This is a genomic window from Enterococcus sp. DIV0840 (assembly GCF_050527835.1).
Lineage (GTDB): Bacteria > Bacillota > Bacilli > Lactobacillales > Enterococcaceae > Enterococcus_L > Enterococcus_L ureasiticus.
Genome location: NZ_CP172876.1, coordinates 1,095,759 through 2,018,504, shown reverse-complemented (window position 1 = coordinate 2,018,504; position 922,746 = coordinate 1,095,759). Strand labels below are relative to the sequence as shown.

856 protein-coding genes, 15 tRNA genes, 3 rRNA genes, 3 other RNA genes, 12 pseudogenes, 5 riboswitches and 4 other annotated features (1 of these 898 cut by a window edge) are annotated in these 922,746 nt (G+C 35.6%); of the genes and pseudogenes, 234 read left to right on the top strand and 655 right to left on the bottom strand.

Translation table 11 applies throughout. From position 1 onward, the window contains the following. Positions 1 to 181: 181 nt before the first annotated feature. Positions 182 to 1,228 carry a phenylalanine--tRNA ligase subunit alpha gene (gene pheS / locus IGL98_RS09630; protein WP_206845058.1) on the top strand — a complete coding sequence of 349 codons (1,047 nt, stop codon included), beginning with the start codon at positions 182 to 184 and terminating at the stop codon, positions 1,226 to 1,228. Positions 1,229 to 1,234: 6 nt separating this feature from the next. Then, positions 1,235 to 3,658, top strand: coding sequence for a phenylalanine--tRNA ligase subunit beta (gene pheT, locus IGL98_RS09625; RefSeq protein WP_206845055.1), 2,424 nt, complete (start codon positions 1,235 to 1,237; stop codon positions 3,656 to 3,658). Positions 3,659 to 3,707: 49 nt separating this feature from the next. Here the strand turns inward: pheT and IGL98_RS09620 are convergent, their stop codons facing one another. The 4 genes from IGL98_RS09620 to IGL98_RS09605 are packed head-to-tail and all read right to left on the bottom strand — an operon-like array spanning position 3,708 to position 6,700. Then, positions 3,708 to 4,346: an amino acid ABC transporter permease gene (locus IGL98_RS09620; protein ID WP_206845110.1), complete on the bottom strand. Its 639-nt coding sequence runs from the start codon at positions 4,344 to 4,346 to the stop codon at positions 3,708 to 3,710. 30 nt (positions 4,347 to 4,376) lie between these two features. Beyond that, positions 4,377 to 5,075 carry an amino acid ABC transporter permease gene (locus IGL98_RS09615; protein ID WP_069644798.1) on the bottom strand — a complete coding sequence of 233 codons (699 nt, stop codon included), beginning with the start codon at positions 5,073 to 5,075 and terminating at the stop codon, positions 4,377 to 4,379. A gap of 46 nt (positions 5,076 to 5,121) precedes the next feature. After that, a complete protein-coding gene (locus IGL98_RS09610) occupies positions 5,122 to 5,940 on the bottom strand; it encodes a transporter substrate-binding domain-containing protein (protein ID WP_206845040.1) in 819 nt (272 codons plus the stop codon). A gap of 31 nt (positions 5,941 to 5,971) precedes the next feature. Beyond that, positions 5,972 to 6,700 carry an amino acid ABC transporter ATP-binding protein gene (locus IGL98_RS09605; RefSeq protein ID WP_206845037.1) on the bottom strand — a complete coding sequence of 243 codons (729 nt, stop codon included), beginning with the start codon at positions 6,698 to 6,700 and terminating at the stop codon, positions 5,972 to 5,974. 463 nt (positions 6,701 to 7,163) lie between these two features. On the opposite strand from IGL98_RS09605, the gene racE reads away from it, so the two are divergent. The 8 genes from racE (at position 7,164) to IGL98_RS09565 (ending at position 14,668) form a co-directional block, all read left to right on the top strand. Continuing rightward, positions 7,164 to 8,003, top strand: a complete 840-nt coding sequence (gene racE / locus IGL98_RS09600) for a glutamate racemase (protein WP_206845108.1) — start codon at positions 7,164 to 7,166, stop codon at positions 8,001 to 8,003. Then, the gene (rph, locus tag IGL98_RS09595; RefSeq protein ID WP_242590096.1) at positions 7,990 to 9,339 is read left to right on the top strand and encodes a ribonuclease PH; all 1,350 of its coding nucleotides are present in this window, start codon (positions 7,990 to 7,992) and stop codon (positions 9,337 to 9,339) included. Before racE ends, rph begins: the two co-directional genes overlap by 14 nt. 10 nt (positions 9,340 to 9,349) lie before the next feature. Then, positions 9,350 to 9,865, top strand: a complete 516-nt coding sequence (locus IGL98_RS09590; protein WP_206845034.1) for a metallophosphoesterase — start codon at positions 9,350 to 9,352, stop codon at positions 9,863 to 9,865. A gap of 191 nt (positions 9,866 to 10,056) precedes the next feature. Beyond that, a complete protein-coding gene (gene cbpB, locus IGL98_RS09585; RefSeq protein WP_206845031.1) occupies positions 10,057 to 10,554 on the top strand; it encodes a cyclic-di-AMP-binding protein CbpB in 498 nt (165 codons plus the stop codon). 199 nt (positions 10,555 to 10,753) lie between these two features. Then, positions 10,754 to 11,455: a 2,3,4,5-tetrahydropyridine-2,6-dicarboxylate N-acetyltransferase gene (gene dapD / locus IGL98_RS09580; RefSeq protein WP_069644792.1), complete on the top strand. Its 702-nt coding sequence runs from the start codon at positions 10,754 to 10,756 to the stop codon at positions 11,453 to 11,455. 186 nt (positions 11,456 to 11,641) lie between these two features. Beyond that, complete coding sequence (locus tag IGL98_RS09575) at positions 11,642 to 12,793, top strand: efflux RND transporter periplasmic adaptor subunit (protein ID WP_206845020.1); 1,152 nt, start codon at positions 11,642 to 11,644, stop codon at positions 12,791 to 12,793. Then, positions 12,786 to 13,466: an ABC transporter ATP-binding protein gene (locus tag IGL98_RS09570; protein WP_206845018.1), complete on the top strand. Its 681-nt coding sequence runs from the start codon at positions 12,786 to 12,788 to the stop codon at positions 13,464 to 13,466. The genes IGL98_RS09575 and IGL98_RS09570 overlap by 8 nt, the downstream gene beginning before the upstream one ends. Then, positions 13,463 to 14,668, top strand: coding sequence for an ABC transporter permease (locus IGL98_RS09565; RefSeq protein ID WP_206845014.1), 1,206 nt, complete (start codon positions 13,463 to 13,465; stop codon positions 14,666 to 14,668). Before IGL98_RS09570 ends, IGL98_RS09565 begins: the two co-directional genes overlap by 4 nt. Before the next feature lie 44 nt (positions 14,669 to 14,712). On the opposite strand, the gene IGL98_RS09560 is transcribed toward IGL98_RS09565, so the two are convergent. Beyond that, on the bottom strand, positions 14,713 to 15,177 hold the full coding sequence (locus IGL98_RS09560) for a MarR family winged helix-turn-helix transcriptional regulator (RefSeq protein WP_206845005.1): 465 nt from the start codon (positions 15,175 to 15,177) through the stop codon (positions 14,713 to 14,715). Between the two features lie 133 nt (positions 15,178 to 15,310). Here IGL98_RS09560 and IGL98_RS09555 point away from each other — a divergent pair, with 133 nt between their 5' ends. Together IGL98_RS09555 and IGL98_RS09550 are read left to right on the top strand one after the other, a co-directional pair. Next, on the top strand, positions 15,311 to 15,751 hold the full coding sequence (locus IGL98_RS09555; protein ID WP_206845000.1) for a flavodoxin domain-containing protein: 441 nt from the start codon (positions 15,311 to 15,313) through the stop codon (positions 15,749 to 15,751). Between the two features lie 118 nt (positions 15,752 to 15,869). After that, the gene (locus IGL98_RS09550) at positions 15,870 to 16,997 is read left to right on the top strand and encodes an amidohydrolase (RefSeq protein ID WP_206844997.1); all 1,128 of its coding nucleotides are present in this window, start codon (positions 15,870 to 15,872) and stop codon (positions 16,995 to 16,997) included. Between the two features lie 39 nt (positions 16,998 to 17,036). On the opposite strand, the gene IGL98_RS09545 is transcribed toward IGL98_RS09550, so the two are convergent. Further along, on the bottom strand, positions 17,037 to 17,969 hold the full coding sequence (locus IGL98_RS09545) for a mechanosensitive ion channel family protein (protein WP_206844994.1): 933 nt from the start codon (positions 17,967 to 17,969) through the stop codon (positions 17,037 to 17,039). Positions 17,970 to 18,110: 141 nt separating this feature from the next. Between IGL98_RS09545 and IGL98_RS09540 the strand changes: the two genes are divergently transcribed. The 3 genes from IGL98_RS09540 to IGL98_RS09530 all read left to right on the top strand — a co-directional run bounded on the left by IGL98_RS09540 (position 18,111) and on the right by IGL98_RS09530 (position 21,675). Continuing rightward, positions 18,111 to 19,127 (top strand): branched-chain amino acid aminotransferase, encoded by a 1,017-nt coding sequence (locus IGL98_RS09540; protein ID WP_206911641.1) that lies wholly within the window; start codon positions 18,111 to 18,113, stop codon positions 19,125 to 19,127. A 155-nt stretch (positions 19,128 to 19,282) separates the two neighbouring features. Further along, a complete protein-coding gene (locus tag IGL98_RS09535; RefSeq protein ID WP_242590095.1) occupies positions 19,283 to 20,311 on the top strand; it encodes a glucosaminidase domain-containing protein in 1,029 nt (342 codons plus the stop codon). Positions 20,312 to 20,439: 128 nt separating this feature from the next. After that, positions 20,440 to 21,675, top strand: a complete 1,236-nt coding sequence (locus tag IGL98_RS09530; protein WP_206844987.1) for a hypothetical protein — start codon at positions 20,440 to 20,442, stop codon at positions 21,673 to 21,675. Here the strand turns inward: IGL98_RS09530 and IGL98_RS09525 are convergent. Beyond that, positions 21,650 to 24,025: a tetratricopeptide repeat protein gene (locus IGL98_RS09525; RefSeq protein ID WP_206911639.1), complete on the bottom strand. Its 2,376-nt coding sequence runs from the start codon at positions 24,023 to 24,025 to the stop codon at positions 21,650 to 21,652. The genes IGL98_RS09530 and IGL98_RS09525 overlap by 26 nt on opposite strands. 27 nt (positions 24,026 to 24,052) lie before the next feature. Beyond that, on the bottom strand, positions 24,053 to 24,952 hold the full coding sequence (locus IGL98_RS09520) for a tyrosine-type recombinase/integrase (protein WP_206842560.1): 900 nt from the start codon (positions 24,950 to 24,952) through the stop codon (positions 24,053 to 24,055). Between the two features lie 210 nt (positions 24,953 to 25,162). On the opposite strand from IGL98_RS09520, the gene IGL98_RS09515 reads away from it, so the two are divergent. After that, positions 25,163 to 25,987: an aldo/keto reductase gene (locus IGL98_RS09515; protein WP_206842559.1), complete on the top strand. Its 825-nt coding sequence runs from the start codon at positions 25,163 to 25,165 to the stop codon at positions 25,985 to 25,987. A 63-nt stretch (positions 25,988 to 26,050) separates the two neighbouring features. Here IGL98_RS09515 and IGL98_RS09510 read toward each other — a convergent pair whose 3' ends face one another. Both IGL98_RS09510 and gloA read right to left on the bottom strand, forming a co-directional pair. Further along, positions 26,051 to 26,770, bottom strand: a complete 720-nt coding sequence (locus IGL98_RS09510; protein ID WP_206842556.1) for a gamma-glutamyl-gamma-aminobutyrate hydrolase family protein — start codon at positions 26,768 to 26,770, stop codon at positions 26,051 to 26,053. Positions 26,771 to 26,944: 174 nt separating this feature from the next. After that, positions 26,945 to 27,319: a lactoylglutathione lyase gene (gene gloA / locus IGL98_RS09505; protein WP_069644781.1), complete on the bottom strand. Its 375-nt coding sequence runs from the start codon at positions 27,317 to 27,319 to the stop codon at positions 26,945 to 26,947. Positions 27,320 to 27,493: 174 nt separating this feature from the next. Here gloA and IGL98_RS09500 point away from each other — a divergent pair, with 174 nt between their 5' ends. After that, positions 27,494 to 27,937: an NUDIX hydrolase gene (locus tag IGL98_RS09500; protein WP_069644780.1), complete on the top strand. Its 444-nt coding sequence runs from the start codon at positions 27,494 to 27,496 to the stop codon at positions 27,935 to 27,937. Positions 27,938 to 28,057: 120 nt separating this feature from the next. Here IGL98_RS09500 and yidA read toward each other — a convergent pair whose 3' ends face one another. The 4 genes from yidA to IGL98_RS09480 all read right to left on the bottom strand — a co-directional run bounded on the left by yidA (position 28,058) and on the right by IGL98_RS09480 (position 31,555). Continuing rightward, on the bottom strand, positions 28,058 to 28,864 hold the full coding sequence (gene yidA, locus IGL98_RS09495) for a sugar-phosphatase (RefSeq protein WP_206911638.1): 807 nt from the start codon (positions 28,862 to 28,864) through the stop codon (positions 28,058 to 28,060). A gap of 24 nt (positions 28,865 to 28,888) precedes the next feature. Further along, positions 28,889 to 30,259, bottom strand: coding sequence for an HD domain-containing protein (locus IGL98_RS09490; RefSeq protein ID WP_206842552.1), 1,371 nt, complete (start codon positions 30,257 to 30,259; stop codon positions 28,889 to 28,891). Between the two features lie 95 nt (positions 30,260 to 30,354). After that, positions 30,355 to 31,203, bottom strand: coding sequence for a lipoate--protein ligase family protein (locus tag IGL98_RS09485; protein WP_206842551.1), 849 nt, complete (start codon positions 31,201 to 31,203; stop codon positions 30,355 to 30,357). Position 31,204: 1 nt separating this feature from the next. Continuing rightward, positions 31,205 to 31,555, bottom strand: coding sequence for a hypothetical protein (locus IGL98_RS09480; protein WP_206842550.1), 351 nt, complete (start codon positions 31,553 to 31,555; stop codon positions 31,205 to 31,207). 192 nt (positions 31,556 to 31,747) lie between these two features. Between IGL98_RS09480 and IGL98_RS09475 the strand changes: the two genes are divergently transcribed. The 12 genes from IGL98_RS09475 (at position 31,748) to IGL98_RS09420 (ending at position 43,277) form a co-directional block, all read left to right on the top strand. After that, on the top strand, positions 31,748 to 32,746 hold the full coding sequence (locus IGL98_RS09475) for a thiamine pyrophosphate-dependent dehydrogenase E1 component subunit alpha (RefSeq protein ID WP_206842549.1): 999 nt from the start codon (positions 31,748 to 31,750) through the stop codon (positions 32,744 to 32,746). Further along, complete coding sequence (locus IGL98_RS09470; RefSeq protein ID WP_206911637.1) at positions 32,743 to 33,732, top strand: alpha-ketoacid dehydrogenase subunit beta; 990 nt, start codon at positions 32,743 to 32,745, stop codon at positions 33,730 to 33,732. The genes IGL98_RS09475 and IGL98_RS09470 overlap by 4 nt, the downstream gene beginning before the upstream one ends. A gap of 2 nt (positions 33,733 to 33,734) precedes the next feature. Next, complete coding sequence (locus IGL98_RS09465) at positions 33,735 to 34,676, top strand: sugar-binding transcriptional regulator (protein WP_206842547.1); 942 nt, start codon at positions 33,735 to 33,737, stop codon at positions 34,674 to 34,676. 77 nt (positions 34,677 to 34,753) lie between these two features. Beyond that, on the top strand, positions 34,754 to 35,188 hold the full coding sequence (locus IGL98_RS09460; protein ID WP_206842546.1) for a DUF1934 domain-containing protein: 435 nt from the start codon (positions 34,754 to 34,756) through the stop codon (positions 35,186 to 35,188). Positions 35,189 to 35,263: 75 nt separating this feature from the next. Beyond that, complete coding sequence (gene rpoE / locus IGL98_RS09455) at positions 35,264 to 35,896, top strand: DNA-directed RNA polymerase subunit delta (protein ID WP_206842544.1); 633 nt, start codon at positions 35,264 to 35,266, stop codon at positions 35,894 to 35,896. Between the two features lie 306 nt (positions 35,897 to 36,202). Then, entirely contained in the window at positions 36,203 to 37,036 is an 834-nt protein-coding gene (locus IGL98_RS09450) for a PRD domain-containing protein (protein WP_206842542.1), read from the top strand. Between the two features lie 21 nt (positions 37,037 to 37,057). Beyond that, positions 37,058 to 39,040 (top strand): N-acetylglucosamine-specific PTS transporter subunit IIBC, encoded by a 1,983-nt coding sequence (nagE, locus tag IGL98_RS09445; RefSeq protein ID WP_206842540.1) that lies wholly within the window; start codon positions 37,058 to 37,060, stop codon positions 39,038 to 39,040. Positions 39,041 to 39,297: 257 nt separating this feature from the next. Then, positions 39,298 to 39,654 (top strand): hypothetical protein, encoded by a 357-nt coding sequence (locus IGL98_RS09440; RefSeq protein WP_206842539.1) that lies wholly within the window; start codon positions 39,298 to 39,300, stop codon positions 39,652 to 39,654. Beyond that, positions 39,644 to 39,829, top strand: coding sequence for a hypothetical protein (locus IGL98_RS09435; RefSeq protein ID WP_206911645.1), 186 nt, complete (start codon positions 39,644 to 39,646; stop codon positions 39,827 to 39,829). Before IGL98_RS09440 ends, IGL98_RS09435 begins: the two co-directional genes overlap by 11 nt. Positions 39,830 to 40,037: 208 nt before the next feature. After that, the gene (tuf, locus tag IGL98_RS09430) at positions 40,038 to 41,225 is read left to right on the top strand and encodes an elongation factor Tu (protein WP_206842538.1); all 1,188 of its coding nucleotides are present in this window, start codon (positions 40,038 to 40,040) and stop codon (positions 41,223 to 41,225) included. A 141-nt stretch (positions 41,226 to 41,366) separates the two neighbouring features. Then, positions 41,367 to 42,326 carry an IS30 family transposase gene (locus IGL98_RS09425; RefSeq protein ID WP_206912045.1) on the top strand — a complete coding sequence of 320 codons (960 nt, stop codon included), beginning with the start codon at positions 41,367 to 41,369 and terminating at the stop codon, positions 42,324 to 42,326. A 78-nt stretch (positions 42,327 to 42,404) separates the two neighbouring features. Beyond that, positions 42,405 to 43,277 (top strand): PhzF family phenazine biosynthesis protein, encoded by an 873-nt coding sequence (locus tag IGL98_RS09420; RefSeq protein ID WP_206842537.1) that lies wholly within the window; start codon positions 42,405 to 42,407, stop codon positions 43,275 to 43,277. 39 nt (positions 43,278 to 43,316) lie between these two features. Here IGL98_RS09420 and mprF read toward each other — a convergent pair whose 3' ends face one another. After that, positions 43,317 to 45,905, bottom strand: a complete 2,589-nt coding sequence (gene mprF, locus IGL98_RS09415; RefSeq protein WP_206912548.1) for a bifunctional lysylphosphatidylglycerol flippase/synthetase MprF — start codon at positions 45,903 to 45,905, stop codon at positions 43,317 to 43,319. Positions 45,906 to 45,916: 11 nt separating this feature from the next. Continuing rightward, positions 45,917 to 46,636: an alpha/beta fold hydrolase gene (locus IGL98_RS09410; protein WP_206912550.1), complete on the bottom strand. Its 720-nt coding sequence runs from the start codon at positions 46,634 to 46,636 to the stop codon at positions 45,917 to 45,919. Between the two features lie 174 nt (positions 46,637 to 46,810). Between IGL98_RS09410 and IGL98_RS09405 the strand changes: the two genes are divergently transcribed. Then, entirely contained in the window at positions 46,811 to 47,428 is a 618-nt protein-coding gene (locus IGL98_RS09405) for a lysozyme family protein (protein ID WP_206842534.1), read from the top strand. Positions 47,429 to 47,511: 83 nt separating this feature from the next. Here the strand turns inward: IGL98_RS09405 and IGL98_RS09400 are convergent, their stop codons facing one another. After that, positions 47,512 to 47,760, bottom strand: a complete 249-nt coding sequence (locus IGL98_RS09400; protein ID WP_206842533.1) for a hypothetical protein — start codon at positions 47,758 to 47,760, stop codon at positions 47,512 to 47,514. A gap of 21 nt (positions 47,761 to 47,781) precedes the next feature. Continuing rightward, positions 47,782 to 48,441, bottom strand: a complete 660-nt coding sequence (locus tag IGL98_RS09395) for a hypothetical protein (protein WP_340689534.1) — start codon at positions 48,439 to 48,441, stop codon at positions 47,782 to 47,784. 92 nt (positions 48,442 to 48,533) lie between these two features. Here IGL98_RS09395 and IGL98_RS09390 point away from each other — a divergent pair, with 92 nt between their 5' ends. The 13 genes and pseudogenes from IGL98_RS09390 (at position 48,534) to IGL98_RS09330 (ending at position 63,393) form a co-directional block, all read left to right on the top strand. After that, on the top strand, positions 48,534 to 48,692 hold the full coding sequence (locus IGL98_RS09390) for a hypothetical protein (protein ID WP_206842530.1): 159 nt from the start codon (positions 48,534 to 48,536) through the stop codon (positions 48,690 to 48,692). Positions 48,693 to 48,837: 145 nt separating this feature from the next. Next, a pseudogene (locus IGL98_RS09385) lies at positions 48,838 to 50,006 on the top strand (nucleotide sugar dehydrogenase). Positions 50,007 to 50,207: 201 nt separating this feature from the next. Then, a complete protein-coding gene (locus tag IGL98_RS09380; RefSeq protein ID WP_206842529.1) occupies positions 50,208 to 52,544 on the top strand; it encodes a cation-translocating P-type ATPase in 2,337 nt (778 codons plus the stop codon). Between the two features lie 40 nt (positions 52,545 to 52,584). Continuing rightward, complete coding sequence (locus tag IGL98_RS09375) at positions 52,585 to 52,818, top strand: hypothetical protein (protein ID WP_084013189.1); 234 nt, start codon at positions 52,585 to 52,587, stop codon at positions 52,816 to 52,818. Positions 52,819 to 52,870: 52 nt separating this feature from the next. Continuing rightward, positions 52,871 to 53,758 (top strand): SPFH domain-containing protein, encoded by an 888-nt coding sequence (locus tag IGL98_RS09370; RefSeq protein ID WP_420809819.1) that lies wholly within the window; start codon positions 52,871 to 52,873, stop codon positions 53,756 to 53,758. Between the two features lie 295 nt (positions 53,759 to 54,053). Further along, entirely contained in the window at positions 54,054 to 55,964 is a 1,911-nt protein-coding gene (gene dnaG, locus IGL98_RS09365; RefSeq protein ID WP_206842527.1) for a DNA primase, read from the top strand. 75 nt (positions 55,965 to 56,039) lie between these two features. Next, positions 56,040 to 57,146 carry an RNA polymerase sigma factor RpoD gene (rpoD, locus tag IGL98_RS09360; RefSeq protein ID WP_069644758.1) on the top strand — a complete coding sequence of 369 codons (1,107 nt, stop codon included), beginning with the start codon at positions 56,040 to 56,042 and terminating at the stop codon, positions 57,144 to 57,146. A 158-nt stretch (positions 57,147 to 57,304) separates the two neighbouring features. After that, positions 57,305 to 59,260 (top strand): cell division site-positioning protein MapZ family protein, encoded by a 1,956-nt coding sequence (locus tag IGL98_RS09355; RefSeq protein ID WP_206912552.1) that lies wholly within the window; start codon positions 57,305 to 57,307, stop codon positions 59,258 to 59,260. A gap of 159 nt (positions 59,261 to 59,419) precedes the next feature. Beyond that, positions 59,420 to 60,124 carry an AzlC family ABC transporter permease gene (locus IGL98_RS09350; protein ID WP_206842525.1) on the top strand — a complete coding sequence of 235 codons (705 nt, stop codon included), beginning with the start codon at positions 59,420 to 59,422 and terminating at the stop codon, positions 60,122 to 60,124. Then, on the top strand, positions 60,117 to 60,443 hold the full coding sequence (locus tag IGL98_RS09345; RefSeq protein ID WP_206912554.1) for an AzlD domain-containing protein: 327 nt from the start codon (positions 60,117 to 60,119) through the stop codon (positions 60,441 to 60,443). Before IGL98_RS09350 ends, IGL98_RS09345 begins: the two co-directional genes overlap by 8 nt. Positions 60,444 to 60,462: 19 nt before the next feature. Next, a complete protein-coding gene (locus IGL98_RS09340) occupies positions 60,463 to 61,332 on the top strand; it encodes a CvfB family protein (protein WP_206842523.1) in 870 nt (289 codons plus the stop codon). A 123-nt stretch (positions 61,333 to 61,455) separates the two neighbouring features. Then, positions 61,456 to 61,953, top strand: coding sequence for a Fur family transcriptional regulator (locus tag IGL98_RS09335; protein WP_206842521.1), 498 nt, complete (start codon positions 61,456 to 61,458; stop codon positions 61,951 to 61,953). 103 nt (positions 61,954 to 62,056) lie between these two features. Then, positions 62,057 to 62,299, top strand: a binding site (T-box leader). A 65-nt stretch (positions 62,300 to 62,364) separates the two neighbouring features. Further along, positions 62,365 to 63,393, top strand: coding sequence for a 3-deoxy-7-phosphoheptulonate synthase (locus IGL98_RS09330; protein ID WP_206842519.1), 1,029 nt, complete (start codon positions 62,365 to 62,367; stop codon positions 63,391 to 63,393). 81 nt (positions 63,394 to 63,474) lie between these two features. Here the strand turns inward: IGL98_RS09330 and gap are convergent, their stop codons facing one another. Next, positions 63,475 to 64,485, bottom strand: coding sequence for a type I glyceraldehyde-3-phosphate dehydrogenase (gene gap / locus IGL98_RS09325; RefSeq protein ID WP_069644751.1), 1,011 nt, complete (start codon positions 64,483 to 64,485; stop codon positions 63,475 to 63,477). 223 nt (positions 64,486 to 64,708) lie between these two features. Here gap and IGL98_RS09320 point away from each other — a divergent pair, with 223 nt between their 5' ends. The 13 genes from IGL98_RS09320 (at position 64,709) to IGL98_RS09260 (ending at position 78,785) form a co-directional block, all read left to right on the top strand. Beyond that, the gene (locus IGL98_RS09320) at positions 64,709 to 65,698 is read left to right on the top strand and encodes a DUF4003 family protein (RefSeq protein WP_206842517.1); all 990 of its coding nucleotides are present in this window, start codon (positions 64,709 to 64,711) and stop codon (positions 65,696 to 65,698) included. 202 nt (positions 65,699 to 65,900) lie between these two features. Further along, positions 65,901 to 67,214, top strand: a complete 1,314-nt coding sequence (gene obgE / locus IGL98_RS09315) for a GTPase ObgE (protein WP_277989061.1) — start codon at positions 65,901 to 65,903, stop codon at positions 67,212 to 67,214. A 245-nt stretch (positions 67,215 to 67,459) separates the two neighbouring features. Further along, positions 67,460 to 68,188, top strand: a complete 729-nt coding sequence (locus tag IGL98_RS09310) for a polyphosphate polymerase domain-containing protein (protein ID WP_206842515.1) — start codon at positions 67,460 to 67,462, stop codon at positions 68,186 to 68,188. Beyond that, entirely contained in the window at positions 68,178 to 68,855 is a 678-nt protein-coding gene (locus IGL98_RS09305) for a DUF4956 domain-containing protein (protein ID WP_206842512.1), read from the top strand. The genes IGL98_RS09310 and IGL98_RS09305 overlap by 11 nt, the downstream gene beginning before the upstream one ends. A gap of 9 nt (positions 68,856 to 68,864) precedes the next feature. Beyond that, the gene (locus IGL98_RS09300) at positions 68,865 to 70,739 is read left to right on the top strand and encodes a carbohydrate-binding domain-containing protein (RefSeq protein WP_206842511.1); all 1,875 of its coding nucleotides are present in this window, start codon (positions 68,865 to 68,867) and stop codon (positions 70,737 to 70,739) included. Positions 70,740 to 70,808: 69 nt separating this feature from the next. Then, on the top strand, positions 70,809 to 71,381 hold the full coding sequence (locus IGL98_RS09295) for a DUF1269 domain-containing protein (RefSeq protein ID WP_206842510.1): 573 nt from the start codon (positions 70,809 to 70,811) through the stop codon (positions 71,379 to 71,381). 102 nt (positions 71,382 to 71,483) lie between these two features. After that, positions 71,484 to 72,173, top strand: coding sequence for a response regulator transcription factor (locus tag IGL98_RS09290; protein ID WP_206842508.1), 690 nt, complete (start codon positions 71,484 to 71,486; stop codon positions 72,171 to 72,173). Further along, positions 72,170 to 73,465 (top strand): sensor histidine kinase, encoded by a 1,296-nt coding sequence (locus tag IGL98_RS09285; RefSeq protein WP_206842507.1) that lies wholly within the window; start codon positions 72,170 to 72,172, stop codon positions 73,463 to 73,465. Before IGL98_RS09290 ends, IGL98_RS09285 begins: the two co-directional genes overlap by 4 nt. 68 nt (positions 73,466 to 73,533) lie before the next feature. Next, positions 73,534 to 74,463 (top strand): ribonuclease Z, encoded by a 930-nt coding sequence (rnz, locus tag IGL98_RS09280; RefSeq protein WP_206842506.1) that lies wholly within the window; start codon positions 73,534 to 73,536, stop codon positions 74,461 to 74,463. Positions 74,464 to 74,475: 12 nt separating this feature from the next. Continuing rightward, positions 74,476 to 75,276, top strand: coding sequence for an SDR family NAD(P)-dependent oxidoreductase (locus tag IGL98_RS09275; RefSeq protein ID WP_206842505.1), 801 nt, complete (start codon positions 74,476 to 74,478; stop codon positions 75,274 to 75,276). 116 nt (positions 75,277 to 75,392) lie between these two features. After that, positions 75,393 to 75,833, top strand: coding sequence for a LapA family protein (locus tag IGL98_RS09270; protein WP_206842504.1), 441 nt, complete (start codon positions 75,393 to 75,395; stop codon positions 75,831 to 75,833). A 123-nt stretch (positions 75,834 to 75,956) separates the two neighbouring features. Next, positions 75,957 to 78,269 carry a single-stranded-DNA-specific exonuclease RecJ gene (gene recJ / locus IGL98_RS09265; protein WP_206912162.1) on the top strand — a complete coding sequence of 771 codons (2,313 nt, stop codon included), beginning with the start codon at positions 75,957 to 75,959 and terminating at the stop codon, positions 78,267 to 78,269. A gap of 3 nt (positions 78,270 to 78,272) precedes the next feature. Continuing rightward, on the top strand, positions 78,273 to 78,785 hold the full coding sequence (locus tag IGL98_RS09260) for an adenine phosphoribosyltransferase (RefSeq protein ID WP_069644738.1): 513 nt from the start codon (positions 78,273 to 78,275) through the stop codon (positions 78,783 to 78,785). Positions 78,786 to 78,865: 80 nt separating this feature from the next. Here the strand turns inward: IGL98_RS09260 and IGL98_RS09255 are convergent, their stop codons facing one another. Together IGL98_RS09255 and trhA are read right to left on the bottom strand one after the other, a co-directional pair. Next, positions 78,866 to 79,066, bottom strand: a complete 201-nt coding sequence (locus IGL98_RS09255; RefSeq protein ID WP_206842502.1) for a hypothetical protein — start codon at positions 79,064 to 79,066, stop codon at positions 78,866 to 78,868. 162 nt (positions 79,067 to 79,228) lie between these two features. Further along, complete coding sequence (trhA, locus tag IGL98_RS09250) at positions 79,229 to 79,882, bottom strand: PAQR family membrane homeostasis protein TrhA (protein ID WP_206912161.1); 654 nt, start codon at positions 79,880 to 79,882, stop codon at positions 79,229 to 79,231. A 130-nt stretch (positions 79,883 to 80,012) separates the two neighbouring features. Here trhA and IGL98_RS09245 point away from each other — a divergent pair, with 130 nt between their 5' ends. The 17 genes from IGL98_RS09245 to IGL98_RS09165 all read left to right on the top strand — a co-directional run bounded on the left by IGL98_RS09245 (position 80,013) and on the right by IGL98_RS09165 (position 96,920). Beyond that, the gene (locus IGL98_RS09245) at positions 80,013 to 80,855 is read left to right on the top strand and encodes a DegV family protein (protein WP_206842500.1); all 843 of its coding nucleotides are present in this window, start codon (positions 80,013 to 80,015) and stop codon (positions 80,853 to 80,855) included. 171 nt (positions 80,856 to 81,026) lie between these two features. Then, complete coding sequence (locus tag IGL98_RS09240; RefSeq protein WP_206912160.1) at positions 81,027 to 81,923, top strand: SGNH/GDSL hydrolase family protein; 897 nt, start codon at positions 81,027 to 81,029, stop codon at positions 81,921 to 81,923. Positions 81,924 to 81,928: 5 nt separating this feature from the next. Continuing rightward, a complete protein-coding gene (locus IGL98_RS09235) occupies positions 81,929 to 82,627 on the top strand; it encodes a YpmS family protein (protein ID WP_242590211.1) in 699 nt (232 codons plus the stop codon). Next, complete coding sequence (gene msrA / locus IGL98_RS09230) at positions 82,624 to 83,133, top strand: peptide-methionine (S)-S-oxide reductase MsrA (RefSeq protein WP_206842496.1); 510 nt, start codon at positions 82,624 to 82,626, stop codon at positions 83,131 to 83,133. The genes IGL98_RS09235 and msrA overlap by 4 nt, the downstream gene beginning before the upstream one ends. Positions 83,134 to 83,137: 4 nt before the next feature. Beyond that, positions 83,138 to 83,356, top strand: coding sequence for a YozE family protein (locus IGL98_RS09225; protein WP_010761347.1), 219 nt, complete (start codon positions 83,138 to 83,140; stop codon positions 83,354 to 83,356). 94 nt (positions 83,357 to 83,450) lie between these two features. Further along, the gene (locus IGL98_RS09220; RefSeq protein WP_206912159.1) at positions 83,451 to 84,896 is read left to right on the top strand and encodes a S41 family peptidase; all 1,446 of its coding nucleotides are present in this window, start codon (positions 83,451 to 83,453) and stop codon (positions 84,894 to 84,896) included. A gap of 161 nt (positions 84,897 to 85,057) precedes the next feature. After that, complete coding sequence (lepB, locus tag IGL98_RS09215; RefSeq protein WP_422851609.1) at positions 85,058 to 85,612, top strand: signal peptidase I; 555 nt, start codon at positions 85,058 to 85,060, stop codon at positions 85,610 to 85,612. An 8-nt stretch (positions 85,613 to 85,620) separates the two neighbouring features. Next, positions 85,621 to 86,484, top strand: coding sequence for a ribosome biogenesis GTPase YlqF (gene ylqF / locus IGL98_RS09210; protein ID WP_206912158.1), 864 nt, complete (start codon positions 85,621 to 85,623; stop codon positions 86,482 to 86,484). Continuing rightward, on the top strand, positions 86,474 to 87,241 hold the full coding sequence (locus tag IGL98_RS09205) for a ribonuclease HII (protein WP_206842491.1): 768 nt from the start codon (positions 86,474 to 86,476) through the stop codon (positions 87,239 to 87,241). Before ylqF ends, IGL98_RS09205 begins: the two co-directional genes overlap by 11 nt. 67 nt (positions 87,242 to 87,308) lie before the next feature. After that, positions 87,309 to 88,190, top strand: a complete 882-nt coding sequence (gene dprA, locus IGL98_RS09200) for a DNA-processing protein DprA (RefSeq protein WP_206842490.1) — start codon at positions 87,309 to 87,311, stop codon at positions 88,188 to 88,190. Positions 88,191 to 88,309: 119 nt separating this feature from the next. Further along, positions 88,310 to 90,388: a type I DNA topoisomerase gene (gene topA, locus IGL98_RS09195; protein WP_069644728.1), complete on the top strand. Its 2,079-nt coding sequence runs from the start codon at positions 88,310 to 88,312 to the stop codon at positions 90,386 to 90,388. 74 nt (positions 90,389 to 90,462) lie between these two features. Next, a complete protein-coding gene (gene trmFO, locus IGL98_RS09190; protein ID WP_206842485.1) occupies positions 90,463 to 91,788 on the top strand; it encodes an FADH(2)-oxidizing methylenetetrahydrofolate--tRNA-(uracil(54)-C(5))-methyltransferase TrmFO in 1,326 nt (441 codons plus the stop codon). Between the two features lie 220 nt (positions 91,789 to 92,008). Continuing rightward, a complete protein-coding gene (xerC, locus tag IGL98_RS09185; RefSeq protein WP_206842484.1) occupies positions 92,009 to 92,908 on the top strand; it encodes a tyrosine recombinase XerC in 900 nt (299 codons plus the stop codon). Positions 92,909 to 93,046: 138 nt separating this feature from the next. After that, positions 93,047 to 93,595 carry an HslVU peptidase proteolytic subunit gene (gene hslV, locus IGL98_RS09180; RefSeq protein ID WP_069644725.1) on the top strand — a complete coding sequence of 183 codons (549 nt, stop codon included), beginning with the start codon at positions 93,047 to 93,049 and terminating at the stop codon, positions 93,593 to 93,595. Positions 93,596 to 93,611: 16 nt separating this feature from the next. Then, positions 93,612 to 95,015: an ATP-dependent protease ATPase subunit HslU gene (gene hslU / locus IGL98_RS09175; RefSeq protein WP_206842482.1), complete on the top strand. Its 1,404-nt coding sequence runs from the start codon at positions 93,612 to 93,614 to the stop codon at positions 95,013 to 95,015. 225 nt (positions 95,016 to 95,240) lie between these two features. Continuing rightward, positions 95,241 to 96,032, top strand: coding sequence for a GTP-sensing pleiotropic transcriptional regulator CodY (codY, locus tag IGL98_RS09170; protein WP_206842480.1), 792 nt, complete (start codon positions 95,241 to 95,243; stop codon positions 96,030 to 96,032). 12 nt (positions 96,033 to 96,044) lie between these two features. Then, positions 96,045 to 96,920, top strand: coding sequence for an aldose 1-epimerase family protein (locus IGL98_RS09165; protein WP_206912157.1), 876 nt, complete (start codon positions 96,045 to 96,047; stop codon positions 96,918 to 96,920). Positions 96,921 to 96,973: 53 nt separating this feature from the next. On the opposite strand, the gene plsY is transcribed toward IGL98_RS09165, so the two are convergent. Further along, on the bottom strand, positions 96,974 to 97,618 hold the full coding sequence (gene plsY, locus IGL98_RS09160) for a glycerol-3-phosphate 1-O-acyltransferase PlsY (protein WP_206842475.1): 645 nt from the start codon (positions 97,616 to 97,618) through the stop codon (positions 96,974 to 96,976). A 117-nt stretch (positions 97,619 to 97,735) separates the two neighbouring features. Between plsY and IGL98_RS09155 the strand changes: the two genes are divergently transcribed. From IGL98_RS09155 to IGL98_RS09125, 7 genes are all read left to right on the top strand, one after another. Continuing rightward, the gene (locus IGL98_RS09155; RefSeq protein WP_206912156.1) at positions 97,736 to 98,161 is read left to right on the top strand and encodes a CoA-binding protein; all 426 of its coding nucleotides are present in this window, start codon (positions 97,736 to 97,738) and stop codon (positions 98,159 to 98,161) included. 122 nt (positions 98,162 to 98,283) lie between these two features. Next, complete coding sequence (parE, locus tag IGL98_RS09150) at positions 98,284 to 100,362, top strand: DNA topoisomerase IV subunit B (RefSeq protein WP_069644719.1); 2,079 nt, start codon at positions 98,284 to 98,286, stop codon at positions 100,360 to 100,362. 12 nt (positions 100,363 to 100,374) lie between these two features. Continuing rightward, the gene (gene parC / locus IGL98_RS09145) at positions 100,375 to 102,846 is read left to right on the top strand and encodes a DNA topoisomerase IV subunit A (RefSeq protein ID WP_069644718.1); all 2,472 of its coding nucleotides are present in this window, start codon (positions 100,375 to 100,377) and stop codon (positions 102,844 to 102,846) included. A gap of 288 nt (positions 102,847 to 103,134) precedes the next feature. Continuing rightward, positions 103,135 to 105,381 carry a formate C-acetyltransferase gene (gene pflB, locus IGL98_RS09140; RefSeq protein ID WP_206912155.1) on the top strand — a complete coding sequence of 749 codons (2,247 nt, stop codon included), beginning with the start codon at positions 103,135 to 103,137 and terminating at the stop codon, positions 105,379 to 105,381. Positions 105,382 to 105,444: 63 nt separating this feature from the next. Continuing rightward, a complete protein-coding gene (gene pflA / locus IGL98_RS09135; protein WP_206842470.1) occupies positions 105,445 to 106,209 on the top strand; it encodes a pyruvate formate-lyase-activating protein in 765 nt (254 codons plus the stop codon). A gap of 95 nt (positions 106,210 to 106,304) precedes the next feature. Then, positions 106,305 to 107,231, top strand: coding sequence for a manganese-dependent inorganic pyrophosphatase (locus IGL98_RS09130; RefSeq protein WP_206842469.1), 927 nt, complete (start codon positions 106,305 to 106,307; stop codon positions 107,229 to 107,231). Between the two features lie 110 nt (positions 107,232 to 107,341). After that, a complete protein-coding gene (locus tag IGL98_RS09125) occupies positions 107,342 to 108,280 on the top strand; it encodes a DUF1803 domain-containing protein (RefSeq protein WP_206842468.1) in 939 nt (312 codons plus the stop codon). 88 nt (positions 108,281 to 108,368) lie between these two features. Here IGL98_RS09125 and IGL98_RS09120 read toward each other — a convergent pair whose 3' ends face one another. Next, complete coding sequence (locus tag IGL98_RS09120) at positions 108,369 to 108,902, bottom strand: DUF2179 domain-containing protein (RefSeq protein ID WP_206842467.1); 534 nt, start codon at positions 108,900 to 108,902, stop codon at positions 108,369 to 108,371. 212 nt (positions 108,903 to 109,114) lie between these two features. Between IGL98_RS09120 and cls the strand changes: the two genes are divergently transcribed. Continuing rightward, complete coding sequence (cls, locus tag IGL98_RS09115) at positions 109,115 to 110,575, top strand: cardiolipin synthase (protein WP_206842466.1); 1,461 nt, start codon at positions 109,115 to 109,117, stop codon at positions 110,573 to 110,575. Between the two features lie 688 nt (positions 110,576 to 111,263). On the opposite strand, the gene IGL98_RS09110 is transcribed toward cls, so the two are convergent. The 16 genes and pseudogenes from IGL98_RS09110 to cysK form a co-directional block, all read right to left on the bottom strand. Further along, the gene (locus IGL98_RS09110; RefSeq protein WP_206912154.1) at positions 111,264 to 113,789 is read right to left on the bottom strand and encodes a cation-translocating P-type ATPase; all 2,526 of its coding nucleotides are present in this window, start codon (positions 113,787 to 113,789) and stop codon (positions 111,264 to 111,266) included. A 393-nt stretch (positions 113,790 to 114,182) separates the two neighbouring features. After that, the gene (locus IGL98_RS09105) at positions 114,183 to 114,635 is read right to left on the bottom strand and encodes a nucleoside deaminase (protein ID WP_242590210.1); all 453 of its coding nucleotides are present in this window, start codon (positions 114,633 to 114,635) and stop codon (positions 114,183 to 114,185) included. A 35-nt stretch (positions 114,636 to 114,670) separates the two neighbouring features. After that, positions 114,671 to 115,147, bottom strand: a complete 477-nt coding sequence (locus tag IGL98_RS09100; protein WP_206842464.1) for a GNAT family N-acetyltransferase — start codon at positions 115,145 to 115,147, stop codon at positions 114,671 to 114,673. 108 nt (positions 115,148 to 115,255) lie between these two features. Continuing rightward, a complete protein-coding gene (locus IGL98_RS09095; protein WP_206842462.1) occupies positions 115,256 to 116,599 on the bottom strand; it encodes an FAD-dependent oxidoreductase in 1,344 nt (447 codons plus the stop codon). Positions 116,600 to 116,910: 311 nt separating this feature from the next. Beyond that, entirely contained in the window at positions 116,911 to 118,134 is a 1,224-nt protein-coding gene (locus IGL98_RS09090) for an amidohydrolase family protein (RefSeq protein WP_206912153.1), read from the bottom strand. Between the two features lie 24 nt (positions 118,135 to 118,158). After that, positions 118,159 to 119,514 carry a citrate transporter gene (locus IGL98_RS09085; protein WP_206912152.1) on the bottom strand — a complete coding sequence of 452 codons (1,356 nt, stop codon included), beginning with the start codon at positions 119,512 to 119,514 and terminating at the stop codon, positions 118,159 to 118,161. Between the two features lie 445 nt (positions 119,515 to 119,959). Continuing rightward, the gene (gene metA / locus IGL98_RS09080) at positions 119,960 to 120,889 is read right to left on the bottom strand and encodes a homoserine O-acetyltransferase MetA (protein ID WP_206842455.1); all 930 of its coding nucleotides are present in this window, start codon (positions 120,887 to 120,889) and stop codon (positions 119,960 to 119,962) included. 197 nt (positions 120,890 to 121,086) lie between these two features. Beyond that, positions 121,087 to 123,300 (bottom strand): Ig-like domain-containing protein, encoded by a 2,214-nt coding sequence (locus IGL98_RS09075; RefSeq protein WP_242590209.1) that lies wholly within the window; start codon positions 123,298 to 123,300, stop codon positions 121,087 to 121,089. Further along, positions 123,301 to 123,399: pseudogene (locus IGL98_RS09070) on the bottom strand (hypothetical protein); the annotation flags it as partial. A gap of 32 nt (positions 123,400 to 123,431) precedes the next feature. Next, positions 123,432 to 123,770, bottom strand: coding sequence for an Ig-like domain-containing protein (locus tag IGL98_RS09065; RefSeq protein ID WP_242590208.1), 339 nt, complete (start codon positions 123,768 to 123,770; stop codon positions 123,432 to 123,434). Then, positions 123,655 to 124,394: pseudogene (locus IGL98_RS09060) on the bottom strand (adhesive domain-containing protein). The gene IGL98_RS09065 and the pseudogene IGL98_RS09060 overlap by 116 nt, the downstream one beginning before the upstream one ends. Before the next feature lie 462 nt (positions 124,395 to 124,856). Beyond that, the gene (locus IGL98_RS09055) at positions 124,857 to 125,507 is read right to left on the bottom strand and encodes a YczE/YyaS/YitT family protein (RefSeq protein ID WP_206842453.1); all 651 of its coding nucleotides are present in this window, start codon (positions 125,505 to 125,507) and stop codon (positions 124,857 to 124,859) included. 122 nt (positions 125,508 to 125,629) lie between these two features. Next, complete coding sequence (locus IGL98_RS09050) at positions 125,630 to 126,979, bottom strand: FAD-dependent oxidoreductase (protein ID WP_206842452.1); 1,350 nt, start codon at positions 126,977 to 126,979, stop codon at positions 125,630 to 125,632. Between the two features lie 254 nt (positions 126,980 to 127,233). Further along, the gene (locus IGL98_RS09045; RefSeq protein ID WP_206842450.1) at positions 127,234 to 127,614 is read right to left on the bottom strand and encodes a RidA family protein; all 381 of its coding nucleotides are present in this window, start codon (positions 127,612 to 127,614) and stop codon (positions 127,234 to 127,236) included. 13 nt (positions 127,615 to 127,627) lie between these two features. Continuing rightward, entirely contained in the window at positions 127,628 to 128,065 is a 438-nt protein-coding gene (perR, locus tag IGL98_RS09040; protein ID WP_069644701.1) for a peroxide-responsive transcriptional repressor PerR, read from the bottom strand. A 197-nt stretch (positions 128,066 to 128,262) separates the two neighbouring features. Continuing rightward, positions 128,263 to 129,192, bottom strand: coding sequence for a cysteine synthase A (cysK, locus tag IGL98_RS09035; protein WP_206912151.1), 930 nt, complete (start codon positions 129,190 to 129,192; stop codon positions 128,263 to 128,265). A 188-nt stretch (positions 129,193 to 129,380) separates the two neighbouring features. Between cysK and IGL98_RS09030 the strand changes: the two genes are divergently transcribed. Continuing rightward, entirely contained in the window at positions 129,381 to 130,376 is a 996-nt protein-coding gene (locus IGL98_RS09030; protein ID WP_206912150.1) for a 4-hydroxy-3-methylbut-2-enyl diphosphate reductase, read from the top strand. Positions 130,377 to 130,433: 57 nt separating this feature from the next. Here IGL98_RS09030 and IGL98_RS09025 read toward each other — a convergent pair whose 3' ends face one another. From IGL98_RS09025 to IGL98_RS09015, 3 genes are all read right to left on the bottom strand, one after another. Beyond that, the gene (locus tag IGL98_RS09025) at positions 130,434 to 131,291 is read right to left on the bottom strand and encodes a glucosaminidase domain-containing protein (protein WP_206842446.1); all 858 of its coding nucleotides are present in this window, start codon (positions 131,289 to 131,291) and stop codon (positions 130,434 to 130,436) included. Between the two features lie 391 nt (positions 131,292 to 131,682). Beyond that, on the bottom strand, positions 131,683 to 133,677 hold the full coding sequence (tkt, locus tag IGL98_RS09020; RefSeq protein ID WP_206842444.1) for a transketolase: 1,995 nt from the start codon (positions 133,675 to 133,677) through the stop codon (positions 131,683 to 131,685). 98 nt (positions 133,678 to 133,775) lie between these two features. Then, on the bottom strand, positions 133,776 to 134,018 hold the full coding sequence (locus tag IGL98_RS09015) for a DUF896 family protein (protein ID WP_069654912.1): 243 nt from the start codon (positions 134,016 to 134,018) through the stop codon (positions 133,776 to 133,778). A gap of 306 nt (positions 134,019 to 134,324) precedes the next feature. Here IGL98_RS09015 and lexA point away from each other — a divergent pair, with 306 nt between their 5' ends. Beyond that, positions 134,325 to 134,945 carry a transcriptional repressor LexA gene (gene lexA, locus IGL98_RS09010; protein WP_206842443.1) on the top strand — a complete coding sequence of 207 codons (621 nt, stop codon included), beginning with the start codon at positions 134,325 to 134,327 and terminating at the stop codon, positions 134,943 to 134,945. Positions 134,946 to 135,015: 70 nt separating this feature from the next. On the opposite strand, the gene IGL98_RS09005 is transcribed toward lexA, so the two are convergent. From IGL98_RS09005 to IGL98_RS08890, 24 genes are all read right to left on the bottom strand, one after another. Next, positions 135,016 to 135,516, bottom strand: coding sequence for a dihydrofolate reductase (locus IGL98_RS09005; protein WP_206842441.1), 501 nt, complete (start codon positions 135,514 to 135,516; stop codon positions 135,016 to 135,018). An 18-nt stretch (positions 135,517 to 135,534) separates the two neighbouring features. Further along, a complete protein-coding gene (locus IGL98_RS09000) occupies positions 135,535 to 136,482 on the bottom strand; it encodes a thymidylate synthase (RefSeq protein WP_206842440.1) in 948 nt (315 codons plus the stop codon). A gap of 12 nt (positions 136,483 to 136,494) precedes the next feature. Next, on the bottom strand, positions 136,495 to 138,381 hold the full coding sequence (locus IGL98_RS08995; RefSeq protein WP_206842439.1) for an ABC-F family ATP-binding cassette domain-containing protein: 1,887 nt from the start codon (positions 138,379 to 138,381) through the stop codon (positions 136,495 to 136,497). A 56-nt stretch (positions 138,382 to 138,437) separates the two neighbouring features. Then, entirely contained in the window at positions 138,438 to 140,501 is a 2,064-nt protein-coding gene (locus IGL98_RS08990) for a cation:proton antiporter (RefSeq protein WP_206842438.1), read from the bottom strand. Positions 140,502 to 140,520: 19 nt separating this feature from the next. Next, positions 140,521 to 140,799: a hypothetical protein gene (locus IGL98_RS08985; RefSeq protein WP_206842437.1), complete on the bottom strand. Its 279-nt coding sequence runs from the start codon at positions 140,797 to 140,799 to the stop codon at positions 140,521 to 140,523. 163 nt (positions 140,800 to 140,962) lie between these two features. Next, positions 140,963 to 141,445, bottom strand: coding sequence for a hypothetical protein (locus IGL98_RS08980; RefSeq protein WP_206912149.1), 483 nt, complete (start codon positions 141,443 to 141,445; stop codon positions 140,963 to 140,965). A gap of 28 nt (positions 141,446 to 141,473) precedes the next feature. Beyond that, positions 141,474 to 141,665: a hypothetical protein gene (locus tag IGL98_RS08975; protein WP_069644689.1), complete on the bottom strand. Its 192-nt coding sequence runs from the start codon at positions 141,663 to 141,665 to the stop codon at positions 141,474 to 141,476. 269 nt (positions 141,666 to 141,934) lie between these two features. Beyond that, positions 141,935 to 142,783: a DegV family protein gene (locus IGL98_RS08970; protein ID WP_206842436.1), complete on the bottom strand. Its 849-nt coding sequence runs from the start codon at positions 142,781 to 142,783 to the stop codon at positions 141,935 to 141,937. 75 nt (positions 142,784 to 142,858) lie between these two features. Next, on the bottom strand, positions 142,859 to 143,986 hold the full coding sequence (locus IGL98_RS08965; protein ID WP_206842434.1) for an LCP family protein: 1,128 nt from the start codon (positions 143,984 to 143,986) through the stop codon (positions 142,859 to 142,861). Positions 143,987 to 144,095: 109 nt separating this feature from the next. Next, positions 144,096 to 144,944: a prephenate dehydratase gene (gene pheA, locus IGL98_RS08960; protein ID WP_206842433.1), complete on the bottom strand. Its 849-nt coding sequence runs from the start codon at positions 144,942 to 144,944 to the stop codon at positions 144,096 to 144,098. Between the two features lie 12 nt (positions 144,945 to 144,956). After that, positions 144,957 to 145,457 carry a shikimate kinase gene (locus IGL98_RS08955; protein ID WP_206842431.1) on the bottom strand — a complete coding sequence of 167 codons (501 nt, stop codon included), beginning with the start codon at positions 145,455 to 145,457 and terminating at the stop codon, positions 144,957 to 144,959. Between the two features lie 14 nt (positions 145,458 to 145,471). Further along, positions 145,472 to 146,719: a 3-phosphoshikimate 1-carboxyvinyltransferase gene (aroA, locus tag IGL98_RS08950; protein WP_206842571.1), complete on the bottom strand. Its 1,248-nt coding sequence runs from the start codon at positions 146,717 to 146,719 to the stop codon at positions 145,472 to 145,474. An 89-nt stretch (positions 146,720 to 146,808) separates the two neighbouring features. Beyond that, positions 146,809 to 147,906, bottom strand: coding sequence for a prephenate dehydrogenase (locus IGL98_RS08945; protein ID WP_206842429.1), 1,098 nt, complete (start codon positions 147,904 to 147,906; stop codon positions 146,809 to 146,811). A gap of 30 nt (positions 147,907 to 147,936) precedes the next feature. Beyond that, the gene (gene aroC / locus IGL98_RS08940; protein WP_069644682.1) at positions 147,937 to 149,103 is read right to left on the bottom strand and encodes a chorismate synthase; all 1,167 of its coding nucleotides are present in this window, start codon (positions 149,101 to 149,103) and stop codon (positions 147,937 to 147,939) included. A 192-nt stretch (positions 149,104 to 149,295) separates the two neighbouring features. Further along, a complete protein-coding gene (gene aroB / locus IGL98_RS08935) occupies positions 149,296 to 150,357 on the bottom strand; it encodes a 3-dehydroquinate synthase (RefSeq protein ID WP_206912148.1) in 1,062 nt (353 codons plus the stop codon). Between the two features lie 60 nt (positions 150,358 to 150,417). Continuing rightward, positions 150,418 to 151,440: a 3-deoxy-7-phosphoheptulonate synthase gene (gene aroF, locus IGL98_RS08930; protein WP_069644680.1), complete on the bottom strand. Its 1,023-nt coding sequence runs from the start codon at positions 151,438 to 151,440 to the stop codon at positions 150,418 to 150,420. A 28-nt stretch (positions 151,441 to 151,468) separates the two neighbouring features. Then, on the bottom strand, positions 151,469 to 152,338 hold the full coding sequence (gene aroE / locus IGL98_RS08925; RefSeq protein WP_206842426.1) for a shikimate dehydrogenase: 870 nt from the start codon (positions 152,336 to 152,338) through the stop codon (positions 151,469 to 151,471). A gap of 401 nt (positions 152,339 to 152,739) precedes the next feature. After that, entirely contained in the window at positions 152,740 to 153,078 is a 339-nt protein-coding gene (locus IGL98_RS08920; RefSeq protein ID WP_206842425.1) for a nitrous oxide-stimulated promoter family protein, read from the bottom strand. A 16-nt stretch (positions 153,079 to 153,094) separates the two neighbouring features. Continuing rightward, complete coding sequence (locus tag IGL98_RS08915) at positions 153,095 to 154,075, bottom strand: NAD(P)H-quinone oxidoreductase (RefSeq protein ID WP_206842424.1); 981 nt, start codon at positions 154,073 to 154,075, stop codon at positions 153,095 to 153,097. 76 nt (positions 154,076 to 154,151) lie between these two features. Then, the gene (locus IGL98_RS08910) at positions 154,152 to 154,604 is read right to left on the bottom strand and encodes a hypothetical protein (RefSeq protein ID WP_010772458.1); all 453 of its coding nucleotides are present in this window, start codon (positions 154,602 to 154,604) and stop codon (positions 154,152 to 154,154) included. A gap of 86 nt (positions 154,605 to 154,690) precedes the next feature. Further along, entirely contained in the window at positions 154,691 to 155,056 is a 366-nt protein-coding gene (locus IGL98_RS08905; RefSeq protein ID WP_339099587.1) for a thioesterase family protein, read from the bottom strand. A gap of 5 nt (positions 155,057 to 155,061) precedes the next feature. Further along, on the bottom strand, positions 155,062 to 156,273 hold the full coding sequence (locus IGL98_RS08900) for a CCA tRNA nucleotidyltransferase (protein ID WP_206842423.1): 1,212 nt from the start codon (positions 156,271 to 156,273) through the stop codon (positions 155,062 to 155,064). Continuing rightward, positions 156,270 to 157,058, bottom strand: coding sequence for a 4-hydroxy-tetrahydrodipicolinate reductase (gene dapB / locus IGL98_RS08895; protein ID WP_206912147.1), 789 nt, complete (start codon positions 157,056 to 157,058; stop codon positions 156,270 to 156,272). Before dapB ends, IGL98_RS08900 begins: the two co-directional genes overlap by 4 nt. Next, a complete protein-coding gene (locus IGL98_RS08890; RefSeq protein ID WP_069644675.1) occupies positions 157,051 to 157,398 on the bottom strand; it encodes a nucleotide pyrophosphohydrolase in 348 nt (115 codons plus the stop codon). The genes dapB and IGL98_RS08890 overlap by 8 nt, the downstream gene beginning before the upstream one ends. 159 nt (positions 157,399 to 157,557) lie before the next feature. Between IGL98_RS08890 and IGL98_RS08885 the strand changes: the two genes are divergently transcribed. Continuing rightward, entirely contained in the window at positions 157,558 to 158,451 is an 894-nt protein-coding gene (locus IGL98_RS08885; RefSeq protein WP_242590205.1) for a YitT family protein, read from the top strand. 52 nt (positions 158,452 to 158,503) lie between these two features. Here the strand turns inward: IGL98_RS08885 and IGL98_RS08880 are convergent, their stop codons facing one another. From IGL98_RS08880 to IGL98_RS08855, 6 genes are all read right to left on the bottom strand, one after another. Further along, positions 158,504 to 159,040, bottom strand: a complete 537-nt coding sequence (locus tag IGL98_RS08880; RefSeq protein WP_206842421.1) for a ReoY family proteolytic degradation factor — start codon at positions 159,038 to 159,040, stop codon at positions 158,504 to 158,506. An 8-nt stretch (positions 159,041 to 159,048) separates the two neighbouring features. Then, positions 159,049 to 160,308, bottom strand: a complete 1,260-nt coding sequence (locus IGL98_RS08875; RefSeq protein ID WP_206842420.1) for a tetratricopeptide repeat protein — start codon at positions 160,306 to 160,308, stop codon at positions 159,049 to 159,051. Positions 160,309 to 160,311: 3 nt separating this feature from the next. Further along, complete coding sequence (locus tag IGL98_RS08870; RefSeq protein WP_206912146.1) at positions 160,312 to 161,358, bottom strand: hypothetical protein; 1,047 nt, start codon at positions 161,356 to 161,358, stop codon at positions 160,312 to 160,314. Between the two features lie 884 nt (positions 161,359 to 162,242). After that, positions 162,243 to 162,518, bottom strand: coding sequence for an HU family DNA-binding protein (locus IGL98_RS08865; RefSeq protein ID WP_010761417.1), 276 nt, complete (start codon positions 162,516 to 162,518; stop codon positions 162,243 to 162,245). Positions 162,519 to 162,765: 247 nt separating this feature from the next. Then, the gene (gene der, locus IGL98_RS08860) at positions 162,766 to 164,076 is read right to left on the bottom strand and encodes a ribosome biogenesis GTPase Der (protein ID WP_206842418.1); all 1,311 of its coding nucleotides are present in this window, start codon (positions 164,074 to 164,076) and stop codon (positions 162,766 to 162,768) included. A 178-nt stretch (positions 164,077 to 164,254) separates the two neighbouring features. Further along, positions 164,255 to 165,595, bottom strand: a complete 1,341-nt coding sequence (locus IGL98_RS08855; protein WP_206912145.1) for an acetaldehyde dehydrogenase (acetylating) — start codon at positions 165,593 to 165,595, stop codon at positions 164,255 to 164,257. A gap of 228 nt (positions 165,596 to 165,823) precedes the next feature. Between IGL98_RS08855 and IGL98_RS08850 the strand changes: the two genes are divergently transcribed. Next, on the top strand, positions 165,824 to 166,600 hold the full coding sequence (locus IGL98_RS08850) for a helix-turn-helix domain-containing protein (protein WP_206842416.1): 777 nt from the start codon (positions 165,824 to 165,826) through the stop codon (positions 166,598 to 166,600). 119 nt (positions 166,601 to 166,719) lie between these two features. Here the strand turns inward: IGL98_RS08850 and rpsA are convergent, their stop codons facing one another. The 5 genes from rpsA to IGL98_RS08825 form a co-directional block, all read right to left on the bottom strand. Beyond that, on the bottom strand, positions 166,720 to 167,931 hold the full coding sequence (rpsA, locus tag IGL98_RS08845) for a 30S ribosomal protein S1 (protein WP_206842415.1): 1,212 nt from the start codon (positions 167,929 to 167,931) through the stop codon (positions 166,720 to 166,722). A 212-nt stretch (positions 167,932 to 168,143) separates the two neighbouring features. Then, complete coding sequence (cmk, locus tag IGL98_RS08840; RefSeq protein WP_206912144.1) at positions 168,144 to 168,812, bottom strand: (d)CMP kinase; 669 nt, start codon at positions 168,810 to 168,812, stop codon at positions 168,144 to 168,146. Between the two features lie 124 nt (positions 168,813 to 168,936). After that, a complete protein-coding gene (locus IGL98_RS08835; RefSeq protein WP_206842413.1) occupies positions 168,937 to 169,476 on the bottom strand; it encodes an SAG1386/EF1546 family surface-associated protein in 540 nt (179 codons plus the stop codon). Positions 169,477 to 169,555: 79 nt separating this feature from the next. Further along, the gene (locus IGL98_RS08830) at positions 169,556 to 170,998 is read right to left on the bottom strand and encodes a RecQ family ATP-dependent DNA helicase (RefSeq protein WP_206912143.1); all 1,443 of its coding nucleotides are present in this window, start codon (positions 170,996 to 170,998) and stop codon (positions 169,556 to 169,558) included. Then, positions 170,995 to 172,026: a helix-turn-helix domain-containing protein gene (locus tag IGL98_RS08825; protein ID WP_206912142.1), complete on the bottom strand. Its 1,032-nt coding sequence runs from the start codon at positions 172,024 to 172,026 to the stop codon at positions 170,995 to 170,997. Before IGL98_RS08825 ends, IGL98_RS08830 begins: the two co-directional genes overlap by 4 nt. A 39-nt stretch (positions 172,027 to 172,065) precedes the next feature. Between IGL98_RS08825 and IGL98_RS08820 the strand changes: the two genes are divergently transcribed. Further along, positions 172,066 to 172,281 carry a ferredoxin gene (locus IGL98_RS08820; RefSeq protein ID WP_206842410.1) on the top strand — a complete coding sequence of 72 codons (216 nt, stop codon included), beginning with the start codon at positions 172,066 to 172,068 and terminating at the stop codon, positions 172,279 to 172,281. A gap of 76 nt (positions 172,282 to 172,357) precedes the next feature. Here IGL98_RS08820 and IGL98_RS08815 read toward each other — a convergent pair. From IGL98_RS08815 to IGL98_RS08775, 9 genes and pseudogenes are all read right to left on the bottom strand, one after another. Beyond that, positions 172,358 to 173,080: pseudogene (locus IGL98_RS08815) on the bottom strand (alpha/beta hydrolase). Between the two features lie 138 nt (positions 173,081 to 173,218). Further along, the gene (locus IGL98_RS08810) at positions 173,219 to 173,827 is read right to left on the bottom strand and encodes an ECF transporter S component (RefSeq protein ID WP_206842409.1); all 609 of its coding nucleotides are present in this window, start codon (positions 173,825 to 173,827) and stop codon (positions 173,219 to 173,221) included. A gap of 615 nt (positions 173,828 to 174,442) precedes the next feature. Next, positions 174,443 to 174,567, bottom strand: a riboswitch (FMN riboswitch). Positions 174,568 to 174,706: 139 nt separating this feature from the next. Next, on the bottom strand, positions 174,707 to 175,423 hold the full coding sequence (locus tag IGL98_RS08805) for a pseudouridine synthase (RefSeq protein ID WP_206842408.1): 717 nt from the start codon (positions 175,421 to 175,423) through the stop codon (positions 174,707 to 174,709). Further along, positions 175,424 to 176,041, bottom strand: a complete 618-nt coding sequence (gene scpB, locus IGL98_RS08800; RefSeq protein WP_206912141.1) for an SMC-Scp complex subunit ScpB — start codon at positions 176,039 to 176,041, stop codon at positions 175,424 to 175,426. Continuing rightward, on the bottom strand, positions 176,038 to 176,817 hold the full coding sequence (locus IGL98_RS08795) for a segregation/condensation protein A (RefSeq protein WP_206842566.1): 780 nt from the start codon (positions 176,815 to 176,817) through the stop codon (positions 176,038 to 176,040). Before IGL98_RS08795 ends, scpB begins: the two co-directional genes overlap by 4 nt. Positions 176,818 to 176,861: 44 nt before the next feature. Further along, the gene (locus IGL98_RS08790) at positions 176,862 to 177,224 is read right to left on the bottom strand and encodes a GNAT family N-acetyltransferase (RefSeq protein WP_206912140.1); all 363 of its coding nucleotides are present in this window, start codon (positions 177,222 to 177,224) and stop codon (positions 176,862 to 176,864) included. A gap of 27 nt (positions 177,225 to 177,251) precedes the next feature. After that, complete coding sequence (gene xerD / locus IGL98_RS08785) at positions 177,252 to 178,142, bottom strand: site-specific tyrosine recombinase XerD (protein ID WP_206842403.1); 891 nt, start codon at positions 178,140 to 178,142, stop codon at positions 177,252 to 177,254. 162 nt (positions 178,143 to 178,304) lie between these two features. Next, the gene (locus IGL98_RS08780; protein ID WP_206912139.1) at positions 178,305 to 179,237 is read right to left on the bottom strand and encodes an alpha/beta hydrolase; all 933 of its coding nucleotides are present in this window, start codon (positions 179,235 to 179,237) and stop codon (positions 178,305 to 178,307) included. 211 nt (positions 179,238 to 179,448) lie between these two features. Next, positions 179,449 to 180,543, bottom strand: coding sequence for a DUF871 domain-containing protein (locus tag IGL98_RS08775; RefSeq protein ID WP_206912138.1), 1,095 nt, complete (start codon positions 180,541 to 180,543; stop codon positions 179,449 to 179,451). Between the two features lie 177 nt (positions 180,544 to 180,720). Between IGL98_RS08775 and IGL98_RS08770 the strand changes: the two genes are divergently transcribed. The 3 genes from IGL98_RS08770 (at position 180,721) to IGL98_RS08760 (ending at position 182,362) form a co-directional block, all read left to right on the top strand. Continuing rightward, positions 180,721 to 181,479 (top strand): peptidylprolyl isomerase, encoded by a 759-nt coding sequence (locus IGL98_RS08770; protein ID WP_206912137.1) that lies wholly within the window; start codon positions 180,721 to 180,723, stop codon positions 181,477 to 181,479. Between the two features lie 59 nt (positions 181,480 to 181,538). Continuing rightward, entirely contained in the window at positions 181,539 to 182,045 is a 507-nt protein-coding gene (locus IGL98_RS08765; protein WP_206912136.1) for a hypothetical protein, read from the top strand. A gap of 101 nt (positions 182,046 to 182,146) precedes the next feature. After that, complete coding sequence (locus IGL98_RS08760) at positions 182,147 to 182,362, top strand: hypothetical protein (RefSeq protein WP_069644651.1); 216 nt, start codon at positions 182,147 to 182,149, stop codon at positions 182,360 to 182,362. A 125-nt stretch (positions 182,363 to 182,487) separates the two neighbouring features. On the opposite strand, the gene IGL98_RS08755 is transcribed toward IGL98_RS08760, so the two are convergent. Then, complete coding sequence (locus tag IGL98_RS08755) at positions 182,488 to 182,862, bottom strand: YxeA family protein (protein WP_206842398.1); 375 nt, start codon at positions 182,860 to 182,862, stop codon at positions 182,488 to 182,490. Positions 182,863 to 183,047: 185 nt separating this feature from the next. Then, a complete protein-coding gene (locus tag IGL98_RS08750) occupies positions 183,048 to 183,596 on the bottom strand; it encodes a TetR/AcrR family transcriptional regulator (protein WP_206912135.1) in 549 nt (182 codons plus the stop codon). Positions 183,597 to 183,999: 403 nt separating this feature from the next. Here IGL98_RS08750 and IGL98_RS08745 point away from each other — a divergent pair, with 403 nt between their 5' ends. Further along, positions 184,000 to 185,328: a DUF1576 domain-containing protein gene (locus IGL98_RS08745; protein ID WP_206842396.1), complete on the top strand. Its 1,329-nt coding sequence runs from the start codon at positions 184,000 to 184,002 to the stop codon at positions 185,326 to 185,328. Further along, on the top strand, positions 185,306 to 185,644 hold the full coding sequence (locus IGL98_RS08740; RefSeq protein ID WP_206842395.1) for a hypothetical protein: 339 nt from the start codon (positions 185,306 to 185,308) through the stop codon (positions 185,642 to 185,644). Before IGL98_RS08745 ends, IGL98_RS08740 begins: the two co-directional genes overlap by 23 nt. A 134-nt stretch (positions 185,645 to 185,778) precedes the next feature. Here the strand turns inward: IGL98_RS08740 and IGL98_RS08735 are convergent, their stop codons facing one another. The 3 genes from IGL98_RS08735 to IGL98_RS08725 all read right to left on the bottom strand — a co-directional run bounded on the left by IGL98_RS08735 (position 185,779) and on the right by IGL98_RS08725 (position 188,456). Next, on the bottom strand, positions 185,779 to 186,024 hold the full coding sequence (locus IGL98_RS08735; RefSeq protein ID WP_069644646.1) for a KH domain-containing protein: 246 nt from the start codon (positions 186,022 to 186,024) through the stop codon (positions 185,779 to 185,781). Between the two features lie 11 nt (positions 186,025 to 186,035). Next, complete coding sequence (rpsP, locus tag IGL98_RS08730; protein WP_010761445.1) at positions 186,036 to 186,311, bottom strand: 30S ribosomal protein S16; 276 nt, start codon at positions 186,309 to 186,311, stop codon at positions 186,036 to 186,038. 330 nt (positions 186,312 to 186,641) lie between these two features. Further along, on the bottom strand, positions 186,642 to 188,456 hold the full coding sequence (locus IGL98_RS08725) for an Ig-like domain-containing protein (protein WP_206912134.1): 1,815 nt from the start codon (positions 188,454 to 188,456) through the stop codon (positions 186,642 to 186,644). Positions 188,457 to 188,640: 184 nt separating this feature from the next. Between IGL98_RS08725 and IGL98_RS08720 the strand changes: the two genes are divergently transcribed. After that, positions 188,641 to 189,192, top strand: coding sequence for an NADPH-dependent FMN reductase (locus tag IGL98_RS08720; RefSeq protein WP_206842391.1), 552 nt, complete (start codon positions 188,641 to 188,643; stop codon positions 189,190 to 189,192). Between the two features lie 55 nt (positions 189,193 to 189,247). On the opposite strand, the gene IGL98_RS08715 is transcribed toward IGL98_RS08720, so the two are convergent. From IGL98_RS08715 to IGL98_RS08700, 4 genes are all read right to left on the bottom strand, one after another. Continuing rightward, complete coding sequence (locus tag IGL98_RS08715; protein WP_206842389.1) at positions 189,248 to 189,811, bottom strand: DNA-3-methyladenine glycosylase I; 564 nt, start codon at positions 189,809 to 189,811, stop codon at positions 189,248 to 189,250. A 180-nt stretch (positions 189,812 to 189,991) separates the two neighbouring features. Then, the gene (gene ffh / locus IGL98_RS08710; RefSeq protein WP_206842387.1) at positions 189,992 to 191,410 is read right to left on the bottom strand and encodes a signal recognition particle protein; all 1,419 of its coding nucleotides are present in this window, start codon (positions 191,408 to 191,410) and stop codon (positions 189,992 to 189,994) included. A gap of 4 nt (positions 191,411 to 191,414) precedes the next feature. Then, on the bottom strand, positions 191,415 to 191,753 hold the full coding sequence (locus IGL98_RS08705) for a putative DNA-binding protein (protein ID WP_069644642.1): 339 nt from the start codon (positions 191,751 to 191,753) through the stop codon (positions 191,415 to 191,417). Between the two features lie 165 nt (positions 191,754 to 191,918). Next, a complete protein-coding gene (locus IGL98_RS08700; RefSeq protein ID WP_206842385.1) occupies positions 191,919 to 192,386 on the bottom strand; it encodes a DUF523 domain-containing protein in 468 nt (155 codons plus the stop codon). A gap of 145 nt (positions 192,387 to 192,531) precedes the next feature. Here IGL98_RS08700 and IGL98_RS08695 point away from each other — a divergent pair, with 145 nt between their 5' ends. Beyond that, positions 192,532 to 193,245: a response regulator transcription factor gene (locus IGL98_RS08695; protein WP_206842384.1), complete on the top strand. Its 714-nt coding sequence runs from the start codon at positions 192,532 to 192,534 to the stop codon at positions 193,243 to 193,245. Then, on the top strand, positions 193,242 to 194,999 hold the full coding sequence (locus IGL98_RS08690; protein ID WP_206842383.1) for a sensor histidine kinase: 1,758 nt from the start codon (positions 193,242 to 193,244) through the stop codon (positions 194,997 to 194,999). Before IGL98_RS08695 ends, IGL98_RS08690 begins: the two co-directional genes overlap by 4 nt. A 66-nt stretch (positions 195,000 to 195,065) precedes the next feature. On the opposite strand, the gene IGL98_RS08685 is transcribed toward IGL98_RS08690, so the two are convergent. Next, positions 195,066 to 195,974 carry a phosphate ABC transporter substrate-binding protein PstS family protein gene (locus IGL98_RS08685; RefSeq protein WP_206842382.1) on the bottom strand — a complete coding sequence of 303 codons (909 nt, stop codon included), beginning with the start codon at positions 195,972 to 195,974 and terminating at the stop codon, positions 195,066 to 195,068. Between the two features lie 137 nt (positions 195,975 to 196,111). After that, positions 196,112 to 197,281, bottom strand: coding sequence for a pyridoxal phosphate-dependent aminotransferase (locus IGL98_RS08680; protein WP_206842381.1), 1,170 nt, complete (start codon positions 197,279 to 197,281; stop codon positions 196,112 to 196,114). Positions 197,282 to 197,519: 238 nt separating this feature from the next. Here IGL98_RS08680 and hisC point away from each other — a divergent pair, with 238 nt between their 5' ends. After that, complete coding sequence (hisC, locus tag IGL98_RS08675) at positions 197,520 to 198,578, top strand: histidinol-phosphate transaminase (protein ID WP_206842380.1); 1,059 nt, start codon at positions 197,520 to 197,522, stop codon at positions 198,576 to 198,578. Positions 198,579 to 198,691: 113 nt separating this feature from the next. Here hisC and IGL98_RS08670 read toward each other — a convergent pair whose 3' ends face one another. The 16 genes from IGL98_RS08670 to IGL98_RS08595 all read right to left on the bottom strand — a co-directional run bounded on the left by IGL98_RS08670 (position 198,692) and on the right by IGL98_RS08595 (position 214,968). Further along, the gene (locus IGL98_RS08670) at positions 198,692 to 199,582 is read right to left on the bottom strand and encodes a LysR family transcriptional regulator (protein ID WP_206842379.1); all 891 of its coding nucleotides are present in this window, start codon (positions 199,580 to 199,582) and stop codon (positions 198,692 to 198,694) included. 14 nt (positions 199,583 to 199,596) lie between these two features. After that, positions 199,597 to 200,298 (bottom strand): carbonic anhydrase family protein, encoded by a 702-nt coding sequence (locus tag IGL98_RS08665; RefSeq protein WP_206842378.1) that lies wholly within the window; start codon positions 200,296 to 200,298, stop codon positions 199,597 to 199,599. Between the two features lie 186 nt (positions 200,299 to 200,484). Further along, on the bottom strand, positions 200,485 to 201,120 hold the full coding sequence (pyrE, locus tag IGL98_RS08660; protein ID WP_206842377.1) for an orotate phosphoribosyltransferase: 636 nt from the start codon (positions 201,118 to 201,120) through the stop codon (positions 200,485 to 200,487). After that, positions 201,117 to 201,836 (bottom strand): orotidine-5'-phosphate decarboxylase, encoded by a 720-nt coding sequence (pyrF, locus tag IGL98_RS08655; protein ID WP_206842376.1) that lies wholly within the window; start codon positions 201,834 to 201,836, stop codon positions 201,117 to 201,119. The genes pyrE and pyrF overlap by 4 nt, the downstream gene beginning before the upstream one ends. Further along, positions 201,833 to 202,762: a dihydroorotate dehydrogenase gene (locus IGL98_RS08650; protein WP_206842374.1), complete on the bottom strand. Its 930-nt coding sequence runs from the start codon at positions 202,760 to 202,762 to the stop codon at positions 201,833 to 201,835. The genes pyrF and IGL98_RS08650 overlap by 4 nt, the downstream gene beginning before the upstream one ends. Beyond that, positions 202,759 to 203,541 carry a dihydroorotate dehydrogenase electron transfer subunit gene (locus IGL98_RS08645; RefSeq protein WP_206842370.1) on the bottom strand — a complete coding sequence of 261 codons (783 nt, stop codon included), beginning with the start codon at positions 203,539 to 203,541 and terminating at the stop codon, positions 202,759 to 202,761. Before IGL98_RS08645 ends, IGL98_RS08650 begins: the two co-directional genes overlap by 4 nt. 83 nt (positions 203,542 to 203,624) lie before the next feature. Then, a complete protein-coding gene (gene carB, locus IGL98_RS08640) occupies positions 203,625 to 206,804 on the bottom strand; it encodes a carbamoyl-phosphate synthase large subunit (protein ID WP_206912133.1) in 3,180 nt (1,059 codons plus the stop codon). After that, positions 206,804 to 207,883 carry a carbamoyl phosphate synthase small subunit gene (locus IGL98_RS08635; RefSeq protein WP_206842365.1) on the bottom strand — a complete coding sequence of 360 codons (1,080 nt, stop codon included), beginning with the start codon at positions 207,881 to 207,883 and terminating at the stop codon, positions 206,804 to 206,806. The genes carB and IGL98_RS08635 overlap by 1 nt, the downstream gene beginning before the upstream one ends. Before the next feature lie 2 nt (positions 207,884 to 207,885). Next, positions 207,886 to 209,169 (bottom strand): dihydroorotase, encoded by a 1,284-nt coding sequence (locus tag IGL98_RS08630; RefSeq protein WP_206912170.1) that lies wholly within the window; start codon positions 209,167 to 209,169, stop codon positions 207,886 to 207,888. Positions 209,170 to 209,178: 9 nt separating this feature from the next. Next, entirely contained in the window at positions 209,179 to 210,105 is a 927-nt protein-coding gene (locus IGL98_RS08625) for an aspartate carbamoyltransferase catalytic subunit (RefSeq protein WP_206842363.1), read from the bottom strand. A gap of 147 nt (positions 210,106 to 210,252) precedes the next feature. Then, positions 210,253 to 211,539 (bottom strand): solute carrier family 23 protein, encoded by a 1,287-nt coding sequence (locus IGL98_RS08620; protein WP_206912132.1) that lies wholly within the window; start codon positions 211,537 to 211,539, stop codon positions 210,253 to 210,255. A 33-nt stretch (positions 211,540 to 211,572) separates the two neighbouring features. Then, positions 211,573 to 212,130, bottom strand: a complete 558-nt coding sequence (pyrR, locus tag IGL98_RS08615) for a bifunctional pyr operon transcriptional regulator/uracil phosphoribosyltransferase PyrR (RefSeq protein WP_206912131.1) — start codon at positions 212,128 to 212,130, stop codon at positions 211,573 to 211,575. 378 nt (positions 212,131 to 212,508) lie between these two features. Beyond that, positions 212,509 to 213,414 carry an RluA family pseudouridine synthase gene (locus IGL98_RS08610; protein WP_206842358.1) on the bottom strand — a complete coding sequence of 302 codons (906 nt, stop codon included), beginning with the start codon at positions 213,412 to 213,414 and terminating at the stop codon, positions 212,509 to 212,511. Continuing rightward, positions 213,401 to 213,877: a signal peptidase II gene (gene lspA / locus IGL98_RS08605; RefSeq protein WP_206912130.1), complete on the bottom strand. Its 477-nt coding sequence runs from the start codon at positions 213,875 to 213,877 to the stop codon at positions 213,401 to 213,403. The genes IGL98_RS08610 and lspA overlap by 14 nt, the downstream gene beginning before the upstream one ends. A gap of 6 nt (positions 213,878 to 213,883) precedes the next feature. Next, positions 213,884 to 214,585, bottom strand: a complete 702-nt coding sequence (locus tag IGL98_RS08600; RefSeq protein WP_206842356.1) for a CBS domain-containing protein — start codon at positions 214,583 to 214,585, stop codon at positions 213,884 to 213,886. Continuing rightward, positions 214,585 to 214,968 carry a hypothetical protein gene (locus IGL98_RS08595; RefSeq protein ID WP_206912129.1) on the bottom strand — a complete coding sequence of 128 codons (384 nt, stop codon included), beginning with the start codon at positions 214,966 to 214,968 and terminating at the stop codon, positions 214,585 to 214,587. The genes IGL98_RS08600 and IGL98_RS08595 overlap by 1 nt, the downstream gene beginning before the upstream one ends. A 228-nt stretch (positions 214,969 to 215,196) precedes the next feature. Between IGL98_RS08595 and IGL98_RS08590 the strand changes: the two genes are divergently transcribed. Continuing rightward, the gene (locus tag IGL98_RS08590; RefSeq protein WP_206842354.1) at positions 215,197 to 215,382 is read left to right on the top strand and encodes a hypothetical protein; all 186 of its coding nucleotides are present in this window, start codon (positions 215,197 to 215,199) and stop codon (positions 215,380 to 215,382) included. Positions 215,383 to 215,409: 27 nt separating this feature from the next. Here the strand turns inward: IGL98_RS08590 and IGL98_RS08585 are convergent, their stop codons facing one another. Next, positions 215,410 to 215,808 carry a formate--tetrahydrofolate ligase gene (locus tag IGL98_RS08585; RefSeq protein WP_277989060.1) on the bottom strand — a complete coding sequence of 133 codons (399 nt, stop codon included), beginning with the start codon at positions 215,806 to 215,808 and terminating at the stop codon, positions 215,410 to 215,412. Positions 215,809 to 215,990: 182 nt separating this feature from the next. On the opposite strand from IGL98_RS08585, the gene IGL98_RS08580 reads away from it, so the two are divergent. Continuing rightward, positions 215,991 to 216,191: a cold-shock protein gene (locus IGL98_RS08580; RefSeq protein ID WP_025869040.1), complete on the top strand. Its 201-nt coding sequence runs from the start codon at positions 215,991 to 215,993 to the stop codon at positions 216,189 to 216,191. A gap of 35 nt (positions 216,192 to 216,226) precedes the next feature. Here the strand turns inward: IGL98_RS08580 and IGL98_RS08575 are convergent, their stop codons facing one another. After that, positions 216,227 to 216,670 carry an EbsA family protein gene (locus tag IGL98_RS08575; protein WP_069644618.1) on the bottom strand — a complete coding sequence of 148 codons (444 nt, stop codon included), beginning with the start codon at positions 216,668 to 216,670 and terminating at the stop codon, positions 216,227 to 216,229. Positions 216,671 to 216,754: 84 nt separating this feature from the next. On the opposite strand from IGL98_RS08575, the gene IGL98_RS08570 reads away from it, so the two are divergent. Then, on the top strand, positions 216,755 to 217,150 hold the full coding sequence (locus IGL98_RS08570) for a ribonuclease HI family protein (RefSeq protein WP_206912128.1): 396 nt from the start codon (positions 216,755 to 216,757) through the stop codon (positions 217,148 to 217,150). A 28-nt stretch (positions 217,151 to 217,178) separates the two neighbouring features. Here IGL98_RS08570 and ybaK read toward each other — a convergent pair whose 3' ends face one another. From ybaK to IGL98_RS08545, 5 genes are all read right to left on the bottom strand, one after another. Next, positions 217,179 to 217,631, bottom strand: coding sequence for a Cys-tRNA(Pro) deacylase (ybaK, locus tag IGL98_RS08565; RefSeq protein WP_206912168.1), 453 nt, complete (start codon positions 217,629 to 217,631; stop codon positions 217,179 to 217,181). A gap of 136 nt (positions 217,632 to 217,767) precedes the next feature. Beyond that, a complete protein-coding gene (gene aroD, locus IGL98_RS08560) occupies positions 217,768 to 218,523 on the bottom strand; it encodes a type I 3-dehydroquinate dehydratase (RefSeq protein ID WP_206912127.1) in 756 nt (251 codons plus the stop codon). Between the two features lie 14 nt (positions 218,524 to 218,537). After that, positions 218,538 to 219,740, bottom strand: coding sequence for an MFS transporter (locus IGL98_RS08555; protein ID WP_206912126.1), 1,203 nt, complete (start codon positions 219,738 to 219,740; stop codon positions 218,538 to 218,540). Positions 219,741 to 219,756: 16 nt separating this feature from the next. Continuing rightward, a complete protein-coding gene (locus IGL98_RS08550; RefSeq protein WP_206842348.1) occupies positions 219,757 to 220,635 on the bottom strand; it encodes a shikimate dehydrogenase in 879 nt (292 codons plus the stop codon). Between the two features lie 16 nt (positions 220,636 to 220,651). Then, positions 220,652 to 222,709: an FAD-dependent oxidoreductase gene (locus IGL98_RS08545; RefSeq protein WP_206842347.1), complete on the bottom strand. Its 2,058-nt coding sequence runs from the start codon at positions 222,707 to 222,709 to the stop codon at positions 220,652 to 220,654. Positions 222,710 to 223,262: 553 nt separating this feature from the next. Between IGL98_RS08545 and IGL98_RS08540 the strand changes: the two genes are divergently transcribed. Further along, the gene (locus tag IGL98_RS08540) at positions 223,263 to 224,159 is read left to right on the top strand and encodes a LysR family transcriptional regulator (RefSeq protein ID WP_206912125.1); all 897 of its coding nucleotides are present in this window, start codon (positions 223,263 to 223,265) and stop codon (positions 224,157 to 224,159) included. Positions 224,160 to 224,213: 54 nt separating this feature from the next. On the opposite strand, the gene IGL98_RS08535 is transcribed toward IGL98_RS08540, so the two are convergent. Next, the gene (locus IGL98_RS08535) at positions 224,214 to 225,386 is read right to left on the bottom strand and encodes a class I SAM-dependent rRNA methyltransferase (RefSeq protein WP_206842345.1); all 1,173 of its coding nucleotides are present in this window, start codon (positions 225,384 to 225,386) and stop codon (positions 224,214 to 224,216) included. 305 nt (positions 225,387 to 225,691) lie between these two features. Here IGL98_RS08535 and IGL98_RS08530 point away from each other — a divergent pair, with 305 nt between their 5' ends. From IGL98_RS08530 to IGL98_RS08520, 3 genes are all read left to right on the top strand, one after another. Beyond that, positions 225,692 to 227,800, top strand: coding sequence for an LTA synthase family protein (locus tag IGL98_RS08530; protein ID WP_339099625.1), 2,109 nt, complete (start codon positions 225,692 to 225,694; stop codon positions 227,798 to 227,800). 107 nt (positions 227,801 to 227,907) lie between these two features. Then, positions 227,908 to 228,618 (top strand): FtsX-like permease family protein, encoded by a 711-nt coding sequence (locus tag IGL98_RS08525; RefSeq protein ID WP_206842344.1) that lies wholly within the window; start codon positions 227,908 to 227,910, stop codon positions 228,616 to 228,618. A gap of 4 nt (positions 228,619 to 228,622) precedes the next feature. Beyond that, positions 228,623 to 229,174: a hypothetical protein gene (locus IGL98_RS08520; protein ID WP_206842343.1), complete on the top strand. Its 552-nt coding sequence runs from the start codon at positions 228,623 to 228,625 to the stop codon at positions 229,172 to 229,174. Between the two features lie 40 nt (positions 229,175 to 229,214). Here IGL98_RS08520 and IGL98_RS08515 read toward each other — a convergent pair whose 3' ends face one another. Continuing rightward, positions 229,215 to 230,684, bottom strand: a complete 1,470-nt coding sequence (locus tag IGL98_RS08515) for a sensor histidine kinase (protein WP_206842342.1) — start codon at positions 230,682 to 230,684, stop codon at positions 229,215 to 229,217. Then, the gene (locus IGL98_RS08510; RefSeq protein ID WP_206912124.1) at positions 230,685 to 231,404 is read right to left on the bottom strand and encodes a response regulator transcription factor; all 720 of its coding nucleotides are present in this window, start codon (positions 231,402 to 231,404) and stop codon (positions 230,685 to 230,687) included. It abuts the gene before it with no gap. Between the two features lie 150 nt (positions 231,405 to 231,554). On the opposite strand from IGL98_RS08510, the gene IGL98_RS08505 reads away from it, so the two are divergent. After that, entirely contained in the window at positions 231,555 to 232,328 is a 774-nt protein-coding gene (locus IGL98_RS08505; protein WP_206842340.1) for a Cof-type HAD-IIB family hydrolase, read from the top strand. Positions 232,329 to 232,367: 39 nt separating this feature from the next. Here IGL98_RS08505 and IGL98_RS08500 read toward each other — a convergent pair whose 3' ends face one another. Next, a complete protein-coding gene (locus IGL98_RS08500; RefSeq protein ID WP_025869055.1) occupies positions 232,368 to 232,556 on the bottom strand; it encodes a hypothetical protein in 189 nt (62 codons plus the stop codon). A 241-nt stretch (positions 232,557 to 232,797) separates the two neighbouring features. Here IGL98_RS08500 and IGL98_RS08495 point away from each other — a divergent pair, with 241 nt between their 5' ends. After that, complete coding sequence (locus IGL98_RS08495) at positions 232,798 to 233,559, top strand: threonine/serine exporter family protein (protein ID WP_206842339.1); 762 nt, start codon at positions 232,798 to 232,800, stop codon at positions 233,557 to 233,559. A 12-nt stretch (positions 233,560 to 233,571) separates the two neighbouring features. Beyond that, on the top strand, positions 233,572 to 234,033 hold the full coding sequence (locus IGL98_RS08490; RefSeq protein ID WP_206842338.1) for a threonine/serine exporter family protein: 462 nt from the start codon (positions 233,572 to 233,574) through the stop codon (positions 234,031 to 234,033). Between the two features lie 44 nt (positions 234,034 to 234,077). Here the strand turns inward: IGL98_RS08490 and IGL98_RS08485 are convergent, their stop codons facing one another. From IGL98_RS08485 to IGL98_RS08465, 5 genes are all read right to left on the bottom strand, one after another. Then, the gene (locus tag IGL98_RS08485) at positions 234,078 to 234,863 is read right to left on the bottom strand and encodes an ABC transporter ATP-binding protein (RefSeq protein WP_206842337.1); all 786 of its coding nucleotides are present in this window, start codon (positions 234,861 to 234,863) and stop codon (positions 234,078 to 234,080) included. Then, entirely contained in the window at positions 234,860 to 235,747 is an 888-nt protein-coding gene (locus IGL98_RS08480; protein WP_206912123.1) for an ABC transporter permease, read from the bottom strand. Before IGL98_RS08480 ends, IGL98_RS08485 begins: the two co-directional genes overlap by 4 nt. A gap of 18 nt (positions 235,748 to 235,765) precedes the next feature. Continuing rightward, positions 235,766 to 236,755 carry a tryptophan ABC transporter substrate-binding protein gene (trpX, locus tag IGL98_RS08475; protein WP_069644601.1) on the bottom strand — a complete coding sequence of 330 codons (990 nt, stop codon included), beginning with the start codon at positions 236,753 to 236,755 and terminating at the stop codon, positions 235,766 to 235,768. 367 nt (positions 236,756 to 237,122) lie between these two features. Continuing rightward, on the bottom strand, positions 237,123 to 237,698 hold the full coding sequence (locus IGL98_RS08470; protein WP_206842334.1) for a GNAT family N-acetyltransferase: 576 nt from the start codon (positions 237,696 to 237,698) through the stop codon (positions 237,123 to 237,125). Between the two features lie 102 nt (positions 237,699 to 237,800). Beyond that, positions 237,801 to 238,484, bottom strand: a complete 684-nt coding sequence (locus IGL98_RS08465) for a hypothetical protein (RefSeq protein ID WP_206842332.1) — start codon at positions 238,482 to 238,484, stop codon at positions 237,801 to 237,803. A gap of 505 nt (positions 238,485 to 238,989) precedes the next feature. Between IGL98_RS08465 and IGL98_RS08460 the strand changes: the two genes are divergently transcribed. After that, complete coding sequence (locus IGL98_RS08460) at positions 238,990 to 240,108, top strand: 5-methyltetrahydropteroyltriglutamate--homocysteine S-methyltransferase (RefSeq protein WP_206912122.1); 1,119 nt, start codon at positions 238,990 to 238,992, stop codon at positions 240,106 to 240,108. A 20-nt stretch (positions 240,109 to 240,128) separates the two neighbouring features. Then, entirely contained in the window at positions 240,129 to 241,250 is a 1,122-nt protein-coding gene (locus IGL98_RS08455) for a 5-methyltetrahydropteroyltriglutamate--homocysteine S-methyltransferase (protein ID WP_206842330.1), read from the top strand. A 44-nt stretch (positions 241,251 to 241,294) separates the two neighbouring features. On the opposite strand, the gene IGL98_RS08450 is transcribed toward IGL98_RS08455, so the two are convergent. Next, positions 241,295 to 242,239, bottom strand: a complete 945-nt coding sequence (locus IGL98_RS08450; RefSeq protein ID WP_206842329.1) for a haloacid dehalogenase-like hydrolase — start codon at positions 242,237 to 242,239, stop codon at positions 241,295 to 241,297. A gap of 180 nt (positions 242,240 to 242,419) precedes the next feature. Here IGL98_RS08450 and efbA point away from each other — a divergent pair, with 180 nt between their 5' ends. Next, the gene (efbA, locus tag IGL98_RS08445) at positions 242,420 to 244,126 is read left to right on the top strand and encodes a fibronectin-binding protein EfbA (protein WP_206912121.1); all 1,707 of its coding nucleotides are present in this window, start codon (positions 242,420 to 242,422) and stop codon (positions 244,124 to 244,126) included. Positions 244,127 to 244,144: 18 nt separating this feature from the next. On the opposite strand, the gene IGL98_RS08440 is transcribed toward efbA, so the two are convergent. Both IGL98_RS08440 and IGL98_RS08435 read right to left on the bottom strand, forming a co-directional pair. Continuing rightward, the gene (locus IGL98_RS08440; protein ID WP_206842327.1) at positions 244,145 to 245,959 is read right to left on the bottom strand and encodes a penicillin-binding transpeptidase domain-containing protein; all 1,815 of its coding nucleotides are present in this window, start codon (positions 245,957 to 245,959) and stop codon (positions 244,145 to 244,147) included. A gap of 167 nt (positions 245,960 to 246,126) precedes the next feature. Further along, the gene (locus tag IGL98_RS08435) at positions 246,127 to 246,522 is read right to left on the bottom strand and encodes a MerR family transcriptional regulator (RefSeq protein WP_206912120.1); all 396 of its coding nucleotides are present in this window, start codon (positions 246,520 to 246,522) and stop codon (positions 246,127 to 246,129) included. Between the two features lie 172 nt (positions 246,523 to 246,694). On the opposite strand from IGL98_RS08435, the pseudogene IGL98_RS08430 reads away from it, so the two are divergent. Continuing rightward, positions 246,695 to 247,477, top strand: a pseudogene (locus tag IGL98_RS08430) (oxidoreductase); the annotation flags it as partial. Between the two features lie 69 nt (positions 247,478 to 247,546). Here IGL98_RS08430 and IGL98_RS08425 read toward each other — a convergent pair. Continuing rightward, positions 247,547 to 248,995: a DEAD/DEAH box helicase gene (locus tag IGL98_RS08425; protein WP_206842324.1), complete on the bottom strand. Its 1,449-nt coding sequence runs from the start codon at positions 248,993 to 248,995 to the stop codon at positions 247,547 to 247,549. A gap of 275 nt (positions 248,996 to 249,270) precedes the next feature. Here IGL98_RS08425 and IGL98_RS08420 point away from each other — a divergent pair, with 275 nt between their 5' ends. Further along, positions 249,271 to 249,909, top strand: a complete 639-nt coding sequence (locus tag IGL98_RS08420; protein ID WP_206842321.1) for a DUF998 domain-containing protein — start codon at positions 249,271 to 249,273, stop codon at positions 249,907 to 249,909. A gap of 173 nt (positions 249,910 to 250,082) precedes the next feature. Here IGL98_RS08420 and IGL98_RS08415 read toward each other — a convergent pair whose 3' ends face one another. From IGL98_RS08415 to IGL98_RS08280, 28 genes are all read right to left on the bottom strand, one after another. Further along, positions 250,083 to 252,311 carry an ATP-binding cassette domain-containing protein gene (locus IGL98_RS08415; RefSeq protein WP_206842562.1) on the bottom strand — a complete coding sequence of 743 codons (2,229 nt, stop codon included), beginning with the start codon at positions 252,309 to 252,311 and terminating at the stop codon, positions 250,083 to 250,085. 345 nt (positions 252,312 to 252,656) lie between these two features. Beyond that, positions 252,657 to 253,640 carry an aldo/keto reductase gene (locus tag IGL98_RS08410; protein WP_206842318.1) on the bottom strand — a complete coding sequence of 328 codons (984 nt, stop codon included), beginning with the start codon at positions 253,638 to 253,640 and terminating at the stop codon, positions 252,657 to 252,659. Between the two features lie 179 nt (positions 253,641 to 253,819). Continuing rightward, entirely contained in the window at positions 253,820 to 254,335 is a 516-nt protein-coding gene (locus tag IGL98_RS08405; RefSeq protein ID WP_206842316.1) for a YjbQ family protein, read from the bottom strand. A 6-nt stretch (positions 254,336 to 254,341) separates the two neighbouring features. Continuing rightward, positions 254,342 to 255,040 carry a triose-phosphate isomerase gene (locus IGL98_RS08400; RefSeq protein ID WP_206912119.1) on the bottom strand — a complete coding sequence of 233 codons (699 nt, stop codon included), beginning with the start codon at positions 255,038 to 255,040 and terminating at the stop codon, positions 254,342 to 254,344. A 14-nt stretch (positions 255,041 to 255,054) separates the two neighbouring features. Continuing rightward, positions 255,055 to 255,882 carry a class II fructose-bisphosphate aldolase gene (locus IGL98_RS08395; RefSeq protein WP_206912118.1) on the bottom strand — a complete coding sequence of 276 codons (828 nt, stop codon included), beginning with the start codon at positions 255,880 to 255,882 and terminating at the stop codon, positions 255,055 to 255,057. Between the two features lie 11 nt (positions 255,883 to 255,893). Continuing rightward, positions 255,894 to 256,178, bottom strand: coding sequence for a PTS sugar transporter subunit IIB (locus IGL98_RS08390; RefSeq protein ID WP_206842310.1), 285 nt, complete (start codon positions 256,176 to 256,178; stop codon positions 255,894 to 255,896). Between the two features lie 19 nt (positions 256,179 to 256,197). Then, entirely contained in the window at positions 256,198 to 257,541 is a 1,344-nt protein-coding gene (locus IGL98_RS08385; RefSeq protein ID WP_069644583.1) for a PTS galactitol transporter subunit IIC, read from the bottom strand. Between the two features lie 18 nt (positions 257,542 to 257,559). Further along, a complete protein-coding gene (locus IGL98_RS08380) occupies positions 257,560 to 258,015 on the bottom strand; it encodes a PTS sugar transporter subunit IIA (protein WP_206842307.1) in 456 nt (151 codons plus the stop codon). A gap of 2 nt (positions 258,016 to 258,017) precedes the next feature. Then, positions 258,018 to 259,991 (bottom strand): BglG family transcription antiterminator, encoded by a 1,974-nt coding sequence (locus tag IGL98_RS08375; protein ID WP_206912117.1) that lies wholly within the window; start codon positions 259,989 to 259,991, stop codon positions 258,018 to 258,020. A 263-nt stretch (positions 259,992 to 260,254) separates the two neighbouring features. After that, positions 260,255 to 261,160, bottom strand: a complete 906-nt coding sequence (locus IGL98_RS08370) for a magnesium transporter CorA family protein (RefSeq protein WP_206842299.1) — start codon at positions 261,158 to 261,160, stop codon at positions 260,255 to 260,257. Between the two features lie 69 nt (positions 261,161 to 261,229). Beyond that, entirely contained in the window at positions 261,230 to 261,658 is a 429-nt protein-coding gene (locus IGL98_RS08365) for a MarR family winged helix-turn-helix transcriptional regulator (RefSeq protein WP_206842297.1), read from the bottom strand. Positions 261,659 to 261,874: 216 nt separating this feature from the next. Further along, the gene (locus IGL98_RS08360; protein WP_206842295.1) at positions 261,875 to 262,846 is read right to left on the bottom strand and encodes a LacI family DNA-binding transcriptional regulator; all 972 of its coding nucleotides are present in this window, start codon (positions 262,844 to 262,846) and stop codon (positions 261,875 to 261,877) included. A gap of 13 nt (positions 262,847 to 262,859) precedes the next feature. Beyond that, positions 262,860 to 266,165, bottom strand: a complete 3,306-nt coding sequence (locus tag IGL98_RS08355; RefSeq protein WP_206842293.1) for a GH36-type glycosyl hydrolase domain-containing protein — start codon at positions 266,163 to 266,165, stop codon at positions 262,860 to 262,862. A 14-nt stretch (positions 266,166 to 266,179) separates the two neighbouring features. Next, positions 266,180 to 268,330, bottom strand: coding sequence for a glycoside hydrolase family 3 N-terminal domain-containing protein (locus IGL98_RS08350; protein ID WP_206842291.1), 2,151 nt, complete (start codon positions 268,328 to 268,330; stop codon positions 266,180 to 266,182). A 23-nt stretch (positions 268,331 to 268,353) separates the two neighbouring features. Beyond that, positions 268,354 to 269,184 (bottom strand): carbohydrate ABC transporter permease, encoded by an 831-nt coding sequence (locus IGL98_RS08345; protein WP_069644576.1) that lies wholly within the window; start codon positions 269,182 to 269,184, stop codon positions 268,354 to 268,356. 14 nt (positions 269,185 to 269,198) lie between these two features. Then, positions 269,199 to 270,083, bottom strand: a complete 885-nt coding sequence (locus IGL98_RS08340; RefSeq protein ID WP_206842289.1) for a carbohydrate ABC transporter permease — start codon at positions 270,081 to 270,083, stop codon at positions 269,199 to 269,201. A 117-nt stretch (positions 270,084 to 270,200) separates the two neighbouring features. Then, positions 270,201 to 271,442: a sugar ABC transporter substrate-binding protein gene (locus IGL98_RS08335; protein WP_206842286.1), complete on the bottom strand. Its 1,242-nt coding sequence runs from the start codon at positions 271,440 to 271,442 to the stop codon at positions 270,201 to 270,203. A 287-nt stretch (positions 271,443 to 271,729) separates the two neighbouring features. Next, the gene (locus tag IGL98_RS08330) at positions 271,730 to 272,419 is read right to left on the bottom strand and encodes an alpha/beta hydrolase (RefSeq protein ID WP_206842281.1); all 690 of its coding nucleotides are present in this window, start codon (positions 272,417 to 272,419) and stop codon (positions 271,730 to 271,732) included. Between the two features lie 199 nt (positions 272,420 to 272,618). Next, positions 272,619 to 273,356, bottom strand: a complete 738-nt coding sequence (locus IGL98_RS08325) for an SDR family oxidoreductase (protein ID WP_206912116.1) — start codon at positions 273,354 to 273,356, stop codon at positions 272,619 to 272,621. A 23-nt stretch (positions 273,357 to 273,379) separates the two neighbouring features. Then, positions 273,380 to 273,544, bottom strand: coding sequence for a hypothetical protein (locus IGL98_RS08320; RefSeq protein WP_339099589.1), 165 nt, complete (start codon positions 273,542 to 273,544; stop codon positions 273,380 to 273,382). A 4-nt stretch (positions 273,545 to 273,548) separates the two neighbouring features. Next, positions 273,549 to 273,989, bottom strand: coding sequence for a hypothetical protein (locus tag IGL98_RS08315; RefSeq protein WP_242590201.1), 441 nt, complete (start codon positions 273,987 to 273,989; stop codon positions 273,549 to 273,551). Positions 273,990 to 273,994: 5 nt separating this feature from the next. Next, the gene (locus IGL98_RS08310; RefSeq protein ID WP_206912115.1) at positions 273,995 to 275,155 is read right to left on the bottom strand and encodes an MFS transporter; all 1,161 of its coding nucleotides are present in this window, start codon (positions 275,153 to 275,155) and stop codon (positions 273,995 to 273,997) included. Between the two features lie 43 nt (positions 275,156 to 275,198). Further along, positions 275,199 to 275,513, bottom strand: coding sequence for a carboxymuconolactone decarboxylase family protein (locus IGL98_RS08305; RefSeq protein WP_206842273.1), 315 nt, complete (start codon positions 275,511 to 275,513; stop codon positions 275,199 to 275,201). Between the two features lie 28 nt (positions 275,514 to 275,541). Continuing rightward, complete coding sequence (locus tag IGL98_RS08300) at positions 275,542 to 275,949, bottom strand: cupin domain-containing protein (RefSeq protein WP_206912114.1); 408 nt, start codon at positions 275,947 to 275,949, stop codon at positions 275,542 to 275,544. Positions 275,950 to 275,989: 40 nt separating this feature from the next. Then, positions 275,990 to 276,973, bottom strand: a complete 984-nt coding sequence (locus IGL98_RS08295; protein ID WP_206912113.1) for an aldo/keto reductase — start codon at positions 276,971 to 276,973, stop codon at positions 275,990 to 275,992. Between the two features lie 156 nt (positions 276,974 to 277,129). After that, complete coding sequence (locus IGL98_RS08290) at positions 277,130 to 277,309, bottom strand: hypothetical protein (RefSeq protein WP_206912112.1); 180 nt, start codon at positions 277,307 to 277,309, stop codon at positions 277,130 to 277,132. 115 nt (positions 277,310 to 277,424) lie between these two features. After that, positions 277,425 to 277,553 carry a hypothetical protein gene (locus IGL98_RS08285; protein ID WP_277989059.1) on the bottom strand — a complete coding sequence of 43 codons (129 nt, stop codon included), beginning with the start codon at positions 277,551 to 277,553 and terminating at the stop codon, positions 277,425 to 277,427. A 399-nt stretch (positions 277,554 to 277,952) separates the two neighbouring features. Next, positions 277,953 to 279,104: a hydroxymethylglutaryl-CoA synthase gene (locus IGL98_RS08280; RefSeq protein ID WP_206842264.1), complete on the bottom strand. Its 1,152-nt coding sequence runs from the start codon at positions 279,102 to 279,104 to the stop codon at positions 277,953 to 277,955. A gap of 184 nt (positions 279,105 to 279,288) precedes the next feature. Between IGL98_RS08280 and IGL98_RS08275 the strand changes: the two genes are divergently transcribed. Further along, on the top strand, positions 279,289 to 281,706 hold the full coding sequence (locus tag IGL98_RS08275) for a hydroxymethylglutaryl-CoA reductase, degradative (protein ID WP_206912111.1): 2,418 nt from the start codon (positions 279,289 to 279,291) through the stop codon (positions 281,704 to 281,706). A gap of 496 nt (positions 281,707 to 282,202) precedes the next feature. Here IGL98_RS08275 and rplS read toward each other — a convergent pair whose 3' ends face one another. From rplS to IGL98_RS08255, 4 genes are all read right to left on the bottom strand, one after another. Further along, complete coding sequence (gene rplS / locus IGL98_RS08270) at positions 282,203 to 282,550, bottom strand: 50S ribosomal protein L19 (RefSeq protein ID WP_069644564.1); 348 nt, start codon at positions 282,548 to 282,550, stop codon at positions 282,203 to 282,205. 144 nt (positions 282,551 to 282,694) lie between these two features. Further along, the gene (trmD, locus tag IGL98_RS08265; protein ID WP_069644563.1) at positions 282,695 to 283,444 is read right to left on the bottom strand and encodes a tRNA (guanosine(37)-N1)-methyltransferase TrmD; all 750 of its coding nucleotides are present in this window, start codon (positions 283,442 to 283,444) and stop codon (positions 282,695 to 282,697) included. Beyond that, positions 283,434 to 283,958: a ribosome maturation factor RimM gene (gene rimM, locus IGL98_RS08260; protein WP_206912110.1), complete on the bottom strand. Its 525-nt coding sequence runs from the start codon at positions 283,956 to 283,958 to the stop codon at positions 283,434 to 283,436. Before rimM ends, trmD begins: the two co-directional genes overlap by 11 nt. Positions 283,959 to 284,076: 118 nt before the next feature. Next, positions 284,077 to 285,444: an Nramp family divalent metal transporter gene (locus IGL98_RS08255; protein WP_069644561.1), complete on the bottom strand. Its 1,368-nt coding sequence runs from the start codon at positions 285,442 to 285,444 to the stop codon at positions 284,077 to 284,079. Between the two features lie 287 nt (positions 285,445 to 285,731). Here IGL98_RS08255 and IGL98_RS08250 point away from each other — a divergent pair, with 287 nt between their 5' ends. Both IGL98_RS08250 and IGL98_RS08245 read left to right on the top strand, forming a co-directional pair. After that, a complete protein-coding gene (locus IGL98_RS08250; RefSeq protein WP_206842255.1) occupies positions 285,732 to 286,331 on the top strand; it encodes a TVP38/TMEM64 family protein in 600 nt (199 codons plus the stop codon). A 92-nt stretch (positions 286,332 to 286,423) separates the two neighbouring features. Next, the gene (locus IGL98_RS08245) at positions 286,424 to 288,226 is read left to right on the top strand and encodes a glycerophosphoryl diester phosphodiesterase membrane domain-containing protein (RefSeq protein WP_206912109.1); all 1,803 of its coding nucleotides are present in this window, start codon (positions 286,424 to 286,426) and stop codon (positions 288,224 to 288,226) included. Between the two features lie 57 nt (positions 288,227 to 288,283). Here IGL98_RS08245 and nth read toward each other — a convergent pair whose 3' ends face one another. From nth to IGL98_RS08210, 7 genes are all read right to left on the bottom strand, one after another. After that, a complete protein-coding gene (gene nth / locus IGL98_RS08240) occupies positions 288,284 to 288,931 on the bottom strand; it encodes an endonuclease III (RefSeq protein WP_206842251.1) in 648 nt (215 codons plus the stop codon). Positions 288,932 to 288,942: 11 nt separating this feature from the next. Then, on the bottom strand, positions 288,943 to 289,659 hold the full coding sequence (locus IGL98_RS08235; protein WP_206842249.1) for a DnaD domain protein: 717 nt from the start codon (positions 289,657 to 289,659) through the stop codon (positions 288,943 to 288,945). Between the two features lie 35 nt (positions 289,660 to 289,694). Continuing rightward, positions 289,695 to 291,194 carry a carboxypeptidase M32 gene (locus IGL98_RS08230; RefSeq protein WP_206912108.1) on the bottom strand — a complete coding sequence of 500 codons (1,500 nt, stop codon included), beginning with the start codon at positions 291,192 to 291,194 and terminating at the stop codon, positions 289,695 to 289,697. A gap of 9 nt (positions 291,195 to 291,203) precedes the next feature. Beyond that, entirely contained in the window at positions 291,204 to 292,367 is a 1,164-nt protein-coding gene (locus tag IGL98_RS08225; protein ID WP_206842244.1) for a THUMP domain-containing class I SAM-dependent RNA methyltransferase, read from the bottom strand. Positions 292,368 to 292,497: 130 nt separating this feature from the next. Next, positions 292,498 to 292,912, bottom strand: an RNA gene (rnpB, locus tag IGL98_RS08220) — RNase P RNA component class B. Between the two features lie 23 nt (positions 292,913 to 292,935). After that, positions 292,936 to 293,367, bottom strand: coding sequence for a cell division regulator GpsB (gpsB, locus tag IGL98_RS08215; protein WP_206842242.1), 432 nt, complete (start codon positions 293,365 to 293,367; stop codon positions 292,936 to 292,938). A gap of 96 nt (positions 293,368 to 293,463) precedes the next feature. Further along, positions 293,464 to 294,003 (bottom strand): DUF1273 domain-containing protein, encoded by a 540-nt coding sequence (locus IGL98_RS08210; RefSeq protein ID WP_206842239.1) that lies wholly within the window; start codon positions 294,001 to 294,003, stop codon positions 293,464 to 293,466. Between the two features lie 61 nt (positions 294,004 to 294,064). Here IGL98_RS08210 and recU point away from each other — a divergent pair, with 61 nt between their 5' ends. Further along, the gene (gene recU / locus IGL98_RS08205; protein ID WP_206842236.1) at positions 294,065 to 294,706 is read left to right on the top strand and encodes a Holliday junction resolvase RecU; all 642 of its coding nucleotides are present in this window, start codon (positions 294,065 to 294,067) and stop codon (positions 294,704 to 294,706) included. Next, positions 294,696 to 297,026: a PBP1A family penicillin-binding protein gene (locus IGL98_RS08200; protein WP_206912107.1), complete on the top strand. Its 2,331-nt coding sequence runs from the start codon at positions 294,696 to 294,698 to the stop codon at positions 297,024 to 297,026. Before recU ends, IGL98_RS08200 begins: the two co-directional genes overlap by 11 nt. Positions 297,027 to 297,079: 53 nt before the next feature. Here the strand turns inward: IGL98_RS08200 and IGL98_RS08195 are convergent, their stop codons facing one another. From IGL98_RS08195 to IGL98_RS08180, 4 genes are all read right to left on the bottom strand, one after another. Continuing rightward, positions 297,080 to 298,681: a CTP synthase gene (locus IGL98_RS08195; protein ID WP_206842231.1), complete on the bottom strand. Its 1,602-nt coding sequence runs from the start codon at positions 298,679 to 298,681 to the stop codon at positions 297,080 to 297,082. A gap of 244 nt (positions 298,682 to 298,925) precedes the next feature. Beyond that, positions 298,926 to 300,596, bottom strand: coding sequence for a peptide ABC transporter substrate-binding protein (locus IGL98_RS08190; RefSeq protein ID WP_206842229.1), 1,671 nt, complete (start codon positions 300,594 to 300,596; stop codon positions 298,926 to 298,928). A 33-nt stretch (positions 300,597 to 300,629) separates the two neighbouring features. After that, positions 300,630 to 302,000, bottom strand: coding sequence for a transglutaminase-like domain-containing protein (locus IGL98_RS08185; RefSeq protein ID WP_206912106.1), 1,371 nt, complete (start codon positions 301,998 to 302,000; stop codon positions 300,630 to 300,632). A gap of 16 nt (positions 302,001 to 302,016) precedes the next feature. After that, positions 302,017 to 303,081, bottom strand: coding sequence for a dipeptide epimerase (locus IGL98_RS08180; protein WP_206842225.1), 1,065 nt, complete (start codon positions 303,079 to 303,081; stop codon positions 302,017 to 302,019). 303 nt (positions 303,082 to 303,384) lie between these two features. On the opposite strand from IGL98_RS08180, the gene IGL98_RS08175 reads away from it, so the two are divergent. Both IGL98_RS08175 and IGL98_RS08170 read left to right on the top strand, forming a co-directional pair. Beyond that, positions 303,385 to 303,951: a helix-turn-helix domain-containing protein gene (locus IGL98_RS08175; RefSeq protein ID WP_206842223.1), complete on the top strand. Its 567-nt coding sequence runs from the start codon at positions 303,385 to 303,387 to the stop codon at positions 303,949 to 303,951. 185 nt (positions 303,952 to 304,136) lie between these two features. Next, positions 304,137 to 304,478 (top strand): metal-sulfur cluster assembly factor, encoded by a 342-nt coding sequence (locus IGL98_RS08170; protein ID WP_069644547.1) that lies wholly within the window; start codon positions 304,137 to 304,139, stop codon positions 304,476 to 304,478. 320 nt (positions 304,479 to 304,798) lie between these two features. Here the strand turns inward: IGL98_RS08170 and IGL98_RS08165 are convergent, their stop codons facing one another. The 7 genes from IGL98_RS08165 to ppdK form a co-directional block, all read right to left on the bottom strand. Next, complete coding sequence (locus IGL98_RS08165; RefSeq protein WP_206912105.1) at positions 304,799 to 305,236, bottom strand: hypothetical protein; 438 nt, start codon at positions 305,234 to 305,236, stop codon at positions 304,799 to 304,801. A 436-nt stretch (positions 305,237 to 305,672) separates the two neighbouring features. After that, positions 305,673 to 306,020, bottom strand: coding sequence for an EamA family transporter (locus IGL98_RS08160; RefSeq protein ID WP_206912104.1), 348 nt, complete (start codon positions 306,018 to 306,020; stop codon positions 305,673 to 305,675). Continuing rightward, positions 306,017 to 306,385, bottom strand: coding sequence for an EamA family transporter (locus IGL98_RS08155; protein WP_206912103.1), 369 nt, complete (start codon positions 306,383 to 306,385; stop codon positions 306,017 to 306,019). The genes IGL98_RS08160 and IGL98_RS08155 overlap by 4 nt, the downstream gene beginning before the upstream one ends. A 15-nt stretch (positions 306,386 to 306,400) precedes the next feature. Continuing rightward, positions 306,401 to 307,369, bottom strand: a complete 969-nt coding sequence (locus tag IGL98_RS08150; RefSeq protein ID WP_206842216.1) for an alpha/beta fold hydrolase — start codon at positions 307,367 to 307,369, stop codon at positions 306,401 to 306,403. A 190-nt stretch (positions 307,370 to 307,559) separates the two neighbouring features. Further along, positions 307,560 to 308,861 (bottom strand): diaminopimelate decarboxylase, encoded by a 1,302-nt coding sequence (lysA, locus tag IGL98_RS08145; RefSeq protein WP_206842214.1) that lies wholly within the window; start codon positions 308,859 to 308,861, stop codon positions 307,560 to 307,562. Between the two features lie 91 nt (positions 308,862 to 308,952). Continuing rightward, the gene (locus tag IGL98_RS08140; RefSeq protein WP_206842210.1) at positions 308,953 to 310,059 is read right to left on the bottom strand and encodes a serine hydrolase domain-containing protein; all 1,107 of its coding nucleotides are present in this window, start codon (positions 310,057 to 310,059) and stop codon (positions 308,953 to 308,955) included. Positions 310,060 to 310,198: 139 nt separating this feature from the next. Next, positions 310,199 to 312,829, bottom strand: a complete 2,631-nt coding sequence (gene ppdK / locus IGL98_RS08135) for a pyruvate, phosphate dikinase (protein ID WP_206912102.1) — start codon at positions 312,827 to 312,829, stop codon at positions 310,199 to 310,201. Positions 312,830 to 312,983: 154 nt separating this feature from the next. Here ppdK and IGL98_RS08130 point away from each other — a divergent pair, with 154 nt between their 5' ends. The 3 genes from IGL98_RS08130 to IGL98_RS08120 are packed head-to-tail and all read left to right on the top strand — an operon-like array spanning position 312,984 to position 316,401. Beyond that, on the top strand, positions 312,984 to 313,619 hold the full coding sequence (locus IGL98_RS08130) for a helix-turn-helix transcriptional regulator (RefSeq protein ID WP_069644539.1): 636 nt from the start codon (positions 312,984 to 312,986) through the stop codon (positions 313,617 to 313,619). A 59-nt stretch (positions 313,620 to 313,678) separates the two neighbouring features. After that, positions 313,679 to 314,488 (top strand): pyruvate, water dikinase regulatory protein, encoded by an 810-nt coding sequence (locus IGL98_RS08125; RefSeq protein ID WP_206842204.1) that lies wholly within the window; start codon positions 313,679 to 313,681, stop codon positions 314,486 to 314,488. 17 nt (positions 314,489 to 314,505) lie between these two features. Further along, on the top strand, positions 314,506 to 316,401 hold the full coding sequence (locus tag IGL98_RS08120) for a fructose-1,6-bisphosphatase (protein ID WP_206912101.1): 1,896 nt from the start codon (positions 314,506 to 314,508) through the stop codon (positions 316,399 to 316,401). A 48-nt stretch (positions 316,402 to 316,449) separates the two neighbouring features. On the opposite strand, the gene IGL98_RS08115 is transcribed toward IGL98_RS08120, so the two are convergent. Continuing rightward, the gene (locus tag IGL98_RS08115) at positions 316,450 to 317,109 is read right to left on the bottom strand and encodes an ABC transporter ATP-binding protein (protein WP_206842200.1); all 660 of its coding nucleotides are present in this window, start codon (positions 317,107 to 317,109) and stop codon (positions 316,450 to 316,452) included. 15 nt (positions 317,110 to 317,124) lie between these two features. Next, positions 317,125 to 318,660 (bottom strand): ABC transporter permease, encoded by a 1,536-nt coding sequence (locus IGL98_RS08110; protein ID WP_206912100.1) that lies wholly within the window; start codon positions 318,658 to 318,660, stop codon positions 317,125 to 317,127. A gap of 306 nt (positions 318,661 to 318,966) precedes the next feature. Here IGL98_RS08110 and IGL98_RS08105 point away from each other — a divergent pair, with 306 nt between their 5' ends. Then, positions 318,967 to 319,908, top strand: coding sequence for a serine hydrolase (locus IGL98_RS08105; protein ID WP_206842561.1), 942 nt, complete (start codon positions 318,967 to 318,969; stop codon positions 319,906 to 319,908). A gap of 47 nt (positions 319,909 to 319,955) precedes the next feature. Here the strand turns inward: IGL98_RS08105 and IGL98_RS08100 are convergent, their stop codons facing one another. From IGL98_RS08100 to IGL98_RS08055, 10 genes are all read right to left on the bottom strand, one after another. After that, positions 319,956 to 320,591: a V-type ATP synthase subunit D gene (locus IGL98_RS08100; RefSeq protein WP_069644534.1), complete on the bottom strand. Its 636-nt coding sequence runs from the start codon at positions 320,589 to 320,591 to the stop codon at positions 319,956 to 319,958. A 6-nt stretch (positions 320,592 to 320,597) separates the two neighbouring features. Beyond that, positions 320,598 to 321,974 carry a V-type ATP synthase subunit B gene (locus IGL98_RS08095; protein ID WP_206842196.1) on the bottom strand — a complete coding sequence of 459 codons (1,377 nt, stop codon included), beginning with the start codon at positions 321,972 to 321,974 and terminating at the stop codon, positions 320,598 to 320,600. Next, positions 321,967 to 323,748, bottom strand: coding sequence for a V-type ATP synthase subunit A (locus IGL98_RS08090; RefSeq protein ID WP_206912099.1), 1,782 nt, complete (start codon positions 323,746 to 323,748; stop codon positions 321,967 to 321,969). Before IGL98_RS08090 ends, IGL98_RS08095 begins: the two co-directional genes overlap by 8 nt. A gap of 151 nt (positions 323,749 to 323,899) precedes the next feature. Then, the gene (locus tag IGL98_RS08085; RefSeq protein WP_069644531.1) at positions 323,900 to 324,211 is read right to left on the bottom strand and encodes a V-type ATP synthase subunit F; all 312 of its coding nucleotides are present in this window, start codon (positions 324,209 to 324,211) and stop codon (positions 323,900 to 323,902) included. Further along, the gene (locus IGL98_RS08080) at positions 324,201 to 325,202 is read right to left on the bottom strand and encodes a V-type ATPase subunit (protein WP_206912098.1); all 1,002 of its coding nucleotides are present in this window, start codon (positions 325,200 to 325,202) and stop codon (positions 324,201 to 324,203) included. The genes IGL98_RS08085 and IGL98_RS08080 overlap by 11 nt, the downstream gene beginning before the upstream one ends. A 143-nt stretch (positions 325,203 to 325,345) precedes the next feature. Next, on the bottom strand, positions 325,346 to 325,927 hold the full coding sequence (locus IGL98_RS08075; RefSeq protein WP_206912097.1) for a hypothetical protein: 582 nt from the start codon (positions 325,925 to 325,927) through the stop codon (positions 325,346 to 325,348). A gap of 13 nt (positions 325,928 to 325,940) precedes the next feature. Beyond that, positions 325,941 to 326,414 (bottom strand): V-type ATP synthase subunit K, encoded by a 474-nt coding sequence (locus IGL98_RS08070; RefSeq protein WP_010760283.1) that lies wholly within the window; start codon positions 326,412 to 326,414, stop codon positions 325,941 to 325,943. Between the two features lie 2 nt (positions 326,415 to 326,416). Continuing rightward, positions 326,417 to 328,432: a V-type ATP synthase subunit I gene (locus IGL98_RS08065; protein ID WP_206912096.1), complete on the bottom strand. Its 2,016-nt coding sequence runs from the start codon at positions 328,430 to 328,432 to the stop codon at positions 326,417 to 326,419. Next, complete coding sequence (locus IGL98_RS08060) at positions 328,419 to 328,745, bottom strand: hypothetical protein (RefSeq protein WP_206842186.1); 327 nt, start codon at positions 328,743 to 328,745, stop codon at positions 328,419 to 328,421. The genes IGL98_RS08065 and IGL98_RS08060 overlap by 14 nt, the downstream gene beginning before the upstream one ends. Before the next feature lie 170 nt (positions 328,746 to 328,915). Next, positions 328,916 to 328,963, bottom strand: a sequence feature (sodium ion sensor (DUF1646 type); this cis-regulatory element may regulate processes involved in with the transportation of sodium ions). A 229-nt stretch (positions 328,964 to 329,192) separates the two neighbouring features. After that, positions 329,193 to 329,510: a hypothetical protein gene (locus tag IGL98_RS08055; RefSeq protein ID WP_206842184.1), complete on the bottom strand. Its 318-nt coding sequence runs from the start codon at positions 329,508 to 329,510 to the stop codon at positions 329,193 to 329,195. A gap of 234 nt (positions 329,511 to 329,744) precedes the next feature. On the opposite strand from IGL98_RS08055, the gene IGL98_RS08050 reads away from it, so the two are divergent. The 4 genes from IGL98_RS08050 to IGL98_RS08035 all read left to right on the top strand — a co-directional run bounded on the left by IGL98_RS08050 (position 329,745) and on the right by IGL98_RS08035 (position 333,878). Then, positions 329,745 to 330,086, top strand: a complete 342-nt coding sequence (locus IGL98_RS08050; protein WP_206842628.1) for a hypothetical protein — start codon at positions 329,745 to 329,747, stop codon at positions 330,084 to 330,086. 452 nt (positions 330,087 to 330,538) lie between these two features. Continuing rightward, positions 330,539 to 331,453: a helix-turn-helix domain-containing protein gene (locus IGL98_RS08045; RefSeq protein WP_206842627.1), complete on the top strand. Its 915-nt coding sequence runs from the start codon at positions 330,539 to 330,541 to the stop codon at positions 331,451 to 331,453. Between the two features lie 584 nt (positions 331,454 to 332,037). After that, positions 332,038 to 333,489, top strand: a complete 1,452-nt coding sequence (locus IGL98_RS08040) for a YfhO family protein (protein ID WP_242590199.1) — start codon at positions 332,038 to 332,040, stop codon at positions 333,487 to 333,489. Positions 333,490 to 333,617: 128 nt separating this feature from the next. Beyond that, on the top strand, positions 333,618 to 333,878 hold the full coding sequence (locus tag IGL98_RS08035; protein WP_242590198.1) for a bacteriocin immunity protein: 261 nt from the start codon (positions 333,618 to 333,620) through the stop codon (positions 333,876 to 333,878). Between the two features lie 508 nt (positions 333,879 to 334,386). Here IGL98_RS08035 and ssrA read toward each other — a convergent pair. From ssrA to IGL98_RS07910, 25 genes are all read right to left on the bottom strand, one after another. Next, positions 334,387 to 334,754, bottom strand: a transfer-messenger RNA (tmRNA) gene (ssrA, locus tag IGL98_RS08030). A 135-nt stretch (positions 334,755 to 334,889) separates the two neighbouring features. After that, on the bottom strand, positions 334,890 to 335,213 hold the full coding sequence (locus IGL98_RS08025) for a DMT family transporter (protein ID WP_069645518.1): 324 nt from the start codon (positions 335,211 to 335,213) through the stop codon (positions 334,890 to 334,892). A 161-nt stretch (positions 335,214 to 335,374) separates the two neighbouring features. Continuing rightward, positions 335,375 to 335,806, bottom strand: coding sequence for a VOC family protein (locus IGL98_RS08020; RefSeq protein WP_206842625.1), 432 nt, complete (start codon positions 335,804 to 335,806; stop codon positions 335,375 to 335,377). A gap of 69 nt (positions 335,807 to 335,875) precedes the next feature. Next, positions 335,876 to 336,352, bottom strand: a complete 477-nt coding sequence (locus tag IGL98_RS08015; RefSeq protein WP_206912094.1) for a GAF domain-containing protein — start codon at positions 336,350 to 336,352, stop codon at positions 335,876 to 335,878. Between the two features lie 127 nt (positions 336,353 to 336,479). Continuing rightward, on the bottom strand, positions 336,480 to 336,644 hold the full coding sequence (locus IGL98_RS08010) for a helix-turn-helix domain-containing protein (RefSeq protein ID WP_242590196.1): 165 nt from the start codon (positions 336,642 to 336,644) through the stop codon (positions 336,480 to 336,482). 17 nt (positions 336,645 to 336,661) lie between these two features. Continuing rightward, the gene (locus tag IGL98_RS08005) at positions 336,662 to 337,201 is read right to left on the bottom strand and encodes a response regulator transcription factor (RefSeq protein ID WP_206912093.1); all 540 of its coding nucleotides are present in this window, start codon (positions 337,199 to 337,201) and stop codon (positions 336,662 to 336,664) included. After that, a complete protein-coding gene (locus tag IGL98_RS08000; RefSeq protein WP_206912092.1) occupies positions 337,170 to 338,375 on the bottom strand; it encodes a histidine kinase in 1,206 nt (401 codons plus the stop codon). Before IGL98_RS08000 ends, IGL98_RS08005 begins: the two co-directional genes overlap by 32 nt. Positions 338,376 to 338,539: 164 nt before the next feature. Further along, the gene (gene cutD / locus IGL98_RS07995) at positions 338,540 to 339,490 is read right to left on the bottom strand and encodes a choline TMA-lyase-activating enzyme (RefSeq protein WP_206842629.1); all 951 of its coding nucleotides are present in this window, start codon (positions 339,488 to 339,490) and stop codon (positions 338,540 to 338,542) included. Positions 339,491 to 339,508: 18 nt separating this feature from the next. Then, positions 339,509 to 339,787, bottom strand: a complete 279-nt coding sequence (locus IGL98_RS07990) for a hypothetical protein (RefSeq protein WP_069644493.1) — start codon at positions 339,785 to 339,787, stop codon at positions 339,509 to 339,511. Then, positions 339,787 to 340,803, bottom strand: a complete 1,017-nt coding sequence (locus IGL98_RS07985; protein WP_206912091.1) for a DMT family transporter — start codon at positions 340,801 to 340,803, stop codon at positions 339,787 to 339,789. The genes IGL98_RS07990 and IGL98_RS07985 overlap by 1 nt, the downstream gene beginning before the upstream one ends. A gap of 135 nt (positions 340,804 to 340,938) precedes the next feature. Then, the gene (cutC, locus tag IGL98_RS07980; RefSeq protein ID WP_206912090.1) at positions 340,939 to 343,479 is read right to left on the bottom strand and encodes a choline trimethylamine-lyase; all 2,541 of its coding nucleotides are present in this window, start codon (positions 343,477 to 343,479) and stop codon (positions 340,939 to 340,941) included. A gap of 698 nt (positions 343,480 to 344,177) precedes the next feature. Beyond that, positions 344,178 to 344,975, bottom strand: a complete 798-nt coding sequence (locus IGL98_RS07975; RefSeq protein WP_206842617.1) for a MurR/RpiR family transcriptional regulator — start codon at positions 344,973 to 344,975, stop codon at positions 344,178 to 344,180. Positions 344,976 to 344,986: 11 nt separating this feature from the next. Continuing rightward, positions 344,987 to 346,084: an agmatine deiminase gene (gene aguA, locus IGL98_RS07970; RefSeq protein WP_206912089.1), complete on the bottom strand. Its 1,098-nt coding sequence runs from the start codon at positions 346,082 to 346,084 to the stop codon at positions 344,987 to 344,989. A 100-nt stretch (positions 346,085 to 346,184) separates the two neighbouring features. Beyond that, a complete protein-coding gene (gene arcC / locus IGL98_RS07965) occupies positions 346,185 to 347,123 on the bottom strand; it encodes a carbamate kinase (protein ID WP_206842614.1) in 939 nt (312 codons plus the stop codon). Positions 347,124 to 347,133: 10 nt separating this feature from the next. Continuing rightward, on the bottom strand, positions 347,134 to 348,225 hold the full coding sequence (gene aguA / locus IGL98_RS07960; RefSeq protein ID WP_206842613.1) for an agmatine deiminase: 1,092 nt from the start codon (positions 348,223 to 348,225) through the stop codon (positions 347,134 to 347,136). Then, positions 348,212 to 349,618, bottom strand: a complete 1,407-nt coding sequence (locus IGL98_RS07955) for an APC family permease (protein WP_206912088.1) — start codon at positions 349,616 to 349,618, stop codon at positions 348,212 to 348,214. The genes aguA (IGL98_RS07960) and IGL98_RS07955 overlap by 14 nt, the downstream gene beginning before the upstream one ends. Positions 349,619 to 349,712: 94 nt before the next feature. Beyond that, positions 349,713 to 350,738 carry a putrescine carbamoyltransferase gene (gene ptcA, locus IGL98_RS07950; protein ID WP_206912087.1) on the bottom strand — a complete coding sequence of 342 codons (1,026 nt, stop codon included), beginning with the start codon at positions 350,736 to 350,738 and terminating at the stop codon, positions 349,713 to 349,715. A gap of 248 nt (positions 350,739 to 350,986) precedes the next feature. Then, entirely contained in the window at positions 350,987 to 352,417 is a 1,431-nt protein-coding gene (locus IGL98_RS07945) for a 6-phospho-beta-glucosidase (protein WP_339099590.1), read from the bottom strand. Between the two features lie 40 nt (positions 352,418 to 352,457). After that, a complete protein-coding gene (locus tag IGL98_RS07940) occupies positions 352,458 to 354,341 on the bottom strand; it encodes a beta-glucoside-specific PTS transporter subunit IIABC (protein WP_206911762.1) in 1,884 nt (627 codons plus the stop codon). Positions 354,342 to 354,470: 129 nt separating this feature from the next. Next, positions 354,471 to 355,307, bottom strand: a complete 837-nt coding sequence (gene licT, locus IGL98_RS07935; protein WP_069645575.1) for a BglG family transcription antiterminator LicT — start codon at positions 355,305 to 355,307, stop codon at positions 354,471 to 354,473. A 263-nt stretch (positions 355,308 to 355,570) separates the two neighbouring features. Further along, the gene (locus IGL98_RS07930; RefSeq protein WP_242590121.1) at positions 355,571 to 356,614 is read right to left on the bottom strand and encodes a tyrosine-protein phosphatase; all 1,044 of its coding nucleotides are present in this window, start codon (positions 356,612 to 356,614) and stop codon (positions 355,571 to 355,573) included. A 12-nt stretch (positions 356,615 to 356,626) separates the two neighbouring features. Then, on the bottom strand, positions 356,627 to 357,634 hold the full coding sequence (locus tag IGL98_RS07925; protein WP_339099591.1) for a PTS sugar transporter subunit IIC: 1,008 nt from the start codon (positions 357,632 to 357,634) through the stop codon (positions 356,627 to 356,629). Continuing rightward, complete coding sequence (locus tag IGL98_RS07920) at positions 357,543 to 357,884, bottom strand: hypothetical protein (RefSeq protein ID WP_242590123.1); 342 nt, start codon at positions 357,882 to 357,884, stop codon at positions 357,543 to 357,545. The genes IGL98_RS07925 and IGL98_RS07920 overlap by 92 nt, the downstream gene beginning before the upstream one ends. Before the next feature lie 23 nt (positions 357,885 to 357,907). After that, positions 357,908 to 358,210: a PTS sugar transporter subunit IIB gene (locus tag IGL98_RS07915; protein WP_206911763.1), complete on the bottom strand. Its 303-nt coding sequence runs from the start codon at positions 358,208 to 358,210 to the stop codon at positions 357,908 to 357,910. 25 nt (positions 358,211 to 358,235) lie between these two features. Beyond that, positions 358,236 to 358,571, bottom strand: a complete 336-nt coding sequence (locus IGL98_RS07910) for a PTS lactose/cellobiose transporter subunit IIA (protein WP_206911764.1) — start codon at positions 358,569 to 358,571, stop codon at positions 358,236 to 358,238. 254 nt (positions 358,572 to 358,825) lie between these two features. Here IGL98_RS07910 and IGL98_RS07905 point away from each other — a divergent pair, with 254 nt between their 5' ends. Both IGL98_RS07905 and IGL98_RS07900 read left to right on the top strand, forming a co-directional pair. Beyond that, positions 358,826 to 359,023 (top strand): HTH domain-containing protein, encoded by a 198-nt coding sequence (locus IGL98_RS07905; protein ID WP_242590124.1) that lies wholly within the window; start codon positions 358,826 to 358,828, stop codon positions 359,021 to 359,023. 83 nt (positions 359,024 to 359,106) lie between these two features. Beyond that, complete coding sequence (locus tag IGL98_RS07900; RefSeq protein ID WP_242590125.1) at positions 359,107 to 361,485, top strand: sigma 54-interacting transcriptional regulator; 2,379 nt, start codon at positions 359,107 to 359,109, stop codon at positions 361,483 to 361,485. Between the two features lie 153 nt (positions 361,486 to 361,638). Here the strand turns inward: IGL98_RS07900 and IGL98_RS07895 are convergent, their stop codons facing one another. Then, complete coding sequence (locus IGL98_RS07895) at positions 361,639 to 362,034, bottom strand: MFS transporter (RefSeq protein WP_430605063.1); 396 nt, start codon at positions 362,032 to 362,034, stop codon at positions 361,639 to 361,641. After that, complete coding sequence (locus tag IGL98_RS07890) at positions 361,949 to 362,848, bottom strand: MFS transporter (RefSeq protein WP_339099592.1); 900 nt, start codon at positions 362,846 to 362,848, stop codon at positions 361,949 to 361,951. The genes IGL98_RS07895 and IGL98_RS07890 overlap by 86 nt, the downstream gene beginning before the upstream one ends. Positions 362,849 to 362,989: 141 nt before the next feature. On the opposite strand from IGL98_RS07890, the gene IGL98_RS07885 reads away from it, so the two are divergent. Further along, entirely contained in the window at positions 362,990 to 363,535 is a 546-nt protein-coding gene (locus IGL98_RS07885; RefSeq protein WP_206847269.1) for a PadR family transcriptional regulator, read from the top strand. A 426-nt stretch (positions 363,536 to 363,961) separates the two neighbouring features. Here the strand turns inward: IGL98_RS07885 and IGL98_RS07880 are convergent. The 22 genes from IGL98_RS07880 to IGL98_RS07775 all read right to left on the bottom strand — a co-directional run bounded on the left by IGL98_RS07880 (position 363,962) and on the right by IGL98_RS07775 (position 375,651). After that, a tRNA-Leu gene (locus IGL98_RS07880) sits at positions 363,962 to 364,045 on the bottom strand. Between the two features lie 15 nt (positions 364,046 to 364,060). Beyond that, positions 364,061 to 364,131, bottom strand: a tRNA-Cys gene (locus IGL98_RS07875). A gap of 34 nt (positions 364,132 to 364,165) precedes the next feature. Then, positions 364,166 to 364,237, bottom strand: a tRNA-Gln gene (locus IGL98_RS07870). Positions 364,238 to 364,258: 21 nt separating this feature from the next. Next, positions 364,259 to 364,331, bottom strand: a tRNA-His gene (locus tag IGL98_RS07865). 30 nt (positions 364,332 to 364,361) lie between these two features. Then, positions 364,362 to 364,434, bottom strand: a tRNA-His gene (locus tag IGL98_RS07860). Between the two features lie 17 nt (positions 364,435 to 364,451). Continuing rightward, positions 364,452 to 364,522: transfer RNA gene (locus IGL98_RS07855), tRNA-Trp, on the bottom strand. 9 nt (positions 364,523 to 364,531) lie between these two features. Beyond that, positions 364,532 to 364,612 (bottom strand) — tRNA-Tyr (locus tag IGL98_RS07850). Between the two features lie 3 nt (positions 364,613 to 364,615). Further along, positions 364,616 to 364,688: transfer RNA gene (locus IGL98_RS07845), tRNA-Phe, on the bottom strand. Positions 364,689 to 364,702: 14 nt separating this feature from the next. Beyond that, a tRNA-Asp gene (locus IGL98_RS07840) sits at positions 364,703 to 364,776 on the bottom strand. Between the two features lie 9 nt (positions 364,777 to 364,785). Beyond that, positions 364,786 to 364,858, bottom strand: a tRNA-Val gene (locus IGL98_RS07835). A 12-nt stretch (positions 364,859 to 364,870) separates the two neighbouring features. After that, positions 364,871 to 364,942 (bottom strand) — tRNA-Glu (locus IGL98_RS07830). 15 nt (positions 364,943 to 364,957) lie between these two features. Further along, positions 364,958 to 365,046, bottom strand: a tRNA-Ser gene (locus IGL98_RS07825). Positions 365,047 to 365,093: 47 nt separating this feature from the next. After that, positions 365,094 to 365,167: transfer RNA gene (locus tag IGL98_RS07820), tRNA-Asn, on the bottom strand. A 7-nt stretch (positions 365,168 to 365,174) separates the two neighbouring features. Further along, a 5S ribosomal RNA gene (rrf, locus tag IGL98_RS07815) occupies positions 365,175 to 365,290 on the bottom strand. Positions 365,291 to 365,386: 96 nt separating this feature from the next. Then, positions 365,387 to 368,298, bottom strand: a 23S ribosomal RNA gene (locus IGL98_RS07810). A 186-nt stretch (positions 368,299 to 368,484) separates the two neighbouring features. Then, positions 368,485 to 368,557, bottom strand: a tRNA-Ala gene (locus IGL98_RS07805). Between the two features lie 82 nt (positions 368,558 to 368,639). Then, positions 368,640 to 370,200 (bottom strand): 16S ribosomal RNA (locus IGL98_RS07800). The 16S, 23S and 5S rRNA genes sit together here with 14 tRNA genes alongside, the layout of an rRNA operon. A 628-nt stretch (positions 370,201 to 370,828) precedes the next feature. Continuing rightward, positions 370,829 to 372,331 (bottom strand): HAMP domain-containing sensor histidine kinase, encoded by a 1,503-nt coding sequence (locus IGL98_RS07795; RefSeq protein WP_206843056.1) that lies wholly within the window; start codon positions 372,329 to 372,331, stop codon positions 370,829 to 370,831. Positions 372,332 to 372,342: 11 nt separating this feature from the next. Further along, positions 372,343 to 373,029, bottom strand: a complete 687-nt coding sequence (locus IGL98_RS07790; protein ID WP_010765234.1) for a response regulator transcription factor — start codon at positions 373,027 to 373,029, stop codon at positions 372,343 to 372,345. 150 nt (positions 373,030 to 373,179) lie between these two features. Then, the gene (gene gndA / locus IGL98_RS07785; RefSeq protein WP_206843055.1) at positions 373,180 to 374,601 is read right to left on the bottom strand and encodes an NADP-dependent phosphogluconate dehydrogenase; all 1,422 of its coding nucleotides are present in this window, start codon (positions 374,599 to 374,601) and stop codon (positions 373,180 to 373,182) included. A gap of 244 nt (positions 374,602 to 374,845) precedes the next feature. Then, a complete protein-coding gene (gene rpmF / locus IGL98_RS07780) occupies positions 374,846 to 375,025 on the bottom strand; it encodes a 50S ribosomal protein L32 (RefSeq protein ID WP_010763436.1) in 180 nt (59 codons plus the stop codon). A 56-nt stretch (positions 375,026 to 375,081) separates the two neighbouring features. After that, positions 375,082 to 375,651 carry a YceD family protein gene (locus IGL98_RS07775; protein WP_069646485.1) on the bottom strand — a complete coding sequence of 190 codons (570 nt, stop codon included), beginning with the start codon at positions 375,649 to 375,651 and terminating at the stop codon, positions 375,082 to 375,084. Positions 375,652 to 375,809: 158 nt separating this feature from the next. Between IGL98_RS07775 and IGL98_RS07770 the strand changes: the two genes are divergently transcribed. Continuing rightward, the gene (locus tag IGL98_RS07770; RefSeq protein WP_206911766.1) at positions 375,810 to 376,589 is read left to right on the top strand and encodes an ABC transporter ATP-binding protein; all 780 of its coding nucleotides are present in this window, start codon (positions 375,810 to 375,812) and stop codon (positions 376,587 to 376,589) included. 68 nt (positions 376,590 to 376,657) lie between these two features. Here IGL98_RS07770 and recQ read toward each other — a convergent pair whose 3' ends face one another. The 5 genes from recQ to IGL98_RS07745 all read right to left on the bottom strand — a co-directional run bounded on the left by recQ (position 376,658) and on the right by IGL98_RS07745 (position 383,128). After that, the gene (gene recQ / locus IGL98_RS07765) at positions 376,658 to 378,445 is read right to left on the bottom strand and encodes a DNA helicase RecQ (protein ID WP_206843053.1); all 1,788 of its coding nucleotides are present in this window, start codon (positions 378,443 to 378,445) and stop codon (positions 376,658 to 376,660) included. Positions 378,446 to 378,719: 274 nt separating this feature from the next. Continuing rightward, complete coding sequence (typA, locus tag IGL98_RS07760; protein ID WP_069646488.1) at positions 378,720 to 380,546, bottom strand: translational GTPase TypA; 1,827 nt, start codon at positions 380,544 to 380,546, stop codon at positions 378,720 to 378,722. A gap of 222 nt (positions 380,547 to 380,768) precedes the next feature. Further along, complete coding sequence (locus tag IGL98_RS07755) at positions 380,769 to 381,527, bottom strand: inositol monophosphatase family protein (RefSeq protein ID WP_206911780.1); 759 nt, start codon at positions 381,525 to 381,527, stop codon at positions 380,769 to 380,771. A 16-nt stretch (positions 381,528 to 381,543) separates the two neighbouring features. Continuing rightward, complete coding sequence (locus tag IGL98_RS07750; protein ID WP_206843052.1) at positions 381,544 to 381,822, bottom strand: UPF0223 family protein; 279 nt, start codon at positions 381,820 to 381,822, stop codon at positions 381,544 to 381,546. Between the two features lie 55 nt (positions 381,823 to 381,877). After that, positions 381,878 to 383,128 (bottom strand): voltage-gated chloride channel family protein, encoded by a 1,251-nt coding sequence (locus tag IGL98_RS07745; RefSeq protein ID WP_242590127.1) that lies wholly within the window; start codon positions 383,126 to 383,128, stop codon positions 381,878 to 381,880. Between the two features lie 341 nt (positions 383,129 to 383,469). Between IGL98_RS07745 and IGL98_RS07740 the strand changes: the two genes are divergently transcribed. Beyond that, positions 383,470 to 384,825 carry an MATE family efflux transporter gene (locus IGL98_RS07740; protein WP_206843049.1) on the top strand — a complete coding sequence of 452 codons (1,356 nt, stop codon included), beginning with the start codon at positions 383,470 to 383,472 and terminating at the stop codon, positions 384,823 to 384,825. 70 nt (positions 384,826 to 384,895) lie between these two features. Here the strand turns inward: IGL98_RS07740 and IGL98_RS07735 are convergent, their stop codons facing one another. Both IGL98_RS07735 and IGL98_RS07730 read right to left on the bottom strand, forming a co-directional pair. Beyond that, the gene (locus IGL98_RS07735) at positions 384,896 to 385,399 is read right to left on the bottom strand and encodes an HD domain-containing protein (RefSeq protein ID WP_010771925.1); all 504 of its coding nucleotides are present in this window, start codon (positions 385,397 to 385,399) and stop codon (positions 384,896 to 384,898) included. Positions 385,400 to 385,538: 139 nt separating this feature from the next. Then, the gene (locus IGL98_RS07730; RefSeq protein ID WP_206843048.1) at positions 385,539 to 386,498 is read right to left on the bottom strand and encodes an aromatic acid exporter family protein; all 960 of its coding nucleotides are present in this window, start codon (positions 386,496 to 386,498) and stop codon (positions 385,539 to 385,541) included. Positions 386,499 to 386,614: 116 nt separating this feature from the next. Between IGL98_RS07730 and IGL98_RS07725 the strand changes: the two genes are divergently transcribed. Continuing rightward, entirely contained in the window at positions 386,615 to 387,226 is a 612-nt protein-coding gene (locus IGL98_RS07725) for an FUSC family protein (protein ID WP_206843046.1), read from the top strand. A 52-nt stretch (positions 387,227 to 387,278) separates the two neighbouring features. Here the strand turns inward: IGL98_RS07725 and IGL98_RS07720 are convergent, their stop codons facing one another. The 4 genes from IGL98_RS07720 to IGL98_RS07705 form a co-directional block, all read right to left on the bottom strand. Continuing rightward, positions 387,279 to 388,757: a flotillin family protein gene (locus IGL98_RS07720; protein WP_069646494.1), complete on the bottom strand. Its 1,479-nt coding sequence runs from the start codon at positions 388,755 to 388,757 to the stop codon at positions 387,279 to 387,281. Positions 388,758 to 388,777: 20 nt separating this feature from the next. Further along, on the bottom strand, positions 388,778 to 389,302 hold the full coding sequence (locus tag IGL98_RS07715) for a hypothetical protein (RefSeq protein WP_206843043.1): 525 nt from the start codon (positions 389,300 to 389,302) through the stop codon (positions 388,778 to 388,780). Positions 389,303 to 389,504: 202 nt separating this feature from the next. Continuing rightward, the gene (locus IGL98_RS07710; RefSeq protein ID WP_206911768.1) at positions 389,505 to 392,933 is read right to left on the bottom strand and encodes an FtsX-like permease family protein; all 3,429 of its coding nucleotides are present in this window, start codon (positions 392,931 to 392,933) and stop codon (positions 389,505 to 389,507) included. 6 nt (positions 392,934 to 392,939) lie between these two features. Then, positions 392,940 to 393,641, bottom strand: coding sequence for an ABC transporter ATP-binding protein (locus IGL98_RS07705; protein ID WP_206843039.1), 702 nt, complete (start codon positions 393,639 to 393,641; stop codon positions 392,940 to 392,942). Positions 393,642 to 393,840: 199 nt separating this feature from the next. On the opposite strand from IGL98_RS07705, the gene IGL98_RS07700 reads away from it, so the two are divergent. Further along, positions 393,841 to 394,509, top strand: a complete 669-nt coding sequence (locus tag IGL98_RS07700) for a DNA/RNA non-specific endonuclease (protein WP_069646498.1) — start codon at positions 393,841 to 393,843, stop codon at positions 394,507 to 394,509. Between the two features lie 135 nt (positions 394,510 to 394,644). Then, the gene (locus IGL98_RS07695; RefSeq protein WP_206843037.1) at positions 394,645 to 395,034 is read left to right on the top strand and encodes a hypothetical protein; all 390 of its coding nucleotides are present in this window, start codon (positions 394,645 to 394,647) and stop codon (positions 395,032 to 395,034) included. A gap of 87 nt (positions 395,035 to 395,121) precedes the next feature. Here the strand turns inward: IGL98_RS07695 and purD are convergent, their stop codons facing one another. Genes purD through purC form a run of 9 tightly spaced genes read right to left on the bottom strand, consistent with a single transcriptional unit; the run spans position 395,122 to position 404,936 of the window. Then, positions 395,122 to 396,387 (bottom strand): phosphoribosylamine--glycine ligase, encoded by a 1,266-nt coding sequence (gene purD / locus IGL98_RS07690; RefSeq protein WP_206843036.1) that lies wholly within the window; start codon positions 396,385 to 396,387, stop codon positions 395,122 to 395,124. A 12-nt stretch (positions 396,388 to 396,399) separates the two neighbouring features. Further along, positions 396,400 to 397,941 (bottom strand): bifunctional phosphoribosylaminoimidazolecarboxamide formyltransferase/IMP cyclohydrolase, encoded by a 1,542-nt coding sequence (purH, locus tag IGL98_RS07685; protein WP_206843034.1) that lies wholly within the window; start codon positions 397,939 to 397,941, stop codon positions 396,400 to 396,402. After that, entirely contained in the window at positions 397,938 to 398,522 is a 585-nt protein-coding gene (purN, locus tag IGL98_RS07680) for a phosphoribosylglycinamide formyltransferase (RefSeq protein ID WP_206843033.1), read from the bottom strand. The genes purH and purN overlap by 4 nt, the downstream gene beginning before the upstream one ends. Positions 398,523 to 398,524: 2 nt before the next feature. Next, complete coding sequence (gene purM, locus IGL98_RS07675; protein WP_206843032.1) at positions 398,525 to 399,565, bottom strand: phosphoribosylformylglycinamidine cyclo-ligase; 1,041 nt, start codon at positions 399,563 to 399,565, stop codon at positions 398,525 to 398,527. A gap of 52 nt (positions 399,566 to 399,617) precedes the next feature. Further along, on the bottom strand, positions 399,618 to 401,060 hold the full coding sequence (purF, locus tag IGL98_RS07670; protein WP_206911769.1) for an amidophosphoribosyltransferase: 1,443 nt from the start codon (positions 401,058 to 401,060) through the stop codon (positions 399,618 to 399,620). Beyond that, complete coding sequence (gene purL / locus IGL98_RS07665; protein ID WP_206911770.1) at positions 401,045 to 403,267, bottom strand: phosphoribosylformylglycinamidine synthase subunit PurL; 2,223 nt, start codon at positions 403,265 to 403,267, stop codon at positions 401,045 to 401,047. The genes purF and purL overlap by 16 nt, the downstream gene beginning before the upstream one ends. Then, positions 403,264 to 403,947, bottom strand: a complete 684-nt coding sequence (purQ, locus tag IGL98_RS07660; RefSeq protein ID WP_206843029.1) for a phosphoribosylformylglycinamidine synthase subunit PurQ — start codon at positions 403,945 to 403,947, stop codon at positions 403,264 to 403,266. Before purQ ends, purL begins: the two co-directional genes overlap by 4 nt. Before the next feature lies 1 nt (position 403,948). Further along, positions 403,949 to 404,197 carry a phosphoribosylformylglycinamidine synthase subunit PurS gene (purS, locus tag IGL98_RS07655; RefSeq protein WP_069644964.1) on the bottom strand — a complete coding sequence of 83 codons (249 nt, stop codon included), beginning with the start codon at positions 404,195 to 404,197 and terminating at the stop codon, positions 403,949 to 403,951. A gap of 22 nt (positions 404,198 to 404,219) precedes the next feature. Beyond that, positions 404,220 to 404,936 carry a phosphoribosylaminoimidazolesuccinocarboxamide synthase gene (gene purC, locus IGL98_RS07650; protein ID WP_206843027.1) on the bottom strand — a complete coding sequence of 239 codons (717 nt, stop codon included), beginning with the start codon at positions 404,934 to 404,936 and terminating at the stop codon, positions 404,220 to 404,222. Between the two features lie 297 nt (positions 404,937 to 405,233). Between purC and IGL98_RS07645 the strand changes: the two genes are divergently transcribed. Next, a complete protein-coding gene (locus IGL98_RS07645) occupies positions 405,234 to 405,620 on the top strand; it encodes a hypothetical protein (RefSeq protein WP_206911771.1) in 387 nt (128 codons plus the stop codon). A 72-nt stretch (positions 405,621 to 405,692) separates the two neighbouring features. Then, positions 405,693 to 406,016: an inorganic pyrophosphatase gene (locus tag IGL98_RS07640; RefSeq protein WP_206843025.1), complete on the top strand. Its 324-nt coding sequence runs from the start codon at positions 405,693 to 405,695 to the stop codon at positions 406,014 to 406,016. Positions 406,017 to 406,071: 55 nt separating this feature from the next. Here the strand turns inward: IGL98_RS07640 and purB are convergent, their stop codons facing one another. From purB to IGL98_RS07595, 9 genes are all read right to left on the bottom strand, one after another. Further along, on the bottom strand, positions 406,072 to 407,367 hold the full coding sequence (gene purB / locus IGL98_RS07635) for an adenylosuccinate lyase (RefSeq protein WP_206843024.1): 1,296 nt from the start codon (positions 407,365 to 407,367) through the stop codon (positions 406,072 to 406,074). A gap of 18 nt (positions 407,368 to 407,385) precedes the next feature. Then, complete coding sequence (purK, locus tag IGL98_RS07630) at positions 407,386 to 408,507, bottom strand: 5-(carboxyamino)imidazole ribonucleotide synthase (protein WP_206911781.1); 1,122 nt, start codon at positions 408,505 to 408,507, stop codon at positions 407,386 to 407,388. Then, on the bottom strand, positions 408,500 to 408,988 hold the full coding sequence (purE, locus tag IGL98_RS07625) for a 5-(carboxyamino)imidazole ribonucleotide mutase (RefSeq protein WP_206843023.1): 489 nt from the start codon (positions 408,986 to 408,988) through the stop codon (positions 408,500 to 408,502). The genes purK and purE overlap by 8 nt, the downstream gene beginning before the upstream one ends. Positions 408,989 to 409,143: 155 nt before the next feature. Then, complete coding sequence (locus IGL98_RS07620) at positions 409,144 to 410,472, bottom strand: nucleobase:cation symporter-2 family protein (protein WP_206911772.1); 1,329 nt, start codon at positions 410,470 to 410,472, stop codon at positions 409,144 to 409,146. Between the two features lie 2 nt (positions 410,473 to 410,474). After that, positions 410,475 to 411,056 (bottom strand): xanthine phosphoribosyltransferase, encoded by a 582-nt coding sequence (locus tag IGL98_RS07615; RefSeq protein ID WP_206843017.1) that lies wholly within the window; start codon positions 411,054 to 411,056, stop codon positions 410,475 to 410,477. Positions 411,057 to 411,139: 83 nt separating this feature from the next. Beyond that, a riboswitch (purine riboswitch) is annotated at positions 411,140 to 411,237 on the bottom strand. A 147-nt stretch (positions 411,238 to 411,384) separates the two neighbouring features. Next, the gene (locus tag IGL98_RS07610) at positions 411,385 to 412,068 is read right to left on the bottom strand and encodes a hydrolase (RefSeq protein ID WP_206843016.1); all 684 of its coding nucleotides are present in this window, start codon (positions 412,066 to 412,068) and stop codon (positions 411,385 to 411,387) included. A 27-nt stretch (positions 412,069 to 412,095) separates the two neighbouring features. Further along, a complete protein-coding gene (locus tag IGL98_RS07605; protein WP_206843015.1) occupies positions 412,096 to 412,719 on the bottom strand; it encodes a glycoside hydrolase family 73 protein in 624 nt (207 codons plus the stop codon). Between the two features lie 91 nt (positions 412,720 to 412,810). After that, complete coding sequence (locus IGL98_RS07600; protein WP_206843014.1) at positions 412,811 to 413,014, bottom strand: hypothetical protein; 204 nt, start codon at positions 413,012 to 413,014, stop codon at positions 412,811 to 412,813. Positions 413,015 to 413,034: 20 nt separating this feature from the next. Then, positions 413,035 to 413,556 carry a hypothetical protein gene (locus IGL98_RS07595; protein WP_069644977.1) on the bottom strand — a complete coding sequence of 174 codons (522 nt, stop codon included), beginning with the start codon at positions 413,554 to 413,556 and terminating at the stop codon, positions 413,035 to 413,037. A 158-nt stretch (positions 413,557 to 413,714) separates the two neighbouring features. Between IGL98_RS07595 and IGL98_RS07590 the strand changes: the two genes are divergently transcribed. Further along, positions 413,715 to 414,710 carry a Gfo/Idh/MocA family protein gene (locus tag IGL98_RS07590; protein WP_277989048.1) on the top strand — a complete coding sequence of 332 codons (996 nt, stop codon included), beginning with the start codon at positions 413,715 to 413,717 and terminating at the stop codon, positions 414,708 to 414,710. An 86-nt stretch (positions 414,711 to 414,796) separates the two neighbouring features. Here IGL98_RS07590 and argS read toward each other — a convergent pair whose 3' ends face one another. From argS to IGL98_RS07560, 6 genes are all read right to left on the bottom strand, one after another. Next, positions 414,797 to 416,488, bottom strand: coding sequence for an arginine--tRNA ligase (argS, locus tag IGL98_RS07585; protein ID WP_206843012.1), 1,692 nt, complete (start codon positions 416,486 to 416,488; stop codon positions 414,797 to 414,799). A 248-nt stretch (positions 416,489 to 416,736) separates the two neighbouring features. Continuing rightward, positions 416,737 to 416,943 (bottom strand) — a binding site (T-box leader). A 66-nt stretch (positions 416,944 to 417,009) separates the two neighbouring features. Next, positions 417,010 to 418,044: a tRNA (adenosine(37)-N6)-threonylcarbamoyltransferase complex transferase subunit TsaD gene (gene tsaD, locus IGL98_RS07580; RefSeq protein ID WP_206843011.1), complete on the bottom strand. Its 1,035-nt coding sequence runs from the start codon at positions 418,042 to 418,044 to the stop codon at positions 417,010 to 417,012. Continuing rightward, the gene (gene rimI, locus IGL98_RS07575) at positions 418,041 to 418,505 is read right to left on the bottom strand and encodes a ribosomal protein S18-alanine N-acetyltransferase (RefSeq protein ID WP_206843010.1); all 465 of its coding nucleotides are present in this window, start codon (positions 418,503 to 418,505) and stop codon (positions 418,041 to 418,043) included. Before rimI (IGL98_RS07575) ends, tsaD begins: the two co-directional genes overlap by 4 nt. A 4-nt stretch (positions 418,506 to 418,509) precedes the next feature. After that, positions 418,510 to 419,058, bottom strand: a complete 549-nt coding sequence (gene rimI / locus IGL98_RS07570) for a ribosomal protein S18-alanine N-acetyltransferase (protein ID WP_206843009.1) — start codon at positions 419,056 to 419,058, stop codon at positions 418,510 to 418,512. Beyond that, positions 419,042 to 419,761 (bottom strand): tRNA (adenosine(37)-N6)-threonylcarbamoyltransferase complex dimerization subunit type 1 TsaB, encoded by a 720-nt coding sequence (gene tsaB, locus IGL98_RS07565; RefSeq protein ID WP_206843008.1) that lies wholly within the window; start codon positions 419,759 to 419,761, stop codon positions 419,042 to 419,044. The genes rimI (IGL98_RS07570) and tsaB overlap by 17 nt, the downstream gene beginning before the upstream one ends. A 127-nt stretch (positions 419,762 to 419,888) precedes the next feature. Then, positions 419,889 to 421,925, bottom strand: a complete 2,037-nt coding sequence (locus tag IGL98_RS07560; protein ID WP_206911773.1) for a penicillin-binding transpeptidase domain-containing protein — start codon at positions 421,923 to 421,925, stop codon at positions 419,889 to 419,891. Positions 421,926 to 422,206: 281 nt separating this feature from the next. Between IGL98_RS07560 and IGL98_RS07555 the strand changes: the two genes are divergently transcribed. The 3 genes from IGL98_RS07555 (at position 422,207) to IGL98_RS07545 (ending at position 425,530) form a co-directional block, all read left to right on the top strand. Next, a complete protein-coding gene (locus IGL98_RS07555) occupies positions 422,207 to 423,439 on the top strand; it encodes an SPFH domain-containing protein (protein WP_206911774.1) in 1,233 nt (410 codons plus the stop codon). 115 nt (positions 423,440 to 423,554) lie between these two features. Beyond that, a complete protein-coding gene (locus IGL98_RS07550; protein ID WP_206911775.1) occupies positions 423,555 to 424,727 on the top strand; it encodes a TFIIB-type zinc ribbon-containing protein in 1,173 nt (390 codons plus the stop codon). After that, entirely contained in the window at positions 424,724 to 425,530 is an 807-nt protein-coding gene (locus IGL98_RS07545; protein WP_206842999.1) for a TPM domain-containing protein, read from the top strand. The genes IGL98_RS07550 and IGL98_RS07545 overlap by 4 nt, the downstream gene beginning before the upstream one ends. Before the next feature lie 77 nt (positions 425,531 to 425,607). Here the strand turns inward: IGL98_RS07545 and IGL98_RS07540 are convergent, their stop codons facing one another. After that, positions 425,608 to 425,928 carry a DUF6506 family protein gene (locus IGL98_RS07540; RefSeq protein WP_206842997.1) on the bottom strand — a complete coding sequence of 107 codons (321 nt, stop codon included), beginning with the start codon at positions 425,926 to 425,928 and terminating at the stop codon, positions 425,608 to 425,610. Between the two features lie 490 nt (positions 425,929 to 426,418). Between IGL98_RS07540 and IGL98_RS07535 the strand changes: the two genes are divergently transcribed. Further along, positions 426,419 to 426,805: a DUF5067 domain-containing protein gene (locus IGL98_RS07535; protein WP_339099627.1), complete on the top strand. Its 387-nt coding sequence runs from the start codon at positions 426,419 to 426,421 to the stop codon at positions 426,803 to 426,805. A gap of 220 nt (positions 426,806 to 427,025) precedes the next feature. Here IGL98_RS07535 and ffs read toward each other — a convergent pair. Both ffs and tadA read right to left on the bottom strand, forming a co-directional pair. Further along, an RNA gene (ffs, locus tag IGL98_RS07530) (signal recognition particle sRNA small type) lies at positions 427,026 to 427,110 on the bottom strand. 40 nt (positions 427,111 to 427,150) lie between these two features. Further along, entirely contained in the window at positions 427,151 to 427,663 is a 513-nt protein-coding gene (gene tadA / locus IGL98_RS07525) for a tRNA adenosine(34) deaminase TadA (RefSeq protein WP_206842996.1), read from the bottom strand. A gap of 69 nt (positions 427,664 to 427,732) precedes the next feature. Between tadA and IGL98_RS07520 the strand changes: the two genes are divergently transcribed. Continuing rightward, entirely contained in the window at positions 427,733 to 428,587 is an 855-nt protein-coding gene (locus IGL98_RS07520; protein WP_206911776.1) for a helix-turn-helix domain-containing protein, read from the top strand. A 53-nt stretch (positions 428,588 to 428,640) separates the two neighbouring features. Here IGL98_RS07520 and IGL98_RS07515 read toward each other — a convergent pair whose 3' ends face one another. Continuing rightward, positions 428,641 to 428,976 (bottom strand): hypothetical protein, encoded by a 336-nt coding sequence (locus IGL98_RS07515; protein WP_206842992.1) that lies wholly within the window; start codon positions 428,974 to 428,976, stop codon positions 428,641 to 428,643. An 84-nt stretch (positions 428,977 to 429,060) separates the two neighbouring features. Beyond that, positions 429,061 to 429,765: a zinc metallopeptidase gene (locus IGL98_RS07510; protein ID WP_206842990.1), complete on the bottom strand. Its 705-nt coding sequence runs from the start codon at positions 429,763 to 429,765 to the stop codon at positions 429,061 to 429,063. Between the two features lie 183 nt (positions 429,766 to 429,948). On the opposite strand from IGL98_RS07510, the gene IGL98_RS07505 reads away from it, so the two are divergent. Beyond that, complete coding sequence (locus IGL98_RS07505; protein ID WP_206842989.1) at positions 429,949 to 430,305, top strand: YxeA family protein; 357 nt, start codon at positions 429,949 to 429,951, stop codon at positions 430,303 to 430,305. 51 nt (positions 430,306 to 430,356) lie between these two features. Here IGL98_RS07505 and IGL98_RS07500 read toward each other — a convergent pair whose 3' ends face one another. Together IGL98_RS07500 and treP are read right to left on the bottom strand one after the other, a co-directional pair. Beyond that, positions 430,357 to 431,361 (bottom strand): nucleoid-associated protein, encoded by a 1,005-nt coding sequence (locus IGL98_RS07500; RefSeq protein WP_010761098.1) that lies wholly within the window; start codon positions 431,359 to 431,361, stop codon positions 430,357 to 430,359. A 247-nt stretch (positions 431,362 to 431,608) separates the two neighbouring features. After that, positions 431,609 to 433,075, bottom strand: coding sequence for a PTS system trehalose-specific EIIBC component (gene treP, locus IGL98_RS07495; RefSeq protein WP_206911777.1), 1,467 nt, complete (start codon positions 433,073 to 433,075; stop codon positions 431,609 to 431,611). 271 nt (positions 433,076 to 433,346) lie between these two features. Between treP and IGL98_RS07490 the strand changes: the two genes are divergently transcribed. Further along, a complete protein-coding gene (locus tag IGL98_RS07490) occupies positions 433,347 to 434,711 on the top strand; it encodes a TrkH family potassium uptake protein (RefSeq protein ID WP_206842979.1) in 1,365 nt (454 codons plus the stop codon). A 601-nt stretch (positions 434,712 to 435,312) separates the two neighbouring features. Here IGL98_RS07490 and IGL98_RS07485 read toward each other — a convergent pair. The 9 genes from IGL98_RS07485 to IGL98_RS07445 form a co-directional block, all read right to left on the bottom strand. After that, the gene (locus IGL98_RS07485; RefSeq protein ID WP_010772775.1) at positions 435,313 to 435,513 is read right to left on the bottom strand and encodes a cold-shock protein; all 201 of its coding nucleotides are present in this window, start codon (positions 435,511 to 435,513) and stop codon (positions 435,313 to 435,315) included. Between the two features lie 428 nt (positions 435,514 to 435,941). After that, the gene (locus IGL98_RS07480) at positions 435,942 to 436,922 is read right to left on the bottom strand and encodes a DUF3829 domain-containing protein (RefSeq protein WP_206911778.1); all 981 of its coding nucleotides are present in this window, start codon (positions 436,920 to 436,922) and stop codon (positions 435,942 to 435,944) included. 52 nt (positions 436,923 to 436,974) lie between these two features. Then, the gene (locus tag IGL98_RS07475) at positions 436,975 to 437,334 is read right to left on the bottom strand and encodes a hypothetical protein (protein WP_206842975.1); all 360 of its coding nucleotides are present in this window, start codon (positions 437,332 to 437,334) and stop codon (positions 436,975 to 436,977) included. An 11-nt stretch (positions 437,335 to 437,345) separates the two neighbouring features. Continuing rightward, positions 437,346 to 437,774 carry a Crp/Fnr family transcriptional regulator gene (locus IGL98_RS07470; protein ID WP_242590133.1) on the bottom strand — a complete coding sequence of 143 codons (429 nt, stop codon included), beginning with the start codon at positions 437,772 to 437,774 and terminating at the stop codon, positions 437,346 to 437,348. A 64-nt stretch (positions 437,775 to 437,838) separates the two neighbouring features. Further along, positions 437,839 to 438,768, bottom strand: coding sequence for a carbamate kinase (gene arcC / locus IGL98_RS07465; protein WP_206911779.1), 930 nt, complete (start codon positions 438,766 to 438,768; stop codon positions 437,839 to 437,841). A gap of 37 nt (positions 438,769 to 438,805) precedes the next feature. Continuing rightward, positions 438,806 to 439,828 carry an ornithine carbamoyltransferase gene (gene argF / locus IGL98_RS07460; protein WP_206842971.1) on the bottom strand — a complete coding sequence of 341 codons (1,023 nt, stop codon included), beginning with the start codon at positions 439,826 to 439,828 and terminating at the stop codon, positions 438,806 to 438,808. A gap of 264 nt (positions 439,829 to 440,092) precedes the next feature. Next, complete coding sequence (gene arcA, locus IGL98_RS07455; protein WP_206842969.1) at positions 440,093 to 441,316, bottom strand: arginine deiminase; 1,224 nt, start codon at positions 441,314 to 441,316, stop codon at positions 440,093 to 440,095. Positions 441,317 to 441,812: 496 nt separating this feature from the next. Further along, positions 441,813 to 443,648 (bottom strand): translation elongation factor 4, encoded by a 1,836-nt coding sequence (gene lepA, locus IGL98_RS07450; RefSeq protein ID WP_010761081.1) that lies wholly within the window; start codon positions 443,646 to 443,648, stop codon positions 441,813 to 441,815. Between the two features lie 177 nt (positions 443,649 to 443,825). Then, positions 443,826 to 444,440: a histidine phosphatase family protein gene (locus tag IGL98_RS07445; RefSeq protein ID WP_206842687.1), complete on the bottom strand. Its 615-nt coding sequence runs from the start codon at positions 444,438 to 444,440 to the stop codon at positions 443,826 to 443,828. 138 nt (positions 444,441 to 444,578) lie between these two features. Between IGL98_RS07445 and IGL98_RS07440 the strand changes: the two genes are divergently transcribed. Genes IGL98_RS07440 through IGL98_RS07425 form a run of 4 tightly spaced genes read left to right on the top strand, consistent with a single transcriptional unit; the run spans position 444,579 to position 447,280 of the window. After that, entirely contained in the window at positions 444,579 to 445,799 is a 1,221-nt protein-coding gene (locus IGL98_RS07440) for a GNAT family N-acetyltransferase (RefSeq protein ID WP_206842686.1), read from the top strand. A 38-nt stretch (positions 445,800 to 445,837) separates the two neighbouring features. Beyond that, positions 445,838 to 446,074 (top strand): DUF7662 domain-containing protein, encoded by a 237-nt coding sequence (locus IGL98_RS07435; RefSeq protein ID WP_206842685.1) that lies wholly within the window; start codon positions 445,838 to 445,840, stop codon positions 446,072 to 446,074. 29 nt (positions 446,075 to 446,103) lie between these two features. Continuing rightward, positions 446,104 to 446,583, top strand: a complete 480-nt coding sequence (locus IGL98_RS07430; RefSeq protein ID WP_206842684.1) for a nucleoside 2-deoxyribosyltransferase — start codon at positions 446,104 to 446,106, stop codon at positions 446,581 to 446,583. Positions 446,584 to 446,602: 19 nt separating this feature from the next. Continuing rightward, the gene (locus IGL98_RS07425) at positions 446,603 to 447,280 is read left to right on the top strand and encodes a hypothetical protein (protein ID WP_206842683.1); all 678 of its coding nucleotides are present in this window, start codon (positions 446,603 to 446,605) and stop codon (positions 447,278 to 447,280) included. Positions 447,281 to 447,323: 43 nt separating this feature from the next. On the opposite strand, the gene IGL98_RS07420 is transcribed toward IGL98_RS07425, so the two are convergent. The 22 genes from IGL98_RS07420 to IGL98_RS07315 form a co-directional block, all read right to left on the bottom strand. After that, a complete protein-coding gene (locus tag IGL98_RS07420; RefSeq protein WP_206842682.1) occupies positions 447,324 to 447,728 on the bottom strand; it encodes an organic hydroperoxide resistance protein in 405 nt (134 codons plus the stop codon). A gap of 150 nt (positions 447,729 to 447,878) precedes the next feature. Then, on the bottom strand, positions 447,879 to 448,319 hold the full coding sequence (locus IGL98_RS07415; RefSeq protein WP_206842681.1) for a MarR family transcriptional regulator: 441 nt from the start codon (positions 448,317 to 448,319) through the stop codon (positions 447,879 to 447,881). A 124-nt stretch (positions 448,320 to 448,443) separates the two neighbouring features. Beyond that, on the bottom strand, positions 448,444 to 451,047 hold the full coding sequence (clpB, locus tag IGL98_RS07410) for an ATP-dependent chaperone ClpB (RefSeq protein ID WP_206842680.1): 2,604 nt from the start codon (positions 451,045 to 451,047) through the stop codon (positions 448,444 to 448,446). Between the two features lie 643 nt (positions 451,048 to 451,690). Next, on the bottom strand, positions 451,691 to 454,351 hold the full coding sequence (mgtA, locus tag IGL98_RS07405) for a magnesium-translocating P-type ATPase (RefSeq protein WP_206842679.1): 2,661 nt from the start codon (positions 454,349 to 454,351) through the stop codon (positions 451,691 to 451,693). Between the two features lie 228 nt (positions 454,352 to 454,579). Beyond that, complete coding sequence (locus tag IGL98_RS07400) at positions 454,580 to 455,077, bottom strand: GNAT family N-acetyltransferase (protein ID WP_206842678.1); 498 nt, start codon at positions 455,075 to 455,077, stop codon at positions 454,580 to 454,582. A 32-nt stretch (positions 455,078 to 455,109) separates the two neighbouring features. Then, positions 455,110 to 455,916, bottom strand: coding sequence for an MgtC/SapB family protein (locus tag IGL98_RS07395; RefSeq protein WP_242590155.1), 807 nt, complete (start codon positions 455,914 to 455,916; stop codon positions 455,110 to 455,112). A 56-nt stretch (positions 455,917 to 455,972) separates the two neighbouring features. Further along, a riboswitch (M-box (ykoK) riboswitch) is annotated at positions 455,973 to 456,143 on the bottom strand. A gap of 165 nt (positions 456,144 to 456,308) precedes the next feature. Continuing rightward, a complete protein-coding gene (locus IGL98_RS07390; protein ID WP_206842677.1) occupies positions 456,309 to 456,779 on the bottom strand; it encodes a hypothetical protein in 471 nt (156 codons plus the stop codon). 139 nt (positions 456,780 to 456,918) lie between these two features. Then, positions 456,919 to 457,848: a primosomal protein DnaI gene (gene dnaI / locus IGL98_RS07385; RefSeq protein ID WP_206842676.1), complete on the bottom strand. Its 930-nt coding sequence runs from the start codon at positions 457,846 to 457,848 to the stop codon at positions 456,919 to 456,921. 2 nt (positions 457,849 to 457,850) lie between these two features. Beyond that, on the bottom strand, positions 457,851 to 459,254 hold the full coding sequence (locus IGL98_RS07380) for a replication initiation and membrane attachment family protein (protein ID WP_206842675.1): 1,404 nt from the start codon (positions 459,252 to 459,254) through the stop codon (positions 457,851 to 457,853). 12 nt (positions 459,255 to 459,266) lie between these two features. Further along, a complete protein-coding gene (nrdR, locus tag IGL98_RS07375; protein WP_010761066.1) occupies positions 459,267 to 459,752 on the bottom strand; it encodes a transcriptional regulator NrdR in 486 nt (161 codons plus the stop codon). 228 nt (positions 459,753 to 459,980) lie between these two features. Continuing rightward, positions 459,981 to 461,273 (bottom strand): glycosyltransferase, encoded by a 1,293-nt coding sequence (locus IGL98_RS07370; protein WP_206842674.1) that lies wholly within the window; start codon positions 461,271 to 461,273, stop codon positions 459,981 to 459,983. Beyond that, positions 461,267 to 461,608: a hypothetical protein gene (locus IGL98_RS07365; protein WP_206911917.1), complete on the bottom strand. Its 342-nt coding sequence runs from the start codon at positions 461,606 to 461,608 to the stop codon at positions 461,267 to 461,269. The genes IGL98_RS07370 and IGL98_RS07365 overlap by 7 nt, the downstream gene beginning before the upstream one ends. Before the next feature lie 51 nt (positions 461,609 to 461,659). Beyond that, the gene (locus IGL98_RS07360; protein ID WP_206911916.1) at positions 461,660 to 462,220 is read right to left on the bottom strand and encodes a pectate lyase-like adhesive domain-containing protein; all 561 of its coding nucleotides are present in this window, start codon (positions 462,218 to 462,220) and stop codon (positions 461,660 to 461,662) included. A 46-nt stretch (positions 462,221 to 462,266) separates the two neighbouring features. Further along, a complete protein-coding gene (locus IGL98_RS07355) occupies positions 462,267 to 462,398 on the bottom strand; it encodes a hypothetical protein (protein ID WP_277989052.1) in 132 nt (43 codons plus the stop codon). Continuing rightward, positions 462,364 to 463,497 carry a nucleotide sugar dehydrogenase gene (locus IGL98_RS07350; RefSeq protein ID WP_206911915.1) on the bottom strand — a complete coding sequence of 378 codons (1,134 nt, stop codon included), beginning with the start codon at positions 463,495 to 463,497 and terminating at the stop codon, positions 462,364 to 462,366. Before IGL98_RS07350 ends, IGL98_RS07355 begins: the two co-directional genes overlap by 35 nt. Before the next feature lie 256 nt (positions 463,498 to 463,753). Further along, complete coding sequence (gene coaE, locus IGL98_RS07345; protein WP_206842669.1) at positions 463,754 to 464,350, bottom strand: dephospho-CoA kinase; 597 nt, start codon at positions 464,348 to 464,350, stop codon at positions 463,754 to 463,756. A 3-nt stretch (positions 464,351 to 464,353) separates the two neighbouring features. After that, entirely contained in the window at positions 464,354 to 465,190 is an 837-nt protein-coding gene (gene mutM / locus IGL98_RS07340) for a DNA-formamidopyrimidine glycosylase (protein WP_206911914.1), read from the bottom strand. Between the two features lie 98 nt (positions 465,191 to 465,288). Then, on the bottom strand, positions 465,289 to 467,934 hold the full coding sequence (gene polA, locus IGL98_RS07335) for a DNA polymerase I (protein WP_206842667.1): 2,646 nt from the start codon (positions 467,932 to 467,934) through the stop codon (positions 465,289 to 465,291). A gap of 514 nt (positions 467,935 to 468,448) precedes the next feature. Then, on the bottom strand, positions 468,449 to 469,360 hold the full coding sequence (locus tag IGL98_RS07330) for an aldo/keto reductase (RefSeq protein ID WP_206911913.1): 912 nt from the start codon (positions 469,358 to 469,360) through the stop codon (positions 468,449 to 468,451). Between the two features lie 60 nt (positions 469,361 to 469,420). Further along, on the bottom strand, positions 469,421 to 470,899 hold the full coding sequence (locus tag IGL98_RS07325) for a helix-turn-helix domain-containing protein (protein WP_206842665.1): 1,479 nt from the start codon (positions 470,897 to 470,899) through the stop codon (positions 469,421 to 469,423). Positions 470,900 to 471,008: 109 nt separating this feature from the next. After that, entirely contained in the window at positions 471,009 to 473,096 is a 2,088-nt protein-coding gene (locus IGL98_RS07320; RefSeq protein ID WP_206911912.1) for a heavy metal translocating P-type ATPase, read from the bottom strand. A 183-nt stretch (positions 473,097 to 473,279) separates the two neighbouring features. Next, positions 473,280 to 473,843 carry a hypothetical protein gene (locus tag IGL98_RS07315; RefSeq protein WP_206842663.1) on the bottom strand — a complete coding sequence of 188 codons (564 nt, stop codon included), beginning with the start codon at positions 473,841 to 473,843 and terminating at the stop codon, positions 473,280 to 473,282. Between the two features lie 465 nt (positions 473,844 to 474,308). Between IGL98_RS07315 and IGL98_RS07310 the strand changes: the two genes are divergently transcribed. The 3 genes from IGL98_RS07310 to IGL98_RS07300 all read left to right on the top strand — a co-directional run bounded on the left by IGL98_RS07310 (position 474,309) and on the right by IGL98_RS07300 (position 477,276). Next, positions 474,309 to 475,127, top strand: a complete 819-nt coding sequence (locus tag IGL98_RS07310) for a helix-turn-helix domain-containing protein (protein ID WP_206842662.1) — start codon at positions 474,309 to 474,311, stop codon at positions 475,125 to 475,127. Positions 475,128 to 475,390: 263 nt separating this feature from the next. Further along, the gene (locus IGL98_RS07305) at positions 475,391 to 476,689 is read left to right on the top strand and encodes a murein hydrolase activator EnvC family protein (RefSeq protein WP_206911911.1); all 1,299 of its coding nucleotides are present in this window, start codon (positions 475,391 to 475,393) and stop codon (positions 476,687 to 476,689) included. A gap of 152 nt (positions 476,690 to 476,841) precedes the next feature. Beyond that, the gene (locus tag IGL98_RS07300) at positions 476,842 to 477,276 is read left to right on the top strand and encodes a universal stress protein (RefSeq protein WP_206842661.1); all 435 of its coding nucleotides are present in this window, start codon (positions 476,842 to 476,844) and stop codon (positions 477,274 to 477,276) included. A gap of 71 nt (positions 477,277 to 477,347) precedes the next feature. Here IGL98_RS07300 and IGL98_RS07295 read toward each other — a convergent pair whose 3' ends face one another. The 24 genes from IGL98_RS07295 to IGL98_RS07180 all read right to left on the bottom strand — a co-directional run bounded on the left by IGL98_RS07295 (position 477,348) and on the right by IGL98_RS07180 (position 500,569). Then, complete coding sequence (locus IGL98_RS07295; protein ID WP_206911910.1) at positions 477,348 to 478,106, bottom strand: class I SAM-dependent methyltransferase; 759 nt, start codon at positions 478,104 to 478,106, stop codon at positions 477,348 to 477,350. A gap of 197 nt (positions 478,107 to 478,303) precedes the next feature. After that, complete coding sequence (locus IGL98_RS07290; protein WP_206911909.1) at positions 478,304 to 478,624, bottom strand: hypothetical protein; 321 nt, start codon at positions 478,622 to 478,624, stop codon at positions 478,304 to 478,306. 52 nt (positions 478,625 to 478,676) lie between these two features. Continuing rightward, positions 478,677 to 479,954, bottom strand: a complete 1,278-nt coding sequence (locus IGL98_RS07285; protein ID WP_206911908.1) for a glycoside hydrolase family 125 protein — start codon at positions 479,952 to 479,954, stop codon at positions 478,677 to 478,679. Positions 479,955 to 479,968: 14 nt separating this feature from the next. After that, entirely contained in the window at positions 479,969 to 480,766 is a 798-nt protein-coding gene (locus IGL98_RS07280) for a MurR/RpiR family transcriptional regulator (protein ID WP_206842654.1), read from the bottom strand. Positions 480,767 to 480,920: 154 nt separating this feature from the next. Beyond that, positions 480,921 to 482,243, bottom strand: a complete 1,323-nt coding sequence (locus IGL98_RS07275) for a PTS sugar transporter subunit IIC (RefSeq protein ID WP_069645028.1) — start codon at positions 482,241 to 482,243, stop codon at positions 480,921 to 480,923. Between the two features lie 21 nt (positions 482,244 to 482,264). Next, complete coding sequence (locus IGL98_RS07270; RefSeq protein ID WP_206911907.1) at positions 482,265 to 484,892, bottom strand: glycoside hydrolase family 38 C-terminal domain-containing protein; 2,628 nt, start codon at positions 484,890 to 484,892, stop codon at positions 482,265 to 482,267. A 245-nt stretch (positions 484,893 to 485,137) separates the two neighbouring features. Beyond that, entirely contained in the window at positions 485,138 to 485,743 is a 606-nt protein-coding gene (locus IGL98_RS07265; RefSeq protein WP_339099593.1) for a site-specific integrase, read from the bottom strand. A 2-nt stretch (positions 485,744 to 485,745) separates the two neighbouring features. Continuing rightward, positions 485,746 to 486,273, bottom strand: coding sequence for a phage integrase SAM-like domain-containing protein (locus IGL98_RS07260; protein ID WP_339099594.1), 528 nt, complete (start codon positions 486,271 to 486,273; stop codon positions 485,746 to 485,748). Positions 486,274 to 486,578: 305 nt separating this feature from the next. Then, positions 486,579 to 486,929: a hypothetical protein gene (locus IGL98_RS07255; RefSeq protein ID WP_206911906.1), complete on the bottom strand. Its 351-nt coding sequence runs from the start codon at positions 486,927 to 486,929 to the stop codon at positions 486,579 to 486,581. Between the two features lie 234 nt (positions 486,930 to 487,163). Then, positions 487,164 to 487,889 carry a signal peptidase I gene (lepB, locus tag IGL98_RS07250; RefSeq protein WP_242590154.1) on the bottom strand — a complete coding sequence of 242 codons (726 nt, stop codon included), beginning with the start codon at positions 487,887 to 487,889 and terminating at the stop codon, positions 487,164 to 487,166. 6 nt (positions 487,890 to 487,895) lie between these two features. After that, on the bottom strand, positions 487,896 to 488,576 hold the full coding sequence (locus tag IGL98_RS07245; protein ID WP_206842649.1) for a hypothetical protein: 681 nt from the start codon (positions 488,574 to 488,576) through the stop codon (positions 487,896 to 487,898). A 23-nt stretch (positions 488,577 to 488,599) separates the two neighbouring features. Then, positions 488,600 to 489,667, bottom strand: a complete 1,068-nt coding sequence (locus IGL98_RS07240; RefSeq protein WP_206911905.1) for a DUF916 and DUF3324 domain-containing protein — start codon at positions 489,665 to 489,667, stop codon at positions 488,600 to 488,602. Between the two features lie 101 nt (positions 489,668 to 489,768). Continuing rightward, positions 489,769 to 490,587 carry a WxL domain-containing protein gene (locus IGL98_RS07235; RefSeq protein WP_206911904.1) on the bottom strand — a complete coding sequence of 273 codons (819 nt, stop codon included), beginning with the start codon at positions 490,585 to 490,587 and terminating at the stop codon, positions 489,769 to 489,771. 31 nt (positions 490,588 to 490,618) lie between these two features. Beyond that, entirely contained in the window at positions 490,619 to 490,963 is a 345-nt protein-coding gene (locus IGL98_RS07230; protein WP_206911903.1) for a WxL domain-containing protein, read from the bottom strand. Positions 490,964 to 491,034: 71 nt separating this feature from the next. Then, positions 491,035 to 491,409, bottom strand: coding sequence for a WxL domain-containing protein (locus tag IGL98_RS07225; RefSeq protein WP_339099595.1), 375 nt, complete (start codon positions 491,407 to 491,409; stop codon positions 491,035 to 491,037). Next, complete coding sequence (locus IGL98_RS07220) at positions 491,406 to 491,759, bottom strand: LPXTG cell wall anchor domain-containing protein (RefSeq protein ID WP_069645038.1); 354 nt, start codon at positions 491,757 to 491,759, stop codon at positions 491,406 to 491,408. Before IGL98_RS07220 ends, IGL98_RS07225 begins: the two co-directional genes overlap by 4 nt. 13 nt (positions 491,760 to 491,772) lie before the next feature. After that, positions 491,773 to 494,193 carry a WxL domain-containing protein gene (locus tag IGL98_RS07215; protein WP_206911901.1) on the bottom strand — a complete coding sequence of 807 codons (2,421 nt, stop codon included), beginning with the start codon at positions 494,191 to 494,193 and terminating at the stop codon, positions 491,773 to 491,775. Positions 494,194 to 494,273: 80 nt separating this feature from the next. Then, positions 494,274 to 495,011: a winged helix-turn-helix domain-containing protein gene (locus IGL98_RS07210; RefSeq protein WP_206842641.1), complete on the bottom strand. Its 738-nt coding sequence runs from the start codon at positions 495,009 to 495,011 to the stop codon at positions 494,274 to 494,276. A 371-nt stretch (positions 495,012 to 495,382) separates the two neighbouring features. Continuing rightward, complete coding sequence (locus IGL98_RS07205; protein ID WP_206842640.1) at positions 495,383 to 496,465, bottom strand: tyrosine-type recombinase/integrase; 1,083 nt, start codon at positions 496,463 to 496,465, stop codon at positions 495,383 to 495,385. Between the two features lie 387 nt (positions 496,466 to 496,852). After that, a complete protein-coding gene (locus IGL98_RS07200; protein WP_206842639.1) occupies positions 496,853 to 497,191 on the bottom strand; it encodes an antibiotic biosynthesis monooxygenase in 339 nt (112 codons plus the stop codon). Between the two features lie 13 nt (positions 497,192 to 497,204). After that, the gene (locus tag IGL98_RS07195; RefSeq protein ID WP_206911900.1) at positions 497,205 to 498,632 is read right to left on the bottom strand and encodes an ABC transporter ATP-binding protein; all 1,428 of its coding nucleotides are present in this window, start codon (positions 498,630 to 498,632) and stop codon (positions 497,205 to 497,207) included. Further along, positions 498,632 to 499,327, bottom strand: coding sequence for an energy-coupling factor transporter transmembrane component T (locus tag IGL98_RS07190; protein ID WP_206842637.1), 696 nt, complete (start codon positions 499,325 to 499,327; stop codon positions 498,632 to 498,634). The genes IGL98_RS07195 and IGL98_RS07190 overlap by 1 nt, the downstream gene beginning before the upstream one ends. Continuing rightward, on the bottom strand, positions 499,302 to 499,919 hold the full coding sequence (locus tag IGL98_RS07185) for an MptD family putative ECF transporter S component (protein ID WP_206842636.1): 618 nt from the start codon (positions 499,917 to 499,919) through the stop codon (positions 499,302 to 499,304). The genes IGL98_RS07190 and IGL98_RS07185 overlap by 26 nt, the downstream gene beginning before the upstream one ends. Before the next feature lie 8 nt (positions 499,920 to 499,927). Next, positions 499,928 to 500,569: a hypothetical protein gene (locus IGL98_RS07180; RefSeq protein WP_339099596.1), complete on the bottom strand. Its 642-nt coding sequence runs from the start codon at positions 500,567 to 500,569 to the stop codon at positions 499,928 to 499,930. On the opposite strand from IGL98_RS07180, the gene IGL98_RS07175 reads away from it, so the two are divergent. Further along, on the top strand, positions 500,555 to 501,808 hold the full coding sequence (locus tag IGL98_RS07175; protein WP_339099597.1) for a transposase: 1,254 nt from the start codon (positions 500,555 to 500,557) through the stop codon (positions 501,806 to 501,808). The genes IGL98_RS07180 and IGL98_RS07175 overlap by 15 nt on opposite strands. A 49-nt stretch (positions 501,809 to 501,857) precedes the next feature. Here IGL98_RS07175 and IGL98_RS07170 read toward each other — a convergent pair whose 3' ends face one another. From IGL98_RS07170 to IGL98_RS07135, 8 genes are all read right to left on the bottom strand, one after another. Further along, positions 501,858 to 502,535: a hypothetical protein gene (locus IGL98_RS07170; RefSeq protein WP_242590191.1), complete on the bottom strand. Its 678-nt coding sequence runs from the start codon at positions 502,533 to 502,535 to the stop codon at positions 501,858 to 501,860. A gap of 173 nt (positions 502,536 to 502,708) precedes the next feature. After that, positions 502,709 to 503,353 (bottom strand): pyroglutamyl-peptidase I, encoded by a 645-nt coding sequence (gene pcp / locus IGL98_RS07165; RefSeq protein WP_206842634.1) that lies wholly within the window; start codon positions 503,351 to 503,353, stop codon positions 502,709 to 502,711. Between the two features lie 84 nt (positions 503,354 to 503,437). Further along, complete coding sequence (locus IGL98_RS07160; RefSeq protein ID WP_206842633.1) at positions 503,438 to 504,382, bottom strand: DUF979 domain-containing protein; 945 nt, start codon at positions 504,380 to 504,382, stop codon at positions 503,438 to 503,440. Beyond that, positions 504,379 to 505,080: a 5-oxoproline transporter, DUF969 family subunit gene (locus tag IGL98_RS07155; protein WP_206912085.1), complete on the bottom strand. Its 702-nt coding sequence runs from the start codon at positions 505,078 to 505,080 to the stop codon at positions 504,379 to 504,381. The genes IGL98_RS07160 and IGL98_RS07155 overlap by 4 nt, the downstream gene beginning before the upstream one ends. A gap of 202 nt (positions 505,081 to 505,282) precedes the next feature. Then, positions 505,283 to 507,304, bottom strand: a complete 2,022-nt coding sequence (locus IGL98_RS07150; protein WP_206912084.1) for a hypothetical protein — start codon at positions 507,302 to 507,304, stop codon at positions 505,283 to 505,285. 171 nt (positions 507,305 to 507,475) lie between these two features. Beyond that, on the bottom strand, positions 507,476 to 508,429 hold the full coding sequence (locus IGL98_RS07145) for an alpha/beta fold hydrolase (protein WP_206912083.1): 954 nt from the start codon (positions 508,427 to 508,429) through the stop codon (positions 507,476 to 507,478). A 1-nt stretch (position 508,430) separates the two neighbouring features. After that, complete coding sequence (locus IGL98_RS07140) at positions 508,431 to 508,814, bottom strand: hypothetical protein (protein WP_242590190.1); 384 nt, start codon at positions 508,812 to 508,814, stop codon at positions 508,431 to 508,433. A 375-nt stretch (positions 508,815 to 509,189) separates the two neighbouring features. After that, the gene (locus IGL98_RS07135) at positions 509,190 to 510,692 is read right to left on the bottom strand and encodes an Lsa family ABC-F type ribosomal protection protein (protein WP_206912082.1); all 1,503 of its coding nucleotides are present in this window, start codon (positions 510,690 to 510,692) and stop codon (positions 509,190 to 509,192) included. A 524-nt stretch (positions 510,693 to 511,216) separates the two neighbouring features. Here IGL98_RS07135 and IGL98_RS07130 point away from each other — a divergent pair. The 3 genes from IGL98_RS07130 (at position 511,217) to IGL98_RS07120 (ending at position 513,427) form a co-directional block, all read left to right on the top strand. After that, positions 511,217 to 511,600, top strand: coding sequence for a VOC family protein (locus IGL98_RS07130; RefSeq protein WP_206845419.1), 384 nt, complete (start codon positions 511,217 to 511,219; stop codon positions 511,598 to 511,600). Between the two features lie 26 nt (positions 511,601 to 511,626). Continuing rightward, positions 511,627 to 512,466 (top strand): Cof-type HAD-IIB family hydrolase, encoded by an 840-nt coding sequence (locus tag IGL98_RS07125; protein ID WP_206845421.1) that lies wholly within the window; start codon positions 511,627 to 511,629, stop codon positions 512,464 to 512,466. Positions 512,467 to 512,575: 109 nt separating this feature from the next. Beyond that, positions 512,576 to 513,427, top strand: coding sequence for a MurR/RpiR family transcriptional regulator (locus tag IGL98_RS07120; protein WP_206912081.1), 852 nt, complete (start codon positions 512,576 to 512,578; stop codon positions 513,425 to 513,427). 58 nt (positions 513,428 to 513,485) lie between these two features. Here IGL98_RS07120 and IGL98_RS07115 read toward each other — a convergent pair whose 3' ends face one another. Then, positions 513,486 to 514,682, bottom strand: a complete 1,197-nt coding sequence (locus IGL98_RS07115; protein ID WP_206912086.1) for a glycoside hydrolase family 3 N-terminal domain-containing protein — start codon at positions 514,680 to 514,682, stop codon at positions 513,486 to 513,488. Between the two features lie 194 nt (positions 514,683 to 514,876). Between IGL98_RS07115 and IGL98_RS07110 the strand changes: the two genes are divergently transcribed. Next, entirely contained in the window at positions 514,877 to 515,275 is a 399-nt protein-coding gene (locus tag IGL98_RS07110; protein WP_069645057.1) for a VOC family protein, read from the top strand. Positions 515,276 to 515,657: 382 nt separating this feature from the next. Here IGL98_RS07110 and IGL98_RS07105 read toward each other — a convergent pair whose 3' ends face one another. The 3 genes from IGL98_RS07105 to thiT form a co-directional block, all read right to left on the bottom strand. Further along, entirely contained in the window at positions 515,658 to 516,572 is a 915-nt protein-coding gene (locus IGL98_RS07105) for a hypothetical protein (RefSeq protein ID WP_206845426.1), read from the bottom strand. Continuing rightward, on the bottom strand, positions 516,565 to 517,104 hold the full coding sequence (locus IGL98_RS07100; protein WP_206845428.1) for a sigma-70 family RNA polymerase sigma factor: 540 nt from the start codon (positions 517,102 to 517,104) through the stop codon (positions 516,565 to 516,567). Before IGL98_RS07100 ends, IGL98_RS07105 begins: the two co-directional genes overlap by 8 nt. A gap of 134 nt (positions 517,105 to 517,238) precedes the next feature. Beyond that, on the bottom strand, positions 517,239 to 517,841 hold the full coding sequence (gene thiT, locus IGL98_RS07095; RefSeq protein WP_206912080.1) for an energy-coupled thiamine transporter ThiT: 603 nt from the start codon (positions 517,839 to 517,841) through the stop codon (positions 517,239 to 517,241). A gap of 53 nt (positions 517,842 to 517,894) precedes the next feature. Further along, positions 517,895 to 517,992: riboswitch (TPP riboswitch) on the bottom strand. 230 nt (positions 517,993 to 518,222) lie between these two features. Here thiT and IGL98_RS07090 point away from each other — a divergent pair. After that, on the top strand, positions 518,223 to 519,731 hold the full coding sequence (locus IGL98_RS07090) for a helix-turn-helix domain-containing protein (protein ID WP_206845460.1): 1,509 nt from the start codon (positions 518,223 to 518,225) through the stop codon (positions 519,729 to 519,731). 62 nt (positions 519,732 to 519,793) lie between these two features. On the opposite strand, the gene IGL98_RS07085 is transcribed toward IGL98_RS07090, so the two are convergent. From IGL98_RS07085 to IGL98_RS07050, 8 genes and pseudogenes are all read right to left on the bottom strand, one after another. After that, on the bottom strand, positions 519,794 to 520,843 hold the full coding sequence (locus IGL98_RS07085) for a glucosaminidase domain-containing protein (RefSeq protein WP_242590189.1): 1,050 nt from the start codon (positions 520,841 to 520,843) through the stop codon (positions 519,794 to 519,796). Between the two features lie 152 nt (positions 520,844 to 520,995). Next, complete coding sequence (locus tag IGL98_RS07080) at positions 520,996 to 521,247, bottom strand: hypothetical protein (RefSeq protein ID WP_069645062.1); 252 nt, start codon at positions 521,245 to 521,247, stop codon at positions 520,996 to 520,998. A 29-nt stretch (positions 521,248 to 521,276) separates the two neighbouring features. Next, on the bottom strand, positions 521,277 to 522,659 hold the full coding sequence (locus IGL98_RS07075; RefSeq protein ID WP_206845463.1) for a glutamate decarboxylase: 1,383 nt from the start codon (positions 522,657 to 522,659) through the stop codon (positions 521,277 to 521,279). A 141-nt stretch (positions 522,660 to 522,800) separates the two neighbouring features. After that, a complete protein-coding gene (locus tag IGL98_RS07070; protein WP_206845466.1) occupies positions 522,801 to 523,790 on the bottom strand; it encodes a choloylglycine hydrolase family protein in 990 nt (329 codons plus the stop codon). Between the two features lie 143 nt (positions 523,791 to 523,933). Then, positions 523,934 to 526,354, bottom strand: a complete 2,421-nt coding sequence (locus IGL98_RS07065; RefSeq protein ID WP_206845472.1) for a YhgE/Pip domain-containing protein — start codon at positions 526,352 to 526,354, stop codon at positions 523,934 to 523,936. Then, positions 526,326 to 527,792 carry an amino acid permease gene (locus tag IGL98_RS07060; protein ID WP_206912079.1) on the bottom strand — a complete coding sequence of 489 codons (1,467 nt, stop codon included), beginning with the start codon at positions 527,790 to 527,792 and terminating at the stop codon, positions 526,326 to 526,328. The genes IGL98_RS07065 and IGL98_RS07060 overlap by 29 nt, the downstream gene beginning before the upstream one ends. A gap of 94 nt (positions 527,793 to 527,886) precedes the next feature. Further along, positions 527,887 to 528,408, bottom strand: coding sequence for a DUF308 domain-containing protein (locus IGL98_RS07055; RefSeq protein ID WP_206845476.1), 522 nt, complete (start codon positions 528,406 to 528,408; stop codon positions 527,887 to 527,889). Positions 528,409 to 528,906: 498 nt separating this feature from the next. Continuing rightward, a pseudogene (locus IGL98_RS07050) lies at positions 528,907 to 529,369 on the bottom strand (phage tail protein). A 184-nt stretch (positions 529,370 to 529,553) separates the two neighbouring features. On the opposite strand from IGL98_RS07050, the gene nrdI reads away from it, so the two are divergent. Both nrdI and IGL98_RS07040 read left to right on the top strand, forming a co-directional pair. Then, positions 529,554 to 529,997, top strand: a complete 444-nt coding sequence (gene nrdI, locus IGL98_RS07045; RefSeq protein ID WP_206845480.1) for a class Ib ribonucleoside-diphosphate reductase assembly flavoprotein NrdI — start codon at positions 529,554 to 529,556, stop codon at positions 529,995 to 529,997. Between the two features lie 238 nt (positions 529,998 to 530,235). Continuing rightward, a complete protein-coding gene (locus IGL98_RS07040; protein ID WP_069645070.1) occupies positions 530,236 to 530,445 on the top strand; it encodes a DUF378 domain-containing protein in 210 nt (69 codons plus the stop codon). Positions 530,446 to 530,565: 120 nt separating this feature from the next. Here IGL98_RS07040 and IGL98_RS07035 read toward each other — a convergent pair. From IGL98_RS07035 to IGL98_RS07010, 6 genes and pseudogenes are all read right to left on the bottom strand, one after another. Further along, a pseudogene (locus IGL98_RS07035) lies at positions 530,566 to 531,536 on the bottom strand (diaminopimelate dehydrogenase). A gap of 99 nt (positions 531,537 to 531,635) precedes the next feature. Next, positions 531,636 to 533,216: a phosphatase PAP2/LCP family protein gene (locus tag IGL98_RS07030; RefSeq protein WP_206912078.1), complete on the bottom strand. Its 1,581-nt coding sequence runs from the start codon at positions 533,214 to 533,216 to the stop codon at positions 531,636 to 531,638. Between the two features lie 260 nt (positions 533,217 to 533,476). After that, a riboswitch (M-box (ykoK) riboswitch) is annotated at positions 533,477 to 533,644 on the bottom strand. A 166-nt stretch (positions 533,645 to 533,810) separates the two neighbouring features. Next, positions 533,811 to 535,652 carry an ABC transporter ATP-binding protein gene (locus IGL98_RS07025; protein ID WP_206912077.1) on the bottom strand — a complete coding sequence of 614 codons (1,842 nt, stop codon included), beginning with the start codon at positions 535,650 to 535,652 and terminating at the stop codon, positions 533,811 to 533,813. Between the two features lie 15 nt (positions 535,653 to 535,667). Continuing rightward, positions 535,668 to 538,049 (bottom strand): ATP-binding cassette domain-containing protein, encoded by a 2,382-nt coding sequence (locus IGL98_RS07020; protein ID WP_206912076.1) that lies wholly within the window; start codon positions 538,047 to 538,049, stop codon positions 535,668 to 535,670. After that, positions 538,049 to 538,495 carry a MarR family winged helix-turn-helix transcriptional regulator gene (locus IGL98_RS07015; RefSeq protein ID WP_206845490.1) on the bottom strand — a complete coding sequence of 149 codons (447 nt, stop codon included), beginning with the start codon at positions 538,493 to 538,495 and terminating at the stop codon, positions 538,049 to 538,051. The genes IGL98_RS07020 and IGL98_RS07015 overlap by 1 nt, the downstream gene beginning before the upstream one ends. Before the next feature lie 250 nt (positions 538,496 to 538,745). After that, entirely contained in the window at positions 538,746 to 539,141 is a 396-nt protein-coding gene (locus tag IGL98_RS07010) for an Lrp/AsnC family transcriptional regulator (RefSeq protein WP_206845494.1), read from the bottom strand. Between the two features lie 116 nt (positions 539,142 to 539,257). Between IGL98_RS07010 and IGL98_RS07005 the strand changes: the two genes are divergently transcribed. After that, on the top strand, positions 539,258 to 539,524 hold the full coding sequence (locus IGL98_RS07005) for a bacteriocin immunity protein (protein ID WP_206845498.1): 267 nt from the start codon (positions 539,258 to 539,260) through the stop codon (positions 539,522 to 539,524). A gap of 181 nt (positions 539,525 to 539,705) precedes the next feature. On the opposite strand, the gene IGL98_RS07000 is transcribed toward IGL98_RS07005, so the two are convergent. The 17 genes from IGL98_RS07000 to IGL98_RS06920 form a co-directional block, all read right to left on the bottom strand. Next, positions 539,706 to 540,557, bottom strand: coding sequence for a PRD domain-containing protein (locus IGL98_RS07000; protein WP_206845507.1), 852 nt, complete (start codon positions 540,555 to 540,557; stop codon positions 539,706 to 539,708). A gap of 20 nt (positions 540,558 to 540,577) precedes the next feature. Beyond that, positions 540,578 to 542,044 (bottom strand): glycoside hydrolase family 1 protein, encoded by a 1,467-nt coding sequence (locus IGL98_RS06995; protein ID WP_206845510.1) that lies wholly within the window; start codon positions 542,042 to 542,044, stop codon positions 540,578 to 540,580. 55 nt (positions 542,045 to 542,099) lie between these two features. Further along, the gene (locus IGL98_RS06990; RefSeq protein WP_206912075.1) at positions 542,100 to 543,938 is read right to left on the bottom strand and encodes a beta-glucoside-specific PTS transporter subunit IIABC; all 1,839 of its coding nucleotides are present in this window, start codon (positions 543,936 to 543,938) and stop codon (positions 542,100 to 542,102) included. 355 nt (positions 543,939 to 544,293) lie between these two features. After that, positions 544,294 to 545,505, bottom strand: coding sequence for an RbtT/DalT/CsbX family MFS transporter (locus IGL98_RS06985; protein WP_206912074.1), 1,212 nt, complete (start codon positions 545,503 to 545,505; stop codon positions 544,294 to 544,296). A gap of 83 nt (positions 545,506 to 545,588) precedes the next feature. Next, positions 545,589 to 548,189, bottom strand: coding sequence for an alpha-mannosidase (locus IGL98_RS06980; protein WP_206912073.1), 2,601 nt, complete (start codon positions 548,187 to 548,189; stop codon positions 545,589 to 545,591). Further along, entirely contained in the window at positions 548,189 to 549,304 is a 1,116-nt protein-coding gene (locus IGL98_RS06975) for a PTS fructose transporter subunit IIC (protein ID WP_206845523.1), read from the bottom strand. The genes IGL98_RS06980 and IGL98_RS06975 overlap by 1 nt, the downstream gene beginning before the upstream one ends. A gap of 17 nt (positions 549,305 to 549,321) precedes the next feature. Next, positions 549,322 to 549,645, bottom strand: a complete 324-nt coding sequence (locus IGL98_RS06970) for a PTS fructose transporter subunit IIB (RefSeq protein WP_206845525.1) — start codon at positions 549,643 to 549,645, stop codon at positions 549,322 to 549,324. Between the two features lie 15 nt (positions 549,646 to 549,660). After that, complete coding sequence (locus tag IGL98_RS06965; RefSeq protein ID WP_206845527.1) at positions 549,661 to 550,107, bottom strand: PTS sugar transporter subunit IIA; 447 nt, start codon at positions 550,105 to 550,107, stop codon at positions 549,661 to 549,663. Continuing rightward, complete coding sequence (locus tag IGL98_RS06960) at positions 550,108 to 552,015, bottom strand: BglG family transcription antiterminator (protein WP_206845528.1); 1,908 nt, start codon at positions 552,013 to 552,015, stop codon at positions 550,108 to 550,110. 616 nt (positions 552,016 to 552,631) lie between these two features. Next, positions 552,632 to 553,273, bottom strand: a complete 642-nt coding sequence (locus IGL98_RS06955; protein WP_339099598.1) for an alpha/beta fold hydrolase — start codon at positions 553,271 to 553,273, stop codon at positions 552,632 to 552,634. Continuing rightward, on the bottom strand, positions 553,249 to 553,563 hold the full coding sequence (locus IGL98_RS06950) for a hypothetical protein (protein WP_206845533.1): 315 nt from the start codon (positions 553,561 to 553,563) through the stop codon (positions 553,249 to 553,251). Before IGL98_RS06950 ends, IGL98_RS06955 begins: the two co-directional genes overlap by 25 nt. Positions 553,564 to 553,581: 18 nt before the next feature. Beyond that, positions 553,582 to 554,538: an alpha/beta fold hydrolase gene (locus IGL98_RS06945; protein WP_206845536.1), complete on the bottom strand. Its 957-nt coding sequence runs from the start codon at positions 554,536 to 554,538 to the stop codon at positions 553,582 to 553,584. Further along, positions 554,516 to 555,184, bottom strand: coding sequence for a TetR/AcrR family transcriptional regulator (locus IGL98_RS06940; RefSeq protein ID WP_206845539.1), 669 nt, complete (start codon positions 555,182 to 555,184; stop codon positions 554,516 to 554,518). The genes IGL98_RS06945 and IGL98_RS06940 overlap by 23 nt, the downstream gene beginning before the upstream one ends. A 324-nt stretch (positions 555,185 to 555,508) precedes the next feature. After that, positions 555,509 to 556,360 (bottom strand): DUF6287 domain-containing protein, encoded by an 852-nt coding sequence (locus IGL98_RS06935; RefSeq protein WP_206912072.1) that lies wholly within the window; start codon positions 556,358 to 556,360, stop codon positions 555,509 to 555,511. Positions 556,361 to 556,435: 75 nt separating this feature from the next. Further along, positions 556,436 to 558,565: a DEAD/DEAH box helicase gene (locus IGL98_RS06930; RefSeq protein ID WP_206912071.1), complete on the bottom strand. Its 2,130-nt coding sequence runs from the start codon at positions 558,563 to 558,565 to the stop codon at positions 556,436 to 556,438. 6 nt (positions 558,566 to 558,571) lie between these two features. Continuing rightward, positions 558,572 to 559,882 carry an ATP-binding protein gene (locus IGL98_RS06925; RefSeq protein ID WP_206912070.1) on the bottom strand — a complete coding sequence of 437 codons (1,311 nt, stop codon included), beginning with the start codon at positions 559,880 to 559,882 and terminating at the stop codon, positions 558,572 to 558,574. Then, a complete protein-coding gene (locus IGL98_RS06920) occupies positions 559,879 to 561,963 on the bottom strand; it encodes a TerB N-terminal domain-containing protein (RefSeq protein ID WP_206912069.1) in 2,085 nt (694 codons plus the stop codon). The genes IGL98_RS06925 and IGL98_RS06920 overlap by 4 nt, the downstream gene beginning before the upstream one ends. A gap of 172 nt (positions 561,964 to 562,135) precedes the next feature. Between IGL98_RS06920 and IGL98_RS06915 the strand changes: the two genes are divergently transcribed. Continuing rightward, positions 562,136 to 563,062, top strand: coding sequence for an exonuclease domain-containing protein (locus tag IGL98_RS06915; protein ID WP_206912068.1), 927 nt, complete (start codon positions 562,136 to 562,138; stop codon positions 563,060 to 563,062). A 106-nt stretch (positions 563,063 to 563,168) separates the two neighbouring features. On the opposite strand, the gene IGL98_RS06910 is transcribed toward IGL98_RS06915, so the two are convergent. The 3 genes from IGL98_RS06910 to IGL98_RS06900 form a co-directional block, all read right to left on the bottom strand. Next, positions 563,169 to 563,441 carry a type II toxin-antitoxin system RelE/ParE family toxin gene (locus IGL98_RS06910; RefSeq protein WP_206913506.1) on the bottom strand — a complete coding sequence of 91 codons (273 nt, stop codon included), beginning with the start codon at positions 563,439 to 563,441 and terminating at the stop codon, positions 563,169 to 563,171. Beyond that, positions 563,434 to 563,700 carry a type II toxin-antitoxin system RelB/DinJ family antitoxin gene (locus IGL98_RS06905; RefSeq protein WP_206913508.1) on the bottom strand — a complete coding sequence of 89 codons (267 nt, stop codon included), beginning with the start codon at positions 563,698 to 563,700 and terminating at the stop codon, positions 563,434 to 563,436. The genes IGL98_RS06910 and IGL98_RS06905 overlap by 8 nt, the downstream gene beginning before the upstream one ends. 213 nt (positions 563,701 to 563,913) lie before the next feature. Continuing rightward, positions 563,914 to 564,186 carry a hypothetical protein gene (locus tag IGL98_RS06900; protein WP_206913510.1) on the bottom strand — a complete coding sequence of 91 codons (273 nt, stop codon included), beginning with the start codon at positions 564,184 to 564,186 and terminating at the stop codon, positions 563,914 to 563,916. 318 nt (positions 564,187 to 564,504) lie between these two features. On the opposite strand from IGL98_RS06900, the gene IGL98_RS06895 reads away from it, so the two are divergent. Then, complete coding sequence (locus IGL98_RS06895; protein ID WP_206842795.1) at positions 564,505 to 565,689, top strand: IS110 family transposase; 1,185 nt, start codon at positions 564,505 to 564,507, stop codon at positions 565,687 to 565,689. Positions 565,690 to 565,971: 282 nt separating this feature from the next. Here the strand turns inward: IGL98_RS06895 and IGL98_RS06890 are convergent, their stop codons facing one another. Next, positions 565,972 to 569,358 carry an AAA domain-containing protein gene (locus IGL98_RS06890; protein WP_206913414.1) on the bottom strand — a complete coding sequence of 1,129 codons (3,387 nt, stop codon included), beginning with the start codon at positions 569,356 to 569,358 and terminating at the stop codon, positions 565,972 to 565,974. 887 nt (positions 569,359 to 570,245) lie between these two features. On the opposite strand from IGL98_RS06890, the gene IGL98_RS06885 reads away from it, so the two are divergent. After that, positions 570,246 to 570,512 (top strand): hypothetical protein, encoded by a 267-nt coding sequence (locus IGL98_RS06885; RefSeq protein WP_206913412.1) that lies wholly within the window; start codon positions 570,246 to 570,248, stop codon positions 570,510 to 570,512. Between the two features lie 271 nt (positions 570,513 to 570,783). Beyond that, positions 570,784 to 571,689, top strand: coding sequence for a beta family protein (locus IGL98_RS06880; RefSeq protein ID WP_206913410.1), 906 nt, complete (start codon positions 570,784 to 570,786; stop codon positions 571,687 to 571,689). Positions 571,690 to 571,749: 60 nt separating this feature from the next. Here the strand turns inward: IGL98_RS06880 and IGL98_RS06875 are convergent, their stop codons facing one another. The 10 genes from IGL98_RS06875 to IGL98_RS06830 form a co-directional block, all read right to left on the bottom strand. Further along, positions 571,750 to 572,334: a sce7726 family protein gene (locus IGL98_RS06875; protein WP_206913402.1), complete on the bottom strand. Its 585-nt coding sequence runs from the start codon at positions 572,332 to 572,334 to the stop codon at positions 571,750 to 571,752. A 387-nt stretch (positions 572,335 to 572,721) separates the two neighbouring features. Beyond that, on the bottom strand, positions 572,722 to 573,150 hold the full coding sequence (locus IGL98_RS06870; protein WP_206913400.1) for a hypothetical protein: 429 nt from the start codon (positions 573,148 to 573,150) through the stop codon (positions 572,722 to 572,724). 27 nt (positions 573,151 to 573,177) lie between these two features. After that, the gene (locus tag IGL98_RS06865; RefSeq protein ID WP_206913391.1) at positions 573,178 to 573,897 is read right to left on the bottom strand and encodes a helix-turn-helix domain-containing protein; all 720 of its coding nucleotides are present in this window, start codon (positions 573,895 to 573,897) and stop codon (positions 573,178 to 573,180) included. Then, positions 573,882 to 574,541: a hypothetical protein gene (locus IGL98_RS06860; protein ID WP_206913383.1), complete on the bottom strand. Its 660-nt coding sequence runs from the start codon at positions 574,539 to 574,541 to the stop codon at positions 573,882 to 573,884. Before IGL98_RS06860 ends, IGL98_RS06865 begins: the two co-directional genes overlap by 16 nt. A gap of 522 nt (positions 574,542 to 575,063) precedes the next feature. Then, entirely contained in the window at positions 575,064 to 575,768 is a 705-nt protein-coding gene (locus IGL98_RS06855) for an HNH endonuclease (protein ID WP_206913380.1), read from the bottom strand. 57 nt (positions 575,769 to 575,825) lie between these two features. Then, on the bottom strand, positions 575,826 to 577,232 hold the full coding sequence (locus tag IGL98_RS06850; RefSeq protein WP_206913372.1) for a hypothetical protein: 1,407 nt from the start codon (positions 577,230 to 577,232) through the stop codon (positions 575,826 to 575,828). A 799-nt stretch (positions 577,233 to 578,031) separates the two neighbouring features. Further along, positions 578,032 to 578,385: a hypothetical protein gene (locus IGL98_RS06845; protein ID WP_206913371.1), complete on the bottom strand. Its 354-nt coding sequence runs from the start codon at positions 578,383 to 578,385 to the stop codon at positions 578,032 to 578,034. Positions 578,386 to 578,409: 24 nt separating this feature from the next. Continuing rightward, on the bottom strand, positions 578,410 to 579,987 hold the full coding sequence (locus IGL98_RS06840) for a DNA/RNA non-specific endonuclease (protein WP_339099601.1): 1,578 nt from the start codon (positions 579,985 to 579,987) through the stop codon (positions 578,410 to 578,412). Then, positions 579,981 to 580,325 carry a hypothetical protein gene (locus tag IGL98_RS06835; protein WP_206911549.1) on the bottom strand — a complete coding sequence of 115 codons (345 nt, stop codon included), beginning with the start codon at positions 580,323 to 580,325 and terminating at the stop codon, positions 579,981 to 579,983. The genes IGL98_RS06840 and IGL98_RS06835 overlap by 7 nt, the downstream gene beginning before the upstream one ends. Positions 580,326 to 580,342: 17 nt before the next feature. Next, positions 580,343 to 580,621 (bottom strand): hypothetical protein, encoded by a 279-nt coding sequence (locus IGL98_RS06830; RefSeq protein ID WP_206911548.1) that lies wholly within the window; start codon positions 580,619 to 580,621, stop codon positions 580,343 to 580,345. 977 nt (positions 580,622 to 581,598) lie between these two features. Here IGL98_RS06830 and IGL98_RS06825 point away from each other — a divergent pair. Next, the gene (locus tag IGL98_RS06825; protein WP_206911547.1) at positions 581,599 to 581,865 is read left to right on the top strand and encodes a hypothetical protein; all 267 of its coding nucleotides are present in this window, start codon (positions 581,599 to 581,601) and stop codon (positions 581,863 to 581,865) included. Between the two features lie 402 nt (positions 581,866 to 582,267). Here IGL98_RS06825 and IGL98_RS06820 read toward each other — a convergent pair whose 3' ends face one another. The 8 genes from IGL98_RS06820 to IGL98_RS06785 form a co-directional block, all read right to left on the bottom strand. Beyond that, a complete protein-coding gene (locus IGL98_RS06820; protein ID WP_206911546.1) occupies positions 582,268 to 583,272 on the bottom strand; it encodes an NADP-dependent oxidoreductase in 1,005 nt (334 codons plus the stop codon). A gap of 67 nt (positions 583,273 to 583,339) precedes the next feature. Beyond that, positions 583,340 to 584,080 (bottom strand): SDR family NAD(P)-dependent oxidoreductase, encoded by a 741-nt coding sequence (locus tag IGL98_RS06815; RefSeq protein ID WP_206911545.1) that lies wholly within the window; start codon positions 584,078 to 584,080, stop codon positions 583,340 to 583,342. Between the two features lie 19 nt (positions 584,081 to 584,099). Further along, complete coding sequence (locus IGL98_RS06810; protein WP_206911544.1) at positions 584,100 to 584,672, bottom strand: TetR/AcrR family transcriptional regulator; 573 nt, start codon at positions 584,670 to 584,672, stop codon at positions 584,100 to 584,102. Between the two features lie 387 nt (positions 584,673 to 585,059). Then, positions 585,060 to 587,741 carry an AAA family ATPase gene (locus IGL98_RS06805; RefSeq protein WP_339099602.1) on the bottom strand — a complete coding sequence of 894 codons (2,682 nt, stop codon included), beginning with the start codon at positions 587,739 to 587,741 and terminating at the stop codon, positions 585,060 to 585,062. Further along, entirely contained in the window at positions 587,738 to 588,301 is a 564-nt protein-coding gene (locus IGL98_RS06800; RefSeq protein ID WP_206913447.1) for an ABC-three component system middle component 1, read from the bottom strand. The genes IGL98_RS06805 and IGL98_RS06800 overlap by 4 nt, the downstream gene beginning before the upstream one ends. Continuing rightward, positions 588,298 to 589,047: a hypothetical protein gene (locus IGL98_RS06795; RefSeq protein ID WP_206913445.1), complete on the bottom strand. Its 750-nt coding sequence runs from the start codon at positions 589,045 to 589,047 to the stop codon at positions 588,298 to 588,300. Before IGL98_RS06795 ends, IGL98_RS06800 begins: the two co-directional genes overlap by 4 nt. Beyond that, entirely contained in the window at positions 589,041 to 589,970 is a 930-nt protein-coding gene (locus tag IGL98_RS06790; RefSeq protein WP_206913436.1) for a dsDNA nuclease domain-containing protein, read from the bottom strand. The genes IGL98_RS06795 and IGL98_RS06790 overlap by 7 nt, the downstream gene beginning before the upstream one ends. Positions 589,971 to 589,985: 15 nt before the next feature. Further along, positions 589,986 to 590,246: a helix-turn-helix domain-containing protein gene (locus tag IGL98_RS06785; RefSeq protein ID WP_206913427.1), complete on the bottom strand. Its 261-nt coding sequence runs from the start codon at positions 590,244 to 590,246 to the stop codon at positions 589,986 to 589,988. Between the two features lie 320 nt (positions 590,247 to 590,566). Between IGL98_RS06785 and IGL98_RS06780 the strand changes: the two are divergent. Next, positions 590,567 to 591,523 (top strand): annotated as a pseudogene (locus IGL98_RS06780) (IS3 family transposase). Between the two features lie 41 nt (positions 591,524 to 591,564). Here IGL98_RS06780 and IGL98_RS06775 read toward each other — a convergent pair. The 28 genes from IGL98_RS06775 to IGL98_RS06640 all read right to left on the bottom strand — a co-directional run bounded on the left by IGL98_RS06775 (position 591,565) and on the right by IGL98_RS06640 (position 615,935). Continuing rightward, the gene (locus tag IGL98_RS06775; RefSeq protein ID WP_206913425.1) at positions 591,565 to 592,005 is read right to left on the bottom strand and encodes a hypothetical protein; all 441 of its coding nucleotides are present in this window, start codon (positions 592,003 to 592,005) and stop codon (positions 591,565 to 591,567) included. Then, positions 591,995 to 593,437 carry a hypothetical protein gene (locus tag IGL98_RS06770; protein ID WP_339099603.1) on the bottom strand — a complete coding sequence of 481 codons (1,443 nt, stop codon included), beginning with the start codon at positions 593,435 to 593,437 and terminating at the stop codon, positions 591,995 to 591,997. Before IGL98_RS06770 ends, IGL98_RS06775 begins: the two co-directional genes overlap by 11 nt. Beyond that, entirely contained in the window at positions 593,431 to 593,796 is a 366-nt protein-coding gene (locus IGL98_RS06765) for a hypothetical protein (protein ID WP_206912063.1), read from the bottom strand. The genes IGL98_RS06770 and IGL98_RS06765 overlap by 7 nt, the downstream gene beginning before the upstream one ends. Continuing rightward, entirely contained in the window at positions 593,793 to 594,071 is a 279-nt protein-coding gene (locus tag IGL98_RS06760) for a hypothetical protein (RefSeq protein WP_206912064.1), read from the bottom strand. The genes IGL98_RS06765 and IGL98_RS06760 overlap by 4 nt, the downstream gene beginning before the upstream one ends. A gap of 645 nt (positions 594,072 to 594,716) precedes the next feature. Further along, the gene (locus IGL98_RS06755; protein WP_069645109.1) at positions 594,717 to 595,400 is read right to left on the bottom strand and encodes a hypothetical protein; all 684 of its coding nucleotides are present in this window, start codon (positions 595,398 to 595,400) and stop codon (positions 594,717 to 594,719) included. Between the two features lie 437 nt (positions 595,401 to 595,837). Then, on the bottom strand, positions 595,838 to 597,232 hold the full coding sequence (sufB, locus tag IGL98_RS06750) for a Fe-S cluster assembly protein SufB (protein WP_010772886.1): 1,395 nt from the start codon (positions 597,230 to 597,232) through the stop codon (positions 595,838 to 595,840). A 150-nt stretch (positions 597,233 to 597,382) separates the two neighbouring features. After that, positions 597,383 to 597,847, bottom strand: coding sequence for a Fe-S cluster assembly sulfur transfer protein SufU (gene sufU, locus IGL98_RS06745; RefSeq protein WP_206912065.1), 465 nt, complete (start codon positions 597,845 to 597,847; stop codon positions 597,383 to 597,385). Then, the gene (locus IGL98_RS06740) at positions 597,834 to 599,069 is read right to left on the bottom strand and encodes a cysteine desulfurase (protein WP_206912066.1); all 1,236 of its coding nucleotides are present in this window, start codon (positions 599,067 to 599,069) and stop codon (positions 597,834 to 597,836) included. Before IGL98_RS06740 ends, sufU begins: the two co-directional genes overlap by 14 nt. Continuing rightward, positions 599,066 to 600,352: a Fe-S cluster assembly protein SufD gene (gene sufD / locus IGL98_RS06735; protein ID WP_206912067.1), complete on the bottom strand. Its 1,287-nt coding sequence runs from the start codon at positions 600,350 to 600,352 to the stop codon at positions 599,066 to 599,068. The genes IGL98_RS06740 and sufD overlap by 4 nt, the downstream gene beginning before the upstream one ends. 14 nt (positions 600,353 to 600,366) lie before the next feature. Further along, positions 600,367 to 601,137: a Fe-S cluster assembly ATPase SufC gene (sufC, locus tag IGL98_RS06730; protein WP_010763366.1), complete on the bottom strand. Its 771-nt coding sequence runs from the start codon at positions 601,135 to 601,137 to the stop codon at positions 600,367 to 600,369. A 175-nt stretch (positions 601,138 to 601,312) separates the two neighbouring features. Continuing rightward, positions 601,313 to 601,795, bottom strand: coding sequence for a hypothetical protein (locus tag IGL98_RS06725; protein WP_206845713.1), 483 nt, complete (start codon positions 601,793 to 601,795; stop codon positions 601,313 to 601,315). A gap of 174 nt (positions 601,796 to 601,969) precedes the next feature. Continuing rightward, the gene (locus IGL98_RS06720; protein WP_206845715.1) at positions 601,970 to 602,821 is read right to left on the bottom strand and encodes a MetQ/NlpA family ABC transporter substrate-binding protein; all 852 of its coding nucleotides are present in this window, start codon (positions 602,819 to 602,821) and stop codon (positions 601,970 to 601,972) included. A 35-nt stretch (positions 602,822 to 602,856) separates the two neighbouring features. Then, on the bottom strand, positions 602,857 to 603,486 hold the full coding sequence (locus IGL98_RS06715) for a methionine ABC transporter permease (protein ID WP_069645552.1): 630 nt from the start codon (positions 603,484 to 603,486) through the stop codon (positions 602,857 to 602,859). 49 nt (positions 603,487 to 603,535) lie between these two features. After that, positions 603,536 to 604,573 carry a methionine ABC transporter ATP-binding protein gene (locus IGL98_RS06710; RefSeq protein ID WP_069645116.1) on the bottom strand — a complete coding sequence of 346 codons (1,038 nt, stop codon included), beginning with the start codon at positions 604,571 to 604,573 and terminating at the stop codon, positions 603,536 to 603,538. A 166-nt stretch (positions 604,574 to 604,739) separates the two neighbouring features. Beyond that, positions 604,740 to 604,984 (bottom strand) — a binding site (T-box leader). A 47-nt stretch (positions 604,985 to 605,031) separates the two neighbouring features. Continuing rightward, positions 605,032 to 605,367: a glycine cleavage system protein H gene (locus tag IGL98_RS06705; RefSeq protein WP_206845719.1), complete on the bottom strand. Its 336-nt coding sequence runs from the start codon at positions 605,365 to 605,367 to the stop codon at positions 605,032 to 605,034. Beyond that, complete coding sequence (locus tag IGL98_RS06700) at positions 605,367 to 605,723, bottom strand: arsenate reductase family protein (protein WP_069645553.1); 357 nt, start codon at positions 605,721 to 605,723, stop codon at positions 605,367 to 605,369. Before IGL98_RS06700 ends, IGL98_RS06705 begins: the two co-directional genes overlap by 1 nt. Before the next feature lie 18 nt (positions 605,724 to 605,741). After that, positions 605,742 to 606,926 (bottom strand): FtsW/RodA/SpoVE family cell cycle protein, encoded by a 1,185-nt coding sequence (locus tag IGL98_RS06695; protein ID WP_206845720.1) that lies wholly within the window; start codon positions 606,924 to 606,926, stop codon positions 605,742 to 605,744. Positions 606,927 to 607,089: 163 nt separating this feature from the next. Beyond that, positions 607,090 to 607,560: a hypothetical protein gene (locus IGL98_RS06690; protein ID WP_206845723.1), complete on the bottom strand. Its 471-nt coding sequence runs from the start codon at positions 607,558 to 607,560 to the stop codon at positions 607,090 to 607,092. A gap of 15 nt (positions 607,561 to 607,575) precedes the next feature. Beyond that, positions 607,576 to 608,307, bottom strand: coding sequence for a hypothetical protein (locus IGL98_RS06685; protein WP_206845726.1), 732 nt, complete (start codon positions 608,305 to 608,307; stop codon positions 607,576 to 607,578). An 11-nt stretch (positions 608,308 to 608,318) separates the two neighbouring features. Beyond that, the gene (locus tag IGL98_RS06680; RefSeq protein ID WP_206912173.1) at positions 608,319 to 609,731 is read right to left on the bottom strand and encodes a phage tail protein; all 1,413 of its coding nucleotides are present in this window, start codon (positions 609,729 to 609,731) and stop codon (positions 608,319 to 608,321) included. Beyond that, a complete protein-coding gene (locus tag IGL98_RS06675; protein ID WP_206912174.1) occupies positions 609,731 to 610,450 on the bottom strand; it encodes a hypothetical protein in 720 nt (239 codons plus the stop codon). The genes IGL98_RS06680 and IGL98_RS06675 overlap by 1 nt, the downstream gene beginning before the upstream one ends. Then, a complete protein-coding gene (locus tag IGL98_RS06670; protein ID WP_206912175.1) occupies positions 610,450 to 613,377 on the bottom strand; it encodes a hypothetical protein in 2,928 nt (975 codons plus the stop codon). Before IGL98_RS06670 ends, IGL98_RS06675 begins: the two co-directional genes overlap by 1 nt. After that, on the bottom strand, positions 613,377 to 613,682 hold the full coding sequence (locus tag IGL98_RS06665) for a hypothetical protein (RefSeq protein WP_206845739.1): 306 nt from the start codon (positions 613,680 to 613,682) through the stop codon (positions 613,377 to 613,379). The genes IGL98_RS06670 and IGL98_RS06665 overlap by 1 nt, the downstream gene beginning before the upstream one ends. A gap of 53 nt (positions 613,683 to 613,735) precedes the next feature. Then, positions 613,736 to 614,143: a tail assembly chaperone gene (locus IGL98_RS06660; protein ID WP_242590223.1), complete on the bottom strand. Its 408-nt coding sequence runs from the start codon at positions 614,141 to 614,143 to the stop codon at positions 613,736 to 613,738. A 91-nt stretch (positions 614,144 to 614,234) separates the two neighbouring features. Then, a complete protein-coding gene (locus tag IGL98_RS06655; protein ID WP_430605062.1) occupies positions 614,235 to 614,744 on the bottom strand; it encodes a phage major tail protein, TP901-1 family in 510 nt (169 codons plus the stop codon). A 260-nt stretch (positions 614,745 to 615,004) separates the two neighbouring features. Then, positions 615,005 to 615,376, bottom strand: coding sequence for a hypothetical protein (locus tag IGL98_RS06650; RefSeq protein ID WP_206845751.1), 372 nt, complete (start codon positions 615,374 to 615,376; stop codon positions 615,005 to 615,007). Positions 615,377 to 615,522: 146 nt separating this feature from the next. Next, on the bottom strand, positions 615,523 to 615,708 hold the full coding sequence (locus IGL98_RS06645; RefSeq protein WP_206845755.1) for a hypothetical protein: 186 nt from the start codon (positions 615,706 to 615,708) through the stop codon (positions 615,523 to 615,525). Positions 615,709 to 615,862: 154 nt separating this feature from the next. Continuing rightward, positions 615,863 to 615,935, bottom strand: a tRNA-Thr gene (locus IGL98_RS06640). Between the two features lie 134 nt (positions 615,936 to 616,069). On the opposite strand from IGL98_RS06640, the gene IGL98_RS06635 reads away from it, so the two are divergent. Further along, positions 616,070 to 616,306, top strand: a complete 237-nt coding sequence (locus IGL98_RS06635; RefSeq protein ID WP_010763354.1) for a hypothetical protein — start codon at positions 616,070 to 616,072, stop codon at positions 616,304 to 616,306. Between the two features lie 92 nt (positions 616,307 to 616,398). Here IGL98_RS06635 and upp read toward each other — a convergent pair whose 3' ends face one another. From upp to IGL98_RS06580, 11 genes are all read right to left on the bottom strand, one after another. Continuing rightward, positions 616,399 to 617,028 carry a uracil phosphoribosyltransferase gene (upp, locus tag IGL98_RS06630; protein WP_206845757.1) on the bottom strand — a complete coding sequence of 210 codons (630 nt, stop codon included), beginning with the start codon at positions 617,026 to 617,028 and terminating at the stop codon, positions 616,399 to 616,401. Between the two features lie 79 nt (positions 617,029 to 617,107). Continuing rightward, positions 617,108 to 618,346, bottom strand: coding sequence for a serine hydroxymethyltransferase (gene glyA, locus IGL98_RS06625; RefSeq protein ID WP_069645131.1), 1,239 nt, complete (start codon positions 618,344 to 618,346; stop codon positions 617,108 to 617,110). A 55-nt stretch (positions 618,347 to 618,401) separates the two neighbouring features. Beyond that, a complete protein-coding gene (locus IGL98_RS06620) occupies positions 618,402 to 619,439 on the bottom strand; it encodes an L-threonylcarbamoyladenylate synthase (protein ID WP_206845775.1) in 1,038 nt (345 codons plus the stop codon). Positions 619,440 to 619,443: 4 nt separating this feature from the next. Then, positions 619,444 to 620,295, bottom strand: a complete 852-nt coding sequence (gene prmC, locus IGL98_RS06615) for a peptide chain release factor N(5)-glutamine methyltransferase (protein ID WP_206912177.1) — start codon at positions 620,293 to 620,295, stop codon at positions 619,444 to 619,446. Continuing rightward, entirely contained in the window at positions 620,288 to 621,361 is a 1,074-nt protein-coding gene (prfA, locus tag IGL98_RS06610; RefSeq protein WP_206845785.1) for a peptide chain release factor 1, read from the bottom strand. Before prfA ends, prmC begins: the two co-directional genes overlap by 8 nt. A 56-nt stretch (positions 621,362 to 621,417) precedes the next feature. Further along, complete coding sequence (locus IGL98_RS06605; RefSeq protein WP_069645135.1) at positions 621,418 to 622,011, bottom strand: thymidine kinase; 594 nt, start codon at positions 622,009 to 622,011, stop codon at positions 621,418 to 621,420. Between the two features lie 237 nt (positions 622,012 to 622,248). Further along, positions 622,249 to 622,533, bottom strand: coding sequence for a hypothetical protein (locus IGL98_RS06600; RefSeq protein ID WP_206912179.1), 285 nt, complete (start codon positions 622,531 to 622,533; stop codon positions 622,249 to 622,251). Continuing rightward, a complete protein-coding gene (locus IGL98_RS06595; RefSeq protein WP_206912181.1) occupies positions 622,526 to 622,897 on the bottom strand; it encodes a hypothetical protein in 372 nt (123 codons plus the stop codon). Before IGL98_RS06595 ends, IGL98_RS06600 begins: the two co-directional genes overlap by 8 nt. 6 nt (positions 622,898 to 622,903) lie before the next feature. Further along, on the bottom strand, positions 622,904 to 624,157 hold the full coding sequence (locus tag IGL98_RS06590; RefSeq protein WP_206912183.1) for a hypothetical protein: 1,254 nt from the start codon (positions 624,155 to 624,157) through the stop codon (positions 622,904 to 622,906). Next, positions 624,150 to 624,911 (bottom strand): tandem-type lipoprotein, encoded by a 762-nt coding sequence (locus IGL98_RS06585; protein ID WP_206912192.1) that lies wholly within the window; start codon positions 624,909 to 624,911, stop codon positions 624,150 to 624,152. Before IGL98_RS06585 ends, IGL98_RS06590 begins: the two co-directional genes overlap by 8 nt. A 298-nt stretch (positions 624,912 to 625,209) precedes the next feature. After that, positions 625,210 to 626,727, bottom strand: a complete 1,518-nt coding sequence (locus tag IGL98_RS06580) for a flavocytochrome c (protein ID WP_206845787.1) — start codon at positions 626,725 to 626,727, stop codon at positions 625,210 to 625,212. Between the two features lie 331 nt (positions 626,728 to 627,058). On the opposite strand from IGL98_RS06580, the gene IGL98_RS06575 reads away from it, so the two are divergent. Then, on the top strand, positions 627,059 to 628,459 hold the full coding sequence (locus tag IGL98_RS06575) for a TrkH family potassium uptake protein (protein ID WP_206845789.1): 1,401 nt from the start codon (positions 627,059 to 627,061) through the stop codon (positions 628,457 to 628,459). A gap of 130 nt (positions 628,460 to 628,589) precedes the next feature. Here IGL98_RS06575 and IGL98_RS06570 read toward each other — a convergent pair whose 3' ends face one another. Next, positions 628,590 to 629,864, bottom strand: a complete 1,275-nt coding sequence (locus tag IGL98_RS06570; protein WP_206912194.1) for an NCS2 family permease — start codon at positions 629,862 to 629,864, stop codon at positions 628,590 to 628,592. A gap of 626 nt (positions 629,865 to 630,490) precedes the next feature. On the opposite strand from IGL98_RS06570, the gene IGL98_RS06565 reads away from it, so the two are divergent. Both IGL98_RS06565 and IGL98_RS06560 read left to right on the top strand, forming a co-directional pair. Further along, positions 630,491 to 631,828: a Mur ligase family protein gene (locus tag IGL98_RS06565; RefSeq protein ID WP_206845803.1), complete on the top strand. Its 1,338-nt coding sequence runs from the start codon at positions 630,491 to 630,493 to the stop codon at positions 631,826 to 631,828. A gap of 40 nt (positions 631,829 to 631,868) precedes the next feature. After that, positions 631,869 to 632,564 (top strand): type 1 glutamine amidotransferase, encoded by a 696-nt coding sequence (locus IGL98_RS06560; protein WP_206845806.1) that lies wholly within the window; start codon positions 631,869 to 631,871, stop codon positions 632,562 to 632,564. Positions 632,565 to 632,613: 49 nt separating this feature from the next. On the opposite strand, the gene manA is transcribed toward IGL98_RS06560, so the two are convergent. From manA to IGL98_RS06535, 5 genes are all read right to left on the bottom strand, one after another. Further along, the gene (gene manA, locus IGL98_RS06555; RefSeq protein WP_206845809.1) at positions 632,614 to 633,588 is read right to left on the bottom strand and encodes a mannose-6-phosphate isomerase, class I; all 975 of its coding nucleotides are present in this window, start codon (positions 633,586 to 633,588) and stop codon (positions 632,614 to 632,616) included. A 42-nt stretch (positions 633,589 to 633,630) separates the two neighbouring features. Next, entirely contained in the window at positions 633,631 to 634,668 is a 1,038-nt protein-coding gene (locus tag IGL98_RS06550; RefSeq protein WP_206845812.1) for a serine hydrolase domain-containing protein, read from the bottom strand. A gap of 36 nt (positions 634,669 to 634,704) precedes the next feature. Next, complete coding sequence (locus IGL98_RS06545) at positions 634,705 to 635,532, bottom strand: VOC family protein (protein WP_206845823.1); 828 nt, start codon at positions 635,530 to 635,532, stop codon at positions 634,705 to 634,707. A gap of 355 nt (positions 635,533 to 635,887) precedes the next feature. Then, positions 635,888 to 636,535 (bottom strand): TetR/AcrR family transcriptional regulator, encoded by a 648-nt coding sequence (locus IGL98_RS06540; protein WP_206845826.1) that lies wholly within the window; start codon positions 636,533 to 636,535, stop codon positions 635,888 to 635,890. Between the two features lie 151 nt (positions 636,536 to 636,686). Next, positions 636,687 to 637,274, bottom strand: coding sequence for a guanylate kinase (locus IGL98_RS06535; RefSeq protein WP_206845829.1), 588 nt, complete (start codon positions 637,272 to 637,274; stop codon positions 636,687 to 636,689). A gap of 713 nt (positions 637,275 to 637,987) precedes the next feature. Here IGL98_RS06535 and IGL98_RS06530 point away from each other — a divergent pair. Next, positions 637,988 to 638,896 (top strand): helix-turn-helix domain-containing protein, encoded by a 909-nt coding sequence (locus tag IGL98_RS06530; protein WP_206912196.1) that lies wholly within the window; start codon positions 637,988 to 637,990, stop codon positions 638,894 to 638,896. A gap of 87 nt (positions 638,897 to 638,983) precedes the next feature. Here IGL98_RS06530 and IGL98_RS06525 read toward each other — a convergent pair whose 3' ends face one another. The 3 genes from IGL98_RS06525 to licT (IGL98_RS06515) all read right to left on the bottom strand — a co-directional run bounded on the left by IGL98_RS06525 (position 638,984) and on the right by licT (IGL98_RS06515) (position 643,409). Then, complete coding sequence (locus IGL98_RS06525) at positions 638,984 to 640,432, bottom strand: glycoside hydrolase family 1 protein (protein ID WP_206845835.1); 1,449 nt, start codon at positions 640,430 to 640,432, stop codon at positions 638,984 to 638,986. A 68-nt stretch (positions 640,433 to 640,500) separates the two neighbouring features. Then, positions 640,501 to 642,381 carry a beta-glucoside-specific PTS transporter subunit IIABC gene (locus tag IGL98_RS06520; RefSeq protein ID WP_206845837.1) on the bottom strand — a complete coding sequence of 627 codons (1,881 nt, stop codon included), beginning with the start codon at positions 642,379 to 642,381 and terminating at the stop codon, positions 640,501 to 640,503. Between the two features lie 185 nt (positions 642,382 to 642,566). After that, on the bottom strand, positions 642,567 to 643,409 hold the full coding sequence (gene licT / locus IGL98_RS06515) for a BglG family transcription antiterminator LicT (RefSeq protein WP_206912210.1): 843 nt from the start codon (positions 643,407 to 643,409) through the stop codon (positions 642,567 to 642,569). 282 nt (positions 643,410 to 643,691) lie between these two features. On the opposite strand from licT (IGL98_RS06515), the gene IGL98_RS06510 reads away from it, so the two are divergent. Together IGL98_RS06510 and IGL98_RS06505 are read left to right on the top strand one after the other, a co-directional pair. After that, positions 643,692 to 643,985, top strand: a complete 294-nt coding sequence (locus IGL98_RS06510) for a rhodanese-like domain-containing protein (RefSeq protein WP_206845851.1) — start codon at positions 643,692 to 643,694, stop codon at positions 643,983 to 643,985. 139 nt (positions 643,986 to 644,124) lie between these two features. Further along, positions 644,125 to 644,745: an FMN-dependent NADH-azoreductase gene (locus IGL98_RS06505; protein WP_206846499.1), complete on the top strand. Its 621-nt coding sequence runs from the start codon at positions 644,125 to 644,127 to the stop codon at positions 644,743 to 644,745. Positions 644,746 to 644,790: 45 nt separating this feature from the next. Here IGL98_RS06505 and IGL98_RS06500 read toward each other — a convergent pair whose 3' ends face one another. The 27 genes from IGL98_RS06500 to IGL98_RS06370 all read right to left on the bottom strand — a co-directional run bounded on the left by IGL98_RS06500 (position 644,791) and on the right by IGL98_RS06370 (position 671,817). After that, entirely contained in the window at positions 644,791 to 645,957 is a 1,167-nt protein-coding gene (locus IGL98_RS06500; protein ID WP_206912212.1) for an AI-2E family transporter, read from the bottom strand. A 4-nt stretch (positions 645,958 to 645,961) separates the two neighbouring features. After that, positions 645,962 to 646,324, bottom strand: coding sequence for a PTS glucitol/sorbitol transporter subunit IIA (locus tag IGL98_RS06495; RefSeq protein ID WP_206846494.1), 363 nt, complete (start codon positions 646,322 to 646,324; stop codon positions 645,962 to 645,964). 170 nt (positions 646,325 to 646,494) lie between these two features. Continuing rightward, positions 646,495 to 647,130 (bottom strand): 3D domain-containing protein, encoded by a 636-nt coding sequence (locus IGL98_RS06490; protein ID WP_206912220.1) that lies wholly within the window; start codon positions 647,128 to 647,130, stop codon positions 646,495 to 646,497. 407 nt (positions 647,131 to 647,537) lie between these two features. Next, positions 647,538 to 647,714, bottom strand: coding sequence for a DNA-directed RNA polymerase subunit beta (locus IGL98_RS06485; protein ID WP_010763298.1), 177 nt, complete (start codon positions 647,712 to 647,714; stop codon positions 647,538 to 647,540). A 14-nt stretch (positions 647,715 to 647,728) separates the two neighbouring features. Beyond that, positions 647,729 to 649,027 carry a UDP-N-acetylglucosamine 1-carboxyvinyltransferase gene (gene murA / locus IGL98_RS06480; RefSeq protein ID WP_206846490.1) on the bottom strand — a complete coding sequence of 433 codons (1,299 nt, stop codon included), beginning with the start codon at positions 649,025 to 649,027 and terminating at the stop codon, positions 647,729 to 647,731. A 106-nt stretch (positions 649,028 to 649,133) separates the two neighbouring features. Next, on the bottom strand, positions 649,134 to 649,370 hold the full coding sequence (locus IGL98_RS06475) for a DUF1146 family protein (protein WP_069645162.1): 237 nt from the start codon (positions 649,368 to 649,370) through the stop codon (positions 649,134 to 649,136). 305 nt (positions 649,371 to 649,675) lie between these two features. Next, the gene (locus IGL98_RS06470) at positions 649,676 to 650,095 is read right to left on the bottom strand and encodes a F0F1 ATP synthase subunit epsilon (protein ID WP_206846486.1); all 420 of its coding nucleotides are present in this window, start codon (positions 650,093 to 650,095) and stop codon (positions 649,676 to 649,678) included. A gap of 18 nt (positions 650,096 to 650,113) precedes the next feature. Next, positions 650,114 to 651,520, bottom strand: a complete 1,407-nt coding sequence (gene atpD / locus IGL98_RS06465) for a F0F1 ATP synthase subunit beta (protein ID WP_206846485.1) — start codon at positions 651,518 to 651,520, stop codon at positions 650,114 to 650,116. A gap of 142 nt (positions 651,521 to 651,662) precedes the next feature. Next, the gene (locus IGL98_RS06460; RefSeq protein WP_069645165.1) at positions 651,663 to 652,583 is read right to left on the bottom strand and encodes a F0F1 ATP synthase subunit gamma; all 921 of its coding nucleotides are present in this window, start codon (positions 652,581 to 652,583) and stop codon (positions 651,663 to 651,665) included. 15 nt (positions 652,584 to 652,598) lie between these two features. Beyond that, complete coding sequence (gene atpA, locus IGL98_RS06455; protein ID WP_206846484.1) at positions 652,599 to 654,155, bottom strand: F0F1 ATP synthase subunit alpha; 1,557 nt, start codon at positions 654,153 to 654,155, stop codon at positions 652,599 to 652,601. 28 nt (positions 654,156 to 654,183) lie between these two features. Continuing rightward, complete coding sequence (gene atpH, locus IGL98_RS06450; RefSeq protein ID WP_206912222.1) at positions 654,184 to 654,726, bottom strand: ATP synthase F1 subunit delta; 543 nt, start codon at positions 654,724 to 654,726, stop codon at positions 654,184 to 654,186. Further along, positions 654,713 to 655,240 carry a F0F1 ATP synthase subunit B gene (gene atpF, locus IGL98_RS06445; RefSeq protein ID WP_206846480.1) on the bottom strand — a complete coding sequence of 176 codons (528 nt, stop codon included), beginning with the start codon at positions 655,238 to 655,240 and terminating at the stop codon, positions 654,713 to 654,715. Before atpF ends, atpH begins: the two co-directional genes overlap by 14 nt. A gap of 482 nt (positions 655,241 to 655,722) precedes the next feature. After that, positions 655,723 to 655,935, bottom strand: coding sequence for a F0F1 ATP synthase subunit C (gene atpE / locus IGL98_RS06440; RefSeq protein WP_069645169.1), 213 nt, complete (start codon positions 655,933 to 655,935; stop codon positions 655,723 to 655,725). Positions 655,936 to 655,977: 42 nt separating this feature from the next. Continuing rightward, positions 655,978 to 656,694 (bottom strand): F0F1 ATP synthase subunit A, encoded by a 717-nt coding sequence (atpB, locus tag IGL98_RS06435; RefSeq protein ID WP_206912224.1) that lies wholly within the window; start codon positions 656,692 to 656,694, stop codon positions 655,978 to 655,980. A gap of 337 nt (positions 656,695 to 657,031) precedes the next feature. Next, positions 657,032 to 657,496: an SsrA-binding protein SmpB gene (gene smpB / locus IGL98_RS06430; protein WP_069639814.1), complete on the bottom strand. Its 465-nt coding sequence runs from the start codon at positions 657,494 to 657,496 to the stop codon at positions 657,032 to 657,034. A 17-nt stretch (positions 657,497 to 657,513) separates the two neighbouring features. Next, the gene (rnr, locus tag IGL98_RS06425; protein ID WP_206846477.1) at positions 657,514 to 659,862 is read right to left on the bottom strand and encodes a ribonuclease R; all 2,349 of its coding nucleotides are present in this window, start codon (positions 659,860 to 659,862) and stop codon (positions 657,514 to 657,516) included. Further along, on the bottom strand, positions 659,859 to 660,626 hold the full coding sequence (locus IGL98_RS06420; RefSeq protein WP_422851623.1) for an alpha/beta hydrolase: 768 nt from the start codon (positions 660,624 to 660,626) through the stop codon (positions 659,859 to 659,861). Before IGL98_RS06420 ends, rnr begins: the two co-directional genes overlap by 4 nt. 141 nt (positions 660,627 to 660,767) lie before the next feature. Beyond that, entirely contained in the window at positions 660,768 to 661,004 is a 237-nt protein-coding gene (gene secG / locus IGL98_RS06415) for a preprotein translocase subunit SecG (RefSeq protein WP_069645173.1), read from the bottom strand. A 156-nt stretch (positions 661,005 to 661,160) separates the two neighbouring features. Then, complete coding sequence (locus IGL98_RS06410) at positions 661,161 to 661,436, bottom strand: GNAT family N-acetyltransferase (RefSeq protein WP_206846474.1); 276 nt, start codon at positions 661,434 to 661,436, stop codon at positions 661,161 to 661,163. 2 nt (positions 661,437 to 661,438) lie between these two features. Next, positions 661,439 to 661,711 carry a (4Fe-4S)-binding protein gene (locus IGL98_RS06405; protein ID WP_206846473.1) on the bottom strand — a complete coding sequence of 91 codons (273 nt, stop codon included), beginning with the start codon at positions 661,709 to 661,711 and terminating at the stop codon, positions 661,439 to 661,441. A gap of 163 nt (positions 661,712 to 661,874) precedes the next feature. Then, positions 661,875 to 663,665, bottom strand: coding sequence for a heavy metal translocating P-type ATPase (locus tag IGL98_RS06400; RefSeq protein WP_206846472.1), 1,791 nt, complete (start codon positions 663,663 to 663,665; stop codon positions 661,875 to 661,877). A 163-nt stretch (positions 663,666 to 663,828) separates the two neighbouring features. Further along, the gene (locus IGL98_RS06395; protein ID WP_206912226.1) at positions 663,829 to 666,297 is read right to left on the bottom strand and encodes an HAD-IC family P-type ATPase; all 2,469 of its coding nucleotides are present in this window, start codon (positions 666,295 to 666,297) and stop codon (positions 663,829 to 663,831) included. A gap of 747 nt (positions 666,298 to 667,044) precedes the next feature. Next, the gene (gene nadE, locus IGL98_RS06390) at positions 667,045 to 667,872 is read right to left on the bottom strand and encodes an ammonia-dependent NAD(+) synthetase (protein ID WP_206846469.1); all 828 of its coding nucleotides are present in this window, start codon (positions 667,870 to 667,872) and stop codon (positions 667,045 to 667,047) included. Between the two features lie 128 nt (positions 667,873 to 668,000). Further along, positions 668,001 to 669,473, bottom strand: a complete 1,473-nt coding sequence (locus IGL98_RS06385; protein WP_206846464.1) for a nicotinate phosphoribosyltransferase — start codon at positions 669,471 to 669,473, stop codon at positions 668,001 to 668,003. 80 nt (positions 669,474 to 669,553) lie between these two features. Then, positions 669,554 to 669,964 carry a GtrA family protein gene (locus IGL98_RS06380; protein ID WP_206846502.1) on the bottom strand — a complete coding sequence of 137 codons (411 nt, stop codon included), beginning with the start codon at positions 669,962 to 669,964 and terminating at the stop codon, positions 669,554 to 669,556. A 115-nt stretch (positions 669,965 to 670,079) separates the two neighbouring features. Continuing rightward, positions 670,080 to 670,712, bottom strand: a complete 633-nt coding sequence (locus IGL98_RS06375) for a response regulator (RefSeq protein ID WP_206846462.1) — start codon at positions 670,710 to 670,712, stop codon at positions 670,080 to 670,082. Between the two features lie 172 nt (positions 670,713 to 670,884). Continuing rightward, complete coding sequence (locus IGL98_RS06370) at positions 670,885 to 671,817, bottom strand: sensor histidine kinase (protein WP_206912228.1); 933 nt, start codon at positions 671,815 to 671,817, stop codon at positions 670,885 to 670,887. Between the two features lie 121 nt (positions 671,818 to 671,938). Between IGL98_RS06370 and IGL98_RS06365 the strand changes: the two genes are divergently transcribed. From IGL98_RS06365 to IGL98_RS06355, 3 genes are read left to right on the top strand one after another with little or no spacing between them, the layout of a single operon-like run. Beyond that, positions 671,939 to 672,871 (top strand): ABC transporter ATP-binding protein, encoded by a 933-nt coding sequence (locus tag IGL98_RS06365; protein ID WP_206912229.1) that lies wholly within the window; start codon positions 671,939 to 671,941, stop codon positions 672,869 to 672,871. A 14-nt stretch (positions 672,872 to 672,885) separates the two neighbouring features. Next, positions 672,886 to 674,034, top strand: a complete 1,149-nt coding sequence (locus IGL98_RS06360; protein WP_206912238.1) for an ABC transporter permease — start codon at positions 672,886 to 672,888, stop codon at positions 674,032 to 674,034. Then, positions 674,021 to 675,208, top strand: a complete 1,188-nt coding sequence (locus tag IGL98_RS06355) for an ABC transporter permease (protein ID WP_206912247.1) — start codon at positions 674,021 to 674,023, stop codon at positions 675,206 to 675,208. Before IGL98_RS06360 ends, IGL98_RS06355 begins: the two co-directional genes overlap by 14 nt. Before the next feature lie 54 nt (positions 675,209 to 675,262). Here the strand turns inward: IGL98_RS06355 and IGL98_RS06350 are convergent, their stop codons facing one another. After that, the gene (locus IGL98_RS06350) at positions 675,263 to 675,619 is read right to left on the bottom strand and encodes a DUF1827 family protein (protein WP_206846454.1); all 357 of its coding nucleotides are present in this window, start codon (positions 675,617 to 675,619) and stop codon (positions 675,263 to 675,265) included. Positions 675,620 to 675,803: 184 nt separating this feature from the next. Here IGL98_RS06350 and IGL98_RS06345 point away from each other — a divergent pair, with 184 nt between their 5' ends. Continuing rightward, positions 675,804 to 676,562: a MerR family transcriptional regulator gene (locus IGL98_RS06345; RefSeq protein WP_206912254.1), complete on the top strand. Its 759-nt coding sequence runs from the start codon at positions 675,804 to 675,806 to the stop codon at positions 676,560 to 676,562. A 122-nt stretch (positions 676,563 to 676,684) separates the two neighbouring features. Here IGL98_RS06345 and IGL98_RS06340 read toward each other — a convergent pair whose 3' ends face one another. After that, positions 676,685 to 677,320: a hypothetical protein gene (locus tag IGL98_RS06340; RefSeq protein ID WP_206846452.1), complete on the bottom strand. Its 636-nt coding sequence runs from the start codon at positions 677,318 to 677,320 to the stop codon at positions 676,685 to 676,687. 74 nt (positions 677,321 to 677,394) lie between these two features. Continuing rightward, positions 677,395 to 678,249, bottom strand: coding sequence for an HAD-IIB family hydrolase (locus IGL98_RS06335; RefSeq protein WP_206912260.1), 855 nt, complete (start codon positions 678,247 to 678,249; stop codon positions 677,395 to 677,397). A 309-nt stretch (positions 678,250 to 678,558) separates the two neighbouring features. Between IGL98_RS06335 and IGL98_RS06330 the strand changes: the two genes are divergently transcribed. Then, on the top strand, positions 678,559 to 679,302 hold the full coding sequence (locus IGL98_RS06330) for a TraX family protein (protein ID WP_206912261.1): 744 nt from the start codon (positions 678,559 to 678,561) through the stop codon (positions 679,300 to 679,302). Positions 679,303 to 679,379: 77 nt separating this feature from the next. Here IGL98_RS06330 and groL read toward each other — a convergent pair whose 3' ends face one another. Beyond that, complete coding sequence (gene groL, locus IGL98_RS06325; RefSeq protein ID WP_069645199.1) at positions 679,380 to 681,008, bottom strand: chaperonin GroEL; 1,629 nt, start codon at positions 681,006 to 681,008, stop codon at positions 679,380 to 679,382. A gap of 63 nt (positions 681,009 to 681,071) precedes the next feature. After that, the gene (gene groES / locus IGL98_RS06320) at positions 681,072 to 681,356 is read right to left on the bottom strand and encodes a co-chaperone GroES (protein ID WP_010763256.1); all 285 of its coding nucleotides are present in this window, start codon (positions 681,354 to 681,356) and stop codon (positions 681,072 to 681,074) included. Between the two features lie 223 nt (positions 681,357 to 681,579). On the opposite strand from groES, the gene IGL98_RS06315 reads away from it, so the two are divergent. Both IGL98_RS06315 and IGL98_RS06310 read left to right on the top strand, forming a co-directional pair. Continuing rightward, positions 681,580 to 681,762, top strand: coding sequence for a hypothetical protein (locus tag IGL98_RS06315; protein WP_010765555.1), 183 nt, complete (start codon positions 681,580 to 681,582; stop codon positions 681,760 to 681,762). An 88-nt stretch (positions 681,763 to 681,850) separates the two neighbouring features. Further along, a complete protein-coding gene (locus IGL98_RS06310; protein WP_206846501.1) occupies positions 681,851 to 682,519 on the top strand; it encodes a CPBP family intramembrane glutamic endopeptidase in 669 nt (222 codons plus the stop codon). 64 nt (positions 682,520 to 682,583) lie between these two features. Here the strand turns inward: IGL98_RS06310 and IGL98_RS06305 are convergent, their stop codons facing one another. Further along, entirely contained in the window at positions 682,584 to 683,249 is a 666-nt protein-coding gene (locus IGL98_RS06305; RefSeq protein WP_069645200.1) for a redox-sensing transcriptional repressor Rex, read from the bottom strand. Positions 683,250 to 683,464: 215 nt separating this feature from the next. Between IGL98_RS06305 and IGL98_RS06300 the strand changes: the two genes are divergently transcribed. The 4 genes from IGL98_RS06300 (at position 683,465) to IGL98_RS06285 (ending at position 689,214) form a co-directional block, all read left to right on the top strand. After that, entirely contained in the window at positions 683,465 to 685,408 is a 1,944-nt protein-coding gene (locus tag IGL98_RS06300) for an ABC-F family ATP-binding cassette domain-containing protein (RefSeq protein ID WP_206912263.1), read from the top strand. A gap of 17 nt (positions 685,409 to 685,425) precedes the next feature. Next, complete coding sequence (locus IGL98_RS06295) at positions 685,426 to 686,061, top strand: TrkA C-terminal domain-containing protein (RefSeq protein WP_206912275.1); 636 nt, start codon at positions 685,426 to 685,428, stop codon at positions 686,059 to 686,061. Between the two features lie 254 nt (positions 686,062 to 686,315). Next, positions 686,316 to 687,506: a quaternary amine ABC transporter ATP-binding protein gene (locus tag IGL98_RS06290; protein ID WP_069645202.1), complete on the top strand. Its 1,191-nt coding sequence runs from the start codon at positions 686,316 to 686,318 to the stop codon at positions 687,504 to 687,506. Further along, positions 687,499 to 689,214, top strand: coding sequence for an ABC transporter permease/substrate binding protein (locus IGL98_RS06285; protein ID WP_206846447.1), 1,716 nt, complete (start codon positions 687,499 to 687,501; stop codon positions 689,212 to 689,214). Before IGL98_RS06290 ends, IGL98_RS06285 begins: the two co-directional genes overlap by 8 nt. A gap of 39 nt (positions 689,215 to 689,253) precedes the next feature. Here the strand turns inward: IGL98_RS06285 and IGL98_RS06280 are convergent, their stop codons facing one another. The 47 genes and pseudogenes from IGL98_RS06280 to IGL98_RS06050 all read right to left on the bottom strand — a co-directional run bounded on the left by IGL98_RS06280 (position 689,254) and on the right by IGL98_RS06050 (position 733,390). Beyond that, the gene (locus IGL98_RS06280) at positions 689,254 to 689,886 is read right to left on the bottom strand and encodes a DUF421 domain-containing protein (RefSeq protein WP_206912277.1); all 633 of its coding nucleotides are present in this window, start codon (positions 689,884 to 689,886) and stop codon (positions 689,254 to 689,256) included. Continuing rightward, the gene (locus IGL98_RS06275) at positions 689,886 to 690,347 is read right to left on the bottom strand and encodes a DUF3290 family protein (RefSeq protein WP_206846443.1); all 462 of its coding nucleotides are present in this window, start codon (positions 690,345 to 690,347) and stop codon (positions 689,886 to 689,888) included. The genes IGL98_RS06280 and IGL98_RS06275 overlap by 1 nt, the downstream gene beginning before the upstream one ends. Before the next feature lie 350 nt (positions 690,348 to 690,697). Next, positions 690,698 to 692,005 carry a glucosaminidase domain-containing protein gene (locus IGL98_RS06270; protein WP_206912285.1) on the bottom strand — a complete coding sequence of 436 codons (1,308 nt, stop codon included), beginning with the start codon at positions 692,003 to 692,005 and terminating at the stop codon, positions 690,698 to 690,700. A 538-nt stretch (positions 692,006 to 692,543) separates the two neighbouring features. Further along, positions 692,544 to 693,695: a tyrosine-type recombinase/integrase gene (locus IGL98_RS06265; RefSeq protein WP_206912298.1), complete on the bottom strand. Its 1,152-nt coding sequence runs from the start codon at positions 693,693 to 693,695 to the stop codon at positions 692,544 to 692,546. 49 nt (positions 693,696 to 693,744) lie between these two features. Continuing rightward, on the bottom strand, positions 693,745 to 693,948 hold the full coding sequence (locus IGL98_RS06260; RefSeq protein WP_206846430.1) for a DUF3173 family protein: 204 nt from the start codon (positions 693,946 to 693,948) through the stop codon (positions 693,745 to 693,747). Between the two features lie 375 nt (positions 693,949 to 694,323). Next, positions 694,324 to 694,509, bottom strand: coding sequence for a helix-turn-helix domain-containing protein (locus IGL98_RS06255; protein ID WP_206846428.1), 186 nt, complete (start codon positions 694,507 to 694,509; stop codon positions 694,324 to 694,326). Positions 694,510 to 694,533: 24 nt separating this feature from the next. Then, positions 694,534 to 694,944, bottom strand: a complete 411-nt coding sequence (locus IGL98_RS06250) for a sigma-70 family RNA polymerase sigma factor (RefSeq protein ID WP_194327990.1) — start codon at positions 694,942 to 694,944, stop codon at positions 694,534 to 694,536. Positions 694,945 to 694,999: 55 nt separating this feature from the next. Then, positions 695,000 to 695,470, bottom strand: a complete 471-nt coding sequence (locus IGL98_RS06245) for a hypothetical protein (protein ID WP_194327991.1) — start codon at positions 695,468 to 695,470, stop codon at positions 695,000 to 695,002. Positions 695,471 to 695,587: 117 nt separating this feature from the next. Then, positions 695,588 to 695,959 carry a DUF7006 family protein gene (locus IGL98_RS06240; RefSeq protein ID WP_206846426.1) on the bottom strand — a complete coding sequence of 124 codons (372 nt, stop codon included), beginning with the start codon at positions 695,957 to 695,959 and terminating at the stop codon, positions 695,588 to 695,590. Between the two features lie 78 nt (positions 695,960 to 696,037). After that, the gene (locus IGL98_RS06235; RefSeq protein ID WP_206912299.1) at positions 696,038 to 696,790 is read right to left on the bottom strand and encodes a hypothetical protein; all 753 of its coding nucleotides are present in this window, start codon (positions 696,788 to 696,790) and stop codon (positions 696,038 to 696,040) included. Positions 696,791 to 696,832: 42 nt separating this feature from the next. Beyond that, a complete protein-coding gene (locus IGL98_RS06230) occupies positions 696,833 to 697,840 on the bottom strand; it encodes a DUF916 and DUF3324 domain-containing protein (protein WP_206846424.1) in 1,008 nt (335 codons plus the stop codon). A gap of 76 nt (positions 697,841 to 697,916) precedes the next feature. Beyond that, entirely contained in the window at positions 697,917 to 698,663 is a 747-nt protein-coding gene (locus IGL98_RS06225) for a WxL domain-containing protein (protein WP_206846423.1), read from the bottom strand. Between the two features lie 19 nt (positions 698,664 to 698,682). Further along, positions 698,683 to 699,417: a WxL domain-containing protein gene (locus tag IGL98_RS06220; protein ID WP_206846422.1), complete on the bottom strand. Its 735-nt coding sequence runs from the start codon at positions 699,415 to 699,417 to the stop codon at positions 698,683 to 698,685. Then, positions 699,404 to 699,730: an LPXTG cell wall anchor domain-containing protein gene (locus IGL98_RS06215; protein ID WP_206846421.1), complete on the bottom strand. Its 327-nt coding sequence runs from the start codon at positions 699,728 to 699,730 to the stop codon at positions 699,404 to 699,406. The genes IGL98_RS06220 and IGL98_RS06215 overlap by 14 nt, the downstream gene beginning before the upstream one ends. A 16-nt stretch (positions 699,731 to 699,746) precedes the next feature. Beyond that, a complete protein-coding gene (locus IGL98_RS06210; RefSeq protein WP_206846420.1) occupies positions 699,747 to 702,653 on the bottom strand; it encodes a BspA family leucine-rich repeat surface protein in 2,907 nt (968 codons plus the stop codon). Positions 702,654 to 702,669: 16 nt separating this feature from the next. Continuing rightward, on the bottom strand, positions 702,670 to 704,148 hold the full coding sequence (gene lepB / locus IGL98_RS06205; protein ID WP_206912301.1) for a signal peptidase I: 1,479 nt from the start codon (positions 704,146 to 704,148) through the stop codon (positions 702,670 to 702,672). Between the two features lie 348 nt (positions 704,149 to 704,496). Next, a complete protein-coding gene (locus IGL98_RS06200; protein WP_339099605.1) occupies positions 704,497 to 705,804 on the bottom strand; it encodes a sensor histidine kinase in 1,308 nt (435 codons plus the stop codon). 60 nt (positions 705,805 to 705,864) lie between these two features. After that, on the bottom strand, positions 705,865 to 706,590 hold the full coding sequence (locus tag IGL98_RS06195; protein WP_194328000.1) for a LytR/AlgR family response regulator transcription factor: 726 nt from the start codon (positions 706,588 to 706,590) through the stop codon (positions 705,865 to 705,867). 569 nt (positions 706,591 to 707,159) lie between these two features. After that, on the bottom strand, positions 707,160 to 708,062 hold the full coding sequence (locus tag IGL98_RS06190) for a conjugal transfer protein (RefSeq protein WP_206844219.1): 903 nt from the start codon (positions 708,060 to 708,062) through the stop codon (positions 707,160 to 707,162). Positions 708,063 to 708,080: 18 nt separating this feature from the next. After that, positions 708,081 to 709,091, bottom strand: coding sequence for a lysozyme family protein (locus IGL98_RS06185; RefSeq protein ID WP_206912303.1), 1,011 nt, complete (start codon positions 709,089 to 709,091; stop codon positions 708,081 to 708,083). Continuing rightward, positions 709,088 to 711,121, bottom strand: coding sequence for a CD3337/EF1877 family mobilome membrane protein (locus IGL98_RS06180; protein WP_206912305.1), 2,034 nt, complete (start codon positions 711,119 to 711,121; stop codon positions 709,088 to 709,090). The genes IGL98_RS06185 and IGL98_RS06180 overlap by 4 nt, the downstream gene beginning before the upstream one ends. Beyond that, positions 711,121 to 713,571, bottom strand: coding sequence for an ATP-binding protein (locus tag IGL98_RS06175; RefSeq protein ID WP_206912307.1), 2,451 nt, complete (start codon positions 713,569 to 713,571; stop codon positions 711,121 to 711,123). Before IGL98_RS06175 ends, IGL98_RS06180 begins: the two co-directional genes overlap by 1 nt. Then, entirely contained in the window at positions 713,555 to 713,947 is a 393-nt protein-coding gene (locus IGL98_RS06170) for a conjugal transfer protein (protein WP_206844229.1), read from the bottom strand. The genes IGL98_RS06175 and IGL98_RS06170 overlap by 17 nt, the downstream gene beginning before the upstream one ends. An 89-nt stretch (positions 713,948 to 714,036) precedes the next feature. Then, complete coding sequence (locus tag IGL98_RS06165) at positions 714,037 to 714,852, bottom strand: ATP-binding protein (protein WP_242590225.1); 816 nt, start codon at positions 714,850 to 714,852, stop codon at positions 714,037 to 714,039. Positions 714,853 to 715,008: 156 nt separating this feature from the next. Next, complete coding sequence (locus tag IGL98_RS06160) at positions 715,009 to 715,539, bottom strand: helicase HerA domain-containing protein (protein WP_242590226.1); 531 nt, start codon at positions 715,537 to 715,539, stop codon at positions 715,009 to 715,011. A gap of 62 nt (positions 715,540 to 715,601) precedes the next feature. After that, a complete protein-coding gene (locus tag IGL98_RS06155) occupies positions 715,602 to 715,868 on the bottom strand; it encodes a hypothetical protein (protein WP_242590227.1) in 267 nt (88 codons plus the stop codon). After that, a complete protein-coding gene (locus IGL98_RS06150) occupies positions 715,861 to 716,517 on the bottom strand; it encodes a hypothetical protein (RefSeq protein ID WP_206912309.1) in 657 nt (218 codons plus the stop codon). The genes IGL98_RS06155 and IGL98_RS06150 overlap by 8 nt, the downstream gene beginning before the upstream one ends. A 193-nt stretch (positions 716,518 to 716,710) precedes the next feature. Further along, positions 716,711 to 717,262, bottom strand: a complete 552-nt coding sequence (locus IGL98_RS06145) for a hypothetical protein (protein ID WP_206844250.1) — start codon at positions 717,260 to 717,262, stop codon at positions 716,711 to 716,713. A gap of 90 nt (positions 717,263 to 717,352) precedes the next feature. Beyond that, positions 717,353 to 717,853, bottom strand: coding sequence for an antirestriction protein ArdA (locus IGL98_RS06140; RefSeq protein WP_206912311.1), 501 nt, complete (start codon positions 717,851 to 717,853; stop codon positions 717,353 to 717,355). Between the two features lie 14 nt (positions 717,854 to 717,867). After that, positions 717,868 to 718,089 carry a hypothetical protein gene (locus tag IGL98_RS06135; RefSeq protein ID WP_010709716.1) on the bottom strand — a complete coding sequence of 74 codons (222 nt, stop codon included), beginning with the start codon at positions 718,087 to 718,089 and terminating at the stop codon, positions 717,868 to 717,870. A 2-nt stretch (positions 718,090 to 718,091) separates the two neighbouring features. Next, a complete protein-coding gene (locus tag IGL98_RS06130) occupies positions 718,092 to 718,379 on the bottom strand; it encodes a hypothetical protein (RefSeq protein ID WP_010818495.1) in 288 nt (95 codons plus the stop codon). Further along, positions 718,376 to 719,575, bottom strand: coding sequence for a MobT family relaxase (gene mobT, locus IGL98_RS06125; RefSeq protein WP_206912382.1), 1,200 nt, complete (start codon positions 719,573 to 719,575; stop codon positions 718,376 to 718,378). Before mobT ends, IGL98_RS06130 begins: the two co-directional genes overlap by 4 nt. Positions 719,576 to 719,751: 176 nt before the next feature. Further along, entirely contained in the window at positions 719,752 to 721,080 is a 1,329-nt protein-coding gene (locus IGL98_RS06120; RefSeq protein ID WP_206844383.1) for an FtsK/SpoIIIE domain-containing protein, read from the bottom strand. Between the two features lie 84 nt (positions 721,081 to 721,164). Beyond that, positions 721,165 to 721,946, bottom strand: a pseudogene (locus IGL98_RS06115) (hypothetical protein). A gap of 12 nt (positions 721,947 to 721,958) precedes the next feature. Next, the gene (locus IGL98_RS06110; protein ID WP_430605061.1) at positions 721,959 to 722,327 is read right to left on the bottom strand and encodes a YdcP family protein; all 369 of its coding nucleotides are present in this window, start codon (positions 722,325 to 722,327) and stop codon (positions 721,959 to 721,961) included. Between the two features lie 9 nt (positions 722,328 to 722,336). After that, the gene (locus tag IGL98_RS06105; RefSeq protein WP_206844255.1) at positions 722,337 to 722,651 is read right to left on the bottom strand and encodes a YdcP family protein; all 315 of its coding nucleotides are present in this window, start codon (positions 722,649 to 722,651) and stop codon (positions 722,337 to 722,339) included. Positions 722,652 to 722,791: 140 nt separating this feature from the next. Then, complete coding sequence (locus IGL98_RS06100; protein ID WP_206912313.1) at positions 722,792 to 725,386, bottom strand: SpaA isopeptide-forming pilin-related protein; 2,595 nt, start codon at positions 725,384 to 725,386, stop codon at positions 722,792 to 722,794. A 106-nt stretch (positions 725,387 to 725,492) separates the two neighbouring features. After that, positions 725,493 to 725,816 (bottom strand): hypothetical protein, encoded by a 324-nt coding sequence (locus tag IGL98_RS06095; RefSeq protein WP_206844265.1) that lies wholly within the window; start codon positions 725,814 to 725,816, stop codon positions 725,493 to 725,495. 1 nt (position 725,817) lies between these two features. After that, on the bottom strand, positions 725,818 to 726,648 hold the full coding sequence (locus tag IGL98_RS06090; protein WP_206912315.1) for a hypothetical protein: 831 nt from the start codon (positions 726,646 to 726,648) through the stop codon (positions 725,818 to 725,820). Further along, positions 726,632 to 727,141: a hypothetical protein gene (locus IGL98_RS06085; protein WP_206844271.1), complete on the bottom strand. Its 510-nt coding sequence runs from the start codon at positions 727,139 to 727,141 to the stop codon at positions 726,632 to 726,634. Before IGL98_RS06085 ends, IGL98_RS06090 begins: the two co-directional genes overlap by 17 nt. A gap of 30 nt (positions 727,142 to 727,171) precedes the next feature. Continuing rightward, the gene (locus tag IGL98_RS06080) at positions 727,172 to 727,693 is read right to left on the bottom strand and encodes a DEAD/DEAH box helicase (RefSeq protein WP_206844274.1); all 522 of its coding nucleotides are present in this window, start codon (positions 727,691 to 727,693) and stop codon (positions 727,172 to 727,174) included. A gap of 446 nt (positions 727,694 to 728,139) precedes the next feature. After that, complete coding sequence (locus tag IGL98_RS06075; RefSeq protein ID WP_206912316.1) at positions 728,140 to 729,213, bottom strand: ABC transporter substrate-binding protein; 1,074 nt, start codon at positions 729,211 to 729,213, stop codon at positions 728,140 to 728,142. Continuing rightward, the gene (locus tag IGL98_RS06070; RefSeq protein WP_206912317.1) at positions 729,210 to 730,046 is read right to left on the bottom strand and encodes an ABC transporter permease; all 837 of its coding nucleotides are present in this window, start codon (positions 730,044 to 730,046) and stop codon (positions 729,210 to 729,212) included. The genes IGL98_RS06075 and IGL98_RS06070 overlap by 4 nt, the downstream gene beginning before the upstream one ends. Continuing rightward, a complete protein-coding gene (locus IGL98_RS06065; protein ID WP_069645208.1) occupies positions 730,043 to 730,852 on the bottom strand; it encodes an ABC transporter permease in 810 nt (269 codons plus the stop codon). The genes IGL98_RS06070 and IGL98_RS06065 overlap by 4 nt, the downstream gene beginning before the upstream one ends. 11 nt (positions 730,853 to 730,863) lie before the next feature. Then, the gene (locus IGL98_RS06060) at positions 730,864 to 731,949 is read right to left on the bottom strand and encodes an ABC transporter ATP-binding protein (protein WP_069645209.1); all 1,086 of its coding nucleotides are present in this window, start codon (positions 731,947 to 731,949) and stop codon (positions 730,864 to 730,866) included. Between the two features lie 179 nt (positions 731,950 to 732,128). Continuing rightward, complete coding sequence (locus tag IGL98_RS06055; RefSeq protein WP_206912320.1) at positions 732,129 to 732,671, bottom strand: helix-turn-helix domain-containing protein; 543 nt, start codon at positions 732,669 to 732,671, stop codon at positions 732,129 to 732,131. 200 nt (positions 732,672 to 732,871) lie between these two features. Next, positions 732,872 to 733,390 (bottom strand): FUSC family protein, encoded by a 519-nt coding sequence (locus tag IGL98_RS06050; RefSeq protein WP_206844282.1) that lies wholly within the window; start codon positions 733,388 to 733,390, stop codon positions 732,872 to 732,874. A 320-nt stretch (positions 733,391 to 733,710) separates the two neighbouring features. Between IGL98_RS06050 and IGL98_RS06045 the strand changes: the two genes are divergently transcribed. Genes IGL98_RS06045 through IGL98_RS06030 form a run of 4 tightly spaced genes read left to right on the top strand, consistent with a single transcriptional unit; the run spans position 733,711 to position 736,692 of the window. After that, positions 733,711 to 734,703, top strand: a complete 993-nt coding sequence (locus IGL98_RS06045) for an oxidoreductase (RefSeq protein ID WP_206844285.1) — start codon at positions 733,711 to 733,713, stop codon at positions 734,701 to 734,703. A 15-nt stretch (positions 734,704 to 734,718) separates the two neighbouring features. Next, on the top strand, positions 734,719 to 735,489 hold the full coding sequence (gene coaB / locus IGL98_RS06040) for a phosphopantothenate--cysteine ligase (RefSeq protein ID WP_206844288.1): 771 nt from the start codon (positions 734,719 to 734,721) through the stop codon (positions 735,487 to 735,489). Next, a complete protein-coding gene (coaC, locus tag IGL98_RS06035; protein WP_206844290.1) occupies positions 735,489 to 736,031 on the top strand; it encodes a phosphopantothenoylcysteine decarboxylase in 543 nt (180 codons plus the stop codon). The genes coaB and coaC overlap by 1 nt, the downstream gene beginning before the upstream one ends. 16 nt (positions 736,032 to 736,047) lie before the next feature. Continuing rightward, a complete protein-coding gene (locus IGL98_RS06030) occupies positions 736,048 to 736,692 on the top strand; it encodes an ECF transporter S component (protein WP_206912330.1) in 645 nt (214 codons plus the stop codon). A gap of 114 nt (positions 736,693 to 736,806) precedes the next feature. Here the strand turns inward: IGL98_RS06030 and IGL98_RS06025 are convergent, their stop codons facing one another. Together IGL98_RS06025 and IGL98_RS06020 are read right to left on the bottom strand one after the other, a co-directional pair. Further along, complete coding sequence (locus tag IGL98_RS06025; protein WP_206912332.1) at positions 736,807 to 738,012, bottom strand: aminoacyltransferase; 1,206 nt, start codon at positions 738,010 to 738,012, stop codon at positions 736,807 to 736,809. A 173-nt stretch (positions 738,013 to 738,185) separates the two neighbouring features. Next, positions 738,186 to 738,692, bottom strand: coding sequence for a QueT transporter family protein (locus IGL98_RS06020; RefSeq protein WP_069645216.1), 507 nt, complete (start codon positions 738,690 to 738,692; stop codon positions 738,186 to 738,188). Between the two features lie 226 nt (positions 738,693 to 738,918). Here IGL98_RS06020 and IGL98_RS06015 point away from each other — a divergent pair, with 226 nt between their 5' ends. Continuing rightward, the gene (locus tag IGL98_RS06015) at positions 738,919 to 739,878 is read left to right on the top strand and encodes a diacylglycerol/lipid kinase family protein (protein WP_206912334.1); all 960 of its coding nucleotides are present in this window, start codon (positions 738,919 to 738,921) and stop codon (positions 739,876 to 739,878) included. A gap of 50 nt (positions 739,879 to 739,928) precedes the next feature. Here the strand turns inward: IGL98_RS06015 and IGL98_RS06010 are convergent, their stop codons facing one another. The 3 genes from IGL98_RS06010 to IGL98_RS06000 form a co-directional block, all read right to left on the bottom strand. Next, complete coding sequence (locus IGL98_RS06010) at positions 739,929 to 741,044, bottom strand: PLP-dependent transferase (RefSeq protein ID WP_206844297.1); 1,116 nt, start codon at positions 741,042 to 741,044, stop codon at positions 739,929 to 739,931. A 144-nt stretch (positions 741,045 to 741,188) separates the two neighbouring features. After that, positions 741,189 to 743,777 (bottom strand): SF1B family DNA helicase RecD2, encoded by a 2,589-nt coding sequence (gene recD2 / locus IGL98_RS06005; RefSeq protein ID WP_206844298.1) that lies wholly within the window; start codon positions 743,775 to 743,777, stop codon positions 741,189 to 741,191. A gap of 31 nt (positions 743,778 to 743,808) precedes the next feature. Beyond that, positions 743,809 to 744,438 carry a histidine phosphatase family protein gene (locus IGL98_RS06000; RefSeq protein ID WP_206844299.1) on the bottom strand — a complete coding sequence of 210 codons (630 nt, stop codon included), beginning with the start codon at positions 744,436 to 744,438 and terminating at the stop codon, positions 743,809 to 743,811. 271 nt (positions 744,439 to 744,709) lie between these two features. On the opposite strand from IGL98_RS06000, the gene gloA2 reads away from it, so the two are divergent. Then, on the top strand, positions 744,710 to 745,090 hold the full coding sequence (gloA2, locus tag IGL98_RS05995; protein ID WP_206844301.1) for an SMU1112c/YaeR family gloxylase I-like metalloprotein: 381 nt from the start codon (positions 744,710 to 744,712) through the stop codon (positions 745,088 to 745,090). 73 nt (positions 745,091 to 745,163) lie between these two features. Here the strand turns inward: gloA2 and trmL are convergent, their stop codons facing one another. Both trmL and IGL98_RS05985 read right to left on the bottom strand, forming a co-directional pair. Next, positions 745,164 to 745,670, bottom strand: a complete 507-nt coding sequence (gene trmL, locus IGL98_RS05990; protein ID WP_069645222.1) for a tRNA (uridine(34)/cytosine(34)/5-carboxymethylaminomethyluridine(34)-2'-O)-methyltransferase TrmL — start codon at positions 745,668 to 745,670, stop codon at positions 745,164 to 745,166. A gap of 242 nt (positions 745,671 to 745,912) precedes the next feature. Beyond that, positions 745,913 to 746,758 carry a methyltransferase domain-containing protein gene (locus IGL98_RS05985; RefSeq protein ID WP_206912337.1) on the bottom strand — a complete coding sequence of 282 codons (846 nt, stop codon included), beginning with the start codon at positions 746,756 to 746,758 and terminating at the stop codon, positions 745,913 to 745,915. A 138-nt stretch (positions 746,759 to 746,896) separates the two neighbouring features. On the opposite strand from IGL98_RS05985, the gene IGL98_RS05980 reads away from it, so the two are divergent. Then, positions 746,897 to 747,529, top strand: a complete 633-nt coding sequence (locus tag IGL98_RS05980) for a copper homeostasis protein CutC (RefSeq protein ID WP_206844305.1) — start codon at positions 746,897 to 746,899, stop codon at positions 747,527 to 747,529. A 134-nt stretch (positions 747,530 to 747,663) separates the two neighbouring features. Here IGL98_RS05980 and mgtE read toward each other — a convergent pair whose 3' ends face one another. The 4 genes from mgtE to IGL98_RS05960 are packed head-to-tail and all read right to left on the bottom strand — an operon-like array spanning position 747,664 to position 751,434. Then, a complete protein-coding gene (gene mgtE, locus IGL98_RS05975) occupies positions 747,664 to 749,025 on the bottom strand; it encodes a magnesium transporter (protein WP_206912348.1) in 1,362 nt (453 codons plus the stop codon). 19 nt (positions 749,026 to 749,044) lie between these two features. Continuing rightward, positions 749,045 to 749,938: an RluA family pseudouridine synthase gene (locus tag IGL98_RS05970; protein WP_206912350.1), complete on the bottom strand. Its 894-nt coding sequence runs from the start codon at positions 749,936 to 749,938 to the stop codon at positions 749,045 to 749,047. A gap of 7 nt (positions 749,939 to 749,945) precedes the next feature. Beyond that, a complete protein-coding gene (locus tag IGL98_RS05965; protein WP_086312224.1) occupies positions 749,946 to 750,743 on the bottom strand; it encodes an NAD kinase in 798 nt (265 codons plus the stop codon). A gap of 1 nt (position 750,744) precedes the next feature. Further along, positions 750,745 to 751,434, bottom strand: a complete 690-nt coding sequence (locus IGL98_RS05960) for a GTP pyrophosphokinase (RefSeq protein WP_206844313.1) — start codon at positions 751,432 to 751,434, stop codon at positions 750,745 to 750,747. A 195-nt stretch (positions 751,435 to 751,629) separates the two neighbouring features. Between IGL98_RS05960 and IGL98_RS05955 the strand changes: the two genes are divergently transcribed. Together IGL98_RS05955 and IGL98_RS05950 are read left to right on the top strand one after the other, a co-directional pair. Further along, on the top strand, positions 751,630 to 752,214 hold the full coding sequence (locus IGL98_RS05955; protein WP_206912352.1) for a CYTH domain-containing protein: 585 nt from the start codon (positions 751,630 to 751,632) through the stop codon (positions 752,212 to 752,214). A gap of 117 nt (positions 752,215 to 752,331) precedes the next feature. Further along, positions 752,332 to 752,982, top strand: a complete 651-nt coding sequence (locus tag IGL98_RS05950; RefSeq protein WP_069645230.1) for a ClpXP adapter SpxH family protein — start codon at positions 752,332 to 752,334, stop codon at positions 752,980 to 752,982. A 43-nt stretch (positions 752,983 to 753,025) separates the two neighbouring features. On the opposite strand, the gene pepF is transcribed toward IGL98_RS05950, so the two are convergent. The 4 genes from pepF to spxA form a co-directional block, all read right to left on the bottom strand. Beyond that, entirely contained in the window at positions 753,026 to 754,843 is a 1,818-nt protein-coding gene (gene pepF, locus IGL98_RS05945; RefSeq protein WP_206844318.1) for an oligoendopeptidase F, read from the bottom strand. Between the two features lie 36 nt (positions 754,844 to 754,879). After that, the gene (locus tag IGL98_RS05940; RefSeq protein ID WP_206844320.1) at positions 754,880 to 756,070 is read right to left on the bottom strand and encodes a competence protein CoiA; all 1,191 of its coding nucleotides are present in this window, start codon (positions 756,068 to 756,070) and stop codon (positions 754,880 to 754,882) included. Positions 756,071 to 756,165: 95 nt separating this feature from the next. Then, positions 756,166 to 756,816, bottom strand: coding sequence for an adaptor protein MecA (locus IGL98_RS05935; RefSeq protein ID WP_206844325.1), 651 nt, complete (start codon positions 756,814 to 756,816; stop codon positions 756,166 to 756,168). Positions 756,817 to 757,074: 258 nt separating this feature from the next. After that, positions 757,075 to 757,473 (bottom strand): transcriptional regulator SpxA, encoded by a 399-nt coding sequence (spxA, locus tag IGL98_RS05930; protein ID WP_010760718.1) that lies wholly within the window; start codon positions 757,471 to 757,473, stop codon positions 757,075 to 757,077. Between the two features lie 364 nt (positions 757,474 to 757,837). On the opposite strand from spxA, the gene trpS reads away from it, so the two are divergent. After that, positions 757,838 to 758,854: a tryptophan--tRNA ligase gene (gene trpS, locus IGL98_RS05925; protein ID WP_206912353.1), complete on the top strand. Its 1,017-nt coding sequence runs from the start codon at positions 757,838 to 757,840 to the stop codon at positions 758,852 to 758,854. A 117-nt stretch (positions 758,855 to 758,971) separates the two neighbouring features. On the opposite strand, the gene IGL98_RS05920 is transcribed toward trpS, so the two are convergent. Beyond that, the gene (locus IGL98_RS05920) at positions 758,972 to 760,687 is read right to left on the bottom strand and encodes an ABC transporter ATP-binding protein (RefSeq protein ID WP_206912355.1); all 1,716 of its coding nucleotides are present in this window, start codon (positions 760,685 to 760,687) and stop codon (positions 758,972 to 758,974) included. A gap of 288 nt (positions 760,688 to 760,975) precedes the next feature. On the opposite strand from IGL98_RS05920, the gene IGL98_RS05915 reads away from it, so the two are divergent. Together IGL98_RS05915 and IGL98_RS05910 are read left to right on the top strand one after the other, a co-directional pair. Then, a complete protein-coding gene (locus IGL98_RS05915; RefSeq protein WP_206912358.1) occupies positions 760,976 to 761,251 on the top strand; it encodes a hypothetical protein in 276 nt (91 codons plus the stop codon). A gap of 483 nt (positions 761,252 to 761,734) precedes the next feature. Further along, on the top strand, positions 761,735 to 762,445 hold the full coding sequence (locus IGL98_RS05910; RefSeq protein WP_069645237.1) for an HAD family hydrolase: 711 nt from the start codon (positions 761,735 to 761,737) through the stop codon (positions 762,443 to 762,445). A gap of 52 nt (positions 762,446 to 762,497) precedes the next feature. Here IGL98_RS05910 and IGL98_RS05905 read toward each other — a convergent pair whose 3' ends face one another. The 4 genes from IGL98_RS05905 to IGL98_RS05890 form a co-directional block, all read right to left on the bottom strand. Beyond that, positions 762,498 to 765,695: a DEAD/DEAH box helicase gene (locus tag IGL98_RS05905; protein WP_206912366.1), complete on the bottom strand. Its 3,198-nt coding sequence runs from the start codon at positions 765,693 to 765,695 to the stop codon at positions 762,498 to 762,500. Positions 765,696 to 765,715: 20 nt separating this feature from the next. Further along, complete coding sequence (locus IGL98_RS05900; protein ID WP_206912368.1) at positions 765,716 to 768,859, bottom strand: AAA family ATPase; 3,144 nt, start codon at positions 768,857 to 768,859, stop codon at positions 765,716 to 765,718. 1 nt (position 768,860) lies between these two features. Then, on the bottom strand, positions 768,861 to 770,000 hold the full coding sequence (locus IGL98_RS05895) for an exonuclease SbcCD subunit D (RefSeq protein ID WP_206844341.1): 1,140 nt from the start codon (positions 769,998 to 770,000) through the stop codon (positions 768,861 to 768,863). 159 nt (positions 770,001 to 770,159) lie between these two features. Further along, positions 770,160 to 770,780: a lysophospholipid acyltransferase family protein gene (locus IGL98_RS05890; RefSeq protein WP_010760710.1), complete on the bottom strand. Its 621-nt coding sequence runs from the start codon at positions 770,778 to 770,780 to the stop codon at positions 770,160 to 770,162. Positions 770,781 to 770,948: 168 nt separating this feature from the next. Between IGL98_RS05890 and IGL98_RS05885 the strand changes: the two genes are divergently transcribed. Genes IGL98_RS05885 through IGL98_RS05870 form a run of 4 tightly spaced genes read left to right on the top strand, consistent with a single transcriptional unit; the run spans position 770,949 to position 772,859 of the window. Then, complete coding sequence (locus IGL98_RS05885; RefSeq protein ID WP_206844343.1) at positions 770,949 to 771,365, top strand: GNAT family N-acetyltransferase; 417 nt, start codon at positions 770,949 to 770,951, stop codon at positions 771,363 to 771,365. Positions 771,366 to 771,395: 30 nt separating this feature from the next. Continuing rightward, complete coding sequence (locus IGL98_RS05880; protein WP_206844347.1) at positions 771,396 to 772,130, top strand: tRNA1(Val) (adenine(37)-N6)-methyltransferase; 735 nt, start codon at positions 771,396 to 771,398, stop codon at positions 772,128 to 772,130. Then, complete coding sequence (locus IGL98_RS05875; RefSeq protein WP_206844350.1) at positions 772,120 to 772,395, top strand: GIY-YIG nuclease family protein; 276 nt, start codon at positions 772,120 to 772,122, stop codon at positions 772,393 to 772,395. The genes IGL98_RS05880 and IGL98_RS05875 overlap by 11 nt, the downstream gene beginning before the upstream one ends. Further along, on the top strand, positions 772,386 to 772,859 hold the full coding sequence (locus IGL98_RS05870) for a GNAT family N-acetyltransferase (protein WP_206912370.1): 474 nt from the start codon (positions 772,386 to 772,388) through the stop codon (positions 772,857 to 772,859). Before IGL98_RS05875 ends, IGL98_RS05870 begins: the two co-directional genes overlap by 10 nt. A gap of 45 nt (positions 772,860 to 772,904) precedes the next feature. Here IGL98_RS05870 and IGL98_RS05865 read toward each other — a convergent pair whose 3' ends face one another. The 6 genes from IGL98_RS05865 to IGL98_RS05840 all read right to left on the bottom strand — a co-directional run bounded on the left by IGL98_RS05865 (position 772,905) and on the right by IGL98_RS05840 (position 777,315). Next, the gene (locus IGL98_RS05865) at positions 772,905 to 774,005 is read right to left on the bottom strand and encodes a low temperature requirement protein A (RefSeq protein ID WP_206912372.1); all 1,101 of its coding nucleotides are present in this window, start codon (positions 774,003 to 774,005) and stop codon (positions 772,905 to 772,907) included. Between the two features lie 156 nt (positions 774,006 to 774,161). Further along, the gene (locus IGL98_RS05860; RefSeq protein WP_206912374.1) at positions 774,162 to 774,710 is read right to left on the bottom strand and encodes a cysteine hydrolase family protein; all 549 of its coding nucleotides are present in this window, start codon (positions 774,708 to 774,710) and stop codon (positions 774,162 to 774,164) included. A gap of 30 nt (positions 774,711 to 774,740) precedes the next feature. Beyond that, positions 774,741 to 775,433 (bottom strand): 5'-methylthioadenosine/adenosylhomocysteine nucleosidase, encoded by a 693-nt coding sequence (locus tag IGL98_RS05855; protein WP_206844360.1) that lies wholly within the window; start codon positions 775,431 to 775,433, stop codon positions 774,741 to 774,743. A gap of 16 nt (positions 775,434 to 775,449) precedes the next feature. Continuing rightward, positions 775,450 to 775,746 (bottom strand): cell wall synthase accessory phosphoprotein MacP, encoded by a 297-nt coding sequence (macP, locus tag IGL98_RS05850; RefSeq protein ID WP_206844362.1) that lies wholly within the window; start codon positions 775,744 to 775,746, stop codon positions 775,450 to 775,452. Next, on the bottom strand, positions 775,743 to 776,327 hold the full coding sequence (locus IGL98_RS05845) for an NUDIX domain-containing protein (RefSeq protein ID WP_206844364.1): 585 nt from the start codon (positions 776,325 to 776,327) through the stop codon (positions 775,743 to 775,745). Before IGL98_RS05845 ends, macP begins: the two co-directional genes overlap by 4 nt. 301 nt (positions 776,328 to 776,628) lie before the next feature. Continuing rightward, positions 776,629 to 777,315, bottom strand: coding sequence for a hypothetical protein (locus IGL98_RS05840; RefSeq protein WP_206844366.1), 687 nt, complete (start codon positions 777,313 to 777,315; stop codon positions 776,629 to 776,631). 275 nt (positions 777,316 to 777,590) lie between these two features. Between IGL98_RS05840 and IGL98_RS05835 the strand changes: the two genes are divergently transcribed. Together IGL98_RS05835 and IGL98_RS05830 are read left to right on the top strand one after the other, a co-directional pair. Further along, positions 777,591 to 778,256 (top strand): 5-bromo-4-chloroindolyl phosphate hydrolysis family protein, encoded by a 666-nt coding sequence (locus IGL98_RS05835; protein WP_206844368.1) that lies wholly within the window; start codon positions 777,591 to 777,593, stop codon positions 778,254 to 778,256. A gap of 115 nt (positions 778,257 to 778,371) precedes the next feature. Continuing rightward, the gene (locus IGL98_RS05830) at positions 778,372 to 779,559 is read left to right on the top strand and encodes a toxic anion resistance protein (protein ID WP_206844370.1); all 1,188 of its coding nucleotides are present in this window, start codon (positions 778,372 to 778,374) and stop codon (positions 779,557 to 779,559) included. A 53-nt stretch (positions 779,560 to 779,612) separates the two neighbouring features. Here IGL98_RS05830 and IGL98_RS05825 read toward each other — a convergent pair whose 3' ends face one another. The 7 genes from IGL98_RS05825 to IGL98_RS05795 form a co-directional block, all read right to left on the bottom strand. Further along, entirely contained in the window at positions 779,613 to 780,764 is a 1,152-nt protein-coding gene (locus tag IGL98_RS05825) for a mannitol-1-phosphate 5-dehydrogenase (protein ID WP_206844374.1), read from the bottom strand. Beyond that, positions 780,761 to 781,195: a PTS sugar transporter subunit IIA gene (locus IGL98_RS05820; RefSeq protein WP_206912377.1), complete on the bottom strand. Its 435-nt coding sequence runs from the start codon at positions 781,193 to 781,195 to the stop codon at positions 780,761 to 780,763. The genes IGL98_RS05825 and IGL98_RS05820 overlap by 4 nt, the downstream gene beginning before the upstream one ends. Before the next feature lies 1 nt (position 781,196). Then, a complete protein-coding gene (locus IGL98_RS05815; RefSeq protein ID WP_206912378.1) occupies positions 781,197 to 783,278 on the bottom strand; it encodes a BglG family transcription antiterminator in 2,082 nt (693 codons plus the stop codon). A gap of 28 nt (positions 783,279 to 783,306) precedes the next feature. Next, the gene (locus IGL98_RS05810; protein ID WP_206844379.1) at positions 783,307 to 784,752 is read right to left on the bottom strand and encodes a PTS mannitol transporter subunit IICB; all 1,446 of its coding nucleotides are present in this window, start codon (positions 784,750 to 784,752) and stop codon (positions 783,307 to 783,309) included. A 303-nt stretch (positions 784,753 to 785,055) separates the two neighbouring features. After that, positions 785,056 to 787,701, bottom strand: coding sequence for a hypothetical protein (locus IGL98_RS05805; protein ID WP_206847088.1), 2,646 nt, complete (start codon positions 787,699 to 787,701; stop codon positions 785,056 to 785,058). A gap of 356 nt (positions 787,702 to 788,057) precedes the next feature. Then, entirely contained in the window at positions 788,058 to 788,381 is a 324-nt protein-coding gene (locus IGL98_RS05800; RefSeq protein ID WP_069645259.1) for a CHY zinc finger protein, read from the bottom strand. 4 nt (positions 788,382 to 788,385) lie between these two features. Further along, a complete protein-coding gene (locus tag IGL98_RS05795; protein WP_206847087.1) occupies positions 788,386 to 788,928 on the bottom strand; it encodes a biotin transporter BioY in 543 nt (180 codons plus the stop codon). Between the two features lie 222 nt (positions 788,929 to 789,150). On the opposite strand from IGL98_RS05795, the gene IGL98_RS05790 reads away from it, so the two are divergent. After that, a complete protein-coding gene (locus tag IGL98_RS05790; RefSeq protein ID WP_422851628.1) occupies positions 789,151 to 789,981 on the top strand; it encodes an NUDIX domain-containing protein in 831 nt (276 codons plus the stop codon). A 437-nt stretch (positions 789,982 to 790,418) separates the two neighbouring features. On the opposite strand, the gene IGL98_RS05785 is transcribed toward IGL98_RS05790, so the two are convergent. The 6 genes from IGL98_RS05785 to ilvD all read right to left on the bottom strand — a co-directional run bounded on the left by IGL98_RS05785 (position 790,419) and on the right by ilvD (position 799,290). Next, positions 790,419 to 792,287, bottom strand: a complete 1,869-nt coding sequence (locus tag IGL98_RS05785; protein WP_206847086.1) for an acyltransferase family protein — start codon at positions 792,285 to 792,287, stop codon at positions 790,419 to 790,421. Between the two features lie 744 nt (positions 792,288 to 793,031). Then, a complete protein-coding gene (gene ilvA, locus IGL98_RS05780) occupies positions 793,032 to 794,285 on the bottom strand; it encodes a threonine ammonia-lyase IlvA (RefSeq protein WP_206847085.1) in 1,254 nt (417 codons plus the stop codon). Between the two features lie 71 nt (positions 794,286 to 794,356). Next, positions 794,357 to 795,352, bottom strand: a complete 996-nt coding sequence (gene ilvC / locus IGL98_RS05775; RefSeq protein ID WP_206847083.1) for a ketol-acid reductoisomerase — start codon at positions 795,350 to 795,352, stop codon at positions 794,357 to 794,359. 54 nt (positions 795,353 to 795,406) lie between these two features. Next, positions 795,407 to 795,889, bottom strand: a complete 483-nt coding sequence (gene ilvN, locus IGL98_RS05770; protein ID WP_206847081.1) for an acetolactate synthase small subunit — start codon at positions 795,887 to 795,889, stop codon at positions 795,407 to 795,409. Position 795,890: 1 nt separating this feature from the next. Beyond that, positions 795,891 to 797,585: a biosynthetic-type acetolactate synthase large subunit gene (ilvB, locus tag IGL98_RS05765; RefSeq protein WP_206911938.1), complete on the bottom strand. Its 1,695-nt coding sequence runs from the start codon at positions 797,583 to 797,585 to the stop codon at positions 795,891 to 795,893. A 13-nt stretch (positions 797,586 to 797,598) separates the two neighbouring features. Further along, on the bottom strand, positions 797,599 to 799,290 hold the full coding sequence (gene ilvD, locus IGL98_RS05760; protein WP_206911939.1) for a dihydroxy-acid dehydratase: 1,692 nt from the start codon (positions 799,288 to 799,290) through the stop codon (positions 797,599 to 797,601). A 549-nt stretch (positions 799,291 to 799,839) separates the two neighbouring features. Here ilvD and IGL98_RS05755 point away from each other — a divergent pair. Next, positions 799,840 to 800,589: a hypothetical protein gene (locus IGL98_RS05755; protein ID WP_206911940.1), complete on the top strand. Its 750-nt coding sequence runs from the start codon at positions 799,840 to 799,842 to the stop codon at positions 800,587 to 800,589. A gap of 126 nt (positions 800,590 to 800,715) precedes the next feature. Here IGL98_RS05755 and IGL98_RS05750 read toward each other — a convergent pair whose 3' ends face one another. Beyond that, positions 800,716 to 801,231: a hypothetical protein gene (locus IGL98_RS05750; RefSeq protein ID WP_206847077.1), complete on the bottom strand. Its 516-nt coding sequence runs from the start codon at positions 801,229 to 801,231 to the stop codon at positions 800,716 to 800,718. Positions 801,232 to 801,449: 218 nt separating this feature from the next. Here IGL98_RS05750 and IGL98_RS05745 point away from each other — a divergent pair, with 218 nt between their 5' ends. The 3 genes from IGL98_RS05745 (at position 801,450) to IGL98_RS05735 (ending at position 803,325) form a co-directional block, all read left to right on the top strand. Next, positions 801,450 to 801,926, top strand: a complete 477-nt coding sequence (locus tag IGL98_RS05745) for a TM2 domain-containing protein (protein ID WP_206847076.1) — start codon at positions 801,450 to 801,452, stop codon at positions 801,924 to 801,926. A gap of 173 nt (positions 801,927 to 802,099) precedes the next feature. Next, a complete protein-coding gene (gene clpP / locus IGL98_RS05740; RefSeq protein WP_010760682.1) occupies positions 802,100 to 802,696 on the top strand; it encodes an ATP-dependent Clp endopeptidase proteolytic subunit ClpP in 597 nt (198 codons plus the stop codon). Positions 802,697 to 802,803: 107 nt separating this feature from the next. Further along, the gene (locus tag IGL98_RS05735) at positions 802,804 to 803,325 is read left to right on the top strand and encodes a DsbA family protein (RefSeq protein WP_206847075.1); all 522 of its coding nucleotides are present in this window, start codon (positions 802,804 to 802,806) and stop codon (positions 803,323 to 803,325) included. Positions 803,326 to 803,339: 14 nt separating this feature from the next. Here the strand turns inward: IGL98_RS05735 and IGL98_RS05730 are convergent, their stop codons facing one another. The 7 genes from IGL98_RS05730 to uvrB all read right to left on the bottom strand — a co-directional run bounded on the left by IGL98_RS05730 (position 803,340) and on the right by uvrB (position 812,519). Continuing rightward, positions 803,340 to 803,540: a hypothetical protein gene (locus tag IGL98_RS05730; RefSeq protein WP_206847073.1), complete on the bottom strand. Its 201-nt coding sequence runs from the start codon at positions 803,538 to 803,540 to the stop codon at positions 803,340 to 803,342. A gap of 48 nt (positions 803,541 to 803,588) precedes the next feature. After that, on the bottom strand, positions 803,589 to 804,524 hold the full coding sequence (gene whiA / locus IGL98_RS05725; protein ID WP_206847071.1) for a DNA-binding protein WhiA: 936 nt from the start codon (positions 804,522 to 804,524) through the stop codon (positions 803,589 to 803,591). Between the two features lie 31 nt (positions 804,525 to 804,555). Next, complete coding sequence (locus IGL98_RS05720) at positions 804,556 to 805,554, bottom strand: gluconeogenesis factor YvcK family protein (protein ID WP_206847069.1); 999 nt, start codon at positions 805,552 to 805,554, stop codon at positions 804,556 to 804,558. Continuing rightward, positions 805,551 to 806,435 (bottom strand): RNase adapter RapZ, encoded by an 885-nt coding sequence (gene rapZ, locus IGL98_RS05715; RefSeq protein WP_206911941.1) that lies wholly within the window; start codon positions 806,433 to 806,435, stop codon positions 805,551 to 805,553. Before rapZ ends, IGL98_RS05720 begins: the two co-directional genes overlap by 4 nt. A 342-nt stretch (positions 806,436 to 806,777) precedes the next feature. Further along, positions 806,778 to 806,984 (bottom strand): hypothetical protein, encoded by a 207-nt coding sequence (locus IGL98_RS05710; protein ID WP_206847067.1) that lies wholly within the window; start codon positions 806,982 to 806,984, stop codon positions 806,778 to 806,780. A gap of 442 nt (positions 806,985 to 807,426) precedes the next feature. Further along, positions 807,427 to 810,243 carry an excinuclease ABC subunit UvrA gene (uvrA, locus tag IGL98_RS05705; protein WP_206911942.1) on the bottom strand — a complete coding sequence of 939 codons (2,817 nt, stop codon included), beginning with the start codon at positions 810,241 to 810,243 and terminating at the stop codon, positions 807,427 to 807,429. Between the two features lie 281 nt (positions 810,244 to 810,524). Beyond that, a complete protein-coding gene (gene uvrB, locus IGL98_RS05700) occupies positions 810,525 to 812,519 on the bottom strand; it encodes an excinuclease ABC subunit UvrB (RefSeq protein ID WP_206847065.1) in 1,995 nt (664 codons plus the stop codon). A gap of 463 nt (positions 812,520 to 812,982) precedes the next feature. Between uvrB and IGL98_RS05695 the strand changes: the two genes are divergently transcribed. The 4 genes from IGL98_RS05695 (at position 812,983) to IGL98_RS05680 (ending at position 816,991) form a co-directional block, all read left to right on the top strand. Further along, positions 812,983 to 815,142, top strand: a complete 2,160-nt coding sequence (locus IGL98_RS05695) for an amino acid ABC transporter substrate-binding protein/permease (RefSeq protein WP_206911943.1) — start codon at positions 812,983 to 812,985, stop codon at positions 815,140 to 815,142. 1 nt (position 815,143) lies between these two features. Beyond that, entirely contained in the window at positions 815,144 to 815,881 is a 738-nt protein-coding gene (locus tag IGL98_RS05690; RefSeq protein WP_069645281.1) for an amino acid ABC transporter ATP-binding protein, read from the top strand. Positions 815,882 to 816,071: 190 nt separating this feature from the next. Beyond that, positions 816,072 to 816,590 carry an SLC13 family permease gene (locus IGL98_RS05685; RefSeq protein ID WP_430605060.1) on the top strand — a complete coding sequence of 173 codons (519 nt, stop codon included), beginning with the start codon at positions 816,072 to 816,074 and terminating at the stop codon, positions 816,588 to 816,590. A 128-nt stretch (positions 816,591 to 816,718) separates the two neighbouring features. Continuing rightward, positions 816,719 to 816,991, top strand: a complete 273-nt coding sequence (locus IGL98_RS05680; protein WP_242590166.1) for a hypothetical protein — start codon at positions 816,719 to 816,721, stop codon at positions 816,989 to 816,991. Positions 816,992 to 817,175: 184 nt separating this feature from the next. Here the strand turns inward: IGL98_RS05680 and IGL98_RS05675 are convergent, their stop codons facing one another. Both IGL98_RS05675 and IGL98_RS05670 read right to left on the bottom strand, forming a co-directional pair. Next, entirely contained in the window at positions 817,176 to 818,117 is a 942-nt protein-coding gene (locus IGL98_RS05675) for a rhodanese-related sulfurtransferase (protein WP_206911944.1), read from the bottom strand. Positions 818,118 to 818,391: 274 nt separating this feature from the next. Next, positions 818,392 to 818,763 (bottom strand): VOC family protein, encoded by a 372-nt coding sequence (locus tag IGL98_RS05670; RefSeq protein WP_069645284.1) that lies wholly within the window; start codon positions 818,761 to 818,763, stop codon positions 818,392 to 818,394. A gap of 120 nt (positions 818,764 to 818,883) precedes the next feature. On the opposite strand from IGL98_RS05670, the gene IGL98_RS05665 reads away from it, so the two are divergent. After that, on the top strand, positions 818,884 to 819,693 hold the full coding sequence (locus IGL98_RS05665) for an MBL fold metallo-hydrolase (protein ID WP_206911945.1): 810 nt from the start codon (positions 818,884 to 818,886) through the stop codon (positions 819,691 to 819,693). Positions 819,694 to 819,771: 78 nt separating this feature from the next. Here IGL98_RS05665 and IGL98_RS05660 read toward each other — a convergent pair whose 3' ends face one another. From IGL98_RS05660 to IGL98_RS05610, 11 genes are all read right to left on the bottom strand, one after another. Then, on the bottom strand, positions 819,772 to 821,163 hold the full coding sequence (locus IGL98_RS05660; RefSeq protein WP_206911946.1) for an L-cystine transporter: 1,392 nt from the start codon (positions 821,161 to 821,163) through the stop codon (positions 819,772 to 819,774). 226 nt (positions 821,164 to 821,389) lie between these two features. After that, positions 821,390 to 821,776, bottom strand: coding sequence for a DUF1149 family protein (locus tag IGL98_RS05655; RefSeq protein WP_206847059.1), 387 nt, complete (start codon positions 821,774 to 821,776; stop codon positions 821,390 to 821,392). Between the two features lie 135 nt (positions 821,777 to 821,911). After that, positions 821,912 to 823,255: a PFL family protein gene (locus IGL98_RS05650; RefSeq protein ID WP_206847058.1), complete on the bottom strand. Its 1,344-nt coding sequence runs from the start codon at positions 823,253 to 823,255 to the stop codon at positions 821,912 to 821,914. Between the two features lie 215 nt (positions 823,256 to 823,470). Beyond that, on the bottom strand, positions 823,471 to 823,740 hold the full coding sequence (locus IGL98_RS05645; RefSeq protein WP_206847057.1) for an ACT domain-containing protein: 270 nt from the start codon (positions 823,738 to 823,740) through the stop codon (positions 823,471 to 823,473). 294 nt (positions 823,741 to 824,034) lie between these two features. Beyond that, positions 824,035 to 824,466 carry a hypothetical protein gene (locus IGL98_RS05640; RefSeq protein ID WP_206847056.1) on the bottom strand — a complete coding sequence of 144 codons (432 nt, stop codon included), beginning with the start codon at positions 824,464 to 824,466 and terminating at the stop codon, positions 824,035 to 824,037. Positions 824,467 to 824,542: 76 nt separating this feature from the next. Next, positions 824,543 to 825,430, bottom strand: coding sequence for a helix-turn-helix transcriptional regulator (locus IGL98_RS05635; RefSeq protein ID WP_206847055.1), 888 nt, complete (start codon positions 825,428 to 825,430; stop codon positions 824,543 to 824,545). Next, the gene (locus tag IGL98_RS05630) at positions 825,423 to 825,824 is read right to left on the bottom strand and encodes a DUF3224 domain-containing protein (protein ID WP_206911947.1); all 402 of its coding nucleotides are present in this window, start codon (positions 825,822 to 825,824) and stop codon (positions 825,423 to 825,425) included. The genes IGL98_RS05635 and IGL98_RS05630 overlap by 8 nt, the downstream gene beginning before the upstream one ends. A gap of 100 nt (positions 825,825 to 825,924) precedes the next feature. Further along, the gene (locus IGL98_RS05625; protein ID WP_206847053.1) at positions 825,925 to 826,455 is read right to left on the bottom strand and encodes a hypothetical protein; all 531 of its coding nucleotides are present in this window, start codon (positions 826,453 to 826,455) and stop codon (positions 825,925 to 825,927) included. A 23-nt stretch (positions 826,456 to 826,478) separates the two neighbouring features. Further along, complete coding sequence (locus IGL98_RS05620) at positions 826,479 to 828,488, bottom strand: ATP-binding cassette domain-containing protein (protein ID WP_206847052.1); 2,010 nt, start codon at positions 828,486 to 828,488, stop codon at positions 826,479 to 826,481. Between the two features lie 10 nt (positions 828,489 to 828,498). Further along, positions 828,499 to 829,851, bottom strand: coding sequence for an ATP-binding cassette domain-containing protein (locus IGL98_RS05615; protein WP_242590167.1), 1,353 nt, complete (start codon positions 829,849 to 829,851; stop codon positions 828,499 to 828,501). Next, positions 829,844 to 830,215 (bottom strand): GntR family transcriptional regulator, encoded by a 372-nt coding sequence (locus IGL98_RS05610; RefSeq protein WP_206847050.1) that lies wholly within the window; start codon positions 830,213 to 830,215, stop codon positions 829,844 to 829,846. The genes IGL98_RS05615 and IGL98_RS05610 overlap by 8 nt, the downstream gene beginning before the upstream one ends. A 240-nt stretch (positions 830,216 to 830,455) precedes the next feature. Here IGL98_RS05610 and IGL98_RS05605 point away from each other — a divergent pair, with 240 nt between their 5' ends. Continuing rightward, positions 830,456 to 831,061, top strand: a complete 606-nt coding sequence (locus IGL98_RS05605; RefSeq protein WP_206911948.1) for a Crp/Fnr family transcriptional regulator — start codon at positions 830,456 to 830,458, stop codon at positions 831,059 to 831,061. 42 nt (positions 831,062 to 831,103) lie between these two features. On the opposite strand, the gene IGL98_RS05600 is transcribed toward IGL98_RS05605, so the two are convergent. From IGL98_RS05600 to IGL98_RS05585, 4 genes and pseudogenes are all read right to left on the bottom strand, one after another. Then, positions 831,104 to 831,358: a metal-sensitive transcriptional regulator gene (locus IGL98_RS05600; protein ID WP_069645299.1), complete on the bottom strand. Its 255-nt coding sequence runs from the start codon at positions 831,356 to 831,358 to the stop codon at positions 831,104 to 831,106. Then, entirely contained in the window at positions 831,348 to 831,653 is a 306-nt protein-coding gene (locus IGL98_RS05595; protein ID WP_206911949.1) for a rhodanese-like domain-containing protein, read from the bottom strand. Before IGL98_RS05595 ends, IGL98_RS05600 begins: the two co-directional genes overlap by 11 nt. Further along, positions 831,653 to 833,305, bottom strand: a complete 1,653-nt coding sequence (locus IGL98_RS05590; protein WP_206911952.1) for an FAD-dependent oxidoreductase — start codon at positions 833,303 to 833,305, stop codon at positions 831,653 to 831,655. The genes IGL98_RS05595 and IGL98_RS05590 overlap by 1 nt, the downstream gene beginning before the upstream one ends. Further along, positions 833,305 to 833,620, bottom strand: a pseudogene (locus tag IGL98_RS05585) (rhodanese-like domain-containing protein). Before IGL98_RS05585 ends, IGL98_RS05590 begins: the two are co-directional and overlap by 1 nt. A 236-nt stretch (positions 833,621 to 833,856) precedes the next feature. On the opposite strand from IGL98_RS05585, the gene IGL98_RS05580 reads away from it, so the two are divergent. The 4 genes from IGL98_RS05580 (at position 833,857) to IGL98_RS05565 (ending at position 839,061) form a co-directional block, all read left to right on the top strand. Then, complete coding sequence (locus IGL98_RS05580) at positions 833,857 to 834,426, top strand: glycoside hydrolase family 73 protein (RefSeq protein WP_069645305.1); 570 nt, start codon at positions 833,857 to 833,859, stop codon at positions 834,424 to 834,426. A 121-nt stretch (positions 834,427 to 834,547) separates the two neighbouring features. Next, positions 834,548 to 835,192, top strand: a complete 645-nt coding sequence (locus tag IGL98_RS05575) for a response regulator (protein WP_206847043.1) — start codon at positions 834,548 to 834,550, stop codon at positions 835,190 to 835,192. After that, a complete protein-coding gene (locus IGL98_RS05570) occupies positions 835,176 to 836,582 on the top strand; it encodes a sensor histidine kinase (RefSeq protein ID WP_206847041.1) in 1,407 nt (468 codons plus the stop codon). Before IGL98_RS05575 ends, IGL98_RS05570 begins: the two co-directional genes overlap by 17 nt. 142 nt (positions 836,583 to 836,724) lie before the next feature. Continuing rightward, positions 836,725 to 839,061: a glycoside hydrolase gene (locus IGL98_RS05565; protein ID WP_206911950.1), complete on the top strand. Its 2,337-nt coding sequence runs from the start codon at positions 836,725 to 836,727 to the stop codon at positions 839,059 to 839,061. 264 nt (positions 839,062 to 839,325) lie between these two features. Here the strand turns inward: IGL98_RS05565 and IGL98_RS05560 are convergent, their stop codons facing one another. From IGL98_RS05560 to IGL98_RS05515, 10 genes and pseudogenes are all read right to left on the bottom strand, one after another. Next, complete coding sequence (locus tag IGL98_RS05560) at positions 839,326 to 840,270, bottom strand: putative mucin/carbohydrate-binding domain-containing protein (protein WP_206911951.1); 945 nt, start codon at positions 840,268 to 840,270, stop codon at positions 839,326 to 839,328. A 14-nt stretch (positions 840,271 to 840,284) separates the two neighbouring features. Next, positions 840,285 to 840,812, bottom strand: a complete 528-nt coding sequence (locus IGL98_RS05555) for a putative mucin/carbohydrate-binding domain-containing protein (RefSeq protein WP_339099607.1) — start codon at positions 840,810 to 840,812, stop codon at positions 840,285 to 840,287. Between the two features lie 2 nt (positions 840,813 to 840,814). Continuing rightward, positions 840,815 to 842,068 carry a transposase gene (locus IGL98_RS05550; RefSeq protein WP_339099608.1) on the bottom strand — a complete coding sequence of 418 codons (1,254 nt, stop codon included), beginning with the start codon at positions 842,066 to 842,068 and terminating at the stop codon, positions 840,815 to 840,817. A gap of 110 nt (positions 842,069 to 842,178) precedes the next feature. Next, on the bottom strand, positions 842,179 to 843,783 hold the full coding sequence (locus IGL98_RS05545) for a M60 family metallopeptidase (RefSeq protein ID WP_206913053.1): 1,605 nt from the start codon (positions 843,781 to 843,783) through the stop codon (positions 842,179 to 842,181). 833 nt (positions 843,784 to 844,616) lie between these two features. Beyond that, complete coding sequence (locus IGL98_RS05540; protein ID WP_206847191.1) at positions 844,617 to 845,693, bottom strand: hydrolase; 1,077 nt, start codon at positions 845,691 to 845,693, stop codon at positions 844,617 to 844,619. Between the two features lie 98 nt (positions 845,694 to 845,791). Next, positions 845,792 to 846,199, bottom strand: a complete 408-nt coding sequence (locus tag IGL98_RS05535; RefSeq protein ID WP_206847192.1) for a MerR family transcriptional regulator — start codon at positions 846,197 to 846,199, stop codon at positions 845,792 to 845,794. Next, positions 846,196 to 846,357: a hypothetical protein gene (locus IGL98_RS05530; RefSeq protein WP_206913044.1), complete on the bottom strand. Its 162-nt coding sequence runs from the start codon at positions 846,355 to 846,357 to the stop codon at positions 846,196 to 846,198. The genes IGL98_RS05535 and IGL98_RS05530 overlap by 4 nt, the downstream gene beginning before the upstream one ends. 27 nt (positions 846,358 to 846,384) lie before the next feature. Continuing rightward, a pseudogene (locus IGL98_RS05525) lies at positions 846,385 to 847,050 on the bottom strand (SDR family oxidoreductase). 87 nt (positions 847,051 to 847,137) lie between these two features. Beyond that, positions 847,138 to 847,686 carry a DUF1697 domain-containing protein gene (locus tag IGL98_RS05520; protein ID WP_206847194.1) on the bottom strand — a complete coding sequence of 183 codons (549 nt, stop codon included), beginning with the start codon at positions 847,684 to 847,686 and terminating at the stop codon, positions 847,138 to 847,140. 22 nt (positions 847,687 to 847,708) lie between these two features. After that, positions 847,709 to 848,104, bottom strand: coding sequence for an Lrp/AsnC family transcriptional regulator (locus tag IGL98_RS05515; protein WP_206913025.1), 396 nt, complete (start codon positions 848,102 to 848,104; stop codon positions 847,709 to 847,711). A gap of 117 nt (positions 848,105 to 848,221) precedes the next feature. Between IGL98_RS05515 and IGL98_RS05510 the strand changes: the two genes are divergently transcribed. The 3 genes and pseudogenes from IGL98_RS05510 to IGL98_RS05500 all read left to right on the top strand — a co-directional run bounded on the left by IGL98_RS05510 (position 848,222) and on the right by IGL98_RS05500 (position 849,258). Then, a complete protein-coding gene (locus IGL98_RS05510; protein ID WP_242590293.1) occupies positions 848,222 to 848,371 on the top strand; it encodes a hypothetical protein in 150 nt (49 codons plus the stop codon). Positions 848,372 to 848,401: 30 nt separating this feature from the next. Next, positions 848,402 to 848,773 (top strand): annotated as a pseudogene (locus tag IGL98_RS05505) (isochorismatase family protein); the annotation flags it as partial. Positions 848,774 to 848,886: 113 nt separating this feature from the next. Beyond that, a complete protein-coding gene (locus tag IGL98_RS05500; RefSeq protein ID WP_206913023.1) occupies positions 848,887 to 849,258 on the top strand; it encodes an iron chaperone in 372 nt (123 codons plus the stop codon). 1,269 nt (positions 849,259 to 850,527) lie between these two features. On the opposite strand, the gene IGL98_RS05495 is transcribed toward IGL98_RS05500, so the two are convergent. The 3 genes from IGL98_RS05495 to IGL98_RS05485 all read right to left on the bottom strand — a co-directional run bounded on the left by IGL98_RS05495 (position 850,528) and on the right by IGL98_RS05485 (position 852,832). After that, on the bottom strand, positions 850,528 to 851,487 hold the full coding sequence (locus IGL98_RS05495) for an IS30 family transposase (RefSeq protein WP_339099609.1): 960 nt from the start codon (positions 851,485 to 851,487) through the stop codon (positions 850,528 to 850,530). Between the two features lie 100 nt (positions 851,488 to 851,587). Then, a complete protein-coding gene (locus IGL98_RS05490; RefSeq protein ID WP_206843809.1) occupies positions 851,588 to 852,169 on the bottom strand; it encodes a GNAT family N-acetyltransferase in 582 nt (193 codons plus the stop codon). A gap of 279 nt (positions 852,170 to 852,448) precedes the next feature. Further along, positions 852,449 to 852,832, bottom strand: a complete 384-nt coding sequence (locus IGL98_RS05485) for a MerR family transcriptional regulator (protein ID WP_206843807.1) — start codon at positions 852,830 to 852,832, stop codon at positions 852,449 to 852,451. 170 nt (positions 852,833 to 853,002) lie between these two features. Here IGL98_RS05485 and IGL98_RS05480 point away from each other — a divergent pair, with 170 nt between their 5' ends. Further along, positions 853,003 to 853,374: a MerR family transcriptional regulator gene (locus tag IGL98_RS05480; protein ID WP_206843806.1), complete on the top strand. Its 372-nt coding sequence runs from the start codon at positions 853,003 to 853,005 to the stop codon at positions 853,372 to 853,374. Between the two features lie 57 nt (positions 853,375 to 853,431). Here IGL98_RS05480 and IGL98_RS05475 read toward each other — a convergent pair whose 3' ends face one another. From IGL98_RS05475 to IGL98_RS05400, 16 genes are all read right to left on the bottom strand, one after another. Then, entirely contained in the window at positions 853,432 to 854,535 is a 1,104-nt protein-coding gene (locus IGL98_RS05475) for a sensor histidine kinase (protein WP_206843804.1), read from the bottom strand. Next, on the bottom strand, positions 854,535 to 854,960 hold the full coding sequence (locus IGL98_RS05470; RefSeq protein ID WP_242590239.1) for a response regulator transcription factor: 426 nt from the start codon (positions 854,958 to 854,960) through the stop codon (positions 854,535 to 854,537). The genes IGL98_RS05475 and IGL98_RS05470 overlap by 1 nt, the downstream gene beginning before the upstream one ends. Positions 854,961 to 855,035: 75 nt before the next feature. Continuing rightward, entirely contained in the window at positions 855,036 to 855,236 is a 201-nt protein-coding gene (locus IGL98_RS05465) for a response regulator (RefSeq protein ID WP_242590240.1), read from the bottom strand. A 133-nt stretch (positions 855,237 to 855,369) separates the two neighbouring features. After that, on the bottom strand, positions 855,370 to 856,044 hold the full coding sequence (locus IGL98_RS05460) for an ABC transporter ATP-binding protein (RefSeq protein WP_206912384.1): 675 nt from the start codon (positions 856,042 to 856,044) through the stop codon (positions 855,370 to 855,372). 17 nt (positions 856,045 to 856,061) lie between these two features. Continuing rightward, on the bottom strand, positions 856,062 to 857,444 hold the full coding sequence (locus IGL98_RS05455) for an ABC transporter permease (protein WP_206912385.1): 1,383 nt from the start codon (positions 857,442 to 857,444) through the stop codon (positions 856,062 to 856,064). Positions 857,445 to 857,683: 239 nt separating this feature from the next. Next, positions 857,684 to 857,812 carry a hypothetical protein gene (locus tag IGL98_RS05450; protein WP_010760640.1) on the bottom strand — a complete coding sequence of 43 codons (129 nt, stop codon included), beginning with the start codon at positions 857,810 to 857,812 and terminating at the stop codon, positions 857,684 to 857,686. Then, complete coding sequence (rlmD, locus tag IGL98_RS05445) at positions 857,812 to 859,185, bottom strand: 23S rRNA (uracil(1939)-C(5))-methyltransferase RlmD (protein ID WP_206843799.1); 1,374 nt, start codon at positions 859,183 to 859,185, stop codon at positions 857,812 to 857,814. The genes IGL98_RS05450 and rlmD overlap by 1 nt, the downstream gene beginning before the upstream one ends. 109 nt (positions 859,186 to 859,294) lie before the next feature. Next, the gene (locus IGL98_RS05440) at positions 859,295 to 859,936 is read right to left on the bottom strand and encodes a deoxynucleoside kinase (RefSeq protein WP_242590241.1); all 642 of its coding nucleotides are present in this window, start codon (positions 859,934 to 859,936) and stop codon (positions 859,295 to 859,297) included. Between the two features lie 15 nt (positions 859,937 to 859,951). After that, entirely contained in the window at positions 859,952 to 860,641 is a 690-nt protein-coding gene (gene pnuC, locus IGL98_RS05435; protein ID WP_242590243.1) for a nicotinamide riboside transporter PnuC, read from the bottom strand. Between the two features lie 267 nt (positions 860,642 to 860,908). After that, positions 860,909 to 861,958, bottom strand: coding sequence for a diacylglycerol kinase (locus IGL98_RS05430; RefSeq protein ID WP_069645566.1), 1,050 nt, complete (start codon positions 861,956 to 861,958; stop codon positions 860,909 to 860,911). A gap of 16 nt (positions 861,959 to 861,974) precedes the next feature. Beyond that, on the bottom strand, positions 861,975 to 863,405 hold the full coding sequence (gene gatB, locus IGL98_RS05425; RefSeq protein WP_069645332.1) for an Asp-tRNA(Asn)/Glu-tRNA(Gln) amidotransferase subunit GatB: 1,431 nt from the start codon (positions 863,403 to 863,405) through the stop codon (positions 861,975 to 861,977). Continuing rightward, complete coding sequence (gene gatA, locus IGL98_RS05420) at positions 863,405 to 864,874, bottom strand: Asp-tRNA(Asn)/Glu-tRNA(Gln) amidotransferase subunit GatA (protein WP_206912387.1); 1,470 nt, start codon at positions 864,872 to 864,874, stop codon at positions 863,405 to 863,407. Before gatA ends, gatB begins: the two co-directional genes overlap by 1 nt. Then, on the bottom strand, positions 864,874 to 865,179 hold the full coding sequence (gene gatC / locus IGL98_RS05415; protein ID WP_025872678.1) for an Asp-tRNA(Asn)/Glu-tRNA(Gln) amidotransferase subunit GatC: 306 nt from the start codon (positions 865,177 to 865,179) through the stop codon (positions 864,874 to 864,876). The genes gatA and gatC overlap by 1 nt, the downstream gene beginning before the upstream one ends. 199 nt (positions 865,180 to 865,378) lie before the next feature. Beyond that, positions 865,379 to 867,424, bottom strand: coding sequence for an NAD-dependent DNA ligase LigA (gene ligA / locus IGL98_RS05410; RefSeq protein ID WP_206912389.1), 2,046 nt, complete (start codon positions 867,422 to 867,424; stop codon positions 865,379 to 865,381). Positions 867,425 to 867,632: 208 nt separating this feature from the next. Continuing rightward, a complete protein-coding gene (gene pcrA, locus IGL98_RS05405) occupies positions 867,633 to 869,873 on the bottom strand; it encodes a DNA helicase PcrA (protein ID WP_206912402.1) in 2,241 nt (746 codons plus the stop codon). 542 nt (positions 869,874 to 870,415) lie between these two features. After that, a complete protein-coding gene (locus IGL98_RS05400; protein WP_206912392.1) occupies positions 870,416 to 871,903 on the bottom strand; it encodes an alpha-amylase in 1,488 nt (495 codons plus the stop codon). A 185-nt stretch (positions 871,904 to 872,088) separates the two neighbouring features. Between IGL98_RS05400 and IGL98_RS05395 the strand changes: the two genes are divergently transcribed. From IGL98_RS05395 to IGL98_RS05380, 4 genes are all read left to right on the top strand, one after another. Next, the gene (locus IGL98_RS05395) at positions 872,089 to 872,841 is read left to right on the top strand and encodes a DeoR/GlpR family DNA-binding transcription regulator (protein ID WP_242590242.1); all 753 of its coding nucleotides are present in this window, start codon (positions 872,089 to 872,091) and stop codon (positions 872,839 to 872,841) included. Next, a complete protein-coding gene (gene pfkB, locus IGL98_RS05390) occupies positions 872,838 to 873,752 on the top strand; it encodes a 1-phosphofructokinase (RefSeq protein WP_206843785.1) in 915 nt (304 codons plus the stop codon). Before IGL98_RS05395 ends, pfkB begins: the two co-directional genes overlap by 4 nt. A 22-nt stretch (positions 873,753 to 873,774) precedes the next feature. Continuing rightward, positions 873,775 to 875,697 (top strand): PTS fructose transporter subunit IIABC, encoded by a 1,923-nt coding sequence (locus IGL98_RS05385; RefSeq protein ID WP_206912394.1) that lies wholly within the window; start codon positions 873,775 to 873,777, stop codon positions 875,695 to 875,697. A gap of 248 nt (positions 875,698 to 875,945) precedes the next feature. Then, positions 875,946 to 876,692: an SDR family NAD(P)-dependent oxidoreductase gene (locus IGL98_RS05380; RefSeq protein ID WP_206912395.1), complete on the top strand. Its 747-nt coding sequence runs from the start codon at positions 875,946 to 875,948 to the stop codon at positions 876,690 to 876,692. A gap of 102 nt (positions 876,693 to 876,794) precedes the next feature. Here IGL98_RS05380 and IGL98_RS05375 read toward each other — a convergent pair whose 3' ends face one another. The 6 genes from IGL98_RS05375 to IGL98_RS05350 all read right to left on the bottom strand — a co-directional run bounded on the left by IGL98_RS05375 (position 876,795) and on the right by IGL98_RS05350 (position 885,408). Beyond that, positions 876,795 to 878,126: a hypothetical protein gene (locus IGL98_RS05375; RefSeq protein WP_206912397.1), complete on the bottom strand. Its 1,332-nt coding sequence runs from the start codon at positions 878,124 to 878,126 to the stop codon at positions 876,795 to 876,797. A gap of 162 nt (positions 878,127 to 878,288) precedes the next feature. After that, complete coding sequence (locus tag IGL98_RS05370) at positions 878,289 to 879,527, bottom strand: MFS transporter (protein ID WP_206843778.1); 1,239 nt, start codon at positions 879,525 to 879,527, stop codon at positions 878,289 to 878,291. Positions 879,528 to 879,660: 133 nt separating this feature from the next. Then, positions 879,661 to 881,028, bottom strand: coding sequence for an allantoinase AllB (gene allB / locus IGL98_RS05365; RefSeq protein WP_206912399.1), 1,368 nt, complete (start codon positions 881,026 to 881,028; stop codon positions 879,661 to 879,663). Between the two features lie 51 nt (positions 881,029 to 881,079). After that, positions 881,080 to 882,540, bottom strand: coding sequence for an allantoin permease (allW, locus tag IGL98_RS05360; RefSeq protein WP_206912401.1), 1,461 nt, complete (start codon positions 882,538 to 882,540; stop codon positions 881,080 to 881,082). A gap of 166 nt (positions 882,541 to 882,706) precedes the next feature. Continuing rightward, positions 882,707 to 883,990, bottom strand: coding sequence for an MFS transporter (locus IGL98_RS05355; RefSeq protein WP_206843772.1), 1,284 nt, complete (start codon positions 883,988 to 883,990; stop codon positions 882,707 to 882,709). Positions 883,991 to 884,190: 200 nt separating this feature from the next. After that, the gene (locus IGL98_RS05350; RefSeq protein WP_206843769.1) at positions 884,191 to 885,408 is read right to left on the bottom strand and encodes a pyridoxal-phosphate-dependent aminotransferase family protein; all 1,218 of its coding nucleotides are present in this window, start codon (positions 885,406 to 885,408) and stop codon (positions 884,191 to 884,193) included. A gap of 627 nt (positions 885,409 to 886,035) precedes the next feature. On the opposite strand from IGL98_RS05350, the gene IGL98_RS05345 reads away from it, so the two are divergent. After that, positions 886,036 to 887,676, top strand: a complete 1,641-nt coding sequence (locus IGL98_RS05345) for a PucR family transcriptional regulator (protein WP_206843767.1) — start codon at positions 886,036 to 886,038, stop codon at positions 887,674 to 887,676. A 57-nt stretch (positions 887,677 to 887,733) separates the two neighbouring features. On the opposite strand, the gene arcC (IGL98_RS05340) is transcribed toward IGL98_RS05345, so the two are convergent. The 8 genes from arcC (IGL98_RS05340) to allC form a co-directional block, all read right to left on the bottom strand. Then, positions 887,734 to 888,672 (bottom strand): carbamate kinase, encoded by a 939-nt coding sequence (arcC, locus tag IGL98_RS05340; RefSeq protein WP_206911439.1) that lies wholly within the window; start codon positions 888,670 to 888,672, stop codon positions 887,734 to 887,736. 12 nt (positions 888,673 to 888,684) lie between these two features. Then, positions 888,685 to 889,542: a DUF2877 domain-containing protein gene (locus IGL98_RS05335; protein WP_339099610.1), complete on the bottom strand. Its 858-nt coding sequence runs from the start codon at positions 889,540 to 889,542 to the stop codon at positions 888,685 to 888,687. 3 nt (positions 889,543 to 889,545) lie between these two features. Then, the gene (locus IGL98_RS05330; RefSeq protein ID WP_206911438.1) at positions 889,546 to 890,814 is read right to left on the bottom strand and encodes a DUF1116 domain-containing protein; all 1,269 of its coding nucleotides are present in this window, start codon (positions 890,812 to 890,814) and stop codon (positions 889,546 to 889,548) included. Between the two features lie 136 nt (positions 890,815 to 890,950). Then, complete coding sequence (gene fdrA, locus IGL98_RS05325) at positions 890,951 to 892,708, bottom strand: acyl-CoA synthetase FdrA (protein WP_069645355.1); 1,758 nt, start codon at positions 892,706 to 892,708, stop codon at positions 890,951 to 890,953. Between the two features lie 211 nt (positions 892,709 to 892,919). Next, positions 892,920 to 893,969 carry an ureidoglycolate dehydrogenase gene (gene allD / locus IGL98_RS05320; RefSeq protein ID WP_206843638.1) on the bottom strand — a complete coding sequence of 350 codons (1,050 nt, stop codon included), beginning with the start codon at positions 893,967 to 893,969 and terminating at the stop codon, positions 892,920 to 892,922. 87 nt (positions 893,970 to 894,056) lie between these two features. Further along, entirely contained in the window at positions 894,057 to 895,124 is a 1,068-nt protein-coding gene (allD, locus tag IGL98_RS05315) for an ureidoglycolate dehydrogenase (protein WP_206843639.1), read from the bottom strand. A 20-nt stretch (positions 895,125 to 895,144) separates the two neighbouring features. Beyond that, the gene (gene allE, locus IGL98_RS05310) at positions 895,145 to 895,930 is read right to left on the bottom strand and encodes a (S)-ureidoglycine aminohydrolase (RefSeq protein WP_206843640.1); all 786 of its coding nucleotides are present in this window, start codon (positions 895,928 to 895,930) and stop codon (positions 895,145 to 895,147) included. A 21-nt stretch (positions 895,931 to 895,951) separates the two neighbouring features. Next, entirely contained in the window at positions 895,952 to 897,178 is a 1,227-nt protein-coding gene (gene allC, locus IGL98_RS05305) for an allantoate deiminase (RefSeq protein ID WP_206911437.1), read from the bottom strand. 319 nt (positions 897,179 to 897,497) lie between these two features. On the opposite strand from allC, the gene IGL98_RS05300 reads away from it, so the two are divergent. Further along, a complete protein-coding gene (locus IGL98_RS05300) occupies positions 897,498 to 898,361 on the top strand; it encodes an alpha/beta hydrolase (RefSeq protein WP_206843643.1) in 864 nt (287 codons plus the stop codon). Positions 898,362 to 898,445: 84 nt separating this feature from the next. On the opposite strand, the gene tig is transcribed toward IGL98_RS05300, so the two are convergent. From tig to IGL98_RS05285, 3 genes are all read right to left on the bottom strand, one after another. After that, positions 898,446 to 899,729 carry a trigger factor gene (gene tig / locus IGL98_RS05295; protein ID WP_206911436.1) on the bottom strand — a complete coding sequence of 428 codons (1,284 nt, stop codon included), beginning with the start codon at positions 899,727 to 899,729 and terminating at the stop codon, positions 898,446 to 898,448. A 224-nt stretch (positions 899,730 to 899,953) separates the two neighbouring features. After that, positions 899,954 to 901,306, bottom strand: coding sequence for a deoxyguanosinetriphosphate triphosphohydrolase (locus IGL98_RS05290; RefSeq protein WP_206843645.1), 1,353 nt, complete (start codon positions 901,304 to 901,306; stop codon positions 899,954 to 899,956). Between the two features lie 29 nt (positions 901,307 to 901,335). Continuing rightward, positions 901,336 to 902,181: a toll/interleukin-1 receptor domain-containing protein gene (locus tag IGL98_RS05285; protein WP_339099611.1), complete on the bottom strand. Its 846-nt coding sequence runs from the start codon at positions 902,179 to 902,181 to the stop codon at positions 901,336 to 901,338. Positions 902,182 to 903,103: 922 nt separating this feature from the next. Between IGL98_RS05285 and IGL98_RS05280 the strand changes: the two genes are divergently transcribed. Further along, complete coding sequence (locus IGL98_RS05280) at positions 903,104 to 903,376, top strand: hypothetical protein (RefSeq protein WP_206843647.1); 273 nt, start codon at positions 903,104 to 903,106, stop codon at positions 903,374 to 903,376. A gap of 47 nt (positions 903,377 to 903,423) precedes the next feature. On the opposite strand, the gene IGL98_RS05275 is transcribed toward IGL98_RS05280, so the two are convergent. The 5 genes from IGL98_RS05275 to IGL98_RS05255 all read right to left on the bottom strand — a co-directional run bounded on the left by IGL98_RS05275 (position 903,424) and on the right by IGL98_RS05255 (position 908,906). Continuing rightward, positions 903,424 to 906,279: a DEAD/DEAH box helicase family protein gene (locus IGL98_RS05275; protein WP_206843649.1), complete on the bottom strand. Its 2,856-nt coding sequence runs from the start codon at positions 906,277 to 906,279 to the stop codon at positions 903,424 to 903,426. A gap of 222 nt (positions 906,280 to 906,501) precedes the next feature. Continuing rightward, positions 906,502 to 907,830, bottom strand: coding sequence for a site-specific DNA-methyltransferase (locus tag IGL98_RS05270; protein ID WP_206911435.1), 1,329 nt, complete (start codon positions 907,828 to 907,830; stop codon positions 906,502 to 906,504). A 27-nt stretch (positions 907,831 to 907,857) separates the two neighbouring features. After that, positions 907,858 to 908,163 (bottom strand): hypothetical protein, encoded by a 306-nt coding sequence (locus tag IGL98_RS05265; RefSeq protein ID WP_206911434.1) that lies wholly within the window; start codon positions 908,161 to 908,163, stop codon positions 907,858 to 907,860. Between the two features lie 99 nt (positions 908,164 to 908,262). After that, positions 908,263 to 908,649, bottom strand: coding sequence for a type II toxin-antitoxin system death-on-curing family toxin (locus IGL98_RS05260; RefSeq protein WP_206843653.1), 387 nt, complete (start codon positions 908,647 to 908,649; stop codon positions 908,263 to 908,265). Beyond that, positions 908,649 to 908,906 (bottom strand): AbrB/MazE/SpoVT family DNA-binding domain-containing protein, encoded by a 258-nt coding sequence (locus tag IGL98_RS05255; RefSeq protein ID WP_206843655.1) that lies wholly within the window; start codon positions 908,904 to 908,906, stop codon positions 908,649 to 908,651. The genes IGL98_RS05260 and IGL98_RS05255 overlap by 1 nt, the downstream gene beginning before the upstream one ends. A 444-nt stretch (positions 908,907 to 909,350) precedes the next feature. Between IGL98_RS05255 and IGL98_RS05250 the strand changes: the two genes are divergently transcribed. The 4 genes from IGL98_RS05250 to IGL98_RS05235 all read left to right on the top strand — a co-directional run bounded on the left by IGL98_RS05250 (position 909,351) and on the right by IGL98_RS05235 (position 912,734). Further along, positions 909,351 to 909,746 (top strand): hypothetical protein, encoded by a 396-nt coding sequence (locus tag IGL98_RS05250; protein ID WP_339099612.1) that lies wholly within the window; start codon positions 909,351 to 909,353, stop codon positions 909,744 to 909,746. A gap of 119 nt (positions 909,747 to 909,865) precedes the next feature. Continuing rightward, positions 909,866 to 910,810 (top strand): hypothetical protein, encoded by a 945-nt coding sequence (locus tag IGL98_RS05245; RefSeq protein WP_206911432.1) that lies wholly within the window; start codon positions 909,866 to 909,868, stop codon positions 910,808 to 910,810. Continuing rightward, positions 910,794 to 912,071, top strand: coding sequence for a hypothetical protein (locus tag IGL98_RS05240; protein WP_206843661.1), 1,278 nt, complete (start codon positions 910,794 to 910,796; stop codon positions 912,069 to 912,071). The genes IGL98_RS05245 and IGL98_RS05240 overlap by 17 nt, the downstream gene beginning before the upstream one ends. Positions 912,072 to 912,086: 15 nt before the next feature. After that, positions 912,087 to 912,734, top strand: coding sequence for an ABC transporter ATP-binding protein (locus tag IGL98_RS05235; protein WP_206911431.1), 648 nt, complete (start codon positions 912,087 to 912,089; stop codon positions 912,732 to 912,734). Positions 912,735 to 912,963: 229 nt separating this feature from the next. On the opposite strand, the gene IGL98_RS05230 is transcribed toward IGL98_RS05235, so the two are convergent. The 4 genes from IGL98_RS05230 to IGL98_RS05215 form a co-directional block, all read right to left on the bottom strand. Then, a complete protein-coding gene (locus IGL98_RS05230; protein ID WP_206843663.1) occupies positions 912,964 to 913,935 on the bottom strand; it encodes a DUF1002 domain-containing protein in 972 nt (323 codons plus the stop codon). Positions 913,936 to 914,098: 163 nt separating this feature from the next. Then, positions 914,099 to 915,826, bottom strand: coding sequence for a phosphoenolpyruvate--protein phosphotransferase (gene ptsP / locus IGL98_RS05225; RefSeq protein ID WP_206911430.1), 1,728 nt, complete (start codon positions 915,824 to 915,826; stop codon positions 914,099 to 914,101). Further along, entirely contained in the window at positions 915,826 to 916,092 is a 267-nt protein-coding gene (locus tag IGL98_RS05220) for a phosphocarrier protein HPr (protein ID WP_010760596.1), read from the bottom strand. Before IGL98_RS05220 ends, ptsP begins: the two co-directional genes overlap by 1 nt. A 172-nt stretch (positions 916,093 to 916,264) precedes the next feature. Continuing rightward, positions 916,265 to 916,456 carry a hypothetical protein gene (locus tag IGL98_RS05215; protein WP_206911429.1) on the bottom strand — a complete coding sequence of 64 codons (192 nt, stop codon included), beginning with the start codon at positions 916,454 to 916,456 and terminating at the stop codon, positions 916,265 to 916,267. 330 nt (positions 916,457 to 916,786) lie between these two features. Here IGL98_RS05215 and IGL98_RS05210 point away from each other — a divergent pair, with 330 nt between their 5' ends. Next, positions 916,787 to 919,042: an ATP-dependent Clp protease ATP-binding subunit gene (locus tag IGL98_RS05210; RefSeq protein ID WP_206843666.1), complete on the top strand. Its 2,256-nt coding sequence runs from the start codon at positions 916,787 to 916,789 to the stop codon at positions 919,040 to 919,042. 205 nt (positions 919,043 to 919,247) lie between these two features. Beyond that, positions 919,248 to 919,562 carry a DUF1827 family protein gene (locus tag IGL98_RS05205; protein ID WP_206843667.1) on the top strand — a complete coding sequence of 105 codons (315 nt, stop codon included), beginning with the start codon at positions 919,248 to 919,250 and terminating at the stop codon, positions 919,560 to 919,562. A gap of 57 nt (positions 919,563 to 919,619) precedes the next feature. Here the strand turns inward: IGL98_RS05205 and IGL98_RS05200 are convergent, their stop codons facing one another. Together IGL98_RS05200 and IGL98_RS05195 are read right to left on the bottom strand one after the other, a co-directional pair. After that, complete coding sequence (locus IGL98_RS05200; protein ID WP_206843668.1) at positions 919,620 to 920,279, bottom strand: CatB-related O-acetyltransferase; 660 nt, start codon at positions 920,277 to 920,279, stop codon at positions 919,620 to 919,622. Positions 920,280 to 920,487: 208 nt separating this feature from the next. Then, entirely contained in the window at positions 920,488 to 922,065 is a 1,578-nt protein-coding gene (locus tag IGL98_RS05195) for a peptide chain release factor 3 (protein WP_206911428.1), read from the bottom strand. Positions 922,066 to 922,565: 500 nt separating this feature from the next. Here IGL98_RS05195 and IGL98_RS05190 point away from each other — a divergent pair, with 500 nt between their 5' ends. After that, on the top strand, positions 922,566 to 922,746 hold the beginning of the coding sequence (locus IGL98_RS05190; protein ID WP_206911427.1) for a helix-turn-helix domain-containing protein. 1,313 nt of this gene lie beyond the right edge of the window; 181 of the gene's 1,494 nt are visible here — the first part of the coding sequence; its start codon is at positions 922,566 to 922,568; its stop codon lies beyond the right edge, outside the window.

Sequence of the window (922,746 nt, the reverse complement as noted above, 5' to 3'; positions counted from 1 at the left end):
CAAGACTAAAAGAGCCTGTTCGACTTTTATATTTTCAGCTTATCAGGCTGGCCCTTCGGAAAAAAGACAAAATATGTCCGTGACTAAAAGCGTCACAACCATATTTTCCTATTTTTCTGTCAGAGCTGAATGAGCCTGTTCAGCTTTTATTTACTACCAAGCAAAAGAAAGGAATAGAAAAATGACATTAAAAGCTCAACTAGAAGCGTTAAGAGATGAAACATTGAATAATATTCAAAATGTTGCTGATCTTAAAGCACTAAACCAAATCAGAGTAGAAACATTAGGTAAAAAAGGTCCTATCACAGAAGTGTTGAGAGGGATGAAAGATCTATCCGCCGAAGAACGTCCAGTAGTTGGAAGTTTTGCTAATGAAATTCGGGATTTATTGACTGAAGCCGTGGAAGCACGTAAAGAAATTCTAGAGTCAGCAGCATTAAATGCTGCTTTAGAACAAGAAACAATTGATGTAACTTTACCAGGTAAACAAATGACTCATGGAACTCGTCATGTTTTATCTCAAGTGATGGAAGAAATCGAGGATATATTTGTTGGTATGGGGTACCAGGTCGTTGAAGGGTATGAAGTCGAATCAGATCATTACAATTTTGAGCGCATGAACTTACCGAAAGATCACCCAGCTCGCGATATGCAGGATACATTTTATATTTCAGATGATATTTTGATTCGTACACATACATCACCTGTACAAGCTAGGACAATGGAAAAACATGATTTTTCAAAAGGTGCATTACGTATGATCTCTCCAGGGAAAGTATTCCGCAGAGACACTGATGATGCGACGCACAGCCACCAGTTCCATCAAATCGAAGGGTTGGTTATTGATAAAAATATTACAATGGGCGACCTTAAAGGAACACTGGAAGTTGTTATGAAAAAAATGTTTGGTGAAGACCGTAAAATTCGTCTACGTCCAAGTTATTTTCCGTTTACTGAACCTTCAGTTGAGGTTGATGTTAGTTGCTTCAAATGTGGTGGTGCTGGCTGTAATGTTTGCAAACAAACTGGTTGGATCGAAATTTTAGGCGCAGGTATGGTTCATCCTGATGTTTTATCAATGTCAGGAATCGATCCAAATGAATACACAGGTTTTGCTTTTGGTTTGGGACCAGATCGTGTAGCGATGTTGCGTTACGGTGTTAATGATATTCGTAATTTCTATCAAAATGATTTACGTTTCTTAAATCAGTTCAAGGTAAAGGAGTAGTCGACGATGTTAGTTTCTTATAAATGGTTAAGTGAGTATTTAGATCTTTCGAAAATTTCTGCAAAAGAATTATCTGACCAAATGTCTTTGACTGGGATCGAAGTCGAGGGTGTTGAGGTACCAGAACAAGGCTTGAAAAAAATAGTGGTCGGAGAGGTCAAAGAATGTATTCCTCATCCGAATTCAGATCATTTATCGATTTGCCAAGTGGATATCGGTGAAGAAGAATTATCACAAATCGTTTGTGGTGCACCGAATGTTAAAGTCGGTATCAAAGTAATTGTAGCTTTACCAGGTTCTCGCATTACTGGCAATCAAAAAATTAAAAAAGGTAAAATGCGTGGCGAAGTTTCAAATGGCATGATCTGTTCTTTACAAGAATTAGGTTATTCTGATAACGTGATTCCTAAAGCTTATTCTGACGGCATTTATTATATGCCGCAAGAGGCTGTTAATGGCGACGATGTCTTCTCTTATTTAGATATGGATGATCACATTATCGAGTTATCCATTACACCGAATCGTGCTGATGCATTAAGTATGCGTGGTGTGGCTTATGAAGTAGGGGCAATTTACCGCCAAACGCCTAAATTCAATGATGCGATTTTAGAAGAAGATACAAGCGAAACAGCTGCAGATTACATTTCTGTTGAAGTAGAAGATAAACAAGATACACCAGCTTATCAAATCAGAATCATCAAGGATGTAAAAATTGCTGAAAGTCCGTTGTGGTTGCAAACGCGTTTAATGAATGAGGGGATTCGTCCAATCAATAACGTGGTAGATGTGACGAATTATATTCTTTTACTTTTCGGACAACCATTACATGCATTTGATTATAAAAAATTAAACAGCAAGAAACTTTCAGTTCGCCGTGGTAAACAAGGAGAAGAATTGATTACTTTGGATAGTGAAACAAGAAAACTGTCTGAAGAAGATCTTGTGATTACAAATGGAGAAATGCCTGTTGCTTTAGCCGGAATTATGGGTGGAGAAGATTCTGAAATCACGAATGAAACGACAACTGTAGCTTTAGAATCTGCTCTATTTGATAGTGTGACTGTCCGTAGAACGTCCAAGAAATTTAACTTACGTAGTGAAGGATCAAGCCGATTTGAAAAAGGTATTAATCCTGCAACAATTGGCGAAGCCGGTGATGTAGCGGCAGCGATGATTGCTAAATTAGCTGGTGGAACAGTTGTTTCAGAAAAAGCAGTTGGCTCTGAACTAACACTTGAAGATGTTGTTGTCAGTGTAACGATTTCACGAATCAATGAGTATTTAGGCACTGAGATGGATCAAGCGACAGTGAGTGAAATTTTCGATACGTTAGGATTTGCTTATGAACTTGATCAAGAAAATTACATTGTGACAGTTCCACCTAGACGTTGGGATATTACGATCGAAGCAGACTTGGTCGAAGAAGTCGCACGTATCTATGGCTATGATAACTTGCCATCAACCTTACCAAAAGGCGAAACTGTGGCTGGAAGTTTAACAAGTGGACAATTGTTAGTTCGTAAAATCAAAAGTTTACTAGAAGGCTGTGGTGCAAGCGAAGCAATCAGCTACGCTTTGACAACAGAAGAAAAATCTCGTCAATTTTTGATGAGAGAAAGTTTAACAACAAGTCTACAATGGCCGATGAGTGAAGAACGTTCAGTTTTAAGAATGAACTTGATTTCAGGCTTGCTTGACGATGTAGCATATAATGTTGCTCGTAAAAATAACAATGTTGCTCTTTATGAAATCGGACGAGTATTTTATCAAGATAACGATCCTAAAAAACAATTGCCGCATGAAGAAAATCATTTAGGTATTGTCTTATCAGGAAATAAAGTGGTAAAAGATTGGCAGACAAAAGAAGCTCCAGTTGATTTTTATACACTAAAAGGAATGCTTGAAGTTTTATTTGACTCTGTAGGTATTGCAGATAAAATATTGTATGAAGCAACAAAAGCTCACCAAGAGTTACATCCAGGAAGAACAGCTTTGGTGAAATTGAATGATACAGTCATTGGGTTCATTGGTCAAGTTCATCCGACAGTGGCAAAGGAATATGAGATTCCTGAAACATATGCTGCTGAATTAAATCTTCACGCAATTATTGAAGAAGAAAATGACGCCTTAGTTTATCAACAAATTTCAAAATTCCCAGCTGTTTCTAGAGATATTGCGTTGCTAGTTGATGAATCAGTGACCAGCCAAGAATTAGTTGGAACGATTTCTAAACATGCCGGAAAATTCCTTCAATCAGTTCATTTATTTGATATTTACCAAGGAGATAATATCGCCGAAGGTAAAAAATCAATGGCGTATAGCCTAACATTTGTAAATGCAGAAGCGACATTGGTAGATGAAGAGATCAATCAATCAATGGAAAAAGTGGAAAAAGCTTTAGTGGAAGAGTTTAAGGTAACGATTCGATAAAAAAAGAGAGTAGCAAAAACTAAAAATAGTTTGCGCTACTCTCTTTTTTTTATGCCCAGTTTCTAGAAAGCCATCTTGAAAATTGGGAGATAGAGAAGTTGATCACGAAATACATCAACGCTACAAGTCCGTATATAGCAAAGACTTGTTCCGTTTGTGCATAGCGACCCATTAAAATATATGATTTGCCAAATAGTTCTTGTAGCGCAATGACTGAATATAAGAAACTAGTATCTTTGATCACTGTCACAAACTGTGAAACGATAGCTGGCAATACATTGCGAATCGCTTGGGGCAAGACGATATACAAAAGAATCTGAAAATTGCTAAATCCCTGTGAACGGGCAGCCTCCTTTTGACCTTTGTCTACGCCGTTTAAACCACCACGGATAATTTCAGCTAGGGCCGCAGTTGTGAAAACAGTAAAACTGACAATGCCAGCCGGAGTAGACTTGATTTTGAAAATCAAGAAAATCACATAAATCCACAATAAATTGGGAATATTCCGAACGATTTCGATATATAAACTGGCTAAAAATTTTAAAGGACCGCCTTTTTGGTTTCTCAACACAGCTAAAATTGTTCCGAAAATTGTACTTAAAACGATTGATACAAAAGAAATATAAAGTGTAAGCTTCAAACCATCGAATAAAAAGCGCAAATTATTGCCGGTCAGAAGTTGACTCATTTGTTCTGAAAAAGACATGTTTGCATCCTCCTATCTGGTATAAGCTTTCTTATTATTTTCTTCAAGTTTTCTAGCTAAATTAGCTAGTGGGAAGCATAGGATAAAGTAAAGTAATCCTGCTACAGTGAAAGCTGGAATATAATTTAAATTGATTGAAGACCAACTATTGGCAGTAAACATCACATCCGCACCCGAGATGATCGCAACCGTTGATGTATTTTTGATTAAATTGACGATTTGATTCGTTAATGGCGGCAGCATGATTCGCCATGCTTGAGGTAAGACGACATAGCGCATTGTTTTTCCATAAGAAAAACCTTGCGAATAAGCCGCCTCAAATTGACCTTTAGGAACGGCTCCAATTCCAGAGCGGACAACTTCAGAAATATAAGCACCATGATAAAGACCAACGCAAATAATGGCGATAGTTGTTGTTGAAAAGGTCAACATGGGACTAATCAAAGGGAATCCATAGTAGACTACAATAAATTGAATCAGCAATGGTGTATTTTGGAAAAACTCTACATAGATCCGACTGATTAAGTTTAATAATTTATTTTGCATAGCGGATAGACTACCGAAAAAAATACCTAGTAGCATTGCAACGATTAGTGAGCCGACTGCCAATAAAATAGTATAGAGGAAAGCATCTCCAAAAAGTCTCCAATCTTTGAATAATGCTTCCCATCGATAGAGTGCAAAAGGTCCTGCATTCGCTATAATGAACATCTAATTCCCTCCCAAATTCTAACAAAGTATATAGAATCGGGAAGTGTTAGTCCAGATTCCACGTTTTGTAAATTTTTTCTAAAGTGCCGTCTTTTTCCCATTTTTCAATCGATTTATTCAACTGATCATTCAGCTCAGTGTTTGCCTTCTTCGTTGCGATTCCATATTCTTGTGGTGAGAAACCATCCTTAAGAATTTCTGTGCTACCATCTACATAACCTGTTAAAATCGATTTATCAACTGAGAAAGCATCGATTCTTTTTGATGTTAGGGCAGTTTTTAATTCAGGATAAGAACCAAGTTCTTGGTATTTAAAAGACACGCCTAGTTCTTTAGCTTGCTTTTCGATAGCTTCTTTTGTAGTCGCTGATTGAACAACACCAATCGTTTTTCCATCTAAGCTGGCAGTGTCAGTAAACTTGTCAGCTTTTCTTACTAAGAAACCAACTTCGTCTTTATAATAAGGGGTTGTGAAGTTGTACGTTTCTTTTCGTTCATCAGTAATTGTAAATGTTGCGATTACCATATCCAATTCACCATTATCCAATAAAGGACCACGAGTTTTGGCCGTTACACCCACAAACTCGACGTTATCTTCACTGCCAGTCAATTCTTTTGCGATCAAGCGGGCGATGTCTGGTTCCATTCCTTCATTTTTATTTGTATCTGGATTCATATAGCCAAAATTTGGGACATCTTCTTTAACACCGACTTTAATGACACCAGCATCTTTGATTTTTTGAAGGTTAGTTGTACTTTTATTGCCAGAATCAGCAGAATTTTTATCATCTCCGCCACAACCTACAATTAAACCGAGTAATAGAGTTAGGGATAATGCGGCTACTAATTTTTTCGTTTTTTTCATTTAAAATTCCTCCTTGTATCTGATTTATTTATTAATTATGAATAATTTTACTTAAGAACTCTTTCGCACGTTCATTTTGAGTGTTGGTGAAGAAATGTTCGGGCGTTCCTGTTTCGATGATCTGACCGTCATCCATAAATATCACCTTGTCTGCGACTTGACGAGCAAAGCCCATTTCGTGCGTCACGCAAATCATTGTAATATTTTGCTTAGATAAATCGACCATAACATCCAATACTTCTTGGATCATTTCTGGATCAAGCGCTGAGGTTGGTTCATCAAAAAGAATGATCTCTGGATGCATATTTAGTGCCCTCGCAATTGCAACACGTTGCTGTTGACCTCCAGAAAGTTGAGCAGGGTAGGCATTTGCTTTATCAGCCAAGCCGACTCTTTCTAAGTATTCCATTCCAGTCTTTGTTGCTTCTTCTTTACTAACACCTTTGACCTTGATAGGGGCTAAAGTAAGATTTTGAATGATTGTTTTATGAGCATATAAGTTAAAACTTTGAAAAACCATTGCTACTTTTTGACGAACTTTTTGAACTGGTGCTTTTGGTTCAGTAATGTCGATACCATCAACGAATATGTGGCCGTCAGTAACTTTTTCTAAACGATTGATACAACGGATCAAAGTGCTCTTACCTGAACCAGAAGGTCCAATAATTACGATTTTTTCTCCTTCGTTGACTTTTAATGAAACATCTTTCAATACATGATGATCCCCAAAATACTTATTTACATGTTCCAACGAAATCATGGTCATTCTCCTTTATGTATAAAATTATCACATCTTTTTGGATGGTTGTTGATTAGTGGGTGAATAAAAAAAAATAAGAAATAAAGAACTAACTTGCACTGCCGTAAACTGAGAATACGAAAAGAGTTATATTGGCTATCTTTATACTGATATATAGGCATCGTAGTCTAAAATGTGGTGTTTACCCATTTCTTTTTTATAAAAATTGTTTTCTTTTAAATTTAATCTATTCGCCATAAATCTATCCATTTGTTAATGTTAGAAATTATAACATATGAAAAATGAGATTGCTAGTTTTTTTTTCAACGGTTCATAAATAAAAACAGTCAAAAAGCTTATGCTAAATGAAAATTTGAGGTATAAAGCATGATATAATAGAAGCTAACGATAATAAAACTTGAAAAAAAGTAGTAAAAAGTAGAGAATAAGAGTGTTGAAAAAATACTGTAAAGGTTTGATTGACTTGAATAATCATGAAGCAATAGGATTTATAGATTCCGGAGTCGGAGGACTTACGGTGGTTAAAGAAGCATTAAGACAATTACCTAACGAACGTTTGATTTATCTTGGAGATACAGCCCGATGTCCATATGGACCCAGACCGGCTGAGCAAGTGATTCAATTTACTTGGGAAATGACAAATTTTCTTTTAGAAAAAAATATCAAAATGTTAGTCATCGCCTGTAATACGGCTACAGCCGTTGCATTAGAAGAAATCAAGGCGAGATTAGATATCCCGGTTGTAGGCGTGATTCTTCCAGGAACAAGAGCTGCATTAAAGGCAACTAAAAATAATCGCATCGGTGTTATCGGTACTGCTGGTACAATCAAAAGTAGAGCTTATGAAGAAGCGTTAAAAAGTAAAGCACCTAATACGTTTGTTTCTAGTTTAGCTTGTCCCAAATTTGTTCCAATCGTTGAAAGTAATGAGTTTCACTCTTCTGTAGCAAAAAAAGTTGTGTCAGAAACGTTAAATCCACTGCAATTGAAGAAATTAGATACCTTGATTTTAGGCTGTACTCATTACCCATTATTGCGTCCTTTGATTCAAAATATAATGGGAAATCATGTGAAATTAATTGATTCAGGTGCTGAAACAGTGAGTGAAGTTAGTATGCTGTTGGATTATTTTGATATAGCCAATACTCCAGAGTATAAAAACGAAGCAAATCAATTTTACACCACGGGTTCTGCAAAAATGTTTAAAGCAATTGCGAATGATTGGTTAGATTTAGAAACAGTCACAGTTGAGCAGACTCGATTATCGAATATCAGTGGAGGGTACAAACATGATCAGACATGACGGAAGGCAAGCAAAAGAATTAAGAAAAATAACAATTGAAACGAATGTTTATAAACATCCGGAAGGGTCAGTAGTGATTTCTTTTGGTGATACTAAAGTAATATGTTCTGCAACTGTGGAAGAAAAGGTTCCACCATTTTTAAGGGGTGAAGGAACAGGTTGGGTGACTGCAGAATATAGTATGCTTCCAAGAGCCACGAATACAAGAAATATCCGTGAAAGCGCTAAGGGAAAACTAACGGGCAGAACAATGGAGATTCAACGTTTGATTGGCCGCTCTTTACGAGCAGTTATTGATTTGAAAAAATTAGGCGAAAGAAGTATCATCGTTGACTGTGATGTGGTTCAAGCAGATGGAGGAACTCGGACAGCCAGTATCACTGGCGCATTTGTTGCTATGAAAATCGCAGTTGATAAAATGCTTAAAAAAGGTGATTTACAAGAAAACCCAATCAAAGAATATCTGGCGGCAGTTAGTGCTGGAATTTTAAACGATGGTCAGTGCGTTCTTGATTTGGATTATGTGGAAGATTCAGCAGCGGCTGTTGATATGAATTTGGTAATGACAGAATCTGGCAATTTTGTTGAGCTTCAAGGAACAGGAGAAGAAGCTACTTTTTCAGGTGACGAGTTAAATTCATTATTATTCTATGGAAAGACTGGTATCGAACATCTGATAGCTTATCAAAAAGAAGCATTAATGAACCAATTATCTGAAAAGGTTTTTCCAGCAGAAGCTAAAACAATCGTTATTGCCACGAGAAATCCAGGGAAGGCAAAAGAGTTCACTAAAATTTTTGCTGAAAAAGGCTATCATGTGAAAACATTATTGGATTATCCCGAACTACCAGATGTCGAGGAAACGGGGAAAACATTTGAAGAAAATGCTCGTTTAAAAGCTGAAACGATTGCTGAAATTTTAAAACAACCTGTTTTAGCGGACGATTCAGGACTAATTGTTGATGCGCTAGATGGCAGACCAGGAATATTTTCGGCCCGTTTTGCTGGTGAACCAACCAATAATGCTGCTAATAATGCTAAATTACTACACGAATTAACAGGAGTGCCGAAAGAAAAACGGACAGCTACATTCCATTGTACCCTTGTTTTTGCCGCGCCTGATAAAGAAAGTTTAGTTGTTGAAGGAGATTGGCTAGGAGAAATCGGCACGATTCCCCGTGGTGATCACGGATTTGGCTATGATCCGTTATTCTTTGTACCAGAAGAACAAAAAACAGCAGCGGAACTTTCAGACGAGCGTAAAAATGAGATCAGTCATAGAGGAAGAGCTGTTGCAAAACTAAGAGATCAATGGGAAAATTGGTTAAAAAACTAGGAGGTTGTACATGAAATATCTAGTAGTAAGTGATAATCATGTTGATCGTGATGTATTAGTTGACTTAGCAGATGAATACCGTGGAAAAGTTGATAAAATGTTTCATTGCGGGGATTCAGAATTAGAACCTGTGGATACATTGTGGAATGATTTTATCGTTGTTAAAGGAAATTGTGACTATGATCCTGAATTTCCCAACTCAATTGTAGAAAAAAATGGAACGGATACTATTTTTATGACTCATGGTCATCTAGCAAATGTCCGCTCTGGTCTGACAACTCTTGCTTTTCAAGCGGCTGAAGCAAAAGCCAACATCGTGTTATTCGGACACACGCATGAAATTGGTTGTGAGGTTCGGGCAAATGTACTTTATTTGAATCCTGGAAGTATTAGCCTGCCTAGAGGACCGATCCAACTTAAATCATATGCGATCATTGAAAGTACAGCAGATCAATTTGTTGTTCAGTATTATGGTCGTGATCACAATCCATATAAAGAATTACATTTTGTCTTTAATAAAAAATAATTTAGATAGCTTTTGCTAGAAATAGTAAGAGCTATTTTTTTCTCAAATAATCGGAATATAAAAGTGAAGAAAATAAGGTCAAACCTTAATTTTTTTTAAGAGTTATGAAAAAAGTTTGAATTAAAAGACATTTGCATCCGTTTTCTGTACAATGATAGTTGTGGCAAAGAAAATGAAATGGAGGCACTCCAATGATTGGAACTGCTGTAAAAGAATTATTATTAGAAAAACAAGAAACTTTTTTAATACCTGCGGAGAACGTCGCAAACGTAATGTGTTTGAATCCGCTAAGTCATGCTTTATTGGTTTTATCCCAAGTGAAATATTCAAAAATCCCCGTTTTAGATAAAGGTGATCGTTTTGTCGGGTTGATCAGTTTATCTGATGTTGTGGATAAAATGTTTGATATCACCTCTGTTGATTTTGATAAATTACAAGACTTTACCGTGGCAGACGTGATGGAAGTCAATGTTCCAGTGATTGGCGAACAATGGGAACTGGAAGATGTTCTTCATTTATTAGTTGATGCAGCATTTCTTCCTGTAGTGGATGATAACCAATGCTTTAAAGGGATCATTACACGCAAAGAATTGTTAAAAGCAATCAATCACATGGCCCATGAATTAGAACGGAAGAATGTCATTTTACCAAAATCCGATGGGGAATCTATAGAAATGAAAGTGATTTGATCAATTAAAATTTAACTATTCACTTTTTTCTGATTTTTTGATAAGCTAAACGATGAAAAGAGGATAAATAACAGCTTGAAAATAATAAAGACTTTGATCTCACCAACTTTTAAAAGTTGAAGGCTTCTCAAATAAGCCGTTGTGTTTCGAAACGAAATATTTTTTGTGTTGACCTCTTAATTTGAAGGGAGTTATTTTGATGGACGCATATGAAATTATCAATTATATTGGGAATGCTGAGAAAAAGACACCAGTTAAAGTCACCTTGAAAGGCAAACTAAAAGAAGTAACCTTTCCTGATAGTATTCAAGCATTTACTAATTGTAAGACAGGGACTTTATTTGGTGAATGGAAAGTAATCAAAGAATTTTTGGAACAAAACAAAGATAGTATAATTGATTATGTAATCGAAAATGACTCACGTAATTCTGCAATTCCTATGCTGGATATTAAAGAAATCAATGCTCGGATCGAACCAGGAGCAACGATTAGAGATCAAGTTGAAATTGGCGATAATGCTGTGATCATGATGGGAGCCGTTATTAATATCGGCGCCGTGATCGGTGAAGGCACAATGATCGATATGGGCGCAATTTTAGGCGGACGTGCAACAGTTGGTAAAAACTGTCATATTGGTGCAGGAACTGTTCTAGCTGGTGTAATCGAGCCACCTAGTGCAGAGCCTGTTGTGATTGAGGACAATGTTTTGATTGGTGCAAATGCTGTTGTTTTAGAAGGGATTCGGGTTGGTGAAGGTGCTGTTGTTGCGGCTGGAGCAATCGTGGTTGACGATGTTGCACCTTATACTGTGGTTGCCGGAGTGCCTGCTAAAAAAATAAAAAATATCGACGCAAAAACCAAAAGTAAAACAAACATGATGGAAGAGTTGCGTAAATTATAATCAGGGAAATCAAGATAATTAATGTTAGAAAAAGGATTAAAACTGCTCTTTAGTTTAGTCCTTTTTTTATTTAGTGTTATATTAAGCTTTCAAATGTGTAAGATAAATGTTCGCCTATTCAATTTTCTGTAAGCTGATTTTTGATTATAATCAGTTATATAAGATAAAGTAGGAGGAACAAGTATTATGAAAAATAAAAAGAAGAAATTAATTATTGGTGGTATTTTAATCGGAGTTTGTGTTGGAAGTTATTTCCTGTTTTTATCACCTTCAAAAGAAGTTAAACTTAGTTACAATGTATTTACTCTAAACCAGCAAGATCCACTTCTCTTGAAAGGCGAAGTAAAAGCCACTCAAACTGAAGATGTTTTCTACGATCAGACAATGGGAACAATTGCCGATATTCCAGTAAAAAATGAACAAGAAGTGAAAAATGGGGACATTGTTCTCAATTATGTAAATAGTGAGGCTCAAAACAGAGCTGATCAGCAACAACGAGCTGTAAATAAAAGCAGTCTATCAGCTCAGCAAGCAGCGCAAAATCTAAGTCGCACACAAGGTCGTTATAATGAAGCACAAGCAAAATTAAATCAGATTAATGCTGACTATGACCGAGAATCAGATCCTGAGAAAAAAGAGGAACTAAAAGGAAAAGCTGAACAACAAAAAGCAGAAGTGACTAGCATCAACAATGAAGTTATTCAAGCCCAACAAGCGTCAGAATTAGCTTATACAGAGGTGAATGATGAATCTGCGGCATTGGAATCAGAACAAGGAAAAGTAACGTCATCGATTAAATCTTCGATGGACGGTGTAGCAATGGTCAATGAAGCTGGAAAGAAATCCTTGGATCAACCTCTAATTCAAGTGTTAAGTAAGACGAAGCAGATTAAAGGAATCGTCACAGAGTATGATCTCAATAAATTAAAGATAGGGCAAGAAGTCAGTGTGACGTCAATTGGTTCTAATCAGACAGCTCAAGGGAAAATCAGCAGCATCAACCAATTGCCCAAATCAAAAAGCGGCAACGATTCAGAAATACCAACGTATGAATTTATCGTAGAGGGAGATTTTCCATGGGCGTATGGCTCTTCTGCACAAGTTTCACTACCACAACCGCAATTAGTATTACCTGACAAATCTGTTTTAAATAAAGATAATAAGACGTTCGTTTTTGTTTATAAAAATGGGCGAGCAGTGAAAACAGATGTTAAGGTCTCAGAGGTGAATGGTGCTAAAAACTTAGAGTCTGGCGTATCGAAAGGAACGAAAATCATTGGAAACCCTGATGATGTATTAAAAGATAATACAGAAGTGCAGGTGATTGAGAATGATTAAACTTGAACAAATCAACAAATTCTACTCTTTAGAAGAAGAAAAACTTCATGTTTTGAAGGACGTTAACTTTGAGATTAAAGAAAAAGAGTTTGTGGCAGTTATGGGGCCATCTGGTTCAGGAAAGTCGACGTTGATCAATCTGATTGGTTTCATTGATAAGAAATTTGAAGGGAAATACTTGTTTGAAGGAAAAGAGATTACGGATTTTTCTGACAAAGAACTTTCTGCTATTCGAAATAAATCCGTTGGGTTTGTTTTTCAAAATTTTAGCCTTATTGAAAATAATACTGTTTTTGAAAATATCGAACTCCCTTTATTATACAACGGTTCGGCTTATACCAATACCAAAGCCAGAGTGCAAGAAGTATTAGAAAAAGTTGGTTTAGGAGATAAAGGGAATAAGTATCCGAAACAACTTTCTGGGGGACAACAACAACGAATAGCGATTGCAAGAGCGATTGTGAACTCGCCTAGATTTATTATTGCCGATGAGCCAACTGGTGCTTTGGATTCAAAAACATCGGATGATATTATGCAACTATTTCAAGATTTGAATAAAGAAGAAGGCGTAACAATCATTTTAGTAACTCATAATCCAGATATGGTCTCTTATTGCGGTCGCTTGATACGTGTTAAAGATGGCGTCATTGTTGAAGAGGAGTTGAGTAAATGAAGAATCTGGTCATTTGGAAGACAGCTTTAAAATCAATTCTAAAAAATAAAAAACGTAGCTTTTTGACGATGTTCGGTATTATTATTGGGATTGCGTCAGTGATTACGATTGTTTCTATTGGTAACGGCTTTAAAAGAGATATGATCGATAAAATGTCGATGACGAATACGAATGAAAATGTTAGTAATATTACGTTTAACTATTATGATTTAGCTAATGGTATTAATGAAAGTGAAGTATTTAAAAAAAGTGACCTTGATTTGATCAAGAATATAAACGGCGTCAGAAAAGTTGACTTTTATAAGCCAAAACAAAAATTGAGTGAACGTCAAATAGAGCTTTACATTCGTGGTAAAAAACTGACTAAAAAAGTAGAACGTGTTGAACAAACAGCTGAAAAATTATTAATAGGCAGACAAATTGTGCCTAAAGATAACGAAACTTTGAATAAAGTCGTTGTAATAGATGAGGTTTTAGCACAAAAGTTATATGGTGATCCTACAAAAGCAGTTGGAAAAGGGTTCGAAGTGAAGAACGAATTATTCACAGTGGTGGGTGTTGTAGCAAGCAGGAGCGGCACCTTATCAATGGAAAATCAAGCGCCACTTGCTTATTTTCCGATAAAAAGTTATGATCATTATTTCAAAAAAGTTGACAGTCAATCCATTTTAAATTTAGAAATTGATGCGGGAGAAAATAAAGAGAGTGTGACCAAAGAGGTCTTAAAACAACTCAACTTTAATGGTAGTTTGAGAAATGTTGGTGAGTATGAAACATACAATCCAAAATCAGATATCGAACAAATGGGTAGCATTTTGGATAATCTTACCTTATTTATTTCAGCTGTAGCAGGGATTTCATTATTTATTGCTGGAGTGGGTGTCATGAATATGATGTATATTTCTGTTTCAGAACGGACAAAAGAAATAGGAATCCGCCGTGCTTTAGGAGCTACAGAAAAAGACATCAGAAAACAATTTTTAACTGAAGGACTGACGCTGACATTGCTTGGTGGTTTGATTGGTTATCTTTTAGGGATGACACTGGGATTAGTTTCATCTATGTTTTTACCTTTTGCAGTGCGACCAGATTTATTTACAATCAGTTTAGCTGTAGGGATTTCAGTATTGATAGGAGTTGTATTTAGCTATATGCCGGCATCCGCAGCATCTAAAAAAGACTTGATCGATATTATGAAATAATACGAAAAAACCGACTAATGATAAAGTTAGTTGGTTTTTTTTAACTATTTAGTTTGTAATTGATCATCCAATACAGAAACAGCTTTTGCTAAAAATTCGTTGATCAATTCCAATTCTTTTTCTGAGTATTCTTGTGCTAATTCTTTCATAGCTGTGTCAAGTGGCCGATAAGCTTGTATTATTTCCTCTCTATCATCGTAGGTAGGGACAATGATTACTCTCCTACGATCATTAGGATCTTTTTCACGACGGGCATAGCCGATTTTTTCTAAGCGGTCGATCAATGCGGTAATTGTTCCCGTAGATAATCCTGTTTTTTCTGCTAATTCCCCAGCAGTAAGTGGTCCTAATTCGTTCAATAAGTCAATTGAAATGTAATCATTTGCTGGGATTCCAAGTGATTGAACGATTGCTTGTTGATGCAAGATGGAGCGTGAGCCAAATCCCCTTAATAAAGTGGTAAGTTGATCTATAAGTACGTTTGTTGTTGAACCTTGATTATTTGACAAATGTTCTCCCTCACTTTATGCTTAATATATCTCGTTTGACGAGATTCTTTTTCATCGAAATATAATTGAATAAATATATCATAGCAAGCTTAATGTTATCTGTAAAGCAAAGAAAGAATTGAGGCTGAAAAGAATGAAAACATTGATCGTATATGGAACGAAATCTGGGGCATCAAAGGAATGCGCAGAAATTTTAGGAGAAAAATTAAGTAATTCTACCATTATTGATATTGATCAAGAGAAACCAGATCTAGATGAATTTACGCATATTATTGTAGGTGCTGGTGTTCGAAATGATAAGATGTATAAACCAATCAGGGACTTTTTGAAAAAAAATCAATCGGATCTACTATCTAAAACCATGGGGTGTTTCTTATGTAATTCCAAACTAAAAACAACGCAAGAGGTGATTATTGCCAGTATTCCAGAAGCAATCAGAGAGCACGCTCTTGAAATTGTTTCTTTTGGCGGCTACAAACCTTCTTGGGTTCCGGTAAGTGAGGAAAACAAGCTAAAAGGAATCGATTTGGATAAAATCAGTACGTTTGCTGAAAATTATTTAAAGCATCTATAAAAGCGATCCGATGCTCGAACTGTTAAATGTTGCAAATTTTCTCTAAACGAAGGATTGACAGAAGACTCTTTTTATTCAACAATAAGATATAGAGAAATAGAAAAGAGGCAGATGAACAGTGATTCAAGAACAGTTAATTGAGATTCGTAGACAGCTGCACCAAATACCAGAAATTGGATTAGAAGAAGAGAAAACCCAAAAATATTTACTTGAAATTATTAAATCGATTGATAAAGAATTTATAGAATACACAACTTGGCGGACTGGAATTTTAGTTTTTGTTCATGGAAAGGCTCCCCAAAAAACAATTGGTTGGCGTGCTGATATTGATGGTCTGCCGATAAAAGAAGAAGTTGTTTCTGATTTTCAGTCTACACACAATGGTTATATGCATGCTTGTGGTCATGATTTTCATATGACGATTGGCTTAGGATTGTTAGAGCAAATGACTTTAGAGCAGCCTATAAACAATTATTTATTTCTTTTTCAGCCAGCAGAAGAAAATGAAGCTGGCGGCATGTTGATGTATGAAGCGGGGGCTTTTGGTTCATGGCTTCCAGATGAATTTTATGGGCTTCATGTAAATTCTGAGCTACCTGTTGGCAAAATCACAACAAAAGTTGGTACACTTTTCGCCGCAACATGTGAAGTTCAAATCACTCTAACAGGTAAAGGAGGTCACGCAGCATTTCCTCATGCTTCAAATGATATGATTGTAGCTGGGATGAGTCTTATACAGCAAGCACAAACAATCGTTAGTCGAAATGTGAATCCCGTTGAAGGTGCAGTAGTCACTTTTGGGACATTCAATGCGGGGACTGCGACGAATGTGATTGCCGGCGAAGCGACGATTTCAGGTACGATTCGAACCTTGACAGAAGAGATGAATCAATTGACACAAATCAGAATCAGAGAAATTGGTGAAGGAATTGCGAAGTCATTCAATTGTGAGGTAGAGGTATTCTTAGATCAAAAAGGGTATGTTCCAGTCATTAATAATAAGGAAAAGACAGAAAATTTTATGACATTTATGGAACATGAATCAGGTGTTTTATTTGAAGAGGCAGATGTGGCTATGACAGGTGAAGATTTTGGCTATTTGTTATCTAAAGTACGAGGAACGATGTTTTGGCTAGGTGTTGATAGTGCCTACGGTCTGCATTCTGCTAAATTTGAACCTAAAGAAGAAGCGATTCCTTTTGCTGTAGAACATATCAGCAACTTTTTGAAGTCATTAGATAAATAAAAAAAACGACGCTAACTTTTTTTTGTTAGCATCGTTTTTTTATTTTATTGTAATTGGCGTATTAGGTATAGTAAAGTGAGCTTCAGATAATTTTTTCACATATTGAGCCAAAAATTCTTCTCTAATCGGTGCTTGTTTTCCGTTTAGTACATACATTGTTGTACGAACTGCAAAATTTCCATTTCCAAGATCGACCATCCCGAAAATCGTAGGTCCTGTTTGGATGCTTTCTGAATACTTCTCTTTCAATTCAAGATTGACTTGCTCGATGATAGCAGTGATTTGATCGTATCCTTCATCTGGCATGATGCGAACATCGATCAAAACTTGCATATTAGAGCGTGAAAGGTTACTTATCGTGGTTATATTTCTATTCGGAATAAAATGAACAGTTCCATCTAAGGCTTTCATTTGTGTCGTTCTAAGGCCAACTGCTGTAACGGTTCCTTCAATGTTAAGAGCAGTCAATCGAATATAGTCACCAACATCCATTTGTTGTTCTAAAATGATAAAAAATCCAGTGATGATATCATTCATGAAACCCTGAGCACCTAAACCAATTGCGACACCCGCAATACCTGCTCCAGCTAGAAGAGAGCCAACTGGGACACCAACAACTGTTAGTAAAGAGTAAATGAAAAAGAAAAATAGTGTATATTGAAAGGCGTTGTTGATCAGGGTATGAAGTGTTTTCAAACGACTTTCACTGAAAGCTTGTTTTTTACTATAATTACCATAAGTTTTATCAATGAGTTTTTTACCGATACGATTCAAAAAAACAAAGAGAAGAATCAGAAATAGGAGATAAATCGTTTTTTCAATCAAAGTAGCGATGATATCATCCCAATTGATTCCATTCCAAAAACGCTGAAGAGCGTTCACTTTATTTTCAGTAACAGCTTTTATATCGAGTGTAGAATCCATTGTACTTTCAACTGTTTTACTTGATATTGTTTGTCCAAGAATAAACAAGGATAGCCCAACTTTCTTTTTTTATCTATGATTACTTTATTATTATACTTGAATTTGAAAAAAGATGTCATTATTTATGTAAAAAGCTTAACAAATTCATTGGAAATATGTTACAATATTCTGAAAATAAGGAGTGAGCGTATGACAATAGATTGGGATAACTTAGGCTTCGATTATATAAAAACACCATTTCGGTACATTTCAACTTGGAAAGATGGCCAATGGGATGAAGGCAAATTAACAGAGGATAATATGTTGCAAATCCACGAAGGATCAGCAGCGCTGCATTATGGTCAGCAATGTTTCGAAGGGTTGAAGGCCTACCGATGTAAAGATGGCTCAATCAATTTATTTCGAGTGGACGAAAATTCCAAGCGTATGAATCGAAGTGCCAGACGTTTGTTGATGGCAGAAGTTCCAGAAGATAAATTTATTCATGCAGTAGAAGAAGTTGTAAAGGCTAATGAAGCCTTGGTGCCACCTTATGGTAGTGGTGCTACTTTATATCTTCGTCCACTTTTGATCGGTGTTGGTGAAGGGATTGGTGTAAAACCAGCTCCTGAATATTTATTTACGGTTTTTTGTATGCCAGTAGGTGCCTACTTTAAAGGCGGGCTGACGCCGACAAACTTTATATTTTCTGATTATGATCGCGCTGCACCTCAAGGAACTGGTGCTATTAAAGTTGGTGGAAACTATGCCGCTAGTTTTTTACCTGGAGAAGAAGCCAAAGAAAAAAGTTTTTCAGATTGTATTTATCTTGATCCAAAAACACATACAAAAATTGAAGAAGTTGGTTCTGCCAATTTCTTTGGGATTACGAAAGATGATCGTTTCATCACGCCATTATCACCATCAATTTTGCCAAGTATCACGAAATATTCGTTGCTTTATCTAGCTGAGCATAACCTTGGTATGGAAGCGGTAGAAGATGATGTTTATATTGATTCGCTGGATCAGTTTAAAGAGGCTGGAGCTTGTGGAACGGCGGCTGTGATTTCACCAATCGGTGGGATTCAGACTTATGATGATTTCCATGTGCTTTATAGTGAAACAGAAGTTGGACCAGTGACACAAAAACTTTATGATGAATTGACAGGGATTCAATTTGGTGATTTACCCGCACCAGATGGCTGGATTAGAAATATAAAAGTATAGAATTCGGAAAAGGAAATGACGAAAAAATTTCGTTGTTTTCTTTTTTTTGCTTTTAATCATGGAGAAAAACAGTGATTTAGCTCTTTTTTAATCAAAAACTAAAATAAATGCGTATTACTATTTTAGGAAGAAGGATTAAGAGAGAGGGGATTCATATGAAAGTAAAGAAGTCGCTTAAGGTAGTAATGGGATTGATATTTAGCGTATTTTTTTCGCCAGTATTTGCAATGACAGAACCACTTGTAGAGCTGGAACTACAAACGGGAGATTTTGAACAAACCAAAGTGTCAGCTGACGCTAATACTGCTAATAAGGAAGATAAATTAGTGACACATGACTCAGCAATTGAACAGAATCAAGATGCATCGAGAATTCAAGAAGACTTTCAGGCTGCTTCCGATTCTGTAAACGATGTATCTGAAAATTTAGAAGAAGAGCCGAAGAAGACTATTCAAGATTTGCCAGAAATTGTAATTAGAAAAAATCAAATAACCGAAGAATTTATTGAAGTAATTAGAGAGTTAGCCGAAAAAATTGCATTTGAATATGATTTATACGCTTCAGTGATGATTGCACAAGCAATTTTAGAATCTGCTTCGGGTAGTAGTAGTTTATCAATTGCACCGAATTATAATTTATTTGGAATCAAAGGAGATTATAAAGGAATGACAGTCGTCATGAAAACACAAGAAGATGATGGAATCGGAAATTTATTTACGATCGATTCAAGATTCCGGAAATACCCTTCTTATAAGGAAGCTTTAGAAGACTATGCTAGTTTGCTAAAAAATGGATTAGTGGAAAATCTTGAATTTTACAAAGGTACTTGGAAGAGTGAGGCAAGAAATTATCAGGAAGTAACGACTTTTTTGACTGGAAGGTACGCAACGGATAGTCGATATGCTGAGAAGTTGAATCAATTGATTAGTGTTTATGAGTTGACTCGTTATGATGAGTATAAGAAAGATAATGTAAAAGAACAATTAGGACTAGATAAAAATACGATTGTTGAAACAATTGTTGTAAAACAAGGTATAAATGTTTTTAACATTAATAAAGTGTGGTCATTAATGTTAAAAGATATGCAGAAAAGACAAGTACAGAAGCAGATAAAACTAATTAAATTATTAGTTGACGTGTTGAGTTATTATGTTTTAGAGATTTTAAAGCTGATTAATGTGTGAAAATGTAAGGATATGTTGAATTTGGCTGTATTTTTCACATTTATATTTTTTTGCGAAAAAGTTAGTTATTGTTTACTCATGTGTTATAATAATATACAAATAACTATAAATTATTTGGAGGTTTTTAGATGTTAAATAAAATTGAAGGCTATACAGTTTATAAAGAAATTGAAAAACAATTTAATTCTGTGAAAAAGAAAACTTTACCGTTATGCGCTGCTGAGAACCTTATTTCACCTTTCGCAAAGCTACCATTGGGTGGTGACTTTCAGGAACGTTATATTATGAATGGGGTTTTAAATTATGAAGCAGATAGTAATTTTATTGGTAGTAGTTTTCTTTTTGATATATATGAGTTAATTAACACACAGTGCGCAAAAATATTTGATTCTACATACGCTGATGCCAGAACACTTACCGGAATGAACTGTGTTACTTCTCTACTTATGTCCATAACAAAAAATGGTGATAAGATTATGGTTTCTGATAGTGAATGTGGAGGCCATCAATCTATGAAAATTGTTTGTAAAAGACTAGGACTTCAGATTATTGACATGCCATATGATTATGATAATTTTGATTTAGATTATGAGAAAGTTTATTCTATATTGAAAAATGATAATATAAACTTCCTTCTATATGCCCCATCGGATATTATAAATCCACCTAATTTGGATAAATTAAAACTACCTCAAAACACTGTTTTCTTATATGATGCTAGTCAAACATTAGGGCTTATAGCTGGAAAACAAATAGACAATCCATTACATAAAGTAGATAATTGTATTTTATTTGGTGGAACACATAAAACATTACCAGGACCTGCTAATGGTTTAATTATGACAAAAAACGATAATTGGGCTAAACTAATCGATAAAACAATTAGTCCATTATATATTCGTCATACACAAATGCATCAGATAATTAGTTTATTATATACCTTATTTGAAATGGAAGCTTTCGGAGTAGAATATTCGAAAAACATAGTTGACTACGCACAAAAACTTTCTTATGCTTTAAAGATGAGGAATTTTGATATTCCTAGTATTAATGGTATCTCCACGTTTACACATCAAATATTTATCAGGACTAGTGAAATAGACATGAATCATATGTATTCCAATGCTTTCAAACATAACATAACCTTAGATAAAAAAAGTAAAAAATTATTTCAGAATCACGGAATCAGATTGGGAACACAAGAAATTGCTAGACTACATTGGCAATCAAATCCAATTGATTTAATTGCCAATATTATTGAATCTTTAAACTCTCATCAAAATGAAACAGAAGAACTTCTTAAATTATTGGCTATCCCTGAAGATATCCAATTTACCTTTAAAAAAGAGGAAGCATTTCTTTAAAAAAGGGATTTTTTGAATCAGGATTATCTAAAAGATCTTTAACTATATTTACATGTATCATCCCTAATCCAAATCTGATGTTACTAGAGTCTTCATACTGACATAATTGAAAACATAGCTCCAGTGATTTATATTGCTCATCTTTATCTTTATTAAAAAAATATTGATTTGATTCTAATTCAGTAAGCAAAATACCTAAAAGTGAATAAAGTTTTATGTTCTTATCTCCATTATGTTGTGAAGAATCTAGACTTTTTTCAAAAAAATGTATAGCATTTTCAAAATTTTTATTCCGTCTTAGTAGCTCTCCTTTCTCAAAATACAAATTGAAACGTAATCTTTCAAATGTTTTTTCATAAATAGCTAAAGTTTCTTCAATTAAAATCATAGCCTTATCAAACTTGTTGTTTTTCCCGTGAATAATGGACTCATATTTATTTGTAGATAGTTTCGCAACTTCATTTTTAAATTTCCGAGAATTTTTCTGTACAATTTTTTCTATGAATTGTGTAGAATATGGTTGTATTTCATTCAAATACACAAATATGCTATTGCATTCATTTAAGCATTTAATGTGTACATCAAGTGTATTGCTTTCATTGTATCTGCACATTTTTATTGATTTTTTATACCATTCAGTTGCTTGTTCAAAATTTCCCACGTGGCGATGAACATGCGCAATACCCCACTTTGCTTTTGCTTTGAAATATACATTTTTTTGTACAACATCAGAATTTAGCAACTGTATGTATATGTCCAGAGCAGAGTTATATTCATTTTTCAGGTGAGCTAAATTAGCTTGCAAGAATTTCAAATTTAAGTTACTTTCATTGATATTTTCATTGCGAATGCTAAAATATTGACTATATCTTTCATCTTCAATTATGGAAGATGCTTGTGTATAGTTTCCGGCCCCAATTAAAGCCTCTATGACATAGTACAAAATTTGATCAAATTTTGTACTAGCTAAAATTAAATATTCTGAAAAATAAGTACTTATATTTAAAAGTTCGTAAATTGCTAAAGCTATCGAATAATCTTTTTTACCTTGCTTTTGCTTAAGTTCATCTATAACCTGACAATTATACTCTTCTAAAAATAATTTATGCAGAACAGTTTTGTCTCCTAAATTTAGCTTTTTATTCTCTACATTTTTAACTAACTGTCGTTGGAAAGAAATAATATCAACTAAATCAGAATTATACATAATTGAACGAACTACTTTTGAGATAGTATACATTGAACTTATATTTTCTGATTTATTCAAAAAACCCGCGTGAACTAACTTTTTTATATTTTCATTTACATTTATATGACTATCAACAAGTATATTAACTTGCACTGTGTTAATTAATGTTTGAGAAATTGATAATGCAAGACAAGCTTCAAAAACAATATAGGCCTCACTGCATTCGCTTAAACGACTCACAAAGTAATAATCTAATCCTTGAGAATAAATTAATTTTTTTAGTTCTCCTTTACCATTTTCTTTTATGAGATTGACTACAATATTTAGTAATTCTAAATTTCCATTTGTAATTTTGTGAATTTCATTAATTTCTGATTCTGATAAATTATTTAAATTATGTTTTGTAACAAACTCTTTAGTATTTTCTATTTTAAACTCACTAATTCTTTTTACAATACTGTTATTTTTGTATTCAGGTAAAAATAAACTAGAATATACTACAAAAAAAATATACTTATTTTTTTTTGAATAGGAATTTAATATCTTGAAAAAATCAAATAAATCGTTTGCTAAATAATTTTTTTCCACATCTTCAAAAATAAAGATTGCATGATTACAGCGTTTAGTTCTTATATATATTTTTGAAGATATAACATCAAAATTATAAATATCTTTATTATTATCATTATCTAAGTTCAAGCTCTTTTCAATACTAGATAGAACTGTTTTTATTTCTTGATTCTTGCAGTTGAATATATAAGATTGTGAATTTTTCCATATAGATGTATCTGGTAAATATCTCTTCAAAAAAGTTTTAGATTCTGTATCTTTACCTTTTGATGAGTTGAACATAAAATTTATTAATTTCATAAATTCACTTTTCCCAATGCCAGCCGGTCCATAAATAGAAAATATTTTTCCACTATTTGTCCGTTCAATTTCTTCAAATATCTCCTTTGTTATTTCTTCTCGGTCGGTAAAGTATTTAATTTCTGGTTTATCAGAGTTAGGAAATACTTTCTTCTTTTTTATACTTATATATATTTTTTTGTAAATAGAAAAAAATACACTTATAATACCTGTAATAGCAAGAATACCTTCTATTTTCCTAATAAAACTTTCGTTAAAGTAACTAAAAATTAATTTAACTTGATCAATCAATGTTTTAAACCTCCAAATAATTTATAGTTATTTGGAGGTTTTCGGATGTAATTTATTCCTTAAATTATAAGTATCCAACACTTTAATCTTTTGATTAGTACTAACCGCAGTGTAAATCTGCGTCGTCACAATACTCGAATGTCCGAGTAGCTCCTGAACCTCTCGAATATCCGCGCCATTTGACAAAAGTTCAGTAGCGAATGTATGCCGCAAATGATGTGGAGTAGAGGTAGGGGCAATATTTGCTAAATCTCGATACTTGTAATAGATATTTTCAATCCCATAAATTGAAAGGCGTTTACCGTATTTATTTAGAAATATTGCCTTAGATTTAGGTTGATAATTTTCTCTTGCAGAAAGATACTCTGTTAAAGCAGTATTCGTTTCAACAGGGGAAATGTAAATAAGTCGTTCTTTATGATTTTTTCCTTTGATCAATAACAAACGACTTTTAGGTTGATAATCGATGATGTTTAAAGCATGTGCTTCGCCAATTCGAATACCTGTTGCGATCAATAGCTCAATTAAGGCAATATCCCGAATAAGATTTACCCTTTTTGAAGGAGTCAAGCTAGTGGATTGTAGTAGATACATTTGTCTTAATATCCTATTTATTTCTTCAGGTGTTACTATTTTAGGCAATTTTCTTGGAGTAATGTAATAATAATTGAAATTTGGTTTTTGCATCAAGGATATATCCATTAAATTTTCATTAGTCAGATAGCGATAAAACATTTTGAAAACTACGATTTTGCGTTTTAAGGTCGTTGCTTTTAACGTTTGCTGGAATTCGCTAATATATTTAGTAATGCCAACAGGATATGGATAATTATTTTCAGAGCAGAACTGATTTAGATTTATTAAGTCAGAATAGTATGCTTTTAAAGTTTTTTTTGGAAATATTACTGAAGGTTTTTCGTTCTTCAAGATACTTGTCGATATAGTCTTTAAAATCAATTTTCATTACGGTCAGCCTTTCTTTATGTCAAATAGAATCATTCTTTATCATAAGCTACCAAGTGAGAGATTTCTAGACTAGAAGCAAAAAGAAACATAATCCAGTTATTTTCCATCTGACATTTTAAGGAGTATACTAAACATGTATTCATTTTTTCAAAGAAAGGAATGAAAAAAGACATGTCTTTTAAAAAAACAAAAGAGTTAGCGAATGGTTCGATTATCCCTCGTCTAGGTTTAGGGGTATGGCAAGTGAAAGACGGAGCAGAGGCTGTTGATTCTGTGAGATGGGCGCTAGAAGCGGGGTATCGCTTGATTGATACAGCTGCAGCTTATAAAAATGAAGTTAGTGTTGGGGAAGGAATTCGTGCGTCAGGGGTTCCCCGGGAAGAGATTTTTGTTACGACTAAATTATGGAATGCTGATCAAGGGTATGATTCAACTTTAAAAGCGTTTGATGAGAGTTTGAATAAGCTTGGGCTAGACTATATTGATTTATATTTAATTCATTGGCCAGTTGAAGGCAAATATAAGGATTCTTGGCGGGCGATGGAAGAAATCTATCAAAGTGGACGTGTTAAAGCAATAGGTGTTTCTAATTTCCATGAACATCATATTGAAGATTTACTAAAAGAGGCAAAGGTCGTGCCAATGGTCGATCAAATCGAGCTCCATCCAACGTTGACACAAGAGCCATTACGCAAATTTTTAGCGGATAACAAAATTGCTGTTGAAGCATGGTCTCCATTAGGACAAGGTAAGATCCTAGAAAATCCTATTTTAGTTGAAATCGGCAAGAAATATGATAAAACAGCAGCACAAGTGATTATTCGCTGGCATTTACAAAGTGATATCATCGTTATTCCAAAATCAGTTCATCAAGATCGTATCAAGCAAAACTTTGATGTATTTGATTTTGAATTGACAGATGAAGATATCAAAAGGATCGACGAACTAAACACTAATGAACGTTTAGGTCCAGATCCGGATAATTTTGATTTTTAAAGTAACATATATCATAAAAAAATAAGGCAGGAAATTGTGTTAACACAATTTCCTGCCTTATTTTTATAGTTGATTCACAAAATAGTCGAATAGCTGAAATTCTTTTGTATCCACATCAAAACGAAGTTCAGGATGCCATTGAACAGCTAACAATCTTTGTTTTGTGTCAATTGACTCAATAGCTTCTGCAATACCATCAGAAGAACGTGCAGTTACTTTTAATGAAGGTGCTAATTTATTGATTGCTTGATGGTGATAAGAATTAACACGGTATTTTTCTCCGAGTAAGTGATACAAAGTGCTGTCTGTTTCTATTTGAATGCCGTGTGTTGCAAATTGGGGTTGAGTAGGTTGTTGTCCATGTTTAACTTTCCACTCAGGGTATAAAGAAAGATCTTGGTATAAAGTTCCTCCTAAAGCAACGTTTATCAACTGCATTCCACGGCAAACTGCAAAAATGGGTTTATTTTGTTTAATTGCCTCTTGGATTAAAGCTAGTTCAAAAATGTCACGGTTGCGATTTGTTTCTTCAAGTTTTGGATGAGGCTCTTCTCCAAAAAAATCAGGGGAAATATCTTGGCCTCCAGCTAATAATAGTTTGTCGATTTGAGAAATATAATCCGCAGCGGATGTTTCTTCACCGATTGGTAAAACAATCGGTAATCCACCTGCTTTTTGAATCGCAGTTACGAACCCTTGTGGTGTATAACTTACATGGTTGCCGTTGAAAACATCAACGGATTGAATAATTTGATTTCCAGCTATGCCGATAATCGTTGTCATTTGATCACGTCCTTGATTAATATGTAGGGTAACAGTGTATCACTCTTTTTGTGAAATAGGGTTATAAATGGATTATAAGTATACTTGAATCTAAAAATAAAAGGAAAAGTAGTAAAAAAACAGTTAGTCACAAATTTAGGTGAGACCTAAAAAGTGAGCAACTGTTTTTTTGTATTAACGAGTACGGATAACTTCGATTTTATATCCATCTGGATCAGTAATAAAGTAATACGATGGAGGGGTTCCAGGCAAGCCTTTCATATCGGTAACAGTGAAACCAGCATTTTTTTGTTCCTCATGTAATTTCTCGATTTCATCGGTGCTAATAGCGATATGACCATAACCGTCTCCAAGGTTGTAAGCTTCATGATCGTAATTATACGTTAACTCTAGTTCATAACCATCACCAGGCAATGTTAGGTAAACTAAAGTAAATTTATGTTCTGGAAAATCACGACGGCGGCTTTCTTCAAAATTGAATGCCTTTTGATAAAATTCCAGCGACGCTTCTAAATCTTTGACACGAACACAAGTGTGAGCCATTTTCATATGAGTCATCTTCCTTTCAAAAGTGAATATTATCGCAGATTGAATCAAACAAACTGCTGACAATTTCATAGTAGCATAGACTTTAACGAAATTGTGAGTGAAATGATAAGATATTACTTGTTCATGAGAAAATTCTCATGTAAAATTAGGTTAAAAGAAAAGGGAGTTGTTTTTATGAAAACACCGTCATTCGGTGAAAAATCGGAAACATTGGTTTATAAAAAAAGGCTAGGTGCTTATATTATTGTATCAAGAAATAATGGTACAGAAATAGTATTAATTCAAGCGCCGAATGGAGCATATTTTTTACCGGGCGGAGAAATTGAGCAAGGGGAGACGAAAGAAACTGCGATCCATCGGGAAATGATCGAAGAGCTTGGCATTGAAGTGGTCATCGGTGAGTATCTGGGACAAGCAGACGAGTATTTTCATTCAAGACATCGGAGTACTGATTATTATAATCCTGGTTATTTTTTTGTTGCAGATAGTTGGATACAGGTATGTGAACCATTAGAAAAAACAAATGCAATTTGTTGGGTGCCTGTTGATAAGGGAATTGATTTACTGAAACGTGGCAGTCATAAATGGGCAGTACATAAATGGAAATCGAATCTATAAGAACAAATTTGAAACTATCATGATAAGTAAACTCTATTCAAATGGATATATACTAGAAACTAAAACTTAAAAAAAGCAGTTTGAAAAAATCTAGGCAAACTGCTTTTTTAAATGAATTTATTACATATATTTTAATAAAACTTCAGCAACTCCGTCTTCATCGTTACTTGTCGTTTTAATATCGGCGGCACGTTTGACGCTATCAGTTGCATTTCCCATCGCAACGCCAATACCAGCATATTCAATCATCGATAAATCATTCTCATTATCTCCAATCGCCATTGTCTCAGATTGAGAAATACCTAAATGCTCTGCGAGTTTTGCTAACGCATTACCTTTGCTTGCTTCTTTATTTAAAATCTCATAATAAAATTCTGTACTTTTAACTGTTGTATATTTATTGATAAACTCTTCAGGTAGTTGACTGATAGCTTTATCTAGAATTTCAGGCTCATCAATCATCATCATTTTGATAATCGACATGTCAGGAGTCATTTCTTCAACTGTACGGTATTTTAGAGGCATATCCACTAACGATGCTTCGTGTACTGTATATTTCCCAATATCTCTGTTAGCAGTGTAAATAGCTTGATCATCTATTGTATGTAGATGAGTGCCAACTTTGCGAGCCATTGACTCGATTTCTAAAAAGTCATCATGGCTCAATGTATATTGCGAGATGACCTTGTTCGATTTGGTTGCTTGTACTAAGGAACCATTGTATGTTATCACATAATCATTATCACCGTACAAATTTAATTCTGCCAATTGTTCTTTGACACCTGGTAGAGGCCGACCTGTGCATAAAACAATATACATTCCACTCTCATTGGCTTTTCGCAGTGTTTCTTTCACTTTTGAGCTAATCTTTCTATTAGAATCGAGCAAGGTTCCGTCGATATCGATTGCAACTAATTTGACTGTCATAATGTCCTCCTGTAAAAATATTCTTTAATTTTTTTCTTCGACTAATGCACCATTATGAATGTAGGCGGCAAATTCACGATAAGTGTCATCAAATAAATCATAATGCTGCTGTCTTTTCGGGTCAACCATTTCTTTCGGAAAATAAAAACGTTCATCGATCTGTGTTTGACCTGCAAGTGCTGCAACCAGATGGCTGATTTTAGATAACTCGATCAATGTTCCGTCTTTTTGCATGATTTCAATCTGGGTTCGGTGACTATTTTTTTCTGGACGATAAAAATCATATGGCAAATCGTAACTTGAATTGATGGCAGTATAATATTTTGGGTTATAACCCACTTTTTCGATCAACGCTTGTAGATGGCGGATCGTCAGAGAATCTCGATTGCCAGAAAAGGTTGCAGATTTAAGGGGTCTGCGTATTAAAAAGCGATTGGCTAAATCGTTTAGAATCGGATCTGGTAAAGAGGTCCATTGTGTAAAATACGTATTTAACACGCCATCGTCTAATTTTAAGTATTCTTGTAATGAAAAATTACCTTTGAAAAAAGGGACTAAAAGCTGAGAGTGTAGTTGATAGTCTTCTGGTTGTTGTTCATATAGTTCTTTTGCTCGGTGTAGTAAATGATCCAAAATAACTTCCATTCCACGAGAAACTGGGTGGAAATAGACTTGAACATACATTTGATAGCGGCTTACGATGTAATCCTCTACCGCGTGCATTCCGTTCATGGCGAAGGCCAAGCCGTCTTTATACGGACGAATCACACGTAAAATTCTGGTTAAATCAAAAGTACCATATTCAGTTCCAGTAAAATAAGCATCTCGCAATAAATAATCCATCCGATCAGCATCAATTTGACTGGAAATCATCTGAACAACTTGTGGGTTAGGGTATTCTTTAGTAATAACACTTGCAACTTTATCTGGAAAATCTGCTGAGACTCGATTCAATATTTGGAAGACCTCGGTTTCTGGAGAAGTGATGATTTCTACAGTGATTGCTTCGTGATCTGTATTGAAAATATGTTCAAATGTGTGAGAATAAGGTCCATGACCAACATCGTGAAGTAACGCAGCACAAAGTGTAACTAGACGCTCATTATCATCCCAACCTTCGTCGCCTAAGCGTTCAGCGGAATAATTACGTTGAAAAATGTCACAAATACGCCGTGTTATTTCATATACACCTAACGAATGTGCAAAACGGCTATGTTCTGCGCCATGAAAGGTAAAAGAAGAGGTACCTAGTTGTTTGATTCTGCGAAGTCTTTGTACTTCGGCTGAATTGATTAAATCTAAAATCACTTGATGCTGAACATGGATATAATTGTGGACAGGATCTCTAAAGACTTTTTCAATTGGTAAAATTTGATATTTATAAGGGATTGACATTGATTCACTCCTTTTTATTAATTGTAAGTTGTCCCCTTGTTTCTTTGATGTTCTCTCAGCAAGACTCTTCACTGCATTATGAGATTAAAACAAAATTAATCCAACAATTGATTTCGTTGCTGCATTTTTTTTATTTGCTTATCCACTTCAGTTGTAAACCACTCTGAAGTCAATAATTTGGGTACTATTTGACGATCGATGGTAATGGGGGTGTTATCTAATAATACGCTAATTAATCTTTTTTTCACTTCATCGACCGTTAATTTTATTTGAAGCAGATCTTCTAAATTTGCCATAACAGCTGGATCAACAGGTGGGTAACCATTTTTGCCGAAATTTTCTTGTAAACTAGCTTCATAAAAACGGCGAACACTTTCGCCACGATTTTGTTGATCTCCATTGACGCTCAAATAAATCATGATAGCTGTGCCATCTTTGACACGGCGTTGTGCAATTCCAGCAAACTTTCTACCATTGATACTTAAATCGAATGTACCTGGACAATAAGATTCTTTAATCTCGAAAGCCTCGATGACGTGCATAGTATCCTCAAATGCGTATTTGATCCAATTCCACATATGAGTATAGGCTTCATCAATACTTATTTTTTTATTGCCCGGATTTGGCAAAATCAAGGAAACATTTAAAACACCGGCATCAGCAATCACGCCAAGTCCTCCAGCGTTACGTATCACAATATTGTAGCCATCATGTTGTAAAGAAGCTAGTCCTTTTTTTAAATCTGTTACCCGTGTATCTTTCATACCGAGAATCATTGCTTGGTCAAGCTGCCAGAAATGAATGATCGGTTGCTTATTGATTCCAGAGAAAGTAGTCAAAGTATCCGTTAAAGCAAAAGGAAGAAAGTAGTCTTTTTTGGTTAAACAATGTTGATTATACAAAAAGATTGTTTCGGTTGTAAATAATTGATTTAAATTAGTCATCTTAGTCTTCATCCTGTTTTACGCGGGAAACGTAGTCCTTCACTTCTTTATTCATTTGGTTATATTCATTCGTAAAACGCATAGGTTTACTGATAATCCTCATTGGCATAGTGGCTAAAAATTTACTGAAATCTTGTCTGGCTTCCTCAGTTAGGCGACCAGGCTTAGAAACTAAACGTTCATAAAGATAATGATAAAACTGATTCATTGCATCAATATCGATGCTCATTTGATTATGGCACTCTGTGCATTCTATGCTGGAAATGATTTCGTTCATATATTGAATGCCATGGAGTGTTTCTTTTTGGCAATGCATACAAAATAACATCGCTTCTTCATCGTGAAATAACATTTATTTCCACCTCCGCCTTCTATTATAAACGATTTTAGTGAAAAATCATGCTTATCTGTATAGAAATAACAAGGAAATCGATAATTTTTAAGGAAATCAAAAAAAAGAAGAGAAAATCTTGCTATCGGTTAAAGAAAACTATAGAATATTTACATATGATTCGTCTGAGAACAAATGTAAAGGAGTGGGGAAATGAACCAAAAAGCAATCAAAAATCGGCCTTTTAAAGCGATTGATCAACTAGAATCTCTTAAAAAAATGTGGGAAATTCGTATTTTTGAAGAAATGATTCAAGAGCTTTTTGATGCTGGAGAATTGTATGGTACGATGCATCTTTGTATTGGGCAAGAAGCCACAGCGGTCGGCGGAGCAGGCATTTTAGACCAAAGGGACTGGATCGTTTCCACTCATAGAAACCATGGGCACTGTATTGCAAAAGGAACGGATATTAGAAGTATGTTTGCTGAGATTTTAGGAAAGAAAACGGGGACTAATGAAGGTAAAGGCGGGAGTATGCATATTGCAGATTTAGACGTTGGTAATTTAGGGTCAAATGGTATTGTCGGTGCTGGTTTTCCAATTGCAGCTGGTGCTGCTTTGAGCGCGCAAATGCAAGGGAGCTACCAAGTTGTGTTATGTTACGCTGGAGATGGGGCTACGAACGAAGGGAGTTTTCATGAAGCGCTGAATCTGGCTTCTATTTGGCAATTGCCAGTTATTTATTTCATTGAAAATAACCAGTACGGAATGAGCAGTTCTATTGAGCAGATGGTCAATATCAAGAAGCTTTCTGATCGGAGTGAAAGTTATGGTATTGAAGGCATAACGATTGATGGCAATGATCTAGCAGCAGTGTCAGAAACTGTTTCCAAAGCTGTTTCCAAGGCTAGAAGTGGGGGGGGGCCGACTTTGATTGAGGCGTTAACGTATCGTCACAAAGGTCATTCAAAATCGGATAAGCTAATGTATCGTTCGGAAGAAGAGTGTCGTGAGTGGCAAGTAAATAATGATCCGATATTACGTCTAGAAAAAGAATTAATTCAAAATAAGAGGATAAAAGAAGAGGAAATTCGACAGTTGGAAATGGCAATTCGAAAAGAGATGGATGATTTAGTTACTTCTGTGAAACTGGATTGTGAGCCAATGATTGAAGATTTATGGACTCATGTCTATGCGGAGGATGAAGTATGAGAACGATCACTTATTTACAAGCAATCAATGAGGCTTTGGATGAAGCTTTAGCTCAAGATGAACGTGTTTTTCTTTTAGGAGAAGATATTGGCATTTATGGCGGTGGTTTTGGTGCTACTCAAGGACTTCAGGAAAAGTATGGGAAACAGCGTGTCCGTGATACACCTATTTCAGAAAGTGCAATAGCAGGTGTTGCAGTGGGGGCAGCCATGACAGGGATGCGCCCGGTGATGGAATTACAGTTTTCCGACTTTATTACTGTCGCAATGGATCAGTTAGTCAATCAAGCGGCGAAAATCCACTATATGTACAGTGGCAAAGCTAAGGTTCCTTTAGTAATGAGAACCGCGTCTGGCTCAGGTACAGGAGCGGCTGCTCAGCATTCACAGAGTTTGGAAAATTGGATGGCTCATATCCCCGGACTAAAAGTAATTCAGCCAAGCAATGCGTATGACGCCAAAGGGTTACTCCATGCAGCAATCAAAGATAATAATCCGGTGATGTTTTATGAGCATAAACTACTCTATAAGACTACGGGAAATGTGCCTGATGAGCCTTATGTACTCCCTGTCGGTATTGCTGATATCAAACGAAACGGGACAGATGTTACGATTATCGCCACAGGAATTATGGTCAATAAAGCCTTGGAAGCGGCAGACATTCTTAAAGAAAAGAATATTTCTGTTGAGGTTATTGATCCTAGAACATTGGTTCCACTCGATCAAAGAACTATTTTGACTTCTGTTGAAAAAACAAAACGAGTGATTGTTGCGACAGAAGCAGTAAAAAATAGTGGATTCAGTGCAGAAATCACATCGATCATCGCGGAGTCTAAAGTTGCGACAAAGCTACAGGCACCGATTGTTCGTTTAGGTGGAGAGTTTGTTCCGATGCCCGCACAAAAAATATTAGAAGCACATGCGACACCTCAAGTAACTTCATTGGTTAAAGCAGTGAAACAAATCATGTCAGAAATCGAGGTTTAACTATGAAGATAAGTGAAGACCGCAGAAAAATGCTGAAAATCGTTACAATGTACTATGAGCAAGGGATGACTCAAGCTGTAATTGCAAAAAAAATGGGCGTTTCTAGACCGGTCATTTCAAAAATTTTACAACAGGCCAAAGAGTCAGGAGTTATTTCAATCTCGATCAAAGACGAATCGGCGTATGCAGTCGAACTGGGGTTACGTTTAGAAAAAAAGTATCAGCTTGATGACGTGATCGTAATACCAACTAACGAGCAGAAACAACTTGAAACTGTAAAAAAAGAAGTGAGCCGAGCAGCTTCGTTTTATTTTAAAGAGCGTTTAAAGTCTGGAATGAACGTTGGATTGTCATGGGGAACCACGTTAGCTGATATGATTGACGAGATGCCCTATCAGTCTTTTCCAACGATCAATGTTTGTCCTTTGGTTGGTGGTGTTTCCAGTGAACATCTTTATTTTGATACCAATCATTTAGTATTTCGATTAGCAGAGAAACTAAATAGCCGTTGCCAATATTTTTACGCGCCTGCATTAGCAGAGAGTATCGAGTTAGCCGATGTCTTAAACAAGTCACAATTAGTCGGGAAAGCGATGGAACAAGCAAAAAACGTTGATTTTGCAATTATTGGCGTAGGGAATCCGAATGAAAGTTCTACATGGAAACGCCTTGGTTATATCGAAACAAATGAACTGCGAATCATCAAAGAAACTGGAGTCAAAGGAGATGCGGTAGCGTCCTTATTTGACAAAAATGGTCAAACAGTGAACAATGAAATAAGTAAGCGAATGTTAGGGATTAAAGTGGAAGATTTAGTGAGAATACCCGAAGTAATGGTTATTGGCTGCGGTGAGGAAAAAGTCGAAAGTATCAAACCGTTATTACTTGGTAAATGCTGCACTATTTTAGTTGTTGATCAACTGATTGCGGAAGCTTTGGTTTAAAGTGGGAAAACCTGTAACGTATAGTTTTATAGGCTAGGTGAGCCCACTACGTTTTTAAATTAAGGAGAGTGCTTTTAATGGATTTATCACAAGGAACACCTGTATCTATTCAATTGAAAACAGTAGTAGATCAAGCTGGTGAGAAAAAAAATTTTTATTTCGATTTGGAAGGACAAATAGTGAAAATTGGCGATACTTTATATATTCGCTATAAAGAAGAGCAAGAAGAAGGGGAACCTGTTCCTGTAACAATCAAAGTTGAACCAGATGGGAAAATTCAATTGATTCGTGCAGGCGGACTTAGAATGCGTCTGAAGTTTGCTTATCAGGAGCGTTTAGATACGAGTTATAGAACGCCTTATGGCTTATTCCAAATCACGACATTTACGCGTAATTTACGCTTCAGTCTTAAGGATCAGCCGGTTGCTGGAAGCATTTTGATTGATTACGATTTGTTCTCTCAAACAGAAAAAATCGGGGAATACCATTTAGAACTAGAATTTACTGCGTAATTATGCAATAATCAATTGATTTTTTCTCCATGTTTTTGTATGATAAGGAGTAGACTGTGAAAGGACGTGTACCGTTTGGAAATTAATGTATTTGACGGGTTGAACAAAGATGAATTATCCATGATCGAAGTTGCGCACGCAATTTTAGAACAACGTGAAGATGTGATGGACTTCTCTGATTTAGTAAACCAAATTCAAAATTATCTTGGAAAATCTGACAGCGAAATTCGTGACTCTTTAGCACAATTTTATACTGACTTAAATATTGATGGCAGTTTTATCTCTCTTGGAGATAACCGTTGGGGCTTGCGCTCATGGTATCCAATCGATTCTATCGACGAAGAAGTAACACATGGCTTAGAAGAAGATGAAGAAGACAAACCACGCCGTAGAAAACGTAAGAAAGTCAATGCCTTCATTATTGATGCAAATGATGAAGATGTGATCGACTACAACGATGACGATCCGGAAGATGCTGAATTAACGGATGAAGATGACGACGATATTCTTTATGATGATGATGACGACGAAGAAGATGAAGAGATCAAAGCGTATAACTCAGATCTTCAAGAAATCGGAGCAGATTCTGATGATGAAGAAGAAGTATTACCAGGAATTGAAGAAGATCTTACGATCATCGATGAAGATGATGTGGATGATGACTTTGATGATGAAGATGAATATGCGGATCCTGAAGAGGAAGCGTAAAGTTTAAAAATAGGCGTGTTCTCAATGCGAGAACACGCCTATTTTTATTTGTTAAAACGAAAGCAATCAGCTTTTTAGTTTAATAAGAAAAAAATCAATCAAAATGATTGACAAATGGTCTATATCTTTGTAAACTGTCACTGTTAACAAAAACGAATAGCGTTTTCATGTGACTAGATAATACTAGGCATGGAAGAATTTCATTAAAATATGATATACTCATATTTTGACGGGATTGTTCTATGCTTTTTTTGTTGTCTTATAGCAGGAAAACGGACAATCTACTTCTGCAGAAGAGGAATGTTTATGAAAATTAAAAAGGTGCTTAATCAAAATGCTGTGCTTGTTATTGATGCCGGGCAGGAAAAAGTGGCAGTTGGTAAAGGTGTGGGCTTTAACAAAAAGAAAAACGATTTGTTATTCCCGCAACAAGTGGAACGAATGTTTGTTATGGAACCGGAAGGCTTGAAAAAGCTCCAAGTTTTATTATCACAAATCGATGAAAAGTATTTTTTTGTCACGGAAGAAATCATTACCCATGCAGAAACGATCTTGGGTGAAAAATTGAATGAACATATCAATATTGGTTTGAGTGATCACATTGCATTTGCTGCAGAGAATATTCAAAATAATATCATTGTGCGAAATAAGCTTTTGAATGAAATCGAAATTCTTTATACTGAAGAGTTTTCAATTGCGCAATGGGCAGTGGATTATTTGACGCAAACGTTAGGCATCCCATTTAGTTATGATGAAGCAGGTTACATTGCAATCCATATTCACAGTGCTCGCAGTGGACGAACGGATAATAGTAAAAGTATTCGTGAAGTCACTATTGTTTCAGAAATTATTCATTTGATCGAGCAAGAATTAGGAATCAATATCCATGATGAAAAGATGAGCTTGAGCTATTCAAGACTAGTCAATCATCTACGCTTGTTTATTCACCGTTTTCAGCAAAGTCAGTATGCAGTTTTGGACGATGAAATTTTGGATGTTGTGCGTAAAAAATACGCAGAAAGTTACGAAATATCAAAAAAAGTTCAAGTTTTGTTAATGAGAAATTTTCACTACCAAGTACCAAATGAAGAATTAGGTTATCTGGCTATTCACATCGAACGGCTAAAGATGATCAAATAAAAGACAAGGGGAGATACAAAAATGAAAGCATATATGCAAAGAATGGGACGCTCGTTGATGCTTCCTGTAGCGGTATTACCAGCTGCAGCAATTTTAATGGGTATTGGGTATTGGATTGATCCTAACGTAATGACTGGTTTAGGGGATCCAAATTTTCTATCTGTCTTTTTAGTTAAAGCAGGTGGCGCGATTATTGATAACTTGCCAGTTTTATTTGCAGTAGGTTTAGCACTAGGTATGTCTAAAGATAAAGATGGTGCAGCTGCTCTTAGTGGTTTAGTTGCCTTCTTGGTAGTAACAACGTTGCTTTCAACTGCAACAGTAGGTGCAATGAAAGGTATTCCTGTAGATCAAGTGGATCCTTCTTTTGCTAAAATCGGTAATGCATTTATCGGGATTTTATCTGGATTGATTGCGGCTTCAATGTACAATCGATTTAGTCAGGTGAAATTACCAATGGCGTTATCCTTCTTTAGTGGTAAGCGTCTAGTTCCGATTATGACTGCTTTAGCAATGTTAGTGGCTTCTGGTGTATTATTCTTCGTATGGCCAGTTGTATTCTCTGGATTAGTTACTTTTGGTGAGTCTATTTCAAAATTAGGTGCTGTTGGTGCTGGGCTTTACGGATTCTTCAACCGTTTGTTGATTCCAACAGGATTACACCACGCGTTAAACTCAGTATTCTGGTTTGACGTAGCTGGTATCAATGATATTGGTAATTTCTTATCTGGTACTGGTGAAAAAGGGATCACTGGTATGTATCAAGCTGGCTTCTTCCCAATGATGATGTTTGGTTTACCAGCTGGTGCTTATGCAATTTATCGTAATGCTCGTCCTGAAAAGAAAAAAGCAACTGCTTCATTGATGATTGCAGCAGCTTTCGCATCATTCTTTACAGGTATCACTGAACCATTAGAATTCTCATTTATGTTTGTTGCATGGCCTTTATACGTTTTACATGCTATTTTGACAGGAATTTCATTATTTATTTCTGCATTCTTCCACTGGACGGCAGGTTTCGCTTTCAGTGCTGGTTTAGTCGATTTTGTTTTAAGCTTACGTAATCCAATTGCCAACCAACCGTATATGTTGATTGTTCAAGGATTAGTTATGGCAGTTCTTTACTTCTTCGTATTTGATTTCGCAATCAAAAAATTCAATTTGATGACTCCTGGTCGTGAAGAAGGCGAAGGCGAAGAAACACCAGATATCGATACGACTGGTGATAACAGATTTGCAGTTTTAGCAAGCAAAATCTATCAAGGTCTTGGTGGAGATGCTAACGTTACTTCAATCGATAACTGTACAACTCGTTTACGTTTAACAGTTGACGATACAAGCAAAGTCGATCAAGCAAAAATCAAAGCAACTGGCGTACCAGGTGTGAAAGTGATCGATGACACGAACATTCAAGTTATTGTTGGAACAGAAGTTCAATTTGTAGCCGATGAAATGACTAAAATCCGTAATGGTGCAGCACCAGTTTCAGGTGAAACTGTAAAAAAGCCTGAAGTAAAACCAGAAGCACCAAAAGCAACTACAAAAGGCACTGAAATCTATGCTGTTGCAAACGGAAAAGTTATTCCAATTTCAGAAGTACAAGATGATGTCTTCTCAGCTAAAATGATGGGTGACGGTTTTGCTGTTATCCCAACTGACGGTGAAGTATCAACTCCTGTTGCAGGTAAAATCACAAGTATCTTCCCAACAAAACATGCGTTAGGAATCCAGACAGATTCTGGTATTGAAGTATTGTTGCACATGGGATTAGACACAGTTGAGCTAAAAGGTGCTCCATTTACTTTACACGTTGAAGAGGGTCAAGTCTTGAAACAAGGTGATAAAGTTGCAACAATCGATCTAGCGGCGTTAGAAACTGCTGGTAAAAAATCTGATTTGATTGTGGTCTTTACAAATCAAGATATTGTTGAAAACTATGATTTAACAAAAGCAAACCAAACAGTTTCTGCTAATGATTCAATTGGTAAAGTAACTGTAAAATAAATAAGTAAAAACTATCCGAGAAAAGTTCTCGGATAGTTTTTTTCTATGATATGGTTAGATTGTTATTGTTTTATGTTATCTAGCTTTTGGGGCTAACTATTCGGGGGAAAAGCCGAACAAGCTCTTTCAGCTTTTAAATTTAGGAGGAGATTATCTTGCATGAATAACGCTGGACACAAAGAAGTGCCAGTTGATGATCATACGGTTTCTTTGTGTCATATTTGGTAAATATGATGAAGATGAAGGAGCAGAATTAAATGATTATTATTAAAGGGAACAATCCAAGAAAAATTGAAAAAGTTTGGGAATTAGTAAAAAAAGATCACACAGGGAAGAAAGTTGCAATTGTTGGGTATCATGGAGAAATTCCACATAATTTTATTCGAGCAAAACAAATGCCTACTTATGAAACAATGACAAAACACAATACACTTGATGATTTAACACGTTTTTTAAAAGAGACAAAGGATCGATTTGAAGCAGTCATTCTTTATATTGATTGTGAATCTCATTTGATAGAGTCAATAAAGGAAGCAACGAAGTCTTATAAAGAGCAGTTCATCCTAACGGTTTATGATGAAAAGGTATATGAGCAAGTGATTGATGGAGAATAAAGGTGGTAATGGTATGAACGAAAATACAGAACGATTATTGGGACTTATCCAACAGTTTCAAACAGAAGATCTTTCATTAGACGATGCGATAGAGCTTCGTCGATTATCAGCGGAATTTGCAAATGAATGCGGGGAAGCTGTTGAACAGAAGATGGATCAGTTCTACAAAAAGTGAGTAAGCACAGTAATGGCAACAATCGGGAGGGCTAGGAGAAATCTGTCCTTCCTTTTTTATTCTCCACATTTTCTTTTTACTTATAATTAGTAAGCAAAAAAGTTGTAGTTATTAATAAAAGGTATATAATAACACTATAAAGGTCAGAGATGGTCAATAGAAACTAGACTTTCTACTAAACCTTTAAACAAAATAGGAGGTTTGTAAAATGGCAAAACAACATTATGACAGAAGTAAACCACATGTAAATATCGGCACAATCGGACATGTCGATCACGGAAAAACAACATTGACCGCTGCGATCACAACAGTATTAGGGAAAAAAGGCCTAGCAAACCCGCAAGACTATGCTAGTATTGATGCAGCACCAGAAGAACGTGAACGTGGAATTACAATCAATACATCACATGTAGAATATGAAACCGAAGCACGTCACTATGCTCATATCGATGCACCAGGACACGCAGATTATGTTAAAAACATGATCACAGGTGCAGCACAAATGGATGGCGCGATCTTAGTAGTATCAGCAACAGACGGACCTATGCCGCAAACGAGAGAACACATCTTATTGTCTCGTCAAGTAGGCGTTAAATATTTGATTGTTTTTCTTAATAAAATAGACTTAGTGGATGATGAAGAATTGATCGATCTTGTTGAAATGGAAGTTCGTGAATTGTTAAATGAATATAATTTCCCAGGAGACACTACTCCAATCATTAAAGGTTCTGCTTTAAAAGCATTACAAGGTGATCCTGCCGCTGAAGCTGCAATCTTGGAATTAATGGATACGGTGGATGAGTATATCCCTACACCGGAAAGGGATACAGATAAACCATTGTTATTACCAGTCGAAGATGTTTTTTCAATCACTGGACGTGGTACAGTTGCATCTGGTCGTATCGATCGTGGGAAAGTAAGCGTTGGTGATGAAATCGAGATTGTCGGTATTAAACCTGATACACAAAAAGCTGTGGTAACAGGAATTGAAATGTTCCGTAAAACGTTAGACTATGGTGAAGCAGGAGATAATGTCGGTGTTCTTTTAAGAGGGATTACTCGTGATGAAATTGAACGTGGACAAGTCATCGCAAAACCGGGTTCAATCACACCCCATACAAAATTTATCGCCGAAGTTTATGTATTAACAAAAGAAGAAGGTGGACGACACACACCATTTTTCACAAATTATCGCCCACAATTTTATTTCCGAACAACGGATGTAACAGGAGTAGTAGAATTACCCGAAGGCATTGAAATGGTGATGCCGGGAGACAATGTAACAATCGATGTTGAATTGATTCACCCAATTGCAGTGGAACAAGGAACAACATTCTCTATTCGTGAAGGTGGACGGACTGTTGGGTCTGGAATCGTTACTGAAATAGAAAAATAGCCAAAAAAAGAATCTTTGATGATCTTAATCAGAGATTCTTTTTTATTTCGCCGATAGTAAAATTAAGCTAGACAACTAAATAAGTCATTTGTGCTACACTCAAAATAGTTCCGACCAAAGAATTATAAGGAGTGAAGACAAATGACCTATACTCATCTTACATCAAATGAACTCGTGATGATAGAAGCTTATTTCAATATGAGCCAACCTGTTACGATGGTTTCTAAGACTTTAAATCGTTCTAGACAGACAATCTACAATGTTTACAACTTCCTAAAACAAGGAAAATCTATCTGTGACTATTACCAACAATATAAAGAAAATAAAACGCGTTGTGGTCGACAACCCATTAGTTTGCCTACAGAACAGCATGATTACCTTCAAACTATGGTGGCTCAAGGGTGGACACCTGATGTGATTATTGGTCGAGCTGAGTTTCCTATTTCATGCTCTGTTAGAACACTTTATCGTCAGTTTAAAGCAAATCAATTTGATTGCTCAAAACTACCAATGAAAGGGAAACGAAAGCCCAACGGGCATAAAGAACGTCGCGGAAAGCAAGCATTTAAACGCAATATTTCAGAACGATCCACTGACTACCCTGATTTCCAACAGGAATTTGGGCATTTAGAAGGGGACACAATTGTTGGCGTTTATCATAAAAGTGCCATCATCACTCTAGTTGAACGCCTTTCAAAAGTGATTATTACATTAAAACCAAATGGTCGGAAAGCATTGGATATTGAAAAAGCGACAACTGATTGGCTACAAAAGATTCCCAGAAATTTGTTCAAATCCGTGACCTTTGATTGTGGAAAAGAATTTTCAAATTGGAAAAACATGAGTAATGTCAATGATATTTCTATCTATTTTGCAGACCCTGGAACCCCCTCACAACGCGGATTAAATGAGCATTCGAATGGGTTATTACGTAAAGATGGGCTGCCTAAAACAATGGATTTTAATCAAGTTGACCAAGCTTTTGTTGCGGCTGTCGCCTCTAAAAGAAATCACATACCAAGGAAATCTTTAAATTATCGAACACCATTAGAAGTATTTTTGAGTTACATAAATGAAAGACAATTGTCTAGCTTAATTTGACAAATCAAATTTCGAAAATATACTCTACGATAATTTATCTATGCTATAATTTGAAAAAAAGAGTGGAAGGTAGGAAAGATGAGCTGTACTGTTTTAAGAGTGGATGCTTTTACACAAATTTTTGGTCAAGGAAATCCAGCAGGTGTTGTGTTGGATGGCGATCGATATACTTCAGAAGAAATGCAAGAAATTGCCAAGATAGTAGGTTTTAATGAAACTGTTTTTGTTTGTAAAAGCGATACAGCAGCAGTTAAATTAAGGTATTTTACACCTGGTCATGAAACGCCACTTTGCGGACATGCTACCATTGGGGCCATATTTGCTTTGTTTAATGGAAAAGGAAATCGCCAACTAGAAATTGAAACCGATGTAGGTATTCTACCAATTACATATGAAGATAAGACACAAAGAATCACCATGAAACAAGCGGAGCCAAAGTTTATCGAATTTAAAGGGGACAAGTCAGCTCTTTGTCAAAGTCTGGGAATCCAAATGGAAGACCTCCATCAAAACTTGCCAATCCAATATGGCAATACAGGATCGTGGACATTGCTCATACCAGTGGTCACTCCGGCGGTTCTAGATAAAATGAAGCCAAATCCAGAGGTTTTTCCAGATATTTTAAAAGAGATACCTAGATCATCCATACATCCTTTTGCGCTTATATCTGAAAAAGATGGGACTTTTATAGCACGGCACTTTTCTTCTCCGCTTTCTGGAACGACAGAAGACTCAGTCACAGGGACAGCTTCAGGAGTAATGGGTGCTTATTCGTTAAATCATATTTACACGCTGGATGAGGATAAAAAAATCACTGTTTCTCAAGGGCAGCATGTTCAAAGTGAAGGAACAGTTTTCGTTCATGTTATAAGAGATATCAAAGGATCAAATCAGGTCAATATTTCAGGAACTGCATGTTATAATGGCGAATTTGAAATAATGACAAAATAAAAGGAGAGCTGAAGTGATTCAAGCTCTCCTTTTATTGGCTTATCGTTGATATCTATTTCTAAGAATTCGACGAACTCCGTGCATTTTCTTTTGTTTTTCAATTGGGGCGTTATCTATGATCAATAATGCAATCATCACATAAGCTATAAAACTATTTCTGGAGTATAAGGTGTACCTAGATACCCATTCAGCAGCATATTTATCTTTGTAATCACGTAGTCCTTGGAAGGAGTAGAAACGTGAACCAAATTCGTAGACTAGATAAGCAATTCGTTCTTGAATGAAACTTTTTTTAGATGTTCCAACATTTGATAATGGGGCCATACCAAGATTAAAGTAAGTAAAACCTTCATCGTTCATATAGTTGAATAATGAAATAAACAAGTAATCCATGACACCAGAAGGGGCTTCTTTACTGTATCTCATTAAGTCGATCGTTCCTTCTTCTTTAGTGTAGGTCGGAATAATATTTGCAAAAGCGACAATTCGATCCTCTTGATTTTTTGCAACAGCTATTTTTCCTCGTTGCAAATAACTTTCAGAAAAGAATCCTAACGAAAACCCTTTTTCCTTTCGACTGCCTAACCATTCATCAGAAACTTGTTTCAGCTCCTGCATTAAATCTTTAGAAAAAGGGGGCTGAAGCACTTCAAATCGGTAATTTTCTTTTGTAAAACGATTCATAACCGCTCGTTCACTTTTCATTTTCTTTCCAGATAAGGTGAAATTAGGCAAGTCTACATGTGCTTCTTCGCCCATTTTGATAAAATCATACCCAAATTCATGCAAAAACATCACGATTTCTTCAGAAGCTTCATAGAAAACGGGAAGATAACCCCAGCGGTCTGCTTCATTAATGAACTGCTCCATAGCGACAGAAAAGTCTTCTTTTTTTCCAGAAGGATCCCCCATGACGATACACTTATTATTCAATGTTTTAAATTGCAACAATACAGTATCTTCATCTTCTTGATTTGTGTAGATGTACATGTCTTTATCGTTAAGAAAAATCAGCTGGCTATCTGTATTTCCGCCATAAGTATTTAAAAGGTTAAGAGCACGATCTTCGTCTAATGGAGTGCCCATTTTGTAACGTTCGCCTTCAAGATAGCGGATAAATAAATAACTAAACAGTGTTACCAATAAAATGCCAATCAACCCAGAAAACCAAATTTTCTCCGATGGAAAGAAAAAGAACGAAATAAAATGATGTTTATGGTGAGGAAAAGTTGGTAAATTATAAACGCCGATCACAATATATAAAATAGTTAATGCAAGAAAAATAATACCGTCGATGGTGATCATTTCCCAAGAGTAGACTAATTGTTCTCTGAATAGTTCTCTTTTTGAGAAAACGATAATTATCAGTAGAAGGCCAAGGAAAATAATGACTCCCCAGCTGAAATCTTTGACAAATGTATAAACCAAGGTTATCAGAATCAGACCAATCGTTGGCAAATAGGCACGTTTGACTCTAGCAGCAATGCCTCGTCCCATAATCAGTAATAAAAATCCTAATAATATAGCAGGAAGTTGCGTGATAATATGAAACGAAAGCGGGTTTAATTTTTTTAACCAGTCAAATTGGCTAAATGCTTCTGGAATTGTAGCAGAAAGAACGATCATGATCCCAGAAAAATACATGAGAAAAACAACAAATTTATGGGCCAATTCTGTTGATAATTCTCTTGGAATACCAGAATAACGTGTATTTAGACTATTGCTTAGGTTTTTGATAAAGAAGATTGCACCGATGATAAAAGGTACAATGTAATAAAATAGACGATAAAGCAAGATCCAAGCCACTACAACTTCTCGATTTATCCCTATAGCAGATAAACCGATGATCATCATGATATCAAAACTACCCAATTCACCTGGAATCATAGAGACGATCCCAATCACCGAAGCGGCTATGAAAAGAGGGATGACTTGCACTGGGTTCATCTTAACGCCCATAAACATACCAATTAGTAAAAAGCTGCCTAAAACGCCAGTCCATTCTAAGAATGAAGTTAAAATAAGTCCAACACGTGTTGAATTATCGATATCTCCGATATATTCATCTTTTTTGATCCAACTTGTGATTAAAACGACAGGGAAGTACAAGCCACCACCTATCAACCAAATCCAATACTGTTGTAAGTAATCATTTGTATTGCCAAACATAACTAGGAAAAAGGCGATAAGACTATAGATAGACAAACCAGACATGAGAAAAATCAGAATTTTGGAAAGCGCTCGAACAACCATTTTGCCATCTTTTTCTTTCCCATAGAACTCTGAGCGTAATCCAATACTGACTAAACCACCAAATCCAGCAATATTATTGATCGTATTGATCATCCAACTACTTTCTATGAGAAACGATTTTTTTGGTTTTTGTTTCAAAATTTTGTTGAGAATCACATCATAGCCAATCATTGGAAAGACAGCAATTAGTCCAATCAAAAACATCAAACCGATTTTCCAAATAGCAAGATCTTGAAAAATATCTGCGAGCTGTTCGAAAGAAATTGTTTTACCAATAGACAGTAATTCTCGAAAAACAATGATTACAACTGAAAATATAAAGATGGTTTTAAAGTAACTAAGATGATCTTTGATCCATTGAAGCATTTTTTTCATTTTAATAGCACCTACTTTTCTTCTAAGAATGTTAAAATTTCTCGATTGAATGTTTCAGGGTCTTTTTTCGCAAAAGAATGTCCTTGATTTGGAACTAAAATAAATGATGCATTTGGGATTTCTTTTGCCAGATAGATTGAATGAACTCGTTTGATAATATCATATTTACCGACGATAACTAAGGTTTTAGCGGATAGCTTTTGTAAATCTGATTCAGAAACACCAATATCATACATCATTAAACGAACAGTGAGTAGGTGTCTCTTAGCTTTTTTATTAAATAAGCTAAGAAATTTCAGAAATACATATTGTAATGCAGTAACTATTCTTATAGGCAAACTGACACCTTTTACTACGGTATTTCCAGCATTCAATACTAAACGATGAAGTTTCTCAGGATATTTTTTAGCAAAAACCATTGCCAAATTTGCGCCGTCACTAAAGCCGATAATATTTGCTTTGGCAATATGTTCTTGTTCCATGATCAAGTAAAGGTCTGCCGCCATCTGATCAAAAGTAAGTGTATTACTAGTATTCGTTGAACGAGCATGTCCGCGGCTATCGACAGTGAAAACAGTGAAGTAGTGGCTAAATTCAGGCACTTGTTTTTCAAAATATTTTCCACTTCCGCCATTTCCATGAAGAAGAAATAAAGGGAATCCCTTACCAGATATTTCATAATAAATCAAACTATTGTCTGGTGTTAAAAGCACTTTTTTTTGTTTTTCCATATCGTTACCACCTATCTACCATAGTATATCGGTTTTTGCTTAGATTTCAAACCGAAACGGGCAAAGAGAATTTCAAATTTTTATTAAAGAATATTAAAGAATCAGCCTTTTTTTAGATTTTTTTTGAATAATAAAGTATGATGAAATCTACTCATAAAAAGTTTGGATGATAAGATGGGCAAATTGATGAAACTCATAAAAAGAATATTACTATTGTTATTGTTGTTACTGATTATTAGTTTGGGCTATTTCGGGTTTAAGATTCGCCAAAATGTTCAGCAAGTGACGACATACGAAGCTGAGGTAGAACAAGCAGTAAAAGAGAACAATATTCCAGAATACAAAAATTTAGTTTTAGCAATTATTTATACTGAATCAAAAGGCCGTACAGAAGATTTGATGCAAAGTAGTGAAAGTGCATATGGCGAGCGGCAAATGATCGGTACGACTAAAGAAAGCATCGATATAGGAGTGGCGTTCTTAGCACAATCGATCACTCAAGCGAATGAAGCAGGCTGTGATATTTGGACCGCTGTTCAAGCATATAATTTTGGCTTAGATTATATTCAATTTGTAAAAGAACGTGGCGGAAAAAATTCGATTCGTCTAGCAGAAGAATACTCAAAAGAAGTTTTATCCCCTTTACTAGGAAATACGGACCAAAAAATGTATCGTTATTATCGGCCACAGGCACTTGTTTATAATGGTGGATTTCTATACAGTAATGGTGGGAATATGTTTTATGCCGATTTAGTTAAGATGAACGAGCAGTTTATTAAATGGTTAAAATGATGTTCATTTGAATAGGAGACGAAAGCAGCTAATACCAATTAGAGAATTTTTTTCTAATCAGCATTAGCTGTTTTTTTATTACATTATCGATATTTTTTTTTTCGACTTTCTTTGGCCAATCGCTCATTTCCACGTTTAAAATTCCCCGTAATTCGAGCAAGTAAATACTGCTCTTCTTCTTTCGATGCTTCATAAAGATCTGCCAATAAACTACTGGCATCAAATCCTTTAAGAATCATCACCTGTTTTTTATTGTAGTAAATAAAAAGTTTGTTGTCTTTGCCTTCTCTCCAAGTGAAAACCTTGTTGATTACTAAATCTTTTAATCCCACACTTGATTCCTCCTCAACTATTTATTTGCGGCTATTTAATACTTCTTCCAAAAATAATTTATGTGCACAGGCACTTTTAGTTTGTTGGAAATGATTTAACAAGTCAATTGCACTATTGGCTACAGAAAGCCCATTTTCATAGTCAGCAAACTTAATTTCCCAAATGCCTTTAAGAAAATTAAGTTTATTCATTTCGTAAAAATATTCAGAATTACCTACAAGATTAGAAGCTTCATCAATGAATAGTTTTGATAAATTTTGTTCATTTTTATCCAAAAAAAAGATAATTAGATTTAAATACATTAAAACTCCTTCATAATGAGTTTTAATATTTTTTTTAAAATGAGGAAGTTTAGATAAAAACTTTTTTGAAAACAAGAAAACTTGATCCTCAGTAAAGGCAAATATTGCGTTATTAAATAAAAAAACATCGTAATGATACCAATGATCTTGTTTGATTATATAAGACCAAATCATTTTACCATATTTACTAACTTCGCTATTTTGATTGTTCATTTTAGCATAATGAATACGAATTAGACATTCATTCATTTTTGCGGAACTTAATTTAGTATCATTATACAACATTCTTTCTTGTGATAGCAGCTGAGCTAAACCGCGCTTATTGGATGTCAAGATGCAATCTCTTAAAGAGATCAAAAAATTGTTTTGATGACCAATTTCACCATTGTGTATTTGAAAAAATTCTTCAAAATTGATATTGAGTTTTTTTAGTAACTTCTCAAATTGTCATATCGGTCAAGGATGTGATCATGAAAAAAGAACGTCTAGGTGCTGTTAAAGAAGAAACTGTTGCATTATTATGGCACAAATGGAAAATAGTTAGAATATTTTTGAACAAGCTAGCATTTTTATGTTACAAAACGAAAATATCAGCATGGATAGAAAAATTGAAAAATAAATTATCTTAAAATAAGAGTTTTAAGATAATTTATTGGGGTGTTATGATCGGCCGAAAATTAAGAATCTAATTCGAAGTATTTCCTTAGATGCAATTTAGGCTATATACAGGAATTGTTTATAGTGTATTTGATAAAATAGATGGAGTGATTGAAAATGAAAAATATTACTGTTTTAGGTTTAGGTTATGTAGGACTAGCGAATACGTTTTTATTAGGACAGAGCGACAAAGTAAAAGCTTATGATATATTACCAGAAAAAGTTGATCAGTTGAATCTAGGAATTTCTCCAATTGATGATATGGAAATCAAACGATTTCTAAATGACAAACAAGTGAATATTCAGTTTACTTCTAATTTCAATGATGCTTTGATAGATGCTGATTATTGCATTATTTCAACACCAACAGATTATGATGAAAAAACAAATTATTTTAATACCTCTTCAGTTGAAGAGGCTGTTATAAAAGGTCTGGAAATTAATAAAAATGTAGTATTTATTATTAAATCAACAATTCCAGTTGGTTATACTGAAAAATTGAAAGCAAAACTCTCTACACAAAATATAATATTTTCTCCAGAATTTCTGCGTGAAGGAAAAGCATTAGAGGATAACTTAAGTCCTTCCCGTATTGTAATAGGTGAAAAATCTAAACGTGGCAAAGAAATATCAGAGTTGTTTTTGAAAAATACGAGAAATAAGAATGTCCAAACATTATTGACTGGTTCAACAGAGGCCGAAGCAATCAAACTTTTCTCTAATACATATCTTGCTCTACGTATTGCTTATTTTAATGAGCTAGATACATTTGCTGAAATTAAAGAGTTGGATACACAACAAATCATTGAGGGGATTTCTTGTGATCACAGAATTGGAAATTACTATAATAATCCTTCGTTTGGATATGGAGGTTATTGCTTACCTAAGGATACAAAACAACTATCGGCCAATTATAGTCAAATCCCCAATAACTTGATAACAGCTATAGTATCAGCTAATAAAACACGAAAGCAGTTTATTGTAAAACAAATACTAAAAAAAAACCAGAAGTAGTGGGGATCTACAGATTAATAATGAAAATGAATTCGGATAATGTTCGATGTTCTTCAATCCAAGATATAATACAACAACTAAAAGCAAATGGGATAAAAATCATTATTTACGAGCCAAGCATTGACAGTGATTCTTTTTTTGGAATACAAATCGAAAATGAACTATCAACATTTAAAGATCTCTCAACACTCATTGTAGCAAATCGGTTTGAAGAAAAGCTAAGTGATGTTTCTGGAAAGGTATACACACGAGATATTTATAGAAGAGATTGACCGTTTTTTTCTATAAATATACATAAATTTAATCTTATACGAGATAGCTTACTTGCAAGATAAATCTTATACTAAACCATCTTTTATTCAGAATATTTTTTAGTAACAGAAATTCTTAAGGATTTTCTTGAAGTTCTTTCTATTAACAAGTAAACTAAAGAGGATGTATTTTTAACAAGGAGAAAGTAGGGAACCAAATCCATGACAAATAAGTTTGACCTAAAACAAGGATTGACTCAATTAGAGGTAGAAGAACGAAAGCAGCAAGGATTACAAAATGACTATGAGGAAAATGTCGCTAAATCCACGAAGGATATTATTTATGATAACGTAATGACATTGTTTAACTTTTTAAACTTTGGAATCGCGCTTTGTCTGTTTTTTGTTGGAGCGTATTCCAACTTAGCATTTTTAGCGATTATCTTAGTGAATATGGGGATGGGAATCTATCAAGAAATCCATGCGAGAAACTTAGTTCAGAAATTATCGATCGTAGCCAAAGAAAGCGTTCATGTTATTCGTGACGGTAAAGAGGTAGAAATCGATACAAAAGAGTTAGTGATAGATGATATAGTTGTGATTTCTGCTGGAGAACAAGTCCCTTCTGATATGGAAGTATTAGATGGAAAAGCAGAAGCCAATGAAGCACTGTTGACCGGTGAATCAGATTTGATCGAGAAAATTGAAGGAGATGTTTTATTATCTGGTAGTTTTCTAGCAAGTGGTCAAGTTTACGGAAAAGTAATTCATGTTGGGGCGGATAATTATGCGGTGAAGATCACTGCAGAAGCCAAAGTCCACAAACCAATTCAATCTGAATTGGTCAATTCAATCCGAAAAGTCTCTAAATTCACAAGTTTAGTGATTATTCCTTTGGGGATCATTTTATTTATAGAAGGTTTTATGATTCGTGACTCTGGTATCGAAGCGTCAGTAGTTGCATCGGCAGCAGCTTTACTTGGAATGTTGCCAAAAGGTTTGGTTCTTTTGATCAGTATCACGCTAACGACAGGCGTTGTAAAATTAGCCAAAAAACGTATTCTTGTTCAAGATATGTATTCAATAGAAACATTAGCACATGTTGATACGCTTTGTCTGGACAAGACTGGAACAATCACTGAAGGGAAAATGAAGGTTCAAAAAGTTGAAGTTTTACATGCAAGCTATCATGAGAATTTCCCGCAAATCATCGGTAGTTATCTAGCTGAAAGTACAGATAATAATATTACGATGCAAGCAATTCGTGATCACTTTGAACTTTCCAACCGTTTTGGCGCTGTTAAGACGTTACCGTTTTCTTCTGAGAGAAAATGGGGAGCGATTGAGTTTAAAGAATTGGGAACCGTTTATCTTGGGGCGCCTGAAAAATTAGTCTCAGCTGATCGTTTACCAAAAGAAGTGATCGAAGCGCAAGAGAATGGTTACCGTGTGTTGATGCTTGGAATTGCAAAAAAAACGCCATTAGATGAGGAGAATATGCCTTATCTAGAACCATTAGCTGTATTAGAAATCGATGATCCAATTCGTCAAAATGCCAATGAAACATTAGCGTACTTACGAGAAGAAGGGATCGATTTAAAAGTTATTTCTGGAGATAACCCAGTCACCGTTTCTAATATTGCTCGTCGTGCCGGATTATTTGGCTATGAGTCCTATATTGACATGTCAACAATGGAAACAGAAGAAGACGTGCGTAAAGCGGTCCATAACTATACGGTCTTTGGCCGTGTGACACCTCAGCAAAAACGGACGATCGTTCGCGAATTAAAAGATAATGATCATGTTGTCGCAATGACAGGTGATGGTGTTAATGATGTTTTAGCTTTAAGAGAAGCTGACTGCAGTATTGCGATGGCAGAAGGTGACGGAGCAACTAGACAAATTTCTAATTTAGTATTATTGGATTCAGATTTCACAACATTACCTGATGTATTATTTGAAGGTAGACGAGTTGTTAATAATGTAACGAAAGTTGCGAGTGTTTTCTTTATAAAAACTATTTATTCATTTATTTTGTCAATGATTTGCGTGTTTACAACAATTGCCTTTCCTTTCATCCCGATTCAAATCACATTGATCGATTTAGCAATTGAAGGATATCCAGCGTTCTTCTTGTCATTTGAAAGTGATAAACGAAAAGTACGAGGTAAATTTTTACCGACAGCATTGAGAAATGCATCTGTTAATGCGATTCTAGTGGTATTAAATATCGTTGGGGTTTATTTAATGGGACAAAGCCAAGGGTTTACGCAAATGGAGACAACAACCTTGATGTATTACTTATTGATCGGTATCAGTTGTATGGCGGTCGTTCGTGCGTGTTTACCATTTAACCCATTAAGAATTTTCCTAGCTGTTACAACTGTTGGCGGTATTTATGTAGCGGCAATGCTATTCCATAGTATTTTAGAAGTAGGATTTTTAAATCAGCAGACATTACCGATTTTTGCAGTAATGATGCTTATTAATATCATTGTTCGAATCATGATCGGTCTTTTCCAAATGAAACGAGCAGGTAAAACAATCAAAGATCTTTAAAATGGAGTAAAAAAGGTGTGAAAAATAGGGAGGGGTATTTATGAGCGGAGAATATCAAATGCGCAAGACTATCGGAAAATGTTTTCGGTCTCAAACAGATAATTTTAATGGTGTTATTCGAATTTACGGCAGCCCATACATGTATCGTGTAATAAACGGCATCCCTGAAAAGGGGGCGATGTTGGAAGTCGTGGATTTTTCCAGTACCGAATTATTTGTAACTGTAAACAACTATTTATTCGAAAGTGATGTGAATTATATTGATAATCCTTAATATTCTAATTTTTATTATTGTTCTTGTTTTAGTTCTGGTTCTTATTTCAAAAATGGTGATCATCGTCCAGCAAGGAGAAGTGAAAATCGTTGAAAGTTTTGGTAAATATGTTAAAACGATCGATCCTGGACTTCATTTCCTAATTCCAGTACTTTACAAGGTCAGAGGTAAAGTGTCTTTAAAACAAACGCCTTTGGAAATCGAATCACAAAGTGTAATTACGCGGGATAATGTAATCGTAGAGGTTGATGAAGCAATCAAATATCATGTGACGGATGTTCGTGCATTTGTTTATGATAATGAAGACTCTGTCACGTCTATGATTCAAGATTGCCAGTCAAACCTACGTGGAATTATCGGGAAAATGGATTTGAATGAAGTACTGAATGGAACAGAAGAAATTAACGTAAGCTTATTTGAAAGTGTAAAAGATATTACAGCGGGGTACGGATTATCGATTGACCGTATCAATATCGGTGAGATTTCTGTATCAGATGAAATCGTAAACTCAATGAATAAATTGATCACTGCGAGTCGAGACAAAGAGTCGACCATCACGATTTCAGAGGGTAGAAAACAATCGATCATTTTAGATTCTGAAGCGAATGCATCACAAATGCAAATAGACGCTGAAGCAAGAGCGAAACAAACGAAAATCGATGCAGAGGCCAGAGCAGAACGAACAAAAATCGATGCTGATGCCGAAGCGGAAAGAATCCGTATAACTACAGAAGCAGAGAGACAACGTATTTTAGCTTTGAATAAAGCAATCAAAGAAAGTGATTTAAATGAACAAGCCTTGGCTTATTTAGGAATAGAAGCATTTAAACAAGTTGTCAGAAGCGATACAAATACAGTTATCCTACCAAGCAACATGACTGAATTAGGTAATATTCCAGTAGTTAAAGAGTTATGGAATGCACAAGATACAAAAGATTAATCAGAAATTGGTTGGAGAGTAATCCAAACAACTGACGAAAAAAACAGATGCTCGTTATCTGTTTTTTTCGTTTTCTTAAGATTATTTAGCTTACCATAATTATTTTATGTAAACACATCTTGATAAAACCTAATGTTTATGAAAATAAAGGTGCAATTTACTTGAAAATTATGTTTAGTATGATACAATGAAACATGTGTAATTGTGTCTTTTGAAAGTCGCGCTGAAGATTTCAGTGCTTTTTTACTGACTATCACATAAATTAGCTTTTGGCTATTTTTTGGAGGTGAGAACAGTGGCACAAAGAATTCCTCAAGAGGTCATCGAGGAAGTAAGACAACGTACGAATATCGTTGATGTCGTTGGACAATATGTTCAATTGAAAAAATCCGGCAAGAATTATATGGGTTTATGTCCGTTTCATGAAGAACGTTCCCCTTCATTTTCAGTAGCAGAAGACAAACAAATCTTTCATTGTTTTGGCTGCGGAAAAGGTGGAACTGTTTTTAATTTTCTGCAGGAAATAGAAGGAATCAATTTTCCAGAGTCAGTACGAAGAGTTGCCGAGTTAGAGCAAATACCCGTTAATATCGAATGGGCTAATACAATGGAGTCTGACTCATCGGAAAACTTACAGAATCGAAAACTGATCGAACTGCATAAGAAGGCAGCGGATCTATACCATCATGTTTTGATGAATACGCAAATCGGTGAACCAGCGTTGAATTATTTATTAGAACGCGGGTTAACAAAAGAACTCATCGAAACATTTAAAATCGGATTTGCTCCTCAAAAACGTGATTTTTTAAGTCAAGTATTCCAAAATGAAGAAGTAGCTGAACAGTTATCAAAAGAGTCTGGATTGTTTATTCAACGAGACAATGGTGAGTTTTTGGATCGTTTTTACCAACGCGTCATGTTTCCGATTAATGACGATCGTGGTAATGTGATTGCTTTTTCAGGAAGATTACTTAAAACAGAAGATTTTCCGGGTGATGATATGCCTAAGTACTTAAATAGTCCGGAAACAGTCTTGTTTAATAAAAGAGATACATTATTTAACTTCGATAAAGCGCGTAAAGAGATCCGCAAAGAGAATACTGTGTTTTTATTTGAAGGATTTATGGATGTTATTGCAGCCTGGCAAGCAGGAATCACTAGTGGTGTTGCTTCTATGGGAACGAGTTTGACTAATGAGCAAATTCGTAAACTTGAACGAGTAGCGAAAGAACTTGTGGTTTGTTACGATGGTGATACAGCTGGAGTAGAAGCGACAAACCGTGCTATTTCATTATTGAGTGAGCACAGTCGTTTTCAATTAAGTATCGTCAGCATCCCAGAAAAATTGGATCCAGATGAGTATTTAAGAAAGTATGGCAACGAATCATTTCGTGAGCTAGCGCTACATGGTCGAGAGACTGTCTTTAGTTTTAAGATGCAGTACCATCGTTTGACTAGAAATATGAATAACGAAAAAGAACAACTGGATTATGTGAATGATTTGCTGCAAGAATTGATATTGGTGCAATCACCATTAGAGCGAGATCGCTATTTAAATCAATTAGCGCAAGAATTTCAGCTATCCTTTCATTCTTTAGAAGAACAGTTAAAACAGCTAGAAACACAACAACGTTCTACTAAGAGAAGGGAGCGACAGCAACAAGCAACACCGCCGCATCAATCTTACGAGATTGATGACATGCTTGAACCGCCAGAAATGTTTGAAGAGGCTGTTGCTACTACGTCAGTTCAAAATAAACTGCCGTTAACACAAGTAGAAAAAGCAGAACGCACATTGTTGTATCGTCTGATGAATGAACAAAGCGTCAGAAATCAACTGATCCAGCTACCGGAATTTAGTTTTGCTCATGACCAATTCCAAGAACTTTACTTGTTATTAGATAGTTATATGAGTGTTCATTCTGAGTTCTTACTTGCTGATTTTATTGATTATCTAAAAGAAGAAACAATCAAGAAATTAGCAATCGACATTTCTTTACAGACGATTTCAGAAGAAAGTTCTGATCGTGAAATTGCAGATGTCATAAGAGTGATCGGAAATTCCAGCTTGGAAGATCAGATCAAGGAAAAACAACTGCAGAAAAAAGAGGCAGAGCGTCTTGGAAACAAGCAGCTTGTGGATGAACTTTCAATCGAAGTTATAAGCTTAGTAAAACAACTGCAAAAAAGTCGTACAGCGTCCTAAGAATATTTTAAGATGATGTATTTGACTATTATTTATATATTTAACCGAATGGAAAAATGAAGGGGGCCTTCTTTCATGGAAAAAGAAACAGAAAAAAAATATGCAGCTGCATTGGCAGCCTTTATCAAAGAAAACAAGCCTAAAGGCAATGTTTTTTATGATGATCTAACAAACAAATTAGCAACACCGTTTACATTGAATGCCGATGAAATGGAAAAGTTGATCCAAAAAGTTGAAGATGCTGGAATCAGTGTCGTTGATGAAAATGGCGATCCAAGTGAACATAGTCTTAAAAAAGACGCAAAAGTTGCTGAAAAAGCCCAAATGGAAGATTTATCTGCCCCGACTGGTGTTAAAATCAATGACCCTGTCCGTATGTATTTAAAAGAAATCGGACGTGTTCAGTTATTAACTGCAGCAGAAGAAGTAGAATTAGCCCTAAAAATCGAAGAAGGCGATCAAGAAGCAAAACAACGTTTAGCAGAAGCTAACTTGCGTTTAGTTGTTTCGATTGCAAAACGCTATGTAGGACGCGGCATGCAATTCCTTGATTTGATTCAAGAAGGAAATATGGGTCTAATGAAAGCTGTTGAGAAATTCGACTATCGTAAAGGATTTAAATTTTCAACTTATGCCACTTGGTGGATTCGTCAAGCAATCACTCGTGCGATCGCAGACCAAGCTAGAACAATTCGGATTCCTGTGCATATGGTTGAAACAATCAATAAATTGATCCGTATTCAACGTCAATTGCTGCAAGATTTAGGTCGGGAACCAACTCCTGAGGAAATCGGTGCAGAAATGGACTTGCCAACTGAAAAAGTTCGCGAAATCTTGAAAATTGCGCAAGAGCCAGTTTCATTGGAAACACCTATTGGTGAAGAAGATGATTCTCATCTTGGGGACTTTATTGAAGACCAAGATGCAACAAGCCCTGCTGAGCATGCAGCATATGAGTTGTTGAAAGAACAGTTAGAAGATGTACTTGATACCTTAACTGACCGTGAAGAAAATGTTTTACGTTTGCGTTTTGGGTTAGATGATGGACGTACGAGAACATTAGAAGAAGTGGGGAAAGTATTTGGTGTAACCCGCGAACGGATTCGTCAAATTGAAGCCAAAGCACTACGCAAATTACGCCATCCTTCTCGTTCTAAACAACTAAAAGATTTCCTAGAATAAGAAGTTTTTCTTAAAAAATTTGAACAGCTCTTTTCGATTTCTTTCGGAAAGGGCTGTTTTTAACAATCGTAACAAAAAAGTTAGATAGTACATATTGGAAGAAACGCGATTTTATGGTAGATTAGATTTACGAATGTGTAGAATGTGAGGCGGAATGAATGACGAAACAATGTCCGAATTGCGGAACTGAAATAGACAACCAAGAAAAAGTCTGTCCCGAATGCGGTTATTCCTTTACAGAGAATCAGACAAAAGAAAAAATAGTACCAGAGAATGATGGCTCTAATGATAAAACAGAGGATACTTCTAATTTTTTAAATAAAGAGCAAAATGAAAATATCGAGTGGTCCGAATTAAAAGATATGAGCATCGGCCACGTAATGACGATGTTTAATGAACAACAACCAGAAGAAAAAACAACTGAATCATCTGTTGATCCTAAAGAAGAAAAAGGCGAAGGAACTGAAAAAAAGGCAATTTCTTTAGATGAAAAGTCAGACGAAATTACGGATACAGCTGCTTTGGATCAGTATATCAATGAACATAAAAATGATAATCCGATTGAGGAAGTATCAGCTGAAAAAGGTGTAGCGGTAGAAACTGATAAAACTCCAGAAAAAGACGATCAACCTGTAAAATCTGATGAAGAATCAGAATCAAACAATAAAGGACAAGATGAAGTGAAATCAAACGAATCCGATAAAAAAACAACAGAAAATACAGACAAAGAGACAGATCAAGTAAATAAGAAGACACCAAAAGAAGAAATTACAAAATTTACAAAAACAGAAGATAAAGTGGCAGAAACGAAAGCCATTGGTCCTAAAGCTTTGCCTATTAATACATCAGAAATTCCTTCAAAAAGTAAAAAACCTGAAGAAATCGAAATGGATGCGGCTCCTATTTTCTTTAAAGATGCAGAAGAAGCTAAATCAGCTAAAGATCAATTTGAAAAGCCGACAGACGAAGTATCTGCACCAAAAGAAACAAAAAAAGAGTCATCAAACACACCATCAACTAAAAACTATAAAAAAATGTCGATTATTTTAGCGGCAGTCGTTGTACTTGCAGGAGGCTCATGGTTTGCTTATAGTCAGACACAAAAGAAATCGGCAACTAGTGGTCAGGTAACACAAAAACAAGAAAAACTAGCTACTCAGACCGAAAAGGAATTAAATAGCTATTTTACAGATGATAAACAACTATTTCTTAAACCAGAAATGGTGAGTGTTAGTTCGAAGACTATCAAAGAAAATTTAGACACACTAAAAGAAGATTCCAGTTATAAAAATCTAGAGTCTCTTTATAAAAAAGTCACGGATAAACAGGCTGCAATTACAAAAGTAAACGAATTATTTGCACAACCAATCATTGATGGAAGTAAATTAAAAGACGTAGCAATCAAAGCGGACAAAAAAGTCGACCTTGCTAAACGTGAAGAAAAAGATGATTTTGATAAATTACTTAATCAAGCCACAGATCAAGCTGTGAACCAGTATGACCAATTACAAAAAGCCAAAGCGGCAGTGGATGTTTTTTATAAAGATAATGAATTGACAGATGCTTTGACAAGAGAAAACTACACTGCAGCAAAAACAGAAGTGGATAAAGTAAAAAGTGATGTGTTACGCAAACCACTGAATGACGCATTAGTTAAAGCGGATAAATCATTGACGGATACCGAAGCGGCAATAGCTTCGCAGCAGCAAGCTATTGTAGATCAAACGCCAACCCAAACAACTCAAACACCTGCTACTGATTACCAAGGAAATAATACACAAACAACGAATGGCGTACAGCCAGATTCAAATACTTTTTCAGCACCGAATGCTCAGGGTGTTTACACAGATCCAGTATACTCAGTCAATCCAACTGATGTTAGTGATATGAGTAATCCTGCATGGAGTTGGGCACCTGGTATTCAAGAAAAAGTGATTGCAACCTGTATTGAGCGCGGCTATATTAAAGCTGGCGGTTATTCTTTACAACCAGCAAGAATCATCAACGGTGAAGGGTATTATAATTTATACGGATCAGACAACCAGTATTTAGTAACAATCAATGCAAAAACGGGTTGGTTCAAAGGAAATGCATCAAGAAATGCAGGAAGATAAAGAAAATCTTTCTGAAAATGAGGGTGGGTCTGAGACATAACTCTTCGAGTTATATCTCAGACCCTTTAAATCCGAATAAATGCTTTTGTCCCAACCTCGTTTTTCTTTCGCGTCAAATAAAAAATCAATGACGATTGATTTCAGTACAAGGAGAACGGTATGGAAAAAAAAGAATATCTAACGTTTAGAGAAGGGGTAAACGCATGTGTCCCAACAATTTTAGGTTACTTGGGAATCGGTATTGCTGCAGGAGTAGTTGGTAAAAATGTTGGACTATCACTTGCTGAGATCGCGTTGATGTCGATTTTGGTTTATGCTGGTGGTGCACAATTCATTATTTGCGGTATGTTGGCGATCCAGTCACCGATTTCAGCAATTATTTTCACTACATTTTTAGTCAATTTACGCCATTTTTTGATGAGTATGTCGGTGGCTTCGTATTTTAAGAAAGAACCACTGATCACAAGTATCGGGATCGGAACTCTGTTAACGGATGAATCATATGGTGTACTTATGACAGCCCTAACGAATGATCATCGAGTTAGTTCTGCGTGGACTCATGGGTTGAATATCACGGCCTATTTAACTTGGATCCTTTCAACGGTTTTAGGCGGTTTATTGGGTACCTGGATTCCAGATCCGTATCTATTAGGGCTAGATTTTGCTTTGGTCGCAATGTTTGCAGGATTATTTATTTTACAAGTAGATGGGCCGATAAAAAAACATACAAAAGAGACCTTGATCGTTTTGGGCACAGTTTGCTTGGCTTTGTATTTATTTATGGGTTTTTTTTCGCCGGAACTTTCCGTTTTATTCGCTACACTTTTAGGCTGTACAGTTGGGGTGGTGAATCATCATGAGTAGCAATTATGTTTTATTGACGATTTTAGGATGTTCCATCGTCACTTGGATTCCACGGATTTTTCCCTTTTTGATTTCGAAGCGGGTAGATTTTCCAGAATGGTTTCTTCGATTTCTATCTTATGTTCCAATTTGTATCTTGACGGCGCTCTTATTTCAGAGTATTTTAGAAGTTCAGGCAACAGGCTTTCCTAAAGTAAAAACGTTAGAAGCGTTAAGCTGTATTCCTACTTTACTTGTTGCTATTCGGACAAAAGATTTAATGAAAACAGTTGTAGTAGGAATCATTACGATTGCAGTATTACGTATTTTTTTAGGCTGAGTGCCAGAAGGAGAAAATTATGAACGAATTATTAGCACAAATTTTTACAGCGTTAGTGATCGATGAAAATGAAAGTCACTATTTTTTACAAAAAAATGGGATTACTTTGCGTTTATCTAAAGAAGAAGGTACGCATGAAATCGGCGAAGCAGTCGAAGGCTTTGGCTATATGAATCAAAAACAAGAACCTGAGATGACAACGATTATTCCAACAGCTCGAATCGGTCAATATGCATTTGGGACTGTAACAGGCACAAGACGTGATTTAGGCGCCTTTGTAGACATTGGTTTGAAAGATAAGGATGTTGTCGTTTCTTTAGATGAACTACCTGTAATGCGTGAATTATGGCCTAAAAAGGGCGATCAGCTGATGGTTGCGTTAAAAGTTGATAACAAAGAACGCATCTGGGGCGAATTAGCAGATGAGAAGATCTTTAAAGCCATGGCTAAACCTGGAACAGAAGAGTTAAAAAATGAAAATATCAGCGGGATCGTTTATCGTTTGAAAATGATTGGTTCATTTGTTTTGACCGATGATTTTTATATTGCCTTTATCCATCCTTCAGAACGTTATCAAGAACCTCGTTTGGGTGAAAGAGTAAATGGTCGTGTGATTGGTGTGCGCCCAGATGGTACCCTGAATATTTCTTTAAAACCCCGCGGTTATGAAGCCATCAGTGATGATGCAGCAATGATTTTAACCTTTTTAGAAAGAGCTGCAGAGCATAAGATTCCCTTCACTGATAAATCAAATCCGGAAGAAATCAAGCAAACATTCGGTATCAGCAAAGCGCAATTCAAGCGTGCGATCGGTAATTTAATGAAGCAAGGAAGAATCACTCAAGAAGCAGGCTTTACGATTTTAAAAGAAGAGCAACCAGAAAAATAATTGTTTTTTCATTCTAATTGAGAATCACTTGCAAATGTTTCGGAGTTATTTTATACTTATTATAATATAAGGTTAAAATTTATAATTCTAGATTAAAATTATTATAAATAAGGGGCTGCGTTTATGGATTCTACTGCTGCTTTAAAGAAAACAAAACAACAATTGCATGAATCTGGTTTCAAACTGACGCCTCAACGTGAAGCAACAGTTTTGGTACTACTTGAAAATGAGAAAGACCATTTATCGGCAGAAGAAATTTACTTTTTAGTAAAACAAAAAAGCCCTGAAATTGGTTTAGCAACTGTTTATCGAACATTAGAAATTTTAACGGACTTAAAAGTCGTAGATAAGGTAAGTTTTAATGATGGCTTAGCACGTTATGACTTACGTAAAGAGGGAGCAAAGCACTTCCATCATCATCTTTTATGTTTAGAGTGCGGCAATATCGAAGAAGTCGAAGAGGATTTATTAGGTGAAGTAGAACAAGTGATCGAACAGCGGTATCATTTTATGGTGAAAGATCATCGCTTAACATTTCATGGTATTTGCCAAGAGTGCCAGCAAAAAAAGAAAAATCAACCAACAGAAGAGATTGGTTCTGGATTTTCCAGTTCGAACTAAGTAGAATAGTTGGATTTAGAGGGCAGAGATGCTCTCTATTATTTTTCTTTTAAAAAAGGATTGACAATTCTGAAGGAATCTCATACAATGTCTTCAATAAACAATAAAAGTCTTGATAAGAATTAGTAAGATAATACAGATGTACAGAAAGTTGCCGGTTGTTGAGAGGCGCACAAATCTAATTTATCTGAATTCCTCTTTGAACTTCACACTGAATTGAGTAGGCTGTGACGGTTAAGCGCACCCGTTATTGTGCCAGGGTATAATTTTGTACCTGTCAAGTCAATGAGTGCAAACTGATTGTAAACAAAGGTGGTAACACGGATCATTCGGTCTCGTCCTTTTCAGAAATGAAGAGGACGAGGCTTTTTTTATTGTTTGATTAAAAGAAAAATGAAGGGAAGTTATCGTATGAGCTTTAAATCATTAAGCCAACCAATTAATTTTGAACAAGTCAAATCTTTATCTAAATTAACACCTGCACAAGAGAAAATAAAAGCAGTTCGTGATCAAGAATTAAAGGAAATTATTGAAGGGAAAAGTGACAAGATTCTTTTAGTGATCGGCCCTTGCTCTGCTCATAATGAAGAGGCTGTGATGGAGTATGTCAATCGTTTAGCTAAACTGCAAGAAAAAGTCCAAGATAAAATTTTTATGGTACCTCGTGTTTATACCAATAAACCTAGGACGAATGGCGACGGCTATAAAGGGTTACTACATCAGCAAAATCCAGAGGGAGAAAGTAATTTAATCAAAGGAATTGCAGCTGTTCGTAGTTTGCATAATCGTGTCATCAGTGAAACTGGTTTGACGACAGCTGATGAAATGCTGTATCCTGAAAACCTCGAATTTGTTCAAGATTTAGTCAGTTATATTGCGGTTGGTGCGCGTTCGGTGGAAGATCAGCAACATCGTTTTGTTGCAAGTGGAATCGATCAGCCGACAGGCATGAAAAACCCAACTAGCGGCAATTTGAAAGTGTTGTTCAATTCACTGTACGCAGCACAACAAAAACAAGAATTTATTTTTAATGGACTTGAAGTTGAATCCAGCTCTAATCCATTAGCCCATGTTGTATTAAGAGGTGGTTTGAATGAATATGGTGAGAATATCCCAAATTATCACTATGAGGATTTGCTAAAAGTGGTTAATCTTTATAAAGCTGGCAGCTACAAAAATCCGTTTATTGTCATTGATACGAATCATGACAATTCAGGAAAACAATATAAAGAACAAATCAGAATCGTCAAAGAAACGTTGTTTAATCGCTCGTGGAATGATGATATGAAGAAATGGGTTCGTGGTTTTATGATTGAAAGTTTTCTTGAAAGTGGCCGCCAAGAAGCTGACGGCAAAGTCTTTGGACAATCGATTACCGATCCATGTTTAGGCTGGGATGAGACAGAGGAATTAGTGAACTATATTGCAGAGCATGCGTGATTGATAGAGTAAAATAAACCTCTTATAACTGATAAAGTCAGTTATAAGAGGTTTATTTATTTAATTTGGAAAAAGTTATTTTTATAGATTAGCAAATTTTTCTAATAAACGAATCATTTGGCAGGTAAAACCATATTCGTTATCATACCATGCGACAGTTTTAACCAACTGGAAATCACCAGAAGTTGTTACTTCAGTTTGGGTTGGATCAAAAATAGAACCTTCCGTTGTGCCAATAACATCACCAGAAACGATTTCGCGGTCATCATAGCCAAATGATGGGTTATCGATCGTGTGTTTCTTAATTGCTTCATTTACTTGATCAGCAGTTACTTTTGTTTTTAAAATAGAGACTAATTCTGTTAAAGAGCCATCGACAACAGGAACACGTTGTGCATGACCTTGAAGTTTTCCATTTAATTCTGGAATAACTAAACCAATTGCTTTAGCAGCACCTGTTGAATGTGGAATCGTATTGTCAGCAGCAGAACGAGCAGCTCTTAAGTTGCCGCCTTTCACGGGTCCATCTAATAACATTTGAGTAGAAGTATACGCATGAACTGTCGTCATCGTACCAACTTCAATACCAAACTCGTTATTTAAGAAATAAGCCATAGGGGCTAAACAGTTTGTTGTACAAGAACCAGCAGAGATTATTTTATCTTCTGGAGTCAATGTGTCATCATTAACATTATAAACAATTGTCTTCATGTCACCAGCTGGTGCTGAAATCACAACACGTTTTGCGCCAGCATCCAAATGAGCCTGTGCTTTTTCTTTAGAAGTATAAAAGCCAGTACATTCTAAAACGATATCAACACCATTTTCTTCTACCCATTTCAATTTGCTGGCATCAGCTTCCGCATAAACTTTTGTTTTTCCACCATCCACTACGATCGAGTCATCAGTTGCAGTAACTTTTCCAGGGTAAGTACCATGAGTCGAATCAAATTGCAATAATTGAGCCAACATTGTCGGACTTGTCAAATCGTTGATTGCAACAACTTCAATATCATCAGAAACTTCTTTGATGCGGCGGAACGCAAGACGACCGATTCGTCCAAATCCATTAATTCCTACTTTTACTGTCATACTAAATTTCCTCCTTAAAATTAAATGCCTAATGAGCGGGTAGAGCTTCAACTAAAAACATATTCAAGCGACAAAAATGTAGCGCTAGACAACGTTTAAATGAATAGCATTGTATAATCACGTGTTTAAAAAAACGATGACTTACGCTATACTAATAGCATGGACGTATTTCGGATTTTTGTCAAAAATCTTGTCTTTCAAGGAAGAAAAGGAGTTGGAAAAAATGAATAGAAGTAAAGTTGTTGAGTCGCTTCAAATGAATTACCAAGCAATCAAAGAAGGTAAAGGCAAATGGTTTGATAAACGGGTAGCTTACACGGTCGCACGATCATTTGTAGACAAAGAACGTCGTTTCTCAGATACTGATTATCGTCACATGGAAGAGATACTTAAAGGTGAACTAGGAATGTTTAATGTGTTAGTTCAACCGGTTAGAGGTATTTTATTAGGGATGTTACTAGCGAATGGTAAATCAAGAGAGTTGGATATTCATACATTGATCAAAGATTATCAACGATTACGTGAGGTTGGTTTTCATGCATCTTCATACTCTTATTTTTCGGCATACTTACTTCAATTTACTGAAACAGCTGAGAAAGAATTTATTGTACGTAGAGGACAATGTATCTTTGAAGAAATCAAGGAGCATCATTATTTTCTTACTGGTGCCGAGGATGGTACAATTGCAATCGCTTTGGCTCAGCAAGAAAAATTAGAATCATTGACGACAAAACAGGTTGGCGATCTAGTGGAAGAGTATTATCAAGCTTTAAATGCTCAGGGTTTTCATAAGTCAAATCAACTTCAATTCGCTGCAGCAAATGCTGCTATGCTAACTGGCGAGTTCTCTCTTGAATTGATCGAAGATATCAAGCAGGTCATAGGTGAGTTGAAACAATCGGGGCTTCGATTTAGACCTGAATTTTACAATAGTATCATCACACTGGGTTTTTTGACTACTTTAAAAAAAGTGGATTTTCAAGCTTTAGGGGAGTACTTAGAACTTCTTGAAGAAAAAACAAATTTACGTTTCTATAAGGATTTTCGTCATTCTTTAGCTTTAGGCTTATTGATCCATGAAGAAATGAGTCTGTTGTCTAACGATAATTTGAATATATCTGCATTAACGATCACAATGATGATGGCGCAAGAAGCCAGCGCAGCGGCTGCGGCTATCGCTGTCTCTGTAGCGGCTTCTAATTCTAGTTCATAAAAACGAATTTGGCTAGACAAATTCAGGTTTAACCTTTACAATAAGAAAGGCTTTCAAACAGATAATGTTATTGAAAAGCGAAACCATCCAAACTACTAGAACTGTAAAAAATGTAAAACCTGAAGAAATGGTGAGATAGGTTTCTTTTATTTTCGGATATGAAATACTTTATCCCAACTTCTTTAAGATAGGAGGACAAAATATGTCCATGTTTTTAGATCAGGTAACTATCGATGTCAAAGCCGGTAAGGGCGGAGACGGAATGGTTGCCTTTCGTAGAGAGAAATATGTACCAGATGGCGGACCTGCCGGAGGAGACGGTGGTCAAGGCGGAGATGTGATTCTTGTTGTAGAAGAAGGATTACGTACTTTGATGGATTTCCGTTTTAATCGTCATTTTAAAGCACAACCTGGTGAAAATGGGATGAGTAAAGGGATGCACGGGCGTGGCTCAGAAAATACCTTTGTAAAAGTTCCACCAGGTACAACCGTTCGTGATGCTGAGACAGGCACGTTGATCGGAGATTTGATTGAAAATGGTCAAACACTGACTGTAGCTAAAGGCGGACGAGGCGGACGAGGCAATATTCGTTTTGCTTCTGCTAAAAACCCAGCACCTGAAATCGCTGAAAATGGCGAACCAGGTCAAGAAAGAAAAATCGAATTAGAATTGAAAGTTTTAGCTGATGTTGGTTTAGTTGGTTTCCCATCTGTTGGAAAATCTACTTTGCTATCAGTTATTTCATCCGCTCGTCCTAAAATTGGTGCTTATCACTTTACTACATTAGTTCCTAACCTTGGAATGGTGTCAACAAGTGATGGACGAAGTTTTGCTGCAGCGGATTTACCAGGATTGATCGAAGGGGCATCTCAAGGTGTTGGACTTGGAACACAGTTTTTACGCCATATCGAGCGGACTAGAGTTATTCTACATGTAATCGATATGAGTGGCATGGAAGGACGCGATCCTTATGAAGATTATCTAGCAATTAATAAAGAGCTAGCGTCTCATAACATGCGTTTGATGGAACGTCCGCAAATCATCGTAGCAAATAAAATGGATATGCCAGAAGCAGAAGAAAATTTGAAGAAATTCAAAGAAAAAATCGAAAAAGAACGGACAGATGAGTATGCAGATCATCTACCGATTTTCCCGATCTCTGGTGTTTCACGTAAAGGAATCGAACCTTTGCTTAACGCAACCGCTGATTTGATTGATGTAACGCCAGAATTCCCATTATATGAGGAAGAAATCGTGGAAGATACTGTTCATTATGGCTTCCAACCAGAAGGACCAGAATTTACGATCGACCGTGACCCTGATGCTACTTGGATTCTATCTGGAGATTCGTTGGAAAAATTATTCCAAATGACTAACTTTGAACACGATGAAAGTGTTATGCGATTTGCACGTCAATTACGTGGTATGGGAATCGATGAAGCATTACGAGATCGTGGAGCGAAAGATGGAGACATCGTTCGCATCGGAGAATATGAATTTGAATTTGTAGAATAAAAGAATAAATACAATAAGAGAGCTGATGAATTCATCGGCTCTTTTTTTGTTTATAGTGATTTTTAGCAATCAAAAGGAAACGAAACAACTTCAACAGGAATCGATATGTATAAAAAATGGTGTAATAATTAATGTTGGAGCAAAAAAACAAAATAAAAAACTATTTAGGTGTTTTTTTCTTTTTGGCTTTAAGGTTCATTTATGTTTCCTTTTATATAATAAATTCAGTCAAAGGAGGAAATAAAATGGTTAAACTAAAAAATAGTTTTCAAAGAAAAGAAAAAAAATATGCATTGACTAATACGATGTATCATCAATTGAGAGAAAAACTAAAACCCTATATGCAAGAAGACGAATATGGATTACATACAATCATTTCTATTTATTTTGATACACAAGATTATGAGATGATTCGACATTCGATAGGAAAGCCAGTTTACAAAGAAAAATTCAGGATTAGAAGCTACGGCATTCCCAAGGAAGAGTCGACTGTTTTTCTTGAAATAAAAAAGAAAGTCAGTGGCGTCGTATATAAAAGAAGGGTAGCTTTATCGTATCAATCGGCGAAAAGTTATATCCAAAAGCCACATTCTTTTAAGTTAAAAACGACAAAAGACCAGCAAATCAAACAGGAAATTGATTGGTTAGTCGCCCGCAAAAGATTAGAACCTAAAGTGATGATTGCATATGATCGGCGAGCATTATTTGACTCAGGAAACGAAGATTTTCGAATTACCTTTGATTTTAATATCCGTTATCGAGAAGAACAATTAACCCATACGTTAGATGATCAGGGTGAAAGAGTAGCCCCAGAGATTGATGTTTTAATGGAAGTAAAAGCCTTAGGCGCTTACCCAATCTGGTTTTCAGAAATTTTAGCAGAGCTTGACATTTATCCAACATCATTTTCAAAATACGCTCAAACGTATCAACGTTACTTATATTGCAAAGGAGATTTTCAGTATGTTGTCTAGTTTATTAGTAGAGAGTTCAGTTGATTTGTCATTCAAACAACTTTTAGTTTGTATTGTTACGTCGGTTTTATTAGGTCTTTTAGTGGCCTGTGTCCATATGTATAGAAATGTTTATAGTAAAAACTTTGTGATTACTTTAGCTGTTTTACCTGTCTTAGTTCAATTGGTTATTATGTTGGTCAATGGTAATTTAGGTACAGGGGTCGCCGTTTTAGGAGCATTTAGTTTAATCCGATTTCGTTCAGTGGCAGGCGGTGCTAGAGAAATTACTAGTATTTTTTGGTCGATGGGGATTGGTCTTGCTACAGGAATGGGCTATGTCAGCTATATTGCTTTATTTTCTATGATTATTGCGCTGTTTTTACTACTTTTAAATACGATTCATTTTGGTGAAAAGCAAAAAGTTGCAGAACGGGAAGTGAAAATCACGATTCCAGAAGATTTAGATTATCCAGGATTATTTGATGACTTATTTCAGCAATACACATACTCTGCCAATTTAGATTCAGTAAAAACGACCAATATGGGCAGCTTGTACGAACTACGTTATCGAATCACGCTAAAAGATAGTCAGATGGAAAAAGAATTAATGGATGCTATGCGTGTGAGAAATGGCAACTTAACAATTGTTTCAGGGAAAGTTTCAACAAATAGAGAAGAATTGTAGGTGGATATAATGAAAAAAACGAAATTTGGTGTCGCCGCTTTAACGATTTTACTCATTCTATTTACTGGATGTGCAAAACAAGCAACGAGTACAACTACTGCAACTTCGAAAAGTAAAGAACAAGTTGTTACGGTTCAGGAAGCAAAAAAATCATCTGAAAATAGATATGGCGATTATGACGAAGAAGATTTTGATGAAAGTTACGATGAAAATACAGCGACAAAAATTGAATTAAAAGACTCTGGAAGTAAAATAGATGGAACAGGTGTTTCTGAAAAAGATAATACTATTTCAATTACTGCAGGTGGGACTTATATTTTATCAGGAAATTACAAAGGGCAAATAAAAATCAATGCTAATGAAGAAACGGTTAATTTAGTGTTGGATAATGTTTCAATAACTAATGACTCGTCTTCAGCAATCTATATTGAACAAGCAAAAAAAGTAATCACAACTTTAGCAGAAGGTACAAAAAATAGTCTTTCAGACGGCAGCAATTATACGTTTGCTTCAGCAGATGAAACAGAACCAGATGCTACTTTTTTTAGTAAAGACGACTTAACGATCAATGGTACTGGAACTTTAGAAGTTACTGGCAATTATAGTAATGGTATTCGCAGTAAGGACGATTTAGTTATCACTAATGGCACCCTGAATGTTACCGCCAAAAATAATGCAATCAAGGGCAAAGACTCCGTATCGATTGCGAATGGAACCTTCTCTTTAAATACTACAGAAGGCGATGGTATTCAAGCAAATAATAGCACAGACGCAGACAAAGGTTGGATCGCAATAGATGGCGGAATATTTACGATTCAATCAGGCAATGATGGAATTCAAGCGGAAACGAATTTATCAATTGCCAAGTCTGATATCAAGATACAAACTGCTGAGGGTCACGATGATCAATCAATTGATACAACAGCAAGTTACAAAGGATTAAAAGCTTCCGGAAATATCATTGTAGATGATGGAACCTTTGATTTAAACACGGCTGATGATGCAATCCATTCAAATGCGGCAGTTACGATTAATAACGGGACCTTCACATTAGCAAGCGGTGATGATGGTATCCATGCAGATACAGATTTACTGATCAATAAAGGGAAGATAACGGTCAGTCATTCTTATGAGGGGTTGGAAGGTGCGACGGTAACGATCAACGAGGGTGATATTTCTGTAAATGCATCAGATGATGGCATCAATGCAGCTGGCGGTAGCTCTGGTGAAGAAGAGCAGGAAGGACAATTCGGTGCAGATTCATTTGGTGAACCTGGCGGTGGACAGCCAGGTGGTGGCGGAGATAGTACTAAATTTATAGAAATAAATGGTGGAACGACCTATGTAAATGCAGATGGTGATGGAATCGACAGTAACGGAGATGTTCGGATGACTGCAGGTACGCTAATCGTAAATGGCCCAACTGATGATGGCAATGGAGCGCTTGATTACGATGGAACCTTTACAATGGATGGCGGAATATTTGCTGCAAGCGGTAGTTCTGGGATGGCAATGAGCACTAGCGATGCTTCTTCTCAAGCAGCACTGAGTCTTTACTTTGATGATACTCAAAAAGCAGGAACTTTGGTCAATCTTAAAAATGCTGCAGGAAATACGATTATGTCATTTGCACCGGAGAAGGATTTTTCTCATATCGCAATCAGTTCACCAGATCTAAAAGTTGGTGAAACAGTGATATTATCAACAGGTGGGAAAGATTCTGGGACAACGAAAAATGGATTGTACAGCACAGGAAGTTATTCAGATGGTACAGAACTGACAAAAATTTCAATCAATAACATCTTAACATCAGTTGATCAATCTGGCACAGAAGTCACAGGCAATCAAATGGGTGGAGGGCCAGGCGGTCAACCACCTAGATAATTGATTTTTATTGCTTTAATGACTAGTTTATTGATAGAATAAGAATATCAAATAGAACGAGGTGGTCGTATGTCTAAACGAGTTATTATTATGCATTTTGAAGTAGAAAGCCAAGCTTACCAAGCATTTTCAGAAATAAAGAAATTGTATGTTGAGAAAAAAATAAAAGGCGAACAAATGGCAGTGGTAACCCATGTAAACGATGGTGTTCATCAGTTTAAAATCGATGATTTCCTTGATTTTACAGGCAATAATCATACAGCAAAGAATAGTATGATCGGGATGCTGATCGGTATACTAGGTGGTCCTTTAGGCATTCTACTGGGCTGGTTTGCAGGAAGTATATTCGGAGCTTCTCAAGATGCCAAAGAAATCCAAGGTGCCCAAACAGTCTTTGAACATGTAACGAAGCAAATCGGCGAAGGGGAAACGGGCTTGATCTTGATTGCTGAAGAAGACGACAATCGTCCATTAAACCAATTGATCATGAACGAATTAGGTGGGGAAATCACTCGTTTAGACTTTGAAGATGTGGAAAAAGAAATAACAGATGCCAAAGATGTAGAAAAGGAAACAACAGATTCAGCAAAAAAATCTTGGCAAGATAAAAAACAAGATTCAAATGAAAAAAACGAAAATTAATCGATGATTAATGGTAAAATGAATAAATAAATAAGCTAGAAGACGTGACAAAGAAATTATTTCTACTCGTCTTCTTTTTTTGATATAAGGAAGTGGAAACAAATGCTGAAAATACTATTAGTAGAAGATGACGAAATCCTATCAGACAGTATTTTAGAAATTTTATCTGAAATCGGTGAAATCGTTCAAGTTTATGATGGAGCAGAGGCGTTATATGAAGGCGAACGAGGAATTTATGATCTGATCGTGTTAGATTTGATGTTACCGTCAATGTCTGGTGAGCAAGTCTTAACAGCTTTAAGAAAGAAAAATATCTATACGCCAGTTTTGATTTTAACCGCTAAAGATGCGTTACAAGATAAAGTGAATGGCTTTAAAAATGGGGGCGATGATTATCTAACGAAACCATTCCATCGAGAAGAATTATTACTACGTGTCCAAGCTCTAGCACGTCGCTCATTAGGGATGAATGGTAAAAATGAGTTAGTTGTTAATGAGTTGTGTTTGGATCTTGATAATCGACAAGCTAGTTTTAAAGGAAATGAACTCACACTGCAAGGCAAAGAATTCGATTTATTACATTATCTAATGCAAAATCAGGGACGAATCATCACCAAAGATAAATTGTTCGATCGAATTTGGGGATTTCAATCAGACACGACGTTAACCGTGGTCGAGGTTTATATGAGCAACCTTAGAAAGAATTTAAAACCCTTTGGAATTGATCGCTGGATCAAAACCCTGCGTAATGTTGGCTATCTTTTTGAAGTGCCTGAAGGGGATGGAGCATGAATAAACAACTAAGCAAAAAACAAAGATTTAATTATTTCTTGATAAACTTAATTTCATTTGCAAGTATTTTTCTGATCTTGGGTTTGATCGTTTTTCAGCTAGTACAAACCTCCATTTACCAAACAGTGGACCATGATTTACAACGACTTGCAGAGGATCAAAAATTTCTACAACATCAACTGATACAGACTGAACGATCACAAGGGAATTCACCTCAATTAGGTAAATTTGATACGCCACCACCCAATAATTTTCAACAGCAAGTGATTCTTTGGTCGAAAGACGGGGAAATACTGAATGAAGCCGAGTTAGGATCTCGTTTTTATGATTTTCAGAATTTAAAATTATCAACTGATAATTTACGTAAAATCAGTAGTATCCAAACTAAAGACAGCAATGATCGTTCGTTGCAATTTCGCTCGATCACACTACCTATTGAAAATCAAGATCAAGTCGCTTACATCCAGCTGCTAGTAAATACCGATCCAATCAAAGGAACTGTGGAACGGTTTAAGCAAATACTGATCATCTGTATGATTATTTTTGGTTTATTATCAATTGCTCTAAGTTATTTTCTTTCTAAGTGGTTTATGAAACCTATCTTGATTTCCTGGGAAAAACAACAAGAATTTGTTGAAAATGCTTCTCATGAGTTAAGAACACCACTAACGATCATTCAAGCCAAACTAGAAAAGTTATTTACTAAACCAAACCATACGATTTTAGAAGAATCCGAAACGATTGCTCTTTCACTAGACGAAGTTCAGCGTTTGAGCCAATTAACAAGCGATTTACTCTTACTCGCTCGTTCAGATTCCAATTCTCTGACCTTAGAAAAAGAAGCTGTTAAAATCAATAACTTTTTGAATACAGTCCTTTTACCTTATCAAGAATTAGCTTTAGCTGAAGAAAAAGAATTTGTCATCGATTTAGGTGAAGATCAGCAACTATTTTTCGATAAAAAAAGAATTCACCAATTAATGATCATTTTATTGGATAATGCACTGAAATATACCGCACCTGGCGAGAAAATAACTGTTTTTTCAAGTGTTAAAAATAATGAATGGTTAATTAAAATCAGTGATACAGGTATCGGTATCGATGAGGAGAAAAAAGCAGCAGTCTTTGAACGTTTCTATCGTGGAGAAGAATCTCGCAATCGCAAAACAGGCGGTTACGGTATTGGTCTTGCTATTGCTAAATGGATCGTAGATGAACATCAAGGGAAAATCGAACTAACGGATACCAGGCCAAAAGGAACCACTGTTATTTTGCGTTTTCCTGTAAAATAAATATTATTTGCTAAAGCGGCAACTTTCTTCTAAAATAAAGAAGAAGTTTAAGGAAAGTTAGGTAGACCATGGAATTACAATTTTTAGGTACAGGAGCTGGAGTTCCAGCAAAACATCGTAACGTAAGTAGTATTGCTCTAAAATTATTAGACGAAAGAAATGCAGTGTGGTTATTTGATTGCGGTGAAGGGACACAGCTGCAAATTTTAAAAAGTAATATTCGTCCCAGAAAAATCGAGAAAATTTTTATTACCCATTTGCATGGCGATCACATTTTTGGCTTGCCTGGTTTATTAAGCAGTCGCTCGTTCCAAGGTGGAAATGAGAAATTAGAAATTTACGGACCAGCTGGTATTGCGGATTTCGTGCGGACAGCGCTAAAAGTTTCGCAGACGCGTCTTTCATATGATTTAACGTTTATTGAAATCAAAGAAGGCGTTGTATTTTCCGATAAGCAATTCACCGTGACGTGTAAGGCATTAGATCATGGTATTGCGAGCTTTGGTTATCGCATTGTAGAAGCCGATCATGAAGGCGAATTACAAGTCGATAAATTAGCTGCTTTAAATGTTCCCTCAGGTCCAATTTACGGCAAAATCAAGTGTGGAGAATCTGTAGAATTACCAGATGGACGCATAATCAACGGAAAAGACTTTGTAGGTGAAAAAAAAGAAGGGAGAATCGTAACGATTCTTGGTGATACGAGAAAGACACCAAACAGTGTATTGTTAGCAGAAAATGCGGATATCTTAGTGCATGAGAGTACATTCAACAAAGAGGAAGCAAAAATGGCTAAAGCTTATTATCATTCCACAAGTCATCAGGCAGCACAAGTTGCGTTGAAAGCCCAAGTGGAAAAATTAATATTGACACATATCAGTGCTCGTTATTTAACTGGCGATATTATCCAATTAGAAAATGAAGCAAAAGAGATTTTTCCTAACACAAAAATCGTGAAAGATATGGAAATTGTGGAGATTCCATTTAAAGCTGAGTAAGGAGGAGTTAGGATGTATAAAGGACAAGATTTGACGGATAAAGTAGTTGTAGTAACCGGTGGTTCAGCAGGTTTAGGCGAACAAATTTGTTATGAAGCCGCAAAAAAAGGGGCAATCGTAGTTGTTTGTGCTAGAAGAATCAATCTGATCGGTAAAGTAAAGGAAACGTGTGAAGAACTAAGCGGAAAAACAGCATTTTCTTTCCAATTAGATATTTCAGATCCAGAAAATGTAGAGACTGTTTTTGAAAAAATCGAAGCAGAAGTTGGATCGATCGATGTGTTGGTCAATAATGCTGGTTTTGGTATTTTTGAAAATTTCGTAGATATTGATTTGGCCGTTGCTAGAAATATGTTTGAAGTGAACGTTTTAGGTATGATGGTCTTCACTCAAAAAGCTGCGATCCAGATGGCCGAAAGAGGGACTGGACATATCATTAATATCGCATCTATGGCTGGAAAAATGGCCACAGCAAAATCAACTGTTTATTCTGCAACAAAATTTGCAGTTTTAGGTTTTTCTAATGCATTGCGTTTAGAATTAAAACCATTAGGTATTTCTGTTACAACGGTCAATCCAGGACCTATTCAAACAGAGTTTTTTGATAAAGCTGATCCATCAGGTGACTACTTAGCTTCTGTAGATTTGTTTGTTCTGGAGCCTAATAAGTTAGCGAAAGAAATTGTAAATGCCATGGGAACTTGTAAGCGAGAAATAAATCGTCCACGGGTGATGGAAGGTGCATATCGATTATATACGTTATTCCCACATTTAGGAGATTTATTAGCTGGCGGTATATTGAACAAAAAATAATTTATCTAGTTGTGCGGGCTAGTCTATCAGAAAAAAGCAGCTTAGTCATAGTTTCCTATTTTCCTGTTGAGACTGAACGAGCCTGCTACATTTTTAGAATGAGGAGGAAATAAAACATGAAAAATCAGTGGCGTGTCGTTATCGGTCTTGTTTTAGTACTAATCGTTGTCATTTTCGCAGTGTTAAATAATCAAACAGTCCCTGTTAGCTTTGGTTTTGCGAAAATCTCTGGTCCATTGATTCTTATTATTCTGGGATCGGCAATTGTTGGTGCATTGATTGGTCTTTTAACGTCAACAACAACGATGTGGAAACAGAAAAAACAAGTGAAGGAATTACAGAAGGATATCGACGTTTATAAAAACGATGCAGATAAATTAGCGCAAGAAGAAGTCGAAAAAGTAAAACGATCATATGAGAATCAGTTAGCTGAATTACAAGCAAAATACGATGCAGCAGCCTCTCAAGTACCTATCGCACCAGTTGCCGATTCAGAGCCTGTCGGCAGTCGTGTCGATCATTTTACAAAACCAAGAAGTAGTGAAGAAGAAATATAAAGCTGAAAAAGCAAAGATAAAGCAGATACAGTTTATCTTTGCTTTTTAATTTGTTGATTTTTAGGATACTTTCTTTAGTTTTCCCATCGTATTTGATATAATTACTTGGTTAGGAGTGACGTCGTGAAAAAAGCAAAATATACATGGCAATTACGGGAAAAAACAGAATTGCCAGAAGAATTTTCAACTATACTAACAAATGAACAGATCAATCCTTTACTAGGCCAAATTTTATGGCATCGTGGCATTCAGTCCAAAGAAGCGTTGGAAACATTTTTACGTCCTACTGTGGAAAATCTTTATGACCCTTTTTTAATGCATGATATGGAAAAAACTGTAACAAGGATTCAAGATGCTGTAGCCCAAGGTGAAAAAATCTTGGTTTACGGAGATTATGATGCAGACGGTATTACAAGTACCACAGTTATGAAAGAAGCAATCGAACTGATTGGCGGAGAAGTAGAGTACTTCTTGCCTAACCGATTTATTCAAGGTTATGGACCAAATCTAGCTGTGTTTAAAGAACAAATCGAAAATGGCGTCCAAGTGATCATCACGGTGGATAATGGTGTAGCAGGGCATGAAGCTATCAATTATGCAACAGAACAAGGTATTGATGTTATTGTAACAGATCACCATGAACTACCACCAGAATTACCAAACGCGTTTTCAATCATTCATCCAAAACATCCGCAAGGGCACTATCCTTTTGGAGAATTAGCTGGGGTAGGGGTTGCTTTTAAAGTTGCAACAGCTTTACTGGGAGAACTACCTACTGAATTTCTTGATTTAGTTGCAATTGGTACAATTGCCGATTTAGTTTCACTGACAGATGAAAATAGAGTACTTGTCAAAATGGGACTGGAAATGATTCAAAATGGTGAAAGAATCGGCTTAGATATCTTGATCCATCTAGCTGAACTCAAAAAAGAGGCCATTAGTGAAGAAAATATCAGCTTTATGATAGCACCTCGATTGAATGCATTAGGTAGATTAGGAGATGCAACTCCTGGTGTGGAATTGATGACAACATTTGATGAAGAAGAAGCAGAGCGAATCGCGACATATATCAACAGCCAAAATGATGAAAGAAAAGAAATCGTTGCGACTATCACTAAAGAAGCTTTTGAACTTATTGATCCAACTGATCCAATTCATATCGTTGCAAAACAAGGTTGGCACGAAGGCGTTCTTGGGATTGTTGCCGGAAGAATCATGCAAGATACTGGGAAACCGACGATCGTCCTTACAATCGATGAAAAAAACGAATCAGCTAAAGGATCCGGCCGTAGCGTCTCAGCGTTAAATTTGTTTGATGCATTAAGTGAAATTCGTGAGGAGTTTACTCACTTTGGAGGTCATCACATGGCTGCCGGTATGACATTGCCCGTGGCCAATATCGCTAAAGTAAAACAACATCTAGTCCATTACCTAGAAATAAACCAAATCGACTTATCTCAAGGACAAGAGCTGTTGATCGATGAGTCATTAAAAGTTGAAGAAGCAACGATTCCATTTATTCAGCAATTAAAAATTCTTGCACCGTTAGGAACAGATAATCCTGTACCTAATTTCTTATTTGAAGATGTCTCAGTTGAGCAAAGCCGTCAAATCGGAGCAGATAAAAGTCATCTGAAATTCCAAATAAGTCAAGGTGGCACTAAATTAGATGCGATTGCCTTTCAAATGGGCAATCAAGTAGATGAATTTGGGCAAAGAACAACGAATATCGCAGGACAATTGTCGATCAATGAATGGAATGGAAATAAAAAACCGCAATTGATGGTCAGTGATTTTTCAGTAGATGGCGTTCAATTGTTCGATTTGCGAGGAAAAAATGCTCGTCAAAAAGAAATACCTTCAGCAAATACGCTATATATTTATTTTAGTGCAGATAGCCAAAAATTGATCGATGATCAAACCAGTCATCAACATTTGTTTACCACAGTTGCTGAAGCCGTAGCAACGATCGAAGCAACGAATAGCCAGCAACTTGTTTTTGTTGACTGTCCTGATGATATTGATTTATTAAAACAAATCACACAAGCTGGAAAAATCGAGCGTGTTTACATGATGGGAATATCTCAAGAAGAGGCCTATCTAAATGGAACAGGAACAAGAGAACAATATGCCCAACTATACAAATTTGTGAGACAACAAGAACAAGTAGATGTTCGTTATAAACTAAATGTCGTAGCTCAACATTTAAAAATACAAGAAAAACTATTAATTTTTATGATTCAGGTGTTTTTTGATCTAGGATTTGTTACAATAGAAAACGGTGTTTTAAGAAAAGTTGAGAGTCCTGAAAATCATCCATTAACGGAAAGTAAGGTCTATCAAACTCGCTTAAAAAGAATCAAAACAGAAGAGTTTTTGTTATACAGCGATCGTGAGACATTACAACAATGGCTGTGGCATGAGGAGGAAGTATAAAAAATGGATTTAAAAGATTATATTGCTAGTATTCCAGATTATCCAGAAAAAGGCGTTATCTTTAGAGACATCTCACCGTTGATGGCAAATGGTGAAGCGTATCGTGAAGCAACAAAACAAATTGTTGATTACGCAAAAGAAAAAAGAATCGATATGGTGGTAGGTCCTGAAGCACGCGGCTTTATCGTAGGATGTCCTGTGGCCTATGAGTTAGGTGTTGGTTTTGCTCCTGTCCGTAAAAAAGGGAAGTTACCTCGTGAAACAATCGAAGTAACTTATGACTTAGAATACGGTACAGATACATTAACACTTCATAAAGATGCGATTATTCCAGGACAACGAGTATTGATTTGTGATGATCTATTAGCAACTGGTGGAACAATCAAGGCTACTATCGAATTGATTGAATCCCTTGGTGGAATTGTTGTCGGTTGTGCATTTCTGATTGAATTGATGGACTTGCATGGACGCGACAAAATTACTGGATATGAAATCGTTACATTGATGGAATATTAAAAAAGATCTTTGCTCAGGATTTTATCCAGAGTAAAGATCTTTTTTTATTTGTTTTGCGGAAAAATTATTTCTATTTTGATTTATGGATATTTGCGATATATATAATGTTGATGTTCATTTTTCTTTTTTGTATGGGTGTATCTTTTCTCGTCCCACAGCATGAACCATATGATAAATAGAGGGCTAACAATAAGTAAAGCGGACTGTAACCCTAATGTTCCTAAGAAAATACCAATAATCAATACAACAAATAATAACCCGCCACGACGAACTGCTTTCATTCTTAATCACCTCATAATTTTTATCGAACAAACGTTTGTATAGTTATTATACGAATGTTTGTTCGGTTTGTAAAGAGATAAATATAAAAAAAGGTACTTCTTTTTTGATTGATCAAAAAAGAAGTACCTTAAAGCCTTAATATATAAGGGTTTTGTAATATTTTAAGTATAAAGTAAAATTGAAAAGAACATGAAGCCAGCTCCCAACATGACGAACAAGTGCCAAACTACGTGCATAAAGCGAACACTTTTCAAGCTATAAAACGCAGCACCTAATGTATAGGAAACGCCTCCTGCAACTAATAATGCAATACCTGTAGGACCTAAAGAGTCATACAATGGTTTTGCAGCAGTAATACAAAGCCAACCCATAATAATATATATGATAGTAGAAACGTTTTTAACTGTTTCTTGTTTATGTAGTGTCAAAGATTTATATACAACACCGCTGATTGCCATCACCCAGATAAGCACGAACAATAACCAGCCAAGCCAGCCTTTGATACTTAGTAAACAAAATGGAGTATAGCTTCCGGCAATCAATAAGAAAATAGAACTATGATCAAAAACTTGGAAAACTTTTTTTGCTCTAGTGAAAATCAAACTGTGGAATAAGGTCGAAGCTAAAAATAAGAGAACTAGAGTTGAACCGTAAATAGCATAGGAAACAACATGAGCAGCTGAACCAAGCCGTGCACCTTTAACGAGTAGAATAACTAATCCTGCAATACTTAATCCAGCCCCGATCCCGTGAGTCACTGCATTAAGAACTTCATTTAAGATCATATATTTTTTGGAGAATTTTACTTTTTCCAAGAAATCAACTTCCTTCATTTTAATTTGGTGAAAAATAATTCTTTGTCTGTTATAATAAAAACAGACATTTAAGCCTCAAAAGTATTTTACCACGAATTGAGGTTGTTTTTAAAGAAAGAGTGATAAAATTATGACAAATGTTAAAATTGTGACTGATTCTTCTTGCACAATGCTGAAAAGTGTACGCGATGATTTGGATATTCAAATGATGCCTTTATCTGTGATGATCGACGGCGTAGTTTACGCTGATGACGATCATTTAGAAGGCGAACAGTTTATGGAATTGATGAGTACAGCAAAAGCATTACCTAAGACGAGCCAGCCGCCAATCGGTGAGTTTGTGGAACTATATGACCGCTTAGGTGCTGACGGCAGCGAAGTAATTTCGATTCATATGACAAAAGGTTTGAGTGGTACGGTAGAAGCAGCTAGACAAGCTGGAAATCTAAGCTCTGCTAATGTTACTGTAATTGATAGTGATTTTACTGACCAAGGCTTATCATTTCAAGTGATCCAAGCAGCTAAACTTGCTAAAAACGGCGCAAGTGTTCCTGAAATTTTAGCTGAAATCAATCACGTCAAAGAGAATACAAAGCTATTTATTGGAATATCTACACTAGACAATCTAGTTAAAGGTGGCCGGATCAGCCGAGCAACCGGACTTTTATCCAGTATTTTTAATATGAAAGTGGTCATGGATTTCGACAATACAGAACTGATTCCAGTTGCTAAAGGTCGAGGAATGAAAACATTCAATAAATGGTTTGATGAACTAAAAAATGAATTAAGCACTTTGTCAAATGTTCGCCAAATCGGTATTTCTCATGCTGATGGATTAGAGTTAGCGAATGGATTTAAAGAAGGTCTACAAGCGCTATTCCCTGATATGGAAATTCCTGTATTGCATACAAACCCTGTAATCGCAACTCATACGGGTAAAGGTGCTTTTGCTATCATGTACTATACAGACTGAGTTTTGAGCAGATCAAACTGATCTGCTTTTTTTAATAAAATTTTTATAAATTTTACTGTACAAATGGACTTAAAATAGAGATAATTTACTTTATTAGAAATAAAAAAGCCAAATACTGTAGATCAACGAATTATTGAGTTCTTCGTGATTCACAGCAAAGGAAGGGATACAATGAAATTATTTTTCAAAAAAAATTGGTCAAGCTTTGCCCTCTTTTTCGTCACAATCATTGGCGTTTTTTTACTATTGATGGTGGCTGTTCCTAAAGCTAAACCGATTTTAGGCTCTGGGACAACGCAAATAGCGAAAAGTGAAACAAAAGAGGTGATTCACTACACCGCAATTGGAGATTCGTTGACAGAGGGAATTGGTGATTTAACGAATTCAGGTGGATTCGTTCCTTTAGTAGCTAAGGATTTGCAGGAGGAGTACCATTTAAATGGTGTCCAAACTGATAACTTTGGTAAAAATGGTGATCGTAGTGATCAAATTCTTAAGCGAATCAAAAAAAATAAAGAGATTCAAGAGGGCTTAGCTTCAGCAGATATCATTACGTTGACGGTCGGCGGGAATGACTTAATGAAGGTGATTAAAGGAGACGTATTTCGTTTAACTAAAAATTCATTTGAGAAACCACTGAAAAATTATCAAAAAGAAGTAGAAAAACTACTTACAGAAATCCGCAAATATAATGTAGATGCACCCATCTATGTTCTAGGAATTTACAATCCATTTTATCTTTATTTTCCTGATATTACAGAAATGCAGGAGATAGTGGACAGCTGGAATGACGGAACTGTAGACATTGTTAAAGCAGAAAAAAATGCCTATTTTATTCCGATCAATGACTTGCTTTATAAGGGAGCAGGAGATGAAGTAGGGATCGTCAGCAGTGAAGATATAGCTTCTGGCACAGCATCAAGTAGTGAGCAAGATATCAAAAACAATGCGTTGTATGAAGAAGACCACTTTCATCCCAATAATTTAGGGTATCAAATCATGGCAAGCACCGTTCGGGACGAAATGGTAAAAACGCAAGATAAATGGCTAAAAAAAGGAAGTGAGTGATACAAATGATCAATGAACCTGAAGAAAAAAAAGAAGTGAAGAAAACAAATAAACGCAGAAAAAAAGCTCCTGAAGCAAAAAAAACAATCAATCATTGGAAAGTAGCTTTCATTGTTTTGATTGCACTAATTATCGGAAGTGTGGCATTTGTTTTTGTAAGAGTCACTCAAGTTCGTGAACCAAACTATAAACCTGTTCCAGAACTAGTGGAAAAAGACGGCACACCAGTCATAGCGATTCAGTCAAAGAAAAAACAAATAAATGCATTGATCGATTTTTATCTTAGCGATTTCCAAAAAGGATCAGACATCACCTATAAATTCTATCTAGAAAACGAAGCGATGTTAAATGGTACTTTTAAAGTCCTTGGACATCCGATTCAGTTTTATCTTTATTTTGATCCTTATGTAATGGATAACGGCAATGTACAATTAAAAGCAAAAAGCTTATCTATTGGAACCTTGGGCTTGCCAATGAAAGAAATTCTAAAATTTGTCCAAAGAGATTACAAATTACCGAACTGGGTAGAAGTAAATCCAGATGATAGCACTGTTTTACTACGTTTAGATCAGTTTAGAATGCAAAACGGGTTGTTTATACGAGCAGAAAAAATCAATTTAGTGGACGATGATATTCGTATGAATATTTACTTGCCAAAAGATAGTAATGACACCACATCTGACAAAAAGGAGGAGTCAAATTGAGCGAAAAAGCATTTTTTGCCGGCGGCTGTTTTTGGTGTATGATACAGCCCTTTGATACGCAGCCAGGAATCCACTCAGTCACTTCTGGCTACACAGGCGGACATGTTGCTGATCCTACGTATGAACAAGTGTTAAGTCATACGACAGGCCACACTGAAGCCGTTGAGATTCAATTTGATCCAGCAATAATGCCTTACGAGAAATTAGTTGAAATATACTGGCAACAGACAGATCCAACTGATGCTTTAGGTCAATTTGAAGACCGGGGTGATAATTATCGCCCGGTGATCTTCTATACAAGTGAGGAACAGAAAAAAATTGCCGAAAAAAGTCGTCAAGCGTTGCAAGAAAGTGGCCGCTTTAATGAGCCTATCGTGACAACGATCGAACCTGCAGCAGTTTTTTATCCAGCAGAAGACTATCACCAAGACTTTTATCAAAAAGACCCTGAGCGCTACGAAGATGCACATACAAATCGAGCAAATTTTATAGAAAAGAATTGGTGACTATATGAGAAGAAGCTTTTATCACTATTTAATGACACTAAGAGCCCCTAGGAAAACAGAAGAGAGCCAATTCGCAAATGATGCTGCCAAAGATATTCAGTTTCCTAAACAATCTGAAGATTATCATGAATTGTCGAGTTATTTAGAAATGAATGCTGATTACTTAACAAATATGCACATTTTTGATGACTTATGGGAAAAATATGTAGAAAACAATAAATAAAAAAGAAGGAAAGGCAAAGAAAGCTTTTCCTTCTTTTTTTTTCATGGTAAACTGGAAAACATGCAATGATAACTTTACAGAAAGAGATGACTATATGAAAAATAAAAGACAAATACCTTTTCATCAATACATTATTTCGATTGCTTGTGTTGCTTTTTTGGCAGGTGGCGGCAGCTATATTTATTTTGACTACCAATACAAAAAACAATTAGCTAGTAGTCCAGCTCAAAATAGTGAGTTGAAAAAGGTTGATAATCTATATAATGAAATCGTCAATAATTATGTAGGAAAAGTTGATGAAAAAAAATTAATTGATGGAGCACTAAAAGGTATGACAGAAGCCTTAGATGATCCGTATTCAAGTTATTTAAATGAGCCAGAAGCAGACGAACTAGATCAAAGTCTTGCAGGGAGTTTTGAAGGAATTGGTGCAACAATGACAATGACTGACGAGCTTCCAACTGTAGCACAGGCGCCGATCGAAGGTTCTCCTGCAGCAAAAGCTGGAATCAAAGCCAATGATACGGTATTAAAAGTTGACGACGACGAAACAAAAGGAAAAACGCTTTCTCAAGTTGTCAGTAAAATCCGTGGAAAAAAAGGAACCGAAGTTCGTTTAACGATTAAACGAGGCGAAGAAACTTTTGAATTGAAACTAATACGAGATACGATTCCGATTGAGACAGTTAAAGGTGAATTAGATAAAAAAGACCCTTCAATCGGTTCTATCAAAATCACTTCTTTTGGCGAAAATACCTATAAGGAATTACAAGATACAATCAAAACTTTAAGAAAAGATGGCGCTAAATCTTTTGTGATCGATGTGCGCCAAAATCCTGGCGGCTTACTTGATCAAGTCGAAAAAATGGCAAGCATGTTCCTTGAAGATGGTAAAACAATCGTTAAGTTTGAGGACAAAAACGGTAATACAAGTGAAGATGTTGCTTCTAGTGATTTAGATGGCGGCTTTAAAGTAACCGAACCAACAGTTGTTTTAGTTGATGAAGGCAGTGCTAGTGCTTCTGAAATTTTCGCGGCAGCCTTAAAAGAATCTGGCAATAAAAAAATCATCGGAACCAAGACCTTTGGTAAAGGAACAGTTCAAACCGTTAAAAATTTGAACGATAAGAGTGAAATTAAATTAACTGTCCTAAAATGGTTAACGCCAAAAGGCGAATGGATTCACAAAAAAGGGGTAGAACCAAACATTAAAGCTGATTATCCTGACTTTGCTTATTTATCACCGATTTCTAGAGATAAAACTTTAAAAACTGGAGATTCTTCACCCGTTGTCAAAAATGTCAATGCTTTATTAAAAGCACTTGGTTATGACGTTAATGCTGATACTAGCGATTTTACAGAGCAAACAAAAGCGGCTGTTAGTGCGTTACAAACGGACAATAACCTTCCAGTTACAGGCGAAGTAGACAATGAAACGGCTGCTCAGATCGAAGTTGAGATTGGAAAAAAAATCAAAGATAATGATCAAGCCTATGAAGCTGGTATAAAAGAAATTCAAAACGAAAATAAAAAAGACTAAATGAATCTGGTGTGGAAAAATGGCTATAGCTAAAAAAAATGGCCTTTTCGCACCAATTTCACGTTTTACTAAGATTTGGTTTAATTTTTCCTTTAAAATAGTCGCTTTTTCTAGTGTTTTTCCTTTATAATAGATTCAGTAAGAAAAAGGGAGAGAAAATGGTGGAAAAACGAAAAACTTATATTGGCTATTTTATTTTTTTCATGAAATTACTCATTCCTTCCCTAGTACTGTTATTTATACTAAGAGGCTTTATTTTGATTCCAGTACCTGTAGATGGAAATTCGATGGAGAAAACTCTTAGTCAAGGTGATATGATTGCGATGGAAAAGTTTTCGTCGATCAAGCGTTTTGATGTAGTAGTTTTCAAATTACCGAATGGAACAAATTATATTAAACGTGTGATTGGACTACCTGGAGAGGCTGTTCGGTATGAAAATGATCAGCTTTATATAAATGAAAAGCCCATTGAAGAACCGTTCTTAGAAAAAAACATAAAAAAAGATCACGAGACAGCACCTTACACGACTAATTTTAATTTGAGTGACCTTACGACAGAAGATGTTTTACCCAAAGATAGTTATTTTGTATTGGGGGATAATCGACGAATGTCAAAAGATAGTCGATCCTTCGGAGCTGTTGAAAGTAAATATTTTTTAGGAAAAGCTCAATTTGTATACTACCCAATAACACATATGAAATTCATACCAAGATAGGTGATAAAATGACAATACAATGGTTCCCAGGACACATGGCCAAGGCCAGAAGAGAAGTATCAGAAAAAATTAAATATGTTGATATTGTTTTTGAATTGATCGATGCAAGACTACCCCTTTCATCCCGAAATCCAATGATGGATCAACTAGTTCAACAAAAACCTCGTTTGATTTTGCTTAATAAAGGTGATTTAGCTGATAAAGAGCAAAACCAGAAGTGGCAGCATTATTTTCAGGAAAAAGGGTATCACACGTTGATTATTAATTCACAACAAAATAAAGGCGTTAACAAAATCGTTCCTGAAGCAAAAAAAGCATTAAAAGAAAAACTTGATCGTGAACGTTCAAAAGGATTGAAACCACGCGCCATCCGTGCGATGTGCATCGGGATTCCAAATGTCGGTAAGTCAACTCTGATGAATCGTTTAGTCGGAAAAAAAATCGCACAAACAGGGAATAAACCTGGCGTAACGAAAGGTCAGCAATGGCTTCGTTCTGGGACTGATTTAGAGCTATTGGATACACCAGGAATCTTATGGCCTAAATTTGAAGATCAAGAAATCGGTAAAAAGTTAGCATTAACTGGAGCAATTAAAGATCAATTACTTCATCTAGATAATTTAGCGATATATGGATTAACATTTTTTTCACGTTTTTATCCGGAGCGTTTGGTTGAACGCTACAAGCTAACACAAGAGGAAAGTTTTTTACCAGGAGCTGAACTTTTGATGCTAATCAGTCAAAAGCGTGGATTTCGTGACGATTATGATCGAGCCAGTGAAATGATCATTCAAGAAATCCGCAGCAGTAAATTGGGGCCGTACACTTTAGATCGTTGGGAAGAATTAGGAGCTACAAAAGATGAAAACTGAGTCAATTCAGCAAATTAAAGCAACCTTAGCCACTATTGATAAAAGAGATGATGAAAGAGTCCAGTTGTGGCAAACGGACGAACGTAGCGGTGTTCAACAAGCTCTAGCACAATGGGATAGAAGGATTCAGCGTCATGAAAAAGAATTAGCGTTGTTTGAAGAAATGCAGCAATTTGAAAATAATGCACGAGCTAAAGGACATCGTTTGATTGTAGGGATCGATGAAGTAGGGCGTGGACCGTTAGCAGGACCCGTTGTTGCGGCAGCCGTCATTCTTCCTGAAAATTTTCAACTTCTTGGGGTAAATGATTCTAAAAAGCTATCTGCGAAAAAAAGAGATGAACTGTATAATGAAATTCAAAATCAAGCGATTTCAATTGGAATCGGTATGGTGGATCACAACAAAATCGATGAAATCAATATTTATCAAGCCTCAAAACTAGCTATGGGGATAGCGTTAGAAGATCTTTGCTTTGTTCCAGATTATTTGTTGATCGATGCAATGAAGCTAGATGTTAGAATTCCTCAAGAAAGTATTATTAAGGGCGATGCTCGTTCGATATCGATTGCTGCAGCAAGTATTGTTGCTAAAGTTATTCGTGATCGTTTGATGGAAGACTATGCTAAAATGTATCCGGGATATGGATTTGAAAATAATGCTGGGTATGGTACAAAAGAACATTTGCTAGGCTTGGATCAACAAGGAATTTGTACAATTCACAGAAAAACGTTTGCTCCAATCAAAGATATGTGTTAAAAAAATAGAAAACACCTTTTTTTGCGAATACTTACTATAACAAGTATTTGTGAAGGAAGGTTTTTTTATGGAAGAAAAGCAACGAGATCTACTTTTTAAATTAGCGGTTTGTAACGGTATTGGCAATTTAGGAATGTTAAAAGTTTTAGACTTTTCAATGAAATACAATAATAGTACAGACTTTTCAAAAGAAGAAATTATTCAAATCGCAGGAATTACGACGTATCAAAAATTATTTTCTGAATCATGGGATCATTGGACAAACGACCTAGAAAAATTAAAAGAATACCAAGATCAACACACCTTTATTACGATAGTAGATCCCATTTATCCTTATTACTTAAAACAAATTTATAATTGTCCTGTATTGCTATTTTATAAGGGGAATATCGAGCTTTTAGAAAAAAATTGTATGTCTTTTATTGGCGCAAGGGCTGCTTCTGTTTATGGTATTAATGTTGCGCGACAACTGATTCCTGAAATGATCAGCAATAATTTAACCATTGTTAGCGGATTGGCTAAAGGAATCGATAGCGTTAGTCATCAAGTCGCAATGCAACATGGTGGAAATACGATTGGTGTCATTGGGACAGGACTTGATATTTGTTATCCAAAAGAAACCGCACATATTCAGCGCAAGATGATGGATGAACAGCTAGTAATCAGTGAATATCCTAACGGTACGGGACCTAGAAAATATCATTTTCCAATGAGAAACAGAATCATTGCTGGAATGAGTCTAGGTACTTGTGTGATTGAGGCAAGAAAAAAAAGTGGTTCTTTGATTACAGCTCAAGCTGCTTTAGAGTATGGTCGTGAAGTTTTTGCAGTACCAGGTAATTTATTTGAGTCTCAATCTGATGGCTGTCACGGCCTCATTCAAGAAGGAGCCAAATGTACAATTTGTCCACAAGATATTCTAGAAGAAATTCAACTTTTTTCGATTTAACTGTATCAATCCTTGACAAACCTGTGATGAATAGATATGATGAAGTACGATTTGTGAGTTCTCTACATTTTGATATATATAATAGAAGAAACACAAAAACGAAAGGAGCCACACGTTGAATGGCGTATAAATATCTAGTTATTGTGGAATCACCAGCTAAAGCCAAAACGATTGAAAAATATTTAGGAAAAAACTATAAGGTTGTTGCCAGTGTTGGGCATATTCGAGATTTACCCAAAAGTAAAATGGGTGTTGATACTGAAAATAATTATGAACCGCATTATATCTCGATCCGAGGTAAAGGCGATGTCATTAAAAGCTTAAAATCGGCTGCTAAAAAAGCTGAAAAAGTTTATCTCGCAGCCGATCCGGACCGAGAGGGAGAGGCCATTGCTTGGCATTTGTCTTTCCTTCTTGGCTTGGATTTGAATGATAAGAATCGCGTCGTATTTAATGAAATTACGAAAGAAGCGGTAAAAGCCGCATTTAAAGAACCAAGAACGATTAATTTAGACTTGGTTGATGCACAACAAGCACGTCGTATTTTAGACCGTCTAGTTGGTTATTCACTGAGCCCGATCCTTTGGCGTAAAGTCAAAAAAGGCTTGAGTGCTGGTCGAGTACAATCGGTAGCACTTAAAATCATCATTGACCGTGAGAATGATATCCGTAAATTTATTCCCGAAGAATATTGGAGTATTGATGGTAATTTTCAGAAAGCAAAGAAAAAATTCAAGGCTAATTTCTGGGGTCTAGATGGTAAAAAGAAAAAATTACCAAATGCTGAGGCAGTTAAAGAAGTTACGACCCGAATCAAAGGTAAAGAATACGATGTAACAAAAGTAGAGAAAAAAGAACGCAAACGCAATCCAGCATTACCTTTTACAACCAGTAGCTTACAACAAGAAGCTGCAAGAAAGTTAAATTTCAGAACACGAAAAACCATGATGGTTGCGCAACAATTGTATGAGGGAATTGCTTTAGGTAAACAAGGTACAGTGGGTTTGATCACCTATATGCGTACAGATTCTACTAGAATAGCAGATTCAGCTAAAGCAGAAGTAGCGGAATACATTGAAAAAACTTATGGTAGTGAATTTTCTGCTCATGGTGGACGCAAAGTCAAAAATGCTCAAGGAGCTCAAGATGCCCACGAGGCGATCCGTCCCTCTAGCGTAATGCGTGCTCCAAATGAAATCAAGCAATACTTAGATAAAGATCAATTAAAACTGTATACATTGATTTGGTCACGTTTGGTTGCTAGTCAAATGACACCTGCTGTTTTGGATACAATGAAAGTAACGTTAGAACAAAATGGTGTAATTTTCGTTGCTAATGGAGCTAAAGTCAAATTCAAAGGTTTCATGCAAGTCTATGTTGAAGGTCGCGATGATGGCAAAGAAGATAAAGAAAATATTTTGCCGGATTTAGCCGAAGGTGACAAAGTGAATGCTTTGGATATCGAACCAAAACAGCATTTCACACAACCACCAGCAAGATTTAGTGAAGCAACCTTGATTCGAGCTTTAGAAGAAAATGGTGTAGGCCGTCCATCAACCTACGCGCCAACTTTAGAAACGATCCAAAGACGTTATTATGTTAAATTAACAAATAAACGTTTTGAACCAACTGAATTGGGTGAAATCGTCAATTCATTGATTGTTGAATTCTTTCCGCAAATTGTTGATGTTCACTTTACAGCTTCAATGGAAGGTGATCTAGATAAGATCGGCGTTGGTAAGGAAAAATGGGTTGAGGTCGTTGACCGTTTCTACCGACCATTTGAAAAAGAGCTGACAAATGCAGAAGAAAAAATCGAAAAAATCCAAATCAAAGATGAGCCTGCAGGCTTCGATTGTGATCTTTGTGGTCATCCAATGGTGATTAAGCTAGGACGCTATGGTAAGTTTTATGCTTGTAGCAACTTCCCGGAATGTCGCAATACTAAAGCAATCGTCAAAGAAATCGGTGTTACTTGTCCAGTGTGTAATGAAGGGCAAGTTATTGAACGTAAATCTAAGAAAAACCGATTATTCTATGGTTGTAGCCGCTATCCAGACTGTGACTTTACTTCTTGGGATAAACCAATTGGACGTCCGTGTCCAAAATGTGGTCAATATCTTGTTGAGAAAAAAGTCAAAGGTGGAAAACAAGTTGTCTGTATCAATGGTGATTATGAAGAAAATATTCAAAAATAAATAATATCCACAAAATAAGAAATTTAAAAACCAGCGGAAGATCCCGTTGGTTTTTTGAAGAAAAGAGGAAATATATGACTACTTCTGTAACAGTTATCGGCGCAGGTTTAGCCGGCAGTGAAGCCGCTTGGCAAGTTGCTCAGGCAGGTGTCCCAGTAACACTTTATGAAATGCGTCCAGTAAAAAATACTCCAGCACACCAAACTGAAAATTTTGCTGAATTAGTATGTTCCAATTCACTAAGAGGGAACAACTTGACCAACGCTGTTGGCGTGTTAAAGGAAGAAATGCGCCGTTTGGATTCAATCATCATCACTAGTGCAGACAAAACTGCTGTTCCTGCTGGTGGAGCATTAGCAGTTGATCGTGACACGTTTTCACAAGAAATTACTGACAAAATCAAAAATCATCCATTGATCACAGTGAAAAATGAAGAAATCACAGCAATTCCAGATGGAATCGTGATAATTGCAACAGGGCCGCTAACGTCAGAATCATTAGCAGAACAGATCAAAGAGTTTAACGGATCAGATGGTTTTTACTTCTATGATGCAGCAGCACCAATCGTTGACAAAGCAACGATCGATATGGACAAAGTTTACTTGAAATCTCGCTACAATAAAGGCGAAGCTGCCTACTTAAATTGTCCAATGACAGAAGAAGAGTTTAAAGCATTTTATGAAGCGTTAATTTCTGCAGAAGTTGCACCTTTAAAATCGTTTGAAAAAGAGAAATTCTTTGAAGGCTGTATGCCAATTGAAGTAATGGCCAAACGTGGTATCAAAACGATGTTATTTGGTCCTTTAAAACCAGTTGGATTGGAAGATCCTAAGACCGGAAAACGTCCATATGCCGTTATTCAATTACGTCAAGACAACGCAGCTGCTTCATTATATAATCTTGTAGGTTTTCAAACGCATCTAAAATGGGGAGAACAAAAGCGTGTTTTCCAAATGATTCCTGGTTTAGAAAATGCTGAATTTGTCCGTTATGGCGTTATGCACCGTAATAGCTTTATGAACTCGCCAGAGCTATTAAAACCAACATATCAATCTCAAAAAAGAGAGAACTTGTTCTTTGCTGGTCAAATGACTGGGGTCGAAGGCTATGTAGAAAGTGCAGCTAGCGGTTTACTAGCAGGTATGAATGCAGCACGTTTGGCTAAAGGAGAAGAACCTGTAGTTTTCCCGAGAGAAACAACTTTAGGAAGTATGGCCTATTACATTACACATGCAGAAGGCAAACATTTCCAACCAATGAACGCTAACTTCGGCTTATTCCCTGAATTGCCAGAAAGAATTCGAGATAAAAAAGAACGCTATGAAGCAATTGCAGACAGAGCTTTGACGACATTGGCACAAGTAACACAAAATCTAAATCTTGTAGAACAAACTAAATAATCAAAAGACCAAAACAAATCGAAATTTTTGTTTTGGTCTTTTGATTTGTCCGTGACAAGCGAACAATAGATTAAATTATGCTTATAATTTATGAGTATTTAAAGGCAAATATGAATGAATTGTTACCAAATTTGAAAATATTGATTAAATTCTGACAATTCGTTTGTTTTTTCAAATGGGTTATGCTAAAGTTACTTTGTAATTTAATGGAGGAAGGTCTATGCAAGAGAAAAATTGGTCAGAATTATTTTTAAACTATTTGATCGTTGAACGAGGCTATTCTGAAAAAACCAAAATTGCTTATGAAGAAGATATGCTCAATTTTTTTGAATTTTTAAAGGATTCTGGCGAGGCTGATTATTTAAGTGTCGATCATTTAGATATCCGTACCTATCTAAGTTTTCTCTATGATAAGGAATATAGTCGGAATTCAATTAGTCGAAAAATTGCTAGTTTACGCTCTTTCTATCAATTCTTACTTAAAAATGAAGTAATCAAAGAAAATCCTTTCTCGTATGTACACATGAAGAAAAAACAATTGCGACTTCCTCGCTTTTTTTATGAAAAGGAGATGGATGCTTTATTCGAAAGTGCCAAAGGCTCAAAACCTTTAGAGTTAAGAAATCAAGCATTGTTAGAAATTCTTTATGGTACGGGTATTCGTGTAAGTGAATGCACTAATCTAACCTTACAGTCAATCGACTTTTCTACAAATGTGTTACTGATTCACGGAAAAGGAAACAAAGATCGCTATGTGCCTTTTGGTTCTTTTGCTCAAGATGCATTAAAGGACTATTTGGAAAATGGGCGAGCTGTTTTGATGGAAAAACATCACCGTGAACATGCATTTGTATTTGTTAATCACCACGGTGAACAAATTACTCCTACTGGTATTGAATATGTTTTAAATCAGCTTATCAAAAAAAGCACGTTGAATAGTGATATTCACCCTCATATGCTGCGTCATACATTCGCGACACATTTACTGAATAATGGCGCTGACATGCGTACCGTTCAAGAACTATTAGGACATTCTGATTTATCCACGACTCAGATTTACGCTCATGTAACAAAAGAAAGTTTACAAAAAAATTATCGAACATTTCATCCTCGTGCATAAAGAGGATGGATTTTGACTAGCTATGCGGGCTAGCACTAATCTCAACAATACCTAAGAGCTAAAGCCCTAAGGAATGAAGGTCTTTAGGAAAAAGATAAAAAATGAGCCTGTGCAGCTTTTAAATTAGGAGGAACTAAAATGGTTGAATCACAATTTCATTCAACAACAATTTGTGCTGTTGAAAAAGACGGAAAATTTGCAATGGCTGGTGACGGCCAAGTAACGATGGGTGAATCTGTTGTTATGAAAGGAACTGCTAAAAAAGTTCGTAGAATCTATAATGACGAAGTTGTTGTCGGTTTTGCAGGAAGTGTAGCAGATGCTTTTACACTGGAAGAAAAATTTGAAGGTAAATTAAACGAATACAATGGTAATTTAACTCGTGCTGCTGTTGAGTTAGCACAAGAATGGCGGACGCAGCAATCTATGCAAAAATTAGAAGCAATGTTGATCGTTATGAACGATAAAGAAATGCTGCTTGTCTCAGGTACAGGTGAAGTGATAACTCCAGATGATGGCATCCTAGCAATCGGATCAGGAGGTAACTTTGCATTATCTGCAGCTCGTGCCATGAAACACTATGGAGATAAAGATATGTCTGCTAAGGAAATAGCTAAAAATGCGTTAAATATCGCAGCTGATATCTGCGTCTTTACAAATCACAATATTATCGTAGAAGAATTATAAATGGGGGACAACGACCATGAATGAATTAAATAAAACACCAAGAGAAATCGTCAAAGAATTAGATGAATATATTATTGGACAAGAAACTGCCAAAAAATCTGTGGCAGTCGCTTTAAGAAATAGATATCGCCGTTTACAACTTGAAGAGAAAATGCAGCAAGACGTAACGCCTAAAAATATGCTGATGATTGGACCAACCGGTGTAGGGAAGACAGAAATCGCTAGACGCTTGGCAAAAATCGTCAACGCACCCTTTATCAAAGTAGAAGCGACCAAATTTACAGAAGTTGGTTACGTGGGTCGAGATGTAGAATCGATGGTTCGTGATCTAGTTGAAAATGCGATTCAAATAGTAGAAAAACAACAATACAGCAGAGTTTACTCTCAAGCCTTAAAAAAAGCGAATAATCGTTTAGTGAAAATTCTTGTACCAGGTATCAAAAAAGAACAAAAACAAACATCCAATAATCAATTTGAACAAATGATGCAAATGTTCAATAGTGCGCAACAACCTCAAGAGACACAAGAAGAAGTAACTGAGGAAATCAAAGTTAATCGAAAAACAATTCTTGAACAACTGGAAAAGGGCTTGTTAAACAATCGTGAAGTAACGATTGAAATAGAAGAACCTAAAAAAACAATGCCTGCTATGAATAATGGTATGGAACAAATGGGTATCGATTTAAACGAAACACTAGGTGCGTTATCTCCTAAGAAAAAAGTAGAACGTACAGTGACTGTCAAAGAAGCACAAGAGCTATTAGTCAAAGAAGAATCTGCCAAAATCGTTAAAGATGCAGACATCCACAGCGAAGCTATTCGCTTAGCTGAAAGCAGTGGAATCATTTTCATTGATGAGTTTGATAAAATTACATCAAAAAGTCAGCAAAACTCAGGTGAGGTTTCCCGTGAAGGTGTACAGCGAGATATTTTACCTATCGTTGAAGGGTCACAAGTCAACACAAAATACGGTCCAATTCAAACAGAGCACATTTTATTTATTGCATCGGGGGCATTCCATTTATCTAAACCAAGTGATTTGATTCCTGAATTGCAAGGTCGTTTCCCGATCCGTGTCGAGTTAGATGATCTAACAGCAGAGGACTTTGTGCGGATTTTGACAGAACCCAATAATGCGTTGATCAAACAATATATTGCTTTAATTGGTACTGAAAATGTCACAGTTATTTTTACGAAAGAAGCTATCGAACGAATCGCGAATATTGCATTTAACGTTAATCGCGATACTGATAATATTGGCGCACGTCGCTTGCATACGATTTTGGAACGTTTGTTGGAGGATTTATTATTTGAAGCACCAGATATGCAAATGGGTGAGATTACCATTACAGAAGCATATGTGAATGAGAAATTAAATAGTATTGTTCAAAATGAAGATTTAAGCCGCTATATTCTTTAGGATTATTTGGATGTATGTCTGAAGGAGTTCATTCAGTTAGCTTTGAATCATAATGAATAAAAGTGTACAGCAGAACGTTGTTATCATGTATTATCTAGCTTCAAGAGCTAGCTTTTCGGGAAAAAGATAAAAATAAATGAGTCAAAAAGTGGCTCAGTTATTTTTTCCTGTTTTCCTTTTAAGGCTGAACGAGCTCTTTCAGCTTTTAAATTAGGAGGAGTAAAAATGACTACTTTATTAGAAAAAACCCGTCAAATCAATAAACTTTTACAACAGAAAAATACCTTTGATCAAAAGGCTGAATTACCTTATGATAAGATGGCCGTGATTTTAGGGGATGTTTTAGATAGCAATGCATATATTATTAGTAACGAAGGGGTTTTGTTAGGGTATAACGAAAAACTAGATGTTAATAATGCGCGTGTAAAGCACATGTTTGAAGAAAAACGATTCCCGCAAAGCTATACAGATGCGGCTGATGACTTAATCAAAACAGAAGCAAACATCTCTATTACCAGCGATTTGACTGCATTTCCTGTTGAACTACGTGAAAAATATCCTTTTGGACTAACGACAATCGTGCCAATGTTTGGTGCAGGCGAACGTTTAGGAACGATTATTCTAGCTAGAGTAGAACAATCATTCAATGATGAGGATTTGGTTTTGGCTGAATATAGCGCCACAGTTGTTGGTATGCAGATTCTTTATCAACAATCCCGCAACATCGAAGCGAATGTTCGTAGTGCAACAGCTGTACAAATGGCAATCAATACATTATCATACAGCGAATTAAAAGCGGTTCAAGCGATATTCAAAGCCTTAGATGGTGAAGAAGGTAGATTGACTGCTTCTAGTATTGCAGACGAAATCGGGATTACTCGCTCTGTGATCGTAAATGCCTTAAGAAAATTAGAATCTGCGGGTATCATTGAATCAAGATCTCTAGGGATGAAGGGGACTTATTTAAAAGTCTTAAACAAACAATTTATCAAGGAATTGGAAAAAGATAATAAGTAGGGGGCGCAGAACATGACTGTACAAATTGAAAATGAATTTTTGATTGCAACTATCGCAGAAGACGGTGCTGAACTTGTCAGCTTGAAATCAAAGAAAAACAATATCGAATACATCTGGCAAGGAGATCCCGCATTTTGGGGTCGCCATGCACCAGTATTATTTCCAGTTGTCGGGCGTTTAAAAGATGATCAATACACATACGAAAATCAAACATACCCGATGGGACAGCATGGATTTGCTAGGGATAGTCTTTTCGAAGTGATCGAACATGGATCTGAGTTAGTTTCACTATCGTTAAAAAGTAGTAAAGAATCAAAAAAAGTGTATCCTTTTGATTTTGAATTGATTATTTCTTACGCGCTAGAAGAAGAGAACTTAGTCGTTGATTATCAAGTCGAAAATACAGGTAGTGACGATATGTACTTTTCAATTGGCGGTCATCCTGCATTTAATGTTCCCTTAGAACAAAATTTGACGTTTGACGATTATTATCTAAGCTTTTCACCTAAAAAATCTCGCACTCAGATTCCTTTAGTAGGACCTTTCGCTGATTTTGAGCATAAAACATTAGGGCAAACGAATACTAGTCTTGATATCCGCAGAGAGTTATTCAAAGATGATGCAATTATTTTTGAAACCAAAGGAATAAACACCTTTACGATTGAAACAGATGAAGGGCCTCACAGCATTAGTTTGAGTTATACAGATATGCCTTATGTAGGCGTTTGGTCTCCTTATCAAAAAGAAGCACCATTCGTCTGTATCGAACCGTGGTGCGGCATAGCAGACGAGGTAAATGCGTCAGGAAATCTTGTTGACAAAAAAGGCATCAACAAATTAACTGCATCAGATGTCTTTAAAACACATTACACACTTACAGCTAAGTAGAAATAAATCAAAAAACTAGGACACGAAGTCTTATAAACTTCATGTCCTAGTTTTTAGTCTTTTGTTTTATCGTTTTTGTGAGCACCTAAACCAAATGGTACTCGACTTTCGGTCCCGTTTTTTATCCGCTTTATATTATCTTTATGACGGATAAAAATAAAAATCGTCAAAGCTAAAGCAATCGATGTCAGCAACCAGTCAAATTGAGGTAGGATAGCCGGAATAGCAAACGGCAAAATGACTGTCGAAAGCGTGATTAGTACAGCACTGATCATACTAGTCAAACTCACCATGCTGGTAATATATAACATAATAATAAAAATTAAAGCAGAATAAACAAAAAATGCTGGATTGTAAGCCAGAATCATTCCTGCACTTGTCGCGACAGCCTTTCCTCCTTTGAAATTTGCGAAAATCGGAAATGTGTGACCGAGAACCGCTGCAACACCAAAAACTAAAGGATTAACGTTCAAACCAAATAGCAGAGGTAAACTAGTTGCTAATGTTCCTTTTAAAATATCCATTAGCAAAACAGCTATGCCAGCTTTTTTTCCCAGAACTCTAAACGTATTTGTCGTCCCTGTATTGCCACTACCAAATAGACGAAGATCCTTTTTGAAAAAGAGTTTTCCAACCCAAACTCCTGAAGGGATAGAACCAAGTAGATAAGCAATGATTAATAGCACGAAGAATTTCATTAAGCAACCTCTTTCTGTTCAAACTAGCATTTATTTTATCATGAATAGAAACAGCTAACAATAATTAAATATTCGTTGTATAATGAAAGGAAGAGAAATTTAGAAAGGAAGATCAAAATGCCAATTGAAAACCCATCACAAAAACAAATTTTTGATTATTTAAAACAAGCCAAACGAATCGCAGTAGTTGGGCTAAGCGCAAAAGAAGACCGCACGAGTTATCAAATTGCCAAATTACTACAAAATCATGGCTATGAAATCATTCCTGTAAACCCAATCCTAGCTGGACAAGAAATTCTTGGTGAAAAAGTCTATGAAAAATTACAAGATGTACCCGGCCAAATCGATATCGTCGATATTTTTCGCCGAAGTGAATTTTTACCTGAAGTTGCACAAGATTTCATAGAAACTGATGCAAAAGTCTTTTGGGCCCAATTAGGCCTGGAAAGTGAAGAAGCTGCTGAAATGTTGAAAAAAGCAGGAAGAAATGCTATTATAATGAATCGTTGCATTAAAATTGAATTAGCTGAAATGCCTAAATAGATGCAAATGATCTTAAGAAAGAGTGGCCGTTTAGGAAAGCTCTTTTTTTTTGAGAGCTTTTAGAGTATTATTGTAATGATGTGGCCTTGCGCCCTATAATTAAAGTATAAGGAGTTTTTTCTTTGGCGAAAAAAGTAAACAATGAATACAATGACGCCTCCATCCAGGTTTTAGAAGGATTGGAAGCTGTACGAAAAAGACCAGGAATGTATATCGGCTCCACGGATAGCCGCGGATTACATCATTTAGTCTATGAGATCGTTGATAACGCAGTTGATGAAGCATTATCCGGTTATGGAAATGAGATCAGCGTGACGATCCAAAAAGACAATAGTATCAAAATCACTGACTCCGGCCGCGGAATGCCAGTTGGAATGCACGCATCTGGAATTCCCACAGTAGAAGTAATCTTCACTGTTCTTCACGCTGGTGGTAAATTTGGACAGGGTGGTTATAAGACTTCCGGCGGTCTTCATGGTGTAGGTGCCAGCGTAGTAAATGCATTATCTAGCTGGTTAGAAGTACGCATCGTTCGTGACGGTGTTGAGTACATGGAACGTTTTGAAAACGGTGGAAAACCCGTTGGAACCTTAAAAAAAGTTGGAAAAACGAATAAAAAGAATGGAACTTCTGTGATTTTTCTTCCTGATGAGACCATTTTTTCTACCATACATTTTTCATACGATACATTAGCAGAACGTTTAAGAGAATCTGCGTTTCTATTAAAAGGTGTAAAAATTTCTCTAACAGATCTTAGAGGAGAAGAACCAAAAGAAGAAATTTTCCATTATGATGAAGGAATCAAAGAATTTGTGGCCTATCTAAACGAAGAAAAAGACACGTTAACACCTGTTGTCTATTTTTCAGGTGAAAAAGATGGCATCGAAGTTGAGCTTTCTTATCAATATAACGATGGCTATTCAGAAAATGTTCTTTCATTCGTAAACAACGTACGAACAAAAGATGGCGGTACTCATGAAGTGGGAATGAAATCCTCAATGACGAAAGCTTACAATGAGTATGCAAGAAAAGTTGGTTTGCTAAAAGAAAAAGATAAAAATCTAGAAGGTAGTGACTTTCGTGAAGGATTAGCAGCAGTATTATCGATCCGTGTTCCGGAAAACTTATTACAATTCGAAGGGCAAACTAAAGAAAAACTCGGGACGCCAATGGCTCGCAATGCAGTTGATAACGTTGTTGGAGAGCAAATGGGCTTTTATCTACAAGAAAATAGCGAAATGAGCCAACAATTGATCCGTAAGGCAATCAAAGCGCGCGAAGCCCGTGAAGCAGCGCGTAAAGCGCGTGAAGAAAGTCGAAATGGGAAAAAGCGGAAAAAAGGGGAATCTCTTTTATCTGGTAAACTAACACCGGCACAATCGCGCAATCCTAAAAGAAACGAATTATATTTAGTCGAAGGAGATTCTGCCGGCGGTTCAGCAAAACAGGGACGAGACAGAAAATTCCAAGCGATTTTACCTTTGCGAGGGAAAGTTTTAAATACCGAAAAAGCGAAGATGCAGGATATTTTGAAAAATGAAGAAATCAACACGATGATCTATACAATTGGGGCAGGTGTTGGTCCGGAATTTTCAATTGAAGACTGTAACTACGATAAAGTCATTATCATGACCGATGCGGATACCGATGGTGCACACATCCAAGTCTTGCTATTAACATTCTTTTACCGTTATATGAAACCCTTGATCGAAGCAGGGAAAATCTACATTGCGTTACCGCCGCTTTATAAAGTATCAAAAGGAATCGGTAAAAAAGCAGTAACAGAATATGCCTGGACAGATGAGGAATTATCTAACGTGACTGAACAAGTCGGAAAAGGTTATATGCTTCAACGCTACAAAGGTTTAGGGGAAATGAATGCAGATCAGCTGTGGGAGACCACGATGGATCCTGAGACACGTACATTGATCCGAGTTAGAATAGATGATGCTGCACAAGCAGAACGTCGTGTAACGACACTCATGGGCGATAAAGTGGAACCAAGAAGAAAATGGATCGAACGTCATGTGCAATTCACACTAGAAGAAGATGGCAGCATTTTAGATAGAAAAGATGGCGAGACAGAGATTTCTCCATCCATTTCAAATGAAGTACTAGATGAAGAAAAAAAAGAAGAAACTGAACGTAAAAATGCAGAGACTGAAGCAGCAGAAGAAATCAGTTTATTCGATTTAGAGTAGGGAGTGACGAATTTGGAAAAACGCCAGGATATTCAAGAATTAACGCTTGAAGAAGTAATGGGCGATCGTTTTGGAAGATATTCCAAATATATCATTCAAGAACGTGCCCTACCGGATATTCGTGATGGGTTAAAACCTGTACAACGCAGAATATTATACTCCATGAACAAAGATGGAAATACCTTTGAAAAAAGTTTTAGAAAATCAGCAAAATCTGTTGGGAATATCATGGGGAATTATCATCCCCACGGCGACAGCAGTATTTACGAAGCAATGGTTCGTTTAAGTCAAGACTGGAAACTCCGTGAAGTTTTGATCGAAATGCACGGCAATAACGGAAGTATGGATGGCGATCCACCAGCTGCGATGCGTTATACAGAAGCACGTTTGTCTGAATTAAGTGGAGAACTTTTAAAAGATATCGAGAAAGAAACAGTCGATTTTGTTTGGAACTTTGATGATACGGAAAAAGAACCAACTGTTTTACCAGCTAAATATCCCAATTTACTTGTGAACGGCTCGACTGGGATTTCAGCTGGTTACGCTACAGAAATTCCTACTCACAATTTGGCGGAAATTATCGACGGTACGATTCACTTGATTGACCACCCGAATGCGACATTAGATAAACTAATGGAATTTATTCCAGGTCCAGATTTTCCAACAGGTGGGATTTTACAAGGAAAAGAAGAAATCAAAAAGGCTTATGAAACAGGTCGTGGCAAAGTGATTCTTCGTTCAAAAACAAGGATCGAACCTTTAAAAGGCGGCAAACAACAAATCGTTGTCACGGAAATTCCTTATGAAGTCAACAAAGCGACATTAGTTAAGAAGATGGATGAGGTTCGCTTAAATAAAAAAATCGATGGTATTGCTGAAGTTCGTGATGAAAGTGACCGAACTGGGTTACAAATCGCGATTGAATTGAAAAAAGATACAAATGCTGAAGGTATTTTAAATTACCTGTTCAAAAACACTGAGTTGCAAATCAATTACAATTTCAATATGGTAGCAATCGATAACATGACACCGCAACAAGTTGGTTTAAAACGAATTTTAGATAGTTACATTGCTCACCGTAAACAAGTAATCACTAATCGTAGCCAATTTGAATTGAACAAAGCAAAAAAACGTCAGCATATCGTCGCTGGATTGATCAAAGCTCTGTCGATTCTAGATAAAGTAATCGAAACGATTCGTGCTAGTAAAGATAAGAAAGATGCTAAAATGAATTTAGTAAAAGCCTACGCTTTTACTGAAGAACAAGCAGAAGCTATTGTTACGTTGCAATTATATCGTTTAACTAATACAGATATCACGCAGCTTGAAAAAGAAGCGGAAGAGTTGAATCTGCTTGTTACTGAGTTGACAAAAATTTTGAGTGATGAAAAAGAATTGTTCAACGTAATGAAAAAAGAATTGCGCGAAGTCAAAAAACAATACGGCAACCCGCGTCTAACTCAAATAGAAGATGAAATTCAAGAAATCAAGATTGATACAAAAGTTTTGATTGCTCAAGAAGATGTCGTTGTTACAGTCACGCATGAAGGGTATATCAAGCGAAGTAGCATACGTTCATATAGCGCTTCAAAACCAGAAGAGGTCGGGATGAAAGACGGAGACTTTTTGCTTTATACTGGTGAAGTCAATACGCTAGATCATATCTTACTGATTACAAACAAAGCCAATGTGATTTATCGACCTGTTCATGAACTTCCAGATTTGAGATGGAAGGAAATCGGTGAACATATTTCACAAGCTATTTTAAATCTGTCAGTTGATGAGTCGATCATTGCTGTTTATACCTACAAAGAACTATCTCCAACGAAGACATTTGTTTTCATGACAAAAGAAGGTATGATCAAACAAAGTAAAATGACTGACTTTGAACCTTGGAGAACGTATAAGACGCGTCCGACAAACTGTATGAAGTTGAAGTCTGAAACAGATGAAATCGTAAATGTTTATTTGACAAACGAACAAAAGATCTTAGATGTCTTTTTAGTCAGCCATCGTGGATTTGGTTTACGCTATCCGTTAGAAGAAGTACCTGTAGTTGGTGCTAAAGCTGCTGGAGTTAAGGCGATGAACTTAAAAGAGCAAGATTATGTGGTAAATGGCTTGTTAGTTCACGAAGATGGCGATACACCGATTGTGATGTTAACACAACGAGGAAGCATCAAACGAATGTTAGCACAAGAACTGCCACAACTTGGGCGGGCCAAACGTGGACTGATGGTTCTTAGAGAATTGAAAAAGAATCCTCACCGCGTATCGTTTATGTCTGAAAGTAGTTCGTTAGAATTATTAGTCACAACACAAAATGGTAAGCAATATACCATTGATTCAGAAAAATATCCAATCAACGATAGAACATCTAATGGTTCATTTATGCTTGATGAAAAACAAGATGGTGAAATTTTAGAAGTCCATGAAATGCATACGGCAGAATTAGTGCCAAAAGCTGAAGAAGAATCTAAGTAATATCATTAATCTGTTCTATAGAATTAAAGAAAAACGGCATCTGTACTAGTACAGATGCCGTTTTTTCTATTACAGATTTCTTACTTTTCAAATTCATACGGAATACATTTGTTAATTTAATCACAAATTACAAACGCTTATATAACAACGTTTTTTCATTTTTATTTTTTAAATATAGGCAATTCGCTCAAATTATAGTAAGGAAAGGCTTGCATAAAAATGATCATGTGTTATACTAATCACATAAAGCTGTTACAGTTGATTTCAGCATACTAAGGAGGCCCCAAAATGGAGCAATGGAAAGGCTTTAAAGGCGACAAATGGAGAACATCAGTAGATACACGTGACTTTATTCAAAAAAACTACACTGAGTACACAGGTGACGATTCATTTTTAGAATCAATCGCACCAAGTACAGACAAATTATGGACAAAATTACAAGAATTATTTGAAGTACAGCATGAAAAAAATGGTGTTTATGATATGGACACAAATATTCCTGCAACTGTTACTTCTCATGAACCTGGATACTTGATTAAAGAAGAAGAAACTATCGTTGGTTTACAGACAGATGTACCATTGAAACAAGCATTTATGCCATTTGGCGGAATCAACATGGCAAATAATTCTTTAACTTCAAATGGTTACGAAGTAGATGCTGAAATGTCTAAAATCTTTTCAGAGTGGAGAAAAACACATAACCAAGGTGTTTTCGATGCGTACACTCCAGAAATGAGATCAGCACGTAAAAATAAAATTATCACTGGTCTTCCAGATGCTTATGGCCGTGGCCGTATCATCGGTGACTACCGTCGTATTGCTTTATACGGAATGGATTTCTTGATTGCTGAAAAGAAAAAAGATTTAAGTAACACTGGTAACAAAGTAATGACAGATGACGTGATTCGTTTAAGAGAAGAAATTTCTGAACAAATCAGAGCAATGGCTGACTTAAAAGAAATGGCTTCAACTTATGGGTTTGACATCTCTAAACCAGCTGAAAATGCAAAAGAAGCAATTCAATGGTTATACTTCGGTTATCTTGGTGCTATCAAATCACAAAATGGGGCTGCTATGTCTATCGGACGTATTTCAGCATTCTTGGATATCTATATCCAACGTGATTTAGAAGCAGGTTTGATCACTGAATTTGAAGCACAAGAAATGATTGACCACTTGATCATGAAATTACGTATGGTTAAATTTGCTCGTACACCTGAATACAACCAATTATTCTCTGGTTACCCAATCTGGGCAACTTTATCAATTGCTGGAATGGGCTTAGACGGCCGTTCATTAGTGACTAAGAGTGATTTCCGTATCTTACACACACTAACAAACATGGGTCCATCTCCTGAACCAAACTTAACTGTGTTATATTCTTCACATTTACCAATTGGATTTAGAACATTTGCATCTAAAATTGCAAAACAAAGTTCATCTATTCAATTTGAAAATGATGATTTATTACGCGCTAACTGGGGATCAGATGACTGTGCAATTGCATGTTGTGTATCTGCAACAGTTATGGGTAAAGATATGCAATTCTTCGGTGCTCGTGCTAACTTAGCAAAAGCTGTTCTTTATGCCATCAACGGTGGAGTAGACGAAAAAACTAAAATGCAAGTAGCGCCTAAATTCCGTCCAATGACTGGAGATACTTTAGACTATAATGAATTTATCGATCGTTATAAAGACATCATGGATTGGTTAGCTGAATTGTATGTAAATACTCTAAATGTTATCCACTATATGCATGATAAATATTCTTATGAAGCGGCTCAATTAGCCTTCATGGAAAGCAACTTACAACGTACATTTGCAACTGGTATTGCAGGGATTTCACATGCTGCTGACTCAGTAATGGCAATTAAACACGGTAATGTACAAGTTATCCGCGACGAAGATGGTTTAGCAATCGATTATGTTCCTCAAAATGAGTTCCCAACTTATGGTAACGATAATGAAGAAGCAGATGCAATGGCAAACTGGATTCTTGAGTACTTCATGACTCAAATCAGACGTCAACATACGTACCGTAATGCTAAACCTACAACATCATTATTAACAATCACTTCAAACGTTGTTTATGGTAAAGCAACTGGTAATACACCAGATGGACGTCGTGCAGGTAAACCATTAGCACCAGGTGCTAACCCAAGTTATCAAGATGGTAAATTCTTAGGTGAGAAAAATGGACTTTTAGCATCACTTAACTCAACTGCTAGATTAGAATATACTAGTGCATTAGATGGAATTTCTAATACACAAACAATCAATCCTAACGGTCTAGGTAAAGATGATGATACAAGAATCGACAACTTACGTAATGTAATGGATGGCTACTTTGACAAAGGTGGTTACCACTTGAACGTTAACGTGTTCACAAATGAATTATTATTAGATGCCCAAGCTCATCCAGAAAAATACCCTAACTTAACAATTCGTGTATCTGGATATGCCGTGAAATTCCGTGACCTAACTCCTGAGCAACAAGCAGATGTTATCTCAAGAACTTCACACGATAGACTGTAAAAAACAAACAATTGAAGGGGTGACCTCGTGTCATCCCTTTTTTTAAGAAATGAGGAACAAGGAATGACAACTCCTGTTACTGGTAGAATCCATTCTACAGAAAATTTTGGGACCGTTGATGGCCCTGGCGTTCGATTTATTGTATTCACACAAGGTTGCCGCATGCGTTGCCAGTTTTGTCATAACCCAGACACTTGGAAAATTGGTTCAGGCGGTCGCGTTGTTACAACAGATGAAGTTTTAGATGAAGCAATCAAATATCGTTCTTATTGGGGTGAAAAAGGCGGAATCACTGTTAGTGGCGGGGAGCCATTACTTCAATTAGAATTTTTAACAGACTTGTTCAAAAAGGCAAAAGAAAAGGGCATACATACAACGATCGATACTTGTGGCAAACCCTTTACGAGAGAAGAACCATTTTTCAGCCAATTTCAAGAACTGATGAATTATACTGACTTATTATTATTTGATATTAAACACATTGATAATGAACAACATAAGTTACTTACTTCACTAGGGAACGAAAATATTTTGGAAATGGCCCAATATCTTTCAGAAATCGGTAAGCCTGTTTGGATTCGTCACGTCTTAGTCCCAGAACGCAGTGATTATGACGACTACTTGATTCGCTTAGATACATTTATTAAAACATTAAAAAATGTCGATAAAGTCGAAGTTTTACCGTATCACGTAATGGGTAAATATAAATGGGACGAATTAGGGTTAGATTATCCGCTTGAAGGGATCGAACCACCGAAAGATGATCGTGTAGCAAATGCTAAAAAATTACTTCACGTCAATGACTATCAAGGTTATGCATCAAGATAGTTTATAAAAATAGAAAAGAACGACAATTATTGTTGTTTCTTTTCTATTTTTTGTTATTATTAATAATGAAGAAAAAGAAGGAGTGAACTATTTTTATGTCAAAAATTCTTGTTTTTGGACACCAAAATCCCGATACAGATGCAATTGGAGCAGCAATCAGTTTCGCATACTTACAAAAAGAGCTAGGTAAAGATACAGAACCAGTTGCTTTAGGAACACCCAGTGAAGAAACACAATATGCACTAGACTATTTTAACGTAGATGCACCACGAGTAGTTGAAAGTGCAGCAGGAGAAACAAACCAAGTAATGTTAGTTGATCACAATGAATTTCAACAAAGTATCTCTGATATTGCAGAATTAAATATTCTTGCAGTTGTTGATCACCATCGTATCGCTAACTTCGAGACAGCAGATCCGTTGTATTATCGTGCGGAGCCTGTTGGTTGTACAAGTACGATCGTTTTAAAACTCTTCAAAGAGAATAATGTGACAGTTCCTAAACAAATTGCTGGAATGATGGTATCAGCAATTATATCAGATACTTTATTATTCAAATCACCAACATGTACTCAAGAAGACATTGATGCAGCAAATGAGCTTGCAGATATCGCAGAAATCAATTTAGATGGCTATGGTTTAGACATGTTAAAAGCCGGTACAAATTTAAGCGACAAATCTGCAGAAACATTATTAGATTTAGATGCTAAAAGTTTCCCAATGGGGGATAAAAATGTTCGAATCGCGCAAGTCAATACAGTTGATCTAAACGAAGTACTAGACCGTCAGGCGGAACTAGAAGCTGCAATGAATAACGCAAACACTGCAAACGGTTATGATTTATTCGTATTGATCATTACAAATATTTTAAACAGCGACTCTGAGTTATTAGTAATCGGAGATTCAATAGATAAAATAGAAGCTGCTTTTAAAGTGAAACTCGATAATAACCGGGCATTCTTAAATGGTGTTGTTTCTCGTAAAAAACAAGTTGTTCCTCAATTAACTGAAGCATTCAGTTAAAGGCTATACACATCTGATTTAGCAACTTAATAAACTACAGGTGGTGTTTCAATAGAGCCAGCTGTAGTTTTTATTATTATCAAGGTTAAACAAGAAAGAGTGATCCAACCATGGAAAATATAACTTATTATTTTGCATCAAATAAAAATGAAGAAGAACTAAATAAAATCGTCTCTAATCCATTGTTCACAAAAATAACGAATTACCTTTCAGAGCGCAAAGAGCAAGAAGTCATCTTACGCCAAATAAAAGCAGATATTCCAACAGATAGCAATTTAGAATTATACTTAGATAAACTGATCAAATATAATCTTCTTGAACGTAAAAATAGAAGATATTCCTTAACGTTTCCTATTTATACCCATAAAGAATCTCTAAAAATCTCAGATTCAATAGCAAAATCATTTCGAACGATTACGCAAGAAGATTCAATACCAATTAATTATTTCATTTTTGGTGAATGGCTTTGGTCTTTGCTTTTTGAAGAAGAGCAAGATAACTATTTTTTCGGCATCAAAGCTTCTCCAGAAAGCTTATCAGTCTTTCGTAGAAAAGAAGAGGGGAATGAGTCACTGCGTTTTGTTTCTGTTTATCCAGATAACCTGATTCCTTTAGATCTGGCAAATTATTTCAATTTACTTTCGAAGAGACAGGAGTTGCCTCAACACTTTACGTCATTACAGAATGTAATTGGAGATGTAGATATCAATTATTTTATTCCTCAAATTCAAAAAGTAATACGATCGGTGAAAAGGAATAAGTCTAGAGAGAGTAAAAAAAATATTTTTCAAGAGGCATTGCTAGTGACAGGAGATCTGAAGAGGAATGAAGAAAATCAATTATTTCTTGCTGTTCCAATTCTAGAAAGTGAAGAGCTTTCTAAAGAGATTCAGGTCACCTTAGACAAACTAAAAACGGAATTGCAGCCATCATGGGAAAAGATCGAAGATAAAAACCAACGTGTATTCTATAAACAACAGTTATATAGTTTCTTATTTACAAATTATCTTCCTGAGGATCAAGAATACATTAGTTATTTCGAACTCTAAGTTACTATAATTATATTATGTAAACTGATATATCTGAAATAAAACACCGACCTCTTCATTTTTCATTAATTGAGAGGTCGGTGTTTTATTAATTGTTTCTTTTACGGACTTTTTTCGTCCAAAAACCACCAGAGATAAACTTAGGTTCATACGATATGATGAACGCTCTAGGTTCTTTTTCATTGATCAGTTTATACAAACTACGCTCATTTTTACGTGGAGAAAGAATCTCTAAAATCATCCGTTCGCCTTCGCGGCCTGCACCAAAGCTTTGAGTCACACCGTAACCGTGCTCTCTTAATATTTCCGGTAGATTCAGTTGTTCTGTGGAAGAGGGTAGAATAGCCGTTACCATAATGTAGCCTAGTGCCAAATAATCTTCAATTTTGATCCCTACACTGATTCCTACTGCATAGCCAAGGGCATAAACAATTAAGTTAATTGGGTTATCCAAACGATTTAGAACCATGCTAAGTCCTAATACATAAATCGTTATTTCGGCCATACTGACTAAAGGCGCAATCAGACGATAGCCCTTCATTGTTAGCATAAAACGGATCGTATTCAATGTGATATAAGAAAAATTGACCACAAAGATCGTAACAAGCATTTTGATGTCCATTTTTAATAATTCCTCTTTTCAATTAAACATATCTGCATATTATAGTACAACATTATGAGAATTAAAATAGTGATAGTCAAAATATAGACGAAATTTCTGATTTTATATCTAATCTGAAGAATAAAAATTCTGTCCAGCGTTATTTGTTGGATGAATCAATAGTTTTTGCTATAATCATTATACTACGTATTTTAAGGGAGAAATGAAATCAGATGAGAATTTTTATCATCATACTTTTGGGGTTATTGTTATTAAATACAACTGCAGCACTTATTACCGTTTTTAGAAAACCACGGAGCATTTCAAGTGTTTTAGCTTGGATTATGACGTTATTGTTCTTACCAGGAATCGGTTTTATTATTTATCTTTTTTGTGGCAGAGGAATCAATGGTCAAAAAGTTTTCAATCTAACTACTCATGATAAAGAAATGATTACTGAAATCAAAAAAATGGTCGATGAAGATAATCTAAAATCAGATGGAAAATTAGATATTAATTTACTAACTGATGCACGTGTGTTAAACAGATACTTTAGAAATATGGATTCTTCACCATTAAGCAAGCGAAATAGCCTAAAGATTTATACGGATGGAAAAGAAAAATTTGACGCCTTGTTCGAAGATATCCGGCAGGCCAAAGAAACAGTCCATGTCGAATATTATTCTTTTTTTAACGACCGTATAGGGAATCAATTTTTAGATTTGTTAGGAGAAAAAGTTAAAGAGGGTGTAGCTGTTCATTTGATTTATGACCCTTGGGGTTCTCCAGGAGCAAACAAAAAGTTTTTTGCTCGATTTGTTGCCCTAGGTGGGAAAGTAGCGCCGTTTATCACTTCTAAAAATATGATCAGTAAAACACGCTTAAATTATCATTTACATCGTAAAATTGTCGTGATTGATGGGAAAATAGGGTGGACTGGTGGATTTAACGTAGGTGATCAGTATTTAGGCGAAAGTAAGAAATTCGGTTACTGGAGAGATACGCATATCCGTTTAGTTGGAACGTCTGTTTTCTCACTACAAGAGATTTTTATCATGGACTGGAACGCTTCTGTACAACACGACTCACATAAAATGGATTATTTAGAAAACTATTTCCAAATTGCCGATGACAGTGAACTAGGAAACTTAGCATTACAAGTTGTTTCTGACGGACCAGATTCTGAAGAAGAAATTCTAAAAAGTGGGTTTATCAAAATGATTTTATCTGCTGAGAAATCCGTCTGGATCCTAACACCTTATTTAATTCCCGATGATAGCATGATCAATGCGTTGTTGATTGCTGTACGGTCAGGGATCGATGTACGGATTATGATCCCATGCATGCCGGATCATCCATTTATCTATCGTGCAACCCAGTATTATGCGAACTACTTGCATAAACGAGGCGTTAAGATCTATATGTATCAAAATGGTTTTTTACATGCTAAAACGATGATCATTGATAATGAAATCTGCATGGTCGGTACAACGAATCAAGATATTAGAAGTTATGCATTGAATTTTGAAGTAAGCACATTTATCTATGATACACGAATCGCATGGAAACTAACTCAAATATTTGAAGCAGACATGGATAAAAGTATTTTATTAACGGATAAGATTATTCAAGATCAATCACATTGGTTAAGGTTTAAACAGAACTTTTCTCGATTATTATCACCGATATTATAAGTTTAAAAGATAAATAGTAAAGAAGTCTAAAATTCGAACGAGGTAGTATTGCTAAGTTCGAATTTTTCATATTTAAATTCTAGTTAACATAATATACATTATACAAAGTAGTTTAAAATCAATTTAGATACGAGGTTTATCGTAATCTATAAATCTTATCATTATCTCTAATAATCTGCACATACCCTACGGACATAACTAAATTATCGAGCATGCAGCTCAGGATATAATCAGCAGTAAAACCATGATTCATCATTGTATTTGTTGGATTGGTAATTAACTGCTGTAGCAGTCGATTCTTAGAAATGCTCCAGCCAGTATCAACCATTTTTATTTCCTCAATCTTATATGAAAAAACACATAAAACAATCTTATGAAAATGGATGATTGCTTTATGTGTTTTTACAAAAACGTTATTATTTTGTGTTCAAATTAAAACCAGCGGCTAATCCAGCCAATAATTGTTTCAACCCACCAAGTTGGTCCCATATAATACACCTCCTTTTCTTTTTGATATGAAAATTATCTCTAAAACTACAAAATATTTCACTTTAAGCTTTATTTATGAGTGTTTAAAAACATTTTTATTTTCATAAAAAAACAAATTATATATATGCCGTAAAGATATAAATAACAGATATATTTTAGGGATAAAACAATGATACATTGTTTTAATACAAGAATTAAGTTACGTCATAATCAGCTTAACTACTTTCACAATGTCATACCAACATACTGATACCATGCCTAAAAATATGCAAATAAATAATTGTTTCATTGACAGTGGAGCTAAATCCAAAAATCCGTTTATAGGAGAATAAATCAGAGCTATTAAACCTAGTAATGTTCCACCTAATATAATCCAAGTTACTTTATCATGTCGTAACTTAAAGAATGTTTGAATTCCAAGCAATTTATTTGAACTATTTACCTGGACCAAGAATAAATTTGCTGTAATCAAGACGGTCATTCCCATTGTCCGAGCTAATTCATCGTTTGTAAGAGTATGATTTTGTTGAAGTGTAAAATAATAGATTCCAAATGAAGTGATGAAAATAACGAGTCCTTGAATAAGACTCTTAACGAAAAGTTTCTGAGTAAGTATATTTTCTTTTGGGTCTCGTGGCGGACGTGTCATTATGTTGTGTTCGCTGGGTTGCCGTTCCAAAACAATTGAACAAGTTGGATCTATCACGAGTTCTAGTAAAACGACATGTACAGGTAGTAAAAATAATGCATCTTGGGGAATTCCTAAAATCGGACCCAAAAGGGCTGTCAAAGCAATTGGAATATGAATAACGAATATATAACCAATTGCTTTTTTTATGTTATCATAGATTCTTCGGCCGTCTCTGACTGTATTAACAATTGTAGAAAAATTATCATCTAATAAAATTAAATCTGCTGCTTCTCTAGAAACTTCTGAGCCTCGTTTTCCCATTGCAATACCGATGTCAGCATATTTGAGTGCTGGAGCGTCATTTACACCATCCCCTGTCATCGCTACAATAGCACCATTTTCTTTGAAGGCTTTGACAATTCTCATTTTATGTTCTGGTGTGACTCTTGAAAAAACAGTTCTAGTGTGCACTTTTTCTGCCAGTTCTTTATCACTCAATTGGTTTAATTCATGACCAGTTAAAACTTTATTAGCATTTTGAATCCCGACTTTCTTCGCAATTGAACTAGCAGTCAAACCATTATCTCCAGTAAGCATAACTACTCTGATCCCGGCTTTCCTACAATCCTCAATATCAGCCTCAATTCTTTTTCTAGGCGGATCAGACAAACAAATCAAGCCTAGAAAAGTCAATTTACAATACTCTAGAGTTTTAGGAATATCATTTTTATTAGAAACAATTTGCTCTCCAACTGCAATTATTCTTAACCCTTCTCTGGCAAAAGCATCGATTTTAGTCCGAATATTTTGCTTCATTTCTTGGGTTAAATTTGAGATTGTCAGTATGCTTTCAGGAGAACCTTTTGCTGTGATTTCAAAATGGTTATTTCTGTCCCAAACATGCCCCATCATCTTCAGCTCATCTGTAAAAGGATATTCTGAAATTAACGGGCTGTTGAATAACCTCTCTTTGCTCCAACCATGTTTTTCATCATATTCTAAAATAGCTATTTCCATAGGATCATACGGATCGATTTCACTAGCCAAACCCATCACTTCGTTTAAACGCTCCTCTACGTTAGGTTCAAAAGGCCATACCTTAGTGACAGTCATTCGATTTTCCGTAATTGTCCCTGTTTTATCAACTGCTAAGACAGATAGCGCCCCCATCGTTTCGACTGCAGAAAGTTTTCGCATTAGAGACTTTTTCTTAGCTAATCTCCATGCTCCCATGGATAAAAACACAGTCAGCACAACAGGAAACTCTTCTGGAATCATGGCCATCGCAATCGTAATGCCTGATAAAACACTTTGGATAATCCGATCTTTCAACTCCAAAGTGTTGTCATTGAAAAAAGTAACTGCAGCCACTAATAACAACAGAATAATGGCAACAATTGTACATACCTTAACTAGTTTTCCAATTTGTTTATCTAAAGGAGATGATATTTCTTTTGCAGTAGCCAGGTGTTTCCCTATTTTTCCATATTCTGTATTTGTTCCTGTATTGCTAACCAGAATCGTCCCGCTACCAGTGGTAACTAAAGTTCCAGCATATACATAATCATCTCGCCAATAGTCTTCTTCTTTAAAAACTTCCGATTTAGTCATTTTTTTCCAAACAGCTTCTGGTTCTCCTGTTAAAGAAGATTCATTGATGCTAAGATCATTTGCTTTAACGACAAAACCATCAGCTGGGATTTTAACCCCTTCTTCTATGAGCATAAGGTCATCTGGAACAAGTTGTTCGCTCGAAATTTTTTTTGTGGTATTGTTTCTAATAACGTTGATTCTTGGAGCTGACAGGTCTTTCAACGCATTTAACGTCTGGTCAGTTTTCCATTCTTGGAAAATTTCAATAGTAATAATAACAATCACGAAAGTTAGCATAATCCCTCCGTCAAGTGGCTCCCCTAGAAAAAAATAAATAAGAGCTGCTGCAATCAGCAGCATAAACATGGGTTCTAAAATAATAGTGAAAACCTTTCTGTAAAATGGTTCCTTTTTTTTCTTTTCTAGTTGATTTAATCCGAATTCTCTTTGACGTTCTTCTACTTCATCGAGTGTTAATCCTTGCCAATTAATAATTTTCATAAGTATCCCCTTTCCATTCTCGTAAAAAGATACGATTTACACATAATACAGTGTGGAACCTGCTATTACGAGAGGAAAGAAGTGTTTTTTAGTAAACTTTTAGTGTTTAGCAGGAGCTCGAAAATAGTGTCATATTCTCCTAAAAAAATAAGTAAGGGTATCCCTAATATTCAAATAAGCATGGTTAAAAAAAATCAGCATTACCACCGACAAAAACGGCCGTCTACTAAAAAAGACTTTTCAGAAAAACGAGTCAAGTGCTCATTTGCTGAAAAGTCTTTTTAGGGATATCATTTTTTGGACGAAAATGCATAAAGTTTTTAAGGCGGTGTGAATTAGAATCCGTCTTAGTTGGAAAGACTCATTATATTTTAATCAAGATGAAAAATCTTTTTATATACAGTTTCTAGTGAAATAGCCCTTTATTTCATCTAACATAAAATTCTCAATCAATTTTACTAGATGGATATCAACACCATGTTCTAGAACTTTCCTACACTTAATAAAAGACCAATTTGGTAAATCTCCACTAAATCTTGGATCATTTGCGTAAATAACTCCGTCAATACCACTCCAAATAATGGCCGATGAGCAGAGAGGACAAGGTTCAAATGTTGAATATAACCAATAGCCTGTTGGTAAAACAGCACTGTTTAAGCGTTCACAAGCAGCTCTGATAGCATTGACTTCGGCATGAGCTGTGGGATCGTTCGTTTCTTGGACCGTCGTTTTACCAGTAGCGATAATCTCCATTTTTTCATTTACAATTGCTGCATAAATAGAGTGATTTGCCCATTGTTTTTTTATTAGTTCGGCCATAATCTTTTCATTTGGATGCTGACTCATTATGGATCTCCTTTTTCAAGTCTCGTTTATTTGTTTTAATGTATTTGTTTTGACATGCTGATATCTGTTGCAACAAAACCAGTTTTTTCATACAAATGAATCGCACCTTTATTGTGAGCAAATACGTGCAAGTCAATTTGTGATACGTTAATTTCTTTAGCTTTTTCAGCAAGAGAATAGATTGTTTGGCTCCCGTAGCCTAAATTTCTAAAGTCTTCAAACACGATAAAATCATAAATGAAAAATTTTGAATCATAAAGAGTTTTATTTAAGTGTACCCACAAAAAACCAACCTTTTTATCCGTTGAATCATCTACAATAGAATAAAGATATTCATTTTTAGTATCCGTTCCCTCCGGTAAAAGTTCGTTAAAGCTCTTCTTTGCTAAAGAAATTGCCTCATCCTCATTCCATGTACCAGCTGTAACTTTATCTTTAGCATAGTCTTTGATTGCAAATGATAGATATTTTTTATAATCTGTTGCAGTCATTTCTTTTAATATAATTGTCATCAGTTTTCCCGCCAATTCAAGTTATTTACTTAAATCATACCATTTTTACTACATTAAAAAAAGACTATAGAAAAGTAATTTTCTGTAGTCTTTTCATCCTATAATAGGTTATTGTTCATTTTTCATGGCCGCTAAAGCAGCTGTATTGATAATGTTCCACGGTTTATCAAATGATGGTTGGAAGAAAAAGTCGGCATAAGCTAAATCTTCAATTGTCATTTTCGCTTTGATTGCTAATGAGATTGCATTGATATTGGCTGTTAAATCAGCTTTTGACATCAATTGTGCACCTAAAATTTGTGTTGTTTTAGGATCGTATACAAGTTTGAACCAAGCTTTTTGTTTATCAGGATTGAAGTCCATCAAATAATCCTCAACAACAAGTGCTGATTTTGTTTTTTTATTCAATTTCTTAGCCATTTCTTCATTGATCCCTGTAGAAGCAAATTTATAATCGAAAACAGCTAGACCTGATGAGCCTTGGATGCCAGGAAATGGTTTTACAGGGCTTACTAAGTTTTTCACTGCAAAACGACCTTGTTTTCTGGCGTTAGTTGCTAGAGCAATATTGACTTCCGTCTCACCTGGATTGTATTTGATCAGTGTAGCATCCCCGACTGCAAAGACATCCGCAGCACTTGTTTGCATGTATTCATCTGTTTTGATCAGACCATTAGGATGTAACTCTAATGTATCTTTCAGCCAACCTGTATTAGGACGAACTCCGACTGCCACAACGACAAGGTCAGCGGCATATTCAGCTTTATCAGTTACAACTTTTTGAACATGGCCCTCCCCTTTATAGCTTTGAACCGTTTCATTTGTCACTACTTTGATATTGTTCGCTTCCATTTCTTCTGTCAAAACATCAGTAAATTCTTTATCTAAATAGACACCTAAAGGTCGATCTAATATATCAATAACCGTTACTTTTTTACCAGCTTTAGCAAATGATTCTGCGGCTTCTATACCGATATACCCACTACCGATCACAACAACGTTATTTACTTCTGGATCGATTGTTTTTTCTTTTAATTTTATGGCCCATTTTCTGCCACGCATCAAATAGATATTTTCTAAATCTTTACCTGGAACATTTAATTCAAACGGAACGGCTCCGGGACTGATGATTAGTTTGTCATAATCTTCAACACGTTCCTCTCCTGATAATAAATCTTTGACCACTACTTGATGATCTTCAGGTTTGATTGCAGTGATTTCTGTATTTGAAAAGACATTGACTCCTCTGCTTTCCATTTTCTCACCAGTCATATAACGAACGGCATTGACATCTTTTACTTTTCCTTCTAGATAGAGCTGCATGCCACAAGAGAGAAAAGAAATGAAATCGCCTTTTTCGTACCATTGAATTTCTGCCTCTGGGTGTAAATTTAATAATTCTTCAACTGCCTCGTATCCCCCGTGCGATGAACCTAAAACAATAACTTTCATTTCATGTACCTCCAATATTATTTATTATATAATAAAGAGTATCATATAAATGCATGAAATAACAAGTCTTTCAGCTTATTATTCTCAATTGAAAATAATAATTGAGAATAAGGGGCCTTTTTTATCATTTATTATTTTTACATAATGTATCTATAGATGAAGTGTTCTTCTAGTTTTCTCATAGGCTTTTCTCAGCTCCGTTTTTTATTTTTGTTTACATAATAAAATTATGAGCAACTAATTTCTTTTTTTCCAATTAAACAGCCAGCTATAGACAATGAAATCTGTCCATAGCTGGCTGTTTATATTTTTTATTTGAAAATAGTTACTTCTTTTTTTACTTCGACCGTAATTTTCCCATTCTTAATAACATAATTTCTCTCAGGTATATCAATGATCGCATCTGCTTTTACTTTCGTATCCAGCAAGACTAAATCAGCATTATTACCAACCTGAATGCCATAGTTTGTTAAGCCTAATGCTTTTGCAGGATTTTCTGTGATCATTGGTAAAACAGTCGGTAAATCATCAGCTCCCCCTAAATGTCCTACAGGAATCGCTAGCATTGCAATTTGCATTAAATCACCATTACCATAAGGAGTAAAGGCATTGCGAATATTATTGGTCGCTAGACATACATTAACTCCCGCATCCCGAAGTTTTCTGATTGGCGTTACTGCTCTTCTAACATTGTATACATCATTTCTAGCACCTAAGTGTAAATCTGTCGCTGGTAAGGCCATCACACTGATTTGGGCTTCAGACATTAGTTTAATAATTTCACTTAATCTCTCAGGTTCTAATGCGTGAAGCGCTGTTAAATGCCCCACAGATACTCTGCCGTGATAATTTTCGGCAATCGTTTTTTTACATAAATATTCTATTGAAATATCTGTTGCTTCGTCGCTGAAATCTTGATGGAGATCGATGTCTTTATCATATTTTTTAGCAATTTCGAAAACTAAATCAATATGTTTATCTGCTGGAGCATCATTGTATGGAATACCACCAACAATATCTGCACCCATCTCCATTGCTTCATACATCATTTTTTCTGTACCAGGCGCTTTAAAAATCCCTTCTTGTGGGAACGCAACGATTTGCATATCGATCAAATCCTGATATTCTTCTTTTAATTTCATAATTGTTTTAAACCCGGAAAACCCTTGCGCTGGATCAAATTCGGCATGAGTTCTAACAGCAGTTACACCATGAGAAATAATCATTTCTAACGCTCTTTTTGCTCGTTGGTAAATATCTTCTTCCGTGAACGTTGGTTTCAATTCGGCTGTAACACTGATTGCTTCTTGCAAAGTCCCCGATTTATTTGATTTTCTGTCAGCGATCAAGGCTTTATCCAGATGGATATGGCTTTCGACCAAACCAGGAATCAAAACACGTCCTTGCGCTTCAATTACATTTACCGCGTTATCCGTTAAATTGTCCGAAATTGCTACGATTTTACCATCTTTTATCCCTACATCTTGCAACGCTTCTCCATCACTTAATCTTGCTTGCTTAATTAAAATATCCATTTATTAACACCCTTTCTATTTGATCTATATAAAGAATCCAATCCCAATCAATATAACAGAAGCAATACTGATCCATTTAACATTTCCTTTTACAACCTCTAAGATCGGAATTTGGAATCCAGATGATAAAGCTTGCATCGTAATATTAACAAAACTCATTTGACTACCTAATCCAACACCAACAGCAACTAAACCAAGTTCAATTGAAGAGAAGCCTAAAGATACGGCCACAGGGAGAACGAGAGTCAAAACGGAGCCAACATATGCACCCGCCGGTACACCAATCAAGATTCCAGTTAAAATCGCCACAGGAACCATGATCAAAGCAGGCGCAGAACTAGCGATCCCTGCAATAACAGCGAACGTTCCAGTTTGAGCAATGATATTTATAAACGCTAGAAAAATCCCTACTTGGAACAGTCGAGTCAAAATGTATGTTGAACCATCTACCATTGCTTCCACCGACTGATTTAATGTGAAATCTGAACAAATAAAAATCAACGCAAGTGTCAATATCATATACACTAATGGGGTCAATAATGGGAACCCGACAAGGTCATTTACTACAGGACCAAAAATTACAGCGAACAGTAAAAAGATCGCAGGTAAAGTTAACTTAAATAATGCTTTATTGCTCATTGAAGCATATTCATCATCACTATTTTCTTTAAAACTGATATTACGACGTTTAGTTCCCCAAAAAGCTAGAATAATAGCCAACGCACAAAAAACTAACCAAATCGGACGCATATCTGAAACATATTTAGCCACACTAAAATCTCCTAATTTTGAAACAATACTAGATTCTAATGAAGCTGGTGATGTCGTGAACGAAACAGCTGCTGCAAGAGACATTGCTGCAATCAACTCGGGAACGGCTCCAACCGCGACAAATGCCAATGGGGCAATCACCATTGCGCTACCGCCACCGATACCGGACATATAAGTAGCCGCTGCAAGCAGGATAACGATAAAGGCTGAAACATATTCTACTTTACCTTTTGTCCCCCGTTTTGCAAGAGTCAGTGCTGCTGAATAACCGCCTGATTTAAATACAGCCATCGCAACAGCTGAATTAATAATCGGTACAGTAATGCCTAACATCATGGGGATGGTTTCCAATAATTGTTTGTTCGCTTGTTCTAACCCAATTCCACCAATGATCATGGCCAAAACGCCACCGACAAATCCAGCGATGATCATATCTACTTTCATAAATAATAAAACTAACACTAAAATCAATGGAATGATCACAATCACGGCTTTTATCCCCGTAGGCGCAGTAATTGCATCAATCTCTTGTGCAAAAGCAGGCACAAATGAAAAAAGAAATAGCAGCGAAAGTAGCAACCCGCTCAAAAACTTTTTAGGTAATTTCATAATTATTCCTCCAACCATAGCTAATTAAAGCATTTTCATTTTTATGATAAGCAATAATTGCTTTTTATAATAGACCTAGAAATTTTGTAACCTTAGAACATCAGCAAAAATAATACCGAGTGAAGGTTATGTACTACAAGAATTTGTTTCTTTGAATTTTCGATAGCGTTATCAAGTTATTTAATCTGCTATCGAAAAAAAATAAATAACTGTACTGTTCGTGAATTATATCAAAATATTAGTGACTATCTCAATATTTTAACAGTAAATACTCTCCTTCCTTCTCCTTATAATACGTTTAAATTTCGAAAAAGGAACAAGAATGCATCAAAAATTATCCTAATAAATAAAAAAAGGTAACGCTTGCACTTTTGTGGTTAGCGAGTTTATAAAAAAAAGTGAAAACAAAGTAAAATTTACGTTTGTTTTCACTATGCTCTATTTACTATTTTTCTTCATCAAGTAACGTAGATAAATCATAAGGTGTATTTTGATAAACGGCATAATTTACCCAATTAGAAAATAACAAAGACGCAGCCATATGCCATCGTAATTGCGGCACTTCATTGATATTATCATTTGGGAAATAATTTGTAGGGAGATTTGGATGAATTCCTTTTAGTTGATCGCGTTCAAATTCTTGTTGTAATGTCTCGCGATCATACTCTAAATGTCCCATTGCATAAAAGGCTCGATTATTTTTATTTCCAACTAAAAAAAGCCCTGCTTCCTGTGATTCGACCAAAATTTCTAATTCCTCGGAATTTTCTATATCGCTTCGTTTGACTCCAGTGTATCTAGAATGTGGAGCAAAAAATACGTCGTCAAACCCTTTTAAAATACTCCAAGTTGGCATTAATACATCATGAGCATAAATACCCGTTAACTTTTGATCTAAGAAATACTTATCGATTTTATGATGGTGGTAAAGCCCTGCTTGAGCGCCCCAACAAATATGAAACGTAGAAAACACATGTGACTTACTCCATTTGAAAATCTCCTGCAGCTCTTCCCAATAATCAACTTCTTCAAAAGGAATATGCTCAATCGGTGCTCCTGTGATGATCAAACCATCATAGAATTTTTCTTTGACTTCTTTAAATTGATAATAAAAACGCGTCAAGTGATCACTAGATGTATTTTTTGCCTCATGACTGCTCATATGTAAGAACTCTACATTTATTTGTAATGGCGTGTTACTTAGAAGTCTCAAAAGTTGAACTTCCGTCTCATCTTTTTTTGGCATTAAATTTAAGATTAAAATTTCCAAAGGGCGAATGTCTTGGTGCATGGCGCGATCTTCGTCCATTACAAAAATTTTCTCTTTTTCAAGTACTTTAATAGCTGGTAGTTCTTTTGGAACACGAATCGGCATGCGTATATCCTCCCTTTCTTTTTGTCTAATTTCATTTTACGATAAAAAGGAACAGAAAGGAAGATTCTTTCTAAGAAAACAACAAGTTTCCAAAATGATCACTTGATAAAAGTATCCAGCCTAAAAAACATGAGATAGGACATCTGTCCCACCTCATGTTTTACCCTTATAGAAAGTTAATTTGTTAATTCATTACTTTATTCATCTTCTTTTTTAGCATTACGTTTGAAGGTGAAGAAAGCAAACGCTCCTAGTAATAACGCACCTAGCATTCCCCAATTACTAACAATTTCACCGTTATTAGGAAGATTTTTTTGTGTACTGCTTAGGTTTTTCAAGCCAGAGCTTCCGTTATTACCTACGTTGCTACCATTCCCGGTTCCATTGCCATTTCCACCGTTTCCGTTACCATCGCCTGGATCAGCTGGAAGTTTGAAGTTAGCTGGCTCACTTTGATTACCATCACCATCTTTTGCAATTGCTGAAACTAGTTCTTTTGGCTCAGCGAAACCAATTGGGATTTCGATAACGAATCCAACCGTTTCACTCGCAGCCCCAGCACCTAAAACTTCTCCTGCTGCATTTTGAAGTTCTACATCATTTCCTGGTGTTGCAATTCCTTTAATCGTATAACCGGTCATAGAGTTTCCAGTTACACTGTCGACTATTGGCGTTGCAACAAAGACAGTGGGGTCAGCCGGCGTCATGAATGGTGTTGCTGTACTAACATCACCAGCGTTATTTTCAGCCGTTGCATTCAATGCTTCATTTTCAGTTGCTGAACCTTTAGGTAAAGCAATAGCGAATTCACCATCTAACGCAAGTGGAGCTCCAACTAGAAACGTTCCATTTAAATCAGCAACGCCTGAACCGATGACTCTACCAGCAGCATTGCTGATTTTGACTTTGTTACCTGCGGTTGCTTTACCAGTTACGATGTAACCCGTTTTTGATGTTCCGGTCACATTATCAATGATTGGTGCTTCAATACTTGAAGAAGGATCTGCTGGGATTGAAAATAGTGTCGGTAAACTTGTGTTAAGCGCATCATCAATTGCTACTGCATTTAGTTGTTGCAATTGATCTACTTCTTGAGAATCTAACTCAATTGAGAATTTACCATTGCCATCCACGTTTCCAACACCTACTTCAGTTCCACTTAGTGTTCGAAGAGATACTGAATCACCCAAAGTGGCGGTACCTTTAACTGTGTAACCTGTGTGAGAATCACCTACCACGCTTGTGATGATCGGTGCTGCTACAAATACTGGATCTGCTGGTGTAGTAAACGCTGTTGCAGGACTTTGATTACCAGCACCGTCAGAATCTATCGCTCTCAATTGTTCAAGTTGACTAGCTGAGCCTGATGCAAGCACTATTGAGTAATTTCCACTACCATCTACTTGAGCTGAACCAATCACTGTTCCATTTAATTTTTTGATTGAAACTGTATCGCCAGCGACAGCAGTACCAATTACAGTGTAACCAGTAGCAGAAGTTCCTGTTACCCCAGTGACAACTGGTGCTTGAATTGAAACAGGATCTGATGGTGTTGTGAATACTGTTCCAGGACTCGTATTTCCATCTGCATCTTTAGCTATTGCAGTTAATTGTTCATTTGGTGTAGCTGATCCTGCCGGAATCGTAACACTATAATTACCACTGCCATCTGCCACGCCTGTTCCAATTACTGCTCCACCTGTATTTTTGATTTCCACAGTACTTCCTGCTGGCGCTGTACCTGTTACTGTATAGCCAGTTGTAGAAGTACCTGATACATTGTCAACCGTTGGCGCACTAATGATTACTGGATCGGCTGGCGTTGTGAACGGAGTAGGTATACTTTCATTTATCCCAATTTTTGCAACTGCAGTCAATGACTCACTAGCAGTTGTCAATCCTTGAGGAATCACAATGGTAAAATTACCACTGCCATCGGCAATACCGCTTCCAATTGTAGTCCCACCTGCATTACGGATATCCACCGTATTCCCCGCTGTAGCAGTTCCAATTACCGTATGCCCGGTTGCTGAGGTTCCAGTTGTACTCGTCACGACTGGCGATGCAACAACAATTGGATCAGCAGGTGTATTAAATGACGTTGGCGTACTTTCATCTGTTCCTGATTTTGCAATCGCAGTTAGCGATTCGCTTGCTGTTGCCTGACCTTGTGGAATAGTGATAGTAAAGTTTCCCGTTCCATCAACTGTACCCGTTCCAATCACAGTCCCGCCTACATTGCGAATATCAACTGTGTTACCTGCTGTTGCAGTACCTGTTATTGTATAACCAGTTGCAGAAGTCCCTGTTGTATTTGTCACTACCGGTGGTGCTACTACTACTGCATCTGCTGGTGTGGTAAATGCTGTCGGTATACTGTTATTACTTCCATCAGATGCAATTGCTGTCAAAGGTTCGTTTTCAGTTGCAGAACCTTGTGGAATGGTGATTGAGAAGTTCCCGCCTGTTGCTGGTCCTGAAGCAATTGTTGTGCCACCTGCATTTTTAATAGTAACTGTATTACCTGCTGTAGCTGTACCCGTTACCGTATAGCCTGTTGCAGAAGTCCTGTTGTATTCGTTACGACTGGTGGTGCTACTACTGCATCTGCTGGTGTTGTAAATGCTGTCGGTGTACTATCAGTGCCACCATTAGAAGCTGTAGCCGTTAAGTTTTCATTTCCTGTTGCGGCGCCTTGTGGGATATTGATAGAGAAGTTTCCACCTGTTGCCGGTCCCGATGCAATTGTTGTACCACCTGCATTTTTAATAGTGATCGTATCGCCCGCTGTAGCTGTACCCGTTACTGTATAACCAGTCGCAGAAGTTCCAGTAGTACTTGACACGACCGGTGGTGCTACAACAGCCATCGATATTGGCATGAATATATTTGCCATCTGGAGAAAGAGTAGCGGTAGAATTAAATTGTGCACTACCAAAATTTTCAAGGTTATTTAAAGCGTCGATTTCTGATTAACTGTTGTCAAATTTAACGTAACACCAGTTAAACTTCCCAGTGTACCATCAACAATATCTGTTAATAATGTAGATAATTGATTAACTGCATTTAGTGTTCCCGTCAAGAATGTTAAATCACCGACAGTCAAAGTAATATTTGTATCGATTTGTGCTGCTCCGTTTGTAGAAACGCGTCCATTCAATTCGCTTGGAATAGTTAAAACTGCTTGTTTTGTTCCACTAGCAATAACAGTACCACCAACTAACTCACTTCCAGTTATTGAAAAATCAACATTTTTTGTAGAGCCATCAGCAGCCCAACGAGCTCCAGTATTTGTTCCACTATTGTTTGAACTACTAATATTAGATAAAATTTCTGCATCTAATATCGCAGCTGAAGCTGTAATTCCTCCCGGTAAATAAAATGACAATGGGGCTGTTAATGGTGCAATAACTAAGCTACTTGTTAACACTAATGATAATGCGCGATATTTATTTTGTTTTTTTGACTTACTAGCGCTCTTCTTTTTCTGCTTATCATCTTTCATAATTATCCTCCTCTTACTTTCAACCTAATACCACATAGCGAACAATTAGAAGCTTGTTAAAACCAATAGACACTCTCCTTTCGTAAAACGTGAGCAACATAAAAATTTATTTAAGCTTCTACCTATGGATTTTATAACCTTTATAATATTTTTGGAAATGATACGAATCGTTAAGCCTTATTTTTATTAACGAAATAATAAATCATAATAAAAAAATTAACAAAAATACGTTAAAATACTTTTATATCAAGGTTTAAAATCCTTGTATATACTAATCCTATTCTGATTTAAATGATATGAAGAATAAATAATATATTATTTGTTTAATATATTATACTTGAAAGGAGTTTGTGTAAGCGCACTCATTATTAGTGATAACTTTTTACCTTCTAAGAATGAGTTCAATAATAAAAAAGACAAAGCAGTTAAATTGCTTTGTCTTTTTTCCATATATTCGGCTAATTAATTATTCACTTTTTCTTTTACACTTTTTTCAATTATCGGCTCACTGACTTTTTTATTCCAGAAATCGATTAAAGGTCCTGTGAAAAACGCATTTATTACTGTTCCAATACCAACTGGGCCTCCAAAAATAAATGCTAAAATAACAAAAAAGATATCTTGTATAACTCTCACTATACGATACTGAGCTTTAGTACGATCAACGATAATTGGAGCAATTGCGTCATATGGGGCATTCCCTAGTTTTGCCGACATATAAAAAGATGCACCAAAAGTAAAGATCACTACGCCAAAAACAAGTAATAGCCCTTGTGAAAGTAGAGTGATTTTAATTGAAAAAAACGTTGTGTAAATCCACGTATAAAAATCAATAAAAAAACCTGTAAGGACCATATTTATCACGGTTCCTATACCAATGTATTTTCTTCCAAAAATAAAAACGAGTCCTAGAATAATGATATTCACAATCAGTTGGTAAACACCTAATGAGAGCCCAAGAACAGCGCCAATACCAATATTTGCTGCAGTATATGGATCTAATCCTACTTGACCTACACGTAAAGTTGCCGCACCAAAAGCTAAAATTGCTACTCCAATTAAAGCATACAAGGAGCGAAGTATAATTTCTTTTATATTCCTATTTTCTTTCATCGTCTAACCCCTCAATTCTATTTACCTTTTAAGTATCTCAAAAAAGTGGCGAAAAGACCAAATATTAAGCTTTTTTTATAAAAAAATAGAGCTGAATTTACATTCAACTCTATTTTTCTTCATTAATTTTTAGCGATATCTTTTAGTGCAGCTTGAGCTAACAAGTTCAAGTAGTTCCAAGGACGATCAAAATGCGGCTGGAAGAAGAAATCTGATAACGCAAGATCTTCAACAGTCATTTCATTTTGAACAGCCAATGATAATGTATTAGCTGATTGAGTAATGTCATACTTAGACATTAATTGTCCTCCTACGATACGATTTGTTCCTTTTTCATAAACTAGTTCCATCATGACATTTTCAGTTGTTGGCATGAATTCTGGACGGTAGTTATCCTCAAATTGTGTTGCATCTACATCTAAGTTGTTCATTTTTGCACTTTCTAATGTAACACCTGTTGAACCGATTTTCCAGCCAAATAAATATAGACCAGATGTTCCTTGTGTCCCACGATAAGCAAGTTTTTCTTCGGTTAAATTGTAACCCACTAACATACCTTGACGAACAGCATTTGTCGCTAGTGGAATATAATTAGTCGTATTACTTGGATTATAGTGTACAACTGCACTATCACCAGCAGCAAGAATATCAGGATTGCTTGATCTCATAAACTTATCAACCACAATAGCGCCATTAGGTAACATATCTACTTTATCTTTAAGTAAGGTTGTATTCGGACTGAACCCAACACACATAATAACCATATCCGCTTCGAATTCTTGACTAGGAGTAATTACTTTATTCACATGTCCACTTGCATCAGCTTTAAATTCTTGAACATTCTCGCCTAGCGCTAAAGTTACACCACGATCGACAAGTTCTTTTTCTAAAACATCTGTAAAAGGCTTATCTAAATATTTATTTAAAATACGATCCAAACCATCGATCAAAGTAACTTCTTTACCAGATTCTACAAATGCTTCCACCAATTCGATTCCGATATATCCGCCGCCTACAACGACAACTTTTTTTGCATTTTTTGCACGTTCGATAATCACATTTGCTTGATTAAAGTTTTTACATAATAAAATATTCTCAGCATCAATTCCTTTAATTGGCGGAATGATTGGCCATGAACCAGTTGTCATTACTAATTTATCATATGAGATGGTTTCTTCAATACCAGTGTGTAAATCTTTTGCAGTGACTGTTTTATTATCAACATCGATTGTTTTGACTTCATGTTCCATTTTAACTGTAGCACCCAGAGACGCTAGTTCTTCAGGACTTGAATAGAATAAGCTGCTAGCCTCCTTCACTACTCCTCCAACGTATAAAGCAATCCCGCATGATAGAAACGATACATTATCATTTCGCTCATAAACGGTTACCTCCGCGTTTGGGTGATTTGTTAAAATACTTTTGACTGCAGCTGTTCCTGCATGCGTACATCCTACGACTACGACTTTCATTTTGTAAATCCCTTCTTTCAAGTTAAATTTTTCACCAACAAACCCAATATGAATCTATTGGTATACTAAAAATATAACAAAGTAGAAACCCATATTCGAGTTCTTTGCTTGTGAATCGCTAACTTATTTTTTCACAAACTCTTCCTTTCTTAACCCGATTTTCATCTATATGACCTGGAAATTAATTTAAAATGCTGTTTTTACAATAAAAAAAGCTGAGAAAAGTTAATTTCTTAGCTTGTGAAAATAAATTGCTATTCATTTACTGCAGCAATAATTTCTATTTCAATAAGAACATCTTTTGGTAAGCGGGCTACTTCAACGGCCGAACGAGCGGGTAATTGATTTGTAAATGCTCCTGCGTAAACGTCATTGAAAGCTGCAAAATCGTTCATATTCTTTAAAAAGCATGTTGTTTTGACAACATGGTCAAAGTCACTGCCAACTTCTTCTAAAATTGCTGCAATATTTTTAAGAACTTGTTCTGCTTGTTCTCCTATTGTAGTACCAACAACTTCTCCGGTTTCAGGACTTAAAGGAACTTGACCTGAAGCAAATAATAAGCCATTTACAATGTTTCCTTGTACATAAGGTCCGATCGCTTTTGGTGCTTTATCTGTTTGGATTGATTTCATTTTATCCCTCATTTCATTCTTTTTTTGCTTTTTGACAGTCCGGACATAGACCATATAATTCTAACCTATGTTCATTAATTTCAAATCCAGTCAATTTACTTGCTGCCATCTCTACATCTTCCAAGCCTGGATAATGGAAATCGACGATTTTACCACAATTCTGACAGATCGCATGATAATGTTTTTTGGAACTGAAATCAAAACGGCTAGACGCGTCCCCATAATTCATCTCTTGAACAAAACCAATATCAGTAAACAAGCGTAAATTATTATAAACAGTCGCAACACTCATATTTGGAAAACGATCTTCTAGTGAACGATAAATTTCATCTGCTGTTGGATGACTATGATTCTCAATGAGATATTCTAAAATCGCATATCTTTGAGGAGTAATACGAATATTGGCTTCTTTTAATTCTTCAAGTGCATTCTTTACCAATATATTGTCCATTTAGTTCCCCTCCCAGTCTTCTTTCTTAAATGATACTATTTCTAATCTATCTTGACAAGAATAATTGTATAAATAGTATAGGAAATATCATGTTTATCGCTGTTTTCTGTGAATTTGAAAAATATTACATACTTTTTGGGTTAGTTAAGCACGATAAAAAAGGAAGTCGTAACTCTACGCTTCCTTTTTTAAATAAACTATTCAGAAAAATTATATAGTGCAGTTGAAAGATACCGTTCGCCGTTATCAGGGATAACAGTCAACACTTTCTTTTCAGCACCTAATTCTTTAGCTACTTGAATTGCAGCATGGACAGCTGCTCCTGCCGATATCCCGACTAATAATCCTTCTTTAACAGCTAATTGTCGCGCTGTTTCCATTGCATCTTCACTAGGTACCGCAATTACTTTCCCATATATCTCTGTATCTAAAACTTTAGGAATGAAACCCGCACCGATTCCTTGGATTTTATGTGGACCAGGAGCTCCACCTTCCAGAACAGGTGATTCTGTTGGCTCAACGGCAACAATTGAAATTTTTGGATAGACTCTTTTTAATTCTTTCCCGACTCCGGTTATTGTTCCACCAGTCCCAATTCCAGCAACAAAAGCATCCAAACCAGCTGGTCCAAAGACATCTTGGATTTCTTTTCCAGTTGTTTTTTCATGTGCTTCTGGATTAGCAGGATTATCAAACTGCATAGGCATAAAGTAACCATCTTTTTCTGACAGTTCTGTGGCTTTAGCAATTGCTCCTTTCATCCCTTCAGCACCAGGTGTTAACAATAACTCAGCCCCATACGCTTGCATTAATTTTCTGCGTTCGATACTCATTGTATCCGGCATAACAATTACGACATTATATCCCTTTGCAGCACCGACCATCGCTAAACCGATACCAGTGTTTCCGCTTGTTGGTTCTACGATTGTATCACCTGTTTTAAGTTGTCCGTTTTTTTCAGCTTTTTCGATCATACTTAATGCAATTCGGTCTTTTACGCTTCCCCCAGGATTGAAAAATTCAAGTTTCACAAAAATATCAGCTGCTCCATCCGGGACAATACGTCCTAATTTTACTATAGGTGTCTTACCTATTAATTCAGTAACAGAATTAAAAATTTGAGTCATGATCCATTCCTCCATTTTAGTATTCGTATAAGCAAAAACTTTCTTGTGTTTATAATAGCTCATATCGCTTCATCTGGCTATCATTTTGCTAATGTATCCTAATTGCTACAAACTCTTTATACATTTTTAATAAAAATGTTGTATAGTAGAGAGGACTTTAAATTTAGTAAATAGGAGTTACGTCATTTATGAAAATTAAAAATATTAGTCCACGAGGCTATTGTTATGGTGTTGTTGACGCAATGGTTATTGCCAGAAATGCTTCTCTGGATGAAAATTTACCACGACCAATCTATATTTTAGGGATGATCGTTCATAATAAACATGTAACTGATGCTTTTGAAAGTATTGGAATCCATACCTTAGAGGGCGATAACCGGGAAGATATTCTATCTCAAGTCGATCAGGGAACCGTTATTTTTACAGCTCATGGAACTTCACCCAAAGTAAAAGAACTAGCGGTGGAAAAGGGATTAACTGTTATTGATGCGACTTGTCCTGACGTGATGATTACACATGAACTAATCGCTGAAAAAGTGTCCAAAGGTTATGAAATTATATATATTGGAAAAAAAAATCACCCTGAACCTGAAGGAGCGCTAGGCGTTTCTCCGGAACATGTTCATTTAGTTGCCAATCTAGCTGATATTGCTGCTTTGAAGTTAGCTGCTGATAAAATTTTTGTGACTAACCAAACAACTATGAGTCAATGGGACGTTAGTGATTTGATGGATTCGATTCAAGAAAAATATCCTCACGTGCTTATTCATAAAGACATCTGCAAAGCTACCCAAGTTCGTCAAGAAGCGGTCGTTGAGCAAGCTCAAGGGTGTGATTTGACGATTGTTGTTGGCGATCCAAAAAGTAATAATAGTAATCGCTTAGCTCAAGTTTCTATCGAGCAGGCAGGTGTTCCTGCTCATCGGATATCTGATGTTTCACAAATCGATGCTACATGGTTAATTGATGTCGAACAAGTAGCCGTGACAGCTGGTGCTTCTACCCCTACCCAAATTGTCAGAGAAGTTATTGACTATTTAAAACAGTTTGATGCAAATGATTCTACAACACATATCAAACATTCAAGCATAACTGCTGAAGCGATTTTACCTAGACCTAGAATAAAGGACCTGACTAAAAATCGTGAGCGACGTTTACAAGAGTTGCGATCAGGCAAACGATAAAAAAATAAAGCTTCCAACAATCCGTCGTTTTCATAACAGATTGTTGGAAGCTTTTCTTTATGCAACTTGTAACACTTGTCCTACAGTGATCAACTCAGCAGTTATACCATTTGATGCCATAAGTTGGTCAACAGAGATACCGAATCTTTCGGCAATTCCCCATAGAGTATCTCCAGAAGCTACAGTATAGGTTTGAGCTGTGGTTGTTGCACTACTTTGTCCAATAGCAGATTGATCCGTTACTGAACTTTCACTCGTTACAGCTGTCGCTGTATTTCCACTATCATAGGCAGTTAAACCATATGCAGCAATCAACCAGTTTAGTTTCCCAGCATAATTGGGATCTGTGGCATAGCGGCCAGCCAAAGCTGCTGTAGCGTCCATGTAGCTAGTCGTATTACTTTTCCAAACACCAGAGTAATGATAGTTTCCGCTAGAAGCTAACGTTGTTTTAAGAACATTAGCGTGATCTTGAAATGACTCAGTATACGATGGATAACTTCTAAATGGTTCAGTCACTGTTACCCATTGGCCATTCAAATATTCTGAAGTAGGCATATAAACTGTTTGTCCGCCATAACTTCCCTTTACACCAAATAAATTATAATTCGGAGCTGCGGCTAAACCTGAAGTACCGTAACTACTTTCTAATAATGCTTGTGCAATCATAACAGATGCGTATAAATCGTTAGCGTCAGCAACAGAAGCTGCTGAATATCCAATAGAATCAATAAATGCTTGTTGTGAAACTTCCCCTTGTGCTTCAACTTCTGTTGCTTGAGCACCTAAAGGCAATAAACTTCCTGCAATCGGAAGAAATACTAAGGAAGTTCCTACCACAGACGCAACCCGTTTGCGGTTAATTTTATGTTCTTTTTGTTGGTGCCTACTACTTCTTGTTTTGATCTCGTTCATTCACTTGTTCCTCCTCAATAGAACATCATATCATCATTCTACTCGGGGATTTTTTTATAAACAATTATTTACTCCTGAAATTTGAAGTTTTAAAGTGAGTGTAATCCAGCTGAAATTTTTGTTTTATTGATTGCTTCAATATTTGTTTCATCCGTTTTACATAGTGTCTATTATTCAGATGCATTTTTTTCTATAAATACCTTTATCCTTCGTTTATTAACTTTTTTTAATAATTAAAAATAATATTACAATTATTACTTTCATATTACAGAAAAAATCACAAAATGGCTTGAGTCGAATTGCAAGATTGTTGATCTGGTTTAGTTGGAGTGCCTTGTTATAGTAAAAAAGTAGAAATTCACGAAATGTGAACATCTACTTTTTTTATTTTTTATAAATTATTATATTTTGACACTACATTTTCAACTGTAAAACCGAATTCTTTCAATACTAGATCGCCAGGAGCTGAAGCCCCAAAGTGATTTATCGTTACTGTTGTGCCGGCAGTTCCGACATAACGTTCCCAACCAAATGGTGAAGCAGCTTCGATGGCAACTCGCTTAGTCACATCTTTAGGTAAAACAGATTCTTTGTATTCTGATGTTTGTTTTTCAAATAAATCAAAACTTGGCATCGAAACAACCGAAACATCTTTTCCTTGTTCAGCTAATGCTTTTTGTGCTTCGATTGCTAAGTTCACTTCTGAACCTGTCGCAATCAAGATTCCTTCTGGTTTTTCACCTTTTTGTTTAGAAATCACATAAGCACCTTTTTGAACAAGCTCACCTGCGTTTTCTTTTGTGCCTTCAATAACTGGTAAGTTTTGACGACTTAGAACTAAGATTGTAGGAGCATCTTTTGTTGTCATTGCGATTTTCCATGCAGCAACTGTTTCGTTACCATCAGCTGGACGAATAACTTGTACACCTGGCATGCAACGGATACTTGCTAATTGTTCGACAGGCTCATGCGTTGGGCCATCTTCGCCAACTGCCACTGAATCATGAGTCAATACATAAGTTACAGGAGTATTTTGGATCGCTGCTAAACGCACTGCAGGACGTAAATAATCAGTAAAGACGAAGAATGTTCCACCATAAACACGGCTTCCCCCGTGTAATTGAATCCCATTCATTGCAGCTGCCATAGCAAATTCACGAACACCAAACCAAATATTACGGCCTTCGTACTGACCAGGCTCAAAATCTTTTTCTGCTGCAACCATTGTATTATTTGAAGCAGACAAGTCTGCAGAACCACCCCAGAAACCTGGTACAGATTTAGAAATTGCTTGAATTGTCTCTTTACTCGTAACACGGCTAGCTGCACTTGATCTAACTTCATATGTAGGCAATTCACTATCCCAGTTTTCAGGAAGTTCATCGGCGAACGCTTGTTTAAATTGTTTAGCCAACTCAGGATGTTCTTTTGTATAGTTTGCAAACATATTGTTCCATTTATCTTCAGCTTTTGCGCCTTCTTCGATCATTGTTTCTTTAAAGCGAGCAGCGACTTCATCTGGAACTGTAAAATCAGGATATTCCCAACCATAAACAGCCTTAGCAGCCGTAATTCCTTCTGCTCCGATCGGTGCACCATGAACAGAAGATGTGCCTTCTTTTGGAGCGCCATAACCGATGACCGTTTTGACTTCAATCAGTGTTGGTTTATCTAATTCAGCTTTTGCGGCTTCAATTGCTTTAGAAATCGCTTCTAAATCATTGCCATCTTTTACTAAGATATGTTGCCAACCATAAGCTTCATAGCGAGCACCAACATTTTCTGTGAAAGCTTTGGATGTTGGGCCATCTAAAGAGATATCATTTGAATCGTATAACACAATCAGCTTGCCTAATTTCATATGGCCAGCCATAGAACTTGCTTCTTGAGAAACACCTTCCATCAAGTCACCATCACCACATAATGCATACGTATAATGATCAATAATGGGGAAACTATCACGATTATAGGTTGCAGCAGTGTGCGCTTCAGCCATCGCCATACCAACAGCCATTGCAATTCCTTGGCCTAAAGGACCAGTTGTCGCTTCAACACCATCTGTATGATGTACTTCTGGATGCCCAGGAGTCTTGCTATCCCATTGACGGAAACTTTTCAGATCATCAATTGTGACACCATAGCCCGCTAAGTGTAGTAAGCTATAAAGCATTGCAGAACCATGACCAGCAGAAAGAATAAAACGGTCTCTATCTACCCAATTCCTTGATGTTTTTGGGTTTACTTTCAAGTGTTTTGTCCAAAGTGCATAAGCCATAGGTGCTGCACCCATTGGTAATCCTGGGTGTCCTGAGTTTGCTTTTTGAACTGCTTCGATACTCAATGTACGAACTGTATTGACGCCTAACTGATCAGTGTTGTCGAACAAAAAAATCATCTCCTATTTAGGTTTTTTTTACCTTTATTAACTATATTTTATCGTATTTCGTTTATGAAAGCAATTACTTTTAGTAAAAAAAACTAAAATTATTTTCTGTTGTGCAAACCTTTTGCCTTTTGAATCTCTTTCAGTTTCTCTGGTGTTACATCATTTCCTTTAGGATCAACTACTTTCATCCCTTCGATATGATGACGCATACCGCCACGAAAAGCTGCTAGATATTCTTGGCGAAGGACTTTTTGCTCTTCTTTTTCTTTCTCAGTTAATTCATTTTCTTTCGCTTTTTTTGCAAGTTCATTGATGCGATTCATTTTCTCTGACGATAACATATATTTTTGCCTCCTTATTTTAAAAGCTGATCAGGCCCATCCAACCTTTTTACAAAAGGCGGACCCATGCAACTAGACAAGTTTACTTTCCATGTCTATCTTATAAGATGAGCACCAAAAATACAACTATATTCGTATAAAAATATGGAACGATTACGTTTATTTAAAGAAAATCCAGTTTCTTGCCTTAGTCTTTTTTATCAAAAATTTGAGCATAAATACTTTTTAAAAAAACACGAACGCTTGTTTGATTCCTATATAAAACTATGGTACACTGAAAATATAAATCGAAAGAAGGTGCGGGTTGTGGTGAAACGTACAGACACAAGACAAATCGAAGTATTGAAATATATATATGAACAGGTTGAACTTAAAGGTTATCCACCAACCGTAAGAGAAATTGGAAAAGCAGTTGATCTTTCCTCAACCTCGACGGTTCATGGACATTTGGCTCGTTTAGAGAAAAAAGGACTCATTTTGCGTGACCCTACAAAACCAAGAGCAATTGAATTGACCGCAGATGGTCTGGACAGAATAGGTGTAAAACCGACAGTCATCCCGATGCTTGGCGTTGTTACGGCCGGTGAGCCTATATTAGCTGTAGAAGAAGCCTCTGACTTTTTCCCTCTACCACCTGATCTAGTAGCAGAAGAAAATGCATTATTCATGCTGACTATTAGAGGTGAAAGTATGATCAATGCAGGTATTTTAGACGGCGATCAGGTTATTGTTCGCAAACAAAGTGCTGCATCAAATGGCGATATCGTGATTGCCATGACTGATGAAGACGAAGCGACATGTAAACGATTCTTTAAAGAGACAGATCATATTCGTTTACAACCGGAAAATGATGCATTAGACCCAATTATTTTGAACAACGTAAGTATTTTAGGAAAAGTTGTTGGACTTTACCGCAATCATATTTAAATAACAAAAAAACATACTAATAAAAGTATGTTTTTTTGTTATTTCTTCGTTTAAACTCTGACAAGATTTGTTAATCTGCAGCGACTTTTCGCTGATACGTCTCAAACTGATATGCATAGCTATTTTTTTCGTCTTGTTCTCCTGCGCTTAAATTGATCAATGTCCAATCATCCCAAACAACAGCAGGAAATTTCGTATCTCCATCAAATGAATGATGGATAACTGTACGATACAACACATCACAATAAGGTAAAAAATCTTCGTATACTGCAGAACCACCTGCAATAAATGTAATGCCAGAGAAATTTTTGGCATACTCACGAACTTCTTCTACAGTATGAAATACAATGACCCCTTTTGCATGATACTCTTTGTCTCTAGTTAGAACAATCGTTTGACGGTTTGGTAACGGCCGACCGCCCATCCCCTCAAAGGTTTTTCGCCCCATAACGATGGTGTTGTCTTCAGTCATTTGTTTAAAAAATTTCAAATCATTTGGCAAATGCCAAGGTAAGCGATTTTCTTTACCGATCGTACCTTGCTCATCTTGTGCCCATATGGCTGCTAACATTGGAGAACTCCTTTCGAATTAAACGGCTATTGGTGCTTTGATTGCAGGATGCGGATCGTACCCTTCGATTACAATATCATCCATTTCAAAATCAAAAACTGATTTTTTATCTTTATTCAATTTTAATGTAGGAAAAGAGCGAATTTCTCTTGCAAGCTGTTCATTCATTTGATCGATGTGATTAGTGTATAAATGAGCATCTCCCAAAGTATGAACAAAATCGCCTACTTCTAAACCTGTTTCATGAGCAATCAAGTGAGTTAATAATGCATAACTTGCAATATTAAAAGGTACACCAAGGAAAACATCACCACTGCGCTGATATAGTTGACAACTTAATTTCCCATCATTTACATAAAATTGAAACATCGTATGGCAAGGTGGCAAAGCCATTGATGGAACATCTTCTGGATTCCATGCTGACACGATCAAACGTCTGGAGTCTGGCGTTTTTTTAATCATTTCAATAACGTTTTTCAATTGATCGATAAAACCACCATCTTTGGTTTCCCAATGGCGCCACTGAGCACCATAAATATTGCCTAATTCACCATATTTAGCCGCAAAATCATCATCTGATAAAATAGTATTACAGAATTCTTTGTGCTCTTTTTCATAACTTTCCTTAAAAGCTTCATCAGTAAGAATTCGTCGACCAAAATCAGTCATATCAGGCCCCTTGTAATCTTCACTTTTGATGTAACGCTCAAAAGCCCATTCGTCCCAAATATGATTGTTGTGTTGCAGGAGATAGCGAATGTTCGTATCACCATTTAAAAACCATAAAAGTTCGCTTTTAATTAAGCCGAACGGTACTCGTTTTGTTGTTAATAAAGGGAAGCCTTCGGACAAATCGAAACGCATTTGATGACCAAAAATACTTCTAGTCCCTGTACCTGTACGATCTTCTTTAAGGTGACCTTCCTCTAAAATTTTACGGCCTAATGATAAATATGCTTCTTCCATAGTTTATGCCTCCTAATTTTCTGCAAATTCACTTAGATATTCCCAACGTTCCATTTTTGTTTCAAGCTCTTGTTCTAGTGTAAACAGCTCTGTTTGAAGTTGTTGCAGTTTTGTAAAATCATCTCCTTGATGATTCATCTCTTCAGTCAGTTGTGCTGTACGCTCTTCAAGTTGCGCGATATCTGTTTCGATTGTTTCCCACTCTTTTTGTTCCATGTAGGTCAATTTTGTTTTTTCTTTCTTCTCCATTTCCTTTGGAGATTTTGTTTCAGTTTTAATCACTTTTTTTGCCTGTTCTTTATTCACATTTAAATACTCACTCATTGAACCATAGTAAATTGTGATTTGACCTGCACCTTGAAAAACAAGTAATTTATCCATTGTTTTATCAAGAAAATAACGGTCATGTGAAACTGCGATCACAGCGCCCTTAAACGTTTGGATGTAATCTTCTAAAATCGTTAAGGTATCAATATCCAGATCATTTGTGGGTTCGTCCAATAATAACACATTTGGCTGACCAATCAATAATTTTAATAAATACAAACGACGTTTTTCGCCACCAGATAGTTTGCCGATTACTGTCCCATGCATAAAGCGAGGAAATAAAAATCTTTCCAGTAATTCAGCAACACCAATGTTTGTTCCATCAGTTCGTTTTACTTGCTCTGCTGCTTCTTGCAAATAAGAAATCATGCGTTGGTTTGGATCCATCGCTTCATTTTGTTGCGTATAGTAAGCTAGGTTAACTGTTTCACCTATTGAGTAAATTCCACTATCCAAATCTAAACGACCCGCCAAAATATTTAATAATGTTGATTTTCCTGCACCGTTTTTACCAGTAATCCCAATACGATCCTTTGCTTGAATAAGCAGATCAAATTCTTTTAGAATCGTTTTATGTTCGATTTGATAATTTCCGTCTTTGATCTCTAAAACTTTTTTCCCTAATCTTTGTGTCGCGACATCAATTTCCAATTGACCTTTTTGGTTGACTTGATGGAGGTTTTCTTTAAGATCATGGAAGCGATCTTGTCGAGCCTGTTGTTTTGTTCCGCGTGCTTTTACACCAGCACGCATCCACTCTAGCTCTTGCTTATAAAGTTGCTTTCTTTTTTCTTCTTGCTCTACACCAACACGTTCGCGTTCCGCTTTAGCAATGATGTATGCTTCATAATTGCCTTTATATTCATATAGCTTTCCAAAAGATAACTCAAAGATTCGATTTGTTACTCGATCTAGAAAATAACGATCATGAGTCACCATTAAGATAGCACCGCGATATCCGTTTAAAAAGCTTTCCAGCCAGCTGATTGCTTCGTAATCTAAATGGTTTGTAGGTTCATCTAGTAACAACAAATCAGGTGATTCAATCAATACTTGGGCTAGGCTAACACGTTTCTTTTGTCCACCAGATAATTCACCCATTTTTTTATGAAGGGTTTCAATCCCTAATTTTTGTAAAATGATTTTGGCATCAGTGTCGGCTGTCCAGGCGTCTTCTTTATTCATTCGTTCTTCCGCTTGGGCATATTGTTTTTGAGCCGTTTCACTAAGTCCATCATCTGCCAATGCAAGCAAGGCTAATTCATAATTTTTCACCGCTTGGATAATGGGTGTTTCCCCTTGAAAGACTGCTTCTACCACAGTTAGTTCAGGATCAAATTCTTGGTCTTGAGAAAGATAACCAATTTGGTAATCATTTGGTTGTTGAATCGCTCCGACATCTCCATCTCCGCTATCTTTACCTGCAAGAATATTTAATAAGCTCGTTTTCCCTGTTCCGTTTGTACCGATCAATCCAATTCGGTCTTTATCATGAATATGGAAAGAAATGTGATCAAATAATGTTTTCTCGCCATATGTCTTAGTCAATTCATTTACTTTTAACTCATTCATCTGCTCACGCCCTTTTCATCCTGCTTATTGTAACAAAAAAAAGTAAAAAAAAGAAGCTAGTTTTCTTCGTCTGCTTCTTTTTTTAATTCTCTTGTCAATTTTCTAAATGGCATAGCGCCTGATATATCATTGATTGAATAAGATTCTAATAGATTAACATTTTTTCGATATTCATTCGCTTCAAAAGAAGAGATCTTTTCAGCAAGCTCATATTCATCAATCACTCTGCGCTCTTCTTGATAGCCAATCAAAAGTTCCTTGACATAATTAGATTGAGAACGAACGATAAATGAGTCAATAAATGTGCCGTCTTCTAATCTATGTGCTAATTGTAAACGACCTTCAATAAAGAATTGAATAATTTCGTCATCATAAACCCCTTTTAAATTATCCAAACTCTTCAAAATAACTTCCGTATTTTGCAAAAAGACTTGCCGAACATTTTCCAATTCTTCTTTTTGAAATTCTCGTCGATTCTCTTCCCCTTTTTTAGCAAATAACAGATTTGGGTGAACAAAGAATGCAATGATTTGCCGAACAAAAAGCAACCAAAAGCCAATAATCGATAATAATTGTCTAGCGATAGATCGTTCCATTCTTGAAATCAGGCGTTCATAAAGTCGATATCCTTCTATCCCAATTTCTTTTTGACGGAAGCTCTCTTCTAGACCGTCACGCTCGATCGAAACAATCAGTGCTCTTAGTTCCTGAACCTCTTGCCGCTGATCTGAAGGTAATTGTTCTGTGTACAATTCTTTAACGCGATCTTGATAGTTTTCAATCACAACATTCATTTCTACATGAGGATCGTTCTGATTTATCTTTTTAAGTCGTTCAATAACATCTTGCAGTAAGGTGATCCCTTGTATATTAGTACTTTCTACCTCGTCAGATTCAGTTAAAAACGGTAGAACAAGAATACCACCTACCAATGTGACTAAAATCACACAAGCCGTAATAAACAACAGCAATGAACGTTCTGGAAAGTCTTGACCATTTAGAGTTAATGGTAAAATAAAAATCGTTGCTAAACTGACTGTTCCCTTCACTCCGCCAAATGTTAGAATCAGCATTTCATTCATCGACTGCCAAATATTTTTGAAACCATTTTTCACACTGTAAATCAATACAATAGAGAAAAAGCGCGCAGTAAATAACGTAACACTTAAAATCAATATAACGACCATCAAGAAACTGTTAGAATACGTCTCGCTATTCCAAATAGGTGAAAAAACTTGAGACAACTCAATTCCTAAGAACAGGAAAACTAACGCGTTCAGCATAAACGTAATCGTTCCCCACGTACTTTCTGAAACGCTTGAAAGCTCAGCTTCAAACAATGAAACCTTTTTGAAACTAGCCGCTTGCATAACACCTGCTACAACAGCGGCAATAATCCCTGAAACATGGAATAGTTCAGCAACCATATACGCTAAAAAAGGCAATAATAACTCTAATAATAGATAACCGGTTACATCTCTTGCAGAGGCTTTTTCCAAAATCATGACAATCTGACGCTTGATCATCACTAAAACGGCCCCCACGATAGCGCCGCCGATACTCGAGAAGATCAAGGTGATTCCTGCATCCATTGCTGAGAAACTGCCTGTCAACAGTGCTGCAAGTGCAAATTGAAAGGCGGTAACGCCAGAAGCATCATTGATCAGACCTTCACCTTCTAAAATATGCATCGCTTTAGGCGGTATTTGAATTTTCCCAGATAAAGAACCTACAGCTACTGCATCTGTAGGTCCAAGTGCTGCACCTAAAGCAAAACACGCTGCGATCGGCAAAGCAGGAATAACCATATGTAAAGCCCAACCAACACTTACAAGTGTGATCAACACCCCAATAAATGCTAAAAATAAAATGACACTAAAATTTTTCATTGTTGCAGAAATATCATTTCGTTCCCCTTCTCTAAACAGCAAAGGTGCAATGATCATCACCAAAAATATTTCTGGTTCAAATACTATTTCACGACCAATATCCGTCAATCCAATTAAAACACCTACGATTATTTGCACGATTGGTAATGGAATGATCGGAACGATTCGATTGAAGACATTTGAAAATGTTATCGCAAAAGCAAATACAATAATTAAATAAACAAACTCCATCTCGTATCCCCCTTAATAATTATTGATTGAGTTGTTTTCCTAAATACCGTAATAATTTTTCTTTTTTACAGGTAATTTTTTTCTCTATTAAGCCAAGTTCTTTTTCTCTGTCACATAGTTCTAATTGTGCGCGACGCGCTTCTAAACGAAGCAACTCAGACTTGATCAATTCAATTTTTTTATAGTTTAAAAAATTTCTCTTTTTTATATGGCGCTCCCATTCAGCTTTTTTTTCTGGTGGTAGCTCCTTATATTTTTCACGTAATTCAGCAATTCGTTGCTCTATTTCCTTATTCACAACAATACTTCCTTTCAGAATTTCTCTGCACATTATAGCAAACTGTTAAAGAAATACCTACTAAAATTAACTATTCTTTTGAAAAAACTTTTTGAATAAAATTTCTAACGCTTACATTTTAAGAAAAGGAGAAAATAATGATCATTTCCTCCCAATTTATCCTTTATTTATCTTCATCTACTAAAATACTGATTTCAGCTTCCTCATTCAATCGATCAGAAAGAAATGCTAGTAACTCTTCCAATGGAATAGAAAATTTCATCATTGGACCACGCCGACCATTTTTAAAGTAATTTAAACGAATTTCTTTCTTTTTGATCAATAAAGCCATTTTTTCTACATCTTGATACAAAATTCCATTCTTATCAAAAGGACCTAAAATGAGCCGATCATCTGAAAGACCTTTTGAATCAAGTAAAAAACTTAAAACAAGCAACACCGATAGGAATCCTCGAATTCTTTGATCGAGGGTTTGTTCGGTAGCTAGAGTAAGGAGCAGAATAAGTAGACTAATTCCAATCACTAAAACATAAATAAATTTTCTTTTAAGACTTTTGATCAGGATGCTTTTTCTAACTAAAATCAAATAAACATACATGATCAAAACAAAAGCTGCAAGTAGCACTGTAAAAAAATCTATAACCAAAATACCTCCTTTTATAACTGAAAAATAGTTACTCTTTTTTATTTAATTCTGTCAATTGCTGATTGATTTTTTTTATCTTATCCTTACAAGCTAATATATCACGAATCATCTGATCTCTCTTATCGCCAAGCGGTAAACGATTGACTACCTGATAATATGCAGCGAGTAGTTGAACTTGTTTCATTTTTTCTTTTTGTAAACGTTCTTCAGTTAGATTCATCCACTCGCCCTCCTTTTTTCTTTAAGTATACCTTACTTTTAAAGGAAAATGACTATTGAATCGTTATTTTTTATCGATAATCGATTAAAAAAGTATGATTTATTTGTTATTGTAACATACTATTTTTCTTAATTGAACTATACGGTCGCGTTTACTACTTTTCTTACTGATAATAAATAGATGAATGGAAAATCTCCACCTACAAGCTGGCATAAGTAAAAAATAAAGATGAAACAATAGCTGAAAACAGCTTTGCTTCATCTTTTAATTTATTGTGCTGAGATACAAATCCCAATTGCCTTTTCTCCTAGATGTGTTCCAATAACAGGACCAAAATGACCAATTTCAATAATTGCATTAGGATATTGCTTTTGAAGTTTGGCCTTCTCTTCTTCAGCAACCGCTAAATTGTTTGCATGAATCACGTACAATTTCACCGGTCGATCGATTTCTTTGTCTCGTTTGCCGATAATCTTTTCTGCGCGAGCAAAAGCTTTTTTTGTCGAGCGAATCTTTTCAAATAAGACGATCTTACCCTCTTCAAATGTTAAAATCGGCTTGATTTTCAATAATCCAGCAATCAATGCAGCACCATTGGTTAAGCGCCCGCCACGAACGAGATTGTTCAAATCATCGACAATCAAATACGCATACGTATTATCTCTAATAATATCTAATTTGGTAAATATCTCTTCTAAGCTAGCATTTTCTTTCACTAAATCTAAGGCAGCCTCTACCATGTGTCCCATTGGCACACTTGTGATTTTAGAATCGTAGGGATACAGCGTAATTCCTTCAATCGAATCTGTTAATGAAAATAATGTATTAACAAAGCCTGAAATACCTGCTGAAAGATGAATACTAATGATCGTATCATAGCCTTTGGCAGCAATTTCTTTGTACAGTTCGATAACTTCACCTAATGCAGGCTGAGAAGTCGTTGGAAATTCATTACTATTATTCAACAAGTTATAGTATTCATCAGCTTCGATGTCGATTCCTTCGTTATATATCTTACCATCTAAAATAACAGGGATGGGAATAACAAATAGATTGGGTGAGTTCTTAATTCGCTCAGGTAAATAAGCGGTACTATCTGTCACAATAGCGATTTTCATTTTGTAACCTCGTTTCACTAAATTTACACGGTATTATAAATATAGCATAAATCAATTCATAATTAAATAAAATACTTATTGGTCAAGAAAACTTTGAACCGCGGCTTTATTCGTATCCAAATCTATTTGAAGAACACTCCCAGCATAATCAACATCTTGATTACTCCAAGATCCCTCAACTGGAACAGTTAAGCGCTCAATTCCCCCGCCGCCTTTTAACATTAACGATGGACCGTTTTTCAGCATAAATGACGTAGGAACGTCCGTTGACATATACCCTACTAAACGACCTAAAGATTCTGGCGTACGAAGTAATGCTAAAGGATTTTTTAATTGTCCCATAACCGCTGTCATCACTTGTTGTTGACGGCGAACACGACCAAAATCGCCTTCGTCATCTTTTCTAAAACGTGAATACTGTAAAAGCGTATGGCCATCCATTTTCTGACTACCTTTGAAAATGTCAACACCATCTAAATTCAAATCTTTTTCAGCGTCGATTTTAACACCACTCGGAAACATTGAATCAATAATTTTTTCGAATGATTGAAAATCAACTTTTGCATAGTATCTAGTCTGAATATTAAAATTTTCTGCTAAAGTTTGACGAACTAAATCAGCTCCACCTAGTGCATAAGAGGCATTGATTTTGTTGGCATCATAACCTGGGATATCCACGAAGGTATCACGCATAAACGAAATCAATTTAGGTTTTTTAGAAGGACCATCTAGTTGCAGAACCATAATAGTATCCGCTCGACCAGCATCTTCTCCTCTTGTATCACTACCTAAAATCAAGATATTATTAGCTCCGTTAGCACTTTTCACTCCATTGAACGTCTCAACCGCCTCTTTTGGCAAAGAAGTATCATTTTCAGCGTAAGATTTTCCTTTGAAGAAGAAACCAACTGCCAATACAATTAGCAAAACAAAAAATAAAGCGATTCGTTTAGGCCAGCTAAAGCGTCTCTTTCTTCTTGGTTTTTTCGGTTTTTTTTCTTTTTTCGAAAAGCCTTTTGGTTTTTCAGTTGGTTCTATTTGTCTCATATGTTGATTTGGGTCATTTAACGGTTCTTGTTCTTGATAATAGCTATTTCTAGGTTCTTCTGTATAATTTTTTTCTTTTCTTGGGTTAAAACCATTCTTTTCTTCTACTGGTTTTGATTTATCATGTATGTGCTTATAGCGATCTACACGGCTCATCATTTCCACCTCACTTCAATTAACAACAGTTATAAGCATACCTTATTTTTCAAAAAATTCCTATTAGATAGTTAAAATTTAACAAAAATAAAAAGACCTTTTCAGATCTTTAAACTCCGTTGATGGGATGAATCGCATAATTCCCGAATATTTTTACCATTCCGCCCATTAAACGTATTTCTTCTAACGCATTATCTAACAATTGTTGCGGTTTTTGAACATTGATATCAATTAAAAAGAAATATTCTCCTAAGGTTGTCTTCAATGGTCTCGATTCGATTTTACTTAAATCAATTTCTCTCCAGCTAAAGGCAGATAATGCTTTATGCAAAGCTCCTGGCATGTTATCCGGCATGGTCAATGCAATGGTTAATTTTTTACCAGTAGCATTGATTGGTAGTTCGACCTTTTCAGAGCCAATCACCCAAAATCGAGTCTGATTGATTGCTACATCCTGAATATCTTTACCAACAATTTCAAGATCATATTTTTCAGCAGAAAGTCTGGGCGCAATAGCTGCGATTTTTTGATTTGGATGAAGAGCGACAAAATTTGCGGCATAAGCAGTAGAAGGTGTCGCTTCAAGCTCAGCCATCGGAAAATAGGTACGAATAAATTCTTGCGATTGTGCTAAAGCTTGAGGATGAGATAGAATTTTTGTTGTTTCATGCCATGATTCTTTGTTCTCTTTTGCTACCATCAATTGTTGATAAATTGGTAACACGATTTCCGCTCCTACAGGAATCGTTGTTTGATGAAAAAGATAGTCGACGGTCGTGTTGACAGAACCTTCGATCGTATTTTCGATCGGTACGACACCTAAATCGACTTCACCAAACTCAACTCCTTTAATACAAGCCGGAATTGAATGATATGCAATCAATTCTTCATCAGGAAAAGCAGTTTTCGCTGCGTTATGAGTAAAAGAAGCTTCTGGACCTAAAAACCCTACTTTCATTGGCTCACCTACTTATATATTCTCTAAAATTTCATGAACAATTTCTTCTGGTGTTCGTTCATCTGTATCAACGACCAAGCTGGCACTTTCCTCATAAAAAGGGATTCTTGGCTCAAAAACTTGCCTAATTTCTTCTGGAGACTTTGATACTACTAAAGGTCTGATCGTTGTATGATCATGTTTCAATCTTGGAATAAATACTTCTGGTTTGGTTTGTAAATAAACAACAGGTGCCATTTGTTTCAAAAGTTCCCGATTCTCTGGTCTCATGACGATTCCGCCACCAGTTGATACGACTTGATTATGATCTAAATAGCGTTTCAAGACATTTGTTTCTCTTTCTCTAAACGCTTCTTCACCATGTAGATCAAAATATTCTTGGATCGTCATGCCAATCTCTTCAACGATTTTATCATCAAAATCAATATGTTCCATCCCAGTCTTTTCTGAAAGAAGTTTCCCAACAGTCGTTTTTCCAGCTCCCATGAAACCAATTAATATAATCCCCTTCATCTTTGTTCCTCCGTTTATTGATATAGTTTATTTAAATCATCAAAAAATCTTGGATAAGAAACAGAAATTGCTTCTGCTTTTTCTAAATCTACGGTTCCGTCTTTTACTAAAAGAGCAGCAATTTGCAGCATCATGCCAATACGATGATCACCATAACTAGTAACTTGTGCAGCATGTAGCGGTGTTTTACCATGAATGATCAAACCGTCATCTGTAGGTTCGATATTGGCACCCATTTTAGTTAGTTCAGTTGCGACTGCATCGATCCGGTTTGTTTCTTTCACTTTTAACTCTTCAGCGTCACGAATGATGGTCGTTCCTTCAGCTTGAGTCGCTAGTAACGCAATGATCGGTAGTTCATCAATTAATCTTGGGATGATTTCTCCGCTGATTTCGATTCCTTTTAGGTCGCTTGTTTCAACGGTTAAAGTTCCAGCTTTATTCGCCTTACTTCCTGTTTCTTGGATCGTTAATTTGCCACCCATTTGCTGAATCACATCAATGATACCTGTGCGTGTCGGATTTAAGCCAACATTGTTCAGCGTAATTTTGCTATCAGGAATGATCAAACCTGCTGTAAGGAAAAAGGCTGCTGAAGAAATATCGCCTGGCACAATGACTTCTTGCCCAACCAACTTTTGTGGTCCGCTGATGCTGATTTCTTTTCCAGAAACAGTAATTTCACCACCGAATTGACGAATCATATCTTCTGTATGATCCCGTGTTTTTTCTTTTTCTACAATAACTGATCTTCCATGTGCTTGTAAAGCAGCAAAGAGGATCGCTGATTTTACTTGTGCACTCGCAACAGGCATTTGATAATGAATTGGTTTTAAATTTTCCGTCCCTTTCACAGTTAAAGGTGGAAATTCTGTCCCATCATGCCCTGTACATTCAGCACCCATTTGATTGATTGGTAACATGACTCTGTTCATCGGTCTTTTGGCAATCGAATGATCACCAAATAATTCAGTGCTAAATGATGTTCCAGCTAAAATTCCCATGATCAATCGAATCGTTGTTCCAGAATTTCCAACGTCAATTGCTTGTTTTGCCGGTTTTAACCCTGAAAAACCAGTTCCATGAACGCTTATGATTTCACCATCATCTTCTATCTTAACGCCTAAATCCTGAAATGCTTTTAAGGTACTTAAACAATCGTCTCCTCGTAAGAAGTTTTTGATCGTTGTCTTTCCATGCGCAATTGCACCAAACATGATACTTCTATGAGAAATCGATTTATCGCTGGGAATATCAATCATTCCGTTTAAACCGATTTTATTGATGACTAAATCCAAAATATCCCTCCTTAACTAGATAAAACAAAGTACAAAATCTAACCTCACAAAACTCATTTTTCATAACACAAGTAATCCGTTTCTTTTTTAATAATCTCTTTAGCCTTCTCTAAATCATCTTGTCGTTTAAAGCTTAACTGTAAAATACCATAGATATCTTCACGTGTTTCAAGAATTTTCAAATTAATTAGGGATAATTGAGCTTTACCAAGTAAAGCTGTGATCTCGGCAATCACCCCAGGTATATCTGGTACGTCCACGAATAAATCATGGAATGCAGGAATTGCGCCTTCTTTATGAACAGGCATTTGATTTCTAGTTTCTTTTGCTTCATAGAAAAATTGAAAAATGGCTTCTTTATTTCCATTTTGGATCCAAGTCGAAACTTGCACCATTTCAGCTTGCCATGAGCCCATCAGCTCTAGTAACGCTTCTTTGTTACTTAATAAAATATCCGTCCACATTTGTGGATCTGACGAAGCGATTCTTGTAATATCGCGAAATCCCCCAGCAGCTAATTGTCTCGAACGTGGATGTTCTTCGTTAAAAACTTTACTTTGATTGACCAAACCAGCAGCAATAATATGCGGCAGGTGGCTGAGCATTCCTGTAATTTGATCATGCTCTTGTGCTGTAAGCACTACAAATTTTGCTCGTGTTCCTTGTAATAATTTTTGCAGTTCATGGATTGGTTTTTGTTTTTCTACCTCTGACGACGTTAAAATATAATACGCATTCTCAAATAAATTTTCATCCGCTGCTGTCACACCAGATTTATGTGACCCTGCCATCGGGTGTCCCCCAATAAAGGTTTTTAATCCAGCTTGTTTTGCCGCTTCAATAATTTCTAATTTTGTGCTGCCAACATCAGAAATAATGACCTCTTGTTTTAACGGTAATGTCCCTAATATGTTCAATTGATTCAGCATACTTTTAACTGGAGTACATAGAAAAATAATATCTGCTACTACAGCGGCCTCTTCTATAGAAGCCCCTCTTTGATCGATGATTTTTCGTTTTAAGGCAAATTCTTCCGAAGCTTCTTGGTTATCTATTCCGATAATCGTTGAAAGTGGATGTTCTTTCTTTATACATAATGCTAATGAGCTGCCAATCAATCCTAGACCGACAATCAAAACCTTTTTATTCATTCCGCTTCACTCTCCATTTTTTAGTTTTAGTTAAAACGTTTGAGTATAACGGCGATAAGAATCAACTTCTTCTTTCATCTGTTCAAAAGCATCACTGCCAAATTTTTCCAGCATTGCTTGGGCAACTTCTGTCGCAACAACAGCTTCACAAACCACACTCGCAGCCGGAACTGCTGTACTATCAGAACGTTCTACACTTGCTTTATAGGGTTCCTTTGTATCGATATTGACACTTTGCAACGGTTTATACAATGTTGGAATAGGCTTCATAACGCCTCTAACAACGATTGGCATTCCATTTGTCATACCACCTTCAAAACCACCTAGATTGTTTGATGTTCTTGTATAGCCAGTTGCTTTATCCCAAACAATTTCGTCCATGACTTGGCTGCCTGGTTTAAAGCCCATTTCAAATCCAATCCCAAATTCAACGCCCTTAAATGCATTGATACTCGTAACCGCTTGAGCGATTTTGGCATCTAATTTGCGATCCCACTGAACATAGCTACCTAAACCAATTGGTACACCACCAACAACGACTTCTACTACGCCACCGATCGTATCGCCATTTTTCTTTGTCTTATCAATTAAGTCACGAATTTCTTGTTCAACTGACGGATCAAGAACACGCACATCTGAATTTTCTGAGCGTTCTTGGATTTCTTTTACGGTCAAATTATCTGGGATTTCAGCTTTGATACCGCCTAATATTGCAACATGTCCTGCTACTTCAATATCCAGTTCCTTCAGTAACTTTTTAGCGACTGCCCCTATTGCAACTCGCATCGTTGTTTCACGCGCTGATGAGCGCTCTAGTACATTTCTAAGATCATCATGCTGGTATTTGATACCACCGACAAGGTCCGCATGTCCTGGGCGTGGTTTATTTACTCGTCGAATTTTTTTCTCTTTCTCAGAAACTTCATCAATTGACATGACAGAAGTCCAGTTTTTCCAATCTTTATTTTCAACAACAAGTGTCACTGGCGATCCTAATGTTTTGCCGTGACGAATACCGGAAGTGATTCTTACTTGATCTTTTTCGATCAACATTCTGCCGCCGCGGCCATATCCGCCTTGTCTTCTAGCTAACTCAAAATTAATATCTTCTGGTGACAAAGGCATCCCTGCTGGTAAACCCTCTATAATTGCTGTTAATTCTGGTCCATGTGATTCTCCCGCTGTAATAAAACGCATATGATCTCCTCCTAATTTAAAAGTGTAATGAGCTTGTCCAGCTCTGACAGAAAAATAGGAAAAATTGATTGTGACCCTTTTTGTCACATTCAATTCTTATCTTTTTTTTCCGAAGGCCTTCAAGCCTTAGAGCTTTAGCTCATAGAAATTGCTGCGATCGAAGCAGAGCGTAGTGCTAGCCTGTGAAGCTAGCTAATCTAAATAACTCTTCATTTCTTCAATTGGAATCCGAACAATTTTCGCTTTACCAATCTTTTCTAGTAAAATAATATTTATTTTCCCTCCACGAGCCTTCTTATCATGAGTTAGTGCCATATACAATTGCTCTTGATCCCAATGATTTGACTGAATAGGGAGATGGAATTTTTGAATCATTTTATTTAATTGTTCTATTGTACCAATTGGAGTCAAACTTTTACTTTCAGCCACTCTTGTAATTTGACTCATACCAATTGCGACTCCCTCACCATGAGTTAAATTACCGTAACCAGCAGTATTTTCTAACGCATGACCAATTGTATGACCAAAGTTGAGAAGTAAACGAACTCCGTTATCCAATTCGTCTTCTTCTACGACTTTTCGTTTGATTTTACAACAAGCAGCAATGATTTCTGTTGCATGTGCTCTTAAATCAAGCTCGTCAGTTAGTGCATCCAGTTTTTGCCATAACTTCTCGTCTGCGATAGCAGCAGATTTGATGATTTCAGCGATTCCTTCTTGAATCCGTCTTGTTTCCAACGTATCCAAAGTCGCAGGATCAATCAAAACACCATCAGGTTGGGCAAATGTACCTACTAGATTTTTCGCTTTTTTTGTATTAACGGCCGTTTTCCCGCCGATACTACTATCCACTTGAGCCAATAATGTCGTTGGAACTTGTAAAAAATGAAGACCACGCATATAAGTTGAAGCGACAAACCCAGCTAAATCACCAACGACTCCGCCACCCAGAGCAATGATCCCGTCGCTTCTAGTCATTCCTTCATCTGCAAGAAAATCATAGACTTCAGCAGCTACAGACAAACTTTTACTTTGTTCTCCTGCATTGATCACAAAAGTTGCTACCTCATAACCTGTCTCTTTCAAACTTTTTTGAACTAGCTCCCCATACAAAGGTTGAACATTTGTATCTGTTATGATCACAATTTTTTGCGGCGACCACAATTCTTTTACCCAAGAACCGATACCATTCAACACTCCTTTTTCAATGGTCAAATCATAAGAATGATTTGGTAAAGTTACCGTGAGTTTCATTTGCTTCAACTCCTATTTTTTATTAAAGAGAAAATAATAACCTTCTGTTCACTCTAGTTTTTATTCTAATTCATTAATTTCTTTCATCGCTTTTTCCATAATGTGAACTTCTTTCATCATGCGCATGTATGTTTTTTCATTTAAAGACTGAGGTCCATCAGACCAAGCGTTGATTGGATCTGGATGGATCTCAACGATCAGCCCGTCTGCACCTGCTGCAACACCTGCTCGTGCCATTGAAGGGACAAGATCCCAAATTCCCACACCATGACTTGGATCAACGATGATTGGAAAATGGCTTAATTTTTTAATTAATGGAACCGCGCTTAAATCAAGGGTATTCCGCGTTGCTGTTTCGTAGGTACGAATCCCACGTTCAATGAATATCACATTGAAATTACCTTGGGCAGCAATGTATTCAGCCGCATTTAACCACTCATCAATTGTACCAGAAATTCCACGTTTTAAGCCAATTGGTTTACCCGTTTTTCCGACAGCTTGTAATAATTTAAAGTTTTGCATATTTCTAGCACCAATTTGTAAAATATCACTGTATTGGGCAATCATATCGATGTGCGCTTCATCCATAACTTCTGTGATGACTTTCATATCAAATTCGTCTGCTGCTTGGCGAATGTATTTTAGGCCTTCTTCTTCTAATCCTTGAAAAGCGTAGGGTGATGTTCTTGGTTTAAACGCTCCACCACGTAAAATAGTTGCACCGCCTGCTTTAGCAATTCTTGCACATTCTCGAATTTGGTCTAAACTTTCGATTGAACATGGGCCTGCCATCATCGTCATACTACCATCACCGATTTTTACACCATCAACATCGACAATTGTATTTTCTGGATGAAACTCACGACTTGTTAGTTTGTATGTCAACGATATTCTAACTGCATTTTCAACACCGTCGTAACTATTGAATGCCACATCCTGCATTTTTCTTGTGTCACCAACCAAGCCGATAATTGTTTGTTCCTTACCTTCACTTAGATGAACTTCTAGTCCTTCTTTTTTTACTCGTTCTATCACTGATTTGATTTGTGCTTTTGTTGCTTCTGATTTCATAATTACGATCATTTTATTCTCTCCTTCAATCCATTTTAATTTAGTTGTTTTCAACAATTGGTTTTACGATTTCTATTGGCATTTCTTGTCCTGTCCATTTTTCAAACGCTGCGGCACCTTGATAAAGTAACATGCCTAAACCATTATTAGTTTTAGCGCCATGTAAACGGGCCTGTTTCAAAAATTCTGTTTCTCTAGGTGTATAGATAACGTCACAAACCGCGAGATCTGGACGTATGATAGAAAAGTCCTGAATCGGCGTTTGTTCTTCTAGCGGTTTCATACCAACGCCAGTTGCGTTTAATAATAGTGCGCTTTCTGCTACATTTTTAGCTAAACTATTTTCATCGGCTAAATCATGCAAGGCAATGGTACAGTTTGTGTTTTCTGAAATGTAAGTTAGCTTTTCTTTGATTTTGTCGTAAAACTCATCTTTTCGATTGTAAACTGTGATTTCTTTGACTCCGTCTAAAGCTGCTTGAACAATAATCGCTGTAGCTGCCCCACCTGCTCCGATGATCGTTACTTTTTTACCAATAATGTCAACATCGATATCTTGCAAACTTCTCATAAAGCCAGTACCATCAGTGTTATGACCTGTTAATTTACCATGATCATTGGTGATAGTGTTAACAGCACCAATCAAGCGAGCCGCTTCACTTAATTCATCCATATATTCGACAGCTAAAATTTTATTTGGCATTGATAAGTTTGCACCTATCATTTCTAGATTTTTGATTGAATCAATCGCTTGTTCTAACCCATCCGTCCCTACTTCAAAAGCAAGATATACTGCATCGATCCCTAATGTTTGAAAAGCAGTATTATGAATCATTGGTGAAACACTGTGACGAATTGGTGTAGCAAATAATGCAGCTAATCTCGTGTGTCCTGTAATCGTATTTTCCATCCTATTTCCTCCTCAAAAGCGATTTTTCTCAAACAAAAAAGGTATTCACGTAAATTTTTAGAAAAATCTACAGTGAACACCTCACAAAAAATAGGTAATATAAAAGCCACTATAGATTTTCTCATCTACGCGGCTGAAAGTCATCTCAAAATCCCCTAGCCATCATAGATACAAACTTGCTAGTCTGCATCCATAATGTTATGAATACAAACTCATCTAAAATAGCTAAAGTAATAATTATTCAGTTGTAATAGGTTATGCTTCATGGTTGTCATATGAGTCACTCCGTAACTGATTTATTTAAGAATTGTTCTCAGTATATACCTAGGCAAACTAAGTGTCAACCTATTTTATTTACTATTCTTTCATTTTTTTCGGCTAATTTAAATAAAAACCAGTAATTATATGCGTTCATCATAGTTTATTTTTTTACTTTTATTTTCTTTTATAAGATGTTTTATCGCTAGAATTGGATGATAAAGTAACATTCTTGGTCCAGAATATCTCATTACTTGCCTCATTTGCTCTTTATAATCCGGACGATAACAATGTACAGGACACTGCTTGCAAGTAGGTTTTTCCTCTCCAAAACGACAAACATCCAATCGAAGTTGTGAGTAAGATCGTAACTTTTGTTTGTCAATCGTAGGAGCTTCATGCTTTCGATAATAGATCTCGATCATTGCACGGATGGTTCTTTTTTCTTCTTGTATTTTTGGTCCATTATTCTTTTTTACCATTTTTATCTCTCACTATTCAATCGTTGATTTTTAAAATAATTTTCCCTTTATTTTGGTTACTCTTCATATATTGATGGGCTTTTTCTACTTCTTCCAGTGAAAAGATTGTGTCTACAACTGGTTTTAGGTCACTCTTCTCAAATAGGATTTTCATTTTATCTGAAAATTCTTTGGTCAGCTCTGCTTTATAAGTGTCACTTCTTGGTGTAAGTAACGTTCCTTTGATTGTTATTCTTTTTTCTAGTAGATCCATTAAATTGACTTCTTTTATCATTGCACCACCTAAAATACCAATAAGAATCAACCGACCGTCATTGGCAATGCTGGCAATATTTTTTTCCCAATAAGAGGCACCGATAAAATCTAAAATAACATCCACACCCTGTCCTGCCGTTTCTTGCTGAATTCTCTTACTAAAATTTTCATCATGATAGTTAATCAAAACATCTGCTCCTAATGTACGACACAATTCCAGTTTCTGAGTAGTGCCTGCTGTAACAAAAATCTTAGCTGACGTTAATTGTTTCACTAATTGAATTGCAGCTGTTCCCACACCACTGGCACCAGCATGAATCAAAACAGACTCATGAGGACCTAGTTCTCCAAGCCAAAATAACGTTTGATAGGCTGTGAGAAAGACTTCTGGAATAGCTGCCCCTTCTTCAAATGTTAATTGTTCAGGTAAAAGCATTGCATTTCCAAGATTCATCACAGCGTATTCAGCATATCCACCGCCGTTTACAAGCCCCATAACGTGACTGCCACGAGGAAATAAATCTGATTCGCTCTCGATCACTATCCCTGAAACTTCAACCCCTAAAATCGTGTTCCCTTTTGGGAGTTTTCCAGTTTGTATTGCCATTAAATCTGTACGATTGATCGCTGCCGCTTTAACTTTGATTAGTAGCTGATCAGCATTTCTTTTTGGCATCAGTGCATCTTTTGTTAATTCTAAAACTGTTTGACTATCTTGATATGATATCTCGATGGCTTTCATATTTTTGCGCCTCACAATCTTAACGAAAAAACCGCAGAATCTCCCAAAAGAAATCTACGGTCCATTCATTTAGTTATTAAAGTTCTTCACCATATACATCATCAACAGTTTGCGTTGGGTCAATCACGATATATAAGCTTTTTGTTTTTTCGCTGACTTTAGTAGATTGATACACATTATCTAAACCTTCGTCAGTTTTATCTTTGTATGGGAAGTAAACTAAATCTGGTGTACCAGTTTTGTATAAAATTTCCATACGTTCGATATCTTCATATTTTAAAGCACGGGCGAACATGCCGAGCTCAAGCCCACCAAGGTTGATATCATGTGTTTGAACGTGATCTCCTTCTTGGAAGATTTCGATTTTAAAGCCTTCACATGGGTGAATTTCCATAAATTCACTTCCATGGATACGACCAAAGCTAGTTGTAATTTGCTTGATCCATAAATCTCCGATAAAACGGCGACCAATCGTCCAAGTTTCACCATTTCTAAAATAAAATTTTAATCCTGTCATTTCTCTACTCATAATATAAGTCTCCTTATCTAAAATAATTTCTACAAAGTTAAGTTTAGCATAACTTTTAGGTTAGGTCACACTATTCGCATCTTCACTTAGGATGAGCTAATTTGTCTAAAAACATCTGTTAAGATAACAGCCCTCTGATGGATACCAGTTGCAATAATTTGTCCGTCATCCAAAGCCTCGAAAGAAAAATTGATTTTTGTTTTTTCCTGTGACTTGACTTTCACTTTAACCATAATTTCCGCACCAACTTTAGACGGTCGTAAATGTCTAGCCTCGATCAGTGTACCTACGCTTGTTTCTTCTGATGCTAATTCTTTATGCAAGTAATCTTTTGCAGTGTTTTCCACCATTGCAAGCACTGCCGGTGTAGCTAATACATCTAAATCCCCAGAACCGATTTCCTTTGCGGTATCCTTAGAACCAACAACAAACATTTTTGAGAATTTTTCCACGGCTATCACTCCTCATCAATCTTATCTTTTGCATACGCTATCAGTATTTCTTTGTCATTTGATATTTGACCTTTTACAACAGCGATCTCAAGTATCTCGATCATATCACCTAGCCATTTTCCTGGTTTCTTATCGAAATAATCCAACAAGTCATTCCCTGTAACAGCAAGCTGCTTTCTATCATGAATCGGTAAACATAAATAACGCTCTTCTACTTCTTCAAGTTTACTCTTTTGCCCGTAATAAAACAACAGTTTTTCAATGGACAATGCCGCATCCAAGCCTAACTCAAACAAATCCATGACTTGTAAGTCCCCTAAGAGACGTTTATTCAACCCATAAATAAGTTGTTGTACTTCATGAATCATTTGGTTCGATTGTTTCCATGATTTCAAAAAACTGCGAATCTCGCTTTCTTTTAATCCCATGGTCTTGATCAATAAAGTCCACGCTTGATTTTCTAATTCAATTTGTTTATTGGGAAGATCTGAAAAGTTGAATAGTGCTTCACCATATTTTTTTAAACCTGGGCAGTATTGATAACATTCAGTCTCAATGAATGGCAGTAATGCTGCTCGGCGATTTCTACCTAGCAAAAGCTTGACGAACTCTACCGCTATACGTTCTACAGATATTTTAGCTAATAGTGGATGAAATTCCTCGATGGCGGATAATGTATTTGCTTCTATCGTAAAATTTAATTGACTAGCAAAGCGCAAGCCTCTCATCATCCGTAAGGCATCTTCGTGAAATCGTTCTTTAGGATTTCCAACAGCACGAATAATCTGTCGTTTTAAATCAGTCATACCATCAAATAAATCAATAATTTCCCCTTCAACGCCCATCGCTAAGGCATTGATTGTAAAGTCTCGACGCTTTAAATCTTCTTTTAAAGAACGAACAAAAGTCACCTTATCTGGACGCCTGAAATCTTGGTAAGCTGATTCTGTTCTAAAGGTCGTAATCTCATACTGCTCTTCGCCATCTAAAACAAGAACCGTGCCATGATCGATTCCTACATCGATCGTTCGGTTAAAAATTTGTTTGATTTCCTCTGGATATGCGCTAGTTGCAATGTCAACATCATGAATAGGTTGTTTTAATAACGCATCACGAACGCTGCCACCAACAAAGTAAGCTTCAAATCCATAAGCATGAATTTCTTTTAGTACACTAGCTGCTCTCGTGAATTCATCTGGTATGATATCTAATTTCATAATAGATTTTCCAGCCCGTAGACTAATTTATTTAACTGAACGACTTTTTCGCAACCTAAAGCAACACCCGTCATAAACGAACTACGATCATAAGAATCATGTCTGATCGTCAAACCTTCTCCAACACCACCGAATTGAACTTGCTGATGCGCAATCATTCCTGGTAAGCGAACACTATGGATTTTCATCCCTTCAAAATCAGCACCGCGAGCACCTTCGATCAATTCTTTTTCTTCAGGATGACCTTGTTTTTTCTTCACACGAACCTCACTCATCATTTCGGCCGTTTTGATAGCTGTTCCACTTGGAGCATCTAATTTATTATCATGATGCAACTCGATAATTTCAACATCTGGAAAATATTCAGCCGCTTTTTGTGCAAACTGCATCATTAAAACTGCTCCAACTGCAAAATTAGGTGCAATCAACCCGCCAACTTTCAATGTCTTCGAAAGATCAGTTAGCTCAGCTAATTGTTCTTCTGTTAATCCAGTTGTTCCTACAACTGGTGAGATTTTATGTTCGATAGCAAAATGAGTATTTTCATACGCTACCGCTGGGATTGTAAAATCGATCCATACATCAGGCTGAACAGAAAGAACGTCTTCTTTCGTTTTAAAAATCGGTACATCAATTGTCGGATACTCAGCTAATTCTTTAAGATTATTTTTTTCTTCAAAGGGATCCAGCACACCGACTAGCTCGAAGCCTTCATGATTTAAAACCATCTTTGTAGCAGTTACACCCATTTTCCCTTTAAAACCTGCGACTAAAATTTTAATCATTTGTTTGCCCATCCTTTCGCTCAAAACGATATTTATCCCGCTGATTGAATTTTTCCATATTTTTTTGAAATGCCTCAGTTAAATCTATATCTAACGAATTAGCCATGATCATCGTAACGAATAATACATCCCCAAGCTCTTCAGAAACAGTTTTTGGTTTTTCATCTGATTTTTTTGGTTTTTCGCCATAATAATGATTGATTTCTCTTGCTAATTCACCTACTTCTTCTGTTAATCGTGCCATCTGGCTTAATGGAGAAAAATAACCCGTTTTAAATTGTTGGATATACGTATCCACTTCTTCTTGCATAGAATGCAGAGATTGATTTTCGTCTTTCATTTTACCCCAACCTTTCTACTACTCATCTTATCAAAAAGTACGCCATCTGAAAAGGTTCTACTTGTTGTTTTATAACGAGAATGATAAAGTGATTACTGAACGAGGGTTTTTGGGGATGATACTAAGCATTATCGCCATTATGTGTTAGGAGTGATCATTATGATTGAGGAAAAAAAATTCTATATTAAAGACATTTTGTTGATTTTAGCAGGCACCTGTCTTTATGCGTTTGGTTTAGTAACGTTTAATATCGCAAATGATTTAGCAGAAGGTGGAGTAACGGGGATTACGTTGATTTTACGTGCACTTTTTTATATCGATCCAGCTTATTCAACCTTGATTATCAATATTCCGCTGATTCTGATTGGGGGAAAAATTTTAGGCAAGCATTCATTTTATTATACGATTTTAGGAACTGTTTCTTTATCTGTTTTCTTATGGTTATGGCAACGTTTCCCTATAGAAGTCAATTTGGATCATGATTTATTGATTGCCGCATTGTTGGCTGGTCTTGCTGCTGGAATTGGCAGCGGATTGGTTTATCGTGTAGGGGGAACAACAGGTGGAACTGACGTGATTGCACGAATACTAGAAAAAAATTATGGTATCAGTATGGGGCGTTCATTACTGATCTTTGATATTTTAGTTTTGATTCTTTCTTTAAGTTATATCGATGTCAAACGAATGATGTATACCTTGATCGTTTCATTTGTTTTTAGTAAAGTTGTTGATTCTGTCTTAGATGGTGCCTATGCAGCAAAGGGAGTCTTGGTTATTTCAGATCATTCTGAGGATATAGGAGAAGTGATCATGGCACTATTAGAGCGTGGAGTAACGTATCTAGATGGTCAAGGCGGTTACTCTCAAGTAGACAAGAAAGTTCTTTACGTGGTCGTTAGCCCCAGTGAAATTATCGAAATTAAACGAATCGTTCATGAATTAGATGACAAAGCCTTTATTTCTGTGATCAACGTTCACGAAGCAATTGGTGAAGGATTTACCTATTCTAGACCAACAAAAATGCTTTTTAAAAGAAAGAAACAGCTCAATTAAAATAACAGAGGTAAATTAGACAAGTATATATTGATCTAATTTACCTCTATTTTTATTTTTTTAATCGATTTAATTCATCTGTTAGTTCTAAAAAAGCTTCATAATTGTTATCTTCTAAAGCTAAATCAATTTGGCTATACAACAAATCGAGTTTGGCTTGTTTTTCTTCATGCGCAAAGAAATCATTAATGCTTTCAATTACTTCTTCACTCACCTGCTCATTCCAGCGGGCATAGGGATTATCTTCTAAAATCGATAAATACTGACTATTTTGCCAAGAACCATCAAAAACACATTCTACATAAAGAGCTTCTTTCCAGTTCATACGAATTTCATGAAAAATCTGATCAGTATCCGTAAATTCTTTTCCTGATAAAAATAACCGGATCGGTTCATCATCCATTTCTCTTGCAGTAACCTTTAATCCGCGAACCGCTTTATCTGCTTGCTCAATAAAATGTACATTATTTAAAATAGCTTCATGGTTAATCAAATAATTTAAAATCCATAAAACTTCTCTTTGACTAAAGGAAACATTATTCACTAACCAAACTAAAAATTCCTTTTTATCTGCGACATTGACAAACATCCTATCACCTATCTTTCTTCAATATCATCTAACAGGGATTGCGCTTCATTATCCCCTGGCTCGTGTTGAAGATAGTGCTGTAATAACTCTTTTGCTTTTTCTAATTGTCCTTCTTCTCGAAGAAAAACGGCATATTCTTTTAAAAATTCAGGTTCATGAGAAAGTTCTTGATATGCTTGTTCGAAATGGACTTTCGCTAAATCGAATTCTTCCAGTTCGTTATAAGCATGAGCTAAATTCCATTCGCCATAAGGATGGCCTTGCTCTTCCATTTGTTGTACCACTGCGATTACTTCATCAAAACGATTTTCATTCAGGTACAAATTGCTTAATGTAAGTCTTGTTTCATCTGTTTTTTCACCAAGTTCTAGCGCTTGTTTTAACAAAGATTCTGCTTTTTCAGTATCATGCAGTCGATAGGCATTCTCAGAAGCCAACTGATAAAGATCTACTTGGAAAGGATTTTCTTTGATGCCTTCTGCTAAAACAGTCTGCGCTTCTTCCAGTTGCTCTTCTTCTTGTAACGCTTCACCTAAAGATAAGTACAACGATTGATAATGAGGATTCAACGCTCTTAATTGTTGTAAAAGTGCGATTGCTTTTTGATTTTCATGTAGTTGTAAATAAGTGAAAGCTAATTGGAATAAACGATCATCTGTCTGACCTTCTTCCAACGCTTTTTCTAAAAATGGAATTGCTTCTTCAAAATCACCTGACATGCTATGACTGCTTCCTAAGCGCTCATTGATCGAGACACTGGAAATTTCTGTAACTTGTGCTTCAAGCAGCTTTTGATAGGCAGCAGAGGCTTCCTGGAATTGTCCATTTGAGAAATACAATTCGCCTAAAGCAAATAGAATCAGTGGTTCATCCGGCATTAAACGTTGTGCTTCTTTTAATTTCGCTTCGCTTACTTCAGGAATTCCGATTACTTGATACAAATCTGCCGTTACAAGCAAGCTTTGAACGTAACTATCGCTATCTTTTCCTACTTTTTCCAAGTAAACAAATGCGTCATCGATCAAATTATTTTCAATGGCAATCTCAGCTAATGGAATATTCAAACCATCTGCATCAGGAAAAATTGTCAATAAATGCTCAAAAACTAATTTCGCTTCTTCTAAAAAACCAAGTGATAATAATTCTTCCCCTAAATCAGCAAGTGTATCATCATCATCTTTTCTAATTGCTTCTGCCAGCATCAATTGTGCTTGCGCTAACTCTTCTTCATGTAATGCTTGGAGCATTTTTTCACTATATGTTGTCATCTTTTAACCTCTAATTTCTTTTAAAATAGTTTTATATTGTTCTACCGTAGCTAATAAATCTTCTGTTTTAGGTTTTTGCATACGATCAAGCTCTCCTATTTCCTTCAAAAGAGCAGCTTTTTCACCTCGATCTACACATTTTAAAACACCTTCCACATAGTCACTGACTAAAATTTGTTCTGGAAAATCAACTGGAAAACCTAAGCGAATCAACCAGATTATAAAATTTTTATAGTGAAATGAAAACTGATTGACTTCCTGAGACCAAAGTAACTGTAATAAACAGCCTAAAAATCGTTTCATATGACCAGATAATAAATGACCATTTGTTGTTTCAAAGAAGCCTTGCTCAAATAAATGACCAAATTGGTCAATTGTTTGACCATCTTTTTCATAATAACCAATCATCTCATCTAACATACCGTTAAATGATTGCTGATTCAATCTAGTTGCGTCACTATAATTTTTAAAAAGCATTCGTAAAAAATCATGACTGCAAACCAAACCGCAACGAATAAAAACAAGAAAATCAACTAATTTTCCTTCTCCATAATCGCTTGTTAAAGTGCGATCGTAGATTATTTTTTCTGCTAAGACTGAGCTCTGCAATACTGGATGATTCTTCAATTCTATGTGAACGTCAGTAATCAAGCTTTTACTCAACGACTGGATCGAAAGGGGCAAAAGCCAACAATTAGAATTCAGCACAGATGTTTCATGCAAAAAGTTGGTTAACTGAATAACCCCTTCATTTCCAACACCTAAGAAAAGAAAGTCCTGTTGCTGATCAAAATCTGCTAAAAAAGCTAATAAACTTTCCAACTCATTCATATTGTTACAGTGTGAGTCATTCTTACAAATATACCAATCTAATTCCTGTTTGTCATCAAAAAGCTGAATTAGTTTTTCTGAAAACAAATCATAATACCGCTGATTGGTGATCAAAAAAAGATGTTTCGGCTCAAAAGAAGCTGATTTGATTTGTGAGGCAAAGGTTTCACCATAGATAATCGTCGTCTGCAACTGATTTTTCTCATAAACTAATTCCATTGATAACACCCCTCTTCTATATTTTACCATTAGTTGTCGTAAAACAGAAAGAGGGATGATTTTAATTTTTTGAAAATGCAATAAACTTTGTTCAAAGACGATTGTTCTTTTAATTTCCTTAAAGAACAGGCATTATTGATTCACTATTTTGTTATAGATGTTCTAATTTGTCTATGAAAAAAATTCTTAATTATTGTTTATACTTAATTTGTTTCAAGAAACAGCTAGCTTTAAGAAAAATAGTGCACTTCTTAAACTGTTGTTGTTTTGAAGAAACATAGTGATTCAGTCTGATTTGAATAGTTAGCACTTTGCAACGTTCATAGTTAAACAATTAGTTTTTAGACATAGCTGATTATTCTTTATCCGTAAAGCCAATCAATCAAGATTGGCTTTTTATTCACCCTTTTTATAAAACGTAACGAAAGAGCCCTTGACAAGTCAAGGGCTCTTTCATTCGGGTGTTCCTATCAAAGCAATATAGCTATCTATGTTAATGATGCGCATATGTTTTACATCAAATTGCCCTCTACTATTGTAGTCTCCCTTTACCTCAATTTCATATTGATGCATGGGTAGCGATAATACGTACCTGGCAAACGATCTATTTTTGATTACACAATTAATGCAGACATCATTTTCCCAAATTAACATTCCTGTTATAGCATAAGGCTTTTCTTTAAACACCTTGATATGGGTTAATAATCCTGTATGAGTTTTCATAACTTTATCATACACGAAATAATTGCTATGTCCACTCTCTTGTTTCTAGCGATGCAGATCAAATAAAAAATCTAATCACTTTTCCATCAGTCTGATATACATCTAAAATCACGTGAAATAAAGAAAGAACCCTTGAATAATCAAGGGTTCTAAGAACTGTCTTATTTAACAGCATCTTTCAACGCTTTACCTGGTTTGAACGCAGGTACTTTACTTGCAGCGATTTGAATTTCTTTACCAGTTTGTGGGTTACGTCCTTTACGAGCCGCACGTTCGCGTACTTCAAAGTTACCAAAACCGATTAATTGAACTTTTTCACCTTTAGCAAGAGATTCTTGGATTGTTGAAAATACAGCATCCACTGCTGCAGTTGCGTCTTTTTTAGTTAAACCAGTTGAAGATGCAACGTTTTCGATTAATTCTGCTTTATTTGCCATGGATTATTTCACCTCCTCCACAAGGGATAGGATATCTAAAAGATATCTAATTTACGTTTATTTTTGAGTGGTCCAAAAATGACGTACAAATATTGAATTGGATCAATATTCTGTTATCACGATATCATAGGAAGCTTGTAATAGCAAGGTTTTTGATGCGTTTTAACCAGTTTTTTTTAAAAATATCATTTTTTTTTATAACTCAATGAATTTGTTTGTACATTTGAAAAAAGTGTGGTAAAATGCGCTACTTCCGTCTTCTTGGGATGATTTTGATTGGTGTCCCCTCGAAAGTAAAAGCTTTGCGAATTTGATTTTCTAAGAATCGTGCATAAGAAAAATGCATTAATTCTTCTTCATTTACAAAAATAACAAATGTTGGCGGTTTAATCGCTACTTGGGTCCCATAAAAAACTTTCAAACGTTTCCCTTTATCTGTTGGTGTTGGATTGATGGCGATAGCGTCCATCACTACATCATTCAACAAAGCAGATGGAATACGCAGATTTTGATTCATGCTAACAAGTTCGATCAATTCTGGTAATTTGTTTAAGCGTTGTTTCGTTACTGCAGAAACAAAGATGATCGGTGCATAGTCAAGGTATCTAAATTCTTCACGAATCTCTTCTTCAAAGTCGCGCATCGTATTTGTTTCTTTTTCAACCATATCCCACTTGTTCACAACGATAATAATGCCACGTCCTGCTTCATGAGCATATCCGGCAACTTTCTTATCTTGTTCACGAATACCTTCTTCGGCGTTTAAAACCATTAAAACAATGTCTGAGCGTTCAATCGCACGCATCGCACGCATTACACTGTATTTTTCAGTTGATTCATACACTTTGCCTCGTTTGCGCATACCAGCTGTGTCGATCATCAAGAATTGTTGACCATCTTCTGACTCAAAACGCGTATCAATCGCATCACGGGTCGTTCCTTCAATTTCTGAAACAATCACACGGTCTTCACCAAGAATCGCATTGATCAATGATGATTTACCAACATTCGGACGTCCAATCAAACTGAATTTGATCGTAGCTTCATCTTCTTCTTCGATTTCAGTTGAAAAATGTTTAACCGCTTCATCCAAAACATCTCCGATACCTAAACCATGGCTTCCGGAAATAGGGAATGGGTCACCTAAACCTAAAGAGTAAAACTCATAAATATCATTTCTCATTTCAGGGTTATCAACTTTATTTACAGCCAAAATTACGGGTTTATTGCTGCGATATAAAATTCTTGCTACTAATTCATCTGCATCTGTCACACCTTCTCTGCCACTTGCGACAAAAATAATGACATCTGCTTCTTCAATAGCGATTTCAGCTTGATGCTTGATTTGATCCATAAATGGTTCGTCACTTAGATCGATACCACCTGTATCAATAATACTAAACTCACGTCCTAGCCACTCTCCTGTGGCATAAATACGGTCTCTTGTTACACCTGGTGTATCTTCTACAATAGAAATTCTTTCACCAGCTATACGGTTAAAAATCGTCGATTTCCCTACATTCGGGCGCCCGACAATTGCAATTGTTGGATTTGCCATTCAAATTACCTCCTTGACAAGTTTTCAATCTTTACTAGTTTACCTAAAGCTTGTCTAAGATGCAAGAAAAACTAGTGAAATAAGTGAATTAAACCGCTGAATATAAAAATATCCTGTAATTGGCGAATATCTTAAATCGCAATTACAGAATACTTTATTTTAAATCATTCGTTTATTACTATTCAACACCATAAGCGATTCGTTTCACATTCATCAAGTGATGAGCCGTTACATTGTCTGTTGTACTGCTTCCACCCATTGCACCACAACCTAATGTCATCGAAGGGGCTAGTTTTGTTGTTGCGCCAATTGCTCCTAATGCTCCTAACGTATTCACTAAAATACGCGATGCTCTCATTTCTAAGCCAAATGTTTCTGCATTTGCATCCGTTGTTGTATGGATTACTGCAGTGTGACCAGTTCCTTCATTAGCAAGTAGTGCTTTACATGTGTCTACACCATTTTCAAAGGAATCAACTGTAAATAAACCTAAAATCGGTGTTAGTTTCTCTCTTGAATAAGGATTGTGATGGCCGATTTCTGTTTGCTCTGAAATCAAGATAGATGTTTCTGCGGGAACAGAGATACCCACTAATTTTGCAACATCTGAAGCACTTTTTCCAACGATATCCGGATTCAAAGTTCCAGTTTCCCTCAAAATAAATTGACTGACTTTCGCTGATTCTTCTTCGTTCATAAAATAAGCTTTTTTAGCTTTTAATTGCTCGATAACTGCTTCTTTCACCGTCTTATCCACAACAAGAGCTTGTTCTGATGCGCAGATAATTCCGTTATCAAAGGTTTTACTACTGATCACACACTCGATTGCATGTGCAATATCAGCTGTTGCATCAATCAATACAGGGACATTTCCAGGTCCTACCCCAATTGCTGGGTTTCCAGAACTGTATGCTGCTTGAACCATCGCTTTACCACCCGTTGCAAGAATCAGTGAGACATCTGCATGTTTCATCAAGGCACTAGTTGCATCCAAGGTTGGTACTTGGATTACTTGAACTAAACCAGCCGGTGCCCCTGCTTCAACAGCTGCTTTCTCAATGATTTCAACTGCCATTAAAATCGATTTTAAAGCCTTTGGATGTGGTGAAAAGACAATTGCATTTCTAGTTTTTAATGCGATCAATGATTTAAAGATCACAGTTGCAGTCGGATTTGTTGAAGGGATTAGACCGGCTACAACACCTAATGGAATGCCAATTTCAATTATTTTTTCTTCTTTGCGACGGTTGATCACGCCAACTGTTGGTAAATCTTTTATGCTTTCATAGACTTGCTCACTTGCAAAAGTATTTTTGATTATTTTATCAGAAACTTTTCCAAATCCAGTTTCTTCGTTTGCTGAAATAGCTAATTTTTCAGCGTTATCAAGTGTTTTTTGATATACATTTTTTACGATCGCATCTACTTGCTCTTGCGTATAATTTTCATACTCCGCTTGTGCTTTCTTTGCTGTTTCGACTAGTGTTTCAATTTCTTTTACTTTGATTACTTCAGTCATATTTGAACACTCCTTTTTTTAAAACGCTTACAAATTGATTTTAATCTATTTACTGCAATTTGTTAGGGAATATTTTAAGAAGATTATGGACAAAATTTACTTGTTAGTGTATTTTTTTCACAAAGAATTGTACTTGAAAGGTTAATTTATTCAGGGTATTATAGAGTAGTAAAGTATATTTCACAAAGAAAAGGACTATTATCTCATTAAAGAAAAGAGGGTTTACTTATGTGCCGATTATTGATTGTCAGCAATGATGCAAAAGAACAACAAAGACTTCAACAATCTATCAACGATTCATTTATGAATATAAAAGTGTTACCTCCAGCTGAAACGGAGCAAGAAGCTTTATCAATTGCTGAAAAGCTACTCCCAGAAATTCTTTTGATTGCTATCGACCATCTAGACATCGACGGCTTTATCGTTAAACGTAAAATAGTTCAACAACTACCTAATATTAAAGTTATCATACTGACCAAACGAGATAATTTCCAAAGCGTTCACCAAGCTTTACGGTGTGGCGTGATCGATTACTTATTGACACCTATAGATTTTAATGAATTAAAATTTGCTGTTGATCGTTGTGTGAAATCGCTAAATCAAGTATCTCTAATGGATGTTATGAATAATAAACCGACTGTTTTGGCTAAAGAACAAATCAATACTATTTTGGATTACATCCATGATCACTACAATGAAGAAATCAATTTGACGACCTTAGCAGATATCATGCATTTGAATCGTCATTATACTAGTCGTTTTTTTAAAGAAGCTGTGGGCATGAATTTTATTGATTATCTAACTGCTTATCGTGTGGAAAAAGCGAAGCAATTATTGATGAAAACAGAAGAATCTATCACTGAAATTTCTGGAACTGTCGGGTACATTGACTCTACTTACTTTAGTAAGTTATTTAAGAAAAAAGTAGGACAATCCCCTCACCAATTTCGTAAACAATATCGCGGCGAACATACGCCAGCTGATTTACGAGTGATTTATAATTAAAGATAAAACTAGGATGCAGCTGGGATATGACTCACAGAGTTATCTCCCTGCTGCATCCTAGTTTTATTATTTAATTGCAAAAAAAAGAACGAAGGTTTCCCTCCGTTCGAATTATAAAATTATTCTGAATCAGTATCTTGCGCTTTTAAAGCATCTCCTAAGATATCGCCCATTGTGAAACCAGTATTTTCTTCTGGTAACTCATATTCTTGTACATCTTTCGGTTCTTCCTGAGATTCAGGTTTTGCTTCTAATGCTTTAATACTTAAGGCAATTCGATGTTCTTCTGGATTAACTTCCAATACTTTCACTTGAACAGCTTCACCTTCTTGTAATACTTCATGAGGTGTTGCAATATGTTTGTGTGAAATTTGAGAAATGTGAACTAAGCCTTCAACACCTGGAAATACTTCAACAAAAGCACCAAAGCTAGTCAAGCGTTTTACAGTTCCTTCAAGAACTGAACCGACAGCGGCTTTGTTTTCAATATCTTCCCAAGGTCCAGCTAATGTTTCTTTGATTGATAGAGAAACACGTTCTTCATCTGGATTGATTGAAAGGATTTTAACTTTTACATCATCGCCTACTGTTAACACATCACTTGGTTTCCCAACATGTTGGTGCGCAATTTCAGAAACGTGAACTAATCCATCGATACAGCCTAAATCAATAAACGCGCCAAAATCAGTTAAACGAGCAACTTTTCCTTCAACGATATCTCCATCATGAAGAGTTGCTAAAATATCTTTTTTCTTAGAATTTTTCTCTGCTGCAACAACCGCTTTATGAGATAAAATCAAACGATTTTCTGAAGGCTCGATCTCAATGATTTTGAATGTCAATGTTTGACCTTTATATTCAGAAAAATCAGCAACAAAATGGTCTTCTACCATTGATGCTGGAACGAATCCACGAACACCAACGTCGACCACTAAGCCACCTTTTACAACGTTTGTAACTGGGGCTTCGATAATTTTGCCTGCTTCGAAATCTTTTTCGATTTCTTCCCAAACTTTTTTAGCATCCAAACGACGTTTAGAAAGTAAATAACTACCATTTTCTTTATCTTTGCCGATCGATGTGATGACAACTAAATCTAAGATATCACCAACACTTACTAATTCATTGATATCTTCTACTTGTGTCGTAGATAATTCTTTTGCTGGTACCACACCTTCAACGCCGGCACCTTCAATACCAACAATTACTTGTTTGTCCTCGACTGCTAGCACTTCACCTTTAACGATGTCGCCAACACTCACTTCTTGAAAACTGTTCATTGCATCTTCCATTGTTTCATTGCTGATTTCCACTTTTTTTTCTTCTGTCATGAATACTTATCCTCCTATGCCACCAAAAAATTCGTAAAAACTGACCTACTCCTTTAATAGTACGGGATTTTGCTAAAAAAATAAAGCGATTTCTCTCATTTTCTTTTTTTTCTTAGAGATAAGAAGAGATTTTCTTGCTTTAAGCCAAAGAAAGTATAACTTTTACGCAGTCATACTTTCTTTCTAGCTATTTTAGTACAAAATATGAAACCTTAACTTTTTGTTAGTATGATCTCTTCGATTGCTTTGACAACTTCTTCTATATTCATTCCAGTTGTATCGATTTTAACTGCATCTGCTGCCTGTTTTAAAGGAGACACTTCTCTAGTTGAATCAAGATAATCCCGTTGCTCGATTTCTTTTTTTAATGTATCAAAATCTGTTGTAATTCCTTTTTCCTGATTTTCTTTATAGCGTCTTTCAGCGCGTTCTTCCACACTTGCAACTAAAAAGATTTTAACTTGTGCATCAGGTAACACAGCTGTCCCAATATCTCGTCCATCCATGACAACTCCGCCTAAGCGTCCGATGTTTTGCTGAAGTTCTACCATTTTTTCCCGAACAGCACCATGTTTTGCAACGATTGAAACAGCATTCGTCACATTCGGTTGTCTGATCTCTTCTGTTACTTCGGTTCCATCAACAAAAACCAGCTGTTCTTTTTCAGTTTGCTTGAATGAAATCGTATGATTAAAACATAATTCAACTAAGCCTTGTTCATTCTCGAAATCAATATTTTTTTTAATTGCTAAATAGGTCAATGCACGGTACATTGCTCCTGTATCACAATAAATATAATTTAATTTTTTTGCTAAAATCTTAGCTACTGTACTTTTACCAGAAGATGCTGGACCATCGATTGCAATGCTTATCTTTTCCATAATGAACTCCTTTGTTTATCACATAGTAAAAGAGTCTGGTACAAAACGTAAGTTGTTTTGTTTCAGACCCTTAAAAAGTAAACATTGAGATAGAGATTCAACCTATCTCAATGTTTACTCATCTTTATTTAACTCGTAATGATTGGCCAGGTTGTAAAACTGAATTCAAACTTAAACCGTTTAACTGTAATAGTTCGTCTGTTGTTATACCATTTCTTGATGCTACTTGATTAGGTCCTTCTCCATTAAGTACTTCAGTGTAAACAGCTGCTTCTTCTGCTGTACTTGTTGGCGTAGTATCTTGTGGCGCACTACTTTCGCCAGCTACTGCTTCTGAAGAAGGTGATGGTTCTTGTGCCCCATTTGAAGAGGATGATTGTGTTGAACTATTTTTAGTGGATGATTGAACAACCACAGATGATGAAGGCTGACTAGCCTGTTTGTTATCATTTGGTTTATCTCTCATTACATAAAGATAGGTTCCCACGGGTAAAGCAATAATCAATAATAATAGAATAACTAAAATTGTTAGAAAGACCGTATTGCCTTTTTTTTGTTGACGTTTTTCTGAGCGGGAGCCCCCAGTATTCTTATCTGTATCATAAATTGACTGCTCCCAAGGTTCACGTGCACCTGATGGTTTTTTCTTATCTTTTTTACTCACGTATCGTTCCTCCTAAAATTCTCTCGTTTGCTATTATACCACAGCTTTTTGCCAACTGCAGTCTAAAAAAAAATTATTTTCATTCTTTAAATAATCTTATTAAAATGTCCTCCCACTGTTCGGAGATTTCGTTTTCTTCTGGTGATTGTACTATTTGCCCTTTGTAGTTGTCAAAGGATAAGCCGCATCGATCACAACAATTTTCTTGTGTTGTTTCTGTAATTTTTTCTGAAAAATACTGCTGAATGAACACACGACGGCATTCTTCTTCATTGATATAGTTTAACATAACATTTAACTGTTGTTTACGTTCTTTCTCTTTTCTTAATAATCTTTGTTCTAATTCTTCGATTGTATATTCTTTTTCTAAGAAACCTTGCAGCCATTTTTGCTGGATTTCATTTAGTTCAGGTAGACTATTTTCTTGTTCTTTTAATTTGATTTCAGCTAATTCATTCAAACGTTCTCGATCAAGGCGACTTTCTGACTGAAAATAATAGTGAATCGATTCGTCTCCCTTTTGGTAGAGTAAAATTGCTACACTAGATTGCCCATCACGGCCAGCTCGGCCAATTTCTTGTACATAATTTTCTAAACTATCCGGACAATCGTAGTGAATAACAAAGCGTACATCAGGTTTGTCGATCCCCATACCAAAAGCGTTTGTCGCACACAAAACATCTAATTGATTTGAAACAAATTGCTGTTGCAATAAGCTACGCTCATTAGCAGTTAGACCGCCGTGATAGAATGCTGATTTTAAATTTGTCTGTACATTGATTACTTGATTGATTTTCTCGGCTGTCTTTCTAGTTGCGCAGTAAATGATGCCTCTGCTTTTTAGTTGAGTTAGATAAGAAATCAATGTATCGTTTTTTTCAGTAGTTTGATTAACGATCAAACCGATATTTGGTCGATTCACCGAAAATATAACTTCTGAAATCGTTTGACGATGTGAAAATACTTGCTTAATAATCTCCTTTTTTACAGCTGGGGTTGCGGTGGCGGTTAATGCTAAAGTCAATGGATAGACGCATTCCGCTTGGATATTGGCTAACTTGGTATATTCTGGTCTAAAATCAACACCCCACTGAGAAACGCAGTGAGCTTCATCTACTACAAATAAAGCAATGCTTAAACCAGCTATTCTTTTTCGAACTTCTTTTTGGGTTAGAGTTTCAGGACTAATCAAAATGAATTTATACTCGCTTAGATGATTTAGTACATATTGCTTTTCAAAAAAAGTCAAACTGCTATTTAAGGCGATAACACTGGTTTCCCCCTTTTTTTGAAGCTGGAACACTTGATCTTCCATTAAGGATAGTAGTGGTGAAACGATAATCACTGTGCCTTCGACTAATTGCCCAACTAATTGGTAACACAAGGATTTCCCTATACCTGTTGGCAAAACAGCTAATGTGTCTTGTTTCTTTAACAGCTGTTCGATTACTTCTTTTTGTCCTGGTTTAAACGTACTGAAACCAAATTTATCTTGTAACACTTGCTCTAAATTGATTGTCATTGGTTCGATTCTCTTTCTTCTCTAAGTTTTTGAATTTGATATAAACGAAACTCAAAGTAATCAAGTTCTGGATTAGTTTGTTTGACTGAACGGTACATCCAATCTTGACATGGTTTTGGGTATTCAAATAAGCATTCCTCTGTTTCTTTAGATATAAAGCGCTCAAACGGAAAATCCTTCGTTAAGGCTAATTCCATAAGATGATCTTTGATTGTGCTCATTTTGACCCTTCTTTGCTGGGCTAATTCTTCTATTGAACGCTGTGTTTTTAAATATGAGTTTGTTTCACTCATACTTTTATTTTCATTTTGTTTCACCAAAGGAAGAACTAACTTTTTCAAGAAACTAGCTTCTGGCATTAAACAAATTGTTTCCAATAAGTGATGAAGTTTTTCTTTCTTATGTAGCATTTGCTTAAAAGCATTATCTTGATCGTCCAGTAATTGAAAAGAGGTTTTTCCGATTTGTTGATAACCAGAAAATTGTTGAGCAAAAAAATTTGCTTCTTCTTTCGTTAAATGAGAAAAAATTTGAGTCCATTCATTTTTAACCGTTTTGATCAATTGTACTTTTGGCATTGATTTTATATACATTTTTACTTGCTTTTGATACAATGGCGATTGTTCTAACGGAACATAATTTTTATTTGTATAAGATAAATTAGAAACAACTTGCACTGTAAATTGTAATAAACGCCAAACTATTTCGTCTGTTTTACCAAAACGATAATTGTCGATCGAAGAAAAATGATCATCCTCTTGAAGCACTACTTGCATACCTTTTTCGGTTATCTGGACCTCGCCTTCAGATATAAGATGCAACGACTCTTGTTTAACTAATTCTTCTAGTATATAATTAAATTGTTTTTCAGACAATAATGGAAATAGCTGAAAGAATCGTAAGTTTTCATATAAAAAACCATACAGCAAGACAGAACTTGTCCGTTTGCCTTTTAAAAGGTGATACAAAGTTGAAGTTCGCACCTTGTATCCGTGCTGAAATAAAGCTAAAATAAAGGAAGGTTCCATATTTTCACCTCTTTCAATGATAGAATAGGATGTGCTCTTATGTTATGTAAAATAATTCCGGAAAAATGCATTGCTTGTGGATTATGCCAAGTCTATGCACCAGAAATTTTTGATTATAATGATGATGGGATTGTCATTTTAAAAAATGATAGCAAAGCCCATCAAGAATTTGTTCCTGAAAATGAAAGGGACAATGCGTTAACAGCGTACCGCAAATGTCCTGTTCGTGCAATAGAGATTACGGAAAATCACTGAAAATCTGCTAGTTTCTTAGCCCAATAGTAAAAGGAGAAAATACTTGTCGAAAGACTGTACTCCCTCCTTTTACTATTTATTGGATCGTTTTTAACCAATTAATAAGTAGATTGGCGACTTCTTGCTGTTGCTCGTCATTATTAATACCTGCAGATTTGTCCCCTTTTTGCTCACCGTAACTGCCGAATCCAGCATGGTTTCCACCTTTGATTTCTTCGAAAACAGTTTGTTCAGGTAAATATTTTTTTGCTTGATCATAAGCTTGCCAATTCAAAACACCATCTTTAGAACCAGTCAATGAAAGTACTTGTCCCTTAAACTTTGAAAGACTGCCTTTTTCGTCAGGGTAACTTGCTAAGAAGAATACTCCTTTTAAACCATCATTAGCTTGTTCAGCAGCAAAGCGACTGGCCATAACCCCACCCAATGAATGTCCGCCAATCACATAATTAGTTAAATGATTAGAACGAATGACCTGCTCCGCTTTATTTTGACCTGAAACAGCCAAATTCAAGGGTTATTTTACAAGATAGACTGAAAATCCAGCCTCTGCTACTTTTTCAGCCCAAATACTATAGCTAGCACTTTCAACCAACGCTCCTTGATAAAAAATCAATGCTGGTTTTTCCTCCTTACCTTTAAAATATAGTACGCCATTTTCATCTGTTGCTTTTTGAGATGCTTCTAAAGCCATGGTTGTAGGTGTATAGGTAATGGTTTTTATATAAAATAAGCCTATCAAAACTAAAGCTACCAGTACTCCGATAAACCAAAGTAATCGTTTCTGCCATTTTTTCATTTTAGTTCTCCTCTCATTCTGTCTTTTCCATTTTAGCAGAAATCTGCTTTTAACTAGAACATTTTGTATTCACAATCAAAAAAACACAGAGCAAAACGAAATGTTTTACTCTATGTCTCAGCTATTTATATCAATGATTTACTTCGTTATCGTTTTTTTATCACCCAACTGATATTGTTTTCTAGATAGCCAAGGCAATAATTTTGCGTGAAGCACTAAGAAAACCCCACTCACAATTGCGCCTTTGATCAAGTTGAATGGAATAATCCCGATCGTAACATATTTTGCCAGAGACATTCCTAAGAATTGCCCAGCTGATACACCAAATAGTTTTAAATAAATCGGTGTGATCACAAAGTAATTCGCTACACCCATAAAAACAGTAAGCGCAATTATTCCTGTAGCTACACCTAAAATTTTGTTTGAACGCTTGTCGCTTCCTCGCTTGAAAAAATAATACATCGGTAAAGTGAAAACAGTTGTTGCAAAAAAGCTAGTTACATCTCCCACTAAATTTTGTGGCGATGCCCCTGTTGTAAACAGATGCAATACTGATCTTATGAAAGCCGTACTTATTCCAGCTAGCGGCCCGAATAAGAACATACTGATCATAACGGGTATGTCACTAAAATCGATTTTTAAGAAACTTAATGACGGTATGATCGGAAACGCCACAAACTGTAAAACCACACCTATTGCTGCTAACATTGCTACACTTACCATTTTTTGTACCTTGTTGTTTCGCATATGAAATCCTCCTGTTTAAGGACCCATCTTCAAACGAACTTTTCTAAATTGACTTTTTCATTGATTGCTCTTGATTTGCTGTGTTTGTTGTTTGGTCGAACGATAAATATACTGCGCTTTATCGGTAATCGCTTGATAGCTATTGAGCCGTGCTATCGTATTTCGTTGCGAAAAAAGTTCACTCCTATTTAGTTTTGGTTAAATATGGTGTTTTAGTATGATGGTAACAACTTCTTCGTTGACTAAGTACTGTTCATCATCTACTCTGCCCCTCAATTCTTAGAGGTTTAGCTTCTAGAGTTTGATGGGATAAACACAATAGTGTGATTCACTAGTTAGGTGACTTCTCTCACTTCGTTCGCCAAGTACTGTTCATCATCTACTCTGCCCCTCAATTCTTAGAGGTTTAGCTTTTAGAGTTTGATGGAATAAACACAATAGCGTGATTCACTAGTTAGGTGTCTTCTCTCACTTCGTTCGCCAAGTACTGTTCATCATCTACTCTGTCCTTTGGCCAATCGTAGTGATTCACAGCAATTCACAGCAAAAACTCTATTTTCCAGCAGGGAAAATAGAGTAGAGTTATCTTATCTGAAAAATGCCAATTCAAATAAGCCCTATCTTCTTTATCCAGACTTTACTGTCGGTATTGGAATTTCACCAATTCAGCCACCTCAAATGAGATAGGTCGTGGACTATAACCACCGGTCGGGAATTTCACCCTGCCCCTGAAGACGAACCTTTATTAAATTTTTGTACAATTTCAGTATACAACCTTTTTAGAAAAATGCAATATTTATGTTCAACAAGTCACATTTGCTGTCAATAGAAAAATATGAGCCAAAACTATTATTAGTTTCGACTCATACTCGTAAAAAATTATTTTGACTGATTCATCAAAACACTGATTTCTTTTTTATTTAAGTTACGGTATTCACCTGGTCGTAATCCTTTTAAGGTCAAATCACCGTACTTTTCTCTTTTTAATTTTTGGACAGGATAGCCTACTGCTTGAAGCATTTTTTTCACTTGGTGGTTACGGCCTTCGTGAATCGTCAATTCAACAATACTCGTGTTTGTTTTAAGATCAACAGATATGATCTCAAAAGCAGCTGGTGCAGTTTTATAGCCTTCAATTTTCATTCCCTTAGTTAGTGGAAGTAAATCATGTTTTTTGGCTAATCCTTTTACTTTTGCTACATAAACTTTATCAATTTCATGACTTGGATGCGTCAATTTTTGAGAAAACTCACCATCATTCGTTAATAGTAACAAGCCAGATGTGTCATAATCCAATCTTCCGACAGGATAAATTCGCTCTTTAATATGAGAGAAAAAATCCGTAACAACTTTTCTGCCTTTATCATCAGAAACAGCTGAAATAACGCCTTTTGGTTTGTAGAAAAGATAATAACCGTATTCTTCTTTGTAAATTGGCACATCATCTACTTCAACTTTGTCGTTCTTCCCTACTTGTGTTCCTAATTCTCGAACGATTTTTCCATTTACTTTTACACGTCCGTTGACGATATATTCTTCTGCTTTTCTACGTGATGCAATTCCCGCATGCGCAATTACTTTTTGAAGTCTTTCCATTTAGTTTTCTTCCTCCGATTCGTTTGTGTCCGTTGTTGATTCTTCTTCATTTAGCTCTTTATAACGGTCGAAAAAGAGATCTAAAGGCAATTCTTCAGCGATTTCTTCTTCCATTTGGTGAATATCTGGCAGTTCTTCTAAGGATCTTAAGCCAAAATAGTCCATGAAATAAGCCGTAGTGCCATATAAAATAGCTCGACCGGGTCCGTCTACCCGCCCCTTTTCTTCAATCAACTGGCGGGCAACTAGTTTTTGCATTGAACCTGCCGATTGAACGCCTCTAATTTCATCTACTTCAACTCTTGAAATTGGCTGTTTGTACGCAACAATCGATAATGTTTCGAGTGCTGCTTGGGATAAAGAATTTGAGATCGGTGATTGTGCATATTTTTTTAATAATGGTGCAAATGCTTTTTTAGTAGACAATATAAAGTGATTGCCGACTTCCAAAATATTTAATGCTGCTTGTTTATCTGATTCATAGCGTTCTTTTAAAGCAGTCACGGCTTCATATGTTTTGGCGGTGGATAATTCTAATAAGTAAGATAATTCTTCTAACCCAATTCCCTCTTCACCAACAACAAATAGAATCGCTTCGATTTGACTTACTGTTGTCACGTTGTTTCCTCCGTACTTGATTCAATCTTTTCAGACCTATTATAGAGTAAAATAGTACTATAATTATCCTCTTGTTCTACATGAACGACACCTTTTTTCATCAACTCCAACAAAGCCATAAAAGTCGTAACGACTTCTTGTTTAGAATATGAAGTGAAAAAAGATTCAAAATTTATCGGTGTATTCCGATCAATCTGACACATTTTTTGAGTGATCGTTGCAATCTTTTCTTCAATCGAAACATCATCTCCTGTAACAGTTGTTTCGACTGGTTGACGACTTTTCTTCTTTTCTAGCATTGCGTGAAAAGCTAGAAAAAGATCAATCGTATTCAATTGATTAGGTTCTAATAAAGGATTATCCTCTTTGTATTCATCGATGTCCATAGGTTCTTTTGTATAATAAAGACTTCTTTCGGATTCTTTTTCATGCAAAAGACCTGCCGCATATTTAAATTTACGATATTCTAATAATTGAGCAACCAAAGCATCTCGTGGGTCTTCACCATCAAGGATTTCATCGTCTTCTGTCATTTCTAACTCTTGTTTGGGCAAAAGCATTTTACTTTTGATTGCCATCAATGTCGCTGCCATCACTAAATATTCTCCAGCAATCTCTAATTCCAATGTTTTCATTGTATGGATATAGTTCATATACTGTTCTGTTACTGCAGCGATTGGAATGTCATAAATATCGATTTCCAATTTTTGAATCAAATGTAACAGAAGATCAAGCGGACCTTCAAATACATCTAATTTTACATTAATTTCCTGCAAGATCATCCAACTTTCTTTTTCAGCTCTTTAGTTTACCATAAAATTCAAGCGTTGTGTTCTTTCCACTTAGATAAATAAGCCGATGTGGCTAATGTGCCATATATTTTTGTTTCAGGATACAGCTGCGCCACCTCATTTAATAAGTCAAATCCTATTTTTTCACCTCTAAAGGAAGGATTGATCGATATATCATGTAAAATCATCGCTTCAGATGTTTCTACTTCAATTCCTACAATTCCCTGAATATTTTGTTCTCCATTCGGTGTCCAAAAAAGTAAATGCAAGTCATCTTCTGTCTCATACATGTCTATTTCTTTCAACAGTGAGTGGTACTCAGTTAATTTTTGATGGAAACTTAATAAACCCATCGCAATTTTTCGTTGCTCTTTTCGATAATAAGTTAACATGATCTCACCTTCTTTCCTTTTTATTGGTTAGGCTCTTGGGAAGTGCTGTTTGTAAACATCTGCCATTCGCTGTTTCGTAATATGAGTATAGATTTGAGTCGTAGAAATATCTGCATGTCCTAAGAGTTCTTGGACAATTCTTAAATCCGCACCATTTTCTAATAAATGGGTCGCAAAACTATGACGCAATGTATGCGGCGTGATATTCTTATTGATTCCAGCTTCCAGAACGATTTGCTTGAGATTTTTCCAAACTCCTTGTCGTGATAATGGATGTCCATGATGGTTGACAAATAAATGGGTTTCGTTTTGATTTTTTTTGATTAGAATAGGTCGGGCCTCTTCTAGGTATTTTTCGATCCATTGAATCGCATAATCGCCTAAAGGAATGATTCGTTCTTTATCTCCTTTACCGATAGTCTGTAATAACCCCATCGCCAAATGTAAATCACCTATTTTTAAGTCTACCAACTCACTCACTCGTAATCCAGTTGCATACATGACCTCTAAGATTGTTCGGTTTCTGATGCCTAATGGTTTGGTTGTATCAGGTGTTTCAATCAATAAAGTAACTTCTTCAACTGACAGTGTGTTAGGCAGTTTTTGCGCCTTTTTAGGAGAATCGATATGCTGCATCGGATCATGATCTGTATGCCTTTCTTGTCTTAAAAACTGATGGAAGCCCCTGAGACTTGAAATCATTCGTATGATTGTAGCAGACGAGTTGCTGTCATTGTGCAAGGTTTGCAAATATTCCATAATTATGTAGCGATCAATCACTTGCCAAGTGTCTATCTTTTGCTCTTTCAGAAAAGCAAAATATTTATGTAAGTCCCGTTCATAGCTTTTTCTTGTGTTAAGAGAAAGGCCTCGTTCTATTTGTAAGTAATGCAGATAGTCAATAATCTGTTCTTCCATCTATTTTACCTCATTTCTTTTTATTATCATATCAAAGAATTCTAGTTGATGCATAGTAAAATTAGTAAGAATAGCATTTAAATGAAACTTTATTCTAAAATAAACTCATTTTTCTGCTTTAAAAAATCGTCACCAGCTGTTCAAACTGGATGACGATAATCATTAATCTACGTATTTTGTTAAAAAGCTTTCAACTTTTTCTTTATATGCTTTAGGATCAACTGAATAGGATTTTGCATGTTCGGCACCTTTTACAACAAACTTTTCTTTTGGTACATCTGTTGCATTGTATACTTCATTCAACATCTCAAAGGGTACAAATTTATCTGCATCACCGTGGATAAACAACATCGGTACTTTATTTTTCTTCAATTGTGCTATCGAACTTGCTTCACCGAAGAAATAACCAGCCCGAATTTTAGTAATCAAACTTGTAACGGGAACTAATGGGAATGCTGGCAAATTAAACATATCTTTCAATTGGTACTTTAATTCTTCATTTACAGTGGAATAACCGCAATCTTCAACAATTGCTTTGACATTTTTCGGTAATTTTTCACCACTGGTCATCATGACTGTCGCGCCACCCATACTAATGCCGTATAAAGTGATTTGAGCATCTTTGCCATTTTCAGCGATCATTTTATCAATCCATTGAAGATAATCTTTTCGCTCGGGCCAGCCAAAACCTATATAATCGCCTTCACTTTCACCATGTCCGCGAGCATCCGGCACCAAAACATTATAGCCCCAGTCATGGTACATTTTAGCGAAACTAGCCATTGTCTCGGCGCTACCCATATAGCCATGAGCCATAATGACATTTTTATCTGTTTTTTCTTCAGCAGGTAGATAAATTGCTTTTAACTTTAATCCGTCTTTGGAAGTCAAATCCCAATATGAACGATTCGTTTTTTCTTTAAACCATTTTTCTTCAGGTGTTTTCGCCTCAATATCTGTTCCTGGTGTGTCTCCAGCTAGGAAATCTTTTTTTGAAGGAACGACGGCATAATTATAGAAATACATCCCTGCTCCTACTAGTACGATAACAATTAAAACGACTACAGCTATCAAAATTTTTACTATACGATTCATCCGATTACTCCCCATTTAAACGTATCATTCATAAAAGCATGCTTTCTTAAATAAAAAATGATACTAATTTTTTCAAATCCTTAAATAGTATAATGTTTTATAGGGATTTTCGCAATATTAAATATAGATCATGCTATTTTTTTCATTTTGATAACCAGAAAAATGAGACCAAACAAAAGTCTACTTACTTTCACTTGATCTCATTTCTATTTTATTTATTATTTTCAATTAATTTAAAACTAGACCACGGCTTCAAGAAATCTAATAAGAATAACTCATCGTCAGAAATGCGACCAACCACATTCACTCGTCCATCATTCTTCATTTCTTTCAAGGCGATTTGTGTTTCTCCTTTATACTGACCGTAACCAACATTATCGATCAACACATCTCCTTTAGTCATATCTTTTGTGTTATGGGCTGTAAATGCGCGGTCTTTAAAGTGAATACGTGTCATCGTTGAACGTAAAATATATTCTGAACGGTCTCCACGATAGCTGTGTAGACTTGTGAACAGGACTTCTCTTTCATCGTCTGTAATATCTTGTGCAACATCTACTTTAACTGATGGGTATTCTGCGTTGAATGCTTCAGCCATCGCTGTTAACTCAGCTTCTGATGCATAAGCATTACCAACTAAGATATCATCGATCAAGCCAGTTAATACTAAATGTTTCACTTGTGTAGCGATTTCTAGATCGCGATGATCCTCTAATGAACATAAACCATCTTGTGTCGCCCAAGGTCCAAATGTCGCATCATGTGAATTTACAAAGGCCATTGTATTTAAGTTGTATTTTCTAAATTTTTCAGAACAAAAAACAAAATGATCATACCCTAAACCAGAATAACGATGCGGATAAAAATTATGTGAACCTAATAAATTATCTGTATTTGGTGAGTAGCTCATGATATTGTCTACATAACTTGTCCCTGTACTCATGTTGATTTCGATTTTGATGCCATATGGATTACGTGTCATTTTCGATTCTTCAGCACCAGTAAAACCAACATCTAAACGGACGCCATAAGCACCCATTTCATCAAAAAACGATAAGTCGTCATAAGAAATTTCTAATTGTTCAAATAAGGCAGGATTAATGTCGACCATAACTTCCATTCCAAGACTGTTAGCATAATCAACGACTTTTTTAAACTCTGCTAATACCTTTTCTTTGTCTTCTGTAATTTGAAGTAAACTTGTAAAAACACGTTTAAAACCATATTTATGTGCTAAGTCTAGATATGCTTTGTCCTTTTCAAAAGTTGAACGTTCTGGATAAATAGAAATACCTAATTTTCCCATTATTACTGCCTCCTAAGATTTGTATTGATTATAATGTATGCATTTTCATTATAGCAGAATAATAAAAAGTGGTCTACACCTTTTGGAAATCTTAAAATTTTTCCATTTTGACTAGCAGTTCTAAAGAGGATTTGTTATTATGAGATGTAACTATTTTTGAAAGGAAGACTTAACTTTATGAAAATAAAAAAATTCATTGCTGCTACAGCTCTTTTAACTACACTTGTCTTATTTGCAGCATGTGGACCTAAAAATGAGAAAAAAACGGCAGATTCTTCTGCTACTTCTTCAACTGAGACTAAAACTTCTGAATCGGTTGATTTAAACGCACTAGATTTACCTCAATTATCAGATACAGTAAGCGAAGATGAAGATTTAGTTGAAATGGTCACAACAGAAGGAACAATTGAAATCAAACTATTTCCAAAACAAGCACCAAAAACAGTTGAAAACTTTATGACACACGCAAAAGATGGTTATTATAATAATGTTACTTTCCATCGCGTTATCAAAGATTTCATGATCCAAGGTGGAGACCCTAAAGGTGACGGTACCGGTGGTGAAAGTATTTGGAATGACTCTTTTGATGATGAAATCTCTAACCAATTATACAATCTGCGTGGTGCCCTATCGATGGCGAATGCTGGTACAGATGAAAAAGGTAACGGCACAAACGGTAGCCAATTCTTTATTGTTCAAAATGATCAAGATGTTTCCGACGGCCTATTAAAAGATGATTATCCTGAAAAAATCATTGAAGCTTATAAAAAAGGCGGAACTCCTTTCTTAGATGGCAAACATACTGTTTTCGGTCAAGTAACTAAAGGTATGGATGTTGTAGATAAAATCGCGTCTGCTGAAACTGGCGAACAAGATAAACCGAAGAAAGATATCCGAATCGAGAAAATCAACATTTTACAAGAAGCAAAAAAATAAACATTTAAAAGAATGGCGATTTATTGCCATTCTTTTTTCTTTCAGATTGGAGGCTAAGAATGAAAAAAATAATAATTGCAGGTCCAGTTGGTAGTGGAAAAACTACTTTCGCAAAACAACTATCAGCTAAAAAAAGAATTCCTTATTACGAACTAGACAACCTCATTTGGAACCGTCATTCTACAGGAGACATCCCCTTTCCATTAGAAGAATCTACTAAAAAGTTACAAGCTCTCCTAAACAAAGAAACGTGGATTATCGAAGGTACGACGACTAAATTCTGGATCAAACCAGCTTTAGAGGATGCAGACATTATTTTTTTACTGATCCCTCCTTACCACGTTCGAGTGCACCGTATCCTTAGTCGCTACATCAAACAAATCACAAATCAAGAGAATGCTCATTATAAACCAACTCTTCATTTACTTAAAATGATGTTTATCTGGAATCATCATTTTGAAAAAAAGAATTTCTTTGAACTGCAAAAATTAGTTGAACCAACAAACAAGAAACTCATTATAGTAAAAAAATGCAATGCTTATTCTTACTACGAAAAAAATTACTGAAAAAAATTCTGAAAAAAACTCTTTCCATATCCTCATCTATCAACGAATTACTATCAAATTTAGAAATAAAGTGTTAATGTTAAACAAAGAGGTGAAAGTAAATGACCTTTAATCCACAAATCGAAACGCTCATACTTGAGGCTTCTAACCGGAAATCTCCTCATTTTGTAGCAAACGTGATCAATTTCCAGCAATTTGACCAAGAAGACGTAAAAGACACTGCACAAAAATTGATTGAGGATGGAAAAATTCAAGCAACGATCCATTTCTATCATAATGATTTATGTACAATTGACTTTATACCTCAGGCTGTTTGAACAAATTGATCAAAAAAAAGACTGCCAGAATATAATCTAAATTATAGTCGAACAAAAGTAGAATCATTAATAATTCTCGCTTTTGCCTACTTGCTTGATCAGATTATATTGCTGTTACAGTCTTTTTATTTATTTAGTTGCTGCAGTGCTTTTTCAGGAACATTTTGTCCCGAAACTTCTTCGTAAGTCTCTACGTGGGCACCTTTATTGTAAATTTTCAAATAGCGATCTGTGGTCAATTCATGAGCTGCTGTAAAAGTAAGCTCTTTTTGTTTACCATTTTTATCAAAAGTTTGTTGCTTATATGTCGTAATACCATAACTATTGATACTGTCGGCTTTTTTTGTTTTGACATAAACTTCCCCTTTACCAACTAATGGATTTAACTGATCGATCGTGCCAGAAAGTTCATCTGATTGATTTTGCGTATATAGCTTAGCTCCAAAAAGAGCAACGCCTCCAAATAAAGCTAGTACAATGATTGTTTTGATGATCTTCAAGCTTATTCCTCCAAATTTCATTTATAAACTTATTTTAGCAGCAAAACAACTAAAAAAAATCAGTCAAATATACGAAATCTGTTTAGTCCTTTTGGCATAGGTTGCTCTCAGTCTGGGTGAATATTATTTAGTGATACCAAGGATCTACTGCTTTATAAACCTTGTAGCCGACTTAATACAACTTTTTATCTGATTCCGCTATTTTGTTCGACAGCCTCAAATATTGTAATCAATTGTTCTTCTGTTTGATTTAACATTCCAGAAATACTCAAGGATGCTATTCCAGTCGCAACAATCCATAAATTCATATGAAGCTTTTCAAGTTTTTCTTTTGAGACAGTAGCATAATTTTTATCATCAAGAATAGCTTTTTGAAACGAATCAAAAAATAATTGCTGTAATTCTTGACCATATGAATGATGATCTATATACAAAGATATGTACAATTTCTTATTCGATTTTGCTAAATCAATATAATTTAAACCGAAATTTGCACAGTTATTTGACGTTTTTGTTTCAAGCAAAAATTCCTTTTCTAAAGTCTCATATGTTGTATTTAATAAAGTAAGTTTCAGCTCTTCCATATTTTTGAATTCGAGATAAATAGGCTGCGTTGAAATTCCCATATGATCTGCTACATTTCGCGCTGTTATAAATGAAAAACCTTTTTCTATTAATAAATCTTGTGCAGCTGCCAAAATATGTTGTTTTTTATAAACTTTTTTTCTAACCAAAAACAATCCCTCCTTAATTAAAAAACGCAACAGGTTCGTTCAGTATCGACTGAAAAACTTGAAAATAGACTGTGACAATTTTTGTTAGACTCTATTTACATCTTTTTTTCCGATACCTTCGCCAAGTAAGTACTACGCTACATCTATTCACTTCATTCATTGAGATCAAAAGAAAGCGTAGTGGCTAGCCCGAAAAGCTAGATAATAATTTTTTAATTTATCATTATTTATTTTTTTAATATTATCCTTTTATTTTACACTCTTTTTGTGACTGATTTTCTCAATAATTGTGGATATATCTGAAAAATATGATAATTTACTGGACTTTACTGAAATGTTATTGACCAATGAATGTTTTACAGGCTATAGTTAACTTATTCATGGATAATGGAGGTATTTTTTTATGGCTAAAAATAACAGCCAGACACTTTTTTTACATACTGACAAAAAACGTTTAGAACTAATTAATCAGAATAGAAACTATTATTTTCTGATTGGTTATTGCTTGATTTTGATCATGATTGGCTTATTTAATGAACCGATAACTTCTTTATGGGCAGGCATGCTTCGAATCTTAACTTCACCTAGCAACCTTCTGACCGATTATATTGAACTAGGGACATTCGGTAGCGCATTTGTAAATAGCGGTTTACTGACATTGATCAGTGTTCTACTTGCAAAAAAAGAAAAGATTCCAATCAACGGTCCTATGATCGCAGCTTTATTTACCGTATCGGGTTGCTCTTTTTTTGGAAAAAATTTGTATAATTCGATTCCAATCATTATTGGTGGACTCTGCTATGCAAAAATTGTGAAGAAACCTTTTTCACAATTTATTGTTGTTAGCTTATTTGGTAGTGCGCTATCCCCAATTATCAGCTACCTTACCTTTGGCCTTTCCCTACCTTTGGTGTTTTCGATTCCTTTAGGATGTTCAGTGGGTATTTTTATCGGCTTGATTTTACCACCTTTAGCCTCACATATTCTCACCTTCCATCAAGGATTTTCATTGTATAATGTCGGTTTTACTTCCGGACTTATTGCTATGATGTTTACAGGTATTTTAAGGATGTTTGGCTGGAAAATCGAAGGTAAAAATTTGGTTTCAACAGCTTATCATACCAAGCTTCTTTTTTTTCTACTGTTTTTATTTTTAATTATGTTTTTTGTTGGATTTGTAGTCAATCATTTTTCACTGAGGGGCTTAAAAGATATCAGTAAAACATCTGGGAAATTGATTACTGATTTTATTTCTATCGCAGGTGTTGGCGCTACAATGATGAATATGTCACTGATGGGTTTATTACTTGTTGGTTATACTCAAATTAGTCATTCTACACTTAATGGACCAATTGTTGGAGCCATTTTATCAGCTGTCGGATTTAGTGCTTTTGGTAATCATATTTTTAATAGTCTGCCTTTATTAGTTAGTGTCTTTTTGACAGCACAGCTATCTTCGGTTTTTGAAGTAAACCAAACAACTGTGGTACTTGCGGGAATTTTCGGTACTGGTTTAGCACCGATTGCTGGATATTATGGCATTACTTTTGGCTTGATCGCTGGATTTTTACATATGTCGTTGGTCACAAATGTCAGCTACCTTCACGGTGGGTTAAATCTTTATAATAATGGATTTTCTACTGGTTTTGTGGCAGCAGTCATGGTACCATTACTTGATAATATTTTACAGATCAGAAAGGTGAAACAACATGCAAGAAAGAGACAAATCTAAGAGAATCATAGATGAATTACTGACTTACTTTTTTTCGAATGACATTGAAGAGATTCGTATTGGCGTTGACTTTACGCCAGAAGGTTTTTCTATTGAAATACAAGGGAAAACTGAAAAAGAACCAAAAAATGTCCTGCATTTATTAGAGTTATTAAATACACCTAGAGATCTGAGTATTGAGAGTTATTATGATGAATTACTTGGGATCACTCACCATGAAGAAGAAGATTATCACCTGCTTGGTCTGATGATTGATGAGGCAGAAATCACTTTCGACGCACCTGTTTTTGAAATCAAAGTATTTAGAAAAAAATAATTGTTCCCTATAAAAAAGGAGGAGTAACCCCAGAATGTATTGGTTATTCCTCCTCTTCTTTACATATAAATTGATTTTGTACTACTGCGATCGCGTAAAAAAAGCACCCAATTTTTTGGGTGCTTCACTTCTTGCTATTTGCCATCTACAATATTCAAACGAACTTTTTTAGGTCCCTCGACACGTACACTGTAAACAATGGTACGAATTGCTTTAGCAACACGGCCTTGCTTGCCAATGATACGGCCAATATCTTCAGGCGATACAGTCAAATTATACTCTAGAAAAACATCAGATTCTTCTATTTCTAATTTAACTAGCTCAGGTTGACTGACTAATGGGCGAACGATAGTTAAGACTAACTCTTTCACATCTGTCATCATCGGTCACCTTATTTCTTTTCAAGTTTAGCTTCGTGGTGTTTTTTCATAACGCCTTCTTTTGAAAGGATGTTACGAACTGTATCTGAAGGCTGAGCGCCTTTAGACAACCAGTCTAAAACTAAATCTTCTTTTAAAACTACTTCTGCAGGATCTTTTAAAGGATTGTAAGTACCAACAGTTTCGATGAAACGTCCATCACGAGGAGAACGAGAATCTGCAACTACAATACGGTAAAAAGGACTCTTTTTAGAACCCATGCGTTTTAAGCGAATTTTAACTGACATTTTATATATTACACCTCCATTAACTTAATCACAAATGTTAGTTTACCAGATTTCCAGCAAGCTGTAAAGAGTTTTTTCTTGACACCTTAAAAAAAGCTTTGTATCGTTGATTTCTCGGTCTATTAGCTTTATAATTGAGTTACCTTGGCAGGGGCAATCAATCGTTGCTTAACAAAAATAAGCTGTGAACTATGAAGATTATCTTCTTTCGTTCACAGCTTATTTTTTGAGTCTTCACAATTCATTGAAAAAGATAATAATCAAGGAATTCTGTAATAATTTTGACTGATTATATATAGACTTCAGAGTCAGAAAATGTAAAAGTAACGATTAACTTCCAATTTGCTTTCTGTTGAAGATTATCCCTACTGAAATTGTTAGTAATAAGGTTCCCATAAAAATTAATACAGGTGAACCTTCCTCACCAGTTTTTAAGAGGCTCTGTTGATTTCCATCACTTTTCTCAGTTGGACTGGTTGTACTGCTTTGAGTAGAGGTCGAGGTTTCAGTACTTGTCGATGACTCATTAGATGACTCTGATTCACTGGTTTCAGAAGTTTCTACTGCTTCAACAAGATTGGTTCTAGCTGCCTTCAATTCTTCTGTTGTTTGTTTGATCTCGTTACGGCTAACTTCTTTAGGCGTTTCTTCAGCTATTTTTATGAGATTGATAGCTTCCGTTTTTTTCTCTTTCCATGGTTGCCAAGTTTCTGGTGTGTAAGCCTCTTCTTTTAGCCCATCATTTTCGGCAATAATTTTTTCCAATGCTTCGATATCTGTCGGTTGAACAATTTCTTCTGTTGTTACTAACTGATTGACCAGTGTTTCAGCTACATTTTCTAACTCAGAAGGTGTTGCATTTTCGTTTTCTACTGCTGTTTGAGCATTCTCTTTAGCATCTGTTAGTTTTTTTGCAGACGAATCAGTTAGTTCTTGTAAATCTACGCTTTCGACTTCATCAATTTTGTCCGTGATAACATCAATGACTTGGTTTACGTCTCCATTACCAATACCACCATTCGCGTAATTAGTTAAACTAGCATTTCTTGCTTGTGGTGTTCCATCTTCATCCAAAGTACTAGCAGTGTTAACATATTTTACTGATGAATCTGTGACTTTTGTACTGTAGTTGACAACTGCAGAAATATACCCTTTGCCTGCACTATAACTACCTAGATTTTCCAAGGATAGGATAAAACCATCTGCTGCCACTTCAACTTTTGTTTGGTCTCCCTCAATTTTACTTGGAAGTAGATATTTTTTTAAACTTTTTTTATCCCCATCGCGATAATTAATACTGAACGTATCACCGAGTAATTGTTGTCCCGCTCCTAAACTATCCTTAATAATCGGCATTAACAGATTCTGTCCAGAGTTATTGATCGTAATCGTCCAATTGATTTTTTGTGGATCTATTGAATCAAATTTTCCACTTTTAAAAATTGTTGTTGGGTTAGTCGTTCCCGTACTTACACCGACAGCTTTGTTTACTGTAAGTTCAAGATCGCTCGTTGCGCCATTGACTGGCAGTGGAACTCGATTTACACCCTCTTCAGTTTGATCATTGACAAGCTTTACCCAGAAATAAAATTGCCCACTGATTGAAATATGGTCTGTTACAAATTGATTGAATGTAACGGTAACCGTATTTGTTTCTCGATCTATGTGGGCTGTGCCGATCTCATTGCCAACTTTACTGAGCAATGGAAAATCGCTGTAGTTCACCATTTGTAAAATAGACGGTAATTCAAATGTCAACTCATCACCAGCTTTAGCATCATCCGGTAAGTAATAGGAATAATTTACTTTAATTTTATCGCTGCTCTTCACTCGATGAATCGGGTTATTGACAATATCCGTCAAAGTTACATTTGTCAACAACTCAGAGCCATAGACATTTTGTGCTCTTACAGTCGGTTGAAGAGTTACTTGATTTTCTGTACTGCTTTCTTCTGTTGAGCGTTCTGTGCTGTCACTATTTTTTGTAGTGCTCACTTCAGTTTTGGTTTCATTGCTATTTATGCTTGAATCGTCTGTACTAGAGATAGTTTCTACAGCCATTGTTTTTTGGGTCATGCCTATAATGAATAACCAGAAAATAAATAGAAACATACTGATTTTACTAATTCGTTTAATTCTCTGCATAACTTTGCCTCCAATTTTTATGAACACTTTATTATTTTTCATTATATAAGAAATATTTGTTCATGAACATTGATTTGCTTGTCATTTTCTGAATGTCGATTAAAGAGATGGATTTCTTGTATAAATGTTGATTTAGATTTAGAATAAAATAATAACAGTTATTTATTGAATGGAGGAATATTTTATGAAGAAAAAAATCGGTTTTTTTGTCGGAAGTTTGAGAAAAGATTCTTATAGTAGAAAAGTGGCCGTTGCTCTTTCCAGTTTATTCCCAGAAGAATATGAACCTATTTTTATCGATTTACATGAATTGGAAATGTATAATCAAGATTTAGATGATGAAGGAACGCCCACAGCTGCTTGGACGAAATTTAGAGAAGAAGTAAAGTCATTGACAGGACTTGTTTTTGTCACACCAGAATATAATCGCTCTGTACCTGGCGTTTTGAAAAATGCTTTAGATGTTGGTTCACGTCCTTATGGTCAAAATATTTGGGATGGTAAACCTGGCCTAGTTGTCAGCGTATCACCTGGTGCTTTAAGTGCTTTTGGTGCAAACCATCATTTACGCCAATCGCTAGTTTTCCTTAATGTTCCTACCTTGCAGCAACCAGAAGCATACATCGGCAATGTAGTAAATCTAATCAATGAAGATGGGACTATTGCCGAAAATACTATGAATTTTTTCAAAACAATCGTTGATTCTTATCTTGCTTTTTTAGAAAAAAATAATTGATTAAATTTAAATAGTCTAAACCCAAACTGAAATATCGTTTGAGTTTAGACCATTTTTACTTTATTTCTTCATATCGAAAACATGTTGTTACATGATCATTGATCATTCCAACTGCTTCTAAAAAAGCGTAGATGATCGTGCTGCCTACAAACTTAAATCCTCTTTTCTTCAAATCTTTGGTTATCTTGTCTGATAATTCGTTCGTTGTAGGAATCTCCAGTTGATTTTGATAAGAATTTTTCAAAACATTTTGCGCATTAAAACCCCATAAATAGTTGGAAAAAGTCCCGAATTCTTCTTGGATTTCAATAACTTTTTGAGCATTATGGATTGCCGCCTCAATCTTTCTACGATTACGAATGATACCAGGATCATTCAAAAGTTCTTCGATCTTGTTTTCGTCATAATGCGCAACTTTTTTTATATCAAAATTATCAAAGGCAGTATCAAAATAGTCTTCTTTATTCAAAATAGTTTGCCAGCTCAAGCCGGCTTGATTGATATCCAAGATTAATTTTCTAAACAAACGCTGATCATCATATACTGGAACTCCCCAAATCGTATCATGATAGTGTTTCATTTTTTCATTATCCTCTGCCCAAGAACATCGTTGTTTCACCTTGTTCCCTCCAATAATTAAACCTTATTTTTAAAGCTTTTCTTTAGTTTAGCAGAATTTCTATGAAAATGTTTACGATCCGGGATTAAAATATCGTGCTCTGATTGAATTATAGTTTATCTATCTCAATAATAAAAACAGACCAGAATCTAAAGACTTTGGTCTGCTTTCTTTTCTACTTTATTTTTTCTTCTTTTTCTTCTTCTTGTTTTTCTTCACCATGCGATTCATGGCCATTTTCCCTAGTTTACCTTTGATGCCTCCACCAAGCATTTGATCCATACCTGGTATATCCATATTTCCTTTAGACATTTGCTGCATCATTTTTTTAGATTCTTTGAATTGTTTGATCATACGATTGACTTCAACTACATTATTACCTGAACCGGCAGCAATTCTACGGCGACGGCTCGGATTTAATAAATCAGGATTTTCTCGTTCAGCAGGGGTCATAGAAAGTACCATCGCTTTTTTACGTGCTACATCTTTTGGATCGACTTTGACATTTTCTAGCCCAGGCATGTTACTCATTCCTGGAATCATTTTAAGCAAGTCCTCGATTGGTCCCATGCCCATTACTTGATCTAACTGCTCGATAAAGTCATTAAAGTCAAAGCTGTTTTCCTTCATTTTTACTGCAAGTTCTTCAGCTTTTTTCTCATCATAATCTTGTTGTGCTTTTTCAATCAACGTCAGCATATCACCCATGCCTAAAATACGGCTGGACATACGATCTGGATGAAAAATTTCTAAGTCAGTCAGTTTTTCACCTGAACCGATAAATTTGATTGGTGCCCCAGTAACGGAACGAATAGATAGCGCCGCACCGCCTCGAGTGTCCCCATCAAGTTTAGTGATAACCACACCAGTGATTCCTAATTGCTGGTTGAAACTTTCAGCAACATTAACTGCATCTTGCCCGGTCATTGCATCAACTACAAGTAAGATATCATCAGGTTGAGCTATTTCTTTGATTTGTTTTAATTCATCCATCAATGTCTCATCAATGTGCAGGCGCCCGGCCGTATCGATTAGGACGTAATCATTTTTCTTTTCTTTAGCCAGTTCCATCCCTTGACGCACGATTTCTACAGGACTTGTCTCAGTCCCCATATCGAAAACAGGTACATCTAATTGTTGGCCTAAAACCTTCAATTGATCGATCGCAGCTGGACGGTAGACATCGGCTGCTATCATCAGTGGACGTGCATTTTCAGTCTTGATCAAATGATTCGCTAATTTACCACCAAAGGTCGTTTTACCAGCCCCTTGTAACCCAACCATCATAATTACGGTTGGAATACGCTCTGATTTATTCAAGCCAACTGTATCAGTTCCGAGGGTCGCTGTTAATTCTTCATCAACGATTTTAACAATTTGCTGAGCGGGTGATAAGCTTTCAAGAACTTCTACACCCACTGCACGGTCACGAACCCGTTTGGTAAAATCTTTGACAACTTGTAAATTTACGTCGGCTTCCAATAAAGCCAGACGAATCTCTCTCATCATTTCTTTTACGTCAGCTTCAGATACTTTTCCTTTGCGACGTAATTTGCTCATTGCCTGCTGTAGGCGGTCTGTTAAACTTTCAAAAGCCATATTCTCATTCCTCTACTTCTTGTATTTGTTCTATATACTGTATGATTGTTGTATCTTTCGGATAGGTTTCGCTCACGTAGCTTTTAAGGTTCTCTAGCAATTCTCCACGTACGATATAATCAGAAAATAGATGAAGTTTTTTTTCATATTCTTCCAAGATTTTTTCTGTCCGTTTGATATTGTCATAAACTGCTTGGCGGCTGATATCGTATTCTTCAGCAATCTCGCCTAATGAGAAATCATCCGCATAGTACATCTCCATATAATTCATTTGTTTTTCTGTCAACAAAGTGGAGTAAAATTCAAACAACGCATTCATTCGATTGGTTTTTTCAATTTCCATAGTTGTGACTCCTATCTTCAATCCCTTTTAGGTTACCGATTTCAGAGTGATTAGTCAATAGTTCTTAATTGATTTTCGAGGATTTTTTTGAAAAGATTCTATCAACCATACTAACTGTGCGTATTTGCACAAAAATCCTTTTAAAAAAGCTATTTTTGATTATTTCTATTTTTCACGACCAACCACTGTTTGCCAGTCGTTCTCTGAAACGACATTAAGACCTTTGGAAATAAAATAAGCCGTTGCTACACCGACACCATTTCGATGATTACCGGAAAATGTACCATCATAAATGCTTTTACTTCCGCAAGACGGGCTATTTTCTTTTAAAATAATCATTGTGATATTTTGTTCGACTAATTTTTGATACGCTGTGATTGCTCCTTGTTTGAACATAACGGTCATATCTTCCCCTGTTTTCGTGAGGACTTTCGCGCCACCATCCCAAACGTCAAAACCATCTCCACCTCTTATTTCAGCAGGTTCTCGAGGAATCGGCAAACCACCCAATACTTCTGGACAAACAAGTATTGCTTGGTCATTTTCAACTAATTTTTTTAAGGCAGTGATTTCTTTTGCTTGACCATCATAGCGGCAACAAACACCGCCAAGACATGCGCTAATTCCAATCATTGGCTTCCCTCATTTCAATCTTTTTTATTATACCATTTCTTTGGCTTTGAAAGTAGTTTTAGAAACATTCCATAAAGTTTTTGATCGCTTGGAATCTGTGATAAAATAACCTTGTGTTTATTTCGTATTTAAAGGAGCCAAATAGATGAAGAAAGTACTAGTTGTTGACGACGAACCGTCGATCGTAACGTTGTTGACCTTTAACCTAGAAAAAGACGGCTATGAAGTAATATCAGCGGAAGATGGTGCAGTCGGTTATGAGTTAGCCTTGTCCAATCAATTTGATTTTATCATCCTAGATGTTATGTTGCCAAATATGGATGGCTTAGAAATCACAAAATCACTACGTAGAGAAAAAATTGATACTCCTATTTTGATATTGACTGCTAAAGATGATCAAGTCGATAAAATTATTGGGTTAGAAATCGGAGCTGATGATTATTTAACAAAACCATTTAGTCCTAGAGAAGTTTTAGCGAGAATGAAAGCAATCTTCCGCCGCCTAAAACCTACGTCAGCTAAACCAGAAGAATTTAACGAAACTATTAAAGCACCTTTGGTATTAGGTGAAATCAGTGTGGATGAACAAAATTATGAAGTGAGTGTCCGTGGTGAAAAAATCGAGTTGACACCAAAAGAATTTGAATTGCTCATCTACTTCATTAAGCGTAAAGATCGCGTAATCGATCGTGATACTTTACTCGACCGCATTTGGAACTATGACTTTGCGGGCCAAAGCCGTATTGTTGATGTCCATGTCAGCCATTTAAGAGATAAAATCGAAATCGATCCCAAACGACCTGCCTACTTAGTGACAGTTAGAGGATTTGGCTACCGTTTTCAGGAGCCGAAAAAATGAAAAAACGCCAACGCATTGAATATTGCTTAGTTGGAATTATGATGCTCGCCTTATTTGTGGGGAGTATTCTTTTAACAAACTATTTTTTCAAAAAGGAATTATTATCCCAACAGGAAGAATATTTACAAAAAAAAGGCACGTTGATTCTAGACCAGCTCTCTCCTGATTTGTTTTTAACCCAACATTTTTCGGATCAAGAAAAAAAGCTGATTGAGCATTATACAACTGATAAAAATGAACGATTGACATTAATGAATGCTAAAGGTGATATTTTTTACGACAGTGTTGATTCTGCAGTGCATGAATCAAGAAGTAATCGACCTGAGGTAAAAGCGATTCTTTCCGGTGCTGATTTTGGCTCTGCCTTAAGAAAAAGTACGACTTTAAAAGAAGAATTACTCTATTTAGCATTACCGGTCGATAAAAATGGTGAATTGATCGGGATTATTCGTATGTCTGAAGAAACGACACAGTTTTCCAATAGTATACAATCATTTAGACGCTATATTCTGTTTACTTTAGGCATTTTATTTTTGATTATTACGGCTTTCGTATTTTTATTACTTCACCAGAAAAATGAACCTTTGGTGACGGTTTTACCCGTTTTGAAAAAGATTGTGAAATATCCAGATGAAGCTCGTTCGATCATCCAAGATTCACCAGAATGGAATGAATTGTATCAGACGGTCAATCTTTTAAGCCAACAAATGAGCCAAACTTATTTAGCTTATACCTCAACTGACGAACAATTTCACGCTTTGCTAGATGAACTGATGATCGGTGTCTTCATTATTGATGTTGATGGAAAGCTTCAACTGATCAATCCTAAAATGACTGAAATTTTAATGATCGCTGAAAATGATTCAGGCAAAGATTATTTTGAAGTGATCAAAGAACCTGCCCTGATCCACTTGATTCATCAAGTCATTACAGAAAAAAGTTCAGTACATCAAGAAATAAAACTAACTGACTCATTGAATGAAACGATTTTAGATATGTCTTTACGTTTTATTGAAGAAGATGGAAATGATTACCAAGTTCTAGGTATTGCTTATGATTTGACTCGTGTCAGACAATTAGAAAAGATCCAAAAAGACTTTGTTAGTAATGTCTCACATGAGTTAAAAACACCCGTTACCTCATTACTAGGTTTTACTGAAACCTTATTAGACGGAGCCAAAGATGATCCTGAAACGTTAACACAATTTTTAGAGATCATGCAAAAAGACGCTTTGCGATTACAACAATTGATTCAGGAAATTTTACAGCTTTCTCGTGATGGAAAAAATATTTCCTATGATGATCAAGAAGTTGCTTTATTCCCTTTCACACAAGAAATCCTGCGTTCTTATCGTAAAGTAATCAAAGAAAAGCATCTGACCATCGAAATTCTCGGTGATGAAACAATAAACTATACAACAAAGTATGAGCTTTTCTATCCGATCGTTAAAAATTTGATTGAAAATGCGATTCAATATTCTCAATCTGATGGAACAATCACAATTAATTTTGGTTTGACTGATACATTCTTTTTCATAGTGAAGGATTTAGGAATCGGGATTAGCTTAGAAGACCAAGAACGGATTTTTGAACGCTTTTACCGGGTAGACAAAGCAAGAAGTCGGCATTCTGGCGGTACTGGTTTAGGTTTATCGATCGTGCATAATTACACTGAACTATTAGGAGGAACCGTTACGATCGATAGTCATTTGGGCCTAGGCTCAACTTTTATAGTAAGATTACCCAAGAACTAATTAAATCAAAAAGAGGCGAACGTTTTTCACGTTCTGCCTCTTTTTGATTCTTTAGGGGGAAAGAATTTATTTTTTAGTGATTGTTCCGGATACGTCTCTTTCAACTTTCATCGCTGTCATTGGTAGGTAACCTAATTCTTTGACTACACCTTCTTGAACATCATCTGTCAGCATGAAATCTAAAAACGCTTTTACATCTTCATCTGGTTGGCCTTTTGTATACATGTGTTCGTAAGACCAAATTTTCCAAGAATTGTCTGCAACATTCTCTTCTGTTGGTTTTACATCATCGATACTCAAAGCATCTGTCGATTCATCCATGTAAGAGAAAGCCAAGTAACTGATTGCGCCAGGTGTTTGGGAAACGATTTGACGAACGGTTCCTGATGAGTCTTGTTCTTGAGATTGAACCGCTTTTGCTCCATCCAATCCCCATTTTTCAAATGTTGCTCGTGTTCCACTACCGCTTGGGCGATTGATTACTGCGATTTCTTGATCTTTACCGCCTAAATCTTTCCAATTTTTAGTCTTTCCAGAAAAAATATCGATCAATTCTTGTTTGCTAATGTTTTTAACGCCCACTTCTTTATTGACCACAGGCCCCATTCCAACAACAGCTACACGATGGTCAACAAGTTTTGATGCATCTACACCAGATTTTTCTTCGGCAAAAACATCAGAATTTCCAATTGTCACAGCACCATCGGCAACTTGAGAAAGTCCAGTTCCGCTGCCTCCACCCTGAACTGAAATTGTATAATTAGCATGCTCAGAAACAAATTGATCTTTTGCCGCATCTACTAATGGTTGTAAAGCGGTTGAACCAACAGCTACGATTTTCACTGGTTGATTACTATTATTTCCGCTATCTTTAGATTTATTACTACTCTCACTAGTTGCAGCCCCTTGATTGCCACACCCAGCGATTAAAAGTCCTACACTTAAAACAATTGCTGATACTAAACGTTTCTTCATTTTTACACGTCCTTTTCAATTAGTTACAAGCTTAGTTTAACAGCAGTGTGTTAATTCTGTTTCAACGTTCTGTAAATAATCGGTAAAGGAATGTAAAGGTTATGTTGAGATGAAAAAACAGTTAAACGATTGCTCGTTTAACTGTTCGATTTGATATAATTACCTACTCGTTTCATTGCTTCTTTTAATGTCGCCAAATCCGCTGCATAGCTGATCCGTACATATCCTTGCGCCTCTTGACCAAAAGCCAATCCTGGAATGATCGCTATTGCTTGTTGCTGCGCCAAATCTACACAGAATTTCATTGAATCTTGTTCATATCCTGCTGGAATTTTGGCGAAAATATAGAATGCTCCATTCGGTCTAGCTACTTCGAATCCGAAAGAAGTCATTTGTTCGTAAACAAAATCACGTCGTTCACGGTATTCTTCTTTCATCACTGCAGAATCGTTGATTCCTTCCACAAGCGCTCTAACGGCTGCTTTTTGAGATATAGTTGAAGCCGCTGTAACTAAATATTGATGAACTTTTATGATTTCTCCAATCAAATTCTCCGGTCCAAAAATAAATCCAATCCGCCAACCAGTCATTGCGTGTGATTTTGATAGTCCATTAATCAAAATAGTTTGTTCTGGAATAAACTCCGCAATCGATACATGTTGATCTTCATAAGTTAATTCACTATATATTTCATCACTGATCACGAAAATCGGATAATTTTTCAAGACATCTGCAATTGCTTTGACTTCTTCACGATTATACGTTACACCAGTTGGATTGCTTGGATAATTTAAAATAATCGCTTTAACTTGATCGCCATGTTCTAACATTGCAGTAGTTATCATTTCAGGTGTTAAGACAAAATCATTCGCTGTCGTATCGATATAAATTGGTTCCGCTTGAGCCAAAGTAATGACTGGTTCATAGCCTGGATAGATTGGTGCCGGCATCAAGACTTTATCGCCAGGTTCTAAAATAGATAATAAACTTGCTGAAATCGCTTCAGTTGCTCCTACTGTTACTAAAACTTCAGACGCTGGCTGATAACTGACTCCATACTTTTCTTTCATAAAAAAAGTGGCAGCTTCACGAACATCGGTTAACCCTGACATGCCCGAATAATGGGAAAAATTATTTTCGATCGCATCATGTGCCGCTGTTTTTACATGCTCAGGAGTATTAAAATCGGGCTCTCCTAAAGTTAGCTTTATGATGCCTTCAATGTCACTTACTTGTTCGTCAAATTGACGAATCGTCGAAACGGCGATTTTATATACTTGCTTGTTAAATCTGTTCGTTAAATCCATGAAACCATCTCCTCGTATCTTACTGGTTCGACCTTCAAATCAAATATAGTAACATTTGCATCAATCGAAACACTAGTGTGCTATCCATATTTTCTTAATGGAATTATCATAGCATAATTTAACGAAAAATGAAATTTGTATTTCAAAATTGCGTATTTTCTTTTCAAATTCACATATTAAGCTTGCGAAATGTACTTCGCTTCTTTATAGTTAAAAGAAATGAAGGGAGAGATTTAAAATGAAAGGTATCAGAAAAATTACCCCCTATGTCCCAGGAGAACAACCCAATTATCCTGATATGATTAAGTTAAACACCAACGAAAATCCCTATCCACCGTCACCAAATGTTACTGAAGTATTAAAACATTTCGAGGCTGAACAATTAAAACGATACAGTTCTATCGATAATCTCTCTTTAAAAAAAGCATTAAGTGTCAAACATGGCTTATCTCCTGATCATTTTATAATTGGTAACGGCTCTGATGAAGTATTGGCCTTTTGTTTTCTCGCTTGTTTTAATAGTTCAGATCCTATCCTATTTCCAGATATCACTTATGGTTTTTACAAAGTTTGGGCAGAGCTATTTGAGATTCCATTTAGGGAATTGCCGCTAAATAGTAAATTTGAAATAAACTTGAAAGATTATGAGCAGTTAAATGGCGGAATAATCTTTGCCAATCCGAATGCACCTACAGGTTTATTCAAACCTCTGTCAGAAATCGAGGATTTATTGAAAAAAAATCCGGAGGTCATTGTGATCATCGATGAAGCATATATTGATTTTGCAGGCCAGTCAGCTGTTTCACTTTTAACTAACTATTCGAATTTGATTATAGTTAGAACCTTCTCTAAATCAAGTTCTCTAGCGGGCTTACGTGTTGGTTATGCCATTGGTAATCCAAAGTATATCCAAATTGTGGAAAGCATCAAATCATCGTTTAATCCCTATTCTGTTGATATGTTAGCTGAAAAAATAGCTGTCGCTGCTGTTTCCGATGAAGAATATTATATAAAAATAACTAGGGAGATTTGTAAAACTAGAGATTGGTTTGCAAAAAGTATTGAAGAATTAGGTTTTCAATCTCTTTACTCCCAAACAAATTTTGTATTACTAACGTATCCTGATTTGATTATTGAAGAGCTTTATGATTATTTGACAACCCACGATGTATTTGTTCGTTATTTCCCAAAAATTGAACGATTGAACAATTACTTGCGTGTTTCGATTGGGACACAGGAGGAAATGGAAAAGGTTTATCAATTAATGAATATCTATGTAACAAAGAACAGAAAATAATGTTAAAACAAACTTCTATTTATTTGATTCCTATTAATTTAATCGAACGTTTAAACTAAAAAATCATCCTTATTTTAAAGGATGATTTTTTGACGCTCTTATTCTTCTTTATGTCAAAATAGCTGTTTCAATTCTTTTATAAAAAATTGCCCAATCGTACTGATTGATTTATTTTTTTGATAAAGAACACAGATTTTGTTATTTGTACTTTCCGCCAATGGAACTAAACGAATCTCTTTTTTTGTAAAGCCAGTTACCACACCAGATCCTGAGGCATAAGCATCTGTTTCTACTAGTAAGTTCATCAGGGTTCCTCGATCATTTGTATAAATTACTGTTTCTTGTTCCTGATTCTCAATTAAATCTTCTGAAAAATATGCAAAATTACTACCTTCTTGCGTAAAGCGAACTTGAGGATAGCAGCATAATTGTTCCAGATCGATTTCTTTTTGTTTTGCTAACGGATGATTTTTGCCAAGGAAAATATGCGTTTTAAAGCTTCCAACAACATCATATGTTAAATTTGCTTGTTCTAGATATCGCTCGATACCTGATTGATTTTGACTATTTAAATAAATAATACCAAGTTCACTATGATAACTTTTCACATCTTCGATTACTTTTAACGTTGTTGTCTCAAATACACGAAAATTTTTGTATTGGTCTTTGAATTGCTGAATGACTTTGCCCATCACTTCGCCTAAAAAATCATAGTGCTGAGATGAAATCGAAAAACGTTCGCTCTTCGTTACTTCTTGATAGCGATTTTCAATTATTTCCATTTGAGTCAAAAGTTTTTCCGCATGTTCTAAAAAGGTCAAGCCCTCTTCAGTCAAAGAAGCTCCTTTGTTAGTACGAATAAATAAAGTTACTCCAATTTCTTCTTCTAATTCACGAATACCGTTAGAAAGACTTGGTTGTGTGATAAAAAGTTTTTTTGCAGCTTCTCTAAAACTACCATTATTTGCAACAGCTACAACATATTTCATCTGTTGAATATTCATAGAGGCCCTCCATCTTATTCAGAAAAATAGATTTTACGTCCATTCAACGCTTGGACTGGGCGATTGTTAAACGGTAGCATGCCTTCATCGATTCGCTCAAAAAAATCTTGATCCATTTTTTGAATAGAATCGAAGACAAACCAATGAACAGGTCCTTTTGTTGGTGGTGTTGTTAATGAACCTAAATAATGAAAATGTGATTTTTGTTCTGGTAAAAAAATTGAAGGATCAAACCATTGTTGATGGGTTTCAGAGTTCCACTCAAGCGTTGTCTGTCTTTTTGAAAATCTATTTTCATTTTTTGTAATCGTAAATAAACAACCCACAACCAAGTTATCACCAGAATTATTCATGTGAACCAGATGAAATTCTAGCGGCGCATGTTCTCCATCAAAGGTATGCTCACTTGGTGTATGAAAATGAATATCTGTTAAATAATATTTTTCATCTTCAAAAATCACATAGCTCTCTGTATTTGGTGGAACAAAATGAAAGGTGTTTTTAAATTCTTTTTCTGTAAATTCTTCAGTTTTATAACAAAAATCGATTGCCCTATCTGTAGATTGGCCATTGATTAAGTTTTTTGACAAATTAACAGGCGATTGATAAGGATATTTAGCTCCAGTTGAAAACCAATCACAAAGCGTGTGCCAATGTTCTGGCCCAAGCTCTCCTTCGTATCCCCATTCCACGTCCATATTTCGAATATTTTTCATCAAACCCCACCTTCTGATTTTATCATTTGAATAATCGTATACTAATTATTAATAACAGTCAATTTTCAAAGGCTATTTTATTCTTTTTTTGTAATAAAAGTATAGTATATCTGAGGAATCAAATCGATCAAGAAAAAGCATAACCTTTGAACACACGATCAAAAATTATGCTTTTTATGATATAAACTATTTATTTAACCAATTTTCTGGGTCTTGTTTCCACTCTTTTAATAATGCAACATCGTTTTCTTCAATATAATTCGATTCTAACGCCGCATCGATCAATGTTGAGTAATTTGTTAGTGTGATTAAGTCCATTTTATGTGCCGCAAATGTTTCTTTGCCTTTAGGTAGTTCATAAGTGAAGATAGCCGCTACACCTAAAACATCTGCCCCTTCACGTTGTGCTGCATCTGCCGCTTCTAGGACACTTCCACCAGTTGAGATCAAATCTTCGATTACAACCATTTTTTGTCCTTTAAAAATTCGGCCTTCGATTTGATTGCCTTTTCCATGTTCTTTCGCTTTACTGCGGATATAAACCATCGGTAAATCTAAAATATCTGCCACCCAAGCAGCATGAGGAATTCCTGCTGTTGCCGTTCCAGCAATGACTTCTACATCTGGATAAGTTTGTTTGATTTTTTCTGCTAATCCATTCGCAATATCCTTACGAACAACTGGATAGCTCATCGTAATCCGATTATCGCAATAAATCGGGCTCTTGATTCCACTTGCCCATGTAAAAGGTTCATTGGGACTTAAAAATACTGCTTCAATTTCTAATAAATCTTTGGCAATTTTTTTGGCTAATTCTGTCATGATTTTTCTCCATTCCACTCACTTTTTATTGATTGATACGCTTCATAAGGTTCATCAGCTTGTGTGATCGGTCGTCCCACTACAATATAAGTCGAACCAATTTTCCTAGCATCCGTTGGTGTCACTACGCGCTGTTGGTCACCAACTTCACTGCCGCTTGGACGTATTCCAGGTGTTAAGCAAACAAATGCATCGCTTGTCGCCTGATGGATGTCTTTAGCTTCTAATGCAGAACAAACAACACCATCCAATCCAGCCTTTTCAGTACATTTTGCATAATGGAGCACGCTATCTTTTAAAGGAACTTCAATCAATTGATCTTGGTGCATCTCTTTCTCACTTGTTGAGGTAAGCTGTGTTACAGCAATCAAGATGGGCACTTTTCCGCCATCTTTCGTCCCTTTTTTTAATCCATTTTTAGCCGCTTCCATCATCTTAACACCGCCCGCAGCATGAACATTTGTTATATCCACACCAAGTTTTGCTAAGCCGATCATTGATTTTTCAACGGTATTGGGAATATCATGTAATTTTAGATCTAGAAAAACGGAATGACCTATTGCTTTCAGCCAACGGACAATCTCAGGTCCTTCTTGATAAAATAGTTCCATTCCTACTTTAACGAATAGTGACTCTTCTTTAGGGAACTTGTCTAAAAATGCTTCTACTTCTACTTTTGATGGGAAATCTAATGCGATGATCGGTCGTTGACTCATAGATTTTTTGCCTCTCTAACTTCTTTGATTAGTTGCTCCAATGATTCGATTCCAAGTTCTGCCATTCTGTTAGGCAAAGCATCGATCAGTTTAGGACATATATATGGATCTGTAAAATTAGCAGTTCCAACAGCTACGGCACTTGCTCCAGCCATGAACATTTCTAATACATCATCCACCGTTTGTACACCGCCCATACCGATGATCGGTAGGCTAGAAATTTGAGAAACTTGATGAATCAAACGAATTGCCACAGGTTTGATAGCAGGACCTGATAATCCTCCTGTTTGATTGGCTAAAATCGAACGGCGAGTTTTTAAATCAATCCGCATCCCTAAAAGGGTGTTGATCATTGAAAAACCATCTGCACCTCCGGCTTCAATCGCTTGTGCGACTGGCACAATATCCGTTACATTTGGAGAAAGCTTTACATAAATTGGCACTTTAGCCACTTTTTTTACTGCTTGCGTTAATTGAAATGCAACATCTGGATCCGTGCCAAAGGCAATACCACCATGTTTTACATTTGGACATGAAATATTTAATTCAATTGCTTTAACATTGGGTGCATCACCAATTTTGCTGCATACTTCAACATAATCCTCTTCACAGGCTCCAGCAACATTGGCAATAATCGGTACATCATACGCTTCTAATGCAGGAAGTTTTGTATTCATGACCACATCCATCCCCGGATTTTGCAAGCCAATCGCATTTAGCATTCCACTCGGTGTTTCTGCTACTCTTGGTGTTGCATTACCGAAACGCGCTTGTGGCGTCGTCGCTTTGATCATGATCGAACCGAGTTTTCCTAGATCATAATATTTAGCATATTCTTCACCAAACCCAAAACAACCACTAGCAGGAATAATAGGATTTTTTAATTCTAGACCAGGAATACTGATTGCTAACGGATTTTTCATCATAAAACCACCTCACTGGCTCTAAAAATCGGCCCTTCATCACAAACTTTGACACTTTTTGTGCCAGTTTCATCATCAGGCACATGACAAACACAAGCATAACACGCACCCATGCCACAAGCCATTCGCTGTTCTAACGATAGAAAAACATTGGGATTGTCAGAAAAAACTTGTGCAACCATTTTTAGCATTCCATTTGCGCCACACGCATAAACTGCATCTGGCTGCTCTTTTTGAATTGCATCCAATAAAAGATTACCGACATTCCCTTCAACACCAAACGAACCATCATCTGTCGCAAAACGTGTATCTCCCAAAGCGATAAATTCATCTTGAAAATAGGCGACTTCTTTAGAAGCATAGCCAAGAAAATGAACGACCTCAATTCCTTTTTGCTTCAATTGTTTTGATAATTCATACATTGGTGGAATACCAATCCCACCGCCAATTACATATGCTTTTTGACCAGCAGCCAAACAATTGACGTCAAAACCATTACCTAAAGGCCCCATAACATCTAATGTGTCTCCTGCTAAGAGTTCAGCAAAAGCTTTGGTTCCATCACCTTCTGTTCGATAAATGATCGTACAGGTTTTTGCTTCTTTGTTTATTTGATTGATACTGATCGGTCTTCTTAAAAGCATATCTGCTCTAGGAACTTTTATATGGATAAACTGCCCAGGTTTTTCCATTTCATTAACTAAATCACCTGTCAAAGTCATTTGGAAAATTCTAGGTGCTAATTGTTGTTGAGAGATGATCGTCATTATTTCCTGTTTCATTTATTCCGCTCCTTTACAACATCAGGTTGAGAAAAAAGCGCCTAAGACTGGTGGCTCCGCTTTTTTCTCACCATTTATTTAATTTAGATAGACTCAGTTGAAAATGCTCGAGATTCTAGTACTTTCAGGATTGCTTCAGCTGTATCTAAAGAAGTAAATAATGGAACGCCATGTTCTACTGCCTCACGACGAATCAAAAATCCATCTTGATTTAGATCAGAACGATTTTTATCCATTGTATTCACAACAACTTGAGCTTCACCACTGCGGATCAGGTCTAGAACCGTTTCCCCGCCTTGATTTATTTTAAGAACCGTTTTCACTGATAATCCGTTATCTGCTAAGAAATCTGCCGTACCTTTTGTTGCAATTAAGCTATAACCGATCTCATTGAAACGTTTTGCTAAGGCAAGTGCTTCTTCCTTCGTTTCATCTGCTATGGTAAACAAGACCGCACCAAAACTTGGCAAGTGTAGGCCCGAAGCCTCGAAAGCCTTATATAATGCTTTTTCTAAACTATAGTCAGAACCCATTACTTCACCAGTTGATTTCATTTCAGGACCTAAGTATGTGTCTACTTTTTGAAGTTTAGTGAACGAGAATACCGGTGCCTTGATATGAACTTGCTGACTTTCAGGATACAAACCATCTTGATACCCTAAATCAGTTAGTTTCTCACCAAGAATTGCTTTAGTCGCTACTTGAGCCATTGGAATTCCTGTGATTTTACTTAAAAACGGTACCGTTCGACTTGCTCGAGGATTGACTTCTATCACATAAACTTTTTCCTCGTGAATCACAAATTGGATGTTCATCATACCAACACAATTCAATCCGATTGCCAGTTTTCTTGTATAGTTAGTGATTGTTTGTTGAAGCTCTTTTGATAAAGTTTGCGGTGGGTAAATGGCCATTGAATCGCCGGAATGGACCCCTGCACGCTCGATGTGCTCCATAATACCTGGAATCAGAACAGTCTGACCATCACAAATCGCATCAACTTCGCATTCTTTACCTAATAAGTAGCTATCCACTAATACTGGATGTTCAGGTGAAGCTTTTACTGCGTTACGCATGTAATCTTCTAGATCTTTTTGATTCTCAACAATTTCCATCGCTCGCCCGCCTAGTACATAACTAGGGCGAACTAAGACAGGATAACCGATTTTATTGGCTACAGCCACCGCTTCTTCGGCGCTCGTTGCAGTATCTCCTGGTGGTTGGGGAATATCTAGTTCTTGTAATGCTTGTTCAAATAAATCGCGATTTTCAGCTCTATCTAAATCTTCAATCGAGGTTCCTAAAATTTTTACACCTTGTTTTACTAAAGGTTCTGCTAAGTTTATCGCTGTTTGACCACCAAACTGCACAATAACACCAGTTGGTTGTTCTAATTCAATCACATTCATTACATCTTCTAGTGTCAGTGGTTCAAAATAAAGTTTATCTGAAATTGAGAAGTCTGTTGAGACAGTTTCAGGATTACTGTTCATAATGATTGCTTCAAATCCTGCTGCTTGAATTGCTTTTACAGAGTGAACCGTTGCATAGTCAAACTCTACACCTTGTCCGATTCTAATGGGTCCTGAACCTAGCACTAATACGGATGGTTTCTCAGAGCGGATACTTTCGTTTTCAAATTCATAAGTGCTGTAAAAATAAGGTGTCTGAGATTCAAATTCTGCTGCACAAGTATCGACCATTTTATAGACAGGAAGAATCTTTTGTTCATGACGATAATCTGCAACAGCTTGCTCTGTTAATTGCCATAGTTCAGCAATTTTTCTATCGGTAAACCCATTTTGTTTAGCTTCTTTTAAGATCTCAACATCTTTGATATTTTCTTGTAATGCTGTTTCCAACTCAAAAATATGAAGTAATTTATCTAGGAAAAATAAATCGATTTTGGTTAGCATGGCCAAATCTTCGATTGTGAAACCTCGACGTATTGCTTCTGATAGATAAAATAGTCGATCATCTTGCGCTTTCACTATTTTTTCAGTCAATAACTCATCACTAACTTCTTGGATTTCTTTTATCTCATTATGATAAGCACCGATTTCAAGTGAGCGAACAGCTTTTAATAATGACTCTTCAATATTACGTCCAATTGCCATGACCTCGCCAGTTGCTTTCATTTGGGTGCCTAAACGACGTTCCCCTTTTTCAAACTTATCAAAAGGCCAGCGGGGAATTTTTGCTACAACATAATCTAAAGCGGGCTCAAACTCTGCATAAGTTGTTTCAGTGACTGGATTTTTCATTTCATCTAATGTTAGACCTACAGCAATTTTTGCTGCTAATTTAGCGATTGGATAACCTGTTGCTTTACTAGCTAATGCTGATGAGCGAGAAACACGTGGATTCACTTCGATCACATAATAGTTGAAACTGTGAGGATCTAAAGCTAATTGAACATTACAGCCGCCTTCTATTTTTAAAGCTCTGATGATTTTAAGGGACGCATCACGAAGCATTTGATATTCGTGATCAGATAAAGTTTGACTTGGTGCAAAAACAATCGAATCTCCTGTATGGATTCCAACAGGATCGAAGTTTTCCATGTTACACACAACGATTGCGTTATCAGCAGAATCACGCATTACTTCATATTCTATTTCTTTAAAACCAGCGATACTTTTTTCAATCAAACATTGAGTTACAGGTGACAATTTCAATCCGTTTTCAGCGATGGTGCGTAATTCTTCTTCATCGTCACACATCCCACCGCCTGTACCGCCTAAGGTGAATGCAGGGCGAACGATGATTGGATAACCGATCGTATTAGCAAATTCTACCGCTTGTTCGACTGTATTGACGATTTCACTTTCAGGAATCGGCTGATCTAAGTCTTCCATTAATTGTTTAAATAAATCACGATCTTCTGCTTGGTCGATTGCATTTAATTTTGTTCCTAGTAATTCTACATTTAGTTCATCTAAAATCCCTGAAGCAGCTAATTCCATTGCCATATTTAGTCCTGTTTGACCGCCTAAAGTCGGCAATAGTGCATCTGGAAGTTCTTTTCGTAAAATACGAGAAACAAATTCCAATGTGATTGGTTCAATATAAACCTGATCTGCAATTTCTTTGTCTGTCATAATCGTCGCTGGATTTGAATTGACTAAAACAACTTCGTAGCCTTCTTCTCTTAAAGCAAGACATGCCTGTGTGCCGGCATAGTCAAATTCTGCGGCTTGACCAATAATGATTGGCCCTGAACCAATAACCATGATTTTTTTGATATCTGTTCTTTTTGGCATTAGTCTTGCTCCTTCCATGCATCCATTAGTTCCATAAACTCGTCAAATAAATGAAGACCATCGTGTGGACCTGGTGCTGCATCTGGATGATATTGCACTGTAAAAGCTGGGTATTGACGATGTCTAACACCTTCAACAGAGCCATCATTTACTTCTACATGGGTAACCAATAATTTTTCTGGATCGACAGTTGTTTCATCTACTGCATAGCCATGATTTTGTGAAGTAAAATCGATTCTTCCTGTCGCAATTTCTCTAACAGGATGATTTAATCCCCGATGACCAAATTTCATTTTGTACGTATCGGCTCCATTCGCTAAAGCAAATAGTTGATGACCAAGACAAATACCGAAAATCGGTACCTTTCCTTGAATGGATTGAATCATTTCGATTGCTTCCGGCACATCTTTAGGATCTCCTGGTCCATTTGTCAGCATTACACCATCTGGTGAAAGTTCTAAAATTGTTTCAGCAGTTGTGTTGTATGGTAAAACGGTCAAATTACAATGACGTTTCGATAGCTCACGTAAGATACTATGTTTCAAGCCAAAATCAACTACCACTACATTACGGCCAATACCTGGACTTGGATATGGTTTTGTTGTGGAAACTTGTGCTACTTGATTCTTGGGTAAAACTGTTGCTTTCAGCTGATCAAATTCATGAGTCAAATCATCATCTGCATCAACAAAGGCCGCTTTCATTGTTCCAACAGAGCGAAGTTTTCTTGTCAGCGCACGTGTGTCAATTCCTGAAATCCCAGGAATTCCTTTTCTTTTCAAAAATTCGTCCAATGTCATTTGTGCACGCCAGTTTGATGCAAGTCTGGCATGTTCTTTAACAACGACACCTTTACAAGTTGGGGAGATTGATTCGTAATCATCGCGATTGACACCATAATTACCAACCATTGGATAGGTAAATGTAATAATTTGACCATTGAAACTTTGATCAGTGATTGTTTCTTGATAGCCTGTCATGCTTGTTGTAAATACAACTTCTCCAACAACATTAACATCTGCACCAAACGCTTTTCCTTCAAAAACAGTTCCATCTTCTAGTATCAATAGTCGCTTCAAATTTATGCATCTCCCTTAGACCATGCTGATTGTCCATCAACAAAGGTCATTAATGTATTCCCTTTTACTTTCCAGCCAACAAATGGTGTATTGATCCCCATTGACTCAAACTCTTTGTCATCGATTGTCTCTTCCAACTCTAAATCAAAAACTGCGATATCTGCCTGAGCACCTATCGTAAGTGTCCCAGCTTCTAAACCAAAAATCTCAGCAGGTTTCGTTGCCATCCAGTTAATTACCTGTTCCAACGTGAATTTTCCAGTTTCAACAAAGTGCGTATAAATCAATTGGAACGCTGTTTCGCTTCCTACAATTCCAAATGGTGCTTTTAGGAATGTTTGATTTTTTTCTTCTAATCCATGGGGAGCATGATCTGTTGCGATACAATCGATCGTGTCATCCAATAACCCTTCGATCAAGGCATCACGGTCGGTTGTTGCTCTAAGTGGTGGATTCATTTTCCAAAAGCCATTATCTTCGGGGATATCTTCATCGATCAAAATCAAGTGGTGAGGAGCAACTTCTGCGGTTACATGAATTCCAGCTCGTTTAGCATCACGTATCACGCGGACACTTTCTTTTGTTGAAACGTGACAAACATGATAGTGAACGCCTGTTTCACCGGCTAAGACTACGTCTCGAGCAATTTGTGATGCCTCTGTAGAACTTAATATCCCTGGTAACCCCAATTTCTTCGAGATTTCCCCTTCATGCATAACTCCGCCAAAAAGGAGTGACTCATCTTCTGTATGTGCCACGATTGCCATGCCAAGTGATGCAGCTTCTTTCATTGCAAGATACATTGTTCCCGCAGTTTGTACACCTACCCCGTCATTTGTAAACGCGAAAGCCCCCACTTCTTTTAGTGCTTTTTGGTCTGTTAATGTTTCACTGCGCAATTCTTCTGTGATCGGTGCATATTGTAGCACTTTTACTACAGCGTTTTTTTCAATGATTTCATAAACTTCTTTTAATTTTTCTGCAGTATCTGGTACAGGATTTAAGTTAGGCATAGCACAAACGGTTGTATACCCGCCTCTTGCTGCTGACTTACTCCCAGTTTCAATTGTTTCTTTATAAGTAAATCCGGGTTCTCTTAGATGAACATGTACGTCAACTAGTCCTGGTGTAATCAATTGTCCTTTAGCATCGTAAACTTTTTCAAAAGTACCTTCTTCAAAAGATTCTCCGATTGCTTTGATTCTGCCATCTTCGATCCATATTTCTGCTGGTATCAACTGATTATCTTTTTTTATGATTTTGCCGTTTTTGATAAGTGTTTTCATTTTGTTCACCTATGCCTTCCCATGTAATACTGCTTCTAAAATTGCCATTCTCATATATACGCCGTTGCTCATTTGTTGAATAATTCTAGATTGAATTCCTTCAACTAAAGAATCTGCCAGTTCAACATCGCGATTGACAGGAGCTGGATGCATAATGACCGCGTGTTTTTGTAATTGTTTCGCTCGTTCAACAGTTAAACCGTATTGTTGATGATACTCTGCTTTTGAAAATATTTCAGATCCATCGTGACGTTCATGTTGTACTCTAAGCAACATCATCACATCTACTGTTTCAACCACTTCATCTAAAGGCACATAATGCCCATATGCTTCAAATTGCTTATCATACCATTCCTCTGGTCCTGAGAAATAGATGGTTGCGCCAAGCCGTTTTAACATCTGCATATTTGATTTTGCGACTCTAGAATGTGTGATGTCACCGACAATCGCAATTTTTAATCCCTCAAAGTGTCTAAATTCTTCATATATTGTCATTAAATCTAGTAAACATTGCGTAGGATGCTGACCACTGCCATCTCCACCGTTAATGATTGAACACTGGATTGTTTTGCTTTGAATCAGTTCATCATAATAATTTTCTTCTCCATGACGAATGACTGCCACATCAACTCCGATTGCCGACATTGTCAGCACTGTATCATAAAGCGTCTCACCTTTTTTTACCGAGCTCATACTTTCTTCAAACTCGATTACTTCGATCCCTAACTTTTTCTCCGCAACATCAAAGCTCTTATGAGTTCGCGTGCTATTTTCAAAAAATAAGTTCGTCGCAAAGTATTGTTTTTTCTCTGGCTGCCATGTTGCCCCTTGTTTAAATTCCTGTGCACGATGGATCAAGCCCTTAACTTCTTGGTCACTTAATGCTTCTACGGTTAAAAGATGTTTTAAACTGATACGTTCAGATGTGATGATCATGCATTCATTCCTCCTTGTTTTAAAACAGCCATGACAGAAAAATAGAAAATTATGACTGATGTGCTCTTTATCTCATTTATAATTTGTCTTTTTTTCGAGAGGCTAGCTCTTGAAGCTAGATAAAGATAGTAACAACGTTTCGTCTCACTAGTTAGATTTTTCTTCACTACGTGCTGTTTCAGGTAAAATCAAGTTTAGGATAATTCCTAAGACTGTTGCTAATGCCATTGATGATAACTCAAAGGTATCTAATTTAAAGACCAAACCTCCAATACCAACAACTAAAATCACTGAAGCAATCAGTAAATTCTTTTTCTTATCGAAGTTGATTTGATTATCTATTAAGATTTTCAAACCGCTAGCCGCAATTACTCCGAATAAAACAAAGCTAATACCTGAAATAACCGGTCCTGGGACACTTAAAATGACTGCACTCAATTTCCCTACAAAGCCAAGCCCAACGGCGAAGACCGCTGCACCCGCAATAACAAACATACTGTGTACTCTAGTAATCGCCAGAACGCCGATATTTTCTCCGTAACTTGTGACAGGTGGTCCGCCAACCAAACCTGCTACAATTTGCGCAGCACCGTCACCCATCAACGTTTTCGACAAACCAGGATCTTGGAAAAAGTTGCGTTTAGTTAGTTTATTTAAAACCATTAAGTGTCCGATATGTTCTGTCATCGTTACAAATGCAATTGGCGCCATTGTTGTGATTGCATTTAAATGTAGTTTTGGTTGATATTGCACAAAAGGAATTTCAAAGTTCGGCATAGCGAACCAAGCTGCATTTTTGATTGGTTCGATGTCTACGATTCCGAACAATAATGCCACGAGATAACCACTTACGATTCCAAGTAAAATTGGAATCAAGCCTAGAAATCCTTTGAAAAACATATTATAGAAGATTGTTAAAGCAAGTGTGATCAAAGCAACTGAGATAAATTTGAAATCGTATTCGCCGTTATTAAACATGGCATTATTTGCAGCACTAGAGGCAAGCCCTAATCCAATGACCATCACAACTGGTCCCACTACAATTGGTGGTAAGATTTTATCTAGCCAAGCAGAACCAATTTTACTAATGATGATTGACACAATCAGGTAAACTAAACCTGTTGTTATTGCACCTTGAGCGATTGCTGGGTAGCCATCACTTTTCATCAGCATCTGCATCGCCGCGATAAATGCGAAACTACTTCCCAAATATGCTGGGATTTTCCCCTTCGTTACAAATAAATAGACGATTGTTCCAAGTCCTGAACTTACTAAAGCAATACCCGGATCGATTCCTACTAAAATTGGGACTATAACTGTTGCACCAAACATTGTGAATAAATGCTGTAAGCTTAAAGCAATCCAATGTGCCGTCTTTGGTCTATCATGAATATCTAAAACTGCTTCTTCATTACGAAATTCTTTTTCTGTCATCTCAACCTACCCTATCTTTGCTATTGTATTTGTCTACTCTACAGTGCTTGCGATCAAAATCCGATCTGCACCATCTTTTTCTTCCACTTCAACAATAATTTCTTCTGCCATCGAAGTCGGAATGTTTTTACCAACATAATCGGCTCGAATGGGAAGTTCTCTATGTCCTCTATCCACTAAGACCGCCAATGAAATTTTTCTTGGTCGGCCAAGATCCATCACTGCATCCATTGCTGCTCGGATTGTTCGACCTGTAAAGAGTACATCATCAATCAAAATCACTTCTTTTCCTTCTAATGAAACGGGGATGTCAGACGAGTGAAGTTCTGGCTCTTCTAACGAACGTTCTTTCATTGATTGTCCGTCCATATCGTCACGATACAAGGTAATGTCCAACTCACCTACAGGAACTTCAATGTGTTCCAATTGTTTTAAACGCTCTGCTATTCTTTGTGCAATGTAGATACCGCGAGTTTTAATTCCTACCAATACGATATCTTGGATTCCTTTGTTTCTTTCAATAATTTCATAAGTGATTCTTGTAAGTGCTCGTTTCATAGTTACTGCATCAACGACTTCTTTTCTTTGCATTTTTTTCTCCTCCTAAAAATTTGATTTTTACTGATGCCTTATGAGCAATTTGTTTCAGTGTAAAGGCGTGACACTTGCTCTTTTTCACGTGTGTTAGTGATTGCTTTTCCTTATTTTAAGTAGTTGAGGCTTTTAGTATGGTAGCTTTGCTCACTTTGTTCTTCGCGATTCACAGCAAACAAAAAATCCTCCCACCCGTGTTCGGATAGGAGGATTGAATTTATCTATACAAAGATACCATTCAGTTCACACAGATTTTTTCTAAGCGCACTTAGATATTGTTCTGCATGTTTCCTTCTTAGCCTCACGGGACTACTCTTAAAGGATTACTTATTTAATTTTCTTTCTAAAACAGTTTACCTTTTCTTTTGAAATAAATCAATCATTATTTCTTAATTGGTCTAAAGTTTTTTCAAAAAGATCAGGTAAAGGTGCTTCAAATACCATCATTTGGCCAGTTGTTGGATGTTTAAAACCTAGTACTTCAGCATGTAAAAATTGCCCTTTTCCCTTTAATGTTTTTCTTGGTCCATATAAAGGATCGCCAGCAACTGGATAGCCGATATATTTCATATGAACACGGATTTGATGCGTGCGCCCTGTTTCTAATTGAAGTTGAACTAAAGTAAAGCCTTCAAAACGTTCCAAGACTTCGAAATGCGTCACTGCAGGTTTTCCGCCTTCGATCACTGCTTGCATTTTCCGATCATTTTTTGAACGACCGATTGGTGCGTTGATTTCACCTTTATCATGGGATATTTCTCCGTGGACTAAGGCAACGTACTTTCTAAGTGAAGTTTTATCTTTTAATTGTTCCGCTAAAGCAATATGAGCTTTATCATTTTTAGCTACCATTAATAAACCTGAAGTATCTTTATCGATACGATGCACGATACCTGGACGAATGATGCCATTGATCGAAGACAAGTCCTTTATATGGTATAACAGAGCATTTACTAGTGTTCCATGCTGATGCCCTGCTGATGGATGAACGACCATTCCTTGAGGTTTATTAACAACTAATACATCATCATCCTCATAAACGATTTCAATTGGAATATCTTCTGCCAAAACGTCAAGTTCTTCTGGTTCAGGTACATTGATACTGATTTCGTCGTTTTCTTTTACTTTATAATTTGAACGGGTAATTTCACCATTGACCGTAATATTTTGGTCTTTTAACCATTGTTGAATTTGTGAACGGGAATGATCTTTCAATAGCTCACTTAAAACTTTATCGATCCGTCCTTTTTCTTGCTTTATTTTTACATTAATTTGGTCCATTTTTTCCATCCTTCGCTGCTTTTTCGTCTAAAATCAAATAAATAAAAATACATATCACGCCAATAACAAGCGCAGAGTCAGCAACATTGAATATAGGAAAGCTAATAAATTCTGTTTGGAACATATCAACAACAAAACCTAGACGAATACGATCGATAAAATTTCCGACTGCTCCTGCTAAGACTAAACTCAAACCGACTGTAAACCACTTGCTTCCATTAATATTTTTAACTAAAATATACAAAACCACGGCTACCACGATCACCGTGACGATATAAAAGAACCACATTTCCCCTTCTAAAAGGCTCCAAGCGGCACCTGTATTACGAAGGTACGTAAATGATAACACTCCGGGAATAAACTCTTTCGTTTCACCTAAAGGGATATTGGCTACCGTTAAATATTTGACCCACTGATCTAAACCGACCAAAACTGCACTGATAATTAAATAAACTGCTAACAACGGCTTTCATTCCTTCTCTAAATTATTATATAAATCTCTTGGACGAATAATGCCAAGTAAACTGCCATTTGGATTACCGTCTTTTGTAATCAAGATCGCTTCTAATCTAACTTGAGTCACAAACAGCTCCTCAACTTGAAACACAGTCGTCTCTTTGCTGACAAATTGATAGTTACTGCCTTTATAATTGCTCACTAAAAGTTCAGAGGCTTTTCTTCCTTCTAATTGAATGTCTCCTTTTGAACTTTCGACCGCTAGCCAAATTCCCAAACCTCGTACTGTGATCAACCCTTTAAATATCCCATCATCATAGATTGGAAATTGTGAATATTGCTTACGAGCTACAATCGATAAAATTTCTTTGATTGAAATGTTTACATCAAACCCTGTGACCTTTTTTGAAAAACGAGGGAGAACTTTTTCAGGACTGATCAACGCTTGTTCAATTTCCAGCATACGATTGACAGCCCACTCATTGGGTTCAGCTATCACAAAATCAGTTGAAATCTGTTCATGGACAATCGCATTCCTTAATTGAGCCATTTGTAGTAAATCATCTTGAAAAAGTGGCATTTGACTGTCTTTTTTCCTAGATAGCCTGCGGACCATTTCGCTGAATCCCATATTTGTCGGATTATTTAATTGTTCACGAAACCATTTTTCAATCCGATTAAAACTACTTAAAAATTCTTCCGCTCTCTCGCCCATTATATTTTCTCCTTGATGACATAAGCTTTATTTAACATTGAAAATACAAAAATAAAATAAATAACAAGTAACAGTAAAATTCCTATTATGTTCAAATGCAACACAGGAATCAAAAACATGCCAATGAAAAGTATAACATAAATTAAAAGCAAAGTTGGGTTCATTGTTATCTCTAAATCAACTGTTTGCCCCTGATCGACCACTAAAAAAGGTGCACTCTTCAAAAAGAAAAAATTAGCTTGTATTGTGCATTCCGTTTCTTCTATTTTGACTTGTTTGGTTTCATTTTGGCTTAAGTAAAACCACTTTTTATTATTTTTCATGACCTCGATTGGACCGCCCATTCCATAAAATCCGGTATTTCTAGTACAACGAATATTCATGTTGATTCCTCCTCGAGCTTTAGTCTAAAGTATATAACAAAAAGCTGCTAACTGGAAGAAAGAAGTTGCTTTTATGAGAATTAAATAGGGACATGCCTTACAAGGGTATCGACTACAGATTTTTTGAAGGCATTACAACTTCAAATAACAATCCTTCAAGGAAGAATTGTCAAACATTTTTAAAAGTATTATACTGTAAAATAGGTACTTGAAAGGAGAGTTGAACGGATGGCTTTATTATCCGAAATCGCGAGTTTTGTTGGTGAAGTTGGTTTTATCTTGTTGATTTTTTCTTTTAGAAAAGATTTCCATACCCTTACTATTTTACAAAAAACTGCTTTTATATTTTTGTCATTTAGCGCTATTATTCCATTTTGCTTTGGTTTAGTTGATGGCTTTTTAAGTTCGATTTAAATGACAAAGAGGTTGGAACATAGATGTTTAACTCCGAGAAATAAGACAGCATTCACGAAAATTACTTTTTAAATTTTCGTGAACTTCAGCATATTTCCAAAGAAGTTGCTTCTGCTCCCAACGTTTATTTGGATTTCTTGATGCTGGGATGTGGCTCGTAGAGCTATGTCCCAGCATCTTTTTAGATTTAAAATCATCCCATCGCTTTATCATTTTCAGCGACTTTACAAGAGTTGGATTGAAGGAAGTAACTAAAATCCATTTACCTTCTTCATTTTCTGATAAATGTTTAATTGTGGAGAAATAAATTTTTGTTTTGTATTTTACAAATAATTTTAGCTCCTCTTGAATTAAACCAATCAACTTTACTACTTTATTGATAAGTAATAAGTTAATATCCTGGAAATTTCCGATAGTATTCCTCATGAAAAAAGAAATTTACCGAACAATATTATGAAAAATTAGATTTTCGTTAATGTATAACTTGTCAAAGTGTTCATTCCAGTCCTTTTCTACTATAAAATCGACTTTTTTACAAAAGTTTGACGGGGTTCTTTTTTCACTTTATAATGATGCTAGACTTTAGAAAATAAAGGAGCGTGATTTGAATGGAAAAAGGGTTCGTCAAGTGGTTCGATAATAGAAAAGGTTATGGCTTTATTGGTTACAATGAAGACGAGGAAATCTTTGTTCATTTCACAGCAATAGAAGAAGATGGCTTTAAATCTTTAGAAGAAAATCAAGCTGTTGAATTTGAAGTAATGGAAGGTACACGTGGTTTGCAAGCCGCTCATGTGAAGAAAATATAGAAAAAACAGCATTCCGCTTAGCAGAATGCTGTTTTTTAATAATGTTTACTGATAGTCAATTCAGGATCATCAATAATTTTTGCTGTAAATAGTTCTTGTTGCTTAAGTTTTTCTATAAATGCTGCTTTATTTTTTTTGGTCATAATAAACATTTGTGTTTCTTCTTTCAGCTCAGGTGAGTTTACTTCAATACATTTAGGTCCGACTCGAATCATTTCGATAGCAGATAATGTTATTTTTTTACGCCTTATCGGTAATATCGCATGGATGATCAAATACTCGTCATCAATAATAAAATAACGATTGCACCCTAGAAAAGCAAAGAAAATGAAAATACCTAACACAATATTGCTAATCAAATAAGGGCGAGTATGTTCCAATGTTAAAATCAAACTTAAAAATAAAATGCCAAATGTACAGGACCAATAAATTATCGCTGTTGATAATTCTGGTTGCCAATGATAGACTTTTTTCTTCATGTAGCGACCCCTTAATAAAAATTTCAGTATGTTATAATAGTACCACACTTCAACTTTTAACGAAAAGAAAATAAGGAGACTTTTATGTTACGAATATATGTCGATGCTGCAACAAAAGGAAATCCCGGGCCAAGTGGTGGCGGTATCGTTATTGTAGGAGATGCACTTCACGAGCAAATCCATGTACCGCTTGGCGAGTTTTCCAATCATGAAGCTGAGTTTAAAGTTTTTATTAAAGCTCTCCAATTAGTCATTGAAAAAGGGCTAAATGATCAAACCGTATTGATTCATTCTGATAGTAAAATCGTTGCTCAAACAATTGAAAAACAACATGCCAAAAACGCTATGTTCCAGCCTTACCTACATACTTTTCAACAATTAGAAAGCCGTTTTCTTCTATTGTTGGTAAAATGGCTTCCTGAAAGCCAGAATAAAGGCGCAGACACTTTAGCTAAACAGGCATTACAAAAATATCAATAGAAGTTGTTCAAATACGACTCATTCTATTTCACATTGTTAAATCTGCCATTTCGCCATTTGTTACTTGGAGAATCGACAATGGAGACAATTCAATCTGCATTCCTCTTTTACCAGCCGAAATAATGATCGTATCGAATTTATTTGCTTCCTCGGCAAGATAGGTTGGGAACAGTTTTTTCATTCCGATTGGGGAACACCCACCTCTGATATAGCCTGTTATTTCTTCTAAATCTTTCAGATGGAGCATATCAACTTTTTTATTGCCGCTTGCAAGTGCTAATTTTTTTAGATCTAATTCTTTATTACCTGGAATAACGGCAACCACTGGGCCCGTTTTATTTCCTATGGTTACTAGCGTCTTAAAGATTTTTCCATCTTCGATACTTAATTTTTCGGCAACGCTATCTGCACTTAAATGGTCTTCACTCCATTCAAATTCATATTCTTTATATGTTATTTTATGTTGTTCAATAATTCGCATTGCGTTAGTTTTTTGTGTTTTCTTTTTCTTAGCCAATTTTATTCACCTCAAGTTTAAGTGTATCAAAGAAATCAGCGGATGCAAAAAAAATAGACTAGTTAGAAATGAGTTATACTCTTTCTAACTAGTCTATTGATTATAGTGCTAATGTTTTAAGAACTTCACGTAACTCTCCTACTGGAACTTGTCCTGGTGCGGAAGCTTTTTTAGCGGCACCGAAAGTCATTGCTGAACCGAAAACTTCTCCACACATCCGACTAACCATGCCTAATTGCCCCATAGACATTGTAACGATTGGTCGATCTGCATGCGCCGTTTTCATTTCATTTGTGGCTACTAAGAGTGTCAATACATCTTCTGCACATTGCGGCATGACAGCAATTTTACAGATATCAGCATTTTTTTCTTGCATGCGGCATAATCTTGAAACAATTTCTTCTTTGTTAGGTGTTTTATCAAAATCATGATTACACATAACGATTTTGATCCCTTTTTCATGTGCTACTTCGATCGTTTGTTGAACAAGAGTATCATCCATAAACAATTCAACGTCTAACAAATCAATTGCACCATTTGCTATAACTGTTTTGTACAAGCCAAAATATTGCTCATCTGAAAACGGAATTTCGCCGCCTTCTTGTTTTGTACGGAATGTGAAGAGCACTGGTTTATCTGCTAAGATTTCCGAGATTTTTTTTGACATTTCAGCAGCTGCTTGAAAATCAGCTACTTGATCAAAAAAATCAACACGCCATTCAACTAGATCACAGTCGATCGTTAATAAATGTTTGGCTTCTTCTATTAATTCTACTTCATTTTTGCCTACTAGAGGAACAATGATTTTAGGACTCCCACTTCCGAGAGTCACGTTTTTAACTGTGACTGTATTCATTTTTTGCATCCTCCCTATTTAGATGTATCAATTGTTTGGCGGTAGCGAATAAAAATAATGACCGCTAACACAAAACCGATTCCTGCAATGATTGTATCGAATAACATGATACCACGTACATTCGTTTTAGCAATTTGGGCCGCTGCGACTGGAATAACAAATGAAGCGATACTCCCAAATGTATAGTAGATTCCGGTAATTGTCCCCTTACCTGCTGGGAACATTTCCCCCATCACTGTCAATCCTAATTGTAACACGCCACCCGCTGCAAAGAAACCGACTAAGGCTGCTCCAATCATACAAACAAGTGGAGTCGGGAATAACCACATAATAGCGATTGTCAAAAACGAAACGAACGTATAAATAACAACTAAATACACTGAACGAACTTTAGAAGCCATAATTGCTGTAAATGCTACACATAATAATGAACCAATAGAATAATACGAAACTAACACGCCTGCATCTGTTTGAGCCATACCAGCGACTTGTTCACCGTACGTTCCAATAAATTGACTGATTAGATAAAAAGTTGCTTGTGCGATAAAACCATAAATAACAAAAGCTACACCTTCGATTGCCATCTTAGGTTTTGATTTAAATTTAACTGCTGGTGCTTGTTCTACTACTTCTTCTGTTTCTTCAGCAAGTTTGGCATCTGCATCTGGGAAAGGTTGTTTCCACAGATAAATCGCATTGACCCCAAGTAAAATTGCAGCAATCATAAATGACCAACCAAACCACAAGTGATTAGAAGCTAAGAATTTAATCATCAATGGCAAAGCAAATTGACCACCTTGAATAAAAGCTTTTAACAAAACAGTTGCTGTTCCTGCTGTTTTAGGAAATGATTCCATCAAAGCTGGATACGTTCCAGAATCTAGGAATGAATTGGAAATACCAGCAATTACCGCAAAAAACATCGCTAACTCAACGCTTGGACTATATAATATTCCAAAGAAATAAGCTGCATAAGTAATCATTCCTAAATAAATAAATGGCTTACGTCCAAACTTATCGGATAAGCGTCCTGATATCATGATTGCAATTAGACGTCCGATCCCTAACATCGAAATAACCTTAGCAATTCCCATCAAATCTGTATCCCATTGTGTCATCAATGAATTTTGGTTTTGGGAAATAATGATAACGCCCATCCCGTGGACAATATAGTTGATATATAGACCGATCGCAGTCGGTGTGTATTTATTTTTCATCGTTTTCTCCTAACTGTTAGTCCTTAAATAGTAGTTCTTTAATATAGTCAACAGGCATATCTTCCCCAGTGAAATGCTTGAATGCTTCTGCCCCTTGATAAAGCATCATACCAAGACCATTGATTGTTTTCTTTGCGCCATGTTCGCGAGCAAATTTTAACAACTTTGTTTCTTTCGGGATATAGACAACATCAAAGACAACTAAGTCTGGACGAATCACTTCTGGATCATTGATCAAGCTTTCTTCTTGTAATGGTTTCATGCCTACTCCAGTTGCATCAATATAAATACTACTTTCACTGATTGACTGTTTAAACGCTGCTTGATTAGATAAATCAGTTAGTGTTGCTTTACATTCTGTATTTTCGTTGATTTTTTTCACTGTTTCTTCAGCATTTTTGTAATGTTGATCATTGATATTGAAAATCCGTAATTCTTTAGCGCCATCCAACGCTGCTTGAATCGCGATTGCAGTACCAGCACCGCCAGCACCTGTCATCGTGATGATTTGATTTTCGACTTCTACGTCTTCTTCTTTTAACGCACGCATCGCACCAGTGCCATCCGTTACATGCCCGACTAAATGACCTTTTCCATCTTTATTCGTGACGGTATTAACCGCACCAACTAATTTTGCAGCAGGTGAAAGTTCGTCTAAATATGGAATAATTGCTTGTTTATTTGGCATTGAAACATTTGAACCCCGAATTCCTAATGCACGAATTCCTTGAACCGCATCTTTCAATTCTTCATTTCCTACTTCAAACGCCATATAAGCATAATCTAAACCTAATTTAGCAAAAGCCTCATTATGCATAGTCGGCGATAAGCTATGGCGAATCGGTGTTGCAATCAAACTGATCAATAATGTGTGTCCGTCAATTCTTTCTGTCATCTTAAATTCCCTCACTTTATATAGTTTTTGTTGCTTGTAGACTTTTTGTTTGTTCAAACAACGCTTTTTGTGTTCGTGTGTTTTCTAGAACTTCTATTGTTTTTAGAATGTCGCGAGCTTCTCTTGTTCCTTCCATGATCCGTCTAGCTACTTTGCTATCACCCATATTTAAAAGAACAGCGCCTTTACTTCTAGCATACTGATCTAGTTCACGAATCATCGGAGCTTCTGCACGCATTCCTAAACATACGAAACCTAAATCAAATGGTAATTCAAGCATTTCTCCATCTTTTTCAACTAAGAAACTATTTTCTCTAACTTCTGTCAGTTTTGTTTCTACATGAACTTCCACACCAAATTTTTCGACGATTTCCATCATCGCAAGTTTTGTGATCAAATCTAGATCTTTCCCAATTTCACCTTGCATTTCCACTATACTAACTTTTTTAGCACCACGTTCAGCGTAATATTCAACAACGTCTAACCCAACAGCACCTCCGCCGATCACAACTACTTCTTTTCCTTCAAATTCTTGGAATTTTGACATATCATCCAAGATATCGAAAATAGAGAAAATTTTTCTATTTGGATTATCTAATTGTTCTTTTAAGCCATTGATTGGTGGCAATAAAGGTTTTGCACCTGTTGCGTTGACAATGATATCAGGTCCGATTGCTTCAATATCAGCTAACGTTGCAGCATGATTTAAATGAATCGCTAAATTATCCAATTCTTTACAACGATTAATTTCATAGGTGATAAAATCATCGATTCTTTTCTTATCAGGGAAACGAGCGATTTCGTGACCTAATCCGCCTAAATAATCTTTTTGTTCAAAGAGTTCTACGCTAACACCAACTTCAGCTGCTGTAGCGGCGGCTTCAAGTCCAGTCGTTCCTCCACCAATCACAACCATTTTGGTTGGATGTAAAATAGGTTTCATTTTATAGTCATCTTCATAATGCAGATCAGGATTAACGGTACAACGCATTGGTCGTGCTTTAGCAATTCGATGGTCTGCACAGCCAATATTGCAAGAGATGCACTTTCTAAGTAAATCTTCTTGCCCATTGGCAACTTTATTGACCCAATTCGGTTCAGCAATCAAGCCACGCCCCATAGCTAATAAGTCAGCATCACCTGCTTCTAGAATTTCTGTTGCACGTTTAGGACTGCGGATATTTCCAGATGTAACGGTTATTTTGTCAGGAAAACGTTCTTTGACCGCTTTTGACATGTAAGCACGCCAGCCATCCTCTAAATTCATTTTATCGATTTGATATTGCAGACTATCATTCAACGCTGCAGACACATTTAAAATATCCACTTCATCTGCAAAGTAGCTTAAAATCTCAATCGTATCTTCTAATGTATTACCGCCTTCTAACAGTTCATCGGCACTAAAACGTAGAGAAATCGGGAAAAAAGGTCCTACAGCTTTTCTAACAGCTTCAACAACTAATGTTGTAAAACGAGCACGATTTTCAGGACTTCCACCAAATTTGTCTGTTCGTTTATTATATAAAGGAGATAAAAATTGGCTTAATAGATACGAATGGCCTGCGTGAATTTCTACACAATCAAATCCAGCACGTTGAGCTCTTAGTGCACCATCTGCATAACGATCTACGATTCCATAAATTTCCTCTTCGGTCAATGGACGCGGAATCGGATTTCCTTTTTTAGAAGGAATATTAGAGGCTGAAACTGGTTGTTCACCATCTAAACGTAGCCCATATGCTGAAGCACCAGCATGATTGATTTGAACAGATGTACAAGCGCCATATGCATGCATTTTTTCGTTAAAATGCCATAAACCTGAAATATATTGGTCATTATCCATCCTTAATTGACGAGCACCATTAGTCCCCATCGGATAATCAATACACACATTTTCTAAGGTGATCAAACCCGTTCCACCTTTAGCACGTTGTTCATAGTATGAAACATGTTGCATGCTGAATGTACCGTCCATATTAGCGAAATTCGTTCCCATTGGCGGCATGACAACACGATTTTTCAATGTCATTCGTTTTACAGTTAAAGGTTCAAAGATTGCTTGATAATTATTCATGATTACCTCCTAAATTTAAAAGCAAAGCGGGCTCGTTCAGCTCTGACAGAAAAATAGGAAATTGTGACTGAGGTGCTTTACCTCATTCATAATTTATCTTTTTTCCGAAGAGCTAGCCCGCGTAGCTAGATAACATTAAAAGCGGAACAAATCGGGTAATCCTGTAGAAAATTAGGAAAATGTCATTGAAATGGTCTTTATTTCATTGACATTTTATCTATTTGCCTAAGGATTGATTTGTATGGCTAGATAACATTAAAAGCGAAACGGGCTCGTCCAATTCTGACAGAAAAACTGGAAATTATAACGAGGTACTTTTGTCCTCTCTAATTTGCATAAAAGACCAGCTCACTTTAATGTTAATTCCAATTGTTACTTTTTTCACAATCGCTATAATTTTATTCTAATCTAACCAACCAATAAATTCCAATGAATGTTTTTCATGTTTTAGATAAATAATATTTATAGATAAACCTAAATCGTTTTTTTGATGCATCTTTCAGTATTTATTGATAAACTATACTTATGAATGATCAATAAGGAGTTATTACACATGAATTTGCGACAACTAGAATTTTTTAGAATGTTAGCTGACACCCAGCACATGACACATGCGGCTAAATTATTAAATACAACACAACCAAATTTAAGCCACTCTATGTCCGAATTAGAAAAAGAACTAGACGCTCAGTTATTTGAAAAAAAAGGCAGAAATATCCAGCTGACAAAATACGGGAAATTTTTCTATACTTATGTCTCGACTGCATTAGAAGAATTAGCTAAAGGTGAACGTGCGTTAAAAGAATTAGTTAGTCCCGAGAAAGGATTGATCGACTTTGGTTTTATTTATACTGCGGGCTCTTTTTTGGCTCCTATGTTAATGAAAGAATTTTCAACTTATCCAGGTAATGAACAAATTCGTTTTAATTTATGTCAAGGTAACTCTTCTGATATGACCGACTTACTCTTAAAGGAAGAAGTTGATATTGCCATAACTTCAAAGCTAAAAGAAGATGAACAGCTCAATTACGAGATTTTGACAGAGCAAGAAATTGTTTTAGTTGTTCCGATTGAACATCCATTGGCTGCTTATGACAGTATTTCATTGAAAGAAACCAAGGAGTATCCTTTTGTTTATTTCAACGAAAGAAGCGGTTTGCGTCCTTATATTGATAAAATGCTCACGGCTGCTTCCATTAAACCAACTATTATATGTGAGGTAGAAGAAGATCATACAATGTTAGGCTTTGTTGCCTATGATTATGGGATCGCTTTGATGCCGAAGATTCCGTCAATTTCGTCTTATAAAGTTAAAACGATTGCGCTTGAAGATAACTTCTTCCCTCGTTATATTTATCTAGCAACAAAGAAAGACCATTTTCTTTCACCAGCCGCATTACGGTTTAAAGAATTTATTGTTCCTTTTGCACAAAACACGTTTTATCAATAAAGCAAGAGGCTGGGACAGCATAACTCTACGAGTTACGTCCTAGCCTCTTGTTTATTATTTTTGTATGTCAATAAAAAATACTTTTAAGTAGTTCCCCTCTTCAAAATGTTTATTTGTTTTAAAATCACTAGGTAATTGATAGGTTTCTTTAATTTGATAGCGGACCTGTTTTTCTTCTAAAGCATGAACAATCATTTTTTTATATTTTTCTAGTGAAATATTGGCTGCATTGGTTGAAGCAATCAACAAGCCTTCTTTTTTTAGGATATCCACAGAGTCCTTTACCAAGTCCCCATAATTTTTAGCGACTGAAAAAACTTTTTTCTTGTTTCGGGCAAAACTTGGTGGATCAAGAATAATCACATCATAGTTCAGTTGCTTTCGTGCAGCATATTTAAAATAGTCAAAGACATCCATCACCACGATTTTTTGATCCTCTACAGCTAAATGATTCACTTCAAATTGCTCTTTTGTCTTTGGCAAACTACGTTTAGCCAAATCAACACTTGTGGTCGTGTTTGAACCGCCCATCGCACTAGCAACTGAAAACGCACCAGTATAACTAAACATGTTCAAGACAGTCTTACCTGCAACGATCCCTTCGGCCAAGCGTCCTCGAACTTCTTTTTGATCCAAAAATATCCCAGTCATTAAGCCATCGTTTAAATAGGTAGCGTATGTTACGCCATTTTCAGACACTAAAAGAGGTTCAGGAGCATCTAAACCAAACAATTTTTGAGATTCTGGTAATGAATCATTAGAGAAACGAATTTTTTCATAAGCTCCTTTGATTTCTGGTGTGCTTTTTCTAAAAGCTTGGACGATTTCTTCCTTTTTCTGATACAACGTTTCGTTATACCAAAAAAATACGGCAAAATCATCGTAACGGTCAATAATCAAGCCGCCAAGTCCATCCCCTTCTCCGTTAAACAAGCGGTAAGCTGTGGTTGATTCATCTTGCTCATAGACAGTTCTATGGTTTTTGGCTTTTAAAAATAAGCTTTCCAAAAAAAGCGGATCCACACTTCCCTGCCAATTTACTAACCAGCCGATGCCTTTGTTTTGTTCGCCAAGATATCCGGTCGCAATGAATTGTCCTTTATTATCAACCAAATTGACCCAATCAGCTGAAAATGACTTTGGCATATCAAGCAAATCTTCTTTTTGAATAAGAGGATATCTTCCTTTAAATTTTTTTTCTGATTTTTTTGTTACTATTATATTCATTTGCTGTACATCCTTTGTCCTAATTTAATTTTTTACTTACAACAGCTCAGCTGCTTACGTACACATCATTGGCTAGTATACCAAAAAATGATTCTTCTGTCGTTAGCTATAAGTTAATTGATGAATTTTTTGATATCTTAAAAAAAGTAAAATTTTATTAACTTTCTCACGTTCGATCTTGATTTAAATTGACATAGAATTGTTGAGAGAGTAGAATTGTAGAAGTATATGAAAAGCTCTTGAAAATAGTTCATTGGCTTTCTTTTAGATCTGAGTTTAGAAAGGATACGTTCACTTTGAATATTATAAAAAAAATACATATGCCTAAATTTTTAAACACTCGGCTAGGACTCTTTGGATTCGTTGCAGTGTTGATTTGGCTGAAAAACATTTTTGCTTATACGGTTGATTTTAATTTAAGAATCGAAAATGCTTTCGAATATTTCATTCTCTTCATTAATCCAATTGCCTCCACATTTTTCTTATTGGCAATCGCTCTATATGTACGAAGAAAGAAAGCTTCTTATATTACCATGATGGTGATTTATTTCTTAATGTCTTTACTGTTATTCTCAAATGTTGTTTATTACAGAGAATTTACTGACTTTATCACTGTCAATACAATGCTTGGTGCTGGAAAAGTTGCTAGTGGTCTTGGTGAAAGTGCTCTGCGTTTGTTTAGACCTTATGATGTGATTTATTGGATTGATTTTATTATTGTCGGTATTTTACTGATTACTAAAAAAATCAAGATGGATGAACGTCCAGTTAGAGCCCGCGTTGCCGTTTCAATCAGTATGTTGTCTGCTTTATTTTTTGTAGCGAACTTAACATTAGCCGAAACTGCCCGCCCGCAATTATTAGGACGTCAATTTTCTCGTGACTACATTGTTAAGTTTTTAGGTTTAAATGCCTTCACAGTCTATGATGGCGTGACAACTTACCAAACAAACCAAGTGCGAGCAGAAGCTAGTGAGAACGATATGGATGCTGTTTCTGATTATGTCAAAGGACATTGTGCAGCACCCAACCCTGATACATTTGGCATGGCTAAAGGAAAAAATGTTATCTATATTCATTTAGAAAGTTTCCAACAATTTTTGATTGACTACAAATTAAAAGATGACAAAGGTGTTGAACATGTCGTTACACCTTTTATCAACAGCTTATATCACAGTAACAGCACCTATAGTTTTGATAATTTCTTCCATCAAGTGGGACAAGGAAAAACAAGTGATGCTGAAACAATGTTCGAAAATTCATTATTTGGATTAGATCAAGGTTCATTATTCACTCAAGTTGGTGGTAAAAATACATTTGAAGCTGCTCCGGCTATTTTAGGTCAAGAAGCAGGTTACACAAGTGCTGTTTTCCACGGAAACGCGGGTAACTTCTGGAATCGTAATGAAACTTACAAGCATTTGGGTTATAATTACTTCTTTGATGCTAATTACTATGATGTCAATGAAGATAACTCATTCCAATACGGATTGCATGACAAACCATTTTTCCAACAATCCGCACAATATTTGGAACATTTACAACAACCATTTTATTCTAAATTTATTGCTGTTTCTAACCACTATCCATATTCTCAATTTACAAATGATGAAGCTGGATTCCCGATTGCTCAAACATCTGATGAAACTATCAATGGTTATTTCGCCACAGCAAACTACCTTGATAAAGCAGTCGAAGAATTCTTTAACTATTTAAAAGCGTCTGGTTTGTATGATAACTCAGTTATTGTCCTTTACGGTGATCATTATGGTATTTCTACTTCTAGAAATGATAACTTAGCTGAATTACTTGGAAAAACAAAATCAACTTGGAATGACTTTGATAACTCAACAATGCAACGTGTTCCTTATATGATTCATGTTCCAGGTCAAACAAACGGTGGTATCAACCACACTTACGGTGGTCAAATCGATGCCTTACCTACCCTGTTACATTTAATGGGTGTTGATACTAAAAACTATATTCAAATGGGACAAGACTTGTTCTCTAAAGAAAATTCACAACTGGTTGCCTTTAGAAACGGGAATTATGTTTCACCAAAATATACGATGCTTGGTTCGAGTATCTATGAGACAGCAACTGGCCGTTTAATAGAAGAACCAACTGAACAAGAAAAACAAGAAGCTAAAGAATTGAAAGACAAAGCTAACCTACAGCTGCAAATGTCGGATCAAACAACAAATGGTGACTTGTTACGTTTTTACACAAACAGTGGATTAACGCCAGTAAATCCGGATGATTATAATTACAAAGATCAATTAAAACAATTAGAAAAAATCGAAAAAGACAAAGGAAAAGAATCAACAAGTGTTTATAGTAAAAACAATAACACCTCGACTGTTGATAAATACCATACTGAATCTTACCAAGATTATTTAAAATCTGGCAAATAGTCCTAAATATTCATGAAAGCTTGAGTAAATTGCTCAAGCTTTTTTATATCTTATTCATAATTAATTCATATTCTTCTTTTATACTTAGATTAGTGAGGTGATTCTATTTGAAAAATATTCGTTACGCTCTCGCTAGCGTTTCCTACCATAAAAAACTTTCTTTTGCCATCGGTGTCTGCTCTGCTTTTTTTCTATTTTTATTAACGAGTTTTTTGAATCTTCAAGATATCGAAAAGTCATTTTATAATCAAGTCAGTAGCTTAGTATATAATAACGAGTACCATATGAATTATCAAAAACTCATGCAACTATACTCTTCTTTGTATCTTGTTACCTTGTTTGTTTGGGTAATACTAATTACAGTATTAGTATTTATCTCGTTAAAATTAAAAAAACAAGATATGATGAAATGGCGCATTATGGGTTTCTCAAATCGTTTCGTCATCAAGCAATCGATATTGGAAAGTGTTATTCCTATATTAGCAGGAGTCATTACTGTCGCTGTGTTTCTTATCGTCTGCCAGCATACATATGAATATATTTTGATATACGTTAGACCTATGCTTTCTAATGGGATGGGCATTAAACGAGTTCCCTTTTTCTCTTCTCACGTACTTGTAGAGAGCACACCCAATCAAGTAATCAATACATCAGGAGATACACAGTTTTTAGCAATAAATATAAGCAACTTACCTGCTAATACGATTTTTAACGCATTTTTTAAAAATTGTCTCCTATTATTATCCATTACAACTACAATTACATTAATTTCAACTTATTTTATTTCAAGAAAATCGCAAAAAGCATATAGGATGTGAGTGTATGAATTTTCCCTTAGTTAAAAATTGGACTGAAGAAAGCTTTGAAGAATTATTCCAACAGCAACATATGACGGTTATTTTAGAGGATCAGAGTAGCATTCAGGCAGATTTTTATTTTCTTATCGATAAAACATTTGATATGAAACAATCAATGGCCGTTGGGTTTATTCTATCTGAGAATACCTTTTTACCTTACCTCTCTATTAAGGATAACCTATTCGTTGGTTCTTCTGTAAAAGAAAGAGACAAAAAGAAAATGCTGAATGATTTGTTCGACTATGTTGGACTTACCACTAGTGTTTTAAATAAATCTGAAGAACAATTAAGTATCTTTGAACAAATCAAACTTCAGTTAGTTCAACTACTACTCATAGAAAAAGATGTCATCATTATTGATGATATCTTCCAAGAACTTTCTATTGGTCAAAGACAAGAGCTGTTACCGTTACTACAAAGAATTGCAAAAGAAAAGCAAAAAGCAATTCTTGTTTTGACCAACGATATTCAAATCGCTGAAAGTCCTTATATGGATAAAATCATTAAAACAGCTTAAAAAAACCAGTTAAACATTTTCTGTTTAACTGGTTTTTTCTTTATGCTTCATCTTCTATCTCTACATCAGGAAATGAAATAGTAAAACTAGTCCCTTTACCTTCCTGACTTTCTACACTGATTTTTCCTTTGTGTAGACGAACCAACTGCTGAACAATAGACAAACCTAATCCAGATTCACCATATTTTGTATTTTTTCTAGAAGGATCAACTTTATAATAGCGATCCCAAATATTTTGAACTTGTTCTTCTGTCATACCAATACCTGTATCAGAAATTGTTATGATCGTTTCTAAATAGCCTTTTTGAAGATGGACGCGAATCTCACCATCTTGAGTAAATTGAATCGCATTTTGAATAATATTCACCATGATTTGAACGAAGCGATCATAATCTGCAAAGACATCGATTGCGTCATCAGCTTCTAATATAAGCTTATCATTAGCTGATTCAGCTTTTCCTTTTAATTGAGTAAGAATATCTTTTAATGTCTCAGTTGCGTCGAATTTTTTAACGACGATACTGATTTGATTCGTTCTGATTTTTTCATAGTCTAAGTTTTCATTCACTAGTCGAATCAAACGAGAGGTCTCATTTTGCATCAATTTAATGGCGTTCTCTCTTTGACCTTCTGGAATCGCATTATATTGCAGTCCTTCAAGTAAACCATTGATAGTAGTCAGCGGTGTTCTCATCTCATGAGAAGCGTCAGCCATGAATTGGCGGCGGCGATCCTCTTGACGATCGATCTCTTCTCTGGATTCTTTCAGTGATTCAGCCATTTTATTGAAATCTTCCGCCAAATCATCAAACTCATCTTTATCATGCGTAACTAGTTTAACATCAAAATTACCGCTAGTTATCTCCTTTGTAGCTTTTCTCATACGATTGATTCGTTTCACTTGGAAACTAGCAAAGAAATAACTTAGAATCAAGCCTACAATACTAGAGATAATAAATCCTTTGAACAAATTAGCCGTTATTGCATCAACACTATCAGAAACGTTCTTAGCTGGTTGTGTAATGACTAATGCCCCTATGATTACATTTTCATTTGATTGAACATTGGTCTTACTCACCGGCATCATCACATAAGATGACATGTTCTTGTTCCCATAAATATCTTTGTTGATAGTTGCGTATTCTTGCTGGCCTTCCATAAGTGCTGCCCAATTTTCTTTGATTACAGAATCGTCTATTTTTTTATCTGTATTCAAAGGATATTGTACTTGCATATCTCTATCATAAAAAACAAATTGAACATCTTGATTACTTAAAAAACCTTCAAATAAACTAAACGATGTATTCCATATATCCTGGTCCGTCATTCCGGGAAGTTTATTGATCGAATCCTTTGTTTTCCAAGCAGATATAGCATATCCTCGAAGCTGCTCATAATTATTATCCTGCAGGGTCTTTTTAGTCAGTTGAGTAAACGATGTCCCTACAATTAAAATAATTAAAATGATGACACCCCAAAAAGCTAGTAATTGTTGATATAAATATTTCATCTAAGCTACTCCAGAATCGTCAAATTTATACCCAACACCCCAAACTGTTTGAATCACTTGTGGCCCTACTTTTTCAATTTTTTGACGCAATTTTTTGATATGTGCATCTACTGTTCGCTCATCACCAAAATATTGATAATCCCAAACCATTTCAAGCAACTGTTCTCGTGAAAAGACCTGTCTTGGTTTTTTCGCTAAAGTGTAAAGCAAATCGAATTCTTTTGGTGTTAAGCCATCAATCAGTTTATTGTCAAGATACGCTTCTCTTGTCTTTGTATTCATTTTAAAGTGATCTGTCTCTACATCAAACTGATTGTCTGAACGATCCGTACCATCTAGCGCATGTTCGCCAATTTCTGAACGACGGTGCAGTGCTTTGATACGCGCGATCAACGTTAGCGGACTGAACGGTTTTGTTACATAATCATCTGCGCCCATCTCTAGACCGATTACTTGATCACTCTCTGAATCTCTAGCAGTCAACATTATGATTGGAACTGTACTTGACACTTTACGAACTTCACGGCAAACGGCCATTCCATCCATTGTTGGTAAATTCAAATCTAGTGTAATCATGTCCCACTTTTCAGGATCTTCTAAAAAAGCATCCAACCCTTCTTTACCATCATATTTAAATGTAGCTTCCCATCCTTCGTTTAAAAAAAACATTTGCATCATTTCTGACACTGACTCATTATCTTCTATCATTAATACATTCATTATGTACTCGCCTCATTTCTTCAATTTTAACGTCATTTATATTATACTCTAAAAACGACTCAGCTCCAATAACTTCTATCTTTCTTCAAAAAAGCTTTGTCTTTTGTTCAATCTTTGATAATATTAGGTGTGAAAGGACGTTGAAAATTCATGAAAAATATTCAAGCAGTTGCTTTTTTTGATTTAGATGGAACATTACTGAACAACAAGTCACAAATTACCCCTGAGATAACGGCGGCTATCAGCGCATTAAAAGCCAACAATGTCTTACCGATGATCGCAACTGGACGAACTATTGTAGAAATTGAGCATATTATGAAAGACAGCGGTATCGACTCGGCCATCGTTATGAATGGACAGTTTATCCAAGTTGAAGGAAAAAAAGTTTATTCTGATGAGTTTACCTATGAAGAATGCCTAAAAATGTATGAACACGTCAAAAGTTTAGGTCACGAAATTTCCTATTATAATGACCAACAAATTTGGTGTTCTGGACACAGTGAGATCCTAACTAACGCATATGCCTTTATCCATTCGGATGTTCCTGTAATCGATCGATCCAGCTTAAAAGATAAGACCGTTAATATGATGTTAGTCTTGTCTGAAGATGGTGATGAGCATTATCTGAAACATTTTCCAGAAATGACCTTTTATCGTAATGGACCTTATTCGATCGATACTGTCAGAAAAGGTGTTTCTAAAGGTACTGGTGTTAAAAATCTATTCAAGACTTTGGATTTACCATCTGTTCCTACTTTTGCTTTTGGTGATGGGATCAACGATTTGGCTTTGTTTGAAGCTTGCGATAATAAAATCGCTATGGGCAATGCCAGAGCCGAGCTAAAAGAACGAGCAAGTTTTATCACCAAGAAAAATAGTGATGGCGGAATCATTCATGCCTTAAAGCACTTTAATTTGATTTAGTATTTTCGTTTTTAAAAGTAAAATAAAAAATCCCACTTCTTATTTAGAAGATGGGATTTCTTTTTTATGTCTTTTTTGATGAACACAGATAACGGTTCCTGTCACTTGAATCAGTAAGAGAAAAAGTAAAATAGCACTTAATCCTATATGTCCCTGATCGAATGTCCTTTTTAACAATACAAGTAAAATCAGACTGCTTACTGAATAAAGTGACCATTGTTTATCCATAATATCTAGACCCCTTTGGTTTGTTATCTATAAGGATAGGACTTTTAATTAGAAAATGCAAGGAACTTTTAGGTATCTGTGAAGTTTCCTACAATTTTTTAGTGTTTCTTTATAATTCTAAGGAAATTCTAAACATTGCGACTCTAAACTTTTTCAATGTAAACTACTCTATCATTTCAAACAGCTTCAAAAAATGATACACTGATTTTACTGTAACTTTATTGTAAGGAGTTTTTAGTCCATGGATGAAAAGAAACAATCAACGATACAACTTATTTTAGATACGTGCTTAATGGCGGGTAAAATTATGACTGAAAGTGGTTCTGAAGTTTATCGCGTTGAAGATACAATGAATCGAATTGCTGAAAATGCTGGTCAAAAAGAAAGCGTTAGTTACGTTACTGCAACTGGTCTTTTTATGGGGTTTCGATCTAGTAATTATACCCAATTAGAAAATGTGACTGAACGAAGTATCAACTTAGAAAAAGTAGCGATCGTTAATAGCCTTTCGCGGAAATTTGCCGAGAAAGAAATTTCTTTAGAAGAATTAAATCTAAAGCTTGCCAATATCAATCATGAAGCACCAACTTATTCTGTTCCCTTGCAAATAGTTGCAGCAGGAATTGTCAGTTGCACGTTGATGTATATTTTTGGAGGGAATTGGCATGATTTTTTAGCTACCTTTTTCATTGGAATGATTGGTTTTAGTGTAGCTTATTTCACTAAGAATTGGCTCAATATCAAATTTTTAGATGATTTTTTAGCAGCTTTCACAATTGGTTTATTGGCCTATTTAGCAGTGAGATTCCATCTAGCTGGAAATATCGATAATATTATTATCGGCGCTGTTATGCCGCTTGTCCCTGGTGTTGCTATCACCAATTCGTTTAGGGATATCTTGGCCGGACATTTATTAAGCGGAACAGCACGTGCAACCGAAGCGATATTTGTTGCTGGATCCATCGGAATTGGCATTGCGATTGTATTTAAACTATTTATGTAAGGAGAAATGAATGTGGAAGTTGTTATTCATTGTTTGTTTAGCTATCTGAGTACGGTCACTTTCGGGATTGTTACTAATGTTCCTAGAAAAGTTTTGAATGTTTGTGGTCTCACTGGTGCTGTTGGCTGGATGATCTACTGGTCTACTAAAAACCTAGAAGCTGGTGCGATATTTGCTAATTTTTTTGGTGCGATCGGAATTGGTTTACTGAGTATCTATTTTTCACGTAGAAAAAAAATGCCGATGACGATTTTTAATATACCTAGCCTCGTTCCCTTAGTCCCTGGTGGACCTGCTTATCAAGCGGTTAGAAGTATTGTTTTAGGTGATTATGTCAGTGGGATACATTTTATCATTAAAGTAATCATGACAGCAGGCGCAATTGCAGCTGGTTTTATGGTGACGGGAATTGTTGAACGTCTGTTGAAAAATTTATTGGACAAAAATAAAACTGTACTTAAAGATTCTGAATAAAAAAGATTGATCTAGTAATTTTTACTGGATCAATCTTTTTGTATTTAATCAATTGAGATTTCTTCAACTTCTTCTTCAAAAAACAACAATAAATCTTGTAAAGTCAACTTTTCTTTTTCGGCTTTATTTAAATCTTTGATGATTTGGCCTTTTTGTAAAACGATCAAACGATCGCCATAATGTAAAGCATCCTCCATGCGGTGAGTGATCATTAAACAAGTCAACTGACCTTCTTTGATTCGTTGGTCTGTCAGCTGCATCAATTGTTTGGACGTTTTTGGATCTAGAGCGGCTGTATGCTCATCTAAAAGCAGTAATTCAGGTTTAGATAATGTCGCCATTAATAAACTCAACGCCTGTCGTTGACCTCCAGATAAGTTTCCAGTTGGTGTATCCAGATGATTTTCTAAGCCGTTTCCGACTTCACTGCAAATTTTTGTAAAAAAGGCTCTTTCTTCGTTCAATTTACGTAAGCGTAAACCACGTCTTTTTCCCCGATATAGTGCTAAAAGTAAATTCTCAGCAACGGTCATTCTTGGTGCGGTCCCCATTTTTGGATCTTGGAAAACACGAGATAAATATTTTGCTCTTTTTTCTTCGGAATATGTCGTAATATTCTGATCGTTGATAAACAAATCACCTTCGCTCAATGTTACGGTACCGGCAATACTGTTAAACAAGGTGCTTTTACCCGCACCGTTACCACCTAAAACAGTGACAAATTCACCTTGAGAAATTGTCAAATTCACATGATTTAAAATCATTTTTGTTTCATTCAATCCATTATCGATACGTTTTGTTGCATTTTTAAGCTCTAAAACTGTGCTCATTTCTCAACCTCCTTTTGTGGTAAAAAGTGTAGATTCAACGCCTTTTTCAATTGCGGAATCATTAAACATGCAGCTAAGATCACGGCTGAAAAGATTTTTAAATAGGTTGTGTCGAATCCAAGTTTGATGACCAATAGAATAAGTAATTGATAAATAATACTCCCAACAACAATAGCTACTGAGCGCTCCGAAAAAGTCAACTCTCCAAACAAAACTTCACCAATGATGATTGAGGCCAATCCGATAACGATCACACCGGTTCCTTTGTTGACATCTGCATACCCATCATTTTGAGCGATTAATGCACCTGACAAAGCGATCACACCATTTGATAACGTCAGACCTAATATCTTCATAGAATCTGTTTTAATTCCGATCGATCGCGCCATATGCTCATTGTCTCCAGTTGCAATATACGCTTGACCTAAATTTGTATTAAAGAAAAATAGTAATAAACTAATGATGATCGCTAAAAAAATCACGCCTAAAAATACAATATCATAATAGTCAGGTAAATTTAGTTGTAAAAAGAAATCTTGAATTTTAGGTTTATTCAACAAAGATAAATTTGGTGTCTGCATTACATAAAGAATAACGGAATTCAAACCCGACATGACCAAAATCCCTGCTAATATTACTGGGATTTTTCCTTTTGTAAAGAGTAATCCGGTAACAAGCCCTGCACACATACCTGCCAAAACGCCTAATAAAGTTGCTAAAATCGGGTGAATTCCTGAAGTGATAGCCGTAACACAAACTGCTCCTCCGAGTGGAAACGAACCTTCTGTCGTCATATCTGGAAAATTTAAAATACGATACGTCATGAAAATCCCTAATCCTAATATTGCCCATAACATTCCTTGTCCAATTGCTGAAACTATCATGTGATCCTCTCCCTGTGTTTAGTCTATAATTTTTGCTTTAGATTTGATATTTTCAGGAATTGAAATCCCTAATTTCTCTGCTTGTTTTTGATTAATGATGATGTCCCCTGTTTTAAACGTATAAATGGGTGTTGTTGCAGGTTTGGCTTCTCCTGATAAAATATCTGCGGCCATCTTACCCGTTTGAACGCCTAACTCAAATTGATTGATTCCCACTGTCGCAAGTCCACCTTGTTCAACCATTGTATCGACGGATGGAATGATTGGGGTCTTTGTTTTGTTAGCTTCACTAACTACGGTTTGCATCGCGTTAGCTATTGTATTGTCTGTTGGAATATAAATAAAATCCACTTCGCTGGTCATTACTTGAACGGTTTGCGCGATTTCATTACTGGAAGGTACTGCAAATGTTTTTACAGTCAACCCTTTCTTTTCAGCAACTCTTTTTGCCTCTTCAACTTGATATTTGGAATTTTCTTCTGATGAAGCATACAAGATTCCGACTTTTTTACCTTTAGGCAAGATTTCCGTCGCTAAATCAAACTGAGCAGCTACCGGCGATTTATCACTTACGCCAGTAATGTTACCACCTGGCTTTTGATTGTCTTTAACAAGGCCTGCACTAACTGGATCGGTTATTGCACCAAGGATAATCGGTATTTCTGATGTTGTATTAGCAAGTGCTTGAGCGGCTGGTGTAGCGATCCCGATCAAAACATCAGATTTTTTTTCTTGTACTAATTGTTGACTCATAGTGGCTAGCTTACTTTGATCGGCTTGGCCGTTTTGAAAAGCAATTCGTATATTTTTCCCGTCTTCATATCCTTTTTCTTTCAAACCGGCTTGAATCCCTTTATATATTTGATCTAAAGCAGGATGACTAACAAATTGTAATACACCAACGGTTGGTAGTTTTTGTTTTACTGTTTCTTTCTTTTCTATGAAAAATGATGCAAACAAAAATAAAACAATAATTGCTACAACGACTGATAAACGATTTTTTCTCATGTTTTTTCTCTCCCTCTTACCAAATTGACAATTTTAAACAAAAAAACAACGACAAATCCTAAAAAGGAGCGGTCGTTGTTTATAAACAAAAACCACATAGAATACTCATCTATGCGGTCAAAAATTCATCTTGAATAAGCCGACATAGATACAAAATTTAGAATTTGTCTTCTAAAGTTGTATCTATGAGAGTATCATACATACAACTATCTACGCCAGTTTTGCCATGAATTATTCAATTCTTTGATTGGTTTTGATAGTCTGTTCATGTAATCACTCCTATAGTTTTTCTGTTGAAATCAGTTTACACTAAAAAGAATTTGTTCGTCAAGTCTAAAAATGGTCCAAACAGAGATTATTTTGAATTTTACTTTTGCTTTTGAGCTTTTTTTAAACGTCTGCGGTAACTCCAACTATCTTTATTTTCTTTAAAAGGATAAAAATCTAAACTTGTAAACATTTTTTGAGACGCTTTATTCCAATTAAATATTTCACTGACTGTAATAAAATCTCTACCCATTTTTTTGGATTTATAAATAAAATATTTGGTGACCATTCGCCCAATATGTCGGTTACGAAATGCTCGATCGATCACGATTGCGTAGTCATCTTCTGCTAACCAGACATCGCCGATTATTTGAGGATGCTTGCCACTGTTATATTCAATGTAATAAAGTAAGCCATGTTCATTTTGCCACTCGTACATTTGTTGAATCTGTTCTTTTGTGTAAGTGGTCTTGGTTCCTACAATGCTACGCATACTTTCTGGATCTTGATACCATTTTAAGGACTCTTTACGAATCTTATCAAAAGGAATCAAACGAACGTTTTCAGTTATTCGGACTTTTTTTGACCTATTACGATTGAAAGAGGACTCAGTATTAGTCCGAGTCCTCTTTTTTACTAAATCTGTCGCCAAAGTCCGCCATTTAGCACTTGTCACGTCGTTCACTTCTTACGTAAACACGCTGCACTCTAGGTTTAGTTATAAAAAGTCCCAATAAACTGAATAGAATAAATTCTCTCATATCAAGCCCTTCTTTCTTTATTGTGCTACTGAATCAGCTTCTGCTGATTGTTCTAACGTTGGTTCTTGTTCATCAGTCACTTGTTCAGCTGTTGTTTCTGTTGTTGACTGAGTTGAATCAGAAGTAGGTGTTGGTGCTGATGATGGTGCTGGCGGCTGAATACTCTCAGATACACTAGACAATGGCAACTGATTTAAAGCTGGGATGAGCATCGTTTTTGTATCGAAACTTTGATCAATAGAAATTCTATTTTTCTCTTTTCCGTTCTCAAAAAAGACGATCGTTACTTCATTCTTTTTGATTTTATATTTTTTTTCGATTTTCTCTACATCATAAACCATTGGGTAGATATAAATGCTATGATTAAAATCCTTCATTTGCTTAGGATCTTTTAATACATCAATGATATTTCCATAGGTTTTTCCACTTGGTACTGAAAATAAAACAGTCATTGCAGTCTTTTCAGTGATTTCGTTGTCTGCTGTTTTTGCATCTAAATAATTTGCTTTTTTTGCTAGTTTTTCTTGGTTTACTAAAGATTTAATTTCGGAAGCTCGAATATTAGCCTGTACTTTAGGTACTACTATGAATAGACTTATAATAAATAGAACAATTACAACTAAAATAATAGCAGAAAGCTTTTTCTGTCTATTTATAGATGCCACAAAGTCATCTTTAACGTCAATAAAATTTTTCTTCATTTCATTTCTCCTCTACTACTTATAGTCCTATTATACAAGTAGTTCATTCCTTTGCCTAGTATAACAAATATTGCCCCATTTGTTTTTAATAAAAAATAGAATATTTTTCATTTACTCATATATAAATATTAAAAAACAATAATAACTAGTGATTTTTTATCCTGTTGACAAAATAAAGACCCTAGCCTATACTTTCATTAATGATGAATAAATTAAAATACGATGAAAAGAAGAGTACTGTTTTTAGAAAATTGATGAGAGAGTCTCGGTAGCTGAAAAGAGATAATTTGAAAAAGCAGGAAGATGGTCTTTTCGTAAATGTTAGGGTGCGCCCATTATAGCGTTAAGGTATCAGTCAAAATGATTTATACCTATCGAGAAAAATCTTGTGAGAGATTTTTGAATTAAAGGTGGTAACACGTTCAGTCGTCCTTTACTTTTGCAAAAAAGTATTGGGCTTTTTTTGTATTTTTTACAAATCTGACTAAAAAATGGAGGAATGATTATGCCAAACAACAAGCAAAAGATCCCTTTCCGGTATGATATCGTAGGTAGTTTTTTAAGACCTGAATCTTTGAAAAAAGCACGCGCTGCTTTCACTGATGGGGATATTTCTAAGGAAGAACTAACAACAGCTGAAGATCAAGCAATCATTGAGCTGATCGAGAAACAAAAGAAGGCTGGGCTTCACGCTGTGACTGATGGTGAATTTCGTCGCCGCTGGTGGCATTTAGACTTTATTGCAGGGTTAAACGGCATCACTGTTTATGATTTTCAAACAACTGCTTTTGGTATTACTACAGATGCTCAAGGAACCAATGTTAGCGGACCTTTGTCTTTTTCAAAAGAACATCCTTTTCTTGAACATTTTCGTTTTACTCAAAAACACGCGGCACCTATTTTAGCTAAACAAACAATTCCTGGACCCAATATGATTTTTCTAGATTCACTGATTTTATCAAAAGAATACAACGAGAATCCTGTTTATACTTCTTTAGAAGTATTCAAAGAAGATTTAGTCAAAACATATCAAGATGCAATCCAAGCTTTCTATGATGCCGGTTGTCGTTACTTACAATTAGATGACACAAGCTGGGGTGGATTGTTTGATGACCGCTTCCGTGAGATGATCAAGAATAATGGGTTGGATGCTGATCAATTGCTAAATGATTTCCAAGAAGTAACCGAAAAAGCTTTAGCAAACAAGCCTACTGACCTTGCTGTTACTTTCCATTTTTGTAAAGGTAATTTCCAATCACATTGGCTTTATAACGGCTCATATGAAACAATTGCTAAAAATTTATTTTCTATTGATGCATTTGATGGTTTCTTTTTAGAATACGATGATGAACGATCGGGAGGTTTTGAACCGTTGGCAGACTTGAAGGATCAACGTATCGTCCTAGGATTGGTTACGACTAAAAATGGTCTGCTTGAAGAGTCCTCGATCATTGAAAAGCGAATCAAAGAAGCGAGCAAATTTGTTCCTTTAGATCAGATTTGTTTGTCCCCTCAATGCGGTTTTGCATCAACGCCTGAAGGAAATCACTTGACTGAGAACGATCAATGGAAGAAAATTAATCTAGTAAAAACGATTGCTAAAAATATTTGGCAAGATGCATAAAATAAAAAGGAGGCAACAACATGACAAAAATTAAAGAGATTCCATTTCGCTATGATCAGGTAGGTAGTTTTCTAAGACCTGAAGCATTAAAAAAAGCTAGAGAGCAATTTGGAAATAATACAATATCCGCAGAGGAATTAAAAAACGCTGAAGATCAAGCCATTATTGAATTGATCAATAAGCAAGTGGAAAATGGCTTGAAAGCCGTAACGGATGGTGAATTTCGTCGCAGTTGGTGGCATTTAGATTTTCTCTGGGGCTTAAACGGTGTTGAGCAAGTAATTCCTGAGCGCGGCTATCAATTTAATGAAGTGGAAACAAGAGCTGCTTCTTATCAAATTTCAGATAAGGTTACGTTCAATCCAAATCATCCATTTTTTGAGGCTTTTACTTTTCTGAATGAGCATACTCCAGAAGGAATTTTAGCTAAAACAACGATCCCTTCTCCAACGCTACTTTTTAACCGTAAAAGTGATACCTTTACCTATGAAAGTTACTCAGATGAGAATGTCTTTATCGATGATTTGGCTAAGGCCTACCATCAAACGATTCTAAAATTCTACGATTTGGGTTGTCGCTATCTCCAACTGGATGATACTTCTTGGGGAATGTATACGGGTTTTATCGAAAATGCTAAAACCGAAGAAGAAATCAAACATTGGCAACAACAATGCGAGGCTGGCGTAACTGTAGTAAATCAATTGCTTAAAGATTTACCTGAGGATCTAACTATCACAATGCATGTTTGTCGAGGGAATTATAAATCTGACTGGGCGATTGCTGGTCCTTACGATCATGTTGCCGCTTATTTAGCGCAATTGAACATTGATGGCTATTTCTTAGAATATGATGATGATCGTTCGGGTGGATTTGAGCCATTAGCCCAAATCTATAAAAACGGTCCTGCTAAAAAAGTTGTTCTTGGTTTAGTAACTTCTAAGTTTCCTAAATTGGAATCAGAAGATAGTTTAATAAAACGAATTACTGAGGCTACGTCCTTTATCCCGTTAGAAAATCTATGTCTTTCTCCTCAATGCGGATTCGCTTCTACTGAAGAAGGCAATTACTTAACAGAAGAGGAACAATGGGCCAAAGTAAGACTAGTGGTTGATACAGCTAAAGTAGTCTGGAAAGATGCTTAAATAAAAACAAGAAGCGGAGTCTACTCTCGCTTCTTGTTTTTATTTTATCGATTGACTGAACGTGCCATTCGATTGATCGTATGACGCATTCCACGAATCGCTACAGACATTTCATAAATATTCTCAACTGGCGCAAGTCCGCCATAACCAGCATCACCGATATGTTGAATGTCTACTCCGCAAATTTTATTGATCAATGCAATTTGGCGAATCGTTTCTTTGTTTGCACTTTCTTGACTAGTACCAATTGCTGACATTGTTAATAAATTATATTTTTTTGCAATTGCTACAGCTGCTTTCATATCTTCTTCTGCAAATCCCTGGACCGTTCCAACTGCTGGCAATAATAGAATATCTGCACCCGCTTTTGCATAAGCTTCGACAGCCTCAGTCGACACTACTGGCTCATCTGACCCTGCACTGTGCATTTTCCCAGCAATAATCAGCCCAGAGAAATTTTCTTTTGCGATTTTAACCGCTTTGGCAATTTCTAAATTGGTTACACCTGTCCCTGGATTTCCAGTTAAACAAATAAAATCGATGCCCATTTCTTCTGCTTTTTGAATCGTTTCTTTAGAACTTGTACGGCCACGACTTATGGCTAACTTGTCACTAAACATGGCCGATGATTCATCCACTGGTTCTAAATTTACCCCAATCGGACGTCCAACTAACTCTTTTAAAATAGGGATTGGGTTGATTTTATTTTTTTCTGGATTCTGCCAATACGACATAACCTCTTCCATTGACATACCTGGAATCCCTTGTACGATTGGATTAAAACAGTCAAAAACATTTAATAAAATCAAATCTGCTCCAAATGCCGCAGCCACTTCTGCATTACTGATGTCGCCAGCTTGAGGTGACGCTATAACGACATTTTCAGACAAAATCGTCCGACCTTCACTCGCCTTAATCGACTGTTTCAATTCCTCCGCTGTCATTTTTGCTACTTCACTGTAACTCGCACTGATTAATCTTTTTACCATATCCGTTCCCCCTTGTTGAAAAGCTACTCTTATTATACTAAAAAACATAGGAAAGCGCAGTCATTTACTAAATAGATTCATCAATTTCACATTCTCAAGCTTTTATTTCCCACTTCCTTTATAAATAAAAAGAACTCCGTTATAATAGTATTATTATGTATATAGAATTGAGGGATGTTTATGTCATTTGATGGCGTATTTACTCATGCAATGGTCTCTGAATTGTCCGAGACTTTAGCCACAGGCCGAATTTCAAAAATTCATCAGCCTTATGAAAATGAAATTATTTTAGTTATCCGCACTAAAGGGAAAAATCATAAATTACTTTTATCGGCTCACCCAAGTTACGCTCGGGTTCAACTGACCGAAATCGCTTATGCTAATCCTGATACACCGCCAAATTTTGTTATGATGTTGCGAAAGTTTTTAGAAGGTGCCATTTTAGAACAGATTCATCAAATTGATAATGATCGAGTGATCCACTTTACTTTCACTAAAAGAGATGAACTTGGGGATCTACAAAATATCGTTCTTATCGTTGAATTGATGGGCAGACACAGTACGATTGTTTTGGTAAATAAAGAAAACGGGAAAATTTTAGATGCGATCAAACATATCGGTAGCTCTCAAAACAGTTACCGCTCTTTACTACCTGGTGTTGAATATATCGATCCACCAAAACAAGATCAGCAAAATCCATTCTTATCAACTAAAGAAAAAGTCTTTGAAATCCTTTCAAAAACAAATGAAATCAACGGGAAGTATTTACAAAGTCAATTTCAGGGGTTAGGAAAAGATACAGCTGACGAGATAGCTTTTCGTTTGAACGAACGTCCTAACGAAAAAATGCTCGTTTGGCAGTCATTTTGGACTTCTATTGAACATGAAATTGCACCAACTTTAACATTAACAGAGAAGAAAGAATTCTTTACCCCTCTTCCCTTTGCGTCTCTTGAAGGAAAACAAGAAAACTTTGTGAATCTTAGCGAATTACTAGATGCCTTTTATGGTGGAAAAGCTGAAAAAGACCGCGTTAAACAACAAGGTGGCGAGCTAATCCATAAAATTGAAAACGAACTAAAACGAAATCAAAGTAAAGTTGTAAAACTCCAACAAACATTAGCAGACACAGAACATGCAGAAAACTATCGTCGCGACGGTGAACTTTTAACAACATTTATGGCTCAAGTTCCAAAAGGTGCTGAATTCGTTGAACTGCCAAATTATTACGAAGAAGATCAGTTATTAAAAATAAAATTAAATCCAGCTCTCACACCAAATCAAAATGCGCAAAAATATTTTCAAAAATATCAAAAACTAAAAAATGCGGTCAAGGTTGTTCATGGCCAAATTGAACAAGCTAATCAGGAAATCAGCTATTTAGAATCTGTTCTATCACAATTAGAAATCGCGGGTCCGATGGATATCCAGATGATTCGTGAGGAATTGATCGAACAAGGATATGTCAAAAATCGCGGTGCTAAAAAACAGAAACAACCCAAAAAAAGCAAACCAGAAGAATTCTACTCAACAGACGGTAGCCTGATCCTTGTCGGCCGTAATAATCTACAAAATGATCAGCTGACGCTTAAAACAGCTAAAAAGACAGATATTTGGCTGCATGCAAAAGATATCCCTGGCTCTCATGTGATCATCAAAAATACCGATCCGTCTAACGAAACATTATTGGAAGCCGCTAATCTTGCCACTTATTATTCTAAATATCGCTTATCTGCCCAAGTTCCAGTTGATTATGTTCAAGTAAAACACGTTCATAAGCCCAATGGCGCTAAACCAGGATATGTCATTTATGAAAATCAAAAAACGATTTATGTTACTCCAGATGAGCAATTACTTGAAACGCTAAAAACGAACACGCCTCATTAGGAGGTATGTTCGTTTTTTTTAATCACGAGCAACCATCGCTCGTTTTACTAATTTGTTCGATACATCAGAAATAATGTCATTTGCTGAAACACCTTCCAACAAAGGTTTTTTAAGCGTCATATAAAAAATATATTTAGGGTCTTCCGTTGGTGTGATTGTAACAACCGAATGCAAATATTCTTGCGTTTGATAACTACCATTTTCAAAGAATTCTGCTGTACCCGTTTTAGCAGAAACATTCAATCCTTCAATTGCATATTCTTTTCCCATGCCATATCTCGTATCAACTGTAACATCTTTCATATATTCTAAGACTTTCTTAGCTGTTTCACTTGAAATTGGTGTTCCTACTATTTCTGGTTCAGTAATTGTTTCTTCGCCAGTTGAAGAAACAACTTTACTGATGATATTAGGTTTTAACATCTTTCCACCGTTGGCAATAGCTGTATAAGCTTGTAACATTTGTAAGTGAGTAACAGAAATCCCTTGACCATAAGACGTCATTGCTCTGTCGACTGTTGTTTTATTCTGGATTTCTCCAGCAGCTTCGCCAGCTAAACCAAAATTTGTACTTTGACCAAAACCAAATTTTTTAAGATATTCTTGCCACAAATCAGGCATTCGTTCTTGCAGTGTCACCATTCCAACATTACTTGACCATGCCAGACCTTGTCTAAACGTCATGTTCCCGTCACCCACGCCGTTGTTCCAATCGTTGATCGTTGCATCGTCGACCTTGATACTCCCTGAGGCAAACTGTTCACTTTCGTTGAATTTATTTTCTTCGATCGCACTGGCCACCATCATACTTTTCATTGTTGAACCTGGTTCATAGACATCTTCTACAAGAATATTACTCCAGCGTGCAGTGTTAGGGTCATCTAACCCTTTTTTTGTATCTAATGCAAAAGATGGACGTTGAGAAGTTGCTAAGATGTTACCCGTTTTTGCTTCCATCAAAGTGGCAGTGATATGTTCTGGCTGATATTTTTGCGTTGTATCGTCCAATAGTTCTTCTAGATAAGATTGTAGATTGCTATCTAATGTTGTATAGACATCACTTCCATCAACACGTTTTTTTTCCTTCACACTTCCAGGTTTTACATCACCAAATGCCGAGTTTTTCTCATAACTACGAGAACCATTTTTACCAGATAACGTATCATCATAAGCCTCTTCGATCCCCATTACACCCTGTTCATTGCCTTTGTCATCTTGATTAGTATAACCAATAAAGTAAGAGGCAAAATTGCCAACTTGATAGGCACGTTTTTTTTCTTCTCTAAAATAAATCCCTGAAATCTTTTTCTTATCTAGTTCTTCTTGTATATTTCGTTTCGTTTCAAAACTCAAATTTTTTCCATTTGTTCCAAATTCAACCGTTGTAACAGGCTCTCCTGCTTCATTTACACTAGGTTTTAATTGCTTTAATGTCATCTCTTTATCTATTTTTACATGCTTTTCAAAGATTTCGGCAATTGTCGCCCAATCTTTTTCCTGTACATAAAGTTTTTTACCTTCTAAATCAGTATAGTTTTCATCTAAAATAGCATATAGCGAAAATGCGCTCGAATCCTCGACTAATACATTGCCATCTTTATCAAAAATTGATCCTCGTTTTGCTTCCAGTGTCTCATGAACTTCATACAGCTCTTTTGTCTTTTCAGCAAGAGAAGTTCCGGCAACTTTACCTGTAAGCAAAATATATGAAAATCGGATTGTAAATAGCAAAAAAATCAAAATAGCCAAAAATAAAACAATGACGCCAACTCGTTTCCGATTTTTAGTTGTTGATAGGTTACGACTACTAATTATATCTTTTAATTTTTTCATTCTAGCTTATCTCCAAATTGAGTTTTTATATTCATCTCTGTTTAAAAGTCTGGATTGATGCACAGTCTTTTAGAGAATGATTTCCTTTTATTTTACCTCTTTTGTGCACTGACTTTCTGCTTCTGATTCGCTTCTTAAAAAAAAATTAGAGTATTGAAATAACACATTTAACCTTTCAATTTAGGGTTTCTATAGTCGAGCCCCTCTTTTAAAAATAAGTCTTCATAATAATATTCTTTTTCTTTCAAAATTCGGATTTTTTTCTTCATTTTCGCGAGTTCCATCTCTGCATTTTCTCGTTGATTTGTAATTAGTTTTGAACGTTCTTCCATAGTAGAATTCCCAACTTCACAAAGGTCTACATAACGTTTAACTTCAGATAATCTCATTCCAGTTGTTCTTAAAGCTTGTACAATTCTTACCCAATCCAAATCTTCAGTTGAAAATTGACGTATATTGTACTCATTTCTTATCACGTGAGGAAATAGTCCTTGATTTTCATAAAAGCGTAAAGTATGTGGAGAAATATCCATTTTTTGTGCTACTTCTTTAACTGTATACAATAGAATCCTCTTCTTTCTATTTGACTGAGTGGAACTCTCAAGGTTTATAGTTTCATTGTACCATGAGAAGGCACTTATAAATTAGGTGTCTTTAACAAAATTTTTAGGAGGAAAAAATATGGCAAACAATGAAAAAGTCTGGTTCTTAACTGGAGCCTAGACAGGATTTGGAAAAGCACTCACGTTAAAATTACTAGAACACCATTATCGCGTGGTCGCTACTGCACGCAATCCTCAAGATGTTGAAAGTTATTTGACAAATGAAACGGATGTGTTGATAATCCCTTTGGATGTAACGAAAAAAGAACAAGTCAAACAAGCTGTAAGTCGCGCAATTGAGTATTTCGGTCAAATAGATGTTCTAGTAAACAATGCTGGAATAGGTTATTTTTCTTCAATTGAAGAAGCAGATGAACAAGAAACAAGGAATCTTTTTGATATTAATTTCTTTGGATTAGCTAGCGTTACAAGTGAAGTTTTACCTTTAATGAGAAAGGCGAATACTGGGCATATTTTAAATATCTCTTCGGTTGGCGGTCTTGTTGCGTTCCCTGGTTTCGGTTATTATCATGCTAGTAAGTTTGCCCTTGAAGGCTACTCAGAATCACTTTATCAAGAAGTAATGCCTCTTGGAATCCATGTAACGTTAATTGAACCTGGCGATTTTACAACTGATTTTGCTGGACGTTCTGCCAAAGAAAATACAACAACTATTTCGGATTATAATCAATCTGCAGGAAAAAGCATCCGTGGACTTAGGCAATTGAGTGAACACCAGCCAGGTAATCCAGAATTAGCTGCTGAAGCAATGATTAAAATCACTGAAAGTTCAATGGAGCCACCTCTTAGATTACTATTAGGAAGTGATGCGTATAAACATGCAACCAAAAAAATCGATGCCTCTAAAACAAGTATTGAAACATGGAAACAATTGACTCTGACGACGGATCACTGATGATTTAACTATTAAACTAAAAAATAAGAACATAACTCAACCTTCCCCTGAGTTATGTTCTTTATTGTTTTATTTTTTTCTTGCCACGTGGACTTTCAATTGCTTGCCTTTGATCGTTCGTTCTTTCATTGCTTGAATAACCAGTTGGCCTTTTCCATTTAAGATATCAACGTATGTCACATTCTCTTGAATGGTAATAATCCCTATATCTTCTGATGTGATGCCTTCAATTTTTGAAATAGTTCCTACAAAATCAAGTGCTCTTAATTTCTTTTTCTTACCGCCATTGAAATAAACTTTTGTGATTTCTTCATTTACACGCTTAGCCTTTTGCTGCTTTGGTTTTTGCTTTGTTGTTATTTTCTTTTCAAACTCAGATTTATTTCTTGCTACTTGCTTAGCATTTGGTAACGTGATCCGTGTCATTGTCAACTCACCAAATGATTCGATTTCTTTTTTTAATGACTCTTCTTTTGACGTTACAAAAGTTAGCGCAAACCCTTCTTTGCCAGCACGTCCTGTTCTTCCTACACGGTGAATATAGCTTTCTTTTTCAAAAGGTACATCTAAATTAATGACATGCGTGATATTTTCGATATCAATACCACGGGCTGCTACATCTGTCGCCACTAGATAACGAAACTTACCTTTTCTAAAAGCATCCATTACTTCAAAACGGTCCTCTTGCATCATACCACCATGTAATTTACCAACTGGATATCCAGCTTTGACCAAGAAATCATATGTGTCGTTGACTTTTTCTTGTGTGTTCCCGAAGATAATACATGTGTCCGGATTTTCAACGATTGTTACTGCCTCTAACGCAGCTAATTTATTTTCTTCTGTTACATCTAAAAAAGCATGTTGGATTTTAGGCGTTGTTTTTTCTGTCGCTTCGATTTTTACAACAACAGGTTCACGCAGATATGAGCTGCTCATTTTTTCAATTGTTTTTGGCATCGTTGCAGAAAACAATAATGTGTTTTTAGCTTCAGGTAATGCTGCGATAATCTCCTTTACTTGCTCAATAAACCCCATATTCAGCATTTCATCTGCTTCATCAATCACTAAACAGTTGATTTTTTCAAGCGGGAGCGTTCCTTTTATTATATGATCTAGTACTCGACCAGGCGTTCCCACAACGATATGACTTTTTTGCTTTAATTCCGATTTTTGTTTAACATACGAAGCTTTTCCATAAACTGCCGTTGCTTTTATTCGTTTATACCGGCCAATATTGATTAGATCTTCTTGCACTTGTTGTGCTAACTCTCTTGTTGGTTCTAAAACAAGGACTTGTGGTTTATTTTCTGCCCAGTCGACTTTTTCACAAAGCGGGATACCAAAACTGGCTGTTTTACCACTACCCGTCTGTGACTGAACTAAGACATCTTTTCCATCCAAAACAGCTGGAATCACAGCTTGTTGGACTGGTGTTGGTGTTTCATAGCCTAAATCTGAAATGGCTTCTAAGATAACATCACTTATTGGATAGGTATTGAAGTTTATTTTATTCATTGTTTCCCCATTCTTCTATTTTATCGATCAAAATATTTTACACACAGTGAAGACATCATTCGTGTGAGTTGATTTGTAATCTTAGTTGTCTAAACTTTTTAGACTCAGTTCCTTATTATCCATGAAAAGTCATTGAACTGCAAGAGGCTAGTTTATACTCGTTCTTTCGCATAATCAGGCTTTATTTAGTGAATCATTATTTTTCTAAAAAAAACAAGTTGTATAGTATACTACTATAGTGAACACAAACGATTGAGAGCAAAGAAGGTTTTTTCATGAAAGTTATAAAAAATTATGGATTTCTTATTATGATTTTGGTTATTATCAGCGAATTGACTTTACCTTGGATTTTCGCAAATTTTTATCCTGATTATAATCACATCACGATGTTAATCAGTGATTTTGGCGAAGATGGCAGCCCAGTCAAATCCGCCTTTAAAATTTGGCAGATGATTGATGGAGGCTTATTTCTTTTGGCTATCCCTAGTTTTTATGAACGATTCAAGCATACATCCAAACCACTTGCTAAATGGCTTAGTATTGTGATGGCTGGTTTTGCTATTGGTGATTGTCTTATTACTGGAATTTTTGATCGCTCAACCAATGCAAGCAAAATAAATGTCGAATCAATCATTCATGACTATTTATCAGGAGCAGGGTTTGTATCGCTTCTTATTGCTATATATCTTTTGATCAAACTCTACAGAATGGAAAAAAAGCCTTTATTTGTTCAAGCACTTATCATTATTTTTATCCTGTCCGTTTGCTTTATATTTTTATTTGCTGCGCCTAAAATTCCTATAGTCAATCAAGTACGTATCCCATATCGTGGACTTTGGCAACGACTAAGTCTATTATTTCTCTATTTACCTTTCTTTCTTGTGGCTTTAAAAAATCTGCATTGGAGAAAATGAAAAAATGAGGCTGAGACATAACTCTACGAGTCACCTCTCAGCCTCAAGGAATCCGGATAAACGGTGGGAGCAGAAGCAGCTTATTTCTCGGAGTTAAACCCTTCTGTCCCAACCTCATTTTTTTATTTTAACTCCTCTGTAACTCTCTACTTCACCCTTAGTTCAAAAACTATCTAAAAATAAGGCTTAGTAATTAAATCATCTGAAGTTGATAATTCTTTAGGGGTTCCGCTAAACATTAATTGTCCACCTTTCGCACCGCCTTCTGGTCCCATTTCGATGATCCAGTCTGCTTGCTTGATGATACTCAAATGATGTTCTAAAAGAATCAAGCTACTCCCTTCATCGACCATTTGATTAAAAAGTCTCAACAATTGATCGATATCCGCTAAGTGTAACCCATCCGTTGGTTCATCTAATAAATAAATCGTTCCCTTCTTGTGAAGCTGATTCGCCAATTTCAAACGCTGCAACTCACCACCAGAAAGTGTGGTCAAAGACTGGTTCAATCTTAAATAGCCTAAACCAACTTCTATTAACGTTAATAATTCATTTTTGAAAGGTAGTTTAGAAAAGAAGTGACCACTCTCGTTAACTGTCATTTCTAAAACATCGACAATTGTTTTAGCATTGTATGTGTACTTCAGCACCTCTGGATTATAACGTGTACCCTGACAAACTTCACAAGTTGTCACGATGTCTTCCATAAAAGCCATATCCGAAATGATCACACCTTTACCACGACATCTTGGACAAGCTCCTTTTGAATTATAACTAAATAAAGCAGCACTCACGCTATTTTCTTTAGCAAACAATTCACGGATTTTCCCAAAAATATCTAAATAAGTTAAAGGTGTAGAACGCAAGTTGATTCCAATACTTTTTTGCGAAATGGCTACGATCTCTTGATTGTCTTCAATAGCTGTCTGACGGATGACCTCACCTAATGAAGATTTCCCTGAACCTGCCACACCGCAAATAACCGTCATAACATTCAATGGTATCTTCACAGAAAAGTCTTTTAGATTATGGCGATTGGCATTTTTTATATCCAAAAAGTTTTTTGGTTTACGTGTTTTCGTTTTAATTTGAATAGTCGTTTGTAGAGCCTCACTTGTAATCGTTTTGGCTTGAAGAAATTTAGAATAATCTCCAGCAAACTGAAGCTCACCACCGCCTTCACCTGCCCCAGGTCCCATATCAAGTATATAATCTGCTGATTGGATTAATTGAGGGTTATGTTCCACCAAAACCACTGTATTCCCTTTATTTTTCAAAGAAAGCAAAGCGTTATTGATTCGATCGATATCTTTAGGATGTAGACCCGCGCTTGGCTCATCCAAAATATACATCATATCATTGAGTGCGCTATTGATATACTTAGAGATTCTGATGCGTTGGGCTTCACCACCAGAGAGACTGCCAGTAGATCGAGCTAAAGTCAAATAACTTAAGCCAATATCAATCAAAGCCTTTAGACGTTTTTGAATTTCAGGTTTGACATCTACAGCTAATGGCTCATCGATTTTTTCAATAAAAGAAGTTAATTCATCCAGTGAAAACATCACTACATCCGCGATACTTTTACCCGAAATTTTACAGCTTCGTACTCGCTCATTTACCCGAGTTCCCAAACATGTAGGGCAAGTTCCAACGGTTACAAATCGATCTAATTGCTTTTGATGTCTTTTTCCTTCATCTGATTGTAGAATACTCCTTCTCATCCGAGGGATCAATCCCTCAAATAGTGCAGTATGGGGCCATTTTTCTGGTGGACTTTTTAATTTTTGTTGTGGTGCATGTAAAAATAATTCTAACTCCTCTTTCGAATAGTCTTTTATTTTCTTATCCAAATCAAATAGGCCGCTATCTGCGTAACGCTTCCAACGCCAAAGTCCCGCATGAAAAGTCGGAAAGTCTATCGGACCTTCGTTTAAAGATTTATTAAAATCAACTAGTTTATGAACATCAATAGTTGTTACGGGTCCAATACCATCGCACTCAGGACATTTGCCGTCAGGATGATTGAAGGAAAAAGTATCTGAATAGCCAACAAATGGTTTCCCTATTCTTGAAAAAAGCAGACGTAAAAAGGTATATATATCTGTGTATGTCCCTACTGTTGATCGAGAATTTGAAGACAATTTCTTTTGCTCGATCACAATCGCAACAGGTAAATTTTCAATGTTTTCAACAACTGGCCTGCCATATTTAGGTAGATATTTTTGCAAAAAGCTTGGAAATGTATCATTCAATTCTCTACGAGACTCTGCAGCCAATGTATCAAAAATCAAAGAAGACTTTCCAGAACCAGAGACTCCCGTAACTACGGTTAATTTATGTTTAGGGATTTGAGTTGTTACGTTTTTCAAGTTATTTTGTGTTGCATTTTTTATGTTGATCCATTCTTTTTAAATGTCGTTCCTCCTATTAGAGTGATGTATACAATAAAACTATTCGAATATTGATTGTAGCTTTTATAACTTATTATAGAACTATGTATGGTGTATGACTAATAAAAACTGATAAATTTTTTTATTTGTTGTGAAATCAAAAAAGGAACCGGGACATAACTCTATGAGTCACAACCCGGTCACTTGGAATCCAGATAAACGATGGAATCAGAAAGTTCGCCTGAAAAGACTTTTCTTGTTTCGTCGCATTCAATAAAATCTGTTTAAAAAACTTTTACAAAGTTATTTTTTATCTTCTTATTTTTAAAGTTTTTATTCAAGTATATTTGATTTTTAACGCCTTGTACGTTTTTTCTCAGCCTCTGGGTAGCGATCACCAACAATTCGAATTTGCTCTAATGCTTGGGTAATCATTGCTCTTTCATCCGGACTAAATACTATATCGGATGCTGCAATATTTTCCAAAATCCGTTCTTTTTTTGTTGTTCCTGGAATTGGAACGATCCACGGTTTTTGATCAAGTATCCAGGCAATCGCAAGTTGTGCTGTCGTGACACTTTTTGCATCTGCGATTTCCTTCATAAAATCAAGCAATACTTGATTGGCTTTCATCGCTGCTTGGGTGAATCTCGGTAATTCTCCTCGATTGTCATTTTCACTGAAATTGGTATTTTTATCTAACTTTCCAGTGAGATACCCTCTTCCCAGAGGGCTATATGAAACTAAACCGATTTCCAGTTCTGTCAAAATAGGAAAAATCTCTTCTTCAACTTCTCGCCACCAAATAGAATATTCACTTTCAACTGCTGCTATTGGTTCTACCGCATGCGCTTTACGAATCGTTTGTGCTCCTGCTTCAGATAATCCCCAATGTAGAATTTTCCCTTCCTGTTTGAGTGTTTGGATCGTTAACGCCACTTCTTCGATTGGCGTGTTTGGATCGATTCGATGAATATAATATAAATCGATATGATCTGTTTTTAAACGTTTTAAGGAGCCCTCTACAGAGGAGATAATTGATTGTGGACTGCTATCTGGTCGATTGTTTAACCCATCTATTTTGAATCCACCTTTTGTAGCGATCTGTACCTGGTTTCTTCTTCCAGTTAAAGCTTCTCCAACCAATTCTTCATTAGTATATGGACCATATACCTCTGCCGTATCAAACATTTTGATTCCTGCATCTACTGCTGCGTGAACAACTTCAATCATTTTATTTTTATCTTGTGCTGGCCCTCGGTGATAATTTAATCCCATACATCCAAAACCAATAGCTGACGTTTCTAAACCATTTTTACCAAGTTTTCTTTGTTCCATCTTGTGTCCCATCCTTTCAAATCATTCATTATTAAAGAAACTCTTATTCTATATGATTGATTTTACTTGTTAGAGTCCACTATAAGTCAAGGATTATCTTTTCTAAAAAATGATACAGAGAAAAAACTAGGCAACATGTTCTATTGGCCTCTTAATCGAACTAATTTATCTACAAACATTTAGTCACCCATTACTATCAATTGACATTTTCTATTTCGCTTACGATTTTGATCGAAGTCAATAAAATAAACATACCCAACAGATCCGACTTGAAGTGCTGTATCTTTAACGATAAAGGTTTCACTTGAGCCAAATAAAGAAGCACGAATATGAGCATCTCCATTTAAAATCGTACCAGGATCACTTGGATAATTAGGATCATTTAGTCCCATTAAAAATTCAAGATGTTTGGGACCAGGATAACGATAATTCGTTTCTTCAGATAGTTCTCTTGGTATAATTTTATCTAGTATTCGATTTAGATCTACTTGTAAAAACTCATCTCCGTTGAAATCCAAATCATGGACAAATTCTTCAAATATCACTGAACAAGTCGTATGAGGCGACTGAACCACGCATATCCCGTTTGTTATTTTACTTTCTTTAACAGCTTGCTTCACTTCTTCTGTAATATTGTGATAGCTTACGCGCTGTCCATTAGATAGTAACGCTAAATCCGTCGTATAGGTCTTCATAGAATTTCACTCCTTTAGCTCTGCTCTGACTTTGACAACTTCTTTCACCATTTCTTCTAAGGTTTGCATTGGGTCTGCTGCACACACAATGCCGCTTGTCCCCCCTGTGCCATCAGCTCCAGACTTAATTGCTTTACGGACATCTTTAACAGTGCTAATACCTGCCGCTTGTAAAACGAATGTATTTGGTGAAACAGATTTTACTGCCTGATTCGTTTCCTCCATATAGGTAAGATCACTGACTTTGCCAGTACCGATCAATTCCGTTGGTTCACAAACCATTACATCTGGTTTCAGTGTGGCAATTGCTTGGGCTTCGGCTATTGAATCCGCACAAGCGATCACCGAAATCCCTAATTCTTCTGCTCGTTTCATGGTAGTTACAAGTTGATTGATACTAACTGGATGTTCAGCATGATTTAAAAACGTTGCTTGAACACCAGCTTCAACAAGTCCTTCTGGTAAAATGTAACCCATTCCTGGTCCCACTGTTAAACTGTCCATATGCTGAACCGTAATGATCAAACGGCTTGTTTCTTTGGCTATCCGATAAACGTCTACATACTGAACTGTAAAAAAAATATCGATATCGTATTTTTCAGCAAGTTCATCCGCCTTTTTTGCCAATTTCAGCGCTTTTTCTCCATATAAATATGCTTTTGGATTCACACAGAAAAATGGGGATCGAATCACTCTTTTTTTCAATTTAGTCACCTCTTTTATTTAGTAGAAAATACTTTGTAGTAATGTTCGAGTGTTTCTTCTATTGCCTGATTGGCATATTTCTTTAATTGAAAATAATCAGTAGGATTTTTTTGCTCTATCCTTTTCATTGCTGCAGTAATAAAATCAGTAAAAATGTTGATTTTACTAATACCTTCAGTCGCACATCGATGCAAGTTATCATCACCTGAAGAAGACCCACCATGCAATACGAGTGGTGTTTTCAACGTTTTCCGAAGTTCTGACAACCGTTCAAAACTGATTTTAGGTACGCCTTTATAAAAACCATGTGCTGTCCCAATCGACACCGCTAAAGAGTCTACATTTGTCTGCTCAACAAAATTCACTGCATCCTCAACTTCTGTATAAATAGAATCACTGTGATCATGATTTTCATAATTAACACCTGAACCTACAAAACCAATTTCTGCTTCAACTACTACGCCTCGTTCATGCGCATAATCAGCAATTGCTTTAGATCGACGTACATTTTCTTTAAATGAATCAAGTGACGCATCGATCATAACTGAGGTAAACCCTAAATCTATCGCTTGTTTTATAATCTTTTCATCCTGACCGTGATCTAAATGTAAGACCACTGGTACTGTTGCTTTCTTTGCCAGGAAGTTCCCGATCAAAGCTGCTTCTTCTAACGACATCATGTCCATATGCGCTTGAGCAAAAGCAAGTATCAACGGTTTGTTCATCCGTTCAGCAACCGATACATAGGCTCTTGCAGAATCTAAGTCAAAGAAATTAGCTGCTGGAATCGCAAATTTCCCTGTTTGAGTCTGTTTAAATAATTCTTTTGATGTAACTAACAACTTGATTCCCCCTATTCATTGATTTTAGCTTCAATTTCATGATACATTTCTTCCATGCCTATTCCTGTAAGCAAGGGTAAGCCCATGATGATTTTGTCTTTTATTTTATCTGGAACCACCGTTGTACTAACAATAATGTCGTAATCATCAATTCTATTCATTTCATCGGCAACTTTTGACTGGTATAATCGGACGTCATTTTCATAGCCTTTGTTCTTCAACCATTCCTTGACTTTATTCGTTACAATCGTTGATGTAGCAACACCTGTACCACACATAATCAACATTTTTTTCATTTTTCTTCTTCCCTTCAACTTATTTATTTTGTGTTGCTTGTTTTTTTGGTAATACCTTATTCACATAAATCATTCCTACTAAAACTACGATTCCGATAATTGCCAATCCACCCCAACTTAATATTTTTGTAAGTCCCACATACATCCAAGTAGTCCACAATCCGCCTTCAGCGAGGGCTGTAATACTAGAGTTACCTTGTAAATCAAAGTTAGCAGCTTTTGCTGACATTGTTACTAATGGCGCAACCCATGATGTGATATACAAAATACTTACCATGTAAATGGAGCCCGCTATAACAGTTCGAACAATATTCCCCGCAAATACTGCCGCCATTAAACAAACTAAAAATGGAATTGTCGCAAGATCACCGAAAGGTAACGTAGTATTTCCCGGTAAAATAACAGCTAGTAAAATGGTGATCGGAACTAGCAATAAAGAAGATGATAAGACCGCTGGATGACCAACAGATAGCGCTGCGTCCATTCCGATATAGAGTTCTCTTCCTGGAAATCGTTTCTTAACAAACTCATTTGCAGCTTCTGATATTGGTGTTAATCCTTCCATCAAAAGTGCAACCATTTTCGGCATCAAAACCATTACTGCACCTGTTTTCACAGCTAATTGACCGACTCCAGCAACATCATAGCCTGCAAAAAGTCCAATCACTAAGCCAATTAGAAAACCCATTACAGTTGAATCCCCAAAAATACCAAAGCGATTTTGAATCGTCTCAGGATCTGCTTTCCAATTTTTAATCCCTGGAATTCGATCAAATAACCAGTTCATCGGGATCGCAAAAATGAAGCCTGGCGCTGCAGTACCATGAGGAAAGGTAATATTAGGAAACCCATAAAACTTTTTGACGATTGGTCCTAAAATATCCCCAAATAATAAAATCATCATCATATAAACAATTGTTGCCGCAATTCCTATCGCAAAATTTCCTGTTAATGCATAAACCAAGGATGCAATAAACGCACCATGCCAAAAATTCCAAATATCAACATTCAATGTTTTGGTTAAACCCAAAATAATCAGTACAACATTCAGTAATACCCCGATTGGAATCGCCAAACTTCCTAAAACAGTTCCATATGAAATGGCCGCCGCAGCTGGCCAGCCAACATCGATCGTCGTCAAATTCAAACCGAATCGTTCAACCATTGCTTGTGCTGCTGGTCCTAAACTACTACTTAATAAATCGATCACTAAATTCAAGCCAACAAACCCCACACCGACCGTCAAAGCAGAAGTGAATGCTTTACTTGGTTTTGTCCCAAGAATCATTCCGAATACAAAAATCAAAATCGGTAACACGACAATTGCGCCCAAATCAACAAACCACTGTAATCCGTCTAACATCTTGTTTCCCCCATTTCTTTAAGCTAAGCCAACATGATGAATAATCTGAATAAATTCTGTTTTCGTTTGACAATGATATAGTTTTTCCATGGTATCTTGCTCCTGAATCATACTGATCAACTTTTGCAACATCTCTAATTGTTCGTGTGCCTCTTTCAATGCCAACATGAAAATCATGCTTACCTTCACAGGTTTATCATTGGTACCCATTTCAAAAAATGTGACTGGTTCTTTCAATGACATGAAAGCTATTTGTGATTTTTTAACATACTCACTATCCGTATGAGGAATAGCGACGCCGATTGCATGTACAGGAAGACCTGTAGGAAATTTTTCTTCTCTTTCAATAATATGTTCATAAAAATCCTCTGTAATAAAATCTTTCGCACCCAATTTCTTTGTCAACCTCTGTAGTGCTTCATTTCTATCTTTTACTTCTACTTGAAATTCAGCAATCTTACTATCGAAATACATCTTTAACCTTCCCTCCTGCTCAAACAACGCATTAATTCTGCGACATTTTCACTTTGAATAAGTTCTTTCACTCGCTCTTGTGAATCGATCATGTCATATAAAACTGAAACTAAATCTTTCGCAATAGCCATATCTTTTTCTGCAATTGCAATCGTCACAATTAAACGTACTGGGTTCATGCCCCATTGAATCGACTGTTTTGTTGTTATGAAAGATAGTCTTGTTTCTTTTACTGTATCTGGTGCACCATGTGGAATAGCTACTCCACTTACAATACTCGTGTTCCCTAGTTCTTCTCTTTGTAAAATCGACTCTTTGAACCCTTCATCCACTATACCCAACTCATCATATTGTCTAATCAAGAAATCCAACACCTCTTCCTTTTTCTCAAAATCTAGATTTAAGAAAATTAATTTCTTTTCAAGAAAGGGTTCTAACGAAACTGTCTCTATTTCTTTTGAATACGTAAATGTCTTTTCGTTCTCACTAAGAGTAGATAGATAGGTTGCAATCATTGAAACTTCCTCTGCTGTCGGCAACGCTGAAACATGTAAAACAGGAATTCCCTCTAATTCCAGTGGGATTGCGGCAATGATTAAATCAATATCATCTACTGCATTTGTTTTTAGTTGCTTTTCTGTGGCAATCTCCACAATGACACTTGCAGGTAAATTCTGTTTGATCCGATTAAAAATCAGCTCAGAGGTTGCCAAACCATTTCCGCAAACAATCAATACATGCTTAGTTAACTGGATTTTTTCAAAAGCAATCTGAAAATGAATCGTTAAAAAAGAGACTTCGTCCTCGTTTAAAAACAGATGATAATGCTTTTCAAAAACAATTGCTGCGTACTGCGTTAACATAAACATTGTTGTATATTGCTTTTTTATGTTTTCCTTTAATGGATTGCGTACATAAATGTCATTTTTAAGCCTATGAATCATAGGCATGATATGAGCAATCAAAGAATGGAATAATTGTTCATCTTCGTCTACTTTTACATTCAACAAATGTGCCATCTCATTGATCAATGCAGTGGTTATCTTTCGTATTTTCCCATCAATATGCAGGTCGATCACACCAGGAACAACACCATGTGCTAATAATAATGAGCATAAATACTGAATATCATTTTTATAGAAAATACAATTCAGTTCCTGATTCATTTCCTCAGAAAAATTTAACGCAACCATATACAGTTGCATTTTTTGTAAGTCCTTAAAAACAAATTCATTTTGTTCTTCCACATGATGATTTGCCTTGAGTCTAGTTAAAAAAATGATGAGTGAAAGCTTTAAAGAATAGACAAAGTAATCGTTCAACGTTTTACCCGTTTGGAGCATTATTTTTTCAATAAACCCATTCACATGCTGAATAATCATTGGTTCAATGATTTCAGAAAAATATAGCAAGTTATCTTTCTGTACCCTTTCAACTTGTGGATGGTATTTTTTGCTGTAACTCACTAAATACTTTTTATAGACCTTCTGAATAGATGTTTCTCTTTCTAAACTATTTAATCTACGTTCTTTTAGTTCACGAAGCTCACTATTCTTTAAATAACGTAAAACTTCGTCCATATCTTTTTTGATTGACTGCTTACTGATTAAAAACCTTTCGGCATATTCGTCATATGTTATTTTTTCTTCAGTCAGTAGAATTGCCGAAATCATGACCAATTGTCTATAAGCTGGTGAAAAAACTTCATTTTCTAAAACTGTCACTTTTTCTTGGCTGATTAATCCTTTCAGACGCTCTTTTGCTTCTTTAGAACCAACTAAAAATAAACCTTTTCTTGGTACACGATCTACAGTTAAGTCGTTGGTACTAAGGTATTTTTCGACGTTCTGCAAGTCGCTATAAATCGTTTTGTTTGAAACCGATAGCTGTTTACTGAAAAAATTTGTTGCTTGGTACTCTTTTTGAACCAAGAGCAAGCGAAGCAACTCGTTCTCTCGCTTGGTTAATACAATCATTTAACACACCTCCGGAAAGCGCTTTCCACAATTGAAGTATACGAATATTTGGTCGGATAGTAAATCATCTTCTGCTTCCACATTAATGTGGAAATCACTATTGTGATACTCTTTGAAAATATTCGTAAAAAAAAACGAGGCTAAGACATAACTCTACGAGTCACACCTTAACCTCAAGGAATCCAAATAAACGGTGGGAGCAGAAGCAACTCCTTCGGAAATAAGCGAAACACTTCTGTCCCAACCTCGTTGTCTAATTATAGTTACTTTAAAATAAGACGTAAAATAAAGGATAAACCAAACCAACCAATCAAACTAATTCCGATTGCGATCACCCAACCTAAAATATTATGTTCCAAGGGTAAAGGCATATTCATGCCGAAAAATCCAGTTACAATCGTTGGTATTGTTAATAAAATAGAAAGAATCGTTAATATTTTCATCGTATCATTCAAGTTATTATTCAAGATATTATTATATGTACCCGATAGCTGTTGCAAAACTTGAGCTGTCAATTGGGCCATTTCAACCAGTTGTCGTGCTTCAATCTGAGTATCTTCAAATTGTTCTTTTTCAATTTCATCTAATGTTCGAAAAATCGTATTTGTTTTTATTTGGTCCAACAAAACTGTATTTTGCTTTGTAGCAGATATAAAGTAAGCAACGCCAGTTTCTACATCTGATAACGCTAATAAATTGGCTTTTGTTGTTTTCTCCTTCAGCATTGCATTGATATGATTTCTTTCTCGATCCATTTCTTCGATCACAGGGAAAAATTTATCTGTAATGATAAATAAACTAGAAAAAAGAAATTTAAAAAGTGAGACTTCTGAATTTTTTTCTAAATAATTTTCCATATGCTGAATAATATACTTATTTTCACTATTCGTTATGGTCAAAAGGCGTTTATCTTTAATCAAGAATGTCATCGGAATCGCTTCATAATGATTATTGCTCTTTCCTTTTCTAGGAACATTGTAAATTAATATGAATGTTTCCAATTCATTATCATACTCAATCCGTGCTCGTTCATTTTTATCTAATGCATAAGAGATAATCTCAGTATCAATATCGTATTTTTTATATAAATCTGAATCAGTTGCAACTTGGTCGGAGTTGATATTGATCCAAATGTTCTCGCTATTACCAAATTTCTTTTCTGTTATCATAAAAAATCCTCCTCAATAAAAACTAGTTCCAGTACCTAGAAAATGTTCTTTGTACTAAAAAAAGTGTAACTAATTCTCTTCAAAATTTTTTTCAGCTTTAGTAAGGTTCATCATTAGTTGTTTTTGTTCTTCTTTTGTCAAACCTTTACGAACCTTCTCATCCAACTGTTCAAAAATGAGGTTTACTTGATCAACTAATTGCTTCCCTTTTTCTGTAAGGAAGATATTTTTCTGTCGTTCATTATTTTTAGGGATTTCACGATAAACAAAATTCCGCTCTTCTAGACCCTTTAAAATATTTGTGACCGTTGCTTGTTTTTTTCCAAGATAATCTGCTACTTCTCTTTGAATCGTCCCTGGATGATGAAAAATATAACTGAGACTACGCGCTTGTAAACTATTTAAATGCAGTTTTTTTAATCTTGATACTACATAATTTTGCTGTAACATGCTTAGCAAATAAACTTTCTCTGCTAAACCATCTCGATTTGAAATCATCTTTATCACCTCTCGTTTGATAGTTTAATCTAAAATACTTTATTTTACAACTGTTTTATTTAAATCTATCTTAAATTCATCAGCAGTAGTCCGATTCTGTTGACAGAAAAAGATCCTTGATTTGTCCATATAATCAAGGATCTTACCTATTTTATTGATTTATTCGCTTTATAAAGTAACATAATTCACAAGGAAAATTGATTTATATCCTCACTTCTAATCTTTCCATTCGGGAAATGACAGGCCATCGATAAAACTGGTATAAATATGGTCATCTTCCGTTTCTTCTCCAGTAATCAGTTGAATGATTTTTTCAGCTGCCAACATCCCCCAGCGGTGTTTAGAGTATGAAATCGTTGCTAATCTCGGCTGAACAAATGCACTGATATCAATATTATCAAAACCAATCAAACGAATATCCTTACCAATTTCATAAGGTGTTTCTTTAAAATATTTATAAATGCCAATCGCCATTTCATCATTCAACGCAAAAATATCTATAGGAAATTTAGGTTCTTTTTCCATGATTTCCTTAGCCGCTCGATATCCTGAAGGTTCTGTAAAATCTCCTGAAATAATCTCATAGTCAATAGCAAAACGCTCTAATTCTTTGATACTAGCATTTAAACGTTCCTGACTATCATAGCTTTTTTTAGGTCCAGACACTAAAAATATTTTTTGCGTTTGTCTAGCGACAGCCTTTTCGATTGCTAACGTTGCGCCGCCTTTATTATCTAATAAAACTTTACGCACATTTTCATGTGTGATCAAACGGTCTAAAATCACTAAAAAATGCCCTCGATCTGCATATTGTTCGATTTCTTTATTCTTGAACGTCCAATCTAATACAATTGCACCATCGATCATTCGTTCGGGAATAAACAAATGTGATTTATTCCCACTGCAAACAATCATTTCATAGTTTTGAGCTTCTAGCCCTTTTTTTATACCGTCTAATAATTCACCATAAAAACTTCCACCATAATCAGCAAGATAGACACCAATTATATTGGTTTGCTGCCTTTTTAGAGTACGAGCAGCCATGTTAGGAACATAGTCCAATTCCTCTGCAATTGCTTGGATTCTTGCTCGAGTTGCTTCGGTGACTTTTGGACTGCCATTTAACGCATAAGAAACAGTTGAAATCGACACCCCTGCTTTTTTTGCAATTTCTTTAATCCCTACCATGTACGCTCATCTCCTAACAAAAAATATCTAGTTGGTTTTCTTTCTTATCTAAGCAAGTAATAAGTTCGCCTAAGGAAACAATATAACCGCCTTGACGATAAAGATTTTCTTCTCGTCTAATAGACAGCTCTGTTCCGTTTGCTATCACAGCTTCTTTTTGACTACCCAAATGAAATATAATTTGGACGTCTTTGTCAGCAATTTGATACCGCATTGTTAAGCCATCTAATTCTTTCGGTAAAATTGGATCAAGAATCATATTTTCTTTATCTTCACGAATCCCTAAAACATTGCTCAACAGTTGATTCATGTAAATTCCTGGACCACTCGAATAAATCCGCCAACCACCTTTAACACCAACACTGCCATCTTTTAGTTTACCAAAATTTTCTTGCGCATCATATCTAGTTTTAAAATCACCATCAGAACTGCTAAAATAAACATTTGCTTGACGGATTTCGGCATTTTCGACATGTGCTTTTATTTGAATCGGATTAATAATGTTCAGGGCTCGCCACGTTTCATCGGCTTTGCCAAGTTTAGCCATTGCTTCTGTGAAACGAATGTGAGCATGAACATACTGCAAACCAATTTCACGACCGAAATTAGCTGATTGTTCCGCACGTTTAAAGTTTGTACTGACACCGCCATTATATGTTGCTGGTCGATTCATCAAACGAACACCATCAGGAAATTGTAAGTGCTCTTTAATAATATCATAGTGATGTTTGGCTTGTTCTGCTGTTAATAATTCAGCGATCATGCTACGTGTCATTGGCAGTAAACGATATTGGATGCCCGTTTTTTTATCTGTTGGATGAATCATAAATTCCACATGCTCCGTATCTTCCATATAAACAAAACCAGGAATCGTTTCACTCGCTAAAATGTACTTTTCGAAGTCTTTTTTGATATTGGCGGCTAATTTATGTAAATGCTCACCATATGCAGTATCTACTTCCGTTAGTAAGTTGGATAATTTATTCACGATTTGATACGTTAGTGCAACGGTCCAGCTACTTGCCATATATTTTTTCAACTTATTATCATAGGGTTGTAACGTATCATCCCAATCGCCGTCGCTATAACAAGACAAATACGTTCCTTCTAAAAAGTTGTTTTCAATAAATTGAATTTCTTTTTTCACATGCTCAAATAATCTGCGTGTCTCTGTTGTTTTTAAGAAGGTTGTCCGATCTGTATAAGGAATTTTTTCCTCTAAAATACTGAAATCCTTTGTTTTAGCTAAATAGTCAGCTACAATCTTCATTGGCCAAACAATCACATCACCATGGCTTTCATCGGCTTTTTGCTTTTCATAACGGTCAAACATAAACCACTGAGGCCAATTGCCATCATCTTCAAATTGATTTGCATAGACATTTTTAATGATCGAATGGACAACTTCTGGTCGATTAACAGCAAAGAAAAACTCTGTTGGTCCCTGTGAAACATCTCTTGTCCCCCATGCAGCACCGCCATATTGCTCTAAGCCGTGAGGAGAAAGATAATGCACCAACATATTATGTGTATACCAGCGCGACAAGATATTTATTGAGTCAACTTCTTCCGATTCATGCGCTAACTGGAAATTATTTAATAGTTCGTTTACAAAACCTAAGAATTGCTCATTTTCTTTTTCATATGTGGTAGTGATCGTCTGAAATGGTTCTCCAATCAAACTTCCTTGGATAGACATAGAAAATTCATTTTGTTCTTCAATCACAAAAGTAGTCAAAACTTCTGCAGACATAGTAGATAAAAACAAACATTCATCGGTTATTTCAAACGGTTTATCTAGTGAAAAATAATAGCTTAAATCTGGATATTCTTCATGAATCACAGACTCTGACGAAGCCTTCACCGTTACCAATTCGTTCACTTTAGTCACTTCATAAGTAGGCTCTTCTTCATCAGCATTCATCACCAACTGATTGGTTATAGCAAACGTATATTTCAAGCCTTGTTTACTTATCACTTCTGTTCGGATTTCTTTAGTATCACACAACGTAAACGTTCTCACCGTAAGTATATCATTGTCTAATTTATAATACCATGTAGCGGAGTTTAATCCCATTACAAATGCAGAAGGCATGGTCAATATACGCCATTTTTCTGCTTCTTTGATATAAATTCTTTGTCCAGATTGTTTCATGATATTTAAGGAATTACGGCTATTACTCATTAATTTGTTCATGGTTGTGTTGCCTAAAACGATTTGTGAATTGAAAAGACCATACATATAAACGGTTGTGCTTAGTAACGGATGTTCCACATCTAGCTCTCTTCCGCTTAATAAAATATGCCCGTGAGCTCTTTCCATTGCAACTTCTTTTTCTTTCAAAACCACATGATGGTAATCATCGGTAAAGAAAGAAGCCACTTTGCCATCGATTGTTTCGACTAGAGTTTGATTAGGAAATAATTTGTCACGTTCTTTATCCGTTAAAGTTTTACCGCTAATTGGTTTCCCCAGTTTTTTTTCACTAGTCGTTTCTTGCTCGTCAATTTGCTCGAATCTCAATGCATCATACTCGTTTTGGATATCTGCTTTCGAAATAAGTGGCTCTTGAATAACTGTTCTTTGATCATCTATTGATGCTCCATAAAAAACAATTTTTGTCTCTTTCTTAGTTACATCGTAGGTTCTAGTCTGTAAAGCGATGTAGGCAAATTCGTATTGATACACTTCGTTTGCTAAAAATGCTTGTTTCAGCGCTTTGGCTTGATTTGTCTCTTTATACTCACGGCCAAAAAATTGATACCCATCCGTAGAAAAAGCAACCAAAGGGTTCAAACTTCCTTGTTCAATCACTGGAAACTTTCCTTCTTGCGGCTGATTTTGTCGAGAAGAAATAATGATTGCTTCTTTTTCTTTCGAGACATGATGATCCACATATTGTGACATATACGCTTCATTTGATCGAACAGCACCTTTTGTCGCATTACCGATATCTTGACCAGAAATGACATCGATTTTCTGTCCAGAACCTGTCAATGTCACCTGCCAAAACCAACTACCTGTTTCAGATAGTTTAAAATCAACCTGGTAAGATACGCCTAAAAAGTTACCAGTCCAAGTTGCTTGTTCTTTGCCAATTCGGAATTTACTGGCTGAATTTGATCCGATCATGGGTATACTCTGAATGTCATTTTCATCGTAAACTCTTAAATAGAGCTGATTACAACTTCCATCCAATGCATTTCCATTCAGTTGGTTGATCATTATATTTTCATGCATGATTTCATAAAGATCGCCTGTTTTTAAAAATGAGACTGATGTCCCACCGTTTTCAATTGTTCGTTTTTGATGCGTCATCTCACTCTTCCTATCTATTTCAATAATTTGAACGTTTTTGTTATGACATCTCTACTGTTTGAACCGATCATTACATCAAAAGTTCCAGCATCACTAGTAAGAGCTTGGTCACTATGAACATAACGCAAAAGTTCTTCTGTAATCGTAAATTGAACATTTTTTTTCTCATGTGCTTGTAACCTTACTTTTTCAAAGCCTTTTAATTCCTTGACAGGACGAACTACTTCACCAATTTGATCTCGAATATATAACTGAATCGTTTCCTCACCAGAAATATCTGATTGGTTTTCTACAGTAATCGAAACTGTAATTGTTTCATCTGGTTTCATTTCATTTAAGCTTAATTTAAAGTCAGTATAGGCAAATTCGCTATAACTTAAACCAAAACCAAAGGGATATTTTGCAAAATTTGAAACATCTAAATACTTAGTCTCATATTTTTCTTCTGATCCTGGTTTGTACGGTCTGCCTGTATTGTCGTAATTATAATAAACGGGTACTTGTCCCACCGTTTCTGGGAACGACATGCTTAAACGAGCACTTGGATTATATTTTCCATATAGAATATCAGCTAAGGCTGCTCCACCTTCTGTTCCTGGGAACCACGCTTCAATGATGGCTTTAGCTGAATCGATTCCTTGAAGATCTAATGGACGACCATTATATAAAGTCACAATGATATTGTCATTTACTGCTTGAATAGCATCGAATAAATCTAGTTGTGCTTGTGGTAAGCGAATGTCACTACGACTTGACGCTTCCCCACTCATCCAGTCTTCTTCACCAAGAGCTAAGACAACTTTATCCGCTTCTTTGGCTAAAGCTACCGCTTCTTCGATGGCAGCTTGACTCGGTTTAAAATAGTCAAACGCTTCTTTTCCAATCACATAATCTGTGTTAAGTTGTTCAACACCTTGTGCTAAAGAAATCGCTTCGGCTTTTTTGCCTTGCCAAGACCAAACGCCGATTACATCATGAGAATCAGCAGCAGGTCCCACAATTGCTACTTTCTCTTGTTTCGATAATGGTAAAATATTCTCGTTTTTTAACAAGACGATTGATTTTCTCGCAATATCTCTCGCAATAGCACGATGCTCTTTTGATAAAACGACCTCTTTTTCTAATGTCACATCGGCTCCTCTATGGGGATTTTCAAATAAACCTAAGTCATTTTTCAAGGTAAGAATCCGCAAAACAGCTTCATCTAGTACCGATTCAGCAACGATATTTTCTTCAATCAGTTCTTTTAAGTTTTCGGTATAACACGTTGTCATCATTTCAATATCAACGCCGGCTTTGATTGCAAGTTCAGCGGCTTGTTTTTTATCTGCTGCTACTCCATGAGGAATCAACTCGATGACCGCTCCCCAATCGGAAATGACTACTCCATCAAAACCGAACTCTTTTCTCAACACATCTCTAAATAACCATTTATTCCCAGTTGCTGGAACGCCATCCACCGTGTTAAAAGAGGTCATGACTAATTTTGCGCCAGCATCAAGTGCTGCTTTATAACCAGGTAAATAACTATCTCGCAGTTGTCTTTCGGACATATTGACTGTGTTGTAATCGCGGCCTCCTATTGCTGCACCATAAGCCGCAAAATGTTTGACACAAGCCGCTACACGAAAGAAGTCATTTTTCAGATCATCACCTTGGTAGCCTTTAACGAATGCTTCGGCAAATCGACTATTTAAAAAAGGATCTTCCCCAGTTGATTCCATCACACGACCCCATCGTGGATCACGAACCAGATCGACCATAGGTGAAAATGTCACGTGTAAACCTGATACAGCCGCTTCTTTCGCTGAAATTTCAGCAACCTTTTTAGCTGCTTCAACATCCCATGAACTACCCAAACCAAGCGGAATTGGAAAAATCGTACGGAATCCATGAATAATATCCGCCATTAAAATAGTTGGAATGCCTAATCGGTTGTTTTCCATATAAGCATTTTGTACTCGGATGGCCTCTTTTGCCCCTGAAATTCCAAGCGTTGTCCCCGCGTTATTAATATCTTCATGCGTTAAACCAAGATTCGTCATTGGTCCTGTCTTCTCTTCTGCCTTTTCAGAATAGAATTCTGCAGCTAATTGAAGTAATTGCCCTACTTTTTCATCTAATGTCATTTGCTCCAGTAAGTCTGTTAATTGCTTTTGCTCCATGTTTATAGTCACCTTTTCTTTTATTATTTTATTCCAGAAACGTTAAATCCTTGTAAAATGTACTTTTGGAAAATCGAGAATACGATCAAAATTGGAATAACCATAAATGTCGCTCCCGCCATTTGTAAAGCATAATTGGAACCATGTTGCCCTTGTAAAAGTTGTAGGCCAACAGATAATGTATAATATTTTTCATCATTTGCGATGATCAATGGCCATAAGAATGAGTTCCAACCACCGATAAAGGTCAAAATTCCTTGAACTGCTAAAATTGGGCGACTCACCGGTAAAATAATCTTAAAAAAGATATACCATTCACTGGCTCCATCAAGTCTTGCAGCTTCAAGCATTTCATTTGAAATAGTATTCATAAATTGCCGGAATAGAAAAATTCCAAATGCACCAGCTAGCCCCGGCAAAACGATTCCGATCAAGGTGTTCGTCAAACCAACCGAGTTCAACAATAAATACACTGGAATCATCGTTACTTGGCCTGGGATCATCATTGTAGCTAAGACCATTAGAAAGAGTCCGTTTTTCCCTTTGAAATCAAATTTAGCAAAACCATAGCCTGCCATGGCGTTTAACAACAATCCGACAAATGAACATGCTGTGATGATCAACGTATTTTTAAGATAGGTTCCAAAATTCAATCTGAAAAATAACTCTTTAAAATTATCGAATGTCGCATCTTTTGGAAATAAGCTAGGCACGATTTGATTGATTTCCGCATTGGTTTTAAATGAAGAAAAAATCATCCAAAGAAATGGGAAAAAGGTCATGATTCCAAGAACACCTAAGAGGATACCAATAAAAAGCTTAAAGCTCATTTGCGCATTTTTATGTGAATTCATCTCGTTCTCTCCTTTTATCCTTCATTTTCTTTTTGTTTTGTTTGGATTTTCATTTGGATACTTGTTACGATAATAATCGCGATGAATAAGATCACAGAGCCTGCTGCTGCATATCCAAATTTGTTGTATTGGAAGCCTCTTTGGTAAATAAATAATGCAACGGATAACGTACTATCTAACGGACCGCCTTTGGTCATAACGAATGGTTCATCGAAGAATTGGAACCATCCGATCAAGGTCGTGACCGTTACGAAGAAAATTGAAAATTTCAGTAACGGGATCGTGATTTTTAAAATTTGTTGCCATTTATTTGCCCCATCGATTTCAGCTGCTTCATAATATTCTTTTGGAATCCCTTGAATCGCGGCTAAAAAGATCAACATATTCAAGCCAATTGCTTTCCAAACTGCTATGATAATTAACGAAATTTTCGATGTACTTGGATCGGTAAGCCACATAATCGGCCCAACGTTTAGATAAGATAATAAATGGTTTAATAAGCCAATCGTTGGATTATATAAATACATCCAGACAACAGATACAGCCACCGTATTTGTGATTGAAGGGCTATAGAACACTAAACGCATAAACGAGAAAAATTTATTCTCCCCAAAGTTGATCATAATAGCTAACGCTAATGAAGAAATAATGACGAGTGGCACACCGATAACAACATAATAAGCAGTATTGAACATCGCTTGTCCAAAGACTTTATCATTAAAAATATTTAAATAATTATCTAAGCCAACAAAATTGATCCGAGAAAAGTCAGCTAACCCTGCTAAACTCATATCTGTAAAACTGATGGTTACAGCGATAAAAATCGGTATGATTGAAAAAATCACTAATAATGCAACGGCTGGAGCAATAAAAAAATAAGGTGATTTTGATTTTTTCATGGTTTCTTTCCTCCTTACTAAATCAATAAAAGGAACAAAAGACAAGTTTACATTTACCCTTCACTAGCTGCATGATCGATAACATATTCTAGCCTTTTGTTCCTTCACTCCTTAAGATTATTTAATCAAGCTTTCCGTTTGCTCATTTAGCTCATCCATTGCGTCCTGAAGATTTTTTCCGCTCACAACGACTTGTTCCCATTGCTTCATAAAGTTTTGAGAAATTTCATCCCATTGTTTTAATAATGGCATCGGTTGTGATTCGTTTAGTTGTTCTCCAAATACTGAAATCAACGGGTCATTTTTGAATACATCTGAATTCCATGATGCTTTATTGGTTGGAAGTGAATTCGTACTTTCAAAAAACTTGGTTTGATTTTCAGGTTTTGAAAGATATTCAATCAATTTCATCCCATCATCTTTTTTCTTAGAACTACTAAAGACTGCTAAATTGGCTCCGCCTGTCACAGACATATTGTTCACAGGTCCTTTCGGTAATTCAGCTACACCCCATTTTCCATCGATATCAGGAGCTGAATCTTTAATACTATTAATCATCCATGGACCACTGATAAACATTGGTACAACGCCTTCACCACCAAAACTTTGCCCAATCTCTAACCCTAAATCTGTTTTAGGTGCAGAACCATCTTGCACTAACTTATCTAAGAATTTTAAGGCATCTACCATTTCAGGTTGATTAAATAGCGGCTTATTCTCTTTATCAAATAATTTCGAACCGTTTTGACGAGCGAACATAAAACCAAATGTTGGTTCTTTTAGTTCTACACCAAAGCCATATTTATTGTCACCGCGAGCTGCTAGTTTTTTCGCTGCATCTGCCAATTCATCCCATGTTTTAGGTGCTTCTTTGAAGCCAACACTTTCTAGCAAATCTTTTCTATAATATAATCCGCGGGTTTCTGTGTACCATGGGACTGCATAGGTTTGACCGTCAAATTGTGTTGTTGCTACAGAACCATCAAAAAAATTATCAGATTTCATGACATCACTTTTCTTTACATCATCCGTTATATCCAACAACGCACCAGCATCAACAAATTCACTCATATAGGTCGTGCCCATTTGTACAACATCTGGACCTTCTTTAGAAGCGACTGCCGTTAGTAATTTATCTCTTGAAGTAGACCACGGAATACTTTGGATTTTAACTTTGATTCCTGATTCCTTCGTAAATTCATCTACAATTGGCTTGATTCCTTGATCGCCATCACCCATATACCAAAATGTCAGTTCATCTGAAGCGCTTTCTTTATTTCCCGAAGAACATGCTGCCATGATACCTACCGTTGCAAATAAAGTTGTTCCTAATAAGCAAAGCTTTTTCCATGATTTCATACTTCCACTCCTCAATAATATTTAGTGAAACGTTTCTACAAAAATGATTATATTACTGGTTATGAATTAAAGCAAGCGTTTTCTTTTCTTTTCAATCCGATAAACACAGTTATAAACAACTGATAAAATAGAAACGTTTCACTAAATGCTCAGTATATGTACACTTTACGGTAAAAAATCTATTGAAATTTACTCAAAAATAAATAGAAAAAAATCCTGATTATAAATTTTTTCAACTTAGTTAATCAGAATTTTAGATTATTTGAACTATTTATCTGAACTGGAGATTATTCGTGAAGAATAAATTTCTTTATATCTTCAACTGCAACGTTTTTATTTTCTCCTAAAAATAACTGATGCCTGCCATTTTCATATATTTTCAAAGAAACTTGTACATTACTGGCTTTCGCAAGGTAATACGCACTTTTATAGTATGTCGTTTCATCCTGTCTATTTTGCAGAATGAGCATCTTTTTATTCGTTGTTGATCGAATCCCTTTCTTCATTTTTTTCTTTGTATTTTGAAGTAATGACAAAAATTGGTAGCAGGAACGAATCGATACAGTTTTGGCCGAATTAAAATAATAATCTAATTTTTCTTGTTTTTTAAAGAATATGCCTTGCATAAGATCTTGGATAATCACATTAGCGTTATAAAGATAGATCGGTGTACTGCATAAAATAAGCTGATCTACTGACGCTCTCTCTGATATCTGGATCGTCAATAAGCCACCCATTGAAAAACCAATACAAGTGATATGGGTATAATGATGTTCAAGTTCATCTAATTTAAGATTAACATCTTCTAACCACTGTTCGGATGTCGCTTTTGAAAAGTTTTGTTTATTTCCATCATGTCCGCTTAATTGGATCCAAAATGAAGCAAGATTACTTTGTTTTAAGTTTTCATGTAAATATAGAATTTCTTTCTCATTACCACCAAACCCATGAATAATCAATATCGCTCTTTTTTTCATTTTGACCTGCTTTCTTTTAAATAAATAAGATTAATACAGAAACAATCGTTTCTTACAATATAACAAAAAGACCAAAAAATTAATTCTGATCTTTTTGTTTTTACTTTATCATTTTACTTTACTTGGACCTAATTATTGTTACAATCTTTATTAAATTTAATGAAAATTTAGCATACAACTAACACATTAACAAAACGTTTTATGCTTGCTTCGTCGGTAGTATCGTCATTTCTGTAATACCAACTGAGTCGGGCTGAGAAATCGCAAATAAAACCGTTTGTGCAACTGCATCTGGTGTGATCGCAATTTGATAGAATTGTTCCATTCCACTTTTTACTTCTGGTGTAGAAATAGTATCTAGTAATTCTGTCGCAATCGCTCCAGGGTAAAGAGTTGTCGTGCGGATATTGGTTCCTTCCATTGCAGATTCCATCCTAAAACCTTCCATAATAGCACGTACTGCATGTTTAGTTCCAGTATAAACACTGTTACCGGGAAAAACTTTCAGCCCAGCAATTGAACATGTTGTAATCACGTGTCCAAACTTTTGGGTTGTGAACTCTGGTATAATAGCTGCTAGTGAATTGAGTACTCCCTTGATATTAATATCGATCATGTCATTCCACTCTTCTATCTTCAATTCGCTCATATTTGAAGCTGGCATAATTCCTGCATTTGCAAATAAAACATCAACCTTACCGAATTTTTCTTTAGCCACTTGAACGAGTCTTTCTACCTCTTTTAGGTTGCGAACATCTGTCACAGCATAAGCACTATTATCACCGAATTTTTTCACGAGTTCTTTCAATTGTTCTTCTCTTCTAGCACCTAAAACGACTTTTGCTCCGTTTTCAATCAATAGTTGAGCTGTTGCTTCTCCTATTCCAGATGATGCGCCTGTAATAACCACAACTTTATCTTTTATATTGTTATTCATAAATTTGACCTCTTTTCATTTTGTTAGTTAAGTACGCTATATCTTAACCATAAGGTATCTTCTTCAGCGATATCCACTGATTTCAATTTAAATCCAACTGGTACTATTTCAGGTAAATTGTCTGCTCTTTCAAAAATCGTATTTGTATCTGTTCGTCCATATGTCGCTGGTGTCATAATAATACTCACTTCATCAATCAAACCTTCTTGTAAAAATGACCAATTGATGTAGCCCCCCTGAAACCATAAGCGTTCTGATCCCAAATAAAGCCAATAATTTTTCTGAAGCAAGTGTACAATCAATCAATTCTTTTCCTGCAAAAATGTAAGAAATTTGTCGCTCTCTAAGATAGGCAACATACTCATCACTGGCTTTATCAGTTAAAATTTCAATAATGTGCGCCTCAGGACGATTTTCGTATTTAACGGTATTTTCAGTCCAACCAACTTTACCAGAAGGATCAGCTGAAACAATATACATTTCGGCTTTTGCTTGTGCAATATAATCCGTTCTAGGATAATATGTTTCTATTCCTTTCAGATCTGGTTTATGAAAATTAGTAAAATTTATTTCCATCATGACTCTGCCGCATAACCATGCTTGACTATGGCAAATAATTTTCGGTCTATCCATCACTTTTAGTTTCCTGCATTGATTTTTCGTTTTTTCTTAACAATGCTGATTATCGTAATAGAAGTTAACAGCATCATAATCACCCCTTCTGCAATAAAGATAGTCGTATTTTCTTTAGAAGAAAGTATATTTCCTAATAAAGAAATTGAAATGGGTGCACATGCCGCGCCAATGTTGAACCCGATTAATAGTAAAGATGTACTTTTTTCTGAATTCCTTTTTGTATCTTGATTCACCTCATTAAACAAATACGGGATAAATGTGCGGAAAGAAAAGCCACACAAAATTACAGCGAATGAAATTGACACTAAATTTTGAGAAAGGGCAATCATAAACATCGATATACCTAAGAGGAAAAAAGAAATCGGTAACGTCCATTTCTTAGTTATTGTAACGATGGATCCAAATAATGCCCCTGCAGTCATTGCACCTAATCCGACTAAGGCGATTAAATTACTGCCATCTGTCGCATCGCCAAAACCTTTTTCAAGCAATAACGAGGTGATTTTCACGGTAACTGACATATAAATGGTTACAACTAAAATCAATAAAGCGATGTAACCATAAGTTGAAGGATTAATTTTTTGATCCCCTGACTCACGCCTATTTTCCACCTCTTCAAGTGAAACGTCTGGAACAAACCATGAAAACAAAAGTAAAATCGGTAAAGCGAATAGATAAGCGAAAAATGAACTACGCCAATTCATTACCAACAATTGACCAACTGTAAATGTAATGACCATACCACCAATTCCTTCAAACGCACTTTGAAAACCAATCACGGATGAAAGCTCTTTTCCTTGATACAGCTTTCCTGCTAGAGAAAAGAGTAACGGGTTAAATAATCCAATTCCGATACCAAATAATATTCTACTGAAAAAAATAAACCAAAACGACTGCACAAATACTGGCATAATTCCTGCGCCTAAAACAATTCCTACACCGAGTTGAACAGAAAGCTTGTAGCCAAATTTTCTAGCAAAAACATGACTAAATGGCACTGTTAAAATGATAAATAAGGAAGGAATTGTCGTAATTAATTCGATTAGAGTCGGATTAATCTCCGGATAAGTTGCCATGATTGCTGGAATATTTGCAGCAATTGCTCCACCTGATACAACAAGTAATGAAACAGATAATAACGAGAGTTTGGTTATTTTATTCACTGAGTTGTCTCCTTTAAGATACGCAAAAGATAGTTCTAATTTTTTATTCCCCGAAAATTTCTTTTGCTAAGGTAAAAGCTGACCACGCTTTTGGCCAACCTGTATAAAAAGCTAAATGAGTGATCAATTCCACCATTTCTTCTTTGGTCACACCATTTTGTTTTGCCATTTTCATATGGGCTTCTAATTGCGGTACACCTTGAGTCAATAAGCTTGAGCAAGTAATCAAGCTACGGTCATGTGGTGAAAGTTGTTCTTCTCTCGACCAAACCTCTCCAAATAATACATCGTCATTTAATTCCGCAAACTTTGGTGCAAATTCGCCTAATTGATCTCTTCCTGCGGTTTGTTTTTTCATTAGGTAGGACTCCCATCTTTTATTCATTTTATAATTGACTATATAATTCATCTGAAACAGGCTCTAACCATTCTGGTGTACCGGCAGTGATTGCCAGATGTTCAAACCAACTATTTTTTGCGGCACCGTGCCAATGTTTCACACCATCATGAGTAACAATAACATCCCCAGTGGTTAAAAATTGTGCTGGTTTCCCTTCTTCTTGATACCAACCTTCACCACCAGTTACTAATAACAGTTGAAATCCATCATGGTGGATATGCCAATTGTTGCGACAACCAGGTTCAAATGTAACATTTCCGACTCCGACCTTGACCTCAGGATCTGCTACTAAATTCTTTAAATAACTTTGACCGATAAAATATTTCGCAAAGGCCTCATTCTTTTCTCCTACAGGGAAAATTACACCGTTTTTTACTTCTTCAAATTTTACCATTTTCTATTTCTCCTCTACTTTTATTAACTTATTCGCGTTTTTATTTATGTCCAACAATCACATGAGGAATATAAGGTTCTTCTAAAAACTGCACTTCTTCTTCAGTCAAAATTAAATCCAAAGCAGGAATTGCATTCGTTAAATGACTTTCTTTTGTAGCCCCAATAATCGGTGCTACAACCGGTCCTTTTTGAAGCAGCCACGCAAGCGCAACTTGTACACGTTCCACCCCACGCTTTTCAGCAATTTCAGCAACTCTTTCAACGATAATGCGATCTTGATCGGCTGTATTATCATATTTTGACATCGCTGTTTTATCTTTTTCAAAACGCTTAGTTTGTGCGCTCCAATCACGCGTCAAACGACCTGATGCTAATGGACTATACGGAGTAACTGCAATTTTTTGATCTTCACATAATGGCAGCATTTCTCTTTCTTCTTCACGGTATAATAAATTTAAATGATTTTGCATAGAAACAAATTTTGTCCAGCCATTTTTCTCAGCCACTGCTTGTGCTTTTGCAAACTGCCACGCAAACATAGCTGAAGCGCCGATATAACGAACTTTCCCGGATTTCACAACATCATGCAAAGCTTCCATTGTCTCTTCGATTGGTGTATTGTAATCCCAACGATGGATAATATATAAATCAACATAATCCATACCTAAACGTTCTAAACTAGCATCAATTTGATGAAAAATTTCTTTTCTTGATAAACCACCGCTGTTTGGAACGTCTTTTTTCATCGTAGTAAATAATTTGGTTGCAACGACGATTTCATCACGATTCGCATACTCATTCAGTGCTTTTCCAAGAATCCGTTCACTTGCACCATACGAATACACATTAGCTGTATCAAAGAAATTAATTCCTAAATCTAGCGCTTTTTTGATTACTTTTTTGCTTTCCTCTTCTTCTAAGACCCATTCATGAAAACCACTGTTAGGATCACCAAAACCCATTGCGCCTAGACAGATTCTCGAAACTTCCATTCCTGTATTGCCAAATTTTACATAGTCCATTAAAATTCCTCCTTGTAATGAATTACTGTTTTTATTGCTAAACATAGTTTACCTCTTAAAGTGAACTCTAAGTCAAGTATTAGAGCAAAAAAAATCTGAAACATGATTCCCTTCATAAAAAAATAGAAGTAGAATATGATTCAGAAATTAATTATCTTAATCGTTTAATATATCAGAAATCCAATGACCAAATTCACACGCTAAATGCAACTGATACTGTTGAATCATGTAGTTTGGCAAAATACTAGGAAATTCGACTAATGCTTTAAAACGAAAGCCATTTCCTTCTTTTTTTACTTGGTGACGAACACCACCAATAATGGTGCCATTTTCCAAGCGAGCTGAACCAGCTGCTTGAACCTTGTAACCAGTAGTTAACGTCGATTTTAACCCTTCTTCATCGCCATAATGTGCAAAAAATCGTGTAGGTAATGGGGATCCTCCTGTGACTTCAATAACTTCTTGAATAATTGGTACAATACTTTGCTGTAATCAAACGTTTATATTCCCATTCAATCACTTTTTCGGATGGAACAACCATTCCATCAATTTCAAAAATCATTTTATCTATTTTAATCATTGGTATTCTCCTATCTAAATTTGACAATTAAACAATTATCCGATTTATTTTCTTCTGTCAATTTTTATTATTCCTCTATAACCTTTGTAGAAATAAGGTTTAACCTGTAGCTAAACGTCTTTATTCCTCCTACAGTTAGTCTAATTAACTATAGTCAAGAACATATAAATATGAACTTCTTGTAATCTATAAAAAAGCTGCAACACATCCACTATAAGAGATATGTTGCAACTTCAATTTGTAGATGTTTATTATTTTATGAAAAATCCTACAATGCTTATAAAGAATACTTAAAGTTTAGACATTAATTTATCCAAAACAACAATGATTCACGATAAGCGGTAAGTCTCCACACTCTCATAAAGTAGTATCTTTAAAGATTTTACTTATTCTTATAGGTTAGTTTTCCTTATACGCTCTAACCGTATTTGAGATAGAAGCGATACTATAAAGAAGCGAATCTTCATACTCACTATCTACATTGGTATCCAAAATATCGTTAAACATCTCTTCATATTCAGCAATCGATAATACTTTACGGTCAGCCAATTGCGTTTGATGAAGATCTGTAAGCAATTGCGTTTGATACCCTTCAACAAGTGTACCACTAAAAAATTCTGCGACCGTACCAGAACCGTAACTAAATAATCCAATTAATTCCCCAGCATTTAATTGACCATTTTCCAATAACGAAATCAAACCCAAATACAAAGAACCTGTATACAAATTACCAACTTGTCGACTATAGAGAATACTTGCTTCATATTTCGTTAAAATACGTTCTTGCTCTTCTGCTGATTCGTCTTCCAAAGCGGCCAATAAGGCCTTTTTCCCCATTTTTGTATAAGGAATATGGAATGCCAACGCATGAAAATCAGCAATCGATTTATTATAGCGGTGTTGATATTCTTCCCAAACTTTTTGAAAGGCTTGGATGTATGTTTCGTTAGATAATTGTCCATCAACCATTGGATAATCATGTCCCACTGGTCGCCAAAAATCATAGATATCCTGCGTTAAAGCTACACTATCATCATTTAATTGTAGAATTCTCGGATCAGCTGAAACCAGCATAGCAACCGCTCCAGCTCCTTGTGTGGGTTCGCCGCCAGAAGCTAAGCCATATTTAGCAATATCAGAAGCCACAACTAACACTTTGCTTTCCGGATGCGTTTTAATATGAGCTACAGCATATTGCAAGGCAGCAGTTCCTGCATAGCAAGCTTCTTTTATTTCAAACGCACGGGCAAAAGATTGAATCCCTAGCAAACGGTGTAAAACCACTGCAGATGCCTTTGATTCATCAATACCAGATTCTGTTCCTACAATCACCATGTCAATTTGCTTTTTATCTTCATCCGTTAAAATATTTTTTGCGGCATTCGCAGCAAAGGTCACGATATCTTGTGTTTTTTTATTAACAGCCATTTTGTCTTGTCCAATACCAATATGAAATTTATTTGGATCTACCTCTCTTGCTAAAGCTAAATCGGTCATATCTACATAATATGGTGGGACAAAAAAACTAATTTTATCTATGCCAACGTTCATTTTATATCTCCTCTATCATTATTCTCATTCATTACATACTATAATTTATCATATAATCGAGTAAGATTGGTAGAAAAAAGGATATTTTAAAATTTGTTAAAGAATTTCAGAAGTTTTTTTATTATGATTTATAGAGTATTCTTTTTTCACAAACCATGGTATATTTCATATTGGAGGTGACGTCGTGGAAATCGTAATTATCGACGCCTTGAGAACCCCTATAGGCAAGTATCGAGGACAATTAAAATCATTATCGGCAGTTGAGCTAGGAACGGCTGTTACAAAAGAGTTACTTACAAGAAATACAAAAGTGGTAGAACATATAAAACAAGTAGTTTTCGGAAATGTATTACAAGCAGGAAATGGACAAAATCCTGCACGACAAATCGCAATAAACAGTGGATTAGGCTTTGAAGTCCCCGCTTTTACTGTAAATGAAGTTTGTGGATCAGGCATGAAAGCAATCAGCTTAGCCAAACAAGCCATTCAATTAGGGCAAGCTGATGTTATTATAGCTGGTGGAACAGAAAGTATGACGACTGCTCCTGCCATCACATACAAAGAAGAGGATACTTATTCCAAACCTGCTCCAACTATGATGGTAGACGGTTTAACAGATGCATTTAGCGGTAAAGCGATGGGCTTAACAGCAGAAAATATTGCTGAACAATTTAATATTACACGAGAAATGCAGGATACCTTTGCGGCGCATTCACAAATGAAAGCAGCACAAGCACAAGCCGAAGGAAAATTTGTGAAAGAAATCGTTCCTTTATTCATCAATGATACTATTTTTAAGGACGATGAAGGCGTTAGAAAAGATACAACGGTAGAAAAATTAGGCACACTTAAAACAGTTTTCAAAGAAAATGGCTCTGTCACAGCAGGAAATGCATCGACGATAAATGATGCTGCTTCGGCAATGATACTCGCTTCAAAATCATTCGCAGATAAACATCAGATTCCTTATCTCGCTATTGTAAAAGATGTTACTGAAATCGGGATTGATCCAAGCATAATGGGGATTTCACCAATCAAGGCAATTCAATCTTTATTACAACGTAACGATCTTAATATTGAAGACATTGATTTATTTGAAATCAATGAAGCTTTCGCTGCATCATCCATTGTCGTTCAAAATGAATTGAAGATACCAGAAGAAAAACTCAACATTTGGGGCGGCGGCATTAGTTTAGGCCATCCGATTGGTGCATCTGGAACTCGAATCGTAGCGACTTTAGCACACCAATTAGAAGACACAAATAGTCAATACGGAGTGGCTTCTCTATGTGTTGGTGGAGGCCTTGGACTGGCCATGCTTATTGAGCGACCTCAAAACGCTACAGCTGATAAAAAGTTTTATCAACTGTCAAAAGAGGAACGCTTAACCTTTTTACAAGAAAAAGGTAATCTTTCTATGGAGAACAGACAAGAGTTAGAAAAAATGTCTCTAGACGAAGATATCGCCAATCATTTAATTGAAAATCAAATCAGTGAAATGGCTTTGCCAATGGGAATTGTTCCTGATATTTTAGTAAATGATAAAAGCTACCAAGTTCCTATGGCGACTGAGGAACCTTCTGTAATAGCTGCATGTAGTAATGGCGCCAAAATGATTCGAAGGTCTGGCAGTATTCAAAGTGAATTATCAGAAGGACTTCTACGAGGTCAAATTGTTTTTATGAATGTTACAGATCCCGCGCTAATCGAAGAAAAAATCAACCAGTCTTCAGAAGAAATTTTTGTTCAAGCAGAAAAAAGTTACCCCTCTATTGTGAAACGTGGTGGTGGCTTAAAAAGAATCCAAGTTCGTCACTTTCCGGAAGACAATACCTATTTATCAGTGGATTTACTGGTTGATACTAAAGATGCGATGGGCGCCAATATTCTCAATTCAATTTTAGAAGGTGTCGCTGATTTATTCCGTCAATGGTTTGATGATGAAATTCTGTTTAGTATCTTAAGTAATTACGCAACGGAATCTTTAGTGAAAGCAACCTGTTACGTTTCGTTTGCTAGTTTAAGTAAAACAGGTGATTTCAAGTCTGGAAAATTAGTTGCAGAAAAAATTGCTGCAGCTTCTCAACTTGCTCAGATAGACCCCTATCGTGCTGCTACCCATAATAAAGGCATTATGAATGGGATAGAAGCTGTGGTTTTAGCAACTGGAAATGATACACGTGCAGTTGCAGCTGCAGCTCATGCTTATGCTGCTGTTGGTAGTTATCACGGTTTAAGTCAATGGGAACTTGTCGAAGATGGCTTGCAAGGCATTATTGAATTACCTTTGGCTATCGGAACCGTTGGCGGTGCAATTCGTGTTTTACCCAAAGCTCAGGCTGCTTTAGAAATTTTAAATGTAACTGATGCAAAAGAATTGGCGGAAGTAATTGTAGCTGTTGGCTTAGCACAAAATTTAGCTGCCTTGCGCGCATTAGTCTCGGAAGGTATTCAACAAGGTCATATGTCATTACAAGCTCGTTCTTTAGCTATGTCGATCGGTGCAAAAGGCGCAGAGATAGAAATCATTGCGGATAAATTAAAATCTGGACTGATGAATCAAGAACAAGCCTTAGAATTTTTATTAGAATTGAGACAATAGTATTTTGCCTTGATACAGATAATATAATGAAACTGCATGAGTAGTTGCTTGTTCAAACGCTACTTATGCAGTTTTCTATTCACACTTCGTTATCTTTGTAATTGAACTGCTAAGTAAATTTATATAGACAATGTTGTTGATATAATTGTTGTGGTTAATTCAAAATTTTTGCTAATATTCATTTCAAGCTGTTACAATTATTTTCGAGGTGAAAATAGTGATCTTATCAATAATTTTCTTTATATTGGGTATTTTATCATTATTCAAATACAGAACAACAGGAGAAAAACTTGATTTATATATCGCTTTGTCTTACTTTGTTTTCTCACTCATCATCGGATTTCTTTTGTACTATCTTTTTGTTTAATAACTATATAACTTAACTGGTTTAGCAGATACAAATGAAGAATTGCTGAAATGATGTAATTTCATGTTGTGGCAAAAAAATAAAACCCCTTGATTATCAAGGGGTTTATTGTTAATAAATAACAAGTTTTTAACGACGAATTTCTTTAATACGAGCTGCTTTACCGTGTAATGCACGTAAGTAATAAAGTTTCGCACGACGAACTTTACCATAACGAACTACTTCGATTTGGGCAACACGTGGTGTGTGTAATGGGAATGTACGTTCCACACCAACACCGTTAGAAATTTTACGTACTGTATAAGTTTCGCTGATACCAGCGCCGCGGCGTCCGATAACAACTCCTTCAAATAATTGGATACGTTCGCGTGTTCCTTCGACTACTTTCGCATGTACGCGAACAGTATCTCCAGGACGAAACGCAGGGATATCCGTACGTAATTGATCTTGTGTTAATTCTTGAATTAATGGATTCATTCTTTTTTCTCCTCATTCCAAACATTCATATGGCCTCTGCCACAGCGGAATATCGTAATAGTTGAGCGCTTTGCACTCACTGAAATAGTTTAACATAGCTCTTCGTTGCTGTAAAGGGATTTTTCTTTAAAGGCATCTTATTTTCTAATGATCTGCTATCTTTTCTTCTTCAATGATTTCAGTAAGGAATTTTTTCATTTCATCATCAAGTTCAAGAGTTTCCAGCATATCAGGGCGTCTTAAATAAGTTCTACGTAAAGATTCTTTCAACTGCCATTCTGCAATCAATTTATGATTACCATTTGTTAAAACCTCTGGTACACTCATTCCTTTAAATTCAGCAGGGCGTGTATATTGCGGATGTTCCAACAATCCTGTTGAGTGCGAGTCGGTTTGCGCAGATAGTTTATTCCCTAACACATCAGGAAGTAACCGAACCGTTGCATCGATCATAACCATTGCACCTAATTCTCCACCAGTCAAAACGTAGTCGCCTAATGAAACTTCATCCGTAACTAAAGAACGAATACGTTCATCGTATCCCTCATAATGACCGCAAATAAAAACTAGGTGCTCTTCTTCAGAAAATTCTTCCGCCATTTTTTGGTCAAACCGTTTACCTGCCGGATCCAGTAAAATCACACGTTTTTTCGTTTCTGGCGATGCTTCTTCAATTCTTCGTAAGTTATCATAAATTGGCTGAACTTTTAATAACATTCCTGCCCCGCCACCATAAGGATAATCATCAACAGACTGATGCTTATTATCAGAATGATCACGGAAATTTGAAACATTGATTTCTAATAAATTTTTTTCTACAGCTTTTCCAATGATCGATTCTCCCATCGGACCTTCAAACATTCTTGGAAAAAGCGTCAACACATCAATTTTCATCGTCAATCAAACCTTCTGGAATTTCTACACGAACGATGCCTTCTTCTAAGTCAATCGACTTAACAACCGATTCGATATAGGGAATTAAGGCGTCTTTTTTCTTGGGTCTTTGAACAACCCAGACATCATTTGCCCCTGGTGAAAGAATTTCTTTGATCTTACCAAGTTCTTCATCGTTTTCGTCAATAACAGTCAACCCAATGATTTCGTGATAATAAAATTCATCTCCTGGTAAATCCTTTAAGCCTTCTTTTGACACTTTCAAAATTCCATCACGGTATTTTTCGACATCGTTGATTGAAAAATGATCTTCAAATGTGACAATATCAAAATTTTTATGTTTTCGATGCGTTTTGATCGTTAATTCAATTGGCGCTTTTTTTTCTTGAAATAATGTCAAAACTGATCCCTTTTTATAGCGTAGTTCTGGAAAATCCGTTTGAGAAATTATTCGCACTTCGCCTTTTAAGCCTTGAGTATTGACGATTTTTCCAACATTTAAATATTCAGTCACTTAAAACCCTCATTTCAAAATTTTAGTCTTTTTCATTCTACCATTTCTGTACTGCGAATTCTATTATATATACGTAAAAAGAAAGCCATTCAACTAAGAATCGCTTTCTTCTTCTGTTTTAAGCATTTACCCCTGTTAAAGTGCCATAAATCAAGAATAGGTTCAATGCGGTCAATACAATCGCAATAATCCAAGCTAAAACTTTCACCCACATCGGATTAGCGAATCGACCCATAATTTTTTTATCACTTGTGTACATCGTTAAAGGAATAATTGAAATTGGTAATGCGATACTTAAAAATACTTGGGTGTACAACAACAAATCCTCTACCGCTGATTCTCTTCCACCATAAAGAATCACACAAATAATTACTGGTACGATCGCAATCAAACGTGTCACGACCCGACGCATCCACAGCGGCATTTTCAAATGAATAAACCCTTCCATAACAATTTGTCCTGAAAGTGTTCCAGTGATCGTTGAGTTCTGACCTGAAGCAAGTAACGCTACCGCAAATAGAATACTTAAGACTGGACTTGCAATATTCCCAACGATATCAGGGTTTTTCAATGCGTCAAACAAATCCACAAACTTACCAAGATCACTATTCGTTCCATAAAACAAAGCGCCACCCAAAATCAGCAACAAGCAATTAACAATAAAGGCAATAGTCAATTGAATATTGGAATCCCAAATCGTAAAACGAATGGCTTTCGCCTTTTCCTTATCATCATTACGATCGAATTTTCTTGCTTGAGCAATCGATGAATGCAAGTATAAATTATGAGGCATAACCGTTGCCCCAACGATTCCTAATGCTAAAAACAGCATTGATTTGTCAGTCGCAATTCTCGTATCTGGAATAAAACCGCGAAGTACTTCACCAATATTTGGATCCGCTAGTGCTACTTCATACGCAAAAACAAAAAAGATAACTGCAATCAAACAAGCCACGATAGCTTCGATTTTTCTAAAACCTAGTTTCGTTAACAGTAATAACAATAGAACATCAAAAGTTGTAATCAATACACCAATCAATAATGGGAAACCAAATAATAATTGTAACGCAACCGCACCACCAATTACCTCAGCAATATCTGTTGCCATGATTGCAAGTTCAGTAATGATCCATAGAACAAAGCCTGTTTTTTTACTTGTATGTTCTCTAGTCGCCTGAGCCAAATCTCTTCCTGTCACAATCCCTAATTTAGCCGCCATGCTCTGAAGTAACATAGCAATCAAACTTGATAATAAGATAACACTCAGTAAGGCATATTTATATTCTGCACCACCAGCAATCGATGTGATCCAATTTCCTGGGTCCATGTAACCAACTGCTACAAGCGCCCCTGGCCCACTATAAGCCATCAATGTTCGCCAAAAACTAGCATTTTTCGGTACATCAACGGTATTATTTATTTCTTCTAAACTAGGGCCATTTGCATATTCCAACAACTTTTCTGCTTCATTTTTCTCTTCTTTCATGTTGATCCTTCTTCCAACTATAAATTATCAGGTTTATATTATTATATTTTTAGGCGCACCATAATCCTTAAAACAATTATAATCCTCTCATTGTTTCTTGTAAATAGGAAACACTCGGTTTTTTTTATTTAGGGCTAAAGTAGGATGTTTTTAACACCAGTTCTTTGTATAATAATCGTAACAAGTTGGTTCTTACAACTTTGTTCGTGAAATTTCATAAATAACAATGGTAAAATTATGACAAGGCTTTTATACTAGAGGTAGTTATTAATAAGGAGATGAAGGATATGAGCATCGCGCTTTCAAGAAAAATTATTAACATTATTTCAATCGTAGGAATTATCGCAACTATTGCTGTGACGATTTATTTTGTACGATTAGGTGTTTTTAAAGATATTAATGCTTTGAGAGGATTAGTCGGTGACTCTGTTATCTTAGGTCCTATACTATTTATGTTGATTCAGATCATTCAAGTCGTTATTCCAATCATACCCGGCGGCATCAGTTGTGCTGCAGGTGTTCTGATATTTGGCCCTTTTGCTGGATTCATCTATAATTATGTAGGGATTGCAATTGGTTCTGTGATTATTTTCCTTTTAGGTCGACAATATGGAAAACCTTTTATTCTAAGTTTAGTCAGTGACAAGACCTATAATAAATATATTGGTTGGTTGGATAATGAAAAACGTTTTGAACGTCTCTTCGCTTTAGCTATTTTTCTACCAATTGCACCAGATGATGCACTTTGTTTAATGGCTGGTTTGACTAAAATGTCCTTAAAGAAATTTACATTGATCATTATCTTAGCAAAACCTGTTTCAATCTTCTTGTATAGTTTAGCCTTGATTTATGGTGGCACATTCTTAAACGGTTTACTAGGCTTTTAGAGCTTAAAAATATATAATGGAAACATGGTTGGGATAGGATGCAACAGTATCCTATCTTCTTTTATTTTAGTTTTGTAGGGGTGGATAAAATAATGAAATACATAAAAAATAGTTTTAAAAATATGATTGATTTTTTTGCAGGTACTTCGGCATATTTTCGCGATGTTTTATTGATGCATGGTTTTATGCTGTTTGTACTACTCCCTCTTTTGGCCAGCTCGACACGTTTTATCTTAAAACAAGGGAAAATCAACTACCTATCTTATGATACAATTCCAATCATCTTTGCTAAACATCCTGGCGTATTGATCGCATTGATCATTGTGTTGTTAGCAATTGTAATTGCGGTCTTCTTTGAATTTACTTTTTTACTTTTGAGCATTTTCTTCATAAAGAAAAAAGAACCGATCTCTCTAACAAATTTGCTTAAAGGAACGATTCTCCAACTTAAAAAAATTCGATTTAGCACGATTCTTTTTTTCCTATTCTATTTTTTCTTAGTGTTACCGCTTAGTGGTCTAGGTTTTAATTCAGATTTATTATCAAAAATAAAAATTCCAGCATTTATTATGGACTTTATCTTCGCCAATCGTGTAACGATTATTGCTTTAGTCGTTTTAGGTTACTTACTTTTCTTCTACCTTTCTATTCGTTTGATTTTTGCATTGCCTGAAATGATTTTACGAGATGTTCCCTTTCGCCAAGCAATCAAAGAAAGCTGGCGCTCAACCCAAAATCACTTCTTTAGAATCTTAGGCCAATTTATTGTAATCGGTGGAAGTATTCTTTTGGTTTTCGTGATTAGCTATACGGTGATACTAAGTGCCCAAGCGATTATTGAAACGGCGATTCCTAGTTATACTTTAGTTAGTGCAGTGATTGCTATGACGCTATTACAATTTATTTTACTTCTTAATATTGTTTTTTCTACCGTCGGAATTTTTTATATCACGATCGATTACATGAATGATGAAGGCTTTTTACCTGAGCTACCACAATGGTATTTCGATCAGCCAAAACAACAAAGAAAAGAATGGACCGCTTTTAAAATCGGATTATTTGCTTTTACCGCAGCTATTCTTGGAATTGGTGTTGGTACTTATAATACAAATTATTTAAGTAACCCATCCGTCACAGAACCACTAACGATCTCTCATAGAGGTGTCGACGCAGCAAATGGCGTTCAAAACACGTTACCTGCTCTGGAAAAAACAAGTTTAGAACATCCTACATACGTAGAGATGGATATACAAGAAACTAAAGACAAGCAATTTGTTGTCATGCATGATTTCAATCTAAAAAAACTTACAGGTGTTAATAAAAGACCAAATCAGCTGACATTAGATGAATTGACCCAGTTAACTGCTAAAGAAAATGGTATGGAAGCGAAAGTTTGCTCTTTTGATGAGTATCTCGAAAAAGCCAAAAAATTACAGCAAAAATTGTTGATCGAAATCAAAACAACCCCACAAGATAGCCCTGATTTAGTGAAACGATTTACCGAAAAATATCGGAATGTTATCTTATCAGAAAAGCATATTCTTCACACGTTGACCTTTGATACAGCAACACAGTTAAAGGAAGAAGAACCTAAGTTTTACGTTGGCTATATTCTGCCATTTAACATTGTAGGGCCGCCTGTTGCAAATGTAGATTTCTTTACAATGGAATATACAACCTTAAATCGGAATTTTATAAACGCTGCTCATAATGATGGGAAAAAAGTCTATGCTTGGACTGTCAATGATGAAGATACAATGACCCGAATGATGTTTTATGGTGTGGATGGTATTGTTACAGATGAATTAAAATTACTGAATGAAACCATCAAAACTGATTTAGATGAGCTTACCTATTCAGATAAACTATTCCATTTCGTTATTGGGATTGGTTAAAATAGCACAAAAAATAGAGTGACGTAAACAATTATCTGTTTTACGTCACTCTATTTTTTATTTTGCGTTCATTCGTGTTTTACCTTCTTGGCACATATACAGAAGTGGGCAAATATCACATTTAGGATTTCGTGCTAAACAGTGATATCGACCGAAAAAAATCATTGTATGGTGAGTTTTCACCCATAATTCTTTAGGGATTTTTCTCATCAATGTTTGCTCGACTTCCATTACATTTGCGTCTAGTTTACAAATTCGTAAACGTTTTGACACACGTTCAACATGAGTATCCACTGCGATAGCTGGTTCGCCAAAAGCATCCCCCATTACCACATTAGCCGTTTTACGGCCAACACCTGGTAAAGAAACTAACTCTTCACGCGTTTCGGGTACTTTTCCATCAAACTGATCCAGTAATTGTTCAGCACACGCTTTAATATTCTTTGCCTTATTTCGATACAAACCAATCGTTTTAATTTTCTGAATGATATCTTCTATTGGAGCCGCGGCAAGTGCCTCAGGTGTTGGATATGCAGCAAATAATGCAGGTGTTGCTTTATTCACAGAAACATCCGTTGCTTGAGCACTTAAAATAACAGCGATCAATAATTGAAAGGGGCTTTTATGGGTAAGTTCACATGCAGCTTCTGGGAACATATCATACATGATTTCTATTGCTTCCATTGTTTTCTCTTTAGAAAGCATTTATCTACCTCCTACTCACTATCTTCTGGATTAAGCCAATTGTGTAAAGTAACCTTAGGAATTGGCTCGTTTTTGTCACCTTGTTGCTCGATTTCTTTTTGGATCAGCGCCTGTTTTCGACGTTTTTGATCTTCTGCTACTTGCTCTTTCGTGGTAATATTTTTACGCTCCCAAGCAAGCAAGATTCGATCGATATACTTTAAACTATAGGCTTGATTTAGCACAGCTTCCCTTAAAGCCAGCCGAATAAGTTCAGGTTGATAGTGGTCTGTTTCCAACCACTGACCGATCATCTCCAGCTCGATTGGTGATAATTGGCGACCAAACTCTTTTTCAAAACCTTGATAAAGCTGTTTAATTGTTTCTTCTGACGTCACTTCTTTTTGTTTTTCCGTCTGCTTTTGTTGTAAAACATCAATTTTTTCAAAAATCGGTAGTAAATCATACGTATCCATCATTTGACCTTGATCATTTTGTTTGGTTTCAATAATCAAAAAGCCACGTGAAACGAGTTGATTCATCAATTTATAAATAACATCGATGGGTTTCCCCATCATTTGACTGATTTCAGCTAAATCTGGAAATAAATCACCTTTTGCTTGGGAACGGAACAACTGTAGCCAAAATAAAAATTCTTCGTCTGTTAAACCAATTTTTTGGTAGTTCTCAATGACCAAATTGGAGACAGTCGTTTCACCGGCTTTCAGGTATTCATTGATTGATAACATAACTGCTCCTCATTTCTGTTGCTAGATAAAAATTGTTATTCTTTGATTTTGTATACATCATAATAGATTGATTTCATGTAATCAATCAAATATTGTGGATTCAGTGCTTCGCCCGTCGCATCTAAAATCAACTGATTTGGTTTTCTTGACGCACCATACTGGTGGATATGATCTGTTAACCAGTTTTTGATTGAAGAATAATCATCACTAGCTAAAACCGTATCTACAGCAATTTCTTTGCCCATTGCATGACGCAGTTGAGCCGCATACATATAGCCTAAGGCGTAAGATGGGAAATAGCCAAAACTGCCGCCAGACCAATGAACATCCTGTACGATTCCTTCTAAATCATTCTCAGGTCGAATCCCTAAATATTCTTCGTACTTATCATTCCAAATTCGAGGTAGATCATCGACTGAAACATCCTCATTAAAAATCATTTTTTCAATTTCATAACGAATAATGATGTGAAGTGGGTAGGTTAAACTATCTGCTTCAATTCTCACTAAACTCGCTTTTGTCTCTTTCAATGAATCATAAAAAGTATCAAAATCAATATCATCAAAAGTACCTTCTGTGCATTCTTTAAAAAATGGAAATTGTTTTTGCCAAAACTGTTTATTACTACCAATAATAATTTCATTAAATAACGATTGAGACTCGTGAATTCCCATAGAAGCACCAGTCGAAAGCGGCGTGTAATCATATTTTGGATCGATACTTTGCTCGTAGATTCCATGACCTGCTTCATGAATGACACCAAATGTTGCCATTAAAAAATTCGTTTCATCCCAACGCGTTGTGATCCGTGCATCATTTCGATTTAAATCTAGCATAAACGGATGAACCGTATCATCTAAACGACCACGAGAAAAATCATAGCCTAACTGCTCTGCAACACCCGTTACAAAGGTTCTTTGTTGCTCTTTTGTTACACGTCTAGATAAAAAATCAGTGCGAGGGACTGTTCCTTTTTCAGCAATCTCGGCTCTGATTTTCATGATTCCTGTTTTTACTTGAGTAAAAATTTGATCTAATTTTTCAACACTTAACCCAGGTTCATATTGATTCAACAGGACATCATAATTTGTTGCTTCATCCTTTTTCCAATATGGAATAAATTCCTTTAAGAAATCGATGATCGTTTGGATTTCGTTTTTCATTTTAGCGAAATCTTTCGCTTTTCTAGCTTGCAGCCATGCTGTATGAGCATTGGTCAATGCAGTATTATACGCCTGCATCCGCTCAGCAGGAATGCTATGATTTAACTCATATTCTTCTTTAATCTTCTTATAAATAGCTAAACCGACTTCTGATAACTCATCCGAGTGCGTGTCAAAGTAAGCTAGAGCTTCTTGAACTTTTGGTCCTATGCTACGCTCAAATGACATTCCTGATAAATAACCGACAGCTTCGCCTCTAAACTCACTGCTCGCTTCCGGCATTCCAGTTTGGCTATCCCATTCTAGCAAACCCAAAGCTTGGTTTATCAATTCGATTTCCCTGATTTCTTGTAAAAATTCTTGTTCTTTCATAACATTCACCTACTCTTCTCTTGGTTTTCTCGGTGGTCGTTCTCCCCAATATTGGAACAGATCAGTACGTAATGCACCATTGTATAATTTTCTCTTCTTCGTAGCTCTCGCACCATAATATTGTTCAAACGTTAAATCACTCGTTAGAATATATTTACTCCACGTTTTCAGTGGACGAAAAACTTCGCCCATTTCTTTATATAATTTACGCACGGATTCTTCTTCACCCAAGCGTTCTCCATAAGGCGGATTTGCAACCATTACGCCATATTCTTTTTCTGTCGTAAAGTCCCGCAACGCTAATTGTTTGAATGTGATTGAGTCACCTAAACCAATTTCTTCCGCATTTGCTTTGGCTATTTCGATCATTTTTCCGTTGATATCAGAACCCATAATGTCTAATTTGATATCATAATCTGCTTTCTCATCTGCTTCTTTACGAACTTTTTCAAAAACTGCAGAATCAAACCAATCCCATGTTTCACAGACAAATTCACGGTTAAAACCTGGTGCAATATTATGACCGATCAAAGCTGCTTCAATACAAATCGTACCAGATCCACAAACTGGATCATAAAACGGACGGTCTTTACGCCAATTCGTTAACGTTACTAATGCCGCTGCCATATTTTCTTTTAATGGTGCTCCACCTTTTTCAATACGATAGCCACGTTTAAATAAACTTGGTCCGGTCGTGTCGATCGTAATTGTTACATGGTCTTTTAAAAGAGCAACTTCTAATTGGAAAAAAGCACCTGTTTCAGCTAAAGGCACAGTTGCCGGACGATGATAAACTTCTCTTAAGCGATTAACGATCGCTTTTTTAGTGATCGATTGACAGTCTGGTGTGCTGTATAATTTAGATTTGATTGATTTTCCAGCAACTGGAAATTCTGCATCCATCGGTAAATAGTCTTCCCATGGCAATGCTTTAACTTTTTCAAATAACTCATCAAAGCTAAATGCATCAAATTCACCAACGATAATTTTGATACGGTCTGCTGTTCTCAACCATAAGTTAGCCGCAGCGATTGTTTCCATGGTTCCTTCAAACAAGGCCTTGCCATTTTCTACCTCACAAGGAATACCTAAATCACGTAATTCTTTTCCTACTAATGCTTCTAGACCACTCGCTGCCGTAGCAACTAGTTTAAATGTTTTTTCTTTTGTCATTATATCTCCTCTTGTTCTTGTTGTCATTAAGAGCTGTTCATTACTCTATCTATACTAAAAAATATTTATCTCTTACTTTAAAAAAAGCCTTCACAACAAAGTTGGAAGGTCATCCTGAATACTTGTAATTTTCTGTAAGCCATGTTCTGTATCGAATGCCTCTCAGGGAAAGACACTCGACGGTCATCATCTATCTGCAGAAATTAATCTGCCTCTTCTACTCGTTCATTTCCTTTAGAAGAGCGCCCCTACCATTGTTTGGGTTGCTCGCTCGAGGGGTTTACCGCGTTCCACCAATTCCGTTTCCAAAATTGCTTCGTCACTGTGGCACTTTCAAGGGTACTTTGACATAGCCGAAACCTTAGTCATTTTTCCTGCCGTTACTCTATAAAGCAATATCAGCTCGTTTAAAAAAGAACCGATCTTACTCAACCAAGTACCTTAGCTTATGATTTCGCTAAGCACGAACACTACAGACATCTCAGTCTGTGCGAGCATGGACTTTCCTCAGCCTGAATAAATTCAAACCGCGATCACCCGAAAATTACAAAATGTTTGATTCAATCAATTAAAATTGACGTGTTTCTGAATTGTCTATTTCACGCTCATACGGATTGTGTAAATTGCTTTCGTATGAATTAAAGTGACTCATACCTGAGATAGGATTTGAAGCTGGAGTGTCATCTAATTTTTTGCCAAAAACTTCACGCTCTAAATTAGATAGACGTTTTAGAATATCAAAGTTCGTAACAGCTGCACTCTTAGGCATTTCTTGCCCGCCGCGTGGAGGCATTGCTTGTTGTACTTTAGAAGCTTGATCAAGCTTAGCTAATAAACGGTTATTTTCTTCTTGTAGTGTTAAAAGGTCTTTGTTATACGCTTCATAATCTTTAATTACGTTATCTAAAAATTCATCAACTTCAACTGGATCATAGCCGCGCATTTTTGTTTTAAATTCTTTTTGTAAAATATCTTTTGGACTGTATACTAAATTTGCCATACTTACACCTCATTATTTTCTTTGATTAGGATAAAAGTTCATAGTTCAACAGCATTATTGTATAGGAAAATCGTCAGAAAATCAAACAGATTATCATTATTCCATCGAGTTTTGTAAATCATCCATTGTTATTAAGCGGATTTCATAAGGAAATTTCTCAGAAAAAAGTTCCGCATCTTTTAAAAAATACTCAGTTTTACCGGGGTATTCTTTATCATAGACCAACAAGCTAGCACCAGAATGTTCCAATAAAAATCGTGTATGCATTTTTAATTGTGCTGGTGATTTATAAGGCTGATGACTCACTGAATCCACATAATCTGCTAAAAGCTCAATTTTTTCTAAATTTCCACGATTTTTTTCATTCCAATTACTACCAAAATCTTTAAAAGGATAAATAAGCCCTAATTTTAATTCTGGATACTCATTTTTCAATTCGGCTACAACTTCTGCCGCCCAAATCTCTGTTCCAAGATTACCGGAAACCAAAACCCACTCTAATCCAGTGTCTAAATAGCCCATAATTTCCTTTTTTAATACATTTTTAATAACTGTAATTTTAGGGTCATTGTCTTGAAAAGCCCCGATTTCAAAGCTTTTATAACCAGTCACATAAAGTGTTTTTACGTTTTCCATAGACATTCCTTTTCTTTCATAAAGATTTTTTGTTATAATGTTGGCTAGGAGTGTGATAGAAATGGCTTTTCATTATCCTAATGGTACTCCCTATAACAATCATGAAGCACCCAAATCAAAAAAACAAGTAAAAAACCAAAAATCAATTCAATTTGGTAAACGCGGCATGGACTTTGAAGAAGAAATCAATAAAAGCAATGCGTATTATTTAATGCGTAGTGAAGCCGTGATTCATAAAAAGCCCACCCCTATTCAAATTGTAAAAGTTGATTACCCCAGTCGAAGCGCTGCTGTAATTAAGGAAGCTTACTTTAGGCAAGCCTCCACAACCGATTATAATGGCGTCTACAATGGATACTATCTGGATTTTGAAGCAAAGGAAACGAAGAATAAAACCTCTTTCCCTTTTAAAAACTTTCATCAACACCAGATCGACCACATCCAACAATGTATGGCTCAAAAAGGGATTTGCTTTGTTCTATTGTGGTTCTCTTCATTGAATAGATGTTTCTTTTTTAGCGGAGAAGAATTAGTAACCTATTGGTCAGAACAAGAAAGCACTGGAAAAAAATCGTTGCCTTTAGCTCTCATTGAAAAAAAGGGAATAGAGATCCAAATTGGAATTGCACCTAGAGTTCCCTACTTGGATGCAGTTAAGTTACATATTCAATCAAACAAAGGAGTTGCGATTAATGACAACTGATGAAATAGGATCACGTGCTGCAAGACATGGACATACTCCTGCTTCTAACAGCACTGGTAACACACCGTCAAATGGCGGAAAAAAACCAAAGAAAAAACGAATCCTTCTAAAAATATTTCTAGGGTTAGTCCTACTTGGAATCCTAGGTCTTCTGGCAGGTTTAGGTCTGTTCTGGTCATATGCTAAAGATGCGCCGAAATTAGACGATGAAAAATTAAGCGCAACTGTTTCTTCAAAGCTATATGATGCCAATAATGAAGTTTTTGAAGAATTAGGCGCTGAAAAACGTGAAATGATCAAACCAACAGATGTACCGCAGTTACTTAAAGATGCGGTGGTATCAGTTGAGGACAAACGTTTTTATAAACATAGCGGAGTTGATCCGATACGAATATTAGGTTCTGCCTTTTCCAACTTTAAAACGGGCGGCCTTCAAGGTGGTAGTACGTTAACTCAGCAATTAATCAAACTTTCTTACTTCTCTACAACAGAAAAAGACCAAAACCTCAAACGAAAAGCACAAGAAGCTTGGCTTGCCATGAAATTGGAAAAAGAAAAATCAAAAGAAGAGATTTTAACGTATTATATCAATAAGGTCTATATGGCTAATGGTTTGTACGGTATGGAAACAGCGGCTCAATCTTATTATGGAAAACCATTAGCTGAGCTGACACTTCCTCAAACTGCTCTTTTGGCTGGAATGCCCCAAGCGCCTAATGATTATGATCCGTATGTAAAACCAGATGTAGCTAAAGAACGACGTGATGTTGTTTTATACACAATGAAAGAAAACGATAAAATCACGCAAAAAGAATATGATGATGCTAAAGCAACGCCAATCGACGACGGTTTGCAACCATTAAAACAGTCAAATGAAAACCGTAAGATCGTTGACAACTATATCAGAGAAGTCATCGCTGAAGTGGAAAGTATGGGTAAAAATCCCTATACAGACGGTTTAGACATTCATACCAACCTTGACATGAACGCGCAAAAGCGTCTTTATGACATCATCAATAGTGATACTTATGTACAATATCCTGATCCAGAATTCCAAGTTGCTTCGACGGTAATCGATGTAAAAACAGGTCAAGTCAAAGCTCAAATCGGAGGTCGGAATATTCCTGACGATGTTCAGTTGGGATCTAACTTAGCTATCGAAACAGATCGCGATGTCGGATCCACGATGAAACCAATCGCAGATTATGGTCCTGCCATTGAAAACTTAAACTATTCAACTGGCCGTATCATGATGGATCAACCTACTACCTATGAAGGAACCAACATTCCTGTTACAAATGCAGATATGCAATATTATGGTGCTTTAACTATGCGTAAAGCTATCATGTATTCTCGTAACACGACAGCGATTCAAACATTCGATGCTGTCGGTAGTGACAAATCAGCCGCTTTCCTCAAAGATTTAGGAATCGAGTTCAAAGATTTTGTTGCGGCAAATGCGATTTCTAGTAATACCAGTGATTTAGGTGGGAATAAATATGGTGTTTCTTCCTTGAAATTAGCAGCTGCTTATGCGGCGTTTGCTAATTTGGGTGTTTACAATAAGCCGTATTACGTTAGTAAAGTAGTCTATCAAGATGGCTCAGAAGATGTCACTGAAACCGAAAGCAAACGTGCTATGAAAGATTCAACTGCCTATATGATGACTGATATGCTTAAAGATGTTATCTCTGGCGGTACAGCCTTTAATGCAGGCATTCCAGGATTGATCCAAGCTGGTAAAACGGGAACCGCCAACTATACAGAAGATGACCTTGCTAAAATAGGTGCCTCTGAATCGTCTAGTATTGCGCCAGACAGCACTTTCGTCGGTTATACACCTCATTATGCAGTTTCAGTTTGGACAGGCTATAAACAGCGTTTAACTCCTATTCCTTACGAATACTGGGGAACTGCTTCTGATGTTTACCGTGAAATGATGACTTATTTATCTGAAGGTGTCTCTAATGACGATTGGGTCATGCCTGATACTGTAATACGCTCTGGTAGTGAATTGTATGTTAAAGGTGCTTTTGAAGAACAATTATTGCCTTCAAACTCCGGTAACGAAAGTTCTTCATCGTGGGAAAGTCCTGTAAGTTCTGAACCAGGAACAATAAGCAGCTCTACTGTCGCTTCACAAACTGAGCCATCATCAACTCAATCTAATGAAGTCCCAGCTTCTTCTACTCAGCAAACAGAACCTCCGGTATCAACTACGCCGACCGAGGGCTTGCCAAGTAGTGAACCGCCACAAGAATCGACTACACCACCTGTTATACAAAATAATGCAGCCAGAAGACGATCATCTCCTGGCTGATATAAAGACAAAAAAGGTACGATATCTCACTTGCAGATATCGTACCTTTTAGTTTATTGATTACTTAAAGCCGCTTCAACAAATCCTTTGATCAAATGCTGAGGTCTGTTTGGTCTAGAAATCAATTCTGGATGGAACTGACAAGCAACAAAGAATTTCTTCTCTGGCAACTCAACAATTTCAACTAAGCGATTATCTGGTGAAACACCAGAAAAGACCAAGCCGTTTTCTTCAAATAATTCACGGTATTTATTATTGAACTCATAACGATGACGATGACGTTCTTGAACAACTTCTTGTCCTTCGTAAGCGGCAGCAGTAACACTGCCTTTTTTAAGTTTACATGGATACAAGCCTAAACGTAACGTTCCACCAAGATTTTCAACATTTTCTTGATCCGCCATCAAATCAATAATGTTGTTAAGAATATCTGGATTATTTTCAGCAGAACCTGCATCTTCTAATTTTACAACATTACGAGCAAACTCGACACAAGCCATTTGCATGCCTAGACAAATACCTAAGAATGGCACATCGTTTTCACGAGCAAAACGAATTGCTTCGATCTTCCCTTCTACTCCACGATCTCCAAATCCGCCTGGTACAAGGATTCCATCTGCATCTTTTAAAATATCTGCAACGTTTTCTTCAGTTAATTCTTGTGAATCAATCCAATCGATCGCAATATCAGAATCAAAAGCAAAACCAGCGTGTTTCAACGCTTCGACTACTGAAAGATAAGCATCCGGAAGTTCAACATATTTACCAACTAAGGCAATTCTAGTTGTTTTCTTCAAGCCTAATACTTTTTCTTCCAATGCACGCCATTCTGTCATATCAGCAACTGGTGCTTCTATTTTTAAGTGATCACAGACGATTTGGTCCATGTTTTGTGCCTGTAGAGCCAATGGAATAGAATACAGTGTTTCTACATCACGTGACTCAATAACAGCTTCTGGTGCTACATCACAAAATTGAGCTAATTTATTTTTTGTTCCTTGAGAAACTGGTAATTCTGTACGAACCACTAAAATGTTTGGTTGAATCCCTAAACTGCGTAATTCTTTTACGCTATGTTGTGTTGGTTTAGTTTTCATTTCGCCAGCCGCTTTTAAGTAAGGGATTAGTGTTGTATGAATGTACATTACGTTGTCACTACCCACATCTGCTTTCATCTGACGCAATGCTTCTAAAAATGGTAGTGATTCGATATCTCCAACTGTCCCGCCAACTTCTGTAATAATGATATCAGCATCCGTCATGGTAGCTGCACGCATGATTTTGTCTTTGATTTCATTAGTAATATGAGGAATGACCTGTACTGTTGCACCTAAATATTCACCTTTACGCTCTTTTCTCAATACTTCTGAATAAATCTTCCCAGTTGTTACGTTTGAATATTTATTTAAGTTGATATCAATAAAACGTTCATAGTGACCAAGATCCAAGTCTGTTTCGGCACCATCATCTGTGACAAAAACTTCTCCATGTTGGTAAGGACTCATTGTGCCTGGATCCACATTGATATATGGATCAAATTTTTGAATCGTTACTTTCAAGCCTCGATTTTTTAATAAACGTCCTAAAGATGCTGCAATAATTCCCTTCCCAATCGAAGAAACTACGCCGCCTGTAACAAAGATATATTTTGTCATAATATAAAAAAACCCTTTCTCAAAATAGATTTGTAGAGATGAGTGAACAACGAAGAACTTGTTTTTATCAGCCATAAAAAACAAAAGCTCCCTATCCAAAAAGAATAGGGAGCTGGAATTCGTTGTAAACTTCTGACCTTCTCAAAGGTGCCCAAGTAGTATAATACAAGCAAATCAATTTGAGGTCAAGCATTTCTGTTAGAAGATTTTTGGTTTTTTAGTAAACCTTTAAACCTTTACTCATTTATTCCTTGATATAAGCATTTTTGTAAGTGCTAGTTGCACCAAAGTTATGATACTCGATTCCTTTAACACCAGGACGAACTAATTGTCCTCTTGCTTGTTGATATAATGGAATCAAAGCAACATCTTCTTCTATTAAAACTTTTTCAGCTGCGATCAATGTTTCCCAACGTTTTTCGGGTTCATTAGCATATTTATTAGAGGCCTCATCGATCAACTGATCATATTTTTCACTGCGGTAACTTGTTTTATTTTTTGTGCTGACTGAGCTTTCTAAGAACGTCATCGGATCTTGGTAATCTGGACCCCACATGCTGACAGAAAGTTCATAGTCCCCTTTTTTCATGAGTTCGATCGAATTATTCAAAGGAACTGTTTTTACATTGATTTTTAAGCCTGGCAATGTTTTTTCTAATTGTCCTTGAATAAACTCTGCTACTTTCTTATCGCCATCACCATCTTTAGATAACAATTCGATCGTGACATCACCGTTCAATTCTTTTTTAGCTTTCTCTAAATATTCGTTGGCTAATTTCTCGTCTGTTTTGACTAAGTCGCCCGCTTCTTTTCTAAAATCTTCTCCTGTTTCAGGATTGGCAACGAAATTTTTTGGAATGTACCCGTAAATATCTTTTGAACCATCTGCTAAAATATTGTCTACTAAACTTTTCTTATCAAGTGCATAGGCCACAGCTTTACGAACATTTTCGTTTGCAAAGATCGATGGTTTATCGTTACGCTTTTGATTCATTCTCAATGAGTAGACTTTTGAACGTTGAATTGCTTCGTAGTCTGGATTGTCTTTATTTTGTTTCGCAAAATCTCCTGTAAGAATCGCGACATCTAATTCACCTGATTCATATAGATTGAATACTGTATTTGTTTCTTTTAAGACTTCAAAGTGTATTTTTTCTGATTTCACTTTGTCTGCATCGTAATAATTTGGATTTTGAACTAAATCCCATGACATTGATGATTGATCCCAATTTTCCATTAAGAATGGTCCATTAGAAACGATATTTTCGCTTGACGTTCCATATTCCTTGCCTTTTTCTGTCACAAATTTTTCGTTTTGTGGGAAAAATGGTGAGAATGCTAGTAGTGATGTGAAATATGTTACTGGTTTAGCCATTTTGATTTCAAGTGTATAGTCATCTAAGGCTTTGACACCTAATTCATCTGCAGATTTTTCTTCATTCACAATTTCTGTTCCATTGAGGATCGTGCCATCCATTAAGAAAAAGTAATTCGCCTGATTTTTCGGATCGGCCATCTTTTTCCATGCGAAAACAAAATCATTGGCGGTTACTTTGTCGCCATTTGACCATTTTGCATCTTCTCTCAATGTTATTTTGTATGTTTTACCATCTTCAGAGATTTCGGGCATTTCTTTGGCTACTGCTGGAATAACGTTGTCTTTATGATCTAATTGATAAAGTCCTTCAAAAACGTTCGATTGTGCATTTACACTAGGCTCATCTTGTGTGAAAATCGTATCCATCGAACCCACTTCTGATGCTTCCATCAAATTGAGTACTTTTGATGATTTTTGACCTGTTACAGATTTATCATCTGTACTATCTGCTGACTTATTGCCCGAATTTCCCCCGCAAGCTGAAAGCAACAGCATAGTTGTAATCAATGTTATACTTTGTTTTAACCCTTTTTTCATACGTTCCACCTTTTCCTTCTCATTTTTTATTTATTATACAAGTTCCACCATTGACACTAACTCTTGTTTCACTTCTAAGTAAGCATAAGGAAGACCTTGATTTACATATTCAAATTCCCCACGTTGATTGTCGATTGGATCTGCTCGTAAAAAGCGTTTTGGCGGATTGAAATCTTTTTGGATTTCACTATTTGCCGGCATTCTGAAAATATCTAAATTGCCAAAATAATAATTCCAACGATCTAAATCTCCGTTTCTACGCGCACCACCGCCAAAAGATAAATCAGCGAAAACCCAACCATAAGGTGCTACATAAAATTGCGCCCAATCATGACAACCAGTATAGTATTGCGATACATATAGCCCTGACTGCCATTTTGCGGGGATGTTAGCCATTCGGCATAAAGTGATGAACAAAATAGCTTGAACGCCGCAATCCCCTTTTAAATTGACTGCAGCATACTCTGAAATGTTCTCAATCGTAAAATATTCCCGCATAAACGAATAATTGACTTTAGTTGTGATAAAATCATAGATTTTTCGCGCTTTTTTTATTGGATTGGTTTCTCCTGATAGAATTTCAGCAAGTAATTGTTCCAAATAGGGTGTAAAGCGAATGTGTGGTAATTCTTCATTTAGTTCAAATTCAGGTTGTAACTCAGCTGCTTTTTCTGGATCCAGCTCTACATAGTCAACTTGATTCGTGTAGCTGTATTCTACTGAAAAAATTTGATCTTCTTCTAAAATTGTTTCAAAATAAACGGTGCGCTGTGCTTCGTTTTCAGGTGCAATAAACGTCGCTTTAGGTGTCGTTTTTAAAATTTGAATATCTGATACCTGTTTACAATCCTTTGGCAAAGGCAGATACACTTTGACCTTTTCTCCTGGGCGTTCATATTCTTTTTTCACTTGAATACTTGCTTTCAAATGAATTTTTACTTTTCTGCCTCCTTGTTCTTTCATTAATTGAACATTTTGGGTCAGTTCTTGTTTTCTTAAACGATCTACTTCATTATCTTCTTTAACGATCAGTCTTGCTTCATAATCAGCTTGTGTCTTGATCAAATTCATTAGGAAACGACGTTGAAAATGAATCTTGCCATCAATATAAAGCCAATCTACTTTTCCAGTTTCTTTTAATACTGTTAGTTCTTGCTCTTGGTACTCTTTGAATGTTTCTTTCATCATTTTGCTGGCTTCGTCAAAGTCAAATGGATACTCATTGATACCAACGATTCGAATGATGTCTTGCTCGATTTCCAAGCGCTTTCTCAATGCCTCGGGTAGTTCATTTGATAATAGGTGTTCAATTAACTTTTCCGCCCCTTTAAAATCACCATAATTCTTCAACTTAATGATGTCTTCCGGCAAAGGTACACTCATAAATTTTAAATCGTAATACATGTGACACTCACCTTTCTTATTTACTCAAACCTAAACCAGCTTTATCTGTTAAAGAGAGCAGGCTTGTTGCTTCCAGCCCCACACCGCCTGGTATTGCGACTTCATTCAATCCAAAAGTTGCATCTAAATCTGCTCTTGTGATGTTTTTAGTCGCTGCTGCTAAATGTGCCGCAGCAGTCACACCTATATTGGTTTCTTCCACCATACATCCAATCATACATTCAACACCTGCAGCTTCACAAATACTATTGATTTTCAATGCTTCATGAATACCACCGCATTTCATCAACTTAATATTCACAAAGTCAACTGCACGTGCTTTAATTAAGCGTAAGGCATCTTTAGAGTTAAAACAGCTTTCATCTGACATGATCGGTGTCGAAACATTATTTGTAACAAAAGCCAATCCTTCAATATCGTGGTAAGCAACAGGCTGTTCAACTAATTCAATGCCGTATTGAGCTAGATGGTTGATCGTATTCACAGCTTCTTTCGGCTTCCACCCTTGATTAGCATCTAAACGAAGATTTATTTGAGTACCAACAGCTTCTCTGATTGTTTTGATACGCGCTATATCTGCAGTAAAACCCGTCCCTACCTTTATTTTTAATGTGTCAAAGCCTTGCGAAACAGCCAATTTTGCTTTTTCAGCCATTTTCTCAGGTGTATCGATCCCAATTGTCATATCTGTTTTAACACATGAATCAAAACCGCCTAAAAGTTTATAAACTGGTAAATTTGCCTTTTTCCCAAATAAGTCGTAACAAGCAATATCGATTGCGGTCTTAGCAGAAGGTGCATGCGCTGCCATAGAATTCATGATACTATGGATTTTTTCTATATCCAAAGGATCAACGCCTAGTAATTGCTTTTCAAATAGTTGGATACATTCCGTAGTTCCTTTTAACGTTTCACCTGTAATCAAAATCCCCGGTGATCCTTCTCCGTAGCCTATGATCCCTTCATCCGTTTCAATTTCAACAATTGCACTCATCGAATGTTCGATTGTTCCAAGTGAAATCGTAATCGGTTCTTTTAGCTTAACTGCTTTTGGTGCTACATTGATTTTTGTAATTTTCAATTTATTTCCCCCAATAGTAATTTGACCTAAATCAATACTCATTTTTATGCTTATTATTAATAGCCGACAAAATAATAATTATGTCTAAAAGAAATAATAAACAGCTTTTTTTGAATTTTGAATTAAATTTTACCACAATTTTTGAATTATTTGTTCCAATTTTAAATTTACTCTATGTAAATGTCAATATAATAATGAGATTTACATGTGTTTTTTTTAATCAAATACCAAGTACTTGTAATTTTGTAACGAATCCGAGATAATATGAATGAAAAAAGGACTCTAAACAAAGGACGGCTGTAGATGGAATTTAGAAAAATTAAGATTTTAAGGAAAGAAAAAAAGATCACTTTAACTGAACTTGGCGAAAAGACAGGCTACTCCGCAAGCTTCTTATCGCAAATAGAACGTGGTACAAATCGCCCTTCACTTGAAGCTCTAAGAAAAATCGCTGATGCATTAGATGTCACTGTCGCTTCACTTCTAGCAAATGAAGCACCTCAAGTTATTCCAGATAACGAAACCTCAGAAAATGGTTACAAAGTAATTCGAAACTCTTCTGGTACAATTTATAATCCATGGCAAACAAACTCAACTTACTATGATACGTTGTTCAATTTACCAGTACATACAAACAATATGGTCATCTCAAAAATTTATATTGATGCTCAATCATCCTCTAGCGGTAAAAAAATTGCTCACAATCTTTGTGAAATCAATTACGTAATTAAAGGTGAAGCAACTATCGAACTAAAAGATGAAGTACTTCTCTTACATGAAGGGGATGCCATATTTTTAGAAGCTTTTACCCAACATAATATTCTTAATGCAACTGAAAATGAGCTGATGCTTTTTACTATGCAATTTTAGAATATCGTCTATCACCATTGATCAACTCCGCTTATCGAAACGACTTCATTGAAAAAGATTCTCATTTACAAAGTATTTAAAAAAAGGTATCATATGAAAAGAACAAACTGTAAAAGAGTGCCTTACGGCTCATACGAGCGATTCGTTTAGAGTCATCGGACGACTACAAAAAAGGAGTAGATACAATGACTGAAACAAATCAAGAATGGTCTGCTGAAGAGATTGAAGATATCAAAGAGCAAATTTTAACAGCGCTAGAAACAGTAATCGATCCCGAGCTTGGAATCGATATCGTTAATTTAGGATTGATTTATGAAGTTGAATTCGCCCAAAATGGTGATACTGTTATCAAAATGACTTTAACTACTATGGGCTGCCCATTAGCTGATGTTCTTACTGAACAAATCCATGAAGCGTTAAAAGAAATTCCTGAAGTGAAAAATCCAGAAGTAAAATTAGTCTGGTATCCTGCATGGACGACTGATAAAATGTCACGTTATGCTCGGATTGCTTTAGGTATTCGATAATTTTTTAATAGTAATTTGCAAGAGTTAGGGTAATGAACATGATTACTCTGACTCTTTTTTTCGTTTTAGTTAGAATATCTATACCACAGATGTTTAATTGGCCAGATTACTTTATTTTGCCGCAGAAGTACTTCACTATGACAGTTAGTCAAGATCGGCAAACCACTTTACTCAAAGTAAATTATACAGAACTATATATACTATGTAAACATCAATAAATAAACAGTTAGCATAAATAAAAGTAGAAGCGCTCTAAATAACAGAACACTTCTACTTTTAATATTTCCAGTACTATTTTTCTAATTAACAACCATACTCTTCTAATACACATCCGCTTTTGAAGTCTCTATTTGCCACTTGCCATCTGCTCTTATTTCCAGAATATAATTATCCGCATCTTTTGGAATTTGAACAATAACTTTCCCTGAATAACTACCCGTTTTATCAACTAAAGTTGCTACTACAGTACCATTACTATCTAACATTTTTACAGTAAATTTTGCTTGTCCATCATGCTTGAGTGCAATAACAATAGGTCCTTTTTTAAAAGGCAAATTCGTAATGACCTCGTCTCCTGTACCTGTTTTTGAGACAAGTGTACCGCTTGTTTTATCATCACCACTACTTTCACTACTATAGCTACTTCCAGCATTTACTCCGTAATTATCATCTCTGGCACTTTGGGGGCTATTACATTCAATCTTGCATCCAGACAATATAAATAAGCAAAAAAATATTAAAACGATCATTTTTTTCATTTCTTTCCTCCTTACATCCGCACAATTACGCATCCTGATAAAAGTACCAACATCACTACGAAAAACAGTAAGATTTTGAGTTTTTTATTCATTATTTTACCTCCTTTGGATTGATTTACTTACTTTATTTAAGTATATAGTGTTGCAACTAGAGCAACCTTTTAAAAGTCTCCCAACTTATTTTTAGGCACAAAAAAAGCATTACTACCGATGCTCTTGTAAAGAGCAACGGCAGTAACACTTACGAGTACACGTATTTATTTTTTGCTTGCTTTCAATACTGCATTCAACATAAAGATTCCTGTCACGATCGTTGTTACGGCCTGCAATAATTTGATTTTATCGATTCCTTTTGATTTGACGGTCATCGCAATCCCTCCTGTTGTTTTATAAATCTATAGTACAACTAGAATGATTTCATTACCAATCACATGCTTTATTGGCTGATAATAAAAACGCCCATGATTATTAAAATTACAGCTAAAACTTTTCGAACACTCAGCTTTTCTTTAAAAATAAAGTAACTAATAATAACAGTCCAAACATACGTCAATGATGTCATTGGAAATGCGATTGAATAGTCTAAAAATTTTAATAAAACAATATTAGTTACCGCACTTAAAATGTATAGGAACGATCCTAAATAAATCCAACCATTCTTCAACACTAACTTCAGGCTTAATTGAGGAAGATCATTCATTCCTTTTTTCAAAGCCAAAGCACCTGCACTTCCAGAAAAAGTCGTAATGACCAGGATCATCAAAATTGCTGCGTAATCGATCATACAGTCGCCTCGTTTCCTTCAATGCCTAAAAGGATCGAACCTGCAATAATAAAACCTGTTCCAAGTAATTTATACCACGTAATACTTTCATTCAAAAATAATGCCCCTAAAAGGATCGACAAAGCAAACCCCAAACTCATCATCGGTTGTAAAATGGACACTTCACCATAACGGAAGGCCGCCATCATAAAAAACATCCCCGCTCCTGCAGCTAAAAAACCAATTGCATAAAGAAGGATCGCATAACTTCCGGTTCCATCAGCACCAAATTTCCATGCTAATTGACCTAAACTACTCAAGGTAGCCGCAATCAAAATCAAGATAATCCCTAAACTTAACTTCTGTTGTTTATTTTTAGCATCCACATGATTTCCCCTTTCTTAACAATAACGATGAACAAATTCAAAAACAGTGTCAAAATAATGCTCTGGTTCATAAATAAATGAAGATAAATGAGGTGCTTTTTCAATAATCAAACTTTCTTTTACACCATTCGTTGCTTCCATATTTTCATAGAGCATTTGATGAGGAACAAATTTATCACCGGTACCATGAATAAACAGCGTCGGCAAATCATTTTTAGCCAACTGAGCAACGGAGGAAGCCTCTTTCAATGAGTAGCCGACTTTCTTTTTAGCCAAACCATCTGCAATCGTCAATATAGGAAACGCTGGTAACTTGAATGCCGATTGCAGCATAGCACCAAACTCGCTGTAGACAGATGAATAGCCGCAATCTACAACTAGACCTTTGATATTATCGGGTAATGTTTCGCCACTTGTCATCATCACCGTTGCCGCTCCCATCGATCCTCCAAACAGAATGATTTCAGCTGCTGGTTCAATTACAAGGACTTCTTGGATCCATCTTAATAAGTCCAAACGGTCCAGCCAACCCATTCCAATAACATTTCCTGTACTTTTGCCATGCGCTCTTAAATCAGGAACTAAAATATTATACTGCTGTTCAGAAAAACTTGATGCAACATAAGCCATATCGCGCTTACCATATGAACGATAACCATGAACACAAATTACCCATTTTTTACTTTCAGGATGTGGCCTGATCAATCGACTGTACAATTTTTCTCCGTCTGTTTCTATCCAATGATCTTTCGCAAATGTTACTTGCCAAAATAGATCACCTTGTTGAATTTGTTGCTCTTCAGTAAGGTCATATTGAGATTTTCCTTTATTGAAATTATCTGGATTCATCATTTTATGACCCGTCTTGTCATACCAATTATTATCTCTAAAAAGTGCTACATTTAGGAAAAAATTCGCTGCATAAACAGAAACTGCAACAATCAAAATCAATAAAACAACCAAGATCAATACAATCCACTTCACGCACTACACCTCAATTCTAAAAATTTGACTCCTTATTTAATTATACTCTTATTTTTGAAAAAAAGTATGGATGTACTCAAAACAAAAAGCGAGTAGGACATAACTCTTCGAGTCATATCCCACTCACATGGAATCTGGATAAACGATAGGAGCAAAAGTAATCCCTCTGTTCCATCCTCTCTATCGTTTATTACTCACAATCTAATGAAATCAAATCTTCATACGTTTCGCGACGAATCACTAATTTGTCCTGACCATTTTCTACAAAAACAACAGCAGGTTTTAAATTACGATTATAATTATTCGCCATTGAATAACCATAAGCGCCTGTACTTGTCATAGCAAATAAATCTTCTGGTTCCATGGGCGGTAACTCGATATTTTTGATTAAAATATCCCCTGATTCACAATATTTACCGACAATTCTCATTTCTGCTGGTGCTTCTGCACTGATTCTGTTTGCTAAAAATCCGTCGTAAACTGCATCATATAATGCTGGACGAATATTATCACCCATTCCACCATCTACTGACACATAATGACGTACATCAGGAATGACTTTTTGTGCACCAACTGTATAAATCGTTGTTCCAGCTTCAGCGATAATACTGCGACCAGGTTCGATCCATATTTCTGGAAATCTGTAATCTAACAATTCGCATTGACCTTTTACTGCATTTACAATAGCGTTAACAAATGCTTCTGGCTCTAATGGATCATCAGCCTCCGTGTATTGCACACCAAATCCGCCACCCATATTCAAAATATCGACCGTATAATCAAACGTTTGTTTCCATTCATTTAAGATGAGCAACATTTTTTCGACAGCTGCTAAAAATCCTTCAGCAGAAAAAATTTGTGACCCAATATGGCAATGGGCTCCTTTTAAAACCAAACGCTCATCTGCTAAGATTTTTTCTAGTGCTTGTGTCGCTTGTCCACTGTTCACATCGAAACCAAATTTAGAGTCTACTTGTCCAGTTAAAATATACTCATGGGTTTCGGCATCCACACCTGGTGTAATACGAAACATGACGTTTTGTTTCTTACCAGCTTCTTTTAAAACAGTACTTAACAAGTCGATCTCATAAAAATTATCAATAATGATCGTACCCACACCTTGTTCAACGGCATATGCAAGTTCTTCTTTGGTCTTATTATTTCCATGGAATTCAATATTTTCAGGTGACATACCGCCTTTGATTGCCGTATAGATTTCCCCAGCAGAAACCACATCACAACCTAGCTCTTCTTCTTCTAAAAGTTTATACATCGCTAAACAACAAAATGCTTTACTTGCGTAAATCACCTTATTTTTTGCTCCTAAAGAGTTGAATGTTTGTTTAAATCCTCTTGCACGTTCTCGAATATGCGCAACATCATAAACAAATAATGGTGTTCCATATTTCTCAGCTAAACGAACCGTATCACAACCACCGATCGTTAAATGCTCTTGTTCGTTAAATTCTGCTGTTCCAAATAATAGTGGCATCTCTTCACCTTCTTCAATTGATTTATTAAAAATAATAGCATAAAAATGAAAAACTTCCTATCTCTTTTTCATTCTTTTCACAAATAGGCACTTACCTGTTTAGTAGCTGACTATAAAGTTCTTCACTCAATGCTCGCATACCATCATTTGCTGGCTGATTGGCAAAAAGAATCACTAGATTTTGATTATCTTGATCACCATAGATTACTGTACCATATCCACCTAAGCTACCTTCTGAATATTTTAAATCATCAAAATAGATTATTCCTGTCTGATACCCATCTTCTTTAGCACCTGCTAGTTTTTCATATTCAGCTTGCTCAAAAAGCTTTCCATTTGCCAAACTTTGAATGAATACCAAAAAGTCCTCAGTTGACATATACATGTTGCCCGCGCCTAATAAACTGGAGAATAGCTTTTCATTTGCCGGAAACGGATCTGCTTGGTAATCTTCATCCATATAAAAGTAAGGTTTTGGAATTATTTCATCTTTAGGTAGGTTATCCCAAAAATAAGTATGGCTCAATGATAGCTTATCAATCACTCTTCTTTGGACAACTTCCTCATAAGATTGACCTGTGAGTTTAGAGAGGATACCAGCAAGTATTGTATAATTGCTATTCGTATAATTAAATCCCTTACTTCCGACCACAGACAAGGAATCTAAAACATTATCTATCTGGCTTTCCTGATCTGTCAAAAGCTTGTCTGGTTCCTCTTCGTCCATAAGAATACCAGAGTTGTGATCAAGCAATTGTTGAATCGTGATGGTCTGACTTAAGTTGATTTCTGGATAAAAAGTATCTAAAGTAGTATCTAATTTTAGTTTACCTTCTTTCACTAATTCTAAAATAAGTGACCCTGTGATTATTTTCTGTAAGGAAGCAATTGGAAATAGACCGTCTATTTTATTTGGACGCTTATTTTGCGCATCTGCATACCCATAATGTTGTTGATAAAAAATCTGATTTTGGCTAACCAACAAAGCTGCACCTTGAAAATGAGCCTCATTGATCAGCTGATCGATATTCTTTTTACTGTCAGATTTCGACAGCTTCCCTTTCTGATTATTTGCTTGCTTTTCCGATAAATGTTCTACGAACAGACCATTTTCTTTGTTAAAAAACCAACTACTTAAAAGGATAAAAAGCAAAAGGAGCATTCCTCCTACAATAGACCATTTCCATCGCTTATTCATGTTGTTCACTTCTTTCTTGATCCACTTCCAATAAATTATAACATTTACTGAAAAAAAAGCAGAACACTAAGAAAAAAGAAATTAAAAATAGACTAAAACAACACCATATAAGCACCGTTTTAGTCCACCTAATATTTTTTTATTGCTCTTGTGCAATCGTCAAGATAGCTGCTGGAATCCTATATGGTGAACACGAGATATAATCCACGCCAATTTTTTTCAAAAAACGAATTGACTGAGGATCTCCGCCAATTTCACCACAAACACCAATTGTAATTGATGGATCAACGTGTCTGATTTTATCTACAGCTATTTTCATCAAGCTACCCACGCCATCCTCATCAATATGCTGAAACGGATCTTCTTTTAGTAATTTCTTCTCTTGATACGCTCCAATAAATTTACCAGAATCGTCACGGGAAAAGCCATAGGTTAATTGTGTTAAATCATTCGTTCCAAAACTGAAAAAATCAGAAACTTCTGCTATTTTTTCAGCTGTTAAACAAGCTCTTGGTATCTCTAACATGGTGCCTATTTTGTATGAAATGACTTGGTTGGTTTTAACAAAAATTGTTTGGATCGTTTGTTTTAAGCGTTCTCTTAACCACGCCATCTCTTCTTTACTACCAATCAAAGGGATCATGATTTCTGGTACAATTTCTAGTGTCTCTTCTTTTTGTGCAACTTCTATTGCACTCTCAATGATAGCTGCTACTTGCATTTCATAGATTTCAGGTGTTGTAACTGCTAAACGACATCCACGATGTCCAAGCATTGGATTATGTTCGTGCAATTCTTCAATACGATGTTTGATCTCAGCTGTTGTCAGCTTTGTTTCATTTGCTAAATGAATAATTTCCTCTTCTGTTTGCGGTAAAAATTCATGTAATGGTGGATCTAGCAAACGAATGGTGCACGCTTTACCTTTTAATAAAGTAAACATCGCTCGAAAATCATTCTTTTGGAATTCTTTTAGTCGATCTAATGGTGCTATGAGGGATTCTTTATTTTCAGCAAGAATCATTTTACGTATTTCAACTATTCGTTCTTCACCGAAAAACATATGCTCTGTTCTTGCTAAACCAATCCCTTGCGCTCCTAATTTCAATGCTGTTTTAATATCCGCTGGCGTTTCCGCATTGGCTTTGACACCAATACTAGCTCCTTCTTTAGCCCAGCACGTGATTGTTTCTAATAACTGCCATTCATCCCCTTCAATGTAGGGAATACTACCAAGATAGATGGTTCCTGTTGTTCCATCAACCGAAATTGTATCTCCTTTACGCAAGATAATATCTCCTACTGTTGCTTGCTCTAAGAATTCATCCACATAAACTTCCTCACAACCTGCAACACAACAAACGCCCATTCCCCGTGCTACTACAGCCGCATGAGAGGTCATACCACCTCTAGAAGTTACGATTGCTTCACTAACTACCATGCCTTCGATATCCTCAGGTGAAGTTTCCTGACGAATCAAAATAACTTTTTCACCTTGTTCACTCGCTTTTTTCGCTTGTTCTGCAGTAAAATAAATCGTTCCACTTGCAGCCCCTGGACTGGCTGGCAACCCTTTAGCAAAAACTACCGCATTTTTTAATTCATCCGGTTCAAAAACAGGATGAAGCAATTGAGTGATCATGGTTGGATTAATGCGTTTGATCGCTTCTTTTTTCGAGATTATTCCTTCTTCAACTAATTGAATGCAGACTTTGAATGCAGATTTTGCTGTTCGTTTGCCATTTCTAGTTTGCAAAAGATACAATTTTCGATTCTCGATCGTAAATTCAATATCTTGCATATCTTTGTAGTGACTTTCTAGCAATTGACTTAACGTTAAAAATTCTTGATATACTTCTGGCATCAAGGCTTTAAGCTCACTGATCGGCTGAGGGGTCCGTATTCCTGCAACAACATCCTCCCCTTGTGCATTTAATAGAAATTCGCCGAAAATCCCTTTCTCACCTGTTGCAGGATTTCTAGTAAATGCAACACCTGTACCGCTATCAGCGCCAAAATTGCCAAAAACCATCTCTTGAATGTTGACTGCGGTTCCCAATGAATCAGAAATATCATTCAACCGGCGATAAGTAACTGCCCTACGATTATTCCGTGAACGAAAAACAGCTTCTACTGCCAACATTAATTGCTCGTATGGATTTTGAGGAAACGCCTGATGTGTCACTTCTAGAAAAATATTTTTATAAACCGCTACCAATTCCTGCCAATCTTCTGCTTGCATATCTGTATCTGAATGATATTCTTTCTTTGATTTGTAAAAATCAAGCTGTTCTTCAAATCGATTTTTATCGATACCACAAACCACATCCCCAAACATTTTCAGGAGTCTTCTATAGCAATCAAAAGCAAAACGACCATCTCCTGTTTTTTGTACCAATCCAAGAACTGTCTCATCGTTTAAACCTAAGTTTAAAATCGTGTCCATCATTCCTGGCATTGAAAATTTTGAACCACTTCGTACTGAAACCAATAACGGGTCTAAAGCATCCCCAAATTTCTTCTGAGTTCTTTTTTCCATTTTAATAATGTGTTGTCGAATTTCTGCGTTAAGGTCACTTGAAACATTTTCTTTCTTTTTTAAGTAATCTAAACAAGCTTCCGTTGTGATCGTAAAACCTGTCGGTACAGGTAGGTTCAGTTTTGTCATTTCAGCTAAATTAGCGCCTTTACCTCCTAATAAATCACCTTGTTCTTTACTTCCATCTGAAAAATCAATCACATATTTCACAAGCAAAATCTCCTTATCCATTTATATAGTGTATCACATTAATATAATTACGATTATATTGTGTATCACATTTCTTGTCAACAAGAATTAGTATATCCTTTTTTTTGTTGTTGCTTTATTTTTATAAGAAATATATAATAATTAGTGTGTCACATTAAGAAAGTAGGTCGATAAAATGAAACTTACCTCAAGACAATTGGAGATCATCAAAATTGTTAAGGAAAATGAACCGATCAGCGGTGACAATATCGCCAAAACGCTTGGTTTAAGCCGGGCAACCTTGCGAAGCGATTTAGCGATTTTGACGATGACTGGTTTGCTTGATGCTAGACCAAAAGTTGGCTATTTTTATACAGGTCAGACAATTGAGCCCTTGCTTTATGAAAAATTATACAAAAAAACAGTGGAAGATATTATGCTTCCACCGATACTTATTCATCAAAGTACAACAGTTTATGATGCCGTCACAAATTTATTTATGTACGATGTCGGTTCTTTATATGTTAAAGATGACAACGATGAATTGAATGGTGTCTTATCTCGTAAAGACTTACTACGAGCAGCTATTAGTAATCCTAATACTGAAAAAACACCTGTTGCGATGATCATGAGTCGTATGCCAAACATCATCACGATCACTCGTGACCGTACGATTTTAGAAGCGGGCGGCCTTTTGATACAACATAACATCGATACCTTACCTGTTGTTGAAATCGATCAACCTAAAAAAGTGATTGGGAAAGTAACAAAAACGAGAATGATGTCTTACTTTATCAATGCTGGTAATGATATCGAAAAAGAGAATTATTAATAATCAGAGATAATGAAAAATATCAAAAATCGAACCTTAAAAATTAGGAGAGTGTATTCATGCAAAACGACAAAATCAAAATTTATTTAGTATCAGATTCAGTTGGTGAAACTGCACAAAAAATCATTTCAGCAGTCTCTGCCCAATATCCAAGTATTGATATGAGCGATATTCAACGTTTTCCATTTATTACCGATGAAGAATTATTGCAGCCGATTTTGAGAGATGCTTTACATGACAAAGCTGTTGTTGTTACAACATTGGTGAATAAAAAACTAGTGAATCTGGTTAAGGATTTTGCAAACCGAACTGGATTGCAGTACGTCGACTATATGAGTCCATTAAGCGAAATCGTTGAAGGTACCTTTGGTGTTCAGCCTTTACAAGAACCAGGGGCCATCCATAAATTGAACGAACAATACTTTAGCCGTGTTTCAGCAATTGAATTTGCAGTGAGATACGATGATGGTAAAGATTCCAAAGGTTTCTTAGAAGCTGACTATGTATTATTAGGTGTTTCTCGTACCTCTAAAACTCCATTAAGCATGTATATGGCAAACCGAAATCATAAAGTTGCAAATCTACCACTAATTCCCGAAGTTCCTTTACCTGCTGAATTAGATCAAATCGACCCTAAAAAAATTATTGGTTTAACAACGAGTATCGACAGTTTGATGGGCATCCGTAAATCTCGTTTGCATTCATTAGGCTTAAAGGAAGATTCTGCCTATACTAATGCCGATCGTATTCAGGAAGAATTAGATTATGCCAATAGTGTTTTTGAGAAATACAATGCCTTAGTGATCAATGTTGATAAAAAATCGATTGAAGAAACAACAACGATCATCGAAGATTTGGCTCAAAACTAACAATAAGGAGTCCTAATATGAGTAATCGCCAATCAAATGAGCTAATTGCCGAAATTATAAATTTAGAAGCCATTTTGAATTTACCAAAAGGAACTGAGCATTTCATCAGTGATCTTCATGGAGAATTTGAGGCGTTCAACCATATTTTAAGAAATGGTTCGGGAAGTATGCGAGAAAAAGTTAATACACTTTTCAATCAAGAACTTTCTGCAGAACAAATCGATGAACTGTGTTTTTTGATTTATTATCCTGAAGAAAAAATTCAGTCTTTGACATTTCAGCAACCACTCCCTCAAAATTGGTGGTTTGAGGCTATCGAGAATCTTTTGGTCATTGTCCGTTTTTCATCAAGTAAATACACTCGATCTAAAGTTAGAAAAGCGCTGCCTGAGACTTATGCCTATATTTTAGAGGAATTGATTTATCAGTACGATGAAACGACCAATAAAAAAGCATACTATAAACAAATCATTCGAAAAATCATCGAACTCGGTGAAGCGGAACGTTTTATTACAGATCTAGCCCATCTAACTCAGCGGTTTGTGATTGATCACCTTCACGTGATTGGAGATATTTATGATCGTGGCCCTCATCCTGATAAAATCATGGATTCTTTGACTCGCTATCATTCACTTGATATTCAATGGGGAAATCATGATATTATCTGGCTGGGGGCTGTGAGTGGATCAAAAGCTTGTTTGGCCAATGTCCTGAGGATTTGTGCCCGTTATGGTAATCTTGACCTTTTAGAGGATGCTTATGGAATCGATTTAACTTTATTAAAATCATACAGTCGTAACTTCTATCAGGAAAATAGTCATTTTATGCCCAAGAAAAATCCATATAGAAAACTTACACTAACAGAAATAAACGATGCAATGAAAATCCAGCAAGCAATGGCGATCATTCAAGAAAAACTTGAAGGACAATTGATTAAACGCCACCCAGAATTTCAAATGGATCATCGATTACTATTGGATAAAATAAAAAACGACCAACTTATGATCGATGGTCAGCCTTATAATTTGATCAATTCATGCTTTCAGACAATTGATTGGTCTGATCCCTATCAATTGTCTGAGGAAGAAGAGCACGTCATAACAGATTTACTACAGCAATTTCAACACGCTCAAAAATTAAATAAACATATGGCTTTTCTAGTAGAAAAAGGTTCACTATACCTTTCTTATAATCATAACCTGTTGATTCACGGCTGCATACCGCTTAATGAAGATGGTTCTTTTCAATCTGTGATTTTTAATGGAAAAAAATATGCCGGTAAAAGCTTACTTGACTTTTTTGAGACAAAGATCAAACAAGCTTTTGCAAAACCATGGCAAACAGAAGATTTTTCAACTGATATTGTCTGGTACCTATGGTGTGGTGAGCATTCATCTCTTTTTGGTAAAAAAGCAATGAAAACATTTGAACGCTATTTTATCCAAGAAACACAAACCCATGTGGAAGAAAAAAATGCTTATTATGAGTTAAGAAATCGTTCTGACATTTGCCAATATATTTTAAATGCTTTTGATCTTAATGAATTTGACGCACATATTATCAATGGGCATACTCCAGTAAAACTGATCAAAGGAGAATCACCGATCAAAGCTGATGGCAAAATGCTTGTCATAGATGGCGGATTTTCACGTGCTTACCAAAAAGTAACTGGAATTGGCGGCTATACACTTTTATATAATTCTTTTGGTATGCAATTAGCCGCACATAAACCTTTTTCGGATAAAAAAACTGCACTCGAAAAAAATGATGATATTATCTCTACAAGGCAAATCGTTGATCGTCAGGTAAAACGGTTAAAAGTAAAAGATACAACGATCGGCGCCACTTTGATCAAAGACACTATAAAACTAAAACAGCGATTAGAACATATCACCCGAGTTTCTTCCAATTAAAAAATAAGAACAAAGATGCACTAATTTCTTGCGTCTTTGTTCTTATTTTTACTTGATCAACTCGAATGCTTGATTTTTTAGTTCATAGACTTCATCACAAGCTTTTGCTACTTCTTGTTCATGCGTCACGATGATAATACATTTTTGCTGATCATGTGCTACTTTTTGAAATAATTGAACAATATCTTTTGATGTTTTTTCATCTAAATTTCCTGTTGGCTCATCCGCTACGATCAGTTCATGATCACAACAAAGTGCTCTAACGATCGCTACACGTTGCTGTTGTCCTCCTGATAGCTGAGTTACACTCTTTTTAGCCAAAGTTTCATCGATCCCGACATTCGCTAAATTTTCCAACGCATAAGTTTGTTTATCTGCTTGTTTTGAATTGGATATCGCCATTGCTGTTAAAACATTATCTAAAGCTGACATATAAGGCAATAAATTATACGCTTGAAAAATAATTGATACATCGTTTTTCCGGTAATTTCTAAGGCCGATTTTAGTAAGCGCATCTCCATTATAAAGAATAGATCCTGTTTTAGGTACATCTAATCCTGCAATCAACGAAAGAAATGTCGTCTTACCAGAGCCGCTTGCCCCTAAAATAGCATACATCTTTCCACGCTGAAATTCTAAATTAACGTTTTTATAAAGAAATTCCTGTTCATTTTTATACCAATACCCTACTTCTTGTGTCTGTAACATCGCATTTCCTCTTTTCTATGTGGTCAAGATTTTTTTAGGCTGTAGTCTTAAAATTCCAATGGACGATAATACGATCGAGAAGAAGCTGATTAAAAGTCCTAATCCAGCTAATGTTGCGATTTCTTTTGGTTGAACAGAGATGTTTAACTCTTCGATTGCTTTCGCTGATTCTTCAGAGCTTGCACCAAGTCTACTCATACCGCCAGCGCCAGGTCCTCCTTGTCTTTGTTCTCCTCCTCTATCACCTTTTTCCGTTGGTTGACCTTGATTATTTGCAGATTGCTGAACAGATTCTGTTTGTTGGCTGATCAGCTGCTCACCGACTACATTTCCTACAATATTTCCGCTAAAGGTCGCAATCACTAACGCGACAAACATACAAATAATGATTTCACTGAAAAATTGTAAAACTACTTTGAAACGAGATTCTCCAAGTGATAATAATACGCCAATTTCATAACGTCTTTCCCTGATTGTCATCATCACGATCAAAGTCAGTATGATTACTCCTGCAACTGCCACTAAAATAACGATATTTTTGGCAAAGTTTGCAACATTATTCAAAGGTTGTAACATTTGTTGATACGCTTGATCGTTTGTTTGTAGGCTGAAGCTGTCTGTGTCAATCAATTTTTCTGCGTCTTTAACAAAGGTATCCATCTGTTTGGGATCATCCAATGTATAAGCTGCTGAATCAATGGTGCCTGTTGCGTCATCCCCTTTTAACGTGTTCGCAAATGTATAAGATGTATATAAAGTATTTGCTGGATTTAAGAAATTAAACATCATCCCCATGCTATCGCCATTTTCAGAAGTTTTATAAATTCCTTTAATCTTTAATTCATACGTTTTTGTGTCATCTTCTGGATCAGTTACCTTAAATGTGTCACCGACTTTTAACTCATTTGCATCAGCCAACGTTTGCTCGATCACAACGTTATTTGTATCTTTATCTGACTCGCTAATGGCTTCACCACTCGTGATCTCAGCAGTCCCGTCGGAAAAATCACTCGACATAGACAAATTCATTACACCGCTCACCTGAAAATCACTTTGCTTCATATCAGCCATTGGACCGCCACCCATTCTCCCTCCTTCTTGAGGCTGTCCTAAAGCTTCACCATTTGTTTGATCATCATCAACTGTTGATGATGTTGCTGTCTCACTTTCTGAGTCAGTAGAAATCGGCGTAATGCCGTCACCTGCGCCCGCAGAGGATGAAGATAAAAATGAATATGACTTCACATTAGCTAAATCAGCAATCTTTTGCGCATCTGCTAATGAAACAGGTGTTAAACTAAAACTGCCTGGATCTGGTTTTTCTCCTGTATTCCCTTCTTGATTTTTTTTCATCGCTGCTTGTCGATTCGCTGACAATGTAACCGTTGCGCCCACGCTTTTTTTGGCGTTTTCAGTCGCAGTTAGGGCGGCACTTTGAATCGTTAAACCAGCTAAAACAAAAATCAAAATAGCTGAAAAGACAGCACATAATAAAAATGTTCGACCTTTTTTTGACTTCATACTTAATAATGCACGTTTGATAAAATTCATAAAATGTAATTCCTCCTCAAATATGGATAGCAATGTTCCGTATGGTTTCTTACATAACTCTACTCGTGAACAGCTATTACTTTATTCCTCTTACCTTAAACAAACCTTAAAGCATAATTTCATCGTTTTATTCTCGCTGCTCTCTATAAAGCGCCTTGCAAATCTATAGAAAAAGTGATTAAATGGTTGTGGTCGCATTTTTTAGCGAAACCTTTTATAGGCATTAAATTTCCTATAATTATTCACAGATATGATCCTTACAATTCTAATTTTGAAAGGAACGAAAGGTATTTGGAAAAAAAGAAAATGACTCTATATGGGATGATTTTCTCTATTTGTTTCTTTTTGATTGTTTCGTTCTTTTTTTCTACTCATACAGTAGATTACGCAAACGAAACTGAAACGAGTGAAAAAATTACCGTTCCATTAAAAACAGCATCTGCTTCTGCTGTTAAAAATCCTGAACCAAAAGAAAAAGACAGTCCAGAACTGACAGCTTTTTATCATAAAATCGAACAAACAATGACAGAAACTGCAAAAAGCTTTAATGGTGAAGTAGGGATAACATACGTGGATTTGACAACTGGAAAGCAGATTTCAGTTGATGGGACGAAAGAATTCTATAGCGCCAGCACAATCAAGGTGCCCTTAGCTATGATGATTGCAGACAAAGTTCAGGCTGGCGGTTTAAAATGGGATGACCAGCTTACATTTAACGAAAAAGAAGATTATGAAGATGGTACGGGCATTATTATTAACGATGTTCAGCCAACCTACTCGTTAAGAACACTACAGGAATACAACATCACGTATTCAGATAATATCGCTAAAAATATGCTCTATGACACATTTGGCGGAGATGTCGAAGCAAAAAAAGCCCTTTATGCTCATTTTTTGCAAAAAGAAACAGATTGGGACGATGCAAAGTTCACTTCTGAGGATGCTGCAAAAATCCTTAAAATTTTATATGAAGAAAAATCATCGAATCAAGAATATCAAACGATTTATGATTATATGAAAAACACTGTTTTCCACGAACGTATGGATACGCCGACAACATCAGGGAAAGTCGCACATAAGATAGGTTCCTATGCTGGATTCTTACATGATATTGGTATCTTAGAAACGGAGCATCCTTTTATTTTAACTGTGTTTACGAATGGACAGACGGAAGCGGGTATTTCATTTATCTCAACCATTACAGATCGATTATGGACGATACAAAGCAATGACTATCCAAAAAAATAGAGAAAAGATAACGGTTATCTGTTATCTTTTCTCTATTTTTGGATTTATTACGTATTACCACCCATATTTTTGATTTTGATCAAACGAGTGATTTCACTTCGTTCATTTTCTTCTAATTTCATTTGAATATAATAAATCGTCTCTTCTAATTGAGGAATCGTCATATATTCTAAAGCATTCACACGTCGACGCGTTTTCTCTATTTCTTCTGCCATTAATTGACAGGTCTTTTCAACTTCTGCCAATTCCAGCAGTTTTGGTAAAATACTCGAAATTTTGTCAAAAACACTATCTAATTCTGCATTTGAATTTAGATAACCGTAATTTAGCGGTGCATCTGTTACTGTTTCATCATAGTGAAAATTCATGATTGGAACCGTCACGCTCATAATATTTTTTTCAATGACATCTAGTGTGACATCATCTGCAGGAACAGCTACCAATTCTTCGATAAAAGCTTCGTTCAGTGTTGCATTAGCTAATACAAAGTTAGATAATGCGGCTGTCAATTCTTGTTCTACATCGATTCGCAGCTGATTATTCTTTTTGACGAGCAATATAAAGCGACGCATCAGTTCATCTTGCTTATCTTTTAATAATTTATGGCCACGACTTGCCGTTCCAAGTTGCTTCTTTAAACGAGAGAGTTCCATTCGAGTGGGATTCACATTTAACCGTGCCATAATCGGTCACTCTCCTTCAGTCAAGTATTCGTCCAACATCTCATCTTTGATACGCTTCAATTCAGTTCTTGGAAGCATCGATAATAGTTCCCAGCCTAAATCAAGTGTTTCATCAATGGAACGATTCGTGTAAAACCCTTGATTGACGTATTCTTTTTCAAAACGATCCGCAAATTTTGCATAGATTTTATCCACCTCTGACAATGCCGATTCCCCAAGAACGACTGCTAATTCTTTCGCTTGTTTTCCTTGAGCATATGCTGCAAATAACTGGTTCATTGTTGGGGCATGATCGATTCGAGTTTTTCCTTCACCCGTTCCTTTATCCTTTAAACGAGACAACGAAGGCAATACATCAATTGGCGGCTGGATTCCGCTCTTATATAAATCTCTAGATAAAATAATTTGCCCTTCCGTAATATAACCCGTTAAATCCGGAATCGGATGGGTTTTATCATCTTCTGGCATCGTTAAGATTGGAATTTGGGTAACAGACCCTTTCAATCCACGAATACGGCCAGCTCGTTCGTACAATGTGGCTAAATTAGTATAAAGATACCCTGGATAACCACGACGTCCTGGCACCTCACGACGAGCAGCAGAAATTTCGCGTAATGCTTCACAATAATTGGTCATATCTGTCATGATCACAAGAACGTGCATACCTTTTTCATACGCTAAATATTCAGCTGCTGTAAGCGCCATTCTGGGGGTAGCAATTCGCTCGATTGCCGGATCATTGGCCAAATTCATAAACATTACGGACCGATCGATGGCTCCTGTTTGACGAAAATCTTCCATGAAAAATTCAGCTTCTTCAAATGTGATCCCAATCGCCGCAAAAACAACGGCAAAGTCCTCATCACTGTTTAAAACATTTGCTTGACGAGCGATTTGAGCAGCTAACTCTTTGTGAGGCAAACCAGAACCTGAAAATACTGGCAATTTTTGTCCACGAACTAAGGTATTCAAATGGTCGATTGCAGAAATTCCTGTTTGAATAAATTCATCTGGGTAATCTCTGGCGACTGGATTGATGACTTCACCATTGATATCAACCATTTTTTCCGGTAAAATCTCAGGGCCATTGTCCTTTGGACGACCTAAACCATCAAAAATCCGACCTACCATATCTTCTGACACGCCCAATTCCAAAGGATGACCTAAAAAGCGAACCTTTGAATCACGAAGATTGATGCCGCTGGTTCCTTCAAAAATCTGAACCATGGCTTTATCGCCATTGATTTCAAGCACTTGTCCACGACGAATTTCACCATTTTGCATACGAACTTCGATCAATTCTTCATATTTGACCCCTTCAACTTTTTCAACGATCATCAAGGGACCAACTACTTCATTGATTGTACGGTACTCTTTAATCATTCGTCATCCCTCCATCTGCGATAATTTGTTTTAACGTTAGTTTCATTTCATCGACTAAGCCGTCTAATCGGTCGATTTGTTCTTCTGGTACGTATTTGCTTCTGGCGATTTGATCTCTAATACCAACTGTACCAGCCATGATTTCAGATAAATAAGCGCCTAAATCCAATGCTGCTTGTCCTTCTTTGTAGAAAGTTAAAATCAAGTGTAGCATTTTATATTGTTTTTCTCTTGAGGTAAATGTATCAACATCATCAAAGGCATTTTGTTGTAAGTAATCTTCACGAATCGATTTCGCAACTTCTAATGTCAAACGGTCTTTATCAGACAACGAATCAATTCCGACTAGTCGAACGATTTCTTCTAATTGCGATTCTTCTTGTAAAATGCGCATCCCTTCCATAACCATCTCAGACCACTCAACTTGAAGTTGTTGATCTAAATATTTACCAACTTCTGAATCATATAAAGAGTAACTTTGGAGGCAATTGATAGATGGAAAATGACGTTTTTGCGCTAATGTCGCATCCAATCCCCAGAAAACTTTCACGACACGTAACGTATTTTGAGTGACAGGTTCAGAGATATCTCCGCCAGAAGGTGAAACAGCACTAATTGCTGTGATACTTCCCTCACGATGATCTTTCCCTAAAGCTACAACTTGTCCAGCTCGTTCATAATATTCCGCTAAACGGCTACCTAAGTATGCAGGATACCCTTCATCCCCTGGCATTTCTTCCAAACGTCCGCTCATTTCACGTAATGCTTCTGCCCAACGAGAAGTTGAGTCCGCCATGATTGCTACAGAATAGCCCATATCACGGAAGTATTCGGCAATTGTGATTCCTGTATAGATTGATGCTTCACGAGCTGCTACAGGCATATTAGAGGTGTTTGCGATCAAGACAGTTCGCTCCATCACCGATTCCCCCGTACTTGGATCGATCAGCTCAGGAAATTCATTCAATACATCTGTCATTTCGTTGCCGCGTTCACCACACCCTACATAAACAACTAAATCAACATCTGCCCATTTAGCGATTTGGTGTTGCACCACGGTTTTTCCTGCACCAAATGGACCTGGAACAGCTGCTGCTCCACCTTTTGTAACAGGAAAGAACGTATCAATAACACGTTGACCTGTGAGAAGCGGTACATCCGGATTTAATTTTTCTAGAATCGGACGACTACGACGAACTGGCCATTTTTGCATCATCGTAAATTCTTTTTCACCTGTAGCTGTTTCGATAATGTAGACTGTTTCTTCGATCGTGAACTCGCCTTTTTTGATTTCCTTCACAACGCCGCTAATACCGAATGGAACCATGATTTTATGAGGAATCACTTTCGTCTCTTGAACTAATCCAACGATGTCTCCTGCAGAAACCTCATCTCCAATAGAAACAGTGGGCTCAAATAGCCATTTTTTCGTTCTATCTAATGCAGGGATCTGAACCCCTCTGCTTAAAAAGTTACTTTCTGTTACTTCAGCAAATGTATCTAAAGGACGTTGGATTCCATCAAACATCTCTGAGATCAAGCCTGGCGCCAGCTCAACTGACAATGCTTCCCCAGTCGTTACAACGGGTTCTCCGGGTCCAATTCCTGTTGTTTCTTCATATACTTGAATAGACGCGACATCTCCACGCATCTCAATAATTTCTCCTATAACACCTAATTCCCCTACATGACAAATATCCTGAATACTTGCGTCAGACATATTCTCAGCCATAACTAAAGGACCAGATACTTTAATAATTCTACCAGTTTGCAAAATTGTTCCTCCTATTCAGAAAAGCTGAGCAGGCTCGTTCAACTCCGACCGAAAAATAGAAAAATAGGACTGAGGCGCTCTTTGCCTCTTTCTTATTTTATCTTTTTTCCCAAAAGCTAGATCAAGTAAAGCTAAACATGCTCTCAACCGTCTACAATATATTCTGTCCAACTGCTCTTTCAACATTATCTTGAATTTCCTTCAACCCAATCCCTTTGGTACCATTGTGACTTGGGATCAAGATAATCGCTGGTGTAACTTCACTTTTATAACGCTTGATCGTTTCAACAGCTAATTCAGAAGCATCTTCTGTGATGAAAATAACGCCAAAATTATTTTTCGCCATTGATTCAATCGTCTCTCTCACTTGTTTTGACGAGATTGCATAAACAACCTCAAAGCCAAAAAGTTTGAACGGCATAACAGAATCTCTATCACCGATTACACCAATTTTATAAGCCATCTGCCATGCGCATCCTTTCTTTAACGACTTCTACTGGAAAGTTACTTCGTTTACTAACTAGAATCAAACGTAAATTTTTCCACTCTACTTCTTTAGCATTTAAAAATGCAAGCAACGGTAATGGTCCAAAAGCCATAATTTTAGCCTTATCATACAGACTAGTCAGATAATCATCTTTGGCTTTTTCAAAAGCAACTAGATCTAAGGTTTTTGTTTCAGCAGAGACGATTGGTGCTAAGAGTGCGCCATAAGTCGTGCTCAAAACAAAATCAGTAAAGACAACTAATGACTGTTCCGCATATTCTAAAAATGTTGCTTTTGGGATACTACCTGAACTAGATAACACAGTCGATAAAAAATTTTCATGTTGTCCTTGAAGGATTCCCCTAGCCATTGTAGAAATATTTGTCAAATCAATAAATGCTGTAACTTCTGCCACGATATCTTTATTACCTAATTTTTCAGCTAATTGGCGCTGAAGGGTTAAGAAATTTCGATCATAAATAATATCGATTGCGTGAAGCGTAGAAGATTCTTGAAAATAATCCAACACTTCAAGAACGGCATTCATAAGCTGCACTGGTAATTCAGTTGAGACACGCGTACGAATTGCACTCTTCAGAGTCTCTAATGAATAGCGACCATCATCAATAAACAGATAGTCCAGATCTTGTCCCGTAAGCTCAGCTTTTGTCAGGACTTTCAAATTATGAAATGTAGCTCTAGAAGTATAGATTGTGATCACTTCTGGTTCTGGTGCCATTTCATAGAGCCATTCATAAAGTTTTCCCTTCTCTTTTGAATAGATATATTCAAAAGTTTCAGCAAAATCGTCTGTCGTATACGCTCCATATACCGTATTTTTTAAACTATCTTTTAGTTCATCCGTGTTTTTTGCATTCAATAATTGTTCATATTGAGCATTACTTAAAAGTTCTGTTTCTTTAAGACGAATCAAAGGATTAATTTGATTATATGCAGTCTCTCTCATTATGACCCTCCTAATCGAATAAGTAACAACGTTCCTTTCAGTCACCTTGTATTTTTCAACATCCGTTCATTTTACTCACTGTGTTTCAAATCGAAAGCGTAGCTAGATAACACATAGCAAAACAAACTCTTTAAACATTCATTTTATCGAAACAGCAATTCTGCTATTTTGAAACTTTCCATTTTTTTGATTTCTTGAACTAGACTTGTAAATAAGAAGTTATATTCGATCCCATCTTTAGACACAATAAATCCACCATCATTTGGAATAACTTCTTTTTCTAACTTCAACGTTAGTTTTTCACTAGAATGTTCTGCAAGCCATTGCTCAGATAACCTTCCTTTTGAAAACTCTCCTAACTTTAAAGCCGCCTTACCTTCAACCAGCAACTGAATAATGATTTGTTCGACAAAGCGTTGAAATTCCGCTTCTGTCCAATGATTCATTCGCTCAACTGATTCTGCAAAAAGTTGTTCTAGATAGCCTTGCTTTTGATTCAACGTTGCTTGTTTGATTTCCAATTGTTGTCGATTTGATTTTTGTTTATACGCTTTATCTGTTTGTTCTTGATTTTTTTCAATCAGTTTACTTTCTTGTAAAAAAAGCGCTTCTTCTTGTTCTTGATATTTTCGATCAATACGAGCCATCTCAACTTTTTTCAGTTCTGAAACTTCTACTTGCCCTTTTTCTAGAATTTGTTCGACGATTTTTTCGATTGCATCCATTTTTTTCCTCCTGTTACTTCACATTTAGTACAAGCAAGAATGAGATAACAAACCCAAGAATCGCATACGTTTCAACCATGGCGGCATATATGATCCCTTTTGTTGCGTGTTCAGGTTTTTTTGCTAAAATTTGAATCCCAGCTGCTGCAACACGACCTTGGGCAATCCCAGAAAATAAACCTGCAAAAGCGATCGGCAATGATGCCACAAAATAATCCAGGCCTTGAACCATCGTCATATCATTGTTTAAATTGATAAAAATCAAAAAGGCAATAACGAAACCGTATAACCCTTGCGTTCCTGGCAATAATTGTAAAATTAAGGCCTGTCCGAATTTTTCAGGCTGTTCTGTTGTTAACGCCGCAGCAGCTTCCCCTGTAAAACCAACCCCTTTAGCAGAACCAATCCCTGCTAAAATCGTTGCCATTGCCATTCCTAAAACTGCAAAAAGAATTCCACCATTGTTATTAATTAAGTAATCTATCATGTTTATATTCCTCCACTATTCTTTTTCTTTTGAATTTTTTCAATGTTCATATATTTCTCTTCGGTCTTTAACGGTTTGAATGCACGTCCACCGCCTGTATAAAATTTCCCGAAAAACTCGACATATTGCAAACGAGCTCCGTGAACATAAGCACCTAACAAACTTAAAAAGAGATTCAATGCGTGTAATGCGATGATCAGTACGATCCCCACAGTAAATCGAGCGACTGGCGGCATAAACTCGACGAGCATATTAAATGCTGCAGCAATACTTCCGCCTGAAATCCCCAAAGCCATCAATCGCGTATAACTAACTAAATCCCCAATATAACCTGTCAAACCATATAATCCGTAAAGACCTTTTGCTAAACCTTTGACTTTTGATTTTGTTTGGATGATCGGCACGATCACAATCGATAAAGCAGAAATGACCGCCACAACGATTCCAGTTGTAACCAAACCGTCATTACTAAAAACTAACATACCTAAAACTACGATCAAAATCCCTACCAGCAATCCTTGCCAAGCAAAACTCTCACTAATACTATCCAAGTAACGCTTGCGTTTCGTAAGTTCGATTCCATTGACCATCAATCCTGTCAGCATTTGTATAAAACCGAAAATAACAGATAAAATCAAAATCGTGTTCACATCTTCAGTCGTTGATAATATCGGAAACGGCAAATGAATCCCAAAGACTACTTCTGGTAAAGCAGCACCAAAAAATGACCCGTAAATAAAACCCCAAATAATCGTTGGAAACGATAATATTAGGAAGAAATCTGCAAAACGTTTCATTCCTCGTGGTAAAACGAGCAACTTCAACGCAAGTAATGCACCGAATAACATCAATAAACCATACCCAATATCTGCTACCATCATACCGAAAAATACCATATAAAAAGGCGTCATGATCGGTGTTGGATCGATCTCGTCATATTTTGGCAAACTATACATTTCAGTCAACATCTCAAATGGCGCTACCAGAGAATTATTTTTCAGTTTCACAGGAATATCAACCTGAATCTCATCATTCGTCGGTTGATCAAAAGTGATATACACTTCTTCTTGAGGCAATCTATCCTGTAATGCACTAGTTAGATCCTGCTTCTCATCAACAGGAATCCAACCTTGCACAATAAAAAAATAAGACGTATTCAGCAAATGTTTCTTTGCTTCTTCCCGATAGATATACGCATAAGTCATTTCTTCTGCTAAGTACAACTCTTCTAAATGATCACGATAAGAAGATAAACTGACTTTCACTTGTTTTTCATCCTTAACGAGACTAGCTAATTCTTCTTTATTTTTTTGATATGCCTCTTTCGGCAAAATATCATAAGGATAATCAAATTGGTTAAAACTATATCTAGCAGTAACTTCATTCAAATCCGCCGATTGACTTTTTAGGTAAATCAAGCTGTAATAGACATGATTTTGACTGTGATAAATTTCTTCCACATAAATAGATGAGACCTTTTCTAAATCTGCTAGAAAATCTGTCTGATTGGCAGAACTGATCGAGCCTAGCAAAATATCTGTACTCTCTAGCGAATTATTTTTTGGAATAATATCTAAATACTGCCAACGAGCTAACCATTTTTCTTTTGACAGCAAATCTTTTCTAGTTGCCTCTATCACTGCCAGTTTACTTTTCAATAAAGCTATTTCCTTTAAGTATTCGCTTATCTTATGCTCATCGAAACTTTCTTCCAAAGAATGTAATGTACGCACTTGTCTTTTTATTGGTTTCTTTTTCGATGAATTTTCTGAAAAACGTTCAATAAACGTCAATGAGTCCTGAATTTCTGTCAACATACTCTGGAAGCGTTTCTTTTTGCTTTCATCTTCTTCCACTAAAGTTGATGCAAAATGCTTTTCTATATAAGAACTATCCACATTTGAATGAAAAAAATCTTTAATTTCGATTGCCTGCATCCCTTGAATTGCTTGAAGAATCGCTTCTTCTCTGTCGGCTGCCGCTATGATCGTCATTTTTTCCATTTTATTGACTGCCATAGATTTTTTTCACCCTTTCTATTACGTGATCAATGATAGATTCTTTGTTCTTTTCATATTTTTCTTTAAACTTTTGATTTTGTTCATTCGCTTCACTTAATAAACTATCTTTTTCTTTTTGAAGCTCTTCTATTTTTTGTCCCTCTATTTCATGAAGTAAAGCCGTAACTTTCGCTTGACTTTCTTCCTGTTTTTTCTTGAAATCATCAGACTTTATTTGCTCATAAGACCTGATTTCTTCTTTGGCTACATGTCTCATTTCTTCAACCTTATCTTCTGCCTCACGAATTCTATCCAATGCTTCTAAAACCATTTTTTTCACCCCTATCATTTGATGATCTAGTCTTCATCCATATTATTGAACTTCGCCTTCTTTTTTACAATCAAAAAGAGAATAACCTGTGCTTCTGCTCACTAAAAACACAACTTATTCCCTTAAATTTTGATTGGAAAATAAAAAAAGGGCGTAAGTTCAAAAAACCGTTCTTCTCACCCCTTGAAGAACTTGATCCTTGAAGCTTGCGCCCAACCATTTTTATTAATATACGTTTATCTTAGCAAAAAAAAACTAAAATTACAACTGCTTTACCAGTAGCTTTTTTCTAATCTACAAAAAATAACCCACCTTCAACAGAAGATGGGACAGGAGTTTTACTCATGAGAGTAAATGAAAAAAGTTATATCGTTAGGATAGATTTATATTACTATCCTATTTTTAGTTTTACAAATGTTATGCATTATAAATCTTCTTTTTTATTCTCTAAAAAAAGAAGGCTTCCAAATCACTTGTTGAACGAGTTACTCGTTCAACAATAATCTCCATCGAGACATCGGTAAACCAATCGTATTGAATTTGATTGATAATACTTTTTTTTAACTCGACGATCATTGTTTCACTATCGATTTCATTTTCATAAAACGAACCTAACATGGTTAGCATTTTCGTGTTAGAATGTTGCTGAAATCGGTAGATACGTCCTTTTTCTATGTAATAAAACCAGTGATTGATAATAACCGCAAAGCGGTCTTCTTTATTTTCCAATAAGGTGATAAGCATCTTAGCTGTAATTTTCTTCATGTTGTCTGCTCCTTTGACTGCTCCATTCATTTTATCATATCAAAATATTGTTAGAGAAACAATCAGTGGAAAGTTTCTAAAAATAGTCCCGAATATCCTTTTATAATCGTCTTTTTTGATACCTCAATCGTAAAAAGGAATAAAAATATCTTTTAGCTAATCTTTATGTCCACAATTGCGTACTATTTGATATAATTGAAGAGAAAAACTAATACTTTAGGATTGGAGAATAAGATGAAACAAAATTTAATCAAAGTAACCACAACATTTCATAATACATGGTTGATCGATCTGAAAAAAGATGCGTTTTCTGAAGAAAATAAGATTATATTTGGAGATACGTTGCGACTTTCTATTGCTAAAAATGATTCTTACTACTATTCAGAAGCGATTGCTTTAACTTACGAAAAAGAAATTCTATCTAGAGAACAACCAACAGAAAGTGAAATTAAATTTTTCAACTATATGAAGGAGGTTCAAGAAAAGAGCTTTTCCAAGGCGTTGGCAGCTAAATATAATATAGAACTTTATACAGTTCCCTCTTTAAATATTGACGACTCGGTGGAGGAAAAATAAAAAATAACAGCCTCTGATTTACTTCATTCAACAGGAAAAGTAAATCAGAAGCTATTATTTTGCACTTTTTTTTGGTACGCACTTTTTACTTATACATTTTAGTTTTTTTAGTTAAATCGTTTGTTTACAAAATTGGTTTGATAAGATAATTACGAGATATTTAAATACGTTTTAGACTCCGCCTGTAACAACATATACCGAAATAACGCTTGCTACAACAGCTATTAATGAAATCATCAACACACCTCCACTCCCATTTTTTAGAAATCAACGTTTGCAAACAAATAATTTTCCTTAGGTAAAGAATAACAAACAAGCAAAAAAAAATAAAGTAGTAAATTCAAAAAGTGCGAAATTGGCATAAAAATCAAATGAAATATTTACTTTTTTATTAAAAATAGGAATTTTCTGACCATTTCATGCTATAATCGCATAAGAAGGGAGAGAAAGTCTTGAATATCATAGAAACCTTACGTTTTTTTAGACTTAAACTAAAGTTAACTCAAAGAGAAATGATGTCTGAATATACTGATCCCTCTACCTATTCAAAAATTGAAAGTGGTAAACGCTCTCTTAAGGTAAATGAATTAGAAGAAATATTAAATCAAACTTCGATTAGTGTTGAAGAATTTTTTAGTTTCACAACTTTTGATAAACGACAACAAGATTTCAGAGAAACTTTTTATTATTGTGGAGCTCATTTAGAAAATAAAAGTACTAAACAAAAGCTACTTAATTATTATTATTCGTTAAAAGATAAAGAAAAAAAGAGCTTGAGAGAATTATCAAATTACATTGGTATTAAAAATTTTTTCAATGCTCACTGGGAAGAGGTTGATCCCGTGACTTTTGATGAAATAACTGATATTTTTGAGGATTTATTGAATAAATCATTCTACCTTCAGTACGACTATATCATTACTGCCAATTTAACTCGTTTTTTTAATGCTAAACAAGCTGATTTATTACTTGCAAGAATGTTCCCAATAAAATATGAAGAACAACGAGATTTTACCACTAAAAAATTTGCTCATAATATTCTTATCAATTTAATTTCAATGCGATTATATGCAAAGGACTATGAAAGTGCAGAGAAATATATAAAACTTGCTAAAAAACAAGATAAACAAAACGAAAATTATAGTTTCAAATTAAATCTCCAATATTTAACTAATCTCTTAAACTACATTATTGAAGGCGAACCTGTTTACATGGAACGTGTTTATGATTTTATACATTTGTTAGAAAATACTGGTGACACTTTACAAGCAGAACAGGTAAAAAAAGAAGTAAAGATGTTAATTCACGAGAGGGATAGCGAAAAAATGCTTAATAGCTATGCCGTTGGATTACTGAAAGAATCCTAGTTCCAAGAATTAAAATCAGAATATCCCACCTCTTTCAAGGTGGGATAAAGAGTTTTACTCGGATTGAGTAAAATGAAAATACTGTTAGGGTACATTTATAATACTACACTACGTTACAAATTTCAACCCTTTAGTCGATAAATATTTTTTATTTGTTCGTTTTAACGTAACTCCCTTTATAACTAAGACTTTCCCTAAAATAAACTCACCTAGTAATTTTCCCTGTGAGTTTATTTCTTGTGTTCTAAAACACTCACATTCTGCAATATCATTTTTCTACGAATAAACTTAATTTTTCATTTAACGATCTGCTTCCCTACAAATATTTCATATAATTATTCATTTTCTGTTAAAATAAATATAAAACAACATAAAGAAGGCGTAATTATTTGAATTCAAAATATAACAAAACAAAAATCATCCTTTTATTAGCTTTATTGAGTATCAGCGTCATTTCCATTTTTCCTTATTTTTTTAATAACTATATTTTCAGCCAAGATGATCTTTTATATCATCGAACAAGATTGGAAAGTTACTCTCAAGCTGTGAAACATTTGGATTTTTTCCCGAGAGTTTTTCCTAATATGGGATTAAATTTTGGTTATGGTGCAGATTTATTTTATCCCTCTATATTATTATTACCTTTTGCTTTCTTTAGGATTGTAGGGATAGCTTTTGTTCCTTCTTACTACTTGTATCAGCTATTGATCAGTTTTGTTACTGCAGCCAGTGCGTATTATTTTCTATATTCAATCAAAAAATCACAAAAACTGGCGCTATTATTTTCTTGTTTTTATACACTTTCCACCTATCGTTTAATCGACCAATCTGTTCGTGCAGCGCTTGGTGAAACATTGGCATTTGCTTTTTTACCTTTATTTATTTTTGGTGTCTACTCGATTTTTTATAGTGACAAACATCGCTGGCAGCTGCTTGGAACCGGAATGAGTTTATTGATTGCCAGTCACTTGATTACAGCTTTCTACTCATTCATCCTGCTCCTTATTTTTATATTGGTCAATTGGAAAAAATGTAAACTGGCTCAGATAAAAAGCCTGATCATGGCAGGTCTTCTATCACTTGGTTTATCGGCTTGGTTTTTATTTCCTTATTTGGAACAGATACATCATTTAACGTTTAATTTTAATAACACGACATTATGGGCCAATGGATTAAATTTCAGTTTAGGTGATTTATTTATAAATAGCCTTGCTAATTTGAGTGCACCATTCACTGGACTAAAACCAAATATTGGTCTATTACTGTTAGTTGCAGTTTTAATTGCTGGTTTCAATTACCGAAAATTGAGCCCAAGCAATAAACGACTATCATTAGCTACTTTAGCAATTATTCTACTAGCCACAAACATTTTCCCTTGGGGACTTTTTAAAGTATCGATTTTAGCAACGATTCAATTCCCATGGAGATTATTATTATTTGCCTCCTTTTTTTCTAGTTTATTAGCGGTTTGTTTAATTGAACAATTTCGCTTGCTTTCAAGAAAAGATTTCCTTGTCTTTCTTTCATTGTCCAGCTTTTTAACACTCGGTTTTAATATCAACAACTTAACACAAAGTAACATCCAAAATAACGTAACTGTGACAAATGAAAACTTTACCGATTTTTATGAATCCGAAATCGGTCATGGTAAAGAGTATTTAGTAAAAGATACGGATTTTAAAAAATACTTTGCTTCTCCTGGTTTGATTATTGATAGTATTCCTTATACTGATTCATCCCGTAAAGTTGAGAATAACTATAATTATAGTATTTTTAAAGTGATGATTAACGGGACTCAAGAAGTTCAGCTGCCTAAGTTTTATTATAAAGGGTATGAGGTTAAGCTAGATCAACAAGTGATTCGTAATTATAATAAGAACGGATTAGTCACGGTTAGATTAGAACAAGGCTTACATGAAATTAGTGTCACTTATAAAAAAACTGTTATTCAGAAATTTTCAGCTATTTTCTCAGTTTTATTAGCTGGATCATTAATCTTTTACAATATAATAAAAAGCAGAAGAAAAAATAAATAATATTCAATTTTCTCGTCAAAGATAAACGATGCTAATACAACTATTTATGTATTCATCTTAATATACACAAATCAATTTTAATAAGTAACAGAATAACATCCAAATAACCAAGTAAGGAGCAATATTTTATGAACAAATTAAAATGGTATTCTGGAGGAAACGAACGAGGAAACCAAGCGATAAGCATTATCACTGATCTATTAGATGATTTTAAAACAGGCTTAGGTAATGACTCTATACAAAATGTGTTAGAAAATTATCGTGAAGAATTAGAACAACAAGGCGCTTTTGTTCCTATGATTTTAAGTCGTATGAATATAGACATTTCTAAAGCAATCAGAAATGGGGGGATTACTTTACTTTATCAGACAATCAATCTAAAAAACTAAAAGAGTTAACTTCCATCTCAAATATTAGATATGGATATTAACATTGCAAAAAATGCACAACTCTAACTATCCCTAATTAAATTAACTTAGATCTCTTTGTTCTAAGTTGTCTAGTTAAGTTTTAGCACGGATTACGAAACTGTTTCAGAAAATAACGCTAGGGAATCTTTAATAGAAAAAATATCCTTCAAAAATTATTTTTTGAAGGATATTTTTTATGAATGAATTTGACCTATATAGTAATTTTTATACCATTAATGCTTAACTTCGAACGGATGTACCAACAGGCGCTACATTGTAATATAATCAAATGACTAGCTCTATCATTTTATATGGATTTTTACTATATCTATCATGAATTTTTATCAAGTATCTAAAAATGTTTTATTATTTTGTTTGTTAATCTACATAAAGTTGTAGATTGGCATTCAATGTAAAAAAAATAGACAGTAGAAACGCTGTACAAACCTCTGTACATCAACGTTTCTACTGTCTGTCTCCATAAAGATGATGGAGACGGCGGGAGTCGAACCCGCGTCCAAACACATTGCCACTTAAACTTCTACGCTCATAGTCATACTATTTTAAGGCTTCGCTGAAGTTCATGCCGCATAACAGGCCCAAACTATCGCTAGTCTGATGATCTCTTCTAAATTTTACAGACGGAAAAATTTAGCGTATCCCACTTAATTTGAGACCCTTACCCGAGCACATGGGCGATGCCGGGAGGATCTTCACCCGCTGTTTTTACGCAGCTAGAGCGAAAGTATTGTTTTCGTTTTTAGCAGTTATATTTAACTGTAACGTTTTTACGTAGACGTAACCTACGAAACGCAATTCAAGCTCAACTATGCCTGTCGAATCCGTAACGTCCCCGTTAAGATTAAATAGCATAATATACGCTTTTATTAGTATAACATATTTATCTTGACTTTTAAAGGATGAAGTGCTGATTATTCACCTTTCTATTACAGCCAAATAACACTATTTAAAATAAACTTAGCCTAAAAATTAATGCCCTGTTCCAAAAGCATTGACTAAAATCGTCCCAATCACGATAAAACCAATACCAATAATTGTTGGTGTATTGATTTGTTCTTTCCAATAAACAACTGAAAAAATCGTGATCAAAATAATGCCGATTGCTCCCCATAATGCATAGGCAACATTTAATGGCATATATTTTATCGCTTTAGATAAGCTATAAAAACAGACAACATAAGCAACCAAACATTCCACAGATGGCACTAGCTTACTAAATCCATCCGTTGCTTTTAGTAGATTTGTTGCAATGACTTCACTGATTATGGCGATAAAAAGATATAAATACCCTATCAACTTTTTCCCCCTCCTCCTCTAATAACTACATCATTATATCAAAAAACCAACTAAATTGAACGCAGATTTTTCTCTATATACAAAAAAATCATCAATAGATTTAATCGTTCAAAATCCATTGATGATCTCTTATTTATTTTACATGACTCATTTTAAAATTAAGACTCGACATAATAATTCAGCATCCAATTGATGCCAAATTTATCGACGACCATACCATATTTTTTAGACCAGAATGTTTCCCCTAAAGGCATCGTCACTTTTCCACTTTCAGCCAAACGACTAAAAATTCGATCGATCTTTGCTTCATCTTCTGTGCTTACTACTAAAGAAACATTATTTCCTTCAATAAACGTCAAACCCATTCCATCCGGCACATCAGAAAACATAACGGGTACACCTTCAATGGTCATTGATGCATTGATGATCAAATTTTTCCAAGCCTCTGGCGTTGGATGTTCTGAATCTTCAGGTGCATCTGCAAATGTCATAGCATCTTCACATTTCACATCAAATACCGCTTCATAAAAAGCAATTGCATCGGCCGCTTCATTCTTAAAATTTAAGTATACTTCTAACATGATTGTCATCCTCTCACTCTATTTTTAATGATTATCTCATGCCAAAATAGATTAAGCGAAAGGGATGCTCATATTTAACTAAAAATCAGTATCTTTTAAAAGCGCTGCAACAAATTGTTCTAAGTACTCCTGATCTGTTTCATCATAGCCATGTGTTACTGAACTATCTAGATCTAAAACGCCAAGCAGTTTTCCATCCTTAACCATTGGTACGACGATTTCAGATTGTGCAGCTGAATCGCAAGAGATATAATTTTTATGATTTTTCACATCATCAACAATCAATGCTTCACGCTTTTCAGCAGATTCTCCACATACGCCTTTGCCCATTTTAATTCGAGTACACGAAACTTTCCCTTGAAATGGACCTAAGACCAGCTCTTCTCCATCAAATAAGTAATACCCTGCAAAAATTGTATTAGGTAATGCATCTGCCAATAGTGCAGAAGAATTAGCAAGATTCGCAATTTTATCATGTTCGATTTCGATAATTGCAGCTTGTTGTTGAACTAAAAGTTGGTATGTAGTATTCTTTTCTTCTTTTGTTTTCCACATTTTCAATTCACGCTCTTTTCTATAGTTATTATAAGAAATAGTTTAATTATTTTTTTATTATATCATAGACTTAGATTAGTAAATTTTTTTATTGTATCGTTATTTCATTATCTACACCACTTTTTTCTTATTTGACTACTTCTTGTTTGCGATATTCATGTGGCGTCATTTTTAAATATTTCGTAAATACTCTAGTAAAATAAGAAGAATCTGCAAAACCAACTTCTGTCGCAATTCGATATAATGGCAAATCCGTTTCATGCAAAAGACGACAGGATTCTTCGACTTTCAAGATATTGATATAGTCATTTACACTGATTCCAGGCTCCTTGCGAAATACTGCGGATTTAAATAGACGTGATTCGCAATGTCATCAATTGTTGTCTTTTGCTTAAAATTTTTCTTGATAAATTGTATTGCTTTATTGATTCCTTCACTAAATTGCTTATTGTAACGTTCAGAAAGAGTATATTTCTTTTTGCGCATCATAAACTTATCTAGATGTTGCATCATCTGTGTTTTCGAATAAGGTTTTAGTAAGTATCCCCTAATATTATAGGTCAATCCCTGACTCAGTAAATCAAAATTAGAATAGATAGATGTCCAAATCGTGTAAATTGTTGGTTTGATCTGAAGCATTTCTTTTTGTAATTCTAATCCATTCACACCAGCGACTTCAATATCCATCACAACTAATTCAGGTTGAAACACTCTCGCTTTGCTTAATGCATCAATCCCATTTTGAACTTCGACTACATTTAAATTTTCTCTTTGATAATTTTCCTTGATAATATCTTTAATAAATTGACGTTCTAATTCATCTTCTTCCACAATCATTATATTTTTCATGCACTTCATCCTCTGGTCTTACTATTAATCCTTTTGATGCTGGAAAGATAACCTCTACAACTAACTTATTTAACGTTTCTACCATTCCAACATGTGCCTGATCTCCTAATAACTCAATCAATCTCGTATTGCTTTTGGCAATTGCCTGTAAAAATTCTTTTTCTACCAGCAATTCCCTTTTTCGATCTAAGTGAATTTGTTCTTGAATGGTAATGACGATATTTCCTTTTATTTCAGACACTTTAAATAATAAGGAAAAATCATCTCTATACTTAGGTAACCTAATTTCTAGCAAGCTTTCTACAATTGGAATCAAAGTCATTACAGGTATTCGATACTCAATCAATTCTTTAGGAAGATCCACTTGATAGGATAATCGCTTCACAGATCTAGTTGTACTAATTTCTAGGTAGTTATTTAAATAGTTAAATGCTTCTTCTAAAGAAACGCAATGATTTTGCGATTGATAATTATAACGAATAACACTGGAAAGCTTAAAAACGGCTTCCTCTAAATCTGGATTCTCATTAAAATGAGCTAATCTTGCTAATGTAGTCAGTGAATTAAATACAAAATAAGGCGTCAACCCTTTGATATTATCCTGATTTTCCATGTGTTCAATTTTTTGAGATAGAATTTTCAGGTTATTTTCAGTCTTCTGTTTTTCTTTTTCCAATTTTTCCATCGTTAAGGTCTGAGATAGAAAAGCCGCAAATACTGAAGCAAAATTTTCAACTTTCTCTAAGTCATCCCCTTCAAAAAGGTGTAAGATATTCATTTTTTCATTTGCACCAGCTTTATTGATGTCAGATACAATCAGTAAGTTGATATCTGTTTCATCTTTGAAAAAAGGGCCAAAAATCAACAAACCTCGTTCGTTTCCGCAGTATTGAAACGGATAGATAAATTTACTTAATCCATAACTACAGCGGTGACAATAGGACGAAATCCTTTTCTTTCTAAAAATACCGCTGCTTGATGGGCAGGAAGAACAATCCATCGCACGTTTACAGAAGCTTTGGTTGACTTCATTGTTTGTTGAACTCACTTTAGTTAAAAGCTGAAAATGTGGGCGGACCTTAATCGGAAACCTTTTTAATAGCTCTTGCGATTGCTCAATTGTTTGTTGAGAAAGCTCTGAGCTGGTGTAGATAGTGAGATAAACATTTTCCACACAAATTGCTCCTTTTCAGCACAATTTCATTTTACATATAGTATAACATAAATAACATTTGTAGCTATTCTAGCTTTTAGAACTGCCTGGGTTAGATGATTGTTAGATCTATTAAAATGGGGAAGAAACCAATAAGGGGATCAATGATCTGCATCTGTTTTTTCTTAATGTTTAACGACTCTAATCGGTAAATCAAACTGCGCCATATATCCTCTGATTTCTTCAAGTTCATCGTCTGTATACGACATATCGACATCTTGTAATGGATAGGTTTGGTCTAATTGTTCATATTTTGCGACTCCTAATTTGTGATAAGGTAAGATATCGATACTTTTAAGGTGACCATTAGTTTGGATTTTTTTGATGTATAAAACGGTCGCTTTTAGCGTTTCCATAGAATCATTTAATCCTTTTATCAACGGCATTCGTACTGAAATATTTGCTCCTGCTTGAAACAACTTTTCTAAATTTGTCATAATTCGTTCGTTTCGTGCACCCACTAATTCGCGATGTCGTTCAGGATCAAAATGTTTCACATCAAATAAAAATAAATCCGTCACCTCAACAAATTTCTTCATTGTTTCCCACTTTGTATAGCCACAGGTTTCGATTGCTGTATGAATACCGTTTTGTTTACATTCAGCTAACAGTTCCACAGCGAAATCGCCCTGGTAGGTTACCTCGCCGCCACCCAGTGTAACACCACCATTTGAACTCATATAAAACAACATATCTTGTAAAATAATATCCATCACTTCTGGAACCGTCATATCTTGTCCCATCACTGTCAAAGCATTTTTGGGACAACTCTCTTCGCAAATACGACAACCGTTACATGAAATTTCTCGGTCAATAAAGTGTTCTTTTTCCCCATCGATCATGGGACGCATTTTGTGGATATTTTTTGGACAAGCCGCAACACAAATCCCACAATCATCACATAATGATTGCTGTTTCATCACTTGAAATCCAGATTCCACACTTTCTGGATTTGAGCACCATTTACACCGTAGCGGACAGCCTTTAAAAAAGACCAGCGTACGAATCCCATCTCCATCATAAATAGAATATTTTTGAATATTAAAGATCCGGGCCGTTTTTTTTACAGGCAACATCTTACTCACTACTTTCCCTTATTTTTTCGGTAAATATTTTCTCAGCATCTCTTTTCCCGCATCATTTATTTGATAGGTCGTCAGCAATTGATTTTGCTCATTGATATACGCATCGGCTTCATCTAGTAAACCATTTTCTTTTAATGCAAGGACATGATCTAAAAATGCAGCTTCATTAAATTGTTTTTCTGTACCATATTCCGGATGCAAACAAGTCATCAATTCTTGAAAATGCATTTTTTTCTCTTCTAATTCTTTTAGTACGCGAAAACGTAACGGTAATAGCGTTTCGGCCATTATATTGCCTCCTTTTTAAAAAACGAAAGTGGATTGACTGAAACCATAATTGCGCCAAAGGTAATCAATAATGCGCCTGCTATAACGGTTTGCGTAATCGCTGAAAAATCTTGTGAAACAACTGCTGAAAAAATGATGCCCCACATAACATACGTACTATTTAGAGCCATTCCTTTAGCAACACCACACATACTATTAGCGTTATACCATTGTAGAAAAGAGACTGCTGCAACTAATGCAGCTAACGCTAAAACAACTAAGGTTTTTGGTGATTGGAACACTTGTTGAAAAACGCCAAACCCATTGACTAGCGGCATAACGATCAAGAAAAATGTCAATCCAGAGGTAATATCACGAATCGTAATCGTTACTTTAGGATCTAAAACAGAACCGCCAAAGGCCGAAAGAACACCTTCAAGTCCCCAACCTAAAGCTGCAACGGCTGCACAAATAATACCTAAATAAAAATTCTCTACATTACCTGCTGGCGGTGTATACGAAATAACAACTGCGCCGACAACACAAATCGCCATTCCCGCCCAAACACGTTGTGTAATTTTTTCTTTTAAGAATACAGCAGAAAGTAACGCTCCAACTACTGGGCATAAGGCAGAAATCGGTACAGCATATGTTGGTCCAGCAAAAGCAATACCTAAAAGATACGCACCTTGCGCAACTGGTCCTCCCATTAAAGCAGCCAAACACGTCATTTTCCCTGGAAATAATTTCAGGCTTCTAAAAATCTCTTTAAGTCTTCCTTGATAGGCATTATAAATAATCAACCAAATCGCCGCTAAAAAATCATTGAATCCCGCAAAAACTAAAGGCAAGGCATAGGCATTAGGTTCGTCTGAAAAAAGAAACAATGAAATTGCTAAAGCAAGTAATGCGCTATTCAATCCAAAAAGCAATCCAGAAGATAAACCATTTAACAACCCTTTACGCTCAAAACTGCTTGCCTGTTTCGCTTTTGCTTGTTCAAGGGTCGAGGCACTCAGTTCGTTTATATTATTCATTCTTTTTCCTCCATCTATAAAAAGAATTTAAGAGAAAAGTTGCTTAATCATCCCGCTTTTTGGAATGGACTAAACAACTTTTTTCTCACCATTCTTGAATTTTTAAACTATCTAGAAAGTTCATAATCACCAAAATTAGAAATGCTCGATCATTGTCCGACTGATGATCTCATCTTGAACCTCTTTACATAATTCAACGAAGTACGCACTGTAACCTGCTACACGAATGATCAAATCACGATGTTTTTCAGGTTGTTCTTGGGCTTTCAGCAATAAATCGTTATCGATGTAGCTAAACTGCATCTGTCCATTCCCTAATATTGACGCCGTACGTAAAAGGTTGATCAAACCATTTTCTCCTTCTGGCGTTTCTAAAATTCCCTTGAGTAATTTGAAATTATGCACCATACCGATCGTCATACTTTCAACACCTAATTTGCTGACTGACTTGATGATTGCTGTTGGTCCAAATTTATCGGCTCCTTGGCTCGGCGAAATTCCGTCAGAAAGTGGGACCCACGCATTGCGCCCGTTAGGTGTTGCGGCTGTCATTTCGCCAAACGGTGTATTGTTAGAAATTGACAATGTTCCATGACTCATCTTCGAATAAAGCATGTCATATTGTTGATGTTCTCTTTCTGTCCAGTTAATGATTTCTGCTGCAATCGAGTCAGCGTAATCATCATCGTTTCCATATTTTGGTGCACTTAAGCAGTCACGTTTGATTTGGTCATATCCAATAAAATCAACATCTAACGCTTCTTTGATTTGTTTTAATGTATATTTTTTATCTTCAAACACTAATTTTTTGATGACCACCATTGAATCTACGTAAGTCCCTAAACCAGACCAGACTAATCCTGGACCATTATTAACGACTGCTCCACCATGTGTCACATCTTTACCAGTTTCCATACAGCCTTCAACCATCAATGACATCAGCGGTTTCGGTGCAACTTCTGAATGAACACGTTGACTGATTACCGTGCCGATCGCTGATAAATGGACGATCCTTCTCAATTGTTCTTTCACAGCCTCATCAAATTGTTCGAATGTTTCAAATTGATCTAAATCGCCTGTATCGATTCCTTGTTTAGAATCATGCCATTTCATGATTCCACGATTTAAAACAAACTCGATTGTAATTGGCCATTGTGTATAACCTGTTGACGTCCATTGATAGATTCTACCGGATTTTTGCGGTTCTACACATCCCATTAAACAATAATCACGTGCATCTTCAATCCCAAATCCCTTAGCCAACATCATCTTAATGTGAGAATCATCGAAATGACAAGCTGGGAAGCCCATACCTGCTTTGACAACTTCAACAATTTTTTTCAAGTATTTTTGCGGTGATTGGTTGTGAATACGGCAAGCTAAGGAAGGCTGATACACTTTGGTCATACGAATAGCCTCCATGATTGCATATGTCAATTCATTGGTTGCATCGCCACCTGTGCGTTTTACTCCACCAACAGTACAGTTGATAAACGGTTGATACCCGGCAAAGAATTTTGCGCCACCTTCACTGGATAGCCACATGTATTCAGAACATTTGATAAAGAAACAGCCTAATAATTCGATTGCTTCTTTTTCAGTCATTCGTCCTGCTTCAAGATCCGCTTTATACATCGGATAAATATACTGATCTAAACGCCCTAATGAAATCCCTGTTTGATTTTCTTCAATAACAAATAATGACTCCATTGTCCAAATTGATTGCAGTGCTTCTTTAAATGTTTTTGGAGGATTTGCTGGGACGGTTAATAATATTTCTGCTGTTTCTAAAAGTTCTGCTTTTCGAACTGGGTCACTCTCTGCCATTGCCAACTCTTTAGCATAGTCAGATAGGCGTTTAGAATAGTTCAAAATACCGTCACATGTTTGGATTTCAGCTTTATAGAAATAAATTTTTTCGATGTCGTCTGGATTGCTCATCAATAATTCAGAAAGTTTTGTTTCAGCTTCTTCTTTGATTTTATTGATTCCTTTTTTGATCAATAAAATATCATATCCTGGACAAGTGTCACCTCCTCCATTGATTTGGTGGTAAGATAAATCACTAACAAATGCTTCACCAGAAAATTCCCAAAGTCCAGCTTCTTCATACTGAGATTGACAAACTTCATCTAGTGAACGTGTTTCCCAAAACGGGAAGATATCTTCACGCAAAGTTCTCTTTGTTTCTTCCGTAATTTCAAATGGATCTTGCGGACGCGAATCAATCGTATCAAGTTCATCCAATACCCAACGCCAAGCAATATCTGGAGCAACTTCCCCAGCACGAGGACGTCCACACGGGTGCCCTACGATCAATTCATTATCCTGAATTAGTAACGGTGCTGTTTCACATGCATGTTTAAACGCTTTAGCTCGTAAAATAATTTTAGGCATACCCCAATGTTTTTTGGCAATTTCAGTTACTGCTTTAGCGCGATGTGCCGTTACGGAGGGACGAATTGTTAAATAGTGGTCTTTTAATTTTTTTAGACGAGGGCTAAACCGACTTAATTCATCTCCTGGAAATGTTGAAACATTTGACACCACTACAGGATCGTCTTCTTTCAATTCTTGAATGACACCTGAAAATACTTTGACTAACTCTTGTGAATCTGTACTAGATAGATTTTTTGACGCATCTAGTAATTGTTTTTCTAAAAGTTCATTATTCATTTACTTTTCCTCCTCTATTTTCTTCTAACTGGTAATCACCGAATTTGTTCACGCTTACATTTTTTGATCAAGAATTTTCACTTCTATCATTCCTAATATTTTGTGAACCTTCTCATTTCCCTCCAACATAGTTTTTGTTTACATGACTAAGTTTAACTTGTAAAATTCATAGATTTTTTTAAAATAAAGACCTTCTATTGTAAAAAAGAGAGATTGTGAATTACTTTCTTGGTAAGAATTTGTTTTTTTATTCGGTAAGATATTCATACTCTTCATAACAAATTCAAACGAATTCACACTTTTTTCAAGCTTTTTTATGTTTGATTTAATCTATTAAGGTTACAGTTTAATCATAGTAAACAACCAATACATTTGTGGATGAACGTGGTGTTAAAACTCTTTGAGGACTAACGGATGTTTATTCTCGACCTGATGAGGTGTAGGTTCGAATCCTACCGTCCACGTATGTGCAGCTTTTGCACTTGAATATAAATTCGTCACTATAGATGAAAGGAAGGATGTTCTATGAAAAAAATCTTCGTTACAGGAGCAACACTATCAGCAATTACACTTGTAGCCTATTCATTTTTAAAACATACACCGAAACATCAACATGACTATGGCAAACTATAATAAAAAAGTTGTCCTGAACGATTTTGTTCAAGACAACTTTTTTTATTATAATTTTGATAAATTAGTTATTTAAAAACCAAATGATACTCTCCTTCTTCTGCGCTATCTAAATATTGATATAAAATCAATTCAAGAATCGCCAACATTGAAATATGAGAAGTGATTTCCATTTTATTTAAAAAGAGTTCATCCGTAAACACGTAAAAATTAACATCGCTCATATTTTGAACCACGTTATTATCTGCACCTGTGATTGAGACCAATAGCGGATGTATAGCATTTTTTAGATGCTGCATCAACTGAATCCATTCTTCATCTTTTCCTTGATAGGTTAAAATAAACACCATATCCTCTGATTTGATCTGCTTTTGGACAACCACCCGCATTGACTGGTCTTCTGGAAACACTACCAAAAATCCAGCAGCTACAAATAGATACTTCACATACTGCATCAACTGCTTATTCATTCCTTTAGCAAATAAGTATATAATCGGTTTTTTCTTTAAATACTCCCCTACTTTTATCAAACTATTTTTATCGATCACACGAACAGATTCATTGATATTTTTTAGATACTCTTCCCGATAATCTTTTTGGGAAACAACAAAGGGACTGACTTTTTCTTCTTTTTTCTGATTCAAAAGAGTATATTTGACGACCGTCGTAAATTCACTATAGCCGGAAAAACCAATTTTTCTAACAAATCGGAGAAAGGTTGTTGTTGAAACAAAGCAATCATCTGCTACTTCACGGATACTTTTATTTTTAATTTCATTTAAGTTTTTTACAACATAATCAAATAGTAGATGTTCATTTTTCGTTAACTCTGAAACGTGAGGGTTTACCACTTCAAAAAAATCCATTTTTTTCCCTCCTACTTATTTTTAGGAACACTTTGTGCAATGCAATGAATATTTCCGCCACCTAATAAAATTTCACGTGCAGGAACACCGATTATCTTACGATCCGGATATAGTTTTTCCAGTAATTTTCCTGCTGCTTGATCATTTTTATCATTGAATAATGGATAAACAATACCGCCGTTAGCCGTATAATAACTAACATAAGTCGCAGTCAGTCGATCGCCAGGAAAACGGGGCAACATTCCATTAACAGGATCTACTCCCTGACTTTCTTCGGTTGTGATATACATCGGTTCAGGCATCAGCATTTTATGAATGGTTAATCTCCTGCCTTTTGCATCTGTTTCATTTTTCAATTGTTCATAGGCTGCTTTAGAAATTTCATATTGAGGATCGTCCAGGTCTTCTGTCCAGGTCAGGACGATTTCACCAGGGCGTACTACATTCAACATATTATCGATATCTCCATTGGTTTCATCTAAAAAGAATCCTTGTTTTAACCAGATGATTTTTTCTACATTGCAATATGCTTTCAGAACTTCTTCTATTTCCTCTTTAGAAAGTTTACCATTTCTACCTTCTGAAAGTAAAACTTCTTCTGTTGTATATAATGTTCCGTCACCATCTAAATGAATAGAGCATCCTTCCAAAATAAACTCTTTTAAAGAGTAATAATCGATATGATTAAATTCACACAATTTTTCAGCAATCAAATCATCTTGATCCCAAGGAAAATACAAACCATCCAGCAAACCGCCCCATGCATTAAACCGACAGTCTACTCCACGAATTTCACCCTTTTGATTCATTACATAGATAGGTCCATAATCCTTGATCCAAGCATCATTGTTACTCATTTCCATCACCCGAATAGACTCCGGCAATAGGTGGCGAGCATTCTGATATTGTTTTTTTGAAACCAACATTGTGACAGGCTCAAACATTGCGATAGCTTTGGCTACTTCTACATAGGCTGTTTGCGCAGGTTTTCCACCATTACGCCAATTATCAGCTCGTTCTGGCCAGATCATGTAAGTTTCTTCGTGTAAATTGAACTCTCCTGGTGCAAAAAAACCGTCCTCTTTAGGATTGCTCGTTTTTAATTTCATATGCGGGGACTCCTTTTTTCTTTGTATGTAAGCGATACATTTTTAATATATCAGAAAGAAAGAGTAGAAACTAGTTTTTGTCTCCACTCTTTCTATAAAGTTATGCAGTAATAATGGTCCCTGTTTCTTCTTCTAATAAATTCTTGATATTTTCCAAGGAGGTAATTACTGCTTTGCCGTTGTTATTTTCTTTAATAAACGTTATTGCTGCCTGTACTTTAGGTAACATACTGCCTGGTGCAAACTGATTTTCTACAATATATTTTTCCATATCTGCTACGGTTACGTTTGTTAACTCAGATTGATTTGGTTGATTATAATTGATGCTGACATGATCAACGCCTGTCAAAATCACTAGCATATCCGCCTGAACCAATTCAGCAATTTTTTCAGATGCAAAGTCTTTGTCTATCACGGCTTCCACACCATAATAGGTTCCATTTTTTATGACTACTGGAATACCTCCTCCTCCTCCTGCAATCGTAACGACTCCATTTTCTACTAATTGTTCGATCACAGGATATTCGACAATATCGATTGGGTTTGGTGATGGAACTACTTTCCGAAATCCTCGACCGGCATCTTCTACATAAGTTGCAGCTGTCTGCTTTTTCTCTGCTTCCATTTCTTCTTTACTTAAAAAGGGGCCAATTGGTTTACTTGGTGCCTGAAAAGCTGGATCGGTTTCGCTGACAACGACTTGCGTTAAGAGCGTTGCTACATTTTTAGAAATATTTCTTTTTTTCAACTCGTCTACTAATGCATTTTCAAGCCAATAGCCAATGCTGCCTTGAGTCATTGCAACTGCCGTATCCACTGGCATTGCAGGATTTTTATCGGTAGCACCCAATTGCTGCTGCAATAATAAGTTTCCAACTTGAGGTCCATTACCATGCGTGATGATCAGCTCATGACCAGCTTCAATGAAATCAGCTAAATAATACGAAGTGTGTGCTAAAGCATTTTGTTGTCCTTTAGCGCTGGGATCAGTTGTTAAAATAGCGTTGCCTCCCAGTGCAACTACGATACGTTTTTTCATGTATTCCACCTCATTTTGGTACTTGTTGGGTAATGCAGTGAATATTTCCACCACCTAAAAGAATTTCTCTTGCAGGCACTCCAACAATTTTTCTATCAGGATATAGTTCTTTTAATAAATCGATTGCCTTTTCATCATTTGGATCATCAAATAGTGGTAAAATGATACCGCCGTTTGCCGTATAATAGTTTGCATAGCTAGCAGCTAAACGATCGCCTTTTTCTCTTGGCAAAGTTCCTGCTACTGCATCTACCCCAAAACTTTCTTCTTCTGTGATCAAGATAGGTTTTGGCACATATAATTTATGCACAACAAGCTTACGGCCTTTAGCATCTGTCTTTTTTTCTAAAATAGCCAAACATTCTTTTGAAATTTCATATTGCGGATCATTTTTGTCATCCGTCCATGCCAAGACAACTTCTCCTGGTTTTACAAAATTAACAATATTGTCTACATGACCATTGGTTTCGTCTAAATAAATTCCACGTTTCAGCCAAATGATTTTGTCTAATGAAAGATATTCTTTTAATACTTGTTCAATTTGTTTTTTAGAGAGTTGCGCATTTCGGCCTTCTGATAATAAACATTCTTCTGTGGTGATCAAAGTTCCTTCACCATCAACATGAATCGAACCACCTTCTAAAACAAAATCATTTAAACGATACCGATCAAGCCACTCTACTTCACAAATTTTTTGTGCTACTTGGTCATCTTTATCCCAAGGAAAATATAAACCATCTACTAAACCGCCCCATGAATTAAACGTCCAATCCACGCCGCGAATTTCTCCTTTATCATTTTTAACAAAAGTCGGACCACAATCTCGAACCCAAGCATCATCATTTGCGATTTCTACGACACGTACTTCTTCTGGCAGCATATGGCGAGCATTATCATATTGCTCAGCAGATACGCCAACGGTTACTGGTTCAAATTCATTGATAGCAACAGCTACATCGACAAATGTTTTTTGAGCTGGCTTCCCTCCATTACGCCAATTATCTGGTCGCTCCGGCCATAAAATATACACACCTTGATGCGCTTCAAATTCTCCCGGCATACGGAAGCCGTCTTTTTTAGGTGAACTATCAATTGTTTTCATGTTCTAAACTCCCTTTATCTTGAATTTTTTTATCCGTTTCTTTTGCATACTCCTTATCGCCCAAACGAATACAGATTTCACCAATAATCGCTGCTGCAATTGTTCCAATCAAAATTGGTATTTTCTCAGCATATTCTTTGCTTGACAAAGGAACGATCGAGAAAAACAAAGTAATGACTAACAACGCTAAAGGAACATAAGCGATGATTTTTAGTAAAACAGAACCTCCAGGAACTTTAAATGGGCGCTCTTTATCTGGATCGATTTTGCGTAGTTTCAGAAATGCAGGGAACATCATAATATACGAAACTAATAATGCCACCACATTTAAAGCGAAAAATGCCCAGAAAATATTTTCATTTGGAATAAAGGGTGCTGCAACCACCAACACAGAAGCAACAATACCATTCATAACGGAAGCTCCGATCGGCATTTCATTTTTAGGATTCTCTTTGGCGAATACTTTTGGCATATCATGATTTTTAGCCGCATAAAACGCAACATAGTTAACCCCTAAAGCCCAAGAAATCAGGTTTGCAGCTAAAGTATACATAAACAATAACCCAATAATGATCACAAACGGATTGATCCCACCGACTAGTAAGATAAAGCTATCGATCAAACCACCCGAAGTCGACAATTGATCTGCTGGCACCGCGGCCCCCATTCCAAATGCAGCAAACAAATAGAAGAACGCAATTAAAATACCGCCATAAATGATTGCTTGTGGAATTTGTTTTTTTGGATTTTCCATATCACTAGCCAAGGTTGTTACCACTTCAAATCCCAAAAAGTTAAACAAAATCACTGAAATAAAACTTAAACTATTCAAATCGAAGGTCGGCAGCAATGCTTTACCTGAAAAATCATTCGCCATACCTTTCGTTATTGCATGATAAATACCTAATACACCTAAGCAAACCATAATAGCTACTTTAGCAAAAGCAGCCAGATTCAAAATCCATTTGCTATCACTCACTGGGTAACAACTGATCAACGTAACACTCCAGATAAAGACTAACTGAAATATGATCAAAACTGGTGCTCCAACTTCTAATCCGAAAATTTGTGTCATAACTTCTGTAAAAAGAACAGCCAAACTTGCCATCCAAATTGGAAAATTAATCCAATAAAACCAGGCTACACGAGCACCCCATCGTCGTCCAAAGGCCATTTTCACCCAATCATAAATACCTCCGTCTCCAGTATATGTCGTACCTAATTCAGCTGAGATCAATCCATATGGCAAAAAGAATAAAATTAATAAAATTCCCCACCAAAAAAATTGTGATGAACCAATAGCAGCAGCTGGAGCGGCAGATTCAACAACAAGTATGACAACAACTGCCATTAGAACTGCGTCAAACAACCGAAATTTCTTTTTTTCTTTCATGTTTTGTACGCACCTTTCATTAAAGAACCGAAAATAGAAGCAGAGACTTTTTGTTATTGCTATACTCTACTTCTACCTCGCTCTTTATCCAAAATTACTTAGCAACTACAGCGTTTCTCAACATCAATTCAAATTCTGCATCATAGAGCTCACCAACTGCTTCACTTGCATAATCTAAATAGGGATTCATGAAATAGACCAATAAAGAACGCATTGCCGTTAATCGATTTTCAGCTTCATCCAAAACAATTGAATAAGGTGCATCTAAAACTTCATCGGTCACTTCTTCACCTCTCGATGCAGGTAAACAGTGTAAAAATTTAACATGTGGTGCAGCCATATCGATCAAAGCTTGGTTCACTTGATATTTTGGATAGAATGTCGCCATCCGTTCTTCTTCTGATAGTTCAGCTTCATATAGGCCATACCAAACGTCCGTATAAATAAAATCAGCATCCTTCATTGCTGCTTCTGCATTTTCTGTGATCAACACACTACCGCCAGAAACTTCTGCATTTTTTCGACCGATTGCTACTGTTTCTTCTTTTATTTGAAAGCCTTTTGGCCCGAATTGAACAAAATCCATTCCCATTTTAGTTGCCATAAACATTGTAGATACACACACCTGAGTAGCATCTCCAACAAAAACGATTTTACAATCACTTAGTTTTTTCCCTACTGGCAAGTGCTCAGTCATTGTAATAATATCTCCTAATTCCTGTGTTGGATGATTGTAGTCACTCATACCATTGATAACTGGAATTGTTGCGTCTTTAGCTAGATCCACAATTGTTTGATGACGTTCCACTCGTGCCATTAAAATATCTACTAAAAGAGATAACACTCGAGCAGTATCGCCTAAAGATTCATGTCCGCCTAATTGAATTTGACCTGGAGCTAAATATTGTGCATGTCCACCAAGTTGAGTCATTGCTGTTTCAAAAGATACTCTAGTGCGAGTTGATGATTGCTCAAAGATCATTCCCAACGTTTTATCTTTTAAAAGGGGCGGATAATAGCCATTTTTGATTGCTTCTTTTAATTTCAAAGCCAGTTGGATCATAAAATCGATTTCTGTTTTTGTAAAATCATTTGTATCGACAAAATCTCTTTTTTTCATCGTCTTTTCCACCAATCTATTTTTGATTTGTATTGTCGGATTCCTCGAGTTTTCCTTTTGACGAGATAAGCATACCTCTAAGCTCATTATTTTTAAAGCGGTTTCGAAATACTTGATGAAGAGAAAAGCAGCTTGTATTTTGTTCCATTTTGCGTAACAGGTTACACTGATCGGTATACAGCAAAAAAGGTAAGAACGAGTATACAAAAACTCGTTCTTACCTTTTACTATTTTATTCGAAAATAGGTCTAATTCGTCAAATCTTCCCCATTTGTCGCAATCACTTTTTTATACCAGTCAAATGATTTTTTCTTCGAGCGTTTCAATGTACCATTTCCATCATTATCACGGTCTACATAGATAAAACCATAGCGTTTTTTCATTTCTCCTGTTCCTGCTGAAACAAGATCGATACAGCCCCATGTGGTATAGCCTAGTAAATCTACACCATCAAGCTCTACCGCATCTTTCATCGCTTGGATGTGCGCAGCTAAATAGTCGATACGATAATCATCGATCACGTTGCCGTTTTTGTCTGGCGTATCTACTGCTCCTAAGCCGTTTTCTACGATAAACAATGGTTTTTGGTAACGGTCGTACAAGTCATTCATTGTCACACGTAATCCCAATGGATCAATCTGCCAGCCCCATTCACTTGCTTCTAAATATGGATTTTTCACTGAGGCAAAGATATTTCCTGCTGTTTGTTCATTGATCGCAGGATCAGTCGATTGAACGCGTGATGAATAATAAGAGAATGAAATAAAGTCTACTGTGTGTTCTTTCAGTAATTCTAAGTCGCCCTCTTCAATTGGTAATTCAATGCCTTCACGCTCTAATTCTTTCAACGCATACGCTGGGTATTCCCCACGAGATTGTACATCAATAAAGAAGAAATTCTCCCGATCCGCTTTACGCGCTGCCCAGACATCTTCTGGTTTACATGTATACGCATAGTTTGTGCCTGCCGCTAACATACAGCCTACTTGGTTTTCTGGATCGACTTCATGGGCAATTTTTGTCGCGATAGCACTTGCCAATAACTCGTGATGCGCCGCTTGGTATTTCACTTGTTCCTTATTTTCACCTTCTTCAAAATAAAGACCTGCCCCCATAAATGGTGCGTGTAAAATCATATTGATTTCGTTGAATGTTAACCAATATTTAACTAAGCCTTTGTAGCGATTGAAAATTACGTTACATAAGTTTTCATAAAAGCCAACCATTTCACGACTACGCCATGCGCCATATTTTTCTACTAGATGCATTGGACAATCAAAGTGAGTGATCGTTACAAGGGGCTCTATATTGTGTTTGCGGCATTCTTTGAACAAATCTTCATAGAACTTCAAGCCTTCTTCATTCGGCTCAGTTTCGTCTCCTAGAGGGAAAATTCGACTCCAAGCAATTGAGAGACGGTAGGTTTTAAAACCCATTTCGCCAAATAATGCGATGTCTTCTTTATAACGATGGTACATGTCGATCGCGTTTTGAGCTGGATAAAAATGTTCGTCATCAAAATCAAACATTTTCATCTCCCCTGTGATTACTGGAAAACGATCCGGTCCAACGGGTGCTAAATCTACGTTAGCCAAACCGCGTCCGCCTTCGTTATAACCGCCTTCACATTGATTGGCCGCTGTTGCGCCGCCCCATAAAAAGTCTTTTCTAAATGCCATATGATTCATCCTCCAACAATTTATTTGAACAAAAGTCTTCTTAGCGAATGACTTTCATTACTTGCTCACCTGGTTCAGCCAATACTTTGGTTAAAGTAATAATATCACCAAAATCGGCTGAATTCGTTACAACAACGGGTGTAATTATATTATAGCCTTTTTCAGCAATTTTTTCTAAGTCAAATTCAATTAACTTATCTCCTATTTCAATATTTTGACCTTTTTCAACAAAATACTCATACCCCATGCCATTTAATTGAACGGTATCAATGCCAATATGAATCAATAGCTCCACACCTGAATCACTTGTTAAACCAATTGCATGTTTAGAATCAAAAAGTGCTGTTACAGTTCCTGAAACGGGTGCGTAAACAATACCTTCTACAGGTTTAATTGCAATGCCTTTACCTAAAATCTCTTCTGAAAACATTCCATCTTCTACGGCTGTCAAGGCTACTACGTCACCTTTGATTGGTGCAACGATCTCTGTGATCGTATTTGCTTCGGAAATAGTGTTACCTTCATTGTTTTTAATTGTTGCTTTTGGTGTTTCGACGACTGGATCTTTATATAAAATATATGAAACAGCAAAAGAAATCACGATACTGATTGCAGCTCCGATACAAGCCATATATAAATGTGTCAACGTATCATCACCAATGTAACTTGGAAGTGTCAATAAGCCAGGTGAACCACCAGTAAAGTTTTTCACTCGAGTAATTCCCATGAACAAACCACCGATTCCCCCGCCAATCATTGCAGCATATAAGGGAGTTTTATATTTCAAGTTAACCCCATACAATGCAGGTTCAGTAATCCCAAACAAACCTGTTAAACCAGCTGAAGCAGCTACTTGTTTGATTGAAGAATCTTTACTTTTCACACCAACGGCTAAAGAAGCAGCACCTTGTCCAAGGTTTGAGGCTAACATTCCTGGATAGATCACACTATCATAACCAGTTGTCATACGATTATTAATACCGATCGGTACTAATCCATAATGCGTTCCTGTTGCTACAAACAATGGTGTCAACGCTCCAATAATCGTCGGAACTAACCATGGACTAAAGTTTTCCAAAGCTTTGATTCCATTTGAAATAGCGTCACTAATGAAATAACCAAGCGGTCCTACTATTACTAGCGAAACTGTCCCAACAATCGCAATTGTAATCAATGGTTTACTGAAAAACTTGATTGCTTTAGGCGATACTTTATCAGCAATCGGTTCGACATAAGACATAAACCAAACAGCTAAAATAATCGGAATAACTGACGATCCATACGTTACTGCAGATATCTGTAATCCGAAAAGATGAATACCGCCTTCTCCTGCCTCCTTGATAGCATTAACCATTCCCACAAAATTCGGATGAAGTAAAATCCCACCAACCATCATGGCTAGATACATATTTGTTTTAAATTTCTGTGCAGATGACGCTGCTAACAAAATAGGTAAAAAGTAAAAAGCTGAATCTGCCATGAAATCAATAATAATATAGGTCTGCCCAGTTATATCGATTGCATTAAAAACAACTAGAAGAGACAAAACAGCTTTTAACATCCCAGCCGCAGTAATCGCTGGTAAAATTGGTGTAAAAATACCTGTGATCGTGTCAATAATTTTTGAAGCTGCACCACGTTCATCTTTTTCGTTAGATTCAACTTGTTCTCCATCTAAAGTGGGTACTTCCTTTAAAATTTCTTTATAAACACTCCCTACATCACTACCGATAATTACCTGATACTGTCCGCCTTTTGAAACAACACCCATCACTCCTGGCGTATTTTTCAATCCATCTGTTTGAGTTTTCCCTTCTTCTTTCAAATTGAAACGTAACCTCGTAGCGCAATGAGTCAAACCAGCGATATTTTGTTTTCCACCGATTTTTTCAATAATCGTTTTTCCTAATTCTTGATAATTCATCATTCATCCCCCTAATTCTAAGTGTTAAATTGTGAAGCCTAATAAAATCCATAAAAAAATACCTAAGAAACCTCTTATTTCAAAGAGATTTTTCTTAGGTATAGCCTGCTTTAACGCAGTAACAATCCTTTAATTGTTGGTTATTCTTCTGATATGGATAGTGAGATAAATCATCTCATCTTCTTGTAAATCACGACCAAATTCTTTTCCAATATACTCGCGTATTTTCAATGCACAAAGGTATTCGTCTTGATATTTTTCTTTTAACATAAACAAGAAGCCTTCATCTTTGTCTTTATCCAATTCTATTCCGCTAAATAAGCGTTGAACAAAAAACTTTAAATGCGTAATAAATCGTTCATAATTTAACGTGTATTCATCCAAATCTGTTTTATAATGGTATTTAACAATATTAATGATTTTTTGAATGACCTTTGTCATTTCTGAAACTTGACTGACTTGTGATAAATCTAGTTCTGCATTAACGATATGCAATGCAATAAAACCAGCTTCATCTTCTGGAAGTACTATATCCAGACGATTAGAAATAATAGTCAAAGCTTCTTTTCCAATCAAATATTCGTGATTGTAAAAACGCTTGATTTCCCAAAGTAACGCGTTTCTAACAGGTAAACCGCTATTATGTCGTTCAATTGCATAATCGATATGATCAGTTAACGTAAGGTAGATATTTTCATTCAACTTTTTACCTAAGGAAACTTTAGCGAATCCAATAATTTCATTGGCAACCTGTAAATGCTCTAAACGAACATTCGATAATAGTTGAGTGAGCTTATTTGTATTTAAATCGGCATTACTTGTATATACTTTTTCAATAAGAGCATCATCAATAACATCACCGACATTTTTCTTAAAGCCAATACCTTTACCCATCACTAGTACTTCGTGATTGTCAGCATCAAGAGACTTCACGATATTATTATTGATTACTTTTTTTACTTCCATAATATCTCCTCAATGAGATTAGATCAGCTAGCTAATTAAATGTTACTAAAAAGAAATAAAGTATAGCCTGAAAACTCAGTAACAATCTTGATTTCTCTTGTTATTAAACCATGAAAATAAAGCGTTGTCAATAACGGGAAAATACTTTCATTCGCTTTTAAAAGAGAATTTCTACTAACTTAAATATTATTGTTACTTAACGTATAACGATAAATAGCAAGACAGATTTAGTTATTCTATCTTGCTAATGATATTTACTCGAATCAATACACGTATTTATTTCTTAGTGATTCTAACGTTTCTTCATCTACTTCTAATTCATCTTTTAAGTAATTAGTTATCGTGCCATAACGCCCTTGTACAGCATCATATGCTCCATCCAGATAATCTTTTCTTGTTTGCTGCAAGGAGGCTAGAAAAGCTAACACATCTTCATTGTCTGTATACTTTTTATAAATAGCCATTCTTTTCGCATTTCTGGGAGCATTCATTTTATCAGTTAGTAAATAATCTTGGTAGATTTGATCTTTATCCACACCTAAAGCACCTAAATATAAAGCTGCTGCCCAACCGGTCCGATCTTTTCCGCCTTGGCAATGGAATATCAGCGGGGTTATATCCTCTTGTACAAGCGTTTTAAAAAATTGTTTATATGCTTTGATGGCATTTGTTCCTAACACTAATTGCTCCATTTGTTTGACCATTACATTACGATTTTTGACCAGTTGCGCCCGACCTTCTTCTGTCTCAACCATTATTTCTAATTGAGCTATTTTATCTTCATCCTTCCGAGAAACAGTTTGCGTACTGGCTTGTTGAGCCACATCTGCATGAGGATTAAAATTGAATATCTCACTGGTCGAAATGGATTTATTCGGATCTTTCTTTATTTCCTCTGGTGAACGAAAATCAATAATCCTCTTGACACCCATACGCTCAATATAGGCTTGACCTTTCTCATCTATTTGATGCAATGCATCTGAGCGGAAAACTTGCCCCCACTTTGTTAATCGGCCATCGGTTGTATGATACCCTCCCATATCACGGCAATTATATAAATTTTTCAAAGGCAATCGACGTTCTGCTCCGATAAATACATCTGAATTCATTTCTAATTTAAAGTAAAGACGTTCATTAGAATTAGGATCTACAAAATTTTGCCACCCTTGTTCTGTAAACTCCAAATAGTTAGTATGCGCTTTTCCTGAACTGTCTGTTCCATAATAAACCTTGACAGGAAGTACTGCTGTATCTGGAATATAAATTGCTAATTGATTCTCATCCCTTTTTACTTGAAGTGTTTGCATCAGGTCACGCTCCTATTTCATTTCAAGATTTGCAGTTTCTTCTGCAACACCTTGACTATCCAATTTTTTCATAAATGGCAGATACAATAATAATACCACAATAAATTGAATCAACTGCACGACCAATCCTTGCCAACCAGCGGCCATAAAACCGGATAAGAAAGTAGGTAAATTTTTAGGAACATTGACACTGATAACAGGTAAAAATCCAATTATTGTTGCTACATAAGCAATTCCTACGCAGACAGCCGCTGAAAGAGTCAATGGAATAAAAATAATCGCATTCATGATCATTGGAATCCCAAATTTCATTGGTTCAGTGATTCCGAAGATACTAGGAACTAAGGAAATTTTTCCAATTGATTTGAATTTTTCACTTCTACTCATCCAAACTAGAATAACAGCTAAAGCTAAAGCTCTCGGACCTTTAAATGCATCTAAGAAAAACGAATTGATAATGTTTGTTGCAGCTTCTCCTACTGCGACAGCTTCCATATTTGCATAAGCTTGTGTTGTAAATAAAACGGCAATAACAGAACCTACCACCATACTTCCATGAATACCGAAGAACCATAATAATTCTGATAAAAACATGATGAATAGCGCTGACCATATCGAACCCCCTAAAGCTTCGAGCGGTGTTTGCAAATTCGTATAGATAAAGTCATGAATATTACCAAATTTAGTTTCAGCGAAAGCAGTACTGATCATAATAACAACGATAAAAATAATTGCTGCTGGAACAATTGCTTCAAATGTTTTGGCAATAGCCGTAGGTACACTCTCAGGCATTCTAAACGTAATACGCTTTTCAACCATTTTAGCGAAAACCCAAGTAACAACTAACGCCACGATCATCCCAACAAAAATTCCTTTTGAACCTAGATAAGTTAATTCAAAAGCCAACGCTGGTTTTTCATGACCAATATCAAATGCAGTTATTGGTGTCAAAACGAAGAAAGCAGCTAACGACAAAATAATTGATGCAATCGTATCGCCTTTTTTCTCTCTCCATAGCACAAGAAATCCCAATAATAACATAGATCGTAATTAGATTACTTGAAATCGATGTTCCTAACGAGCAAGCTTTCATGACGATCTCAGGTAACCCCGGAATCATTCCAATAATCGTTGTCAGACTTCCTACAATCGTGATCGGTAATGTCATCATCATGCCATTAGCGATACTCTTAACAAAGGTATTATTCGAAAACTTATTGACAAATACATTCAATCCGTTGATAAATGAACTTTTTTTTGTTTCAGACATTTTTACTCCTCCTTTAACTAACCCTAATTAGACGCGATAATCTCTTGAGCATTTTTAAAAACTTTCTCTCCATTCATCATGCCATAATCCATCATCTCAATCACAAGTACTGGAATATCTGGATATTCTTTTTTTACATCATCTAACTGATAACCAACTTGGGGACCTAATAAAATAATATCTGATCCAATCACTCTTTCTTTTAATTCACTAAGTCCACAGGTTGAAATATCTGCTTCGATCCCTTGTGAAGTTGCGTACTCCTCCATTTTTTTAACTAACATTCCTGTTGACATTCCACCTGCACACGCTAATGTAATTTTCATTCTGATCACCTTTTCCATTTATTTTTTAAGCATTCTCTGTAATTAAACTACGCAATTGTTGTAGTTCTTCATGTAAATCTATTAATTCTTTTGCAAAATCTGTTGCAGTTATCGCTGCCATCATATGATCTTGTGCATGAGTCAAAAACATATTGGCAGATTCATCTGGATTACTCGCAAATTTCTGTAAAATGTCTGTGTGATGTTGATGAGCAACTTTTAAGTTTTTTTTGCTTTCTTCTAACGTCTTTTTTGCGCTCGCTATCTTTCCATCTTTGGCCTCTTTGATTGCATTCATTGCCAGTGATTTGGCATTACCCGCATAAACAATGATCTGCATTATATCCGTCTCTGAAATCATTTGATCTTCTCCATTCAAACACTAATTATGTTTTCATAGTTATAAACGCAATAAACGTGCCAAACAATTAAAACATTGACTGAATAACGATTCTGAAAGATGTGTTTCGTAATTCAAAAAAACAAAACACATCTTTCAGAACCGACAAAACACATTGTCAAAAATAAAATACATGACTTTGACTATTTCATCTCACAACATTATACTTAGTCCATAGAACACAAAATACACTATCCATCAAAGGTCGTGGAAAAATGAAAAGAATCGATAAAATAGCGGAATTACTAACACAATACTCTGAAAAGCAACCCGTTACTGCAAGTGAAATGGCAGAGCAACTACAGATCACAAGTGCAAATGTCAGTAGTGATTTAAATCAATTAGTCAAACTAGGTAAAGCAAAGAAAATCGGTACTAAACCAGTCTATTTTTTTCAACTACTCCAACAATAAAAAATGAAGAGAATATCTTAGATGATTTCATCAAAAAAAGCCCCAGTCTTTTTCACTGTGGTGAACAAGCTAAGGCAGCTATTTTGTATCCTCCAAATGGGATGCATATCTTATTAACTGGCGAAACAGGTGTTGGAAAAAGCATGTTTGCTGAATTAATTTATACTTATGCGCTTGTGCAAAATAAATTGAAAGCGGATTCTAACTTCATCACCTTTAATTGCGCTGACTATGCAAATAATCCTCAGTTATTGGTAGGCTCCATTTTCGGAGTACTGAAAGGTGCTTATACTGGAGCAGATCACGATCGAGTTGGTTTACTAGAAAAAGCAAATGGCGGCATTCTCTTTCTAGATGAAATCCACCGCCTTCCTCCTGAAGGTCAAGAAATGCTGTTTACATTCATTGATCGAGGGATTTACCGCAGGCTTGGCGAGACAAATAGTGAACGACAAGCGCAAGTTTTACTTGTTTGTGCAACGACAGAAGATACCTCCTCTTCTTTACTACAAACATTTATCCGTAGAATTCCAATGAGAATTGAAATTCCCAGTTTGGTTGACCGTGGTTTAGAAGAGAGATTAAGCTTAATTGCAACTTTTTTTCAAACTGAGACGAAGAAACTAAGAACACCAATAGAAGTTTCAACCAATACAATTCGAGCCTTACTAGGATATCATTGTCCAAATAATGTGGGGCAGCTAAAAGCAGACATTCAACTACTATGTGCAAAAGCCTATTCTCAATTTATTGCTCGCCAGGAAGAAACAATCAAAATCAGTAGCTATGAGCTCCCACATTACATCCGTGAAGGACTTTATAATACTGAAGACCGCAAAAAAATCTGGCTACTTCTACCAAATATGAATACCCGATTCTTCCTCTTCAATGAAGAAGAAACGACACTCTTCTTACCTAAAGAGACGAAGGGAAATGATATCTACCAAATCATCGAACAGAAAATGAGCGACATGGAACGAATCGGACTTAATATTTCTCAAACAAGCGAAATCATCGATACAACAATCACTAATTATTATCGTTCATATAATACTGATTCAGTCGTTGATTTAAATAATTTGGAGCAAATCGTCGGTTCAGAAATCGTTGCAACAGCTAACAAAGTATGTGAAAAAGCCTCCAGATTGTTGACTATTTATTTATCTGATAATGTCCGTTATGGACTTGCCCTTCATTTATACAATACGATTCAACGAGTAAAAAGAGGCCAGACAATCATCAACCCGCGAATCGTTGAGATAAAACAAGAGCATCCTCGTCTTTTTGATGCGGCCCAACATTGTCTATCTGTCATAGAATCCGATTTTAGTATCCGACTTCCAGAAGATGAAGCTGGATTTCTTGCCCTATTTTTTACATCCGATGAAAGTAAAAGTAAAAAAAGAACGAAAGTTGAAGTCATTGTCGTAGCCCACGGTGAATCAACAGCAACAAGTATGGCCAATGTCGTAAACAAACTCCTCGGTGAACAAATAGCGATCGGATTTGATATGAATCTTGAAGAAAAACCAATCGTTACTTTGACAAATATCCAAAATTATCTTTCTGCAAAGAATCAGTTAAAGGATGTTCTATTGTTAGTAGACATGGGCTCTTTGATCAATTTCAGTGATGAATTAGAAAAAAATTTAAACATCCAAATCCGCTGTATTGAACTGGTCAGCACCCTTCATGTTTTGGAAGCCAGTAGAAAAGCCTCTCTTGGCCATGGTTTAAATGAAGTATTTGAATCAACGAAGAATATTAGAGGACTATCTACTTATAAGAAAAATTATGAAGAACAAAAACCAGGAAAATTATATATCCTTACGTTATGTACTACAGGCGAAGGCTCTGCTCAATTAATCAAAAAAATGCTAGACAACCGCTTAAATTTAAGAGGTGGTGCTTGCGAAATCGTATCATTACAAATAACTGATGAAAGATTATTAGAACAAACGATCACGAACTTGAGTTGCTCTGGAAAAATCATTTGCACGATCGGCACTTTTCAGTTATCGTTGGCTTCGCCCCATTTTTCAATCACTGATGCACTAGATGAAACAAAAACAAAGCAAATCCAGTCTCTGATCGATTATGAAATCGCGTTTGAAGGCATGCGTACTAATATTGCAAATATGCTAGTGTATAAAGATGGTGAGCAACTAATTGTTTCAATTAGAGAATGGGTGGAAACAATGGCAGCACAAATCAATCCTGATATTTCTTATGAAATAAAAGTAGGTTTAGCTTGTCATATAGTTTGCATGATCGACCGTTTAAAACAAGGAAAAAATGTCAGTTGTTTTCCACAAACTTCAACATTTCAAGAAAAATTTGCTGTTGAAATTGCCAGCGTTCAAAAAAACAGTCAATTTTTAGAAACCTATTATGCCATCACAATACCTAAGGATGAAATTTTTTATATCACTGCCTTTTTTATGAATGAGTCATTTCTTTAAAAAAGAGCTCTAGACAAAACTAAAAATAGTTTGTCTAGAGCTCTTTCCCCGAGCAATGCGTGCCTCCAAAATTAATATGAAAATACGACATAAGATTATTCAAAAAATGAAATACAATACTGTAACGAATAGCTTTTGTATACAAACCTTCTTTTAAATAATTTCGTATTCTTCCTCTGTTGCGAAATACTGACTATGAATAATCACAAATACCAATCCAATCAATACCATAAATGCTGCAAAGTAAAATGTTACACTGGAATTCCAAATTTCTGCTAATTTTCCAGCTACAAAAGGTGCGATTGCACCACCAAAAAAACGAATAAAACTATATGAAGATGAAGCTACACTTCTTTCAATATCTGGTATTTCCATCGCAATCGTTGTTAAAAGTGTATTGATCAAGCCCTGGAATAACCCGGCCATAATAACGCCCACAGCGACTAATTCCGGCGTCTGTGCATTAAATCCAATAAAACCCAAACATACTAAGAAAAAGAACAATGCTAGTAAAATGGTACGATACGTATTGATCTGTTTCTCTAAAATAGGTGCAATAAATACAGAAGCTACTGCTAATAGCGCCCCAACCAAAAAAGACAAAACCAACTTGCATTTCTGAAAATCCTTCAAGTAGAAATGGCGCATAGGCTAATAATGTAAAAAAGCCAAAATTATATAATAATGCAATGATCCCGACTGAGCGCAATTTATGATTGCTTAAAGCCTTGATCCCTGCCAAAAGAGATACTTTTTTCTTTGGCTTAGCTATTGGCGTTAACAAAAAAGCAATTGCTAATGTTGCTATAAACATCAAAGTGGCTACACCAAAGAACGGCATACGCCAAGACATGCTACCTAACACACCACCAAGCAAAGGCCCAATCGCCATTCCCAGTCCCATCGATGCTTCATACATAATGATTGCTTTTTCCGTTTGCCCCGCTAACACGCCCACAATTGCAGATAAAGCGGTTGAAATAAATAATGCATTTCCTAACCCCCAACCTGCGCGTAAATAGATTAAGCCTTCAATCGTTTCAGAAAAACCTGCTAAACATGAAAATCCAATAATAATGATCAATCCAAAAATCAATGTTTTCTTTGCACCAATCCTACTAGAAATATATCCAGTAAACAGCATCATAACCCCTGTCACCAACATATAACTAGTAAATAAAAGCGTTGTTTGTGCTGGTGTAGCGTCTAACTGCCGTGCAATTGTTTTTAAAATAGGATCTACCAAGCCGATGCCCATAAATGCAATCATACAAGTAAATGCAACCGCATAAGCAGAGCGCAGTCCACTCTTATCAATTTTCATCTCTTCTAAACGTTCCTCTAAAAATTCTGATTCTTCCACTTCATTACCTTCTTTCTATATAAAAATACTACATAAATAAATACATGTCAATATTTACATGTATTTATTTACGATATATCACTCTATTTTGTGCTATAATAGAAAATAAGCAGATTCAAAATGATAAGGAGAACAGTTGCTATGAATACTCTAAGTTATATTTTGCTTTGTATGTTAGTTAGAAAACCATGTACTGGTTATGAATTGAAGCAATATCTTTCACTTTTTTGGGAAGCCCATCACAGTCAGATTTACACTTCTTTAGCAAAACTTTTGAAGGAAGAATATGTTTCAGTCGAAAATGACGAGAAGCATTCACAAAAAAAAATCTATCATTTGACTAAAAAAGGAGAAAATATCGTCAACACTTGGATCCAAGAGGAAACAAAAGAACCTTCTCAAAAAGATGAATTTCTTGCAAAAATATATGTAGCATCAATTTTAGATAAAGATACCGTTAAAGGTTTACTTTTTGAAAGAAAACAGCATCAATTAAAAATGCTTAAAAAAAACCAAGCGAAACAAGCGCAAATCGATCAATTAACTGATCCAGAAGAACAGAAAAAAAACTTTGGACGATTTTTGGTTATCCAAAAAAGAATACGAATGTGTGAAGAGGAACTTCGCTGGTGCCAGTGGGCTGAAGAACAAGTCGAGCAATTATTTTCAAGTAAATTAGATGACTGATCTACTTAAGTCATTGTCTATATATTAAAAGGGAGGAAAAACAACTTAATGTCTTTCCTCCCTTTTAATTTGTTATTCGTTATAAATCTTTTTTCGTAGGTTTAACGTTATAACTGATGCTATAGAAATGAATAGTCCAAATATTACAAGAAATACCTAGCCACTCTCACCTGTTGTAGAAATCATTTTGTTTTTTCCTATTGATTTCAGTTTTATCAACAAAGTTATGCTTATCCATTCACCATTATTGCCTTCAACGAATTGTTCAAAGCTTTCATTATCCCTACAAGATACAGTAGTTCTCCTTTTAAATCGATAATCTCATTTATTTCTGGTTTTAAATCCAATTCACTTAAATGGAGACTTTACTTTTTAAAATCAATAAAAAAAATACATCAACAATCGAAAATGTTGATGTATCAATTATACCGGCGGCCGGGGTCGAACCGGCACGCCCTCGCGGGCACTGGATTTTGAGTCCAGCGCGTCTGCCAATTCCGCCACGCCGGCATGAAATAATTTGCAAGGCGGTAACCGGATTTGAACCGGTGATGAAGGTTTTGCAGACCTCTGCCTTACCACTTGGCTATACCGCCATATCACAATTTAAAGATTCTCTAAAAGAGAAAACTGGGGTAGCTGGATTCGAACCAACGCATGACAGGATCAAAACCTGTTGCCTTACCGCTTGGCTATACCCCAATAATAAAAATTAAATCTAAGGGCGACTGATGGGAATCGAACCCACGCATGGCGGAACCACAATCCGCTGTGTTAACCACTTCACCACAATCGCCATAAAATATATAATAAAATTAAATCTAAGGGCGACTGATGGGGATCGAACCCACGCATGGCGGAACCACAATCCGCTGTGTTAACCACTTCACCACAATCGCCATAAAATATTACTTAACAGGGATAGTAGGAATCGAACCCACAATGACGGTTTTGGAGACCGTAGTTATACCGTTTAACTATATCCCTACTATGTAATGGAGGAAAGTGGATTCGAACCACTGAACCCTAAGGAACGGATTTACAGTCCGTCGCGTTTAGCCACTTCGCTATTCCTCCAAATGGCGCAAGACAGAATCGAACTGCCGACACACGGAGCTTCAATCCGTTGCTCTACCAACTGAGCTACTGCGCCAAAAAATAATAAAACGGTCTGGACGGGACTCGAACCCGCGACCTCCTGCGTGACAGGCAGGCATTCTAACCAGCTGAACTACCAAACCGTAATTTAATGGAGGTTGACGGGATCGAACCGCCGACCCCCTGCTTGTAAGGCAGGTGCTCTCCCAGCTGAGCTAAACCTCCAATAAATATAAATGACCCGTACGGGAATCGAACCCGTGATACCGCCGTGAAAGGGCGGTGTCTTAACCGCTTGACCAACGGGCCAATAAAAACTTAATACGGAGAGTAAGGGATTCGAACCCTTGAGACAGCGTTCACCGTCTACATGATTTCCAATCATGCTCCTTCGGCCACTCGGACAACTCTCCAAAGTTAAAAGAAGCAAGCATTACTCATTAAGTCCTATATTAAGGAACTCCGGCAGTAGGACTCGAACCTACGACATCATGATTAACAGTCATGCGCTACTACCAACTGAGCTATGCCGGAATAATTAGCGTGGCGACGTCCTACTCTCACAAAGGGAAACCCTTCACTACAATCGGCGCTAAGAAGCTTAACTTCTGTGTTCGGCATGGGAACAGGTGTATCCTTCTCGCTATCGCCACCACACTGGGTGTTGTTGCTATTAAGTTGAGTGATTATTCACTCAAAACTGGATTGAAGTACGTAATCAAAACGTGGTTAAACACTTTTTTATTCGTTTCTTAGGTTAAGTCCTCGACCGATTAGTATTGGTCCGCTCCGTACATCACTGCACTTCCACTTCCAACCTATCTACCTGATCATCTCTCAGGGGTCTTACTTTCTTAAAGAAATGGGAAATCTCATCTTGAGGTGGGCTTCACACTTAGATGCTTTCAGCGTTTATCCCTTCCCTACATAGCTACCCAGCAATGCCCTTGGCAGAACAACTGGTACACCAGCGGTAAGTCCATCCCGGTCCTCTCGTACTAAGGACAGCTCCTCTCAAATTTCCAACGCCCGCGACGGATAGGGACCGAACTGTCTCACGACGTTCTGAACCCAGCTCGCGTGCCGCTTTAATGGGCGAACAGCCCAACCCTTGGGACCGACTACAGCCCCAGGATGCGACGAGCCGACATCGAGGTGCCAAACCTCCCCGTCGATGTGGACTCTTGGGGGAGATAAGCCTGTTATCCCCAGGGTAGCTTTTATCCGTTGAGCGATGGCCCTTCCATGCGGAACCACCGGATCACTAAGCCCGACTTTCGTCCCTGCTCGACTTGTAAGTCTCGCAGTCAAGCTCCCTTCTGCCTTTACACTCTGCGAATGATTTCCAACCATTCTGAGGGAACCTTTGGGCGCCTCCGTTACTCTTTAGGAGGCGACCGCCCCAGTCAAACTGCCCACCTGACACTGTCTCCCACCACGATAAGTGGTGCGGGTTAGAGGGTTCATAACACAAGGGTAGTATCCCACCAGCGCCTCCACCGAAACTAGCGTTCCGGGTTCATCGGCTCCTACCTATCCTGTACATGTGGTACAAACACTCAATATCAAGCTACAGTAAAGCTCCATGGGGTCTTTCCGTCCTGTCGCGGGTAACCTGCATCTTCACAGGTACTAAAATTTCACCGAGTCTCTCGTTGAGACAGTGCCCAAATCGTTACGCCTTTCGTGCGGGTCGGAACTTACCCGACAAGGAATTTCGCTACCTTAGGACCGTTATAGTTACGGCCGCCGTTTACTGGGGCTTCAATTCTGAGCTTCGCCGAAGCTAACCCATCCTCTTAACCTTCCAGCACCGGGCAGGCGTCAGCCCCTATACTTCATCTTTCGATTTTGCAGAGACCTGTGTTTTTGATAAACAGTCGCTTGGGCCTATTCACTGCGGCTGACCGAAGTCAGCACCCCTTCTCCCGAAGTTACGGGGTCATTTTGCCGAGTTCCTTAACGAGAGTTCACTCGCACACCTTAGGATACTCTCCTCGACTACCTGTGTCGGTTTACGGTACGGGCAGTTGTTTTCTCACTAGAAGCTTTTCTTGACAGTGTGACATCAGAAACTTCGGTACTATTATTTCCCTCCCCATCACAGCTTGTCCGTATAGAGTAAAGCATTTGACTCTACTCAAGACTTACTGCTTGGACATGCACTTCCAGTCGCATGCATTTCTTAGCCTCCTGCGTCCCTCCATTGCTCAAACAAAAACAACTGGTACAGGAATATCAACCTGTTGTCCATCGCCTACGCCTTTCGGCCTCGGCTTAGGTCCCGACTAACCCTGGGCGGACGAGCCTTCCCCAGGAAACCTTAGTCATACGGTGGACGGGATTCTCACCCGTCTTTCGCTACTCATACCGGCATTCTCACTTCTAAGCGCTCCAGCCGTCCTCACGATCGACCTTCAACGCCCTTAGAACGCTCTCCTACCATTACACCAGAGGTGTAATCCACAGCTTCGGTAATATGTTTAGCCCCGGTACATTTTCGGCGCAGGGTCACTCGACTAGTGAGCTATTACGCACTCTTTAAATGGTGGCTGCTTCTGAGCCAACATCCTAGTTGTCTGTGCAACCCCACATCCTTTTCCACTTAACATATATTTTGGGACCTTAGCTGGTGGTCTGGGCTGTTTCCCTTTCGACTACGGATCTTATCACTCGCAGTCTGACTCCCGGATATAAATGAATGGCATTCGGAGTTTATCTGAATTCGGTAACCCGAGATGGGCCCCTAGTCCAAACAGTGCTCTACCTCCATCATTCTTAATTCCGAGGCTAGCCCTAAAGCTATTTCGGAGAGAACCAGCTATCTCCAAGTTCGTTTGGAATTTCTCCGCTACCCACAGCTCATCCCCGCACTTTTCAACGTACGTGGGTTCGGTCCTCCAGTGCGTTTTACCACACCTTCAACCTGGCCATGGGTAGATCACATGGTTTCGGGTCTACGACTACATACTCATTCGCCCTATTCAGACTCGCTTTCGCTGCGGCTCCGGCTCTTCACCTTAACCTCGCATGCAATCGTAACTCGCCGGTTCATTCTACAAAAGGCACGCCATCACCCATTAACGGGCTTTGACTTGTTGTAGGCACACGGTTTCAGGATCTATTTCACTCCCCTTCCGGGGTGCTTTTCACCTTTCCCTCACGGTACTGGTTCACTATCGGTCATTAGGGAGTATTTAGCCTTGCGGGATGGTCCCCGCGGATTCCGACGGAATTTCTCGTGTTCCGCCGTACTCAGGATACTCCTAGGTGTTGCCAACATTTCGTCTACGGGGCTATTACCCACTTTGGCGAACCTTTCCAGGTTCTTCGACTATCTTGACAGACTACCACATTGGAGTCCTACAACCCCAACAAGCAAGCTTGTTGGTTTGGGCTCTTCCCGTTTCGCTCGCCGCTACTCAGGGAATCGAATTTTCTTTCTCTTCCTGCAGGTACTTAGATGTTTCAGTTCTCTGCGTCTACCTCTAACCAGCTATGTATTCACTGGAAAGTAACATCCTATAAAAGATGTTGGGTTTCCCCATTCGGAAATCTCTGGATCATAGCTCACTTACAGCTCCCCAAAGCATATCGGTGTTAGTCCCGTCCTTCATCGGCTCCTAATGCCAAGGCATCCACCGTGCGCCCTTATTCACTTAACCTTATGACCTTACGGTCAATTGTTTGGTTCGTTTCTCTAGCGATAGAGGCGTTACCAATAAAATAAGCTTCGAACAATAAATAAATTTACTATCCAACGCGGTGTTCTCGGTTTGTTTTGATTACTTTTTTACTTCAATATCCAGTTTTCAATGAACAATATTAGATTAGTAACCAAAAGGTTACTATGGAGCCTAGCGGGATCGAACCGCTTACCTCCTGCGTGCAAAGCAGGCGCTCTCCCAGGTGAGCTAAGGCCCCTTGGTACTATTAATTTGAGAGTAAACCTCTCAAAACTGAACAAAGTATCGACGAATGTGTAAGTTTCCGTAATATTCCTTAGAAAGGAGGTGATCCAGCCGCACCTTCCGATACGGCTACCTTGTTACGACTTCACCCCAATCATCTATCCCACCTTAGGCGGCTGGCTCCACAAGGGTTACCTCACCGACTTCGGGTGTTACAAACTTTCGTGGTGTGACGGGCGGTGTGTACAAGGCCCGGGAACGTATTCACCGCGGCGTGCTGATCCGCGATTACTAGCGATTCCGGCTTCATGTAGGCGAGTTGCAGCCTACAATCCGAACTGAGAGAAGCTTTAAGAGATTTGCATGACCTCGCGGCCTAGCGACTCGTTGTACTTCCCATTGTAGCACGTGTGTAGCCCAGGTCATAAGGGGCATGATGATTTGACGTCATCCCCACCTTCCTCCGGTTTGTCACCGGCAGTCTCGCTAGAGTGCCCAACTAAATGATGGCAACTAACAATAGGGGTTGCGCTCGTTGCGGGACTTAACCCAACATCTCACGACACGAGCTGACGACAACCATGCACCACCTGTCACTTTGTCCCCGAAGGGAAAGCTCGATCTCTCGAGTGGTCAAAGGATGTCAAGACCTGGTAAGGTTCTTCGCGTTGCTTCGAATTAAACCACATGCTCCACCGCTTGTGCGGGCCCCCGTCAATTCCTTTGAGTTTCAACCTTGCGGTCGTACTCCCCAGGCGGAGTGCTTAATGCGTTAGCTGCAGCACTGAAGGGCGGAAACCCTCCAACACTTAGCACTCATCGTTTACGGCGTGGACTACCAGGGTATCTAATCCTGTTTGCTCCCCACGCTTTCGAGCCTCAGCGTCAGTTACAGACCAGAGAGTCGCCTTCGCCACTGGTGTTCCTCCATATATCTACGCATTTCACCGCTACACATGGAATTCCACTCTCCTCTTCTGCACTCAAGTCTCCCAGTTTCCAATGACCCTCCCCGGTTGAGCCGGGGGCTTTCACATCAGACTTAAGAAACCGCCTGCGCTCGCTTTACGCCCAATAAATCCGGACAACGCTTGCCACCTACGTATTACCGCGGCTGCTGGCACGTAGTTAGCCGTGGCTTTCTGGTTAGATACCGTCAAGGTAAGAGCAGTTACTCTCCTACTTGTTCTTCTCTAACAACAGAGTTTTACGATCCGAAAACCTTCTTCACTCACGCGGCGTTGCTCGGTCAGACTTTCGTCCATTGCCGAAGATTCCCTACTGCTGCCTCCCGTAGGAGTCTGGGCCGTGTCTCAGTCCCAGTGTGGCCGATCACCCTCTCAGGTCGGCTATGCATCATGGCCTTGGTGAGCCGTTACCTCACCAACTAGCTAATGCACCGCGGGTCCATCCATCAGTGACACCCGAAAGCGTCTTTCAAATCAGCACCATGCGGTGTCGACTATTATGCGGTATTAGCACCTGTTTCCAAGTGTTATCCCCCTCTGATGGGTAGGTTACCCACGTGTTACTCACCCGTCCGCCACTCCTCTTTTCAATTGAGTGCAAGCACTCGGTAGAAAAGAAGCGTTCGACTTGCATGTATTAGGCACGCCGCCAGCGTTCGTCCTGAGCCAGGATCAAACTCTCATAATAAAAGTTGAACACAATCCGATGATTGTTAAGCTCATTTGGTTGCTAGCATATTGCTTCGCTTTTGTTAAAAATTGTTGTTTGTTTTTACCGTTGTAAAACAACCTACACATTTGGTTCGTCTTACTTTGTTCAGTTTTCAAAGGTCTACTGTGTTACCTCGCAGCAACTTTTATATCATATCAAATCTTCGATTTGATGTCAACACTTTTTTTAAAAAGTTTCAAAGTTTTTTTCTGCTTGATGTTATCGAATGTTTCTTGACAACTTCATTATTTTATCAGGTTGTTTGTTATTTGTCAACAACTTTTTTCCTGATATTCTAAGTTATTTTAGTTGTTTTGAATTAACAACTTTGTTATTCTATCATGATTATATTCCTTTCGTCAAGTAGAAAAAAATATATTTTTTTCTCTTTCACTTAAGCAATGTTAAATCATCAGAACATGTATAAATATAACAATACTTATCGTAAAATGCAACTAGAAAATGTCTATTTTTGATTCTTTTTTCTCTTAGCGAACAAATCACCTAAACTTCATTTTGAGCATTCGCTTTTTCTGTATTATTCCGTGCCAAACTAAATAGATTATTCGCTTAATCGATAAGAAAAGAGTAGAAGCTTTTACTCCTACTCTACTATTTCACCTTTATCTACTATTGGAATGTAGATTCTAAATATTGTTCCTTGATGAACAACACTTTCCGCATCTATTCTTCCTTTATAATTCTCCACTAGCTGTTTGGCAATTGATAGGCCTAGTCCATTCCCACCCTTATTACGAGCTCGTGCTTTATCTACACGATAAAAACGATTGAAAATTTTAGCTAAATCATCTTCAGGGATTCCTTCACCAAAATCTTGAATTGCAATTTCAAACTCACTCAATGTTTTTGAAATAGAAATATGAACTTCTTTACGCGTTGTTGAATACTTCACAGCATTGTCCAAAATAATAATCAGAAGCTGTTCAAAGTGATTACGGTAAATCCCCAGTGTTACTTCATTTAATAAGTCATCATCTAAAGTAATAACAAAATCTGGATATAAAATTTTAAAATTGTTAAACACTTGATAAACAACTTGTTTAGCATTTGATGTATGATTTGAATATTGAACATCTACTTGTTCAGCGCGAGATAGATCCAACATTTCTTGAACTAGACTCTTCATACGCACAATTTCTTGTAGACTCGCTTCTAAAGATTCATCCAACACTTCCGGATCTTCTTTCCCCCAGCGATTCAATAAATTCAAATGCCCTTCAATAATTGCAACCGGTGTACGTAACTCATGGGAAACATCTTCAACAAATTGCTCTTGCTGCTCGATATATCGTCTCATACGATCCAACATTTCATTAAAAATTTCCGCAAGGTCTGCTAACTCATCATTAGAATGAATATCTGGCATATGTATATCCGATTGCGGGTCTTTTCTGATTGTATCCATTGTATCTCGTAAAACTTTTACTGGTTTTAAAAAATACGAAGACAAAATAAAACCTAGTATGCTACTTAAAATGAATGAAATGATCTCTAAAACGATTAATGTCAGTAATAAACGATTTCGAATATCATAAAAAGAGGACAATTCATAAAAAGCCTGAATATAACCGATCTGTTCTCTATTCTCTTTCGAATAAACTGGTTGAATAACTAAAAATCCTGTTCTATCATCTAATGTTTTAATCTCAGCCTCTTGTTTCTCTTTTTTCTGTAGCTGACTTTGAACTTTTTGCGTCTCAAATACTAACGTTCCATTTGTATCATAAACAGATAAAAATAACGCTGGTTGCCCCAACTCAGAAAGCATGGTATCCATCTCCATCAAAGATCCTTCTACGGAGATTTTTTTGTTGTCTAAAGCATTTTCATCAACACTCGGTGTCTTTAATTTCTCATAGACATCTGATACAGTCAAGTTTCCATCAGCATTTGCCAAACGATTGCCCACTTCTCCAACCGTTCTTTCTACATTTTCTCGTTCTTTTTCAACAATAAGGTTAACAGATGATTTATACGTAATTACTGCAAATATCGTAAATACTACAAATATGAAGAAAGAACTTGCAGAAGCCCACTTTATTGTCAAAGAAGGCCCCTTCAGTTCTTTTTTTGCTGCTTTTTTCATTTTTATTGATTTCACGAGCGCATCACATAACCTGTTCCACGAACAGTTTGAATGTAGCTCTCCTCGCCTGGAACATCAATTTTATTACGTAGATAACGGATATACACATCGACAACATTTGTTTCGACTTCTGTTTCATAGCCCCATACTTTATTTAATAGTACATCACGAGCTAATACAACATTTACATTTTCCATTAAAGTTAATAGTAATTCGTATTCACGTTTCGTTAATTCAATCATTTCAGAATTACGGCGAACAACGCGATTTTCTTTTTCGATCGTTAGATCACGATATGTGATTGTTGTTTGTTTCGCCACGTTTTTGTCACCTTCGATATCGATTCGGCGAAGCAATGCGCGTAAACGTGCTAGTAACTCTTCAATAGCAAATGGTTTTACAATGTAATCATCCGCTCCATGATCCAAACCAGATACACGATCTATCACAGAATCTCTTGCCGTCATCATGATGATTGGCGTATTTTTCACTTGCCGTACACGTCGACAAACTTCAAGCCCGTTTAATTCAGGCAACATCAAATCTAAAAGGATAGCATCCCAATCATTATTTAAAGCCGCTTCTAAACCAGTACGTCCATTGTAGTGAACCTCCGTAGTGTAACCTTCATGTTTCAGCTCCAATTCTACAAAACGCGCTAAGTTTTTTTCATCTTCAATAATTAGAATATTACTCATTGGTTATTTGTCCTTTCTCTTTAAAAGCTATCTTAAAGCCTACCCATTATACCCACTTTTACCTCAAAAAGCTAGTAACAACCTATTTCCTTCATATCTAACAGAGAGAAAACCATGAGAAATCTTTGAATCCCATGGTTTTCCAACATATTATTGTTCGTTATACCAACTATAGTGGTAAGTACCTTCTTTATCAACACGTTGATACGTATGTGCTCCAAAGTAATCTCTTTGCGCTTGGATCAGATTTGCTGGTAAGCGTTCTGAACGATAAGAGTCATAATAAGCAATAGCTGAAGCAAATGTTGGAACTGGAACGCCTGCTTGAACAGCGATCGATACAACATCACGAACAGATTGTTGATATTTTTTTGTAATATCAATAAAGTACTCGTCTAATAGTAGGTTTTCGATTGTTGGATTTTTATCGTACGCATCTGTAATTTTTTGTAAAAACTGAGCACGGATGATACAACCTGCACGCCAGATTTTAGCGATTTCACCAAATGGTAAGTCCCACTCATAATCTTCTGAAGCGACACGTAATTGAGCAAATCCCTGTGCGTAGCTCATGATCTTACTAAAGTAAAGTGCTTCACGAATTTTTTCGATCAACTCTTTTTTATCACCTTGATAAGCAGGAGCTTCAGGCTTAGCTAACACTTTACTTGCTTTCACACGTTCATCTTTATAAGCGGAGATGAAACGGGCGAAAACAGATTCAGTAATCAACGGTAGCGGAACACCTAAATCTAACGCACTTTGGCTTGTCCATTTACCTGTTCCTTTATTACCGGCAGCATCCATGATGACATCAACGATTGGTTTACCAGTTCCTTCATCGTCTTTGCGTGTTAAGATATCTGCTGTGATTTCTACAAGATAACTATCTAATTCTCCTTGATTCCATTCTTTGAAAATCTCAGCCATCTCATCTACAGAGACACCAAGAATATTTTTCATTAAATCATAAGACTCAGCAATCAATTGCATATCACCGTATTCGATTCCGTTATGCACCATTTTAACATAATGACCAGCACCATTTGGGCCAATGTATGTTACACATGGTTCGCCATCTTCTGCTTTAGCTGAAATTTTTTCTAAAATCGGAGCTACTAATTCATAGGCTTCTTTTTGACCGCCAGGCATGATTGAAGGACCTTTTAGCGCACCTTCTTCACCACCGGAAACACCAGTCCCGATAAAGTTGATCCCTGAATTAGCCAATTCTTCATTTCTACGAATCGTATCTTTAAAGAATGTATTCCCACCGTCAATCAAAATATCGCCTTTGTCTAGATGTGGTAATAACTCTTGAATCGTCGCATCGGTTGCAAAACCTGCTTGAACCATCAACATAATACGACGTGGTTTTTCAATAGAGTCTACAAACTCTTCAATTGTATAAGTCGCTTTAAAATTTTTATCCGGATGCTCTTCAACGACATCCGTTGTTTTTGAACCTGTACGATTAAATAGAGCTACTGAGTATCCTCTACTTTCAATGTTTAAGGCTAAATTTTTTCCCATTACGGCCATTCCGACTACGCCAAATTGTTGTTTTGTCATCTTGTATCCTCCCACTATCTTTGAAAAGAAATTCATTAGAATTTTCTTATAATCTACATCATTATAACGTAGAATGCTTGATATGAAAACAAAATAGTTCGATTAATTTAATTTATTCCTGTTTATTTTTTTAAATTTGGACAATTACATAGGATTGTCCAGCAAATCCGTTCTTCTTAATAAAAATAAATCCCTTAGGCTCCATGGTTAGCCTAAGGGATTTTAACATTTTCAAAAAAATGTTTTATGCTTCTTTAGAGATTACGTCTTTACCATCGTAATGACCACATGCTGGACATACGTGATGGCTTTTTCTCATTTCACCACAGTTTGAACATGCATTCAAACCTTTGATAGTTAATTTGTAATGAGTACGGCGTTTGCCCTTTTTAGCTTTTGAAGTTCTTCTAGCTGGTACTGCCATTGGTGTTCCACCTCCTTGTAAAGATGTGTGCATAAAATGCACGATATATTCCAATCCTACTGCTTATCGTCTTCGTCAGATGTTTCACTGAACAATTCGGATAATTTAGCAAGACGAGGATCCATTGTTTGTTGTGCTTCTTCTTGTCTTTTCTGTTCATAGTCTTCTTCCGACAGAACTTCCCAGTCATTGCCTTTGGGCATATCTTGACTTGTTTGCTCTTCTTCTGATAATACTTGAATTGGAATAGACAAAAGAATGTTATCTTCGACTGACTCATCTAAATCGATCGTTGGTTTCTCCAACAAGATGATTTCTTCATCTGCCAAACGTTCATCTCTTTGCTGATATTGTTCAGGAGTCATAAATACCTCATCAACATCAATTACAAGTGTAAGAGGAACAGGTGTTAAAGAACGTGAAGATGGAACTGTTACAATAACATCGATTTTATAGTGAAGCAAGTACTCTTCTTTCCCTACAGCTAGTATCCCGGTTGCTTTGACGGGACTAACATCTAGAATCAGATTATCTCTTTTCATCAAAGATGCTTTTAAATCAAGTGTCTCTGAAAATTCACAGGGTTCGTCTTTGTATTTGTTTAGTTCTAGTAAAGACCATTTCATATTCATCACCTCATAACGCAACAAAAGCAATTATACAAGGGTTTGAAAGCTTTGTCAATGAAATTTTCTTGACAGTGTTTTCTTCTTTCAATTTTTTTCAACTACTACTATTCTATTCTCCGATCTTAGTGGTAAAATAAAGCAAAGGAGGAGTTAGTATGAAAGCTTTTGAGTTTACAGATGTCTCATTTATTCGGGATAAAAAGATGTTGTTAAATAACGTAAATTGGTCAGTTCAAACATCCGAAAATTGGGCTATCCTTGGATTGAACGGTGCTGGTAAAACACTGCTTTTGCAATTGATCTGTGGGTATTTATGGCCAACCAAAGGACGCTTGGTGGTTTTAGATCAAGTGTTTGGTCAGGCCTCGATCCCCGCATTACAGCGAAGAATTGGTTGGGTCAGCACTGCTTTGCAATATCGGATGAAGAACTGGGAGACAGCCGAAAAAATTGTTCTATCTGGCAAATTCGCCAGTATCGGTATTTATCAGAACTACACTTTTGAAGAACTGGAGCAAGCAAAAACGATTTTAAGAAATGCCGGTGGTGAATCGCTTATCGGGAAAAAATACGAAGTTTTATCTCAGGGAGAACGACAACTGGTATTAATTTCAAGAGCCTTAATGACTAACCCAGAATTGTTGATTCTAGATGAACCTTGTAATGGCTTAGATTTATTTGCTAGAGAAAAACTCTTATCTCAAATCCAGAAAATTGCTGAACAAGAAAATCACCCTACACTACTTTATGTTACACACCACACTGAAGAAATTCTGCCGTGTTTTGATCATTTGATGCTGTTAAAAGATGGCGAAATTTTTGCAAATGGAACACAATCTGAACTCTTTAATGAAGAAAAGTTCGCAGCTTTTTACGCTGAACCGATTCAAATCATCCCATTAAAAGATGAACGTTTTGCTGTTTATCCTAAATAACAATGTTGATCAAAAAAAGTTAGAGTCCTGCTCTAACTTTTTTGTCACTCTATTCTAAGTACCTGCTTCTACTGAGTTCTAACATCTTTTTCTTCAGTCTGTTTAAATGTTTGGATTGCTGTTAAGAATTTTTCTCCGTATTTATCCAATTTATTCTGCCCTACTCCTTTTACTTGCAGTAATTGAATTGAGTTTTTAGGGATTTTTTCACACATTTCTTTCAATGTACTATCTGAGAAAATTAGGTATGGTGGCACACCCGCATCTTGCGCTAAATCCATCCGTAATTCCCTTAACGTTTCAAAGAGCCCATCATTCACAACAACTTTGCGAACGCGTTGATCTTCTTTTCTAAACACTGTCTGTTGGCCTAATAAGACTTTAACCCCAGTTGGCGAAACAGATAACAATGGATATTGCCCATCTGAAGGATTTAAATATCTTTCTGCTGTTAGATAATCGATCAATTGATTTACTTCTTTTTGTGTTCTATCCTTCATCAAACCATACGTAGGCAAACGATGAAAATGCCACTGATCGATTTTTTGATCCTTAGAACCAGTCAGTACTTTTCCAACTAACCCCTTACCAAACTTTTCGCCCATTCGTTTCACACAAGAAAGAACTTTTTGAACATCCACTGTGATATCTACCAATTCACGCTCGTCTAAACAATTAGAACAGCGACCACAATCAGAGCCTTTCTCACCAAAATAACGTAAAATAAATTTCTGTAGACACATTTGAGCATTTGCATATTGAGACATTTCTCTTAATTTCATGTATTCCTTTTGTTTATAATCGATCGTCATTTCTGATTGATCGATAAAGAATTGCTGAATTTGAAGATCTTGTGGTGCATAGAGTAATACAGCATCACTTGGAAGTCCATCACGTCCTGCACGCCCAGCTTCTTGATAATAAGACTCAATATTCCCAGGTATTTGCGCATGAATCACGAATCGGACATTACTCTTATTGATTCCCATACCAAACGCATTCGTCGCAACCATCACTTGAAGTTTATCGAATAAAAATTCTTCTTGATTGTGATTTCGCTCCTTTTCATTCATCCCACCATGATACATACCCACAGCAATTTTTTTACTTTGAAGTAAATGATAGATTCGTTCAACTTCTTTCCGAGTACTTGCATAAACAATACCTGATTGTCCTTGATTCAACTTTAAATATTCTAAAAGGAACACATCTCGATTTTGGTCTTTAACAACTTGAAAGGATAGATTTTCTCGAGCAAAACCAGTCTGTATCTGATTATCTTTTGGAATGTGTAATTGTTTAAGGATATCTTCTGCTACTTGGGGTGTCGCAGTGGCCGTAAGTGCAATGACTGAAGGCTGCTGTTGGAATTGTTCAATAATCTCAGCTAAGCGTAAATAACTTGGACGAAAATCGTGTCCCCATTGAGAAATACAGTGCGCTTCATCTACCGCTAATAAATCGATTGGTACATGTAATAATAATTGCTGAAAATCAAATGACTCTAGTCGTTCAGGTGCTATATACAATAGTTTCACCTCACGATTAACAGCCATTTGAACTCGTTTATTCATTTCCTGCTGTGAAATCGTACTGTTAATGAATGTAGCTGGAATCCCCATCATATTCAAAGCATCAACCTGATCTTTCATTAAAGAAATCAAAGGTGAAATCACTAATGTTAGATTTTCTAATACGAGTGCTGGTAATTGGTAACAAATCGACTTACCACCACCTGTCGGCATAATACCTAAAACATTTTCTTTATGTAAAACATGATTGATGATGTCTTCTTGTCCTTGACGAAATTCGTCGTATCCAAATTTTTCCTTTAGTAAGTCTTTGATGTCAATCATGAAATTCTCTCCGTTCTTTGTGTCTGGTTGTTATTTTAGCATGCACTATAGGTCAATTCAAGAAAGGATTTTCCCGTTCGTGAAACAATTTGCGCCATGTGAAACACAGTATCTTTTTTATTAAAAGTCAAAACCCTGGTTTATCAAAGTTCCTACAATAGGATACGCATTTTTTATAATGATTCATCAAAAGTTATCCACAAAAAATAGGACAAAACTTATTAAGTTCTGTCCCATCTTTTTAAACTCGATTATATCATCGTAGTTTATTCGACTATTTTTTCTTTTTACTTGCTTTTTCACGTTCGTTTTTGTTAAGAATTTGTTTTCTCAAACGAATACTTTCTGGTGTTACTTCACAATATTCATCTTCATTTAAGAATTCTAAAGATTCTTCTAATGTAAGGATTTTTGCTTTTTTGATGACAGATGTTTGATCTTTGTTGGCAGAACGAACGTTAGTCATTTGTTTTGCTCTTGTGATATTTACGGTTAAGTCATTGTCACGGTTATTTTCACCAATGATCATTCCTTCGTAAACGTCAGTTGTAGGCTCTACAAAGACAGTTCCACGTTCTTCAATACTCATAATACTATAAGTTGTTGCTTTACCTGTATCGATTGAAACAAGTGCACCTTGACGGCGTCCGCCAATTGTTCCTTGAATCATTGGTAGATATTGATCAAATGTGTGGTGCATGATACCGTATCCGCGAGTCATTGATAGGAATTCAGTTGTATAACCGATCAGACCACGAGCTGGTGCTAAGAAGATCAAACGAATCTGACCATTACCAGTATGGATCATATCTTGCATTTCACCTTTACGTAAGCTTAATGATTCAATAACACTACCCATGTATTCTTCAGGAGTATCGATTTGAACACGCTCAAACGGTTCGCATTTTACGCCTTCAATTTCACGTTCGATAACTTCAGGACGAGAAACTTGTAATTCATAGCCTTCACGACGCATATTTTCAATCAGGATTGATAAATGCAATTCGCCACGACCAGATACGGTCCATGAATCTGGTCCAATTGGTTCTACAAGTAATGATACGTCTGTTTGTAATTCTGCCATTAAACGTTCTTCAATTTTACGAGAAGTTACGTATTTACCTTCACGACCAGCAAATGGAGAGTTATTTACTAAGAATGTCATTTGTAATGTTGGTTCATCAATGTGTAGGATTGGTAGAGCTTCTTGGTGTGCTACGTCAGCAACAGTTTCACCAACGAAGATATCTTCCATACCAGAAACGGCAATTAAATCGCCAGCTTTTGCTTCATTGATTTCAACACGTTGTAATCCAAAGAAACCAAATATTTTAGTAACACGGAAGTTTTTCACGCTACCATCTAATTTCATCAAGGCAACTTGGTCGCCCACTTTCATTGTCCCACGGAACACACGGCCGATACCTATACGTCCAACATAATCATTGTAGTCTAATAATGATACTTGGAATTGTAATGGTTCATCTGAATTATCAACTGGTGCTGGTACGTGTTCAATGATTTGGTCAAAAATTGGTGCCATTGTTGGTTCTTGGTCTTCTGGGTTATCAGAATTGCTTGAAGTTCCGTTCAAAGCTGATGCATAAATAACTGGGAAATCCAATTGATCATCATCCGCACCTAATTCGATAAATAATTCTAAGACTTCATCAACAACGTGTTCTGGACGCGCTGAAGGTTTATCAATTTTATTTACAACAACGATTGGTGTTACTTTTTGTTCCAATGCTTTTTTCAATACGAAACGAGTTTGAGGCATTGTTCCTTCATAGGCATCAACAACTAAAACTACGCCATCCACCATTTTCATGATACGCTCAACTTCACCACCGAAGTCCGCGTGTCCAGGTGTATCTAAAATGTTGATACGAGTACCTTTGTAATCAACTGCAGTATTTTTAGCTAAAATCGTGATTCCACGTTCGCTTTCAATCGCATTTGAATCCATCGCGCGTTCTTGTAATTGTGTGTGTCCATCTAAAGTATCTGATTGTTTTAAAAGTTCATCTACTAATGTTGTTTTACCATGATCGACGTGGGCGATGATTGCCACGTTTCTAATATCTTCTCTGTATTTCAATGTAATTGCTCCTTATCCTTTTGCCTTACGTCACTTGTTCATTAAATCCGACTTTTTATTATACCAAATTTTTTTCATGAAATATAGTCTAAAGCTTTCAAAAGTTGTGAAAACTTCATATTTTATTGCCTTTTTTTGAAAAAATAACACATTTACTGAAAAAAAGCAATGTTTTCTGTTGAAATATCAGCTTTTTTCTTTGACATGCTGAAGAACTAGTTTCTATTTATGAATAAATTTTTCTTGAATTTGAGTATACGCTGTAGGGGTTGCTGCTAAAAAATATTCACGCTTGTCAAATGCTAAGGGTTCTCCTTCTATATTAGAGTACTTAAAACCAAACTCGTTTATCAATACCAATCCTGCTGCATAATCCCATGGACTCAGGTTAGAAATATACCCAATATGATTGCCTTTAAGCATAGCAATAAGTTCAACTCCCGCACATCCACTCACTCTGATCCCCATACATGCATGACCGATTTCTCCAGCAGAGTAGATATTTTTACGATACATATAGGCATTCATTCCAATTAAGCCTTCTGACAAAGCGACATCTTTAGGCTGTGGCAATTTCCGATCATTCAGGAAAACACCGTAATTTTTTCCACCCCAATACAATTCTTCTTTCATCACATCATAAATAAAACCCAATTGCCCAACGCCTTCTTCATAAACAGCGATCATGATACAAAAATTTTCTTGCTCCATCACAAAATTCATCGTACCATCGATTGGATCGATGATCCAAACCCGACCAGCAAATGAATCAATCGTATTAAATCCTTTTTCTTCAGCTAATATTCGATCATTAGGATAGTGCTGATTGATCTTCTTAATAAAAAATGATTGGATTTCTTCATCGATATTGGTGACTAAATCCGTTCTACCTGACTTTTGCGAAACGGTAAGTTTATTCGTCAGTCTCACACGAATATAACCTGCTGCTTCTGTTAACCATTCTTTGATTTCAATAATCATTTTTTCTGAAGTCAAATTAATCAGCTCCTAATTTTAATCTACCTGTATTTTGCTTTTTAGCTTGTTGGAGTGTTCGATAAAGGGAATAGCCAGATGCTTTTTGAAACTCATTGCCTAAACGCTTTTCTTCTCCGATACTTTTAACGACTTTTTTAAATTCTTTATACGTATTCAAAAAAGTTTGGGTATCGATCCCTGTTTCGTTTGCTTGTTCTACCGCTGACCACAGATTGGTAACGATCACCATTTCATCGGTTGTCCAATCTAAATCTAAAGGATACTGATAGTCTTTCATGCTTTCACCTCATCATCTAGTTTATCATAGGCTAATAATATTATTCTATAGTCTATCATTTTCTTTTTCTATTTTGCCAATTCGTCAAGATGGGTAAAAACAAAACACCCTTTTCGACTTCCACTTTTTGAGCAGAATAAATTCCAGCGTTCCCTGAGCACATATAGCTGATCAAACAAATCATAAAGAAAAAGAGTGCTGCCTCGCTACCGAACAACTCGATTCCCATAATAAAACAAGCAACCGGCGTATTTGTTGCGCCTGAAAAAACTCCAATAAAGCCCAATCCAGCCAAAAACGGGATCGATAAGTGTAAAATCACTGCTAAACTACTTCCTAATGTTGCGCCAATTTCAAACAATGGTGTTACTTCTCCACCTTGATAACCAGCCCCCAATGATAGCACTGTAAAAAAGAGCTTCCCAAGAAAATCAAACCAGTGACTCTCACCATTAAACGCGTCTTTTAACAACGGTAAGCTTAATCCAAGGTAACGCTGCGTCTGTAAAATAAAAACGGCTGCTACCACAATGATTCCTCCGACGAAATTTCGTAAAACAACATTCCCAAACCAGTTCGCATAGATTTTTTTAACTCGTACGATCGAACGACTAAATAGCCACCCAACTAAACCAAAACAAATGCCGGCAACCATTATTTTGATAAACAACATCAGAGACCAGTCTGGTATTTGCCCCATGCCATAATGTGTATGCGTTACGCCAAATGATTCCGTCACAAAATTTGCAAAGAAAGCTGCAAAAAAACTTGGGAAAAGCCCGTCTGATCTTAAGCGACCGATCATTAAAACTTCTAATCCGAAAATCGTCCCTGCTAAAGGGGTTCCAAAAACAGAGCTGAAACCTGCACTGATACCACTGATAATCACGATTTCTCGTTCAAGTTTATCTAGTCTAAAAAGTCGTCCGACTGCATCAGCCACCGTTCCGCCCATCTGCACTGCTGTTCCTTCACGTCCCACCGAACCGCCGAATAAATGGGTTGTGATCGTGCCAAACAACGTTAGTGGAATGAGGCGTAATGGAATGTTTTCTTGTTCACCATTGGCTTGATCGATCACAAGATTATTTCCTCTTACTGCATTTCCTCCAAATTTTTTATAAAGAAAGGCAAAAATAGCCCCACTGATTGGCAGTAGTAATAAAAGCCACGAATTATCCAGCCTGATTTGCGTCACAACATCTAAACTCTTCAGAAAAAAAGCAGATAACATACCCATTATTAGTCCGATTAACGAAGCAATCGTTAGCCATTTAACCATGTAAATGCTGATTTTTATTGGCATATTTAATTCACTTTTCACTCGATCACTCCTTAAAAAACACATCAACTACTCCATATTATCACTACTTAGAGCCGTGCTGGTCAATTATAACAATTTTTACGAAAAGAAACGAGAAAAAAATAAATTTTTGCTCTATAGAAAAGTGAAACAGACTCTTTTAAACTAAATATTGAAATCCCTTAATAAAGCACTTGCAAAACCTTAATATTGTGCTACTATAAATAGGAAATTTTCAATATTTTCACTCTATTTAGTTCATTATTTTAACTGTTGCTTTTGTAAAAAAATTGTAGAGAAAATCTACCATCGGATTATTCTCTCAAAATGAAAGGATGTTTTCATTGAAGGAATTAACACATGGTAATCCCGCAAAATTGATTTTTTTCTTTACGATTCCGTTATTGATCGGCAACATTTTCCAACAGTTTTATAATATGGCTGATATGATCATCGTTGGTCAAACCTTAGGGAAAGATGCTCTAGCAGCCGTTGGTTCGACTGGGAGTATTACTTTTTTGATTATTGGTTTTGCACAAGGATTAACTGCTGGTCTTTCCATTTTAACGTCACAACGTTTTGGCGGACAAGATTATCGTGGGGTAAAAAAGAGCTTTGCTACTGGAATCATCATTAGTGGGATCGTAACAGTTGTTTTGACCATCTTAAGTTTGGTATTTGTTCGCCCAATGCTACACCTTATGCAAACACCTTTAGAAATTATTGATGATGCTCAAACCTTTATATCCATTATTTTTATCGGAATCTTTGCTGCAATGGCATTTAATCTATTATCTAATGTGATTCGGGCCTTAGGAGATAGTCGAACACCTCTTTTATTTTTGATCATTGCAAGTATTATTAATGTTGTACTAGATTTGATTTTGATTCTTAATTTTCATATGGGGGTTGCGGGTGCTGGTATTGCAACTGTTACAGCTCAAATCGTGTCTAGTGTCTTATGTATAATCTATATTCGGTGGAAAATCCCCAATCTTCAATTACGAAAGAAAGATTTTTCTATTGATAAACATGAATTTCGAGCTCATTTAAATATTGCTTTACCTATGGCTTTTCAATCATCGATCATTGCGATTGGTGCGATTATTCTACAAGCCGCTTTAAATAGTTTAGGTACTGATGTGGTGGCTGCTCAAGCGGCTTCGGGCAAAATCGAACAATTTGCTACCCAACCAATGATGTCATTTGGCATCGCTATGGCCACTTTTACTGCCCAAAATTATGGCGCAAAAAAATACAAACGGATTTTACAAGGCGTCAATCAATGCCTTGTGATGAGTATTGGCTTTAGTATTCTGGCTGGCGGAATCGTGATTCTATTTGGTCAAAATTTGATGACTCTTTTCGTCAGCGCAAACGAAACAGAAGTGCTCAATCTTTCTCAGATTTATTTTAATGTCAACGGCAGTATGTACTGGTTGTTAGCGATCTTGTTTATTATTCGTTATACGTTGCAGGGTCTTGGACAAAGTGTGATTCCTACAATAGCTGGAATTATGGAATTGATCATGCGTTCATTTGCCTCGATTATTTTAACTGCTTCGTTAGGATTTGTCGGTGCTGCTTTAGCATCACCACTTGCTTGGGCTGGTTCTGTGATTGTGTTGCTTGCTTCTTACTTTAAGGCAATCAAGCGGTTGAAGAAATTAGAACATGAACAAATAATTGAAACACAATAGCTTTCGCATTAACTGAAATACGAAAAAAAAGTCGACCGATTCTCAAAAAGAAAATCGATCGACTTTTTTATTATACGGATTGTTTTCTAGGAAAGTATTGACGCCATTTCGCTTTCACCGAGTTCGTCATCGGCTCAGATGCTTCTTTGACCGCACAATATTTATCAACCATCGTAACAATATAGCTTTCTTTATATTTCGGCGGAGCAATCGTTGCCCCCCACATATGTTTGATAATAATATCACGTTCTAAGTCTGAAAGTTCTGTCAGTTTCTCAGCATTTTTCACTGCAATTCTTGGGTGCATATATGCATGAGATCCTTCGTCGAACTTTGTTGTACGCCAATCGTAATAGAACAAATCATGTAACAGTCCAGCTCGAGCCGTTGCTCTGGCATCACCATTCCATTTTTTAGCTAGTTTATAACTATAATAAGAAACGCTGATTGAATGATCTAAACGAGTTGAGTGAACATGCTGCGTGTAATTTCCTAAACGCTGTACTTCTTCCGTTTCCAACAAATCTTCCACATAAGACATATATTCTTGATCTTCACGCCATTTTTCAGTCATTAATTCTGGTTCCACCTTTTTAGAGACTAAAGTTTCTGTTTTTTTAACTTGATGAAAGTATAGCACCGTGATTTTGCAAATACTAGGATTTTTGAATTACGTAACTAAACTTTAATATTTCCTTTATAAATGGACAATTCTATTTTTCATTCTGATGTTTCGCAAATTCAGCTTTGATTTCTATAAAAGATTGAAATACCTGTAAAAATTGAAACAGCTGAGCACGATTTTCAAATTCTTCTCTTGTCTTCGGTAACTCTTTTTTTCGGTAAGCTTCATAAACTTGAGCAATTCTATCCAAAATATCTTGTCCATCATTATTTTCAGCAAAAGTTTCAGCAGTATATTGCAATAATTCTTGAATGTTTCCGACTTGTTCAGGTTCAACCGTGATTTTTTCCAAAGTCCGTAGCATGTCTTTCAAACTATTACTTTGTAAGCGTCGCATCGTAAAGTATTCGATATAATAATGATTCGAAGAAATCAGCTGATTTTCTGCATGATTTTTCGCCCAATTTTCTCCTGTTCGGATAAATGCTTTTAAGTCATTGCATTTTTCAAATAAGTTTCTTTCTTTAGTATGCTCGTTCAGATAGGCTGCCATATTATTCAATATTTTGCGAAACATCGTTTCAATCACTTCTTGATCTTCCTTCAATCGTTTTTCGGTATCCGGCATGTATAGATTCATGAGTAAAGCAAATCCAACACCAATCGTCATCAATAAAAATTCATTTCCAATGATTGACCAAGATAGGTCTTGTTCTACTAGGTATTGCGTCACTAACACAGAACTTACTACGATCCCATCAGAAAGTTTAAAATACACTGCTCCTGGAATAAATAAAAGCAAATAAACACCAAAAGCTAACGCATTAAACCCAAGAATAGAAAAGCAAAAATAGGCAATCGTTGTAGCTAATGCTAAAGAAAGTAGTCGATAAAGACCTGTTAACAAAGACGTTTTCTTCGTATTTGTGACGCTCAATACAGAAATAATCCCGGCAGATGCTGGATATAAAAGACCTAGGCTTCCTGCAACGATCATTGATAAGGTCGCACTCACTGCGGTTTTAATAGTTCGTAATCCAATTTTCATTTGACTGCTCCTCACAAAATGATTAATCTTTCGTTTTAATACTAGTAATTTTACCTCTATTTCGGTTATCATTAAATAGAAAACTGATTAAATGTTGATTATAGGAGAGAAAGCTCATGGAAGTCGGTCCTTTTCGTCTAGGTTTGCGCACATTGAAAACGGCTTTAGCTGTTATGCTATGTATTATTTTATTTAAAGTATTCGATCGGGGAGCACCGATGATTGCAGCTCTAGCAGCGGTTTTTTCATTACGGCAAGATTTAACGACCAGTCTTACTTTTGGAAAATCGAGAATTCTTGGTAATACTTTAGGTGGCGGTTTAGCAATCGTATATTTTTTGGTGAAGGATCTTTTTTCCAATGATTTTTTAGTTGAGTTGTTTTTACTGCCCTTTTTAGTGATTGTTGTGATTGTGGTTTCAGATGGCATGAACAATAATTCAGGCATTATCTCAGCAATAGCAACTTTACTTTTGATTTCTTTGAGTATTCCTCAAGGTGAATCCTTTTATTTCGCTTTATCAAGGGTGATCGATACATTTATTGGAACGTTTATCGGGATCGGGTTAAATTTCTTTTTTAAGCCTAAACCTATTGAAGAAGAACATGAAATTAATGAGGACCTAGAAGAGCTAGCGAAGAAAGAGCAGGAATTAGAAGAACTTAGAAAAAAAGTCCAGGAACGAGTCGAATCAGAGAAAAGTAAAAATGATGAAATGAAAAAATAGCTTTATAAAAAAATGCCAAAATCACTTCTGATTTTGGCATTTTTTAAATTTGTTATTCCTTGTCACCAGATGCCTCTTCACCATAGAAATTCACATTGCTGTTCGTTCCTTTTTTAGAGAAGTTTTCAATCAATTCTTTGACATCTAAACCTGTTGTTTCTTTTAACGTTTCTTGTGTTCCTGCTAACAAATTCGTTGCATAATTGGTGATACGGTTAGCGCCAGCATTTTCACCGCCGCCTCCAGTATCAACAACCGAAATTTTATCGATATTGCTGAGTGGTTGCGCTGCTTCTTTCATTAATTGTGGTAACATTTCCATTACCATACTTAGGACAGCAGCTTCCCCATATTCCTTGAAGGCATCCGCAATTTTTTGTTTTGCTTCGGCTTCAGCAGCACCACGAGCTAGAATAGATTCAGCTTCGGCTTGACCTGCTAATCGAGTTTGATTGGCTTCAGCTTCAGCTAATGATTCCACGCGGAAACGTTCCGCTTCTGCTTCGGCTACTTCACGAGCTTTTTGAGCTAACGCTTCTTGCTCTTTCGCATAACGATCAGCATCCGCTTTTTTCTTCACTTCTGAATCATATTGCTTTTCACGACGAACGATTTCTTTTTCTTCCAACTCGATTTGTTTTTGACGTTCGATGACTTTTACTTCCATCTCTTGGGCAATAACTTCTTGTTGGGCTTTGGCTGTTTCCAAATTGTAGGCTTGGTCAGCTTTGGCTTTTGCGATATCTTGTGCTTCTTTATACGTTGCTAGTTTTAATTCTTTTTCTTTTGACGCTTCCGCGATTTCTGTTTGACGTTGCAGCTCTGCTTGTTGTGATTCTTTTTCTGCTTCGGCTTTTTTGATACGAGTTTCTTTCCAAGCTTCAGCCTCAGCAATATCTGCATCACGTTTGACTTGGGCGATTCTTGGTTTACCTAAAGAATCCAAGTAGCCATTTTTGTCGCGCACTTCTTTGATGGTAAATGACACGATGATCAAACCCATTTTTGCTAAATCCACACTGGCAACTTCTTGCACACTTTGACTGAATTTATCACGATTTTGATAAATTTCTTCTACTGTCATTGAACCTAAGATCGAACGTAAATGTCCTTCTAGCACTTCACGCGCTTCATTTTCAAGCTCTTCACGTGTTTTTCCTAAAAATTGTTCTGCTGCTGTAGCAATTTCTTCTACTGACGAACCAATTTTAATGATCGATGTTCCATCACACATTACTGGAACCCCTTGTTCTGTGTAAACTTCTGGCGTCGATACATCTAACTTACTTGATAATAAACTGATTCTGTTTGATCGTTGGAAGACTGGTAGAACAAAAGCTCCTCCGCCTCTTACAATTTTAATTTTATTACCGCTTTCATCAGCATGTACATTTTTACTACCTAAATAGCTCCCACTAATAATCAACGCTTCATCTGGTTTTGCTGTTTGATATTTTGAAATAAAAACGATCAACAACATCAATAAAATAAAAACAACCAGCGCAATTGGTCCTAAAATCCCTAATTCCATTTTCTTCTACCCCTTCTTTTTTATAATTGTAAGCTTCCTTCATACGGAACTACATAGCATACGCGTTCTCTGATTTCAATGATCAGCACTTGCGCTCCTCGTTCGATTGGTTGATCTTGCGGAGCATAAAAAGCGGCTGGTCGGCTGATTGATCCAGTGACACTTTTTAATTGGATTTCGCCCATTCCACCAACGGGTATCGGAGTAACAACGGTTGCCATATTACCTTCCATGTCCTTTTCGGAAATTGAAAGGGTCGATTCTGCATTTTTCATTGGCATCAACACATAAAAATTCAAGAAAAATACTAGAATTGAAGCCAATGCCCCACTAACAAGAAACAACATCAAATGATTCCAATCAAACAATCGCTCTCCTAGATAACCAAATAATGAAGTAAACGCCAACCATGGAATCGCCAGCATTGGATCGATCGGTCCATCAAAATCGAAGACATCTCCAAATATAACCAATAATACCGCAATTCCTGCACAAACGATCAACGTATATAGATAAATTGTCTCTATCGGAATTCCTTGTATCACATCCCCACTCCTTTCTCCTTTTTAACAACTCTTCCCATTCTCTCCCGACGTTCTCATGAAGATACTTATATTTTACCAATACTTTGCGCAAAATGACAGCTAATCTTGTAAAATCATACGATGGGTGTATTTACGTTCACAAAAAGAAATGAAACGAATAAATCTTAATTAAAAGACTTATTCGTTCCATTTTTAATCTATTTTATTCATTTGATTTCAACGCTTCGATCATATCGACTTTCTTCAGTTTTCTATGCATGAAGAACATGACCAGCAACGTAAAGAACAGAGTAATCAGTGCTGAATATAGATAGCTCAGCCAATGAATCGTTGGCGAAAACATTAGCATATCAACTTCTACTGTTGTCAATACATAACTGTGAACAAGTTTTCCAAAGAAACAGCCGAAGAAAATACCGATCAACGTTAAAATAATATTTTCACGGTATACATACATCGTGACTTCTTTATCATAAAAACCCAACACCTTGATCGTTGAAAGTTCTCGAATTCGCTCTGAAATATTGATATTCGTCAAATTATATAAAACGATGAATGCCAATAAACCAGAAACTGTAATCAAGACCCAAACTACGATATTCAAACTGTGGATCGTATCATCTAAAGCATCACTTGAAATTGATAAGAAAGACACATTCAAAACATTCTGATTTTCCATCAATTCTTTCCCGATCGTGCCTTCAACTTTCTCGCTCGGAGTTTTATCAAAGAGTAAGAATTCTGTGTTATAGCTAGGTTTCATTTTGAATATTTTTTCATAATAGTCAGGAGACATATAGGCAAAGTGACCTGTATAATTTTCGGCGATTGCATTGATTTTAAGCTTATACTCTTGATTATCACTATTTTTCAAAACAAGTGTATCCCCAGTTTTATAGTGGAAAAGATTTGCCAGTTTTTCATTAATGATCACACCATCATCTGTCAGCTGGTACTTCTCACCTGATTGTCGATCATTGAATAAAATAAATTGGTCGATTTCTTTTGGTTTTTCAGGAACATAGATGGAGACACCTTGTTTGGCATTGGAATCTTTCGTTGTTTTTAAAGATTCAACATATAACGGCATCGTCCCTTTCAAGTCATTGACTTTATCCAAGACAGCTTGATATTTCTGCTCCTCTTTTTCAGAGCGATCATCTTTGAACGTCACGATTGCCTGATAATGCCAGATCTTATTAAATTGAACGTCTACGATATCTGAAATAGAATCTTTCAGTCCAAATCCAGTAATGATCAACGCCATACAACCAGCAATACCTAAAACCGTCATCAGCATTCGCTGTTTGTATCGAAATAAATTCCGAGCTGTAACTTTCTGAATAAAGCTTAATCGATTCCAAATCGGCTTCATCCGTTCCAACCAGATTCTTTGCCCTGCTTTAGGTGCTTTTGGACGCAATAAGCTCGACGGTGTACTGAATAAATCGATTCGTAAAACAACCATTGCGGCCCCCGCCGTACATATTACAGCAACGAATATTCCAATCAAACTATAACTTAAATACCATGGTGTAACAAAATCGGGAATATTATATAACTGTCCATACGCATCAAAAATGATCGTTGGGAATAAATAATACCCCACAAACAATCCTAAAATAGCACCACAGAGGCTGGCAATCGCAGCATATACTAAAAATTTAAAGGCGATCTCACCATTTCGATACCCTAATGCTTTCAGACTACCAATTTCCATCCGCTTTTCTTCAACCATTCGCGTCATCGTCGTTAAACTGACTAATGCCGCAATCAAGAAAAAGAAAATTGGAAAAACTGTTGATAAAGAAGAAATACGATTGGCGTTATCTTCGTATTCAGAATAGCCGGGATTATCATCTCTTGTAAAATAATAATAATCGGCTGCTTTTAAATCTGCTAATTCTTTTTGCTTCTCTTCCAATTGTTTCTTGGCATCATTTAGTTTTGTTGAAGATTCTGTCTTTTTCTTTTGAAACTCTGCTAAGCCTTGATCGTAGGCTTTTTGACTTTCATCAATTTTTGCTTGCGCTTCGTTTAATTTTGTTTGACCATCAATTTTAGACTGTTCTAATTGCGCTTGACCGGCTGCCAACTGTTCTTTACCAGCGGCTAACTGAGCTTCCGCTTGAGTGATTTGAGTCTCAGCCACTGCAAGTTGTTGTTGACCATTTGCATATTGCGTGATTGACTGATTGATGGTATTGATTGTTTGGTCAAGTGTTTGTAGCCCTTCGGCAGCTTGAGCTTGTTGCGTTGACAAATTGCCTAAAGCGCCATTTATCGTCTCCATAACAAAAGCGATATTTCCTCTTTCTGGTTGAGTGATTAATTGATTGATTGCAGTAGAAATTTCTGCTGGTGCACCTAATGCTTGAACTGCCGCTTGTAACTGCGGCGCAGCGTCTACAATACTTTCAGCTAATGCATCATCTGGCACACGATCTAAAATAGCTACCGATGATGCTAAACTCTGATAACCATTAACCAACTGATTCAATGATTCGCTCGACGATGCTAACTCGTTACGTTGTTGCTGTAAACCAGGCAAGGCATTTTGACCTTGTTCAACTTGAGCTTGGGCTTGCGCTAATTCATTTTTCTTTGTTTCCAGTACACTCTTTTGTGAGGCAAGTTCATTTTCACCATTTGTGATCGTTGCTTGAGTTGATTCGAGTTTATTTTCTGCGGCAGCGATTTGTTCCGTGTAGGTCTCTTGCGCTTGTACTAGCTCTTGTTTTCCTGATGCTAGTTCCTGTTCACTTGTCTGCAGTTTGCTTTCAGCATCTTTCAACGCGTTTTCGCCATCCGTAATCTCTTTTTGTGCTTTTTCAAATGAAGCTTTTGATTCTTCACGAATTTCTTCTACACGTTGCTCTGGACGTTTTTTTAGCGCTTGTTTGACTGATGCAACTGCTTTTTCTCGTTTGTCTTTATACTCTTGTGAATAGCTATCTATATTGTTAAGGCCTTTAAACGATACAAGAATTTCTGTATAAGAAGAAAGGTTCATATCTTCTTTTGGAACTACTGCAAAAAAATCTAATGATCCTTTTCCAATCGTCGTATTTCCTCTAGAAGTATTCTCAATATATTCAGGTGATTGGACAAATCCGACGATTTTAAATTGCTCATTTTTTAAAGATTTATCTTTATTGTCTTCTTTTGAAAGAGTTAAGGTTTCTCCTAATTTATAGTGCCCTCGTAGTTGGGCAAGATCATCTAATACGATTTCTCCACTTTTTTCAGGCATACGGCCTTTAACCACTCGATAATCGATCAACGGTTGCTTTTCTTTTAAGTCATAACTGACAAATTTCACCGCTACATTTCGTTCGCTGATTGCAATATCCTTCGTATATCTAGGAAAAACTGTTTGAACGTCTTTGACCTGTTTCGCTTCTTCAACATCTTTTTCAGTTAAACCAAGTGTAGAAACGATCCGAGCATCTGGTAATTTTTGGGTTTGATAATAATTCGAAGCAGTTTGGGTCATGTCAGGTCCTGTGGCTTTTAGACCAACAAAAACCATTACACCAAGAAAAATAATTCCCATAATGGATATAAATCGGGTTTTTGATTGTTTGATTTCACGAAAACTTGTTTTAAGTAACGCTGTTTTTTTCAACACTGTCACCTACCATTCTATCTCAGATACAGGTTTTGGTTCTTCATTGATCGTCACGCTTCGAACCTTTGCATCATTGATACGGATCACTCGGTCAGCCATTGGCGCGATTGCTGAATTATGTGTGATGATGATTACAGTAGTTCCTGTGTTACGGGCTGTTTCTTGTAAAATCGTTAGAATTTGTTTGCCTGTTTCATAATCCAATGCTCCAGTAGGCTCATCACACAACAATAATTTTGGTCTTTTGGCAATTGCTCTAGCAATCGTCACACGTTGTTGTTCGCCCCCAGATAATTGTGCTGGAAAGTTATCTAACCGAGCACCTAATCCAACTGATTTCAGTACTTCTTCAGGATCGAATGCATCTGAAACGATTTGAGATGCTAATTCAACATTTTCTTTTGTCGTTAAGTTGGGTACTAAATTGTAAAATTGAAAAACAAAACCAACATCATTTCTACGGTATGTAGTCAATTGTTTTTCATTGAATTTTGCAATATCGGTTCCATCGATTACGATCTGCCCTTCGTCGCAAGTGTCCATTCCGCCTAAAATATTTAGCACGGTCGATTTACCTGCACCACTCGGCCCTAAAATAACAGCAACTTCGCCTTTTTCTACTGAAAAAGTGATCCCGTCATTTGCAGCGATCGTGGTATCTCCCATATGATATCTTTTATATTCATTCATTACATCGATATAAGCCATTAATTTCAATCCCCTCTCAAAAGAATTTTATCATAAGAAGGCACACAAGTCCTCTGACAGGTCAAAAGCTTTTTGATTTTTTGATTTTTTTTCGTATAATAGATGGATGAGATTAAATCGGAAAAACGGTGAGTCTGAAAATTCTATTTAGTAAATGAGCTTTCTTTCTCAATCTCTGATAGTAGTTAGGAGAAAAAATATGGCCAGAAAAAAACAAAAACCGCCATTTAGTCCAGCAATTATGCTTGTGGCGGTTTTAATTATTTTAGTTTTGGGTGTATTTGGGGTTCAAGTTCCAGATAACATTCAAGAAATGTTCGGCATTCACACGCAAGAAAAAGCAAAACCTAGTACAACAAAACCTGTAAGTTCTACAAACCCAGGTCCTAAAGAATTAGGTCCTGCGTCTTTTTCAGCAGCTGAACTAACCGATAGTAAAAAAGGCTGGATTGATTATCACGCTTTAGATTCACTTGGACGTGCGACTGGCGCCGATGCCTTATTGAAACCTGCAATGGTCAATACAGGGACATCAGCCAATAAAGATATTCGTCCGCCCGGCTTCGTTTCGGGTTTAGAACCGACGACTCATTCTAGAGGGCATTTGATTGGTCGTCAGCTTGGCGGTTCCGGTGATGATGCAAGAAATCTCACCACATTATATCAAACACCTGTAAACACACCTTTCATGACTAAATATGAAAATCAGGTTCGTCAAGCATTAGACAAAGGTGAAACCATTCGTTATCGTGTCACACCTATTTATGAAGGAACAGAATTGTTATGTAAGCAAATTGAATTAGAAGCTAAAGGGTTAAACAAAAATACAACGGTTGATTTTCGTGTTACGATATTGAATGAACGCTAGATTATCAAATTAAACAGGCTAGTCTCTCGGGAAAAAGATAACATCTGATTGTGGCAAAAATCGCCGCACTATGACTTTCTTATTTTTCATTTGAGCTGAACGAGCCTGTTCAGCTTTTAAATCAGGAGGTACCTAATGAATTTTAAAAAAATCAAAAGACAACTAACTGAAACAGATCCACAAAGTTTTTTAACTTCAGTTTTAGAAAATGCACAGGATGAAGATAGTACGGTTATTTTCAGCCAAACCGTAGAAGAACAGTTTGAGCAAAACGTCCAGTACTTAGCCTCTGACGAAACGATTTCTTTAGATGATCTTTCCATTTGGAAGGAACACGGATTTCTAGTCGTAGCTAAAACAATTGATGGCGATTATATTGCTGGCACAATGGAGCAAACTTTTGTGATTCCTGTTTCACTTTATAAATCGGATATTGAATCATATGACCTATTTTTATCAGATTTTTTTATTGATTATACAAATGGAATAATAAACTCTGAAATCTTGCCTAAAATGAATACGTAATTAAAAATAGACTGATGTATAACATTTAAGTTATGCATCAGTCTATTTTTATAACCCAACAGAACTTAAAACCAGTAGTTCAACTTTTTATTTAAGTCCCTTAAAACCAATATCCTTACGATAAAAAGTTCCTTTTGTATCAGTATTGTTCAATAGTTTATAAACAGCTTCTTGCGCCTCAACTAATGATTCGCCACTCGCTTCAACAAGGTAAACACGTCCGCCGTTTGCAACTAATTGTCCGGCATCCTCCTTTACTCCTGCGTAATAGACCTGCGCCGTCTCTAAGTCGGAAAAATCTGGAATCGAGTAACCTTTCTCATAATCATTTGGATAACCAGCAGCTGCAACAACAACTCCCAAGCTATACCCCTCTTGCTTCCATTGAATATCGGGTTGTTTACCTTTTAATAGATCATCAATGATTTGAGCAAAGTCACTTTCTAAACGTTGCAGGACGACTTGTGTTTCAGGATCACCAAACCGAGCGTTAAATTCAATCACTTTAGGTCCCGTCTCTGTAGCAATCAATCCAGTGTATAAAATACCAGTAAATGATCGACCTTCTGCCACCATTCCCTGTGCTGTTGGTTTTACGATTGTTTCAATTGCTTCTTTGACCATTCCATCCGAAATTTGGGGTACCGGGCTATAGGCACCCATTCCTCCAGTATTCGGTCCAAGATCATTTTCATAGGCACGCTTATGATCTTGTGCAATCACCATTGGGTAAACTTCTTGCTCACGAACGAAAGCTAGTAAAGAAAATTCTTCTCCGATAAGAAATTCTTCAACCACAACTTTAGCCCCACTTGATCCGAATTTATTCTCTTGTAGCATATCTTTCAACGCTTCAATTGCCTCTTCAACGGTCTCTGCCACAACAACGCCTTTTCCAGCAGCTAATCCATCCGCTTTAATAACGATTGGTGCTCCATTCTCGATAACATAATCTCGAGCTTTAGCAAAGTCAGAAAAGGTTTGATGGTTTGCAGTCGGTATTTTATATTTCTTCATGATTTTTTTGGCAAAGTCTTTAGACCCTTCAATAAACGCTGCAGCTTCGAGTGGTCCAAAAGCCAGTAAACCTGCGGCAGTAAAATCATCCACGATCCCATTCAATAATGGGATTTCAGGACCGACAAATGTCCAATCAATTCCGTTTTCCTTCGCAAATTTGATCAATCCAGAATGATCGTCTTCTGCAATATCGACTAATTGTATCCCATCTTTTTTCATGCCAGCATTACCTTTAGCACAATAAACAGACTTTACGTTAGGACTTTGAATCAGTTTTTGTGCAATCGCATGTTCTCTTCCGCCGCTTCCAATAACTAAAATCGTTAATCCCATCAACTTCTCCTTTTAATGTCTAAAGTGTCTGATATCCGTAAATACCATAGCAATTCCATAGTGGTCTGCCATTTCGATCGACTCTTGATCTTTTATACTGCCTCCAGGTTGGATGATCGCCTTAATACCGTGTTTCCCAGCATATTCGACACTATCCCCCATTGGGAAAAAAGCATCGCTCGCTAGAACGGCTTCATTAATTTTTGTCCCTGCTTGATCGATTGCAATTTGTACAGAGCCCACACGATTCATTTGACCTGCGCCAATTCCTAATGTTTGGTGATTATTAGCAACAACAATGGCGTTGCTTTTTACATGCTTGACTGTTTTCCAAGCAAATTCGAGTGCCTTTAATTCATCCTCAGTCGGTTGTCTTTTGGTGACGACTTGCCAATCTTCTATTTTTTCTTTAACAATGTCTTGATTTTGAACAAGTAATCCGCCTAAAACCGAAACTTTTTCGTCTTCTATTGCTTGAACTTTCTTAGAAAAGTCTAAGGTCATCAGGCGAAGATTTTTTTTACTACTTAAAATAGCGAATGCTGCTTCTGAAAAGCTTGGGGCAATAACGATTTCAAGAAAGAGTTGATGCATTTTTTCAGCAATTTGACGATCAACTTCGCGATTTAATACGATAATTCCACCAAAAATCGAGACAGGATCTGCTTCATACGCATATTGATACGCTTCGTTGATTGTTTCACCGATGCCGATTCCACATGGATTCATATGTTTGACTGCAACAACAGCTGGTTGCTCAAATTCTCTAGAAATTCGAATCGCAGCGTCTGCGTCTTTGATATTATTGTAAGATAGTTCTTTACCATGAAGTTGCTTAGCACTAGCAATTGAAAATGAGACAGGCAAGGCATTTTGATAGAAAGCAGCTTGTTGATGACTATTTTCCCCATAGCGCAATACTTGTTTTAAATCATATGTCAAAGTCAAGGTTTCTGGATCTTTATCACCTACTGCATCAGTCAAATATTCTGCGATCAACGCATCATACGCTGCAGTATGTCGAAACACTTTTGCTGCTAATTTTTGCCTTGTGGCTAAAGTTGTTGCGCCTGTTTTTGAAACCTCAGTTAACACTCGCTCATAATCTTTAGGATCGACCACAACCGTCACAAATTGATGATTTTTCGCAGCACTTCTTAACATACTAGGTCCGCCAATATCAATATTTTCAATTGCTTGCTCTTGTTTTACATCTTCTTTTAGGATCGTTTCCTTAAATGGATACAAGTTTACACAAACAAAATCGATCGGCTGAATACCATAAGTTTCCATTGCAGCCATATGACTAGTCAAATCACGACGCCCCAATAAACCACCATGGATTTTAGGATGCAATGTTTTGACACGACCATCCATCATCTCTGGAAAATCAGTTACCTCTTCTATGGAAATCGTGGTGATTCCAGCCTGCTCAAGTACCGCTTTCGTTCCACCAGTAGAAATAATTTCGATTCCTTGCTCTACCAAACCTTTCGCAAAAGCGATTACTCCTGTTTTATCTGAAACGCTGATCAATGCTCTTTTTTTTGTCATGAACGGCTCTCTCCTTGCTGCGTTTTTATAAGTTGTGCTAAGACAGTTGGAAACAGTTTATGCTCTATATTATGAATTTTTTCTTCTAATGAATCAAGCGCGTCACTCGCTTCAATCGCGATTTTTTCTTGGGCAATGATCGGTCCAGTATCGACGCCATCATCCACATAATGAATCGTTACGCCCGTTTCAGATACATTTCCGTAAAAGGCATCTCGAATCGCAAACAGTCCAGGAAAATCTGGTAATAAAGATGGATGGATATTGATTATCCGCATTGGAAAAGCTTCTAACAAAGTCGGTCCAATGATTCTCATATATCCAGCTAAAACCACTAAGTCAATTTGCTCTTCCTCAAGTAAATGAAGGATTTCTGCTTCGTACATCGCTTTTGATTCAAAATCTTTTGGTGAAAATGAAATAACTGGAATCGACATCGATCGTGCTCGTTCTACTACATATGCGTCTTTTCTGTCACAGAACAATAACGTAAGCTCAGCATCGATTGTTCCATCCGCTACAGCTTTGGCAATTGCTTGAAAATTACTGCCATTCCCTGAGGCAAACACCGCTAATTTCATTCTTACACCTCTTTAAAAACAACACTTTGTTTGTCTTTTCCAGTGATATTTCCAATAATATAACTTGGTTCGTTGAGTTCACTTAAAATCGTTCGAACATCATCGATTTTTTCAGGCGAAACAGCCAAAACCATTCCGATACCCATATTAAAAATCTCATACATTTCCATTGTTGAAATTTGACCATATTTTTTTAAAGTTGTAAAAATCGGCAGTACCGGCCAGCTGTCTAAGTGTATTTCTGCTGACAGATTTTCAGTTAACATTCTAGGAATGTTCTCCACAAAACCGCCACCAGTAATATGAGCAATACCATTCACTAATTCCTGTTTTATTAGTGGTAGTATCGTTTTTACATAAATTTTTGTTGGAGTCAAAAGTTCATCCACTAATTGTTTTCCATTCAATTCTGGAATCATGCTATTCCCATTAAGTTGATGAGCTTCAAAGAAAATTTTACGGACAAGAGAATAACCATTTGAATGAATTCCGCTAGATGCTAACCCCAGAAGAACGTCTCCTTCTCGGATATCGTAACCTGTGACTAATTGATTTTTTTCAGCGATTCCAACAGCAAATCCAGCTAAATCATAGTCATTATCGTTATACATTCCTGGCATTTCTGCGGTCTCACCGCCAATCAATGCTGCTCCTGCCTGAAGACAACCTTCAGCTACCCCTGCGACTACCTGCTCCAAGCGCTCCGGCCTATTTTTCCCTGTCGCAATATAATCAAGGAAATAAAGCGGTTCTGCTCCTTGAGCAACGATATCATTCACACACATTGCCACACAATCGATACCAATCGTGTCGTGCTTATTTTCTTGGATTGCGATCATTAATTTTGTTCCTACTCCATCTGTTCCCGAAACTAAGACAGGTTCCTTCACTTCCACCGCACTTAAATCAAAACAACCGCCAAAACCACCAAGTGCGCCCATCACTCCGATACGCTCAGTTCGTTTAACATGCTTTTTGATCCTTTCGACCACTTCATAACCTGCTTCAACATCAACGCCCGCTTTTGTATAGGCATTTGCCATTGTAATTTCCTCCTAATAATTCATGAACGATATTCTTTTTACGATCTTTGATTTATTGCGCAAAATTGACTTTATCCTTTAACGTTGCTTGGTAGTTCTCTTCATAATCATATAATGGCGTTGGATAATCACCATTAAAATAGGCCATGCACAGTCCAGAATAAGGTGCATCATAATTCAGCCCAATCGCATTGATCAATCCCTGCTCACTTAAAAAACTTAGCGAGTCCGCTTTGATCAACTGCTCGATTTCAGCTACTGAATGATTGGCAGCAATCAATTCTTTTCGTGTTTGGATATCGATTCCATAAAAACAAGGAAATCGTAGCGGAGGTGATGCAATGCGTACGTGAACCTCTTTGGCACCAGCATCTTTAAGTAATTGTACAATACGACGACTTGTTGTCCCTCGTACAATTGAGTCGTCTACCATAATCACGCGTTTTCCCTCTACTACCCCACGAACAGCAGAAAGTTTCATTCGAACTCCTTGTTCCCGCAATTCTTGGGTAGGTTGGATAAACGTTCGAGCAATGTATTGATTTTTTACCAAGCCCATTTCATAAGGAATACCACTGGCTTCAGCATAGCCACTAGCTGCTGAAAGAGAGGAGTTTGGGACGCCAACGACCATATCCGCTTCGATCGGCGCTTCTTTCGCCAATCGTTTCCCCATATTTTTGCGTGCTGTATGCACATTGACTCCCGCTATATTGGAATCTGGTCTAGCAAAATAAATATACTCCATTGAGCAAATTGCATATTGTGTTTTTTCGGTATAACGCTCTATTTTATAGCCAGTATCATCAATAATGATCACTTCACCTGGTCCCACATCACGGACAAATATAGCCCCAATGACCTCTAATGCACACGTTTCGCTAGCAATCACATAAGTACCATTTTTCATTTGACCGATAGACAATGGTCGAAATGCATTCGGATCAAGAGCTGCGATCATTGCCGTTTCTGTCATCAAAAGATAAGCAAAACCACCTTTGACTGTCTGTAAACTTTCTTTTAGCTGTTCTATAAATGTCGGTTGCTTACTACGACGAATCAAATGCATTAAAATCTCAGTGTCTGAGTTCGAATGAAAAATCGCTCCATCTTGTTCTAGTTCTTTTCGTAAGCTTTTTGCATTCGTTAAATTGCCGTTGTGCGCTAAGCCGCAAGCACCATCGTAAAACTTAAATAAAAACGGCTGGATATTATCCACACTCCCATTTCCAGCAGTAGCATAGCGCACATGACCAATCGCAGAATTTCCACTTAAAGAAGCCAAACAACGATCATCTTTAAATACCTCAGAAAGCAATCCTAATCCCCGATAGCCATTTAGTTTGCCTTCATTATTAGAAACAATCCCCGCACCTTCTTGCCCTCTATGTTGCAAACTGTGGAGCCCAAAATAAGTCACACGAGCGGCGTCTGGATGTCCCCAAATACCAAAAATACCACATTCTTCATTTAAACTTTTCACTTCATAAGACATGGAATAGCTTCCTCCCACAACGCTTTGGCTGTTTGTGTTGAGACCTCGATTTTTTGATCTTTCGTTTGAATATTGATTATTCCGTTATCTGTTATTTTCCCAATAAACTCTGCTTTCTCATTCATCATTTCTTCAAATATAATCTGATTTTTTGCCTTGATCGACACGACAAATCTCGACTGTGATTCAGAAAAAAGAAATGAAACTGGCATACCTAAATCAACTTCTATTCCTAGTTCATTTTTAAAGACCGACTCAGCTAACGCAATCGCTAATCCACCTTCCGAACAATCGTGGGCGCTTTCGATCAATCCTGCCTTGATCGCCGTCAGTACTGATTGTTGGATTTCTTGTTCAACAACTAAGTCAAAATCCATTATTTTCCCTTCGATCAAACCAAGAGTCATTTTTTGTAGCTCGCTGCCATTAAAATCAGCTTTCGTCTCACCAATAATATAAATCAAATCATCCACTGTTTTAAATTCTTGCGTGGTAATATGTGCTAGGTCTTCTATCAAACCAACCATTCCAATTACTGGTGTAGGATAAATCGCCTGACCATTCGTTTCATTGTATAAAGAAACATTCCCTGAAATCACTGGCGTTTTTAAGACTTCACAGGCTTTTGCAATTCCATCAGCTGAGGTCCAAAGTTCCCAAAATCCTTCTGGTTTATCTGGTGATCCGTAATTTAAACAATCCGTAATCGCTAAGGGCTGACCGCCGCTTGCCACAATATTTCTTGCAGCTTCCGCTACTGCGATTTGACCACCTATTTCTGGATTCAGATAAAGATAACGAGCATTACAATCAGTAGTCATCGCTAAGGCTTTCTTTGTTCCTCGGACGCGTAAAACGGCTGCGTCACTTCCAGGTAGCACAACTGTATTAGTTCGAACCTGAGAATCATATGTTTCATAAATCACCTTTTTAGAAGCAATTGTTGGCTGTTTCAGTAAGTTTAAGAACGTTTCTGTTCCACTGATTATATCAGGATGAAAATCTGCTAGTGCTTCAAATTTTTTGATTCGAGCTGGTTCTTTACGCTCCTTATTATAAACAGGAGCATCTTCTGCCAAAGCATCGACAGGCAAGTTCGCTACCTCTACACCTTTATGATTCAAACGATATAAGCCATCATCTGTTACTTTCCCAATCGTTACAGCATCTAATTCATATTTTTGAAAAAGTTCGACAACTTCCGCTTCATGCCCCTTTTTAACACAGATCAACATGCGTTCCTGAGACTCCGACAACATCATTTCATAAGGCGTCATTCCAGTTTCACGCTGAGGTACATCATCTAAATCTAAAATCAAACCAGTTCCTGCTTTGGAAGCCATTTCTGCACTCGAAGAAACTAAGCCTGCAGCCCCCATATCCTGAATTCCCACTAAAATATCAGCGTGCTCTAAAATCAATTCCAAACATGCTTCAAGTAATAATTTCTCCATAAATGGATCACCTACTTGAACGGCTGAACGCTGTTGTTCTTCGCCTTCAACAAATTCTTCAGAAGCAAATGTTGCACCATGAATGCCGTCGCGTCCTGTTTTCGCCCCAACATACATAATCGCGTTACCTACACCTTTTGCCTGACCTTTTTGAATATTTTTGTGATCGATCAAGCCAACGCACATCGCATTTACTAATGGATTTCCTTCATAACATGAATCAAAGGCCACTTCACCCCCAACAGTCGGAATCCCAATACAGTTCCCATATCCGCTGATCCCCGCTACGACTTCTTCTAAAAGGTATTTAGTCCGTTCATTCGTCAATTCACCAAAGCGTAATGAATCCAAGATTGCAATTGGTCTGGCACCCATACTAAAAATATCTCTGATGATTCCACCAACCCCTGTAGCCGCTCCTTCATATGGTTCAACAGCTGATGGATGATTATGGCTTTCTGCTTTAAATACCACAGCCAGATTATCACCTATATCTACAATGCCAGCTCCTTCACCCGGCCCTTGTAAAACCTGTGGTCCTTCTGTAGGAAATTTTCTTAATACGGGTTTTGAGTTTTTATAGGAGCAGTGTTCACTCCACATCACAGAAAATAGTCCTGTTTCCGTATAATTTGGCATGCGTCCTAAGATATCTTCTTCGATCATTCGATATTCTTCATCTGTTAAGCCCCATTCGGAATAAATACGCTGACTTTTAATTTCTTGAGCTGTAGGTTCTTTGACTTTCATCATACACTTGCCCTGACCTTTCCATAGTTTTTAACAATCGATTTGAAAAAACGCAAACCATCCTCTGAGCCTAGCAAACTTTCTACTGCCCGTTCAGGGTGAGGCATCATTCCTAGGACATTGCCTTTTTCATTGATGATTCCTGCGATATTTTCTAGACTGCCATTTGGATTTTTATCGGCATAGGTAAAGACAATTTGCTGATTCGCTTTTAACTGTTCCAACGTTGATTCGTCGCAATAATAATTTCCCTCTCCGTGTGCTACTGGTAACTGGATCACTTCATCTTTTTGATAGTCTGAGGTAAAAGGGGTCTGATTATTCACTACTTTTAAAGATACCGGTTTACAAACAAAATGCAGCGATTCATTCCGCAGTAACACCCCCGGTAAAAGACCTGCTTCCGTTAATATTTGAAACCCATTACAAGTTCCAAAAACGGGTTTCCCTTCGTCTGCAAACCGAATCACTTCCTTAATTATTTTTGAAAAACGAGCAATTGCGCCACATCTTAAATAATCCCCGTACGAAAATCCACCTGGAATCAAAACGCCATCGAACACCGCCAAACTGTCTGCATCGTGACGCACATATTCAGCCTCTTCACCTAAAATATCTTTGACCGCCCATAACAAATCCATATCGCAATTTGAGCCCGGAAAAACAATCACCGCAAACTTCATATCAAGCTTCCTCCTCGATCTCGTATCGATACGTTTCCATATTAACGTTAGCAAGCAATTTGTCGCAGATCTCTTCAATCACGGCTTCAATAGGTTGTGCTGCTTCTCTGACTTTGATTTCAAAATACTTTCCTATACGAATTTCATCAATTTCGCTAAACCCAAGACGATGAACTGCTCCTTTAACTGCTTCACCCTGAGGATCTAAAACCGAATCTTTATACGTAACATATACTTTCACATCATACATACTAAACAACTCTCCTTTATTTTTAGTTGAACGTTTGCTCTAAGCGATCTAGGACTTCTTGATATACAGGTACGATATCCCCTATATTTCTGCGATACACATCTTTATCTAAATGTTCGTTTGTTTTTTCATCCCATAAACGACAAGTATCTGGTGTGATTTCATCTGCTAATAAGATAGTTCCGTCTTTTCTGCGGCCAAATTCTATTTTGAAATCGATCAAACGAATATCTATTTTCTTAAACAACTCAATCAAAGTTTGATTTATCTTGTATGCCTCGCGTTTTATCGTTGTGATTTCTTGTTCAGTTGCGATTTTCAGAATCTTGACATGATCATCATTGATGATTGGATCGTCAAGGGGATCATCTTTGTAGTAGAATTCCAAAACTGGAAATTCAAGTGTTTGGCCTTCTGAGATAGCTAATCGTTTTGCAAAACTGCCCGCTGAGACATTTCTCACCACAACTTCTAAAGGAATCATTTCAAGCCTCTCAACCAATTGTTCGTATTTTGATGTTTTTCCAATAAAATGGTTTTGTATTCCTTCTAGCTTGAATTGCTCAAAAACAAGTGCGGTTATTTGATTATTCAATATTGCCTTTCCCTCTACAATATCTTTACGAATACCATTTAATGCCGTTGCTTGATCTAAATATTCCACTCTTATTATTTGTGGATCATCTGTTTCAAACAATTTTTTTGCTTTTCCTTCGTATAATAATATGCTATCTCTCACTAGCACGACACATCCATTTCCGTATATTTTATTTAAAAATAATATTTATAATTCGTCTTATCATCTGATTACAGTTTAGCAAGTTGCCTATAAACAGTCAAACATTCATTAACAATAAACGTAAAAAACACTTATAATGTTCGTGTTTATCCAAAATCCATATTTCTAAACTTAAGAAAACCTTGTAAGCATTTACAACTATTAAAAAAAGTGGTATGCTAATCGAAAGTAAATCTTTAGAAAATTCACTTTTGCATTTTTTTTATTAGTGATGATTTTTTAGGAGGGAACACAAGGATGACGAGCGATTATGACAGTTTGGCACAGGATTTTTTGACAGGATTAATACCTGAAGAAAGAACAAAATTGTATAATGATTTACTGGCATTAGAGGAAGTCCACAAGTTAAATCAACATAGCTCTTACTACACATTTAAAAATTTAAAACGAGCGGTTCATCGACATTCAGAAATACGTAAACGAACGTTTCGTTATATAAATAGTCTTAACAATGAGTTAGTCATAAATCAAATACATGAACAGCACTTTTTTAAAAATAAATATTGTATACATGTTTATTTCAATTCACAAGAATGTAGCTACCTTTTTATCGAACACCTACTTTCTAAGTTGAAAGCCCCAATTTCTTCACCGATTCGTACTTTTCAAGAAATCACGATTTAACACTATAATAATAAAAAGACTAAACCTTTCTAACGTTTTAGTCTTTTTTACTACTAAAAAAGAGAGGTCTGTATGGAAAAATTAAAAGTAATAGTAACCGTCGACCGGCCAATCGGTTATAAAGACACATTTGGAAATATTTATCCAATCAATTATGGCTATATAGCTGGGGTCATCGGTGGAGACGATGAAGAGCAAGACGCCTATATTTTAAATACTCCTCCAAAAAAAATGAGTCACTTTACGGGAATTGTGAGTGCGATCATCCATAGAAATGATGACAATGAGACAAAGTGGATCGTGATCCCCGAAGGAACAACGATCAGCGAAAAAGAAATTATTGAACAAACATTCTTTATTGAACAGCATTTTGATAGTTATGTGAAAATACTCTGATCGACAAAAAAAGTAGCAGATTCACCCTACGGTGACTCCACTACTTTATATATTTTTATGCCAATCCTACACGTTCAAAAATAATATCAACGTTTTTCAAATGATAATTGTAATCAAATGCATCATCTAATTCATCTTTAGATAAAACCGAAGTTATTTTTTCGTCTGCTTCAAGTAATGGTCTAAATGCCGTTTGATGATCCCAAGCGTAAGCCGTTTTTGGTTGCACTAAATCATAAGCCGTTTCCCTTGTCATACCATGATCGATCAACTTCAACAAGACACGTTGACTATAAATCAAACCATACGTTGAGTCCATATTTCGTTTCATATTCTCAGGAAATACCGTTAGATTTTTTACGATATTAGAAAAACGATTTAGCATGTAATCCAATAAAATTGTTGTATCTGGAATAATGATTCGTTCCGCTGAAGAATGGGAAATATCTCGTTCATGCCACAAGGTCACATTTTCATAGGCCGTCACCATATGCCCACGAATAACACGAGCAAGTCCTGTCATGTTTTCAGAGCCAATTGGATTTCTTTTATGCGGCATCGCAGAAGACCCTTTTTGACCTTTTGCAAAAAACTCTTCTACTTCTCTTGTTTCGGATTTTTGTAACCCACGAATTTCAGTTGCAAATTTTTCAATACTTGTCGCAACTAAAGCCATTGCCGATAAATATTCTGCATGTAAATCACGAGGTAAAACTTGAGTAGAAATTTCTTGTGCCCGAATCCCTAAATGTTCACAAACATATTCTTCTACAAAAGGTGAAATATTCGCAAACGTTCCCACTGCACCACTGATTTTCCCCGCTTCTACACCTTTAGCAGCATGCTCAAAACGTTCAACATTTCTTTTCATTTCTGAGTACCATAACGCCAATTTCAAACCAAATGTCGTTGGTTCAGCATGAACACCATGAGTACGCCCCATCATGACTGTATGTTTATGTTCCTTCGCTTTTTCACCAATAATCTCAGTAAATTTCTTTAAGTCTTCCCGTAAAATATCATTCGCCTGTTTCAGTAAATAACCGTAAGCTGTGTCAACCACATCCGTACTCGTTAAACCATAGTGCACCCATTTACGCTCTTCCCCTAAAGTTTCTGATACTGCACGAGTAAAAGCAACTACATCATGCCTCGTTTCAGCTTCGATTTCTAAAATACGCGCAACATCAAATGATGCATTGTCACGGATTTTTTGTACATCTTCTTTAGGTATATCACCTAATTCAGCCCATGCTTCATCAGCTAGAATCTCTACTTCCAACCAAGCATTGTAGCGGTTTTCATCTGTCCAAATTGCACCCATTTCAGGTCGTGTATAACGATCGATCATTCGTTTATTTGCTCCTTTTTAATCCCAAATATTGGTTTGATAAATATCTTCTAATGTCTCAAAAATGTCCTCTGTTAAAATAGTGATATGGCCCATTTTTCGATCTTTTTTCGCTTCTGCTTTCCCATAGTAATGGAAATGCCAATCCGGTTTTTCAGAAATCACATCCATCGTTTCATAGATTTCATTGCCCAAAATATTGACCATTACAGCTTCTGATAAAAGTTCAACTTCAGGCAGCGGCCAACCGCAAATACCGCGAATATGGGCATCAAATTGGCTCATGGTACAAGCTTCGATCGAATAATGTCCTGAATTATGTGGTCTTGGTGCCAATTCATTTACATAAATACCGCCATCATTTGTCAAGAACATTTCCACAGCTAAAGTCCCTGCTAGATCAACCGCTTCTGCAATAACACGAGCAATCCGCTGTGCCTCTTCAACGACTTCTCCAGCCACTCGAGCAGGTGCAATCGTTTCATGTAAAATATTGTTTTGATGAATATTTTCAACCACAGGAAAAACTGTGAACTCTCCTTGTCCATTCCCACTTACTAATACCGAAATTTCTTTTTCATATGGAATCCACGCTTCTAATACACAAGTCCCTTCTCTTAGAATATTCATTGAAGGCGCCAAATCAGACGTACTGTATAAAACAAATTGTCCCTTACCATCATAACCACCACGTGTTGTTTTTAAGACGCACGGATAACCAATCCCATCAATAGCATCTTGAATATCAGTTGGACTTACGATGGTAGCAAATGGGGCAATCACAATATTATTTGCTTCTAAAAAAGATTTTTCGAGTAAACGATCTTGTGTAATTGCTAAAAGATCCGTTCCTTGAGGAATACTAACTAAATCTTGAACCTGCATCAATGCTCCAACATCAACATTTTCAAATTCGTAAGTCAAGACTTGCGAACGTTTTGCTAGTTCTTCTAAAGCTTCTATGTCATCGTAATCAGCTAATAAGTGCCAATCAGCGACTTGAGCAGCAGGACAATCAACCGTTGGATCTAAAACGCCCACACGAAAACCCATCTCTCGTGCGCTAAGCGCCATCATTCTTCCTAGTTGTCCGCCACCAATAATACCGATCATTTGTCCCGGTAATAAAGGTTTATTCAAGTTCATCACTACTTTCCATCACAGTTTCTTCAAGAAATTTACGCTTGGCGTCTAATTTCCCTGCTAACTCTACATCATACATGGAAAGCATCTGAACTGCAAGCAGTCCGGCGTTCTTCGCACCAGATTCTCCAATTGCAGTAGTCGCAACAGGGACACCTCCAGGCATTTGAACGATAGATAACAACGAATCCAGTCCATTCAATGCTTTCGATTGAACTGGAACACCGATTACTGGCAAAGTTGTTTTGGCCGCAATCATCCCAGGTAAATGAGCAGCACCTCCTGCACCAGCAATTATGACTTTAATTCCACGATCACGCGCCTGCTTAGCAAATTCAAACATATAATCCGGTGTACGATGAGCTGATATCACTTTTTTTTCATAAGAAATGTTAAATTCTTCCAAACTATCACAGGCATGTTTCATTGTTGCCCAATCAGATGTACTTCCCATAACCACTGAAACCACGATAGACATAACATTCCCCTTTTCTTTCTCTATTCATTCTATATTTTATCAATGGAAAACTTAGCTGTCAAAATAAAATCGAATATTATAGTTTTTTTTAATATTAATGTTCGTAATAAACTGACAAAAAAAGAAAAACCGGAAAAATGTCCGGTTTTTCTATATCATAATTCTTCTATCTGCTCTTCACTTTTCAGACCATTAAACAATAAATTCAAAATAATCGCTGTCAAACTACTCATAACGATGCCATTTCCAGTAAACATTCTTAACGTTTCGGGCATTTGTTGGAATAAGGTCGGAAGCATATTGAACCCTAATCCAAAGCCAATAGAAATCGCAATAATCAGTAAGTTTTTATCATTATTATAATCAACTTTCGACAACATACGCATACCTTGTACCGCTACCATACCAAACATCACTAACATCCCACCACCTAAAACAGGTTCTGGAATGATTTGAGCAACTGCTCCAACTTTTGGTAGTAATCCTAATGCAATCAGAAAGAATGCTGAATAATAAATTGGTCGTCTTGTTTTGATCCCAGAAAGCTGAACTAACCCAACATTTTGCGAAAAACCAGTATAAGGGAATGTATTAAAAATACCACCTAAAATAACTGCTAATCCTTCTGCCCGGTATCCTTTCTTCAATTCCTTTTCACCAATGTGCTTGCCTGTAATATCACCTAAAGCAAAATAAACACCTGTTGATTCAACCATACTAACAATCGAGATAATGATCATCAATAAAATTGAAGAAATATCAAAGGTTGGCGTACCAAAGTAAAGTGGCTGCGGAAAATGAAACCAAGTTGCTTCACCAACTGGCGCTAAATTCACTTGACCTAAAAGAGCCGCAAGAATCGTCCCGCCAACTAACCCAACTAATACAGCGATTGATTTGATGAACCCTCTACCCCAAACTTGAATCACAATGATCAATCCAATTGTTACAAAAGCTAGAAGTAAATTTGTCCCATCACCAAAATTAGGATCAGTCGCGAGCCCTCCGCCCATTTTTTCGACTGCAACTGGAATCAGTGTTAAACCGATCACGGTGATCACAGTCCCAGTTACTAAAGGCGGAAATAGCTTTTTGATTTTAGAAAAAATACCCGAGACTAACACAACAAAAATACCAGAAGCAATAATTGAGCCATAAATTGCGCCCACACCTTTATCACTACCAATCATGATCAACGGAGCCACCGCTTGAATTGCGCAGCCAAGTACCACCGGCAAGCCAATTCCAAAAAATTTATTAACAGTTAACTGCAGTAAAGTTGCAATCCCACACATAAAAATGTCGATAGAAATCAAATAGGTCATCTGTTCTGAATTAAAATTTAAGCCGGTTCCAATCAACAATGGTACAGCCACCGCGCCAGCATACATCGCCAATAAATGCTGGAGGCCTAAGACTGCTGCCTTACCGTTTTCTGTCTCAGGTTGCTCGATTGGTTTCTTTAGCTCTGTTTTGCTTTGCAAGTTTATGCATCCCCCTCAAGAAAATCGACTTCGCCATTTTTCAAAGAAGCAATACGAGCCAATGAAACAACACGCATACCCATTTCTTCTAATAAAACTCGGCCATCTTGGAAAGACTTTTCAATAACAATACCGATTCCATCCACGTTAGCTCCTGCTTGTTGGCACAATTCGACTAATCCTTTTGCTGCTTGACCATTTGCTAAAAAATCATCAATAATCAATACTTTATCTTCGCTTGATAGGAATTTTCTTGAAATAGATATTTGACTTGTCACTTGTTTAGTAAACGAATAAACAGAAGCTGTCAATAACTCTTCGTCCATAGTTAGACTTTTTGCTTTACGAGCAAAAATCATTGGTACATTTAATTTTTTTGCCGCAAAAAGAGCAGGTGCGATCCCTGAAGCTTCGATCGTGACAACCTTTGTGATACCGGCATCTGCAAATACTTCAGCAAAACGATAGCCGATAGCCTCCATTAAATTAGGATCTACTTGGTGGGTAACAAAGCTGTCTACTTTCAAGACACCCTCACCTAAAACGCGCCCATCCTCTTTGATTCGTTGTACTAATTCTTCCATTTCTTCCGACTCCTTCACCAATTTTTCTATGCGACACTTTTTATAAAAACAAAAAGACCCTTTCTGCGTAAGCAAAAAAGGGTCTGAGACTCTTTTTCACTTATAGACCAACATTTACGGTGTTGGGTAGAGACGATCATCCTTATTATGATCATATATAAGCTTCTTGTTATTAGTATACAATAGTACAAAACTCTGAAAATTTCAATGAAAAAAATTGTTTTTTCATTGAAATTTTACAGAGTTACTTATTGATTCTATGATTAGTTCTATATCTTTTTCTACTTTAACTTGTTTAAACTGACAATAAAAATTTAATTTATATTCTTTAAGCGTCATTTTCTTTTTCTAAATTTCTATATTTATTCATTTTTTGGCTAAATAGTTCACCATTACTTGGCGGTGTATATGTAATTGCATTTGCTCCAGCCTCAATCGTTTCAGTGATCGATTCATCCGTTGGACCACCTGTTGCAATAATCGGTAATTCAGGGTATTTATCTCTGAAAAACTTCACTGTCTTAGCTGTATCTTTACCGGCACTGATGTTGATCATCGTAACGCCTTCTGCTATTTTTTCATCAATGGGTGTGTGAATAGACGTTACAGTACTAACTACTGGAATGTCAACAACTTCACAAACCATTTCAACCGTTTCAACTGGAGTTGGACCATTTAACACAACACCAATCGAGCCTTGTGCTTCTGCAAATAAGCTCATGTAAGCCGAGCGTTGCCCTTGAGTCAAACCACCACCAACTCCTGAAAAGACAGGAATGTCAGCCGCTTCGATAATACTTTTAGTAATTGCTGGATGAGGCGTAAAAGGGTAAACAGCAATCACTGCATTTGCATCTGTATTTCTAATAATTGCTATATCCGTCGTAAAAATAATTGATTTTATTTTTTTTCCAAAAATCCGGATTCCGCTCGCTTGTGCAATCACTTTCGGCACTTGAACAATATCCTGTTTTAAAGGTGTTACAATTTCCGGTACCCACTTTTCACTCATTCAATCTACTCCTTTATACTCCATTAATTAATGGTCATATTGATTAAGATCATAGCTCTCAATCACATGGATCACCTTATCTGCATAAGTTGGATCTGTTGCGTAGCCAGCATCTTGTAAAGCACGTGCGGCTTGTTTATAATTTTTCGCCAGAAGAACATGTTCATACAAACGCGGATTCCAAGTTACACCGTTAACAAATAAACGTGTGTGGTCATCCATCGATTCTTCCCACGTATTATACACTCTGAAATCTCCTTGAATAACGATCCACTCTTCATTGATATATTCACGAGTCTCAAGGTTGACCTTTTTTTGATCTCCATAAGCTTTGATCCCAAATAAATTATTATACTTAGATGCAAGAGTACTTTGTCCCCAATTTGATTCTAAAATCCCCTGACCAATAATAATACTAGGCAAAACGCCGTAAGATGCTTGTAGCTCTTTAGCATGAGGACTGATTCTGTCAATAAATTGCTCTTTTGATACTTGTTCTTTTTGTTGAGCAGAATCTTCTTCCGTTTTCGAACCGTCTGACAATACATTGATTGAAAAGATAAACACCACACCAACAATCAGCAACCCTGCAAAAAGCATTGGTAAGTTCGTTTTTCTCATTTTTTTCTTCTTATATCTTGGACTATTCATACATTCCCTACTTTGTTTTGTATTCGTTCCTGTACTAACATTTTAGTTTAGGACAATGGCTGACTGATTATATCAGTTTTTCCCCAGACAATCAATCAACAGCTGTTGTAGTCGTAGTTGTCGATGTTTCCGTTTGTATTTCAGATGTGGTTGATGATGGAACAATTGTGCTTGTTGTTTTCGTCTCTTCACTGCTCGGTTCATTTTTTTCTTTTGGTGTTGCATGACCAAAAAAGACGAAAATTACAGCACCTAACACTATGATGACGGATAGAATTCCTAAAATTTGTTTCACAAAAAAACTCCCTTACTTACTTATTCACCAACGTAAGTACCCATCAAATTTTCATTTACCCAATCAAGTAATTCTACTTTTGATCCTTCTAATTGTCCTTGTAATGTAGCAGGTAATCGAAATGTAACAATATCATCAAAGCCCCACTCACCATAAGAAACCGTTACTTTTAAATCAATAAAAGCTTGCTCTTTTTCTTCGCGATTCGCTTTTGACGTTATCAGCTCAGCAATTCCGGCCCCTGACTGCAGCCATTTTTTTGCTATCAATGTTTTTAAACGCTTGTATTCTGAAACAGCAATATTTCTTTTTTCAGGGAATAGAATCGTTTGACGTAATATTTTTTGTGTCAGCATCCATTCATAATCAGAAAACAAGTTTTTTACTTTTTGCATTTCTTCACTCGTTAAATTAATTCTACCTTTTTTCCAATTATCCCAATTTTCTTTTGTGGTTTGGAGATAGTCTGTATAAAAGTGCTCTTCAGTTTCAAATTGTTCTATAATTGCATCGATAAGAATATCTATATACATTTGGTGCATGACTCTCGCCTCCTTTTCCTATTTTACTGAAAATATCAAAAAAATGCATCACTTTGAATCACTTATTTCTGTATTTTTAAGAAACATTCAGCTTGTTCCCATAATAATAAGACACTTCTGAGCTTCTGTCCAAAATAATCCACCATTTTAAACTTCTCATGTATAATAGAACTGTACAAAGTAAATTAGGGGGATCCTTCATGAAAAATTACAATTGGGGCATCATTGGCCTTGGAGAAATTGCAACTAGTTTCGCTGAAAGCTTTCAACAAGAAAATAGCCGAATCGCAGCCGTTGCGTCTAGAACGTTGAGTAAAGCTGAAGTATTTGCTAAAGAACATGATATTCCAAAGGCATATGGTTCATTTGAAGAGATGTTGACTGATCAAACGATTGACATTGTCTATATTGCTGTTCCTAACCGCCAACACATTGAGCATATTTTAAAAGCTTTAGGAGCAGGCAAACATGTTCTTTGTGAAAAAGCGATTACGATGAATAGTAATGAATTGGCCCAAGCGATGAAATTAGCAGAAGAAAAAGGCTTGATATTAGCTGAAGCAATGACTATTTTTAATATGCCTTTATATCAAGAACTACGAAGTCAGATCGATTCTAAACGCTTTGGAAAATTGAAGATGATTCAAGCGCCTTTTGGTAGTTACAAGGAACCTGATCCAACAAATCGATTCTTTAATCCTGATTTAGCCGGCGGTGCTCTTTTGGATATTGGGACTTATGCAGTGTCTTTCGCACGATGGTTCTTCACCTCCCAACCTAAAGTCGTTGCGTCTGTCATGCAGCCTTTCTCTACTGGTGTAGATGAACAATCAGCAACTATTCTGCAAAATGATGCACAAGAGATGGCAACAGTTTCTTTAAGCTTCCAAGCAAAAATACCAAAACAAGGAATCGTCGCTTTTGAAGATGCTTATATTGTAATCAACGAGTATCCACGAGCAGATGAAGCAAAAATTTTCTTTAATGATGGTACCGTAGAAACGATTGTTTCTGGTGACAGTCACCAAGCATTGAACTATGAAATCACCAATATGGTTAAAATGATCGAAGGAGAAAAAACGAATCGTTCGCTGTTTTTAACAAAAGATGTTATCGATCTTCTAGATCAAATGCAACAAAATTGGACTAAATAAAAACTACCCGTGAAAGCGGGTTTTTTTAATATAAAAAACTGAGACAAAAATGAACTAGCGCCCTTTCGTCTCAGTTAATTTACTTATTACATTTCATTTGGTGCATGTAGACCAAGCAATCGTAAATCTTCTTTAATGATCGTCGCCATCGCATAAACTAATGCTAAACGTGATTCTTTTTGCTCATCCTCAGCCAAAATTTTGACATGGGCATAGTATTTATTGAACGCTTGAGCCACTTGAATCGCATGTTTTGCAATGACTGAAGGTTCATATTTATCCGCCGCTTGCATCACTACTTCCGGGAATTTTTGCAATAACTTAATAACTTCCCAGCTCTCTTTGTCATCCAATGCATACTCTTTCGTATCATCGATAGTGAAGTCAGCCTTTCTTAAAATACTCATAGCACGTGCATGTGTATATTGCACATAAGGACCTGTTTCACCTTCAAAACGCACAACTTCTTCTAAAACAAAGTCAAAGTTATTCAACCGATCATTTTTTAAATCATGGAAAATAACAGAGCCTATCCCAACTTGTCGAGCAACTTCTTCGCGCTCTGGTAAATCAGGATTTTTCTCCATAATTTGTTTATTTGCTAACTCGACCGCTTCATTCAACACTTCTTCAAGTAAAACGATTTTCCCTTTACGCGTTGATAGTTTTTTACCACCTTGTGTGATCAAACCAAACGGTACGTGATGCATATCTTTAGACCAATCAAAGCCAAGCTCATTTAAAACAGCTTTTAATTGTTTAAAGTGGTTACTTTGTTCATTGCCAACAACATAGATTGATTTGGCAAAATCGTAGTTACGTTTGCGATAAACTGCTGCCGCTAAATCACGTGTGATATAAAGTGTTGCGCCATCTGATTTTTTGATCAACGCTGGATTTAGGTCATACGCAGTTAAATCAACGATTTCAGCACCTTGATTTTCTTGCAGTAGATGTTTTTCTTCCAGCATTGTTACGATTTCGTCCATTTTATCGTTGTAGAAAGCTTCTCCATTATATGAATCAAAAGAAACTTCTAGCATAGAATAAATTTTATCGAATTCTTTTAATGATTCTGTACGGAACCATTGCCATAATTCAGTTGCTTCTGTATCGCCCTCTTCTAGCTTTTTAAACCACGCACGAGCTTCTTCCTCTAGTTCAGGTTGAGTTTCAGCCTCTTCATGAAACTGTACATACAAACGCAATAATTCAGTGATTGGTGCAGTTCTGACTGATTCTTCTGAACCCCATTTTTTGTAAGCTACGATCAATTTACCAAACTGTGTGCCCCAATCGCCTAAATGGTTGATGCGAATTGGTGTGTAACCAATTTTTTCAAGGATAAAAGCAATAGAATTCCCAATTACCGTTGAACGTAGATGTCCCATTGAAATTGGTTTTGCAATATTTGGCGAAGACATATCAATTGGCACATTACCTTTAGCACCTATTGAACTATCTCCATAGTGTCCTTTTTCTTTGGCAATTTGACCAATCACTGCTTGGCTGACCATTTTTTTATTCATAAAAAAGTTTAAGTAAGGTCCAACTACTTCGATTTTTTCAAAGTCTGTTCCAGCGATTTTTTCTGCTAAATCAGCAGCGATTTGCTGCGGCGCTTTGCGGTAGACTTTAGCTAATGAAAAAGCCGGAAAGGCTACGTCTCCGTGATCGACAGATTTAGGATTTTCCAATAATTGTGTAACCGTTTCTAAAGTTAGGTCATCTTTTACCACTTCGTAAATAGCTTTTGCTACGATTTCTTTGTTGTTCATAGATATCCTCCTAATGGGTGGGTTTTATTGATTAATAGAAACTTACTCGTTGATGATTTTTATTGTCTTTTAGTTCAGATATTCTTTGTTTTGAGGAACTGCTACTAATGTTTTTTCTAGATCATAGGCGGTTGGTGATTCCTGGTATGGTTACTTTTCTTCCTTCGGTCGCCACGTACTGTTCATTATCTGCTCTGGCGAAGTCAGTCACAGTGATTCACAGCAAAAAGTCCCTAGTGTTAAAAAACACCAGAGACGAGATTTTCCCGCGGTACCACTCTAATTGTTCGTGCTTTTATAAAGACGAACCCACTTAATCTATTAACGGTAGATAACCGTCTGCCTACGCAGATTCTCTAAAGTGCGCTTCCTTCATTTGATTATTTTCGGCTTGCACCTTCCCGAAATCGCTTGGATAATAGGTAATGAAGTACTCTCTTTATCGATGAATCAGTATTAAACTGGGTTTATTATAGCAAATATTTTTCTCTATGCCTAGTCTTATCCGTTGATTCTTATTTTTAAATCGTCATAAAAGACAAGCTGGGATCCGCATTTAAGTGATAATCTGCAAAATGACCTTTTTCAGCTTCAACGAATGCCGCAGCCCCGATCATTGCAGCATTATCTCCGCATAATCTAAGCGGTGGAACAATAAACGTGACACCAGGAAGTTCTTTGGACACTTCACTGCCTAAACACTCACGTAAGCCTTTATTAGCTGCAACACCGCCTGCCATCACTAATTGTTTGACTGGATATTCTTTACAAGCACGAATCGTTTTATCGACTAATACTTCAATCACACTGGCTTGAAAACTTGCAGCTAAATCATTCACTATCAACTCTTCATCACGCTGTTCAGAATTGTGAACGGTATTGATAAATGAACTTTTCAACCCACTAAAACTGAAGTCATAATTATCCTCTTTGATCATCGCCCGAGGAAAATGATATGTATCTTGACCAAGATGAGCTAATTCGTCGATTTCTTTACCACTTGGATAGGTTAAGCCTAAAACTCTGCCAACTTTATCGTACGCTTCGCCAGCTGCGTCATCTCTCGTTTCACCGATGATTTCAAATGAACCTGTCTCTTTCATATAAACTAATTCCGTATGTCCACCACTAACTAATAAGGCCATCAAAGGAAACTGCAGGGGTTCCACAAAGTGAGCAGCATAAATATGTCCAGCCATATGATTGACTGGGATCAACGGCAAATCGTGCGCCCACGCAAATGCTTTGGCAGCAGAGATACCGATCAACAAAGCACCTACCAAACCAGGACCATATGTAACTCCAACGCCACTCAAATCACTTGGTTCTACACCAGCTTCAACTAAAGCATCGTCAATACATAACGTAATTTCTTCCACATGGTGACGACTAGCAACTTCCGGCACAACACCACCAAAACGTTGATGACTCTTCACTTGGGAAGCCACGATATTGGATAAAATTTTAGCGCCCTCTTCAATAACCGCAACGCTTGTTTCGTCACAACTGCTTTCAATAGCCAGTATTAATTTTCTTTCCTTATTAAAAAAAGTCATTGATTCACTTCCTTAACTTTTAAACACATAACGATCCCATCTTCTTTAGGATGGCTGTAATAATTTTTTCGACGATTGATTGTTTTAAATCCTTTTTTTTCATATAATTTTTGTGCATTTAAATTAGATTCACGAACTTCTAAAAAGACCTGACAAACCCCTTGCTCGACTAATCGTTGGAGCAAGTGATCGATCAATTGACTACCATATCCTTTTTGTTGACATTCTTTATGAATCACAACATGAGTAATTTCAGCTTCATCTAAAATTAAATGATAGCTAACAAAACCGATCCAGCGATTTTCTTGAATCAAAACAAGATAGTCACTTGTTTTTAGCATTAAATCAACACTAAATTGTTTCTCTGACCAAGGTGATCCATGGTTGTAGGAATTTTCACAGACCGACCAAAGCTTTTCAGCAGGCTGTTCGGTTGGCAAATTTTCTTTTAAATAATACATCGCTTCACTCTTCTTTTAAATATAAAATCATTTCTAGTGCGTCTTCTTTATTTTCCGTATAATAACCTGGCTTGATCGTATTTGATACGAATCCAAGTTGCCGATAAACTCGTTGGGCATTTTTATTGCTCATCCGAACTTCTAAAGAAATTATCTCACAATCGTTGCTCCTTGCAAACTGTTGAATTTCTCTGACCAAGAAACTACCAATTCCATTTCCTTGATTTTGCGTCGAAACAGCTACATTTGTAATATGAGCATCTTTACCAAAAATACGGCAACCTATAAAACCAATTGTTTTTCCTTCTTTTTGAATGAGTAAGTACAAATGGGGCTCTGTCGATTGAAGCTCAACCAAAAAAGCTGTTTTCGTCCAAGGTAATTCTCCAGCGTACACTTCTCTTTCGATTGAAAGTAAATCTTTGATATCATCGAGTGTGATTCCACGAACAGAATACTCTTGATTTGAAATTTCTACTGTCTTCTCATCATAGGGACGATTCTTAAAAAAGATTCCCAAAATACTGTGAAAAAGATTAAATTTTTTCAACATAATTTTCTACCTCAGATGTATGATCTTTTAACCAATTTTCTTCTGCTTCTACTCGTTTTAAATAGTTAGGTAAAAAGTGATGGATATCCACTTCAGGCTCAGCTAATCTGCCAAGTTCTGCTAGGGCTGCTCCGTTTGGAATTTGCCATTCAGAAATGCCACAAATTTCAGCATTAGGTAACACAGATTCAATTTGAGTGCGGAATTTCTCAACATCTTCTCCAACAAAATAAAGAGAATCAAATCCTTTTAACTGCTCCAGCCACTCTTCCATCGCAATATGTCGATCAGCTATAACAGTGGTTAAAACGCCATCAACATACTCATAAGCTCCAGTATAGACATTATTTCTTCTCGCATCAAAAACTGGAATGATTACTCCTTTTACCATAACACAATTTGCGGCTAAGGCTTTCAAACTAGAAATACCTACTAATTCTTTTTTTAATGTATAAGCAAGTGTTTTTGCCGTCGTTACACCTATTCTTAAGCCTGTATATGAACCTGGTCCTTGCGCCACGACAATACGATCAAAATCATTGGGTGTCAATCCAACATCTTTCACGAGTTGGGTGATTGCCGGCATCAAGGTTAGGCTATGGTTTCTTTTTACAGTGATTGTATATTGTCCTATTATCTTCTTCTCTTCACAAACAGCAACTGTCAATGTCTGATTGGAAGTATCGATCGCTAAAATCCGCACAAAAAATCCCTTTCTTTCATCATGTAGTTGGTTAATTGTAGCATATTTTTGTTCGTTCGTAAAAAAACGAGTCATAAAAACAAAGAGGGACAAAAACGCTTCTTGCGCTTTGCCCCAATTTTTATTATTACTTGATATTCGCTTCTAAATAATCGATCAATGATTTGCTGATATTTGTTGCTGTATCATTTTTTCTGGAATCTTCCACCATGATCATAGCGGAAAATTTATTATTACTTCGATCCATTGCTAAAAGGAAACTATTTTCTTTGCCAAGCGTGTCTTGTTTTTCCTTGATTTCAGCAGTTCCTGTTTTTGCTGCTAATGAGAAATCCGGATTGTACATATTGTGGACATAACCTGTTTCATCTTCCACGCTACCAAGCAAATCTGTCACGATTGTATTTGCTGCATTTGAGCTGATAACATTTTCTTTTGTTTTCGTTTCTTTGTTCAACTCGATTTTAAGATAAACGAGCTTGCCTTCATTTTGGAAGACCGTATACATAGCTGCTTGCTGAATTGGTGTCACTAAAAGCTGCCCTTGTCCATAACCTGTATCCGCTAATAAAATTTCTGAATTGAATTTATCTTCATTGGAAATTTGCGCTGGGTTCATCGGGATCGATAAATCTAATTTTTCACCAAAAATAAATTTGTCTAATCCTTTTCTAAAGGTCTCTTCTCCCATGCGCAATGTTTGTTGTGCAAAATAAATATTATCAGAATTAACCAGCGCTGTTCTTAAGTTTACAGGGCTCGCTTCTTTCACACGAGTGACAAAATAATCTCCCCATGAAGCATCTTTTTGCCATTTTAAACCATTGATCGCAATTTCTTCATCAGGTTTCAAGGTGCCAGCATCTAAACCAATTCCACCAGTAATCGTTTTAAAGGTCGAACCTGGTGCATAACCTGTCGCAAATCTTGCTGTAAATGGTAGATTCTCATTGTTCGCATAGCCATCATAATCTGCTTGTGAAATCCCATTTGCCATCTTATTTGGATCAAATGAAGGAGAACTTGCAGCGGCTAATAAATCGCCTTGTTGGGGATCCATGACAACTGAACTACCTGGTCGATTATTAAAAATATCATAGGCTTGTGATTGAACATTCTTATCAATCGTCAGTTGAATTTTTTCGCCATCTTTTTTATCCACTTTTTGCAAGACGCTTCTAGCATTACCATTTTCGTCGGTAATCGTGATATTTCCACCGTCTTGTCCGCGTAATTGTTTATCGTAAGCTTGTTCTAAACCAACTTTTCCGATCACGCCAGTACTGCTTAGCGTTGGATCTTTTTCGATATCTTCTGCTGTGATCGTGCCGACATATCCGACTAATTGAGCGGCTGATTCTTTTAAAGGATAATAACGAACAGTCGTATCTTGAGAAGCTGCTCCTGTTGGTAAAGTTGTTACTGGATCAAAAGAGATTGTTATAGGAACAAATGCATCTGGTTTGACCCAATCTTGTTTTAGCTTTTGCTCGATTTCTTCAACTGAAACTTTGAATTGATCACTGAATGCTTTGATATTATCCGTTTTTGCTTGACCTTCACCAAGTTTTCCTGGTACGATTCCAACCTGATCAAAGGCTTGATTAACAGCTAAACCTTCCCCTTTACGATCGACGATTTCACCTCTGTTCGCTGCATCGATACCGATCGAGATTTTATCTTGACCTGACATTTGCGGGAAAATCAGATTAGGAGCCCAGCTGATCTTGTAGTTTTCTCCTACTTTTTTAATCGTTGTTTTATAAGATAAATCTTTTAAATTACCTAAGGGCGTCGTCATTTCCAATTTGTAGGTAAATGTATATTGACCCTCTTTTTCTTGTTCTACCGTAACATCCTTACTTTTAATCCCTTCAGCTTGAATACCGGAAAAAATTGTTTGATATTTTTCTACGACTTTCTTGCTATCATAGCCACTATCTTTTACCGATGTTTCATTTAACAGTTCAGGAAATTGTTCAAACTCTTGTTTTGATAGGTGGCTTAAAAAAGTTTTAGCAGATTTTTCTGCTTTGTTTAATTCTTGCGTTTTTTGCCATGTACTATAAGCGAAATAGCCCCCAACTACAGCTGCAGCTATAACTACGCCGCTCACTGCTAAAATCACTGTTTTGTTTGATTTTTTTTTGCTTCTTCTTTCCACTTTCCCATCCCCCAAGTCTTTAATTCGATCCATTTTATTTATTATACCCTATCAATCAAATTCTATGATAGAAAAATGAAGAGTTTAATCAAATATATAAAATTTTTGATTAAACTCTTTCGTTTTTACACTTCATTTTGATTTTACAATCAATCTCTATCGGTGTTTTTCTAACACTTACCTGTGGTATACTATTTTTACATAAGACTTTTTCATTTAGCTCCGGGGAAGATATCATTTAGACACCCCCGCTAGGCTTTCAATTTTAGGAGGGAATTCAGATGGGAATTATTAAAGCAGCAACAAGTACTATCGGCGGCGGACTAGCTGATCAGTGGCTCGAAGTTATTGAGCCTGATAATATGGGTGATACAACGGTTATGACAAAAGGTGTTTTTGTTCGTAAAGATGATAAACGAGGCTCAAATCGCAAAGGGACTGAAGATGTTTTGACAGACGGTTCTGTTATTCATGTCTATCCGAATATGATGATGATTTTAGTCGATGGCGGAAAAATAATTGATTATACTGCTGAAGAAGGGTACTACACCGTTAAAAACGATTCAGCACCTTCTACATTTAACGGGTCATTAAAGGATGCGATTTCTGAAACATTCGATCGCTTTAAATTTGGTGGTGTAACACCTCAAAAACAACAAGTATTTTATATCAACTTACAAGAAATCAAAGGCATCAAGTTTGGTACACCATCACCGATCAATTATTTTGACAATTTCTATAATGCTGAACTATTTTTACGCGCACATGGTAACTACTCTATCAAAATCACTGATCCTTTGTTATTCTTTTCAAATGCCATTCCTAGAAATAAATCTCAAGTAGACATCAATGATATCAACGAACAATATTTAGCTGAGTTTTTAACGGCGCTGCAATCTGCGATCAATAAAATGTCTGCAGACGGTGAACGAATTTCTTATGTTCCATCTAAAAGTTTAGAATTAAGTAAATATATGGGACAAGCACTCGATGATCAATGGCGCGAACTTCGCGGTATGGAAATTGTTTCTGTCGCAGTTGCAAGTATTTCTTATACAGATGATTCTACTAAATTGATCAACATGCGTAATCAAGGTGCTATGCTTAGCGATGCCGGTGTTCGCGAAGGCTATGTACAAGGTGCTATTGCTCGTGGTATGGAAGCTGCTGGAAATAATGAAGGCGGTGCAATGAACGGTTTTATGGGCGTTGGTATGGGCATGAATACAAGTGGAAATTATTTTACTCAAGCTTCTCAAACCAATCAACGACAAATGCAGGAAAAACAAAATCAACAAAATGCGCAAGGTTCCGAGGATACTTGGACTTGCCCACAATGCGGGACTGAAAATAACGGCAAATTCTGTTCTAATTGTGGGACACCCAAACCAACAAATGATAAACCAAAATTAGAAATGAAATGCAGCGAGTGTAGTGAAATCGTTGATTTATCGAATGGTATTCCAAAATTCTGTCCACATTGTGGCAAACCGTTTCAAGGAATTCCTTTATAAGCCAAAGAGCTTGGGCTGGGCAATCGTGTCCTGCCCTTTTTCTCTCTAAATTTAAAACACTGAAACAACAAAAGAATCGCTCATTTTAATTCGTTACTCAAAGAAAGGAACAATCATGACGGATACATTTACACACAAATGCCCAAACTGCGGCGGCCCTTTATTATTTGATCCTAAAGATCAAAAGTTCCATTGTGAGTACTGTTTAAGTGTATACACAGAAGCTGAAGTCACAGCTTATGAAAGCTCACAACGAGCAGCACATTTAGAAGATGACATGACTCAAACTTCTGAACCAGAACTAACTTTTACAGCTGAATCACAGGTCGATGACATGACCTCCAAAGAAAAAACTGCCTTTAAAGAAGCAACTGGTACTGACAATATGAATGAAGATACAATAGAAGGCGCAATGGAGTTATTCAATTGTCCAAGTTGCGGTGCACAGATCGTCACTGAAGCAACAACTGCTGCTACTTATTGTTATTATTGTCACAACCCAGTTGTTTTATCTGGACGTTTGAGCGGTACTTTTCTTCCTGAAAAAGTCTTACCTTTTGCTATTGAGAAAGAAGAAGCTGTTGAAAAGTTTTTAGCTTGGACGAAGAAAAAATGGTTTATTCCCAAAGACTTTTTCAATAAAGAACAAATCGATAAAATGACAGGTGTCTATTTCCCTTACTGGGTAGTAGATTCTGAAATCGACGGTCAGATGAACGGCATGGGCACAACGATCCGTATTTGGCGTATCGGTGATATTGAGTACACAGAAACAAAGCAATTCGATGTGGAGCGGCAAGGAACAATATCATTTAAAGAACTGATTAAAAATGCTCTTTCTAAAAATGTACAACAAAAAATGGTTGAAGCAGTCCAGCCTTTTTTATTAGACAAAGCCGTTTCTTTTAAAAGTCAATATTTGGCGGGATTTCAGGCAGAAAAGCGAGATATTGAATATGAAGCAATCCAAAAATCTATCCAAAGTGAGTTAAAAGACTACTCCGAATCTTTACTAAGAGATACGGCTTCCGGCTATACCACTTTGACAAAATTGCGAACAGATATTTCATTAGACAGTGAAGACAACCATTATATGTTACTGCCGATTTGGGTCGTGACATATCGTAGTAATGAGCAGTCAAAAAAAGTTTATTACTACGCTATGAACGGACAAACGGGAAAAGTCAGCGGTATTTTACCTGTCAGTTATAAACGATTAGGATTGTTCACATTTGGTATTTTTGCTACGATCTTAGCGATTTTCCTGATTGGAGGCTGGTTTATATGAGAAAGATCAGTATTACTCTATTCACTGCTATGTTTCTACTATTTGGCTTTTCTGTGAGCGCCCAAGCGGCTGATGATTCAATCAATGACCAAGCTTCCCTTTTTACTACTGAGGAGATCACTCAATTGAATGAAGCAATCATCCCCATCGAAGCTAAAGCTAAGGCACGAGTTTTTATTGTGACCAATAACGATAATGATATGGATTCTACTCGATTTGCAGATTATTATATGCTCGACCGTATTGGGAAAAACCAGAATGGCATCACTTTTTATATTGATATGAATCAAAGAAAGTTTATTATTTCTACTTCTGGAAATATGATTGACTACATGACAGATAAACGAATTGATCAAACCTTGGACGATATTGAACCCAGTATGAAAAACGGCAATTACTTTCAAGCAGCGCAAAGCTTTCTAAAAAATACCAGTTACTACTTTGATCAAGGTGTCCCAGGAGGTCATTATCGTGTCGATACTGCAACTGGGAAAGTCACTCGCTATAAAGCCTTGACTACCACGGAAATCATCATTGCCTTGGTAGCTGCAGTTGTTTTGAGCGGCATTTTCTTTGTCATTAGTATTTCAAAATACCAATTAAAATTCGGTACTTATAAATACCCATTTAGAGAAAAATCAACCCTGAATTTAACTCGGCGAAACGATATTCTAATCAATTCATTCGTCACGACTCGACGCATCCCTAGAAATAATTCCAATGGCGGCGGTTCTGGTGGTGGCGGAAGCAGCACCCATTCGACAGGCGGCGGAACATTCGGCGGCGGTGGGCGTAGTTTTTAGAACTAAAATATGTTTCAAAAAAATCCTCATTTGAAAGAGTAGTAATACTTCTCTTTTCGAACGAGGATTTTTTTACGTCAACTCATAATATCTACTAACTGCTGACGAAATTCTGGTCCATAAGTTACGCTTCCTACTGGAATTTCATAACTCAAAGCTTCACAAATTTTTGTCACCCAGGTTGGTCCAAAGCCGCCGCATAGCTCAATCATTTGAACGCCATCTTCTTTTAATTGTTTCGCAACTTCAATAATACTGCCATCTTCTTTCGCCTTAGGATCAAACCCAACAGTAATAAATGTACACGTTCCTAACTCATTTCTATTAATAACAGTATTTTGTTCTGGTGAAAAATCTGGCGAAAAGTAAAAAAATGCCCATGTGTTTAAATTTTTCATTTTGCTATTCCTCTCAATTTAAAATCTGAACAGGCTCTTTTTTTCCGAAGAGCTAGCTAACTTAAATATACTGAGTATACAACAAACTTAACATTTCTGTACAAAAAAAAGATTTTTTTCTCTATCAAAATGAAATGATTTATCAATAAAACTCATATATTCCGCTAATACTGTCCATTTTTTAAATTAATCGTATTACTAGCAAAAGCCTTCTTGTTATTTAGAGAAATACAAGGTAGTATAGAATCAAATAACCCTATAAATAAATTAATTTTACTTTTATCTTATTAGGGATTTCTGTAACCATTATTTTATAAAGCGAGGATATATGAATGAAAAAATTACTAAGTTTAGGAGTATTAACATTGTGTAGCATAACGTTGGTTGCATGCGGAAGCAATAATAAATCGACCGATGAAAAAAAGCTGAAACGAACGCGACGTCTCAAAAGAAATCAGACGAGGTCTACTTTAAAGACGATACATTAAAAATCGATATGGCTACCCTTAAGCTCTTATCAACTGAAGTTTTACCGGCCGACGAAAATCTACTTAGAGAAAAACCACAATTAGCGATTACTTATGAAGTGACGAATAACAGTAAAGAACCAATTTCAGCTTCTACGGTTTGGATTGCTTGTATGGGGCTAACTCAAGAAGGCAAAGATACGATCAATAAATTAACTGTTGGTATGACGCCACAAGATGAAAAATTTGCGGAATACACAGAACATCAACTAGATGAAATAAAACCTGGCGGCACAGCCAAAGCGATCATCTCTTATGATTTAGAGGACACAGAGACACCAGTTATTTTAAAAGCTAATCAAGGGATGGCAGGGAAAGAACTTGGAGAAAAAACGATCAACTTAAAATAGAAGTTTTATTTTGACGTGGTAACTTAAAATCGGATCAGCAGTCTTTGCTGATCCGATTTTTTATATTTTAAAACGTTGATGATTCCTTATCATCAAAAAAAGTTTCAATAGTTGGACAACTTTTGAAATTTGTTCAATTTTAATCTCTCTATTCTTTTTTCTGTCCTTTTTTCACTTTTTGACAAAATAAAAAAGGCCTATCAGCCTTGGTAAATCGATCATTTAATCAGACACATGGCGGCACCTACTTAGTGCTGCTTCCTTCCGGATCTGACACGCTTCGTAAGCCCACCATTGTCCTAGCCTTTCGGCAAGATTTAGTATACCGCATTTTTTGATGCTTGGCTAGTCTTTCTGTTGAATTTTTAAAAGTTTCTTTTCTTCCCTTAGTTTTCGAAAGAAATTTGAGAGTAAATCACCGCATTCTTGCTCCAAGATCCCAGCTTCAACATATGCTACATGGTTAAATCGTTCATCTTCCAATAAGTTCATCAAGGTTCCAGCAGTTCCGCCTTTTGGGTCCTTTGCGCCATAATACACTTCGTTGACTCTAGAAAGGATCATTGCGCCACTACACATCGGGCACGGCTCTAACGTGACAAATAATTGTGCACGTTCTAAACGCCAATTTTCGATTGCTGCACAGGCTTGTTTGATCGCATACATTTCTGCATGAGCTGTAGCATCTTGACTTTCTTCTCTAAGATTATGTCCACGGCCTATGATTTCTCCATCTAAAACAATAATTGCACCAATCGGTACTTCTTTGACAACTTCTGCTTTTTTAGCTTCTTTAATGGCTTCTAGCATAAATGCTTCTTTTTCTTCTATTGTTAGACAGCTTCTCTTTTCATTCAAGCGATTTCCGCCTCTCGTTCTTTATACTTTTATCTTATTCATGGTACAATAAATCAGTGAGGTGTGTCTATGACTATTGAAGAATTAATTGAATTATATCCTGCTGGAAAGATCCAGCAAACAAAAGCAACAAGTGAAGCTCTGTCATTACCGATTGATGGGAACTATTATGTTCTGACTAAAGAAACCTTACGGGAAACAGAAATTCGATTACTAGAAACATTGTTTCCTGCAAAAGAATATTTTGTCGACAAAAAAAAACATCCTTGGTTTGGCTATCTATTTGATCAAATGACTTTTGATGTTGAAGGAACATTTCGTATCATACAATTTCAACTCAAAAAGCCGAAAGCCTTTTTACAAACTGAATGGGAAAATAGCATTATAGAAATCTTCCCCAATCTCGATGATTTCTTTTTTATCCGTGAAAATGATGGCGCTTTAATTGAAAAATATCAAAAAAATCACTATAACCTAGAAGAATTACAAAGTATATTTTTAACTCTAGACGCTGATTTTGATTCTTCTACAACCGTTTTTGTTGGTAATTTTTTTCCAGCAAATCAACATTTACCCGCATTATTTAAAGAAGAGCAACAGATTTTTAAAACAGAGGCAGACAATCTCCGTGGGAAATCGACCTTCTCTTTACCAGATGTAGTTTTACATTATTTTACTAAAGAAGCAATAAATCAAAGCAAGATCGTTCAGACATTTGCCGAACAATTGGTTTTGACAAGTGAAATCCAGCAGATCATCCTTGCTCTTTGGCATAATCAAGGAAATATTAGTTCGGCCGCAAAGGATTTGTATATGCATCGTAATACTCTTCATTATCGTTTAGAAAAATTCTATGAGCAAACTGGTCTGTCTTTAAAGAAGATGGATGATCTTGTATTTTGTTATTTGTTGATTACAAAATAAAAAGAGGATGATCTAAGACTAAAAAAAGTCTTGGTCATCCTCTAAAATCTAATTTACATCATTTCTTCAACAAAACTGACTAAACGATCTTTCAAGTTTTCAGTATTGTCTTTTAAAGATTCTCCGTAAGAAGAGATTTTTTTTCTGCCATCTTTGACTTTGCCTAAAACGTTCATCATAGAATCAAGCTCATCATCAGATAAATCATCTACAATTCCTAGCAATTTTTCATTGCCGCCAAATTTATCGTTCACAAATTTTTTCGCTTTAAAACGATTTGATACATGATAAACTTTCTTGACGATTTTCTCAGACGCAATCACCGCTACTGATACACCTGCTACTGCAGCAATACTTAAAACAATACTAATTTTTGTTGATGTTTTCATTCTTTTCAGCTCCTTCTTACTATCTAATCTAATGATACCACACTCTTAAAATTTGAGGTAATAAAACAAAATCTCATGCGTTTTTTAATCCCTGCGATTGTTTCCACCAAATAAAATAATTAAACGAAGTAATTGTAAAAACGTAGCCAAAGCGGCTGCAACATAGGTCAACGCGGCTGCAAATAAAACTTTTCTTGCCATCGGCACTTCTTCTTCTGTTAAGATGTTCCCATCTGACAAAATTTTCAATGCTCTACGTGAAGCATTAAATTCCACTGGTAATGTAACTAATTGGAAAAGCAACGCCAATGAAAAAGCTAGTATTCCAATATTGATCAATGTTTGGTTCCAACTAAATAGAACACCAACCAAAATGATTGGAAATGAGAGTGCTGAGCCAAAGTTTGCTGCTGGAACGATTGCAGCACGAATCTTCAAAGGAGTATATCCAGTATGGTCTTGCACCGCATGCCCACATTCATGGGCTGCTACACCGATTGCTGCTACTGACATTGACTGAGCAGTCGCTTCAGATAAACTTAATATCTTGTTGCCAGAATTATAATTATCAGTCAAATCTCCTGCAATTTGTTGAACGCCAACATCGTTTATCTGCTCTTTTTGCAAAATATATTGGGCTGCTTTTGTGCCTGTTATATTGTTTTGACTTTGTATTTTATCATATTTTTTAAATGTACTATTTACATAAGCTGATGCAGCCATTGAAATCAGCAACCCCGCAATCACTAAAATATATGTTGGATCAAATATTCCATAAAAAGGCATCATTTTTCATTCCCCCTATTCTTTTTTACATTGTATCATGAGTTTCTAAAAAAAGTGTAACTATACCTTGACGAATTTATGAACTCTAAAAAATGAATGCCCTAACAAAATTGTCACATTATTTTAAGACAATCCAATGGCATCTTTCCTCAAAAAAAGGCATACTACATTTAAGAGGTGACGATATTGAAAAAAACTTTACTTTTTATCTTACCATTCGTCTTGTTAACTGCAGGTGTTTGGTTTGGATATAATTATTATTTTGGTGGTAAGGATTATTATACTCGTGTTGGAGAACCGGTCGAGGTAAAGACTGGAAAGTTTTCAAGCGGTGAAAAATATACAGAATATGATTACACATACGTCGCTTTTAATAAACAAGGCGAAAAAACAGTCCAAAAAGCGTACGAAATTAGAGACAAGCCATTACGAATCAACGCTTATTTAAAATTAAAGGTTAATCCTAGAAAAGGGATTTTAAGCTGGGAAGAGGTACCCGAAAAGACCGTTCCCAAAAAAGCGTTTGAGAAATTGAGTAAGTAGCGTTATATTATTCAAAAAGACCTTCATCGAATTCGATGAAGGCCTTTTTGATTACAGTTGATTACTGATTTTTTCAATATTTTTCAAAACGATCGATACTGTGCCATCTGGGTTGTTGACAAATTCTATCAAATCTCCGTTTCGATAAACTTCTATCGGAACAATCAATTCAATACCGTTACTCATTTTTAATTTTTGCTTACCAAATTTTTTCTCTGAAATTTCTCTGGCTTCACGAACTGGCGGCGTTTTATCAACAAATTTTGATTCATTGACTTCATCTTGATAAGCCATCCGAGCTGAAATATTTTCTTTAAAAACCAACTCAGCAACTTGTTCGTTGTCGATCGTTCCAGTTTCTTCAATACTTTCATAAACTGCTTCTTTCACAGAGGCAATCAATTCAAATTCATCTTCATTAAACTTCTTACCGATTCGTTTCACCGCTTTTTTGATTTCTTTCATATTTTCTTCTATTGAAGGTGCAGGTTGTGACTCGATCACTTTTTCTGAAAAGTACCAAACTTTTTCGCCTGAAAACTCATAGCGTTTTTCTAAAAGCTCATAAGCCAAGGTATCCAAGTTAACAGTCATTCCTTCATCAGGCTTTTGTGATTTCGAAGGTAAAATTGCTCGGTTGATGATCAATTTATTATAAACAGCCTCATCTTCATAATCCACATAATGCGTATAGCTTTCTTTGTAATTTAATTTGATCATCGCCAAATGCATCACTGTGTCTAATTCGTATAAAATGAAAAGAACATCCGCACTCGGCGCATCTTCACTACCTGAATAGACATCATACCAATGCTGAGCCAACTGTTGACTTTTTTGAATAAAATCATTCGGAATCCCCCGCATTTTATCAACAAACGAACTTTCTTCTGCTAAAATACCAGTTTTGGTTTGAGCAGTTGATAGCTTTGTAATCTTGCTCGTTAGATAAACACGAATATATTCTGTCGTTAAATCTAACTCCTTCGCTGAAAACACCGGAGTCCCGGTTTCACGATCAATAATGTGTAAAATTGCACTTTTTAAATAAATATCCATCTGTCATTCTCCCTTTTCTTAAGCACTATTTAGTCTACCTGAAAGAAGAAAAAAAGCCAACTGTTTTTATTAGAAAAGTGGAATGAGCTCGTTTAGCTCTGACAGAAAAATAGGGAATCTTCGTTCCAAAGAACTAACACCTGAAAAACATGCAACCCTTCATCCATAAAAACAATAAAAAAGCAAGGCCTTTACTTCTTACCTTGCTCTTCATAAAAATATATTTTATTTTTTTGCAATTCCGCTATTAATTTTCTTCCACAAACAATTTCCCAGTCGCTTCATCAACAGGATCTAGTTTATTGAAAATTCCTTTTGTTCTGAAAACATAGGTCAAAATAAACGGAACGATCACTGCAATCAACATTGCACCGAAAAATGGTAGATAGTATTGAGGAACGATAGACAAAATACCTGGCAAGCCGCCAACACCTATACTAATTGCTTTAACATCAAACAAAGTTGAGAATAATCCAGCACATGCAGAACCGATCATTCCCGCAACAAATGGATAAATGTATTTCAGATTAATCCCAAACATCGCTGGCTCTGTAACTCCTAGATAACAAGAAATCATTGCTGGAATCGAAACTTGCTCTTCATCTTTATTTCCTCTATGCATAAAGACAACTGCTAAAACAGCTGATCCCTGAGCGATATTTGATAATGCGATCATCGGCCATAAATTTGTTGATTGAAAATCGGCAATCAATTGCAAATCAATGGCATTGGTCATATGATGCAGTCCTGTAATAACAAGCGGCGCATACATAAAACCGAATACGGCTCCAAACAACCAGTTAAGTGATGACGTCAATCCAGCATTTACGATATCTGAAATCCAACTTCCAATCGTCCAGCCGACAGGACCTAAGATCACATGGGCAGCTATAACAGTTGGTACTAACGCAAATAGTGGAACAAAAATCATCGAAACCGCTTGCGGTATAACTTTTCTGAAAAATATTTCTAGATATGCAAGTAAAAATCCTGCTAGCATCGCTGGTATAACTTGAGCTTGATACCCAATCATATTTACTTGAGCAAAGCCAAAATCCCAAAAAGGAATGTCAGCAGCAGCTGTACTTGCAACCGAATAAGCATTTAATAATTGCGGAGACACTAATGTAATCCCTAAAACAATCCCAAGAATTTGAGTTGTTCCCATTTTTTTAGTAATACTCCAAGTGATTCCTACTGGTAAGAATTGGAAAATTGCTTCACCAATGAGCCATAAAAATGAGTTCACACCACTCCAAAATTGGGATACTTCAACGATTTTCTGTCCATCTAAAAATCCAAATGGAATCCCTTCCAATACATTACGAAAACCTAGAATCAGCCCACCAATAACTAAAGCCGGAATCAACGGTGTAAATATCTCTGCTAAAACCGAAATTGCTCGTTGGACCGGGTTAAGATTTTGTTTTGCTGCTGCTTTCCCTTGTTCTTTGGAAACGCCTTCAAGTCCTGAAATAGCAGAAAACTCATTATAAAATTGCGGTACCTCATTCCCTATGATAACTTGAAATTGCCCAGCATTTGTAAATGTTCCTTTGACAGACGAAATCTTCTCAATCTCTGCAGTATCGGCTTTACTTGGATCATTTAAAACAAAACGCATCCGCGTCGCACAGTGTGAAACAGCAGCAATATTCTCTTTTCCCCCTACATCCTCTAACAGTTTTTTTGCATCATCTTGAAACTTACCCATTTCCATTGCTCCTCTCTTTAACTTGTATATACAATTCAGCTGTATTTGTATAATACTTTATTATTTGACTTTTTACAAGCGTTTTCTTTTTAAAACGAAAATTTTTTTCTGTTTCAATTCTTACAGCCAAATCGGCTCTTTAATTAGTTGAGCAAAAACCATGATTCTATTTTTCAAATTACTGGAAATTATTCCGTAAAATGGTACACTTGGATTTATCAAATAAAAATAAAATACACTGTTTTGCACAGTGTTTATGACCGAGGAAAAGATGAAAAAAAATAAGATTGCTACAAAAATAAAGAAACGTTTGTCAGCTGTTCAAGTTTTAGCTTTAGGATTTATTGTATTGTTTTTTGTTGGTGGGACACTTTTGACTTTACCTATATTTTCACGCAGTGGTAATGCAACACCGTTTATCGATGCCTTGTTCACTGCCGTGTCAGCGGTTTGTGTGACTGGTTTAACAACACTTAACACGGCCTTACATTGGAACGCCTACGGACAATTGATCATTATGATTCTCATTGAAATTGGCGGCTTGGGGTTTATGACGATGCCAGTACTTTTGTATTTTGTCTTACGAAAAAAAATAACGTTAAGTACACGGATGTTATTACGGGAAGCACTTAACTTAGATGATATGTCAGGAGCATTTCGTTTGATGATCTATGTCGTTAAATTGGCGGCCTTGATTCAACTAGCTGGAGCTGCGTTGCTTTCAATTGAATTTGTTCCTGAGTTTGGTTGGAAAAAAGGACTTTTCTTTGGTCTCTTCCACTCCATCTCTAGTTTTTGTAATGCTGGTTTTGATTTATTAGGCGATAGTTTAACTCCTTATCAAACGAAACCGTTTGTTTTGCTCGTGATTGCGGCTTTGATTATTTCTGGCGGTCTCGGTTTTATTGTTTGGCAAGATTTGTTACGTTTTAAAAAGAAAAGGAAGTTTTCTTTACATACAAAGATTGCTTTGATCACAACTGGTTCGTTACTAATTGGCGCTTTTATTCTTTTTTTCATCACAGAACACAATGCAGCCAATTTAACGACTGGAACAAACTTTTTTGACCGCTTAGCAAATACGTTCTTTATGTCTGTGACACCGAGAACCGCAGGCTACTATTCAATTGATTATATGCAGATGACAAACGCCGGACTGATTACAACAATCTTTTTAATGTATGTGGGTGGAACATCTGGGTCTACTGCCGGTGGATTAAAAACGACAACATTTGCTGTATTGGTCATTCAAATCGTTTCAATTTTTAAAGGACGAACACGAGCTGAGTTTCAAGGGCGTACGATTCGAAACAGTACGGTATTTCGCGCCTTGACCTTATTTTTTATCACCTTAACATTATGTGTACTTTCGATCATGCTTTTGACGATCACTGAAAACATACCAGAATCTTCTGGTATAGAGTATGTGGCTTTTGAAGTATTTTCTGCATTCGGGACAGTTGGACTGACAATGGGACTGACTCCCGATCTGACTGTTGCAGGAAAAGTCATCATTATGCTGTTGATGTACATTGGACGAGTCGGAATCTATACTGTTGGATTTTCACTTCTCACAAGAGGCCAAAAACAGCAAGCTAAATTTAAATATCCAGATGAAAGTGTTATGATTGGATAAAATAAAGAAAGAAACATAGAGAAAATTTTCTTTATGTTTCTTTTTTTATAATTATACTTTTTTGTCTATCTGTGTTTATTGATAAATAAAAAAAATCCCACCCTCTAAAGAAGGTGGGAAAAGGAGTTTTACTCTAAAGAGTAAAATGAAAAAATAAAAAGGGTTGTTGTTGGTATAAATTTATAATACTATTTTTTTAAATTAATATCAACTAATAACCCTCAGCCATCTCTAAATAATTTTAAAAAAACAAATTAAAACGTTTTCTTTCTTTATAAATAAAAGAATATTTCAACTTATCTTTTGAAAATAGGTTGCTACATATACAGTTATCTATTCAAAAATATATTAAAAAAATCCCACCTTTTTTAAAAAGATGGGAAAAGGAGTTTTACTCTGCAAGAGTAAAATGAAAAAATAAAAAGGGTTGTTGTTGGTATAATTGTATATTACTAGCTATTAAATATTTTTGCAAATAATATACTCATTTATAAATTGGATTTATTTATCATTACTACACTTGCTCGCTCTCGGTATTCTATGAAAATAGATAAAAAAAAACGATCCAATAATATTATTGGATCGTTCTGAAAGTTTTAAATTAGTTTTTTACGATGTTAGTTGCTTGTGGTCCACGTTGACCTTCTTCGATATCGAAAGATACGCTTTGACCTTCGTCTAGAGATTTGAATCCGTCACCTTGGATTGCTGAAAAGTGTGCGAACAAATCTGTTCCGTTATCTTGAGTAATAAAACCAAAACCTTTATCTGCGTTAAACCATTTCACTGTACCTGTATTCATAAATGTGTTCCTCCTAGTGCTTTTAGCACGATTAATTTTTGCAATACCTTTGTGATAAAAAAAAGAGGAATTAAAACACCCTTACGAATGAAATGACCTATTAATTTAAATTACAATTATACTACATTTCCTAGTATACGACCTTATTGGACGAAAGTATACATTTATATCCAATTATGAGAAAATACTCATTTAATTCATTACTTCTTAGCTTTATTTACCTTAAATATTAAAATCCCACCTCGAATGAGATGGGGTAAGGATAGTTATTTGTTAAGGTATTGATTTTTCAGACTTGTTTAGTTTACTACATAATACACATTCATGCAATCACATATTATCACATTGTATAATAAAGATGCTTCAAAGCAATTTGAGTTAGTAAACGTTCACTTTGATCATTCGTAATCAGTGAGCTTATCACTCTATCATCTTAATTTATTATAACTATCAATTAACGCTGAATATTTACTTTGTATATTTTCCACAGCGTCGATCACGGCTTCCTCATCCTCTCCAAAACTACCATAGAGTTCATTTGATGCATTTTTAAATTCTGATGCTTTACTTACAAAACTCTCGATAATATTACTTGCAGTTGGTGAAGAAAAACCTTCTTTTTCTATCGCTTTTGAATCTTTAGATACTGCTTTTAGTTCATCTAACGATTTAGACACTTTAGTGTTTACTTCCGCATATTTCTCAGTAGTTAAATTTATCGAACCATTTTCTGCTATGCTATCATTAACAAGATTTCTAGCTTCTTTTGCTGCATCAATAAATTGCATCATTCCTAATGTAATTTTGTTGCCTTCCTTTTCATGTACTTTACGATCTTCCTTCTCCGTTTCGTCCATCAGAATCCGCATCTTATCGCAGAATATTTTAATCGGTTCATCGGTCTCTTTATATATCGATAATAGCTTGACATTTAACTCTTTTCCTTTTTCATCATGATCATTCAAGAAAGCTTTTTCCTCGTAATAATTCTCAATTTCTTCTAAAATCGATATTTCTTTTTTCAGAAAGTCTAGCATGGCTGCTACATCTTTATCTATATCCATTTTTGGTTTGGTTGAAAGTCCTTTATCAGCTTTTTCAATCGCTGGTTGAACTAAGCTTGTTATTCCTGTAAATGCTTGTGCATATTTATCGCTTGTTGGTATAAAGTTACCCGCTTCATCCATATGCTTCTCAGCGTAAGAATTTTTAATCGTTGATAATTCACCTGTTAAAACATTGAATAAGTCAACATATGCGTTGTACTTATCTACTTCATTCATTTTAGTGGAATAAGAACCATACTTCTTGATACTTTCTTTGGCCGTATCTAACTTACCACAACTAGCCATAAGAGCTAACATACTGAATGCCAAAATTAACATGAACATTTTACCCTTATTTCTCATCTGTTATACTTCCCCTATTTTATTGTTCAGTAAAAAATTTGCCTTTAACTGACTATCGCTTCGTATAATAGATACGATCCAAAGCAATGGTTGTTAGTAAAAAAGCTTTTTGATCATGAGCGTCATCAATCTCAATGTGATATTCATCACCGCCTAAGGTCAGTTTTCTTTTATCAATATCACAAATAATTTTATCTTGCATCGTAAACTGATGACTACCCGTCATGCCATAACCTAATTTTACATCTCCAATAGGTGAATCAATAGTAAATTTGTAACTGAAAATATTTAACGAACGCGCCATTGATAGAATCTTTTGATCATCTATTAAAATATGATACTTTTTAAAATTGTATCTTAAAAACGAACCAATAATACTTAAAAAGTTGACATCCGTCCTGCATTTTGCCAAGGTTTGACCATCTAAATAAGCACATGTTTTTTTAAAGTCAAAGACACTTGGTTAAAATAAAACAGCAACTGCTGATTATTCCCCTGTATCACTTTTTCAAAAACTTTGGTTGAGAGATAACACACTTCAATATCTGTCATGGCGATAGCTGAGAAATGATAGTTTTTGTCTGTAAAAAGTCCAGTTAATGGAAACACCGCGCTGTCTTTAACAAAGTTTAAATAGAAAAGTGTGCCCGTTTGATCGATTTTTTCAAATTTGACAAGCCCCTTTTTTAAAATAAACATACGGTTTCTTTCATCACCAGCATCAAAAAGAACTTGGCCTTTTTTGTATGCTCTACAATAGGAATTTTTCTGGATGACAACAGATTCTTTTTCACTTAAATCTGAAAAATAAGGACATCCTTTTAATGAGTTATTCTCTTGCAATACTGTCATTTTCTTCAACTCCAACTTAGTCAATAATTTTCTCTGCTAAAGCTCTAAAAACGACAATGTTTCATCATTCAAAGATAACTTCAGTCCCTACCTCTTGTTCACCAAAATCACTTAATTTTTCTAGTGACGTTATAATGGCTTTATTAGCAGGTTTAGCTTTTACATATTGAATCGCTGCTTCCACTTTAGGTAGCATGCTTCCGGGTTCAAATTGCCCTTGTTTTATATACTCTTCCAGCTCTTTTATATTGACTTGTTTCAGCTGCTGTTCATTTTCTTTGCCAAAATTTATCGCAACATTTTCAACACCAGTCAAAATAACAAACAGATTTGCATCCGTCAATTCGGCTATTTTTTCTGAAGAGAAATCTTTGTCGATGACAGCTTCAACACCAATCAATTTATTGCCGGTTACAGGAATTCCGCCGCAAATCGTAATAATGTCCTGTTCGATCAAAGTTTTGATCACTTGGTGTTCTTGAATTGATAGCGGTTTAGGGCTAGGAACGACTTTACGCCAGCCACGTCCTGCATCTTCCTTAAATAAGGAATTACTTTCGCTCATTATTGCTTGGGCTGCTTTTTTCGTTAAAAATGGACCGATCGGTTTGGTTGGGTTTTCAAAAGCTGGATCATTTTCTGATACGATCACTTGAGTGACAAGTGTTGCGATTTCCTTTTTGACTCCAGCGTCCTCCAACTCTTTTGCCAATGCATTTTCCAACCAATAACCAATGCTGCCTTGAGTCATGGCAACACAAGTATCGAGTGGCATTGCTGGATTTTCTTTAGAATCTGCTGCTTGTTGTTGAATCAATAAGTTCCCTACTTGAGGCCCATTTCCGTGAGAGATGACGAGTTGATAGCCTTTTTTAATCAACTTTATTAACTGCTTTGCTGTATACGTCAATGCTTGTTGCTGTGCTTTGGAACTTGCATCTGTCGATAGAATAGCATTTCCACCTAATGCAATGACGATTGTTTGTTTTTTCACAAGATCCCTTCTTCCTATTATTTACTACTTTCCCCACTTAAACTTTAGGAATAAAAAGGTTGCCCAAAGTTGCTGCCATGATTGCTTTGATCGAGTGCATTCTATTTTCAGCTTCTTCGAATTGACGGCCATATTGACTTCTAAAAACTTCATCGGTGATTTCCATTTCACTAATACCAAATTTTTCTTTAACCATTTGACCATATTCTGTTGTCGCATCATGAAAAGCAGGTAAGCAATGAAGGACAATCAACTTGCCATCAGTATTACCAGTTTTTTGTACCATATCCATATTGATTTGGTAATCTTTCAATACCCTCACTCGTTCTTCAAACTTATCTTCTTCGCCCATTGAAACCCACACATCTGTATAAAGTACATTTGCATTTTTGACGCCTTGTTCCACGTCATCCGTGATCATGATTTCGCTGTCTGATTCTGCCGCAAATTTTTTCGCATAAGCCACTACAGATGCTTCTGGAAATAGTGATTCCGGAGCACAAATTCTCACATTTACGCCTAAAATTGCTCCTGTTACTAATAAACTGTTCGCCATATTTTTACGTCCATCTCCAACATAAACAAGCGTGATATCTTCAAGCGTACCAAAATTTTCTTTGATGGTCATATAATCTGCGATCATTTGAGTAGGGTGCCACTCGTCTGTCAAACCATTCCAAACTGGAACGCCAGAATATTTTGCCAAATCTTCAACCACTTGTTGACTAAAACCTCTGAATTCGATTCCGTCAAACATACTTCCAAGTACCTTTGCTGTCTCTTCAACGGATTCTTTTTTACCTAATTGAATATCATTTTTCCCAAGAAATTCAGGATGAGCACCTAAGTCGATCGAAGCAGTTGTAAAAGCCGAACGAGTCCGAGTCGATGTTTTTTCAAAAAGTAAGGCGATATTTTTACCTTCCAGATAATGATGAGGAATTCCTTGCTTTTTCAATTTTTTTAAATGAATAGAAAAGTCGATCAAGTAATTTAATTCATCTTTTGTAAAATCTTTTTCTGCTAATAAACTACGTCCTTGAAATACTGAATCTGTCATAATAATTTTCCTCCTAAATTTAAAAGCGGAACAAATCGGTCGATCCTGTAGAAAAATCAAGAAATTAACACTGAACCGTTCTTTGCTTTCCTGTTAATTTGTCTATTTTCATAAGAAATGATTTGTGCAGCTAGATAATAATAAAAGTGAAGCGGGCTCGTTCAGCTCCGACTGGAAAATAACACTGTTTCGTTACACCTTGTACTTTTCAACATCGGTTCATTCTATTAACCGTGTTTCAAAACAAAAGTGTAACTAGCTTAGTTAAATATCCGCTCGATCAAACGGCATACTCATGCAACGAGGACCGCCACGACCACGTACTAATTCGCTTCCCGGAATATAATTTAACTTAACGCCTGCTTCTTCCAATTTTTGATTGGTGATTGTATTACGATCATAAACAACGACTTCACCTGGTGCAATCGCCAATGTATTGGAGCCATCATTCCATTGTTCTCGGGCTGCTGCAGTTGGATTTCCACCACCACAACGAATTAATGTAACATGATCTAATTCTAGATATTTACACAAAATATGCTCCAAAGTATCTGTTTCCTTTGAAATTTGTAAACCTTCTGTTCCTTGAGAAAGCGAATAGATCGTTAAGTTTCCTTCAATTTCTGGATGAATCGTAAATTTGTCATAATCTACCATCGTAAATACTGTATCAAGATGCATGAATTTTCGCTGTTCCCCAATATCGAATGCTAAAACTCGTTCAAACCCCAAATCCTTCTCAAAAATATTTCTTGCTAGTTTTTCGATTGAAGCAACATCTGTCCTTTGAGAGATTCCCACAGCAATCAATTTTTTCGAAAGAATCAACTCATCTCCACCTTCGATCCGAGTATTTTCAGCGCGACTATAAACCATTGGCACTTGCGCATTTTTAAACATTGGATGATGAGCAAAAATGTATTTTCCATACAACGTTTCTCGTCGTCTTGTCACCGAGTACATTCGATTCAATGAAACCCCGTGACCGATCGTCGCAAATGGATCACGCGTAAAATACAAGTTAGGCATTGGATCAATAATAAATGGATAATGGGAATCCGTAAGATCTGACAAGCTTGTTCGTTCTAACGACGAAAGCTCTGACTTTTGAAGTCCAGCCATGGTCTGATCAATCAACTCTCTGCCATCTGAAATAGCTGAAAGACGTTCTTGTATAAAGTACTTGGTTCGTTCTTCTTTGATATCTGCTTCATTCAGATACTCCGTAATAAACTGTTCTTTAATTGTTTTATCAGTCAGTGATTCTGCTGCTAAATCTTCTAAATAAAGAACATCTACTCCTCTCAATCTTAATGTCTCCGCAAAAAAATCATGTTCCTTTTGTGCTTGCTCGAGAAAAGGAATATCATCAAAAAGAAGTGACTCCAGATAATCTGGCATCAAATTTTCTAATTCTTTTCCTGGCCTGTGCAACATTACCGTGTTCAATTTTCCAATTTCAGAAAAAACGTTAATTGGATTCTTCATCAAAATACCTCCTTCTTTTGGTTCATCATTAGGTTAACAAAATGATAGCGTTCTCTTCTTGGCATTTTTCGAATTCAAAACACAAAGATGACCACATTATGCAAAAAATCTGTATATTTTTTCATATATATAAATAAACTGTTAAAAATAAGCTTAGTGAATTTATACTTATCCTTTTTTTTCTAGAATATACACACTTTTTATTAAAAAATAATTACTGGTTGTCGCTATTTGAAACTACTGAAGATTGATTACTATTTTTTGAACGGCTAGAGTATGATCTGATTTTCTCATCTTAGGTAAAATTATCACAATAAAAAGCAGGTATCCTATTTAGCTTTTCGCAAAAATAGGATACCTGCTTTTTATTTTCTTAATTTATCAATGCCTAATAATAAATATTTTAGTGGATATTAACAAAAATTGTCAATCCACACAAAAACATCCAGCATCTAAAAGTCAGAGCAGATATTTTTTTGTGCTATTTCCAGTCATATTATTTCTTCGGTTCGTCCTCGTCCATTTTCAGAACAGCCATGAAGGCTTCTTGCGGAACTTCCACAGAACCAACTTGTTTCATCCGCTTTTTACCATCTTTTTGTTTCTCTAACAACTTACGTTTACGTGAGATATCCCCACCGTAACATTTAGCCAAAACGTTTTTGCGCAATGCTTTGATCGTTGAGCGTGCAGTGATTTTTTGACCAATTGCAGCTTGAATCGGTACTTCAAATTGTTGTCTTGGAATTAGTTTCTTCAGTTTCTCGACAATGACTTTCCCACGCTCAAAAGCAAAATCTTTATGCACAATAAAGCTAAGCGCATCGACTTTTTCAGAGTTTAATAAGATATCCATCTTAGATAGATTGCTCTTACGGTACCCGATCATTTCATAATCTAATGAAGCATATCCTTTTGTTCCTGATTTTAAGCGGTCAAAGAAATCATACACGATCTCTGATAACGGCATATCATAAATGACATTTACTCGGTATTCATCCAAGTAATCCATTGTGACAAACTCACCACGTTTACGTTGTGAAATTTCCATTACAGCCCCAACATATTCGTTTGGCACCATAATTGTCGCTTTAACGTATGGTTCTTCCACAAAGTCAACAGAGCTCTGGTCTGGAAATTCTGCTGGATTATCCACCACGATTTTCGTACCATCTGTCTTTGTTACATGGTAAATTACGGAAGGAGCTGTCGTAATCAAATCAAGATTAAATTCTCGTTCCAAACGTTCTTGAATCACGTCCATATGCAACAAACCTAAAAATCCACAACGATAACCAAACCCTAATGCTTGAGACGATTCGGCTTCAAATTGTAAGGCAGCATCATTTAGCTGTAATTTTTCTAAGGCTTCACGCAACTCAACATAACGTGAATTGTCGATTGGATAGAGTCCACAATAAACCATCGGATTCATTTTACGATAACCAGCTAAAGCTTCTTTCGCAGGATTATTCGCTAACGTTACGGTATCCCCAACTTGCGTGTCACGAACAGTTTTGATTGCAGCTGTAATATAACCAACATCGCCAACCATTAAGAAGTCACGACTGATTGGTTTTGGTGAAAAAATCCCAACATCTGTCACTTCAAAGGTTTTATTATTATTCATCATCATGATCTTATCACCAGGTTTTACAACCCCGTCCATGATCCGGACATTTAAAATAACCCCACGATAACTGTCATAGACTGAATCAAAAATCAACGCTTTTAATGGCGCTTCAAGATCCCCTGTCGGAGCTGGAACCAAATCAACGATTTGTTCTAGAATGTCTTCAATCCCGATCCCTGCTTTGGCACTTGCTAAAACAGCGTCACTAGCATCAATTCCGATCACATCTTCGATTTCTGTACGAACTCGTTCTGGATCTGCCGCCGGTAAATCGATTTTATTGATCACTGGAATAATTTCCAAATCATTATCTAGAGCTAAATAAACATTCGCTAATGTTTGTGCTTCGATTCCTTGCGCCGCATCCACAACCAAAATTGCACCCTCACAGGCTGCTAAACTTCTTGATACTTCATAAGTGAAATCGACATGTCCTGGCGTGTCGATCAAATGAAAGATATAATCTTCGCCATCTTTTGCTGTATATGTTAATTCAACAGCATTCAGTTTGATCGTAATCCCACGTTCACGTTCTAAATCCATCGCATCAAGTAATTGATCTTGCATTTCACGATCTGACACAGTTTCCGTTTTTTGTAGGATCCGGTCAGCAAGTGTTGATTTCCCATGGTCAATATGAGCAATAATGGAAAAGTTACGAATTTTTTCTTGTCTTTGCTTCATTTCATTTATATTCATTAATAGTCCTCATTTCTTTTATGAAAAGCTGAATGAGCTTGTGATTTCGTTGAATCAACTCGTACTGGCTCATCGCTCCGATCATTTTCAATCAGCACTTTCCATTATAGCAAGATTTCCATCAGAATTAAAGAACTTTCCCGTGTTTCCTTCCCTATTAGCGCAATCAGTCTTTGCTTAGAAAAACTCATAGTCGTTTGTAATATAATCAAGTCCGCTTTCCTTAACAATAAAAAAAACAGTTTGCGGAACCTCTAGTCGTATTGTTTTTTCATAAGGCAATTTCAGTAGAATACCACGTAGAACTCGTCCCAATAAACCATGGGACATCACAATAATATGCTGTTGTTGGATTGTATTGATTTCTTCTAGCCACTTGTTACAGCGTTGCTGAACATCTTCATACGTTTCTCCATTGGGGGATTTAAAGTACCAATCAAATTCATTATACTCTTTGTCTTTGGTTTCTGCTGCAATCGCTTTTCTGTTTTTACCATTCCACGAGCCAATATCCACCTCTTTTAACCGCTCTTCATTGACAGGTTTAATCAAGTGACAATCTAATACTTGATAAATGATTTCAGCACTCTGCTGTGTTCGACCTAGTGGGCTGAAAAAAAAAGCAATTTCTTGATCCTCTAACGATTTTAATTTTTGTTTTAAAAGGAATCCATTTTCTTTGACTTGTATTTTCCCAAGAGGTGTTAATGGCGAATCAAGCACCCCTTGATAAATTCCTTGTTGATTAAATTCTGTTTCTCCATGTCTGAGTAAATAAATTTTTTTCTTCAAAAAAACACCTCCAAAAAAAGTGTATCACACGCGTGTCAAAACAAAAATGTCTCTTTACCTTTTCTTAGAAAGAATTATTCCGTTTATTCTTATTTTTTTGATATACTGAGTATAGAAAAATAAATTGGAGATGGAAAAATGGACCAAAAAGAGTTCAGAGATAATTTAGAATTAAAATCAGTAGATGAAAAATATGTCGATCAGTTCAATGAACTATTGAGCTATGTCTTCCAGTTTACGGAAGCCGATTTAGAGGAAAGCGGCTATGAAAGCAAAAAAGAGTTGATCAAATCAAAACAGCCGATTTTAGAGCAATCAAAGGTTTTTGGCTGGTTCCATGAGGATCAATTGATTTCCCAAATTGCGATTTATCCGTGTGAAGTAAATATTCACGGGACCCTTTTCAAAATGGGCGGTATCACAGGAGTTGGAACCTATCCTGAATATGCAAATCATGGTTTGATGCAAGATTTGATCCATCTAGCCCTTAAAAATATGCGGGAAGATCAACAATGGATTTCGTACCTTTATCCTTACAGTATTCCTTATTATCGCCGAAAAGGCTGGGAGATCATGTCGGATAAGTTGTCTTTCAAAATTCGCGATACTCAACTACCTAAACAAGTTTCGGTTCCCGGAATGGTCGAACGTGTGAGTGTAGATCATGAAGATGTCTTTACTGTTTACGCAAAATTTGCTCGTCAAAATCATGGTGCTTTGATTCGGAGCGAATTTAACTGGGAAGAATATTGGCGCTTTGAAAATGAAGATGAACGGACAGCAGCTATTTATTATGGAGCGAATCAAGAACCTTTAGGCGTATTATTTTACTGGGTAGCTGAAGACGTGTTTCATATCAAAGAGATGTTCTATATCAATCAGGAAGCACGCAATGCGTTGTGGAATTTTATTTCAGCTCATTTTTCAATGATCGATTGGGCTGAAGGGGATATTTATAAAAATGAGCCACTCGCCTTTTTATTAGATGACAGCCAAATCAAAGAAACGATCGAGCCTTATTACATGGCTAGAATCGTCGATGTCAAAGAAATGCTGCTGGCTTACCCATACGCCAGCACCGCAAAACCATTTCATTTTGTAGTGAGTGATCCAGTTGCTGAATGGAATAATGGTGTGTTTAGTTTATTATGGGATGAAGATGACCAAGTTTCTGTAACAGATGAACCGTTAGGACAACCTGTGAATATCGACATTCAAACCTTGACTTGTTTATTGATGAATTATCGCCGTCCGACTTACCTACATCGAATCGAGCGTTTGGATACGGATAAGGAAACCTTGAATTCATTAGAACGAATTTTACCGGATCAAGAAGCTTACTTTAGCGATTATTTTTGATTATATTACGAATGATTACTTAATAAAGGATGATTTCTATGAATGACTTTCTTGTTATTCCAACCTTACTAGCCAAAAGACCAAATATGCAATTATCATTTGCAGAAATAGAAGCACAAATGTCCCATGATCATGTGTTACCTGAACTGGCTAAAACTTATAGTGCCTGGTGGACTAAAAAAGAGCATTCTTTTTCAAGTGCTTGGGCTGCTTATGGTTATCAAGTGGATAAAGTTGATTTAGTTAATCAATTCGTCTTTTTCCAAAAAAAATAAAAACACAAACTTAACGTAGAGGTGAAAAAATGAAAATTTATTTTGCAGGACCAATGTTTGCCAAAGCAGACTTACTTTATAATGAATATTTAGTGAAAAAAATCCGTGAACTTGATGATTCACTTGAGGTCTATTTACCGCAAGAAAATGGGGCAATCAATGATAAAACAGCCTACGCTGATAGTAAAATGATTGCTTTAGCTGACACTGAAAAAGTTCTTGAAAGTGATTTGCTTGTAGCCGTTTTAGATGGTATTACGATCGATGCTGGTGTGGCTTCTGAAATTGGTGTAGCTTACGCTAAGAATATTCCAATGCTTGGTTTATACACCGATACACGCCAACAAGGAGCGGATAATCAAAAAAAATTAGCCGCGTTAGGTGATACTGCTGAAAACCAATTCCATTATCTAAACTTGTATACCGTTGGCTTGGTAAAACTAAATGGATCAATCGTTAGTGATGAGCATGCATTTTTAGATTTAATCAAAGAAAAATTAAACAAATAACCATATTGGAGGCTTTTATATGAAGTTAGAATTTGAGGATAAACAAGAAAAAAGTGCCTTTTATTTTTTACTTGCGTTTGGTGTTATCACCTTGATCGTCAATATCGTTAAAACATTTGTAGTCCAACCAACTGAACAATATGTATTATTGACGTTTGAAATGATTGCAGGAATTGCTGTGATCTTCGTACCATTTATTTTCACAAAATTTACAGGGTTGGTTTTCCCAAAAATGGTTCGGCTTTATTATTGGTTTTTCATTTGGATCGCTGTTTTTCTTGGAACGGGTTTACGCTTGATCATTATTGTCCCGTTTTGGGATAAAATTCTTCATGCTGTCAGTCCAATTTTATTAGTCGCTGTGGGATACGCGATTATTGGCTATTGTTTACGTGAGTCGGATTTTTCTAAAATCAGTCCTTGGTTATTTATTATTATGGGATTTGCGTTTGCTGGCTTATGTGGTGTTTTCTGGGAGTTCTGGGAATTTCTTTGTGATTCACTCGGTAATATGAATTTGCAACGTTATATGACGGAAGCAGGACAACCTTATATTGGCCGTGAAGCATTGATGGATACAATGGGTGATTTGTTTACAAATACGATTGGTGCGTTGATTTTAACCGTTTATAGTTTTACGCAACGACATAAGCCAGAGTATTTTAAAGCCTATGCGTTTAGAAAAGTGGATAAATAAAAAAATGGCAACTTTAGATATTCTAAAGTTGCCATTTTTTATGCTATTCTACTTCTAACTCAACTGAAATATTTCCTCTTGTTGCTTTTGAATAAGGACATACCTCATGAGCTGCTTTCACTAGTTCTTCTGCTGTTTCACGATCAACATCATCGATTTTAACAGCTAGAACAACCCCAACTTGAAAACCAGATTGTTCATCACTAAATAATGAAACTGTTGCTTTTACTGTGCTTTTTGATGTGATTTTTTGTTTTGCCATTACAAGCTCTAATGCACTGTTGAAACATGAGCTGTAAGCTGCCGCAAATAGTTGTTCTGGATTTGTTTTATTTTCTTGATGAGGACCAGGAGACGTTACTTGATAACTAAATGATTTGTCTGGTGAAAAAACTTCACCTTCTCTTCCACCAGTATTGATGATTGTTGTTGAATAGATTTTTTTCAAGATTTATTCCTCCACTTCTTATTATCACAGCTATATCGTACAATTAAATTGTACACAATATTTATTCGAATGTACAATAGTATGCTTCATAAATTTTATAAAAAAAGACTTCAAAAATTGGTATCATTTTCAAAGTCTGGTTGCTACATATTAATTACCGATTCCACTAATTTGTTTGCTTAACGAGTTGATTTGTTCGATCAATGAAAAATAGTCTTTTTCATTAAAATCTAACTGAGTCAAACACCCTTCTACTTGATCATAAATTTCAGTTTCTAGCCGAATCGCTTTTTCTGAAAGTGAAATGATCACGATTCGTTCATCTTCTGGTAATCTATTTCGATTGACATAGCCATTTTTTTCCATTCTCTTTAACATAGGTGTCAATGTTCCAGTATCCAATGCAAGCTTTTCCCCAATATCAGAGATTCGTTGATCTGAGTATTCCCATAATACAAGCAAAACCAAGTATTGAGGATAGGTTAAATGAAATGGTTTTAGTGCCTTAGCGTACATTCTGTTAAATTGCTTTGAAGCTGTTTGTAAAGAAAAACACAATTGTTCTTCTAATCGTCTGCTTTTATTATTCACTGGATCCCTCTTTTAAAATGTTAGTTTAATAGTTAGATTCTACACAATATCGATTTTAAAATCAATTTTTAATGCTTATAAAAAAATGAGATAGTCTGCTGAAACAGACTACCTCATTTTTATCTTATTCATCTATCGGTTCATTTTCAAAAACTAACTGTTCATCTAACAAACTGATCGTTACTTTTGTTTTCGGCAATACTTTACCTGATACAATTTCTTTTGCCAATGGTGTTTCCACTTCTTTTGTAATAAATCGTTTCAATGGACGTGCGCCATAAGCTGGATCATATCCACTTTCAGCAATCCATGTTTTAGCTTCGTCAGAAATCACCAATTCGATTTCTTGATGTTCTAATCGTTTTGCTAATTGAGCCGTCATTTTTCCGATAATGCCTTTGACATTCTCTAAGCTCAATGGCGTGAACAAAATTGTATCGTCGATTCTATTTAAGAATTCTGGTTTGAAATTGCCTCGTAATATCGTCATAACTTGTTCTTCTACTTCTTCTGGAATCGTGCCTTCAGCCGTTACGCCTTCAAGTAATAATTGAGAACCGATATTACTTGTCATGATCAACACAGTATTTTTGAAATCAACGACTCGTCCTTTAGAGTCAGTTAAACGACCATCATCTAATACTTGGAGCAAAATATTGAACACATCTGGATGTGCTTTTTCAATTTCATCTAATAAAACGATCGTATACGGGTTACGGCGGACAGCTTCTGTTAATTGGCCACCTTCCTCGTAACCAATGTAGCCTGGAGGTGCTCCAACTAAACGAGAGACGCTATGTTTTTCCATATACTCACTCATATCGATCCGAACCATATGATCTTCTGAATCGAATAGATCTTCCGCTAATGCTTTAGCAAGTTCTGTCTTACCAACACCTGTTGGCCCTAAGAATAAGAATGAACCTAATGGACGGTTTGGATCTTGCAACCCAGCACGTGAACGAATCACTGCGTCACTTACAGCATCTACGGCTTCATCTTGACCAATGACGCGTTTATGAAGAGTTTCGTTCAATTTCATTAGTTTTTCCCGTTCCCCTTCAACGAGTTTGGTTACTGGAATCCCAGTTAAACGGCCAACCACTTGCGCAATTTCATTTTCTGTCACAGCCTCTTGGACCATGCGGACATTATCTTTGGCATTTTTTGCTTCAAGTTCTTTTAATTCTTCTTCTAATTGTGGAATCGTACCATGACGAAGAACCGCTGCTCTTTCTAAATCATAATTGTTTTCAGCATCTTCTAATTCATGTTTTGCTTTGTCGATTTCTCCACGTTTATTGCTGACCGCATTGACTTCTTCCTTTTCCGTCTCCCATTGCATCTTCATTGCATTAGCTTCTTCACGAAGATCCGCTAATTCTTCTTGTAGTGCATTTAGACGTTTTTTACTTGCATCATCTGACTCTTTTTTCAGTGCTGCTTCTTCAATCTCTAGTTGCATCAATCGACGTGTTACTTGGTCAAGTTCTGTTGGCATTGAATTCATTTCAACACGAATCGTTGCACTCGCTTCGTCGACTAAATCGATGGCTTTATCTGGTAAGAAACGATCTGTGATGTAACGATCTGATAGAGTTGCAGCAGCGACTAATGCATTATCATGGATATTAACGCTATGATGAATTTCAAAACGTTCTTTTAGTCCACGTAAAATACTGATCGTATCTTCAACAGTTGGTTCTTTTACTAAAACTTTTTGGAAACGACGTTCTAAAGCTTTATCTTTTTCCATATATTGACGATATTCATCTAGTGTTGTTGCACCGATCAAATGTAGTTCACCACGAGCCAGCATTGGTTTTAACAAGTTTCCGGCATCCATACTACCTTCTGTTTTTCCTGCGCCAACGATATTGTGAATTTCATCAATGAATAGAATGATACGACCTTCACTTTTCTTCACTTCTTTTAAGACAGCTTTTAGACGTTCTTCAAATTCACCACGGAATTTAGCTCCAGCGATCAATGCACCCATATCTAATGAGAAAATAGTTTTGTCTTTTAAATTCTCCGGTACATCTTTACGGACGATTCGTTGCGCTAAACCTTCAACGATTGCGGTTTTACCAACACCTGGTTCACCGATCAAAACGGGATTATTTTTTGTTTTACGAGATAGAATCCGAATCACGTCACGGATTTCTTCATCACGACCAATAATAGGATCTTGATTACCGCTTTTCACTTGCTGTACTAAATCTACCCCATATTTTTCTAATGCTTTGTATTGTTCTTCTTGATTTTGAGAAGTCACACGATCTCCCCCTCTCATATTTTCAATATTTTTACGTAGTTCTTTTTCTGTGATTCCCTGGCTTGTTAAATACTTGGTTAAACGATAATTTTTCAATTTCATCAACGCTAAAATCACAATTTCAGTTGCTAGAAACTCATCTTGAAATGATTCTCTAAGTTTGTCTGCTTCAGCTAATAAGTTAAACAGATTCTGGCTCATACTTTGCCCATATTGAATATTGCTTCCTTGAATACTTGGATATTCGTCGATTGCTTTATCAATTTCACGTTCAAAAGCTTCAACATCAACGCCTGCATCTGTATAAAAATTACGTCCAAAATGATTCGGCTGCAAAAAAATCTTCCATAGGTGAGCAATATCGATTTCCTGATGATGACGAGTAACGGCTACCTTTTGTGCCTCTGCAATTGCCTCTTGTAATGTCGTTGTCATTTTCTCGATGTTCATATAATTACCTCCTAATTTTAAAAGCGTAGTGGGCTCGTCCAGCTTCGACTGAAAAATAGGAAATTATGATTGAGGTGCTTTTTGCCTCAGTCATAATTTATCTTTTTTCCGAGAAGCTAGCCCGCATAGCTAGATAATTTTAAAAGCGTAGTGGGCTCGTTCTGCTTCGACTGAAAAATAGGAAATTATGAATGAGGTGCTTTTTGCCTCAATCATCATTTATCTTTTTTCCGAGAAGCTAGCCCGCGTAGCTAGATAATCTTAAAAGCGTAGCAGGCTTGTTCAGCTTTGACTGAAAAATAGGAAAAATTGACTGTAACGCTTTGGTAACAGTCAGATTTTCTTTTTTCCAAAGCCTCATCCCATAAATCTCTACTATCTAAATAGTATCGCTAATTTATCAAAAAGACATTAGGTCTTTTGTACTATTTTTCTAAGGTCTAAAGTCTGATTAATTTTGACCTTATAAACTAATTATACTCACTTGGTCAGTAAAGGTCAAATAAAAACTATCTTTTTTTGACTATTTTTTTACCTACTTTAATGATAACGCAACTTACTATTTTAGCAAAAGATATACGGTCATTCAGACAAAAAAAGACTGAAGTTTACTATTAAATAAACTTCAATCTTTTAATCAATATTATAGTAATTCTCCAAAGCGTTTCACATAGAATTTTTTTACGATCATCACTAAGAACAAGTATGCAAAGATAGTCAAACCTAACCAAGCAAAATAATTTAATGGCAGTTCAGCTAATCCTAAACTTTGTCCAAAACTTGTAAATGGCAAAATTGTTCCAACGGCAATGCCCAAAGAAGTAATAGTCGTCAAAATAAATGATGCTCGACTTTGTATAAATGGAATTTTAGGTGTCCGTAAGGTATGGATCACCAAAGTTTGTGACCAAAGAGATTCTATAAACCACCCTGCATGGAAAATCGCAATAAAGGTCGCTTGTTGTGCTGGATCTAAATCGTGATAATTTCCTCCTACTAATTGAGGGCAGATAACAAAATACATTAGCAAATAAGTCGTAATATCAAATACTGAACTAGTAGGTCCTAACCATTTCATAAACGAGCCGATTTTTGAAGCGTCCCATTTCTTTGGTTGTTCCAAATAGTCATCGTCTACATGATCCCAAGGAATCGACATACATGAAATATCATAAATCAAATTTAAGAAGAGTAATTGCAATGGCAACATTGGTAAGAACGGTAAAAAGATACTGGCAACAACAACAGAAAACATATTACCAAAATTAGAACTAGCGGTCATTTTGACATACTTCATGATATTTCCAAAGGTCGTTCTACCTGCTAATAAACCACGTTCTAGAACCATCAAGTCTTTTTCTAGCAAGATGACATCTGCCGATTCTTTTGCAATATCAACTGCCGTATCTACAGAGATACCAACGTCTGCTTCTTTCATCGCAGGAGCATCATTGATGCCATCCCCCATAAAGCCGACAGTATGGCCAGCTTCTCTTAATACTTGAACGATCCGTGTTTTTTGTTGAGGTGTTAATTTTACGAAGATATTATATTTTTCTGCAATCATTTTTAACTCAAAATCATTCATTCTAGCGATTTCATTACCTGTAATCAGTTCTTCATTGGCTAATCCGACTTGTTTACAAACTGATTTTGTTACTAAAGCATTATCACCCGTCAATACTTTAACACCGACACCATGTTTTTTTAGTGCTTCTAAAGCAGCCTTCGTCGTTTCTTTTGGCGGATCAAGGAATGCAAGATATCCTATCAAGACCATTTCATTTTCATCTGAAACCGAGAACTCATCAATTGTCGCTGGATTTGTTTTTTGAGAAACAGCCAGTACGCGCAGCCCATCTTCGTTCAGCTCTTCAACGGTTTTCAAGATTTCTGTTTTAAGGGTTTCAGTTAAAGGGGTAACCGTTCCTTTATAGTCAACAAAGCTTGAGATTTCCAACATTTCTTCGACGGCACCTTTTGTGATCATTTGCGTTTTGCCAGATGTATCTTCGATCACAACACTCATACGACGGCGTTTAAAATCAAAAGGAATTTCATCTACTTTTTTATACTTAGAAGAATCAATTGATAATTCCTCTTTTGCCGCATCGATGATTGCGACATCCATTAAATTTTTCAAGCCTGTTTGATAATAGCTATTAAAAAATGCATGACGCAACACTCGGCTATCTTCTTTTCCATCACAATCTAAATGATATTCCAAAATAATCTTGTCTTGTGTCAATGTTCCTGTCTTATCCGTACATAAAACATCGATTGCGCCAAAATTTTGTATCGCATTTAAGTTTTTGATAATTGTACCTTTTTTTGCCATGCTTGAAGCACCTTTGACGAGATTTGTCGTCACGATCATCGGCAACATTTCAGGCGTTAGCCCCACTGCTACAGACAAACCAAACAGAAACGCTTCAAACCAATCTCCTTTTGTTAATCCGTTGATCAAAAATACTGCTGGCGCCATTACTAACATAAATCGAATCAACAACCACGACGTTTTGCTAATGCCAACTTCAAAATTTGTTTGAGGATTTTTATCAGAAACATCTTGTGCTACTTTTCCAAAAAGCGTGTCATCTCCTACAGAAACAACGATTCCTTCAGCACTACCACTAATTACATTGCTGCCCATAAACACAATATTTTCATATTCTGTTTCGACACTGTTCACTTTCAATTTGTAATCTGCTCTTTTTTCTACAGGGTAACTTTCACCAGTCATGGCAGATTGAGAAACAAATAGGTCTTTTGTTTTTGTTAAACGAATATCAGCAGGAATCATGTCTCCGGCAGACAATTTTATGATATCGCCACAGACGATTTCTTCGATTGGAAGTTCTACTTGTTTTTTTCTGCGGACAACGGTTGCCGTAATTTTGACCATATTATTCAATTTTTCTGCTGCTTGATTTGACTTTACCGATTGGATCAGCGTCATAGTCCCACTGATCAAAACCATTGCTAGAATAATGAGTACACCAACAAGATCACGGTCAGCTGGTGGTGCAATAACATAATCCGTTATAAACGAAATAATAGCTAGCGTGATCAAAACGATCGTAAAAGGGGTAAAATACGCTTTGATTATTTCAATGAATAGCGGCGTTTTTTTGCCATGTGTAATGACATTTTCTCCAAATTCCTCTCTTGATAGTACAGCTTGCTGATGTGTTAGGCCCATTTTTGAAGACTTGAAAAATGTTAAGATATTTTCTGCGGAGTTTCTTGCAAAATATTCATATGATTGGTTGTTCTTTCTATTTAATACTGCTCTTTTATCCATGTATTTCTCCTTCTTTCTAAAACTCTGATCAATGAAATGACAGCTGGTTTTATAAGAACCCTCTATGATTTCATCATTTTGTCTCTATTTTAGGAATCGGACTGATGGAAAAAGAGGATCTGTTATCGGAGAAACTTGCTTGTTTGCCCTAGAAACAAATAGACAATAATAGGTGTATTCTCATCAACAGATTTCTTTATCCATAAGTCCTTGATCATCTCACTACTGTCATCCATTTGTTTCCATCCCCTTTAGCGTTATGTGTTTGATAATTCCAAGCATTCGTGCGTTCTTTTTGGTACAAATACTTTTCTCGAATTTTTTTAAGATCACCTGTCCATCTGAGTACGCACAACTTGTACTTTGATACCCAAAATGATCATAAAATCCCCAAGCTTGCTTACGACCCGTTAAAAACATAGTTTGAAAACCCATCAGATCTGCCATTTTTTCTGCAAATTCAAGCAATTGCTTTCCTATTCCAAATCCTTGATATTGATCATCGATTGCAACTTGTTTGATTTGAGCTACCTTTTGGCTTCTTTTTGAAAGAAGTAAAGTCCCCACAACTTTTCCCTCAATCATCGCAGCTATATGGATATCCTGTTTTTCATTGACTGGTAATTCTTTGATCCATTCTTTTCCAGCACTGGTTTTAAGTAGCTTGTTTCTTAAAAAAATGCCTCTCCAATATTCTTCACTGTTCCAATTAATAATTTTGACCATCACTGTTTTACCATTTTGATTCCTCCATTCTTTTAGTTACTCATTTGATTGATTTCAATGACTTCCGACAGTTGAGATAATTCTGAAATAATCGTATTGACTGCTAGTGTGCCATTTCTTGTCGCTTCGATTTCTAAAAATAGTCTTACCTTTTTTCCTGCCAAATCAGTACAGGAGAATTTAGTGAACGTTAAACAATATTTGTCTAGCAACTGAATAATTTCTGTTCTAAGCATGACTTCACTTGTATTGCTACTAATGACCGATAGGTAATGAATCGATTCTGTTTGTTCCTCTTCTCTTTGAACGGTCAAATCATCCATTTTAAAAGATAAATTTCGCAACAAAATATTGACTAACATTAAAGCCACCGCACAAATCATTCCTTCGAGCACAAATCCTGCTCCGATCAAACTTCCAACAGCAGCTGAACACCATAAAGTTGCTGCAGTGTTGATACCTGTCACGCTGAACCCTTCTCGTAAAATTACGCCACCAGCAAGGAAACCAATCCCACTAACTACTTGAGCGGCAATTCGTGTAGGGCTACTGTCATCTTGGATCAACATGGATAATGAAACGAACTGGCACGAACCAAAAGTCACTAGTGTCATGGTTCTCATTCCAGCTAATTTTTTTCGCCATTGACGTTCTGCTCCAATAATCATTCCTGCAAAAATACTAGCGATAATGTTGATTAAAAATTCATAGGCTTGCTCCTTCCTTAGATTTGTTGTTACTTTTTGATGTGATTCGCTAGTACGGTCAATTCGCCCTTTTTTTGCCAAGTATTGTTCATTAGTTACTCTATAATGCGACGAACTTTTGAAAAAAAACAAATGACCTTCCGCCAAAACTCAGCGGAAGGTCATAAATAAGCGCACAAAAAAAAGCCTGCATGATCTAGTCGTTGAGTTTTGGCACTATACAACGTAAAAAGCAGAGCTTTTAGCTACCTTATGAAAAGCCTTGTAATCGACAATCCCTGTTCTACCCATTGGCATCTCTCGATGTTTTTGGGCAGTAGCCTGTGTTTGTATAGGAGCCTCACCTAACAAATCTATTTAGTTATCTTACATGTGAAACTATACCACCATTGTAAAACAAATGTCAATGTTTTCTGTTTATTTATTTTTTGAAAAATGTTATTTTAACTATAGAATAAAAATAAAGAATGCTACAAAGTGCTTATTTACAAACTTTATAGCATTTTTTGTTTTTTTAATATTTATTAATTTTTTTCAACTTTCACAACTGAATTTCCAGCTACTTGGGGTGGAATCGACATCGTCATCGCAGGTAAACCTACTAAAGTAAATTGAATCTTATCTCCTGTTTTCAAGTCATTTTCTGTGATTCCATCTGCTAATTGATCCTTTGATACATTCAAAATAACCCCATCATTTTTCATCATACCAACAATTTCCTCTGGATCCTCAACTGCTTCGACTTCTTTTAAAACCAGCCGCATTGATTTATCCACTGTGTCATTGGTTTTAGCATCTTCAACTAAAACTGCTGTGAATACAGATTGAGATTTTTCTTGGTCTTTAGTGTCTGACGTTTCATCGGTCGTTTGATCTTTTTTACTGCTCATTGAAGTTTCTTCACTTCCTTTTGACGAACTTTTTTTATTTTGTGTGCATGCTCCCAAAGAAATCAAGGTTAACACTGTTAAGATTGTTATTGCGATTTTTTTCATAGATATACCCTCCAATACGGTTACTTTATTATAAGCTATATAATCAATCGTAGTCCATTGCTACCAATCATTATTAAAGAAAATAAAAAAAGTGACTGAGGCATAACTCAATCACTTGGAATCTGGATAAAAGCCGTCATTAGCCATTTCTTCGATCATTACCAGACATCGTAATCTCTTGTGCTAAATAACGAATACGTTCCATGATTCGACGGGCTTTCAACGGCTCTTGTTCCCCTCGTTGAGTCACAGATAAATGTTTTTCTAAGTCTTTTAAGTCAAGGTTTGATGAAAAAAACGTTACTAATTGTTCCTGCATACGATATTGCAGAATAACGCTTAAGACATCATCTCGAATCCAAGATGTCATTGATTCTGCACCCAGATCATCAATCATTAAAACAGGTGATTTCTTAACAGCATCAAGCTTTGGCCCTACCATATCTTTACCGATTGCTTGTTTCATTTCGACTGTAAAAGTTGGAAAATGAACGATCGTTGTAACAAATCCGCGTTCAGCTAAACTATTAGCAATCGCACCTAACAGAAAAGATTTACCTACACCAAATGTTCCTTGAAGATATAGTCCTTTATGAAATTCTTTTGGATTTTGAGAATAGGATTTGATAAATCTCATAGCACTTGCAAAGGCCTCTTCACGTCCGTCTGAGCTCAAATCAAAATTATTTAAACGAGCTTCACGCACATCTTTGGGCATATCCATTGCTTTGACACGTTTACGTATTTCATCTTCACGCTGTTTAGCAATCAAAGATTCAGTGGGAACATAAGTGACATCGATATAATGGAAGTTTAATGCTAGTTTCGGCTCATAACCAGGTGCAATCATGTTTGGATCATTCAATTGATATTTTCTTTTTTCTTGAACAAACTCATATAATTTCGAATAGCTTTTTTTTATGTCTTCATCTGTTAAACGATCTCGGTTACCTTCTATAAACTTTTGGACGTCAGGATCTTTCATAACAACTTCAACTAGTTCATTATATCTCTCGTTCATATCTCTTTTTTGAATGATTTTTGACATTTCTTTTCCTACATCTTCCATTATTATTCACCTTCTTCATTTAATAATTCTTGAAGTTCTCTTTCAAGTTCAGCCTGTCTTTCTGGCGAAAGTTTCTTTTCTTCGACTGGATTATCCACCCAATCTGGTAATGTTTCTTGACGGATCGGTCGATTATTTTGTCCGTATCTCTGTCTTGTTTGTTTTTGTTCTTTCCCCTTTTTGGCTAGCTCACGGACATGATCAATGGCTTTCTCTGGTGAAAAAATGCCGCTTTGCGCCCATTCGTTGGCGATTCGATTCACATAATCAGCCTTTAATGTGGGTTGTTTTTGTATATTATAAACATAATTGATCAACACATTGATCACACTGTTCGGCAATCCAGATTTACTCACTAAATACTTGACTAATGAACGCTCTTGCGGGGTTGTATAACCACCACGCTCATTTTTTAATGCTTCCAAATAATTTAATGGAAAATTTTTCTCACTATCCATGATCATCTGAATATCTTGCGTTGAAAAACCATTCATTTTCAATGAATTATAACGGTATGTTTGCTGATCTTCAGCAGTTAACTCCACTGAATCATTTTTTTGAAACTCACTTGATTTTTGCTTTTTGTCAGGATCATAGGTTCTATAAATTGCCCGTTCAAAGTCCTTCACATCAATCTTACTTGTATAATAGTCAAAGGATTTAGAACAAAAATCGATCATATCCAATTCTGTAATCCCAAATAAATTATGGAAGATAAACACTTCTTCTTTGAATCCAGCACTATTATCTGGTAACTTGATCCCAAGTTTTTCTATTCCTTGAACAAAATAAGACCAATCAAAGCTTTCATTGACGGCACTTGGTTTTTGCGCTGGTCTTGGATCATTAAACGATTGTTCCATTTGAATCAACTGCTTACTTTGAGAAATCATTTGTTCTTCTTTGAATAAATAGACATCCTTAAATCCTGCTGAAATCTCTTCATAGCCAGTTAAATTAACAAATTTCGGCTTAAAACGTTCAAATAATTTATCTAGTTTTCTTTGTCCTACACTGTTCAATAATGTTAGTGACAATACTTCATCTTTAAAAAAACGTTCGGCTGTTTCAGGATGATTTAAGCGATATAAAAAACGCATTCCTAGTTCAGAATCATTTTTACAAAAGGTTCCTAATAAACCAATTCCTTCTAATTTCTTTCTAGCCGCTTGGATTTGTTTGATACTCATATCCATCATCGTAACCAAATCTGCATGAAAAAGTGACTCACTAACGCCTGTCTCTTCAACTTCTGATAAAAGTGTCAAGTATAAGCTAAAAGCTTCAGCACCAATAATCGGCTGATATAAAAACGTCAGTATCGCTTGTTCTAGATTGGATAAAGGATGAGATAGTGCTGCTTGAAAAATACTTTTAGGGTGGACTTCTTTCCAATTGTCTTTCAAGGAAAGACCTCCTTATTCATTTGTTGTATCTGAATTTGAAGATTTTGCTTTATCTACGATTCCTTGTAGTTCTTTTAAGAACACACTCATATCTTTAAATTGACGGTAGACACTGGCAAATCGAATATAGGCGATTTCATCCAAATTAACTAAATCTTCCATTACATATTCTCCGACCAAAGTAGTCGAAATCTCATTTTCGCCTAAGCTACGGACACGGTTTTCAACATTATCAACGATTTGTTCCATTTGTTCCATGGCAACTGGACGTTTTTCAGCCGAACGGATCAACCCACGTAAAATTTTCTCTCTATTAAATTCTTCCCGGTCACCATTTTTCTTGATGACTAACAATGGAGCTGCTTCAATTCGTTCGAATGTAGTAAAACGGTAATTGCAATTTTCACATTCTCTCCGACGACGAATCGCACGCCCATCATCGGCTTGACGACTATCGATTACACGGGAGTTATTATGATGACATCTTGGACAACGCATAGTGTTCACCTCATTTTATCTAATAATATCTATTTTTAAAGTTTCGTTTTAGTTTACTTTCTATATTATAACATGAAATGCTAGAGAAACCAGTCATTAACGATTACTTCTTAAGCATTTTTTTCTTATTGTTACGCTCTTATTTAATAACATTTTTCTCTTGTTTCAAAAAAAATAATCGAGTAAGTCGACGTTTTGAACGTTCAAACTTACCCAATAATTATTGCCTTATAGTTCTATTTTGTCTCGCGTTCCCCAGCCAGTATTCCTATGGGTAATATATCCCCAAATTCGAACAGGTGACAATACGAAAATTGCCCATAGTACAGTAAATGGAAAAGCTAAAAAAACGATCCATTTATCCCGATTTGCCAAATCATTCCTAGGAATTGAAAGATATGCCAAGGAATAAACTGCACTAAATGCTAAAGGAGCTACTAAGATTAATGGAAAATCAGTCATTACAAAAAACACCCAGTAAATCAATTGATACTTAATAACGTTCATAGCCGCAAACATAGCCCAGCCAAATGCCTGTCTAAAGAAAACAAAGCTACTAACAGGGAACAGTGCTAACCGCCAAAAGCCTCTAATAAAACTGCCTCTGTTCCAACGTAGATGTTGTCGCACATGATGACTCAGTTTATTCGGCAAATCTGTATAAGAAACTGCTGTCATTTGAGCAACAGTCCGTCCTAAAAGCATCGCTGTTAATGTTAAGAAACTATCATCTGAAAATTCTACTCTAACACGACCAAACGTTTCATTTTCATACCCTAATTTTTGAGCTAAGTTCAAAACTTCAGCCCGATAAAATGCAATTGGACCGCTATTAACAGCTACACTGCCAAACATAGAGTTCATTGATCGTTCTATAAGCACCATGTGTCCGATCACTAATAAATCTGTGATCACAGTCAAAAGATTATCTGTAACATTTCTTGTCACAATCACGCCTGCAACAGAATAAACTCGTTCGTCTTCAAACGGGATGATCCCTTGTTCTATCGCATGTTCTTCAAAAACAGTATCACTGTCGATTGTTAAGATGATCTCATTATGAAAATCAGAAATTTCTAAATGGTTATACGCATTTAATTGTGCTGCACGTTTCCCACTATTTTGCTGCTTGATAAACTGAAAAGAAATACCCTTTTCTGCAAAAATCTCTTGGTATTCCTCTGCAAGTTTTGAATAATCGACAAGCGAGTTACCGTCATCAACAGCAACTAATTCAGCTGGCGGAAGTGTTTGATTTAGAATAGATTGAAATGTATTTTTAATGTTTTCAATTGGTTCATTATACATAGGCATCAATATGTATACATTTCGTTTGCTGACCTTTTCAGATACGTATGGTGTATATAAAGTACTTAAAATAAGAGTAGCTAATGCCATTCCACCACTCATTGTAAAAAAAGGAGCAATCCCACTCAAAGAATGACGATAGCCATTCGGCAACCTAAATTGAAACCATACAATTGCTAAAGAAAGAATCGAAACAAGCGTAAATACTAGCAAAAAACCATTTTTATTATACAGTGTATGCTTGCTACTCTGACTTCGAATATTTGCCCAAAACCTATTTTATAGCGTCTAATTTTCGGTTTTATTCCTAATTTACGTAATATTTTTTTTTGTTGAGGTTTGAACGTAAAATGAATGATGACTTCCAGCATAAAAATAATCAGCATGACTAGTAGTGGGAGTTTTCCAGATAAAATAAAGCTTTCGATTGAGGGGTGAAAAAAATGAATCAACTCATATATTGCAATATACAATATAGAGGCGATTGGAATCAAATACATGAAAATTATACCAAAGAATTCTAATAAAAAGAAAAATCCTTTTTTCATCAAAACATCCTTTCAAAAAAACAGTTGCACATAGAATCTAATATATTTTGTCTAATAATGATAACTCCTTAACAACGTTACTTCTTTGAATTCAAGCTCTAGTCCTTTGGGAAGGCCTATTTCTACATTGCCCAAATCAATGTTTCGTTTCTCACCACTAATCAAGACTTTTCGACTTAGGTTTCGTTTGATTAAGCTTACCATCAGTATGGTCTGCTTTTGCTCTTTTTTTAAGGTATCGTCGTAGCGAAAAATTTTCTCTTCACGGACTTTTGTCAACTGATTTAATTTCAATTTATTTTGAGATTGAGGAAATTTAATGTCTTTTTTGATATTGATCTCAGTCAATTCTTTATTTGAAATAGCCGCCACTAACTCTTCCCACGTATAAATATCGACATATTTCTTTTCCTTGATGACCAATAAATCCTCTTGTTTTTTTGATGTATCAGGTAAATAAGGATCATCTGATTTATTTCTTCCGTAGATTAGGAAAATCACCGCAAGGAGAAAGAACAATGGTAATAATACTATTTTTAATAGCTGAGTTGAGCGTTTTTTTTCAGTGTATTGTTTTTCTTTGCGTTTGTTTTTTCTTGAACTATCATTCATTATTTTTTCACCTCCTATTTGAACAATCCTTAATCAACGGGGGGCATCATACTGTCGTTAAATCATAAAACAATCGGCTCTTATCCATAATAAGTTTTTTCTTCTCTTCATACACATCATGATCAACAGCATATATTACTAGATCATATTGCATCAGTTGCTGATAGTCTTGTTCCAAATTGACAACTGCTCCATTTTATTGATGCGTTATAAGGGTGCATCACATCATCATATGCAACAATCGATATATTTTTCTCTTTTAATTTTCTTATCAATGAGATAACTGATGACATTCTGACATCTGCAACATTTTTTTTATATGTCACACCTAAAACGGCGATATTCATCTCTATAAAATCTTTTTTGCTCTCTGTTGTAAGATCTTTGATTTTCTCTAGGTAATAATCTAGCATTGAATCGTTGATTTTTCCTGCTATATCGATCAATGGGGTTTCTACTCCTCGGTCTGCCATCAGCCAAGTAAGATAATAAGGATCTACAGGAATACAGTGACCTCCAATACCTAAGTTTGGTGTGAATTTCATAAATCCGAAAGGTTTTGTTGCAGCTGCTTCCAACACTTCACCTACATCAATATCTAAATTATCCGAAATTTTTTGAAGTTCATCCGCTAACGCGATATTAACCAGTCGAAAAGTATTTTCATATATTTTAGCTAATTCAGCTGTTTTCAAATTGGGAACGGAAGAAACATGGCTTCCAAAAAAATCTTCCACTTTTGATAAGCATTTGTCTGTATATCCAGCAACGATTCTTGGGATTTTGGCACTTTGAGATTGTGTATTGCCTGGATCGATTCTTTCCGGGGAATAAGCGATGAAAAGATCGATTCCGATATGATAGCCAAGCTTAGAGAACTCAGCTACAAGGTATTCTTCAGTTGTTCCGGGATACGTTGTACTTTCTAAAATGATCAATGAACCTAGTTTCACTTTATTTTTGATCAAATCAACAGCCGATATGATATAGCTTAGATCAGGAATTTTATTTTTGTCGATTGGCGTCGGCACATCAATAATGTAAATATCTTTTTCTTTGATTAGTTGCTCATCATAGGTAAATATAGTGCCTTTTTCTTTTAGCATTTGAATGGTTTCATCCGATACAGTGTCAATATGACTTACCCCTTTATTCAGTATGTCAACTTTTCGATTATCAATATCAAACCCAATTACCTTATGAGCATTTTTCACATGATTTATTACACTTGGCAGCCCAACATATCCTAAACCGATTACCACTACTTCTTTTTTCATTTCACTCTTCACTATCTCCCTTTTTTCACAATCCTTTTGCTCACGAAAAGATAACACAGGTTTGACAGAATTGTCTATGCTCTCCGTAACAAACACGTTATTCTAAAGAATACATATAAATGAGTTTATCACATCTTTATATTTATTTTAAAATAAAAAAAACACGTAAAAACAATGTTTAATACGTGTTTCACTATATTCATTTTCACTATTTTTAAATTATAAATAAAAAACAAAAACTAAAATTCTCGTTATTTTATACAAAAATATTTTTAGATACCCATTTTTGTACTATTTTTTCTGTCTCTTCAATACTTTTTTGATTATCAAACACGATATCTGCCTTTTCTTTTTTCTTCTCAATGGACAATTGACTTTTGATCCGTTGTTGCGCTTCGGCTTGCGTTAAGTTATCTCGTTTCATCAAACGGGCTAGTTGCGTTTCTTCTGGAACATAGACAACTGCAACTTTGTCAACAAACTTATCATAACCCCCTTCAAATAATAGAGGGATATCAACAATAACCAATGGGGCCTGATTTTTTTTATCAGCAATCTGAGTTAAAATCGCTTTTTTCAAAAAAGGAGAGAGTATTTCATTAAGTTTTTTTCTTTTTTTCTCATCAGAAAAAATAATTTCACCTAGTTTTTTTCGGTCTAATGAACCATATTTGCTTACTATTTCAGAACCAAAAACAGCCACTACTTTTTCCAATGCTGGCGTCCCTACTTCAACGATTTCCCGAGCAATTACATCCGCATCGACGATAGGAAAATTCAGACCCTTGTACACAGTAACAACTGTACTTTTCCCTGTTGCAATACCACCTGTCAGCCCTAATATCATGCCCATTGATCAATTCCTCACTTTCAAGGTTTGACACTTAGGACAAAAATGTGTGCCGCGTTGTGCTACTTTTATTTTTTTGATTTGCGTTGCACATCTAGGACAAGGTTTCTCAGTCTGACCATAGACATTTAGTGATATTTGAAATGTTCCCGCTTCTCCTAACGCATTTAGATAACTACGTATCGTAGTTCCGCCTGCTTCAACAGCACGGCCAAGAACATCAATAATTGCATAATATAGCTGTTCCACTTCCTTTGGCTTTAACGTGTCCGCTGGTTGTTCAGGATGAATCTTCGCTTCCCATAACGCTTCATCCACATAGATGTTGCCTAAGCCTGTCACTAAACGCTGATCTAATAATAAGGGTTTAATTGCTTTATGATGTTTTTTTAATCCTGTACGAAATTCAGGCAGCTTAAATTCAGACGGAACCGGCTCAGGACCTAAAGCTAAAATCCCTTTGTAATTTTCCCCTTGATTCTTAGGTACCAAAACCATACGGCCAAATTTCCGAACATCAAGATAACGTAATTCAGTTCCGTCAGTAAAGGTAAAAATCACATGCGTGTGCTTAGTCCGCTCCTCTTCTGGTTCATGGGTTTCATATTTTCCTTCCATTCGCAAATGGGAAATCATATCATAATTCGTTAATCTAAAAATCAAAAACTTGCCGCGACGTTCCATTTTTTCAATCGTTTGACCAATCAACTGTTGTGCAAAAATTTCTGATTCCGGTGACTCGATGATTCTCGGCCATAATATCGTAACTTCTTCGATCGTCTTTCCAACCACTAATTTTTCTAACCCTTTTCTGACTGTTTCAACTTCCGGTAATTCAGGCAAATTCCATCTCTCCTTAGAAGAAAAGACCGAAACCAACGCGTCAAAGTTTTCAAAACTTTTTTCGTTTGGTCAGTCTTTTCTTAAATTATTTTAGTTTACTATTTTGCTTCGTACCATGTTTTACCCCAACTGCTGTCAGTCAATAACGGTACATGTAAAGCAACAGCGTTTTCCATTACATCTTTCACTAATGCATCTAGTTTTTCTAATTCAGATTCAGGCACTTCAAAGACAAGTTCATCATGCACTTGTAATAACATCGTCGCTTGCATATTTTCTTCTTTTAGTCGATCTTGCATGTTGATCATCGCAATTTTCAAAATATCAGCAGCACTTCCTTGGATCGGTGTATTGATCGCAGTCCGTTCTGCAAAAGAACGCAAATTAAAATTACGTGAATTGATATCTGGTAAATAACGGCGACGGTTATACAATGTCTCTACAAATCCTTTATCCTTTGCGTCCCGAACGATATCTTCCATATATTTTTTAACGCCCGGGTATTTTTCAAAATAGGTATCGATATATTCTTGCGCTTGCTTTCTAGTAATACCCAGATTTTGTGACAAACCATAATCACTGATTCCATAGACAATCCCAAAGTTTACCGCTTTCGCTTGACGACGCATATTTGGCGTCACATCCTCTGGTTTTTCAATACCAAATACACGCATTGCTGTACTTGAGTGAATATCCTGCCCTTCAATAAACGCTTCTTTCAAGTGTTGATCATCTGAAATATGAGCTAAAACACGTAATTCGATTTGAGAATAATCAGATGAAAAAATCAACCAGTCTTTCTCTCTTGGTACAAAGGCCTCACGAATTTTCCGTCCTTCTTCTAAACGGATCGGAATATTTTGTAAGTTAGGATCCACTGAGCTTAAACGTCCAGTTTGAGTTAATGTTTGAACATAGCGTGTATGAATTTTGTCATCCGGCTGAATCACTTTTAGTAGTCCTTCAACATAGGTCGATTGAATTTTGGCAATCTGACGGTAAACTAAAATATCTTCTACGATCGGTGCTTGTTCTTTTAATTGTTCTAATACGTCCACTGCAGTTGAATAACCAGTTTTCGTTTTTTTAATGACCGGCAACCCCATTTTTTCAAATAAAATCACCCCTAATTGTTTAGGTGAATTCAAGTTGAATTCTTCGCCTGCTTCTGCATATATTTTTTGTTCGATTTCACGTAGTCGATCTGAAAATTCGATACGCATTTCTTTCAATCGATTAGCATCCACACGAATTCCTGTGATCTCCATATCGCCTAAAATTTTTGAGAGTGGTAATTCCATTTTATAGAATAGATCTGCTTGATTTTTCTCCACTAATTCTGCAGCTAGCTTTTCAGAAAGAAAATGGATTGCATTGACTTTTCTCGCAAGATGACTGAAGAATGCCTCATCATCTTCCGGCAAGCCTTTTTTCGCACCTTTTCCGTAAACTGATTCATCAGAATGAATATCCATATAGCCGTAATGCTGCGCTACGCCTTCAATATCCGCACTATTATCATTTGTATCTAATAAGTATGCTGCTAATAATACATCAAACGTAATCCCTTGAGGCTTACCAACATAACGGTTAAGCGAAACATACGTCCGTTTTGCATCATAGACTATTTTTTTATATTTTTCTGACAGCAACCAATCAATAAATGGTTTGCTTTCAAATAGTTCCAAACTATTCGTCGTATATACTTTGTTCTTCGTTCCCCAGGCAACACCTACGATCGGTGAAGTATGATAGTTATCTTCAAGCATTTCAATATATAATGCCATATCATCAGTAAACATTTCTTCTGTAAATGTATCTACCACATCAAAATGCACATCTTCTAGTTCAACGGTTTCTTCTTCAACGTTTAATTTGCTTAGCATTTGCTTGAATTCCATTTCTTTATAGAATGGAATCAATTTTTCTAAGTCTTTTCCTTCATATTTAAGTTCATCGATATTTATTTCAACTGGAGAATCTACATTAATCGTGGCCAAGCGTTTAGACATAAAGGCTTGTTCTTTATCGTTGATCAGATTCTCTTTCATTTTGCTTTGCTTCAAGCTATCGATGTTTTCGTAAACACCTTCGACTGAACCAAATTCTTTCAATAATTTAATAGCGGTCTTCTCACCAATTTTCGTTACCCCAGGAATATTATCTGAAGTATCTCCGGCTAAACCTTTCATATCGATGATTTGATTGGGTGTTAAACCATCATATTTTTCAGCTACATGTTCTGGTGTATAAGTCTCTAAATCGCTAACACCTTTGATCGTAATATCAACCTTCACTGAGTCTGTCGCTAGTTGCGTTAAATCTCGATCTCCAGACAACACAACAACATCAAATTCGTCTTTCGGTACTTTAGTAGCAAGCGTTCCGATGATGTCATCTGCTTCATAATTGTCTAACTCATAATATTTCACACCTAAACCAGTCAACAATTCGCGAATATAAGGCATTTGTTCTTTAAATTCTCCTGGTGTTTTCGAACGACCTGCTTTATATTCTGGATAAAATTCGGTTCTAAAGGTTGTTTTTCCTGCATCAAATGCAACTAAAACATGGGTCGGATTTTCTTTTGTCATGACGTTTTCAAACATATTATTAAACGCATATACAGCATTTGTATGTAACCCATTTTTATTTTTAAAACGTTCTAGGGAATTGTGCAAAGCAAAAAATGCTCGAAAAGCTACACTGTTTCCATCAACTAATAATAACTTATTTTTTGTCATCTTTTTTCTCCTCATCTTCAGCAAACTGGTTTCCTTCTTATTCTAACAAAATTCCGTCAACTTTGCAGTAGGAAGGAACTAAAGTTCGTAAAGCACATTGAATTGAAAACAAAATAAGACCCACTCTGCACACTCAGAGCGGATCAATTAGGAGTTCACACAAATGAAATTGATTACTTGTAATTATTGTCTTTCTTCTATGTCCTTATAATACAAGCAATTTGTGAATATTATATGAACGAACGGTTGCCAAAATGTAATTTTTTTAGGTTTGAAATAGTCTTTTTGTTTATAGCTCACCACTTTCTAAAACTACTTTGAAGTATAAACAATTGCTGAGTTAGCATAAATAGTACAAACTCATAATTATCTTCAATTTACACAAAAACGCCCATTCTGCACACTCAGAAAGGACGTTTTTTTATCATTACACACAAATGAAATTCATTTCCACTACTTCATCTTACAAGTAATTTTTGAATATTGTGTGAATGAAACGATTTAAATTTGTAAATTAAGGTAGAATATTCCCAGCTGCACGGTAAATTTCATACCATTCTTCTCTACTTATTACAATATCAGCTGCTTTAGCAATCTCTTTGATTCGTTCTTTATTCATGCTTCCTGCTATGACTTGCATTTTTGCAGGATGTCTTAAAATCCATGCTGTAGCTAGACCTGTTGAAGTACAATTGTGACGTTCAGCAATTTGATCTAACGTCGCATTTAGTTCTGAAAATTTCTCATTGCCAATAAAAACACCTTCAAAGAAACCATATTGATAAGGAGACCACGCTTGGATAGTCATCTCATTCAAACGAGAATAATCTAAAATGCTGCCATCTCTATCAATACTTGCATCATCAGTCATGTTCACATGAATACCTTGGTCGATCATACCTGTATGTTTGATCCCAAATTGCAGCTGATTTGCTAAAAGTGGTTGTTTCACAGTTTTTTTCAATAAATCGATTTGCATTGGTTTTTGGTTACTAACACCAAAATATTTTACTTTTCCTTGTGATTCCAGTTGATCAAAAGCTGCTGCTACTTCTTCTGGCTCAACAAGTGTATCCGGCCGATGAAGCAATAATGCATCTACATAATCAACGCCTAGACGTTTTAAACTGCCTTCAACAGAAGAAACGATATGTTCTTTTGAGAAATCAAACATTCCTTTACGAATACCGCATTTTGTCTGGATGATGATATCTTCTCTTTTGATTGATGTTTCTTTCAACGCTTTACCAAAAATCGTTTCACATTCCCCACCGCCATAAATATCTGCATGATCAAAAAAATCAATGCCATGATCATAGGCTGTTTCAATAATTTCTGCGGGATTTTCGGCTCCATTCATTCTCATACACCCAAGAATAACTGATGCCACTTGTAAATCACTTGTCCCAAATTGAATTTTTTTCACTGAAAAACCTCCTAAAATTATATTCACAAATATATTTTAACACACATTAGTGAAAGGGCTTCATTTTCTGACTTTTTTTAGTAATTTTTCAATTTGAAAAAAAACTTCTTCTGAAAAATTCGGTTCAACGAGTAAGACTGGCTGGGTGTATTTTCGATTTAAAGCCTGGTAGACAATGGTTGTCAAAACAATGTCAGCATATGAAATGGCTTTTGATGTTCTAGCGTAAACCACAACTAAATTAAACTTGTTCCTGAAAAAATTGCTGATCCTTTGTCCTAGCTCTGTTTCTTTTTCAAGCGATAAATCAGTCATCAAACAAATAAATATTCTTTTCTCACTATATACTGGTGAAATCAGTGAACTTAAAATCATAAAATAACGATAACATAATGCATCGATTGGTATCCGTTGATAAATTGCGTTTTCTTTGATCAATTCACATAACCCCACATTGAGTTTCTCCATGAAATCCGGATAATTTTCTTGAAGGATCACTCCTGATTGATTTTTTTCAAATAAAAAACCTGAAACCAACTCATAATATAAATGGAAACCTAAAAAAGCTACAACACTCGCCTTTGAATGATTAAATTTTGTATCCCAAAAAGCTTGCTTCAATTTATTTGTAGCAACTAATGTATTTGAAAAAGATGTAGTCTTCTTTAGATAATGCTCTTCAATAATATATGCTTGCATACTTGAACCAAAGTATGGTAAAAAACGGGCCTGAATAATTAAATAGAGATAGCATAATTCTTCAAAATCCCAATTTATGGTATCTTCATCGGTTTTCATAGCTTTTACAAATTTAGAAAAAATTGAACTGTTTTCAATATATTGCTTCCACTCCTCTTTTATCCAGACCTTTTTTCCTTTTTGATAACGCCAAGCTGCGATTTGGATGATTCGAAAAAGTGATTCCTTCTGTAAATCGTTGATTTGCATCTTAAAAAAATGAACGAGCTGATTCATTAACTGCTGACTATTTTCTTTTTTCATTAGTAAAAATTTAGTTTCTGTCCCTTGATAAACAAACCAGTAGAAGTGTAAAATAAATGCTCGTATCTGCTCCTCCTCCCCCACAAGTTTATAAGTTCCGCGTTTTAAATGGATATCAAATTTTTTTAGCCATTCGTTGATCTTTTTCACCCGTCTTCTCATACTTGATTCACTGATCAACAAATTTTCAGCTAGCTGTTTCGCTTGAGTATCTTCCTCCTCAATAATCGCTTTTAAAAAAGTAATCTCTGGTAAATCGCTTAAATACTGAACTAAAAAAAATTCCACATATATCTCATTGTCCCTTCTTAAATAGAAATGATTCTTTGATCGACTGCAAATCGCTAAATGCTCATCCAACTGATAACGTTTAAATAGCTTATTTATTTTTTTCATAGATCTAACTATTGTTTTTGCATTGATTCCTAATTCATTTGAAAGGCTCTCTAATGAACCGCTATTGTCAGTTGACTTTAATAAATTAAAAAGCCTAAGTAATTTGCTTGATTCAAAATCAAGAATCTCTTTATATTCCATCTCAAACCTCCACACTAAAAATAAACACTCATTCTATCAATCGGATTCAAAAAAAAAGTAATGAATAATGTATATAAAATATACGCATTATTCATTACTTTTCATTTATTTAATTGTGGATACGTAATGTCATAGCATTTGCAGCAACAATTACAGTGCTCAGAGACATCAAAATTGCTCCAACGGCCGGATTCAATAAAATCCCCCACGGGGCTAGAATCCCTGCTGCGAGTGGGATTGCAATAATATTATAGCCAGCTCCCCACCAAAGATTTTGAATCATTTTACGTCTTGTTTGCTTAGCTAAATCCAAAAAACGAAGAATATCTTTGGGATCACTATCAGTTAAAACTACATCAGCTGAATCAATTGCGACATCTGTCCCAGCTCCTATAGCGACACCGATTGTCGCTCTAACTAAACTTGGCGCATCATTGATCCCATCACCAACCATCATGACTTTTTTGCCTTTACTAACATAGGTTTGAATGATTTTCTCTTTATCTTCCGGCAATAAATCTCCATGAAATTCATCAATTCCTAAGTAATGGGCAACTGACTCGGCAGCTACTTTATTATCACCTGTCAACATCACAGGAATGATTTCTTGCGCTTTTAAATCAGCGATGAATTCTTTTGCTTCTGGTTTCACTACATCTCCCAGTGCAATCATTGCTACTAATTGCTCATCGATAATTAAGTAGCTTAGCGTATTGCCCTGTTCTTGGTAGCCCTGTTCTTGGTAGCTCTGTTTCAATGAATGGTCAAAAGAAATTTTCAAGCGATCTACTTCTTTTTCATTAACAATTTTAGTTGCTTGTCCATTCACATTACCGGTTAGTCCTATGCCAGAAATATTTTGGAGATTTTCTACTTTGTAAGGAGAAATAGCTTTTTCTTTTAGATAATTCATGATACCGATCGCTAAAGGGTGATTGGCATTGTTTTCTAAAGCACCGATCACTTTTAAAGCTTCTTTTTGCGTGATTTTATCAGTGAACATTTCAATTCCCGTTACTGTGAATTTACCTTGGGTCAAAGTACCCGTTTTGTCTAACATAACATACTGCATATCGTTCGCTTGTTCCAGAGCATTTCGATTTTTTAATAACAAACCATGTTTTGCTGCAATTGAAGTAGAACGGGCCACAACTAAAGGAATTGCTAAACCTAATGCATGAGGACAGGCAATAATAAAAACTGTTACCATTCGTTCAAATGCAATGCTTAAATCTTTGTCGATAATCAGCCAAACGATAAATGCTAATAGTCCTGTTCCAAGTGCTATATAGAATAGCCATTTAGCAACTCGATCTGACAAAGATTCTAATTTTGATTTTTCAGTCTGAGCCTTTTTGACCATATCCATCACTTTTGAAAGGTAGCCTGTCTCACCAGTACCCGTTACACTTATTTCGATAGTTCCGCTACCGTTGACAGAGCCTCCAATTACTTTATCTTTTTCATTTTTTGTGACTGTTTTTGATTCACCTGTGACCATCGATTCATCAACTGAAGTATTCCCTTTAATGATTATGCCGTCTGCAGGTATCTTATCTCCTGACCGAACGACCAAGTAATCATTTTCTTTGACCTTCTGCAGCGATACTTCTTCTTCACTACCGTCTTTATTCAATCGCTTGACTTTTTCTGGCAAAAGTTCAGCCATTTTCTGTAAAGCATCACTAGCATTTGAGATAGCATTCATTTCGATCCAATGCCCTAGTAGCATTATAACGATCAAGGTTGCTAGTTCCCAGAAGAAATCCATCACATGATTGTGCGGCATCAATTTATTCATAACAAATGCATAAATACTATAAAAATAAGAGACTGAAATTCCCATGGCAATCAACGTCATCATCGCTGGACTTTTTTGTTTCAGCTCCATTTTGGCACCACTTAAAAATGGTTCCCCACCATAAAAAAATAAAACAGAAGCCAGAATCAGGACCAACCAATCCGAGCCTTGAAATGTAAACTGAAAAGGTAAATCAACACCCATCATTGGTGAAAGAAAAATAATTGGGATCGCAAGAACCAGTGAGAGCCAAAATTTTTGTTTAAAATTTCCCATATGCATGGAATGATCCATACCAGACATCTGGTCATGATCATGAGATGTCATTGAGCTATGATCCATATTTTCCATTTTATGAGGGTGTTCATCCGCATGTTTTTCTTCATTGCTATTCATTAAAAATCCTTCTTTCTCGGTTTAAGATTTGTTTGTATAGTAACCGCACTTTTGAACAATTCTTTGTGGAAAAAGTAATATTCTCTTTTAAAGCATAGCACAACAAATCTTTTGGGAAAAATAAAGTCTCTTAATTCATAGAAACATGATTTCTTTGCGTATATTAACTTTAAGACATCTTATTTAATGCCAAGTATAACTCTTTAACAGCCAAAGCGCGTATGCTTTTTTCTCTTTGATCCTATTGCGTTTTCTGTTGTATGAATCCTTGATATATCTATACACACTTTTTTTTGACTCCTGCTTTATTTCAATGTACATTTGTTTGATTGCTTTTCGATTCGCTTTGTATTTTTTTCGATTTCCTCCAGTAAATCCATAAAATATATCGATTCCTTCTGACTCTTTAGTGATTGGCGAATGCAGGAATAATTCATTTTGAGCTTTCTTTAATTTTTTTAGTAACCCTTCTGTTACTTGTCTATCAAAGTTTTGTTTTATGATTACCTTACATAGTCGTGTATATTCGATTTTAGCAACATGATTGTAGACATGACTTGCGTAATCTAAACCTTTATACAAGATATTTGCACTAAAAGACATATTTACTAATAACTTATACTGATGTACACAATGCTCCTCTATTTTTTGATTGTTGTCTTGATGTGGAATTTCTTTGTTCAGTTTTTCTAAAAATTGATATAAAAGATGATTTTTTTGCTCCTCAACTCTAGTTATTTTTTTCATTTAAACTTATCCTCCTTTAAAATGAATAATTTTCGGCATTTTTATTTTTTGACTATTTCAAAAAAATTTGTGTATTGTATCTAGTAGATATTTTTTCAGATGTTAAATAAATAAAATCGTACACAAAATATCATGATCAACAAAATACAAGTACATTCAGATTGAAAATGACGAATAAACAAAACTGACAAATTGAATACATTTCGGTACAAAAACTATATCATGTCGCAAAGGACATTACAAGAACAAAATGAAAAAAAAACGGTACACCTCTTCTGCAAACAATGATATAGTAGAAGAAAGAGTCTTTAGCCCATTGCACTTTTTATTTGTCTAGTTTCATGAGCTAAACTCTAGGAAAAATGATGACATCCACCTGTGACCAAAAGCGTCACAAGTGTATTTCCCTATTTTTCTACGAGTTTTGACGAGCCCATTACACTTTTAATTTAAGGAGGTATTATTTTGGAAATAGATTTAAAAGAAGCAGGAAATAGAATCAAAGAAATTAGACGCCAGCATAAATATTCAATGGCCCTTTTTTCAAATCTGGTTGGAAATTCTAGTGCCAGTACAGTAAATAATTGGGAAAAGGGGAACAACCTGCCTAAACAAGATAGACTAGAAAAAATAGCTATACTTGGTAATACAACGGCTGATTGGATTCGGTACGGAGAATTCACAGAGTATGTAAAAAAATTACTAACTGAAGCCAGTTTGCAGAAAAATCTTGCTAAAGATCAGCTTGAAGAATTAATTCATGTATTAAAAAAACATAAAATCACTTATTCTCAAGATTTAAAGATTCTAACTACAGCGAATGAATTGTTTCCAGATTTATTTGAAACGAGGTATCAATTAGAACTTTCAGAACAAAAAACGCCATTGATTGCTGAAGACTTTACAACGTACAGAATTGAACAAAATGATCGTTATAGATCTGACTTTCTACCAAAGATGGAGGAATTATTACATGATTCCAGTCAAAAAGAAATCAATGCTTCAGTTTTATTTCTGGTATTCGACCTATTAAAACGTACTGAAACAAGTAAAAATTTTCTATCATTCTCTCAAATTTTTACTATGCTAGCTGAAATTCTCACTAATGATATAGCCTATAAGAATAACCTCTCATCAAAGGTAGTTGATTATGCAGATTTAACAAAAGTAAGGAGTAAAGGGAAACCTTTATCTGAGAAAACTGTGAAGAAAAAATACGTACAAACTAAAAAAGATTTAGTCGATTTACTTGATAAATTTTATTCAGATTACAATGAAAAATAGCCTTTCTTCACTATTAGAACATTGTTCTATGAACTGTTACAAATATCCTTTCTTATTAATAGTAAGTTTCATATATTACAATTAGATGATACCTTTGTTGCCAGTTTTTAAATTTCACCATTTTCTATTATTCTTGTTCTTTAAGCATGATTATTACTCATAGATTATGGTATACTTTATCTTGTGTTATTGAAGAATATTAACGATGGCTTTGTAAAAAAGACATTCGTTTAAAATGATTAATATAAAGCGAGGAACATAACTTGAAGAAAAAATTACTGGTTACAATTTCATTTATGTTATTAGTAAACACTGCACCGATGAGTGTATTAGCTGATGAGATCGATCAAAAAATTGAAAATCAAACAAAGAAAATCGAAGATATCGTAAAAAATGAAAAAGATGCCAAAGATTACTTAGCTACTTTAGAAACTGAGATCACAACGATCGAAACAGAATATAAAACAGTCCTCTCTGAAAAACAAAAACATGAAAAAGAAATGAACAAACTGAATACAGATATAGCTAATTTAGAAACTAAAATAAAAAAAAGAAATGAACAGTTACGTGCTCAAGCGAGAACGACTCAAACAAATCACGAGCAAGAATCCATGCTGACTGTTTTGTTAAGCGCTGAATCGATTTCTGATGCAATTACAAAAGCTATAGCTGTTAATACATTAGTAACTGCAAATAATGATATTTTGACTGCTCAAAAAGATGATAAAAAAGAACTTGATACATTAAAAGTATCATTAACAGAAACATTAAAAACTCTTGAGAAAAAGACCGAAGAGCTCGAAGAAAAAGAAGCTACTTTAGCAGAAGCAAAACTTGAGCAGAATGTAAAAATCAATGAGATTGCTGCAAGTCTTGCAAGCGAAACCGCTGAAAAAGATAAATTTATTAAACAAAAAGAAGAGGCTGTAAAAAGAAAAGAAGCTCAATTAAAAGCAATTGCCGAAGAAAAGAAAAAAGAAGCGCAAGCTAAAGCAACTGCTGAAAAACAGGCAAAAGAACAAGCCAAGGCAATGGAAGCAGCACCTGCTCCTACTCAAACAACTGAAAAAGAAAAACCAGTAAGTGTACCTGATACAAATACTGATACTATCAATAACGATGTTGCTGATGACAATCAACAAGCACCTACTCCACCAGTATCTTCTGGCGGTTGGTCTGCTCCAGTAGCTAATTTGACCATCACTAGCGGATTCGGTGGTCGTGAAGATCCTACTGGAATATCAGGAAGCTTCCATGATGGAATTGATTTTGGTGGAGCAAGTGGCACACCGATCATGGCCGCTGGATCAGGTGAAGTTGTTAGTGCTAATTACAGTGGTATGGCAGGAAATCATGTTGTGATAAAGCATAGTAATGGTTACTACTCATACTACTTACACATGAGTAGCTTAAGCGTTTCTGCTGGACAAAGTGTTAGCGCAGGGCAAAATTTAGGTGGCATGGGAACTACTGGAAATTCTACTGGTGTTCATTTACATTTTAGTATTTCAACAGGATTATGGAGTGGATTTGTTAATCCAGCACCATTCCTTGGTTTATAATAATCAATCGATGATAGGAAAACAGACTAGTTCTGGTTTCTTATCATTTTTTTTGTTGGATGATCGCTTATTTTTTTCTTTTCATCGATTCGTTTAACCTCTGCTAATGAACGTGATATAATGAAGATAGATAAAGAAAGGTGCTGATTAAAATGATCAATAACTACTCAAACATCTTAGTTGCTGTTGATGGATCCAAAAATGCTGAGTTGGCCCTACAACATGGTGTTGCTATCGCAAAAGAAAAAGATGCTACCTTATATTTATTATCTGTTGTTGACGAAAATGCAATCAGTCATAGTTCTTATGCCTATTCAAAAGTGCTCGCTGAAGAAAAGGAAGCTATTGAAAAAGAACTGTTAAAAAATATTTATTATGCTACTGAACAAGGTTTAGATAATGTGATACCCATTGTTGAAATTGGCAATCCTAAAGAAATGATTTCTTCAGTTGTTCCTACAAACCAAGCGATCGACTTGATTATTATCGGGGCTACTGGTAAAGGAATGATTCAATCCAATCAACTTGGTACTACAACGAGTTATGTTGTACAGTATGCGCCTTGTAATGTCCTTGTCGTAAAATAATTACTTTGTTTTTGTACAGAAAAGAGCGTACAGTCAACGATTTAAACGCTGACTGTACGCTCTTTTTTATGTTAATTCATTACTTTTCCTATAACAATAAAGCGATGTTGCCTGTTATAGATGAATCCTTTATTCAATAATTCTTTTTGTATTTCAATTAACTGATTAAAATGAGTTTCTACAGTAAATTCAGGATATTCCCACGGAATTCTTTGTACATAATAAATCAATCCTTCCATATCATAGAAGTATTGATATGGAAAATATTCTTTGGCAAGCATAATATCGAAATTTTCTTCCACTAATTCTTTCTGTACTATTTCTAACGACCAATCCTTTATTTTTGGTTGAAGATTCGTACACAATTTTTCTGAAAGAATTTGCCCATTTTGATCACCAACTTGTTGTGTAATAAACACCCCACCTGGTTTTAATACCCTACGAACTTCTTTTGGATCATATGACGCATGACTATTTAAAACAATATCAAAAGAATCATTTGGAAACTCCAATCGATCCATTTCGTCAACAAAAGCAATTGTTACACCTTTTGGCTGAAGTTGCTTTTGTAATAACTGATAATTTGGCAGCCAACCTTCTGTTACCGAAGTCTTAGAGTACGGATGATTGAATGTTAGCAGTAATTCTCCTCCGCCCGTTCCCATATCTAATAAATTCATTTCACTAGATAAATACTCACGAACAAGATTGGAATAACTCCAAGGTAAGTCTTCTTGTTTCCAGCGATTTTTCATGTATGAAAAATCCCAGCCTCTAAACGCTATTTGTTCAATAGTTTGCCAATACTTTTTTAACTCTATTTTTCTCATAACTATCCTTCCTTACACTTTATTTTAGCGTTATTGTAAGTTAGATACAGTTATGCTTTGTTCTGATAGAAATGATTGTACTTGATACAGCCTCTATCAGCGCTATAACTGTATCAAGAAGTTACTTCGTAGCATCACTTTTCGTTTCATTTCAATCAACTCCTATATTTTTTGATAAGTTTTAATCCAATATAAACCTATAAATACCCCATGATCACACAAAATAGTAATGCACATAATAGAAATATAGCACCACTATAAAATTTTTGGGATACTATATTCTCAGATAAAGGAATAACAAAAACAAATAATAAAATTGCAAATAACACACCCGTAAGATAAATAAGCCCAGTTGAATAATAATAACTGGATGTTCCTGATGAATCTCTATCTGTAGGCAGTACATTTTTACCTTGACCATTAGAATATCGAGTTTGATTCGTATTCATCGCATCAAATGTGCTCTTGTTGATAGTCGATCGTTCAGAAAATTTTCTTTGCTGTTCCCGTTCATTCATTTTTGTCACTCCATATTTATTGACTGCTTACTTTCTTTTCTTCATTATACCATCAATCCGCCACTTTGATTTTTAAATAATCTAAAAGTAATGTACAGAACATCATATTCGCCCATGAAAACCATTCACGAGTGTACTGTGCTGGATCGTTTACATTGATTCCTTCATGCATATGATTTGTACCGGCGTCTGTTTGAACAAGTGTATTTAAAAGTTCAGCTTTTTCTGATTGCTCATCTGTCGTTAACCCTTCTATACATAATGCAATCGGCCAAACATACTCTTTGGGCGTGTGCTCACTTCCCACACCTTTCAGCTCAGTTCCTTCATAGTAATAGGGATTCTCAGCAGATAAAATCAGCGCTCGGGTATTTTGATAAACAGTATCATCGATTGCACAATAGCCTAAATAGGGTGCTGCTAACAAACTAGGTACATTCGCATCATCCATCAAGAGATAGTTTCCTAGTCCATCTACCTCATAAGCATAAACTTTTTTCCCCAGGTGCTCAACGATTCCCCATTTAGTAATTCCTTGATCAATTTCTTTTTTCAGCTGATTGGCCTTTTCTGCAAGTTGCTTGTCACCGTAAATCTCTTTAGAAATTTCTTCTAAATAGTTTAAAACAACAACAGCAAACATATTTGCCGGAATCAGATAATTGTATGTACAGCGGTCATCACTTGGACGAAATCCGGACCAAGTCATACCTGTATATCCACATGGCTCACCTAACCCATTATTCGAAAGCGTATCTTCTGGTCTTTCATCAAAACGCTCAAAACGATAAGGCGAATTTTCATGGTATTGTTCCGTTTTAAAAACACCAATAATCGTTTCTATCACAATCTTAAATTCGTTGGTGAAATGGGTTGTTTCTCCAGTTTTTTTCCATAATAAATACGCTAATTCGATTGGGTAACACAAAGAATCGACTTCATATTTTCGTTCCCAGATCCAGCCATTCATTTCTGTAATATCCTGATGGTAGCAATGTCCATTTTCAGTTTCATTAAAAGCATTGGCATAGGGATCGATCAAAATACATTTCACTTGGCGATCCACCAATCCACGGATCAATTGTTTAATTTTTTCATCTTCATTTGCCACGGTTAAATAAGGTTTCATTTGAGCTGATGAGTCCCGTAGCCACATTGCAAGAATATCACCAGTAATCACAAATGTATCATCTGCTGTTGTTCTTACCGTTGTTTCTAATGTATTATCAAAACAATTTGAGAATACTTCACTCCATCTAGGATTGCTAGAGCGTTCAGCTACTTCTTTTTTTATATTTTCAATCACTGATTTTGAATAATTTATACTCATAATGATTCCCCTTTTTACTTTCCTTTTAAGATCACTTCTGATTTTATCCAAGACTTGATGGTGTCTTCATGGTACATTGCTAAAATTTCTGTATATAAAATGTCGATCACAGTAAGCACAGGAATTTGAGGTGATATTCCGCCCATATCTTTTTTCCCCATAGAGCTAGTTAAACAAAAAGCATCAGAAAAGTCTTGATACGGACTTTTTTCGTTGGCTGTGATTACGATTACTTTAGCATTTTTTTCGGAGACAATTTCCACTGCTTCTTGAACCGCTTCATTGTCACCAGAAATCGAGGATACAACGACAAGATCACCTTGCTGAACGCCATGAGCCATCATCGCAATCGAATGCTCGTCTTTGATCACGTTGACAATTTTGCCAAGTCGGGAGAATTTAAACTGAAAGTCTTCTCCGCAAAAAGCATTATATCCTGTTCCCCAATAATGAATGATTCGCCCAGCATCGATCATTAGTGCCGCTTTTTTGACTTCATCTTTGTCAAGTTTCTCGATGATGTCATTAAGCAACAAAGAATAATTCAAATTTACATAGCTAATACTTGAATCGGTTTGTTTTTTTGCGCCTTTACTAGAATATTTATATAAGTATATCAGTTCTTTATAATTAGCTAAACCAATTTTTTTACAAAAACGGGTGATCGATGAATTGGACACGCTAAGTTTTTTAGCCAACTCTTGAATTCCAAGCTCCTTATTCCCATCAAGAAAATACTGTGCAATCACACGTTCTACATCAGTAAACTTCTTTTGGTTCGCCTGAATGATTAGTTCGATGTAACTTTCCATGTTTGGATCACGCCTTTCTTTATATTAAAAAACAAGAGGTGACTGGGAAATGACTTTGTAAGTCACAACCCAGTCACATGGAATCTGGATAAACGGTGGGAGCAAAAGCAGCTCCTGTCCCAGCCTCTTCTCTCTTATTCTCTATGAATTCTTACTAATCTTGTGCATTCAATAATTGGCTTTCATCAAATTTCATATTCATACGCACAAACGGTGCATAAATGAAGACATCCAAAACAACTAATACAGCTGTTAAGATCACTGGACTCAGATGGAACGCTCCTAAAATCCAAGTACTTATGAAAATTGGTTCATTTCCCGAATTTAGCACAACCAGTGGAACGACCCAACCGATTTTAGTCACGATATACGCAACAATTGCATTAAATACTGGTACAAATACAAACGGGATGAACATCAATGGATTGAGTACGATCGGGAACCCAAAAATAATCGGCTCATTGATCCCGAATAATCCAGGAATAAAAGAAAGTTTTGCTACTTCACGACCACTGTATGTTTTAGGTGTAAAAATCAAGATTGCTAAAATCAATCCGAACGTCGCACCTGAACCACCGATCATCGCGTATACATTTGTCATCGTATTTGGTGCTACAGAAATATCAGCGAAACTTTTTGTTTCAGCAAATTTCGCAACGTTTTCTAAGAAAATTGGTAACCATAACGCTGAAACAACACCCCAAACAATATTAAATCCATGTAATCCTAAGAACCACAAGATTTGTTCTAATAAAATAACGACGATAATTGCAGGTAGGCCCGTTCCAACAGAAGTTAAAGGTTGGACAAATAGTTGACTGACCATATCCATAAAGGAATTAAAATCAAAAGCTTCGATTACCACTTTCATCACAGAACAAACTAATAATACAATAGAGATTGGAATCAACGCGAAGAAGGAATCAAATACATTAGGTGGAACATTCCCCGGTAGTTTGATAGCAATTTTACGTTTTGCCAAAACTGAATAAAGAAATACTGCCAATAATCCGACGATCAACGCAGTAAACATTCCTTCATAACTGAAGAAATTATTTGCGTAACCTTGAACGACTTCAGCAGAACTATCCGCAAAATTTACATTGTTGGGTACCATAACAAAGTAAGCGGCAAAGGCTAATAAAGTCGCCAACAGTGGATTAATATTGGCTTCAGGATGTTTTTTCATCAATTCTTTTGCATAATTATAAGCTGTAGAAAAAACAATCAGTAAGGCTACGATCCCAAGTGTTCCTAGATAAACATTGCCAAAAATCGCAGAAGCTGTTTGACCGATTGCTGTTTCTCCAAAAAATGCATCGATCTGCATCTTGATCAAATTAGAAAATGATCCAACTACCGTAAAAGGGATACTGCTGATAAACGCATTTTTGATTGCTTGTAGTACACTGTTGTTGTCTACTTTATTGGCGATTTTTAATAATGGCTCTTGAATTTTCTCAATATTTATTTTCATCTTAACTCGACCTTTCCCATGTTATCTTTCTATTGAAATTGTTTTGATTTCTCCTGGTTTAAATGTGCCTAATGAAACTTCCTTTAACTTACCTAAAGATTCAAGAAAATCGCCATTTAAATCAACAAAACAAACATTAGACTCAGTTGCTAAAGTTATTTTTTCATTTGCGACTTCTTCTACCAAGGATGGATTGTACAAACGTATATTGACCCTATGACCATCACGACTTAATTCCAATGCACTAAATACCAAATTTGAGTTGTTTAAATCAACAAATTTCTTTAAGGGATGCAATTGGTCTACTTTATTACTTTGGAAATATTGAATTGGATTAGTAAAGCGATTCAATGTTTGAACTTGATAATACGGACTCAAAACAGAATAGGTTTGGTATTCTTTTTGGATCATTACAGGATCAAACTCATCCGTTATTATCAAGGACAACTCCATTTCTAAATCCCCTAATAATTGACTATCTGGTGTAGGGATATAACGATACTGATTCCCTGAGGCATCTCCAGGTCTTCTTAATAACTCTGGTCTACCTAAGAATCCTACGCCTCTAAATAATGTAATATACATACTGCTATCAATCACTTGATATTCCTTGATTCCTTTACTCATTATCGACCAGCTAGTAGTTTCATCATGAATGTTTGAATAGTGGATCATTGGATAGATTTCTGTTGGTTCTTCTTTCCAACCAAGTGTTTTCCAATCATGAATATGAGGATCTTGATTATTTCTTTCCACAATCCCAAATAATGTGTCCGCATAACTGACGTGACTTTCAACTGGCGTTTTTACAACTAGGCGCATACGATGATCCATGGCTTGGTTGTTAAGTTTAACTTTCATATCGATCCGCTTAGAATCTTTACTTAATGACAAGGTAAAGGTATAGTCGATCTTAGCATTTAATTCCCCTATTTTTCTAGCCTCTAGATCTTTTGGTACTGACCATTCTCCGTGTAAGGTCATCGTAGAAAGAAATGGTCCGGTTTGAATAGTAACATCTGACGTATCAAAGAGTAACTGATGGATTTTATCATGGTAAGCAGGTGAATAATCATACGTATCCCCTTCATCTCCTGATTCTTCCATGTATAAACAATTTTCGTATTTTTTACCTTGGTTCTTCGCTAAAATAGAGAACTGGCCTTTTGAAAATGAGATTTTGTATGCTTCATTTTCAATAATTGCATTTTCTGCATTAGAGGGTATAGCGCTCTCATTTGATCCAGTTTGTTCTTTCACTGTCACGATCGTATAGCTAAGCGACTTTGTTTCTTTGGTGAAGCTTACTTTGTGGATATAGTAATATTTTGCTTCGTCATAATCACTTTCTGAACGTCTGACTTCACCAGCATAAACTTTTTCTGTAGACAAAATCTGGCTATCTAACTCATTGCCATTTTCGTCAAACAGCTTGATATCTGCATGTTTTGTACTTACTTCTACCACATATGGGTCCGTTCTTGTGTAAGGCAATGTGTTAAATAAAATCAAATCATTTTCTTTGATTCCTTCTATTGACTCAGAAATTTTTCTTACTAGATAGTCGATCGTTGAATACGATAATTGATCTGCTTCTTTATATCTTGCTAAAATCATTTCATTGGTTTTATCTGTATTACACCCGCCGATACTATCATGTGCATGGTTTTTTAATAGTAACTTCCAAATATAGTCAAGCAGTTCTCGTTTAAAAGGAATACCTAGGTCATCTGCCATCAACATCAGTGGCTCTAACTGAAAGATCATGCGATTTTCGATTGTGTCATTTAATTTTTTCAAATCATATCTTGACGAATAAATTGAACGGTGGATTTTTGAAACACTACCACTCATAAACTCACCTTGAACGATTGGTAATTCAGTTGTTTTTTCTCTTAATAAATTAAAAATATGAGGATAATTGCTTTCTTCGATTTTGTATTCGGTACCAAATTGTTCGTTCACTTCTTGAATAATTGCTTTTAAATCTCGATCAACTGCGCGCTGATCTCCACCAACCGGTAATGTTACGACCTCTGTTGCACTATCCTCAGATACAAGATCTAGCATCGCTTTTTTCTGATAGAGTTCTCCTTCAACAAGAGCCACTCCTGCATAATAACCATTTCGAATATTGATCGTTAATACTTTTGAACCATCTTCAGCTGTCCAGTAAAACTCACGACTTTTTGTAACTTCATTAGGCATCCCCCGCCAAAATACTGCATCTGTGATACCAAAACCATTATAAATTTTCGGCATATCTTTGCCTTGCCCAAACGAATCTGGTAGATAGCCCAATGAAGTATGACCACCTAAACGTTTCGACATATCGATCCCGATTTGTAAATTCTTGACGACCGATTCACCCGCCACCACAAATTCATCCATTTGTGTATACCAAGGACCGATAAATAATTGGTTGGCTTCAACTAACTCTTTAATTTTTGTTTCTTTTTCTGGATAAACTTTTAAGTAATCATCGATAATACTTAACTGACCATCCAAGTAATAGTAATCTAGTTCGTTATTTTCTAATGCATAAATCACCTCGTCCATATGATAAGAAAATTGGACAAACGCTTCATTATCACTGAAATACCACTCACGGTCCCAATGGGTGTGTGCGACGATATGGATCTTCTTCATTTTATATTCTCCTTCCTCACTGTTCTTCTTTAATATACGCTGTATCATTTGAAAAGAAAACGATTTCGGTAATATTTTCAACTATTTTCTTGTAAAGAATGTTTTAGTGAAAATATTTTCTTTATTTGATCAAAAATAAGTACCTAATATGACTGAGAAATAAGCTTTTTATTAGGAACTTACTCTATTTATCTATTTTTATCAATAACAATTTGTAAAAATATTTTCATTATTAATAATCTCAACTATTCATAGTCATATGATGATGGTTCAGTCATCAATTGATCGATTTTGTACATCGCTTTTCGTCGACTTTCAAACAATGAATCCGCATAGGTATCTAAGGTCATTTTTGCTGAGTTATGTCCTAATAATTTACTAAGACTTGAGATGTCTACTCGATTTTCTAAACATCTCGTTGCAAAAGTATGGCGCAAAGAATGGAAATGAATATTTCTAATTCCAGCTTCTTCTACAACTTTTTTAAAACGATATCGAATCACTCTAGGCTCGGTCATTTTATTTTTACATGAGATGACGTGATTAGAGCATGATATCGCTTTTTTAGTAAGTAAGTATTGTTTTAAATTTTCTGCTAGCGGGACAACTCTGTAGGATTGATACGTTTTAGGGTTGCCAATCAACACCTCTGTTTTATTCCCTTCGTTCGTCTGACTATTTACTCTAAAAATCGTTCGACTAACGCAAATAGTGTTATTTTCAAAATCGACATCAGACCACTTTAATCCACTTATTTCTCCGATTCGAAGACCTGAGTACAAGGCTAAAATAATTGCAGAGCACCCTTTTTCCTTAAAGGCAACATGCTCTAATTTTTTTTGCTCACTCATCGTTAAAGCAACTGGCAGCCTTTTCTTACTTTTTTTCTAGACAACTGAATAGATCTGCAAGGATTAGATGATATTATTTGTTGATTTTCAGCTTCTTCAAACAACGTTTTCAATAAAATAAAGACATTGCTGGTTGTCCCATGTGACAATTCCAATTTTTCTAAATCTTCCTTATACATTCTAATATCGTCACTTGTTAGTTTGGATAATTTTTTCTCTCCAATATAAGGAAGAATGTACTTTTTTATGAGCCACTCATAATTAAAAAAAGTAGACTGCTTCACGGTATGTTTCTTATAATGATACAGCCAATAGATTGTCCATGTTTCAAGATTACCACAAAAAGTATTGAGAAAATTTGATTCTACATGTTGTGCTTTTAAAATAATTAGCTTTGATTTCACATCTAAATAACGTTTGCCATAAGTATAACCATAAATTATTCTGCCCTGACTATCTCTGTTTTTAATATACCGCCCTTCCCATCTTCTATCTTTTCTCTTATAAATATTTTCTCCTTTTTTCGTCATCCTATACTCCTCTTCCACTACTCCTCATCCACAACAAAGGTATTTTAACTACATTGAAATTAAACAATATAGACCATAATAAATATACCTTATATCATTTCTTATGAGTACCACTTATCAATATTTTTTGTGTCACTCAATCGCTCAGACTTATTACTATGTATCTAAAATCTAAGATTTAATACAAGAACTCGCTTAAATTTTTTGGACAAAAAAACATCAAGTCAAAAGATTCAAAAACCTTTTGGCTTGATGCTATATATATTTATCGTCTTAATAGAAGTCGCTCATTTTACTTCACTATTTTATTTTACTTTACAACCACAGAATTTATAAACATGTAAATAATTTCCGGTTTCATTCCCTTTAGAGTCATACTCAGGTGTAGAAGAAATTAATTTTGAACAACAATCATAGTATCTTTTACCGTTTTGTACCACATAAATTCTTGCATATTTCGTAGTATTTTCATTTTTTTTTGTAACTGTTACTTCACCTTTTAATAGATACTTCGTTTCTTTAGTTACTGAAGTTACACTTGCCTCATTTTCAAAATACGTTGTTTTAGCTGTAGCCTCCGCACTTTGACCTCCGAATCCCAACATAATGAATAACCCCATAGCTAATGAAACCATAACGACTAATTTTTTTTTCATATACAACATCTCCCTATACTATATTTTGAGCGACTAGCTAAAAAGACAAAATTATCAAGTTAATTCAACGAAACCTAGGATTTTCGTTTTTAAGCTTTACGAATGTCCTCTGTTCTGTCTTTATAAATATGTGGCTATCTTTGTGATAAAAATAGTCCAACATATGTAATGACTTCTGATCTGTTTTGTAGCTTCTATGTCTTTTATAGAAAAAATTTGGTTATCATAAATTGATTATCGATTTAATTTTTCTATCAAGTGTACGGGCAGTACTCTGAATTCAACGACTCCAACGATATCCTTTTCAGAAACAAAACCATAATAGCGACTATCTGTCGAATAAGGTCTATTGTCACCTAGTACCATGTAAAAGCCTTTTGGAATTATTTGCCTACCGTTTTTTATATTTTCTGTTTTAAAATTTTCAGTAAAAAGAGCGTCCATTTTCTGCGCGTTTACTGTTTCATCCTTATCAATAAATGCTTCTTCAACTGCTTCATTGTTTACATATAACTGATCTGATTTATATTCTATCGATTCACCTGGCAATCCAATTACACGGCGGATTGCTTTTTCATGTTGATCCGGTGTTTCAAAATAGACTAGGCTAAAACGCTTGATTCTTGACTGTTTGTTGATATAAACAAACTCATTTTCTGCTAGCGTCGGCAGCATACTATATCCCTCAACTTTAGAGAAAGTAAACAAAAATAGGGAAAGGATCCAGATTAGAACACATGTCATAAATAACGAACTAGCTATTTCTAAATAGAGTTGCGTTATTTTTTTCTTTTTTCTTTTTTTTGAAGAAACTCTTTTTTCTACATTCTTTTTTTGACGTGACGTTGATTTTTTTTTAACTGTTCTTTGTTTACGTTTATTTTGGCTTTTTCCGACATCTTTTCCTGAAGATTCTTGTTTTCTTTTACGTTTATTTGAGTGATGTGTGTGGTTAGCCATAAACATTCAGCTCCGCTTTATTGTTTCATTTTTTTCTGCCAGTGATTTTTCATTGATTTTAAATTGCTTGATAACAGCTTGTTCATTTTTCTTAACTCTTTCAATATCTCCTCTAAAAGATTCTAATAAAGAGGCATCTTTATAAAATCCTTTTGATTGCGACGACAAATTGATTCCTAGCTCCTTCATTGAAGAATAATAACGATTGATGCGAATTTGACCTTCACCGTTGATACGATAGTCCGCTTTATTTAATGCAAATGCAGCTAATCGTAGAGATAGATTAGCTAAATTTTGTTCTGCTCGATCTCCTTCACCTGATTCAGCCAATTGCAATTTTTCCTCAATATCACGAAGATTGTAGTATCCTGAAACAATCACCTTTTTATCTTCTTGACTTAGATTCGTCGATTGATAATATATAGCGTACATTGAAGTCGTAGCGCCTAAAACCGTCACAAGTAAGCATAAGAAGCTTCCAACTATTCTCTTGTTTTTTTTCTTTTTTAACTGCCTCTTTTTCCTAGCAATTACTTTTCGCTTACGCTTATTTCTTGTTCGGATCAAACGTAATTTTCTTTGCTCTTTATTGGCCTTTATAATTCCTACCATGAGCAAGAAAATAAAAAGGAGAAAGATAATCGCTATCGCTAAACTTATGACTGCAATCCAATCTAATAGTGTCATTTTATTCCTTCCAACTTCCCGTCCTATCTTTTTTTAGACATACGTTTTTTCTTTTTACTTTTTTTATTTGTTACGAAACGAATAATCAAGAACATAATCAAGAAAAATCCGACGACACCTCCGACAATCATACCGACTAATTTAAAATCAATTCCTCGTTCTTTTTCCATGCCGATGTCTTCTCGATTAAATTTGTCCGCTTCTTCTTTGGTAATGGTAAACATCTCTGTCCATTCCCATTTCTTATCGCCAGAACTTGCTGTGACATGCGCTCTATATTGCCCAGGAACCATTGGTTGACCTTCCATGGTGACTGGATAATTTAAAACACTGTTTGGCGCCATTCGCATTTTTGTTCTTTTAGATTCGTAAAGAACTTCATCTTTTTTTTCAGGCATAATTTGAACCTCTACTGTGAGGTCTTCTAATAAATCAGTTGCTTGATTCGCTAAATCAACGGTAATTGTATTTCGACCATTTGGCTGTGTACCATACGTTTTGAGATACCCCATTTTGGGTTCGACTTTTGTATCGTTTTCTTTTAGTAACATTGCTATAGTATAAGCATATTCATTGATGATTGTTGTTCCTGTATTTTCTTTCTTTTCCTCTTCATCAGATACTTTTTGCAATTGTATCCCGCCTAAAATAATACCGTCATAACTAGTTTCAGGCATATTTATTTCTAATTCTAGGTCTTTATCTGATTCAGGAGGTAATGTAATTTCTTTCGGTCCTTTTACAATATCGGTGAAATCAAATTTCATTGATGCATCTTTGTCTAACTTTGTTTTTCCATATTCTAAAACACCATTTGAATTCGTTCTAGCACCGTTTAAATTCACCTCAACTGTTACTTCTTTTTTACCTAGATTGGTTAGTGTGATTGACACTTTTTGCTTTTGACCAGGTGTCATTTTTAAATTAAAGTACCCAGAATCATCAATCTGATTTTCTGGATGATTGGTTTTGTATAAAAAGCCAACAGCTCCTGAAGGATCAGATGTAGCATTGCTTACTTGTGTTTGAACAAAGAAAATGGACAGTATTAAAAAAAATGTAATAAATGACTGTTGAAAATTTTTTTTCATAAGCGTAAAATAAATCCTCCCATTCAAAAACACGCTCACTAATCACTTAAAATTAGTGAGCTTGTCTTATAAAATATTCTCGTATTAATTAATCATTGATTTTAAAGTACTTCTGCTAATTCCCATAAAACGATCGCAGTATGCGCTTCTTTTGTTTTCACTGTTTTACCTGGAACAAATAGTGAAACAGAACCATTTTCAATTTTGTTTGCATCTGTTTTATTTGGTACACCAGTTGAATCTGCTGCTGTTCCTTTTCCTGAAGCAGTGTTATATGCTACTGTATTCCCAAAAGCAACTGTGTACGTACCAAAACCATCTGCAGCATTTTTCGTTTCAAGTACATCTACTACATTTTCAGTTTGATCTAATGTAAATGCTAAACCTGTTGCGGCTAACGTTGCATGAGCACTAATTGTTGCATCCGTTGCGGTTTCAACGATTGGATTTTTAAAACTAATTGTTGCATTATCTAAAACATTTCCAGAAGTCGCTTTAAATTGTTGTGTCATTTTTGCTCTTAAAGCCCATTTTGAACGTTTGTCAATACGTTTATCCGTTAGCTGTAAATAAACCCCTCTTTTTTCTTTTGTTCCATCATCTTGAGTAATCTCTACTTGTTCAGCAAAATAATTTTCATCTGTTAAAACCGCTTTTTGTTGTTTAAAATTCATTGCTGAAACACCATCAATTTTTAATGGACCGTTATCTGGGTTCGGCGTATACGGTGGGTCAACTGGTTTTTCTGGATCTTCTGGATCGACATCTGGGTTTTTACCAGAATCTTCTACATAATCAATTGTTCCCGATCCATTTGCTTGAGTCGCTTTTCCATTATCCGCGCTCGCTGCGGCTGGTAATAATACGTTAGCTCCTAATACTGTTAGTAATGCGATAGAACATAATGTTCTTTTTTTCATTTGTGTTTCCTCCTAGATAGTCTTTTGATATTTATGGTAACTCGGATAAAATCCAAGTTAGCACCGTTTGGTATTTTCCAGGTTCTCTGTCAGATGAGCCTGGAACAAAAAATGTTACTGCGTTATTTTCATAAGCTTGTTTATTTTCAAAGTTTGGATCAAGGACTGGTTGACCTGTATCATCAATCAGCGGTGTCAGAGTTGAATCTAAGCCATTCTCATTTTCATCAGAAGCACCAAATTCTACACTCCAAATTCCTTGTCCTTTTCCTTTATCAGCTTTTGCTAGATCGTACGTTGTTTGGATTTTATCGATTTTAATGACGTCATTTACCAATGATGGTGCGTACTTTTTTCCATTGAAGAATTTGTCCACGATTTATCTAATGAAATATAGGAACCCTTCAGTTGAGAAGCGTCATTCTTTGGAATCATAAAGTTCGTTTCTTACCGAACTTGTAATGTCCAACCAGCTCCGGTAGAACGGCTATCTGTTATTTGAACAAAATTTCCTCTTGGACCAGTATCGTCGTGAAACAATTGCGCTCGCGCCTGATAGAAATGATCATTTTTTGATAATTGATGCCGACCAAAGTCTAGTCTAGGGACAAAATCAATTCTAAGAAATCCTTCTGTTGATGGACTTGGACCTGGATCAATTGGCTTTACAGGCTTTTCTGGATCTACTACCTGTGGCGGGATAAGTGATGCATCAAAACTAATCGTCCCTTCTTGGGTAATTGAATTTGCCTTGACCTTTGTGACCGGTGTAGTCAAAAGAAGCATGGAGAAACAAAATGTAAATATTAAAGTCTTTTTCACGGTTTGTTCTCTCCTTTACGCTCTTTTCTTTGTTTTTTCAAGTACACATATACTATTGAGAAAGCAAGAATCACACCGCTGAGTGTCAAAGATTTTTTCACGATTTCTCCTGTTTGTGGATAGCGTCCAACAGGCTTTTTGACTGTTGTATCCTCTGCATCATTAACTGGATTCGATGTGCTACTTGGCGTTTTTTCTTTTTCATCCGGCTCATCACGATAAAACTCAATTACAGCCTCATGTCCAACTTGACCGCCTTCAGCTGCAAAATGCTTTATTGGATTAAAAAAACTTGCAAGACCTAAGACAGAAATAGTCAGAATACAAACGAATCGTTTATTTTTTTTCATACATTTCTCCCCTCTAAGGTCCTTCAAATAATTCCCATTCAATAATCCCAGTATAAACACCGGATTCTTTGACCGCACCAACCTCAGTTTTTAGTTTAAAACCGTCCCCTTTTGCTGACCATTTATCACTAATTTTATTAGGTGAGCCATCTGAATTCTTTCCTACAGCAACATCTTGCATTCCCGAATTCAACTTAATTTCATTTCCGCTATAAATATAGCGGATAGCACCCGTTACAACTTCACTATTACTATTTGTTAATTCTTGTTTCATACGTACTTTGAGTTTCCATGTTTTTTTAGTTGCCCGACTATCTTGAATTTCCAAAGCGCCATCGATTCTAACGGGTTCTTCAATCACGGTTTCTTGCGCTTTAATAATTTGGGTGCCAAAGTCGATTTCTTTTGGTGCAGATAAAACAATTCGACCTTTAAATTTATAAGTCACGGTTCGACCCTCTTCAACGATTTCAATTGCATTTTCGGGTATTGGTTTATCAGTGATTTCATATTTTTTTTCTAGTTGCTCGTTTATGGCTTTCACCACAGCATTTTCTTTGGTCAAATCAATCAGACTATTTATTTTTCCAGATATCTTAATATCTGGGTGGATTATATTATTTTCTTCATCGACAAATTTGACTATTAGATCTGCAACGCCAGCTTTGATTGTTAGATTCAGAATTTTTTCTTCCGAGGTATGTCCTTCACTATCAACAGCGTATACTTTGATCACTTTTTTTCCGAGCGTTAACACAGAACTAGGTAATGTAAATTTCCAGTCTATTTTCTTACCTGGGTTAGCCAAATCGTTTTCGACTTTTTTACCAAACTGAACAGCTGGGCCATCATCGACTGTATAATATAAATCTACTGAAGGACTCTCAGAATCTCTCCATTGACCCGTGACATCAAATGCATTTCCTAAAAGCACATCTTGGTCATTTTGATCAATGAAAACTTCTGGCGGATTCCCTGGGAGCCCGATCGTTACATCATAGGCCATTTTGGTCCCTTCGTTGGCTTCAAGAGAGGTTGGCTGATTTTTCATGAAGATTGCTGTATCCATCTTATTGATATCAGAAGTCATATATACTAATTGATCAGCAGGATAATTTTGAGCCTCGTATCCCAATGAATTTAAAGCTGAGAAGCCTGAATCATCATAATTAAAGAAATAATTTAGAAAATGGTCTCTAGAAAATTCTGTTGTTCCTTGAATCCAGTGTTTTCCTGTCCAGTTTTGGACATGATCAGGTCCTGTAAAGAGATATTGAAGCTTATACTTATTTATCTTATCTTTAGTATTTTCAATATAGACACCTTTGTTGTCGCCAATTGCATAAATCGGTACCTGGTCATCTTCATTTAATTCAGTATCAATCATCGAGCCGATAACAAAATCTGTTTCTTTACCTGTCCCAGTATTGGTTACAGTATATTCAACGTTTACTGTACCCGTTGTCTTACCCGTCATCACGATCTCAACATGGAATTTTTTTGAATCAAATGCTGTGTTATAGGTCAATTTATAAACTGTCATTCCATTAGGTAAAATACGTTTGTAATATTTATACCCCTCACTTGTGATATGACTTCCTGTATTAAATATAGTTGGCTTTGTATTATTCCCATATGCATAAATCAATCCGTAGCTAGTCCATAAAGATTGTCCCGCTTCTTCAGGCTTACTTAAACGACCTGGCTTATGATAAATATGCTGAACTCGGTTCCCCTCATTCATAAATGTTACATTTGGAATCGCAAATTGTTTTTGTCTGTTTCCAGAAATATTGGTGGTCCCTAATGCCTCTGTAGGTCCAAAACCATAACGCAGTTCTTTTCCAACACCAGCTGAGATCGACGCTTCTTCGGCTTTCGTTATCTCCGTCCATTCATCAGAGTATGGTGTAGAAATATCAGTCCTAGCCTGTTGTTGTTCCTCTGACTGAACGGTTGATGTTTCAGTAGATGTAGCAACATTCTTTTCAATCAACAACTGATTGGACTGATCCTGATCTGAAGAAGCTTGAATTGAAAGTGCTTCTTTAGAATCAGTTGTTCCTTTGAAATATAACGTTGTTTCTTGAGCCTCTTTTTTAAGAGTTAGCTTCATTTGCGTTTTATCATTGTCAACTTGAATAAAGGACATTTTTTCTTTGTTCAGCTCAAGTATTTTGTCTTTATCAAAAGAAACACCCTTAGAATAATCTAATACAATTGGTTGATCTTTTTCAGAGTCTTTTACATTTAATGTAAAATATAATTCATTTTCTGAAGATGCTTGAATTTGATTTGTTGTTTGCTCTAATACCATCTTATTGGTTTCAGTATCAGAAGCTTTGATTGAAGAGCTTTTCATATAGAATAAACTTCCAAGCAATAACACTAGTCCAGCCATTCCCAAAGAATAAGATTTTTTCCTATTTTTCATTTTTTCAACTCCTTTCTAAACCTAATTTCCTTGCTCACGGTCCTCAACGCAAGCAAGTGTCACTTGTGCTTTGCCAAAAATTAACAGGTTAGACGATATCCAATAGAACGAACTGTTTTTATAAGGTTGTCATTGTCTGAGGTCGCTTTTAGTTTTCTTCTTATATGAAAGATTATGTTTGCAACTCGATATTGCTGATTGTCAATAGATGATTTCCAGACAAAATCATAAATTTCTTCATATGAAACAACTTTATTTCTATTTTGGTATAACATTTCAAAAGTTCGATACTCAAGACGTGTTAAATTAACTTCTTTTTCCCCATCTAAAACAATGCTTAGATTACTCGGATAAAGTTCGACTTTATGGACATCATTCGTTTTGTCTGCAAATTCCATATATGGATCTGAATGAGCATCTATTTTTTTTTGATTATAAATTGTTTTATTGAAATCATTTTGCTGACGACACAAAGCATTTTTCATTACTAATGTAAATTCTTCTGGAAAATTATTTGCTGGTATAACGCCATCCACACCTAATTTTAAAAAGATTATATTTTTCACACTATTTTTGTCGTGTGTTAAGACCCAGATTAATTTATTTGTTCTCTCTTTTATTTCCATAATTGTATTTAATGTTCGAGTCATCGCATTATCATCGTCACTGTTATCAGGAATGATAATACAATCAGCTTCTTGAATTTTTAGCTGAATGTTTTCTTGATTGATTAGTTTTGTTTGGCCAATTTCATTGACTTTTTTCAAATATTCTTTGGAAAGTGTTCCTGAAAATGAAGCAACTCCTATGTTATACATTGACTGTCCTTCCTTTTTACATCTATTTGTTGATAGATATTTATTTTTTTAAACGATTCTATTATTTTTTTTAAACTTCTTACTATGTTATACTCAATTAAAATGATGGGCATTATAAGATAAAAAGTTTCCTCATTGTTGTACAAAGAAGAAAAAATGCGTAAAACACTAACCTTATTGACATTAAAATGTTTTTTGACGGTTCAATGACGGCTTATAATAATTTTAAAGAATATTTGTATACAAAAAAGAGGTTAGAACAACACTCAATGAGCGTTGTTCTAACCTCTAAAAGAAGAAGTAACAGAAAGCAAAATTTGGGGATTTAAGGTTCATATAAACTGTTATTTCTTAAAATGTTGCACTTCTGATTAGCTTGCTGAAGAATTTTCGTGTTTATTGATCATTAGTTGATCCAATTTTTGAATAATATTTTTACGACTTTCCAGCATAGAATCTGTGTAAATATCTAGTGTCATTTTAACAGATGTATGCCCTAATAATTTGCTTAGGCTAGTGATATCAGTTCCCATTTCAATACATCTAGTTGCAAAAGTATGGCGTAGAATATGAAAATGCGTATCTGAAATCCCAGCTTTTTTAACCGAACTTTTAAACCGATAACGAATAACTCTCGGTTCAGCTAAATTATTTTTACACGTAACAACATAGTCACTTTGGCTATGTTGTTTTTTATCTAATAAGTAATAGACTATTTTTTTTGATAATGGTACTAGTCTATAGGACTGTTCAGTTTTTGGTGAACTTATAATTATATTTGTTTTATTTTCTGTTTTAAATGATGTTTTTACTCGTGAAACAGTTCGCTGTATATAAACGACTTCATTGTTAAAATCAATATCTGACCACTTTAACCCACTAATTTCGCCAATCCGTAATCCTAAGTACAGAGATAAAATAATTGGCGAACACCCAGTTTCATTTAAAGCGACTGCCTCTAATCTTCGCTGATCCCCTCTAGATAAAGCAGCGATTGTTTTCTTTTGTTTGTGCGGTAAGCGAATTTGTTTATAAGGACTTCCAAATAAAAGTTGATGTTTTTTTGCGGAAATCAACATCTTTTTTAACAGCGTAAAAATATTTCGTATAGTTCCAGAAGCCAAATCTTGTTTCTCTAATGTGAGAATAAATTTTTGAATATCCTCACTTGTCAGATTATGTAGGTAGCAATTTTTAAAATATGGAACTATGTAAGTACTGCATAGCCAATGATATTGGGCATATGTAGAACTTTTGACTACTGGTTTCACCTCACTTTCCAACCAAAAATCGCACCACTCTTTCACTAATTCTTCTTTCACCTCTTTGTCTCCTCTTTCAATTAGTCCAGCTTTCACAACAATTAACTTTGTTTTGACTTCTTTATATTTTTTAGCACATACATAACCATATTTTATCGAACCTGTTTTGTTTTGATATAACGTCCCTCCCATCTGCCATCTTTTCTTTTATAAATATTTTCTCCTTTTTTAGCCATTTTAATTCATTCCTTTGTTCATTTTTATTTGACCACTTTTTTGACGGCTAATAAAAAACCTCATTAAAAATAGATTTTGATGTGAAAACCGCTAGATTAATCTCATAATCATTCATTTTCCAAATAAATTCTCATTTTTTTTCATTATTTTAAAAAAAAATGAGGAAAATCAAAATAAAATCCTGTTGACTTCTTATATTTTTCCAATTAAACTAATAGTTAGTTAAGTAAAACAACTAATCTTCTTCTTTGTACAACAATGAGGAAAAAATTTACAGATTTTCAAATTACATAGATACTAAAAAAGTTTCTGCTGGATCAATTCCGGCAGAAACTTTTTTGTTTATGTCAATACTTCATATTCAGCTATTGTACTTGAAATAATACCTTGACGCTTGTTTTGATTCTTGTCATCGTCTTGTTTTGGTTCTTTTCTTTGATGCATTTTTTTGAACGCTTGGCTTTTCACCCAATTTTTTTGATGTTCTTTTGACGTCCAGCGACTTAAAACAACTAGTTCAGTAACTTCTGGATTGTCTGGCAAGGTACGATGCATTAATTGGAAATTTAAGAATCCTTCCACCATTTCCATGCTTTCTTTGGTATGACCAGCTGTGAATTGTTGAATGATTTTTTGAGAGTGGTCTGTTTCTGTTTGAATCGTATTCGTTACAATATACATATCTTTGCCTCCATTATTCTTTTGTAGTTGGTTCAATAAAGTAATCTTCAATAATAGTTCCCTTTTCGAAATGAAGCACTCGCTGACATGTTTGGCTGAGAAACTCTTTGTCATGCGTGATCACTAAAACTAAAATATTTTCTTGGTGTAGCCAACGTATCGTGTTGCTGACTTCTTTCATGTGCATTAAATCCAAACCACTTGTCGGTTCGTCAAAAATGATGATTTTTTTCCCTGATAATAACGCACTTGCAATTGCAACACGCTGTTTTTCACCGCCCGATAAAGTTTGGGGATGACGTAATAAAAGTGGCTCTAAATTCAGCATAGCAACAATTTTATCAAATTCATTGGTATTTTTCGCATTCAAGCTGATTTCTTTTTCAACTGTTTCAAAAAACAATTGTAAGTTAACATCCTGCATCACGACAAAACTTTCTTTGATCAACTCTTTTGGACGCATGACTTGTTGGTTTAGCGTAATGACGCCTTCTTTTGGCTTGCTCAATCCTGATAAAAGTTTTGAAAATGTTGATTTACCTGCACCATTCCGTCCTATGATTCCAGTGATGTAAGAGCTCGTCAAGGTTAGTGAGGGAATTTTCAACACTGATGGTTGTTTGCGATAATGAAAATCTAGTCCCTCACATGCTAAGCTTAATTTTTCTTCCGTTTTAGCTGGTTCTTCACCCTTCTTAAAGGAAGTTTGCTCAAGAGAGCGTAATCCCATTGCCTGAATCTGTGAAGAAGATTTTGCTCTCATTTCATGACTTGTATAGCTTTCAACGATATGCCCTTTGTCCATGACCAAATATCGATCTGCCAGATCTGTCAAATAATACAAACGGTGCTCAGACACAATAATCGTCATCCCTTGATTTTTTAAGACCTGTAAATAATCTTGTAATTGTTCGATCGTTGCTTCATCCAAATTACTTGAAGGTTCATCTAATAAAAACAAACGGTGTTTCAACATACTGGCCGATGCAAAAGCAATCAGTTGTTTTTGCCCACCAGATAAATGGAACATACTCCGCTCTAAAAATTCTTCTAATGAGAATAAGCTGGTTATTTCATCGATTCGATCAATCATTTCTTCTCTTGCTACGCCATAATTTTCCATCGCAAATGCCAATTCCGAATAAACATCGCTAGTAAAAAACTGCGTCTTAGGGTTTTGAAAAACAACCCCAATATCACGAACATAGGCATTAAATTCTTTTGTTAACAACTCTTGGTCTAAAACAGATCCAGTTCCCGTTAATTCCCCTGTATATAATTCAGGGATCAATCCATTTAAGATTCTTAACAGCGTTGATTTGCCACAGCCGCTTTTACCACATAAAACGATAAACTCACCAGTTTTGACTTGTAAGTCTACTTGTTGGATGATCGTTTCCTGATCTTCATAAGCAAATGTCACGTCATTTAAATCAATCATTAAATCAACCTCCCAACGATACCACTAAGAATCAAAATACCAATCAATAAATAATCTTGCACCTTTAAACGAATCTCGTAAACACTGGTATGTAATTGGGGATTCCCTAAACCACGAACCAATGCGGCCGATGATAAATCTAACGACGTATTTTCTGCTGACATCAAGATCGGTACAATAATGTACTCCATCGTTTGAAATGGATGAAGGAACAAATCAATCGTAGAAAGAGCGATTCCACGATATTTCATCGCATTGCGAATGCTTCTAAAATCTTGAAAAAGTGTGGGGAAAAATCGAAACAGCACCGTTAAGGGAATAATCAAACCAAAAGGCACGTGACACTTCTTTAAAGCTGCGATCCACTCACTGATTTTTGTCCGGTTCATGGCAAAAGCCGCTGCCATAATTGTTGGCAACATCCGACGGTTCCCTACAAATAGAAAATCGAAGAACGCTGCAAAACCATTATCGATATAAGGAAACAATAAATAATCTCCTAAAACAAGTAACCAAAAAATACCATAAAAAATCGTACCTTTTTTTAGGCTGCCATTTAAAATAAATAATCCATACAATAGCGTAACAAATAAAATTTCTGCCTTAAATGGTAAAGGAAACATCAACATAAAACTAGCAAATAAAATTGTACAAAGTTTACTTCTGGGATCAAACGTTACGTATGTTTTTTCCATAATTTTTTCCTTTAGCTTTATCAAAATGTTTCTCATAAATTTTTTGTCCTATAATTATACCTAAAATACTGCAGATAATCACAGCTACAACACAAACATAAAAGGTCGTCGTCGTGATTGGCGCAAATACTTTATCGATGTAAACTGCATCTTTGCCACGTGCTACCAACGAATCAATATAAGCGTTTTTCATAAACCACAATGGCAATACCGGTCCCATCAAACCAAAACTAAAAACAGTATAACTAATCATTGTTCGTAATTTTTCAGATAATGCTGTGCGATACTGAATCAAATCCGCTGCTAGTGCACAAAGAATATTCGGCAAAAATGATAACGGAAAATGACCAGAGACTAAAAAGAAAAGTCCCATCACACTACCCATGATCGTGATCGCCCCAAAACGAGGAATACGGTGGATCACCAATAAATAAACAATCCCTGCAAAAAGTGCTGTAGCACTAGGAATAAGAATTGAGTTAAAAGCTGGAACCGTAAAACGTAAAATAACCATCGCGATCGTTACAACTAAAAAATAAATGGCTGTATAAATACCAATTGAAATAAAATCTTGAATTTTTAACTTTTTCATTCTTGTTATTACCCTTCTTGTTTTATTGTAAATAGAAATAATAGCTGACCATATACATCACTCGTAATTTTCAGCTGATAACGACCTGCCTTCTCAAATTGCGAGCTTGGTATCAATAGTTGATCTTCCAACAATTCATAGTCTAATGAATAACCATTTTCTGAGGTCTTTTTGGTTTTTAATAACTCAAATTCAGCCGTTTTTTTATCTAACTCTTTGACTAATCCAGGATCAACTGAGAGACAAATCGTTTCGCCTAGTGTGTACTCCGATTGAGATAGTTTCGGTGGGACATTCATAGGTTTCTTTAAGGTCGTCTCAAACCGAACATCTTCAAAACCATCAGCCAAAATCTCAATTATTATTGGCTCATCTAATTCCCATTGATCAAATAGCTGATACCTCGGTTGTTCCGTATTTGCTAAAAGCCCGAACTCTAAATGATTTTCTGGCTTGTGATATAAATAATCCGGCCATAAAAGTGGAATTGTTTTCCCCTTTTTAGTAACTGAACTAATTTCATAATTCCAACCCCTTGAGGCGCAAGAGTTAAAATTAAATAAAAAGAGGGAACCTCCCCATTTTTGATATAATGTAGTTACGACACAAGCATAATCAAAAAGGAGTGTTCCCTTATGACCATTATACAACAACCTACTTTCATTGACATAGAAATTTTAATACAACTTGATGTCAAAGAACGACATGCCCATATTTTCTCCCCAATCGATTTTTATCCAATGGTATTGCTCTTTCAAAAAGAAACCCACGTCGGTGCTCCCATTACTCTCAACTATGAGGCGGCTATTAGAGCGATGATTACCCGCTATATTGAGGGGATTCCATCGATTAAAGCCCTTGTTCAACGATTAAACGAAGATGTCGCCTTCAAACTAAGTTTGGGCTTTATTTATTCTGAACGGGTGCCTTCAGAAGCGAGTTTCTGTCGAATCATGAAAATCTTAAGTGATAACCCAACAGTTTTAGTTCGATTAAACGACGAGTTACTGGCCAAAATCAATCAAGAATTTCAAATTTATACGGAAATCGTTGCCATCGATGCAACCTCTGTTGACGGTCATTCCAAGCCTAAAAAAACAGAGAACGAAAAAGTCTCATCGACAACTGTTCAAAAAGAAATGACACTTAAAGAGATCCGCCAAGAATTACCGATTTATCCTTCGTGGGGTGTGAAAGCAAACAGTCAAGGCAAACATAATTATTGGTTCGGTTATAAGACCCATTATGCCGTCACGGCCCATAGCCAATATATCTTAGCTGGCATCACAACGTCTGCCTTTGTCGCAGATGTCAGTGTTGCGATCCCCTTAATGATGAAAGTAGCCGATTTAGGTATCGAAGATACCATGGTTCTAATGGACAAAGGCTATGACGCTCACTCCATCTATGAAAAAGCCCATGAGTTAAAACTTGAACCGATTATTGATTTAAAACGTGTGCCTAAAAATGATGGCGAAATTGATCGTTTTTACGCCCCAACGTGCTTACTAGAATATAGTTACAAGTATGATAGTTTTGATAAGCGTTACAGTGCATTAAAATTTACGAAACCTGAAACCCATTGTCGCGATTGTCCGTTAAGAAATGAAGGCCTCTGTCAAACCGTCATTAAAATCAAACAATCTGACAACTTTCGCAAGTACTCACAGCCAGCCCGAGGTACACGGGCATGGCGGAAACATTACAAAGAGCGAACATCAGTCGAACGCGTTAATGCCTATCTTAAAGACAATTATAGCCTTAATAGCACGAACTATTTTATCGCCACACGAGTGGTAGTCGAACACCAATTAATCCAACTGGCTTACAATTTAAAAACATTTTGCGCACAATTATTAGCTAAAAAAGAAGCAGTCATGTCATTTTAAAAATGATTTATTTAAAATTGGATGAGTGTTTACTTTTTTTAAAAGTGAATTATGAAATTGGCTCAACTGTAAAACTATAGACAAACTTTCCATAGGCTTCATGAAACTGGTCATAGGTCGTAATGTCGTATTCAGGTAAAAATTGAACCATCGCTGCATAACTATAATGTGCAAAATAATACATCTCGTTCACATATTCTAATTTCTCTTGAATGGCTTGAACATTTTGTTCCTGATTTTTTCCAAGTAATTCCCTAGAACCGTATGTACCATCTAAAAATAGACGTTTTCTTTTATAGCCAAAAACTGATTCTGCCTCATCTTCATTAATAGGAGTCAATGACTGGATCGTTGCCAATTTTTCTCTAAACGTTGCATATGCTTCTGGCTTGCTTTCAGCTAAGATATAGTCTTTTACTGTGATGTAAACAGGTACTTGTTTAATACTATAGCTGTCGCTCTCATTTAATGCAATTTTTTTCTGATTTGTATGAGGAAATCTGCCGATAATTTGCTGAAATTTTTCTGATAAGCGATAGTCGGATTCTTGAAAATCTGAGTTATCAGCATAGTAAAAATCAAAAAATGTCATTGTTGTTTCACCAATAAAATAACGAGGCAGCTTCTTGTTCTCTATATATAGTTGTTCATCTAGCATTATAGGACAGTGCTCCGTTTGCACAGTATCATAGTTGATTGAAAATCCATTTAATTGTACTTCTTTCATTAAAACACTCCTTTCCTTATTGAGTTAGTATATCACAACAAAATGATAATGAGAATCATTATCAGTATATTACACTTTTTATCTTCCATTGTATTTAATAACCAAAATAGAAGAGTTTTAGACGATCGTAACTCTTTTGTCTAAAACTCTTCCATATTTAATAAATACTTATTCTAATGTGTCGTTCCTGTATTTTCTTCAATATCAACTTCTGTAGTCACTGCTGCTTCAATTGCATAGATCAGTGAATCAGCAATAGTTGGGATCGGCATCGAAGGTGTTCCTACTGGACGATCGATGACTTGAGTTGGTTCAAACGGTACGTGGATAAAACCACCTTTCACGCCTGAAAATTCTTTATCGATCATATATAACAAGCGATACATGATATCATTGCAGACAAAAGTACCCGCTGTATAAGAGATATAGGCTGGTAAACCATGCTCCTGCACATTTTTCATCATTGCTTTGATTGGCAATGTTGTAAAATAAGCTGTTTCCCCATCCTCTTCCAATTTTGATCCAATCGGCTGGTTTCCTTTATTATCAGGAATTCTTGCTTCCGCTAAATTGATTGCTACTCGTTCAAATGAAACGGCACTTCTTCCACCTGCTTGTCCCACACAAATCACGATATCAGGGTTGTGTTCTTTGATTGCCGCTTCTAAAACTTCGCCGCTTTCTTTAAAAACTGTTGGTATTTCTAATTTGATTACTTTGGCTCCTGCTACTTCATCTGGAATCATTTTAACTGCTTCATATGCTGGATTAACAGAATCTCCACCAAATGGATCAAAACCTGTGACTAAAACTTTCATTGTAAATCTCCTCTCAAATATATAATACTAACAACCTTCTGCTTCGCTTCACCTTTTACTTTTCAACATCAACTAAATGAATCACTATTTAAATAAAATCATATAAACGACTTGGAACACAAACATAAAGATCGCGATAAACCATTGATTTTTAATAACACCATATTTATCTTTCATCTCTAACATTGCGACTGGAACGACATTAAAGTTCGCAGCCATCGGTGTCAATAACGTGCCGCAATACCCGCAAGTCAACGCCAACATACCGATCAATGCTGGATTTGCACCATAAGCTAAAACAAATGGAGCTCCGATTCCCACCGTCATTACAGTAATCGCTGCAAAAGCATTTCCCATAATGATCGTAAATAACATCATCCCGAAAGCATAGATGATAATGCCGAGTGCAACATTTCCCTGTGGTACGATCGTTCCAACTGCCGATGAAATCACCGTCCCAACGCCAGCACTAGTGAAGACCGCTCCTAATGAAGCTAAAAGCATCGGTAACATACTCAAAGGTCCAACTGTTCCAAGCATATCCGCCGCATCATCTAAAAATGTGGTTGGTTTATTATTTTTAGAATAAAACATCAAGATCAAAATTGCTACTAAAACGCCGACTCCAACACCAACTAACGCACCAAGTTTTGTAAATAAAGCAAAGATAATAGCAAATACACCAATACTTAATGCTGGAACAAATATTTTCATCCCTAACTTATCTGACATTTTTTGCATATACTCTTTAGAGGGCAACTTACTTTTGCCTTTACTGACTTTTTTCAAGATTGCTGGAATCGTCATAGAAAAAATCAAAATTCCACTAATCATAGCTGGAATAAAACGGCCCCCCGCAATCACGATCCCCAATGCACACCAAAAGTAACCTGTTCCGTAACGATGGGGATTACTTTTATCAAATAAATTCTTAATACCAGTATAAATCAAAATCAAGCCCATCAGGATATATAAAACTTCTAATAATTTCTCACCAAGCAGTACTTCTGAATTCATAAAATAACTCATGCTTGTTCTCCTTTCTTCTCGATGTCACCGTAATATTTTTTCATCAAACGACGGTCTTTCGTATAAAAATAAATACTCGCTGTAACTAATGCCACAAGTGCCACAGGAATTTCAACAGCAGCCAATTGCACTAACGTCACTTCATATCCTAATTCTTTTAAGGTTGATTGAACTAGCAAGCCCCCTGAACCACCGATAAATAATACTTGTCCAAAGAACCAACAAATATTTTCCATTGCCGAAGCCATTCCTTTGAGCTCTTCTTCGTAATCTTTGTTTAATTCTAAATTTTGAGATTCAACAGCTCCGATCGACATTGGTAAAATAATTGGACGGACAAATCCTGCAACGCCACCGAAACTGACATTGAATGCAGCAAAAATCATCCGAAAAACGCCATAAATATCGATAATCAACCCGGCGGAAACTTTTTTGAAGCGGCGAATCAATGATGCTGCTGATTCTTTTAAACCATTTCTTTCTAAAGTTCCTGTAGCCAACATAATAATAATGAAAATGGCCATTCCTCGATTGCTGACAAAACTTGTACCTAGGATATCCAACATTCCTTCTAAACCAATTCCTCCGACGAGTGCCGTCAAAACTAAGGCAATCATTACGATCAAAATCGAGTCTAGTTTCATTGCAAAACCGACAATGACAATCAAAACGCCTAATAAACTAAGAATATTTTCCACTGCTCACACTTCTTTCTTTTTTTACTTTAATTAAATATTGAAAATCAATAACTTCTTTATTATACACAAAATTTGTTTTATTTTTAATTTTTTCGATAAAAATCATTTCTAAAAAAACATCTGCTTTAACTCAAACCAAAAAAGTTACGACTGAAATTTAAACTTTTCAGTCGTAACTTTTTAAGTTCTCTTTCGTAAACAATCAATAAACACCAATTTTTTCTTCTTCGACATTATCATAAATCGTTTTTTTCTTCGTATCGTCGATCGTTTCCCATTCATCTCCATAAATATGCTCTAAACGGCCATACTCATCGTAAGATAAAATAAACCGGTGTTCATCATTTTTATCGTTGATGATTGTGTATAGTTTATCCTCTTCATCTTGACTGATTTGCCAAGTACCGGCTTCAAACTCTTTGGCTATCGGCATCGAACGATTCTTCTCTAATAATATTTTTACATTTTCTGTTGCATATTCTGGATTGTCCTTTAAATTCTCATTGCGTTCATCCGATAATAAATAATACACAACAAAGAATTTTTGCGACATCATTGGTCGAACTTGAATATCAGACCATAATGCTTCGAATTTATCTTTAGCTAATATTTCCCAGCCATCTCCAAAAATAGCAGAGATTCTTTCTTCTTTGTCTTCTTGGAGGATAATGAACGGCTCATCTTCGTCTAAAAGAGTAAGTGCGGTCACAGGACCATAGCCGGTAACGTTATCTGGTGAAGCATAAAAATCATATCTAGAATCGATCATTATTTCAGGTAATTCAGAGACTGTCATGCTTTGAGCCATTTCTTTCGCTTGACCGACTGTGTTGGCTTCGATAAAACTTGCTCGATCTTCATCTTCTCGGTCAATGTAAAAATAATAGATAAATTGCTCATAAAGATTTTCACTTTCTTTCAATTCCAAAAGATCTGCTGTAACATTATTGGTCTCCAAATTATTTTCTTCATTAAATGAGCTTTGGATATCAGATAGTGAGGAATACGAATTCCGTTCATTATTTCTTGAAACAAGTCCACTTATTTTAGAAAGAGCGATAAGTAATAAGAAAACAGCCCCTACATAACGCCACATACTCTTTTGATTTTTTTGTGGAACATGCTTTACATCTATCGGTTGCAGCATAGCTAATTCTTGTGGTCTAAACAATGTCGGGTTCTTTTTGCTTAATTCTTCCCAGCATTCCTTTACATGAGAGTAACGTCTTAGTTTGAAATACACATATCCCATTAGTAAATCAATCGTTGTTGTAGGTATTGTCAACTCACTTTTATCATATATCAGCACATCATTAGTGGAGCCCTTTTGTTTTACCCATGCATAATAGGCACTAAAAAAGTCACTTGTTTTATTTCTTTTTAAAGCAATGGCCTCACTAAGTAGTCCTTTAAATTCAATGACTGTTTGTTCCTGTTCCATTCTAAAATCATTTAGTAATAGATAAGAGATTTGTAAAGTGATCACGTCATAATCTTTTGTAGTGAGTGTCCTACACATGTGCAATCGTTCAGACCAAGAGCTCTGATTTGGAATAGCACCCTCCACTATTTGAAATAATTCATAGCGATTAGTAAAATACTCGATCCGTTCTTCTTTGGGAATATCTTGATAAATATCAAATGAAAACGGCGGCACATGTTTGATTTGTGTCCAAATATAACGAAAATCATTATCAGATTTATGTTCTTTAGCTAAAAAATCAACGTCACAAAAAGTATCTAAATAATCAATGATCTTTCTTGATAGTACACAATAGTTTGATCGTAAAAACGTTTGTATTATTTCAGCTATCTCATCGTGCTCAGCACTTGTCCATTCCAACTCATTTGAAAATAACGGTGTCCATTTTTCTACGTCTGAAAAAAAATCCATTTTTTCGTAAACTATTGCTAATTCTTGTTTAAAAACCATGACATTATTTTTTTGTTTTGGCTTTTCATTTTCAGATGGAACCTCTTGTGATTCTTCTACTGGCCACCCTGCTGTATCCGCTTCAATTGAAGGTTTACTAAGTTCCACTGGTCGATTGCTTTCAATAATCGTACCTGATAAGAAAATCGCTGAATCAAAGGCTTCTTTTAACTTTTGAAACGCGAGTGGTTCTTCCTCCACATTGATCATCTTTAACTTTGCTTCATATGCTTGTTCGACTTTCTTTTTATCTGAAGTTGGTTCTAACTCCAAAATTTCCCAACAATTCATACCCCCAACTCACTTTCTCAGTTCTCCCTAATCATTTAGTTATCTATCTTCTACTACTATTATGGCAAAGATAACTAGGAATAACAATACTAGAAAACACTTTAAACCTAAGCAAAATAATAAAGTACAAATCTATTGTTTTTAAAACAACGATCTGTACTCTATTATTTGCTATTCATTCATAAATTTTTTCAAGTCTTCCGCTATCGTTTTAGATTGGTTATGGTGAAGATAATGCGTACCAGGAAGCTCGACAGCTTCTCCTTTAGTAACAGTAGCCGCTTGTTCTTCATGAAGTTCAAACCAATTTTCTAAAGCACCATCATTTTCTTTGGCTACAAATAAAAGTAATGGCATATTTTTTGGAAAAGCTAGTTTTTTTGACTCTTTAAACGATTCATCTAACGCTTTTCCTTCTTTTCTGACATTGTTATTACTCAGATTTTTCAGATTCAGCATACGCAATTGCTCATATGTTTCATCATCCATTCCTTTAACTTTGAAACTTTCTGGACTTAATTTAATGAATACTCTCATTAATCCAGATTTTTGAATAAAATTAGATAAGCTATCATCAAACCCAGGCCATGGCTGATTCGGTAGACTAGAGTCGATTCCTACAAATGCTTTGACGTTTTCAGGATACGTATTCACATAATTTAATCCATAGATTCCAGCAATCGAATGTCCCATTAATATAAAAGAATCGATATCTAATTTTTCTAAAACGATATGGATCTCTTCAATCATATTGTTAGCACTTCGTTCTCGTTTCGTTTGACTGCTTAATCCGTATCCAAATGGTTCAATCGTAACGACTCGATAGTCATTTTTCAATTCACTAATCAATGGTTTAAAATCTAATCCAGGACTAGCTGTTCCATAACCCGGAAGCAACACGATCGTTTCTTTTCCCTGCCCCTCATCGAGTACATTTATTGTGCCATCAAAAAGGTTTATTTTTTCACCATAATCCTTGATTCGACTCGCTTCATTTCGCAGACTGACTTGATTTACAATATAAATTCCCGCCATCGTTACAACAAACAACCCTAAAATGGTTAATAGAATATTCTTTAAAATATTCAGAACACGTCTGATTCCGTGTTTTTTATTTTTTTTCATTTTAAACCTCTTTCTCCTTTATCCCCATTATCATTTTTTCCATTATTTCATCACTTAACAAGTTAAGCTTAATTCTCTTTAGTACATATTTGGTTGCATAAAGTTTATCCCCAAATATTTCGATCGTATTTGGAAATAGCGCGACCATAAACCAAGTTTCTAAAAGTAAAACAATGATTTCTAAAACTTGTTTTGGGTATTTCACAATCAAAGACCCATCCTTATTTCCTTCATTGTTGCAGCATTCAATTCGAGGAGATAAGAGCTCATTATTATTCATGATATACATCATAAAAAACTTTGGATTATAAAATAAAGAATACGCTAACTGAAATGACGCCCCAACTTCTTTATTAAATAAGGTCTCCAATAATAGATGCTTCATCTTCTGTATACCAGTAAAGTCTGTACGTTCACTGATTACATCAAAATACGCTGTATTGGGGTAAGCCTTCTCACTACGCTAGCGAAAATGATGATAAATCGTACCACGAGATAAACCATCTAATTCATTAACAATGTCTTGAATCGTTTTTTTCATAGTCTTTTTGTACAAACAGACGCGTTGTGGCAGCTAAAATATCTTGAACTATTGCTTCGGTATCGTATCTTTTTGCCATTTTTTTAGTCTCCTTCTAAAAAACATACCGAATGAATGTTTTTTTATAGAATATACTTTATTATTGATCTTGTCAATAAAATAAATGACTAAAAACCTGTCAAACGACTCCTTTAGTATGAAGTGTTTGACAGGTTAGATTTAGTTATTTTTAGTTAAAGTAATCACTTGTGTCGCGACTTTTTCCAAGAAAGATTGATCATGTTCTACAATCAGCATTGTCGGTTTTACCGATAAAATCAGCTTTTCCAATTGTTCCTGATTGAAAACATCTAAATAATTTAAAGGCTCATCCCAAATATACAATTCCGCTGGCTGCGCTAATGATTTTGCCAACTCGACTTTTTTGCGCTGCCCCATGCTCATTTGTTCAATGCGATTTTGAAAGACTTCTCTTTCCATGCCTAGTTTGTGCAGGTTATTGAGAAACGCTTGGTGGTCAAGTCCTTGTTCTTCTGAAAACGCCAGTAATGTCCCATGATTATCTTCATAATTTTGACGAACATAACTAATTTTTAGTTTATCTGGACGAAAGATCACGCCTTGACTTTCACCATCAAAATGACCTAGTAAAAACTTGATAATCGATGATTTTCCAGAACCATTTTGCCCGGCTAAAGCAATCCGTTGTCCTTGGTTTAACTCAAAAGATATTTTGTTAAACAAGTCTTGCTTCTGATAACCCAACGTTAGATTTTCGACTGTTAGTAATCGTTTATGATGCTCTGGCTGATAATTCATTGTCAGCGGATCAATGTACTCGATATCTTTTAATAAACTTGCTTTTTCTGACAGTTGTGTTTCCATTCGATGTTCGATCGTCTTTGCACGTTTCATTGTACGAGCTGCTCTTGCACCGATAAAACCAGTATCATAGATTGCTCCACTGCCTTTTTCAGAAGCTTTTCCATATTTATCTTGCTCCTTGGAACGAGACCACTCTGCTTTTTCAGCAGCTGTTCTTTTCAAACGACTGACTTCTTTTTTTAATTTTTCATTTTGTGCAAATTCAAATTCATCTTTGATTTTCTTTTGTTCTTCATAAACAGAAAAATTTCCTTGATAAAGCTCTAACTGGCTTTTTTCAATTGATAATACGTGGTCGACCACTTCATCTACAAACGAACGGTCATGACTGACTACAATAAAGCCCTGGCGTTTCTTTTTCAAGTAATCCGCTACTTGCTTGCGTCCAACAATATCCAAATGATTGGTTGGTTCATCGATCAAAGGAAAATGATGATCATCAATAAACAGCAGCGCTAATAAGACTTTCGTCTGTTCACCACCTGAAAGTGTTTCAAAATCACGCCATAGAATTTCTGGATCAACTTGTAGAAGATTTAACTCCCGCTCAATTTCCCATTGTTCAAAATCACTGATTTCTTCTAACACGTAATAGGTCAGTTGCTGCTTATTTTTAATTGGTTGTGGGAAATAGAGAAAGTCTAATTGATGAATAATTTGACCGCTATAAGCTAGCTGATTCTGTAAAATTTTAAGTAATGTCGTTTTCCCACGACCATTTCTGCCGATCAATCCTAATTTCCATTGTGTATCAAAGTTTAGATTTGCTTGCTCAAATAGTAAAGTTCCTTGAGTATCGTACCCGAATGTTATATTTTTAATTTCGATTTTTGACATAGTCTCACCTCATTAAGAAAAGCGGAAGGAAGTTGTTTTATTCCTTCTGTTCTTTTCAGAACCGGCAACAGGTTTACGAGTACACAAAAAGACCCATACGCTGAAAAATAATGCCAATCCTGAAAATCTGCACACTGCTCCCCTGAGATTTCTCAAGTTACAGTCTGAATGCAGCTTCAACAAATTGACTTAATTTTTCAACGCACGGATCCCTCACTTCGTTTTTTATTGAGTTTACTATAGCATGGTGATTTACTAATTGTCAAGAATCGAATATCCGCCTTTTTAAAAATCATGGACATAGAACTTAAAAACGAATAGCAGTGAAAATAATTTTTCACATTCATAAAATTTTCTGCTCCATTTTTGATAATTTTCTATCAAAATCAGCTATTTATCACTATAAGAGCTCACTTTGACTTATACTATAGTTATAAACAATATCTTATCTATCCACATTCATTCTAATATAGAAATACAGTCAAAATAGCTGTTCTGTATTTCAAAATAAAGGAGATTATACAATGAAAATTGAACATATCGGTTTATGGGTCAAAGATTTGGAAAATATGCGGAACTTTTATGAAACGTATTTCAATGCCCAAGCTTCTGAACTTTACCACAATACAAAGACAAGTTTCCATTCTTATTTTTTAACTTTTTCTGATGGTGCTAGACTTGAGATCATGCAACGAAACGATGTTATTGACCGCAACTCAGGAGATGAAATACTAGGCTTTGCTCATTTAGCGATTTCTTTAGGAAGCAAAGAGAATGTTGATACCCTCACGAATATATTGGTCATGGAAGGTTATAAATTATTAAGTCCAACTCGTACAACAGGTGATGGTTATTATGAATCTGTGATTGCGGATCCAGAGGGAAACCGTTTAGAATTAACTATTTAAAATTTTGGATTAACGGAGGAAATGAAATGGATGTAAAAGCAATTGTTTTAGATATTGACGGAACACTTTTAAATGATGAAAAAAAACTGACCACTCAAACAAAAGAGGCATTGATTACTGCTCAAAAAGAGGGCATCAAAGTAATTTTAGCATCTGGCAGACCGACTCCTGGTATGTTGAAGTATGTGGAGGAACTTCAAATGGATCAGCACAATGGGTTGATTGTTTCGTATAACGGCGCACATGTTCTTGATGTCCGCACACAAAAAGAATTATTCAGTCAGCCTCTTTCAATTGAAAACAGCAAAAATATTTTAGAACATCTCAAACAATTCGACGTCAAACCAATGATTGCAAAAGACGAGTATATGTATGTCAATAATGTATTTGATGGGATGTTGGATCTGGACTTCTCCGATGGATTATTCAATATTATTGAATACGAATCACGTGGCGGAAACTTCCAATTATGTGAAAAAGAAGATTTAGCTGCCTTTGTTGATTTTCCATTGCATAAAATTCTTGTCGCAGCTCAACCTGAGTATTTACAAGAAAACTGGCAGAAAATTTATGCTCCTTTTGAACAATCTGTTAGTGGTGTGTTCTCGGCACCGATGTATTTTGAATTTACAGATCAAGGAATCGATAAAGCGAACGCTTTGGAGCAAACACTCAAACCTTTAGGCATCCATCAAGAACATATTATTTCTTTTGGTGATGGCCACAATGATTTATCCTTGATCAATTATGCTGGAATGGGCGTTGCGATGGGAAATGCTGTTGAAGAGTTAAAAAATGCTGCAGATAAAATCACTTTATCAAACAATGAAGATGGGATTGCCAAAGCGTTATCTGAAATATTGTAATAAAAATAGAGTGGGGATAAAAAATCCTACTCTATTTTTTTCCTCACATAATACGTGATAATCAGTTATAATTCATTTATACGAAACAGACTGAAAGGTGTTTTCTGCGATGAATTTAATGCTCAAATTAAAAAACTTAGATAAACTTACAACAAGTGAAGAAGCACTCGTTACTTATATTCTTGATTTTCCAGAAAAAGTTATTCGTTTTTCTCCCAAAGAACTTGCCGACCATTCTTATGTATCAATGTCAACAATTTATCGTTTGATCAATAAATTGGACCTAGATGGCTTAAATGATCTTAAATTCGCCTTGGTTAGCTATTTAAACGAACATACAAGTGAACAAATCATCGACATCGACTATCCTATTTCGGCTGAAGATAATCATTACGCCATGACTAAAAAGTTAAAAACGGTTTATGACCAAACGGTTCAATCAACCATCGATACAAATAATTTTGATTCAATGGCTTTAAATGGCGCGCTACTTAAAAACGCTGAATTTGTCGATGTTTATGCCACATCTGCCAATATTTATTTTGCCCAAAATTTCCAGTTTCAAATGCAGGAAATCGGTAAGCAAATCAATGTACCGATCGATGATTATATGCAAAATCTATCTGCCGCAAATAGTACACCCACTCATTTAGCGATCGTTGTTTCTTATGGTGGCCGCAGTTCTAGTGTCAAAAGAATTCTGGAAATTCTAAAGCAAAATAATAGTAAAATCTTGTTGATTACTTCAAAAAATAGTCCTCTACTAAATGAAAAAGTGGATGGTGTTTTTCTCTTCTCTTCACTGGAAAATCATTATAATAAAATATCATCCTTCTCAACAAGGATGTCGTTGATGTATATTTTTGATAGTTTATATCTTAGTTTTTTCAATCAAGATTATGATCGGAATTTGGCTTATAAATTGGATAATTATCAAAAAATGAATCCAAAACTGGTTTGACTCCTTAGTTTACAAAAAACTGTTCAGCATTAATTAATGCTGAACAGTTTTTTTCTCATTATTTTTTCAACAATCCTAAATCACTTTTCATCTTTAACACACGATAAACGGATTGATTCAACGCTTCTTCTGAATAAGTCCCTTGCTCGATTCCTTGTAAAACATAAGGAATCTGCTCTTGAAATGAAGAAGATAGAATCAGATCATTCCCCGCTTTCAATGCAGCGAGTCCTGCCTCTTCTTGAGAGATAAAATCAGCTAATCCTGCCATATCCATGTCATCAGTCATAATCACACCTTGAAAACCTAACTCGTTGCGTAACAAATCATGCACAGGTTGAGAAATCGATGCTGGCATCGTATCATCAATACTGGTCACAATATTATGAGAAACCATGATGCTGTCTGTACCCGCTGTAATTCCAGCTTTAAACGGTAAAAAATCATTACTGCGTAACGTCTCAAGGTCCCTCGTATCATAGACGATTTCGACATGGGAATCACGATTATCCCCATATCCCGGAAAATGTTTTAATGTTGAAGCGATCTTTTGTTTCTTTAATTCCTCTACACTTGCCTTGACATATTCACTCGTTTTTTCAGCGTCTAATCCTAGTGTCCGATCGTAGATAAACGCTTCTGGATCAGTTGCAACGTCAGCATCTGGAAATAAGCCGCCGTGAATACCATATGAGTGAAGCACTTCTGATTTTTTTTGAATATCAGAACGAATCCCTGTCAATCCAGCTTCTTGATAAATTTCCATAGGTGATTTAAATGGTTCTGATACTAAACCATTTCCACCACTTAAACGCGAAACCGTTCCGCCCTCTTCATCTGAAGCAATAAAAAGTGGAATCTTGCTTACTTTTTGATAAGAGGAAATTTTTTCCTTCAATGAATCTGGTGTTGCAGTTTCGATATCACGTCCAAATAACAGATAGCCACCTAAGTGATACTCCTGAATGCTCTCTTGCTGCGCTTCAATAGGTACTCGTGCTAGAAAGAGCTGTCCAACTTTTTCTTCCAAACTCATTGATGCAATTAAGTCTTTGATTTTCTTTTCTTGACCCTTTAAAGAAGTGTCCTGATTGCTTTGTGCGGTCTGACTTTCCTCTACCACTTCTGTACTTGATTGCTTCGTTTCTTCCGTTCTTTTTGTTTGTGCAGTATCATTGTTTTTGTTCACGAACCACATAATGCTAAAACTAATACCAAAAATCAGCAGCAAAATTGTAACTGCACTCGTTATCATCGTCTTGTTATTAATTGTACTTCCTCCTTGCCTCACTTCGCTGATCTTTATCAGTGTGATTATATTATAATGAGGTTCTATTGCAACAGTCAATTTTTTCACCTGATTGCGTCTTATATCTTTGACAAAAAAACGTGCGCATGAGATGCTCTAAGCGTAATAAATACAAAAAAAAGAGAGAAGGTTGGATTTTTATGTCAACAATGGTTTTTGTAAATTTCCCAGTTACTGATGTAAAGCGTTCTACTGAGTTTTATGAAAAGTTAGGTTTTAAGCAAAACGTGGATTTTTCTAATGAAGAAACAAGTTCAATGGTTTGGGATGATAATTTTTGGATCATGTTATTAAATCATAACTTCTATAGTAAATTTATTAAAGATAAAAAAATTGCAGATGCGAAAACAACTAGCGGTGTTTTGGTTGCATTTAGTATGGAAAGTGCTGATGCTGTGAAGAAATTTGGCGAGACAGCCAAAGCAAATGGCGGCGATTTTTATAAAGTGGATATGGGGATTCCTGAGGATATGATGTTTGGACTTGAAGTGCAAGATCCAGATGGTAATACTTTGGAACCAAATTGGATGAAGATGTAAATTAAAGATTATTAGTTGAAAACCATCAGTTAAATTAGCTGGTGGTCTTTCTTTGTAAAAAAGCGGAAAGTGATTTTTATGGCACATGCTTTTCCGCCATATTTTGTTCTTCTTATGTTGGGGTAGATTAAAAAATAAAATTTTATAAACTAGTAAAACTTCGTAAACTTGTAACTCATAAAAAACCAACCACTAAATTTAGTGATTGGTTCTGCTATTGTTTATTCAACTACTATTTTTGTTAAGAGTAAAACACCTTTTTTATTTCCTCAGAACATGACTCAATTAAATCATCTTGGTATCTCTTTCAGTTTTAATATACCAGCTATTATTTACTACTACAGATAATAATGTTTGCAAAATCAAATCGGATTTCAAAAAACTATTTATTCGGCTGAAGAATCGTAACAATTTCTTCTTTATATTCTTCCTTATCATCTGATTTTTGAAGTGAATTAGATACCTGCCATAAAATAATAGTATCACCATCCCAATACATATCATGACTTACCGTATAACCACCATAATTCACTACCAAATGATTCCCCTCAATTTCATAGGTCCAAGTCACCCAGTCTTCTTCCCCATCAATACGTTCTTTCATAAGAAATCCATCAAACATTAGCGTACTATTTTGACGATTGCCCTTGATCGACGATGTCCAAGAAGCATATTTTGTTAAATCCGGATCAACAGCTGGTTTAAGTTGCTTGATTTTTTCTTCTGAATATGGAAAAATTTCTTCATTGTGTGGTTCTAAAATAAGGCGTTTGTCCTCAGCAAGTTTGGGTTCCAATACTAAGTTATTGCCATTTTTCTTTACTTGATAAGAATGAATTTTTTCTATCGGATCGTCGGCTTCATTAAAGCTATCATATATAATATCCAATTGATCCCCTTTAAAGGTATAGTTCGTCGTGAAAAGTGAAAAATAATGTTCTATTATTCGCACCTTGTCATTGCCAAAACTGTAATAATCCTCTTCATTTTGAACTTTCCAGTATTTAGTTGACTGTAAAATATTCGCTGGCGTTTCTTTTTTTCTTTCAGTTGCAGTAGAGGCTGAAGTGCTTGGTTTATTGTTAGTTTCTTTCGCTTTCGTCCACATTACGGTGCCAACGAAAATAAAAGCAATGATCACTATACTAGATAAAATGATTTCTCCCGATTTATAGCGAAAGTTACGGACTCTATTTTTTCTTTGACCAGATCCTATCTCTAATGCTGTAAGTGCTTCTTCTGGCACTTCGATTTGTTTCATTGCTTTTTGTAAAATTTTTTTCTCGTTATCAGACATAATAATCCTCCCCTAAGGCTTTTTTTAGTGCGTCACGTCCTCGTTTTAAATTCGTTTTAACTGTTCCTTCCGGCATGTTTAAGAGTTCGCTGATTTCCTTAACTGAAAAATCTTGGTAATAAAATAACTGCAAAATCAAGCGGTATTTATCTTCTAATGATGTTACAGCTTCTAGTACATCCATGGCTTGATTCTTGTTTTTAGATAAATCGGTTGGTTCTTCAAATTCTGGATTGTTCTGCAACTCACGGATTTTGATCTTTTGATTGATCACTTTACTTGCTAGTCTTGCCATAATCTTACAAAACCAAGTTAAAAAATAGCTAGGTTCTTTCAGTGTATGAATCGATTTCATAGCTTGAATCGTCGCTTCTTGCATAATATCCAGAGCATCTTCTTTATTGCCTATATAGATGTAGGCCATTTTATACATGTACTCATGATTTTTACGTAAAATTTTCCCTAATGCATTTGTGTCTCCTTTGATTGCTTTTTTGATCAATGAACGTTCTGAATAGCTAAACTTCCCCATTTCCTCACCTCTTCACCCTAATAGTGTAAAAAAATTACCTGTGGGTTTCAACAAAATATTTTTTATTCGTAAAACAAAAAAAGAGCTAAAACGTGTATGTTTTAGCTCTTAACTATTTCTACATCAGAATTGTATTATTCAACACCATTATCCTGTTGGCTCATTCGTGACACGTTAGTAGGAATAAATAAAGTTGGATTGATTTTAAGGAGTAACAACAACACAACAGAGGTTGCTATTGCTGTAGCGATCCCACTCAAGCCATTCATCACAAAGGAGAATAGCCAAGGATTCATGCCCCAAAGCGCAAAGCTTCCCCAAAATACAACGCCTGCAATAAAATGCCAGAAATAACGCATAAGCGTGCCGAAAAAAGAAGCATAAATAATAATCCGACTACTCTTCATATACTCTTTATTTTTGATAGCCTGTTGCAGTTTACCACTATAAACACCCGCAAACCCTGCAAAGCCAAAAGCTAAAATATATTCAATAATCACTTGAACAGGCATCAAATAATACACTTGCGCCGTTGGAAAATGCAACAATCCCCAGATAAATGCAGAAAAGAATCCTGCTTTGGCCCCTCTTCGTAAAGCGAAAAGAGTGACTGGAATCATCCCCAGTGAAATTGAAAAACTACTCCCAATGTTTGTCGGAATAAAGGATAAGACCATTGCAATGGCCGCAACGATCGTCCCTTCGATCCAAACGCGTAACTCTGATGTTCTTTGCATAAAAAACTCCTCCTTTTAGAACGACCAATTCACAAAGGAGGAGTAAACGTATTTATTTACTCCATCACAATTCCTACGCTCGTACTAACGAACAGGTTCAAGGGTTTAGAGTTGTTACTCATTCTCAGCCATGGCTCCCCTTTGTGATGGGTTCTATTTAATTTTAGTTGTTACCCTCTGCAACGATAACAATAATAGATTACCATTGTGTCATTGAAAAGTAAAGAAACAAGTGCCCACTCTTCCGTCTAAAATAACTAGACATAACTTGCAAAAATTCATTCCTCTTATCGCAGAAGATAAGATTACACTTTTCTTTTAAAAGGTGGTACATTGATAATATCTATCACTTAATTTTTTTTGATTGGGAGGTTATCCATTTTGGAAGAAGATATATTTGATTTACTAGAAGATCAGAACAAGATCATGTTAAAATTATTAGAAATCATTTCTGAAAGTCATCGTTGGTATAGTGTCAATGAGTTAAGTTTGCGTTTAAACGTTGTAGAACGGACGATCCAGCGCTATATTCACCAATTAGAAGATACGGTTGCTGAGTATAATGAGGTAAAAGATAGTTATATTCAATTAAACTATGAAAAATATAATGGGGTTCAGCTAGAAACAGATTCTGGTAGTAATTATATAGAGTTTAAAACATACATTTTGGAAACAGATGAAACCATACAGATTTTGAAAAAGATTATGTTTGAAGAATTCTATTCTGTAAAAAAATACGCCATGACTTACTTTGTTAGTGAAAATGCTATCCGAAAAAGCTTAAAAAAGATCACTGTATTTTTGGATTTATATAATTTATCTTTATCTCGTAGTTCTTTCCAAATTGTGGGTGAAGAAAAAAATATTCGTATCATTAGTTATATTATTGGCTGGGTAACCTTTAAAGGTGTCATTTGGCCATTTGATTCTATCGACCAACTAAAGGCCTATCAATCCGTTGACAATTTTTCTGAGGCCTTCAAGTTAAAGTTTTCAAATATTCAAAGAAAACAAATGGCTTATATGTTAGCAATCAACTTGATGCGTTTTAGAAAAAATCATGTGATCGATCTTGATCCTGAATGGAAAAATTATGTTAATCTTCCTGCATTGATGCAAACATTACCTGTGATGACTGATTTAGTGGACGTTTACCATATTCATGTTGAATCGGAAATGTGCTTTTATGTTTTACTTCTGCAAATGAAAATCAAAGTATTTGAATCCGAGGAATTGAAACAACGAGTTTTTGATTATCATGAAAAATGCCAATCAGATATTTTCCAAGCAACTCACTTATTTGTTAAACGATTCCACGAGAAATTGATGCCCATTCCAGAAGAGTTGCGTGAACGTTTTTTCTTAACTAGTTTTTGCGCTCACCTTTTCTGTAAAGTCTTTAATCAACTTCAAGTTGATATAGATGGTCATCAAATTATGGATGAGGCTGATTATGACTATCCTGCATTGAAAGAAAAGCTCAATTGTTTTATTAAAGAGTTACATGAAGAAAGTGGTAGTGCACTCTTTTTATCACATGAATTTCTAGCTCAAAAGTATATTCTTTTGTTCTCTTCGATTTCACCACTAAATTATTATGAACCACCGATCAGAATTTTTCTAGACAGCGATTTGCCTTTCTTTGTGAAACAAACGATCATCACTAAAATAAGTGATCGATTCAAACATGATTTCAATATTACATTTTTAAAAGATCAGGTATTGCAACAATCAGACATCGTGCTCACAAATATTCCCAATATCATTGAAGAAGAGCAGCGGTTTACTTATAAAGTTCATCTGTTTGATTTTCCGATCAAGTTAAGAGACTTTATCGAAATTGAAAGAAAACTCAAGTTAGTAGCACAATTAAAAAGTCAAGTGTCATAGTATAAAAAAGAAGCAGATAAGGGAAAAGTAGTTTTTGCTTTTCTCTTATCTGCTTCCTTTGATTATTTAGGTGTTATATAAACCAATTGTGCTGCTGTTTCTGAATCAATGGTTCGTGTTGAAACAATCCCAAGGCCTAGTGCATTCATTTCTGAGATTTCGACTGTACCATCTTCTCCCACTTTTTCCACAAAGGCAACATGTCCATATGTTCCATCAGCCCCTGCTATCCCTGGCTGAAAAGAGACCGCACTTCCAGCTTTTGGTGTATTTGACACTTCGTAACCTTGCGCAATACCTGTACTTCCCCAATCCATGCCATTTCCCATCGTTAAACCGATAGTCCCACCTAATTGAGTGATTCGATTATAAACATATTGCGTACAGTTACCTGCTGCATAACTATTTGCGCTATCATAATTCACATGGTTATATGGCTCAAATTCCCCACCAAAATAAGGCGTTAACGCGCCCTCTTGATCGTACTTTGTTAGATCATAAATATGAATCAATTCATCAAGTTTTTGATTATACGCACTATCGGTGGCATAGGTTCCGGTGAGTGCTAAAGTCACTTGGTGATGACTCTCCGTCGAACTTTTTAATGTGTCCGTAAAAATAGGATTTTCACCACTTAAAAGTTCTGCATAATCTTCAAATGATTCTTTATAACTAGGATATTGTTTAAACGCTGCTTCAATTTGATAAATTTGACCCGCTCCGTCATCTTCAATTGTTTGAAAAGAAACACTTTGATCTTCATATGCTCCTTTGATTCCAAATAAATTAAAATAGGGCATTTGACTTAATTCACTGCTTCCTGAAGCGGATTCCAAAATGGCTTGAGCTATCATGACTGAAGCATATAAATTATGCTCTTTTGCTGTGGTCCTAGCTTGTTCACCGATCTTTAAAATAAAATCCTCCGTTGATTTTTCGACTTGGATGTGTTGCTCTTCCATCAGTAAAAGCGATTGTATTTCTTGTTCCTCTGGGACTTCGTTTGATTCTGTTTCATATGTATATTCATTGGCAAATGTCGAGACTGGACCTGTCAATGATAATTGTGTTACTAAAATTGTAGCAAAAATAAATGTTGAAACCTTTTTCAATACTATTCACTCCTATTTTTTGTTTTGTTGAATTAATCATTAAGTGTAGAGTAAAACATCTCTTTTACTCTACACTCAAAATTCAATTACTAGTGAGATAAACACACGCTATTTGCCTAAAGCCAAGAGCTGAAATTTCGATGAACGATTGATTATTCACTTACATTTAGAACCTGTGTTAGGTATCCTTGGACGATCTGATTCGACTCTTCCTCATTGTATTGATCATAATAATTAATTTCATGCAAAATACGTTTTACTTCATAAATTGCTTTTTTTTCTTCAAACCACAACTTCATACTTTGTCTTTTGCTTGTTGCTTCATTTGCTTTTAAATAGGCTAACTCCAGATCTAACATTTCTAAGGTTTTGGCAATAAGTTCAATAACTTCATCGTTTGTCATCCTCTTTGTGCTCCCTTCAAGCGGTTATATTAGTGGGTAAATCCTTGTACATGGGCCTCTGTTTTTTCATGATATAAAATTCTAGCACTATTTAAATCTTCCACACATTGTTCAAAATCTCTAATCAAAGCGTTTGCCATGTTTTGTCCTAAATCGGCGCGGCAGACAAATCGTTGAATCACTTGATTATCTAAATCTTTCGGTAAAGGATATGCTGGAACCTGCCATCCTTTCATTTGTAGACGATCGGCTAGATCATAAAGTGTCCATTCTACATCTGCATTTTCTTTCAATGTATAGCAGACGATCGGTAAGTTTTCACCGTCGTTGTAAATATCGAACAGGCCAGTTGCTTCTACTGCTTTAGAAATACTTACAGCAGCTTCTTTAGTACGTGTGTGAAGTTCTTTGTATCCATCAAAACCATAGCGATAAAAATTGTAATATTGTCCAATAATTTGGCTGGCACTTCTAGAAAAGTTGATAGCCATTGTCGGCATATGCCCACCTAAGTAGCTAACATCGAAAACCAATTCTTCGGGTAAATATTCTTTATCACGCCAGAGGACCCAGCCAACACCTGGATACACTAAACCATACTTATGACCAGATGTGTTGATAGAGACAACATTTTTCAAACGGAAATCCCATTCTAATTCTGGGTCTACAAATGGAACAAACATTGCGCCACTGGCACCGTCAATATGAATCACAAGTTCATGTTCATGCGTTTTATTATAGTTTTCTGCTAACGCATCTAATGCCTTGATATCGTCAAATTTACCAGTGTAAGTAATGCCTAAAATCCCGACGATTCCAATTGTATAGTCATCTACATAATCCAACACTTTATCGATATTCATGCTTAACTTTCCGTTATCCATGGGTACTTCACGCATCTCAATATCCCAGTATACACAGAATTTTTCCCAGCAGACTTGATAGCCTGACGCAATGATTAAGTTTGGTTTTTGCGCGTTGATATTCAACCCACGTTTGATTGCTTGGTTGCGCCAGCGGAATTTCATCGCCATACCGCCTAGCATGCAAGCTTCACTTGAGCCAACTGTAGAAGTCCCCATGATTCGCTTCATATCTGGTGCATGCCACAAATCAGCTAGCACATTGACACAACTAGTTTCTAATTCTGCTGTTTGCGGATATTCGGATTTATCGATCGCATTTTTTTCCATTGTTTCAGCCATTAACTGTGTTACTTCTGGATCCATGTAGGTCTGGCAAAAAGTTGCTAAGTTTTGACGGGCGTTTCCTTCATCAATCAACTGATCTTTGATCAAACGGTAAGCCACTTCTGGCGCTACTGGATTTTTATGTAAACTTGTCATGACCACGGCTTCGCTTGATGCTTCTGTTCCGAAAATTGGGGTTGTTTCATTATTTTGATTACTCATTGTTTGTTTCCTCCATTATCATTTTATGTTTTTGCTATGTGCTGTTTTTTTGATTGTTGCTATGTCTGAATGATGAAACTTAAAGGAAACAAGATCGTTTCTTTGTCTCCTTTAAAGCTTCATTTTTTAACTTGATTAAAATCAATTTAAGGTTTTGAATGTTTCAATTTTATCTGCCATAAAAGTGATTGGTTTATCTACTTCAAGCAAGTCATCTGTGATCGTTACTTTAGCGATTTGGCTATTATCGTAACTATTAAAGTAGTAAGAACGGCTTTCGTTACACATTGTTCCTACATATTGAGAGTAATCTTGAGCACCTTCTGAGGTCACAACAATTCCTTTAGGGATTCGAACCGTTGCTAAAATATGGTAGGCGTTGGTTACACCAGTTGCTTCATCTTGTGCTTGGTCGATATGTTCTTTGAAGAACGCTGCTCGAACAAAACGTTCAGGCGGTGTATAGCCACCAGGTAAGCCCATTGTGCCCGTTCCTTGTGAGAATGGTAAAGCAAGATAATCACCGAATCTTGCTGGCTCATATTGAGCTGGCCGTACATGTAGATAATTACGCAAATTATCGATATGCCATTCAAAATAAGGAGTATTTGTCATCGTTCCTACTGGATTTTCTTTGATTTTTAGTTCTTTTTCAGTTGGTTCAATAATCACGCAACGACCAGATTCATCTGTAATGATCCAATGAAGTGGTGTAATGATATTCAACATTGGTGCCTTAAGCCCAACTAAGTTGATCTCTTTGATATGCTCTGCCACTTCTTCAATCGTCGCACAATTTCCTAAAATCCATAAAATTAATTCATGAGGTGCAAAGTTTTTTTTGCCTTGCTCCGCTTCTGTTTGATAAATTGCTTCTCCTGGTAAATATAATTCTGCGATAGAGAGTCCTTTTTCGTTGACTCCATCCGCTACGAAGTATGAACTCCCTAACAATCGTCCAGCTCCTACAAAGCCAAGTGAATTCGTAAATGATTGCTCATTGACTTCTGAAACCCATGTATAGTTTCTGGGCATATAGGTTGGGCTAGGATCCAACGGGAATGAAAAATCCATTGTTCTTGATAGTAGATGTTTGTTGTCTTTCGTTTTTGTAAAAATACTTGTGCACATAATGTCACGTCCTTTTCTTATTTTTGTCTTATTGACAATTCCTATTTTACAAGGATATTTGGTGTTTTATTTTTGTTATTCTGTCCGTTCTTTCGACACAATTTTACTGATGAATTTAATGCGTTTGACTGAATTACTTTTTACTATTCATTTTCAAGTGCTAATAGTTTTTGATTGTCGTCTAGTTCAGACTTTCCTTCTAAATGTTTCTTTTGCAGCCAGTTCATAGAGATACCTAGTAGAATCACGAAAGTAATGAAAACCACGCTTAAAATGATGACACTTTTATCAAACATTGGTGCACCGATTCCGCCGGAAATTGCTTCACGGAAGCCATAAATCGAGTAAGACATTGGTAAATATGGATGAATCGCATTGAAGAAGCCGTTCGTCAATGGCATTGGGAAGGTTCCCCCTGCCCCGCCTAGTTGTAAAACAAGCAAGATCATTGCTATGAATCGTCCAGGATTATCGAAGGTCATCGCCAAGAACATGACTAAGAACATATAGGCCCAAGCACTGATAAAGGACATCAAGTAAAATTGTCCAATGTTGTCAACATGTAAGCCGATAGCCAACATTAATGAAGCTTCAATAACTGCCATCGCTGTTGAAACAGCAAAACCAATTGAGACTTTACTTAACCACCAGTTACGAGCAGATTGTCCAGCCAATGATACTCTGCGAATTGGGAAAACAAAGTTAAACACAAGACAACCAACAAATAACGCAAGTGACATGATATATGGAGACAATGCTTCACCATAATTTGCTACATGGCTGTATTCATCTAGCTCTAAATCTGCTGGTGCAGCGAACATTTCGATATTCTTTTCACCTAAATTCGCTTTTCCAGCCATCCCTGCTGCTTCACCTAGAGCTGATGCTAGTTGAGATGAGCCGCCTTCTAATTGATCTACCCCACTCATTAATTGTGGTGAGTTGTCTGTCAATTCAGCTAAACCACTATTTAATTGCATAGCACCGCTATTTAGTTGGGTTACGCCAGCTGAAAGAGTTGGCATTTGTGCTGACATTTGATCTAATCCATTAGATAGTTGATTTCCGCCTGTCGCTAATTGATTAACATCTGATAAGGCAGTTGGTAATTCGGTACTTAAAAGGGTTAAATCAGTCGAGGCTTGATCCAAATCACTTACCAAGGTAGATGCTTTCATTGATAATGGTGGTAAGTCAATGACTGCTAACAAACCATTTGTTCCAGTTTCAATCTCATTGATCCCATTTTTCAGATTATTTGTATTAGCTGAGATTCCTGCCGCTAGTTCACTTAAAGCTCTAGCTTGAACTGCTAGTTTTTCAGCTGAAGTTGTTGCTTGTTGAATATTTGCTGACAATAAGGCTGTTTCTGATTGAATCTTAGCATTTTGAGCTGATTCAAAGGTAGCAATTTGGCCATTGATATCTGCAATCAATTGACTTTTTGTGGCAGCTTCAATGCCTTCATGTTGATTGATACTTGCTGTGATTTGGCTTTGAAGACTACTTGAATCAATTGCTAACTTCGTATTTAGTTCGTTTAATTGTGCACTGACTTGTTGTAAATCGGTTGAAATTTGACCAGAGTCAATCGCAGTGTTTTCCAATATTTTTGAATCTGTCATCATTTTATCTAAATCTGCTTTCGCTTGATCTAAATTATGCTGAATCGTTTCTTTTGAGGTAGCATCTAAGCTGTTTTCGACATTTTGCAATGCTTGTTCTAATTCTTTGCTCCCTCTGGAAAGTTCATTTAAACCTGCGCTTAATGCAGTAACTTTCGTATTTAAAGGTTGTGCTTTACCGTTGACTGTGTTGAGAGCTGAACTTAATTCTGAAGCCCCAGCATCTAATTGATCAACGCCAGAACTTAATGGACCAATGTTTCCAGCTAATTGATTGGTACCAGAAGCTAGCTGAGTTGAACCGCTGGCAGCTTGTGAAACACCTGCCGTATATTGACCTAATCCACTTTCTAATTGTGTCGTACCTGTCGCTAATTGAGTAGCGCCATCTGCGGCTTGATCAATTCCTCCAGCAGCTACTTTCACAACATCATTGACAGCCGTCAAGTATGATGCAGTAACATTTTCTCGGACTTGCGCTTCTAGCGTGGTAGCTCCTATTTGAGATATTTCTTCCCCAATATAGTTGAGTGAACCATTCGTCGTATAGGTGATCTCCATTTTTTTGGGATCTTTATCTAAAAGTGTCGTGGCATCTTTTGAGAAGTCTTTAGGAATCGTGACGATCATATAATAATATAAATCCTCCATTCCTTTTTTCGCTTCATCGGCCGAGACAAACTCCCATTTTAAATCATGATTTCCTTTAAGATTCGCTACAACTTGCTCTCCAACGTTGACCTTTTGGCCCATCATTTCTGTTGGTTTGTCTTCATTGACAACCGCTACAGGTAAATCTTTCGTTCGACCGTATGGGTCCCATACTGATTTTGAAAAGAAACCGGCATAAAGAATCGGGATAAACGTGATTGCGATAACAGATATCAATAGAATCTTATTTTTAAAAATATTAATGAACTCTTGCTTGATCATTTTCATGCTTTTTACTCCCTTCTATTTGAATACTTGAGGTTACTTTGTGGTGACGACTGTAAAAATGATAAAATACAAACGGAATCGCTAATGTCACAAGATAGCTAATTCCCAAAGTAATGAGGTAAGTATGTATTTCATTTCCTTTTAACTCACTTGGCGCAATCATTGATGAACCAATCGCAAGAAGAGACAATAGTAATCCTGCTCCGCCGATCAATCCTTTGCCAATTTTTCCACCTGGCACATGATAGGTTCTTTCTAGTCCTTGATTGGAACGTTTGAACACCAAAACAAAGTAAGCAACAAAGAAAAGAACATAGGCACTTAAGTAAATGATGACGGTCAACGAAATGGCCGTTAAAAAGGATACATTGCTGCCACCTCCGCCAAGAGTTAGCACTGCTGCCCAAATCGTGACGATAATTCCTTGAAGAATCAATAATGGAACTGGCACTTTGTTCTCGTTCACTTTTTTGAACCTAGCTGGAATCAACCCTTTTTGTGCGACAGTACGTAAACCTTCAGTCGGTCCAACGATCCATGAACAAACTTGGGCTAACACACCAAAGGCGACTAAGACTGCAATCATTTTTACAACCCACGTTAATTGACCATTCTCAGCTAAAATCAAGGTTTGGAATGTTTGAACAACACCAGAATTCAATGACAATTTATCAGCTGGAACGACCATTGAAACGGCACTTCCACCAATCGTACTTAAGATAATACCGACGATGACTAAGATAAACATCACGAGCGGATAATTTTTCTTAGGATTTTCTAACTCATTGATATGAGGAGCAGATGCCTCAACACCCATGTAAGCGAGCATAAATGACGCAAGTGCTGCGAAATCTTTTCCTTTTGGCAAAAATCCCTTTTCCGTAAATGACGGTGCAACTGGATGTCCTCCGATCATGATATATTTGATCGTTAAAATCAACATCAGTCCGACAGGGACAATAATCCCGATCACAAATCCCGCTTTAGCAACTTTTGCCGTTGTTTCTGTCCCTTTGAATTGAAGCAATGTAGCAATCCAAAAGATCAATACCACACTGGCAAATTTCAATAGAGGGTTACTGTTTAAAGCAGGTATTCCTACTGCATAAGATAAGGAACCGATAATAAAATAAATCATCGTCACAAAGCCAACGGTTATTTGAAACCACTGGAAAAATATAGCCGCAAATCCAAATTTTTCACCTAAGGTTTTGCCAACCCAGCCAAAGATCCCTCCTTCCTGATAGCCTTTAATAGTGGCCATTTCAGCGGAACATAATGCAACTGGTAAGAACCAGAATAGTCCACAGACAAGTAAGAAAAAGATAAGTGTCATTCCCGACATAGCGAAAGTTGGATATTCATAGACTGTTATAAATAGTGACGCTGTCATAGCGAAAAAACTGAACAACGATAATTTTCTTTTAGTTTCTGACATTTTTTTTATTCCTTTCATTGTTTATTTATAAGAACAAGACAGTACTTTTCTCTTATTTAATAAGCTCCTGTTTCAATAACGACTATCTTGTTACTCATTTAAATGCTTTTCTTATATTGAAAATTCCTACGACTAAAAAGGTAAAGCTAATAAAAATAACAAGTGTCAATGCTGCGATCATCGGATGAAAAAATAATAGGATGCACGTTATTACGCCTAAAGCATTTACCGTTAATAAAAACCAGTAAGAGACACTGCTGACTTCTTTGGTAGCTAATACACTTAAGAACCGCGATATTGCATTGAACACAAACCAGAAAACAAAGACAAATGGCAAAAGAATCTTTCCGATACTTAAATGAAAAATGAAAAAGCTACCGATCAAAAGATCAACGACGCCGATCAACGCAATTAATTTAGAATAAAGTCCGACCCAGTTTTTCATGGCTTGATTTGTATAAAGTTCGAATATTCCTTTTGCAATTGTTACTATTGAAAAAAGTACAACCAATAGGGTCAGATCAGTCACTGGATGTTTAATTGTTACTATCGACACCCAAATGAAAATTATTCCAATAATAAAAGCCCCAATCTTAACGCTTGTACTTCTTGTCATAACAAATGCATTCCTCCAATCATTTTCGATATGTATCAACTTTATATCCGTAGTATAGTAGATAAAAAGCGGATTATTTTTCTACATCTTGTCGTATGATGCGAAATAAAATAAAAAAACAAAAAGAATAAAATAGGCCGAATAACATAAAAAAAGTGGCTAGAACTATCTTTCATGATAGTTCTAGCCACTTTTAAATTAGGGTCGTATCAAACCAGTTTTCGTTCATTCATATACACGTCCTTCGATTTTTTCGATCTATTTTCGATCTTGCGACACCCGAATGATCCTGACTTTACATTGGTGTAAAGAATGAGAAAATCCATATAGTATTTAAATTTCTCGCAGATTTATCTAGAATTAAAGGAGTATTTTTGGCATGGTATAGGTATCCCTGATTCTTTCACACAAAAAAACACTCCAAGCATAAAACAGGAGTGTTTGGGTAGCTATTAAATAGTACAGTATTCCAATTATGGAGCAACTCATTTTTATCCTCTAATATTCACCTTTGATTACAAAGAAAGAACCACGAATTGTCCCGGCAAGTTTCGATTTTTGACGCGCGAATTTAAACTTCCCTTCAAATTCTGCTGGAATCTCCATACCATCAGATAACTTAAACCCAACTGCACGTTTGCCACCTTCTTCAAGTGTATACATCACATTAACAGCTAATCCATTTTCATAAAAGACATAGGCCATTTTGATCCCCTCTACCTCAAAAATTGATACTTCTAATGGTTTATACGGAAAGTTCATATCACGTTCAGCCAAAATTTTTCCGACCCAAGCTAAAGTTTCCGGATCTTCATTTGCTGGCACTGTTACAAATTCATGTTTGTATTTTATTCCAATAATAGCGTGCTTCATTTGCACGTAAGCCTGCTAACGTTTCCGCTACTGGAGAAGTTTCAAAACCAACAGTTGAGACATTTTTAAAATCCACTTTATAAGACATTTTTGCGCCTCTTTTCTTTTTATATAGGCATAGTATAGACGAATAGGATAGTAGTGACAAATAATAAAGACTAAATGATTTTTTTCACAAAAGACTTGGAAATTTGTTTTTCATCAATTATAGTTAAGGTGTAAGATTATACGATCTAGCTCTTTCAGCTTTTAACTTTTTAGGAGGAACCGACATGAATATCCTTTATATATCAATATCTGGTAATACCCGCTCATTTGTAAAACGTCTGTCTGCTTATGCTTTTGATAACTATAATACCCAAATAGAACTAAAAGAGATTCACGAAAACTCGACCTTTGAAGATGAAACAGAACCTTTTTTTACTTTTGTACCAACTTATTTAGATGGCGGTAATGGTGTCGATAATGGGGATACAGAGATTTTAACAGAAACGATGCGGGAATATTTAGATTATCATAGCAACTATCGTTATTGTTTAGGTGTCATTGGTAGTGGAAATAAAAATTTTAATCATCAATATTGTTTAACCGCGAAGCAATATGCAGAGAGATTTGATTTTCCATTTTTAGCAGACTATGAACTTCGGGGAACACAAGAAGATTTGGAACGAGTTTATACAGTTTTAGCGGAAACAATAGCTAAGAAGAATGGTTAAAGAATAAAATATCTAAATTCCTAATTCTCATTAATCAAAGAATAAAGGATTTGGAAATTTTTTTTGGAATCTAAAATATATTTGTTCTAGCTATTTTGAAACTATTAATTATTATCCGCTTATTTCCATATAAACTAACTATTTTGTCATTTTATTCAGATAAATTAATTCATAATTTTTGCACTTTCAAAAAAACTGTTTTATTATTAATTTATTCTAAATAAAGGAGGTAACACATATGAAAGCTTTAGATTCAGTTGCGTTAGCATTGTTGATCGTCGGTGGTTTAAACTGGCTACTTGTCGGACTATTTGAATTTGATTTAGTTGCGACGATCGCTGGCGGTTCAACAACTATTTTCGCTAAAATCATCTATGTGATTGTTGGATTATGCGCCATTTATTGTCTAAAATTTTTCCCGCTTATTTCTAGAAGAGATCAAGCATAAGACTGATTAAGACCTGATTTCAGGTCTTTTTTTCATCTATCTCCCTTTTCACCATTTTTCTTAATTCTAGCAAAAAGAGAGAATGCTGATCGCAGCATTCTCTCTTGAGCTTATTAAGTTTTACAATAACTCTTTTCTCAATTCCTCATCTGTCCGATCAGACAAATATTTAGGTGGAATATCCAAAACAGTATATGCGCCAAATTGTTTTTCCTTAGCCAAACGAACACAAGCTCTCGCATACGCAACTAAAACACTTGCCGTAAATTCCGGATTACTTTCTAGTTGTAAATTATATTCAATCACTTGTTTTGTATTTTCATGTGTTGTTCCAATATGAAGAACTGTCCCGCCATGAGGCATCTTTTTGTGATTTTGATCAAGTTCAGCTTGAGAAATAAAATGAACTTCTGTATCATAATCGGCAAAATAATTGGGCATTGAAACAATTTCTTCCTGAATATTTTCTGCGTTTGCATCCTCTTCAAGCACAACAAAGCATTCTCTAAAATGTTTATCTCGCGTACTCAAATTCAACTGTTCGCCTGCTTCAAGTTTTTCGATCACTTCGCTGTTTGGAATCGTGTATTGTACTGCATCTGTCACGCCATCGATTCGTCTTAAGGCATCTGAATGTCCCTGACTGACGCCTTTCCCCCAAAAGGTATTTGTCTCTCCAACTGGTAAAATACTTTGTGCATATAATCGATTTAAACTAAACAAACCTGGATCCCATCCCGTTGAAATAATTGAGGTTGTTTGATTTTCTTTTGCCACCTGGTCCACTTTAGCAAAATGCTCTGGAATTTTAGCATGAGTGTCAAAGCTATCGATGGTATTAAATAAATGCGTCCATTCTGGCGTTTGTGTTGGTAAATCAGTTGCTGATCCTCCACATAAAATACAAACATCGATCTCATTTTTTTATGTTTAAGCTGATCCATCGTGAAGGCATTCGCGCCTTCTGTCTGAACTGTCTCAGGGGCTCTTCTTGTAAAAACACCTACTAATTCCATATCTTTATTTTGCTTTATTGAACGCTCAACACCGCGTCCAAGGTTCCCATACCCGACAATTGCTACTTTTATCATACTTACATTCCTCCACTTCTATGCATCAAATTATACCAAAAGAAAAGCTCTTTTGACAATTGATGTTGGACCAGCGAATGATTGATTCTTTAAAACGTACTACTCTAAATTCAATTGTTTCTTTATTGCAGCTATGGCTTTTTCCCTTTCTGCTTCGGGAATACGTTCATAAGAAATACCTTCCTCACCAGTATAACCATCACCTGTAAATCCTTCCCCTTGCAACTGGCTTGTTTCAATATCAATTAGCGCTTTTTGGTAATTTTTCATTAATTGCATCATCTGATCTAACGTCATATCTGTTTTTCCATTATCCCCAATTACATCCAGCAACTCTTGGTAACGAAACGCATTCTTCATAGACATTAATTCTTTGCCCAACTGAATAGTCACTTCGCGTTCTCTCTTTTGTCTGCCATAATCATTTTGAGGGTCTTCATGACGCATTCGCGCATATTGCAATGTTTCCCAACCGCCTAAATGTTGTTCTCCTTTTGGATAATGAATTCCTTCAGCATCAAACGCAAAATCATTATTAACTGTCACTCCACCAACTGCATCACTCAATGCCGCTAAACCATCCATATCAATGACAAAATAATGATTGATTGGGATATCTAAATAATGTTCAACTGTATCAATCATCATTTTATCACCGCCGAACGAATGAGCATGGTTGATCTTGTCATGTAAACCATCTTCTCCAACGATCTCTACATAAGCATCCCTAGGAATACTCGTAATCGTCGTCTTTTTCAATTGATTATTGACCGTTACGACCATGATCGTATTGGCTCTAAAATCTGTTTTACGTTTTGAATCATTTGCGATTCCTAATAGTAAAAAACTAACCGGCTCACTATTTTTAAGCTCCACAGGTTTTGCTTCTCGGTCTAATGGTTGATACATTTTATTCGCTGTTTTTTGAACATTTTTAAAGACTGTCGCTCCATACACAGAGGCACCGGCAACAACTAATAAAAGTAATGTCAACCCACTTAATATTGTTCTTTGTATAAATCTTTTTTTAGCATCTGGCGTTGAAAATGTTCTATTCAAGAACAGCTTTTGAAGGCAAACATACGAAAGATTCACCCAAGCATAACTTAAAAGAAATCCTGCCAGCACATCACTTGGATAATGAACCCTTAAATAGATCCGACTCAATCCAATCAGACATACATAGATAATCAACACGTTTTTCAAATGTCTGTAATTCTTTGATCGTTCTGGATAAATCGTTTGTGCCGCTATGATAATTGAACACACCAAACACATAGCTAATAGTGAATGTCCACTGGGAAAACTGTATGATGTTCTTTCTGCTAACTGTCCTACATTAGGTCTCATTCTTGCAACAAGATTCTTAAGTAGAAACCCTATAGCACTGACCACCAAAACATTGCTACTCATCCAAAAAGCTAGTAATTTTTGTTTTTTTCGCCAAAGGATAAATGAGACAATCAGACTCACAATAAAAATCGGCACAATGGTTGCAGTTTTAGCAAATAGATTTACAATACTCGTGATCATAGCGTTTGGTTTCCAACTAATTTGGTAAATCGCCGAATCTAACTGATGAAACCATGAAGCATTCTGAACAACAAAAAAAGTTAACACTGAAAATAATAGGACACTTAAAATAGCTGGAATGAACTTTTTTTCTTTAAACGTATACATGTATAAAATCCCTTCATTTCTTATATTAGATAAAATTGTTAGCTCAAAATCAGTACGCATGAAATTTCATTAAAAATGCCAATAAAAAAACGCCTAAGTTCATGCTTCTTGCAGAAGAAGTGAATGATCCAGCGTTTTTTTCGCCAATCGTCACTCCTAAAAACACAAGCAGGTACTAAGACGGTAAACAATCAGCAAATACGTTCTCTATTTACCAAAAGAAAAAAGTCAAACATTCTTTCCTACGACGTTTGACTTTCAATCAATCTCATCGTCTGAGTTTTAGCACTATACAACGTAAAGAAAATTTCTTAGCTATTTTATGAAAAGCCTTAATTCGACAATTCCTGTTTTACACATTGGCGTCTTTCGACGTTTCTGCGCAATAGCCTATGTTTGTATAGGAGCCTCACCTAACAAGGTTATTTATCTATTTATTTTCTAAAGAATAACGCTGGAAAGATTTTTTTTCAAGTTATTTTAAACGTCTTTATGTTTTCTTAATTTAAATAAAACAAATTTTGGCTATTATTTTTTGAATAAAAAAAAGAAGCACTCATCATTTTTTTGATAAGTGCCTCTTTTAGAGCCATTTTATTCATCTAACTCTTCAAACTGCGAGTTGTAAAGTGAAGCATAGTAACCACCTTCAGCTAGCAGTTCTTCATGTGTTCCTTGTTCTTTGATATCGCCATCTTGCATATAAAGAATTTTATCTGCATCTTTGATTGTTGATAGACGGTGCGCAATAACAAAGGATGTACGTCCAGCCATTAAGTTGTTCATGGCGCCTTGAATCAAGCCTTCCGTTCTTGTATCAACAGATGACGTTGCTTCATCGAGAATCAAAATCGGCTTATCGGCTAAAATCGCACGAGCAATTGTTAGTAATTGTTTTTGACCTTGAGAAATATTTGATGATTCTTCATTTAATTCCATGTTGTAGCCGCCAGGTAATGTTTGAATAAAGTGGTGAACGTGTGCGGCTTTAGCCGCTTCGTAGACTTCTTCATCCGTTGCATCTAAACGACCATAACGAAGGTTTTCCATGATAGTTCCTTTAAATAACCAAGTATCTTGTAAAACCATCCCGATATTTTTACGTAAATCTGCGCGGTTAAAGTCTTTGATATTATAACCATCGATTTTAATCGCACCAGATGTTACATCGTAAAAACGCATCAATAGTTTAACCATGGTTGTTTTACCAGCTCCAGTCGGTCCAACGATTGCCACTGTTTGGCCTGGATCAACATGTGAACTGAAATCATTGATAATGATTTTGTCTGGTGTATAACCAAAACGAACATGTTCAAAGTCGACCATACCTTTGGCTTTATCGATTTTAACTGGATTTGGTACTGTTTGTGCTTCTTCATCTTCTTCAAGGAATTCGAAAACACGTTCAGCTGCTGCTGCCATTGATTGAAGTAAGTTAGATACTTGTGCCAATTGAGCAATTGGTTGTGTTAAGTTTCGAACGTATTGGATGAATGCTTGAATATCCCCAACGGTAATCGTACCATTGTAAGCTAATATCCCACCAAAGATCGCTACTGCAACATACCCTAGATTTCCAACAAAGTTCATGATCGGTTGCATCAAACCAGAAAGAAATTGTGATTTCCAAGCTGATTTGAATAATACATCATTTTGCTTTTTAAATTCTGTAAGAGAATTTTCTTCATCATTGAAAAGACGTACGATATTGTAACCGCCGATTGTTTCTTCAACTTTACCATTGATCACACCAAGATATTCTTGTTGTGTTTTGAAATATTTTTGAGAGTTTTTTACCACAATCAAAATTAAGATCATTGAAATTGGTACGATCAAAATCGCAATCCCTGTCATTTGCACAGAAATCGATAGCATCATTACGATAACCCCAATGATGGTGAATACTGATGTAATAAACTGTGTGATCGATTGATTTAGTGATTGACCTAAAGTATCCACGTCATTTGTGATACGAGATAATACTTCACCCGTCGTACGGCTTTCAAAATAGTTCATCGGCATGCGATTGATTTTTTCTGAAATTTCTTTACGCATGCGATATGTGATTTTTTGCGAAATCGTTGACATGATCCAACCTTGAATAATCCCGAAGGCTGAAGCCACTAAGTAGAGTCCTAACATGAAGAGTAAGATTCCACCAATTTTATTAAAATCGATTCCACCGGTTCCTTGATATTTTTTAATCAAACCATTAAATAATTCTGTGATCGCTTGTGATAAGATTTTTGGACCCCAAATATTAAATACGGTTGAGGCAATTGCAAAGATCATTACAAAGAAAACAGGTATTTTATAAGCACCAATATAGGAGATTAATTTTTTTAGTGTTCCTTTAAAATCTTTGGCTTTTTCCACTGGAGCGCCATTTCCAGGTCCGCGTCCGCCACGAGGGCGATTTTGTGTTTGTTCTGCCATTATATTCGCTCCTCCCTACTCAGCTTCTTCTATGCCTAATTCAGCATTGCTCAATTGTGATTGGGCAATTTCTTGATAGACAGTTGATGATTTCATTAATTCATCATGTGTTCCATGATCGACTACACGACCTTCGTTTAATACGATAATATTATCCGCATGAAGAATCGTAGAGATTTTTTGTGCAACGATGATTTGTGTTGCGCCTTTGATATTTTCAGACAATGCTTTACGTAACGCTACGTCCGTTTTATTATCAAGCGCTGAGAATGAATCATCAAAGATCAAGATTTTAGGATTTTTCGCTAAGGCACGCGCAATGGATAGACGTTGTTTTTGTCCGCCAGAAACATTGGTTCCACCTTGAGAAATTTCTCGGTCATACCCTTTTTCATTTGAATCGATGAATTCTTCTGCTTGTGCAATTTCGGCTGCTTTTCTCATTTGTTCATCTGAGATGTTGGCATCCCCAAATTTAATATTTGAGGCGATATCCCCTGAGAATAGGATGCCTTTTTGCGGCACAAATCCAATGATTTCATGTAATTTATGCAAGCTCATTTCACGAATATCGATCCCATCGATCGTGATTCGTCCACCCGTTACATCAAACAAGCGCGGAATCAAGTTAACGATCGTAGATTTTCCTGAACCAGTGGAACCGATCAAAGCAGTTGTTTGACCTGGTTTGGCCGTAAAGTTGATATGATGTAACACATCTTCGTCAGCATCACCATAACGGAATTCTACTGCTTCAAATTTTACTTCACCTTTAAATTCATGATCATCTTTTGGATGTTCTGGATCTTTGATTGTTGGTTCTGTTTCAAGAACTTCTTCCACACGACCAGCAGCCACGTTGGCACGAGGTAAAATAATCGAAACCATTGATAACATCATAAAGGCCATAACGATTTGCATTGTATACGTGATAAATGCCATCATATCCCCAACTTGGAGTTGACCGTTGTTCATATTATGTCCGCCGACCCAAACGATCAGAACAGAAATACTATTCATCAATAACATCATGACAGGCATCATAATAGACATTGCACGGTTAACGAATAATTGAGTTTTCATTAAATCAGTGTTGGCAACATCAAAACGTTTTTCTTCGAATTTTTCACGAGAAAATGCACGGATAACCGGTAAACCAGTAATGATTTCACGAGAAACCAAGTTTACTCTATCAACTAAGTTTTGTAGTGCTTTAAACTTAGGCATCGTTGTTAATAGTAGACTTCCTACTAAAACTAAAACTGCAGCTACTGCTACACCGACGATCCAACCCATGCCTGTTCCTGTTTGATAGACATTATAGATTCCGCCAATACCTAAGATCGGTGCATATAACACGATACGCATAATCATAACGATCCCCATTTGCATTTGTTGGATATCGTTAGTATTACGAGTGATCAATGAAGCTGGAGAGAATTTCTCCATTTCGGTGTTTGAAAATTGCAATGTTCGCTCATATTGACCGACACGCAAGTTTCGTCCAACAGATGCCGCCACAAGTGAGGCAATCAACCCAACAATGATTGCAGCTACAGCTGAAACAAGTGTTAGAAGAACCATTTTTGTTCCTGTTTTAACCATATAATCTGTTTGGATTTGTTGTGTATTCATATCTAGTGCTTTGTATTCAGCCAGTGTGAATTGAATCCCGACTGTTTTCATTGAATCCGCACCTAAATCGCCTAAGCTTTTTTTAGTTGCTTTACGGGCTGCTTCGACTTTCGCTGGCATGGCGTCTGTCGTTGTTTTGATCGAATCAGCTAAAGCTTTCGCTTCTGCACCTTTTGCTTGAGCTTGGGCAGCTAACTCTTGTGCTTCTTGACCTTTTTCCATTGCCGTTGCAGCATCTGTTGCTGAAGCAGCAACCGCACCTGCTTCTTTGGCTTGCTCGCCTAATGTTGTTGCTTCTTCACCAAGTTGTTTGGCTTTAGCAGCATTTTCTCCAACTGCTTTATAATCCTCGATGATTGCTTTGGCTTCACCACCACTTGATGAATCTTTTGATTGAGAAGTTGCCAGCATCATCATTGGCAGATTAAAAATGTCTGCCAGTTTGGCTTCTGTCATGTTGTCTTGAAGATTTAATTTATAGACCTCAACTTCTTTTCCATCGATTTTTTCAGTTGTTAGTTTATAGTTATCTTCAATTGTTTTTTTCTCATCATCCGTCATGAACATTTCAATTCCCTGAAGAGATGTTTTCCTGATTTTTTCAGGTGTGGAGTATTCAAGCCCTCCTTGTTGAATACCGACATCAACGATACCCGATGTTAATTTTGGTAAGCTTAAATCACTATTTGCCTGTACAACTAAAAGCACAAGAACTGCGATGACCGCGTACCAGTATTTGCCAAGATATTTGAAAATCTTCACTATTGGTCACCTTCCTCTTTCTGGGAAATTTGTTGGGAGTAGTCTACGAATTTCGCAGTTAGCTCGATGAACTGTTTCGTGTCTGTTTCTCCCATTAGTTTAAAAATCTGAACGATCTTATCGCGCATTTCTTTCTTTTGCAGCTTAGCCGCTTTTTTACCGCAATCCGTTAACGTAACATTGATTCGGCGCCGATCATCTGGGTCCATCTTACGTTCGATTTGACCCTTTTTTTCTAAACTGCCAAGAACGACTGCAATGCGAGCGCTAGATAGGTTCAGTGATTCTGCTAAATGCTTGGGACTAGTTGGTTCACCATAACGGGCAAGAAATTTGATGACGATACTTTCACCTTGGTTACTTTTTTCTAGTCTGCTAAATGCACTATGTCGATTTTGAACCATTAGACGCATAAGCTCTTGTTCGGCTTCTTCTGCGTATGACATATGACTCCTCCTTTTTTCAAAATAATTACTTTCTACCATTAATAGCTAATAGTGTTAGTAACTAATGCTGTTTGATATTAACGCAAATAGCTTTTAATGTCAATAGTATTGAATCAAAAAAATAAATGAATACGGTTTTATTTTAAAATCTTAAAAATGTGTTCTAAATTCTAATTTAAAAGGAAAAAAATTTCCAAAAAAAGTCTGGAAAACATTATTGGTCAATGTTCCCAGACTAACTTTTATAGATTTATATCTTACTATTTCTAACAACAGAATCAACACTGCAACGTGCCCATTTTGAGAGGATTTCAATAAATTCATTTAACTGTTTCGGATTAAAATGAGCCACAGCAAGATAACAAGCATGTCCGCTGACTTTATAAAATTCGTCGATTTCGTCAAATTCGTTGATTGTTCTTTCTATAGAAGAAAACTGATTATTCTCCATAAAAATGCGGATGAATTGTTTTTCATCCTGTTTGATCGTGATTGTATAGTTTTCAATGATGCCCTTGTCTTTTAAATAAGTAATTCGTTGACCGACTGCTTGTCCTGTAAGATGGATTTTTTCGCCAATTTCTTTATTTGATAGTTTGGCATTTCCTTTTAAAAGCTGCAAAATTTGTTGGTCTAAGTGGTCCATTTGAGATTTCCTTTCAACTTGAAAATAATTTAGCGGTTATTCTTTCATCAAGTTATGTCCCTTATCTTCTAGGCTTATTATAATTGATTCATCAAATAAAATCGAGGTGTTAAATAATGAATCACTATTATTATAGTAACAACAGACAAAAAAATGTAGCTCTACCAATCTTATATCACCTTATCGATCAATTTAATACAACTGAACAACAACCTTTAAAAGAATTGCTTGTCTCCTACCAAAATAAATTACTTTCTTCAAAGACTGATCCTTTACTACTAAATAAAATGAGCTTAGAAATTTCAAATTGTCTGATAAAAAATGAACTATGGTTATCAGAATCGGAAGCTTTATTATTTAAGAAACTATTTAAACTAGTATAAGTTGTTTAAAATTCACTTCTGTTTTTCATTTAGAGATTTACCGTGTAGCATTCGTTTGACAACGTGATCTACTCTAAGTTTCCCTGTAGGTATATTTAATAAACAAAAAAGCTAGAAACATCAGCAAGTCAATATTTTCTATTTTCCTAAAAAGAATTCAACTGGTTTCAATAAGCGAATATTAGTCGTTTTCGATTGCTGAATGATTCATCAAGCGATTGATATGAACACCCAGATAGACAAGTTCATTTTCAGGTATCTGTGTATGATATGTTTGATCGATATAATTTTTCACCTTCGTAGCAATATCCATGGCACCAGGATAGAGCGACCACATTTGACGATATAATTCATCTTCTTTTTCCTGTAGCAGACCATTGTTGAAAAAACGATCAACAAAAAAGCGGACGTGTGTGATAAACCGGGTGTAATGAACTGAATTCGTATCGATTTCCTGACGTAAGGAATAACGCACCATGTTGACAATCGTACCGACCAATTTGGCTTTTTTTAAACCATCTTGATCTTCATGACGATCTGATTGCGCATTGATCAAATGAAAAGCAATGTTTGATGCTTCTTCGTTCGGCAATTCAATTTGGTATTTCATCTTCATTCGTTTGAGTGCAACTTCTCCGATATGAAATTCTTTTGGGTAATAATTCTTAATTTCCCAATACAAACGATTTGAAACGTTCAAGCCTTTTTTACTACGTTCTACAGCAAAATGCAAGTGATCTGAAAGCGTAAGATAGATACTGGTATTCAATTGATAGGATAATTCTTCCTCAGCAATTGCGACAATTTCTTTGGTGATTTCAAAATATTGCATTGGAATTTCATCGACTAATTCAGCAAATTGAGAGGATTTCTGCGCTTCGATCGGCAAAAATATTTTATCGACTAAAGAATCAGAAATAGCCTCACCAATTTTTTTACCGTAGCCAATACCTTTCCCTAACGCAATCATCTCTTGTCCCTCTTTTTCAACAAGTACGACACTTGAATTCAATACTTTTTTTACCAAGATCATCACGATCCACTCCTTGTCTCCTACTTCGCTAAACTTGCTCCATTTGTCGCAATGACTTCTTGATACCAATCAAAAGAATCTTTTTTAGAGCGATCATATGTGCCATTTCCTTCATCGTCTGCATCAACGTAGATAAATCCGTAGCGTTTTGACATTTGAGATGTTCCCGCACTGACCAAATCAATCGGCGCCCAACTAGTATACCCTATCAAATCAACGCCTTCATCAATTGCTTCTTTCATTTGTTGAAAATGCGCTTTAAAATAGTCTACACGATAAGGATCATGGATTTTACCGTCTTCCAACACATCTACCGAGCCCATGCCATTTTCTACGATCATCATTGGTATATTGTAACGATCATATAACTCAATCAATGAAATTTTCAACCCTTTGGGATCAATTTGCCAGCCCCAATCAGTCGAAGGTAAGTAGGGATTTTTAACACCTAAAACGGTATTACCTGGGGTTCTTTCAGCTTTTGGATCACCAGATTCTGCCATTGACATATAATAACTAAACGAAAGAAAATCAACGGTGTTTTCTTTTAAGATTCGGCGTTCTTCTGGTGTTATTTTGATGTTGATCCCTTTATTTTTTAAGGCTTCTTCTATCATTTTAGGGTACACACCTTTAACTTGAACATCCGTATAAAAATTATTCTCTAGGTTTTTCTTTAATGTTAACTCTACATCGATTGGTGCACAAGTTAATGGATAGGTCATTAATTTTGTCAACATACAGCCCACTTTGTTGTTAGAATTTTTCTCATGAGCAATTTTCGTGACTAAAGCACTGGCTACAAATTGATGATGTAACGCTTGGTAGATTTCCTGTTCTTCTTGTCCTGGTGTACATTTATCAGGCACGATCCCAGCTGTTGTAAAAGGATGACGGTGAATACTATCAATTTCATTGAACGTTAACCAGTACTCAACATATTCTCCAAATTCTTCAAAACAAACGGTTGCAAATCGAACAAAATCATCAATTACACGACGGTCGATCCACCCATTATAATTTAAACTAAGCGCTAGCGGCATTTCATAATGAGATAATGTAACAATAGGCTTGATCCCTAAGCGCTGCATTTCCTTGAAGACATCACGATAAAATGCTATCCCCTTTTCATTTGGTTGTTCCTCTTCCCCAGTTGGAAATAACCGCGTCCAAGCAATCGATAAACGCAAGGTTTTAAAACCCAGTTCACTAAATAATGCCAAATCTTCTTTATAACGATGATAGAAATCAATCCCACGACGTTTTGGATAATCTTTATCTGTCTTGTCTGCCATCGCAGCTTTGATTGTAGCAGTTGAAATAGTCATATGTGCAGCATAATCTTTGTTATCGACATGAGGTTTATAACTGGCTATATCTGCAACAGATAAACCCTTATCATCAAGATTCCAGCCACCTTCTACTTGATTTGCAGCGATTGCACCGCCCCATAAAAAATCTTTTGGAAACTCATTTTTAGTATTCATACTATTCTCCTCATTTAAAGTCTGTCAGGGACAAGCGCCTTACAGCTATTTTTATTTATATAATTGGAGCAATTGACAATATATCTGTCTGATTCGTCACCATTTCTGAATAGTGAGAGGAATTTACCTGATAGGCTTCTTTATTCGTTACAACACAAACAATTGTTGGATCAAACCCGGCATCCTTGATTTTAGCTAAATCAAAAGCAATCAACTTTTGTCCTTTGACCACTTTATCGCCAACTTTTACAAAAGCTTCGAATCCCTCGCCACCTAATTGCACGGTATTAAGACCTATATGAAAAAGAATCTCAGCCCCATTACTCATTTTTAAACCTAATGCATGCTTTGTTTCAAAAACCATGGTAATCTCTCCTGCTTCTGGCGCGACCAAAATAGTATCTTCTGGGATGATCGCAAGTCCGTCACCGATCAATCCACTTGAAAAAACATCATCATTTACTTCAGTCAAAGAAATAACTTTACCAGCAACTGGGCTGACCAATTGTTCTGTACCTGTCCCAGAAATAAATTCCATACCATCTGCTTCTTCTAAAGCCACCTCATCTTTGTACACAAATAGGACAGACAAAAATCCTGCAACAAATGAGATTCCTAACGTAACAAATGCCCAGATCAAGTTCATCGGATTAGCTTTGTCTACAAACATCGTAATACTAGCTAAACCAGGTCCAACTAACGCAAATGCTTTGATCGCCATAATTCCTGCAAAACCACCGCTAACTAAACTTGCGAACATTACACTATATAATACCCGTTTATTTAAAATCGTCACACCATACAAAGCTGGTTCCGTAATTCCGAATAAAGCAGAAATCCCTGCTGATACTGCAGTAGAACGTAATTTTTGATCCTTCGTCTTGATACTTACAGCAAAACAAGCACCAGATTCAGCAATATTATGCGCAAGAGAAGCCGGTAGATAAAGTAATTCCGCTCCAATCTCACTCATAGAAGATACAGCATAAGGAATCATTGCTTTGTGCATTCCTGTTACAACCATAAACGGTAAAACAGCTGCCAACACTGCCGTCGCAACCCAACCAAAATGAGTATATAACCAAATAATAACTGTTGAGAACACAGTTCCGACATTATAACCCAATGGACCTAAAATCAGTAACGCAACCGGCACTGTAATCAGTAAACTCATCATCGGTACAAAGAAAATCCGAATCGGCTTCGGTGAATATTTGGTAAAAAGCTTCTCAACTTGTGCATAAAACAATACCGTTAAAATTGCTGGAAAAACTTGTGATGCATAAGCAATATTCGTCACACCAAAACCAAGAAAGTTCGTCCCTTCAGCCAACATAGTCGTTAAATCTGGCAGAATCAAAGCACCCACTGCTGATACTGCAACTAGTTGATTTACTTTTAATTTATTTGCTGTTGTCATTGCAACTAGGATCGGAAGAAAATATAATGGCGCTCCACCAATCAAATTAAGAATTTGGTATGTTTGGCTTTGATCGCTCATCACCCCAGTTACAGAAGCGAGTAATAATAATGATTTTAATACGCCTCCGCCGGCAATCGCTGGAATTAGCGGCTGAAAAATAGAAATAATAAAATCTAGTAGCACTGCTCCCCATTTTTGTTTTTCTTTAGGACCATCATCTTGAGGTAATTCACCTAAGAGAGCCTTCATTTCATCGTAAACTTCTACCACATCATTTCCAATAATCACTTGACATTGAACATTTTGACGCACCCCGATCACGCCGTCTACTTTTTCAAGTTTTTCGGTTTCTACCACATCATTATTTTTTAACGTAAAACGCAAGCGCGTCGAGCAATGTTCAAGATGAGAGACATTTTCTTTTCCGCCGATCAAACTTAGGATCGACGCAGCAGTTTCTTTGTAGTTCATCGCTATTTCCCCTTTATAAGTAGTTACGCAGAATTGGCCAAATCCTACGCAAAAAAACAGACAGAAACTAAATAAAACATTCATCAGAGTAAAACTCCTTCTGTTGAAAAATGCTTTATTTAGGTCCTGCCTGCATTACCAGTCACATGCCTGTTATTGATTGACTTTATAGTAGCATAGAAATTTTGGAAACGCAACCATGAAAAAAACATTCCTTCTACTTCTATTTTCCAAACTATTACGTCTCAAATTCAACGCTTTTTTAAAACGTCATAGACATAAAAAACAAACGGCACATCAGAGTATAGACTGACTGCTTGTTTTTCATTCTCAAACACAAGAAAAGTACTCAACCTTAAATTTCTGGTGTTTTCAAAAAAACTGTTAATAAACTAGCACATAAATAAAGACCAGCAAAAACAGCAAGCAAGACAAACCCACCGAATGTTTGAAATAATGCTGTCACTAAAACTGGACCTAAAAAATTACTTAACCCTGAACCGAGATTCAAAACGGATAATGCTGTTGTTTTTTTTTCTGGTACAAGGGCAGGGATCAACGCAGAAAGTGGCCCAAAAGCCGCGATCCCAACTGAAAATACCAAAAAAGCGAACATCAACAACTTAACATTCCCTGGAAAATAAAAGACTACTCCCCCTATCAATAAACAAGATAATGCTGTAAGGGTACCTGAAAAATAGCAGACAATTTTTCGCCAGCCATATCGATCACCCAAATGACCAAACAAAATCCCAGCAAATGAATTAGCGATATAAGTCATCGCCCAAATAACGCCCCATTGAGATAAAGTATAATCATGGTCGATCAAGAAAATCGGCATCATAATCACAAAGCCGAACTGACCAATATTATTGATTGCTTTCACCACAAGTGCTACTGCTAGCCTTGGATAATCAAAAAGAATCGTGATGCCCTCTTTCATTTCTTTCAACATACCTTTTTTTTCTACCTCAACTGGCAGATGGTCTTTATTCACTTTTAAAGCAAGTACACCACCCAACACAGCAAAGAAAAGACCTGTGCCCAAAATACTAATTGGATTTGCGAACTTCAGCATTATTGAAGCAAGTAAAGGACTAACAATCGTCATTCCTAAATTAAAGCTAAACCAAAACCAAGAAGTTGCCTTCCCTAAATTCTTTAAATCGGTTCTAAGCGTAATCCAAATCAAAAAGGCATACGCAAACAAAGGATAAGAAGCTCCTCTAAACATATACGCTAAAGCAATCAGCGGAAACAATTTAAATGTAAGACCAATTATCAATAAAGTCGTGCTAAAAAGGTAAACAAACAATCCTGTCGCCATTACTTTTCTAACGGAAAAAACATTTACAAAAAAACTCGTTAACCAAGAAAATATAGCGACAAATAATCCATATAAACTAAAAACCACTGAGACTAACTGAATTTCATAACCTGAGGCTACTAAAAAGGCTGAAAACCAGCTTGTTTCAATCCCTGCTCCAAGCATAAAAAAAATCAAGCCCATGTACCCATAAAATAAACTTGCCGGGATCCCAATTCTATTCGCAATCTTTTTTACCATAAACGTCGCTCCTCTACACTAGATAAATAAAAAAGGCTGAGAGAAAACTACAAAATAGTTTTGCCCCAGCCTCCCAAATAAAACTATTTACTTACAACTAAAAAACTTGCTACGCCATATGGTGAGATTCTACTAGAAAATTCTTGAACCTCTTCTATAGCATTTATCCGTTCCACTTCCCACTGTGAAAAAAGACTTTCTATATCTAATTCCACTGCACTAGCTGTCGGATTTTCAAAACGAACAACAAATCCTGATTTGTAATAAGAATTATGCAGCCCACTCACAAGAACTCCAGCATTTTCAGCAAAGGAAAGTAAGCTAAATTCCTGCTCTTTCAATCCTAAAGAGGCGATTCTCTTTTGTATTTTATTATCAATACGGTAAATGAAATAGTTTAAATTCTGACGTTGATAACTTATTGAGGTTTGCTCAAGCCCATAACGCCAATCTGCTATTTCTTTTTCAGAAATCTCTTTCTTGTCGAACTTCAAGACAAATGAGCTATTCACTTGTTTATCTTTCATCTGAGCTAATGGCGTTGCCATCATAATATGGCCTTTTTTAGTTGTATCACCTGATGCTCTACCAGGACGATATAATAAATCAGGCTTTCCTAACGTATCTGTCGTCGCAAGTAACGTTAGCAGTAACTCCGAGTCGTGGTACTCATATTCTTTACTGTCATGTGTGAATACTGAGCATGACGCTGAATCGGTAAAGACACTTACCGTTTTCTCAAAAGGTTCAATATTCACTGGCATTTCAGAAAAATGATTTTCCCAGCCAGCCATTTCATGATTTTCCTTAGATATAAAACCATAAGGTATCGCAGAAAGAGCTTGGTTAATTGGCTGTTCCGTGTTTATCTTCACTCGTAGGCGATGATTTAACACCGTATTTTCAAATTGAATATCGCCTTTTATTTCACCATCTGCGTTAAGCTCCAAAATAAGCTGGTAGGTAAACGCTGTTGTCATTTTACAATTTACTCTCTCAGTCAAATCATAAGGTAACTTTGTGCTTCCCGTTAAAATCATACGATTCAAAAATGTTGATACTTCACAACGACAGTCGGTAAATTTGAGCGCAATTTCAGTATCATTTGGTAATGGAGAAAAATCATACGTATCTCCGTCATTGCCATCATCAACCAATGAAATAACGTTTGGAATTATCCGTTTTGCGTCCCGATATACTAATTGGTTCTTTTCAAACTTAAGCTGATATCCCCCCACAGAAAGCTCAGTTCCATCACCTATGTTTAAAGAATTAGATGCTTTTTCAACTTCTTCAAAAGAGAAAACTTTATAACCCAATCCTGGCAACTCGCACATCACGCGCAAGGTCAAAATATAATAACCAGGTTCTGTAATAAAACGATTTCCAGCAGGTGTTTCTTCCGTGATATTTTCTCTGCTTTCAACAAATTCAGCATCTAGGATTACTGATTCACATCCAACGATTGCGATTTCCTTCGTCTTAGAAAGTAAGGTAACGACCTTCTCTCCAGAAAATGCAGTAGGAGATGTATTCATCAGTAAAATTTCCATATCAGACAGCGCTAACGATTCAGAAATTCTCTTTAATACAATATTCTCAATACTGTCACAGATTTCATTTGCTTCCTTCAAACGATGCTCAATATCTTTGGCAACTGCATCCGATACGCATCCTGCCAAACTATCATGAGCTTGACACTCTAATAATTTTTTCCAAGCTTGCATTAGTAGACGATTACTTATAGTTATTCCAAGATTCTGTGCTATCACCAACATCGGCTCGCTCCGACGAATCAGCTTATGCTCTAAATGAAAGATTTCTTGTTTCAAATCCATACGAACAGATCCAATTGTTTTGTGAACACGAGCCAAGACAGGCTCTCGAAATTCACCACGATAGGTCTCTAAATCCATTTCTTTCATCAGCCCTAAAAAATTCTGATACGTACTTACTTGATAATCATATTTTCCTAATTCTTTTATTTGCTCAACCTTATTACTAAAATCCGAGATAATTCCCAGTTGATCATTTCCAGAAGGAATCATGATTTCAGTAGAATGCGTATATTGTTTAATGAAATCAACTGCCTTGTCCAGCCGACCTTCCACATAATCAAGTGTTGGTTCAAGCAACATTCCCGTGCCATAGCCTTGTGGGAAATTAAGCGCATATAACTTATTGTCACCACCCAAGCTTTCCCATTTGAAATAAGGAGACTGAATTTGTTTTCCTAGATGAACGCCACGCCATAAAATAATATTTTCCAGCCCTGCTTCATTTAAAATCACAGGAATCTGAGCATTGAAACCAAACGTATCCGGCAGATAACCAATCGGCATATAGTCCCCATATTTTTTACTCTCAAAAATGCCGATCATTGCATTTCTCAAAACAGATTCTCCAGAAGTAAAGAATGCATCTGTTTGGGTAAACCAAGGACCAATAAATAATTGTTCCTTTTCAATCAACACTTTGATTTCATCCATTTTCTCTGGGTATAACGTCAAATAATCATCTAAAATAGACAGCTGACCATCCAATACAAAGCTAGCTTCAGGATTACGTTTCAGTTCAGTAATCACATCGCTAAACAACTGATCACTTAAAACCAGCGCATCCATCGACGTAAAATACCATTCACGGTCCCAATGTGTGTGATTTACAATGTGTACATTTGTCATTAATTTTGCCACTCTTCTTCCCATGCCTCTTCGTCAAAGTCATCATCTAAATCCATAGATACTTCTTCAACACCTGCATTTTTATCTCTTAATAATGCGCTTGAAATTGCGACAAACAGTGAACCTACTGCAATCGAAAGAATATAAATTGGCCATTTTTCTACTGTGAACCAACCATAAAAACCACTGATTGGCGCTGTATTAACCGCTCCAAGGCCTACCGCCATCGCTGAACCAATTGCTGATCCTATTACTGTTGAAGGAATTACTTTAAGTGGATTTTCAACCGCAAACGGAATTGCACCTTCACTAATTCCAACTAACCCCATAATAATCGATGATTTACCTGCTTCTTTTAATTCAGTATTGTATTTTTTCTTAGCAAATAATGTTGCTAAACCTAAACCGATCGGCGGAATGATAATCGCTACTTGAGCTGCTGTATTTGGAGCGTAGACACCACTTGTTAATAAGGCCATTGCAGTTGTTACAGCAGCTTTATTTACTGGACCGCCTAAATCAAACCCAACCATACCGCCAACGATCGCAGCCATTAAAATTTGATTTCCGCCACTTAAACTATTTAACCAATTTTCAAGTCCTGTATTTAACGCTGCAAATGGTACACCGATCACATAGTTGATCACTAACACCGTAACCAATGTGCCTAAAACTGGAATCAAGAAAACTGGTACAACAGAAGCCATTGATTTAGGTAATTTAACGTTATTACGAATCCAAAGACAAACATATCCAGCAATCAACCCTGCAGCAATGGCTCCAAGAAATCCTGCATTAATATCTTTAACCAGCATCCCACCGACTAAACCGGGTGCGATCCCTAATTTATCTACAACGGAATAGGCAATAAATGCCGAGATCACAGGAAACATTAGTCCTAAAGCCGTGCCACCAAATCCGTCAATACTATGAAGTAAACGAATAATGCCATTAGTACTTTCAGCATAAGAACCATCCCAAATGTCCGTAATGCCATAAAGTGATCCCCCAACTCGTGAAATCGCCATAATTACAGCCCCAGCAATTACAAGTGGGATCATATAAGAAATACCTGTTAATACATGATTCTTAATGTCATTCGCAATTTTTTTCATTTTCTTTCTCCTCACTATTAATTGTCTGCATCTACTAAAGCTAACGCTTCTTTAATGACTTTTTCCGCATCTTTAATTGGTGCTGCAACAGGAACTCTTAGAATTTTTTTACCAGCAAAACGTTCTTCGTTTCTCACTTTAGTATCTACTGCAAAAATGACGACTTCACCGATTTGCGCGTCTTTTTCCGTTAATTCATTTTCAATCCCAGTCGCACCTTGTGTTTCAACTTTGATCATATCTCCAAGCGCTTTTGCACCTTTTTTTAAAGCCTGAGCTGCCATATACGTGTGGGCTACGCCTGTTGCACATGCTGTTACTGCAATAATTTTTCTTTTCATTTTAACTTCCTCCATTTATCCTAATAGTTTAATAATTGCTGTTGGTTCCGTTTTATTTTTTAATGCTTCGACAAAATCGTCATCCATTAATTTCACTGCAATTTCTGATAACAACCGTAAATGTGTATCTCCTTTTTCTGAATCTGGAATCGCAAGCATGATCACGATTGAAACAGGTTGATCATCCAGGGATTGCCATTCTACTGGTGTTTTTAATTTAGCAAACGCAATCGCTGCCTCTGAAACAACTTCACTTTTTCCATGAGGAATTGCGATCCCATTTCCCACACCAGTTGTTGAGTGTTCTTCACGTTCTAACACGGATTGAATATAAGTTTCCCGATTTGAAAGAACACCTTTTTCATCTAGTTTGGAAGCTAAAGCTTCTACGACCATTTCTTTACTTGTCGCCTCTAAATCAATCACGACTTGTTTTATATCTAATACTTGTGCAACATTCATCTACGTTCCTTCTTTCAAATAACTAAATAGTTGTTCTTTGTTTCCTTTGAGTAAATACCCTTTGTTGCCACTATCGATAATCTCAAGTAGACTATCGTAAATACGTTCTAACTCTTGTGGCGTTTCATCTTTGATACATATGAAAAAAACACATTTCACCTTCGCATCGCCCCATTTTATTTCATCTTTTAATCGTAGAAATACAATCGTCGATTTGTTTACAAATTTGGGCTCTCCGTGGGGGCTAGCAAACTTACCAAATGAAGTAAACGATAATTTTTCTCGCTCAATGGCAGAGTCCACAATCCCCTCTTTAACATAATTCAAGGTGATGAGCTTTTCTCCAATAAAACGAATGACCGACTCTAAATCAGCAAATGCTTCATCCAAGAAAATCAAGTTCGGTTGAATCAAACGCGAAAACTCTCTCGTTCTTATGGAAATTTGAGTACTTTCTGCTATGAATTTTCCGATTTTGGCTTGATCTGTTTGAGTTAAAACAGGTGAAACATAAAGAATATCGTGACTTTTCATTTCTAAATTAACCGTAGAAAGAATCAGTTCCTCGGTAATTTTTGTTTGCGCTAATTCTTGGATAGAAAGAATGCGGGAAATTTCAATTTCAGGAAATGTTCTTCTAATTCTTGCCGCAAGCAACTGCGACGTTCCTTTACCACTGCTGCAAACAAGAAGCGCTTTTAATTTATAGGAGTTTTCTTCTTTTTTACGTTCCTTGAAAGTCTGAATATGCACGGCCAAATAGGCAACCTCATCTACTGGAATTGAAACGTTCAATCCTTTCTCCAGTTCTTGTTTTAACTGAATCGCTTCGTCGAAAGAAATTGGAAAACTTTGCTTTACATCCATTACAAAAGGATTGATCACTGGCAAACCATTTCGAATCCGTTCAATTGCTGATTTAATATGTACTACAAAACCTACTAAGGAAGGTTCATCATAATCAGCAATCGTCTGCTTAATCAATTCTCTAATCCGATCGTCATCACTGCTTTTAAGTAAGAATTCGTTTTCATTTTGATCATCGATGGTTAAATGAATTTGGATAAACCGAATCTCAGAAGCAGGTAAACATACGTCAAACTGTCTCTCCAATGCTTCTATAAACTGAACAAGTTCAGAACTAAAAGCTTCTTCTTTTTCCTGATGGCTCCCTTCTAAAAGCTTGCCATCATTGATGCGCTCAATCGTAATGAGTAAATGAAGTAACAGCGAATGATAGCTCATATCACTCAACTTTTGTTGTATTTTCGAAAGATAGTCTTGCAATAATGCATCAATTTCTTTTAGCGTATTCAAATTTACAAAGTCTTTAGCAAAATCTGGAACCCCTTCGATCGTATGCACAAAAGACTTTTCTGTTTTAACAACTTGCCACTTATGACCCCAGAAATAATAAATTAAATCCACAGCAAGCTTCCTTTTTTCTTGCTCCATTAAATTAAGAAAAGAACCTTTTCCTGGAATCCATTCGATCGTGACATGAAATAATGCAAAAATCTCGTTTACTTTATTCATATCTTTTTCAAGCGTCGTTTTCCCAATGAATAAAGAATCCTGCAACTCTTGCCTGGTAAAATAATCAGACTTTTTCAAAATTTCAAAACAGAGATATTGTACTCGCTCTTCTTTCGTCGTTGGGATTGCTTGGTCATTTGTTGATTGTATAAGCTGATAAATTTTATCAACATTCCCAACTAATGAAATTCCAACTTTGGGTTTACGAATAAGTGATGTATCACTTCCTTCAAAATAGTTATCAATGGACTTTAAAGATTGTGAAATTGTTTTATTCGATAACTGCATGATTTCAGCAATTTGTGAGATGGTTGTTACCTCATTATCTAATAAAATCGTAACAATCTCTTTTTCACGTCTATCGAGTACCATTTCGATTCACTATCCTCTCTGTAGTTATATAATATGATTAAAGCGTATTCAAGAAAACCCTTTCTTTTACAGGATATAATCGTGTAAAAAGTGGGAGGGTGATTTTTTTGGAAATTATAGTTGCATTATAGCATTAGTTTAAGGAATTTATGTGGGGTGAGTTACGGTGGGGAATGAATGGAGGATGTTTTTTCTTAGGGAAAGATCACTGCTTATAAAAGTTTAACTATGTTGGGAAGGGAAACTTTTCACCTATATTTGTTAATAACGAGAAGTAGCAAAAAAGTTGAGTAAGTCCTAGTTTGGAACAATACTCAACTTTAGATTAGCCTCTACAAATTTCCCTTAATTTCAAACTTTATTTGCCAAAATAAACATACGAATATAAGAGTAATTCAAATCGTTTCTTTTATCAAGTTTTTAATTTTTATTTCTATACTTCTACCATCAGAAAATTGAAACAGTCCCATCAATCGAAAAAAGTAATTCATCTATCTTTTGAGAATAGATATTTTCACCTTCGATTATAAGCATATCCTCCATACGCTCAAGTACATCTAAATCATTTGGTAGCATTAAAATAAAGTAACTGTCTTACATGTCGGTACCATGACCTTTACTTCTCTAAAAAATCATTAATTGTTTTTACTATTTTTCCTGATTGAGTGTGGTGTAAATAATGGCTACCTTCTAAAATCTCTATCTCAGACTTCTGACTATCTTTTATCATATCTTCATGAATCGGACCCCATTTATCGTCTGGCTCAACACTTTCAGAGGCTAAAAAGTATAAGACTGGTAGTTGAGCTGGATACCTTAACTCAGCTACTTTATCAAAATTCTCTTGCATGACTTCTCCCTCATTCAAAGTCGCTTTATTGCCAATATTCTTTAAGGAAATATATTTAAACAATTCAGTATCTTTTTTTGATAACTTAGGGGTATTCAAAAATGAAGGTTCTACATCAAAGAATAGACGATACATCCCTGATTGGCCCAATAACTTAATGACTTCACCTTGATTATCATCTGCTCCGCCTTGAGTACGCAAACTACTATCAATCCCAATAAAACTTTTCACTTCATTGGAATAATCATTAATATAAGCAAGTGAATACACTCCAGAAATAGAATGCCCTACTAAGTGATACGAGCTGATATTCAACTGCTCCAACGCTTGATGAAGTTCACTCGTTGCATTCTCAATCGGACGTACTTTATCCGTATCATCACTTAACCCATAGCCGAAGGGTTCCACCACGACGACCTGATTTTTTTTGATAGCTCATTCACCAAAGGTTGAAAATCAAGTACAGGAGATCCAGTTAGATAGCCTGGTAACAACACCATTGTTTCGTCACCGATTCCCGTTACTTGAACACGTAGAGATTTGTTATCTACTTTCACTTCTTGACCATAAGGAATAATTTTTTTCGTTTCTTTTTTTAGGTGGATTTTATTATTTGCGTAAATTCCGACAAAAACAAGAAACACAACTACCAATAAACCTCCAACTAAAATACCTAAAATCTTAACTACTTTTTTCATAGTCATTCCTCAACTCTGTCAGTTATTCAAAAAATTTGTTGTTTCTTTTACGATTGTTTCCATTTGCGTGTGGTGTAAATAATGGGCGCCTGGCAGTTGAATCAATTTTCCTTTATCTAAACCTTTCACCTGATCTTGATGCATCTCAAGCCAATTTTTTTGATTCATATCATTATCAGCAACAAATAATAAAACCGGCATATTTTTTGGATAAATTAAGCCGCGAGAATCAGGAAAGCTATTGCTTAATTCTTGAAGTTCATCTTTCATCGCAGGACTACTCATGTTCTTCATCATCAATAACTTAATCTGTTCAAAGTCAGGATTATCTTGACTCACGCCTAACCCCTTTTCTGGATTCACTTTGATTAACGCTCGAAAAACACCTGCTGTTTTTAAGAAGTCAAAGACTGACATATCGATACCAGGCCAGGGTTGTTCTGGTGTGCTGGAATCAATTCCCACAAAGCCTTCCATTTCATTTGGGTAAACTTGAGCGTAATTCACCGCATAAAGACCCGCAATCGAGTGCCCCATCAATGTGTATTTAGAAATATTCAATTCTTTGGCTACTTGGTGGATTTCTTCCACAATATTTTCAACACTACGACGTCGATTTGTTTGGCTACTTAAGCCATAGCCAAATGGCTCAATCGTAACTACACGATACTCTTTCTTCAACTCATCGATCATCGGTTTAAAATCTAAATAAGGACTGGCTGTTCCTTGCCCTGGTAAAAGTAAAATCGTTTTCTGTCCTTTACCTTCATCAACAATATTCATCTCGCCATCAAATATTTTTAATTTCTCACCATATGATTCAATTCGTTTTGCTTCGCTTTTCAAACTTATCTGGTGAATCGTAAAGGTAATCATTAAGGACACAATTAGGATAGTGATTAGACCTAAGGTTACTTTGCCCAGTCCTTTTAATAGTCTGACGCTTAGTGATTTAGTTTTCAGTTGTTTGGTCATTTAGTTCTGCCGCCTTTAGCATAATTTGTTGGTCAAGTTGCTCTAAAAATACATCACTGATAATTGGCATTCCACTATTTTCAAGCATTCTTTTGGCAGCCATTAATTTTTCAAAAAAGGTCTCTACTGTATTTGGAAACAAGGCTTGAATAAACCATGTACTTAAAATCAAGATCGCTAATTCAGCCATTTGTTTCGGTTGATCAACTGTGGCTGATCCATCGCTGTTTCCTTCGATCAAACAGGTTTCTACTAATGGTGCCATAATTTCATTCGTCGTTCGAATATACATTGAAAAGAATTTAGGATTATCTAATAACGTAAAACTAAGGCTTCGCGATTGACTGGCCTCACTATTGAACATTCCTTCAAATAACAAAGCTTGAATTTTCTCTAATCCATTTAATTTATCTTTTTCCATAATTGCCGTTAAGGCAGTTTCATTGGGAATAAATCGTCTGACGACGGCATCTATGATCTCATCTTTAGATGCATAGTGGTGATAAACGGCACCTTTGGTTAAACCATCTAAACCTTTGACGATATCGGAAATAGATGTTTTTTCATAGCCTTTTTCTATAAATAGTTGTGTTGAAACATCTAGAATTAATGATTTAGCTTCCTCTGCTGTATATTTTTTAGGCATGTAATCTCTCCTTTTTCTAAAAAACATTCAATCGGTATGTTTTTATCATACGCTTTTTTTGGGGAATGTCAAATTGTATTGATTTCATGTTCTATTTTGGCTTCTAACATCAGTATTTCGACTAATTATCGTCTGATAGTATTTAATTTAGATGGAAGTATTACTAAAAAGACTCATCACATCATCTAATCTACAGAAATTTTCATTGTTTTAGTTAATAAGAAAAAAGCTGAGTAAGTCCTGATTCAGAACATTACTCAACTACTGATTGATTCTTCTTCTAAAATAAGATGAAAATTATTTTACTGAAATGACGTAACATGCTTATTGTCTATAATAATAACTTTCTGCAGGATATGCTCCTCCTTGTTGAGCTAAAATGAGTCTTGCTTTTGTAGCGTCCGAATTGTCCCCGTCAGGATTTTCAAACCCAGCCTTAAAAAGTCCTAAAGGAATTGATCCTCCTATCTCTCCGGTTGATAAACTAGCATATGGGATTTTACTGATTTTGTCAGAATCTTTTATTGTATGAACAGTTTGCCTTCTATTTGTCGTGCCATCAGCATTTATTACCAAAATATCTCCAGTTCCGTTTTGCCAAGTTCCGACTAAGCTGTTGATGTCGCCATTATTGATTGCCTCTATATCTAAATCTCCTTGAAGAGAGGCTGATGGCGTTTGTGCATTCTCAAGTTGATTCAAATAATCCTCATTGGCTTCAAAAAAGATAATAGTATCATCAATCCAAACATCTTTTAATACACGTTTCATTTCACTATTACACCAGAAATACATATAGGTCTCTCCTCCATATGCATCATTTACGTTTGGGAGTAACGCCGAATATTCTGAAACAAACGATTGATCTGGATTTGTTGTGTCTGTTTTTATCACTGTGTAGTAACCGTTATCTCTAAGATACTTATTGCCTTTTGCATTTGTGACAATCAAATGAGTGTAGATATCATTTGGTGCTTCTAAACCGTATGGATTTTGTTCTGTAGAGCTGTTGATTTGAATGGCTTCACTAGATTTAGTGGTTGTAGAATTATTTATAATTGGCTTTGTTGTTGAAGTAGATTGAGTGGAGAGCTCTTTGCTACTATCCTTGACATTCTTACAAGATACTAAGATTAGTAATACAATTAAGATGCATCCAGAAATCTTCCATTTCATTTTCTTAACACTCCTATATCATTATTCTATCAGTTTTAACTCTTACATCATATTTTTAGTACTTAGTATGGTCATTCATTTTATAATTACCCAGTTAATTCTTTTTACAAAGTTTATCGTTTCTTCTAGCTCAAAAGACCTCTTAGCATGAACCTCATCTAATAATTTTTTAGGTAGATAATCTGAGTACTTTGTTTTAAAAGGTTCTACTTCTGACTTTAACTTTAAAAGTACTTCTTCTTTTAAAGAAAAATCTTCAATTTCTTTTAGTAATCCATGAATATCCTTATCATAGGAAAATTTCATTCGCCCATAATAGTCTCTTTTAGAGACTTTCACACCTAAATATTTCATTATCCAGTGAATTGTCGTTGCAACTTCTGTTGAAGCAAAAGTTTCCATTATATATTCATTTCGATCATTAAATATCGCTCGATTTTTTCCAGTCAAACCCTTAAAATGATAAACTTTACGGCTATCATTTAAGAGTGACGATGCCTCTTCATCGATATACTCAAACGCTACATCGCTACAGAGAAGTTCCATAATTTTCTCACCGATTTTCTCATGAAAATAGCCTCCATCTCCAAAGTAACTAGCTGCTTTTCCTTGTTTACCTGAGACTACATAACATTTATTCAACTTATCATCCAATGAAATTATTGTCCAAATTCGACCCGCTAATATAATCTGATCATTTTCTCCTACAAATGGCGTCTTATGTATCTGACCAATAGCTTTAGATCCATGAAAAACCTGATATTCTTCTGGTGACATAAAAATTGCATAGAAATCTTTCCCTCTAAGTAATTTCTCTCCTTCAATTCCAACAACTACCTCGCTAGTTTTATCCAGTAATTCTAAGATATCTATTTTAATCAAATGCTTAACTAACAAGACCACTTTTTCCTCTTCTAAAGTATGAAAAGCCGGGTTAGCCACAATTCTTCTGCAGAGTTCATTTCCGTTAATTCCATTACCTTGCGCACATATTGAGATTATCTGTTGAATAGCAATATCGTACGGTAAAATAAAATCTGTGGCAGGTTCTATCCATTTTTCTAAAACTAACTCCATAATTGCTAATGACTGAAGTAAATTATCTTCGTCTGTCGCATACAATTGTAAAGTTTGTTCAGTTCCTGACTGTCTTCCTGAACGGCCTAGTCGTTGCTTCAAAGAAGAGACTGAAAAAGTACTATCAAGTTGAATAATCAAATCAACAGAACCGATATCAATTCCTAACTCTAATGTACTAGTTGAAACAATAGATTTAGGTCCGTTTGCTTCTTGCATCATTTTCTCTACATACTCACGCTCTTTTTTATCAATAGATGAATGATGCGCATAATAAGTTTCTCCGATGCCTTCCCTTTTGGCTAATCGATTCAAAAAGACTGTAACTTCTTCCACCTTACTACGGCTATTGCAAAAAATGATTGCTTTGGAATCTCGTGTCAATTCACGAATATCTTCTAGTAAGTCAACTCTTAGCATCTTCGCATCTTCGCCTTTAAATGCCATTAAAGAATACAGTAGTTGCTTATCTGAACCTTTTTCTTCAATAATTGTGACATTGTCTGGATCATGGTAATCTACCCAGTTTTTGACAACTTCATAATCATCGATTGTTGCTGACAATCCAATCATCCTATAATTCACTTCATTTAATTCTTTTATTCTTGAAAGCAAAGATTGTAGATGAACACCTCTATCTGATCCTATGAATGAATGGATCTCATCAATGACTACATATTCAACATGCTTGAATATTTTCCCGACATCGTTAGGATAATTAATAAATAAACTTTCAATTGATTCAGGTGTTATTTGTAAGATTTCCGTAGGCTTACTTCGAAATTTCTTCTTTATTGTTGCGGAGACGTCCCCATGCCACTTTGTAATACCAATCCCTAAAGAATCGGAAAGCTCTGTTACACGTTCAAATTGATTGTTAATCAGCGCCTTCAAAGGAGAAATATAAATAACTCGTAATCCTTCTGTCTTATTTCTTTCAATATCAGATAAAATTGGAAGTAATGCAGCTTCTGTCTTACCAGATGCCGTGGCAGATGAAAGGATAATATTCTTTCTGGTCGTTAATATTGCAGGTATGGCTTTTTCTTGAATGGGCGTAAACCGTTTCCATTGCATCTCCCAAATTTTCTTCTGCATATTTTTTGATAATAGGTCAAATGTACTCATACTCTGCTATCCTTCACTAACTGAGAAACGTGACTTGTTTTTTTTAACTTTTTTTTCTTCAATTTGTTGACCAAAAATCGTTTCACGATCAAACGTTGGATTTTGTTGTAGTATGTTTAAAGCACCTAGAAATCGACGAATGATATCTCCAACTGTTAGAAAATCTTCTGCACCAGGTAAATTATACATTTCGATCATATAATTTTTTATCTCATTTTCAGTAATTGTTGTTTCATATGAATAATGAGCGGCATGGATATCACGCAACCGTTGTAATAAAATAAACACTTCATCATTTTTTAAAGGCGTCAAGCGAATAACAGGCTGTTCAAAATCTCGATATTCATCTGTTTCATATTGGTTTATTTCTAACCTTCTTTTTAACGCACCGTAGCTATACAGTCCGCGACGTTCATCCTCTAAAAACTCATTTGTTCCTGAAAAAGTGATATAAAGTCCTTCAACATTTCCTTGAAGAATATCGTTATACATTTTCAAAATAGTTTCGTAATTTTTTTCTCTTGTCTGTACATGAGTGATCTTATATAAATTGATTGCTTCATCAAAATTCACGACTAGCCCACTATAGCCAATCAATTTGATAAATTGAGATAAAACTTTTAAATAGTTATACCAATTATCATCAGAAATAATTTCTCTTAATCCCAAATCATTTTTGGCTTCTGTTCTGGTTCCATATTCACCTCGAAGCCATTTTAATGCACATCTTTGGAGCTCGACATTTTCCTGTAAAAATCCTGTAAAATACTGAATCAATATTCTAGAAAACTCGAATCCACCGGTAAATTCATCAAGTTGATTTACAACATCCTTGATCTTTTCTTCAACTGCTTTTACAACCTCCAATGTTTCGATAGCATCAAAATCGAGTCCCATCTCATTTAATACTTCTTTTTGACATTCATTTATCCAACGATCGATAATTTTAGGCAATGCATTTCCTTCTGGCTGGGTTGCTGTTGATAAATTCTTGATCAACTCGCTATAAATAGATACCGCTTTTCCTTCGTTTCCGTATAATCTTCTTTCAGGTGAAAAGTCTGCTGATGCTACAACAAATTTCTCATTGAATGCCAATTGTTTAATAAATCCTTGAATAAAACTTTTTCCACTACCAAAAGAACCCACAAAAAAGCGAACAACTGATAATCCGCTTTTGATATTATCTAAATCTGTCATAATCTGTTTTGCTTCTTCTGTTCTTCCGACCATGATATGTTGAATACCTCTTGTAGGTACGACGCCCCCGTTAAGAGAATTTAAAATTACTAAGGAATCTCTTTTTCTAATGTTCATACTTTTTCTATCTCCTTCGTCTTAGCTATAATACTTTGGAACTCTTCATATAATTCAATTACGCTATCTTTCTCCTCTATTAGATTATCATCTAAACTATCTAAACTTTTTTCATTTATATCTGTTATCAAAATACTAAGCATCTGACCATGTTTCTTGGCAAAGTGTTCGGCGTCCTTAATTTCAATTGTTAGATTTTTAAACAAACTGAGAAATGAACGTTCGATTGGATTTAGAGTTTCTGCAAACTCTTCAATTATTTCTTCATCGATTTCAACCGATTGAGCAAAAAAATCATTACTGTTAATGCTTGTTGTTTCAACTTGAACTTTAGAGATTCTTTCCATATCATCTTGGCTATCATTGTCTTCAATCCGTTTATTTACCTCGCTTACTAAAGAATCTGTTTCTTTTTGAAGTTGCTTGATTCTTTCATCATCAAACACAATTACAACTTGCTGCTTTTTCTCAACTTGTAAAGGTTGTGGAATTAAGCTTCCAAATGCAGAAGTTTCTGGTTCCATTACTTGTTTAAATCTTTTTTTGTTTTTTAAAGTATTCATATATTCCAACATCTCATCATGAAGAGTAGTATGAAACGGATTATTTTTTATTTCTAATTGACGTTTTTCTCCTTGAATTACTCGAGTGACATTTTCAGCTAACTTAAAGAACGCCGAAATATCTTCGTATGCTCTGTCCGTTGCATATATGTGTCGTTCTGAATATGTTTTTACAGAAGTCTCTCTTAAAATGACCATTCCTGAAAATAAATAGGCTTGTCGGCTTTCTGTTTTTTCTTCAAAATAAACATCTATGATTTTAAGAGACTCTTTTTCATAAAAGTCATTTAACAAAAACGTACACGTTTTAAATATTTTGTAAATCTGAGAACGATTTGCCTTAAAGAACCTTGTTTCACGATAGTATTTTAAATATGTTTTCCAAACGGTCATAGAGATAGTAGAAATCTCTTTTTCTTCTTTTAAATTTGAGTATAGAGTAGGAGTATAACGTTCATTTATCCATTTTTTAGTTAAGTCAGTTTGATTTAGTTCAAGCAACATATCGAAGATGACTTCTTTTAAACGATCAACCCTATATTTTTTTTTATATGCTTCATATAGGTGTACTAACATACTGACATTAAAAGCTGCATTTTCATTAAAAGAATAGTTTAGCAATTCATAAGTAAATAAGTATATATATGACAAGTCCACATCTAAAAAGTTTAAATTCAAAGCGTTCGTTCTCCAATAAAAATACCAAGCTTTTTGTTCATTGTTCAAATCAGAAAAAATAGTGTAATAACTCGTTAATTCAACTGGTTCACAATAACTACCTGAACTATTTTTGTATTTCAATGAATCCCTTATGAATTCTTTTGCACCGAATGAGCTATATGAATAACTATTCCGATTCGGCTCAGCTATCACTTGTAACAATTCTTCTGGTGTTGTTAGATGGCGATATTCAGCTAAAATGATGGCTGATTCATTGTAGAATAATCCTTTTTTACTAGAATGACGTTTTGTATTGTATTGTTCTTCTTTCACAAAATTTTTGTCATCTATTTTATTTTGTACACCTTTCCCTTCTACTCTTATTTTTTCTTCTTTTAACAATTTTACTATTTCAGCCGCTACTTGATTCTTAACATTTCTCTTCTGATTTTTTATAGTTTCAGAAGGATCTATTTTTTTCTTCCTAACGATTTTTTCGGGCTTTACTTTCATTGTTTTATTTTTATCTTCCGAATGATGCTGAAAAGATTTAAAGAGAGTGAGTAGCTTTTTCTTGACATCCAAAACTAGCGGACTCATTTGGCCCAACCAGCTAAAAATTGACTGCTTAATCTGGTCAATTTTGTCATAATCTAAATGAACTTTATTGGTTATATCTTCCCACAAAGTGGTTTTAGATTGTTTAATCTTATTTCCTAAAGAAAAAATGCCTAAACCTAGCAAAGCCACTATGGTACCGGAAGTGAAATCATTGCTTGAAATAATTCCACCAACTATACCAAAAAAAAGCCAAAAACCACCAAATAAATTAAGTATTATTCCTACTAATTTTTTCATTTTCAATCTCCTCAAAATCAATCAAATCAAAAAATTTCACACATTTATTAATATCATTGTAACAAATTTTATAATAAAATCCACAATAATTAGATAGCATTTAATTTCCCAAAGTTTTATAATAGTGGTAATTCAATAGTTATCCAATTCATTGAGAAAGAAGGAATATTTTGTGAAAGATACTTTTATTGCTTTAGATGTAGAAACAGCCAATGACAACAGACACAGTATATGCTCAATTGGACTTGTTAAATTCGAAAATGGTCTAATAACTAATGAGTTTTATAGTCTTATTAATCCTGAAGAAAAATTTGATTCTTTTAATACTAATATTCATGGCATCGATTATGATCTGGTAAAAGAATCACCTTCATATGAAATATTACGACCTAACCTAATTGAATTTATTGGAGATTCACCAATTGTTTGTCACTTTGCTCAATTTGATACTGGTGCTATTAGAGACGCAAATGCTAAATATGATTTAGAAAATTTTGAATTTAATTATCTTTGCACTTATCAACTTTCTCGTGCTCTATTAACAAGGCTATCTTATAAACTAAAAAATTTAGCAAAAGAATTTAATATTTCTTTTCAGCATCATGATGCATTAGAAGACGCACGAGCATGTGGACTACTATTGCTTGAACTTGCTAAACTTAACTCCAGTATGACAACAGAAGAGCTTTTAGAGCATGCTAATTATAAGTACTTAGGTAAAGTTACCCATTCTGATTTTAGCGGATTTAGAAAAAAAGCTAATTCATCTTCTAAAAATTTGACTCTTTCTCTTACGGAAGCTGATTCTAGTACTTTTAATCAAGATCATGAATTTTATCAAAAAAATATTGTTTTCACTGGAACTCTTATTTCAATGAATAGACGTGACGCTATGCAGCTTGTAAAAAACATTGGCGGTACACCACAGAATGGTGTGAATCAACAAACCAATTTTTTAGTTATGGGTGAACAAGACTTATCGAAAGTTGATAGTTCCGGCAAAAGCTCTAAGATAAAGAAGGCTGAGGGAATGTTAGCTAAAGGGTTAGATGTTCAATTATTAGGAGAAAATGATTTTCTGAAACTAATGAATGAATAATTTATTATTAGGTTTTTTAATAGAAAAACATACTAAGATTAGAGGGTAAACTTATCGACGGATGAGTTTACCCTCTAATCTTAGTATGTTTTAACTTCATATTGATCTAAAATAACTCACTATGCGATCCAGTTCTTGTCAATACTAACACAAGTTGATCATGATCTATTTGATAAATTAACAACCAATCTGGCGTAATATGACATTCTCGAAATCCTACATAATTTCCAGTCAAATTATGATCTTTATACCTTTCAGGAAGTGTTTTTTGATTTTGAAGTAATGTAACAACTTTTTCAAATTCAGAAATCATTTTCCTTTGTTTCACAATTTTCTTATAATCTTTTTTAAATCTTGATGTATAAAAAATCTCAAGCATTCAAATCCTCCATTAAGTCCTCAACGGAAGTAAATCCTCCGTGTAACTGCTTGCTTTTCACATCGTTTAAGGCTTCTATGGTATCTTTATTCGCTTTTCGAATTTCAAAAGGAATGGCTTGTTCTGTCACTGCTTGTTTTAAAAATACATTGATAGCACTTGTCATATTCAAGCCTAATTCATTAAAAAGTTGTTCTGCTTGTTCTTTCAAATCTTCATCAACTGAAATATGAATTGGTTTTTTTTTTACTGTCGGCATCTTTATCCCTCTTTTCGATTCTTTTTCTATATTATACTACTTAACAACATTTTAGCAACATAGTAACAACAAAAAAAACTAGGAACAGTTATATATTTGTTCCTAGTTTTCGATTAAAATTTCTTTAATAATAAATCTTACATCCGTGTAATCATAATCTATTATTATTTTAGTTACTCTACTTTTTACCATATAATATTAGGATCAAGAATATTATATTCCCGCCAACCCTTCAGCTTCTTCAACAAGTCCTTCTATTTCTTCACTTAATTTTATCCCAAGTTCCAACAAATATTGAAATTGTTCTTTAAACAATATATTAAATTCACGTCCCAACCAAAAAAGTTCGTCATTGTCATTTTTAGCTATTCTTTTAGTGGAGCCAGACGCTTTTTCAATAGCATCAACCTCAATAAATTCCAACGCTCTAATCTGTTCAGCTTTCATTCTTATGTTATATAAGTTTTCTTCTAAATCTCTTGCCATATTATTACTCCTTGTATATTATATTTAAGGTTTTAATCTTCCGATTTTAGTGGATAACCTTATGAACCATTGTTATTTTTCATTAGGTATTAACTCAATAAATTTGAGATAATATAATTACTGGATTGAGAGGCTATGTCGTTTTCTCCTTGAGTCTATGAGCTCGTCATCGAAAGACTGACACCTCTCTCTGTTTAGCTGTTTACGAATGAGTTAGATGTTGAAAGCCTTCTGGCTTTACTCCGTATCTAGAACAAGGTAGTAACGCTTTTCAGTTGAGTGGATTTCAATCCAAATCCTTATGAAGGCGGTATAATTATGTTCTACATTGGAATTGATATTGGGAAACGTTCCCATGTTGCTTCAATCATGAATGATGAAGGAAAGGTTGTTCTTAAAGGATTTTCTTTTCCGAATACCATTGAAGGTGGAGAAAAATTACTTGGAAAAATTCATGATTTTTCTTCTTCATCAGATGATTTTACTGTAGGTATGGAAGCTACCGGTCATTATTGGTTAACGGTTTTTTCATACTTACATGAAAAAGAGTTTTTAATTCATGTTCTTAACCCCATCCAAACGGATGGGTGGCGTAAAGGGACAGAAATTCGTAAACGTAAGAATGATATTATTGATTCAGTTTTAATTGCAGATCTGATTCGCTTCGGTTCCTTTGTTGAAACGACACTCTCTGATGAAAATATTTTTTCTCTTAAACAGCTTTCCCGTTATCGTACTTACCTAGTTGGGACAGCGAGTGACTTTAAACGTAAAATCATTGCCGTATTAGACCAAGTTTTCCCTGAGTATGACTCAGTATTCGGTAAATCAGGTGTTTTTGGTAAAGCATCAAAAGAAATTTTACTTGAATTTAGTTCTCCTGAAACACTCCATGATATCTCTGCGAATACTCTTGCGAAACTACTTAAAGAAGCGAGTCACAATCGTTTAGGGATAGATAAAGCCAATGCCTTAAAAAGTGCTGCGAGTCGATCTTTTGGTATTACTTTTGCTCAAGAGACCTTTACTTTCCAATTACGATCAATGATTGAACAACTTAAATTTCTGGAAGCCCAAATTAAAGATACTGAAACTGAAATCAAAAAAATCATGGTTACTCTGCATTCTGTCATTGAAACGATCCCAGGGATCGGACCAATCAATGGCGCTACTATTCTTGGGGAAATTGGAGACATTAGTAAATTTTCCAATCCTACAAAATTAGTCGCATACGCTGGTCTAGACGCGACTGTTTCTCAGTCTGGTCAATATCAAGCAACACATAACGTTATGAGTAAACGTGGTTCCCCTTATCTTAGAAAAGCCTTATTTTCAGCTGCTTTAATTGCAGTACAACATGATCCTGTTCTTAAAGCCTTCTACGAAAAGAAACGTTCTGAAGGGAAACACCACCTCACAGCTCTTGGAGCAGTTTCCAGAAAGTTATGTTACATCGTTCATGCGATTCTCAAAAAGAACGAACCTTACGAAATACGAATGTAACTCAAAAAAATACCTTTGCTTTCTCTTATTTGTTATGCATTTTTTTGTTATTAAATTTTGGACTAATTCTTTTATTCTTTACTTGACTTCTTATAGTTAGTCTTTCAAATTAATTATCCTAACGACTTTCATTTGAACAACAACCAATTAAAATACAAATGTAACAACATAAATACTTTGATAAAAAGTAGAATGACAATTAAAGAATATGATACAAAAACTTTCGATTATATCTATATCCACTATTTAGGCAGATAAATATCCGTTTTTATTCGCCTAAATTCACTTCATTACTCTTTCCTCCAATAATTCCAATCGACTGTCAATCATTTCACTAGCGTCTTTACCATAAAAAACGATAGAAGTATCCCAATTATAGTATGCATAATCTTTTTCTCTACTAGCTGAAAACCAATTGAATGATCCGTCTACTAAAGCAAGTTTGTCTACAATAATCATTTTGCTATGAACACGATTTAGATCAATTAACTTGGCACCTGTCTGCTCTAGCAGTTTTCTACCATATTCATAACTTCCTTTCCTACTTTGATTGATAGAAGGAGACGTATAGATAAAAATTTCTTTTCCTTCTATCACTTTTTGTTGTATCAAATTCAATAACTCAGAACAATAATTTTTTAAAGTATAATAAGATACATAGGGTGAAACAATATGAATACATTTCTCTGTTCGATTAATCAGTTTTTTTAAATAGTCATCATGATCTGGAACACCTTCTATTCTTTGGACATTTCCCTCTGATACTCTATTGTATTTTTCTAACCCATGAATGGCATTGTGTTCTGACGCAAAAATAACTTTTGCCAGCTGCGCAGAAGGTAAATTCCCATCTAAACTAAAAATATTTGTATCTCCAAAAACTAAAAAACTATCTTTAGCTCTAGATACAGCAACATTTAACATGTGAACACTTTTATCAAAAAAGTAAGTACCTTTATAAGAAAAATCATAAACAGTTGAAAAAATTACTACAGATTTTTCAGCACCTTGCAATGCATGTACTGTACCGACAACAATCTCCTTTTCTTTAAAACCTAATTTTTTTAATTCATTGTTTATCACAATTTTTTGCGCTTTAAAAGGTGTAACTACTGCGATAACCTCTCCAATTGTTTTCTTGTTATACATTTTCAATAATGTATCTTTTTGATCATTGATCCAATTTGCTATCGTTCTAGCTTCTATTACATTTGCCATACTATTATCTTTTCGCATCATTTTCCCGATAATATGTCCGTAGCCCATAGGTGGTAGTTTATCTTTATAATAACTCTCTTCTTCTTTTCGTTTTGCTTCTAGTTTTCCATCATATGCCAAAGTGTTACAATAAGTGATAATTTCCGGTAGACACCTACGATGTTCACTCAAAAATAACCCACCACTTAAATGCGTATATTTATGGAATTTACTTCTATTTTGAGCAACTTTCATCAGATTACCACAAGATGCTGATAGCCCACTATTCATGAATAGCGACATTTCATCTTGATTCGTTGTAAGTAATTTAAGAATATTTCCTTTATCTACTTCCGTTGCCATGTTCCAAATAGGCTCAATTTGTTTTGTATCACCAACTGCTAAATATTTTCTTGCAAGCGACAGGCTAGCTGTGCTTATTTCAGGACTAACTTGCCCTGATTCATCCGTAATTAATAAATCAATAAAATTAAACATCGGCTTATTTTCATAAGAGAAAAACACTGGTACTTGGTAAAGTGTTCCAACAATACAAGGTGTCAACATAGCACTTCTGATCCATCTTTGTTGATATTCTTTTATTGTTTTAACAGAATTAGGTAGTTGCTCTTTTTCGTTCATTTCGTCGATGGAAATGAGCCACTCTGCTTCCCAATAATGCGTTGCAAATAAAAATAATAAATACCTAATCGTTTTATCTAAGTGTTCATTGAGATGATCGTAACTTAGAACTTGATCTAGATGATATCTTTTTAAGAGTAGTTGATAGCGTTGTTCTTCATTCTTTATAGTTTTATCGTTCATTGATAGTTGCTCTTTTTTAGCTAATAGAGATTTGGCTAATTGTTTTTCATTTTCTAATAAGCTTTCTAACTCCTCAATTGAGGAAAGCTCATTGAGTTGACAGAATTTCTGTTTTCTTTCTTGTTCACGTTTTTGTTTTAGGTGTGGAATAATATCTAAAATATTACTTGCTTTGGAATTAAATGTTTCCCACTCAAAACAGGTTGTTTTTAATGTTGTGAGCTTTAATTGATTTTCGTCTATCGAATTATTAATCTTACCCATCAGATTATTCATTTCTGCTATCATTGCTTTATAGTTTTTTGCTTTTGAGTGAAATTCAATAAGATCATGCAAGTCTCTAGATAGCATCACTAACCAACGATGAATTTCTTTTTTAGCTTGTTTAGTGGTACAGTCTTTTTTATTAAAAGTTTGTTCAAAATTTGATAAAAAATTCAGTTTTGCTTGTTCTAAAAACTCAATTGATTCCATTCTTTCTAAATATTTACTATTATCACTGCTAATTTTTGCTTTCATCGCAGCTAAAGATGCCTCAGAATATTTCTTTTTATTCACAATATACAGACCATAACTGTCTAGCTGAGGAATCCAGCGCTCTTCAAATAAATCGAAGTTTTTCTTTAGTGAATATAATTCTGAAAAATCTGGAAAGTAATTCAAATCAAAACTAGTTCCTTGGCTGTTATCTATTTGGAAGCTTTCAATGACATTCGTTACAGCTTGATTATTGGTTGAGGAAACAACACAAATTGGCGGTTGTTTTTGATCAATAGCGGCTTTGATCCAGTTTGAAGCGATGATACTTTGCAGCAAGGTTGTTTTTCCTGTCCCAGGAGGACCAGTTACCCCTATAATTTCCCCGTTATCCAGTGTATTCATATGGCGAACTACTTCTCGTTGGCTAGGAGAAAGTCCGAAAGTTGGTTTCATTTGGCCTAAATGAAATTTGTCCATTTCTATTTGCTTTGTTTCTGATAGTAAATTGGGATCTGTTGAACTATTCTTATTACCTAAAAAATTGTTTAATAATGGTAACTCTCCATTATGTTTTGTTATCGAGTCATATAGTTTTACAATTCGTTGAGCAGCTCCGCCATTGGATGCTCCTTTAAATATTAAAATATCTTCATCCACTTTTTTAAACCAAGAGATTTCAGTGAAATCAGTTATCTTTTGTTTACATACATACTCAAATAACTCATTTGTCAATTGAGTATATTCGTTCCAAGATAGTTCCCGAAAAGAATGACTTTCTATAAATTGAAGATAATCATCATTTTCTCCGATGACAGATAATTTTGAATTCTCCACTGGTGCAAGCAACATTCTTGGAATCCAAGGAACACCATAGGCTATATGTTTCAACTCACCATTTTTGGTTAGACTTGCTGGGATAATTAAAGGATATAATCGCTTTTCAGATTTACCAGATCCAGATTGCAATTGAATTGGAAACAGAAAAACGTCAATCTCTTCCTCATTTTCTTCAAATAAGCGATCTATTGTCTCTTCATTTAGATCTTTGACAACTCCTGTAAGATAGTCTTGAAAAGAAATCTGGAGTGACTTATTTTTTGTTGGATTTACTTCTGATAAAGAGGCTTGCTCTAAACTCGTTTTATAATAGTCAATAATTTTTTTCATTTTTTATTCTCATCCTATCGAAAGATATTAACATCTTGTCAGATTATTCATTTTCAATTAAATCATATAACATATTGGTAGAAATTAATATAGATTAAATGAAAAATATAGTTTATTCCTAGGTTTTAGTTAAAAGAAGCTTTTTTATTAGTTAAATACTTCAACTCAGCTCCATTTATTATCAAATTTTCGTTCGCTTTTTTTCTCTGTTCGCCTTGATTCTCGCTGTCATTTTATTTATACTTAGTGTATAGAATGGAAATAAAAAAAGCTGAGTAAGTCCTGATTCAGAACATCACTCAACTTTATGACAATTTAATCCTTGGCACCTTTTTGTTTGGCTGGCACCGAATGGAAATGGTCTTGAAAACTTCAAAAACTGTCCTCACAAGTTTGCCAATAGTAAACGAATCACTAGCTTTTTTGTTGTGTCTCTTTTTGGGCTACCACTAGAAAGGATTGCTAGGTTTCTTTATGGTACTATTGACTTATTCAGGTATTGGACATTGCGCCAATGCCTTTTTTGTTTCTATTCTAGGTCTGATTTTTATCGATGGTGGTGATAATGAAACGTAACGATGTACAAGTTAAAAAATAGAAAAATAAAAAACGGCACCTTACAACCTGACTGGCATCACGTTGCAAGGCCCCGAATAAACAGCCTCACGCTACTTGTCCGAGTTGCCGATAGCGCGTACCGAAGTACTCGCATGTTTTATTGTACTTAATTTTGATTGATTTTACTAGTCTCTTTGCTGGATTCTTTCATCTTTTTGGCGATTTCATGTGTTCTTTGGCAAACTATTGCACACGATGAGGCACAGATAGGTCTGATCGTTTTTTATTTTCCTGTTGGTTTTTCAAAAAATAGGAATGGATGTGTAGTGATGAGTAAAGAACAGAATTTGAAGGCAGTACCTTATCAGGATATTTTGGATGTGCGGAGTGAGTTGATCAAGCTTCGATCTTGGCAGAAGTCGTTGGTTTATTTGGATGAGTTTTTTGATGGGAAGGTTACGAGGAATAAGAAGGATATGCGGATGCGGTATTATTCTTGTCAGCAGTTGTATCAGGTTTTTACTGGGGATTTTGAGGGAGTTTTGAAGGAGAGTGAGGAGATTGTAGCGAGGATGGTTCAGAGAGGGAAAGCTTAATTTAATATAAACAAGTATATACTCTTCACTTTCTTAAACAGAAAAGAGTATATACTTTTTTTAATACGTAGAATTACTCACAGTGAGCCTATTTACACAGTTTATTATAATTTTGAAATTTGTAATAATTTCAAAAATTAAAAGATAAAGCTAACTTATTCATATTACTAATAAATTTTTCTCAATTTCATCAATATTCTAAAATTTATTTTTATCATAATTTGACTATTAGGATAGAAAGCGATATCATTAATCCAGAAAGGGTGATTTTATGTACATTGCAACTTTAAGAAAAAAGCAAGGAGAGATTAGAGCATTAAAAGAAACTGCCCCATCATCAAACTTCATTCCAAATATTATTATTAATGAAGGTTCTTTTGAGGAGCTAGAATCCATTCAAAAAAGCTATAAAGGGACTGTTTGGATTGATTGTCGTAATCTAGATCAATTGGATATTGAAGATATTATAGATTTGAAAAGAGATAATAACATCTTCAATAATTTTTTCATTGTTTACCCTGTTGATTATCTATTTTCCTATGATGTTTCTGAACCAACTCATTGTAGAATTGATGCTAAAAAAATTGATCAAATATTTATCTCGGGCTTAGAAAATCAACTCGACTTAGTTCCCAAAAATATTGTTATTGATTTTGGTTTCTTACCCCAAGTTAGCCAATCTGAAATTGATAATGTTTCTAAGTTAGTTCCTCTACTAAATAATAGAAATATTGTCATTTCAAGTGGAAATATTCCTTTGAGCGTTCCTAAAAAAGCTAACGAAAACTTTAAATTATCTAGAGCAGAAAAAGAGTTATATTTTTTATTCAAAAATGAATTTCCGACCACTTCTTTCATTTATGGAGACTATACTACTATTTCACCATTAGATTATGAATCGACAAACCAAGTTATTCCAATAGTACAAATAAAATATACGCTGGATAATTACTATGTATTTTATAGGAATGGTCAAAGAATATCACCTTACGATTTTGTTAAAGTATGTAGCGATATTATCCAAAGTCATGGTAGTCTTTTTTCACCCGCATTTTCTTGGGGCGATAAATTCATTAGTGATGTACATGTGTCAGGAAAGAATAAAGGCAATCCTTCAACTTGGGTCTCAATTGGTTGTTCCCACCATATAAAAAAATGTATTCTAGATAATATATAATATTTCAGAATAATTAGTATAAAACATTAGGATATTAAAAATTTGACATCTTCCGATAATTTATACTATTAAAGATTTTAAAGAGTTGCGAATTATAACTTTCAATTTCATTTTTTGAGATTTCGGAAGTTTCATTTCCAACTCTTTTGTTAAATCTTGCTTGAACATTTCGTTAATTTCTCTTTTAGTTAATTTAATTGAATTTAATATCTCATCATTCTTAGCTATTTTTTTTATTTCATTTGAAGGTAAAAAGCTAACGAAATCTGAAAAAATTAATTTTGGATTTAACTTTGCTTTCCTTATAAATTTTAATTTTAATTGTCCTTTTTCATCAATTAATACTAAAATAATACCCCAATATTCTGGCACAAACTTCAATACTTTATCGTAATACTTTTCTCCTGTAACTATTGTATTCATCTCAAAACTATAATCATACCATTTCAGCTGATTCGGCAGTCTCTCCAAAGAATCAACGTTACTCTTTATTTCATATCCACAAACATGTCCATTTATCGCCACAACATCTGCACGGGCTTTTCCAGTCGGAACTGTTATTTCTTCAATAATAGTACAATTTTTATACGTTTTTAGTCTCTCGATTAAAGCTTCCCTTATTAAAGAATCATCTAATCTATGCATTGTTGACACCTCTTTTAACAAATATTAATACTAACAAATTTAAAACCTAAATTGATGATAACACAGTTTTAGGTTTACTCAAAATAAGAATTAAAATCAAAAATGACAACTTATTTAGGTTTTCAAAAAAATAAATCTCAAGAAATTTAGTATTTAAAAGCTAAGAACGCACTTAAAACAGCGCTCCTAGCCCTAATTTTATTTTTAATCAACTACCCCTTCAATATAGATTTCATTAGAAAGAGTTGAAAAAAAGGCAGTAAATATGTGATCTCGCAGTGAGTACATCGTTACTATGAATCACTAATGATTAGACAAAGAAAGTTCAATCATAGCCAACTACGTAATTAAATCAAATTGAATGTAAATATAAACTCTTGGTATAATTTACTTTCCATTAAATACTTTGCTTAGAAAAATTTCATCTACATTCTGATCTATTTTTAAATCCTTAAACATTGCTGAATATATATTTACCATACGTTCATTTGCTTGTAAACTGTCAACTGTTCCACTCTCTAAATAAGCATAGAATCTCTTCACAGCATCCATAACTTCTTTTGAATCATAAAAAGTTGCTGTAATCCCATTCATCGCAGCCGAGTATTCATTACTTTTAACATCATACCTATAACTAATCATTTGAACTAAAGTGCTATACTTTTTACTCCATAAATCATGCTCTCTTCGCGATTCTTCCATATGCTTCTGGAATTCCTTATTCTGTTTATCCAGCTTCGACGAATATGCCAAAGAGATAAAAACGCCTATCAAACCTAAAGCACCACCAATAATTCCATCAATCGTTATGTTCATAAAAATAATTCCTTTCATAAATCTATTCTAGTTATACGTAGATACAGGCCACATAATTTCTCCACTATAATCTAACTCTTCTTCTATTTCCTCATCAATATTGTACTGAAGGAGGTTACATTCTTTTATCAGTCTATTTATCATCAAATTTCGTAGTAACAAAATTGGTTTTGTTTGAGCCTCTGGATTTTTTAGCTGATTAATTATTTCTTCACTGGTAAAAGAAACACTATTCATAAATAAAGTCTTCGCTTTCAAATCTTTAGAAAGCAAATGCTTTCCTTTATTGTATTTATACCAAAAGTATAAAAAGTCCTTTATTTCCTGATGTATCATTTTTATTTTTTTACTATCATAGTAATCGGTATTATTTATTTTCTCCGCTATATTCTTGATAAAACTATCTGCTGCTTTTTTAGGTATTACCAAGCTAGGCTCTCTAGCACAAATATAATAACTTTGAATAAAATCTAAAGGGTATTCTTCATCCGCTAATTCAAGAACCTTTTCTCCTAATTTGACATACTCATCGTACATGTCCTGTAATTCAAAACTATCTTCTAAGAGATAATCTAGTGTAATCTCAAAGACTGATCTTAATTTCTTACAGTTTTCTAAGGTAGGCATAGCAGCATCATTTTCCCATTTTACTATTGTCTTTATTGAAACACCAACTTTTTCAGCCAATTGCTCTTGTGTCATTTGCTTCTTTTTTCTTTCTTCTATTATTATTAAATGTACTCCCATTTATCAAACCCTCCAGTATCAAATAATTCTAAATAACCAGAAATATCATCTACAACCGCTTCTAATTCCTCTAATAAATCTAAATAGTCTATGGGGTCTCTTTTTTCTCTAATTCCCAAATATCCTGCACTATCATCGTATATTCGGTTATATAATCTGTCATCAGTATAGTCCAGTTCCTTTATATTAACCATCCAATCTCTACACACCTCGTATGCAGCTTTGCAAACAAAATAATCAGCTTGCTCACGTTTTAAATAATCTTCATAACAACGCATAATCAAATCATATTTTGGTGTCACAATCCAATCTCTACTATCAACAACTTCATATCGGATAGTAAATTCTGTAATGTTTTCTACCATGCAATATTCGCTTATTTCTTTTCCAAATTTGTAGTATTTTTCTTTATTATCTATAACTGGCTCTACATCCTCAGAAACTAAATCTTCCATTGTTATATCATATAGTACACTTAAATATGCTAACCCTCTTGGATCAATAGTTGAAATTCCTGATTCCCAACGTCGAATAGTATCTACCTGAAAAGTAAGCCCAGTTCCTTGCTCTATAATTTGTACTAATCTTTTTTTAGAAATGCCTCTATTCTTCCTCTCAATCTCTAGTTGCTCATTAAGAAGCATATGATTTCCCCCTTTTTTATTCTGTACATATATCTTACCAAGATAAATAAAGCTTATGAAGTAACTAAATCAGCTAAAAATACTTTAATTAGTTCTTTTTCCTTTATCGATGGAATAGGGACAGCAGTTTAATCCATATAAAATTAGGAAAGCTTCGTAACAATAAGCTTTCCTAATTTTATATGGTCATACTTTTCAAATTCCAATAAATTACTCCCAACCAAATATTTCACAAATTTCTTTATACTCTTGCTTAAAATCACTTTCCTTCAACTTCATTCGTAATTCTTCATCATAAAAATCTACTATTATGCTGTTTTCAATAACAAAATAGTCCAAGTATTCTTTCTTCAAGAAACTCGCGATATGCCTAGGAAATCCAATGTTTTGCAACTCTATAATAATTTTATTAGTTGTTCCATATTCTAGGAAATCGTCCCATTTTGGTATTTCAGAATTAAGTTCCATCCTATTATTTTTATAACTAATTAAATCAATATAATTTTTAACATCAACTCACTTTCAATTTAGTATTTTTCCATTGTAATATGATATGTTTTCAGCATTTACTTTATGATCAGACTTAATATTTAATGACTTTTTATTTAATTTTTGAAAACCTCTGTCCAATTGAACATGACAATTAGGACAAACTACAATCATATTCTCTTTATTATCACCACCATCATGTGGTGTTCCTAAAGGACGAATATGATGAACTTCTGAATAGTAGCTTTTCCTACCTACTTGTAACTTAAAATTACATATTTGGCACTCATTATCATACAAAGCTTTCAGCTCTTTTACTATTTTAATGTCTCTTCTAATTATACTTTTCGTAATAAGACTTCTCAGTACCTCTGAGTTTATAGTGACACTATCGCTGCTGACTGGATCCTCCCTATTTTTTTGCAAAAAATAAAAAAATTCTTTAAATGCATTTTGATAAGCCCCTACCCCACTTTGCTTTTTTAATTTCTTATTTATCCAATAATCCTCAAATAGAAATATATATATTTCAAGATTTCCCACTGATGAATAAACTTCTTCAAAGCACATTCCAACTTCTGGATGACGTGCTGGATAAAACGCATCCGATTTTATTGTATCAATCGTTGACATTTTTAGATCCTCATCAGAATTTTTCTTAATAAGGTAACTTCTAAATTTTTTTTGAATTTTTTTATACTCATCAGGAGTTTCTCTACGATCAATAATTTTTCTCACCTTCCACTTATCAAATATTCAATGGAAAAAATCGAATTTTGATTAATTTTACTTCGACTAAACTATTTTGTTAAAATCAGGTAAAATATAATAATCTATAAAATCTAGGTTCTCATGACTATTATATAATTCTGTCATTGACGTAATCCTTTTGATATACCGCGGAACAAGAATATTTGGTATATCTAATCTAGAAATTGTAGGGTTCAGGTTACCATAAACATAGTACTCTTTGTCTTTCTCAAAAAAATTAGTTATTCCCACTTCATAAAATTCTTTTAGATTGAGTTTATTTTTTGCCAAAGGGTTATGTAAAACCCATACTCCATCAGTTAGAACTTCTGCTGAATCTATACTCGCCATATTTATTTTAAATGTCATATCATCATCTGTAAAATCTTGATACAAGTTAAATACTTCCTGACTCTTATAATTAACTTGAGATTTTATTAATGCAGTTAGCTTTCCTATTGTTAGATTTGAAGTAAATATAATTGCAGAAACATCAGAATACTCTTCCAATTCAAAAATTCCAATTGGTATTTTTACTCCTTCTTTTTTTTCAACATAGTCTCTTTTGATAAATTTTTTCTGTATCTTAGAATAATATAAACCATATAATAGTGCTATAATCCCAAAAATATATTCCCTGCCATAATTAACTTGTGAATATGAGCTCAATGCAATCACATATGGATTTTCATTTTTAACCCATTTGAGATTAGTATAGTCATTTTTATATTTTTCTAATTTTGTTTTTATTGCGCTTGAATATCTGACCACAGCTTCTTCAATTTCATCATCAAATTCTTCATTTAAGTGAGGCGGGGTCATCATTCCCAAGATGTCCTCTAAACCTCTATTATCCTCTTTTCTTCCATTTATACTTATATTAGAAATCGTAGCTTCAACATAGATTTCACGATTTTCATATTCCTGATTTTTGAGAATAAAATCTGGTCTATTCTTAGTAAAATCGATTGAATAACCTAGGTCTTTAAAAATTTTATATAAAAAAATTTCCCAAAAGCTTGAATGAAATGTCGTTTGAAATTCTTTAACTATTTTCCCATCTCTATCTTCAAATCCTTCAAACCAAGTATTCAATATTTTTCGATGGAAGATAAACTCATCATTTTCCTTTAACATCACAAATTTAGGATGAAGATCATTCTTTATTTTTAAATCTTTAAATAACGCACCTTCTGAATACAGACTGTGTCTTTTTGTTTTCAAGAGTGATCTTAGATCACTAGAAAAATGATTGTTCAGTTCTGTCAGTTTTTCCAAAATATACATTATTGCATCATCATCATATTCAGATAACATATTGATAATTATATTTTCCCAATTACTCTTAGAAAGATAAATATTTTCCAAATAAAGAAAAAACCACACATATTTATTTTCATATGGTTCCATTGAGTCTTTTTTCATTAAAATGATATCTCCTATACTTTTCAAATAATTCCATCCTCTCTCAACTTATACTAATTCTAAAGAATTAACATATCCTATAAAATACTTATTACCTAACAACCCCATCTTCAAAAATCAATTCTATATCTTATCATTGAAAATTGCTAAAACGGGCTTCTATAATAATTATAGCTAAGCCTGTTCTTAGTTATAAATGTTAATAATTCTTAGGATATTAATTGTTTGTTTTGTACACTTATAGTTATCAGATTGTTCATTCAATTTCATAAATAATGGTCTACTTTTCATATTTTCTGCTAAAATCTCTCATATTTTATTATAACATTTTGCATAATAATTAACCTATATAATAACTTTCTTTATGAAATACTTGTTCGTCTATTTCATTATGTTGTGAGTTTTTTTTACACTTTTAACCTCTAATAACAGTTTTATTTTAACTGCACGTGATACATCATTAAGCTTGATATGTCCGTTCGTTTCATAAATCAAAATTTATTTTCCTTTTGCAAAAATCAAAAAAAAGCACCTTAAATGTTAGCCTAGTAGCTCAATTTAAGGTACTCTAATTAAGGTTAGAAAACAACGGGTGGGATAATCTTACTTCCTGTTTTCTACCAAAGCTAAGTGCAATAGACAACTGTTACATCTTGAATACTTCTCGACCTCTGCCTTTAATCCAAATACTCACATGCTTACCATCAGTCTTTAAACTAACATCTTTAACATCATCTAGGAATTTATTATAGTAATTAGTATACCTTGTCCAGATGTATAAAGTTGTATGTTTTAAATAGTGGCTGACACTGCAGCAATTCAAAATTTACTCTATAACCAGTTTAATGTAACCATCGTCTTCTTTGTTGTATATTTTTTTTCCTACTAAAGAAGCAATTTCTTTAATTGTTTCAAGACTTTCAAAATTGTCGTCATTGCCATCTTCAATCTCAACTTCCATACAATTCCCATCCTCATCAATATGACTTGTACAGTTCACGTAATATTTATCTAAAATATCTTCTAAAGGATATTGTGAGTTTTCATTATTCTCAAGCTCAAAGCGTAATGTAATAACATATCTTTTATTTTTTAAATCTTTGTAAATGCCATTTTCTAATTCCTCGTAGTTCTTTTTGTTTCGGTATTTATCTAAGATTACAGTTTTAATGTTCTTCAATTTTTCAGCCTCCGCTATCCTTATTTAATTACCTATAATTTGAGAAAAATCTACCCCATCAATACTCCACTTAACTTCGAAAGAAACAGGACGTGGAGAAGTACCACTATAATTAGCCTTAACTTCTGCTATCACTTTTTTACCTTGATTAAGTGCCTTTGCCCATGAATTTTCAATTTTTTTGAAATCACTCAAATTTGCTTTACTTGACTGTGAAAATAGATTATTCAATTCTGGAGAGCCGCCAAATCGATCCCCAAAGGCATGCCCTGCATGATCTCCTGGCAATTTACCAGGTGTATTAGGATTATGTGGAAGTCTTCCATCATGAGTTTTTGGTTTCAATTCATCAGGACCTGCTTTTTCCAATCGACCTAAATCATCAGTTTTATAGTTATAATCATGTTCCCCTGCCTTATACTTATTATTCGGCTTCAAATCTTTATGGTACTGATTATAGTTATTTGCAAAACTATAGTTAACTGTCGAACTAGCAACACCCATCTTACTAATAGCGTCCGAAACAATTGCCACACCAGCTCCTGTAGTCGCTGCGCCTGCCACAACTCCTGCTTGTGTGATACCTGTTAAGGCAAGTGTTCCTCCAGAAAAATAAGTTCCCCCTAAACTTAGTCCAGTTATCCCAAGTCCTCCAAGTGCTGTAGTTACTCCTGTTGCTAATTGTAACAGAGATTGATTTAAAAGTTCTCTTTGTTGAGCATTCAATTCTTTGTTAGCTTGTGCGGTTAGTTCTGCATCATTTACGCCATTTTTTAAGATAATGACTCCGTTACCTGCACCCATATTAACAGGTAATACTCTCAATATATTCCCGTCATCATCAAACAATAATAACTGATTCAACTCATTGATAGATGCTGCCCATTGATCAGCAGGGACATTCTTCAATGCCTCTTTCATAATTTCTTGATAGTATTTCCGAGCTGCTTTTGGTAACTGGAGTTCGTCCATCCCGTTTTCTAGAGCAACCTGTTTTCTTGTTGCGGTTACACTCGTTGATTTTACTGATGTTAACCACGAAGAATCAAAACCTTCTGGAAAAGCATAGGCTCCTGTTTTAGGATTCACTGTCATTAGTCCCAATACTTCTATTGCCTGCATCCCAATCTTTAATTGAGTCAAAGATCCACGAAATAAACCATTTGTTTCTGATTGAAAATTTGCTAAAGCTTCGAAAGCACCTTTAGCTAGTTTTCCCAGTAATCCTAATTTATTTGAGCATTGAATTTGAAAATTAATCACTGAAATTTGGCGTTGAAACGATTGAATTAATTCATTTTGCACCTGTTCATCAATAACAGCCCATTTATTCACTAATCCGTCGGCTGCTTGATAGCTGCTGAGTTCTTCTTTTATTGCATCAACAGCACTATCTACACGTTCAACAGTTGGAAGAATCAAGTCTTGGAATAAGCCTTTCCCTGCTGTATACGCAGCCCCAGATAACTGTTCACCGTCCACTGACTGAATTAAATATTGACTACCCGACTTTAGTTGTCCTGTAACACCTTTCGCAGTAGTGATATTCGTTGTTAACCCTTGAATCAATGCTGTTGAATCTGCACTTATATATTTTACCATTCTAACGCCCCTCGCTCTTTATACAAACGTTCGTTAGTATCCTCTAATTGTCTACTCGATTTTCTATAAGCAGATTCTACTGTTTCTTCTTGAGAACGAAAGACGGATTGAACATTTCTATAAATATCCTGAATCTCCTCTTGGTTATAATAAGCCGTCTTATCACCAAAGTGAGCAAGTTCTTGATATAATGAAGCGATTCGATCAGTCTGTTGTTTCATTTGCCATTTGCTTTCTTCTAACTGTTCCTGCCACTTCCGTTGTTCTCTCTTCAAATCCTCTGAAATTTGCTCATTTTCTTGAATTTGCTTGGTTAATACAATTTTATCAGCTTCCATTTTATGCTTATCCTTTGTCAATATACGACACCACCCATTTGGTGAGCTGCTTGACGATCTTGATACTCCATCATTTCTGCAATTTGAGGGAATTTTTCTGCTTGAGACCAAACGCACTCTGCAAGACTACTCACTTCACCGACAATTTGATTTGCAATTGTCAACCCCTCTGTCATGCTAGATACCGTACTTCCAGAAAAACTGATTGCCTTTTTGGATAAATCTACATTTTTTCCAGTTAATTTAGTTACAGCATTTTGAGCTGCTGCTGTACTTGATGCTATTTTCTCAGCCATAAAAAACCTCCTTTTATATATTATTCACAATAAATGTATTAAGATCATTACATAAAGTCTATTTATATAATTAAAGTCTACCAAATATAATGACTAATAACAACAACATCATTACACCGCAGCATCTAATGGCACAAAATTTATCAGCTATTCTATGAAGAAGTATTCTTTTTTATGTAAGTTGATGAAATATGTCTGTGATGCAAAAGTTCTGAAACATTGCATCACAAATTAAATCCATTGTATAAATGAAAAAAATGGCAGCTTACAATAAATCCGAATTTTGTTCGCTTTTTTCTCTGTTCGCCTTGATTCTCTCTGTCGATTTATTTATACTTAGTGTATAGAATGGAAATAAAAAAGCTGAGTAAGTCCTGATTCAGAACATCACTCAACTTTATGACAATTTAATCCTTGGCACCTTTTTGTTTGGCTGGAACCGAACGGAAATGGTCTTGAAAACAGCAACGACTGTCCGCACGAGTATGCCAATAGTAAATGATTCACTAGCTTTTTGTTGTGTCTCTTTTTGAGTTACCACTAGAAAGGATTGCTAGGTTTCTTTAAAGTACTATTGACTTATTCAGGTATTGGACATTGCGCCAATGCCTTTTTTGTTTCTATTCTAGGTCTGATTTTTATTGATGGTGGTGGTAATAAAACGTAACGATGTACAAGTTAAAAAATAGAAAAATAAAAAACGGCACCTTACAACCTGACTGGAATCATGTTGCAAGGCCCCGAATAAACAGCAACGACTGCTTATCCGAGTTGCCGATAGCGCGTACCGAAGTACTCGCATGTTTTATTGTACTTAATTTTGATTGATTTGACTAGGGGTATTAGTGGATTCTTTCATTTTTCTGGCGATTTCATGTGTTCTTTGGCGAACTATTGCACACGATGAGGCACAGATAGGTCTGATCGTTTTTTATTTTCCTGTTTGTTTTTCAAAAACTAGGAATGGATGTGTAATGATGAGTAAAGAACAGAATTTGAAGGCGGTACCTTATCAAGATATTTTGGATGTGCGGAGTGAGTTGATCAAGCTTCGGTCTTGGCAGAAATCGTTGGTTTATTTGGATGAGTTTTTTGATGGAAAGGTTACGAGGAATAAGAAGGATATGCGGATGCGTTATTATTCTTGTCAGCAGTTGTATCAGGTTTTCGCTGGGGATTTTGAGGAGATTTTGAAAGAGAGTGAGGAAGTTTTGGGTAAGATGATACAAACCAAAAAAATTTAACTACTAAAAAGCGCGAGCAATACATGCACTATTAATTATGCTGTTACTCGCGCTCGTTGATATATCTAGTATCTAATGATTATATGCATACATAGAGAACTAATATTCTGAAATAAAAGAATGAACATTTGACACAATAGCTAATTTTTCGATATATGAATAGACATCAGTTTCAATATCCATCCCTAATGTAGCGCCGAAAAATTCGCACAATTTATTGAAACAGAAAAAGATTTGTTCTAAAAATACCCATTGGTGCTAGCATTGGTTCTACTTTTATTTTCAGACATCAAAAAAAGCTAGGAATGCCTATACAACAGCGTTCTTAGCTTTTAGTTTATTTGGTTCTAATCATCTTCCAGTCGTACTTTATATTTGGATAAATCACTTTTTCACAGATATTCAATCAAACTTAATCAGCACTTTCCCTTTGGGATGGCCTGATGCAACCAGAGCTAAAGCCTTATTAATATCTTCTAGCTTAAATTCAGTTGGGTCAATCGCAGGTACAATATTATTTCTTTCAACAAGATCCGTAATCTGACTTAACTGTTTTCCATCGGCACGTACAAATATAAACCGATATTCAATTCCTTTTTCTTTCGCTTTTTTATCATATTTTGAGCCCGCTAAGCCAAATAGAATCTGTTTCCACTTTGCTAGCTTTTTATCTACTGCAAATTGCTTATTTGGACTTGTCCGCAAGCTCAATAAGCGTCCACCTGACTTAATGACTGACAATTCATGCTCAAATTCATCCGGACCTAACGTATCAATGACAAAGTCTACCGGCTCAAGTGTTTCCCAATAGTTCTCTTCTTTATAATTAATGTAACGATCCGCACCTGCTGCTAAGGTTCTCTCTTTCGCTTCTGGGCTCCCCGAAACAATCACCTTCAACCCTATCGATTTTGCAATCGGAATCGCCATTTGTCCAAAGCTACCTGAGCCACCTGGGATAAAAACTGTTTGACCTGCTTTGGCGGCCAACTCTTCATGTAAGGCTTGATAAGCGGTTAAGCCCGTTAACGGAACAGCCGCTCCCGTTGTAAAATCCAAATTCTCAGGTAAATACCCTATAGCATCAGCATCAACAGCAGCATATTCTGCAAAAGCACCGATACTATTCACTGGCAATCTACAATATACTGCTTCTCCTACTTTAAAGCCTTGAACGTTTTCCCCAACTTTTTCGATGATTCCAGTTAGTTCATTTCCCAAGGTTAATGGCATTTTGTAGTCTTGAATCAGCTTTACAGCTCCTGTTATATTTAAGATTTCAAGAGGATTCACCGCAGCAACCTTCACTTTGATCAATACCTGATCAGCCGATATCTCTGGGATAGGAATATCTACTATTTTTGCCGTCAATTCTTTGGAATACTTTTCTATTTGTGCAGCCTTCATGTTTATAGTCTCCTTCATTTATTAATCTCTTTTTTAGAACGTTCATTCTAATTAACTTTAAAAAAATTTATAGTGAAAACGTCGGAAAAATTGAGTCCTTTAGTAAAAATTCGTTGTGTTCATTTACAAGTCCAACTGTCTTCTCACTTTCATACAATCTTATCAGGAAATTAGCCACTTCTGTTGGTGTACGCAACTGTAGCTTCTGACTGTTCATGCCAGCGTTACTAGCTTGTTTAATAAAATCTGTAGCTGTGAGTGCAGGAGCTAATACTTTTGCCTTTAACTCAGCGTTTTTTAGCTCCCCTGCAAGTCCTTCAGTTAAAACACTAACAAAAAACTTTGAAGCTGAATAAGCCACATTTCCTAAAGCAATAACATACCCCATTGCAGAAGATACATTGATGAGCTGTGTTCCTTTTACATTCGCATAATCTTTGACATAGAGAGTCGATAGGATCGTTGTTGCTTCTACATTTACATAGATGAGTTGTTCAATTTTTTCTAAATCTGCATTCATCAACACTCCCGATGTCCCTAAACCAGCATTGTTAATCCATGTTTCAATGTTGTAATTGGTCAAAGAGTGATACAATTCATAAACTGCTTTTCGATCTGACAAATCACTTTTTCTTAATACAATATCTAAATCAGGATACTCCTTTTGAATCCTTTTTTTCAAGGAATTCAACCGATCTTCTCTTCTTGCAACTAAAATAAGGTTTTTTTCTTTCTTAGCAAAAGCAAGCGCTGTTTCATAGCCTATACCAGAACTGGCTCCTGTAATTACTGTATATTTTTTCTTCATTTCTATTCCTACTCTCTTTTTATAAAATAAACAACGTTACTTTAACAATTGAACGCAGCTTTTTCTGATCATTGGTCGTTTTCGCTAAAACTCTAATCCCTACCCACGCATTATGTAGGTAGCTCGCCAATTCGTGTAAATTTTGCTTTTTTAAAGTTATGTCGTTCTTTTGTCCTTCCTTTAGAAGTCGATAAATATAATTCTCACTCTTAGAAAATGCCCCCTGAACCTTTTCTGTCACTTCCGAATCCAGTAAGGCTAGCTCAGTAGCTGTATTAACAATCAAACAACCTTTTGGATGATTAGAATTTTCTTGTATAACAATTGAAAATAATTCCTCAAGCTTTTCTTTTGTTGACATTGTCGGCTTTAAACGTTGGGAAATTTCTTGCTCTAACTCAATTTCGTATTGGTCAAGAGCTTTCATGAAAAGTACATGTTTATCCCCAAATGTATCATAAATACTACGGCGATGAATCCCCATGTTATCGACTAAATCCTGCATAGATGTCTTTTCGTACCCTTGTTCCCAGAAGGTCAGCATTGCTTTATCCAACACAACTGATTCATTGAATTCTTTTGTTCTTGCCATTGACCCAGTCCTTCTTTTTTATTTTAGAATGATCGTTCTTATATTAGCAATTATTTATAAAGATGTCAATGAATCAGAATTGATTCCTCCATTTCAAAAAGATATGTCAGCTTTACAAGTTTGCACAATTCATCAAAACAGAAAAAGATTGGTTCTAAAATACCCATTGGTGCTACTTTTATTTTTGAGTATTAGAAAAAGCTAGGAATAACTATACAACAGCGTTCCTAGCTTCTATTTTGTTATTACCCCACTGGCCCTTCCATTAGATTTTTTAATCATCAATGGATAGTAATAAGCATTAAATTAACATCTATTCATTTCATTTTTATGAATCAGAATGTATTATATCCAACTAAGATAAAGTAAATAGCATTTACTTTGGCATTAAAATTTTTGAGGAGCAATTTCAGAAATCAAAATATTTTTATAATTATTATTGTCTGAATCCAAATTATAGACTGAGATATCCTTAAGTCGATAATCATTCTTTTTGACAAATAAATTTAAATACTCTATGTCATGAGTTGAAAAAATAAGTTGTCTCTTTAAACCGCTCAGTACATCTGTAATAGAAAATCTATTAACATCATCCATATTCTGAACAGGGTCATCTATTGCAATGAAATCAAAGAAACTAAAAGTTTGAGAAGTATTGGTTGCAATAAAAATCGAAATTGCTAACACATTTAATTGTCCTGAGCTAAGCATATAATTAGCAATAGTAGAATTATTTTCACTTTTTACTTTTATATCTAATTCTCTATCATTTGTAACATCAAAAAACAATTCTTGAAATTCAACAGGATTAGGATTTAGGTATTGATAGTATTTTACTATTGATGAATTAGGATTATTTAAAAATTCAACTGTCTTATTGCCAAATTTTTCTGTTATTGTATTTTCCTTTATACAAAGTTTTTTCTCAATGTCCTTATAATATTTTTTTATTATTTCAAATTCTTTCTTTTTATTTATTAACAGGCCTTTTTCCTCGTTGATATTTTTCAGTTCATTCATTTCATTTGATTTTTTTAAAGAATTCTCTAAACTCTTTTCTTTTAAAATAGATTCTTCAAGTTTCTTATTTAAATAAGTTGTTAAATCTATATCTGTACTAATTTGATATTTTTCATATAACTTATTCAGTAAATCTTTATTATCAGATAAACTCTCCACTTCCAATTTCAATTGTCCAATTATATTTTTTTGAGTTTTAATTTCTAGTTTTTTATTATTTATCTTATAGTCATTTTTCTCTAGTTCTTTTTTTAATTCATCTGGAGAAAGATTTTTTTCTAGCATTGAACTTTTTAATGGGAGTGACAACTCTAATTTTAACTCTTCTATTTCTTTTTGAATTTGTAAAGCATTTTCTAACTCTTTTATTGTTGTCTCTATCTCACTTATAAATAATTCTATTTTTACATTACTATTATTAAATAAATTATCATCAAATAATACATTATTGATTATTTCTTTTGAAATACTATCATAATTATTTTTTTGAGTTTCTAAACTAATAATCTTTTTAACTATATTTTTCCTTTCTTTTTTCAAACCATCAATTTTTTCACTTAAATCTTCACGTTTAAAAATATTTTTTTTGATCTTTTCTTGATATTTTCCACTCTCATCTATAAGTTTTTTTACTTTTAGATTTAATTGTTCTTCCAACTTTTCTACTTCACTATCACAAACAGGACACGTATTAGTATATTCACTATTTTCTTTAGTAAAGTTACTAGCATGTTCAACTAATATTAAAAGATTTTGGATATCACTTGATACTTCTCCAGACGAAAAATCTTTTTGTAATACATTGTAATTATCATCTAATTCTTTAATCTCTAATTCTAATATTTTTCGTTTCTCAATTAATTCTTTTATTTCATTAGTTACTTTTAGCATTCCTGACTTTGAATTGAAAAACTCTTTACTCTTTTCAATTCTATAATCTAACTTTTTCTTTTCTGACACACATTTTTGTAGTTCAAAACTAACAAGATCAATTTCCGCAACTTTATTTTTTTCAAGGATTATTAATACATTTTCAGACAATTTTTTTAGCTTCTCTATTTTACTTTGCTTATTTTTAGATTGCTCTATTTCTTCATTTAACTGATCATAATCTTTTTTTAATTTTTGAAGCTCAGCTAATTCACAAGTTTCTTCTAAGATTTTCTCTTCTAATTCTTTTGTATTTTTTTCTATCTCTTTTTCTTTTTCAAATATGAATTCTTTTAATTTTTCAGGATTACTTGTATACTTATAATTTTTCTTTAATAATTCTTCTTTATCTATTAAAAGTTTTGAACTTAAAGACTTAATTTCACTTAATTCCTGAGCAGTACTCTTAACATTTGAATATAATTCAATATCATTTAAATCAAGTTCATACTTTTCTAACTTATCATTAAACTTTTTTTGCAGTAACTCTTCTTTCTCATCTATTTTTTTTATTTCTAAATCGTTAAAAGCAATTTGATTCTTTATTTCATTTTTAGATCTTTCAATATTTTTTTTTAAATTATTTACTTTTTCAAACCCCATTATGGATGCTAAGGAATCATATCTATCCTTTGAACTATCTTTGGTAATAAAACTATTTATCTGACTTTGAGATAAAATATATGCCTGACTCATCGTTTTCTTATCCCACTTAAACACAGAATCCTTTGAAACAATTTCTTCTATTTTTTTTATTACATTTGATTCTCCTTGCAACACTTCATTTGTAGCACAATTTTCAATTGATACTTTAATATTATTAAAACTATTAGTATCCACCTTCGTAAAAGATCTTTTTAAAATAAATTCTTTAAAGTACAAAGAAACCATACATTCTTCACCATTTCTTAAAGATGAATTTGAAATTATCTCTTTATTTTTATTAATTGGTGCAAACCTTTTAATTTCTCCAGTTACACACCATTCTACTGCATCAAAAAAAGAACTTTTACCATTACCATTCTCTCCATACAAGATCGTTATATCTTTTGATAAATCAAAGATTGTTTCTCCAGAATAATTTCGAAAGTTTTTTATAATTAGTTTTTTCAATCTCATACCCGATTTCCTCCATCAAGATTTGTTTTAATTATATTTTCTATTTTTTTCTTACTAATTTCAAAATGCTCACCATCATTATTTATTATTTCTTTTATGATTAAATCTGATTCATCTTCTTCAGTATTAATAATTAAATCATATAAATCAGATCCAATAGAGAAACTTGCACTATCGCTAAAAGCCGATTCTAAAAAAGGAATTCTTTTTAGATCGCTTTCAGAATGGATAATATATTTTCTTAAATTTTTGTAATTACGCTCAATTGAATAATTCCTATTATCAAAATCTATATCTTCCTCTATTAATATCAAATAATAAATATTCCAAATATTATAGTTTTTATTACTTAAAATAGATTTTGTAAACCTAACATCTTCTAAAACATCTTTAGTATTTAAAGTTCCTTCAAATAATTCATATTCTTTTATAATTACCCCTTTATGAATCTCCTTGTTATACATAAAGCTAAATTCAGAATTATCCGGCTTAAACTTATCACTTTCACTAACATTGAAATCGTTGTCGATAAAGAATTCAATAAGCTTTTGCTTTTTCATAACTTAAACTCCCTTTTAATGTTTTCTTTTATTTCATCGATATCTTTATATCTATTTTTCATTTTACGTATATTAGTTACCTTTTCATCATGACCCTCAATATAAAATATTTTTTTGTTAGTAACTGCTATCGAAGTATCAGATTCATTTGATTCATCATCAGATACATCAAAGTTTACTTTAGGTTTTTCTTTGTACTCCACTTCTATATATTCTAAATCATGAGTATCTAAATTATCGTACGCTCCTGATAATATTACTCTGAAATTAGGATTGTTTATAAACGAAAATTGATCTTCAATGCTAAAATCCTTAAAAGCGTTTTGAAACTGGATTATCACATCTTCGAAAAGAAAATCAAAATCTCCTTCTACACCAAATAAGTTAAATGAAGTACATTTCTGATCAACATCATTATCACAATTTACTAATAATAGACCTCTATGCTCATTATCAATTTGAATATTTCCATTTAGAAAAATTTTTATAAGTAATAGAATATTTAAAATCCTTTTAAATTCTGTTTCTCTTGCAATACTATTATTCATTCTAAAATGTGAACTAAATCTGATTCTCTTTAAATATCTACTAAGAATAGTTATTAGATTTTCATTGGTTGACTCATTAATAAAACATACAATTTCACCTTCAAGGCTATCAATAATCTTATTAAATTCTTCTGAGTACGTCTTGCCACTAAATTCATTTCTCAATACTTCAATAAAATCTCCTAATATCTCTACCATATTATCCTGTTGTATATTTTTTCTCCATTTTTTTGAAATTCAGCGGATATATCTGCTTTTAAATCGATTAAGCTATCATCATTCACAATTTGAAAACTTACATCAGATGGATTAAAACACTTTTCAAAAAGAAAAGATATTATCATATTAATAATTTTGTCATTGGCTATTGAATAATCATTGAACTGTTTGGCAATTCGTTTATATAAATCATTTTTCAAATCATCAGGAGTACGGCCGGTCATTCTAAATGTTCTTAATCCTTTTTTTATCTCGTCATCAGTTAGATTATAATTGCTACTATTTTCACTAATATGTTTATACAAACTTTTATCTTTATCATTAAATGAACTGTCAAAATAAGTATTTTTATAATAATTTTCAAAATCTAGACATTTTTTTATTCCTTTTGTAAATGTACAATTTGAAATTAATTCAAACTCTATCTTAACATCTAATAAAGGATCATTTAAAATTTTTTGGGTTGAAATTAGTTTAGGGATCCATTCAGAATGTGCTTTTGAATCGGTTACATTACAAAATGTATCATTTTTAGTTTTCACTTGAATAATTCTAACTGTATCACTATTATAAACAATAATATCTTGATGATGATCTATTATTACTTTACTCCACTTCCCTTCCAACATTTGAATAATATAATCTACAGTAAGTAATAATTGATAATAAAACCCTGACATTGCAATAATTCCACCATCATCATTTGTTTCAGTTTCTATAAGAATTTTTTCTATTCTGTCTTCTTTTCTACACTCATCTATCAATTCTTCTATTGTCTTTCCTTTTTCAGTATTGTACTTCTCTACAACTTGGGTTAAAAAAGTTTCTGGTTCTCCTTTCGGATCGACTTTTTTTGAGATAAGTTGCTCTATCTGATTTATTTTCCCTTCTTTTTTAGTCATTAAAATAATCTCCTTTTATTTAATATTATTTTTTTCTAATATTTTTTCTAAACTTATAAATAAAACGTTTTTAATCCCTATAAGTTGTTCTAACTTTATATGTTGTTTTCCACTCTCTATCTTAACAAGTGTTTCCCTTGTAATATCAACATCCATCAATTGTAATTGTTTAACCAACTCAGTCTGTCCTATGCCTTTTTCAATGCGAATTCGTCTGATATTACTTCCAATTATATTATCATTATCTATAATTTTCTCTTCCCTCAAGATTAACACACTTTCTGGACTAAAATTAGTCCTTTTTTATTAATCTTAGAGAATTAATATGTTACAATGGGACTAATACTAGTCCACTTAAAGGAGAAGATTATGACTTATAATGATATTAAAATTTTTGAGAAAAAAGATACTCTAAGGTAGGTTTTTCAAAAATTGTTATTTCTTTAATTATTGCTTTTTTACCTGTATCAAATCCTTATAATTCAAAAATAGGAATTATATTTATAACTTACTTATGCATGTATGCTAATAAAGTAGACAGTTTTTTTGATATACTATTAATTAATTAGACATTATTTGAGAAAGGGATTTTGATTATGGTAGACAAACGTAAATCTCCACGAAAATTTGACGAAGAGTTCAAAAAATCAATCGTGAAACTTTATGAAGGTGGCAAATCACAAAACGCTTTAGCTAATGAATACGGAATCGTTCTGTCCTCCGTAGCTCGCTGGGTGAAGCAATATTCTGAAGTTAAAATTGATGATGATACGATCCTTACAGCCCGACAGATCAAGCAGTTACAAAAAAGAAACCTTCAGCTAGAAGAGGAAAATTTAATATTAAAAAAAGCGATTGCCATATTCACGCCACACTCAACGAACGACTAAATGCGATTCGTATTTTACGTCATGAACACTCTGTTGTTACGCTTTGTATGGTTCTTAAAGTTAATCGTTCGACTTACTACAAACGTTTTTCTAGAAAAATTGCTCCTAGAGCAGCAGAAAATCAACAGTTGAGAAAGACTATCTTAGAAATCTATACAACCTCTTAAAAACGAGTAGGTCCTGCAAAAGTACGACGCATGCTTCTACGTGACTATGGCATTTCTATTAGTATTGGCCGAGTTTATCGCCTAATGAGCACTATGAACTTACCTAAAATGTCTACAGTAAAACCTGTATTTAAACCGACCGCTGGTCAGGCTTCTTTGAAACGCCCAAATCATTTGAAGCAAGCGTTTAACCCTCCTGCACCAAATCAAGTATGGACTAGTGATTTTTCCTATATTCCTGTTGGGAAAAAATCATTTGTTTACCTTTGTGTGATTTTAGATTTATTTTCTAGAAAAAACATTGCCTGGACTGTCAGTAAAAAAATTGACACTACTTTAGCTATTACAACAATAGAAAAAGCAATCCAAGTCAGCAAGCCTAAGGCTTGCTTGCTTTGAGTATATCGAAGGATTCTACAACTCACAGCGCCCTCATGGAACCTTAGATATGCTTACACCAAATGAAATGGAGGATAAATACTTTGATTCTCACTAAGTATCCGCTCTGTTTGTGTCTACTTTATTGACATTTATCCACTATTCGTATTGAGCCTTGTGTTCTTCAAAATGATTATTAATTTCTATAGAAATATTTTCTGTAGGTATGTTTAATTCCCAATTAATATTATAATCTTCTCTAGAATGACCTATGTCACAAAAAATACGCAATTTATATTCATCATCAAAGAGCATTTCTAAATCATACTGCGGCGTTAAGTTGAAATTAATTAACTTTCTACCTTCAAGAATAGGTGATTTTTCACCTATAAAACCATTTGGACTACTATCATTATCTGTTGGTGAAATGGTGTCTGAAGAAGTAACAATTACTTGAGCTCCCTGTTCAATACGCCAAGAACACCAAATAAATATATAAGACTTATCTTCAAATTCTAACACTAAAGTTGATCCTGCTCCTCCTCCAGCACTACTTTTAACTACAGGTTGAGCAATTAAATTCTTTATTTTACTTTCCATTTAATATAGCCTCCGCAATTTCTTCAATCTCGTGATAATCAAATCCCTGACCAGTTATTTCATCATGCAATTGTCTTTGTTGTTTTTTGTTTAATTTATACTTTTTCACGATGTCTCTTACTTGCTTATTTTGAGCTTGATTATTTCCTGGAGTGTTTCCTTTACGAGGACCCATTCTTTCAACTTTTCTAGAATAGTCATCAAAATTTTTAGCAAAATTATAGTCGATTGAACTTGCTGGAACACCCATTTTACTGAGAACATCTGAAACAATTGCCACACCCGTTCCTGTCGTTGCTGTACCTACTACAACTCCAGCTGGCGTGACTCCTGTTAGGGCAAGTGTTCCTCCAGAAAAATAAGTTCCCCCTAAACTTAGTCCAGTTATCCCAAGTCCTCCAAGTGCTGTAGTTACTCCTGTTGCTAATTGTAACAGAGATTGATTTAAAAGTTCTCTTTGTTGAGCATTCAATTCTTTGTTAGCTTGTGCGGTTAGTTCTGCATCATTTACGCCATTTTTTAAGATAATGACTCCGTTACCTGCACCCATATTAACAGGTAATACTCTCAATATATTCCCGTCATCATCAAACAATAATAACTGATTCAACTCATTGATAGCTACTGCCCATTGATCAGCAGGGACATTCTTCAATGCCTCTTTCATAATTTCTTGATAGTATTTCCGAGCTGCTTTTGGTAACTGGAGTTCGTCCATCCCGTTTTCTAGAGCAACCTGTTTTCTTGTTGCGGTTACACTCGTTGATTTTACTGATGTTAACCACGAAGAATCAAAACCTTCTGGAAAAGCATAGGCTCCTGTTTTAGGATTCACTGTCATTAGTCCCAATACTTCTATTGCCTGCATCCCAATCTTTAATTGAGTCAAAGATCCACGAAATAAACCATTTGTTTCTGATTGAAAATTTGCTAAAGCTTCTAATTTTTCTTGCTCTTTCCTTACTTTATCTTCCAAATTAGAGCGCGCTTGCTCTAATTGTTGGTTATCATGAACTAAAGCTTCGAAAGCACCTTTAGCTAGTTTTCCCAGTAATCCTAATTTATTTGAGCATTGAATTTGAAAATTAATCACTGAAATTTGGCGTTGAAACGATTGAATTAATTCATTTTGCACCTGTTCATCAATAACAGCCCATTTATTCACTAATCCGTCGGCTGCTTGATAGCTGCTGAGTTCTTCTTTTATTGCATCAACAGCACTATCTACACGTTCAACAGTTGGAAGAATCAAGTCTTGGAATAAGCCTTTCCCTGCTGTATACGCAGCCCCAGATAACTGTTCACCATCCACTGACTGAATCAAATGTTGGCTACCTGATTTTAGTTGTCCTGTAATGCTTTTTGCAGTAGCTATATTCGTTGTTAAACCTTGAATCAAAGCAGTGGAATCTGAACTTATATACTTTACCATTCTAACGCCCCTCGCTCTTTATACAAACGTTCGTTAGTCTCTTCTAATTGTTTGTTAGATTTTCTATAAGCAGATTCTACAGTTTCTTCCTGAGAACGAAAGACAGCTTGAACCGTTTTGTAAATATCTTGGATATCTTCTTGGTTATAATAAGCCGCCTTATCACCAAAGTGGGCAAGTTCTTGATATAATGAAGCAATTCGATCAGTCTGTTGTTTCATTTGCCAGTTACTTTCTTCTAACTGTTCCTGCCACTTCCGTTGTTCTCTCTTCAAATCCTCTGAAATTTGCTCATTTTCTTGAATTTGCTTGGTTAATACAATTTTATCAGCTTCCATTTTTTGCTTATTCTTTGTCAATATACGACACCACCCATTTGGTGAGCAGCTTGACGATCTTGATACTCCATCATTTCTGCAATTTGGGGGAATTTTTCTGCTTGAGACCAAACGCACTCTGCAAGACTACCCACTTCACCTACAATTTGATTTGCAATTGTCAACCCCTCTGTCATGCTAGATACCGTACTTCCAGAAAAACTGATTGCCTTTTTGGATAAATCTACATTTTTTCCGGTCAATTTAGTTACAGCATTTTGAGCTGCTGCTGTACTTGATGCTATTTTTCCAGTCATAAAAAAACTCCTTTTATTGATTTTTTTGCAATAAATGTATTTTTATCATTACATAAAGTCTATTTATAATGAAAGTTTACCAAATCTAATGACTAATAACAACAACATCATTACACCGCAGCATCTAATGGTACAAAATTTATAAGCTATTCTATGAAAACTATTCATTTTTTATGTAAAGAAATTAATTTTGATAAAAATTAGTCAATATCAATAAACCTGTCAAGCTATCTAATTTAGAAATAACAAATTAGCGAGAGTAAGCCTCATCTTTTCATATCTCTTAAGACACTACTAGGATTTCCAATACAAGAAATTGATGAAATTCTTTTTGACCAAAAAATTCTGTGATATTCTTTCAAAATTAAAGCCATTGTATGAACGAAGAAGTTAAGATACATAGAAAAATTTTTTTAACATCTAGCTTTATACTAGGCGATGGTGAAAATGGAAAAATAAAATAGATTAAATTAGATTGCTTTTACTTGATAAACATAACAATAAATTTAGATAGTTTTATTTACAAATACAGACACTTGCACAGGCAAAAACCACCATGCCAAAATACATAATAATAGTTCACTAAAGTTCTCATTAACGTGGGGCGCTATAATTAATTAAATCTTAGTTAAAGTAGTTCAAAAACTATAAAATTTTTTTCTTTTCACGATACATTAAAACCTCTTGTAAAGCATTTAGAACTCTCTCTTCATCGCTGTAACTTGATACTTTTGGGTCATTAATAACTCTATAAATAAACAATCCGTAAAAAAGAAAAAGAACTATGATAATAATTACTAAACTGGAATTTAAAATATCTTTTTTGATAATAGATGATACATCTAGTACAGTCCAAAGTTCTTTAGAAAAGAATCCAATAACCCCAAAAAGAACCAGAGAAAGTTGGAACGTATATCTTGAACGATTTTCATTCTTTTTTTCTTTCTTTTTGATATTTTCTTGAATTACTATTATTAGTTGCTCGATGAACTTTGAATCAAATCCGTATAGATGTAAAGCTTCACTGAAAGAGTGTATTTGCTCTCTATAGTTATCATTCATAGTAACTATATCAATTAAAGTAGTTTTGTTTAATACATTTCTAAGTATATATAGAAATGTAATGAGAATTAATGCTGAAATTATTCTAAAGTAGGAATTATTTATAACGCTATTACTAATGGCTATCGCTAAACTTACTATTAAAAATAACACAAATATTATTATTTTTTTATTAGCATTTTCCCCAAGATGTTCTTTGAATGTTTGTTTTTTTGCAACATAAAAAAATTCATGCAATTCTCGTGCTATAAAATAGTATTTATTCATTTAAAGCCTCCTTAATTATCCCTATTATTATAACAACAAATAGAAATAAATAAAATACCATAAATATATTTACAAACTCATATAAAATCCCTCTCATACCATTCTTCTAAATATTTAACCTCGATTCTCACAAGACCACCATTCCTTTTCCCTGGTAAGGGATTGTTTTCTATGCGCATTCATCAGCTAACTGTTACTGCAGATACATTTATTCTTTCAGCTACTTCTTTCGCTTTTATAGTACACAAAGACATCAAAATAACTCTAGAAATATCTTCTCATGTTTTGCCAAAAGAAGCAGAAAAACCGCTTCTAAGTTTGCAAATTTTGTCGATTTTCAGAAATCTACAGACTAAAGCACAGACCTTTAATAATTTAAGCAAAATAAAAAGGCTAGGAATACTGATATATCAGTATTCCTAGCACATATTAAAGGGTTAACCCACAGACCCTTCCATTTCATAAGAAATCAATCTATTAAGCTCAACCGCATACTCCATCGGTAATTCCTTCGTAAACGGCTCCACAAATCCCATAACGATCATTTCAGTCGCTTCAACTTCAGTCAACCCACGACTCATCAAGTAATAAAGCTGCTCTTCCGAAATTTTCGAAACCTTCGCTTCATGCTCCAATGCCACTTGACTATTATGAATCTCATTAAATGGAATCGTATCCGATTTCGATTTATCATCCATAATGATCGTATCACACTCAATATGTGAAATCGATCCAGCACTATCTTTCCCAAAGGTTACTTGACCACGGTAATTCACTTCACCGCCATCTTTCGCAATTGATTTAGAAACGATTGAACTTGACGTATTTGGCGCATTATGAATCATTTTCGCACCTGTATCTTGAATTTGGTTTTCGCCTGCAAATGCAATTGAAAGCATCGTGCCGCGAGCTCCTTTTCCGTCAAGATAAACACTTGGGTATTTCATCGTTGTTTTAGCACCTAAGTTTCCATCGATCCACTCAACGGTGGCACCTTCGTAAGCTTTGGCACGTTTTGTTACCAAGTTATAAACGTTATCAGACCAGTTTTGAATAGTTGTATAACGTGTATAGGCATCTTTATGAGTAAAGATCTCAACGATCGCTGCGTGTAAGCTATTGCTTGTATACGTAGGCGCTGTACAGCCTTCTACGTAATGAACACTTGCGCCTTCATCAACAATAATCAACGTACGTTCAAATTGTCCTGTGTTTTCCGCATTGATTCGGAAATAAGTTTGTAGTGGAACATCCACACGAACCCCTTTTGGAACATAGATAAACGTTCCACCAGACCAAACTGCTGAGTTTAGTGCTGCTAATTTGTTATCTGTTGGTGGGACTAATTTTGCGAAATATTTTTTGAATATATCTGGATATTCTTTCAATGCTGAATCAGTATCGGTAAAGATGATTCCTAATTTTTGGAATTCTTCTTTCATATTGTGGTAAACCACTTCTGATTCATATTGCGCTGAAGCTCCAGCTAGGTAAGCACGCTCTGCTTCTGGAATCCCGATTCTTTCAAAGGTTTCTTTGATTTTATCTGGTACATCATCCCAGTCACGAGCAGGTTTGTCGCTGGCTCTTTGGAAATATTTGATTTTTTCAAAATCAATATCAGATAAATCTGGTCCCCATTCTTGCATAGCCATTTTGTTGAATTGTTCCAATGATTTTAGGCGGAACTCTAACATCCATTCTGGTTCTTCTTTTTTACGTGAAATTTCTCTAACAACTTCCTCTGTTAGTCCATTTCCCGTACTGAAAATTGGTTTCACATCATCATGAAAACCAAATTGATATTCTTCTAACTCAGGTACAGTACTCAAATTATCTCACGTCCTTTTCTTAGGTTGAGAATCAAGCGTTCAGGTTCGAGCTGTTGGACTAAAATAAGCACAATCCGTTTTTTGGATTTTGATTATTTTAGGAAACAGCCGAGAACCTGCTTGACTTCTCACCGATTCAATTTATTCCTATTATTCGCAGTGTAATTGTCCTGCGGTTCCTTGTCCGTCATTTTCAACAGCTTGTTCTAACGCTTTCCAAGCCAATGTTGCACATTTAATCCGTGCTGGGAATTTCGCCACGCCACTAAGCATCGCTGCATCACCTAGTTTTTCTTCTTCTGATATGTCATTTCCTTGTACCAACTGAGAAAAATCTTCAGCCAACTGTTCTGCTTCGGCTAATGTCTTCCCAATCACCGCATCTGTCATCATACTAGCACTCGCTGTACTAATCGAACAGCCACTTCCACTGAAAGCAATATCTTTAATGACATTGTCTTTGATAGCCACTTGCAATTCGATCACATCGCCACAAGTTGGGTTATTCATTTCGATTTTCTTGCTTGATTCTGCCAACGTTCCATGATGATGAGGATGACTTGAATGATCTAAGATCACTTGACGGTATAAATTATCTAATTTAGATAGAGCCATGTTGGAAAAACTCCTTTGTCGCTAAAATTGCTTCAATCAATCGATCGGCATCTGCTTTGGTATTATAGAGATAGAAACTCGCACGAGCTGTCGCTGAAACATTTAAATACTTCAGTAATGGCTGTGCACAATGATGCCCTGCACGAACTGCCACCCCTTCCATATCTAAAGCCGTCGCTGTATCATGTGGATGTAAGCCATCTAAATTAAACGCCAAAACACCTGTATGATGGGCTGAATCTTGCGGTCCGTAAACGGTCAGACCTTCAATCGCCAATAGTTTTGGCAACACGTAAGCCACTAATTCTGCTTCATGCTGATGAATTTCTTCTAAACTAATCTCCGTTAGAAAATCAATTGCCGTACCTAAAGCGATCGCTCCAGCAATATTTGGTGTTCCTGCTTCAAATTTCCAAGGCAGTTCTTTCCAAGTACTGTCATACAAATTCACGAAATCGATCATTTCACCACCAAATTCCACCGGTTCCATTTGATCTAGTAATTCACGTTTTCCATATAATACACCAATTCCAGTTGGACCACACATCTTATGCCCACTAAATGCATAAAAGTCAGCATCGATTGCTTGAACATCTACTGGCATATGCGGTACCGCTTGGGCACCATCGACAACTAAGACAGCACCGTGGCTATGAGCTAAATCTGCCAACTCTGCCACTGGATTGATCACGCCTAAAACATTCGATACATGAGCGATAGAAACAATCTTGGTTTTATCAGTGATTTGTTCTTTCGCACTTTCCATATCTAAAAATCCATCTGCTGTGATCTCGATATATTTTAAGGTTGCGCCTTTTCGTTCTGCTAGTTGTTGCCAAGGAATGATATTAGAGTGATGTTCCATATAAGAAATCACGATTTCATCCCCTGCTTCAACGACTAAATCACCGTAGCTTTTTGCGACCCAGTTTAAACTAGTTGTTGTGCCTCGGGTAAAGAGCGTTTCCGCTGTTTCTTTGGCATTGATAAACGCTCTAACTTTTTCACGGGCATCTTCGTACTCTTTCGTCGCACGTTCTGCCAACGTATGCACACCACGGTGGACATTGGCGTTATCGTGTTCGTAATAATAAGTCAATTTATCTAAAACTACTTTAGGCTTTTGAGTTGTTGCTGCATTATCCAGATAAACAAGCGGCTCGTCATTTACTTCTTGAAACAAGATGGGAAACTGCTGCCGAATCTTATCTGCGTTTATCATGCATTCAACTTCCCTTCGATTACGTCTACAAATTCTTTTTGCACATCTTTAACAGGAATCGCTGTGATCACTGAACCTAAGAAGCCACGGATAACCAAACGTTCCGCATCATCTTTACGTAAACCACGGCTCATTAAATAGTACATTTCCTCTGGATCAACACGACCAACACTGGCTGCATGTCCTGCGGTTACTTCATTTTCATCGATCAATAGAATCGGGTTAGCATCACCACGAGCTTTGTCCGAAAGCATTAAGACACGACTTTCTTGTTGGGCATCTGCCCCTTTAGCTCCTTTTAAGATGTGACCAATTCCATTAAATGTTAAAGTACCACGTTCACGGATAACTCCATGTTGTAAAATATGCCCCACAGAGTGAGACGCTTTATTGGTTACACGAGTATCGATCCCTTGCGTTTGTTTGCCGGCACTAATTGCCACAACTTTAACTTCTGAATGAGAGCCTTCTCCCACTAAATCGGAATCAAAATCAGCAACCACGTCACCATCATTCATCACGCCAAGCGCCCAATCAATAGAAGCATCACGCATGATATGACCACGACGGTTCATATAAGTTGAAACATTTTCGCCTAATTGATCCACAGCAGAGTATTTCACTTTTGAACCAGCTTTGGCAATCACTTCAACCACGATATTCGCAGAAACTTTGACTTTTTGATCGCCAATAGTTTGGAATCGTTCTAAATAGCTGAATTCACTATGTTCGTCCGCTACGATCAATACATGTTTGAAAAATGATTCTTCACTTGCTGAATCTTGAATAAAGATTGCTTCGATCGGTTCTTCAATGACAACATTTTTCGGTACATATAAGAATACACCGCTATTCATAAAGGCAGTATGGAAGGCTGTTAATTTATCTTCATCCATTTCAACTGCTTTGTTCATATAATATTCTTTGACTAAATCACCATATTCTTGCATCGCTGTAAACATATCAGTGAAAATCACACCTTGATCAGCTAATTTCGCTGAAAGTTGTTCAAAGGCTGTAATCGACCCTTGTTGCACGATTACTGGGTTGTCTTTCATTGCGTCAAAGCTTGGGATGTTCATTGTCTCAGGTGCATACTCTTCAGTATTCACGTTAAACAAAGGCCAACGGTGAAATTTCACACGTTCGATCTTTGGTAATTCTAAGTTTTCAGCTTTTTCTAAAGCCGCTACACGTAAGTCAGTCATCCAAGTAGGTTCCGCGTTGCGGGCTGAAAAAGCGTTGACGTCGTCAAGATAATTTGCTGTTGTTATTTCCTTCATTTATCTTGTCCTCCTTATGCTTCTTCTTTGTATTCGATACCTAATTCTTGGCTGATTCCAGCATAGCCTTCTGCTTCTAAACGTTTCGCAAGTTCCGCACCGCCAGTTTTAACCACACGGCCTTCCATCATGATATGCACAACATCTGGTGTGATGTAGTTCAATAAACGTTGATAGTGAGTGATGATCAACGCGCCAAAGTTTTCGCCGCGCATTTCGTTTACGCCTTTTGATACAACTTTTAAGGCATCGATATCTAGACCAGAATCGATTTCATCTAAAATGGCAAATGTTGGTTCCAACATCAATAATTGTAGGATTTCGTTACGTTTCTTTTCTCCACCAGAGAAGCCTTCGTTTAAGTAACGTTCAGCCATTTCTTCTGGCATATTTAGTAGATCCATTTTTTTATCTAATTTTTTGATGAATTCCATTACTGAAATTTTGTCGTCTTCATCGCGTTTTGCATTGATTGCAGCACGCATGAATTCAGCATTGGTGATTCCTGGAATTTCACTTGGGTATTGCATGGCAAGGAATAGACCTAAACGAGCACGTTCGTCCACTTCAAGTTCTAATACATTTTCTCCATCAAACAAGATTTCGCCTTCTGTGACTTCATAATTAGGATTTCCCATGATCGCAGCAGATAACGTTGATTTACCTGTTCCGTTTGGTCCCATGATTGCGTGGATTTCACCTGTTTTCATTGTCAGGTTAACACCCTTTAAAATCTTTTTATCTTCGATTGATACGTGTAAATTTTTAATTTCTAAAACGGACATGTACAATTCCCTCCAACTTAAAATAATTATTATCGTTCTCATTCATTTTATCCTAATTGAGAATGATAAGCAATCTCTTTGCTAGAATAATTCTTATTTAAGCTAGGTTTTCTTTGTGAAAAAATAGACTTAATTAGAATCTTTCTAAAATGGAAACCTAGACTTTCGTCACCAATTACTTTTGTCTTTTTATATGAACAGTGTACAAACTTGATAAAACTGTTCCGCCTGGTAATCCTTCAAGGATTTTCACACTAGTTTTATAGACAGGAGTTAAGCCATTCACTTTTTGTATATTGTAAACCCAAATTTTTGATTTACCATTGAAATAAGATTCTTTCGGTGAATAAGTTCCTTCAAAATTAAACATTCGTTCGTTTACGATATAGGCCGCTTGAATGTTTTTGGTACTAGCATTCGCGTATGCGAACTGAGCTTCACCAGTATAACTATCATAACGATAAAGTCCTTTGCTACTATTAATCGTTTCATAAACGCCTGAATAAATTTTTTTCGAAGAACCACTTGGGTCCATGACAAAGGTTGTTCCCCTGTTCATATTAATCTCTGCTGCTTCAGTTTCGTAACCATTTAAAACAAATCCTAGACACATAGCAACCAATACCACAAAACCTAAACTTATTTTTCTTTTTTTCATCATTCATATCTCCTTTTTATTTTTTATCACTACAATATATTAACATTAAGACAAAAATATTAAAACAATAGATTGATAAATAAGTTAAAAAAACCATATTTTTACTTTTAATATCATTTTTATACCAAAAAAATCTGAAACAAGCTATTTAAGCACTTGTTTCAGATTTCAGTTTTATTTATCTACTGGTTTAACTGATCCATCCCATTTTTCAAGAATCCAGTCTTGGATTTCTTTACTGTGTAATGCATCAACCAATTTTTTGATTTTGTCGCTATCTTTATCTTCTGATCGAACAGCCACGATATTTACGTATGGTGAGTTATCTTTCTCAAGTAAAATTGAATCTTTTAACGGATTTAAGCCAGCGCCATAAGCAAAGTTTGCATTGATTGCTACAAGATCTGCTTCATCGTTATTGTAAGTTGTCGTTAGAACTTCTGGATTGATGTTATGGATAAATTTCAAGTTTTTAGGATTTTTATCGATATCTTCAAATGTCGCTGTTTCTAAATCAACACCGTCTTTTACTGTTACTAAATCAGCATCTTGTAAAATCGTAATAATACGACCCCAGTCAGATTCAGAGTTTGATGTAATGATCGTAGCGCCATCTTTTAACTCTTTGATATCTTTGATTCGTTTTGAGTATAAGCCCATTGGTTCGATATGAATACCACCAGCATTTGCGAAATCATAGTTATTTTCTTTGACTTGTAAATTAAAGTACGGGATATGTTGGAAGTAATTCGCATCGATATCGCCTTCAGCCAAATTTTTATTCGGTAAAATGTAATCATCGAATTGAACGATTTCTAAATCGATGCCTTCTTTTTTAAGAATTGGTTTTACTTGTTCTAAAATTTCTGCATGAGGTGAAGCAGATGCGCCGACCTTTAAAACAGAAGAATTTTTATCTGCCCCTGCCGATTTACTATCATCTGTCTTATCCTTTGCTCCACCGCAAGCGACTAATCCAAACGTCACAACAGCCAATGCTGCTAAACCGAATAATTTCTTTTTCATATTTATTTCCTCCAATTATTTTCTATTTTGATTGTTTATCGTTTGTCAGAGCGTTTTACTAATTGATCGCCGACAAATTGAATGATAAACACAATAACCAAGATTAAAACTGTTGCAACCAATGTAACGGTGTTATTGTTGCGGCTAAATCCTTCTTGATAAGCTAAACCACCAAGTCCTCCACCGCCAATGATACCTGCCATCGCAGTAAACCCGATCATCGTGATTGTCGTAAGCGTCACACCCGATAGTAACGCTGGGGTACTTTCTGGGATAAGTACTTTAAAGATTTTTTGGATTCTAGAAGCGCCCATTGCATCAGCTGCTTCCAAGACACCACTATCGACTTCACGAAACGCAATTTCGACTAGGCGAGCGTAAAATGGTGCTGCTGATACGATCAATGATGGAATTGCTGCTTTTGCCCCGATCCCCGTTCCCACTAATTTTCTTGAGAAATCCATCAACAAGATGATTAGGACGATATATGGGATGGAACGAAAAATATTGCTGACAACTGATAGAATGCTATAACAAACTTTTGCATAAGATGATTTGTTACGGCTTAAGCTATAAAGTAATAGCCCTAATAAAAATCCAATAATAATAACAAAAACCATCGCAACGACCGTCATGAACAACGTATCGATCGCCGCCTGCTGCATTGATTCTGGATTCACCCGGCTAAAATTTAAATATTTTTCTACAAATGTCTCATTCGCCACGGTGAATCACCTCCAAACCAACTTCTTTTTCTTTAAAAAATGTTAGTGCTTTTTCTACTTCACTTGCTGTTCCAGTGATCATAACGGTCAAGGTCCCGAACGCACCTTCTTTGGCTTGTTGGACTTGTCCTTGAACCACATTGATATCGACATCAAAAGTGCGAATTACTTGTGAAATAACTGGTTCATTTGCGTTGTCACCACTAAATTGAAGGGTGGCTACTAACCCAGCTGGATTTTCTTTGATCAATTCTTGTAATAATTCTTCCGTATCTTCTTTTGGTTCTAATTCTTGTTGCACAAAACGTTTTGTAACAGCTTGTTTTGGATGTCTAAAGACTTCTAACACATCGCCTTCTTCGACGATCTGACCAAGCTCCATTACAGCAACTTTATTACAAATCTTGCGTATCACATGCATCTCATGTGTGATCAATACGATCGTCAGATTCAAGGTTTTATTGATTTCTAATAGAAGATCCAATACTTCATCTGTCGTTTGCGGATCTAGCGCACTTGTTGCTTCATCACAAAGCAAGATTTCAGGGTTATTAGCCAAAGCTCTGGCGATTCCTACTCGTTGCTTTTGACCACCTGATAATTGGCTTGGATAAGCATCTCCACGCCCTTCTAATCCAACTAAATTTAAAAGTTCCTGTGCGCGTTCTTTTCTCACATTCTTTGGAACATTTGCTAATTCCAACGGTAACATGATATTCTCTAAAATTGTTCTTGACCATAATAAATTGAAATGTTGAAAGATCATACCAATTTTTTTACGAAATTGACGTAGTTCTCGATTCGCCATTTTTGCAACATTTTGTCCTTGAATGATGACTTCACCTTGTGTTGGCAATTCTAGACCGTTTAATAAACGAACTAATGTACTTTTACCCGCACCGGAATAGCCAACGATTCCGTAAATATCTCCTTGATTGACTGTTAGTGAAACATCATTAACAGCTGTTACTTGTCCGCTTTTACCGGAAAATTGTTTTTGTACGTGTTGTAATTCGATTAGAGGCATTTTTTCCCCTCCGCTTTCTTTGGTTTTGCTTCTGTTTTATTATACTACAGGATACGTGTTATTGTGAGTAACATCTCGTAAATTAGTGCTTTTTGCATATCCAATCCAGAGTTTAACCTCTTGGTAGAACATGCAAAAAAGCTTCCGCCCTCTGTCATTAATCTGACATAAGGACGAAAGCTTGTCTTTCGTGTTACCACCTTGATTTACCATTATTTCACAATAATAGCCTTATACAGTACTTGAATTCGCATACTGTCATGCTGTAACGGGCACTCCCGTAATAAGTTCACATCTGCTCACTTATTCCGCTCAAAGACCATCTTCCATCTCAATCATGTTACCCATTTTCAGCGAACAGGGCTCTCTTCAAACACTTTCGACATGTACTCTTCTTTTCAAAGCTTTTACTTTTATTGATGAATTATAGCAATATCCAAATGGCTTGTCAATTATTTTTACGCTTGGTTCAATTCTGCCTCATCAACATCTTTTAAAATGGCGATCCAGGCATTTGTTTGATCTGCATCATCTAATACACTAGTATCTTGTTCAACGGCTTCATTGATTGCCACAATTGTTCCGCTGATTGGTGTACTAAATTCACTTACAGCTTTTTCAGCTTCCAATTCGATCAGTGAATCCCCTTTTTGCAATGATTGACCGACTTTAGGCATTGTTGCAAAAGTGATAGTTCCCAGATCTTCTTGTGCTTCATTTCTTAAACCTATTTTATAACCATCGCTTGTTTTTAAAACCCATAAACTATCGATTATTTTCAATTCTTCAGCCATTATTTAATAGCTCCTTCATAATCAGATTCTTTAAATCCGTTTGCTAAAAATTGATCTCCTTTAACAAAAATCGGACGTTTGATCAACATACCATCAGTCGCTAATAATTCACTTGCTTCTTTGATTGAAAAGTCGTTGACTTTATCTTTCAATCCTTGTTCTCTATAACGAATACCGCTTGTATTAAAGAAACGGCGAACGGGTAAATCACTTTGCTCCATCCAGCTTGCTAATTGTTTTGCAGTTGGAGGATTTTCGATCATATCGATCGTTTCGTATTTTACCTGTTTAGCATCTAACCAAGCCTTTGCTTTCTTACAAGTTGAACATTTTGGATACCAGAAAAATGTGTACATTTTAACGCCTTCTTTCATTTAATATTCTTCGATCGTTGCTTCTTTTTGATATTTCATTGACATGATCAATCCTACACCTAGCATGTTGCCTAAAATCGAGGAACCACCTTGACTGATAAATGGTAGTGGAATCCCTGTTAATGGTAGAAGTCCGATGTTGGCCCCAATATTTTCAAACACGTGGAATAAAATCATCATGATGATTCCTGTTGCAATGTAGGCATAAAATTCATTATTTGTCTCAAAACAAACACGAATCATGCGGTAAATCAGGATAAAGTATAGCAGGATAATAAAGCATCCGCCAATGAAACCAAAGTTCTCACCCACAACAGTGAAAATCATATCTGACTCTCTAACTGGCACATATACATCACTGATATTAAATCCTTTTCCAAGTAAGCCACCTGAACCAATTGCAGTTATCGCTAACGCTGGTTGAAATGAACGGTCTGGATCATGATGGAAAGGATTCATCCATAGGTCGATCCGATCAAACTGGTAGGGTTTAAAACCCACCGAATAAAGGAATTCACGTCCAGTCGTGGTCGTCACTAGATAGATCGTTCCAGCTCCTAATATAATAGCAGCTAAAAATGCAGGTAAAATAATTTTCCAAGAAATCCCTGACATCAGGAATACTCCACCGAAAATCGCTAAGAAAACTAGCATCGTCCCAAAGTCATCTTGTAGTAAAATCAAAATAATGACCGGCATAGTGACCAATAGCATTTTCCCAATCAACCAAAAATCAGATTTAAGCGTTCGATTGACATTTTTCACATTGTGCATAGTCACAACATAGGCGAGCATCAAGATAAAGGCTACTTTCATTAATTCTGAAGGCTGAAAAGTCGTACCGCCTATACTGATCCAGTTTTTAGAACCTGTTTGTGATTCTAGAAAAGGATCATAAAATTTTAAAAGCAATCCCATCATGATCAAACCAATCGCATAAAATACAGGAGTTAGCCGCCAAAGGAGCTTTGAGCTGAAATTCATGACGATTACAATACTGAGACCACCGACTAAATACCACAATCCTTGTTTCATCAACATATTGCCGATTTCTGGGCGGTTTGGATCATTGCTTAAAGCTACATAAAGTGACAGTATCCCGATGATTGAAAGAAGGAACACAGGTAAAATCACACCATAATCAATTCTATTATCTAAGTTACGCATTAGTTTATTTTTATTCATTCTTCATCCCTTTTCCTTAAATCATACGCCTTTTATTATAACTTTCTATAGGGAGAAAAGAAAGTATAGACTTGATTATTTTGGAAAAACTTTAGGGAATGGAAGATTTGTTAAAAACAGACTTATGCTCAAATTATTATATAGATAGCTTATTCTTATTGTTTTAAGATTCTGTTGCTGGAAATTCCTGAGCAGTCATATAAGTATATGATCCCTGAAATTGACCTGAATGGTGTACTCCATTTGTAATTATTCTAAGTCCAGTAGCATTCATATAGAGATTAGCAAATGATCCTACATTTGAAACAGACGATAATGGTCCAGCTATATCAGCAAAAGAAACTGGTAGAAAACCAATTGGAATATCATCTTTAGACAAAAGTGATTGCCATTCCGCCTTAGCTTTTAAATTAATAATTATAGAAAGTGTAACCATTCGCCCTATGCGTTTAAATGTAAATCTCCCTTCAGTTAAATATGGATTATCGGTAATCAAAATACTCTTTGTAGAAAGTTTTGTATTTTTATCAAAGTCAAAGGTATTTGCTTCTACCTTATTCTCGATTATCGAAAAATTCCCTTGAATCGTTTCCGCTCCATTTTCCATTCCTCTATAAATTTTTTCTAATACCATCATTTTTCCTCCTTCTTATTTACGTAATTCAAAAATAATTGAACGTATATTTTCTTCATCTATCATCATATAATGCAACTCATCCAGCATCACTAGTTCGGCTTCATTTTTATACTCAACTGGTAATGAAACAACACTCTCATTAGCACCAATATGCGTTACTTGACTAGGAATTGATTGACTTGCTGAACCGCCAAATAATCCTATTGGCTCAGTCCCTAAGTTCATGACACCAATCCCATGTGTCCATGTTCGAACGTTTATTTCAGGCTGTACGCCCAAAGTATGATCAATCGTCACATCAAAACCAATCGGTAAAAATTTAACAAGTAATTGTTCAATATTCTCCAATCGGTCATCTAACACTGGAAATTTACCGAACAACTCGCTATTTCTTGCATTAATCAATTCACTGTCAACTGTTGCATTTTGCTGAACATCTCTAAATTGATCTTCTATTTTTGTTTGTCGCTGTTCGACTTGTGTTTGTCTTTTTTCTGTCTTATCGGCAATTTCTTTGATTTTGTTGAATAAAACACTCGAATATTCTGACATTCTAGCAATTGCTTCTCTTACATGACGACGCCACATTTTTGTTCTGACCCACAAAGCATATTTTTGAGTTAATGGATCGATCACACCAAATTTGATTGCCTCTTCGATCTCTTCAACATCTGTAGGATCTTTGTAATCTACCTCGTGATTTTCACCTGTGGGTTGTGTATCATAAAATTTTTGTTCTGGCATTTTTTATTCACCTACTTTTTCTGTAATTCTTTGATTAGTGTAAAAAGTTCTTCAATTTTAGTTTGTTGCTCTGTTAATTTTATTTCTTGCGTTTGAATCAGTTCTTTTTGTTCGACAAGTATATTGGTTTGTTCTTCTAATCCTTGTTTTTGTTCGTTAAGTGATTGTTCGAATTGTGGTATTACAGCTGTTTGTTCCTCTAACTGTTGCGCTTGTGCTTTCAATCCGTCGATTGTTCGACTACTGGCTCCAACATTTGTTTTAACCGTTTCTAATGTTTGCTGCATACCTTTATACTCTAGTTGATATTGTGAAAACGTCTTTTTTCCACTACCAATCGTTAATCTGATTTTTTGCGGATTCAAAATATCGATTTTTTTCTCGATAACTTGCAATGTTTCTTTTTCGTACAAATAGGGATTGGAGACTGGATATGAATTCCCCAACTTAATGATTTCGTAGCGATTGTCCAGTAAACCTAGTTCAATTACTTCTGCACTCCAAGTAACAAGCATCAAACGTTGATTATTGAGATACTCCTGTCCTCTGCGTTTTAAAGTATTTTTATCGGTTATATTAGGAAAATCGACGATTGATTGAATCACACCAAATTTTTTAACAAGTGATGCATCTTCTAAAAAGTTTTTGCTATCATTGACGCTCTCAATCGTAGTTTTAGGACGAAATTGATTCGTCTGTGCATCTGTTGTATCGTCCATTTCTAGATCTTTCCCTGTAGGTACGATTCTCGTAGCTAATTCAGAAATATCGATTTCGCGGCTAGCACTTTTTAAGTTACGAGCGATTTGTAAAGGAGTGTTAGAAGTTGCCCCATACTCTGCCAAATAATCTAAATACAGCTGATCATTTTTTTCTCTAAGAACTAAATAGCCTCCTAAACGATCCAGTAATTGATTTTTTATAATATCAGCAGTTTTTCCATAATCTGAATCTCGATAAACTTTTTCAGACTCTGTCACTGTGACTGTTCCTAAATAGATTTTTTTGTAATTTTCCACTTGATTATTGTGCTCATTCAATAATTTGCCTAAAAATTGGCTAACCGTCATTATCGTACTTTTCATATATTTTTGCGTACTATCATACAGAAACGCTTTTTGATCTTCACATAGTATTTTTTCGATAAAATGCCCTTCGCCATTCATCGTATTGGAAATACTCGCAACTCTGCCTTTGAATAGTTGTCCATTACGATCAGAGATAGTCAGTAAATTAATGATTGGTTCGGTTTTTCTATATATGGGGTTATTGACATTTATCGAAAATTCAAATGTACTAATACCTAAACCTTCTAAGGATAATTCAAGGTTTCCAGAGTTTACTTTGTTTCCGTAATTAGCTGGCTCATGTATCACAGTTCCCTTTTTATCATGAGCATCTTTAAAGAGTGTTACGCGGTACATTACACCATCACCTCTGTTTCAGTGATAAAACGGATGTGACCACTTCCGATAATAGTTAGGTGATTTTCCCCTCTTTTTAATTTGAAGAATAAATCTTGATTTTGTCCTTTTTGGATATCCAAAGATTCACCGTCATCCGTGATCAATTGCATTTTTCCTGTAGCAGTAATGATTGGACTCGTTGCATTTACGCCTTCATTGATCAACAAAATGTTTCTTTGCCCTTGCACAAAGAATCCTGTCCATTGATCCACACCATCAACAAAATAATCTACATCAAATTCGTCAGTATAGCCCGCTGCATCTTTTAAGGCAAATGGGTAGCAATCAAACGTTAGCGTTAGAATCAGTGCATTTCGACTTTGGTCATCCTCTGCAATCACACTTGTACATTTTCCTAACCAGTGACAACCATCTAACCATGAATCAGTAATCGCTGAGACTTCATTTAATATCAATTGTTCCTTCGCTTCTTGTTCTAAGCGTTTACGTTCTTCATAGATAGTTAGTGGTCGATACAATTTCACAGTGAGTTTTCGATTATCAAAAACTTTTTCTCCTAACAACATTGAAAAATCATAGACACCTTGCATGAAGGGAATACTTTCAATAATTTCTTGTTCATCTGGACTGGGCGCATCGTGTTCTAAAACATAATAGCCAGCTTCTTTACTGTTGAAACGTCCCATTTCGATATATTCATTTATTTCAATCCCCATTAGCGATACCTCCCTGCAAATCCTGCTTGATTTCCTAAAAAACCATCCATTTGATTGCCAATTCCGCCAACCAAAGCTCCGCTTTCTAGAACCACTTTCATATTTTTGAATGTTTCGATCATTTCATGCATTTGATTCACCATGCTATTTTGGACGTCATGTTCTACTTTTAAAGTTGCTGTAGGCGCATTGGCATTTTTATCTGATACTGCATTTTGGATCTCATTGACCATATTTCTGGCACTTGCTACTGCAACTTCTGTATCTTCTTCGATTCCCACAGCCACACCTTGTGCGATAAATTTACCAACAGTATCTCTAAAAAGCCTTGAAGGTGACTTAATTTCTGCTTTTTTCTTGGCTTCCTCATTTACTGCACTCACAAGTTGCCGCATAGCCTCTACAGCTGATTCTCTTCCGTTATTTATTCCTGTAGCAACACCGGCTGCCATGTTCGAACCTACGGAATTGAAATCGACTGATCCAGCAGCGTTACTAGCGGCATTTCCAAGTGTACGCCCAGCATTTTCAGCCTGGCCTACCTGTTTTACAACCCCAACTGCGTAAGCTCCTGTATTTCCTCCACCTACTGCATTAAATTGAGCATCTTTTTGTTTCAAAGTATCAGTTGCCGCTGATGAAATGAGTTTGATTCCAGTTTGGACTTCTCCAATTTTAGAAGCTGAACCTGTATTCATTGAACTAATTAATAAGGCACCAACATCGTTAGCATCAAGCTCTCCGGCTTTTAAGCCTTCAATCAACTTGTCCTTCCCAATATCCCCCTGTGAGAATAATTCATCTGGCAAACCGCTGATTCCAGCAATTGCATTTTGACTTAATTGCATTCCAACTTGTGTTAAATCACCACTTTGTAATGCCGTTAAAAGACTGTCAGTAGCTTCAAGACCACGACTTTGTAAAATTCCAGCAAGAACAGTCATTTGATCATTGACACTATTGTTTGATTCACCATATTTACTTACAATATTTGCTAACTCTTGACCCGTCATTTCGCCCATACCTTTTAAACCATTGGACACCGTTTCAGCTTTTAATTGTTCATTTTGCTGTAACATCGTTAACATATCAGCACCGGCCTGAGTTTGTTGTTCTTTGGCTTGTTCATTGTGTAAAGATAATGCAGTGAGCTGCTGATTTAAATTAGCTTTTTGTACTTCATCAGAAGTTTCGTTGATTTGTTGTTTCAGTGATGCCATTTCTTCTTCATTTGTGACCATCTGCTCTTTTCTATTTTGATAAAGAGCTTGTGTCGCACTTACTGTTGCTTGCAATTCTGTTTCACTTAATTGTTGCCCTAATTCTAATTTCTTTTGACTGGCTTCTATAAGTAATTGTTTTTGCTCCATTAAACCTTCACGAACAGCATTGTTTTGCTCTTGTAGTGTTTTGCGTTGTTCTTCAGTTAATTCTTCACCTTCTAAGGTCTTGTTATTGAGCAACATTTCTTTATTTGCATTTGCAATAGTCAACATTTCATTAGAGCCAACACTGGCTTGAGTGATCATCATGGAATAAGCGTTGCTTTGTGCTGCAATTTGTTTTTCACCCGTTAACTCATCTGCCTTCGCAAGTTCTTCGCCAACTTTTTCCTTCATTGATTTCATGCTCTCCGCATGTCTGCTCATAATTTGCTCTGCAGCTTCAAAACGCGCTGTTGATTGTTCCATTCCTTCACCAGAAAATTCGGTAATTGCTGCTTGTCCAACTTCGGAATATTTGGATTTTAGACTGTCGATCCTGTTTCCAGCTTCATCTAAGCTAGTCTTGTAAGATTCGCCCATTTCTTTGACCTGTTCACCTGTGATTGCAGCCTCTTTTCCAAGTTCTTTCGTTGATTCTGTCAATACCCCTTTAACAGCTGAATTCTCTCCTAAATTTTTAAAATCTTCTACGATTCCACTGATACTGTCTTTGACTTTATTAAATTCCTCATCAGCACCTTTGAAATCCCCAGTTAAAAGTTTCCAAACGCTTTTTCCTAGCGTTAATAGCGTCATAAATCCATTCACAACCGACATAACAGATACTACTAAAAATCTGAAAGCATCGACTACCGCTGCTGCAGCAACTACTAAAGTTTCAATTAAAAAGGCTCCAACTGGTTTTAAAACTGACATCAGCTGATTAAAAACTGGTGCTAAACTTGTAATTGATCCCTTAATAACGCCAAATGCAGAAGACACAAACCCTTGGATGTTATTAAAATTTGATTTCCAGGCAACAGACATTGCTACAACTGCCGCGATAATCAACGCAAGACCAATTCCAATAGGATTTGCTAGTAAAAACGCTCCGATAGTTTGAATTGATCCTATTGCTCCTGATGCCATACTAGCAACTTGAGTTTGAAAAAAAGGAACAATTCCGCCTGCGTTTGCAATCGACAGTTTGAACCCGTTCATTCCAATTGAAGCAGACTGACCTAAATTTTTCATTGATTCCATCGCGCCAGTTGCCATATTACTAACGTGATTTTTAAAAACTGGAATAATCCCACCTGATGTTTCGATAGCTGATTTAAAATTAGCCATAGCTGTTGAAGCTGTCGAACCGAACGTTGAAAAAAAATCAGACGCAACTTCCTTTGCGGTTGTAAGTTTACTATCAAGATTCTGACTAATACTTTCATTTAAATCTTCTACACTTTTTTTAATACTCATAAATGCTTCACTAGACTCTTTAAAATCTTCAAATGCAGTCACAGCTAATCCACTTGAGGCCACCAACAAGTCCATGGAACTGGTAATCAACCCTAAATCATGTCCTAACTGGGCGCTGAATTGACCTACACTCTGTACTGTACTTCCGAATGACTCTAAAAGACCCTGTGCATTAATAAGTTTTTGAGTAAAATCTGCATCATCCACTTGAAGTTTCGTTTTTTTAATATCTGCTTCTTCCATTATTTACCTCCTTCCTGGTTCTTTTTAGCCACGATTTCTTTTGCTCGTAAAAGACGTTTGCGCATTTCATACAAATCCTCCGTATCCTCCTGTTTTTGAATACTTTTTTGTTTAAAATCCGCTAGAATCCTTTGTTCATTTTTTTCGTAGTCATAAATACTTTTTACATCTTTTATCGTGAAACGACCTTTCTTTTCCGCTTTAAATAAGCGATTCGCAAAAGCTGCCGCATACACTCTTCGTTCGTTTTCGTTTTCGTTCAACAAATAAGCTTTTGTTCTAAGTGAGTATTCCCAAGGAGTCATTTGCTCGATTTCTTTTAATGTGATCCCTGAAAAATACCGAAAACAGCTAAGAACTATTTCGTCATAGCTTGCTCCAAACCGGCTTTTGCTTGTGCTTCGACTGTTTTCATCATTTGCTCGATCGTGGCTTTGATCTTCAGTGTCCGTTTTTTCAATAATGGTGCTGACGTTAAGAACTCGATAAAATTTTCAAATAATGATTCAACCTCATCTGACGTTTCTAAGTAATGAATGATGTCACGTTCTTCTAGCTCATCATAGGTGCTTAAACTTGCAATCAAAACTTCTTTTAGCGCGTTAGGATCACCATCGATCAGTCCACCGATCAATAGAGTTAAATTGTCTACTTGCTCTGAATCTTTTGGCAAGGCATTAATTTCATTTAAGAACTTGAATCCAAAAACCAAAGGATATTTTTTATCTGCGATCGTTATTACTGCTTTCATTGTTTTTTTAGCCATGTGTTATTCCTCCAATAAGTTTTTTAAACAATGAGAGACAAAACTGAACACGTCTCGCCTCTACATTGATATGTTTGATTAGGTAACTGTATTATTCAGCTGGTGCTGATGGTGTTGTTTGTGGTTCGTAAATAGCTTTGGGTTCTTCTGGTTTGGCATCTACTACTGTGTCATAGAAGAATGCTTTAGCCACTTCATCATTTTCAGCGTCTACAGTTGCTTCACCGTTTACTAGTAAACCATTTAGATTTAACATAGTTGAAACAGATGCATTGCTTTCTGCTTCTGCTGCATCAGGAAAGTTTCCTAAAATACCAGTACCATATTGTGCTTTATACTTACGCTTTTCGCCTTCTACTGGGTTATCAAAAAAGATTCGCCACACTTCGATCTCTTCACCGTTTTCATAAGCATATTCCAACATGCTGAAAACATCTGTGTTTGTTTTTAGAAATTCCATTTCGATATTTGATTCGATACTGCCGCCAGTAGCTACACTTCCATCTTTAGTCGCTTGTGTTTCTACGTTTGTTTCGCGATTATACGTATGACTCATTTCTAAAGCTAGTAACCCAGCTTTTTTGTGAGCACGTTCGTTAATAAACGAAACATTAATTTGACATTTTTACCATGAATTGCTTTTTCCATAATTGATTCTCTCCTCTTGATTAACTATTTTTGGTGTATCATAATTGCTTTTTCCAGACCTTTTTTCGTGATAAATGCTTGCACGTTTCCATTGCTTTTTATGTCTTCAATGCTTGGACTTTCTTTCGTTGCATAATAATTGATTTTTTGCCCGTGTTCTTTGAAGATACTTTTATTTTTCCTGTGCTGAAAAAATAGTTTGTCCAATTCCGGCTATTTATTTCCTTTTTTAATAGAAGAAACAAAAGCTACGATTGCTTGCGCGTTTTTTTTAGTCATTTCTATGCTTTCATCAACAACGCAATCAATAATGTCTATATCAAAGGGTAGATCATTATTTAAGAAAATAGTTATCACTTCTCTATAAGAAGAAAGAGTTTTTTTTTGCTGCTCAAAACAAGCAATTTCTGCTTTTCTTTTTTGCTGCCAGCGATTATGCTTTTGTTTAATGATCCTATCTATACCAGCATCTGTGTATTTGTACTCTTGATTTTTTTCGATTTTAATTCTCTCCTTTGTTATAAACTTATCTTTGCCCTTGCTATGTTTTAATAATAATTTATTTTGTGAAGACTCACCGCTCAAAATCCTCCCAATTTTCTTTCATAATTCTGTCGAGTGAAATTTTTATAAGATGTCGCTAACAAAAAAAGGCCAGACAAAACTAAAATCGTTTTGTCTGGCCTTTCGGTATTAAATTTGTTTTTTATCACATCATTACAAGTATACGATTATTTTACAATATCCAAAACTTTTTCATAAGCTTCGATTTTTGCATATAACCGTTGGATCTGCAATTCATTTTCAATATAATTGATAGAGTTTCCAAGACTTTCTTGACGTTTGTCTTCTAAGCGTTCGACTTCTTTTTTTGCTTCATTCGCTAATTTATTGATTTTATCAACTTTCTCTGACATGATGCATTCCTCCTATATACTTAAGTTTAATTATAGTGTAGGCTCTTTTTTACAAATACACAAAGAATATGTATGGATTTTCTTTAGTGAGAACAAATTTGTTTACAAAAAAGCTTAAATCCTCTATTTAAAAAGGTTTTAAGCTTTTATTTTATGCCAGCTGTAGGAATCGAACCTACGACCTACGCGTTACGAGTGCGTTGCTCTACCGACTGAGCTAAGCTGGCAATACATGCAAATTATAGAACTAAACGAATCCTTTGTAAAGTCAAAAATACTGGTTTTTTTAAAGAAAATTAGTTTTCTGAAATTTTTCTTCATATATGGTATAATAGAAGAAGTTAAGAAAGGAAGTTTTTTAATGTCTAATTTTGGTAACTTTAATCGTCCTGTTGAGCCTTCTGCTGAAGGAGATTTATTCACTGTTGATACTCAGGTCACTTTCTTGATGCACGGTCAACCACAAACTGGAATTATCACGAAACAATTAAATAATTCTGCTGTTGTGGAAATTGATGAAAACTCTGATAACACTGATTTAATGGTTAAAAGTAACGGCGTAATCGTCATCAATTACAAAAAACTTAAAAAAGTATAGATTCTTCCATCCATTATTATTGGATGGATTTTTTTGTTTCATAAAAAATAGTTGATAAAAACATCTTCATGTTTTTATCAACTATTTAACTCTTACTTAGTTCCGAATAAACGGTCACCAGCATCGCCAAGACCTGGAACGATGTAGCCATCTTTATCTAAATATTCATCTAACGCTGCAGTATAAATATCGATATCTGGATGTGCTTCTTGTAAAGCCTTCACACCTTCTGGCGCTGCAACTAAACAAACAAATTTAATATTGCTGCCGCCGCGAGATTTCAATGCATCGATTGCCATAATAGCTGATCCACCGGTAGCAAGCATTGGGTCAACTACGAATAATTGACGTGCATCGATATCTTCAGGCATTTTCACAAAATATTCAACTGGTTCTAATGTATCATGATCACGGTATAAACCGATATGTCCAACTTTAGCTGCTGGAATCAATTCCAAAATACCATCTACCATTCCAATACCTGCACGTAAAATAGGTACGATTGCCACCTTTTTACCAGATAATGTTTTTTGTGTTGTTTCACAGATCGGTGTCTCGATAACAACGTCTTCTAACGGCATATCTCTTGAAACTTCATATGCCATAAGCATTGCAATCTCATTCACGACTTCACGAAAAACCTTTGTTCCACAATCCTTATCTCTAATGATTGTTAATTTGTGTTGGATCAGTGGATGATCAATAACTTGGAATTTTCCCATGCTCATTCTCCTTCAATAATTTATTCCTTCCTATTGTAAAACAAAATCGAGCGATTGACTAGTCGATCACTCGAAACTTTTACTTATAAAGTGGATATTTTTTTGTAAGTTCACTAACAGAAGCACGAACCTCGGAAAGAGTCGCTTCATTTTCGTGGTCTTTTAAGACTTTGACAATTAATTTTGCTACTTCTACACAATCATCTTCTAAAAATCCTCTAGTGGTGATTGCAGGTGTACCAATGCGAATACCACTTGTTTTAAACGGACTAAGCTGTTCAAACGGAATTGAATTCTTGTTAGCCGTGATATTCACGTTATCTAAAATTGCTTCTGCTTCTTTTCCGTTTAACCCAAAGCCACTAACATCGATCAATAACAAATGATTATCTGTCGATCCACTGACTAAACGAGCTTCTGGTGTTTGATTAAACACTTTTGTCATCGCTTTAGCATTTTCGATAACTTGTTCACTATATTCTTTAAAGCTAATGTCTAATGCTTCTTTAAAGGCAACTGCTTTACCCGCAATCACATGTTCTAATGGTCCGCCCTGAATACCAGGGAAAATATTGCTATTGATTTTTTTTGCTAAATCTTCATCATTGGTTAAAATAAGTCCGCCGCGTGGACCACGTAATGTCTTATGTGTTGTTGATGTTGTAATATCCGCATATGGTACTGGATTTGGATGCAATCCAGCTGCTACGAGACCAGCAATGTGCGCCATATCTACCATTAATTTTGCGCCGACTTCATCTGCGATTTCACGGAATTTTTCAAAATCGATTGTACGAGAATACGCACTGGCACCTGCTACGATCAATTTTGGTTGATGTTCGCGTGCTAAAATACGCACGACATTATAGTCGATTACTTCTGTTGTTGGATCAACGCCGTAACTTACAAAATTATAGGTTTTACCACTAAAATTCACTGGTGATCCATGAGTTAAATGTCCTCCCGCAGACAAATCCATCCCTAAAACAGTGTCTCCTGGTTCAATCAATGAAAGGTAAGCTGCTGTATTTGCTTGTGAGCCAGAATGAGGCTGAACATTCGCAAATTTTGCCCCAAATAATTCTTTGGCACGATCAATTGCTAAATCCTCAACAATATCGATAAACTCGCAACCGCCGTAATAGCGTTTACCAGGATATCCTTCTGCATACTTATTTGTAAGAATACTTCCTTGTGCAGCCATCACACCTTTAGAAACAACGTTCTCTGATGCAATCAACTCCAAGTTGTTTTCTTGACGGTCATTCTCTTTTGCAATTGCATCCCATAAATCAGGATCAAATGTTTTATAATCCATTAAACAAGCCTCCATTTCATTTGTTTGTACCGATTGTATCATACTTAAAAGCTCTCTACTTGAAAATCGAATCAATTTTCAAAATTTTTTGATTCGCTGCTTTTTTCAGCCGATTCATGTAAGCGATACCTAAATCAGATTCTGGGAAAGCTTGCGCAAAAATCACGTCGATATTTTGTTCATCTAAACTTCTAAGGCCCGCAAATAACAACTTCGTTCCTTGTTCAACTGAATGTTCACCAAACGAAAAAACTGCCTCTACTTCATTAGAAAATATTTTGATAACTTGATCGTCCGCAAACAAACCGATCCGTTGATTTTTATTTTTAGCCCATTCAATCGCTTTTCTAAATACCTGCTGATCACCCTCTATGATCCAAACAGGGACATCTGGAGAATAATGCTTATACTTCATTCCAGGAGCTTTAGGAGCTTCTGATTCACTGATTAAATGCTGATCGACCTGTACCTTGCCGACAACTTGCTCCAAACGTTCTTGTGTAACAGCACCTGGTCTTAAAATAACTGGGATTCCATTTGCCGCCGTTAAATCTAAGACCGTAGATTCTACACCGATTTGAGTTGGACCATCATCTAAAATACCAGCGATTTTCCCATGAAGATCATGATATACATGTTTTGCTGTCGTTGGACTAGGTTTTCCAGAAGTATTGGCGCTAGGTCCTACTAAAGGCAGTTTGGCCGTTTTGATCAACTCTAGCGTTTTTTCATTCTTAGGCATCCGGAAAGCGACAGTTTTCAAACCGCCAGTCACAGTGGTAGAAAAGGCATCTGCTCTTACATTAAAAATCAACGTTAAAGGACCAGGCCAAAAGGCATCTACTAACTTTTTAGTCTGTTCAGGAATGTCCGTCACATAGTTTTTGACCATCTCAAAATCACTTACGTGAACGATCAACGGATTATCGCTAGGACGTCCTTTAACTGCATAAACTTGCTTTACCGCACGCGCATCCAATGCATTTGCGCCAAGACCGTAAACTGTTTCAGTTGGAAAAGCAATCAGTTCTCCCTTTCGGATCAGCTCAGCCGCTTGGTCGATTTCATCGGTCGTAAATTGTTTTGTCTCCAATTTTTTATCCCTCCTCTATTTTAGAAGAAATAATCACCATTCGATCATTTCCCGATAAGTCTTGGGCAACTTGTACTTGTTTTTGCGGAAATGTTTGCTGGAAAAGTTGTTTGACCGCTTCACCTTGCTGAAAACCGATTTCTAAATAAATTTTCCCATCTGGATTCAGCAATTCTTTTGCTTCTTCAGCCAATCGTTGATAAATCGCTAAGCCCTCATTTTCTGCAAATAATGCCGTTTTTGGCTCAAAGGTTCGCACACTTTCATCCATCAAGTCCCATTCCCTATTGCTGATATAAGGAGGATTTGAAATCAAGATATCGATTTTCTGCTCTTTCATTGGCTTAAGAGCATCGCCATGACTAAAGCAAACTTCTGCATTTAATTGTTCTGCATTTTTCTTGGCAACTTGTAATGCTTCTTCTGAAATATCGATTGCTGTTACTTGCCAGTTTGGTCGATCTAATTTTAGACTAATCGCAATTGCACCTGTTCCAGTCCCTACATCAACAACTGTCATCTGCTTATTTGGATTTTCTTTTAAACAGCGGTCTACGAGTTCTTCTGTCTCAGGTCTAGGAATCAATGTGTGTTCATTGACCATAAAACGATGACCATAAAAATCGCTATATCCTAATAAATACTGAGGTGGATAATTTTGAACAAGTTTTTCTAAATCTTCATTGATCTGTTGCTCATCTTCCGATGTTATTTCTTCTTTCAGATGAAGCAGCCAATCCGTTTTACTCCAGCCTTTTCTTTCTAGGAAAACAAAGAGAATACTATGCCCTTCTTTTCCTTGTTTTTCTAAAAAAGAAGAAGCCCGTTTAAGGACTTCAAAATAACGATTACCCATTTTGCATCTCTTCTAATTTTGATGTTTGATCGTACAAGACTAATGCATCGACGATTTCATCTAATTTTCCAGCTAAAATTTGATCTAGCTTTTGAATGGTTAAACCAATACGGTGATCGGTCACACGATTTTGTGGGAAGTTATACGTACGGATTCGTTCAGAACGATCCCCTGTCCCAACAGCTGATTTACGGGTTGCATCATATTCGCTTTGCGCTTCTTGCTGCATTTGATCATAGACTCTTGCCCGTAAAATCTTCATCGCTTTTTCACGGTTTTTGATTTGCGAACGTTCATCTTGCATGGCAACCGCAATCCCAGTTGGAATATGCGTCAAACGAACAGCTGAAGCCGTTTTATTGACGTGCTGCCCACCAGCACCACTAGCATGGTAAATATCTGTACGAATATCTTTATCTGCAAGGTCTAATTCTACTTCTTCTGCTTCTGGTAAAACCACAACAGTTGCTGTTGATGTATGGATCCGTCCTTGAGATTCGGTTGAAGGAACGCGTTGAACACGGTGCGCACCGCTCTCATATTTTAGTTTAGAGAAGACATTATCCCCTGAAATCATCATGATTACTTCTTTGTAGCCACCGATCCCAGTAATGCTTGCTTCCATCACCTCTGTTTTCCAGCCTTGAGATTCCGCATATTTTTGATACATGCCGAATAGATCACCTGCAAATAAAGCTGCTTCATCTCCACCTGCTGCACCGCGGATTTCCATAATAATATTCTTATCGTCATTTGGATCTGTCGGTAATAGTAAAATTTTGATTCGTTCTTCAAGTACTTCTTTTTCTTTTTTTAATTCTGAAAGTTCTTCTTTAGCCATTTCAGCCATTTCGGCGTCTAATTTTTCGCCTAATAGTTCTTCGGTATCACTGATCCCTTCGACTACTTGTTTATAGCGACGATAAACGTCTACTGTTTCACGCGTGTTCGCTTCTTCTTTAGATAATTGCATAAAGCGTTTCGTATCACTGATGACAGCTGGGTCACTTAATAATTCTCCCAACTCTTCATAGCGATTTTCGATTGATTGTAACTGATCGTACATAGTTAGTTGCTCCTCTTTTTATTTAATAGTATCGTTTATTTTCATTTTTTACTGAGCTAATTATTTTTCACCTGTTCACCATCGATTGGTGGATGGAAATAGTGATTACGGCATACAGGATAATAGGCTTCATTACCGCCAATTTGAACTTGTGTTCCTTCATACACTGGCTGACCATCGATATAATGAAGATTCATCGTCGCTTTTTTGTGACAGAACCAGCAGATCGTTTTAAGTTCTTCTAGTTTATCTGCATATAGCATCAAGTATTTTGATCCTTCAAATAGTTCATTACGGAAATCATTCTTCAAACCAAATGCCATAACTGGAATATTTAATTCATCTACGACCCTAGCAAATTCGATCACATGTTGTTTTCCTAAGAATTGGGATTCGTCTACCAAGATACAATAAGGCTTATAATCAAGCTTTTGGATCAAATCATAGACATTGGTTTCCTTAAAAATTGGGATCGCTTCTCTTCTAAGGCCGATACGGCTTGAAACGACACCAACACCATCTCTAGTATCAAGTCCGCTTGTCATAATAACAACAGGTTTGTCTTGTTCTTCATAATTGTGCGCTACTTTTAATATTTCAATTGTTTTACCACTGTTCATTGCGCCATATTTAAAAAATAATTGTGCCATTCGTCCGTCGTCACCTCTCGTTTAGTTCCTCTCGTATTTTACTATAAAACCGAAGTTTTTTACAGTGGTAAATTTAAGGGTTATGTATTCAGGATTCTTTCTTACAGTAAAATGTCCATACCTACAGTCATACTTGCTTTTTTCTGAATAAGGATAGAAGTTTTGTAGTAGCCAATTCAGGTCTTTAATACCATCAATTTAGAAGTTACAAAAAAATGATGAACCTATAGACGTTCATCATTTTCCATCTTCTGTAATAGTTGTTAGTTTTTTTGACGTATTCTCAAATGTTGTTTTAGCTTTTGTTACCCATGCCCCTTTTGCAGAGGATTGAAAGTTTGAAATATAGTTTGCACTGCTACTTTTTAATCGTTCTACTCGAGCTTGTCCCATGCTTTTAACTAGTTCCTTTTTCGTTTCTGCCGTTTGAACGCAAGGTGGAGCAACCATTCCACGTATCAGAGCTTTTTCCAGCTCTTTTCGCAATCTCTTTAACTCCAGTTTCATTTTTTCACTACTCATTTTCTTTTTTTCTCTCCTTCTCTTTTAAAAGAGTAAGTTCATCTTCTATTAATCGGGTTTGTTTCTTATAATGAATCGTATTTTCTTCTTGTTTATTTTCTAATTCTTTCATTGCCCGATTAACAGCCCTATCCCCATCATCTTTACATTGTTCTAATAAATGATAAACTCTGCTCATATTTATTGGTTCACTATATTCAGCTTGCTGATAATGATATCGATAATTTTCTGAAAGATTTTCTAACTCACGAGCAAATTTTTGTTTTTCATAGAATGCTTCTTCTAACTCTTCTTCAATCTTTCTTTGGTTCTTTTCATAGTTGGATTCTAAATCTGCTAATTTATTTAAATATGTTCTCTCCATGAGAGTTTATCCTCCTATTTGTCTAGATAATTCTTGGTCTGTTTCTACTTGTTTGTTTATTGACGATTGGATTTGCTCAATTAATTCATGATATTCTTGTTGTATCGAAGATAATTCAGATATTTTTTGTTCATATTCTTCTTTTGGTTCTATTCGAACAATTGGCTCTGTTGCTCCACCAGCATTTAAAGAATCCACTACTTCTCCTTGATGTAATGTAGAGCCTATGGAATCAGCCGTTTTTACTGTGTTTGTCCATAACTTATCGGAATCTTTCTTTGCTTCACGATACATTTTTTTGATATCATCTATTTCAATTTGAAGAGTTTTACTCATTCCTTGTGTTAAAATCAGTGCTTCGGACGCATCCAAATAAATTTCTTCTGAAGCAGATAATCCTCCTCCACTTTTTAAAAGCTTTGCTCGCAACACATCTAATGCTTTTAATTTACTCCGAGTATCTGTTTGAACTCTTTGTTGAGCCACATAAATTTTATTTAAATCAGGTGTATGTTGACGAATAAAATCCTGTTCTTCCTTTGTTAAAAAACCAGTAATATCATGCTCTTTGCCATTTTTTATGATAATAATTTTCCCTGGATAGATACTTCCAGGAACTCCACCCGCAGCTTTATTTAACGGGTCATTTTCAGATACAAAATAAATGATATTTCCGCTATATCGTCCAAATAAATCAGATAATTCTTGTTGATTCGATTTCTTTAGATTTCCTAATAAATTCATTAGTGGAGCTGAATTATAAAGTATAATATTGGGGATATTGTGTACCATGCCCATAATAGTTCCATTTCTTCCACCTAAAGAGTGCCCCGTAACTGTATCAATGTCATAGCCATTTGCTTTTAAATCGTTCATAAACTTGTTACTAGCATCAAAATATGCCGAGTAAGGACCATCCCCTTTAAATGCTATATTGCCCCATTGGCCTATGTCTTTTGCGCTTTCTAATATACCGTTGTCAAGGTTAGTACCAGTGAAGCCAACTACAACTTTTCCTGTGTTGTTATCCAAAAATGCTACACCGCTTGAACTTGTTTTAGGGTCGTAGAATGCATCAACTAATTGAAGGTTAGAAGGGAATTTTTTATTTTCTTGCAATGCTTCTAGTTGCTTAATTATATCTCTATCTGATACACCATTTACCAATGCATTTTCAATTTCATAAGAGATTGTGGCTACAGCACTAGTTGATTCACTATCTTTTTTAATTCCTTTGTCTTTAAGTTCATATTTACTCAACTGTTAAGTCCTCCTCGGATAGAGGTTGAAAATCAATAAAATCAGAAAAATAAACACTTAATTTTTTATCAAACCTAATTTCCACTTGCTTATATCCTACGGAACTCCCATCTAGATTACCTGTACCTTTTAACAATAAAGTTGGCGGTATCTTTGTAGGGATATCATTCCTTTTTCTTAATTCATTTACATTTGAATCATCATTTGTTAGTTGATACTCTAATTCATACATAGGAACCTCTGGATTGTACATTTTTTTTAAATTCTTATATGAATCTAGTTTGTCAAATTTTCCATATTGAACAAAGAATTGGAATTTTTCTATTTTTCTCTGAAGTTCTTTGTCGGAAATTTCTGCTTTTGATTGAAACCCATTATCAGTATAAACTACTGGGTACTTTGTAGTTTTACTGCTTTTTCCAAAAGAATTGGGAGTAATAGAAACATAATAATAACCATTCATTTTCCGTGTATTCCTATTAATTCTTAGTCGCATACCTTCTGTAAATAAATCTCCTTCTTCAGTTTTACTCATTGAAAAATCAGAATTTAACACCCAAACCCCTTTATCATCTTTATCAAATTCATCATCTTTATAGCCTTCCATATCGTAGAAACTCTCCAGATTTGGCGTTGGATACAAAGCTAATACTTTATCAAAACTTTGTTCAATTTCTGCTTTATTTTTTGTTTCACATCCAGTTAGTCCACTCATTAGAATTAACCCTCCTATAAATAAATATAATTTTTTCAAAATATTTTCTCCTCCTAAACAGGATGAAATTTATTTACACCTTAATCAATATTTATTTTACCAAAAGTCGACTGTATTAGATAGTTATATATTACATTTCCGTTATTTAATTTAAAATAATGCTACTGATTTATGATAAAAAAGAGATAGTCTATTTTTTAACTTACTATATTTTCGACTAAAAGCAATATTTTTGAAAAATTGCTTTCTTAGTTTTTGATCATAGGTTCATTTAGACTACAAAAAGAAACCAATAGACAAACGCGGACGTTCAATCTATTGGTTTTCTTAAACTTACTTATTTTTGTGCTGAAGCAAAATTTGCTGCTTCGGTTCCTGATTGACGACCAAAGATGATGATATCCGCTACAGCATTTCCGCCGATACGGTTTGCACCATGTAATCCGCCCGTTACTTCACCAGCAGCATACAATCCTTTGATTGGTGCGCCATCTTCTTTCAACACTTCTGTTTTCGTATTGATTTTCACACCGCCCATTGTATGATGGATTCCTGGTGCGATTTTGATTGCGTAGTAAGGACCCGTTGATAAGTCATGATCCATACCTGTTGCACGATTAAATTGTGTATCTGATTTAGCTTGAACCTCTTTATTCCATTGCTCTACTGTTTCTTTTAATGCAGCTTCTGGCATATCGATTTTTTTAGCAAGTTCTTCAATCGTTGCCCCTTCTACGACAAAGCCTTGTTCATCGTAAAAATCAATGGCTTTGGCACGATCACGAACGCCTTGATCAAAGACTAAGTAAGCCGATTTTTCTGGTAATGCAGTAATAGCGGCAGAAACTTTATCACGAGTATCCATTTCATTAACAAAACGTGTACCTTCTTGTGATGCTAAAATTGCACCTTCACCACGAACAACTTCACCGATCAAGAATGATTTATCTTGTTGAACGGTTGGATGGATTTGGATTTCTTTCATATCCACTGTAGCACCGCCAAGTTTTTCGATCATCTTGATACCGTCACCTGTAGTTCCTTCTTGGTTTGTCGTGACGTAGTCTTTTAATTTTGGATCGTATTTCTCTAGCATTTCTTTATTCGCACCGAAACCACCTGTTGTAACGATTACAGCATTTGATTTGATTTCTTTAGTTTCTTTGTCATTTAATTTGACTTTGACGCCATTCACTTGACCGTCTTTTTCAGTAATTTCTGTCACATTTGCATTGACAAATAGCGGGATTTTTTCTTCTTTAACATTGCGGACAAGTCCATCTACTAGGTAGCCGCCGATTGCGGAACCATCAGCTGGACGGTGTGTACGTTTTTCACTCATTCCGCCAGTGATCGTTAAGTTACTAAGCTCGATTCCCTTCGTATCTAACCAGTCAATTGCATCGGCTGAATGATCTACGAAAAATCGTAATAATTCTTTGTCATTCGTTCCTTTGCCGCCTTTTAGGGTTTCTTCAAAGAATTTATCGTTACTATCCGTGATTCCTTCGGCTTTTTGATATTTGGTTTCAGATGCATTCATACCTGATGACGATTTGATCGTATTTCCACCGGCAACAGGCATTTTTTCTAAAATAGCTGGATTCATTCCGGCTTCTTTAGCTTGTAAGGCTGCGGTCATCCCAGCGCCCCCTGCACCGATGATTACGATATCATATTGATCTTCTAATTCACTTAAATCTGTATAGCCATTGGCTGATGCGCCAGAAGTAACTTCTGTGCTTTCTTTGGATTCCTTACTTTTCTTGCTTGTTTTGTCTTGATCACTAGTACAACCTACAGCAATTCCTGCAAATAGACTCAATGATAGTAAACTCATGATAACTTTTTTCATTTTTTCCCCACCTCAGTAATTTTTAACCATACAACTCCTAATTACTTAACGCAATTCTGTCTAATTTTTTATTGAATGTGAATATAATCACATTGGAAATAACAATAAGTTTTTCTTTTAAGATATTCATTCGTACATTTACGTTTATCCTTAAAAGAAATAAATAAAAGAATGTTACTCCTCTCACAATAAAATAGCATGTTCTGTTTGATTTGTGCTATATTCTCTCTTTTTTTAATCAATTTCTTATTTCTCCTAACAGATTTATTCTTTGTTTGCCCATCATTTATTTTCTGCTATACTTGTTTTAACGATATTCAGGAGGTCCATTATGAATCGATTTCGGCTTTTATGGCTGGCTCAACGCAAAGGAAGGCGTTTTATTTCCAATCATTTTTCATCTATTCAAATAATTGTTTCCTATTATATTATTATGACCATTGTTTCTTACTTGTTATTTTGTTTGCCATTTTTTAGGGAGGCAGGCTCTCATGTTGGTTTCATCGATATGCTCTTTATGGCGATCAGTACGGTAAGTGTTACAGGGTTGTCTACATTCGATATTAATTCTGTCTTTAATGATCGTGGCGTGATTTTGCTGGAAGTCCTCTTTCAGGTCGGTGGTTTAGGGATCATGATGATTTCCACCGCCTTCATTATTCTATCCAAACGTAGAATTTCTTTAAAGCAACGGCAATTGATCATGACCGATATGAATCAACCAAAATTGAGTGGTATTGTTCGTTTGATTCGGATTACATTTACGATCATTTTATGGTTTCAGGTGATTTTTGGTACATTTTTCTCCATTTATTTTTATTTTTCTGGCTATTATAAAACCTGGCCAAAAGCAATTTTCTTTGGTTTTTATCAATCGATTTCAGCTGTGACCAACTCTGGCTTTGATGTGACTGGGGATTCGATCATGCCATTTGCCAATGATTATATTTTTTTGATTGTAATCATGTTCTTGATTTTTGTCGGTGGGATCGGTTTTCCAGTATTGATGGAAGTTCGTGAGTGGTTGTTTTTTAAAAAGAAAAAACGTGGCTTGCCTTTCCGCTTTTCATTATTTAGCAAAATTGCAGTATTGGCCTTTGTAATTTTATTTGTTGGTGGAACGATTTTGATCTATTTATTGGAAAAAGATCATTTGTTTATAGGAATGGGGGAAATTCAGCGTTGGATTACCTCAATGTTTTATTCTATGACAACGCGGAATGCAGGTTTGCAGATCAACGATTTAGGTGATTTTCAGGTTACGACGCTGATTGTTTTTTCTTTATTGATGTTTATCGGTTGTAGTCCCAGCTCTGTTGGTGGTGGTATCAGGACCACGACTGTTGCGATCATTGGATTGTATTTGTACGCGTTTTTGAAAAGTGAAGATAAGATCAATGTGTTTGGACGTCGAATTGATGACGATGATGTAAAAAAATCGATTGTCGTCTTTATGCTCTCATTGATCATGTGCTTCTTTGCCGTCTTATTTTTAACTGCAACAGAGGATCACCCGCTGATCGCAATCATTGTTGAAGTGGCTTCTGCTTTTGGTACAACAGGGTTATCTCTGGGGATTACTTCTGATCTAACCACAGTTGGTAAGTTGATGATCGCACTTTTGATGTTTATTGGACGTATCGGTATGTTGTATACATTGATGTTGTTCGTGCCAAAAGAAACACGGGATATTGGTTATGAATATCCTTCTGAGAAAATTATTATTGGCTAAAAAGAGGTTCGGAGAAAAGTCATTTAGGCTTGAGTAAAAAACCGCACGATGCATAAAACGCATCGTGCGGTTTTTGGGAAATTTCCAAATAATATGACTTTTCACAACGTTAATTAAAATTACTTTTATATTAAATCAGTACATTAACGATCAAATAGATCAAAAACAAGCCTGAAATCAGCCACATCGGCAGTGAGAGCTCTGATTTTTTCCCAGCAACCCATTTCGTCAATGGATACGAGACAAACCCAAATGCCATCCCATCAGAGATATTCATCGTAAAAGGAATCAAAACGATCATTAGCATAGCAGGAAAATAGTCACTAAAATCATCAAAATGCAGAGTCTTGATCTGTTGGATCATTAAAAAACCAGTTATGATGATCGCTGGTGCTAATGCCGAATCAGGAATATAAGAAAGTAACGGTAAAGCTAATAACGCTAAAAAGAAACAAATACCGCTAGTAATCGATGTTATCCCAGTTTTTCCACCCTCTTCAATCCCGGTTGCACTTTCAGCAGCTGCTAAAGTTGGGCTTGTTCCAAAAATACTGGATAATAATGTAATAAAACCAGTTACACGATAAGCTCGCAAATATTTTTTTTCATCAGCTTCTGGCATCAACCCTTTAAGTAAGCCCATTGACTCAAATATCAAAATCATCGATAATGCAAAGACACCCAATAAAAAGCTTTTAGAAAAAAATGTACTAAAATCTAATTGTAAAAAGATTTGAGAATAGTTCCCTAACCCACTCAAAGAAAAATGTTCAGTTGGTGTCACCATACCAAAAATATTAGCAATAAGCGTCACAACAACGATACCAATAAAGAAGCTCCCTTGAACTCCTTTTACAAATAGAATCACAGTCAAAATCAATGAAAATAACGTTAACAAAGTCAGACTATTATCTAAAGATGCCAACTGCAAAAAAGTATGCTCTCCCCGTAAAATCAAGTGCCCCTTTTCTAAGCCAATCAACACAAGAAAAAAGCCGATCCCTACAGTAATCCCTGTTTTCAATGTTTCCGGAACAACCTCAGCAAACAATTTACTTAGCTTCGTAAAAGCGACTAGTAAATAAACAACACCTGCACAAAAACTAACAGCTAACGCCTGCTGCCAAGTTAAACCTAATGAAAGAACCAACGTATAAGTAAAAAATGAATTAACCCCCATCCCTGTGGTTAAAACAATTGGCGCATCCGCAACCAATCCGATCAAGATCGATCCAATAATCGAAATAAAGATCGTACCGAAAATCGTTAATTCCTTTGGCATTCCAGCTTCAGCTAAGATCACCGTATTCACCATAATGATATATGAAATGGCGAAAAATGAGGTTGTTCCTGCAAGAATTTCTCGTTTTATATCCTCTTTTTTAAGCTTTTTCCAATTAAACATGAAAATCCTCCTTATATTAAAAGCGAAATGGGCTCGTTTAGCTCTGACAAGAAAATAGGAAAAATTGACTGTGACGCTTTTTGTCATATTCCATTTTTATCTTTTTCTCGAAGAGCTAGCCCAAGCAGCTAGATAGATAAAAACGGAATGGGCTCATCCAGCTCTGACAAGAAAATAGGAAAAATTGACTGTGACGCTTTTTGTCATATTCAATTTTTATCTTTTTTCCGAAGAGCTAGCCCAAGCAGCTAGATAAATAAAAACTAAACAAACTCATCCATCTTTAACAGTAAATAATCAAATTTACTTAATAAAATTATTTTTTACTTAAATTACGACACTGTAAGAATACCACATTGGAAGCGCTTTTTGAAATTTCTGAAGACTTTTTTATTTTTCCCTCATAAAAAACTATTTGACTAATTTAAGTCATGGTTTGATTTCACTTGCTAATTTTTTTATAAATTTTATCGTTACGAATCTTTTTCATGGTACATCTATTGGTATAATCATAATATAGTAAGAAAGAGTAAAAGGAATTAATTTTTTTTTTCAATTGTGGTATTATAGATTGAGTTTATTGTTGAATGTAACAACAATAGTTGATATAAATTGGAGGGCACTTTATGGGAATCAGAAGTCATGTAGCAATAGCCGCTGGAAAAACTTCTCAATGGGTATTACAAACTTTCTTCAAAGGCGGCAGTAGCTACCCTGGAAAATTAGCATTAAAAATCGATCCAAAAATTTTGGATACCTTAGCTAAAGATTATGAAATCGTTGTTGTCACTGGTACGAATGGAAAAACGTTGACAACCGCTCTAACAGTGAATATTTTAAGACAAGAATTTGATCACGTACTGACCAATCCAACTGGTGCGAACATGGAGCAAGGGATCGTTTCAACCTTCTTATCTGCTAAAAATAAAGGGGCAAAAAAGAAATTTGCGGTTTTAGAAATCGATGAAGCGAGTTTGAGCCGTGTCACAAAATATATTGAACCAAAATTATTTTTATTTACCAATATTTTCCGAGATCAAATGGATCGCTACGGTGAAATTTATACAACATACAAACTAATTGTTGACGGTGCTGCTGCAGCGCCTAATGCACCGATTCTTTGCAATGGTGACTCACCGATTTTCAACTCAGTTGAAACGGTCAATCCAAGAAAATATTACGGCTTTAATCACAAACCAGATGAAGAACAAATGGCTCATTACAATACAGATGGTTTACTTTGTCCAAAATGTCACCATATTTTACATTATAAAATGATCACTTATGCTAATCTTGGAAAATATTATTGCCCAAACTGCGGGTTCCATCGTCCTGAGTTAGATGTTCAATTAACAGAAATGGTTGCGATGGACAATACTTCTGCCGAATTCGTGATCGATGGCGCACAATACAGCATTGCCGTTGGCGGTATGTATAATGTATATAATGCTTTAGCTGCGACCTCTGTTGCTGAACATTATGGTGTTTCTCCTGAAAAAATCAGAGCTGGACTAAGTTATGACGAAAAAGTCTTTGGGCGCCAAGAAACGATCAATATCGAAGGCAAATTATGCACCTTAATTTTAGTCAAAAACCCTGTTGGCTTAAATCAGGTCATTGATATGATGGCTCTTGCCCCTTACTCTTTCTCACTTGTGTCTTTATTAAACGCAAACTATGCGGATGGAATCGACGTTAGCTGGATCTGGGATGGAGATCATGAGGCTTTTGCTCAGATGGATATTCCACAAGTCATCGCTGGCGGTGACCGTCATAAGGATATGGCTTTACGTTTGAAAGTGGCGGGAATTTCTGAAGATAAATTAAAAGAAATCCCTAATCTAGATGATGTGATTACAGCAATCAAAGAATTGCCGACAGAACATGTTTATATTTTAGCCACATATACAGCTGTTTTACAGTTACGTAAATCACTCGCTGCACAAGGTTATATTAAGAGCTGACCTTTCAAAAAAAGATAAATTAGGAATGAGGTAACGAACAATGCCTAAAGAATTAGTTGTGTGTCATTTATATGGAAATTTATTGAACACCTATGGCGATAATGGTAATATACTGATGCTAAAATACCTTGCCGAAAAAATGAATGTGACGTTTCGGTCTGAAATCATCAGTATTTATGAACCATTTGACCCTAATAAATATGATTTAGTGTTTGTTGGCGGAGGTCAAGATTTTGAACAGCTGATTATTTCAGACGATATCCAAACAAAAAAAGATTCCTTGATTGAATATATTGAAAATGACGGTGTCATGCTGGCAATTTGTGGCGGTTATCAGTTATTAGGTCATTATTATATGGGCGCTAAAGGCGAAAAAATTCATGGTATCGGCGCGTTAGATCACTATACATTAAGTCAAGATAATAACCGTTATATCGGTGATATCGTGATCCATAATGAAGAATTTAATGAAACCTATTATGGATTTGAAAATCATAACGGCCGAACGTTTTTAGGCAAAAGCGAACGTCCTTTAGGCAATGTCGTCCAAGGAAAAGGCAATAATAGCGAAGACGGTTCTGAAGGCGTGATCTATAAAAATGTCTTTGGTTCTTATTTCCACGGACCAATTCTTGCTCGTAATGAAAATTTAGCGATTCGGTTGATCAAAACGGCTTTAGAAAAAAAATACAACGAACCTTTCAATGTACCTCAAAAAATGCAGACAGTTGAATAAACAAAAAAGTGTTAGGAAAAATTTCCTAACACTTTTTTATACTTAAAATTTATGCATCGATTCCTGGTTCGGAAGCGATAATCGTCAGATCACCTTCAACACGCCATTTTGCAATATCAGTTGGCAAAATAAAGCTTGTTCCTTTTGTCAGTTCATAGCTTTCAGACTTGATCGTATCTGCATCCTCAATAATCAAATGACCAACACCATCAATAACCGTCGCCAATGTATAAGGTGCATTTTTCTTTAAATTCAACACGCCTTTGACTTGCCATTCATATACATTGAAAAAAGGTGTTTTCAAATACGTGATAACGCTAGACTGTCCTTGGTTTTGTTGTTGGATCGATAGTTGTGCATCTTTTGCGGGAACTGTTGTAACATCCACTGATTGTTGAATATGCAGTTCTCTTGCATTTCCTTGATCATCTTTTCTGTCATAATCATACACACGATACGTAGTATCACTACTTTGTTGTGTTTCCAAAATCATGATTCCTTTACCGATTGCATGAATCGTTCCACTTGGTACATAGAAAAAGTCCCCTTTTTTAACAGGCACTTTCTTAAGTAAATCATCCCACCGCTCTTCTTTGATCATCGCCTCAAGCTCTTCTCGACTCTTAGCATTATGTCCATAAATGATTGTTGATCCTGGTTCAGCATCAATAATGTACCAACATTCTGTTTTCCCAAGTTCGCCTTCATGAGCCAAACCATACGTATCATCAGGATGTACTTGTACAGATAAATCATCTTCAGCATCTAAAATCTTAGTTAGTAAAGGAAAAACATCTCCTTTAGCATTACCAAATAATTCACGATGATTCGCCCAAAGCTCATCTAGCTTTTGTCCAGAAAATTCACCATTTTCTACTGTACTTACCCCATGAGGATGAGCGCTGATTGCCCAATCTTCCCCGATCTTATTACTTGGTAAATCAAAACCGAATACAGTGTGTAAACGATCTCCACCCCAAATTTTTTCTTGAAACACTGGTTTTAAAAATAAAGGTTGCTGCATAGTTTAGAGACTCCCTTCCATTTATACTCGTCAATTATACCACTAAAAAGAAAGCGATTCATCTTTGTTGGCTATTTTTTCTTTTAAATAAATGTCAATAAGCGCATCTCTTTTTTCGATATATTCCGCTCTCTTATCTACTGGATGAACACGATTGGAAAGAAAGACAAACCCTTCCTTTTCCTTAGGATCGATCAATAAAAAAGTTCCAGTATAGCCCGTATGAAATAAAATCGACCGCCCAGATATGTCCTCTTTTAAATCCCATCCTAAAGAACGATGTCCTTTTTGATCAGGTGTTTGATCGTCTAATAATGAGCGAATTGTATTTTTTTCTAATACTCGAGTTGTCTGATATTTTCCTTCATTCAAGTACATTGCTGTAAATTTTTTTAGATCGGTCAAATTAGTGAATAGTCCTGCATTACCAGCATGTTCAGCCAAAACAAACGCTTTTGGATCATGAGTTTGTCCTCGAATCAGTCCTCTGATAGGGTGGTTTTCAGTCGGTACAATTTCAGAAAAATCCTCAGGTAAAAAACTACTTTCTGTCATATTCATTGGTTGCAATACTCGCTCTTTAAAAATTTCGATGACATCTTTGCCCAGTAGTTCCTCTAGCATAAACCCAAGTAAAATCGTTCCAGTGTCTGTATAAGCGACCTTTTTACCTATATTTGTACCTGGTTGAACCTGATTATATGCTGCTATCAATTCATCTTTCGACAATGCATCTCGATTTTCAATATAACTTTGAATATCAGAAGTATGTGTCAAAAGATGGCGGATCGTTATTTTTTCATTTTCAAATGCTGGGTAGTATGTTTTGAACGGTGCATCGATGTTTATCACGCCTGTTTCCTTCAACTGTAAGACAACCGTTGTGGTACAAACAACCTTGGTCAAAGAGGCTACATCAAAAAGCAGCGAACGCTCTAACGGTTCAACTGTAGGCATGATTTGAGCATTTCCCCACGTATAGTCTTCAGATTCTCTCTCTGTAATGAAAGAAAAACTGGCTCCCGGAAAAATCCTCTCATCTATCAATTCTTTGATTTTTTGCTTCGTTTTTTTATACATGATTTATTTTCCTCATTGCTCTGTGCCCTATTTTTTTTAATTTCTAACGAACCACCATTCAATCTCACTAGGATCGTAAATCGTTAATTTTTTATCAACAAAAAATTCTTGTTTGTGGTCTTCTAAATGTTGCTTTAACTTTTTCATTTCTTCTTCGTGGTTTACCGTTAATACAAAAAAATCCAATCCCAAAGATTCCTCTGAACCGGCTATTTGCCTATCTTGTTCTATTGAATCACCTAAATGAATCCAAAAATTTCTATCGTGTAATGATAGTCTATCAGCTGTTTTACTTTCAGAAACCATTCCTAAAATATCTCGATAAAAAGTGTGATGTTTAGCGTTATCTTTTACGCCCAGTTTGAGTCGAACAAATCTCACCTTAGCTGAAAGGCTAGAATATAAAACGTTACTTCGATCTATCAAAGGTTGTACATCTAGGGTTTCAGCTTCATTTTTATATTGATTTGCTGAACCTTGATAACTAATTTCCAGTTTATTACCTTCTGGATCTTCTAGAAACACACTTTGTCGTTGTCCTTTTTGTACTGATTTACTAATAGGATAATTATGCGTTGTAATTCTTCTCAAAAGACTACCAAACTCTTCCTCCGTTGGAATCAACAAAGAAAAGCAGACAGATTTCTCAAAAGTTTTTTTTTGATCTTCTTCAGAAACTGTTTCTTCTAATATCAGTAATCGACTGTCTTTTTCTTGTGAACCGAATATAGACAGATTATTCTCTTCTAACTTTAAAATAAACCCCAACACATTCTTATAAAAGCTAACCATTTTTTCTACATCGTTTACACGAAGTGCAATCGTTTTCACATATACATCTTGCGATAATTGAAACTTTTCCATTCGTCTTCCCCCTCCGAATGTCTCCCACTATTTATTCTAAACATCTCTACTGATTTCAGCAAGCAAATGCTCTTTTCAAAAAAATGATAAATAGAATGAATTTTTGAGAAAAAAATTTCTTTCTCCTATACCAATCATGATATATAATTGCTTTTTTTCTCTTCTAATTAATCTATACCAATTCCAATTAAAAGTGCTTGAATAACAAATTTATGCTTTAATAGTTAAAAAAAAGAGGCTGAATATCAAATTCAGGCTTCTTTATCCTTAACTATTTGATCTATCTAGAGGTACTAATTGCAAGTATAATCCAAAATATAACGCCTCGCCTAATCCATCCTTTGTTTCCTTCTAACTATTTATAAACACCATTTTTTAGCCAATTTAGTTTGATTTGAAAATTACCAATAATTTTTTCAATATTATATTCAGAATTTTCTCCAAGTTGTCGATAGCCCTCTACAATCGAAGAAAAAACTGTATTCATAAGCATTTGCATCAACATTTTAAATTCTTGTTCATCATAAATATTCAATTTAGAGCGGTCTATCAGCTCAAAAATTTTATGACCATTACGCTTTTTCTGTCGTTTTTCGCCCTTGTTATCGTTTATTGAAAATTGAGGTGAAACTCGGTTGGTTGCTCGATAATCCATGTTCATAAAAAGGTTTTTATAAAAAGAAGCATTCTCTCCAGTTAATACTTCAAAAATCATTTTAGAAAAGTAAGATTCCATTCCAGCGAATAAATCACCATTTGCTTCTTGAATAGATTGTTCGATATTTTTTTTACTATCTTGTCTCAACAACTCAAAATAATAATAGTACAAATCTTCTTTATCTTCAAAATACTGATAAAAACTTCCTCTTGGTATCTCAGCCAGTTTTACGATATTAGCAATTGACGCTTCTTTCAATGGTGTTCTGGAAAATTCGATTGCTGCTGCTTCTAGCAATCTACTTTGTTTTTCTTCAGGTAGATGAAAAAAAGTTTTCTTTGGCATTTATTGCATCCCTTTCTTTACATGACAACACGTCATATGACACTTTGTCATTATAGCACCATGATCTGAAAAAGCAATAGGAGAAGAATAGAACTTTCCGTTTTTTTCAAAAAATGCACGCAACACAAAAAAGCTAGATAAGCAGATCCTGTTATCCTAGCTTGATTTTAACAGTCTCATTTACTGCTTGTTTTACATCTTTAACAACTTTTTCAAACGATTGGTCCGCATCAATTATATAGTAGTTAGGATAATTGACTACCATATTTTTATTCTGAATTTCTTGATCATATAATGCTCCACGTTGCGTTAGGATCTTTTCATCATCTTCTCTGATCTTTAATCTTGTTAATACATTTTTTTTAGATACATTTAAAAAAATCGGAATAACCATATTACCAAATTTTTTTTCGATTTCTTGAAACCCTTTGATCGTTAAAACATCATACGCATAATGATCTGCCGTTTTTTGAAGCAACTCAACAATTCCTACGCCATATTGGTTTCCATGATACATATCATGTTCTGCCAACGCTTCTGTATTTAGCAGGTATTCAAATCGTTCTTTTGTTTCAAAGTAATAATCTAGACCGTCTTCTTCTTCTTTTCGGATTGGTCGTGTTGTGTGAGAAATCACTTTGTATTCTGATGGAAAAACAGCTTCTGCTACCTTAGTTTTTCCTGAACCACTAGGACCGATAATAACAAAGAATGGATGCTTTAGTTCTTTCCTTTTCATTGGTCATTCCTCCTGATAGATTGACTATACAACAACCAAATGATGACTTCAATAAAAAAGAAATAGATGAGTCTGTGACATAACTCTACCCGTCACATCCCAGACTCAAGGAATCCAAATAAACGGTGGGAGCAAAAGTAACTTCTACGCTTCGATCAGATCAAATTCTAAGTGCTGAAGCACTTAGAATTGAAGGCTTCGAAAATAAACACTTCTGTCCCAACCTCGCTTATTGAATCTATTGTTTTAGCTTGTTTTCAAAAACCTTTATTTTCATCTTATAGAAAATAAAATTTAAAAAAGTTAAATATAACTTTCAATTTGTTTATTATGTGATATAATTACATAAATGGTATTTTTTTTAAAATACTGTTCATGCATCTTCTAACAGCACTAAACTTCCCCAAGCTTTGACGTGTTAGAAGATGCATTTGTTTTTTATGGTATGACAACAAAAGCATACGAACTAAATAGTACTGCAGCAACACCTAAAGTCATTTTTCATTCCTCCAATCATTTAAAATAAGTAAAAGTTATTCTTTCAATAAGTAACTTCTACCATTTCATACTAACAAATGGTTTGACGGAAATAAACAACAATTTGACAATCTTGCATAAAAAACAAAAAAAAGGAGCTTTTTTTTTAATAATCGAATTTTATATAGAAATTCTTGTTTTTTTTTTCATACGTGCAATTTTTAGGAGTGAATCATATGAACATAGGCGAAACATTACGTTTTTTTAGAAAAAAATTACATCTTACACAGAAAGAAATGTTAGATAATCATTTAGACCCTTCCTCTTATTCTAGAATTGAACATGGGAAGCAAATCATTCGAATTGACATGTTAGCAGAAGTCTTAAAGAAATTATCTCTTTCTCCTGAAGAATTTTTTTCGCGTGTTTCTTTAGACGCCGAACAAAAAAAGTTTAGAGAACTATTTTATTATTGCGCTGAACATTTAGATAATCAAACTACCAAACAAAAACTGATTGATTATTATCTTAAATTAGCCAAATTCCAGCATAATTTAAAAGAATTTTCGAATTATATTGTTATCAAGGTTTATTTTTCGCAATTTTGGAAAGAAATTGATTCGATCACAGATGAAGAAGTTCAAGAGATTTTTGATTATCTACTTAAGAAAGACTATTACCAACAATATGATTACCTAATCCTTGCAAATACAATTAGATTTTTTAGTACGAAACAACAAGACTTAGTACTTTTTCGAGCACTTCCGATTGTTGACGAATCTCTACGGGATCCGTTGACCATAAACTTTGCATATAATATGCTTACAAATTTAATTTCTTCTAGAATTCATGATAAGGACTACGATGGTGCAAAAAAATATTTAGCCATTGCTAAAAAGCAAGACAAAGCAGGAAAGAACTATAATTTTCGGATGACACTCCAATACTTAAATAATCTACTTGAATATTTAGTAACAGGAGAGCATCAATACATGGAGTATATTTATGATTTTATCAAATTACTTGAAAATATTGGAGATATTCAGCAAGCTGATACCTTAAAAAAAGAGGTAACATATTTGACTCATAGTAACTTCGCTTCGATTGGTAAAAATGATTTTCCAAATGGATTGTTTAAATGCTAAGTTCCATTTGTTGACTCCCCCAATTACAATCATCATTATAAAATAGAGCTGTAGCTTAGAATAAACCTCTAAGCTACAGCTCTTATTTTATTTCAAATCTCGTCCATTTGTTTCAATCACTTGTTTATACCAATTAAAAGATTTTTTCTCATAACGATCCATCGTACCTTCACCGTTATCATCTAAATCCACATAGATAAATCCATAACGTTTACTCATTTCACCTGTTGAAGCACTTACTAAATCAATACAGCCCCACGGTGTGTAACCCATTAAATCAACGCCATCTTTAATTGCATCTGACATGGCTTCAATGTGACGACGTAAATAATCAATTCGGTAGTCATCTTCTACATAAAAGTTTTCATCCACTTGATCGATTGCACCTAAGCCGTTTTCAACAATAAATAAAGGCTTTTGGTAACGATCATATAATTCGTTCAAAGCAATTCTCAACCCTTCAGGATCGATCTGCCAGCCCCATTCACTCGCTTCCAAGAATGGATTGCGCACACCACCTAATAAGTTTCCAACTACTGTGTCATCTTCTTCCGCTGTTTCATTGACTGCTGAAGACATGTAATAACTAAAGCCAATATAATCTACTAAATATTTTTTCATTAATTCTAAATCATCGGCTCCAATTTCTAACTCAGAGACACCATATTTATCAAACATGCGTTGTTGATAAGCAGGATACTCACCACGAACTTGAGCATCTGTACAATAGAAATTAAATTCTTGATTTTGAGCTAATGTCGCCATTTGATTAACTGGATTTGCATCAATACTGTAAGTTGTAGCATAGATGATCATACAGCCAATTTGCATATCTGGATTGATTTCATGACCGATTTTCACTGCTTTTGCACTCGCCACAAATTGATTATGCCACGCTTGGAAAATATTTTGATAGTCACCTGCGCCTGTTGCTTTGACCATTCCTTGGCTTAACGCGGGGAAATGGAATGCTGAATTGATTTCGTTGAACGTCATCCAATAGTTTACTTTTTTACCATAACGAGTCAACACAACTGTTGCATAGTTTTCAAAGAAATCGATCATTTTACGATTTTTCCAGCCGCCGTATTCTTTTGCTAAATGTAAAGGCATTTCATAGTGAGAAATCGTGATCACAGGTTCGATGCCATGCTTCAAACATTCATCGATCACTTGATCATAGAATTTTAAGCCCGCTTCATTTGGCATTGTTTCATCACCCTTAGGGAAAATTCTAGCCCAAGCAATTGAGAATCGATAACATTTAAAACCCATTTTTGCAAATAACGCAATATCTTCTTTAAAACGGTGGTAATGATCAATCCCGCGATGGTTTGGATAAATAAATTTATCTTCATCAATTTCCCAATTGAACGTATCACTACCTAAAATCTGAAAACGTTGTTTGCCGCCAGGCATTGCATCTGCAACTGATAATCCTTTACCATCTGAGCGATAAGCTCCTTCTAATTGGTTGGCTGCAGTTGCACCACCCCATAAAAATCCATCTGGAAATACTGTTGTTTTGTTTGACATACGATTTTCCTCCTAAATTTAAAAGTATAGTGGAGCCGTTCTTTCTCGAATCATCAAAAACATTTAATTTAACGTACAATTGCCAAGAAATCCTCACCATGTAAAACATCTACTTGGTCCATATCTAATACATCCAAGTAATCACCGCTATTTGTAACAACAACTGGTGTCACAACCGGATGTCCAGCTGCTTTGATCTTTTCAATATCAAATTTAACTAATAAATCGCCCTGTTTGACTTTATCACCTTGTTTTACTAATATTTCGAATCCGTCACCATCCATCTCAACAGTATCCATTCCAATGTGCATCAAAACTTCTGCGCCATCTTCTGTTGTGATTCCAACCGCATGCCCTGTTGGAAATAGTGTTGTGATTTCGCCGTTAGCAGGAGCGTAAAGTTCGCCTACGGTTGGTTCGATCGCAATCCCTTTACCTAATGCACCAGATGAAAATACTTGGTCTTCAACTTTATCCAAAGGAATGATTGTACCTGTTATTGGACTAGTTAAAACAATTTTATCATTTTTATTACCATTATTCGCTTCTGTGTTATTTTCTTTTGATGTTTCGCTACCAGCTTCTGGTTTATCATCAAATTTTAAAATAAATGTTAATACAAAGGCAATCACAAAAGCAATCACAGTTCCGATCACAGCTGCAACTAGACCAGAAGTATCTTTCGTATCTTGAGGGATAAACCCTGGTAAACTCAATAAACTGATCAAACCAAAGACATAGTTTTGAACATGACTGAAACCAATAAACGCACCACCAACTGCACCACCGATACAAGCTGCAATAAATGGTTTTTTAAGCGGTAATGTCACACCATAAACAGTTGGTTCTGTAATCCCAAAGATTGAAGTGATCGTTGAAGATAACGCCAATCCTTTTAGTTTTACATTCTTTGTCATAAAGAAGACTGCTAAAGCCGCGCCACCTTGTGATAATACAGCTGGTAAAAGCATTGGTGCCATTGTATCCACTCCACCACCTGCTGCTGAAAGATTTAATAGCATGATTGGAACGAAGCCCCAATGCATACCGAACATAACAAACACTTGCCATAAACCACCCATAACTGCACCGGCAATAATTGGACTGAAACCATAAATACCATCATATCCTTTACCTAACAAATCACCTAAAATCGTTCCGATCGGGCCAATTGCAATAAATGTAACTGGTGCCATTACAAGAAAAACAGCTAAAGGAACACAAATGATTTGTAAGAAAGAAGGAATTATTTTCTTAAAGAAACGTTCAACATAGCTTTGAACATAAACTGCTAAAATAATTGGAATAACAGAAGATGTATACGCACTTGCCCCAATAATCACTGGAAGTCCAGCAAAACTTAACGTTTGTCCGGCCATTGCAGTAATGCTTGGATGAACGAGTGCCATTGCTAAACAGACCGCTAAAAATTCATTCGTTTTAAATTTCTTCGCAGCAGTAAAGGCTAGAAGAATCGGTAGGAATGTGAAAATTCCATCAGCTATTGCAAAAAGAACAACATAAACGCCGGATTCAGCAGTCAACCAATTTAATGTAACGGCTAGTGTTAAGAAGCCTTTTAAGACCCCAGCTCCAGCCATCGCACCTAAGAAAGGCGTGAATATTGAAGAAATAATATCGATCAATTGATTAAAAATATTGCCTTTAGGTCCTTCATCTTTTTCAGAATCATCGTCACCTAAACCACTATGTGCCATCAATTCTTTATAAACATCACTTACATGACTGCCGATTACGACTTGATATTGGCCGCCACTTCTAACTACTTGAATCACATCTGGATCTTGATTTAATTTTTCAGTTTCCGCTTTTTCCTCATCTTTTAATTTGAAACGTAGACGAGTCGCACAGTGGACAACGCTATTAACATTTTCTTCTCCACCGACTAGTGTTAAGACGCGCTCAGCGATTTCTTGATTTTTACTCATTTTATATGCCCCTTTTCCTTAATTTTTTATATAAAAAAACCTAAACTGAAAAAACAATGATCTACTATACTTACAAAAAACATAATTATAGATGAATCTCTTGTTTTTTCAATCTAGGTTTTGCCTGCTAAACAGTAACAATCCGCTTCGATTGAAAGTTGAATTTTTAATGGATATTATAAACACTACATTTTTTTCTCTCCAGCTACCCGCTGAATATGAATAGTCAAATAAATTTGTTCTGCTTTGTCGATCGGTTTTTGATATTTTTTGACTAAATAATCATTGATTCTTTGTACTGATTGAAACGCTTTAGGATACTTGCTTTGAATCAACTCATAAAGAAAGTCATCTTCTTCATCGTGTGCTTCGTTTTGCAAATAACGTTGGGCAAAATACTGTAAGTGCGTCACGATTCTTTGATAGTTCAATGAATCTTCATCAAATGGTTTACCGAAATAACGGCTGATGATCGTTAAGATATCTCGTACCATTTCAGTAGCAGACATCGTCACTTCAATGTTTCCATTCGCCTGTTCGCTGTTTACAATGTGAAATGCAATAAAGCCTGCTTCACTTTCTGAAAAATCAATGTTCAGCTTTTCCTTGATCAACGCTACGCCTTTTCTAGCGATAGCATATTCTTTAGGGTAAAACTTTTTTGTTTCAAACATCAAGGGGTTCGGCATCTCAATACCTTCTTTTGCTCTCATGATTGCGTAATGCACATGATCAGTCAAGGTTAAGTAGATATTAGATGAAAGTTCGATTCCTAGATCATCTTCAGCCATATCCACAATTCTTTTAACGATCTCTACTTCTTCTAACGGAATATCCGCAAACAATTGTTGGAACTGTCCTGAAGTGATAGAATCTTTTAAAACAAATTCTTTTTCAATAAAAGTTGGATCGATCAAATCACCGATTTTCTTTTGAAAGGCTAGCCCTCGGCCCATACAGACGATTTCTTCACCTGACTCATTTTTTGTCATGACGACATTGTTATTTAAAATTTTTTCGATATACATGATGAACCTCACTTTTACAAATACAAATGAAAAAAACCTAGAATCCACCCAAATAAATCACTATGGAAGATTCAGGTTTTGCCTGCCGAACAGTAACAATCCTTATTACATGGATATCATAACATCTTTCTAATTCATTTGCAACCCTTTTCAAAAGCAATCTTGAATGAAATTTTTGGACAACTATTAAGAAATGTCAAAGGATGATTGCAAACCTTTTTCAAAAGAGTTAAAATCTATTCCATAGTTTTAAAAAATATATATTTTCAAAGGATGAGTTACATGTTCGAAACAATTTCTACTCCTGATTTTGAAACACTTTACACTACAAATGACCTTAATGTCATTGATATTCGTGAAACGGAAAGTTTTTTACAAGGACACTTAGCACACTCTATGTCACTGCCTGCAACTGTTTTACCAAATATGTTAAAACAGCTAAATAAAGAAAAAACCTATCATATCATTAGTTACAGTGGACGCCGTTCTGAAATTATTGCGTCGTTCATGGCTTCGAAAGGCTTTCATGCTGTACATGTGATTGGCGGCATGCAACAAATCTCAAAAGCTTCTTAATAGAAAAAAACAGGTATTTAACTGCTGAATACTTGTTTTTTTCTATAATTTAAGTAAAAACTTGATTTTCTTACTTTTTATTAGTAGAATAGTTTTTGTTTATAAATAATCATACTTAGGTATTCAAAGGAGACTTTACATGTCAAAATTACTTGTTGTCAAAGCACACCCACTTACTAAAGAAGAATCTCGTTCTGTGCGTGCGTTAGAAACCTTTTTAGAAAGTTATCAAGCTCAAAATCCATCTGATGAGATCGATGTACTTGATGTCTATGCTGATTTCGTTCCTGAAATCGATGAAGAGTTACTTTCTGGTTGGGGTGCATTACGCACTGGTACTGAATTTACCGCTTTAAATGAAAGCCAACAAACAAAAGTTGCTCGCTTCAACGAGTTAACGGATCAATTCCTAGGCGCTGACAAAGTAGTTATTGCCAATGCTTTATGGAATTTAAATGTTCCGACTCGTTTAAAAGCATGGGTTGATACGATCAACGTTGCTGGAAAAACATTTAAATACACTGAAGAAGGTCCTAAACCTTTGACTAACGGTAAAAAAGCCTTGCACATTCAATCAAATGGCGGTTTTTATGAAGGACAAGATTTTGCTTCTCAATATGTAAAAGGGATTTTGAACTTCATTGGTGTTGCTGAAGTCGATCAATTATTTATCGAAGGGATCGATCATCACCCAGAAAAAGCTGAAGAATTGTTAAGTGCAGCAATGGATCAAGCAACAACTTTAGGTAAAACATTTTAAGAATAAAAAAGCCGAAATGAACAAATTTGTTCATTTCGGCTTTTTTCATTCGAATTTTTTTAATTCTTCTTCTTCATGATACAAACTTGAAACATCTTTATACCATTCAAATATATGCGTAATTATAACCTTAGCTGCGGCGTAAACTGGTATTCCCAAAATAACTCCTACCACACCGAATAACTTTCCAGACGTCAACAGCACAACTAGAATCGTTACTGGATGGATGTCTAACTGACTTCCCAACACTAGCGGTGAAATCACACGCCCTTCGATTGTCTGTTCGATAACAAAAACGACTAACACTTTAGCTAATAAAACTGGTCCACCCACAATCCCTAAAAATACAGCTGGTACCATAGCTAGAAATGAGCCTAGATAGGGAATCAAATTAAGGAAACCAGCTGTGATTCCTAAAGTAACTGCATAATCCAATCTAATAAATGAAAAACCAAGAATAAACATTACAGCAACCGCAAAAGCCACTGTCAATTGACCACGTATATAAGAAGAAACTTGTGAATTAACTTCTCCTAACACTTTTAATGTAGGTTTTCGCATTTTATTAGGTAAAAACTTCATCAAATAAGGTGCTAATTGCTTTCCGTCTTTTAAAAGGTAAAACAAAATAAATGGCATTGTGATGATTGCCACTACAACTGTCGCAACAGCTCCAACAAAACTTCCTAAGCCTTGAACTGTAAACGTAGAAATATTACGAATAATATCTCCTAATGAACTGATCAATTTATCGCCCATATCCTCTAACTGACTGCGAAATTGTGCAAAGAAAGGATCACTCAAAATCTCCTGCATCTTTTTATCGAGTGTATCGATATATTGGGGAAAATGATTTCCAAAACTAACGGTCTGTTCTTGAATTTTTGGAACGATCACTACAAGACCCCAAATGATCAAGGCCACTACAATAATAAATAGTCCGATGATACTCCAAATACGAGGTACGTTCTTTTTTTCCAGATAATCAACGACTGGATTCATTAAATAATACAAAATCCCAGCCATGATCAGCGGTAAACCAACAACACCGATAAACTGCCAAACTGGTTTAAATAGATACGAAACTTTCGTAAATACTAATAAAATTAGTAAAATTAATAACACAATCAATAATGTGGTTACAACTTGATTATTTAAAAACCAACGCCAAAACCAGGAAAATCGTTTCTCTTTATTTTTTTCTTGTTCCATTCACTCACACTCCAAAAGACATATATTCTATTGTTGATCCAACCTTGATTGTTGGAAAGGCACTAGGAGTAAGGTATAACCCATTAACAATTGCATCTTCTTTCGGCACATCAGTAAAAACCAAAGTCACATGAGCAATGCTGTTTAAGTTATCATTAGCAAAAGGTCCAACATAATCGATAGTATATTCTTGTTCATCGATCTTTAATAGGTCCCCTTTTTTTACTTCTAAAGATTGATTTTCTTGAAATTTTTGAATCACAGAATATTCCTTTAAACCCTCTGTGGTGCTTTCACCAAAAAGTATGATCATCGGTTCTTTTTCATCTAATGCCCGAACACCAATTTCAGTAACTACAGCTTTCATATACTTATCGCTCCTTCTTCCATTAATCAATCTTTATTATAACATATAACTTTTTTTCTTATTCGATAATTCGGACTTTGTGAGCTATAAAAAAAAGATGAACAAGAATTCAAACATCCTGTTCACCTTTTAATCTATTATCGCAAAACTCTTTTAAATACGTTCCTGGCTCATGATAAAATCGTTACGGAAACTTGTCTTCTCCCCCAATTGATACATTGAGCTACATCTGAAAAATGAAGATCGATAATATTTCCCTTAATGGCACCACCGGTATCACTGGCAATGGCATCTCCATACCCTTCGACATACAATTTCGTGCCTACTGGAATCACATTTGGATCAACTGCAATAGCCATTGGATCCACACGTAAATCCTGTCCCATAGCAGTTAGATTCCCTCCGCCGATAAATCCTTCATTACAAGAATAGGCAGTGGCTTCCATCATCATCGTTTTTCCCTCAGGCTTAGTACTTTCAATTTTTTCTTTTTCAAGTTGGGCTTGTTTTTTTTCAGCTTCCATCTTTTGTTTTGCAGCTTGCTCTTTTTTTTGAGTCTCAGCCTTTTCTTTTTCGGTTTTTTCTTTATTTAAAATATTGTTTTTTACTTGTTGAAAGGCTTTGCTTTCTGTCATTGAATAGATCATTGAGCTTGATAAGTTTTGTGCTGTTTGTTCTGACACAACTGTGTAACTGCTTAAACTCTTAATTTCGCTATTTTTATTTTCTGCTGCATAAACAGGAATCACTGATCCAGTAACAAAACAGGAAATGATAAATAAAATTGGCAACCATCTTTTTTTCATTAAATAGGTTCCTCCCTCAAATTAGTACGAGAGCTATCATAGCATGTGGTGAATCCTCAATGGTTACTATTTAATTAAGGCTAAGTTACAGTCTGCCAGAAAGCGTTTTATAGATTGTTACATGGGAAATATTTTCATTTTTTCATTTAATTTTATATAAAATAAACCTGCTGTAATAGGATTCGTATTTTTTTTATTAGAAAATACCCTAAACTTGTATTATCATTTTTTGTTATATTTACTGTAATAGTATCTATAAAAAAACAGATTAAAATCAACAAAAACCCTTTATATTACAATATTTTTACAAATATATATAGTTATAAAATATAAAACGGTCGTTATTTTATGCTAACAAAAAAACAATCCAAACAAAAATACAGTTTGGATTGTTTTTGTATTAAGGCCTATTTAAAAAAATCTAGAATATGAGTCCAAATTTCCTCTTTGAACACATCTTTTGGATTCCCTCCGCCGACTACTCCATAACCGATCATCGTACCAGCAACAAATAAAATAATCACTAAGGCAATCACTACTAAAACTTTCAACAAAGTCACTATAATATAGCGTGTCGAACTCATATCTATTTCCCCTTTTATCTAACTGCTGACATTTTCTTTTCTGTCGCTTTTTCGTCGTTTACTCGTTCCACTTTTGCTCCTAATTTTTGAAGTTTTTCATGGAATTTATAGTAACCGCGATCTAAATATTCTAAGTGTGATACGCGCGTAATACCTTGAGCACGTAATCCAACTAAAATCAATGCAGCGGCCGCACGTAAATCTGTTGCCTCTACAGCAGCTCCCTGTAATGCTTGACTACCATTGATAATAGCAATATTGCCATCCATTTTCACATCAGCATTCATTCGTTGCATTTCTTCTAAATGTTGGAAACGATTTTCAAAAACTGTCTCAGTTACAACACTTGAACCGTCTGCTACCATTTGTATCGCAGTCATTTGTGCTTGCATGTCTGTCGGGAAGCCAGGATGCGGCATTGTTTTAATGTCTGTTGGTTTGATTACTTTAGGACCAATGACGCGCAAACCGCCTCTTTCTTCACGAATAACAGCGCCCATTTCAGTTAATTTAGAAATAAGTGGACGATTATGTTCAGGAATTGCTTCTTCGATCAACACATCTCCTTCAGTCATCGCAGCTGCAACCATGAAAGTTCCCGCTTCAATACGATCTTGAACAATTGAATGTTCAACAGCATGAAGTTTTTTCACACCTTCAATACGCATCATTTCAGTACCTGCACCGACAATTTTAGCGCCCATTTTGTTAAGGATATTCGCTAAATCAACGATTTCAGGTTCTCTAGCAACGTTTTCGATAACTGTCGTACCTTTGGCTTTAACAGCGGCCATCATGATATTTTGAGTAGCACCTACGCTTGGGAAATCCAAATAAATCGTATTTCCGATCAATTCATCCGCAATTGCTTCGATATACCCATTTTTTTGAATGATCTTCGCGCCTAATGCTTGGAAGCCTTTTAAGTGCAAGTCAATTGGACGTTTACCAATTGCACATCCTCCAGGCATAGCAACTTTTGCATGACCATTGCGAGCCAATAAAGGACCCATTACAACGATTGACGCTCTCATTTGACTAACATACTCATAATTTGCTTCGATGCCTAACGGCTGCGTTGCATCTATTGTAACTTGGTTCTCTTCTTCATTAAATTCGATATCTACGTTTAAGTGTTTGATTACTTGGTTCATTGTAAAGACATCTGAAAGAATCGGTACATTATTTAATGTAGTTGTTCCTTCTTCTGCTAAAAGGGTTGCTGCTAAAATTGGCAATACTGCATTTTTAGCCCCTTCGATTTTCACAGTTCCTTTTAATTGGTTACCACCATGAACAATAATCTGTTCCATTTTGTTCCCCCCAAAAAAGTTAGAATTGGATACTTCGATCCAAAATCTTTTCTATTATACCACTATTCACCAACAAATAGTATCTTTTCTTTTTATTCATCAATCTTTATGGGAAAAATACAATAAATAAGTTACGGCATAACGCAAGAAACTCTAAGAAAAACGAGCTTACAGTAAAGCCGATAACAATTGAAATCAAGACGATCAGTAACCGTACTTGAGTGGTTTGATGCGCTTTGAAAAACTGTTCTATTCTAATAGATTGCATTGCCCAAAAACTAACATAGATAAACATCATATGGCAGATGATCCGAATCACTGCATCGATACCAAAAAATTGCATAAATTTCTCCTTACTTTAAAAGCTGAAGAATAGGACTAAGGTATTTTTCCCCTCATTCTTATCTTTTTTCCGAGAGATTAGCCTGTAAAGCTAGATAATATAAAAAGCGTATTGTGCTTTTTCCAACTCTGATTGAAAAGTTTCCACAGCCTTATTTAAGTAATATAAAGTTAGTTTATCACAAATTGCCTCAAACAAAAAATAAAGATTCTTAACTTTCATAAAAATAACATATGTATGCTGTTTTATTTACTATACGAGATGGCTGAGACATCACTATTTTGCTGTCTCAGCCACTCATAAATTTAGGTATGTTTTGACACATTGATCCGATTGATCGCTCGGTGAAGTGCAACTGTTGCACGGCGTAATTCATCCGTATTAGCATTTTCCTTCGCTTTTTCAATCATACGCTCAGCACGATGTTTTGCACGTTCTGCGCGGCTTACATCAATATCTCTTTCACGTTCTGCACTATCGGCAATGATTGAAACAACGTTATCACGTACTTCCATAATACCGCCATTCACAGCGATCCAATCCACATGTGTATCAGAATCGGTCCTTTTTACACGTACTTCATCGATTGCTAAAGGAACGATGATCGGTGCATGTTTAGGTAAGATACCAATTTCGCCATCTGTTGTTTTTGCAACAACGATCGTTGCACGATGATCATAAACCAATCCATCAGGAGTCACCACATTGACAGTTAAACAATCCATTTCTGTGTCTCCTCCTTTTTAGTAGTTCAACGTTTTAGCTTTTTCAATAACGTCTTCAATTCTACCGACACTACGGAAAGCTTCTTCCGGTAAGTCGTCATATTTCCCATCAAGAATCTCTCTGAATCCTTTGACTGTATCAGCAACAGGGACATAAGAACCAGGTTGTCCTGTAAATTGTTCGGCTACGTTAAAGTTTTGTGATAAGAAGAACTGAATACGACGGGCACGGCCAACCAAGACTTTTTCTTGATCAGATAGCTCGTCCATCCCTAAAATTGCAATGATATCTTGTAATTCACGATAACGTTGCAATACGTGCTGTACTTCTGTCGCTACGGCGTAATGCTCGTCACCTACAACTTCGGGTGCTAAAGCGCTTGAAGATGAAGCTAATGGATCAACTGCGGGGTAAATACCCATTTCAGTTAAACGACGTTCCAAGTTAGTTGTTGCATCTAAATGGGCGAATGCTGTTGCTGGCGCCGGGTCAGTATAGTCATCAGCTGGTACATAGATTGCTTGAATCGATGTGATCGAGCCTTTTTTAGTTGAAGTTATACGTTCTTGTAATTGACCCATTTCAGTGGCAAGTGTTGGTTGATAACCAACCGCTGAAGGCATACGACCTAGTAAGGCTGAAACCTCAGAACCTGCTTGAGTGAAACGGAAAATATTATCGATGAACAATAACACATCTTGGCCTTCAACATCACGGAAATATTCCGCAATCGTTAAACCAGTCAATGCCACACGCATACGTGCACCAGGAGGTTCATTCATTTGACCGAATACCATGGCTGTTTTTTCAATAACACCAGAGTCTTTCATTTCAAAATAAAGGTCATTCCCCTCACGAGTTCGTTCACCAACACCGGTAAATACAGAAATACCACCATGTTCTTGCGCAATATTATGAATCAATTCTTGAATCAAAACGGTTTTACCAACACCGGCACCACCGAATAGTCCGACTTTACCACCTTTTAAATACGGGGCTAATAAATCGATCACTTTGATTCCTGTTTCTAAAATTTCGTTACTTGTGCTTAAATCAGCAAAATCAGGGGCTTTCTTATGAATACCGCTGCGTATTGCGTCTTCTGGGAATGGTTCTTCCAAATCGATTGTATCACCTAAAACGTTGAATACACGACCCAATGTTTCTTTCCCTACCGGAACAGAAATCGGTTTTCCAGTATCAATAACTTCCATTCCGCGTTGTAATCCATCAGTGGACTCCATTGCAATCGAACGGATGACACCGTCCCCTAATTCTAAAGCTACTTCTAAAACGACTTTTTGTTTTTCTTCGCCGTTTTTGTAAACGACTAATGCATTATTTATATCTGGTAAGGATTGATCTAGTGAAAATTCCACGTCAACAACGGGACCGATTACTTCAACAATCTTTCCTGAACTCATGTGTCTTTCCTCCGTTTCGTTTGAAGAGGCCATAAAAATATCGAAGGCTCGACAGTTTTAGACCCTAACGAGGTCATGATAAAACCTGTCTTCTCTAATACTTAGTAAGAACTTCGAGCCACGCAGGCTCGAATCTTGTTTGTTATTCTAAAGCAGCTGCACCAGCTACGATTTCGGTGATTTCTTGTGTAATTGCTCCTTGACGAGCCCGATTGTAAGAAATCGTCAAATCGCTAATAATGTTTTGCGCATTATCTGTGGCTGTTTTCATCGCTGTCATCCCAGCAGCATGTTCTGCTGTTTTGGCATCAATAATTGCGCCATAAATCAAACTTTCAGCATATTGAGGCAACAAATTATCTAAGATTGCTTCTTCTGAAGGCTCTAGGATATATTCTTGCTCATAGGTTGTCGCTTCGTCCGGATCTAAATCAGAAATCGGCAGCATTTTTTCTACACGAAACTGACTTGTCAATGAATTGATGTGGTGATTATAACAAACATACAACTCATCAAACACTTCATTTTCATACATTGTAGTCGCAGTTGAAACGATTTTTCTAACTTCATCAAAGCTAGGTTGATCACTTAGTCCACGAAGTTCATAGGCAACATTTATGCCACGAGCTTTAAAAAAATCTGCACCAGTTCCACCGATAGCAACCAAGACATATTCATCTTGCGATTTATGGTCATCTGCCATCATTTTCATCGTTTGTTTCAAAATTGAACTGTTATAGCCGCCAACCAATCCTTTATCGGAGGTAATGACGATATAACCTGTTTTTTTCACGGGACGTGATGTCAGCATCATATGGTAGTTTCCACTTTCTGATGCTTCTTCATTGTCATATGAATCCAATTCTTCCAGATCACTTAATTGAGCTGCAACAAGATGCGTAACGATAGAACGGATTTTTGATGCATATTCTTGAAAGCTTCTAGAAGCGGCTTCTGATTTTGTCAGTTTAGCGCCCGAAACCATCTGCATAGCATTAGTGATTTGACTGGTTTTTTTAGTTGAAGCAATGCGTTGTTTGATTTCATTTAATGAAGCACCCAATTCTTGTCACCTCTCTTACGCATTTTGAATTGATTCAAGTGTATCTTTAGCTGTAGATCTTTCTGAATTTGCTGCTCCGAAAATCTCTTTGAATTCGCTAATTGCTGCATCTAGATCTTCTGATTTTGGCAAATCTTTCGTTGTACGGATCGTTTCAAATAATTCAGGATGTTTGCCGTCCAAAAAGTCAAATAATTCTGATTCGAAATCTAGGATTTTTGCAACACTGATACTATCTAAAAATCCGTGGGTCAACGCATATAAAATCACTACTTGCTTTTCAACTGCTAATGGTGCATGTAATTTTTGTTTTAAAATCTCAACGGTACGACGTCCGCGGTTTAGTTTGGCTTGAGTTGCCGCATCTAAATCAGAACCAAACTGAGTAAATGCTTCTAATTCACGGTAACTTGCTAAATCTAAACGAAGTGTACCAGCAACTTTTTTCATTGCTTTGATTTGTGCTGAACCACCAACGCGTGATACGGAAAGACCGGCATCAACGGCTGGACGAGTACCTGCATAGAACAAATCGCTTTCTAAGAAAATTTGTCCATCCGTAATTGAAATAACGTTTGTCGGAATATAAGCAGAAATATCTCCGGCTTGTGTTTCAACAAATGGTAAAGCAGTCATTGAACCGCCACCTAATTCGTCACTTAATTTTGCCGCACGTTCTAATAAACGTGAATGTAGATAGAACACATCACCTGGATATGCTTCCCGACCTGGAGGACGACGTAGCAGCAATGAAAGTTCACGGTAAGCTACAGCTTGTTTTGATAAGTCATCAAAGATGATCAAAACATGTTTGCCGTTGTACATGAATTCTTCACCCATCGCAGCTCCTGCATAAGGCGCAATATAGAGTAATGGAGCTGGTTGAGACGCTCCTGCATTTACAATAATCGTATAATCTAGTGCACCATAAGCTCTTAACGTTTCAACTTGGTTACGGACAGTTGATTCTTTTTGGCCGATAGCGACATAGATACAAATAACATCTTGACCTTTTTGATTGATAATCGTATCGATGGCAATAGATGTTTTACCTGTTTTACGGTCACCAATAACTAATTCACGTTGACCACGACCAATTGGTACTAAGGCATCGATTGCTTTAAGACCTGTTTGCATCGGTTGATCGACTGATTTTCTTTGCATAACACCTGGAGCTGCCGCTTCTACTGGACGTGTTTTATCTGTTTTGATTTCGCCTAGGCCGTCGATCGGTTGACCTAATGGATTAACAACACGGCCGATCATTGCTTCGCCGACAGGGACTTCCATGATTTTACCAGTACGTTTGACTTTGTCGCCTTCTCGAATGGTTTCAAAATCACCTAAAATGATAATACCGACATCATTGGTTTCTAAATTTTGCGCCATTCCATATGAGCCATTAGAAAATTCAAGTAGTTCTCCACTCATCGCGTTTTCTAATCCATGGGCACGAGCAATTCCATCCCCAACATATGTGACAGTCCCAATTTCTTCGACTGCTAATTCTTGTTGATAATTTTTGATCTGTTCCTTAATCAAGGCACTGATTTCTTCTGCTTTGATAGCCATTCAATTCACCTCTTTATTGTGCTGAACGTTATTTTAATAACAATTCTTGGGTTCGTTCTAATTGCTTATGGATACTACCGTCGATCACTTTATAATTGGCTTCTATAATCACGCCACCAACGATTTCGGGATCAATTAAATTGATTAAATTCGCTTTTTCATACCCTAAAAGTTTTGCTGCTTTTTCTTCCATTAACTGATGTTGCTCTTTTGTCAACGGTACAGCTGTTAATGCTGTTCCTAAGAGTAAACTTTTGTGCTCATCATAACGTCTTTCGTATTCATCAATCATCAATAATAAATCATTCATACGACTATAGTTATAAACGACATATAAGAAGTTTTCTATTGTTCCTTCAAAGCCGCTAACTAATTGTTTCATGATTTCATCTTTTTCGTATGGTTCAAGGCGGACATCACTTAAAATATCGCCTAATTCTGGAACTTCGTGAAAAATCTCTCTAAGTTTTAATAAGTCCTGATAAATGCTGTCAGCTTCTTGCTTTTCAATCGCCAACTCAAACAAAGCTTTGCCGTAGCGTTTACCTACCGTATACTTATCTAACTTCATTTGTCTTACCTAAGCCTTCGATATAAGAATTGATCAATGAATCATGTGCATCTGGAGTCAATTCTTTGTTTAAAATTTTCTCTGCAATTTGTAGAGACAAGCTCGCCACTTCATCTTTAACAGATGCCAATGCTTCTTCATGCTCTTGAGAAATATCAAGACGTGCTTTTTCTCGTAAACGTGACACTTCATCATTGGTTTCTGCTAACATTTTTTGACGGTTTTGATCTCCGTTCTCTTTCGCTTGTTTAATGATTTCTGCTGCTTCAGATTTAGAAGAAAGCAATTTTTGTTGGCGTTCTTCTTGCATCTTAGCGGCTGCTATTCGAGATTGCTCTGCAGAATCTAAATCGTTGGCAATTTTATCTTCACGTTTTTTTAACATATCAGTGATTGCTTCCCAAGCGAATTTCTTGATTAGAAGCATCAAAATTAGAAAAGCGCCACTTACGACAATCATCGTGCCTATTGTTGTACTTGGTCCTGCTTCACCGATTACTAAATAATCTAGCATGAAGTTTCAACTTCCTTTCTCTGCAATTCTCTTTGGTGATGTTGTTGAATTGATTCTTTATATGGTTTGTTTTATCTTATTGTTGTTTCATTTATCGCTCGTTGTTCGCCAAGTACTGCTCATCATCAGCTCTTCTATTTTAAAATAGCTACAGACTAATCTTGATGTTTTTAGTGGCCAACTTTGCTTTTGGTGAAGCTTGATGTTTCTTTTAATAGGTTACTTCTCTCACTTCGTTCGCCAAGTACTGCTCATCATCAGCTAATCTATTTTAAAATAGCTACAGACTAATCTTGATGTTTTTAGCGGCTAACTTTGCTTTTGGTGAAGCTTGATGTTTCTTTTAATAGGTTACTTCTCTCACTTCGTTCGCCAAGTACTGCTCATCATCAGCTCTGCCAGAGGCAGTCGCTGTGATTCGCAGCAAAGAAAGCAGTAACGCGTGGCGTTTTAAAAACTCAGCGTCCTGCCTTCTAAAGAGATTATTTAAGCACTAATAACAATGCAATAACTACACCTAGAATAGGAACCGCTTCGATTAAGGCAACCCCGATAAACATTGTTGTTCTTAGTTGTCCAGCCATTTCTGGTTGGCGTGTCATTGATTCGATTGTTTTTGAGATAACTTTTCCGTTACCGTATGCTGCTCCGACTGCTGCTCCGAAAACTGCTATTGCTGCTGCGATATAATTCATTATTGTTTTCCTCCTAAGAAATAGTTGTTTTTTATTTATTGTTTATTCTTCGACTTCAACTTTGTGAGCCATGTAAACCATTGATAATGTTACGAATATAAATGCTTGAATTGCGCCGATAAATAATGAAAAGGCTAACCAGACCATTTCTAGTGGTATCGCTAGTGGAATCGTCCATAGTCCTACACTTGATACAAGTCCTGCAATCAGTCCAAGTAATACTTCACCGGCAAAAATATTTCCGTATAAACGTAGCGCCAAAGTAAGCAAGTTCGTAAATTCTTCCATTAACTTGATCGGCATTAGAAAAGCTACTGGACTTAAAAAGCTATTTTTGAAATATCCTTTTAATCCAAAACGGCTAACACTGAAGAAATGCGTTAACGCAATCATGATCAATGCTAATGTCAAAGTGACCATTGGATCGGCTGTTGGGCTCTTCCAATAAGTGTAATCACCGATAGCGACTTTTGTCACTAAACCAATGATATTCGCAACCAAGACGAACATAAACATCGTGAATGCTAGCAGGTGAAAATTTGTTACTTCTTTACTTGGCATATTGTCGGTAATGATTCCCCGAACAAAATCAATGAGATACTCAATGACATTTTGTTTGCCTTTTGGTTTCGTTTGAATATTCCTTGTGCAGAAATATACTATCCCAAAGACAATGACACATGTTAACAAAACCATTAAACAAATCGTTCCGTCAAACCAAATTGGCCCAATCTTGAAGAGTAGTGTCTTCTCTTCCAAATTATTTCACCTCTTTTCCAACAAACTTGCGAGAAGCTTAAAAGGCTTCTATTTCTTAACCACACGTATCATACCACCAACGATGAATAATTTCAAAAGAATTTCATGAAAATTGGACACTTCTTTTAATATGACAAAATATTAAAAGAATAGAGTCCTATTAGTATTTGGCAGTACATAGGCCAGTTACTGAAAAAATGATGAAAACTCATCATTTCCATTACACTCTACCAAACTTTCCGCCTAAGATAAAGCAAAGAAAATAAATATGCGAAAAAGAATAAAATCGACACTAAAATGGTTTCATTTCATTCAAAAATACATGAATTTTAATAAATTACCGCAAATTGTTTTTTAGTGTCCGGCTAATTTCACGATTAATTTCTTTTCGTTTCAAATCTTCCCGTTTATCATATTGTTTTTTCCCTTTTGCAAGACCAATCAAGACTTTGGCATAACCATTGCGGATATAAACTTTTAAAGGAATAATCGTGATTCCAGTATTTTTCGTCTCAGCAATCAGCTTGGCGATTTGCTTTTTGTGTAGTAACAATTTTCTTGTTCGTAGAGGATCATGATTGAAAATATTTCCCTGCTCATAAGGACTGATATGCACATTGAGCAGATACGCTTCTCCATTTCTGATTCTAGCAAAACCATCTTTTAAGTTGATTCTTCCATTTCGGATCGATTTGATTTCTGTTCCTTGTAAAACTATTCCAGCTTCCATTGTATCAACAACAGTATAGTCATGCCGAGCCTTACGATTTTGGGCAATCAGCTTGCCTTCCCCTTTTGGCATACCCATTCCTCCATTTTCTATTTTTTCTTTTGTTTCTTCGGTTTTTTCTTTTTGGCTACTTCTTTATAGAATGGCTTTTTGCCTTTTTTCTTGTTTTTCTTTTGTGTGAACGGCTTCTTATCAGCATTATTGCGATCTGAAGTTCGTTTTCGGCGTCCATCTTGACGTTTCTTTTGTTTTGGCGCTTCAATTTTCTCAACTTCTTCTGCTTCAAGAAATTCAAAATCGATTTCTCTCGTTTCTGGATCTGCTTTATCTACTTTGACTTTGACTTTTTGACCGATTTTTAAGGTCATTCCTGTTCGTTCCCCAACAAGTGCCATATGGTTTTCAATAAAATGGAAATAATCTTGTTTCAGATTATTGACGTGGATCAAGCCTTCAATCGTGTTCGGCAGCTCTACAAATAGTCCAAAACGAGTCACTGAACTGATGATGCCATCGTATTCTTCACCAATTTTATCTGCCATAAATTCAGCTTTCTTCATTGAATCAACTTCACGCTCTGTCTCAACTGCCCGACGTTCCATTCTTGAGCTATGATCAGCAATATCTGGTAAATTTTGTTCCCATTTTTCTTTTAGTTTTTCTGAAACTTTTCCTTCATAACTACGTATCAATCGATGAACGATCAAATCTGGGTAACGACGGATCGGTGACGTAAAGTGGGTATAATATTCTGCCGCCAAACCATAATGACCATAGTTATCCTCTGAGTAACGAGCTTGCTGCATACTACGCAACAACATTGTATTGATCACAGCTTCTTCTGGTTTATCAGCAACTTGTTCCAAGACTTTTTGTAAGTCTTTTGGCGTGATATCTGACTTTGTTCCTTTGACTACAATGCCTAACACAGCCGCAAAATCAAAGAAGCGTTGCATTTTCTCTTCTTTCGGTTGTTCATGGATCCGATAAATAAATGGCAATTTCAACTCATTGAAATGTTTAGCAACAGTTTCATTTGCTGCCAACATAAATGATTCGATTAAACGTTCACCAACACCGCGTGTGCGAAGTAAAATATCATGTGGATGACCATTTTCATCAACTAGCACTTTTGCTTCACGGTCTTCAAATGAAATTGCACCGCGATTTTCACGCATTTGTTCAAGAATTTGGTGAAGTTCCCCCATTTCTTGAAACATCGTTAGTAATTTTTTGTAACGTTTCATTGTTTCCGGCTTTTGTTCTTCTAAAATTTCATTGACGGCTGTATAAGTCATTCGCTCAGTCGTTTGGATCACACTTTGGAAAATGTCATGTTTCACTATGTGACCATCAGGCGTTATCTCCATTTCGCAACTCATCGTAAGTCTTGGCACGTTAGGATTTAGTGAACAAATACCATTAGACAAGCGTTGTGGGATCATCGGTACAACTCGGTCAGTTAGATAAACACTAGTCCCGCGCTCATAAGCTTCTTGATCTAAAACACTGCCTTCAGTGACATAATAAGAAACATCGGCAATATGCACCCCTAAGAAATAATTGCCGTTTTCTAATTTCCGTACTGCTACTGCATCATCTAAATCTTTAGCATCTTCTCCATCGATTGTGACGATCATTTGATCACGTAAATCTCTACGACCTTCGATATCAGCATCTGAAATTGCATCAGGTACTTTGTCCGCTTCCGCGACCACTTCATCAGGAAAACTTGTCGGGATGCCGTGAGCCACAACAATCGATAAAATATCCATACCAGGATCGTTTTTGTGACCGACTACTTTTTTGACGATACCTTCTAAACTTTTTGGATATTCTTTTTCAGGATAGTGCGTCACTTCTACGATCACAATGCTGCCGTCAACTGGTTTGATTCCTTGTGCTGCAATGTTAAAGGTCAAGCCTGTCATTTTTTTATCTTTTGAAACAGCATAACCGTAAAGGTCGGTTTCGCTTACTTCTTTTTCGTCATAGGCAATAAATTCACCGACAACTTGCGTGATCGCACGCGTTTTGATTTCTACTATTTTTCCTTCAGCTCCGCGATCTGAAAATGGGTCTGCTGGCTGAACAATATCAATTACAACGATATCACCATCCATCGCAAAATTGACAGCTTCTTTTGGAATATAGACATCGGCTTCTTCTGGGTCAATGGTCACAAACCCAAAGCCGCGTTCATTCGCACGAAAAGTTCCTTCGATATCTCCATTTTTTTGCGGCAAACGGATTTTGCCTTTTTTGTTGAATTCTACTGATTTTTCACGTTCCATCGTTGCAACAGTTTGAACCAACAGTTTAAAATCTGAGCTCTTTTGTAGTTGCAAACCTACCGCGATTTCTTCCATAGAAAAACTTTTTTTCGTCTGGTTTTCCATAAAAGATAGGATTTTTTCCTTGATTGTTTGTTTTGTCATTCTTTCTCCTCATTCCAAGACAATGTATTTAAAAATGCAAATACATCTTGTTCTAATTGTTTATGATCTGGTCCAATTGTCAGCACATGTCCGCTATTTGGATACCAGTTTAATGCAAATCGTGTTTGGGCTAGCGCTTGTGCCGTCTGATAGACGCCTAACGGATCGATCATTTCATCTTTACCAGCTTGTGCCATAAAAACGGGAACATTTACTTGTCCAAGTTTATTGGCCGTTTGTTCAGAAAAAGCTTCAATATCTTTTAGTTGAACGTAAGAAGCTTCTTTGATTTTTACCATTCGTTCTGCTCGTTCATCAGTTGAAACACCAGCTGTTTTTAATACTTTATCAGCATAAAGAACGAAATTTTCTGGCACTTTATTTTTTACTGGGAAAATGGGCGAACAGAAAAAGCCGCCACCGATAATTCCTTCTAATTGACTTGTCAATGCGCCCATCGTAAAAATACCACCCATTGAAAGACCAAAAACAGCCATTTCTTGATATCCTTTGTCTTTTAAAAATTGAACAGCTTCGACTGTATCTTGCCACCAATCATTAGTTGTCTTTTCCAAAATATCTTCTGGCGCAATAGTTGCATGACCAGAAAAATTAGGAGAATACACCGTATAATTTTCTTTCTCTAAATAACGACTCAGCATCCGAACATCGTTGCTGCTTCCTGAATAGGCGTGCAATAGTAGTACGGCACGGGGACCATTTTGCGTAAATAATGGTTTAGGTAGACTTATTTTTTTCACTATCTAATTCACCTCATCCCCATTTTAGCACATTATCTATTGAAAACCTTATGAAAAGAAAGATGTTGCAAGAACTTTTCTTAGAGAATTGTTCAACTTGTGTAAGAAAAAAAGCCCCTCAGTAAATGAGAGACTTCAAAGATTTTAATTCGATGATAATAATACTAAAATAAATAATAGTAACATCCAAACGGCACCAATAATCGCTGTCGCACGTTGCATAACAGCTTCAAATCCGCGTGCTTTTTGTTTACCGAAAAGTTTATCTGCGCCACCTGTAAATGCACTTGCTGCACTGTTTTGCTTACTTGGCTGCATCATAACGGCAATAACCATCACTACTGAAAGGATGATTACAAGTGTTAAAATAAAATTATACATAGTCTAATTCTCCCTTATTCACAAAATACATCTCTTATACTTTAGCATATTTTCAATTCAAATACCAGTTGTATTTGAAAAACCTTGATTTTTTTCATCTATATTGGATGAAAAAAAGTGATCTGTGCTTATTTAATCAAGCGCAGATCACCTTTACTAAGTTCTTAAAACATCACTATATTCTGGTTTTGTATCAAACTCTTTTTTAGCAAACGGACACAGCGGAATGATTTTTTTGCCTTCACGTCGAGCTTTTTCCACTCCGTTAAAGACTAATTTTTCTGCTAGTTTTTGTCCTCTGTAAGTTGGGTCAACAAATGTATGATCAATTATCATCATTTTGTCCCCTGCATTTGACCAAGTCATTTCACCAATTTCTTGATTGTCGTCATTTAATAATACAAAGCGATCTTGTTCTTCTTTGATTTCCATCGTTATTTTCCGTCCTTTCGAATGTATTTTAAAGCACCACTTGGACAGGTATCAATTACACGAATATTCTCTTCGATACTGCCGTTATCAGCAATAATCCAGGGTCTACGACCCACTTCAAAAACATCTGGATTACCGAAAACACAGTTGCCGATATGAGCACAAATGTCCTTACTATAATAAATATCCAAACCTTCTCCTGAATATTTACGATAACCTTCTTCTAAAAGTATTTCTTGTGTTACAGGTTTATCATTTATTTTGCTTCCATCCATCCAATTTTCCTCCTATTTAAAATACTGAGCGAGCTAGTATGTCAGCTAAATCACTATAAAATAACATTCGTTATCAATCGATTTATAAGTTGATTCTAACAATTTAAAAGCATAGTTGCAACTATCTGTTCTCCTAAAATAATACTCGTTAAAAAGATCCAACTCAATCATTTTTTGCCCGTAAGGAAGATAGAATCGAAACCGTATCCACCACTTCTTGTAAAACCGCACCAAATAAAGCGGGGATGATGCCTGTACTTGCTACTAACATCAAGACTGTACAAATCGTGATACCAATTAAAACCGATTGTTTCGCGATTTTCATGGTATCTTTAGAAATTTTCACTGCTGTACTGACTTTTTCTAAATCATCTTTTAAGATTACTGCATCAGCTGTTTCGCTTGCCGCCGTTGCGCCATGAGCTCCCATAGCAATACCAACATCGGCAATTGCTAAAGAAGGCGCATCATTCACACCATCTCCGACCATGATCACCGGCCGTTTAGAGTCAGGTATTTGCTTTAGCACATTGATTTTATCTTGAGGCAAACATTCCGCATAAACTTCGCTAATTCCAACTTCTTTTGCAATATCTTCTGCAACTATTTGATGATCTCCTGTCAACATCAACAAGTGGTCTACATGTAATTTTCGCAATTGATCCATCGTTTCTTTCGCTTCTGGACGAATACTATCTGTGAATGTGATGTAGCCTAAATAATGTTCATCTTGAGAAATGTAAACAATCGTTTGGTCTGCTATTTCTTCAATTTTTTGTTGAGAAATAAAGGCTGGTTTTCCAACACGGATCACTTTCCCTTCAATTGTTGCTTTGACACCAGCACCTGTTACTTCTTCTAAACCAGAAACCTTCTTTAACATTTCTGGTGAAGAGATATACGCTACAAGTGATCGTGCTAATATGTGACTGGATTCTTGTTCCGCACTTGCTGCTAAGACTAATAAATCTTCTGCTGAAACGCCACTTTCAGGAATAATTTTATCCACCGATAAAGCTCCCTTAGTAATCGTTCCCGTCTTATCAAAAGCAACTGATTTTGTTTCAGCCATTTTTTCCAATGTGGTACCTGTTTTTACGACAATCCCATTTCTACTTGAGCGGCTCATACCAGCAACTAAAGCGATTGGTGCTGCTAATATCAATGGGCAAGGTGAAGCCACGACCAACACTTCCGCAAACCTAGTTGGATCTTTTGAAATAAACCATGCTGCTCCTGCAATCACATAAGCTGTAATCGTAAAGGGGACAGCATAGCGATCGGCCATTCGCACAAAATGAGCAGGTTGTGCTTCTGAGTCTTTTACCAGTTTCACGATAGTTTGATATTGACTATCTGCTGCACTTTTTTCAGCTTGCATTGTAAGTGAGCTGTCGCCATTGATTGAACCTGACATCAATGGATCACCTATTTTTTTATTCACGGGACGTGATTCACCAGTTAAAGAAGATTCATCAACTTCAGATGTCCCTTTTATAATATAGCCGTCAACGGGAATTATTTCTCCTGGTTTAACCACAAGTTGATCACCTACGACGACGTTTTCTGCTGGGATATCTGTCAATGTATCATTGATCAGCTGATGCGCTTGTTGTGGTGAATTATCCAGCAACGATCTTAACTCTTTATTGGCCTTTTTAGCTGCATAATCTTCAAGAGAATCACCGCCTGTCAACATGATCAAAATCATCAAACTTGCCCAGTATTCGCCGACTGCTAACGTTGCAATGATTGCTGTTATCGCTAAAATATCCACACCGTATTTGCCTGATTTCAACGTTTTTACCATTTCTACTAACATTGAAAATGTCATGATTGAGCCCGTAATTATGATGATTCCAAACGCCCATGCTGGCTGATGAAAAATAAATTCAAATACTAATGCCAAAATCCCTGTCACGATCGTAATGATCAATTTCGTTAAATGTTTCATTTATACCACTCCTTTTGAAAAGTTTCCCCTTTTATCTTTAGATTACGCGCACTTGGAGAAATAACAACGTTAAAGGGCTTAAATGAAAATGATTGTCATTCTTTATTAGACTCACCCAACATAAAAAAGCTAGGACATCTTTACGTCCTAACTTTTTCTAACCTTAAATAACTCTTTTTTTCTTCTTGATTCTTCTATTTTCTTTCCTCTTCTCAACCTCATATATCGCTCTCGTCATAAATAATGATATATAGTTAAAAATAGACCGGTTGCCAAGAATCAATGGCAGATAGAATAGAACATTTCTTGTAAATAATGATGTCAACATAAAGAAATTCCCAAAGAATAGGAAGCAAACAAGAAACGCAATTAATAGAAGGCCAATCATGATCTGTTTTTTCAAATCTAATGGTCGTGCGGCTCTAAGTAACACTTGAAATCCTACACAACCTGTAAGCAACACACACATCGTAGAGACATCTTGATGCGATAAATCAAACCAAATTCCAGCTAGCTGTAACACTAAAATATTAAAAACAACTGTCAGTGCTCCGGGAACTGAAATCCGTAATATATTAGTCAAAAAGTGCCCTTTGATTCGTTGATAATTCGGTTCTAACGCTAAAATAAAAGAAGGTATCCCAACCGTTAATGTATTGATTGGCGTTAACTGTAGCGGTGCAAATGGATATGGTAAGAATAAAAAGATAAATGTTACTGCAAGAATCGCAGAGTAAATTGTTTTTACCATATACATTGATGCAACGCGCTCGATGTTATTGATTACACGGCGACCCTCATTCAGTACTTGGATCATTGAACTAAAATCAGAATTTAATAAAACGACATCTGACACAGCACGGGCAGCATCACTTCCACTCGCCATAGCTACGCTGACATCCGCTTCTCTTAATGAAAGAATATCATTGACACCATCCCCTGTCATACATGTCGTATGTCCATTTTGTTTCAAGGCTTGAATCAACTCTCTTTTTTGATAAGGCGTTACTCGACCAAAAACGGTCGTTTTTTCTACCAGTTCATTGAAGTTTGTTGAATCAGAAATGGTACTCATGTCAACAAAATTTTCTGCTCCAGCGATTCCTGCTTGCTTCGCTATTTGCGACACCGTAATTGGATTATCACCTGAAATAACTTTTAGCGTTACGTCTTGCTTTGCAAAATAAGAGAATGTATCCACCGCATTTTCACGAATCGTATCCGCTATGATAAAAATCGCAACCGTTTCTTTCTCTTTAGGCAACTTAGGACTTGTTAACTCTTCTGAAAAATGAACCAAAATCAGGACACGGTCTCCTTGCTCATTATAAGGCGCCAATTTCTCTCGTAACGCTTCTGGAACTTCAGAATAAATAAATTCCGGTGCCCCCATAACAAACGAGCCCTTTTCTTCAAAAGTGATACCACTCCATTTTCGATCGGAAGAAAACGGGATTACTTCTTTAACTTTCCAAGCAGATTGAGAAAGTGGAAACCTCGTTCTAAGAACTTTAGCTGTTGCATTTTGATCTGATAGGCCTGCCATCATTTCACTCATTGCACGCTCGATTTCACTTGCTGGAAAACCAGCTTGGGGAATCAGTTCTTTAAATGTCAAACTGCCATCTGTAATGGTTCCTGTTTTATCCAAACAAATGGTGTCCACGCGCGCAAGGGTTTCAATACAGGATAGGCGTTGGATCAAGGTTTGTTTTCTAGCTAAATTCGCTGCCCCTACTGCAAATGCCACACTGGTCAATAGCATCAAACCTTCTGGAATCATACTAATCAACGCACCAGAAACACCTAAAACTGTTTTTGGAAAGGATTGTGTTGACTGGTACTGTGACCAGAATAATAGTAAGCCGATCGGAATGATAGCAAATGTTAAACCTTTGATCAAAAGATTCAGTGAATTCATTAATTCCGAAGTCGAATGTTTCTCTGTTTTCGCCTCTTTGGATAACTTAGAAACGAAGTTATCTTCACCGACTGCCGTGATTTTGACAAAACCTAATCCTGAGGTAATAAAACTTCCACTCATGATTTTATCGCCATTTTGCTTCGTAATTTTATCTGATTCTCCCGTTAATAAGGACTCATCGACCTCCATACCTTCTGCCTGAAGCACGACACCGTCAGAAGGAACTTGGTTTCCCAAGGTCAAAACTAATACATCACCCAAAACAATTTCATCTTGAAAGATTTTAACCAATTGATTTTCCCTTAAAGTAGTTACTTCTGTTTTATTAACGATGGATAGTTTATCGATCGTTTTCTTTGCATGGATTTCTTGGATGACACCAATTGCTGTGTTGATAATAATGATCCAGAAAAATAATGCATTTTTAGGATAGCCAACAGCAAAAACTGCAACCGCTAAAAACAAGTTGATAAAATTAAATAATGTCAGTGAGTTATCTAAAATGATCTGTTTCGTCGTTCTAGATAGATCTTCGACTTCTTTGTTGGTCTTACCTTCTGCATAGAGTTGTTGTACTTCTTGATCGGACAAGCCTTTTATATCGGTTGGAATCCGAATATCGTTATCATTGATTTTTTGTGCTTTTTCTTCTGATGGGGAAAACTCCTCTTTATCTATATCTCTTTTTTTCCTAAACAATTTTTTCACCTTTTCATTCACCTTCTTATTGCTGTAGTTAAACCAATTGTAGAATAGTTTATCCAATATTTCAGATAACTAGTTTAATTTTACACTTTTTTTAACCATTTGAACAAAATGAAGGTAGTTTGATTTGAAATTTAGATATAAAAAAAGAAAGCCTAGTTTTTTAGTCTTTCTTTTTTGTTGATTTTAGTGTTTTTTGATACGTTCAATTTTAGAGTGAGACCTTCAACTATCGAACAAGGTACTCTACCAACTTTTGTTTCACTCCACTCACTCATATTAGAGTGAGACATGGAGAATTGATCTTCAAGGTAGATGCACATAGATTTCAATCCACTCACTCATATTAGAGTGAGACCCACTGCCTAGACTCTTCATAGCATATCCTGATTATTTCAATCCACTCACTCATATTAGAGTGAGACTGGTTCTTTAGGATATGCAAAAATGCCTTCTCATATTTCAATCCACTCACTCATATTAGAGTGAGACCTTTTTTTAGCAAGCTAAGCGTCAAATTTTTGTATTTCAATCCACTCACTCATATTAGAGTGAGACCGTGAAAAATAAGATTATCTTCCATAAATCATTCATAATCCTTATTTTTCCAAGTAAATCAACGTAAACATTAAAAAAAAATGAGAAAAATTCAAAATCAAGTCCTTTTCTCCATTAATTTTGGTGCGGGTCTCCTAATGATTTCATGGGCACTTGAGGTCCGCACCAAAAATGTTCATTTTTTTCTAACTCTTATTTCCAAAAATCATCAAAAATTGAAATCGGCATATGACGTTTATGCTGTGTTTTGTTATACCAACCTTCAATCTTTTCTTTCGCTTTATCCGATACAGCTTTTCCTTCAACATAATCATCGATATCATCGTAAGTCACACCAAGTGCTACTTCATCTGCTACCAAAGGTTTATCATCTTCTAAATCAGCAGTAGGGATTTTTGTATAGAGTTCAGCAGGTGAGCCTAATTCTTTCAGCAAAGCCTTGCCTTGACGTTTATTCAAACGGAACAATGGTAAAATATCTGCTCCGCCGTCACCATATTTTGTATAAAAACCAGTAATATTTTCAGCCGCATGATCTGTACCGATGACAGCGCCTGATTTTTCTCCAGCGATCGCATATTGAATGATCATCCGTTGACGGGCCTTCATATTTCCTTTATTAAAATCATTGATAGAAACCTCAGATTCCTCAAGAGAAATGACACATGCATCAATTGCTGGTTTGATATTCACACGTAAAGAAACATCCGGTTGAATAAAGTCCAATGCTTTTTTAGCATCCTCTTCATCAGCCTGTTCACCATAAGGCAAACGAACTGCAACAAATTGATATGCTTTATCTTTCGTTTCTCTGCGCATCTCTTCCATTGTTAACTGGGCAAGCCGACCAGCTAGTGTAGAATCCTGACCTCCACTAATCCCAAGTACAAAGGTTTTTAAAAAAGGATACTTATATAAGTAACTTTTCATAAAATCAATACTTTTTCGAATTTCTTCTTGTGGATCTATTTGCGGTTTCACACCTAATTCTTCGATAATTACTTTTTGCAGTGAGTCCATAGAAAATCCCTCCTAAATTAAAAGTAGAATAAATTGGTTCATTCTTTAAAAATTAGCGCTAAATCGTTCTTTGTTTCATTGCCAATTTATCTAGTTTCAAAAGCTTGATCTGTATAGCTAGATATTATTTATTTGCCTTCACTTAATGCTTTTACATCCACACGAACTTTTTCAAGTAAACGCATTTTATGATTCCAGCACTCAGTTGATAAATCGACTGGGTATTTTTGCGGATTAAGATCACGTTTATACTCTTCCCAAAGTGAATCAAGATTTTCTTTTGCGTAGCTTTTGATTTCTTCTAAAGTAGGCATTTCATATACTCGTTTTCCTTCAACAAAAATATCTTGTAACACAGCTCTCGCTTCAAAATCTCTGACAGTCTTATTAATAAATGTATGCACTGGGTGGAACATATAAATTTCCTCTTGTTTACGAGGATCCTCATCCCATAGTGTCACATAGTCACCCTCAGATTTTTTATCTGATTTACGCGTGATTCGCCATACTTGTTTTTTTCCAGGTGTTGTAACTTTTTCGGCATTGCTGGAAAGTTTGATAGTATCTTTCATCTGACCGTCTTTATCTTCGATCGAAACTAATTTAAACACAGCGCCTAAAGCTGGTTGATCATATGCCGTAATCAATTTCGTCCCAACGCCCCAAACGTCAATTTTTGCTTTTTGCATTTTTAAACTTAAAATAGTATTTTCGTCTAGATCATTTGAAGCATAGATTTTAGCTTCTGTGTAACCTGCTTCATCTAATTGTTCACGCACTCGTTTTGAAATGTAGGCCATATCTCCACTATCAAGACGAACACCTAGGAAATTGATTTTATCCCCCATTTCCTTCGCTACACGGATTGCACTTGGCACTCCAGATTTTAAGGTATCATAGGTATCAACCAAAAAGACACACTCTTTATGCGTTTGCGCATAGGCTGTAAAGGCATCATAATCATTTCCATAAGACTGTACTAATGAATGAGCATGTGTTCCACTGACTGGAATACCGAAAATTTTACCAGCTCGAACATTACTTGTCGCATCCGCTCCGCCAATGTAAGCCGCACGAGTCCCCCAAACAGCCGCATCCAATTCTTGGGCACGGCGAGTACCGAACTCCATCAAGGGATCTTCTCCGATCACAGATTTGATACGTGCCGCTTTTGTTGCAATCAGGGTTTGGAAATTGACCATATTCAAAAGAGCTGTTTCGATCAATTGACATTGTGCTAAAGGCCCCTCTACCTGAATCAATGGCTCATTATTAAAAACCAAATCTCCTTCTAATGCAGAACGAACGGTACACTTAAATTCAAACTCTTTTAGGTAAGTCAAAAAGTCCTCTGGATAATCTTCTACTTCTCTAAGATAAGCAATATCTGTATCTGTAAACGTTAAATTCTCTAAATATTCGACCAATCTTTCCAAACCTGCAAAAATAGCATAGCCATGATTAAAAGGCATCTCCCGGAAATAACATTCAAAAACTGAATGCAAGTCCGCTCTACCTAATTTCCAATACGTTTGCATCATGTTGATTTGATATAAATCAGTATGTAACGTTAAGCTATCATCATCATAAACTTTCTTCATCTCACTATGCCACCCTTTATTTTTCTGAAATTTAATTTCTATTATATCAAAAAACTGTCTTTTTAACTAAAAACTGATTTTTAAGATGCTTTTTTCTTGAAGATAAAAAACTTGCTGAAAAAGTAATTCAATACGACCACCGCAACTTGAGTCACCATTTTTGCCCAAAAATCTGAAATATGCATCCATTCGATCATTAAAACCATCAACGCCATATCAACAATAAATGATAAAATTCGGTACCAGTAAAACAGCAGCATTTCTCGAATGAAAGAACCGATATCCTCATGGTTACTTGCAAAAACAAAATATTTATTTGTAAAAAATGCGAACAACACAGATAAAAACCAGCCGATTGCATTACTTATTTTATAGTCGATTCCCAAGAGATCCTTACAGATAAAGAAAATCACTATATTCACAATCGTTGTTGCTACACCAAAAACTAAATAAGAAATCACTTCTTTATATTTATGAAATAATTCTTTCAACATTCACGCTTCCTTTCGTTCCATTTCTTATTTTATCAAAGATAAGATAGAAATCCTACTGATTTTCTAGTTTCTATTACATGATCATTCGTTTTAAAAATAAGCATTTTTGATTCTATTTCATATAGATATTTTTATAATAGAAAACTGCTAATTGCGTCCGATCCCTTAGTTCTAGTTTTTCTAATAAATTACTGATATAATTTCTGATCGTTCCTTCGCTTAAATAGAGTTGATTAGCGATTTCTTTATTATTCAGTCCTTCTGCTATCAAAGAAAGAATAGACAGATCTTTTTCATTTACTTTGTGTTCCTCTAAACAGGTTATTTTTTCTGTTTGTAACAAATGAGGTAATCGCTCCATGATAGTATGTCCGAAAACTGATTGACCGTTCTTGACGGCTTTGATAGTTGGGACGATCGCTTCTATGTCTTGCTTTAATAAATAACCTTTAACACCAATCCTGAGTGCTTCCATAATATAATCATCATCTGAAAAGGTTGTTAAAAGTAAAATAACAGCTTGCTCCTCTTTTGCTAAAATATTGGTAGCAGCTTCAATCCCAGTTGATTCTTTCATCCGAATATCCATCAGTAAGATATCTGGCTGTAGTTCTTCATATAATTCCACAGCCTGAATTGCACTATCGCCTATTCCTACTACACTAATTTCACCACTTGCTTCTATAATCGTTTTAAGTGAAGTTGTCACTAATACATCATCATCCACAATCAATACTCGAATCACTGTTTAGCCTCCCTAGATTTCGGCAAAATAGCCAGCACCGAAAAACCAACTTCTTTTCGGTTATAACTCAGTCTACCACCTAATTTTTCTATTCTTTCCTGCATACCTATCAACCCGATTCCGATTTCATTTGGGGCTTTTTCTTTATTTTGAGTTCCGTTGTCTTCTATTGTCAGTTTGTGAATACTGGGTGATTCTGAAAATGAATCGTCACTTTATCTGCATTGCTGTGTTTCATTACATTTGCTAATGATTCTTTAATTAGCATGATACAGGCGAGTTTATATTCTTTACTGATATATTCAGAAAATGTACCTTTTAATTCTACCTCACAAAATGTAAAATTTTGTAAAATATTTTCACACGCCAAAGATAAACTTAATGACTCATCATGCAAGTCATGTACGCTATCTCGGATGCTGTTCATTCCTTGTGTAATGGTTTCTTGTAGTTGATTTAGTGGGATCAGCATTTTTTCATCTTGATTAATTGCTTTAAGTGCCCCAGTTTGTAGCAAAGCACTAGAAAGTAAGTGTCCGACATTATCATGAATATCTCGAGCAATTCTATTTCGTTCATTTGAAAATTCCAAATTAATTTTGATCTCTTGTTTTTTGATCAACTCAGAGTTTTGTGATTCAAAAATAAAACTATTCTCATACTTTTCTTCATTCAGTACTAAATAGTCATTATGCAATCCGGTATCTTTTAAAGTAAGAAAAGCTAAATAAGCCGATAGTCCGCATAATAATAGAATGGAAAGTTTTAAGTTATTCGAATAATTACTACTATATAAAAGAAATATTAAAATCAGACCGCTATTGATGATTGTCATGTTTTTTCCTTCATCCATCCTCCCGTCATAAAAAAGGATTGGGACAAAATAAGCATATTCTGGCCACTTTGTCGCGGCAAGCAATAAAATCAAAATACCTAAAATGGAAAGTTTTGGTTCCTTGATCACCCAAAGAATGATGCTCAAGACAATTGTCACTAAGACAAAGATAACCATTTCACTTTGGTAGGTTTGATTTAAAAGAAGTAGCAAGCACAATCCTAACAAAAAAGCTTTATCAAACAAGTTTCGTATTACAAATTTATTCATCATCTTCTCCAAATTCTTCACTTATATGACAAATGTCACATCGATATAGGAAAATATTCACTTATATCTAATTATCTTTTGAGCTATAGTTCTATTATAAAGAAAAAAAGGAGAATTTCATATGATAATCGAAATAAATGACTTAGTAAAACGCTACGGAAAGCTAACAGCATTGAACCACTTTAATCTACAAGTAAAAAAAGGCGAAATACTAGGACTACTTGGTCCTAATGGCTGCGGAAAATCAACCGCGATCAATTGCATGCTTTCACTGTTATCGTATGACAAAGGCGGAATAAAACTCTTTGGTAAAAAAATGTCTCCAACTCGCTATGATATAAAAAAACGAATTGGTGTCGTTCCACAAGAAGTTGCTGTTTTTGATGAATTGACAGTTATCGAGAATATCGATTACTACTGTGGCTTATATATCAGCGATAAAGCAACTAGAAAAAAGTATGTTGCAGAAGTCATCATATTGGTAGGTCTGGAAGATTTTACTAGTTTTCCTCCAAAAAAACTTAGCGGCGGACTAAAGCGACGACTTAATATCGCATGTGGCATCGTCCATAAGCCTGAACTTATCTTTTTAGATGAACCTACAGTTGCCGTGGATCCCCAAAGTCGTAATAAGATTTTAGATAGTATTAAAGAACTAAATCGTCAAGGAGCAACGATTGTCTACACGACCCACTATATGGAGGAAGTAGAACAATTATGTAACCATATCGTGATTGTTGAAAAAGGCCAAGTCATAGCAGAAGGTACCAAAGAACAATTAAAAGGCATGATCAAAATCAATGAAAAAATCGTAATCGAAATACCAGATTTCCCTTCATCTGTTAAAGAAGAACTATTACAACTTCCTGGAATTATCGATATCACGTATGACAATATTTTTGTAACCTTGAATACTGAAAAAAACAAAGCTGTCTTTACCAAAGTCCTGCATATCTTGGAAGAAAATCACGTTTCATTTGGTAATTTTTACACTCAACAACCCACACTTAATGATGTCTTTTTAGAAATAACTGGTAGAGAATTGAGAGATTAGAGAGGAGCCATCGTATGTTTTGGCATTTATATTATTATCGCTTAAAAATTCAATCGAAAGACAAAGTTTTACTATTTTGGTCCTTGGTTTTCCCGTTACTGTTAGGTTTGTTTTTTACAGCTGCTTTTAGCAATCTCGATACGATTGATTTGGCTAAGAAGATTCCAGTTGGAATTGTTACAAATGAACAAATTCCCGCACAAGATACTGACTTATTCATGAATACTCTGAACGAAATCAAAAATAATGATCAAAAAATGTTTAAGCCAGTCATACTTTCAAAGGAAAAAGCTGAAAAACAATTGTTAAATGAATCAATTGCTGGTTACTATATTCTAACCGAGGATGACGTCTCACTGACAATCAGTAAACAAACGATCCAACAAAATATTTTGGATACATTTATGAATCAATTTCTTCAAAGTAAAATGACATTGACGACCTTACAAAGAGAAAATCCGGCTCTTTTAGCTTCATCTATCACAGAAAAAATAGGTAAAACAACTAATTATATTTCTGTTAATCAAGCTACGGCTTCAAAAGGAAGTCAGAAAAGTTTTTATTTCTTTACTTTGATCGGGATGAGCTGCATGTTCGGTATGTTCTGGGGGATCAACAATGCTAATGATGAGCAGGCTAACCAATCAGCTAATGGCATCCGCCTAAGTATGACACCCAAAAACAAACTATTTATTGTCCTAACAAACTTATCTTCTTCATTTACAATCTTTATTGTCGAGCTATTCTTTATCTTAGGTTTCTTCCATTTTATTTACAATGTAGATTTTGGAACTCGCTGGTTACTTATTTTATTAACTTGTGCGTTAACTGCTCTCACGGCACTTTCATTGGGTGTGTTATTTGGAAACATCTTAAAAGTACCGTTAAATCAGAAAATTTCACTAGCTGTGACTTTTCAAATGACTTGTAGTTTCCTAGCTGGAATGATGTCTCCTGATATCAAGCTTTTAGTAAATCAACATCTTCCTTGGTTAAACGCAATAAATCCAGTGAACCTTGTCAGTGAGGCATTATATAAGCTGTATTATTATCAAAATATCGACAGTTTTTACAACAACCTGATTAGTCTAGGGATACTGACAACAATCTTTATCACCGCCAGTGTTATTTACGAAAGGAGAGTGCAGTATGTCAGTCTTTAAAGCTACTTTAGGCATTCTGAAAAAGAATCTAGGAACTCTGATTCTTGCATTGGCAATTAGTCTAGGTATTTCTTTCGCTTATTCTGGTTCTTATTCGCCTAAATCCAATGCAACCGAACTTGAGAAGATGAACGTCGTTATTTTCAATACGGATCACGGAAACACGGCAAAACAACTAGAGACTTATTTAAAACAAACGATGAATGTTGTCTCATTAAAAGATACGCAAGAAAAGATCGATGACGCTTTATTTTTTGGAAAAGTTGATTATGTACTAACTATTCCTGACTCTTTCTCTCAAACTATCAAACAAAATCAACGACCTAAATTAACAATTCAAGTTAAACCTGATAGCTTTAACCAAGTATATATTGATTCAATTATCAATAATTATTTATCTACGTATCAATTCTACCAAGAAGCATTTCCAGGTAAAACAGAAGCTGAGATCGCCAATTTAACCACTACTAATCTGGCCAAGGTAGGGCAGATCAACTTTGATTCATCTTATAATCAATCAAAGAAAAATAAGGCAACTGGGAAAGTTTTTGGTGTATTAGCATACACTATGTTTATGACTATTTTCAGTGCAATCACTTTAGTCAGTTTGGCGTTCAATCCTAAAGAAATCAAACTTAGAAATGATTGTTCTCCTCTTTCTAAGCGATCGTTTTCACGCCAACAATTTATTGTACAACTTGGATTCTGTTTAGCACTTTGGGCAGTTTTTGTATGCCTTATTCTTCTGGTTACGAAAAGCAATATTGATCGATACAGTGCCTATTTTATTTTGAACACACTACTTCTATTTATAGTTGCGGTATCTTTTAGTAATCTAATCGGCGGTATCATCAGTAATCCAGATATGGTTTCCGGAATTAATAATGTATTTATTTTAGGTAGTGCCTTTGTTAGCGGAGTTTTTGTGCCCGTAGAAATTTTACCTGACATCGTAACGAAAGTGGCTTCTTTTACACCAACTTATTGGTATATGAGAAATTGCACATTGATTGGAAATACGGTTCAATTTAACAATGATTTTTCTACTAAATTTCAATTCAACTCACTTATTTTATTGATTTTTGCTGTCATCTTTTTCTTATTAGCAATGCTAACAAGAACAGAACATGGCGGTTTGAAATTTTCCTTTAGCAAAATAGCTATCAAAAAGTAACAAACCCTCTCAAGAGAAAGCCGCAATTCAGCTTTTTCTTGGAGGGTTTTGTTTTTATGCTGGATCAACATTCTTTTGAATCACAATAATATCTTTTCTAGGTGCGCTAAAAGAATACCCTTTTTGCTGCATTTCATTTTTCACACCGATATGCACTGTTACTTCTTCTCTAGTCGTATTTAACAGTTTTTTGATCACATAATCAACTTCTTTTTTTGCAATTTTCTTTTTAGTATTGATCATAATGATATCGATTTTATCAAATGCATCAGCATATACAATTTGGGTACGGTCCAGTGCATATAATTTAAAAAATTTAATCGCTTTAGTCCCAAAAACGAACTTAGTGATATTTGGATAAAAATATTCTAAGTCTAAATTCCTATTGATTGGTGTTTCGATTAATTTCATTCTCTCAGCTCCTTACTTATTTAACATTTATCTTGATAACTTTACATAAAAAATTTTACTCTTTCAGCGACTTTTTGTAAATCAAAAAAATGATTTTTCATAGAAAAATATGTTATTCTAAAAAAAAGACTTGACCTTACCGTTAAGTAAAGGTTTATGCTAGTTACATACAGGAGGGAAACAGATGGAATACACAATCAAAAAAATTGCTGAATTATCCGGAATCAGCACTCGAACATTGCGTTATTATGACGAAATCGATCTTTTAAAACCTGCGCGTATCAATTCTTCTGGTTACCGCATTTACGGAACGAAAGAAATCGATAAACTGCAGCAGATTCTTTTTTACCGTTCATTGGATTTGAAACTAGAGGCCATCCAAAAACTACTGAACACACCAGACTATGATCCCAAGCACGCGTTACAGGATCATTATCGACAATTACTAGAAAAACGGCAGCAGATCGATCATCTGATCCTCACTGTAGAAAAAACATTACGCTATCAAAAAGGAGAAATCACTATGACTGATAAAGAAAAATTTGTAGGATTCAAACAAGAAAAACTACAAGAAAATGAACAAAAATACGGCAAAGAAATACGCGAGAAATATGGAGAGGAAACAGTGGAGACATCAAATCAACAGTGGCTGAATCTAAGTAAAGAAGATTTTAGTGGAATGGAAACGGCTGAAAAAGAACTGTTTGAAGCATTAAAAATTGTGATGGCCACCAAAGAATATCAATCAAAAGAAGCTGAAACGGTCTTTTTAAAGCATAAAGAATGGCTACAATATACTTCGCCTGTCTACTCAGCTGAAATGCATAGAGGTTTGGGGCAAATGTACATTGGTGATGAACAATTTGCCGCTTATTATGATGAACGAGCTGGAAAATCTGCCGCTCAAACACTAAATCAAATTATTCAACATTATGCAAAATAGATACACAATTACAAGTTGAGAACGTTTAAGGGTCTGAGAAGTAACTGTCAAAGTTCCCTCTCAGACCCTTAAAATCTAAATAGTGCTAAGAAATCAGCTCTTTTTATTACGGGTTTTAATTCTTAGAAAGTACCAAAAAAGGCAAGACCAAATAAAATCAGTAAAAAAATCGTTAAAGCTGCCGATTTAAGTCTACGTTTTCTCTGTTTAGCAATAAAATTAGCATTTTTTAAACGCTCTTGCTTGTAGCTAGCAGAGTGCTTGATTTGCGTAATATCATAATAAAAAAACTGCAGTGGCTGTTCCAGTATATTCTCATCTAATCCATCTGTTTCACCAACTAATAATGTATACTGTCTGATTTTTGATGGAAAATTTCTACTATTCTTCTTTTTTAACTTCACAAATAACTCTTGATCACCCAAAAAATAATAAGATTGGTCATCTTCCTGAATCTCGATTGAGTCCATTTTCTGAAATTCATCCGGCAGTTGCGTTTTGATTCGCTGGAAATAGTCGGCAAAGACTTCTACACGTAAATAACGAAGTACATAGATAACTAAACCTACCTCGCCCAAAAACAATAATACTAACAACACTCGAATAAATGATCCAGATAAACCGACACCAATAGCCGTTACCAACATAATGGCAAGCAGAAATAATAAATATCTTTGATAGTGCTTCATATACAGCTGCCTGATTCCTGATTGATAATATTCTAAATCATGTTCAACTTTGTCTTTTATTTCGTTCATTGTTACTCTCCTAACTCAAAAAATTTATTGCTTAATTACACCTTTTTATCTTGTTTCAAAAATATTCACTATTTTTAGTCTTTGACGATTTCTTCAAAAATAAAAGTTCCAACCCCACCGTCTAAGCAATCACCAATAATCAGCTGACATTGCTCTTTCACAATTTCCTTAGCGTTCCCTACTGCAACTGGAATATCGACAACTTCTAACATCGCTAAATCATTTTCACCATCACCGATACCATAACTACGTGCCTCTGGAAATTTTTTCATGAATTCTTTGATAGCATTACCTTTGCTGCTCTTTGGATCAACAATTTCTAAGCATTGTGTAAATGAAGAAAAGACATCCGCCGACTCGCTACTCAATAAGTCACGCAATGTTTCATGTTCTTCATCGCTTGCTTCCATCAATTCTATTTTCATCACTTTTAGCTCTGGATGTTCAGTTAAATAAGTAAATGGATCTTCCACATGTTGACATTGTTCTTTGAAGAAGGCTTCTTTGAAATCCATGATCTGTTTGCCTGTTTCGCCCATTGGTTCTAACTTTTTCCTTAAGGCTAAAATATTTGTGTCATAATTTTCAACTGCTTTTAAAATAATTCCTTCATTTGTATGAATATGATAAAAAATATGTCGTGCTTCTAAAATAGCGATGACTCTTTCACATTCAGCCATTGCTACACAATGATTATACTGAACTGGTTCACCAACCAATTTATGTCCGCCGCCGTTACTAAAAATAACATCGCACTCACTATCTAATTCATCCATCAATTCTGTCAATTGCGCATAACCGCGTCCACTGATAAATACAAAATGATCACCTTGCTTTTGTAAAGCGTAAATCGCATCATAGTTGACTTTTGGCACTTCACCAGCTAGATCTTGAAACGTTCCATCTATATCACAAAAAACAATATTCATTTGTTAAACTCCTTTTCATATCGATTACCTGCTCAGGTATAAACACGATACACTTTTTTATTTCAACTATTTGAGTATAGCATAATTCACTATGTTATTTTCAAAATTCTTAATAGTAAAGTCTGATCCATTCGCTGATAGCTCTATATTTTAACATGAACATCTATTTTGTCATCATTACGCCTCTTGCTTATATATCTTTCACTTAAAGATCCATCATTTAACTAAGAGATTATTCTTTTTTTAATAAAATAGGACAGTTTGTATGGTAAAATGATATAACTATTCCATTAAAAAGGAGCGATATACTTGGAATTTAGGGCTTTTTTTTCAGGCAGCCAATTGAAATGGATCGCTATCTTTGCTATGATCCTCGATCATACAGCAAAAATCATTTCTTTTCAGCCTCCAATGATCAGTTCAGTTCCCTTTGCAAATGAATCGAATCATCTGATTGAAGCAAGCCAGGTCATTTTCCCAGTATTTATTATGATTGGAAGACTCGCTTTTCCTATATTCTGTTTTTTGCTTGTAGAAGGCTTTATCCACACCTCGAATATAAAAAAATATCTGAGTCGTTTGTTTTTATTTGCTTTAGTTTCTGAGATACCTTATGATTTGGCTTTTTCACATCAATTAATTGATTTAGAAAGTCAAAATGTCTTTTTTACATTATTGATTGGCTTACTCGTTATTATTGGCTTAGAAAAATTACAGGTTCACTCTATACAAAATGGAATTTTTTCTATTATTTTAGTAGGAATGGGGATTTTTTTAGCAGAATGGCTACAGACCGATTATGGTGGTTGGATCGGAGTTTTGTTGATTGTCGTTTTGTATCTATTTAGAGATTTTCTTCTATTGAAATGTATTCTGGGAGCATTGGTACTTATTCAAAATAGTTGGTTTGGGCTGATTGCTTTTATATCGATCTATTTTTACAATGGGCAGCGAGGAAAACAGTGGAAGTATTTTTTTTATTGGTTTTATCCAGTTCATTTGTTGGTGTTAGCGGGGATTCAACAGTTTTTGATCATCCCTTATTTCAACTAGTTAATGAGTCAGTTGAAACAAAAAAACAGTCTAACATTATTACATGTTAGACTGTTTTTCTATTGACTAAAGCTTGATTACATCATGCCGCCCATTCCCATTGATGGGTCCATTGGAGGCATTGCCGCACCAGCTGGTTCTGGTTTATCTGCAACAACTGCTTCTGTTGTTAATAACAAGGCAGCCACTGATGCAGCATTTTGTAATGCTGAACGAGTCACTTTTGTTGGGTCAACGATTCCTGCTTCGACCATGTTTACCCATTCGCCATTAGCAGCATTGAACCCAATACCTAAATCGATATTTTTTAATTTATCCACGATTACTGAGCCTTCATAGCCAGCATTTTCAGCAATTTGGCGGATTGGTTCTTCTAAAGCACGAACAACGATTTTCACTCCCGTTGCTACATCGCCTTCAGCATCTAATGCAGCCACTTTACCGATAACATTTACAAGCGCTGTACCACCACCTGAAACCATGCCTTCTTCAACCGCAGCACGAGTAGCGTTCAAAGCATCTTCGATACGTAATTTTAATTCTTTTAATTCAGTCTCAGTTGCAGCTCCAACCTTAACAACTGCAACGCCGCCAGCTAATTTAGCTAGACGTTCTTGTAATTTTTCACGGTCAAAATCAGAAGTTGTTTCTGCAATTTGATTTTTGATCAATTGAACACGGGCATCGATACCAGCTTTTTCGCCAGCGCCTTCAACGATTGTTGTGTTGTCTTTATCAACAACAACTTTACTTGCATTACCAAGATTTTCGATTGTTGTATCTTTTAATTCAAGACCTAAATCTTCAGTGATCACTGTAGCACCTGTTAACATAGCAATATCTTCAAGCATTGCTTTACGACGATCACCAAAACCTGGTGCTTTAACAGCAACAACATTGAATGTTCCACGAATTTTATTTAAGACAAGAGTTGGTAATGCCTCACCATCAACGTCATCAGCGATGATCAATAATGGACGACTTTGTTGTAAAATTTGTTCTAACAAAGGCAAGATATCTTGAATATTAGAGATTTTTTTGTCAGTGATCAAGATATATGGATTTTCTAAAACAGCTTCCATTTTATCATTGTCAGTCACCATATACTGAGATAGGTAGCCACGGTCAAATTGCATTCCCTCAACCACATCTAATTCAGTTTCGATCCCTTTTGATTCTTCAATTGTGATAACACCGTCGTTCCCAACTTTTTCCATTGCATCAGCAATCAATTGTCCAACACGGTCTGAACCAGAAGAAACAGCTGCTACTTGTGCAATTGCTTCTTTTGAATCAACGACAGTTGAAATGTTGTGTAATTCTTCAACTGCAGTTTTTGTTGCTAATTCGATACCGCGACGAATTCCTAGAGGGTTCGCACCAGCAGTTACGTTCTTCAAGCCTTCTCGAACGATTGCTTGTGTCAACACTGTAGCAGTTGTTGTGCCGTCTCCAGCGATGTCATTTGTTTTAGATGCAACTTCAGATACTAATTTAGCACCCATATTTTCAAAATGATCTTCTAGCTCGATTTCTTTTGCAATCGTTACTCCATCATTTGTAATTAATGGTGATCCAAAAGATTTTTCTAAAACAACGTTACGACCTTTAGGGCCTAATGTTACTTTTACTGTGTCCGCTAAAATATCTACCCCACGAAGCATTGCTGCACGTGCATCTTCTGCAAATTTGATTTCTTTTGCCATAATTCCTTCACCTCAAAAATTTTATTTTTTCTATTTTAAATGTTTTTTATGTTAAAAAATGGATTACTCGACAATCGCAATAATGTCTTTACCAGAAACGATCAAGTAATCATTTCCTTCATATTTAACTTCTGTACCTGAATATTTTTCAAACATTACGGTATCGCCTACTTTTACATCGGCAGGAACTTTTGTACCGTTCTCTAAAACACGGCCTTCACCTACTGCGATAACGTTTCCTGTTTGAGGCTTTTCTTTGGCAGCTGATGCTAAGACGATGCCTCCTACTGTTTTTTCTTCTTCTTTCGCGACTTCAATAACGACGCGATCGCTTAATGGTTTTAACACAATAAATCCCTCCATAAAAATTATTTATCATTTTAGCACTCTTGGTTATCGAGTGCTAACTCACACTATTTATAATACTCATTTCCCTATCGTTTTGCAAGTCTTTTGACTAATTTTATTAAATAATCGATCAAAAAAAATAAGTTCCTTTACAAGGATCGGCATATTCCTTCTCAATCCTCCATTTCATGGTAAAATAAGATCAGAAAGGGAGGCGATTGAAATGAAACAACGGATCACGGGAGCTTTGACGATAACAGGACTTTATTTAATTATTGCGAATGTCGGTAACTTCTTCTTTGGAGTAAGCAGACGTTTTGATTGGACAACTACTTTGTGGGAAGCAGCTTTTTTCTTCGTATTTATCTTTCTGTTATTAGGTTATCGTAATAATCATAAAAAATAATAGTCTTCCGAAATAAATGTCAATTATGGTATACTTTTTTATATTCTGCACTTGTTGAAAGGAGCTTACTATTAATATGCCTAAAAATATGTCTATTAAAAAAACAAGTTTTTCAATGATCCTTATTTATGGGCTCGTATTTTTTTCTCCCTATATTTTCAGACCATTTTCACCAGATGTCGTGATTGCGGGTACAACATTCACTTATATTTTAGGTGCTGCTCTGATGATTTGGCTTTACATTAAAAATAAAAATACCGCTGTTACTATGGTCGAACAAGAAGCGAAACTAACTTCTCCTGTTTTCATCTTCTTACTTGGCGTTAGTGGTATTTTTTTAGCAATGATTATCCAAGCAATTGTTTTTGGTATTGAAACAGCGATCACAGGCGTTCAGCCTAGTTCACAAAATACACAAAATATTATCGCAGTTATTTTAGCGAATCCGTTGTTTATCCTAGCAACAACGATTGGCGGACCAATCATGGAAGAGTTTGTTTTTCGTCGTTCTTTGATTGGTTTGACAGAAAGCTATACTGGTTTTTGGATCGCTGCGATTATTAGTTCTTCTTTATTTTCTGTTATCCATCAAGATGGTCATTTCTTTGTTTATTTTTTCATGGGCTTCTTCTTTGCTCTACTCTATAAAATGACTGGGAAAATTTGGACCTCGATCATCGCTCATTGCGGAATGAATACGCTCGTTGTGATTGCCCAACTTATTATGCACTACGCCAATATTGAACTGCCTAAATAAAATTAAAAATAAAACCCCTGTGATTGCCCTTCTTGTATGAAAAGCAATCACAGGGGTTTTTAAATTATTCTTTTTCGTCTTCGATTTCAGTATCGGCTAATTCATTATCATGATGCAAGAAGTAAATCAATGTTTGTAATTCATTCGTCAAATCAACATTTTGAATCAGAACATCTGTTGGTGCTACTAAACGTGCTGCTGTAAAGTTCAAAATACCTTTCACGCCAGCATCTGCCAACTGACTTACAACTTCTTGTGCTTTTCTAGCTGGTAATGTTAGAATCGCTACTTCAATTTGTTGCACACGAATCTGTTCCATCATATCTGTCATTGGATAAACTGGGATACCATCAACGATTCTGCCAACAATGTCGTCGTTCACATCAAATGCGCAGCTAACACGAATACTATTGCTCTGATGAAATTTATACTTTAGTAAGGCACTTCCTAAATTACCTACACCGATCAATGCTACATTTGTTAGTTCATCATCATTCAATGTTTTTGCAAAGAAATTCATCAGATTCTCTACATCGTAGCCATAACCACGCTTACCTAGTTCGCCAAAATAAGAAAAATCTCGTCGAATTGTTGCGCTATCTACTTGCACTGCATCACTGAGCTCAGTAGAGGAAACTTTATTTTTGCCTGCATCATGCAGAATTCTCAAATAACGATAATATAGGGGAAGGCGTCTTGCCGTTGCTTTTGGAATAATTTGGTCTTTCACAATCGTACCTCCAATACTCTAAATATAGACAAATATCCATCTCTCATAATAGCAGTTGTTCCAGATAAAAAGCAATCTTACCGCTCAGGAAAAGAACTATTTTTCAAACTTTTTAAAATTAGGCTGACAAATTTTGAGTCATACTGTAGGATAGGTGCTTTTTTTGATCAATTTATGCTACACTAAAGGCATTGAAATAGAAATGAGGTTACCACATGATTTTACTCCAAGCAAATCAAATCGCCCGTTATTTCGGCGCAGATACTTTGTTTGATAACATACAAATGGAGATCAGTACAAACAGTCGGATCGCTTTAGTCGGCCGCAATGGTGCTGGTAAATCTACTCTTTTAAAAATAATCGCTGGCATAGATGCACCTGATGCTGGTACGATTGCTAAAAATAAAACAGCCAGTCTAGGATACTTAGCCCAAGATACTGGACTTGATTCTGATAAAACTGTTTGGGATGAGATGCTTGAAGCTTTTGTCGAAGTGATCACAATGGAAAAACGAATGCGTGAATTAGAATTGATCATCAGTGAACTGTTGCCTGATGCTCCAAATTATGAATCTGTTATGAAAGAATATGATCGCCTACAACATGAATTTTCAGAAAAAAATGGCTATGGTTATGAAAATGAAATCCGTTCTGTCTTACATGGTTTTGGGTTTAAAGAAGAATTTTATTCAAAAAATATCAGTACGTTATCTGGCGGTCAAAAAACACGTTTAGCTTTAGCACGGATGCTGTTGCAAAAACCAGATATTCTGATTCTCGATGAACCAACCAACCATTTAGATATCGACACTCTTTCTTGGCTAGAAAATTACTTACCTGGATACTCTGGTGCCCTTTTGATCGTCTCGCATGACCGATATTTTTTGGATAAAGTCGTAACAGAAGTCTATGAGATCAGCCGTCATAAAATGCGTTATTATAAAGGCAATTACTCAAAATATTTAGAATCAAAAGCTGAACAGCTGACAAGTGAATGGAAGGCTTACGAAAAACAGCAAACTGAAATCAATAAACTGGAAGATTTTGTAGCTCGAAACTTAGTCAGAGCATCCACAACGAAACGAGCACAAAGTCGCAGAAAAACTTTAGAGAAAATGGACCGTTTAGACCGACCTCAAGGAGATGAAAAATCAGCGAATTTTCTTTTTGCAATCGAAAAAGTTTCCGGAAATGTCGTACTTCAAGTAGAAGATGCCGCAATTGGCTATGAGAACCATATCTTATCAGAGCCTGTTTCATTAGACGTTCGACGTCAAGAAGCCATTGCCTTAGTTGGACCTAACGGGATCGGAAAATCAACTTTATTAAAATCGATCATTGGAACGATTCCTTTCATTAAAGGTGATGCAACTTTAGGTACAAATGTTCAAATCGGCTATTATGATCAAGAACAAGCTAATCTGCACGGAACAAAAACTGTTTTAGCTGAGCTTTGGGATGAGCATCCAACTACTCCTGAAAAAGATATTCGCAATATTCTAGGCAGCTTTTTATTTAGTGGAAATGATGTAGAAAAAACGATCCCTCTTCTAAGCGGTGGTGAGAAAGCTCGGGTTGCACTAGCGAAATTATCAATGGATAAACAAAACTTCCTGATTCTTGATGAACCGACGAACCATTTGGATATCGACAATAAAGAAGTTTTGGAAAATGCCTTGATCGATTATGAAGGAACCCTTCTTTTTGTTTCCCATGACCGTTATTTCATTAACCGAATTGCGACGAAAGTCATTGAACTTTCTGAATCTGGCAGCAAACTTTATTTAGGCGATTACGATTACTATCTTGAGAAGAAAAAAGAAGAAGAAGAATTAGCTGCATTATTAGCTGAGCAGTCCTCTGTAAAACTAACAGAAACTACCAAACCTAAAAATGATTTTTATCAAAATAAAGAACAACAAAAAATCCTGCGTAATTTAAATCGAAAAATAACGCAGATCGAAGAAAATTTAGCATCGCTGGACACTACGATTGCGCAATTAAAACAATCTATGAGCGATCCTGCACTCGTTGATGACCATATGAAGCTAATGTCATTAAATGAAGAGTTAGAATCACAGCGCGCACAACAAGAACAATTACTGACAGAATGGGAAAATCTTAGTTTAGAGCTTGAAGAAGTAGAAGAAAATAACTGATGAAAGGCAGGTTTGACATGACTTCAAAACGTATGAATGTAACGAAACCTAAGTATCAGCAAATCGCTGTAGATGTAGCAGTTAAAATTGCTGATCAAACATTTACGGTTGGTGATAAAATCCATGCACGCTCAACTTTGGCTAATAAATACAGTGTCTCTCCTGAAACAGCCAGAAAGGCGATCAGCGTATTGGTTGATTTAGAAATCGTCCAAGCAAAACATGGCAGCGGATTTTATGTTCATTCAATGGAAAAGGCCAAGCTTTTCGTCGACCAATACCAAGATGTACAATCGATTCATGATTTAAAAGACGATCTGATAGACAGTGTCAAAAAACAAAAAGAAGAATTAAGCCACTTTTCAGAAATACTGGATAAACTTGTTGATCAGACAAAGCGTTTTGATTCGTTCAATCCACTAAATCCAGTGACTTTCACACTGACTGATGATGCAATGCATCTTGAAATGACGATCAGCGAATTGAATTTATGGCAAAGTACGTCTGCTACTTTGATTGCGATCAAACATGGTGATGAACTCCTTGTATCTCCTGGCCCATACGCAAAACTTACTGCCGGTGATACGATTTATTTTGTTGGTCATGAATCAACATTACAGCGAGTTCAGAATTTTTTCTATCCGAATTCATAATACAAGAAGAACAGTCAAACGCATCAGTTTGACTGTTCTTCTTTTCTATTCTCTCATTTCTATGCTCCTAATTTGACAAAGTGACTACACGATGTTAACCTAGAATGGTCACTTTTTTACAGAAAAGAAAATGATTTTCTTTACATGTAGAGTAAGTTTTAGCGTTATAGTTGAAAAGCTTAGCGTTTGTAGGTACTTAGCTTAACGAAGCTAAACAAGCTCGTTCAGCTTTTAAAATAAGGAGGAATTTTGTTTTGCCCAAAGTACAAGTCTCGCATTTAACAAAAATATTCGGTAAAAAATCAAAACAAGCGCTGGATATGATCAAAGAAAACAAAGATAAAACCGAAATCTTGAAAAAGACCGGTGCTACTGTCGGCGTTTACGATGTAAATTTTGAAGTAGAAGAAGGAGAAATTTTCGTGATCATGGGTCTTTCTGGTAGTGGAAAATCTACCTTGATCCGCTTATTGAATCGTTTGATCGAACCAACTTCTGGAAATATTTTTATCGATAATCAAGACATCTCAAAATTGGATAAAGAAGGACTTAGAGAAGTTCGCCGTAACAAAATGAGTATGGTCTTCCAAAATTTTGGTCTCTTCCCTCACCGCACCATCTTAGAGAACACGGAATATGGCTTAGAAGTTCGTGGTGTTCCAAAAGAAGAGCGAACTGCAAAAGCTGAACAAGCTTTAGAAAACTCAAGTTTACTTGCTTTTAAAGATCAGTTTCCTAACCAGTTATCCGGCGGAATGCAGCAACGTGTTGGTTTAGCTAGAGCCTTGGCTAATGATCCAGAAATCTTATTGATGGATGAAGCCTTTTCTGCACTTGACCCGTTGATTCGCCGAGAAATGCAAGATGAGTTAGTCGATTTGCAAGAAAACGTGAAAAAGACGATCATCTTTATCACCCACGATTTAAATGAAGCATTACGCATTGGTGATCGAATCGCTTTAATGAAAGATGGTCAAATCATGCAAATCGGTACTGGTGAAGAAATTTTAACGAATCCAGCTAATGATTACGTTCGCACATTCGTTGAAGATGTCGATCGTTCCAAAGTCTTAACAGCACAAAATATTATGGTTCCAGCACTAACAACAAATATTGAAATTGATGGTCCAACGGTTGCTTTAACTCGTATGCGTCAAGAAGAAGTCAGCATGCTTTTAGCTGTTGATAAAAAACGTCAATTAAAAGGTGTGGTCAGAGCTGAGCGCGCATTAGAAGCTCGTAAAGCAGGTAAACCGTTAATTGATTATGTAGATACAGATATCACTTCAATTGACAAAGATATGTTAGTCAATGATATCTTCCCGATCATCTATGATTCACCTACGCCAGTTGCTGTAACTGACAACAATAAATTGCTTGGTGTTGTGATTCGAGGCAGCGTTCTTGAAGCATTAGCAGAAACAGAGGTGAACATCAATGAATAATTATCAATTACCTGTAGCAAGTTGGGTCGAAACGATCACAGAATGGATGACCAATACATTTTCTGGTGTTTTCAGTTTCTTCCAAACAACTGGTCAAAGCTTGATGGATGGAATCACGTCCCTTTTAGTTGCGGTTCCTCCCGTATTATTTATTATTATTTTAACTGCCATTGCATTTTTTATTTCAAATAAGAAAATTGGTTTAAGTTTATTTACACTGATTGGGTTACTTTTTATCTATAACCAAAATTTATGGACAGATCTAATGAGTACTGTGACGTTAGTGTTACTATCTAGTGTAGTTTCTATCGTTATCGGTGTACCGCTTGGGATTTTAATGGCAAAAAGTAATAAAGCGCAAAGTATCATTACGCCTATCCTTGATTTCATGCAAACTATGCCTGGATTCGTTTATTTGATTCCTGCAGTCGCATTTTTCGGAATCGGGATGGTTCCTGGGGTGTTTGCCTCAGTGATCTTTGCATTACCGCCTACCGTTCGTTTTACGAATCTTGGAATTCGCCAAGTACCGAAAGAATTAGTTGAAGCTTCTGACTCATTTGGTAGTACTGGCTGGCAAAAATTATTCAAACTTGAATTACCATTAGCTAAAAACACGATCATGGCTGGTGTCAATCAAACAACTATGCTCGCACTTTCTATGGTAGTTATCGCCTCAATGATCGGTGCCCCTGGTCTTGGTCGCGGCGTTCTTTCTGCCTTACAGCGTGCTCAAGTCGGAAACGGTTTTGTTAACGGTGTAGCATTAGTTATTCTAGCAATCATCATCGATCGTTTTACTCAGAATTTAAATAAGAAAAAAACAACTCCAGCAAAATCGAAATTATCTAAGAAGCAAAAAATCGGTGGGATCGCCGTTGCTGTTGTCGCAATCATCGCTCTGATTGGCGGTTCTACTCTTTTCTCATCTGCTAAAAACGAAGAAAAAAATATTTCTCTTTCTTATGTAGAATGGGATACAGAAGTTGCCTCTACTCATGTAGTGGGTGAAGTCTTAAAAGATATTGGCTACAATGTGTCATTAACACCACTAGATAATGCTATCATGTGGGAATCCATCTCAAAAGGTGAAACAGATGCCATGGTTGCTGCTTGGCTACCCGGAACTCACGGAGAACAATATAAACAATATAAAGACAAAGTAGACGACTTAGGTGAAAATCTAAAAGGTGCTAAACTTGGTATCGTCGTTCCACAATATATGGATGTCGATTCAATTGAAGATTTAAAAGATCAAGCTGGTAAAAAAATCACTGGAATCGAACCTGGTGCAGGTGTCGTTGCCGCTGCTGAGAAAACCCAAAAAGCGTACGGCAACTTAGCCGACTGGTCTGTCGAAACTTCTTCTTCTGGTGCGATGACCGTGGCTCTTGGACAAGCGATCAAAAACAAAGAAGAGATCGTCATCACTGGTTGGTCTCCTCACTGGATGTTTGCTAAGTATGATCTTAAATATTTAGAAGATCCAAAAGGAACAATGGGTAAAGAAGAAACAATTCATACAATGGCCAGAAAAGGATTAGAAAAAGAAAATCCTGAAGCTTATAATGTATTGAAAAACTTCTATTGGACAAAAGAAGACATGGAATCAGTTATGTTAGAAATCAACAATGGAACAGAACCAACACAAGCCGCTAGAGACTGGATCGACAGTCATTCAAAAGAAGTAGCTAAGTGGAAAAAATAAAAAAAGAACTGATCACTGTAATCGTGGTCAGTTCTTTTTTCATGTATAAGGCACAATCCGAAGATTTCCTTGAAAATATTCAGCAACAAAAATCTTTGAAGGTTCCGTATAATTTTGTTTAGCTAATTCTTCCATCAACCATTCTTTCTCTTTATTGATGTCATCCAATGCATCTTCTATCACTAAACCATCTGTAATTAAATATAATCCACGATTAGGATCCCCTTTACGCACAATCGTCAAATCACCGTTTTGTTCTAATTGCACACGTTTGACTTCTGTAATTGTATTGACATCATGCAATCTAAGCATCGTCCCAAAATCATGTGCCGATAAATTTGCTTGTTTAAAATTTTCTGGAATCATTTGTCCCTTATCAATTAAAATAATCGGTTGTCCGTCCACTATTTTTTTAATTTCTGGATTTCTTAATTTAGCGATCCTCATTAAAGTGACCAACGTTCCCCATATCAATAGCACGATCAAAAATTGCAAAACAGTAATCTGAGAATTATAGATCACACCTCCAATGATTCCACCTAAAACATAGTTTTGAATTTGATCTGCAGCACTTTTTGGCGCTAGATTCCCTTTACCTGAAATATTGATAAAAATAATCAAACATAATAAACCAATTGTTAATTTTAAGCCAACATCAAAATATGGAAACATTAATTTTTACCTCCTGTATCAACGGTCTGAAATTCCTTCTGATTTTTCACTTTGATTTCTTGAATAAGATAAGAAGCTTTGTCATCTGACATACGAATCAAATAGAATTTCCCTTCTACTTCAACCACAGGATCAATATTTAAATCCGTTCGGTTCATTTTTAACTTGTTTGGTTCAACATCCATTGATTTAGCAACAGCCTGTAGCGTTCCGATCATTTGTGCATATTGATTGTCGCTAGCTTCGGCATTGTAATAGGTATTTAATTGTATACCTCCTAATAATAACAAAAGTACAATAATCAAAATGCCGATTTCTTTAAATTTGTAATCAAGCCGCTTACGAACCCAAAAGAACCCCATCACGAGTAAGATCAAAAATAACCCCGCCATGATCGCCCATTGTATTTTGTTCACAGTATGCGTTTGCTGGAGCAGATAATCATAGGTATAAAACTGCACTTGCCTTCACTCCTCGTACCATTTCTCCTTAAATCGTACTATAAAACCACCTAAACATACAATAAAAACCTTAAAATAGATTTTTTGGACAAAAAAATACCGCTCGGCTGGGTGACCGAGCGGAAAGGAGTTCTTTTTACTTGAGGAGTAAAAATGAAAAAGTGTTTTGTTTGGGTTTGTTATTGGGTATGTATTAATAATAGCCTGAAGATTTGAAGAAACTATGCCTAAATCATTTAGGTTTTCTATAGAATGATTAAGAATAAGTAAATAGCCCTTTGGTTAAAACAAAAAAGCCAATAACAATAACAAACCGTTTAAGTTTGATATTGTTATTGACTTATCTTTTTTTACTTAGGAGTTACATAAGCTAGCGTATTCGCTGTATCCTTGTCGATCACTCTAAATGAAACCATACCTAAACCGGCAACGTTCATCTCTGAGATTAGAATAGAACCATCGTCATAGACATGTTCGACAAACGCTACATGTCCATAAGTTCCATCGGCTCCTGCAACAGTTGGTTGGAAACTAACAGCCGTTCCTGCTTTAGGTTTACTAGAAACCTCATAGCCGTTTGCTTTACCAGTTGCTCCCCAATCCATTCCGTTACCCATTGTTGTTTCAACGTAACCGTCTAATTGAACGATACGGTTATAGACATATTGCGTACAGTTTCCTGCAGCATAAGCTTCTGAACCAGAGTATGTTTCACCAGTGTATTCTTTGAAGTCACTATCTGGATGACTATCTGCAACAATGATTCCACTTGTTGATGTAGATGGTTTTTCTTTGTCGTATTCAGTCAAGTCATATTCTTCGATAAACGCATTCAGTTTTTGATCATAGCTCGTATCTGTCGCATAAACTCCTGTTAATGATTTTGTTGCTTCGCGATAGCTCACGGCATTTGACTTCCACGTACCTGAATAGATTGTTTTGTTTGAATCTATGCCTTCTTTCATTAACTTAGCATAATCTTCAAATGATTCTTTGTATCCAGGATACTTTTTAAAGGAAGCATCGATCGTATACCAATTGCCTGATCCGTCATCTTCTTGTGTAGAGAAGTCAACCTTTTCTCCTTTATACTCGCCTTTGATTCCGAAAAGATTGTGATAAGGCTTTTGACTTAAATCACTATTGCCAGAACCTGTTTCTAAAATGGCTTGAGCAATCATAACAGAGGCATATAAATCATTTTTTTGACCTACAGCACGCGCTTTTTCCCCGATGCGACGAATAAACGTTTCTGTTGATTCGTTTTTTACAACCTTGATATTTTGATCCAATTTCGCTTCAGTAGGAGCATGATCAACAGTTGGCTGAGCAGGCTGTTCTGGTGCTACTGGAGTTTCAGCTGGAGCACTTGGTTGTGGTGTTACTGGTACTTCCTCGTGACTGTTTGCAGGAGGTTGTGCTTCTTCTGAAGATTCTGTGCTGGTATTGGTTGATTCAGTTGTACCAGTTTCTGTTTGAGAAGTAGATGAATCGGTTGTTGTTTCTTCTGTTGAAGAACTTTCGGTTGTCTCCGTCGTTCCTTCTTCGATGGTGCCTGACTCAGACTGTGTTAATTCATTAGCATGACCGATCACTGGTACTAAATTAACGCTGAGTAATACACAAATCATTTGTAGTGATAATAGTTTTCTTTTCATTCAGTTTAGTTCCTCTCACTTGTTTTAAAGATTCTGATGTTTTCATCGCTACTTAAAATCTATCACTCATCTTTTTAGGTTGATTCCTTGTAGTAATTTTTAAAGCACTGAATATTGCTTTTAGCAGTACCAGTTTTCAAAGCTTTTTGAGTGTGAGAATAACATGAATCCCTTACTATTACTGGGTTTCTTTGAATGTTTTTCCATATATCCACCTGCCTTTTAACTCTAAAAATCGCGTTTAACCTTCTATAAGTTGAGTTTATTTTACCATAAGTATGAGGGAAAATCTTCCACTTAACTCAAAAGATTGCAAAGTTTCGAAGAAAATTCACGTTTCAGACAAATTATGGTCGATTTTTTACAATTTTTTTCACTTTTAGAACGAACCTCTTATTTAATCTGCACAACTGATTGCGATCAAATAAGAGGTTTTTAGATTTTCTATTTCCGGTACATCTTAAACCCTAAATTACAGCTTCAAAAAGTTGATATATAAACGTTTTAAACTTCACTGGTAGAACGCTGGTAGAATATTTTAAGCAAATAACGTATCAATTGCTTCCACCACTCGATCATCCGCTTTGGCATACAAATGTCCATAAGTACCTAATGTAATTTGGATATTCGCATGTCCCAAACGTTCTTGAATCATCAATGGTTGAATATTTTTTTCAACTAACAGCGCCACATGAGAATGTCTTAAAGAATGTAGCTTAATTGGTTTAATCCCTGCTTGCTTCGCATAGTCCTTCAACCAATTTGCAAAAGAATAGGGAGGTGTGAAGGTTCCATCTAATTGAACCATATACTCAAATTTTCCAACCATTTCTTGAAGCTTTTTCCACTGCGCTAACTTTGCGGAAAGATTTGAGCCGATACCAATCGTTCGATAGGCTTTATTCGATTTTGGTGTAGATAAATACCAATCATTTTTTGTCTGGTAAATTAAAGTTTGTTCAATCGTGATTTGATTCTTCTCAAAATTCACATTTTCCCAAGTTAGAGCTTGTAATTCTCCAATTCGTACCCCTGTGTAGAAAAGCATCTCATACATTATTTTTCTGTGCTGAGATTGGATAGAAGAATTAGGAATAACAGCCATTACTTGTTTAAATTCTTCCACTTCCCAAAATTCTACTTTCTTATTTTCTTTTGGAAAAAGTGAAACGGCTTCTACAGGATTTCTTTCGATGATTCCTTCTTTGACCGCTCGATTTAAAACAATTTTTAAGTGACCAAATATTCGATTGATATAGGATTTGGATAGTGTTGAAATCTCATCATTTCCACGAGAATGGCGTGTAGCAGTCTGACTTAACTCATGCATCCACTCTTCAATATCTTGACCTTGGATATCTCTTAATCGCATCTTATAAAAATAGCCCAGCTTTTTTTCAAATATAAATTGAGCATTTTCATAAGTTTGACGCTTTACTTGCTTCTCATACCACCTGACAAAACGAACTTTGTAAAATTCTTCAAAAATAATGTTACTCACTAAACTCACTGGCTTAAGATATGAATGTGTATACATACACTTATCATACGCTTGCTTCGCCTCTCTTTGCGTAGCAAAACCTCGTTTAGTCTTTTGAATCTTCTTACCGTTTTCATCTTTGCCTAAATAAGCACGATAGAACCATTTGTTCGTTTTTTTATCTTTATAAATATTAGTAGGTTTACCCATATATTCTCCTCGCAATAGACAGAGAACAAGCCTAAATCTAGTATAATACTTACTTGATTATTTGTATACCAAATAATTTCTCAATAATCCTCGCAGGAACAACGCCTACCTGACGATTAGAATAAAAGCTTATTCCCTCAACAGTTAATAAATGCTCTTTTGCTTCTCTTATCATGACACTCGCTTGATGATGTTTAAATCCTATATGAATTAAATCCAATCGACTTATCATTACTTCAAAATCTTTTGTCATAAGTTACTCCTTTGGTTGCTTTACTTACATAACAACTTGTTACATTTTTCTTTTTTGTTAGGCTACCTTGTGCTAAAGGTACATAGGAATTTCACCTCCCCGCAAGTTTACGCCGAGCTTTACAGAAGTATCATTATCATTCTAAAAGTCATCGCAGCTACTGTAACATTTCCAATAGCTTGTTCTATACTTTAGTCGCTCCCTGTTGATCATGGCGCAGAATGAACATTAGCTCATTTTAGAATTAAACGTTCCTAACAAAACTATTCACTTTTCAAAGATCAATTGTTTCTTTACACTAGTACTAACAAAAATAGAATCAAAAAAGACACACAATCAAAAAAGAATTCACAAAAATGTGAATTCTTCTTTGATTCATCTAATTGAAAATTTTTCTATAGATTTTATCATGGCTATTGCACATTCCTGATAACAATCTTCATCAAGATATCCGTAACGTAATGAAACTTTCATCATTAAAGGATGAAATTGTACTACCAACATTTCTAACGCTACTTCATCTTTACTGCGACAGGCTAAATATAATTGCATTATTGACATTCTTAATCTCTCCTCGCAATCAAGCTAGATACTATCATCATTTAACCATTTTCTTACTTTCTTATACAACCGATGCTTCCTATTAGTAACAGCTTGCCTACTAATACCAAATACCCTACCAATTTCTTCATCCGTTTTCTCCAACACAAATTTTTCTATCAAAAATTGCTTTTCTCTACTGTTTAACTGATTTAGAATCTCATTAAAATTCCCATTAAAAATAGACATAGGCGACTCCTCCATCATCAACACCGTAAGTATCTCTTCTTCAAAATTTGTCACACCTATTGAGTAATCAAAAATATTTTCAGTTAAATATTCTTTTTCTGTTTGATGAAATTTTTTCTTGTAATAATTGGAAGCAGCATTACAGATTACTTTATGAAAATACTTTGTTAATTGAGCTTCTATTTTTTCATCCGATAAGTCTTTCATAACAGCACTTCCTTATCCTTTTAAACTAAGGAAGAATCACGCTAAAAGGACAATTCTAAATTTTGGTTAATCGATATTGCCAAAAACCTCTATAAGCTCGCTCAACATTCATTTTGGAATCTTTATCCATTTTAGGCAAAATATTCATTGTCAAGTTCTTATAATTTACTTTTATCTCACTTGAGTCATTCAAAATAGTATAAATTTCCTTATTAGATAATGGACGACCTGCTTCCTTTAAGATTGAAGATATCGTTAACCCAATGATTTGGTATGGAACGCTTTTTGATTGATTCGATTTTTTAGAAAGCATGTATCTTTGATATTCACTTTCCTTCTTAAAGATAGTTTGTTTCTCTTTACTTCTAAGAGTCTGATCCTTTGTAGGCTCTATTCTGAATTTTGAATGGTCTATTAAATCTAATCGTTCTTTCAACTCATAGTAATACTTAGTCAGTTCTCTCCTTTCCTCAATGATTAATTTCATTTGCTCGTATACATATTTTTTTTCAGAAGAATTATCCATTTAACGTCTCTCCCTTCAATAAATAACAACAAAACAAATATCAAAAAAAACAAAAATAGGGAAGAACTTAAAAATAAGTCTTCCCATCCAACGAAATTATTCGTAGCTCTAGCTTTATTATAAAAAATGTAAAATAGTGTGAGGCTTTTTATCGTTCAATCTATAGCCAAATTGCTCTAAATAGTAAAATCTATAATCAGATGACGAGCACTGTAAAATTTCTTCTTCAGACATTAGTACATTTTCACCTAGATAGTTACAACAGTCTAATAAATCCATAATTATTTGTAACTGTGCATCAAGATCTAGTATGAGGCTCATCGTAGTCAGAAAATTAGTTGGACTTACTTCTTCAATTAATTGATTATACTCTTGTTTAAGAGTTTTATATCTTGCATAGATTAAGGGATACTTAGTCAGTTTTCTTGAAAAAAATATTTTATCAAAATAATTAAAATATTCGTTTAACAAATCACTTTCTTTAGCCAAATTAAAAGCTCCTCCTATAAAAAATAAATTTTCTATATTTAATCGTTATCTCCAATTCTAAATTCTTGTTAAAATTAATCAGCTTAAAATATTGTCAACTTCTTCAATAAGACTAGATACAAATTTACTACTTTCATCTTTGACCTTTTTCAAATGCTTATTTATAACACTTGCTTCTTCTCTACTTTTTTCAAGTTCTTTAGTGGCTAATTCTTTTATTTTATCAGCTTCTTTGTTGGCTTTATCTACTAAATTTTTCGATTGCATTCTTGCTTCCAAAAGCATTTCAGCAAACTCTGTCTTTTCTTCAATCAACTGATGCTTCATCATTTCATTACTTGTCTTTAACTCTAAAAATTCAGCCTGATTTTCTGCCAAAACACTATTTGCCTCTTTTTCTCTAATCAGAGAATTTAATTGTTCATCTTTTATTTTTAATTTTGCCTGAAGAGAAGTTACTTTTTGTTTTTCAATTTCTACTTTAGATAACAACTCATCTGACTCTTCATGTTTCGTAGTATTTTGTCTTAAGCTATCAATTATACAAGTTAAATTAACTTTCTCATTTGTTAAAGATTCTAATTTTCCCTTATACAATGCATTTTGCTTTGTCAATTGCTCTATTGTTGCAGTTAAATTACCAATTTTCTCAAAGTCTCTTTGTATTAAAGTTTTTTCATGTTGTAAAACGTTCAGTGAATTTTCTTTTTTCTCCAATGAAGTACGTAAGTCTTCATTTTTTTTGATTAATCGCTTAATTTCATCTTCGTAAATTTCAAAAAATTCGTTATTATGTGTATCATTAAGATATTTTATATTATTTTCATCCATTTTATGCACCTCTTTCATTAAATAAGATTTGCTTCAACATCATTACTTCTTAGTATTTATCTTTTTAAGCAAAAAGAGAATGATTAAGATTAAGATGAATACGATTAGTCCAATTCCAAGATAAATGTATAAAGAATAATCTTTATCAAGTTCAACAGCTTTATTATTTAATTCTTTTGCTATTTCACTTTTTATGTTAAATTCTTTTTCAAATGTCCATTCCTTATCGCCATCAGTCGCTTTTCCTTTAAAAACATAAGTCCCTGGTTTAAATTCTTCATTATTTAGACTAATACCATAATTAAAATTAGAGTTAGGGGCAATTCTTAAATCTGTTCGTTTAGCTTCATATAGAGCTTCTTTACCATCTTTTTTAAAGATCTTTCCTTCAATTGATAAATTTTTAATAATCGCCGCTTCTGTATTTTGAATGTTAGCTTGTAAGACATTACGAAAATTCACTTGTACAGGCTTGACATCATTTAAAATAAGTTCAGGTTCAATTACTTTGTCTGTTTCTTGCAATTGAATTCCAACAGTATAAGCATACTTATTTACTATTTGAGCTCCTTCTTGAACTTCTTTATTATCAGCAGATTCTTTTTCTATAAAAGTAAAACCACCAAGTAAAATACCATCGAAAATCTCCGCCGGCATTTTCAAATGTGCTGTAATGGTTGTTTCTCCTTTAGCAGGAACTGTTATTTCTTTGTCCATTTCAATAAGTTCACTTAAATCATATTTAAGTGTTGAATCTTTTTTTTCAGCACTTCCACTGTAATCAGCAATGCCATTATCATTGGTAGTTGCTGTATGAATATCAGCTTCAACAGTTACATCTCTTGATGTGTCATTTTTCATGGTAATGACTAAGTCCTGAGTTTGATTAGGACTCATTTTCAAGTCAAAATATGTCTTACCTTTATCTACTTGGTTTTCTGGTATCTCAGCTTGAACAGAGAAATTCATTTCAGCAGCTTCAACACTTGTCGGTAATACTAAACTAATTAAAATTAGCAAACCAAATAGATATTTACTTATTCTCTTCATGTTTTACATACCTCACTTTGATTTTCTTCAACAAGTAAAGCTAAGAAAAATATTTTTCTTAGCTTCATGTTTTTTTCTAGATTGGCGAATCCGTTAACTTCCAAGTTAATGTTGTTGCGTACTCGCCTTTTGCTTTAGTCGTTGTTGCTGGTACTTCTAACGAAATACTTTGTTTTGCTTCATCATCACCTTGACCGAATCTAACAGACCACGTTCCAGAACCTTTGTTTGCATCTGCAATTGCAACATCTTGTGCTAAGCCTGGGTCTAATACAATTGGATTTTTAACAGTTGGTGCTTCTCCACCATCCTTAGAATTTGGAATAGCATTCATTAATTTCATTTGTGCACCTTTTAAAGATTCTTTGGCTGCTGTATTATAAAATTGTTCATCTTGAATCACGGTTAAATGCCAACCTTTCCATACACCACGTTTATCAGTTACTTGAACAAAATTTGGTACTTCTATGTCAGTTCCATTAGATTCTTTCACTTCGTCTAATTGAGCCCAATAAATTTCATTTTTACCTGAAGCTTTATTCAGACCAAAACGAATATTAGAAACATAATCAATACTCAATGGTCCATTAGTTCCAGGTTCATGATCATCTGGATCTAATGGAGTAATAGGATTTTCATCATCGGGATTTGTTGGATTTAAAGGATCTGTTTGAGAATTATCTTCCTCAAAACTAACTGTTGAATTACTTTTTATTGATGCACCATGTTTCGGTGTTTCTTCTTCTGCATGTGCTGATATCCCACCTAAAAGTAGGCTAGAACTTAGCAACATACTTAACAGGATTAATTTACTTGATTTCACAATGAATTCCCCAATCTATTTAAATTTCTGTATTTGATAACGTCCATGTGAGAGTTGTTGAATATTTCGCTGCTTGTTTTGCTGACTCACCTGGCACAAATAATGACACAGAATTTTCTCCAGTTGTTTCATTTCCAAAAGAACCAACCCAAAGTCCCATACCTTCATCTTTATTTGCGGCAATAACAGACATCCCTGCACCACCAGGCACTAATGATATCTCAGAAACTGCTGATGGTGCCTTTGATTTGTTATCAGCTGTTGTTTTCACTTGAGTATTGCTTAATTTTAGTATTGCGCCTTTTAACTCGATATCTTCACCTGTTGTGAATTGTTTATCTTGTTGTACTGACAAATACCAGCCTTCGTTAGAACCACGCTTATCAGTTACTTGTACATAGTTCGGTACTTCTTTTGTTTCTTCCCCTTTTTTCACTTTTTCTAATTTTGCATAATACGTTTTTGCTTTAGCTGAAATTAATTGTTCGCCAAAATGAAGATTAGACACGTGGTCAATACTTAGTGGTCCATCCGTCGACTCACCAGGTTCTTCTGGCTCAACTTCTTCACCTGGATTTGTTGGATCTACTGGTGGTGTTTTCTCATCATCTATCTTAAAAGTCACATCACCTTGAGATTTTATCGATTTTTCTATTACACCTGAATTTCCTTCTTCTGCATATACTGCTACATTCGTGCTAAGAAGTGCTCCTGCTGTTAATATACTTGCCATTACTAATTTACTTGTTTTCATTATTTAATTCCCTCTTCCAATAATTTTTTAATATAAAACTTGATACTAAAAGTAAAATGCCGCCAATCTGTACTAAATTCCTATTAATAGATTCACCAGTTTTCGGCAGTTTTTGACTTCCATTCCTTGGTGGATTACCTGTAGGTGTAACACCATTTAGATTTCCTGATTCTGACGTTGGCGTATAAACATAAGTATCTGTAAAATAAATAGATGATTTACTATCTATATCGACCGCACAGACACTATTTGTTCCAACTACCAAGCACAAACCACCAAGGAAAAGAAATAATAGAATCACTAATTTTTTCATAACCTCACTCCTCTCTTTATATCGGTGTATCTTTCAGATTCCATTGAAGTTCTGTTTGATATTGTTTGGCTTTTGCTTTACCAGGAGGAACTTTTAAGAGCAAACCTTCATTTTTAGACCATGAAATAAAATAATCGTTTTTATCAAGTTTATCTTCAGAATAGACATCCGCGCTTATCGTTGTATCAATTCCAATATCTTCCTGCCCATTTTTCCTAAAGATTAAAACTTGAGTTAAGGTATCTCCAGCTGTACTTACAAATGGTGTAACTTGTTTTACACTCAGGTTCCATGGTTGTTTCTGCATTCTGGTATCTTCAATCGAAATCCCCCAGTTTTCATCTTTTCTTCCAATGGTTGAGGTAAACACTGAAATAAAATTATCGTTGAATGAGAGTGTTTTCGGTGTTTCTTTAAAGCCAAGTTTTCCAGTGTAATCAACATTAATTTTCACAATGTCATCCTCAACAATTACTTCTTTTTTTGTTTGAGTTATTCCGTACAAACTCGCTTTTGTTTCTAAGGTTTTTCCATATGCCGTATCTTTCACTTTTGCTTTAAAACGTAGCTGATAAGGTTTAACACCAACATAGCCATCTCCTGAAAATACATTTGTACTGACTATTTGCTTATCCGGTTGGTAGACTGAATCTGGTAATTTTTTGATTGTTCCATCGGGAAAGATTAATTCTGCAGAACCAGAAATAAAATCAAGATCTTTTGGGAACAAGCTTTCTGCCATATCAAAGGATTCCATGGCACCTAATTCTTCCCTATTTGTAGCTGTAATTGTAAATAAAAGGCTATCTTCAACTGCAGTAAAATCATCTGGTCTAGATACATTTTTTATTTCTTTTAATAGATCCCATTGAGGCTCTAATCCATATATTTTCTTACTTTCTGTACTGAGATTTATATCTGGTTTAGGATTTAATATACTATTAAAATAGTTGATTGTTGTATTTATTTCTAAATTTTTGCCAATTGCATCTTTATTAGCTTTACCATTTATTTCGTAATAAAAATCCGCATCTACAGAAGTATAATAATTTCCTTTCGCATCCGGTTCGACTATACTTTTTAAATTAACCTCCAACGTCCGGCGAGATTTATCAAACTTAAATGCATCAACTGGAAAATCTATTTTATGTCCATCCTCTGTAATGACATATCCTTTAAATGATTCCTCACTGATAGTTAGCTCTTCTGGAATAGTTGTTTTATAGATAAAGTTATAAACATTACCAGTATGATGAATTGTATTTTCAATTTTAACTTCATCATTCACATAGAACAAACCATCCGAGTATGTTTGATTAGATATATTGGCTTCAGCCGTGATTTCACCTGGCAACACTGTTTCTGCAACATAAATACCAGGAGTTAAATCGTCTTTCCCATAATTCCTCAGAAATTCCTTTGGAGAATATGACCTCGATGATCTATTTTCACGTATCCAGTTCCCTGTTAATTCATCATCTAAGTTTAAAGCCTTTGGTGATCCTAAGGATGTATCAGAATCAGATGTAACTCTAAATTTTTCTCCTAATTTCAATTTACTTAATTTAACACCATACAACATATTATCCATATAAAGTACTTTTGATGTATCAAAGGTATTTAAGTCTAAATCCGATATAGAAGTACTGCTAAACATGTAGCTCATATTTGTAACTTTTGATGTATCAAAATGACTTACGTCTAGCTTTGTTGACCAATTATTACGAAACATAGCACTCATATTTGTAACTTTTGATGTATCAAAATGACTTACATCTAGCTCTGCCCTAGTATTGTAAAACATAAAATTCATACTTGTAACGTTCGACGTATCAAAATGACTTACATCTAATTTTGTTGATTTACTCTCAGAAAACATACTATCCATATTCACAACATTTGACGTGTTTAAATGACTTATATCTAACTCTGATACTTTGCTATAGTTAAACATAGCCCTCATGTCTATAACATTTGATGTGTCAAAATTGCTTAAGTCTATATCTGATATAGAAGCATTGCTAAACATGTAGCCCATATCTGTAACTTTTGATGTATCAAAATGACTTACATCTAGTACTAACGCCTTACTATAATAAAACATAGCCCTCATATTCGTAACTTTTGACGTGTTTAAATGTTCTAAACCATCAATTTCCTCAAGATTTTTAAAAGCATAATTTTCGTAATTTGAAAATAATCCTTCCGAATTTGATGGTGCATTTACTGATCCTTGAAAAATAATTTTTTTAATTAGCTTGCTATTAATACCTCTCTTCTGCCAGTTACTCTCAGTATCATTTGTTAATTCACCACTTTGCAGTTTAATTTCACCAACTTCTTCATTAAATTCATAGTGAGCGGTTCCCCATAGACCAGTCTTAATCGCATAAGTGTTATCAACTTTTGTCTCAGCAGACTTTTCTGAGGAAGACTCCTCAAAACTTTTACTAAACTCAGGTTCCACTGATTCTTCCTTTGATTCCTTCAATGCATTAACTTCTATATTTTTTTCTTCAGTACTTACTTCTTGATTCTCTCTAACTGTCAAGGCTTTTAGTGGATATATGCCTTCTTTATTCAGCTTCAATCTAATATTTACTGATTTTTTTTCATTTAAAGGATTCAACCAATCAATCACTACTTGATGATTTATTTGATCAAATACAACGGAAGCATCTTGATAATCTGAATCAATATATTCCGTATTTCCATCAATTGGAATAACTAATTTTGTATCTTCTATATTTGAATCCATTACTGATATAGTTACTGTATCTTCTTCTTTCAAAGAATGAGCCGAAGTTATTAATCTAATATCTTCTACTATGTTATAGTTTGCTAATAACGTTCTCATGTGACTAGTAAGCATACTTCCCGTTAATATTATTAAAAAAAATATATATATTTTTTTGAATTTCATTTTGACTCACCTTCTATTATTTCGTTGACCAAATTTTCCATTTAACATTTCCTTTAATAGCTTTAATATCAACGAATCCAAAGTTCCGACTATCTCTTGAATATAGACGATTATCGCCTAAAACAAATAACTTATTTTTAGGGACCTCTTTCACACCAGATAACTCTTCAAGTGAAAAGTCTTTTGTAAAAACTTCTCCATCTCCTAATTTTTTCTTCTCTCTATCTAAATATGTTTCTTCTATTGGAGTTCCATTAATATACAATTGATCATCAACATACTCGATTTTATCACCTGGTAAACCAATGACTCGTTTAATGTATTCTTGTCCATGCTCATCAGGAGATTTAAAAGCAACCACATCAAATCTTTCTACTTTATTGTATTGTTTGTTTAGCACAATATAATCAGAAGATCTAAAATTTGGAGCCATCGATTCTCCTTTTATTGTTGCAACTGAAAAAACAAAATTAAAAATTAATGTACAAAATAATATTCCCGCAAACATAAAAAGGATTTTGTGCGGTATTTTCAGAGAAATATTTTTATCCCCAAGTTTTTTTTTCCTACTTCTACTCATTTGAACAATTTGATTGGAAGATGAATTTCCCTGTATATCGGATTGATCAGTACTATTGAGCTTCATTTCTAAAAGCTTGTTGTCCGATTGCAACTGTTCCCTTAAATATGTTTGAAAATCTGAAATTATTACGTCAATTTTTAAACCAGTTTGGTGATCTATATAACGTTGTTGCGCTTCATACTCATGACTAAATGGTTTGAATAGAGATACTTTAGCCGCTTTATTTTTCAAGGAAAGCTCATTTAAAATATTATTAAATTCATCATCTTCTTCATTGAATCCCAGTAAAGTGACAGATATATCTTCAAATTGATTAATTTTAGATATTCCCATACGTAAATTAATCATACTTTCTTGCTTTTCTTCACTCGTTAACGCTATTGTTTCAACTTGATCAAATGAGCCATATAATTTATAAAGAATTGGGAGACCTAGATTGCTTTTACTTAATAAAAAGGACTGTCTATCTGTACAAGCAATCACTTCACTTTTTACCTGAATAATATTTTCTATTAAGAAGTTAGAATTATAAGAAAAGATATATTCACTATTTGCTAAATAAGATCCTAAAAGATTACGGAGTTCTTCATCCACTTGTTCATACTGATTACTCAAACTCTTGGATAGAAGTCTTTTAAATAAAATCAATCGTTCATTTGAATCAACTATTGAATCATAGTCTAAATCAGTTTTAATATTTTTTATTAGTGACAAAAACTGCTCATTTTTTCGTAAATACTCAAATTTATTTTCTATTATTTTTAATTGATTAATAAAAGCATCAAACTTAACTTCTGAATTTATTGTTGCAAAACTTGCCCATAAACTTTCTACGAAACTCATTTTTAAAACATTATTCTTTAAGATTAATTCTTCAAAATTTGATCCAATAAAAACAATTTGTTTGCTCATCTTTTCTCACCTACTTACATAGTTTTCTTGGCCATCCAAGCATTTGTATTTCCACATATATCTAGTATGTTTATTGAAGTATCAAAACTTATTTGAAAAATTTTTAGATTCTTCTCTCTTGGAAGGTCTCAGGTAATCATAATAACTCTTCAACAACTTATTTAACTCTACCGGTTTGATTTCGCCCTTCTAAACGTAATATTTTGCATATTTTCTTAAAATCATCAAAATTTATTCCTTCATTTCTAGCAATTCCAATAGTTAATTCATCTTATCCATTGCAATTTAAAACCCGATATACTAAAAAAACGTTTCCTATTTAAAAGAAACGTCTCTCATATCAAAATATTAAGCCAATAATTTTACTATCACATTAAATTGTTGCTTATCATACTGAACAATCATTTCACCATCATACTCTTTGGCAATTGTTTCGATACTATTCAAACCAATCCCATGATTTTCAGCATTCTCTTTTCTAGAAATGATTTTTTCCTTATCTAAATGCACAATTCCATCAAAAGAGTTTGTCACTTGTATCATCAAAAATCCAATTTGATAACTTAATTTAATCCCAATCCACTTTTCATTCGGCACATAGTCCAACGCTTCAATTGAATTATCAATTAAGTTCCCTAAAATCGTTGATAAATCAAATGGTGCAACCTCAATATCAGCGGGGACATTTATCTCGCAAGATATTGTTACGCCTTTATTCGCTAGGGCTTGCAGTTTTAGATTAATAATATAATCAATTGTTATATTTCCTGATTCTGCATAAATTTTACCAAGTACACTTAAACTGCCAAGTTCTCGTACTTGCTTAACCAATTCATCTGTCTTACCACTTTCCGCTAGATAAATTAGAGGTGATAACTTATTTTTTAAATCATGACGAATCGTTCTTTGTGATTCAAGTGTTTGTTTCATTGTAATGAGCTGTTGTTCGTAGTATTTATTTTTTTCATCTAACACCTTACTATCTACTTGCGTTTTCACCATATTTTCTATCGAGCGACGTGTGTAATAAAACAAAATATAGGATACAGGTAAGAGTGGAATAACAGCCGCCCAATAGTAGAAGGATATTTTCACAGGAGAATCTGTTAAGATTAACACCCATAAAATATCTTTCATTGTAATAAATAGAAATGTTGTCCAATAAATGATTGGTAAATTGCCACTCCCTGATCGTATTTTTCTAAATCTTAAAATAAACAGTACTAATCCCAAACTAATCAAACGAGCAATAGTATAAAGCAGCATCGTATTCGATGGTTTCATCATAAATTCTGCTACATCTTGCCTACTTATCGCTGTACTCATTAATAACATTGAAGCAACACCTTCTCCAATATCGATTACTGCTGTAGCAATGATTGAAGTCATCAAAATATCCTGCCACTTTGTAAAAAAGAAGAAGGATACAACTAGAAATAATATCGCAGAAACGATTACATTAATGATAAAGTATTCAAATGAATCAAAAAATGCTTGTACCAGGCTAGCTATGCAAAAAATTAAAATGAGTTTCTCCTTTGACACTCGTGGTTTCATTGGTTTATAGCGTGAAAAAAGAAAGTACATTAATAAATACTCCAATCCACTTGCATAAATATGAACGAAAAAAGTCTGCATATTGAATATCATTATCATTGTTATCCTCTCCCTAATACTATTCTTGATTTTAGTAAACAAATGCAAGCTGAAAACGCCTTATAAATGCTTATCACTTTCTCTTAAAAATTGTTCCTTTACTCCATTCCTTTTATTTTTTGGAATCGCAATTTTTTCTTTATTTATTAAAATAATTTCCTCACGTGAATATTTACTCACAAAGTTATAGTTTACAATAATCGATTGACTAATTTGAATAAATCCGTATGAGAGAACTTCTTTTGCTACATCTTTGATATTTCCAACAAATAGATCCATGCCATCAATTGTCATGATTTTCACATTTCTACCAGAATTCTCAAAATAGATAATATCTTCCATCCAAACATTAAAATATTCTTTCCGTTTTTTATAATGATATAACTTTGGCGTTAATGCCAATTTTTCCATTGCCAAATTGATAGATTTTACTAGTTTACTTTCCTCAATAGGCTTTGGAATAAATAATAACGGCTGAACATCAAATAATTGACGATCATATTGTCCTGTCCCAGAAACATAGACAATTTGCATTTTATGATCCCTTAATTTATCCCTAATTGCCACACCAACATCTACCCCATTGATTCCATCCATTTCAATATCAAGATAGATTAAGTCAAAGTTATCATCATCATTTTGGATAGTATTCATTAGTGAGTTACCATCATAAAATAGATGAATGGTGACATCAAACCCAGCTTCTTTCACATATCGTAGAATCATATTTTCAATTTGGGAACAGACTACTTTGTCATCATCACATATCGCAATTTTTAAATGCATCTCACGTCATTCCTCCCGTTTAAATTTTCCCGAAAAATCCCAGCATAGATTATCGATAATTATCAAATATTTCTCTTTTATAAAAAGTATAAATAACAAGTGAACATCACCTGTAACTTTGTTACAATAATGATTTTCTTTACTTTTAAACTATATTATCAATTTCCAATTAATCCCTCTTCGTTTTAAATGATGATAATACTATAAAAAACAAATAATGCCAATGATTTAATTAAAATATATACCAACTAACTATAATTACAGATAAAAAATCATTGAAAAATATTCTTAAAATAAACCTTTAAAAACAGCTTCCATCTTTACTTAATACTAGATAGATAATAAAGCATCAGCACAATTAATAACATAGTTCGTTAAATCAAAAAATAAATTGCAATAGTTAAATAACAAAAAAATAGAATTCATTATGTCGAAAAACTTTGAGTCGTTCATCTTCTATGAAATTTTCTATATTTAAACTTTCCAGAAAAAAAGTATATCATTTTTATGTAATATTCCCTCTTTATAACCTTCTATACAGTTAATTTTAAAGAGGGATTCTTTTGATTCTAATTTATAATTATCCAATTGTTCTGTTTTTCAAGAATAAGATTAAATTGAGAAAGTTGCGTTATGCTCGTTTCTTTATCTATATATTTTACAGAAACTTTCGCTACGATTTGTTTTCCTTTTCTATAATAAATTGGAGAAACTAACTCAATAAATAAATAGTCTTTTTCAATTGGTTTAATTGCTTGATTATTTACATAATATGCTAATTCTTTTTTGCTTGCTTTAGGATACAGTTTAAAGAATGTTTCTAGGAAGGCTGTGATTTCTTCTGATGTTTGTACATCAATAGTGTTATCATTTTCAAGAATTTTAGGTTCATATTCTGATTTACTTGGCTTTGATGTGATAGTTGGGTTTTGAATAATAACTATTTCTCCAGATTTTTCAATATATACAGTGGTTTGATAAATGGATGTGATATTCTTACTTTTCTTATTTTCTGTCAATTTTTGCTCAACGGAGAAAAGGACATTATATTCTCCTTCATTCTGTTTTTCAATTGACCAAAATTGTATCCTTTCAGCAGTTGAGGTTGCTGGAATATCACTACGAATCATTTCAGCATTTAACTGTTGAAGTTCTGGAGTTAGATAGGATTCCAGTGCTTGCTCTCGTTGTTCAAGTAGCTTGGAATCTTGTTCCCAAGAGTAATAAATTTTAGCAAAATTTTCTACAAAACTTTGAACCTTTGTGGTATCTATAAGTTCTAATTTCACTACTTCTTTTTCATGAGTCGTATGTTGGTCGATGGCTGTAAAGTTTTTATATACGCCAAAAGCAATACTTGTTAGAAGTAAAATCCATAGTGCCGTTGTCGTTTTTTTATGCGTTCCTACTTTTATTGTAGGAACTTTTTTGACTTTGTTTCTTTTTTCTTTTCTTTCTAGTTTGATTTTCATGAATGTGATTCCTTTCTCTTATTTAGTAATGATTCGCCCTGCACCAATCAGATGTTGTTGCCAATAGGACGAGGTAAGATCGCCATAACCAATTGGGTCTCCTGCGTGATACATTTGAGTTGGAGATACGACAATGCCAACATGTGTCACATAGTCTGATGTATCATAGGTTGAGTGGAAGAAAACTAAGTCCCCTGCTTTTGCATCAGTTAATGGAATGTGTTGTGTAGCGTCATACTGTGCTTGAGCGATTCTGGGAAGGGTTATGCCAGCTTTTCCAAAACACCATAACGTTAACCCACTACAGTCAAAACTTGTCTCAGGACTGGCACCACCAAAGACATAAGGGTAGCCTTGGTACTTCAATGCTTCATCCATGATTTCGTGGACAGTTTGATTATCAAATTCAGTCACCGTTAGATATTGAAAAACTAACTTTATATAAAATTGATTTCCATAGTTGTATCGCCATCCACCATTAATAGGGATGGCAATTGGATTGGGATAACTTACTCTAGTACCACCTGATTTTTCTTTTGAGAAATTTTCTGCTAGTTCATAAAAATATTTCTTTCCGTGAGAAGCAACGTATTGTAGAAAGCCACCACCATAATTATAGGATTGAATGACTGAATCAACATCGCAGCCTAAGTCACTGGAAGACTTCAAAAGTTCGCTAAAGTATTTACAGCCTTGTTTAATTGATTCTTCAGTAGATAAGGTATTTGGAGGAAGTCCTAGAGACTCACTACTTTGCATCACATCTTGACCTTTCCCACCAGACTCAACCTGCATAATCGCAAGAATATAGCGAACATATTTTGAAATATCATATTCCTTGCAGTATTTCTCAACGGTATTCTTATGAGAAAGAACTTCCTTTGAAACAGACAACCCACCTATATCAGAAGAGTCTTGAGCACTACTGTCATCATCTGAGAAAAAAAGAGTGACGCAGAAAATCAAGCTAAATAGGATCATAAATAAACTACCAAGTAGTAGAGTAAACTTTAGTTTTAAGAGTTTCATTTTTTAGAACCTCGTTTGCTTGGTTGCTTTCTTTTTTGTGTCGTGTTATTCGTAGTTTGATTTTCTTTTGATTGTTTAAGGTGAGGATTCTTATTTTTAACTGGTTTATTTTCACGGATGATTGGTGTAGTTGATGCATTCATTTTTTCAGATTTTGGATAAGGCTTGATAGTATCTTTTGTAAGCGGACGTGGATGATCTGGTGTTTTTGAATTCGTTTTATTTTGAGTTTTAGGTGGGCTAGTTTTACGATTGGTTTTTGCTTGTTCCATTTCTATTCTTTTCTGAGCAATTGTTTGTCTATGTTGCTGGTGTTGTTTCAATCGTTCGCCATGATTTTTTTGTGGTGTATTTTTAGTTGTGTCAGAAAAGTTTTGAATGCCTTCTTTTAAGTTGACTTTCTTTTTATGAATCGCATATTTAGCTTGCGTCGGTAAATCTTTTGTTTGCTCTTTTAACAGTTTGGTTTTATCATTTGCTCGTTGTTTAATATCTAACACATTACCTGTTGTTTTCCCAAGTCGTTCTGATAATGGTTGCTTCGGTTTAATAAGTGAAGGAACATTATTTTGTCTGTCGTGAGTTTGAGGAACAGATTTACTATTAGCTGCTGCTTTCTTTTTAGAAGGTGGGCCTTCTGAAATAAGACTTTTACTGAGTTGGCGTTGGATTTTTCTTGTTTGGCGATTAACTAAGTGCTTAGGTTTACGGAAAATTTGTTTTCCAACACCTTGAGAATCATTGCTTTGTAATGCAAAAAGACTCATCAAGTCGCCTAATTTTAAATAGATTCCAGCGAACGTAACGATCTGTAAGAATGCCGTCATAAAGAAGGGCGAACTTGCAGACAATGAATACAACATCGTAGAAATGCTAAAGGCAACGGTGATGATCAGCGTAATACCAGCTCGGGTCATAATAACATTAAAGAGTTTCATAACAGCTCTTTTACTGGTACTTTTAAAACTAGGAATCATACTTAGCAGAAAACTAATTGGTAGAAACATGGCATAGACAATGAAGAAGACTTGAGAAAAGATCATAATCCCTGTGAGCAGAAAGATAAAAATAGAAATGCCGATGTTAAAGAAGAATAAGAAAAAGACTGTTCCCAATCGATTAATGGCTTTGGTGATACTCAAATTGTTATTTTTCTTATTCTCAATCTCATCTTTAACGGTCGTTTCTCTGTCTTTTCCGTCATTAAGTGTTGGGCTAACGGAAAGCAGTTTTTCAACACGAGATTCTCCTAGCGATTCAATATTAGAATCATCGTATTGCAAAAGAAGCCAAGGCTGTTGCACTTGAATAGAGAATAAACTGTCTCGTATTAAGTCGACACTATCTTTTCCTTTAGAATCAGAATTGGGCAGAATAATCTTTGTACCAATATCCAAACTGGCTTTGCTTACATCGGTAGAGAACTCATTAATCTTTTGAATATAATCAGGCGCATAAGCAATAAAAGAAGCAGATAAAATAAACACCACGAAAAAGTTAATAACGGCTTGAACAGCTTTAGTCGTTTCACGTTTTAATAACCCTGTATAAGCGACATAGATACCCAAAACTAAAACTAGAATCAATAGAAAGCCCACATAAAATCCGGAACTGGAAAAGCCATGTTTCGTAATTCCTGCAATGGTTTGCATGTTTTGACCAATTGCATCGGTTGTTTGAGAAATAAAGTCTAATTTGTATGCTTCTTGAATCAAGTAACCCGTCGCATTTGAAAGATAAAGTGATATTGTCCAAATGAAATTGGTAATGGCATAAAGCCCATACGTGACTTGTTTTCCAATCCCATCACCCCAGTTCCAAGGTAACCAGCCCCATGAATTATCGACATAAAAATCGAGTTGGTAATTATCAAGCGGGTATTTTGAATACACATTACTGGAATTAATGGTATCGTCTACTAACCCAGCAGCTTCTACAAAGGTTCCTCGCAAAATTAACGAAAGTAAAACAACCCCAACCAATAGAAGTAGGGATAAGATAATTTTCTTTAAAGACCATTTTGGTTTCATTAGGACACCTCTTTTCTCACAGGAGGTCTTGTATCAAAAGCATGTAGCAACTCTTCAAAAATTGGATGAAATTGAATCACACCTACACGACCATATAAATCTGAAAGGAGACACTGACCATTTTCTAAATCTCTTAATCGTTTTTGATTGCCTTCATCTTCTTTATCAATACCAAAGAATTCCAGTGTCTTTTTAATTTCATTAATATCCGTAGAACGGAAAGCAAATTTCAACCCAAGATTATTTTTTAGTTTTTCATCTAGTAAATCATCCGCATTTTGCGTAACAAAATAGACCCCTGCATTCATGGCTCGTCCAGCACGGACTAGCTTCATTGAAAGGGTCTTTCCTTGAGCTACTTGAAGAAAACTCCAAGCCTCATCTAGGTCAACCATTTTAAAGATAGAGCGGTCAGAGTGAATGAAATCTAAAGCAAAGGTACTGATGACAATTAGCATGGCAACACTTAGTAGTTCCATCGTCGTATATTCTTCAAACCCAGTTTCAGCATCTGGAAGAACTAAATCCGCAACTTGAATAATATTGAGCTGCTTATCCAAACTAATAGACTGTCCAACAGTTCCATCACTAAACAATAAGTGAGCAAAATCATAATCCGTAAAGGATTCAATGTGATCAGCTATATGGTTACTGATAATCGTATCTTCTTTTCGTAGCTCATCCAGAACAAGTAAGAGTCCACGAGTTTTACTTTTGGTAACACGACGAATGGCTTTTCGTAAGACAGGAAATTTTTCACCATCCCGACTGGATATTCCTGTTAAGAATGTCAAAATATCAATCGCTAGGCTTTCACTATCTTTAGGGCGTTTTAAAATGACATATGGATCAAGTAGCCCTTTATTGGTTTCTTCGCTTGTAAGGTTCACAATATTAATTTCGTGCGCAATATCTGGTAACGTTTCTTTCCAGTTTCCTCGTTCTGCTTTTGGATCAACGATAACGGCTTGCCCACCAAATAAAACAGCGTAGTAAATGAGCATGTTATTACTAAAGGATTTACCACCACCAAGAGAACCGATGAATGCAGAAGCCAAGGCATTGGTAATAGAACCTTTCACACCTTGACTAGCTAGACTTGGCTTTAGATACACATTCCTTCCTGTATCTAGGTTGTATCCTACATAGATCCCTTCTGTTTCTCCTAGCATTTGAGTTGCACCAAAACCTAAGCCAGCTAAAAAATCAGAAGTAACATATTGGATATAGTCGTTTATATATCGTTTAGAAGCAGGAATAAATTCACCATGTAACCCAAGCATATCGCCAAAAGGACGAACCAATTTGATACTAAAATCATCATAGAAATCTTTGACTTCATTGCAGCGACGTTTTAATTCATCTGGATCACTTGCGGAGACACGGACAACATAGCTTAGTTTGTACATAGACTCTTTTGTTTGATCTAAGGTACTTTCAAGTTCATCTACAGAATCTAAAGCATCTACGACGTTTGAGCTCGTCTCATTATTACTTTCAAATGCATGATTGTCTAAATCTTTAAGTTCTTTCTTTTTGTTACGTACAGTAGAAAGAGCTTTTTTGTTGGTGACGATTTCTACGTTCATTGAAGTATCGATTGGGAAGGAGAATTGTTGTTGCTGATAATAAAAAATTTCGCTATTAGGAAAACCAAGTTCGCCAATAACAGAATTGATTGTAAAATAAGCAGCGTAGGTTGTCTTATTTTCGTTTTCAATTTTCAAATAGCGTTGTTTTTCTTCGATTAAGCAACGAGTTGGTTTTAAGAGGTCATACCGTTTTACTAAGGTTTCTTTTTTTAGTTTTTTAGTCGGTAGGTGATAAGTGTATTCTTCATAGGGCGTTCCTGTTTGTCCATAAATGTGTTCAATGATATAGCCAAAATCATCTTTAGCTGCGCGACGAATCTTAAAACGTTTTGAGATTTTATTTTCAAGAAGGTGTTCCATTTTGGAAAAACGATCAATCTCATCATTACTCATAGAGACAAAATCTCCCATAAGTTTATGATTCACATCATGAAAAAAATCTTGTAACGAAATCCAAAACTCGTTGGACACATTCTTAATAGAAACTTCTTGATCATTGAGGGATAATTTAAAGCCAATAAAAAAGCGATAGTCAACTTGATTGTCTCCAATCATTTCAACTAACGCTTCAGTTTGTTCGTCTATTTTTTTAGTTGCGACTTCTTTTAATTTACCAGTAACTTCGTCTTTAGATCGCTCCTGTGTAACTCGAATACTAGATTCGATACTAAGTTGCAAGGCATGAATTTTTCCATCACGATTTTGAGCAATCAATTGACGAAAGCTATCATGTACTTGAAACTTTTCTTCTGGACTCAGAAAACTATAGTTATAGGGTATCAATTCATAATAGGCAAAACATTCACCATCATGATTGAATACCAGGTTATTTTCAATATATTTAATCGGATACTTCATAAAGTTCACTCCTTACAATTGTAATGGATTCATTTAATTTTTGAGTGTTTAATTTTATAGGCTTGTAGGCATACGTTAGTTTAGATCGGAAAAAATAGGAGAGGATGGATTTTAAGAATCCATACGGTTTCTTTCCATCAAAAGTCTTTTGACTCATAAACCATGTAAAGGCAACAGGCAAGCCTAGATATTTTAGAAACGCCCCATCAATGAATGAGAGAGGTGGGATATTACTAAACAAAATGACAAAAAGAATAGATACCACGAACCATGTCATTTGGGTAAATGTAATAGGGAATGGGAGTTGTAAGTCATTAATAGCATAGATAACTTTTTCAACATTCCAGATGCTGGTGTAACTTTTTATTTTTTTCATCAAATTAAATCCTTTCTTAAAAAGTAAAAAAGAGCAATCTATACTATAAATATAGATTACTCTTCAATAACTTAATTATTTAAAATATTTTACTTCCAAGTGTCAGTTAGAGTAATTGTATCACTTTTTGGTCTTAACTTAATATCTTCAATAAAGTCTATTTTGACCGTAATTGGCATAGAAACTGCTGTTCCTGATATGATACATACTCCTTGAGATAGTATTGGAAGCATTGACTTTGAAATCTTATCTAGGGTAGAGATAGAGTTATCAATTATTTGTAAGTCTCTCTCATTAACTAATTTATGCAGAAAAAAGTTATGAACTTGAGAAAGAATGGTTGGTGATATATCTGCTGGTCGTTGACTGGATAATGTCAGGAAAAAAGAGAATTTACGTCCCTCTTTGATGATTTCCTCGAACATTTCTAATCGATAATCTTTCCAGCTACCATGCTCACTTGCAGATTGACCTGATAAAATATTATGAGCTTCGTCAATAATGAGATGAAAGCTCCTACCTTCATTAGCATTTTTATGATAGTCGAAATACATTTTTGATATTATTAATGAACAAACTTTTTTTGCTTCCTGATTTAAATTTTTTAAAGAAATAATTTGTAAAAATGTTTGTTCAGGGAATGAATCCTTTAATTCGATATAGTTAGAGATAGATTTTAAGCGAGCTTCTATTCTTTTGATTAATGGATCAATATGTTCTGAAACTACATTTCCATATAGTAAATCATTTAGCAATTGAAGTTTACACCTTATCTCAAATTCTTCAAAAGCATCCAATTCGCTGGAAATTAAAAAAACTCTAAGGTCTTCGATTTTAAGGGTGGATGAATATGCGTCATTCCAATCACTATTAAAGTAAATTGGTGTATAACCTGCTCGTTCCACTATAAAACAATTATTTACAGAATGTATGGAAGTTCTTTTTATTTCTTGTAGATAATAATTAACACCTTCAAAATAATGCTCTAAAGTCTCAACAAGTTTATTTCTAATATTTGCATCGGGGCTACCTTTATAAACTTGTTTTATTAAATATATGATTCAATTGCTAAGAGGAGCTATCCCTGTGCCGTATTTCTTTTGACCATTTACAACTCTAGATAAAAAAGGCTTCTGAGTCTGAGTTGTTGCTTGAAATAAAAGTGCTAACATTTCATCGTTATAGAAAACTGATAGTTTTACTGGAAACTTATCTGAATTACTTGACCTTGAGCTTAATTCATAGACTTTTTTATCATGACCTACAGGAATTCCAAACGAATGATCTTGAATGTATTCCCCGTTGAAATCTAGTATCAAAAAATTACTCTGCTCTCTAATTTTTGTTAAAATTTCTATTGAGAATAACTCATAGTGTAATTTGTGAAGAGTATTTGATTTTCCGCTACCAGTATTTCCAAATATTCCAATGTGAGAAGCGAAAAATGAATTTATAGGTAGAGCAATATTTTTTTGCTCAATTAAACTTTCTCCAACATTTATAGTAATGTTATCTGCTTCTTCTACATAGTTATTTATATATATTTTGTTAATATCATCACTGTTTGGAATCGAGCATATATTTCCAATCATTGGTAAAAAGGATGCTCCACTATGAAATTTGTTATTTTGTATATACCCAATTGTTTGAACTTCTAAAATTCGTTTAATATTATTTTAGAAAACCTTCTATCTAATTTATAATCATTAATACTGTTTTGAGTATCCCAAATAGACTCTGAGTTAATTCTTGCAATAATTTTTACAAATCCTTGTGAAATAACAATAAAACTATTAACACTTACATTTCTTATCAATTCTCCATTTTGAATAAAAGTAGCATGGTTGGTGTTGTCAAACGTTGCAATTCTATTTATGAAACCTTTAACTTCAACTACTATACCTATTTCTAAATTATTCAATCTCTTCACCTTCTTCATTCAGAAAAACAGATTGATACTTATTGGTGAACTCTTCTTCTAATATGGAATTAAAAGATGAAAAATTTAAAATTGGAACTTGAGTTTCATCATATAAGGATTTATTAACATCTTTACTATATATTTTTACCTGACCTTCATTTTTTATAATAGTGTATTGAGAAAGATCAGTATCTTCATATTTTTGAGTAAATTCTTGTTCAGTCATTTCTTCTATTAGAAAATCTTTTGGTTCAATAAATACAATGTTACTCGGTATTGCTTGAAGTGAAAAATTAAATTTTGATATTATATCTTCTTTATTTCCATCTTGGTAGCACATGATTAAAATTAGAAGATTTGGATTATTTAAAGATCTTTGAACAACATCCGATATATGCTCATCATAGAATGAAAAGCCAAAAACTATAAGAGCTGATTGCTCTTTTTCCAGTTCATAACTTAATAAACGTAGCATATTAAAATAGTGTTCTTCAATTACAGTTGTTTGAAACTTCCTTTTAGTTGGCAATACTATTTGTAGTTTTTCTATTTCTGCAATGATCGGTTCTATTTGTTTTTTTGATAGTTCAGCTAGTTTATTAATATCTTCAACAATATTTTCTGTAACTTCGGTATTTAATAGTTTCAAAAAGTCTTCAACTGTACTGAAATCATTATTCAGTGTAAAGCTAGGTTCAGTTATACCTAGTTTCAGTTTGTCTATAAAAGAGGAAAGTAGTTCATTTATTTTGGGAATTAACTTGGAATGTGGAGTGATTATTACTTTCGGTTTCGAAGTATTACTTTTATTATATTATTCCCAATTGATTGATCCATGGCATTTAATTTAAATTAATTACAGGCATTTCACTAGAATAATTATCAAAAACACCAGAATATAGAAGAGTTTTATTGAAATTATCTGTGTTTAAAATTCTTTTCATGTATCCATTAGCGCCATCATTAAAAAAAATTCGAGGATTATTTTCTATACTTTTTTCAATCGCAGATTCAAAAAATAGATCATAATTTGTAGTAACGATATTGACTCTCTTAGGAGATACTCTGCTATTTCGTACTTTTAAAAACTCTAAAGAATTGTGCACAAAACGAATGTACTCATCTAGTATTTGCTCCATTTGTTTTGCTTTCTCTCCACAATAACAAACATTTCCTAAGTAATTTAATAAATAAGAGTTGTCAGCTATAGATTGTTCATAGAAAAATATTTTAATTAGGTTTTTGCCATTTGAACTAATTGAAGGATGTGATAATATAAATTCAAAATTTCCTAAAGATGAAAAGAAAGGAGCAGAAGCACCTGCTCCAAGAAGAAAAGTAGTATTTTTTTCTAACAAGACATTGGTTAATAATTCTTTTTTTGTTATTTTCATGGATAAATTTTTCTCCTAAGGTTTTTCTTACATTATAACACCTTAAAAGAATATATTCTGTACATATTTTTTTATAGTACAAATGATAAATTATCCAATATATTCAAATATTCCATTAGAAGTAATTAAAAAACTCCCTTCAATTTCTATGTCTCGTCCAAGAGCTTGATAGTCTATATAGTTCTGTAGATTACTCGGAACTTCACCAAGGCTTCCAGTTTCTTCTACATAGTAACGAGCGACATCCTCCATACTGTCACAATCTGGATAACAAATGATATCATCTTTATTTTCTATTAATTCTTCAATATCATTAAACCAGTAATTCATAAATTCTGAGATGTTGTCATAAAAATCTGTTCCTTCTAGTTCTTCAATTAATGCGCATTTTCGATTGATTTCTGATATTGGTGTATATTCACCAACCTCAAATGGAAGCTCATAATCGTGGATGGCGTATTCCTCATATTCATCGTTTAATCCAATTTGTTCTTTGACTATATCAAAATCAATAGGAGGAGTGAACCAGTCGCCGACCAGTTCGCCCTCATTGTACTTGCCAAGATTGGCAATATAAACTTGCATTTCCATTGTATGAATTCCTCCTAGGCACCAATAATTTTATTAAAAATATTCAACAGTACATCTTTGACCCCACCAGCATTAAACACCAATCCAACTGCAATCAATGCAATAATTAAAAATCCGATGAGTTTTGAAAATTCACGTTTAAAGCCTAAATAAATCCCAATCACAACAATGGCCATTAAAACGAGCGATTGTGCATTAGATAGAAACCAGGTATATAAATTTTGTCCAAAGTTCATAATTATGTTTTGCTCCTTCCATTTAAATAATTTGTTCTATTCGATAAATAGATGCGTACACGTTCTAGTAATTTAGCAGGCGTTAAATGTTTTCCATAAGTTGTAGCACTATTAGAGCGATACTTATGAAAAGTCTGTTTGTAAAAGGTGTATCTATAGTAAATATCATTTGGTTTTTTGTACCCTTCAATGACTAAAGAAGTATATTTTCCTGTATCTAACATATACAGTTCATTTTCTTTGAAACAAAAAAATCCCAGTAGTTTTAATTCTTTCGTTAGACGATTCATAAAATGACGCCCTCCGTACTATAAGATTGTTGTTCTAATATTTTCTCATGTCGCTCATTTAAGCGAGCTTCGCGAATGAGTTCATCCACTGTATCTGTTTTATTTAAGGTACCCAACATTTTTGCTACTTTTAATGTCGGGGCAACTTGATGCCGTAACCAATTTAACGTTCGTTCAAAAGAGTAGGGTTCAGGTTCGGTTGTTAATCTTAGCGCCCCACGATCTTTGCCTATAAACCATTCCCAACGTTCATTGGTCTCCCAATCTGTTCGACGTTTTGTTTCGTCTTTATCTACAAAGCGTAAATAGCGGTTAATGATATCAAATGCTGTCTTTTCAGCATCATTAAAGGCTAATAAATCCTGAACGGCATGTATGGCTCTGTCATTTTTTAACCGAATTTCAAACCGATTTTTGATAGCTGCTTCTTCAATAGGGACAGCGTTTTTGACGTATTGTTCATAGTCTTTTTCGTAGATACAAAAATAGACTTCACTTTTCAGTGAGCCTATATACAAGGTGTTTCCCATACCTGCTTTTTCGTCCCGATGAACCAATTCCCCAGAACGATAATTTTTAAAGCTACGAAAAACCGAAATACATTCTTCTTGTTTACATTTTCGAGTTAGTTCAGGAATATCTAAGATGCCAACCTTGTCATTGATTGCCAAATCCAGACGTTTAAAGACTGCTTTTTCTTCCAAGCAAGTCCGAAAAAAATCAAACCAGCTACGATGTTGAGCCAACAAAAAACTTTCGAATTGACCACAGCCTTTTCCTTTGAGTTCAAGTAATGTTCCTTTAGTAATATCATAAGAAATCATGACGACTATATCACCAAAGCGAAGATGTTCTTGATAACCGTAAAAAGCAAAGTCTTCATGAAGCATATAATCTATGTTGATTCGTAAAATATGTTCAATCACATGATCCACCTTGTCGGTGGGGAATCGAATTCGGACATAATCGAAAAGCATCTCCAAAGGATTATCTGGATTAAAACGTTCTAAAGTGCTATTTAGAGTTTCTTTTAACTTAAGTGTAGGCATTACTTTTCCAGTTTCTATGTCACTTATATAGGAACGAGTAATGCCAGACGCCAGGGCGAGCTTGTTTTGTGAGAGACCATAAGTTAACCGTTTGTTTTTTAGTTCTTTTCTCCAAGTTTCGTTTGTATTCAATCGCAAACCTCCAATAAAAAATACAGATGTAAACTTTTAGTGCTTAGTTTACATCTGCATAGTATGTTAATAATCCTTGTGGGTAAGGGCTTTAGGATATTTTAGGAACTGTTTCCAGTTGCTTTTGTGCCCCCCTGTTAGGTATAAGGGGGCTAAACCTGTTGGTGTGGCTTGGCCACACCAACAACAAGCTAGTCTGTATCTGCATCTTTCGCTTCGCACGATTCAGCCACAGCCTGCTTGTGTTGATTGAGCTCTTGTTGAATAGCTTCTAAAAAGTCGTGCTCTTTTGGAACAAGAGGAGTATAAAACTCACTAATGACACTTGTTCCAACATCTACATATCCACGACCTTTGATAGGCTTCAAGAAAAAGTTTTTATCGTTCTCACCAAACATCATATTGTAGCCAAGTTCTGACATTCTTCCTAGAGCTACTCGGAAATTAAAATTATCACGGATACCATCACCTAAATATTTTGCATCAGGTCTCTGACAAGCCAAAATCAAGAAGAATCCAGATTGTCGTCCTAACATCACGATTTGTTTAAGCTTACTCATGACTTCTATACTGTCACGTCCAATCATTTCCATGAAAGAAGTATACTCATCGAAAACTAAAAAGTGAGCAGGTAAATTTAAATAGGCGTAGTTTTTACCTGTTTTATATCCATCCATTAATTTCATGGTTTCATTTCGTAACATCATTTCATCATAAAATTGATTTAGGCAGTCAATCATATCTTCTTTCTTATAATAGACATTTGGCATAACCGTTTCTAAGTCAGCCAAGTCAGCATTCTTTGGATCAAGGACATAAATAGTGGCATTGGTTTGAAGAAGGGCTTCAATAATTGTTAGGATAAAATAAGTTTTTCCTCCACCAGTTCCGCCAGCAATTAACATATGAGGAAGGGAGTCATATGCCCACCAAACATTATCCATTAATTTCAGTTGTCCATTTTGAGCTTGAACGTCATCAATGGTAATCCGACTGTTAATCGTATCGTAAAGAAGGATGTATTCCACATAGGAGTCTTTAAGGATTTTATCCGTAAGTTCACAATACAGCCCTGTTTCTAATTTTTTCTCTAATCTTAAGAGTTGATCTTGATATTTCCCCATTGTGATTTCTACATCAATATGAATCAAACCATCTTTTAACTGATAATAAACTTTTGGAAAATAACGGATTTTTTCTTTCGCTTTACTACTACCTAAGTCTTTAAAAAAACTGTCTGATTGTATTTGTTCGGATTCATACCAGCCATTCTCTAGAATCATTCGTGCTAATTTTTGACGGTGCTGCAATTGTTTAATACGGTCAATTCGGTAGTGATAGTAAAGATAAGTTACTAAAAGGCAAACAAAAAACGCAGTGAAGAGACTGCTCATTAAATAGGGGATATTTAAGTGTATGTTTGCATCTATAAGACTTACATTTTCCCAGTTCGTTTGAAGAAGTTGTTTATGGTAGAACAACAAAAGAATAGAAAGGAAAATGGGCAGTAGTCTAACCAGTGTAAAATGATAAAGTAAATTTTTGTTACTCGGTCTAGTTCGTTTTCCACGATAAGTTCAGTTCATGTTGAGAGTCTCCTTTCATTAAAGAGTGAACTTTTGTGTGGTATATGCATGACAATTTTTATCAAAGGATGGTTGGGGAATGCTTTTGTATTTTCGATAAGCTATTCGCTTTTCAAATCGAAGCTCATTTCCTTTTGGATAATTGCCTCTCATATATTTTGGTGAGCATTTCAGGAGTTTTTCAGCATCCTTTGTTAAAGGATAAAGATAACGAAACATACGGCCATTAATCTTTTCAATACCTTTATATTCACAAAAATCGTGAGTTAACCAATTTCTTTTAGATACACCATCAAACTGGGCGTTTTCTTCTAACAAAATTCGCGCACTTCGAGGATGGATTTTTTCGGAAGTTATACTGTGACGATAAACACTTGTCTTGAAGTAACCGCCATAATAAAAATTAGCAGCTTGATAAACATAGCCACATTTTCCTTCAATCCCATCAGCTAACGTATATAAAAAGAGGTAGTCTGTATTCTCTTTAAGCCACTTAACAAGCGTGGAAAGAGCAAGTCTACCAAAGTAGTTCGTTTGATTCATTTTGGGTAGAAAACACATTTCCCAATTTCTAAATAATCCTTTGTAACTAAATTCTGTTCGGGAAAAAGTTTTCGAATCGTTTGTAGTGGCTGAGTTCCCCAACCAAGCTCTATTACACCTAACAATTCCTTTTCACAATAGATTCCTAGAAAGTATTTGCACAATCTAGGAATCACTTTTGAATAGTGGTAGTTCCGAATAAAAGATATTGCCTGTTCTCTAGGAAAAGGTTCTATCACGAGCGATTTAGAAATCATCTAACATACTTCCTATTTCCCGTTAGTAGGTTCTTTTTTTGACATTTGCACTTTTTCCTTTAGTTTAATATCATCGGCTTTAATATACCAGTCTACATCTGCGCCTTGGTAAGTGGCGTTAGCGACTGTATCTGCAATTGGATTTATTAATTCCACTTCTGCATTGTACTCAAATTCTTTTAGTGGAACAGAAGCAAGGATACTTACTTGAATCATGCGTCCTTGACCTGTTGATTTTAAATCGTAAGTGCGTTCTTTGATATCGTTTGAAGCTGTTCCATCTTCATTTTGAATCCGAACTTCTCGACGCAATGCCGAAAATTTTAATTTACCAAATGTTTCTTCTTTTTCAATGACAATTCCTTCAGCTAATCTCATAATTTTTTCCTCCTATAATTTCACAATATCATCAGCGTGCATGATGTAATTTGTGAATCCTCTCGTTCCAATTTTGTATCCTTCAGCTGTGATTTTTGGATTCAAAAGCTTCACCTTATCGTCTACTTCAAAATGTTTTTCACCAGCATCGGCAGGTAAAATGACTTCAATATCATCTGCGCGTTGAATTGTTGAGTAAAGATTATAACTGCGAGATAGTACAGTCGGTTTTCCATTGATTCTTCTTTGTTCAACTGTTCCTTCACCCGCATATTCCAGATGACCAAATGTTTTTTCCATATTGGGGATAATGTGTTTTAATTCCATTTTTAGTTACCTCTTTCTTTTAGTTGATTTAAATTTGTTTGGTTTTCATAATCTGTTGTTGGTGAGCGAATAGGATTCATACTTAGCCTCCTAGAAGACATAAAAAACACAAAAATCTTTTAGAAAGTAGATTCTTGTGTTTAGTCGTTAGTTTCTTTTGATTTTTTTACTTTCTTTACGCCAATAAAAGCTAGCGCACTAAGAGATAAGGCAATACCAATGCCAAGTAGAAGAGAACTGCGTGATTCTCCTGTTTGTGGTAATGGATTTGTTTCTGTTCTTTTATTTGTCATTTCACATTTCACCAACTTCCCATGTTCTTTGATTTCAAATTTTACTGGTGTTTCATCTAATTGGTAGCCTTGTGGCGCACCAAATTCTTGAAAATAGTAGATTCCTTTTGGTAACTCTTTAAAGGTGAAGGTTCCTTTTTCATCGGTTTTTCCTTCAATAATACAGTTTTTATCTTCATCAAGAATTCTAATATCTGTGTTCGGAAGAATTTCACCAGTAGAAACATCTTTCTTAGTTAATTCAGCACTTCCTTTTATTAAGTCATTTTTGATTTCTAATAGAATAGGAGTTTCTTCATTGCCAGAAAGCTGTTCTCCTATCACTTTTCCATCCGTATCTGTAGCTTTAATGGCTTCCTTAGTAGAAGTTATTTGAATAATAGAATCAAGGGGGAGGTAATGATCGGAAGAAGGGGACTTTTCTTTCAGATAGAACGTCCCTACAGGAATGTTTGAAAAAGTACCTATGGATTCTTTGTCGATCGAAACGGTTTGTAAAACTTTTCCATCTTCATCTTCAAGTGTAAATTCAGCACCTGTTCCTAGACCGTCATAATTAAATTCATACCCATTTTTATTTTTCAATGTCGCTTGTTCATTGCTTTTCTTGATACGGAATTCATTAAAATGTAATTTGTTTAAGATAGGAATATCTGAACCTTCTTCGGTAGGAGACTCATAGATAATAATTTCTTTCAGTGAATCATTATCTTCAGCTTTAAAGCTAAAAGGGTACTTATTGGGATTTAAGTCGTGGTTAGTACCTGAATCTAGCTCTTTAAAGTAATAGTCGCCTTCTGGATACTGAAGCTCATCCAACGTTAAAAGACCTTCTTTGACCGTTCCATAATTAATTAAAGAGTCTTGAGGGAGTTCTTGGTCAGCAAACGACATGGTTTGATCTGTGTACAAATCAAATACTTTACCATTTGCTTCTTGGACATCAAGAATAGGGAGGTTTTCTTTCCATTCTTTGATGATCTCTTCAGATTTGTGAAGGGTTAATTTTATTTTTTGAAATTCATTGGTATCGGATAAGGATTCAGAGACCAATTCAATTGTTTGGCCTTGATAAGTGAATTCAAAAGGAATCGGAGTGGAATCAATGATGAATCCATCAGGTGCAGATTTTTCTATAGCTTGGTATTTACCAAGGTAGAGAAGAGGCATGTCAATTAATTCACCACCATCACCAGTTACTACCGTAGCAACCGTGTCTCCTTTCTTAGCATGAGTGGTGCTGCCTACTTTGATGTCTTCCGTCGCTTGAATATCGTAGGTCACACCTGCAAGAGGTTGATAATCAAATTTGAATTCATATAAATCACCGTATTTTGTTTCTTTCTTTTCAAGACCTACTGGGACTTTTCCTTTTTTTATAAGGGATAGTTGTCCTTTTTGAGGTGCATTATCTAAAGTTACTTCAATGGTTTTATTTGGTTCTACTACCACTTTTTTTAGTTCGCCTTGATTGAAGAAACCATCTGGTGCAGTCACTTCACTAATCGTTACAGTTGTCCCTTGAGTAATATCATTTATTTGAGCAAGTCCGTTAGAATCTGTCATCACTTCCTTGGTTTGATTATTGTACTCAAATTTTAACTTAGCATTTGGTAGAGGTTTTCCAGTATCTTTATCGATTTTCTTTACTTTGATATTGCCATTTAGTTTCACTTTGACATTTAGATTGAATTCACCCGCATTTGAAAGTTTAAAGGTGGCAACTTTTTGTTCATTGGGTTTAGCATAGACAAAGCTTTGCCCAACTGAATTGGAATCAGCAATACTATACTTAATGGTTCCAGATTCCTTCGAGTCTTTGGTAGCAGTCAATGTTAATTTATTGCCGTTCTTCTCAATTTTGAGGTTAGCGGAATTACTAATCTGTTTAACATATTTGGATAAGACATTATTTTTATCTTCTAAAGTAACGGACTCACCAACTTTTAGATTGATGGTTTGGTTATTAAAAGTCGGTTTAGTATTATGATTTTTGACTTGATTTAATATCTCATTTCTTCGATTCTCAAAATTTGGAATAGCTGTGGTTAATAATTCATCACCAAATTCAAGCCAAACTAAGTTTTGAGTAATCCCATAATTATCAATAGTAGGGTTTACTTGATAACCGTAGTACGCGATTAATGAAAGACGCTCTTTTTCTGCGATAGTTAGTTCAGATGGGGTGAATCCAGAACCACCAGTAAGAAGTGTTCCATGTTCAATACAGAAAGCAGGTTGATTGTCCGCTTTAATCATATGGATGCCTTCATCAGTCCAGTGTAAACCGCCTAATGACTTAACATGCCATGTGGAAATATAGTTCGCTACTTTTTCATAATTTACTGTAGCAGCGAATGTAGTAATAGGGGAAATAAAAAAAGCGATTAGGACTGTTAGTAAACTAAACAGCGTAATCGCTTTATACTTTATTATATTCATATTTTTGTCTCCTTAAATGGTTGTAGTATCAAAGATAATTATTTTATGAGTTTCTTATTCCAATAAAAAAAGACACCCTTTATATAGGCGCCTTTTTTATCTTTATCTAGCTTATTTTTGTGTTTAAAATTTGTTGATTTTCATGTTGATTTATTAAATGCTCTAATTCTTTTGATCTATTAAATATTTCTAATTCTTCAGATGCATATAATATTTTAGCAGTTTTTAAGTTATCATTTCTATCAAATTCATAAAGATAATGAACTTCTTCATTATCTTCTATAGAAGTCATTTTACAAATAATATTCTTTTCTTCTTTATAAAATTTAATTTCAGTATAATTTTCCAGCTTAATGTTTTCTATAAGATTATGAGGAGTTAAAATTGTTAAATTAGTTAACTCGTATATTCTTTCAATTTGATTATTCATATCATTCAGTCCTTTCAAGGAAGTCCTTAAGGTATTCAGCTTGTTGTTCTAATAATTCACCAGCACGTTCGTAATCTTCATTAGACCATTCTTCTCGTTTATAGCCAATAGAATTTTTTAAAAATGAATTGAAATATGTTGCTAGCATATCTCCATTATCCTTAATTTTACTTGGTATCCAGTAGTATTTCCCTTTAAAAATGGGTAAATCACTTAATTCTGTTCCATTTATTTCAACACCAGCAGATAATAAAAGTTCAGGAACGATGACTTGTCTTATATTAGTATCAGTTGTTTTTTTTCTTCTTTTCAAGATTACATCAGGACGCTTCAACTCATTTGTACTAGAGCTTTGTCTGTTTAGTATATCAGACGCTTCATCATTTGTAATGTCCAGAAGCTTGGAAAGTTCTGAAATTTTTATTTGTCTTTCTTGTCTTTCTTTTTGCGCTTGAATAATATAATCTGTTTCCATATAAACAGAATGATTCATATCACCTTCACCAATTTCATTTACTTGACGAAAGTCAACTTCAATTACATCACCAGTAAGGTTGTCAGGAGAAGGAGGTGAGTCAGGAATCTCTCTATCTGTCAACTCATCAATAAAATCACTTTCTTGCAATTGAGATTTATAGTATTCCCATAATTCATCTAGAAAAAGTAGTTCGTGAGCCACTACACTTCCTATGTTATCTTCAGCTTTTTTCACTTCGTTCTCAGGTATTGCCCTTAATATTCTACCTATAAATTGCTCATAAGGCAAGGGACTTTTAAAGGCCCTAAAAATAGCTGCAACTGATAAGTATTTGTGATCATAACCTTCTCCCATCATAGAAACATTGACAATAACATCTACACGATGATTTTTCTATATCTGAAAAGGCTTTTTCTTTCTCATCTGGTTTTAACTCATTGTGTATTGCAATTGCTTTGTATCCTTCAGCAGTGTATATTTTAGCAATTCTTTTTGCTTCTTTAATATTAGAAGCAGCAGCGATAATTTTATGAGGGACAGTTGTATTTTCTCTTTTTCTTTCAAGTATTTCTATACTTTTTTTTACAACACTTTTTTTACATTCATCTGAAAAAGCAACTGATCGAGCTACCCAATCTTCACTTTTTAGTTCCATATCCAAAATTTGTTGATAGGTATATCTTTTAGTATAGTCATCATCTAAAGTAAAATAAAGTTGTTCAGGAACATAATTAAACTTTTCTAGTGATTTTACATATCCATTACTCATCGCTTGACTAAGTTTATATTTATAAACAAGCTCCCCAACTAATTGTTTTTGATCAGTCCGATATGCGGTAGCTGTCAATTTTACTACTTTAGCATCTGAAAAATGATTTTAATTTTCTATCCAAGTAGTTGCTTCTGAGTGATGGGCTTCATCAATAATAATCATATCAAAAAAATTGGATTCATATTGATTTAAAAGCGCCATTTCATTTCTACTTTGCAATTTTTGTATGTTTGCTATAACAATATGAGCTTGCTTCATGTGTTCTTTTCTAGTTTCTCGACCTTCATACTTTACAACTACAGGTAATTTCAAAGGATCTTTAATAATGCCTGTGTCTATCCAAAAGTTACTTGAATTACCACTATCTAGACTATTCTCAATTGTGTTTAGAATAGTTAATTGTGGAGCAATTATTAGAACTCTTCCATTTGCAATATTATATGGAAGTAACGAAATTAATCCAGTTTTACCACTTCCTGTTGGTAAAATAACAATAGCATGTTTTTTAGTTTTATTTTTTATTTTAAAATGTTCATAAACTTCTGCATACGCTAAAATTTGTGGTTCTCTTAGATTATCATTTTGTAAAATATTCGTTGGTGTATTAATAAAATAATTGCTATCCAAATTTCCCACTCTCCAATTTAACATAATATAAACTAATTTTATCATTTGTTAACTATAGTTACAATAAAATCAGCATATAAGTTAGCTTTACAATCTTTTTGTCATGAATAGCTTATTTCTAATTTAAAAGTAAACACTTATTTTTTTGAATATTAAAAAACGAATATATTTATATTCACTGTTTACAGTAGATGTTTTTAACACTCTTTTCTAGCTAAAAAAGCAATTTTTAATAATCCTTTTTAAATGATTATTTTTCTCTTAAAAAAAAATATGTGCTTAACCCTATACACATCAAGCTTTCTAGCTAAAATTCTCTGGTAGAAAACACCAAAAAAGCGACAATTTCGTCGCTTTTGGTAGAATTTTGGAAAACTGGCAGTAAAAACGGTAGCTTACTCTCCTGAATTTTTGTTGATTTAACCCGTTTTTACTGAGTTTTCCAATCATCGGCGGTACATCTTAAACTCAAGAAACAAGTCATTATAAATCCCTAAGTATTTCGCCCCTAAATCTTCATAAACTTCTAAATGCTTAATAACTTCATCACTTGGATAAAACTGTTCATCACTAGAAATTTCTTTGGGCAATAGTTTTTTAGCTGCTTTATTAGGTGTAGAATAACCAATATACTCCGCATTTTGAGCAGCATTCTCAGGTCGCAGCATAAAATTGATAAATTCATAGGATCCTTTGATATTTTTCGCAGTTTTAGGAATCACGATATTATCAAACCACAAATTAGACCCTTCTGATGGAATCACATAATGCAAATGTTCATTGCCATCAAGCATTTCAGCGGCTTCACCAGAAAACGTTACAGCAGCTGCGCTTTCCTCATTGATCATATACATTTTTATTTCATCTGCTACGATAGCTTTAACATTGGTTGTTAGTTTGTTTAGTTTGTCTGTCGCTTCACGCAATTCTTGATTGTTTTTGCTATTCAAAGAATAACCTAAACTGTTTAAAGAAAGACCTAAAACTTCACGTGCTCCATCAATCAGCATCACATTATCTTTTAATTCGGGTTTCCATAAATCATCCCAATGCTTGATTTCATCTTCACCGATAAATTTGTCATTGTAGATGATTCCTAATGTTCCCCAAAAATAAGGAATCGAATACTTATTTTGCGGATCAAAATCTAAATTTAAAAAACGGTCATCAATATTTTCTATGCCTTTCAGTTTCTTATGGTCGATCGGCAATAGCATTTTTTCTTTCATCATTTTTTGGATCATATATTCAGAGGGAATCGTAATATCATAAGCTGTTCCCCCTTGCTGAATTTTCGTGAACATGGCTTCATTGGAATCAAAGGTTTCATAAGTAACCTTGTAGCCGGACTCTTTTTCAAATTTACGTAATAAATCAGGATCAATATAATCGCCCCAATTATAAATCGTCAAGGTATCAGCACCAGACATTCCGCTGGCTTTTTCCAATTGATGCACGCCTAAAAATAGAATCAAAATGATCGCTAAAATGCCAATAAGCAAAGATTGTAGTTTTTTCATTTAAGGTTAGCCACCTCACTTTGTTCCCGACGCATTTTTTTTACACGTTTAGAGGTATTATCTTGGCTGATAAAATAGTAACCAATCACTAAAATCATAGAGAAAATGAATACTAAAGCACTTAAGGCATTGATTTCTAAACTAATTCCTTGTCTTGCTCTAGAATAGATTTCAACTGAAAGTGTAGAGAATCCGTTTCCTGTAACGAAAAAGGTCACGGCAAAATCATCTAAAGAATACGTAAATGCCATAAAATAGCCCGCAATAATTCCTGGTGCTAAAAACGGCAAAATAATATTCTTGATTACTTGCACATTATTTGCGCCAAGATCACGAGCAGCATCCACCATCGAATCATTCATCTCTTGCAGTTTCGGCAGCACCATCAATACTACGATCGGAATACTAAACGCAATATGAGATAATAACACACTGGCAAATCCCAAACTAATAAATCCAACCGCCGTAAAAAAGATCAAGAAACTAGCACCGATAATTACGTCTGGGGAAACCAATAAAATATTATTAAAACTCATTAATGCCGTTCTCGTTTTTCTTCGTCTCGTATAATAGATGCCCATTGCACCAAATGTTCCGATGATCGTTGCTAACAACGCAGATAAAAAGGCCAACATAAAAGTATTCAACACAATGATCAACAATCGAGTATCTTCAAAAACAGCCGTATAATTTGCAAGCGTGAAACCAGTAAATTTATTCATCGTATCCGTATCATTGAATGAGTAAAAAATCAGATAAAAAATCGGCGCATATAATAAAGCGAAAACGATGATCAGATACAAATAAGACCATTTAAATTTTTTCTTTGTCATTTCACCCGCCCCTTTTTCTTCTTCTCACCTGTCAACAACATCACGATAAACATCGCAACGATCAATATGACACCGATCGTTGATCCCATGCCCCAGTTTTGTGTTACCATAAAATGCTCTTCGATGGCTGTTCCAAGTGTGATCACTCGATTTCCACCAATCAAACGAGTCAACATGAATAATGAAAGTGATGGAATAAAGACTGCTTGAACCCCACTTTTCACACCATTTAATGAAAGAGGAAAGATCACTCGTTGAAAGGTTTCAACACTATTGGCCCCCAAATCACGGCTGGCACTGATCAATGAAGGATTTAACTCTTCCAGCGCATTAAAAATCGGTAAAATCATAAACGGAATTTCGATATAAGTCGCTACAAATAAAAAACTAAAATCCGTAAATAAAATTTGCTGAGGTCCAATACCGAGAAAACTTAAAAACTGATTCACATTACCATGAATACTAAAGATTCCAATAAATGCATAAGCTTTCAGCAAAAGATTCACCCATGTTGGTAAAATCACCAACATCAGCCACAACTGTTTATGCTTCAATTTTGTCAAAAAGTACGCTGTCGGATAACTGATCAACAAGGTAAATAATGTAATCAAAAAAGCATACCAGACCGAGTTCAAGGTCATACTAAGATACGTTCCAGAGGTAAAATACGTTTGATAATTATCTAAAGTAAAGTGCCCATTCATATCAAAGAAAGACTGGTAAATAATCATCAAAACTGGCGCGATCACAAAGAATAACAGCCACATCATATAAGGAATCGAATAAATCCGACGCATTGTTTTCATTATTACTCCTCCTATTCTTCGTAGCTTTCTAAGCGAGCATCAAAATCTTCCTCTGACTCATTGAAACGCATCACGTGAATATCCTCTGGCTCAAAAAAGAGACCGACCTTTGCGCCTTCTGTGGCTTTTCTAGTTGAATGAACCATCCACTCATTATGATCTTCATCATAACAAATAATTTCATAGTGAACGCCACGGAACAGTTGCGTATCGACTGTTACCACTAATTTCCCTTTATCTGCAGTAGTAATCGTTAAATCTTCTGGACGTAGCATTATTTCAACAGGCTCCGCTTGGCGCATCCCACCATCCACACATTCAAAACGTTTGCCGACAAATTCAACTAGATTATCTTCGATCATCGTACCATTGACGATATTACTTTCACCTACAAAATCAGCCACAAAATGATTGATTGGTTCATCATAAATATCGACTGGTGTGCCACTTTGCACGATATGTCCTTTGTTCATGACAAAAATTTCATCACTCATTGCTAAGGCTTCTTCTTGATCATGCGTGACAAAAATAAATGTGATACCTAAACGTTGCTGCAGCTCACGCAATTCATATTGCATATCTGTACGTAATTTTAAATCCAAAGCAGATAACGGTTCGTCCAATAGTAAAACTTTCGGTTCATTGACGATAGCTCGGGCAATTGCCACACGCTGACGCTGACCGCCGGACATTTCACTGATTTCTCGCACTTCATAACCAGGTAATTGCACCATTCTAAGCGCATCTTTGACTTTCTTTTCAATTTCCTTTTTCGGTATTTTTTTGATTTTCAAACCGAATGCAACATTATCAAAGACATTCATATGAGGAAACAAGGCATAATCTTGAAATACTGTATTAACTTGACGTTTATTTGCGGGAATATCATTGATTCTTTGGCCGTCAAAATAAATATCCCCTTCGGTAGCATCTACAAAACCAGCTAAAATTCGTAAAATCGTTGTTTTTCCACAACCGGAAGGTCCTAATAACGTATAAAACTTTCCCTGTTCGATTTCAAAACTGACATTTTTCAGCACTTTTTCATCATCATATTGTTTGACGACATTTTCAAATGTAATAATATTTTTTTTCACTCATTGATGCCTCCTATACTAAAAGTGTAATGGGCTCGTTTAGTCTCGACTGAAAAATAGGAAAAATTGAGTGCGACGCTTTTTGTCTCACTTCATTTTTATCTTTTTTCCGAGAGACTAGCCCGTGAAACTAGATATACGAAAAGTGTAACGAGCTCGTTTTCCCGAAAAACAAACTGCTATAAATAAGATTCTGTAGCAACGATCACTACTCTGCTCTTTCCTTTTGAATGATTAATCAGCTGATGGGGTTCTGTAGCTCGATAATACATTGCCTCCCCTTTTTTAGCGGAATAGGTCGTTTCACCCAATATCAGCGAAACAGAACCATCGATCACATAAATAAACGTTTCAGATAAAGATGGTTCAAATGTTTTGTACTGACCGTCTACGTCAAAGGTCAAAACAATGGGTTCCATTTCTTTTTCATTCGATTCGGGGATCAGCCACTTTAATTCATAACCGTTTTCTTCATCATAATAAAGCGTGCTATCTTGATCTTTGTAAACAATTTTTTGTTCTAAAGTTCGTTCGCTGAAAAATTGTTCTGGTGTGATGCCTAAAACTTCTAAAATATTGAAAAATGTTTCCATTGAAGGCGAGCTTAAATCACGCTCTAACTGAGAAATATACCCTTTCGTCAAATCCGTTCGTTCACCTAACTCTTCTTGAGTCAGGTTCTTTTGTACGCGTAAATTACGCAGCTTCTCACCAATTTCCATCAGTCCACCTCATTTCATTTAAATAAACTATGTAAAAGTTTGCTAATACTAAACTACAAGTTTAATTTTACCTTTTCTAGTATACGAATTTTTCAAAAAATAGCAACAAATTTCAACAACAATTTTCATTTTTTTAGTTTCATCTCATCTTTTAATACTATCACCGATCGAGTTATTTTAACAAAATAAAAAAGCGTCTGTTATTCAGACACTCCCTCATTTTCTACTGGTCCTACAACTTTTTTTCTACCAAGCTTTAACGGAATCAAATAATTCACCAATAACGCAATGCCCATACCGATAAAGCTGTCTACGACTCTAGCAAATGCATAGCCATAAGAACGATCAGCAGGAATCATAAATACGATCGTCAAGAGTGTTGCACACGCCCCAACCGTTCCTTCTTGATAGCCTAAATTAGCCAGTAAAGCAATCATCAACGTAATGATCACAGGAATAAAAATCAGCTGCACAAGCTCTGTCCTACCTAACAAATTAAATACAGCAATCACAACAACTGACATCAACGCTCCCATTACATTCCCAATAATACGATGCTTGCCGTATTTCAGTGTATTCTCCATATCTTCTCGCAACGTAAAAACTGTTGTAATCGCTGCAACTACGTATGTTTCACGTTTCAATAAAATACTCACTAAAATACAAAAAAAGACACTTAACCCTGTTTTAAATGTTCGCATACCAATTTTAAATTTCAACAAACTAAATTCCTTTCAAACGTTATAAAACTATAGTATTAGTTATTTTTAGCTTATTATAATTAAGCTCGTCCTCCCTATTCTAACTTATTTTCCTACTATTAAGAAGGGGTGTTCAAGAAGAATTTACTAAAGATAAAAAGAGAATATGTTATGATAGTAACAATCATACTAAATTAAGTTTTTCTGTCTGGGCGAAACAAGCTAAGGAATACAAGTAACTTATGCGTTGGTGTTTTTCATTGGAGCTAAAAATTTTCACTGATATGTGTTCAAGCTTTTCATACTGGCTCAGCTTTTAAATTACAAGGAGGATATTTATGGAAAAATTTTCAGGCTTTCGTGTTAGGAAAATGGACGATCTTGTTACAGCAACAATCGAAAAAATAGAGCCTACTGATTTATCTGAGGGTGATGTACTAATCAAAATAGCTTACTCCTCAGTCAACTATAAAGATTCATTAGCTGCCAAACAAAATGGCGGTGTCATTCGTGATTATCCGATGATTCCGGGAATCGATCTAAGTGGGACAGTTTTATCTTCTAAAGACGATCGCTTTACAGAAGGTCAAAATGTATTAGTTACAGGTTACGGCTTAGGTGTAACACATACAGGAGGTTTTGCTGAAATCGCTCAAGTGCCAGGAGATTGGCTTGTTCGGTTGCCTGATGAGTTAAGCTTAAAAGAAGCTATGGTATTTGGGACTGCTGGATTCACAGCCGCTTTATCCGTTCACGCACTTGAAAATCATGGATTAGCTCAAAATAAAGAGGCCGCAATTTTGATTACAGGAGCCTCTGGTGGTGTCGGTAGTTTAGCAATCGCTATGCTAAAAAAACAAGGGTATAAAAATATCATTGCGTTAAGTCGGAAAAAATCAGCAATTGATCCTTTAAAAAAAATCGGTGCAACTACGGTCCTTTTAGTAGATGAATTTATGCCAGAAAAAATCAAACCTTTAGCTAAACAAACGATTGATTTCGCGATCGATACAGTTGGCGGCGAAATATCCTCTGTATTATTATCTCAACTTCGTTATGGTGGCAGCATCGCTATTTGTGGAAATGCCGCTGGGATCCAATTAAATACAACAGTTTTACCTTTTATCTTAAGGGGTGCGAATCTGTTAGGTATCGATTCAGTCAATGTTCCTATGAAACAACGTTTAGCTATTTGGCAACGTTTAGCCACTGATTTAAACGTCAGCCAACATGAACTAGTAAATGAAATAGCGTTACAAGAGTTACCACAAATCTTAGAACAGCTACAAGCTGGCACCCATATCGGCCGTACGATCGTTAAAATAAGATAAAGGAGCACATCATAAATGAATATCTTAATCACAGCAGGTGGAACTTCTGAAAAAATCGATAATGTCCGTTCCATCACGAACCATTCAACAGGTCGTTTAGGAAAAGAAATTGGTGACACTTTCTTAGCTCAAGGACATCATGTAACTTACGTAACTACGCCACAAGCTGTCCGGCCTACTAGTGAATCAAACTTAACACTTATTGAAATCGAAACAACAAAAGAATTAGAATCTGCTTTGCTTGAACAATTTGGGCACCAAATATTTGATGGTATTATTCACAGCATGGCTGTCAGCGACTTTACGACGGAAACAACCTTGTCAGAGGACCTTTTTATCGAAAAGCTTGCGGCTAAATTAACAACAGATGGAAACCTATCTGATTTAGCAAATTTGACCGAAGAACTTTATCATAGCTTGGATGAAATTGGTAAAACAATCCAGCAAGAAAAAAAAATACCTTCTGGAACAGATCGTCTCTTGCTTTTTTTGAAGAAAAACCCTAAAATAATTGCAATGCTACGGGAGCAACAACCACAAGCTGTTCTTGTTGGCTTCAAATTACTAGTTGGAGTTTCTACTGAAGAATTGGTACGTGTTGGACAATCGATTTTAGCCAAAAACAGATGCGATTTTGTTTTAGCCAATGATCTTGAAGAGATTCACGGCGACCAACATAAAGGAATCTTGATTGACAAACAAGGACATACAGAAACAGCCCAGACCAAAAATGAGATCGCTAAATTGATCGTTAAAAAGGTTGAAGAAAAATGGAGGAACCAATGATGAAAACCATATTATTAGGTATTTCCGGCAGTATTTCTGCTTATAAAGCAGCTGACATAACTAGCCAATTCACAAAATTAGGCTACAATGTCGAAGTAATCATGACGACTAACAGCACAAAATTTATCACACCTTTGACGCTGCAGTCTATGTCAAAAAATCCAGTTCATACAGATGTCATGGAAGAAATCGCTCCTGATAAGATCAATCATATCGAACTAGCAAAAAAAGCCGATCTTTTTTTAGTTGCCCCGGCTTCAGCTAATATTTTAGCTAAACTAGCTAACGGTATTGCAGATGATATGCTCTCAACTGTTGCTTTAGCTTTAAAAGAAGAAGTACCTAAATTTATTGCACCTGCGATGAATACTTATATGTATCAAAATCCGATCACACAACGAAATTTGGCAACACTGAAAGAAGTTGGGTATCACGAAATCGATCCCCGAGAAGCCTTATTAGCTTGTGGCGACTTTGGTCGTGGTGCACTTGCAACAGTTGAAGAGATCGTTACCACGATCAATGAAGTATTAACGAAATAATTTTGAGGAGTCATTTATGAAAAACACAAAAACATTTACCTTAACTGCTATGTTTTTAGCAATCTTGATTCTATTATCTGCTGTTCCCTTCTTAGGATTTATTCCAATTGGACCGATCAATGCAACCACGATGCACATTCCCGTGATCATTGCTTCGATCATTTTAGGTCCAAGAATCGGCGCCTTTTTAGGAGGTGTCTTTGGTATCATCAGTATGATCCGCAGCACGATCGTATTATCGCCTTTATCGTTCGTTTTCTCACCTTTTATCCCTGTGATCGGGACAGATCAAGGTAGCTTTAAAGCGATCATCGTTGCGATGGTTCCAAGAATTTTGATTGGTATAGTTCCATATTTTGTCTTTATGGGATTGAAAAAACTGACGAAAAACAGGCCTACCTCTCAAACCTTTAGTTTGTTTATTGCAGGTTTTCTAGGGTCAGCAACAAATACGATTCTAGTGATGAATTTGATTTATTTTCTCTTCAAGGATTCTTATGCGCAAAGTATCGGTGCAAGCGGTGCAGCGATATATACAGCTATTTTAACGGTTATTTTCACTAGTGGTATCGTTGAAGCGATCGTTGCAGCAGTTGCTACGGTTGGCGTGACTTCAGTGTTATTGCGATTAGTCAAAAATAATGCGACACAAAAACTATAAAAAAGAGCGTGGGACAAAACTAAAAATCAGTTTTGTCCCACGCTCTAAATCTGAATAAACGGCGAGAAAAAAGCAGCTCCTTCGGAAATAAACACTTTTGTCTCGGCCTCTTTTTTATTTCTTCTGTTTTTTCAATTTATAAGCATACTCACTTGCTTTGAAAAGCAAGCCGTTGACAGGTAAATCAAATTCTCCGATAAATTCATTGACTGTTGGATTGAAGTTAGCTTTGAATTTGATCAAGCCATCATTCAGACTACCTTCCAAACCACCCATATTACAAGATGTACAACCTCGTTCAAAACATTCATTGATTGCATCAAACCAAGTTAGATAGGCTGGCATATAACGTTTGTAACGATCGTCCATTCCCGCATAAAGGATTTCACTCGTTGAGCCAAACGTAATCGCTAAAGCGCCAGCAACGACAGCCACATCACCAGAATGCGCGATATTTTCTTCTAATTCCGTCATTTCACGCGTTAGAGAAAAATCAAGCTCTTCTAGGTTATGACGTTTTTTCACTTGATTTTCTTTTAGATTGGCTAGATCTTCTTTGTTTTTATCAAAACGCTGTTTGGTTTCTTCAAAGCGTTCTTTCAAATTTACTTGTGCCAACATGATAAATGAAGTTTCAGGATAAATTTTCAATAGCTTTTCAAAATAATCACTATTTCTAAGTGAGATATTTTGACGTTCTGTCGTTAACTCGATGACTTTAGCAAAATCATCCACTAACTCAGTATGACCCATTTTAACTGTGACGCCTTTTTTATGCGCTTGTTTCATCATTTTCTTCGTGCTTTTTGATAATAGTTCTTCACTGAAATCCTCTTTATAAATATTCGCTTGAAAACGAGGTTGGATCGTAGCATCCATCGCCATCGTTAAACCTTGATGTTTTGCACCACTTGCGATGATATTATCGATGATCGGTTGCGCCATAGGTTCGATCGTTTGTTCATCGCCTATATGGAAATCTTTATAATGAACAGTCGGATCCATTTTTACAAACAAAGCACGCTTTTTCTTACCGAATTGCTTTAACTCTTTTAAAAAGAACGCCACAAGTTCTGAATTTGTATAATCCATGATTGGGCCACGTGGTGTATAAAGCATTGAAAATTTCATTGGTAATGGTCGGATCAAAACTAGACTAGAGGCAACCAATGTGCCATTTTCGTAAACACCGACAATCTCTGATCCCCAGTTATCTTTCACTTTAGCCCATGCAGATGATTGTAATAAGTTGCATAAGGGATGACTTTCCACAAATTTATCGTGTTCTTTGGCATCGACGCCAATTTTAAATTCAAACATTATATAAAACTCCTCTACATTTTTGCTTCTGTATTACCATATCATAATTTATTCTACAGGAACAGTAAAGTTTTTCATGAAATTGGTTAAAAAACTTTAAGAGACTGAATCAAAACTACATTGGTCTTGACTCAGTCTCTTAAAAATAAATACTTACTACATTTTTTTATTGATCAAAGTCGTTTTTCAAAATGAACGGATTTATTGATCCAATACATCACAGGTGCTGCTACCGCCATTGTTGCAAATTCACTAAGTGCTAATGTTGCGTAATTCCCCCAAAAGGCTGCTCCGCCAGCTGGTGCCAGCATAAAAGCAATAATGCACATTGTTGCAGTGAAAAATAACGTATTTAGTGCTAGACGTGCGATGACATTAGGCACTCTTTTTTGTAATAAAGCTGTTAAGCCTAGCGAAATAAATGATTGTAGTCCGCCATATAATGCATCCATGGCACCAAAGCCAAAGAAAAAATTATAGACAACGACTCCCCCTAAAACGCCCCACATCAATTTCCGATTGAAAACAACTAAATGATTCAAACTTTCAGAAATTCTAAATTGAATAGGTCCTGACGAAACGGGTGCTACTAAAATCGTTAAGCCAAGATATAACGCCATTACAATAGCATTCATGGTAATTGCTTTTACTTTACTGTTTGTTGAAACAGTATTTTGCATAGTCTCCCCTTCTTTCTCCGAGTTTTTTTACAAGGGATGGTTGATGAACCTTGTCGAGGAACGATTTTCCTCAAAAAATGATACGTACGCATTATATCTCATAATTGATCGTTTCACAATGATAAATCTTTCAGTGTTCTATTCTTATTTGGCTTTTTTCAAGCATCCATCATTCTTAATTTTTCACATGTCTGTTATAATAAGACTTTGTACAAGGAGGAAAGAAATGAAGAAACATTTTTATCTCGTCATCAATGAAAATGCTGGGGGTGGCACTGGACGCAAAGCTGCCGAAAAAATCATCAAACAACTGCAGACTGTCAACATTGATTATACGACTTTTTATACAGATCATGCTGGACATGAAATAGAAATCGTTCAAAGTTTAGCACAAGATACCTTGATTCCTTGGAGCACTGACCTGGAAACCGATTCATTTCCACTTTTAGTTGTTCTTGGCGGAGATGGTACTTTGCATAGCGTACTCAATTCTTTAGAGTCTTTTGATTCTAAAATTCCCATCGGCTATATTCCATGTGGTTCAGGAAATGATTTTGCCCGTGGTGTAGGAATTGACAGACAGACCGAAAAAGCTTTTTTTCAACTGCTAAAAGCGGAGGCACCACAAGAAATCCAACTAATCACGTATGCTGAATCGATACAAGAAGAAGCTGGCCTTGCCGTTAATAATATTGGTATTGGATTAGATGCAGCAATCGTCAATGCGGCCAATACGTCGTCATCAAAAAACACCTTAAACAAATTCAATATGGGGTCTTTATCTTATATTTTTTCTATTTTAAAGGTATTATTCACTCAAAAAGGCTTCCCAATTCTTGTTGAAATCAATGGGAAAAATATTGAATTTGATCATGCTTTTTTATGTACAGTAACAAAGCATCCTTATTTTGGTGGTGGTGTTCCGATTGCTCCAATGGCTGATCCACGCAAACCAGTTCTGGATTTTGTCTTGGTAGAACGGGTCAATATGTTTAAAATTTTCTGGCTGATTTTATTATTGATTCAAAAAAAACATACACATTCAAAATACTTTCATCATTTTCAATCCAGTAAACTTCGAATTGTTTCAACGGTTCCTCAATATGTTCATGCTGATGGTGAAATTTTAGGGAAAAGAAGTACTGATATTTCTTTTAGTACAGAAACTAGATTGTTTTGGTTTTGAGCGTATTAAAATAAGAGGAAAAAACAATTTCTGTTTTTTTCCTCTTATTTTTAATTTAATGATTCAAATGCCTGTTTCAAATCTGCAATCAAATCCCCGTCTGCTTCGATTCCAGTCGATATTCTTAATAAATCCGGCGTTAATCCATAAGACTCTCTTAGCTCTTTTGGAATATCGGCATGTGTTTGGGTCGTTGGGTACGTGATCAAACTTTCAACCCCACCTAAACTTTCTGCAAAAGTAAAGATCGATAAATTTCGTAGAAAGTCTTTAATCATTTCTTGATCCTTGATTTTAAAACTCAGCATTCCTCCACGACCTGGATACATCACTTCCTTGACGTATGCGCTCGTTTTTAAATATGCTACAACTGCTTTTGCATTTTCTTCATGTCTTTCCATCCGTAAAGCTAGAGTTTTCATTCCTCTAATCAATAACCAACAATCAAAGGGTGATAAAACAGCTCCTGTAGTGTTCAAACTATAAGCTAGTTGTTCTCCGACTTCTTGTGAACGTGTAACCACAGCACCTGCCAGCAAATCGTTATGTCCGCCTAAATACTTGGTCGCACTATGCAAAACGATATCAGCTCCTAACTCCAAAGGACGCTGAATCAACGGTGTATAAAATGTATTATCAACGATCAATTGGGCTTGATGCCGTTTTGTAAAGACAGCCACCTGTTCGATGGAAACTTCACTCATCAAAGGATTTGTCGGTGTTTCAATAAAAACAGCTGCCGTTTTATCTGTGATTTCTCTCTCAAAACCAGCTTCGTCATCCACATAAATAAAATGATAGAGTCCCTGTTTTTCCAACTCTTTAAAATAACGATAACTACCACCATATAAATCTCTAGACGCCACGATCTGACTGCCCACAGGAAATTGACTGAACACTAATTGAACTGCACTCATTCCTGAACTAGTCGCTAAACCGATCGCGCCATTTTCTAAAACTGCCAATGCAGATTCTACAACTTCTCTTGTTGGATTTTTGGTTCTAGTGTAATCATAGCCCGTCGACTCACCTAGCGTTGGATGCTCATACGTTGTTGAAAAATAGATAGGGGTATTGATCGATCCTGTTACTGGGTTTTGATGATTACCAATTTGTGCCAAAAAAGTATCTGTTTGAACGTTTCCCGATTGTGAATTGTTTTCCATTAACTTCCCTCATTTCTACCAAAATAATCTACCTTTATTTCTAGCTAAACACATTTCTATGTTGCTTTTCATTATATACACCGAGAGATGCTTAAAGCAAGAAAAAACTGGAACAATGTCTGAACGTTCATCCCAGTTTCTCTGCTATTTCATAAAATCATATGGTGTCGTTTGATTCATTCCGATCATCGGATCGATGGTCTGAGCATTAACTAATTGAGGGGTCAATAATCGCTCCATTTCTACTTCAACTTGTTCGGTTATTTCTTGAACAGGCTCACTAAATAATGAAATTTCTTCTGTTTTAGGTTTAATTCTCACTGGTACAGGCTCTACCGCTTCTTCAATCACAGCAGCTTTATTCTCTTTAGCCGCCTCATATACGATCGGTTTATTTTCTACTGTATCCGAAAATGGTGATTCTTTATTTAGTCCTTCTTCATAAGCTTCCAGTTGCATCCTTGTTGTCAAAGTCATATCATCTGCGCTAGTGATTCGTTCTTTCAACATCGTTAAACGACTGGCAGATTCATGTGCAACACACGTATTAAAAGCTTGTACTTCACCCAATAAAATCAGGATATCTTTACTTCTGGTAACCGCTGTATAGAGTAAATTACGTTGTAACATGCGATGATATTGATGAACCATCGGTAAAATAACCATTTTAAACTCGCTACCTTGCGCTTTATGGATCGAACAGCAATAAGAAAGGGTGATTTTGTTCCATTCATTTCGTTTATAGCTCACTTCATTATTATCAAATTGAATCACCAATTCATCGACTTTATCTTCTGAGTCTTTGGCTAAAATGATTCCGACGATCTCGCCCATATCTCCATTGAAAACGTTAAGTTCAGGTGTATTGACTAAATGCAGCACCTTATCCCCGATACGATAGACTGATTCATTCCATTTTACTTCTTTTTTCGTTCCATCATTAGGATTGAAAATTTCCTGCATCATCTTATTCAACGCATCGATACCAGCAGCTCCTCGATACATTGGAGCTAACAGTTGGATATCTTGGGGAGAAAAGCCTTTTGCTTTGGCTTTCGTCACGATTTGGCGGACATAGGTTTCGATATGATGAACATCACTTGGAAAAAATGAACGATCTTTTTGATTCACAGTGAAATCTTGCGGCAATCTACCTTGTTTGATTTCATGAGCTAAAGGAATAATACTTGAACCATCGCCTTGGCGATAAATTTCAGTCAATTCTCTTTGAGGTATTTCATTGATTTGCAACAGATCATGCAACACTTGGCCTGGGCCAACTGACGGGAGCTGATCTTTATCCCCAACAAAAATCACTTGCATGTTGGTCGGAATCGCCTTAAATAAAGTATTGGCCAGCCACGTATCGACCATTGACATTTCATCAACGATCAATAAGCCGCCTTCAAGTTCTTTTGCAGTCATACTAGGATTTTTTTCTCTACCTGTTAATCCTAATAAACGATGAATCGTACTAGCCGGAAGTCCAGTTGTTTCATTCATCCGCTTAGCTGCACGCCCTGTAGGAGCCGCTAATAAAATGGGGAACATTTCCTGCGTGTAATCCTTTATGTCTAAGGAAAGTCCATTCAACTCTGCAAATAACGAAACAATTCCGTTGATAACCGTTGTTTTCCCGGTACCAGGACCACCCGTCAAAATGAAAAGCGGTGCTTTGATTGCTTCTTCGATGGCCTCTTGTTGAGAATCTCCATAAAGAATTCCTAATCGTTTTTCAATCCCTCGAATATTTTTTTCGATCTCTTTTTTATCGTATTTGATTTCTTTTTTTCGTGAAAGTAGACGTTGGATCGAAGTACCGATTCCCCACTCTGAAAAATATAAACTATTTTCAAAAAGCTTGGTGTCTTCTTGCTGAATTTTTCCTTCTTCCACCAAATGAATGATTTGTTCTGCCACTTGATCAAGAGAAATCTCAACTGGACGACTCGCTTCAAGAGTATTGATTGTTTCTCTAAGCAACATTTCTGCTTCTACGTAGGTATTCCCGGAGCGAACAGAATGTTGGAAAATTTCATGCGTGATCGCAGCCCGCACTCGTTTATCCGAATCTGCTCCAATGCCCAATTGCTCTGCAATATTATCTGCTCGTTTAAATCCAATTCCTTCAATATCTTCTACTAATTGATACGGATTCTCATGAATAACATCTAAAGTCTCTTCTTTATAAGTTTGGTAAATCGCAAACGATAGCTGGCTACCAAATCCATAACGATTTAAGCCAACAATCACTTGTTCCATGCCATGATTTAAGCGAATAGTTTCAATGATTGTTTGACGTTTTTTTTCATTTAATTGAGGAACTTTTTCGAGAACACCAGGCGTTTCAATAATGCGATCGATTGCATCTTCACCCAAAATTTCGACAATTTTCTCAGCTGTTCGTTTCCCTATACCTGGAAATTTTTCACTTGAAAGGTAATTTACAACGCCGCTGGCAGAAGTTGGTCGCTCTTGCTGATAGCTATCGACTTGAAATTGTTTGCCATAACGAGGATGATCAACGAAATGTCCAAAAAAGCGATAAATTTCTTCTTCCTGAATTTGGCCGAAACTACCAGTTGTTACGATTTCTTTTTCTAGATAATCTGTATTCGTATCCGTTATTTTCACCAACAAAACTTTATAAAAATTGCTAGGGTTTTGAAAAAAGATTGCCTGAACTTGCCCAACCACATATTCTTTTTCCTCTTCTCCAAACAATGTATCCATCGATTTCACCTCGCTTTATCAACAAAATAGTTTATAGTAAAAAAGAATCATCATTCCATAATTTTAAGGTATATGATTGCTCTTCCCCATCCTCTGTCGTTTCTAAGATCGACAAACTGTTATTTTTAAGCCCGCCCATACTGCGTAGCTCACCCAACTCTTTACCTGAAAGTGACTGGATCGCTGCTGTTAAAGACGCACCGTGACCTACAAAAAGATATGGACCATCGCCTTTATCAACCGCTGATTTTACAACGGAAGAAATTCGTGAAATTGCTTGTTCAATTGGCTCGCCTTGAAATATTTCTGGATTGTATCGATCTAGCTGATAGCGCATATGTTCTAATTCTTGTCCGTATGTTTCTCTCATTTCCGCAATAGACTGACCTTCTAATTTTCCAAGTCCTAATTCTTTCAACTCATCCGTATAAATGATTTCTACTGGTCGTTCAAGTTCTTGATTAATGCCTTCAGCCGTTTTTCTTGCCCGTGGCGAAGTACTCGAAAAGATTTTTTTAAAAGGCACTTCTTTGACTGTTTGGCCTAATAACTTTATTTCTTCATAGCTTGTTGGAAGCAAAGGTGAATCTCCACTCATTCCTTGAAACCTAAGTTCCTGATTCCATTCCGTTTTTCCATGGCGAGTAAAATATAATTTCATGTTTCCGCTCCCTTGATTCTTATTTATTGATCTTCTACTTTTGGTTTTCCACTTATTTATCTTATCTAGTGTATCATTTTCACTGGCAAAATTCCATTTAACTACGAGGTTTATAAAAAACGAAACTGTGTGAGTGTTTTTCAAAAATAAGTAGGTTATAATAAAAAGGCTAAAATATATATCTGAGTGCGTAACTATACGAGTCCGTTGTACTTTTATGATATCTAGCTACACTGACTCATTTCACTTTTAATTTAAGGAGGAACCTGATTTGTTTTTTGATCACATTCATCACATCGCTATCAATTGTTCTGATTACCGTAAAACGAAGGAATTTTATGTAGAGAAACTGGGTTTTGAAATCATAAGAGAAAATAAAAGAGACGATAAAAACGATGTTAAACTTGATTTGAAATTAGGAAATTATGAACTAGAACTATTTATTTCTCCTAATGCACCAAAACGTCCCTCTTATCCTGAAGCTTTAGGCTTACGCCATTTAGCATTTAAAGTTGAAAATATCGAGGAAGTGATTACTTTTTTAAATGCGAAAGAAATCGAATGTGAAGCCGTTCGGACAGATACGTTTACAGGAGAAAGAATGACTTTTTTCTTTGATCCAGATGGTTTGCCTTTGGAGTTGCATGAATAATCACTTGTTTTTACCTGCTATGGAAAAAAACTGTTGCCTTTAAAATCAAAGGGAACAGTTTTTGCTATTATTTTTAATCCAATTTATCATTCTCGTAATGATGTTTCAATTCCAATGCTGGAAAATTCTGTTGACGCAATGCTTCATAAACCACCAACGCTACTGTATTGGACAAATTCAACGAACGAACATGTTCATCATTCATCGGAATCCGCAGACATTTTTCTTCATTATCCCGCATAAATTCTTCTGGCAATCCTGTTGTTTCTTTACCAAACATAAAATAATGATCTTGATTGTCAGTGTAATCTATTTCACTATACGTTTGATTCGCAAATTTTGTAATCAAATGCAGTGGCCGATCACCTAAATAAGTTAAAAAAGCAGTCAAATCCTTGTGATACATAATATTAACATCATTCCAATAATCCAATCCAGCTCTTTTTAAGTGCTTGTCATCAGTCGAGAAACCTAACGGCTCGATGAGATGTAAGGGCGAATTTGTTGCAGCACAAGTTCTAGCAATATTGCCAGTATTTGCTGGAATTTGAGGTTCAAATAATACAATATGATTTGTCATGAGTACAGTTTCCTTTCATTTAAATGACACATTATTTATTTTTTTTTCACAAAAATCTACATAAAAAAAACGTATCGCCTCGGTGTCAATCACTGCGAGTCGCTACGTTAGTGAAGCTCTTTTCACTAACTTTTATCAGAACAGGAACCTGATAAAAACCAATGAAAAAACAACTTGTATGTAATATAACACCATTACCCGAGCTTTGCAATACCTTTTAGCAAATTTACCGATTGTAAGCGCTATCTTACTTTTCCTTTTAACACACGAACGTCAATTGTGATTTCTGTCAATGGATTTTTTTGAATTTCTTCTTTTACTTCCTCAGCCACACCCCACTCAAGCGGAGACATTTCCAATAAATCTAATTGATTCTCTTTAGGTATGGCAAACGTAAAGGTCACTCGCTCGTCGACTAAAATATCCATTTCTTTAGAAAACTTTGCCAAAACTTTTTCATTTGAATAGGTTTGTTTGATTTCATCTCCTGGATAAAATGCCGCCCTTAACTCTTTTAAATAATCAGTTTCAGGTATTACTTTGATAACCGACCCATCTTTTTTCAATACACGCTTAAATTCATGGTAATGAGATGGCGAAAAAATATTCAAAACTGTATCCATCGATTCGTCTGCAAATGGTAAGTTTGTCAGATCAGCTACACACCAAAAAGCTTCGATTGGCTGATTACTAGCTAAATAAATCCCATCCTTAGAAATATCGAATCCAAATTTTGAACCTGCCAAGCCTAGATTCGAAAGCTCGGATAAAAAACTTCCCTCACCACATCCAACATCCAATGTATTTCCAGTTAAGTTCATCGTATTAATAATTCTTTCAAGTAAAGGCTGATACATACCACTTTGAATCATCTTGCCTCGGTGAACCAACATTTTTTTATTATATTCCGTTTGAATACTATGAGAAAGAAAATAAATAGTTCCCTTTTTCGATAAATCAAATTGATGGTTTTGTGCACATATCAAACTAAAACCTTTTAACTGAATCGCCTTTTTACAGACTGGACAAAGAAATTGTTCTTGATGTGTTTCTAAAAAATTACGGGCAAAATCAATTTTTTTCAACATAAGGTTACTTCCTATTCACTATAAATTCTGACACTCACTGATAAACTGTCGCTATTTATCTTACAACGGGAACAAGACTTTGGCAACCGCCAGAATTGTGGTACAATGCCTGTGAAGAAAAAACAAGGAGTGAAACGAATGATCAAAGAATTTTGTGCTGAAAATTTTACAAATATCCCCACTGCCATTCGCAATGGTGCAGGTCGAATCGAATTATGTGACAATCTTGCTGTAGGTGGCACAACACCTAGCACAGGTGTTATCGAAGAAGTTGTGGCATATGCCGGAGAAAAATCGATTCCAGTTATGACGATCATCAGACCTCGAGGTGGAGATTTTGTATATAATGATATCGAACTTAAAATCATGCATACAGATCTGATTGAAGCTAAAAAAATTGGGACAGATGGTGTCGTTTTAGGTTGCTTAACAAAAGACGGTTGGCTAGATGAAGAAGCATTGGAATTATTGATCGAGACTGCTGAAGGACTGCAAATAACTTTCCACATGGCCTTTGATGTTTTAAGTAAAGAAAATCAATTAAAAGCAATCGATTGGCTCGTAGAACATGACGTACATCGTATATTAACGCACGGTGGGGCCGCAGGAACAGCTATCGAAGACAATTTTGATCATCTAAAAGAGTTGATTACCTACGCTAACGATCGAATTATCATTTTACCAGGCGGAGGTATTTCAGACAAGAATGTCGATACTGTTGTAAGTACCTTACAAGTCAGTGAAGTACATGGAACTAAAATAGTAGGTTAATAAAAAGAGCGTGGGACAAAACTAAAAACCAGTTTTGTGTCACGCTCTAAATCTGAATAAACGACGAGAAAAAAGCAGTTGCTTCGGAAATAAGCTGAACACTTTTGTCTCGGCCTCTTTCTATTTTTATTATTTCAAACAAAATACTGCATAAAGAGACTAGCAATATTAAAATAAATCAAAACACTGGTTAAATCACTCAAAGTTGTAATGAACGGTCCACTAGCAACAGCTGGATCAAATCCTAATTTATCCATCAACATTGGAATCAAACTACCTGCCAAGTTCGCAACGGTTATTGCACATAACATAGCCATCCCAATCACAAATCCTAGCGGAAAATTATGCTGCCAAATCCCAACAACAATAAATATCGCCACACCCGTTACAGCACCAGTCACTAGACCTGTCAACACTTCACTAATGATCAAACAACCAAAATTATTATCTTTTTCATCTGATATTGCTAACCTTCTAACTGCTACGGCTAACGATTGTGTTCCTGCATTTCCGGCAGTTCCTGTGATCAATGAAATGAATACCGCTAAAATACTTGCTTCACTAACTAACTCTTCATAATGGCTGATTAAGGTAGCTGTAGACATTCCTAAAAATAATAATGTAATTAACCAAGGCAAACGTTTTGAAGCTGCCTTGATTGGATTTTCACTGACTTCTTCAATATTAACCCCAGCCAAACCTGAATAGTCACTAGCTGCTTCATCATCAATAACATCGATAATATCATCAACTGTTACGATTCCTAAAAGATGATCATCATAATCCGTAACTGGCAATGCTAGGAAATCATAATCTCGAATCGTTTGCGCAACGTCCTCTTGGTCATCACCTACGTGAACTGAAATGACCCGCTCACTTAATACATCTGAAATCATTGTATCATCATCATTTACGATCAAATCACGTAATGAAATAACCCCGACTAAATGGTTTTCCTGATCTACCACATACACATAATAAATTGTTTCAGCCACATCAGCCTGATTTTTCAACACATACATGGCAGAACGAACAGTTTGATTCGCGACAATAGAAACAAATTCGGTCGTCATGATCGATCCCGCTGTATCATCTTCATAATGCAGTAATTCTTTGATCTCACCAGCATCTTCTGTGCTCATCAAACTTAGATATTTCGCCTTTTGACTTTTATCTAGCATATTCAGCAAGTCAACTGCGTTATCCGTATACATCTCTGATAGCATTTCAGCCGCATAACTTGGACGCATTTCAGCAATATAATCCTTCATGTTTTCGTTATCTTCTTCGATAACATCAAACATATCTGCTAGCTCTTTTGGTGACAGGTAACTATATATTTGTTTTCTATCTGCTTCATCGATCGATTGATAAAATTGTCCTTGCTCATAAATATGGAGCGCCAAAAACAACTCGCGAAACTCAGCCATCTGCTGGTCTTTTAATTTCTCTAACAGCAAAGAAAAATGGTCTTCCATTTCTTGTCCTTCGTTCACACAATCCGCTCCTTTCAATCTAAAGTTGATCTACAATTTTCTTCATATCTTCTGCTAAAGGAGAAGTTAATTTTAAGCGTTGCTTCGTAAATGGGTGGGTAAAACTCAATTGACAGCAATGTAACGCCTGACGCTCAATACCGCTATCCATTTTACCACCATACATGTTATCACCTAATAAAGGGCACCCAATGGCCTCAAAATGCACTCTGATTTGATGGGTTCTTCCTGTATGAAGCTGAATGTTTACTAATGCTTGATCATCGTTACGTTTCTTCAACCAATATTCTGTTTCGGCTTGTTGGCCTGTTTCGACAATGGTTCTTTTTAAGATAGAAGATAGATCACGGCCAATCGGAAGTTTTATTGTTTCATGTTCTTTTAAAGGTGATACGTCACCACCGACCAAGGCTTGATAAATCTTGATTACTTCTTTTTTACGCAACTCCTGATCTAACATCGCATGAGCAAAACCATGTTTAGCAAACAACATCAAACCAGTAGTATCTCTATCTAATCGAGTCACCACATGGATCACCTGATCTTGATAATTTTGCGCTTTAAAATAAGCTTTCACTCGATTCGCCATGGTTCCATTAGGGTGATATTGAGCAGGAATTGACGCAATCCCTGCTGGTTTATTGACTACTAAATAATGGTCATCTTCAAAAATAATATCGATTGGTACATCATCAACAAGTAACGTCTCATGTTCTTTTTCATCTGGGATCGTGATTTTCACCTGATCTCCGACAGATAATTTGAATAACACATTTTCAACGGACTGATTGACCTCGATTTTTCCACCTTGAAATTTGATTTTGGCTAGAAGCCCTTTGGAGATCCCTTGCTCTTTTAAAAAGGTTTTTACTTGCTGCGGTTCTTTTTTTTCTACTGTCCAATTAAATTCCATTAAGTTATTAATCCTCACTAATAAAGGCATCTTTAACGCGATGCCAAAAATGCATATGTCGATATGATGCGAAATGAATACGCTCATCCGCAATACGATAGTAAATCGACTTGATATCATCTTGATAAATATCTAATTGATCAACTGTAATCAAATAATCGTTACTTTCCTGCAACTTGATTTCCACCCATTCTGTATGTGCGATCACGATCGGTGATCCTAATGTTCTAAAAACACGATTATTCAATGAAGCAATCTCGGCAAGTTGAAACGCGTTAATACTGGGATGAAGAACAGCTCCGCCAATACTTTTATTGTAAGCTGTCGATCCAGTTGGCGTAGAAACAGATAAACCATCTCCACGGAATCGTTCAAATAACTCATCTTTGATAAAGACATCCGCGACCATAGTACGATTAGCACGTTTGATCGTTGATTCATTCAAAGCTAAAAAATGCTTATCTGGTTTATTGCCATGAAAACTGATTTTAACATCCAACAAAGGATAACTAATACTTTTTTCTTGATGAACTAAAAGGCTTTGAACTAATTCTTCCAACTCATAATCGCGCCAGTCTGTATAAAATCCTAGGTGCCCCGTATGAACACCTAAAAAACTGACTTCATCAAGTCGATGACTAAAACGATGGAACGCTGATAATAATGTCCCATCTCCGCCCACAGAAATCACAAGATCTGGTTGATGGTCATCAATTTCGATTTTATTTTTCTTTAAAAGCAGGAGTAAATGGCGAGTAACCTCATTTGATTTATGTTCATGATTATGAACGATCGCAACTTTCATCCTACTCCCCCTGTTCTTTATCTAACATCTCTTTGTTATCATTGAATTTTTGATAGTAATTATCCTTCGACTTTCCTCGACCATGTGAGAAAAGATGCTGTGCTTCTTGGATTTCTTCACGGATCGTGGACATTTCTTCGTCTAATTGGTAAGCGGCTTCCGCAGCACGCTGCAACCGCTCTTTCATTTCCTCTGGAAAAGCACCTTGGTATTTATAATTTAATGAATGTTCGATTGTCGCCCAAAAATTCATGGCTAAGGTACGTATTTGAATTTCCGCCAAAATCTTTTTTTCACCTGTTATCAGTTGAACTGGATATTCGATCACCAAATGATATGAACGATAGCCGCTCTCTTTTTTATTTGTAATATAATCTCGTTCTTGAATGATTTTCAAATCTTTACGATTGCGGATGATATCCACAACTTGCCGAATATCCTCAACAAATTGGCACATGATCCTAAGTCCAGCGATATCTTGCATTTCTTCTTCTAAACGATCAACCGATATATTTCGCAATGCTGCCTTCGTTAAAATACTATCAACAGGTTTCACCCGCCCCGTTACAAACTCAATAGGTGTATGTTTATTTTGCTCTCGAAACTGCTTGCGGATACCGCGCAGCTTAACTTTCATTTCTCCAACAGCCTGTTCATACGGTGCTAGAAAAAGCTCCCACTCTTTCTCCATCCTAATCCCTCTATTTCTTTGAATTTGATTCACAGCTTATTTTACCATAGAGCTGTGAAAAATAGGGTAATTTGAGAAATTGTCTATAATTTTTCGACAATAGCGAATTTTTTAACTTCTAGTTCACTTTTCTTGACGTAAATGGGTAAAGTATGCAAAAATTGAATTAAATTAAAGAAGGTGGGTCAAACAACAGTGAGTGAAAATTTAGAAATAGAATTTAAAACATTATTATCTATCGAAGAGTTTTCCCGTACTATTGACTACTTTCAACTAAAAGAAGAACAATTTTTTACACAAACCAATTATTATTTTGATTCAGCCGATTTTCAACTAAAAAAGAAACATATCGGTTTAAGAGTTCGTACACTACCAAATAATGCAGAAATCACTTTGAAAATACCTGAAAAAGTTGGCCTACTTGAAATTAACGATGCACTTTCTATTGAAGAAGCTCATCGGATCGTTGAATCGGCTACACTTCCAAATTCTGGAAATGTTTACAACAAGTTAACTAATTTAGGAATCAACAAAGATGATTTACGTTTAATCGGCAGCCTAACAACTAAACGTGCAGAAATAAAACTTCCCCAAGGTTTACTCGCGCTAGATGAAAGTTGGTACAATGAGCAGCATGATTTTGAATTGGAATTAGAAGTTGATGACGCTGTTAATGGAAAGAGAGATTTTCTTGCCTTATTGGATACTTTAACTATCAAAGAATCCCCGTCACCAAACAAAATCCAACGGATGATGCTAAGCTCAAATGAAAAAGATTAAGAAGTTATTATAGTGAAAACATATCATTTCATTTTTCCCAGATTTTCTGATAAATTAGGGACACTTAGTTGAGAAATGATGTCTAGTCGCAAAAGGGTCAAATTGGAGGAAGTATGAATGATTGAAATTTATCTGTTCGTTAATCCTTTGGGGGGCATTTGTCTCAACGTAGAAAAGGATATTTTAAAATTGGTTGAAACTGAAAACAAAAAAATTCAATTTCGTTTCATCCCACTCGTCAATATGAGAACTATTAACCATCTTATAAAGTTATTTGATATTCCAACACATGATATTGAACAACGTAATCAATTGTTTGAAGATATTTATTCAGCTGCATTAGATTATAAAGCAGCACAATTACAAGGAAAGAAAAAAGGACGCCATCTACTTCTTGGCTTACAAAAAGCTGTTGCAGTAGATAACATTCCCTACTCTTCAGAACTAGCTGAAAAACTAGTAGTCGAAGCTGGCGGCGATTTAGATATGTTTAAAGCCGATCGTCAATCTGATTTTGTAAAAGAATCTTTTCAAACGGATCAACAAATTGCTCGTGAAATGGGAATTGCAAAACATCCTTCCGCAGTAGTTTACAATTATACTTGTGATCGTGATTTCGGCGTACTCGTAGAAGATTGTGAATCCATGGATGAAATCAAAAGACTTTGTGAAACATCTGAAGATAATCTACAGTATTTTCATGAGAAATTTGAATTAAACCATTATAATGAACCTCGAGTTCCACACGGACATTTGCATTTACTTTAAAAAATAAACTGCTTCTCTCACTTATTAAGAGAAGCAGTTTATTTTATTGTTCTAAAGACGCGACAAGCGCTTCGAGCTCACCTAATCTTGTTTCAAAGACATGCATCGCATCTTCTATATATTGCGGTTTTGTCATATCTACTCCAGCTTTTTTCATTACTTCTATTGGATAATCACTGCTACCTGACTTCAAATAAGTCAAATAGTTTTCCAACGCAAGCGGCTCATTGGCCAAAATTTTATTTGCTAAAGCTGATGCAGCTGAAAAACCTGTTGCATACTGATAGACATAGTAATTATAATAAAAATGAGGAATACGTGACCACTCTAAAGAAATTTCAGGATCTTTCATCACTTCAGGACCATAATATTTCTGATTTAACTCCCCATAATAATCGCCCAAATACTCACTAGTTAACGGTGTTCCCTTCGCATCTTCAGTATGAATAAAATGTTCAAATTCAGCAAATTGTGTTTGACGGAAAATGGTGCCTTTAAAACCATCTAAATAATGATTTAATACATATGCACGAATTCGAGGATCCGTTTCTGTTTCTAATAAATATTCTGTTAAAAGATTTTCATTAGTTGTTGAAGCAATTTCCGCTAAGAAAATAGAATAATCTCCATAAACATAAGGCTGATTATTACGCGTGAAATAACTATGAACACTATGACCCATTTCATGAACTAACGTGTACAATTGATCTAAACTATCGTGCCAGTTCATTAAGATGTAAGGCGCTGTATCGTAAGCACCAGATGAATAGGCTCCACTACGTTTCCCTTGATTTTCAACAACATCGATCCAACGGTCATTGAATGCCGTTTTCACTATATTTAAATATTCCTCACCCATCGGATTTAAGGCAGTGATTGCTTTATCTTTTGCTTCTTCATACGAATATTTGATTGAAGCCTCACCCAAGATCGGCGTGTACATGTCATACATGTGAAGTTCATCTAATTTCAATAAACGTTTACGTAAAGACACATAACGATGCAGTAATGGTAGGTTTTGATTCACCACATCTATTAATGTATCATAAACACTTTCCGGTATATGGTTATTGCTTAACGCAGCTTCTCTTGCAGAAGAATAGTTGCGAACTTTAGCCTTATAATTGTGAGCCTTCACATGTGAACTCAACGTTTGGGCAAAGGTATTTTTGAATTGGTCATAAACAGTATAAAGACCCTTAAATGCTTCTTCACGAACACTTCTATCGATATTTTCCATTAACTGTCCATACATGCCGTGAGTCAGCTGAATTTTTTCACCCTTTTCATTTTCGATCACTGGAAATTTCAAATCTGCATTATTCAAGATAGAAAAAGTATTGCTCGATGCTTCAAAAATTTCCCCGGCACCAGCTAATAATGCTTCTTGGTCAGCAGATAAAATATGTGGACGATCACTCAAAATATTTTCAATAAAATGACGGTAGATCTCTAACTTCGAATTTTCATCAAAATAGCCCCAAATCTTGTCATCACTTAAAGATAATACTTCTGGTTCAAACCACGCAACAGCTTCACTTGCTTGTGCTAATAAAGAACTGGCTCTGGCATATAAGGCTTGGTAAGTTGTATTAGTAGTGTCTTGATCATTTTTTAAATGAGCATACACATAAATTACTTCGATTTTACGATAAATACTTAATAACATCTCAATACTACCTAAAAATGCCTCGCTACCTTTCGCTAACGTTCCCTTAAACTGTTCAACTTCTTTTAATTCATCTGACAATGCTTGAAATGCTTCATCAAAAGCTTGATCGTCTTTAAAAATTTTGGTCAAGTCCCACGTTTTCTCAATTGGCAAACTCGAACGTTCTGGTAATTGCTTTGCTTCACTCATTACATCGGCTCCTTTTTAAGTTATTCTTACACAGATTTATCTTATCACATTTTTTAAAGGAGTAGCAGTTATTAGGTATTTATTTTCTATTTTTTTCAACCGCTCTTCCACTTCTGAAATCCTTTGCACAGCGTTACTTGCATTTACTTTCCAACCATTGTCAACTTTAACTAAATGATTACAAGCGATCAAATAAATAAGTATCTGATTTAAGCAATAAGTTTGAACTGTCTTAAAAGGAATATTCGGCAGCTCATAAAACAATTCAGCTGATTGGTCCAACTCCTTCTTTAACATTTGAATCAATTCTAAATGCCTAAAAACATTCTGATCAAAAAACTGTACCAAATTCCAAATTCGAACTTTCAACAACATATCCGACCCTCTACAACAGAAAATATGAAGACCTGGATAATAAAACCAATTTGGCAATTGAAGTAGATGAAAACGATTGTTATATAATTCAGCTTGAAGCATTCTTATCTTCTCATCTCTCGTATATAATTTTCTATTCAACTCGGAATAATACTCTTGTATCAGCACTCCGATTTTAAATTTTCGTTGAATATACATTTTCGGTTTCTTAGGAAAATCAAAAATTTTTAGTAAACGATCACTATAAAAAGTCCAGCTTTTTTTTAAAGAGTACATTCTCTTTTTCCAATCCTCTTCGATATGTACATGCAAACTTAATTCTTCTTTTTCCCAATCCGCTGCCCACAAATAAAAACCTAATCCATCAGAATAATAACACAGGTTTTTAGCTAATTCGTTTAAAGTTTGGCGATTAGAAAATAACTTTTTACCACAGATCCAAATCGGAATATAGCCATGTTTTTGATAGCTGCTGGTTCGTTCAATTAATCGTTGTGTGCTTAAGGGACTGCACTGAATCTCTAATGCAATATTCCCTATCAAAAGGTCTGGACGCTGATTCAAGTCAGGTAAATATTTTTCTAGTTCATATTCAATATCTTCTTTCTCACACCACTTCACAAAAGCTTCTTTTAGTGCCAAATGTTCTACCGTCTCACCTTCTGAATAAATACTGCAAGTGCTGTTACTATAATGAGAAAAATGCGGTAATTTAACCTTCCCATTCTTTATCCGAACAGGATGACTGCATGCTGGACAAAAATAATTCTTGCCTTTTAGTTGCTCGATCTTTTCTCTAGATAAATTCAACAATGTTACCACTTCTTTGTCTTTTGAATATGCATTCAACATATAACTCACCTCATAATTAAGATACGCAGAAAAAATGTTGATTCATCAAAAAAACTGAGACAAAGCACAATCGCTTTGTCCCAGTTTTTTAAAGTTTAATCAAAGTAGTATCTTGTTAACTCCAAGGCATTACGTTCCATGATACATGTTCCGTATTCAGTCAATGTCTCAGATGTCACCGCAGATAAATCCGCAAATTCCAATAACTGAGCTAATTCATTTTCTACATCCGTTTTGCCTAATTCATCCAATAAGAAAATAACTTGGAGATAATATGTTCCTTTAAATGTATATAAATTCGCTATAACAGACTGCAAGAATACTTCATTTGCTAATTGGACCATTGTATCAAAATCATTAAGTTCAAACACTAAATTTTTTACTGTGCTATCAGCAAATTCCTGTGTTTCATCAGCAAAATCTTCTTCGATTTGTTTACGAATTATATTACTAACTTCTTCTGAATTAAGATCGTTAAAGCCTTCAAAATTAGATACTTCATCAATTGATGCATTCTTACTAATAAATAGTTCCAATCCATCACTTTTTGGCAGAACCTGAAAGGTAACAGCTTCACTGCCCTGAAATTCATCTTCCACATCAACTTCTTCTAAAATACTGTAGAAAAAGTTCTCTACTTCTTTGTGATTGCCGAGTAAATCTAAAAAGGTGATTCCTCTATCAGCTAAATCTTCATTGCCGATCAACACACGTATGGTATTTTCATTGATATGTTCCATTTCCATGTCGCTACACCTCACTTTTGCTAATCAGGAAACTTATTCTTACGTACATTGTAGCGGAATCACGCCAAATGTAAAGGGAAAAGTAACAATATTCTTAAATAAACTGCTGTCTTAGTATATTCCTAAAAAGTTGTCTTATATACTTATATGCTCTTTTTTTATAATTATTTTAAAAAAAGAAATAAATAACTTGCTATGTAGAAAATAATAGAAAAAGAAAACCTTTGTCACAAGGACAAAGGTTCTCCTTTTTACATTTTATAAACCTGCCATCAATTGCGCTTGACGTAATTCCAACTGCCTAACTCCTCTTGGCAAGAAACGTCGAATTTCATCCTCATTAAAACCAACCTGTAATCTTTTTTCATCAATCATTATTGGTCGACGCAACAATCCAGGATTCTCTTTTACTAACTCTAGCAAGTCCTGCAAAGGAAGTTCATCCAAATCCATATTAAGTTTTTGGAAAACTTTAGAACGAGTAGAGATAATCTCCTCTGTTCCATCTTCTGTCATTCGCAAAATTGCTTTCAATTCAGAAATATTCAATGGTTCTGAGAAGATATTTCTTTCCTTGAATGGAATCTCGTGTTCTTGCAACCATGCACGAGCCTTACGGCAAGACGTACAACTTGGGGAAGTATAAAGTGTCAACATGTGCATCACTCCTTTTTGTGATTCTCATCACTTTTTTGAAACAGGAAACCGAACTGTTTTCCTATTTAATGTAAGTATACCCAACTTCTAATAAAAATACTAGCTCTTTTTCCAAGAAAAAACATAATTTTTCGTTATTTTACGTGTTTTTTTAAAATATTGAAATAAAGTTCGTTTTTTTGTCATATAAAATTATAACGTTTTCAAAACATACAAAACTGATACAGCTTTGATAATCTGCTATAACTGTACTAGTCTAAAAATTCTGACATTTTATTTTTTTTTCGGTAATCCTGTTTTTTTTTATTTTTAGCTGTATAATGGTATCAATGACTTTTTAATAATAGATTAAGGTGGTTACTTTATGGAAACAATTTTTTCTGGTATTCAGCCTAGCGGAATACCAACAATTGGAAATTATATTGGTGCAATGAAACAATTTATTGAATTACAAAATAATTATAACTGTTATTTTTGTATTGTTAATGAACATGCAATCACAGTTCCACAAGATCCTTTGAAGCTTCGTCAACAGACACGTGGTTTAGCAGCTCTGTATCTAGCTGTAGGGCTTGATCCTGAAAAAGCAACAATCTTTATTCAATCTGAGGTTTCGGCTCATGCTGAGGCTGCATGGATTATTCAGTGCAATACAACTATCGGTGAATTAGAGCGTATGACTCAATTTAAAGATAAATCACAAAAAAATGGTCGTACAGGGGTGAGCGCTGGTCTTTTAACGTATCCACCTTTAATGGTAGGAGACATTGTTTTGTATAATGCAAACCTTGTTCCTGTGGGAGATGACCAAAAACAGCACTTAGAATTGACACGAGATTTTGTAGAACGATTCAATAAACGTTATGGACAAGCAAATCAAGAAATTCTAGTTCTTCCAGAAGTAAAAATCGCTGAACAAGGCGGACGCGTGATGAGCTTACAGGATCCAACTAGTAAAATGAGTAAATCAGATTCAAATGCTAAAGGTTTTATTTCAATGCTAGATGAGCCAACTATCATCCGCAAAAAAATCAAATCGGCCGTAACTGATTCCACAGGAATCATTGAATATGATCCAGAAAACAAACCAGGTATTTCTAATTTACTAAATATCTTCTCTGCTGCTACAGGTCGTCCTGTAGACGAATTAGTTGAAGCATATGCAGGAAAAGGGTATGGCGACTTTAAATCTGATTTAGCTGAAGCAGTCGTTGACTTACTGACTCCAATTCAAGAGCGTTATCATGCATTACTCGCTTCTGATGAACTAGATGACATCCTTGATAAAGGTGCTGAACAAGCTCGCCTAGTTGCTAATAAAACATTACAGCGAATGAAAAATGCCATTGGTCTAGAAAGAAAACCTCGTAAAAGATCTTAAAAAAGAGCCCGGAACAAAACTAGAAATCAGTTTTGTTTCGGGCTCTAAATACGAATAAACGGTGAGAAAAAAGCAGCTCCTTCAGAAATAAACACTTTTGTCTCGTCCTCTTTTTTATTAGTCTCTGAATTGTGCATCATGCAATCGACGATAATGTCCACCTTTTGCAAGTAATTCTTCATGCGTTCCTTCTTCTAATATTCCTTTGTCACTGACTACAATGATCCTTGTCGCATGTTTGATCGTTGCCAAGCGATGAGCAATTATTAGTGTTGTTCTGCCTTCTGCTAAAGAATTCAATGATTCTTGGATCACTTGTTCTGTTTCAGTATCTAATGCAGACGTTGCTTCATCCAAAATTAAAATCGGCGGATTTTTTAGAAACATACGAGCAATTGCTACCCGTTGTTTTTGTCCACCAGAAAGTTTAACCCCTCGCTCACCGATCATCGTATCTAAACCATCCGACATTTGATCGACTACTTTTTCTAAATGAGCTAACTTTACAGCTTTTTGGATTTCTTCTTCTGTTGCATCAAGTTTACCATAAGCAATATTTTCCCGAATCGTTCCAGGAAATAAGAAAACATCTTGTTGGACAATCCCGATTTGACTTCTCAATGAAGTTAGTGTCATGTCTTGAACATTGATTCCGTCAATGGTAATTTGCCCTTCTGTTACTTCATAAAAGCGCGGTAACAAGTTACATAGTGTTGTTTTTCCTGAACCACTTTGTCCTACAAACGCAACCGTTTCACCAGGTACGATTTGCATATTGATATGATTCAATACTTTCGTAGAATCAGCATAAGAAAATGAAACATCATCATAGATAATATCACCATGCAAATGATCCACCGTTATTGCATCAGGCTTATCTTGAATTGCAGGCTTCTTATCGATTTCTTCAGTAAATCGTCTAAATCCAGCGATTCCTTTTGGATAGCTTTCGATCATATTATTGACTTTTTCAATTGGACGAATAAACACATTCGATAATAGAATAAATCCAACAAATTGGCCATCTGTAATTTCGCCTTTAATCGTATAATATGCACCAAAAATCAGTGTAAACAAATTGATTAAACGAATTAAAAAGTAATTGTACGCCGAACTAATTCCCATCACTCTATAGAATGTGATTTTTGATTGGCGGTATGCTTGATTTAACCCTTCAAAGCGTTGACGCTCAAATGGCTCGTTAGCAAAAGACTGTGTCACACGAATTCCACTGACTGAAGCTTCAACTCCCGCATTAAATTCACCAAGGTTATCGTAAATTTTTGTATTGACCTTTGTCATTTTCTTATTGAAAAAAACCAAGGCGATTGTAATAAATGGCAATACAATAAACGTAGCCAAAGCTAGCTGTACATGAATTCGAAGCATTAAGTAAAATGCCCCAACTAAAGTCATTACTGTGATAAATACATCTTCTGGTCCATGATGAGCAACTTCAGAAATTTCAAATAAATCTGTTGTTAAACGGCTCATCAATTTCCCAGTCTTTTGATTGTCGTAATATTCAAACGGTTGCGTCTGTAAATGACCATAAAGTTCACGACGCATATCGGTTTCAATATTTACCCCCAATTTATGACCAAAAAATACCACAATATACTGTAAAAAGGTATTAAGTATATAAAATAAAAGCAAACCGATACAGGCTAAGGCAATCAATCTAAAATTTCCCTTAGGCATGATTTTATCGATAACTTGATTCACAACAACTGGAAATGATAATTCCAGTAAACCAGCTAGAACAGCACAACCAAAATCTAAAATAAATAAGTGCTTATATGGTCTATAATAACTAAAAAATCGTTTTAACATAAACTCCCCTTTCTTATGACACTATGACTATTATACGCAAAGAAAGAAGAGTATGCAAAGTTTGAACGCCCTTAATTTTTCACAAAAAAAGAAAAAAATTGTTGGATCAAAAGCAACTTTTCTACCAAGTTCCTTCAAAAAAGAGGTTTCGTTTTATTGACTAATATCCCCAAAATATAATACTAATAAACGGAATTTCATATTGATAATTTGTTATTTTAACTTTATTATAGTTAGGAATATGTTGGTAATTCAAAGTTTTGGTTTATTATTTTAAGGAGTGTTTAAGTGAAAACAGCAAAATTAGTTATTGGTATTATTAGTATTATTTTGTCGTTATTCGTCCTATTTCAATCTTGTGTCGTAGGAATCGTTGCGTTTACAACTCGAAGTTTTCCTGGTAATGGAGTTTTTGTGGCAGCTGGGTTTTATATTGCCGGAGGGATCATCGCCTTTTTACTTGCAGGTGGATATGGTGATTTCTATATCTGGTCAGTACTATCGATTATTTTTGGTGCAATCTTCGCTATTTGGGATACAAAAAAGGAACTAACGTCACAGTAAAAAATGGGTAGAAGACATTCTTACCAGTTTTTTATACATTTTGAAAAGCGCTAGCAAGTGTTATGTCAATCACTTGAAAATATAAAAACTATTTGTTAAATTAGAGGTATACATGTACATCATAAAAAACACCGATGAGTTGCTTATGTCTTGGGGAAGATAGGCCTGATCGGTGTTTCTGTTTTTTATTATACTAAATGTAGGATTTTTTTTCTACTTCAAAAATTTACTATCGACATTACTTTTTTGAAGAATAAATTTTCAAAATATGTTTTTTTATTCGCTTTATGGTTAAGAAATCACTTTTTTTCTATGTTTTAATTTACTGAGCTTGCTTGAGAATCTCTGCCTCATTATTCCTACCTTGTCAGCTTTCTAATCTAAATTAAAATTTTCTTTCTGTTCTTTTGTGAAAAAGTTCGCTACAATGGAAAAGGATTTTGAAAATTTTTCTGAAAATTATTAAGGGGTGCACTATTTTTAATGAAAACTATTGTTTTTGATGTTGATGATACAATTTACGACCAGCAACAACCTTTTAGAAACGCAATCAAATCAGTCTTTCCTTGTGTGAAAGATGAAGACATGCATGCATTATATATTCGCTTTCGTTTTCATAGCGATGAAACCTTTCCAAAGGTCATGGCGAATGAATGGACTCTTGAGTATATGCGTTTTTTCCGAATCAATGAATCGCTAAAAGATCTAAATTATCCAACTGTTTCACAAGAAGATGGACTTACTTTCCAAAAAACATACGAAGATGAATTGGATAATATCGTGATGCATCCAGAAGTAAAAAAAGTCTTTGATTTCTTAAAAGAGAAAAACATTCCGATGGGAATCATTACAAATGGCCCTACAGATCATCAATTTAAAAAAGTAAAACAGCTTCAATTAGAAAATTGGGTACCAACTGACAACATTATTATTTCTCAAAGTACTGGCTTTCAAAAACCAGAAAGAGAAATTTTTGATTTAGCTGCAAAAGAGTTTGGCATGGACTGCGAACGTACATTGTATGTCGGAGATAGCTTTGAAAATGATATTGCAGGTGCTAAAAATGGTGGCTGGAAATCTTTATGGTTCAATCATCGTCTACGTGAAATGCCTAGTGATGAAGAAGCTTATCATATTAAAGAAGTTACCTCATTTGATGATTTGTTCCCTACGATTCAATCATTATTTTCATAAAAAAATGCAACGTATGCTTAGTTTTTTCTCTAAGTCTACGCTGCATTTTTCCTTATTCACCAATACTCAAGATCATTCGAATATCATCTTCAGTCATTTTTGCTAACTGCTCTTCGTTTCCTTGGATCACTTTTTGGAACAGTTCACGTTTCTCCTGCTGTAAGGAGTCCATTTTTTCTTCAACGGTACCTTCTGCAATCATTCGCCACACTTCTACAACATTTTTTTGGCCGATTCGGTGTGCGCGTCCGGCTGCTTGCTCTTCCACTGCTGGATTCCACCATAAATCGTAAAGAATCACAGTATCAGCACCTGTTAAGTTTAAACCTGTTCCACCAGCTTTCAATGAAATCAAGAAGACATCCTTTTCACCCGCATTAAACGCATCTGCCATTTCCATCCGTTCTTTAGGTTTCGTACTTCCTCTTAAATAGAATGTCGATAAGTCTAATTCATGCAACTCTTTTTCAATGATTGACAACATACTTGTAAATTGAGAAAAAAGCAACACACGTCGATTGTTTTCTTTAGCAGCTACTAGCAAGTCTTTGACCTGCTCTAATTTCCCAGAACCACCAGTGTAATCATCAATGAACAAGCTTGGATCACAACAAATTTGGCGTAAACGAGTCAATCCTGCTAAAATACTCAAGCGATTCTTCTTAAAGGAATCCTGATCCATTTGGCTGACATCTTCTTGCATTTGTTTTAGATACGCTAAGTAAACTGTTTTTTGTTCTTCTGTAAGAACACTGTACAAATTACTTTCGATCTTATCAGGCAAGTCTGCCAATACTGTTTTCTTATCTCGTCTTAAAATAAACGGCTGGATCATTTTAGCAATTTCTTCTGGCTTCATTGATCTAAATAGAGTTTTCGATGGGAATAAGCCCGGTATGATCATTTGGAAAATCGACCACAGCTCATCTAAATTATTTTCGATCGGTGTTCCACTTAAGGCAAACCGTTGTGGGACTGTCAAACTTTTTAAGGCTTGAGCTGTTTTGGTTCCACTATTCTTCACCATTTGGGCTTCATCTAAAATCAAATAACCTAAATTCAGTCCTTGATACATATCAATATCTTGTCTAAGACTAGCATATGAGGTGATCAATACATCAAGATTTTCTTGATTTGCCAACTTTTCACGTTCTGATTTATTTCCAGCAACAACTTCTGCTTGCAGATCCGGAGCAAATTTCTTTAGTTCCGCTGCCCAGTTATAAATCAGACTGGCAGGTGCCACGATCAACGCTGCTCCTGTTTGCTTTTGTTCTTCTTTTTCAGATAATAAATAGGTGATCGTTTGAAGTGTTTTCCCAAGACCCATTTCATCCGCTAAAATACCGCCAAATTGATAATAGCTAAGCATTTTTAGCCATTTAAAGCCGTCGATTTGATAGCTTCTAAGTGTTGCTTGGATTTTTTCAGGTAACACAGCTTCAAAGTTTTCTGGATGAGTTAGATTTGAAACCATTTCTTTAAAAGAGTCTGAAAAATGTGCTCTAGTATTGTTTTCAAGCATACTTTCGATCATTAAACCTTGATTTCTGGGTACTTGAATCGTTCCCTGAACATTCTTCATATTCTTTCTCAACATCGTCAAAACTTCACTTGTCTGCTGAAATTCTTCTGAATCTAACGATAGAACTTCTCCCGTCTCCAAAGTATAAAAACGATCATTTCGTAATAAACTTGCTAAAACCGCATCGATTTCCTGTTCTGCAATTCCAGTGATATCAAAACGCACATCCAACCAAGAATCAGAGTCAGAAACTTCGATCAGCGGTTGATGATGAGCAGCATCTAAATATAATTCCCGCAATTTTTTCCCCATACGAACTTCACCTAAACGGCGGAAAGTCGGCACTTCTGCTTTAAAGAAATAATACAAACGTTCACCAGCCGGCAAAGATTTCTCATAACCATCGGTAACTTTTTGGTAACCGAAAGCTGTTAATTGTTCTAAAATTTCTTGTTCTTTTTTACCGTCACGCACAACTTCCTGATTCGCTCCTGAGGCAACTGAATGTTCATCATCCGTTGAAAAAACAACTTCTCCATAAGTAAAATCGACCCTAACCTTGATCATTCCTTTGATTTTGCGAAAAATAAAGATTGTTTCTAAGGGATGATAAACCACTTCTTGTGTAACTTCTTCACTGACTGTCACTGTACCTATTTTTTTCAGTAAGGGAATAACACTACCAAATAAATCAGACAACTCTGGTTTTTCATACATGATCTCAGGTTTTTCGACCCGTTTTAGTAATTGTAATAACGTCGTGTAGATTGCTTCTTGTTCTTGTTTAAAAATATAGACCTGATCTTGACTGAAACCCCATTGATAATGTGATAAAAATGTTGTTATCTGGTCATCAATCGCCAATTTATACGAACCATCTAGTTGTTTGCTTATATTAAAAAAGATCGGTAACGTTCCGTTCACAAACGAAAGGTGTCGATATTTTTTCCCCTCATCGTTCAATTGAAAATGAGGAATCAGGCTCATTTTTTCAAGTAGTTTTTGTCCTTGGTCGATCGGTAGCACAAGGTACCGCTTATCGATTTTCCCTTTGACTTGAATCCCATTAGCACCAAGTAATTGACTGGTTTGATAAATGGCAGAAAGTTGCTCTAGCAACTCTTGGTTTTCAATTGAAAAAGCTTCTTTCACTAAATCAAAATGATGCTGTTTATTGATTAAAAAACTACCTTCCTTTTGAAAGGTCTGGAAAAACTCACCAATATTTTTGATAATATAGGTTTTAGGTTTCACCCCTTGATTTCCAAGACGCAATGAAACACCTAAAACAGCTAATTCCGGATAATAACTATTCGTCTCAATAACATCGACGATATATTCAACAGTCAGCGGCGTAATTTTACTTTTTTCTTCAACTTGATTTAGCTTGGCAAACCCTTTGGTAAACATTTCTGAAATAGACACAGATCGTTTTTCAAAGGTAACAGGTTGGTCTGCTTTAATGATTCGTGACGTTCCTTTTTGACGTAAATATAACTCAACAGCCACCGTATGCTTACAATAACCGTGATCTTTCCAATATGGACATTCACAAATATCATTTTCTTTAGCCGTTCCATCTAATTGCACACGATACAGTTCATTCCCCAGAACTTCTGCGTGCCAAACTTTTCTCTCAGCGTCCTGTACGACTGACAAAACTCTGCCTTCTTTCATATAATCCCTGCCGCGTTCAACGATTCGTTCTGGAATACTCCACTTCATACTCTCACCTCCTAGACTGTTTAAGCCGTTTGATAGGTCACTTGACTTTGACCATTTCCATTTGTTTTGATTTGTAATTGCTGTGGAATCCTTGCTTTTAATTCACTTACATGGCTGATAATACCGATCATTCTTCCTTCATTTTCGATTGTTTCTAACGCCTCCATTGCCATTTCTAGGGCTTCTTCATCTAAAGAACCAAATCCTTCATCAATGAATAAAGCTTCAATTAAAACACCACCGGCCTGTTCTTGAATCACTTCAGCTAAAGACAAGGCTAAAGCTAGTGCCGCAATAAAACTTTCACCGCCAGATAATGTATGAGCACTACGTGTGCTTCCTGCATTATCATCATACACATTGATTTCAAGACCCGTTTGATTTTTATAACTCCCTGAATCTTGGTTTAATTCAAATTGATAACGATTATTCGTCAATAAACTTAAACGTTGATTGGCTACTTTTAAAACTTCTTCCAAATACGTTTGTAGGACATACCTTTCCAAACTAGTTTTTCTTGGATTATCGCCATTGACGGTTGCTGCCAATTGGTGTAAAGCTGTTACTTCTTCCCACTGCTGTTCAACTGAAACAATCAATTCTTTGACTTGTTTTTGAATCTTTTCATTGGCTTGAATTTTTTCCTGCTGTTGATAATAATTTGCTTCTTTTGCTTGAAGTGAAACGGTCAATGTTTCAATTTCCTCAAGCAAGCTTGTTATTTCAGGCTTTTCCTTATTTTCAAGCTTTTGTTCTAGTTCGGTTAATTGGAACAATAATTGATCTTTTTTCTTATCAAAAGCAGTCAATTCTTCTTTGATTGCTTCTAATTTAGGGACTTCTCTTAATAAAACACGAACTATTTTTTCGTCTAGTTCAAACCTTGATTCTTTTAAGACTGCTGAAAATTGTTTTTCCAACGATACTTTTTCAGCTAAATTTGCAGCCTGTTCTTTTGCAAGATGTTCTTCACTATTTTTTAACAACAATCGATTTTCTTTTAGTTTTCCTAATTGTTCGTCGATTTCTTGTTTTTGTGTTTCCCATTGCATTATTTGTTGTTCTAGTTGTTGTTTATCAATTTTTATTTCGATTAAAGTAAGGTTTTCAGCGCTCAATTGTTCTGAAATTGTTTTTAATTTTGTTTGATTCGCTGCTTGTTCTTGCTGTTTTTCAGTGACGATTTTTTCTTTTTCAGACACTTTATCTTGTTGCTCTTTCACTGTTTTTTCTGATTCAATGATTTTATTTTTAGCCGTTTCGATTCGTTCTAACTCATCTTCAAATTTAACCGATAAAGCCTGAAAATTGCTTGTAGTTTGTTCGATCTCGTCTAAGGTCAAAGGTTCAGTTAGAGTGACGATTTGTTTTTCTTGTAATTGTTCAAGAAGTGATCGCACTTTTCTATTTTGCAAGTCTAACTCTTTTTGTAATTCTTGTTCAGTAATCTTCGTTTGGCTTAATTGGGCTTGCAGTTTTGCAACCGCTGCTTCTTGTTTTTGTGCCGTTTGCTCAATATGATTGAGCTGATTTTCTATAGCTTGAATTTCCTCTAATGAAAACTCTTGATGTTCATTTTGATTTGGATGCTCCACTGAACCGCAAACTGGACAAGGTTCACCTTCCACTAAAAACAAGCTTAAACGGCTGATCTGCATTTTTGCCCATTGGCTTTTTTGTTCTGCAACTTGTTGGTAAATCGTCTCTTTCTCAACCACTGCTTGCTTGAGTTCTGTATTCTTATTATTCAGCTGTTCCTTGATCGCGATTTTTTTCACTTCAAGTTGTTTCTGATTTTCCCAACTTTCTAAAAAAGTCTGCCATTGTGCTTGATGACGTTCTAATTCTAACTGTTCTTTTTCAATTTGAACCTGCTTTTCTATGACAGCGAGTTCTTTTTGATACTCGTGTTCAGCTTTGATTTGTATTTCTTTTATTTTAGTCAACTTGCCCATTATTGTTTCTAGTTCTATAGAATTTTTTTTGATTGTGTTTGATACTTTTTCTTTCTCTTCATATAACGGAATTTGGAATTGTAACTGTGTGACTTTTTCTTTGATTTTATTTATTTCAGCTTCTTGATCTAAATTTTCTTTTTGCGCATTTTCCCATCGTTGGATCAGTTGCTGCTGTGTTACCTGTTCTATTTTATTTTCTTTCAGCTCTTGTTCGTAGGCTGAAATCAGTTTGGTTTTTTCATCGATTTTCTCAATCAATCCTTGATGATTTTTTACCCATTGAAGTTGTAGTTCTTCTGTTCTTAATTTCTCAATCATCTCAGTCGCTTGATCTAATTCTTCTTTTTGACTTTTAAGCTGACTTTGTTTTAAAAATTCATTGGCTAGTTCTTCTAAAGCGAATTTTTCTTGTTCTTTGCTCTGCTTTTGTTTCTGTAAAATCATTAATTCCGATTTTTCTGCAGCTTGTTGCTTGATCATCAATTCTTGCTGTTGATCTAATGCGGCTAATTGCTGCTCTACGGACAATTCTTCTAGTAATTGTTCTTGCCAATAAAGTTGATCCAATTTTGCTTGAATCATTTGTTGCGTCGCTTCAATTCCCTTATTAACTGACTTCAATTGTGTTTTTAACTGCTCGTTTAACGTCTGATACAACTGCGTACCAAATAAATTTCGTAGCACTTTTTCTTTATCGTTACTATTTGCAATCAAAAAGGTTCTAAATTCTCCTTGCGGCAAAAGAACGATCTGAGCAAATTGCGTAGCATCCAAATGCAGCAGTTCTTGAATAAAGCTATCAACTTCTCGGCGTTTCGTATATTCTCTTAGCTCTTTTCCAGAAGAATCTTTGACGATCAACGAGATCTTAGCACTTTGAGTACGAGTCCCATCTCCGCGTTTTTTATAAAGTTCTTGTTCTGGTTTTCTAGTAATATCATAAAAATAGTCCCCATGAGAAAAAGCCAAATGAACCTCTGTTGGCTCCGATGGATCAGCAAAAGTCGAACGCATTTCTTTGCCTTGTCGTAACTTTCCGGAGCTTTCACCAAATAAAGCATAGCTCATCCCATCAAAAATCGTGGTCTTCCCTGAACCCGTCTTACCACTGATCAAAAATAGTGACGAGTCTTCAAACTTATTAAAGTCAATCGTTTCAGCAATATAAGGTCCAAAGTTTTTTAATGTTAATGTTAATGGTTTCAACTTATTTCCCTCTTTCTGCTTGATGAAGCGCTGCTAAATTGTCATTGATCCAAACCTGTTGTTGAGGGGTCATCTCTTCTCCCGTTACTTCTGAAAAAAATTGATCTACTAATTCAATAGGTGCTAAGGTTTTGATTTCCTTTTTTGTTTCATTATTTTTCTGTTGTTCTTCTCTTCCAAATAAACGTTCGACACCGATCACTCTTGGATAAATTTGTCGTAGCTGATTCATCATGTTAGGAATTACAGCACGATCTGTCAATTGAATATGTAAATAATTTTCACGATCGATCGACTCATAAAACGCTTGTGCAGTCAGATCTTTAAAACTGCCTTCGATTTGTACGACGTCCCTTAGCGGTGTGATTTCTTTAAATTCAAATCTTGTTTCATCAACCTCAGTATCAACGATCCAAACCCCTTTTTTCTGGTTCATTTCAGATAGTGAAAATTTTAATGGTGACCCACTATATCGTGCATTTTCGGCCTGCAACGCTTTTTTCCCATGTAAGTGACCTAACGCGACATAGTCGAAAGACTCCAGTAACGATAACGGTACTGTATCCAAGCCGCCGACCATCAATTTTGTTTCCGAATCAGACTTTTCACTGCCAGCTACAAAAAAATGACTGACTAAAACATGTGCCATATCAGGTTTGAATTTTTTCTCCATCGCTGTAACGACTTCTTTCATTCCATGTTCAATTGTCCGGATTTCTTCATTATCAAAATATAGCCGAGCAGAAATCGGTTCAAAATAAGGCAATAGAAAAAATTGTGTGTTCCCCATTTCCACAGGTTCAAACGCCTGATCCAAACGAGTATTCAAATGAAAATCTGACTGGACAAACCACGGCCCTCCCGTTTCTAAACGGGTACTGCTGTCATGATTTCCCGAAATTGCCAACACTGGAAATTTTTCTTGTAAATTCATTTCTACGATCATTCGATTGAAGACTTCGATTGCTTCAACGGAAGGAACTGAGCGATCATATAGATCACCTGCAACGACTATTGCGTCCACTTTTTCCTTTTTAGCGATCTTTAGAATCTGTTGGAATGCATCTGCTTGCTCTTCTAATAAATCGTATCCATGTAATTTCTTGCCAATATGCCAATCTGCTGTATGTAAAAATCGCATTTTCCCACCACCTAAAAAAGTCCTTCTTACTATTATACCAAATTTACGGAGAAATATATGGTTCAAACGTATAGAATTTTTTAAACTAAAAAAAAAGCTTGAAATATAACTCTTAGAGTCATTCCCAAGCTCGAAAGGATCAAAACACAAATTTCGCTGTTATTCCTTCACTTCATATTTAAAATTAGGATCAATTTCTTGATCTAAACTGTCAAAAGTTGCCTGCATTCTTCGTTCAACCTCAGCAATGCCCTCTTTATCCATTTTTGGAATGTCACTAACATCGATTGGTTCACCAAAACGAACAGTCACACGACGACGTTTAAATAAATCTTTCAACGTCAAAGGCCCTTGATACACAGCTGGAACGATTTTAACTTTGGCCATTTTTGCAATCAGTGCTACGCCGCCTTTTAACTCAGAAGAATGACGCGTTCCACTTGGAAACATCACCAGGCTTAAATCAGTATTCTTTAATGTTTTCACGGGTGTTTTGATTGCACTTGGACCAGGTTTTTCCCGATCTACAGGAAAGGCATTTGCATGCTTTAAAATAAAACTTAGAAAAGGATTCTTAAATAGTTCTTTTTTTGCCATAAAACTAAACTTTTTCGGTGATCCACCCACAGCTAAATACAACGGCTCCCACCAAGTTCTATGAGGTGCAACTAAAATATAATTTTCATTTTGAGGAATACGGTCTTTCTTTTCATAGTGCGCATTGCCGTTGATAATAAATAAAACAACCCGGACAACGCCACGCATAAATGTAAAAAACATGTTTTTCTTCCTTTCTTTTCACTAGCTATAAGTATGCCGAAAATTGATGCTTTTGACAAGTCTTTTTCACAGGTTTCTTCTAATCTTAATTGTAGTATAATATAAGGATATCATCTGTTCCATCAAAGAGCTTTACGATATAATTCAAAAAAACTGGGGGTTAAACTGATGATTGACTATAAATCACTGAATCAAAAAGAAAATGAAGCCAAACTGATCAAACTACTTTCTGAAAATCAGGAAGAAGAAAAAAGTATTCCCGCTGAAACAAATCAACCTTTTTCTCTCGCTTTATATGACAAGGATCTTTATATCGGTGGTATCACAGCGAATAAATGGATGAATGCGACCCATATTTCATTATTAGCAATCAATAAAAACTATCGCGGTGAAGGGTATGGCACACAGCTACTCAAAAAAGCGGAAGCTTTTGCTGTCGAATCAGGTTCTAGCCTTATAACAATCCATACCCAAGACTATCAAGCAAAAACGTTTTATGAAAAATACGGCTACCAAGTGTTTGGCCAGCTTGCTGACACACCTTTTATTGGTACTACTAAATATTATTTAGTTAAACGAATTTAAAACGAAAAAAGATAAAGGAATGAGTTGAACATGTTACTACCTGGTGAGAGAATCGATCAGTTATTTGCTGATGATATCCAAATCATTCAAAGCAAAGAAGTTTTTTCTTTTTCAATAGATGCTGTTTTACTAGCAAATTTCCCTGCATTCCCTAAAAACGGTACGATCGTTGATCTTTGTGCTGGAAACGGAGCAGTTGGTTTATTTGCCAGCCGTAAAACAAAAGCTAAAATAACACAAATCGAGTTACAAGAGCGTCTAGCTGATATGGGGAAAAGAAGTATTCAACTCAATCAGTTAGATGAACAAATGACAATGCTAGAATTGGATTTAAAAGAAGCGACGACTGTTGTTAAACCGGACTCAGTCGATTTAGTGTTATGTAATCCGCCCTATTTCAAAGAACTACCCACAAGTCAAAAAAATCCGAATCCTCACCTAGCGATTGCCCGTCACGAGATCCATACAACACTGACAGAAGTAATCGAGGTATCGGCAAAACTTTTAAAAACAAATGGTCGTCTAGCAATGGTTCATCGTCCCGACCGTTTTTTAGATATACTGCATGCCATGGAATCAGCAAATATTGCCCCTAAACGAATTCAATTTGTTTATCCTAAAGTTGGAAAAGAAGCAAACACCTTATTGATCGAGGGAATCAAACAAGGAAAAAAAGATGGTTTTCGCGTTTTACCACCATTATTCACGTATGACGAACAAAATAACTACTTACCAGAAATGAAGGCGATGCTATATGGAGACTGATCACTATTTTTATGTACTTTATTGTAAAGATGATACATTTTATGGCGGTTATACAACAGATCCTGAGCGCCGTTTAAAAGAGCATAACAGCGGTACCGGAGCAAAATATACACGACTGCCCTCACGACTGCCAGCGAAAATGATTCATATTGAAAAATTCAATAGCCGCAGCGACGCTACTAAAGCAGAATATGCATTTAAAAAACTAACAAGAAAACATAAAATTGCTTATTTAAAAGAGAAAGGAGCAACTGAATGCAACTGATCATCCGACCTTTTCTTTCTACTGATGCACCACAAATCGCTCACCTTTTGAAAAGAAACTTTTTAGAAATAAACAGCAAAGATTATCCAATTGAACAAATGAAACAGTTAGCTGCAGAATACACTCCTGAAAAAATTATTGAACAAGCAGCCTACGCTCATACCTATGTAGCAGAATCAGCTGGCGAGGTAATTGGTACAGGAACCATTTGCCCATTTTGGGATAGCCAAACAGAGAGCATCATTTTGAGCTTATTTGTGCTACCGGAATTTCATGGGCAAGGAATCGGTTCGGCTATCATGAACCATATCGAACATGATGCGTTCTATCTCAGAGCAAAACGAATCGAGATTCCTGCTTCTAGAACAGCGAAAAAATTTTATTTACGTCTAGGCTATCAAATAAAGAATAATGAACAGACTGAAGATGAAAATGGATATTTACGTATGGAGAAAAGGGTATAAAAAATCCTCAGCCGTTATTTCGACTGAGGATTTTATTTTCATTGTCTACTTAAGTTCTTGTTTGACCTTATACAGTAAAAATAATAGAAAGACAATATTAACAATTAAAAATGGTGCCATAAAATCTTGTAATAGCAAGCTTACCACGATCCATGCTACAAAATATAAAACACTTTTGCTAATAAAAGGAAGATAATTATGTTTATTTTTTGTATAAATGATCATATTAACAATCGTTCCACCTAAGAAAAATATCAAACTAGCCGCCAAACATAGCGTAAAGAAAAGTGGTTTGATTCCACCTTCTACATAGTTTTCATACAAAACGATCGATACCCCAAGACCAACGAAGATAAAATAATGAGAATGAATCAAAACCAAACCCGCCGTTGCCTTTTCCCGATCGATCCCTGATTTGTATACTGCATTGTAAAATAAAAACATTACCACAACTAATAGAAAGAATAAAACACTGCCAATACTTATTTCGTTAAAAATAATCGTATTCGCAACCGCAATCACGGCTTCACCAAATAATAATAGCGTAAATAGACTATAACGTTCCGTTAAATGTCCAAAATTCGTTGGAAAGTCTTCCAACGCTTTTTTCATAACGATCGGGAAAAATGCTGTAATAAAAATAGCGAGCGCATACATACTAAACCGAACAGAATAAGCTCCCCACGGTACAATCGTAATAAAACCAATCACTCCACTTGCGCACAAAACAATTGCTAATTGAGAACATAGCTTTTTGACTACAGAATCTTCCGTACTTCTCATTTTCAAATAATACTGTAATGCAATACTGAAAAACAAAATAGAGGTTGCTCCTGCGAAAGTAAAATGTGTCTTCTCAAAGTCAACATTGATCGATTGAGCTAAAATAATCACCCAGAACATATCAAAAAATAAAAATAATGCACTTGTCTTGTTCTTAATCGAGAAGCGATTGGCAAAGACCGTTTGATACGTCCAAATCGTCCAAAAAACAAGTGTCAACATTAGAAATTCACCAAGACTTTTGAAAGATAACACTTGGTCTACACCAACAAATAAAATCGATGCAATACGACTGATCGCATAAGCAAAAATCAAATCATAAAACAGTTCGAATTCGGAAACCTCTTTTTTTAGCGCCTGCATTCGATCACTTCCATTCTGATTTAATAGTTATTATTGTTCTTTTTTATTATAATCTTGATCATCCTTTTAATACAAAAATAGTGACCCCTATTGCTATCATTTGTCACAAAATAAAAAAGAGAAGCAAAACTATTCTTAGTTTTGCTTCTCTCTCAATCATTCAATTATCTCTGCCCCTAAGGTTTGCTTAAAATGATTTAACGCCCATTCATGTCCGACTGGATCAAAGCTAGCAACCGCATTTTTATGAATGACGATTTTATAGCCTAAATTATAGGCATCTACCGCTGTATGCAACACGCAAATATCCGTACAAACACCCACTAAATGAACCTCTGTGATTCCCCTTTCACGAAGGCGAATATCTAAATCCGTCCCACTAAAAGCTGAATAATTACGCTTATCGATCCAATAAACAGTTGCTTTTTCACAGCTTTCTTCATAAACCTCTGCAAGTTCTCCGTAAAGATTTCGTCCAGTTGTACCAACAATATTATGAGCTGGAAACAAGCGATTCTCTGGGTGATAAGGATCATTTTGTTCATGACGGTCAATAGCATAGACTACGAATGCTTCATTTTCAGTAAACCTTTTCGTCACCTCAACCAAAGATTTTTCAATCGCTTGGCCTGCATTACCAGTTGTTAAAGCACCCTCTGTTGCCACAAAATCATTCGTGTAATCGATCGAAATCAATGCTTTCATTCTAAGACCTCCATTTAAAAGTAGGACAGGTTAAACCAGATGTTCTACAAAATTAATCACCATTTGTGCAGATTTTTCTCCAGCTTCTTCAATAAATTCATCAAAAGTTTGAGTAGCTTCATGATCTGCTGTATCACTGATTGCTCTAACTACTAAAAATGGAATATTAAATTGTGCCGCTGCTTGAGCAATTGCCGCACCTTCCATTTCACAAGCCAGTGCTTCTGGAAATTCAGTAATGATTTCTTTCACTTTTTTCTGATCGTTCACAAAAGAATCTCCTGTTACAATCAAACCGTGATGAATAGACATTCCTGTTTTCTCAGCAGCTTTTTTCATTTCAATTTTTAAATAATCGCTTGATTCATAATACAAAGGCATACCAGGCAATTGTCCGGGTTGATAGCCAAATCCAGTAACATCTACATCAAAATAACCTAGCTTATCTGCTATCACTAAATCCCCAACGGATAAACCTTGACCAATACCGCCTGCTGACCCTGTGTTGATCACCATATTTACACCATATTGATGAATCAACAAAGTCGTTGTAACCGCAGATAATACTTTACCGATACCAGAACGAACTACAATTACTTCATGACGTCCTAAAGAACCTGACACGAATACTGCTCCTGCTCTTTCCCAAGAACGAGTATCAGATAAAGCTTCTTTTAAGATTTTTACTTCTTGATCCATAGCGCCGATAATTCCAATTTTCATAGTGCTTTCCTCTTCTCTATAAATTCAATACTATAAATATTACAATGGCCAACAAAATCGCCACAACAATGATCGCTTTCGTTAGCGTACTGCTGCGTTCACGGATTTTTGTTTGCTCATTTGATCGTGATTTAGTAATTTCTTTTTGCTTCTTGTGCTCTTTTCTGTAAAAATTAGCGATTTCTTTTTCTTTTTTACGGTACTCTTTATCAGCTTCTTTTTGCTCTTGCTCAAATAGTTTTTGGGCTTCTTTGTCAGCTTCTTCTTTTCGTCTCCGTAATTCTGTCCGAGTGACCAGCGGACCTTTACTCATTGTTTATCCTCCTTCAACAGCCTTTTTAGTCGCTGCAGTTCCCAGTACTGCACGGCAAAAATCGTTTTTGCATCACAAATTAGTCCGCTGGCAATTTCTGCTTTTGCTTCCTCTAATGTTAATGTATATAATTCTAAAACTTCGTCATCATCTTGAGGACGGGGATTAGGAACTTTTTCTAAGTCTTCGGCATAATAAATATGAAGCAGCTCGTCAGCAAATCCAGGAGAAACATACATAGACGTTACAAAGGTGAACTTATTTGCTCGAAAGCCTGTTTCCTCTTCTAATTCTCTTTCCGCTGTTTCCTTTGGACGATCTTGTTCGCCAGGATCGATTTTCCCGGCAGGAATTTCTAAAAGAACTTTTTCCATTGGTTTTCTAAATTGTTTCACCATAATCAGCTTATTATCTGCTGTGATTGGAATAACCGCAACTGCTCCCGGATGAAAAACTAACTCCCGTGTGCTCGTCTCTCCATTTGGCAATCGTACTTCGTCCAAAACAACATCGATAATATGTCCTTTAAATATCTCTTTTCTGGAAATCGTCTTTTCCTCAAACTCTTCAAAGTTCATCATGCAAGTTCACCAATCTTTCTATGGATATAATACCTTAATTTTGAAATTTTATCACTTATCGTTCTTTTTGTGAATCCCAACTTTGCTTTAATTAGCTATTTTTAGGATATAATCTCTATTAATTAACATTAAATTAAACATTTCAATCAACTTTCCGTCTCATCTAATTATACCAGTAAATAAAAATTGGAACAGCCTCATCCCGCAATAACATAAAAAGATGAAGCTAAACTAGATCACTACTAGTTTTTACTTCACCTTTTAACGCTTAAATAACTTTATTTTGTGTTACTATATCCAATTATTTTTGTAATTCAGCTAGAGAATTCATGATTTTGATCAAATCAGCTTTGTTACTGTCCTTTTTATCAGCTAATGTCCAGCTGATACATTGTAAATAGTGATCCTTACTTTCCATCAAATCATAAGTATAGTAAACGTCCACACCATCTTTACTTGCAGTAAACGTACGGCGCTCACCTTTTAACTCATTGTATTTGACTGAATCTTTCTTTTCATCCGTTCTTTCGCCTAAATCTGTCAAATCAACAGAGTTTTTGAATGCGTCAAAACTATCAAAATCTTTTTTAGCTTCACTTAGAACCATATAATATTCTTCATTTGAAGCATTTTTTAGACTAACATCGGCATTATCACTTAGTTCCTTCGTCTCAACCGACTGCCACCCCTCTGTAAGCTCTATTTTGAAGTTACCATTTTTTGTCTTGATTACTTCTATCTTCCCTTTAGATTCTTCTTTGGTTTCTTCAGTCGCTGATTTGTTTTCAGCCACCGATTCACTCGTTGCAGATGTATCTCTAGGTTCATAAAATATGTCATCGTCACCATAAGAACTTGATTCTTCTACACTAGAACTTGTTTCTTCTATATAAACGTCATCGTCTTCTTCTTCCACAACTTTACGTCCAGAACAGCCTGAGATCACTAACCCCACTAATAATATAGTAATGATTTTAAATTTTTTCACAATGTTTCTCCTTTTATCCTGATCATTATCTACTATTATACCTCACGTTTCCACATTTTTCTTATATTTCTTTTTGACTTTTTTGTGAACAGTTTCATTCATTCTACATCTAAAGTAGTAAAAAAAGCCATTTTCTCTTGTCATTTCTTACATTTTCCCTAAATATCAAAATCAACCTTTGGACTGATATTCTTTCTGGAGTAGAATGTGCTAAAATAACTTATATAGCGAAGGATAGTAACTTTCGATGGAATAACTGATTGGAGGGAATATAAATGAGAAAAGGAAAATTTATTCAAATAATTGCTTATTTAATTTTAGCAGGTATCGTTCTACGTTTTATTACTGGTATCCATATACCAGCGGTGGCGGTGGCGCTTTTGATTCTTATCGTTCTAATTTTCACCGGATCAAAGAAAAAGGCAGGCAAGAAAGAAGAGCAATTACCTAATCTTACAAAGTCTAAAGAAGAACACTATGAAACACTCGGTATGACTGATCAAGAAATTGACTTTTTCCGAGATACAATGCACACGACTAAAAAACAAATCGTTCAGTTACAAGAAAATATGAATGCTTCTACTAAATTAAGAGCAATCGACTTACGTAACGATACATTACGAGTATCAAAAGCTTTATTTAAAGAATTAGTCAAGGATCCAAAAAAGCTACACTTAGCGAACCACTTTCTTTACACTCACTTACCTAATTTAGTTGATCTAACAGGTAAATATTTAGAAATAGATGACCATGAGATCAAAAATAAACAAACATACGAAAAATTGGAAGAAAGTGCTCAAATCATCGATCAAGTTTCTAAATTGATCAAAAAAGACTACGAACAGTTTGTAGCTGAGGATTTAGAAGATCTAGATGTTGAGATATCCGTTGCTAAAAATAGTTTAAAAAGAGATAATGAAAGTATCAATAATCAGGAATAGCTCTTCGGAAAAAAGATAAAATAAGCCTGTTGCAAAAGCGACACAAACATATCTTCCTTTTTTTCTGTCAGAGCTTAACGAGTCCGCTACACTTTTAAATTTAGGAGGAATCATAATGGAAAATAACCCAAAAGACATAACACCAGTTAATGATACACTGGATGATTTATTAAATAACCCGTTTTCAACACCTATCGATTCATTAACAACAACTCAACAAAGTGAAATTTCTGCGTTACAAGATAAGCAAGTTGCTGATCGTTTAGTCGATAAATTACCTGCTGATAGACAAGCGCAAGCAAGGGAGCTTGCTTCAAAAATTGACGTTCAGGACTCACAAGCTGTGATCACGTACGGCTCTGCAGCACAGACAAAATTAAGTGAATTTTCACAATCGATGCTAAATCATGTGCAGGCCCAAGATATTGGCCCTGTCGGTGATTCTTTAACCGACTTGATGTTCCGCTTAAGCGAGGCCAATCCTGATCAACTTAGAGCAGGTGAAGGTAATTTCTTCTCAAAAATGCTTGGAAAAGTGAAACAATCTGTTTTTGAAATCACCGCAAAATACCAAAAAATCGGTGCTCAAATCGATAAAATTTCTATCAAATTAGATCATGAAAAAAATGGTCTCTTGAAAGATAATTTGATGTTGGATCAGCTGTATAATAAAAACAAAGACTATTTTGATGCATTGAATATTTACATTGCAGCTGGTGAGTTGAAGATGGAAGAGTTACAAACGACCATCATTCCAGAAGCTATGAAAAAAGCTGAAGAATCTGGTGACCAAATGGATGTTCAAATCGCCAATGATTATACACAGTTCTTGGACCGTTTAGACAAACGAACGCATGATTTACGTTTAGCACGTCAAATCACGATTCAACAAGCACCACAAATCCGTTTGATCCAAAATACTAATCAGGCGTTAGCAGAAAAAATTCAAGCATCGATCAATACTGCTATCCCACTTTGGAAAAATCAAGTAGTGATTGCATTAACCCTATTACGTCAAAAAGATGCGGTTACTGCACAACGTCAAGTATCTGAAACAACGAATGATCTCTTGAAGAAAAATTCTGAGATGCTTAAAATTTCCGCAATCGAGACAGCTAAAGAAAACGAACGTGGAATCGTTGATATCGACACATTACAAAAAACTCAAAATGACTTAGTTGAAACAATCCAAGAAACCTTACGAATCCAGCAAGAAGGTAAAGAAAAACGTCGTGCTGCTGAAATCGAGTTAGGTCATATGGAAGAAGATTTAAAGAGTAAATTATTGGAACTGACACAATAATATGGACAGTCAAAAAGACTTAACCAAGCAGATTTTGCTTGATTAAGTCTTTTTTATACTAATTCATGATAAGAAGTCTTTATTTTTTCAAAGAGTTTAGTATAAGGTTTTAAGCCTGTGAATTGTTCGATTGCTTTATCTAAACCTTGTTCTTTAATGGCATTTTGCAGTGCGCAAGCTTCTGCATCCGTTGGTTCCTTAAACTTCATTGCAGCGGCAATCGCAATTGCTAATGCTTTTGGGGTCTCATTAAATGCTTCAACAAATTGCCTAGCAGGCTGAATGAAGCGATCGTTCTCTCCTATCTTTCTAATGGGGGATCGACCGACACGGGTCACATAATCTGAAACATAGGGATTTTTAAACCGCTCAATGATTTTATCGATATAAGCTTGGTGTTCTTGATGGGAAAATTGAAATTTTTTCTCCAATAACGCACCTGTTTCTTCTAATGCACTACGTACAATAAAAAGAACTTTTTCGTTATGGATCGCATCTTCGATTGACTCTATATTCCTCATATGACCAAAATAGGCTGTCACTGCATGTCCTGTATTTACGGTAAATAACTTGCGCTCGATATAAGGCGTTAAATCAGGAACATAGTTTAACCCAGAAATGTTCGGTGCATTTTTTTCATTCAGTGGTTCCTCTACAACCCATTCATAAAATGGCTCAACTGTTACAGTTAGTGGATTGTCATGATTTTGATTCGGCACGATTCGATCAACTGCTGAATTAGGAAAGGCGACAAACTCACTAACATAGCCTCTTGCTACTGTCGTTAATAACGGTAGAATTGCTGATTGAAGAATTTCAGACCCGCCAATCATATTTTCACAAGCAATTACAGTTAAATAGCGATCTGAATCAGCTCTTAATTCAATACCTTTGGCAAGAACTTCTGCTAATCTAGGTAAAATTGTTGGACCTACTGCTGTCGTAATAATTTCTGCTTCACTGATATATTTTGCTAATTTTTCAGTTTCAGTAATGCTGTTGACAGCTTTGATTTCTTTAACGGTAAAACAATCTTGCTCAGCATTTGCTAAAATTACGTCATATTGTCCTTGATTGTTGATTTCTGCCACAATTTTTTCATTTACGTCAGCAAAAATCACTTCATATCCTGCTTGAACCAATAACCAGCCAATAAAACCCCGACCTATATTACCGGCACCGAAATGTACAGCAATTTTTTTCATGTTGTCACCTCTTCTTTAAACAGCTCGATGATCTTGGCTTCCGATTCAGCAGCTATTAATTGTTCTACACTCAAAATTTCAGAACATACTAGAGCAATTTGAGATAATAGTTCTAAGTGTGCATCGCCTAAACCTGCAATGCCAATAATCAATTTCACTTCATTACCATCAAAATCTACGCCTTCTGGGACTTGTAAAATAACGATTCCTGATTGGTTGATCAGCTGTTTGGAATCATCGGTTCCATGAGGGATCGCCACCATATTACCGATATAAGTTGTTGTCAATTGATCTCGTTCAATCATTTTTTTGATATATTCTTTCTCCACATAACCTTGATCTGATAACAGTTTACCTGCCGCTTCAATTGCATTTTTTTTATTGGAAAAACTTTGGTTTAAATCAATATCTTCTTTTTTTAATGTAATCATTTTATTTCCCCCTCGATTCTATATAAGCTAATAATTTTTGAACAAAGTAAGAAGTGACCTCTTCGTTTACTCCATTCTCCAAGTGTTGAATCATCTGTTGACTGTCGACAAAAAGTGTACTGATGTAACTGATAACTTCTAAACCTTCTTGTGAAAATTTTTCTGGAACCAACAATAAAACAATTCGATCGATCGGCATTTTTGTACGGTCCATCGTTTCAATAGAAATTGGCTGTTCCAATGAGAATAATTGGAAAATTGGTTCTTGGATCGATTCATTACGAGCATGAAACATCCCGATTTTTGTCTCTGGGATACCGAAAGCTTTCCAATTTCCATCATATAAAAAAGTCCTGACTAATGCTTCAACATCTATGCTCGGTACTTTTTCTAAAAGCTGAGTACAAATGACTCGAATCGTATCTTCCATCGTTCCTAATTTTTCATTTAATTTGAAATAGCCGAAGTTTTTTAATAGTGCTAAACCGATTGAAGTGAAAATTTGTTGTTGCTCTAAAAAATGAGTTGCTTCAAACAACGTTAGCTGTACGGCTTGTTCTTCTTGTGCAATTTTTTTGTGATAGCCACTGTGTAAACTTTTTAAAAAAATACTGATTTGGGAAAGTTCTCTTTCAGTCAAAATAGGTGAAACTAAGAAATAATCAAAATCCACTTGACCTAGATCAATCGTAGAAATGATAACATTATAATTACCTGCTGCTTTTTTTCTTCCTAACTCAAATAAAGAGACCGTTTCAAGTTTTTTTAGCTGTGGAATTCGTTGTCGCAATCGCGTAACTAACATTCTTGAAGTGCCGATACCACTTGCACACACAACTAATCCAGAAAAACAATTTTCACTTTCCAATTGCAAAAGTACTGCACCAAAATGCAAAACCAAATAACCAATTTCTTCGTCCGGTACTGGCTTTTCTTGGTAAACTTGATCAAATGCTTGCCTGACGACTTTAAATAAATCGGCATAATTTTGCTTGATTGAGTTAATCAGTGGGTTAAAAATTCTCATTCCCTGTTGTAAACGTCTCAATGTTGGTCTTAAATGAGCAATCAACCCTTTTGTCAAAAGCTCCTTTGGTAGTTCCTGTTGTAACTCATATTCGACGGTTTTAATTAATTTATTAACTAAAAGCAGCACTTCTAATTCTTCATTCTCCATGAAATGACTTCGACTTTCAGTTGTTTTCACAGCCCTAATATGAGTTGTAACATAAGCCGACTCGCCTTTTGGAACAAACTCTGGCTCCATCTCTAAAATATCAGCAAGTATTTTTTGAGCTACAGGAAATTCTGGATAGCTCATCATTTCATCTCTGGTCTCATAAGTTTGAATAAAATTTCCTGCGATCATTCGCTCCACTGAAATCGTAATATGCACAATTAAATTTGCATATGCTTCATCACTTATTGCCTCAAAGTTACTGCTACGCCAACGTTTAACGCTATCTTCAACTTTTTTTAATACTACTTCACTCACTAAATCTAGTAACCGACCTTCTACCCAATCACTAGTTGCACTATCACGAGATTTTTCTTGAAAAAAATTTAGTAATTGATAATCATGAAATTGCTGGGCGAAAAGCTCACTCATCAAGCTTCTTTTTTGAACCTCATTGGCTAGTAGACACACTCCTAAGCCTCTTCTTCGCTCAATTCTAATTGTATTAGGCAATCGTTCTTCTATTTTAGTAAGATCCTTACTGATCGTTGATATCGTTACATTTAGATCATTTGCTAATCCAACCAGTTTTAATCCTTCTTCTTTTAGTAACTCTTTTAAAATTTTCCGCTGACGCTCTTCAGGACTATATTCATTATAAGATAAATCCATCAATTGCCAGCGAAAACGTTGTTTGTCTGAATCAAGACCTGATAATGTCAAAATTCCATGTTCTTTCATCAATTTAAGCTGATAAGAAGCTAATGTCTCTTCAACTTCTTTTAAATCACGCCGAATGGTTCGCACACTAACACTTAAATCTTCTGCTAATTCGTTGATAAAAACTGGTCGACTACTGGTCAACAGTTGTTCCATGATTAATCGAGCTCGTGCTGAAAGATACATAGAAATCCCCTCTCAAAAAATGCATTATTTAAACAACTGTTTGAACTGTTGATAATTTTTCAACTAGTTCATCATATTTATCACTACTTAAAAAGTTATCAACCGATACATGATAAGCCGTAGGTATTTTTTCTTTTGCCCTTGTTGTTAAATCCTTATGGGTCACAACAATATCAGCATCGTCAGGAAGTTGTGATATAGCAGAGTTGACTACTTCGATTGATAAACCTGCTTTTTTAACTTTGCTTCGCAAAACAGAGGCTCCCATCGCACTTGACCCCATTCCAGCATCACAAGCAAAAATAATTTTTTTTGTATTTGCTAGTATTTCTGCTGTATCACTCATCTTTTCAGTTGTTGTGAAGCTTGTTTGAATAGGTGAGGTTGCGGTTTTAGGTCCTTTTAGCGCACTAGCTTTTTCAGAAGCTGCTTCGATTGTTGTATCATTTATTTTGGATGTTTTCAAAACTACAGCAGAAATTGCAAATGAAACGGCTGTTGCTACACTAATTCCTGCTAAAACACCCAGATAACTATCGCGAGGTGTCATTGCCAAAATAGCAAAAATACTTCCTGGAGAGGCCGGAGCTACCAACCCGGCATTAAATAGTGAAAATATCATTACACCAGCCATTCCTCCACCTATTGCTGAAAGAATCAAAATGGGTTTCATTAAAATATATGGGAAATAAATTTCATGAATGCCCCCAAAAAAATGAATGATCATTGCGCCCGGAGCTGTTTGTTTAGCGCTGCCTCGCCCAAAGATCGTGTAAGCTAACAAAATACCTAGACCGGGTCCAGGATTTGATTCCAATAGAAATAAAACAGAGCGTCCTGTTTCTGCAGCTTGTTCAATTGCAATTGGACTTATCACACCATGATTAATTGCATTATTCAAAAACAATACTTTTGCCGGTTCAACGAAAATACTCGCTAAAGGCAGCAATGAATTCTCCACTAGAAATCCAACACCTGTTGCCAAAATAGTATTCAAACCTTCAACAGCTGGACCAACGATCAAGAAAGCGATAATCGCTAAAATCGATGCTAAAATACCGGAAGAGAAGTTATTTACTAACATTTCAAAACCTGGCTTAATCTTGCCATCAATTACTTCATCAAATTTTTTAATACAATATGCCCCAGCAGGACCGACCATCATTGCACCGAGAAACATCGGAATGTTAGCCCCTGTGATCACTCCCATTGTGACCATTGCGCCAACAACTCCACCACGAATATCATAGATTAATCGTCCACCAGTAAAACCAATCAGGATCGGCAACAAATAAGTAATTGTAGGTCCTGTTATTTCATTTAATTGTTCATTAGGAAACCAGCCTGTAGGGATAAATAAAGCTGTTAAAATCCCCCAAGCAATAAACGCTCCAATGTTCGGCATAATCATTCCACTAAGAAAACTTCCAAATTGCTGAACTTTCACTTTTATATTCCCTTGTGTTTGTTCCATGTTTTTCCTCCTTCAACTTAAAACAAGAAAAGAGTTAGATATTTTCATCTGCGCAGACCACTTAAACATTGCTTTCCTTGTTTCTATATTGTAAACGCTCACTTATAAGGTTACAAGAAGATGAAAGCGTAGTTTTGTCCAACTCTTTGGGACAAAACTCAAAGAATGAGTCATTTATATCAGATCATTCTTTTGAATTTGATCGTTTAGAGTAACGAGATGAGCTCTGCAACTAAATAAAAAAATTCAGATTCTTTATCAATATAGATTGATAAAGAATCTGAATTTATTCTAATTTGTATTTTACTTCGCATTTTCCAAAGTGATAGTAATTTGAGCATGGTACTTTCCTAACGATTTAATTGATCCTGCCGGGAAGTCCATCAAAAATCCTTCCCCTTTACTCCAGTAATCTTTTGAAATATTGTATTCACCTAAATTTGCATTTTCTGGCGTAAAAATAACATTATCTCCATCTGACAATGTAACTTCTTCAGTTGAATTTCTATATTTGATGATATCTGTCATGATTTTTTTTTCATTTTCAAGACTCTTTAACGGTTCAGAAATTTTTGCTTTTAGTGCCCATTTCTGCTTTGTTGAACGAGTGTCTGTAATCACTAAAGGAGAACCACTTATCTCTGGTTTATCAAATTTCATTCCATTGACCTCTCCAGTTTGCAAACCAAAATCAAAAAGAGAGGGCGATGATTGGATTTTTAACGTACCAAAGTAGTATAAAGTGACTTCTTTATCTTTACCAAACTCTACCGTTAAAACGTCTCCTACTAGAGGACGTTCTACACCGTCTACAACAACTTTAGAAAAATCATACCCATTGATCTTTTCTAAAGAAATGTCTATTTTTTCTCTCATTTTCCCTTTTTTGGTAATCGATTCATGTGGTAATTTTTTATTCGTTTGTTCTTCTAAAAACTGAATATTAATTTCTGGTTCTTGTGGTTTAATCGTAAATGATTGTATGTTCGATGTTTTTTCAACTGGTTTATTCAATGATGTTCCTTTGATACTATATGATTGCGTAACAGTAACTATTCCAGTTATCGGTGGTTCAGCCTCCAATGAATTGACTGTATACGTTAAAATCAATTCTTCTTTTGACGTTATTTTATCAAGTGTTATTTTTAATTTCCTATCTGTGTCAAAGGTAATTTTCTCTGTTGGAATCAGTACCCCATTTAATTTTACTGTTGTTTTATCTACAACTACATTTTCTGGAAAAGCAGCTGTCTCATAGATGACATCAGACCAAGCAGATGGTTCATCCGCAGTATTTTTGATCGTTGCTGTATATGAGTTGCTTTCACTCTCAATTATTTCACTTTTTTCAACAGAAAAATCAGTTTGAATGATTGGTTGATTATTTTTAGTTAAATTTAATTCTTTAATATCAGAGGTTTTGTCATTGTCTTCTATCCAAAATTCTACTTTATAATTCGGTTTTGTTCCTTTTAATGCTGAACTAGGAATTTCATAAGACAATGTTTGTTCGATTCCTTTGTTAGTGTTGGTCACCTTATTTAGCAGTTGTTTTGTTCCACCATCAACAGAATAATAGATAGATAACTCATCTGTATCTTCATCACTCCATTTAAGTGTTCCATTAAAGGCACTAGTCCCGTCAATTTCCCCTGTCGTTTCAACTAAAGTTAAAATTGGTTTTCGGTTATACTGCAAGGTAAATGTTTTTTCTTTCGAGCGATTATTATCACTGTCTACCATATATATGTCAATTTTATTTTCCTCAGTGCCTGACAATTGTGCTTCTGGTATATCTAAAGACCACTTGTGGACATCATTTTTAGGCTTGTTTAACAACCCTTCATCATTAAGTTTGATTGGTTCTTTATCATTTATTACTGCATAAATGTCCCCAGATTCACTGTCTATATCTTTCCATGTTCCGCTAACTGCATGATTACCACCGTAATAAGTACCATCTTTATTATCTAAAGTTATTTCTGGTACTAGTGCTACAGCAGTAACCGAAACTCCGTACGCTGCTTTCTTAGATTCTACAGCTTTTAAAGTAACTGGTTGCGTTTTAAACGCCATTGCAGAATCATCTTTTATTTTAGCTGCAAGCATTCCTTCTGCTGCCGTACTTTCATCATTTGTTTCTTGACCAGTAGAGTCGACTGAAGGGAAATTCTCAATAAATATTCCATTATATTCACTACCTACCCAATTGTCCATGCCATTGGTTACATCAAATCGAAAATCTAGTCTATAGTCTCCAGATTCAATATACAAGCCGCGTTTTTTTCCTAAATAAAAAACACTTACGCTATCATTTTGATCCAAGTAGGTGTCAAGTACCGAACCAAAAGCAACATCTTTTAAAGTGTCTTTTGATAAATTTTGATACTCATACGTAACCCATACAAGATTGTCTTTTTCGGAATACTCCATTATTTGTGTCACTAAAAGACGATAAGCAGGATTCCAAGTTGAAGCTGGATTTTCAATTTCATAAACATTTTTTAACGCGTAGCTACCCTTACTACCAACTTTTCTATATTGTTGGAAATGGTTAATTTTCTGCTCATCAAAACCAAATTGTCCTTGAAACTTAGACCCTTTAATCATAAGCGCTAAACTCTGGCTAGTCCATGGACGCCCCTCTTCAAAACCACCTTCTCCAAACATACTATCAAAAACCGTAGGTATAACTGAATCGTCCTTACTCTCATCTATAAAATACAAAGTTGGAAGCGACAACATATCCCATGCGTCAGTTGCATTCTGTGCACCAAATCCATCCCCCCTAAGTGGAATTGATTCTAAATCAGTGATAAACGGGTTCTTTTCAATAACGTCTCGTTTCCCACCAAAGGTAAATGCAAGAGACTGACTTACGCCAAGCCGAACCTTAGAAAATTCATAATGCGTGATTGGTTGCCATTCCTCATCAGCAATTGGTTTCATATTGTTTTCATTCTTTGTCTCAGTTTTACTATTAACATTTTTCTCAGCTTTTATCTGTGATATGCTGAAACTAATATAACTCCCTCCAATAATCAGCAATAAGCATATAAGAAACACCTGTCTTTTTTTAGTTTTCATTAGCTGCGTATTAACTCCCCTCATTAACTTCTCAAACAACATACTTACCTAATAGCAATGTTTTTCGATCTTTTCATCTAGATGCATTGCCCTCAAGTTTTACTTTTTAAAAAGGATTTTTTGAAAAAAGGTTGTTATACATCTAATATTTTTTATGCAGAAGAGTTATACTATCAATTGATTTTCTCAAAGTACGAATACTATACGTGTTATGCTATTTATTCTTTAAAACTAAAATAATAATGCAAATGATTTATACAGTTTAAATTAAATAGATGGTCACAGTTTGGACACTTATTAAATTCTTTATATTCTACATAAGTCATTTCATACTGACAAGCTCCGCAAAGAACAACTTTATCAGTGTTCTTTTTTGATATTGGCCATGGTAAAAAAACATGTTTTTCCAGTTTATTATGACAACGATAACAAGCATAGTACTTTTTACAGTTATAACATTTATTTGCAACAACATCTTCTGACAAATTATAATGAACACATCTTCCAAACTCATCAACAGTCAGACCAAATATCTCTTTCATATTATCATCTCCGTTGTATCAAAATTTTTGATATTCTTTTAGCTAAAACAGCAGTAATAAACGCCTTTACTGTATCTCCCGGTATAAACGCTAAGCTTGCAATCAAACTTTTTGATAATGAGACATCCGAAAGGAGACTCACACCAAGAGCGCCAAAAAAATCTATAAATAATGCACCAAAAAGAAACGTGATTCCAAACGAGTACATTATTTTTTCGTTATTTGGATTGAATTTCTCGGTCATCCAACCTATCAAAAATGTAGCAAATGGATATGCAACAAGATAGCCTGCCGTAATACTGAAAAAAACCATCAAGCCACCTCGACCACCAGCTAATAATGGAAATCCTATCGCTACAAGTACTAAAAAAAGCATAGTTGCAATCGTCCCATTTCTTTTCCCTAGAAGTAAACCGCTGAGCATAAAGCCAGCATTTTGAATTACGATTGGAACTGGCAGCAAACTAATTGGAATCGGTGGGAAAAAACCCAAAACAATAATGATACTGATCATAATAGCAATTTTAGTGATATCTTTCGTTTTCATATTTTCCTCCATAAACTAATATTTTATATATTTAAAATACTAGTTCCACCGCCTTTTGTCAACCTACATAAAATAAAGGTTAACAAATAACGTAATTTATTTTATTTCCTCTTCAAATTTTAATTTTACTAAATCTAAAACTTTTTAATGCGACTTTAGTTGTTTTTCTTGATGATAATGATACAATAAAGTAAAAAGTACTTTTATCTAATGTAGAGGGGAATGAGCATTTTGGTTCACTTTGATTCAAAGCAAGAGGAAAAGCAATATTATGAGCAACAAGCCGATGAAACTGAATTTTTAAAATGGTACCATCAACAAGAACTTCCTGAATATGAAAAACCTTCTCTAACTGTAGATATTGTTTTAATGTGTTATAACAAAGAAGAAGATCAATTAAAAATACTACTGATTAAAAGAAAGGGCCATCCTTATCGAAATTCTTGGGCTTTGCCTGGCGGTTTTGTCAATAGAAATGAATCTACAGGTGAAAGTGTATTGCGGGAAACCAAGGAAGAAACAGGTGTAATCATTTCTAAAGATAATATCGAACAACTGCATAGTTTCAGCAGACCTGATCGTGATCCTCGCGGGTGGGTCGTAACGATTAGTTATCTTGCCTTTATCGGAGAAGAGCCCCTGATCGCAGGTGATGATGCAAAAGAAGTTCGCTGGTTTACGATGGAACGTAAAGACAACACTCTTTCCCTTACAAACGCTGATGTAGAAATCATTTTGGATTTAAATACTGGTGCTTCCACGGGTAAAGATACACTGGCTTTTGACCATAGTGAAATTATCTTAAAAGCCTTCAATCGAGTGGCCAATAAGATGGAACATGATCCTCAAGTTCTCCAGGTTTTAGGAAAAGACTTCACAATCACAGAAGCTCGTAAAGTATTTGCTAAATTTTCTGGTATTGATTATAGGACAATCGATCACTCCAACTTTAAGAAAGCAATGCTTCATCATTTTGAAGAAATCGGCGAACGTCCGGTGGGCATTGGTCGTCCTTCTAAAATTTATCAGCTAAAACCAGAAGAAAGTTCATAAGAAATAATCATTACAACAAATGACAATCCCCTTCTTATCTATTTCTCCCTATCAAATGGAGTCTAAAAGAGTAATCAGAATTTTTCTGATTACTTTCTTAGACTCCAAATTTTTCATAAACTTAGCACTATATCAACTATTTTCTTTAGCCACTCTTCTAGTTATCTATAAGTGAACAAATAAATGGTCAGATTTAGATTTCAAAAAAAATAAATAACCTGTTATATTTTACATATGTATCTATTTTTTTTCATCACTTAAAAGGTAAGGAGATTCAATGAAAAAAACATTTTTAATAAGCTTATTGTTATTAATCCGTATTTTCATTATTGTTAATCAATCAAATTCAATTTGGTACTTATCTTTAGTATAAAAAACACGTTCTGATGATTGAAATTCATCAAAACGTGTTTTTTACTTAATAATCTTTCACTTTATTATTTCATGATCTGTTTCGCAATAAAACTTGAATACTTCACTTGGCCATCCACATTTGGATGCACACGATCATCATAAAACCACTCTTCATGCTCATTACTGTAGCCATACCAGTCGATAATAACCAGATTTTTATATTTCTTTTTCATTGTTTCAAGCATAGCGTTGACTTCATTTTGCCATCTCCGTGTTGGAACGCGGACATTGATCCAATAAACTTTGCGTTTAGGACCGATTGCTGTCATGAACTCATCAAATTGAGCTTCAGTGAATGAACCATTCGTTCCAAGACCAACTAAAACATTCTCTTTCAATAGCTTTTCTTTATCCAATTTTTCAATGACTGGAGTACTAGTATAAAGCTGTCTGCCAACTTCGCCGTCCACAATCATTTTAGGAAAAATTTCCTGTAGACCTGAGGCAGCATCCAAAATAACTGAATCTCCAAAAGCTGTGATTTCCATCCCTTGTGCTTTCTTGATTTCTTCTGCTGTTAAATCAAAGTTCGCTTCTGATGCTGGACTTGATTGTTTTGTCGAATCTTTTGTTTTTCCTTCGTTTTTAGCTTTTTCCTCTGCTTTTCGCTGTTCTGCTTTCTTTTTGTTCGCTTCAATATTTTTTTGTAGCTGTTGTTGTTCAGCGGTGACTTCATTTGAAGGTGCAATAGCTAACGCGAAAAGAGCAAAACAGGATAAAACAAGACTGATCAACGCAGTCACTTTAGGTATTGTGACCCAAGGTTTGTGGAAAAAATCTTTGATAGCAAACCATGTATACTGATAATAAAACTTGCCTAATGGTTTTTCAATAAAACGATAAGACAGTTCACTGATTCCTAAAATCAATGCAATTTCAATTAACGAATGTAACAATACATGATCGCTTAGATTTTGAATTTTCGCTTCATAAAAAATCATGACCGGAAATTGATATAAATAAATTCCATAACTTCTTTTTCCAAACCATGTGAACACTGGATTGGTTAACCAGCGATTAAGATCAGCACCTGGATGTGCTGTGACTGCAACCAAAATCGTTGCAAAAATACTGACGATGAACATACCGCCATAATACACAAAAGCAAAATGGTCTGCCAAAAATAAAAACGATAGCAACAAAACAACTAATGATCCAATCCCTACACCATTTAGCAACGTCTTCGCTTTTATTGGGATTTCTTCTTTCAAACGGAAGCTAGGCCAAACAAAGGCCAAACCACTTCCCATAAGAATCGAAAATAGCCGTGTATCCGTTCCATAATAAACTCTAGTAGGATCAGCACCTGGAGTGTACAGAACGGCCATCAAAATACCTGAACCAACAGCGAGCGCCATAATCAAACCAAAAATTTTCCCACTGTGTTTGACATATTTTTTAAGAACAATAAATAACAAAGGCCAAATCAAATAATTCTGTGCTTCAACGGCAAGAGACCAAATATGAGTAAATGGTGACTGCGTTGTAAATCGGTCAAAATAAGAAAATCCTCTGAAAATCTGCCACCAGTTATTATAGTAGAGTACACTGCTGGCGACCACACTGCGTAGGTTATTCAATAAATCTCTTTGAAAAAGTACGATATAAGCTGATGCTGCAATCAACATAGTGATTAGACCGGGGTACAGCCGTTTCATCCGACGTATATAAAAACCTTTTACATCGATTGTTTCAGTCTGAAGCCATTCTTGCCTCAATAAATCCGTAATCAAATATCCAGAAACTGCAAAAAAAATAGGGACGCCTAAATAGCCCCCATGCATTATATTAGGGAACAAATGATACAGAATCACACCGACGACCGCGATTGTTCGAATCCCATCGAACCCGGTAATATAACGGCGATTTTCTAATCTTTTTTTATTATTCATTTATATTTTCCAACTTTACTATTATTCTTTTTTATAATTCGAGTAGTTTTTTAACAAAGGAAGCATGATTTTAAAATTGACAAATGATAGAAAAAATAAGTCGTGTTTGACCAAAAAAGGTGGTCGTTGAAGTGTTAAAAAATTTCTATCTGGCTCATGTTCTTTGACGGTCGTAGTTTTTCTGACCGATTTAATGTAGTAAGTTAAATATACGTTCTTTCTGAACAAATGGCAAGGACTCTCACTCTGTTTTTTTATTTTTTTAAGTAAATTTTAGACATTTTCAGGATATTTTTTATGGCTTTTTCTTAGTTTCTGTGAAACACTCTTTTGAAAGCTAAAAGACACTTTCCAAATAATAGAAAGTGTCTTTGTATTTAATAGAACTTAGAGATTTGCTTATGGTGCATTTTCCAACGTCCATACAAATTCAGTAGCATATACTTTAGCTTTTTATACATTACTTGGTGACATCGTTAAAATAATATCATTTCCTTCTTCAAATGAAACTATCGTCAAACCAGAATTGGCTGTTTTATTCCAAAAGATTTCTGTACTTGAATCATTTGTGATGGGTAACTCGAAAAATCATTATTCTCACCTTTGTGTTGAAAGACAATTCCATCTTCAATCATGTCTACATCACTTGTTTTTAATGGTGGTTTGAAATGACGCTCACTTTCTTCCTTTATACCATTTCAGCTGAACAAAAAAAATACCTTAAAGAATTGCTGTATGAAAAAATTATACAAGTAACGCATATAATGAAGGATTATCACTTAGATCAATATAATTAGGATCGAATGTAGTCATTTTTTCTAATAAGTTTGGTAACTCTTCTTTATTTTTCAATAGAATTCCTAACACAACAGGTCCTGTTCCGCGATTGACTTTTTTAGTATACTCAAAACGAGTGATATCATCATTAGGTCCTAAAATATCTGTTACAAATTCTCTTAGTGCACCAGGACGCTGAGGAAAATTGATCACAAAATAATGTTTTAGTCCTTCAAAGATCAATGAACGTTCCTCAATTTCTTCCATACGATTGATATCGTTATTCCCACCGCTAATAATGCAAACTACATTTTTTCCTTTTATGTCGTCTTTTACTAATTCTAAAGCAGAAACACTTAATGCCCCCGCTGGTTCTACAACGATTGCTTGTTTCGTATATAACTCTAAAATCGTTGAACAAACCTGGCCTTCGTCCACTGCCAATAGCTCGTCTACATGTTCAAGCGCATGCTCGTAAGTTAAATCTCCAACTTGTTTGACTGCCGCTCCATCTACAAATTTTTCAACAGTTTCAAGCATTACTGGTTTTCCTTGATCAAAAGCAGCGCGCATCGATTGAGCCCCAAGTGGCTCTATTCCAACGACTGCTGTGGTTGGACTCACACTCTTTGTATATGTCGAAATACCACTGACTAATCCACCACCTCCGATTGCGGCTAACATATAATCTACTTGAAATTCAGATTCTTTTGCTTCTTGAAATACTTCTACCGCTACCGTTCCTTGTCCAGCCATAATATTTAAATCATTAAAAGGATCAATAAATGCTTGATTATTGGCCTCGGCATATTCTTTAGCAGCTTTTGCAGAGGCATCAAAAGTATCACCAATCAATTTAACTGTTACTTCATCTCCACCGAAAAATTTCACTTGAGAAACTTTTTGTTGTGGTGTGGTTGTCGGCATAAAAATGGTTGCCAGTACTTTCATTTCATGACACGTATAGGCTACTCCTTGAGCGTGATTTCCTGCACTAGCGCAGACTACTCCATTTTTTAGCATGTCGTGAGGTGTTCGTTTGATTGCATAATATGCTCCTCTTAATTTGAATGAACGAACCTTTTGCAGATCTTCTCTTTTTAAATAAACATTGCATTGATACTTTTGTGATAGATACATATCGTACTGTAATGGTGTTTTCGTTACGACATTTTTTAGCGTATCATACGCTTCTTCGATATTTTCTTTTGTTAATTTCACCAAATTTTCCTCACCCTTTTTTATTATGTAAAAGGTTGAGAAAAATATTTTTCTCAACCTCATTTATTAGTTTAGTCTTCTCTTGATACGAAAGGCATCATTTTACGTAACTCTGCTCCAACTTTTTCAATTGGATGTCCAGCGTTATCTTTACGCATTTGATTGAAATCTTTAAATCCGTTTTTGTTATCGTCAATGAACCCTTTTGCAAATTTACCGTTTTGGATATCGGTAAGAACTTCTTTCATATTTGCTTTTGTTTCAGCCGTTACAACCCGAGGACCTGAAACATAATCACCATATTCAGCAGTATTTGAGATTGAGTTACGCATTTTCTCAAATCCTCCTTCATAAATAAGATCAACGATCAATTTCAATTCATGGCATACTTCAAAGTACGCTAATTCTGGTTGGTAGCCTGCTTCGGTCAATGTTTCAAAGCCTGCTTCGATCAAGCTTGTTAAACCACCACATAATACTGCTTGTTCACCGAATAGATCTGTTTCAGTTTCTTCTTTAAACGTTGTTTCTAACACCCCAACGCGCGTTGCACCGATTCCTTTTGCATATGATAGCGCAACATCACTCGCTTTGCCTGTTGCATCTTGATATACAGCAAATAATGCTGGTACCGCAAAACCTTCTGTAAAGGTACGACGTACAAGGTGTCCTGGTCCTTTAGGAGCAACTAAGAAAACATCCACATCCTTTGGTGGGTTGATTACATCAAAATGAATATTGAAGCCATGACCGAATGCTAGCGCATTGCCAGCTTCTAAATTTGGTGCAATTTCATTGTCATAAAGGTCTCCTTGAATTTCATCTGGAGCTAAAATTATGACTACATCTGCTTTTTTAGATGCTTCTTCAACGGATAATACATCGAAACCGTCATTACGGGCAGCTTCTGCTGATTTTCCTTCACGAATCCCGATGATTACTTGGTTGCCGTTGTCTCTTAGATTTTGTGCATGAGCGTGTCCTTGTGATCCATAGCCGATGATCGCAATTGTTTTACCTTCTAATTGATTGTTTTCTACTGAGTTATCGTAATATACTTTTGCCATTGTTAAACCCTCCAAATTTTTTATGCTTATAAGCGTATGCTTTAAGACCTGTTTTTAGTTGATGCCTCTGGTAAATCCCGTGACTCCTGTTCGAGCTAGTTGTTTGATTCCGTATGGTGCGACCACGTCAACAAAGGCGCTGATTTTTTCGCTTGTCCCTGTGACTTGAATCACGACTGAGCGTGTACCGACATCGATAACGTTCGCTCTAAATGGATCGATCACAGAAAATAATTCTGCTCGTACAGCAGCTGGTGCATTGACTTTGACTAATGCTAATTCTCTTTCTAAATGTGGTTCATCCGTTATATCGGAAACTTTGATTACATCGATTTGCTTGTTCAATTGCTTGGTGACTTGTTCACTTTCATTTAGATCGGCGACTTGAACAATGATCGTGATTCTCGAAACATTCTCTAATTCTGTCGGTCCGACTGAGATACTGTCAATATTTACTTGCCTACGTGTTAGAACACCACTGAAGCGATTCAAGACACCGGAATTATTATTGACTGTTGCGGTAATGATTCGTCTCATTTTAGTCCACCCCCAGCATTTGATAGTTTGCTTTGCCCGCTGGAACCATTGGTAAAACATGTTCCGTCGGTGAAACCATGACTTCAATCAACAATGGTCCTGTTTCTTTAAATGCTTCTGTCAACTCAGTCTCGATAGTTTCGGGATCCTCTATTCTAAGACCTTTGATATGATAGGCTTCTGCCATCTTCACAAAATCCGGTTGAGAAGTGAAAACTGATTCCGAACGGCGTTCATTGAAGAAGCTTTCCTGCCATTGACGTACCATTCCCAATGATTGGTTATTCAAAATCACAATTTTGATTGGAATATTGTATATATTTAAAATGGCTAATTCTTGATTTGTCATTTGGAAACCACCATCACCAACAAAAAGAACAACTTCTTTATCTGGACAACCTAATTTTGCCCCAATTGCAGCTGGTACACCGTACCCCATTGTGCCAAGTCCGCCACTTGTTATCAGTTGTTTTTCATTTTTAAATGGGTAAAACTGAGCAGCCCACATTTGGTGTTGACCTACATCAGTTGCCACAATTGCTTCCCCGTTTGTCAGCTCACCAATAAATTCAATGACTTTTTGGGGTTTGATTTCCGCTGTTTGTTCCTTATCATATTTGAATGGATGTAATTTTTTTCTTGAAAGGTTTAGTTTTTTCCAATCTGTACAGTCCGAGCATTCAATATCGTTTTTCGACATTTCCTTTAATGTTTCTTTGACATCTGCCACAATCGGGATTTGTGTATCAATGATTTTTCCAATTTCTGCTGGATCGATATCGACATGAGCAATCACCGCATTAGAAGCAAATTCTTTAGGGGCACTAGCCAAACGGTCATCAAAACGAGAACCTAGATTAATCAGCAGATCGCAATCGGTCAAGGCCATGTTTGCCGCAAAAGATCCATGCATTCCACCCATACCTAAAAATAATTCATTTTCTGTCGGGACAGCTCCTAGACCAAGTAAGGTACTTAGTGCTGGAACTTGATATTTATTGATGAATTCTACTAATTCTTTACCAGCATTTGCATGTAAAACGCCTGCACCAACCAATACCAATGGCTTTTTGGCAACTGCCAAGGCTTCCATTAGTTTTTTTACCTGAAGTTTATTAGGTTTCACTGTTGGCTGATAGCTTGGTAAATTTAATTTCACTTCGATATCTACAGCCGCTTCCATGATCGTCATATCTTTAGGTAAATCGATTACGACTGGTCCTTTTCTACCGGTTGTCGCAATATGAAAAGCTTCCTCGATGATTCGTGGTAATTCTTTAGTCTCCCGAACTTGGTAATTGTTTTTAGTAATCGGCATTGTCAGCCCAATGACATCTGCTTCTTGAAAAGCATCTTTACCAATACCCTCTGTAACGACTTGGCCCGTGAAAACAACCATTGGAATCGAATCACTCATCGCATCAGCAATACCAGTGATCGCATTTGTCGCACCTGGACCGCTAGTTACGATTACTACACCAGGTTTTCCAGTAGCTTTGGCATATCCTTCTGCAGCATGAACAGCTCCTTGTTCATGCCGCGTCAAAATATGAGGAATATCTCTGTCGTATAATGCATCGTATAGAGGGAGCACCGCTCCACCAGGATATCCAAAAATCATTTCTACATTTTGTTTCAGCAATGCTTCAATCAAAATTCTTGACCCATTTTTCATTTTTCTCTGTTGTTCAGCCATGAGCTTCCCTCCTTTAGTCTAGCAAATCTTCTGGAATCTGCATGATTCCTCCCGTATGAGCTGACGTTACCAAAGCCGTGTATCGAGCTAAGTATCCTGTTTTTACTTTTGCTTTGAATTTCGGTAATTGGTCATTTCTTTTCGCCAACTCTTCATCAGAAACATGTAATTCCAGTGTTCGATTTATCAAATCAATTTCAATTTCATCGCCATCTTCAACTAACGCAATCGGACCGCCTGCTGCAGCTTCTGGAGAAATATGCCCCACTGCTATTCCGCGGGTTGCTCCTGAAAAGCGACCATCGGTAATCAAAGCGACATCTTTTCCTAAACCACGCCCGACGATACTGGATGTTGGTGCCAACATTTCCGGCATGCCTGGTCCGCCTTTTGGCCCTTCGTAACGAATAACCACAACATGCCCTTTTTTAACAGTATGATCATCGATCGCTGCCACAGCTTCATCATGAGAACTGAAACAAATCGCTTTACCTACAAATTTTTTGATAGACGGATCTACTCCGCCAACTTTGATCACGCTGCCTTTTGGTGCAATGTTTCCATATAGGATCGATAAACCACCCACTGGGCTGTATGGATTTTCTTTTGGATGAATAACTTCTTCGTTTTTGATTACAGCATCCTGAACATTTTCACGAATTGTTTTTCCAGTAACTGTGATTCGGTCTGGATGGATTGCATTCCCTAAATCTACTAGCTCTTTCATAATCGCTGGAACACCTCCTGCTTCATGAACATCATGCATCGAGTAAGCAGATGACGGGGCAATTTTTGATAGATAGGGAACGCGTTCAGCAATCGCATTAACTTCTTCTAAGTTGTATTCGATCTCTGCTTCATTAGCAATCGCTAAGGTATGCAAAACTGTATTCGTTGAGCCGCCCATTGCCATATCTAACGCAAATGCATCATCGATGGCTTCTTTCGTAATAATGTCTCGTGGTTTGATTTGTTTTTTGACTAGATCCATCAAATGAAAAGCAGATTGTCTAACGAGTTCTCTACGTTCTTCTGATACAGCTAAAATCGTTCCATTTCCAGGTAATGCCATTCCTAAAACTTCCATCAAACAATTCATTGAGTTTGCTGTAAACATCCCAGCACATGACCCACAAGTTGGACAGGCATTTTGCTCCATAAAGTTAAATTCCTCTTCAGTCATTTTCCCCTCTTTAAAGGTCCCCACTGCTTCAAACATATTCGAAAGTGTCAGCGTATGTCCTGTTGGATCAATGCCTGCTTTCATTGGTCCACCTGAACAAAAAATCGCTGGTACATTCGTTCGAACACTTGCCATCAACATCCCTGGAGTGATTTTGTCACAGTTAGGAATATAGAATACGCCATCAAACCAATGGGCATTAATCACGGTTTCAGCAGCATCTGCAATGACTTCTCTGCTAGGTAATGAATAACGCATGCCAATATGTCCCATAGCGATGCCGTCATCTACACCAATCGTGTTAAATTCGAAAGGAATTCCTCCAGCTTCACGAATTGCTTCTTTGGCAACATCCGCTAACTCTCTTAAATGCACATGTCCTGGCACTATATCAATATAAGAATTACAAATGGCTATAAACGGTTTGTTCATATCTTTGGCATTTTTTACTTGCCCAGTTGCATAGAGCAAGCTTCTGGCGGGAGCCGCCTCGATTCCTTTTTTGATTTTATCACTACGCATTTTTCATCCACTCCAATTCAGTTATCTCCAGAAGAACTCATTTTTGATTCTTCGGATTCATTTTCTTATTTATTCTGCTCGCCTCTTTATAAAACTTTCTACAAAAAAAACATCCCATCGATTGAATGGGATGTCTTAGTAAGAACCCCATCTACCAAAGACAAACAGGACTCAAACATCTGCGAAATTTCTCAGCGTTCTAAGTCCTACACGATAAAATAATGACTAATACGTGGTTGTTGTTTGTCTTCTTCATGGCAATGGTCTCCTCTTTTAAAAAATCTATAAAAATTAAAATAGCATGTGATAAATAAAAGCTTTTGTTAACTATAAACCTAACAAATGAGAATGTCAATAAAATTTGATAAAAAAATTCAGAAAATTCTAATAACATTAGTCTATAGTTTCATACTTAATGTTTGATAATGAAAAAATCAAACAAAAAAATTTAACATTATATTGTTTGCCTTATGGATGTGTGATAAAGTATATTGACCGAAAACGATTTCATTTTCGGGCTATATATTAGAAAAGGAAGCTGAGTGACTAATGAAAAAGACGACAGCACTACTGATTTGTTTGATTGGGAGTTTATTTTTAGGAGGATGCACTAATTCGAAAACAACAAACGAGGCTAAAACGAATCCTGATGAAACACAAGCTACTTTTGAAAAAACAAATACGGAATTGAACAGTTTAGAAAAAAATATAAATGATAGCTACATTGACGATACAAAAGAATCAATAAAAAAAGATCTCTCTTTAAAGAAAATCACCGAATTTGAGCAACAGCTTAAAAATTTACCTCAAGATGACTTTTCTTCTATTGATGACAAAGAAAAGGTAACAGCTTACAACACCCGAAAAAAAGAGGTAACAGACTCAGTTTCCGCCCTAAAAGATAAATTTACAAATTTCTCTGCAAAAGATATCATTACTCGTTTTCAAACGGAGGGATTAGCCGTTCACTACGTACAAGAAATGAAAAAACCACAAGATTTTGGAGCAGCACCAACTTATGCTGAATCTGCCTATATCTTTGGTGTAGAGGAAGACCCTTTATATGCTAATAGTAATGACAACACTGATAAATACAAAAATGCCAGAGTGATGACCTTTGAAAAACTAGATGATTTAACGAAAACAAAAGATTATTATGATGAACTAGGTAAACAATCTGGCTTATTATATTCTCATACATCTGATAATGAGACACGCTTTTTCCTAATTCAAATGAATGGAGATATTCCGCAAGAAACATTTGACTTATATAAAAATAGTTTGGCTGAATGGAAATAGCCTAAAGCAAAAGAGGCCGAGACAAAAGTGCTCAGCTTATTTCCGAAGGAGCTGCTTTTTTCTCGCCCTTTATTTAAATTTAGAGCGTGAGACAAAACTGATTTTTAGTTTTGTCTCACGCTCTTTTTAGTTTCGTTGGAAATAATACAAAGGTTTGTGCGTTAAGCGTTTCATTTGTCTTTTTTTATCTTCAATAATAGAAAGTAACTCTTCTGAAAAACTTTCTAATATAACTCGACCGCCTTTATATGTGCTTCCACCCATTGAAATCACTTCATCAGGTGTTAAGATAACCTTTCTATGCGCAATTTTTTTAAAAAATTCTTCAATCAAATATGTAGGCAAATAGAAATTATTTTGTGCCGAAAATGATTCTAAATAGATAAAGTCATCGATACTGATATAACAATCATCCATCGATATGAAATTCACGGACTTGTCTACATAGATGTCTCTTTTTTGTAAAATCTCATTGATTTTTTTGTTCAAAAGATTCAGTGTCTCTATTTCTTTGACAAAATTTTCTAATTCTCGATAGCGTACTGCTTTGCGTTCGTCATAAGTTACGCGTAAAGCAACACCAATCGATACGATAACTGCACCAATCAAGACACCAGTCATACCTGCGATAAAAACAACCATTCGGATTCCCTCACTCTTCTCATTCTTGTTTTTTCAGTATAACATATTCTTTCACAAGGACAAAAAAATACGAAAAAAAAATATTTGTCTCACTTAATTTTTTCATTTTTTTCTGCAGTTTTTGATTATTTCCTTTATTGAAAGGTCTAGATTACTCATTCAATTGATGATATAATATAACAGAAGTAATATTATATATGAGAGTTGGGGAAGTTGATATGGGGAAAAAAGTGATTAAGTTAGATTTTGATGATGTCGTTATTGCCAATGAAGATGGAAGCACAACACGTGCATTGTACGAATGGTTTAATTTCAAACCAGAAATCGGTGATTTTGTTGATGTATTCGAAGATGGTGATGAATTAATCATCCATAAAACAGAAAAGGTTGCAAGTGCAACAGAAAATTTGCAAGACAAAATCAATATCAATATCGTTAATGAAAATAATAACACGCAATCAGTTGGTGGCTATGTACAGCATGGTAGAGTCGTTAATAAATGGGTTTACTTTATATTAGCATTTTTCTTAGGTTGGATAGGTGCTCATAAGTTCTACTCTGGTTTTACTGGAAAAGGAATCATGTACCTAGTGTTCAGCTGGACAACAATTCCTGGAATTATTGCGTTTTTCACATCAATTATTACGTTACTTAAGCCTGCAGATCAAAATGGAAATATTGTTGTAACTTCATAATAGTTGAAGATAAAGTCTTAGGATATCCTAAGGCTTTTTAATCCCTCTTTTTTTGCTTAAGTTAGTGCATTAAAGTTGACCTTTATTGACCAATAAAGTATACTTTTTTTAAGCATTAAGGTATGCTTTGTGATAAAATGATTTGAAGAGTTTTTATATAGGAGGAATATACTATGAATTTAATACCAACAGTCATTGAACAATCATCTCGTGGAGAAAGAGCATATGATATTTATTCACGATTATTAAAAGATAGAATCATCATGTTAAGTGGTCCGATCGATGATAATGTAGCGAACTCAGTCATTGCCCAATTACTATTTTTGGATGCGCAAGACTCTGAAAAAGACATCTATATCTATATCAACTCACCAGGAGGAAGTGTTTCAGCTGGATTAGCAATCTTCGACACCATGAATTTTGTTAAAGCCGACGTGCAAACAATCGTCCTTGGTATGGCAGCTTCTATGGGAAGTTTCTTATTAACTGCCGGTACAAAAGGCAAACGATTTGCATTGCCGAATGCCGAAATCATGATCCATCAACCTTTAGGTGGCGCACAGGGGCAAGCAACTGAGATCGAAATTGCAGCTAAACACATTCTTGATACGCGTGATCGCTTGAATAAAATTTTAGCAGAGCGTACTGGTCAACCACTTGAAGTCATTGAACGCGATACAGATCGTGATAACTTTATGACTGCTCAACAAGCAAAAGAATACGGTTTGATCGATGAAGTAATGGAGAATAGCAGCTCTTTAAGCAAATAATAAAGCTCATGCCCAAAATTTCTTTTGAAAATTTTGGGCATTTTTATTTAAACTAAATGCAAAAAGCGCTACACTAAAGATAGAAGAAATGAAAGGATGTTACTAAAATGGATATTTCAGTAATCGATGCAACAAAAGTTACAACAAAAAATGGTTTGGCTATTGGAAAGGACTCAGCTCCTGTAAAGATGGTTGAATTTATGAACGTTCGCTGCCCATATTGTAAAAAATGGTTTGAAGAATCTTTTGATTTATTAAATGAATATGTCAAAGAAGGTAAAGTTCAACGAATCATCAAACTTTTAGATAAAGAAAAAGAAAGTTTGCAACGTGGTAATGTGATGCATCACCATATCAATTATGATTTACCTGAAAAAGGCTTGACTGATTTAAAACAAATGTACGATACACAAGATCAATGGGGGAATCTTTCTTTAGAAGATGTGGCAGTATTTGCTGAAGATAATTTGCAACTACCTGAAAAAGAAGCACCTGCCATCGTTCAATCTGTCATCGAGGAAGCTGCGGCCGCAAATATCAAATTTGTGCCAACGATCGTGATTGGTGATCATATTTTTGATGAATCTATTACTAAAGACGAATTGATCAGCTATATAGAAGGCAAATAGAAAATAAGACAAAGCTAATTAGGCTTTGTCTTATTTTTTTTAGCTATACGATCAGAACTCATTTTCTTTTCTAATGAAGAATCTTCAATTTCTTTTTCAGCATCTTCACCAAAACTTAAAATTTTATCCACATCTTCTTTTCCAAGAAAAGTCCCTAGACCTTCTCCAAGTTGTTTGATTTGTCTCATAATAAAATCTTTATCTTCTACACCCATCATTTCCACCCAACTCTCTGCTATTGCCTCATAGCAATCCATAAGAAGTTATGCACTTTTTTCTCTTAGTTTATCAGCAAATTCATTGATTTTACGAATCCGATGATTGATTCCTGATTTTGAAATGGCCCCTGATGGAATCATCTCACCCAATTCTTTTAAGCTCACTTCTGGATATTCCAAACGTAATTCAGCAATTTCCTGTAATTTTCCCGGCAAAGCGGTCAAACCTACCACACTTTCGATATACTGAATATTTTCGATTTGTTTTGACGCGGCATCAATCGTTTTATTAAGATTCGCCGTTTCACAATTGACCAAACGATTCACTGAATTACGCATATCACGAACGATCCGGACATCTTCAAATTTCAACATCGAATTTGTCGCACCAATCAATGTTAGAAAATCAGCGATTCGTTCCGCCCCTTTTAGGTAAGAAATGTAACCATTTCGACGTTCCAATGTCCGTGCATTTAAATCATAATAGTTCAGCATCTGGCAAATATCATCATTATGCTCTTCATAAATCGAAAATATTTCCAAATGATAGCGACTTGTTTCTGGGTTATTAACTGATCCTGAGGCCATAAAAGCACCTCTTAAATAAGATCTCATTTTTTGTGCATTCCCCATAATTTCATCTGACACATGAGTGTTGAACATCATTCCATCCAAAATATCTAAATCAGCCAGCACATTTTTCGTATCTTGTTTTAATCGTACGATATAAACGTTATTCTTTTTTAACTTCATTTTTTTTCGGACTAATAATTCTGAGCGAACATCATAATGGTCTTTTAAAAGAGAATAGATTCGTCTGGCGATCGCTGCATTCTCCGTTTGAACATTCAATACAAATTGCTGATTCACAATACTTAATGAGCCATTCATCCGAATCAACGCGGCTAATTCTGCTCGAGCATGTTCTCGATGAACCTCTAAAGCTGTCAGCTCTTTTTTAACATCTGCTGCAAAAGACAATCTCCACGCCTCCTCTCTTATTTGTTACTATTTAATATCTTGCGCCGAATACAATGCGGAATAGTTCATCCACAACTTTGTCGCCATCATGAAAAACACCGCCATCACGCAATTTTAAAAAGTCAGTAGAAATCACACGACAGCCTTCATCTCTCAATTTTTGGAAATCGTGTTCTACTTGAACTAAATACTCATCATAAACTTCTGGATCCATATAACCATCAGGTACATTTTCTGTATTGACTAAAACCGTGTCAACAAACTTACTTTTAAGATGTTGATGCAATACACAAACATGGTCAGCATCAGTAAAATGTTCTGTTTCACCTTTTTGAGTCATGATATTACAAATGTATACCACTTCAGCCTCAGCATTGATGATCGCTTCTCCGATTTCTTTGATCACCAAATTGGGTAGAATACTTGTAAACATACTACCAGGTCCTAAAACAATCATATCTGCTTCTTCAATTGCTTTCACTACTTTTCTAGCAGCTTTTGGCTGTTCATCATCATTTGTGTTCGTCACAAAAACATGATCGATCGTTTTTCGGTCAACAGCAATATTAGATTCACCGACTGCAATAGAGCCATCTTTAAAGACAGCATGTAACGTCAAAGGTCTTTCTGAAGAAGGATAAATATGTCCATCCACATGCATCATTTTTGAAAGTAGCTGAATGGCCTCATATGTACTACCACGCATTTCTGAAACAGCCGCAATGATCAAATTTCCAATTGCATGATTGGCAAAATAGTTATCTGATTTATCAAAACGATACTGAAAAATATCTTCATACAACTGAGGCATATCAGATAAGGCAACTAACACATTGCGTAAATCTCCAGGTGGCGTCATATTCATAGACTCTCGAATCTCACCGCTACTTCCTCCGTCATCTGCAACAGTCACCACAGCTGTGATATCCGCGCTTTGATTGCGCAAACTTTTTAAAATAACTGGTAATCCTGTTCCGCCACCAACAACGACGATTTTGGGTTTTCTAATACGGTACGTTTTCATTTTCATGAGCGGTTCACCGTCTCTTTGCGCTTCCCTTTATCACGATGTGTAATGTTAACATGATAGTCTTGCTCAAGCTCTTTACCCACACGTTCTGTCAATGCGACCGAACGATGCTGTCCGCCAGTACAACCTATGGCAATCGTAATACTTGATTTGCCTTCTTTTTCATAACCTGGCATCACATTTTTCAACAAATCAATAAATTGAGTATAAAAACTTTCCGTCTCTGGAAAACTCATTACGTAATCATAAACAGATGGATCTTGTCCTGTCAGTGGTCTTAATTCTGGTATATAGTGCGGATTTGGTAAGAAACGAACATCCATGACAATGTCCGCATCAATCGGCAAGCCATATTTAAACCCAAATGAAACAAGTTCAACACGAAACTCATGGGTATCTCTAGATTTAAATTCTTCATTGATTCTTTCTCGTAATTGTCTAGGTGATAAATCAGTCGTATCAATAACAACTTGAGCGTCACCTCTGATTTCTTCTAGAATCGCCCGCTCTTTTCTGATTCCTTCTGTAATTAGACCATCCATTGCTAATGGATGGGCACGACGCGTTTCTTTATAACGAGAAACAAGTTCTTCATCAGTCGCATCCAAAAACATGATCGTTGTATCAATCAAATTCGTATTTTCAAGTTCCACCAACATATCTTGAATTTCTCTAAAGAAATTGCGTGAACGTAAATCAATCACTAATGCGATTTTCGTTACTTTTCCAGATTCTTTGATCAACTCCCAGAACTTAGGAATCAAACTCGGGGGCATATTATCAATACAAAAATACCCCATATCTTCAAAACTTTGAATGGCTACAGTCTTTCCTGCTCCGCTCATTCCAGTGATTATAACTAATTGTAAATTATCAGCCATTTTTTAGCGCTCCTTCGGAAACATTTTATTAATTATAGCATCCCGGGCGTATCAAAGAAAGCTTTTCAATCAAATTTCATGCCCATTCAGACTTTCTTAGGAATTTAAGCTTTTATATAAGATACTTATCACTAATATCGAATCGGATTGAAGTAGAATAAAAAATATTTTTCAAATAAACTAAGCTAATAACTATGAAATATATTTGTTAAAAACAAAAAACTAGAATAAACAATTAATTGTTTATTCTAGTCTTTTATTTTTATCTATTTTTTATTGACAGTGTTTATCGTTATTTATTATGAGTTGTACAACTTCTATTCACTAACCCAAATCTAAAGACTAAGCATCTTCAATCACATTAAAATAATCTAAATTCAAAATAGGATCGTCACAACCGATCACTGGACGATCTGTAGGGTGGCATTTAACAACTCTGACCTGTACATCTTCTTCTTTTTTGGAGATAGCCTCTCCTACAAAAAACCAAGAAAAATTTGATCCATGACAAACATAATGTGCACCAATCTTTACTTCTTTCTTTTCCAAGAAAAAATCACCCTTCCATACTCTTTTAATAACTATAGAATATCATGTTTTTTCCAAAAATATCATTCAACTTACGTATAGATACTTTCTTTTTTTGACTATTTTTAAATTAAAGTGATTAAAAACATATGTTTTCATTTATTTTATTATTTTTCTCTAATTTCAATTTATTAAATAGTTCCCTTTTATTTTCCCAAATGAAATAATTGGACTTTAAAATAAAAAAAAGACAGCCCTTCAACAATGAAGGCTGTACTTTTCTTTTTTGAACGGATTATTTATAGAAGGAAAGATATATACCAATTAGGTTGAACAATATATCTATCTGACTGTGATTTTACTTCAAGAATTCAAATAAATCAATAGCAATAGATAATTTTCATTCAATCTTCATACTTTCTTTAAAAACAATGATAATACTTTCAAAATGGAGTATACCAATTTATAAAACTCGTTTTAGATATTTTCCAGTATAACTAGCTTTGACTTTCGCAATTTCTTCCGGTGTTCCTGTTGCAACGATCGTTCCGCCGCCATCTCCACCTTCTGGTCCTAAATCAATTACATGGTCAGCTGATTTGATTACATCTAGATTATGTTCAATAACGAGTACCGTATTCCCAGCTTCAACAAGTCTTTCTAATACAACGAGTAAGCGGGCAATATCATCTGTATGCAAACCAGTTGTCGGCTCATCTAAGATATAGAAATTTTTACCATTTGAATTTTTATGAAGTTCACTTGCCAATTTCATCCGCTGAGCTTCCCCACCTGATAAAGTAGTAGCAGGTTGACCTAATGTTACATAGCCTAATCCCACATCAACGATGGTTTGCAATTTACGATGGATTTTAGGAATGTGTTTAAAGAACGCTACAGCATCTTCGACTGTTAAATCTAAGATATCAGAAATGTTCTTTCCTTTATAATGAACTTCTAGCGTTTCGGAATTATAGCGTTTGCCATGACAAACTTCACACGGAACATAAACATCTGGTAAAAAATGCATTTCGATTTTAATAATTCCATCCCCACGACACGCTTCACAACGACCGCCTTTAACATTAAAACTAAACCGACCTTTTTTGTATCCACGGACTTTTGCTTCGTTGGTTTTCGCAAATAAATCACGAATATCATCAAAAACACTTGTATATGTTGCCGGGTTGCTTCGCGGTGTACGACCAATTGGACTTTGATCGATATCGATGATTTTTTCTATATTTTCATAACCAGTAATATTTTTGTGTTTGCCAGGTTTATTTGAATTACGGTTGATTTTTTGTGCCAAAGCTTTTTTCAAAATTTGATTCACTAAGGTACTTTTGCCTGATCCAGAAACTCCACTCACTGCGACAAACTCTCCTAATGGAAATTCAACCGTGACATTTTTTAAGTTATTCTCAGTTGCACCTGTCACTTTGATTTTCTTACCATTACCTTTACGACGTTCTTTAGGCACAGGGATCACTTTTTTACCAGAAAGATATTGTCCAGTTAATGAGTTAGGGTTTTTAGCTACTTCATCTGGTGTTCCTGCAGCAACGATTTCCCCACCTAAATGTCCAGCACCTGGTCCAACATCGATCAAATAATCAGATGCTCGCATTGTATCTTCATCATGTTCAACAACGATCAGTGTATTTCCCAAGTCACGCATTTTCTTAAGTGACTCGATCAAACGGTCATTATCGCGCTGATGCAGTCCGATCGACGGTTCATCTAGGATATATAATACACCAGATAAGTTCGACCCAATCTGTGTTGCCAAACGAATTCGCTGAGCTTCTCCGCCTGATAAGGTTCCAGCCGCTCGGCTAAGTGTCAAATAATCCAGTCCGACATTTTTTAAAAAGTTCAAACGATCTTCTACTTCTTTCAATATTGGTTTAGCAATCATTTGTTCTTGTTCAGACAATTTAACTGTTTCAAAAAATTGAACCGCATTTTTGATAGCCAGCTCACTAACTTGACCAATATTTGTATTATCGATTTTGACTGATAGAGCTTGAGGATTCAAACGATATCCTTTACAGGTCTGACAGGTTAATTCTGTCATGTATAAACGCATTTGATCACGGGTAAAGTCACTATTTGTTTCATGGTAACGACGTTTGATGTTCGTTAAAACTCCTTCAAACGGTACTTCTACATCACGAACTCCGCCAAAATCATTTTCATAATGGAAGTGGAAAGGTTCACCATTAGATCCGTTTAAAATAATATCTTGATGCTCTTCAGGCAGCTCATCAAAAGGAGTGTCCATGTCGATATTAAAACTATCAGCCGCTTGTTCCAACATTTGCGGATAGTATTGTGAGCTGATTGGATTCCACGGTGCGATTGCTCCTTCACGCAATGTTTTGGTTGAATCAGGAATCACTAGATCACGATCGACTTCTAATTTTATTCCTAATCCATCACAATCAGGACAAGCTCCAAATGGTGCATTGAAAGAAAATAATCTTGGCTCTAATTCGCCCACTGTAAATCCACAGTAAGGACAAGCATAATGTTCACTGAAAAGCATTTCTTCTCCGTCGATCATATCTACTAATGCATAGCCGTCAGCAAGTCTTAATGCCGCTTCAAATGAATCAAATAAACGAGAACGAATTCCCTCTTTTACTACAATTCGGTCAATGACGATCGCAATATCATGTTTTTTATTTTTTTCAAGTTCAGGTGCTTCTGTTACATCATACGTTTCTCCGTCCACACGCATTCGAACATACCCTTCACGTTGGATCATTTCAAAAACTTTTTTATGTTGACCTTTCTTCTTAACAATTACTGGCGCCAATACTTGAAGCTTCGTCTTTTCTGGTAATTCTAAGACTTTATCTACCATTTGTTCCACAGATTGACTGCTGATTTCAGTCCCGTCATTAGGACAAATCGGATGCCCCACACGAGCGAATAACAGTCTTAAATAATCATTGATTTCTGTTACTGTTCCAACTGTTGATCGTGGATTTTTACTTGTTGTTTTTTGATCAATAGAGATCGCTGGACTAAGCCCATCGATACTATCAACATCCGGTTTATCCATTTGGCCTAAGAATTGTCTAGCATAGGCTGAAAGACTTTCTACATAACGACGCTGACCTTCCGCATATAATGTATCAAAGGCCAAGGAACTTTTTCCAGAACCAGATAACCCAGTGACAACAACCATTTTGTCACGAGGAATCGTAACATCTATATTTTTCAAATTATGTGCACGTGCGCCATGAATGACGATTTTATCATTTGCCATTACTTCTCTCCTTTTGATTATTGGTCCGATGTCCCTTACTTCTATGCGAATTAATTCGCAAGAGTAACGGCTCTCCTTTGCTGTGAAATACAGCGAGTATTCTTATGAGCTGATGTTGAACAGTACAAGGTGACCGTAGGGAACGTTGATCCTTGATTTTGTTGGTCCGATTTTCAATTCTAAGTGTTTTAGCACTTAGATATTGTTGAGATCGGAACGTAGTGTATAGTATCCCTTACTGATATTTGAACTACTGTATCGTGAACCTCAGTAGCTATTCTTTAATCTGCTGCTTTCAATTCCAAAATCGTATCTCTTAAAGTTGCAGCAGTTTCAAAGTCTAATACTTTCGCTGCATCTCGCATTTCTTTTTCTAATTTCATCAATAAATCAGCTTTTTCTTGACGAGTCAGTTCATGGTAATCCTTATCAATTTTGAATGGCTCACCTTTTTCATTTGTTTTAGAAATTGAGATCAACTCACGAATTTCTTTAATGATTGTTTTCGGTATAATGCCATGTTCTTCATTGTATTTTTCTTGGATCGAACGACGACGTGCAGTTTCATCCATTGCTTTTTGCATAGAATCAGTAATTTTATCCGCATACATAATAACACGGCCATCTGAGTTACGAGCAGCACGTCCAATTGTTTGGATCAATGAGCGTTCACTTCTCAAGAAGCCTTCTTTATCGGCATCCAAAATCGCAATCAATGATACTTCTGGTACATCTAGACCCTCACGGAGCAAGTTGATTCCGATCAGCACATCAAACTCACCCAAACGTAAATCACGAATGATTTCCGTTCGTTCTAAGGTTTTGATATCACTATGAAGATACTTAACTTTGATCCCTAATTCTTTAAGGTAATCCGTTAAATCTTCAGACATTTTCTTCGTTAAAGTTGTAATAAATACACGTTGATCCTTCTCTACACGATCATGGATCTCACCAACCAAATCATCAATTTGTCCCATGATTGGACGAACTTCAATCAACGGATCCAACAGCCCCGTTGGTCGAATGATTTGTGGAATCACGGTATCTGTTTGTTCATGTTCATAAGGTCCTGGAGTCGCCGAAACATAGACGACTTGATGAACATGTTTTTCAAATTCTTCTAAACGTAACGGACGATTATCCAACGCACTAGGCAGACGGAAACCGTAATCTACTAGCATTTGTTTTCTAGCACGGTCCCCATTATACATACCGCGAATTTGAGGCATCGATACGTGGGATTCATCAATCACAAGTAGAAAATCATCTGGGAAGAAATCGATTAATGTGTAAGGTGGTTCTCCTTCTGAACGACCATCCATATGACGAGAATAATTTTCAATACCAGATGTGTAGCCCATTTCTCTCATCATCTCAATATCGTAATTGGTTCGTTGTTCTAAGCGCTGCGCTTCTAATAATTTATTTTCACTACGCAAGATAGTTAAACGAGCCTCTAATTCTTCTTGAATTTCTGAAATCGCATGTTCCATATGATCTTCATTGGTGACAAAGTGGGTCGCAGGGAAAATCGCAACGTGCTCCGTCTCGCCGATCACTTCACCTGTAAGAGCATCCACTTCTCTTATCCGTTCAATTTCATCACCGAAAAATTCAACTCTTAAGGCATGATCATCTCTTGAGGCAGGGAAAATCTCCACAACGTCACCTCGTACACGAAAACGACCACGCTGAAAATCAATATCATTTCGTTCAAATTGAATGTTCACTAGATCTGTTAACAGCTGACTGCGATCCAGCTCCATGCCTACACGAATAGAAACCACTTGTTCACTGTATTCCTTAGGATCTCCTAAACCAAAAATACAGGAAACTGAAGCTACTACGATCACATCGTTTCTTTCTAATAAAGAACTTGTCGCTGAATGGCGTAATTTATCGATTTCATCATTGATACTGGCATCTTTTTCTATATATGTATCACTTGAAGGAACATATGCTTCTGGTTGATAATAATCATAATAACTAACAAAATACTCGACCGCGTTATTAGGGAAGAATTCTTTAAACTCTCCATAAAGCTGTCCAGCTAATGTCTTATTATGGGCAATCACCAATGTCGGTTTGTTCACTTCTGTTATTACATTGGACATCGTAAATGTTTTTCCGGTTCCTGTCGCACCTAACAAAATTTGTGCTTTTTCCCCGCCTTCTATTCCTTCAACTAATCGTTTGATCGCTTCTGGCTGATCTCCATCCGGCTTGTATTTTGATACTAAGTCAAATGTATTGGAGGTCTCTCTTTCTATCATCCAACATCCTCCTCTTACTTTATTTAATTGTTGATTTCATTTAATAAAAATAAATAAGAATATCTACCAAACCATCTGAAGCATAATGCTTTAAACCTCTGCAATAGCCCACTTCTTGACTTGAAGATTCATTCTATTTATAAGAATTTCTAACTTCAAAATTAAAAAGAAACTCCTTTAATTATTTTAACATACCGAACATATTTTCGCTAGTTTTAGAATGAGTTACGTATACGCAATTTTTGATAATTTACATTTTATTTAATCTTTTGTTTGCATTTGATCATTTGACTGAATGTCGCTTATTCTGGTTTAAAACTTTTATTCCTACCCTTTTATGTTACATTTCGTCACATTAGATGTTAGGAAATGAGTTTTTTTTAACTTTATCATTGTGAATGACTTGTGCTTTTGCCTTTTTTTACTATATAATTATCCAATATGCAAATATAGGAGGTATTTTATGAAAAGGAAACAATTTTTACTTTCATTCATTGTCATGATGGCAAGTCTACTGACATTTACTCTTGGGCAGAATGCTCAGGCTGAGGAAAAAACATATAATATAGGAACAGATTTAACTTTTGCCCCCTTTGAATTTCAAGACTCTAAAGGAGAATATGTTGGAATCGATGTTGATTTACTTCATGCAATTGCTGAAAATCAAGATTTTAAAGTAAATCTGAAACCACTTGGCTTTGATAGTGCGATCCAAGCTGTACAATCAAAACAAGTTGACGGTATGATTGCCGGCATGAGTATTACAGATGAGCGTAAAAAATCTTTTGACTTTTCAGAACCTTATTTCGATAGCGGACTTCAGATGGCCGTCAAAAAAGGCAATGATAAAATCAAAAATTACGAAGATTTAAAAGGAAAAACAGTTGCAGCAAAAGTTGGAACCGAAAGTGCAACTTTTTTAGAAAAAAATCAAGAAAAATATGGCTATACAATCAAAAATTTCGATGATGCAACGGGTCTTTATCAATCGCTTGAAAATGGTGAAGCTGATGCAATCTTCGATGACTACCCTGTTTTAGGCTATGCCATAACAAATGGACAAAAACTTCAATTGGTAGGTAAAAAAGAAACGGGTAGTTCTTATGGGTTTGCGGTGAAAAAAGGTCAAAATAAAGAATTGATTGAAAAATTCAATGCTGGTTTGAAAGAATTAAAAAGTTCAGGAAAATATGACGATATCGTAGGGAAATATATTTCCACTGGAACTGAAACAACAACAGACACTGATGCTAAAATGAAAAAAATCCAACCTAAAAAAGAGACTTATGTAATTGCGAGTGACTCTACATTTGCACCATTTGAATTTCAAAATGCTGATGGTAAGTATGAGGGAATCGATGTTGATTTAGTTAAACGAATTGCTGAGTTACAAGATTTTAATATCGAATTTAAATTTATCGGCTTTAGTTCTGCTGTCCAAGCTGTTGAATCTGGTCAGGCTGATGCAATGATCGCAGGAATGACGATTACAGATGAACGGGAAAAATCATTTGACTTCTCTACTCCTTATTTTAACAGCGGTATTCAAATCGCTGTCAAAAAAGGCAATGATAAAATCCACTCTTATGAAGATTTAAAGGATAAAAAAGTTGGTGCCAAAATTGGAACTGAAAGTGCTGATTTCCTTGAAGCCAACAAAGATAAATATGGCTTTTCAATCAAATATCTAGATACAACAGATGCTTTATACAGCGCACTTGAGATTGGTGAGATCGATGCAATGATGGACGACTATCCAGTGATTGGTTATGGCGTTGCTCAAAAACAACCATTATCTACTCCGATTCCTCGTGAAGAAGGCGGAAAATACGGATTTGCTGTTAAAAAAGGTAAAAACCCAGAGTTGATCCAAATGTTCAATGAAGGGTTAGCTGAATTAAAACGGACTGGTGAGTACGATGAAATCATCGGAAAATATGTAAAAGACGGTTCTACAGAAAATAAAGTAGATGAGTCAACATTTGTTGGTATGATCCAAAACAACTGGAAACGTCTATTGAGCGGTTTATGGATGACCATTCAGTTAACACTGATTTCATTTATTTTAGCCTTGATCGTTGGAGTGATCTTCGGATTGTTCAGCGCATCTCCTAAAAAAGCATTACGTGTGATTTCGACTATTTATGTTGATATCATTCGTGGTATTCCTTTAATGGTACTAGCCTTCTTTATCTACTTTGGCTTGCCAGGAATTTTAGGGTTCAATATCCCCGTTTTCCTTGCTGGAATCATTACATTAACATTGAATGCGAGTGCTTATATTTCTGAAATCGTACGTGGCGGTATCAATGCTGTACCTGTTGGTCAAATGGAAGCATCACGTAGTTTAGGTCTTTCATACAACCGTACGATGCAAAAAATTATTTTACCGCAAGCAATCAAAATTATGATTCCATCATTCGTTAATCAATTTGTTATTTCTTTAAAAGATACAACGATTCTATCTGCAATCGGCTTGATCGAGTTACTTCAAACAGGTAAAATCATTGTTGCTAGAAACTTACAAAGTACAATGGTTTACTTCGTAATTGCAATGATGTATTTGATTTTGATCACAGCCTTAACGAAATTAGCTAAAGTTTTGGAAAAGAAGGTGAAATAATATGGCTGAAAAAATTCTAGTAGAACATTTAGTAAAAAAATATGGTGATAATACCGTCCTTAATGATATCAATGTATCCATTCAAGAAGGCGATGTTGTTTGTGTTATTGGCCCTTCCGGTTCTGGTAAAAGTACCTTTCTTCGTTGTTTGAATCAACTTGAAGAAGCAACTAGCGGCGATATTATTATCGATGGAGCAAATTTAACGGATAAAAACACAAATATCAATAAAGTGCGTCAACATATTGGGATGGTTTTCCAACACTTCAACCTGTTCCCTCATCTGTCTATCATGGAAAATATTACTTTAGCACCAACAGATTTAGGACGTCTTTCGAAAAAAGAAGCTGAAGAAAAAGCAATTCAGCTTTTAGATACAGTTGGTTTAGCTGATAAAAAAGATAGTTATCCTGAATCACTATCTGGCGGACAAAAGCAACGTGTAGCAATTGCTCGTGCCTTAGCAATGAATCCAGATATCATGCTCTTTGACGAACCGACTTCTGCACTTGATCCCGAGATGGTTGGTGATGTACTGAATGTTATGAAAAAATTAGCAAAACAAGGCATGACAATGGTCATCGTTACGCATGAAATGGGATTTGCTAAAGAAGTTGCAAATCGTGTAATGTTTATCGATGGTGGTAATTTCTTAGAAGATGGAACACCTCAACAAATTTTTGAAAATCCGCAAAACGTGCGAACCAAAGATTTCTTGGATAAAGTATTGAATATTTAAAAAAAAAAAAATGGATTACTCTAAATATAGAGTGATCCATTTTCTTATTACTTTATTCTTGATAAATTGCACTTTTTAAAGTAAATTTGAACAGAATATCTACTACTCTATCAACGAAAAGGAGTATTGCCAATGAAGCGATTGAAAAACTTTTTTTACAAGAGATTTATTATTTACCTCGTCTTTTCTTATTGCGATTATCAGTTGCTATTTTGGCACATTTTCATTAAACTCAATTGACTTTAAAGTTATTTTTTGTTTGTTTGGTTTAATGTTTTTTGTAAAGAACATTGAGAAACTTGGTATTTTAAACTATTTCGCCGAAAAAATGATTGATTTTTCAGCAACATCGCGTAGTTTAATTAGGAATATCGTTCTATTATCATTTTTTAGTTCAATGATCCTAACTAATGATGTTGCAATATTGACGTTAATGCCTATTTACTTAACGATCATAAAAAAATTTCCAGCAATGGAAAATAAGATTGCTGGTGCAGTCTTACTAATTGTCGCTGCTAATTTAGGCAGTAGTTTTTTCCCGTTTGGAAATCCGCAAAACCTTTTTTTATTTTCTTATTTTTCTCTTTCAACTGCAACTTTTTTTGAATGGTCTTTAATTTTATTGCTTTTTTCGATTCTGGTTTTACTTATTTCTTTTCTATTATTAAAAAAAGAACGATTCCTAAACAAACTAATTTGCTTCCAATAATCAATAAGAAAAAAATGTTTTTTTTAAGTCTGATTGGCCTTTTCATTCTTTTAGGTGTATTTAATGTAATTCCTTATTTTGTTGTAATTCCTATCGCTTCCGTTCTCCTTATTGTTTATGACAAAGAAATGATTAGACAAGTCGATTATAAATTATTGTGGACATTTGTATTTTTCTTTATCGCAGTCGGGAATTTTTCTCAAGTAGAAATGATTTCAACGTTTATAAAAGAACAATTCACTACGACTACTCATACATTTTTTGGAAGTATCTTGGTAAGCCAAGTGATTAGTAACGTGCCTGCCGCTATTCTAATTGCGCCATTCACAGATCAAGTTCAGGCAATTTTTTTGGGGGGTAAATATCGGCGGTTTGGGTACGATCATTGCTTCGTTAGCTAATTTGATTGGATTTAAATTATATAAAGAGTATTATCCTACACACTCAAAAAAATTCATTTTACAGTTTACATTTATAAACTTAGTCTTTTTGATTTGCTTTGTTTTGTTTTTTAGCTTTCTATTATAAAAAAAGAGGTTGGATCAAAAGCAAACATCACTTTTGATCCAACCTCGCTGATTTTTATTAGTTAGCAATCGCTTCAAGTCTAGCTTTCACATCTTCTTTTGAAAGTTCATTTCTCATTACATAGCGGTTAGCAGGATGATGACGACACTCATCCGAACAGCTGCCAAGATACTTAGCTTCGTTTTCTTCTGAAGCTAAAATTTGTTTATTACAGAAAGGATTGGCACAATTAATGTAACGTTCGCATAGCGTTCCATCAAACCAGTCTTTTCCGATGATTTTTTTATCGACATGATTGATTTCAACACTGATTCGCTCATCAAAGACATACATTTTACCGTCCCATAATTCGCCTCTTATCTCTGGATCTTTTCCGTAAACCGCGATACCGCCATGAAGTTGAGAAACATCTTCAAAGCCTTCTTTCATCAACCAACCAGAAAACTTCTCGCAGCGAATACCACCAGTACAATAAGTTACAACTTTTTTATCCATAAACTGTTCTTTGTTCTCTCTGATCCATTGCGGTAATTCTCTAAAGTTACGAATATCTGGACGAACAGCACCTCTAAAATGACCTAAATCAAATTCATAATCATTTCTCGCATCGATTACAACTGTGTTTTCATCAAGTAACGCTTCTTTAAACTCTGCTGGTTCTAAATATTTACCAGTTATTTCTAACGGATTAACATCTTCTTCCAAACTTAAAGAAACTAATTCCTTTCTAGGGCGGACAAACATTTTATGAAACGCATTTTCTGGTACTTCATCAATTTTGAAATAAGTATCTTTAAACCGTTCATCAGCTAGCATTTCTTCCATATAGGCATCCGTATCAGCAATTGTACCTGAAAGTGTGCCGTTGATTCCTTCTGTTGCAACTAAAATTCTTCCTTTTAAGTTCAACGATTTACAAAAAGCTAAATGCTCCTTTGCAAATTCTTCGGGGTTTTCAATCGTCGTGTATTTATAATAAAGTAATACGCGGTAATCCATTCTATCTTTCTCCTTTTTCTTAGAAACTGTTTTGCTATCTCCATAATAACTGTACAGTCCCTATTTTATCTTCATACGTATTTAGTATATAAAAAACGAAATAAGGAAAGCGAACTATTTGCTTGTGGAATAATGCACATAAATAAATGAACAATAGCTTCATCTTATCTATTTGTTGAGAGGTCTGTTTTTGGCAGTTGGATTACCAATTAGAAAGGAAACTGCCTAAGCTTTTCGTTTTAGAAAGCTTAGACAGTTAGTATAAGTTAATTTATTATTTTCCGGATACCGCAAAATAATTCTCATCATTATCTGCAAAGTTGAAGACTAATCCAGTTGGTAATTGAACTAACTCTCCTACTCGTACATCAGCATCTTTCATTTTTTTATATAGTTCTATCACATCATCTGCGAAAAACATCAATGATGGTGTATTTCCAGCAACTTCTGGTGAATGTTGTTGGATAAATTCTAAATCGTATAAAACAATCATTGTTTCTGCACTTTCACTTGGTGCAATTTCCACAACAAGTGTGCCGTCAACAGCATCTCTTTCTTTTTCTACAAAGCCGATTTTTTGCCAGAACTTACTTGATTCTTCTACATTCGTTACATATAACATTATTTTGATTTGGTTAGTAAACATGTTTATTTGCTCCTATTCTTTGTTTTTCTATTTTAAAATAAATGCCTTTTCATTATATACTTTCTATCATAGCTTATGGTAAGATTTATGAAAATAAATTTGCTTCGAAAAGGAGAAAAAATGAAATTAACTGTTTTGGTAGATAATAATGTCTATATCGATCATTACTATTTGGGAGAACCTGCATTATCTTTTTATATAGAGGATGGGGATGAAAAAATTTTTTTTGACACAGGTTACAGTGATGTCTTTAAAAAAAATGCTGATTTACTAAATATTGATTTGAGTCAAGTTACAAAGTTAGCCCTATCTCATGGTCACAATGATCATACAGGTGGCTTAAATATAATTTCCAGTATCTTCACGAAACAAAAACCACAAATTATTGCACACCCTTTAGCTTTCTGTCCTAAAAAAGAAGAAGAATTGATCATAGGATCCAATATAACAAAAGAAGAACTACTAATAGATTATGATCTACTTCTTACAAAAGAACCTGTTAAACTTTCTCCAAACATTACATTTTTAGGAGAGATCCCCGAACTCGTAGATTTTGAGCCTCCTAAACAGGTAGGCGAAACAAAGTTGTCAGAAGTCTTTACACCTGACTATGTTTTAGATGACTCAGCATTAGTCTTTGAAGGCCATGATGGGATTTACATTATCACTGGTTGTTCTCACAGCGGTATCAGCAATATTTGCGAGTATGCCAAACAAGTTTCTGGTATTCAAACAATTAAAAGCGTGATTGGTGGTTTTCATTTGTTTGAAGAGGATCTACAGTTAGACAACACAATTGAATATTTCAAAAGCAATAAAATAGACACTCTCTATCCCTGTCATTGCGTTTCATTTCAAGCTAAAGCTAAGATTCATTATGAACTTCCAATAGAAGAAGTAGGTGTGGGCCTGCAAATCGAATGGCATTAAAAAGAAGGTAAGATCAATTAAAGATCTTACCTTCTTTAATGTTTTTAACTCTCTTGGGGAAGAGAAGTGGATCACTTGTTATGCGTTTTGTTCAATAACTAAATTGCTATCGTTTAAAACGTCCCGATCTAATTCATTGATTCGTGAGCTAGTAACAATACCAGCTACCATGCTGTCACTAACGTTCACAGCTGTTCTAGCCATGTCAATCAATGGTTCCACAGAGATAACCAGTCCTACGATCGCTACTGGTAAATTCATAGAACCTAAAACAATCAATGAAGCAAATGTTGCGCCACCACCGACACCAGCAACACCAAATGAGCTGATTGTTACGATTGCAACTAACATTAAAATAAATTCTAAACTGAAGACATTGATACCAACTGTTGGCGCAACGATTGTTGCCAACATAGCAGGATAAACCCCAGCACAGCCGTTTTGACCAATTGATAAGCCAAAGCTTGCCGCAAAGTTAGCTGTTGCATCATCAACACCTAAAGCTTTTGTTTGTGTTTCAATATTTAAAGGTAATGCTCCGGCACTTGATCTTGAAGTAAAAGCAAAACTCAATACTGGGAATGATTTTTTCAAATAATTCACTGGGTTTACTTTAACTGCAACTAAAATCAATAAGTGAACCAGCATTACAATTATCAACGCGGTATAAGAAGCTAGTACAAATTTCCCTAAGTTAATGATTGCATCAAAATCACTTGTAGCAACAACATACGTCATCAACGCTAAAACCCCATAAGGTGTTAAACGTAAGACCAAAGTCACAATACGCATCGTGATTTTATACAAACTATCAATCAGATTTGCAAAAAATTCTGCTTCTTTCGGTGCTTTTCTTTTCACACCTAAGTAAGCAACACCGACAAATGCCGCAAAGATTACGACGCCGATCGTACTTGTTGGACGAGTACCTGCAAAATCTGCAAAGACATTTCTAGGAATAAAGGCTAAAATTTGTTGAGGAATCGATAAGTTTTCAACGGTTTCCTGTCTCGTTGCAAGTTCTGCAATTCGTGCGGTTTCTGCCGTTCCTTGCGTAAATTGTGCACCTTGTAGTCCAAATAATAATGTTGTTCCGATCCCAATCAACGCAGCTACAGCTGTTGTGCCTAATAATGTTGCTAGCACATTAAAACTGATTTTGCCTAATTGCTTGGATTCTTTCATCTTAGTGAATGCTCCTACGATAGAAACAAAAACCAAGGGGATTACGAGCATTTGTAAGAATGCTACATATCCATTACCTACGATACCGATCCATTCCATTGCTTGCGTTGTGACTTTGTCTTGTGTACCGAATGCGAATTGAATAATTCCACCTAATACAATACCGACACCTAATGCGGCAAAAACACGAGTTGAAAATTTATAGTGTTTTGTCTGCATACGATAAAAGACGTATAACACTGCAAGAAAAGCAAGGACCACTAAAACAGTGATGAGTGTTGTCATTTTTTTCCCTCCTAAATTTAAGTTAAATGACAAGTACATCAAAGGAAGTAAAGGTTCCCGGGGATCATTCTTCAATGACCCGCCCTAAAAATAAATCAATTCATTTTCAGTGATAAGATCATTGTACCTGATTTAAAAGACTAAAGGGTACTATTTTGTTTCTATAATGATAGAAAAAAGAGTTTGTGATAGTCAAAAACTATCGCAAACTCTTTGATTGAATATCTTATTCAGCAGCTGATTGAAAATTTAATTGGATACCAGGCTTGTCTAAAGCAATTTCAGTGACTTCATATGCCATACGTTGTACGATATCGAACAACGGACTAACTAATTCATCCACTTCTTCTTGTGAGATATCGTCTTGCGTTTCAATCTTATGATTGATAATATGATTGATTTGACTGACTGAACCTGACAATACATACTCCTCAAAAATCAAACGAAACTCTAGACGAGCTGCGATGATTGAGTTTTCTTTTGGATAGTTCTCATCAGTTGATTCGATTGGAGAAAATCCCACTCGAAGATCTGTTTCTACTTCTTCCATATCTTGTGTACGCATATCGTAATGAAAAGCCTCTACGACTTCTTGCTGACGTTTTATTTCCATGAATTAAAATCTCCTTTTTTTAAGTTCAATAACTATCATTGATCTCTAGCTAACATTAGCCAAAGCATAGTCTATCTATATTGTTTATTATACCACACATCTTTTTACCACAAATACTCATAGACTCTTTTTAATCTAATTTTTAAATGAATGAATCGGCGCAGGAATTCGACCACCGCGTAAAATAAAGTCAGTTGAAGCATAGTCATTCACTTTCATGACTGGTGCTCTACCTAATAATCCACCGAATTCCACCATATCACCAACTTTTGTTCCTTTAGCTGGTATGAGTCTGACAGCTGTTGTTTTATGATTGATTACGCCGATTGCCGCTTCATCTGCAATCATCGCAGCAATTGTTTCTGCTGACGTTTCACCAGGTATAGCAACCATATCTAAACCAACAGAGCAAATTGCCGTCATCGCTTCTAATTTTTCCAAATTCAACGCGCCATTATTAACTGCATCGATCATTCCAGCATCTTCTGAAACAGGAATAAATGCGCCCGATAATCCACCAACATGATTACAAGCCATTACGCCGCCTTTTTTCACTGCATCATTCAACAAAGCTAATGCGGCAGTCGTTCCATGAGTCCCAACACTTTCTAGACCCATTTCCTCTAAAATATAGGCAACACTATCCCCTACAGCTGGTGTTGGTGCTAAAGATAGATCGACGATTCCAAAAGGAACAGACAGACGCTCTGATGCTATTTTTCCAACCAATTGTCCCATTCTGGTTATCTTAAACGCTGTTTGTTTTACTACTTCTGCTACAACATCAAAGGGCTCTCCTTTGACTTTTTCTAATGCTCGTTTAACAACACCTGGTCCGCTGACCCCTACATTGATCACACAATCCGCTTCCCCGACTCCGTGAAATGCCCCAGCCATAAATGGATTGTCTTCCACTGCATTCGCGAATACTACTAATTTGGCACAGCCCATATCAGATTTTGCTGCCGTTTCTTTGATCACATAACCCATGTGGCGAACTGCATCCATATTGATCCCTGCTTTGGTTGAACCGATGTTTACGGAAGAACAGACAAATTCTGTTTCAGCTAGTGCTTGAGGGATCGAATTGATCAAGATTTCATCACCATGTTGGTAGCCTTTTTCAACCAGCGCAGTGAATCCACCAATAAAATTAACGCCAACAGCTTGAGCTGCTTTATCTAATGCTTTCGCATACTTCACATAATCTTTGTCTGGACTTGCAGCCGCAATGATTCCAATCGGTGTTACAGAAATTCGTTTGTTAATGATCGGAATCCCATACTCAGATTCGATTTCTTCGCCAACTTTAACTAAGTTTTTAGCTAAACGAGTAATTTTATCGTAGATTTTTTGACAGGCTTTATCACTGTTGCTATCAATACAATCTAATAACGAAATCCCCATCGTAATAGTTCGAATATCTAAATTTTCTTCTTCAATCATGCGGATTGTTTCTAGAATTTGATTTGTTTCCAAAGTTTTTCCTCCTAATAGTTAAGGTTCGTAGAAAAATAAGAGAATCCGTTAGTGGCGCTTTTTGTCACAAACAGATTTCATCTTTTATCCTAGAGACTAGCCATCTAGCTAGCTATGATAACAACGTTTTGTTTTACTTCTCCTTGTACTTTTCAGCCTCATTTCATTCACTGTGTTTCAAAGTAAAGGAGATAGAGCTTGGTCAGCCTCTATTATTATAATTTATGCATAACATTGAAAATTTCTTCATTTTGGATACTGATTGTCACGCCTAACTTCTCCCCTAAAGCATTCAACTCAGAGCGAATCGCTTCAAAATCGTTCTTGTCTTTAGAAATTTCTAATACCATCATCATTGTAAAATAACTGTCCATGATCGTTTGTGAAACATCAATAATATTCATATCCAGTTCAGCTAACTTTTGACTGACTTCAGCAATGATTCCTACCTTGTCTTTACCGATAACAGTTAATACTGCGCGCATACAATTTCCTCCTAAATTTAAAAGCTGAAAGAGCTTGGTCAGTCTCGACAGCAAAATAGAAAAAAATAACTGAGGCCTTCTTCGCTTCATTTATTTTTTGTCTTTTTCACGAGAGACTTGCTCTTGAAGTTAGATAATATAACAGCTAAATAAGTTTTTTCCTATTATATCATAATTTGTTCAGCTATTAACAAATAATCAGAACAAAAAACTTTAAAAAGTAATGATCGTTCGCTTTTTCTTTAATGCAAAAAACTTCTGAGATTTTAATAAATCTTCTCAGAAGTTTTCCAATTAAACCCTTTTATTGAATTGTTCTTTACACCTTGAACAAGTGACTTTGATCTTGCCTTTTCCTTTAGGCGCTCGTAATTGTTGCTTACAATTTGGGCACTTAAAATAAGTATAGGTTTTGCGCTCTTTGAGCTTTTCTTTTGAAAAATTGAACTTCTTTTTTAATTGCTGTACTTTTAACATATAACGAGTATTTTCATTGGAGCGCGGATAAATTCTTTTAGAGAAAAAACGATAGTTAATCCATAGTAAAAGTGCAGCTGCTAACCAAAATGCAATCGAAGTTGGTAAAAATAAATTAAGTAATAATAAGATCAAACTAACCTTCAACAAGGTATTGTTCAATTGATCCATGCGGGCATATCTTCCTACTAATAATTTTTGAATTTTTGCATTCCAGCGAAGTAATCGTTCCAGCCAAATTTGTCCCATATGATCCCTCTTTTCTTTGCTATTATCTCAATCAATAGTCATTGTTTCAAGAGGTATAGTGAAAAATCAGAACAAATCAAAAGTAAATCTGGTTGATTTTAACAATTTCTTCTTTGACTTTTTCTTTTAATTCAATTGGCTTCACTACTTCGATTGAAGCACCAAATGATAGTAAGTATGATGTCAACCAAGAACCATCTGGCTGCCATGTTTTTACTTTAGTATATTCTGTGTCTTGCTCTATTTCGATATCTGGTAAGTCTTCTTGCACCCGATAAAATAGGTCATTTTTTATCTTAAATTCAATATATATCTTTGAAAATTTTGGCTGATAATCTTTGATCAAATAGGCTTCATCGATATCATTAGCAGAAATTATCAATTCAGTCATTCGTCTTAATTTGAATAGCCGAGTGGTTTTTCTCACACAACAATATCCTGCTAAGTACCAGGCATTTTGTTTGAAAATCAATTTATTCGGCATTGCTTCTCGAGTAGTCTTTTGACCTTTTCCATTAGTGTAAGAAAAATGAATACACTTTTTTTGATTTTTGGCTTGGGTAATCAATCCGATCACTTTAACTTCATCTTCTCGTCCCCAAGTTGAAAAATCAATATCGATCCATTGTTCTACTTCTTTTTTGAATAAGGAGGATAGCTTGTTGACTAAAGGAGTGACGCTTTTTAAATTAGTCGCTGCTAAATTTTGCAGTGCTAAAATAATTTGGTCTTGTTCCTCGTCATCCACAAAAGTAGCGGGCAGATGATGGGTATCCAATAAGCGAAGCCCACCATCTCGTCCACTTTGAGCATATACTGGAAAGCCTAATGCAGACAACGTATCGATATCCCGATAAATCGTACGTGTCGATACTTCAAGTTGTTCTGCCAGTACTGTTGCTTTGGCTTTATTGTGCATCGTTAAATAATGCATAATATAAAACAATCTAGAAAGATTATTCATTGTCCTTGAAATCCAAAATCAACTTACTATTCTCACCAACAAAATCATATTGATAAGAACCAGTCAACGCCTGTAATTCTCCCGTACTTTTAATGATCATACCTGGCGAATCGAGTGATCCTTTGTCAAAAATGCCTTTTTCAGCTGCTGTAAAGGTTCCTGTTTTTCCTTTATATTGGCCTTCAAAGTGAAGAAATCCTGTGATCCTAGCGGTTGCAAGATGTCCGTCTTCTTTATTACTTTCTAAATAATAGAGAAGATACTCCACCCATGCCTTACCTTGTAAATCTCCTTCAAGTTCATATTCTGCTCGAACTTGGTTCACTGGAAAATCTATTTTTTGTTCATCTATTGGTTGTTCGTCCCATTTTGTAACGCTGAATGTCACACTCATGCTTATCCCTCCTTATGAATTACAGGATAGCAAACATACGTTCTTTTTACAAGCGAACAGCGCAATAAAATTTATTTTTTTATTCACTAATACTGTTTGCTTAATTCAATAGAAATTCTTTGATTTTTCTACTGAAAACTGTGGTGTTCTCTGATCTAGATGCTGCTGTCGTAACATCTAGATGCCCTGGATCTTTTGACCATGCACTCGAATCAGCAGTTAAATAAACACTTAATTTTTCTTCATCTTTATGCTTATTTAGGTAATCTAAAACTTCTTTTGGAGGATCACTGGATTGAACGGTCGATAAAACGATCACTTTGTCCCAGTCTTCAATTTTATTTTCACCAATTTCTTCAACTGGTTCTACTTGCAAATAAATATTTTCATCTACTAGATTTTTTTTAAGTTCATTGATTACTTCATTTTTAAACGCGCGGTCTTGCGTGTAGATCACGGCTTTATAGGAATTAGGCTTTTCCTTTAGCTCTTCATTGATTTCATAACTTGAAATAACACCTTGAACCCTCGCCAGCCGATAGTAACCTAAAAACCCAGCTCCTCCTAACACAATCAGAACAATTCCGATCAATCCGTACTTAAAAATTTTATTTTTCCATAGTTTTTTCATTTATTTTTCCTACTTTCCTTTTTTTATTCGTATCGTAAAGCGGTTATTGGATCTAATTTGGCTGCTTTTGCTGCTGGATAGAGTGCGAAAATCACGCCTAGAACACCAGTTATTCCTAAAGTAGCTAGTGCATTGAGTGGTGCTATCTGGATAACCTGGTTAAAACCAATACTAGATTCAATCACTGGATTCGCTAAAAATTGAATTAGATATGCAAATGCAACAGAGATAATATTAGATAACAGCATAATGTAGATTGCTTCCATCCTGAATAAACGTTTGATATATCCTTTTTTATAGCCAATAGAGCGTAAAACACCGATTTCTTTCGTTCTTTCAACCACTCCGATATATAAAACAACGGCAATCATCACACCCGCAACAATCAGAGAAAGTCCTGCAATAAAGGCTAATAAGTAAACAATAATATCCGTAAATTGCTTAAAGGTATCTAAAAATGAAGAAGCATTTGTAATTGCATAATGTTCATATTCTGGATTTTCTTTGTATTTCTCAATAAAAGATTCTGCTTCCTCCGGATTTTCCGCAAATGCATCAATCGTATAGATTGGTTTGTTGATGCCAATTTTTTTCACCATTTCATCAAACGTTGCTGGCGATGCCATGAATCCTTGGACAAACCCTTCTTCATCTGGTGAAGTGATTCCTTTTACAACAGTCTCAACTTCAATCAAAGTATTATCGATTCCTTGTTCTCTTCCTTGGTAAACTAAAGTGATTGATTTTGAGATCAACTGTTCTACATTTTTTCCCGTTAATTCTGAATTTTTTAAGCCTAATATCTCTCTAGCAACAGAAGCAGGTAAAACAATTCCAGATTCGTCTGCTGTGATAAATGTACCTGCTAATAAATAACCATCAGCCACCGTATTGGTTTTGTATCTTTCTTTATTTAGATTTGCTTCATCCATTTGAGTAGGAGCTAGTTTGTCAATCACCTGATCTTCATATTTAAATCGGATTCCTGCTAAATTAGCTCTTTCGTATATTTCTGTAATTCCTTCACTTGCATATAAGTCTTTCAGTTTTTTGATTTCGTCCTCTTTCAACAGTTCAGAAGGTCTCGGCGGTCCACCACGATCTGGATCTTGATAATAGGAGGTTATTTGGTTTGGAGAATAAGCTGTTTGGAAAAACTCACCTAACACTTCTGTAATCCCATTACCAATCCCCAATGCTAGTAAAATCGCAGTGATCCCGATCGAAGTGCCAAACGCGATTAACAAATTCCTCAAAATTCGACTAAAAAAGTTTTTACTCACAAGCTGCAAGGTAGCACCTAAAGAAAGAGAAACGTTGGAGGCCATTTTTTGTGATGTTTGATTTTTATTGAAACTAGGTTCCTTAATTCGATCATCACTTAAGATATGACCATCTTTGACTCTTAAAACCTTTGTTGCGTAATTCATCAAACTTTCATCATGAGTAACTGTGATCACTAATGTGCCTTCATTGCTTAATTGTTTCAGCAACTCAATAATTGAAGCCGCGGTTACTGAGTCAAGTGCCCCTGTCGGTTCATCCGCAATGATGACTTTAGGATCATTCGCAAGAGCACGAGCAATCGCCACGCGTTGTTTTTGTCCTCCCGAAAGTTGACTAGGATACTTATTGGCATGATCAACTAAACCAACTTTGGTCAAAAGCTGAGTTGCTCGAGTTGTACGCTCAGATGGACTCAATGTTTTGTCTAAATAAAGAGCGCTTTTAACATTTTCAAGCACAGACAAATGTGAGACTAAATTAAAACTTTGAAAAACAAATCCGATCTCATTTTTATGAAAATCGTCCATATTCTCCGTCTTTAAATTTTGTCCTTCATATAAAATCTCTCCTTCATAATCCGTATCTAACCCACTGATGATATTTAACAATGTTGTCTTACCACTACCACTTGCTCCTAAAATCAAGGCAAAATCTCCTGCTTTAAATGTGGTTGTTATGTCATGCAAGACAGGTTCTTTTTTGTTATCGATCGTAAAACTTTTCGATACTTTTTTTAGTTGATACATTTTTCTCCTCCTATTTATTATCTTTCAATTGATTTTTTTCTAGCCAAAGGTAAACGAAGATAATCGCTGCTGATAGACAAGCATTTAATAGAAACGTACTTGGATAAAAGCTCCCGTTGTTAACTGGTAAAGTGATATTCACACTTTGAGGGAAGTAATGACGTGCTACGTCATTCAACAAGATGATCAATATCCAACTAATCGCCACAATAAATGTTTTTGAAAAGTTCGGTAGCCACAATTTAGCGATAATCCCTCTTAACAAAATCAAATAACTGATCATACCAGCAAGGTAAACAGCTAATTCTAGCGATAGTATAAATAGTTCCCCTAAACCTAAAGAAATCATCGTAAAATTAAACACTAAATTGATTGCACCGATCACGATGATTTGAATATAGGAAAGTAAATATTTCGCAATGATTTTCTCAAGAGTCGAGTGATGAGCCGTGCTGGCCAATGTTCGATGATTCGGCTGAATATCTAGTTGGTTGATTCGCCAAGTTAAAATGATAGCCGCCACAACGGAGAGTAAAATTGGCAGACGGTCCCATTGAGATTCAGGCATCGTTAATTGGAAAACATATTTTGCAAAATAGCTAGTTAAAATCAAAAGTAAACTACTTAAAAAGAACTTCTTGCTTTTTTCATGATAAAAATTAAATAAATGTATCATCGGCTCCTCCTCATAGATTTCTTTTAAAGACAACTGTTTTCGTTCCCGTAAATCTTCCAAATTGATTGCTTCACAATAGCGGTTTGGATTCATAAATAACACATCTGTAAATAAAGTATCCATCTCTTCAATAAAGTTAGTCGAAACTAAAATTATTTTGTTTTCACCACTGGCTTTTCTCAACATTTTTTTCACTTGTATGCGAGAGGAATAATCTAAATAGGCAAACGGTTCATCTAATAAAAACAGGTTCGTTGCTTTAGCATATTCACACGCAATCTTCACCTTGACTTTGGTGCCTTCTGAAAGTTCCTGCCATTTTTGTTTAGGAAAAATTTGCCAGATCTCCAATTGCTCCATTGCTTTTTCTAACTGAAAACCAGGAAATAACAACGTATACTCTATCAGTATTTGTCTAATCGTTTGGGAATCTTCAAAATAATTTATGGTTGAAGCGTAAGCTACACTGGTTTTAAATGCAGTATTACTTTGTTGCTGGTCATTGTATAAAATCATTCCTGTACTAACTTTTTTTTGTCCTGAGATACAGTCGAGCAGTGTTGTTTTCCCCGTACCGTTTTTACCGAGAATTCCAAGAATTTGACCTTCGCTCAAGCTAAAGGACAGCTCTTCAAAAATATTTTTTTGATATCGTTTACCGATATTTTTCACTTTTAATTTATTCATTTGCACTCCTCACAATCCGTTCAATGATGTGCTCCCTCTCACGCTGTGTTAAATCAAGTTTCTGCAATTGAATAATGAAAGCTTCTATATGAGCTTCAATCAATCGCAAGCGTAAATCTGTAATTTTATCGGTTTTATTTGTCACGAATTTCCCAATCCCTCTCTGACTGATCAAAATTTCTTCTTGTTCTAAAATACTGTAGGCTCGTTGAATCGTTGTTGGGTTTACATCTAAGTCTTCTGCCATTTGTCTGACAGAAGGTACTTTTTCATTTGGGTGCCATTGGTTACTAGCAATCCAAAGTTCGACCTGCTCAATAATTTGTTGGTAAATGGGTCTGTTCCCGTCATAATTCACCTGCATCCTCCCTTTCCTAGTTGCATACTGTACTGCTTTAGTCACACACTCAGCTGGTAAATCCTATTTTAGAGGAAATAAAAAAAACAATTTATATCAATGATATAAATTGTCTAATGGTAACTTTTATAGATCTGAGTTCAAAAAATCAGCCAGATTATGCTATAATTCATATACTTGAAACATTTAACTACTTTTACCTCAAAGGAGGACTGAACGATCGAATCATATAAAGACAATTTGGCTTTGATTAACTATTTAAAAAAAGAACCTCGCAATAAATGGACAGAAAAATTATACGAAAAAGATACCTTAGTCATTGATGAATATGAGAAAACCGAAAATATTTATTATGTTGTTGAGGGTGTTCTCTGTGTTGAAATTCTTAATCATGGCAAACGCTACATCTCCTCTTTTATTTTTCAAAATGATTTTTTCGGTTTTGATAGTTTTTCTACGTTTAAACAAAAGACACATGGGATTCGGGTTATTAGTGAACATGCTACGGTTTTTTGTTTATCAAAAGAAAAACTTCTAGCTTCTTTAAATGAACAACCAGACTTTTATGAATTGCTGTTGGCTAATTTTGCCGATATCTTCCAACGCCATTACGGTTATTTTAATTTTCTTTATTTGCCAACTACGGAGCGAGTAAAATCTGCATTACATTATTTAAGTGACTATATTGGTATCGTAACTGAGACAGATCATTTGGAATTACCCAAATTTATCACACAAGAAACGCTATCAAAATTCTGCCGTACGTCGCAATCCAGAGTGTCCGTTTCTTTAAGTGAGTTAGAAAAAACAGGCTGGCTGTTAAAAAAGAAAGTTCCTATCACCATAAACTAAAAAGTCGAAAACCAGTGTTCTACTGATTTCCGACTTTTTAGTTTATCTTGTTTTGACGATCATTTCCAACGCTTTTGCCATATCTTCACTAGTTAGATCGATACTTTCGTCTTCCATACATTGTTTCAGATTTTCAGTTACAACAAGCCCGATTACTTTATCAATACTAGAACGAACAGCCATCAACTGTGTAACTACTTCTCGGCAATCTTTTCCTTCATCCATCATTTTTAAAATCCCGCGAATTTGTCCTTCCGAACGTTTTAAGCGATTCGCTAACTTAGGATCACACGCCATCAATAACTTCCCCTCTCCACGCTGACATGCCGCCCATTACATTCGTTACATCATACCCTAATGAAGCAAAATATTCACTAGCCATTTGTGAACGTCCACCAGCTTGACAGATAATATAGTAAGGCTGTGCTTTATCTAAGGATTCAGCCGTTTCTTGCAGCGTACTTAACGGCATACTTTTTGCCCCTTTGATATGTCCTGAAGCATATTCATCATCTTCACGTACATCTATGATTGCTAAGTCGTTTCTTTTTTCTAATTGTTCAAATTCATCGATCATGATTGATTTATACATTATTTAATAACCTCCTGAGGGTAAATTGTACTATATATTTGAAAAGCTCCGTCTAAATTTTTAACATCAAAACCATTGTTTTTCAAGATACGTTCTGCTAAATAGCTACGTTGTCCGCTTAGGCAACTAACGATAATTTCTTTATTAGTGGGAAGTTCCGATAAACGTTCCCTTAATTCGTCTAATGGAATATTTTCAGCATGCGGTAATGAACCATTGGTTTTTAATTCACCTGGATTTCTCACATCCAGTAAAATAGCGCCATGTTCTATTGTTTCTTTTAATTCGTAATATTGGATATTTTCAGAGAAACCTTCCACAATATTCGCTGCGGCATAACCGATCATATTAACAGGATCTTTTGCTGAACCAAACGGTGGTGCATAAGTAAATTCTAACTCCGGTAGATCCATAACGGTCATGTCTGCTTTGATCGCTGTCGCAATGATATCGATTCGTTTATCCACGCCATCTTGACCAATTGCTTGGGCTCCATAAATTTTTCCTGACACAGGATGAAATAGAAGTTTCATCACGATGGGATGACTACCTGGAAAATACCCTGCATGGCTTTTTGACGTTGTGTGAACTGCTTTATATTCTAAATCACTATTACGTAATTGGCGCTCATTTAAACCAGTACTAGCTGCTGCAAGATCAAATACTCGAACAATTGCAGTGCCAATACTTCCTTTGTTTTTACGAGTAACTCCTGCGATCACATCAGCCACTTGTCGACCTTGACGGTTTGCAGGAGATGCTAGTGAAATCAATGCATCTTCTTCTGTGATTTGTTGTTTGACAACGATAGCATCGCCAACAGCGTAAATATCAGGATCATTGGTTTGGTAAGTTTCATCAACAACGATTCCACCACGCAAGCCTGTTTTTAAATCAGCTGCAACAGCCAAATCACTGGATGGTTTAACCCCAATCGATAAGATCGTAAAATCACTTGAGATTGATTCTCCTGAACTTAATTCGATGACGTTGCCTGACTCTTTAAACGCCGTTGCTCCAGCACCTGTAAAGACTTTAATTCCTTTTTCTTTTAATTCTTTTTCAACAAAGGCTGCCATTTCTTCATCTAATGGTGGTAAAATTTGCGGCGCGGCTTCCACAATTGTAACATCGATTCCTAAATGTTGTAAATTTTCCGCCATTTCCAAGCCAATGAATCCTGCACCAATCACAACAGCACGTTTAGGTTGTTCGTTTTTGACTGTCGCCACGATCTTATCGACATCTGGAACATTTCGTAAGGTATAAACATTTGTCGCTTCATCTAAACCTTTAATCGTTGGTATCACCGGTTGTGCTCCTGGTGAAAGGATCAATTTATCATAGCTGATTACTTCTTCTTTGCCTTTTGAATTAGTTAAAATCGTTTTATTTTTTCGATCGATGTTGATTGCTTCTGTTTCTGGATAAACATTGATATTGAACCTTTTTTTCAATTGTTCTGGCGTTTGCAAGATCAATTCAGAGCGTTCACTGATTTCTCCCGATACATAATACGGTAAGCCGCAGTTGGCAAAAGAAACATACGGTCCTTTTTCTAAAACAATGATTTCGATTTCTTCTGATAATCTTCTTAATCTAGTCGCAGCTGACATTCCACCTACAACCTCACCAATAATCACGACTCGTATTATAATTTTCCTCCTCTGACAGCGCCACGCCAAGCACTCATGCCGCCTTTGACATTGATTGCATCGATTCCTTTAGCTTTTAATTTTTTGACTGCTTGTCGACTTCTCATACCGGATTGACAAATTACGTAAACAACTTCTTCGCCTTTTTTAGTATAAGAAGTGACTTTACTTAGGGGTATATTTTTGGCGCTAGGTATATGTCCAGATGCAAATTCGTTTTTTTTCTCGAACATCTATCACTTCTGGTTTTGTTTCTAGTTTCGCTTGAAGTTCACTTGTAGTAATTGAATTTCCTTTAAAAAATAAAAACATACGCTCCTCCTTCATACCCTTAGGGGTATTTACAAAAACAATCATAAATGATTTGTTTAAAGTTGTAAAGAACTTTGTTTGCTATTTTTATTTGTTTTTGACGCTTACCCAATGTGATTCTTAATCAAACTGAAGCGATTCTTAAGAAAGTCAAACAATTATTAACTTATTTGGCACATTTTTGTAACATTTAACCTCTATACTGAATGTAACACTTTAAGAAAAGAGGGTACTACATGAATCAAGGAATTCTAAAAAAACAAAATATTTTACCATTACTATTGATTCTACTTCTTTCATTTGCTAGTCTTTTCCTTATTTTTAATAAAGAAGAACAACCAATCCAAGATGAAGCGACTGCTTATCAGCAGATTTTTATTAATGAAATAGCATCTGAAGCCAAACTTTTACAAAAACAAACTCATTTATTTGCCAGTATCACCATTGCTCAAGCAATTTTAGAGTCCGACTGGGGCCGCAGCGATCTAGCGGTAGAAGCCAAAAATTTATTCGGGATCAAAGGTACTTTTAACGACCAATCTAGTATTATGCCCACGGATGAGTTTATCGATGGCGAACGGATCACGATTGATGATTCCTTTAAAAAATATGAAACGATCCAAGAATCAATGGTCGATCATATGGAATTTTTAAAAGGCGGCACGTATGAAGGAATCAAAACAAGTAAAAATTATCGAGAAGCAGCTGTTGCTTTGCAAAATGGTGGTTATGCAACCGATCCAGACTATGCTGATAAATTGATTCAATTGATCGATGAATTTAAACTATATAAATATGATAAGTAATCAAAGCATATCAAACGCTGTTCTTAGCTAAACCTGTTATGCTTAATGCTAATTGGATTTTTTCCACTTTTACTTCTCTCCATAAACCAAAATAACAAATTTTTAAAAGGAGTCAATACGTGTGAATATTTTAGTTGCGGATGATAGTCCGGAAATGGTTCAAATCGTTAGTGCCTATTTAAAAAAAGCCGGTTTTACGGTCTTTGCTGCGCTGGATGGTGAAGCAGCCATAGATATTTTTTATCAAGAAAAATTAGATTTAGCTATTATTGATTGGATGATGCCGAAAATCGATGGTCTAGAGGTCATTAAAACAATCAAAGCTGAAAGTTCATTAAAGGTATTGATGCTAACAGCTAAATCAACAGGTGAAGACGAATTTCTTTCTTTATCTGTCGGTGCAGATGATTACATCACCAAACCATTTCATCCCCAAGTGTTATTATTACGCGTTAAAAAATTGCTTGGTCTAACGCATTCGATTTATGTAAAAGATTTATTGATTGATCCTGCTAATTTAAAAATTTGGAAAAATGAACACGGTCTGGATTTAACAAAAAAAGAATTTGATTTGCTGATGATGCTCGTTAAAAACCGAGGAAGTATTCTGACGAGGGAACAGCTTTTAGTCGGTGTTTGGGGAATGGATTATGATGGCGTAGCGCGGACTGTTGACACGCATATTAGACGACTTCGTGAAAAAATTGGCGATGAGATCATCACCACAAAAAGAGGAGTGGGCTATCTCATTGAAAAAGAAAACTAGAAAAATCAGTACGACGCTCACGTTGACCTTTTCATTGATCATCATTGGCAGCTTTATTGTTATGTTTATTTTGAATAGTTTAATCGTCCCCCACTACTATTTTTCAAAAATGGAACATAAAGTTTCCTCTGTCATGACCGAGATTCAACATAGTGCCAATGCACAACAACAACTAGCAGAATTAGAAAACAACAATCAAGTCACGATCATCACACGAAGGTTAGATGGTACCTCACTTGATGATTTTAATGAAGCTTTGAATTTAGAGTTGAATCGAAAAAAAGTCGCATTAAATCGTTTTTGGATCACACAAGAAACAGTGGATCGACTCAAAAATAGCCCTCAGCCTGTTCAACGAAATTTCGATCAAGGGAAACAAAAATCCACTTTCTTAGTTGAGATGCGCGTGATTGATAATACCTTTTATTTGGTTGGTATTTCTACGGTGAATTTTTCAGAAACTGCGAACTTGATCAATACATTTAATTTTATTTCTTTAAGTATCACGTTATTGTTGATCATTGTGTTGATTTACATTTCTGTTCGAAAAATAACAGATCCTTTAGTCAATCTAAAAAAAGTAGCGGAAGAGATCACTGGATTGAGTTTTGTAACAACGAACGATATTCCAGGAAATGAAATTGGGGAGTTAGCTCTCAGCATCAATAAAATGAGTTACGCTTTGGCAACATATCAAAAAAACTTACTTGCTAAAAATGAACAGCTGAAACAATTTACAGCTGATTTGACTCATGAGCTAAAAACGCCGATCGCCTTGATCAAAGCGTATGGTTCAGGAATTGAAGACGATTTAGATGACGGAACTTATCTAAATGTGATTTTACAGCAAACTCAGCGATTAAATGATATCGTAGATCAGATGTTGGACTATGCAAAATTAGAACAGCAACAGCCTATTCATAAAGTACCGCTACAACTATCAGATACTTGGCGACAAACGGTAACAGAACTTCGACCTACAATGGAAAAAGAAGAGATTTTGTTGCTGGAAGCAGATACAGACACGCCTCTTTCATTGATTGAAGCAGATCCGATTTTACTCAAAAGAGTTTTTGATAATTTATTGACCAACAGCATTAAATACACCACAGACAAAGAGATCCAAGCAAGCTGGCGTGAAACAGAAGAATTTATCGAATTTACGATCAGTAATCAAACCTCTTTAACTTCGGATTTTGATGTAGATAAGCTTTGGGAAGCCTTTTATGTCCATGAAAAATCACGGAATAAAAACCTTTCTGGAACAGGACTCGGTTTATCGATCGTTCAGTCTATCATGAATGAACACGGCTTTACGATTGAAGCAAGATTAGTTCATAAGACATTGATTTTTGTTTTACATTTTTATAAAGTTAGCGAACAAGCGTAGTATTTTGCGCTTGTTTTTTTATGATGATTTTGGCATTTTTCTGTAACATTAAGTTGCTAGACTTAGTTTATGTTATTAAGATTCACGGCTTGTTCCAACAGGACTAGCCCACTACGCTTTTAAAATAGGAGGAAAGTTATCAATGAAAAAATTCACTATCTATCTAAGTCTAGCCGCAATCACACTCTCTCTATCAGCTTGTAACTTCAACAAAACAAATGCGTCTAGCAAATCAGAAGAGCTGATCGTTAACAAAGAAATCGAGAAAAATAAAACGTATGCTAAAACAGATTTCTCTTTTGATGTTGATCCTGCGACTTTTACTGTTTCGATTACCGAAAATGGTGAAAAAGCAGAAGTATCAAAACCACAAGAAGCAAAAGAAGTGACTGATTTAAAAAAGAGCAAAGATGAGATCAGTTGGACCTACCCAACTGAACAACTCAAAGTCAAACTGAAAAAAGAAAACAATCATCTAGCTGTAGCGCTCACAAGTTTATCCGATGAAGATACAACGTTTACCTGGCCTAAACTAGACGCTAAAAATTATGTATTACCAATTGCAGAAGGAAAAACGATTCCTAACGATCAAAAAGAATGGCTTGCTTATTTTAAGCAAAATGAAGAATTATCGATGAGTGAAGCTTTCTCAATGAGTTTTCTCACAACCAATCAAGAAACTTTTGCTACAACATTTGTAATGGATAATACATTTAATAGCGATCTTTTAACTAAAACAGAGCCTCACCTTACTTTGGAAGCTAGTCATAATTTTATTGGCTTCGACAAAAATAAAACATTGAATTACCGACTTTACGTTACCGACAATGATCCAGTTGCAATCGCAAAAACCTACCAAATGGACCGAATTGATTTAGGTGAATTCAAAACACTGGATGAAAAAGAAAAAGAAAATCCAGAAATCAAAAAAATGCGTGGTGCAATTCAAGTTTATTACTGGAACAGCCGTATTTTAACAACGGAAGATATCAAATGGGGGAAACTACCTCAAATGGTAGACCAACCAATTTTCCAATGGATCGGTGAATTATTGACGCAATATGGTGAAGATGGTTCTGAGGAATATCTAAAAGCTTTAGAAGCGTTTAAAAACAATGAAGGCTATAAATTCGAAAAAAATACCTTCTTAACATCAATCAATTATGTACTACTTTATCCGCAATTTTATAATAAAGATATTTTCAAAAATCCAGATGCGAAAGCACAAGAACTGATCGATAAAGGCATCGACAAACTAAGTGAACAGGAGCGTTACACATTAAATAAACACCTATTAGCTGGTGTCCTAGGTGATTTAACCCCTCCATTAGAAGAGTGGGGACAGGCAACTTCATCTGACGTTTTCAAAGATATGAAAGCCTCAGGCGTTGAAAATGCGTGGATCGGTCTACCAAACTGGGCGAATGGTTTGATGAATCCTGCGATGGTCAAAACAGCTGCTGATGAAGGCTACTTGATCGGCCCTTATGATTCTTATCAATCAATTCAGGAAAATGCTAGTATTGATTGGAATACAGCTTCATTTCCTAACAAAAATCTATATGAAAATGCAACTGTCGCGAAGAAAAATGGAGAAAAAGTTGCTGGTTTCTTAGGAAAAGGACGTAAACTTAACCCAACACAAATTTTCCCTGATGTAGAAGAACGTTTTACTGGCATTATGCAAAACAAAATTCCTTTTAATTCTTGGTTTTTAGATACAGATGCCGCTGGTGAAATTTATAATGACTATAGCCCTGATCACTTGACGACGCAAAGTGAAGATGTTGCCGGACGTTTAAAACGGATGGATTATTTCAATAAAAATGGTTTGGTTGTCGGTTCTGAAGGCGGAAATGACTTTGCATCAAAAGATATGGTTTTTGCTCATGGAATCGAAACTCCTGTCATTATGTGGTCCGACCCTGATATGCGTGAAAACAAAGAAAGTGAATACTATGTAGGAAGTTACGCTGCATTAGATGGCGGTATTCCAACAAAATACAAAAAAGTTGTACCGATCAAAGAAGAATACAAAGCGATTTATACTGATCCTGTTTATTCTCTTCCACTTTACAAGCTCGTTTACAACCGTTCGGTGATCACTTCTCACCAATGGGAATGGGATAGTTATAAAATCAAAGATCAAGTCGGTGAACGCCGTATGAAAGAGTATCTATACAATACTCCACCAATGATGCATATCGACAAAGCTGCTTGGGATGAGCATAAACAAGATATCTCAGAAAATGCTAAAATTTGGAGTCCTTTCCAAAAAGCTGCTTTACAACATGAAATGACCGATTTCAACGTATTAACAGACGATCGTTTGGTTCAAAGAACAGATTTTGGTGATAAATTATCCGTGATTGCTAATTTCTCTGGTACTGACTACAATGCAGATGGTGTTAAAGTTACTAGTCATACTGCATTGATTATTAATGATGGGAAAGAAACTGTTGTAAAAACTGAAGGTTAAATAGTAAAAAGAAACGCAGCCACTTGTTCAGGCTTCGTTTCTTTTTATTTTTTTATTTTAAACGTCTTATCAATCGGATTCTGTCATTTTTCAACTGATATTTCTACATTACCTAAAATGATACATCCATTGATCAGTGTCACAAATTACTCTCCATTAACTAATATTTTTCTATCAATCTAACAAATAGAAGACCAAAAATCCTTTTTACGATTTTCGGTCCTCTATTTTATTTCTCTTTATACATATATTTCAAACAAATCATTACAATAAACGTAGTCCATTTTCCGTTACTTGATAGGTGACTGTTTCTTTCTTTTCTAAAATTTCTTTCGTTACTTGATTTTGGATCATTAAACGATCTTTGCTTTCTGCATGATATACTGTTATATAGTCTCCTACATCCAGTAGAACCCTAGCTTGTGTGGCAGTATAGGTCTGTCTTCCTTCATAGTCTTTCGTAAATTTCTCGACACCGTCTTTATCTTGAATAGTGATACTTGCATAAATTTCATTTTCAAAGTACCAATGAGGTTGCTTATTTTTCGTTTCAATAATCATGTGATGCTCTTTTAAAGAAATATCCATTGTCGCAAATACTATATCACCTATTCCTTTAAACGTATAATTGAACAGTTCTCCATGTTCTGGTCTTGGTTTTGGTATAGTGTTGGTTTCTACCATTTTCAACCCATTTTCCATTACTTGACAGGTGACCGTTTCTTTCTTTGCTAAAATTTCATTCGTTGCTTGATTTTGAATCATTAACCGGTCTTTGTTTTCTGCATGATACACTGTTATATAGTCTCCTACAACAAGTGTAACTTTATCTTGTGCCGCACTATAGGTCTTTCTTCCTTCATATTTTTTCGTATATTTCTCGACACCATCTTTATCTTGGATAGTGATACTTGCATAAATTTTATTTTCAAAGTACCAATGAGGTTGCTTATTTTCCGTGTCAACAATTACCTGATGCTCTTTTAAAGAAATATCCATTGTCGCAAATACTACGTCGCTTATTCCTTTAAACGTATAATTGAAAAGAGCATCATTTTCTGGTTGCGAAACTGGAAACAGTTCCGAGTATTTTTCCATGTACTGCGTTTTAGTTGGTTCTGAGAGCATTTCGATCGCCAAACGTAAATTTTTCTTTTCATTTGATTGATAAATCGAACTATTCCACAGAGCTGGAACTTGTTTCAGCAATTCCGCTTTTTTATCTATTTTCTTATTAAGTTGTCTTCTGGTGTATCTGATAGTTCCTCATTTTTTAACCCTTTTTTTGTTACAATCCACGTATTTGTTTTATTTGCGGGGTTAATAATTTTTTCACTCGAAGTCAGTCTGTTTTTCGTTTCATCATGGAAAATCTCAATTTTATCTCCTTCTGATAACGGAATATTGTCGGTCTTTGCCTCAGCATTGGTTCCTTGCACTACTTTTTCATAAACAACGACCCCTTTTGAATTGCTCACCTTAATACTAGCGTATGTTTCTCCTTCATAATAGCTATGTGGTTCACTTGTGTTAACTGAAAAACTTGCTGTATTCGTATTTAAATTAGTCTTTAATTCTCCGAAAAGGGTATCGCTAACACCCAAAAAGCGAATAGTTTGATTAGCTAAATTACTGATATCCGTCTTTTCAATTAAAATAGTTTCATTATTATAGGCTTCTTTTACATATGAGCCAATTTCATAATTCACTTTTAAAAAAAGTAAACACTCATCCAATTTTAAATAAATCATTTTTAAAATGACATGACTGCTTCTTTTTTAGCTAATAATTGTGCGCAAAATGTTTTTAAATTGTAAGCCAGTTGGATTAATTGGTGTTCGACTACCACTCGTGTGGCGATAAAATAGTTCGTGCTATTAAGGCTATAATTGTCTTTAAGATAGGCATTAACGCGTTCGACTGATGTTCGCTCTTTGTAATGTTTCCGCCATGCCCGTGTACCTCGGGCTGGCTGTGAGTACTTGCGAAAGTTGTCAGATTGTTTGATTTTAATGACGGTTTGACAGAGGCCTTCATTTCTTAACGGACAATCGCGACAATGGGTTTCAGGTTTCGTAAATTTTAATGCACTGTAACGCTTATCAAAACTATCATACTTGTAACTATATTCTAGTAAGCACGTTGGGGCGTAAAAACGATCAATTTCGCCATCATTTTTAGGCACACGTTTTAAATCAATAATCGGTTCAAGTTTTAACTCATGGGCTTTTTCATAGATGGAGTGAGCGTCATAGCCTTTGTCCATTAGAACCATGGTATCTTCGATACCTAAATCGGCTACTTTCATCATTAAGGGGATCGCAACACTGACATCTGCGACAAAGGCAGACGTTGTGATGCCAGCTAAGATATATTGGCTATGGGCCGTGACGGCATAATGGGTCTTATAACCGAACCAATAATTATGTTTGCCTTGACTGTTTGCTTTCACACCCCACGAAGGATAAATCGGTAATTCTTGGCGGATCTCTTTAAGTGTCATTTCTTTTTGAACAGTTGTCGATGAGACTTTTTCGTTCTCTGTTTTTTTAGGCTTGGAATGACCGTCAACAGAGGTTGCATCGATGGCAACGATTTCCGTATAAATTTGAAATTCTTGATTGATTTTGGCCAGTAACTCGTCGTTTAATTGAACTAAAACTGTTGGGTTATCACTTAAGATTTTCATGATTCGACAGAAACTCGCTTCTGAAGGCACCCGTTCAGAATAAAGAAAGCCCAAACTTAGTTTGAAGGCGACATCTTCGTTTAATCGTTGAACAAGGGCTTTAATCGATGGAATCCCCTCAATATAGCGGGTAATCATCGCTCTAATAGCCGCCTCATAGTTGAGAGTAATGGGAGCACCGACGTGGGTTTCTTTTTGAAAGAGCAATACCATTGGATAAAAATCGATTGGGGAGAAAATATGGGCATGTCGTTCTTTGACATCAAGTTGTATTAAAATTTCTATGTTAATGAAAGTAGGTTGTTGTATAATGGTCATAAGGGAACACTCCTTTTTGATTATGCTTGTGTCGTAACTACATTATATCAAAAATGGGGAGGTTCCCTCTTTTTATTTAATTTTAACTCTTGCGCCTCAAGGGGTTGGAATTATGAAATTAGTTCATATAGATAATGCTGTTCTGTGGAAAGGTTGATAATTTCTTTCCCTGTAAATCCAATTGTATAAACACCATTAGGTACTTTAGAAAAGCTAATTTTTTCTCCGTTGATCACTTCTTCTTTGACTATATTCTTTCCATTTTTTAGTTGGATTTTCATTCCTAATAATTCTGAAATATTTTGTGTTTTCAACGTTACTGTTAAATTTCCTTTTAATCCTAATGGAGCAATTTCATTATTTGCAATTATTTCAAAATTTGAGTTGATTAATATATTAGGATCAAGTAATTTTTTTGCCCTCACTAATTCAGACTCTGGAACTACATCTGCTAATGAAGCGACTGCTGGATACCCTTTAACACGATTTATCTCCGGTTGGCTATTTGTTAAAGACAACCCCCATCTTTCCAGCACTGGAGTAAAATCAAACTGACTATTTTCACTAGAATGAACGTTCAACAAATCTGGTAATGTATAGTCTTCCTTATCAAAATCATCCTTGTTTGCTTGTTCACGATAAGCTTGATACATTTTTGTAAAAGAGTCATTACCAGCTTTTTGTTTTAACATCATTAATAGTATTAATTTTTCTCTTAAATCAACTGAATCGTATGTTCCATTATTTTTAATCATTTTATTATATAAGGTATTTTCAACTTGCTCCTTTTTTCCATGATTAAAGAGCCAACCAAATTTATCTGCATCTTTTCCATACTTTTCGTACTGATATTGTGCTGCAAATATGTTATTTGAAACTTCACCTGTATACATGCCTCTTCCATCAAGTCCTGTTTGATAGCCGTGAGCTATTTCATGAAGTGCTCCCCAACTTATCTTCATTAACCACATTTCTGTAGTATCTGCAGTACTTGCTGTCCAATTCCCTCCATAATAAGCACCTCCAATACCATGCTTATCTGCTTTTAAAAAGTAACGATTACTACCATTTTTGTTACTCGAAGAAGCGTTATTAAAGCCAGCCATTTGATTATAATAACTAAATATATCTTCATAGTGAAGAATCAGTTCATTCAATGAAGCAAAGTCTTTTAAATTTTCCGCCAAATTCTTATCTCGCTTTGGCAACAATAATTGAAAATCTTTCCCTTTAATTAAAGCATATTCAGCATCCTGTTCATTCCAAAGGTTAAAATATTTTCCTTGGTCTTCATTTATTGAATAGACAGGTAGCTTTTTAGCGCTATCGTCAACAGAATATTCTAATGTGGCTGTTTGTGTACCATATGGAGTATCTACGAAAGGGACAAGAGCCTCAGAGCTTGAGATTGTTTTCCATTGTGAATCTACACTGACTGACTTTTCTACTCCTGAATCATCCCCCAGTAAGCGGACAGTCAGATTTCCACGAAATTCTGGATTTGATTGGCGTACTTTCAGTATCCTATCTTTGCCTAAAACAAAACCTAGATCCTGACGATCATGATTTTTTCCTTTATTCATTCCAGAATTAAAAATCCATGTTGGCTCCTCTATACTAGTGATATTCTTTGTTTTCACTTCACTTGCATCGGCTTGAAAAGGTGCTCCTAATAGAGATAAACAACCAATGACTACTAACAATAATTTTTTCATTTTTTCCTCCTCGTATAATAACATTCTAAGATTTATTCTGATTTTTTGTTTTCATCCCTATTGGGACATGATTATTTAGTACACAGATAAAAGCCATAGTATCCTAAACTGAAACTGTTGTGACTGGCGCCTCGTTTCTACGGACTGACCCGTATTTTTGAATCTCTCACGAAGGTATACCGTTCTTTCAGTTTGAGGAAAACCTTATCTGTAACCGCTTGTTGAAAGATACTAACTGCATGTTTTTTACTTAATCATTTTATAGCTAGCTTTGTTCTCTTACACAATTAAAACAAACACTCGAAACTATATACATATCCCTCTCAAAAAATAATATTACGATAAATAATAAAAATCTAAAAAAACAATACATAAATATCAATTATAAATATAACATACTAAAATAAAAAATATTTTCACTTTGAATTAATTAACATCCTCATAATGTACGTTTTTAACATCTTTATCATGTCAATCATTCTAATACAAAAAAACCATAAAATAAAGACTTGTTTTATGGTTAAAATTATGATTGAATGTAAATCTATTGATATATATAACAAGATAAACAATTTTATAACCATATAATATACTTAAATGCCTAATCTTATCCTTGACTCATCCCTATAATATCCGCTCCATAATTTTTTAGATAATCCAATTTTTCTTTTTGAATCATCGTTTCAACTTTATTTTTAAAATCCTGATTCTTTCGGTTTAGTTGCTCTTATCAAAAGGAGGAATCGCTCTAAATTTATCTATGTGAAAATAATAAGAAAAAAACAAGCGCTATTTTGATCCTACCATCAAAATAGCGCTTGTTTTGTTTTTTGTTATTTTTTCAATTTAAAAGTCATCTCAACCGGATTATGATCCGAATTTTCAAACTCAGCATTGGTCACTTTTCCACTGATATTTTCGACATTATCTGAAATGATAAACCCATCGATTAGAGCTACAAATGACTCCCCTTTTTTATATGGTTTATCTAAATTCCTCACTGAAGGTACTGGGATATTTGCTTTGCTCATTGCTGCGACCTGTAAGTGCTTTGGCAGTTCTTTTTTAGGAAACGGCTGTAGCCAGGTATATTCTTCTGTTGTATCATTCTTAAATGTTTCAGTTGACGAATCTAGTAGATCATGATTGAAATCTCCACCGCCAACTACATAGTTTCCTTTTTTATATTCATTTTCCATATGATCAAACAACTTATGGACTTGTTCTTTTTGGATTTTTTGATCTTTGATATATGCAGATAAATGAACGTTATATATCATTAGGTATTTGCCATTTTCAACTGGAATTTTTGAGACAGTAAACGCGCGATCTAAATCAAAAAATTTATTAAAATTCGTTTCAATAGGTAAGCTGTAACGAGTACTCTCTTCAATTGCTGTATTACTCAACGTGAGAATACCCGATTTCGATTTTCCGATTGGATCTAGAATTGGATACATTAGAAATGCTGAATCATAATTAGTTGCAAACACGCTAGAATAGTCATTAAATTGTTGATTGATTTGAGCTACCTCATCCACACTGCGACTACGGGTAGCATTTTCATCGACTTCTTGGAATAAAGCGAAATCTGGATCGATTTTTTTGGTCGTATCGATCACTCCAGAAATATTTTCAACGACACTTTCTTTACTCACCGCTTTTGACTGTTTACCACCATCCATGAAGAATGTGTAATCTGGTGTATAAGAACCATAGCCGATATTAAAAGTTGTGATTTTGTACTCTTGATTCGTTGACGCTCTTTTGTCTTTAGCCTTTTGACGGATTTCGACTGGTAAATCATCCGCAATTCTGGAATAGCTAAAATAGACATAGCCGACATAAGCTAGAATGATTGTGATAAAAATGGCTAGAAAACTAACTAAAATTTTAATTTTTCTCTTCATTGATCGGTTCCTCTTCCTTTTACATATATAATTAAACAAAAAAAATAGACTGATAACCATTATACAACAAAATGATTATTAGTCTATTCTTCTAAATTTTAATGCGTCTCTTTTTGCATATGTTTCATCTTATTAATCATATCTGTCGTCTTAGGTAATAAATCGTTATAATAATCTTCAATCTTGAGATTTATTGTTGCCAATCTTTTCTGAAGTTCTACAATTTTTGCTGTGATCCGTTCCTGTTCTTCTTCTAGTAAATTTTTTCTTGCCTCGATTGTAGTATCTCCTAGATTGGCCAACCGAACATACTCAATCATCATTTCCAGCGTCATCCCAGATGCTTTTAATTTTAAAATGGACTGAATCCATTCAAGATGAACGGCATCATAATCACGGACACCATGAATCGTTCTAGTAACCGTTGGAATCAAACCGATTCTTTCATAGTATCTCAATGTATCAGCAGAAACACCTACACGTTCTGCCATTTCTTTAATGGTCATCTACTTTCCTCTTTTTTTATAAAATCTACCGACTCTGATAATTTTTGATATTTTTCTGTCATTTGGATTTTCTGATTCGACATATCTAACGCCACTTCATACGCGTCACTGCCCACCATCAATTCTAAAGGCGGCTCGTTCATTTCAACGATTTTCATATATAATGCAGCAACTTTCTCGGGATCTCATGCTTGATTGCCGTTCATTTTTGCAACAAATCCCAAACGTTCTTCTACAGATTTTTTATAAGGTTCACTGACTGATTGAGACATCATATAGGAGTTTTCTGATAAAAACTCCGTCCGTAAATACCCTGGAGCAACATTGATCACATGTATTCCAAAGGGTTTTACTTCATCCGCAAATGCCTGAGTGATCCCATTAATGGCAAACTTAGTCCCTGCATATGTTGATTCAAATGCGCCTGCATACAGTCCTGAAATCGATGACGTATTGATGATATAGCCAGATTTTTCCGTTCTCATGATCGACATGACTGCTCTCATCATATTCAGTGTACCAAAAACATTGATATCAAAACAGGCTCTGACTTCCTTATCTGTTAAATCCTCTACAGCACCTGCTACCATTTAACCTGCATTATTCACTAACACATCGATTCTGCCAAACTTTTTAACAGCTAACTCAATCACCTTCTCAATAGCAGTTTCATCGGTCAAAGATAAACTTACTGGTAAAAATGAAGCACTTTGCGGTCCCACTTTTTGAATCAAGGTTTCTTTATTACGACTTGTTGTGATTACCTGATGTCCATTCTTAAGCAAAGCTTTCGTTAAAATCAAACCTAACCCTTTTGAACCTCCTGTTACTAACCAGACTTTTTTACTTATCTTTATACTTCCTCTCTATTCGCTGTTGTTTGATCGATCAACAAGGAAAGTATAAACCTTGGAGGTACCTCCAAGACAAGCTCTTTTTTAATTGCTTTTTTGCACTAGTTCCGCAAGCTTTTTTACAGTATTGGCATTTCGAATCGTAATTCGACTATACATCTTCGTTCCAACAATTTTTGACCAGCGACTTCTAGAAAATGTTTTGATTGGTGCAGACCAGAAAATAACACGTTCATGATGTGCTACTTTTTCATATTCTGCTTTAGCTTCACCAACAGATGCGATTACTTCTTCAGTTGTCGTTGGTGGAATCACAAAAATGACATTGTGTTTTGATTCTTTATCTGTATTCCACCATTCTGGTATACGCTCTAGTGCCGCCAACAAATCAGTACCTGAAACAATCGTCACTGTGATTTTAAATCCAAATTCAGATTCAATCAGCGCTTCACAATCCATTGTTAGTTGTTGAACATCGGTTTCTTCACTATCAAAAATCACATTCCCACTGTTTAAATACGTCACAACATTTGTAAATCCATGTTGTTCAAACTGCTCTTTCAATGTTGCCATCACCACTCGATTTTTTCCACCAACATTGACGCCGCGTAATAAAGCAATGTACGTTGTCATAGTTCGTTCCCTCCCATTAGATTTAAGCTTTTCTATCTCCAATTACCGTTTCCACACTATATCGTGCCCACTTTGACACCTTTTCGATAAACTCAGATAATCCACGAGAATCAAAATGAGCCACAACAAGATAACACGCTTGACCACTTACCTTATAGAACTCATCAACTTCTTCAAATGCATTCACCGCTTTTTCCAATGTAGAAAACTGATTATTATTCATAAAAATACGAATAAACTGTTTTTCATTGTAATTCAAATTGATTGTATAATTTTTAATGATTCCTAACTCTTTTAAACGAATGATACGTTGGCCCACAGCTTGCCCTGTTAAATGGATTTTTTTACCGATTTCTTTATGCGATAACTTAGAATCTTTTTTCAATAACGTTAAAATCTTTTGATCCAACCAATCCATGTTCTATTTCCTTTCACTTTGAAAGTCTTTTACTGATTATTCTTTCATCATGTTCTGTTTCAATTTTCTTATTGCTATTATAATTTATTTTGTAAACTAAATCGAGGAGATGATGAAATGAAACAAGCATTATTGATTATTGATGTACAAAATGATTATTTTAAAGGTGGCAAAATGGAATTGTATTTGCCTACTGAAGCTTTAAAAATAATTCAACGCTTAGAAGCTTATTTTATTGAACAAAAATTACCGATTATCTATATTTAAAACGTCAATTATCAAAAAGGTGCAGAATTTTTTGAAGCAAACACGCAAGGAGTCAAATTACATCCGAATTTAAAAATCAAGGATAATTCTTTTGTAGTTGAAAAACAATTTCCAAACAGTTTTTTTAAAACAGAATTAAGTAATTTACTAAATGAAAATCACATTGAGCAACTAGTTATCACCGGTATGATGACCCATATGTGTGTCGACTCCACAACACGAGCAGCAGCTGAACTGGGCTTACATCCACTATTGATAACCGATACTACGGCTACTCGAGATCTCATCTTTAACGGAAAAAAAGTGAATGCAGAATCTATTCAAACAGCCTATCTATCTGCATTGACCAAATTTCCAACCGTAATGACAGCCTCAGACTATTTAAATTCGACACAAAAATAAAAATCCTTTTAAACAATTGTAAAGCAAATTCTTTCTTCCTTTTTACGTTCATATTATAATAAGAGAAATGAATAAGCTTTCACTCAATTACTGAAAGAAATGAGGATATAAAAATGAAAGATGTAAATGAATTTTTTGCAAGCATCAGCGAACCAGAACATCTAAAACGTGTAAAAGAGTTATTTGATTGGACTATGAAAACTTACCCACAGTTCAGTGTTGTAATCAAATGGAATCAACCTATGTTAACGGATCATGGTACTTTTATTATCGCATATAGCACTTCTAAAAAGCATCTTTCCATTGCACCAGAAACAATCGCAATAACAGCTTTTAGCGATGAAATCGAAAAATCCGGCTATCAGCACACCGATAACATCATCAAAATCACTTGGGATCAGCCAATCGATTATGCATTACTAAAAAAAATCATCGATTACAATGTGCAAGAAAAAATCGATTATACGAAATTTTGGCGGGAATAAGATAAATAATAGCCTCTTCATTCAAAAAAGTTTTATCGATGGGAAATTATTGAAGTGGTAATCTCTTTCTAAATCTATTATTATTTACACATAGAGAGTTACTTAATTATCTTCCCCAAAGATAAAATAAGAATTGATCCCATCTTAACCAAGATGGGATTTTTTTTATGTCAAAATTTCTCTCTAGTGTTTTGATTACGCCGAACAAAAGATTAAGAATTTCTTTAGCTACAAAATACTTGTTCTTATGATTCAAGGCTATTTTTTACTCTCTCAATTTATTTTTTACTATTTCTGAAAATTCCATTGACTATACTCATACCTTTAAGTTAAGATAATATTACAAAATTAAATAAAAAAAGGCGCCCTGCAGGAGGACAGCAAATCATCCCGCAGAGCCCTGTATTATAAGCACGAACTAATAATACAAGTTGCCTCCGTCAATAATTTATTGACTATTATCATTGTACTAAAAGTAAGAAAAGATTACTAGTCTTTTTTCGAATTCAATGATTTAGTTAAGACTTATTTAACGAACGCTTCATGGTATTAGTTGCTGACTAGTACCATTTTTTAGTTTTGTATTGATTATTAGATAATTAGAGCGAAAAACAAAATAAACAGGCACTCTATAAGAAGACAGCAAATCCTCTTACAGAGCCCTGTATCGTCAGCACGAACTGACAATACAAGTTGCCCAGTCAATGCGCATTGACTTATTCATTTTACCTAACTTTTGTAAGAAATACTAGTGTTTTTTTACAAAATTTTTGTAACTTGGATAGTTGATGATTATTCATTGAACTTTTGCACGGTATTGGTTAGTGACCAATGCCGTATTTTTTCGCTCTTTTTATAAATAGTAAACATTAAGTTCTCCTTTTCTCTTAACTAATTTCTTAGTGTTTACGAGCTAGTGTTGCTAGAATCAATTGTTCACCATACTTTTGTGCTCAGTCTAAAAAGGTTGCCAAATCAATGCGTATAAAAAAATGATTTGAAAAATAAACATGCAGACAAATAATTTCCTAGATCTACAAGACTGAATAACGAAAAGTAGCAATGATTTCTGATACACCAGTAATAGTTAGGATCTTTCTGGCGGAAGTTAGGTTCTAACGATCAAGTAAAAAAAGGCGGGTTTGCAGAGCCCACCTTTTCAAACAACTGTTTATCCAAAATGCTATTCCTTTTTGTAAACTACAAACCCAACCATTTTATCAACACTTGGGTAAGCAGTTGTTTGTTTTTTTTATAAGATTTGATTTGTCAAATTAAGCTAGACAATTGTCTTTCATTTACGTAACTCAAAAATACTTCTAATGGTGTTCGATAATTTAAAGATTTCCTTGGTATGTGATTTCTTTTAGAGGCGACAGCCGCAACAAAAGCTTGGTCAACTTGATTAAAATCCATTGTTTTAGGCAGCCCATCTTTACGTAATAACCCATTCGAATGCTCATTTAATCCGCGTTGTGAGGGGGTTCCAGGGTCTGCAAAATAGATAGAAATATCATTGACATTACTCATGTTTTTCCAATTTGAAAATTCTTTTCCACAATCAAAGGTCACGGATTTGAACAAATTTCTGGGAATCTTTTGTAGCCAATCAGTTGTCGCTTTTTCAATATCCAATGCTTTCCGACCATTTGGTTTTAATGTAATAATCACTTTTGAAAGGCGTTCAACTAGAGTGATGATGGCACTTTTATGATAAACGCCAACAATTGTGTCCCCTTCTAAATGCCGAAATTCCTGTTGGAAATCAGGGTAGTCAGTGGATCGTTCTGAAATATTGCGTTTAAATGCTTGCTTTCCGCGACGTTCTTTATGCCCGTTGGGCTTTCGTTTCCCTTTCATTGGTAGTTTTGAGCAATCAAATTGATTTGCTTTAAACTGACGATAAAGTGTTCTAACAGAGCATGAAATAGGAAACTCAGCTCGACCAATAATCACATCAGGTGTCCACCCTTGAGCCACCATAGTTTGAAGGTAATCATGCTGTTCTGTAGGCAAACTAATGGGTTGTCGACCACAACGCGTTTTATTTTCTTTATATTGTTGGTAATAGTCACAGATAGATTTTCCTTGTTTTAGGAAGTTGTAAACATTGTAGATTGTCTGTCTAGAACGATTTAAAGTCTTAGAAACCATCGTAACAGGTTGGCTCATATTGAAATAAGCTTCTATCATCACGAGTTCATTTGATGTAAGATGAGTATAGGTCATTTGTCTTCACTCCTTATAATTCTTTGGTCGGAACTATTTTGAGTGTAGCACAAATGACTTATTTAGTTGTCTAGCTTAATTTTACTATCGGCGAGACTAATTATATAACCTCTTCTATAAAGTGCTCAGGATAGTTATTCCAATATTCCATATAAACTCTTGTTTTATCACCATCAAGATTTAGTTGGTACATTCTAAATGTAACATTGATGTTTTTAGGTTGCCATTGTTCTTTGTATGAATAGTTGTATTCCATTCCAATTTTTTGCATGACTTTTCCGCTACCAATATTATGAATATCATGTGTAGCCGTAATATACGCCCAACCTTGTGCTTTCAAAAAATGGACCACTGCCTCACTGGCTTCTGTGATCAACCCTTTTCCCCAATAAGCTTTTTGTAACCCGTAGCCAAAATCATGACTTTCACTACCACTCACTGCAATATAACCAATCGGAAGAACATTCTCTTTAAGGCAGATTAAAAAATAGTAACCGTCATTTTTTTGATAGTTACAGTCAATAGTTTTTTTATAGAATTTCTTAGTATCTTCGAGGTCCTTCACAGGATACCATGGAAGATATTTATTTACATCTTCATCTGATAAAATTGTATATAACGCCTTTAAATCAGCTTCTGTTTCTTCTATTTTTCGAATGATCAATCTTTGTGTCTCTATCATGGTAGCTCTCCTAATATACATTTTTTTAGAGGACTCAATATAATTTGTGCTAATTTCTTGTCTGCATTTTTATGTTAGCATTGATACGATTTAGCCTTATGTCTTCTTTATAATAGTTTACGTAATAGACACTCATATAATCAAGTATTTTCTCAATAAGGAGGTTATTTTTCTTGATTAATGTTCGTTTGTCTCACAATGCCAATTCTTATAGGCTTGGTCATCACAAAAATAAGACCGAGCGAAAACGAAATAAACGTTTTGCTCAATCTTGCAATTTTAACGAAACTCTTTCAATTTCTTCTCATTCGGGACAACATGACTATCGTAATTTTTAATTTTGTATTGTAAGCGATCCAGTGCACTTTGCATGACATCGATCCGCTCTTGAAGTTCTTTCTCTTGTTCTTTAAGCAAATCTATTCGCGCAGGAATCGTTTTATCTCCTGACCTGAAAAGTGCCAAATATTCTATTAGAGCTTCTATAGAAAGTCCTGCGCTGCGCATTTGTCTACTAAAAATGATCCAACGAAGATCTTCATCTGTAAAATCACGAATCCCGCTCTCATTTCTTCTTACGGGTGGGATCAAACCTATTCGCTCGTAATAACGAATGGTATCTGCACTTACGTTCGTTTCTTTACTTGCTGTACTTATATTCATCGCTGTCTTCCCCTTTTCATTTTATTTTAGATTTTCTTTATATTTAGATTACCACTTAAAGTGAACTCCAAGTCAAGACGAATTTAATTATAATGATAATTTTTTTGTTTGACCTATTGTTGACTCTAAGTGGTAAAATAAACATAGTAATAACATGGGAGGGAATCTCGATGGCTTACAAAATTCATGAGTTTTCAAAAATGACTGGTCTTACGCCTTATACTCTACGTTTTTATGAAAAAGAAGGATTGATCACGGTGAAAAGAGATCAAAATAATATTCGGATTTATGATGACCGTAATAAAGAATGGATCGACTTTTTTATGCATTTGAAGAAGACTGGTATGACAATCGAAAACTTAAAGCAATACCTCGTTTGGTGGTATCAAGGAGAATCTACGAATCAAAACCGTTTAGACCTACTGCAACAACAAAAGCAATCTGCACTGAATGAAATAAAACACATTCAACAAGGTATCGATGTATTAGACCACAAAATAGAAGTTTATAAAAAAAGAGTGGCCAATAATAAAAATATTTAGACGTTAAAAAGCACATGATTTTGAGAATTCACAAAATCATGTGCTTTTTTGGTATAGCTATTCCCGAATAGGGATAGAAAAGCGAAAAGTTACTTCTTTCCCTTGAGTACTGCATGATACTTTTCCAGAATGATTTTCAATGATTTTTTTTACTAACGCTAACCCTAATCCGTTACCGATAATTTGATTGTTGATGCTCTGTCCACGATAAAATGGTTCAAAGATACGTTCTATTTCTTCTTCCTTAATTACTTGTCCACTATTTTCGACTTCAAATGTAATGTCCTTTTTAGTAGAAATAGTGGTAACTGTAACGGTAGAGTCCTCATCACCATATTTGACTGCATTTTCAACTAAATTTTTTAGTGCTACACTCAACATACTTTTATTGCCCTTAAACTGACTATCCTTTTGACTTTTATTTTCTAAATGGATTTTTCGATCTAAGGCTTGTAATGATACGTCAGCAAAAGCTTCATTAATCAAATAATCTGTACTGATAGTATCTGCTAACTGAAGAAGATTATCATTTGCAAGGACAAGCAGCTGTTCCAAAGTAATCGATAGTTTATCACAGCTAGATAAAATTGCCTCGGTCATTTTATTACTTTCTTCATCAGATTCTAAGTTCATCTGTAATAGTTGTGTGTAAGTAATAATCACAGCTAAAGGGGTTTTCAATTCATGAGCTGCATTGTTAACGAAGTTTTTTTGTTTAATAAAAGATTCATCTAATCTAGCGGTCATCTCATTATAACTCATACTTAGTGCTTGAACTTCTTTTGGTTGCTTTTGATCGACATCGATTTTTTTTCCGATATTTTCAGTGTCTAAACGGCTCATTGTTTTCTGAAGAGATACTAGAGAACCTAAGCTTCTGCCTACTAATTTATATGTGATAAACGTTCCTACAACAATCACTATAACCCAGACAAAAATAAGACTAGAGGAGAACGACATTCTGGCTTTAGCCAATGTCATGCCTAATTCACTGACTTCATCAGGTTTAACACTTGAATCAACTACAGCAGATTCAATTCGTGCCAAACGTTGAACAGAGAAATTTTTATTTGCACCTGACACGGAAAACAAAAGCATAATCAATGACATGCTAATCAAGAGTCCGCTAACTAACAACGTGATTTGCTTTTGTAAACTCATTATTCTTGCTCCCCTCTCTCCATGGGTTCAGTAGCCAAACGATAGCCTACACCTCTAAGTGTTTGAATCATTTCAGCAGCAACTGGATCGATATCTGCTACTTTTTTTCTTAATGAATACATATGATACTTAAACGTATTAGAAAATAAATCTACATCCCCATCCCAGACATGTTCCATCAATTTTTCCGCTGAGAAAACTTCTTCTGGGTTTTTGATTAGGTACTCTAAAATCCCAAATTCTTTTTTTGTTAATTTAACTGGAATATTTCCTACTTTAACAACTCGTTTTGTAGAATCAAGACTGATTGAGCCATAGATTATAACGGATTCTTCTAAACTAATCTTCTGTCTCAATAGATTTCGTATTCTAGCTTCTAATTCAAAAAAATCAAACGGTTTGGTTAAATAATCATTGGCACCCATATCTAAGCCTTTGATTTTATCTTCAACAAAATTTTTTGCTGAGAGAATTAGAATACGTATTTCTAAATCATGGGCTCAAACATTTTCTAAAATCTCCCAGCCACTCATATTAGGCAAAGACAAATCTAAAATGATCAAATCATATTCGGTTATTTCAATCATCTCAATGGCTTGAAACCCATCTGTTGCTTTATCAACTGCATACCCTTTTTTTCTTAGCCCCATACACAATCCATCGCCTAATAACACATCATCCTCAACAACAAGTAAACGCATTTCATAAACCTCCTCAAAAATCTCACTTATAGTAACAATAACATACTTTTTTTGTGAAACATTGAGAGGTTTATGAATAATGTATAACTTTTTATATTGAGTCTAAAAACGATACTAAGTAAAGCATCATTGCTTACGTTCTTTTTAAGGGTTGAAGGGTATTATCTTTTAAAACAAGACTAATATCCGCTTGTTTTGCAATATCTAGATCATGTGTAACCATGATCACACATTTTTTTTCAAGTATAGCAAGCTCCTTTAACATATCAATGATTCCTTTTGATGTCACCTGATCTAAATTTCCTGTTGGTTCATCAGCAAAAATAAGTGGAGAATCTGCTGATAATGCTCTGGCTACCGCAACTCTTTGTTGCTGACCACCGCTTAATTTCATTACATTTTTATGCATCAGCTCTTCAGTAATACCGACTGATTTTAGTTTATTTTTCACGTATTCATTGATGTTTTTAATGTGTCGGCTTTTAATTTCCATCCCCACCTTAACATTTTGAAAGGCCGTCATATAAGGAATCAAATTGTATGCTTGAAAAATAATTGAGGTGAATTTTTTCCGATAGTTGGTAATCCCCATATCATAGATATTTTTTCCTTGATAGCTAATACTGCCTTCAATAGGTCTTGTTAGTCCAGATGCAATCGATAATAAGGTCGTCTTACCTGCCCCAGAAGGTCCCATGATTGTATAAAAATTTCCTGCTTCGAACGTATAATTGATGTCATCCAAGACCTTGTATTCTTGGATTCCTTCTTTGTATGAGTATGTGATATCTTTGAGTTCTAAATTCATATTATCTATTTCTCCCTCTATTCTTTTTGGGCAAACAGGTCTTTAGGATCTGTTCTAGCGATGATGATACTTGGTACAAGTGTTGTAATAATAATTAGTAAGAAACCTAAGCTCGCTGCTTGTGAGATAACTATCTTGTTTACTTCAAGTTTCATCTTATCCACAGGTTCTATCGTTGCAGCTTCTTCTTGGCCGTATTCATCTTCTTGGGTGATAGGTCCTGCATCTTGAGCTTGTTTTGATAACATCATATTGGAAATACTTTGTCCTGTTGTTTCAACGATGGCTAATGATAACCCAAAGGAAATGATACCAATAAGTAAAATTTCTGACACTAGCTGCAGGATGATTCTCACTTTTGTTTCTCCTAATGAAAGCAAAATTCCTACTTCTTTTTTACGATCACGAATAGATAATAAAGATAAGAACGTTAAAATTAGTCCTCCAGCTACCACGATCACTTTAATCATGATTGAACTAAAGGCAGCCATTTTTTCAAGTGGCCCAATCATTTGCTCGTACTGTTCTGTATAAGCATCTAGTTTAAAGAAATTACTCTCAGTTGGCAGTTTCGTTTCTGCATCTTTTACAAAATCATCAACTTGTAAAGGGTCATTTAGATAAAAAGTTGCATCATCAATACTTGCTTGTTCACTGGTTTTTAAAAAGGTATTGAAATCGACATAAATTTTATTTTCAGGCTGAGCCATTTCATACATTCGTTCTAAAGCTGAAACTTCTTTTTCGCTCTTATAAATACCAATCACTTTATATTGTTGTTCTTTCTCTTCCCCATCCAATGAAAATCCTTTGATCTTGAATGTGTCGTCTAGTTTTAGTTGATTGTTTTTTGCGAACGTTTCCTCAACGACAGCAGAATTTGCTGGGGTTTTGTCTGTGATAGCTTCTCCTTCAATTAGTTTAGCATCACGATTTTTAAAATCAGCTGTTTTCAATAAATCATTCGTACCAAATAGTTTAAAAGCCGGCACTTCACGATTTGGATCGATTCCAGGCATACTTGGACTCATAGAATCAGTTCCTGCAGCTTCTTCAGGTTCAACAGATTTCAAACCACTTTTAGCAGCACTAGTTTCGCCTGTAATTAAGGTACTTTTTACTTGTGGCAAGTTACTAATCTGATCTACTGTTTCTTTCGAAAGCGGCGTTATACTTGATTTTCCACTGAGTATTGCTTCTTTAATTTTATCGTTATCTCTTTTCAAACGAACTTCAGCACCTAATTGTTTTCGTGCGTCTACTTTGCTTTTTTCTGCTGATTGTTGAATAGCAAAACCTGATAAAATCAATAAAAAGACGACCAAGAATAAGCCTAAAAATAAAGACGTTCGCCCCTTTCGTTGCCAAATACTGATAAGTGCTCTTTTAAAAAAACTCATATTGTTTCCTCCAATGTTTACTCTCTTTGTTTGTAAGCAAATGTATCTTAACAAATTTATGGTCAGATTTTGGTTAGATAATTTTTCAAGCAGAGAATATAGTTATTTGAAGTTCTAACACTTGACATTCGTTTTCAAGACACAACAAAAAAACTCTTTGATGACTAACATCAAAGAGTTTTTAAACATAAATAGTTGCTTAGTCGTTCATTTCATATTTACTAACTGAATTGCTCAACTTATTTATTATAGATTTTAGGACCTTTACGCATGTTTCTACGGTCATTTTTAGGCTTCTCCATTTTTTCAGAGCGGCCTCCACCTTGTTTTTTCTTGATTAATTCAAGCATTTTTTTCTTTGTATCCATTATTGCACCGCCTTTGTTAACAGAGTAACTGACTCGATATGAGTCGTTTGCGGGAAGTTATCCACTGGTTGGACTTCTTTTACTTCAAAGCCGCCTTCAACGAGTAGTGCAAGATCTCGTGCCAATGTTGCTGGATTACAGCTTACGTAAACAATTCGTTCAGGTTTTGTTTCGATCAACGTTTCTACTAAACTTGCTTCTAAGCCTTTACGTGGCGGGTCAACGATCACAACATCAGGTTTGATGTCATTTTCGATCATTCTTGGTAATGCTTCTTCCGCTAAGCCAGCTGTAAATGTTGCATTCGTGATATTGTTTAGTTTTGCATTGCTTTCAGCATTTTTCGCTGCTTCTTCGATTACTTCTACACCATAAACGTGTTTCGCATCTTTTGCTAATGTTAAACCGATCGTACCGATCCCACAATATGCATCTACAACGATTTCTTCACCAGTCAATGCTGCATATTCTTTCACTTTGTTGTACATTACTTCTGTTTGTTGCGGATTTACTTGGTAGAATGAACGAGAAGAGATTTCAAATTTCAAATCAAAAATCGTATCGATCATTTTATCTTCTCCATGTAAAAGAATCGTCTCATCTCCAAAAATCACGTTTGTCTTTTTAGAATTGACATTTTGCACGATGCTGACAACTTCAGGCAACGCTTCTAAAATATCAGGAATGATTTTACTTGTTGGGAATAATTTAGGTGTTCTAGTGATTAAGACTACCATCATTTCCCCAGTGTGATAACCACGACGAACGACGATATGGCGTAAGTTACCAGTGTTATCTGATTCGTTGTAAGGCTTGATGCTGTAACGTCTCATGATATCACGGATTTTGATAACTGCTTCATCGATTTTAGGATCTTGAATATAGAAATGTTCTAATGGAATTAGATCATGACTATTTTTTCTAAAGAAACCAGTTTGCAGTTTGTCATCGATTTTTCTTACTGGAATTTGCGCTTTGTTGCGGTACCCCCAGGGATTGTTCATGCCTAGTGCGTCCAATACTGGAACATCTGGTAATTTCGCTACACGCTGCATCACGTTTTTCACTTGGTCTGTTTTGAAAGTTAATTGAGCACCATAAGCTAAATGCTGTAATGGACTGATTCCAACTTTAGTAAAGTTTGCATCTTTAACTGGTACACGGTCTTCGCTTGATTTTAAGATAGTCAAAACTTTTCCGTAGCCGAAACTTTTACCGACCTTTAAGACTTTGATTTCGACTTTTTCACCTGGCAAAGCATTTTCTATAAAAAGTGGGTAGCCGTCAACTTTGGCAACACCCATTCCTTCATGTGTCAGATCAATAATATCAACTTCGATTGTTTCATTTTTGTTCACTGGAAAATTATTCATAAGTCGCTCCTTCTTTAATGCGCTTCTCTCATTCTAATGAAAAAATGCTAGAAAAGCAATAGAGAGATTGTTTCTACGGTTAAAAGAAGTAAAAAATCAATCTTTCTATTTAATCGATTTCCGCTAGTTTATTTTCAATTAGCTGGATCACTTGTTTTTTTGCTTCTTTACTTTCGATAAAATCGTACTTATCTCCATCAATTTGGATTTTAGGACTCTCATTATATTCTTCAAACCATTTTTTATAACGGCTATTCAATTCTTTATAATAATCATACAAAGCTGGATCTTGTTCTACTTGTTCATAAGGTCGACCTCGTCTTTGAATGCGTTCCAACATTTTAGGGAAGGATATTTTAATATGCACTAGTAGATCTGGACGCTTTTTATTTGCCGCAAAGGGTAGTTCTTGCAGCATATTTTCTAATAAAGAATCATACACTTTCACTTCAGTCTCATTCGCTCTTCCTAGGTCAGCATTTAAATGGAACAATAAAGAATCTTCATAGATAGAGCGATCCAATACATTGTTTTCATGAGAAAGTGCTTGTTTAATACTATCAAATCGTTTATTTAAAAAATAAATTTGTAGTAAAAATGCATATTTTTTAGGATCTGCATAAAATAAGGGCAACACTTCATTATCATCAACTGATTCATAAAATGCATCTGACCCTAAATGTTCTGAAATAATTTCTGTTAAACTAGATTTTCCTGCACCAATTGTGCCTGCTAAAACGATCACTGCCATCGAACTCCCTACCTATTAATCATTATTTTTTTTAATTTTTAACCAATGGATCATGCCGTAAATAGAATTGATCGTATACATGCAGTACATCACGAACAAGGCATAATCGCCACCTGCATGTGTGCCTGCTCTAAACCATAACATTATAGAAAATACATTCCCTAATAACCAAAAAACGAATTGCGACTGATATCTTTTGATCATCAGTAGCATTGCTGTTGCTGATACGCTGAATGTGATGGCATCTAGCATTTGCTGAGCATCATTGACGAATCCTAAAATAGAATAAGCAACAACACCGATTACCAGCCAAACGAACCCTGCATAGAGCCATTGAATGCCTTTCAAGGTTTTTACCTCTGTCACATTACCAGATCCATCTTCGCTGACTTTTAACCAGGTATACAGCCCTGTAATATCCATTACAATATAAAAACTCTGAAGTAGAACTTCAGCGTATATCCGTGTTTTAAACCCGAAATATCCTATGATTAGTGCACTTATAAAACCGAATATATAATTGCTGGCTTTTCCCTGGGCAATTAAGTTCACACAGATAATACCTGATAAACCACCTACTAATGTAACCCAACTAGATGGATTAATGGTGAATGCGACTAATTGCACAAAAATCATCATAAATAAAAAGAGATAATTCTTTCTATCCCAGCTTTTAAAATCATTTATAATAAAATTGAACCCCATATCAAACAAACCTTTCATTTCTCCTATTTATCATGTTCTGCAGAGATGACGACTCATTTAATTTAACTCTGTTTCAATCACAAGTCAATGAGAATTCTTATCAAAAAATTGATTATGAGACATATTTTATACAACATATTGTGTTTTTTAACTTTAACAATCTATATATTGTATATAGATTGTTTTTTCATTCTCCACTTAAATCTAGCAAAACAAAAAAAGAATCTAAGACAAATTTGCCTTAGACACTTTTTTTATTTTGAAAGATTAACCAATTTTCCCATTATTATCAATGTCTTCCTCAGTCAAACGTTCAACTTCTTTTACAAACTCTTTACTTGTTTCAAGATACTCGTCTTCCTCTTCATCGTAATCCTCTAAGACAGAGCCCATGATCGCATTAGACGGAATTGCATCTGCATTGGCAAACATTTCAATATGTTGGTGTAAATTCGTAAATTCCATTGGTGCATCACCGCCATACTCTCCATCTAAGTTAATCATCATACGACTATCCGGTTCAAGCGTTTCAGCATGTAAATGACTTGTTTTTGTATAGATTAATCGATTATCTTCAACGTGTTTACCACCGTTGAGCATCAATGCTGCCAAGTGTAAAATTTCAAACACATTAGCAGTTTTTACGATAATCAATGAAAATTTCCCATCATCAAGCTTTGCATCAGGGGCAATTTTTTCAAAGCCACCAACTGAGTTGGTCAGACCTAAGAAAAACATTGAAGCATTGCCTTCATAAACACCCTCATCATACTCCATCCGCATTTTGACTGGTTTCACCCGAGGCAACATTTCTGCACCTTTTGCTAAATAAGCCAAGTATCCGAAAATACTTTTAAGTTCTGACGGAACTTCATAGGTTAGCTCAGTTAAATGACCACCAGCCGCAATATTGATAAAATAACTATCTTTTGCTTTACCAATGTCCATTTTGACGGTTTGATTTTTTTTGATGACTTCAGCGGCTTTAACAATATTGTCTCTAGGAATTTTTAAGGCTCTTGCGTAATCATTGGTTGTTCCAGCAGGAATGATCGCCATAGACGGTCGTTTTTCTAGAGGAGCAATGCCATTAACGACTTCATTGATCGTTCCGTCACCGCCTGCCGCAACAATTAGGTCAAAACCCAATTCTGCAACTCGGCGTGCTTCATTCTTCGCGGAATTTTCATCTGGAGTTGTGGCAAAAGCACTTGCTTCATATCCGCATTCTTCCAAAACAGAAAGAATATCAGCTAGATTTTTTTTGACTAGCTCTTTACCTGAGGTTGGATTATAAATCACTCTTGCTTTTTTCATAATCATCTGCTGCTTTCTAGCGTTTTGCCAATTCTTCTTGTAACAATTTATTCACAATGCCTGGGTTGGCTTGGCCTTTCGTTGCTTTCATGATTTGACCCACTAAAAAGCCAACTGCACGGTCTTTGCCGTTTTTAAAATCATCTACTGATTGTTGGTTATTATCTAATACCTCATTGATGATCGGTAACAATTGTGATGGATCAGATAATTGAACTAAGCCTTTTGCTTCAACAACTTCTTTCGCATTACCACCATTTTCAATCAATTCTTTAAAGACTTTTTTAGCGATTTTAGAACTGATCGTACCATCTTCGATCAATGTGATCATTCCTGCTAAATTAGCAGGTGTTAATTTAGTATCTGGTAATTCGATTTTTTCACTATTTAAATAAGCTGAAACTTCACCCATCAACCAGTTAGATACTTGTTTTGCATCTGCACCTTCATTTAATGCTGCTTCAAAGAAATCAGACATTTCTTTTGTTAATGTCAGAACCATTGCATCGTATTCTGGCAAACCTAATTCTTTGATATAACGAGCACGTCGAGATGCCGGCATTTCCGGTAAGCTGTGACGAACTTGTTCAATCCACTCATCATCGATTGCAAAACGGGGAACATCAGGTTCTGGGAAGTAACGGTAGTCACTTGAACCTTCTTTAACACGCATCAATAATGTTTTGTTGGTCGTTTCATCAAAACGGCGTGTTTCTTGTTGGATTTCTCCGCCAGATAATAATACTTTCGCTTGACGTTTTTCTTCAAAAGCTAGACCTTTTTTTACAAAACTCATTGAGTTCAGGTTTTTAAGCTCTGCCTTTGTCCCAAATTCTTCTTGCCCATATGGACGTAAAGAAATATTGGCATCACAACGCATTGAGCCTTCTTCCATTTTCACATCTGAAACGCCTGTAAATAAGATGATCGAACGGATTGCTTCTAAATAAGCATAAGCTTCTTCTGGCGAACGCATATCCGCTTCTGAAACGATCTCAATCAAAGGCGTACCTTGACGGTTTAAATCGACATAAGAATAACCACCATCACCATGGATATTTTTCCCAGCGTCTTCTTCTAAATGCACACGTTCGATACGGATGCGTTTTGTTTTGCCTTCGACTTCAATATCGATCCAACCATCATGACCGATCGGTTGATCGAATTGAGAAATTTGGTAAGCTTTGGGATTATCTGGATAGAAATAGTTTTTACGGTCAAAATGCGTATCTTTTGAGATTTCACAATTTAACGCAAGCGCTGCTTTCATTCCAAATTCAAGTGCTTGTTTATTCATGACAGGTAATACGCCTGGGTAACCCCAGTCGATCACGTTTGTATTGCTATTCGGTTCTGCTCCAAAGTGAGCTGGGGCAGGTGAAAATATTTTAGAATTTGTTTTTAATTCTACGTGGACCTCAAGTCCGATGACAGTTTCAAAATTCATTAGTCATTCCCCCCTAAGATCACAGGTTTTTTCGTATGGAAATCAGTTGCTTGTTCAAACGCATACGCCGCTTTATACATCGTACTTTCATCGAAAGCTTTACCAATGATTTGTAAGCCGACTGGTAACCCTTCTGAGAATCCTGCTGGTATTGACATACCCGGTAATCCAGCTAAGTTGACTGGAATCGTTAATAAATCATTCATATACATTGTAATTGGATCATTGATATTTTCACCTAAACCAAAGGCAACAGTTGGTGAAGAAGGACCAATGATGATATCATATTTTTCAAAGACATTATCAAAGTCTTGTTTGATCAAGGTTCTAACTTGGCCAGCTTTTTTAAAGTGTGCATCATAATGCCCCGCGCTTAATGAGAATGTCCCAAGCATAATACGACGTTTCACTTCTAAACCAAATCCTTCAGAACGAGAATTTACATACACATCTTCAAGATTTTTGACGTTTTCAGAACGGTAGCCATAACGAATACCATCGAAACGTTGTAAGTTTGAGCTTGCTTCAGATGAAGCAATGATATAATACACAGCCACACCATATTTAGAATGTGGTAAGCTAACTTCTTCTACAGTTGCGCCTAACGCTTTAAATGTTTCTGCCGCTTTAAGCACAGCTTCACGAACACCAGCATCGACACCTTCACCTAGATATTCTTTAGGTAAAGCAACTTTCATGCCTTTGATGTCTCCTGTTAAACCAGCGGTAAAATCAGGAACTGAAATGCCAGCAGAAGTACCATCTTTTTCATCATAGCCACTGATTGCATTTAAAGCCAACGCGTTATCTTTAACATTTCTTGTCAATGGACCAATTTGATCTAAACTAGATGAAAATGCGATCAATCCAAAACGAGAAACACGTCCGTAAGTTGGTTTCATCCCAACGATTCCGTTAAATGATGCAGGTTGACGAATACTGCCACCTGTATCAGTTCCTAAAGAAACAGGTACTTGCCCCGCTGCTACAGCTGCGGCTGAACCACCAGAAGAACCTCCTGGAACCTTAGTATGATCCCAAGCATTCTTTGTTTTCTTGAAGTACGATGTTTCTGTACTTCCACCCATCGCAAATTCGTCCATGTTCAGTTTTCCAACAGGAATCATGTCTGCTTGATAGACTTTGTCCATAACGGTTCCATCATAAATAGGATTGAAGTTGTGCAACATTTTTGAAGCTGCTGTCGTTAAAATATCTTTGGTTACGATATTATCTTTGATCCCAATTGGAATACCTGCTAAAGGATTTGATTCAGTAATGCCTTTAAGATCGATTGCTTTTGCTAATTCTAAGGCTTTTTCATCAGTAATTGTAATAAATGAATCCACATCTTTTTCTGTCTCATTGATGCGGTTCAAGGTTGCATGTGTTAAATCAGTTGCAGTGATTTCTTTTGAAACAAGTAAATCATGCAATTCTGTTAATGACTTATCGTATAATTTTTCCATTATGCGCCAGCCTCCCCATTGTCGATAATTGCTGGCACTTTGATGTAGCCATTCTCTGATTCTGGTACGTTTTTCATTAACTCATTGCGATCCATACCAGGCGTTGCTACGTCTTCTCTCATTACATTGATCGATTGCGCAACGTTAGAGGTAAATGGAACACCTTCTGTATCTACTTCTTCTAATAATTCCACCATGTCGATGATTTTGCCTAATTGATCAGTAAAGTCTTTTAACTCCTCATTGGAAAAAGACAGTTTGGACAATTTGGCTACATGTTTTGCTTTTTCTTCACTGATTGCCATGGATACCCTTCTTTCCTTTAGAAAAACTCTCTCAAGAGTTCACTAGTTCATTTTTATACTGTTAAACGACGTTTTGCTTTAAAAAACAGCTTTTTTCTTATTCTATCATAAAATTCTAAGAATTTTTGAAAGAGATGGCAGAAAATAGTCTGAAAATGTAAAAAATAGCACCGAATATTCGATTTGTTTCATTTTTAAGCTATTCGTCTACTTCTTTTGTGTAGCTATTATCTAATGCGGTGACCATTTGCTGTTCATCCCACACCTCGACACCAAGCTCTTGTGCCTTTGTCAATTTACTCCCAGCTTCTTCACCAGCAACAACAATATCTGTTTTTTTCGAAACACTACCGGTTACTTTTCCGCCTAGATTTTCAATTTTTTCTTTTGCTTCTTCTCTATTGTAATGCGTAAGTTTTCCAGTTAAAACAACTGTTTTATCCTTGAATGGAGATTCCACAGCTTCTAATTGAGATGTGCGAATCCCTTTATACTCAAAATTCACACCAGCTCTGGTCAGTTCATCCATCAATTCGTGCACTTCTTCATTTTCAAAATAAGTCACTAAACTATCCGCGATGATCTCACCCATCGAATCTAATGCCACGACTTCTTCTTTGGTTGCTGTGCTGATTGCTCGTAGATCACCAAAATGTTCTGCTAAAACTTTGGCTGCTTTAGAACCTACATGACGAATCCCTAACCCAAAAATCAAGCGTTCAACAGAATTATCACGACTTGCGGCAATGGCTTGATAGATATTATTGGCAGATTTTTCTTTGATTTTTTCTAACGTCATCAATTGCTCTTGTGTTAAAAAGTAGAGATCAGCTACATCAGAAACTAGCTCTTTATCATACATTTGCTCTAATACGCGCGGGCCTAAACCATCAATGTTCATTGCGTTTCTAGAGACAAAATGATTTAATCCTTCTTTGATCTGAGCAGGACATTTTGGATTGATACAACGCAAGGCAACTTCTTCATCCAGATGAACTAATTCACTATTACAAATTGGACAATAGGTTGGAATTTCATAAGGTTGACTATTTTCATCCCGTTTTTCCGTCAATACCTGCGCTACTTCTGGAATAATATCGCCAGCTTTGTAAATAATCACCGTATCATTCAAACGAATATCTTTCATCGCAATGAAATCAGCGTTATGCAAACTTGCACGGCTAACAGTCGTACCTGCTACACGAACGGGCTGCATCACAGCTGTCGGCGTTACGACACCTGTACGGCCAATCGTCCATTCGATTTCTTCCACAATTGTTTGAGCTTCTTCTGGTGGAAATTTATACGCAATTGCCCAACGAGGCGCTTTGACAGTGAAACCTAATTCGTCTTGAATCGTGAATTCATTGGTCTTTATCACAATTCCATCGATTTCATAAGGTAATTCTGAGCGTTTTTCATGGTATTCTTCTATATATGCCCAAACTTCATCAATCGTTTGACATAGTTTTTTTTCAGGATTGGTTCTAAAACCAATTTCTGATAATTCATTTAGTGCATCGTACTGCGTTTGTGCCGTCATTGGTCCAAAATCAGCCACCGTGTATAGAAACGTGCTGAGATTTCTTTTGGCAACCATACTTGTATCTAATTGACGCAAACTGCCAGCTGCCGCATTTCTTGGGTTTGCAAAGACATCTTGTCCTGCTTCTTCTCGTTCTTTATTCAAGTTGACAAATGATTGTTTTGGCATATAACATTCGCCGCGGACTTCAACTGAAATTGGCTTTTTCAGCTCTAAAGGAATCGATTTAACTGTTTTTAAATTTTCCGTGATATTTTCACCAACAGTTCCATCCCCACGAGTCGCACCTTGAATAAATTTACCATTTTCATATTTTAACGAAATAGCTAATCCATCGATTTTTAGCTCACAGCAATAGCTGACAGGTTTTCCAGCTAATTTTTGGACACGTTCATCAAAATCGTAAATATCTTCTTTACTAAAACCATCATTTAAACTATACATCTGCACTTCATGTGTGACTTTTTCAAAGCCTTGTAAAATCTTCCCACCAACTCGTTGCGTTGGTGAATCAGAAGTGATCAAATCTGGATATTCGGTTTCTATGTCTGATAATTCTTTATACAAGCGATCATACACATAGTCTTCTACGGTCGGTTTGTCAGCAACGTAATATTCATGGGAATACTGATTTAATTGAGCTCGTAGTTCTTTTGCTTTGTCTGTTGCTTCGGCTAATGTTAACGGCGCTTGTGCCATGAATAATCCCTCCTAATATTAAAAGTGGAGCAAATCGGTTAATCCTGTAGAAAATTAGCTACTTAGCAGTGAAACGTTCTTTGTTTCACTGCTAAGTTATCTATTTTCATAAGGATTGATTTATCGCTTAAAAGCGTAGTGGGCTCGTCCAGCTTTGACAGAAAAATAGTAAAATATGAGGGTGGCGTTTTTTTGCCACAATCAGATTTCATATTTTTTCAATCGGAGCAAATGCTGCTAATAAGCGCTTGATGCCTTTTTCTGGGAAAGCAACATCTAATTCTAGATCTTTAGCAGTTCCGCCAACACGAACGACTGTACCTGTTCCCCACGCTTTATGTCTGACTTTATCTCCTGCTTGCCATGCCATTGATTCTCCACCGCTAGCAACTTTATCCGTTACTGGCTGTTTGGTAGGCTGCGCATAAGCGGGTTTAAACACTTTAGGTTCAAAGGTTCTAGCAGGTGCTTTGGGTGTTGCGATAGAACCTTGTAAATCTAATAGTTCTTCATCAATTTCATCTAAGAAACGACTTGGACGATTGTATTGCGTTCTTCCGTATAAAGTTCTAGAAAAAGCATTTGTGATAAATAAAATTTCCTCTGCTCGAGTAATTCCTACATAGGCTAAACGGCGTTCTTCTTCTAATTCACTTTCTTCTAACATCGCACGAGATAGTGGGAAGACTCCTTCTTCCATTCCAATCAAAAAGACAACTGGAAATTCAAGTCCTTTAGCCGCATGTAGTGTCATCAGTGTCACTTGGGATGTACTTTCTTCTAAATTATCTAGGTCTGAAACAAGCGCTAGATCATTTAGAAACACTGCTAATTTTTCATCCGGCGCATCTGCCTCTTCTTCATTTTGACGTTCATAACGTTTATCAAATTCTTGTGTAACCGTTAAAAACTCATCCAAGTTTTCTAAGCGAGCTTGAGATTCTAAATTATTTTGTCTGACTAATTCTTCACGGTAACCGCTACGTTCTAGAACTTCTTTCACTAATTCGGTAATCGTCAAATAAGGAATCATCTGTGTCAAATCTTGAATCATCATTCCAAAGCTACCTAACTCTTTACCCGCTTTACCTGAAATATTTGCTAGATCCACATTTTGTGAAGCTTCGAGTAATGACCAACCATGCATCTGAGAAAAACTTCTTAATTTCTCAACAGAGCTTTTACCGATCCCTCGTTTTGGTTCATTGACTACACGCTCGAAACTAAGTGAGTCCATGGGATTGGAAATGATATTTAAATAGCCTAAGATGTCCTTTATTTCTTTACGATCGTAGAATTTATGACCGCCGACCATCGTATAAGGAATATTGGATTTAAGCAACATTTCTTCCATTACCCGAGATTGGGCATTCGTCCGATATAAAACCGCAAAATCGCCATAGATACGGTCTTTTTCACGTATTTCTTTTTGGATCTGTCCTACGATAAACTGTGTTTCATCTCGTTCGTTATCACCGCGATAATAAACGATTTTTTCTCCATCAGTATTTTCTGTCCATAATTGTTTGTCTCGACGATTGCTATTGTTTTTGATTACATTGTTAGCTGCATCTAGAATTTTTTTGGTAGAACGATAATTTTGTTCTAGCATGATCACAGAAGCATCAGGATAATCTTTTTCAAAATCTAAGATATTTTGCATATCTGCTCCACGCCAACCGTAGATACTTTGGTCAGCATCACCCACGACACATAAATTTTTGAAACGTGCCGCCAACATATTGACTAAAGTGTACTGAGCATGGTTGGTATCTTGATACTCATCTACATGGATATAATGGAATTTATTTTGATAGTACGTTAATGAATCTGGATGCTCATTAAATAAACGAATCGTGTTCATGATCAAATCATCAAAGTCCATACACTGATTATTTCTTAATTCTTTTTGATACATCTTATAGCACTTTGCGACAACTTCTTCATAAGGTGTCCCTTGTAATTCCTCAACTTTTTTTGGTGTCTGCAACTCATTTTTGGCGTTACTGATCGTGCCTAGAATCGAGCGAGGATCGTATTTCTTTATATCGATGTTTAGTTCATTCAAAATTCGTTTCATCAACGTTCGCTGTTCAGAAGTATCAATGATCGTAAAATTACGATTATAGCCGATATGATCGACATCACGACGTAAAATTCGTACGCACATTGAGTGAAATGTCGAAACCCAAACATCATTTCCGCCAACTTCTAATAATTTTCCAACCCGCTCTCTCATTTCTTTTGCGGCTTTATTGGTAAATGTGATCGCTAAAATATTCCATGGGTTAACATCTTTTTCTTCAATTAAATAGGCAATACGGTGAGTCAAAACTCTTGTCTTCCCGCTACCTGCACCCGCCATAACTAATAAAGGCCCTTCAGTATGTAGAACGGCTTCTTTTTGTCTCGGATTCATACCTTGGATCAAGGCGTTTTCTTGTGCCATCATCAACGTCCTCTCTCTTTTTCAATCTTATACATTATACCAAATATAGGACAAAAATTCTTTAATAATGATGGAATTCTTGGAACAATATTTTCTTTTTGTGTGATGGTAATTCTAGTGACAAATCAACTTTACTTATTGTTTTTGTAGATTTTAGTAAAAATAAAAAACTCACTCGGTAAAGAGTGAGACTAATAACATAAACCAAAAAAAGACTAACGACAACATTTCAATCCACTCACTCAATAAAGAGTGAGACTGTGAAAAAGTAATAAACAACTTACATATCAACTATTTTCCACATTATTTCAGTCAAAAAATGTGAATTTGATGAGAGAAAAACCTATTCAACACCTTTTCTACCCCAAATTATGGTGCGGGTCCTCTAGTGTTTTCGTGTGCACTTAAGGTTCGCACCAATTTTACATATATTCTAGCTACAGAGTCACTACTCTTAGTATAATTATTCTTTCAATAAAAGTCACGCTCTAATCTACATATCACTCAGTAAAAGTAACGCGCACTCTCCTCCACTATGCGCCTTACATAGCCAAACCATCGATTCTTCTACTCAACTTCTCTACAATCTCTTCATTTACATAAACAGAAACTTCTCCGCCATTTACAGGAAATATGCCACCACCAGTTTCATCCAAAGTTACTTTTGCTTCATTGTTACCCAAAATATCAACAAATATTTTCCCTGCATGTACCGCACTGATCGTTATGTTTTTTTCTCCTGCTTGAGCATTGGTCATTACGACTGCGTAGCCTGATTTTTCTCGATCGAACGTCCCTGTTCTAATCCAACCAACCACATTAGGATCATCAAAATAATCCATTTCACTGCCGTAAGCTAGCTGTTCACGAATTTTTAATAGCAATTCTAAATCTTTTCCCACAGCGTCCACACCTTGAGAAGGTATTCCAAATAAATCTCCCCAAAAGACAACTGGTGTCCCGGCTTTTCGCAACAAAATCAATGCGTACGCATGCACTTTAAACCAACCATCTACCCACGACTCCAAGCTCTGTCCTTTTTGTGTATCATGATTATCAACAAATGTGACCGCCCATTCTGAGCGTTCTTTCGCCAATGTCTCTTCAAAAATATTCCGCATATCATAACGACCATCAGAGTTTGCCGCCTCATAAAAATGATAATGCAAAGGAACATCAAATAAAGAAATCAGGGCACCAGAACTATCGATATAATTCGTCAATTTCTCAAGTTCACCATTCCAATATTCACCAACTACAAATAAATCCTTACCTTTTTCTTTCCTTCTATTTAATAACCAGTCCACAAAATAATTAAACTGAATGTGTTTTACAGCATCTAAACGATAACCGTCAACATCCGTCAATTCTTGATACCACTGGCCCCACTTATTTAATTGATCAACGGTTTCGGGATACTCCATATCTAAGTTACAGCCCATTAAATAGTCATAATTACCATTTTCATTATCAACTTCTTCATCCCAACCTTTCCCGTCAAAGTTGAAAATCCCATGATCTTGCCTACGATCATCAAAATCAACACCAGAAAAATTTTTCCAAGTCCAACTATAATCATTATATTTATGATGTCTTCCTGGAAAAGTGAATTTCGTCCACGCTGAAATTTCCTCTTCACCACTAAGTGCTACGTTGCGATTATCCGATCGGTATTTTATAGCCGAAACATTCTCTTCCTCATCGGCTCCCATAAAATGGTCAAATACAATATCGCCATAAACTTCCATTCCAACTTCTTTTAACGCTTTGATACATTCTAAATACTCCTTTTTCGTACCATATTTAGTTGGAATCGTTCCTTTTTGTTCAAATTCTCCTAAATCGTATAAATCATAGGGTGCATAACCAACATCTTCCAAACCATTTGCTCCTTTATAGGCCGGTGGAAGCCAAACACCGCTAATCCCTTTTTTATGTAATTCTTCTGCTAATCCAGTCAAGCGTTGCCAGTGCTTACCATCAGCTGGTAAATACCATTCAAATCCTTGCAATATTGTACGATTATCCATACTTATCCCTCCGATTTTCCCTATCCTCATTAAGCCAAAGAACAAACATCTTTGTCAAATGATAGAATTCTGCTCCATTAATGCTTTGGATGATCGTTTTATTTTGAAAATGAACGTTTATGACCGTTTTAGATTGCATCAGTAAATTAAATGTGCTATTATAATCAATGAAAAGAGGTGTGAAAATGCTTACAGAAGAAAGACATCAAGCAATTTTACGTTTATTAGATCAACAATCTGTTGTTAAGTCACAAGAATTATCTATCCGTCTTAACGCTTCTGAGTCAACGATACGTCGTGATTTACAAGAATTAGAGGACGCAGAATTATTAGAACGAGTTCACGGCGGTGCGAAACGTATTTTAAATTTAGGCTTTGAACAAGACATGATCGAAAAATCAGTCAAAAATACGCAAGAAAAACAAATAATCGCTTCCTTAGCCGCTCAATTTGTTCATGATGGCGACGTTATTTATCTGGATGCAGGATCAACCACTTTAGAAATGTTGCCATTTTTAGCAGGAAAAAATATCACTGTTGTTACAAATTCAGTCCATCATGCAGCGAAACTTGGTGATTTAAACATCAATACCATTATTCTTGGTGGTTCGCTAAAGCTATCAACAAAAGCAATCACTGGTTCAACAGGAATGGAGCAGCTCAGTCATTTTCGCTTCAATAAAGTTTTTATGGGCATGAATGGCGCTCATCTTGAGTTTGGTTTAACAACACCTGATCCTGAAGAGGCGGCGTTAAAACGTTTGGCTATTGAGCAAGCAGAAGAAGCCTATGTCCTGATCGACCAAACGAAACTAAATAAAGTAACATTTACCAAAGTAACCGAACTCGATGCTGTAATCATTCTCACCAATCAATGTTCACCAGAGTTACTTGAACAATTCCAGAAAAAAACAACGATCAAGGAGGCAATACAATGATCTATACAGTGACATTAAATCCGTCAATCGACTATATCGTTCATGTAGAAGGACTTAAATTAGGCGACTTGAACCGAATGACCAACGACTTTAAGCTACCTGGTGGCAAAGGTATCAACGTTTCCAGAATCTTAAAAAGGATCCAAGCTGAATCAACAGCTCTTGGTTTTCTAGGTGGTTTTACAGGAAATTTCATTTCTGACTGGTTGAAAAAAGAACAAATTCACACGAAATTTACAACGGTTCGAGAAGATACTCGAATCAATATCAAATTAAAATCTGAATCTGAAACTGAAATCAACGGTTTAGGACCTGCTATCAGCAACGAAGAAATGCAAGAGCTGAAACAAGCATTAAGTATGATTTCAGCTGGTGATATTGTCGTTTTATCTGGAAGTACACCAGCAACACTTCGAAAAGGTTTTTATGAAGAGCTGATTCAAATCATCAAAGATAAAGAGGCAGAATTTGTCATTGATACCACGGGCAAAGATTTACTAAACGCTCTACCGCAAAAGCCTTTACTTATCAAACCAAACAACCATGAGCTGGCTGAATTGTTTGATGTAGAATTTCAAACTATGGAGGATATCTTGCCATTTGGAGAACGTTTATTAGAAGATGGTGCACAACATGTGATTATTTCAATGGCAGGCGATGGCGCTCTATTATTCACTAAAGATGGTATCTATCGTTCAAATGTGCTAAAACGACCGTTGAAAAACTCTGTTGGTGCTGGAGATTCAATGATTGCAGGATTCGTAGGAACATTTGCTAAAAATAACGATCCGATCGAAGCTTTTAAATGGGGCGTTGCATGTGGCAGTGCTACTGCTTTTTCTGATGATTTAGCATCTGTTGATTTAATCAATGAACTGATTTCAGAAGTAAAAATTGAAAAAATCAAGTAACTAGAGGAAAGAGGGAAAAATAATGAACATCAAAGACTTACTAGTCAAAGACGTGATGATCATGGACTTGCAAGCAACTGATAAAAAAGGTGCAATCGATGAAATGGTCCAAAAAATGTACGATGGCGGTAGAATTTCTGATATTAAAACATATAAAGAAGGAATCTTAGCCCGTGAAGCCCAAACATCAACCGGTCTAGGTGACGGAATTGCGATGCCACATGCCAAAAATAGTGCGGTAAAAGAAGCCACTGTTTTATTTGCTAAAAGTAACAAAGGCGTTGATTATGAAGCATTAGATGGACAACCAACTTATTTATTCTTTATGATTGCGGCTCCAGAAGGCGCTAATGACACTCACTTACAAGCTTTAGCTGCCCTATCTCGCCTATTGATCGATCCAGATTTTGTAGCGAAATTAAAAGAAACAAAAACGCCAGAAGACGTTCAAAACTTGTTTCAATCTGCTGAAGAAGCCAAAGAAGCACAAGAGAAACAAGAGCAACTGGAAGAAGCAGCTAAAAACACTCAAGATGCAAATCGCAAATTCGTCGTTGCCGTTACAGCTTGTCCAACCGGCATCGCTCATACCTATATGGCCGAAGATGCTTTAAAGAAAAAAGCCAAAGAAATGGGTATTGACATCAAAGTCGAAACAAATGGTTCTGAAGGAATCAAGAATCGCTTAACAGCGGTAGATATTGCGCGTGCTGATGGTGTGATCGTTGCCGCTGATAAAAAAGTTGAAATGAATCGTTTTGACGGAAAAGAATTAGTGAACCGTCCAGTCAGTGATGGGATTCGGAAAACAGAGGAATTGATTACTTTAGCGACTAACGGTACAGCTCCAACTTTCCACAGTTCAGAATCAGATTCAAGTGAAGAAGATGGATCTGCCGATGGTTCAGTTGGTTCAAGAATCTATAAAGATTTGATGAATGGTGTTTCGCATATGCTTCCATTCGTTATCGGTGGTGGAATCGCCATTGCTCTTTCCTTTATGATCGACCAATTTATCGGTGTTCCTCAAGATCAATTGAGTATGCTTGGAAATTATAACGAAGCGGCTTCTTGGTTCAATCAAATCGGTAGTGCTGCGTTTGGCTTTATGTTACCCGTTTTAGCTGGATTTATCGCTTCAAGTATTGCTGATCGACCAGGTTTGATCGTAGGTTTTGCGGCTGGTGCGTTAGCCAATACAGGTGGTGCAGGTTTCCTAGGTGCTTTGGTCGGCGGTTTTTTAGCTGGTTATGTCATTATTTTATTGAAGAAGCTCTTCAAAGGTTTACCTAAATCACTTGATGGTATCAAAACGATTTTATTTTATCCTGTTTTTGGTTTACTGATTACAGGTGGTTCGATGCTTTTGGTCAATGTTCCAATGAAAGTTATCAATGATGGTTTAAATAATTTCTTATTAAGTTTAGATGGAACAAACGCTGCACTTTTAGGTGCCTTACTTGGTGGTATGATGGCAATTGACTTAGGCGGCCCAATCAACAAAGCAGCTTATGTGTTCGGTACAGCTTCGATTGCTGCAACCGTTACAGAAGGCGGTAGTATCATTATGGCATCAGTTATGGCTGGTGGGATGGTTCCTCCATTAGCTATTTTTATCGCAACATTGATCTTTAAAAATAAATTTACGAAGGACCAAAAAGATGCTGGTTTAACCAACTTAGTAATGGGCTTATCGTTTGTAACTGAGGGTGCGATTCCTTTTGCTGCAGCAGATCCATTACGCGTTATTCCAAGTTTCGTTGTCGGTTCAGCATTAGCTGGAGGTTTAGTCGGCGGTTTTGGCATTCGTCTGTTGGCTCCTCACGGTGGTATCTTCGTAGCTTTATTATTAAGTCACCCAATCTTGTATCTATTGTTTATTGCAATTGGCGCAGTCGTTTCTGCTGTCATTTTAGGAATTGTGAAAAAACCAGTTGCTCAATAAACTCCATTAAATAATCAAGCCTCAAATAATGTTGATTTCGATCACATTCATTTGAGGCTTTTTATTTGATTAAAAACTTATTATTTTTAGTTTATATCATTAGCTTTAATAAAATTTCTATATTAAACTTATAAATAAGTTATTTACATTCTTTACAGGTTAAAAATTTCTTTACTAACAAGGACACCATTTTTAGAATAATCAGAAAGGATAACTATAATGATTTTCATTATAGCGGTTTTTTTATTATGAATAGATTATTAGGTAAAGTAATGTTGATTACAGAAGGACAAAGTAGTATTGGTATTGCCACTGCTAAATCTGCTGCCAAAGAAGGAGCAATTGTTGTTTGTACAGGTAAACGTTTAGATAAACTCTCAGCTGTTGTTTCAGAGATAACGCAAATTGGAGGCACCGCAACTGCTTTTCAACACGATGTAAGCTCTAGCGACAGTTGGCAAAAAATGCTTTCTGCTACAATAAGTAAATATGGAAAAATCGATATTTTAGTCAACAACGCTGGGATTTCTTCTCCAAAAATACTTTTAGATTTATCGGTAGAAGATTGGAAAAAAATTCAATCTATCGATATAAATAGTTTTGCATATGGCTTAAATGAAGTGATTCCGCTAATGATGAAAAATGGCGGTGGATCGATTATCAATATTTCATCATTGGAAGGATTAGTAAATTTACCAGATAACAATCCTTATGTCGCCGCAAAAGATGTTATTCGCTCACTTTCACTTGATGCCGCCTTTACATACGCAAAACACAATATACGGGTAAATTCAATCTGTCCAGGTATTATTGATACACCTATGATCGAAACCACTTTTCCAACTATCAGACCAGCTTATAAAAAATCTGTTCAATTTCCTTATTTAGGAAAACCGGATGATATCGCAAATAGCGTTATTTATCTGGCTTGTGATGAAGCTAGCTTTGTAACAGGTGCTGAATTGGTGATCGATGGAGACAGTATTCCTATGTAGTAATAATTCTATTAGACGAGTAGTCATCTTGTTCACCATCGTTTGTTTGAATTTTAAAGGGCTGCAACATAACTCTTGGAGTTATGTTGCAGCCCTTTTCTTTTAATCACTAACATCGACCGTTTGATTGATCGTTTCTAAATAACTCGAATCTAAAAATACAACACGCAAATGATTCTTCGCTTTTTTCAAGTCAAAACGTGTAGATGCTTCTTTTTGTTTTAAATTGCTAATATTCACATCAAACAATTTATCCCATAATGCCTCTAACGGAATTTGTTTGATTGCCTCTTTTGGTAGATAAAAACGCAAGACAGAGACAAAATCATCATATTTTTTGTCCAAAACATCAATTTCCAAAAACTGCCGTATATAAAACTCATATGCTGACAGACCATCGTCAATAGCCATTTCTGGATTCAATACACGATAATTCATCATTTTACGGCTCTTCTCATCGATCCATGGGAAATAAGCTTGCGCGTTTAATATCCCCTTTGTACGGTTTACCCTATATTTTTGATGAAGCAGATCGTAACTTCTAGTAACAAAATAGGTTGCGTTTTTCTTTTCAACAGGTTGATAGTAATTATTTTGATATTGAACTGTTTGTGTAACCTCTTCAACGAAGGCATATTCAATATAAGGAGCACGTAAAACACCCGTTCCATTATTCCAAGCCAATTGATCAAAGCCCATCTGATCTCTGAACAAGCGCTGATATTTTTGATTAATAGGCACATCCCAATTAAATGGATCTTTGAATAAGGTTACTTTGATTACTTGATTGTCCAATTCTTCTACAAACTGAACTTGCTGGACTTCTAAAAAGATCGGTTTGGGAATAATTTGACAGTACAAATTTAAATAATACATTTTCCAACAAGAAGTCAAACACAGACCTTTAAAATAAACATCATAGCCTGCCAATTGATTACAATCAACGATTACTGCTTTTTTACTATCATATCGTTTAGGTAATTTAGTGATTTCGCTTTCTGTTTCAAATGTCCTTTTTTCAATATCCTCAACATTATTATATAAATATTCATCTAATGGCCGAATATACCCGTAGATGCCATTTCTAACCATTCTGGTTTCGCAATAGTCTTCGATCATCGTTTGATGGTCTAGATAAATAGTGCCATCTAGAATTGTCCGTTCATGAAGTGTTAACTTAGAAATATGGAGTTGAAATTCTCCGGATTGACCATTCACCTTGATCCATAAATTCTCTTCTTCTGTAAGATGTTGAATTTGCTGAATAATGGTTTCTAAATCAAATCTCTGTGCTTCTTCCTCACCAAAACGATAACTTTCGGGAATTGTCACAATGCGCAAAAAGCTTAACCAATCAAAAACATCCTCTTTCAACTCTTCTAAAGAAAAATCAGCCCGAGCGACTACCATATATATTTTCTCAGTTTTTTCCATTTGCTCCACCTCATTCCTTTATATAAGTATAACGAAAATAAAGACAGACTTCATCTAATATACTTCTGGAATCGTAAAGTTGCTTTTAAACAGCAAAAAAACACCTTGTTTCTTTCGATTAAAAAAAACTGGAAAGAAGTAAGATGTCTTATATATATGCTATCAATAGACGATTTTATTTTTATCTCCAATAAAGCGGTTGATCAAATAAAACAAAAGAGTCCCAATTGCTATAATGAGAATCGCTAAATAAAATGCGTAAAGTTTTGAGCCTGTGATATCAGAAATTTTCCCAGTTAACGACGGAACGATGACTGATGCTGACATACCAAAGAAATTAAATACACCATACATGGTTGCAATGCTGCCTCTAGGTGCTGATTCACCTAACCAAGAAATAATGATTGGTTCAACTGCTAATTTCCCAAAGAATCCGTAAGCCATAATACCAATGACTAAAATCGTTTGATTTGTTGTTGTGACTGTGATAAACAATACGCTAGCAGCTAATACTTCAAGCAAAATAATCAATTGAACTTTTTTCCTTGGAATACCATCAGCAATCCGGCTAAAAATCAGGGCCCCAGGGATTGCGGTAAAAAATACCAATGAGGAAGCGAGTCCAACTGAGGTTCCGGAAAAACCTTTTTCTGTTTCTAAAAAATTAGGTAGCCAGGTATCGATCAAATAGTAGGTATACAAGGTTGAAAAATACAAGATATACGCCGAAATCATGCGTGGTTTAAAAAGCGCTTTGATTGATGTTTGTTTTTTTAAATCTACTTGTGTACTGATTCCCTTTTTTGGTTTTTCTAACCGAATAAAACGTAAAAACATAACCACCGATAATAGAATCAACACAATTGTTGCAAAGATCAAGGCTTGCCAAGGCAATACGCCCGTTCCAACTAGATAACTAGAAGAAATCAAGCCTAAGCCGCTCCCTATTGCTGTTCCGCTGTTGACAATAGCAGTTGATAAGCTTCTTTTAGAGACTGGTACATATTCTGCAGTCAATGAATATGCTACACCATAATAAGTTCCACAACCTAATCCAGCTAAAATACTACCAATAAAAACAATCCCGATATTTTGTGCTAATCCCACAACCAATGCACCGAGACCAAATAATAAAAAACCGGGAATCAGAATTTGTTTTTTCCCTAATTTATCTACTAGAAGACCTGAAGGTATTTGCATGCAAACATAGCCTAAAAAATAGAAACTTGAAATATGACCAAGTTGAGCATCTGTCGCACCACCAAAATAATCGCTAATAATCGGATAAATAGGCGTCAAAACGGTTCGATAAATCCAAATAACGATCCAGCCAATCGTTAATATATAAATGATCTGTTTCCAATATGGCGTTCGTCCATTCTGTTTTTTTTGTTCATTCATCCTCCACGCTCTCCTTTATCAGGCTAAATCACTAAATGAGTCGCTTTTCTATTTTTTCCGCAAAAATAAGAAGGATCAGACAATAAAAATAAATATTTTCATGTCTGATCTGATTCTTACTCTATTAACTTAGTTACTTCTTAATAAAGGCACCCACAAAATCAGTTGAAACCCCATCTTCTTTTGTATAGATCACGTGACCTCTTAAAATAGTTTGCACAACTTGAGCACCAATTTCTCGCCCAATATAAGGACTGATTTTATTACGGTATTCCAAATCTTCAGCCTTTAATGTATAAGGTGCATTTGGTTTGATCAAAACAAAGTCAGCATCTTTGCCAACACTGATTCGCCCTTTTTGATCCAAGTCATAACGATCTGCTGGATTTGTGGCAATAATATCTGCAAATTGTTTCAATGACATTCCTCTTTTTTGAACGCCTTCATCAAAAAGAACATCAACATTATTTTGAACCCCAGAAATTCCACCCCACGCTTCAAAAGCATTCTCTTTATCTTTTAAATCAGGTGTACATGGAGAATGGTCAGAAGTCACAAAATCAATTTCTCCTGATAACACTTTATCCCACATACCATTTTGATTTTCTTTATCACGAATTGGCGGTGAACATTTTACCACAGGACCAATTGCGTCTAGCTCATCTGTATCAAAGTAAAGATAGTGCGTACAGGTCTCACATGTTACATCAACACCAGCCTGTCTTGCCTTCGTCACTTCTTCTACCCCTTCTGGACAGGCAATATGGCAAATATGGATACGACAGCCCGTTTCTTTGGCAAATAAAATTGCTCTGCGAATCGGTTCCACTTCAGTGAAAACTGGACGACTTGCAACATAAGCTTTTAATGTTGTTTCCCCATTTTTATAGGCAATTTCTCCTAGTTTATCTGTAATTGCAGCATTTTCTGCATGAATCGCCAGAACCTTGCCAGTTTTAGCAACTTGTTTCATTCCTTCGTAAAGAGAATAATCATCGACATTCATGAAATCACCATCAATACTGCGGTCTCCGCATGTCGCCATGAAACATTTATACGCTGCAACGCCTCCATCATTTAACTCTTGAATACCGCCAGTAAGATTGAATGGTACCAACCCACCAAATGAGCCAACATCTGATTTCAATTTGCCTTTTCCAGCAGTGTATTTTATTTCCAACGATTCACCATCGACGGTTGCAGGTACTTGGTTTAAAGGCATCTCCATAAATGATGTAACTCCGCCTTTAGCGCATGAAGCAGTTCCGGTGATATACCCTTCCCATTGATCACGATAACCGCCTCCAGGATCAGTGATGTGTACATGTGCATCCACCATACCTGGACTAACAACTAAACCTTGTGCATCAATGACTTTATCCGCCTCACCAAGATCATTTCCGACAGCAACAATCAATCCATCTTTTACAGCAACATCTGTCTTTACTTCCCCTGATTCCAGAATAACTAGACCATTTTTGATTAGTAAATCATGTTTCATTTGCTTTCCTCCTAAATTTAAATGCTGAATGAAGTATCTTCATAAAGCTTATTATTTTTTATCAAAGAATTTTCTTAATACTAAATATAAAACAAAAGCAGATACAAAACCAGAAATCCAAGAAATATCAGAAATCACTTTTAAAGCTGGGATGAAATTACCACTTAAACAAATAACCAATGCCACAATCGTAGCAACATAAGCAGGTTTATTCAATCCTTTGTAAATATTATGACTATTGTCAGTTTTTGGATCCATATACAACTGATTCAAGTCGATTTTTTGTCTCTGAACAAAATAATAATTCGCAATCATTGTCCCGGCAACAGGTCCTAAGACTGCACCGATCGTATTCAAGAAAATAAAGATGCTATCTGCGTTTTCCATTAATTTCCATGGCATGATCAGAAAACTGATCACACTGGCAAGTAACACCCCTTTTTTATAATCGATCTTTTTAGGAAATAATGCACATAGCTGATATGCAGCCGGAATGATGTTTCCCGTTGCATTTGTAGAAACAGTTGTTAATAAGAATACGAGCATCGCAACTATAATTGCCAATGAATTATCCCAACGATCAACAATGTTTAAAATATTCCATTCTTGGATTCCATAACGAATAGAACCACCAATTAAAATCACAACACTTGAAAAGGCAAATATTCCATAGCCAACTAAAAAGCTAGCAGTTTGACCAATCGTTTGGTCTCTAGTAGATTTCGCATTTTGAGTAAAGTCTGACACACTTGCACCAGGTGCTGCCCAGACTGCTAAAACTGAATTAATGATCATAAAATAGACAAACACTGGTGAAATATTATGTGCTGCTCCTGCGACGTCATAAGATAGAATCGGTCCTAAACCACCTGCAGCTCCAATCGCCCAGATAGCCATACCGCCAAATACAATATAAATCAGCGGACTTAAAATAGCAGTAAACTTATTAAGAATTTTTCCACCGCCAAAACCGATCAGCATGTTCACTGCCCAAAAAATCGTAAAGGCGATCAAGCCTGGAATAGAAATCCCCAAGATCATCGTATCTCCGCCAAGTGTTAAAAAACCTGGCCAAATCTTACCAATCAAAATCAACAACGCTAATGAACCTGTATAATTCTGTAACCCAAACCAAGCAATCGCAGCGACACATCCTCTAAGAAAGCCCGGCAATTTTGCACCAATATCACCATAAGTTGAGCGTAAATGAATCGCAAAAGGAATACCATATTTTGATCCGGCTCGACCATTGAAGGTCATAAATAAAGCCACAGCCATTGCACTTAACACCAATGCTAACATAATATTGATTGGTGAAAGTCCTAGAAATAAAAATCCTCCAACTGCCGTATAATTGGGAATATTATGAACCGAACCCATCCATAACGTAAAATAGTTCATTTTTCCCATCATCCTTTTAGACAAAGGTTTTGGAAGTAGATCTTCATTATAGCCACGTTCTCGATAACGTTGAAGCTCTTCTTCGGTGATTTGATAATCTTGGTTTTCCATTATTTCGCCTCCTTTTTAAGCGCTTATATACACTGAAATTCCAAATAATATCTTATTTTCCTATATTCCTTTTGACTAAAAAAATATGATGTGTTTAATTTCTATCAACTATATTTAGTTTCAGAAGCTAAACACATCATTATTTATTTCTTGCGATCACAACTGCTTATTCAGCAGTTGCTTTCTTTTTATTCAAGTTTGCTAATAAGAATAACGCAGTTCCTACGACTAATAGAATAACCGAGATATAAAAGCCCATTTCTTTTGAACCAGTCGCATCAGAAATTGAACCTGTCAATGTTGGTGCGATAACAGATGACATCATTCCGAAGAAGTTAAATACGCCGAGTGTTGTACCAATACCAACTTTAGGTGCATTTTCCCCAAGCCATGAAATAATGATCGGTTCTACAGCTAGTTTTCCTAGGAAGCCGTATAAAATCAGACCTATTAATAATAATGTTGAGTTTGTTGCTTGTACAGTCAATAATAGCATTGCTGCTGCTAAAAATTCTAAGATAACAATAAATTGTACTTTTTTGTGCATGAATTTATCAGCTAAACGACTGAAGAATAAAGCACCTGGAATCGAAGCAAACGCTACAAGAGATGCAGAAAATCCAATTGCTGCTCCTTCAAATCCACGCTCAGTTCCCAAGAAATTTGGTAACCAAGTAACTGTCATATAATACGCATAACAAGTAGCAAAGTATAAAATATACGCAAATAACATTTTTGGTGAGAATAATTTTTTGATTGAAACATGTTCTTTTTCAGCAACAGGTGCTTCTGGTGCAGCAGCCGCTGCTTCTGCTGCCTCTGCCGCTTCAGATTGTGCTAAGAATTCAGCATCTTCTTTATTATTACGAATAATTGCAACAAATGCCACTAACATTACAGCAATCAATGCTACAGAAATGTACATCATTGTTTGCCATGGGAATTTTAATTGAACAACTAAGAAACTAGATAAAATCAAACCTAAACCTGAACCAACAGCAGATCCGCTGTTTACAATTGCAGTAGAGAAACTTCTCTTTTCGCGTGGAATATTTTGAGAAGTTAGTGAATATGCTGATCCATAGAAAGATCCACAACCTAAACCTGCTAAAACACTACCAACATAAATCATTTGAATATTCGTTGCTTGAGAAATCAATAAAGCGGCTAATCCAAAAACGATAAAACCTGGAATCAATACTTTTTTCTTCCCAATTTTATCTACTAAGAAACCTGCTGGAATCTGCATTGCTACATATCCAAAGAAGTAACACGTAGAAATAAAGCCCAACGCTGTATCTGTGATATTTCCACCAAGTGACTCATTGATCTGCGGGTATGCAGGTGATAAGGCTGAACGATATACCCAGATTGTTACCCAGCCAGCACATAACAAAATAACAATTTTTTTCCAATAATCCATTCCTGAACCCTTACTTTTTACATCCATGTCTTTTCCTCCATATGTTATTTTTTTAATATCTGATTACAAAAATGTTTGTGCAATTTTGGTTTCAAACATCAAAAGAAATAACTTCTTATTCGTTTCAATTGTAAGCGGTAGCAAACTTTCATGCATCATAATTTTTCACAAACTTGTTAAAAAGTTTGTGCAAAACGAACAATCACTTGTTCTTTCACACAAACAATTTAATTTTTTCTGTTTTTATAGATCGCTAATGCTGCTTTCACAGCTTCACCTTTATTAATATCTGCACCATAATAATTAAGCGCACCTTCTAATGCTGATAACACGTGAAGAACATTAGATTTTCTACTGCTGTATCCCATATTTCCGATACGCCATACTTTTCCTTGAAGTGCACCAAAAGATGAAGCAATTTCTACACCAAACTCATCTAGCATAAGCGAACGAACTGCTTCGCCATCAATTCCTTTAGGAATCATGATCGGTGTAACGGTTGGCATTTTAGTTGTCAAATCACCATAAAAACCTAAGCCCATCGCTTTTATACCAGCAACGATTGCTTGATCATTTTGGGCATGTCGTGCATAGACATTGTCCATGCCTTCTTTGATCATCATTCTAAGGCCTTCATGCAGTCCATAGATCATGCTTGTCGCTTCAGTATGATGATTGATTCGTTCTTCACTCCAATAACGTTGTAGCTGGCTTAAATCAAGATAATTACTGCTGATATGATTTGCATTGCGAATATCTTTACTTAACCCTAATTCCTTTTGGTAACGACTAGTAAGAACTTTTTCCACTCGCTCATTATAAGTAATCAAAGATAAGCCTGAAGGAACACTCACACATTTTTGCGTTCCAGCAATTGCGATGTCAACTCCCCACGCATCTACTTCAAGAGGTACACCGCCATATGTTGCAACCATATCCACTGCAAAGAAAATATCATTTTCTTTACAGTGTTGACCAATTTTTTCCATTGATTGCATTTGGCCATTAGCTGTTTCACCATGAACCATGGCAACAATTTTCGGTTGAAATTTTTTAATTTCTTCAATTACTGTTTCTTGTTCAAATGGGGCATCCCATTCTTTTTCAAGATAATGAATCTCTGCTTTAGCACGTTCACATATTTCGCCTAAAAGATACGCAAACCGGCCATATACAGGAATCAACACTTTATCTCCTGGTTCGATCAATGCAATCAATGCTGCTTCTAAACCAGAACGAGATGTTCCATCTACAGCAAACGCTTGCTCATTTTTTGTGCCGAAAGGAATCTTGATCATCTCTTTCACTTCATCCATAATTTGTAAAAAGGCTGGATCAAATTGACCTAAAATAGAAGCAGACATCGCTCTTAATGCTACAGGATGAGCCTCAACTGGCCCTGGTGTCATGATGGTTCTGCTTGGTACTGATATTTCTGAAAACATAACTATTTCCTCTTTTCCGTTTTAATTTCATCCTACCCTTATATTCAAAAAAGTCATTGTCACTTTTGAATAAAAAAATAGAATTTTCAGTTATTATGTACAAAACTTTCTTGAATCTGCATACGCTATCATTTAGAATAGAGATATGCTAAGACATGCAACAATATTATGAATTGCTAATTTCTGATTAAGATTTATCGCAACTAAATATTTTACCTTATACTACCTAGCTTATCAGAAAAGAATAAAATAAGCTTGTGGAAAAATACAATATTTTCATATTTTGTATTTTTCTGTAGGAACTGAATGATCTCGCTACGCTTTTGTTTTGAAGCATACCATGAAATAGTTTTAATATTGATTGATACGTTGTCACCATATGCTATCTAGCTTCTCAAGCTAGTATCTCGGAAAAAGATAAAAATTGATTGCGGCCAAAACGCCCCTCAATTTTTCTTGTTTTTCTGTCGAAGCTGAACGAGCCTGTTCTGCTTTTAAATTTATCTAGCTGCACAAATCACTCCTTATGAAAAACAAGAAATCAACTGTGAAACAAAAAATGTTTCACTGCTAATTTTCTACAGGATTAACCGATTTGTGCTGCTTTTAATATTAGGAGGAAATCCATTGACTACTTTAGAAGATTTATTAAAAATACCAAGATTTTCCGATCTAAAATTATTAACGAATCCTACAAAAGCCAACACGATTGTTGAAAGTATCGAAATTTCTGAAACACCTGATGTGGCCAATTTTATTCCAAAAAAGATTTTCCTTTTAACAACTGCGATGGTTTATAAAGATAATCAAAAAGAGCTGATCACTTTGATCGATTCTCTAAAAGAACAAGAAGCCGCTGGAATCGGTATAAAAGTCGGACGTTTCATTGAAACCATTGATCCAGAGGTCGTCGCTTATGCTAATAAAATCAATTTTCCAGTCGTTCAAGTGTCCAGCACTCAACCTTTGGGCGCTGTATTGCATCAACTATTAAATTATTTATGGGATACTAAAACAGAACAATTAAGCTACGCCTTAGATATTCAAAAGCGCTTCTCTGATTTACTGATTCATGATGTGAGTATTGCACGATTTATCGCTGACTTTGGAAAAATGATCAATACTCCTGTGATTTTATTAAGTCCTTATCGTAAAGTAATCGCCCATTCAAAACACTTTACTCAGACTTCAAAACCGGCTGAGTATTATGTTGAACAACTTATTAATAAATACGATAATTGGAATGAAGATAGTCATGCCTCATTTATGATCAATGATCTAAATCAAGAGCCATTACAGATTGCAGGTTTTTCAGTTACTATGAATAGCTATTTTCCACATTATTTATTGATTTTAAATCCGCAACAAGTTCCTTATCCGATGTCTGAATTTGCAGTTGAACAGGCCTGTTTAGTTTTGTCATTTATGTTGTATAAAAATCAAAAAGTTCAGGAATCTCTGGACTTTCTTAAAAGTGATTTTTTAGGTCAACTAGTAGAATATCAGCAAACACCCCATCAATCTAGACGAGATTGGCTGGATCTAGGCGCAAATTATGGCTTAAAGAAAAGTACCCAGTATCAGGTTGTCTATGCCGTTTGCAGTCAAACAACAACAACAGCAACGAAAATCAAATATCAACAAGAAGAAAGTGATGTCGCTTTTCAATGGCTATTAGAAACTTTGCCACCTAGAATCAAGCATATCAGTATTTTTAAAGTAAAAAACACAAACCACTTGGCCATTTTGATCCAAAGCAGAGTAGAGGATTTAGAAAGAATTTTAAGTGAATTATCTTTGGAATTATCTGAAAAGCTTCCCATCACGTTGACTTTTGCTTTGGGAAATTTATATGAAACGATAGAACAAATCGCAAACTCCTTCATTGAAGCAAAAACAGCCTACGAAGAAATGCTAACAATGACTGACAATATGCTTACCCATCGCTATCATCCTAAAGGAATGAAAAGTTTATTCGAAAAAATGAGTCTGGAAGACATTCATTATTTCTGCGAGTCGACGCTAAAAGAGCTTGCCTATCCTGTTGAAGATTCATTTATTGAACTTCGTAAGACACTACAGTGTTATTTAAGTTTTCAATGTGAAATTTCAAAAACAGCCAAAGAAATGTACTTACATCGTAATACGATTAAATATAGAATCGACCACTGTGCTAAGTTACTTGGGAAAAGTATTCAAGATCCAACTAACAGTTTGAATTTACGTTTAGCCTTAGAGTTATCAGAACGATCAAATCAGCATCAATAAATAAAATAGAAGTTGAAAGAAACATGGACCGTTTCTTTCAACTTCTATTTTTATTGTTTATCCTGTGATTCTTGTTCCTGCTCTACCTAGTAAAGCTTGATCCGCTTCTTCTAAAGAACAAATGATCGCTGTTTTCCCTTGGGCCGCAAACCCAATAGCCGCTTCCATTTTCGGACCCATGCTACCATCAGCAAAATGGCCTTCGTCCATATATTGTTGTGCTTGTTTTACAGAAATTGTTTCTAATTTTTCTTGATTTTCTTTACCATAGTTGATATAAACATTGCTTACATCTGTCAACATCATGAAGACATTTGCATCAATTTGTTCAGCTAGTTTTTTACCTGTACGGTCTTTATCGATAACTGCTTCGATTCCTTTTAACAGACCATTTTGATCACGAACGACGGGAATTCCGCCACCTCCGCCTGCAATAACGATCGTATTACGGTTTAATAAATTAACGATCGCATCTACACCATGGATCGCTTTTGGTTGTGGAGAAGGGACAACGCGGCGGTAACCACGACCAGCATCTTCCATCATCACCCAATTCTTTTCTTGCTCCATTTGCTTTGCTTCTTCTTCTGTGTAAAAAATTCCGATTGGTTTGTTTGGATTGTTGAACGCTTCATCTTCAGCTGAAACTTCGGTTTGAGTTAATAACGTAATAACGTTACTCGTCAAGCCTTTTGTTTCCAATGAATTTTTCAAGCTTTGTTCTAACATGTACCCAATAAAACCTTGTGATTCCGCATTACATACATCTAAAGGAAACGGTGGAACCACATCTTTTGCTTCTTCATTTTGTCTTAGAATATTGCCTACTTGCGGACCATTCCCGTGAGTTAAAACGATTTCATAATCGATTTCTTCTATTTTTGCAACCAGCTCTGCACTGACTTCAACATTATCTAACTGTACCTCAAGTGTTGCTTCTTGGTTTGGTTTTAAAATTGCATTGCCTCCCAATGCGATCACGACACGATTTGCCATAAAAATCCTCCTTCATTTAGTACCTAGTAATTTGATTGTAGTTAATAAGCCTGCCAGTAAATCAACACCAGATGTGTGTCCTACCGAAATGACGCCATTAACTATTTTTTCAATTTTTTCTTCACTGCTGTTTGTCGCCAATGCTTCGATTAATTTAAGAACAGGTTCACTAAAATGCCCTGATAGTGCGCATAACAAATAATGCTTGCTGATATCTGTTGTCACGGACCGCTCTGCTAACAGTTCAGTAAGTAGTAAATTTGTTAAGATCGAACTTTCTTTATCCAATAGAAATCTTGCAGCCAGATGTCCAACAATCATGTCATCTCCTGACGGTGTTAATCCCATACCTCGACCTAAAAGAAAATTCAAACCTGATTTTTGTTGTGACTGGTCTTCAGAACACAGCGCAATAATCGCTTCTTTAAAAGGATTCATCCCTTCCAAAAACTGAGCTAAAGAATGCTGACTCCCTGTTTTTTTTACGAGTGAGTCTGAATATGAAAATAATTTTTTTTGACTTATTTCCATTAAGTTTCTCGTTGCTGTACCTACTAACGACGAATATAGTGTCCCATGTGTCAGTAATAGATGGTTTCTAGAAAAATGCAAACACTTTTGTTCCCATTTAATTTGTTCTCCAATTTCGATTGATGATAACACTTGTGAAAAATCATTGGCTTGTAAGTAAATACCATTCGGCATAAAAGGGTAGTTAGTGGTCGTCACGACCACTAACTGTTTTTTCCTCTCATCTTGAATATTGAAACTATTCTTATATTTGCTATGGACCTGCCATTTTTGTTCTTCAAAGTGATCTGCTAAAAGAAACTGATCAATAAAACAAGCATTAACAAACAATATCTTCACCTTTTATTCTGTAAAACCTAATTTTTTTGCATAGGCCAAAACTGCTTTTTCAAAGCAATCGATCGGTGGCGTTACTGTACCTGCTCCGATTTGACCTAAACCTGCTTTTTTATTTGCGATCCCTGTATTGATCACAGGAAGGATTCCTGTTTCTACAACTTTTCTCGCATCGATTCCTAAACAAATTCCTTTAAAGTCCCAAGTTGGAACTGGGAAATTAGGATTCGTATCAATACAAATTTCTGTCATTTCATTACTTGTATTCAACGCATCATAGAAACCACCTGAACCAACGAAACGGGTTACAGCTGGCGCTGCGATCATTGCCATACCGCCAACGCCAAATGTTTCAGTGATTGCACTATCACCCATATCAGGTGCAGCATCGGCTTCACTAAAGCCTGAGAAGTATAATCCTTGAGGTGTATTAACAGGACCTGTGAACCACTCATCACCCATTCCTGCAATACGAATACCGAACTCATAACCATTTCTACACATTGCAGTTACGATCGTTCCTTCTTGAATTTGTCTTGCGCCATCCATTACAGCTTTCGCTGAAGCCATCATGATATTTAGGAAGAATTGATCTGTATCCGCTAAGAATTGAACAACTTCTTCACGTTTCGTTTGGTTGATTTCAGTTAAACCAACAATGATTGGTGCCATTTCTTTTAAGAAAGCAAGTGATGCAGCAATATTACGTTGGTGGAATTCGTCTCCCATTGCAATTGCTTTAGCAACTAATACATTGATATTTAAACCGTCTTCTTTCGTTTTTAAGGCAGCACTTAAAACAGGTGCTAAAGTATCTCTCATCCATCTTAAACGATTGATTACTTCATCTGAATAAGCACCAAAACGTAATACTGCACCAATTCCTTCATTCATCGTACAGAAAGCGCGATTGCCATCGGTTTTATTTTCAACAACTAAAACGGCCATATTCGCTGATGTGATTCCACCCATTGGTCCAACTGCATTCACATGATGACATGGAATTAGTTTTACTTCGCCAGATTCTAGCATTTTTCTTGCTTCTTCTTCAGTTTCGCACCATTCTTCAAATAATGCAGCACCGACACAAGCCCCTTGGATCGGATCAACCATTTTATCATAAGTGATTGGAGGTCCTGCATGTAATAGGACTTTTCCGTCATTTAATTCTTCAATTACTGTTTTTGCTGGGACTACATCTAATAAGAAAGGAGAACCAGCAACGATTTTTGCTGCTACCGCTTGGTTTGCTTCATCGATTGTTTTATATGACATTTTGATTTTCCTCCGTTAAAAGCTGAATGAGCTGGATCAGCTCCGACTGAAAAATAGGAAAAATAGAATGTGGTGCTTTTTACCACAATCTATTTTTATCTATTTTCTGAGGAGCTAGCTCAGTAAGCTGGATAATTTATTTAGCTAATGCTACTTTATTTAAGAACTGTAATGCTTTTTGCAATGTGATATTTCCGCCTGCAACTGGTTGCCAATCATATTGAACCACTTTACCACCATGATTGATGATTGCTTCTGAGAAACTACGTAAGCCAACATTGATAAATCCTTGATTTGTCAATAATGCTAACATTGCTTCCGTTGGTTCAATCGCAACTGGAGTCACTGCCGGTGCAGCTTCGATTGCTTTATCAGTTTGAGTCAATGGATGATCTAAAATAGCCAAGGCTAAACGAACTGCTTGTGCGTTACTATCACAAAGGATCACACCAGCCTCTTTCATGATTGCTTCTTGCTCATGAATATTTTGCGGATCTTCGTCTGTTCCTACAATCGTACCAATCACAAATAACTCTCTACCATCAGCTGCCGCTTGGGCTTTGATTTCTTTGATTGTTGGTGCTAGTTCTTGCGCCATGTTGGCATGAGAACCATAACCTAATACAACATCTAAAAGAATGATTGCTGTTTCAGGATCTTTGCCGGCTTCTTCTAGCATTTCTTTGCGTTTTGTTGGATCGATCATTGGATGAGGTTTTCCTTGCGTGTAAACATCATCTCCTAAATCAATGATTTCATGTCCCTGGTTTTGTAAGATAAAGCCTTCTGGTGCATGTTCGTCACCTGTTAATGCTAAACCTTCTTTGATCAGCATTGCGGCTTCATAAGCCAGAGTTCCGCCAGAGTATAAACCTTTAACATATTTTTGCTCCGGTTTGAAAGAATGAGCAGGAACTGTTAAGGTTTCTTTCACTGCTGTGACCGCTTCTTTATTTAATAATTGAACAGCCGTTTGAGCTGCTTCTTCTAATGTATACGCACGATAAAGATTTTCTTCATGAGATGTTGGTTTTTCACCTAGGAAAATCGTTACAGCAGGTTTTGAGATACTTCTTAAAAGATTTAAGACTTCATCACGAACTTCTGGTGCAGGTGGTTTAGAAATAACAACAACCACTTCTGTATTAGGGTCTTTCTCCAATGTCATGATGCTATCTTTTAATGTAATTCCACCAATTTCAGCTTTTAAGTCACGTCCACCAGTACCGATTGCATTCGTTACGCCCCCGCCTAATTTGTGGATAATCGTAGTGACTTCTTGAATACCTGTTCCAGAAGCACCAACAACACCGATTTTCCCCTTACGAACAGCATTTGTAAATGCCACAGGAATACCATTGATGATACCAGTACCACAGTCAGGGCCCATTAAAAGAAGTCCTGCATCATGTGCTTTTTCTTTTAGACGTTTTTCATCTTCAATTGCGACATTATCACTAAAACAGAAGACATGTTTTCCTTCATCTAATGCTTTTTCAATTTCAAGTGCTGCATGTGTACCAGGAATAGAGAAAACGACTACGCCAGCATCTTTACCAAGCTCAAATGCTTTATCCCAAGTTTTTACGACCTCTTCACCTGATGTGTCGCCGCCACCTTTTGTTTGTTCTTCTAAAAATACATCGATTTCTGTTAATACTTGCTCAATTAATGAGTCATCTTCAATATCTAATACGATGACCATATCGTTTGAAGAAGCTTTTTCTAGTTCATCTGTATATAAACCACCTGTTTTGAAAATATCTTTATTGGCAGGTGTTCCCATCATAACTGAAACATTATGAACGCCATCGATGGTATTTAATTTGTTTGTTAATAACATCAATACGATAGAATCTTGATAGCTATTCGCTTTAATTATTGTATGCAGCATTGAAATTCCTCCGTTTGTTTAAAAGTGTAGTGGGCTCGTTCAGCTCTGACAGAAAATAGGAAAATATGTTTGTGACGCCTTTCGTCACAGGCAGATCTTATCTTTTTTCCGAAAATCTTCAATCCTTGGAGCTTCAGCTCTTAGTAATTGATGCGATCGAAGCAGAGCATAGTGCTAGCCCACGTAGCTAGAAAATTTATTTTACAGAATATTATTCTGCAAACTTATTTTTATGATCATAACGATCGTAATGAATATCATCACTTACTAAATATTCGTAGATATCATCCACGATTTCAATTCCATTTTCTTCATAATTTTTTTCACGTGCACGTCCCCGTTCTCCAGGATAATTGACTTCTGTAAAACCAGGACTAGGGCTAATTTCTTTCAGCTCATCCAACATCGTTGAGATATTCTTTTTGAACGTATCTAAACCAATGAAAAAATCTGGATTGATCACGATATGAAGCTGACCTAATTCACGACCTTTAGATAAATCATGATACATGGAAGAAACGTGTTTGCCAAATGGCACGCCTAGTAAAATACCAGATAAGATATCTACCATCATCATTAAGCCATAGCCTTTAGGTCCGGCAATCGGCAACAGCGCATTAACAGCTGTAGAATCCGTTGTCGGATTTCCCTGCGCATCTACCGCCCAAGTAGCTGGAATGGCTTCTTTTTTAGAGCGGGCATGAAGGATCTTGCCCCAGGCCTGAACCGTTGTCGCCATATCGAACGTGATGACACGCTCGTCATTACTAGGTGCAGCAAAGGCAATCGGATTTGTTCCAAAGTAAGGTTCACTTCCTCCGAATGGTACAACCATTGGATCAGATTGGCAAACAGAAAGTGCTACCATATCTTGTTCTGCAGCTCTTTCTACATAATAAGCAAGCGCTCCGCTATGAGAGATATTACGGACTCCAACAACAGCTACACCATTTTTCTTTGCCATCTCAATGGCCAAATCCATTGCTTTTTCAGCTGCAACAAAGCCAGAACCATTATCCCCTTCAAACATACCACAGCTAGGAGCTGTTTGTTTAAAAGAAAAAGTAGGATCATTTGTGATTCCGCCTTTAGCAATTCTTTCTGAGTAATATTCTACACGCATCGCACCGTGAGAATGAATTCCTCTAGCATCTGCAAACGTTAAAACATCACTTACGATTCCTGCATGCTCTTCTGATAAGCCAGCTTTTTGTATCTTATTTTTGATTAATTGATGTAAATCCGTTTTTTTTACTCTCATTTTAAAACGCCTCCCTTTATTTAAGTTTTTACTAAACCAACATACATATAATGAACAACCTTCAATTTTTCAACATTTAAGTTAGATTTATTTCTTCTCACCAAAAGCATTTGTATTTTCATAGCGATCATAGTGAAGTGTATCGCTCTTTAAATAATCATAAATATCTTTTACGATATCAATACCCTCTGCCATTGATTTTTCATAGTTGATTTGATTGATTTCACCAGGATAATAGACTTGCTCAAATCCATCTGCTGCCGGAATCTCGTGTAGCTCTTCCACCATACCATTCACTGATTCTTTGAACATGTCTAAATCTGTGAAACGTTTTGGATCGATCAAAATATACATTTGACCAACATTACGTCCTTTGCTTATATCGTCATACATAGAAGAAACGTGTTTGCCAAATGGTAATCCTAAAAGCATGCCAGATAAGATGTCTACCATCATCATCAAGCCGTAGCCCTTTGGTCCAGCAATTGGTAATAATCCATTGACTTTATGAGGATCAGTTGTTGGTTTACCGTCTTTATCAACTGCCCAAGTATCTGGGATATCTTTATTTTTAGAACGAGCATCCAAAACTTTCCCCCAAGCTTGAACCGTAGTTGCCATGTCAAAAACGACTGGTTCGTGATCTTTTCTTGGTGCTGCAAAAGCAATTGGATTTGTACCGAAATAGTTTTCTTTTCCGCCAAATGGTACAACCATTGGATCTGATTGACACATTGCAATTGCGATCAAATCTTGCTGAGCTGCTTTTTTAACATAGTAAGATAGCGCTCCGCTATGGCTGATTTTAGAAATTCCAACTGCTGCAACTCCCGATTTTTTCGCCATATCAATGGCATATCCAAGTCCAACATCCGCAACAAATTGACCTGCACCATTTTTACCGTGAACGATGCCCGAACTTGGTCCTGTTTCTTCAAATTCTATTTTTGGATCAAGCGTCACGCCGCCTTTATCGATTTGTTCCGCATAATACTCTACTCTCACGGCTCCATGTGAGTGGATGCCGCATGCATCTGCAAATACCAAATGTGTCGCCACTTCATCTGCATGTTCTGGTTTTAAACCAGCTGTTGTCAATTTTTTTTCGATCAAATCATGCAATTCTTCTGGTTTCACTACAACAGTTTCATTCATCCTTAAACTTCCTCTTCAAATTAAATTTCTGGATCTCGATTGCAATCTTTTGAATAAACGTACATTAAAGGTTCATCACGTCCCACCGCGTACGCTGCTTGTTGCACATATGAACTCATAAAGATGTAATCACCTTTTTCTACAGGCATCCATTCATTATCTAAGTTATACATTCCTTGTCCAGAAAGTAGGTAAGCACCGTGTTCTTGATAATGCGTTTCAATATAACCATGACTTGCTCCTGGTTCAAATGAAAGGATGTGGAAGTTCATATCAAAACCTAAATCTTTTGGTAAAAAGTCCCATAAAAGAACATCTTTCATTCCTTCATATTCGATTGGTTCCATATCATTGACATTACCGACTACTTTATGTGCTTCATAGCCTTCTAATGGTTGATAACGTTTTTTGTATAGGAAAATTTCAGTATCCGCATCTTGTCCATTTTCCAAATACATCAATGTACTTGCAGGAAGATAAGCATATCCACCTTTTGTTAGTTCATGCGTATCCGTACCATCATTGACTTTTAAAACGCCATCGATCACGTAAACAAGCGTTTCAACGCCTTCTCCACCAAAACCTCGTTGGTTTTTACCATCTTTGTGCATCGTGATAATATAATCGACAAAATTCGCACCTAATTGTTTAGAACCTAAAATTGAGCAATCACAATTTTCAAAACCTGGAATTACATTATTTACTAACCCATCATGAGGAATCAATGCGTAATTATTTTTTTTGATCACGGCTCTAGATGATAATAAACCATCTAGATAACCTGTTTGATTATTTTTATAACCCATTTTTATTTTTCCTACTTTCTTTTATTTATAAGCCAATTCGTATAATGTGCTAGCTAGAACTTTGACACCGTTGACTAAATCATCGATATCTGTTGCTTCGGCTGGATTATGACTGATACCATTGATACTTGGTACAAAAATCATTGCTGTTGGGAAGTTTGGTGCGATGATTTGAGAATCATGTCCAGCTCCACTATGCATAACTTTGTATTTCATATTTTCAGCTTTAGCTGCCGTCTCGATTGCTGTAACGATCTCTTCATTCATTGGAACTGGTGCTTCGTCCATCCATAAATCGATATCGATCTCTAAACCATGTTTCGCTGCAATATCTCTCATCAATTGTTCGATTTCTTGTGTAAATGCGTGAAGCTCACCGCTATCTGTATGGCGGCAATCCATTGTAAATAGCACTTCTCCTGGAACAACGTTAACTGTATTAGGTTTTGGTTCGACTTTACCAAACGTTAACACAAGAGGATCGCCGACTTCTAATGCACGATCAATGGCTTCAGAACAAATTTTAGCAAAACCATAAACGGCATCTTTACGATAGCCCATCGGAGTTGTTCCCGCATGGTTTGCTTCACCTTTTAAGACAATCGTATAACGTCTTTGTCCAGCGATATTATTTACAACACCAATTTGTAATTGTTCTTTTTCTAGCACTGTTCCTTGTTCGATGTGGATTTCTACAAACGCTTTGATATCATCTCTCGCAGCTTTATTTTCATCTCTAAAGTCAAAACCATGGCGTTGCATTTCTTCAACGAATTTCAAACCTTCAAAGTCAGCGATTTCAATAACATCTTCTTTTTTCGCTTCACCAACAAAGTTCTTACTACCCCAGAACACTGTAGGAAAACGGCTACCTTCTTCTTCAGCCATTGAAATAACTTCTAATGAACGTTTTGGTTTGCCATGTGTTTCAAGTAAATACTGGATTGCAACATATGCTGCAATAACGCCGAATTGACCATCTAAGTTTCCGCCGTTAACAACAGTATCAATGTGAGAACCAGATAAAATTGTTTCTTCTGGATGTTCAGTTCCTTCTACTCTACCAAAGAGGTTACCGATCTCATCAAATGAAGCAGTCATACCGATTGCTTCTAATTTTTCTTTTACAGATTTTTGCGCTTCCAACCAAGAATCAGAATATAATAAACGCGTCATCCCACCGGTTGGGTCGTTGCCAATACTTGATAAGTGATCGATATTTTCTTGTAAAACTTTTTTTAAATCCATTTGATACATCTCCCTCTTTTATTATCATAACCATTGTAAGCGGTTGCCGACTTTCATACACTATCCACATTTCACAAATTAACTCCTATCTTTGTGCGCATTAAACATAATGGCTGGCAGTATTTGAGTTAAAATAGAAATAAGTTAGTGAAATTATTTATATTCATAGGCTAATCTTTGAAAAAAAGATAGAATAGTAGTATGACTTTAAAGAGCCAAATTCATATTTTTCTGCCAAGCTTGAAAGGAACATTGCTTGTTGATATTGAAAAGTACACGCTGTTCCATTATCACCTATTTAAGATTAGGAGGACTTTTTATGATAAAACAAACATTTCTTTACAATAATCTGGATGATATAGATTTATCCATGACATTTTACTCAAAACAAAATGATACTTCTACTAAAGCCACACTCATTTACTTTCATGGTGGCGGACTTCTCTACGGAACTAGAGATGATTTGCCAGAAACTTATTGCGAGCTCCTAACCGAAAATGGTTATAACTTGTTGACTGTTGATTATCCTTTGGCACCTGAAGTCAAACTTCCTACTATTGTTACTTGCTTAAAAGAAGCAATTGATTGGTTCTTGAAAAATCACAAAACGATTTTGGGTCTAGAAAATTCGAATTACTTCCTTTTTGGCCGTTCTGCTGGTGGTTTTCTTACCTATTTATTATCTGCTCGTCATCGTTTCGAAGAGCAAAAAGGGCTGATCAGTTTTTATGGTTATTATGATTTGACTAATCCTTCTTTCAGCCAGCCTAACAGTTATTATAATCGATTTCCTAAGACTGCGCCTTTAGCTGCTCAAGCTTTGATCCAATCTAGACCTATCGCTGAAGTCTCTATTAATGAGCGCTTTTCACTTTATTTATCTGGTCGCCAATTTGGTAATTGGTTGAGTTATCTAGTCAATACGCCAAGTGAAAAAGAAGATTTTAGTCTAACAGAAACAGAACTTACTGAGCTTCCGCCTACATTTCTAGCTCATAGCTCAGCTGATCAAGATGTGCCAGTTGAAGCATCACGTATTGCCAGTAATAAAATCCTAAATGTTACGTATGAAGAAGTTGAAAATCTCCCTCATGATTTTGATGGTGATATTACTAAAAGTGAAGGGCTTCAAGTTTATCAAGCTCTGATTGCATGGCTTGATAAAACATTAACTTCTACTTGATTTTACCATAGTCCTGCTCTTCTTATATAATATAGTAAAAAAAGACATTCCCGATTACTCAGGAATGTCTTTTAAAATTGCTTTTTATTTTTCAGTTGCAGTTTCAGTAATCACTTCTACTGCACGTTTCATGCGGATATCATGTTTTAACATGTCTTCTGTTAAGACTTTTTTAACTTGATCGATCGGCATATTGTATTGTTCAGATAACTCTTTGATTTCATTGTCCATATCTTCTTGAGATACTTCAATGTTTTCAGCTTTAGCGATTTCTTCGATCACAAGATTTGTTTTCGTACGAACTTCTGCTTCTGCTTCAAATTGTTTGTGCAAGTCAGCTTCTGTTGTTCCAGTTAATTGATAGTACATATCTGGAGCGATTCCTTGACGTTGCATGTTGTTTAAGAATTCATCCATTGAACGGTGAACTTCGTCATGTACCATTACATGTGGAAGATCAACGATTTCTGCATTATCAACAGCTTGACGGATCGCAGCTTCGTCTTTTGCTTCTGTTGCAGCAGTTTCTTTCGCTTCTGTTAATTCTTTACGGTATTTTTCTTTTAATTCGTCTAATGATTCTACTGAATCGTCAACGTCTTTTGCAAATTCATCATCTAAAGTTGGTAATTCTTTTGCTTTCACTTCGTGAACTTTCACTTGGAAAACAGCTTCTTTACCAGCTAAATCTTCTGCTTGGTAATCTTCTGGGAATGTTACTTTTACTTCAACATCTTCTCCAGCTTTTTTACCAACTAATTGTTCTTCAAAGCCAGGGATGAAAGAGTTAGAACCTAATTCAAGAGAATAGTTTTCACCTTTTCCGCCTTCAAAAGCTTCTCCGTCTTTGAATCCTTCAAAGTCGATTACGACAGTATCGCCATCAACAGCTGCTTCGTCTTCTTTGATCACTAATTCAGCTTGCGCTTCTAATTCACTTTGGATGCGTGCATCTACGTCTTCGTCTGTTACTTCACGGTCTTGTTTTTCAACTGTTAAGTTTTTGTATTCGCCTAATTTAACTTCAGGTTTTACAGTCACTTCAGCCGTCACAACCCAATCTTCACCTTTAAACATGCTTTCAACATCAATTTTAGGTTGCGCTACAGGATCGATTCCAGCTTCTTTAACAGCGGCTTCATATACTTCTGGTAAAACTGCGTTCAAAGCATCTTCATACAATGCTTCTTCGCCGTACATACGGTTGAATACCTGACGTGACACTTTTCCTTTACGGAATCCTGGTACGTTAAGATTTTTTTTGACTTTATCGAATGCTTGTTTCAAGCCTTTTTCAATTAGAGTTTGATCAACTGAAAAAGTTAACACACCATCATTGGTGCCTTTTTTTTCAAATTTCGCAGACATTTGTTTCCCTCCGAATAACTTAATTTTATACATGAATTTATGCTATGCATACCTTTAAATAGTACACTATAGCTTGGTAAATGTAAACATTTTAGGTGAGAAGAATGTGAAGAAAGGAAAGTTTTCTTTGATCTGCTTTGAAATTTATTATTTCAGCTACATAAAATAGCTCGCTTAGTTGTTAAAGTAACGAAAGAGCTTCTTTCCCTCCATTACAACCATTATTAATTAAACAACGTATCATGTAGTTTTTTAGCATAGCCATCCGTCATATTACAGACAAAATCAACTGCCATCTTCAAGCGGTAATACTCTTTATCTGATTCTGAACAGCCTTCTGTTTCTCTCTTGTACAACTCTTCTGCGCTTCTAGGTAAGTTGTTGAATAATCGTTCTTCATATTTGTTCATCGGTTCTTTATCATATTTCAAGACAACAGGGACAAATTCATCTAATAGTCGATTGATAATGTTAAACCCCAGAACTTCTTGATCTAATATAGTCTTTGTCTGAAAAATATGTTCATAAGAGAATTCTTTTAACGCATGAAAACATTTTACTTCATCACACTCTTCATTAATGATTTCTTCATGAAAATTTCCAGACATGATCTCATCGTAATGATCTACAAATGTTTTGCTGGCACTTTGATAGACTTTCTTTTGTGTTTCCCTTAGAAACTCTTGAATTGCTGCTGCTTGTGAACCAACATTTACTAAAAATTTATTTGTTCCAGTTTTCTCATCAATAAATGATTTTAATTTTCTATAGCTATATAAACCATAATTATAAGCATCTTCAATATCTGAAAAGGTATAAGCAATATCATCTGCTGCTTCAAGCAAAAATACCAACGGATGGCGATTCCCTGTTGTGCCAGTAACAAACTTGATATTTTTAAATACTTTTTCTTCAGAATAGAAGTAACCAACCTTCTTCATCAATACGTTCTTCTTATCTACCTGATCTGCACCAGCAGTATACTTTATAACCGCATCTAATGTTGAAGCTGTGAGATTCATTCCAGTTTCTGAGGAGCCATTATCATTATGAAGCTTAGTTAATAAACGAATCGTTTGGGCATTCCCTTCAAATCTTAAAAAATCTTCTTTTTGTTGCGTTGTGAAAGAAGACCAACAAGGAAGTGATGCACCTTTTTTACTGAACCAAATCCGAATCGCTTCTTCTCCAAAATGACCAAAGGGAGGATTTCCAATATCATGAATCAGAGCTGCAGTTTCCAACAATCGGAAACTTTCATTTAATTCCTCAACTCTAATTCCTTTATTATTCAATTTACTAATGACGCCTAGTAGTAAGTCTCTTGTATGCATTGCAACTTCCAAACTATGAGTCAGGCGAGTACGAACAAAATCATTGCGCTCTAAAGGAAAGACTTGCGTCTTATCCTGCAATCTTCTAAAAGAATCACTCTTAATCACTCGACGATAATCACTGTTAAAAGCAGCACTTAGTTCTAAAAGGTATTTTTTATGTGTTAATTTATCATTTGGCCAAACTTTATCGCTTTTTAAAGAAATTCTGAATGTTCCTACCAATCGATTCCAATGCATCATTTAGACAGCCTCCAATTTTTAGTTAGTCTTCATTCTACTTTTTCTAAATAAGAAACATAAATATTTCGGCAATTCTCAATATCCTCAAAATCTAGTGTTTTTCCTGGTTGCTTCTTATTTAAGCGAAAACGAACTCTATCATTTTTTTTGTAAGTAATCTCTGATTTAAAAAAGAATAACCAATGACTTTCATCTCCCATTAAATTGTCTAGACCTAAATACTCTGGTGCAATCACTTTCGGTAACCCAAAACATTCATGTGTCTCTTTTCGCTTTCCTTTTACCTCACGTTCTTCAATTAATATTGTTTCAAAAATTCCAGATTTATCTGGAAAAAGGTATTCTTCCTTTTGAATCAGTTCCTCGAGCTTTTCATAAGCTGGTCTAATATAATCTTCTTTGTGATAATCTACTAAGGAAGGAATAGACACCCCAGCTTTATCACATAATTTATTAATCAAGTAAAATAACTTCATCTCATCAAAATTTTTTTTCAATAACAAAGCTAACCTATCTGAATTTATAGCTCCCGTAATATCATTAGGTGAAAAATTAGGTAATGCAATGGGGTAATGATCTTCCGACATCATCCATGAAGCTCCCATTTCATTTAAACACGGGACACTATGATAATAGTTTTCGGATAAAAAGTAGAGTACTATTGGATGCCCTTCCAACTCTCTTTTCAAACGGTCAAAAATCAATTCACCATTATCAACACCTGTATCGGGACTAGAACTGTAAAAAATATCTTCTTCACGAAAACCAAATTTTTTTAACAAATGTACAAATACATCCGCATAATCTTTATCTTTACAACAATGACTGACAAATACTTTTCTCCCCATTTTTATCCCTCCAAGTAATAGTTTCACCCACATAATACCAAATATATTATAAATAGTCATTTATTTTTAAAATTAAACAATACTATTTTATATAAAAGTATAATAAATATTGAGCGATTTCTAGGGTGACTATTTTTTTGATTTAGCATGATCACTTTATTATGTGCTTTTCAGAATGGTACGGAAAAAAATTTTTGTTATTTTTCCTTATATATAAGAGAGAGGGTTTTAGGTGTTATTTAATCGAGGAATGTAAGATTTTTTATTGCGAACAGCTGTTTATTTCGGTATACTTATAGCCATAGGATAGAAATAATTAACAAGGGAAATAGTAATCATTCACTTAACACGAAATGAGTGAATTAGATGCACTTTCTCCTAACGATAAAACTAAATAATTGGCACTTCCTGATCTGGCTACCAACCAAACTAGTGAAGTTTTGATTGAACAGTGCAACCTGCTTAAGCAAATCGCCAATAGTGTAAGTCATATTCTTGTTTTTACTTTCTTTTGTCTACCAGAAGACCGCAAATCTTCTCCTTCCAAGTACAAACGCGTAAAAATAACTGTTTTTTGACGTACCTATTGTCAACGATTGCAGGTGTAACTGTAGTCGTTTTTTTGTTGCTATCCTATAGACTTTGAGAAAAAGAATAAAAAAATAGGCACTTCATTTACTGGTACCACCCAGTAAATGAAGCCCGGAATAGACATCACAACCTATCTATCCAAGTTGCCTGATTACTAGTACCGTAGCACTAGCTTCTTTATTGTACCTAATTTTTGTAAGAATTTCTAGACAGTTTTTGAAATTTCTTCACATTGGGCTAAGAAACACGCTATAGTCTGTTAGTCATCCCAACGATAGAGACGGCAATCTCTATCGTTTTTTCTTTTTCTCAATTGTTGATTGTTGCGTAAATAAACAATAAAAAGGAGAACTTACTTATGAAAAATTCTGCACTTTGTATTAAAGCTGTTCCTTATCAGGAAATTATCGATCTTAGAGATACGGTTGAACGCTTGCAATCATGGCAAGAACCGTTGAAGGTTTTGGAGAAGTATTTTACAAATCCAAATACGCCGATTAATAAGAAACAGGTGGTTAAACAATATTATGCTTGTTCAAAACTTTTCCAAACATTTAATTCAGAATTTGAAAAGCTCAACTCAACTGCAGAAAAACAACTATCGAAAATTCAAGAAATAAGTACAAAATAATTACTTATACAATAAAAGGGGCTCTATAAATCAGCCCCTAATAACAATTATTTATTTTCTAAAAGGTAATTATCATACTCTTCCACAACAATTGAATATTTCTCAAATTCATCTGGTAAGACAGTTTTTGCATCTTCATATTTCATATTTGCTTTAATCATTGGATATAAACGTTCCTTTAAAAATAGTTCTTTTTCTTTATTTTCAAAAGGATGAATTATTTTTCCAAAAGGAAACACCCCATTTTTTATATCTGATGGTTTCTCAATAACTTGAAAATCAACGTCAATACTATTAAAAGCTTTTTTCCCATACTCTATTTTTTGAACTTCACTTAAGCGCAGATGATCTACAGAAAAATAGTTTGCATTTGTTTGCTTCGATTCACGCACCAGATACAACCTATCTCCTTCAGTTTCTTCATACACAATAGCCCAGTCTGGGTTATAGTTTCCAGCGGGGGTCGGCACTTTGAACCACGAAGGCAGTTTGACGAAAAATTTAAAATTTTCTTCATTGGTTGAAAAGTCATCAATTAATTTTAACTCTGTATCAGAATCTAATTGAACATATTCATATAGTGTATTATTGTTAAGCTTTGATGAAAGATATTTATTATTTTTATAAACCTCTATTTTATCTCTAAACAAGGAAAGCTGATATTCTTCTCCAGTTGCTTCATATTGAATACCATCTTTCAAAAGTTTAGGTAACTCTTCTATAATTATTTGAGATAGCTTTTCAACAAATGAATCTGGCTGTCGGAAAATTTGATCTGTGATATTTGCTTCTTTGATTATGGCTACAATATTTCTTTTTGTTACTCCAGTATAATCCGCAATCCGTTTAATAACATTAGGTATTCTTTGAACTTTAATTTCTTCACCAATTTGACTATCTATGACTTTTCGATTTCGATCAGCATCCTCATAGCTAGTCATCATTGTACGTCTAATGACATATTTAAGCGGGTCAATCTTAAATCCATCTTTATTGATCCTTGCTACAATAGATTGAATAATTTGTTTATCTTCAATCTCAATAGAATATTTTGTTTTTTTATTAATTTTTCCCCATAATTTTTTAAACTCTGGATGTTCCAACGCTTCAGTTCGAAGATTTACTGTTTTTTTATCACGCGCATTTGAAACTGGGGCTGTGATTGTTCTCAGTCCAGTATCATCTTGAATTTCTTCTTGCAACCCTTTAGCAAAAATTTCATAAGATGTATTTGCTGCCACCGTGAGAACATTGATATCTTCTTGTTGAATCCGTTCTCCTCGTTGATTAACAGGTAATCGTAATCCACGACCAATTTCTTGTCTTTTTCTTGTTTCACTTATCGTCTCATTTAAAGTACAAATTTGAAAAATGTTAGGATTATCCCAACCTTCTCTTAATGCTGAATGAGAAAAAATAAAACGAACTGGATTATCAAAAGATAGTAATTTTTCTTTATTTTTCATGATTAAATCATATGTTTCTTCATCTACTTTGGTTGTTCCTTTAGTATCTTTCAATCCTTTTTTATCTTGAGAGAAATAGGCACTCATTACATCAGAAACATCCGCTGCATTTTTTAGATTATCAATTGCAAATTCTTTATAGTCTGGTTTTGAGGCAAGTTCTGTGTACGCCTCTTCAAACCATTTTCTAATTTTTCCTTTTCCATTATCATCGTCTGGATCTCTGAAATTAACTACTTTATCAATGAAAAACAATGAGAGTACTTTAATGCCTTCTTGGTTTAAAGCTTTTTCTTTTATTAAATGAGTTTTGATAGTCTCGTATATTTGAATTTTCATTATATCGTCTTTATTTTGAGTTACAGCATGCTCCTCTAAAACTACATCGTTATCAAAAGTTACGGTTCGTTCATTCAAATGAATAGCTTTTACTTTGTATCCTTGATATTCTGGCATTTCGTTACTTTGTTCAAATAAATCAAAATTATTTTTGACTTTCTTTGTAACAAGTTTTATCCCTGTTTTATTGTTCTGATAAAATTTCAATTTCGTATAGATATCTCCACGATTGTCATTTCCTATCTCTACTACTTCGACATAGGATTGAATATCTTTGATGTCATTTCCATACACAGAAAGAACTTCAATTTTTTTTACATACTTGTCTCTATATGCATCAATCGGTGTGTAACGATAAATTGGATGGACTAACTCTTTATGGGTTGCTGAATATCTCAACGTAAATAATGGATGAAACTCTTTTAATTTTGCTTGAGTTGCTTCTCCACCCATTTTCTGTGGTTCATCTAAAATAACAATTGGATTTAGTTCTTGAATTAAGTGAATCGGTTTTTCAACTTCTAAGTCGTAATTCACTTTATTTAAAACATTGTTATCACTATTGAAACTTTGCATTGTCATCAGAAGAATTTCAATCATATTGGAGCGGTAATATGTCTGCAAATTATTAATATTCTTACTATCGTAATTAGACATAATGACAGATTGTTTACACTCTTCTTCAAGAGCATGTTGTAATCGATCAAATTCGCTTTTAACCCCTTCTTTGATTGCAACTGAGGGGACAACGATAATATATTTTTTCCAACCATATGTTTTGGCTAATTCTACAATTGTTTTTAGGTAAACAAATGTTTTACCCGTTCCAGTCTCCATTTCGACTGAATAATCTAATTCTTCAAGCTCCTCAGATACTTTGATAGGTGCATCGCTTCTATCGTTCCATTTTTGGACGTCATTCAAATTTTTTAATAGTTGATTATCGTCAATAAACAATTGATTCCCATAATTATTTATTACAGTACTAGAGTAGGAAATATCTAATTTTTGATTCGTTGTAGGCTGACCTTCAAAGAGTTTTACAGCACTTTGAATGGCTCTTTCTTGATAGCTTCTTGTTGTAAATTTAAATTCCATCTGTCCCACCTACACTGTTTCTAATTTTTCTTTTAACGTACCTTGCAAATTAATCTTTTGACTTTGATCTAGGGCGTTGTCATATATAATAACTTTTGAATACTCTTGATAATTTTTTATTAACCATTGATATATTTCATCAGATAATTGATCATGGAGATAAACAATGGTTTTGCTGTTATTCCCTATAACATAGACATGAGGAATAACCATTTCAACTGATTAATCTAATAAATATTCTTTTAGTAGCAACAACACTTCGTATACAGCCGATTCTTCATCATGAATTGAAGCAGAAAGTAATTCCATCTGCGTGGAGATACTCTCTTTATCTACTTCCTCATTCCATTGCGGAAAGTTTGTATCTGTTAGTTCAAAAACTTTAAAACCAACATCTAGTTCCGTAGTCAATAACGGATTCTCAGAAATAATTTTCTCCCCAGCTCGCCGAATTCGTTCCTGCCCTATTTCAGCAATTGTTCTGTACCCTTCTTTATATGCTTCTTGTTTCTCATTGATTGCTTCTGGCAACTGGACCATGATAAACTTTCGATTGCCACCATCTTCATAATTTTGTTGTAACACTGCATGAGCGGTAGTTGCAGAACCTGAGAAAAAATCCATAATAATGGAATCTTTTCTTCCCCCCATATTCAATAGAAGCTTGATTAATTCTAAAGCTTTTGGAGATTGAAAGAATTTTTCTTTAGTTTTAAATAATTCATTAAATACTAACTGACCTTTCTCAGTAAAAAATTCTTTATCCGTCAGAAGAGATTTAACTTGCTTTTTCGTTCTATCTCCTTCAACATCAGAATATGACTTTCTGTATATTTTCCATTGATTACTAACTTTCTTAGCCACAACTAAATCTTGCTCTTTTTTTAATTTATCTTTCCCCCATGTCCAACATCCCTCAAACCCATCATTCCAGATAGGATATATTTCTTGCCAGTCCTCTTGTTTATCCAAGGAGACTTTTCCTTCATCACTAACAAAAATTGGATAAAATAAATTTGGTCGATTGAATTTGCCGAATTCACGATGTGTATTTCTAAGTTCTAACGTTCTGAAAAATCCTTTTTTATCTTTTTCTGTATAATCTTTTTTAACTTCTTCATCAGTTTTATAGACCGATATCTCACCGCTAGATAGTTCATTTTTCGTATATATTAGTATATACTCACTAGAAGTTGCTAAGTATTTATCTTGTGATCTGCCTTTTGGATTATTCATAAATGTTATTTGACCAATAAAATTCCCAAATATTTCATCACACATTTTTTTCAAATTTGCTTGCTCATTATCATCAATACTAATAAAAATCACACCATCATCAGTTAAAAAATCTCTAGCCAGAAGCAGCCTAGAATACATCATGTTCAACCAATTGGTATGCTTTCTTCCAACTGTTTCTGATTCAGTAGAAATTTTATTTCCTTCATCGTCAATCAAACCAATCATTCTTTTGTATTCTTCAAATGGTTGTTCAAAATTATCTGGGTAAATAAAATCATTTCCAGTATTGTATGGAGGATCAATATAAATCATTTTCACCTTATTAGCATACGTATCTCGCTATACTTTTAAAACATTTAAATTATCACCTTCGATATAAATGTTCTTAGTTTCATCAAATTGTTTACTTTTTTCTTTGTTAGGCTTTAATGTTAGAGTGGTTGGTAAGTATGCTCCTCTTTTGGCTTGTTGCTTGCCATGCCAAGTAAAAGAATAATTAAACTCATCCTCTGTTGTATAACCAGCAAGTAGCGATTCTAATTCTTTGATATTTAGTTTTCCATCTTGAAAAGCTTCTGGAATAATTTTTTTTAATCGGTTTATTTTTTCATCGTAAAGTTTATTCTTTTGATTTGCTCTATCCATTATTCTCCAACTTTCTAAAATTCTCATCCTACATAGTATAACAAAAGTTAAATTTTTATGCATGATACTCCATTTTATTTATCTATTTCAATACCAAACTTAAATCCTACAACATTTTTTCATCCAAGAAACTACTTCTTCTTGCGAAAATTCATTTATAGCGATTCCCACACTCATATCTTCTAATTCACTATCCTTAACCTCTAAAATCAATCCATTTCGCTTCAAAAACACCAACAATGCTAAAACAGCCGTACACTTATTCCCATTATGAAAACAATGTTTCTTTATTAACTTTTTATATAAAATATAAGCTTTGTCAAAAATTGTCGGATACAATTCTTTCCCAAATACTTCTTGCTTTGGTTGAGCAACAACCATTTCCAAAGCGTCCATTTCTCTAACCCCGATAACTTCACGCGGACTGTAACACTTTATCAACGCATAATTCATTGCAATTATTTCTTCTATCGTCAAATATTTCATTATTTCTCAACCAAATTTTTAAACGCTTGATCATGTTTATTCATAAAAAAGTCGATATCATCATAAAATTGATTAGGAACATTATCTGATTTGATCGCTAACGGTTTTTCAAGGGATACTTGCCCATCACGAATAATAAAATCTAGTGTATCACCTTCATTTAGAGATAATGCTTGAATAACTTCTTTTGGTAACGATGCAATATATGAACTCCCTTGTTTTCTTGTTTTTCTTGATTTTTTTATTGTTTTCGACATTTTTAGTCCCTCCTTGATTTTATTCATTATAACACAAAAAGAGTGTTTTTTTTAATAAACACTCTTTTCGAAAATAATTACATTTCATTGCATAATTTTTTTTATCGAAGGCATAGTCTTTAGAACCCTATCTACTTCGTAAATGGCTTGATCATTAGTAAAATGAAACTTCCCCGTCGTTGCACAAATAATCAACTTTGTACTAGTTGACAGTCCGCCATATCGTGATCTATTTGAGCTAACCTATGCTTTTATATTGATAATTTGTCCTTTCTTACATAGTATAGAAAATTTGCGGGAAATCTATATAAAATAAACAACGACGTATCCAATTGTTTAATTACCTATTAAAGTAAAAAAGACAGAATATTCAAAAAAACTATTGACATTAAAATCTTTTTTGTAATATTATTCTTATATAAAATAAGAAAGGATGTTTTACTCGTGAAAAAATTTATTTTATCGTTTGTTGTTGTTGCTTTCATTGGCCTTACTTTTAGTCCCATGTCAGTGAATGCTGAAGAAGTTGGTGGTTGGTCAGAAGAAAATGGGAACTATTTAAATCCCAATGTCATCCTGCCTCGTGCGGCTGTTAATCACAGAGGTAAAAGAGAATCTAACGTCATATCTGGAAATACTGCGTACAGAGCTCATGGCTGGACAACCTGGAAAGGCGTTTATCATTATACGACTGCTAGAATGGAAAAACACCGTAGTGGAACTGTTCTAACTACTTCAAATCGTAAATACGGCTGGAATGGAACTGAAGCCGCTTCTCCTTGGTACAGAATATCATATGGTGAAGATACAGCTGCTGCAAGAACTTACTATGGAAGATAACTTTTTCATCACTATAATTTAGACAACACAAAAGAGCTATTGATGTTAGTATAGTTATTTTCCCTAGCACAATAGCTTTTATTCTAATTAATTATTAACTAGCACGAGTGAGGTGGCAAATGAAAAAGCAAAGATTCTTAGTCTCAAGTTTATTCATCCTTTGTATTTATTTATTGCTTATATTTGTCAGTGAATACCAGAGACAACAGGATAAATTATTTTTTGAGAGCAATGATTTGTATTCAACAGATCATCTATTCGTAAAAGAGACATTCCAAACAATAGTTAAAGATAAATTCAAAACCTCATCTGATCTTAGCGTGTTTATTCCCCTAGAAAGTAAAAATAACGATAAAGTACGAGGATATTTTTCAAAAAATTGCTCTGATGCTCATTTTCCAATAAAAAACGGCTCTTTTTTTTCAAAACCTAATTCTAAGGAAGCTTTGGTAGGAAAAGATGTTGTTACTATTTCAGAGAATGCTTGCACCTATTATGAGTATAACAACCAAAAATATAACGTTATTGGGTACTTAGGAATTACGAATCCTAGTTTTTTAGATGATTCTGTATTGATTAATGATTCCTCTCTTTTCAATACGCCCACAAATTACTTAGCGATTGATGGGAAAAAAATCAATACTAATTACCAAGATAGATTCGGTAAAAACAATTCTTATCAAAATAATATGGGCTTAGATAGAAAAGTTAATAGTGATTATTTTTCTCCTCTTATTTACTCACTGACACTAGTTATAGCCATTATGTGCACTGTTTTGATTGCGTATCTTATTTTTACTGATTTAAAAAAGGAAAACTATATCAAGTATATCCTGGGTACATCTACATTCATAAAATATAAATCGAATCTGTTTTATTTACTGTCTACTTGCATCTTTCCTGTATTTTCTTGTTTACTGATTTTACCTTTCTTTAAAATCATTTCCATTCATTATTTCTTTACTTTCAACCTTTTTTTGATTCAACTTTTACTAATGTGTTTTAGCTTCACCTGCTTCTTTATTAAAGAAGAAAGGAGCAATTTACATGGAGTTATTCTATAATCTTAAAAAAAACGGTTTTCTTATTTTATTAAAAAGCACGATTCTTGTTGTCTTTTTCGTTCTCATCTATCTATTTTTGTTGTTTGCTGTAAACATGAACGTAGAGCTAAACAGTACTCTTAACAAAGCTTCCAATAAAGAATTATTTACATTAACAGATACGCTAACAGAACCTGATGCTTTTTATAACTTCAGACAATCAAAAGAATTGTTGACTACTGTGAAATCATTCTATGAAAAGTTAAATACAAATGAAAACATACATTTTATCTCCTCCTTTGATCAGCCTCTACAAATAGAGGACTTTAAAGGAAAAATAGAATTCAATGAAGCTTACGGAACTGATATGGACGTCATTGGTAATTATATTGATCCAATGACTAAAAAAAAGTTTTTTGACGCCAAATGCTTTCAAGTCAGTAAAAATTTTTTTGATTACTATAAGCTTGAAACGGAAAATAATGCTTTATTTCCTTGGGATGACATAAATATAGAGAATCATACATTACCGATATTGTTAGGTTCAAATTACAAAAAGAGTTACAGTGTAGGTGAAACCATTAAAGGCAGTTTTTATTTGAATCCCTTTAATTTTAAAATAATCGGTTTCTTAAAAAAAAATACCTCGGTGTTTTACAAAAATGACCTGAACAAATACTTGGATGACTATATTATTGTTCCTTATCCTGAAAAGCTAAGTAATGTATCCAATGAGAATCAGGAATTTGTTGGAATGCTGTATTTTGCTATGTTGAATGGCGATGTTATTGTAGAGCAAAATAAGGGCTTAGACTACCTAAGCAAACAGCTCTCTAGTACCGCAAAAGAGACAAAATTTTATGACTACACGCTGCTAGGTGTTCCTACATTCACTCTGCAATACAATAGAATGTATGAGTTAATCAATTATAATAAAACATTATTGATTTCAATATTTCTATGTATCACTATTTGTCTTTTGGCAATCGTTTATTTTCTAACCTATAGGATATATCTGCACAGACGAAGCAGATACTATCTATCCTATTCTAACGGTGATTCGATTGAACAATTAAATACTTTAATGATTACTGATTTATCAGCTGGAAATGCTTTACTACTGATTATCTTCGTTCTCTTTTACTTACTGTTTCCTATTCAAAATAACTTATTTCTGCTTAATATACTCTTAGGTATCATCCTATTTTCAGTGTTGGACATCGCTTTAATGAAACGTTTCCTAAATAAAGATATACACTCTAGCTTTAATGATTTCTATTGATAGGAGTTGGTTTACTTGATTCATTTACATGATATTCAAAAGAAAATACCGAAAACAGATACAATGCTTTTTGACAATTTGAGCTTCGCTTTAAACACTCATCAATCCGTTGCTATTCAAGGAAGAAGTGGTTCTGGAAAAACAACTTTATTAAAAATACTCGCAGGCTTTGACACTCGATATGATGGAATTTATGAATTCAATGGCAAAACGGTCAGCAAAGATACGAAAAAAAATATAAAGTTTAGAAAAGAGAATATTGGCATTATCACGCAAAACTACAATTTACTGGATGATAGAACTGTTCAAGCCAATATTCAACTTGGGTTAAAAGAAAAGTCTAAGAATCAAAAAGAGGAAATTGAAGACATTTTATGCTTGGTAGGACTTTCAGGGTACGGCGCTAAAAAAATAGCAGAAATCTCTGGCGGAGAAGCTCAAAGAGTTGTTATAGCAAGAGCTCTTATCAAAAAACCTAAAATTTTATTAGCGGACGAACCTACAGGAGCATTGGATGACAAAACTGAGTTGGATATATTGAATTTATTTAAAGAAATTCAACGTTTTGGAACAAGACTGATTATGGTCACTCACAGTGATGCGGTAGCCAACGTTTGTGATAGAAAATATGTACTGGAAAATAAAAAACTAAGAACTATTTAATAAGCAACTTTTAAATTAAAGCCATTGAGCTTAGGAAGAAAGGTATTTTTCTAAGCTCAATGGCTTTACTAATTTCCTCTTCATCTCTCATTCTAATGAGCATGATTTATTCGGTAGTTTGACAATTTCACAAAAAAACAGATGAACTAAAACGAATAAATTGTTTTAGCTCATCTACTTTTTTATATACATCTAATCAAAACTTGTCTGTCCTTTTGACTCAATAAACTTATTTCCCAGTAACCGAATCCCAAAGCCCACTAAAGAATCCTTTAATATTCTCCCAAAGTCCTTTAGATTTTTCCTGAATTTGTTCTTTCGTTTTAGACAAATCAAGTTGATTCACAAAGTCTTGAAAAATATTTTTATCTTTCATATCACTCATCAAAGTGGTTAGTTCTTTCACCTGATCTGTTGACATGACATCTTTGATCCCTTGCCTTTGCAACGCACTTTCAACAGTTTGTTGAATGTCTGCTTGAGTTAGATTTTTACCATCAGCAGTTTTTGCAGCGAGTTCTTTTTTCGCTTGTTCTTGGGCTGCATTCAACGCTTTATCGGAATAACCATCCTTATCTTTATTTTCTTCCGTAATTTTAGATAGCACATCCATTTCATCTTGTGCTACACCGACACGATCACGATTGATGATTCCACCAGATTCTTCGACGATTTTATAAACACCCGCTAACGCTCCTGAACCATCAATCGGCACTGCTGAAGCAACAGTAAGCTTAGCATCTGAAATTCCAGCTGTTAGTGCTGCGTTTTGATATTGGGCTTCAGTGATTTTCGTAATATTTTTAGGTGTAGCAATATCTACAGAAATCCCTGAACCTTTTTTCTGTGTCTCCATTCGAACAGAACTATAAACAGCCCAATCCGCTGTAAAACCGCCATCAGGAATAAAGCTCATCAAATCTTTCCCAGTTGTCGTATATTGCGGTGTTTCACCTTTGATACCTAATTCTTTTAACGTATAGTCTTTTTGCTCTTGAGTCAAAGCGTTACCTAAAGCGACTGCATTGATCTGCAATGCTTGTTCAGAGCTTTGAGTGGTTTCTGTATTACTAGAACTTACTGATGTACTTTCTAACGTACTACTTTGTGTCGTCGCAAATGCTGTTTTTCCATTGTATAAACCTGTAGAAATCAAAAGAACTGTCATTGCTACAGCGAGTTTTTTTTGTTTATGTTTCATGAGAACCTCCTAAATAGTTACTTTTTACTACTATACAACAATCCTTTTAGTTATTCCTTAAGTACGCTCAGCTTTAAGAAAATTTTATTGAATGTTACTATTTACAAAAAAACGTTCACTAATCAGAATAAATTCTGACTAGTGAACGTTTTTACTTATTATATTATTTCGTATAATCTTTAACAAAGTCAATAACTTCTTCCATTGTATCGCAGTCATTCAACGCACGATCCGCAAGTTCAGCCATTTTCTTAGTATCTAGACGTTTCATCAAGCTACGAGTTTGAAGAATAGATGTCGCACTCATTGAGAACTCATCTAAGCCCATTCCCACCAATAATGGTACAGCCATTTGATCGCCACCCATTTCTCCACACATACCAGTCCATTTACCTTCAGCATGTGAAGCATCAATAACGTTTTTGATCAAACGTAAGATTGATGGGTTGTAGGGTTGGTATAGATAAGAAACGCGTTCATTCATACGGTCTGCTGCCATTGTGTATTGAATCAAATCATTTGTTCCAATACTGAAGAAATCAACTTCTTTGGCGAATTTATCTGCAATTACAGCTGCTGCAGGAATTTCGATCATGATACCGACTTGAATCGTATCAGAAACTTTTGTTCCTTCAGAAACTAATTTAGCTTTTTCTTCTTCAAAGATTTTCTTCGCTGCTCTGAATTCTTTTAACGTCGCAACCATTGGGAACATGATGCGTAAGTTACCGTGAACAGAAGCACGCAGTAATGCACGCATTTGTGTACGGAACATTTCGTCGCCACGTTCAGATAAGCTGATACGTAAAGCTCGGTAACCTAAGAATGGGTTCATTTCATGCGGTAATTGAAGATAAGGTAATTCTTTATCCCCACCGATATCCATTGTACGAACCACGACAGGTTTGCCGTTCATGCCTTCAAGTACTGCAGTGTAAGCTGTATATTGTTCATCTTCTGTTGGGAAATCTGGAGAATCCATATAAAGGAATTCTGTACGATATAAACCAACAGCTTCAGCACCATTGTTGTGTACGCCTTCTAAATCTTTAGGTGTGCCAATGTTTGCAGCTAACTCGATATGTTTACCATCAGCAGTAACTGTTTCAGCATTTTTTAGTTTTTCCCATTCAACTTTAAGGTCAGCATACGCTTTTCCTTTTGCTTCAAAATCAGATTTTTCAGCGTCAGTTGGGTGGATGATAACATCGCCATCAATTCCATTGACCGCTAAGATGTCGCCTTCTTTCACTTTAGCAGTGATTTCTTTTGTTCCTACGATTGCAGGAATTTCAAGAGAGCGAGCCATGATAGCAGAATGTGATGTACGTCCGCCAATATCCGTTACGAATGCTTTCACATACGTACGGTCTAATTGAGCAGTATCACTTGGTGTCAAGTCATGGGCAACCACAACTACTTCTTCGTTAATCATAGAAGGATTTGGAAGAGTAACACCTAATAAATGAGCTAAAATACGTTTCGCAACGTCACGAATATCTGCAGCACGTTCTTGCATGTAAGCATTATCATCCATAGCTTCGAACATACCGATATACATATCTGTTACTTCTTTTAACGCCGATTCAGCATTTACTTTGTTGTCTTGAATGTTTTGTTTGATTTGACCGATCATTTCAGGATCAGATAAAACCATTAAATGAGCATCAAATACTTGAGCTTCTTCTTCACCAAGGCTTTGCGCTGCTTTTTCTCTGATTGCTTGCAACTCAGTCGTAGATTTTGCTAAAGCACCATCTAAACGGCTTTCTTCAGCAGATGTATCTTCTACAGATTTTTTGTCGAAAGATAAATCAGGTTGAACTAACAGGTAAGCTTTAGCGATAGCAACACCATCACTTGCGGCAATTCCCTTTAGCATTTCAGACATTATTCTGACAATCCTTCTTTTTGCATTGTGTCTACGATTGCTGCTAATGCATCAGCTTCGTCAACACCGTCAACTGAGATTGTTACGTCTGAACCTTGGCCAACACCTAAAGACATAACGCCCATGATTGATTTAAGGTTAACAGATTTACCTTTGTATTCTAAGTTAATATCTGAGTTAAATTTACTTGCAGTTTGTACTAATAATGTAGCTGGACGAGCGTGAATCCCTGTTTCTGCTACGATGTGAAATTCTTTCTTTTCCATATAAATCGGTCTCCTTCGTAAGTAAAATAATTTTTTATGTTAGGGTTTTCCTTTCTTGATACGTTTCAAGCGAAACTAGAATCTGGATAATACCCTTTCAATTTTTAAGATTACCATTTTTTGTGAGTAGTTACAACACTTTTCACCTTTTTTTATCAATTGAAATGATCAATTATTTTTCTTCCTTCATATAACGATATATAATTCGTCCATTTAATCCGGCTTCTCCGACAATTGACATTCTGTCTGGCAAATTTTTCCAAACTTCTCTAAAGGCTGTAAAATCTTTTGGTTCTATGACAAGTTCAGAAATAGTCCCTTCCTTTAAGGCATTGATTTGTTCTTCAAATGGATTTTCATTCATCGATTGATCACAGCTTTCACTTTTATTTATAGACTGAAGATATTGTATGACAAAAATAGATAATTGTCTAAATTATTCTCATTGTCCACATAAATAAAAGTGGATATTTTTATAAAAATATAATAATTTTCATTATAGACAAAAAATCATTCTAATCAATATGATTTTTTCACTTTAATTATTGATCGACCTAGAGTTCAATTGCTTGATTCTTGCTAAAAAGATGCTATAATATTGTCAAAGGTCAAAAATGGTCAGCAGACTATTTGATCTTACTCAAAGGACTTTGATATAAAATTAGTCTTATTTTGAAAGGACGTGTTTTATCCTATGATTTGTCAAAACTGTCAACAAAATCCAGCAACGATCCACTTATACGCAAATGTTAATGGTCAAAGAAAGCAATTAGACTATTGCCAAAGTTGCTATCAAAAATTAAAAGCACAAGCAAACGATAATCAACCAACAATGTCTCAACAAGATCCATTTGGTTTTGGAAGTTTAGATGATTTATACCGCTCATTGTCTCGTCAAATGCAGGAACAACAAGGGAATCCGAATGGTCAAACTCCCCCTACTCAATTTGGTGATGGCAATGGTTTTAATGGTGGACAACCACCTAGAGGAGGTGCTGGTCAATCCGATGGTTTATTAGGAGAGTATGGTATCAACATTACTCAGGCAGCTAGAAACGGCGATGTCGATCCAGTTGTCGGACGTGATGAAGAAATCAAACGGGTGATTGAAATCTTGAATCGCCGAACGAAAAATAATCCTGTCTTGATCGGTGAACCTGGTGTTGGTAAAACAGCCGTTGTCGAAGGGTTAGCACAAAAAATCGTAGATGGCGATGTACCGCAAAAATTATTGGATAAAGAAGTCATCCGTTTAGACGTGGTTTCATTAGTCCAAGGTACTGGTATTCGAGGTCAATTTGAAGAACGTATGCAAAAATTGATCGATGAAATCAAACAAGCAGAAAATGTTATCTTATTCATTGATGAAGTCCATGAAATCGTTGGCGCTGGTGCTGCTGGTGACGGTAACATGGATGCTGGCAATATTTTAAAACCAGCGCTCGCTCGTGGTGAGCTGCAAATGGTTGGTGCTACAACGTTGAATGAGTACCGCATCATTGAAAAAGACGCTGCGTTAGAACGCCGGATGCAACCGGTTCGTGTCGATGAGCCAACGGTAGATGAGACGATTGCAATTCTTAAAGGTCTACAAAAACGTTATGAAGATTATCACCATGTAAAATACACTGATGAAGCAATCAAAGCTGCAGCAACCTTATCAAATCGTTACATTCAAGACCGTTTCTTACCTGATAAAGCAATTGATTTATTAGATGAATCTGGTTCTAAAATGAACTTGACCATCCAAATCGTTGATCCGAAAACGATTGAAAAGAAACTCGCAGATGCTGAACAACAAAAACAACAAGCTTCTGCAGAAGAAGATTTTGAAAAAGCAGCCTATTACCGTGATCAAATTAACAAATTACAAACAATGAAAGAAAAACAAATCAGCGATGAAGAAACGCCTGTGATCGACGAAAAAAATATTGAAGCGATCGTAGAACAAAAAACAGGCATTCCTGTGGGTGATTTAAAAGAAAAAGAACAAACACAATTGAAAAACCTAGCTGTCGATTTGAAATCTCATGTTGTAGGACAAGATGATGCCGTTGATAGAGTATCCAAAGCAATTCGCCGTAATCGCGTAGGTTTAGGCAAACAAAATCGCCCAATCGGCTCCTTCTTATTCGTTGGACCAACGGGTGTTGGTAAAACAGAATTGGCTAAACAATTAGCTTATGAATTGTTTGGTTCAGAAGATTCAATGATTCGTTTTGATATGAGTGAATATATGGAAAAACACAGTGTGTCTAAACTGATCGGTTCACCTCCTGGTTATGTTGGTTATGATGAGGCAGGGCAATTAACCGAAAAAGTTCGTCGTAATCCTTACAGCTTGATTCTCTTGGATGAAATCGAAAAAGCACATCCTGATGTCTTGCATATGTTCTTACAAATCCTTGACGATGGTCGCCTAACAGATGCACAAGGTAGAACAGTTAGCTTCAAAGATACGATCATTATCATGACAAGTAATGCTGGAACTGGTAATGTAGAAGCAAATGTCGGCTTTGGTGCTGCGCGTGCGGGACTTACGAAATCTGTTTTAGGTCAATTAAATAATTTCTTCACACCTGAATTCTTGAACCGTTTCGATGGAATCATTGAATTCAAAGCGTTGAGCAAAGAAAACTTAATGAACATCGTTAGCTTGATGCTAGATGACGTCAATAGTTTACTTGCCCATCAAAAAATTCATATTGATGTAACAACGGATGTCAAAGAAAAATTAGTTGATTTAGGCTATGATCCTGCAATGGGCGCTCGCCCATTACGTCGGACGATCCAAGAACAAATCGAAGATGGTATTGCGGAGTATTTCTTAGATCATCCAGAAGAACATCAATTGATCGCTAAACTAGACGACGATGGAAAAATTATTGTTACGGGAGAAATCACTGTAGATCCCAGTGGTACCAGTGAAACAGCTCCAGAAGAGGAATAAAAAGTGAAGTCAATCAGGCAAACTGATTGACTTTTTGGTGTTTTTCAAGACTAATTTCTTTTTATTTCAGTCAAAAAAATTTATAATTAAGATGCATAGAATTTATATCAACTTTTAAAGAAGACTATTCCAGCTTTTTGAGTCTGTGAATACTCTGTTTTTTATTATTAACGTACAAATAATGAATTAAACCGAGGTGAAAAAAATGAAATTAGTCAATGTAACTAACAGCTACAAACAATTGGTCAATAAACAACTAGAAAATACCGATGCATACTTTGTGAAAGTCTATTCAGCGGGTAACACGACCGTCGTTTATTCAGAAGCTGCTCAACACGCTGAAATATTGGTTGTTAATAAAAAACGCGCTGTTCGCAAAACTGAGATCAATGAGATTCTAACCTATTTCTTGAAACGGATTCCTAAAGAAAAATATGACCGTGATCAAATTTCAATCATCGAATTAAAAGACGTTATTGAAATTTCGATTCCGATGACTTCTAGTCTTGTTGAAAATTAGCCACATACAGTTAAAAAGCCAGCTTATCACTTACATGATAAACTGGCTTTTTTTTATCTAATTTAAGATATGTTTTTTATAATAACAATATAGCTCATCAATGGAATTACTCATCAAAATATCGATAGCCGCTTCTACCTGTTCTTTCGTCCAATCGAACCATCGTAGTTCTAAAAGCATCTTAATTTCGTTATCTGAGAATCTTTTTTTAATCACTCTCGCTGGATTTCCACCAACAATCGTATATGGCGGAACATCTTTTATGACCATCGAGCCTGCTGCGATCACAGCGCCTTCACCTATAGTAACTCCTGGCATAATCATCGCATTCATCCCAATCCAAGCATCACTTTTGATGACCGTATCACCTTTTGGTTCATAGGATTTTTCCACATGGCTAGCGAAAGGATAAACAGTGATCCAATCCGGATGATGATTGTGATTGCCTCCCATTAAAATTGTCGCACCAGCTGCAATGCAAACATAATTTCCAATAATCAATTTATCTAGATGCCAACCCATATCTTTTGCCGGATCAAAGGCTGCTCTTGTTAATGGATCTCCCCATAAATAACGAACACAGCCATCCTCAAAATTCTGATTGCCATAGTACCCAGAATAATAAGAAAAATCACCGACCTCTATCAATGGATTTGTCACTAACTCTTTTAAATATAAAGTATCTGACCATTTTTCAAATTTATTATTGTTCTTCATTTTTCTTCCTCGCTTCTAAGTTAGATTATGTTTTTGACTTAGAAGCTTACTACCACTGAAACATTTTTTAATAGTCTTAAACGACGACTCATATTTATCACTCCAATAATGTTGTTGATTATACTTTTTTGCGGCTTTAAAGTCAAATGATAAAAAAGCCGTTCTTATTTAATAGAAACGGCTTCTCATCAATTATTTAAAATTACTCTTACATCAAACTCTTCAATTCAACTTCCGGATATTTATCCGCAAACCAGCGCATAGCAAATTGATTTTCAAATAAGAACAACGGCTGATCAAAACGATCTCTTGCCAAGATATTTCGACTCGAACTCATTCGTTCATCTAAATCGTCAGGATCGATCCAACGAGCGATTTTCGAGCCCATTGGTGTCATGATCACTTCAGCATTATACTCATTGAGCATACGATGTTGGAACACTTCAAACTGCAATTGTCCTACTGCACCAAGGATATATTCTTCTGTTAAATACGTCTTATACAGCTGAATAGCACCCTCTTGAACGAGTTGATTAATCCCTTTATGGAATGATTTTTGTTTCATCACATTTTTGGCACTAACTTTCATAAATAGCTCTGGTGTAAATGAAGGTAATTCTTCGTACTGAACTTTTAATTTCCCTTCAAATAATGTATCACCAATTTGATAATTACCAGTATCATAAATCCCAATAATGTCTCCAGCCACAGCTTCTTCGACGTTTTCTCTAGCATCAGCCATGAATTGTGTCACATTGCTTAACTTGATTTTCTTGCCAGTTCTACCAAGAGTAACATCCATTCCACGTTCAAAAGTACCTGAACAGATACGAACAAAGGCAATACGATCTCGATGAGCAGGATTCATATTCGCTTGGATTTTAAAGACAAACCCAGAAAACTCTTCTTCATAAGGACTAACTTCTTGTCCTTCTTCTGTCTTATGACTATATGGTGATGGAGCGAATTGTAAAAAGGTTTCTAACATCGTTTGTACACCAAAATTTGTTAATGCTGAACCAAAGAAAACTGGCGTTTGATCCCCATGAGCAATTTTCTCCGTGTCAAACTCGTCACCTGCTTCAACCAACAATTCAACTTCTTCTAATACCTGTTTGTAAACACTATCCTTGTGCAATGGTAAATCACTTGGAATATCACCATCCACTAATGGAATAAACCGTTCGCCATTATTATTTTCAGGTCGATAGACTTCTACACGCTTGTTGTAGATATCATACAACCCTTCCAAACCTTTTCCCATACCGATCGGCCAGTTCATTGGATAAGATTCTATATCTAGGACTTCTTCTAATTCTTCAAGTAACTCCAAAGGCTCGCGACCATCTCTATCTAATTTATTGATAAAGGTAAAAATCGGGATTCCACGTTTCTTGACAACTTGGAATAATTTCTTTGTTTGGGCTTCGATCCCTTTAGCACTATCGATCACCATGACAGCACTATCAACTGCCATCAATGTTCGGTACGTATCTTCTGAGAAGTCTTCGTGTCCAGGTGTGTCTAGAATGTTTACACGTTTTCCATCATAGTCAAACTGCATCACCGAACTGGTTACAGAGATTCCTCTTTGTTTTTCGATTTCCATCCAGTCAGATTTTGCAAAGTTTCCTGTTTTCTTCCCTTTAACAGTTCCAGCTTGGCGGATTGCTCCTCCAAATAATAAAAGCTGCTCTGTAATTGTTGTTTTACCAGCATCCGGATGGGAAATAATGGCAAATGTGCGGCGGCTATCTACTTGTTCTTTTAAATGTGGATTATTCATTCGTTACTCCAATCTATCATTTTATTCTTGAAAAGGACTTCATTTACTTTTTATGGTTTATTTAAAGGATATCTACATCGGAAAATTCTCCCTACTCTTTATTCTTCAACTAGTGTAGTATATCATGGAATTACCCTAGTTTTCAAAGTCTTTAACTAAGTTTCAAAAAAAATCGAAGAGACCAAAACAAAACTCAATGAATTTTGTCTTGATCTCTATTATTTGGGGAAGAAATTGATCATGATTATTAATTTGGTAAAAATTGTTTTATACTTAACTAACATAAGTATAAAGTCAGCTACTAAAATGTGCAAACAGCTCAAAACGTTGACTAAGATATTTTATTTTCATGTTTTCACGTTATTTATAATTCCAATTTGACTTATAAATCAGCCATTTTTTTTTCATCCAGTTATTAAATCAGAGTTTTTTTATAAATTATTCAAATTAGGTCCATACTTTTTACTTTATTGACAAATTTACTTTAAAGGAGGAAAAAAATGCTAGAAGCAATGATGTTAGAAGACACCGCCAAACGCAAATTAGCCCTATTTAGATTATTGACTAAATTTTCGAATAAACAGCATAGTATCAATTTTTTTGAAAGCAGACTTGATTATTCTTATAGCCGGGTCGTTTATCTTCTGGAGTTGATTCAACAAGATCTTACTAAAATGACCG

What these genes read in the sequence shown, in the direction of transcription:
- pheS (WP_206845058.1), top strand. Translation starts at nt 182, where the DNA reads ATGACATTAAAAGCTCAACTAGAAGCGTTAAGAGATGAAACATTGAAT.
- pheT (WP_206845055.1), top strand. Translation starts at nt 1,235, where the DNA reads ATGTTAGTTTCTTATAAATGGTTAAGTGAGTATTTAGATCTTTCGAAA.
- IGL98_RS09620 (WP_206845110.1), bottom strand. Translation starts at nt 4,346, where the DNA reads ATGAGTCAACTTCTGACCGGCAATAATTTGCGCTTTTTATTCGATGGT.
- IGL98_RS09615 (WP_069644798.1), bottom strand. Translation starts at nt 5,075, where the DNA reads ATGTTCATTATAGCGAATGCAGGACCTTTTGCACTCTATCGATGGGAA.
- IGL98_RS09610 (WP_206845040.1), bottom strand. Translation starts at nt 5,940, where the DNA reads ATGAAAAAAACGAAAAAATTAGTAGCCGCATTATCCCTAACTCTATTA.
- IGL98_RS09605 (WP_206845037.1), bottom strand. Translation starts at nt 6,700, where the DNA reads ATGATTTCGTTGGAACATGTAAATAAGTATTTTGGGGATCATCATGTA.
- rph (WP_242590096.1), top strand. Translation starts at nt 7,990, where the DNA reads ATGATCAGACATGACGGAAGGCAAGCAAAAGAATTAAGAAAAATAACA.
- IGL98_RS09590 (WP_206845034.1), top strand. Translation starts at nt 9,350, where the DNA reads ATGAAATATCTAGTAGTAAGTGATAATCATGTTGATCGTGATGTATTA.
- cbpB (WP_206845031.1), top strand. Translation starts at nt 10,057, where the DNA reads ATGATTGGAACTGCTGTAAAAGAATTATTATTAGAAAAACAAGAAACT.
- dapD (WP_069644792.1), top strand. Translation starts at nt 10,754, where the DNA reads ATGGACGCATATGAAATTATCAATTATATTGGGAATGCTGAGAAAAAG.
- IGL98_RS09575 (WP_206845020.1), top strand. Translation starts at nt 11,642, where the DNA reads ATGAAAAATAAAAAGAAGAAATTAATTATTGGTGGTATTTTAATCGGA.
- IGL98_RS09570 (WP_206845018.1), top strand. Translation starts at nt 12,786, where the DNA reads ATGATTAAACTTGAACAAATCAACAAATTCTACTCTTTAGAAGAAGAA.
- IGL98_RS09565 (WP_206845014.1), top strand. Translation starts at nt 13,463, where the DNA reads ATGAAGAATCTGGTCATTTGGAAGACAGCTTTAAAATCAATTCTAAAA.
- IGL98_RS09555 (WP_206845000.1), top strand. Translation starts at nt 15,311, where the DNA reads ATGAAAACATTGATCGTATATGGAACGAAATCTGGGGCATCAAAGGAA.
- IGL98_RS09540 (WP_206911641.1), top strand. Translation starts at nt 18,111, where the DNA reads ATGACAATAGATTGGGATAACTTAGGCTTCGATTATATAAAAACACCA.
- IGL98_RS09535 (WP_242590095.1), top strand. Translation starts at nt 19,283, where the DNA reads ATGAAAGTAAAGAAGTCGCTTAAGGTAGTAATGGGATTGATATTTAGC.
- IGL98_RS09530 (WP_206844987.1), top strand. Translation starts at nt 20,440, where the DNA reads ATGTTAAATAAAATTGAAGGCTATACAGTTTATAAAGAAATTGAAAAA.
- IGL98_RS09515 (WP_206842559.1), top strand. Translation starts at nt 25,163, where the DNA reads ATGTCTTTTAAAAAAACAAAAGAGTTAGCGAATGGTTCGATTATCCCT.
- IGL98_RS09510 (WP_206842556.1), bottom strand. Translation starts at nt 26,770, where the DNA reads ATGACAACGATTATCGGCATAGCTGGAAATCAAATTATTCAATCCGTT.
- gloA (WP_069644781.1), bottom strand. Translation starts at nt 27,319, where the DNA reads ATGAAAATGGCTCACACTTGTGTTCGTGTCAAAGATTTAGAAGCGTCG.
- IGL98_RS09500 (WP_069644780.1), top strand. Translation starts at nt 27,494, where the DNA reads ATGAAAACACCGTCATTCGGTGAAAAATCGGAAACATTGGTTTATAAA.
- yidA (WP_206911638.1), bottom strand. Translation starts at nt 28,864, where the DNA reads ATGACAGTCAAATTAGTTGCAATCGATATCGACGGAACCTTGCTCGAT.
- IGL98_RS09490 (WP_206842552.1), bottom strand. Translation starts at nt 30,259, where the DNA reads ATGTCAATCCCTTATAAATATCAAATTTTACCAATTGAAAAAGTCTTT.
- IGL98_RS09485 (WP_206842551.1), bottom strand. Translation starts at nt 31,203, where the DNA reads ATGACTAATTTAAATCAATTATTTACAACCGAAACAATCTTTTTGTAT.
- IGL98_RS09480 (WP_206842550.1), bottom strand. Translation starts at nt 31,555, where the DNA reads ATGTTATTTCACGATGAAGAAGCGATGTTATTTTGTATGCATTGCCAA.
- IGL98_RS09475 (WP_206842549.1), top strand. Translation starts at nt 31,748, where the DNA reads ATGAACCAAAAAGCAATCAAAAATCGGCCTTTTAAAGCGATTGATCAA.
- IGL98_RS09470 (WP_206911637.1), top strand. Translation starts at nt 32,743, where the DNA reads ATGAGAACGATCACTTATTTACAAGCAATCAATGAGGCTTTGGATGAA.
- IGL98_RS09465 (WP_206842547.1), top strand. Translation starts at nt 33,735, where the DNA reads ATGAAGATAAGTGAAGACCGCAGAAAAATGCTGAAAATCGTTACAATG.
- IGL98_RS09460 (WP_206842546.1), top strand. Translation starts at nt 34,754, where the DNA reads ATGGATTTATCACAAGGAACACCTGTATCTATTCAATTGAAAACAGTA.
- IGL98_RS09450 (WP_206842542.1), top strand. Translation starts at nt 36,203, where the DNA reads ATGAAAATTAAAAAGGTGCTTAATCAAAATGCTGTGCTTGTTATTGAT.
- nagE (WP_206842540.1), top strand. Translation starts at nt 37,058, where the DNA reads ATGAAAGCATATATGCAAAGAATGGGACGCTCGTTGATGCTTCCTGTA.
- IGL98_RS09440 (WP_206842539.1), top strand. Translation starts at nt 39,298, where the DNA reads ATGATTATTATTAAAGGGAACAATCCAAGAAAAATTGAAAAAGTTTGG.
- IGL98_RS09435 (WP_206911645.1), top strand. Translation starts at nt 39,644, where the DNA reads ATGGAGAATAAAGGTGGTAATGGTATGAACGAAAATACAGAACGATTA.
- tuf (WP_206842538.1), top strand. Translation starts at nt 40,038, where the DNA reads ATGGCAAAACAACATTATGACAGAAGTAAACCACATGTAAATATCGGC.
- IGL98_RS09425 (WP_206912045.1), top strand. Translation starts at nt 41,367, where the DNA reads ATGACCTATACTCATCTTACATCAAATGAACTCGTGATGATAGAAGCT.
- IGL98_RS09420 (WP_206842537.1), top strand. Translation starts at nt 42,405, where the DNA reads ATGAGCTGTACTGTTTTAAGAGTGGATGCTTTTACACAAATTTTTGGT.
- mprF (WP_206912548.1), bottom strand. Translation starts at nt 45,905, where the DNA reads ATGAAAAAAATGCTTCAATGGATCAAAGATCATCTTAGTTACTTTAAA.
- IGL98_RS09410 (WP_206912550.1), bottom strand. Translation starts at nt 46,636, where the DNA reads ATGGAAAAACAAAAAAAAGTGCTTTTAACACCAGACAATAGTTTGATT.
- IGL98_RS09405 (WP_206842534.1), top strand. Translation starts at nt 46,811, where the DNA reads ATGGGCAAATTGATGAAACTCATAAAAAGAATATTACTATTGTTATTG.
- IGL98_RS09390 (WP_206842530.1), top strand. Translation starts at nt 48,534, where the DNA reads ATGAAAAAAGAACGTCTAGGTGCTGTTAAAGAAGAAACTGTTGCATTA.
- IGL98_RS09380 (WP_206842529.1), top strand. Translation starts at nt 50,208, where the DNA reads ATGACAAATAAGTTTGACCTAAAACAAGGATTGACTCAATTAGAGGTA.
- IGL98_RS09375 (WP_084013189.1), top strand. Translation starts at nt 52,585, where the DNA reads ATGAGCGGAGAATATCAAATGCGCAAGACTATCGGAAAATGTTTTCGG.
- IGL98_RS09370 (WP_420809819.1), top strand. Translation starts at nt 52,871, where the DNA reads ATGGTGATCATCGTCCAGCAAGGAGAAGTGAAAATCGTTGAAAGTTTT.
- rpoD (WP_069644758.1), top strand. Translation starts at nt 56,040, where the DNA reads ATGGAAAAAGAAACAGAAAAAAAATATGCAGCTGCATTGGCAGCCTTT.
- IGL98_RS09355 (WP_206912552.1), top strand. Translation starts at nt 57,305, where the DNA reads ATGACGAAACAATGTCCGAATTGCGGAACTGAAATAGACAACCAAGAA.
- IGL98_RS09350 (WP_206842525.1), top strand. Translation starts at nt 59,420, where the DNA reads ATGGAAAAAAAAGAATATCTAACGTTTAGAGAAGGGGTAAACGCATGT.
- IGL98_RS09345 (WP_206912554.1), top strand. Translation starts at nt 60,117, where the DNA reads ATGAGTAGCAATTATGTTTTATTGACGATTTTAGGATGTTCCATCGTC.
- IGL98_RS09340 (WP_206842523.1), top strand. Translation starts at nt 60,463, where the DNA reads ATGAACGAATTATTAGCACAAATTTTTACAGCGTTAGTGATCGATGAA.
- IGL98_RS09335 (WP_206842521.1), top strand. Translation starts at nt 61,456, where the DNA reads ATGGATTCTACTGCTGCTTTAAAGAAAACAAAACAACAATTGCATGAA.
- IGL98_RS09330 (WP_206842519.1), top strand. Translation starts at nt 62,365, where the DNA reads ATGAGCTTTAAATCATTAAGCCAACCAATTAATTTTGAACAAGTCAAA.
- gap (WP_069644751.1), bottom strand. Translation starts at nt 64,485, where the DNA reads ATGACAGTAAAAGTAGGAATTAATGGATTTGGACGAATCGGTCGTCTT.
- IGL98_RS09320 (WP_206842517.1), top strand. Translation starts at nt 64,709, where the DNA reads ATGAATAGAAGTAAAGTTGTTGAGTCGCTTCAAATGAATTACCAAGCA.
- obgE (WP_277989061.1), top strand. Translation starts at nt 65,901, where the DNA reads ATGTCCATGTTTTTAGATCAGGTAACTATCGATGTCAAAGCCGGTAAG.
- IGL98_RS09310 (WP_206842515.1), top strand. Translation starts at nt 67,460, where the DNA reads ATGGTTAAACTAAAAAATAGTTTTCAAAGAAAAGAAAAAAAATATGCA.
- IGL98_RS09305 (WP_206842512.1), top strand. Translation starts at nt 68,178, where the DNA reads ATGTTGTCTAGTTTATTAGTAGAGAGTTCAGTTGATTTGTCATTCAAA.
- IGL98_RS09300 (WP_206842511.1), top strand. Translation starts at nt 68,865, where the DNA reads ATGAAAAAAACGAAATTTGGTGTCGCCGCTTTAACGATTTTACTCATT.
- IGL98_RS09295 (WP_206842510.1), top strand. Translation starts at nt 70,809, where the DNA reads ATGTCTAAACGAGTTATTATTATGCATTTTGAAGTAGAAAGCCAAGCT.
- IGL98_RS09290 (WP_206842508.1), top strand. Translation starts at nt 71,484, where the DNA reads ATGCTGAAAATACTATTAGTAGAAGATGACGAAATCCTATCAGACAGT.
- IGL98_RS09285 (WP_206842507.1), top strand. Translation starts at nt 72,170, where the DNA reads ATGAATAAACAACTAAGCAAAAAACAAAGATTTAATTATTTCTTGATA.
- rnz (WP_206842506.1), top strand. Translation starts at nt 73,534, where the DNA reads ATGGAATTACAATTTTTAGGTACAGGAGCTGGAGTTCCAGCAAAACAT.
- IGL98_RS09275 (WP_206842505.1), top strand. Translation starts at nt 74,476, where the DNA reads ATGTATAAAGGACAAGATTTGACGGATAAAGTAGTTGTAGTAACCGGT.
- IGL98_RS09270 (WP_206842504.1), top strand. Translation starts at nt 75,393, where the DNA reads ATGAAAAATCAGTGGCGTGTCGTTATCGGTCTTGTTTTAGTACTAATC.
- IGL98_RS09260 (WP_069644738.1), top strand. Translation starts at nt 78,273, where the DNA reads ATGGATTTAAAAGATTATATTGCTAGTATTCCAGATTATCCAGAAAAA.
- IGL98_RS09255 (WP_206842502.1), bottom strand. Translation starts at nt 79,066, where the DNA reads ATGAAAGCAGTTCGTCGTGGCGGGTTATTATTTGTTGTATTGATTATT.
- IGL98_RS09245 (WP_206842500.1), top strand. Translation starts at nt 80,013, where the DNA reads ATGACAAATGTTAAAATTGTGACTGATTCTTCTTGCACAATGCTGAAA.
- IGL98_RS09240 (WP_206912160.1), top strand. Translation starts at nt 81,027, where the DNA reads ATGAAATTATTTTTCAAAAAAAATTGGTCAAGCTTTGCCCTCTTTTTC.
- IGL98_RS09235 (WP_242590211.1), top strand. Translation starts at nt 81,929, where the DNA reads ATGATCAATGAACCTGAAGAAAAAAAAGAAGTGAAGAAAACAAATAAA.
- IGL98_RS09225 (WP_010761347.1), top strand. Translation starts at nt 83,138, where the DNA reads ATGAGAAGAAGCTTTTATCACTATTTAATGACACTAAGAGCCCCTAGG.
- IGL98_RS09220 (WP_206912159.1), top strand. Translation starts at nt 83,451, where the DNA reads ATGAAAAATAAAAGACAAATACCTTTTCATCAATACATTATTTCGATT.
- ylqF (WP_206912158.1), top strand. Translation starts at nt 85,621, where the DNA reads ATGACAATACAATGGTTCCCAGGACACATGGCCAAGGCCAGAAGAGAA.
- IGL98_RS09205 (WP_206842491.1), top strand. Translation starts at nt 86,474, where the DNA reads ATGAAAACTGAGTCAATTCAGCAAATTAAAGCAACCTTAGCCACTATT.
- dprA (WP_206842490.1), top strand. Translation starts at nt 87,309, where the DNA reads ATGGAAGAAAAGCAACGAGATCTACTTTTTAAATTAGCGGTTTGTAAC.
- topA (WP_069644728.1), top strand. Translation starts at nt 88,310, where the DNA reads ATGGCGTATAAATATCTAGTTATTGTGGAATCACCAGCTAAAGCCAAA.
- trmFO (WP_206842485.1), top strand. Translation starts at nt 90,463, where the DNA reads ATGACTACTTCTGTAACAGTTATCGGCGCAGGTTTAGCCGGCAGTGAA.
- xerC (WP_206842484.1), top strand. Translation starts at nt 92,009, where the DNA reads ATGCAAGAGAAAAATTGGTCAGAATTATTTTTAAACTATTTGATCGTT.
- hslV (WP_069644725.1), top strand. Translation starts at nt 93,047, where the DNA reads ATGGTTGAATCACAATTTCATTCAACAACAATTTGTGCTGTTGAAAAA.
- hslU (WP_206842482.1), top strand. Translation starts at nt 93,612, where the DNA reads ATGAATGAATTAAATAAAACACCAAGAGAAATCGTCAAAGAATTAGAT.
- codY (WP_206842480.1), top strand. Translation starts at nt 95,241, where the DNA reads ATGACTACTTTATTAGAAAAAACCCGTCAAATCAATAAACTTTTACAA.
- IGL98_RS09165 (WP_206912157.1), top strand. Translation starts at nt 96,045, where the DNA reads ATGACTGTACAAATTGAAAATGAATTTTTGATTGCAACTATCGCAGAA.
- plsY (WP_206842475.1), bottom strand. Translation starts at nt 97,618, where the DNA reads ATGAAATTCTTCGTGCTATTAATCATTGCTTATCTACTTGGTTCTATC.
- IGL98_RS09155 (WP_206912156.1), top strand. Translation starts at nt 97,736, where the DNA reads ATGCCAATTGAAAACCCATCACAAAAACAAATTTTTGATTATTTAAAA.
- pflB (WP_206912155.1), top strand. Translation starts at nt 103,135, where the DNA reads ATGGAGCAATGGAAAGGCTTTAAAGGCGACAAATGGAGAACATCAGTA.
- pflA (WP_206842470.1), top strand. Translation starts at nt 105,445, where the DNA reads ATGACAACTCCTGTTACTGGTAGAATCCATTCTACAGAAAATTTTGGG.
- IGL98_RS09130 (WP_206842469.1), top strand. Translation starts at nt 106,305, where the DNA reads ATGTCAAAAATTCTTGTTTTTGGACACCAAAATCCCGATACAGATGCA.
- IGL98_RS09125 (WP_206842468.1), top strand. Translation starts at nt 107,342, where the DNA reads ATGGAAAATATAACTTATTATTTTGCATCAAATAAAAATGAAGAAGAA.
- IGL98_RS09120 (WP_206842467.1), bottom strand. Translation starts at nt 108,902, where the DNA reads ATGGACATCAAAATGCTTGTTACGATCTTTGTGGTCAATTTTTCTTAT.
- cls (WP_206842466.1), top strand. Translation starts at nt 109,115, where the DNA reads ATGAGAATTTTTATCATCATACTTTTGGGGTTATTGTTATTAAATACA.
- IGL98_RS09110 (WP_206912154.1), bottom strand. Translation starts at nt 113,789, where the DNA reads ATGAAAATTATTAATTGGCAAGGATTAACACTCGATGAAGTAGAAGAA.
- IGL98_RS09105 (WP_242590210.1), bottom strand. Translation starts at nt 114,635, where the DNA reads ATGAGTCAGCATCCAAATGAAAAGATTATGGCCGAACTAATAAAAAAA.
- IGL98_RS09100 (WP_206842464.1), bottom strand. Translation starts at nt 115,147, where the DNA reads ATGACAATTATATTAAAAGAAATGACTGCAACAGATTATAAAAAATAT.
- IGL98_RS09095 (WP_206842462.1), bottom strand. Translation starts at nt 116,599, where the DNA reads ATGAAAGTTATTGTTTTAGGTTCATCGCACGGGGGATACGAGGCAGTT.
- IGL98_RS09090 (WP_206912153.1), bottom strand. Translation starts at nt 118,134, where the DNA reads ATGGATATTTTAATTAAGCAAGCAAGATTAAGTGATGGAGAAGCGTTG.
- IGL98_RS09085 (WP_206912152.1), bottom strand. Translation starts at nt 119,514, where the DNA reads ATGAAATTACCTAAAAAGTTTTTGAGCGGGTTGCTACTTTCGCTGCTA.
- metA (WP_206842455.1), bottom strand. Translation starts at nt 120,889, where the DNA reads ATGCCGATTCGTGTTCCAAAAGAACTACCAGCTATTAAAGTACTTGAA.
- IGL98_RS09065 (WP_242590208.1), bottom strand. Translation starts at nt 123,770, where the DNA reads ATGCCAATATCGATGGCTGTTGTAGCACCACCGGTCGTGTCAAGTACT.
- IGL98_RS09055 (WP_206842453.1), bottom strand. Translation starts at nt 125,507, where the DNA reads ATGAAAGAAAATAGGAATATAAAAGAAATTATACTTCGCTCCTTGTAT.
- IGL98_RS09050 (WP_206842452.1), bottom strand. Translation starts at nt 126,979, where the DNA reads ATGAAAGTCGTAGTCGTAGGATGTACGCATGCAGGAACAGCTGCAGTC.
- IGL98_RS09045 (WP_206842450.1), bottom strand. Translation starts at nt 127,614, where the DNA reads ATGAAATCAATCCAAACAGATAAAGCACCAAAAGCGATCGGACCTTAT.
- perR (WP_069644701.1), bottom strand. Translation starts at nt 128,065, where the DNA reads ATGGACAATATATTGGTAAAGAATGCACTTGAAGAATTAAAAGAAGCC.
- cysK (WP_206912151.1), bottom strand. Translation starts at nt 129,192, where the DNA reads ATGACTCAAATTTTTAATTCTGTTACTGAATTAATAGGTAAGACACCT.
- IGL98_RS09030 (WP_206912150.1), top strand. Translation starts at nt 129,381, where the DNA reads ATGAAAATTAAAAATATTAGTCCACGAGGCTATTGTTATGGTGTTGTT.
- IGL98_RS09025 (WP_206842446.1), bottom strand. Translation starts at nt 131,291, where the DNA reads ATGAACGAGATCAAAACAAGAAGTAGTAGGCACCAACAAAAAGAACAT.
- IGL98_RS09015 (WP_069654912.1), bottom strand. Translation starts at nt 134,018, where the DNA reads ATGTTATCGTCAGAGAAAATGAATCGCATCAATGAACTTGCAAAAAAA.
- IGL98_RS09005 (WP_206842441.1), bottom strand. Translation starts at nt 135,516, where the DNA reads ATGTTAGCAGCCATATGGGCACAAGATGAGCAAGGTACGATCGGTAAA.
- IGL98_RS09000 (WP_206842440.1), bottom strand. Translation starts at nt 136,482, where the DNA reads ATGGAAGAAGCATATTTATCATTAGGCCGTAAAATTTTAGAGGAAGGT.
- IGL98_RS08995 (WP_206842439.1), bottom strand. Translation starts at nt 138,381, where the DNA reads ATGAATGAGTTAAAAGTAAATGAATTGACTAAGACATATGGCGAGAAA.
- IGL98_RS08990 (WP_206842438.1), bottom strand. Translation starts at nt 140,501, where the DNA reads ATGGAGTTTGTTTATTTAATTATTGTATTTGCTTTTGCGATAACATTT.
- IGL98_RS08975 (WP_069644689.1), bottom strand. Translation starts at nt 141,665, where the DNA reads ATGAATCTAACTGAAGAACGTTTACAAAAAGAAAAAATGAAACAAGTT.
- IGL98_RS08970 (WP_206842436.1), bottom strand. Translation starts at nt 142,783, where the DNA reads ATGAAAATCGCTATTGTGACAGATAGTACCGCTTATTTACCTGAGCGA.
- IGL98_RS08965 (WP_206842434.1), bottom strand. Translation starts at nt 143,986, where the DNA reads ATGAGCCGTGTAGATCGCTATAAGCACATACATGATAAATCAAAACCA.
- pheA (WP_206842433.1), bottom strand. Translation starts at nt 144,944, where the DNA reads ATGAAAGTAGGGTTTTTAGGTCCAGAAGCTTCTTTTACTCATAACGCA.
- IGL98_RS08955 (WP_206842431.1), bottom strand. Translation starts at nt 145,457, where the DNA reads ATGAAGGGGATTATATTAATTGGTTTCATGGGAGCTGGAAAAACGACT.
- aroA (WP_206842571.1), bottom strand. Translation starts at nt 146,719, where the DNA reads ATGATTGATATTCCCAGCGATAAATCGATTTCTCATAGAAGTATCATG.
- IGL98_RS08945 (WP_206842429.1), bottom strand. Translation starts at nt 147,906, where the DNA reads ATGAATAAAAAGGTTTTGATTGTCGGTCTAGGATTGATTGGCAGCTCA.
- aroC (WP_069644682.1), bottom strand. Translation starts at nt 149,103, where the DNA reads ATGCGTTTTATTACAGCGGGAGAATCACATGGACCAGAATTAACAGCA.
- aroB (WP_206912148.1), bottom strand. Translation starts at nt 150,357, where the DNA reads ATGAAACTCACGGTAACTTTACCAAATCATTCTTATGATTTGACCATT.
- aroF (WP_069644680.1), bottom strand. Translation starts at nt 151,440, where the DNA reads ATGATCGTAATTATGAAATCAGAAGCAACAAAAGCACAAATCAAATCA.
- aroE (WP_206842426.1), bottom strand. Translation starts at nt 152,338, where the DNA reads ATGGAAAATACGATTACAGGACACACGAGATTAGCTGCATTATTTGCT.
- IGL98_RS08920 (WP_206842425.1), bottom strand. Translation starts at nt 153,078, where the DNA reads ATGGTAAAAAAGAATAATGGACCAAAAATACAAGAAGAAAAAAGAACC.
- IGL98_RS08915 (WP_206842424.1), bottom strand. Translation starts at nt 154,075, where the DNA reads ATGAAAGCCATCGAGATATCATATCAAGATAGTCAAACAGTTTTAGAA.
- IGL98_RS08910 (WP_010772458.1), bottom strand. Translation starts at nt 154,604, where the DNA reads ATGAGTAGAGAAATGACAGGATTAAAATTTTATTTTAGAAATGGTGAA.
- IGL98_RS08900 (WP_206842423.1), bottom strand. Translation starts at nt 156,273, where the DNA reads ATGAAATTAGATATCATACCAGATGAATTCACGAGAGCAGCTAGTGTA.
- dapB (WP_206912147.1), bottom strand. Translation starts at nt 157,058, where the DNA reads ATGATTAAAATTTTAGTCGCAGGTTTTAAAGGGAAAATGGGTGTAACT.
- IGL98_RS08890 (WP_069644675.1), bottom strand. Translation starts at nt 157,398, where the DNA reads ATGAAAGACGAAAATCAATCTCTGCATTCTATGCAAGAAGAAGTGGAT.
- IGL98_RS08885 (WP_242590205.1), top strand. Translation starts at nt 157,558, where the DNA reads ATGATTGAGGAAAAAAAATTCTATATTAAAGACATTTTGTTGATTTTA.
- IGL98_RS08880 (WP_206842421.1), bottom strand. Translation starts at nt 159,040, where the DNA reads ATGTTTGTCAATGTCGCAGATAAAAAGGAATTTTTAGTTTGGTTAGTG.
- IGL98_RS08875 (WP_206842420.1), bottom strand. Translation starts at nt 160,308, where the DNA reads ATGACAACATATAGTGAAAAAATGCTCCAAGCATTACATGAAGAAGAG.
- IGL98_RS08870 (WP_206912146.1), bottom strand. Translation starts at nt 161,358, where the DNA reads ATGGAATTAGTTTATGAGAAAAATCAGTTGCAGACGACGATTATCTAT.
- IGL98_RS08865 (WP_010761417.1), bottom strand. Translation starts at nt 162,518, where the DNA reads ATGGCAAATAAAGCAGAATTAATCGAAAACGTTGCATCTTCAACTGGT.
- der (WP_206842418.1), bottom strand. Translation starts at nt 164,076, where the DNA reads ATGGCAAATCCAACAATTGCAATTGTCGGGCGCCCGAATGTAGGGAAA.
- IGL98_RS08855 (WP_206912145.1), bottom strand. Translation starts at nt 165,595, where the DNA reads ATGACTGAAGTAATCAAAGTAAAAGAAATTGAAACACTAGTCGAAACA.
- IGL98_RS08850 (WP_206842416.1), top strand. Translation starts at nt 165,824, where the DNA reads ATGTGCCGATTATTGATTGTCAGCAATGATGCAAAAGAACAACAAAGA.
- rpsA (WP_206842415.1), bottom strand. Translation starts at nt 167,931, where the DNA reads ATGACAGAAGAAAAAAAAGTGGAAATCAGCAATGAAACAATGGAAGAT.
- cmk (WP_206912144.1), bottom strand. Translation starts at nt 168,812, where the DNA reads ATGGAAAAGATAAGCATTGCAATCGATGGTCCAGCATCTTCTGGTAAA.
- IGL98_RS08830 (WP_206912143.1), bottom strand. Translation starts at nt 170,998, where the DNA reads ATGACAATCAATTTAGAGCAAGTGTTACAAGATAAATTTGGTTTCAGT.
- IGL98_RS08825 (WP_206912142.1), bottom strand. Translation starts at nt 172,026, where the DNA reads ATGGAACCTTCCTTTATTTTAGCTTTATTTCAGCACGGATACAAGGTG.
- IGL98_RS08820 (WP_206842410.1), top strand. Translation starts at nt 172,066, where the DNA reads ATGTTATGTAAAATAATTCCGGAAAAATGCATTGCTTGTGGATTATGC.
- IGL98_RS08810 (WP_206842409.1), bottom strand. Translation starts at nt 173,827, where the DNA reads ATGCGAAACAACAAGGTACAAAAAATGGTAAGTGTAGCAATGTTAGCA.
- IGL98_RS08805 (WP_206842408.1), bottom strand. Translation starts at nt 175,423, where the DNA reads ATGGAAAGACTTCAAAAAGTAATTGCGCATGCGGGAATTGCATCACGT.
- IGL98_RS08790 (WP_206912140.1), bottom strand. Translation starts at nt 177,224, where the DNA reads ATGTTAACTTATTATCGAAAAGAGCAACGAAAAATTGCGATGGGTTTA.
- xerD (WP_206842403.1), bottom strand. Translation starts at nt 178,142, where the DNA reads ATGGAAGAACAGATTATTGACTATCTGCATTACTTACAAATAGAACGA.
- IGL98_RS08780 (WP_206912139.1), bottom strand. Translation starts at nt 179,237, where the DNA reads ATGAATCGTATAGTAAAAATTTTGATAGCTGTAGTCGTTTTAATTGTT.
- IGL98_RS08775 (WP_206912138.1), bottom strand. Translation starts at nt 180,543, where the DNA reads ATGGGAAAATTAGGTATTTCTATTTATCCAGAACGTTCAACTTTTGAA.
- IGL98_RS08770 (WP_206912137.1), top strand. Translation starts at nt 180,721, where the DNA reads ATGAAAATAAAAAAATTCATTGCTGCTACAGCTCTTTTAACTACACTT.
- IGL98_RS08765 (WP_206912136.1), top strand. Translation starts at nt 181,539, where the DNA reads ATGAAAAAAATAATAATTGCAGGTCCAGTTGGTAGTGGAAAAACTACT.
- IGL98_RS08760 (WP_069644651.1), top strand. Translation starts at nt 182,147, where the DNA reads ATGACCTTTAATCCACAAATCGAAACGCTCATACTTGAGGCTTCTAAC.
- IGL98_RS08745 (WP_206842396.1), top strand. Translation starts at nt 184,000, where the DNA reads ATGGCTAAAAATAACAGCCAGACACTTTTTTTACATACTGACAAAAAA.
- IGL98_RS08740 (WP_206842395.1), top strand. Translation starts at nt 185,306, where the DNA reads ATGCAAGAAAGAGACAAATCTAAGAGAATCATAGATGAATTACTGACT.
- IGL98_RS08735 (WP_069644646.1), bottom strand. Translation starts at nt 186,024, where the DNA reads ATGACAGATGTGAAAGAGTTAGTCTTAACTATCGTTCGCCCATTAGTC.
- rpsP (WP_010761445.1), bottom strand. Translation starts at nt 186,311, where the DNA reads ATGTCAGTTAAAATTCGCTTAAAACGCATGGGTTCTAAAAAGAGTCCT.
- IGL98_RS08725 (WP_206912134.1), bottom strand. Translation starts at nt 188,456, where the DNA reads ATGCAGAGAATTAAACGAATTAGTAAAATCAGTATGTTTCTATTTATT.
- IGL98_RS08720 (WP_206842391.1), top strand. Translation starts at nt 188,641, where the DNA reads ATGAAGAAAAAAATCGGTTTTTTTGTCGGAAGTTTGAGAAAAGATTCT.
- ffh (WP_206842387.1), bottom strand. Translation starts at nt 191,410, where the DNA reads ATGGCTTTTGAAAGTTTAACAGACCGCCTACAGCAGGCAATGAGCAAA.
- IGL98_RS08705 (WP_069644642.1), bottom strand. Translation starts at nt 191,753, where the DNA reads ATGGAAATTGAAAAAACCAATCGAATGAATGCGTTGTTTGAATTTTAC.
- IGL98_RS08700 (WP_206842385.1), bottom strand. Translation starts at nt 192,386, where the DNA reads ATGATTGGAATTAGCGCATGTCTTGGCGGTGTTTGTTGCCGCTATGAT.
- IGL98_RS08695 (WP_206842384.1), top strand. Translation starts at nt 192,532, where the DNA reads ATGAAGAAAGTACTAGTTGTTGACGACGAACCGTCGATCGTAACGTTG.
- IGL98_RS08690 (WP_206842383.1), top strand. Translation starts at nt 193,242, where the DNA reads ATGAAAAAACGCCAACGCATTGAATATTGCTTAGTTGGAATTATGATG.
- IGL98_RS08685 (WP_206842382.1), bottom strand. Translation starts at nt 195,974, where the DNA reads ATGAAGAAACGTTTAGTATCAGCAATTGTTTTAAGTGTAGGACTTTTA.
- IGL98_RS08680 (WP_206842381.1), bottom strand. Translation starts at nt 197,281, where the DNA reads ATGGATTTAACGAACAGATTTAACAAGCAAGTATATAAAATCGCCGTT.
- hisC (WP_206842380.1), top strand. Translation starts at nt 197,520, where the DNA reads ATGAAAGGTATCAGAAAAATTACCCCCTATGTCCCAGGAGAACAACCC.
- IGL98_RS08670 (WP_206842379.1), bottom strand. Translation starts at nt 199,582, where the DNA reads ATGAATATTCAACAGATGAAATATGTTGTAGCTGTTGCAAATAATGGT.
- IGL98_RS08665 (WP_206842378.1), bottom strand. Translation starts at nt 200,298, where the DNA reads ATGAAAAATATTCGAAATATGGACGTGGAATGGGGATACGAAGGAGAG.
- pyrE (WP_206842377.1), bottom strand. Translation starts at nt 201,120, where the DNA reads ATGACAGAATTAGCCAAAAAAATTGCCAAAGATTTATTAGAAATTGAA.
- pyrF (WP_206842376.1), bottom strand. Translation starts at nt 201,836, where the DNA reads ATGAGTCAACGACCGATCATCGCATTAGATTTCCCATCAAAAGTAGAA.
- IGL98_RS08650 (WP_206842374.1), bottom strand. Translation starts at nt 202,762, where the DNA reads ATGATGAAAAATCCGTTAGCAATCAGTATTCCTGGTCTAGAATTAAAA.
- IGL98_RS08645 (WP_206842370.1), bottom strand. Translation starts at nt 203,541, where the DNA reads ATGAAACAGGAAATAATGACGATCATCTCTCAACAACAATTAGCACCT.
- carB (WP_206912133.1), bottom strand. Translation starts at nt 206,804, where the DNA reads ATGCCAAAAAGAACAGATATCAAAAAAATCATGGTTATTGGTTCAGGG.
- IGL98_RS08630 (WP_206912170.1), bottom strand. Translation starts at nt 209,169, where the DNA reads ATGAAAACACTTATCAAAAACGGCAAAATCATAAAAAAAGATAATCAG.
- IGL98_RS08625 (WP_206842363.1), bottom strand. Translation starts at nt 210,105, where the DNA reads ATGATCATCACATCTGAACGTATCAGTTTAAAACATCTTTTAACCGTA.
- IGL98_RS08620 (WP_206912132.1), bottom strand. Translation starts at nt 211,539, where the DNA reads ATGACAGAAAAAGAATTTCGTAATGAAGAAGCAGTTTTAGATATTCAT.
- pyrR (WP_206912131.1), bottom strand. Translation starts at nt 212,130, where the DNA reads ATGCAAAGAAAAGAAGTCGTTGATGCAGTAACTATGAAACGAGCACTT.
- IGL98_RS08610 (WP_206842358.1), bottom strand. Translation starts at nt 213,414, where the DNA reads ATGGACCAAATTAATGTAAAAATAAAGCAAGAAAAAGGACGGATCGAT.
- IGL98_RS08600 (WP_206842356.1), bottom strand. Translation starts at nt 214,585, where the DNA reads ATGGGCGAGAGAGCGGAAGAATTTTTAAGTAGTTTTAATCGGATTGAA.
- IGL98_RS08595 (WP_206912129.1), bottom strand. Translation starts at nt 214,968, where the DNA reads ATGAATATTCGTTGTACTAGAAATACCGGATTTTATGGAATGGGCGGT.
- IGL98_RS08590 (WP_206842354.1), top strand. Translation starts at nt 215,197, where the DNA reads ATGGCTTTATTATCCGAAATCGCGAGTTTTGTTGGTGAAGTTGGTTTT.
- IGL98_RS08585 (WP_277989060.1), bottom strand. Translation starts at nt 215,808, where the DNA reads ATGAGGAATACTATCGGAAATTTCCAGGATATTAACTTATTACTTATC.
- IGL98_RS08580 (WP_025869040.1), top strand. Translation starts at nt 215,991, where the DNA reads ATGGAAAAAGGGTTCGTCAAGTGGTTCGATAATAGAAAAGGTTATGGC.
- IGL98_RS08575 (WP_069644618.1), bottom strand. Translation starts at nt 216,670, where the DNA reads ATGAAGAAAAAAGTCTATCATTGGCAACCAGAATTATCAACAGCGATA.
- IGL98_RS08570 (WP_206912128.1), top strand. Translation starts at nt 216,755, where the DNA reads ATGTTACGAATATATGTCGATGCTGCAACAAAAGGAAATCCCGGGCCA.
- ybaK (WP_206912168.1), bottom strand. Translation starts at nt 217,631, where the DNA reads ATGCGAATTATTGAACAACATAAAATAACATATAAAGAATATGAATTT.
- aroD (WP_206912127.1), bottom strand. Translation starts at nt 218,523, where the DNA reads ATGAATACAGTCACAGTTAAAAACGTGACTCTCGGAAGTGGGAGTCCT.
- IGL98_RS08555 (WP_206912126.1), bottom strand. Translation starts at nt 219,740, where the DNA reads ATGAAAAATAAATACACACCGACTGCGATCGGTCTATATATCAACTAT.
- IGL98_RS08550 (WP_206842348.1), bottom strand. Translation starts at nt 220,635, where the DNA reads ATGACAGAAAGAATTGACGGACACACATTATTGATCAGTTTGATTGCA.
- IGL98_RS08545 (WP_206842347.1), bottom strand. Translation starts at nt 222,709, where the DNA reads ATGAATAATTATCAAGCAATCTTTGAACCTTTAACTGTAAAACGAATG.
- IGL98_RS08540 (WP_206912125.1), top strand. Translation starts at nt 223,263, where the DNA reads ATGAATTTGCGACAACTAGAATTTTTTAGAATGTTAGCTGACACCCAG.
- IGL98_RS08535 (WP_206842345.1), bottom strand. Translation starts at nt 225,386, where the DNA reads ATGAATATAATAGTAACAAAAAAATCAGAAAAAAAATTTAAAGGAAGA.
- IGL98_RS08520 (WP_206842343.1), top strand. Translation starts at nt 228,623, where the DNA reads ATGAATTTTCCCTTAGTTAAAAATTGGACTGAAGAAAGCTTTGAAGAA.
- IGL98_RS08515 (WP_206842342.1), bottom strand. Translation starts at nt 230,684, where the DNA reads ATGAAATATTTATATCAACAATTACTAGCTTTTTGGGGTGTCATCATT.
- IGL98_RS08510 (WP_206912124.1), bottom strand. Translation starts at nt 231,404, where the DNA reads ATGAATGTATTAATGATAGAAGATAATGAGTCAGTGTCAGAAATGATG.
- IGL98_RS08505 (WP_206842340.1), top strand. Translation starts at nt 231,555, where the DNA reads ATGAAAAATATTCAAGCAGTTGCTTTTTTTGATTTAGATGGAACATTA.
- IGL98_RS08500 (WP_025869055.1), bottom strand. Translation starts at nt 232,556, where the DNA reads ATGGATAAACAATGGTCACTTTATTCAGTAAGCAGTCTGATTTTACTT.
- IGL98_RS08495 (WP_206842339.1), top strand. Translation starts at nt 232,798, where the DNA reads ATGGATGAAAAGAAACAATCAACGATACAACTTATTTTAGATACGTGC.
- IGL98_RS08485 (WP_206842337.1), bottom strand. Translation starts at nt 234,863, where the DNA reads ATGAGCACAGTTTTAGAGCTTAAAAATGCAACAAAACGTATCGATAAT.
- IGL98_RS08480 (WP_206912123.1), bottom strand. Translation starts at nt 235,747, where the DNA reads ATGATAGTTTCAGCAATTGGACAAGGAATGTTATGGGCAATATTAGGA.
- trpX (WP_069644601.1), bottom strand. Translation starts at nt 236,755, where the DNA reads ATGAGAAAAAATCGTTTATCAGTCGTTGTAGCAATTATTGTTTTATTT.
- IGL98_RS08465 (WP_206842332.1), bottom strand. Translation starts at nt 238,484, where the DNA reads ATGAAGAAAAATTTTATTGACGTTAAAGATGACTTTGTGGCATCTATA.
- IGL98_RS08460 (WP_206912122.1), top strand. Translation starts at nt 238,990, where the DNA reads ATGCCAAACAACAAGCAAAAGATCCCTTTCCGGTATGATATCGTAGGT.
- IGL98_RS08455 (WP_206842330.1), top strand. Translation starts at nt 240,129, where the DNA reads ATGACAAAAATTAAAGAGATTCCATTTCGCTATGATCAGGTAGGTAGT.
- IGL98_RS08450 (WP_206842329.1), bottom strand. Translation starts at nt 242,239, where the DNA reads ATGGTAAAAAGATTAATCAGTGCGAGTTACAGTGAAGTAGCAAAAATG.
- efbA (WP_206912121.1), top strand. Translation starts at nt 242,420, where the DNA reads ATGTCATTTGATGGCGTATTTACTCATGCAATGGTCTCTGAATTGTCC.
- IGL98_RS08440 (WP_206842327.1), bottom strand. Translation starts at nt 245,959, where the DNA reads ATGAAAAAATTAAAAGATATAATTAGTAGTCGTAACCTATCAACAACT.
- IGL98_RS08425 (WP_206842324.1), bottom strand. Translation starts at nt 248,995, where the DNA reads ATGAATAAAATAAACTTCAATACCTATCCAATAAGTGATGTTATCTTA.
- IGL98_RS08420 (WP_206842321.1), top strand. Translation starts at nt 249,271, where the DNA reads ATGAAAGTTATAAAAAATTATGGATTTCTTATTATGATTTTGGTTATT.
- IGL98_RS08410 (WP_206842318.1), bottom strand. Translation starts at nt 253,640, where the DNA reads ATGGAACAAAGAAAACTTGGTAAAAATGGTTTAGAAACGTCAGCTATT.
- IGL98_RS08405 (WP_206842316.1), bottom strand. Translation starts at nt 254,335, where the DNA reads ATGAAGACCTATACGACGGATTTAGCGTTACTATCTAATGGACAGCGC.
- IGL98_RS08390 (WP_206842310.1), bottom strand. Translation starts at nt 256,178, where the DNA reads ATGAAAAAAATGTTGATTATGTGTGGTACAGGTGTTGCTACATCAACG.
- IGL98_RS08385 (WP_069644583.1), bottom strand. Translation starts at nt 257,541, where the DNA reads ATGTTAGACGGATTACAGTGGTTTGTTGATTTGGGCGCAATTGTCGTG.
- IGL98_RS08380 (WP_206842307.1), bottom strand. Translation starts at nt 258,015, where the DNA reads ATGTATTTCGATAGTAAGATTGCTGAATTTCAAGTAGAAGTAAAAGAT.
- IGL98_RS08375 (WP_206912117.1), bottom strand. Translation starts at nt 259,991, where the DNA reads ATGATTGTATTAACCAAGCGAGAGAACGAGTTGCTTCGCTTGCTCTTG.
- IGL98_RS08370 (WP_206842299.1), bottom strand. Translation starts at nt 261,160, where the DNA reads ATGATAACAGAAAAGAAATTTGGTAATAGCGAGAACATTTGGATCAAT.
- IGL98_RS08365 (WP_206842297.1), bottom strand. Translation starts at nt 261,658, where the DNA reads ATGATTTCAAATCGAGATGGTTTAGCAGAGAAAGTTTATTTGCTAAGC.
- IGL98_RS08360 (WP_206842295.1), bottom strand. Translation starts at nt 262,846, where the DNA reads ATGGTAGGGATTAAAGAAATTGCAAAAAAAGCAGGGGTGTCGATTTCA.
- IGL98_RS08355 (WP_206842293.1), bottom strand. Translation starts at nt 266,165, where the DNA reads ATGACGCATCAAAAACGAACAATTGAAAACGGTGGGACATCAGTCTCA.
- IGL98_RS08350 (WP_206842291.1), bottom strand. Translation starts at nt 268,330, where the DNA reads ATGGAGCAAAAGCAATTAACAGACTTACTGGAGCAAATGACATTAGAT.
- IGL98_RS08345 (WP_069644576.1), bottom strand. Translation starts at nt 269,184, where the DNA reads ATGAATTCACATAAAAATGCGCAAATGAGCTTTAAGCTTTTTATTGGT.
- IGL98_RS08340 (WP_206842289.1), bottom strand. Translation starts at nt 270,083, where the DNA reads ATGAAAAAATCAAAATCACCTTATTTTTTTATTGCTCCAGCCGTTGCA.
- IGL98_RS08335 (WP_206842286.1), bottom strand. Translation starts at nt 271,442, where the DNA reads ATGAAATCATGGAAAAAGCTTTGCTTATTAGGAACAACTTTATTTGCA.
- IGL98_RS08330 (WP_206842281.1), bottom strand. Translation starts at nt 272,419, where the DNA reads ATGAAAAAAAGAGCGATATTGATTATTCATGGGTTTGGTGGTAATGAG.
- IGL98_RS08325 (WP_206912116.1), bottom strand. Translation starts at nt 273,356, where the DNA reads ATGAATAACAATATAAAAGATAAAGTTGTGGTTATTACAGGCGCATCA.
- IGL98_RS08315 (WP_242590201.1), bottom strand. Translation starts at nt 273,989, where the DNA reads ATGGATAGACCGAAAATTATTTGCCATAGTCAAGCATGGTTATGCGGC.
- IGL98_RS08305 (WP_206842273.1), bottom strand. Translation starts at nt 275,513, where the DNA reads ATGAAAAAACAAACCGCAGGAAGAGATCAATTAGGCGAATTTGCACCA.
- IGL98_RS08300 (WP_206912114.1), bottom strand. Translation starts at nt 275,949, where the DNA reads ATGGTAAAATTTGAAGAAGTAAAAAACGGTGTAATTTTCCCTGTAGGA.
- IGL98_RS08295 (WP_206912113.1), bottom strand. Translation starts at nt 276,973, where the DNA reads ATGGACTATGTAAAATTTGGCAATACAGGAATGGAAGTTTCGAGAATC.
- IGL98_RS08285 (WP_277989059.1), bottom strand. Translation starts at nt 277,553, where the DNA reads ATGATTAAAATAGATAAAATGATTTTTGAAATTGATGGAATGGTTGTT.
- IGL98_RS08280 (WP_206842264.1), bottom strand. Translation starts at nt 279,104, where the DNA reads ATGAACGTTGGCATAGATAAAATTAGTTTTTTTGTCCCACCATATTAT.
- rplS (WP_069644564.1), bottom strand. Translation starts at nt 282,550, where the DNA reads ATGAATCCATTAATTCAAGAATTAACACAAGATCAATTACGTACGGAT.
- trmD (WP_069644563.1), bottom strand. Translation starts at nt 283,444, where the DNA reads ATGAAAATTGATGTGTTGACGCTTTTTCCAAGAATGTTTGAAGGTCCG.
- IGL98_RS08255 (WP_069644561.1), bottom strand. Translation starts at nt 285,444, where the DNA reads ATGAAAGAAGAGAAAAATGAAGCAGAAAAGTTGTTGGAATATGCAAAT.
- IGL98_RS08250 (WP_206842255.1), top strand. Translation starts at nt 285,732, where the DNA reads ATGAGCATCGCGCTTTCAAGAAAAATTATTAACATTATTTCAATCGTA.
- IGL98_RS08245 (WP_206912109.1), top strand. Translation starts at nt 286,424, where the DNA reads ATGAAATACATAAAAAATAGTTTTAAAAATATGATTGATTTTTTTGCA.
- nth (WP_206842251.1), bottom strand. Translation starts at nt 288,931, where the DNA reads ATGCTTTCTAAAGAGAAAACAATGGAAGCAATAGAAATCATGTATGAT.
- IGL98_RS08235 (WP_206842249.1), bottom strand. Translation starts at nt 289,659, where the DNA reads ATGTTATCAATCAATGAATACCTGAAAGCCGGTGAAACGACTGTCTCC.
- IGL98_RS08230 (WP_206912108.1), bottom strand. Translation starts at nt 291,194, where the DNA reads ATGAAAGAACAAGAATTTTTACAAGAAATCAGGGAAATCGAATTGATA.
- IGL98_RS08225 (WP_206842244.1), bottom strand. Translation starts at nt 292,367, where the DNA reads ATGACAAAAGAAAAAACATTTAAACTAGTTGCTACGGCAGCGAGTGGT.
- gpsB (WP_206842242.1), bottom strand. Translation starts at nt 293,367, where the DNA reads ATGGCAAATTTAGTATACAGTCCAAAAGATATTTTACAAAAAGAATTT.
- IGL98_RS08210 (WP_206842239.1), bottom strand. Translation starts at nt 294,003, where the DNA reads ATGGAAAACGTAAAAACACTTTATGTGACTGGTTATAAAAGCTTTGAA.
- recU (WP_206842236.1), top strand. Translation starts at nt 294,065, where the DNA reads ATGGCTTTTCATTATCCTAATGGTACTCCCTATAACAATCATGAAGCA.
- IGL98_RS08200 (WP_206912107.1), top strand. Translation starts at nt 294,696, where the DNA reads ATGACAACTGATGAAATAGGATCACGTGCTGCAAGACATGGACATACT.
- IGL98_RS08195 (WP_206842231.1), bottom strand. Translation starts at nt 298,681, where the DNA reads ATGACAAAATATATCTTTGTTACAGGCGGCGTAGTTTCTTCGATTGGG.
- IGL98_RS08190 (WP_206842229.1), bottom strand. Translation starts at nt 300,596, where the DNA reads ATGAAAAAAGGGTTAAAACAAAGTATAACATTGATTACAACTATGCTG.
- IGL98_RS08185 (WP_206912106.1), bottom strand. Translation starts at nt 302,000, where the DNA reads ATGTATTACGATTTAAAATTTATGAGTGTACCTTTGCCGGAAGACATC.
- IGL98_RS08175 (WP_206842223.1), top strand. Translation starts at nt 303,385, where the DNA reads ATGGAATTTAGAAAAATTAAGATTTTAAGGAAAGAAAAAAAGATCACT.
- IGL98_RS08170 (WP_069644547.1), top strand. Translation starts at nt 304,137, where the DNA reads ATGACTGAAACAAATCAAGAATGGTCTGCTGAAGAGATTGAAGATATC.
- IGL98_RS08165 (WP_206912105.1), bottom strand. Translation starts at nt 305,236, where the DNA reads ATGAAAAAAATGATCGTTTTAATATTTTTTTGCTTATTTATATTGTCT.
- IGL98_RS08160 (WP_206912104.1), bottom strand. Translation starts at nt 306,020, where the DNA reads ATGATCGATTACGCAGCAATTTTGATGATCCTGGTCATTACGACTTTT.
- lysA (WP_206842214.1), bottom strand. Translation starts at nt 308,861, where the DNA reads ATGCCACTATTATTTGGAACAGCAGAATTTAACGAACAAGAGCATTTA.
- IGL98_RS08140 (WP_206842210.1), bottom strand. Translation starts at nt 310,059, where the DNA reads ATGAATAAGCGATGGAAATGGTCTATTGTAGGAGGAATGCTCCTTTTG.
- ppdK (WP_206912102.1), bottom strand. Translation starts at nt 312,829, where the DNA reads ATGGATAAGGAGATTTTGCTTGTGAAATATGTGATTGATTTTTCAGAT.
- IGL98_RS08130 (WP_069644539.1), top strand. Translation starts at nt 312,984, where the DNA reads ATGAAACTTACCTCAAGACAATTGGAGATCATCAAAATTGTTAAGGAA.
- IGL98_RS08125 (WP_206842204.1), top strand. Translation starts at nt 313,679, where the DNA reads ATGCAAAACGACAAAATCAAAATTTATTTAGTATCAGATTCAGTTGGT.
- IGL98_RS08120 (WP_206912101.1), top strand. Translation starts at nt 314,506, where the DNA reads ATGAGTAATCGCCAATCAAATGAGCTAATTGCCGAAATTATAAATTTA.
- IGL98_RS08115 (WP_206842200.1), bottom strand. Translation starts at nt 317,109, where the DNA reads ATGTTACAGACACAAGAAGTAGGGTATTGGTATAAAAATGAACAGGAA.
- IGL98_RS08110 (WP_206912100.1), bottom strand. Translation starts at nt 318,660, where the DNA reads ATGAATTTTATCAAACGTGCATTATTAAGTATGAAGTCAAAAAAAGGT.
- IGL98_RS08105 (WP_206842561.1), top strand. Translation starts at nt 318,967, where the DNA reads ATGACTCTATATGGGATGATTTTCTCTATTTGTTTCTTTTTGATTGTT.
- IGL98_RS08100 (WP_069644534.1), bottom strand. Translation starts at nt 320,591, where the DNA reads ATGGCACGGTTAAATGTGAATCCCACTCGAATGGAACTCTCTCGTTTA.
- IGL98_RS08095 (WP_206842196.1), bottom strand. Translation starts at nt 321,974, where the DNA reads ATGATTAAAGAGTACCGTACAATCAATGAAGTAGTTGGTCCCTTGATG.
- IGL98_RS08085 (WP_069644531.1), bottom strand. Translation starts at nt 324,211, where the DNA reads ATGGCTTATAAAATTGGTGTAATCGGTGATAGAGATTCTGTTATGCCG.
- IGL98_RS08080 (WP_206912098.1), bottom strand. Translation starts at nt 325,202, where the DNA reads ATGAGAGAGACTGCATATAATCAAATTAATCCTTTGATTCGTCTTAAA.
- IGL98_RS08075 (WP_206912097.1), bottom strand. Translation starts at nt 325,927, where the DNA reads ATGGATGCAATCGAAAAAATCGTCGAACAAATTCTAGAAAAAGGGCAA.
- IGL98_RS08070 (WP_010760283.1), bottom strand. Translation starts at nt 326,414, where the DNA reads ATGATAGATTACTTAATTAATAACAATGGTGGAATTCTTTTTGCAGTT.
- IGL98_RS08065 (WP_206912096.1), bottom strand. Translation starts at nt 328,432, where the DNA reads ATGGCAGTCAATAAAATGGAAAAAATGACGATCATAGCGGCAGCCGAC.
- IGL98_RS08060 (WP_206842186.1), bottom strand. Translation starts at nt 328,745, where the DNA reads ATGGTTTTAGAAGCATTGGATAGAATTCGTGAGGCAGAAGATAAGGTT.
- IGL98_RS08055 (WP_206842184.1), bottom strand. Translation starts at nt 329,510, where the DNA reads ATGAAGAAAATTACAGCTAAGATGCTTATCACCTTATTGGAAAATAAA.
- IGL98_RS08050 (WP_206842628.1), top strand. Translation starts at nt 329,745, where the DNA reads ATGAAACAAAATTTAATCAAAGTAACCACAACATTTCATAATACATGG.
- IGL98_RS08040 (WP_242590199.1), top strand. Translation starts at nt 332,038, where the DNA reads ATGGGATTAAATTTTGGTTATGGTGCAGATTTATTTTATCCCTCTATA.
- IGL98_RS08035 (WP_242590198.1), top strand. Translation starts at nt 333,618, where the DNA reads ATGAACAAATTAAAATGGTATTCTGGAGGAAACGAACGAGGAAACCAA.
- IGL98_RS08020 (WP_206842625.1), bottom strand. Translation starts at nt 335,806, where the DNA reads ATGACAATCATGTTAGAAGTATACTTAAATTTTAAGAATGAAGCGGCC.
- IGL98_RS08015 (WP_206912094.1), bottom strand. Translation starts at nt 336,352, where the DNA reads ATGTGGAAAACAAAAGAAGAAAAGAATACTACATACCAACTTTTAGTT.
- IGL98_RS08005 (WP_206912093.1), bottom strand. Translation starts at nt 337,201, where the DNA reads ATGAAAAATATAATGATTGTGGAAGAAGATGAATTAGAACGTCAATTT.
- cutD (WP_206842629.1), bottom strand. Translation starts at nt 339,490, where the DNA reads ATGTTGCCTGTAAAAAAAACGGCCCGGATCTTTAATATTCAAAAATAT.
- IGL98_RS07990 (WP_069644493.1), bottom strand. Translation starts at nt 339,787, where the DNA reads ATGGCCGAAACGCTATTACCGTTACGTTTTCGCGTACTAAAAGAATTA.
- IGL98_RS07985 (WP_206912091.1), bottom strand. Translation starts at nt 340,803, where the DNA reads ATGAATAATATAAACGAACTGAGTGCCTCGACCCTTGAACAAGCAAAA.
- cutC (WP_206912090.1), bottom strand. Translation starts at nt 343,479, where the DNA reads ATGAATAATGAACTTTTAGAAAAACAATTACTAGATGCGTCAAAAAAT.
- IGL98_RS07975 (WP_206842617.1), bottom strand. Translation starts at nt 344,975, where the DNA reads ATGGATTTTTTTGAAGTGGTAAACCCTCACGTTTCAGAGTTAACGAAA.
- aguA (WP_206912089.1), bottom strand. Translation starts at nt 346,084, where the DNA reads ATGAAATTAAAAACGAGCAATCCTAAAGAGGACGGTTTTTTTGCACCA.
- arcC (WP_206842614.1), bottom strand. Translation starts at nt 347,123, where the DNA reads ATGAAAAAACGTATCGTAGTTGCACTGGGAGGCAACGCTATTTTAACA.
- aguA (WP_206842613.1), bottom strand. Translation starts at nt 348,225, where the DNA reads ATGAAAACAATTGATAGTTCACCTAAAAAAGACGGCTTCCGTATGCCG.
- IGL98_RS07955 (WP_206912088.1), bottom strand. Translation starts at nt 349,618, where the DNA reads ATGAAAGAAAAAAAGAAATTTCGGTTGTTTGACGCAGTTCTAATGGCA.
- ptcA (WP_206912087.1), bottom strand. Translation starts at nt 350,738, where the DNA reads ATGAAAAAAAGAGATTTTGTCGATACAAATGATTTTACAAAAACAGAA.
- IGL98_RS07945 (WP_339099590.1), bottom strand. Translation starts at nt 352,417, where the DNA reads ATGGCATTTAGAAAAGACTTTTTATGGGGCGGCGCAACAGCGGCCAAT.
- IGL98_RS07940 (WP_206911762.1), bottom strand. Translation starts at nt 354,341, where the DNA reads ATGAATTATCAAGAATTAGGAAAAACGATTATTGAAAAAATCGGTGGA.
- licT (WP_069645575.1), bottom strand. Translation starts at nt 355,307, where the DNA reads ATGGAAGTAAAAAAAGTAATCAATAATAATATCGTGAAGTCTCTTGAT.
- IGL98_RS07930 (WP_242590121.1), bottom strand. Translation starts at nt 356,614, where the DNA reads ATGCAAACACTTCAAGTAAAAAGGGATGAGAATCAATTAGCAATTTAT.
- IGL98_RS07920 (WP_242590123.1), bottom strand. Translation starts at nt 357,884, where the DNA reads ATGTCTGAAACAAAAAAAAGTTCATTTATCAACGGATTGAATGTATTT.
- IGL98_RS07915 (WP_206911763.1), bottom strand. Translation starts at nt 358,210, where the DNA reads ATGAAAATTACATTAGCGTGTGCAGGTGGAATGTCAACAGGAATGTTA.
- IGL98_RS07910 (WP_206911764.1), bottom strand. Translation starts at nt 358,571, where the DNA reads ATGATTTCAGAGACGGATATAATGCAGATCATTGTTTATGCGGGTAAT.
- IGL98_RS07905 (WP_242590124.1), top strand. Translation starts at nt 358,826, where the DNA reads ATGAAAAGAATCGATAAAATAGCGGAATTACTAACACAATACTCTGAA.
- IGL98_RS07885 (WP_206847269.1), top strand. Translation starts at nt 362,990, where the DNA reads ATGAATACTCTAAGTTATATTTTGCTTTGTATGTTAGTTAGAAAACCA.
- IGL98_RS07795 (WP_206843056.1), bottom strand. Translation starts at nt 372,331, where the DNA reads ATGAAAAAAGCAGCAAAAAAAGAACTGAAGGGGCCTTCTTTGACAATA.
- IGL98_RS07790 (WP_010765234.1), bottom strand. Translation starts at nt 373,029, where the DNA reads ATGAGTAATATTCTAATTATTGAAGATGAAAAAAACTTAGCGCGTTTT.
- gndA (WP_206843055.1), bottom strand. Translation starts at nt 374,601, where the DNA reads ATGACAAAACAACAATTTGGCGTAGTCGGAATGGCCGTAATGGGAAAA.
- rpmF (WP_010763436.1), bottom strand. Translation starts at nt 375,025, where the DNA reads ATGGCAGTACCAGCTAGAAGAACTTCAAAAGCTAAAAAGGGCAAACGC.
- IGL98_RS07775 (WP_069646485.1), bottom strand. Translation starts at nt 375,651, where the DNA reads ATGAAATGGTCTTTACTAGAACTAAACAAATACAAAGACGAACCCTGT.
- IGL98_RS07770 (WP_206911766.1), top strand. Translation starts at nt 375,810, where the DNA reads ATGAAAGCTTTTGAGTTTACAGATGTCTCATTTATTCGGGATAAAAAG.
- recQ (WP_206843053.1), bottom strand. Translation starts at nt 378,445, where the DNA reads ATGATTGACATCAAAGACTTACTAAAGGAAAAATTTGGATACGACGAA.
- IGL98_RS07755 (WP_206911780.1), bottom strand. Translation starts at nt 381,527, where the DNA reads ATGATTATTGAAATCAAAGAATGGTTAACAGAAGCAGCAGGTTATATT.
- IGL98_RS07750 (WP_206843052.1), bottom strand. Translation starts at nt 381,822, where the DNA reads ATGAAAGACTATCAGTATCCTTTAGATTTAGATTGGACAACCGATGAA.
- IGL98_RS07745 (WP_242590127.1), bottom strand. Translation starts at nt 383,128, where the DNA reads ATGCCAATAAAAATCAGCATTTACATGGTTAAATGGCTAACGATTGCT.
- IGL98_RS07735 (WP_010771925.1), bottom strand. Translation starts at nt 385,399, where the DNA reads ATGACTGAAAAATGGCGTGAAGATCAAGAATATATGTCTTATGTGGAA.
- IGL98_RS07730 (WP_206843048.1), bottom strand. Translation starts at nt 386,498, where the DNA reads ATGAAAATTGGATTACGAACTATTAAAACCGCAGTGAGTGCGACCTTA.
- IGL98_RS07725 (WP_206843046.1), top strand. Translation starts at nt 386,615, where the DNA reads ATGGAAGTCGGTCCTTTTCGTCTAGGTTTGCGCACATTGAAAACGGCT.
- IGL98_RS07720 (WP_069646494.1), bottom strand. Translation starts at nt 388,757, where the DNA reads ATGGAATTAGGGATTTTAGGACCAATTGCGCTGGTTGTTTTTATTTTA.
- IGL98_RS07705 (WP_206843039.1), bottom strand. Translation starts at nt 393,641, where the DNA reads ATGGCTTATATCGATGTAATGAATGAATATAAAAGATATCATATGGGA.
- IGL98_RS07700 (WP_069646498.1), top strand. Translation starts at nt 393,841, where the DNA reads ATGGCCAGAAAAAAACAAAAACCGCCATTTAGTCCAGCAATTATGCTT.
- IGL98_RS07695 (WP_206843037.1), top strand. Translation starts at nt 394,645, where the DNA reads ATGAATTTTAAAAAAATCAAAAGACAACTAACTGAAACAGATCCACAA.
- purD (WP_206843036.1), bottom strand. Translation starts at nt 396,387, where the DNA reads ATGGGATTAACGATTTTAGTTATTGGAAGCGGCGGAAGAGAACATGCG.
- purH (WP_206843034.1), bottom strand. Translation starts at nt 397,941, where the DNA reads ATGACAAAAAAAAGAGCATTGATCAGCGTTTCAGATAAAACAGGAGTA.
- purN (WP_206843033.1), bottom strand. Translation starts at nt 398,522, where the DNA reads ATGAAATTAGCGGTGTTTGCCTCAGGGAATGGCAGTAATTTTCAAGCA.
- purM (WP_206843032.1), bottom strand. Translation starts at nt 399,565, where the DNA reads ATGGCAAATGCCTATACAAAAGCGGGCGTTGATGTTGAAGCAGGTTAT.
- purF (WP_206911769.1), bottom strand. Translation starts at nt 401,060, where the DNA reads ATGTCTTATGAAGTGAAAAGTTTAAATGAAGAATGTGGTATTTTTGGT.
- purL (WP_206911770.1), bottom strand. Translation starts at nt 403,267, where the DNA reads ATGATGAAAGTCAAAGAACCTACAGCTCAAGAAATTAAAAGTCAGCGT.
- purQ (WP_206843029.1), bottom strand. Translation starts at nt 403,947, where the DNA reads ATGAAGTTTGCGGTGATTGTTTTTCCGGGCTCAAATTGCGATATGGAT.
- purS (WP_069644964.1), bottom strand. Translation starts at nt 404,197, where the DNA reads ATGTATGATGTGAAAGTATATGTTACGTATAAAGATTCGGTTTTAGAT.
- IGL98_RS07645 (WP_206911771.1), top strand. Translation starts at nt 405,234, where the DNA reads ATGACGAGCGATTATGACAGTTTGGCACAGGATTTTTTGACAGGATTA.
- IGL98_RS07640 (WP_206843025.1), top strand. Translation starts at nt 405,693, where the DNA reads ATGGAAAAATTAAAAGTAATAGTAACCGTCGACCGGCCAATCGGTTAT.
- purB (WP_206843024.1), bottom strand. Translation starts at nt 407,367, where the DNA reads ATGATCGATCGTTATACACGACCTGAAATGGGTGCAATTTGGACAGAT.
- purE (WP_206843023.1), bottom strand. Translation starts at nt 408,988, where the DNA reads ATGTCTATCGTGGTTTCAGTGGTTATGGGAAGTACATCTGATTGGGCA.
- IGL98_RS07615 (WP_206843017.1), bottom strand. Translation starts at nt 411,056, where the DNA reads ATGGAAGAATTAGTACAACGAATCAAAGAGGATGGGCGCGTTTTAGGT.
- IGL98_RS07610 (WP_206843016.1), bottom strand. Translation starts at nt 412,068, where the DNA reads ATGAGTGAAAAGTGGGTACCGGAAATTGTAACACCTTTAAAACAGGAT.
- IGL98_RS07605 (WP_206843015.1), bottom strand. Translation starts at nt 412,719, where the DNA reads ATGAATAGTCCAAGATATAAGAAGAAAAAAATGAGAAAAACGAACTTA.
- IGL98_RS07595 (WP_069644977.1), bottom strand. Translation starts at nt 413,556, where the DNA reads ATGCACCAAATGTATATAGATATTCTTATCGATGCAATTATAGAACAA.
- IGL98_RS07590 (WP_277989048.1), top strand. Translation starts at nt 413,715, where the DNA reads ATGTATAATAGAACTGTACAAAGTAAATTAGGGGGATCCTTCATGAAA.
- argS (WP_206843012.1), bottom strand. Translation starts at nt 416,488, where the DNA reads ATGAACAACAAAGAAATCGTAGCAAAAGCTATTTACGAAGTGGTAAAA.
- tsaD (WP_206843011.1), bottom strand. Translation starts at nt 418,044, where the DNA reads ATGACTTTTTTTAATAAGGAAAGAAAATTAATACTGGCTATTGAAAGC.
- rimI (WP_206843010.1), bottom strand. Translation starts at nt 418,505, where the DNA reads ATGTATTATTTAAAAGAAAATTTGCCAACCGAACAGCCTGCTGAAAAG.
- rimI (WP_206843009.1), bottom strand. Translation starts at nt 419,058, where the DNA reads ATGTTGAAAAAATTTAATCTTTTTCACAGTATTTTGGGAATCTTTTTT.
- IGL98_RS07555 (WP_206911774.1), top strand. Translation starts at nt 422,207, where the DNA reads ATGGGAATTATTAAAGCAGCAACAAGTACTATCGGCGGCGGACTAGCT.
- IGL98_RS07550 (WP_206911775.1), top strand. Translation starts at nt 423,555, where the DNA reads ATGACGGATACATTTACACACAAATGCCCAAACTGCGGCGGCCCTTTA.
- IGL98_RS07545 (WP_206842999.1), top strand. Translation starts at nt 424,724, where the DNA reads ATGAGAAAGATCAGTATTACTCTATTCACTGCTATGTTTCTACTATTT.
- IGL98_RS07540 (WP_206842997.1), bottom strand. Translation starts at nt 425,928, where the DNA reads ATGAAAAATTTAAACACATGGGCATTTTTTTACTTTTCGCCAGATTTT.
- IGL98_RS07520 (WP_206911776.1), top strand. Translation starts at nt 427,733, where the DNA reads ATGACTATTGAAGAATTAATTGAATTATATCCTGCTGGAAAGATCCAG.
- IGL98_RS07515 (WP_206842992.1), bottom strand. Translation starts at nt 428,976, where the DNA reads ATGAAAACATCAACAAAAATTAGTATTGTTTTAAGTATTGCTGCAGTA.
- IGL98_RS07510 (WP_206842990.1), bottom strand. Translation starts at nt 429,765, where the DNA reads ATGATGCCTTTTTATGGAATATTTGATCCAACATATATTTTAGTGATT.
- IGL98_RS07500 (WP_010761098.1), bottom strand. Translation starts at nt 431,361, where the DNA reads ATGGATATTTATTTAAAAAGTGCAATTTTACACATTATTGATCGTGAA.
- treP (WP_206911777.1), bottom strand. Translation starts at nt 433,075, where the DNA reads ATGGGTAAGTTTCAAGATGATGCAAAAAAACTGTTAGAGGATGTAGGG.
- IGL98_RS07490 (WP_206842979.1), top strand. Translation starts at nt 433,347, where the DNA reads ATGAAAAAAAATAAGATTGCTACAAAAATAAAGAAACGTTTGTCAGCT.
- IGL98_RS07485 (WP_010772775.1), bottom strand. Translation starts at nt 435,513, where the DNA reads ATGAATACAGGTACAGTGAAATGGTTTAACGCAGATAAAGGTTTTGGT.
- IGL98_RS07480 (WP_206911778.1), bottom strand. Translation starts at nt 436,922, where the DNA reads ATGAGAAATAAGGGTAAAATGTTCATGTTAATTTTGGCATTCAGTATG.
- IGL98_RS07470 (WP_242590133.1), bottom strand. Translation starts at nt 437,774, where the DNA reads ATGACAGTATTGCAAGAGAATAACTCATTAAAAGGATGTCCTTATTTT.
- argF (WP_206842971.1), bottom strand. Translation starts at nt 439,828, where the DNA reads ATGACAGATTCAGTATTTCAAGGACGTAGTTTATTAGCAGAAAAAGAT.
- arcA (WP_206842969.1), bottom strand. Translation starts at nt 441,316, where the DNA reads ATGAAGAATCCAATTAACGTTTTTTCTGAAATTGGAAAATTGAACACG.
- lepA (WP_010761081.1), bottom strand. Translation starts at nt 443,648, where the DNA reads ATGAATATAAATGAAATGAAGCAAAGACAAGAAAAAATTCGTAACTTT.
- IGL98_RS07440 (WP_206842686.1), top strand. Translation starts at nt 444,579, where the DNA reads ATGGACCAAAAAGAGTTCAGAGATAATTTAGAATTAAAATCAGTAGAT.
- IGL98_RS07435 (WP_206842685.1), top strand. Translation starts at nt 445,838, where the DNA reads ATGAATGACTTTCTTGTTATTCCAACCTTACTAGCCAAAAGACCAAAT.
- IGL98_RS07430 (WP_206842684.1), top strand. Translation starts at nt 446,104, where the DNA reads ATGAAAATTTATTTTGCAGGACCAATGTTTGCCAAAGCAGACTTACTT.
- IGL98_RS07425 (WP_206842683.1), top strand. Translation starts at nt 446,603, where the DNA reads ATGAAGTTAGAATTTGAGGATAAACAAGAAAAAAGTGCCTTTTATTTT.
- clpB (WP_206842680.1), bottom strand. Translation starts at nt 451,047, where the DNA reads ATGAACATCGAGAAAATGACAACGACATTACAAGAGGCAATTGCAGAG.
- mgtA (WP_206842679.1), bottom strand. Translation starts at nt 454,351, where the DNA reads ATGGATAAAAGAGCAGTATTAAATAGAAAGAACAACCAATCATATGAA.
- IGL98_RS07400 (WP_206842678.1), bottom strand. Translation starts at nt 455,077, where the DNA reads ATGGTCAAAATTATTAATTGGAACAGTGAAGAATATTGGAGAGGCATT.
- IGL98_RS07390 (WP_206842677.1), bottom strand. Translation starts at nt 456,779, where the DNA reads ATGAAAAAAATCGCAATAACAATCTTAACAGTGTTAACCTTGATTTCT.
- dnaI (WP_206842676.1), bottom strand. Translation starts at nt 457,848, where the DNA reads ATGGAAGATGTAGGAAAAGAAATGTCAAAAATCATTCAAAAAAGAGAT.
- nrdR (WP_010761066.1), bottom strand. Translation starts at nt 459,752, where the DNA reads ATGCGTTGTCCAAGATGTCATCATAATAACTCCCGTGTAATCGATAGT.
- IGL98_RS07365 (WP_206911917.1), bottom strand. Translation starts at nt 461,608, where the DNA reads ATGAAAAAAGGATTTTTCTTTTTATTAGAATTCTTTGGTATAATTTTC.
- IGL98_RS07360 (WP_206911916.1), bottom strand. Translation starts at nt 462,220, where the DNA reads ATGAATGATAGTTCAAGAAAAAACAAACGCAAAGAAAAACAATACACT.
- IGL98_RS07350 (WP_206911915.1), bottom strand. Translation starts at nt 463,497, where the DNA reads ATGAAAAAAGAAGTAGTGGTAATCGGTTTAGGATATGTTGGGCTGCCA.
- coaE (WP_206842669.1), bottom strand. Translation starts at nt 464,350, where the DNA reads ATGGGCATGATATTAGGGCTGACAGGTGGTATTGCAACAGGGAAAAGT.
- polA (WP_206842667.1), bottom strand. Translation starts at nt 467,934, where the DNA reads ATGACAAAAAATAAGTTATTATTAGTTGATGGAAACAGTGTAGCTTTT.
- IGL98_RS07325 (WP_206842665.1), bottom strand. Translation starts at nt 470,899, where the DNA reads ATGGAATATAAAGAGATTCTTGATTTTGAATCAAGCAAATTACTTAGG.
- IGL98_RS07320 (WP_206911912.1), bottom strand. Translation starts at nt 473,096, where the DNA reads ATGAATAGCAATGAAGAAAAACATGCGGATGAACACCCTCATAAAATG.
- IGL98_RS07315 (WP_206842663.1), bottom strand. Translation starts at nt 473,843, where the DNA reads ATGAAAAAAATAACTAGAGTTGAGGAGCAAAAAAATCATCTTTTATAT.
- IGL98_RS07300 (WP_206842661.1), top strand. Translation starts at nt 476,842, where the DNA reads ATGATCAATAACTACTCAAACATCTTAGTTGCTGTTGATGGATCCAAA.
- IGL98_RS07295 (WP_206911910.1), bottom strand. Translation starts at nt 478,106, where the DNA reads ATGAGAAAAATAGAGTTAAAAAAGTATTGGCAAACTATTGAACAAATA.
- IGL98_RS07290 (WP_206911909.1), bottom strand. Translation starts at nt 478,624, where the DNA reads ATGAATGAACGGGAACAGCAAAGAAAATTTTCTGAACGATCGACTATC.
- IGL98_RS07285 (WP_206911908.1), bottom strand. Translation starts at nt 479,954, where the DNA reads ATGAGTATAAATTATTCAAAATCAGTGATTGAAAATATAAAAAAAGAA.
- IGL98_RS07280 (WP_206842654.1), bottom strand. Translation starts at nt 480,766, where the DNA reads ATGGAAAGTTACATCGAACTAATCATTCAGGCGAACCAAAAGAAGTTT.
- IGL98_RS07275 (WP_069645028.1), bottom strand. Translation starts at nt 482,243, where the DNA reads ATGAAAATAAATATTGAGAAAATTCAAGAGCCATTATTAAAAATCGCC.
- IGL98_RS07270 (WP_206911907.1), bottom strand. Translation starts at nt 484,892, where the DNA reads ATGAAGAAGATCCATATCGTCGCACACACCCATTGGGACCGTGAGTGG.
- IGL98_RS07265 (WP_339099593.1), bottom strand. Translation starts at nt 485,743, where the DNA reads ATGAGTGAGCAAAAAAAATTAGAGCATGTTGCCTTTAAGGAAAAAGGG.
- IGL98_RS07260 (WP_339099594.1), bottom strand. Translation starts at nt 486,273, where the DNA reads ATGACGAAAAAAGGAGAAAATATTTATAAGAGAAAAGATAGAAGATGG.
- IGL98_RS07255 (WP_206911906.1), bottom strand. Translation starts at nt 486,929, where the DNA reads ATGAAAAAAAAATTAGTCGTTATGGTTTCATTAGCTATGGGGTTATTC.
- lepB (WP_242590154.1), bottom strand. Translation starts at nt 487,889, where the DNA reads ATGGCTAACCACACACATCACTCAAATAAACGTAAAAGAAAACAAGAA.
- IGL98_RS07245 (WP_206842649.1), bottom strand. Translation starts at nt 488,576, where the DNA reads ATGACACTATTAGATTGGATTGCAGTCATAAGTTTAGCGATAGCGATT.
- IGL98_RS07240 (WP_206911905.1), bottom strand. Translation starts at nt 489,667, where the DNA reads ATGAAAAAAAATTTTCAACAGTCATTTATTACATTTTTTTTAATACTG.
- IGL98_RS07235 (WP_206911904.1), bottom strand. Translation starts at nt 490,587, where the DNA reads ATGAAAAAAAGAACATTATGTTCTATCGCATTACTAACAGTATTAGGA.
- IGL98_RS07220 (WP_069645038.1), bottom strand. Translation starts at nt 491,759, where the DNA reads ATGAAAAAAAATAAACGATTCGTTTGTATTCTGACTATTTCTGTCTTA.
- IGL98_RS07215 (WP_206911901.1), bottom strand. Translation starts at nt 494,193, where the DNA reads ATGAAAAATAGGAAAAAATCTTATTCTTTGGGAATGGCTGGACTAGTG.
- IGL98_RS07210 (WP_206842641.1), bottom strand. Translation starts at nt 495,011, where the DNA reads ATGTATAACATAGGAGTTGCTTCATTTTCAGGAACACTTTCCAAAGAA.
- IGL98_RS07205 (WP_206842640.1), bottom strand. Translation starts at nt 496,465, where the DNA reads ATGGGAGGGACGTTATATCAAAACAAAACAGGTTCGATAAAATATGGT.
- IGL98_RS07200 (WP_206842639.1), bottom strand. Translation starts at nt 497,191, where the DNA reads ATGTATATTGTAACGAATACGATTCAAACAGAAACAGACCACTCTCAA.
- IGL98_RS07195 (WP_206911900.1), bottom strand. Translation starts at nt 498,632, where the DNA reads ATGATTGATTTAAATGACGTGACATTTGCTTATGAAGATCAGGAAACG.
- IGL98_RS07190 (WP_206842637.1), bottom strand. Translation starts at nt 499,327, where the DNA reads ATGGAAAAAACATACGTAACGTTTGATCCCAGAAGTAAACTTTGTACA.
- IGL98_RS07185 (WP_206842636.1), bottom strand. Translation starts at nt 499,919, where the DNA reads ATGAAAAAGTTAAAAATTCAAGATTTTATTTCAATTGGTATTTATACA.
- IGL98_RS07175 (WP_339099597.1), top strand. Translation starts at nt 500,555, where the DNA reads ATGACCATTATACAACAACCTACTTTCATTGACATAGAAATTTTAATA.
- IGL98_RS07170 (WP_242590191.1), bottom strand. Translation starts at nt 502,535, where the DNA reads ATGAAAGAAGTACAATTAAATGGATTTTCAATCAACTATGATACTGTG.
- pcp (WP_206842634.1), bottom strand. Translation starts at nt 503,353, where the DNA reads ATGAAAGTTTTAGTCACAGGTTTTGATCCATTTGGTGGAGATTCTGTT.
- IGL98_RS07160 (WP_206842633.1), bottom strand. Translation starts at nt 504,382, where the DNA reads ATGAGTTATTTTATGAATTCAGAAGTACTGCTTGGTGAGAAATTATTA.
- IGL98_RS07150 (WP_206912084.1), bottom strand. Translation starts at nt 507,304, where the DNA reads ATGAATTGTTGGGAAATTTTGGAGTTAGAACCAACTTCAGATAAAAAG.
- IGL98_RS07145 (WP_206912083.1), bottom strand. Translation starts at nt 508,429, where the DNA reads ATGAAAAAAAATAAAAAACACGGAATCAGACGTGTTCTGAATATTTTA.
- IGL98_RS07140 (WP_242590190.1), bottom strand. Translation starts at nt 508,814, where the DNA reads ATGAAGCATCTATTATTGGAGACCTTATTTAATAAAGAAGTTGGGGCG.
- IGL98_RS07135 (WP_206912082.1), bottom strand. Translation starts at nt 510,692, where the DNA reads ATGTCAAAAATCGAAATTAAAAATATAACATTCGGGTACGATACTCAA.
- IGL98_RS07130 (WP_206845419.1), top strand. Translation starts at nt 511,217, where the DNA reads ATGAAAATTGAACATATCGGTTTATGGGTCAAAGATTTGGAAAATATG.
- IGL98_RS07125 (WP_206845421.1), top strand. Translation starts at nt 511,627, where the DNA reads ATGGATGTAAAAGCAATTGTTTTAGATATTGACGGAACACTTTTAAAT.
- IGL98_RS07120 (WP_206912081.1), top strand. Translation starts at nt 512,576, where the DNA reads ATGAATTTAATGCTCAAATTAAAAAACTTAGATAAACTTACAACAAGT.
- IGL98_RS07115 (WP_206912086.1), bottom strand. Translation starts at nt 514,682, where the DNA reads ATGATAACGAGTGCAGTTACAATTTTGCTGCTGATTTTTGGTATTAGT.
- IGL98_RS07110 (WP_069645057.1), top strand. Translation starts at nt 514,877, where the DNA reads ATGTCAACAATGGTTTTTGTAAATTTCCCAGTTACTGATGTAAAGCGT.
- IGL98_RS07105 (WP_206845426.1), bottom strand. Translation starts at nt 516,572, where the DNA reads ATGTCTGATAACGAGAAAAAAATTTTACAAAAAGCAATGAAACAAATC.
- IGL98_RS07100 (WP_206845428.1), bottom strand. Translation starts at nt 517,104, where the DNA reads ATGGGGAAGTTTAGCTATTCAGAACGTTCATTGATCAAAAAAGCAATC.
- thiT (WP_206912080.1), bottom strand. Translation starts at nt 517,841, where the DNA reads ATGCAAAGAACATCAGAGTTACGCGTTTGGATCGAAGGGACGATCGTT.
- IGL98_RS07080 (WP_069645062.1), bottom strand. Translation starts at nt 521,247, where the DNA reads ATGACAAACGATGAAGTTATTGAACTTATTGCCAAAACCTTAGAAATG.
- IGL98_RS07075 (WP_206845463.1), bottom strand. Translation starts at nt 522,659, where the DNA reads ATGAGTAATCAAAATAATGAAACAACCCCAATTTTCGGAACAGAAGCA.
- IGL98_RS07070 (WP_206845466.1), bottom strand. Translation starts at nt 523,790, where the DNA reads ATGTGCACAAGTATTTTTACAAAAACGAAAGACAACAAACATCTACTA.
- IGL98_RS07065 (WP_206845472.1), bottom strand. Translation starts at nt 526,354, where the DNA reads ATGAAAATGATCAAGCAAGAGTTCATTAATATTTTTAAAAATAAGATT.
- IGL98_RS07060 (WP_206912079.1), bottom strand. Translation starts at nt 527,792, where the DNA reads ATGTCAGAAACTAAAAGAAAATTATCGTTGTTCAGTTTTTTCGCTATG.
- IGL98_RS07055 (WP_206845476.1), bottom strand. Translation starts at nt 528,408, where the DNA reads ATGACAAGAAGTACAAGCGTTAAGATTGGGGCTTTTATTATTGGAATA.
- nrdI (WP_206845480.1), top strand. Translation starts at nt 529,554, where the DNA reads ATGAATATCCTTTATATATCAATATCTGGTAATACCCGCTCATTTGTA.
- IGL98_RS07040 (WP_069645070.1), top strand. Translation starts at nt 530,236, where the DNA reads ATGAAAGCTTTAGATTCAGTTGCGTTAGCATTGTTGATCGTCGGTGGT.
- IGL98_RS07030 (WP_206912078.1), bottom strand. Translation starts at nt 533,216, where the DNA reads ATGTATACGTTTAAAGAAAAAAAGTTCATTCCAGCTATTTTAAGTGTC.
- IGL98_RS07025 (WP_206912077.1), bottom strand. Translation starts at nt 535,652, where the DNA reads ATGGCAGAACAAACACAAAATCGCCCTCGTGGCGGACGCGGACCTGGA.
- IGL98_RS07015 (WP_206845490.1), bottom strand. Translation starts at nt 538,495, where the DNA reads ATGTCATACGCAGAAGAAGCCGAACAAGAGCTTATGCGTCTAATGGTT.
- IGL98_RS07010 (WP_206845494.1), bottom strand. Translation starts at nt 539,141, where the DNA reads ATGGACCACTTAGACCAACAAATTTTGCAGCTTTTAAAAGGAAATGCC.
- IGL98_RS07005 (WP_206845498.1), top strand. Translation starts at nt 539,258, where the DNA reads ATGAATCACTATTATTATAGTAACAACAGACAAAAAAATGTAGCTCTA.
- IGL98_RS07000 (WP_206845507.1), bottom strand. Translation starts at nt 540,557, where the DNA reads ATGATCTTGGTAAAAAAAGTATTGAATTCAAGTGTCGTACTTGTTGAA.
- IGL98_RS06995 (WP_206845510.1), bottom strand. Translation starts at nt 542,044, where the DNA reads ATGAATACTAAAAATGAGTTTCCAAAAGATTTTTTATGGGGCGGTGCA.
- IGL98_RS06990 (WP_206912075.1), bottom strand. Translation starts at nt 543,938, where the DNA reads ATGAACTACAAAGAAACTGCTGCGTCGATCCTAAGTTTGATCGGCGGA.
- IGL98_RS06985 (WP_206912074.1), bottom strand. Translation starts at nt 545,505, where the DNA reads ATGGTAAAAAAGATTGCGAATAGAATTGGGATCCCGGCAAGTTTATTT.
- IGL98_RS06980 (WP_206912073.1), bottom strand. Translation starts at nt 548,189, where the DNA reads ATGACAAATGTACACATTGTAAATCACACACATTGGGACCGTGAATGG.
- IGL98_RS06975 (WP_206845523.1), bottom strand. Translation starts at nt 549,304, where the DNA reads ATGAAAAAAATTGCGAATGACATTAAGAATCATGTATTAACAGGTATT.
- IGL98_RS06970 (WP_206845525.1), bottom strand. Translation starts at nt 549,645, where the DNA reads ATGAAAAGAAAAATTATTGCAGTAACAGCATGTGCAACAGGCGTAGCC.
- IGL98_RS06965 (WP_206845527.1), bottom strand. Translation starts at nt 550,107, where the DNA reads ATGAATGTTGCACAAGTATTAGATATAAAACAAGTCGTGATTGATTTA.
- IGL98_RS06960 (WP_206845528.1), bottom strand. Translation starts at nt 552,015, where the DNA reads ATGGTACTCGATAGACGTGAAAAAGAGATTGTTACGATTTTATTAGAT.
- IGL98_RS06950 (WP_206845533.1), bottom strand. Translation starts at nt 553,563, where the DNA reads ATGAAAAAAGTAGTTAAGATTTTAGGTATTTTAGTTGGAGGTTTATTG.
- IGL98_RS06945 (WP_206845536.1), bottom strand. Translation starts at nt 554,538, where the DNA reads ATGACCAAACAACTGAAAACTAAATCACTAAGCGTCAGACTATTAAAA.
- IGL98_RS06940 (WP_206845539.1), bottom strand. Translation starts at nt 555,184, where the DNA reads ATGCCTAAAAAATATACAGCAGAGGAAGCTAAATCATTAATTCTAGAT.
- IGL98_RS06935 (WP_206912072.1), bottom strand. Translation starts at nt 556,360, where the DNA reads ATGAAATGGAAGATTTCTGGATGCATCTTAATTGTATTACTAATCTTA.
- IGL98_RS06930 (WP_206912071.1), bottom strand. Translation starts at nt 558,565, where the DNA reads ATGAGTACATTTGACCTATTATCAAAAAATATGCAGAAGAAAATTTGG.
- IGL98_RS06925 (WP_206912070.1), bottom strand. Translation starts at nt 559,882, where the DNA reads ATGAACATTAGAAAAAGAGATTCCTTAGTAATTTTAAATTCTCTTAAC.
- IGL98_RS06920 (WP_206912069.1), bottom strand. Translation starts at nt 561,963, where the DNA reads ATGAAAAAATTAGTAGGAATAATACTTAATTTATTTGGTGGTTTTTGG.
- IGL98_RS06910 (WP_206913506.1), bottom strand. Translation starts at nt 563,441, where the DNA reads ATGCTTGAGATTTTTTATACATCAAGATTTAAAAAAGATTATAAGAAA.
- IGL98_RS06905 (WP_206913508.1), bottom strand. Translation starts at nt 563,700, where the DNA reads ATGCCGACAGTAAAAAAAAAACCAATTCATATTTCAGTTGATGAAGAT.
- IGL98_RS06900 (WP_206913510.1), bottom strand. Translation starts at nt 564,186, where the DNA reads ATGGCAAGAGATTTAGAAGAAAACTTATATAACATAAGAATGAAAGCT.
- IGL98_RS06895 (WP_206842795.1), top strand. Translation starts at nt 564,505, where the DNA reads ATGTTCTACATTGGAATTGATATTGGGAAACGTTCCCATGTTGCTTCA.
- IGL98_RS06890 (WP_206913414.1), bottom strand. Translation starts at nt 569,358, where the DNA reads ATGAAAAAAATTATTGACTATTATAAAACGAGTTTAGAGCAAGCCTCT.
- IGL98_RS06885 (WP_206913412.1), top strand. Translation starts at nt 570,246, where the DNA reads ATGAGTAAAGAACAGAATTTGAAGGCAGTACCTTATCAGGATATTTTG.
- IGL98_RS06880 (WP_206913410.1), top strand. Translation starts at nt 570,784, where the DNA reads ATGTACATTGCAACTTTAAGAAAAAAGCAAGGAGAGATTAGAGCATTA.
- IGL98_RS06875 (WP_206913402.1), bottom strand. Translation starts at nt 572,334, where the DNA reads ATGCATAGATTAGATGATTCTTTAATAAGGGAAGCTTTAATCGAGAGA.
- IGL98_RS06870 (WP_206913400.1), bottom strand. Translation starts at nt 573,150, where the DNA reads ATGAACATAACGATTGATGGAATTATTGGTGGTGCTTTAGGTTTGATA.
- IGL98_RS06865 (WP_206913391.1), bottom strand. Translation starts at nt 573,897, where the DNA reads ATGGGAGTACATTTAATAATAATAGAAGAAAGAAAAAAGAAGCAAATG.
- IGL98_RS06860 (WP_206913383.1), bottom strand. Translation starts at nt 574,541, where the DNA reads ATGCTTCTTAATGAGCAACTAGAGATTGAGAGGAAGAATAGAGGCATT.
- IGL98_RS06840 (WP_339099601.1), bottom strand. Translation starts at nt 579,987, where the DNA reads ATGGTAAAATATATAAGTGCAGATTCAACAGCATTGATTCAAGGGTTA.
- IGL98_RS06835 (WP_206911549.1), bottom strand. Translation starts at nt 580,325, where the DNA reads ATGGAAGCTGATAAAATTGTATTAACCAAGCAAATTCAAGAAAATGAG.
- IGL98_RS06830 (WP_206911548.1), bottom strand. Translation starts at nt 580,621, where the DNA reads ATGGCTGAGAAAATAGCATCAAGTACAGCAGCAGCTCAAAATGCTGTA.
- IGL98_RS06825 (WP_206911547.1), top strand. Translation starts at nt 581,599, where the DNA reads ATGAGTAAAGAACAGAATTTGAAGGCGGTACCTTATCAAGATATTTTG.
- IGL98_RS06820 (WP_206911546.1), bottom strand. Translation starts at nt 583,272, where the DNA reads ATGAAGGCTGCACAAATAGAAAAGTATTCCAAAGAATTGACGGCAAAA.
- IGL98_RS06815 (WP_206911545.1), bottom strand. Translation starts at nt 584,080, where the DNA reads ATGAAGAAAAAATATACAGTAATTACAGGAGCCAGTTCTGGTATAGGC.
- IGL98_RS06810 (WP_206911544.1), bottom strand. Translation starts at nt 584,672, where the DNA reads ATGGCAAGAACAAAAGAATTCAATGAATCAGTTGTGTTGGATAAAGCA.
- IGL98_RS06805 (WP_339099602.1), bottom strand. Translation starts at nt 587,741, where the DNA reads ATGAGATTGAAAAAACTAATTATAAAAAACTTTCGAAATTATTCTGGA.
- IGL98_RS06800 (WP_206913447.1), bottom strand. Translation starts at nt 588,301, where the DNA reads ATGAAAAAGCAAAAGCTTATTGAATTCTTTATCGACAACGATTTCAAT.
- IGL98_RS06795 (WP_206913445.1), bottom strand. Translation starts at nt 589,047, where the DNA reads ATGGTAGAGATATTAGGAGATTTTATTGAAGTATTGAGAAATGAATTT.
- IGL98_RS06790 (WP_206913436.1), bottom strand. Translation starts at nt 589,970, where the DNA reads ATGACTAAAAAAGAAGGGAAAATAAATCAGATAGAGCAACTTATCTCA.
- IGL98_RS06775 (WP_206913425.1), bottom strand. Translation starts at nt 592,005, where the DNA reads ATGGAAAGTAAAATAAAGAATTTAATTGCTCAACCTGTAGTTAAAAGT.
- IGL98_RS06770 (WP_339099603.1), bottom strand. Translation starts at nt 593,437, where the DNA reads ATGGTAAAGTATATAAGTTCAGATTCCACTGCTTTGATTCAAGGTTTA.
- IGL98_RS06760 (WP_206912064.1), bottom strand. Translation starts at nt 594,071, where the DNA reads ATGACTGGAAAAATAGCATCAAGTACAGCAGCAGCTCAAAATGCTGTA.
- IGL98_RS06755 (WP_069645109.1), bottom strand. Translation starts at nt 595,400, where the DNA reads ATGAATAAATACTATTTTATAGCACGAGAATTGCATGAATTTTTTTAT.
- sufU (WP_206912065.1), bottom strand. Translation starts at nt 597,847, where the DNA reads ATGGCTCTATCTAAATTAGATAATTTATACCGTCAAGTGATCTTAGAT.
- IGL98_RS06740 (WP_206912066.1), bottom strand. Translation starts at nt 599,069, where the DNA reads ATGATAAACGCAGATAAGATTCGGCAGCAGTTTCCCATCTTGTTTCAA.
- sufD (WP_206912067.1), bottom strand. Translation starts at nt 600,352, where the DNA reads ATGAAGGAAATAACAACAGCAAATTATCTTGACGACGTCAACGCTTTT.
- sufC (WP_010763366.1), bottom strand. Translation starts at nt 601,137, where the DNA reads ATGTCCGTTTTAGAAATTAAAAATTTACACGTATCAATCGAAGATAAA.
- IGL98_RS06725 (WP_206845713.1), bottom strand. Translation starts at nt 601,795, where the DNA reads ATGAAAAAAAGAAAAATAAGTTTAGGTTTTGTGGTATTGGTTGCTATG.
- IGL98_RS06720 (WP_206845715.1), bottom strand. Translation starts at nt 602,821, where the DNA reads ATGAAAAAGAAATTATTCGGTTTAGCAGCATTGGCTGTTGTGACGTTT.
- IGL98_RS06715 (WP_069645552.1), bottom strand. Translation starts at nt 603,486, where the DNA reads ATGCAGCAGGCGGCGATCGATACGTTGTTCATGACGGTCGTTGCGATG.
- IGL98_RS06710 (WP_069645116.1), bottom strand. Translation starts at nt 604,573, where the DNA reads ATGCCTCTAATCGAATTACAACACGTACAAAAACAATTTTCCGGTAAA.
- IGL98_RS06705 (WP_206845719.1), bottom strand. Translation starts at nt 605,367, where the DNA reads ATGGCTGAAGAATTGAAAATAATCGATAGTTTATGGGTTTTAAAAACA.
- IGL98_RS06700 (WP_069645553.1), bottom strand. Translation starts at nt 605,723, where the DNA reads ATGTACACATTTTTCTGGTATCCAAAATGTTCAACTTGTAAGAAAGCA.
- IGL98_RS06695 (WP_206845720.1), bottom strand. Translation starts at nt 606,926, where the DNA reads ATGAATAAAAATAAACTAATGCGTAACTTAGATAATAGAATTGATTAT.
- IGL98_RS06690 (WP_206845723.1), bottom strand. Translation starts at nt 607,560, where the DNA reads ATGGTATTAGAAAAAATTTATAGAGGAATGGAAAATGGAGCGGAAACG.
- IGL98_RS06685 (WP_206845726.1), bottom strand. Translation starts at nt 608,307, where the DNA reads ATGCCAGAACAAAAATTTTATGATACACAACCCACAGGTGAAAATCAC.
- IGL98_RS06680 (WP_206912173.1), bottom strand. Translation starts at nt 609,731, where the DNA reads ATGTACCGCGTAACACTCTTTAAAGATGCTCATGATAAAAAGGGAACT.
- IGL98_RS06675 (WP_206912174.1), bottom strand. Translation starts at nt 610,450, where the DNA reads ATGGGGATTGAAATAAATGAATATATCGAAATGGGACGTTTCAACAGT.
- IGL98_RS06670 (WP_206912175.1), bottom strand. Translation starts at nt 613,377, where the DNA reads ATGGAAGAAGCAGATATTAAAAAAACGAAACTTCAAGTGGATGATGCA.
- IGL98_RS06665 (WP_206845739.1), bottom strand. Translation starts at nt 613,682, where the DNA reads ATGACTCCTTGGGAATACTCACTTAGAACAAAAGCTTATTTGTTGAAC.
- IGL98_RS06660 (WP_242590223.1), bottom strand. Translation starts at nt 614,143, where the DNA reads ATGGCTAAAAAAACAATGAAAGCAGTAATAACGATCGCAGATAAAAAA.
- IGL98_RS06645 (WP_206845755.1), bottom strand. Translation starts at nt 615,708, where the DNA reads ATGTCAGAGAAAGTTGATAAAATCAATAAATTAGCGAATGAAGCAAAA.
- IGL98_RS06635 (WP_010763354.1), top strand. Translation starts at nt 616,070, where the DNA reads ATGTCTAATTTTGGTAACTTTAATCGTCCTGTTGAGCCTTCTGCTGAA.
- upp (WP_206845757.1), bottom strand. Translation starts at nt 617,028, where the DNA reads ATGGGAAAATTCCAAGTTATTGATCATCCACTGATCCAACACAAATTA.
- glyA (WP_069645131.1), bottom strand. Translation starts at nt 618,346, where the DNA reads ATGGATTATAAAACATTTGATCCTGATTTATGGGATGCAATTGCAAAA.
- prmC (WP_206912177.1), bottom strand. Translation starts at nt 620,295, where the DNA reads ATGGGTAATCGTTATTTTGAAGTCCTTAAACGGGCTTCTTCTTTTTTA.
- prfA (WP_206845785.1), bottom strand. Translation starts at nt 621,361, where the DNA reads ATGTACGATCAGTTACAATCAATCGAAAATCGCTATGAAGAGTTGGGA.
- IGL98_RS06605 (WP_069645135.1), bottom strand. Translation starts at nt 622,011, where the DNA reads ATGGCACAATTATTTTTTAAATATGGCGCAATGAACAGTGGTAAAACA.
- IGL98_RS06600 (WP_206912179.1), bottom strand. Translation starts at nt 622,533, where the DNA reads ATGAGTAGTGAAAAAATGAAACTGGAGTTAAAGAGATTGCGAAAAGAG.
- IGL98_RS06595 (WP_206912181.1), bottom strand. Translation starts at nt 622,897, where the DNA reads ATGGAGAGAACATATTTAAATAAATTAGCAGATTTAGAATCCAACTAT.
- IGL98_RS06580 (WP_206845787.1), bottom strand. Translation starts at nt 626,727, where the DNA reads ATGAAAAAAGTTATCATGAGTTTACTATCATTGAGTCTATTTGCAGGA.
- IGL98_RS06575 (WP_206845789.1), top strand. Translation starts at nt 627,059, where the DNA reads ATGAATCGATTTCGGCTTTTATGGCTGGCTCAACGCAAAGGAAGGCGT.
- IGL98_RS06570 (WP_206912194.1), bottom strand. Translation starts at nt 629,864, where the DNA reads ATGTTTAATTGGAAAAAGCTTAAAAAAGAGGATATAAAACGAGAAATT.
- IGL98_RS06565 (WP_206845803.1), top strand. Translation starts at nt 630,491, where the DNA reads ATGGGAATCAGAAGTCATGTAGCAATAGCCGCTGGAAAAACTTCTCAA.
- IGL98_RS06560 (WP_206845806.1), top strand. Translation starts at nt 631,869, where the DNA reads ATGCCTAAAGAATTAGTTGTGTGTCATTTATATGGAAATTTATTGAAC.
- manA (WP_206845809.1), bottom strand. Translation starts at nt 633,588, where the DNA reads ATGCAGCAACCTTTATTTTTAAAACCAGTGTTTCAAGAAAAAATTTGG.
- IGL98_RS06550 (WP_206845812.1), bottom strand. Translation starts at nt 634,668, where the DNA reads ATGTATAAAAAAACGAAGCAAAAAATCAAAGAATTGATAGATGAGAGG.
- IGL98_RS06545 (WP_206845823.1), bottom strand. Translation starts at nt 635,532, where the DNA reads ATGGAAAAGTTTCAATTATCGCAAGATGTATATGTGAAAACGATTGCA.
- IGL98_RS06540 (WP_206845826.1), bottom strand. Translation starts at nt 636,535, where the DNA reads ATGCCAAAGAAAACTTTTTTTCATCTACCTGAAGAAAAACAAAGTAGA.
- IGL98_RS06535 (WP_206845829.1), bottom strand. Translation starts at nt 637,274, where the DNA reads ATGAAAAGGAAAGAACTAAAGCATCCATTCTTTGTTATTATCGGTCCT.
- IGL98_RS06530 (WP_206912196.1), top strand. Translation starts at nt 637,988, where the DNA reads ATGAACATAGGCGAAACATTACGTTTTTTTAGAAAAAAATTACATCTT.
- IGL98_RS06525 (WP_206845835.1), bottom strand. Translation starts at nt 640,432, where the DNA reads ATGTCAAACAAAACAACAGTATTTCCAGATGGATTTTTATGGGGTGGT.
- IGL98_RS06520 (WP_206845837.1), bottom strand. Translation starts at nt 642,381, where the DNA reads ATGAGTAAAAATCAAGAAATCGCTGAGCGCGTCTTAACACTAGTCGGT.
- licT (WP_206912210.1), bottom strand. Translation starts at nt 643,409, where the DNA reads ATGTATATCGAAAAAATTTTAAATAACAATGTCGTCATGACAAAAAAT.
- IGL98_RS06510 (WP_206845851.1), top strand. Translation starts at nt 643,692, where the DNA reads ATGTTCGAAACAATTTCTACTCCTGATTTTGAAACACTTTACACTACA.
- IGL98_RS06505 (WP_206846499.1), top strand. Translation starts at nt 644,125, where the DNA reads ATGTCAAAATTACTTGTTGTCAAAGCACACCCACTTACTAAAGAAGAA.
- IGL98_RS06500 (WP_206912212.1), bottom strand. Translation starts at nt 645,957, where the DNA reads ATGGAACAAGAAAAAAATAAAGAGAAACGATTTTCCTGGTTTTGGCGT.
- IGL98_RS06495 (WP_206846494.1), bottom strand. Translation starts at nt 646,324, where the DNA reads ATGAAAGCTGTAGTTACTGAAATTGGTGTTCGGGCATTAGATGAAAAA.
- IGL98_RS06490 (WP_206912220.1), bottom strand. Translation starts at nt 647,130, where the DNA reads ATGAAAAAAAGATGGTTGCCAATTTTATTTATCATTTCCTGTTTTGTT.
- IGL98_RS06485 (WP_010763298.1), bottom strand. Translation starts at nt 647,714, where the DNA reads ATGAGTTCGACACGCTATATTATAGTGACTTTGTTGAAAGTTTTAGTA.
- murA (WP_206846490.1), bottom strand. Translation starts at nt 649,027, where the DNA reads ATGGAACAGATTATTGTTCATGGTGGTAACCAATTAAAAGGAACTGTG.
- IGL98_RS06475 (WP_069645162.1), bottom strand. Translation starts at nt 649,370, where the DNA reads ATGCAATTTTTTGGTATCGATGCAGTGATTCGGATCATCTGCCATATG.
- IGL98_RS06470 (WP_206846486.1), bottom strand. Translation starts at nt 650,095, where the DNA reads ATGGATTGTTTAACTGTCAATGTGGTGACTCCTGATGGATTGGTTTAT.
- atpD (WP_206846485.1), bottom strand. Translation starts at nt 651,520, where the DNA reads ATGAGTTCAGGAAAGATTGTTGAAGTAATCGGTCCCGTTGTTGACGTG.
- atpA (WP_206846484.1), bottom strand. Translation starts at nt 654,155, where the DNA reads ATGGCTATCAAAGCAGAAGAAATCAGTGCCTTGATTAAGGAACAGATC.
- atpH (WP_206912222.1), bottom strand. Translation starts at nt 654,726, where the DNA reads ATGAAGTTAGATAAGTATACGGTAGGTAAACGCTACGGCAAAGCTTTG.
- atpF (WP_206846480.1), bottom strand. Translation starts at nt 655,240, where the DNA reads ATGCTAGATTATTTAGTAATCGGTGAAGCAGGACCAAGTACAACAATA.
- atpE (WP_069645169.1), bottom strand. Translation starts at nt 655,935, where the DNA reads ATGAATTATATCGCAGCAGCAATAGCAGTTTTCGGAGCAGCAGTCGGA.
- smpB (WP_069639814.1), bottom strand. Translation starts at nt 657,496, where the DNA reads ATGCCAAAAGGGGAAGGCAAGCTGATTGCCCAAAATCGTAAGGCTCGG.
- rnr (WP_206846477.1), bottom strand. Translation starts at nt 659,862, where the DNA reads ATGACAAAACAAACAATCAAGGAAAAAATCCTATCTTTTATGGAAAAC.
- secG (WP_069645173.1), bottom strand. Translation starts at nt 661,004, where the DNA reads ATGTATAATTTTATTTTAACACTTGTAATCATCCTTTCAGTAGTGATG.
- IGL98_RS06410 (WP_206846474.1), bottom strand. Translation starts at nt 661,436, where the DNA reads ATGGAAATCAAAGAAGAACAAGATCGCTTTGTATTATTAAATGACGAC.
- IGL98_RS06405 (WP_206846473.1), bottom strand. Translation starts at nt 661,711, where the DNA reads ATGGATGGAAGCAAAATAAATGATAAACCTGTAACACAAGAAATACTT.
- IGL98_RS06400 (WP_206846472.1), bottom strand. Translation starts at nt 663,665, where the DNA reads ATGAAACATTTAACGAAATTGATCATTACGATCGTGACAGGGATTTTG.
- nadE (WP_206846469.1), bottom strand. Translation starts at nt 667,872, where the DNA reads ATGGACTCACTGCAAAAAGTAATTATCGAAGAATTAGGTGTGAAACCG.
- IGL98_RS06385 (WP_206846464.1), bottom strand. Translation starts at nt 669,473, where the DNA reads ATGAAGAAAGTTTATGATGATGATAGCTTAACGTTACATACTGATTTA.
- IGL98_RS06370 (WP_206912228.1), bottom strand. Translation starts at nt 671,817, where the DNA reads ATGAATAAATTTGTAATACGAAACTTGTTTGATAAAGCTTTTTTGTTA.
- IGL98_RS06365 (WP_206912229.1), top strand. Translation starts at nt 671,939, where the DNA reads ATGATAATCGAAATAAATGACTTAGTAAAACGCTACGGAAAGCTAACA.
- IGL98_RS06360 (WP_206912238.1), top strand. Translation starts at nt 672,886, where the DNA reads ATGTTTTGGCATTTATATTATTATCGCTTAAAAATTCAATCGAAAGAC.
- IGL98_RS06355 (WP_206912247.1), top strand. Translation starts at nt 674,021, where the DNA reads ATGTCAGTCTTTAAAGCTACTTTAGGCATTCTGAAAAAGAATCTAGGA.
- IGL98_RS06350 (WP_206846454.1), bottom strand. Translation starts at nt 675,619, where the DNA reads ATGAAATTAATCGAAACACCAATCAATAGGAATTTAGACTTAGAATAT.
- IGL98_RS06345 (WP_206912254.1), top strand. Translation starts at nt 675,804, where the DNA reads ATGGAATACACAATCAAAAAAATTGCTGAATTATCCGGAATCAGCACT.
- IGL98_RS06340 (WP_206846452.1), bottom strand. Translation starts at nt 677,320, where the DNA reads ATGAACGAAATAAAAGACAAAGTTGAACATGATTTAGAATATTATCAA.
- IGL98_RS06335 (WP_206912260.1), bottom strand. Translation starts at nt 678,249, where the DNA reads ATGAATATTGTTTTTTGTGATATAGATGGAACGTTTCAAGATCTAGCT.
- groL (WP_069645199.1), bottom strand. Translation starts at nt 681,008, where the DNA reads ATGGCAAAAGAAATCAAATTTGCAGAAGATGCACGTGCAGCAATGCTT.
- IGL98_RS06315 (WP_010765555.1), top strand. Translation starts at nt 681,580, where the DNA reads ATGAAACAACGGATCACGGGAGCTTTGACGATAACAGGACTTTATTTA.
- IGL98_RS06310 (WP_206846501.1), top strand. Translation starts at nt 681,851, where the DNA reads ATGTCTATTAAAAAAACAAGTTTTTCAATGATCCTTATTTATGGGCTC.
- IGL98_RS06300 (WP_206912263.1), top strand. Translation starts at nt 683,465, where the DNA reads ATGATTTTACTCCAAGCAAATCAAATCGCCCGTTATTTCGGCGCAGAT.
- IGL98_RS06295 (WP_206912275.1), top strand. Translation starts at nt 685,426, where the DNA reads ATGACTTCAAAACGTATGAATGTAACGAAACCTAAGTATCAGCAAATC.
- IGL98_RS06285 (WP_206846447.1), top strand. Translation starts at nt 687,499, where the DNA reads ATGAATAATTATCAATTACCTGTAGCAAGTTGGGTCGAAACGATCACA.
- IGL98_RS06280 (WP_206912277.1), bottom strand. Translation starts at nt 689,886, where the DNA reads ATGTTTCCATATTTTGATGTTGGCTTAAAATTAACAATTGGTTTATTA.
- IGL98_RS06270 (WP_206912285.1), bottom strand. Translation starts at nt 692,005, where the DNA reads ATGAAAAGAAAACTATTATCACTACAAATGATTTGTGTATTACTCAGC.
- IGL98_RS06265 (WP_206912298.1), bottom strand. Translation starts at nt 693,695, where the DNA reads ATGGGTAAACCTACTAATATTTATAAAGATAAAAAAACGAACAAATGG.
- IGL98_RS06260 (WP_206846430.1), bottom strand. Translation starts at nt 693,948, where the DNA reads ATGACAAAAGATTTTGAAGTAATGATAAGTCGATTGGATTTAATTCAT.
- IGL98_RS06255 (WP_206846428.1), bottom strand. Translation starts at nt 694,509, where the DNA reads ATGTCAATAATGCAATTATATTTAGCCTGTCGCAGTAAAGATGAAGTA.
- IGL98_RS06250 (WP_194327990.1), bottom strand. Translation starts at nt 694,944, where the DNA reads ATGAAAGACTTATCGGATGAAAAAATAGAAGCTCAATTAACAAAGTAT.
- IGL98_RS06245 (WP_194327991.1), bottom strand. Translation starts at nt 695,470, where the DNA reads ATGGATAATTCTTCTGAAAAAAAATATGTATACGAGCAAATGAAATTA.
- IGL98_RS06235 (WP_206912299.1), bottom strand. Translation starts at nt 696,790, where the DNA reads ATGGATGAAAATAATATAAAATATCTTAATGATACACATAATAACGAA.
- IGL98_RS06230 (WP_206846424.1), bottom strand. Translation starts at nt 697,840, where the DNA reads ATGAAGAGAATAAGTAAATATCTATTTGGTTTGCTAATTTTAATTAGT.
- IGL98_RS06220 (WP_206846422.1), bottom strand. Translation starts at nt 699,417, where the DNA reads ATGAAAACAAGTAAATTAGTAATGGCAAGTATATTAACAGCAGGAGCA.
- IGL98_RS06215 (WP_206846421.1), bottom strand. Translation starts at nt 699,730, where the DNA reads ATGAAAAAATTAGTGATTCTATTATTTCTTTTCCTTGGTGGTTTGTGC.
- IGL98_RS06210 (WP_206846420.1), bottom strand. Translation starts at nt 702,653, where the DNA reads ATGAAATTCAAAAAAATATATATATTTTTTTTAATAATATTAACGGGA.
- lepB (WP_206912301.1), bottom strand. Translation starts at nt 704,148, where the DNA reads ATGAGCAAACAAATTGTTTTTATTGGATCAAATTTTGAAGAATTAATC.
- IGL98_RS06200 (WP_339099605.1), bottom strand. Translation starts at nt 705,804, where the DNA reads ATGATAATGATATTCAATATGCAGACTTTTTTCGTTCATATTTATGCA.
- IGL98_RS06195 (WP_194328000.1), bottom strand. Translation starts at nt 706,590, where the DNA reads ATGCATTTAAAAATTGCGATATGTGATGATGACAAAGTAGTCTGTTCC.
- IGL98_RS06190 (WP_206844219.1), bottom strand. Translation starts at nt 708,062, where the DNA reads ATGAAAATCAAACTAGAAAGAAAAGAAAAAAGAAACAAAGTCAAAAAA.
- IGL98_RS06185 (WP_206912303.1), bottom strand. Translation starts at nt 709,091, where the DNA reads ATGAAACTCTTAAAACTAAAGTTTACTCTACTACTTGGTAGTTTATTT.
- IGL98_RS06180 (WP_206912305.1), bottom strand. Translation starts at nt 711,121, where the DNA reads ATGAAACCAAAATGGTCTTTAAAGAAAATTATCTTATCCCTACTTCTA.
- IGL98_RS06175 (WP_206912307.1), bottom strand. Translation starts at nt 713,571, where the DNA reads ATGAAGTATCCGATTAAATATATTGAAAATAACCTGGTATTCAATCAT.
- IGL98_RS06170 (WP_206844229.1), bottom strand. Translation starts at nt 713,947, where the DNA reads ATGAAAAAAATAAAAAGTTACACCAGCATCTGGAATGTTGAAAAAGTT.
- IGL98_RS06160 (WP_242590226.1), bottom strand. Translation starts at nt 715,539, where the DNA reads ATGATTGGAAATATATGCTCGATTCCAAACAGTGATGATATTAACAAA.
- IGL98_RS06145 (WP_206844250.1), bottom strand. Translation starts at nt 717,262, where the DNA reads ATGAAAATAACAAAAAAAGAATTATTAACCAATGTCTTGTTAGAAAAA.
- IGL98_RS06140 (WP_206912311.1), bottom strand. Translation starts at nt 717,853, where the DNA reads ATGGAAATGCAAGTTTATATTGCCAATCTTGGCAAGTACAATGAGGGC.
- IGL98_RS06135 (WP_010709716.1), bottom strand. Translation starts at nt 718,089, where the DNA reads ATGAACTTTGGACAAAATTTATATACCTGGTTTCTATCTAATGCACAA.
- IGL98_RS06130 (WP_010818495.1), bottom strand. Translation starts at nt 718,379, where the DNA reads ATGAATCGTCTAACGAAAGAATTAAAACTACTGGGATTTTTTTGTTTC.
- IGL98_RS06105 (WP_206844255.1), bottom strand. Translation starts at nt 722,651, where the DNA reads ATGGAATTAAAACACATTATCCCCAATATGGAAAAAACATTTGGTCAT.
- IGL98_RS06100 (WP_206912313.1), bottom strand. Translation starts at nt 725,386, where the DNA reads ATGAATATAATAAAGTATAAAGCGATTACGCTGTTTAGTTTACTAACA.
- IGL98_RS06095 (WP_206844265.1), bottom strand. Translation starts at nt 725,816, where the DNA reads ATGAATAATCAAATTGAAAGAATATACGAGTTAACTAATTTAACAATT.
- IGL98_RS06090 (WP_206912315.1), bottom strand. Translation starts at nt 726,648, where the DNA reads ATGGGAGAAGGTTATGATCACAAATACTTATCAGTTGCAGCTATTTTT.
- IGL98_RS06075 (WP_206912316.1), bottom strand. Translation starts at nt 729,213, where the DNA reads ATGAAAAAACTACAATCTTTGCTTATTGGCATTTTAGCGATCATTTTG.
- IGL98_RS06070 (WP_206912317.1), bottom strand. Translation starts at nt 730,046, where the DNA reads ATGACAAAGAAAAAATTTAAATGGTCTTATTTGTATCTGATCATCGTT.
- IGL98_RS06065 (WP_069645208.1), bottom strand. Translation starts at nt 730,852, where the DNA reads ATGAAAACAATGCGTCGGATTTATTCGATTCCTTATATGATGTGGCTG.
- IGL98_RS06055 (WP_206912320.1), bottom strand. Translation starts at nt 732,671, where the DNA reads ATGGAAATTGGTGAGAAGCTGCGTAATTTACGCGTACAAAAGAACCTG.
- IGL98_RS06045 (WP_206844285.1), top strand. Translation starts at nt 733,711, where the DNA reads ATGGAAAAATTTTCAGGCTTTCGTGTTAGGAAAATGGACGATCTTGTT.
- coaB (WP_206844288.1), top strand. Translation starts at nt 734,719, where the DNA reads ATGAATATCTTAATCACAGCAGGTGGAACTTCTGAAAAAATCGATAAT.
- coaC (WP_206844290.1), top strand. Translation starts at nt 735,489, where the DNA reads ATGAAAACCATATTATTAGGTATTTCCGGCAGTATTTCTGCTTATAAA.
- IGL98_RS06030 (WP_206912330.1), top strand. Translation starts at nt 736,048, where the DNA reads ATGAAAAACACAAAAACATTTACCTTAACTGCTATGTTTTTAGCAATC.
- IGL98_RS06025 (WP_206912332.1), bottom strand. Translation starts at nt 738,012, where the DNA reads ATGTTTGAATTTAAAATTGGCGTCGATGCCAAAGAACACGATAAATTT.
- IGL98_RS06020 (WP_069645216.1), bottom strand. Translation starts at nt 738,692, where the DNA reads ATGCAAAATACTGTTTCAACAAACAGTAAAGTAAAAGCAATTACCATG.
- IGL98_RS06015 (WP_206912334.1), top strand. Translation starts at nt 738,919, where the DNA reads ATGAAGAAACATTTTTATCTCGTCATCAATGAAAATGCTGGGGGTGGC.
- IGL98_RS06010 (WP_206844297.1), bottom strand. Translation starts at nt 741,044, where the DNA reads ATGGAAAACAATTCACAATCGGGAAACGTTCAAACAGATACTTTTTTG.
- recD2 (WP_206844298.1), bottom strand. Translation starts at nt 743,777, where the DNA reads ATGGATACATTGTTTGGAGAAGAGGAAAAAGAATATGTGGTTGGGCAA.
- IGL98_RS06000 (WP_206844299.1), bottom strand. Translation starts at nt 744,438, where the DNA reads ATGAAATTATATTTTACTCGCCATGGAAAAACGGAATGGAATCAGGAA.
- trmL (WP_069645222.1), bottom strand. Translation starts at nt 745,670, where the DNA reads ATGACAAATCATATTGTATTATTTGAACCTCAAATTCCAGCAAATACT.
- IGL98_RS05985 (WP_206912337.1), bottom strand. Translation starts at nt 746,758, where the DNA reads ATGTTGAAAAAAATTGATTTTGCCCGTAATTTTTTAGAAACACATCAA.
- IGL98_RS05980 (WP_206844305.1), top strand. Translation starts at nt 746,897, where the DNA reads ATGATCAAAGAATTTTGTGCTGAAAATTTTACAAATATCCCCACTGCC.
- IGL98_RS05970 (WP_206912350.1), bottom strand. Translation starts at nt 749,938, where the DNA reads ATGGAATTTAATTGGACAGTAGAAAAAAAAGAACCGCAGCAAGTAAAA.
- IGL98_RS05965 (WP_086312224.1), bottom strand. Translation starts at nt 750,743, where the DNA reads ATGAAAGTTGCGATCGTTCATAATCATGAACATAAATCAAATGAGGTT.
- IGL98_RS05960 (WP_206844313.1), bottom strand. Translation starts at nt 751,434, where the DNA reads ATGGAGAAAGAGTGGGAGCTTTTTCTAGCACCGTATGAACAGGCTGTT.
- IGL98_RS05950 (WP_069645230.1), top strand. Translation starts at nt 752,332, where the DNA reads ATGATTGAAATTTATCTGTTCGTTAATCCTTTGGGGGGCATTTGTCTC.
- pepF (WP_206844318.1), bottom strand. Translation starts at nt 754,843, where the DNA reads ATGAGTGAAGCAAAGCAATTACCAGAACGTTCGAGTTTGCCAATTGAG.
- IGL98_RS05940 (WP_206844320.1), bottom strand. Translation starts at nt 756,070, where the DNA reads ATGTTGAATGCATATTCAAAAGACAAAGAAGTGGTAACATTGTTGAAT.
- IGL98_RS05935 (WP_206844325.1), bottom strand. Translation starts at nt 756,816, where the DNA reads ATGGAAATGGAACATATCAATGAAAATACCATACGTGTGTTGATCGGC.
- spxA (WP_010760718.1), bottom strand. Translation starts at nt 757,473, where the DNA reads ATGTTGACACTTTATACTTCCCCAAGTTGTACGTCTTGCCGTAAGGCT.
- trpS (WP_206912353.1), top strand. Translation starts at nt 757,838, where the DNA reads ATGGAAACAATTTTTTCTGGTATTCAGCCTAGCGGAATACCAACAATT.
- IGL98_RS05920 (WP_206912355.1), bottom strand. Translation starts at nt 760,687, where the DNA reads ATGTTAAAACGATTTTTTAGTTATTATAGACCATATAAGCACTTATTT.
- IGL98_RS05910 (WP_069645237.1), top strand. Translation starts at nt 761,735, where the DNA reads ATGAAAACTATTGTTTTTGATGTTGATGATACAATTTACGACCAGCAA.
- IGL98_RS05905 (WP_206912366.1), bottom strand. Translation starts at nt 765,695, where the DNA reads ATGAAGTGGAGTATTCCAGAACGAATCGTTGAACGCGGCAGGGATTAT.
- IGL98_RS05895 (WP_206844341.1), bottom strand. Translation starts at nt 770,000, where the DNA reads ATGCGATTTTTACATACAGCAGATTGGCATATTGGCAAGAAATTACAT.
- IGL98_RS05890 (WP_010760710.1), bottom strand. Translation starts at nt 770,780, where the DNA reads ATGTTTTTTACATTTATGCGTGGCGTTGTCCGGGTTGTTTTATTTATT.
- IGL98_RS05885 (WP_206844343.1), top strand. Translation starts at nt 770,949, where the DNA reads ATGATTGACTATAAATCACTGAATCAAAAAGAAAATGAAGCCAAACTG.
- IGL98_RS05880 (WP_206844347.1), top strand. Translation starts at nt 771,396, where the DNA reads ATGTTACTACCTGGTGAGAGAATCGATCAGTTATTTGCTGATGATATC.
- IGL98_RS05875 (WP_206844350.1), top strand. Translation starts at nt 772,120, where the DNA reads ATGGAGACTGATCACTATTTTTATGTACTTTATTGTAAAGATGATACA.
- IGL98_RS05870 (WP_206912370.1), top strand. Translation starts at nt 772,386, where the DNA reads ATGCAACTGATCATCCGACCTTTTCTTTCTACTGATGCACCACAAATC.
- IGL98_RS05865 (WP_206912372.1), bottom strand. Translation starts at nt 774,005, where the DNA reads ATGCAGGCGCTAAAAAAAGAGGTTTCCGAATTCGAACTGTTTTATGAT.
- IGL98_RS05860 (WP_206912374.1), bottom strand. Translation starts at nt 774,710, where the DNA reads ATGAAAGCATTGATTTCGATCGATTACACGAATGATTTTGTGGCAACA.
- IGL98_RS05855 (WP_206844360.1), bottom strand. Translation starts at nt 775,433, where the DNA reads ATGAAAATTGGAATTATCGGCGCTATGGATCAAGAAGTAAAAATCTTA.
- macP (WP_206844362.1), bottom strand. Translation starts at nt 775,746, where the DNA reads ATGAGTAAAGGTCCGCTGGTCACTCGGACAGAATTACGGAGACGAAAA.
- IGL98_RS05845 (WP_206844364.1), bottom strand. Translation starts at nt 776,327, where the DNA reads ATGATGAACTTTGAAGAGTTTGAGGAAAAGACGATTTCCAGAAAAGAG.
- IGL98_RS05835 (WP_206844368.1), top strand. Translation starts at nt 777,591, where the DNA reads ATGAGAAAAGGAAAATTTATTCAAATAATTGCTTATTTAATTTTAGCA.
- IGL98_RS05830 (WP_206844370.1), top strand. Translation starts at nt 778,372, where the DNA reads ATGGAAAATAACCCAAAAGACATAACACCAGTTAATGATACACTGGAT.
- IGL98_RS05825 (WP_206844374.1), bottom strand. Translation starts at nt 780,764, where the DNA reads ATGAAAAAAATTGCTGTACATTTCGGTGCCGGTAATATAGGTCGGGGT.
- IGL98_RS05820 (WP_206912377.1), bottom strand. Translation starts at nt 781,195, where the DNA reads ATGATTACATTAAAAAAAGAAGATATTGATTTAAACCAAAGTTTTTCC.
- IGL98_RS05815 (WP_206912378.1), bottom strand. Translation starts at nt 783,278, where the DNA reads ATGTATCTTTCAGCACGAGCTCGATTAATCATGGAACAACTGTTGACC.
- IGL98_RS05810 (WP_206844379.1), bottom strand. Translation starts at nt 784,752, where the DNA reads ATGGAACAAACACAAGGGAATATAAAAGTGAAAGTTCAGCAATTTGGA.
- IGL98_RS05805 (WP_206847088.1), bottom strand. Translation starts at nt 787,701, where the DNA reads ATGAAACCAATTGCTGATGAGGAATGGCAACCAATCACGCATTATGAA.
- IGL98_RS05800 (WP_069645259.1), bottom strand. Translation starts at nt 788,381, where the DNA reads ATGAAAGAGATATTTGGTCTGACTGTTGATGAGTTTGGAAGATGTGTT.
- IGL98_RS05795 (WP_206847087.1), bottom strand. Translation starts at nt 788,928, where the DNA reads ATGAAAACGAAAGATATCACTAAAATTGCTATTATGATCAGTATCATT.
- IGL98_RS05790 (WP_422851628.1), top strand. Translation starts at nt 789,151, where the DNA reads ATGAGCATTTTGGTTCACTTTGATTCAAAGCAAGAGGAAAAGCAATAT.
- IGL98_RS05785 (WP_206847086.1), bottom strand. Translation starts at nt 792,287, where the DNA reads ATGAATAATAAAAAAAGATTAGAAAATCGCCGTTATATTACCGGGTTC.
- ilvC (WP_206847083.1), bottom strand. Translation starts at nt 795,352, where the DNA reads ATGGCAAAAGTATATTACGATAACTCAGTAGAAAACAATCAATTAGAA.
- ilvN (WP_206847081.1), bottom strand. Translation starts at nt 795,889, where the DNA reads ATGAGACGAATCATTACCGCAACAGTCAATAATAATTCCGGTGTCTTG.
- ilvB (WP_206911938.1), bottom strand. Translation starts at nt 797,585, where the DNA reads ATGGCTGAACAACAGAGAAAAATGAAAAATGGGTCAAGAATTTTGATT.
- ilvD (WP_206911939.1), bottom strand. Translation starts at nt 799,290, where the DNA reads ATGCGTAGTGATAAAATCAAAAAAGGAATCGAGGCGGCTCCCGCCAGA.
- IGL98_RS05755 (WP_206911940.1), top strand. Translation starts at nt 799,840, where the DNA reads ATGAAAAAGACGACAGCACTACTGATTTGTTTGATTGGGAGTTTATTT.
- IGL98_RS05750 (WP_206847077.1), bottom strand. Translation starts at nt 801,231, where the DNA reads ATGGTTGTTTTTATCGCAGGTATGACTGGTGTCTTGATTGGTGCAGTT.
- IGL98_RS05745 (WP_206847076.1), top strand. Translation starts at nt 801,450, where the DNA reads ATGGGGAAAAAAGTGATTAAGTTAGATTTTGATGATGTCGTTATTGCC.
- clpP (WP_010760682.1), top strand. Translation starts at nt 802,100, where the DNA reads ATGAATTTAATACCAACAGTCATTGAACAATCATCTCGTGGAGAAAGA.
- IGL98_RS05735 (WP_206847075.1), top strand. Translation starts at nt 802,804, where the DNA reads ATGGATATTTCAGTAATCGATGCAACAAAAGTTACAACAAAAAATGGT.
- IGL98_RS05730 (WP_206847073.1), bottom strand. Translation starts at nt 803,540, where the DNA reads ATGGGTGTAGAAGATAAAGATTTTATTATGAGACAAATCAAACAACTT.
- IGL98_RS05720 (WP_206847069.1), bottom strand. Translation starts at nt 805,554, where the DNA reads ATGAAAATGAAAACGTACCGTATTAGAAAACCCAAAATCGTCGTTGTT.
- rapZ (WP_206911941.1), bottom strand. Translation starts at nt 806,435, where the DNA reads ATGGCTGATAATTTACAATTAGTTATAATCACTGGAATGAGCGGAGCA.
- uvrA (WP_206911942.1), bottom strand. Translation starts at nt 810,243, where the DNA reads ATGGCAAATGATAAAATCGTCATTCATGGCGCACGTGCACATAATTTG.
- uvrB (WP_206847065.1), bottom strand. Translation starts at nt 812,519, where the DNA reads ATGATAGAAAGAGAGACCTCCAATACATTTGACTTAGTATCAAAATAC.
- IGL98_RS05695 (WP_206911943.1), top strand. Translation starts at nt 812,983, where the DNA reads ATGAAAAGGAAACAATTTTTACTTTCATTCATTGTCATGATGGCAAGT.
- IGL98_RS05690 (WP_069645281.1), top strand. Translation starts at nt 815,144, where the DNA reads ATGGCTGAAAAAATTCTAGTAGAACATTTAGTAAAAAAATATGGTGAT.
- IGL98_RS05680 (WP_242590166.1), top strand. Translation starts at nt 816,719, where the DNA reads ATGATTAGACAAGTCGATTATAAATTATTGTGGACATTTGTATTTTTC.
- IGL98_RS05675 (WP_206911944.1), bottom strand. Translation starts at nt 818,117, where the DNA reads ATGGATTACCGCGTATTACTTTATTATAAATACACGACGATTGAAAAC.
- IGL98_RS05670 (WP_069645284.1), bottom strand. Translation starts at nt 818,763, where the DNA reads ATGTTTACTAACCAAATCAAAATAATGTTATATGTAACGAATGTAGAA.
- IGL98_RS05665 (WP_206911945.1), top strand. Translation starts at nt 818,884, where the DNA reads ATGAAATTAACTGTTTTGGTAGATAATAATGTCTATATCGATCATTAC.
- IGL98_RS05660 (WP_206911946.1), bottom strand. Translation starts at nt 821,163, where the DNA reads ATGACAACACTCATCACTGTTTTAGTGGTCCTTGCTTTTCTTGCAGTG.
- IGL98_RS05655 (WP_206847059.1), bottom strand. Translation starts at nt 821,776, where the DNA reads ATGGAAATAAAACGTCAGCAAGAAGTCGTAGAGGCTTTTCATTACGAT.
- IGL98_RS05645 (WP_206847057.1), bottom strand. Translation starts at nt 823,740, where the DNA reads ATGCGCGCAGTATTAACTGTTATCGGTAAAGACAAGGTAGGAATCATT.
- IGL98_RS05640 (WP_206847056.1), bottom strand. Translation starts at nt 824,466, where the DNA reads ATGGGACAAATTTGGCTGGAACGATTACTTCGCTGGAATGCAAAAATT.
- IGL98_RS05635 (WP_206847055.1), bottom strand. Translation starts at nt 825,430, where the DNA reads ATGAATAATCTTTCTAGATTGTTTTATATTATGCATTATTTAACGATG.
- IGL98_RS05630 (WP_206911947.1), bottom strand. Translation starts at nt 825,824, where the DNA reads ATGAGTGTGACATTCAGCGTTACAAAATGGGACGAACAACCAATAGAT.
- IGL98_RS05625 (WP_206847053.1), bottom strand. Translation starts at nt 826,455, where the DNA reads ATGAAAAAACTATGGAAAAATAAAATTTTTAAGTACGGATTGATCGGA.
- IGL98_RS05620 (WP_206847052.1), bottom strand. Translation starts at nt 828,488, where the DNA reads ATGTATCAACTAAAAAAAGTATCGAAAAGTTTTACGATCGATAACAAA.
- IGL98_RS05615 (WP_242590167.1), bottom strand. Translation starts at nt 829,851, where the DNA reads ATGAATAAATTAAAAGTGAAAAATATCGGTAAACGATATCAAAAAAAT.
- IGL98_RS05610 (WP_206847050.1), bottom strand. Translation starts at nt 830,215, where the DNA reads ATGCAGGTGAATTATGACGGGAACAGACCCATTTACCAACAAATTATT.
- IGL98_RS05600 (WP_069645299.1), bottom strand. Translation starts at nt 831,358, where the DNA reads ATGGCGTGTGATCCTAAGTTAGCGAATCGCTTAAAACGTTCGGAAGGA.
- IGL98_RS05595 (WP_206911949.1), bottom strand. Translation starts at nt 831,653, where the DNA reads ATGTATAAATCAATCATGATCGATGAATTTGAACAATTAGAAAAAAGA.
- IGL98_RS05580 (WP_069645305.1), top strand. Translation starts at nt 833,857, where the DNA reads ATGAATCAAGGAATTCTAAAAAAACAAAATATTTTACCATTACTATTG.
- IGL98_RS05565 (WP_206911950.1), top strand. Translation starts at nt 836,725, where the DNA reads ATGAAAAAATTCACTATCTATCTAAGTCTAGCCGCAATCACACTCTCT.
- IGL98_RS05555 (WP_339099607.1), bottom strand. Translation starts at nt 840,812, where the DNA reads ATGATTTATTTAAAATTGGATGAGTGTTTACTTTTTTTAAAAGTGAAT.
- IGL98_RS05550 (WP_339099608.1), bottom strand. Translation starts at nt 842,068, where the DNA reads ATGACCATTATACAACAACCTACTTTCATTAACATAGAAATTTTAATA.
- IGL98_RS05545 (WP_206913053.1), bottom strand. Translation starts at nt 843,783, where the DNA reads ATGAAAAAATTATTGTTAGTAGTCATTGGTTGTTTATCTCTATTAGGA.
- IGL98_RS05540 (WP_206847191.1), bottom strand. Translation starts at nt 845,693, where the DNA reads ATGAAGAGAAAAATTAAAATTTTAGTTAGTTTTCTAGCCATTTTTATC.
- IGL98_RS05535 (WP_206847192.1), bottom strand. Translation starts at nt 846,199, where the DNA reads ATGACCATTAAAGAAATGGCAGAACGTGTAGGTGTTTCTGCTGATACA.
- IGL98_RS05530 (WP_206913044.1), bottom strand. Translation starts at nt 846,357, where the DNA reads ATGAAAATCGTTGAAATGAACGAGCCGCCTTTAGAATTGATGGTGGGC.
- IGL98_RS05520 (WP_206847194.1), bottom strand. Translation starts at nt 847,686, where the DNA reads ATGACAACGTACATTGCTTTATTACGCGGCGTCAATGTTGGTGGAAAA.
- IGL98_RS05515 (WP_206913025.1), bottom strand. Translation starts at nt 848,104, where the DNA reads ATGGATTGGTTGGATCAAAAGATTTTAACGTTATTGAAAAAAGATTCT.
- IGL98_RS05510 (WP_242590293.1), top strand. Translation starts at nt 848,222, where the DNA reads ATGAAACAAGCATTATTGATTATTGATGTACAAAATGATTATTTTAAA.
- IGL98_RS05500 (WP_206913023.1), top strand. Translation starts at nt 848,887, where the DNA reads ATGAAAGATGTAAATGAATTTTTTGCAAGCATCAGCGAACCAGAACAT.
- IGL98_RS05495 (WP_339099609.1), bottom strand. Translation starts at nt 851,487, where the DNA reads ATGACCTATACTCATCTTACATCAAATGAACTCGTGATGATAGAAGCT.
- IGL98_RS05490 (WP_206843809.1), bottom strand. Translation starts at nt 852,169, where the DNA reads ATGATAGAGACACAAAGATTGATCATTCGAAAAATAGAAGAAACAGAA.
- IGL98_RS05485 (WP_206843807.1), bottom strand. Translation starts at nt 852,832, where the DNA reads ATGAATATAAGTACAGCAAGTAAAGAAACGAACGTAAGTGCAGATACC.
- IGL98_RS05480 (WP_206843806.1), top strand. Translation starts at nt 853,003, where the DNA reads ATGGCTTACAAAATTCATGAGTTTTCAAAAATGACTGGTCTTACGCCT.
- IGL98_RS05475 (WP_206843804.1), bottom strand. Translation starts at nt 854,535, where the DNA reads ATGAGTTTACAAAAGCAAATCACGTTGTTAGTTAGCGGACTCTTGATT.
- IGL98_RS05470 (WP_242590239.1), bottom strand. Translation starts at nt 854,960, where the DNA reads ATGGGTGCCAATGATTATTTAACCAAACCGTTTGATTTTTTTGAATTA.
- IGL98_RS05465 (WP_242590240.1), bottom strand. Translation starts at nt 855,236, where the DNA reads ATGCGTTTACTTGTTGTTGAGGATGATGTGTTATTAGGCGATGGATTG.
- IGL98_RS05460 (WP_206912384.1), bottom strand. Translation starts at nt 856,044, where the DNA reads ATGAATTTAGAACTCAAAGATATCACATACTCATACAAAGAAGGAATC.
- IGL98_RS05455 (WP_206912385.1), bottom strand. Translation starts at nt 857,444, where the DNA reads ATGAGTTTTTTTAAAAGAGCACTTATCAGTATTTGGCAACGAAAGGGG.
- IGL98_RS05450 (WP_010760640.1), bottom strand. Translation starts at nt 857,812, where the DNA reads ATGGATACAAAGAAAAAAATGCTTGAATTAATCAAGAAAAAACAAGGT.
- rlmD (WP_206843799.1), bottom strand. Translation starts at nt 859,185, where the DNA reads ATGAATAATTTTCCAGTGAACAAAAATGAAACAATCGAAGTTGATATT.
- IGL98_RS05440 (WP_242590241.1), bottom strand. Translation starts at nt 859,936, where the DNA reads ATGGCAGTGATCGTTTTAGCAGGCACAATTGGTGCAGGAAAATCTAGT.
- pnuC (WP_242590243.1), bottom strand. Translation starts at nt 860,641, where the DNA reads ATGGGGTTCAATTTTATTATAAATGATTTTAAAAGCTGGGATAGAAAG.
- IGL98_RS05430 (WP_069645566.1), bottom strand. Translation starts at nt 861,958, where the DNA reads ATGAAAAAAGCAAGAGTGATTTATAATCCAACCTCAGGTAAAGAGCTA.
- gatB (WP_069645332.1), bottom strand. Translation starts at nt 863,405, where the DNA reads ATGAATTTTGAAACTGTCATCGGACTTGAGGTCCACGTAGAATTAAAA.
- gatA (WP_206912387.1), bottom strand. Translation starts at nt 864,874, where the DNA reads ATGGAAAAATTATACGATAAGTCATTAACAGAATTGCATGATTTACTT.
- gatC (WP_025872678.1), bottom strand. Translation starts at nt 865,179, where the DNA reads ATGGCAATCAGTGAAGAAAAAGCAAAACATGTAGCCAAATTGTCCAAA.
- ligA (WP_206912389.1), bottom strand. Translation starts at nt 867,424, where the DNA reads ATGGCACAAGCGCCGTTAACATTAGCCGAAGCAACAGACAAAGCAAAA.
- pcrA (WP_206912402.1), bottom strand. Translation starts at nt 869,873, where the DNA reads ATGGCACAAGAAAACGCCTTGATCCAAGGTATGAATCCGAGACAAAAA.
- IGL98_RS05400 (WP_206912392.1), bottom strand. Translation starts at nt 871,903, where the DNA reads ATGGATAATCGTACAATATTGCAAGGATTTGAATGGTATTTACCAGCT.
- IGL98_RS05395 (WP_242590242.1), top strand. Translation starts at nt 872,089, where the DNA reads ATGCTTACAGAAGAAAGACATCAAGCAATTTTACGTTTATTAGATCAA.
- pfkB (WP_206843785.1), top strand. Translation starts at nt 872,838, where the DNA reads ATGATCTATACAGTGACATTAAATCCGTCAATCGACTATATCGTTCAT.
- IGL98_RS05385 (WP_206912394.1), top strand. Translation starts at nt 873,775, where the DNA reads ATGAACATCAAAGACTTACTAGTCAAAGACGTGATGATCATGGACTTG.
- IGL98_RS05380 (WP_206912395.1), top strand. Translation starts at nt 875,946, where the DNA reads ATGAATAGATTATTAGGTAAAGTAATGTTGATTACAGAAGGACAAAGT.
- IGL98_RS05375 (WP_206912397.1), bottom strand. Translation starts at nt 878,126, where the DNA reads ATGGAAAAAACTGAGAAAATATATATGGTAGTCGCTCGGGCTGATTTT.
- IGL98_RS05370 (WP_206843778.1), bottom strand. Translation starts at nt 879,527, where the DNA reads ATGAATGAACAAAAAAAACAGAATGGACGAACGCCATATTGGAAACAG.
- allB (WP_206912399.1), bottom strand. Translation starts at nt 881,028, where the DNA reads ATGAAACATGATTTACTAATCAAAAATGGTCTAGTTATTCTGGAATCA.
- allW (WP_206912401.1), bottom strand. Translation starts at nt 882,540, where the DNA reads ATGGAAAACCAAGATTATCAAATCACCGAAGAAGAGCTTCAACGTTAT.
- IGL98_RS05355 (WP_206843772.1), bottom strand. Translation starts at nt 883,990, where the DNA reads ATGGATGTAAAAAGTAAGGGTTCAGGAATGGATTATTGGAAAAAAATT.
- IGL98_RS05350 (WP_206843769.1), bottom strand. Translation starts at nt 885,408, where the DNA reads ATGTTTTCAGAAATATCAGTACCAAGCAGAACCATCATGACACCAGGG.
- arcC (WP_206911439.1), bottom strand. Translation starts at nt 888,672, where the DNA reads ATGGCAAATCGTGTCGTGATCGCATTGGGAGGCAATGCAATTTTAAAA.
- IGL98_RS05330 (WP_206911438.1), bottom strand. Translation starts at nt 890,814, where the DNA reads ATGTCATATAAAACAATCGATGAAGCAAACCAAGCGGTAGCAGCAAAA.
- fdrA (WP_069645355.1), bottom strand. Translation starts at nt 892,708, where the DNA reads ATGCTGCATACAATAATTAAAGCGAATAGCTATCAAGATTCTATCGTA.
- allD (WP_206843638.1), bottom strand. Translation starts at nt 893,969, where the DNA reads ATGAGAGTAAAAAAAACGGATTTACATCAATTAATCAAAAATAAGATA.
- allD (WP_206843639.1), bottom strand. Translation starts at nt 895,124, where the DNA reads ATGAATGAAACTGTTGTAGTGAAACCAGAAGAATTGCATGATTTGATC.
- allE (WP_206843640.1), bottom strand. Translation starts at nt 895,930, where the DNA reads ATGGGTTATAAAAATAATCAAACAGGTTATCTAGATGGTTTATTATCA.
- allC (WP_206911437.1), bottom strand. Translation starts at nt 897,178, where the DNA reads ATGGATTTAAAAAAAGTTTTACAAGAAAATATCGATCACTTATCAAGT.
- IGL98_RS05300 (WP_206843643.1), top strand. Translation starts at nt 897,498, where the DNA reads ATGATAAAACAAACATTTCTTTACAATAATCTGGATGATATAGATTTA.
- tig (WP_206911436.1), bottom strand. Translation starts at nt 899,729, where the DNA reads ATGTCTGCGAAATTTGAAAAAAAAGGCACCAATGATGGTGTGTTAACT.
- IGL98_RS05290 (WP_206843645.1), bottom strand. Translation starts at nt 901,306, where the DNA reads ATGATGCATTGGAATCGATTGGTAGGAACATTCAGAATTTCTTTAAAA.
- IGL98_RS05280 (WP_206843647.1), top strand. Translation starts at nt 903,104, where the DNA reads ATGAAAAATTCTGCACTTTGTATTAAAGCTGTTCCTTATCAGGAAATT.
- IGL98_RS05275 (WP_206843649.1), bottom strand. Translation starts at nt 906,279, where the DNA reads ATGGAATTTAAATTTACAACAAGAAGCTATCAAGAAAGAGCCATTCAA.
- IGL98_RS05270 (WP_206911435.1), bottom strand. Translation starts at nt 907,830, where the DNA reads ATGATTTATATTGATCCTCCATACAATACTGGAAATGATTTTATTTAC.
- IGL98_RS05265 (WP_206911434.1), bottom strand. Translation starts at nt 908,163, where the DNA reads ATGGATAGAGCAAATCAAAAGAATAAACTTTACGATGAAAAAATAAAC.
- IGL98_RS05260 (WP_206843653.1), bottom strand. Translation starts at nt 908,649, where the DNA reads ATGAAATATTTGACGATAGAAGAAATAATTGCAATGAATTATGCGTTG.
- IGL98_RS05255 (WP_206843655.1), bottom strand. Translation starts at nt 908,906, where the DNA reads ATGTCGAAAACAATAAAAAAATCAAGAAAAACAAGAAAACAAGGGAGT.
- IGL98_RS05245 (WP_206911432.1), top strand. Translation starts at nt 909,866, where the DNA reads ATGAAAAAGCAAAGATTCTTAGTCTCAAGTTTATTCATCCTTTGTATT.
- IGL98_RS05240 (WP_206843661.1), top strand. Translation starts at nt 910,794, where the DNA reads ATGGAGTTATTCTATAATCTTAAAAAAAACGGTTTTCTTATTTTATTA.
- IGL98_RS05230 (WP_206843663.1), bottom strand. Translation starts at nt 913,935, where the DNA reads ATGAAACATAAACAAAAAAAACTCGCTGTAGCAATGACAGTTCTTTTG.
- ptsP (WP_206911430.1), bottom strand. Translation starts at nt 915,826, where the DNA reads ATGTCTGAAATGCTAAAGGGAATTGCCGCAAGTGATGGTGTTGCTATC.
- IGL98_RS05220 (WP_010760596.1), bottom strand. Translation starts at nt 916,092, where the DNA reads ATGGAAAAGAAAGAATTTCACATCGTAGCAGAAACAGGGATTCACGCT.
- IGL98_RS05215 (WP_206911429.1), bottom strand. Translation starts at nt 916,456, where the DNA reads ATGAATGAAAATCCATTTGAAGAACAAATCAATGCCTTAAAGGAAGGG.
- IGL98_RS05210 (WP_206843666.1), top strand. Translation starts at nt 916,787, where the DNA reads ATGATTTGTCAAAACTGTCAACAAAATCCAGCAACGATCCACTTATAC.
- IGL98_RS05205 (WP_206843667.1), top strand. Translation starts at nt 919,248, where the DNA reads ATGAAATTAGTCAATGTAACTAACAGCTACAAACAATTGGTCAATAAA.
- IGL98_RS05200 (WP_206843668.1), bottom strand. Translation starts at nt 920,279, where the DNA reads ATGAAGAACAATAATAAATTTGAAAAATGGTCAGATACTTTATATTTA.
- IGL98_RS05195 (WP_206911428.1), bottom strand. Translation starts at nt 922,065, where the DNA reads ATGAATAATCCACATTTAAAAGAACAAGTAGATAGCCGCCGCACATTT.